This is a genomic window from Pseudomonas sp. Z1-14 (assembly GCF_051132005.1).
Classification (GTDB): domain Bacteria; phylum Pseudomonadota; class Gammaproteobacteria; order Pseudomonadales; family Pseudomonadaceae; genus Aquipseudomonas.
In genome coordinates this window covers 3248519-4171264 of the sequence record NZ_CP071646.1, presented here as the reverse complement: position 1 = coordinate 4171264, position 922746 = coordinate 3248519, and the positions used below count along the sequence as shown (strand labels likewise).

857 protein-coding genes, 3 tRNA genes, 53 pseudogenes and 1 riboswitch (1 of these 914 running past the window's edge) are annotated in these 922746 nt (G+C 58.9%); of the genes and pseudogenes, 493 read left to right on the top strand and 420 right to left on the bottom strand.

The genetic code is table 11. From position 1 onward, the window contains the following. Window positions 1-205 precede the first annotated feature (205 nt). From J3P89_RS19065 to J3P89_RS19045, 5 genes are all read left to right on the top strand, one after another. Window positions 206-418 carry a hypothetical protein gene (locus J3P89_RS19065; protein ID WP_434695282.1) on the top strand — a complete coding sequence of 71 codons (213 nt, stop codon included), beginning with the start codon at window positions 206-208 and terminating at the stop codon, window positions 416-418. A gap of 218 nt (window positions 419-636) precedes the next feature. Then, entirely contained in the window at window positions 637-1185 is a 549-nt protein-coding gene (locus J3P89_RS19060; protein WP_434695281.1) for a DUF2867 domain-containing protein, read from the top strand. A gap of 135 nt (window positions 1186-1320) precedes the next feature. Further along, window positions 1321-2067, top strand: a complete 747-nt coding sequence (locus tag J3P89_RS19055; RefSeq protein ID WP_434652975.1) for a hypothetical protein — start codon at window positions 1321-1323, stop codon at window positions 2065-2067. Between the two features lie 431 nt (window positions 2068-2498). Further along, window positions 2499-2729, top strand: coding sequence for a hypothetical protein (locus J3P89_RS19050; protein WP_434695280.1), 231 nt, complete (start codon window positions 2499-2501; stop codon window positions 2727-2729). 60 nt (window positions 2730-2789) lie between these two features. After that, window positions 2790-2993 (top strand): hypothetical protein, encoded by a 204-nt coding sequence (locus J3P89_RS19045; RefSeq protein WP_434569141.1) that lies wholly within the window; start codon window positions 2790-2792, stop codon window positions 2991-2993. A 45-nt stretch (window positions 2994-3038) separates the two neighbouring features. Here J3P89_RS19045 and pip read toward each other — a convergent pair whose 3' ends face one another. Then, window positions 3039-4019 carry a prolyl aminopeptidase gene (pip, locus tag J3P89_RS19040; protein WP_434695279.1) on the bottom strand — a complete coding sequence of 327 codons (981 nt, stop codon included), beginning with the start codon at window positions 4017-4019 and terminating at the stop codon, window positions 3039-3041. Between the two features lie 218 nt (window positions 4020-4237). On the opposite strand from pip, the gene J3P89_RS19035 reads away from it, so the two are divergent. Together J3P89_RS19035 and J3P89_RS19030 are read left to right on the top strand one after the other, a co-directional pair. Next, window positions 4238-5242: an NAD(P)/FAD-dependent oxidoreductase gene (locus tag J3P89_RS19035; protein WP_434695278.1), complete on the top strand. Its 1005-nt coding sequence runs from the start codon at window positions 4238-4240 to the stop codon at window positions 5240-5242. A gap of 1007 nt (window positions 5243-6249) precedes the next feature. Further along, window positions 6250-7086: a hypothetical protein gene (locus J3P89_RS19030; protein WP_434569140.1), complete on the top strand. Its 837-nt coding sequence runs from the start codon at window positions 6250-6252 to the stop codon at window positions 7084-7086. Between the two features lie 173 nt (window positions 7087-7259). On the opposite strand, the gene J3P89_RS19025 is transcribed toward J3P89_RS19030, so the two are convergent. The 3 genes from J3P89_RS19025 to J3P89_RS19015 form a co-directional block, all read right to left on the bottom strand. Beyond that, a complete protein-coding gene (locus J3P89_RS19025) occupies window positions 7260-7436 on the bottom strand; it encodes a DUF3606 domain-containing protein (protein WP_434569139.1) in 177 nt (58 codons plus the stop codon). Between the two features lie 105 nt (window positions 7437-7541). Continuing rightward, the gene (locus J3P89_RS19020) at window positions 7542-7970 is read right to left on the bottom strand and encodes a DUF2628 domain-containing protein (protein WP_434603510.1); all 429 of its coding nucleotides are present in this window, start codon (window positions 7968-7970) and stop codon (window positions 7542-7544) included. A gap of 290 nt (window positions 7971-8260) precedes the next feature. Next, window positions 8261-8458: a hypothetical protein gene (locus tag J3P89_RS19015; protein WP_434603512.1), complete on the bottom strand. Its 198-nt coding sequence runs from the start codon at window positions 8456-8458 to the stop codon at window positions 8261-8263. Between the two features lie 354 nt (window positions 8459-8812). On the opposite strand from J3P89_RS19015, the gene J3P89_RS19010 reads away from it, so the two are divergent. Next, a complete protein-coding gene (locus J3P89_RS19010; RefSeq protein ID WP_434695277.1) occupies window positions 8813-9346 on the top strand; it encodes an anti-virulence regulator CigR family protein in 534 nt (177 codons plus the stop codon). A 158-nt stretch (window positions 9347-9504) separates the two neighbouring features. On the opposite strand, the gene J3P89_RS19005 is transcribed toward J3P89_RS19010, so the two are convergent. After that, the gene (locus tag J3P89_RS19005; protein WP_434695275.1) at window positions 9505-11355 is read right to left on the bottom strand and encodes a sigma-54-dependent Fis family transcriptional regulator; all 1851 of its coding nucleotides are present in this window, start codon (window positions 11353-11355) and stop codon (window positions 9505-9507) included. 424 nt (window positions 11356-11779) lie between these two features. On the opposite strand from J3P89_RS19005, the gene J3P89_RS19000 reads away from it, so the two are divergent. From J3P89_RS19000 to J3P89_RS18975, 6 genes are read left to right on the top strand one after another with little or no spacing between them, the layout of a single operon-like run. Further along, window positions 11780-12874 (top strand): ABC transporter ATP-binding protein, encoded by a 1095-nt coding sequence (locus J3P89_RS19000; RefSeq protein ID WP_305495775.1) that lies wholly within the window; start codon window positions 11780-11782, stop codon window positions 12872-12874. Next, window positions 12874-13983: an ABC transporter ATP-binding protein gene (locus tag J3P89_RS18995; protein WP_434695274.1), complete on the top strand. Its 1110-nt coding sequence runs from the start codon at window positions 12874-12876 to the stop codon at window positions 13981-13983. Before J3P89_RS19000 ends, J3P89_RS18995 begins: the two co-directional genes overlap by 1 nt. After that, window positions 13980-14846, top strand: coding sequence for a carbohydrate ABC transporter permease (locus J3P89_RS18990; protein WP_305495771.1), 867 nt, complete (start codon window positions 13980-13982; stop codon window positions 14844-14846). The genes J3P89_RS18995 and J3P89_RS18990 overlap by 4 nt, the downstream gene beginning before the upstream one ends. A 10-nt stretch (window positions 14847-14856) precedes the next feature. Further along, window positions 14857-15657, top strand: coding sequence for a carbohydrate ABC transporter permease (locus J3P89_RS18985; RefSeq protein WP_305495769.1), 801 nt, complete (start codon window positions 14857-14859; stop codon window positions 15655-15657). A 10-nt stretch (window positions 15658-15667) separates the two neighbouring features. Further along, complete coding sequence (locus J3P89_RS18980; protein WP_305495766.1) at window positions 15668-15940, top strand: DUF2160 domain-containing protein; 273 nt, start codon at window positions 15668-15670, stop codon at window positions 15938-15940. A 51-nt stretch (window positions 15941-15991) separates the two neighbouring features. Next, window positions 15992-17734: an ABC transporter substrate-binding protein gene (locus J3P89_RS18975; RefSeq protein WP_305495764.1), complete on the top strand. Its 1743-nt coding sequence runs from the start codon at window positions 15992-15994 to the stop codon at window positions 17732-17734. 195 nt (window positions 17735-17929) lie between these two features. On the opposite strand, the gene J3P89_RS18970 is transcribed toward J3P89_RS18975, so the two are convergent. Next, entirely contained in the window at window positions 17930-18871 is a 942-nt protein-coding gene (locus J3P89_RS18970; protein WP_434695273.1) for an alpha/beta hydrolase, read from the bottom strand. Between the two features lie 171 nt (window positions 18872-19042). Here J3P89_RS18970 and J3P89_RS18965 point away from each other — a divergent pair, with 171 nt between their 5' ends. Together J3P89_RS18965 and J3P89_RS18960 are read left to right on the top strand one after the other, a co-directional pair. Beyond that, window positions 19043-19222 carry a hypothetical protein gene (locus J3P89_RS18965; RefSeq protein WP_434695272.1) on the top strand — a complete coding sequence of 60 codons (180 nt, stop codon included), beginning with the start codon at window positions 19043-19045 and terminating at the stop codon, window positions 19220-19222. Window positions 19223-19367: 145 nt separating this feature from the next. Next, on the top strand, window positions 19368-19910 hold the full coding sequence (locus J3P89_RS18960) for a hypothetical protein (RefSeq protein WP_434695271.1): 543 nt from the start codon (window positions 19368-19370) through the stop codon (window positions 19908-19910). A 127-nt stretch (window positions 19911-20037) separates the two neighbouring features. Here the strand turns inward: J3P89_RS18960 and J3P89_RS18955 are convergent, their stop codons facing one another. The 16 genes from J3P89_RS18955 to J3P89_RS18880 form a co-directional block, all read right to left on the bottom strand. After that, a complete protein-coding gene (locus J3P89_RS18955) occupies window positions 20038-20832 on the bottom strand; it encodes a ChbG/HpnK family deacetylase (RefSeq protein ID WP_434695270.1) in 795 nt (264 codons plus the stop codon). Next, window positions 20804-21976 carry a GNAT family N-acetyltransferase gene (locus J3P89_RS18950; protein ID WP_434695269.1) on the bottom strand — a complete coding sequence of 391 codons (1173 nt, stop codon included), beginning with the start codon at window positions 21974-21976 and terminating at the stop codon, window positions 20804-20806. The genes J3P89_RS18955 and J3P89_RS18950 overlap by 29 nt, the downstream gene beginning before the upstream one ends. 5 nt (window positions 21977-21981) lie before the next feature. Further along, a complete protein-coding gene (locus tag J3P89_RS18945; protein WP_434624865.1) occupies window positions 21982-22671 on the bottom strand; it encodes an N-acetyltransferase in 690 nt (229 codons plus the stop codon). Further along, window positions 22668-24626, bottom strand: a complete 1959-nt coding sequence (locus J3P89_RS18940; RefSeq protein WP_434695267.1) for a hypothetical protein — start codon at window positions 24624-24626, stop codon at window positions 22668-22670. The genes J3P89_RS18945 and J3P89_RS18940 overlap by 4 nt, the downstream gene beginning before the upstream one ends. Before the next feature lie 401 nt (window positions 24627-25027). Beyond that, entirely contained in the window at window positions 25028-26332 is a 1305-nt protein-coding gene (locus J3P89_RS18935; RefSeq protein WP_434695266.1) for a lipopolysaccharide biosynthesis protein, read from the bottom strand. Next, the gene (locus J3P89_RS18930) at window positions 26329-27333 is read right to left on the bottom strand and encodes a polysaccharide deacetylase family protein (protein ID WP_434695265.1); all 1005 of its coding nucleotides are present in this window, start codon (window positions 27331-27333) and stop codon (window positions 26329-26331) included. The genes J3P89_RS18935 and J3P89_RS18930 overlap by 4 nt, the downstream gene beginning before the upstream one ends. A gap of 12 nt (window positions 27334-27345) precedes the next feature. Then, window positions 27346-28482 (bottom strand): glycosyltransferase, encoded by a 1137-nt coding sequence (locus J3P89_RS18925; RefSeq protein WP_434695264.1) that lies wholly within the window; start codon window positions 28480-28482, stop codon window positions 27346-27348. After that, window positions 28475-29434 (bottom strand): glycosyltransferase, encoded by a 960-nt coding sequence (locus tag J3P89_RS18920; protein WP_434695263.1) that lies wholly within the window; start codon window positions 29432-29434, stop codon window positions 28475-28477. The genes J3P89_RS18925 and J3P89_RS18920 overlap by 8 nt, the downstream gene beginning before the upstream one ends. Continuing rightward, a complete protein-coding gene (locus J3P89_RS18915; protein WP_434695262.1) occupies window positions 29434-30801 on the bottom strand; it encodes an O-antigen ligase family protein in 1368 nt (455 codons plus the stop codon). Before J3P89_RS18915 ends, J3P89_RS18920 begins: the two co-directional genes overlap by 1 nt. Next, entirely contained in the window at window positions 30798-31901 is a 1104-nt protein-coding gene (locus J3P89_RS18910; protein ID WP_434624854.1) for a glycosyltransferase family 4 protein, read from the bottom strand. The genes J3P89_RS18915 and J3P89_RS18910 overlap by 4 nt, the downstream gene beginning before the upstream one ends. Further along, window positions 31898-33490 carry a GumC family protein gene (locus J3P89_RS18905; protein WP_434695260.1) on the bottom strand — a complete coding sequence of 531 codons (1593 nt, stop codon included), beginning with the start codon at window positions 33488-33490 and terminating at the stop codon, window positions 31898-31900. Before J3P89_RS18905 ends, J3P89_RS18910 begins: the two co-directional genes overlap by 4 nt. A gap of 17 nt (window positions 33491-33507) precedes the next feature. Then, on the bottom strand, window positions 33508-34530 hold the full coding sequence (locus J3P89_RS18900) for a polysaccharide biosynthesis/export family protein (protein ID WP_434603537.1): 1023 nt from the start codon (window positions 34528-34530) through the stop codon (window positions 33508-33510). A gap of 20 nt (window positions 34531-34550) precedes the next feature. Further along, complete coding sequence (locus tag J3P89_RS18895; RefSeq protein ID WP_434569118.1) at window positions 34551-35195, bottom strand: CpsD/CapB family tyrosine-protein kinase; 645 nt, start codon at window positions 35193-35195, stop codon at window positions 34551-34553. Continuing rightward, on the bottom strand, window positions 35196-35942 hold the full coding sequence (locus tag J3P89_RS18890) for a sugar transferase (RefSeq protein WP_434624851.1): 747 nt from the start codon (window positions 35940-35942) through the stop codon (window positions 35196-35198). After that, complete coding sequence (locus J3P89_RS18885; protein WP_434673966.1) at window positions 35929-37011, bottom strand: NAD-dependent epimerase; 1083 nt, start codon at window positions 37009-37011, stop codon at window positions 35929-35931. Before J3P89_RS18885 ends, J3P89_RS18890 begins: the two co-directional genes overlap by 14 nt. Then, window positions 37008-38363 carry a UDP-glucose dehydrogenase family protein gene (locus J3P89_RS18880; RefSeq protein WP_434695259.1) on the bottom strand — a complete coding sequence of 452 codons (1356 nt, stop codon included), beginning with the start codon at window positions 38361-38363 and terminating at the stop codon, window positions 37008-37010. The genes J3P89_RS18885 and J3P89_RS18880 overlap by 4 nt, the downstream gene beginning before the upstream one ends. A 377-nt stretch (window positions 38364-38740) precedes the next feature. Between J3P89_RS18880 and J3P89_RS18875 the strand changes: the two genes are divergently transcribed. The 6 genes from J3P89_RS18875 (at window position 38741) to J3P89_RS18850 (ending at window position 45525) form a co-directional block, all read left to right on the top strand. Further along, window positions 38741-40438, top strand: a complete 1698-nt coding sequence (locus J3P89_RS18875) for a sulfatase-like hydrolase/transferase (protein WP_434695258.1) — start codon at window positions 38741-38743, stop codon at window positions 40436-40438. 223 nt (window positions 40439-40661) lie between these two features. Continuing rightward, window positions 40662-41330 carry an ABC transporter ATP-binding protein gene (locus J3P89_RS18870; protein ID WP_305495727.1) on the top strand — a complete coding sequence of 223 codons (669 nt, stop codon included), beginning with the start codon at window positions 40662-40664 and terminating at the stop codon, window positions 41328-41330. Further along, on the top strand, window positions 41327-43798 hold the full coding sequence (locus tag J3P89_RS18865; protein ID WP_434695257.1) for an FtsX-like permease family protein: 2472 nt from the start codon (window positions 41327-41329) through the stop codon (window positions 43796-43798). The genes J3P89_RS18870 and J3P89_RS18865 overlap by 4 nt, the downstream gene beginning before the upstream one ends. Then, window positions 43788-44858 carry a lipocalin-like domain-containing protein gene (locus tag J3P89_RS18860; protein ID WP_434695256.1) on the top strand — a complete coding sequence of 357 codons (1071 nt, stop codon included), beginning with the start codon at window positions 43788-43790 and terminating at the stop codon, window positions 44856-44858. Before J3P89_RS18865 ends, J3P89_RS18860 begins: the two co-directional genes overlap by 11 nt. A 65-nt stretch (window positions 44859-44923) precedes the next feature. Beyond that, window positions 44924-45166, top strand: a complete 243-nt coding sequence (locus tag J3P89_RS18855; protein WP_434695255.1) for a hypothetical protein — start codon at window positions 44924-44926, stop codon at window positions 45164-45166. Between the two features lie 188 nt (window positions 45167-45354). Beyond that, a complete protein-coding gene (locus tag J3P89_RS18850) occupies window positions 45355-45525 on the top strand; it encodes a hypothetical protein (protein ID WP_434624838.1) in 171 nt (56 codons plus the stop codon). A gap of 175 nt (window positions 45526-45700) precedes the next feature. Here J3P89_RS18850 and J3P89_RS18845 read toward each other — a convergent pair whose 3' ends face one another. The 6 genes from J3P89_RS18845 to J3P89_RS18820 form a co-directional block, all read right to left on the bottom strand. Beyond that, window positions 45701-46219: an Hcp family type VI secretion system effector gene (locus J3P89_RS18845; protein ID WP_434695254.1), complete on the bottom strand. Its 519-nt coding sequence runs from the start codon at window positions 46217-46219 to the stop codon at window positions 45701-45703. Between the two features lie 300 nt (window positions 46220-46519). Next, a complete protein-coding gene (gene hglS, locus J3P89_RS18840; RefSeq protein ID WP_434695253.1) occupies window positions 46520-47896 on the bottom strand; it encodes a 2-oxoadipate dioxygenase/decarboxylase HglS in 1377 nt (458 codons plus the stop codon). Between the two features lie 88 nt (window positions 47897-47984). Continuing rightward, a complete protein-coding gene (glcF, locus tag J3P89_RS18835; RefSeq protein ID WP_434695252.1) occupies window positions 47985-49205 on the bottom strand; it encodes a glycolate oxidase subunit GlcF in 1221 nt (406 codons plus the stop codon). Continuing rightward, entirely contained in the window at window positions 49206-50264 is a 1059-nt protein-coding gene (gene glcE, locus J3P89_RS18830; RefSeq protein ID WP_434695251.1) for a glycolate oxidase subunit GlcE, read from the bottom strand. Further along, window positions 50264-51763: a glycolate oxidase subunit GlcD gene (gene glcD, locus J3P89_RS18825; protein ID WP_434695250.1), complete on the bottom strand. Its 1500-nt coding sequence runs from the start codon at window positions 51761-51763 to the stop codon at window positions 50264-50266. The genes glcE and glcD overlap by 1 nt, the downstream gene beginning before the upstream one ends. Window positions 51764-51914: 151 nt before the next feature. After that, entirely contained in the window at window positions 51915-52844 is a 930-nt protein-coding gene (locus tag J3P89_RS18820; protein WP_434695249.1) for an alpha/beta fold hydrolase, read from the bottom strand. Between the two features lie 203 nt (window positions 52845-53047). Here J3P89_RS18820 and J3P89_RS18815 point away from each other — a divergent pair, with 203 nt between their 5' ends. After that, window positions 53048-54127, top strand: a complete 1080-nt coding sequence (locus J3P89_RS18815; protein WP_434695248.1) for a diguanylate cyclase — start codon at window positions 53048-53050, stop codon at window positions 54125-54127. 76 nt (window positions 54128-54203) lie between these two features. Beyond that, window positions 54204-55442, top strand: coding sequence for a M20/M25/M40 family metallo-hydrolase (locus J3P89_RS18810; RefSeq protein WP_434695247.1), 1239 nt, complete (start codon window positions 54204-54206; stop codon window positions 55440-55442). A 153-nt stretch (window positions 55443-55595) separates the two neighbouring features. On the opposite strand, the gene J3P89_RS18805 is transcribed toward J3P89_RS18810, so the two are convergent. The 6 genes from J3P89_RS18805 to xthA form a co-directional block, all read right to left on the bottom strand. Then, a complete protein-coding gene (locus J3P89_RS18805; RefSeq protein WP_434695246.1) occupies window positions 55596-55874 on the bottom strand; it encodes a DUF6124 family protein in 279 nt (92 codons plus the stop codon). A gap of 463 nt (window positions 55875-56337) precedes the next feature. Beyond that, a complete protein-coding gene (locus J3P89_RS18800) occupies window positions 56338-56616 on the bottom strand; it encodes a DUF6124 family protein (protein ID WP_434695245.1) in 279 nt (92 codons plus the stop codon). A gap of 493 nt (window positions 56617-57109) precedes the next feature. Next, window positions 57110-57388 (bottom strand): DUF6124 family protein, encoded by a 279-nt coding sequence (locus J3P89_RS18795; RefSeq protein WP_434624820.1) that lies wholly within the window; start codon window positions 57386-57388, stop codon window positions 57110-57112. A gap of 428 nt (window positions 57389-57816) precedes the next feature. Further along, complete coding sequence (locus J3P89_RS18790) at window positions 57817-58692, bottom strand: RHS repeat-associated core domain-containing protein (RefSeq protein ID WP_434695244.1); 876 nt, start codon at window positions 58690-58692, stop codon at window positions 57817-57819. Window positions 58693-58946: 254 nt separating this feature from the next. Further along, entirely contained in the window at window positions 58947-60281 is a 1335-nt protein-coding gene (locus J3P89_RS18785) for a substrate-binding domain-containing protein (protein WP_434695243.1), read from the bottom strand. 215 nt (window positions 60282-60496) lie between these two features. Further along, entirely contained in the window at window positions 60497-61309 is an 813-nt protein-coding gene (gene xthA, locus J3P89_RS18780; protein WP_434603567.1) for an exodeoxyribonuclease III, read from the bottom strand. A 177-nt stretch (window positions 61310-61486) separates the two neighbouring features. Between xthA and J3P89_RS18775 the strand changes: the two genes are divergently transcribed. From J3P89_RS18775 to J3P89_RS18745, 7 genes are all read left to right on the top strand, one after another. Then, entirely contained in the window at window positions 61487-62131 is a 645-nt protein-coding gene (locus J3P89_RS18775; protein ID WP_434695241.1) for a GNAT family N-acetyltransferase, read from the top strand. Between the two features lie 65 nt (window positions 62132-62196). Next, complete coding sequence (locus J3P89_RS18770; RefSeq protein ID WP_434695240.1) at window positions 62197-63924, top strand: autotransporter assembly complex protein TamA; 1728 nt, start codon at window positions 62197-62199, stop codon at window positions 63922-63924. After that, window positions 63921-67595, top strand: a complete 3675-nt coding sequence (locus J3P89_RS18765; protein ID WP_434695239.1) for a translocation/assembly module TamB domain-containing protein — start codon at window positions 63921-63923, stop codon at window positions 67593-67595. Before J3P89_RS18770 ends, J3P89_RS18765 begins: the two co-directional genes overlap by 4 nt. A 212-nt stretch (window positions 67596-67807) precedes the next feature. Then, the gene (locus J3P89_RS18760; protein ID WP_305495695.1) at window positions 67808-68281 is read left to right on the top strand and encodes a MarR family winged helix-turn-helix transcriptional regulator; all 474 of its coding nucleotides are present in this window, start codon (window positions 67808-67810) and stop codon (window positions 68279-68281) included. Beyond that, on the top strand, window positions 68278-69747 hold the full coding sequence (locus J3P89_RS18755) for an efflux transporter outer membrane subunit (protein WP_434695238.1): 1470 nt from the start codon (window positions 68278-68280) through the stop codon (window positions 69745-69747). Before J3P89_RS18760 ends, J3P89_RS18755 begins: the two co-directional genes overlap by 4 nt. Before the next feature lie 15 nt (window positions 69748-69762). Beyond that, entirely contained in the window at window positions 69763-70959 is a 1197-nt protein-coding gene (locus J3P89_RS18750; RefSeq protein ID WP_434569094.1) for an HlyD family efflux transporter periplasmic adaptor subunit, read from the top strand. Between the two features lie 236 nt (window positions 70960-71195). After that, a complete protein-coding gene (locus J3P89_RS18745; RefSeq protein ID WP_434695237.1) occupies window positions 71196-72725 on the top strand; it encodes a DHA2 family efflux MFS transporter permease subunit in 1530 nt (509 codons plus the stop codon). 110 nt (window positions 72726-72835) lie between these two features. On the opposite strand, the gene J3P89_RS18740 is transcribed toward J3P89_RS18745, so the two are convergent. Both J3P89_RS18740 and J3P89_RS18735 read right to left on the bottom strand, forming a co-directional pair. Next, entirely contained in the window at window positions 72836-73603 is a 768-nt protein-coding gene (locus J3P89_RS18740; RefSeq protein ID WP_434695236.1) for a UDP-2,3-diacylglucosamine diphosphatase, read from the bottom strand. Continuing rightward, window positions 73600-74106 (bottom strand): peptidylprolyl isomerase, encoded by a 507-nt coding sequence (locus J3P89_RS18735; protein ID WP_434695235.1) that lies wholly within the window; start codon window positions 74104-74106, stop codon window positions 73600-73602. Before J3P89_RS18735 ends, J3P89_RS18740 begins: the two co-directional genes overlap by 4 nt. 250 nt (window positions 74107-74356) lie before the next feature. Between J3P89_RS18735 and J3P89_RS18730 the strand changes: the two genes are divergently transcribed. Together J3P89_RS18730 and cysS are read left to right on the top strand one after the other, a co-directional pair. After that, window positions 74357-76054, top strand: coding sequence for a glutamine--tRNA ligase/YqeY domain fusion protein (locus J3P89_RS18730; protein ID WP_434695234.1), 1698 nt, complete (start codon window positions 74357-74359; stop codon window positions 76052-76054). 21 nt (window positions 76055-76075) lie between these two features. Beyond that, window positions 76076-77458: a cysteine--tRNA ligase gene (gene cysS / locus J3P89_RS18725; RefSeq protein WP_434624798.1), complete on the top strand. Its 1383-nt coding sequence runs from the start codon at window positions 76076-76078 to the stop codon at window positions 77456-77458. A gap of 373 nt (window positions 77459-77831) precedes the next feature. Here the strand turns inward: cysS and csrA are convergent, their stop codons facing one another. Next, entirely contained in the window at window positions 77832-78026 is a 195-nt protein-coding gene (gene csrA / locus J3P89_RS18720) for a carbon storage regulator CsrA (protein WP_003179932.1), read from the bottom strand. A 247-nt stretch (window positions 78027-78273) separates the two neighbouring features. On the opposite strand from csrA, the gene J3P89_RS18715 reads away from it, so the two are divergent. Further along, entirely contained in the window at window positions 78274-78639 is a 366-nt protein-coding gene (locus J3P89_RS18715) for an SPOR domain-containing protein (RefSeq protein WP_434695233.1), read from the top strand. Window positions 78640-78774: 135 nt separating this feature from the next. On the opposite strand, the gene J3P89_RS18710 is transcribed toward J3P89_RS18715, so the two are convergent. The 3 genes from J3P89_RS18710 to J3P89_RS18700 all read right to left on the bottom strand — a co-directional run bounded on the left by J3P89_RS18710 (window position 78775) and on the right by J3P89_RS18700 (window position 81020). After that, the gene (locus J3P89_RS18710) at window positions 78775-79464 is read right to left on the bottom strand and encodes an endonuclease (RefSeq protein WP_434569087.1); all 690 of its coding nucleotides are present in this window, start codon (window positions 79462-79464) and stop codon (window positions 78775-78777) included. Between the two features lie 5 nt (window positions 79465-79469). Continuing rightward, window positions 79470-79769: a DUF1654 domain-containing protein gene (locus tag J3P89_RS18705; protein ID WP_434569086.1), complete on the bottom strand. Its 300-nt coding sequence runs from the start codon at window positions 79767-79769 to the stop codon at window positions 79470-79472. 162 nt (window positions 79770-79931) lie between these two features. Continuing rightward, the gene (locus J3P89_RS18700) at window positions 79932-81020 is read right to left on the bottom strand and encodes an asparaginase (RefSeq protein WP_434695232.1); all 1089 of its coding nucleotides are present in this window, start codon (window positions 81018-81020) and stop codon (window positions 79932-79934) included. Between the two features lie 326 nt (window positions 81021-81346). Here J3P89_RS18700 and J3P89_RS18695 point away from each other — a divergent pair, with 326 nt between their 5' ends. The 8 genes from J3P89_RS18695 (at window position 81347) to J3P89_RS18660 (ending at window position 88889) form a co-directional block, all read left to right on the top strand. Beyond that, on the top strand, window positions 81347-81793 hold the full coding sequence (locus J3P89_RS18695; protein ID WP_434695231.1) for a hypothetical protein: 447 nt from the start codon (window positions 81347-81349) through the stop codon (window positions 81791-81793). A 134-nt stretch (window positions 81794-81927) separates the two neighbouring features. Continuing rightward, the gene (locus tag J3P89_RS18690; RefSeq protein WP_434569083.1) at window positions 81928-82887 is read left to right on the top strand and encodes a sugar ABC transporter substrate-binding protein; all 960 of its coding nucleotides are present in this window, start codon (window positions 81928-81930) and stop codon (window positions 82885-82887) included. Between the two features lie 55 nt (window positions 82888-82942). Continuing rightward, on the top strand, window positions 82943-84496 hold the full coding sequence (locus tag J3P89_RS18685; RefSeq protein ID WP_434695230.1) for a sugar ABC transporter ATP-binding protein: 1554 nt from the start codon (window positions 82943-82945) through the stop codon (window positions 84494-84496). After that, the gene (locus J3P89_RS18680; protein WP_305495674.1) at window positions 84493-85470 is read left to right on the top strand and encodes an ABC transporter permease; all 978 of its coding nucleotides are present in this window, start codon (window positions 84493-84495) and stop codon (window positions 85468-85470) included. The genes J3P89_RS18685 and J3P89_RS18680 overlap by 4 nt, the downstream gene beginning before the upstream one ends. A gap of 3 nt (window positions 85471-85473) precedes the next feature. After that, window positions 85474-86493 (top strand): LacI family DNA-binding transcriptional regulator, encoded by a 1020-nt coding sequence (locus J3P89_RS18675; RefSeq protein ID WP_305495672.1) that lies wholly within the window; start codon window positions 85474-85476, stop codon window positions 86491-86493. A 23-nt stretch (window positions 86494-86516) separates the two neighbouring features. After that, window positions 86517-87431, top strand: a complete 915-nt coding sequence (gene rbsK, locus J3P89_RS18670; RefSeq protein WP_434695229.1) for a ribokinase — start codon at window positions 86517-86519, stop codon at window positions 87429-87431. Beyond that, window positions 87428-87832 carry a D-ribose pyranase gene (gene rbsD, locus J3P89_RS18665; protein WP_434603600.1) on the top strand — a complete coding sequence of 135 codons (405 nt, stop codon included), beginning with the start codon at window positions 87428-87430 and terminating at the stop codon, window positions 87830-87832. Before rbsK ends, rbsD begins: the two co-directional genes overlap by 4 nt. Window positions 87833-87860: 28 nt before the next feature. Continuing rightward, a complete protein-coding gene (locus J3P89_RS18660; protein WP_434603602.1) occupies window positions 87861-88889 on the top strand; it encodes a nucleoside hydrolase in 1029 nt (342 codons plus the stop codon). Between the two features lie 41 nt (window positions 88890-88930). Here J3P89_RS18660 and J3P89_RS18655 read toward each other — a convergent pair whose 3' ends face one another. After that, window positions 88931-89128 (bottom strand): hypothetical protein, encoded by a 198-nt coding sequence (locus J3P89_RS18655; RefSeq protein ID WP_305495666.1) that lies wholly within the window; start codon window positions 89126-89128, stop codon window positions 88931-88933. Between the two features lie 130 nt (window positions 89129-89258). Here J3P89_RS18655 and J3P89_RS18650 point away from each other — a divergent pair, with 130 nt between their 5' ends. Together J3P89_RS18650 and J3P89_RS18645 are read left to right on the top strand one after the other, a co-directional pair. Further along, window positions 89259-89564, top strand: a complete 306-nt coding sequence (locus tag J3P89_RS18650) for a hypothetical protein (RefSeq protein ID WP_434695227.1) — start codon at window positions 89259-89261, stop codon at window positions 89562-89564. A gap of 162 nt (window positions 89565-89726) precedes the next feature. Further along, window positions 89727-90041 carry an I78 family peptidase inhibitor gene (locus J3P89_RS18645; RefSeq protein WP_305495663.1) on the top strand — a complete coding sequence of 105 codons (315 nt, stop codon included), beginning with the start codon at window positions 89727-89729 and terminating at the stop codon, window positions 90039-90041. Between the two features lie 67 nt (window positions 90042-90108). On the opposite strand, the gene J3P89_RS18640 is transcribed toward J3P89_RS18645, so the two are convergent. Further along, the gene (locus tag J3P89_RS18640) at window positions 90109-90321 is read right to left on the bottom strand and encodes a cold-shock protein (RefSeq protein ID WP_003179963.1); all 213 of its coding nucleotides are present in this window, start codon (window positions 90319-90321) and stop codon (window positions 90109-90111) included. Between the two features lie 289 nt (window positions 90322-90610). Beyond that, a complete protein-coding gene (locus tag J3P89_RS18635; RefSeq protein ID WP_305495662.1) occupies window positions 90611-90913 on the bottom strand; it encodes a hypothetical protein in 303 nt (100 codons plus the stop codon). A gap of 373 nt (window positions 90914-91286) precedes the next feature. On the opposite strand from J3P89_RS18635, the gene thrS reads away from it, so the two are divergent. From thrS to J3P89_RS18590, 9 genes are all read left to right on the top strand, one after another. Further along, on the top strand, window positions 91287-93209 hold the full coding sequence (thrS, locus tag J3P89_RS18630) for a threonine--tRNA ligase (protein WP_434695226.1): 1923 nt from the start codon (window positions 91287-91289) through the stop codon (window positions 93207-93209). After that, window positions 93209-93760 carry a translation initiation factor IF-3 gene (infC, locus tag J3P89_RS18625; protein WP_169432615.1) on the top strand — a complete coding sequence of 184 codons (552 nt, stop codon included), beginning with the start codon at window positions 93209-93211 and terminating at the stop codon, window positions 93758-93760. Before thrS ends, infC begins: the two co-directional genes overlap by 1 nt. 60 nt (window positions 93761-93820) lie before the next feature. Beyond that, window positions 93821-94015: a 50S ribosomal protein L35 gene (rpmI, locus tag J3P89_RS18620; RefSeq protein ID WP_002553160.1), complete on the top strand. Its 195-nt coding sequence runs from the start codon at window positions 93821-93823 to the stop codon at window positions 94013-94015. A 30-nt stretch (window positions 94016-94045) separates the two neighbouring features. Then, entirely contained in the window at window positions 94046-94402 is a 357-nt protein-coding gene (gene rplT / locus J3P89_RS18615) for a 50S ribosomal protein L20 (protein ID WP_002553161.1), read from the top strand. Between the two features lie 109 nt (window positions 94403-94511). After that, a complete protein-coding gene (pheS, locus tag J3P89_RS18610; protein ID WP_003203624.1) occupies window positions 94512-95528 on the top strand; it encodes a phenylalanine--tRNA ligase subunit alpha in 1017 nt (338 codons plus the stop codon). 36 nt (window positions 95529-95564) lie between these two features. Further along, window positions 95565-97943 carry a phenylalanine--tRNA ligase subunit beta gene (gene pheT / locus J3P89_RS18605; protein WP_434695224.1) on the top strand — a complete coding sequence of 793 codons (2379 nt, stop codon included), beginning with the start codon at window positions 95565-95567 and terminating at the stop codon, window positions 97941-97943. Between the two features lie 3 nt (window positions 97944-97946). After that, the gene (gene ihfA / locus J3P89_RS18600) at window positions 97947-98249 is read left to right on the top strand and encodes an integration host factor subunit alpha (RefSeq protein WP_002553164.1); all 303 of its coding nucleotides are present in this window, start codon (window positions 97947-97949) and stop codon (window positions 98247-98249) included. Next, on the top strand, window positions 98230-98586 hold the full coding sequence (locus J3P89_RS18595) for a MerR family transcriptional regulator (protein WP_003179985.1): 357 nt from the start codon (window positions 98230-98232) through the stop codon (window positions 98584-98586). The genes ihfA and J3P89_RS18595 overlap by 20 nt, the downstream gene beginning before the upstream one ends. A gap of 90 nt (window positions 98587-98676) precedes the next feature. Next, a tRNA-Pro gene (locus J3P89_RS18590) sits at window positions 98677-98753 on the top strand. A gap of 81 nt (window positions 98754-98834) precedes the next feature. Here the strand turns inward: J3P89_RS18590 and J3P89_RS18585 are convergent. The 28 genes from J3P89_RS18585 to J3P89_RS18450 form a co-directional block, all read right to left on the bottom strand. Then, window positions 98835-99986, bottom strand: a complete 1152-nt coding sequence (locus tag J3P89_RS18585) for a tyrosine-type recombinase/integrase (protein WP_434698030.1) — start codon at window positions 99984-99986, stop codon at window positions 98835-98837. Then, window positions 99887-100303, bottom strand: a complete 417-nt coding sequence (locus J3P89_RS18580) for a hypothetical protein (RefSeq protein ID WP_434695223.1) — start codon at window positions 100301-100303, stop codon at window positions 99887-99889. Before J3P89_RS18580 ends, J3P89_RS18585 begins: the two co-directional genes overlap by 100 nt. Before the next feature lie 3 nt (window positions 100304-100306). Continuing rightward, window positions 100307-100480 carry a hypothetical protein gene (locus J3P89_RS18575; protein ID WP_434695222.1) on the bottom strand — a complete coding sequence of 58 codons (174 nt, stop codon included), beginning with the start codon at window positions 100478-100480 and terminating at the stop codon, window positions 100307-100309. A gap of 37 nt (window positions 100481-100517) precedes the next feature. Further along, window positions 100518-100697 carry a hypothetical protein gene (locus tag J3P89_RS18570; protein ID WP_434695221.1) on the bottom strand — a complete coding sequence of 60 codons (180 nt, stop codon included), beginning with the start codon at window positions 100695-100697 and terminating at the stop codon, window positions 100518-100520. A 48-nt stretch (window positions 100698-100745) separates the two neighbouring features. After that, window positions 100746-101168, bottom strand: a complete 423-nt coding sequence (locus J3P89_RS18565; protein WP_434695220.1) for a hypothetical protein — start codon at window positions 101166-101168, stop codon at window positions 100746-100748. A 49-nt stretch (window positions 101169-101217) separates the two neighbouring features. Continuing rightward, complete coding sequence (locus J3P89_RS18560) at window positions 101218-101820, bottom strand: hypothetical protein (RefSeq protein ID WP_434695219.1); 603 nt, start codon at window positions 101818-101820, stop codon at window positions 101218-101220. 45 nt (window positions 101821-101865) lie between these two features. Next, window positions 101866-102045, bottom strand: a complete 180-nt coding sequence (locus J3P89_RS18555; protein ID WP_434695218.1) for a hypothetical protein — start codon at window positions 102043-102045, stop codon at window positions 101866-101868. Beyond that, window positions 102042-102710 (bottom strand): hypothetical protein, encoded by a 669-nt coding sequence (locus J3P89_RS18550; protein WP_434695217.1) that lies wholly within the window; start codon window positions 102708-102710, stop codon window positions 102042-102044. Before J3P89_RS18550 ends, J3P89_RS18555 begins: the two co-directional genes overlap by 4 nt. Further along, window positions 102707-103021, bottom strand: coding sequence for a DUF4406 domain-containing protein (locus tag J3P89_RS18545; RefSeq protein ID WP_434695216.1), 315 nt, complete (start codon window positions 103019-103021; stop codon window positions 102707-102709). Before J3P89_RS18545 ends, J3P89_RS18550 begins: the two co-directional genes overlap by 4 nt. Continuing rightward, window positions 103018-103614 carry a hypothetical protein gene (locus tag J3P89_RS18540; protein WP_434695215.1) on the bottom strand — a complete coding sequence of 199 codons (597 nt, stop codon included), beginning with the start codon at window positions 103612-103614 and terminating at the stop codon, window positions 103018-103020. The genes J3P89_RS18545 and J3P89_RS18540 overlap by 4 nt, the downstream gene beginning before the upstream one ends. 51 nt (window positions 103615-103665) lie before the next feature. Then, a complete protein-coding gene (locus J3P89_RS18535) occupies window positions 103666-104901 on the bottom strand; it encodes a DNA-methyltransferase (protein ID WP_434695214.1) in 1236 nt (411 codons plus the stop codon). 253 nt (window positions 104902-105154) lie between these two features. After that, a complete protein-coding gene (locus J3P89_RS18530; RefSeq protein WP_434695213.1) occupies window positions 105155-105559 on the bottom strand; it encodes a hypothetical protein in 405 nt (134 codons plus the stop codon). A gap of 69 nt (window positions 105560-105628) precedes the next feature. Next, window positions 105629-106222: a hypothetical protein gene (locus tag J3P89_RS18525; RefSeq protein ID WP_434695212.1), complete on the bottom strand. Its 594-nt coding sequence runs from the start codon at window positions 106220-106222 to the stop codon at window positions 105629-105631. Then, window positions 106219-106986 carry a lambda exonuclease family protein gene (locus J3P89_RS18520; RefSeq protein WP_434695211.1) on the bottom strand — a complete coding sequence of 256 codons (768 nt, stop codon included), beginning with the start codon at window positions 106984-106986 and terminating at the stop codon, window positions 106219-106221. Before J3P89_RS18520 ends, J3P89_RS18525 begins: the two co-directional genes overlap by 4 nt. Continuing rightward, window positions 106983-107906: a recombinase RecT gene (locus tag J3P89_RS18515; RefSeq protein WP_434695210.1), complete on the bottom strand. Its 924-nt coding sequence runs from the start codon at window positions 107904-107906 to the stop codon at window positions 106983-106985. The genes J3P89_RS18520 and J3P89_RS18515 overlap by 4 nt, the downstream gene beginning before the upstream one ends. A 41-nt stretch (window positions 107907-107947) precedes the next feature. Beyond that, window positions 107948-108295, bottom strand: a complete 348-nt coding sequence (locus tag J3P89_RS18510; RefSeq protein WP_434695209.1) for a hypothetical protein — start codon at window positions 108293-108295, stop codon at window positions 107948-107950. Between the two features lie 272 nt (window positions 108296-108567). Then, entirely contained in the window at window positions 108568-108825 is a 258-nt protein-coding gene (locus J3P89_RS18505; protein ID WP_434695208.1) for a hypothetical protein, read from the bottom strand. Window positions 108826-108835: 10 nt separating this feature from the next. Then, window positions 108836-109216, bottom strand: coding sequence for a hypothetical protein (locus J3P89_RS18500; protein WP_434695207.1), 381 nt, complete (start codon window positions 109214-109216; stop codon window positions 108836-108838). After that, window positions 109213-109407, bottom strand: a complete 195-nt coding sequence (locus tag J3P89_RS18495) for a hypothetical protein (RefSeq protein WP_434695206.1) — start codon at window positions 109405-109407, stop codon at window positions 109213-109215. Before J3P89_RS18495 ends, J3P89_RS18500 begins: the two co-directional genes overlap by 4 nt. Further along, window positions 109388-109642 (bottom strand): hypothetical protein, encoded by a 255-nt coding sequence (locus J3P89_RS18490; RefSeq protein ID WP_434695205.1) that lies wholly within the window; start codon window positions 109640-109642, stop codon window positions 109388-109390. Before J3P89_RS18490 ends, J3P89_RS18495 begins: the two co-directional genes overlap by 20 nt. After that, entirely contained in the window at window positions 109639-109926 is a 288-nt protein-coding gene (locus J3P89_RS18485) for a hypothetical protein (protein WP_434695204.1), read from the bottom strand. Before J3P89_RS18485 ends, J3P89_RS18490 begins: the two co-directional genes overlap by 4 nt. A gap of 21 nt (window positions 109927-109947) precedes the next feature. Continuing rightward, the gene (locus J3P89_RS18480; RefSeq protein WP_434695203.1) at window positions 109948-110169 is read right to left on the bottom strand and encodes a DUF551 domain-containing protein; all 222 of its coding nucleotides are present in this window, start codon (window positions 110167-110169) and stop codon (window positions 109948-109950) included. Between the two features lie 21 nt (window positions 110170-110190). Continuing rightward, window positions 110191-110487, bottom strand: a complete 297-nt coding sequence (locus J3P89_RS18475) for a hypothetical protein (protein WP_434695202.1) — start codon at window positions 110485-110487, stop codon at window positions 110191-110193. A 1116-nt stretch (window positions 110488-111603) separates the two neighbouring features. Then, window positions 111604-111768: a hypothetical protein gene (locus J3P89_RS18470; protein ID WP_434695200.1), complete on the bottom strand. Its 165-nt coding sequence runs from the start codon at window positions 111766-111768 to the stop codon at window positions 111604-111606. A gap of 119 nt (window positions 111769-111887) precedes the next feature. Then, the gene (locus tag J3P89_RS18465) at window positions 111888-112130 is read right to left on the bottom strand and encodes a hypothetical protein (RefSeq protein ID WP_434695199.1); all 243 of its coding nucleotides are present in this window, start codon (window positions 112128-112130) and stop codon (window positions 111888-111890) included. 61 nt (window positions 112131-112191) lie between these two features. Further along, window positions 112192-112374: a hypothetical protein gene (locus J3P89_RS18460; protein WP_434695197.1), complete on the bottom strand. Its 183-nt coding sequence runs from the start codon at window positions 112372-112374 to the stop codon at window positions 112192-112194. 422 nt (window positions 112375-112796) lie between these two features. After that, on the bottom strand, window positions 112797-113033 hold the full coding sequence (locus J3P89_RS18455) for a hypothetical protein (protein ID WP_434695196.1): 237 nt from the start codon (window positions 113031-113033) through the stop codon (window positions 112797-112799). Next, a complete protein-coding gene (locus tag J3P89_RS18450) occupies window positions 113030-113758 on the bottom strand; it encodes an XRE family transcriptional regulator (RefSeq protein ID WP_434695195.1) in 729 nt (242 codons plus the stop codon). Before J3P89_RS18450 ends, J3P89_RS18455 begins: the two co-directional genes overlap by 4 nt. 92 nt (window positions 113759-113850) lie before the next feature. Here J3P89_RS18450 and J3P89_RS18445 point away from each other — a divergent pair, with 92 nt between their 5' ends. The 46 genes from J3P89_RS18445 to J3P89_RS18220 all read left to right on the top strand — a co-directional run bounded on the left by J3P89_RS18445 (window position 113851) and on the right by J3P89_RS18220 (window position 145807). Beyond that, window positions 113851-114060, top strand: a complete 210-nt coding sequence (locus J3P89_RS18445) for a transcriptional regulator (RefSeq protein ID WP_434695194.1) — start codon at window positions 113851-113853, stop codon at window positions 114058-114060. Window positions 114061-114089: 29 nt separating this feature from the next. Beyond that, the gene (locus tag J3P89_RS18440; protein WP_434695193.1) at window positions 114090-114284 is read left to right on the top strand and encodes a hypothetical protein; all 195 of its coding nucleotides are present in this window, start codon (window positions 114090-114092) and stop codon (window positions 114282-114284) included. A 49-nt stretch (window positions 114285-114333) separates the two neighbouring features. Then, entirely contained in the window at window positions 114334-114528 is a 195-nt protein-coding gene (locus J3P89_RS18435) for a hypothetical protein (RefSeq protein WP_223528340.1), read from the top strand. Between the two features lie 69 nt (window positions 114529-114597). Continuing rightward, window positions 114598-114816 (top strand): hypothetical protein, encoded by a 219-nt coding sequence (locus J3P89_RS18430; protein WP_434695192.1) that lies wholly within the window; start codon window positions 114598-114600, stop codon window positions 114814-114816. Then, window positions 114813-115637 carry a replication protein gene (locus J3P89_RS18425; RefSeq protein WP_434695191.1) on the top strand — a complete coding sequence of 275 codons (825 nt, stop codon included), beginning with the start codon at window positions 114813-114815 and terminating at the stop codon, window positions 115635-115637. Before J3P89_RS18430 ends, J3P89_RS18425 begins: the two co-directional genes overlap by 4 nt. Beyond that, window positions 115634-117034 (top strand): DnaB-like helicase C-terminal domain-containing protein, encoded by a 1401-nt coding sequence (locus tag J3P89_RS18420; protein ID WP_434695190.1) that lies wholly within the window; start codon window positions 115634-115636, stop codon window positions 117032-117034. Before J3P89_RS18425 ends, J3P89_RS18420 begins: the two co-directional genes overlap by 4 nt. Next, window positions 117034-117222 (top strand): DUF1382 family protein, encoded by a 189-nt coding sequence (locus J3P89_RS18415; RefSeq protein WP_434695189.1) that lies wholly within the window; start codon window positions 117034-117036, stop codon window positions 117220-117222. Before J3P89_RS18420 ends, J3P89_RS18415 begins: the two co-directional genes overlap by 1 nt. Beyond that, window positions 117219-117911, top strand: coding sequence for a hypothetical protein (locus J3P89_RS18410; protein ID WP_434695188.1), 693 nt, complete (start codon window positions 117219-117221; stop codon window positions 117909-117911). The genes J3P89_RS18415 and J3P89_RS18410 overlap by 4 nt, the downstream gene beginning before the upstream one ends. Next, complete coding sequence (locus J3P89_RS18405) at window positions 117908-118132, top strand: hypothetical protein (RefSeq protein ID WP_434695187.1); 225 nt, start codon at window positions 117908-117910, stop codon at window positions 118130-118132. Before J3P89_RS18410 ends, J3P89_RS18405 begins: the two co-directional genes overlap by 4 nt. Continuing rightward, window positions 118125-118595 (top strand): hypothetical protein, encoded by a 471-nt coding sequence (locus J3P89_RS18400; protein ID WP_434695186.1) that lies wholly within the window; start codon window positions 118125-118127, stop codon window positions 118593-118595. Before J3P89_RS18405 ends, J3P89_RS18400 begins: the two co-directional genes overlap by 8 nt. Before the next feature lie 199 nt (window positions 118596-118794). Then, on the top strand, window positions 118795-119388 hold the full coding sequence (locus tag J3P89_RS18395; RefSeq protein ID WP_434695185.1) for a recombination protein NinG: 594 nt from the start codon (window positions 118795-118797) through the stop codon (window positions 119386-119388). Next, window positions 119385-120062 (top strand): hypothetical protein, encoded by a 678-nt coding sequence (locus tag J3P89_RS18390; protein WP_434695184.1) that lies wholly within the window; start codon window positions 119385-119387, stop codon window positions 120060-120062. The genes J3P89_RS18395 and J3P89_RS18390 overlap by 4 nt, the downstream gene beginning before the upstream one ends. A 135-nt stretch (window positions 120063-120197) precedes the next feature. Beyond that, on the top strand, window positions 120198-120500 hold the full coding sequence (locus tag J3P89_RS18385) for a hypothetical protein (RefSeq protein WP_434695182.1): 303 nt from the start codon (window positions 120198-120200) through the stop codon (window positions 120498-120500). A 556-nt stretch (window positions 120501-121056) separates the two neighbouring features. Continuing rightward, window positions 121057-121380, top strand: a complete 324-nt coding sequence (locus J3P89_RS18380) for a phage holin, lambda family (RefSeq protein WP_434577570.1) — start codon at window positions 121057-121059, stop codon at window positions 121378-121380. Then, the gene (locus J3P89_RS18375) at window positions 121377-121763 is read left to right on the top strand and encodes a hypothetical protein (protein ID WP_434695181.1); all 387 of its coding nucleotides are present in this window, start codon (window positions 121377-121379) and stop codon (window positions 121761-121763) included. The genes J3P89_RS18380 and J3P89_RS18375 overlap by 4 nt, the downstream gene beginning before the upstream one ends. Beyond that, window positions 121672-121905, top strand: coding sequence for an Rz1-like lysis system protein LysC (gene lysC, locus J3P89_RS18370; protein WP_434695180.1), 234 nt, complete (start codon window positions 121672-121674; stop codon window positions 121903-121905). Before J3P89_RS18375 ends, lysC begins: the two co-directional genes overlap by 92 nt. A 52-nt stretch (window positions 121906-121957) precedes the next feature. After that, the gene (locus tag J3P89_RS18365; protein WP_434695179.1) at window positions 121958-122389 is read left to right on the top strand and encodes a proteasome subunit beta; all 432 of its coding nucleotides are present in this window, start codon (window positions 121958-121960) and stop codon (window positions 122387-122389) included. A gap of 8 nt (window positions 122390-122397) precedes the next feature. Then, entirely contained in the window at window positions 122398-122919 is a 522-nt protein-coding gene (locus tag J3P89_RS18360; protein WP_434695178.1) for a hypothetical protein, read from the top strand. A gap of 1 nt (window position 122920) precedes the next feature. Continuing rightward, on the top strand, window positions 122921-124408 hold the full coding sequence (locus J3P89_RS18355; protein ID WP_434695177.1) for a terminase: 1488 nt from the start codon (window positions 122921-122923) through the stop codon (window positions 124406-124408). 7 nt (window positions 124409-124415) lie between these two features. Beyond that, window positions 124416-125876 (top strand): DUF4055 domain-containing protein, encoded by a 1461-nt coding sequence (locus J3P89_RS18350; RefSeq protein ID WP_434695176.1) that lies wholly within the window; start codon window positions 124416-124418, stop codon window positions 125874-125876. Continuing rightward, complete coding sequence (locus J3P89_RS18345; protein WP_434695175.1) at window positions 125869-126912, top strand: minor capsid protein; 1044 nt, start codon at window positions 125869-125871, stop codon at window positions 126910-126912. Before J3P89_RS18350 ends, J3P89_RS18345 begins: the two co-directional genes overlap by 8 nt. Window positions 126913-126995: 83 nt before the next feature. Continuing rightward, complete coding sequence (locus tag J3P89_RS18340) at window positions 126996-127691, top strand: hypothetical protein (RefSeq protein WP_434695174.1); 696 nt, start codon at window positions 126996-126998, stop codon at window positions 127689-127691. Window positions 127692-127705: 14 nt separating this feature from the next. Then, window positions 127706-128722, top strand: coding sequence for a hypothetical protein (locus tag J3P89_RS18335; RefSeq protein ID WP_434695173.1), 1017 nt, complete (start codon window positions 127706-127708; stop codon window positions 128720-128722). Between the two features lie 48 nt (window positions 128723-128770). Beyond that, the gene (locus J3P89_RS18330; RefSeq protein ID WP_434695172.1) at window positions 128771-128980 is read left to right on the top strand and encodes a hypothetical protein; all 210 of its coding nucleotides are present in this window, start codon (window positions 128771-128773) and stop codon (window positions 128978-128980) included. A gap of 39 nt (window positions 128981-129019) precedes the next feature. Beyond that, window positions 129020-129412, top strand: coding sequence for a protein singed (locus tag J3P89_RS18325; protein WP_434695171.1), 393 nt, complete (start codon window positions 129020-129022; stop codon window positions 129410-129412). A gap of 3 nt (window positions 129413-129415) precedes the next feature. After that, complete coding sequence (locus J3P89_RS18320; protein ID WP_434695170.1) at window positions 129416-129775, top strand: hypothetical protein; 360 nt, start codon at window positions 129416-129418, stop codon at window positions 129773-129775. Then, the gene (locus tag J3P89_RS18315; RefSeq protein ID WP_434695169.1) at window positions 129775-130350 is read left to right on the top strand and encodes an HK97 gp10 family phage protein; all 576 of its coding nucleotides are present in this window, start codon (window positions 129775-129777) and stop codon (window positions 130348-130350) included. The genes J3P89_RS18320 and J3P89_RS18315 overlap by 1 nt, the downstream gene beginning before the upstream one ends. Next, on the top strand, window positions 130347-130742 hold the full coding sequence (locus J3P89_RS18310) for a hypothetical protein (protein ID WP_434695168.1): 396 nt from the start codon (window positions 130347-130349) through the stop codon (window positions 130740-130742). The genes J3P89_RS18315 and J3P89_RS18310 overlap by 4 nt, the downstream gene beginning before the upstream one ends. A 63-nt stretch (window positions 130743-130805) precedes the next feature. Beyond that, the gene (locus J3P89_RS18305) at window positions 130806-131966 is read left to right on the top strand and encodes a phage tail tube protein (RefSeq protein ID WP_434695167.1); all 1161 of its coding nucleotides are present in this window, start codon (window positions 130806-130808) and stop codon (window positions 131964-131966) included. Window positions 131967-132043: 77 nt separating this feature from the next. Beyond that, window positions 132044-132529 carry a hypothetical protein gene (locus tag J3P89_RS18300; RefSeq protein ID WP_434695166.1) on the top strand — a complete coding sequence of 162 codons (486 nt, stop codon included), beginning with the start codon at window positions 132044-132046 and terminating at the stop codon, window positions 132527-132529. A 2-nt stretch (window positions 132530-132531) separates the two neighbouring features. Next, window positions 132532-132771, top strand: coding sequence for a hypothetical protein (locus J3P89_RS18295; RefSeq protein WP_434695165.1), 240 nt, complete (start codon window positions 132532-132534; stop codon window positions 132769-132771). A gap of 36 nt (window positions 132772-132807) precedes the next feature. After that, window positions 132808-133074: a hypothetical protein gene (locus J3P89_RS18290; protein ID WP_434695164.1), complete on the top strand. Its 267-nt coding sequence runs from the start codon at window positions 132808-132810 to the stop codon at window positions 133072-133074. Window positions 133075-133105: 31 nt separating this feature from the next. Beyond that, entirely contained in the window at window positions 133106-133462 is a 357-nt protein-coding gene (locus J3P89_RS18285) for a DUF2513 domain-containing protein (protein WP_434695163.1), read from the top strand. A gap of 205 nt (window positions 133463-133667) precedes the next feature. Continuing rightward, window positions 133668-133961, top strand: coding sequence for a hypothetical protein (locus J3P89_RS18280; protein ID WP_434695162.1), 294 nt, complete (start codon window positions 133668-133670; stop codon window positions 133959-133961). 1 nt (window position 133962) lies between these two features. Further along, window positions 133963-134262 carry a hypothetical protein gene (locus J3P89_RS18275; protein ID WP_434695161.1) on the top strand — a complete coding sequence of 100 codons (300 nt, stop codon included), beginning with the start codon at window positions 133963-133965 and terminating at the stop codon, window positions 134260-134262. Window positions 134263-134315: 53 nt separating this feature from the next. After that, window positions 134316-137231, top strand: coding sequence for a phage tail tape measure protein (locus J3P89_RS18270; protein ID WP_434695160.1), 2916 nt, complete (start codon window positions 134316-134318; stop codon window positions 137229-137231). A gap of 18 nt (window positions 137232-137249) precedes the next feature. After that, window positions 137250-137834 (top strand): hypothetical protein, encoded by a 585-nt coding sequence (locus J3P89_RS18265; RefSeq protein ID WP_434695159.1) that lies wholly within the window; start codon window positions 137250-137252, stop codon window positions 137832-137834. Next, the gene (locus J3P89_RS18260; RefSeq protein ID WP_434695158.1) at window positions 137834-138436 is read left to right on the top strand and encodes a hypothetical protein; all 603 of its coding nucleotides are present in this window, start codon (window positions 137834-137836) and stop codon (window positions 138434-138436) included. The genes J3P89_RS18265 and J3P89_RS18260 overlap by 1 nt, the downstream gene beginning before the upstream one ends. A 2-nt stretch (window positions 138437-138438) precedes the next feature. Beyond that, window positions 138439-138837 carry a DUF6950 family protein gene (locus tag J3P89_RS18255; RefSeq protein ID WP_434695157.1) on the top strand — a complete coding sequence of 133 codons (399 nt, stop codon included), beginning with the start codon at window positions 138439-138441 and terminating at the stop codon, window positions 138835-138837. Beyond that, window positions 138834-141878 (top strand): phage tail tip fiber protein, encoded by a 3045-nt coding sequence (locus tag J3P89_RS18250; protein WP_434695156.1) that lies wholly within the window; start codon window positions 138834-138836, stop codon window positions 141876-141878. The genes J3P89_RS18255 and J3P89_RS18250 overlap by 4 nt, the downstream gene beginning before the upstream one ends. A 346-nt stretch (window positions 141879-142224) precedes the next feature. Next, complete coding sequence (locus J3P89_RS18245) at window positions 142225-142887, top strand: hypothetical protein (protein WP_434695155.1); 663 nt, start codon at window positions 142225-142227, stop codon at window positions 142885-142887. Window positions 142888-142910: 23 nt separating this feature from the next. Then, window positions 142911-144128, top strand: coding sequence for a hypothetical protein (locus tag J3P89_RS18240; RefSeq protein ID WP_434695154.1), 1218 nt, complete (start codon window positions 142911-142913; stop codon window positions 144126-144128). Beyond that, window positions 144128-144451 (top strand): hypothetical protein, encoded by a 324-nt coding sequence (locus tag J3P89_RS18235; protein ID WP_434695153.1) that lies wholly within the window; start codon window positions 144128-144130, stop codon window positions 144449-144451. Before J3P89_RS18240 ends, J3P89_RS18235 begins: the two co-directional genes overlap by 1 nt. Continuing rightward, window positions 144448-144816 (top strand): phage tail protein, encoded by a 369-nt coding sequence (locus J3P89_RS18230; RefSeq protein ID WP_434695152.1) that lies wholly within the window; start codon window positions 144448-144450, stop codon window positions 144814-144816. The genes J3P89_RS18235 and J3P89_RS18230 overlap by 4 nt, the downstream gene beginning before the upstream one ends. 59 nt (window positions 144817-144875) lie before the next feature. After that, entirely contained in the window at window positions 144876-145301 is a 426-nt protein-coding gene (locus J3P89_RS18225) for a cell wall hydrolase (protein WP_434695151.1), read from the top strand. Next, the gene (locus J3P89_RS18220; RefSeq protein ID WP_434695150.1) at window positions 145298-145807 is read left to right on the top strand and encodes a lysis protein; all 510 of its coding nucleotides are present in this window, start codon (window positions 145298-145300) and stop codon (window positions 145805-145807) included. Before J3P89_RS18225 ends, J3P89_RS18220 begins: the two co-directional genes overlap by 4 nt. On the opposite strand, the gene J3P89_RS18215 is transcribed toward J3P89_RS18220, so the two are convergent. The 3 genes from J3P89_RS18215 to J3P89_RS18205 form a co-directional block, all read right to left on the bottom strand. Beyond that, window positions 145794-146480: an SOS response-associated peptidase family protein gene (locus J3P89_RS18215; RefSeq protein WP_434695149.1), complete on the bottom strand. Its 687-nt coding sequence runs from the start codon at window positions 146478-146480 to the stop codon at window positions 145794-145796. The genes J3P89_RS18220 and J3P89_RS18215 overlap by 14 nt on opposite strands. A gap of 26 nt (window positions 146481-146506) precedes the next feature. Beyond that, entirely contained in the window at window positions 146507-146875 is a 369-nt protein-coding gene (locus tag J3P89_RS18210; RefSeq protein ID WP_434695148.1) for a hypothetical protein, read from the bottom strand. 84 nt (window positions 146876-146959) lie between these two features. Continuing rightward, window positions 146960-147169 (bottom strand): hypothetical protein, encoded by a 210-nt coding sequence (locus tag J3P89_RS18205; RefSeq protein WP_434695147.1) that lies wholly within the window; start codon window positions 147167-147169, stop codon window positions 146960-146962. Window positions 147170-147346: 177 nt separating this feature from the next. Here J3P89_RS18205 and J3P89_RS18200 point away from each other — a divergent pair. Further along, window positions 147347-147415: transfer RNA gene (locus J3P89_RS18200), tRNA-Ser, on the top strand. An 89-nt stretch (window positions 147416-147504) separates the two neighbouring features. Here J3P89_RS18200 and J3P89_RS18195 read toward each other — a convergent pair. From J3P89_RS18195 to J3P89_RS18165, 7 genes are all read right to left on the bottom strand, one after another. Then, a complete protein-coding gene (locus J3P89_RS18195; RefSeq protein WP_434698029.1) occupies window positions 147505-148617 on the bottom strand; it encodes a tyrosine-type recombinase/integrase in 1113 nt (370 codons plus the stop codon). Continuing rightward, window positions 148617-148829 carry a hypothetical protein gene (locus J3P89_RS18190; protein WP_434695146.1) on the bottom strand — a complete coding sequence of 71 codons (213 nt, stop codon included), beginning with the start codon at window positions 148827-148829 and terminating at the stop codon, window positions 148617-148619. The genes J3P89_RS18195 and J3P89_RS18190 overlap by 1 nt, the downstream gene beginning before the upstream one ends. 73 nt (window positions 148830-148902) lie before the next feature. Next, window positions 148903-149046 (bottom strand): hypothetical protein, encoded by a 144-nt coding sequence (locus tag J3P89_RS18185; protein WP_434695144.1) that lies wholly within the window; start codon window positions 149044-149046, stop codon window positions 148903-148905. A gap of 48 nt (window positions 149047-149094) precedes the next feature. Next, window positions 149095-149517, bottom strand: coding sequence for a hypothetical protein (locus tag J3P89_RS18180; protein ID WP_434695143.1), 423 nt, complete (start codon window positions 149515-149517; stop codon window positions 149095-149097). Between the two features lie 49 nt (window positions 149518-149566). Then, a complete protein-coding gene (locus tag J3P89_RS18175; protein ID WP_434695142.1) occupies window positions 149567-149872 on the bottom strand; it encodes a hypothetical protein in 306 nt (101 codons plus the stop codon). Then, window positions 149817-150101, bottom strand: a complete 285-nt coding sequence (locus J3P89_RS18170) for a hypothetical protein (protein ID WP_434695141.1) — start codon at window positions 150099-150101, stop codon at window positions 149817-149819. The genes J3P89_RS18175 and J3P89_RS18170 overlap by 56 nt, the downstream gene beginning before the upstream one ends. Further along, complete coding sequence (locus tag J3P89_RS18165; RefSeq protein ID WP_434695140.1) at window positions 150101-150532, bottom strand: hypothetical protein; 432 nt, start codon at window positions 150530-150532, stop codon at window positions 150101-150103. Before J3P89_RS18165 ends, J3P89_RS18170 begins: the two co-directional genes overlap by 1 nt. A 111-nt stretch (window positions 150533-150643) precedes the next feature. Here J3P89_RS18165 and J3P89_RS18160 point away from each other — a divergent pair, with 111 nt between their 5' ends. After that, a complete protein-coding gene (locus tag J3P89_RS18160) occupies window positions 150644-151093 on the top strand; it encodes a hypothetical protein (RefSeq protein WP_434695139.1) in 450 nt (149 codons plus the stop codon). Window positions 151094-151552: 459 nt separating this feature from the next. Next, window positions 151553-151882: a hypothetical protein gene (locus tag J3P89_RS18155; protein ID WP_434695138.1), complete on the top strand. Its 330-nt coding sequence runs from the start codon at window positions 151553-151555 to the stop codon at window positions 151880-151882. Window positions 151883-152146: 264 nt separating this feature from the next. Here J3P89_RS18155 and J3P89_RS18150 read toward each other — a convergent pair whose 3' ends face one another. Both J3P89_RS18150 and J3P89_RS18145 read right to left on the bottom strand, forming a co-directional pair. Further along, window positions 152147-153406: an IS256 family transposase gene (locus J3P89_RS18150; protein WP_434577927.1), complete on the bottom strand. Its 1260-nt coding sequence runs from the start codon at window positions 153404-153406 to the stop codon at window positions 152147-152149. Further along, a pseudogene (locus J3P89_RS18145) lies at window positions 153336-155424 on the bottom strand (DNA cytosine methyltransferase). Before J3P89_RS18145 ends, J3P89_RS18150 begins: the two are co-directional and overlap by 71 nt. 84 nt (window positions 155425-155508) lie before the next feature. Here J3P89_RS18145 and J3P89_RS18140 point away from each other — a divergent pair. Beyond that, the gene (locus J3P89_RS18140; RefSeq protein ID WP_434695137.1) at window positions 155509-156753 is read left to right on the top strand and encodes a hypothetical protein; all 1245 of its coding nucleotides are present in this window, start codon (window positions 155509-155511) and stop codon (window positions 156751-156753) included. A gap of 190 nt (window positions 156754-156943) precedes the next feature. Continuing rightward, window positions 156944-157147: a hypothetical protein gene (locus J3P89_RS18135; protein WP_434695136.1), complete on the top strand. Its 204-nt coding sequence runs from the start codon at window positions 156944-156946 to the stop codon at window positions 157145-157147. Window positions 157148-157154: 7 nt separating this feature from the next. Here J3P89_RS18135 and J3P89_RS18130 read toward each other — a convergent pair. Further along, a pseudogene (locus tag J3P89_RS18130) lies at window positions 157155-158398 on the bottom strand (DNA-methyltransferase). Window positions 158399-158869: 471 nt separating this feature from the next. On the opposite strand from J3P89_RS18130, the gene J3P89_RS18125 reads away from it, so the two are divergent. Beyond that, the gene (locus J3P89_RS18125; protein WP_434695135.1) at window positions 158870-159301 is read left to right on the top strand and encodes a hypothetical protein; all 432 of its coding nucleotides are present in this window, start codon (window positions 158870-158872) and stop codon (window positions 159299-159301) included. Here the strand turns inward: J3P89_RS18125 and J3P89_RS18120 are convergent. The 4 genes and pseudogenes from J3P89_RS18120 to J3P89_RS18105 form a co-directional block, all read right to left on the bottom strand. Continuing rightward, window positions 159285-159548, bottom strand: a pseudogene (locus tag J3P89_RS18120) (hypothetical protein); the annotation flags it as partial. The gene J3P89_RS18125 and the pseudogene J3P89_RS18120 sit on opposite strands and share 17 nt — an antisense overlap. A gap of 103 nt (window positions 159549-159651) precedes the next feature. After that, a pseudogene (locus tag J3P89_RS18115) lies at window positions 159652-160117 on the bottom strand (hypothetical protein). Next, the gene (locus J3P89_RS18110; protein ID WP_434695133.1) at window positions 160114-160356 is read right to left on the bottom strand and encodes a hypothetical protein; all 243 of its coding nucleotides are present in this window, start codon (window positions 160354-160356) and stop codon (window positions 160114-160116) included. Before J3P89_RS18110 ends, J3P89_RS18115 begins: the two are co-directional and overlap by 4 nt. Beyond that, a complete protein-coding gene (locus J3P89_RS18105; protein ID WP_434695132.1) occupies window positions 160353-160727 on the bottom strand; it encodes a hypothetical protein in 375 nt (124 codons plus the stop codon). Before J3P89_RS18105 ends, J3P89_RS18110 begins: the two co-directional genes overlap by 4 nt. A 13-nt stretch (window positions 160728-160740) precedes the next feature. Here J3P89_RS18105 and J3P89_RS18100 point away from each other — a divergent pair. After that, a pseudogene (locus J3P89_RS18100) lies at window positions 160741-161208 on the top strand (NlpC/P60 family protein); the annotation flags it as partial. Between the two features lie 25 nt (window positions 161209-161233). Continuing rightward, entirely contained in the window at window positions 161234-161428 is a 195-nt protein-coding gene (locus tag J3P89_RS18095) for a hypothetical protein (RefSeq protein ID WP_434695130.1), read from the top strand. On the opposite strand, the gene J3P89_RS18090 is transcribed toward J3P89_RS18095, so the two are convergent. Beyond that, window positions 161423-162082 (bottom strand): hypothetical protein, encoded by a 660-nt coding sequence (locus J3P89_RS18090; protein ID WP_434695129.1) that lies wholly within the window; start codon window positions 162080-162082, stop codon window positions 161423-161425. The two genes, J3P89_RS18095 and J3P89_RS18090, sit on opposite strands and share 6 nt — an antisense overlap. Before the next feature lie 560 nt (window positions 162083-162642). On the opposite strand from J3P89_RS18090, the gene J3P89_RS18085 reads away from it, so the two are divergent. The 7 genes and pseudogenes from J3P89_RS18085 to J3P89_RS18055 all read left to right on the top strand — a co-directional run bounded on the left by J3P89_RS18085 (window position 162643) and on the right by J3P89_RS18055 (window position 166341). Continuing rightward, complete coding sequence (locus J3P89_RS18085) at window positions 162643-163140, top strand: hypothetical protein (protein ID WP_434695127.1); 498 nt, start codon at window positions 162643-162645, stop codon at window positions 163138-163140. An 87-nt stretch (window positions 163141-163227) separates the two neighbouring features. Next, window positions 163228-163626, top strand: coding sequence for a hypothetical protein (locus J3P89_RS18080; RefSeq protein ID WP_434695126.1), 399 nt, complete (start codon window positions 163228-163230; stop codon window positions 163624-163626). Between the two features lie 74 nt (window positions 163627-163700). Beyond that, window positions 163701-164259 (top strand): annotated as a pseudogene (locus J3P89_RS18075) (tail assembly protein). 24 nt (window positions 164260-164283) lie between these two features. Then, on the top strand, window positions 164284-164895 hold the full coding sequence (locus tag J3P89_RS18070; RefSeq protein WP_434695125.1) for a hypothetical protein: 612 nt from the start codon (window positions 164284-164286) through the stop codon (window positions 164893-164895). 58 nt (window positions 164896-164953) lie between these two features. Beyond that, window positions 164954-165470, top strand: a pseudogene (gene gpJ, locus J3P89_RS18065) (TipJ family phage tail tip protein); the annotation flags it as partial. Window positions 165471-165764: 294 nt separating this feature from the next. Continuing rightward, window positions 165765-165991 (top strand): annotated as a pseudogene (locus J3P89_RS18060) (hypothetical protein); the annotation flags it as partial. A 65-nt stretch (window positions 165992-166056) separates the two neighbouring features. Further along, window positions 166057-166341, top strand: coding sequence for a hypothetical protein (locus J3P89_RS18055; protein WP_434695124.1), 285 nt, complete (start codon window positions 166057-166059; stop codon window positions 166339-166341). Window positions 166342-166487: 146 nt separating this feature from the next. Here the strand turns inward: J3P89_RS18055 and J3P89_RS18050 are convergent, their stop codons facing one another. The 6 genes and pseudogenes from J3P89_RS18050 to J3P89_RS18025 form a co-directional block, all read right to left on the bottom strand. Next, window positions 166488-167249 (bottom strand): SDR family oxidoreductase, encoded by a 762-nt coding sequence (locus J3P89_RS18050; protein ID WP_434695123.1) that lies wholly within the window; start codon window positions 167247-167249, stop codon window positions 166488-166490. Between the two features lie 31 nt (window positions 167250-167280). Further along, on the bottom strand, window positions 167281-168108 hold the full coding sequence (locus J3P89_RS18045) for an EamA family transporter (protein WP_434695122.1): 828 nt from the start codon (window positions 168106-168108) through the stop codon (window positions 167281-167283). Window positions 168109-168176: 68 nt separating this feature from the next. Next, window positions 168177-169088: a transcriptional regulator GcvA gene (gene gcvA, locus J3P89_RS18040; protein ID WP_434698028.1), complete on the bottom strand. Its 912-nt coding sequence runs from the start codon at window positions 169086-169088 to the stop codon at window positions 168177-168179. A 69-nt stretch (window positions 169089-169157) separates the two neighbouring features. After that, on the bottom strand, window positions 169158-171176 hold the full coding sequence (locus tag J3P89_RS18035; protein ID WP_434695121.1) for a DKNYY domain-containing protein: 2019 nt from the start codon (window positions 171174-171176) through the stop codon (window positions 169158-169160). Between the two features lie 67 nt (window positions 171177-171243). After that, window positions 171244-171426 (bottom strand): annotated as a pseudogene (locus tag J3P89_RS18030) (LysE family translocator); the annotation flags it as partial. Window positions 171427-171532: 106 nt separating this feature from the next. After that, complete coding sequence (locus J3P89_RS18025) at window positions 171533-172315, bottom strand: SDR family NAD(P)-dependent oxidoreductase (protein WP_434695120.1); 783 nt, start codon at window positions 172313-172315, stop codon at window positions 171533-171535. A 192-nt stretch (window positions 172316-172507) separates the two neighbouring features. On the opposite strand from J3P89_RS18025, the gene J3P89_RS18020 reads away from it, so the two are divergent. Then, on the top strand, window positions 172508-173074 hold the full coding sequence (locus tag J3P89_RS18020; protein ID WP_434695119.1) for a TetR/AcrR family transcriptional regulator: 567 nt from the start codon (window positions 172508-172510) through the stop codon (window positions 173072-173074). A gap of 217 nt (window positions 173075-173291) precedes the next feature. On the opposite strand, the gene J3P89_RS18015 is transcribed toward J3P89_RS18020, so the two are convergent. The 6 genes from J3P89_RS18015 to choW all read right to left on the bottom strand — a co-directional run bounded on the left by J3P89_RS18015 (window position 173292) and on the right by choW (window position 179201). Further along, complete coding sequence (locus J3P89_RS18015) at window positions 173292-173555, bottom strand: hypothetical protein (protein WP_305495615.1); 264 nt, start codon at window positions 173553-173555, stop codon at window positions 173292-173294. Window positions 173556-173672: 117 nt separating this feature from the next. Next, complete coding sequence (locus J3P89_RS18010; protein WP_434695118.1) at window positions 173673-174587, bottom strand: LysR substrate-binding domain-containing protein; 915 nt, start codon at window positions 174585-174587, stop codon at window positions 173673-173675. An 88-nt stretch (window positions 174588-174675) separates the two neighbouring features. After that, the gene (locus tag J3P89_RS18005) at window positions 174676-175794 is read right to left on the bottom strand and encodes an FAD-binding oxidoreductase (RefSeq protein ID WP_434569063.1); all 1119 of its coding nucleotides are present in this window, start codon (window positions 175792-175794) and stop codon (window positions 174676-174678) included. Window positions 175795-175803: 9 nt separating this feature from the next. Further along, a complete protein-coding gene (locus J3P89_RS18000; protein WP_434695117.1) occupies window positions 175804-177057 on the bottom strand; it encodes an aromatic ring-hydroxylating oxygenase subunit alpha in 1254 nt (417 codons plus the stop codon). 75 nt (window positions 177058-177132) lie between these two features. After that, window positions 177133-178356 (bottom strand): choline ABC transporter ATP-binding protein, encoded by a 1224-nt coding sequence (gene choV, locus J3P89_RS17995; RefSeq protein WP_434695116.1) that lies wholly within the window; start codon window positions 178354-178356, stop codon window positions 177133-177135. Further along, window positions 178353-179201 (bottom strand): choline ABC transporter permease subunit, encoded by an 849-nt coding sequence (gene choW, locus J3P89_RS17990; protein WP_434695115.1) that lies wholly within the window; start codon window positions 179199-179201, stop codon window positions 178353-178355. Before choW ends, choV begins: the two co-directional genes overlap by 4 nt. Window positions 179202-179422: 221 nt before the next feature. Here choW and J3P89_RS17985 point away from each other — a divergent pair, with 221 nt between their 5' ends. Both J3P89_RS17985 and J3P89_RS17980 read left to right on the top strand, forming a co-directional pair. Beyond that, complete coding sequence (locus tag J3P89_RS17985) at window positions 179423-180124, top strand: TetR/AcrR family transcriptional regulator (protein ID WP_305495603.1); 702 nt, start codon at window positions 179423-179425, stop codon at window positions 180122-180124. Continuing rightward, on the top strand, window positions 180121-180906 hold the full coding sequence (locus J3P89_RS17980; protein ID WP_434695114.1) for a pyrroline-5-carboxylate reductase family protein: 786 nt from the start codon (window positions 180121-180123) through the stop codon (window positions 180904-180906). The genes J3P89_RS17985 and J3P89_RS17980 overlap by 4 nt, the downstream gene beginning before the upstream one ends. Before the next feature lie 433 nt (window positions 180907-181339). Here J3P89_RS17980 and J3P89_RS17975 read toward each other — a convergent pair whose 3' ends face one another. After that, window positions 181340-183376, bottom strand: a complete 2037-nt coding sequence (locus tag J3P89_RS17975; RefSeq protein ID WP_434695113.1) for an FAD-dependent oxidoreductase — start codon at window positions 183374-183376, stop codon at window positions 181340-181342. A gap of 209 nt (window positions 183377-183585) precedes the next feature. On the opposite strand from J3P89_RS17975, the pseudogene J3P89_RS17970 reads away from it, so the two are divergent. The 4 genes and pseudogenes from J3P89_RS17970 to J3P89_RS17955 form a co-directional block, all read left to right on the top strand. Continuing rightward, window positions 183586-183729 (top strand): annotated as a pseudogene (locus tag J3P89_RS17970) (electron transfer flavoprotein subunit beta/FixA family protein); the annotation flags it as partial. A gap of 23 nt (window positions 183730-183752) precedes the next feature. Beyond that, window positions 183753-184193: pseudogene (locus tag J3P89_RS17965) on the top strand (electron transfer flavoprotein subunit alpha/FixB family protein); the annotation flags it as partial. A 292-nt stretch (window positions 184194-184485) separates the two neighbouring features. Further along, window positions 184486-185385 carry a glycine betaine ABC transporter substrate-binding protein gene (locus tag J3P89_RS17960; protein WP_434569055.1) on the top strand — a complete coding sequence of 300 codons (900 nt, stop codon included), beginning with the start codon at window positions 184486-184488 and terminating at the stop codon, window positions 185383-185385. Window positions 185386-185716: 331 nt separating this feature from the next. Beyond that, window positions 185717-186703: an isopenicillin N synthase family dioxygenase gene (locus J3P89_RS17955; RefSeq protein WP_434695112.1), complete on the top strand. Its 987-nt coding sequence runs from the start codon at window positions 185717-185719 to the stop codon at window positions 186701-186703. Between the two features lie 32 nt (window positions 186704-186735). Here J3P89_RS17955 and J3P89_RS17950 read toward each other — a convergent pair whose 3' ends face one another. The 8 genes from J3P89_RS17950 to J3P89_RS17915 all read right to left on the bottom strand — a co-directional run bounded on the left by J3P89_RS17950 (window position 186736) and on the right by J3P89_RS17915 (window position 196561). Continuing rightward, the gene (locus tag J3P89_RS17950; RefSeq protein WP_434695111.1) at window positions 186736-187689 is read right to left on the bottom strand and encodes a GlxA family transcriptional regulator; all 954 of its coding nucleotides are present in this window, start codon (window positions 187687-187689) and stop codon (window positions 186736-186738) included. Then, window positions 187686-189047, bottom strand: coding sequence for a dimethylsulfonioproprionate lyase DddP (dddP, locus tag J3P89_RS17945; RefSeq protein WP_434695110.1), 1362 nt, complete (start codon window positions 189045-189047; stop codon window positions 187686-187688). Before dddP ends, J3P89_RS17950 begins: the two co-directional genes overlap by 4 nt. Before the next feature lie 162 nt (window positions 189048-189209). After that, the gene (locus tag J3P89_RS17940) at window positions 189210-190700 is read right to left on the bottom strand and encodes an aldehyde dehydrogenase (RefSeq protein WP_434695109.1); all 1491 of its coding nucleotides are present in this window, start codon (window positions 190698-190700) and stop codon (window positions 189210-189212) included. 1 nt (window position 190701) lies between these two features. After that, the gene (locus J3P89_RS17935; RefSeq protein ID WP_413795124.1) at window positions 190702-191604 is read right to left on the bottom strand and encodes a dihydrodipicolinate synthase family protein; all 903 of its coding nucleotides are present in this window, start codon (window positions 191602-191604) and stop codon (window positions 190702-190704) included. A 98-nt stretch (window positions 191605-191702) separates the two neighbouring features. Next, window positions 191703-193022, bottom strand: a complete 1320-nt coding sequence (locus J3P89_RS17930) for an NAD(P)/FAD-dependent oxidoreductase (RefSeq protein ID WP_434695108.1) — start codon at window positions 193020-193022, stop codon at window positions 191703-191705. 314 nt (window positions 193023-193336) lie between these two features. Beyond that, window positions 193337-194365, bottom strand: coding sequence for a glycine betaine/L-proline ABC transporter substrate-binding protein ProX (gene proX / locus J3P89_RS17925; protein ID WP_434698027.1), 1029 nt, complete (start codon window positions 194363-194365; stop codon window positions 193337-193339). A gap of 56 nt (window positions 194366-194421) precedes the next feature. Beyond that, window positions 194422-195375, bottom strand: coding sequence for a glycine betaine/L-proline ABC transporter permease ProW (gene proW / locus J3P89_RS17920; protein WP_434569048.1), 954 nt, complete (start codon window positions 195373-195375; stop codon window positions 194422-194424). Between the two features lie 25 nt (window positions 195376-195400). After that, window positions 195401-196561, bottom strand: coding sequence for a quaternary amine ABC transporter ATP-binding protein (locus J3P89_RS17915; protein ID WP_434695107.1), 1161 nt, complete (start codon window positions 196559-196561; stop codon window positions 195401-195403). Between the two features lie 332 nt (window positions 196562-196893). On the opposite strand from J3P89_RS17915, the gene J3P89_RS17910 reads away from it, so the two are divergent. From J3P89_RS17910 to J3P89_RS17895, 4 genes are all read left to right on the top strand, one after another. Further along, window positions 196894-197862 carry a LysR family transcriptional regulator gene (locus J3P89_RS17910; protein WP_434605048.1) on the top strand — a complete coding sequence of 323 codons (969 nt, stop codon included), beginning with the start codon at window positions 196894-196896 and terminating at the stop codon, window positions 197860-197862. A 273-nt stretch (window positions 197863-198135) separates the two neighbouring features. Continuing rightward, complete coding sequence (locus J3P89_RS17905; protein WP_434695106.1) at window positions 198136-199371, top strand: aromatic ring-hydroxylating oxygenase subunit alpha; 1236 nt, start codon at window positions 198136-198138, stop codon at window positions 199369-199371. A 53-nt stretch (window positions 199372-199424) separates the two neighbouring features. Then, entirely contained in the window at window positions 199425-200318 is an 894-nt protein-coding gene (locus tag J3P89_RS17900) for a dihydrodipicolinate synthase family protein (RefSeq protein ID WP_434695105.1), read from the top strand. Between the two features lie 66 nt (window positions 200319-200384). Next, window positions 200385-201272 (top strand): DMT family transporter, encoded by an 888-nt coding sequence (locus tag J3P89_RS17895; protein ID WP_434695104.1) that lies wholly within the window; start codon window positions 200385-200387, stop codon window positions 201270-201272. A 357-nt stretch (window positions 201273-201629) separates the two neighbouring features. Here J3P89_RS17895 and J3P89_RS17890 read toward each other — a convergent pair whose 3' ends face one another. After that, window positions 201630-202397: a methyl-accepting chemotaxis protein gene (locus J3P89_RS17890; protein WP_434698026.1), complete on the bottom strand. Its 768-nt coding sequence runs from the start codon at window positions 202395-202397 to the stop codon at window positions 201630-201632. Between the two features lie 93 nt (window positions 202398-202490). Beyond that, window positions 202491-203573, bottom strand: a pseudogene (locus J3P89_RS17885) (HAMP domain-containing protein); the annotation flags it as partial. A gap of 270 nt (window positions 203574-203843) precedes the next feature. Here J3P89_RS17885 and J3P89_RS17880 point away from each other — a divergent pair. Then, entirely contained in the window at window positions 203844-204875 is a 1032-nt protein-coding gene (locus J3P89_RS17880; protein WP_434695103.1) for a GlxA family transcriptional regulator, read from the top strand. 3 nt (window positions 204876-204878) lie between these two features. On the opposite strand, the gene J3P89_RS17875 is transcribed toward J3P89_RS17880, so the two are convergent. Beyond that, entirely contained in the window at window positions 204879-206090 is a 1212-nt protein-coding gene (locus tag J3P89_RS17875) for a YbfB/YjiJ family MFS transporter (protein WP_434695102.1), read from the bottom strand. Between the two features lie 111 nt (window positions 206091-206201). On the opposite strand from J3P89_RS17875, the gene J3P89_RS17870 reads away from it, so the two are divergent. Further along, window positions 206202-207077, top strand: coding sequence for a LysR family transcriptional regulator (locus J3P89_RS17870; protein ID WP_434695101.1), 876 nt, complete (start codon window positions 206202-206204; stop codon window positions 207075-207077). A 153-nt stretch (window positions 207078-207230) separates the two neighbouring features. Here J3P89_RS17870 and J3P89_RS17865 read toward each other — a convergent pair whose 3' ends face one another. Further along, window positions 207231-207953: a pirin family protein gene (locus J3P89_RS17865; protein ID WP_434695100.1), complete on the bottom strand. Its 723-nt coding sequence runs from the start codon at window positions 207951-207953 to the stop codon at window positions 207231-207233. Between the two features lie 344 nt (window positions 207954-208297). On the opposite strand from J3P89_RS17865, the gene J3P89_RS17860 reads away from it, so the two are divergent. Together J3P89_RS17860 and J3P89_RS17855 are read left to right on the top strand one after the other, a co-directional pair. After that, a complete protein-coding gene (locus tag J3P89_RS17860) occupies window positions 208298-209248 on the top strand; it encodes a GlxA family transcriptional regulator (RefSeq protein WP_434695099.1) in 951 nt (316 codons plus the stop codon). A 183-nt stretch (window positions 209249-209431) separates the two neighbouring features. Beyond that, window positions 209432-210940: an ATP-binding protein gene (locus tag J3P89_RS17855; RefSeq protein ID WP_434695098.1), complete on the top strand. Its 1509-nt coding sequence runs from the start codon at window positions 209432-209434 to the stop codon at window positions 210938-210940. Here J3P89_RS17855 and J3P89_RS17850 read toward each other — a convergent pair. After that, window positions 210887-213697 (bottom strand): ATP-binding protein, encoded by a 2811-nt coding sequence (locus J3P89_RS17850; protein WP_434695097.1) that lies wholly within the window; start codon window positions 213695-213697, stop codon window positions 210887-210889. The genes J3P89_RS17855 and J3P89_RS17850 overlap by 54 nt on opposite strands. Window positions 213698-214024: 327 nt before the next feature. On the opposite strand from J3P89_RS17850, the gene J3P89_RS17845 reads away from it, so the two are divergent. The 7 genes from J3P89_RS17845 (at window position 214025) to J3P89_RS17815 (ending at window position 220747) form a co-directional block, all read left to right on the top strand. Next, on the top strand, window positions 214025-214846 hold the full coding sequence (locus J3P89_RS17845) for an alpha/beta fold hydrolase (RefSeq protein WP_434695096.1): 822 nt from the start codon (window positions 214025-214027) through the stop codon (window positions 214844-214846). Between the two features lie 60 nt (window positions 214847-214906). Continuing rightward, complete coding sequence (locus tag J3P89_RS17840) at window positions 214907-215854, top strand: LysR family transcriptional regulator (RefSeq protein ID WP_305495573.1); 948 nt, start codon at window positions 214907-214909, stop codon at window positions 215852-215854. Then, window positions 215851-216264 (top strand): DoxX family protein, encoded by a 414-nt coding sequence (locus J3P89_RS17835; RefSeq protein WP_434695095.1) that lies wholly within the window; start codon window positions 215851-215853, stop codon window positions 216262-216264. Before J3P89_RS17840 ends, J3P89_RS17835 begins: the two co-directional genes overlap by 4 nt. Continuing rightward, window positions 216257-216895, top strand: a complete 639-nt coding sequence (locus J3P89_RS17830) for an antibiotic biosynthesis monooxygenase (RefSeq protein WP_434603694.1) — start codon at window positions 216257-216259, stop codon at window positions 216893-216895. The genes J3P89_RS17835 and J3P89_RS17830 overlap by 8 nt, the downstream gene beginning before the upstream one ends. A gap of 118 nt (window positions 216896-217013) precedes the next feature. Then, complete coding sequence (locus tag J3P89_RS17825) at window positions 217014-218852, top strand: amidohydrolase (RefSeq protein ID WP_434605052.1); 1839 nt, start codon at window positions 217014-217016, stop codon at window positions 218850-218852. 143 nt (window positions 218853-218995) lie between these two features. Beyond that, window positions 218996-219625 (top strand): isochorismate family cysteine hydrolase YcaC, encoded by a 630-nt coding sequence (ycaC, locus tag J3P89_RS17820; RefSeq protein WP_030141308.1) that lies wholly within the window; start codon window positions 218996-218998, stop codon window positions 219623-219625. Between the two features lie 243 nt (window positions 219626-219868). Beyond that, window positions 219869-220747, top strand: coding sequence for a LysR family transcriptional regulator (locus tag J3P89_RS17815; RefSeq protein ID WP_434695094.1), 879 nt, complete (start codon window positions 219869-219871; stop codon window positions 220745-220747). 56 nt (window positions 220748-220803) lie between these two features. Here the strand turns inward: J3P89_RS17815 and J3P89_RS17810 are convergent, their stop codons facing one another. The 24 genes from J3P89_RS17810 to J3P89_RS17695 form a co-directional block, all read right to left on the bottom strand. Beyond that, the gene (locus J3P89_RS17810; protein ID WP_305495568.1) at window positions 220804-221277 is read right to left on the bottom strand and encodes a hemerythrin domain-containing protein; all 474 of its coding nucleotides are present in this window, start codon (window positions 221275-221277) and stop codon (window positions 220804-220806) included. 225 nt (window positions 221278-221502) lie between these two features. Continuing rightward, entirely contained in the window at window positions 221503-221778 is a 276-nt protein-coding gene (locus tag J3P89_RS17805; RefSeq protein ID WP_434674022.1) for a type II toxin-antitoxin system RelE/ParE family toxin, read from the bottom strand. Then, entirely contained in the window at window positions 221778-222050 is a 273-nt protein-coding gene (locus tag J3P89_RS17800) for a CopG family ribbon-helix-helix protein (RefSeq protein ID WP_434695093.1), read from the bottom strand. The genes J3P89_RS17805 and J3P89_RS17800 overlap by 1 nt, the downstream gene beginning before the upstream one ends. 235 nt (window positions 222051-222285) lie before the next feature. Continuing rightward, complete coding sequence (nuoN, locus tag J3P89_RS17795; protein WP_003203388.1) at window positions 222286-223749, bottom strand: NADH-quinone oxidoreductase subunit NuoN; 1464 nt, start codon at window positions 223747-223749, stop codon at window positions 222286-222288. Between the two features lie 7 nt (window positions 223750-223756). After that, window positions 223757-225289: an NADH-quinone oxidoreductase subunit M gene (gene nuoM / locus J3P89_RS17790; RefSeq protein ID WP_434569028.1), complete on the bottom strand. Its 1533-nt coding sequence runs from the start codon at window positions 225287-225289 to the stop codon at window positions 223757-223759. Between the two features lie 39 nt (window positions 225290-225328). Continuing rightward, window positions 225329-227182: an NADH-quinone oxidoreductase subunit L gene (gene nuoL / locus J3P89_RS17785; protein ID WP_434603702.1), complete on the bottom strand. Its 1854-nt coding sequence runs from the start codon at window positions 227180-227182 to the stop codon at window positions 225329-225331. Continuing rightward, window positions 227179-227487, bottom strand: coding sequence for an NADH-quinone oxidoreductase subunit NuoK (nuoK, locus tag J3P89_RS17780; RefSeq protein ID WP_003180046.1), 309 nt, complete (start codon window positions 227485-227487; stop codon window positions 227179-227181). The genes nuoL and nuoK overlap by 4 nt, the downstream gene beginning before the upstream one ends. A 4-nt stretch (window positions 227488-227491) precedes the next feature. Beyond that, window positions 227492-227992, bottom strand: a complete 501-nt coding sequence (gene nuoJ / locus J3P89_RS17775) for an NADH-quinone oxidoreductase subunit J (protein ID WP_434695092.1) — start codon at window positions 227990-227992, stop codon at window positions 227492-227494. A 9-nt stretch (window positions 227993-228001) separates the two neighbouring features. Then, on the bottom strand, window positions 228002-228550 hold the full coding sequence (gene nuoI, locus J3P89_RS17770; RefSeq protein ID WP_072392816.1) for an NADH-quinone oxidoreductase subunit NuoI: 549 nt from the start codon (window positions 228548-228550) through the stop codon (window positions 228002-228004). Between the two features lie 11 nt (window positions 228551-228561). Further along, a complete protein-coding gene (gene nuoH / locus J3P89_RS17765) occupies window positions 228562-229569 on the bottom strand; it encodes an NADH-quinone oxidoreductase subunit NuoH (protein ID WP_186609329.1) in 1008 nt (335 codons plus the stop codon). Continuing rightward, window positions 229566-232280, bottom strand: a complete 2715-nt coding sequence (nuoG, locus tag J3P89_RS17760) for an NADH-quinone oxidoreductase subunit NuoG (protein ID WP_434624708.1) — start codon at window positions 232278-232280, stop codon at window positions 229566-229568. Before nuoG ends, nuoH begins: the two co-directional genes overlap by 4 nt. A gap of 142 nt (window positions 232281-232422) precedes the next feature. Beyond that, on the bottom strand, window positions 232423-233781 hold the full coding sequence (nuoF, locus tag J3P89_RS17755) for an NADH-quinone oxidoreductase subunit NuoF (RefSeq protein ID WP_434695091.1): 1359 nt from the start codon (window positions 233779-233781) through the stop codon (window positions 232423-232425). Beyond that, a complete protein-coding gene (gene nuoE / locus J3P89_RS17750; protein ID WP_003180060.1) occupies window positions 233778-234275 on the bottom strand; it encodes an NADH-quinone oxidoreductase subunit NuoE in 498 nt (165 codons plus the stop codon). The genes nuoF and nuoE overlap by 4 nt, the downstream gene beginning before the upstream one ends. Before the next feature lie 2 nt (window positions 234276-234277). Next, on the bottom strand, window positions 234278-236059 hold the full coding sequence (gene nuoC / locus J3P89_RS17745) for an NADH-quinone oxidoreductase subunit C/D (protein ID WP_434603708.1): 1782 nt from the start codon (window positions 236057-236059) through the stop codon (window positions 234278-234280). Between the two features lie 72 nt (window positions 236060-236131). Continuing rightward, the gene (locus J3P89_RS17740; protein ID WP_186609323.1) at window positions 236132-236806 is read right to left on the bottom strand and encodes a NuoB/complex I 20 kDa subunit family protein; all 675 of its coding nucleotides are present in this window, start codon (window positions 236804-236806) and stop codon (window positions 236132-236134) included. A 10-nt stretch (window positions 236807-236816) separates the two neighbouring features. After that, window positions 236817-237230 carry an NADH-quinone oxidoreductase subunit A gene (locus J3P89_RS17735; protein ID WP_030141323.1) on the bottom strand — a complete coding sequence of 138 codons (414 nt, stop codon included), beginning with the start codon at window positions 237228-237230 and terminating at the stop codon, window positions 236817-236819. Between the two features lie 661 nt (window positions 237231-237891). Beyond that, window positions 237892-239217 carry an isocitrate lyase gene (aceA, locus tag J3P89_RS17730; RefSeq protein ID WP_053123202.1) on the bottom strand — a complete coding sequence of 442 codons (1326 nt, stop codon included), beginning with the start codon at window positions 239215-239217 and terminating at the stop codon, window positions 237892-237894. A 505-nt stretch (window positions 239218-239722) separates the two neighbouring features. Continuing rightward, on the bottom strand, window positions 239723-240484 hold the full coding sequence (locus J3P89_RS17725) for a secretin N-terminal domain-containing protein (RefSeq protein ID WP_434695090.1): 762 nt from the start codon (window positions 240482-240484) through the stop codon (window positions 239723-239725). Window positions 240485-240731: 247 nt separating this feature from the next. Then, window positions 240732-241157, bottom strand: a complete 426-nt coding sequence (locus tag J3P89_RS17720) for a GNAT family N-acetyltransferase (protein ID WP_434603710.1) — start codon at window positions 241155-241157, stop codon at window positions 240732-240734. Beyond that, on the bottom strand, window positions 241150-242316 hold the full coding sequence (locus J3P89_RS17715) for a cupin domain-containing protein (RefSeq protein WP_305495555.1): 1167 nt from the start codon (window positions 242314-242316) through the stop codon (window positions 241150-241152). Before J3P89_RS17715 ends, J3P89_RS17720 begins: the two co-directional genes overlap by 8 nt. Window positions 242317-242400: 84 nt before the next feature. Further along, window positions 242401-243771, bottom strand: a complete 1371-nt coding sequence (gene purB, locus J3P89_RS17710; protein ID WP_434603714.1) for an adenylosuccinate lyase — start codon at window positions 243769-243771, stop codon at window positions 242401-242403. A gap of 189 nt (window positions 243772-243960) precedes the next feature. Beyond that, entirely contained in the window at window positions 243961-244584 is a 624-nt protein-coding gene (hflD, locus tag J3P89_RS17705) for a high frequency lysogenization protein HflD (RefSeq protein ID WP_305495552.1), read from the bottom strand. Then, a complete protein-coding gene (gene mnmA, locus J3P89_RS17700) occupies window positions 244581-245705 on the bottom strand; it encodes a tRNA 2-thiouridine(34) synthase MnmA (RefSeq protein WP_434695089.1) in 1125 nt (374 codons plus the stop codon). The genes hflD and mnmA overlap by 4 nt, the downstream gene beginning before the upstream one ends. Before the next feature lie 59 nt (window positions 245706-245764). Further along, window positions 245765-246211, bottom strand: coding sequence for an NUDIX hydrolase (locus J3P89_RS17695; RefSeq protein ID WP_434624694.1), 447 nt, complete (start codon window positions 246209-246211; stop codon window positions 245765-245767). Window positions 246212-246430: 219 nt separating this feature from the next. Here J3P89_RS17695 and J3P89_RS17690 point away from each other — a divergent pair, with 219 nt between their 5' ends. Further along, window positions 246431-247606, top strand: a complete 1176-nt coding sequence (locus J3P89_RS17690; RefSeq protein WP_434623684.1) for an integrase core domain-containing protein — start codon at window positions 246431-246433, stop codon at window positions 247604-247606. 943 nt (window positions 247607-248549) lie between these two features. Here J3P89_RS17690 and J3P89_RS17685 read toward each other — a convergent pair. Then, on the bottom strand, window positions 248550-250775 hold the full coding sequence (locus J3P89_RS17685; protein ID WP_434695088.1) for an NADP-dependent isocitrate dehydrogenase: 2226 nt from the start codon (window positions 250773-250775) through the stop codon (window positions 248550-248552). 481 nt (window positions 250776-251256) lie between these two features. On the opposite strand from J3P89_RS17685, the gene icd reads away from it, so the two are divergent. Then, window positions 251257-252513 (top strand): NADP-dependent isocitrate dehydrogenase, encoded by a 1257-nt coding sequence (icd, locus tag J3P89_RS17680; protein ID WP_305495545.1) that lies wholly within the window; start codon window positions 251257-251259, stop codon window positions 252511-252513. Between the two features lie 76 nt (window positions 252514-252589). On the opposite strand, the gene J3P89_RS17675 is transcribed toward icd, so the two are convergent. Beyond that, window positions 252590-252889 carry a cold shock domain-containing protein gene (locus J3P89_RS17675; RefSeq protein WP_434624690.1) on the bottom strand — a complete coding sequence of 100 codons (300 nt, stop codon included), beginning with the start codon at window positions 252887-252889 and terminating at the stop codon, window positions 252590-252592. 224 nt (window positions 252890-253113) lie between these two features. Between J3P89_RS17675 and clpS the strand changes: the two genes are divergently transcribed. Together clpS and clpA are read left to right on the top strand one after the other, a co-directional pair. Continuing rightward, window positions 253114-253476, top strand: a complete 363-nt coding sequence (gene clpS / locus J3P89_RS17670) for an ATP-dependent Clp protease adapter ClpS (RefSeq protein ID WP_305495541.1) — start codon at window positions 253114-253116, stop codon at window positions 253474-253476. Between the two features lie 29 nt (window positions 253477-253505). Then, entirely contained in the window at window positions 253506-255776 is a 2271-nt protein-coding gene (gene clpA / locus J3P89_RS17665; protein ID WP_305495539.1) for an ATP-dependent Clp protease ATP-binding subunit ClpA, read from the top strand. A gap of 231 nt (window positions 255777-256007) precedes the next feature. On the opposite strand, the gene infA is transcribed toward clpA, so the two are convergent. From infA to trxB, 4 genes are all read right to left on the bottom strand, one after another. Continuing rightward, window positions 256008-256226, bottom strand: a complete 219-nt coding sequence (gene infA / locus J3P89_RS17660; RefSeq protein ID WP_002553999.1) for a translation initiation factor IF-1 — start codon at window positions 256224-256226, stop codon at window positions 256008-256010. 157 nt (window positions 256227-256383) lie between these two features. Beyond that, on the bottom strand, window positions 256384-257091 hold the full coding sequence (locus J3P89_RS17655; RefSeq protein WP_434695087.1) for an arginyltransferase: 708 nt from the start codon (window positions 257089-257091) through the stop codon (window positions 256384-256386). 57 nt (window positions 257092-257148) lie between these two features. Then, window positions 257149-257829: a leucyl/phenylalanyl-tRNA--protein transferase gene (gene aat / locus J3P89_RS17650; protein ID WP_434569012.1), complete on the bottom strand. Its 681-nt coding sequence runs from the start codon at window positions 257827-257829 to the stop codon at window positions 257149-257151. A gap of 67 nt (window positions 257830-257896) precedes the next feature. After that, window positions 257897-258856: a thioredoxin-disulfide reductase gene (trxB, locus tag J3P89_RS17645; protein WP_434695086.1), complete on the bottom strand. Its 960-nt coding sequence runs from the start codon at window positions 258854-258856 to the stop codon at window positions 257897-257899. A gap of 335 nt (window positions 258857-259191) precedes the next feature. Here trxB and J3P89_RS17640 point away from each other — a divergent pair, with 335 nt between their 5' ends. From J3P89_RS17640 to cysG, 6 genes are all read left to right on the top strand, one after another. Then, complete coding sequence (locus J3P89_RS17640) at window positions 259192-261597, top strand: DNA translocase FtsK (RefSeq protein WP_434569010.1); 2406 nt, start codon at window positions 259192-259194, stop codon at window positions 261595-261597. A 57-nt stretch (window positions 261598-261654) separates the two neighbouring features. Beyond that, entirely contained in the window at window positions 261655-262278 is a 624-nt protein-coding gene (gene lolA, locus J3P89_RS17635) for an outer membrane lipoprotein chaperone LolA (protein ID WP_186710180.1), read from the top strand. A gap of 155 nt (window positions 262279-262433) precedes the next feature. Further along, entirely contained in the window at window positions 262434-263759 is a 1326-nt protein-coding gene (locus J3P89_RS17630) for a replication-associated recombination protein A (RefSeq protein ID WP_434603736.1), read from the top strand. Continuing rightward, complete coding sequence (crcB, locus tag J3P89_RS17625) at window positions 263756-264130, top strand: fluoride efflux transporter CrcB (protein ID WP_207961507.1); 375 nt, start codon at window positions 263756-263758, stop codon at window positions 264128-264130. The genes J3P89_RS17630 and crcB overlap by 4 nt, the downstream gene beginning before the upstream one ends. 15 nt (window positions 264131-264145) lie before the next feature. After that, a complete protein-coding gene (serS, locus tag J3P89_RS17620; RefSeq protein WP_305495528.1) occupies window positions 264146-265426 on the top strand; it encodes a serine--tRNA ligase in 1281 nt (426 codons plus the stop codon). After that, window positions 265427-266821, top strand: coding sequence for a siroheme synthase CysG (gene cysG, locus J3P89_RS17615; protein WP_434569007.1), 1395 nt, complete (start codon window positions 265427-265429; stop codon window positions 266819-266821). A 134-nt stretch (window positions 266822-266955) separates the two neighbouring features. On the opposite strand, the gene J3P89_RS17610 is transcribed toward cysG, so the two are convergent. The 7 genes from J3P89_RS17610 to J3P89_RS17580 all read right to left on the bottom strand — a co-directional run bounded on the left by J3P89_RS17610 (window position 266956) and on the right by J3P89_RS17580 (window position 270977). Continuing rightward, the gene (locus J3P89_RS17610) at window positions 266956-267960 is read right to left on the bottom strand and encodes a glutathione S-transferase family protein (RefSeq protein ID WP_434695084.1); all 1005 of its coding nucleotides are present in this window, start codon (window positions 267958-267960) and stop codon (window positions 266956-266958) included. An 89-nt stretch (window positions 267961-268049) separates the two neighbouring features. Continuing rightward, window positions 268050-269051 (bottom strand): glycosyl transferase family protein, encoded by a 1002-nt coding sequence (locus J3P89_RS17605; RefSeq protein WP_434695083.1) that lies wholly within the window; start codon window positions 269049-269051, stop codon window positions 268050-268052. Then, a complete protein-coding gene (locus tag J3P89_RS17600) occupies window positions 269048-269383 on the bottom strand; it encodes a TusE/DsrC/DsvC family sulfur relay protein (RefSeq protein WP_305495521.1) in 336 nt (111 codons plus the stop codon). The genes J3P89_RS17605 and J3P89_RS17600 overlap by 4 nt, the downstream gene beginning before the upstream one ends. Continuing rightward, window positions 269380-269673, bottom strand: coding sequence for a sulfurtransferase complex subunit TusB (gene tusB, locus J3P89_RS17595; protein ID WP_434695082.1), 294 nt, complete (start codon window positions 269671-269673; stop codon window positions 269380-269382). Before tusB ends, J3P89_RS17600 begins: the two co-directional genes overlap by 4 nt. Then, window positions 269673-270035, bottom strand: coding sequence for a sulfurtransferase complex subunit TusC (gene tusC / locus J3P89_RS17590; protein WP_434695080.1), 363 nt, complete (start codon window positions 270033-270035; stop codon window positions 269673-269675). The genes tusB and tusC overlap by 1 nt, the downstream gene beginning before the upstream one ends. Then, window positions 270035-270427: a sulfurtransferase complex subunit TusD gene (gene tusD, locus J3P89_RS17585; RefSeq protein WP_434603751.1), complete on the bottom strand. Its 393-nt coding sequence runs from the start codon at window positions 270425-270427 to the stop codon at window positions 270035-270037. Before tusD ends, tusC begins: the two co-directional genes overlap by 1 nt. 220 nt (window positions 270428-270647) lie before the next feature. Then, entirely contained in the window at window positions 270648-270977 is a 330-nt protein-coding gene (locus J3P89_RS17580; protein WP_434695079.1) for a DUF6388 family protein, read from the bottom strand. 133 nt (window positions 270978-271110) lie between these two features. On the opposite strand from J3P89_RS17580, the gene J3P89_RS17575 reads away from it, so the two are divergent. Further along, window positions 271111-271461 (top strand): hypothetical protein, encoded by a 351-nt coding sequence (locus J3P89_RS17575; RefSeq protein ID WP_434624668.1) that lies wholly within the window; start codon window positions 271111-271113, stop codon window positions 271459-271461. A 130-nt stretch (window positions 271462-271591) separates the two neighbouring features. On the opposite strand, the gene J3P89_RS17570 is transcribed toward J3P89_RS17575, so the two are convergent. Then, window positions 271592-272023, bottom strand: coding sequence for a GNAT family N-acetyltransferase (locus tag J3P89_RS17570; protein WP_434624666.1), 432 nt, complete (start codon window positions 272021-272023; stop codon window positions 271592-271594). A 129-nt stretch (window positions 272024-272152) separates the two neighbouring features. Between J3P89_RS17570 and ggt the strand changes: the two genes are divergently transcribed. The 4 genes from ggt to J3P89_RS17550 all read left to right on the top strand — a co-directional run bounded on the left by ggt (window position 272153) and on the right by J3P89_RS17550 (window position 276447). Next, window positions 272153-273880: a gamma-glutamyltransferase gene (gene ggt, locus J3P89_RS17565; RefSeq protein ID WP_434695078.1), complete on the top strand. Its 1728-nt coding sequence runs from the start codon at window positions 272153-272155 to the stop codon at window positions 273878-273880. An 18-nt stretch (window positions 273881-273898) separates the two neighbouring features. Beyond that, window positions 273899-274432 carry a cysteine hydrolase family protein gene (locus J3P89_RS17560; protein ID WP_434652776.1) on the top strand — a complete coding sequence of 178 codons (534 nt, stop codon included), beginning with the start codon at window positions 273899-273901 and terminating at the stop codon, window positions 274430-274432. A gap of 127 nt (window positions 274433-274559) precedes the next feature. Further along, entirely contained in the window at window positions 274560-275780 is a 1221-nt protein-coding gene (locus J3P89_RS17555; protein ID WP_434695077.1) for a helix-turn-helix domain-containing protein, read from the top strand. A 34-nt stretch (window positions 275781-275814) separates the two neighbouring features. Then, window positions 275815-276447: a Vgb family protein gene (locus J3P89_RS17550; protein WP_434695076.1), complete on the top strand. Its 633-nt coding sequence runs from the start codon at window positions 275815-275817 to the stop codon at window positions 276445-276447. 72 nt (window positions 276448-276519) lie between these two features. On the opposite strand, the gene J3P89_RS17545 is transcribed toward J3P89_RS17550, so the two are convergent. Together J3P89_RS17545 and J3P89_RS17540 are read right to left on the bottom strand one after the other, a co-directional pair. After that, complete coding sequence (locus J3P89_RS17545; RefSeq protein WP_434695075.1) at window positions 276520-277389, bottom strand: CAP domain-containing protein; 870 nt, start codon at window positions 277387-277389, stop codon at window positions 276520-276522. Between the two features lie 263 nt (window positions 277390-277652). Beyond that, window positions 277653-278615, bottom strand: coding sequence for an EamA family transporter (locus tag J3P89_RS17540; protein WP_434568993.1), 963 nt, complete (start codon window positions 278613-278615; stop codon window positions 277653-277655). Window positions 278616-278946: 331 nt separating this feature from the next. On the opposite strand from J3P89_RS17540, the gene J3P89_RS17535 reads away from it, so the two are divergent. Together J3P89_RS17535 and J3P89_RS17530 are read left to right on the top strand one after the other, a co-directional pair. Next, window positions 278947-280077, top strand: coding sequence for a sensor histidine kinase (locus J3P89_RS17535; protein WP_434695074.1), 1131 nt, complete (start codon window positions 278947-278949; stop codon window positions 280075-280077). A gap of 89 nt (window positions 280078-280166) precedes the next feature. Further along, window positions 280167-281255, top strand: a complete 1089-nt coding sequence (locus tag J3P89_RS17530; RefSeq protein ID WP_434568991.1) for an SMP-30/gluconolactonase/LRE family protein — start codon at window positions 280167-280169, stop codon at window positions 281253-281255. Window positions 281256-281382: 127 nt separating this feature from the next. Here the strand turns inward: J3P89_RS17530 and J3P89_RS17525 are convergent, their stop codons facing one another. After that, on the bottom strand, window positions 281383-281823 hold the full coding sequence (locus tag J3P89_RS17525) for a hotdog fold domain-containing protein (protein WP_434568990.1): 441 nt from the start codon (window positions 281821-281823) through the stop codon (window positions 281383-281385). Window positions 281824-281984: 161 nt separating this feature from the next. On the opposite strand from J3P89_RS17525, the gene J3P89_RS17520 reads away from it, so the two are divergent. Further along, on the top strand, window positions 281985-282602 hold the full coding sequence (locus J3P89_RS17520) for a TetR/AcrR family transcriptional regulator (protein WP_434695073.1): 618 nt from the start codon (window positions 281985-281987) through the stop codon (window positions 282600-282602). Here J3P89_RS17520 and J3P89_RS17515 read toward each other — a convergent pair. The 4 genes from J3P89_RS17515 to J3P89_RS17500 form a co-directional block, all read right to left on the bottom strand. Beyond that, window positions 282589-282990, bottom strand: coding sequence for a DUF1850 domain-containing protein (locus J3P89_RS17515; protein WP_434695072.1), 402 nt, complete (start codon window positions 282988-282990; stop codon window positions 282589-282591). The two genes, J3P89_RS17520 and J3P89_RS17515, sit on opposite strands and share 14 nt — an antisense overlap. Beyond that, complete coding sequence (locus tag J3P89_RS17510) at window positions 282987-285014, bottom strand: TRAP transporter permease (protein ID WP_434695071.1); 2028 nt, start codon at window positions 285012-285014, stop codon at window positions 282987-282989. The genes J3P89_RS17515 and J3P89_RS17510 overlap by 4 nt, the downstream gene beginning before the upstream one ends. A 79-nt stretch (window positions 285015-285093) precedes the next feature. Further along, a complete protein-coding gene (locus J3P89_RS17505; protein ID WP_434695070.1) occupies window positions 285094-286044 on the bottom strand; it encodes a TAXI family TRAP transporter solute-binding subunit in 951 nt (316 codons plus the stop codon). 92 nt (window positions 286045-286136) lie between these two features. Continuing rightward, entirely contained in the window at window positions 286137-287147 is a 1011-nt protein-coding gene (locus tag J3P89_RS17500) for a LacI family DNA-binding transcriptional regulator (RefSeq protein WP_434695069.1), read from the bottom strand. A 176-nt stretch (window positions 287148-287323) separates the two neighbouring features. Here J3P89_RS17500 and J3P89_RS17495 point away from each other — a divergent pair, with 176 nt between their 5' ends. From J3P89_RS17495 to J3P89_RS17485, 3 genes are all read left to right on the top strand, one after another. After that, window positions 287324-288499 (top strand): Gfo/Idh/MocA family protein, encoded by a 1176-nt coding sequence (locus J3P89_RS17495; protein WP_434695068.1) that lies wholly within the window; start codon window positions 287324-287326, stop codon window positions 288497-288499. A 59-nt stretch (window positions 288500-288558) separates the two neighbouring features. Beyond that, window positions 288559-289581 carry a sugar phosphate isomerase/epimerase family protein gene (locus J3P89_RS17490; protein WP_434698025.1) on the top strand — a complete coding sequence of 341 codons (1023 nt, stop codon included), beginning with the start codon at window positions 288559-288561 and terminating at the stop codon, window positions 289579-289581. Window positions 289582-289772: 191 nt separating this feature from the next. After that, window positions 289773-291005, top strand: a complete 1233-nt coding sequence (locus tag J3P89_RS17485) for a nucleoside permease (protein WP_434695067.1) — start codon at window positions 289773-289775, stop codon at window positions 291003-291005. 18 nt (window positions 291006-291023) lie between these two features. Here the strand turns inward: J3P89_RS17485 and J3P89_RS17480 are convergent, their stop codons facing one another. Further along, the gene (locus J3P89_RS17480; RefSeq protein WP_434695066.1) at window positions 291024-291680 is read right to left on the bottom strand and encodes a polysaccharide lyase family 7 protein; all 657 of its coding nucleotides are present in this window, start codon (window positions 291678-291680) and stop codon (window positions 291024-291026) included. Between the two features lie 248 nt (window positions 291681-291928). On the opposite strand from J3P89_RS17480, the gene J3P89_RS17475 reads away from it, so the two are divergent. Beyond that, entirely contained in the window at window positions 291929-292264 is a 336-nt protein-coding gene (locus tag J3P89_RS17475; RefSeq protein WP_434568981.1) for a hypothetical protein, read from the top strand. 71 nt (window positions 292265-292335) lie between these two features. Here J3P89_RS17475 and J3P89_RS17470 read toward each other — a convergent pair whose 3' ends face one another. From J3P89_RS17470 to J3P89_RS17440, 7 genes and pseudogenes are all read right to left on the bottom strand, one after another. Beyond that, complete coding sequence (locus J3P89_RS17470) at window positions 292336-294099, bottom strand: L-lactate permease (RefSeq protein ID WP_434568980.1); 1764 nt, start codon at window positions 294097-294099, stop codon at window positions 292336-292338. A 233-nt stretch (window positions 294100-294332) separates the two neighbouring features. Continuing rightward, window positions 294333-294407 (bottom strand): annotated as a pseudogene (locus tag J3P89_RS17465) (DUF6124 family protein); the annotation flags it as partial. 144 nt (window positions 294408-294551) lie between these two features. Continuing rightward, window positions 294552-294626 (bottom strand): annotated as a pseudogene (locus tag J3P89_RS17460) (DUF6124 family protein); the annotation flags it as partial. 363 nt (window positions 294627-294989) lie between these two features. Then, window positions 294990-295064, bottom strand: a pseudogene (locus J3P89_RS17455) (DUF6124 family protein); the annotation flags it as partial. A gap of 145 nt (window positions 295065-295209) precedes the next feature. Then, window positions 295210-295284, bottom strand: a pseudogene (locus J3P89_RS17450) (DUF6124 family protein); the annotation flags it as partial. 150 nt (window positions 295285-295434) lie between these two features. Beyond that, window positions 295435-295815 carry a RidA family protein gene (locus tag J3P89_RS17445; RefSeq protein ID WP_434603794.1) on the bottom strand — a complete coding sequence of 127 codons (381 nt, stop codon included), beginning with the start codon at window positions 295813-295815 and terminating at the stop codon, window positions 295435-295437. Between the two features lie 110 nt (window positions 295816-295925). After that, entirely contained in the window at window positions 295926-296609 is a 684-nt protein-coding gene (locus J3P89_RS17440) for an SOS response-associated peptidase family protein (protein ID WP_434695065.1), read from the bottom strand. A 294-nt stretch (window positions 296610-296903) separates the two neighbouring features. Here J3P89_RS17440 and J3P89_RS17435 point away from each other — a divergent pair, with 294 nt between their 5' ends. From J3P89_RS17435 to J3P89_RS17425, 3 genes are all read left to right on the top strand, one after another. Then, complete coding sequence (locus J3P89_RS17435; RefSeq protein ID WP_434603800.1) at window positions 296904-298079, top strand: hypothetical protein; 1176 nt, start codon at window positions 296904-296906, stop codon at window positions 298077-298079. Further along, window positions 298076-298801 carry a ferritin-like domain-containing protein gene (locus J3P89_RS17430; RefSeq protein WP_434624627.1) on the top strand — a complete coding sequence of 242 codons (726 nt, stop codon included), beginning with the start codon at window positions 298076-298078 and terminating at the stop codon, window positions 298799-298801. The genes J3P89_RS17435 and J3P89_RS17430 overlap by 4 nt, the downstream gene beginning before the upstream one ends. 78 nt (window positions 298802-298879) lie before the next feature. After that, window positions 298880-299146: a hypothetical protein gene (locus J3P89_RS17425; RefSeq protein WP_434624625.1), complete on the top strand. Its 267-nt coding sequence runs from the start codon at window positions 298880-298882 to the stop codon at window positions 299144-299146. Window positions 299147-299337: 191 nt separating this feature from the next. Here the strand turns inward: J3P89_RS17425 and galE are convergent, their stop codons facing one another. Next, the gene (gene galE, locus J3P89_RS17420) at window positions 299338-300384 is read right to left on the bottom strand and encodes a UDP-glucose 4-epimerase GalE (RefSeq protein ID WP_434698024.1); all 1047 of its coding nucleotides are present in this window, start codon (window positions 300382-300384) and stop codon (window positions 299338-299340) included. Between the two features lie 358 nt (window positions 300385-300742). Here galE and J3P89_RS17415 point away from each other — a divergent pair, with 358 nt between their 5' ends. The 4 genes from J3P89_RS17415 to J3P89_RS17400 all read left to right on the top strand — a co-directional run bounded on the left by J3P89_RS17415 (window position 300743) and on the right by J3P89_RS17400 (window position 306000). Beyond that, window positions 300743-301897: a glycosyltransferase family 1 protein gene (locus J3P89_RS17415; RefSeq protein ID WP_434652746.1), complete on the top strand. Its 1155-nt coding sequence runs from the start codon at window positions 300743-300745 to the stop codon at window positions 301895-301897. Continuing rightward, the gene (gene glf, locus J3P89_RS17410) at window positions 301885-303066 is read left to right on the top strand and encodes a UDP-galactopyranose mutase (RefSeq protein ID WP_434695064.1); all 1182 of its coding nucleotides are present in this window, start codon (window positions 301885-301887) and stop codon (window positions 303064-303066) included. Before J3P89_RS17415 ends, glf begins: the two co-directional genes overlap by 13 nt. Window positions 303067-303130: 64 nt before the next feature. After that, complete coding sequence (locus tag J3P89_RS17405; RefSeq protein WP_434698022.1) at window positions 303131-304237, top strand: beta-glucosidase; 1107 nt, start codon at window positions 303131-303133, stop codon at window positions 304235-304237. After that, window positions 304234-306000 carry an ABC transporter ATP-binding protein gene (locus tag J3P89_RS17400; protein ID WP_434695063.1) on the top strand — a complete coding sequence of 589 codons (1767 nt, stop codon included), beginning with the start codon at window positions 304234-304236 and terminating at the stop codon, window positions 305998-306000. The genes J3P89_RS17405 and J3P89_RS17400 overlap by 4 nt, the downstream gene beginning before the upstream one ends. Before the next feature lie 162 nt (window positions 306001-306162). On the opposite strand, the gene J3P89_RS17395 is transcribed toward J3P89_RS17400, so the two are convergent. Next, window positions 306163-307077, bottom strand: a complete 915-nt coding sequence (locus J3P89_RS17395; protein ID WP_434695062.1) for a LysR family transcriptional regulator — start codon at window positions 307075-307077, stop codon at window positions 306163-306165. Between the two features lie 100 nt (window positions 307078-307177). Between J3P89_RS17395 and J3P89_RS17390 the strand changes: the two genes are divergently transcribed. Together J3P89_RS17390 and J3P89_RS17385 are read left to right on the top strand one after the other, a co-directional pair. Beyond that, window positions 307178-308041: an aldo/keto reductase family oxidoreductase gene (locus tag J3P89_RS17390; RefSeq protein ID WP_434695061.1), complete on the top strand. Its 864-nt coding sequence runs from the start codon at window positions 307178-307180 to the stop codon at window positions 308039-308041. A 98-nt stretch (window positions 308042-308139) separates the two neighbouring features. Next, the gene (locus J3P89_RS17385; RefSeq protein ID WP_434695060.1) at window positions 308140-309381 is read left to right on the top strand and encodes a cytochrome P450; all 1242 of its coding nucleotides are present in this window, start codon (window positions 308140-308142) and stop codon (window positions 309379-309381) included. On the opposite strand, the gene kefC is transcribed toward J3P89_RS17385, so the two are convergent. The 4 genes from kefC to J3P89_RS17365 all read right to left on the bottom strand — a co-directional run bounded on the left by kefC (window position 309378) and on the right by J3P89_RS17365 (window position 313887). Beyond that, on the bottom strand, window positions 309378-311204 hold the full coding sequence (kefC, locus tag J3P89_RS17380; RefSeq protein WP_434652738.1) for a glutathione-regulated potassium-efflux system protein KefC: 1827 nt from the start codon (window positions 311202-311204) through the stop codon (window positions 309378-309380). The genes J3P89_RS17385 and kefC overlap by 4 nt on opposite strands. A gap of 1 nt (window position 311205) precedes the next feature. Then, complete coding sequence (kefF, locus tag J3P89_RS17375) at window positions 311206-311727, bottom strand: glutathione-regulated potassium-efflux system oxidoreductase KefF (protein WP_434695059.1); 522 nt, start codon at window positions 311725-311727, stop codon at window positions 311206-311208. A 103-nt stretch (window positions 311728-311830) separates the two neighbouring features. Further along, complete coding sequence (locus tag J3P89_RS17370; RefSeq protein ID WP_434624606.1) at window positions 311831-313180, bottom strand: sensor histidine kinase; 1350 nt, start codon at window positions 313178-313180, stop codon at window positions 311831-311833. Beyond that, window positions 313177-313887, bottom strand: coding sequence for a response regulator (locus J3P89_RS17365; RefSeq protein WP_434695057.1), 711 nt, complete (start codon window positions 313885-313887; stop codon window positions 313177-313179). Before J3P89_RS17365 ends, J3P89_RS17370 begins: the two co-directional genes overlap by 4 nt. Before the next feature lie 330 nt (window positions 313888-314217). Here J3P89_RS17365 and J3P89_RS17360 point away from each other — a divergent pair, with 330 nt between their 5' ends. The 4 genes from J3P89_RS17360 to J3P89_RS17345 all read left to right on the top strand — a co-directional run bounded on the left by J3P89_RS17360 (window position 314218) and on the right by J3P89_RS17345 (window position 317225). Beyond that, window positions 314218-315000: an MlaA family lipoprotein gene (locus J3P89_RS17360; RefSeq protein ID WP_434603830.1), complete on the top strand. Its 783-nt coding sequence runs from the start codon at window positions 314218-314220 to the stop codon at window positions 314998-315000. After that, on the top strand, window positions 314993-315232 hold the full coding sequence (locus tag J3P89_RS17355) for a hypothetical protein (protein ID WP_434603833.1): 240 nt from the start codon (window positions 314993-314995) through the stop codon (window positions 315230-315232). The genes J3P89_RS17360 and J3P89_RS17355 overlap by 8 nt, the downstream gene beginning before the upstream one ends. A 145-nt stretch (window positions 315233-315377) precedes the next feature. Next, entirely contained in the window at window positions 315378-316679 is a 1302-nt protein-coding gene (locus J3P89_RS17350; protein WP_434603836.1) for an Nramp family divalent metal transporter, read from the top strand. Window positions 316680-316745: 66 nt separating this feature from the next. Then, window positions 316746-317225, top strand: a complete 480-nt coding sequence (locus tag J3P89_RS17345) for a VOC family protein (protein ID WP_434695056.1) — start codon at window positions 316746-316748, stop codon at window positions 317223-317225. A gap of 157 nt (window positions 317226-317382) precedes the next feature. On the opposite strand, the gene J3P89_RS17340 is transcribed toward J3P89_RS17345, so the two are convergent. Then, window positions 317383-317787 carry a RidA family protein gene (locus J3P89_RS17340; protein ID WP_434695055.1) on the bottom strand — a complete coding sequence of 135 codons (405 nt, stop codon included), beginning with the start codon at window positions 317785-317787 and terminating at the stop codon, window positions 317383-317385. A gap of 132 nt (window positions 317788-317919) precedes the next feature. Between J3P89_RS17340 and J3P89_RS17335 the strand changes: the two genes are divergently transcribed. From J3P89_RS17335 to J3P89_RS17325, 3 genes are all read left to right on the top strand, one after another. Next, a complete protein-coding gene (locus J3P89_RS17335; RefSeq protein ID WP_434695054.1) occupies window positions 317920-318846 on the top strand; it encodes a LysR substrate-binding domain-containing protein in 927 nt (308 codons plus the stop codon). A gap of 30 nt (window positions 318847-318876) precedes the next feature. Beyond that, window positions 318877-319269: a GFA family protein gene (locus tag J3P89_RS17330; protein WP_434568958.1), complete on the top strand. Its 393-nt coding sequence runs from the start codon at window positions 318877-318879 to the stop codon at window positions 319267-319269. A 69-nt stretch (window positions 319270-319338) separates the two neighbouring features. Beyond that, a complete protein-coding gene (locus J3P89_RS17325) occupies window positions 319339-319746 on the top strand; it encodes an ester cyclase (protein WP_434698020.1) in 408 nt (135 codons plus the stop codon). A 144-nt stretch (window positions 319747-319890) separates the two neighbouring features. Here J3P89_RS17325 and J3P89_RS17320 read toward each other — a convergent pair whose 3' ends face one another. The 4 genes from J3P89_RS17320 to J3P89_RS17305 all read right to left on the bottom strand — a co-directional run bounded on the left by J3P89_RS17320 (window position 319891) and on the right by J3P89_RS17305 (window position 323397). Then, entirely contained in the window at window positions 319891-320844 is a 954-nt protein-coding gene (locus J3P89_RS17320) for an alpha/beta fold hydrolase (protein ID WP_434695053.1), read from the bottom strand. 592 nt (window positions 320845-321436) lie between these two features. Further along, complete coding sequence (locus J3P89_RS17315) at window positions 321437-322246, bottom strand: DUF6630 family protein (protein ID WP_434695052.1); 810 nt, start codon at window positions 322244-322246, stop codon at window positions 321437-321439. Beyond that, on the bottom strand, window positions 322246-322407 hold the full coding sequence (locus tag J3P89_RS17310; protein ID WP_434695051.1) for a DUF2986 domain-containing protein: 162 nt from the start codon (window positions 322405-322407) through the stop codon (window positions 322246-322248). The genes J3P89_RS17315 and J3P89_RS17310 overlap by 1 nt, the downstream gene beginning before the upstream one ends. A gap of 114 nt (window positions 322408-322521) precedes the next feature. Further along, window positions 322522-323397, bottom strand: a complete 876-nt coding sequence (locus J3P89_RS17305; protein ID WP_434695050.1) for a LysR family transcriptional regulator — start codon at window positions 323395-323397, stop codon at window positions 322522-322524. 122 nt (window positions 323398-323519) lie between these two features. On the opposite strand from J3P89_RS17305, the gene J3P89_RS17300 reads away from it, so the two are divergent. The 3 genes from J3P89_RS17300 to J3P89_RS17290 all read left to right on the top strand — a co-directional run bounded on the left by J3P89_RS17300 (window position 323520) and on the right by J3P89_RS17290 (window position 326419). Continuing rightward, a complete protein-coding gene (locus J3P89_RS17300) occupies window positions 323520-324386 on the top strand; it encodes an SDR family oxidoreductase (RefSeq protein WP_434695049.1) in 867 nt (288 codons plus the stop codon). 135 nt (window positions 324387-324521) lie between these two features. After that, entirely contained in the window at window positions 324522-325496 is a 975-nt protein-coding gene (locus J3P89_RS17295; RefSeq protein WP_434695048.1) for a quinone oxidoreductase family protein, read from the top strand. Beyond that, window positions 325493-326419: a LysR family transcriptional regulator gene (locus J3P89_RS17290; protein ID WP_434695047.1), complete on the top strand. Its 927-nt coding sequence runs from the start codon at window positions 325493-325495 to the stop codon at window positions 326417-326419. The genes J3P89_RS17295 and J3P89_RS17290 overlap by 4 nt, the downstream gene beginning before the upstream one ends. A 9-nt stretch (window positions 326420-326428) precedes the next feature. On the opposite strand, the gene J3P89_RS17285 is transcribed toward J3P89_RS17290, so the two are convergent. Continuing rightward, window positions 326429-328195, bottom strand: a complete 1767-nt coding sequence (locus tag J3P89_RS17285) for a S8/S53 family peptidase (RefSeq protein ID WP_434695046.1) — start codon at window positions 328193-328195, stop codon at window positions 326429-326431. Window positions 328196-328358: 163 nt separating this feature from the next. On the opposite strand from J3P89_RS17285, the gene J3P89_RS17280 reads away from it, so the two are divergent. Continuing rightward, window positions 328359-329108 (top strand): gamma-glutamyl-gamma-aminobutyrate hydrolase family protein, encoded by a 750-nt coding sequence (locus J3P89_RS17280; protein WP_434695045.1) that lies wholly within the window; start codon window positions 328359-328361, stop codon window positions 329106-329108. A 215-nt stretch (window positions 329109-329323) separates the two neighbouring features. Further along, window positions 329324-329707 carry a MarR family winged helix-turn-helix transcriptional regulator gene (locus J3P89_RS17275; protein WP_434624571.1) on the top strand — a complete coding sequence of 128 codons (384 nt, stop codon included), beginning with the start codon at window positions 329324-329326 and terminating at the stop codon, window positions 329705-329707. A gap of 9 nt (window positions 329708-329716) precedes the next feature. Here the strand turns inward: J3P89_RS17275 and J3P89_RS17270 are convergent, their stop codons facing one another. Then, window positions 329717-330346 carry a DJ-1/PfpI family protein gene (locus J3P89_RS17270; RefSeq protein ID WP_434695044.1) on the bottom strand — a complete coding sequence of 210 codons (630 nt, stop codon included), beginning with the start codon at window positions 330344-330346 and terminating at the stop codon, window positions 329717-329719. Between the two features lie 125 nt (window positions 330347-330471). Here J3P89_RS17270 and J3P89_RS17265 point away from each other — a divergent pair, with 125 nt between their 5' ends. From J3P89_RS17265 to J3P89_RS17255, 3 genes are all read left to right on the top strand, one after another. Then, window positions 330472-331026 carry a TetR/AcrR family transcriptional regulator gene (locus J3P89_RS17265; protein ID WP_434695043.1) on the top strand — a complete coding sequence of 185 codons (555 nt, stop codon included), beginning with the start codon at window positions 330472-330474 and terminating at the stop codon, window positions 331024-331026. 106 nt (window positions 331027-331132) lie between these two features. Beyond that, a complete protein-coding gene (locus tag J3P89_RS17260) occupies window positions 331133-332188 on the top strand; it encodes an alpha/beta hydrolase family protein (protein WP_434695042.1) in 1056 nt (351 codons plus the stop codon). A 42-nt stretch (window positions 332189-332230) separates the two neighbouring features. Further along, window positions 332231-332731: an HIT family protein gene (locus tag J3P89_RS17255; protein WP_434698019.1), complete on the top strand. Its 501-nt coding sequence runs from the start codon at window positions 332231-332233 to the stop codon at window positions 332729-332731. A gap of 207 nt (window positions 332732-332938) precedes the next feature. Here the strand turns inward: J3P89_RS17255 and J3P89_RS17250 are convergent, their stop codons facing one another. Then, entirely contained in the window at window positions 332939-333871 is a 933-nt protein-coding gene (locus J3P89_RS17250; RefSeq protein WP_434695041.1) for a hypothetical protein, read from the bottom strand. Window positions 333872-333976: 105 nt separating this feature from the next. Then, a complete protein-coding gene (locus J3P89_RS17245; RefSeq protein WP_434695040.1) occupies window positions 333977-334363 on the bottom strand; it encodes a hypothetical protein in 387 nt (128 codons plus the stop codon). Between the two features lie 220 nt (window positions 334364-334583). Here J3P89_RS17245 and J3P89_RS17240 point away from each other — a divergent pair, with 220 nt between their 5' ends. The 3 genes from J3P89_RS17240 to J3P89_RS17230 all read left to right on the top strand — a co-directional run bounded on the left by J3P89_RS17240 (window position 334584) and on the right by J3P89_RS17230 (window position 336450). Further along, window positions 334584-335804: an S-type pyocin domain-containing protein gene (locus tag J3P89_RS17240; protein WP_434695039.1), complete on the top strand. Its 1221-nt coding sequence runs from the start codon at window positions 334584-334586 to the stop codon at window positions 335802-335804. 9 nt (window positions 335805-335813) lie between these two features. Further along, on the top strand, window positions 335814-336065 hold the full coding sequence (locus J3P89_RS17235) for a colicin E3-like toxin immunity protein (RefSeq protein WP_434695037.1): 252 nt from the start codon (window positions 335814-335816) through the stop codon (window positions 336063-336065). 133 nt (window positions 336066-336198) lie between these two features. Further along, window positions 336199-336450, top strand: coding sequence for a pyocin S6 family toxin immunity protein (locus J3P89_RS17230; RefSeq protein ID WP_434695036.1), 252 nt, complete (start codon window positions 336199-336201; stop codon window positions 336448-336450). 174 nt (window positions 336451-336624) lie between these two features. On the opposite strand, the gene J3P89_RS17225 is transcribed toward J3P89_RS17230, so the two are convergent. Both J3P89_RS17225 and J3P89_RS17220 read right to left on the bottom strand, forming a co-directional pair. Continuing rightward, window positions 336625-337716, bottom strand: a complete 1092-nt coding sequence (locus J3P89_RS17225; protein WP_434698018.1) for a methyl-accepting chemotaxis protein — start codon at window positions 337714-337716, stop codon at window positions 336625-336627. Window positions 337717-337911: 195 nt separating this feature from the next. Beyond that, window positions 337912-338190 (bottom strand): annotated as a pseudogene (locus J3P89_RS17220) (PAS domain-containing protein); the annotation flags it as partial. A gap of 246 nt (window positions 338191-338436) precedes the next feature. On the opposite strand from J3P89_RS17220, the gene J3P89_RS17215 reads away from it, so the two are divergent. After that, entirely contained in the window at window positions 338437-339165 is a 729-nt protein-coding gene (locus J3P89_RS17215; protein WP_434695034.1) for a hypothetical protein, read from the top strand. 64 nt (window positions 339166-339229) lie between these two features. Here the strand turns inward: J3P89_RS17215 and J3P89_RS17210 are convergent, their stop codons facing one another. After that, complete coding sequence (locus J3P89_RS17210; protein WP_434695032.1) at window positions 339230-340120, bottom strand: MBL fold metallo-hydrolase; 891 nt, start codon at window positions 340118-340120, stop codon at window positions 339230-339232. Window positions 340121-340271: 151 nt separating this feature from the next. On the opposite strand from J3P89_RS17210, the gene J3P89_RS17205 reads away from it, so the two are divergent. The 3 genes from J3P89_RS17205 to J3P89_RS17195 all read left to right on the top strand — a co-directional run bounded on the left by J3P89_RS17205 (window position 340272) and on the right by J3P89_RS17195 (window position 342710). Beyond that, window positions 340272-341243: a GlxA family transcriptional regulator gene (locus tag J3P89_RS17205; protein ID WP_434695030.1), complete on the top strand. Its 972-nt coding sequence runs from the start codon at window positions 340272-340274 to the stop codon at window positions 341241-341243. Between the two features lie 288 nt (window positions 341244-341531). Continuing rightward, window positions 341532-341861, top strand: a complete 330-nt coding sequence (locus J3P89_RS17200; protein ID WP_122811180.1) for a hypothetical protein — start codon at window positions 341532-341534, stop codon at window positions 341859-341861. A gap of 357 nt (window positions 341862-342218) precedes the next feature. Next, entirely contained in the window at window positions 342219-342710 is a 492-nt protein-coding gene (locus tag J3P89_RS17195; protein WP_434695027.1) for a DUF6630 family protein, read from the top strand. Between the two features lie 179 nt (window positions 342711-342889). Here the strand turns inward: J3P89_RS17195 and J3P89_RS17190 are convergent, their stop codons facing one another. Continuing rightward, a complete protein-coding gene (locus J3P89_RS17190) occupies window positions 342890-343264 on the bottom strand; it encodes a MerR family transcriptional regulator (RefSeq protein WP_434695026.1) in 375 nt (124 codons plus the stop codon). Between the two features lie 74 nt (window positions 343265-343338). On the opposite strand from J3P89_RS17190, the gene J3P89_RS17185 reads away from it, so the two are divergent. Then, window positions 343339-343785, top strand: a complete 447-nt coding sequence (locus tag J3P89_RS17185) for a hypothetical protein (RefSeq protein WP_434695025.1) — start codon at window positions 343339-343341, stop codon at window positions 343783-343785. Between the two features lie 89 nt (window positions 343786-343874). Here J3P89_RS17185 and J3P89_RS17180 read toward each other — a convergent pair whose 3' ends face one another. From J3P89_RS17180 to J3P89_RS17170, 3 genes are all read right to left on the bottom strand, one after another. After that, a complete protein-coding gene (locus J3P89_RS17180; protein ID WP_434695024.1) occupies window positions 343875-344174 on the bottom strand; it encodes a MafI family immunity protein in 300 nt (99 codons plus the stop codon). Window positions 344175-344292: 118 nt separating this feature from the next. Further along, a complete protein-coding gene (locus J3P89_RS17175; protein WP_434695023.1) occupies window positions 344293-344754 on the bottom strand; it encodes a hypothetical protein in 462 nt (153 codons plus the stop codon). Between the two features lie 65 nt (window positions 344755-344819). Further along, window positions 344820-345266 carry a GNAT family N-acetyltransferase gene (locus J3P89_RS17170; protein ID WP_434695020.1) on the bottom strand — a complete coding sequence of 149 codons (447 nt, stop codon included), beginning with the start codon at window positions 345264-345266 and terminating at the stop codon, window positions 344820-344822. A gap of 148 nt (window positions 345267-345414) precedes the next feature. Between J3P89_RS17170 and J3P89_RS17165 the strand changes: the two genes are divergently transcribed. The 3 genes from J3P89_RS17165 to J3P89_RS17155 all read left to right on the top strand — a co-directional run bounded on the left by J3P89_RS17165 (window position 345415) and on the right by J3P89_RS17155 (window position 347586). Then, window positions 345415-346527, top strand: a complete 1113-nt coding sequence (locus J3P89_RS17165; protein ID WP_434698016.1) for an NAD(P)/FAD-dependent oxidoreductase — start codon at window positions 345415-345417, stop codon at window positions 346525-346527. Window positions 346528-346693: 166 nt separating this feature from the next. After that, complete coding sequence (locus J3P89_RS17160) at window positions 346694-347005, top strand: hypothetical protein (RefSeq protein WP_434695019.1); 312 nt, start codon at window positions 346694-346696, stop codon at window positions 347003-347005. Window positions 347006-347214: 209 nt separating this feature from the next. After that, window positions 347215-347586: a VOC family protein gene (locus tag J3P89_RS17155; protein WP_186643292.1), complete on the top strand. Its 372-nt coding sequence runs from the start codon at window positions 347215-347217 to the stop codon at window positions 347584-347586. Between the two features lie 256 nt (window positions 347587-347842). Here J3P89_RS17155 and J3P89_RS17150 read toward each other — a convergent pair whose 3' ends face one another. The 5 genes from J3P89_RS17150 to J3P89_RS17130 all read right to left on the bottom strand — a co-directional run bounded on the left by J3P89_RS17150 (window position 347843) and on the right by J3P89_RS17130 (window position 351380). Further along, complete coding sequence (locus tag J3P89_RS17150; protein ID WP_434695018.1) at window positions 347843-348115, bottom strand: hypothetical protein; 273 nt, start codon at window positions 348113-348115, stop codon at window positions 347843-347845. A gap of 309 nt (window positions 348116-348424) precedes the next feature. Continuing rightward, entirely contained in the window at window positions 348425-349165 is a 741-nt protein-coding gene (locus J3P89_RS17145) for an HvfC family RiPP maturation protein (protein ID WP_434695017.1), read from the bottom strand. After that, the gene (locus J3P89_RS17140) at window positions 349158-350009 is read right to left on the bottom strand and encodes an HvfB family MNIO-type RiPP peptide maturase (protein WP_434695015.1); all 852 of its coding nucleotides are present in this window, start codon (window positions 350007-350009) and stop codon (window positions 349158-349160) included. The genes J3P89_RS17145 and J3P89_RS17140 overlap by 8 nt, the downstream gene beginning before the upstream one ends. Before the next feature lie 66 nt (window positions 350010-350075). Further along, window positions 350076-350540, bottom strand: a complete 465-nt coding sequence (locus J3P89_RS17135; RefSeq protein WP_434695014.1) for an HvfA family oxazolone/thioamide-modified RiPP metallophore — start codon at window positions 350538-350540, stop codon at window positions 350076-350078. A gap of 231 nt (window positions 350541-350771) precedes the next feature. Continuing rightward, complete coding sequence (locus tag J3P89_RS17130; RefSeq protein ID WP_434695013.1) at window positions 350772-351380, bottom strand: DUF1349 domain-containing protein; 609 nt, start codon at window positions 351378-351380, stop codon at window positions 350772-350774. A gap of 257 nt (window positions 351381-351637) precedes the next feature. On the opposite strand from J3P89_RS17130, the gene J3P89_RS17125 reads away from it, so the two are divergent. Continuing rightward, on the top strand, window positions 351638-351889 hold the full coding sequence (locus tag J3P89_RS17125) for an antitoxin Xre/MbcA/ParS toxin-binding domain-containing protein (protein ID WP_434695012.1): 252 nt from the start codon (window positions 351638-351640) through the stop codon (window positions 351887-351889). Window positions 351890-351901: 12 nt separating this feature from the next. Here the strand turns inward: J3P89_RS17125 and J3P89_RS17120 are convergent, their stop codons facing one another. The 10 genes from J3P89_RS17120 to J3P89_RS17075 all read right to left on the bottom strand — a co-directional run bounded on the left by J3P89_RS17120 (window position 351902) and on the right by J3P89_RS17075 (window position 361300). After that, a complete protein-coding gene (locus J3P89_RS17120; RefSeq protein WP_434652667.1) occupies window positions 351902-352441 on the bottom strand; it encodes a hypothetical protein in 540 nt (179 codons plus the stop codon). A gap of 447 nt (window positions 352442-352888) precedes the next feature. Then, window positions 352889-353968: a protein-glutamate methylesterase/protein-glutamine glutaminase gene (locus J3P89_RS17115; RefSeq protein WP_434695011.1), complete on the bottom strand. Its 1080-nt coding sequence runs from the start codon at window positions 353966-353968 to the stop codon at window positions 352889-352891. Window positions 353969-353970: 2 nt separating this feature from the next. Next, window positions 353971-354468 carry a chemoreceptor glutamine deamidase CheD gene (gene cheD / locus J3P89_RS17110; protein WP_434568922.1) on the bottom strand — a complete coding sequence of 166 codons (498 nt, stop codon included), beginning with the start codon at window positions 354466-354468 and terminating at the stop codon, window positions 353971-353973. After that, complete coding sequence (locus J3P89_RS17105) at window positions 354465-355301, bottom strand: CheR family methyltransferase (protein WP_434695009.1); 837 nt, start codon at window positions 355299-355301, stop codon at window positions 354465-354467. The genes cheD and J3P89_RS17105 overlap by 4 nt, the downstream gene beginning before the upstream one ends. Next, window positions 355298-355834, bottom strand: coding sequence for a chemotaxis protein CheW (locus tag J3P89_RS17100; protein ID WP_305495396.1), 537 nt, complete (start codon window positions 355832-355834; stop codon window positions 355298-355300). Before J3P89_RS17100 ends, J3P89_RS17105 begins: the two co-directional genes overlap by 4 nt. 39 nt (window positions 355835-355873) lie before the next feature. Then, window positions 355874-357532, bottom strand: a complete 1659-nt coding sequence (locus tag J3P89_RS17095; RefSeq protein ID WP_434695008.1) for a methyl-accepting chemotaxis protein — start codon at window positions 357530-357532, stop codon at window positions 355874-355876. Between the two features lie 32 nt (window positions 357533-357564). Further along, window positions 357565-359670 carry a chemotaxis protein CheA gene (locus J3P89_RS17090; RefSeq protein WP_434695006.1) on the bottom strand — a complete coding sequence of 702 codons (2106 nt, stop codon included), beginning with the start codon at window positions 359668-359670 and terminating at the stop codon, window positions 357565-357567. A gap of 38 nt (window positions 359671-359708) precedes the next feature. Beyond that, window positions 359709-359993, bottom strand: a complete 285-nt coding sequence (locus J3P89_RS17085) for an STAS domain-containing protein (protein ID WP_305495393.1) — start codon at window positions 359991-359993, stop codon at window positions 359709-359711. 15 nt (window positions 359994-360008) lie between these two features. Next, a complete protein-coding gene (locus tag J3P89_RS17080; RefSeq protein ID WP_042730627.1) occupies window positions 360009-360377 on the bottom strand; it encodes a response regulator in 369 nt (122 codons plus the stop codon). 11 nt (window positions 360378-360388) lie between these two features. Beyond that, window positions 360389-361300, bottom strand: coding sequence for a methyl-accepting chemotaxis protein (locus J3P89_RS17075; RefSeq protein ID WP_434658238.1), 912 nt, complete (start codon window positions 361298-361300; stop codon window positions 360389-360391). Window positions 361301-361989: 689 nt separating this feature from the next. Between J3P89_RS17075 and J3P89_RS17070 the strand changes: the two genes are divergently transcribed. Together J3P89_RS17070 and J3P89_RS17065 are read left to right on the top strand one after the other, a co-directional pair. Beyond that, complete coding sequence (locus J3P89_RS17070) at window positions 361990-363336, top strand: MATE family efflux transporter (protein ID WP_434568917.1); 1347 nt, start codon at window positions 361990-361992, stop codon at window positions 363334-363336. A 182-nt stretch (window positions 363337-363518) separates the two neighbouring features. Further along, window positions 363519-364181, top strand: coding sequence for an HAD family hydrolase (locus J3P89_RS17065; RefSeq protein ID WP_434695005.1), 663 nt, complete (start codon window positions 363519-363521; stop codon window positions 364179-364181). Between the two features lie 115 nt (window positions 364182-364296). Here J3P89_RS17065 and ppnN read toward each other — a convergent pair whose 3' ends face one another. Next, window positions 364297-365670, bottom strand: a complete 1374-nt coding sequence (gene ppnN / locus J3P89_RS17060; protein WP_305495382.1) for a nucleotide 5'-monophosphate nucleosidase PpnN — start codon at window positions 365668-365670, stop codon at window positions 364297-364299. A 215-nt stretch (window positions 365671-365885) separates the two neighbouring features. On the opposite strand from ppnN, the gene J3P89_RS17055 reads away from it, so the two are divergent. Further along, window positions 365886-366422: a DUF3087 family protein gene (locus tag J3P89_RS17055; RefSeq protein ID WP_434695004.1), complete on the top strand. Its 537-nt coding sequence runs from the start codon at window positions 365886-365888 to the stop codon at window positions 366420-366422. Window positions 366423-366509: 87 nt separating this feature from the next. After that, window positions 366510-367262, top strand: coding sequence for an OBAP family protein (locus tag J3P89_RS17050; RefSeq protein ID WP_434695003.1), 753 nt, complete (start codon window positions 366510-366512; stop codon window positions 367260-367262). Window positions 367263-367433: 171 nt separating this feature from the next. Here the strand turns inward: J3P89_RS17050 and J3P89_RS17045 are convergent, their stop codons facing one another. The 8 genes from J3P89_RS17045 to J3P89_RS17010 all read right to left on the bottom strand — a co-directional run bounded on the left by J3P89_RS17045 (window position 367434) and on the right by J3P89_RS17010 (window position 373869). Beyond that, entirely contained in the window at window positions 367434-367745 is a 312-nt protein-coding gene (locus J3P89_RS17045) for a hypothetical protein (RefSeq protein WP_434695002.1), read from the bottom strand. Then, the gene (locus tag J3P89_RS17040) at window positions 367723-367902 is read right to left on the bottom strand and encodes a general stress protein (RefSeq protein WP_186614672.1); all 180 of its coding nucleotides are present in this window, start codon (window positions 367900-367902) and stop codon (window positions 367723-367725) included. Before J3P89_RS17040 ends, J3P89_RS17045 begins: the two co-directional genes overlap by 23 nt. Before the next feature lie 229 nt (window positions 367903-368131). Continuing rightward, window positions 368132-368695 (bottom strand): ATP-dependent Clp protease proteolytic subunit, encoded by a 564-nt coding sequence (locus J3P89_RS17035; RefSeq protein ID WP_039592957.1) that lies wholly within the window; start codon window positions 368693-368695, stop codon window positions 368132-368134. 135 nt (window positions 368696-368830) lie between these two features. Next, window positions 368831-369868: a DNA topoisomerase IB gene (locus J3P89_RS17030; protein WP_434695001.1), complete on the bottom strand. Its 1038-nt coding sequence runs from the start codon at window positions 369866-369868 to the stop codon at window positions 368831-368833. Between the two features lie 206 nt (window positions 369869-370074). Beyond that, on the bottom strand, window positions 370075-371154 hold the full coding sequence (gene modC, locus J3P89_RS17025) for a molybdenum ABC transporter ATP-binding protein (RefSeq protein WP_434695000.1): 1080 nt from the start codon (window positions 371152-371154) through the stop codon (window positions 370075-370077). A gap of 3 nt (window positions 371155-371157) precedes the next feature. After that, window positions 371158-371838, bottom strand: coding sequence for a molybdate ABC transporter permease subunit (gene modB, locus J3P89_RS17020; protein WP_434624487.1), 681 nt, complete (start codon window positions 371836-371838; stop codon window positions 371158-371160). Beyond that, window positions 371838-372590 (bottom strand): molybdate ABC transporter substrate-binding protein, encoded by a 753-nt coding sequence (gene modA, locus J3P89_RS17015; RefSeq protein WP_434694999.1) that lies wholly within the window; start codon window positions 372588-372590, stop codon window positions 371838-371840. The genes modB and modA overlap by 1 nt, the downstream gene beginning before the upstream one ends. Before the next feature lie 217 nt (window positions 372591-372807). Further along, complete coding sequence (locus J3P89_RS17010; RefSeq protein WP_434694998.1) at window positions 372808-373869, bottom strand: NAD(P)H-dependent flavin oxidoreductase; 1062 nt, start codon at window positions 373867-373869, stop codon at window positions 372808-372810. A gap of 148 nt (window positions 373870-374017) precedes the next feature. Between J3P89_RS17010 and J3P89_RS17005 the strand changes: the two genes are divergently transcribed. Next, entirely contained in the window at window positions 374018-374506 is a 489-nt protein-coding gene (locus tag J3P89_RS17005) for a GyrI-like domain-containing protein (RefSeq protein WP_434694997.1), read from the top strand. On the opposite strand, the gene ada is transcribed toward J3P89_RS17005, so the two are convergent. The 5 genes from ada to J3P89_RS16980 form a co-directional block, all read right to left on the bottom strand. Then, complete coding sequence (gene ada / locus J3P89_RS17000) at window positions 374470-375543, bottom strand: bifunctional DNA-binding transcriptional regulator/O6-methylguanine-DNA methyltransferase Ada (RefSeq protein ID WP_434603935.1); 1074 nt, start codon at window positions 375541-375543, stop codon at window positions 374470-374472. The genes J3P89_RS17005 and ada overlap by 37 nt on opposite strands. Before the next feature lie 87 nt (window positions 375544-375630). Continuing rightward, on the bottom strand, window positions 375631-376308 hold the full coding sequence (alkB, locus tag J3P89_RS16995; RefSeq protein WP_434605065.1) for a DNA oxidative demethylase AlkB: 678 nt from the start codon (window positions 376306-376308) through the stop codon (window positions 375631-375633). Beyond that, window positions 376298-377017 carry a 2OG-Fe(II) oxygenase gene (locus J3P89_RS16990; RefSeq protein ID WP_434694996.1) on the bottom strand — a complete coding sequence of 240 codons (720 nt, stop codon included), beginning with the start codon at window positions 377015-377017 and terminating at the stop codon, window positions 376298-376300. Before J3P89_RS16990 ends, alkB begins: the two co-directional genes overlap by 11 nt. A 238-nt stretch (window positions 377018-377255) precedes the next feature. After that, on the bottom strand, window positions 377256-377426 hold the full coding sequence (locus tag J3P89_RS16985) for a hypothetical protein (protein ID WP_305495364.1): 171 nt from the start codon (window positions 377424-377426) through the stop codon (window positions 377256-377258). Window positions 377427-377456: 30 nt separating this feature from the next. Beyond that, window positions 377457-377759 (bottom strand): DUF1883 domain-containing protein, encoded by a 303-nt coding sequence (locus J3P89_RS16980; protein WP_003182962.1) that lies wholly within the window; start codon window positions 377757-377759, stop codon window positions 377457-377459. 204 nt (window positions 377760-377963) lie between these two features. Between J3P89_RS16980 and J3P89_RS16975 the strand changes: the two genes are divergently transcribed. Both J3P89_RS16975 and J3P89_RS16970 read left to right on the top strand, forming a co-directional pair. Then, window positions 377964-378314: a hypothetical protein gene (locus tag J3P89_RS16975; RefSeq protein WP_434568904.1), complete on the top strand. Its 351-nt coding sequence runs from the start codon at window positions 377964-377966 to the stop codon at window positions 378312-378314. A gap of 110 nt (window positions 378315-378424) precedes the next feature. Further along, window positions 378425-378655 carry a hypothetical protein gene (locus J3P89_RS16970; protein WP_305495360.1) on the top strand — a complete coding sequence of 77 codons (231 nt, stop codon included), beginning with the start codon at window positions 378425-378427 and terminating at the stop codon, window positions 378653-378655. Between the two features lie 15 nt (window positions 378656-378670). On the opposite strand, the gene J3P89_RS16965 is transcribed toward J3P89_RS16970, so the two are convergent. Together J3P89_RS16965 and J3P89_RS16960 are read right to left on the bottom strand one after the other, a co-directional pair. Continuing rightward, window positions 378671-378952, bottom strand: a complete 282-nt coding sequence (locus J3P89_RS16965; RefSeq protein ID WP_305495358.1) for a hypothetical protein — start codon at window positions 378950-378952, stop codon at window positions 378671-378673. Window positions 378953-379058: 106 nt separating this feature from the next. Next, a complete protein-coding gene (locus J3P89_RS16960; protein ID WP_305495356.1) occupies window positions 379059-379274 on the bottom strand; it encodes a hypothetical protein in 216 nt (71 codons plus the stop codon). 232 nt (window positions 379275-379506) lie between these two features. Between J3P89_RS16960 and galU the strand changes: the two genes are divergently transcribed. The 4 genes from galU (at window position 379507) to ahpF (ending at window position 384443) form a co-directional block, all read left to right on the top strand. After that, complete coding sequence (gene galU / locus J3P89_RS16955; protein ID WP_039592970.1) at window positions 379507-380346, top strand: UTP--glucose-1-phosphate uridylyltransferase GalU; 840 nt, start codon at window positions 379507-379509, stop codon at window positions 380344-380346. Between the two features lie 259 nt (window positions 380347-380605). Beyond that, complete coding sequence (gene gorA / locus J3P89_RS16950; protein WP_434624470.1) at window positions 380606-381961, top strand: glutathione-disulfide reductase; 1356 nt, start codon at window positions 380606-380608, stop codon at window positions 381959-381961. A 232-nt stretch (window positions 381962-382193) separates the two neighbouring features. Beyond that, window positions 382194-382757: an alkyl hydroperoxide reductase subunit C gene (gene ahpC, locus J3P89_RS16945; protein ID WP_011061677.1), complete on the top strand. Its 564-nt coding sequence runs from the start codon at window positions 382194-382196 to the stop codon at window positions 382755-382757. Window positions 382758-382880: 123 nt separating this feature from the next. Beyond that, entirely contained in the window at window positions 382881-384443 is a 1563-nt protein-coding gene (gene ahpF / locus J3P89_RS16940; protein WP_305495341.1) for an alkyl hydroperoxide reductase subunit F, read from the top strand. A gap of 193 nt (window positions 384444-384636) precedes the next feature. Here ahpF and gloA read toward each other — a convergent pair whose 3' ends face one another. Continuing rightward, window positions 384637-385158 (bottom strand): lactoylglutathione lyase, encoded by a 522-nt coding sequence (gene gloA / locus J3P89_RS16935; RefSeq protein WP_434694995.1) that lies wholly within the window; start codon window positions 385156-385158, stop codon window positions 384637-384639. 193 nt (window positions 385159-385351) lie between these two features. Here gloA and J3P89_RS16930 point away from each other — a divergent pair, with 193 nt between their 5' ends. Then, on the top strand, window positions 385352-385888 hold the full coding sequence (locus tag J3P89_RS16930; RefSeq protein WP_434631382.1) for a DUF4946 domain-containing protein: 537 nt from the start codon (window positions 385352-385354) through the stop codon (window positions 385886-385888). Window positions 385889-385974: 86 nt separating this feature from the next. On the opposite strand, the gene J3P89_RS16925 is transcribed toward J3P89_RS16930, so the two are convergent. The 3 genes from J3P89_RS16925 to J3P89_RS16915 form a co-directional block, all read right to left on the bottom strand. Next, on the bottom strand, window positions 385975-386340 hold the full coding sequence (locus J3P89_RS16925; protein ID WP_434631379.1) for a histone-like nucleoid-structuring protein, MvaT/MvaU family: 366 nt from the start codon (window positions 386338-386340) through the stop codon (window positions 385975-385977). A 204-nt stretch (window positions 386341-386544) separates the two neighbouring features. Further along, a complete protein-coding gene (locus J3P89_RS16920) occupies window positions 386545-388107 on the bottom strand; it encodes an EAL domain-containing protein (RefSeq protein ID WP_434694994.1) in 1563 nt (520 codons plus the stop codon). A gap of 85 nt (window positions 388108-388192) precedes the next feature. Continuing rightward, window positions 388193-389056: a LysR family transcriptional regulator gene (locus J3P89_RS16915; protein WP_434694993.1), complete on the bottom strand. Its 864-nt coding sequence runs from the start codon at window positions 389054-389056 to the stop codon at window positions 388193-388195. A gap of 96 nt (window positions 389057-389152) precedes the next feature. Here J3P89_RS16915 and J3P89_RS16910 point away from each other — a divergent pair, with 96 nt between their 5' ends. Continuing rightward, window positions 389153-390097, top strand: coding sequence for a DMT family transporter (locus J3P89_RS16910; RefSeq protein WP_434694992.1), 945 nt, complete (start codon window positions 389153-389155; stop codon window positions 390095-390097). A gap of 252 nt (window positions 390098-390349) precedes the next feature. Beyond that, window positions 390350-391426, top strand: coding sequence for a 4-hydroxyphenylpyruvate dioxygenase (gene hppD, locus J3P89_RS16905; RefSeq protein ID WP_434568898.1), 1077 nt, complete (start codon window positions 390350-390352; stop codon window positions 391424-391426). Between the two features lie 156 nt (window positions 391427-391582). Here hppD and rarD read toward each other — a convergent pair whose 3' ends face one another. The 3 genes from rarD to J3P89_RS16890 form a co-directional block, all read right to left on the bottom strand. Then, window positions 391583-392467 (bottom strand): EamA family transporter RarD, encoded by an 885-nt coding sequence (gene rarD / locus J3P89_RS16900; RefSeq protein WP_434694991.1) that lies wholly within the window; start codon window positions 392465-392467, stop codon window positions 391583-391585. Between the two features lie 92 nt (window positions 392468-392559). Further along, on the bottom strand, window positions 392560-393573 hold the full coding sequence (locus tag J3P89_RS16895) for an aldo/keto reductase (protein WP_305495332.1): 1014 nt from the start codon (window positions 393571-393573) through the stop codon (window positions 392560-392562). Window positions 393574-393771: 198 nt separating this feature from the next. Continuing rightward, window positions 393772-395082, bottom strand: coding sequence for an MFS transporter (locus J3P89_RS16890; protein ID WP_434624456.1), 1311 nt, complete (start codon window positions 395080-395082; stop codon window positions 393772-393774). Between the two features lie 190 nt (window positions 395083-395272). Here J3P89_RS16890 and J3P89_RS16885 point away from each other — a divergent pair, with 190 nt between their 5' ends. From J3P89_RS16885 to J3P89_RS16805, 17 genes are all read left to right on the top strand, one after another. Then, window positions 395273-396382, top strand: coding sequence for a sugar diacid recognition domain-containing protein (locus J3P89_RS16885; RefSeq protein WP_434694990.1), 1110 nt, complete (start codon window positions 395273-395275; stop codon window positions 396380-396382). A 237-nt stretch (window positions 396383-396619) separates the two neighbouring features. Beyond that, window positions 396620-397756 (top strand): glycerate kinase, encoded by a 1137-nt coding sequence (locus tag J3P89_RS16880; RefSeq protein ID WP_434694989.1) that lies wholly within the window; start codon window positions 396620-396622, stop codon window positions 397754-397756. Between the two features lie 79 nt (window positions 397757-397835). Beyond that, window positions 397836-398067, top strand: a riboswitch (cobalamin riboswitch). A 99-nt stretch (window positions 398068-398166) separates the two neighbouring features. Then, window positions 398167-399231, top strand: a complete 1065-nt coding sequence (gene cobW / locus J3P89_RS16875) for a cobalamin biosynthesis protein CobW (RefSeq protein ID WP_434694988.1) — start codon at window positions 398167-398169, stop codon at window positions 399229-399231. 3 nt (window positions 399232-399234) lie between these two features. After that, entirely contained in the window at window positions 399235-403008 is a 3774-nt protein-coding gene (cobN, locus tag J3P89_RS16870) for a cobaltochelatase subunit CobN (RefSeq protein WP_434694987.1), read from the top strand. Window positions 403009-403187: 179 nt separating this feature from the next. Further along, window positions 403188-404195 (top strand): ATP-binding protein, encoded by a 1008-nt coding sequence (locus J3P89_RS16865; protein WP_434694986.1) that lies wholly within the window; start codon window positions 403188-403190, stop codon window positions 404193-404195. A 101-nt stretch (window positions 404196-404296) separates the two neighbouring features. After that, window positions 404297-404854 carry a vWA domain-containing protein gene (locus tag J3P89_RS16860; RefSeq protein WP_434694985.1) on the top strand — a complete coding sequence of 186 codons (558 nt, stop codon included), beginning with the start codon at window positions 404297-404299 and terminating at the stop codon, window positions 404852-404854. Between the two features lie 200 nt (window positions 404855-405054). Further along, window positions 405055-406701, top strand: a complete 1647-nt coding sequence (locus J3P89_RS16855; RefSeq protein ID WP_434694984.1) for a phospholipase D-like domain-containing protein — start codon at window positions 405055-405057, stop codon at window positions 406699-406701. A gap of 64 nt (window positions 406702-406765) precedes the next feature. Then, window positions 406766-407014: a type II toxin-antitoxin system Phd/YefM family antitoxin gene (locus tag J3P89_RS16850; RefSeq protein WP_434603963.1), complete on the top strand. Its 249-nt coding sequence runs from the start codon at window positions 406766-406768 to the stop codon at window positions 407012-407014. A 101-nt stretch (window positions 407015-407115) separates the two neighbouring features. Beyond that, window positions 407116-407457, top strand: coding sequence for a hypothetical protein (locus J3P89_RS16845; RefSeq protein ID WP_434603965.1), 342 nt, complete (start codon window positions 407116-407118; stop codon window positions 407455-407457). Window positions 407458-407825: 368 nt separating this feature from the next. Next, window positions 407826-408674: a transporter substrate-binding domain-containing protein gene (locus J3P89_RS16840; RefSeq protein ID WP_434568888.1), complete on the top strand. Its 849-nt coding sequence runs from the start codon at window positions 407826-407828 to the stop codon at window positions 408672-408674. Between the two features lie 54 nt (window positions 408675-408728). Beyond that, window positions 408729-409391, top strand: coding sequence for an amino acid ABC transporter permease (locus tag J3P89_RS16835; RefSeq protein ID WP_434694983.1), 663 nt, complete (start codon window positions 408729-408731; stop codon window positions 409389-409391). Window positions 409392-409400: 9 nt separating this feature from the next. Then, window positions 409401-410063 carry an amino acid ABC transporter permease gene (locus tag J3P89_RS16830; protein ID WP_434568886.1) on the top strand — a complete coding sequence of 221 codons (663 nt, stop codon included), beginning with the start codon at window positions 409401-409403 and terminating at the stop codon, window positions 410061-410063. Continuing rightward, window positions 410060-410848 carry an amino acid ABC transporter ATP-binding protein gene (locus J3P89_RS16825; RefSeq protein ID WP_305495315.1) on the top strand — a complete coding sequence of 263 codons (789 nt, stop codon included), beginning with the start codon at window positions 410060-410062 and terminating at the stop codon, window positions 410846-410848. Before J3P89_RS16830 ends, J3P89_RS16825 begins: the two co-directional genes overlap by 4 nt. 23 nt (window positions 410849-410871) lie before the next feature. Beyond that, window positions 410872-411261 carry a RidA family protein gene (locus J3P89_RS16820; protein ID WP_434694982.1) on the top strand — a complete coding sequence of 130 codons (390 nt, stop codon included), beginning with the start codon at window positions 410872-410874 and terminating at the stop codon, window positions 411259-411261. 164 nt (window positions 411262-411425) lie between these two features. Continuing rightward, window positions 411426-412190: an IclR family transcriptional regulator gene (locus J3P89_RS16815; RefSeq protein ID WP_434624435.1), complete on the top strand. Its 765-nt coding sequence runs from the start codon at window positions 411426-411428 to the stop codon at window positions 412188-412190. 29 nt (window positions 412191-412219) lie between these two features. Next, window positions 412220-413437 carry an amino acid deaminase gene (locus J3P89_RS16810; protein WP_434694981.1) on the top strand — a complete coding sequence of 406 codons (1218 nt, stop codon included), beginning with the start codon at window positions 412220-412222 and terminating at the stop codon, window positions 413435-413437. Between the two features lie 138 nt (window positions 413438-413575). Next, window positions 413576-414493: a sugar kinase gene (locus tag J3P89_RS16805; protein ID WP_434694979.1), complete on the top strand. Its 918-nt coding sequence runs from the start codon at window positions 413576-413578 to the stop codon at window positions 414491-414493. A gap of 131 nt (window positions 414494-414624) precedes the next feature. Here J3P89_RS16805 and J3P89_RS16800 read toward each other — a convergent pair whose 3' ends face one another. Next, the gene (locus tag J3P89_RS16800; protein ID WP_019690952.1) at window positions 414625-414900 is read right to left on the bottom strand and encodes a peptidylprolyl isomerase; all 276 of its coding nucleotides are present in this window, start codon (window positions 414898-414900) and stop codon (window positions 414625-414627) included. Window positions 414901-414948: 48 nt separating this feature from the next. Further along, on the bottom strand, window positions 414949-417486 hold the full coding sequence (locus J3P89_RS16795; RefSeq protein WP_434694978.1) for a PAS domain-containing protein: 2538 nt from the start codon (window positions 417484-417486) through the stop codon (window positions 414949-414951). A 135-nt stretch (window positions 417487-417621) separates the two neighbouring features. On the opposite strand from J3P89_RS16795, the gene J3P89_RS16790 reads away from it, so the two are divergent. After that, window positions 417622-418737, top strand: a complete 1116-nt coding sequence (locus J3P89_RS16790; RefSeq protein WP_434694977.1) for a PilT/PilU family type 4a pilus ATPase — start codon at window positions 417622-417624, stop codon at window positions 418735-418737. Window positions 418738-418873: 136 nt separating this feature from the next. Here the strand turns inward: J3P89_RS16790 and J3P89_RS16785 are convergent, their stop codons facing one another. The 4 genes from J3P89_RS16785 to J3P89_RS16770 all read right to left on the bottom strand — a co-directional run bounded on the left by J3P89_RS16785 (window position 418874) and on the right by J3P89_RS16770 (window position 424904). Next, window positions 418874-420829, bottom strand: a complete 1956-nt coding sequence (locus tag J3P89_RS16785) for an acetoacetate--CoA ligase (RefSeq protein WP_434694976.1) — start codon at window positions 420827-420829, stop codon at window positions 418874-418876. Between the two features lie 178 nt (window positions 420830-421007). Next, window positions 421008-421784 carry a 3-hydroxybutyrate dehydrogenase gene (locus tag J3P89_RS16780; RefSeq protein WP_434694975.1) on the bottom strand — a complete coding sequence of 259 codons (777 nt, stop codon included), beginning with the start codon at window positions 421782-421784 and terminating at the stop codon, window positions 421008-421010. 7 nt (window positions 421785-421791) lie between these two features. Beyond that, complete coding sequence (locus tag J3P89_RS16775; RefSeq protein ID WP_305495295.1) at window positions 421792-423183, bottom strand: GntP family permease; 1392 nt, start codon at window positions 423181-423183, stop codon at window positions 421792-421794. Between the two features lie 302 nt (window positions 423184-423485). Further along, window positions 423486-424904, bottom strand: a complete 1419-nt coding sequence (locus tag J3P89_RS16770; protein ID WP_434652592.1) for a sigma-54 interaction domain-containing protein — start codon at window positions 424902-424904, stop codon at window positions 423486-423488. A gap of 201 nt (window positions 424905-425105) precedes the next feature. On the opposite strand from J3P89_RS16770, the gene J3P89_RS16765 reads away from it, so the two are divergent. The 3 genes and pseudogenes from J3P89_RS16765 to J3P89_RS16755 all read left to right on the top strand — a co-directional run. Then, window positions 425106-425321 (top strand): TIGR02450 family Trp-rich protein, encoded by a 216-nt coding sequence (locus tag J3P89_RS16765; RefSeq protein WP_434652591.1) that lies wholly within the window; start codon window positions 425106-425108, stop codon window positions 425319-425321. Window positions 425322-425459: 138 nt separating this feature from the next. After that, window positions 425460-426260, top strand: a pseudogene (locus tag J3P89_RS16760) (PAS domain-containing protein); the annotation flags it as partial. A gap of 183 nt (window positions 426261-426443) precedes the next feature. Then, a pseudogene (locus tag J3P89_RS16755) lies at window positions 426444-426815 on the top strand (methyl-accepting chemotaxis protein); the annotation flags it as partial. An 11-nt stretch (window positions 426816-426826) separates the two neighbouring features. On the opposite strand, the gene J3P89_RS16750 reads toward J3P89_RS16755, so the two are convergent. From J3P89_RS16750 to J3P89_RS16725, 6 genes are all read right to left on the bottom strand, one after another. Next, entirely contained in the window at window positions 426827-428401 is a 1575-nt protein-coding gene (locus J3P89_RS16750; protein WP_434694974.1) for an ABC transporter ATP-binding protein, read from the bottom strand. A 14-nt stretch (window positions 428402-428415) separates the two neighbouring features. Further along, entirely contained in the window at window positions 428416-429438 is a 1023-nt protein-coding gene (locus J3P89_RS16745) for an ABC transporter permease (RefSeq protein WP_434674116.1), read from the bottom strand. Beyond that, window positions 429438-430496: a microcin C ABC transporter permease YejB gene (locus J3P89_RS16740; RefSeq protein WP_434694973.1), complete on the bottom strand. Its 1059-nt coding sequence runs from the start codon at window positions 430494-430496 to the stop codon at window positions 429438-429440. The genes J3P89_RS16745 and J3P89_RS16740 overlap by 1 nt, the downstream gene beginning before the upstream one ends. After that, a complete protein-coding gene (locus tag J3P89_RS16735) occupies window positions 430496-432364 on the bottom strand; it encodes an extracellular solute-binding protein (protein WP_434698015.1) in 1869 nt (622 codons plus the stop codon). Before J3P89_RS16735 ends, J3P89_RS16740 begins: the two co-directional genes overlap by 1 nt. Before the next feature lie 129 nt (window positions 432365-432493). Next, a complete protein-coding gene (locus tag J3P89_RS16730) occupies window positions 432494-432775 on the bottom strand; it encodes a peptidylprolyl isomerase (RefSeq protein ID WP_305495285.1) in 282 nt (93 codons plus the stop codon). Between the two features lie 81 nt (window positions 432776-432856). Continuing rightward, window positions 432857-433738, bottom strand: a complete 882-nt coding sequence (locus tag J3P89_RS16725; RefSeq protein WP_434694972.1) for an esterase/lipase family protein — start codon at window positions 433736-433738, stop codon at window positions 432857-432859. Between the two features lie 413 nt (window positions 433739-434151). Here J3P89_RS16725 and J3P89_RS16720 point away from each other — a divergent pair, with 413 nt between their 5' ends. Next, window positions 434152-435123: a hypothetical protein gene (locus tag J3P89_RS16720; RefSeq protein ID WP_434694971.1), complete on the top strand. Its 972-nt coding sequence runs from the start codon at window positions 434152-434154 to the stop codon at window positions 435121-435123. Window positions 435124-435160: 37 nt separating this feature from the next. Here the strand turns inward: J3P89_RS16720 and J3P89_RS16715 are convergent, their stop codons facing one another. Continuing rightward, entirely contained in the window at window positions 435161-436231 is a 1071-nt protein-coding gene (locus J3P89_RS16715) for a 3-deoxy-7-phosphoheptulonate synthase (RefSeq protein ID WP_434694970.1), read from the bottom strand. A gap of 331 nt (window positions 436232-436562) precedes the next feature. Continuing rightward, the gene (locus J3P89_RS16710; protein ID WP_434694969.1) at window positions 436563-436691 is read right to left on the bottom strand and encodes a hypothetical protein; all 129 of its coding nucleotides are present in this window, start codon (window positions 436689-436691) and stop codon (window positions 436563-436565) included. A gap of 155 nt (window positions 436692-436846) precedes the next feature. Between J3P89_RS16710 and J3P89_RS16705 the strand changes: the two genes are divergently transcribed. From J3P89_RS16705 to J3P89_RS16675, 7 genes and pseudogenes are all read left to right on the top strand, one after another. Continuing rightward, the gene (locus J3P89_RS16705) at window positions 436847-437593 is read left to right on the top strand and encodes a carbon-nitrogen hydrolase family protein (protein WP_434694967.1); all 747 of its coding nucleotides are present in this window, start codon (window positions 436847-436849) and stop codon (window positions 437591-437593) included. Between the two features lie 11 nt (window positions 437594-437604). Then, on the top strand, window positions 437605-438039 hold the full coding sequence (locus J3P89_RS16700) for a GNAT family N-acetyltransferase (RefSeq protein ID WP_434694966.1): 435 nt from the start codon (window positions 437605-437607) through the stop codon (window positions 438037-438039). Between the two features lie 127 nt (window positions 438040-438166). Further along, window positions 438167-438808 carry a response regulator transcription factor GacA gene (gene gacA, locus J3P89_RS16695; RefSeq protein WP_003200277.1) on the top strand — a complete coding sequence of 214 codons (642 nt, stop codon included), beginning with the start codon at window positions 438167-438169 and terminating at the stop codon, window positions 438806-438808. Between the two features lie 2 nt (window positions 438809-438810). After that, complete coding sequence (uvrC, locus tag J3P89_RS16690; RefSeq protein ID WP_434568865.1) at window positions 438811-440634, top strand: excinuclease ABC subunit UvrC; 1824 nt, start codon at window positions 438811-438813, stop codon at window positions 440632-440634. Between the two features lie 32 nt (window positions 440635-440666). Continuing rightward, window positions 440667-441227 (top strand): CDP-diacylglycerol--glycerol-3-phosphate 3-phosphatidyltransferase, encoded by a 561-nt coding sequence (gene pgsA / locus J3P89_RS16685; RefSeq protein WP_030141409.1) that lies wholly within the window; start codon window positions 440667-440669, stop codon window positions 441225-441227. A 63-nt stretch (window positions 441228-441290) separates the two neighbouring features. Continuing rightward, window positions 441291-441366 (top strand) — tRNA-Gly (locus tag J3P89_RS16680). Window positions 441367-441587: 221 nt separating this feature from the next. Further along, a pseudogene (locus J3P89_RS16675) lies at window positions 441588-443428 on the top strand (tyrosine-type recombinase/integrase). Between the two features lie 109 nt (window positions 443429-443537). Here the strand turns inward: J3P89_RS16675 and J3P89_RS16670 are convergent. From J3P89_RS16670 to J3P89_RS16660, 3 genes are all read right to left on the bottom strand, one after another. Beyond that, window positions 443538-444650 carry an ImmA/IrrE family metallo-endopeptidase gene (locus J3P89_RS16670; RefSeq protein WP_434694965.1) on the bottom strand — a complete coding sequence of 371 codons (1113 nt, stop codon included), beginning with the start codon at window positions 444648-444650 and terminating at the stop codon, window positions 443538-443540. A gap of 249 nt (window positions 444651-444899) precedes the next feature. After that, window positions 444900-446059, bottom strand: a protein-coding gene (locus J3P89_RS16665) for an IS3 family transposase (protein WP_434694964.1) whose coding sequence is annotated in 2 segments (ribosomal slippage) — window positions 444900-445804 and window positions 445804-446059 — 1161 coding nt in all. Because the reading frame shifts where the segments join, the coding sequence is not laid out codon by codon here. Continuing rightward, entirely contained in the window at window positions 446028-446498 is a 471-nt protein-coding gene (locus tag J3P89_RS16660) for a hypothetical protein (protein ID WP_434694963.1), read from the bottom strand. Before J3P89_RS16660 ends, J3P89_RS16665 begins: the two co-directional genes overlap by 32 nt. A gap of 265 nt (window positions 446499-446763) precedes the next feature. On the opposite strand from J3P89_RS16660, the gene J3P89_RS16655 reads away from it, so the two are divergent. Both J3P89_RS16655 and J3P89_RS16650 read left to right on the top strand, forming a co-directional pair. Next, window positions 446764-447930: a restriction endonuclease gene (locus J3P89_RS16655; protein ID WP_434694961.1), complete on the top strand. Its 1167-nt coding sequence runs from the start codon at window positions 446764-446766 to the stop codon at window positions 447928-447930. Between the two features lie 478 nt (window positions 447931-448408). Next, window positions 448409-449275, top strand: coding sequence for a hypothetical protein (locus J3P89_RS16650; RefSeq protein ID WP_434694960.1), 867 nt, complete (start codon window positions 448409-448411; stop codon window positions 449273-449275). Between the two features lie 118 nt (window positions 449276-449393). On the opposite strand, the gene J3P89_RS16645 is transcribed toward J3P89_RS16650, so the two are convergent. Further along, window positions 449394-452003, bottom strand: a complete 2610-nt coding sequence (locus J3P89_RS16645; RefSeq protein WP_434694959.1) for an AAA family ATPase — start codon at window positions 452001-452003, stop codon at window positions 449394-449396. Between the two features lie 251 nt (window positions 452004-452254). On the opposite strand from J3P89_RS16645, the pseudogene tnpC (J3P89_RS16640) reads away from it, so the two are divergent. After that, window positions 452255-452901, top strand: a pseudogene (gene tnpC / locus J3P89_RS16640) (IS66 family transposase); the annotation flags it as partial. Between the two features lie 127 nt (window positions 452902-453028). On the opposite strand, the gene mobH reads toward tnpC (J3P89_RS16640), so the two are convergent. Further along, complete coding sequence (gene mobH / locus J3P89_RS16635; RefSeq protein ID WP_434698013.1) at window positions 453029-454759, bottom strand: MobH family relaxase; 1731 nt, start codon at window positions 454757-454759, stop codon at window positions 453029-453031. A 231-nt stretch (window positions 454760-454990) separates the two neighbouring features. On the opposite strand from mobH, the gene J3P89_RS16630 reads away from it, so the two are divergent. After that, a complete protein-coding gene (locus J3P89_RS16630; RefSeq protein WP_026067412.1) occupies window positions 454991-455185 on the top strand; it encodes a DUF7740 domain-containing protein in 195 nt (64 codons plus the stop codon). Between the two features lie 134 nt (window positions 455186-455319). Here the strand turns inward: J3P89_RS16630 and J3P89_RS16625 are convergent, their stop codons facing one another. Next, window positions 455320-456282 (bottom strand): ArdC family protein, encoded by a 963-nt coding sequence (locus J3P89_RS16625; protein WP_434694958.1) that lies wholly within the window; start codon window positions 456280-456282, stop codon window positions 455320-455322. Between the two features lie 130 nt (window positions 456283-456412). Beyond that, complete coding sequence (locus J3P89_RS16620; RefSeq protein WP_434694957.1) at window positions 456413-456742, bottom strand: hypothetical protein; 330 nt, start codon at window positions 456740-456742, stop codon at window positions 456413-456415. A gap of 448 nt (window positions 456743-457190) precedes the next feature. Here J3P89_RS16620 and J3P89_RS16615 point away from each other — a divergent pair, with 448 nt between their 5' ends. Beyond that, complete coding sequence (locus J3P89_RS16615) at window positions 457191-457556, top strand: DUF3742 family protein (RefSeq protein ID WP_434694956.1); 366 nt, start codon at window positions 457191-457193, stop codon at window positions 457554-457556. 9 nt (window positions 457557-457565) lie between these two features. Here the strand turns inward: J3P89_RS16615 and J3P89_RS16610 are convergent, their stop codons facing one another. The 5 genes from J3P89_RS16610 to J3P89_RS16590 all read right to left on the bottom strand — a co-directional run bounded on the left by J3P89_RS16610 (window position 457566) and on the right by J3P89_RS16590 (window position 462150). Beyond that, window positions 457566-459122: a conjugal transfer protein TraG N-terminal domain-containing protein gene (locus J3P89_RS16610; RefSeq protein WP_434694955.1), complete on the bottom strand. Its 1557-nt coding sequence runs from the start codon at window positions 459120-459122 to the stop codon at window positions 457566-457568. Between the two features lie 10 nt (window positions 459123-459132). Further along, window positions 459133-459441, bottom strand: coding sequence for a hypothetical protein (locus J3P89_RS16605; RefSeq protein ID WP_434694953.1), 309 nt, complete (start codon window positions 459439-459441; stop codon window positions 459133-459135). Between the two features lie 3 nt (window positions 459442-459444). Continuing rightward, the gene (locus tag J3P89_RS16600; protein WP_434694952.1) at window positions 459445-460827 is read right to left on the bottom strand and encodes an integrating conjugative element protein; all 1383 of its coding nucleotides are present in this window, start codon (window positions 460825-460827) and stop codon (window positions 459445-459447) included. Beyond that, entirely contained in the window at window positions 460824-461780 is a 957-nt protein-coding gene (locus tag J3P89_RS16595; protein WP_434694951.1) for a TIGR03756 family integrating conjugative element protein, read from the bottom strand. The genes J3P89_RS16600 and J3P89_RS16595 overlap by 4 nt, the downstream gene beginning before the upstream one ends. Window positions 461781-461895: 115 nt before the next feature. Beyond that, entirely contained in the window at window positions 461896-462150 is a 255-nt protein-coding gene (locus J3P89_RS16590) for a helix-turn-helix domain-containing protein (protein WP_434694950.1), read from the bottom strand. Window positions 462151-462308: 158 nt separating this feature from the next. Between J3P89_RS16590 and J3P89_RS16585 the strand changes: the two genes are divergently transcribed. The 3 genes from J3P89_RS16585 (at window position 462309) to J3P89_RS16575 (ending at window position 463743) form a co-directional block, all read left to right on the top strand. Further along, window positions 462309-462566: a LasR-specific antiactivator QslA gene (locus tag J3P89_RS16585; protein ID WP_434694949.1), complete on the top strand. Its 258-nt coding sequence runs from the start codon at window positions 462309-462311 to the stop codon at window positions 462564-462566. Window positions 462567-462751: 185 nt separating this feature from the next. Then, on the top strand, window positions 462752-463000 hold the full coding sequence (locus J3P89_RS16580) for a hypothetical protein (RefSeq protein ID WP_017529804.1): 249 nt from the start codon (window positions 462752-462754) through the stop codon (window positions 462998-463000). Beyond that, the gene (locus tag J3P89_RS16575) at window positions 462997-463743 is read left to right on the top strand and encodes a zeta toxin family protein (protein ID WP_434694948.1); all 747 of its coding nucleotides are present in this window, start codon (window positions 462997-462999) and stop codon (window positions 463741-463743) included. The genes J3P89_RS16580 and J3P89_RS16575 overlap by 4 nt, the downstream gene beginning before the upstream one ends. 24 nt (window positions 463744-463767) lie before the next feature. Here the strand turns inward: J3P89_RS16575 and J3P89_RS16570 are convergent, their stop codons facing one another. The 9 genes from J3P89_RS16570 to J3P89_RS16530 are packed head-to-tail and all read right to left on the bottom strand — an operon-like array spanning window position 463768 to window position 471445. Next, on the bottom strand, window positions 463768-466515 hold the full coding sequence (locus J3P89_RS16570) for a conjugative transfer ATPase (protein WP_434694947.1): 2748 nt from the start codon (window positions 466513-466515) through the stop codon (window positions 463768-463770). Then, a complete protein-coding gene (locus tag J3P89_RS16565; RefSeq protein WP_213624593.1) occupies window positions 466515-466931 on the bottom strand; it encodes a TIGR03751 family conjugal transfer lipoprotein in 417 nt (138 codons plus the stop codon). Before J3P89_RS16565 ends, J3P89_RS16570 begins: the two co-directional genes overlap by 1 nt. Then, window positions 466894-468411, bottom strand: a complete 1518-nt coding sequence (locus J3P89_RS16560; protein WP_434698012.1) for a TIGR03752 family integrating conjugative element protein — start codon at window positions 468409-468411, stop codon at window positions 466894-466896. The genes J3P89_RS16565 and J3P89_RS16560 overlap by 38 nt, the downstream gene beginning before the upstream one ends. Continuing rightward, window positions 468401-469213, bottom strand: a complete 813-nt coding sequence (locus tag J3P89_RS16555) for a TIGR03749 family integrating conjugative element protein (RefSeq protein WP_434694946.1) — start codon at window positions 469211-469213, stop codon at window positions 468401-468403. Before J3P89_RS16555 ends, J3P89_RS16560 begins: the two co-directional genes overlap by 11 nt. After that, window positions 469210-469851, bottom strand: a complete 642-nt coding sequence (locus J3P89_RS16550) for a PFL_4703 family integrating conjugative element protein (protein WP_434694945.1) — start codon at window positions 469849-469851, stop codon at window positions 469210-469212. Before J3P89_RS16550 ends, J3P89_RS16555 begins: the two co-directional genes overlap by 4 nt. After that, window positions 469848-470261, bottom strand: a complete 414-nt coding sequence (locus J3P89_RS16545) for a TIGR03750 family conjugal transfer protein (protein ID WP_434694944.1) — start codon at window positions 470259-470261, stop codon at window positions 469848-469850. The genes J3P89_RS16550 and J3P89_RS16545 overlap by 4 nt, the downstream gene beginning before the upstream one ends. A 7-nt stretch (window positions 470262-470268) precedes the next feature. Further along, window positions 470269-470640 (bottom strand): TIGR03745 family integrating conjugative element membrane protein, encoded by a 372-nt coding sequence (locus J3P89_RS16540; RefSeq protein WP_060738069.1) that lies wholly within the window; start codon window positions 470638-470640, stop codon window positions 470269-470271. A gap of 17 nt (window positions 470641-470657) precedes the next feature. Further along, a complete protein-coding gene (locus J3P89_RS16535; RefSeq protein ID WP_434694943.1) occupies window positions 470658-470897 on the bottom strand; it encodes a TIGR03758 family integrating conjugative element protein in 240 nt (79 codons plus the stop codon). Next, window positions 470894-471445 carry an RAQPRD family integrative conjugative element protein gene (locus J3P89_RS16530; protein WP_434694942.1) on the bottom strand — a complete coding sequence of 184 codons (552 nt, stop codon included), beginning with the start codon at window positions 471443-471445 and terminating at the stop codon, window positions 470894-470896. The genes J3P89_RS16535 and J3P89_RS16530 overlap by 4 nt, the downstream gene beginning before the upstream one ends. Between J3P89_RS16530 and J3P89_RS16525 the strand changes: the two genes are divergently transcribed. Beyond that, the gene (locus tag J3P89_RS16525; RefSeq protein WP_434694941.1) at window positions 471440-472606 is read left to right on the top strand and encodes a hypothetical protein; all 1167 of its coding nucleotides are present in this window, start codon (window positions 471440-471442) and stop codon (window positions 472604-472606) included. The two genes, J3P89_RS16530 and J3P89_RS16525, sit on opposite strands and share 6 nt — an antisense overlap. 78 nt (window positions 472607-472684) lie before the next feature. On the opposite strand, the gene J3P89_RS16520 is transcribed toward J3P89_RS16525, so the two are convergent. The 12 genes from J3P89_RS16520 to J3P89_RS16465 form a co-directional block, all read right to left on the bottom strand. Beyond that, window positions 472685-473416, bottom strand: a complete 732-nt coding sequence (locus tag J3P89_RS16520; protein WP_434694940.1) for a TIGR03747 family integrating conjugative element membrane protein — start codon at window positions 473414-473416, stop codon at window positions 472685-472687. A 90-nt stretch (window positions 473417-473506) separates the two neighbouring features. Next, window positions 473507-475612: a type IV conjugative transfer system coupling protein TraD gene (traD, locus tag J3P89_RS16515; RefSeq protein WP_434694939.1), complete on the bottom strand. Its 2106-nt coding sequence runs from the start codon at window positions 475610-475612 to the stop codon at window positions 473507-473509. 9 nt (window positions 475613-475621) lie between these two features. Then, window positions 475622-476137: an integrating conjugative element protein gene (locus J3P89_RS16510; RefSeq protein WP_434694938.1), complete on the bottom strand. Its 516-nt coding sequence runs from the start codon at window positions 476135-476137 to the stop codon at window positions 475622-475624. After that, the gene (locus J3P89_RS16505) at window positions 476134-476682 is read right to left on the bottom strand and encodes a lytic transglycosylase (protein WP_434694937.1); all 549 of its coding nucleotides are present in this window, start codon (window positions 476680-476682) and stop codon (window positions 476134-476136) included. Before J3P89_RS16505 ends, J3P89_RS16510 begins: the two co-directional genes overlap by 4 nt. Continuing rightward, window positions 476664-477383 (bottom strand): TIGR03759 family integrating conjugative element protein, encoded by a 720-nt coding sequence (locus J3P89_RS16500; protein WP_054070103.1) that lies wholly within the window; start codon window positions 477381-477383, stop codon window positions 476664-476666. Before J3P89_RS16500 ends, J3P89_RS16505 begins: the two co-directional genes overlap by 19 nt. Window positions 477384-477392: 9 nt before the next feature. Then, window positions 477393-478064 (bottom strand): chemotaxis protein, encoded by a 672-nt coding sequence (locus J3P89_RS16495; protein ID WP_434694936.1) that lies wholly within the window; start codon window positions 478062-478064, stop codon window positions 477393-477395. Continuing rightward, complete coding sequence (locus J3P89_RS16490) at window positions 478061-478603, bottom strand: PilL N-terminal domain-containing protein (protein WP_434694935.1); 543 nt, start codon at window positions 478601-478603, stop codon at window positions 478061-478063. Before J3P89_RS16490 ends, J3P89_RS16495 begins: the two co-directional genes overlap by 4 nt. A gap of 106 nt (window positions 478604-478709) precedes the next feature. Continuing rightward, a complete protein-coding gene (locus J3P89_RS16485; protein ID WP_434694934.1) occupies window positions 478710-479456 on the bottom strand; it encodes an ABC transporter substrate-binding protein in 747 nt (248 codons plus the stop codon). A 54-nt stretch (window positions 479457-479510) separates the two neighbouring features. After that, window positions 479511-480005 (bottom strand): RadC family protein, encoded by a 495-nt coding sequence (gene radC, locus J3P89_RS16480; RefSeq protein ID WP_054070099.1) that lies wholly within the window; start codon window positions 480003-480005, stop codon window positions 479511-479513. A 100-nt stretch (window positions 480006-480105) separates the two neighbouring features. Then, window positions 480106-480363, bottom strand: a complete 258-nt coding sequence (locus tag J3P89_RS16475) for a hypothetical protein (RefSeq protein WP_434694933.1) — start codon at window positions 480361-480363, stop codon at window positions 480106-480108. Between the two features lie 70 nt (window positions 480364-480433). Beyond that, window positions 480434-481015 carry an STY4534 family ICE replication protein gene (locus J3P89_RS16470; RefSeq protein ID WP_434694932.1) on the bottom strand — a complete coding sequence of 194 codons (582 nt, stop codon included), beginning with the start codon at window positions 481013-481015 and terminating at the stop codon, window positions 480434-480436. An 869-nt stretch (window positions 481016-481884) separates the two neighbouring features. Further along, window positions 481885-482226, bottom strand: coding sequence for a helix-turn-helix domain-containing protein (locus tag J3P89_RS16465; protein ID WP_434694931.1), 342 nt, complete (start codon window positions 482224-482226; stop codon window positions 481885-481887). Between the two features lie 209 nt (window positions 482227-482435). Between J3P89_RS16465 and J3P89_RS16460 the strand changes: the two genes are divergently transcribed. Next, entirely contained in the window at window positions 482436-482693 is a 258-nt protein-coding gene (locus J3P89_RS16460; protein ID WP_054070096.1) for a hypothetical protein, read from the top strand. A 46-nt stretch (window positions 482694-482739) separates the two neighbouring features. On the opposite strand, the gene J3P89_RS16455 is transcribed toward J3P89_RS16460, so the two are convergent. From J3P89_RS16455 to J3P89_RS16395, 13 genes and pseudogenes are all read right to left on the bottom strand, one after another. After that, window positions 482740-484707 carry a DNA topoisomerase III gene (locus J3P89_RS16455; protein WP_434694930.1) on the bottom strand — a complete coding sequence of 656 codons (1968 nt, stop codon included), beginning with the start codon at window positions 484705-484707 and terminating at the stop codon, window positions 482740-482742. 236 nt (window positions 484708-484943) lie between these two features. Then, window positions 484944-485399 (bottom strand): single-stranded DNA-binding protein, encoded by a 456-nt coding sequence (locus J3P89_RS16450; RefSeq protein ID WP_434694929.1) that lies wholly within the window; start codon window positions 485397-485399, stop codon window positions 484944-484946. Further along, entirely contained in the window at window positions 485396-485914 is a 519-nt protein-coding gene (locus tag J3P89_RS16445) for a DUF3158 family protein (protein ID WP_434694928.1), read from the bottom strand. Before J3P89_RS16445 ends, J3P89_RS16450 begins: the two co-directional genes overlap by 4 nt. Then, window positions 485911-486666, bottom strand: a complete 756-nt coding sequence (locus J3P89_RS16440; RefSeq protein WP_434694927.1) for a PFL_4669 family integrating conjugative element protein — start codon at window positions 486664-486666, stop codon at window positions 485911-485913. The genes J3P89_RS16445 and J3P89_RS16440 overlap by 4 nt, the downstream gene beginning before the upstream one ends. Before the next feature lie 144 nt (window positions 486667-486810). After that, complete coding sequence (locus J3P89_RS16435; protein ID WP_434694925.1) at window positions 486811-487998, bottom strand: STY4528 family pathogenicity island replication protein; 1188 nt, start codon at window positions 487996-487998, stop codon at window positions 486811-486813. Next, the gene (locus tag J3P89_RS16430) at window positions 487995-488543 is read right to left on the bottom strand and encodes a DUF2857 domain-containing protein (protein ID WP_434694924.1); all 549 of its coding nucleotides are present in this window, start codon (window positions 488541-488543) and stop codon (window positions 487995-487997) included. The genes J3P89_RS16435 and J3P89_RS16430 overlap by 4 nt, the downstream gene beginning before the upstream one ends. After that, on the bottom strand, window positions 488540-490123 hold the full coding sequence (locus J3P89_RS16425) for a ParB family protein (RefSeq protein ID WP_434694923.1): 1584 nt from the start codon (window positions 490121-490123) through the stop codon (window positions 488540-488542). The genes J3P89_RS16430 and J3P89_RS16425 overlap by 4 nt, the downstream gene beginning before the upstream one ends. 14 nt (window positions 490124-490137) lie before the next feature. Next, window positions 490138-490347, bottom strand: coding sequence for a hypothetical protein (locus tag J3P89_RS16420; RefSeq protein ID WP_434694922.1), 210 nt, complete (start codon window positions 490345-490347; stop codon window positions 490138-490140). Window positions 490348-490426: 79 nt separating this feature from the next. Next, on the bottom strand, window positions 490427-491269 hold the full coding sequence (locus tag J3P89_RS16415) for a ParA family protein (protein ID WP_434694921.1): 843 nt from the start codon (window positions 491267-491269) through the stop codon (window positions 490427-490429). A gap of 4 nt (window positions 491270-491273) precedes the next feature. Next, window positions 491274-491504, bottom strand: coding sequence for an AlpA family transcriptional regulator (locus J3P89_RS16410; RefSeq protein WP_434694920.1), 231 nt, complete (start codon window positions 491502-491504; stop codon window positions 491274-491276). Window positions 491505-491616: 112 nt separating this feature from the next. Continuing rightward, window positions 491617-492360 (bottom strand): hypothetical protein, encoded by a 744-nt coding sequence (locus J3P89_RS16405; protein ID WP_434694919.1) that lies wholly within the window; start codon window positions 492358-492360, stop codon window positions 491617-491619. Window positions 492361-493156: 796 nt separating this feature from the next. After that, a pseudogene (locus tag J3P89_RS16400) lies at window positions 493157-493664 on the bottom strand (methyl-accepting chemotaxis protein); the annotation flags it as partial. A 59-nt stretch (window positions 493665-493723) separates the two neighbouring features. Beyond that, window positions 493724-493954, bottom strand: coding sequence for a hypothetical protein (locus J3P89_RS16395; protein ID WP_434694918.1), 231 nt, complete (start codon window positions 493952-493954; stop codon window positions 493724-493726). A 727-nt stretch (window positions 493955-494681) separates the two neighbouring features. Between J3P89_RS16395 and J3P89_RS16390 the strand changes: the two genes are divergently transcribed. The 19 genes and pseudogenes from J3P89_RS16390 to J3P89_RS16300 all read left to right on the top strand — a co-directional run bounded on the left by J3P89_RS16390 (window position 494682) and on the right by J3P89_RS16300 (window position 515989). After that, the gene (locus J3P89_RS16390) at window positions 494682-496022 is read left to right on the top strand and encodes a hypothetical protein (protein ID WP_434694916.1); all 1341 of its coding nucleotides are present in this window, start codon (window positions 494682-494684) and stop codon (window positions 496020-496022) included. A gap of 756 nt (window positions 496023-496778) precedes the next feature. Beyond that, window positions 496779-498002, top strand: a complete 1224-nt coding sequence (locus J3P89_RS16385) for a hypothetical protein (protein WP_434694915.1) — start codon at window positions 496779-496781, stop codon at window positions 498000-498002. Continuing rightward, window positions 497999-499210 carry an aromatic ring-hydroxylating oxygenase subunit alpha gene (locus tag J3P89_RS16380; protein ID WP_434694914.1) on the top strand — a complete coding sequence of 404 codons (1212 nt, stop codon included), beginning with the start codon at window positions 497999-498001 and terminating at the stop codon, window positions 499208-499210. The genes J3P89_RS16385 and J3P89_RS16380 overlap by 4 nt, the downstream gene beginning before the upstream one ends. 82 nt (window positions 499211-499292) lie before the next feature. Continuing rightward, a complete protein-coding gene (locus J3P89_RS16375) occupies window positions 499293-499901 on the top strand; it encodes a hypothetical protein (RefSeq protein ID WP_434694913.1) in 609 nt (202 codons plus the stop codon). A 27-nt stretch (window positions 499902-499928) separates the two neighbouring features. After that, complete coding sequence (locus J3P89_RS16370) at window positions 499929-500318, top strand: nuclear transport factor 2 family protein (protein ID WP_434694912.1); 390 nt, start codon at window positions 499929-499931, stop codon at window positions 500316-500318. 26 nt (window positions 500319-500344) lie between these two features. Next, complete coding sequence (locus tag J3P89_RS16365) at window positions 500345-501607, top strand: NAD(P)/FAD-dependent oxidoreductase (RefSeq protein WP_434694911.1); 1263 nt, start codon at window positions 500345-500347, stop codon at window positions 501605-501607. Between the two features lie 29 nt (window positions 501608-501636). After that, window positions 501637-501957: a 2Fe-2S iron-sulfur cluster-binding protein gene (locus J3P89_RS16360; protein ID WP_434694910.1), complete on the top strand. Its 321-nt coding sequence runs from the start codon at window positions 501637-501639 to the stop codon at window positions 501955-501957. An 18-nt stretch (window positions 501958-501975) separates the two neighbouring features. Then, window positions 501976-503388, top strand: coding sequence for an aldehyde dehydrogenase family protein (locus tag J3P89_RS16355; RefSeq protein ID WP_434694909.1), 1413 nt, complete (start codon window positions 501976-501978; stop codon window positions 503386-503388). A gap of 137 nt (window positions 503389-503525) precedes the next feature. Next, on the top strand, window positions 503526-504818 hold the full coding sequence (locus tag J3P89_RS16350; protein ID WP_434694908.1) for an aromatic ring-hydroxylating oxygenase subunit alpha: 1293 nt from the start codon (window positions 503526-503528) through the stop codon (window positions 504816-504818). A 31-nt stretch (window positions 504819-504849) separates the two neighbouring features. Next, a complete protein-coding gene (locus J3P89_RS16345) occupies window positions 504850-505329 on the top strand; it encodes an aromatic-ring-hydroxylating dioxygenase subunit beta (protein ID WP_434694906.1) in 480 nt (159 codons plus the stop codon). A 237-nt stretch (window positions 505330-505566) separates the two neighbouring features. Then, window positions 505567-506622 carry a maleylacetate reductase gene (locus J3P89_RS16340; protein ID WP_434694905.1) on the top strand — a complete coding sequence of 352 codons (1056 nt, stop codon included), beginning with the start codon at window positions 505567-505569 and terminating at the stop codon, window positions 506620-506622. A 43-nt stretch (window positions 506623-506665) separates the two neighbouring features. After that, on the top strand, window positions 506666-507556 hold the full coding sequence (locus tag J3P89_RS16335) for an intradiol ring-cleavage dioxygenase (RefSeq protein WP_434694904.1): 891 nt from the start codon (window positions 506666-506668) through the stop codon (window positions 507554-507556). A 721-nt stretch (window positions 507557-508277) separates the two neighbouring features. Beyond that, the gene (locus J3P89_RS16330) at window positions 508278-508751 is read left to right on the top strand and encodes a MarR family winged helix-turn-helix transcriptional regulator (RefSeq protein ID WP_434694903.1); all 474 of its coding nucleotides are present in this window, start codon (window positions 508278-508280) and stop codon (window positions 508749-508751) included. A gap of 1165 nt (window positions 508752-509916) precedes the next feature. Then, window positions 509917-510116 (top strand): annotated as a pseudogene (locus tag J3P89_RS16325) (transposase); the annotation flags it as partial. Between the two features lie 757 nt (window positions 510117-510873). Further along, on the top strand, window positions 510874-511989 hold the full coding sequence (locus tag J3P89_RS16320; RefSeq protein ID WP_434694902.1) for an amidase: 1116 nt from the start codon (window positions 510874-510876) through the stop codon (window positions 511987-511989). Window positions 511990-512242: 253 nt separating this feature from the next. Beyond that, window positions 512243-513208, top strand: a complete 966-nt coding sequence (locus J3P89_RS16315) for a PDR/VanB family oxidoreductase (RefSeq protein WP_434694901.1) — start codon at window positions 512243-512245, stop codon at window positions 513206-513208. 10 nt (window positions 513209-513218) lie between these two features. Further along, on the top strand, window positions 513219-513719 hold the full coding sequence (locus J3P89_RS16310; protein WP_434694900.1) for a flavin reductase: 501 nt from the start codon (window positions 513219-513221) through the stop codon (window positions 513717-513719). Window positions 513720-514145: 426 nt separating this feature from the next. Continuing rightward, a complete protein-coding gene (locus J3P89_RS16305; RefSeq protein ID WP_434694899.1) occupies window positions 514146-515357 on the top strand; it encodes an acyl-CoA dehydrogenase family protein in 1212 nt (403 codons plus the stop codon). A 62-nt stretch (window positions 515358-515419) separates the two neighbouring features. Next, window positions 515420-515989 (top strand): nuclear transport factor 2 family protein, encoded by a 570-nt coding sequence (locus J3P89_RS16300; RefSeq protein ID WP_434694898.1) that lies wholly within the window; start codon window positions 515420-515422, stop codon window positions 515987-515989. A gap of 254 nt (window positions 515990-516243) precedes the next feature. Here J3P89_RS16300 and J3P89_RS16295 read toward each other — a convergent pair whose 3' ends face one another. After that, entirely contained in the window at window positions 516244-516705 is a 462-nt protein-coding gene (locus J3P89_RS16295) for a hypothetical protein (protein WP_434694897.1), read from the bottom strand. Window positions 516706-517687: 982 nt separating this feature from the next. Here J3P89_RS16295 and J3P89_RS16290 point away from each other — a divergent pair. After that, window positions 517688-518146, top strand: a complete 459-nt coding sequence (locus tag J3P89_RS16290) for a MarR family winged helix-turn-helix transcriptional regulator (RefSeq protein ID WP_434694896.1) — start codon at window positions 517688-517690, stop codon at window positions 518144-518146. A gap of 421 nt (window positions 518147-518567) precedes the next feature. Here the strand turns inward: J3P89_RS16290 and J3P89_RS16285 are convergent. The 4 genes and pseudogenes from J3P89_RS16285 to J3P89_RS16270 all read right to left on the bottom strand — a co-directional run bounded on the left by J3P89_RS16285 (window position 518568) and on the right by J3P89_RS16270 (window position 522261). Then, window positions 518568-519157, bottom strand: a pseudogene (locus J3P89_RS16285) (NIPSNAP family protein). A 193-nt stretch (window positions 519158-519350) separates the two neighbouring features. Beyond that, entirely contained in the window at window positions 519351-520421 is a 1071-nt protein-coding gene (locus tag J3P89_RS16280; protein ID WP_434694895.1) for a maleylacetate reductase, read from the bottom strand. Between the two features lie 10 nt (window positions 520422-520431). Continuing rightward, the gene (locus tag J3P89_RS16275) at window positions 520432-521442 is read right to left on the bottom strand and encodes a cyclase family protein (protein ID WP_434694894.1); all 1011 of its coding nucleotides are present in this window, start codon (window positions 521440-521442) and stop codon (window positions 520432-520434) included. 27 nt (window positions 521443-521469) lie between these two features. After that, on the bottom strand, window positions 521470-522261 hold the full coding sequence (locus J3P89_RS16270) for an IclR family transcriptional regulator domain-containing protein (RefSeq protein ID WP_434694893.1): 792 nt from the start codon (window positions 522259-522261) through the stop codon (window positions 521470-521472). A gap of 193 nt (window positions 522262-522454) precedes the next feature. On the opposite strand from J3P89_RS16270, the gene J3P89_RS16265 reads away from it, so the two are divergent. Beyond that, window positions 522455-523240, top strand: coding sequence for a dioxygenase (locus J3P89_RS16265; RefSeq protein WP_434694892.1), 786 nt, complete (start codon window positions 522455-522457; stop codon window positions 523238-523240). A 75-nt stretch (window positions 523241-523315) separates the two neighbouring features. Further along, window positions 523316-524443: a muconate/chloromuconate family cycloisomerase gene (locus J3P89_RS16260; RefSeq protein ID WP_434694891.1), complete on the top strand. Its 1128-nt coding sequence runs from the start codon at window positions 523316-523318 to the stop codon at window positions 524441-524443. Window positions 524444-524857: 414 nt separating this feature from the next. On the opposite strand, the pseudogene istB reads toward J3P89_RS16260, so the two are convergent. From istB to J3P89_RS16235, 5 genes and pseudogenes are all read right to left on the bottom strand, one after another. Further along, window positions 524858-525663 (bottom strand): annotated as a pseudogene (gene istB / locus J3P89_RS16255) (IS21-like element helper ATPase IstB). Then, window positions 525656-527154: pseudogene (gene istA, locus J3P89_RS16250) on the bottom strand (IS21 family transposase). Before istA ends, istB begins: the two co-directional pseudogenes overlap by 8 nt. A gap of 449 nt (window positions 527155-527603) precedes the next feature. Further along, complete coding sequence (locus J3P89_RS16245; RefSeq protein WP_434694890.1) at window positions 527604-528167, bottom strand: cytochrome b; 564 nt, start codon at window positions 528165-528167, stop codon at window positions 527604-527606. 98 nt (window positions 528168-528265) lie between these two features. Beyond that, entirely contained in the window at window positions 528266-529720 is a 1455-nt protein-coding gene (locus J3P89_RS16240; RefSeq protein ID WP_434694889.1) for an aldehyde dehydrogenase family protein, read from the bottom strand. Window positions 529721-529758: 38 nt separating this feature from the next. Further along, window positions 529759-531135, bottom strand: coding sequence for an aspartate aminotransferase family protein (locus J3P89_RS16235; RefSeq protein WP_434694888.1), 1377 nt, complete (start codon window positions 531133-531135; stop codon window positions 529759-529761). 214 nt (window positions 531136-531349) lie between these two features. Here J3P89_RS16235 and J3P89_RS16230 point away from each other — a divergent pair, with 214 nt between their 5' ends. Next, window positions 531350-532312: a helix-turn-helix domain-containing protein gene (locus J3P89_RS16230; protein ID WP_434694887.1), complete on the top strand. Its 963-nt coding sequence runs from the start codon at window positions 531350-531352 to the stop codon at window positions 532310-532312. 66 nt (window positions 532313-532378) lie between these two features. Here the strand turns inward: J3P89_RS16230 and J3P89_RS16225 are convergent, their stop codons facing one another. From J3P89_RS16225 to J3P89_RS16215, 3 genes and pseudogenes are all read right to left on the bottom strand, one after another. Next, complete coding sequence (locus J3P89_RS16225; protein WP_434698011.1) at window positions 532379-533134, bottom strand: methyl-accepting chemotaxis protein; 756 nt, start codon at window positions 533132-533134, stop codon at window positions 532379-532381. 102 nt (window positions 533135-533236) lie between these two features. Beyond that, a pseudogene (locus tag J3P89_RS16220) lies at window positions 533237-534244 on the bottom strand (HAMP domain-containing protein); the annotation flags it as partial. A gap of 375 nt (window positions 534245-534619) precedes the next feature. Continuing rightward, window positions 534620-536110, bottom strand: a complete 1491-nt coding sequence (locus J3P89_RS16215; protein ID WP_434694886.1) for an MFS transporter — start codon at window positions 536108-536110, stop codon at window positions 534620-534622. Between the two features lie 264 nt (window positions 536111-536374). On the opposite strand from J3P89_RS16215, the pseudogene J3P89_RS16210 reads away from it, so the two are divergent. The 3 genes and pseudogenes from J3P89_RS16210 (at window position 536375) to J3P89_RS16200 (ending at window position 540738) form a co-directional block, all read left to right on the top strand. Continuing rightward, a pseudogene (locus J3P89_RS16210) lies at window positions 536375-537821 on the top strand (APC family permease). A gap of 83 nt (window positions 537822-537904) precedes the next feature. Continuing rightward, the gene (locus J3P89_RS16205) at window positions 537905-539326 is read left to right on the top strand and encodes an aldehyde dehydrogenase family protein (protein ID WP_434694885.1); all 1422 of its coding nucleotides are present in this window, start codon (window positions 537905-537907) and stop codon (window positions 539324-539326) included. Window positions 539327-539415: 89 nt separating this feature from the next. Continuing rightward, window positions 539416-540738: a hypothetical protein gene (locus tag J3P89_RS16200; RefSeq protein WP_434694884.1), complete on the top strand. Its 1323-nt coding sequence runs from the start codon at window positions 539416-539418 to the stop codon at window positions 540736-540738. Window positions 540739-540764: 26 nt separating this feature from the next. Here J3P89_RS16200 and J3P89_RS16195 read toward each other — a convergent pair whose 3' ends face one another. Continuing rightward, entirely contained in the window at window positions 540765-541523 is a 759-nt protein-coding gene (locus tag J3P89_RS16195) for an IclR family transcriptional regulator (protein WP_434694883.1), read from the bottom strand. Window positions 541524-541824: 301 nt separating this feature from the next. Between J3P89_RS16195 and J3P89_RS16190 the strand changes: the two genes are divergently transcribed. The 9 genes from J3P89_RS16190 to J3P89_RS16150 all read left to right on the top strand — a co-directional run bounded on the left by J3P89_RS16190 (window position 541825) and on the right by J3P89_RS16150 (window position 551293). Further along, complete coding sequence (locus J3P89_RS16190; protein ID WP_434694882.1) at window positions 541825-543366, top strand: acetolactate synthase large subunit; 1542 nt, start codon at window positions 541825-541827, stop codon at window positions 543364-543366. An 11-nt stretch (window positions 543367-543377) separates the two neighbouring features. Further along, entirely contained in the window at window positions 543378-544868 is a 1491-nt protein-coding gene (locus J3P89_RS16185; RefSeq protein WP_434694881.1) for an aldehyde dehydrogenase family protein, read from the top strand. A 27-nt stretch (window positions 544869-544895) separates the two neighbouring features. After that, a complete protein-coding gene (locus J3P89_RS16180) occupies window positions 544896-545690 on the top strand; it encodes an SDR family NAD(P)-dependent oxidoreductase (protein ID WP_065885621.1) in 795 nt (264 codons plus the stop codon). A gap of 12 nt (window positions 545691-545702) precedes the next feature. Then, window positions 545703-546743, top strand: coding sequence for a YCF48-related protein (locus J3P89_RS16175; protein ID WP_434694880.1), 1041 nt, complete (start codon window positions 545703-545705; stop codon window positions 546741-546743). A gap of 11 nt (window positions 546744-546754) precedes the next feature. After that, the gene (locus J3P89_RS16170; RefSeq protein ID WP_076954034.1) at window positions 546755-547213 is read left to right on the top strand and encodes a VOC family protein; all 459 of its coding nucleotides are present in this window, start codon (window positions 546755-546757) and stop codon (window positions 547211-547213) included. A gap of 15 nt (window positions 547214-547228) precedes the next feature. Then, window positions 547229-547831 (top strand): amino acid synthesis family protein, encoded by a 603-nt coding sequence (locus J3P89_RS16165; protein WP_434694879.1) that lies wholly within the window; start codon window positions 547229-547231, stop codon window positions 547829-547831. 61 nt (window positions 547832-547892) lie between these two features. Further along, window positions 547893-549500 carry a bifunctional 3-(3-hydroxy-phenyl)propionate/3-hydroxycinnamic acid hydroxylase gene (locus J3P89_RS16160; protein WP_434694878.1) on the top strand — a complete coding sequence of 536 codons (1608 nt, stop codon included), beginning with the start codon at window positions 547893-547895 and terminating at the stop codon, window positions 549498-549500. Then, window positions 549497-550276, top strand: a complete 780-nt coding sequence (locus J3P89_RS16155) for a 2-keto-4-pentenoate hydratase (protein WP_434694877.1) — start codon at window positions 549497-549499, stop codon at window positions 550274-550276. Before J3P89_RS16160 ends, J3P89_RS16155 begins: the two co-directional genes overlap by 4 nt. Before the next feature lie 75 nt (window positions 550277-550351). Further along, on the top strand, window positions 550352-551293 hold the full coding sequence (locus tag J3P89_RS16150) for a helix-turn-helix domain-containing protein (protein WP_434694876.1): 942 nt from the start codon (window positions 550352-550354) through the stop codon (window positions 551291-551293). Here the strand turns inward: J3P89_RS16150 and J3P89_RS16145 are convergent. The 6 genes from J3P89_RS16145 to J3P89_RS16120 all read right to left on the bottom strand — a co-directional run bounded on the left by J3P89_RS16145 (window position 551282) and on the right by J3P89_RS16120 (window position 555663). Continuing rightward, window positions 551282-552202, bottom strand: a complete 921-nt coding sequence (locus J3P89_RS16145; protein ID WP_434694875.1) for an ABC transporter six-transmembrane domain-containing protein — start codon at window positions 552200-552202, stop codon at window positions 551282-551284. The genes J3P89_RS16150 and J3P89_RS16145 overlap by 12 nt on opposite strands. After that, the gene (locus J3P89_RS16140) at window positions 552190-552552 is read right to left on the bottom strand and encodes a hypothetical protein (RefSeq protein WP_434694874.1); all 363 of its coding nucleotides are present in this window, start codon (window positions 552550-552552) and stop codon (window positions 552190-552192) included. The genes J3P89_RS16145 and J3P89_RS16140 overlap by 13 nt, the downstream gene beginning before the upstream one ends. A gap of 42 nt (window positions 552553-552594) precedes the next feature. After that, window positions 552595-552717 carry a hypothetical protein gene (locus tag J3P89_RS16135; protein WP_434694873.1) on the bottom strand — a complete coding sequence of 41 codons (123 nt, stop codon included), beginning with the start codon at window positions 552715-552717 and terminating at the stop codon, window positions 552595-552597. Between the two features lie 147 nt (window positions 552718-552864). Further along, complete coding sequence (locus tag J3P89_RS16130) at window positions 552865-553941, bottom strand: ATP-binding protein (RefSeq protein ID WP_434694872.1); 1077 nt, start codon at window positions 553939-553941, stop codon at window positions 552865-552867. Further along, window positions 553938-554666 carry a response regulator gene (locus J3P89_RS16125; RefSeq protein WP_434694871.1) on the bottom strand — a complete coding sequence of 243 codons (729 nt, stop codon included), beginning with the start codon at window positions 554664-554666 and terminating at the stop codon, window positions 553938-553940. Before J3P89_RS16125 ends, J3P89_RS16130 begins: the two co-directional genes overlap by 4 nt. A 169-nt stretch (window positions 554667-554835) precedes the next feature. Further along, window positions 554836-555663, bottom strand: coding sequence for a helix-turn-helix domain-containing protein (locus J3P89_RS16120; RefSeq protein ID WP_434694869.1), 828 nt, complete (start codon window positions 555661-555663; stop codon window positions 554836-554838). Window positions 555664-555847: 184 nt separating this feature from the next. Here J3P89_RS16120 and J3P89_RS16115 point away from each other — a divergent pair, with 184 nt between their 5' ends. Genes J3P89_RS16115 through J3P89_RS16095 form a run of 5 tightly spaced genes read left to right on the top strand, consistent with a single transcriptional unit; the run spans window position 555848 to window position 560895 of the window. After that, on the top strand, window positions 555848-556987 hold the full coding sequence (locus J3P89_RS16115) for a tyramine oxidase subunit B (RefSeq protein WP_434694868.1): 1140 nt from the start codon (window positions 555848-555850) through the stop codon (window positions 556985-556987). 34 nt (window positions 556988-557021) lie between these two features. Beyond that, on the top strand, window positions 557022-557444 hold the full coding sequence (locus tag J3P89_RS16110; RefSeq protein ID WP_434694867.1) for a RidA family protein: 423 nt from the start codon (window positions 557022-557024) through the stop codon (window positions 557442-557444). Between the two features lie 58 nt (window positions 557445-557502). Beyond that, a complete protein-coding gene (locus tag J3P89_RS16105) occupies window positions 557503-558795 on the top strand; it encodes an NAD(P)/FAD-dependent oxidoreductase (RefSeq protein WP_434694865.1) in 1293 nt (430 codons plus the stop codon). A 34-nt stretch (window positions 558796-558829) separates the two neighbouring features. Further along, a complete protein-coding gene (locus J3P89_RS16100) occupies window positions 558830-559678 on the top strand; it encodes an alpha/beta fold hydrolase (protein ID WP_434694864.1) in 849 nt (282 codons plus the stop codon). Further along, entirely contained in the window at window positions 559675-560895 is a 1221-nt protein-coding gene (locus J3P89_RS16095; protein WP_434694863.1) for a multidrug effflux MFS transporter, read from the top strand. The genes J3P89_RS16100 and J3P89_RS16095 overlap by 4 nt, the downstream gene beginning before the upstream one ends. Before the next feature lie 367 nt (window positions 560896-561262). Here the strand turns inward: J3P89_RS16095 and J3P89_RS16090 are convergent, their stop codons facing one another. After that, window positions 561263-561628, bottom strand: a complete 366-nt coding sequence (locus J3P89_RS16090) for an IclR family transcriptional regulator domain-containing protein (protein ID WP_434694862.1) — start codon at window positions 561626-561628, stop codon at window positions 561263-561265. 56 nt (window positions 561629-561684) lie between these two features. Between J3P89_RS16090 and J3P89_RS16085 the strand changes: the two genes are divergently transcribed. Both J3P89_RS16085 and J3P89_RS16080 read left to right on the top strand, forming a co-directional pair. Beyond that, window positions 561685-561894, top strand: a complete 210-nt coding sequence (locus J3P89_RS16085; protein WP_434694861.1) for an aconitase family protein — start codon at window positions 561685-561687, stop codon at window positions 561892-561894. 56 nt (window positions 561895-561950) lie between these two features. Further along, window positions 561951-562064 carry a hypothetical protein gene (locus tag J3P89_RS16080; protein WP_434694860.1) on the top strand — a complete coding sequence of 38 codons (114 nt, stop codon included), beginning with the start codon at window positions 561951-561953 and terminating at the stop codon, window positions 562062-562064. A gap of 176 nt (window positions 562065-562240) precedes the next feature. Here the strand turns inward: J3P89_RS16080 and J3P89_RS16075 are convergent, their stop codons facing one another. Next, window positions 562241-562804, bottom strand: a complete 564-nt coding sequence (locus J3P89_RS16075) for a transcriptional regulator (protein WP_434698010.1) — start codon at window positions 562802-562804, stop codon at window positions 562241-562243. A 172-nt stretch (window positions 562805-562976) separates the two neighbouring features. Here J3P89_RS16075 and J3P89_RS16070 point away from each other — a divergent pair, with 172 nt between their 5' ends. The 6 genes from J3P89_RS16070 to J3P89_RS16045 all read left to right on the top strand — a co-directional run bounded on the left by J3P89_RS16070 (window position 562977) and on the right by J3P89_RS16045 (window position 570843). Further along, the gene (locus J3P89_RS16070) at window positions 562977-564146 is read left to right on the top strand and encodes an efflux RND transporter periplasmic adaptor subunit (protein WP_434694858.1); all 1170 of its coding nucleotides are present in this window, start codon (window positions 562977-562979) and stop codon (window positions 564144-564146) included. Between the two features lie 15 nt (window positions 564147-564161). Continuing rightward, window positions 564162-567299, top strand: coding sequence for a multidrug efflux RND transporter permease subunit (locus J3P89_RS16065; protein ID WP_434694856.1), 3138 nt, complete (start codon window positions 564162-564164; stop codon window positions 567297-567299). A gap of 2 nt (window positions 567300-567301) precedes the next feature. Continuing rightward, a complete protein-coding gene (locus J3P89_RS16060) occupies window positions 567302-568720 on the top strand; it encodes an efflux transporter outer membrane subunit (RefSeq protein WP_434694855.1) in 1419 nt (472 codons plus the stop codon). Between the two features lie 628 nt (window positions 568721-569348). Beyond that, window positions 569349-569579 carry a hypothetical protein gene (locus J3P89_RS16055; RefSeq protein ID WP_434694854.1) on the top strand — a complete coding sequence of 77 codons (231 nt, stop codon included), beginning with the start codon at window positions 569349-569351 and terminating at the stop codon, window positions 569577-569579. Between the two features lie 199 nt (window positions 569580-569778). After that, on the top strand, window positions 569779-570555 hold the full coding sequence (locus J3P89_RS16050; protein WP_434694852.1) for an MFS transporter: 777 nt from the start codon (window positions 569779-569781) through the stop codon (window positions 570553-570555). 114 nt (window positions 570556-570669) lie between these two features. Further along, complete coding sequence (locus tag J3P89_RS16045; RefSeq protein ID WP_434694850.1) at window positions 570670-570843, top strand: hypothetical protein; 174 nt, start codon at window positions 570670-570672, stop codon at window positions 570841-570843. 592 nt (window positions 570844-571435) lie between these two features. On the opposite strand, the gene J3P89_RS16040 is transcribed toward J3P89_RS16045, so the two are convergent. The 4 genes from J3P89_RS16040 to J3P89_RS16025 form a co-directional block, all read right to left on the bottom strand. Beyond that, entirely contained in the window at window positions 571436-571720 is a 285-nt protein-coding gene (locus J3P89_RS16040) for a LysR family transcriptional regulator (RefSeq protein WP_434694849.1), read from the bottom strand. A 47-nt stretch (window positions 571721-571767) separates the two neighbouring features. Beyond that, window positions 571768-572211 carry a transcriptional regulator gene (locus J3P89_RS16035; RefSeq protein ID WP_434694848.1) on the bottom strand — a complete coding sequence of 148 codons (444 nt, stop codon included), beginning with the start codon at window positions 572209-572211 and terminating at the stop codon, window positions 571768-571770. A gap of 872 nt (window positions 572212-573083) precedes the next feature. Next, window positions 573084-573344, bottom strand: coding sequence for a hypothetical protein (locus J3P89_RS16030; protein ID WP_434694847.1), 261 nt, complete (start codon window positions 573342-573344; stop codon window positions 573084-573086). A 1382-nt stretch (window positions 573345-574726) separates the two neighbouring features. Then, on the bottom strand, window positions 574727-574975 hold the full coding sequence (locus J3P89_RS16025; protein ID WP_434694846.1) for an aldehyde dehydrogenase family protein: 249 nt from the start codon (window positions 574973-574975) through the stop codon (window positions 574727-574729). Between the two features lie 144 nt (window positions 574976-575119). Between J3P89_RS16025 and J3P89_RS16020 the strand changes: the two genes are divergently transcribed. The 4 genes from J3P89_RS16020 to J3P89_RS16005 all read left to right on the top strand — a co-directional run bounded on the left by J3P89_RS16020 (window position 575120) and on the right by J3P89_RS16005 (window position 579199). Beyond that, window positions 575120-575329, top strand: a complete 210-nt coding sequence (locus tag J3P89_RS16020; protein ID WP_434694845.1) for a hypothetical protein — start codon at window positions 575120-575122, stop codon at window positions 575327-575329. A 987-nt stretch (window positions 575330-576316) separates the two neighbouring features. Further along, window positions 576317-576730, top strand: coding sequence for a RidA family protein (locus tag J3P89_RS16015; protein ID WP_434694844.1), 414 nt, complete (start codon window positions 576317-576319; stop codon window positions 576728-576730). 228 nt (window positions 576731-576958) lie between these two features. After that, a complete protein-coding gene (locus J3P89_RS16010) occupies window positions 576959-578056 on the top strand; it encodes an LLM class flavin-dependent oxidoreductase (RefSeq protein WP_434694843.1) in 1098 nt (365 codons plus the stop codon). 411 nt (window positions 578057-578467) lie between these two features. Next, a complete protein-coding gene (locus tag J3P89_RS16005; RefSeq protein WP_434694842.1) occupies window positions 578468-579199 on the top strand; it encodes a TorF family putative porin in 732 nt (243 codons plus the stop codon). A gap of 140 nt (window positions 579200-579339) precedes the next feature. Here J3P89_RS16005 and J3P89_RS16000 read toward each other — a convergent pair whose 3' ends face one another. The 11 genes and pseudogenes from J3P89_RS16000 to J3P89_RS15950 all read right to left on the bottom strand — a co-directional run bounded on the left by J3P89_RS16000 (window position 579340) and on the right by J3P89_RS15950 (window position 587768). Then, complete coding sequence (locus J3P89_RS16000; protein ID WP_434694841.1) at window positions 579340-579552, bottom strand: hypothetical protein; 213 nt, start codon at window positions 579550-579552, stop codon at window positions 579340-579342. Further along, window positions 579545-579832, bottom strand: a complete 288-nt coding sequence (locus J3P89_RS15995) for an IS66 family transposase (RefSeq protein ID WP_434698009.1) — start codon at window positions 579830-579832, stop codon at window positions 579545-579547. The genes J3P89_RS16000 and J3P89_RS15995 overlap by 8 nt, the downstream gene beginning before the upstream one ends. Then, window positions 579757-579930 (bottom strand): annotated as a pseudogene (locus tag J3P89_RS15990) (IS66 family transposase); the annotation flags it as partial. The gene J3P89_RS15995 and the pseudogene J3P89_RS15990, both read right to left, overlap by 76 nt. Window positions 579931-580048: 118 nt before the next feature. Continuing rightward, window positions 580049-580855, bottom strand: coding sequence for an IS66 family transposase (gene tnpC / locus J3P89_RS15985; protein WP_434694840.1), 807 nt, complete (start codon window positions 580853-580855; stop codon window positions 580049-580051). 81 nt (window positions 580856-580936) lie between these two features. Continuing rightward, window positions 580937-581202 (bottom strand): annotated as a pseudogene (gene tnpB, locus J3P89_RS15980) (IS66 family insertion sequence element accessory protein TnpB). Window positions 581203-581493: 291 nt separating this feature from the next. Beyond that, window positions 581494-583020, bottom strand: a pseudogene (gene tnpC, locus J3P89_RS15975) (IS66 family transposase). Window positions 583021-583103: 83 nt separating this feature from the next. Continuing rightward, window positions 583104-583439 carry an IS66 family insertion sequence element accessory protein TnpB gene (gene tnpB, locus J3P89_RS15970; protein ID WP_434694839.1) on the bottom strand — a complete coding sequence of 112 codons (336 nt, stop codon included), beginning with the start codon at window positions 583437-583439 and terminating at the stop codon, window positions 583104-583106. 64 nt (window positions 583440-583503) lie between these two features. Continuing rightward, complete coding sequence (locus J3P89_RS15965) at window positions 583504-583767, bottom strand: transposase (protein WP_434694838.1); 264 nt, start codon at window positions 583765-583767, stop codon at window positions 583504-583506. A 237-nt stretch (window positions 583768-584004) separates the two neighbouring features. Beyond that, window positions 584005-584754, bottom strand: coding sequence for a methyl-accepting chemotaxis protein (locus J3P89_RS15960; RefSeq protein WP_434698007.1), 750 nt, complete (start codon window positions 584752-584754; stop codon window positions 584005-584007). 108 nt (window positions 584755-584862) lie between these two features. Next, a pseudogene (locus tag J3P89_RS15955) lies at window positions 584863-586002 on the bottom strand (PDC sensor domain-containing protein); the annotation flags it as partial. A 374-nt stretch (window positions 586003-586376) separates the two neighbouring features. Beyond that, window positions 586377-587768 carry an aldehyde dehydrogenase family protein gene (locus J3P89_RS15950; protein WP_434694837.1) on the bottom strand — a complete coding sequence of 464 codons (1392 nt, stop codon included), beginning with the start codon at window positions 587766-587768 and terminating at the stop codon, window positions 586377-586379. A 99-nt stretch (window positions 587769-587867) separates the two neighbouring features. On the opposite strand from J3P89_RS15950, the gene ptrR reads away from it, so the two are divergent. Then, the gene (gene ptrR, locus J3P89_RS15945) at window positions 587868-588740 is read left to right on the top strand and encodes a putrescine utilization regulator PtrR (RefSeq protein ID WP_434694836.1); all 873 of its coding nucleotides are present in this window, start codon (window positions 587868-587870) and stop codon (window positions 588738-588740) included. 1024 nt (window positions 588741-589764) lie between these two features. Here the strand turns inward: ptrR and J3P89_RS15940 are convergent. Beyond that, window positions 589765-590634: a LysR family transcriptional regulator gene (locus tag J3P89_RS15940; protein WP_434694835.1), complete on the bottom strand. Its 870-nt coding sequence runs from the start codon at window positions 590632-590634 to the stop codon at window positions 589765-589767. Between the two features lie 131 nt (window positions 590635-590765). Here J3P89_RS15940 and J3P89_RS15935 point away from each other — a divergent pair, with 131 nt between their 5' ends. The 4 genes from J3P89_RS15935 to J3P89_RS15920 all read left to right on the top strand — a co-directional run bounded on the left by J3P89_RS15935 (window position 590766) and on the right by J3P89_RS15920 (window position 593918). Next, entirely contained in the window at window positions 590766-591887 is a 1122-nt protein-coding gene (locus J3P89_RS15935) for a muconate cycloisomerase family protein (RefSeq protein ID WP_434694834.1), read from the top strand. Between the two features lie 25 nt (window positions 591888-591912). Next, window positions 591913-592203: a muconolactone Delta-isomerase gene (gene catC / locus J3P89_RS15930; RefSeq protein WP_434694833.1), complete on the top strand. Its 291-nt coding sequence runs from the start codon at window positions 591913-591915 to the stop codon at window positions 592201-592203. A gap of 41 nt (window positions 592204-592244) precedes the next feature. Beyond that, window positions 592245-593168 carry a catechol 1,2-dioxygenase gene (gene catA / locus J3P89_RS15925; RefSeq protein ID WP_434698005.1) on the top strand — a complete coding sequence of 308 codons (924 nt, stop codon included), beginning with the start codon at window positions 592245-592247 and terminating at the stop codon, window positions 593166-593168. A gap of 222 nt (window positions 593169-593390) precedes the next feature. After that, window positions 593391-593918: a 6,7-dimethyl-8-ribityllumazine synthase gene (locus J3P89_RS15920; RefSeq protein ID WP_434698004.1), complete on the top strand. Its 528-nt coding sequence runs from the start codon at window positions 593391-593393 to the stop codon at window positions 593916-593918. 1645 nt (window positions 593919-595563) lie between these two features. Here J3P89_RS15920 and J3P89_RS15915 read toward each other — a convergent pair. After that, window positions 595564-596745 carry an MFS transporter gene (locus J3P89_RS15915; protein ID WP_434694832.1) on the bottom strand — a complete coding sequence of 394 codons (1182 nt, stop codon included), beginning with the start codon at window positions 596743-596745 and terminating at the stop codon, window positions 595564-595566. A gap of 1699 nt (window positions 596746-598444) precedes the next feature. Here J3P89_RS15915 and J3P89_RS15910 point away from each other — a divergent pair. Then, entirely contained in the window at window positions 598445-598612 is a 168-nt protein-coding gene (locus J3P89_RS15910) for a hypothetical protein (RefSeq protein WP_434694831.1), read from the top strand. 583 nt (window positions 598613-599195) lie between these two features. On the opposite strand, the gene J3P89_RS15905 is transcribed toward J3P89_RS15910, so the two are convergent. The 10 genes from J3P89_RS15905 to J3P89_RS15860 all read right to left on the bottom strand — a co-directional run bounded on the left by J3P89_RS15905 (window position 599196) and on the right by J3P89_RS15860 (window position 609147). Next, window positions 599196-600110 (bottom strand): outer membrane protein OmpK, encoded by a 915-nt coding sequence (locus tag J3P89_RS15905; RefSeq protein WP_434694830.1) that lies wholly within the window; start codon window positions 600108-600110, stop codon window positions 599196-599198. A gap of 238 nt (window positions 600111-600348) precedes the next feature. Continuing rightward, a complete protein-coding gene (locus J3P89_RS15900) occupies window positions 600349-601446 on the bottom strand; it encodes an LLM class flavin-dependent oxidoreductase (protein ID WP_434694829.1) in 1098 nt (365 codons plus the stop codon). 200 nt (window positions 601447-601646) lie between these two features. Beyond that, window positions 601647-602873 (bottom strand): carboxylesterase family protein, encoded by a 1227-nt coding sequence (locus tag J3P89_RS15895; protein ID WP_434694828.1) that lies wholly within the window; start codon window positions 602871-602873, stop codon window positions 601647-601649. 30 nt (window positions 602874-602903) lie between these two features. After that, a complete protein-coding gene (locus J3P89_RS15890) occupies window positions 602904-603440 on the bottom strand; it encodes a flavin reductase family protein (RefSeq protein WP_434694826.1) in 537 nt (178 codons plus the stop codon). A gap of 39 nt (window positions 603441-603479) precedes the next feature. After that, window positions 603480-604013 (bottom strand): NAD(P)H-dependent oxidoreductase, encoded by a 534-nt coding sequence (locus tag J3P89_RS15885; protein ID WP_434694825.1) that lies wholly within the window; start codon window positions 604011-604013, stop codon window positions 603480-603482. Window positions 604014-604324: 311 nt separating this feature from the next. Continuing rightward, window positions 604325-605356 carry an anthranilate 1,2-dioxygenase electron transfer component AntC gene (gene antC, locus J3P89_RS15880; RefSeq protein WP_434694824.1) on the bottom strand — a complete coding sequence of 344 codons (1032 nt, stop codon included), beginning with the start codon at window positions 605354-605356 and terminating at the stop codon, window positions 604325-604327. Between the two features lie 16 nt (window positions 605357-605372). Beyond that, entirely contained in the window at window positions 605373-605864 is a 492-nt protein-coding gene (antB, locus tag J3P89_RS15875; RefSeq protein ID WP_434694823.1) for an anthranilate 1,2-dioxygenase small subunit, read from the bottom strand. Between the two features lies 1 nt (window position 605865). Then, complete coding sequence (gene antA, locus J3P89_RS15870; RefSeq protein WP_434694822.1) at window positions 605866-607269, bottom strand: anthranilate 1,2-dioxygenase large subunit; 1404 nt, start codon at window positions 607267-607269, stop codon at window positions 605866-605868. Between the two features lie 393 nt (window positions 607270-607662). Beyond that, on the bottom strand, window positions 607663-608178 hold the full coding sequence (locus J3P89_RS15865) for a TetR/AcrR family transcriptional regulator (protein WP_434694821.1): 516 nt from the start codon (window positions 608176-608178) through the stop codon (window positions 607663-607665). A 228-nt stretch (window positions 608179-608406) separates the two neighbouring features. After that, a complete protein-coding gene (locus J3P89_RS15860; RefSeq protein WP_434694820.1) occupies window positions 608407-609147 on the bottom strand; it encodes an SDR family NAD(P)-dependent oxidoreductase in 741 nt (246 codons plus the stop codon). A gap of 218 nt (window positions 609148-609365) precedes the next feature. Here J3P89_RS15860 and J3P89_RS15855 point away from each other — a divergent pair, with 218 nt between their 5' ends. After that, window positions 609366-609545: a hypothetical protein gene (locus J3P89_RS15855; protein ID WP_434694819.1), complete on the top strand. Its 180-nt coding sequence runs from the start codon at window positions 609366-609368 to the stop codon at window positions 609543-609545. Window positions 609546-610010: 465 nt separating this feature from the next. On the opposite strand, the gene ribA is transcribed toward J3P89_RS15855, so the two are convergent. Further along, on the bottom strand, window positions 610011-610622 hold the full coding sequence (ribA, locus tag J3P89_RS15850) for a GTP cyclohydrolase II (RefSeq protein WP_434694818.1): 612 nt from the start codon (window positions 610620-610622) through the stop codon (window positions 610011-610013). A gap of 168 nt (window positions 610623-610790) precedes the next feature. Beyond that, window positions 610791-612107, bottom strand: coding sequence for an aminotransferase class III-fold pyridoxal phosphate-dependent enzyme (locus J3P89_RS15845; RefSeq protein WP_434694817.1), 1317 nt, complete (start codon window positions 612105-612107; stop codon window positions 610791-610793). A 492-nt stretch (window positions 612108-612599) separates the two neighbouring features. On the opposite strand from J3P89_RS15845, the gene J3P89_RS15840 reads away from it, so the two are divergent. From J3P89_RS15840 to J3P89_RS15815, 6 genes are all read left to right on the top strand, one after another. Continuing rightward, window positions 612600-612935 carry a transporter substrate-binding domain-containing protein gene (locus tag J3P89_RS15840; protein ID WP_434694816.1) on the top strand — a complete coding sequence of 112 codons (336 nt, stop codon included), beginning with the start codon at window positions 612600-612602 and terminating at the stop codon, window positions 612933-612935. Window positions 612936-613523: 588 nt separating this feature from the next. Next, window positions 613524-613907, top strand: a complete 384-nt coding sequence (locus tag J3P89_RS15835; RefSeq protein ID WP_434694815.1) for an ABC transporter permease subunit — start codon at window positions 613524-613526, stop codon at window positions 613905-613907. A 272-nt stretch (window positions 613908-614179) separates the two neighbouring features. Next, window positions 614180-614494 carry an ATP-binding cassette domain-containing protein gene (locus J3P89_RS15830; protein ID WP_434698003.1) on the top strand — a complete coding sequence of 105 codons (315 nt, stop codon included), beginning with the start codon at window positions 614180-614182 and terminating at the stop codon, window positions 614492-614494. Between the two features lie 169 nt (window positions 614495-614663). Continuing rightward, window positions 614664-614876 (top strand): hypothetical protein, encoded by a 213-nt coding sequence (locus J3P89_RS15825; RefSeq protein WP_434694814.1) that lies wholly within the window; start codon window positions 614664-614666, stop codon window positions 614874-614876. Between the two features lie 134 nt (window positions 614877-615010). Beyond that, window positions 615011-616483 carry a PLP-dependent aminotransferase family protein gene (locus J3P89_RS15820; RefSeq protein ID WP_434694813.1) on the top strand — a complete coding sequence of 491 codons (1473 nt, stop codon included), beginning with the start codon at window positions 615011-615013 and terminating at the stop codon, window positions 616481-616483. A gap of 437 nt (window positions 616484-616920) precedes the next feature. Next, the gene (locus J3P89_RS15815; protein WP_434694811.1) at window positions 616921-617052 is read left to right on the top strand and encodes a cupin domain-containing protein; all 132 of its coding nucleotides are present in this window, start codon (window positions 616921-616923) and stop codon (window positions 617050-617052) included. A 105-nt stretch (window positions 617053-617157) separates the two neighbouring features. Here the strand turns inward: J3P89_RS15815 and J3P89_RS15810 are convergent, their stop codons facing one another. From J3P89_RS15810 to J3P89_RS15795, 4 genes are all read right to left on the bottom strand, one after another. Continuing rightward, a complete protein-coding gene (locus J3P89_RS15810) occupies window positions 617158-618780 on the bottom strand; it encodes a methyl-accepting chemotaxis protein (RefSeq protein ID WP_434694810.1) in 1623 nt (540 codons plus the stop codon). 159 nt (window positions 618781-618939) lie between these two features. Then, window positions 618940-620274: a CitMHS family transporter gene (locus J3P89_RS15805; protein ID WP_030141424.1), complete on the bottom strand. Its 1335-nt coding sequence runs from the start codon at window positions 620272-620274 to the stop codon at window positions 618940-618942. Between the two features lie 118 nt (window positions 620275-620392). Further along, window positions 620393-621136, bottom strand: a complete 744-nt coding sequence (phbB, locus tag J3P89_RS15800) for an acetoacetyl-CoA reductase (protein ID WP_434694809.1) — start codon at window positions 621134-621136, stop codon at window positions 620393-620395. Between the two features lie 179 nt (window positions 621137-621315). Beyond that, complete coding sequence (locus J3P89_RS15795) at window positions 621316-621993, bottom strand: aspartate/glutamate racemase family protein (protein ID WP_434694808.1); 678 nt, start codon at window positions 621991-621993, stop codon at window positions 621316-621318. Between the two features lie 220 nt (window positions 621994-622213). Between J3P89_RS15795 and J3P89_RS15790 the strand changes: the two genes are divergently transcribed. Then, the gene (locus J3P89_RS15790; protein ID WP_434694807.1) at window positions 622214-623152 is read left to right on the top strand and encodes a GntR family transcriptional regulator; all 939 of its coding nucleotides are present in this window, start codon (window positions 622214-622216) and stop codon (window positions 623150-623152) included. On the opposite strand, the gene J3P89_RS15785 is transcribed toward J3P89_RS15790, so the two are convergent. Further along, on the bottom strand, window positions 623145-623369 hold the full coding sequence (locus tag J3P89_RS15785) for a hypothetical protein (RefSeq protein ID WP_434694806.1): 225 nt from the start codon (window positions 623367-623369) through the stop codon (window positions 623145-623147). The two genes, J3P89_RS15790 and J3P89_RS15785, sit on opposite strands and share 8 nt — an antisense overlap. Window positions 623370-623524: 155 nt before the next feature. On the opposite strand from J3P89_RS15785, the gene J3P89_RS15780 reads away from it, so the two are divergent. The 3 genes from J3P89_RS15780 to J3P89_RS15770 all read left to right on the top strand — a co-directional run bounded on the left by J3P89_RS15780 (window position 623525) and on the right by J3P89_RS15770 (window position 627097). Next, window positions 623525-624595, top strand: coding sequence for an isocitrate/isopropylmalate dehydrogenase family protein (locus tag J3P89_RS15780; protein ID WP_434694804.1), 1071 nt, complete (start codon window positions 623525-623527; stop codon window positions 624593-624595). A gap of 105 nt (window positions 624596-624700) precedes the next feature. After that, window positions 624701-625969, top strand: a complete 1269-nt coding sequence (gene otnK / locus J3P89_RS15775) for a 3-oxo-tetronate kinase (protein WP_434694803.1) — start codon at window positions 624701-624703, stop codon at window positions 625967-625969. A 78-nt stretch (window positions 625970-626047) separates the two neighbouring features. Further along, window positions 626048-627097 (top strand): AbrB family transcriptional regulator, encoded by a 1050-nt coding sequence (locus J3P89_RS15770; protein ID WP_434694802.1) that lies wholly within the window; start codon window positions 626048-626050, stop codon window positions 627095-627097. 61 nt (window positions 627098-627158) lie between these two features. Here the strand turns inward: J3P89_RS15770 and J3P89_RS15765 are convergent, their stop codons facing one another. The 3 genes from J3P89_RS15765 to J3P89_RS15755 are packed head-to-tail and all read right to left on the bottom strand — an operon-like array spanning window position 627159 to window position 628752. Next, complete coding sequence (locus tag J3P89_RS15765) at window positions 627159-627797, bottom strand: aldolase (protein WP_434694800.1); 639 nt, start codon at window positions 627795-627797, stop codon at window positions 627159-627161. After that, window positions 627794-628177 carry an FCD domain-containing protein gene (locus tag J3P89_RS15760; protein WP_434698002.1) on the bottom strand — a complete coding sequence of 128 codons (384 nt, stop codon included), beginning with the start codon at window positions 628175-628177 and terminating at the stop codon, window positions 627794-627796. Before J3P89_RS15760 ends, J3P89_RS15765 begins: the two co-directional genes overlap by 4 nt. Next, complete coding sequence (locus J3P89_RS15755; protein WP_434694798.1) at window positions 628069-628752, bottom strand: GntR family transcriptional regulator; 684 nt, start codon at window positions 628750-628752, stop codon at window positions 628069-628071. Before J3P89_RS15755 ends, J3P89_RS15760 begins: the two co-directional genes overlap by 109 nt. Before the next feature lie 383 nt (window positions 628753-629135). Here J3P89_RS15755 and J3P89_RS15750 point away from each other — a divergent pair, with 383 nt between their 5' ends. The 11 genes and pseudogenes from J3P89_RS15750 to J3P89_RS15700 form a co-directional block, all read left to right on the top strand. Then, window positions 629136-630107 carry a Bug family tripartite tricarboxylate transporter substrate binding protein gene (locus tag J3P89_RS15750; RefSeq protein ID WP_030141433.1) on the top strand — a complete coding sequence of 324 codons (972 nt, stop codon included), beginning with the start codon at window positions 629136-629138 and terminating at the stop codon, window positions 630105-630107. Beyond that, complete coding sequence (locus tag J3P89_RS15745) at window positions 630108-630602, top strand: tripartite tricarboxylate transporter TctB family protein (RefSeq protein WP_434694796.1); 495 nt, start codon at window positions 630108-630110, stop codon at window positions 630600-630602. A gap of 22 nt (window positions 630603-630624) precedes the next feature. Next, complete coding sequence (locus J3P89_RS15740; protein ID WP_434694795.1) at window positions 630625-632133, top strand: tripartite tricarboxylate transporter permease; 1509 nt, start codon at window positions 630625-630627, stop codon at window positions 632131-632133. A 49-nt stretch (window positions 632134-632182) separates the two neighbouring features. Further along, window positions 632183-633076 carry a LysR substrate-binding domain-containing protein gene (locus J3P89_RS15735; RefSeq protein WP_434694794.1) on the top strand — a complete coding sequence of 298 codons (894 nt, stop codon included), beginning with the start codon at window positions 632183-632185 and terminating at the stop codon, window positions 633074-633076. Window positions 633077-633217: 141 nt separating this feature from the next. Further along, a complete protein-coding gene (acnA, locus tag J3P89_RS15730) occupies window positions 633218-635896 on the top strand; it encodes an aconitate hydratase AcnA (RefSeq protein ID WP_434694793.1) in 2679 nt (892 codons plus the stop codon). A 254-nt stretch (window positions 635897-636150) separates the two neighbouring features. Next, window positions 636151-637203, top strand: coding sequence for a lactonase family protein (locus tag J3P89_RS15725; protein ID WP_434694791.1), 1053 nt, complete (start codon window positions 636151-636153; stop codon window positions 637201-637203). 67 nt (window positions 637204-637270) lie between these two features. Next, window positions 637271-638593, top strand: coding sequence for an MFS transporter (locus J3P89_RS15720; RefSeq protein ID WP_434694789.1), 1323 nt, complete (start codon window positions 637271-637273; stop codon window positions 638591-638593). Window positions 638594-638788: 195 nt separating this feature from the next. Next, on the top strand, window positions 638789-640042 hold the full coding sequence (locus J3P89_RS15715) for an OprD family porin (protein WP_434694787.1): 1254 nt from the start codon (window positions 638789-638791) through the stop codon (window positions 640040-640042). Window positions 640043-640074: 32 nt separating this feature from the next. Beyond that, entirely contained in the window at window positions 640075-640806 is a 732-nt protein-coding gene (locus J3P89_RS15710) for a transporter substrate-binding domain-containing protein (protein ID WP_434694785.1), read from the top strand. Window positions 640807-640957: 151 nt separating this feature from the next. After that, a pseudogene (locus J3P89_RS15705) lies at window positions 640958-641104 on the top strand (transporter substrate-binding domain-containing protein); the annotation flags it as partial. A 9-nt stretch (window positions 641105-641113) separates the two neighbouring features. After that, window positions 641114-641272, top strand: a pseudogene (locus J3P89_RS15700) (PLP-dependent transferase); the annotation flags it as partial. A 1160-nt stretch (window positions 641273-642432) separates the two neighbouring features. Here the strand turns inward: J3P89_RS15700 and J3P89_RS15695 are convergent. Further along, window positions 642433-643617, bottom strand: coding sequence for an aldo/keto reductase (locus tag J3P89_RS15695; RefSeq protein WP_434694784.1), 1185 nt, complete (start codon window positions 643615-643617; stop codon window positions 642433-642435). A gap of 188 nt (window positions 643618-643805) precedes the next feature. Here J3P89_RS15695 and J3P89_RS15690 point away from each other — a divergent pair. Further along, window positions 643806-644787, top strand: a pseudogene (locus tag J3P89_RS15690) (AraC family transcriptional regulator N-terminal domain-containing protein). A gap of 54 nt (window positions 644788-644841) precedes the next feature. Next, the gene (locus J3P89_RS15685; protein ID WP_434694783.1) at window positions 644842-645534 is read left to right on the top strand and encodes a DUF3223 domain-containing protein; all 693 of its coding nucleotides are present in this window, start codon (window positions 644842-644844) and stop codon (window positions 645532-645534) included. 304 nt (window positions 645535-645838) lie between these two features. Here the strand turns inward: J3P89_RS15685 and J3P89_RS15680 are convergent. After that, a pseudogene (locus J3P89_RS15680) lies at window positions 645839-647227 on the bottom strand (IS4 family transposase). An 81-nt stretch (window positions 647228-647308) separates the two neighbouring features. Between J3P89_RS15680 and J3P89_RS15675 the strand changes: the two are divergent. The 5 genes and pseudogenes from J3P89_RS15675 to J3P89_RS15655 all read left to right on the top strand — a co-directional run. Further along, window positions 647309-647639: pseudogene (locus tag J3P89_RS15675) on the top strand (IS66 family transposase); the annotation flags it as partial. A gap of 71 nt (window positions 647640-647710) precedes the next feature. After that, window positions 647711-648181 carry a plasmid pRiA4b ORF-3 family protein gene (locus J3P89_RS15670; protein WP_434694782.1) on the top strand — a complete coding sequence of 157 codons (471 nt, stop codon included), beginning with the start codon at window positions 647711-647713 and terminating at the stop codon, window positions 648179-648181. 531 nt (window positions 648182-648712) lie between these two features. Further along, window positions 648713-649468: an SDR family NAD(P)-dependent oxidoreductase gene (locus J3P89_RS15665; RefSeq protein WP_434694781.1), complete on the top strand. Its 756-nt coding sequence runs from the start codon at window positions 648713-648715 to the stop codon at window positions 649466-649468. A 722-nt stretch (window positions 649469-650190) separates the two neighbouring features. After that, window positions 650191-651564 carry an aspartate aminotransferase family protein gene (locus J3P89_RS15660; protein WP_434694780.1) on the top strand — a complete coding sequence of 458 codons (1374 nt, stop codon included), beginning with the start codon at window positions 650191-650193 and terminating at the stop codon, window positions 651562-651564. Between the two features lie 403 nt (window positions 651565-651967). Further along, complete coding sequence (locus tag J3P89_RS15655; RefSeq protein ID WP_434694779.1) at window positions 651968-652801, top strand: substrate-binding periplasmic protein; 834 nt, start codon at window positions 651968-651970, stop codon at window positions 652799-652801. A 341-nt stretch (window positions 652802-653142) separates the two neighbouring features. Here J3P89_RS15655 and J3P89_RS15650 read toward each other — a convergent pair whose 3' ends face one another. The 10 genes from J3P89_RS15650 to J3P89_RS15605 form a co-directional block, all read right to left on the bottom strand. Continuing rightward, window positions 653143-653850, bottom strand: coding sequence for a GntR family transcriptional regulator (locus J3P89_RS15650; protein WP_434694778.1), 708 nt, complete (start codon window positions 653848-653850; stop codon window positions 653143-653145). A 313-nt stretch (window positions 653851-654163) separates the two neighbouring features. Beyond that, complete coding sequence (locus J3P89_RS15645) at window positions 654164-655192, bottom strand: proline racemase family protein (RefSeq protein WP_434694777.1); 1029 nt, start codon at window positions 655190-655192, stop codon at window positions 654164-654166. Window positions 655193-655201: 9 nt separating this feature from the next. Further along, window positions 655202-656683: an aldehyde dehydrogenase family protein gene (locus tag J3P89_RS15640; RefSeq protein WP_434694776.1), complete on the bottom strand. Its 1482-nt coding sequence runs from the start codon at window positions 656681-656683 to the stop codon at window positions 655202-655204. Next, entirely contained in the window at window positions 656680-657960 is a 1281-nt protein-coding gene (locus tag J3P89_RS15635; RefSeq protein ID WP_434694775.1) for an NAD(P)/FAD-dependent oxidoreductase, read from the bottom strand. Before J3P89_RS15635 ends, J3P89_RS15640 begins: the two co-directional genes overlap by 4 nt. A gap of 106 nt (window positions 657961-658066) precedes the next feature. Beyond that, window positions 658067-658942 carry a 4-hydroxy-tetrahydrodipicolinate synthase gene (gene dapA / locus J3P89_RS15630; protein ID WP_434694774.1) on the bottom strand — a complete coding sequence of 292 codons (876 nt, stop codon included), beginning with the start codon at window positions 658940-658942 and terminating at the stop codon, window positions 658067-658069. Between the two features lie 34 nt (window positions 658943-658976). After that, the gene (locus J3P89_RS15625) at window positions 658977-659642 is read right to left on the bottom strand and encodes an amino acid ABC transporter permease (protein ID WP_434694773.1); all 666 of its coding nucleotides are present in this window, start codon (window positions 659640-659642) and stop codon (window positions 658977-658979) included. A 10-nt stretch (window positions 659643-659652) separates the two neighbouring features. Then, on the bottom strand, window positions 659653-660324 hold the full coding sequence (locus tag J3P89_RS15620) for an amino acid ABC transporter permease (RefSeq protein ID WP_434694772.1): 672 nt from the start codon (window positions 660322-660324) through the stop codon (window positions 659653-659655). A 10-nt stretch (window positions 660325-660334) separates the two neighbouring features. Further along, entirely contained in the window at window positions 660335-661156 is an 822-nt protein-coding gene (locus J3P89_RS15615; RefSeq protein WP_434694771.1) for an amino acid ABC transporter ATP-binding protein, read from the bottom strand. 55 nt (window positions 661157-661211) lie between these two features. Further along, window positions 661212-662048: a transporter substrate-binding domain-containing protein gene (locus J3P89_RS15610; RefSeq protein WP_434694770.1), complete on the bottom strand. Its 837-nt coding sequence runs from the start codon at window positions 662046-662048 to the stop codon at window positions 661212-661214. A 255-nt stretch (window positions 662049-662303) separates the two neighbouring features. Further along, the gene (locus tag J3P89_RS15605; RefSeq protein ID WP_434698001.1) at window positions 662304-663224 is read right to left on the bottom strand and encodes a LysR family transcriptional regulator; all 921 of its coding nucleotides are present in this window, start codon (window positions 663222-663224) and stop codon (window positions 662304-662306) included. A gap of 100 nt (window positions 663225-663324) precedes the next feature. On the opposite strand from J3P89_RS15605, the gene J3P89_RS15600 reads away from it, so the two are divergent. The 7 genes and pseudogenes from J3P89_RS15600 to J3P89_RS15570 all read left to right on the top strand — a co-directional run bounded on the left by J3P89_RS15600 (window position 663325) and on the right by J3P89_RS15570 (window position 672216). Beyond that, window positions 663325-664671, top strand: a complete 1347-nt coding sequence (locus tag J3P89_RS15600; RefSeq protein ID WP_434694769.1) for an aspartate aminotransferase family protein — start codon at window positions 663325-663327, stop codon at window positions 664669-664671. Window positions 664672-664749: 78 nt separating this feature from the next. Next, on the top strand, window positions 664750-666246 hold the full coding sequence (locus J3P89_RS15595) for a CoA-acylating methylmalonate-semialdehyde dehydrogenase (protein ID WP_434694768.1): 1497 nt from the start codon (window positions 664750-664752) through the stop codon (window positions 666244-666246). A gap of 286 nt (window positions 666247-666532) precedes the next feature. Continuing rightward, window positions 666533-667837: an aspartate aminotransferase family protein gene (locus J3P89_RS15590; RefSeq protein WP_434694767.1), complete on the top strand. Its 1305-nt coding sequence runs from the start codon at window positions 666533-666535 to the stop codon at window positions 667835-667837. Window positions 667838-668200: 363 nt separating this feature from the next. Next, window positions 668201-669289 (top strand): annotated as a pseudogene (locus J3P89_RS15585) (cache domain-containing protein); the annotation flags it as partial. Between the two features lie 33 nt (window positions 669290-669322). Next, the gene (locus tag J3P89_RS15580) at window positions 669323-670147 is read left to right on the top strand and encodes a methyl-accepting chemotaxis protein (RefSeq protein WP_434698000.1); all 825 of its coding nucleotides are present in this window, start codon (window positions 669323-669325) and stop codon (window positions 670145-670147) included. Between the two features lie 385 nt (window positions 670148-670532). Continuing rightward, window positions 670533-671369: a transporter substrate-binding domain-containing protein gene (locus J3P89_RS15575; protein ID WP_434694765.1), complete on the top strand. Its 837-nt coding sequence runs from the start codon at window positions 670533-670535 to the stop codon at window positions 671367-671369. Between the two features lie 76 nt (window positions 671370-671445). Further along, window positions 671446-672216, top strand: coding sequence for an SDR family NAD(P)-dependent oxidoreductase (locus tag J3P89_RS15570; protein WP_434694764.1), 771 nt, complete (start codon window positions 671446-671448; stop codon window positions 672214-672216). Between the two features lie 153 nt (window positions 672217-672369). Here the strand turns inward: J3P89_RS15570 and J3P89_RS15565 are convergent. The 4 genes and pseudogenes from J3P89_RS15565 to J3P89_RS15550 form a co-directional block, all read right to left on the bottom strand. After that, a pseudogene (locus J3P89_RS15565) lies at window positions 672370-672872 on the bottom strand (aldo/keto reductase); the annotation flags it as partial. A gap of 159 nt (window positions 672873-673031) precedes the next feature. After that, window positions 673032-673287 (bottom strand): annotated as a pseudogene (locus tag J3P89_RS15560) (TonB-dependent receptor domain-containing protein); the annotation flags it as partial. A 61-nt stretch (window positions 673288-673348) separates the two neighbouring features. Beyond that, window positions 673349-673498 (bottom strand): annotated as a pseudogene (locus J3P89_RS15555) (c-type cytochrome); the annotation flags it as partial. 186 nt (window positions 673499-673684) lie between these two features. Beyond that, window positions 673685-673834, bottom strand: coding sequence for a hypothetical protein (locus J3P89_RS15550; RefSeq protein WP_434694763.1), 150 nt, complete (start codon window positions 673832-673834; stop codon window positions 673685-673687). Between the two features lie 50 nt (window positions 673835-673884). Between J3P89_RS15550 and J3P89_RS15545 the strand changes: the two are divergent. Further along, a pseudogene (locus tag J3P89_RS15545) lies at window positions 673885-673998 on the top strand (sugar phosphate isomerase/epimerase); the annotation flags it as partial. A 51-nt stretch (window positions 673999-674049) separates the two neighbouring features. Here J3P89_RS15545 and J3P89_RS15540 read toward each other — a convergent pair. Then, window positions 674050-674490, bottom strand: coding sequence for a TetR/AcrR family transcriptional regulator (locus J3P89_RS15540; protein ID WP_434694762.1), 441 nt, complete (start codon window positions 674488-674490; stop codon window positions 674050-674052). Between the two features lie 77 nt (window positions 674491-674567). Here J3P89_RS15540 and J3P89_RS15535 point away from each other — a divergent pair. The 31 genes and pseudogenes from J3P89_RS15535 to J3P89_RS15385 all read left to right on the top strand — a co-directional run bounded on the left by J3P89_RS15535 (window position 674568) and on the right by J3P89_RS15385 (window position 708303). After that, window positions 674568-676804: pseudogene (locus J3P89_RS15535) on the top strand (efflux RND transporter permease subunit). Beyond that, window positions 676805-677197 (top strand): NADPH-dependent FMN reductase, encoded by a 393-nt coding sequence (locus J3P89_RS15530; protein WP_434694761.1) that lies wholly within the window; start codon window positions 676805-676807, stop codon window positions 677195-677197. 521 nt (window positions 677198-677718) lie between these two features. Continuing rightward, window positions 677719-678006: pseudogene (locus J3P89_RS15525) on the top strand (Arm DNA-binding domain-containing protein); the annotation flags it as partial. Window positions 678007-678320: 314 nt separating this feature from the next. Next, the gene (locus J3P89_RS15520) at window positions 678321-678992 is read left to right on the top strand and encodes a hypothetical protein (RefSeq protein WP_434694760.1); all 672 of its coding nucleotides are present in this window, start codon (window positions 678321-678323) and stop codon (window positions 678990-678992) included. Further along, window positions 678985-679692: an RES family NAD+ phosphorylase gene (locus J3P89_RS15515; protein ID WP_434694759.1), complete on the top strand. Its 708-nt coding sequence runs from the start codon at window positions 678985-678987 to the stop codon at window positions 679690-679692. The genes J3P89_RS15520 and J3P89_RS15515 overlap by 8 nt, the downstream gene beginning before the upstream one ends. Window positions 679693-679944: 252 nt before the next feature. Next, window positions 679945-680193, top strand: a complete 249-nt coding sequence (locus tag J3P89_RS15510; RefSeq protein WP_434694758.1) for a hypothetical protein — start codon at window positions 679945-679947, stop codon at window positions 680191-680193. Window positions 680194-681087: 894 nt separating this feature from the next. Beyond that, window positions 681088-682590: an alkaline phosphatase family protein gene (locus tag J3P89_RS15505; protein WP_434694757.1), complete on the top strand. Its 1503-nt coding sequence runs from the start codon at window positions 681088-681090 to the stop codon at window positions 682588-682590. Then, window positions 682590-684404, top strand: coding sequence for a B12-binding domain-containing radical SAM protein (locus J3P89_RS15500; protein WP_434694756.1), 1815 nt, complete (start codon window positions 682590-682592; stop codon window positions 684402-684404). The genes J3P89_RS15505 and J3P89_RS15500 overlap by 1 nt, the downstream gene beginning before the upstream one ends. A gap of 2 nt (window positions 684405-684406) precedes the next feature. Further along, a complete protein-coding gene (locus J3P89_RS15495; RefSeq protein WP_434694755.1) occupies window positions 684407-685534 on the top strand; it encodes a radical SAM protein in 1128 nt (375 codons plus the stop codon). Beyond that, window positions 685524-687767, top strand: a complete 2244-nt coding sequence (locus tag J3P89_RS15490) for an ANL family adenylate-forming protein (protein WP_434694752.1) — start codon at window positions 685524-685526, stop codon at window positions 687765-687767. Before J3P89_RS15495 ends, J3P89_RS15490 begins: the two co-directional genes overlap by 11 nt. Next, a complete protein-coding gene (locus J3P89_RS15485) occupies window positions 687764-688018 on the top strand; it encodes an acyl carrier protein (RefSeq protein WP_106274333.1) in 255 nt (84 codons plus the stop codon). The genes J3P89_RS15490 and J3P89_RS15485 overlap by 4 nt, the downstream gene beginning before the upstream one ends. Window positions 688019-688116: 98 nt before the next feature. After that, window positions 688117-689442, top strand: a complete 1326-nt coding sequence (locus J3P89_RS15480) for a trans-sulfuration enzyme family protein (RefSeq protein ID WP_434694750.1) — start codon at window positions 688117-688119, stop codon at window positions 689440-689442. Continuing rightward, window positions 689439-690476 (top strand): OsmC family protein, encoded by a 1038-nt coding sequence (locus J3P89_RS15475; protein WP_434694749.1) that lies wholly within the window; start codon window positions 689439-689441, stop codon window positions 690474-690476. Before J3P89_RS15480 ends, J3P89_RS15475 begins: the two co-directional genes overlap by 4 nt. 22 nt (window positions 690477-690498) lie before the next feature. Beyond that, window positions 690499-690861, top strand: a complete 363-nt coding sequence (locus tag J3P89_RS15470) for a VOC family protein (protein ID WP_434694748.1) — start codon at window positions 690499-690501, stop codon at window positions 690859-690861. Window positions 690862-690912: 51 nt separating this feature from the next. Then, a complete protein-coding gene (locus J3P89_RS15465; protein WP_434694747.1) occupies window positions 690913-691557 on the top strand; it encodes a sulfotransferase in 645 nt (214 codons plus the stop codon). Next, entirely contained in the window at window positions 691550-692221 is a 672-nt protein-coding gene (locus J3P89_RS15460; RefSeq protein ID WP_434694746.1) for an HAD-IA family hydrolase, read from the top strand. The genes J3P89_RS15465 and J3P89_RS15460 overlap by 8 nt, the downstream gene beginning before the upstream one ends. Further along, window positions 692199-692633, top strand: coding sequence for a type II 3-dehydroquinate dehydratase (locus J3P89_RS15455; protein ID WP_434694745.1), 435 nt, complete (start codon window positions 692199-692201; stop codon window positions 692631-692633). Before J3P89_RS15460 ends, J3P89_RS15455 begins: the two co-directional genes overlap by 23 nt. Then, window positions 692626-692940 (top strand): phosphopantetheine-binding protein, encoded by a 315-nt coding sequence (locus J3P89_RS15450; RefSeq protein WP_434694744.1) that lies wholly within the window; start codon window positions 692626-692628, stop codon window positions 692938-692940. The genes J3P89_RS15455 and J3P89_RS15450 overlap by 8 nt, the downstream gene beginning before the upstream one ends. Then, a complete protein-coding gene (locus J3P89_RS15445; protein WP_434694743.1) occupies window positions 692937-696986 on the top strand; it encodes an amino acid adenylation domain-containing protein in 4050 nt (1349 codons plus the stop codon). Before J3P89_RS15450 ends, J3P89_RS15445 begins: the two co-directional genes overlap by 4 nt. 122 nt (window positions 696987-697108) lie before the next feature. Further along, entirely contained in the window at window positions 697109-697792 is a 684-nt protein-coding gene (locus J3P89_RS15440) for a 4'-phosphopantetheinyl transferase family protein (protein ID WP_434694742.1), read from the top strand. Window positions 697793-697803: 11 nt separating this feature from the next. After that, window positions 697804-698196 (top strand): VOC family protein, encoded by a 393-nt coding sequence (locus J3P89_RS15435; RefSeq protein ID WP_106274323.1) that lies wholly within the window; start codon window positions 697804-697806, stop codon window positions 698194-698196. A 36-nt stretch (window positions 698197-698232) separates the two neighbouring features. After that, on the top strand, window positions 698233-698586 hold the full coding sequence (locus tag J3P89_RS15430; RefSeq protein ID WP_434694741.1) for a DUF1801 domain-containing protein: 354 nt from the start codon (window positions 698233-698235) through the stop codon (window positions 698584-698586). A gap of 94 nt (window positions 698587-698680) precedes the next feature. Then, the gene (locus J3P89_RS15425) at window positions 698681-699421 is read left to right on the top strand and encodes a class I SAM-dependent DNA methyltransferase (protein WP_434694740.1); all 741 of its coding nucleotides are present in this window, start codon (window positions 698681-698683) and stop codon (window positions 699419-699421) included. A 25-nt stretch (window positions 699422-699446) separates the two neighbouring features. Then, window positions 699447-700067 (top strand): sugar O-acetyltransferase, encoded by a 621-nt coding sequence (locus tag J3P89_RS15420; RefSeq protein WP_434694739.1) that lies wholly within the window; start codon window positions 699447-699449, stop codon window positions 700065-700067. A gap of 17 nt (window positions 700068-700084) precedes the next feature. Next, window positions 700085-700750 carry an adenylyl-sulfate kinase gene (gene cysC, locus J3P89_RS15415; RefSeq protein WP_434694738.1) on the top strand — a complete coding sequence of 222 codons (666 nt, stop codon included), beginning with the start codon at window positions 700085-700087 and terminating at the stop codon, window positions 700748-700750. Continuing rightward, on the top strand, window positions 700750-703074 hold the full coding sequence (locus J3P89_RS15410; protein ID WP_434694737.1) for an efflux RND transporter permease subunit: 2325 nt from the start codon (window positions 700750-700752) through the stop codon (window positions 703072-703074). Before cysC ends, J3P89_RS15410 begins: the two co-directional genes overlap by 1 nt. Before the next feature lie 36 nt (window positions 703075-703110). After that, a complete protein-coding gene (locus J3P89_RS15405; RefSeq protein WP_434694735.1) occupies window positions 703111-703914 on the top strand; it encodes an outer membrane lipoprotein-sorting protein in 804 nt (267 codons plus the stop codon). A gap of 74 nt (window positions 703915-703988) precedes the next feature. Continuing rightward, window positions 703989-705128 carry a hypothetical protein gene (locus tag J3P89_RS15400; protein ID WP_434694734.1) on the top strand — a complete coding sequence of 380 codons (1140 nt, stop codon included), beginning with the start codon at window positions 703989-703991 and terminating at the stop codon, window positions 705126-705128. 59 nt (window positions 705129-705187) lie between these two features. Further along, entirely contained in the window at window positions 705188-706366 is a 1179-nt protein-coding gene (locus tag J3P89_RS15395; protein ID WP_434694733.1) for a hypothetical protein, read from the top strand. A gap of 33 nt (window positions 706367-706399) precedes the next feature. Then, a complete protein-coding gene (locus tag J3P89_RS15390) occupies window positions 706400-707560 on the top strand; it encodes a bis-aminopropyl spermidine synthase family protein (protein WP_434694732.1) in 1161 nt (386 codons plus the stop codon). Next, on the top strand, window positions 707557-708303 hold the full coding sequence (locus J3P89_RS15385) for a PIG-L deacetylase family protein (protein WP_434694730.1): 747 nt from the start codon (window positions 707557-707559) through the stop codon (window positions 708301-708303). The genes J3P89_RS15390 and J3P89_RS15385 overlap by 4 nt, the downstream gene beginning before the upstream one ends. On the opposite strand, the gene J3P89_RS15380 is transcribed toward J3P89_RS15385, so the two are convergent. From J3P89_RS15380 to J3P89_RS15365, 4 genes are read right to left on the bottom strand one after another with little or no spacing between them, the layout of a single operon-like run. After that, a complete protein-coding gene (locus J3P89_RS15380; protein ID WP_434694729.1) occupies window positions 708255-709115 on the bottom strand; it encodes a glycosyltransferase family 2 protein in 861 nt (286 codons plus the stop codon). The two genes, J3P89_RS15385 and J3P89_RS15380, sit on opposite strands and share 49 nt — an antisense overlap. A 23-nt stretch (window positions 709116-709138) precedes the next feature. Then, window positions 709139-710494: an MATE family efflux transporter gene (locus J3P89_RS15375; protein ID WP_434694728.1), complete on the bottom strand. Its 1356-nt coding sequence runs from the start codon at window positions 710492-710494 to the stop codon at window positions 709139-709141. 31 nt (window positions 710495-710525) lie between these two features. After that, window positions 710526-711617 carry a Gfo/Idh/MocA family protein gene (locus J3P89_RS15370; RefSeq protein WP_434694726.1) on the bottom strand — a complete coding sequence of 364 codons (1092 nt, stop codon included), beginning with the start codon at window positions 711615-711617 and terminating at the stop codon, window positions 710526-710528. Continuing rightward, window positions 711614-712822, bottom strand: coding sequence for a DegT/DnrJ/EryC1/StrS family aminotransferase (locus tag J3P89_RS15365; RefSeq protein WP_434694724.1), 1209 nt, complete (start codon window positions 712820-712822; stop codon window positions 711614-711616). Before J3P89_RS15365 ends, J3P89_RS15370 begins: the two co-directional genes overlap by 4 nt. Before the next feature lie 551 nt (window positions 712823-713373). Between J3P89_RS15365 and J3P89_RS15360 the strand changes: the two genes are divergently transcribed. The 11 genes and pseudogenes from J3P89_RS15360 (at window position 713374) to J3P89_RS15310 (ending at window position 722608) form a co-directional block, all read left to right on the top strand. Further along, a complete protein-coding gene (locus J3P89_RS15360; protein ID WP_434694722.1) occupies window positions 713374-714660 on the top strand; it encodes an alkaline phosphatase family protein in 1287 nt (428 codons plus the stop codon). An 8-nt stretch (window positions 714661-714668) separates the two neighbouring features. Beyond that, on the top strand, window positions 714669-715613 hold the full coding sequence (locus J3P89_RS15355; protein WP_434694720.1) for a transglutaminase domain-containing protein: 945 nt from the start codon (window positions 714669-714671) through the stop codon (window positions 715611-715613). Between the two features lie 22 nt (window positions 715614-715635). Then, the gene (locus tag J3P89_RS15350) at window positions 715636-716379 is read left to right on the top strand and encodes an SDR family NAD(P)-dependent oxidoreductase (RefSeq protein WP_434694718.1); all 744 of its coding nucleotides are present in this window, start codon (window positions 715636-715638) and stop codon (window positions 716377-716379) included. Continuing rightward, window positions 716379-717311 (top strand): ROK family protein, encoded by a 933-nt coding sequence (locus tag J3P89_RS15345; RefSeq protein ID WP_434694717.1) that lies wholly within the window; start codon window positions 716379-716381, stop codon window positions 717309-717311. The genes J3P89_RS15350 and J3P89_RS15345 overlap by 1 nt, the downstream gene beginning before the upstream one ends. A gap of 57 nt (window positions 717312-717368) precedes the next feature. Further along, window positions 717369-718073 (top strand): YczE/YyaS/YitT family protein, encoded by a 705-nt coding sequence (locus J3P89_RS15340; RefSeq protein ID WP_434694716.1) that lies wholly within the window; start codon window positions 717369-717371, stop codon window positions 718071-718073. Window positions 718074-718212: 139 nt separating this feature from the next. Then, entirely contained in the window at window positions 718213-718575 is a 363-nt protein-coding gene (gene speD / locus J3P89_RS15335) for an adenosylmethionine decarboxylase (RefSeq protein ID WP_434694715.1), read from the top strand. 178 nt (window positions 718576-718753) lie between these two features. Further along, window positions 718754-719536 (top strand): EAL domain-containing protein, encoded by a 783-nt coding sequence (locus tag J3P89_RS15330; RefSeq protein WP_434697999.1) that lies wholly within the window; start codon window positions 718754-718756, stop codon window positions 719534-719536. 555 nt (window positions 719537-720091) lie between these two features. Beyond that, window positions 720092-720358 (top strand): annotated as a pseudogene (locus J3P89_RS15325) (Arm DNA-binding domain-containing protein); the annotation flags it as partial. Between the two features lie 476 nt (window positions 720359-720834). Continuing rightward, on the top strand, window positions 720835-721407 hold the full coding sequence (locus J3P89_RS15320; protein WP_434694714.1) for a hypothetical protein: 573 nt from the start codon (window positions 720835-720837) through the stop codon (window positions 721405-721407). Beyond that, on the top strand, window positions 721400-722107 hold the full coding sequence (locus J3P89_RS15315) for an RES family NAD+ phosphorylase (RefSeq protein ID WP_434694713.1): 708 nt from the start codon (window positions 721400-721402) through the stop codon (window positions 722105-722107). The genes J3P89_RS15320 and J3P89_RS15315 overlap by 8 nt, the downstream gene beginning before the upstream one ends. 252 nt (window positions 722108-722359) lie before the next feature. After that, window positions 722360-722608, top strand: a complete 249-nt coding sequence (locus tag J3P89_RS15310; RefSeq protein ID WP_434694711.1) for a hypothetical protein — start codon at window positions 722360-722362, stop codon at window positions 722606-722608. A 133-nt stretch (window positions 722609-722741) separates the two neighbouring features. Here J3P89_RS15310 and J3P89_RS15305 read toward each other — a convergent pair whose 3' ends face one another. Next, window positions 722742-722954, bottom strand: coding sequence for a hypothetical protein (locus J3P89_RS15305; RefSeq protein ID WP_431480684.1), 213 nt, complete (start codon window positions 722952-722954; stop codon window positions 722742-722744). Between the two features lie 397 nt (window positions 722955-723351). On the opposite strand from J3P89_RS15305, the pseudogene J3P89_RS15300 reads away from it, so the two are divergent. The 5 genes and pseudogenes from J3P89_RS15300 to J3P89_RS15280 all read left to right on the top strand — a co-directional run. Then, window positions 723352-723666 (top strand): annotated as a pseudogene (locus tag J3P89_RS15300) (DNA adenine methylase); the annotation flags it as partial. 82 nt (window positions 723667-723748) lie between these two features. Continuing rightward, window positions 723749-724354: a hypothetical protein gene (locus J3P89_RS15295; RefSeq protein WP_434694710.1), complete on the top strand. Its 606-nt coding sequence runs from the start codon at window positions 723749-723751 to the stop codon at window positions 724352-724354. Between the two features lie 480 nt (window positions 724355-724834). Further along, window positions 724835-725260, top strand: a complete 426-nt coding sequence (locus J3P89_RS15290) for a LexA family protein (protein ID WP_434694709.1) — start codon at window positions 724835-724837, stop codon at window positions 725258-725260. Beyond that, entirely contained in the window at window positions 725253-726530 is a 1278-nt protein-coding gene (gene umuC, locus J3P89_RS15285) for a translesion error-prone DNA polymerase V subunit UmuC (protein WP_434694708.1), read from the top strand. The genes J3P89_RS15290 and umuC overlap by 8 nt, the downstream gene beginning before the upstream one ends. 202 nt (window positions 726531-726732) lie before the next feature. After that, a complete protein-coding gene (locus tag J3P89_RS15280) occupies window positions 726733-727134 on the top strand; it encodes a response regulator (RefSeq protein ID WP_434694707.1) in 402 nt (133 codons plus the stop codon). A 189-nt stretch (window positions 727135-727323) separates the two neighbouring features. Here the strand turns inward: J3P89_RS15280 and J3P89_RS15275 are convergent, their stop codons facing one another. Then, on the bottom strand, window positions 727324-727638 hold the full coding sequence (locus tag J3P89_RS15275; RefSeq protein WP_434694706.1) for a hypothetical protein: 315 nt from the start codon (window positions 727636-727638) through the stop codon (window positions 727324-727326). Between the two features lie 547 nt (window positions 727639-728185). On the opposite strand from J3P89_RS15275, the gene J3P89_RS15270 reads away from it, so the two are divergent. Then, window positions 728186-728407, top strand: coding sequence for a hypothetical protein (locus tag J3P89_RS15270; protein WP_434573132.1), 222 nt, complete (start codon window positions 728186-728188; stop codon window positions 728405-728407). An 88-nt stretch (window positions 728408-728495) separates the two neighbouring features. Here the strand turns inward: J3P89_RS15270 and J3P89_RS15265 are convergent, their stop codons facing one another. Further along, complete coding sequence (locus J3P89_RS15265) at window positions 728496-728711, bottom strand: hypothetical protein (protein ID WP_434573133.1); 216 nt, start codon at window positions 728709-728711, stop codon at window positions 728496-728498. A 378-nt stretch (window positions 728712-729089) separates the two neighbouring features. Between J3P89_RS15265 and J3P89_RS15260 the strand changes: the two genes are divergently transcribed. Both J3P89_RS15260 and J3P89_RS15255 read left to right on the top strand, forming a co-directional pair. Continuing rightward, complete coding sequence (locus tag J3P89_RS15260; RefSeq protein WP_434694705.1) at window positions 729090-730106, top strand: chemotaxis protein CheB; 1017 nt, start codon at window positions 729090-729092, stop codon at window positions 730104-730106. A gap of 842 nt (window positions 730107-730948) precedes the next feature. Beyond that, on the top strand, window positions 730949-731770 hold the full coding sequence (locus J3P89_RS15255; RefSeq protein WP_434694704.1) for a GIY-YIG nuclease family protein: 822 nt from the start codon (window positions 730949-730951) through the stop codon (window positions 731768-731770). Between the two features lie 1162 nt (window positions 731771-732932). Here the strand turns inward: J3P89_RS15255 and J3P89_RS15250 are convergent. The 5 genes from J3P89_RS15250 to J3P89_RS15230 are packed head-to-tail and all read right to left on the bottom strand — an operon-like array spanning window position 732933 to window position 748379. Continuing rightward, window positions 732933-735107 (bottom strand): HlyD family efflux transporter periplasmic adaptor subunit, encoded by a 2175-nt coding sequence (locus tag J3P89_RS15250; RefSeq protein ID WP_434694703.1) that lies wholly within the window; start codon window positions 735105-735107, stop codon window positions 732933-732935. Beyond that, window positions 735104-736483, bottom strand: coding sequence for an efflux RND transporter periplasmic adaptor subunit (locus J3P89_RS15245; RefSeq protein ID WP_434694702.1), 1380 nt, complete (start codon window positions 736481-736483; stop codon window positions 735104-735106). Before J3P89_RS15245 ends, J3P89_RS15250 begins: the two co-directional genes overlap by 4 nt. Continuing rightward, window positions 736480-737241 (bottom strand): efflux RND transporter periplasmic adaptor subunit, encoded by a 762-nt coding sequence (locus tag J3P89_RS15240; RefSeq protein WP_434607044.1) that lies wholly within the window; start codon window positions 737239-737241, stop codon window positions 736480-736482. Before J3P89_RS15240 ends, J3P89_RS15245 begins: the two co-directional genes overlap by 4 nt. Further along, entirely contained in the window at window positions 737238-739136 is a 1899-nt protein-coding gene (locus J3P89_RS15235; protein ID WP_434694701.1) for a TolC family protein, read from the bottom strand. Before J3P89_RS15235 ends, J3P89_RS15240 begins: the two co-directional genes overlap by 4 nt. Before the next feature lie 39 nt (window positions 739137-739175). Continuing rightward, entirely contained in the window at window positions 739176-748379 is a 9204-nt protein-coding gene (locus tag J3P89_RS15230; protein ID WP_434694700.1) for an Ig-like domain-containing protein, read from the bottom strand. Window positions 748380-748785: 406 nt separating this feature from the next. Here J3P89_RS15230 and J3P89_RS15225 point away from each other — a divergent pair, with 406 nt between their 5' ends. From J3P89_RS15225 to J3P89_RS15215, 3 genes are all read left to right on the top strand, one after another. Then, the gene (locus tag J3P89_RS15225) at window positions 748786-749247 is read left to right on the top strand and encodes a hypothetical protein (RefSeq protein WP_434694699.1); all 462 of its coding nucleotides are present in this window, start codon (window positions 748786-748788) and stop codon (window positions 749245-749247) included. Then, complete coding sequence (locus tag J3P89_RS15220) at window positions 749240-749947, top strand: RES family NAD+ phosphorylase (RefSeq protein ID WP_434694698.1); 708 nt, start codon at window positions 749240-749242, stop codon at window positions 749945-749947. Before J3P89_RS15225 ends, J3P89_RS15220 begins: the two co-directional genes overlap by 8 nt. Before the next feature lie 387 nt (window positions 749948-750334). Beyond that, window positions 750335-752587 (top strand): hypothetical protein, encoded by a 2253-nt coding sequence (locus J3P89_RS15215; protein ID WP_434694697.1) that lies wholly within the window; start codon window positions 750335-750337, stop codon window positions 752585-752587. Between the two features lie 63 nt (window positions 752588-752650). Here J3P89_RS15215 and J3P89_RS15210 read toward each other — a convergent pair whose 3' ends face one another. Next, window positions 752651-753178: a hypothetical protein gene (locus J3P89_RS15210; protein ID WP_434694696.1), complete on the bottom strand. Its 528-nt coding sequence runs from the start codon at window positions 753176-753178 to the stop codon at window positions 752651-752653. A gap of 338 nt (window positions 753179-753516) precedes the next feature. Between J3P89_RS15210 and J3P89_RS15205 the strand changes: the two genes are divergently transcribed. Beyond that, entirely contained in the window at window positions 753517-754659 is a 1143-nt protein-coding gene (locus J3P89_RS15205) for a hypothetical protein (protein WP_434694695.1), read from the top strand. Window positions 754660-754839: 180 nt separating this feature from the next. After that, window positions 754840-755412, top strand: a complete 573-nt coding sequence (locus tag J3P89_RS15200) for a hypothetical protein (protein ID WP_434694694.1) — start codon at window positions 754840-754842, stop codon at window positions 755410-755412. 94 nt (window positions 755413-755506) lie between these two features. On the opposite strand, the gene J3P89_RS15195 is transcribed toward J3P89_RS15200, so the two are convergent. Next, a complete protein-coding gene (locus tag J3P89_RS15195) occupies window positions 755507-759262 on the bottom strand; it encodes a hypothetical protein (protein WP_434694692.1) in 3756 nt (1251 codons plus the stop codon). 725 nt (window positions 759263-759987) lie between these two features. Here J3P89_RS15195 and J3P89_RS15190 point away from each other — a divergent pair. The 5 genes and pseudogenes from J3P89_RS15190 to J3P89_RS15170 form a co-directional block, all read left to right on the top strand. Continuing rightward, a complete protein-coding gene (locus J3P89_RS15190) occupies window positions 759988-762030 on the top strand; it encodes a hypothetical protein (RefSeq protein WP_434694690.1) in 2043 nt (680 codons plus the stop codon). A gap of 400 nt (window positions 762031-762430) precedes the next feature. Continuing rightward, window positions 762431-763108, top strand: coding sequence for a vWA domain-containing protein (locus tag J3P89_RS15185; protein WP_434694689.1), 678 nt, complete (start codon window positions 762431-762433; stop codon window positions 763106-763108). Beyond that, window positions 763065-763856 carry a PP2C family serine/threonine-protein phosphatase gene (locus tag J3P89_RS15180; protein WP_434694688.1) on the top strand — a complete coding sequence of 264 codons (792 nt, stop codon included), beginning with the start codon at window positions 763065-763067 and terminating at the stop codon, window positions 763854-763856. The genes J3P89_RS15185 and J3P89_RS15180 overlap by 44 nt, the downstream gene beginning before the upstream one ends. Next, a complete protein-coding gene (locus J3P89_RS15175) occupies window positions 763853-766033 on the top strand; it encodes a protein kinase domain-containing protein (RefSeq protein WP_434694687.1) in 2181 nt (726 codons plus the stop codon). Before J3P89_RS15180 ends, J3P89_RS15175 begins: the two co-directional genes overlap by 4 nt. A gap of 490 nt (window positions 766034-766523) precedes the next feature. Next, window positions 766524-766790, top strand: a pseudogene (locus J3P89_RS15170) (Arm DNA-binding domain-containing protein); the annotation flags it as partial. Window positions 766791-766935: 145 nt separating this feature from the next. On the opposite strand, the gene J3P89_RS15165 reads toward J3P89_RS15170, so the two are convergent. After that, on the bottom strand, window positions 766936-770166 hold the full coding sequence (locus J3P89_RS15165; protein WP_434563065.1) for a DEAD/DEAH box helicase: 3231 nt from the start codon (window positions 770164-770166) through the stop codon (window positions 766936-766938). 50 nt (window positions 770167-770216) lie between these two features. On the opposite strand from J3P89_RS15165, the gene J3P89_RS15160 reads away from it, so the two are divergent. From J3P89_RS15160 to J3P89_RS15125, 8 genes and pseudogenes are all read left to right on the top strand, one after another. Beyond that, on the top strand, window positions 770217-770477 hold the full coding sequence (locus tag J3P89_RS15160) for a hypothetical protein (protein ID WP_258637267.1): 261 nt from the start codon (window positions 770217-770219) through the stop codon (window positions 770475-770477). 662 nt (window positions 770478-771139) lie between these two features. Next, window positions 771140-772558, top strand: coding sequence for a TolC family outer membrane protein (locus J3P89_RS15155; RefSeq protein ID WP_258637268.1), 1419 nt, complete (start codon window positions 771140-771142; stop codon window positions 772556-772558). A 55-nt stretch (window positions 772559-772613) separates the two neighbouring features. After that, on the top strand, window positions 772614-774758 hold the full coding sequence (locus J3P89_RS15150) for a type I secretion system permease/ATPase (protein WP_434563067.1): 2145 nt from the start codon (window positions 772614-772616) through the stop codon (window positions 774756-774758). Window positions 774759-774763: 5 nt separating this feature from the next. Continuing rightward, the gene (locus tag J3P89_RS15145; RefSeq protein WP_258637271.1) at window positions 774764-776188 is read left to right on the top strand and encodes an HlyD family type I secretion periplasmic adaptor subunit; all 1425 of its coding nucleotides are present in this window, start codon (window positions 774764-774766) and stop codon (window positions 776186-776188) included. Between the two features lie 26 nt (window positions 776189-776214). Then, a complete protein-coding gene (locus J3P89_RS15140; RefSeq protein WP_258637273.1) occupies window positions 776215-776601 on the top strand; it encodes a hypothetical protein in 387 nt (128 codons plus the stop codon). A gap of 46 nt (window positions 776602-776647) precedes the next feature. Then, window positions 776648-777328 carry a hypothetical protein gene (locus J3P89_RS15135; protein WP_258637275.1) on the top strand — a complete coding sequence of 227 codons (681 nt, stop codon included), beginning with the start codon at window positions 776648-776650 and terminating at the stop codon, window positions 777326-777328. 13 nt (window positions 777329-777341) lie between these two features. Further along, window positions 777342-784718 (top strand): S8 family serine peptidase, encoded by a 7377-nt coding sequence (locus J3P89_RS15130; protein WP_434694686.1) that lies wholly within the window; start codon window positions 777342-777344, stop codon window positions 784716-784718. A 526-nt stretch (window positions 784719-785244) separates the two neighbouring features. Further along, window positions 785245-785485, top strand: a pseudogene (locus J3P89_RS15125) (Arm DNA-binding domain-containing protein); the annotation flags it as partial. Between the two features lie 44 nt (window positions 785486-785529). Here the strand turns inward: J3P89_RS15125 and J3P89_RS15120 are convergent. From J3P89_RS15120 to J3P89_RS15110, 3 genes are read right to left on the bottom strand one after another with little or no spacing between them, the layout of a single operon-like run. Continuing rightward, entirely contained in the window at window positions 785530-785892 is a 363-nt protein-coding gene (locus J3P89_RS15120) for a hypothetical protein (RefSeq protein ID WP_434694685.1), read from the bottom strand. Continuing rightward, the gene (locus J3P89_RS15115; RefSeq protein WP_434694684.1) at window positions 785892-786434 is read right to left on the bottom strand and encodes a tetratricopeptide repeat protein; all 543 of its coding nucleotides are present in this window, start codon (window positions 786432-786434) and stop codon (window positions 785892-785894) included. The genes J3P89_RS15120 and J3P89_RS15115 overlap by 1 nt, the downstream gene beginning before the upstream one ends. Window positions 786435-786456: 22 nt before the next feature. After that, on the bottom strand, window positions 786457-787641 hold the full coding sequence (locus tag J3P89_RS15110; RefSeq protein WP_434694683.1) for a tetratricopeptide repeat protein: 1185 nt from the start codon (window positions 787639-787641) through the stop codon (window positions 786457-786459). A gap of 248 nt (window positions 787642-787889) precedes the next feature. On the opposite strand from J3P89_RS15110, the gene J3P89_RS15105 reads away from it, so the two are divergent. From J3P89_RS15105 to J3P89_RS14935, 35 genes and pseudogenes are all read left to right on the top strand, one after another. Beyond that, on the top strand, window positions 787890-801479 hold the full coding sequence (locus tag J3P89_RS15105; RefSeq protein ID WP_434694682.1) for a hypothetical protein: 13590 nt from the start codon (window positions 787890-787892) through the stop codon (window positions 801477-801479). Further along, the gene (locus J3P89_RS15100; protein ID WP_434694681.1) at window positions 801476-801859 is read left to right on the top strand and encodes an SMI1/KNR4 family protein; all 384 of its coding nucleotides are present in this window, start codon (window positions 801476-801478) and stop codon (window positions 801857-801859) included. The genes J3P89_RS15105 and J3P89_RS15100 overlap by 4 nt, the downstream gene beginning before the upstream one ends. Window positions 801860-802511: 652 nt before the next feature. Beyond that, entirely contained in the window at window positions 802512-802775 is a 264-nt protein-coding gene (locus J3P89_RS15095; protein WP_013693081.1) for a flagellar biosynthetic protein FliQ, read from the top strand. 22 nt (window positions 802776-802797) lie between these two features. After that, complete coding sequence (locus J3P89_RS15090) at window positions 802798-803541, top strand: flagellar biosynthetic protein FliR (protein WP_434694680.1); 744 nt, start codon at window positions 802798-802800, stop codon at window positions 803539-803541. After that, a complete protein-coding gene (locus tag J3P89_RS15085) occupies window positions 803538-804611 on the top strand; it encodes an EscU/YscU/HrcU family type III secretion system export apparatus switch protein (protein WP_434694679.1) in 1074 nt (357 codons plus the stop codon). Before J3P89_RS15090 ends, J3P89_RS15085 begins: the two co-directional genes overlap by 4 nt. After that, window positions 804608-806692 carry a flagellar biosynthesis protein FlhA gene (locus tag J3P89_RS15080; protein WP_434694678.1) on the top strand — a complete coding sequence of 695 codons (2085 nt, stop codon included), beginning with the start codon at window positions 804608-804610 and terminating at the stop codon, window positions 806690-806692. The genes J3P89_RS15085 and J3P89_RS15080 overlap by 4 nt, the downstream gene beginning before the upstream one ends. Further along, window positions 806689-807399, top strand: a complete 711-nt coding sequence (locus J3P89_RS15075; protein ID WP_434694677.1) for a flagellar hook-basal body protein — start codon at window positions 806689-806691, stop codon at window positions 807397-807399. Before J3P89_RS15080 ends, J3P89_RS15075 begins: the two co-directional genes overlap by 4 nt. A 15-nt stretch (window positions 807400-807414) precedes the next feature. Then, window positions 807415-808188, top strand: a complete 774-nt coding sequence (locus tag J3P89_RS15070) for a flagellar hook-basal body protein (RefSeq protein WP_013693086.1) — start codon at window positions 807415-807417, stop codon at window positions 808186-808188. Between the two features lie 116 nt (window positions 808189-808304). Further along, complete coding sequence (gene flgA, locus J3P89_RS15065) at window positions 808305-808895, top strand: flagellar basal body P-ring formation chaperone FlgA (protein WP_434694676.1); 591 nt, start codon at window positions 808305-808307, stop codon at window positions 808893-808895. Continuing rightward, a complete protein-coding gene (locus J3P89_RS15060) occupies window positions 808882-809460 on the top strand; it encodes a flagellar basal body L-ring protein FlgH (protein WP_434694675.1) in 579 nt (192 codons plus the stop codon). Before flgA ends, J3P89_RS15060 begins: the two co-directional genes overlap by 14 nt. Then, a complete protein-coding gene (locus J3P89_RS15055) occupies window positions 809442-810566 on the top strand; it encodes a flagellar basal body P-ring protein FlgI (protein ID WP_434694673.1) in 1125 nt (374 codons plus the stop codon). The genes J3P89_RS15060 and J3P89_RS15055 overlap by 19 nt, the downstream gene beginning before the upstream one ends. Window positions 810567-810575: 9 nt before the next feature. Next, on the top strand, window positions 810576-810953 hold the full coding sequence (locus J3P89_RS15050) for a hypothetical protein (RefSeq protein ID WP_434694672.1): 378 nt from the start codon (window positions 810576-810578) through the stop codon (window positions 810951-810953). Between the two features lie 2 nt (window positions 810954-810955). Further along, window positions 810956-811351 carry a flagellar basal body rod protein FlgC gene (locus J3P89_RS15045; protein ID WP_434694671.1) on the top strand — a complete coding sequence of 132 codons (396 nt, stop codon included), beginning with the start codon at window positions 810956-810958 and terminating at the stop codon, window positions 811349-811351. Between the two features lies 1 nt (window position 811352). Further along, on the top strand, window positions 811353-811658 hold the full coding sequence (gene fliE / locus J3P89_RS15040; RefSeq protein WP_434694670.1) for a flagellar hook-basal body complex protein FliE: 306 nt from the start codon (window positions 811353-811355) through the stop codon (window positions 811656-811658). A gap of 3 nt (window positions 811659-811661) precedes the next feature. Beyond that, window positions 811662-813038 carry a flagellar basal-body MS-ring/collar protein FliF gene (fliF, locus tag J3P89_RS15035; RefSeq protein ID WP_434694669.1) on the top strand — a complete coding sequence of 459 codons (1377 nt, stop codon included), beginning with the start codon at window positions 811662-811664 and terminating at the stop codon, window positions 813036-813038. A gap of 4 nt (window positions 813039-813042) precedes the next feature. After that, window positions 813043-813495, top strand: coding sequence for a hypothetical protein (locus J3P89_RS15030; RefSeq protein WP_434698078.1), 453 nt, complete (start codon window positions 813043-813045; stop codon window positions 813493-813495). Next, window positions 813482-814207, top strand: a complete 726-nt coding sequence (locus tag J3P89_RS15025) for a FliH/SctL family protein (RefSeq protein WP_434694668.1) — start codon at window positions 813482-813484, stop codon at window positions 814205-814207. Before J3P89_RS15030 ends, J3P89_RS15025 begins: the two co-directional genes overlap by 14 nt. A gap of 10 nt (window positions 814208-814217) precedes the next feature. Beyond that, window positions 814218-815537 carry a FliI/YscN family ATPase gene (locus J3P89_RS15020; protein WP_434694667.1) on the top strand — a complete coding sequence of 440 codons (1320 nt, stop codon included), beginning with the start codon at window positions 814218-814220 and terminating at the stop codon, window positions 815535-815537. Then, window positions 815527-815988 carry a hypothetical protein gene (locus tag J3P89_RS15015; protein WP_434694666.1) on the top strand — a complete coding sequence of 154 codons (462 nt, stop codon included), beginning with the start codon at window positions 815527-815529 and terminating at the stop codon, window positions 815986-815988. The genes J3P89_RS15020 and J3P89_RS15015 overlap by 11 nt, the downstream gene beginning before the upstream one ends. Continuing rightward, the gene (locus J3P89_RS15010) at window positions 815978-816751 is read left to right on the top strand and encodes a hypothetical protein (protein ID WP_434694665.1); all 774 of its coding nucleotides are present in this window, start codon (window positions 815978-815980) and stop codon (window positions 816749-816751) included. Before J3P89_RS15015 ends, J3P89_RS15010 begins: the two co-directional genes overlap by 11 nt. After that, the gene (locus J3P89_RS15005) at window positions 816741-817163 is read left to right on the top strand and encodes a flagellar hook assembly protein FlgD (RefSeq protein WP_013693099.1); all 423 of its coding nucleotides are present in this window, start codon (window positions 816741-816743) and stop codon (window positions 817161-817163) included. The genes J3P89_RS15010 and J3P89_RS15005 overlap by 11 nt, the downstream gene beginning before the upstream one ends. Then, a complete protein-coding gene (flgF, locus tag J3P89_RS15000) occupies window positions 817163-818341 on the top strand; it encodes a flagellar basal-body rod protein FlgF (RefSeq protein WP_434694664.1) in 1179 nt (392 codons plus the stop codon). Before J3P89_RS15005 ends, flgF begins: the two co-directional genes overlap by 1 nt. A gap of 96 nt (window positions 818342-818437) precedes the next feature. Next, on the top strand, window positions 818438-819082 hold the full coding sequence (locus tag J3P89_RS14995; protein ID WP_434694663.1) for a FliM/FliN family flagellar motor switch protein: 645 nt from the start codon (window positions 818438-818440) through the stop codon (window positions 819080-819082). Between the two features lie 15 nt (window positions 819083-819097). Continuing rightward, window positions 819098-819403: a FliM/FliN family flagellar motor switch protein gene (locus tag J3P89_RS14990; protein ID WP_013693102.1), complete on the top strand. Its 306-nt coding sequence runs from the start codon at window positions 819098-819100 to the stop codon at window positions 819401-819403. Then, entirely contained in the window at window positions 819400-819750 is a 351-nt protein-coding gene (locus tag J3P89_RS14985) for a hypothetical protein (protein ID WP_434694661.1), read from the top strand. The genes J3P89_RS14990 and J3P89_RS14985 overlap by 4 nt, the downstream gene beginning before the upstream one ends. Window positions 819751-819760: 10 nt before the next feature. Next, window positions 819761-820483, top strand: a complete 723-nt coding sequence (fliP, locus tag J3P89_RS14980) for a flagellar type III secretion system pore protein FliP (RefSeq protein ID WP_434694660.1) — start codon at window positions 819761-819763, stop codon at window positions 820481-820483. A gap of 19 nt (window positions 820484-820502) precedes the next feature. Beyond that, window positions 820503-821216, top strand: a complete 714-nt coding sequence (locus J3P89_RS14975; protein ID WP_434694659.1) for a sigma-70 family RNA polymerase sigma factor — start codon at window positions 820503-820505, stop codon at window positions 821214-821216. Window positions 821217-821566: 350 nt separating this feature from the next. Beyond that, on the top strand, window positions 821567-821899 hold the full coding sequence (gene tnpA, locus J3P89_RS14970) for an IS66-like element accessory protein TnpA (RefSeq protein WP_434694657.1): 333 nt from the start codon (window positions 821567-821569) through the stop codon (window positions 821897-821899). Next, entirely contained in the window at window positions 821896-822231 is a 336-nt protein-coding gene (gene tnpB, locus J3P89_RS14965; protein WP_017279403.1) for an IS66 family insertion sequence element accessory protein TnpB, read from the top strand. The genes tnpA (J3P89_RS14970) and tnpB (J3P89_RS14965) overlap by 4 nt, the downstream gene beginning before the upstream one ends. 83 nt (window positions 822232-822314) lie before the next feature. After that, entirely contained in the window at window positions 822315-823841 is a 1527-nt protein-coding gene (tnpC, locus tag J3P89_RS14960) for an IS66 family transposase (RefSeq protein ID WP_434694656.1), read from the top strand. 9 nt (window positions 823842-823850) lie between these two features. Then, window positions 823851-824087, top strand: coding sequence for a hypothetical protein (locus J3P89_RS14955; protein WP_434694658.1), 237 nt, complete (start codon window positions 823851-823853; stop codon window positions 824085-824087). A 104-nt stretch (window positions 824088-824191) separates the two neighbouring features. Then, window positions 824192-824524: an IS66-like element accessory protein TnpA gene (gene tnpA, locus J3P89_RS14950; RefSeq protein ID WP_434694657.1), complete on the top strand. Its 333-nt coding sequence runs from the start codon at window positions 824192-824194 to the stop codon at window positions 824522-824524. After that, on the top strand, window positions 824521-824856 hold the full coding sequence (gene tnpB, locus J3P89_RS14945; RefSeq protein WP_017279403.1) for an IS66 family insertion sequence element accessory protein TnpB: 336 nt from the start codon (window positions 824521-824523) through the stop codon (window positions 824854-824856). Before tnpA (J3P89_RS14950) ends, tnpB (J3P89_RS14945) begins: the two co-directional genes overlap by 4 nt. 83 nt (window positions 824857-824939) lie before the next feature. After that, entirely contained in the window at window positions 824940-826466 is a 1527-nt protein-coding gene (tnpC, locus tag J3P89_RS14940; RefSeq protein WP_434694656.1) for an IS66 family transposase, read from the top strand. Between the two features lie 503 nt (window positions 826467-826969). After that, window positions 826970-827236, top strand: a pseudogene (locus tag J3P89_RS14935) (Arm DNA-binding domain-containing protein); the annotation flags it as partial. Window positions 827237-827466: 230 nt separating this feature from the next. On the opposite strand, the gene J3P89_RS14930 reads toward J3P89_RS14935, so the two are convergent. From J3P89_RS14930 to J3P89_RS14915, 4 genes are read right to left on the bottom strand one after another with little or no spacing between them, the layout of a single operon-like run. Beyond that, window positions 827467-828825 carry a hypothetical protein gene (locus tag J3P89_RS14930; RefSeq protein ID WP_434694655.1) on the bottom strand — a complete coding sequence of 453 codons (1359 nt, stop codon included), beginning with the start codon at window positions 828823-828825 and terminating at the stop codon, window positions 827467-827469. Further along, on the bottom strand, window positions 828822-835130 hold the full coding sequence (locus J3P89_RS14925; protein WP_434694654.1) for an AAA domain-containing protein: 6309 nt from the start codon (window positions 835128-835130) through the stop codon (window positions 828822-828824). Before J3P89_RS14925 ends, J3P89_RS14930 begins: the two co-directional genes overlap by 4 nt. Before the next feature lie 14 nt (window positions 835131-835144). Continuing rightward, the gene (locus J3P89_RS14920; RefSeq protein WP_434694653.1) at window positions 835145-835789 is read right to left on the bottom strand and encodes a 4Fe-4S single cluster domain-containing protein; all 645 of its coding nucleotides are present in this window, start codon (window positions 835787-835789) and stop codon (window positions 835145-835147) included. A gap of 2 nt (window positions 835790-835791) precedes the next feature. Then, window positions 835792-837624, bottom strand: coding sequence for an AAA family ATPase (locus J3P89_RS14915; protein WP_434694651.1), 1833 nt, complete (start codon window positions 837622-837624; stop codon window positions 835792-835794). A 174-nt stretch (window positions 837625-837798) separates the two neighbouring features. On the opposite strand from J3P89_RS14915, the gene J3P89_RS14910 reads away from it, so the two are divergent. The 4 genes from J3P89_RS14910 to J3P89_RS14895 all read left to right on the top strand — a co-directional run bounded on the left by J3P89_RS14910 (window position 837799) and on the right by J3P89_RS14895 (window position 841039). Beyond that, window positions 837799-838470, top strand: a complete 672-nt coding sequence (locus J3P89_RS14910) for a hypothetical protein (RefSeq protein ID WP_434694650.1) — start codon at window positions 837799-837801, stop codon at window positions 838468-838470. After that, a complete protein-coding gene (locus J3P89_RS14905) occupies window positions 838463-839170 on the top strand; it encodes an RES family NAD+ phosphorylase (protein ID WP_434694649.1) in 708 nt (235 codons plus the stop codon). Before J3P89_RS14910 ends, J3P89_RS14905 begins: the two co-directional genes overlap by 8 nt. A 249-nt stretch (window positions 839171-839419) precedes the next feature. Continuing rightward, window positions 839420-839668, top strand: a complete 249-nt coding sequence (locus J3P89_RS14900) for a hypothetical protein (RefSeq protein WP_434694647.1) — start codon at window positions 839420-839422, stop codon at window positions 839666-839668. A 543-nt stretch (window positions 839669-840211) separates the two neighbouring features. Beyond that, complete coding sequence (locus J3P89_RS14895) at window positions 840212-841039, top strand: hypothetical protein (protein ID WP_434694646.1); 828 nt, start codon at window positions 840212-840214, stop codon at window positions 841037-841039. Between the two features lie 66 nt (window positions 841040-841105). Here the strand turns inward: J3P89_RS14895 and J3P89_RS14890 are convergent, their stop codons facing one another. The 4 genes from J3P89_RS14890 to J3P89_RS14875 form a co-directional block, all read right to left on the bottom strand. Next, window positions 841106-842128: a Wadjet anti-phage system protein JetD domain-containing protein gene (locus J3P89_RS14890; protein ID WP_434694645.1), complete on the bottom strand. Its 1023-nt coding sequence runs from the start codon at window positions 842126-842128 to the stop codon at window positions 841106-841108. Window positions 842129-842258: 130 nt separating this feature from the next. Continuing rightward, entirely contained in the window at window positions 842259-845711 is a 3453-nt protein-coding gene (locus tag J3P89_RS14885; protein WP_434694644.1) for an SbcC/MukB-like Walker B domain-containing protein, read from the bottom strand. Further along, on the bottom strand, window positions 845668-846270 hold the full coding sequence (locus tag J3P89_RS14880) for a DUF4194 domain-containing protein (RefSeq protein WP_046482107.1): 603 nt from the start codon (window positions 846268-846270) through the stop codon (window positions 845668-845670). Before J3P89_RS14880 ends, J3P89_RS14885 begins: the two co-directional genes overlap by 44 nt. Continuing rightward, a complete protein-coding gene (locus tag J3P89_RS14875) occupies window positions 846270-847682 on the bottom strand; it encodes a Wadjet anti-phage system protein JetA family protein (protein WP_177091793.1) in 1413 nt (470 codons plus the stop codon). Before J3P89_RS14875 ends, J3P89_RS14880 begins: the two co-directional genes overlap by 1 nt. Before the next feature lie 96 nt (window positions 847683-847778). On the opposite strand from J3P89_RS14875, the gene J3P89_RS14870 reads away from it, so the two are divergent. Together J3P89_RS14870 and J3P89_RS14865 are read left to right on the top strand one after the other, a co-directional pair. Beyond that, window positions 847779-848624: a WYL domain-containing protein gene (locus tag J3P89_RS14870; RefSeq protein WP_434694643.1), complete on the top strand. Its 846-nt coding sequence runs from the start codon at window positions 847779-847781 to the stop codon at window positions 848622-848624. Between the two features lie 485 nt (window positions 848625-849109). After that, window positions 849110-850144, top strand: a complete 1035-nt coding sequence (locus J3P89_RS14865) for an aldo/keto reductase (RefSeq protein WP_434624397.1) — start codon at window positions 849110-849112, stop codon at window positions 850142-850144. Here the strand turns inward: J3P89_RS14865 and J3P89_RS14860 are convergent. Beyond that, window positions 850113-850418: a winged helix-turn-helix transcriptional regulator gene (locus J3P89_RS14860; protein WP_434694642.1), complete on the bottom strand. Its 306-nt coding sequence runs from the start codon at window positions 850416-850418 to the stop codon at window positions 850113-850115. The genes J3P89_RS14865 and J3P89_RS14860 overlap by 32 nt on opposite strands. Before the next feature lie 127 nt (window positions 850419-850545). Between J3P89_RS14860 and J3P89_RS14855 the strand changes: the two genes are divergently transcribed. The 6 genes from J3P89_RS14855 to J3P89_RS14830 all read left to right on the top strand — a co-directional run bounded on the left by J3P89_RS14855 (window position 850546) and on the right by J3P89_RS14830 (window position 857186). Further along, window positions 850546-851115 carry a carboxymuconolactone decarboxylase family protein gene (locus J3P89_RS14855; protein ID WP_434694641.1) on the top strand — a complete coding sequence of 190 codons (570 nt, stop codon included), beginning with the start codon at window positions 850546-850548 and terminating at the stop codon, window positions 851113-851115. Between the two features lie 161 nt (window positions 851116-851276). Continuing rightward, window positions 851277-851756 (top strand): MerR family transcriptional regulator, encoded by a 480-nt coding sequence (locus J3P89_RS14850; protein ID WP_434694640.1) that lies wholly within the window; start codon window positions 851277-851279, stop codon window positions 851754-851756. Between the two features lie 105 nt (window positions 851757-851861). After that, entirely contained in the window at window positions 851862-853094 is a 1233-nt protein-coding gene (locus J3P89_RS14845) for an NADH:flavin oxidoreductase/NADH oxidase family protein (RefSeq protein WP_434694639.1), read from the top strand. A gap of 99 nt (window positions 853095-853193) precedes the next feature. Next, the gene (locus J3P89_RS14840; RefSeq protein ID WP_434697998.1) at window positions 853194-853709 is read left to right on the top strand and encodes a sigma-70 family RNA polymerase sigma factor; all 516 of its coding nucleotides are present in this window, start codon (window positions 853194-853196) and stop codon (window positions 853707-853709) included. Next, window positions 853696-854676, top strand: coding sequence for a DUF4880 domain-containing protein (locus tag J3P89_RS14835; protein ID WP_434694638.1), 981 nt, complete (start codon window positions 853696-853698; stop codon window positions 854674-854676). The genes J3P89_RS14840 and J3P89_RS14835 overlap by 14 nt, the downstream gene beginning before the upstream one ends. Before the next feature lie 119 nt (window positions 854677-854795). Next, on the top strand, window positions 854796-857186 hold the full coding sequence (locus J3P89_RS14830; protein WP_434694637.1) for a TonB-dependent siderophore receptor: 2391 nt from the start codon (window positions 854796-854798) through the stop codon (window positions 857184-857186). Window positions 857187-857203: 17 nt separating this feature from the next. Here J3P89_RS14830 and J3P89_RS14825 read toward each other — a convergent pair whose 3' ends face one another. Continuing rightward, window positions 857204-858199 carry an MBL fold metallo-hydrolase gene (locus tag J3P89_RS14825; protein ID WP_434652261.1) on the bottom strand — a complete coding sequence of 332 codons (996 nt, stop codon included), beginning with the start codon at window positions 858197-858199 and terminating at the stop codon, window positions 857204-857206. A gap of 218 nt (window positions 858200-858417) precedes the next feature. Between J3P89_RS14825 and J3P89_RS14820 the strand changes: the two genes are divergently transcribed. Beyond that, the gene (locus tag J3P89_RS14820) at window positions 858418-858939 is read left to right on the top strand and encodes a YkgB family protein (RefSeq protein ID WP_434694636.1); all 522 of its coding nucleotides are present in this window, start codon (window positions 858418-858420) and stop codon (window positions 858937-858939) included. Between the two features lie 94 nt (window positions 858940-859033). On the opposite strand, the gene J3P89_RS14815 is transcribed toward J3P89_RS14820, so the two are convergent. Beyond that, window positions 859034-859552: a MarR family winged helix-turn-helix transcriptional regulator gene (locus J3P89_RS14815; protein ID WP_434694635.1), complete on the bottom strand. Its 519-nt coding sequence runs from the start codon at window positions 859550-859552 to the stop codon at window positions 859034-859036. A gap of 353 nt (window positions 859553-859905) precedes the next feature. On the opposite strand from J3P89_RS14815, the gene J3P89_RS14810 reads away from it, so the two are divergent. The 3 genes from J3P89_RS14810 to J3P89_RS14800 all read left to right on the top strand — a co-directional run bounded on the left by J3P89_RS14810 (window position 859906) and on the right by J3P89_RS14800 (window position 863582). After that, a complete protein-coding gene (locus J3P89_RS14810; RefSeq protein WP_434694634.1) occupies window positions 859906-861558 on the top strand; it encodes a RopAA-2 in 1653 nt (550 codons plus the stop codon). Window positions 861559-861750: 192 nt separating this feature from the next. Further along, a complete protein-coding gene (locus J3P89_RS14805; RefSeq protein ID WP_434605097.1) occupies window positions 861751-863193 on the top strand; it encodes an ATPase domain-containing protein in 1443 nt (480 codons plus the stop codon). A 26-nt stretch (window positions 863194-863219) separates the two neighbouring features. After that, window positions 863220-863582 carry a response regulator gene (locus J3P89_RS14800; protein ID WP_434624371.1) on the top strand — a complete coding sequence of 121 codons (363 nt, stop codon included), beginning with the start codon at window positions 863220-863222 and terminating at the stop codon, window positions 863580-863582. A gap of 85 nt (window positions 863583-863667) precedes the next feature. Here J3P89_RS14800 and J3P89_RS14795 read toward each other — a convergent pair whose 3' ends face one another. The 3 genes from J3P89_RS14795 to J3P89_RS14785 form a co-directional block, all read right to left on the bottom strand. Further along, on the bottom strand, window positions 863668-864390 hold the full coding sequence (locus J3P89_RS14795; RefSeq protein ID WP_434694633.1) for an anti-sigma factor: 723 nt from the start codon (window positions 864388-864390) through the stop codon (window positions 863668-863670). After that, window positions 864387-864941 carry a sigma-70 family RNA polymerase sigma factor gene (locus J3P89_RS14790; RefSeq protein ID WP_434604327.1) on the bottom strand — a complete coding sequence of 185 codons (555 nt, stop codon included), beginning with the start codon at window positions 864939-864941 and terminating at the stop codon, window positions 864387-864389. Before J3P89_RS14790 ends, J3P89_RS14795 begins: the two co-directional genes overlap by 4 nt. Window positions 864942-865052: 111 nt before the next feature. Continuing rightward, window positions 865053-865595: a DUF3455 domain-containing protein gene (locus J3P89_RS14785; RefSeq protein ID WP_434694632.1), complete on the bottom strand. Its 543-nt coding sequence runs from the start codon at window positions 865593-865595 to the stop codon at window positions 865053-865055. 282 nt (window positions 865596-865877) lie between these two features. On the opposite strand from J3P89_RS14785, the gene J3P89_RS14780 reads away from it, so the two are divergent. The 5 genes from J3P89_RS14780 (at window position 865878) to J3P89_RS14760 (ending at window position 870604) form a co-directional block, all read left to right on the top strand. Continuing rightward, on the top strand, window positions 865878-866561 hold the full coding sequence (locus J3P89_RS14780) for a methylamine utilization protein (protein ID WP_434624363.1): 684 nt from the start codon (window positions 865878-865880) through the stop codon (window positions 866559-866561). Next, a complete protein-coding gene (locus J3P89_RS14775; RefSeq protein ID WP_434694631.1) occupies window positions 866545-868902 on the top strand; it encodes an EAL domain-containing protein in 2358 nt (785 codons plus the stop codon). The genes J3P89_RS14780 and J3P89_RS14775 overlap by 17 nt, the downstream gene beginning before the upstream one ends. A 5-nt stretch (window positions 868903-868907) precedes the next feature. Then, window positions 868908-869771 (top strand): DUF3034 family protein, encoded by an 864-nt coding sequence (locus J3P89_RS14770; RefSeq protein WP_434694630.1) that lies wholly within the window; start codon window positions 868908-868910, stop codon window positions 869769-869771. Continuing rightward, window positions 869771-870190, top strand: coding sequence for a group I truncated hemoglobin (locus J3P89_RS14765; protein WP_434694629.1), 420 nt, complete (start codon window positions 869771-869773; stop codon window positions 870188-870190). The genes J3P89_RS14770 and J3P89_RS14765 overlap by 1 nt, the downstream gene beginning before the upstream one ends. A gap of 114 nt (window positions 870191-870304) precedes the next feature. Further along, window positions 870305-870604 carry a hypothetical protein gene (locus J3P89_RS14760; protein ID WP_305495230.1) on the top strand — a complete coding sequence of 100 codons (300 nt, stop codon included), beginning with the start codon at window positions 870305-870307 and terminating at the stop codon, window positions 870602-870604. Between the two features lie 111 nt (window positions 870605-870715). On the opposite strand, the gene J3P89_RS14755 is transcribed toward J3P89_RS14760, so the two are convergent. Beyond that, window positions 870716-871261 carry a cytochrome b/b6 domain-containing protein gene (locus J3P89_RS14755; protein ID WP_434694628.1) on the bottom strand — a complete coding sequence of 182 codons (546 nt, stop codon included), beginning with the start codon at window positions 871259-871261 and terminating at the stop codon, window positions 870716-870718. Continuing rightward, window positions 871261-871527, bottom strand: coding sequence for a PepSY domain-containing protein (locus J3P89_RS14750; RefSeq protein ID WP_048722823.1), 267 nt, complete (start codon window positions 871525-871527; stop codon window positions 871261-871263). Before J3P89_RS14750 ends, J3P89_RS14755 begins: the two co-directional genes overlap by 1 nt. A gap of 146 nt (window positions 871528-871673) precedes the next feature. Here J3P89_RS14750 and J3P89_RS14745 point away from each other — a divergent pair, with 146 nt between their 5' ends. Together J3P89_RS14745 and J3P89_RS14740 are read left to right on the top strand one after the other, a co-directional pair. Next, window positions 871674-872336, top strand: a complete 663-nt coding sequence (locus J3P89_RS14745) for a response regulator (RefSeq protein ID WP_305495225.1) — start codon at window positions 871674-871676, stop codon at window positions 872334-872336. Beyond that, window positions 872333-873724 (top strand): ATP-binding protein, encoded by a 1392-nt coding sequence (locus J3P89_RS14740; RefSeq protein ID WP_434694627.1) that lies wholly within the window; start codon window positions 872333-872335, stop codon window positions 873722-873724. Before J3P89_RS14745 ends, J3P89_RS14740 begins: the two co-directional genes overlap by 4 nt. Before the next feature lie 108 nt (window positions 873725-873832). On the opposite strand, the gene J3P89_RS14735 is transcribed toward J3P89_RS14740, so the two are convergent. The 4 genes from J3P89_RS14735 to J3P89_RS14720 all read right to left on the bottom strand — a co-directional run bounded on the left by J3P89_RS14735 (window position 873833) and on the right by J3P89_RS14720 (window position 878156). After that, a complete protein-coding gene (locus J3P89_RS14735) occupies window positions 873833-874945 on the bottom strand; it encodes a class II histone deacetylase (RefSeq protein ID WP_434652236.1) in 1113 nt (370 codons plus the stop codon). A 35-nt stretch (window positions 874946-874980) separates the two neighbouring features. Beyond that, a complete protein-coding gene (locus J3P89_RS14730) occupies window positions 874981-876144 on the bottom strand; it encodes an MFS transporter (RefSeq protein WP_434694626.1) in 1164 nt (387 codons plus the stop codon). 22 nt (window positions 876145-876166) lie between these two features. Further along, window positions 876167-877048, bottom strand: coding sequence for a transporter (locus J3P89_RS14725; RefSeq protein ID WP_434694625.1), 882 nt, complete (start codon window positions 877046-877048; stop codon window positions 876167-876169). 130 nt (window positions 877049-877178) lie between these two features. Beyond that, entirely contained in the window at window positions 877179-878156 is a 978-nt protein-coding gene (locus J3P89_RS14720; protein ID WP_434694624.1) for a helix-turn-helix transcriptional regulator, read from the bottom strand. Between the two features lie 277 nt (window positions 878157-878433). Here J3P89_RS14720 and J3P89_RS14715 point away from each other — a divergent pair, with 277 nt between their 5' ends. Next, on the top strand, window positions 878434-879756 hold the full coding sequence (locus tag J3P89_RS14715; protein WP_434697997.1) for an APC family permease: 1323 nt from the start codon (window positions 878434-878436) through the stop codon (window positions 879754-879756). Window positions 879757-879804: 48 nt separating this feature from the next. Here J3P89_RS14715 and J3P89_RS14710 read toward each other — a convergent pair whose 3' ends face one another. The 4 genes from J3P89_RS14710 to J3P89_RS14695 form a co-directional block, all read right to left on the bottom strand. Next, window positions 879805-880851 carry a DUF2955 domain-containing protein gene (locus J3P89_RS14710; RefSeq protein ID WP_434694623.1) on the bottom strand — a complete coding sequence of 349 codons (1047 nt, stop codon included), beginning with the start codon at window positions 880849-880851 and terminating at the stop codon, window positions 879805-879807. Then, complete coding sequence (locus J3P89_RS14705) at window positions 880841-881962, bottom strand: HlyD family secretion protein (RefSeq protein ID WP_434624335.1); 1122 nt, start codon at window positions 881960-881962, stop codon at window positions 880841-880843. Before J3P89_RS14705 ends, J3P89_RS14710 begins: the two co-directional genes overlap by 11 nt. A 73-nt stretch (window positions 881963-882035) precedes the next feature. After that, window positions 882036-882563: a transporter suffix domain-containing protein gene (locus J3P89_RS14700; RefSeq protein ID WP_434694622.1), complete on the bottom strand. Its 528-nt coding sequence runs from the start codon at window positions 882561-882563 to the stop codon at window positions 882036-882038. 143 nt (window positions 882564-882706) lie between these two features. After that, the gene (locus J3P89_RS14695) at window positions 882707-883600 is read right to left on the bottom strand and encodes a LysR family transcriptional regulator (RefSeq protein WP_434694620.1); all 894 of its coding nucleotides are present in this window, start codon (window positions 883598-883600) and stop codon (window positions 882707-882709) included. Between the two features lie 94 nt (window positions 883601-883694). Between J3P89_RS14695 and J3P89_RS14690 the strand changes: the two genes are divergently transcribed. From J3P89_RS14690 to J3P89_RS14670, 5 genes and pseudogenes are all read left to right on the top strand, one after another. Beyond that, window positions 883695-884861, top strand: coding sequence for an MFS transporter (locus tag J3P89_RS14690; protein WP_434694619.1), 1167 nt, complete (start codon window positions 883695-883697; stop codon window positions 884859-884861). Window positions 884862-885087: 226 nt separating this feature from the next. Continuing rightward, window positions 885088-886128, top strand: coding sequence for an ABC transporter substrate-binding protein (locus J3P89_RS14685; protein WP_434697996.1), 1041 nt, complete (start codon window positions 885088-885090; stop codon window positions 886126-886128). A 28-nt stretch (window positions 886129-886156) separates the two neighbouring features. Beyond that, a pseudogene (locus J3P89_RS14680) lies at window positions 886157-888469 on the top strand (ATP-binding protein); the annotation flags it as partial. Window positions 888470-888520: 51 nt separating this feature from the next. Further along, window positions 888521-889018: pseudogene (locus tag J3P89_RS14675) on the top strand (response regulator transcription factor); the annotation flags it as partial. Continuing rightward, complete coding sequence (locus J3P89_RS14670) at window positions 889019-889879, top strand: sensor histidine kinase (protein ID WP_434697995.1); 861 nt, start codon at window positions 889019-889021, stop codon at window positions 889877-889879. Window positions 889880-889937: 58 nt separating this feature from the next. Here the strand turns inward: J3P89_RS14670 and J3P89_RS14665 are convergent, their stop codons facing one another. After that, complete coding sequence (locus J3P89_RS14665; protein ID WP_434694618.1) at window positions 889938-890843, bottom strand: LysR family transcriptional regulator; 906 nt, start codon at window positions 890841-890843, stop codon at window positions 889938-889940. An 87-nt stretch (window positions 890844-890930) separates the two neighbouring features. Between J3P89_RS14665 and J3P89_RS14660 the strand changes: the two genes are divergently transcribed. The 5 genes from J3P89_RS14660 (at window position 890931) to J3P89_RS14640 (ending at window position 896101) form a co-directional block, all read left to right on the top strand. Next, window positions 890931-892061 (top strand): alanine racemase, encoded by a 1131-nt coding sequence (locus J3P89_RS14660; RefSeq protein ID WP_434694617.1) that lies wholly within the window; start codon window positions 890931-890933, stop codon window positions 892059-892061. 43 nt (window positions 892062-892104) lie between these two features. Continuing rightward, complete coding sequence (locus J3P89_RS14655) at window positions 892105-892476, top strand: RidA family protein (protein ID WP_434694616.1); 372 nt, start codon at window positions 892105-892107, stop codon at window positions 892474-892476. A gap of 24 nt (window positions 892477-892500) precedes the next feature. Further along, window positions 892501-893163: an HAD family hydrolase gene (locus tag J3P89_RS14650; RefSeq protein ID WP_434694615.1), complete on the top strand. Its 663-nt coding sequence runs from the start codon at window positions 892501-892503 to the stop codon at window positions 893161-893163. Window positions 893164-893390: 227 nt separating this feature from the next. After that, on the top strand, window positions 893391-894704 hold the full coding sequence (locus J3P89_RS14645) for a dicarboxylate/amino acid:cation symporter (RefSeq protein WP_434694614.1): 1314 nt from the start codon (window positions 893391-893393) through the stop codon (window positions 894702-894704). A gap of 152 nt (window positions 894705-894856) precedes the next feature. Then, a complete protein-coding gene (locus J3P89_RS14640; RefSeq protein ID WP_434694613.1) occupies window positions 894857-896101 on the top strand; it encodes a serine hydrolase domain-containing protein in 1245 nt (414 codons plus the stop codon). A 140-nt stretch (window positions 896102-896241) separates the two neighbouring features. Here the strand turns inward: J3P89_RS14640 and J3P89_RS14635 are convergent, their stop codons facing one another. Both J3P89_RS14635 and J3P89_RS14630 read right to left on the bottom strand, forming a co-directional pair. After that, the gene (locus tag J3P89_RS14635) at window positions 896242-898227 is read right to left on the bottom strand and encodes a M10 family metallopeptidase C-terminal domain-containing protein (protein WP_434694612.1); all 1986 of its coding nucleotides are present in this window, start codon (window positions 898225-898227) and stop codon (window positions 896242-896244) included. A gap of 133 nt (window positions 898228-898360) precedes the next feature. Next, complete coding sequence (locus tag J3P89_RS14630) at window positions 898361-899287, bottom strand: DMT family transporter (protein WP_434697994.1); 927 nt, start codon at window positions 899285-899287, stop codon at window positions 898361-898363. A 115-nt stretch (window positions 899288-899402) separates the two neighbouring features. On the opposite strand from J3P89_RS14630, the gene J3P89_RS14625 reads away from it, so the two are divergent. Then, a complete protein-coding gene (locus J3P89_RS14625; RefSeq protein ID WP_434694611.1) occupies window positions 899403-900419 on the top strand; it encodes a LysR substrate-binding domain-containing protein in 1017 nt (338 codons plus the stop codon). Window positions 900420-900449: 30 nt separating this feature from the next. On the opposite strand, the gene J3P89_RS14620 is transcribed toward J3P89_RS14625, so the two are convergent. Then, window positions 900450-901352: a bestrophin family protein gene (locus J3P89_RS14620; protein WP_434568826.1), complete on the bottom strand. Its 903-nt coding sequence runs from the start codon at window positions 901350-901352 to the stop codon at window positions 900450-900452. A gap of 255 nt (window positions 901353-901607) precedes the next feature. On the opposite strand from J3P89_RS14620, the gene J3P89_RS14615 reads away from it, so the two are divergent. Continuing rightward, window positions 901608-902054 carry a hypothetical protein gene (locus tag J3P89_RS14615; RefSeq protein ID WP_434694610.1) on the top strand — a complete coding sequence of 149 codons (447 nt, stop codon included), beginning with the start codon at window positions 901608-901610 and terminating at the stop codon, window positions 902052-902054. 216 nt (window positions 902055-902270) lie between these two features. On the opposite strand, the gene J3P89_RS14610 is transcribed toward J3P89_RS14615, so the two are convergent. The 4 genes and pseudogenes from J3P89_RS14610 to J3P89_RS14595 form a co-directional block, all read right to left on the bottom strand. Next, window positions 902271-902792, bottom strand: coding sequence for a hypothetical protein (locus tag J3P89_RS14610; protein ID WP_434674148.1), 522 nt, complete (start codon window positions 902790-902792; stop codon window positions 902271-902273). Between the two features lie 218 nt (window positions 902793-903010). Further along, the gene (locus J3P89_RS14605; protein ID WP_434694609.1) at window positions 903011-903397 is read right to left on the bottom strand and encodes a hypothetical protein; all 387 of its coding nucleotides are present in this window, start codon (window positions 903395-903397) and stop codon (window positions 903011-903013) included. Between the two features lie 34 nt (window positions 903398-903431). Beyond that, a pseudogene (locus J3P89_RS14600) lies at window positions 903432-903748 on the bottom strand (FAD-dependent oxidoreductase); the annotation flags it as partial. A 54-nt stretch (window positions 903749-903802) separates the two neighbouring features. Beyond that, window positions 903803-904774: an AraC family transcriptional regulator gene (locus J3P89_RS14595; RefSeq protein ID WP_434694608.1), complete on the bottom strand. Its 972-nt coding sequence runs from the start codon at window positions 904772-904774 to the stop codon at window positions 903803-903805. Between the two features lie 101 nt (window positions 904775-904875). On the opposite strand from J3P89_RS14595, the gene J3P89_RS14590 reads away from it, so the two are divergent. The 12 genes and pseudogenes from J3P89_RS14590 to J3P89_RS14535 form a co-directional block, all read left to right on the top strand. Continuing rightward, window positions 904876-906147, top strand: a complete 1272-nt coding sequence (locus J3P89_RS14590; RefSeq protein WP_434694607.1) for an MFS transporter — start codon at window positions 904876-904878, stop codon at window positions 906145-906147. A gap of 339 nt (window positions 906148-906486) precedes the next feature. Then, the gene (locus tag J3P89_RS14585; protein ID WP_434624287.1) at window positions 906487-907434 is read left to right on the top strand and encodes an ABC transporter substrate-binding protein; all 948 of its coding nucleotides are present in this window, start codon (window positions 906487-906489) and stop codon (window positions 907432-907434) included. A 253-nt stretch (window positions 907435-907687) separates the two neighbouring features. Next, window positions 907688-909103, top strand: coding sequence for an LLM class flavin-dependent oxidoreductase (locus tag J3P89_RS14580; RefSeq protein WP_434694606.1), 1416 nt, complete (start codon window positions 907688-907690; stop codon window positions 909101-909103). A gap of 4 nt (window positions 909104-909107) precedes the next feature. After that, window positions 909108-910079, top strand: coding sequence for an AMP-binding protein (locus tag J3P89_RS14575; RefSeq protein ID WP_434694605.1), 972 nt, complete (start codon window positions 909108-909110; stop codon window positions 910077-910079). Further along, window positions 910076-910846, top strand: a complete 771-nt coding sequence (locus J3P89_RS14570; protein ID WP_434652175.1) for an ABC transporter ATP-binding protein — start codon at window positions 910076-910078, stop codon at window positions 910844-910846. Before J3P89_RS14575 ends, J3P89_RS14570 begins: the two co-directional genes overlap by 4 nt. After that, window positions 910843-911724, top strand: a complete 882-nt coding sequence (locus J3P89_RS14565; protein ID WP_434624279.1) for a branched-chain amino acid ABC transporter permease — start codon at window positions 910843-910845, stop codon at window positions 911722-911724. Before J3P89_RS14570 ends, J3P89_RS14565 begins: the two co-directional genes overlap by 4 nt. Before the next feature lie 4 nt (window positions 911725-911728). Further along, entirely contained in the window at window positions 911729-912793 is a 1065-nt protein-coding gene (locus J3P89_RS14560; RefSeq protein ID WP_434694604.1) for a branched-chain amino acid ABC transporter permease, read from the top strand. 87 nt (window positions 912794-912880) lie between these two features. Continuing rightward, entirely contained in the window at window positions 912881-914215 is a 1335-nt protein-coding gene (locus J3P89_RS14555) for an ABC transporter substrate-binding protein (protein WP_434694603.1), read from the top strand. Window positions 914216-914240: 25 nt separating this feature from the next. Beyond that, window positions 914241-915017 (top strand): ABC transporter ATP-binding protein, encoded by a 777-nt coding sequence (locus tag J3P89_RS14550; protein ID WP_434694602.1) that lies wholly within the window; start codon window positions 914241-914243, stop codon window positions 915015-915017. A gap of 168 nt (window positions 915018-915185) precedes the next feature. Continuing rightward, complete coding sequence (locus tag J3P89_RS14545) at window positions 915186-916418, top strand: SfnB family sulfur acquisition oxidoreductase (protein ID WP_434694601.1); 1233 nt, start codon at window positions 915186-915188, stop codon at window positions 916416-916418. A 10-nt stretch (window positions 916419-916428) separates the two neighbouring features. Beyond that, window positions 916429-916815, top strand: coding sequence for a hypothetical protein (locus tag J3P89_RS14540; RefSeq protein ID WP_434694600.1), 387 nt, complete (start codon window positions 916429-916431; stop codon window positions 916813-916815). 138 nt (window positions 916816-916953) lie between these two features. Then, window positions 916954-917148 (top strand): annotated as a pseudogene (locus tag J3P89_RS14535) (PLP-dependent transferase); the annotation flags it as partial. Window position 917149: 1 nt separating this feature from the next. Here J3P89_RS14535 and J3P89_RS14530 read toward each other — a convergent pair. The 6 genes in view from J3P89_RS14530 to J3P89_RS14505 are tightly spaced (each overlapping or abutting the next) and all read right to left on the bottom strand, a layout consistent with a single transcriptional unit that may run on beyond the window. Next, window positions 917150-918274 (bottom strand): glycosyl transferase, encoded by a 1125-nt coding sequence (locus J3P89_RS14530; protein WP_434694599.1) that lies wholly within the window; start codon window positions 918272-918274, stop codon window positions 917150-917152. Beyond that, window positions 918271-919374: a non-hydrolyzing UDP-N-acetylglucosamine 2-epimerase gene (wecB, locus tag J3P89_RS14525; RefSeq protein ID WP_434694598.1), complete on the bottom strand. Its 1104-nt coding sequence runs from the start codon at window positions 919372-919374 to the stop codon at window positions 918271-918273. Before wecB ends, J3P89_RS14530 begins: the two co-directional genes overlap by 4 nt. Continuing rightward, complete coding sequence (locus J3P89_RS14520; RefSeq protein ID WP_434694597.1) at window positions 919371-920957, bottom strand: GMC oxidoreductase; 1587 nt, start codon at window positions 920955-920957, stop codon at window positions 919371-919373. The genes wecB and J3P89_RS14520 overlap by 4 nt, the downstream gene beginning before the upstream one ends. Beyond that, window positions 920947-922230 carry an NAD-dependent epimerase/dehydratase family protein gene (locus J3P89_RS14515; RefSeq protein WP_434694596.1) on the bottom strand — a complete coding sequence of 428 codons (1284 nt, stop codon included), beginning with the start codon at window positions 922228-922230 and terminating at the stop codon, window positions 920947-920949. Before J3P89_RS14515 ends, J3P89_RS14520 begins: the two co-directional genes overlap by 11 nt. After that, window positions 922227-922640 carry a GtrA family protein gene (locus J3P89_RS14510; protein ID WP_434694595.1) on the bottom strand — a complete coding sequence of 138 codons (414 nt, stop codon included), beginning with the start codon at window positions 922638-922640 and terminating at the stop codon, window positions 922227-922229. The genes J3P89_RS14515 and J3P89_RS14510 overlap by 4 nt, the downstream gene beginning before the upstream one ends. Then, on the bottom strand, window positions 922637-922746 hold the end of the coding sequence (locus J3P89_RS14505) for a hypothetical protein (protein ID WP_434698077.1). Its footprint extends 193 nt past the window's final position; 110 of the gene's 303 nt are visible here — the last part of the coding sequence; the start codon falls outside the window, past its right edge — the gene reads right to left on this strand; it ends in the stop codon at window positions 922637-922639. The genes J3P89_RS14510 and J3P89_RS14505 overlap by 4 nt, the downstream gene beginning before the upstream one ends.

Sequence of the window (922746 nt, the reverse complement as noted above, 5' to 3'; positions counted from 1 at the left end):
AGTGCACCGTAAGGTGTTCTTAGCGAGGTAGTAACCATCGTTTTTCCTGGTCTTCTTCGCAAGCCAAGTCCGCGGGTTGTGAACATTGCCTCGAAATGAATTTACCGGCGGTCCGGTCGTTCGGAATTACTGCGGCTCGCGGGACTCCATTTATCGAGGAATATGTATTTCTCAATTGCGGTGAACACCGCCCGAGGCATACGCAATGACGTCGTTCGAAGAATTCAGGGCCACATCCCATGAGCTTCTCAAAGAGCTGGATGCTGCGACGATAAAGATGATGATGCTGGTCTCTGCGAAAGAGGTATCCGGTCCTTTTTGGGAGGACGCTGCCCAGCGGCATCACGACGCTGTAAATGCTTGGCATTCCTTTCTCAATATTCCGACGGGTTTTGTGTCGGATCCGCCTCTACCCTAAGAGTCAGGTTCCTCACCGGTTATTTCGCTCGACATTTCGCGCCATACAGACTGCGTATGGTGCGCAGTTGACTGATATGCTGCGAACACCAGCGAACGTTAACAAGCTCAGTGCGACGTTGCTCTATGGTCTGCCAGTGGGCAGCTAGAGCTCTATCTCGCCTTTATCGACACGGCAGGTCGTCCAATTCGTGGCTGGAAACTAAGGAAGGATCCCCGATGCGAGAATTTGAGCTCATTAAGTCCGTGCCAGTCCCCTCAAGGTCCGGCATTACCCATCTTTACAACCCGATGAACCTGGTGGACGCTTTTGCGATTCGGCTCCCTGCGGGCACATCCAGCGATCCGGATTTGCTAGCTCGATTCATTCTTTCACACCAGCCCTCCTGGATCGGATGGCTCCTGACAGTCCGGGACACTATCGTTGCCTGTTTTGGCCTGAAGACAGCCAGACATCTGGCATCGCTTGCCAATCGGGTTGGCGTCTTCAAGGTCTACAGTACAAACCAGACTGAAATCGTGTTGGGAGAGGACGACAAGCACCTCGACTTTCGGATATCGATCCTGTGTTCTGAAGAGGCGGAGCCAGAAGGCAATCGCCAACTGGTGTTTTCAACCGTGGTTCAGTGCCACAACCGTCTTGGCCGGGCCTATATCTTCGTTATCGCCCCGTTTCATCGCTTGGTTGTCAGGGCCAGCTTGCTCCGTGCAGCGCGCGTCGGTTGGCCTCTGGCTACCTGCGCCTCAGAGCGCAGTGTCCCCGTGTAGATCAGTTTCCAACGGGCACTTCGCCAGTTAGGCACGCAGCCGTTAGAAGATAGTGGGCATCGGTGCTCCTGACCTGATAGCGTTGCGGGAAAGGAGCATGGGTGTGTGCAGAGAATGGGCAAACTGGAACCGTTAATGCCGTACAACTACATGAACGGCCGCTACCTGGTCTTCAAAGGCAACGGCAACGATGGGGCGCCTTTGGGCAGGATTCACCAGGACGGAACCGTTCGAAACCTGCAGGGTGAGCCGCTCTACTACATAAACATGGACGAACATGCGTTCTGTTCGATGGACTTTACCTTTCAGGGCAATATACAAAAAATTCGCGGCACGTTTTACGTGCTCGGTGACAGAACGCTGTTCACATTTTCCGAGATGAAGGTTAAGCCACTTGGAAACGAGACCGAGGAGCAGGCGCTTCACCGGGAGTTCAAAAACACCGCGATAAACCTGGCAAGGCAAATCGCCCAGGCGAAGAACGAGATGGCGCAGGAACGGATAGAGATGGCCATGTCCGATTCAAACCCTTTCCGACGTTTCCGTGCCTTCTTCACGAGCCGAGCCCGCAGGGAGCGAGCATCACCAGGTTGGCGTCGCAGTGAGTTAGAAAACGATCATGAGTTCAAATCGAGGTCTGTCGCTGTCTCCTCATCATCACTTGCGCCAATGAGCTTATGGGCAACAGATGCAAGGACCAGGCAAACGCGGCCATACAACAATTACGCGACGGTCCGGTTACAGGTGAATTCCTATTACGGTCTGTCCCTGGCTTTCCGCTTTCCGCCGATCAAGGTGGGTTGTACTGCGTCACTCGCACAAGCTCCTCGTCGTAGCTCACGTTGGGAAAACATCCCCTCCGTCTATACCCCGCGTTTCTAGCCGCGGTAAATCTCAAGAGCGCGGTGTGCAACACACGCCTTCCAATTGACTGGGATTCATATGAAAACGCTAGTCTTGGCATTCTTGCTGGTAGTACTGGCAGCCTGCATGCCTTATAGGACAGTCACCTCGCCAGATCCAAACTGGATGCGTCTGGGTGGAAATGAGCCTGAGGGTTATCCAAGGACGTTTGTCGAGACTTGGGAGGGCAAATGCTATGCGGTTACCGAGGCATGGTTCAAGAGTGCAATCAACGGTCGTACCTTGTGGACCAAGCGGCAGTCTAACGAGGCTGTTACCTGTCCATAGGCGCCCCCGGAAGCAGATTGGAGGGTCCGGGATCCTGCAGTCATGGTTGCAGGCGATCAAGCCATTGAAACTTCACCCTTTACCAGACGATCTTCTAAGCATTGGCTAACAGGAGATCAGGTATGAAATGTTATCTATGCGGGCTGGAAGCACAACAGTCCGAAGAGGATCAAGGTGGTGAACTCGTCAACTGCGCTGACTGCGGCACCTACAAAATTTCAGGCCTTGTTCTGAAAGAGCTGGGGGGCAGGAAATTCAATTACCCGAAAATGCGCGATGATCTGCACCGCCAGCGGCAGTTCAACGCTACGTCTGTCGCGGAGATCAATACCGAGACGGCCATCTGGGCTTGAGCGTGGCGCTGCCTGGCGATTCATCGCAAAGACCCGATCAACTTAAAAAGCGCCAAGGCAATGCCAAAGAAACAGCCGGATGACAAAACGACAGCGAGTGCTGCCGAAATCGAGCGATCAATTCTGGCGCTCAACAAAATGGCTGAGCGCCTGTGGGGTGATGGCCGGGAAGCGGAAGCCGAGGCGCTGTTAAAGGCGCTGGATGCGTTAAACCGTGCGCTTGATCGCATAAGGATCGGGGAGAGTCGCAGAGTGCTTCACTGAAGCCCGGCGTTGGTGCTGGGCCTTCTGGTTTGTTGTGCATTGCTCCTAACCGAATTTCCCACCCACCTTGAACTGCTCCGTCGCCTCGATCAAAGCACTGACAATCCCGGTTTCCGAAGGTGAATGCCCGGCATCATTGATCACGGTCAGCACCGAGCCTGGCCACGCTTTATGCAGGCGAAAGGCCGAATTTGGCGTAGCAATCATGTCGTGCCCGCCCTGGATGATGCTGCACGGCAGATGGGTAATCGCCGCGATGCCTCGGATGAGCTGATCTTCCTCCAAGAATAGTTGGTTCTTGAAATACCAGGCATCCAGGCATCCCATGCCAGTGCTGGTTTGACCGTCTGACGCTTGTTCTTCGACGCCGTCAGGGTCGTGCCGCAACAGCGAACAACTGGCGGAGTAGCGCACCCAGCAGCGGATGGCTTCCACGCGTAGGTGCTCGTCGGCGCCGGTCATGCGGTCCAGATAGGCTTTCAAGAGGTCGTGGCGTTCGGCTTCGGGAATGAAATTCACGAAGTCTTCATGAGCGCGGGGAAAGAAGCGCCGCATGCCGTGGATGAACCAGTCGATCTCGTCGGCTGTGCCCAGGAATACCCCTCGCAGGATGAAGCCAAGGCAGCGTTGCGGATGCGTCTCGCCGTAGGCCAAGGCCAAGGTGGTGCCCCACGAGCCACCGGTGATCAGCCAACGATCGATTTCCAAATGCTCCCTTAACGCCTCGATGTCGTTGACCAGCGCTTGGGTAGTGTTGTCGCGCAGTTCCGCCAAGGGTGTCGAGCGAAGGGCGCCGCGCTGATCGAACAGTACGATGCGGTAATGATCGGGATCCCAGAACTGTCGTTTGGTCGGCGGAGCGCCTTCGCCGGGTCCGCCGTGGAGGTAAATCACCGGTACACCGTCGGGGTTGCCGCTTTCTTCCCAATAAAGCGTATGCAGATCGTCGACGGGCAGCATGCCGCTGCGCCGAGGCTGCTCGATAGGGGGAAATTGACTGTAGGTGATCTGACGGGGGGCATCCATGGGGCGGCTCCTGATGTATGTGTTGTTTCAGCAGGGTCTCTTTCAGTTCGGAAAGAGCCGTCTGCCGCAAGTTCACACGCGGCATCGGCGCACAGGACAAACGGAAGGCGCATAAGTTATTGATAAAGCGGAATAAACGGCCGTTTGTCGGGCCAGGCAATCTTTATCGCTCAGTTCGTAGTCATTGCTAAGAACACCGCAAGCACGAGGAACCGGCGATGCCCCTGGATTGCGATGAATATGAAGAGCTGTTCGCTCGGCCGGAATCAGCTTCCACTGAAGGTGGGGACGTTGATCTTGATTGCTTGGTCATCGGCGCCGGCCCCGCTGGATTGACCGCAGCCGTTTACCTGAGTCGATTCCACCGGCAGGTCCTGGTCGCCGACGGTGGGCGCAGCCGTGCGAGTCTCATTCCACGTTCCCATAACTATCCGGGTTTTCCACCGGGCATTTCCGGCACGGACTTGCTCGCCCGGCTGCGAGAGCAGGCGTTGCGTTACGGCGCGATCATCGAATCAGGGAGGGTCAAGCGCCTGCTCAAGCACCGTGCAGGTTTTGTTGCGCAACTCAACGGCCGTGAACTGGTTGCGCGTCGCGTGGTGCTGGCGACCGGAATCGTCGACACGCTGCCACACATGGAGCGGCCTTACGATGCGGTTGCGCAATCGGTGATCCGACTTTGCGCGATCTGTGATGGTTACGAAGTCAACGGCGACAACGTCGCGGTTTATGGCGAGGCGAGCTGTGCGATCAATCATGGATTGTTTTTGCGAAACTTCACTGACCGGGTAACGGTATTGATTCATGGAGATAGCCAGGCTTGCGAAGAAGCCGTTGCGGTAGCGAGGCATGCCGGTATTCGCGTGGTCGCCGATCGTGTCGAGCATATAGAGGCTGGCAGCGATCAAGTCCAGGTTGAAACGTGCAAGGGCGAAAGCCTCTGCTTCGACATTGTGTATCCGTCTCTGGGCTCGCAAATGTGCTCCGAACTCGCGGTGCAACTCGGTGCCGAGACCGATGAGCAAGGTGCGCTGGCCGTCGACGCGCACCAGCGCACCTGCGTAGAAGGTCTGTATGCGGTTGGAGACGTGGTCAATTCGCTCAAGCAGATCAGCGTCGCTACCGGCCAGGCGGCAATATGTGCGACGGCGGTGCATAACAGCCTGGAGGTGCGTTTATGGGATCGAGCGCGTGACAAGAAGATGCCTTTCGATTCGGCTTGAGCTTGCACCAGGCGGCGCTACTTGGTCGCTGGGAATCTCGTCGGTTCCACTCGACAGCCAACCGGAACACCGACGCACCTTGGCGTATCTACCGACAACACAATCGGAGCGCCTGGCAGTGGATGTGTACAGGATAGAGTTCGAAAACGACCGTTGGACACTTTATAAATCCCATGGCTACAAACCGATCCTGCAGGCTGACAGTCAAGGTGAGTTGATCGACCATGTGCTTGCCTTGACGCGGGGGGAGGGTGTCGTGATTCGATTCATGGGGAACAGCGGCCTGCGAGAATTGAGGCTGGGGAACGTGCGGGACGACGTACCATAGTGGACCTGTGAACCGCGTATTGATTGAACTGCCAGCGCCCTGGTGTGCCCAACCTGTTATCAACGAGAGGGCAAACCCATGACCGACGAGAAGAAAAACGAACAACCCAAGGACGACACGCCCGCCCACTCCACCGAGCAGGAGCGTGAGCGTTTGAAGGACTTCAACAAAGATGGTATTCCACCGGGGTCCTCATGATCGGCCTCGGGAATTGCGCACTGCCTAAGTGCGGATTTATATACCGTTAGACGGAGACTGGCGGCGCAAACGTTCTCAGCGCCGCCAGCACAACTTACCGATTATTCCACCATGCAAATCCAATGATGATCCTCCCTGTAAGGCGCTCGGATAAACGCCACGTCGGATACCAGCACCATCCCACGCTTCTGAAGTGCTTCGGTCAGTTGTACGAGTGTCTCTGCTTCGATAGTCATCGCTGTTACCTCGTCAGATTACTGCGTTCATAATTGTTGACCGAGCGCCTTGACGGGTAATTCATTTTTTCTAACGAGCTGATCGTAGAGCCTGAGCGTTTTTCCAGGTCTTGCTGCGAACTAAAGATGTCGCTGGCTCTACCGACATAGTGGAAACCTGACATCGAATGGCCTCGCTGTGCAGGCAAACAGTTCGCGCAAATGAGCGTGTGTTTCGATTTTGGCGCCACCATGGAAGATTTTCAGTGAAAAAGCTTTACCCCTTGTTTTTCGCAGCCCTATCTTTGGGCGCTCATGCAGTGCAAGTAGCAGATTCTGCGGTGGGTGCATCGGCAAAGGCCGATCATACGGCTCTTTTAGGAACTTGGGCGATGAGCCCTCTACGCAACGGTATTGCCAACGTGGCAAATTACTTGCCGGATGGAACAGTGGCATTGCATTCGTTTAACTGCAATGAGCCCAACGCCAGAGGGGAGGTCGAGGTATCCAAGTACACCTTGGCCGATGACGGTAAGTCGATCCATATCGAGTCGCCAAACGATACCTTCGACCTTGAGGTTATTTCGTTGACGCCGAATACCATGCGCCTGGGTATGGTGTTGTCCGGCAATCCTCTGATCTTTAGCTATCGAAAGGTGCAAAAGATCGCGCCATTGTGCGATTCGTATGTCATTGACCGGGAAGCAGAAGCCAAAAAGTCGCCGTACCAAGAGGCTGATTTTGCTCCAGCGCCTACTTTGCCCTCGCACGCCGACCTGAACCGATACATCGGTCGGTGGGCAAGCGAGCGAGGAGATATTCAATTTGAGATCCGCAGGGACAAAGGCGGCGAAGCTTATCTCTATAACTCAGACAGCGAAAATTGGGTCTACCTGTTCAACGGCGTCAGTTGGGAAGCTGACGGCCTCCACTTCACCGCGTTCGCCTACAGCAATAAGCCAGACCTTTATGATCACCCGTATCATAAATCCAGGATACCGCATGTGATTGCTATCAATGAGGACGGTACGCTAAAGCAAATATACTTCATCAGAGGAACCCATCGCTTCGAGACCACACTTTTCCGCAAGGCCGACAAATAAGCTCACGTCTAAGGCTCCCGGAGACGAAGCGCAATCATTGGCCCAGGTAGCCGCCAGGACGAATTGCTTTCTAAGACGCTCAGACTGGGCAGGATTGATCCGGTCAGCGTCTAAGCCGTCGGATGGAGGTCCACCTGAATGAATAAGCCCCGCAGCAATGCAGGGCTTATTCGTTACTTCTTCAATTGCCTGCGAACATCATCGGCCACCGGCCCAACAGCCTTGACCGCTGCCTTGAGCTGCTCTTCGGTCACGCCGAATTCTTTCGCCCAGTATCTCAATTCCCAGTCTTCGGAAGTGTTGATGCGGTTCCGGTCCTGGGGCCCGCGATTGCTCAAGTCGTCAGCCATTGTCGAGCTCCTATGAAAGGCCTGGTAACGCCAGGCGACACTCAATGGACCATCAGGCGGGGCTGTTTGCGCCATTTTTATAGGGCGCTGCGGCTGAGCCGGTAATCAGAGACGCATGCCTTTGAGCGGATTCCAGCCTTGCTCGCCCTTGATTTCCTTCAGGTAGTACGCATAGTTGGTCATGAGCGCATACATCATCGACATGGCGATGTTCAGACCCATGCTCAACGGCCGCGGAAATTCCATGCCGATGATGGCGAAAATCACGCTCAATACGATGTTGATTGCCAGGAAGATTCCGAGCAGCGCCAGGTTCTTCTTCCACAGGCCCAAGACAAACAGGTAGATAGGACCGAAGAAAAACGCGATCACGTTGGCGTTGATCAGGATTTTCTTTTTGAAGTCCGGCAGGCTCTTGACGGCTTCCTTGTAGCGCGGGTCGTTTGGCGCGCCATAGGTATCAAAGAAGTCGAAACGTTCCTGCCATTTGGCGCTGTATTTTCCGCTGCTTTGTATTTGTTCAGTCGTGCTCATTTTTCGCTGCTCCTGGTGTTCCATCAAAGAGATCGTTCTTCCGAGAATCCTGCGCTGTTTTTCCTGGTCTTTTGGCTAATGCGCTTTTGCTGCCCGCTTTATAAGCGTTCGCGCGCAAAAATACCGCAACAGTTGCTTAAATGGCTTTCTGATCTGTGATGGGCATCACGCTGGTCTTGCGAGGGCAGGCGGGAAGTTCATGACGGTGCTGGAAACTGCAAAGGCAGGTCATCCCGAATCGCCCGCTCAATCAAACGGGCGGCGGGTTTCATCCAACATTCAGGACGCACTCAGAGCATGGCATCTGCAAAAGCGTGGTCTGGGACGATTGTCAGAAAATGCAGCGGCATCTGCTGTTCCGTGTGCGTCACTGGCAACTCAAGACTGCCAACTATCTGGCTTTGAAGCGCGCTCAACCGCATCGACTCTTCTTCCTTTAATTTTGCCATTCTCGCGTGGTTCGCTGCGATTTCATTGAGAGTTGACACGGTACATCTCCGGTGGCTGACCAAGCGTTTAGAATTTGCTGCCGCGACAGAAAGACGTCGTCCTGCGCTGCGTACAAGGTCCGCTGCAAACCTTGAGCCAGACGGGCCCGTGTCATGTGCTCGACTTGTCACAGGCGACCAGTGGCAAGTTTCGGCGCCTGTCGGGGCGGCAGCGCTCCAACCATGCCTCAGGAATAAGTCAGTGATACGACAAAACCGGGTCAATTGCCGCCTGATTGCTTGGTTCAGGGCGGCACGGGGTGCAGGTAACCGACACGCAGCGTGATATGGAACTAATATCACCGTTAGTCTCTATATCTTTACAGGGACTCTTCCCTTTCTGAGAGTACTGCCATGTTCAAATCGCGCTCGTTGATTGCTGCAGTAACCTGTTTTGCCTTGGCGGCGGGCCCTGGCCTTGCTGTCGCGGACCCGGGCAATGGCAAGGGAAACGCTCAATTCGATCAAGGTCAGGGACAAGGAGGCAAGGGCGGGCAGGGCAACAAGGGCGGCCAGGGTAATGCTGGCAATAAGGGTAACCAGGGCAATGCTGGCAATAAAGGCAACCAGGGAGGCAAAGGCAACCAGGGCGGTGACGGCAGCGATTGGCATAATGGGCCGAGCATCGACCGTGGCGGTGTTCTGGGTGTGATTGGCGGTTATCGCGATTACTGGAGCCCAGGCCCGGCATTGCCGCCGGGTATCCAGAAGAACCTCGCCCGGGGCAAGCCGCTGCCACCCGGCATCGCCAAGAAGCTCGACGGACGTTTGCTGGGACACCTGCCGCGCTATGACGGTTACGAATGGCAGCAGGTTGGTACCGACCTGATTCTGGTGGCGATCGCCAGCGGCATCATTTACGAAGTGCTCAACGGTGCCTTCGACTGACCTGTTGCTTGAGTGGAATGGCAACCGCTTCGGAGTACCAGGCAGATAAGCGAAACTTCTGTGGGAGCGAGCCTGCTCGCGAAAGCGGAGTGTCAGTCACCGTTGATGTTGGCTGATCCGACGCCTTCGCGAGCAAGCCCGCTCCCACAGGTTTTGTATCAGCTTTCCAACTGCCGCAGGCGTTTGTACAAGGTATTGCGGCTGACGCCGAGGCGTCGTGCCAGGTGGGAAATGTTGCCGCCGACGGCCTGCAACTGGCGGTTCAGGTCTTCGGCGTCGTTCAGGTCTACTGCCAGCGGTTCCGGTGTTTCCACCGGCTCCATTTCCAAGTCGACAAAAAAGTCATCGGGCAGATGTTCCGGGCGGATCGGTTGTTCTTCGGCCATTGCCAGGGCCACTTGCAGCACGCTGCTGACTTGCCGCAGGTTGCCCGGCCAGGGGTGGCGTTCGAACAGCTCCAGGACTTCGCGGCTCAGGCCGGCCCATTGGGTCGGCTCGCGGTGGTGTTCCCAGAGGCGGTTGAACAGCGCCTGCTTGTCGCTGCGTTCGCGCAGGGGCGGCAATTCGAGGGTCAGACCGCCGATGCGGTAGTAGAGGTCTTCACGAAATCGCCCCAGTTGCACCTGTTCGCGCAGCGAGCGGTTGGTGGCTGAGATGATGCGGATGTCCACCGGGAACAGCTCGGCGCTGCCCACCGGTTGCACGCAGCGTTCCTGCAAGACCCGCAGCAAGCGGGCCTGGGTCGGTAGCGGCATGTCGCCGATCTCATCAAGGAACAACGTGCCGCGATCGGCCTTGCGGATCAGGCCGATGCTGCCCTTCTGGTTGGCGCCGGTGAAGGCACCTTTTTCATAACCGAACAATTCCGACTCGACCAACTCGGCGGGAATCGCCGCGCAGTTGACTGCGATAAACGCCTGCTTGCAACGCGAACTGGCCTGGTGCAAAGCCTTGACGAAGACTTCTTTGCCGACGCCGGTCTCGCCGTGGATCAGCAGCGGAATGTCTTTCTCCAACAGGCGCTCGGCCTGGCGCACAGCTTTTTCCACCCTGCTGTCACCGAAGTGCAGGGTGTTGAGGCTGATGGTGGTATTGGCAGGGGCGGGTGCTGGCGAGGGGGTCGTTTCGGCAAAGATGCGCGGCTTGACCGACACCTGCTTCGGCCGCTTGAGCAGGCACTGGAACCGATTGCGCCCGGACGTCTGCAAGGCGAACGGCAGGCCGTCGGGCTGGTTGAGCAATTCCATCAGCGAGACCTTGAACAGGCTTTCGATGCTTACCCGCGACAGGCTGAGGCCCAACAGGTTGTCGGCGCGGCGGTTGGCCGAGAGCACCTGGCCGCTCTCATCGAAAATCAACAGCCCGGCCCATTGGCTGTCGAGGTTGTTCAGTCCGGTGTTGAAGGTGAGCTGGAAGTGTTCACCGCGAAACAGGTTGAGGATCAGCCGGTTCTCCACTGTCTGGCTCATCATCTTGACCATGCCCAGCGTGTGGGACGGCGGCAGGTAGCTGTCGCTGGAGACGTCCAGCACCGCGATGACCTTGCGCTCGGCATCGAAGATCGGCGCGGCGGAGCCGGTCATGAAACGGTTGGCCTTGAGGAAATGTTCATCGTGTTCGATGTGCACCGCCTGTTCACAGGCCAGCGCGGTGCCGATGGCGTTGGTGCCGGTGCAGCGCTCCATCCAGGTCGCTCCGGCGCTGAAACCGTGGGCCAGCTTCGGTTCGATGAAGCGTTGGGTGCCCCAGGAGGTCAGCACCTGGCCCTGGTTGTCGGCCAGCATGATCAGGCAATTGGAATTGCTCAGGATGTTCTCGTAGTAAGGTAGGACTTCCTGGTGGGTGGTCTGCACCAGTGAATGCTGGCTTTCCAGTAACTGGGCGATGCCCTCGGCCGGCAATGGGTCGAACGCCGGTACGCTCTGGTGATTGAGGCCAAAGGCGCGGCAACGGGACCAGGAAGCCTGAATGATGGCTTCGTGGGACAAGGCAGGAGCTGGTGCGGCCATGGGGCACTCTCGCAGGTGCTGTTTTTATTGTTGTGGCAAGTCTCGCACAGAGTCCTTGTGCTGGGGCAGGCCTGAATATCACTTCATGCAAATGGAACCTGGTGGGAGCGGGCTTGCTCGCGAAGGCGGCGTATCAGCGAGTACAAATGTTGACTACCACACCGCCTTCGCGAGCAAGCCCGCTCCCACAGGATCCCAGTCAGGCCAGCTGCTAGCGTTCATTCAGTGTTGTTCAAAATTGTTCATTGTCAACCGGCTCGTTGTTCAATTGTTCATTCCTGATTGTTCACTTCTGTTCAGCAATGAACGCCAGTTTTACCGTCGACAAAAGAAAAACAAAGAGAATCAATAGCTTGTGATTTCTGGCACGGCTTTCGCTTTTGCACTCAGGTCGCTTGACTCCAAATAATAAAAAGGCCGAGCCATGTCATTACAGCTTGAGCACATCTGTCGCACCGTCGAAGGCCAGACCTGGATCGACGATGCCAACCTGAGTTTCGAACCCGGATCCTTCAACGTTCTGCTGGGCCGCACGCTGTCCGGCAAGACCAGCCTGATGCGCCTGATGGCCGGTCTGGACAAGCCCGACAGCGGCCGCATCCTGATGAACGGCGTCGATGTCACCAAACGGCCGGTGCGGCTGCGCAATGTGTCGATGGTGTACCAGCAGTTCATCAACTACCCGACCATGACCGTATTCGAAAATATCGCCTCGCCGCTGCGCCAGGCCGGTATTTCCGAGGAAATCATCCAGGGCAAGGTCCTGGAAACCGCGAAGATGCTGCGGATCGAAAAATTCCTCAAGCGTCATCCGCTGGAGCTGTCCGGTGGTCAGCAGCAACGGACCGCCATGGCCCGTGCGCTGGTCAAGGACGCCGAACTGATCCTGTTCGACGAGCCGCTGGTGAACCTCGACTACAAGCTGCGTGAAGAACTGCGCCAGGAAATGCGCGAGCTGTTCCAGGCTCGTCACACCATCGCCGTCTACGCCACCACCGAGCCGAACGAAGCGTTGGCCCTGGGTGGCACCACGACCATCCTGCATGAGGGCCGGGTGATCCAGAGCGGCAAGTCGTCGTCCGTTTATCACCAACCGCAAACCGTGCTGGCCGCCGAGCTGTTTTCCGAACCACCGATCAATCTCATGCCGGGACGCATTGCCGGCAATGAAGTCAGCTTCGCCAACTTCGTGCACTTCCCGCTGAACGTCGACCTGCGTCCGGTGGGCGAGGGCGAGTTCCGTTTCGGCGTGCGTCCCAGCCATATCTCCCTGGTGCCGAGCAACGATGACGACCTGGAACTGGCGGTGACCGTTGAGGTGGCCGAGATCAGCGGTTCCGAGACCTTCCTGCACGTGCGCAACGAACACTTCCTGCTGGTCCTGCATTTGCCCGGCGTGCACGAATACGACGTCGACGCGCCGATCCGCATCTACATCCCGACCCATAAACTGTTTGTCTTCGATGCCCAGGGCAAGCTGGTCCAAGCCCCAGGGCAACGTATCGCGAGGGTTGCCTGATGGCCGAAATTCGTTTGCAGAACCTCGCCCACAGCTACACCAGCACCCCGGCGGGCCCCGAGGACTACGCGATCCGCGAGATGAACCACATCTGGGAGCAGGGCGGCGCCTATGCGCTGCTCGGGCCTTCGGGTTGCGGCAAGTCGACCTTGCTCAACATCATTTCCGGTTTGCTCAGCCCTTCCGAAGGGCAGGTGATGTTCGACAGCAAAGTCGTCAACGAACTGTCCCCGGAGCGGCGCAACATCGCCCAGGTGTTCCAGTTTCCGGTGGTCTACGACACCATGACGGTGTTCGACAACCTGGCGTTCCCGCTGCGCAACCAGGGCATGGCCGAGGCGCGGATCCACACCAAGGTGCAGGAAATCGCCGAGGTTCTCGACCTGCAGAGCCTTCTGGACAAGAAGGCCCGCAACCTCACCGCCGATGAAAAACAGAAAGTCTCCATGGGCCGTGGGCTGGTGCGCGACGATGTCTCGGCGATCCTGTTCGACGAGCCGCTGACGGTGATCGATCCGCACCTGAAATGGAAACTGCGGCGCAAGCTCAAGCAGATCCACGAGCAGTTCAACATCACCATGGTCTACGTCACCCACGACCAGTTGGAGGCCTCCACCTTCGCCGACAAGATCGCGGTGATGTACGGCGGCCAGATCGTGCAGTTCGGCACACCACGTGAACTGTTCGAGCGCCCGAGCCACACCTTCGTCGGCTACTTCATCGGCAGCCCCGGCATGAACCTGATCGAGGTCCAGGCGCAGCCCGGTGGCGTCGGTTTCGCATCGACCCACTTGCCGCTGTCCGAAACCCTGCAGCGGCGTGTCGCCGACGCGCAAGGCAAGCGCCTGAAGGTCGGCATCCGCCCGGAATTCGTGCATGTCTGGGACGGCCCTTACGACGACGCGATGCGGGCTGACGTGGTGCACGTCGAAGACCTCGGCACCTACAAGATCCTGACCCTCAACCTTGATGGCGCACCGCTGAAGGTCCGCCTCGCCGAAGACAAGCCTGTGCCGGAAGGCACCGCGTATATCAGTTTTCCGGGTCAATGGCTGATGGTCTATGCCGATGAATATCTGCTTGAATCCGCAGGCGAGGTGCAGCCATGAACAAGGTGCAGAACAACAAGGCCTGGTGGCTGGTGTTGCCGGTGTTCCTGCTGGTGGCCTTCAGTGCCGTGATCCCGATGATGACCGTGGTCAACTATTCGGTGCAGGACATCTTCGACCAGTCCAGCCGCTACTTCGTCGGCGCCGACTGGTACAGGCAGGTGCTGCTCGACCCGCGGCTGCACGATTCGCTGTTGCGCCAGTTCATCTACTCGGCGTGTGTCCTGCTGATTGAAATTCCGCTGGGCATCGCCATCGCCCTGACCATGCCGACCAAGGGCAAGTGGTCGTCCCTGGTGCTGATCATCCTGGCGATTCCGTTGCTGATTCCGTGGAACGTGGTGGGTACCATCTGGCAGATTTTCGGGCGCGCCGACATTGGCCTGCTGGGCTCGACGCTCAACGCCATGGGCATCAACTACAACTACGCGGCCAACACCATGGACGCTTGGGTCACGGTGCTGGTGATGGACGTCTGGCACTGGACTTCGCTGGTGGCACTGCTGTGCTATTCGGGGCTGCGGGCCATTCCGGACGTCTATTATCAAGCGGCGCGAATCGACCGGGCGTCGAACTGGGCGGTGTTCCGGCACATCCAGTTGCCGAAGATGAAGAGCGTGCTGCTGATCGCGGTGATGCTGCGCTTCATGGACAGCTTCATGATCTACACCGAGCCGTTCGTCCTCACCGGCGGCGGGCCGGGGAACGCCACGACATTCCTCAGCCAGACCCTGACGCAGATGGCTATCGGTCAATTCGACCTGGGCCCCGCGGCGGCGTTTTCCCTGGTGTACTTCCTGATCATTCTGTTGGTGTCCTGGCTGTTCTATACCGCCATGACGCACTCCGACGCCAACCGTTGAGGCCCGCACAATGAGCAAGAGAAAGCTGATACCGCTTTTGATCTACATCCTGTTCCTGCTGGTGCCCATCTACTGGCTGCTGAACATGTCGTTCAAGAGCAACACTGAAATCCTCGGCGGCCTGACGCTGTGGCCACAGGATTTCACCTTCCAGAACTACAAAGTGATCTTCACCGATCCGAGCTGGTATACCGGTTACCTCAACTCGCTGTACTACGTGAGCCTGAACACGGTGATTTCCCTGGCGGTCGCGCTGCCGGCGGCCTATGCGTTCTCGCGCTACCGCTTTCTTGGCGACAAGCACCTGTTCTTCTGGTTGCTGACCAACCGCATGGCGCCACCGGCGGTGTTCCTGTTGCCGTTCTTCCAGTTGTACTCGTCCATCGGCCTGTTCGACACCCACATCGCCGTGGCTTTGGCCCACTGTCTGTTCAACGTGCCGCTGGCGGTGTGGATCCTCGAAGGCTTCATGTCCGGCGTGCCGAAAGAAATTGACGAGACCGCCTACATTGACGGCTACAGTTTCCCCAAGTTCTTCGCCAAGATCTTTATCCCATTGATCGGGTCCGGCATCGGCGTCACGGCGTTTTTCTGCTTCATGTTCTCCTGGGTCGAGCTGTTGCTGGCCCGGACACTGACCTCGGTGAATGCCAAGCCGATCGCGGCGGTCATGACCCGCACGGTGTCGGCGTCCGGTATTGACTGGGGCGTGCTGGCGGCGGCAGGGGTGTTGACCATCCTGCCGGGCATGCTGGTGATCTGGTTCGTTCGCAACCACGTGGCCAAGGGCTTTGCCCTGGGCCGGGTCTGAGGAGTCGATGATGGAATGGATGAACTGGACCGCCCCGACGGCGACGTTTTTTGGGGTCATTGCCTTGCTGTTGGCAGGCATGACGACATGGGAATTGCGTTCGCCGAGTATCCCTCGGCGTGGTTTCCTGCCGATTGCCACCACCCGTGGCGATCGGTTGTTTATCGGTCTTCTCGGTAGCGCCTACCTGCACCTGCTGGTGATCGGCGTTACCGACTGGAGCATCTGGATAGCGTTCGCGTTGTCTCTGGTGTGGCTGTTGGCAGTGATGCGGTGGGGCTAGTCGCGAAAGTTCGACGACGATCAGGCTCTTAAACCCAAACAGGAGGTCTCTATGTTCGATAAAAACAATAAGCTGCGACATAGCGTTTCATTGGCAGCCATGCTGGCACTCAGCGGGCTGAGCGCTACGGCCTGGGCCGACGCCTATGAAGACGCCGCGAAAAAATGGATCGGCAGCGAATTCAAGCCGTCGACCCTGACAGCCGAGCAGCAGCTCGAAGAACTGAAGTGGTTCATCAAGGCCGCCGAGCCATTTCGCGGGATGAAAATCAACGTGGTCTCGGAGACCATCGCTACCCACGAATATGAATCCAAGGTACTGGCCAAGGCTTTTAACGAAATCACCGGGATCCAGCTGACCCACGACCTGCTCCAGGAAGGCGACGTGGTGGAGAAGCTGCAGACCCAGATGCAGTCCGACAAGAACATCTACGACGGCTGGGTCAATGACTCGGACCTGATCGGCACGCATTTTCGCTACGGCAAGACCGAGTCGATCACCGACTTGATGGCCAACGAAGGCAAGAATTTCACCTCGCCGACCCTCGACCTCAAGGACTTCATCGGCATCTCCTTCACCACCGCGCCGGACGGCAAGGTCTATCAACTGCCCGACCAGCAGTTCGCCAACCTTTACTGGTTCCGCGCCGACTGGTTCGAGCGTGCGGACCTGAAGGCCAAGTTCAAGGAAAAATACGGCTACGAGCTGGGCGTACCGGTGAACTGGTCGGCCTATGAAGACATCGCCAAGTTCTTCTCCGAAGACGTCAAGGAGATCGACGGCAAGCGTGTCTACGGTCACATGGACTACGGCAAGAAAGACCCGTCCCTGGGCTGGCGCTTCACCGATGCCTGGTTCTCCATGGCCGGCGGCGGTGACAAGGGCCTGCCTAACGGCTTGCCGGTGGACGAGTGGGGCATTCGCGTCGAAGACTGCCATCCGGTCGGCTCCAGCGTCACCCGTGGCGGCGACACCAACGGCCCGGCCGCCGTGTTCGCCACCACCAAGTACGTCGACTGGATGAAAAAATACGCGCCACCGGAAGCGGCGGGCATGACCTTCTCCGAGTCCGGTCCGGTGCCGTCCCAAGGCAACATCGCCCAGCAGATTTTCTGGTACACCGCTTTCACCGCCGACATGACCAAGCCGGGCCTGCCAGTGATGAACGCCGACGGCACGCCGAAATGGCGCATGGCGCCGTCGCCACGCGGTCCGTATTGGGAAGAGGGCATGAAGCTGGGCTATCAGGACGTGGGTTCCTGGACCTTCATGAAGTCGACGCCTGAGAAACAGCGCCTCGCGGCCTGGCTCTACGCGCAGTTCGTGACATCCAAGACCGTGTCGCTGAAGAAGACCATCGTTGGCCTGACGCCGATTCGCGAATCGGACATCAACTCCCAGGCGATGACCGACCTGGCGCCGAAACTCGGTGGCCTGGTGGAGTTCTATCGCAGCCCGGCCCGTGTGCAATGGTCGCCAACCGGGACCAACGTGCCGGACTATCCACGCCTGGCGCAACTGTGGTGGAGCCACATCGCCGAAGCGGCCAGTGGCGAGAAAACCCCGCAACAGGCTCTCGACGGGCTGGCCAAGGATCAGGACGCGATCATGACGCGTCTGGAACGCTCCAAGGCCCAGGCCACCTGCGCACCTAAGATGAACCCTGAGCGCGACGCGCAATACTGGTTCGATCAACCGGGCGCACCGAAGCCGAAACTGGCGAACGAGAAGCCTAAAGGCGAGACGGTCAACTATGCCGAACTGCTGAAATCTTGGGAGGCGGCGCGTAAGTAAATCTGCCCCCGCAATGAAGAAACGGCACCGAAGGGTGCCGTTTTTTTTGCGGAGAATTCGAACTGGACACCATCCCCTGTGGGAGCGAGCTTGCTCGCGATGACGGTGGCCCATTCAATGTGAATGCAAACTGAGCCACCGCTATCGCGAGCAAGCTCGCTCCCACAGGGGTCGCTTCCAGAGAGGGATGATGGTTTAACCGGCCTTGGCCGGGCTTGCCTGGGCGTTTCCGGCCACCGGGGTCGGGCGGGCGCTCATCAACGCATCCAACGCCTGCCGATACGTGCGGCCCGCCAGGCTCATGCTGTTGTTATGCGTAGCGCCCGGCACCAACAACAAACGCTTGGGTTCCCGGGCGGCGTTGAACAGCTGCTCGCTGAAGCGTGGTGGTACGTAGCGGTCGGCGGCGCCGTGGACGATCAGCAGCGGCATGTTGATCTCGCCGATCTTGTCGATGGAATCGAACTTCTGCGACAGCAGCCAGCGTACCGGCAGGGAAGTGTTGGCCATGGCGGTGGCGACATCGCCCAGGGACGTGAAGGTCGATTCGATGACCAGGCCTCGGGCGGGCACGGTGGTGCCATTTTTTGCCGCCTCCTGACCCAGTTCCGCCGCAAGATCCACCGCGACGGCACCGCCCAGGGAATGGCCGTAGATCAGGCGCAGGGCCGGGTCAGGTTGCAGCACCGCAAGACGTTCCCAGGCGATTCTTGCATCCTCGTACACGCTGGCTTCAGAGGGCAGCCCCCCTTGGCTTTTGCCAAAGCCACGGTAATCGATCGCCATGACCGAATAGCCCAGCGCCCGCAATTGCTGGATGCGAAACAGCTGGCCGGTCAGGTTCCAGCGCACGCCGTGCAGGTACAGGATGGCGGGCGCGTTCTTGCGTTCGGCCGGCCACCACCAGCCGTGGATATTTTCCCCGGCCTTGAAGCTCTTGGGCTTGAGGTCGAACTCCTGCACACCGCTGGGAAGGCCACTGAACCAGCTCGCCGTCCCCGGCTCGATGCGAAACACCAGCTCGCGTTCCTTGTGCTGCAACACCGCGCAGCCCACCGGCAGGCCGACCACCATCGCGGCCATGAACAACCAGGCCAGCCAGCGTTGCCTGAGGCGAGAAAGTAAGGATGAAGGCATCGACGCGATTCGCTACTCGGGGACAGAAGCTGCGTTTTAGCAGATTCCTCGGAGGGCGCGCAGGGATTTCGGACGGTTTGCCTGTGGCGCGGGGCTTCATGCAACCCGATCGAACTCTCGCCGTTTCGCCCCACTCGAAATTCAATACTCAACCCTGTCGAGGACGATGTCATGACGAGCGAACATTCGAAAACAGCCAGCCAAGTCGGCAACAATGCGCCAGCCAAGGATGCTGCCGGCGACCCGGTGGACGTCGTGGAACGCGATGTGCGCCACCCGGATCCAGCCACTGACAAAGTCGACAAGACGATCACGCCCAAGTCGATCAAGAGCCATGAAGCAGGACGCTGAAAAATTGCGCGACAAGGTCGGGCAGGTGGAGAAAAAGCTCGGCCGCTGAGTGGCGACTGTCATTCGTCAGAAGCCCGCTTTGCAGCGCTGGAAATTGTCCCATCCGTGTGCCTTACTCCCTGTTCCTTAGGGGGAGGGCAACGGGATGCGACGTAGAAGCGCAGCGTATTGGCTGTGGGTGAACCGTCGGCTGGCGGGGCGCAACCACGAAGAGATCCTGGAGGACGGCACGCAGGTCGAGGTCCAGGCGCGGATCAACCAGCAGAGCGTGACGCAACTTTTCATCTGTGTTTATCGGCCGAACGGATCCGTCTGGGTCGAGGAATTCCATGATCGCGCGTTGCGCGAACCGTTGTGCCAAGCGCTCGAATGGGGCTTGGCCCGGGCCGGGGACATCGTCGCCGGTAGCGGATGTTTCAAGGCGCCCCACAAGATCCAGATGACCCTTGGGCCATTGATCCGCGACGAATGCACCCTGGCCCTGAGGCGCATGGACATGAGCGATGAAGAGCGCCGCAACCTCAAGATCCGGGATGCCTGGGCAGAGTACGTCCACGCCAAGGAAGCGATGCTGGCGCTGATGCGTTCGGCCCGGGTCGAGACCGACGTCTGGGAGACGCAGAAGCGTCGGCTGTGCGAAGCCATCGATCGGCGGGCCTCCCTGGCCCGAGCGTGCCTCGGTAACTGAAACATGGCAGCCTCCGTGGCGAGGGAGCTTGCTCCCGCTGGGGCGCGTAGCGGCCCCCTCCGGTTCCAGCATTTGCCTCGTCGGGGCCGCTGCGCAGCCCAGCGGGAGCAAGCTCCCTCGCCACGGGTCAGTACAGATCCCCAAACTCAACTCGCTCAAACTCCCGCCCACTCTCGCCATACCCCACCTTCGGCACCCCCGCCAGGCGCCTGTGCAGCACTTGGGTCAGCGAGTTGTCGAGGGCCAGGCTGGCGTCGCCAAAATCCCCGTCCAGTTGCAGCGGATGAACGATCACTTCCAGCGAACCATGCTTCGGTGGCGCCGCGTGATGAAGGTCCGCTGGCGTGCAGACATAATCCGCCGTTGCGCCGCAGAGCCTGCGCAGGCGGCGGTTGAGCAGGGTTTTGAAGATGCGTTTGGCCACGCTCAGGTTCGGTCCCAGGTTACGTGCCAGGCGCATGGGCACGCCTTGCCGAGCGGCGAAGCGAGCCACCAGTTCGCCGACGGGCCAGATATTGTGCACATGCTGATGAGAGTCCAGATGGCTCGGACGCAGGCCACGGTCCAGGCAGTATTGCCACTGCGCCTGGAGTTCTTCTTCCACGGCCGCCAGATCATCCGTCCCCAGCCGCAGGCTGTAGCGCGACAGATTAAGGTCGAATTCGCCGGTTGCATTGCAGAATGTCTGCCGTGTCCTGATTGCCTGACTCAGCGGCGGTCCGTAACTGAGATTGAAATGCAGGCCGATGCGCCCTTCAAGCAGTGGGTGTTGGGCCAGCTCACACGCCTGGTCGAACCCCGGCATGTTGGCCATGGCCGTGGCGGAGCTGATCACGCCTGCCTCGAAGGCTCGCAGAATCAAGTCGTTTTCATCGAGGCTGAGCCCGAAGTCATCAGCGTTGACGATCACTTGGCGAGGCATGCGTGTCCTCCGGCTTTTTGGCAGTGGGCGACGTCGTTGCGGGCGGTTTGGCGCGGCGCTTGCCGAGCCAGGGCTTCAGGCTTTTCCATAGCCGCAGGGCGAACCCCAGGAGCAGGCCATCGGGCCGCCAGGAATAGAAACTCCAGCGCCAGTGCTCAAGTTGGCCGGTCATGCGTTCGTGCAGTTGATGGCTGGAATTCTCCAGGCTGACGCGCGATGCATCGATCCACCGCCAGTTCTCGTCCAGCCCCCAGCGGATCCACTCTTCGAGCAAGACCCGACCGCTGCCCAGGTCGGCGTGCCGCGGCAGGAACGCCAGGTTGTAGTCATACAGCCGTCCCTGGTCGAGCAGGCCGAGGCGATAGCTGATGCACTCGCCGTTCAGCTCCAGCATCACCACCCGCACCAGGCCTTGGGCGGCGAGGGCGGTGAAGGCAAGGTTCATCCATTGCCGGCGCCCGGGGTCGGCGAAGATGCCGACACCTTCCTCGCCTTTCCAACTGGCCGCCTCGACTTCAGCGAGAGCCCGCAGCAGCTGCCCCATGCCGATGGCATCCGGCGTCACCCGACGTATTTCGGCACCGCAAGCGGCGATCCGCTTGCGCGCGCGGCGCAACTTGTAACGCGGATCGCCGGTGATTTCCTGATGGTCACTGTCGCTGATCAGGTGCACCGGGACCCGGCAACTGAGCCGCCGTTCGCCGGTGGAACTCTGCGCCATCCAGGCACTGAGCACGCTTTGTTCGCCGACCGGCTCGATCACTTCATTCAATTGCAGCAACGCGTGGGGCACCTGCTGGCGGATCTGCATCAGCGCCTGGCCCATGGCGTCGGCGTCCAGGCGCACCAGCAGGGCGATACGGTCAGCCAGTGGAAACCCCAAGTGATGCAACACCCGAAAGCGCAGCCCGCCGATGCGCTCGCGCCCCGCGACCAGAGGCAGGCACAGGCACAGTGTCTGGTCCTGCCAGCCCAGCAGCACATGGAGTTGCTGGTCGGGCGCGAGGGCGAATTCCGCCGCTTGCAACCAGGCCAGCGTATTGAACGGCGTAGCGTCGACCACCTGGGTCCGCAGCTCTTCATAAGCCGTTGCAGGAAACTCCGCCGCGCTCATGGAGCGACACCACTGGAACCGGATCGCCATGGACGTCAGGCCGCCGCAGCCGATGCAACCGGCCGGGCCGGTTTACGGAAGGCGTCGAGTACCGAGCCGCTGTAGAACGTGTCGCGGAAGAACCGGAAGCGACCGAACAGGCAATACACATGGGTGATCTGGCCGCACTCCTGGAAGTCCATGCGGATGTGCATCTTGATCGCTGGGGTGTTCTGCAAGTCGCAAACATCGACCATTTTTTCGCAGCCCTTGTCCGCCATGACTTTCCACATGTCGGTCTGTACGTCCGCCGACAGCTGGGAGCCCCAGTACGCACGGATCATTTCTCCGCCGAACTGGAAGTATTCGCCAGGCTTGACCGGGAACCAGCAGCCATAGAAATGGCGGTCAAAATAGTCTCGTGTACTGGCCCAGACGAAGCCCACGGTGTCGCCCTTGTCGTCCAGGTACATCAGGCCGGTATAACCTTCGGCGGCCAGCTCGCGCATGGTTTCGACGCGGTCGCCGAAATGCCTGGCAAAAGCGTCGGCGTTTTCGACGGTGATGAACTCGCGACGTACCGGTGGGTAGGGCCTGAGGGTGTGCGGCCGCAGCGGGATTCTCACATCGTGTTCCAGCCATACCAGTTGCGAATGGAAAAACACGAAGCGACGTACCAGCAGTTTGAAAACGGAACGCAGGCCTTTTTTCTGAATGCGATCACGCAATTTTTGCAGAGCGTTCATGGAGCCTCCTGACGGATAGCGGGTTGGGGGGGAAGGGTGGCAGTCCAGCGCAGGGCGAATACGGTTTCTCCTGGCAAGAGAAATCCGACCTGGCCGGCCTTGCAGTTGAACGGGGCATTGCGGCTGATGTTGTCCGGGCCGAAATACATCAGGCTGGCGCCGGGCTGCGGGCAGCCCGCGCCCTGCAGGCTGACTTGATGGGCGCGAGTGCTTTTGTTCACGCCCAGCAGGCTGCGCTGCTGCCCGGTGGCCATGGCCAGCGCGTCGACTTCAAACGCGTCGTTGTCCAGGCGCAGCACCTGGTCGAGCCAGTGCTGCTGGATGAATTGTTGGGCCAGGCCCACCGGCTTGAGTTCGAAGCGCTGGTTCTCCAGCACTCGCACCATGCCTTTGGGGTATTGCGGCTCGTCGGCGGACTGGAACCAGTTGAGCATCTCCAGCCAGCCGTCGGCGGAGGCATTGATCGCCACCGACGTCCACCACAGCGCGGCGTAGTGCGTTTCCTGATCGTAGGGGCTGAGGCTCGAGCCGCTGGAAATGTTGGTCTGATCCAGCAGCAAGGCCTTGCGCGGCCGGCCCTGGCTGTCCAGGCCCACCAGGTCGGCGGCCTGGCGGACGCTGTTGCGATAGACCCGGGTCGCCAGCAAGTCGCGGACCATCCATTCATGCCAGGCCAGGGCGTCGATCCGGTCGCCGGAGGTTTCCAGCAGGCGCCGTGCCCAATCGATGCCGCGCCGATCCGCCGCGTTTTCGGCCAGCGGGCCATTGGTGAATCGGGAGCTGGCCGGCATGGCGATGCGCACTCCGGCGCGGGCATTGGCGTCGTTGGCGCGGACCTGGGCGGCCAGGCTTTCGAACATCTGCTGGAAGCTGGCGAAGTCCGGATAGTTGAGGTTCGGCTCGTCGGCGAAACTCAGGTAATGGAGGCCCTTGCCGCCCAGGGCGCGGGTCGTGTCGAGCCAGGCTTGCAAGCCGCTGCTGCTGGTCCGGTCGGCGCGCAGATCGGCCTTGCGTTGGCTGCCGGCCAAGAGGGTAATGTCCCGGGTGATGCCGAAGCGATCCTGGTACAGGCGCCGGAACGCATCTTCGTGGTCGGCCTTGGCCGCCGTGACATCGACGAAACTGTAGTAGGTGGCCGCTCGGGGCTTGAGGGTATCGATCACCGCGTAGGCGGACGGTGGCGGCAACACATAGGGCAGGGACATGCCCAGGCTGGGGGTGGGGCCGAGCACATCGTCATGAAGGGTCAGGTGGGTTTGGCCCGGATCCTGGCGCAGCGGCTGCAACTGCGCCGGGTCCTGGGCGAACAGGTTGGCGCTACCGTCGAGCCAGAACGCTACCTTGCCGTTGCCTTGCAAGTGCAGACGCCAGGTTTGCTCGACATCCGCCACCGGCAGGGCGATCTGGTCGAACTGCCAATAGGCGCGATACGGTTTGAGATTCAGCTGGAGCTGTTTGCCGTCGCCGACGCGCCGGGCTTGCAGCGCGTGCACACCGCCATGGAATTTACCCGCCAGCACTGCGCGTTCGCCGGCCGCCACCTTGAAGTACAACTCGTCGCCATCGTGGGCTTCGGCGCTGAAATGCACTTTCGCCGGAGCGAACAGGGCACGGGTGCGCGCGTCGTGCTCTATCGTATAGCGGCGGAAACTGTAGCCGGGAATTTCCAGGCGATAACTGGCGGCACCAGGCCGCAGCGGCCACTGCTGCTCGCCACGGGTCTGTGCCGCCTCGACCAGGCGCTCACCGGCCAGCCGCCCCTGGCCGTCGAGCAGGTAAAGGTGTTCGGTATTGGCATCGGCCTGCCAGGCAGGCACCCAGCGCACGGTCACAGTGCTTGGCTGGTCGGTCTGCAGGTACAGGCTGCCGTCGCGAATGCCGGTCCATTGCATGGACGCGCCATGGGCCGAGGCTGCGAGGGCCAGAAGGCATAGACCGGCGCCGATTTTTCCCATGCACCCCACTGGCCCCATCGCGAGCAAGCTCGCTCCCACAGGTGGTCTGTGGTGAACACAAATACCGAGTCCGACACCAGCCCCTTGTGGGAGCGGGCTTGCTCGCGAAGAGGCCGTCACCTTCAACATCACCGCCAGCTGACCGACCGCTTTCGCGAGCAAGCCCGCTCCCACAGTGGGAATGTGGTGAAGACAAATACCATACCCAACCCCGCCCCCCTGTGGGAGCGGGCTTGCTCGCGAAGGGGCCGTCACCTTCAACCTCCCAGCCAGCTGACCCAGCGCTTTCGCGAGCAGGCTCGCTCCCACAGGTGATCTGCGGTGAATACAAATACCGTTGCCAACCCTGGACCCTGTGGGAGCGAGCTTGCTCGCGATGGCGGTCTGGCGGGCGGCGGTGTTCACGCGGATTTCCCCAGCAGCATCTGGCGCATCGGCAGCAAATCGCTGGGCAGGATGATCAGTGTCTGCCACAGCGCCACGCCGCTGAGGCGGCAGTACATGCCCAGCAGCGCCAGCGTTACCCCCAGATAGGCGATCGACGACGCGGCGGCCGCGCCGACGATGCCGTAGCGCGGTATCAGGACCAGGTTGAGCGCCAGGTTCAGCAGCGCGCCGACGCCCATCAGCAGCGACACCGTGCCGGGTCGGTCCTTGCCCAGCAGATCCAGGCGCAGGATGCTCGCGTAGCAGAGCCCGAACAGCCCCGGCAGCAGCGCCAGCAGGGCCGGGTAGGCTGGTTGATAGGCGGCGCCAAACAGCGTGACGATCAACCATTCGCCAATCAGCGCCATGCCCAGGCAGGCACCGAGCATCACCGTGGCGGTCAGGCGCAAGGCCAGCGGGGTCAGGCGCTGCATGTCGCGGTCTTGCTGCAGCAGGCGTTTCATCAGCGGCGTGGTGACCGCTTCCGGCACGATCAGCAGCAGTTCGGCCGCAGCGCTGGCCATGGCGTAATGCCCCAGCGCCGTGCTGCCCAGCAGGGCGCCGATGAACAGGAAATCCGAGCGCAGCACCACTTGCTGGAACAGCAGGTCCGGATGGCTGCGGGCGCCGTAGCGCAACAGCTCGTTCTGGCCGGCGCGGTCCCACTGCAGCTCGACCGCATGATCGCGGCGCAACCACATCCAGCCGGCCAGCACCACCAGGCTCAAGCCCGCCAGCCAACTGATCAGCGCCGCCTTCAGCGCTTTGTCTTGCCACATCCAGAACAGCGCCACGAACAACAACAGCGGTGCCAGCGATTCCATCAGCCGCAACGCGTTGAACGCGCCCACGCCGCCCGAGGCATTGTGCAGCGTCAGCAGGCCACTCTTGAGCACGGTCAGCGGTACGGCCAGCAACAGCAGCCAGGCCAGCAATCCCAATTGCGTGGTGATGTCCAGCTCACCGCCGAATTCACGCACCAGCGCCACCACCAACAAGGTCAGCAACCCGGCCAACAAACAACCGAACACCAGCACCTGGCTGAGCAACAAGCCCATCGAGCGCTGCTGCGCCGCCTGGTAACCGACGGCGGAATTCAGGCCACCGCTGGTGGCGGCGCTGATCAGGTCGGGCAGGGTACTGAGCAATGCAAACAGCCCACGCTCGCTGGGCCCGAGGATCCTTGCCAACAACACGTTGCGCAGCAGCCGCAGAGCGATCATCGCCAGGCGCGTGCCCATGCTCAGTGCCAGATGCTTGAGGTAATGGGCTCGGCTCATGAGCGGGCTCCTCGACGGATGCGCCAGGTCAGCAACTCGGGGTGGCAGGCATTGCGCTGGCTGACGCCGAAGCGTGGCAGGTTCAAGGGGTCGCCATCGTGGCGATACAGCCCGGCCTCGGTGCCCAGGGCAAACGGAAAACCGTGGGCCGCCACCTGCTCGCGTACCCGTGCATCATGATCACCGTTGGGGTAGCAATACACCGGCAGGGGTTGCGCGCAGCCATTTTCCAAAGCTATCCAGCTGCGGGTCAGTTCCTCGTGCAAACGCTGGTCGTCCAGCCCGGTCAGGATCGCATGGCTGGCACCGTGGGGGCCGAAGCGGATCAGGCCGGAATCTTCGAGCATGCGCACCTGGGTCCAGTCCAATGCCTGGGGTTGCGAGCCCTGCGGACAGGCCTCGGTGAGATCGCTCAGGGTTCGCGCATCGAGGGTTTTCAGGCTTTGCAGGAAATGCAACAGCGCCAGGCTGCGGCGCTCGTCGTCGATGTCATCGAGCAGCACCGGCAATGGCCGGCCGACCTGCTGCAAATGCTCGATGAGCGAATGCCGCGCCAGCTGCCCATGGCTGCCCCAGAGGGTTTCGCCGATGCTTTCCCACCAGAAATGCTGGCGGCTGCCAACAAAATCGGTGGACAGGAAAATGCTCGCCGGCACCTGGTACTGGCGCAGCAAGGGAAAGGCATTCATGGCGTTGTCGCGCCAGCCATCATCGAACGTCAGGGCCACCCGCGGACGGTTCGGAACGCTTTCCGGGTCGGCCAGCAGCAAGCTCATCAGCGGCACGCATTCAAAATGCCGTTGCAGCCAGATCAACAGGTGTTCGAACGCGTCAGGCCCCACGCACAGCTCGTTGCGATGCGGCAGTTCGGCGGCGCGGTCGTTGTTCAACACCCGGTGCAACATCAGGATCACGCCGGCGCCACGCAAGGGATGGCGCCCCATCGACGTGTTCAGGTACAGCCAGCCGCCGGTGCGCTTGAAGACGTGTTTGATCGACATCGGCGTTGCTCCTTAGCGGTTCTGCTCGGGATTCCATTGGCTATAGCGGTGGCCGCGCAGAAACTGCCACAACCCGATGCTCATGCCCGCCAGCGTCACCAGCACGAACGCGGCCAGGCGGAAAGGCCGGGGCAGACGGTGGCCGACGTCCAGCAACCCGATCAAGGCGATGGCGTAACCGAGCAACTGCGCCACCAGGCTCAGGCGATAGAATCCATGCTCGCTCCACAGCCAGGCGTTGCTCAGCAACAGCGGCACCAGCAACACCGGCGCCAGGCGGCGGATCAGCTTGTGGCTGATCAAGCCAATGGCGTAGAGCCCATGGCGCAAGGGATTGAGCAGTTCCCGGCGCTGGGCCAGGCTCTGCAACCCACCGACGGTGACCCGCTGGCGCCGGCGGAACTGTTTGTCGGCTTCGTCCACGCCCTGGTCGGTCACTCGGGCGAGCGGTGCGTAGACGATCGCCTTGCCGGCCACCGGCGCACAGGTGCTGAGAAAAAAGTCATCGTTGACTTGCGCCGGTATCGCCTGGAAAAGCTCCCGGCGCAGGGCCAACAGAGCACCGTCAGCGGAGACCATGCAGCCGGTGCGGCTCTCGACCCGACGCAGCCAGCCTTCGTAGTGCCGATACAGGCTGTCGCCCAGGCTCAGGCCCTTGCCGGGCACGGGGATTACCATGTGCCCGGCGCAGGCGCCGACTTCCGGGTCGGCCAGCGGCGCCAACAGATGGCCGAGGGTATCGTGGGCCCATTGATTGTCGGCGTCGGTGAACACCAGGATATCGCCGCTGCTATGGGCCACGCCCGTGTTGAGGGCGGCAGCCTTGCCTTGGCGCGGCAGGTCGAGCACGCTGATCCGCGGATCGCTGACCTTGCGTGCGCAGGCCACCGTGTCATCGGTGGAACCGTCGCTGGCGAGGATGATTTGCAGCGAGCGCGCGCGATAATCCTGAGCCAGCAGCGTGCGCAATTTTTCTTCGATGTGCCGCGCCTCGTTGTGGGCGGCAATCACAATGCTCACGTCCATCGGCACTGCCGTGGCGTAGCGTCGTAGCGGAAACAGCGGCGCCAGCAAGGTCAGCAGCAGCGGGTAGCCGAGGTACGCGTACACCGGCAGCAACAGGCAAGACCAATAGAAAAACTCAGCCACGGGCAGGTCTCCTGACGTTCCATTGAAAAAGATTGAGCAGCAGCGCCGCGCCGGTCAGGTGCAGGCGCACCCCATGCAGGGCCCACAATTGCAAGGTCAGGCGCGGGTCGCGCTGGCTCTGGCGCAGGCTCAGAACCAGGGCCGGCAATGTGCTGATCAACAGCAGCATCAGCCCCAGGCGCGCCTGGCCCTGGAACAGCGCGACCAGCGCCAGGAAATCCAGGCCCCAGGCACCGATGGACAAGGCGGGGAAGCGCAACAGCCGCAGGCTCGGCCCGTGGCTGCGCAGCAGTTGCCAGTGACTGCCCTGGCGCCACAGTTCCTTGCTCATCCACTCGCGCCAGCTGCCTTCGTAACCCCAGTGCAGGGCAAGGCTTTCGCTCACCAGCAACAACTGCGCTCCGGCCTGGCGCAGGCGCAGGGAAAAATCCTTGTCCTCACCGGTGCGCAGGGTTTCATCGAAGCCACCGACGCGATCGAACCAGGCGCGGCGCATCAGCAGGTTGGCACTGGGCAGCCACTGCACCCGGTGCAGCGGACGCGACCCCGGGCGTTGGCCGCGCCGTTGCCAGGCCCGGGCGAACCACGGCGCCTGCTCGGGCGTATCCAGGTCGAGACCGAGCACATTGCCCTGGCGACCTTCGATTTCGATCAACAACCTGAGCCAGTCGGCGGGCATTTCGATGTCGGCATCGATGAATGCCAGCCAGTCGCCGCTGGCGGCCGCCGCGCCACGATTGCGCAGGGCACCGATGTGCACGCCGGGCACGATCAGCACCCGGGCGCCCAATTCGTTGGCGATGCGCGGGCCATGGTCGTCCGAGCCGTTGTCTACCACGATCAGCTCGCACTCCAGCTGCGCCTGGCGCGCAGCTTCCTGCGCCGCCAGCAACGTGCGGCCGATGTGCCGGGCCTCGTTGTACATCGGGATCACAATGCTTACGCGTTTCATCAACGGGTCTCCTGCGGCGCGGACCGTTCGGCGTCGTAGCGCAATACGCTGGTCAAGCCCAGCATGATCCACAGCAACTTGTGGTTCGGTGCACTGAGGAACATCAGGAACAACGCCAGCGACATGAAGCTCATGCCCAGGTGCGTCAGCAGGTCCGCCTGCACCCAGTCCCGACGCTGGAGCCAGAGCTGGCGTGCGCGCAGCAGGTTGTAGAGACCCAGGCCGATCATGCCGACAAACATCAACCCGCCGGGAATGCCGATCTCGCTGAAGATTTCCAGGTAGGTGTTATGCGCCCGGCGATACAGGTCCCCGAGTTTGCGGTTGGCCGAGAAAGCCTTGGCGTAACCGGTGGGGGCGTAGTGCAGGGGAAACGTTCCGGGACCTGAGCCGAGCAGCGGATTTTCGCGAAGCATCTGGCTGCCGACGACGATGTACGAGGCGCGACGGCCCAGGGATTCGTCCTTGTGAGCGCTGGCGCCAGCGCTGAGGATGCTCAGTGACTGGATGCGCGCCACGTAGCCGGCCGGCATCACCGCGATTGCCAGGGGAATCAGCAGCGCCAGCCCGAGCATCGCGAAGCCCAGGTGCCGTGGGCGGATGCGCGGCAGCTGCGCGCGGTAGTGATACAAGCCGATCATCAGGCTGAGCAGCAGCACTACCAGTCCCGAACGCGATTCGGTCTTGGTCATGCCGCCCAGCAGCAGGATGAAGCAGCCACCCCAGAACAACCGGTGCAGCAGGTTCGGACTGCGCACCACCAGCAACAACGCCAGCGGCACGGTGAAGGCGATCAGCAGGGCGAAGGTGTTCGGATCTTCCAACAGGCCGGAAGCGCGGCCCTGATCCTGGTACCGGGCGGAGAACATCGCCAGCACGCAGGTCGTCGTGACGCTCAGGGTGACCAACCGGCAGAACAGGTCCAGGTTCAGCTCGCGGCCGATCAGCAGGGTGATCGCGAACAGCACCAGGCCCACCGCCAGTTCCCGGAAGTGGGTGGTGGAGAGGCCCGGGTTTTCCGATAGCAGCAGGCTCAGGCCATAGAACAGCATGAAGCCGATCAGCGGCTTCCAGATATTGCTGCGCAGGCGAGTGGCGGGAATCTGATGCAGGGCCAGTTGCAACGCCAGGATCAGGATCAGCGCCAGCCCGAGGAACTTGCTGCCGGAAAAGGCGTTTTCCTTGAACAGGCCTTCGAACGGCACCAGCGCGGCAATCCCCAGCAAGCCCCAGCCGGGCTTGCGATAGAGCACGGCAACACCGACCAGGCCGAGCACCGCGCCGGGAGCCAGGTACGGATAAGGGCTGGCCAGCAACATCAGGCAAACCAGGCCCAGGAGGCTGACGATCGAGAGCGGGACAATCATGGCCGGGCCTCCCGTGCGGTGCGGATATACAGTTGCGACCAGCGTTCGGCCAGCGTGCGCAGGTCGTAGCGGTCGCGTTGGGTGCGCCGTGCGTTGTCGGCGAGGATCTGCGCCAGCGGTGGTTCGCTGAACAGTGTCTCGATCTGCCGGGCCAACTCGTCGCTGTCGGCGGGCGTGGCGAGCAGGCCGTTATGGCGGTCCTGCACGACGTCGGGAATGCCGCCGACGCCGAACGCCACCACCGGCACTCCGGCTTGCATGGCTTCGAGCAGAATCATCGGCGTGCCCTCGGTGCGTGAGCTGATCACCAGTACATCGAGGCGGCTCCACCAGGCATTCATGTCGGTCTGGTAGCCAGGCAATTCGATGCGCGTGGGCAGCCCGGCATCGGTGATGCGCTTGAGCAGGAGCTGGCGTTCCGGGCCGTCGCCGAGCATCACCGCGTGCAGCGAAGCATGGCGCTGGCACAGCGGGATCATGGCGTCGAGAAACAGGTCCGGGCCTTTTTCGCTGCTCAAGCGGCCGACGTAGCCGACCCGCCAGCGCTGCCGGTCATCGCGATGCGGCAGGGGTGTGGCGACCGCCGGCAGACCGTTGGGAATCACGTCGAGTTTGTCCGCCTGCACGCTGGCCTGGCGGTGCAACGCCGCGATGCTTTCGGCCACGCATACCACTCGCTTGACCGAGGCGGTGCGGCACAGTTGCAGGCTCAGCCAGGTATAGAAACGCTGCTTGGTGCTGCGCGGCGTAAAGCCGTGCTGGGTAATCACCAGGGGCAGGCGCAGCAGCGTGGCCGCGGCCCAGCCGAACAACAGGCCTTTGAAGTTGTGCGTGTTGATCAGCGGTCGTTCGGCGCGCCGTTGCCGCAAATGCTGCAGCAGCTCGGCCCAGTTGGCGCAGTGACGGCAATCGACCCCGGCCTGGCGAAAGCGCGTGATCAAGGTCGGCGGCGCCGCCAAAAACACCACCTGGTGCTGGCCGGGCGTGGCCAGGCAATGATCGAGCAGCATCCGCTCGGCCCCGTAGAAGCCGCCGCTGTCGAGCAGATGAATGATCGACAGGGGGCTGCTGCGGTGGGACGGGCCGAACGGCGCGTTCAATTTCTCACCCAATGGACAAGGCTGGGCAAGCTCCAGTTGCGATGCGGATTGACCTGCTCGGGTGACTGCTCGTTGATCACCAGCAGCACCGGCAGATCCAGTTGCTGGGTGATCTGCGCCGGATGCTTGAAGCGATGGTCGAAGAACTCACGCACATAGACCAGGGCGATGGCCAGCAGCAGGCCGCTGAACAGGCCGAACACAATGATCAGCATCGGCTTGGGAAATGCCGCGGCGGTCGGTTCGAAAGGCGGGCTCAGGACCCGGGCGTTGGACAGGTCGTTGTCCAGCGAGCGGGCGGTGCTGGCTTCGGCGAATCGCTGGGCGTAGGTGGAGAACGCCGCGTGCAGAGCGTTGATTTCGGTGTCCATCTGCCGCAGCTTGCTCTGGGTTTCCTGCAACTGATGGATGCGCTCCTTGAACGCCCCGATGCGCGCTTTTTTCTGCTCGATCACCGAGCTGACCACCGCAAGATCGGTGGTGCGTTCCTGGATGCGGTTGTTCACCACTTTCAGGAACTGCTGACGGGTGCGCACGATCTGCTCCCGGGCCAGCAGCATCGGTTCGCTGCCGGGCTGGAAAATCGCCAGGTCATTCATATAGCGGCTGACCTGGCCGGTCAGTTGCTCACCCAACTGGCGAATTTCCCGGTCTTCGAAGGCGATATTGTCCACCGTGGTGGTGAAGGTGAACGGGAAGGTGTGGTCGTTGAACCGCGAGCTGGTCGTCGCCGCCAGGCTGCTCTTGAGGTAGTCGAGCCAGCGTTGGCTTTGCAGCAGGCGATCCTGATAGAGGTTCAGCGCCTGCTCTTCGGTATTGATGGCGTTCAGGCGGAAAGTGACTTCTTCCTTCGGATCGGACGAACCGATGCCCTCGAGCAGCCCGAGTCGTTTGTCTTCGAGGCCGTCGAGACGCGTCTGGTATTGGGCTTTTTTCTGCTCGTAGAAGGTCTGCGGCAGTTCGATCGATTGCAGTTCCTGGCGGCCGGTGAGGTAGTTCTTCAGCAGTTGCGCGACGAACCGCGTGCCCTGGGCCGGGTCACCGAAGCTGTAGACGATGGAGATGACATTGGAGCCGGGGAGGGTTTCTATCTTCAGGTTTTCGATGGCCTGGTCGGTCAGCGTATCGAGCATCGTGTCGCGCACCGGATCGACCTCAAGCCCCAGGCCGTCGCGCAACGGGTTGACCACATACTCACGCAGCGGCTGGGTGATGTAGCGCTTGAGCGGCTCGCTGACCCATTTGTTGAGGATGCCCGGGCTTGGCGTGTACTCGCCCTGGTCGCGCAGGGTCTGGATGGTCTGGCGAATCAACGCCGGCGAGCGGAGGATATTGCTCTCGGTTTCCATGTCCGCCAGGGACGGCGGGATGAACGTGGCGTTTTCCTGGTTCAGCGACGTGGTGGCGTCGCCCTGGGAGAGTTTTTTCGACTGGACGATCACTTGGGCGGTGATATCGAAGCTCTGCTTGAGCATCAATGGCAGCACCAGGGCGATCACGGCGAAAATCAGGAAGATGCGCTTCACCCACTGCTTGTTGGCAAAGAAGATCCTGAAAAACTCGTGCAGATAATTTTCCTTGGGGTTCATGATCGGTCACCTGAATCTCAGTTGTCGCTGCCTTTGTTGTCGACGCGGTAGCCGAAGCCGAACCCCACGCCCTGGAACAGCACCACGTCGGCCAATTGGCGGGCCGTTTCGCCGGCTTTGGCCAGCCCGGTCTTGGGCACGAAGAGCATGTCTTCGGGCTGCAGGTAGGCGATTTGCGAGGCGTCGCCGCTCAAGGCTTTTTCGACGTCGTAGTGGCGGGCTTCGACCTGATTGCCGTTGCGGCGCATGATCACCACCGAGTCGAGCCGGGCCTTGACGTTTGCGCCACGGGCCAGGGTCAGGGCTTCCAGTACCGAGATGGGCCGGCGGATCGGATAGGAACCGGGCTGGGCCACTTCACCGAGGACGTAGATTTCATTGCCAGCGGTGGACTTGAGCAGCACATCGACGGTCATGCGTCCGGGCAGATTGGCGTAACGCTCGTTGAGGAAGGTTTCCAGCTGGGTGACGGTCATGCCCTGCAGCGGTACGGCGCCGATTTCCGGAAAGCTGGCGTAACCGTCCCGGCCCACGGTGATTTCCCGGCTCATGCCGGTGCCGGGGTGGGTCAGGGTATTGCGCAGGGTCGTCTCGCCGGCCAGCGGACTGGTCACCAGCACCGTCAACTGGTTGCGATTGGGCTGGAACAGCATCTTCTGGTCATAGGCTCGCTGTACCGCCAGGCGGGCCTCGTCGGTGGTCAGGCCGGCGAGCTTCACCGAGGTGTTCGCGCCCGGCAGTTCGATGCTGCCGTCGGGCATCACCTGTTGCGTGCCGTTGAGCTGGCTGGCGGCGGTAAAGTTCAGCGCTACCTGGTCGCCCGGCTGTACACGATAAGCCTGGGAAGCGGTGGTGCTGATATGAAAAATCACATCCAGCACGTCCTGGGGGCGCAGGGTCTGTTCGACCTTGGGCATGTCGGTGGCCTGGGCGTTGGCCGGCGCGGCCGTGAGGATCTGCACCGGCATCGAGCGGGTATCGGTGGTGCTGGAGCAACCGGCAAGCGGCAGCAACAGCAGGACAAGCATTCTGGCGTTCATCTCGTCATCCTTTTGCAGGCTTACAGGTTGTTGTAGAGCCACTTGGGCATGTAGTACTTGCGGCGATTGAAGACGCTGCCGACCACCTTCGCGCCGGCCTGGGCCAAGCGTTGCCGGGCGGCCTGGGCGACTTCCCAGCGGGTGTCCTCGCCGCGCACCACCAGCACCACGCCGTCCACCTGAGTGCCCATGACCAGGGTGTCGGTGGCCGAATACACCGCGTCGGCGTCGATCACCACGAAGCGGTACTGCGCGGCCAGTTGCCTGAACAGCGGGCGCAGTCGCTCGGGGCTCAGGCGCTCGGCGTTATGGCCCAGGCGACCGTTGGGCAGCACGTCGAAGGGCAGGCTGGAAACCTGCACCACGCAGTCCTGCAACAGCGGCGGGGAAAGGCTGTTGAACAGCAGGTCGCTGAAGCCGCGCTCTTTTTGCAGCGACAGCTGCTGGCTGAGGTTGCGCGGCGACCGGCTGGCGTCCACCAGCAGCACACGGCCGCTGCTCATCTGCGCCAACTGGGCGGCCAGCGCCATGGCGCTGGTGCTCGTGCCGGTGCCGATATTCGCCGCCGTCAGGAGCAGGATCCGCAGGGAAGGGTCGAGCACGGTCGAGGTCAGGTTGGTCTCGCTCGGGCTTGCTATGGTCAGGATATTCGTTGAACCGTCCATTTAACTCGCTCCGTGGCCGCTGAAGACTTTGAAGGGGGTGATGATCAGGATCTTCAAATCCAGCAAAAGGCTCTGCTCGGCGATATAGCTGAGGTCCAGTTCCACGCGCTGGTCGAAGTCGATATTGCTGCGTCCGGAGATCTGCCAGAGGCCGGTGAGGCCGGGGTAGATGCTCAGGCGCACCAAATGGTTGTCCTTGTAGCGGTAGGCGTTGAACGAGGTCGGCCGCGGGCCCACCAGGCGCATGTCGCCGGTCACGACGTTGATCAGGTTCGGCAGTTCATCGAGGCTGCTGCGGCGCAGGAACCGGCCGATGGGGGTGATGCGCGGATCGTTGTCGATCTTGAAGTCGATGGCGTCGGCGCCGTGCTTGTTGAGGTGGCGCAGCGATTCTTTCAAGGCCTCGGCGTCGGCGACCATGGTGCGGAACTTGTACATGCCGAAAACGCGGCCGCGATAGCCGGTGCGTTTCTGCACGAACAGCACCGGGCCAGGGCTGGAGAACCTCACCAGCAGTGCCAGGCCCAGCAGCAGCGGACTGAGCATCAGCAACAGGGCCAAGGCGCCGAGGCAGGCCACCACCCGGTTGGTGCGCGAGACGGTCCAGGGCCGGCCGCCGTCGCGGCCAGTCATCCAGCCACGACCCTGGCGGTGAATAGCCGCGTCCAGGCGCCTGCGGTGCTCGGGGTCGACTCGTTTGTCACGGCCGAGGGTCCGGGTCGGGATGTCTTGCTCATGTCGGGTCATAGACTCCTCCGTTGAGGTTGGGCCGCAAGCGTTCTGTCGCAAGCGGTGCGTGGGCGATGGGCGGTGCGTAGTAATCGAGGAACCAGTCGATGAAACGGCCGAGGCCTTCATCCAGTTCGATGCACGGCTGGAAACCGGTGGCCCGGGCCAGGTCGCTGGCATCGGCGCAGGTGTTCAGCACATCGCCCGGTTGCAGGGGCAGCAGCTCGACTCGCGCGCTCCGGCCCAGGTGTTTTTCCAGCAGCGCAACGTAGGCCCGCAGCGTCACCGGATGCTGTCCGCCAATGTTGAAGACGCGCCACGGTGCCAGGCTGGTGGCCGGGTCCGGCTGGTGGCGATTCCAGTCCGGGTTTGCATGAGGTGGGCGCTCGATCAGCCGGGCGATGCTCTCGATGATGTCGTCGATGCAGGTGAAGTCGCGCTCGTGCTCGCCATGGTTGAACAGCTTCAGCACCTGGCCTTCGGCAATGGCCCGGGCGAACTGGATCGGCGACATGTCCGGCCGGCCCCAGGGGCCATAGACGGTAAAGAAACGCAGGCCGGTGCAGGGGATGCCGAACAGATGGCTGTAGCTGTGGGCCATCAGTTCATTGGCCTTTTTGGTGGCCGCGTACAACGACAACGGATGGTCGACGCCGTCCTGTACCGAATACGGCGTGCGCTGGTTGGCGCCGTACACCGAACTGGAAGAGGCGTAGATCAGGTGCCTGACCGGATGGCGGCGGCAGCTCTCCAGAATGTTCAGGAACCCGCTGAGATTACTGTCGACATAAGCCCGCGGATTTTCCAGCGAATAACGCACGCCGGCCTGGGCTGCCAGATGGATCACCACGTCGGGGCGATGGGACTGGAACAGTTGGTCGAGGGCCGATGCGTCGGTCAGGTCGATTCGCGCCAGGTGAAAATCGCCGGCCTGGCCTTTGACCCACGCCACGCGGTCGTGCTTGAGTTGCGGGTCGTAGTAGTCGTTGAAGTTGTCCAGTCCGCACACGTCATGGCCGTCGCGCAGCAGTCGCAGCACGCAATGGGCGCCGATGAAACCGGCCGCGCCGGTCACCAGGATGTTCATGCTCGTGGCCCCTGAACGGGCACGGTGTGGCGCAGCCCGATGCCGCGATACAGCAGTCCGGCGGCGGCCAGGTGTTCCGGGTTGTACAGGTTGCGACCATCGATGATGACCCGCGCGCGCAGCTTGCTGGCAAGCAGGTCGAAATCGACCACGCGAAAATTCTTCCACTCGGTGCAGATCACCAGGGCGTCGGCATCTTCCAGCGTGTCGTCGCGGGTAGCGCAAAGGTTCAGGTCCTTGCGATAGCCATAGAGGCGCCGGCATTCGGACATGGCTTCCGGGTCGTAGGCCTGGACCCGGGCGCCTTCGCGCCAGAGTGCTTCCATCAGGTAGCGGCTGGGCGCTTCGCGCATGTCGTCGGTGTTCGGTTTGAATGCCAGGCCCCAGATGGCAATCGACTTGCCGGCCAGGCCGTCGGGGAATTGCAGCGTGAGTTTTTCGAAAAGAATGTGCCGCTGGCTGTCGTTCACATCGGTGACGCTGCGCAGCAGGCGCAGTGGCATGCCGCTTTGTTCGGCGGTGTGCAGCAGGGCGCGCAGGTCCTTGGGAAAGCACGAGCCGCCAAAGCCGCAGCCGGGATAGATGAAGTGGTAGCCGATGCGCGGGTCCGAGCCGATGCCCTTGCGCACGGCCTCGATGTCGGCGCCCAAGTGTTCGGTGAGGTTGGCCAGTTCGTTCATGAAACTGATGCGCGTGGCGAGCATGGCGTTGGCGGCGTACTTGGTCAGTTCCGCGCTGCGGTTGTCCATGAACATCAGCTTTTCGTGGTTACGGCAGAAGGGCGCGTAGAGCTCGCTCATCTGGTCGCGGGCCAGGGCGTCGACGGTGCCGACGATGATCCGGTCCGGGCGCATGCAATCGGCCAGTGCGCTGCCTTCCTTGAGGAACTCCGGGTTGGACACCACGCGCACATTCAGTTGTTGCAGGCCGCGACGGGCCAACGCCTGGCGGGCGCATTCGGCGACCTTGTCAGCCGTGCCGACCGGCACGGTCGACTTGATGATCAGGGTGCGGTCGCTGTCCATGAAGTCGGCGATCTGCCGGGTCACGGCCAGGACATGGCTGAGGTCCGCCGAGCCATCTTCATCGGCGGGCGTGCCCACGGCGATGAAGATCAGCTCGCCATGGTTGACCGCATCACTGGCCTGGCAACTGAACGACAGGCGCCCGGCCTTGATGTTGTCTTCGAGCAACCCGGACAGTCCCGGCTCGCTGATGGGCGGTACCGCCTGTTGCAGTTGCCGGATCTTGTTCGGATCGATATCGACACACAGGACGCGATGTCCGACGTCTGCCAGCGCTGCCGCTTGAATCAGCCCAACGTACCCCGTTCCAAATACGCTCACGTCCATTCTTGGCGCGCCTCGCAGACCCGTTGATGTAACTCGGATGAAACTGTTTAGAGGGGTATAGCGCAGCCTCAGAAAAGCGTGTCAGCAAAATGACAGTTGTCACTGTTGGCAAACTCGAAAGCGTAGGGCTTTTTGATATCAAGTCCTTGACGGAATTGGAAAAGTGCCGTTTTTAAAGGGCTTTAAAGGAGTTTGAGTAGCCGATGAACGGTATTCATCCATAGTTTTTTATGTTTTTTGTTGGCTTTAGGTGTCATTTTTGAGCTAACTTTTTTTTGACGCATTGGCCGTTGATCGGCTTTCTTGCGCTTTGCAAACCTGCTGCTAGTGTGCAGAAACCAAGCCGTTTTCAACCTCCTCGTAACGCTGGGAAAAACATGGCGCGATACCTCAAGGAACTGCTACTGCTGCTGTACCTGCTCAGGGCGCATGACTATTACCTCGACCGTCTTGCGGCGTTGGGTTTTGGTTTGGCAACGCTGCTGTTCGGCGCGATGTTCGTTGCGCTGGTGCTGGCTCTGTGGATGACCGCGTACATTCGCCAGGCATTGGTGCGGCATCTGTTTGCCCTGGCGATGTTTGCCTCGGCGGTGTTCTTCGAGGTCTACACGCGCGTAACCGACAGCTACCTGACCTACAGCCAGTTCGTGTCGATGGTCTATTCCGGCGGGTTCATCCAGGAAGCCGCTTATCAGTACCGCGAGGTGATCATCAGTGCGGTAGCCGGGGGCTTGTTGCTGCTGCTGGGGATCGGCCTGAAGCCCCGGCGTCATCTGCCGTTGCCCGGTTACGTCGCGATTGCCGCGCCCCTGCTCGGCGTGCTGCTGCTCAGTGGTGTGCTGTTCGTACGGGCAGGCGAGGGCGCGCGCGGTTTGCCGATCATGTACACCCCGCTGGCCTATCTGAACCTGTTCATCTATGAAGCCGTGCACAACACCGTGGGCCCACGGGCGCCAGTCAGCCTGGTGCGGCAAACAGCGGCAATCGGGCACGATATCGTGCTGATCATCGACGAAAGCATTGGCGGGAATTATCTTGATATCAACACGCCGTCCGGCGTCGCCACTGGCCTCAAGGCGCCCCCTCCCGGCGTGGAAATCCTCAATTACGGCTACGCCGCCTCGATCGCCAATTGCAGCGTGGATACCAACGTTACCCTGCGCTATGGCGGCACCCGTGGCGACTACATGCGCATCAACAGCACCCAGCCGTCGATCTGGCAGTACGCCCGCAACGCCGGGTTGCGCACCGTCTATATCGACGGCCAGAACACCGGCGGCAAGCGGCAGAACCTGATGACCGAGCTGGAAAAACAGGACATCGACGAATTTGTCCAGTTCGACCAGGTCCGTGTGCGCGACCGTGACATGGCGGCTGCGGCGAAACTGATCGAGCTGATGGAAAACGACCGGGCCGAATTGGTGGTGGTCAATAAAGTCGGCGCGCATTTCCCAGTCCACGATAAATACCCCGATGCTTTCATGACTTACCGTCCGGCCTTGCCGCGAGGACAGTTCGAGGAGGTGGCCGAAACCGGCCGGCGCGACGGTTTCAGTGGCGAGGCGGATGATTGGGCGCTGTATCGCAATGCTTACCAGAACACCTTGCTGTGGAGCGTCGGCGAATTTTTCCAACGTCTTTTCCGTCAGGGCAATCTCGATAATGCGGTGCTGATCTACACCTCCGATCATGGCCAGGATCTGCACGAGCGCGGCAACCCCGGCCTCAACACCCATTGCGGCGGAGATCCGGTGGAAGAAGAAGGGCTGGTGCCGTTGCTGGTGATCCAGGGAAGCCGGTTGCAGACCCTCGATTGGCGCAGCGCCTGGGCGCAGAACAAGGACCGCTCCAGCCACTACAACATCTTCCCGACGTTGCTGCGGTTGATGGGCTACGAGTCGGCCGGCGTCACGGCGCTGTATGGAAAATCCCTCGACCAGCCGACCGAAGACGACTTCACCTTCAACTACCGGTTTAATGCGCGGCTGGGGGCCAAGCCGGCGTGGAAGCACATTGACCTGGACAACATCGTTACGCCGAAACCGGTTCAGGGTGAAATGGCGGTGGGGCATTGATCAGCGGTTGAATGGACAGGCCTCTTCGCGAGCAGGCTCGCTCCCACATTGAATCAGGTTCACTGAAGAACCCTTGTGGGAGCGAGCCTGCTCGCGAAAGCGCAGTATCAATCGCCGAAGATTCCGGAAGCGAATAAACAAACCCGCATCACATGTTTTTGGAACTCTGCGCACAGCGCAACCTCCGCTATCCTGATGCCCTTGTTGATCAGCCGAGTTGCCCATGCTTGAGGTCCGAAACGTCTTCAAAAGCTACACCACGCCCCAAGGCCCCCTGGCGGTGCTGCAAGGTATCGACTTGACGCTGCCTCCCGGCAGCAGCCTGGCGCTGATGGGGGAATCCGGCAGCGGCAAGAGTACCTTGCTGCATCTGGTCGCTGGCCTCGACAAGGTCGATCGGGGCAGCATCCACAGCGCGGGGCACCGGCTCGAAGACATGAGCGAAAGCCAGTTGGCGAACTGGCGGCGCACCGAGATCGGCCTGGTGTTCCAGCAGTTCAATCTCATCAGCAGCCTTGCGGTGGAAGACAATCTCGCGTTCCAGGCGCGCCTTTGCGGTCGGTTCGACGCTACGTGGCAAGCGCATCTGGTGCAGCGGCTCGGGTTGTCGGAGCTGTTGCGGCGTTATCCCGAGCAGCTTTCCGGCGGCCAGCAACAGCGGGTGGCCTTGGGCCGGGCGCTGGCGTCACGTCCGCCGTTGTTGCTGGCGGATGAGCCCACCGGCAGCCTCGACGAAGCCACCAGCGACGAGGTGCTGCAATTGCTCCTGGAATTGCTCGATGGCAGCCCCACCAGCCTGTTGATGGTTACCCACAGCCAGCGGGTGGCGGCGCGTCTGGCACATCGCGTGGTATTGCAAGGCGGGCGCCTGGCGCAAGCGGGCCCGGCGTGATGATCTTTCGCCAGACCCTCAAGGCCCTGCTCAGTCACTGGCGTCGGCACCCAGTGCAGTTTTTCAGTGTGTTGACCGGGCTTTGGCTGGCCACCAGCCTGCTCACTGGCGTGCAGGCCTTGAACAGCCAGGCCCGGGACAGCTACGCCCGGGCCAGCCAGCTGATTGGCGGCGAACCCCAGGCCAGCCTGAGTGCTCCCGGCGGGGGCTCGTTCCCACAGCAATGGTTTGTCGACCTGCGTCGTCAGGGTTGGCCCGTATCCCCGGTGTTGCAGGGTCGGCTGACGCTTGCGGGGCATGAAGACCAGCGCCTGCAATTGATGGGCATCGACCCGGTGTCGCTGCCGCCGGGTTCGGCCGTGGCGGGGCAAGCGCGGGAGATTGCCGAGGTGGTGGACTTCTTCACCGGCCCCGGTCGTACCTGGATCGCCCCGCAGACGTTGCAGGCCCTCGGGCTGAAGGTGGGCGACCGGCCCCGCAGCGCCGACGGCCAGGCCTTGCCGCCGCTGCACGTACAGCCGGACATGGCGCCAGGCATGCTGTTGATGGACATCGGTTTCGCCCAGCAGCTCCTGGGGTTGCCGGAGCAGGTTTCGCGAATGTTGTTGCCGGCCACGTTCACCGCGCCCTTGCCCGAGGCATTCAACGGCCTGTTGCAATTCAAGCGCGCGGACGAGGAGAACAACTTGACGCGCCTGACCGAGAGTTTTCATTTGAACCTCGACGCACTCGGGTTCCTGTCATTCGTGGTGGGACTGTTTATCGTCCATGCCGCCATCGGCCTGGCCCTGGAACAACGGCGCAGCCTGCTGCGAACCTTGCGCGCCTGTGGCGTCAGTGCGCGGGTACTGGTCGCCAGCCTGGCGCTGGAGTTGGGCGCGTTGGCCTTGCTCGGCGGGGTTGCCGGGGTGCTCAGCGGTTACTGGCTGGCGAGCCTGCTATTGCCTGATGTCGCGGCGAGCCTGCGCGGTCTGTACGGCGCCGAAGTGCCCGGGCAATTGCACCTCAGCCTTTGGTGGTGGCTCGGCGGCGTGGGCCTGGGCCTGCTCGGTGCGTTGCTGGCCGGGGGCCAAAGCCTGTTGCGGGCGGCGCGCCTGCCCTTGCTGGCGCTGGCTAATCCCCAGGCCTGGCACCAGGCCCACGCGCGGTGGTTGCGGCGCCAGGGCGGGGTAGCACTGTTGGCCGCGCTGATCGCGGTGGCGGCGCTGGTCTGGGGCGACAGCCTGGCGAGCGGTTTTGTCCTGATGACTGCGTTGTTGCTGGGCGCGTCGCTGGCGCTACCGGTGCTGCTCAACGCTGTGTTGAACCGGTTGTTGCGCGGCAACCGTTCCGTGCTCGGCCAATGGTTCCTCGCCGATTGCCGCCAGCAGTTGCCGACGTTGAGCCTGGCGCTGATGGCGTTGTTGCTGGCGCTGGCGGCGAATATCGGCGCCGGCAGCATGACCGCCGGTTTCCGCCAGACCTTCAGCGACTGGCTCGAACAGCGGCTCACCGCCGAGCTGTACATCAACCCACAGACCCCGGCCCAGGCAGGTAAATTGTACGAATGGCTCAAGCAACAACCGAGTATCAGCGCCGTGCTGCCGAACTGGCAGGTATCGGTCCCTCTGCAAGGCTGGCCGACGGATATCTACGGCATCGTCGATCACCCTTCCTATCGCCTGCACTGGCCCTTGCTGGAGTCGGCCGGTGATCAGGCCTGGGACCAACTGGCCGGCGCCGACACGCTGATGCTCAGCGAACAACTGGCCCGGCGCCTGAAAGTGGATGTCGGCGACCGGTTGACCCTGCCGACCCCACAAGGGCCATGGACGCCGCGGGTTGTCGGGATTTATGCCGATTACGGCAATCCCAAGGGGCATGTGCTGATCAACGCCGATCACCTGCTGGCGCACTGGCCGCAATTGACGCCGAATCGCTTCAACCTGCGCATCGAGCCGGCCGCCATCGGGCCATTGCTGGCGGCGTTGCAAAACCGGTTCAGCCTGGATGACAGTCACATCGTCGACCAGGCTCGCCTCAAGGGCTGGTCGACCCAGGTATTCGAGCGCACCTTTGCCGCCACCGCCGCGCTGAACAGCCTGACCCTGGCGGTCGCCGGAGTGGCGTTGTTCATCAGCCTGCTGACCCAGAGCCAGAGCCGTCTCGGTCAGTTGGCGCCGTTGTGGGCAGTGGGTGTAACGCGTCGGCAACTGATGCTGCTCAACCTCGGCCAGACCTGGTTGCTGGCGCTGCTGACCTTACTGCTGGCCGTGCCGCTGGGCATCGCCCTGGCCTGGTGCCTGGATGCGGTGATCAACGTCCAGGCCTTTGGCTGGCGCTTGCCGTTGCGGGTGTTCCCGCTGCAACTGGCGCAGCTGCTGGGCTTGGCAATGTTCGCCACGCTGCTGGCGTCGGCGTGGCCGCTGTACGCGCTGTACCGCACGCAACCGGCGGATCTGCTCAGGACCTTCGCCCATGAAAATTAGAATCGGCCTGATGCTGCTGGCCTTGCTCGGCGGCTGCGACGACTCGTCGGCGCCGGAAAAGGGTTTCGCCGGCCTCGGCAATCAGGCCGTTGCATTTACGCCTGTGGTGCCCGGGCGCGTATTCAGTTTTCCGGCCGATCATGGTGCCCATGACGGGTTTCGGATCGAGTGGTGGTACATCACCGCCAATCTCAAGGACGCCGAAGGCCGGGATTTCGGTGTGCAGTGGACGCTGTTCCGCAGCAGCCAGGATGCCGCGCCCCAGGCCAGCGGCTGGCGTAACCAGACTATCTGGCTCGGCCACGCCGCGGTCACTTCCGCGACCGTCCATCACGCCGCCGAACGTTATGCCCGCGGGGGAGTGGGGCAGGCCGGAGTGCGCACGACCCCGTTCGATGCCTGGATCGACGATTGGCAATTGACCACCCGAAGCGCGGGTACTGATCCCCTGGCGGCGATGCAGCTCAAGGCGCGGGATGCACGTTTCGGCTATGAACTGCAGCTCACCTCGACACGCCCCTTGGTCCTGCAAGGCGACCAGGGTTTCAGCCAGAAATCCGCGCAGGGCCAGGCGTCGTATTACTACAGCCAACCCTTCTTCCAGGCCAACGGCCAGCTGGAAATCGATGGCCAGCGCTATCAGGTCAGCGGTCCGGCCTGGCTCGACCGTGAATGGAGCAGCCAGCCGCTGACCGAAAACCAGACCGGATGGGACTGGTTTTCCCTGCATCTGGATAATGGCGAACACGTCATGCTCTATCGCATGCGGCACAAGAAAGGCGCGCCGTACCTCACCGGCACCTGGATCGACGCCCAGGGCCAGGCAGCGACTCTGAGCGCCAGCGAAATCAGCCTCGAACCGCTGGACACCGCCGAGGTCGCGGGACGCTCGATGCCGGTGCGCTGGTCGATCAGGATTCCCGCCAGGCAGCTCGAAATCACCACTCGGGCGCTGAACCCCGATGCCTGGATGAACCTGCGTATTCCCTATTGGGAAGGGCCGGTGCAACTGAGCGGCAATCGTGGCGGCATCGGTTACCTGGAAATGACTGGCTACTGACAATCACCGGAACTCCCGACATTCGTCGCCTCTCATACTTTATGAACGCCTCGCGGGAGCCCCTCATGAGCGATGACCTCAAACCTCCGTCGCTGGCCGACTGGCAGCGGCTGTTCGACGACAAGGCCTACTTCCAGCAGTCGCCCGACGCTCATTTCACCGAGCTGATGCGGCTGGCCGACGACCTGTTCGGCCAGGGAGCCATTGACCTGGACCGCTGGCAGGAGCTGAAGACCAAAGCCGAGGAACTGCACCAGCGCTCGCCGGATGCGAATGTGGCGGAGGAAGTGGCCGATCCTGACGCCTGATTCTTCGAGGGCCGCCTTCGCGAGCAGGCTCGCTCCCACAGAAGCGTGAGCGGGCTCTGCCACAGAGAGTGCATCCCAATGTGGGAGCGAGCCTGCTCGCGAAGAAGACAACCCGGTCCTGGATGACAGCCTTCGCCGCCGATCCAACCAAACGCCAGCCACTGGCACCACCACCCAAGGAGTCCACCATGAAGCCCGGTCCCGATCAGACCCAACACAACCCCGACGAGCCGGCGTTGCCCGGCGAAGTGGAGCGAGACAACGACGCGCTACGACCGAACGACCCGGCCAAGCGAGAGCAGCAAGGCAATGCCGAGGCGCAGGAAACCGATGCGCAAAAAACCGCACGGGGCGATTGAATCCTGGGTGGCGAGAAACAAACTCCCTCGCCACGCTACGTGAATAATTATTTAAGCGGGCCTCACGGACAGACCTGGCAAGCTCCACTATCATTGTTTTCGTTCGCCCAGTGCCAGGCTCTTTACCAGTGCATGGAATGCCGAGGCCGTCACACTGGGCGAACACCTGTATGACTCAGATGATTACCGGGTTGCGCCAGTCATCCGAGCCCGAGGTGCCACAGGCCACGTGAGTCCAAGTGATCTTGCGGTAGCTGAAATGAACGTCCTCCAGATGGGTGAAGTGGCTGTTGCCCGGGTCCTGGCAGTTGAGCATGTAGTCTTTCATGTCGACGATGATCGCCTCCTCCAAGGTGGTGGTGTAGTAGTGCTCCTGGGTGCCTGCGGCCGATGTGCGGTACCACTGGATCTCCACCTTCGTCAGGCGCTCGCCGCTGGTCAGGGCTGCCAGCAACAGGGGCGAAGCCTTGTCGAAGACTTTGGTGATGACCAGGGGCTTGTGCACGCGCTGGCCGGTTGGCTGGCCCGATTGAGGGTCGCAGGGGATGTTCACCTGATGCTCGAAGCCCTGCACCATGACCTGGTCTTCATGACCTTCCTGATAGATGTTGCCTACCGAGTCGGCGGTGAACGCGCCGGCGGTGATCAGGCCTTGTCTGGTGCCTTCGATGGACATGTAAGCGGGGGTAGCCAATGGATGCTCTCCTTCCTGGATAAACTGAGAAGCCCCGGGACGCGAATCGTCCGAAGGCGGTCTGAGCGTAATCAAGAGCCGTGCCATCGACAATAAAATACAGCTATATCAAAGTGTTAGCTTGTTCTCGGGGCGGACGTCGGGTCACGCGCCCGGCAAATCACGCAAACGGCTGCACGCTGCGTCGCATTGATCTGCCGGCGCACGAGGCGCCGTGTTGCCGGGAGCAAGGCGCGTAAGTCGAGCGGATGCTGCTGTCGGACTTGCGCAACTTGCTGCTCCTCCTTCCTGCACTGGTTTTCAGAGCCCCAGCGTATGCAGACATTCATCGACGGAGCGCTGCTGCGTCTCGGCATACAGCCCCAGTTCATCGATGGTCGGCCGCTCCAGCGCCGTTTCGAAGGCATGCCGATTGGACTGTCCGGCGTAGTGATTCTGCGCGGCATCGCCCAGGTTCGACTGGAAGATGCCGGCGGCGCTGACCGGAAGGAAATCTTCGTACACCAAGGGTTCGGCGCGCAGGTATTGCTGCTCGAGCAGGTGCTCCAACGAGCTCGACCGTTCAATCATGCCCTTGGCGGCCAGCCCCGCTGGCGTCACGAAATAGCGAAAGTACGCAAGTGCTTGTCGGCGCAGCTCTTCGAGGGTGTCAGGGAAGTTGGCAAAGTGTTCAGCCATCAGCGCGTTGTAGCGTTCGGCATTGGCTTCGTTGGGAAACGCGCCCAGGGCGTCCCGCGCCGCGTTCAGCAGTTGATCGTAGAGCGCCCGGCCCTTGGGCGTGAGCGCCGCGCCGCGTTGCTCGATTTCACCAAACCGGGCGCTGTGGCTGCCTTGGGATTGTGGCTGGTCGGTGAACGCGACGGGCTCATCGAGCGCCTTGAAACTGGTCTGGCGCAGCAGGATAGGGCACTGGCGACGGGGTGGGCCTTCGATCACGGCCTTGGGCGTGATGCCATGCACCGGCATCTGGGCCTGGACAATGTCGATGTCCAGGGTGCGCGGCGTCAGGTGATTGATATGCGGGCCCTTGAACGCCACCACGTCGGCAATCAGCCGATGCTGGGCGCTCAGTTGACGGTATTGTTCGGCGGTGACGGTGGCGCTGTGGTGCCAGCGAAAGGTTTCCAACGCTTGCAGCACAAATTCCTCGGCCTGGGGCTCGGTCAGGCCGCCCTGACGTTCGGCCAACTCGATGAGTTCAAGGGCGCCGGAAGTGAAGATCTGCCGTTTGCCCAGCACCGATTCGGCGAAGGCCCGAAGCTCGGCGTTTTCAATCAGCTCCAGGCGCAACAGCGAAGTGAACACGCGAAAGGGGCTGACTTGCAGTGCGGCCTCATGCACGGCGCGAAACGCTGTGGAGTGCACCGGCACCCCGGCTGGCGTGAGATCGTAATAGCCCACCGGCTGCATGCCCATGACCGCGAACAGCCGACCCAGCATCGCCAGCTCGGCGGCGGTGCCGACGCGGATCGCGCCATGCCGTTCCAGGTCCAGGCGCTGCAGTTCGCCGGTGTTGCGCAGGTGTTCGGCCAGTTGCGGATCGTTTCCCAACACGCGGGCGTTGGTTTGCTCCACCAGGTTCATCAACGCGCCGTACAGCGGTACTTCGTCGCGGTACATGTCGGACATCGCCTTGGAGAAGCGTTGGCGGATCAGGTCGGGGCTGACGAAGCTCATCGTGGGAATTCCTGGCGAGGGCTGTGGGAAAGATGGACAAAAGATCGCAGCCTTCGCCAGTGCCGGCAAACGAAGAATCTTCACGACTTCATTCTGCCAGGGACTGATCCACCAGCTCGATCCAGTGCCGCACGGGCGTGCGACCAGCACCGTCAAGGTGGCTCTGGCAGCCGACATTGGCGGTGACGATCAGCTCCGGCCGGCCGCTTTCCAGCGCGTTGAGACGGTTATCCCGCAATTGTCGCGCCAGCGCCGGCTGGGTCAGCGAATAGGTCCCGGCCGAGCCGCAGCACAGGTGGCTGTCGGGCACCTCGGTGAGGTTGAAGCCCAGCCTTGTGAGCAGGGCTTCGACGGCGCCACCGAGTTTCTGCGCGTGCTGCAAGGTGCAGGGGCAATGGACGGCGATGCGTTGATCCCTGGCGGCGCAGATTGCTTCCAGCGGTTCGTTGCCGAGTACCTGCACCAGGTCCAGCGCGCGTTCGCTGACGTGTTTCGCCTTGGCGGCATAGGCGGGATCGTGTTCCAACAGATGCCCGTAATCCTTGATAAACGCGCCGCAGCCGCTGGCGGTCTGGACGATCGCCTCGGCGCCGTCCTGCAGGTGCGGCCACCAGGCATCGATGTTGCGTCGGGCGCGGTCCAACCCGGTGGGTTGAGCGTCGAGATGATAATCCAACGCGCCGCAACAGCCGGCTTCAGGGCTGGCAACGACGCTGATGCCGAGCCGGTCCAGCACCCGGGCGGCGGCCGCGTTGGTGTTCGGCGACAGGCCCGGCTGCACGCAGCCTTCGAGCATCAGTACGCGGCGCGAGTGCCGCACGGCCGGGCGCGTGCCGGCGGACGCCGCCGACCGTGGCAGCTTGGCCTCCAGGTTCGCCGGCAGTAGCGGGCGGAACACCGCTCCCAGGCGCAGCAGACTCTTGAATCGTTCGGGACTCGTGGCCAGGCCGCGCAAGCCGAGACGCAGGGCCCGTTGGCCGGCGGGGCGGGGTACGGCCGCGTCGACCACGGCCCGGCCGATGTCCAGCAGGTTGTGATAATCGACGCCGGACGGGCAAGTGGTTTCGCAGTTGCGGCACGACAGGCAACGATCCAGGTGCAGTTGGGTGCTGGCGGTTGGCGGCTGGCCTTCGAGCACCTGCTTGATCAGGTAGATGCGTCCGCGTGGGCCGTCCAGTTCATCGCCGAGCAACTGGTAAGTGGGGCAGGTGGCGTTGCAGAAGCCGCAATGCACGCAACTGCGCAGGATCCGTTCGGCCTCTTCGGCGCGAGGCAGGCGTTGGCTTGTTTCACTGAACCGGGTCTGCATCTAGTACTCCGCGTACATTCGGCCAGGATTGAACAGTCCCTGGGGATCAAGCTTCGCCTTGAGTTGACGGTGATAGCGCAGCAGCGCCGGGGCCAACGGTTGGAACGGCGTTGCGGTTGCGCCAGGACGATAGCAGACGGCATGGCCGCCCCATTCCCGCGCCAGGGCCTGAACCGTATCGGCGTCGGTTTTCAGCCAGCGCTGCGCGCCCGCCCAATCGATCAGTTGCGCACCGGGCAAGTCGAGCGGGCCGGTAGCATTGGGCAGCGACAGGCGCCACAGGGGCAGGTCTTCAGCGAAGAATGGCAGGCGATGTTCATTCAGCTCGGTCCAGTATTGATCGTCGATGGCTTCGCCGCCCAGGCGCTGATGGGCCGCGCTGACCGAACCCTCGCCGCCTTCCAGGCGCAGGCGCAGACAATCGCCGTCGTGGCTGGCGGCGCTGATGGGCAAGGGTTGTCGGCCCCATTCGGCGAGTTTTTCCAGGGCTTCGCGGCTGTCCATTTCCAGGCGGATGCTCAAGCCGTGGCGGGGCTTGGGCAGCACTTTCAAGGACACTTCGGTGATCACCCCCAGGCAACCGAAACTACCGGCCAGCAGGCGCGACAGGTCGTAGCCGGCGACGTTTTTCATCACCTCGCCGCCAAAGCGCAACAGGTGGCCGTGGCCGCTGATCATGCGGGTTCCGAGCACATAATCGCGCACCGAGCCGGCCCACGGGCGGCGCGGCCCTGACAATCCGGCAGCGATCATGCCGCCCACGGTGGCGTCTGCGCCGAACGCCGGCGGCTCGCACGGCAGCCGCTGCCCGGCGGCGTCCAGCGTGGCCAACAGTTCCCGCAGCGGGGTGCCGGCGCGAGCGGTGATGACCAGCTCCGTGGGGTCGTACTGAACGATGCCGCGATGCGCACGGGTGTCCAGCACCTCGCCGGCCACCTGGCGTCCCAGGAAAGCCTTGCTGTTGGAGCCCTGGATGCGCAGCGGCGTATCGCTCGCGCGAGCGCGGTTGACCTGCTCCAGCAGCAGCTCGCTGGCGTCGCGGTCGACTTGCGCGGTCATCAGAATCGCTCCAGTTCAGGAAACGGCAATTGCCCGCCATGGATATGCATCGCGCCGAATTCAGCGCAGCGGTTCAGGGTCGGTATGTTCTTGCCGGGGTTGAGCAGGCCAAGCGGATCGAACGCGGCTTTCACCGCGTGGAACAGCAACAGCTCGTCGCTGTTGAACTGCGTGCACATCTGGTTGATTTTTTCGCGGCCGACGCCGTGTTCGCCGGTGATGCTGCCGCCCACCTGGACGCACAGTTCGAGGATCTTCCCACCCAGGGTTTCGGCGCGCTCCAGCTCGCCCGGCTGGTTGGCGTCGAACAGGATCAGCGGGTGCATGTTGCCGTCGCCGGCATGGAACACGTTGGCGACCCGCAGGCCGTGTTCGCTGCCCAGGCTGGCGATGCGCTGCAAGACCTCGGGCAATGCCCGCCGGGGGATGGTCCCGTCCATGCAGTAATAGTCCGGCGCCAGGCGGCCTACCGCCGGAAACGCATTCTTGCGTCCGGCCCAGAACCGCAGGCGTTCGGCCTCGTCCCGGGCCAGGCGCACCTCGGTGGCGCCGGCCCGTTGCAGCACCTGGCGGACCCGCTCGCAGTCATCGTGGACATCGGCCTCGACGCCATCGAGCTCGCACAGCAGGATCGCTTCGGCGTCGACCGGGTAGCCGGCGTGGATGAAATCCTCGGCGGCGCGGATCGCCAGATTGTCCATCATTTCCAGGCCGCCGGGGATGATCCCGGCTGCGATGATCTCGGCCACCGCCCGTCCGGCCTTGTCCACCGAGTCAAAGCTGGCCAGCAAGACCTTGGCGACCTGGGGGCGAGGCAACAGCTTGACGGTGACTTCGGTGATGATCCCCAGCAGGCCTTCGGAGCCGGTGAACAACGCCAGCAGGTCCAGGCCTGGCGAGTCCAGGGCCTCGCTGCCCAGCACCAGGCGTTCGCCTTCGATGGTGAGGATTTCCAGCTTCAGCAGGTTGTGCACCGTCAGGCCGTATTTCAGGCAATGCACGCCGCCGGCGTTCTCCGCGACGTTGCCGCCGATGGAGCAGGCGATCTGCGAGGAAGGGTCCGGCGCGTAGTACAACCCGAACGGCGCCGCCGCCTGGGAAATCGCCAGGTTGCGCACCCCTGGCTGCAGGCGCGCGGTGCGGGCGTCGGGGTCGATGTGCAGGATCTGGTTGAAGCGCGCCATCACCAGCAACACGCCGCTTTGCAGGGGCAGGGCGCCACCGGACAGGCCGGTCCCGGCGCCCCTGGCCACCACCGGCACATTCTGTTCATGGCACAGCTTGAGCAAGGCCTGCACCTGCTCGACCCGCCGCGGCAGCACGACCAGCAGGGGCGTGGTCCGGTAGGCAGACAGCCCATCGCATTCGTAGGGCCTGAGGTCTTCGTCGCGGTGCAGGATATCCAAGTCCGGAATACGTGCCTGCATGGCGTCGAGCAGGGCCTGCTTGTTCACGTTCGGCAGCGGGCCGTCGAGCTGCTCGTCGTAGAGGATGTTCATCGGATGGTTGCCTCAACCTGTGGCGAGGGAGCTTGCTCCCGCTGGGCCGCGAAGCGGCCCCAAAATTTTGTGTAGAAACAAAAAACCTGGGCCTGCTGCGCAGTCCAGCGGGAGCGAGCTCCCTCGCCACGGTACTTCAACCCGGCTGACGTCACTGCCCCAACCCCTTCAGAAAATCCCGGTACAACGCCGCAGTCTTGCCCGGTTTTTCAACCATCGGCATATGCCCGACTCCGTCCCAGATTTCCACCCTGAGGTCGGTGATGCCCTTGCTCCATACCGGTACGCTGCTGACGTCGATCAACCGGTCCTTGCGTCCCCAGAGTAGCAACGAAGGGGCGCGGATGTCGGCCAGGCGCGGTTCCATGGGTGGGCTGGCGCGTAAATCGACGAAAATCTCCGCCAATTCCTCCCGGCGCTGTTCATAACGCTCGGCCAGCGCTGCCAGCACTACGCTGGGCAGCCAGGGCGGCGAGGCCATGGTCATGGCGTAGAACGGCGCGAAATCGTCTCGAGAATCAACCAGGAACGGGTTGTGGCCGGCGGCCAGGTGGCGTTCCATGTCGCTGGGTTCGGGGGCGGTGACACCGGCCGGATCGATCAGCGCCAGGGTCAACACCCGCTCAGGCGACGTCGCCGCCAGCCAGGCTGCGAGGTAACCACCCATCGAGTTGCCGATCACATGGACCTTGTCCAGGCCACAGGCATCGAGCAATTCGATCACTCGCCGCGCCTGGGTCGGGATGTCATAACCGCCGCCGGCCTTGAAGCCGGTTTCGCCATGGCCGGCCAGGTCGGGAATCACCACCCGGTAATCGCCGACGAAATACCGGGCGAAGCGCAACCAGAGGTTCTTGTCGGCGCTGTAGCCATGCAGCATCAGCACGCTGCCGGACGCTTCATAGGGCCCGCCCTGCCAGGTCGACACCGTCATTTCGCTGATGGGCACGGTAATCTTGTGCAGCCGGTAGAGACGCGCCTCCAGCGCCATGCCCAGGTCATACAGCACATGGCCGATGCCCGGATACGTCAACCAGCTCCAGGCGATGAACACCGCAAGGACCACCCACAACACCAGCATGTCGTTGCCTCCGTACCAGGACAAGGCGATCGAGACCCTGTACCAACGAATTTCCCTTTTTCATGTATAGCCAAAATCCGCGGGGAACCACGCTGATCGGTCGGAATAAATACCCCTGCATCGATAGTGGCTATTTGACTCCGCCCTGATAGACTGCCCAAAACCTATCCCGGCCCCGGGAGACCGGTGGTGCAGAGGCCCCTATGCATAAAACGGGAAAAAAGGGATTGTCGCTGGCCAGGAGGCTCTACACATCCCGAATCCTCGGTCTGGCGCTGGGGTTGCTGGTGGTGAGCGCCGCGCTCTATCCCCTCGACCCGGCGCCCTGGGTCTGGGGCTTCATGCTGTTCAACGGGTTGCTCTGGCCGCACGTGTCCTATCAGTGGGCCCGTCGTTCGACGGTGCCGTACCATGCCGAGCACCGCAACCTGGTGATCGACGCCTTCCTCGGTGGCTTCTGGGTCGCCGCGATGCAATTCAACCCGCTGCCCACGGCCGTGACGCTGGCGATGATGGCAATGAACAACGTGGCCATCGGCGGCCTGCGTTTCCTGTTGGTCGGGGCTGTGGCCCAGGTAGCCGGTATCACCGTCGGGATATTCATGTTCCCCTTTGCCAGCGTGCCCATGACCAGCCCGGCGCAGCTATATGCCTGCTTGCCGTTGCTGTGCCTGTACCCGCTGGCGCTGGGCTGGATCTGCTTTCGCCAGGCGCACACCCTGGGCCGACAGAAACGTGAATTGCTGGCCCTGAGCCGTACCGACAGCCTGACCGGCCTGCTCAACCATGGCGCCTGGAAGGACCGGCTCAACGAGGCATTCCAGCATTGCCGACGCCAGTCACCGGGCGGGGCAGGGCATGGCGTGATCGCGCTGATCGATATCGACCACTTCAAAGCCATCAATGACACCTACGGCCATGGCGCCGGTGATGTCGTGCTGCGTCAGCTCGGCAAGCTGCTGGGGCAGAACCTGCGGGCCACGGACATCGTCGGGCGCTATGGCGGCGACGAGTTCGGGGTGATCCTGCCGGACCTGACGCTGCTCAGCGCGGTGCAGGCGATGGAGGGGCTACGCGAACGCTTCACCGCGCAGGACTACGAACGTGACCCGGCGCTGAAAGTGAGCCTGAGTATCGGCCTGGCGGCCTTCACGGTGGATTATGCCGATGCGACCGCCTGGCTCGACGACGCCGACCAGGTGCTCTATGAAGCCAAGACCAGCGGACGCAACCGGGTTGTCTGTCAGCGACATCGGCCGATGCTGGAGGCGTCTGCGGTCTAGAGCCTTGGCGCATTGTCGGGTAGGGTGCTGGCTGACCTTCCCGATGATGCTTTCCAGATGAAACAAGGATGAACTCATGACCGTTATCGTTCGTCGCTCCCGTCTCGCCGTCAGCCTCGGCCTGAGCCTGGCCCTTGGCGCCTTTGCCCCTGCCGCCCTGGCGCAACCTCATCAACAGGTGCTGGCCGATGCCGAGCAGTACAAGGGCGAGGCGCTGAAACTGCTTGAACGCCTGGTGAACATCGACTCCGGTTCCGGTTATGTGCCGGGGCTGACCCAGGTCGGCGACATCGCCATCGACGAGTTGCAGAAGCTCGGCGCCACCATCGAAAAGGTGCCCAATTCGGACGGCACCCACCATGTCCTGGCGACCTTCAAGGGCACCGGCAAGGCGAAAATCCTGCTGATGGCCCATATGGACACGGTGTTCAAGGAAGGCTCGGCGGCCGAACGTCCCTTCCATATCAAGGATGGCCGCGCCTACGGGCCGGGGGTGATGGATGACAAGGGCGGCATCGTCGCGGGCATCTATGCGCTGAAGGTGCTGAAGAACCTGGATTTCAAGAATTACGCGCAGATCACGTTCCTGCTCGATGCCAGCGAAGAGACCGGTTCGGACGTCGCCACCGACCTGATCAAGAAAACCGCCAAGGCCCATGACGTGACCCTCAACCTTGAACCGGGGCGCCCGGCCGACGGCCTGGTGGTGTGGCGCAAGGGCAGCGCAACCGCGCTGGTGGAGGTCAGGGGCAAGGCGGCCCACGCCGGCGTCGCACCGGAACTGGGGCGTAACGCGGCAATGGAAGCGGCGCATCAGATACTGCAACTGGGCAAGCTGGGCGACGCGGAAAAGAAGACCACCATCAACTTCACCGTGCTCAAGGCCGGTGACCGGACCAACGTGATTCCCGACCAGGCCAGCGCCAAGGCCGATGTGCGCGCAGCGGTGCCGGAAGAATTCGACCGCATCGAAAAAGACCTGGCCCGGGTCTCGAAGGACAAGCTGATCGCCGACACCGAAGTCACCACCAGCCTGCAGCGCGGCTTGCCGCCCATGCCACAGACCGCCGAGTCGGACCGGTTGATGGCCATGGCCCAGGGCATCTATGGCGAGCTGGGCCGCAAACTGACCGAGGAAGGCAGCGGCGGCGCGGCGGACGCCAGCCTGTCCGCCGGCGTTGGTACACCGACGCTGGACGGCTTTGGCATCGTCGGCGGCAATATCCATACGCCCGAGGAATATGCCGAGGTCGAAAGCGTGGTGCCGAGGATTTATCTGCTGACGCGAATGATCATGGAGTTGGCGGCACGGTAGTACCCCGCGGAAGAAATGCTTTTCGTGGCGAGGGAGCTTGCTCCCGCTGGGCCGCGAAGCGGCCCCAAGGATTTTGTGTTGAAACAAAAAACCTGGGCCTGCTTCGCAGTCCAGCGGGAGCAAGCTCCCTCGCCACAACAGGGTTGTGCTTGGCTAGCGTGGGTCGACGTTGTCCAGCGCGCGGTTTGCCAGGAGTGCGCCCAGTTCGATCAGTTGCTGAATGCCCAAGGCGATGTGGCGTCGTGAATCTTCCAGGTCGAAGGCCAGGTAACCGACCATGGCGTTGGCCGAGGCGAGGGTTTCGCTGAGGTTGGCGAGCAGGGATTCGGTGTCGATGCCGTTGATGACGGTGAAGAGTTGGCCGGGATCGGTTTCTCTTGGAGCGGCGGTGGCTGGATCGGTGTCCGGTGGGTTGGGTGTTGCTTTGAACATGATGAAACTCCTTGGTAATTGGAGCCGCAACCCTTCTGCTACCAAACATCAGGTGGCGGCTATACGCAGGTTGGTAGACCGGGTACCAAGGCAAACCCGGCGCGCCACGAGGGCGCCCCACGCACAGCCGCCATTACAAATATGCCGGAGCTGTGCGCCTTAGTTTTACCCGGGCTACCAAACCCGATCGCTGATTTTTCAACGACCGGGCCACAGTAAAGCCCAACCCCAAGGCGCACAAGCCGGCGGATTCTGGCGTAGTTGTAGGCAAAGGCGCAAGACGCGGCGGTTCGGTCCTACACGCAGGCCAACCCAATAAACCCCGAGGCTTTTCGTGGCGAGGGAGCTTGCTCCCGCTGGGCCGCGAAGCGGCCCCAAGGATTTTGTGTTGAAACAAAAAACCTGGGCCTGCTTCGCAGTCCAGCGGGAGCAAGCTCCCTCGCCACAACAGGGTTGTGCTTGGCTAGCGTGGGTCGACGTTGTCCAGCGCGCGGTTTGCCAGGAGTGCGCCCAGTTCGATCAGTTGCTGGATGCCCAAGGCAATATGGCGTCGTGAATCTTCCAGGTCGAAGGCCAGGTAACCGACCATGGCGTTGGCCGAGGCGAGGGTTTCGCTGAGGTTGGCGAGCAGGGATTCGGTGTCGATGCCGTTGATGACGGTGAAGATTTGACCGGGATCGGTTTCTCTTGGATCGGCGGTGGCTGGATCGGTGTGCGGTGGGTTGGGTGTTGGTTTGAACATGGTGAATCTCCGTGAACGGGTTGAGCCGCCACGACCTATCGCTAAACAAGTAAGGTGGCGGCTGTACGCAGGTTAGCGATCCGGGTCACAGAAACCCCGGGTAGACCAGAAGGTCTCCCGCGCACAGCCACCATGACGCAAATTGCAGACTTGAAAAAAACTGCAATCGAGACTGGGCTTGTAGCTTCTGTGTCTGGAGCCGGATCGCTAAACCCGATCGCTGATCTTTCAACGACCGGGCCACAGTAAAGCCCAACCCCAAGGCGCACAAGCCGGCGGATTCTGGCGTAGTTGTAGGCAAAGGCGCAAGACGCGGGCGTTCGGTCCTACACGCAGGCCAACCCAATAAACCCCGAGGCTTTTCGTGGCGAGGGAGCTTGCTCCCGCTGGGCCGCGAAGCGGCCCCAAGGATTTTGTGTTGAAACAAAAAACCTGGGCCTGCTTCGCAGTCCAGCGGGAGCAAGCTCCCTCGCCACAACAGGGTTGTGCTTGGCTAGCGTGGGTCGACGTTGTCCAGCGCGCGGTTTGCCAGGAGTGCGCCCAGTTCGATCAGTTGCTGGATGCCCAAGGCAATATGGCGTCGTGAATCTTCCAGGTCGAAGGCCAGGTAACCGACCATGGCGTTGGCCGAGGCGAGGGTTTCGCTGAGGTTGGCGAGCAGGGATTCGGTGTCGATGCCGTTGATGACGGTGAAGAGTTGGCCGGGATCGGTTTCTCTTGGATCGGCAGTGGCTGGATCGGTGTCCGGTGGGTTGGGTGTTGGTTTGAACATGGTGAATCTCCGATGCGTCTGAAGGAGCCGTAACCCTCTCGCTACCAAACGAAGGGTGGTGGCCATACGAAGGTTGGTAGACCGGGCATCGGAAGCCGGCGTCTCCGGAGAGACCCTGCGCAGGGCCACCATAAAGCGAAGCGCATGATTGCACTCACAAGAGGTGACGCTATGCACCGAAAGCCCGGGCTACCAAACCCGATCGCTGATCTTTCAACGACCGGGCCACAGTAAAGCCCAACCCCAAGGCGCACAAGCCGGCGGATTCTGGCGTAGTTGTAGGCAAAGGCGCAAGACGCGGGAGTTCGGTCCTACACGCAGGCCAACCCAATAAACCCCGAGGCTTTTCGTGGCGAGGGAGCTTGCTCCCGCTCGGCTGCGCAGCAGCCGTCAAAATGATTGGAGAGGTTCGCCTGACTTGCAGGAATTCAATCGCTGTCGACACTGGTGTCGCTGGCTGCATCCTCGCCATATATCTCCTTTCTTCTTGTTCTGCTGGCTTCCTTCCTGATCCGTTCGCGATGGATGCGAAAGTCTCTTAGTTCCCCGTCGGGTAGTTCCTGGCCCTTGGCGATGGCTGCATAGTGTCTGTCTCCAATGACCTGGGCGGGGAGATAGCCTTGCTTCTTGCCAAAAGAAATGTCTGATAGTCGTTGTGCCTGGTCGACTGTCCCTGGCTCGGTATTTCCCAATATTTTTTTCATGGGAAGGCGACTGTTCTTTACGTTGCTGTACATTTTTGAGGACGTCATGGCCAAGGATTTGACGTCGCTACCATTGAGGTAACCCAGTACGTTTTTTAACGGTACGTCAGGCATTCGCTCCAACTTGAACAGCGCTCGGCTTTTCCATTTCCTCAAGGCGCTTGTAAGTTTCACACTCATATAAAAGGAAAAATGGCCGCCGGGGTCATTTTTATTCACCGGATCTCCGTCGAACGCCGCATAGGCATTTATGCCGCCCCTGCCGAAAGGGCTCCAACTGTCGGGGCTGTTAAATCGCATCAAGACAGGGTTGTAGGCTCTATAGCCATTGCCTAGCAGATAGTGCCCGGTCACGAAATCAGGCCGTTCACCCTTGAAACCGAGCAGGTTCGCCCGGGATCTTTCCGGAGGAAGATAGCCATAGGGTGCAAAGGCGGGCGGTTGAGGCGATCCGGCGCCGAGACTGTTCAATAATGAGCGTTGCTCATCTGTGACCAATAGTCGGGCGTTGATTTTTTGGTCTTCGTGTAGAAGCAACGCCAGTAGACGATCACCGTCCTGTACGACACTGATGTGCCCCGTCCCCTGAGATTCAGTCACCAGTCGGTCTTTTTTATAAAACCGCAGAGCGCCCGGATTCTCATAAGGCGTGACTTGCCCCAAGCGATCCAACGGGTCGTAGTGGTACAGGCACAAAACGGTTGCAGCAGACGGGTCAGGCACTGGCCGTTACTCGAAGTGAAGTTGGCTTCAGGCTCAGCGATTCTTCGACATTTGGCTACTATCAGAACTGTCAGTAGTTCCGGCGTAATCAGGCACGCCGCCAGGCTTTATTGCATTGTGCTGGCCGAGTTTCAGTAAACCCAAACCTCCACCCGCCGATTGCGCACCCGGCCTTCGTCTTCATTGTTGGCCGCCACCGGCATCAGTGCGCCGAACCCGCGGACCTCGCGCAACGTCACGCCGTATTTGACCAATTCCCGCCGCACCGCCATGGCGCGCAGTTTGGACAGCAGGTCGGCTCGCGCCGGGTCGTCCTTGAGGTCGCCAAAACCCACCAGGGTCACGCGCCGATCGAGTTTTCCGTGTTGCCTTATATAGTCGAGTACCCGGCCGAGGTCTTGGTGGGCCTTGTTGTCCAGGCTGGCGCTGCCTTCCTCGAAGCGGAAATTCACGGTCAGGCGCTGGGCATGGCGGCTCAAGGCCTGGTAACCCTCCGGCATCAGCGCGTTGGGCGTGACGGACATGGCCTGGATGGTCTGGGCGATGAATCCGTTGGCCGCGACGATGGCCTGGCCTTGTTCACTTTGGCTGAAGTCGACCAGGGCTTCGGCCCAAGGGTTGGTTTGCGCTGGCGGCAAGTAGAAGAACAAGCGCCGGGACAGGGGATAATCCTCGGTGGCGATCAGGTTGTTCAGCGGCAACATGGGCTGCGAGGCGCCGTCGACGATCGCCAGGGGTTTGGCCTGACGTACGTAGGGCAAGCCGATGAAGCCGATGCCTTGCGGATCCTGGCTGACCGCATCGGACAATTGCTCACTGGATTCGAAGCGCTGGGCCGCAGGATCGAGCTTTTTTCCTTGTCGGTTGAGTACCAGTTCCTTGAAGGTATCGTAGGTGCCGGACTGTTCGTCCCGCGCGTATAAATGAATGGCCCCGCCGACGCTGCCCACCGCTTCCCAGGTCTTTGCCTCACCGCTGAAAATGCGCGCCAGTTGCACGGTGTCGAGCTGACGCAACGGGTTTTGCGGATGCAGAATAATCGCCAGGCCGTCGATGGCGATGACCTGCTCGGCCATCGGGCTTTTCAAGTCGCCGAGGGCCGACAGGTCCTTCAGTTCACCGTCCTTGATCGGTCGGGAAGAGGCTGCCAGATCAGCGCTGGCTTGCTTGAGAGCGGCGAATCCGGTGCTGGAACCGTGGGCCGCGATGTCGATCTGGACGCGTTTGCCTTCGGCGGTCCAGCCAACGATCCGTTGCTCATTGTCCCGGCCGGTTATTTCGCTGCTGACCCTGAGCAGCCCCTGGCCTTGCATCAGGCCCTTGACCAGGGCCGGCCCCAGTGCCGCGCCGATGGTGTTGGAGCCCTGGATGCGCAGGGCCGGGCCGTGTTCGGGAACGGGCAAGGCGCCGGCCCATGCCATGAGCGGCAGCCAGAAGCTCATGAAAAACACAACGCACAGCCGCATGCCGGCACCTTTTTGAACCAGGGAGGTGCCGGAAGATTAAGTCAGTCAGGTTGCTGAAAGATGACAGGGTTGCGACGCGGAGCGTATGACCGACCCGGTCGAATGTGGGAGCGAGCCTGCTCGCGAAAGCGCTGGGTCAGGCGCCATTATTGCGACAGGAATACCGCTTCGCGAGCAGGCTCGCTCCCACAGGGGACGAAATGGAAGGCTGGTATTCAGCTCAGTTCCAGCCAGATCGGCGCGTGGTCCGAGGGTTTTTCCATGCCGCGCAATTCATAGTCCACGCCGGCGTCCTTGACCCGTGGCAGCAGTCCTTGGGACGCGAGGATCAAATCGATGCGCAGGCCGCGCTTGGGCTCGTCCTCGAAACCGCGGCTGCGGTAGTCGAACCAGCTGAAGCGGTCGCTGACGTCCGGGTTCAGGTGACGGAAGCTGTCCACCAGACCCCAATTCTTCAGGCGCGCCATCCATTCGCGTTCTTCCGGCAGGAAGCTGCATTTGCCGGTCTTGAGCCAGCGCTTCATGTTGTCCGGGCCGATGCCGATGTCGCAGTCTTCCGGGGAAATGTTCACATCGCCCATCACCACCACCGGCTGGTCGTTGCTGAAGCGGGTTTCCAGCAGTTGCTGCAAATCACTGTAGAAGCGCTGCTTGGCCGGGAACTTGGTCGGATGGTCGCGACTTTCACCTTGAGGGAAATAGCCGTTCATGATGGTCACCGGCACGCCATTGGCATCGGCGAAGGTGCCCCAGATGAAACGCCGCTGGGCGTCTTCGTCGTCAGTCTCGAAACCTTTGTGCAGGGTCAGCGGCGCCTGGCGCGAGAGCAGGGCGACGCCGTAATGGCCTTTCTGCCCGTGGTAATGCACGTGATAACCCAGGGCTTGCACCTCGGCCAGGGGGAATTGTTCGTCGTGAACCTTGGTTTCCTGCAACCCGATGACGTCAGGCTGGTGCTTGTCGATCAGTGCCGCCAACTGATGGGGACGGGCGCGCAGCCCGTTGATGTTGAAGGAGACGATCTTCATGGTCGGCTGTCCTGGCAAAACTGCGATGCTAGCTGACATGTCGGAAGGGAGCCAGCGTGGCGGTAGGACAAATGCACTGCTAATGTCCTCTGGCATGTAGGAACGATCACAGCCCTGACGGGTTCGTAGTCAATAAGAGCAGGGCCTCACCGAGCCTCGCCCAGGAGATCCACCACCATGCCTGACGCCATTACCGCTGATATCCACATGCTCGACAGCGGCTATTCCTGCGAAGCGCGTTCATTGCTGTACCAGGCCTATCGCCATGAGCCGACCTTCAGCTACCTGTTCGAATCCGAGCGTCCCGGTTACGAACAGCGGGTGCGGGCGACGGTGCGTGAACTGGTCAAGCAGCATTTCTTCCAGGACCTGCCAGCGATCGGCCTGTTGGTCAACGACCGCCTGATCGGCATCGCCCTGATTGCCCCGCCGCAGCGGCGCCTGGGCATTACCGAAAGCTGGGCCTGGCGCCTGCGCATGGTCTTGAGCACGGGGTTTCGCTGCACCCGGCGTTATCTGGAATATCACGCCGCGGTGCTGGCCTGCCTGCCATCGGACGCGGTCCATGTGCTGCCACTGCTGGGGGTTCATCCACAGTTCCAGGGCCAGCATTATGGCGAGCAGTTGCTTGAGGCAGTCCATAACTGGTGTGCGGTGGACGAGCATTCCCAAGGCGTCGTGCTCGATACCGGCAACCCGCGCTACCTGGAATTTTATAAACGCCAGGGCTATGAAGAAATCGGCGAAATCGCGGTAGGACCGGTCCGCGAGCATGTGTTCTTTCACGCCAACCCGCAGGTTTTACACAGCGCGACGGCATAATCGGACGAACTTTTGCGAAGCGTCCGGCTCTATCAGGCTCCCAAGCTCGTGATAGCATCCGCGCCATGAATTTCCCAGGACGAATGACCAGTGGCGCGCTCTTGCTGTCCCTCAGCTGCGCCGCGCTGGCACAAAGTGTATTGGATGTACGGGTCAAACCGTCCAATGACGAGCTCAAGGCCAATGTAGAGGGCTATATCGGTGGCCTCGGTGAGCGTGACGAAGAGGCACTGCTGCGTTTCAGTCGCGGCTCCGAGGAGCAGGCGCGCAAGGCGGCCCAGGCGCTCGGCTATTACCAGCCGCAGATCGACAGCGAGGTCAAGGCTGGCAAGGACCCGCGCCTGATCCTGACCATCGACCCCGGCGAGCCGGTGCACCTGCGCAATGTCACGATCCGCATCGACGGCCCGGCGGCTTCGCTGAAGAGTTTCCGGGTGCCGGCCAACGCCGGTCTCAAACCGGGTGCGGTGCTCAATCACGGACGCTATGAAGATGCCAAGCGGACGATCCAGAACCAGGCCTCGCGTTATGGTTTTTTCAGCGGAAAGTTTGTCAGCCAGACGTTGCGCGTGGATCCCAAGGCTGGCGTTGCCGATGTCGAGCTGATCTACGACAGCGGCCCGCGTTACGCCCTGGGCCCGGTCAGTTTCGAGGGCGATACGCCGTTCGACGAGGACCTGCTGCAGCGCATGGTGCCGTTCAAGGCGGGCGCGCCCTACGATTCCGAATTGATTGCCGAACTCAACCAGGCCTTGCAGTCGAGCGGTTATTTCGAAGGCGTGCGCGTTGATGCGGCGCCCACCGCGGCCACCGAGAATGTGATCCCGGTGGCGGTCAGGCTCGACACCCGCAAGCCGCGCACCATGGGCCTGGGCCTGGGATTTTCCACTGACGTCGGCCCGCGCGCCAAGGCCAACTGGACGCGTCACTGGGTCAATCCCCAAGGCCACAGCTATGGCTGGGAAGCGGAAATATCGGCGCCCCGGCAAAACGTCGGCCTGTGGTACGACGTGCCGCTCGACCCGCCACTGACCGACAAGCTGCGCTACGCCGGCGGCTATCAATATGAAGAACTGTCCGGCACCGACACCCTCAGCAAGCTGCTGACCGTGGGCCCCGAGTGGCACAGCAAGCTGCCCAGCGGCTGGCAGCGGGTGGTGTCGCTCAAATGGCAGCGCGAAGAATACCGCCTCGGCGACGATTCGGGCCTGAGCACCTTGCTGATGCCCGGCGTCAGCTATTCGTACCTGCGCAGCGACAACCGCATCGACCCGCACAACGGCTATCGCCTGCAATTCGACACCAAGGTCGCCAAGGAAGGGTTGGGTTCGGACAACAACCTCTTGTATGGCACGGCCATGGTCAAGGGCCTGACCACGGTGTTCGACAAGCATCGCCTGTTGGCCCGGGCCCAGGTGGGCGGCAGCGCCACCAACGGCTACAAGTCGATCCCGCCGTCCCTGCGCTTTTTCGCCGGTGGCGACCAGAGCGTGCGTGGCTACGACTACCAGAGCCTGTCGCCGGAGAACTCCGAGGGCGATCGCATCGGTGGCCGCTACATGGTGGCCGCCAGCGTCGAGTATCAATATTCGGTCGCGGAGAAATGGCGCGTGGCGACCTTCGTCGACCAGGGCAACTCCTTCAACAGCCTTGAGCTGCCAAGCCTCAAGACCGGCGTCGGCGTCGGCGTGCGCTGGGTCTCGCCGGTCGGCCCGATCCGTCTCGACCTGGCCCATGCGATGGACGACGACGGCGGCATTCGACTGCACTTTTCCATGGGGCCCGAGTTGTGAATCGTGGTTTGAAAATAACGCTCCTGGCGCTCGCCGGTTTCTTGGTGACGGTCATCCTGGCCTTGAGCATGGTGTTGGGCACGGCCTTTGGCAGCCGTTGGGCTCTCGGCCTGGTGCCGGGCCTGAGCGTGGAGAATTTCCAGGGGCGGCTGGGCGGGCGGTGGAGCGCCGATCGGGTGCTGTGGCAGCAAGATACCCGCCGGGTGGCGCTGGAGCGACCGAACTTCGCCTGGTCGCCGGCGTGCCTGCTGCGCATGACCCTGTGCATCGAACAGCTCAAGGCCGAGACCATCGCCGTGCAGTTGCCAGCCACCGCCGATGAACCGAGCAGCGGCCCGATCAGCCTGCCGGACCTGGACTTGCCGTTGGCGATCGAACTGGGCGATGTGCAGGTAGGCAGCCTGTCGTTCAACGGCAGCGAGCAGCTCAAGGGGCTGCAACTGGTGGCGCACTGGAGGGCCGAGGGTTTGCAGATCGACTCGGTGCAGTTGCAGCGCGACGAACTGAGCCTGAAGTTATCCGGCCTGCTGCAACCGCACGGCGACTGGCCGCTGAACGCGACGGGCCAGCTGACCCTGCCAGCGCCGGGCGCGACGCCTTGGGCGCTGGACCTGAAAGTCGCTGGCGACCTGCTCAAGACCCTCAATCTCACGGCCGACAGCAGTGGTTATCTGCAAGGCCGCCTGACGGGCGAACTGCAACCGCTGGCGGATAACCTGCCGGCCAGGGTGCGCATCACCGCCGACGGCTTCAAGGCCAGCGCCGATCTGCCGGACACGCTGCTGCTCAACCAACTGGAACTGACCGGCGAAGGCGACCTGAAGAACGGTTATCAACTGCTCGGCAAGGCGACTCTGCCGGCCGAAAAGGGGCCGGTGGCGTTGCTGCTGCAAGGCAAGGTGGACGCCAATGGCGCGCAAGTCGCCGGGCTGGATCTCGACGCCGGTAACCAGCAGACCCTCAAGCTCACCGGGCAGTTGGATTGGCGTGAAGGGCTGAACGCCGAAGCAAAAGTCGCCTGGCTGGATTTCCCCTGGCATCGCCTTTATCCGCTGATCGACGAGCCGCAAGTCACGCTGCGCAGTTTGAATGGCGAAGTCTCGTACACCGACGGCCAGTACCTGGGCAATTTCCAGGCGGCGCTGGACGGTCCCGCCGGGGCGTTCAGCCTGGGCAGCCCGTTCAGCGGCAACCTGAGGCAAATCCACTTGCCTGAACTCAAGCTTGCCGCCGGACAGGGCAAGGCCGAAGGGCACCTGGACCTGCAATTTGCCGACGGCATCGCCTGGGACACCGCGCTGCAACTGTCATCGGTCAATCCGGCGTACTGGCTCGCCGAACTGCCCGGCACGCTGGCCGGGCCGTTGCGCAGTAAAGGCTCGATGAAAAACCAGCGCATGGAACTCGACGCGGACGTGGACCTCAAGGGCAAGCTGCGCGGCCAGCCGGCGCTGTTCCAGGCCAAGGCCAGCGGCGCCGGCGAACAATGGAACCTCGGCGCACTGGATATCCGCCTCGGCGATAACCGCATCAACGGTACGGGCAGCCTGCAACAGCAGCTGACCGGCCAGATCGACATCAAGCTCGCGCGCCTGGCCCAGCTCTGGCCGCAGTTGCGCGGTCAGGTCAGCGGGCGTGTCGACGTGGCCGGCACGCTCAAGGCCCCCCAAGGCAAGCTCGACTTGCAAGGCACGCAACTGGCGTTTCAGGGCACTCATCTGCAAAGCCTGAACCTGGACGCGACGCTCGACGGCGCGCAACGGGGCAAAGTCGATCTCAAGGCCAGCGGTATCCGCAGCGGCGAAACCGCCCTTGGCGTCCTGACGCTGAGCGGGCAGGGCGATATCAAGCAACAGCAACTGAAGGTCGACCTGCAAGGGCCCCAGTTGAAAACCAGCCTGGCCCTTGATGGCACGCTGGATCAGGGCAGCTGGCGTGGACGCCTGGCCAGTGGCGACCTGCGGGTCGGCGGTCAGGACTGGCGCCTGCAAGCGCCGGCGAAGCTGGAACGGCTGGCCAACGGTACGCTGAACTTCGGTGCCCACTGCTGGCGCTCCGGCCAGGCCAGCCTGTGCGGGGAAGACCAACGGCTGATGCCGGAGCCGAAGCTGCGCTATCACCTCAAGCAATTCCCCATCGAAAGCCTGGCCCAGTGGATGCCCAAGGATTTTGCCTGGCAAGGCCGGCTCAACGCCGACCTGCAACTGGACCTGCCGGCCAGCGGCCCGAATGGCCGGGTGCTGGTGGATGCCAGCGGCGGCACGTTGCGGATTCGGGATAAAGAACAGTGGCTGGACTTCCCCTACCAGACCCTGACGCTCGACAGCCGCCTGACACCCACGCGCATCGATACCGATCTGAATTTCGTCGGCGCCAGGCTAGGCGAACTGATGGTCCAGGCGCGGATCAATCCGTTGCCAGTGAGCAAGCCGCTGAGTGGTTCGTTCCGCCTGAGTGGCCTGGTCCTGTCCGTCGCCCGTCCATTCGTGCCGATGGTGGAAACCCTCACGGGGCACTTGAACGGCAGTGGCACGCTGTCCGGCGGGCTGCTCGCGCCCCAGGTCAACGGCAACCTGGTGCTCAGCGACGGCGAAGTGTCCGGCCCGGAACTGCCGGTCAGCCTCGAAGCTTTGCAACTGCGGGCGATGATCGCCGGCGAAACGGTGCGTCTGGATGGCGATTGGAAGAGTGGCAAGAGCGGGCAGGGCCGCCTGACCGGGAATATCGGTTGGGGCGAGGCGCTGACCATGGACCTGGCTCTCAAGGGCTCGCAACTGCCAGTGACCGTCGAACCCTATGCGGTGCTGGACGTGGCGCCGGACTTGAAAATCATGCTGCAGGGCGAGCGGCTGGCGATTGCCGGCAAGGTCCTGGTGCCGAAGGGCGATGTCACCATTCGCGAACTGCCACCGTCAACCGTCAAGGTTTCGGACGACACGGTGATCGTCGGCCACCAGACCGAAGAGGGCAAGGCACCGATGGCCATGGCAATGGACATCGACGTGCTCGTCGGCCAGGAGAAGCTCGCCTTTTCGGGATTCGGGCTCACCGCCAACGTCCAGGGGCAGGTGCACATCGGCGACAACATGGACACTCGCGGCGAACTCTGGCTCAACGACGGCCGCTATCGGGCCTATGGGCAGCGGTTGACGGTGCGCCGGGCGCGCTTGTTGTTCGCCGGGCCTATCGATCAGCCGTACCTGGACATCGAGGCGATCCGCCAGACCGACGATGTGATCGCAGGCATCCGCTTGAGCGGCAGCGCCGAGCAACCCACCACGCAAATCTTCTCGGAACCGGCCATGAGCCAGGAGCAGGCGTTGTCGTACCTGGTGCTGGGCCGGCCGCTGAGTACCACTGGCGAAGACAACAACATGCTCGCCCAGGCTGCACTGGGCCTGGGCTTGATGGGCAGTTCCGGCGTGACCACCAGCCTGGCCAACAACCTGGGAATCGAGGATTTCCAACTCGACACCCAGGGCAGCGGCAACGAAACCAGCGTGGTCGCCAGCGGCAACCTGTCGGAAAAACTCAGCCTGCGCTACGGCGTCGGAGTATTCGAACCGGCCAATACCATTGCCCTGCGCTACAAGCTGAGCAAGAAGGTCTACCTCGAAGCCGCCAGCGGCGTCGCCAGCTCGCTGGATATTTTCTACAAGCGCGATTTCTGACCTTTCCCAACCCTGACTTCCCTGTGGGAGCGAGCCTGCTCGCGAATGCGGTCTGACAGTCAAGATTTCTGCTGACTGACGTACCGCCTTCGCGAGCAGGCTCGCTCCCACAGAGGTTTATGCATAGCTAACTAACTATTTGTTTGACATTTGCTGCCTAAGCAGTAACATCTCGACATACATTCACTGCCTAGGCAGCTAACGGTATCCAGATGAAGCATTTCACCCCGGACGAATTCCACAATTGCCATCTCGGCATGCTCCTTGGCCGCGCCGCGGCGCTCAAGGACCGGATCATCGACACCCACATGGAGCCTGTCGGCATCACCGCCGCGCAGTTCAAGGTGTTGATCATCATGGCCCAGCACGGCATCGATACGCCGGTCGAGCTGTGCCGGTACCTGTCGCTGGACAGCGGCTCGATGACCCGCATGCTCGACCGCCTGGAGCAGAAGGGCTTTCTGGTTCGCCAGCGTTCGGCACAGGATCGTCGCCAGGTCCGTCTGGTGCTGACCGACGCCGGCCAGGCCCTCGCCGATCGCCTGCCGTTCATCGGCGCCGACGCCATGAATCAACTGGCCGGCGCCATCAGCCGCGAGGAGCTGCAAACCCTCGAAGACATCCTCAAGAAAATACTGCTCGCCGCCGGTGACCCCATCACCGTCCTGCGATTGGGGGCCAAATGAAACATCAAACCTTGCGTACCCGCCTGAGCCTTGTGCTGTTGGCCATGAGCCTCGCCGGTTGTGCCAGCTACAGTGGCCTGAGGACCGAGGGCGTCAGCCTGGAGGCCAAGAGCTTGCAGGCTGGGCAATCGCTGACCGGGGTCAAACTGTCGCCCGCCGCGTGGCCGAAAAGCGACTGGTGGAAAAGCCTTGGCGACCCGCAGCTCGACGGCTTGATCCGTGAAGCGCTGCGCGACAGCCCGGACATGCAGATCGCCAGCGCCCGGGTGCACCAGGCCAGCGCCGCTGCCTATGCCGCGAATGCCGCGCGCCTGCCGACCCTCGACGCCAGCGGCAGTGTCAGCCGTTCGCGCCTGGCCCGTGACCAGGACCCGCAAGGGCAGGGCGGCGCCTATAGCACCCTGCGTTCGCTGAGCATGGATTTCAACTACAACTTCGACCTCTGGGGCGGCCAACGTGCCGCCTGGGAAGCGGCCCTGGGCCAGGCCCGCGCCGCCGAGATCGATCGCCAGGCCGCGCAACTGACCCTCGCCGCCGACGTGGCCCGGGCCTACAGCGACCTGGGCCAGGCCCACATCATTTATGATCTGGCCAATGAAGACCTCAAGCGCACGCGGCAGATGCTCGACCTGGGCAAACGCCGTCTCGGTGCCGGGATCGACAGCGAATACCAGTTCCAACAGACCGAAAGCCTCGAAGCCAGCGCCGATGCGACGCTGATCGACGCGGAAAAACGCCTGCAAAGCGCAAAGATCGCCTTGGCGGTGCTGCTGGGCAAAGGTCCCGACCGGGGCAACGACATCGCCCGGCCCAACGTGCTGCAGGCCAGCGCGGTGGCCCTGCCGTCGAATCTGCCGGCCGAGTTGCTCGGTCGCCGTCCCGACCTGGTCGCGGCGCGGTGGCGGGTCGAGGCGGCGAGCAAGAACATCGAGGCCGGCAAGACCAGCTTCTACCCCAACCTCAACCTGAGCGCGGCGGCGGGGGTGCAATCGCTGCTGGGTGACGCGATGTTCGGCGCGCCCAGTCGTTTCTTCAACGTGGCGCCGACCGTGTCGTTGCCGATCTTCGATGGCGGCCGCCTGCGGGCGGACCTGGATGCCCGGGACGCCGATTACGACCTGGCGGTGGCGCAATACAACAAGAGCCTGGTCGCGGCCCTTGGCGACGTCAGCGATACCATCAACCAGTTGCGCGACATCGGTCGGCAGCTCGGCGCCCAGCAACACGCGGTGGATATCGCCCGGAACTCCTACGACACCGTGGTCCAGCGCTACGGTTCCGGCATCGGCAATTACCTGGACGTGTTGAGCATCGAGCAACAACTGCTCCAGGCCCAGCGCCAACTGGCGACCCTCAATGCCGAGCAGATCGATCTGTCGATCCAACTGATGCAGGCCCTGGGCGGTGGTTTCGATACCCAGACCATCGCTTCGGCCACTCCGGCCGCCACCGCGCCGACTCACTGATTCGAGGTACTTGTCATGGCAACTGCCGAAACTACCCAGGAAACCCAACAGGACAGCGGCAACCCGCGCAAGCGCAAGGTGTTGCTGCTGGCCCTGGCCCTGATCGTCATTCTCGCCGGCGTCGGTGTCTGGGCCTGGCATGAACTGTATGGACGCTGGAGCGAAAGCACCGACGATGCCTACGTGAACGGCAACGTGGTGGAAATCACCCCGCAAGTCACCGGCACCGTGGTGAGCATTGGTGCCGATGACGGTGACCTGGTGCGCGAAGGCCAGGTGCTGGTGCAGTTCGACCCGAACGACGCCGAAGTTGCCTTGCAAAGTGCCCAGGCCAACCTGGCCCATACCGTGCGCCAGGTGCGTGGTTTGTACAGCAATGTCGACGGCATGAAAGCGCAGGTGCATGCGCAGGAAGCGGAAGTGCAGAAGGCTCGGGAAAACTACAACCGACGCAAGAACCTGGCGGCCGGCGGGGCGATTTCCCAGGAAGAACTGTCCCACGCCCGGGACGATCTGACCTCGGCGCAGAACGCCCTGGCCAACGCCCGGCAACAACTCATGACGACCAGCGCGCTGGTGGATGACACCGTGGTGTCGAACCATCCCGACGTACAGGCGGCGGCCGCGCAATTGCGCCAGGCTTACCTGAGCAATGCCCGCAGCACCTTGATTGCGCCGGTGACCGGTTACGTCGCCAAGCGCACCGTTCAGCTCGGGCAGCGCGTGCAGCCGGGCACGGCGCTGATGGCGGTGATCCCGCTGGACCAGTTGTGGATCGACGCCAACTTCAAGGAAACCCAGCTACGTGACATGCGCATCGGCCAGCCGGTGGACATCGAGACCGACCTTTATGGCAGCGACGTGAAGTACAGCGGCACGGTGGACAGCCTGGGCGCCGGTACCGGCAGTGCGTTTGCCTTGCTGCCAGCGCAGAACGCCACCGGTAACTGGATCAAGATCGTCCAGCGGGTGCCGGTGCGCATTCATATCAATGCCGAGGAGCTGGCCAGGCATCCACTACGGGTCGGCCTGTCGACCCAGGTCAACGTCAATCTCCACGACCAGAGCGGCCCGGTACTGGCGCAGCAGCCACCGCAAAAAGCCTCGTTCAGCACTCAGGTCTACGCCCGCCAGCTGGCCGATGCCGACGCGATGATCACTCGGCTGATTCATGAGAACAGCGCGGCGGCGAGCAAGACCGCGCAGCGTTGAAGCAGCCCCGTCGAACTCTGTGGCGAGGGAGCTTGCTCCCGCTCGGCTGCGAAGCAGTCGTAAACCGGCGGGTGCGGTGTGTCTGGTGCTTCCCGTTCAGCAGGTTTTGGGGCCGCTTCGCGACCCAGCGGGAGCAAGCTCCCTCGCCACGTGTCTGGCGCAGACTCAAGTGACAGCATTCAGGTCCTGGCGGTCTTGCTCCAATTTTGTCACCTCCGCTTCATAGGATTCTCGCAATGAGCAATAACGCGTCCTTCACGCCGCCCAGCCTGTTGCTCAGCACCATCGGGTTGTCGCTGGCGACGTTCATGCAGGTGCTCGACACGACCATCGCCAACGTCGCCTTGCCGACCATTTCCGGCAACCTGGGCGTCAGTTCGGAGCAGGGCACCTGGGTCATTACCTCGTTTGCGGTGAGCAATGCGATCGCGCTGCCGCTGACCGGTTGGCTGAGCCGCCGGTTTGGCGAGGTGAAACTGTTTTTGTGGGCAACGATGCTGTTCGTCCTGGCCTCGTTCCTCTGCGGGGTTTCCACGTCGATGCCCGAGCTGATCGGTTTTCGTGTGGTTCAGGGCCTGGTGGCCGGGCCTCTGTATCCGATGACCCAGACCTTGCTGATTGCCGTGTACCCGCCGGCCAGGCGCGGCATGGCCTTGGCCTTGCTGGCGATGGTCACGGTGGTGGCGCCGATCGCCGGGCCGATCCTGGGCGGCTGGATCACCGACAGCTACAGTTGGCCGTGGATTTTCTTCATCAACGTGCCGATCGGGATTTTCGCGGTGCTGGTGGTGCGTCAGCAGCTCAGGGCGCGGCCGGTGGTCACCAGTCGCCAGCCGATGGATTACGTCGGGTTGATCACCCTGATCATCGGTGTCGGGGCGTTGCAGGTGATCCTCGACAAGGGCAACGACCTGGATTGGTTCGAGTCGAACTTCATCATCGTCGGCGCGCTGATTTCGGTCGTTGCGCTGGCGGTGTTCGTGATCTGGGAAATGACCGACCGCCATCCGGTGGTCAACCTGCGGCTGTTTGCCTATCGCAACTTTCGCATCGGGACGATTGTGCTGGTGGGCGGTTATGCCGGATTCTTCGGCATCAACCTGATCCTGCCGCAGTGGTTGCAGACCCAGATGGGTTATACCGCCACCTGGGCCGGCCTGGCGGTTGCGCCCATCGGGATCCTGCCGGTGTTGATGTCACCTTTCGTTGGCAAATACGCCCACAAGTTCGACCTGCGCCTGCTGGCCGGGCTTGCGTTCCTGGCGATCGGCCTGAGTTGCTTCATGCGCGCCGGGTTTACCAACGAGGTGGATTTCCAGCACATCGCTCTAGTGCAGCTGTTCATGGGCATCGGTGTGGCGCTGTTCTTCATGCCGACCCTGAGCATCCTGATGTCGGACCTGCCGCCCCAGCAGATCGCCGACGGCGCGGGGCTGGCGACGTTCCTGCGGACCCTGGGCGGCAGTTTTGCCGCGTCTCTGACCACCTGGATCTGGATCCGCCGCGCCGACCAGCACCATGCCTACCTGAGCGAAAGCATCAGCACCTTCGAGCCCGCCACGCGCGAGACGATCAACCAGCTCGGCGGGGCGAGTACGCCGGTGTACGCCCAGCTCGACCAGATCCTCACCAGCCAGGCGTACATGCTCTCCACCGTGGATTATTTCACGCTGCTGGGCTGGGCGTTCATGGGGTTGATCCTGCTGGTGTGGCTGGCGAAACCGCCGTTTGCGGCGAAGGCGGGGCCTGCCGCCAGCGGTCATTAAACCAAACACAACCCCTGTGGGAGCGAGCCTGCTCGCGAATGCGGATTATCAGTCAGTGATGTTTTGACTGACACAGCGCTTTCGCGAGCAGGCTCGCTCCCACAAGGGATCTATATGTAGTCGGGGATTGTGTCGGGTGCCGGCAGTTGTGGCGGCGGGGCCAACTCGAACGGCGCCAGCGAAAAGCCCTGCTCATCCACCTGCAACGCCCAGCCCTGCTTGTCCCAATCTCCCAGCACGATGCGCCGGGCGGCGTGTTCGCCCAGTTGCAGCTTGTGGATGGCGGGGCGGTGGGTGTGGCCGTGGACCAAGGTTTTCACGCCATAGTGCTGCATGACGCGTGGGACCTCTTCTGGCGTGACGTCAACGATGTCGTTGGCTTTCATCCTCACCTGCGTGCGGCTTTCACTGCGCAGCTTGCGCGCCAGTTTCTGGCGGCTGCTCAAGGGCAGGTGGCGCAGGATGAACAGCGTGACCGGGTTGCGCAGCCAGCGCCGCAGTTTCATGTAGCCGACATCCCTCGTGCACAGGCTGTCGCCGTGCATCAGCAGCACCGGCTCGTCGCTGAATTGCACGACGGTCGGGTCCTTGAGCAGGGTGCAGCCGGCCGCTTTGCAAAAGGCCTGCCCGAGCATGAAGTCGCGGTTGCCGTGCATCAGGAAAATTGCCGTGCCGCTGTCGCTCAATTCGCGCAGGGCCTGGCAGATGGAGCGCTGGAACGGCGTCATGGCATCGTCGCCGATCCAGGCTTCGAAGAAGTCGCCCAGAATGTATAACGCTTGCGCCGAGCGGGCGCGTGTGGCGAGTAAATCCAGAAACGCCCGGGTGATGTCCGGGCGCTCCTCTTCCAGATGCAGATCTGAAATCAGCAATATCACGCCTCGATGATCTCGGCTTTCTCGATGATCACGTCTTCTGCCGGGACGTCCTGGTGGCCAGCCTTGGAAGTGGTGGAGACGCCTTTGATCTTGTCGACCACATCGGTACCGGCAGTGACCTTGCCGAATACGGCGTAGCCCCAGCCCTGGACGTTCTTGCCGCTGTGGTTCAGGAAGCTGTTGTCGGCGACGTTGATGAAGAACTGCGCGGAGGCCGAATGCGGCTCCATGGTGCGGGCCATGGCAACGGTGTATTTGTCGTTGGAAAGGCCGTTGTCGGCTTCGTTCTGGATGCTCGGGCGCTTGTCTTTCTTTTCTTTCATGCCCGGTTCGAAACCGCCGCCCTGGATCATGAAGTTGCCGATGACACGGTGGAAAACGGTGTTTTCGTAGTGGCCGGCCTTGACGTATTCAACGAAGTTGGCAACGGTAATCGGTGCCTTCTCGGCGTTCAGCTCCAGGACGATCTCGCCATGGTTGGTGGTCAGTTTGACTTGGGTCATGATCACTACTCTTTCAAGGAATTCGTGGGTTTCGGGGGCGCGGACGCCCGCAACCGGTCTGGCTGTAATCGGCCAGGCTGGGCAGTTTAGCGCGCCATGCGCGAATTTCGAGGCTGTTTTTCATCTGGCTGTCGAATAAATTCAATCGTTTGCCGGCCTGGCCTGTCAGGTGCTTGACAGCATCGGCTATGATACGAGCTTTGATTTATCAGGCCGCACCCGGCCGCGCACTTGTATGTTCAAGGATCCTATGAGCAAGCCCACTGTCGACCCTACCTCGAATTCCAAGACCGGCCCGGCCGTGCCGGTCAATTTCCTGCGCCCGATCATCCAGGCGGACCTGGATTCGGGTAAGCACACGCAGATCGTCACCCGTTTTCCGCCGGAGCCCAACGGCTATCTGCACATCGGTCACGCCAAATCCATCTGCGTGAACTTCGGCCTGGCCGAGGAGTTCGGTGGCGTCACGCACCTGCGTTTCGATGACACCAACCCGGCCAAGGAAGACCAGGAATACATCGACGCGATCAAGATCGACGTCAAGTGGCTGGGCTTCGAATGGGCCGGCGAAGTGCGCTACGCCTCGCAGTATTTCGACCAGTTGCACGACTGGGCGGTGGAACTGATCAAGTCCGGCAACGCCTACGTGTGTGACCTGACGCCGGAGCAGGCCAAGGAATATCGCGGCAGCCTGACCGAGCCGGGCAGGAACAGCCCGTTCCGTGACCGCAGCGTGGAAGAGAACCTCGGCCTGTTTGCCCGCATGCGCGCCGGTGAGTTCCCGGATGGTGCCCGCGTGCTGCGCGCGAAGATCGACATGGCCTCGCCGAACATGAACCTGCGCGACCCGATCATGTACCGCATCCGTCACGCTCATCACCACCAGACCGGCGACAAATGGTGCATCTACCCGAACTATGACTTCACCCATGGCCAGTCGGACGCCATCGAAGGCATCACGCATTCGATCTGCACCCTGGAATTCGAAAGCCATCGTCCGCTGTACGAGTGGTTCCTCGAGCATCTGCCGGTGCCGGCCAACCCGCGCCAGTATGAATTCAGCCGGCTGAACCTGAACTACACGATCACCAGCAAGCGCAAGCTCAAGCAACTGGTGGACGAGAAGCATGTCAGCGGCTGGGATGACCCGCGCATGTCGACGCTGTCGGGTTTCCGCCGTCGTGGCTACACGCCGAAGTCGATCCGCAATTTCTGCGAGATGGTCGGCACCAACCGTTCCGACGGCGTGGTCGATTTCGGCATGCTGGAATTCAGCATTCGCGAGGACTTGGACCACAGCGCGCCGCGCGCCATGTGCGTGTTGCGGCCGCTCAAAGTCGTCATCACCAATTACCCGGAAGGCCAGGTCGAGAACCTCGAACTGCCGTGCCACCCGAAAGAAGACATGGGCGTGCGCGTCCTGCCGTTCGCCCGGGAAATCTACATCGACCGTGACGACTTCATGGAAGAGCCACCAAAAGGCTACAAGCGCCTGGAGCCGGCCGGCGAAGTGCGCTTGCGCGGCAGCTACGTGATCCGCGCCGACGAGGCGATCAAGGACGCCGACGGCAACATCGTCGAGCTGCGTTGCTCGTACGATCCCGACACCCTGGGCAAGAACCCGGAAGGCCGCAAGGTCAAGGGCGTGATCCACTGGGTGCCGGCCGCCGCCAGCGTCGAGTGCGAAGTGCGCCTGTACGATCGCCTGTTCCGTTCGCCGAACCCGGAGAAGGCCGAGGACAGCGCCAGTTTCCTGGACAACATCAACCCTGACTCCCTGCAAGTACTCACCGGTTGTCGTGCCGAGCCTTCGCTGGGCAACGCACAGCCGGAAGACCGTTTCCAGTTCGAGCGCGAAGGCTACTTCTGCGCGGATATCAAGGACTCGAAACCCGGTGCTCCGGTGTTCAACCGTACCGTGACCTTGCGCGACTCCTGGGGTCAGTGATCAAGTCTTAAGGGAAACCCTGTGCTTACGATCTACAACACGCTCACCAAGAGCAAAGAAGTCTTCAAGCCGCTGGATGGCAACAAGGTCCGCATGTACGTCTGCGGCATGACCGTGTACGACTATTGCCACCTCGGCCATGGCCGCAGCATGGTCGCCTTCGACCTGGTGACCCGTTGGTTGCGCTTCAGCGGTTATGACCTGACCTATGTGCGCAACATCACCGACATCGACGACAAGATCATCAATCGGGCCAACGAGAACGGTGAAGCGTTCGATGCGCTGACCGAGCGCATGATCAAGGCCATGCACGAGGACGAGGCGCGTCTCAACATCCAGAAGCCGGACCTGGAGCCGCGGGCCACCGACCACATCCCGGGCATGCTGGCGATGATCCAGACCTTGATCGACAAGGGCTATGCCTACGCACCGGGCAACGGCGATGTGTACTACCGCGTCGCCAAGTTCATGGGCTACGGCAAGCTGTCGCGCAAGAAGATCGAAGATTTGCGCATCGGCGCACGCATCGAGGTCGACGAGTCGAAAGAAGATCCGCTGGACTTCGTGCTGTGGAAAGGCGCCAAGCCGGGCGAGCCGAGCTGGGATTCACCGTGGGGCGCCGGGCGTCCGGGCTGGCACATCGAATGCTCGGTGATGTCGACCTGCTGCCTGGGCGAGACCTTCGACATTCATGGCGGCGGCAGCGACCTGGAATTCCCGCACCACGAAAACGAAATCGCCCAGAGTGAAGCGGCTACCGGCAAGACCTACGCCAATGCCTGGATGCATTGCGGCATGATCCGCATCAATGGCGAGAAGATGTCCAAGTCCCTGAACAACTTCTTCACCATCCGCGACGTGCTCGACAAGTATCACCCGGAAGTTGTGCGTTACCTGCTGGTGTCCAGCCACTACCGCAGCGCCATCAACTATTCGGAAGACAACCTCAAGGATGCCAAGGGCGCCCTGGAGCGTTTCTACCACGCACTCAAGGGCCTGCCGAACGTGGCGCCCGCCGGTGGCGAAGCGTTCGTGGCGCGGTTCACCGAAGTGATGAACGACGACTTCGGCACGCCGGAAGCCTGCGCGGTGCTGTTCGAGATGGTGCGTGAGATCAACCGCCTGCGCGAGAGCGATCTCGATGCGGCGGCGGGCCTGGCAGCGCGGCTGAAGGAGCTGGCCAGCGTGTTGGGCGTGTTGCAGCTTGAAGCCGACGACTTCCTGCAAGCCGGCGCCGAGGGCCGCGTGGACGCCGCCGAGGTCGAGGCCTTGATCCAGGCGCGCCTGACCGCGCGGGCCAACAAGGACTGGGCCGAATCCGACCGCATCCGCGACCAGCTCACCGCCATGGGCGTGGTGCTCGAAGACGGCAAGGGCGGGACGACCTGGCGGTTGGCAGACTGAGTCCTTCCAACCCTCGCAATACCCCTGTGGGAGCGAGCCTGCTCGCGATAGCGCAATATCAGCCAACAATGGTTTGACTGATATACCGCATTCGCGAGCAGGCTCGCTCCCACAGTTTTTTGTATGTCCACGCTGGAACAGGTCGCTTCGACCTTCGCGCTGACAGCGGTCCCCATGCCGGAACCGGTCACGAACGCCTGCTTCGTCGCCATTAAAACGAAACGTCTGACAGCCATGCTGTGAGACATGCCAGTAGTATCGGTTTTAACGGAACGTCAGAGGCGGGATAGAGCAGGGTGAGGCTCGGTCGGCCTGATCTTTAGCCAGCCACTGCGCTGCTGCAAACGGGCTGGCTGCGGATTGCGGCAGGGGCTCAGGGCGTTTGTGGCTTGTCAGGAGCAGTCAGGCCGGCCTGGATACGCTGATAGATTTCTTCTCGATGCACCGCAACGTTTTTCGGGGCGTTGATGCCGATCCGGACTTGTTGGCCGCTTACGCCCAGAATGGTGATCGTGATGTCGTCACCAATGTTTATGCTTTCACCGACTTTGCGGGTGAGTATCAGCATGGTGTTCTCCTTGATTGCTTTATAGGGCACCTGATTCAGACAGTGCAGATGTCGGTACTGCTTATAGATTAGTGCTAAGTGTCACAATGTGGGTGCCTCTTTCTGACGTGCAGATGCTGCATTAATTCCCAGGGTGCGACTATACAGAGACGCCGGAGAGGTTTCTCGTGTTTTGAGCTCCGTTTGCGGCGTTTTTGGCGACAGTGAGTGCTAAAATTTCCGCCTCATGTCTTTCGGGGGAATTGTTGTGCGTAAATTGGCTTGGGTATTGGTGGTATTGGCGCTGGCGGGATGCGGTGAAGGGCGTGACGTCGCGGCACCCAAGCCCAAGCCCGTGGCGAGCGCCACGCCGGCCGCCGCTGCCGCACCGCAGTGGGCCGTCGAGGTTCGAGGCCAGACGCCCCAGGCCGTCAGCGATCTGACCGGATGGCTGATCGAGCACAGCTTCATGTCCACTGTCGTCAGGGAAAACGGCAAGGACCGCGTCCTGGTAGGGCCGTTAAGCTCCAAGGCTGAAGCCGAAGCGAAGCAGGAGCAGATCACCGCTGCCCTGGTCCGAGCGAAGAAACGCAACATCGAAGCCTTGGTGGTGGACTTCCCGCCGGCTCAATAACCAGTCAATACAGAACCTGTGGGAGCGAGCTTGCTCGCGATAGCGGTATATCAGTCGACAAACCTGTTGTCTGTCACTCCGCTATCGCGAGCAAGCTCGCTCCCACATTGTTTTGCGCTGTTAACGAATGCCAGGTCAGCCGCAGGCCTTCAGGTCCACCGGGCCGACGAATTCGTTCCCGCGACCCATGACACACGCCACGCTCTGGTTGCGCTGGCGTTCCCAGGCCTGCACCGGATAGGTCTTGTCCCAGGCCTCATACAGGCGCCGGTCCTGTTTGGAGAGGCGCAAACCGTATTGTTTGCTCATGTAGAAATACGTCCTGGCGATCATCCCCCGAATGGACGGGCGCGGCATGACTTTCTTGGCCTTGAAATCCACCTGGGTCAGGCATGAGCCGTACTGGCCTTTCTGCACCGGCAACCAGCCGAAGCTGAAGTTGCTGCGATCACCGTTCACCTCGCCAATGCTCGGCACCAGGTTATGCAGATCCGCCTCGGCCCGTTGATAGACCGGGTCGTAGCGGGTGCACTGCTTGCGCCCGCCCTGTTGCCAGCATTGGCGCTGATGGCCGATCTGCCAAGCCGGGACAATATGCTCCCACTCGATGCGGGCGGCGCGATTGGCGTTCTTGCGCGGTACATAACCGCAGGCCGCGAGGTTCACCCGGTTGCCGGTGTATTTGCACCCGCAATAGAACTCGGTGGATTGCGGCGCATAGAGTTTCCAGGCGACTTTCTTGGCTTCGTTGAAGGTGCGCGGCGCACCTGCCTGTGCACCCGTGGCAACGAAGACGAGCAATAAAGCTAAACAGCGAACAATCATCGGGCTCAATCTTCCTTCGGCACAACCCAGAAAACCTGCACACCGCCATCGTCGCGATAAGCGAGGGTGACGTTGTCGTTCTCGTCGATTTCTTCGAGCAGGCGTTCCCACTCGTCGATCGGCTCGTCGGGCAGGCGGAAGATCAGCGCGGCCTTGGCCTTTTGCGCGGTGGGCGAATTGATGATTTTCGAGACGCGCAGGCCGAGTCGTGTGTAGGAATCTAAGGGGGTAGTTGCAGCGAGAGGCGTTGCCACAGGATTATCCTTATTAAGCTGTACGGGCATACAGTATTTAACCGTAGGCAATTACGCAACTGCTTAAAATTCAAGAAAATCGTCTGACAACACTTTTCCGACTTTGGTGTAGGAGAAATACGCTTTTTTAGCGGGGTGTGTAGGCGAAGCGCCACCTGGTTGTAGGAAGCAGGTGGCGAAAGTCGCCCGACCGAAAGTGGCCGGGCGCAGCCATCAGTATTCCCAGAACATCCGCTGCAATTCCTTGCTGTCCTGAGTCTTGGTCAGGGCGACCATGGCCAAGATGCGCGCCTTCTGCGGATTCAGGTCGTGGGCCACGACCCAGTCGTATTTGTCGTCAGGCTGTTCGGCGTTGCGCAGCACGAAACCGCCGGCGTTGGCGTGGGACGAACGAATGATCTGCACACCTTCCTTGCGCAAGGCCTGCAACGAAGGCACAACCCGCGACGACACCGAACCGTTGCCGGTTCCGGCATGAATGATCGCCTTGGCGCCGGACTGGGCGAGGGCCTTGTAAGCCGTGTCGCTGACGTTGCCGTAGGAGTAGGCGATTTCCACGTCCGGCAGGCTCTTGATGGTCTTGATGTCGAATTCCGAGTCCAGGGTGTGACGCTTGGCCGGCAGGCGGAACCAGTAGGATTTGCCTTCCACTACCATGCCCAGCGGGCCCCATGGGCTCTTGAAGGCTTCAGTCTTGATGTTGATCATCTTGCTGACATCGCGACCGGACTGGATTTCATCGTTCATGGTCACCAGCACGCCCTTGCCCCGTGCTTCCTTGCTGCTGGCCACGGCCACGGCATTGTAGAGATTGAGCATGCCATCGGCCGACATCGCAGTGCCGGGACGCATCGAGCCGACGACGATGATCGGTTTTTCGGTCTTTTCCACCAGGTTGAGGAAGTACGCGGTTTCTTCCAGCGTGTCGGTGCCATGGGTGATGACAATGCCATCGACGTCTTTGCTGTCGGCGAGCTCGGCGACGCGCCGGCCCAGCTGCAGCAGATTGTCGTTGGTGATGCTTTCCGAGGCGATTTGCATGACCTGTTCGCCACGCACATTGGCCAGTCGGCTGAGCTCGGGCACGCCGGCGATCAGTTGTTCGATGCCCACCTTCGCCGCCTGGTAAGTGGCGCTGTTGGCCGAGCTGGCTCCCGCGCCGGCGATGGTGCCGCCGGTGGCGAGGATGACGACGTTGGCGAGCTTTTGCTCAGTTTGGGTTTCTTTTGCCTGGAGCGCGCCGGGCAGCAGGAGCAGAAGGGCCAAGGCGCCCGGGACAAGAGTCTTGAAAGCAGATGTCATTATTTTTCTCTCTAGTCATGAGGAATCTAGTCATGAGGATTCATCTAGATGTTCCGGCAGACCTGAATGCCGGGAACACAGCTGGAGGAGCATGATCCGTACCAGCCCGGTCGGCGCCGCTGATCAGGGCCTAAGATGTTGATATCCATAACGATGTGTATTAAGTGAGGGACCCGGGCAAGCAGTCCGGGGACGGGTTTCCGAATGCCGCGAGTGTTTACTGTTCGGTTACCCGAAAGGGAAAGGGCTGAAAGAAAGATCTGAAGCGCTAAAGAAAAAGCTCTGACGGACGATGCCTTTGTAGGAATTCATTCACGGAGCGAGACATGTCCTTTTCCATCGGCTTTCCCAATGCCGCGACCATCACCCTCGGTGGTAGATCTATCTCCACGCTGAATGCCCTGAAGGAGGCGAGCGCTGACGCGGCTGACGAGGCGCTGGGCGAAACGCAGGAAACCGGCACGGTCCGTGCGAACCTTGCAACCGAAGCCGAGGGCAAGACCGAGAAAAGCAGCAGTACGCAAAGTATCGCTATGCAAGTGCTGCTCAAGCGAATGCAGGAACTCCAGCAGCAATTGCGGGAGCAGCAGCAACAACTTGCCGCTGCACAGACGCGTGCCTATTCAACGCCCGAAGCCAAGACGACCGCTATCATGGCTATCCAAGGGCAAATCGCCGATACCACCGGCGCGCTGCAACAGGTCACCGGCAACCTGATCAAGGAACTGGCCAAGGATTCGGGTTCGGGGGCGCTGGTGAATACCACCGCTTGACGTTTCAACGTTGCGGATGAAACCGCAACGTTGACAAAACCCTGATGCTTTACCATAGTTCATTCCACGCAAACGTTTGCGCGGCTGTCGTGCGACGATTTTGCTCACAATAATCATAAAATCGGAGTGAACCCATGAAGCTGCCATTCGCTGGACGCCTTCTCGCCGTCGCCATGCTCGCGGCCGCATCCGCAGCGCTGCCATTCTCCTCGGCGCTCGCCCAGACCACCGAAAAACCCAAGGTCGCCCTGGTCATGAAATCCCTGGCCAACGAATTCTTCCTGACCATGGAAGATGGCGCCAAGGCTTATCAGAAGGAACACTCCGCCGAGTTCGACCTGATCTCCAACGGGATCAAGGATGAAACCGACACCGCCAACCAGATTCGCATCGTCGAGCAGATGATCGTGTCCAAGGTCGATGCGCTGATCATTGCGCCGGCCGACTCCAAGGCCATGGTGCCGGTGATCAAGAAAGCCGTGGATGCCGGCATCACTGTGATCAACATCGATAACCAGCTCGATCCGGCCGTGGTCAAGAGCAAGAACATCAACGTGCCGTTCGTAGGTCCGGACAACCGCAAGGGCGCCCGCCTGGTGGGTGAATACCTGGCCAAGCAGCTCAAGGCCGGTGACGAGGTCGGCATCATCGAAGGTGTGTCGACCACCACCAACGCCCAGGCGCGCACCGCAGGCTTCAAGGATGCGATGGAAGCGGCGCAGATCAAGGTCGTCTCCCTGCAATCCGGTGACTGGGAAATCAACAAGGGCAACCAGGTTGCCGCGTCGATGCTCAGCGAATACCCGAACATCAAGGCACTCCTGGCCGGCAACGACAGCATGGCGGTCGGTGCGGTCTCGGCCGTTCGTGCCGCGGGCAAGGCGGGCAAGGTGCAAGTGGTCGGCTACGACAACATCAACGCCATCAAGCCGATGCTCAAGGACGGTCGCGTCCTGGCGACAGCCGACCAGTTCGCTGCCAGGCAGGCAGTGTTCGGCATCGAAACCGCGCTGAAGATGCTCAAGGGCGAAAAAGTCGACAGCGGCACCAACGGCGTCATCGAAACTCCGGTCGAGCTGGTGACCAAGCCGTAACCCTGGCGACACAACGGCGCTCGCCCGTCCGGGCGGGCGCATTGGAGAGTTTGTTATGTCCGTTCGTGATCCGAACGCTGTCCTTTGCGTCAGCGGTATCGGCAAGACCTATGCGCAGCCGGTACTGAGCGATATCACCCTGACGTTGATGCGCGGTGAAGTGCTGGCGCTGACCGGCGAAAATGGCGCCGGCAAAAGTACCTTGTCCAAGATCATCGGCGGGCTGGTCACGCCGACAACCGGGCAGATGCAATTCCAGGGGCAGGATTACCGTCCCGGCAGCCGGACCCAGGCTGAATCGTTGGGCGTGCGCATGGTGATGCAGGAGCTCAACCTGCTGCCGACCCTTTCCGTGGCTGAAAACCTGTTCCTCGACAACCTGCCCAGCCACGCTGGCTGGATCAGCCGCAAGCAATTGCGCAAGGCGGCAGTCGAGGCCATGGCCCAGGTGGGGCTGGATGCCATCGATCCTGACACGCTGGTCGGTGAGCTGGGGATCGGTCACCAACAGATGGTCGAGATCGCCCGCAACCTGATCGGCGATTGCCATGTGCTGATCCTCGACGAACCGACCGCCATGCTGACGGCCCGTGAAGTCGAGATGCTTTTCGAACAGATTACCCGTCTGCAAGCCCGCGGCGTGTCGATCATCTACATTTCCCATCGCCTCGAAGAACTGGCGCGGGTGGCCCAGCGCATTGCGGTCCTGCGCGACGGCAACCTGGTCTGTGTCGAGCCGATGGCCAACTACAACAGCGAGCAACTGGTGACGCTGATGGTCGGTCGCGAGCTGGGCGAGCACATCGACCTGGGCCCGCGCCAGATCGGCGCACCGGCACTGACGGTCGAGGGCCTGAGCCGTTCCGACAAGGTTCGCGATGTGTCCTTTGAAGTTCGCAGTGGCGAAATCTTCGGTATTTCCGGCCTGATCGGGGCAGGGCGCACCGAGCTGCTTCGGCTGATATTCGGCGCCGATGCGGCCGACAGCGGCACGGTGGCGCTGGGTTCACCGGCGCAGGTGGTGAGCATTCGCTCGCCGTCCGACGCGGTGGCCCATGGCATCGCCTTGATTACCGAGGATCGCAAGGGCGAAGGCTTGCTGCTGACCCAATCCATCGCGGCCAATATTGCCTTGGGCAACATGCCGGAGATTTCCAGTGGCGGTTTCGTCAACGGCAGCGAGGAACTCTCGCTGGCGCAGCGGCAGATCGATGCCATGCGCATCCGCAGCTCCAGCCCGACGCAGCTGGTGTCGGAACTGTCCGGCGGCAACCAGCAGAAGGTCGTGATCGGCCGCTGGCTCGAACGCGATTGCTCGGTATTGCTGTTCGACGAGCCGACCCGGGGCATCGACGTCGGCGCCAAATTCGACATTTATGCGCTGCTTGGTGAGTTGACTCGCCAGGGCAAGGCGCTGGTCGTGGTGTCCAGTGACCTGCGGGAACTGATGCTGATCTGCGACCGGATCGGCGTGCTGTCCGCCGGGCGCCTGATCGACACCTTCGAGCGCGACAGCTGGACCCAGGATGACTTGCTTGCCGCCGCGTTCGCCGGCTACCAGAAACGTGATGCGTTGCTCAACGAAGCAGCGCCTAGGGAACTCTCATGAAAACCGCTCCTGCCGTCGGCAAATCGAATGGCAACTTTTATGGCCTTGGCACCTACCTGGGCCTGGCCGGCGCCTTGCTGGCCATGGTCGCGCTGTTCTCGGTCCTGAGCAGCCATTTCCTTTCCTATGACACCTTCAGCACCCTTGCCAACCAGATTCCGGATTTGATGGTACTGGCGGTCGGCATGACGTTCATCCTGATCATCGGCGGCATCGACCTGTCGGTGGGCTCGGTGCTGGCGCTGGCTGCCTCGACCGTCAGCGTGGCGGTGCTCGGCTGGGGCTGGAGCGTCTGGCCGTCGGCCTTGCTCGGCATGGCCGTGGCGGCGCTGGCCGGGACGGTGACCGGTTCGATTACCGTAGCGTGGCGCATCCCGTCGTTCATCGTCTCGCTGGGCGTGCTAGAAATGGCCCGTGGCCTGGCGTACCAGATGACCGGCTCGCGGACCGCCTATATCGGCGACTCCTTCGCCTGGCTGTCCAACCCGATCGCCTTCGGTATTTCCCCTTCGTTCATCATTGCCTTGCTGGTGATTTTCATTGCCCAGGCCGTGCTGACCCGTACCGTGTTCGGTCGCTACCTGATCGGCATCGGCACCAACGAAGAGGCTGTGCGCCTGGCCGGCATCAATCCCAAACCCTACAAGATCCTGGTGTTCAGCCTGATGGGGCTGCTCGCCGGTGTCGCCGCGCTGTTCCAGATTTCGCGCCTGGAGGCGGCCGATCCCAACGCCGGTTCAGGGCTTGAGCTGCAAGTCATCGCCGCGGTGGTCATCGGCGGTACGAGCCTGATGGGCGGGCGCGGTTCGGTCATCAGTACCTTCTTCGGCGTGTTGATCATTTCGGTGCTGGCGGCGGGCCTGGCCCAGATCGGCGCGACCGAGCCGACCAAAAGGATCATTACCGGTGCGGTGATCGTGGTGGCGGTGGTGCTCGATACGTACCGCAGCCAGCGCGCCAGTCGGCGGGCTTGAAGCATGGCAACGATCAAGGATGTGGCGGCGCTCGCGGGGATCTCCTACACGACGGTGTCCCACGTGGTGAACAAGACGCGGCCGGTCAGTGACGAGGTGCGACGCAAAGTCGAGGCGGCCATCGAGCGATTGGACTACGTGCCCAGCGCGGTGGCGCGTTCACTCAAGGCCAAGACCACAGCGACTATCGGCCTGCTGGTGCCCAACAGCCTCAACCCGTACTTCGCCGAACTGGCTCGCGGGATCGAGGATTACTGCGAGCGCAATGGCTATTGCGTGATCCTGTGCAATTCCGACGACAACCCGGACAAGCAGCGCAGTTACCTGCGGGTGCTGCTGGAAAAACGCATCGACGGCTTGATCGTGGCGTCGGCCGGCGGCGATGTCGGCCTGGCCGAGGGCTTGGCCAACGTGCGCACGCCCATGGTGATCGTCGACCGCGGGCTCGATGGGGTGGACGCCGACCTGGTGCGTATCGACCACGAATATGGCGCGTACCTGGCGACCCGGCACTTGCTGGAGCTGGGGCACCGCGACATTGCCTTTATCGGTGGGCCGGCGGACACCAGTGTGGCGCAGATGCGCCTGGCGGGTTACTGCCGTGCGCTGAAAGAGGCGGGGATCGAATTGCCCGTAGAGCGCATGCTCGAAAGCGATTTCACCAGTACCGGTGGCTATCGCGCGGCGGCGCAACTGCTTGAGCAGCAGCCGCCCAGCGCGATCTTCGCCGCCAACGATATGATCGGCATCGGGGCGCTGCGCGCCGCCGCCGAACGCAACGTGCGGGTGCCCGGCGAGCTGTCGATCATCGGCTTCGACGACATCCAGATGAGCCGTTACGTCTACCCGGCGCTGACCACGGTGGGGCAGTCGATCCTGCAGCTCGGCGAGATGGCGGCCGAAGTGCTGCTACGCCGGATCGCCACGCCGACGCTTGCCACCGACCAGCGGATCGTGACGCCCAGCATTGTCTTGCGAGAATCGACTGCACCGCTGTCCGGTACATTCGCCCAATACCGCTGAACCGAATTGACGAGTAATGATGTATGCCAGCAAAAGTAGTGGTAATAGGCAGCCTGAACATGGACCTGGTGACGCGTGCGCCACGTCTGCCCCGTGGCGGTGAAACGCTGATCGGGGAATCGTTTTCGACCATCCCCGGCGGCAAGGGCGCCAACCAGGCGGTGGCTGCCGCGCGCCTCGGGGCGCAAGTGTCCATGGTCGGTTGCGTCGGCGGTGACGCCTACGGTCAGCAATTGCGCGGTGCGCTGGTGGCCGAAGGCATTGATTGCCAGGCCGTCAGCGTTGTCGAGGGTTCCAGCGGCGTGGCGCTGATCGTGGTCGATGACAACAGCCAGAATGCGATCGTGATCGTCGCCGGCGCCAACGGTGAGCTGACGCCGGCTGTGCTCGACAGTTTCGACGCGGTGCTGCAAAGCGCCGAGGTCATCATCTGCCAGCTTGAAGTGCCGGATGCCACCGTCGGCCATGCACTCAAGCGTGGTCGTGAACTCGGCAAGACCGTCATCCTCAATCCGGCGCCCGCTTCTCGGGCATTGCCCGCCGACTGGTACGCCTGCGTCGATTACCTGATTCCCAACGAAAGTGAAGCGGCGATCCTCAGCGGCCTGGCGGTGGAGTCCCTGGAAAACGCCGAAGCCGCCGCGACCCAGTTGATCGCCGCCGGTGCCGGCAAGGTGATCGTGACCCTGGGGGCCCAAGGGCTGATGTTCGCCAACGGTTCGAGCTTCGAACATTTCCCGGCGCCGCGGGTCAAGGCAGTGGACACCACGGCAGCGGGCGACACGTTTGTCGGCGGGTTTGCCGCGGCCCTGGCCAGCGGCAAGAATGAGGTCGAGGCTATTCGTTTCGGCCAGGTCGCCGCTGCACTGTCGGTCACCCGCGCGGGCGCTCAGCCTTCCATTCCAACCCTGCAGGAAGTACAGGCGTTCGAAGCATGAAAAAAACTCCTCTGTTGAACATCGCCCTGTCGCGATTGATCGCCTCCCTCGGTCATGGCGACAAAGTGGTCATCGGTGACGCCGGCCTGCCGGTGCCGCCCCACGTCGAGTTGATCGACCTGGCGCTGACCCATGGGGTTCCGGATTTCGTCAGTACCTTGAAAGTGGTGCTCAGCGAAATGCAGGTCGAGCGCCATGTGCTGGCTCAGGAAATCCTCGATAGACAACCGTCGGCCCTGGCCACGTTGCAGGCGCTGCATGCCGAAGGCGCGCTGGGCACGCGGGAGCTGGTCAGCCACGAGCAATTCAAGACGCTCAGCCGAGAGGCGAGGGCGATCATTCGCACAGGAGAATGTTCTCCATACTGCAACGTGGTGCTGATCGCCGGCGTCACTTTCTAGATTTTCCCACCAGCACAAGGAGTGCGCCATGCACCGCTATGCTCAGAAAATGCATCAACTGTTGCGGAGTCTGCTGCTTTTGTCATTGCTCACGGCTACAAGCGCCCAGGCGGCGGAAAAAATCGACCTGATCATCGACACCGATCCAGGCGCCGATGACGTTGTTGCGTTGTTGTTCGCCCTGGCATCCCCCGAAGAGCTGCATATTCGGGCGTTGACCACCGTTGCCGGCAACGTGCGCCTGGACAAGACATCCCGCAACGCGCGCCTGGCCCGCGAGTGGGCCGGGCGTGAAGAGGTTCCGGTGTACGCCGGTGCCCCGAAGCCGTTGATGCGCACGCCGATCTACGCCGAAAACATCCATGGCAAGGAAGGTTTGTCCGGTGTGGAGGTGCATGAGCCGAAGAAAGGATTGGCCGAGGGCAATGCCGTCAACTACCTGATCGACACGCTCAAGGCCGCCAAGCCACACAGCATCACCATTGCAATGCTGGGCCCGCAGACGAACCTGGCCCTGGCGCTCGTCCAGGAGCCCGACATCGTCCAGGGCATCAAGGAAGTGGTGATCATGGGCGGCGCGCATTTCAACGGCGGCAATATCACGCCGGTGGCGGAGTTCAACCTTTACGCCGATCCCCAGGCGGCAGAGATAGTCGCCAAAAGCGGGCTGAAGCTGACCTATCTGCCACTGGACGTGACCCACAAGATTCTCACCAGCGAGGCACGCCTCAAGCAGATCGCCGCGCTGAACAACAACGCCAGCAAGCTGGTCGGCAATATTCTCAATGAGTACGTCAAGGGCGATATGGAGCACTACGGCATGACCGGCGGGCCGGTGCATGATGCGACCGTGATCGCCTATCTGCTCAAGCCGCAGTTGTTTACCGGGCGTTCGGTCAATCTGGTGGTGGACAGTCGTGAAGGCCCGACGTTCGGGCAGACGGTCGTCGATTGGTACGACGGCCTCAAGGCGCCCAAGAACGCCTTCTGGGTGAAGGACGGCGATGCCCAGGGGTTCTTCGACCTGTTGACCGAGCGGCTGGCCCGCCTCAAGTAGTCTCTCTCGCAGCGACCCCGCAAGCGCCTGCTTGCGGTGGTCTAGTCAACCGTCTCGATAATGCTCGGGTAGCGTTCGAACGCCTGCTGGATGAAGTTCTGAGCGCCTTGCGTCCCGAGCTCTTTCACCAACAACTCGATGCCGATGATTGCCAATTCCTCAGGGCTGCCCGGGCTGTATGAACTGTGGCCCTGGGCCCATTTGGCATTGATGGTGGCTTCGATGCTGACGGTGCTCATGGTCGGGCTCGCAGGTTGGGAGATCAGTAGGTTGAGTTAAGCATTTTTGCATCGGGTTTGGCAGTGCGACTTAGGCATCAGAAGTGCGGTATGCGACACTTGGCCTTTGATTTTTTCGAGGAGCCCTGGCATGCAGATCAACCTGAACAAACCAGATGGACTTACCCTCGAGTCAGTTCGTCAATTGCTGGCTTCTGCCAGTGATGACGAGCATACCCAACTGCGAGTGACCAAGGACGGCATCGCCTATCTGTCCTCGGGCATTGTGGGTGGTGCTGAAATCGATGGCCTGCGGTTCCGGCTCGAGACCTGGGCCAAAGGGTCAGGCTACGTTGGCCGCGTCGCGGCCAGTGACGAGGTCTGGGTCATGCAGATCTATAACGCGCTGAAGGACAACTGGCCGAACCCATCCTTCGATTACATCGATATTTATTGAGCACCGTTCATATTCAGTCACGATTCAGGTCTGGACTGGCGGTCGTGCTCGGGCAAACTGCCGGTTTTTCCAGTGAGGGCGCAACGATGGCGCCGGTGTTGAAACCAAGCGTCATCCCGGCTGTCGCAAGCTCACTACTATCCATCGAAAAAAGGAGGCTTCATGCCTTGGAAGCTCGTGTCATTGAATATTCTGCTGGCCGCCACGTTCTTGAGCGGATGCAGCAGCACATCGGAGTCGACGCCTGATCCAGTGGCAGCCGAGGCCGGCCATACCCGCTGCGATGCCAAGGCCGCCGAGTTTGCCGTCGGCAAGCAGGCTTCGCCGCAATTGCTGGAGCAAGCGCGCACTCGATCCGGCGCGCAGAATGCCCGGATTCTCAAACCCAACGACATGATCACGCTCGAGTACCGCTCCGATCGCCTCAACCTCAACACCGATGCCAAGCTCGTGGTCAATCGGGTGAACTGCGGCTGACGGGCGGTTTCCAGCAGGCCATAAAAAACCCCGTCACATGGACGGGGTTTTTTAGCGCGCCGGGAAATTACTCTGGGCGAACTTGTGCAGCTTGCATACCCTTTTGGCCTTTCTCAGCCACGAAGGAAACGGTCTGGCCTTCTTTCAGGCTTTTGAAACCGTCGCTTTCGATAGCTTTGAAGTGTACGAACAGGTCGTCACCGCCACCTTGAGGAGTGATGAAGCCGAAGCCTTTTTCATCGTTGAACCATTTAACGGTGCCGGTTTGGCGATTAGACATGGTGTATCTCCAAGAAACATATATTTTCAGTGTACTGTGCTGCTCAGGCCAACTGGGCACACCCGGGTATCATAGTCGAAATGTTCGATTTGGGAGCCCCCCGGACGAGCTGTTTGCCAATCAGTCGTGTTTCCTTTACCCCCTGAACCGGCTGAAAGGCCCGGTTTCAAAGGCTTTCAGCCGAACGTAAAGACGATAAAAAAAGCTGTAAAACCTGAATAAATCCTGAAAAAAGCCGCTTATCCAAGCCTTTTCAGCTGTTCCGAGCCGTCTCTGGGGGCTCGATCACTCATTTTTTTGCGGGTGGATTGGCCTTGCATTTGGCGATCTGACCGAGTGCTTTCTGCTGCAGTTCAGGGGTGGCCTTATTGTCCATCAGCGCCTGGATATCGCTCGCCGGGTAGGATTTGATCGCGTCCGCACCACAAGCGCAGTGGGCCTTGGCCGCCGCTGCGCCAATCTGCGGGGTCGCCGCTTGAGTGCACTGCGCCATGTATTTCTCACGCTCGCCCTTGGGCCATTCGGCGTGGGCACTCAGCGGAAGCAGTAGGGCGAGGGGGGCGACTACTGCCAATAGGGTGTTCAGACGCATGCGGGGATGCTCCTTTGTGGGTCGATGTCTTGTTATCTGAGGCGTTGCGGACGTTTCGGTTCAGCACTCTGGCATAAAAATCGTCAGTTTACGCCGGCTTCGATCCAGGCGCGGCGATGACCGTTCATCTGTGCTAGGATGCCGGGCTCGGGTATTTCTCAGGCTCCGGAGGCAACAGGCCCCGGCGGCGGTAAATGTTCGATCAACCCTGATTTGAATCCCAGTCACTCTGGTTCGGTTTCCCGGTTGGCCGCAAGGCTCCTGCCGCTGTAAGGCAGGCGTTCTTCATTGAACGGCCTGGACTGGATCTTGTACTGGCTCATCCCAACCCACGTGACCTTTGGTAGGGGTCACCACTAGGAGAGGAGGCGCCATGCCAACTATTACTCTTCCCGACGGCAGTCAACGTTCATTCGGCCACCCGGTTTCCGTAGCCGAGGTCGCCGCATCCATCGGCGCGGGCCTGGCCAAGGCCACCCTGGCCGGCAAGGTCGACGGCAAGCTGGTCGACGCCAGCGATGTCATCGACAGCGATGCCACGCTGCAAATCATCACGCCCAAGGACGAAGAGGGGCTGGAGATCATTCGCCACTCTTGCGCGCACCTGGTTGGCCATGCGGTCAAGCAGCTGTATCCGAGCGCGAAAATGGTCATCGGTCCGGTCATCGACGAAGGCTTTTATTACGACATCGCCTTCGAGCGTCCTTTTACCCCGGACGACATGGCCGCCATCGAACAGCGCATGCAGCAGCTGATCGAGAAAGACTACGACGTCATCAAGAAGGTCACCCCGCGCGCCGAAGTCATCGAAGTCTTCAAGGCCCGTGGCGAGGACTACAAGCTGCGTCTGGTGGAAGACATGCCGGACGAGCAGGCCATGGGCCTGTACTACCACGAAGAATACGTCGACATGTGCCGCGGCCCGCACGTGCCGAACACCCGTTTCCTGAAGTCCTTCAAGCTGACCAAGCTGTCCGGCGCCTACTGGCGTGGCGATGCGAAGAACGAACAGTTGCAGCGCGTCTACGGCACCGCCTGGGCCGACAAGAAGCAGCTGGCGGCCTACATCCAGCGCATCGAGGAAGCGGAAAAACGCGACCACCGCAAGATCGGCAAGCGCCTCGGCCTGTTCCACACCCAGGAAGAATCCCCGGGCATGGTGTTCTGGCACCCGAATGGCTGGACGCTGTATCAGGTGCTTGAGCAATACATGCGCCAGGTCCAGCGCGAAAACGGCTACCTGGAGATCAAGACGCCGCAAGTGGTTGACCGCAGCCTGTGGGAGAAATCCGGGCACTGGGCCAACTACGCCGACAACATGTTCACCACCCAGTCGGAAAACCGCGACTACGCCATCAAGCCGATGAACTGCCCGTGCCACGTGCAGGTGTTCAACCAGGGTCTGAAAAGCTACCGTGAGTTGCCGATGCGCCTGGCCGAGTTCGGTGCCTGCCACCGCAACGAGCCATCGGGTGCGCTGCACGGCATCATGCGCGTGCGGGCCTTTACCCAGGACGACGCCCACATCTTCTGCACCGAAGAGCAGATGCAGGCCGAATCCGCCGCGTTCATCAAGCTGACCATGGACGTCTACCGGGACTTCGGCTTCACCGAAGTCGAGATGAAGCTGTCCACTCGTCCGGAAAAACGCGTCGGCTCCGACGAACTGTGGGATCGCGCCGAAGCAGCCCTGGCCGCTGCGCTCGACAGCGCGGGCCTTGCGTACGATCTGCAGCCGGGCGAGGGCGCTTTCTACGGTCCGAAGATCGAATTCTCGCTGAAAGATTGCCTTGGTCGCGTCTGGCAGTGTGGTACCCTGCAGCTCGATTTTAACCTGCCGATCCGTCTGGGCGCTGAATATGTGTCCGAAGACAACAGCCGCAAGCACCCGGTCATGCTTCACCGCGCGATCCTCGGTTCCTTCGAGCGTTTCGTCGGTATCCTGATCGAACACTACGAGGGTGCGTTCCCCGCGTGGCTGGCGCCGACCCAGGCAGTGATCATGAATATCACTGATAAACAGGCAGATTTTGCCGCTGAAGTCGAAAAAACTCTCAACCAAAGCGGATTTCGTGCCAAGTCCGACTTGAGAAATGAAAAGATCGGCTTTAAAATCCGCGAGCATACTTTGCTCAAGGTTCCCTTTCTCTTGGTTATTGGAGATCGGGAGGTCGAGATGCAGACTGTCGCTGTGCGTACTCGTGAAGGTGCTGACCTGGGCTCGATGCCCGTCGCCGAATTCGCCGAGTTTCTCGCGCAAGCGGTTTCCCGGCGTGGTCGCCCAGATTCGGAGTAATTATTATTAAGCGTGAAATGAGACAAGATAAACGAGCTGCACCGAAAGCCCCGATCAACGAGAATATCTCGGCACGCGAGGTTCGGTTAATTGGCGCTGATGGCGAGCAGATTGGCATCGTCTCGATTGATGAAGCGCTTCGTATTGCTGAAGAAGCCAAGCTTGATCTGGTGGAAATTTCCGCGGACGCAGTCCCACCCGTTTGCCGGGTGATGGACTACGGCAAGTCGATCTTCGAAAAGAAGAAGCAGATTGCCGCGGCGAAGAAAAACCAGAAGCAGATTCAGGTAAAAGAAATCAAGTTTCGTCCAGGGACGGAGGAAGGGGATTACCAGGTAAAACTGCGCAACCTGGTACGTTTCCTGAGTGACGGGGACAGGGCCAAGGTATCCTTGCGATTCCGCGGCCGTGAGATGGCCCACCAGGAGCTGGGGATGGAACTCCTCAAGCGGGTTGAACAAGACCTGCTCGAGTACGGTTCGGTCGAACAGCATCCTAAGATGGAAGGACGCCAGCTGATCATGGTCATCGCCCCGAAAAAGAAGAAGTAATCAACAGGGCACGGCAGGCCTTGCGATTATGTTTATCAACTGAATGCGGAGTATCCGAACATGCCAAAGATGAAGACTAAAAGTGGTGCTGCTAAGCGGTTTCTGAAAACTGCTAACGGTATCAAGCACAAGCACGCTTTCAAGAGCCACATCCTGACCAAAATGTCGACCAAGCGTAAGCGTCAACTGCGCGGTAGCAGCTTGCTGCATCCGTCTGACGTGGCAAAAGTCGAGCGCATGCTGCGCCTTCGTTAATTTTTGGATCAAGAATAGAGGAAGTAACTCATGGCTCGTGTAAAGCGTGGCGTCATTGCCCGTAAGCGTCACAAAAAAATTCTGAAACTTGCTAAAGGCTACTACGGCGCGCGTTCCCGCGTATTCCGTGTTGCCAAGCAAGCGGTAATCAAGGCAGGCCAATACGCCTACCGTGACCGTCGTCAGAAAAAACGTCAGTTCCGCGCTCTGTGGATCGCTCGTATCAATGCTGGTGCTCGTGTTAACGGTCTGTCCTACAGCCGTTTCATCGCTGGCCTGAAAAAAGCGTCCATCGAGATCGACCGTAAGGTTCTGGCTGATCTGGCAGTGAACGAAAAAGCGGCGTTTGCTGCGATTGTCGAGAAAGCTAAAGCCACCTTGGCTTAAGTACCCCCGGCAGTCACCAGGGCTCACCTCTGTGGGCCCAGGTGTCAAACGTCTTAAATAGGGGAAGAGCCTTAAAGCTCTTCCCCTATTTTGTATCTGGAGTCTGTACATGGAAAACCTGGACGCGCTGGTCGCTCAAGCACTAGAGGCTGTGCAAAGCGCTGAAGATATCAATGCCCTGGAGCAAATCCGGGTTCACTACCTTGGCAAGAAAGGCGAGTTGACTCAGGTGATGAAGACCCTGGGGAACCTGCCGGCTGAAGAGCGTCCGCAGGTCGGTGCGCTGATCAACGTCGCCAAGGAGCGTGTCACAGAGGTCCTCAATGCGCGCAAGGCGTTGTTCGAGGAGGCGGATCTGGCTGCCAAACTCGCCGCCGAGTCCATCGACGTGACCCTGCCTGGCCGTGGCCAGACTTCCGGTGGCCTGCATCCGGTGACCCGTACCCTGGAGCGCATCGAGCAGTTCTTCACCCATATCGGCTATGGCATCGCCGAAGGCCCCGAGGTCGAAGACGACTACCACAACTTCGAAGCGCTCAACATCCCAGGCCATCACCCGGCCCGGTCGATGCATGACACCTTCTATTTCAATGCGAACATGCTGTTGCGCACCCATACCTCGCCGGTACAGGTCCGCACCATGGAATCGCAACAACCGCCGATCCGCATCGTCTGCCCGGGCCGTGTGTACCGTAGCGACTCCGATATCACCCACTCGCCGATGTTCCATCAGGTTGAAGGCCTGCTGGTGGATCGCGACATCAATTTCGCCGACCTGAAAGGCACTATCGAAGAGTTCCTGCGGGTGTTCTTCGAAAAAGAACTGGCCGTGCGTTTCCGCCCTTCGTACTTCCCGTTCACCGAGCCATCGGCGGAAGTCGACATGGAATGCGTGATGTGTAGCGGCAAAGGCTGCCGTGTCTGCAAACAGACCGGCTGGCTGGAAGTCATGGGCTGCGGCATGGTTCATCCGAACGTGCTGCGCATGTCCGGGATCGATCCGGAAGAGTTCTCCGGCTTTGCCTTCGGCATGGGCGTCGAGCGCCTGGCCATGCTGCGTTACGGTGTGAATGACTTGCGCCTGTTCTTCGACAACGACTTGCGATTCCTTGCGCAATTTCGCTAGGTCGCAGTCGGTAACGAATTTATTAAGGGGAGCAGGATGAAATTCAGTGAACAATGGCTGCGCGGCTGGGTAAGCCCGCAGGTAAGCCAGGACGAGCTGGTTGCTCGCCTGTCGATGGCCGGCCTTGAGGTCGATAGCGTGACGCCGGCCGCCGGTGAGTTCAGCGGTGTGGTCGTGGGCGAGGTGCTGAGCACCGAGCAGCACCCGGACGCTGACAAGCTGCGGGTTTGCCAGGTCAGCAATGGCACGGAGACCTTCCAGGTCGTCTGCGGCGCGCCCAATGTGCGCCCGGGCCTGAAGATCCCGTTCGCCATGATCGGCGCCGAACTGCCGGGCGACTTCAAGATCAAGAAAGCCAAGCTGCGCGGCGTCGAATCCAACGGCATGTTGTGCTCCCAGGCCGAACTGCAGATCGGCGAAGGCAATGACGGCCTGATGGAACTGCCAGCCGACGCACCGGTTGGCCAGGACATTCGTGTGTACCTGGGCCTGGACGATGCCAGCATCGAAGTCGACCTGACGCCGAACCGTGGCGACTGCCTGTCCCTCGCCGGTCTGGCGCGCGAAGTGGGCGCCTTGTATGACGCTCCGGTCACCCGCCCTGCGGTCGCGGTCGTTCCGGCGGTGCATGATGAAGTGCGGCCGATTGAAGTTCTCGCGCCGGCCGCATGCCCGCGTTACCTGGGTCGTGTGATCCGCAACGTCGACCTGTCGAAGCCGACCCCGCTGTGGATGGTCGAGCGCCTGCGGCGCGCCGACGTGCGCAGCATCGACGCGGCCGTCGACATCACCAACTATGTGATGCTCGAACTGGGCCAGCCGCTGCACGCGTTCGACCTGGCTGAAATCAACGGCGGCATCCGCGTACGCATGGCCGACGAAGGCGAGAAGCTGGTACTGCTCGACGGCCAGGAAGTGACCCTGCGCAGCGACACACTGGTGATTGCCGACCACACCCGCGCCCTGGCGATTGCCGGCGTGATGGGCGGCGAGCACAGTGGCGTCTCCAAGACGACCCGTGATGTGTTCCTCGAGAGCGCGTTCTTCGACCAGATCGCCGTCGCTGGCAAGGCGCGTTCCTACGGCCTGCACACCGACGCCTCGCACCGCTACGAGCGTGGCGTGGACTGGCAGCTGGCCCGTGAAGCCATGGAGCGCGCCACTGGCCTGCTGCTGGAAATCACCGGTGGCGAAGCCGGCCCGATCATCGAGACGGTCAGCGAGCAGCATTTGCCGAAGATCGCACCGGTGACCCTGCGTGCCCAACGCATCACCCAGATGCTGGGCATGGAAATGGACTCGGCCGAAGTCGAGCGCCTGCTCAGCGCCTTGGGCCTGAACATCCGCGCCGACGGGGAAGGGCAGTGGCAGGTTGAAGTGCCAAGCCATCGCTTCGATATCAGTCTGGAAGTCGACCTGATCGAAGAACTGGCCCGCCTGTACGGCTACAACCGTCTGCCGGTTCGCTACCCGCAAGCCCGTCTGGCTCCACAGGCCAAGGCTGAGGCGCGTAGCGAGCTGCCGGAACTGCGCCGCCTGCTGGTGGCCCGTGGTTACCAGGAAGCGATCACCTACAGCTTCATCGATCCGCGCCAGTTCGAACTGTTCAGCCCGGGTGTCGAGCCGCTGCTGCTGGCCAACCCGATCTCCAACGACATGGCGGCCATGCGTTCGTCCTTGTGGCCGGGCCTGGTCAAGTCGTTGCAGCATAACCTGAACCGCCAGCAGGACCGTGTGCGTCTGTTCGAAAGTGGTCTGCGCTTCGTTGGGCAACTGGACGGCTTGAAACAAGAACCGATGCTGGCCGGTGTCGTCTGTGGCAGTCGTCTGCCGGAAGGCTGGGCGCAAGGTCGCGATGTCGTCGACTTCTTCGACGTCAAGGCTGACGTGGAAGCGGTGCTGGGCTTCGCCGGCGCGCTTGACGCGTTCACCTTCGTGCCGGGCAAGCATCCGGCGCTGCACCCGGGCCAAACCGCGCGCATCGAGCGAGACGGGCGCGAAGTCGGTTATGTCGGGGCGATTCACCCTGAATTGTCGAAGACCCTGGGCCTCGACCGTCCGGTCTTCGTTTTCGAGCTGGTGCTGGCCGAAGTCGCTCAAGGAAAAATGCCGAAATTCCAGGAGTTGTCGCGCTTTCCTGAAGTGCGTCGTGACCTTGCCCTGGTGGCCGATGTCAGCGTCGCATCCAGCGACGTGCTGGCAGTAATCCGTGAAAATGCAGGCGAATGGCTGACGGACCTCAGGCTATTTGACGTGTATCAGGGTAAAGGCATTGATCCGCATAGAAAAAGCCTTGCAGTCGGCTTGACCTGGCAGCATCCATCGCGCACTCTTAACGACGATGAGGTGAATACCGCAACGCAGAATATCCTCACCTCGCTCGAACACAGGTTGAACGCCACGTTAAGGAAGTGACGTATGGGGGCTCTGACGAAAGCTGAGATGGCGGAACGTCTGTATGAGGAGTTGGGCCTGAATAAACGGGAGGCCAAAGAATTGGTCGAACTGTTTTTTGAAGAAATCAGGCACGCTCTCGAAGACAACGAACAGGTCAAATTGTCCGGTTTCGGCAATTTCGACCTTCGGGACAAACGCCAGCGGCCTGGCCGCAATCCGAAAACGGGAGAAGAAATCCCGATCACGGCTCGCCGTGTGGTCACCTTTCGTCCAGGGCAAAAGTTGAAGGCCCGAGTTGAGGCTTATGCTGGAACCAAGTCATAACGACGAGCTACCCGTCATCCCAGGCAAACGCTACTTCACCATCGGTGAAGTCAGCGAGCTGTGTGCGGTAAAACCGCACGTGCTTCGCTATTGGGAGCAGGAGTTTCCTCAACTCAACCCGGTCAAGCGCCGCGGAAACCGCCGGTATTATCAGCGCCAGGACGTGCTGATGATCCGTCAGATCCGCGCGCTGCTGTACGACCAGGGGTTCACCATCGGCGGCGCGCGCTTGCGCCTCTCCGGTGATGAGGCCAAAGACGACACAACCCAGTACAAACAGATGATCCGCCAGATGATCGCCGAGCTTGAAGATGTGCTGGTGGTGCTCAAGAAATAAATTTCTGCTTTTAAATACTTCCAGTTTTCAAAAGCTTGCGATATATTCCTGAGCGTTCCGTTGAGAAGCGGAACAAGATTCACGCCTAGTCGGGGCGTAGCGCAGTCCGGTAGCGCACTAGCATGGGGTGCTAGGGGTCGAGTGTTCGAATCACTCCGTCCCGACCATATTTTTCAATGACTTAGCCGCTTCCGAGCGGCTTTGTTGTTTCTGCCATAGTGACTTTCCGAGTGACCCTGGCATTTTCTTCACGCTTCCCTCCTTTTCAAAATCGTCAGCGCTGGTGCGCGCGAGTCGGTTGCTGATACCTTGTTTGCCGCCGCAATCAGCTGATCCAGTTCCGCCGCCGAGTAGTGACTGGTGATGCTTCCGTTCTTGTGGCCGAGCAGCGCTTTCCGATCTTCCTCAGTCACGCCAGCAGCACGGAGCCTTCTCCCAAAGGTATGCTTCAAGTCGTGAATTCGGATTCTGGCAAAGCCGTCATGTGCCGGCCGCAAGAATTTCTCTTGCCACTTCTTCGCCGCTCGGATGCGCGCCTTCTTCCAGGCCGAGTCATTCATGCGGTGGACCGTCGTTTCGTTCCCATCACCATCTGGCTTGCCAAACGGGAAGACGTAGAGCGGATGCTTACCGCGCTGCTTCTCGATCACTGACTTGGCAACGTCATTCATCACGACCAGACGTTCGTCTCGGTTTTTCACGCCAGACCTGGCGCTCCTTCCCCCAAATCCCGCCGGTATCAGGAACACGCTCGTTCCCAACTCCGGTACCGCAATCTCCCAAGTCCACTGTAGTTTACAAACTTCCTGCTCCCGGCAACCCGTATTGACCTTGAACATAGCCATGGTCTGAAGATGTGCCGGGAGTTCGGCGAACAGGATCGACTGCTCTTCCCATGAAAGCGGGTAGGGCTTTCGGCTGTTCGTCTTCTCGTCCAGCAGGGAAATCATCGGCACCACGTCCAGCAGCGGCCGTCGTTCCTCATCACGCCACTTTCGCGCGCAGAGGTTCAGCACGCGGATAACCCGCTGAAGCGCGATATTCACTGTCCGGTTGGTGACTGGCTTCCCTGCCGCTGGATTCAGCTTCGACTGGATGTAAGGCGCGAGGGCGTCGTCGTCGATGTGGGTCAGCGGCATATCGCCAATGAACGGGTCGAGCTGCTCCATATAAGTAGCCGAGATGTGGATGGAAGCCTGATCCTTCACTTCCAGCAGGAAGCGAGTCGCCGCCTCCCGCCACGTCCTGACCCGCCGGACGCCGTACACCTTCTGCTGGCGCAACTTCTCCAGCTTGTGGATCAGGTACTGCTCTGCTTCGGCGCGGTTACAAGTGCCAGTACTCTCTTGAATTCGTTCTCCTCTGTACTTTTTGTCGATCTTCCAGATGCCGTTCGGCATTTGCTGGAGGCCGGTGATTGCTTTTTGGGCCACGGCGTTGCTCCTTTCTTCTTGCCCTGGCGCTCGCTGCGAGGGCGATTGTTGTCCTGATTGGCGGCCTTTTCAATTGCCATCGACTCGATGTAACGGTCGGCCCACTCGTCCAGCTCGAGACGGTCGAAGCCGATTCCCTGTTTCCCGATCGGGAATTCGCGGACGTTCGGGCGCACCGTTTTGTTGAATTCGTCCCGGCACATGCCGAGGTAGCCGTATGCCTCGCCGACGCGAATGAAGCGCGGGAGGATGGGCGCGACCTGTGCCGCGCTTCGATTTGCCATGAGTTATTGCCCCTTGTCGCGCTGCGCCTTGTTCCAGCCTTCCGTCCATTTCTGCTTGGAGACAGGCGACGTATCGTTTTCCGTTTCGAACGGGTTTTGCTTGATTCCCTTGAGGAAGGCCGCATACCCCTGTTCGAACGGGTTGATCTTCTGGCCGTGCAGTTCTGCAGTTGCCATGTGTGTGCTCCATGCCGCGCGTGGCGGCAGAAGGTGGTTATTGGGTGGCTTTGGCAATCGCGGCGTCGATCCTTTGCACGGTGACGTGCAGCGAAACCTTTTCATCGGTATCGAACCAGTCGGGCGCCCCAACCTTGAGCGCCACGGCAATCACTTGCCGAGACTCACGGAGCGTCGCGACCATTTCTTCATGCAGGCTTTCTTTCTGATCAGGCATAGGAATTCCTTGCCCGCCATTCACCGGCAGGCGGTAGGTGGATTGGGGTTAGGAGGTGGATGCTTCAGGTTCGTTTCTGGATGGGCGCCAGGCTTCGATGTCGGCACCAAAGTCGGTGCGGGTGAAGTCGATGCCGCCGAATCGCCACGCGAAGGCGTACGACTCGCCCGTTCGTTCCAGGCCGCAGAGGATGCTGCCGCAAGAGAGCCGGACATCGATCACGTCGTAGCCCGGATCTTCGTCGGGTTCCGGGTCTTGCCATCGGCCAGCGACTGCATCAACTGCCGCAACCACATCCGCGATTTCGAACTCCCGGCCTTTCGGCCCGACAATGCAGCGGATCTGGTGGATTCCTGTTTCCCAGCGATCTTTTCGGACCACCGCGCCGTCTCCCCTGAATTCGTAGTCCTCGGGCTTCGCATCCATGAATTCAGGCTTTCGAAAGTCGCGCTCGGTTACTGGTCTTGTCATGGCCTCGTCCCCCTGTATATCAGGTGGGCCATGTAGAGCAGGGGGAGGATCATGGCGTCACCTCGCATGCTGCCGCTCTGGCGGCAACGACTTCATCGATGAGCGACTGCGGGAGCTGCGCGGCGAATTCGCCTTCCGACCACGAAAGGGGTTCGGACTGGCGGATCATTTCGTTCAGTAGCTCGAATGCCGCAAGTAACTGGTCGTCGCGGATCTCGCCGTCCTCCGGCAGGTCATCGCAGAAGTGATCTGCCGGGTCGATTTGACTGGGGTAGTTCGGTTCGCAGATGCAGAGTTTCAGGTCGGCCAGGTCGATATCGTTTTCGATTAGGTAGTCGCGCAGGCTGTCCTCATCGAAGAAGTACTGGTCGCCATCGAAAATCACCAGCGGCTCTCCGGCCCATTCCTTGACCGGCATCGCCGCGAATTTTGCTTGGCGGCGCACTTGGCGACACTCATTACAGAAACTGTTCACCTCATAGATTTGGTGATCAGGGTTCACGTCGCAGCGGCGATGGGTAGCGCCGCAGTAGCGGGCAAGGTTTTCGTCGGCGCCGAAAAAGCGACCGTCAGCGGAAACCCAACCGGTTACCGTTTTGAGACGGGCAGCCTCTGGAGCGTCGAACATGATGATTGGCTTTTGTGCAGGCATGACTTCGTCCTTGCCGCTATAGCGGCTGACTTTGAAGGGGGAGGGTTACGGGTAGTTCTTGCTGATGCGCTTGGCGATGGCTTCGAGCTTTTCGGCCATGTACCACATGTCGTTGTTGTCGCGGCGGGACGTCACGGGAGCGCGATGGACATTTCGGCCAATCAGGATCCCGGCGGCCAGCAGGATCAGCCAGGCCTCAAGCTTTCGTCGTAGGGCGTGCTTCATGGTTGCGCCGCCGGGTGTATGGCGTTCCAGCGCTCGAAGGCTTCCTGCGTGGTGGCGGCTTCGATCTTCTCGTCGCAGGTGTAGCAGTGCGCAACGCCGCCGGCCGCGCCGACGTCTCGGTGACCTTGCTTGCACGGATGCATGCGCCAGTCTTCATCCTTGGCCGCTTCTGCCTCTGGATATTCCGGACGAGCAGGCGGATACGCCGGAGCGGTCATCGCCTGGTCAATGGCGGCGCGAAGGTTCTCGCTGTAGTTCTCGCCGATGACGCGCTCGAACGGCTTATCCATCCAGTGACCGACGATCTCGATGCTGACGCTGCTGTCGCCAGCGTCACCGTTGGGGCTGCTGTCGAAGCGAATGTCCCAGCAATTCGATTCCAGCGCATCCAGCCGGTGCTTGTCCCGCTCGAGCTCATCAATCCGCTGATCCGCTGCGTTCAGGCGCAGCTGCAGGGCGTCACGCTCGGCGCGGAATTGATTGATCTCCTCCTGAGCCTGGTCAACGACCTTTTGCGCTTCGTGCACATCGATCCAGTTGCCCATGGCCTGGTCTTCGAACTTCTGCACCGACTTGCCCGATTGTGAAAGCAGGAAGGCGTAGCGGGGCAGCGCGTTCAGCTTGTCCCAGAACTCAAAGCCTTCGCGAGTTTTGATGTTTCTCATCCTGCAATCTCCATCGATACCAGATCATGGGCATTCACAACCCGCATGCCGAGCTCCTTACCGATGTGAACTTCAAGGCTGGCGCCGCGGGAGTCCTGCCAGCCGGGCAGGGTGGCCACGGTGTCGCATTCCATCAGGGCCTTGATGTCGCGGCGCATGCATTCGCTCCAGGTCCCTGGATCCGGGTTGAGCTCGGCGGGGTTGATGACGCTGTGCCCTGCGGCGCGCAGGCTGGCGGCCATGGAATGGAACAGCGGGAAGTTCAGGTCCAGCATGTTGGTCATGGGACCGCTGAGGTAGATGCGCTTCACGCCGCCACCTTCGGCGTGTATGTCAGCGTTCCGTCGAGGATCGCTTCTTTGATGGCTTCGAACTCCCAGGCGTAATACTGCGATTCGACGTAGACGCGCATCCTTCCGTAGTCGTGTTTTTTACGCCGGATGAACGCCTCGGCGGCGTCCTTGGTGAAGTGGCTGTTGATGATCTCCCAGCGTTCCTGCCACCCCGTCACGGTGTAGTCGTCCAGCTCAGCAAGAATTTCCCACTGATCGCTCACGCACAATTCAGTGAAGTCGCATTCCCCTTGCTCTTGGGCGGACGCGTTCAGAGATGCCTGCTGACATTCATAAGCATTTTCGTAGAACTCGCCCGGGCTGAAGCAAATGTCTCCGCCATCGTGGTCGACGATGCAGGCCTGATCGGGATTGAAGTGCAAGTCGTAGCCCGTATCGATGCGCCTGGCCTGAACCGTGAAAATAGCTGCGGCGGTGCAATGATTTCGAACGCCCGCTCCTATGCAGTCATGCTTGAGCCTCTGAACGAAGTCAGCCCAGGTTGCGGCGTTGAAGGGGTGACCGGTGGCCAGGCTCGGAAGCGGCTCGGCCGTTTTGTTTTCTGTGGGCATGGGGCGTCCTATGCCGGGGCATGCCCGGGCGGTGGAGTGGGGGAGTTTGTGTCAGGCTGCTGGTGCAGAATCGTGGAACACATCCATCTGAGCAGCTCCGTCGAGCCAGGCCGCTGCGATCCGGCGTTCAGCCATGGCGGCATACTCTGGGTTGAGCTCGCAAAGGATCGACTTGCGACCCTCCTGCATGGCAACCACCGCCGTGGTACCGGCGCCGCCGAACGGGTCAAGCACCACGCCACCTCGCGGGGCCCCGGCCAGAATGCAAGGCCGGATCAGATCAGGCGGGAAGGTGGCGAAGTGGGCCTCCTTGAACGCATGTGTCGCTACAGTCCACACGCTGCGCTTGTTCCGAGTCTCGACGTCCCATGAGCTTTCCTCGCGGTCCGGTCGGTGGGTACCTTTGGCCTGGCCCGGAATCGTCTGCTCTCGCTTCGAGTCATCGCGCTTGAAGCTGTCACGCCTGGAACGCTCGGCGCCGTCCTTGTGGAAAGCGCCGTGGCCACCGTCGCCGGTTGACGTATCCCAGCCGGCCGGCACAGTGACGCGTGATCGGTTTCGCGCCCTTGCATCGGTACCATGACCCCAGCCCACGCCGTTGTTCGGCACCGTGTTTCCCGTCGAGGTACGCTTGCCTCCTTCCGTGTTGTCGAAGGTGGCGCCGTTGACATAGGCACCGCCGCGAAAGCCGTTGGCGCTGCCTTTGCCTGTCAGATTGGCGGGCTCCCGAATCGCATCGCTGTCGTAGTGGTACCGCCGCGACTTGCTGAGCAGGAACAGATACTCATGGGCCTTCGTGCATCGATCCCGCGTCGATTCCGGCATTGGGTTTGGCTTGTGCCAGATGATGTCCTGACGCAGGTACCAGCCATCATCCTGGAGAGCGAAGGCCAAGCGCCAGGGCATGCCCATCAGATCCTTATGCTTGAAGCCGGACGGGATCTGACTGGATCGGCGCGCATTGGCGGTCCGGACCGCAACATGAGGGGCATCGTTGGTATGCCCGCCAAGCCCTATCGGTCCATTTGGCTTGCTGGCATAGCTGTCACCCATGTTCACCCAGGCGGTACCGTCGTCACGGAGTACTCGGCGCACTTCGCGGAACACTTCGACCAGGCGGGCAATGAACTCGGCCGGGGTTTCCTCCAGGCCAATCTGCCCATCAACGCCGTAGTCCCGCAACCCGTAGTAGGGCGGGCTGGTCACGCAGCACTGCACTGACTGATCCGGCAAGGTCCGCATCATGTCGATGCAGTCGCCGACCAGTATCTGGTGGGAGGGAATCATAGTTGGTTTCCGATCAGGCGCCGCCCTCCGTGACCGGTGGTGGCAATTTGGTTTGGGTTGGGGTATTACGGGTGACCGGCATGGAGCCGGATCAAGGAGAGCTATATGAGCGACATTAAAATGAATGACGAATGGAAGCCGAAGTGTCCTCGATGCCGAGGTATGAACTTCGTCACCGTTCTGGACAAGCACATGAAGAATGCGGACAAGGATATTGCTCTGGTCATCTGTTCGGCTGAGGAGTGCCAGACCGTTATAAGTGCGCTGCCGTACGATTCAGTGTGGGATCACTAAACGCGCCTTGGTCGACGATTTCGTCATCAAGCTCGCCGGGGTGCTTAGCCAAGTGAAGCAGCCCGGCGTCCCTTAGCTGTCTCAACACCTTCTCGCTTGGCTCGTACGGTGTCGTGACACACCGCAACATCCAGGCCTGAGTTTCAAAGTCGGTGTCGATCAGGTTCTTCAGCAGCCGCTGGTGAACGTCCTGCTGGTTGTCGATGCCATGGTCCTTCATCACCCGCTTGAGGTCGGTCTTGAACACACCGGCCACTTCAACCGTGAACTTCTCGATACCCAGGGCGGCTGTCTTCGCCGCTGCCTTCTCGCGCTTTCGGCGCTGCTTTAGCGCTTCCGCTGTCGGCTGCTGTTCCTCGGCCATGGCCGTCTCCTTCGATTCCGCTGGTCGGCAAGTCCAGCCAGGTCTGTCGTTTGCGTTGTTGGGTGCGGGCTATGCGAGGCATGAAGTGCAGCCACGTTGCGCTTTGGGATAGTCGATGCCGTGGGTGGCAAGGATTCGCTCAAGGGTCTTGTTGGCGATTCCGAGCTTTCCGCAAACCTGGCGGCGGGTGATGCCGATCTCCAGGAAGGCCCTGATGCGCTCGGCGAACTTGGCGTCCCTGGCTTCCATGTGCTCTTTGCGGTGAGCATCATTTGCCCCGCCGCGAGTCGGCCGCTTGAATGTGAGGTCGTGTTCTTGAGCGATGTTGTAGAGCTTTCGCCGGCTGATACCCAGAATCTCAACGATTTGAGACTGGGTATGCGTGGGAGCCATTTCGCGGATCGTTTCGATCTGCTTCATGCGCTCCTGCTGGCGAATGTCCGTTGCGGTCAATGGCGGCGGGACTGGTTCGACCCTCCGTCGAACGAAGGGTTTCGGCGCTGGCGGCATCTGGTTGCTGTAGGTAATGGGCTTTGGCTTGTAGCCGATAGGCTCGGCCTCTTCGATCTTTCCGCCGGCGGCCAGGTATTGCTCGGCCTGGGCCGCCAGTTTCTCGCGTTCCGGCCGAAGGGCTTCGACCATGCTCAAGTGATTGCTGATCATGCTGCTTTGCTCCTCAGCTTCTGCTCGTAGTCGTCCACCAGCAGCTTGAACTGCCACAGGTCTTCCTCGAGCTTTTCGATGTAGTCGTCGTCGCGCTGGAACTCTTTCCACCAGAGCTGCCGGCCGACGATCTCCAGGGCGGGGCAGTACATGCCCACATGCCAGAACTTGCGGCCAGTGATCCACATACAGCCCTGGACCTGATCCATGATCCCGCTGGCGTCGTTGTCGATGTGAAAGGCGCGCAGCTTGTCCGGGGCCAGGAAGCACTTGTATTCGCTGCCGCCCTCTTCGCCGATCAGGCCGTCGGCACTGGCGCCGAATGCGCCGTCGTCGGTGGTGACGAAGCCTGCGCGCTGGACCATGAGGCCGGTCTGGATTTCATGCTCCATGCGGGCCATGGGCTCAAGTTCGTGGCCGCGCTTCATTTGCCATGTCTCAAACCCACCATCCAACGGTTCGCCGCTTATGCGCTCGACGGCCAGGCCGAAGGCGTAATTCATCGCTGCCTCGGTTGGCTGCCCAACTGGCTTACCCAGCAGCGCCAGGCGTACCGATTCTGCCTTGGGCGCAGCCTTGTACCCGGCCTCGGCCATGGCTTCCTTCTCGTTCATGCCCGCCTGTACAGCGGCTACGTACATCGCCTGCTTATCATCCAGACCGCCGACGCGGGAGCGGGCCACCGTGAACATGCTGGCGGTGATGCAGCCGGCCCGGGCCCTGTGCCACTGCTCACTACCCTGTTCGCATTCGATGAGGTTCATGCTGCCTCTCCTGCGGTTGGAGCTGGCGCCTCGAGCTCGGACTTTCTGGCGTTGACCGCCGACTTGAACAGTTCGTACCCGGCGACGTCTTTCGCGCTCTTAAAAGCGCTGACACCTTCGGTCCAAGTAGATTGAAGCGTGTCCAGCGCCTTGCAGGCCTTGGCCCGCGCAATCCAGCTAGCCGCCATTTCCGGATCGGTCTGCGGAACATCCTTGATCTGGCTCAGGCCCTCGTCCGTCTCAGTGTTGAGATAGTGGATGGCTTTCTCCAGGCGGTCGGTCTTCGGCCAGTACTTGTAGGCCTGCTTGACGCACGTCTTCTTGGTCATTTCGCCAGGGTCGGTTACCCATGGGCAGACCTTCGAGCTGTCCTTGGCGTAGGCCTTCCAGGCCTCGGAGCGATCACGAATGGCAATTACCTCGTTCATGCTCATCGGATGAGTCAGGTAGTCACCATCAGCGGTCTTCACGACCACGTAGACGCCAACGACGGGGCCGCGATCCGTGGAAAACGGCTTGGTCTTGTGCGTCGGCGCCTGGTCAACGCCGTTCAGCTCGAACACATCGTTCTCGTAGACCAGCTTCGCCTGACCCCAGCGCACGGAGCCGGTAGCCATCGCCAGGTCCATCAATCCCATGTAGGAGATATCGAGGCAGATCTTCCCTTTGCGAGGGACGAAGTAAGCCTGCTTCTTCGCCGGGTTCAGGCTCAGGCCGATGGATGCAATGTTGGTTACCGCATCGATCACGGCCTGACGGTTCTGCAAGGCCACCCTGAGCGTGTAGCTGTTGCCTTCCAGGATCTGGATGGCGAAACTCGCCTCACGGTCGAAGTTCAGGCTCGGCTCGGCCTGTACGGCCAGGAAGGCGTCACGGCAGGCGTATATGTCGCCCGTGACGAGCGCCAGATCATTGGACATGACTGTTCTCCGCGCCACCGGAGAGGGGCGCTGTGGAAGGGTTATTGGGTGGCTTTGGCGATGGTCTGCTCGAAACGGGAGGCAAGGCCTGCGTTGACCTCGGCCTTCTCTAGGCTCTCGGCGGTTCCCTTGGCCCGGTGCAGCGCTTCGTAATGGCGAAGCGTGCCGGCGGCGACGATCAAATCAGCCAGCAGATCCGGCGCGGTGGCGATCAGCTTGGCATTGGACAGGCACTCATCCCTGCGGTTATTGCATTCGGCGACGGTCCAGTAGTTTGTCTCAACCATCGTATCTGGCTTGGGCTCAATGGTTCCTACGCGACCCCGCCCCCACTCATCACCACCAGGAATGACGATCCACGGCCCCGGCGTGTGCTTTTGTTCAGTCATGACAAATCCTTGCCGCGACGTGCGCAGCGCTTGAAGGTGTGAGTTAGGAGGTGATGCGATCAGCGAGAGCGCTGAGCAGCATCATGAAAGTCCAGAAGGTGATGGCCGAGAACGACCCGCGCCAGATCAGGAAGCGCCTGGCGCGCTGACGGGCGGTCACCTCAGCACCTGGGACAGCTGAGGCGGCTGGCATACCCCGCGCCCCTCTTGCTGGGTCATGTGGTCGAGCATCATCAGGAGAACGGCGGTGCCGAGGATCCAGTACATGACTTTCATGGCGCCACCTTCAGGCCTGCGGCTTCGATGGCTTCGCGACAATCCTTGAGAACTGGAATTACCTCGCCCGGGCTGTCGTATTGGTAGTGCTCGGGCAGCTCAATCACCAGAGCCTTACGCGATTGCTGCCATGCCCACCAGCAATGCTCAATCGTGGTGCTTTGGTACTCGCCAGTGGCGAACTTGCCCATGTTTTGATTTGGATATTCGCTCATCACCGAGGCTTCAAACTCTTCACGGATTTTATCGTTCATGATCAAGGCCTCAGTAAGGAATGCATTGCATGCAGTTGGCGGAAAACCCTTTCTCGCCACAGCCAGGACAAGCGCGCTCTGGCGCAACGGGCTTGGGCGGTCTATTCACCTTGAAGCCAGAAGACTCAATGCGGCGGGCCATGATCTCTATGCCTTCGCGCATTGCTGCGCATTCGTCGCTGGTGACAGCCCACTCGCGCTCATCGACAACTGGCAGTTCAAACACCAGCGCCGCACGTGAGGCCTGCCATCCCCACCAAGCGTGCTGAATGCGGTCGTCCCGATAAAAACCATCGGAGGGTGCGCCGACCTGATTGATCCTGAGCAAAGGCGCAGACGGCCAATCTCGCTTCACTGCACTCTCAAACTCTTCACGCATCTTGTCGCTCATGGCCGAACCCTCACAGCAATCCGTCCACCCTTCATGATCACCGACAGCGGCGCGTTCAGATCCTTCACCAGATCCTCGCGCTTGCGGCCAATCACCTCATTGAACGGCAGGCCGAAGCCGAGGATGGCGATGCGGCGCTCCAGGTCGTCCATCTGTTCGTCGATCAGGGATTTATGAATGGGCGTGGTCATGTCTGCTCCTTGCGCTCAACCGCATCCGGTCTAGCGCGTATTGGCTTTGAAGGTCGTAGATGCGGTCCAGGCGAGCCCTGTAGGCCCCGTATTCCTTGATGTCGATGACGCCCAGCGAGTGGGCCAGCTCAATCGCCATGGACGTTTCAGCGTGGACGGCGGCGGAAGTGTCGCCGGCGTTCAGGAGGGCGAACCGGGAGTCGATCATCCCGGTAGCGATATCGTGCTTGTTCATGCCACCCACCGTTGCCGGCGGCTCAGCGCGTCGATCTCGACCCACAGCGCCGTTTCAATAGGCTTGCAAAACTGTTGGGCCAGCACAGGTAGCTGCCACTGGGCGACGTCCATACGAACACCGTCATCGTCGTAGCAGATCGCGGATTCGATCTTGAACTCCAGTTCGCGGCTTCCGTAGAAGTCCCAGTCGCTGTTCCAGGAGTTGAAGCAGGGCGGGATATTCTCGCAGTGGGTCACCTCCACCTGGAGGACAAACCCCTCAACAACTATTTCGTAGGTCATGATTGCCTCCAGGGTGGTGGGTCAGTCGGTGGGCGGGGTGATGAATGGCTGCCAATGGGTTACGCGATGCTCGAAACGAGAGCCGTCCGGGTAGCGCCAGTCGATGCCGTTCCAGTAGAGGAAGCGCGACCCACCGGCAAGCCACTGAGCTGTCCGGGCTGGCGTGTAGGCGATGACGTGGTGCTTTCCGCCACGCTTTGGCAGCTCCGGCAGCCGCTCCGAGCACTTGATCCAATCGCTCATGGCGACCTCCAGTGTTTGGGGTTAGGCGGTGGCTTTGGCGATAGCGGCGCGAGCTGTCTGCACCACTTCGTCGTAGGTGCTACCGGTGTTGTCCGGATCCTCGTATGCGGTCAGCAAGCCTTGCAGCGCTTCTAGCAGATCCGGGGCGGTGGCGATCAGGCTTGCATTGGCGCCAGCCTCAGCGCAGCTATAGACGCTTCCTTTGCTCCGGCGCCGATGAATCTCCGCGATGGTGTCGTCATTGCCTTCTGTCTCGATGTAGCGCCTGCCATGGTCGTCCTGGACATACCAGGGCCCCGGCGTGTGCTTCGTTTCCATGACTCTCTCCATCTGGTTGATCCAACAAATTCCGGCTGCACACGATCCTTCCGCTGGTTGCCGTTGGGCGCGGTGTCATGTGCATGCGGGATTGGTCGGCTGTGGGAGCGGGAAGGGTGTTTACTGCGTGCATTCGTTCGCCAGGTCCCGGAATAGAGCAGCTCGCCTGTGGGAGCGAAAGTGAAAAGGCCCAACTGGACAGAAAGGCCTTTTCGAATGATGCAGCGTCAGCTTGAGTATTTGGATCGGGGCAGCGCGCGCCAGAACGAACGCTGACCCTCAGTACATCGCCACCGCTCACGAGTGAAGCGCAATGGACCGGTTGGCAGGCCGTCATCAGGTGGCGGTTCTGGCCGCGCATGGCTGAGCGCTGCGCCGATCAGGAACAGTAGGAGCATGGTGGTCTCCGGTTGAGTTGTGATGCAGGCAAAGCTGGATTCCCGGGCGTCTCTTTTCGATAGCGCCACCAGCTCGAGAGCGGCTATCCATGCCCGCATCGGGGTGTGATCTGCGCGGAAGGCAAGCCCCGCTTTGCGCCTCCGAGTGCGCCCCCTCAAGCCACGCTCCGGTGATTTCTCACTGCCTGGTCGTGGTCTCGCGTTCTTCCCGAGGTTGCGAACCCTCGCTTTTCGGCTAGTTGCCAGCGCCTTAATATCTGCTGGCGGTTCAGATCACACCCCGATGCGCTCTCATAGAGAGGATCGGGAATACGAAGGCCCGGTTAACGAGCTTGAGGCAGGGTCGGATCGGCTAACCAATCCATGACAATGAATCGGATTCTTCATCGTAAAACCAGTTTCTCTTTCGCAAATGCTCGACTGCCTCGGAAAGCGACAGCGTTATTCCGCAATCACGTAAGGCTTGTTTAAGCCCCTCGTTCCAGTAGCACATATGCGCGCAGAGGCATTTAGCTTCGCAGTCCAGCATCTTCTCGACTCCCTATATCCAGCATGCCTAGATCGCGCAGCTCCTTCGCTGCGGGTATGAGGCCGCAGCTGCCTGCGCAATCTTTTAGAGTTCTTTCTATCTCCTCATCAGTTGTACTTCTGGCGCCTTGATTTCGCATGCATCCGATAATTTGGAGTCTGTATTTCTCTGCGTAGGGGGTGAGTGCTTTCATTTCAGCATCCCTTCAAGAGTTGCTTTGTGCTCGATATAGAAGCTCAGCAGCTGAGTGGCTTCTGACGGGCGAAGCGAAGGGTTGCGAACATCTTCTTTGCTGATGAAGCGGTCGCATTCTGCAATAGCGTCCTTGATGCGACGGATATGGTCTTGGCTCATTTCGTCTTGCTCCCGCGTTGGCTTTCAAATACCTCCCGGGGTGTGAGAGGCATTTGTAAAGCCAGATGGCCGACCTGAAACAGCAGGGGGCCATCTGTGTGTTGCTCGGTTCGGAACGATCAGGCCGCGTCGTAAGTCGCGGCGAAGATGTCCGGCTTGCACGGGTAGAACTCACCCTTCACACCCTTGATGATCCAGTCGCCCGGCTGCGCAGTCATCACGCCCTCCAGGGTTTCAATCTCCAGCGTGTTGCTACTGAGGTCTTGCGAGCAGCTTGGAATCAGCATCGCCTCAACAGAGGCGAAGGTTCCGTCGAACTGAACTGCTTCGATTACGACTGGCTTCTTGCGGAACATTGGCATTTGCGTATCTCCGGTTGTTTTCCCAATGCACCCGTCACCAGGTGCATCAGTGAAAAGACCGTCATAGCCCGCTGAGCTCCAGCAGTTCGCTTTTGATTTTGCAAAGCACCTCAAGCGAGGCCTCATCGCCAGCCGCCGCAGCAGCACCTTGCATCATGGTGATAGCGTCAAGCTCGGTGCATTCGTGAGCCACTTGCACTTTTGCGATCGCCATAACTGCGGTTTGAAAATTCAGACTTGTCATTTCGGTGCCCTCCGTTGATTTCCAATGCCGCCTCATCGAAGCGGCATCAGTAAATCTGTGGGTATTTCATCTCCACCACGCGAATCGCCGGAGTCCTCTCTCTGCCCGCTGTCGCATCTGGCGTCACATCGGGTGGCTTGCGTGGTTTCGCGTACTCACATGTGGGAGCACGGCCAGTTCCAGAGCTGGCATGGCATCGACTATTTGTTGCTCGCGCTTACCGGATGAAACCCGGGGTAGTCGATGGCGAGGATCCTGAACTGTTAAAGAGCGGACGGGCTGTTGAGGCCCTGGCGCCTTCTTGCGTTGGCGTTGAGGTGAATATAGGCAAGCCTTTATTTTGTGTCAACAGGTATTCCTTTATTTTTTAAAGGCAGAAAAAAACCGCCGATAGGCGGTGCATGAGAATGAGAGATTTCCCTTTATAAGCTGCGGATGGCAACCAGGGTCAGGAGGGCGGCGGCAGCCAGCAGGATGAGCACATCTTCGGTTTTGGCCCGTTCGCCCAGGACGGCGGACACAGCGCAACCGGCCAGACCAATGCAGAATGCGAGCCCGGCGTGCGGCCAATCGAAGAGGAACAGAATGGTATCAATTGCGATGAGGGCGAGCCCGGCGCCAAAGATCAGCGCCGGAAGCGTTTTGCCTGTTGCTGTCATCTGCGCGGTGCCCTGCGCACGGTGGACCACCAGAACACACGGCCCAGCATGATGACGTCTCGGCGGTATTCCTCCATGGACAATATCTCGTCCGGAAACTCTTCCGTGTTTTCGCTCCGTACCCGAATGCTACCGCCCGGCATCCGGTACAGATACTTCACCCTAAGCATTCCATCCTGATTGAAGGCATAAATCTCCCCATCAATGATCGAAGTGCTGCCCTTGTCGAAGCCGATGGTCGCACCATCCAGGATAAGCCGCTCCATGCTTCGCCCATTTACTCGAGCGCATGCAGCGTTATCACTATCCACCCCGGCCGCCTTGAGCGTTTCCTTGCTAAATCTGAGCTTGCGTCCTGCAACCTCCACTACCTCGGTCATCCCTCCACCGCCAGCAAACTCCACTTCTGCGTAGTACGGGATCTCAACCTCGTCGGAGTCGAGTGGGTCATCCACACCCCAAGCCGACATAGCCCCGATCAGCTCCGCGTTTGACTCAATAGCCGGACGAGCCCTAAACGAAGAGCTTTCGCCGACCCCCTGGGATAGCCACAGCGGGTCGACATCGAGCGCCTTGGCTATCTGAATAAGATAGCCGCTTGTGCGGGTTAAGCCTCGTTCAATCTCGGAAATAGACGATTGCTTGATGCCAACCTTCTCGGCGAGTTCGACTTGTGACAGGCGCGCATTTTTGCGGGCCTGCTTTAAACGATCTTTTAGTTCCATGGCGGCAATTTATAGGTGTCCCTTTCGGCTTGCAAAAAGGTATGCCTGTACCCTAATATAAAGGCATCCCTTTTTATGGGGCGGAGAAACCAATGAACGATTCCTTGAAAAAACTTGTTGAGCACTTCGAATCCCAGGTCGCAGCCGCAAAAGCCCTGAACGTAAAGCAAGGGACTGTAAGCGGCTGGGTGCGCGGGGTTCACGGCTGCTCAGCCGAGACCGCATTCCTTGCCGAGCGGGTGACGAACGGCCTTTTCAAGGCTGCCGAGCTCCGCCCATCCCTTTCCCAACAAGCTGCGTAACAGTTACGAACCACAAAGGAGCCTCACCAATGGCAGACGAACCACGAAAAAACCAAAAGCACACGAACCAGATCAAGGTCCTCTTGGATGAAGAGTTCGAGGACTTGCTGATCTGCGCCGCGCAAATCCATGGAACCAAAAAGGCCGTCCTGGCGCGCGAGGTCCTGAAGTCCTGGCTGCTTGATCTTGTTGGTCATTCTATCCGCGACGACCGAGCAGCCTGAAGCGAAACCGTAGGGACCCGATAGGGACCATGCAGGGACTGGAGGCGATATGCCAGAAGAAAAAGGCATGGACCTTGGTGAGTTGCTTGATCCGGAAGAGATTCGATTGCTGGAGGCAGAGGCGGCAAAGCGGGGAATGACCCCGATAGAGCTGGCGAAGCTGGGAATTCAGCAGGAGCTGACCAGAAGGACGAGGCCCAAGGCCATGACTGGAACGATTCAAGCGTTCCGAAAGAAGCACTGAATTTCAGACATAAAAAAACCACCGGACGAGGGTGGCTTTTTCAACAGCGGTGAACAACTGGAGCGAATCATGCACCAATCCAATCAAGCGATCAACCCCCCCAACAGTGTCGCGACACAATTTTCTGATTCTCATTTTGTGTCGTATCAAAAAAGCTTTCATCAATCGGCAGCGATGGCAGCCGCCCAGATGATTCGCTTTCAGTACACACGCAACGCCAAGAACGAGTTTCGTCGCGAATGCCTGGAACACCTCAGAGCTTCACTGTCTGGGAGTGAGAAGGCATGACGAACATCGTCCAAATTCAATCACGCAATCCCGGGGGATTCACCCGGATGGACAACGACCTGTATGAAGCCCTCATAGGGGCTGATCTGTCTGGCCGCGAGCTTCGTGTTGCTCTGGCTATCCACCGTCAAACCGCTGGCTACAACCTGGAGAGCGCTCGCATTGCTGCCTCATACATCGCTCAGATGTCCGGCATCCACCGTGAGGACGTTTCCCGGGCAATCTGTGAACTGATCCGTCAGCGCGTCATCTACCGCGTTGGGGGCAGTCGTAGCCCGATCGGTTTCGCACCTGTCAATGAGTGGTCAATCGACAAGAAAAACACCCATGCCAACAAGCAAAAAGAAGTGCCACAGTGTGGCGTTTCCACCACGTCCAATGTGGCGTTTCTACCACACAATAAAGACATAAATACAAATCTTACTGCTGACGCAGTTGTCGCCGCTGTCGCTTCGACCGGTGATGATTTGGAATCTGAACCGGAACAGCAGTGTGCCCACAAACCTGGTCAACCAGCGCCAACCAAGACCGATCGTATCCCATACAGCCGCATCGCAGAGATTTACAACACGGTATGCGGCGAGCTGCTGCCCAAGTGCTTGAAGCTCTCGGCGAAGCGCAAGAAGCTGATCCAGGGCTGCTGGAACCTGGAAATCAACGGCGTCCTGCCGTTCCGTAAGGGCGAGTTCTGGACCGCTTACTTCACCGACTGCCTGACCAACAAGCACTGGATCGGTGAGAACGACCGAGGATGGACCGCCGATATCGAGTTTCTGACCCGCCAGGACAAAGTCCTCAAGGTGCTGGAGGCTCTGCAATGATCGCCGACCGCCCACTTGTATCGCCTGAGGCCGAATTCGGCGTCGTCGGCGCCCTGATGCACAAGCCTGAACTCATCGAAACCATTGGCGCCATGGTATCCCCCGAGGATTTCTACCATTCGGACGCAGCCGACCTGTACGCCATCATCCTGGCCGCACGGTCCGCCGGACGCCCGGTTGATTCGGTTTCCCTGGCAGACATCCGCAACGAACTGTCGAGCGGTGAGCTGACCATCGTGCGGGCCTCCGAGATCATGCGCGACGTTCCCAGCGCCTCCAACGGCAATGAGTACGCCCGCATCGTGGCTGAGCGCTCCAAGGCCAGGAAGATCGCCGACATCGGCCAATCAATCATCGACATGGCGAGCCACGCCCGACCACTTGCCGGGATCATTGCCGACGCCCAAGAGGCAGTCCTTGGCCTGAACAGCGAGGACGACGAGCCGGACGTGATCAGTCTGCGCGAAGCGCTTGGCCCAGTCATCGACGAAATGGATGCAAGGTTCAACGGTGAGGGCATCAACGGCCACGCGACAGGCCTAACTGACCTGGATGAGCTTGTGCAGGGCCTGCGCGGATCCCACGTGATCATCATTGCCGGACGGCCAGGCACAGGGAAAACCACGCTCGGCCTGGGCATCGCTGAGAACCTGACGATCCGCAACGGGAAATCAGCGCTGGTGTTCTCGCTCGAAATGTCGGCCAAGGAGCTGTCCAAGCGCAGCCTGGCGTCATCGTCCGCCGTGACCTTGGGCAACATCGACACCGGGAAGGCGATGGGCGACGACGGCCAGATCACCATGATCAAGGGCGCCGTATCGCGCATGCACGCTGCTGACCTGCGCATATGCCAGAAAGGCGGGCTCCCGCTCAGCAGGATCCGCAATATCGCTCGATTCCAGCACAAGGCGCGGCCGCTGGACCTGATTGTCATCGACTACATCGGCCTGATTGCACCGGAAGCAGGGTCGAGGCAGCAGAACCGGAACCTTGAGCTGGGCGCTATCAGCCGTGGCATCAAGGGCATGGCAAAGGAGTTGAACGTTCCGGTCATCGTCCTGGCGCAACTGAATCGAAGCATCGAAACCCGCTCCTCCAAGAAACCGCAGATGTCCGACCTTCGCGACTCCGGCGAGATCGAGCAGGACGCCGACATCATCATGATTGCCCACCGTGACGCCGACTCGGACCTCGGGCGCAGCGGCGTGACCGAGATCGATGTGGTGAAGCACCGTCACGCATCTGTTGGTCATTGCCTTCTCCAGCATCAGGGCGAGTTCGCACGCTTCGTAAACTATGCCGGCCGCCGCGAGCAACAGCAGGAAGCCGCCGCACCACCGCCGCGCCGCAATTCGAAGTCCCTCCTCAATTCATTCAATCCTGCAGGTGGCTTCTGATGAAGAGAGCATCCCCAGTACAGCTACGCCAAGCCCTTGAGGTAGCCCATGCCCTGATCAAGCACGGCATCAACTTCGTGTGCATCCCAGTGATCGACGAGGCGGACGCCATGAACCTTGCCGGCCAGGCCGCCCAGCGGTTGGAGCGGCTGGCGTATATCGCGGAAGCGCAGGAGAAGCGGGTATGAACCAGTACGACGAACTGAAGCGACTGGCCGAGAAAGCAACGCCTGGGCCGTGGGAGTGCCGCGAGGCGGAAGGGTCTGCCGCGATTTGCCACGCACACGGCTGGGTCGCCGATGGCTTCGACGAGCAGACGCTAGTGGATACCCGTTTCATGGCCGCCGCCAACCCCTCAGCAGTCCTGGCCCTGATCGCCGAGAACGAGGAACTTGGCCGTTACCTCTGCACCTGCCGAGACTGCGGCGGGGAAGGGGCGCTGCACACTGGCGATTGGCATTCCTACGGCCACATGGAGCCGCCAGAGCCTGTTATGGAGAAGTGCGGGGAGTGCGACGGCACAGGCTTGCTCGGGGAAATTCAGGACTTGTACCAGGTGATAACGGATCGCGGCCAGCTCCGCGCCGAAGTCGCCGGCCTCAAGACCGGCTACCAAGCCTACGAGCGGGTGAATGCTGAGCTGAAGGCAGAGGCTGATTCGCTTACCCGAGAAGCCGACAGGCAATACACGACCATTGAGGCGTATCGCAAGGACGCCGAGCGGTATCAGTGGTTGCTCAAAAACGCCAGCGTCATCTTGGACAAAAAAGCCGCATATCAGGCGGTAACCGGCTTCATCAAGTTCGACACCATGCCCGCTCGCACGGAAACCGAGTCAGCCATCGACGCCGCCATGGGCAAGGGAGAGCGGTCATGAGCGAACAGTCCAATCGCAACTACTCCGTTGACGAATCGGTCCTCGCCTATTTCCAGAGGGGCGGTGGATGCACGGCGTATCGGTGTGCCAATTACATCAGCGCAACCCGCGATGAAGTAAGCAAGTCGCTACAGCGCCTCAAGCGCAAAGGCGTGATGAAGAACAAAGGCAGCTACTGGGAGTGGAAAGCTCCGTCACGGCAGGAGGTCGGCTATGACTGACAAGATCAGCGTCAACTGCCAGGCCAAGCTCTCCGAAGCCATCACCCGGCTCAGCGCCATGTTCCGCGACAAGAAGTTCGTGGTGGTCTCCCTTCGACCGGGCAAGGACCGCACGCTCGACCAGAACGCCCTGTGGTTCGCGATGTACAAGCGGATCTCCGAAATGACCCAGATCGGTGATGCGGCCGACGCCCGCCGGTACTGCAAGCTGCACTTCGGCGTGCAGATCCTTCTGAATGAGGACTCAGGGTTCCAAGCGGCGTGGTATCGGGTGATGCGCCACCTGCCGTACGAGGAGAAGCTGGCCTTGATGGGGGAGCACAAGTTGTTCGGCCCGGATGGCTTTCCGGTGACCAGTCTTTTCAATCGCGCTCAGGGAATCCAGTACACCGATCGCATGGCCGCGTACTTCACCAGCCAGGGCGTGGTGTTCTCCGATCTGCTGAGCGAGGTGGCAGCATGAATCTCCTTCACTGCGAATGCCATCGCTGTATCGAGGAGCACAAGCTCGGGATGAAAGGTCCCTTCGGCTGGGTGCCGCTGTCCTCGACGAAAATGATTCTGTGCTCAGTCTGTGGGTGTAAGCGCTGCCCGAAGGCAAGCGATCACGATCTGGCTTGCACTGGCAGCAATGAGCCCGGCCAGCCTGGGAGCGTGTACCAATGAGCCTGCCAGCCAAACAACCCCGAGCCAAGAAGTGCCGTGTTGCTGAGTGTGGCGCCCCATTCGTCCCGCAACGACTAGGGCAGCGCGTATGCAGCCCGGCCTGCGCCATCCTCGACGCACCCACCAACCAGGCCAACCAGGAGAAGGCCCGCAAGTCCCTGGCTCAGGTCGAGCGCCGGGAGATCAAGGTGCGTAAGGAGAAGATCAAGTCGCGCGCCCAGCACCTGAAGGATGCCCAGACCGCGTTCAACGCCTGGATCCGCGAGAGGGATATCGGCTTGCCCTGTGTGAGCTGCGGAAGGCATCACAACGGCCAATGGCACGCGGGGCACTACCGGACCGTTGGCGGCAACCCTGAACTCAGGTTCGAACCGCTCAACGTATGGCGCCAATGTGCCCCGTGCAACAACCACAAGTCCGGCGACATCGTGAACTACCGCATTGAGCTGGTGAAGCGCATTGGCGCCGAGGCGGTCGAGTGGCTGGAAGGCCCTCATGAGCCCAAGAAGTACACCATCGAACAGCTGAAGGCGATGACCGCCGAATACCGGGCCAAGACCAAAGAATTGAGAAAAGGGGAAGCTGCATGAAGCTGATCAACGCAAGGCAAGTATGGACCGAGGCTCAGCACGAATCGAACGCGTCGATCAGCGCTGCAGCAATCGACAAGGCGGCATCCGCACCGGTGAAGAAGGGAACCCGCATGCGGCGCCATGAGGCTGTGTTCGCCGCCCTGGGCGAGGACAAGGAGGAACGCATCCAGGTTGTGCGCCAGAAGATCAGCATTAGCGAGACGCGCCGGACACCGGTTGGCCGGTCCACCGCCCGCGCCGCGCACCTGACGACCATCGGCAAGGTGCTCCGCGCAATCGACACGCTGCCATTCCAGGTCCAGCAGTTCGGGCACTACCTGTACCACCCGGCGATGAACATGCGGCACGTTATGAATGCCGTGCTGCTGATCACCGCCAAGGCAGCCCTGCCGGATCTGACATCCGCCAAACGGGTGAAGGCCCAGTATCTGGTCACCATGGCCCTGCAATCGTACAAGGGTGAGGTCCACGGGTCGCTTGAGTGGGGCCCGGCCCGGGTAGCTGCTGAAATGCAAACCTTCTTCGGCGTGACAATCGATCCGAAGAACTGGACCCGCGACTGGCTGGACCTGTGGGAATCCCTGAAGGAAGTGATCAAAGAAGTGGATATCCAGGCACAACAGCCAGTATGGCAGGTGATTCACTCGGAAAAAGATCAAGAAGCGGCATAATCACATTGACATGACGGGGAATTCCCGTTACTTTTCCCATAGTGCACAAGTAACGCGAAACGCACACGAAACCATGAGCCCGGCCAAGCGCCGGGTTTTTTATTGCCCGAAGAAACCCACCAGAAGGAATGCCGAATGGTTAAGCGACTGTCTGCTTATCTGGGCCTGGCGCTGGCCGCCTGCCTGTCCTGTTTCTCCATGTCGGCGCTCGCCGAGCCACTGACCCGAGCCTATCGCGTCGCGTACGTGATGGCCGAGCCCCAAGGTGTTGCCCTGCAGCGCATGGAGCTGACCCTGGCCATGTGGCGAACGGGCAGCGACACTACTGACGAATCCCTGGCATCCAATCTGCGCGCATCCAGCAATCACTTCGTGCTGGCCTCGGCCGAGCCGGCACCTGAAGGCGTTGGCGTTGGTGCCGGCCTTTCGCGCGGCTAAATACGCCTCGAAGCAACTGAAAGGCCCGGACATATGCGCCGGGCTTTTTGTGTCTCCGAGGAAAGCCGCTACCCAAGTGGCGGCTTTCCCGGACACAGCAGTTTTACCTGTAGCCAGGACAGCCCTCGGGACGACCTGGACGCCGATTAGCCGGATAGTACGGCGTACGGAAATAACACCGGCAGCCCGCGCACCCTGACCTCACATGCTTTCCGGGTGGCGCGAGACTTGAGCGGCGAGATCGATGCAATAGGGCGTCGACGCCGTGATAGCCTTTGGCGGACAGGAGGGGAAAGACCCTCACATTATGCGGATGAATGCGCAGGCTGATGCGTAAAGGTAACGGGCCTTGGCCCTGTGGGAATCGGAACCACACTGTACGGTCGTGCAACTCGACCAGCCCGAAAGCAGGAGATCAGCGCCTGCCATCCGCACCTATTCAGGGCCTCTGCACTCGCAGGGGCTTTTTCGTTTTCGGCTCCCCACACCCATTGCCCCGAGCTGGGAGTGCAGCGGAGCCGGATTTATCAATCTCCCCAAGGGGGAGGCAACCCGGATGCCAAACATGCCTGACAAGCCAGACACATGGGCCAAGATCTGGCTGGCGTTGAGCAATCCGCTAATGGCGGGCGTCATCATGGCCATCACCGTATCTCTGCTCCGCGTCCTGTACGACGGGAAAGAAACCAGCAAGCGTCGGATCGTGTTCGAGTCGCTTATCTGCGGATCTCTCAGCCTGGTCGCATCGAGCGTGATTGAGTGGATGGAGTGGCCGCCGAGCCTATCGATTGCCGCCGGAGGGACTATTGGGTTCCTTGGCGTGACAGCCATACGCGAGCTGGTGACCCGATTCCTCGGTCGCAAGGCGGATGCCGCATGAAGGCCTTCGCTGCTGCAATCATCATCGCCCTGGTAGGGCTGCTCCTGCTGGGCATTCAGCAATCGCGCGTCGTCGCTCTCCGTGGCGAGGTGGCATTCGAAGCCGGCGAGAAGAAGAAGGCGGTCGACGCCAACCTCGAAAGCCAGGCCACGATCACCACGCTACGGGCAGAAGCCCAGCGAAACGCCGAGTACCTGAAAGACCTGAACCGGCGGATCAAGGCCAGCGAAGACAAAGCCAAAAAGGCGAGGAAAGACTTTGAAGACCTCAAACGCAACAGCAAGCCTGTTCGTGATTGGGCTGCTCAGCCTCTGCCTGACGGCCTGCGCGGGAAAGCCAGCGGTGGTAACAAAGACAACGGCAGTAAGAGTCGAGCCCCCTGAGCTGGTGCCGTGTGAGCGGGTATCTGATGAAGACCTCGCTGACAACGGTCAGCTGTGGGAGCTGAAGACGCAAGCCATCAAGCTGCTCGACACCTGTGCAGATCAGGTGGACGCGCAGATCAAGCGCAGCCAGAGCAAGTAGCGCGCGACACGTTTCGCGAATCGGAAAATTGTGTCGCGACATTGGAGTCAGCATGACCACCATTGCCTACAAAGACGGCGTGATTGCCTATGACTCGCGGCAGACTAGATCCGGCGCGATCGTCTCGGACGACTGCTTGAAGTGCGCAACCGTTGATGGTGTCAGTTTCTTCTTGGCCGGAGCGGTATGCGACGAGAAGGCTTTGATTTCCGCCTACTTCGGGACTCCCTCGCTCGTTCCCGTGGAGTGCTCAGGCTATGTCGTCGATGGCGGCAAGCTGATGATGGTCGGCCACGACGACAAGACAGGCGTTTGGAAACAGGAGCTCGACCCATCTAACCCTGACGCTATTGGCAGTGGCTCCGCTTATGCCTTAGCAGCGATGGATATGGGTGCAAGCGCAGTGGATGCGGTTCGCGCCGCCATGAAGCGAGACATCTACACCGGCGGCACCATCCGCACGATGACCATCAGGCAAGAATAAGGATGCCCATGACAACCAAGCAACCCGACTGGGAGGCGATCGAACGAGCCTACCGGGCTGGATTGCTTTCCCTGCGCGCCATTGCCTCAGAGCATGGAGTAGCGCACAACACGATCATGAAGCGCGCCGAGAAGGAAGGCTGGCAACGTGACCTGACGAGCAAGGTCAGATCCGCCGTCAAGGACAAGGTGACCAGATCGGTGACCACGGATGGTGACCAGAAGAAACTGGTCACTGATGCCGAGATTATCGAGGAGGCATCCGATAAGGCTGCGGCTGTAGTGCTTGCCCACCGTTCCGGGCTGGCCCAGTGGCGAGGCATTGCGAGCAAGCTCAGCACGTTCCTGTCAGGCGTGACAGTCACTGCAGAAAACCACGGCGACTTCGCGCGGTCACTCAACGCTGGCGTCGACGCTCAGCTCAAGGTGATCAAGGGCGAGCGCCAAGCATTCAACCTCGACACGGAGGAGGGCGACAAGACAGTCGACACCCTGGCCGCGATGATGGACGAACTATCGAAGGACGCCTGACATGAAGCCCGAGCACATGAAGCTGCTCCGGGATAAGCGTTGGCGGTTGAACAATCTCTACTTCATCACCGATAAGCAGGGCAAGAAAGTCCGCTTCCGGATGACGGATGAGCAGATTGAGTACTTCGATGGGATGCACACCCGCAACATCATCCTGAAGGCTCGGCAGCTCGGCTTCACTACTGAGTGCTGCATCATCCAGCTGGACGCAGCGCTGTTCGAGTCGGCCAAGTGCGCACTGATCGCCCACACCCTGAACGACGCCAAGCGTCTGTTCCGGGAGAAGGTGAAGTACGCCTATGACAACCTGCCGAAAGAGATCCGCGCGGCGAATCCGGCGAGCAACGACGCCGCCGGCGAGCTGGTGTTCAGCAAGGGCGGTTCGCTATACGTCAGTACCTCGTTCCGGGGCGGCACGCTGCGTTACCTGCACGTCTCTGAGTTCGGGAAGATCTGCGCCAAGTTTCCGCACAAGGCTCGCGAGATCGTCACCGGCGCCTTCGAGGCTGTCGCCACCGATTGCTTCGTCACGATTGAATCGACGGCGGAGGGGCGGGCGGGCTACTTCTTCGACTACTCGCAGAGCGCAGAGAAGCAACTGCTGTCCGGCACGCCGCTCGGCAAGCTGGACTGGAAGTTCTTTTTCTTCAGCTGGTGGAAGAACAAGGCCTACTGGCTCGATCCAACCGAGGCGATCATCCCGCAGCGCCTGACCGACTACTTCAACGAACTGTTCGCTAAGCACGGCATCGACACCAACCCGGGCCAGCGCGCCTGGTACGCCGCCAAGGAGAAGACCCTCGGCGACGACATGAAGCGGGAATACCCGTCGATCCCAGCCGAAGCCTTCCAGCAGTCGATCGAGGGCGCTTACTACGCCCAGCAGTTCACCAAGCTGTATGCCGCTCAGCGCATCGGCACGCTGCCAGACAACAGCCACCTGCCGGTGATGACCTTCTGGGACATCGGCGTCGGCGACTCCACGGCCATCTGGTTCGTGCGTCAGGTCGGCACCGAGTACCACGTAATCGACTTCTACCAGAACAGCGGGGAAGGCCTGCGGCACTACATGAAGGTGCTCAAGGACAAGGGTTACACCTACTCCGAGCACTGGGGCCCGCACGACATCGACAACCGCGAGTTCGGCAGCGATGCCAAGACCCGCCGGGAAATGGCGCGCGAAGGCTACGAGATCGACGGTCAGCGCTACAGCATGACGTTCCAGGTCGTGCCGAAGATCGGGGTGGATGACGGTATCGACCAGGCCCGCGAAATCCTCGCTCACTGCGCCTTTGACGAAGCGAAGTGCGAAGAGGGCATTACCGCCCTGGAGAACTACCGCAAAGAGTGGGACGACAAGAAGGGCTGCTGGAAAGACAAGCCGCTTCACGACTGGGCGTCTCACCCGTCCGATGCATTCCGGTACTTCGCTGTCGCCAAGACCAAGCGCGTCACCATGACCCACATTCCTGTCACCTTCACTTTCTGAGGCCGATATGCCCAACTACAGCGCCATCAGGCAGGAGTACAGCGATGCCTTGCCCGGTTGGCAGCTGGTCAAGCGTTGCGTAGCTGGCCCGCGGGAGGTTCGCAAGTACAACGAATACCTGCCCATGCCGGATCCGCTGAATCAGTCGCCCGAGAATATCGCCCGATACGAGCAGCTGAAGAAGCGCGCCATGTTCCTGAACGTGGTGGGTCGTACGCGCATCGGTCTGCTGGGCGCGGTGTTTCGCAAGACGGCGGAGATCGAACTGCCCGCCGCTATCGACTACCTGCTCGAGAATGCCAGTGGTGACGGGTCAAGCCTGGAGCAGCTGAGCAAGGAATCCACCGGCGAATGCCTCGACACTGGGCGCGGCGGCCTGCTGGTGGACTTTCCAAAGGTCCAGTTGCCTGAGGGTCAGACAGCGCTCACCGTCGCCCAGGCAGCCAACGCGCGAGCTTACGTCCACTTCTATTGCGCCGAGAGCATCATCAACTGGCGTGAGGACGTGATTGATGGTGTGCGCCGGCTGGTGCTGGTGGTGCTGCACGAAAAGATCAACGAGCCAACGGCTGATGGGTTCGAGTTCACCGCCAAGGATCAATACCGGGCCCTAATGCTGCGCGATGGTCGCTACGTGCAGAGCGTGCATAGCTCGGAAAATCCTGAAGGCGAAGAGACAGAGCCAAAGGACAAGACTGGCAAGCCATTCGACCATATCCCGTTCCACTTCTTCGGGGCCGAGAGCAACGACGCCAGCATCGATAAATCACCGCTGGAAGACCTGGCAGAGGTGAACATCCTGCACTACGGCAACAGCGCCACGGTGGAGGAGTCTGGGTTCATCAGCTCCCAGCCGAGCCTCTTCATCACCACTGATATCGATCCAAGCGAGTTCGTAAAGCTGAACCCGAACGGTATGCACATTGGTTCGCGCCGTGGGCACAACCTTGGGAAAAACGGCACGGCTATCATGCTGCAGGCCAATGAGACGCAGCTAGCCCGCGAGCTGATGAAGGACAAGGAAGAGCAGATGCTCATGATCGGCGCCCGCATCGTCCAGCAGGGCAGCGGCGCCGAGACGGCAGAGGCTGTTCGCATCCGATACAGCTCTGACAACTCGGTCTTGGGCACTATTGCTGGCAACGTAAGCGAGGCCGTGCGTCTGGCCCTGTTCGATGCCCAGCGCTTCATGGTGGGCGCCGTGGACGAGAAAGGCACGGTGTTCTGGTTGAATCAGGAGTTCTTCGATCAAGCAATGGACGCCCAGGCGATCACGGCTCAAGTCCAGTTGTGGCAGCAAGGCATTATCGCCAAACGTGATCTGCGCGTGAACCTGCGCAAGGGCGCGGTGCTTGAGGCTGATCGCACCGACGAAGATATCGATGCGGACCGAGAGGATGACGCGCCTGTCTTGGGTAGCGAGGACGATCCGACCACCAATCAGCCGCCCGGGGTGAAGGATGAGTAGCGAAGGCTATCTGACGGACGCCACTACAAGGCACCAGGTCTACGTCCAGCGGTACGCCGGCGGCAACCTGAAGCGCGTGGCATCGTTCATCAGTAAGGCCATCAAAACAGCCAAGGATCGGGTAGCGGCTGGATTGAGCGATTACGGAACCCGTCGCTACCTCTCGCAGATAGAAACGCTCCAGGGCGATTTGCGGGGCATCTACGACGACATGAAGGGCAGGGCGCAGCTAGACCTCGGCGAGTTCGCGGTCTACGAGGCCGAGTTCAACGGCAAGATGCTGGGCAAGGTCATCAAGGCCGTTGTGCAGTTCAACGTGCCGTCGGCAGAGATGGTGAGCGCGGCTGCACTGGCTGACCCGATGCTGCTGGAGTCTCGCAAGGGCGTGCAGCGGATCAGCATCAGCGGTGCGCTCGACCAGTTCGGCACGAAGAAGGCAGCCGAGATCATCGGCGAGATTCAGATCGGCTCAAGCTTGGGCGAGACCAGCCAGCAGATCGGCCGGCGCCTTACCAGTATTCACCAGCTGCATCAGGATCAGGCGTCGTCGCTCGTTCGAACCATGACTAACCACGTCGCCAGCACGGCGCGAATGGAAACGCTCAAGGCCAACGACGACATCCTGCAGGGCTGGCGCTGGATATCCACGCTCGACAGCAAGACCAGCGCCATGTGTCAGGCGAGGGATCAACACATCTACGGATGGGACGACCCCAAGCCGCCCGGCCACTGGAATTGCCGATCGAGCGCGCTGCCCGTGCTGAAAGATCAGTTTGCCCGCGAAATTCCCGGATCTACCCGGCCCTCAATCGGCCCTGACGGCGTCACGCTGGTATCCAGCAAGACGAGCTATCAGGAATGGCTCTCGCGCCAGCCTGCGGCCTTCCAGCGAGACATCCTCGGCCCGAACCGCTACGCGCTCTTCACCAAGGGCGAGCTCACTCTCGACAAGTTCGTCGATGACAACGGAAAGACGCTGACCCTTCAACAACTGAAAGACCTTGAGCCGCTGGCATTCGAGCGAGCAGGGCTCTGACAACGAACCACACAAACGACCGGCCTTGAGCCGGTTTTTTTATGCCTGAGGCTGAGCCAACGGCAAATCATCCGGGGGATGACATGAAGTATCTGATCGACAAGGCAGCATTCGACGCGCTCGAACCTTCCCTGCAAGCCTTCTACAAGGCTCAGGGCGAGAACTACGTCCTGCTCGTGGAGGGGCTACCCGCCGGTGGCGAGGATCTGGAAGGCCTGAAGCGCCAGAACCAGACGCTGCTGGACGAGGCCAAGGAAGCCAAGCGCTTGAAGCGTGAGGCGGACGAGAAGCTCGAGCGCGAAAAGCTCGATGCCGCCAAAGCGAAAGGCGACTTCGAGCAGTTGTATGCCAGCAGCGAGCAGGCCCTGGCGGCTGAGCGTGCGCGACTCGCCGAGCTGACCTCGAGCATCGAGCGCCGCGACCTGACGTCGGCAGCCTCGAAGGTCTCCAGCAGCATCGCCGATGGCGAGAACGCCGAGATCCTCGCTGAGTTCATTCAGCGCCGTCTGAAGATCGTCGAAGGGCAAGTCAAGGTCACGGATGCCGCCGGCAACCTGACCATCGCCACTCTCGAAGACCTGGCAAAAGAATTCCAGCAAGCGCCGCGCTACGCAGCATTGGTGCGCGGCACGCAAGCGAACGGTGGCGGGGCTGCCGGGGGTAAGGGTGGCGGGGCCACCAAAACGTGGGACCAAATGACCGGTATGGAGCGTGTTGAGCTTCGCCGAACCAACCCCGCCGAGCACGCGCGCATGAAAGCCGCTGCTGAGGCCAAGTAAAAGGAAATGCCGCAATGCCAACCATTCTCTCGGACGTCGTTTTCCGCGACGAACTGCGCGACTACATCACCGTCAACAGCGTTGAGCGCACCGCGTTCTTCGAGTCGGGCATCCTGACCAGCAACAGCGACATGTCGACGCTGCTGTCCAGCCCGTCCAATACCTTCACCATTCCGTGGTGGGTTGACCTGGACGCGTCCATCGAGTCCAACTACTCGAACGACGTCTACACCGACATCGCGGTACCGCTGTCGGTCACCAGCTCCAGCATGCAGGCGCGCGCTGCGTACCTCAACGAAGGCTGGAACTGCATGAACCTGGTGAAGAACATCACCAACCAGGATCCCCTGGAGTTCGTTGCGGGCCGGCTGCTCAGCTACTGGCGCCGTGTGGCGCAGCGCCGCGCCATCGCTACCGTCGTGGGCATCTACAACGACAACGTTGCCTCCAATGGCGGCGACATGGTGGTGGACGCCGGCGGCCAGATTACTGCTGCAGCGATCATCCGCGCCAAAGCGACCATGGGCGACTACTCCGGCCAGCTGGGCGGCCTGAGCGTGATCGCAATGCACTCGGCCGTACAGACCGAGCTGCAGATCCTCAACCTGATCGACTTCACCCCGATTGCCGACCAGACCCCAGAGTTCGGTCGCTTCCAGGGTATGCGCGTTGTGGTGGATGACGGCATGCCGGTCATCACCGGTACGCCGAACAAGTATCTGTCGGTGATCTTCGGCCCGGGCGCCCTTGGCTTCGCCGAGGAAACCCCGCCTGGCGAAGACGGCCTGGAATACGAGCGCGCCCCAGATCGCGGCAATGGTGGTGGTGCGGAAACCCTGTGGAACCGTCGCAACTTCGTTGTGCACCCACTGGGCTACTCGTTCCTGAGCGCGACCATCACCGGCACCCCGACCACCACCCGGCCTATCTCGGCGAACTGGGCTGACCTGGCGCTGGCGACCAACTGGGAGCGCAAGTTCGCTCGCAAGCAGGTGCCACTGGCGTTCATCACTTCCACCGTTGGCGCCTAAGCGCTTTCCGGCCTCTTCGGGGGCCGGAATCCTTGAAGGAGAAGAATCATGACAGTCGCAAAAGACAAGCACATTGATCCGAACGTGAAAGCCCGCTGGGGGTTCGGTGGTACGGAGGGGGCCATCACTGTTGGGCCCGAGACCGTTGGCGAGACTGGCGGCGTTGATTCCGCCAGGACCGAGCCGGACGAAAAGGCAGCACGCAACAATGGCGGCGGCGAAAACACCGAAGCCGCGAAAGCGGGCAAGACCAAGTAACACCGGGGCCTCGGCCCCACTCATTCGAACGGAGGCCAGATGGCAACCTACATCACTGTGGCGGACGTAGACGCCATCCTCGGATCCAGCTGGACCACCGACGACAAGAAGGCGCGCGCAGTCTTGCAGGCCAACGCCTATCTGACCTCGCTCAACCTCGTCGGCATTGATATGTCAGCCATCCCTGATGAAGTGAAGCAGGCCGGCGCCGAGCTGGCAGCTGTCGCTGCTGAGGGGAAGTTGTACCAGCAACACACCGAGGGCTCGCTTGAGGCCAAGACGGTCAAGGCGGGATCGGTGAGCACCAGCAAGACGTTCGCCTCGATCGATTCCAGCAAAACCACCTCGCTTCCCGATGGCGTCCAGTTCGCCCTGGCCCTGTTGCAGCCCTGGATGAGCAGCATGTTCTCTTTCCGCGTTGACCGGGGGTGATGCATGGGACTGCGCGACGACATCCAGATCGACTTGGCCGAGGCGTTCGATACAGACCTTGCGGACGCGGTGCAGTCATTTAGCGGCGGCGTGACGCTGCCAGGTACGTGGGACCCGGTCAGTGAGGCGGCTGGTCCGTCAGTCGTAATTGCCTACACCGGCCGCGGCGTGTTCGACGCCTTCAAAATCGCCCAGGTCGACGGCGTGAACATCCGCGCCACCGACCAACTGCTGATCGCGCTGACCAACGAAACGATTGGCGGGGTTCCGGACATCGGCCACAAGATCAACGATTTCGACGTGGTCAACGTCCAGGTTGACCCGGCCGGCGCGCACTACGAGATCCAGCTGAGGAAAGTCTGATGACCACCAAAGCGGGCTGGAGCCATAGCCTCACGGAATTTGCAGACCAGGCTGGGGAGGACATCACCCAGATGGCGCGCGTCATCGCGACCGCCATGCTTACGGAGGTGGTGAATCGTTCCCCGGTCGGCAACCCTGACCTGTGGCAGGCCAACGTTGCGCTGCGCACGAAGAACGTGGCGCTTGCGGATGCGTATGACGCGAATGTCGACGCACGTAACGCTGCGCGAACCGGTGGCCGGGCCTTCAAGAAGCTGACCAAGCGCGAGCGCGAAGAGAACTACTTCGTCAAAGCGCAGGCAGCGGGGAAGGGTTACATCGGCGGCGCGTTCCGCGGGAGTCACCTGGTATCGATCGGTGCGCCGGATATGACCGTGACCGACAACATCGACCCATCTGGCCGGGAAACGATCAGCAAGGGCAGCATGCTCATCAAGGCATCAGGCCAGTTCCCTGTCATCTACATCCAAACGAACAGCCCCTACGGCGAGATGCTGGAACTGGGGCATTCCACGCAGGCGCCCGGCGGGGTTTATGACCTCGCTTTCATTGGCGTATCCGAGGCCTACAAATGACCTTCGAGCAGATCAGGGCGCTCATCATCGGTCGCATGGTGTCCTTCACTGGCATTGACCAGGCGCGGATCGATTATCCGAACCAGCCGACGGTGTTCACTCCGCCGGCAGACGGGCTGTGGTGCCGGCTGAATATTCAGTACGCCTCAGCCTTCATGGCTGGCATGGCCGACCGTCCACACACCCGCAAGCCCGGTCAGATCAGCATCCAATGCTTCGCCCGCGAGCGCACCGGCACCAAAGCCTTGAATGAACTGGCCGACGCGCTTGAAGCGCACTTCGCCTACTGGATGTCCGGCGACCTTGAGTGCATGGAGGCCAGCCAAGTGGTCGCCGGCGAGTTCGAGGGCTTCTACCAAATCAACGTCAACATCCGGTTTCGCGCCGGCTGATAGCAAAGCAACCGCCAAGCCCGCTTCGGCGGGTTTTTTTATGCCCGCGAATAGGAGGCTCCAATGAGCTCTGGCGCAAAAGTTGTAAGCCACATCATCGCCGAGGTAACGCCAGGCGTAACCCCGGCCGGAACCTGGGACACGCTGCGCCTCACCGGCAACGCGCTGACCCCGACCGTCAACACCCAAGTCAGTGACGAGATCACCGACAACCGCCTGAGCCAGGGTTCTGTGGCCACCAGCATCGATATCGGCGGCGACCTGACGGCGGAGTTCTCGTTCGGCTCGTTCGACCAGCTGCTGGAGGCCGCGTTTTACGGCAACTGGTCAGGCAACGTGCTGAGTGTCGGCGATACTCGGCACACCTTCAGCATCGCCAAGGGTTACGACGACGTCGGCGTCTATGGCGTGTTCAAGGGGGCTCACGTCTCCACCTTCGCGCTGGACATCCCGTCCGACGGCAAGATCACCGCCACTTTCAACATGGCGTGCCTGGACTACGAGGACAGCGAGACCCCGATCGTTGTCTCGCCGAACGCGCCAACCACTTCACCATTCCTGTCGAACAACAACGTCGGCACGATCCTGGTGAACGGGCAATCGCTGGAAGGCGTGGCCTGCGTCTCTGCCATGACGGTGAATCTGGACAACAGCCTGCAGACCCAGCGCTGCCTCGGATCCGATAGCCTTGGCCCTGGCGCGCATATCGCCACCGAAGCCGCCATCACAGGAAGCATCACGCTGGCCTGGTCCAAGCGTGCATGGGAAATCTGGAAGAACACCTTCACCCGTGCGCCGATCGCGGTGGTGTTTCCGATCACCGACTCCCTGGGCAACCGGTACACCTTCAGTTATCCCGCGGTTGAAGTGGATGGCGAGCTGCCAAACGGCGGCAAGCGCGACCTGATCGAGGTAACTCTGAACTACACAGTCGCGAAGGTCAGCCCGACCATTACCCGAGTTCCATTCGTGCCGGTGGCTAGCGTTGCCGTTGCGCCGACAACCGCATCGATCGAGGTGGCAACAACTCAGCAGCTCACCGCATCAGCACTGCCGGCCGAAGCCGCGCAGAACGTCACCTGGTCGAGTTCGGCGCCGAGTGTGGCAACCGTCAGCTCGTCTGGCCTGGTCACCGGTGTGTCTGTTGGCTCGGCGACTATCACGGCTACCAGCGTCTCGGACGTCACCAAGACCAGTACCTCCGCAATCACCGTCACCGCGTAAGCGCATCACCTTTGGCTGCCCCGGCATACACGCCGGCCGGGGCGGCCCTTTTATTGGCGAGGCGTTGAGGAATTACCATGGCTCTGCAACTGGGCAAAAAGAAGCCTGCGGTCACCGGCGAGCGCTGGGCGAAGTTCGACGAAGACACAAAGGTGCTGCTGGCCGGCATCGACAACCCTGAATACCAGGTCGCCCTTGAGCGCATGCGGCGCCGCATCCAGCGCAACGACGCGCGCTTCGAGGAGGGCCAGGTCGGTGTGGTCGCCGGCGAGAAGACCGAGCACCAGAACCACGCAATGCTGCTCAGCCACTTCATTGTGAAGGATTGGGAAGGCGTCCTGGATGCCGATGGAAACCCGGTCAAATACAGCCCAGCGGTTGCCGCTGAGTTGCTGGAGAACAACATCGAGTTCTTCATCTTCGTCCTGCGCGAAGGCGCGGCAGCCGCAAATGATGCCGCTGAAGAGCGAGCTGAGTCGGTGGGAAAGCCGTCGCCCGCTTCGAATGGGAGCAAGAGTGGGGCGGGGAAAGTGAAAAGCGCCGCGCGGTCTACGCGCGCCTGAGGTTGAGCGTTCCGGACGAACCGGAGAACGATCCGCTCACCGCGTACTTGCTCAACCTTTATCGAAACGTCTGCCGCGGCCGCCGGTACATCGCCGGCATGGCCGGGGCGTTCCCATTACCTCTATCAGGGCGGGATATCTCCGACTGGCTGGAGGCGCATCCGTCGCCATTGCCGCGCGATGAGGTTGACGAGGTGATGTTTGCGCTGGATGCGCTGTGCTTGGTGGGGGATTACGATTGAAGCCACATAACGCGGCATAGTTGCAGGAGAAAACGCATGAGCGATTTAACGGATTGGTTGAACGCGCAAAGCCTTGCCGGCCTTGCGCGCTTTGCAAGTCGTTCGCCTGAGGAGCTAGGGCAAGTGATCGTTACTAGTGCTATGACTGAGGCGGCCATGGAGTATGTCTACAGCCTCTACGATCCGTTAATGTCCACCCACCTCTTGGAGGAGGTTTTCAGAATCATGGCAGTTCTTCAGCCGAAGGCGCTGGCAACGACAAAAGAGCTTCCTGCGCTGTGTTCGGCTGTGAATGAGGAATAGAATGAATCCTCATATCCATGGAGCGCGGAGCATGCAAAGAAACTGGGATCTGATCAGGATGATCTTGCTGGAGCTGGAACAGGCAGATGGACAGCATATAAAAGCAAAGGAAATGCCTCCGTTTCCAGCTGATTGGGTGGCCCTTCACATGAAGATGATGGAGGAAGGCGGCCTGATTGAAGGGAATGACCCTGGGTTTTTGAGTGGCCCTCCGCAATTCTTCGCGCTTGGATTGACGTGGAAGGGGCGCGAGCTCCTCGACAGCATCAGAACCGATTCGGTATGGGGAAAGACGAAAGGGCTGCTCAAGGAAAAAGGGGTTGGCCTGACTCTTGATACTATAAAAGCGGCAGTTACTGCCGTGGTGACCCAGCTGATGAAATCCTGATTTTGTGGCTGCAATATGGATGGTGGTAGATTGATGCCACTTTCAGGGAGGGTGGGATTTGAGACGATTATTGCTGATAGGGTTTGTCTGCATTGCCATAGCAGGATGCGAGACGACCAGGGTTTCGCCAGAACAGGCCCGTCCAGTGTCTTCGGATGACGTGTATGCATTCAGTCGACCATCTAGCCCCAGCGACGCCAGGATCGTGTTCACCCAGGATGCTGGTGCCTTGAGTTGCTTTGGCGCGGGTATGCAGGTTTTCCTTGATGAAAAATTAGCTGCCGAGACTATCAGCGGAGAATCGGTGAAGCTCTATCACAAGCCGGGCCCAACGCAGCTGAGCATCAAAAACAAGGCCGGATGTGCTGGTGGAGATTTGCGCGGCCTGTTGCTGGATCTGAAGCCAGGCTACTCATATTCCGTTCGCGGGTACCGCGGCGCATGGGATAAAGCAGAGCCATTGCTGACATCACCCGAGCCATTCCAATACAGGAAGTGAAATGAAGCCGACTTTCGCCATTCTTCTCGCCGTCCTTTCCTTTTGCTCAGCGGAGGCATTTGCCGCCGGGGATTCCTGCAAGAAAATCTCGGCGCTGGCCGGGCAGGCCATGACGGCGCGCCAGAACGGTCAGCTGCTTGAGGATTCGCTTGAAAAGATCGGCGATGGCAGCAAATTTGCCAGGAGCATGATTCTTCGAGCTTACGAACGGCCCGTGGCCATGATGGAGGGCTTAAAACCGGAAATGGTGAGAGAATTCCAAAACGAGGCGTTTCGCGAGTGTTTGAGCGCCAACGAGTAGAAGACTGAAAACAAGCCCGCTTCGGCGGGTTTTTTATTGCCTGGAGAAAAGTAATGGCTCAGACATCCCGCTTGGTTCTGGAGATCGACAGCCGGGACGCCGAGCAGAAGGCAGCCGATACGCGCAAGGCGCTTGAGGCGCTCGAGGGTGCCGGCCTTCGGGCCAAGCCAGTCATGGACAAGCTTGCCGACGGCATCGACAGCGTTGGGCAGTCCTCTGAAACCACGGGCAAAAAGGTCAAAACGCAAAAAGAACAGCTGGAAGAACTGCTTGGCAGCATTGACCCCGTCACCCGAAAACTGGGCGAACTGGATAAGCAAGAAAAGGAACTGGCGAAAAACCGCAAACTTGGCCTTATCGATGCAGATACGTTTGCCGAGTACCAGTCGAAAATCAACACCACTCGCACCGATCTCGGCCGCTTCAATTCTGACCTTAGCAAAACTGGGATGACGGCGAAGGCTACTTCTGCCGCTCTACGTGGTGTTCCTGCTCAATTCACTGACATTGCTGTATCCCTGCAAGGAGGCCAGGCGCCATTGACGGTGTTCCTGCAACAGGGCGGACAACTCAAGGATATGTTCGGCGGGGTTGGGCCGGCGGCGAAGGCTCTGGGTGGCTACGTTCTAGGCCTGGTAAACCCTTTTACAGTCGCCGCTGCGGCAGTGGGCGCGCTAACGCTGGCTTATTACCAGGGATCCAAGGAGCAAGACGCGTATCGACTGGCGATCGTTACCACAGGGAACGCCGCGGGGACGTCGACCATTGCGCTGGCGGAGATGGCGAAGCGAATTAGTTCAACGGTAGGCACCACGGCCGAGGCAGCAACCGCTCTGGCCCAGCTGGCCGCTACCGGGAAAATCACCAGCACCAGCTTCGAGCAAATCGCTACATCAGCCATCGCCTTCGAGAAGTCGACTGGGAAAGCGGTTTCGGAAACTATTGCTGAGTTTGTCAGGTTGGCTGATGACCCCGTCAAGGCCGTTGCGGAGCTCAACGAGAGATACAACTTCCTCACTGCGTCAGTTTACGAACAGGTGCGAGCCGCACAGGAAATGGGCGAGAAGGAGGCGGCGGCAGCTATTGCGCAGGAAGCCTATGCAAAAGCGCTCGGCGAGCGGGCCGCCACCATGAAGGCCAATCTAGGGACGCTTGAGCGGGCATGGAATGATCTTGCAGGAGCGGCGAAAGAAGGCTGGGACGCAATTCTAAACGTTGGCCGCGAGTCCAGAGATGGACCTGACGTCAATGCCATCCAGCAGAAGATCAATTATCTGAAATCGACACTGGATACTGGATACGAAGATGGCAATGCGAGGGAGCGAATCGCTTCACTCCAGGCCGAGCTGGACGCTTACAATAAAAGGTCGAAGGCTGAGCAGGAAGCAGCTGAAGCCGCCGCAAGAAACGCCCAGATCCAGCGAGAGGGCCAAGCCGCATACGAGTCCTTCGAAAAAAACAAAGAGCAATATTTCAGCAAGGAGCAGAAGCGGAACAAGGCTCTTGAGGACGAATTGAGGCGCATAAACGCGGCCAGGCTCGCGGGCTATACGATCACCGCGGAACAGGAAGCTGCAGCCCTAAAAGCGATCCGGGAAAGCGATAGCTTCAAAGAGTCGGCAGAGAAGAAGCCCAAGGCATACCGCGAAGATGCTGGAATGAAGGCTCTGGATCAGGCCCGCCAGCAATATGCCGTGCTGCAACAGCAGAACTCGCTGATCGCAGTCCAAAAGGGCGAAGTCGACAAGCTGGGCGCCGCCGGTCAAGCGCTGGTGAAGTGGGAGCAGGAGCTCGCCGACATCAAGGGCAAGCAGACCCTGACGGCCGACCAGAAGGCACTGGTCGCCAACCAGGAACTGATCACCGCCCAACTGAAAAAGAATGCTGCGCTCGAGAAGGAAAACCAGCTCAAAAAAATCTCCAGCGGTGAAACACAGAAGCTCGCAGCTTTCCAGACCAATCTCGCCAGCCAATTGGCGAAGGCGCAGACTGGCCTGGATAACAATCTCGCCGGGATGGGCATGGGAGACCAGCAGAGGCAGCGCCTCCAGGAGCAGCTCAGCATCCAGCAGCAGTATCAGTCACAACTGGACGCTCTGGAGCAGCAACACAACGAAGGGCGCATCAGCGACAACCTGTACAACAAGGAGACGGAGTCGCTAAGAGCTGCTCTGCAAAGCCGCCTGACGATGCAACAGCAGTACTACACGGACGTGGACAAGGCCCAATCGGACTGGGCTCTTGGTGCCTCCTCGGCATTTCAGACCTACTCGGAACAGGCCGCCAACGTGGCGGGACAGACTAGGGAGCTGTTCGCCAGGGCTTTCTCCGGCATGGAAGACGCTGTCGTTAAGTTCGTCCGCACGGGCAAGCTGTCCTTCAAGGACTTCGCCAATGGCGTGATCGAGGACCTGATCCGCATCCAGTTTCGGCAAGCTGCTGCTGGATTCCTCAGCTCTGCATTCGGGATGCTCACCGGCGGCGGTGCGGCAGCAGGAAATGGCCTGGCCGCCGGCTCCGCTGGTGCGACATCGTCGAGTCTCGGCGCATCTGCGGCCGGGTACGGCTCGAAGTTCGGCTTCTCCGACGGTGGCTACACCGGCGACGGAGGCAAGTACGAGCCAAAGGGCGTGGTGCACGGGGGGGAGTTCGTGGTTCGCAAGGAGGCGGTGAGCCAGCCCGGCGCACGCGAGTTCCTCGAGCGTATGAACGCCAACGCGAAAGGGTATGCAGACGGCGGCTATGTCGGCTCTACGGCTGCGGCCACTTCGAACGTAGTGCCGATCTCGTCCGCACCAAGTGCTGCGCCGGTGATCCAGCAGACCTTCAGCTTCCAAGGCACTCCGGACGACGCAACCATCAACATGGTCAGGGAGGCAGCCATGCAGGGGGCGAAGGGCGGCTACGAGCTGGTCGTTCGCGACCTGAAAATGAACGGAACAATCCGCCAGCTGATCGCGCGGCGCTAAGCCTTTAAGGAGTACTGCATGGCTCTCACGTGGCCGGCTTCGCTGCGCCCGTCAGAAATGACGTGGGGCATCGTCAACAATAGTCGGGCGTTCACTTCGGCGCTATCGAATGCCCAGCAGATCGTCGGTTATCCGGGGGCTTACTGGCAGTGCACGCTGACCTTTGGGTTGCTCACCAGGGCCCAAGAGCGCGAGCTTTCCTCCTTTCTCGGGAAACTGGACGGAATGTTCGGGACATTCAACCTACCAGCCTTCACCCGACGCCGAACCAACAGCGTCGGCGCGCTCACCGTGGTTACCGGCAACGCCCAGGCGAGAACGATGGTGCTGGCTGGGGCAGCTCCCAGCACCGCGATCTTCGCCGCCGGCGACTACATCACCATCGCGGGTGAGATGTTTGAGGTCACCGATGCTGTCTCATCGAATGCCCAGGGCGGCCTGACCGTTGCGCTCAATAAGCGGATCCGGAAGGCGCTCACGCCCGGCGCGTCTGTTGAGTACCTGAACCCTTATTCGGAGATGCGCATGACGTCTGACACCTGGTCCATGTCGGTTCGTCCAGTCGTCGCCAATGGCAGCTATCAATTCAGGGAGGCTTTCTGATGCCCTCAGCATTCCCTTTCAGCCAGGGCGTGGTGGATATCATCGCCACTGGCAGGTTCATGCCTGTCTACGCGGTTCAATTGGACTTCCCCGATGGGATGGTCTTCGCGCACACGGGCACCGGTGAGTTGGTGATCGACGGGATCACCTACCTGGGCGTCGGTAATTTCGGCCAAGTCAGCCAGTCGCAGGAGAGCGACAACTCGGGATCGCCCATGTCGGTCGAGCTGACGCTAAGCGGCCTGGACGCTTACATCCTGTCCGAGACCAACGTGCGCGGGTGCCGCGGTCGGTCGGCCAAGGTCATGTTTGCGGTGTTCGACGAGGCTGGGAATTACGCGGCAGACATACTGTTCTCCGGCCGGATGGACGCGGCCAAGTTCTCGTTTGCCGGCAATGGCGAGGAGGGCAACAACATCACCGTTCCGGTCATCGATCGCATGGCCGAGTGGAGCCGAACCGGCACCGAGCGCTTCACCGACGAAAACCACCGTGCTCGCCACCAGGGCGATCGCTTCTTCTACGCAATCGCCCAGATGTCCGAATGGCCCATTTACTGGGGCTCGAAGAAGGACGCGCCGACATTCACCTATGGAAGCTAGCCATGCGCTACCGAGACTGGACAACCCGTCTGAACGAAACCATCAAGGCCGCCCAAGAGCGGCCTTTTTCATGGGGTGAATTTGACTGCTGCCTGTTTGCTGCTGATTGCACGGCAGCTGTTTGTGGCGTGGACCCGGCCGAGAACTACCGCGGCAAGTACACGACCGAGGCAGGCGCCAAGCGGCAGCTCAAGAAACAGCACGGCAGCCTGGAGGCGGCCTGGGATGCGCATTTTGTTCGGGTGCCGCTGGCCTTCATCCAGCGCGGGGACGTCGTGATGTACGACGCACCAGGCGGCCGGAGCATGGCTGTGTTTTGGGCTGGTGAGTATTGGGCGGCGACCGAAGATGGCGCGGCCAGGGTCGTGTGCGAGCCTCTGGCCGCGTGGAGAATTGAATGAGCAGCGGCATCAAGAAACTCGCTCAGGTCGTAGTGGGTGCCGTCATCGGCTTTGCGCAAGGTGGCCCGTGGGGGGCGGTAGCGGGCGCCGCGCTGGCGTTCTACGCCGCCGAGCAGCAGGAGAAGCTCAACACCAAGTCGCCTCTGCGCGATAACGAGCCTTCGGCACAGACCGTCCGGTCGTCCAAAGCGCCGGTGCGGTTCATCCTGGGCCGTGTCTCGACCGGCGGTGTCCTGGTGTGGGCCCAGGAGCAAACCGGCGCCCTTGGTGATGGCGAATGGCTGCACCTGGTCTACGTTCTGTCGGAAGGGCCGATCACCGCTCTGGAGAACATCTACCTGGGCGAAGAGGAAATCGGCTCATTCGGAGCTTTCGCCAGCTATGAGCTGGTCGTCAATCCGACCCAGGTGAACGCGTTCCTCAAAGCGAACTGCCCTGACTGGAAGGACAGCCAGATCGGCAGAGGGCTTTCCTACGTGCGTGTGTCCCTGAAATACAGCGCGGAGAAATTCCCGGCAGGCATCCCGGATACCCGGTTCGTGGTTCGCGGCCGTAACGACATCTTTGACCCCCGCACCAATACCGCCGGTTACAGCGCCAACACCGCGCTTCATCTGCTTTGGTTCCTCCGCAACCGCTGCAACGTGCCTGACGACGAGATCGTCTTCGAGACCTTCGCCAGTGCTGCGAACGTTTGTGACGAAGCCGTCACCAACGCTGATGGATCGACCAGTCAGCGCTACAGGACCGGCTGCGTGGTCGGCGCCGATGAACAGCGGACCGGGGTCCTGCAGAAGCTCGAAGCTGCGTCTGGTGGGCACTTGATCCGTGTAGGTGGGCGCTGGATGTTCCAGGCGGGCGCGTATTACGGTCCGTATGACTTCGAAATCACCGAAGACATGGTCATCGGCACCGTAACCGGCAGCACCGAGCCTACCAACGATTCGGCAATCAATACCGTTCGTGGCACGTTCATTGACCCGGATCAGTCATGGACGGAGACGGACTATCCTGAGGTTAGCGTTGCCGAGTGGATAGTTGAAGACGGCGGCGAGGCGGCGGAGACGCTCACCTACTCCTATGTCACCGACCCATACCAGGCGCAGCGCCTGGCGAACATGGAGCTCCGCCGTCGCCGTGCCGGTGGCGCCATCAGCATCCCGATGAATTTCGCCGGCTACAACTGCCGGCCGGGCCGCGTGGTACGCGTCAACCTGCCTTCGCTCAATATCCTGGGTGAGTTCATCGTTTCGGATTGGTCCATGGGCGACCGCGAGGGCTGCACCGTCCAGGTCAAACAGTACGAGGCTGCGATCTTCGACGACGCCGTGGGCCAGCCCTACAACCCGATCGGCTTTATCAATCTTCCATCCGGCGGACTGGGCAGCCCAAGTTCGCTCACTTGGACGCAGGATTCCACGGCCGAGGTAATTCAGGGTGTCCTTTCCTGGATGCCGCCGGCCGGGATCGTTAAGGAATACATCGTCGTGGTTCGTCAAGGCACGATGGCGATTCAATCGCACAACGTGCCGTCAACTTCCACAGAGTGCGCCATCAACGGCTTGCCGTCCGGCAACTACACCATGAGCGTGTCGGCGGTTGGACCTATGGCGCGGTCGGGCGAAGTAACGATCACGGTCAGCATCAACGGCCCGCCCATTCCGGAAAGCTGCGTGGTGCAGTCCTCGATCGACAACATCGTGCTGATTCCTGCCAATGCTCAAAATGGGCTGAACGGCGGCACTTACGAGTACTTCTTCAGCACCTCTCCGACCGCGACGTCGGCGGACGCGGAGTACTTGGGCCAGGGGCTCTCGTTTACTCACACCGGCCTGGGGTTCTGGACGAATTACTACTACTTCATCCGGTCATCCAACGCCTACGGGAAAAGCTCCTTCCTCTACGTGCCGGCGCAGACCTCGAATAATGTTTCTGCTTATCTGGCTGCGTTGGCCGGGCAGATCGGCCGCACCGAACTGGGCCAGGAGATTATCGACGAGATCGACAAGATCCCGGGCCTTCAGGACCAGATCGACGCGCTCGACGGGCTTTCCGCCTACAAGCCGGACGAGGTGTATCAGCAGGGAACAATGGTGGTCGGGGATGGCCGCATCTATCAGGCAAAAATCCCTGTCCCGATCAACACGCCGCCGCCGAACACCACGTACTGGATCGATGTCGGCCAGTCCGTAGAGACGGCCAACGGCCTGGCGCAGCAGGTGGCGACCAACTCCGCCGAGATTATCCAGCTTGACGGCGAGGTAACTGCCCAGGCAACGGCGTTCCAAGCGTTGCGAGCTTCTTCTCGCGACGATAACGGAGAGGGTGAGCTGGCGGACGCCCTCAAGGGATGGACCAGCACCGCAGCCATCGCAACGGAGGAGAAGGTCAGGGCATCGGAAAACGAAGCTTCGGCCCGTCGCCTGACGACTCTGGACGCAGAGGTGGCGGAAAACTCGGCGAACGTCACCTTGCTTGAAGAAGTGGTGGTGACCAGCCAGCAGGCGACGGCGCAGCAGCTCAGCCAGCTGAGCACCACGGTCGGACAGCAGCAAACCGCGATCGAGCAGAACACATCGATCATCAATGATGTGAGCGGCAAGGTCTCGGCGAGCTGGTCGGTGAGGATGGAATATAACTCCGGCACCGGGCAATACATCACCGCCGGCGTTGGCCTGGGCATCGAGAACGGTCCGGGCGGCCTGCAAAGCCAGTTCCTGGTGAGCGCAGACCGTTTCGCGATCGTGAACACGCTTGCGGGCGGAGCCGTCTCGGTTCCGTTCGCGGTGCAGGGCGGCCAGGTATTCATGAACTCGGCCTTCATCCAGAACGGCAGCATCACGATGTTGAAAATCGGCCAGGTCCTCCAGTCCGACAACTACGTTGCTGGATCGCAGGGCTGGATGCTGGATAAGGCAGGCAACCTGGAATTCAACGGACCAGCGCCAGGTGGCGGACGACTGACCATGACGAACCGGGCCATCAAGGTCTTCGACCAGAACGGCGTTAAGCGGGTGCAGCTTGGAGATCTCGACGCATGAGTTACGGCGCAAGGGTATGGGATGAAAACGGAAACCTCGCCATGGACACAACCACCTTCACCTACCAAGTGATCTGGCAAGGGACTATTGATTTCAGCGGTAGCACTCCAAGTTACACCCTTACTATCCCAGGGTTTAACCCTACTAACTGCGTTTTCATGATCATCCCTACCAGGCTCCAAGATGTACAGGACACCGAATTGGCTTCGGGCGGAAACGCGAAGTCTTATCCTTACGTCACCGTCTCTGCAGGCCAGGTGGTTATCCTTCCAAAGAACCCATCGGCGGGTCCGGCAATTGGTCAGACCCGCGTAATTTGTAAAGGGTACGCAATAAGGTACGCGGCATGACATACGGCTTTCAGAGCATAAATGACAGTTCCATAGTCCAAATAGATTCCGAAGCCCCAAGACTTTGTTTGCTGACAACGGGAACATATTCTGGAAATGGAACTTCATCAGGTGTATTTGCTAGACCTATAACAAGCCAAGACCCACCGATGGTGTTTATTCGTCCAGATCAAACCGAACAGATACAAGTTCCTATATCGATCTGGTTCTCTGGGGCGCCTGGAAGCTGGACGGGCTTTACTATGAGGGCTTCGTCTGTTTACGGTGTTTTGAGTGGGCTTTATTTTGTTGCGGCCTGGGCTTCTATGGGCACCTCGCAATACGGTATGCGATTGTGGGATACCGCCGCCACTTTGGTTTACGACAGCGGTGCTCCAGCCGTAGTTGTTACCTTTGCTTCGGGTAGTTGGACGTATCTAGGCTCAGAGCAAATCAGCAATGCCCAGCGCTATAAATGGGGAATAAACAAAGTCCTTGGGGCCGGCGAATATGTCTCGTTGAACCCATTCGCGATGAACTGCCATAACTCCGGCTCCGGCGGAGGATGCGCACTCGGTGTTGATTACGCTGCCGGCAGGATAATGATGTACAGCGTTGCTTTCACGGCTTGGACTGATCAAGGCCATCGCCCGTTCCTCTGTGCCAAATTGCTGGCCTGACTGATTATTTTTGGAGTTACTTCATGCCCTGGTATAAATCGGGAACGGTCTCTGTCACCCTAAATTCCAACGCCGTGATTGGCACGGGAACCGCTTTCATCGCAAACAGCCGGGTTGGCGATGCCTTCCGCGGGCCTGATGGCGCCTGGTATGAAGTCGTCAATATCGCCAGTGATACGGCTATGGCGATCTCCCCGAATTACCAGGGAGCCACCAACGCGGCCGGTGTTTATGCGCTCGCCCCGATGCAGGGCTACGTCAAGGATTCGGCGGACGCTCTCAGGGCTTTGGTCAATACCTACGGGGCAAAACTGGCGGCGCTCGGCACCACCGGCAACTACGACATCCTGCCAGTTAGCAAAGGCGGGACCGGCGGCACAGACCAGCCCACCGCGCGAAACAATCTTGGTCTTGGCACCGTGGCCACGGTGAACATCCAAACCAGCGTAACTGATGCAACAGCAGGGCGGGCGCAGATAAACGGCGCGTGGGGTTGGGGCGCTGTGTCTTCAGTGAACGCAGCGGATTTGAACGCCATAACCGAGAGTCAGAAGTTTGGTATTAACACCGGAGCGCTTAATATTCCTTGGGCCCTCGGAAGTACCACGGTTCCTTTTGCTTCAGGATCCAGCGGCATTGCAATGACTTGGACGTCTAACCATCAAAGTCAGATCATCGTCAACCGAACGTCATCGATGGTTGCCCTTCGAAGAAAGAATGCTGGTACTTGGGCCCCGGACGATTACTTCTGCATGTACCCGACTGGACAGACATTTTTAAGCATTTCCCAAGGCGGTACAGGAGGCGGCACACAAGCTGCAGCTCGCACTGGTCTTGGCCTCAAATCGGCAGCTGTTGCGGATATTGTTGGGGTAGTTTCGCAGTCTGGTGGCATTCCCACCGGGGCTCTCATGGAATATGTATCCAGTGCAAATGGCGAGGCATGGAAGTTTGCTTGCGGAATGATGATTTGTACAAGATCAAGATCTTATGGGCTTGTGGTGGGTGATTTCACTAGTTACGGTAGCATCTGGTATTACTACGGGAACTGGACATTCCCGGTGCCATTTGCTGCGCCTCCTACAGTGACAGGTGGCGCCCGCGGAACAAGCCGAGTTAATAGTTTAAGCGCAGACCCGAACAATACCGCTTCGGCATGTAATTTCTTTGTTATCGACTACACCAGCCCCGTAGCTACTACGATTTCAGAAAAGTTAGTGGCAGTTGGGAGGTGGTTCTAATGGTTATATATCTTTCCCCTGTGCTACGCCCAGACACCTTCGAGGTCATCAGGGCCGGCGCGGCGCTGATAATTAACGGCGAGACGTTCGATTTCTCCGCGATGGGTGACGGCGACACGTTGCCGCGTTCGGCAATAAAATCGGAGTGGTTCGCCGGCGACGTCAATAAAATAGATGGCGAGCTCGCCCTCACGTTGTTGTTCCCAATGCCTCGAAATTATAGCCAGGAGCAAGCGTTCCCTGTGCCGCTGGAAAACGTCCCGGATGGCCCGGTGGTGTTCCCTGGCCCCTTGCCTGAGCCAGAAAACACGGAGGTGGCTTGATGAATATCGACTGGTCACAACTCATCACCAAGGCCATGAAGGACGCAGCCGCTGCTGCCGCACAGCTGGCCGCTGCGAAACTGGATCTGTCAGCCAGGAACAACAAGGCGAACGCGCAGATAGTGCGCATCCAGGACCGGATCGAGACGATCGGCTTCGGCATCGAGATCGGCGAGGCCACGCCAGAAGAAGAGGCGGAACAGGCCGCGCTGCTGCTCACCCTCAAGGCCTGGAAAACGTACAAATACGCCTTAGGCAAGGTCACGGTTCAGCCGACCTGGTACCAGGCGCCGGTGTGGCCGGTGGAGCCACCCATACCTGAAATAATCGCGGCGCCGATGCTGGCGGCCGCCGAAAGCATCTGACTCGAATCTGCTACTGCAACCCGCCATCGAGCGGGATTTTTTTTGCCTGGAGAAAAGTTATGACCGCAACCGAGAAGGACCGGGACATCCTGGCCCGTACGCTGTGGGGCGAAGCCCGTGGCGAGAGTTTCGCCGGCCAGGTGGCCGTGGCCTGCGTGATCCGCAACCGCGTGAACGACGGCAAGGACCGTTCGTGGTGGGGCGAGGGCTATGCCGGCGTCTGCCTGAAACCCTGGCAGTTCAGCTGCTGGAACCAGAACGACCGGAACTATCCGTACCTGAGCGGCGCGATTGATATCCCGCCGAAGCAGTTCGCCCAGGCCCAGCGGGCGGCGGACCTGGTGATCTCCGGCGCCGAGCCTGACATCACCAAGGGCGCGACGCACTACTACGCGACCACGATGCCGAAGCCGCCGGCATGGGCCAAGGATGCCACGCAGACGTTCCGCCTGGGCAACCACATCTTCTTCAAGGACGTGCCATGAGCCCTGGAACTCTGAAGCTGCTCATCGCCGGCGCGGCTGTGGCGTTGATCCTGGCGATCAGCGCGACATGGAAGGTGCAGGACTGGCGATATAGCGGGCAGCTTGCGAAGCAGGCTGGCCTGCATAAGGACGACTTGGCAAAGATCAGTAGCGCTGCCGCGGACCAGGTCCAGGCAGAGCAGGGCAAGCGCCTGGCCCTGGAACAGCAGCTGACCACCAGTGACCAAACCCACCACCGAGCCCTTACCGATGCCCAACGTGATCAAGATCGCCTGCGCGATCGCCTCGCTACTGCTGATGTCCGGCTGTCAGTCCTCCTCGAGGATTCAGCCAGTTGCAGCACAGTGCCTTCCACCGCCGGCGCCGGCGGCGTGGTTCATGGAAGAACAAGAGCCCAACTTGACCCCGCGCATGCTCAGAGAATTATCGCCATCACCGACGCCGGCGACAGGGGGCTGATCGCGCTCCGGGCGTGCCAGGCGTACGTCCGGACTATTGCGCGCTGACGGGACTGATAAGGCCAGCCTGTTGGTTGCGCACATTTCCGACGGCGCGGTCCACCTTGAACCACTCGAAGGCCTCGGACGGCTCGCCCTGGTGCAGAGCGATCTGTTCGGCGCGCTCCTTGGGCGTTGCCGGATCCAGCCATTCGCGGGCAAGCTCAGGCCTCAGCACCACGGGCCGGCGGTCGTGGATGTCGATCATGCCGCCCGCACTGTCGGCGGTGATGATGACGAAGCCGTCTTGATCGCCCGGTTCACGGCCACCGGTGGGGAACTGACCGATCGAGGCGCAGAGGACTGGTGCCTGGTCCCGCCGGCGGATGAGGTAGGGCTGCTTCTTCGGCCCACCTTCGTCGACCCACTCGAACCAGTTGTTGATCGGCGTGATAGCGCGATTCGGCCAGATCGGTCGGTAGAATGGCCCGTGGGCGACTTTCTCTACCCGGGCATTGATCGGGGCAGCCCGGTCCTTTGCCCAGTGCGGCCGCCATCCCCAGCGCACCATGTCAGCATGCAGCGTGTCATCTTCCTGGTGGAGCAGGGCGAGCTGCTGCGACGGTGCGCCGTTGTACCGCCCCAGCGGCTGGTCACCAACGGTGCTGACCAGTGCATTGGGCATGCTCAGCGCCGCAACAAAGTCGTGGATGCCGGTGTACTGTGAGAGTCGTCCGCACATATAAACCCCTCAGGTGACAGTTTCACTCATTGCCCGAGTATCACATCAGGAAGGCTGTCGCCCTCATATACCTTGAGCCGATGGTATAGCTCGGCAATCAAGGCGCTCTGGCCTGATATCTTCGACCGCGCCGCGTTCGTTACGGTCGTGTGCTCCAGATAATGGTCGCTGAGAGTCTTCTTAACCGCCTTCAGTTCAGCTCGAAGCTTTGCGCACTCTTTGGCCTCGGTGCCGTGCATTTCGATCAAACCGAAGATGTCCTGGCGCGCTTTGCGCAGCTGGGTGGTCAGTTCCTGAACCTCGTTCTCGAGCATGAGGCAGGAATGCTTGTACATTTCCAGGGGGGTGGGGGTGCCCAGCCAGTCGCTGGTGTCTTCGATTTCATACGGGTCCATGACCATGCCTTGCCGATACTGTTCGAATATACAGTAATCGAGGCGGTCGGCTCAGGCGAGGGTGAGCCGACGAGCAGCGCTATTTCACTCGGGAGCCATCAGCACAGCGAGCGTCAGCTTGATGAACTCTTCGTTCTGGTCAATGGTATCCAGGGCGCCGCGCACGTTGTCGGCGACTTCGGGCGAGCCATGCCGCTCAACCCAATTGGACAGTTCCAGGATGGCCGCTTCGAGCGCCAGCTGGTTTTCGTTGATTTTGTACAGCAGGGAAGGGAGCAGGTCTGAGTTGGGCAATTAATGTCCTCCAGTGATGAGGACAGGGTAGCAGTTGGGAGATTTTCGTTCGGTCGGCAGGACGCCGGAGGGAGTGCCAAAAAAGGCTTAGTGACTTTCCGAGTGACTTTGTAAAGCGCGGTTGCGCACCGTTGGGCATCGTTGCAGCGAGCGCCCGGCGCGAAGCCTCTGGTTTGGCGGGCTGTAGGTCAGTCCGCTTGCATGGGGTGCTAGGGGTCGAGTGTTCGAATCACTCCGTCCCGACCATATTTCCTGAGTAAAATCAGTCACTTAAGCCGATAAAATAGATCGGCTTTTTTGTGCCCGCGCAAAACCCGCGCAAAACTTGCGCAAGACTATCCAGTGATTTCGCTGATATTCAGGTCCGGGATTGCCTCCGACCACACGATATCCGCGTGATCCTTCTGGTAGTTTCTGGTCATGCTCTCGCTGGCGTGACCGGCGATTGTCTGGCCATCCTTGCCGGCTTTTTGGTACAGGTGCAGCGACAACGCTCGCACTTCATGGAAGCCCGGCATTTCTTCTTCCTTCCACCCTTTGTAACACCCTGCCAATTCCCGAGCCTCTTTGAAGGCTCGCGTCAAATACCGCTCTTCGACCTGTGTCCAATGATCGTTCGTCTGCGCTTGCTTCTGTTTCAAGCGATCCGGGCGCCGGTGGACCAGGTACGGGGAAGCGATATCATCCCGGCACCGGCTGATAACGGCTTGAAGTTCTTCGGTCACCTTGAACCGAATCCAGGCAGCATCGCTGGCCTTGGCCGTCTTCTGCTGTACCACGTACAGATAACCCTCCCGAACCCCATCAAATCGCATGTTCAGAATGTCGGTACGCCGCTGCGCGGTGATCAGCACTAGATCGATAGCGTTCTGCAGCCAGGCCGGCGACTTTTCTCGAATGGCCTTCAGACCCTCGACGGTGTGCCGCTTGCGCTGCTTCTTCTCGATCCGGTTGATGGTACTGGCCGCCGGGTTGTCCGGGCATAGGCCTTTGGCCGCTGCGTGGTTGAAGATGTCGATCAGCAGCGCGCGGCACTGATTTGCCGTGCGCGGCGTGAGCGCATCTAGCATTTCGGCAATCATCCGGATCGTGATTTGGTCGACTGCTTTGCCTTCGAACTGTTTCCGGAAGCGGCGAAAGTGCACGGCATACAGGCCCAGAGTCCCTTTTGCCAGTTCCCGTGGCGGCAGCACGTCGCGTTCGTAGGCGTCCAGAAAGCCGGCGAAGGATTCCGACGTGCTACCCATCACGGCGCCGATAAGGTCTGCTCCGCGCATGAACTCCAGATTCAACTGCTTGGCCGCATCGATTGCTTTGATCCGGTCGCCGCCAAATTGGAACCACTTACCGTCGGTAGGCCGGCGGTAGCGATAGGTCGAGCGCCGCGAATCGAAGTACAGGTTCTGCGGGAGGCTCTTGTTCGCCTTGTTGCGCGGCCGTGGGACCATCATGCAGCTCCTTTCAATACCATTGCGACCAGGTCATTACCGTCCGACCGGCTGAATGCTGTCCAATCAACGTACCAGAGTTTCCCGATCTGCTCGCCGGGGACGTGGCCGTTGCGGATGTAGTTGCGAATCGCCTGGGGGCAGGGTGGTGTGCCGTTTTCACCCCAGCGTCGGCGCTGGAATTCACTGATCTTGATCAGCTCTTTCTTCATTGGTGTGCTCCATGCCGCGCGTGGCGGCAGAAGGTGGTTATTGGGTGGCTTTGGCGATGGCGGCGTCGATCCTTTACACAGTGACGTGCAGCGCAACCTTTTCATCGGTATCGAACCAGTCGGGCGCCCCAGCCTTGAGCGCCATGGCGATCACTTGCCGAGACTCACGCAGCGTCGCGACCATTTCTTCGTGCAGGTGTTCTTTCTGATCAGGCATAGGAATTCCTCGCCCGCCGTTCACCGGCAGGCTGTAGGTGGGTGGGGGTTAGGAGGTGGATGCTTCAGGTTTGTTTCTGGATGGGCGCCAGGCTTCGATGTCGGCACCAAAGTCGGTGCGGGTGAAGTCGATGCCGCCGAATCGCCACGCGAAGGCGAACGCCTCGCCCGTTCTTTCCAGGCCGCAGAGGATGCTGCCGCACGAGAGCCGGACATCGATCACGTCATAGCCCGGATTTTCGTCGGGTTCCGGGTCTTGCCATCGGCCAGCGACTGCATCAACTGCCGCAACCACATCCGCGATTTCGAACTCCCGGCCTTTCGGCCCGACAATGCAGCGGATCTGGTGGATTCCTGTTTCCCAGCGATCTTTTCGGACCACCGCGCCGTCTCCCCTGAATTCGTAATCCTCGGGCTGAGCATCCAAGAGTTCAGGCTTTCTGAAGTCGCGCTCTGTTACTGGTCTTGTCATGGCCTCGTCCTCCTGTATATCAGGTGGGCCATGTAGAGCAGGGGGAAGATCATGGCTGTGGCTCCTTGCTCATGGCGGCGTCGATGGCCGACTCGGCTTCCGTGCGGCCGGGCATGGTGTCGAACTTTATGAACCCCGTTTCCGCCTGATATGCCTCTTTTTTGTCCAAGATGACGCTGGAGTTCTTGAGCAGCCACCGATACCGCTCGGCATCCTTGCGATACGCTTCTATGGTCGTGTATTGCCTGTCAGCTTGTCGGGTAAGCGAATCCACCTCGGCCTTGAGCTGGTCGGCCAGGTCAGGGCGTCCAGTACCCGTCATCCATCGGGACGGCCAGCGGCTGCTGTGGGCCATTCCAGCGCACTCCGTAGCGGGGCAAGCCCTCACCATGCGGCGGGCGAGGCGGCCATTCGGGAATCAACCCCTTGAGCTGGTCGATCTCCGAGAGCAGGGCCAGGACCGCATCGGGAGTAGCCAGAAGCTCGAAGTCGTGCATGGCTTCTTCCGCATGCAGGCCTTGGAGGCCGGAGCCGTCGCGGACCAGCCACGCGGCTTCTTTCAGCTTCGTCTTGTCGATGATCATCAACACTCGCTCCAATTCATGGCCTGGATGTATTCGCACGGGACAATCAGGTTGTCGGGTGGCACCGCGCTGTCGGTCCTGGTTTTGCCGAAGTACGCGATGGCGGCCTGGGCGCGCTCAAGTGATAGCTGGGCATGGCGCACCTGCCAAGACTTACGCTGCTTGTAAGAGCGCAGCGCCAGGGCCTTATCGGTGTAAGCGAATCGCCGGCCGTGCTCACCGCCACCCTTCAGAACGCGCTTGCGGTACTGCTTCAGCAGGGATTCACGCTGCGGGCCGCCGAAGAGATTGTTGTGAAATTCGTCCACGATGTACCAGCACTGCTCGGTTTCACCGATAACCACATACTTTTTGCATGTTACCGCCAGGCCTTGCGGGTCCATCTCGTCGACGTAGCGATAATGGTCCGGGCCGAGTTTTTTCGTTTCCATGGCCGAGCTCGTCCTTGCCGCTATAGCGGCTGACTTTGAAGAGGGAGGATAAAGTTTGCTCTAGCCGACCTTCTGCTTGAAAATCCACCGTCTACTGTGAGAGCGATCAGGATGAAGGTTAGAACCAGCTGGTTAGAGCGAATAATCGTTGGGGTATGTGTCGCGACAGCGATTGGTGGTGCGGTAGCTGGGTATGCCTACGATCCTCCATGGCTGAACCGTGCCGGCTCGGTGATAATTGTTGTAGGGGTGCTCGCCGCATCTGTCCGACTGCAGCAAGTGCTGACTTCTCCGATAAGCCGTTTTCGAGAAATGGGCGATGAGAAACAGTTGCAAGAGCTCTATGAAGTGCATGAACGGTTTTTTGGCCGTCCGCTAGACACGGCTTACAAGAAAGGGCTTGAGTCGCTGGTTAATAAAGGGCTTGAGACTATGTTCGCCAACTACATCGAAAAGCGGGTCAAGCGACTTAAATCAGTCGAACTGAGCATTCTCATCGCCGGTACTCTGATAAACGGTTTCGGTGATCTCCTAGTGCTTGGCATTCAGAAGCTGTCGTAGCCTTAAGGTGCCGTCACTGAGGGGGACTGCCACGGTCTCAAATCTCCATCGATACCAGATCATAGACCTTCACAGCTGGCGGCGCGTTGTCGTGGCCTGGGCAGTCATCGCCGGAGAAATCGAACCTCTCACAAGGCAGCCCACAAGGCAGTACCTCTTTGTCCCGGGCCTGAGCCTCAAGCCAATGGTCCTTCGACTCGCCGGCAGCGCAATCGCGCCCACAAGCAAGGCGAAACATGCCTTTGAGTTGGGCTCGCTGAAGTCTCGCAGCGCACCGAGAGCTCAGTTGAATCTTCAAGGTGCGACCGTTATGGCCGAAAGGACCTGCAGGACGGTCTTCTGTGAGCATGGATAAACCTCCCTATAGCGATTGGTCGTGAATTTCGGTAGCGTTATGCAGCTGGGAAGTCGCCACCCAGGTTCAGCTTGATGGCGTGTCAGATAAAAGGTCTAAATTGAATGGTTGATGCGGTAGATGTAAAAGCCCAGCTTCCGAACCACCCTGGGCAGACGCTCCTTAAGTTCTGGAACAGCATCATTAATCTTCAGCATGTGGCTGAGATTGACAGTGTTACCGAAGAAAAATACGCCATCGTATTTCGATTTGTTGATGGCCGGGAGCGCGAGTTCACCTATAGCTCACGATCAGATCAGTCTCTGGGCATACAGGTGTTGCACTATTGTCTAGAGAACAATCTTATGTCGGTGGAACTGACTGAGGCCTGCTATATGAAGTGGGCCGGATATCGGAGAGAGGAGGCGGAAAGAAACCGTCGATATGAAAGTTGAATTAACCAGCCCCGATCCAGTAACTCCAATTAAGCAGCTTTCGCCTGCCGCTCGGCCGCCCTCCAAGGATCGTTGGCCCTCGCCAGGGCGGCCATCGGCGGCGGGCTCACGCTGTTGCCGCACATGTGGACCTGCTGGGTCTTGGTGAATGGCTTGCCGTCGGCGCCGTGAGTGATGACGTAGTCGGCGGGGAAGCCCTGCGCCGGGAGTGTCAGATTTTTTGTGTGCGGGCCGGTAACGGCCTGCCGTTAGGCAGACCTTCATTTACCACGTCGGCCTGATGAACCGATCCCCGTACAGGATCGCGAACTGATTCATGGCGCTTTTCCAGTCATGGGCTGCACTGCCCCAGTTTGCGGTTATATTGCGCAAGCCCAGCCAGATTAACTTGGTGGCAGCTTCATCGGTTGGGAAGTGCCCCCTCGTTTTAATGATCTTGCGCAGTTGAGCGTTGATGCTCTCGATTGCATTGGTCGTGTAAATCACTTTCCGGATGGCGGGCGGAAAGACAAAAAACGGGATGACTCGATCCCAGGCGCGTCGCCAGGCAGCTACGATGGTTGGGTACTGTTTGCCCCAGGGGCCATTTTCGAACGAGTCCAAAGCCGCTTCGGCGGCCTCGGCGTTGATCGCTTGATAGATCGGCTTAAGCGCTTTGGCCAGTTCCCGACGTTTGTCCCAGGCTGCATAGTCGAGGCTGTTGCGGATCAGATGTACGATGCAGGTTTGCAAAGTCGTCTCAGGAAACACCGCGCTCAGGGCTTCTGGCATGCCTTTGAGACCATCGGTCACGGCAATCAGCACATCTTCGACTCCGCGTGTCTTGAGGTCATTGAAGACCTTCATCCAGAACTTGGCGCCTTCCGTTGTCTCGATCCAGATGCCCAAGATATCGCGGGTTCCGTCCGGTAATACGCCCAAGGCCAAGTAGATGGCCTTATTGCGGACCAGTCCTTCTTCCCTGATTTTGACCCGCAACGCGTCGAAGAAGATGACCGGATACATCTGCTCAAGCGGTCGTTGCTGCCAGGCGCCGATCTCCTCCATCACCGCGTCGGTGACCGAACTGATGAAGTCGTGCGAGACATCTGTCCCGTACTGTTCCAAGAGAAACGCGCGAATCTCGCGAACCGTCATGCCCCGAGCGTACATGGCGATGATCTTGTCATCGAACCCGGTAAAGCGCCGCTCATGCTTGGGAATCAGGATCGGCGCAAAGCTGCCATCGCGATCACGGGGAATCTCCAGACGAAGCGGACCGTCGTCTGTCAGAACGGTCTTGCCGCTTTTACCGTTGCGCTGGTTACTCGACTCCTCGGGACGCTCCGCGCCCTGAGGATAGCCAAGATGGTGGCCCAGCTCTGCGCCCAGGGCTCGCTCGATAAGCGCCTTCTTGAAGGCCATCGACGCATCCTGAATCGCCTCGGCAGTCATTGGGCCTTTGACGAACTGATCAATCAGCTCCTTCGGGATCGAAGGGAGCTCGGCTTTGGCCTCCAAGGCCGTCTTCTTTTTGGTTGGCATACATGCACCTCTTCAGCATGTTATGCCCGAACACAAAATTTCTGACAGTCCCCTGCGCCTTGTACAGCTCCGACGGCTTCAGCATCCGCAGGCATATATCGACCATCACATACGGGGTACCCTTGACCATCACCATCACCATCACCATCACCATCACCATCACCATCACCATCACCATCACCATCGCCAAGCGATCCTTGGTGATGATCGTTGGCGCCGGCGCATCACAGGCACTGATATTCTCGGTGCCGTAGTAGCTGACCAGGAACGCGGCAACCCGCAGCGCGCCGGCTTTATGCTCCGGTGACAGCTTCAGCGACACCAGCGAGCTTTTACCGCCGCCGCCGGCGGTGATAGTTGGCGCGGGCTCCTCCAGACCCTGGCCGACGCTGGCGCCGAAGGCTCGCTCCATAAATGCGCTAACCAGGCCGTGATGCTCGCCCCCGGCGCTGATGGTGCGCAGCGGTTCATCCGCCGCCCGGGCATCACAGTTGCCGCGCAAGTGCACCAGGTTGGCCGTGACCAGGTCCTGCTGGCTTCCGGTGTTGGTCACCGTGGTCAGCGGCTCATCCATGCCCTTTGCAAGCGTGGGGTTGAAGCCGCCATTCATCTGGGCCATGAAGGCCGTGGCAACCCCGTACTTTCCGCCCGAAGCCATAATTGTTCCCAGTGGCTGGGCAAGATCGGCGCTGCGCGGTGCGGATCCAGGCTTATCACCGGTGCCAAGCTGGACAAGCGACGCAGCGGCAATTGAGTGCCCGCCGCTCGCCGTCACAGTGCCCAACGGGTCGCCGGCGAACCTGCTGCCGTCGCCCCATCGTTGCACACCGCCTGGCTTCCCTTCTCCGTGCGCGGCAGTAACCATCACAGGGCTGATCAGCGTCAGCTCCCCACGGTTGGCGCATGTCACGGTCGGCAATGGGTCCATCGGGTCGTTAACCCTGACGCTGCCTTGATGCGTGGCGGGTGCAATGACGGGGCTTGCCATGGCGAACGAGCCGCCGCGGGGCCAGCTGGTAATGGTGCGCAGCGGCTCGGCCGACTACTGCGCCAATTCGCCCGACCAATTCGCAATCGGCACGATGAACGGCGCCGGGTTATCGATAACGAATTTCTTCATGCCCTTGGCAACACGGCGCAGAGTGGCCGGGGCTAGGTCCTTCTTGCGGCCGAAGATGCTTTTTCCCAGGTCGCTGAAGTCGATGCATTCGGCGGCGGTCTTCCACTTCTGCTGGCCTTTGACTGGGTTCTTCGCGTGGGTTGGCTCCGGCCACACGATCGGCTGGCCGTCGCACCGGGCGATCATGAGCAGGCGTTCCCGGCTGGTCGGGGCGCCGAAGTCGCAAGTTTTGATCACACGCCACTTGACGGCATATCGCAGGCGGTGCAGCTCGGCGACGAACACAGCCCAGGTCTGCCCGCGGTGTTTTGGGTCGGGGACCAGGAATTGATTGTGTACCGGCACGACCTTACCAGGCTCCGCGATCCGATTGACCATGCTCTTGGGCTTTGTCGAGTGCGGCATCAGGTCAAGGGTGACCACGCGGCCGGTGGACTTGCAGCGCTTGGCGATCAGCGGCCCCATTGAAGGATCTGCTTCACGTTCTCCAGGCTGATCACGCGGGGCATCTCTTGCCTTCCCATTTCAGGCCGATCCATGACAGGTTCCGGATCTCGCGCTTGCGCGGCTGGCCGCCGGCGGCTTGGCTGTGGTGTGTGCAGTCCGGCGACATTTGGAACCAGCCAACGCCCTTGCCGCCGCACTCGGTATCCGGGTCACCATCGAAAACATCCGTGGTGAAGTGCACCGCGCCAGGGTGGTTCACGGTGTGCATGCTGATCGCCTGCGGGCTGTGGTTTTTCGCGACGTTCATCGTGCGGCCCAGGCCCATTTCCAGCCCGGTATCGGCACCGCCGCCACTGCAGAAGAAGTCGACTACGATCTCATCATCCTGAGGATTCAAGCCGAGTCCGTATTGGGTTTTGAAATCGAAGGGGTGTTTCTGTTGTGAGGACATAGGGAGATCCTCGCCGGCTGGCGTGATTCGTAGAAGTGGGGTATTTGTGTTCGGCTGGCATGCAGCCGCATTGGGAAATTTCATATGAAAGTGACGTGGAAGAAAAACGAGAAGCTGAAGCCGCAAGTTTTGATTGAAAAATTAAAAGAGATAACTACTGTCAACTCAGACGGTACGGTGAGTTACTCTGCGTTTGAGAAGCAGGAAATAGACAGTGTCATCCTCACTATGCTGCAGTTCAGCGGGGATTTTAGTTACGCCACGACCAAGCGATTATATTTGGAAGCCCAAGCTGTTTGCGCCAAAGCAAAGATATTCACTAAGGAGTCATTTCTTTCTGAATTGAATGAAGCCGTAGTGCGTCACGGTAAAAAAAGAGAAGACATATATGCGATGGTAACTTCGATCTCCCTTGCTGGGGGGTTTCCCGTGAAGTCAATAGCTGTCGGAAAGGCGGTGGTTCGTTCTTACCCTAAAGGACTGCCGCAAAAATATAGAACCCGCAATCATCACCTGTGGAAAAGTGAGTTAGAGGCCATGCCCGCGTCGTATTGTCCAGTTACTGTGAGGTTGAAGTCAAAAGACAAGATGGACGCTTTTCATTCGGCAATCTATGAACTTGATTATGTAAGAGCGGTCCATGCGTTATACGTTAACCCGGAGGCGCAGTACAATTTCGGCTTTCAAAAAAGCGGGCCGCTGAACAAGATTATGTTCGGTGGGCTTCACTCACTGCACCGGGATAATGGTGCGCTAGTAGATAAGAACCTTCATTGGTACGAACGAAACTACCAGGTTAAAAAGGTCGCAACCCTAAAAGATCCTCAAGCTCTTGCAAAGATAGCGAAAACAATTATTGAAAAGGTTTCATTGCATAAGAATGGCTCTGTGATAAAAGCTGCTTTTGTGCGTTATGTCCGAGCATTCGATGAGGATGACAAAAATGTTGTTATCCAAAAGCTGTGGGCGGCGCTTGAGTCAATAGTTAGTCCCAATGAAAATAACGCAGAGTCGATCGTTCGAAGATGCTCGTTCATGTTCGATGAGCGCCCTTATTATGCTCAAATCTTGGAGCATCTGAGGGAGTATCGGAATCGCAACGTGCATGCGGGACACGAGGTTGACGACCTGGATTATCACTGCTTTCAACTTCAGATGTTTTTCAAGCAGGCCGTTAGTTTCTATGTTGGTAACTACAAAGTGTTACCTACTCTAGCAGCTGCAAATAAGTTTTTAGATTTGCCCAGTGGTTTCGATGAACTGAAGCACTTGCAAATGTGTGTGGAGAAGGCGTTAAGGTATCAGCGCCACTATGAGCGGGATGATTAATGAATTTTGCAAGATCTCGTCATCAGCCTCTCGCGGATCATCGGCAAGCGACTCCATGCCGGCCGGTTCGATGCCCGAGCAGACCGATATGTAGGTAATTTCCGTGCGAGATCCTCGCCGGTTGGCGTGATTCGAGTTTGTGGGCTATTGGTTGATGGCCCGGCATGAGGCCGGATCAGGGAGTGACGCTATGGCTTGGATTGTTAAAATGACCGACAGCGAAGGCGCGGTGTTTTATGGCTCGGCCCCAGATCGCGAGGGGCTTCGGTACGCTTCCTTCGGTTCTGATGGGGCTGAACGATTCGAAACCAAAGAAAAAGCTGAAGCGGTTTTTTATTGGTTCCATCAGATACGGGACCTTCAAAAATACCGTCTTGAAGCGGTCGAGGCATAGCAGCACATCAAGCGGCCGGCGCTGCATCATGGAACACATCCATCTGCGCCGCGCCGTCTAGCCAGGCCGCGGCGATCCGGCGTTCAGCAACGGCCGAGTAATCCGGATTGAGTTCGCAAAGGATCGACTTGCGACCCTCCTGCATCGCGACCACGGCTGTGGTACCGGCTCCGCCGAACGGGTCAAGCACGACTCCACCGCGCGGGGCCCCGGCCAGAATGCAGGGCCGGATCAGCTCAGGCGGGAAGGTGGCGAAGTGGACCTCCTTGAACGCATGTGTCGCTACTGTCCACACACTGCGCTTGTTCCGCGTCTCGACGTCCCATGAGCTTTCCTCGCGGTCCGGCCGGTGAGTGCCTTTGACCTGACCCGGAATCGTCTGCTCTCGCTTCGAGTCATCGCGCTTGAAGCTGTCACGCCTGGAGCGCTCGGCGCCGTCCTTGTCAAAAAGCGCCGCGACCACCGTCGCCGGTTGACGTATCCCAGCCGGCCGGCACCGTGACGCGTGATCGATTTCTTGCCTTTGCATCGGTACCATGGCCCCAGCCCACGCCGTTGTTCGGCGGGACCGTGTTGCCGGTTGATGTGCGCTTGCCTCCTTCCGTGTTGTCGAAGGTGGCGCCGTTGACATAGGCCCCGCCTCGAAAGCCATTGGCACTGCCTTTGCCGGTGAGGTTGGTGGGCTCCCGAATCGCATCGCTGTCGTAGTGGTGCCGCCGCGACTTGCTGAGCAGGAACAGATACTCATGGGCCTTCGCGCATCGATCCCGCGTCGATTCCGGCATCGGGTTTGGCTTGTGCCAGATGATGTCCTGCCGCAGGTACCAGCCATCATCCTGGAGAGCGAAGGCCAAGCGCCACGGCATACCCATCAGATCCTTCGGCTTGTATCGGCATGAGTGGTGGCTTTCGACTTCCGATGTGAGGCCATCACCTAGCGCTGGCTGATCGTTGAGACACCGACGCCCATGTCATCGCGCCCGTGCGCACCCCAGCTTCCGGCGTAACTGTCACCCATGTTCACCCAGGCGGTACCGTCGTCACGAAGTACTCGGCGCACTTCCCGGAACACTTCGACCAGGCGGGCGATAAACTCGGCCGGCGTTTCTTCCAGGCCAATCTGGCCGTCGACCCGTAGTCCCGCAACCCGTAGTAGGGCGGGCTGGTGACGCAGCACTGCACTGACTGATCCGGCAAGGTCCGCATCATGTCGATGCAGTCGCCGACCGGTATCTGGTGGGAGGGAGTCATAGTTGATTTCCAGTCAGTCGCCGCCCTTCGTGGCCGGCGGTGGCAATTTGATTTTAATTAGGGTTGAATGCTGCGAATATTCCACATGGATCTTGATGCAGATATGTCGAAAGCGCGCTACGAGCCTTAGCAATTGCCCTGGTAATTACTTCCACCAGTGGCTGTATCTCTACACCGAAAAAGCAGCTGAAGGATTACCGGATTCTGACGTTGCGCGTATCGGCCTAACCGACAAGTCACTGTTCATTGCCACCGTTGACGGCAGGAAAACCAATTTCGCACTCGCTACCCAAACAGAATATCGACTCACTGCGGGTAGGCATCGACTGGAACTCAGATATTGGGTAGGCACTGCCAGTTCTTTGGATCGAAAGCTCCGAGACGTTGATCTTGTCGCTGGTCGCTCATATAAGCTTACAACCGCCCCCAGTGACACTTGGTGGGACATGGTCATTGTCGACACGAGCACCGGTGAGCGAGTGGATCAGCACGTTCAGCGCCGCTAACCGCCGTGGCGCTGCGCCCAGTGGCAATTTAGTTTGCATTGGGGTATTACAGGTGACCGGCATGGTGCCAGATCAAGGAGCGAAAATGTTGGAACGTCACGAAGTCTTTTTTGAATTCTTTGCGCGTTATCCCGATGCGGAGCGTCGTGAGCACACTCATGAAAACGGCAAGCATTCGACGGTCAGCGTCGGCCTGTTCCAAGGGCATGTCGACGCAGCATTCATCGGATTTTATAAGCCCGACGGAAAAATGCAGAGTGAGGAGCAGTTGCCTCTCGACGTGATCGAGTCGAATTTTGGCCAGGCTTCGGTTGGAAATGCCGAGATGCTTTCCCGACTGACAGATCTGGCTGTTCAGAAAGCCGCTTCGCCCATCAAAACTACGAATCGCCCGTAACCCGTAAAGCCTCGCGGGCGTAGGCCAGCTTCAACTTCCGCGACACGTTTTCGGGTATCACGTATTCGTGTCGCGGAGGTGTCAGCAAGGGAAGGGCGCCGCCCGGGCCGAGGCCGTGCAGGTGATGAATCATCAGTGTGATCGCTTCGCCCTGTTCCTCGATGCCGCTCCATGCCATCAGCTCAGTAAGGGCTTGGCGCGTACCGGGCAGGCAGTGAAGCCTGATTTCCTCTTCCCCGCGGCTTTCGCTGAGCGATCTGCATTGCTCTTGACATGGCCTACCTCTTCAATTCCACTGGCGGGCAGTGCCAGCCGGGTCTGTCGTTTGCGTCGTTGGGTGCGGAAACGTCTCACGCTGCTACCTTCACCTGGTGCCAGGCGCTGGCGGCATAGAACAGCTTCGCGGCCTGGGCCTCATCCATCGAAACCATCGTCTGGGATGGCGATCCAGCCTGACGCCACCAGGTGGTTGGGATTCGCGCTGTTGCGCAGTTCTAGGTAGTAATGCTCGATGGCATCGGTCAGGCGCTCGACCTTGTGCATACCATCAGGCGAGATCTGGACCGACTTGATGTACTCGGCGCCGCGCTCGTCCCGACACATGGCGGCGATGTAGATCGTCCAGCGGTAGGAGAAGCCAAATATCGCGTTCGCGATCGCCAGGCTGCGTATCTGCCGGCAGCTCTTCCGGTTCGCCATGATCTGGCTGCCACTGGGGTCGATGTTCACGACCGCGACGTGGTTGGTGCGCAGCAGCGCCCGGCAACTGCGTTCAGCCCGGGCGAAACCGTTGTTGGGTTTTCGTTTCGACTTCATAGCGAGTCCGCCATTTTGCGTAGGGCGCGGCGCTCGGCCAGCGACAGGCGCTTGGGCTTGCGCTTGAGGACCGTTTCAGGGTCTTTCCGAGTCGAGCGGGGCGGCGGGATGGGATTGCGCGGCGGGCTTTGCAGTTCGTCGATATGGCCGCCGGCCGCAAGAAACTGGACGATCCGCTCGGAAATGGAATCCGCCAGTGGCCGATGATGTTCGACCAGGCTCAAGTGGTTGCTGATCATGCTGCCACCTTGACCAGCCTCACGCCGGCCATGCTGAAACTAGAGCCCTGGTCAGCGACGAGTGCATCGAGCGCTTCCCAGTCTACGGTGAGCACCGAAATAGGGGCCTGCCCGTATGCCACGGCCTTAATCAGAGCCTCCAAGTCGAAGACCTCGGCCTGAAGATTGGCCGCTGGCGTCTGCACGCTGACAGACTTCGCTGCAGGCGGTGCAGACTGGGCGGCCCGGACCGGTGCAGGTGAAGCGGCGGGCGGCGGCTCAATTACAGCGCTTGCCTTTGCTTCATCATCGATCCGCTTCAGTTCCTGCTGGCGAATCTCCTCGCGCAGGGCTTCGGCCTTCTGCTGCTCGGCCTTTTTGTACTTGAGCATCGAGCCAATCAGTGAGGATGACTTGCGGACGGTGGTGCCCACCGGCGAGACGCCGCTGCTGAAGCGCCCGTTCGTCCAAGGCGCCTGGGACTGCTGGCAGGTCTGCGCGGACTCGTACAGGCGCGAGTGGGGGCTTGAATTCGAGGCCTTCAAGCGCACCGACGGCTGGTGGGAGAGCAAGGACAACGCCAGCCTGTACGAGGTGAATTACGAGGCCGCCGGCTTCTACCGGGTAGACCAGCCGCAGCCCGGCGACATGATCGTGATGGAAGTGGGGCGGACGGTTTACCCGAACCATGCCGGAATTTTTCTCGACACGGATCCTGCGCTACCAGGTGAGAACGCGGCAACGTTCGGCCCCGGGCCGTTCCTGCTGCACCACCTATATGGCCGCACAAGCGAGATCATCGTCTTCGGAGGCCCATGGTTTGACCGTACACGCCTGATCCTCCGGCACAAAGATGTTCCACCAGTCAAATGATGCGGCGGAGCCGTCGGAGAAAGGCATGAGTGATCTATCGGATTGGTTGAGCGCGCAAAGCCTTGCCGACCTTGCGCGCTATGCGAAAAAATCTCCAAAAGATCTGGAACAGGTGATCGTAACTGAGGCCATGACTGAGGCGGCAATGGAATACGTCTACAGCCTTCACGACCAAGGGTTATCTCTACCTATCTCCTCGAAGAGCTATTTCGAATCATGACAGTTCTTCAGCCAAAGGTTCTGGAAGACCGAGAACAGCATCCTGAACGCGTTTCAAGACTTCATCAAAATCAACAAAAATCTTTATAAGATGCTCGCCGTCAACGGTGCTTTGCAGTGTTGCAGAAATCAGGTTAAAGGCTGCATAGACGTTGATCAGCCCGAGCGAAACATTCTTCAGATCTTCAAGAGTAAATTTCTTGATCACCTGAGAATTGTCTGGGTTTCTCCGCCAGTCATTCGAAGCATGGGCAGCGTCGACACCCTCTAGAGAAAGGTGCCATTGCCAATGTGCAATTTCGTTTCGTAAGCGTGACAGCTTGTCGTGCTGTAAGAGGGCTGTAGAAAGGCGTTCCTGTATAGCAGGGTTCATCGCTGGCTCTCTGATTTGCGAAAGCGCCTTGATGGCTACAATCATCGCGCCAGCCTTGATATTCAGTGTGCGGACCAATGCAAAGGTGACTGTGATCGACGTTCCGGACAGAATTTGAAAAATATCTAAAAGAGGGGAGTCACACAGGGCGTGGTTGATGACGACTTGTCCAATCTCCTTCTTCATTGCATCACTGGGACCGGCCTCGTAACCCCGCTTGGATTCGTCTGTATCCGTCACTTTTGAATCTCCTAAGTTCTTATCCGCGCCGACTTGGCGCAATCCCAGTCCTTGGGCTTGCAGGCGAAGGACTGGGAAATCCGTTGCTCAATTGCCGAGGTCCATGGATAACAGCTCCCCCATGAGTGAGCCCGGAGGCTCGCACACTGGATTCGCATGTCGAGCTTGAAGATAGTCCGCGAAATCGATAGCCAATCTGGCTGCGTTAGCAGGGCGCTCATTCTCGATGGGTGCAATCATGTCGAGCATGTCAACGCATCGACTGAACCGGTTAGCACGCCTATCAGGACCGGGCAACGCTTCCACCTCTGGCGCTGAGAGCGTTCGGCGAAAGTTCTCGCGATCCATAAACGATTCAATCTCCAGCATCATCGCGTAGCGAAGAGCTCGGACCCATCGCTCATCCGCGCTAGGGGTGGCCGCAACCTTTCTGATTTTGTCGCCTATCGTTTTCTGCCCCATCGCTCACTCACACTGCGTTCGTCTATGCACTGTGGCTGAACGCTACTACCGATTCGAGACGGGGCGTTACTGGGGATTCATCCAGTTAGCTAACGCATTTCAACTCGGTTAGGCTGGGGTTTTCCAAGTGAGGGAGCACCATGGTCAACGCCGTATCATTCAGCTTGTCGGAATCAGAGTTCGCAGCTATCCCGGTCAATAGAAGTCTCGAAAGAAGAGCTATGGCAAATGAACATGGCTCGTGGATCGGAGTCGACTATTTGATCCTGTGCGCCGAGCACTGCCCAGTGTGGGTCGCGAAGATTGAGGATATTGTCCTTTCCAGAGAGGACCGCGGCCCACTGATTTTTAAGTTTTCTGAGATCAGGTCCGTAACAGGGAAGAGTGGGACTCCTGAGTACGGACCAGCCTTCAAGCCATACCGTGTTGATAGATATAATCCCCAGCTAACTGCATTTGACGATGATTCGTTCTTTACACTTGGGGATTCTGTATCTTTTGTTGCTCAGCCCAGTACGTACGGCCCGTTGAGCTTGGAAAAGGCAATTGTAGGTTTGGCGAAAACGTATGGAGTCGATCCAGAGCAGATAGAAATCACCATTCGTTCCAAGCCCGCCATCGCTTCCAAAAAAACGTAATAGTGATTAGACAGCCCGGCTCCGCGTCGGGCTTTTTCGTTCCTGGCTGCCCGGTGCTACATTGCGCGCTTCCCTAGGAGTGACCCCATGAGATTGTTCGTAGGCGCGGTAGCTGTTGCTTTGCTGGCGGGGTGTGCGACCTCTCCCGTCCCGTCCAGTGAGGCCGACCCGGTCCCGTCATCCAGATTGTTTGTGTTCCAGGCATCGGCGCCAGGTGATTCGAAGCTCGTCGTCACTCGAGACAAGGGTTTCGTTGGCGGAGGCTGCAATACGACGGTGAGCATCAATGGTCGCCGGGCGGCAGAAATAGGTACCGGCGAGACCGCGAAATTCCACGTTACCCCAGGTGAACACATTGTGTCGGCGTCATCCTGTGGGAGCGGTCTGAAAGAACGGGAAACCAATATCAAGGCCGGCAGCACCAATAAATTCAGGATATCCATAGACTCATCGATGAGCATGGACTTATCACCCACCATGCAGTGACAAGCAGCCGCCTCCGGGCGGTTTTTTTACGCTGGAGAAAAGCCTTGGCAGCCACACTCAGCATCAATCCAACCATGACCACCATTCTTCTTTCTGGTCCGCTCATCAAGCTGTTCGGCCGGGTTCACTATCATGAGCTTGGTAGCAGCTCCGTGGGCGAGGCCTTCAAGGCGCTCAAGTGCACCTTGGAGGGCTTTGAGGCGGCGATCAGGGACGTTGAACGAAAGGACATGCGCTTCGCGATCTTCCGGAATCGGCAGAATGTGGCCGAGAAGGATTTTGCTCTCGGCGGTGCACAAGAGATTCGCATCGTCCCGGTCGTCTCCGGGAGCAAGCGGGCTGGTCTTCTCCAGACGATTATCGGCGCCGTGCTAATCGTCGCCGGCTCCTATTTGGGCAGACTTGGGCTGTACAACTTGGCGTCGGCCTCGTAGCCGGCGGCGTCATCCAGATGCTCAGTCCCCAGGCCTCAGGCCTCAAGCAGAGCGCCGGACCTGAGAACGCCCCATCCTACGCCTTCGGCAGCGCCAAGAACACCACGGCCAGTGGCAACCCCGTCCCAATCTGCATCGGCGAGCGCCGGTGGGGGAGATAATCATCTCGGCCTCGATCCTGGCTGAAGACAAGGTATGATTTTGCTTTTTTGAGCAAATAGTTATGGAAGCGATTAAGTTCTTCAGAGGGGCAGCAAACCATCTTGCTCGGGGCGAAAGGCTCTTCGCCCGCGGCAAGGATGACTCGGAGTACTATTTTTATAGCGCGCTTGAGTTGCGGTTCGGAATTGAGTCCAGGTATCGGGAGTACCTAGAAAATCAGAAACATGTGAAGGAAAAGAAAAAGCAGGGATGGCAGATTGCGGTGCTTGGTAGAGAGGTGGAGCAAGCCTTTTCAGGTTGTAAACAGGAGGTAAATCTCAGACTCGTTGCGGGCGGCTTTCCAGTGATGCTGTGCAAGTACACGCCTGTTACACCTGAGTTAAAAGAGGTTGGCGAACGACTCGGGAACTATCTTCATGCTCCGAGAGATAGTGATCTGCGAGGGCTTGAGCAGTGGTCTGACTTTGAGCAGTTGCTGGAGAGGGGGCTTGCATTACTTAGATACGCCTGCAGTGGAAATTTACTCGGCGTCCCTTTGCGTCAACGCGGAGCGAAACAGATGAACGTTTATATGAGTGTTCACGACGACCAGAGAGCAGTCATTAACGAAATTTTAGAAAGGAGGATAGAGTTGGTCATGGAGGTGAGCTACGCAGAACCACCGCAGCTCTGAGACCATCAAGTTACGTCAAGCCGCCCACGAGGCGGTTTTTTTATGCCTGGAGGAAAGCATGGGCGCAGCACGCAAGATCGATATCCACGGCGAGAAGAGCGGTAGTAGCAAGCCGAAAGCGCCGAGGGAAGCCAGCGACAGCCTGCGCTCGACAAACCTGGCGAAGCTGCTGATCGCGGTGGGAGAGGGTGAGTTCGAAGGTGTGCCGAGGGGAGGCCGACATCTTCCTGGACAAAACTCCGATCAACGACGCCAGCGGTAACGTCAACTTCCCGAACGTGAAGTGGGGCTGGCGCTCGGGCTCCGTCGATCAGACGTACATCCCCGAGATTCCGTCGGTCGAGAACGAAACCTCGCTAAACATCGAGCTGCGCAGCGATGCTGCATGGGTCCGCTCGGTCACCAATACCCAGCTTTCAGCCGTGCGCCTGCGGTTCGCTTGGCCCGCGCTCCAGCGCCGGGACAATGAAGGCAACATCGGCGGCTACCGGATCGAGTACGCCGTCGACGTGGCAACCGACGGCGGCGCTTATCAGCAGGTGTTGATCGATGCCGTTGATGGCAAGACCACCACCTGCGCTTCCGGTTGCCAACGGTGGCACTGGCGGCTCCACTCCAGCCGCAGCGCTTATCATCATTTTTTTCAATGTTAAATTCCTCTCGGTCTTCGTCTGACTTTTGAAGGCGAGGGAGTTACTGGATCGCGGCGGCTTCTAGCGCTTCGTCGATCTCTGGATATTCCGGGCGTGCAGGCGGATAGGCCGGAGCTGTCATCGCTTGGTCGATGGCTGCCGGAGGTTCTCGCTGTAGTTCTCACTGACGCCCCGCTCGTTTGGCTTGTCCATCCATGGCGCCTGGGACTGCTGGCAGTGGAGGTGGGCCGGACGGTCCATTCGAACCACGCCGGGATTTTCCTCGGTGCCGCCCCGGCGTTGCTGATGAGGACGCCGACACTTTCGGCCCAGGGCCGTTTCTGCTGCATCATCTGTACGGCAGACCATCAGAGATCATCGTGTTCGGAGGGCCTTGGCTTGATCGAACTCGCCTCATCCTCAGGCACACCATAGGTGTGCAAGCGGCGATTGACGTAGTGTGACGCACTCAAGCTTGAGCGGATTGTGCAGATACAACAGAAGTAGAAATTTTCTCTAGGGAATTGGCGTGGCACGTTATTTTAAGAATCCAGAAAGTAATGAAACAGAGGAAGTTGGTGCATTCCAGGTTTTAGCGATCCTTTTTCTTGGCCCTATCTATCTGTTTTTTGCGCAACTCTGGTCCCATTTATTGATCTGGGTAATTGCGATTGGCTTGGGGGTCATAGCGGGCCCACCTTGGATGGGTATACCCGTTATGTGCCTCCCCATTGGATATTGCTTGTTTATCCGGAAAATTGTCGCTGATGTCTATTTGAAGAAGGGCTGGAAAGAAGTACCGGACGCGCCCTGATCTGCCGAGCGCGGAGCATCAGACCCACCGCACCCGCTGGTTTTACGACTGCTTCGCAGTCGAGCGGGAGCAAGCTCCCTCGCCACGGGTCTGTCGTTTCTCTTGGGTGAACAGCGTTAGGCTCCTCAGCCTTTCCCAGGCAAAACTCACTTCCCCCCAGTCACATCAAGAAACGTCCCCGTCACAAACGACGCCTCTCCACCCGCCAGCCACAGAATTGCCCGTGCCACTTCCTCCGGTTGGCCTCCTCGACCCATGGGAATCGAATCCTTCACCCGATCAACCCGCCCCGGCTCGCCGCCGCTGGCGTGCATTTCGGTGTAGATGTGTCCGGGGCGAATGCAATTGACGCGTATGCCTTCCCGGGCCACTTCTTTGGCGAGGCCGATGGTGAAGGTCTCCAAGGCGCCTTTTGACGCCGCGTAATCGACATATTCGTTGGGACTGCCCAGGCGTGCCGATGCCGAAGAGACGTTGATGATCGCGCCGCCCGGGCCGTTATGCCGGTATGACATGCGCTTCACTGCCTGCTGGGCGCAGAGAATCGGGCCGATGGAGTTGACCGCGAAGATGCGCTGCATGCGCTCGAAGCCAAGGTCTTCCAGGCGTGACTGAGCCGACAGTATCCCCGCGTTATTGACCAGGACGTCGATGCGCCCGAACGAGCGGTCGATGGCCGCGAACAGATCGGCGACCTGTTCGGGGTCGGCACTGTCGGCGCGCATGGCCAGCGCGCGACGTCCGAATGCTTCCACATCCGCCGCCACTGCCAGCGCTGCGGGCTCGTTGGCAACGTAGCTGATCGCGACGTCGTAGCCTTGTGCGGCGGCTAGCCGCGCGGTGGCGGCGCCCACTCCGCGACTCCCGCCGGTTATCAGAATCAGCGGTGCCTGCGAGTCGTTGACCATGGTGAATAGCCCTCCTGAGCAGTTGGCTGTGTCAGCCGATGATGATGGTGCCGCTGACGATCACTACGCACGCCAGGATCCGGCGGGCGGTGAGTGTCTCGCCGAGGAAGATGGCGCCGATCAGCGCCGCAAACAGCACGCTGGTTTCGCGCAATGCCGATACCGCCCCCAGGGGCGCCTCGTTCATGGCGTAGATGACTATTCCATAGGCCAGCAAGGAGACCAGCCCGCCGGCTGCGGCGCTGAATGTTCCGGGGCGGACAGAGAACAGGCTGCGTGCGTCGCGCAAGCCGATGTACACCATCGGCATCATCACGCCCCACAGGGCGCACATCCAGACGGTATAGGCGAGCGGCGCGCCGGAGAGCCTGGCACCGATGCCGTCGACGACGCTATAGGCGGCGATGAAACAGCCGGTGCCCAGCGCGTAGGGCAGGCTGGGCACCGACAGTTTGCGGCCCCTGAAGGCCAGGGAAATGATCCCGCCGGACACCAGCGCAATCCCCAGCAGGACGCCGGGGGCGATGCTTTCTCCTGCGAAGACGGCGGCGCCCAGGGCGATCAGCGCCGGTGACGAACCACGGGAAATCGGATAGACCTGCCCGAGGTCGCCGACCCGGTAGCTGCGTACCAGGAACAGGTTGTAGCCGACGTGCAGTACGGCTGAAAGCACCGCATAACCCCAACTGGCGGCAGCCGGTGGGACCATGAATGCTGCGGCGACGACGCAGGTCACGGCGATGGCGATGCACATGATCGTCATTGACCACAGCCGATCGGCACCGCCGCGCAGCAAGGCGTTCCAGCTGGCATGCAGGAGCGCGGCGAAAAGAACCAGTGAGATGATATGGATAGGCATGCGCCATTCTAGGCGGCGCAGATGCCTGTACTACAGCGAAGTCTCCTCATCGTTTCATGAGTAAAACCTCATGCATCTTCATAAGCGCGTTGGACGGTCGACGCCTCGCCGATCAACCATTGGCGGAAGCTGACGATATGCGGCTGCGATTCGATGCCCTTGGGACAGACAAAATAGTAGGCCAGCGGTGACGGGAATGGCACGTCGAACAGCCGCACCAGGCGGCCATCGCTGATTTCGCTTTCGACATGCCCGCTGCGCACCAAGGCAACGCCCTGGCCGAGCAGGGCTGCCTCGACTGTCATGTTGGTGTCGCCGAACCTGACGCTTTCCTTGAGTGGCAAGAATTCCAGGCCGACCTTCTCAAACCACATCTCCCATTTCGGCACCAGCTCGGCGCCATCCCGGGTCAGCAACGGGTAGTGCAACAGTTCGGCAGGGCTGCGTGGCGTCCCGAAGCGCTGCAGCAGATCGGGACTCGCCACCGGAAAAACCTGCTCGCCGAAGAGGAATTCCGAATACAGGCCGGGGTAGTTGCCCTTGCCGAGCCGGATTGCCACGTCGGCCTGGGCACTGGAGAAGTGGATGATCTTGTCGGTGGTGTCCAGCGAGACCAATAATTCCGGATGCAGGCGGGAGAGATTCGGCAAGCGGGGCAGCAGCCATTTCAGCGCGAAGGAATACGTGGTGCTGACTTCGAGTCGAACCCTGCCTTTCTGCTCGCGTAGATCGCCCAGGGTCGCCTCCAGGCTCATGAAAAATTCGCGCACGATGGGCGCCAGCGTGGCCCCCGCGGCGGTGAGGCGCAGTGACTTGCCACGTTCGAACAGTTGCAATCCCCAAAGGGACTCCAGGTGCTTGAGCTGGTGACTGACCGCGCTTTGGGTGACGTGCAGCTCTTGCGCGGCAGCGGTAAAGGTCGCATGGCGGGTGGCGACTTCAAAGGCTCGTAATGTAGCGGTCGGCGGCAGGTCTCTCATGTGAAGGGTATCCGGCGATTTGAGGATGCGCGTCATGAGCGCTGGCTCATGATAGAACATCGCCGGCGGCTATGAATGGGACGGCTCACGAAGGGATTGCTGATAATGCGCTTCATCGACCTCGGTCAGGCTCGCATAGCCGTCGTAGTGGTAGATTCGGTGCTTGTCTCGGGCATAACGCTCCGTCAGGAATTCCAAGGTGCCGAGGTCGATACGCTTGGCACTCAGCGGCCGCCGATGGCAGAACAGTTTGCGTGTACCCAATTGCAGGAAATCGGGATGCGGCACGCGGACTTCGTCAGGCTCGAAAGCCACATCCAGCCACTTGCCTTCCGAGAAGATCAGCGTGGGGCTAACGGCATAGGTACCGAGAATGCGAGTGTCGCAAGGATGTAGCTTTTTTTTCGCCTCGCCGTAGTAATAAACCGCGTCCCGATCCTTGGCCCAACCATGCCCGCAAGACTCGAAACTGCCTACCTGAGCCTTACGAATCGGTTCAGGGGGATGGTAGAAGACCCGGTGGCAGAACACGGTTTTGCCGTCGGTGAGATAGGGCTCGCCGAGTGAGCGGAAGTGCTCAACCGGCTCCTGGGAAAACCGTTCGGGCACTTGTGTCTCGGCGTTATGAAACGGGATCAGATAAAGCCCCCGGGCATCGCCGCACAGGTGCGTGTCGAGCAATTTGAAACTTGCTGCGTCCAGCCCGTTGATAGCGCGGCCATGGAAGTACACCTGGCGGCTGACTTCGAAACCGAGGCCGATGGCTTGTAACGGCGGCGTTTCTGTTTGCGTTTCTGCAGCGTCAGGCGGCGCTTGCAAACGGTGCCACCAGTAACCCTGCAGTTGCGGATTAGCCTCGAAGTAGGGCGCCCATGCCTGTTGCATGGCCGCATCGATGATTCCGCCAGAACCCAGCGGACCATTCCTGTCACCCGCGAGCACAGGCGAGTAGTCCAGGTCATCGCCATAGAGCTGGGTCACGACGAAGCTTTCCACGTCGACATCCAGGCGTTTCTGACGTTTGTAGACGTGATGTTGATCACGGTAATAATCGAACCCCAAGTGGCGGAAACTCGGGCCGTGGGCGTCACGCAGGCGCGTCCCGGCGGCGTAGACGTACAGGTCGTCCACGGCGAAATACTCATCCTCCCTTTCGCTGCTGCCAACCACGCGGCCGCACTCGTCGAACGCCGGGTGGCAGTTCTTCAGCAGCCGAAAATCACCAACGTAGCGCAGGGTCTTGCCGGTCAGGTAATAGGCGCGTTGCTGGTCCTTGGCGTAACGTTCGTTAAGCACGGTGAAGGTCGCCAGGTCGGTATTGTCGATGCGATAGAAATACTCATAGGCAATGCTCGAACCTTGCTGCGCCTGCACGATGATCGACTGCTCATCGGTTCCCCAGCGTTCGGCGAGCATCCGGAAGTCGTCCGGATTGCTGATCGGCAACGGGGTGCCGTCCTTCTGGTGCAGGAGTTTGAAACCCTTGTAGACCTGACCGTCGATCACCCGATAGGAAGGGTGGTTGCAATAACGCACCCGCGCCGTCGCGCTGGCGATCAATTTGCCTTGGAGAAAGATACTCACTCCGTCGCTGAACAGGGCAGAGGCTGCAGTCATGGAGGCTGGCGACGATGGCACCGGGGCCAGGCTGTCGGGCTTTGCCTGAAGGATTTCAGTGATTGCGTATTCGCCGAACCAATAGGCGCCGGACGCATCGCGCCAATATTGGTGGCCAAGGTTTTCCAGGGCCTTGTCGAACCGAAACGCCAAGGCCTGGAGCGCGTGATAGCCGTAGCGCTGTTGGTAGGCGGGAAGCAGGTAATAGTCGCGCAAGGCGTCACGCAAAACCCAGGGGTTGCGTCGATGCCGCCAGACCGGCTGGCCGGCAACCAGAGGCGAGGGCGGATAACGCCCGTCACTGGCAGCTTTCGCTATCGCGTCGGGGTGTGCGCCTTCAGGGTTGAGCAGGATGTACACGTCCGGCACTTGCCCGTCGCCCAGCAGCACGCCTTCCAGGAAGGCAAAACCCTGATGCCATTCGAGATCAAGCGGCTCCCACTCAGCAATAGCCGTCTCTACGTCTGTCATGTTGTTGCGACCTGAGCGTTCGATGGTTGGCCAATGATCACGGTTTTACATGCCAGAAGCACACCGTTCAGTTATGAATCGGCAGGCTCACCCCGAAAAGTACGAAAAAACCGCCACAGACTTTATTGAATCGGCGCCCGGTTCGGGCCAGCCAAGGCCTGACCCGGTGCGCTGCGCTGGCTACACCGAACTCGACGATAAACTCGACGACCGCGTAAGTCAGCGCGATGGCCAACGTCTGCGCGATGATGCAGAAACCCGGGCGGCTTTTCATGGTGAAGAATTGACCGGACGGATCCGTCTGGGTGTCGCCGAGGACGAACCGTCCAGCACCGGAGCACTTTCGCGGTGAAACGTCAGGCCTTGTAGCGCTCGGCAACCGTCGATTGCTTGATCTGCGACAGCAGTCCCTGCCGCGCCGCCTGCAACGCATCCCAGCGCGCGCCGTCCTGCAAGGGCGGGATGGTCACGCCTTCGCGGCGATCGAAGCCGACCAGCGCGGCGTCAACCAGGTCGCTCACTTCCATGATTTCGCTCAGCGAATTCATGTCGATGCCGGCGCGCTCCCAGATTTCGGTACGGGTGGCTGCCGGCAGCACGGCTTGGACATAGACGCCTTTGGGCGAAAGCTCGAGGCTCAGCCCTTGGGAGAGGAACAGCACAAATGCCTTGGTTGCGCCGTAGACCGACATGCCAAATTCCGGTGCCAGGCCGACCACCGAGCCGATGTTGATGATTGCGCCTTCGCCAGCGTTTGCCAGGCGCGGGGCGATGGCGCTGGCGAGTCGAACCAGCGCGGTGGTGTTGAGCGCAACGAGGTGCGCGACGCTGTCGGTGGTCTGTTCGATGAAACTGCCGGACTGGGCGGCGCCGGCGTTGTTGATCAGGATGCCGATGCTGTCGTCATCGCGCAGGCGGGCCTCGATCTTGTGCAGATCGCCGGTTTGGGTGAGGTCGGCCTGGAGCACATCGACGCTGACGTTGTGTTCATTGCGCAGTTCGCTTGCCAGCGCTTCCAGCCGCGCGTTGTCGCGGGCTACCAGCACCAGATCGTGGCCGCGTTGAGCGAAGCGCTTGGCATAGACCGCGCCGATGCCGGTGGAGGCGCCAGTGATGAGGACGGTTTTGCGAGTGGTCATGGTGTCGGTCTCTTGAAGGGTTGGGAGTGCAATCACTTCATTTGCGGTGCTGCTCAGCGAACGTCGGGTAGTCAGTTTCGTACCGCTTGGTTATAGGATGATGACCGAAATCTAAACTGTCAACGAATTTGATTATGCTCGGCATCTATGTATGATGAGGGCTTGATTCGAGCGGCCACGAGGCATACGCAAATGAGAGTGACCAAGGCCCAGGCACAGGCAAACCGCGAGCACATCGTCGAGACGGCGTCCGTGTTGTTCCGCGAGCGCGGTTTTGACGGAATAGGCGTGGCGGACCTGATGGCCGCTGCGGGTTTTACCCATGGCGGCTTCTACAAACATTTCGGTTCGAAGGCCGACCTGATGGCTGAGGCTTCCGCGAACAGCCTGTCGCAGTCGCTGGCCAGCACCGGCGAGCTTGATGTAGCCGGATTTTTTGCGATGTATCTATCCAGGGAACACCGCGATGCGCGGGGTCACGGTTGCACGATGGCGGCGTTGTGCGGGGATGCGGCGCGTCAGTCAGACGAGTTGAAGGCGACTTTCGCCAGCGGCGTCGAAAGCACCCTGGCTTCGCTTGAAAAAAAGCTTGAGACAAAAGAGGAGGGGGGCCGGGCGAAGATGCTTGGCCTGCTCGCCCAGGCTATCGGCGCGATCATGCTTTCGCGCGCGTGCCCGGACGATGCCCCGCTGGCTGGCGAAATACTCGAGGTCTGCCGAGCACAGATCCTCGCGTCCCTGCCAGCATCGGAGCCATGAAAAACCAGCGGTAGCGCAGCACGTGCTACCGCTGTCCGGGTCAGAAAATGAATTTGAACAGGGCAATGACCACGATTAGGCCGATGAGGAAAATGATCCCGACGGTACCACCAAGAAATTTCAACATGAGGACGCTCTCTTCAGATGGGCTTAGTGTTCTAGACCCCTGGCGAGAGCGCGCGGTTCGTTAAATTTTCGAATGATCGGCCGCAGGCTTTCAGTGAACCGCCAGGGACCTCGGGACGGAAACGTATTCGAACTTCGAAACGGTCTTGATCCAGTACCGCCGATACTCGGTCTTGTCCGGCGCCAGCGGTTTATGGCTTGACCAACGGTTTTCCGCCTTCAGGCTGGCGCGATACGCCTCCCATTCTTTCTGCTCGGCCACTTCCCTGGCTTTGTTCCTGTCATCGAACCAACCCAGGACGTACGCATCGCTCTGGTCCGTGCCGCTCGCTATCAGCAGATATATGTCTGTCATCACCGGTTCCCGCCGCAATCCAGCCACCCAGTCACTGGGCTCTTGTGAGGGTTATCGGCCGCCGTTGCGGTTTTTGAAGCCGTTTGATAAACGGCCCTGGGTTCGACGCACCACTGCTCAGGCAGCCTCCGTCTGCGCAAGATAAGTCATCAGCCATTCGCGGAAGCGATTGACACTTTGCCGGTTCGGCGCGCGCCCCAAGGGTTCCAGCAGACAAAACTGCGCATCGGTGCGCAAGAGGCTGGAGGTCGGGCGAACAAGGTTGCCGGTCTGCAAGTGGTCGCCGAGCAACCTCGACCAGGCCAGGGCCACACCTTGCCCGGCCAGCGCCGACTGGATCAGCATCGAGTAGCTGTTGATGTTGATCCGCCGACGAGGCTCTGGCGCCTGGTGGCCCAGGCGTCGGAACCATTCCTTCCAGCCGATCCAGTCCCGATGCTGATCCTCCAGCCATAACCAGGTGCAGGCGCCGAGCTGTTCGAGCCTGCCGGCCTCGGGATGCTGCGCCAGGTACGCGGGGCTGCACACCGGGAAAATCTCTTCGCTGAACAGCGCGGTGACTTTCATGTTGCTGGGCGGCTTGCTGCAGTAATACAGCGCCAGATCGCAATCGAGCCGGGAAAAGTTCTCGACCTGGTCGGTGGCGATGATGCGCAGGTCGATCTCTTCGTGCTGGCGCTGAAACTCCGAAACAAGCGGAAGCAGCCACAGGGATGCCATCGCCGTACTGGTGACCACGGTGACTTGCTGCGCGCCTTGCCAATGCCGAACGCCAGCCGTGGCGCGGGCGATCTGCTGCAACGTATCGCGAATGCTTTCGTGGTACTGGCTGCCTGTAGAAGTGAGGTTGATTTCACGGGTCGTGCGGATGAACAGTGCCGTGCCCAGATAATCTTCGAGCAGGCGTATCTGGCGGCTGATGGCGCCCTGGGTGACGTTCAGTTCACGAGCCGCCACGGTGAAACTCAGGTGGCGAGCAGCGGCCTCGAACGCCACCAGGCTGTTGAGCGGCGGCAACGGTTGCAGTTTCATCGGGCTGGGTCACTGTCTTGTTTGGGGTCAGGCGCAGGGTGATTGTGCAGAAGCCTGCGCGCAGTGACTAGCGGATCAGGCGTGACGGCTAGAGATCGATGATCAGATTGGAGGTCGGCTTGCTGCAGCAGAGCAAGCGCAGGCCCTTATCGATCTCCCGTTGCCGGATGCCGCCGTTGTGGTTCATGTCCACCGTGCCTTCCAGCAGGGCGGTCTTGCAGGTACCACAGATGCCCTGGCTGCACGAGGAGGGCACGATCGCCCCGGCTTTTTTTGCCGCGCTCAGCACGGTCTGGTTGCCGGGCATGCTGAAGGTCTTGCCCGAGCGCGACAGGGTGACGGTGAACATCTCTTGCTGGTCGAGTGAAGGGGCCTGCTCAATCAGCGGTTCCTCATTCAGCACCGCGATATCGAAGCTTTCCTGATGATAGTGGCGAAAATCGAACGCCGCTTCCCTGAGCAGCGACTTGACCGCTTCCATGTAGCCCTGGGGACCACAGGTGAAGATTTCCCGCTCGTTGTAGTCAGGCACTTGCTGGCTCAACAAAGGCAAATCGAGCCGGCCGATCGGCTGCTGCCACTGGCTGGCAGCGCCAAGCCCTTCGCAAATACCGATGACCCGCAGGCCGGGCATATCGGCCTGCATTCGCGTCAGTTCGTCATGGAAAATGATATCCGCCGGCGTGCGGGCGCTGTGCAGGAATACGATGTCGAGATTGGCCGCCATGTCGCAGGCGGCGCGGGTCATCGACATCAAGGGCGTCACGCCGGAACCGGCCGACAGGTACAGCAGTTTTGTCGCCGGATGACCCACCGGTGTGAAACTGCCCGCCGGGCCGGACGCCCTGAGGTTGTCTCCCGGTTCGAGATGGTCATGCAGCCAGTTCGAGACCACGCCACCCGGCACGCGCTTGACCGTAATCGAAAAGGCGAACGGGCGCGTGGGGGAGGACGACAGCGTGTAGCAGCGCGCGATGGTTTGCCCACCGATGACCGGCGACAGCGTGATGAATTGCCCCGGTTCGAAGCTCAACGCACTGAAGTCCGCGCATTGGAACACGAACGTCTTTACATCATGGGTTTCCTGGTGCACGGCGCAACATGACAAGGTTTTCTGCTCGCCGCTGTGCCATTGCGAGCCATAAGCGGTCCAGGTCGTCGGGTCGGTAAAACGTTGGGGCCGCGTCAGCTTTTCGTAGGTCGTCATGTCCATCCCTCACACGCCATGGGCGGCCAGACGCGCCGCGTACCAGCGAGAAAACTGGTCGACATAGGTTTCGGTAAACGCCGAGAACGGTCCGGGTGAATAGGCCGGGTCCTGGGTGCCGCTGTGGGTGATGCCGACCAGGTTGGCGTCTTGAAGATTGGTCGCCGCCCAGACTTCGATCAGTCTATCCACCTGGTAGTCCACGCCCTCGATGGCATCGGCGTGCACCAGCCATTTGGTCCGCACCAGGGTTTTGTCGGGCGCCAGCGGGATGATGTAGGAGACCACCGCATGGTCGCTCATGATGTGGGTCCATGAGTTGTGGGTCCACAGGTGCATGTCGCCCAGATCGCGCCGGGTGAGGTCGCCAAACAAGCGCGTGGAGGCGACGCGGGTATCGAGGGTCTGGGATTCGCCGTTGCCGGCGATGGCCAGGCGCTGGGTGCGGAACTGAGTCACCGCGTCCTCGCCCAAGTGTTCGACGGCCTCACAGAGGTAGCCTTGGTTTTCCCAGTCTTGCCTGGTATCGGCGTTGCGCTGGTGATATTCCTTGAGTGCCAGGAGCGAGTCCTCGCCCAATCCGTCGGTGCAGAAGCCGAAGTCCTCGGGCAGGAACGACGCGGTCAATTCGGGGTGAGTGGCGGCGCAGTGATAACACTCGCGATTGTTCTCGATCACCAGTTTCCAATTGCCGTTTTCGATGATTTCCGACTCGTAGGCGATTTTCGAATGGCTGAGATCGTACTGAGCGAAACGCGGGGTCATGACCTGGTCGAGGTACAGGATGTCTTCCGGCGGCTCGTCACTCAGGCAGACGAATACATGGGCACCCACCACGCGGGTGTGGACCGGGATCAGGCTCTTGCACCCCGGGTCGAAGTCCTTGCCCATGTGCGCGGCATGTTTCAGGCTGCCGTCCAGGTCGTACGTCCATTGGTGATAGGGGCAGACCAGCATGCCCACCGTCGATTTACCGGCCTGTTTCAAACGCGCCCCACGGTGCCGGCAGACATTGCGGAACGCCTGCACATGCTCGTCATCATCGCGGACCAGGATGATCGAGGATTTGCCGATATCGATCGTCGAAACATCGCCGGGTTCGGCAACGTCGCTGGTGACCCCCACCAGAATCCAGTGTCTGGTAAAAAACACATCGACGTCGGTTTCAAAAACATCCTCGCGGCCGAACAGACCGCCGGGCATGCCATGGCCCGGGGTGCGGTCGGCCAGCAGTTCACGATGGGTTTTAAGGGTTGGGTTCATCGTCGATCTCACTCAAGGCAAATGATCGGTGGTTGGCGGACAAGCAGTGCTGCAGGGAAAACGGGTTTCGTCTGTTCAGGCCACCGCAGGCTCTGACAATGGCTCGGATAAAACCGGGCGCGACAGGTCATGCCCGAGCAGTGCGCGGTACAGTTCCGTATCGCCCAGTACACCAACGACGGTCTGGTCTTTATCGAGCACGATCAATGGATGTCCTGTTTCGTAACGGATACGCAGCGCCTCGCGCATGCCGGTATTCGCCGGCACCGAGGTGACCAGGCGGCGCAAGGGCGCGGAGGCCTCGTTGCGGTTCCAGCGTTGCAGCGGTTGGGCCGCAGCGCCGCGGCGCACGCTGGCCAATTCTTTCGATGCGTTCAGCGCAACCCAGAGGTTCTGCACCGTATCCAGGCAATATTCGCCTTGTGCGGATATGCACTGGTCCAACGGGGTCATCAGGCTTCCCGCACAGAGCACATTCAGTGGGTTGGTGTGGGCGACGAAGTTGCGCACGTAGTCATCGGCCGGCTTCAGCACGATCTCCTCGGGTTTGCTGTACTGGATGATCTTGCCGTCTTTCATGATGGCGATCCGTGTTCCCAGCTTGAGGGCTTCGTCCAGGTCATGGCTGACGAAGACGATGGTCTTGTGCAACTTGCGCTGCAGGTCGAGCAGTTCGTCCTGCAGGCCTTGGCGAATCAGCGGATCGAGGGCCGAGAAGGGTTCGTCCATCAGCAGGATATCGGCGTCCATCGCCAGGGCGCGGGCCAGGCCGACGCGCTGCTGCATGCCGCCGGACAACTCGTCGGGCTTCTTGTTGCGCCATTGGGTCAAGCCCACCAATTCAAGCTTTTCGTCGACCAGCTTGAGCCGCTCCTTCTCGGGGCGGCCTTGCATTTCGAGGCCGAAACCGATGTTCTCGCGCACGGTCAGCCAGGGCATCAGGGCGAATTTCTGAAAGACCATCGCGATGCGTCGGGTGCGCATCATTTTCAGCTCGGCCGGGGTGCAGGCGGCGATGTCGATCTGTCGGCCCTCGTGCTCGACGAACAATTTGCCGCGACTCACCGTGTTCAAGCCATTGATGCAGCGCAGCAGGCTCGATTTGCCGGAGCCGGAGAGGCCCATCAGCACGCAGATTTCACCTTTGTTGATGTCGAGATTGGCCTTCTCCACGCCGACGATCAGGCCGGTTTGCTGCAGAATTTCCGGGCGCGAAAAACCCTGGTCGAGCAGCGCCAGCGCCGGCTTCGGGCGGTTGGCGAAGATGACGTCGACGTCTTCAAAACGAATGATGCTCATGCGTCACCTCTCTTTACGGTTTCGCGCTGCTTGCAGATGCGGTCGAGGATGATCGCCAACAACACGATCGCCAGGCCTGCTTCGAAACCCATGGCGATATCGGCGGTATTCAAGGCGTTGACGACAGGCTTGCCCAGGCCATCCGCGCCGACCAGCGCGGCGATGACCACCATCGACAGCGACAACATGATGCATTGGGTAATCCCGGCGGCGATGCTCGGCATGGCATGGGGCAGCTCGATGCGTGCCAGCAGCTGGCGACGCGAGCAGCCGAAGGCTTTGCCGGCGTCCATCAGTTCTTGAGGAACATCGCGCACGCCCAGGTAGGTCAGGCGGATTGGCGCGGCAATGGCGAAGACCACCGTGGAAATCAATCCCGGAACCACACCGAGGCCGAACAGCGTCAAGGTCGGGATCAGGTAGACGAAAGTGGGGACGGTCTGCATCAGGTCGAGCACCGGTCGCAGGGTTGCGTAGAACCAGGGACGATGCGCCGCGACGATGCCCAGCGGCACTCCGATGATGACGCACACCAGCGTGGCGAATGTCACCTGGGCCAGGGTTTCCATGGTTTCCTGCCAGTAGCCCAGGTTCAAGATCAACAGGAACGACAGGGCGACGAAAAGCGTCAGGCTTACCTTGCGTTGAATGTAATAAGCGAAGAGGGCCAGCAGCCCGATCAAGGCCAGCGGGTTGAACCAGAGGAGGGCGCTGGTAAAGACCGAAATGACCTCGGAGAGCGACAGCGAAATGGCGTCGAAAGCATCAGCGCCATGTTGGGTCAGCCATTCGACGTATCGGGCGATGTACTCACCCAGCGGGAGTTTTTCTTGTGCAGTCCACATAAGGCGGCTCGTTTTTGTTCTGGTTTGCCTGGAACAGATACTCATCCGGGCGTGCGGTGCTGACAAACCATTTAAAGTCAGCGGCTCATGAGTTTTTGTCATCAATCCTGCTGGGATTCGGAAGCACAAGTCGCGTCGCGTTGAGCAACTGTACTCAGGTGTACATTCGGCGGGCATCCGAGTACATTCGCGTTACGTATGTTCAACAAGGTGGATGCAAGATGCCCCAGGTAGGGAAGGCGCGCGGCAAGGCCCAGGACGCCGGCTGGCGAGGGTCGCCCGAAGGCTGGCTGGAAGCGGCCTACGAGGCCTTGAAAGAGTCCGGCATCGATGCGGTCAGGGTCATGCCGCTGGCCAAGCGTTTGGGATTGTCACGCACCAGCTTCTATTGGTTCTTCGAGGATCGTGAGCAGTTGCTCGCCGCCTTGCTGTCGCGCTGGCGGGAGACCAACACCGGTGGCTTGATCCGGCAAAGCGAGAGCTACGCCGAGAGCATTTCCGAGGCGATCCTGAATGTCTTCGAATGCTGGCTCAACCCTCAATTGTTCGATTCGCAATTCGAGTTCGCCGTGCGCAGCTGGGCGCTCCAGTCCGCTGAAGTGGCGCAGGAAGTCGCCATCGTCGACGAGCAGCGAATGGGCGCCCTGGCGAGCATGTTCAAGCGCTTTGGTTATGACAGCCAGGGCGCCGACGCACGGGCCCGGACGATCTATCTGACCCAGATCGGCTACATCACCATGAACACCAGCGAGCTGATCACCGTGCGTTTCCAGCGCATCCCGCACTACGTGAGTATTTTCACCGGCAAAGTACCCAAGCAGCGCGAGCTGGATCGTTTCTACGGTAAATTCGGTTATGCCGAAAAAGAACCGGGGATCTTTGTGCCGTTGACGGAAACCTTTGAAGAGACGGCCGGGAAATGAACGCGCCGACGCTGGGCATCATTGGCGGAACGGGCTGGCTGGGCGGGGCGATTGCCAAGGCTGTGTTGGCGCAGGCGCTGTTGCCGGCGGGTCACCTGGTTATTTCCAATCGCTCGGGTGTCCATCCTTTGGCGCAACAAGGCGTTTGTCTGGTCACGGACAACCAGGCGCTGGTGGACCGCAGCGACGTGATCATCATTGCGGTGCGCCCCGAGCAGTTCGCCGGCCTGAGCCTCAACGCTTCTGGCAAGACAGTCATTTCATTGATGGCCGGGATCACCGCGCAGGCCATTGCCGCCCGGACCTCGGCTTCGAGGGTGCTGCGGGCGATGCCTAATGCGGCGGTGGAGATCGGGCAGTCGTTTACACCTTGGTATTGCGCTGGCGCGGTAGAGGCCACGATAAAAAGCTTCGTCCAGCGCTTGTTCGAATGCGTGGGCACGGCTGCCGAGGTTCAGCAGGAAGACTTCATTGATTACCTCTCCGCGCTTTCCGGCACCGGCCCGGCCTTTCCCGCCTTGCTCATGACAGCGCTGGCAAATCAGGCGATGGAGGCCGGCATACCCGCCGAGATTGCGCAGCTTGCCGCGAAGAATGTCGTGGTCCACAGCAGCCAGTTACTGGCCAGCCATGACGCCCGGCAGATGATCGACGCCCTGGTCGCCTACCGCGGCGTGACCGCCGCCGCCCTCCAGGCGATGACCGAGGGACATTTCGAGGAGCAGGTGGGGAAGGCATTGCAAGCCGGTGCCGCGGTCGCCCGCCAGGGCCTGCAAGCCTGATTCACTGATCAGACCTGTGGGAGACCTGTGGGAGCGAGCCTGCTCGCGAAAGCGTCAGCCAGTCCAACATCCCTTTCACTGAACCACCGCCTTCGCGAGCAGGCTCGCTCCCACATTTGGATCTTTATCAATCACACAATTGCTGTGCAACACAGAACCCTGTGGGAGCGAGCCTGCTCGCGAAAGCGTCCGCCATCCAGCATCCTTGTCACTGAACCACCGCTATCGCGAGCAAGCTCGCTCCCACATTTGGATCTTTATCAATCACAAGATTGCCGTACAACACAGAACCCTGTGGGAGCGAGCTTGCTCGCGATGGCGTCCGCCAGTCCAGCATCCTTGTCACTGAACCACCGCTATCGCGAGCAGGCTCGCTCCCACATTTGGATCTTCATTTATCGACACAATTGCTGTGTCCTTCTCCGGTCGCGCTTCAGATGTCCTTGACCAACCGCAGCGCATCGTAGATGGCCGCATGGGTATTGCGCGCCGACACCGCGTCGCCGATCCGGAACAGCTGGAAGCGGCCTCCGGGGTTGGTCACGATATTCTGGGTTTTCCCGGCGATCAGGTTGTGCTGCTCGACCGCGCCGCTGTTGCTCGAATGCCGCCGCAACTCAAAGTACAAATCGTCCAGGGGCAGGGTGCCGTGGTTGACCACCACCTGATCGACCGCGCGCTGCTTGTGAACCTGGCCGTAGTCGCTGCCAAAGTGCGCAACCAGTTGACCGTCGCGTTTTTCCACGGAATCGACCCGATAGGTGACGGTGAAGGTGACGTTCAGGTCTTGCAGGCTGCGCATGTAAGGCACCAGGTTCATCGCCATCACTTCCGGTGCGAACGACCGGTCGGGCGTGACGATTTCCAGTTTCGCGCCGCTGCCGGCGATGATCTCGGCCGCCTGTAGCGCCGCGTGGTCGCCGGCGTCGTCGAAGATCAGCACGTTCTGGCCGGGCTTGATATCGCCGGAAATGATGTCCCAGGTCGACACCACCAGCTCATTGCCTTGCTTGAGCACCTCGGTGTGGGGCAGACCGCCCGTGGCGACAATCACCACGTCCGGTTCTTCGGCCATCACCGTCTCGGCTTCGGCCCAGGTGTTGAACTGGAACTTCACGCCGAGGCGTTCACATTGCGCCATGCGCCAGTCGATGATGCTGATCATCTCGCGGCGGCGCTCGCTCTGCGCGGTCAAGCGGATCTGCCCACCTGGCTGGTCGGCCACTTCGAACACGGTGACTGCATGGCCGCGCTCGCCGGCCACCCGTGCGGCCTCCAGGCCCGCCGGGCCGGTGCCGATCACCACCACCTTGCGCTTGAGCGGCGCCTTGGGGATTTCGTGGGGCATGGTGGTTTCGCGCCCGGTGGCGGCGTTGTGGATGCAATACGCGGCGCCGCCCTGATAGATGCGGTCCAGGCAATAGTTGGCGCCAACGCAGGGGCGGATCTCTTCTTCACGTTTTTCGATGATCTTGCGCACGATATGCGGGTCGGTCATGTGCGCGCGGGTCATGCCGATCATGTCCACCTTGCCCGAGGCGATGGCGTGTCGCGCCGTGGCGACATCCGGAATCTTCGCCGCATGAAAGGTCGGGAAACCGGTGGCGGAGCGGATCTCGCCAGCAAAATCCAGGTGCGGCGAGTTGCGCATGCCTTGGATCGGGATCACGTCGGTGAGGCCGGCATCGGTATCGATGTGCCCGCGCACGACGTTGAGGAAATCCACCAGCCCGCTGTCCTTGAGCATGTGGGAAATCTGCAGGCCATCGCTGGCGCCAAAGCCGCCGGGCAGGTCTTCGTCGCCGGTGTAGCGCACCCCCAACAGGAAGTCCTCACCGCAGCGCTGGCGGATGCCGCGCAACACATCGAAGGTGAAGCGCATGCGGTTTTCCAGCGAACCACCGTAGGGGCCGTCGAGATCGTTGGTCAGTGGCGACCAGAATTGATCCATGAGGTGCCCGTAGGCCTGCAGTTCCAAACCGTCGAGACCGGCGGCTTTCATGCGTTCGGCGGCGTCCACGTAATCCTTGACGATCCGGTCGATGTCCCAGTCTTCCATCTTTTTCGGGAAGGCCCGGTGGGACGCTTCGCGGCGATGGGACGGCGAGACGACCGGTAGCCAGTCAGCCTTGTCCCAACGCGTGCGCCGCCCCAGGTGGGTCAGTTGAATCATCACCGCGGCGCCATGTTCGTGGCATTCGTCGGTCAGGTCCTTCATCCATTTGACCACCTCGTCCTTGTACGCCAGCACGTTGTTGAACACCGGCGGGCTGTCCCGTGAAACCGCAGCGGAGCCCGCGGTCATGGTCAACGCAACGCCGGCCTTCGCCCGTTCGACGTGATAGGCGCGGTACAAATCTTTCGGCATGCCATCCACGGGATACGCGGGTTCGTGGGAGGTGGTCATGATCCGATTCTTGAGGGTCAGATGCTTGATCTTGTAGGGCTGCAGCAGAGGATCGCTGGACATGGTGTTGCTCCGGGAACAGAACATCAGGCTTGGTTTTGACATAACGGTATGTGCAATGTTCATGTGTGTCAACGAGTGAGACACAGGTGTACATTTTTCTTGCGCGGGGGAATAACCAGGATTACCATCCAGTCGAAACAGGGGTGATCCGGCGCGTGCGCGCCAGTCATCCGGCATCGATCCAAGTGCAAGGGGGCTGTGCAAAGACCATGAAAGTGCTCGTTGCGGTAAAGCGCGCCATCGACCCGAATGTGAAAGTCCGGGTGAAGGCTGACGGTTCAGACGTTGAGCTCAACGGCGTGAAAATGGCCTTGAATCCGTTCTGCGAGATCGCGGTGGAAGAGGCGATTCGTTATCCCATGACAAACCCTGCGAAGTGGTTGCAGTGGGCGGCGGACAAAGCGCCAGCAACGTGCGTCTGGTGAGCGAACAACTGACGGCCAGCGAACGGCCCGACCTGTCGAGCGCCCGCGTCGTCGTTTCCGGTGGCCGCGGGATGCAGAGCAAAGAGAACTTCGCCCTGATCGAGCGAGTGGCGGACAAGCTCGGCGGTGCCGTGGGTGCCTCCCGCGCTGCTGTTGATTCGGGGTTCGCGCCCAACGATCTGCAGGTCGGGCAGACGGGCAAGATCGTCGCGCCGGAGCTTTATATTGCCGCAGGCATCAGTGGCGCCATTCAACATCTGGCGGGCATGAGCGGTTCAAAGGTCATCGTCGCGATCAACCAGGACGCCGAGGCACCGATTGCCCAAGTGGCGGATTATCTGTTGGTGGCGGATTTGTTCGAGGCGTTGCCTGCACTCGAAAGGGCATTGTGAATTCAAGACGTAAAACGACGATCCCGTGGCGAGGGAGCTTGCTCCCGCTCGGCTGCGCAGCAGCCGCAAAACCTGGGGCCGCTGCGCGACCCAGCGGGAGCAAGCTCCCTCGCCACGGGTTTATCGACAACCTTGAAAGAATCAGCCCGCCAACGGGCGGAGGAGGGTAAGCCACACCCAATAGCCGTGATTTCATAATTAGAACTTGCCCATGGCCGTGCGCGGTCGCGATGGGAAATGAATGCTTCTGCTGCCCTGCCAATAACTATTAATACAGTCTGCGGAGATGCACATGATGACGTTACCCCGTAAAACTTTTATCGGCTGGTTTGCCGGCCTTGCATTGGCCTGCGGCAGCCTGATCGCTCAAGCCGAGGAACCCGCGCCCATTCGTATCGGCTGGGTGAACTGGTCGGATACGGAAATCGCCGTGAAGCTGGCGAATACCGCGTTGCAGGATCATCTCAAGCAACCGGTCAAGCTGGTACTGGCCGACATCGGCATCCAGTTCCAGGCACTGGCCAACGGCAATATCGATTTGATTCCGATGGTCTGGCTGCCGAGCACCCACAAGTCCTTCTATGACAAGTACAAGGACAAGCTCGAAGACCTCGGCGTACTGTATGAAGGCCGGATCGGCATGGCGGTGCCCACCTCGATTCCTACCAGTGAAATTGCCAGTGTCGAAGACCTCAACAAACCCGAAGTGCGGGAGAAGCTCGGCGGCAAGATTCTCACCTCGGAAGTGGGCAATGGTCAGTACAAGCTGACGGAAAAAGCCATCAAGGAATACAAGCTCGACGGCTACAAGATGGTTGCGTCTTCAGAGTCCGGCATGCTGAGTGAACTGGATCGCAACATCAAACGAGACAAGTGGTCGTTGGTCAACGCCTGGAGCCCCCACTGGATGTTCGCCAAATGGCCGCTGCGTTACCTGGATGATCCAAAGCAGATATTCGGTGGCGCCGAGCAGATCCACGCGATTGCCCGCAAAGGTTTCAGCGCCGAACATCCGGACGTGGCGCGCTTCTTCGCCAACTTCAAGATCCCGAAAGCGGACCTTGAGAAGTTGATGGCGGATGCCCGCGAAAGCACTGCGGACAAGGTGGTTGCCGAGTACTACGCGGCGAACAAACCGCGCTTCGAAGCGATGTTCGGCAGCCAGACTGCTTCTGCTACGCCAGCCCCGTAATCACCGCTGTCCCTCGATGGTTTTGTTGCCGTCCGGTGCCCTTCGTCAGGGCACCGGATTTATTGTTTTCAAGGATAAATAGTCTGTAAGCGCTGCTACTGCCTGACAACTTTAAAGACACTCCGTTTCCGTTGTTGCGCTCTTAGGGTTCAATGAGTGGCATTGTTTGGTTTGACCAATGATTATTTGTCATGAGTGCAAAAAGAAATATGGTTTGTCTGTAACTGTCCGGTTCTCGACAATGACTTAAGCGCAAGTACCAAGAGGAGTTGCGCTCCACGGGTACTTGGCTTCCCGCCATTATTCAAAGTGTTCTGTTGAGGACCGATCGATGAATCAGATGACCGACGCCAGGCTGAATAGCAAACAAACAACTTTCGAAGAAATTCCGCTCATAGATATTGCCGCTCTGGTCGATGGTAGTGATCCCCGGAAAGTCGCACGCGAAATAGGTGTGGTTTGCGAAGAGGTCGGGTTTTTCTACGTTGGCAACCACGGTGTGCCCAGAGCCCTGACCGATGCCATGCATGTTCAAGCGAAAGGCTTTTTCGCCAGGCCTTTTGACGAAAAGAATAAACTCAATGTGGTTAATTCGGGCCCTACGCTCCGCGGCTATATCCCCATGTACGCGGAGAACGTCGATCCGGAAAATACCCGTGATTTCAAAGAGTGCTTTGACTACGGCGCGCACTGTGACGAAGTGTCGCCTTTCTTCGGAGCCAACCTGATGCCGGCTGAGCCTGCCGCGTTTTCCGATGTTTGCGAGGCCTACCACAATGCAATGCTGGCGCTCGCACGCAAGCTTATCAGCGCCATTGCGTTGAGCCTCGATCTGCCAGCGGATTACTTTGAAAAGTTGCAACGCAAACCGATCACCATCCAGCGCTTGCTGCGCTACCCCTCGCAAAGTGGCGAAGTGTCTCAGAAGGAAATAGGGATCGGAGCGCACACGGACTATGGTGTCCTGACGATCCTGTTCCAGGACCGGGTCGGCGGCTTGCAAGTGCGCAATCGTGCGGGTGAATGGGTAAGCGCTCCTCCGCTGGAGGATACGTTCATCGTCAACATCGGGGACCTGGTCCAAACCCTGACGAATGATCGCTACACCTCGACCATGCACCGGGTCATCAATACCAGTGGTGTCGAACGGTACTCCTTCCCATTCTTCATTGACCTGGACTTCGACGCGACAGTAGAGACCGTTGCGACCTGTGTCAGCGCTGGCAACCCGGCCAAATATGCGCCTTACACCTGTGGTCAACATAAGTACCGTCGTTTTGTTGCCAGCTATACCCACCTGAAGCCCATCGAGGCCTGACATCGGGAGACCTGCCTTCTCGTCAGCAGGCGCTATATCTCGTAGCGACTTTCCTTCGAAGGAGGACAGCCAAAGAGCGTGCTATAGCACTTGCTGAAGTGAGGGGTAGAGACAAACCCGCAGGCAATGGCGACATCCGTGACGCTCAGCCTGGAGTTCTGTAGCAGGCGCCGTGCCTCGGTCAGCCGTAGTTCCAGATAGTAGCGTTGCGGAGACATATTGATCTGCCTGCGAAACAGGCGCTGGATCTGGCGCTTGGACAGCTGAACGCATTCAGCGAGCAAGTCCAGGCTCAAAGGTTCTTCAAGGTTGCATTCCATCAATGCAATGACTTCCCGCAGGCACGCACTGACCTTGCGGTCCAGGACCTTGGCCGAGGTACGAAACCGAGACTCATGGTCCAACAGGTCAAACACCGCGTCCGCGAGTTTCGGGTCGAGGGCCGCGTACAGCCATTTCATCATGATCTGAAAGGCGCCGGCAGGGTTGGACGCGGTGAATCGGTCCCTGTCGAACACCACTGTATCCAGCGTCACCGTGGTCTTCGGTGAACACTCCGACAAGGCCATTCGTTGTTCGGCATGAATAGCGCATCGGTAACCGTCCAGCAGCCCAGCCTTGCCCAGGTACCAGGCGCCGTTCCATAAGCCGCCGAGCGCAATGGGCAGGTTCGCCAGTTTGGTCAGCAGCGTTACCAACCCGTGGGGGAGTACCCTCGGCGTGCGCAGGCCGCCGCAGACAATCATCAAGTCCAGCGCCGCGATCCTGATATCGGTCAACGGTGTGTCTGGCCTGATGGGGATTGCCAGGTCGCTGATCACTTCAGAGTCGTTGCGACTGAAAGTATGGATTCTTATCGACCCTGGCTGAATCAGATTGGCGGTGACGAGCACGTCCAGGCATTGGGTGAAACAGGTCAGGGAGAAGTTATCGAGCAACAGGAAGCCCACGCTCGATGTTTTCTGGGGCTCGATCATCGCGTTCATGAGTTGTGCTTCGTATCCCGCAGGAAACTGTCATCGAAAGGGTAGTGGGTGAGTAACTCATAACCGGCCTCGGTCACCAGCAATTGGTTCTCCAGCTTGATGCCATCCTGTCCGCCCACCTCACCGACATACGCCTCGACGCAGAGGGCCATGCCCGGCTGCAGTTCGCCCTCGTATCCGTAGGACTCCAGGTCCTCCGGATAACGAATGCTCGGGTACTCGTCACACAGCCCGACGCCGTGATAAAGCACGCCATACCGTTGAGCCCGGCACGGTTCGGGCAACCGGTGCGCCTTGGCGGTCAGCTCGGTGAAGCGTACGCCTGGCTTGATCAACTCGGTGTTATGGACGATATGGTCATGGGCGATCCGGTACAGGCGCTTCTGTTCGGGCGTGGGCTCTAGGCCCCCGCAGATCCAGCTGCGGGACATGTCCACGCACACGCCGTAGGTGCCGATCAGATCCGTGTCGAATGACAGCAGATCGCCGTCGCTCAACACGCGTGGGCCGGACTCCTGGAACCAGGGGTTGGTGCGAGGTCCGGAACTGAGGATGCGCGTCTCGATCCATTCGCCACCGCGGCGGATATTGCCGGAATGCAGCGCGGCCCAGACATCGTTTTCGGTCACGCCGGCGCGCATTGCCTGGTGCATTTCGGCCACCGACGCTTCGCATGAAGCCACCGCACAGCGCATCGCCTTGATTTCATCCGGGCCCTTGATCATGCGCGCGAATTCGGTCACTTCCTGGCCGCTGCAAATCTCGATTGCCAGGGCATCCAGGGCACGTACGCCGGCGACTTCTATTCGATCGACCGCAAGCCGTCGGTTGACTCCGGCGTGTTGGCGCAGCAAATCGTCGATTTGCGCGGCGAAATGCCTGGCGTGTCGATCAGTGTGTTCACCGGTCTCGAAAAAGAAAAAAGATGCCCCGCTGCGTAGCTCCGTCACCAGCGGCAAGTGGGCGGATAAGTGATCACAGCCATGGAAGTCCCACAAAACCACATGCCCACTGGCGGCGACGAAGCATGCCCGTGCGGGGTTATGAGTCGTCCACAGTTGCATGTTGGTGGTATCGGTCGCGTAGCGGATATTCAGCGGATCGAATAACAGGATGCCACCCAGGTCAAGGGCGACCAGTTGATCGACAATCCGTTGTAATCGGTACTTGCGCAGGGTGGGCAAATGGGGCGGCTCCAGGTCCAGCCGCTCCCACTCCGCAAACGCCAGCGGCGTAGGGCCTATCTCGACGCGGTTGTTGTCATCGACGGAGCCGTCTTTTTTCAGTGCAACTGCACGCTGCCTCGCCGGGTCGATGCGCCGGGCATTGGCTGGAATCGAAAAAGGTGAAGGAGGCATGAGGGGGTCCAGTGTTCAGTCTGCTAGAGGTATTCAGCTGTGCCGGCCTCTTCGCGAGCAAGCTCGCTCCCACATTCCTCGGGCGTACACACGAACCTGTGGGAGCGAGCTTGCTCGCGATGAGGCCAGTACAGTCGCCACAAAATCGCGATCTCGATCAGCTTACGAAGCATCGATCCAGATGGTTTTCAACTCGGTGTACTGATCGTGTGCCCAGACGGATTTGTCGCGGCCACCAAAACCGGACTCCTTGTAGCCGCCGAACGGCGTGGAGGCGTCGCCTTCACCGAAACAGTTGACCGTGACCACGCCCGCCCGAATTTCCCGCGACAGCCGCAAAGCGTTACGCAGGCTACCGGTATAGGCAGATGCCGCCAGGCCGTAGACCGTGTCGTTGGCCAGCGCAATGGCTTCGTCGATCGTGCTGAAGCTGGTGACGCTCAGGACCGGGCCGAAGATCTCCTCGATGAACAGGCGACTTTCCCGTTCAACACCGTTGATGATCGTCGGCTGCACGTACACACCGGACTCGGTCTCGCCACCTTGCAGCACATCGAGTTTCTGCTCGGCCGCATATTCCAGATACGAACGCACCTTCTCGAAATGCGTTTTGCTGATCATGGCCCCGAGGCGATTTTGCGGATCCAGGGGGTCGCCCATTTTCCAATCGCGCAGGTGCTTGCCGATCAGTTGCAGCAACTCTTCCTTGACCTCTTCATGGACGATCAGCCGCGAAGACGCCGAGCAGTTCTCGCCCATGTTCCAGAAAGCGCCGGCGGTCACATACTGGGCAACCTGATCGAGGTCTTCGCAGTCATTCATCACCACGGCGGGGTTCTTGCCCCCCAGTTCCAGCACCACGCGCTTGAGGTTCGACTCGGACGCGTACTTTAGGAACAACCGGCCTGTGTCGGTAGAACCGGTGAAGCTGACCATCGCCACATCCATGTGCCGGCCGATTGCCTCGCCAGCCTCGCGACCACCGCCAGGGGTAATGTTGAATACACCGGCCGGAATACCAGCCTCATGGGCCAGCTCGGCGACACGCAGCGCGGTCAGGGTGGTTTCCTTGGCGGGCTTGACCACGATGGAACAGCCGGCGGCCAGGGACGGACCAATCTTCCAGGCCAGCATCAACAGCGGGAAGTTCCAAGGCAGGACCAGGCCGACCACGCCGATTGCTTCGCGCACCACCATGGTTACGGCACCGTGGCCGGTCGGCGCGGTACTGTCGTACACCTTGTCGATCAACTCGGCATGCCAGCGCAAGGTATGGATGGTGTCGGGCACATCGACGTTCTGGCATTCGCTGACCGGCTTGCCACTGTCCAGGCTTTCCAGCACCGCGAGCTCATGGGCATTGTCTTCCAGCAACTGGGCGAAACGCAGGAGCACCTGCTTGCGTGCGCCGGGAGACAGTTTGTGCCAGCGGCCATCCTCGAACGCCTGCTTGGCGGCAGCCACGGCAACGTCGACGTCACGGGTATCGCAAGCCGCTACCTCTGCAAGCTGTTCACCCGTGGCAGGGTTCGTCGTGATGAAGGTGTTTCCGGAGAGCGCATCGCGGAACTCGCCGTTGATGAAGGCCTGGGTAGGAAACTGCAACTTGGCGGCGATGGCCGCGTACTGTTCCTTGGTCAGTAAATCAGCCATCTCATGCACCTCCAGTGATTTGCGCGATGTTGCGCTTGAGCTCGGTGACGACACTTTGCAGCGCCTGTTTCTCATCAAGGTCCAGGCCATGCAGGGGGGCACGCAGGCCACCGGTGCTCAAGCCGTTCAGTTCACAGCCGTACTTGATGGACTGGACAAATTTTCCACCTTCCAGGAAATCCATCAGCGGCATCATCGCCGCCATGATTCGGCGACCTTTGTCGAAGTTCTTCTCGACCACGCAGGCCTCGTACAGCGCGACGTGTTCACGGGGAATGAAGTTGGAACCGGCACACACCCAACTGCGGGCGCCCCAGGCGAAAAACTCCAGGGCCTGGTCGTCCCAGCCGCAAGACAGAGCGATGTGCGGATACTTGCAGGCCAGACGGTGCATCTGCGCCATGTCGCCGGAGCTTTCCTTGATGGCGACGATGTTCTTCACATCACGGACCTCATCAAAGAACTCCGTGCCCATGCTCACGCTCATGCGGCCTGGATAGTTGTAAAGCATGATGGGGAGATTGGCGGCGCGGTCCACTGCCTTGACGTGCAGCGCGATTTCCTTTTGCGTTGGCAGTGCATAGGGCGGTGAACCCACCAGCAGCGCATCGGCCTTGATCGCCTTCGCCGCTTCGGCGTAGGCGACCGAGTCTTCGGTGCGGATGGCGCCGGTCCCCACGATCAGCGGCAGGCGACCGCGCAGCACGTCCTTGGCCTGGGCAGCCAGGTCGAAACGCTCCTGGGCGGTGTGGGCATAATATTCGCCGGTCGAGCCGCCGATAATGATGCCGTGTACCTTGGCGTCGACCAGATACTCCAGGACTTCGGCGAAGGCTGTCTTATCGATACTGCCGTCTGAGGTCAGGGGCGTAACGGCCGGTGTGTAAATGCCTTCAAACTTCATTGATATCGCTCCAGTTAATGTCACTGTTCAACCAAGGGAGGCCGCTTGCCGAGAATCGAGCGAACGGACCTGAACTTCTTCAAGTGTGTCGGGGCGGGTCAACTTTCTTTACCGGCGCGGTATTGCCCCCAGCGCAAACTTATATTGACGCCCGCTGAAATCAGCGGGCCGGGTGGATTAGGGCTGGGGCCGGGTGATTTCAAGACAAAATCAATAAGTTCGGAGTGTTCGCCGGCCAGCCAATCCGCCAGGAGTTTTCCGGTCGCCGTCCCGCGGGTAACACCCAGGCCATTGCAGCAAAGAGCCCCATAGACATGGGGTGAAAGTTCGCCGAAATAACCCATATGGTTACGCGAAAGAGCCAGTGCACCGCCCCAGGTATATTCGAAGTTCATCGCGGGCAACATGGGAAAGCGTTGCTCGAAAGAGGCTTGATGCCTGGCGACAAAGCGTTTCAGATATTTTGTATCGCTGCGGCCGTCGGGGTTGAAGCTGAAACTGTTACGGATCAACAGGCGGTTGTCCGGAGTGCGACGTACCGTGGTGCCGAATGGGTCCGCGGGAATCACCCCCCAATAAGGCCGGCCGCCCAGGCGAGCTTGCTCTTGCTCGGTCATGGGACGGGTCAGGCTGGCATAGGTGAACACCGGTAGCATTCGCCCCTTCAGGAAACCGAAACTCATGCCAAAGGCATTATTGGTCAGGATCAGTTTGTCGGCGGTGATTGAGCCCCCGGCGTGCTTGAGCACCGTCCTGGTGCCGTACTCGACATGCGTGATCGCGGTGTTTTCGTAGAGTGTCACGTTGCCGGGAAGGCTGTCGGCCAGACCTTTGACCAGCGCCGACGGCTGAAGCAAGGAAGTCCCTGGCGTAAATAAGGCCTTGCGGTAGAAATGCGTGCCGATATGTTCGGGTAGTTCGCCAGCCTCGATCATCTGGTAGGGTTGATCGAGCTTATCGAGTCCGCGACGGTAGGCCTCCAGAACGGCGATGCCCCGCGGTTCAACGGCCGCCTGATATTTGCCGCAATGCTTCATCTGGCAATTGATGTTGTGGCGTTCAACCAATTCTTTTAGATAGCTCAGGCCGCTCAAATTCAGTTTCAAGGTTGTTTTGGCAGTGGCGATATCACCGATGTAATCTTCTGCGGCGATGTCATGCGGCAAGTCGATAGCGAATCCGGCATTGCGACCGGAAGTGCCAAAGCCGATCTCCTGAGCGTCGATCAACACAATGTGATCGTCGGGGAAATGAGTCGCGAGCTGCCGGGCGGCGGCGAGCCCTGTAAAACCGGCACCGACAATCACCCAACGTGCGCTGTCGTGACCTTGATGGGCGGGCTTGACCTGGCGCCCCCTGCTCAAGTGATACCACCCGCAAGACTGATCATCGGCAGGTAACGAAGAGACTTTCAACATTTCAAGATCCTGTTCATTCAACCAATCCGACGCCTGTCTTGCAAAAGCTTGCTTGGCAATTTCACGGCGACTGAGTATTTAACGGGCGTAACGGTCAAGACGTTGCAGTTTCAATGAGCGATAGGGTAAGGCATTAAATTTATTCTGATGATGCTTGATATCCAGCAACATGAAATCAAGAAAAAAGATAACCCTCCGTTATCAGTAATCGAAACGGAAGCTTTCAATTGGATTTCATAAACTAAATGTTGCTTAGAACCGAGCGCCATTAAAAGGCGGGGGCAGTCATCAATTCGCCCCGCCTCTTGTTCGTATCAATTGCTGGCTTGTGTCGCTGCGGCGCGAGCAGTTTGTAACCAGGTATCAAACTGCTGCCGATGGGCGGCTACCCACTCCTTGGCGTGACGGCGAATATCCGCAGGCTTTTTCTCGCCCTGTTGCATCTTCAGGTTCTGGGCACTTTCGTCAGCCGTAGTAATCTGCATCACCGAAAGGAACTTCAAGGCTGCCGGATTTTTGTCGGCGAAATCTTTATTCAACACGGCCTCGACCTTATCCACTGCAAAGCCGAGATTCTTGCCCTTGTACATCGTGTCAACGTTATTGTTGCCATCAGGCAGGTCGGTTTTCGGTACTTCCAGCCAGACCACATCCCTGTCTTCGACCAGAACGGTGGCGATCCACTGTGGGACCCAGGTGAAGTAGAGAATCGGCTGTCCTTCCTTATAACGGGTAATGGTGTCAGCCATCAGCGCGAAATAGGAGCCCTGGTTGACCGTGACCGTTTTTTCCAGGTCATAGGCCTTCATGTGATGGGCAATGATCAGCTCGCAGCCCCAGCCAGGATTACAACCCGTCATGTCTGCCTTGCCGTCGCCGTTGGTGTCGAACAGCTTGGCGATTTCCGGTTTCTTCAAGTCAATGATGTACTTGATGTTGTGCGCTTCAGCGGTCTTTTTGTCGATCAGATAACCTTGAAGTACACCGGGCATGATGTCGCCCGCCTTGACCATGGCTTTATCACCCCCGGCCTGCTGGAAGAATTTATTGTGCAACTTGTCCCACAAGTGCACGGTAAAGTCCGCATCACCGTTACCCAAGGCCATCATCATGACGCCGTATTCGGTCTCCTTGGGCTCCTGCACCTTGTAACCCAGCTCTCGCAACCCTTCCATGGCCACTTCGCCACGGAAGCGCTCTTCAGCGATGGACGGGAAGATGGGGGTGACCTTCACACCGTCGCCCGGTTGGTTCGCCGAGGCGTTTGCGCACAGGGACATGGCCGCAATGGCGAGGGCTGTAGCGCAATTGAGAATGCTGCGGGAGAGCTTGAATTCAGACATTGTCGCGTACCTTTTTTGGGGTTTTTTCTTCAAGTGCGGCAGATCGAAAGTGGGACTCAGGCGGTCTTGCTCCGCCCCGCAGGCTGTCTTGCGCCGAACAGGCGTAGCAGCAGACCTACGGGACCGGTGTGATACCAGCGCAGGCTCGGGTCGGCGCCGGTGCGCGCGCCCATGGCTTGGGTCAGGCGGTCAAGGAAGATGGCGAGCAGTACCAGGCCCGTCCCGCCGACCGTGGCCAGGCCCATGTCCAGGCGACCGATGCCGCGCAGGACCATCTGTCCCAGGCCGCCCACCGAGATCATCGAGGCGATGACCACCATCGACAGCGAGAGCATCAGGGTCTGGTTGAGTCCCGCCATGATGGTTGGCGTCGCCAGTGGCAGCTGGACACGGGTGAGCATCTGCCGCGGTGTGCAACCAAACGCGCGGGCCGCTTCTATCTTGTCCTCCGGCACCTGGCGGATGCCCAGGTTCGTCAGGCGCACCAGAGGGGGGAGGGCGAAGACAATCGTCACAAGGATGCCCGGCACGTTGCCGATGCCGAACAGCATGACGACCGGCACCAGGTAAACGAACGCCGGCAGTGTCTGCATGGCATCGAGGATGGGCCGCAGGACCTTTTCCAGGTTGTCGCTGCGGGCACAGAGAATACCCAGTGGAATACCCAGCAGCGCGCAAAAGAACACCGAGGTCAGTACCAGCGCCAGGGTCGTCATCGACTCGGACCAGACACCGATCAAACCCAGCAGTGTGAGTGTCACAAAGCACAGCAACGCCATGCGTTTGCCAGCGAGTTGCCATCCGAGCAATGAAGACAGGATGATGCCGATGCTCGGTGGAATGCTCTGCAGAATGAACTCAACGCCGTTAAGTACCTGATCAATCGGCCAGCGGATGGCGCGAAATACATCGCGAAAGTTGTGCACCAGAAAATTCAGGGTGCTTTCCACCCAATCGCCGAGTGGGATGGTGGCGACTTGGAACGGGTCGAGAAAACTGAACTCGGACATCAGGGCTTACCTCTTCACGGTTGTATCAATGGCGACTCAGCGTTTGCAGCAACTCGCTCTTTGACAGGGTCCCGGTGAGCGCGCCCGAGCGGTCCAGTACAGGGACCGGATACGGCAGGTTGGCCGCAATTTCCAATACTTCGTGCAGGGGCGTATCGGTAAATACCGGCTGGTGTTGATGCTGGGTGTGATGCGTGCTGCAACCCGCGCCACTGGTATCGATGTCGACGACGCCGAGCAGTTGCCCTCGTTCATCGACCAGGTAACCGAACGGAAGGCCGGCCTTGAACTGCGGTGCTTGACCATTCACTTTACGAACCCATTCCGGATCAAGCCTGGCCACGTCGCCTGCCTTGAGTATCCGTGAACTGTCGAACCCTTTGAAAAAGGTGCGTACATAGTCATTGGCGGGTTGGCTGATCAGCTCTTGAGGCGTGCCGATCTGCACCACCTGGCCGCCCTCCATGATCGCGATGCGGTGGCCGATGCGAACGGCTTCTTCGATGTCGTGGGATATGAAAATAATGGTCCGCTTCTGTTCGGCTTGCAGGCGAATGAGCTCTCCCTGCATCTCGCTGCGGATAAGCGGGTCCAGCGCGGAAAAGGCTTCGTCCATCAGCAGGATGGTCGGGTCGTTGGCCAGCGCACGGGCCAGGCCTACGCGTTGCTGCATGCCGCCGGAAAGTTGATGCGGATAACTGTGCTCCTGTCCGGCAAGACCGACCTGGCTGAGGGCTTCCCGGGCGCGGCTATGCCGTTCCTTTTCGGCGATGCCGGAAATTTCCAGGCCGAAGGCGGTGTTCTCCAGGACACTCATGTGAGGCATCAGGGCAAAGGATTGGAACACCATGCCCATCTCTTTACGGCGAACATCAAGCAGGGCTTTATCAGCCAGGCCGGTAATTTCCCGACCGTTCAGATAAATGCTGCCGGAAGTGGGCTCGATAAGGCGGTTGAACAAACGCACCATCGTCGACTTGCCAGAACCCGAGAGCCCCATGATCACAAAGATTTCGCCACGCTTGACGGCGAAGCTGGCGTCGAAAACACCAATAACCTGGCCTGTTTTCTCAAACACATCTTTTTTGCAGGCGCCAGCGGCAAGCATGTTCATCGCCGCGTCGGGTTGTGCGCCGAATATCTTGAAAACGTTCTTAACAGAAATGATTTCGTCTGAACTAGTCATCGCGTCCCTCCTTTGCGTGTAACGCTACAAGCGCACGAAATCGAATTGAGTTCGAGCGTTGGTAATTTAGGCGGGCAGGAATAAATGATTGAATTGCGCATGACATTGACCTTGTTTTTATTGTTTGCCCTTGGGCTCGGGCTTTTTTTCAATCTATGGGTATCCTTGTGTTAAATCCAACAACATTTACAGGGCTTTATGGATAACCTAACGTTATCGAGGCCTGTCGAAACGACCGCCTTGGCGTAATCACGACGCTTTGTATGGCCCGGGCCAGGCTATTGAGTTACGCTCCGCTGCTTTCGCGGATGCTAGGAGTGCGAGGGCTTGCCATGCTCAGCAGACACGTTGACCCCGATACATTACTGCTTAGAATGCCTTCCCTCAGGGCTGTCAGAGCGTTTGTCGCCGCCGCCAAATATGAAAGCTTCACTCGGGCGGCAGAGGCACTTTGTGTATCGCAAGCGGCGATCAGTCGGCAGATCCGGGAGCTTGAGGACTCCTTGGGCGCTCAATTGTTCATGCGTGCCGGGCGGACTGTAGAGTTGACCGCCGAGGGGAAGATTTTTTTTGAAGCGGCGCAACTGTCCTTCGTTAATATCGCACAGGCGGCTGAAAGGATTCGTACCACGCCGACGCAGAAGCACATTCTGACTGTTTGTTGCTCACCAGCATTCTCCGCATTATGGCTGTCGGAACATCTTCCAGAGTTTCGTGCAACGAACCCGGATATCGAGTTCAATCTGATCACTACCCAGAACTTTGTGAATATGGAGCCTGGCGTAGAGCCGGACATCATCATCTCGAAGATCCGCAAAGTCGGGGACGGGTACAAGAGTTATCAGTTGTGCCACGATATTATTTATCCTGTTTGCTCGCCCGTGTTTCTGGAGGCGCACCCCGAACTGACTTCGCTTGAAGGCGTGCGCGATTCTTCGCTGCTCAATCTGAGTCCCTATGGCCGGTCGGGGGTGGCTGAGCATGTTGACTGGGGGGTATGGCTGGCGTTTCTGAACGTTGATATTGATGAGCGTCCTGGTGACTGCCCGCCTATTTTTCATGCCAATGACTACAACCTGATCATGAATATGGTCTTGACCCATCAAGGCGTCGCACTGGGCTGGAACCAGCTTGTCGGGGCCATGGTCGAGAGGGGGCAGCTCGTTCGTCCCGTCGAGCAGCAGGTGACGCTTCGAAACAGTCTTCATTATGTGGCCTGTAATGAAAGGACTGAATATGAAGATGCCTGTCGGAGAGTGCGAGACTGGATCCTCTCGAAGTTTTCCAGATTGGCTGTATAAGTTTCTCCCGACGTAGGCTCCTCTCGACGCTAGCGAAATCCAAACAAGGTAGTGTCTGGATTCGCCCGGTCATAACGCCAAGTTATCAGTTGAACAACGAAAATGTAGTTTTGCCTAGCGGATTGGCTACCGTACCCTTCGGGCTAAACATGGCTGATACATGTGTATCCAGCGGCTGCGCTGAGCAATCGTTCGCGCAGGATCCGTTGGCCATGGCACTGCTTTCTGGGCGTACTTGCCATTAACCGTCAGGTTGATGTGTAGAGGATAATAATGAATATCAGAACATCCGTGATCGACCTGATTCAAAAGCGCAAGGCGCGCCACGCGCTTCCTCGCGAACTGTACATTGAACCTGAGGTGTTTCGGCAGGATCTTGAGCAGATCTGGCACAAGGACTGGATCTTTGCCGGGCATACCTTTGAGCTTGAAAAACCCGGGCAATACCTGACGTTGCAGATTGGCGACTATCCTGTCCTGATCGTCAGGGATAAAAGTGGTCAGGTCCGGGCTTTTCACAACGCCTGTCGTCACCGTGGCTCCAAAGTTTGCGAGCACGCCCAGGGCAAAGTCGCAAAACTGGTCTGTCCTTATCATAAGTGGACTTTCGAACTGGACGGCAGTCTTTTGTTTGCCGGTAACATGGGCGCCGACTTCGACAGGTCGCAATACAATTTGAAGCCTGTCCATTGTGAAATTGTTCACACCTACATTTATGTCTGTGTCGCTGACAAGGCGCCGGAATTCGACAGTTTCAGAAATGCTGTAAGTCCATTTGTAGCCCCGCATTTCCTGGATAACTGCAAGGTTGCTTTCGAGTCCAACCTCATTGAAAAGGGTAACTGGAAACTTGTCTTTGAAAATAATCGCGAGTGCTTCCACTGCGACGGTACCCATCCGGAATTGATGAACTCCTTCGTCGAGAACCTTTCGGTGGCCGGGGTGGGCGGCGAAGAGGATCCCGAACTGAGCGCACACTGGAATCGCTGCGAGACCGCGGGTATGCCGAGCAAGCTGGTCATGGATCCCAATGGCCGGTTTCGTATGACGCGTATTCCACTCTCCGCGGGTGCCGTGAGTTACACAATGGACGGTAAACCTGCTGTGGCGGGACGCCTGGACAAAAGCGGCGAGCCGGATATTGGCGCCTTGCTGTATTTCAACTACCCATCTACCTGGAACCACTTCCTTGGTGATCATGCGTTGAGCTTCCGCGTCCTCCCGATCGGACCGGACGAAACGCTTGTCACGACCAAATGGCTGGTGCCCAGTACCGCCGTTGAAGGTGTTGACTACGAGATTGATCGGCTGACCAAGGTCTGGCTTGCCACCAACGATCAGGACCGTCGTTTGGTGGAAGGTACGCAGGCCGGTATTACCTCACCGAGTTACGAGCCGGGACCCTTTTCGGACATCGCGGAAAACGGTGTATGCCAGTTTGACGATTGGTACTGCGAAATCATGCTTAAGCGGCTCCAGGCCCATATTCCGCTCAAGTCGGTGGGCTGATCCCCCGTCATGAGTGCGTTCGATCAGAGAAGAACAAGAAGAGGCTCGAGTTAATGTCCGCATTCGCTTTTTCCGGCCTCAACCTGGCCGTGACCACGCCTTTCGATGCCCAAGGCAAGATCGACTATCCGCGCTTCGAAACGTTGCTTGAGCACTATCTCGTGGCCGGCGTGGAGGGCTTTGTCCTGAGTTCGGGGACCGGCATGCATGTCTACCTTAGCCAGGAAGAGTCCAGGCAATTGGTTGCCTTCGGCACCAGCGTCATCAAGGGTCGCGCTCGCGTCATTGTGCAAACCTCTGCCTTGCTGGTGGACGAAGTAGTGCAGCGCACCCGCCACGCCGCCGGGTGTGGCGCCGATGGCGTCATGGTGCTGCCGCCGTTTTTCGAAGGCCCAACCGACGAACAGTGCATCGTTGACTTCTACTCCGCAGTGTCCGAAGGCGGGTTGCCGATCATTGGCTACAACGTGCCTCAGGCGGTGGGTGTGGAAGTCACTCCGTCGCTGTTTCGCCAGTTGAGTGAGATTCCGAACTTCGTGTCGGTCAAGGACAGCAGTGGTGACCTTGCCGCCCAAGCCGCGCTGACCCGCACGGGCCTGCCGACGATGAATGGCGCCGATGCATTGGTGCCCTACGCGCTCTTCGCCGGGGCCGCAGGCCTGATCTGGGGCGGCGCGAACATGGCCCCGCGCGCTTGCGTTGCCGTGGTAGAGGCCGCCATGAGGCACGACTGGATCAGTGCCCGGGAGATCTGGCGGTCGATAGAGCCGGTGATGTCGTTGATCTGGCAGGGTGACTATGTGCAGTCGGTCTACGCCGCTGCCGAGATCACCGGCTACGGAGCGGGAAACCCGCGTCGGCCGTTGGCGCGTTTGGCTGCTGGTAAACTCGACGCGCTCAAGGTTGCCCTTGAACCGTTGATCGCGCTTGAATCTGATCTCGCCTGAGGATCGGGCGCGGGCTTACGAGCGTGCCGGGCGAATGATGTCGTCTCCCTCGAAATGGAATGATTCATGAGCAACCAGTCGGACAGCGCGGCACCTGCTTACGATGTGCCCAGGCCTCAGCTCGGTATCATCCTGTGCCTTCTCTCGATGCTGGTGTTCGCCGGCCAGGACGGGATTACCAAGGTACTGGTCAAGGATCTTCCGATTGCACAGCTGGTGATGGTGCGCTACTGGGCCTTCCTGGTTTTCGCTGTCGGCTATGGCGTTTTCCAGGGAAACCTGCGCACCGCCTGTCGAAGCCGCCACCCCTGCCTGCAGATCATTCGCGCCCTGATCGGCGTGGGTGAAATCGCCTTGTTCGGACTGGGGCTGCGCTACCTTGGGCTGGCGGAAATGCACGCGCTGTATGCAGTCTTCCCGCTGATGACGCTGGCCTTGGCTGGAGCGTTCCTGGGCGAGTTCATCGGGGTTCGTCGATGGATAGCCGCCGCCATCGGTTTTACGGGGACACTGGTTATCCTTCGCCCCGGCACCGGTGTCTTCGAGCTGGCGGCGCTGGTCCCGCTGTTGTCTGCCCTGGGCTTCGCGATTTTCAGCGTGTTGACCCGGCGGATCAGCCAGCATGATTCATTCGCTACGAACCTGCTTTACATGGGATTCTTCGGCGCAATAGCCATCACCTTGTGGGGGCTTCCAGGTTGGGTTTCGCCAAGCCCGATGCAATGGGCCCTGATCGCGGTGCTTTCCACTACCGGGGTTGTGGCCCAGCTGTTGTTGCTTCAGGCGCTGAAGTACGCAACGGCAGCCACACTCCAACCGTTCAACTACACCTTGCTGGTGTTCGCCACGCTGATTGGCCTGCTGGTATTCGGTGAGCTGCCCGACACCTGGACCGTGGTGGGAGCATGTCTGGTGATTGCGGGTGGGATGTATGCGATCAAGGCGAAAGGGTAGCGACCGGGCAGATACCCAGCGGCTGTGACACCGCCTTCGCGAGCAAGCCCGCTCCCACATTTGGTCTTCAGCGAACACAAAACCCAGGTAACCGCAGAACCCCTGTGGGAGCGAGCCTGCTCGCGAAGAGGCCAGCACAATCAACACATCTATCGACTGTCAGACCGCCATCGCGAGCAAGCTCGCTCCCACATTTTTGATCTTCAGCGGACACAAAACCCAGGTAACCGCAGACCCCCTGTGGGAGCGAGCCTGCTCGCGAAGAGGCCGGCACAGTCAACATTTTCATTGGCTGTGATACCGCCATCGCGAGCAAGCTCGCTCCCACATTGGATCTTCGGCGGGACATAAAGCCGATTAGAACCTGAAGCGTCCCACCAATCCCTTGAGCTGCCCGGAAATATCGGTCAGCCGTCCCGAACCGGTCTGCGCCGTATGGGCGAATTCCTCGACCAGTTGCGCATCGGAATGGATCTGCGCGATGTGCCGGTTGATGTCTTCCGCTACTTGGTGCTGTTGCTCCGCCGCAGTGGCGATCTGGGTGTTCTGGTCGCGGATCGAGTCCACCGAGGTGCGGATTTTGTCGAAGCTGTCGCGAGCCTGCTGGATGCGCTCGACGCTGGTGTGCGACACCTGCAGGCTGTTCTGCATCTGTTGCGTCACTTCCTGGGTGCGCCGCGCGAGGTTGCCGAGCAGACTGTCGATCTCGCCGGTGGAATCGGCGGTGCGCCGCGCCAGGGCGCGGACCTCGTCGGCCACCACGGCAAAGCCGCGGCCCTGATCGCCCGCGCGCGCCGCTTCGATGGCCGCATTGAGCGCCAGCAGGTTGGTCTGTTCAGCGATCGAACGGATGGTGTCGAGGATGGTGTTGATGTTCTTGCTGTCCTGCTCCAGCGCCTGCATGGTCTGGGTCGACTGCTGCAATTCCTCACTCAGCTTCAGCACACTGCCCGTGGCTTCGCCGATGTGGTGCTGGCCGTCATGTACATCGCGATAGCCGGTGTCCGCGCTGACGGCGGCCTGGCTGCAGGAGCGGGCCACCTCGTTGGCGGTGGCGACCATTTCGTTGAACGCGGTGCTCACCAGCTCCACGGCCTGGCGCTGGCGCCCGGCGGCATCGTTCATGTTCTGGGCCACGTTGCTGGTATCGGCCGCGGCAGTTTGCAGGTCGGAAGAAGCGCTGCCGATGCGCTGCATCAGTTGCGCGATCATGGCCAGGAACTGGTTGAACCAACCCGCCAGGGTGGCCGTTTCGTCCTTGCCCTGCACCGAGAGTTTGCGGGTGAGGTCGCCTTCGCCTTCGGCGATTTCCTGCAGGCCATTGGCAACGCCACGAATCGGCCGCACGATCACGCTGGCGAAGCTGGCGCCGACGATGGCGAAGACCACGGCCAGCGCGGCGGCGATGGCGGCGATCAACCAGGTCAGGCTCGAAGCCTCGGCCATCACTTCGTCGCGCTTGATCAGGCCGATGAAGCGCCAGCCCAGGCTTTTGGAGGTGACGATGTTGGCCATGTAGGGCACGCCATCGATCTCGATCTGGGTGGCGCCATCGCTGCTCTTGGCCAGCGCGGCGTAATTGGGGCCGAGGTCGGCCAGCGGCTTGAAGTTGTGCTTGGCCTCGGCGGGGTCGACCAGCACGTTGCCGCTGGCCTCCACCAGCATCAGGTAGCCGCTGTCGCCCAGCTTGATGTTCTTGACCAGTTCGGTCAGCTGTTTGAGCGACACATCGAGGCCGACCACGCCGACCAGCTTGCCGCTGGCATCGGCGACCGTATGCACGATGCCGATCAACGACACGTCGTCCGGTGCCCAGTAATAGGCATCGGTTTTCACGGTGGTGCCAGGCGCTGCAATAGCCGCCTTGTACCAGGGGCGTACGCGCGGGTCGTAGTTGGAAATCTTCGGATCATCCGGCCAGCTGGCATAGCCACCGTCCGCCAGGCCCAGGGACAGGTAGGCGGTGGTTGGATGGCTCTTGGCGAACTGGTCGAAAATCGCCAGCAGCTGTTTGTTGTTCTCGGTCAGCGGGATCTGCGCGGCGTCAGCACCCGAGTAGTTCTTCAGGTCCTTGGCCGCGACGATCCGCGGGTCCTTGGCGAAAAACTCGACGTTCTGCATGATGCCGTCGAAGAACTGCTTCATGCCGTTGTCGATCTGGCGGATCTCGCGGCCGCTGCTGTCCAGGAAGTTGGCTTGTGCCGCATCGCGCAGGTTCAATACAACGAGCACCGCCACCAGGATAACCGGGAGGCAGGCAATGGTCGCGAACGCCCATGTCAGCTTCTGTTTGATATTCATGACTTCTCCCGCGGGTATTTATCGGTGTTGGAAACGGCGGAAACAGTAGCGGTGAGCGTTGCGAACTCTTGGGGGAAAAGCGCCCATGCCTACTCTCAGGCTATCGACCAATGTCGTATTCCCTTGAGGTCACCACCGGTCGGACGTCGCTAACGCTGACAGTGATGTCGCGCAGGCGATGGTTGCCTTTGCGGTTAATCGGGAAGATGGCTTGGCTCGGGCAATCCGCCCGGGTCCGGTCCAGATCGCCTTCCTGTCTCACGAGGCCCCATGCCCAGCGCATTCGAAAGCGTACTCAAGAACAAGAACATGGCCTATCGCCCCCAAGGGGCTGCGCCTGTGGGACAAGCGCCGGTGCGCGTCGCGTTTGTGCTGATGGACAACTTTTCCATGATGTCCTTTACCGGCGCGGTGGACGCGCTGGTCACCGCCAACCTGATGAGCGACATGCCGCTTTATGAAGTGCTGACGGTGGGCGCTTCGGGCGGGCAGGTGACGAGTGACCTGGGCATCGTGATTTCCACCGATATCGAGCTGGCGCAATTGCCCGATAACTTCGACGTGCTGATTGTCGCCGGAGGCTTTCGCGTGAAGTTGCAAGGCACGCCGCTACTGCGGCGCAAGCTGCGCGCCAACGCAACGTCCGGGGCGATAGTGGGTGGGTTGTGGAACGGCGTTTTTTTTGTGGCAGAGGCGAACCTGCTCGATGGTTTCGAATGCGCGGTCCATCCGGAAAGCCGGGCGACGATGGCCGAAATGTTCCCCCATGTGAAAGTCACCAGCCGCGCCTATGTCGTGGACCGCGAGCGAGTCAGCTGCGCGGGCGCCAACAGCTCGCTGCGCATGATGCTCCAGCTGATCCGCCGCACCGGCGGCGAGGCGCTGGTGGGGGCAATCGAAGAGATCCTTCGCTGCGATGAATCAGGGGATGACGCCACGGACCTGCCGCCGATCTTCGTCGAGACCGATCCGACGCTGCCGGAAAGTCTCAAGCTGGCGTTGGAACTGATGTGGCAGAACGTCGAGGAGCCCTTGACGATCGATGAGCTGGCGGCCTGCGTCAAGGTCTCCAAGCGCCAGCTGGAACGGCGGTTCTGCCGGTTCCTCGGTGCGACCCCGACGCGTTATTACCTGGAACTGCGCCTGACACGCGCACGCCAGCTCATCCAGCAGACCAACCGCTCGGTGACCGAAATCGCCGTGGCCACCGGCTTCGTCAGCTCCCCGCATTTCCAGCGACGTTTCCGCGATTTTTTTGGTGTGCCGCCGGGTAGCTATCGTTCGACGTTTGGGCGCAAGTAAGGTTTAGTTGCCCGCGTTTGCAGACCTTGCGAACAGCTTGGGCGTGAAATCGAGCAGCAGCGCCACCACGATCGCCCCCGCAGAAACCAGGAACAGCACCGCATGCTGTCCGCCACGGGCATTGAACAGCGCCGAATAGCCGAACCCGGCGAGCGCCTGAAAGGTTGCGAATGAAACGGTGGCGCGGCTCCAGGCGACTTGCTGGCGATGATGGTCCGGCACCAGTTCGTGCACCCGGGCCAGGGCCAACGGCACGATGCCCGGCGGGAACGAGCCGATCAGCACGGCCAGTACCGCCAGCGCCAGGAAGCTCTGGGTAATCGCCAGCAGGCCAAGGGCAACGGCCTGGACGGCCAGCACCAGTCGTATGCTTTTGCGCGCGCCCAGATGGTCGGCGAGAAGGCCGTAGGTCACCGGGCCGATAATCGCGCCGAGGCCGTACATCACCCAGACCAGCGCACCGACATGGGCGCCGGCCTTGAGGCCCCGCGCTACGTAGTCCACCAGGAACACCATTGCCGGGACCAACCCTGCCGCCATGAAGGCGTATTGGGCAAACAGCTGATACACGGCGCGGGGCGTGGGTTCGGCTGGTGTAGCGTGTTTCGCGACGCTTGTCGCCTGGGCAGAATCTTGCGGCCAACCGAACCAGCTCAGCCCGGTCAGCACCAATGACAACACGCCGAGCCCCAGCCAGGTCGCCTGCAGACCGTGGCTCAACAGCGGCGGCACAATCGTTCCGGAGCCGGCGATACCCAGCCCGATGCCAAGGAAAATCGCACCACTGGCCAAGCCTCTGCGCGCGGCGGGCACATGCGGCAGTACGGTCGCCGCCACCAGCACCATGATCGCGCCGCCAGCGATGCCCGACAGCAGCCGCCAAGCGAAATACCAGATCACCGACACCGGGAAGGCGCAGGCAAAAAATGCCGCCGTCACGGCCAGCATCATCAGGCGCAGCGCCTGCTTGTTGCCCAGGTGCCGAGCCATGGGCCGGCCGAGCAGGGCGCCGATCAGGTAGCCCACCAGGTTCGCCGCTCCCAGGTAAACCACGTCGTTGGCGCTGAACCAATGCGCTTCGATCAGCGACGGAATCAACGGCGTGTAGGCGAAGCGTGCGAGGCCGATGCTGACGAGGCTGGCGCAGAGGCCGGCGAATATCGGCAACCAGATGCCCGTCGGGGATGAGTCCAGCGCCGTGGATTGGGTGTGCATGGGAACGATCCTCTGGAAAGGTTTATGGCGTCCAGCATATCGGCTATCGTTGGAGCGTTTATGCAGCGATTTCGCGACATGGTGATGCAGTTTTGCAGCGGGAGAGGGCGAATGAATTGGGATGACGCGCGGGTGTTTCTCGCGGTATGTCGGGAGTCGACACTGCGTGGAGCGGCCCGGGTATTGGGCGTGGATCAGGCGACCGTGGGGCGACGGATCGTCGCGTTGGAAAAATCCTTGAGCGCCGCGTTGTTCCTGCGCACCTCCGACGGTTATGCGCTGACGGCGGTGGGCGAAGCGGCGCTCAAGGCCGTGGAAAAAATGGAGCAGTCGGCCCTGGAGCTTGAGCGTCGCATCCAGGGCCTGGACGATCGGTTGATCGGCAACGTACGCGTCGCCACCACCGATTCGTTGGCGATCGATTTCCTCATCCCGGCCATCGCTCGCCTGCATGCGCGGCATCCCGACGTCCGCGTGCAACTGGATGCCTCCACGCAGATCATCAGCCTGGTCAAGCGTGAAGCGGACATTGCCGTGCGCAATACCCGGCCCGACAATCCTGATCTCATCGCCCGGCGGATTGCGCGCTGGCCGGTGGGGCTGTTCGCCTCGCAGGATTACGTCGACGCTCATGGGGAGCCTGCGCCGGGCAGTGCTTTCGAAGGGCATGACCTGGTGGTCTATCAACCGTACTGGCAGGGCCAAAAGGATTTTACCCTGGTGGCCGAACCGGTCGGCCGAGGACGGATTGTCGCCAGCCTGAGCTCAAGCCTGCTGGTACGCAGGTCGATCGGGGCGGGGATCGGGGTGGGAGAAATTCCGGTGTACATGGGGGAGCGCGACGGGCTGGTGCGGCTCTGGCCGCAGCGCACGCGACCGCTGCCATATGAGGTGTGGCTGGTGACTCACGCGGATCTGCGCCACACGGCGCGGGTGCGGGCGGTGATCGATGAGATTGTCGCGGCGTTTTCCAAGGAGAACGAGTAGATCTTCAGCGGCCCCACATCTGAGTACGACATAAAACAACTGTGGGAGCGAGCTTGCTCGCGATGGCGGTGGTCAATCCAATATTAATGTTGCTCGACCCACCGCGATCGCGAGCAAGCTCGCTCCCACAAATTAATCTCACAGCTGCCGATGTTATGGCATTTGCGGCAGTTCCTGCGGCCGCAGGTCAAACACCAGCACCTCGGCATCCTGGCCGTTGCCCAGCGTCAATGCCTGTTCGTTGCGTACCCGCACACCGTCGCCTTCCTGCAACGCCACTCCGTTGAGCTCGACGCTGCCCCGGGCCACATGCACATAGGCATAACGATCAGCGGCCAAGGTCAGCGTGGCGCTTTCCTGACCATCGAACAGCCCGGCATACACCCGTGCGTCCTGGCGTACGTGCAACGACCCCTCGGCGCCGTCCGGGGAGATGATCAGTTGCAGGCGACCGCGTTTCTGTTCGGTGCTGAAGTGCTCCTGCTGGTAGCGCGGCGTAGCGCCCACGACATTGGGCACGATCCAGATCTGCAGGAAGTGCACCGGCTCGTCCGCGCTGTGATTGAACTCGCTGTGGGCCACGCCGCTGCCGGCGCTCATCAACTGCACATCACCCGGACGAATCACCGAGCCCGTGCCCAGGGTGTCCTTGTGCTCCAGCGCGCCTTCGAGCACGTAGGAGAAAATTTCCATGTCCCGGTGTGGGTGCTGGCCGAAACCTTTGGCGGCGGCAACCCGATCGTCGTTGATCACCAGCAGGTCGGAAAAACCCTGTTGGTTGAGGTCGCGGTAGTTGGCGAAGGAAAAGGTATGGAACGACGTCAGCCAGCCGTGACGAGCGATGCCGCGATCAGAAGCTTTGCGAAGGGTCAGCATGATGATTCTCCTGGTTCAGTGGGCGGTGGCCTTGGCCGTTCGCCGGGTACAGAAGAAGGTTAATGGTTATCGGCGCATTCAATAAGCGGCTGAATGTGGAAATACTGTCCGTTCTGAGTGGACAATCTCGCCGGGAGCGCTGCGCTTCGTCATAATGCCAGCCGATCAAACCATGAACCCTTGTGGGAGCGAGCCTGCTCGCGAATACGTCGGTACAGGTTTTATCGATGGCGGCTGACAAACTGCCTTCGCGAGCAGGCTCGCTCCCACACCAGATTGTCTAAACATGTTTGCCGTCCGTGCATGAGCCTTCCAATGCGTTCCTTAGTTTTGGCGTCCTCCCCATGAAAACCGTTGCAATGGTGCTGTTCCCCGATTTCCTGCTGCTCGACATGGCCGGGCCGCTCGAAGTGTTTTCCATCGCCAATCGTTTTCTCGCGCCGGACCAGCGCTATCAGTTGCTGACCCTGGGCACCGAGCGCGGGGCGTTGCGAGCCTCCAACGGGGTGACTGTCCAGGCCGACATCCATATCGACCAGGCTTGGGCGGCCTACGACGTACTGCTGGTACCGGGCGGGCCTGGTGCCTATAACGATCGGCATCCGGGCTTGCACACCTGGTTGCGGGCGTCCGCGCAGCGGGCCACGCGCTACGGGTCGATCTGCACGGGAGCCTTCATCCTGGGAGAGGCGGGCTTGCTCGACGGCTATCGGGTCACCACCCATTGGCATTACACCGAACGCCTGATCCAGCGGTTTCCCAAGGCTCTGGTCGAGACCGACAAGATCATCTTGCATGACCGACGGTTGATCACCTCCGGCGGTGTCACGGCCGGTATCGACATGGCCCTGTCCATCGTCGCCCAGGACCATGGCCGCAAAGTCGCGCTGGATGTGGCCAAGGTCTTGCTGGTGGTCATGCAGCGCCAAGGTGGGCAAGCGCAGTTCAGCCCGCTGGTAGCGACGGTGGCGGCACAGGAATCGGCGGTTACCCGGGTGCAGCATTACGTGATGGAACACCTGGAAGAGCCGTTTTCCATCGAGCGCATGGCCGATCTGGCCGCCATGAGCTCAAGGCATTTCGCCCGGGTTTTCCAGCGCGAAGTCAAAATGACGCCGATGGAATTCCTGCAAGGTGCGCGCATCGATCGGGCGCGGCAGTTGCTGGAGTCCACCGACTTGCCCCTCAAGACCGTGGCGTTTCGCAGTGGTTTTGGCAGCGTCCGGCACATGCGCCAATTGTTCAGCGAAAAACTCGGCCTGACACCGGTCCAGTACCGCCAGCAGTTCAGTTGAGCCTTCGGTGTCCGTCCAGGGCACCGGGATGTCCGTGATGCGTCCTGTGCCAGCATTGTTCTCTGCCCTGTGGCTGCCAAGATAACGGCGAACCCTCTGCAAAGGATGCGCAGGAGCCAGGGCAGGTGTGTGCGGCGATCCGCAGCGCCACGCCCGGACCGGTTTTCTGTCGCTGGATCGCTCATGAACAGCTTCACCAAACCTTGCGCCGCAACAGCGGCGAGCACCGAAACCACGGTGCGCTTCGGTCCGTTTGTCTTTCACCGCCAGCAGCGGCTGGTTACCCGCGATGGCGAGCCCCTGGCCCTGGGCGGTCGCGCCCTGGACATCCTGCACTTGTTGGTGGCCCATGCGGGCGCCTTCGTCAGCAAGCAAACCCTGATCGCCCAGGTCTGGCCCGACAGTGTGGTGGAAGACATCAACCTGCGGGTGCACATCGCCGCCTTACGGCGGGCGTTCGGTGCTGGACAGGATGGCAACCGCTACATTCTCAATCATCCGCGCCAGGGCTACTGCTTCGCCGTGCCCCTGACCCCACAGCCGAGTGCTGAATCATCCGGCGCCAGGCGCTCCGAGCGGCACAATCTGCCCGCGCGCCTGAGCCCGGTGATCGGTCGCGACAAGCTGCTGGGACGGCTGTTGGTCGAGGTTCCTCGCCAGCGCCTGACCACCGTCGTCGGCCCGGGCGGTATCGGCAAGACCACGGTGGTGTCGCGGGCGGCGGAACTGTTGCTTGAGCATTTCGCCGACGGCGCCTGGTTTATTGACCTGGCGGCGATCAGCGACCCGGCCGAGGTCTGCCCGCGGATCATGCAAACCCTTGGCCTGACGGGCGGCTCGCTGGAACAGTGCCTGCAATCGTGCCGGATGTTGCTGGTGCTCGATGGCGCCGAACACCTGCTCGATGCCTGCCGGGAGTTGGCCTTGACGCTGCGCTCCGCGGCCCCTGGCGTATCGCTGTTGTCGAGCAGTCGCGAAGCCTTGGAGCTTGCAGATGAACATGTCGTGCAATTGGCCGGTCTGGCCGTGGCGACGGCCAGCGACCCCGGCCACCTGATATTGGCGAGTCCGGCGGTGCGCTTGCTGGTCGATCGGGTCGGTGCCCGACAGCAGGGCTTCAAGCCGGGTGAACGCGACCTCGCGCCTCTCGCACAAATCTGCCAGCGCCTGGACGGGTTGCCGTTGGCGCTGGAACTGGCGGCGGCCCAGGTTGATGTGCTGGGCGTGGCGGGGGTCCTGGAACAGTTGGACTACGGTCTGTCACTGTTGAGCCACGGCCGCCGTACAGCCGTGGCGCGCCACCGCAGCCTTGACGCGGCGCTGGATTGGAGTTTCGAGCGCTTGGGCAGCGACGAACGGACGGTGTTCCGGAGGCTGGCGGTGTTCGAGGAACCGTTCACGTTGAAGGCTGCGCTGGCTGTGGTCAGTTGCACTGACGTCGGGGTGGGGCGATTGCCCTGGCTGCTGTCACGGCTGGTCAAGCAGTCGCTGGTGATGGTTGAACAAGGTGCCGAAGGCAATCGCTACCACCTGCTCAATACCACGCGTGTCTATGCCTTGGAAAAGTTGCGCCGCGCTGGCCAGTGGCAGTCGCTCCATCGGCGCTACGTGTTGCAGGAGGCCTGGCTGGCGCGACGTTCAAGACCCGAGCTGGCGGGTCAGCGTCTGGAGCAGCGCGCCGGCTTCCTTTAGGTCGGGTGTGTCGAACCCTTCGCTGAAGCGCCGATAGACCGAAGCGAGCACATCCTGCGCGGCCGCATCCTGGCCGCGCCGTTGCCACAGCCGGGCGAGCGACATGGCACTGCGTAATTGCCAGGCCAGCGCGCCTTGGCTCCGGGCTAGCGCCAGCGCGGCGTGCAAGTACTCTTCGGCACGGCTTTCTGCGCCCGCTTTTCCCTCGGCCAGCAACGCTTCGGCAGCGACGCGCAGGATTTCCGCCGAGCACCAGCCTGCCGCGCCGCTATGGGCGCGCTCGATCTGCTCCGGGCTGACGGCATCGCCGCGCAGAGTGACGACGGTATCCTGGATCAGGCCGCAAGCGCTCCAGTGCGACTGCGGACTGGCGCCGTCGAAGGCGCGCTCGTAGTGGCCAGCCCAATCATGGAACAGCATGACCGAATGGCGTTTGGCCTGCTGCTTCAACATCTCCAGCCGTTCCCGGGCGGTCGGCTGATCGCCGGCGTAATGGGCGATCACGCAACCGGCGATCACCAGGGTGTAGCAGATCGAAAGGCCGTGGTTGATCTGCAGGGCAATCTGTAGCGCGAGGTTGGCCGTGCGCCGGGCTTTTTCGGCGAACCCTTGCAGCCAGAGGATGCGCGACAGGATTGTCAGCGCGGCCACGCTCTGCTCGTATTGCACGCCGAAACCGTGGCTGAAGCGGCTCAGGTGACCATTCTGGGCCAGGCGCTGGATGACCTGCTCGGCGTCACGTCGCGCGCCGTCCTGGTCGCCGGTGAAATGCAGCGCCAGCACCCGCAGGCGCTGGGTACTCAAGGACAGGACCGGGTCGCCCGGCAGGCCCAGGCGATCAAAATCCAGGCTTTGCTCCAGCGCCTGCTGATAGCGGCCGGCGCTGAGATTGACCGTCATGAGGCCCGACAATGCGCGCAGTTCGCCCGCCCGGTCCTGGCACTGCCGGGCCAGGTGGCGGGCCGTGACAAAGGCCTCGACAGTGGCCGGCGTACCGCCCTCGGTGTGGTAGTTGAAACTGCCGTGGGCCAGTTCCAGGGCGAGGGTCAATCTCGGGCACGGCGAGGGGCTGGCCCGTAGCAGCGCCCGCGCCTTGCTGACATACAGCCCGTGCTCCTTGAGCAGCGACAGCTCTTGCCAGAGCGGCAGGGTGCGCGCGGCCAGGCGGATCGCCACGGCGTGCGAACCCTGCGGGCCCAGCCCGCGGTCGAGCGCCGCGCGGATGTCGTCCCGATAGGCCGCGTAGCGTGCGATCCACACGCGCGTAGAAGTGTTTTCCCAATCCTTTTCAGCCTGCTCCATGAGCGTCAGGCAGCGCTCGGCGTGGCGCTCCCGGGTGGCGGCCAGTTCCCCGGCATCCAGCAGTTTTTCCAGGGCGTAGCTGCGCGTGGTGTCCAGCAACCGATAACGGACCTCATCGTCGCCGATCTCGACATTGAGCAACGACTTCGCCACCAACTGGCTGATCGAGACCAGCACCTGTTCCGGCGCGACATGCTGGCCGACGATGACTGCCGCGGCCGACGCCAGGTTGAAACTGCCCATGAACACCGCCAGGCGCCGCAGGCAGGTTTGTTCGCACGGGGTGAGCAGCGCGAAGCTCCAGTCCACCGTGGCGCGCAGGGTTTGCTGGCGCGGTGCGCTGGCGTGCCTGTCATGGTCGAGCAGGGCGACGCTGTCCTGCAGTTGCCGGCATAGCGCCTCCAGCCCAAAGCGCCCGACCTGGGCGGCGGCCAGTTCGATCGCCAGGGGGATTCCGTCGAGCCGCTGGCAGATATCGACGATCAGCGGAACCTCGTGGTCCGTCAGCTCAAAATCGTCCTGGCTGGCCATCGCCCGTTCGGCGAACAGTTGCAGCGCCGGGAATTCCAGGGCTGGATAACCTTCGATGACCATGCCCCTTGGCGGAAACGCCAGCGAATCGAGGCGCTGCACGTGTTCGCCTTCGGCGCGCAGGCCTTCGCGGCTGGTGGCCAGGATGTGCAGGTGAGGCGCGCCGCGCAGCAAGGTTTCGCAGAGCAGCGCGACGGCATCGATCAGGTGTTCACAGGTGTCGATGACCAGCAGCAGATGGCGGTCCTTGAGTTGCCGGACGATCGCGTCGAGCGGTTCGCCGTCATGCAGCGTCAGCTCCAGCAACGCGCAGAGGTTGGGGGCGATCATGGTCGCGTCGTTGAGCGAGGCCAGGTCCAGCAGGCAGGTGCCGTCGCGGTACTGGCCAAGCAGCCGTTCGGCAACCCGCAAGGCGACGGTGGTCTTGCCGATGCCGCCGCTGCCGACCAGGCTGATGAAGCGTTTGCGCGGAAGTTGCGCCACCAGGCTCTCCACCAGGCCCTGGCGGCCGATCATGCGGGTACGGCGCGGCGGCAGGTTGCGCGCCAGGGAGGGGTGGGGGATGCGCGCCAGTTCCTCGGGCGCTTCGAATGTCACCGGTGCGACAAAACTGTAGCCGCGCTGCGCCACCGTGACGATATAACGCTGACCGGCCTGGCCGTCGCCCAGGGCCTTGCGCAACGCCGCCACGTGAACCCGCAGGTTGGTGTCCTCCACCACGCTTTTCGGCCAGACCCGGGCGATCAGTTGCTGCTTGCTCACCACTTGGCCGGCGTGTTCGAGCAGCACCAGCAGGATCTCCACCGCTCGCCGCCCCAGGCGCAACGGTTGCCCGCCCTCCAGCACCAGGCGCTGGCGCGGATGGACCCGGTAGGGGCCGAAATGCACCGTCTGTTCGACGGGCAGGCTGAGGTATTGGCTCATGGTCTGCTCAAGGTTCTGTTCCCGCTGTACCCGAGCATATTCCTCAGGTTTTGCGTCAAGCGCAACGGTGGGACGTGTTGTTTCAACCAAGCCCCCGTGGCGAGGGAGCTTGCTCCCGCTGGGCCGCGAAGCGGCCCCAAAAGCACCACCCCAACCAATCTGGCACACCGAAGTGACAATTCCTGGGGCTGCTGCGCAGCCCAGCGGGAGCAAGCTCCCTCGCCACAAAAGCACCTCAGTCCCAAAAAAATTAACAACGTTTAACTCACGCACATGCCTCTCCTGGCCGGACCATTGAATGATCCACCGACCTCAAGGAATCACGTCATGAGCACTTTCATCACCCGCGACGGCACCGAGATCTACTACAAGGATTGGGGCAGTGGCCAACCGGTGGTCTTCAGCCACGGCTGGCCGTTGAATTCGGACAGTTGGGAGGCGCAGATGATGTTCCTGGCGTCCAACGGCTATCGGGTGATTGCCCACGACCGTCGTGGTCACGGGCGTTCCAGCCAGCCCTGGGACGGCAATGACATGGACACCTACGCCGATGACCTGGCCGAGCTGATCGAGCGCCTGGACCTCAAGGACGCGGTGTTGCTCGGTTTCTCCACCGGCGGTGGCGAAGTGGCGCGCTACATCGGTCGGCACGGCGCCGCCCGCGTCGCCAAGCTCGGCCTGATCTCGGCGGTCACGCCGCTGATGCTCAGGACCGCGGCCAACCCCGGCGGCCTGCCCGTTGAGGTATTCGACGGCTTCCGCCAGGCCTCCCTGGCCGATCGTTCTCAGCTATACAAGGATGTGGCCAGCGCGTTTTTCGGCGCCAACCGTCCGGGTGCCAAGGTGTCCCAGGGCATGATCGACTGGTTCTGGATGCAGGGCATGCTCGCCGGCCACAAGAACGCCTACGACTGCATCAAGGCCTTCTCGGAAACCGATCTTTCCGAAGACCTGCGCAACATCGACGTGCCGACCCTGGTGGTGCATGGCGATGACGACCAGGTAGTGCCGATCGAAACCGCCGGCATCGCGGCCGCCAAGCTGCTCAAGAACTCGCAGCTGCTGGTCTATCCGGGCGCGCCCCATGGTCTGACCGACACCCACAAGGACCGGCTGAACGCCGACCTGCTGGCGTTCATCCAGGGTTGATCAAGCCATGAACCTGTGGGAGCAAGCCAGCTCCCACAGTTTAAACAGGACCTCACACCCATGAACCGCAACGATCTACGCCGCCTCGACATGAACCTGCTGGTGATCTTCGAGGCGCTGATGTTCGAGAAGAACCTGACCCGTGTCGCCGAAAAGCTCTTCATGGGCCAGCCGGCGGTGAGCGCGGCGCTCGGGCGGCTGCGGGATCTGTTCGATGATCCGCTGCTGATCCGTCACGGGAGGGGCATGGAACCGACGCCTCGGGCCCTGGCGATCCTGCAAGAGTTGCAGCCGGCCATGGACACCATTTCCGGCGCGGTCAGCCGGGCCAAGGCGTTCGACCCGTCCACCAGTTGCGACGTGTTCCGCATCGGTCTGTCCGATGATGCCGAATTCGGCCTGTTTCCACCGCTGCTCAGTCAATTGCGCGAAGAAGCGCCGGGCATCATCGTGGTGGTGCGCCGGGCCAATTTTCTGCTGATGTCGTCGTTGCTCGCCAGCGGCGAAATCAGCGTCGGCGTCAGCTACACCACCGATCTGCCGGCCAATGCCAAGCGCAAGAAACTGCGGGACATTCCCTGCAAGGTCCTGCGTGGCGACAAGCGCCCGGGGCCGCTGACCCTGGACGACTACTGCTCGCGACCCCACGCCATGGTGTCGTTCTCGGGCGACCTGAGCGGCAATATCGACCTGGACCTGGCGCGCATCGGCCGGGCCCGCAAAGTGGTCTTGGCGGTGCCGCAATTCAGCGGCCTGCGCGCCTTGCTGGCGGGCACCGAGCTGATCGCCACGGTACCGGACTACGCCGCCTGCGCGCTGGTGGAGGGCTGCGCCTTGCGCGCCGAAGACCCGCCGTTCGAGATCAATGCCGCCGAGTTGTCGATGGTCTGGAGCGGCGTGCACGACAACGACCCCGCCGAGCGCTGGCTGCGCTCGCGCATCGCCACCCACATGTCCCAACCGTTGCCGGCAGCCGCCTCGACGGACCCGGCCGGAGCTCACCGATGAACACCACTGACGAACGCCGCATGCAGGACCTCGGCCTGCTGTTACTGCGCCTGAGCGGCGCGCTGTTTTTGCTGTGGGTCCATGGCTTGCCGAAGCTGCTGAACTACAGCGCCGAGCTGACCCGCATCGAAGACCCGTTCCACCTCGGCGCGGCGCCCACGCTGATCCTGGCGATTTTCGCCGAGGTGCTTTGCCCGCTGCTGATCATGGCTGGCGTGCTGGTGCGCCTGGCGTGCTTGCCCATCCTCTTCCTGCTGGCCGTTGCGCTGCTCGTGGTGCACCCGCAATGGAGCCTGGAAGAAGGCCAGTTCGGCTGGTTGCTGCTGATCATATTTACCAGCGTGTTCATTGCTGGCCCGGGAGGCCTGGCGATCAACGCGCGTTTTGCTGGAGTGCTGCGTCATGCCTGAATCCCAAACCCTTGAATCAACCGCGATCCCGGCGATCCCCGGCTTCGATGAAATCGTCACCCTGGTAGTCAAGCACCGGGTCAAGGCCGGGCAGGACGGCGCCTATGAAGCCTGGTTGCGGCGCATCGTCAGCGTGGCCGGCCAATGGCCGGGGCATCTGGGCGTGGACGTAGTCCGGGGCAAGCAGGGCGGGTTGTCGCTGTTCACCTGCGTGCTGCGGTTCTGCTCCACCGAGGCCATGCAGCGCTGGCTGGACTCGCCCGAGCGCCGCGAACTGGTGGAAGAGGCCGCGCCGCTGCTGGCGGACGGCGACCAGACAGAAGTCGCCCCGCACAAGGAATTCTGGTTCGCCCCGCTGGCCGATGCCGCCACGCCGCCACCGCGCTGGAAGCAATCGGTGGTGACCTTGCTGGTCATCCTGCCGCACACCTTGCTGGTGCCGTTGCTCTGGGGCCCGCTGTTGCAACTCAACGCGTTTCTGTCCAACTACGTGGTCGCCACGTTCCTGATCACCGTGACCATCGTGCTCTCGGTGGTGTACGTGTGCATGCCGCTGGCGACGCGTCTGTTCGCGCCGTGGCTGGAAGCGTCCAAGGCCCACCAACACCTGGAGCCCGGCGATGGCCAATAAAGACGACCCGACCGATCCGCTGCGCCGCCAGTTGCTGGCCGCCGGATCCCTGCTCAGCGCGGCGGCGGCTTTCTGGCCACGCCTGTCTCTTTCCTCTTCCCATCCAGAAGGACATCCAATGAACGCCGATCTGATTCTGTTCAATGGCCAGTTCCATACCGTCGACCGTGAAAAACCTCGCGCCAGCGCGGTTGCCATCAGCCAGGGGCGTTTCGTCGCCGTGGGCACCGATGCCGAGGCCATGGCCTTGCGTGGCAGCGGCACCCAGGTCATCGACCTCAAGGGCCGCACCGTCATTCCCGGCCTCAACGACTCGCACCTGCACCTGATCCGCGGTGGCCTGAACTACAACCTGGAGCTGCGTTGGGAAGGCGTGCCGTCTTTGGCCGACGCCTTGCGCATGCTCAAGGACCAGGCCGATCGCACCCCGACCCCGCAATGGGTACGGGTGGTGGGGGGCTGGAACGAATTCCAGTTCGCCGAAAAGCGCCTGCCGACCCTGGAAGAACTGAACCAGGCCGCGCCCGACACCCCGGTGTTCGTGTTGCACCTGTATGACCGCGCCTTGCTCAACCGCGCCGCGCTGCGGGTGGCCGGCTACACCCGCGACACGCCGAACCCGCCGGGCGGCGAGATCGTTCGCGATGCCAACGGGAATCCGACCGGCATGCTGGTGGCGCGGCCCAACGCGATGATCCTTTACTCGACGCTGGCGAAAGGGCCGAAGCTGCCGCTGGAATACCAGGTCAACTCCACCCGCCAGTTCATGCGCGAGCTCAATCGCCTGGGCCTGACCAGCGCGATCGACGCCGGCGGCGGCTATCAGAACTACCCGGACGACTACGAAGTCATCGAGCAGTTGGCTCGCGAGCAGCAGTTGACGGTGCGCATCGCCTACAACCTGTTCACCCAGAAGCCCAAGGAAGAACTCACCGACTTCAAGAACTGGACCGGCAGCGTCAAGCTGCACCAGGGCGACGATTTCCTGCGGCACAACGGTGCCGGGGAAATGCTGGTGTTCTCGGCGGCGGACTTCGAAGACTTCCTCGAACCGCGTCCGGACCTGCCGCCGGGCATGGAGCAGGACCTGGAGCCGGTGGTGCGTCATCTGGTCGAGCAGCGCTGGCCGTTCCGCCTGCACGCCACCTATGACGAATCCATCAGCCGCATGCTCGACGTGTTCGAGAAGGTCAACCGCGACATTCCGTTCAACGGCCTGCCGTGGTTCTTCGACCACGCCGAGACCATCACGCCGAAAAACATCGAGCGGGTCCGGGCGCTGGGCGGTGGCATCGCGATCCAGGACCGCATGGCCTTCCAGGGTGAATATTTCGTCGACCGCTACGGCGCCAAGGCCGCCGAAGCCACGCCGCCGATCAAGCGCATGCTGGCCGAAGGCGTACCGGTGGGCGCCGGCACCGACGCCACCCGGGTCTCCAGCTACAACCCGTGGACATCGCTGTACTGGATGGTCAGCGGCCGCACCGTCGGCGGCCTCTCGCTGCACGAAGAAGGCCTGCCGCGGCTGACCGCGTTGGAGCTGTTCACCCATGGCAGCGCCTGGTTCTCCTCGGAGCAGGGCAAGAAGGGCCAGATCAAGGTTGGCCAACTGGCGGACCTGGCAGCCCTGAGCGCGGATTTCTTCAGCGTCGAGGAAGAAGCCATCAAGTGGATCGAATCGGTGCTGACCGTGGTGGACGGCAAGGTCGTCTATGCCGCCGGCGACTTCGAAAAACTCGGCCCGGCCAGCGTCCCGGTACTGCCGGACTGGTCGCCGGTGGTCAAGGTTCCCGGCCACTGGCGCCCGGCTTCGCCATTGCAGGCGCAAGTCCACCAGTGCAGTGGGCCGTGCAAGGTGCATTCCCACAGCCATGAACGGGCGCGTCTGTCGAACGTGCCGGTCAGCGACTTCCAGGGTTTCTGGGGCGCGTTTGGCTGTTCGTGTTTTGCCTTTTAACTGACAAGCATATTTCCCTGTGGGAGCGGGCTTGCTCGCGAAAGCGGTGTGTCAGCTTGCAAGGTTGTCGGATGTGACGACGCCTTCGCGAGCAAGCCCGCTCCCACAGGGGGCTGTAACATCCATCCCAAAGGAGTCATCCCATGAGCAACGTTCCCGCCTACAACCGCCTGAACAAAGACGACGCGGTGGTCCTGCTGGTCGATCACCAGACTGGCCTGATCTCCCTGGTCCAGGATTTCTCGCCCAACGAGTTCAAGAACAATGTGCTGGCCCTGGCTGACCTGGCCAAGTTCTTTGGCCTGCCGACCATCCTGACCACCAGTTTCGAACAGGGCCCCAATGGCCCGATCGTGCCGGAGCTCAAGGAAATGTTCCCGGACGCGCCGTATATTCCGCGCCCTGGCCAGATCAATGCCTGGGACAACGAAGACTTCGTCAAGGCGATCAAGGCCACCGGCCGCAAGCAATTGATCATCGCCGGCGTAGTGACCGATGTCTGCGTGGCGTTCCCGACCCTGTCGGCCCTGGCTGAAGGTTTCGACGTGTTTGTCGTGACCGACGCCTCGGGTACGTTCAACGAAACCGTGCAACAGGCCGCCTGGGTGCGCATGACCGCCGCCGGCGCGCAGATGATGAACTGGTTCTCGGTGGCCTGTGAGCTGCACCGCGACTGGCGCAACGACATCGAAGGCCTGGGTAACCTGCTGTCCCAGCGCATCCCCAACTACCGCAACCTGATGAACAGCTACTCGGCGCTGACTGCCAAATAAGCGCGCCTTGCTGGACGACGCCCGCCTTGTGCGGGCGTTTTTGTGTCGGGCCTTTGATGGTGGGCAGCTGTACTGGCCTCATCGCGAGCAAGCTCGCTCCCACAGGTGATTTGTGAACGCCTCGAATCCCTGTGGGAGCGAGCTTGCTCGCGATGAGGCCGGCACATTCAACAGCTGGTCAATCTGACCTGCCAAGACCACAATGCCCGCTGGAACCCGATGACTGTCCACCACGGAATGACAATGAACCCCTTCGAAGAAATGCGCATCTTTGCCCAGGTCATGGAGTCGGGCAGTTTCACCGCCGCGGCGGACAAACTCGGGCTGTCCAAGCAGTTCGTCAGTCGCAAGTTGATGGAGCTGGAGCAACGACTGGGGGTTCGGTTGCTCAATCGCTCGACGCGCCGCCTGGACGTCACTCCGCTGGGCCAGCGTTATCACGAGGCGGCGTTGCGCCTGCTCAGCGAAGTCGAGCAGGTGGAGCAGGGCATCAGTGGCCAGACCAGCGAGCCGCGCGGAACCATCCGCCTCAGCGCTCCGTTGTCCTTCGCCGTGGCGCACCTGGGCAGCCTGCTGCCGCTGTTCTTGCAGCGCTACCCGGATGTCACCGTTGAGGTCGACCTGAGTGACCGTTCGGTGGATCTGCTGGGGGAGGGGTACGACCTCGCACTGAGGATCGGCGTGCTGGAAGATTCGACCCTGATCGCCCGGCGCATTGCGAGTATCGAGCGAGTGTATTGCGCGAGCGCCGCCTACCTGGCGCAGCGAGGCACGCCGACGCGACCGGAAGACCTGCGCACCCACGACTGTTTGCCGTACGGGCACAGCCGTCAGGTGCAGTGGCGATTCGCCGGAAAGGGCAAGCCGTTGGCGCTGGAAGTGGTGGGACGCATGCGTGCCAATAACGGCGACTTGCTCAGGGATGCGGCGATTGCCGGCATGGGGATTACTTATCTGCCGACCTTCATCCTCGGTGAGGCGTTGAGGGATGGGCGGCTGATCCAGGTGTTGGAGGGATTCGAGACCGAGCCGTTGACGCTGTCGGCGGTCTATCCGCAACACCGACAAAGCTCGCGACCGGTGCAGGCGTTGGTGGAATTCTTGCGTGAACACATGCGGTAGGTGGCGCAAAACGCATTCAGCCGTCCCTGGGACGGCTGAATTTCGAGACGCCTAGATCAGGCAGCCAGGTTGGCGGTGAACTCTTTTTTGTACTGGGCCTTCACGGCTTCCATCTGGTTGCCCAGTTCTTCGAGCTTGGCCTTGCCGAGGATTTCTTCGGCTTTAGGGAACATTTCTTCCTCTTCTTCTTCGATGTGATGCTCGAGCAGCTCCTTGACCACTTTCACGCGACCGGCGAACTCAGGCTGGGAAGGGTCGGTGTTTTTCAGGTCGGGCAGCACCAGGGAATCGACGGTGCGGTGCTCTTCCTTGGCTTCGTAGTACATCTCGGCTTCGTCCTTGCCGCCTTCCTGCTTGAAGGCCGGATAAAGGATTTCTTCTTCCAGGCGGGTATGGATAGACACTTCCATTTCCAGCTTGGCCAACAGTTCGGTGCGTTTCTTGATGGCGCGGTCGGTTGATTCGCTCAACTGGGACAGGATGCCCTTCACGCGTTCATGGTCCGCTTTCAACAGGTCGATGGCGTTCATGTGTTGCTCCTCGGTCATTCACGGATGCGGGCCGGCTTCAAGCGCCGACGCCACGTAACAAGGACAGGTGCATCCACCGTGCCAGCCGAGCCGCTTGATAAAATTCTTGGTAATCAATGACTTATATTATCGAGGATTTTCGCCATCGTGCAGGCTGCATGAGGCCCGCTGAAAACGCCTTGCACTTTGCGCTGCCGCGGGTGTTGGTGGCTGATCGAGCCCAGGTCATCGATCTTCGCGTGTGTGCCACAGGCGTAGCAGGTAAAGGGTGGAGCCGATTATTTCATAGCGCATTTCGTAGGGGCCGACCTGGATTCTGCGCACGTTCCGAGGGTCGAACTCTTCCAGGCGTTCACCCATGCGTGGGTTGGTCAGCAGAGCGGTCGGCGCCGCCGTGAGCTGTTGTACCGTTCGCGCGGCGGCGGGTTGGTTCACCAGCGCCAGAAATTCATAAAGTCGGGCGATGTCGGAAAGCGCCTTGCTGGTCCACTTCAACTCCATCAGCGCGGTACCGGTAACGGGGTGTCGGTGCTGAGACTGTCGGCCCAAGCCTGGACAGCCTGGTGATCAACCACGCGGCCAGCGTCAACATCGGCCAATGCCTCATGAGTCAGACGGCTGCGTTCCTCCTCCTGTTCGATCCAGGCAGATAGCGCTTGTTTGACGATCCAGTTCCTGGAGCGCTCCAGGCGCTCGGCCATCAGGTCGACTTTTTCAGCCAGGTCCACCGGGACATGAGCGGTGACCGACCGGGTTTTCGTGGTGGTTGTCATGACGGAATTCTCCTTGGCGGTTGGCTGTGCAAGCCAGTCTTCTAGGGCGATGATTATAGATGAGTGGTTGCGATTTAATCTGCCAAAAAATTAATCAAACCTAATAACAATTTCGGAAAACCACCAAACCGTGGCGAGGGAGCAAGCTCCCTCGCCACGGTTTCAAATCCAGCGCAAAAAAAATGCCCGCATCTCACGATACGGGCATTTTTTGTCAGCGATGACGCTCAGGCATTCAGCCGGTCAGGCCCGCCTGCTGGACCAGCGTCAGCAACGGCTGCGGGTACACACCGAGGAAGAACGCCAGGACGGCGATGGCCAGCAGCATCACGCCGCCTGCCTTCTGTTCCCAGTGCAGCTCGGCATCGTGACGACGCAGGTTGGGTTCCATCAGGTACAGGGTGACCATCACGCGCAGGTAGTAGAACACGCCGATGGCACTGCCCAGCACCAGGGAGCCGACCAGCCACCACTGGTGGGCCTCGACGCCGGTGGCGATGATGTAGAACTTGCCGATGAAGCCGGCGGTCAGCGGGATGCCGGCCAGGGACAGCATCATCACGGTCAGCACGGCGGTCAGGTACGGACGGCGCCAGAACAGGCCGCGGTACTCGTACAGGGCGTCGGCGTCGCGGCCGTTGTACGGCGAGGACATCAGGGTGATCACGCCGAAGGCGCCGAGGCTGGTGATCACGTAGGTCACCAGATACACGCCGATGGCTTCCACGGCCAGGCCTTTGCTGGCGATCAGGGCGATCAGCAGGTAGCCGAAGTGGGCGATGGACGAGTAACCGAGCAGACGCTTGAGGTTGCTCTGGGTCAGCGCCAGCAGGTTGCCAAACAGGATCGACGCGATGGCGATGATCGTCAGCACATTGCTCAGGACACCGCTGCTGGCCACTGGCGAGATCTGGAACAGTCGCACCATCACCGCGAACACCGCCACTTTCGAAGCGGTAGCCAGGAACGCCGCCACCGGCGCCGGGGCGCCTTCGTAGACGTCCGGGGTCCAGAGGTGGAAGGGCACCAGCGACAACTTGAACGCCAGGCCGATCAGCATCATGCCCAGGCCCAGTTGCGCGATCGGGCTAGGCAGGCCGGTGGCCGCCAGGGCCTGGCCGATGCCGACGAAGCTCAGGGTGCCGGCTTCGGCGTAGAGCAGGGCCATGCCGAACAACAGGAACGCGGAACCGGCCGCCGACAGCACCATGTACTTGATGCCAGCTTCCAGGGAGCGCTTGTTGAAGAAGGCATAGGCCACCAGGCCGTAGACCGGTACCGACAGCAGCTCCAGGCCAATGAACAGGCTGGCCAGGTGCTGTGCGCTGACCAGGACCAGGCCACCGGCGGCGGCCATCAGGATCAGCAGGTACAGTTCTTCGCGGTTGCCCGGGTAACCCGAACCGCCATCACCCAGGTAGGCGTGGGCGAGGGTGACGCAGGCGAGGGTGGCGACCAGGATTAGCGCCATGTACAGGCAGGCGAAGCTGTCGATCTGGATCAGTGGCGTGACCGCCAGAGGCGCGACTTTCAGGGCCGGCAGGATCGACAGCAAGGCCAGGTTCAGCCCCGCCACCGACAGCAGGAAGGTCTGCGAATGATTGCGCCGCCAGGCGATCGCCAGCATCACCACGATGATCGTGGCGCTGGTGATCAACAGCGGCGCAAGCGCGATAAAGTGTTGAATCGTGAATTCCATAGCGCTCTTACCGGGCCGAAGCGAGTTGAGAGAAGGCGGTGCCGAGCCACTGCTGCACGCCATGCATCGTGGCGGCAGAGGTGTCGAGGAACGGTTGCGGGTAGACGCCGAGGTAAACCAGCAGCACCGCAAGGCCGAGCACCATGATCAGTTCGCGACCGTCCATGCCCCGCAACACTTCGTCCGACTTGGCGGGACCGAAGTAGGCGCGGTGGATCATGATCAGCGAGTAGACCGAACCGAACACCAGGCCGGACGTCGCGATCGCGGTGATCCACGGTGCGCTGACGAACGAGCCGATCAGGATCAGGAACTCGCCGACGAAGTTGCCGGTGCCTGGCAGGCCCAGGGACGCGGCTGCGAAGAACAGGCTGATGGCCGGCAGGTAGGCGATGCGCGACCAGATGCCGCCCATTTCACGCATGTCCCGGGTGTGCAGGCGCTCGTACAACTGACCGCTGAGGATAAACAGCGCCGCGGCCGACAGGCCGTGGGCGAGCATCTGGATCACCGCGCCTTGCAGGGCCAGCTGGCTGCCGGAGTAGATCCCGATCAGCACGAAGCCCATGTGCGAGACGCTGGAGAAGGCGATCAGGCGCTTGATATCGCTCTGGGCAAATGCCAGGAACGCACCGTAGAAAATCCCGATCAGGCCCAGGGTCATGGCAATCGGCGCGAACTCCGCCGAGGCATTCGGGAACAGCGGCAGGGCGAAACGCAGGAGGCCGTAGGCCGCCGTTTTCAACAGGATACCGGCCAGGTCCACGGAACCGGCGGTCGGTGCCTGGGCGTGGGCGTCCGGCAGCCAGGAGTGGAACGGCACCACCGGCAGCTTCACCGCGAAGGCGATGAAGAAGCCCAGCATCAGCACGTATTCGGTGGTGCGCGACATCTGCACTTTCAACAGGTCGGCGTAATTGAAGGTAATCACGCCAGTATTGTTGAAGTTCACCAGCACCAGGCCAAGGATCGCCACCAGCATGATCAGGCCGGAAGCCTGGGTGAAGATGAAGAACTTGGTCGCCGCGTAGATCCTGGTTTTCTTGCCGTCCGAAGAACTGTGACCCCAGAGCGCGATGAGGAAGTACATCGGCACCAGCATCATTTCCCAGAAGAAGAAGAACATGAACAGGTCCAGCGCCAGGAACACGCCGACGACACCGCCCAGGATCCACATCAGGTTCAGGTGGAAGAAACCGACGTGACGCTGGATCTCTTTCCAGGAGCAGAGTACCGAGAGAATACCCAGCAGGCCGGTCAGCAGGATCATCAGCAGCGACAGGCCGTCGAGGGCCAGGTGCACGCTGATGCCGAAGCGCTCGATCCAGGTGTGCTTGAACTCAAGCGCCCAGGTCGGGTCGGCGCCAGGGGCCGGTGCAAATGAATAGTCGCCGGTCGCCCACAGCCAGAGGCCGAGCGCGAGTTCCAGGGACATGGTCAGCAGCGCAATCCAGCGCGGGAGGGTAGAGCTGGAACGCTCCGCCATCCAGCACAGCAGGCCGCCGATGAAGGGGATCAGGATTAGCCAGGGCAGAATCATGACGGGCTCGTTTCCTTTCGCAAGTTCGCAAGGTTCATATCAGACCGCTACCAGCACGATGGCGCCGATAACCAGCACGGCGCCAGCCGCCATGGAAGCCGCATACCAACGCAGTTGACCGGTCTCGGTACGGCTCAGGGCGGTGTGGCCGCCCTTGGCCATGCGCGGGATCAGGCCAATGGTCTGGTCGAGCGGGTCTTTGCGCAGAATGTGGCTGATCGCAAGGTATGGCTTGACGAACAGTTTGTCGTAGATCCAGTCGAAGCCCCAGGCGGCGAACCACCAGGCCGAGAGGAAACGCCCGATGCCGCTGTTGGCGATGGCCGTGACGAAGCGGCGCTTGCCAAGGAACAGCAGGGCGGCCAGCAGGATCCCCGCCAGGGCGATGGCACCCGAGGCGATTTCCAGGCTGTGCTTGGCTTCGCCGCCGGCATGGCCGACGCTTTGCGGCAGCACATCGGCCAGCGGTGGGGTGATCATTGCGCCGACAAAGGTCGACAGCACGATCAGCACCGACAGCGGCAGCCAATGGGCGATGCCGTGGCCGGCGTGGGCTTCGGTCTTGGCTTCACCGTGGAACGCGATGAAGATCAGGCGGAAGGTGTACAGCGAAGTCATGAACGCACCCACCAGGCCGGCATAGAGCAGACCCTGGTTACCGCTGGCGAACGCTTCCCAGAGGATTTCGTCCTTGGAGTAGAAACCGGCAGTGACCAGTGGCAGGGCCGCCAGGGCCGCGCCGCCAACGATGAAGCTGGCGTAGGCCAACGGCAGTTTTTTCCACAGGCCGCCCATCTTGAAGATGTTCTGCTCGTGGTGGCAGGCAACGATCACCGCACCGGAGGCAAGGAACAGCAGGGCCTTGAAGAAGGCGTGGGTCATCAGGTGGAAGATCGCGCCTTCCCAGGCGCCGACACCCAGGGCCAGGAACATGTAGCCGATCTGGCTCATGGTCGAGTAGGCGAGGATACGCTTGATGTCGGTCTGCACCAGCGCGGCGAAACCGGCCAGCACCAGGGTCACGCCGCCAACGAGGCCGACCAGGTGCAGGATGTCCGGCGCCAGGGCGAACAGGCCATGGGTACGGGCGATCAGGTAGACGCCCGCGGTGACCATGGTCGCGGCGTGGATCAGTGCCGAAACCGGGGTCGGGCCGGCCATCGCGTCCGCCAGCCAGGTCTGCAGCGGCAGTTGCGCGGATTTACCGACAGCACCGCCCAGCAGCATCAGGGTCGCCAGGACGATCCAGAAATCACCGGCCTTGAAGTGCTCCGGAGCACGAACCAGCAGCTCCTGGATGTTCAGCGTGCCCAGTTGCTGGAACAGGATGAACAGGCCGATGGCCATGAACACGTCGCCGATGCGGGTCACGATGAATGCCTTGAGCGCGGCGTTACCGTTGTTGCGGTTGCTGTAGTAGAAACCGATCAACAGGTACGAGCACAGGCCCACGCCTTCCCAGCCGAAGTACAGGAACAACAGGTTATCGCCGAGTACCAGGAACAGCATGCTGGCGATGAACAGGTTGGTGTAGGCGAAGAAACGCGAGTAACCAGCTTCACCGCGCATGTACCAGGAGGCGAACAGGTGGATCAGGAAACCCACGCCGACCACCACGCCAAGCATGGTCACCGACAGGCCGTCCAGGTAGAGGGCGAAGTTCGGCGTGAAGCCTTCCACCGCCATCCATTGCCACAGCACCTGCACGTACCGGCCACCTTCCGGTGGGGCGACGTTGAATTGCCAGATCACATAGGCCGTGACGAGGGCGGACAGGCCGATCGAGCCCACGCCGACCAGCGCCGAAAGGTTTTCCGACCAGCGTCCACGGGAGAACGACAGCAGCAGGAAACCGATGAGGGGAAATACGAAAGTCAGGAAGAGAAGGTTCATCCGCGCATCTCGCTGGCAGCGTCAATATCGAGAGTGTGGAAGCGGCGGTACAGCTGCAACAGGATCGCCAGGCCGATACTGGCCTCGGCGGCTGCCAGGCTGATCACCAGGATGAACATGATCTGTCCATCCGGTTGCGCCCAGCGCGCGCCCGCGACGATGAAGGCCAGGGCGGAGGCATTCATCATGACCTCCAGGCTCATCAGCACGAACAGAATGTTGCGGCGGACCATCAGGCCGACCAGACCGAGACAGAACAGGATGCCGGCAACCGCCAGACCATGCTCGAGAGGGATAGCAGGCATGTGATTACTCCTTCGCCTCGTTACGGCCCAAATGGAACGCCGTGACGACTGCGGCAAGCAGCAGCATCGAGGCGAGTTCGACCACCAGCAGGTACGGACCGAACAGGCTGATGCCCACGGCCTTGGCGCCTACGGTGGTGTGGCCGATGGCCTGGCCGCTCTGGTGGGCGAACAGCACATACAGCAGTTCACCCAGCAGCAGCGCGGAGAGAATCACCGGCCCGGCCCAAATGCCCGGCTTGAGCCAGGAGCGTTCCTGCTGGACGGCCGCCGGACCCAGGTTGAGCATCATCACCACGAATACGAACAGCACCATGATGGCGCCGGCGTAGGCGATCACTTCCAGGGCACCGGCGAACGGTGCTCCGAGAGCGAAAAAGGTCATGGCCACGGCGATCAGCGAAATGATCAGGTAGAGCAGGGCGTGCACGGGGTTGGTGTTGGTGATCACACGAAGCGTGGACACCACCGCGATACCCGATGCGAAATAGAAAGCGAATTCCATCTTTCTTCCTTAAGGCAGCAAGCTCTTCACGTTGATCGGTTCGGCTTCGTTCTGCGCGGCGCCTTTCGGCTTACCGGCAATGGCCATACCTGCAACACGATAGAAGTTGTAATCAGGGTTTTTACCGGGACCGGAAATCAGCAAGTCTTCTTTCTCGTACACCAGGTCCTGACGCTTGAAGTCGGCCATTTCGAAATCCGGCGTGAGCTGGATCGCGGTGGTCGGGCACGCTTCCTCGCACAACCCGCAGAAAATGCAGCGCGAGAAGTTGATACGGAAGAAGTCCGGGTACCAGCGACCGTCTTCGGTCTCGGCTTTCTGCAGCGAGATGCAACCTACCGGGCACGCCACGGCGCACAGGTTGCAGGCCACGCAGCGTTCCTCACCGTCGGGGTCGCGGGTCAGGACGATACGGCCGCGATAACGCGGCGCCAGGTAGACCGCTTCTTCCGGGTATTGCAGGGTGTCGCGCTTGCGAAAGCCATGGCCGAAGATCATGACCAGGCTTCGCAGTTGGGTACCGGTACCCTTAACGATGTCGCCAATATATTTGAACATGGGTCAAATCCTCACTGAACCGCGGCCGCAGGCGCGTTCATCAAAACGATCGCAGCGGTCACCAGCATGTTGATCAGGGTCAGCGGCAGGCAGAATTTCCAGCTGAAGTCCATCACCTGGTCGTAGCGTGGGCGCGGGATCGAGGCGCGCAGCAGAACGAACAGCATGATGAAGAACGCGGTCTTCAGGGCGAACCAGACGAAGGACAGTTGCGGCAGGATGCCGAACGGACCGTGCCAGCCACCGAAGAACAGCGTTACCAGCAGCGCCGAGATCAGGATGATGCCGATGTACTCGCCAACGAAGAACATGCCCCATTTCATGCCGGCATATTCAATGTGGTAACCGTCGGCCAGTTCCTGTTCCGCTTCCGGCTGGTCGAACGGGTGACGGTGAGTCACGGCCACGCCAGCGATGAAGAAAGTACAGAAACCGAAGAACTGCGGAATGATGAACCACAGGTTCTGGGCCTGGTACTCGACGATGTCGCGCATGTTGAACGAGCCGGCCTGGATCACGATGCCCATCAGCGACAGGCCCATGAACACTTCATAGGACACGGTCTGGGCCGAGGCCCGCAGGCTGCCGAGCAGGGCGAACTTGTTGTTGCTCGACCAACCGGCGAACAGCACCGCGTACACCGAAAGACCGGCCATGGCGAAGAAGAACAGCAGGCCGATGTTCAGGTCCGCCACGCCCCAGGTCGGGGTGATCGGGATGACCGCGAAGGCGATCAGCAAGGCGCTCATGGCCACGACCGGTGCCAGGGTGAAGATCACCTTGTCGGCAAACGGTGGCGTCCAGTCTTCCTTGAAGAACATCTTGATCATGTCGGCGGCGATCTGGAACATGCCGAACGGGCCGACGCGGTTCGGACCGTAGCGGTCCTGCCACCAGCCGAGCAGGCGACGTTCGACGAAGCTCAGCAACGCGCCGCAGACCACCACGGCCAGCAGGATCACGATGGCCTTGAGGACCGTCAGGATCACCGCGATCACTTCAGGGGTGAACCAGCTCATTGCGCCGCCTCCTGCAGACCGTCGACAGTCTTGCCGAAAATCGCCGGTGGAATGCCCGCCAGGCCAGCCGGCAGGGCCACCAGGCCGGCGCCCAGTTCTTCATTGATGCGCAGCGGCAGACGCAAGGTCCGGCCCGCAACGTTCAGGCTCAGCAAGGCGCCATCGTTGACGCCCAGGCGATCGGCTTCGGACTTGGCCAGCGACACGTAGGCCGCCGGGATGCGCTCCTGCACCGGCTCGGCCTTGGAAGAGTTCTCTTCACTGCCGAACAGGTGATGGAACGGCACGACCTGCCAGGTGCCTGGTGCCGGATTGAAGGCGCGTGGCACGCTGGCGAACCAGCCGAGGCCATCGCCCTGGCTTTCGATCAGGCGGGTGCCCGGATCACCGGCGCGCAGGTGACCGCCGACTTCGTCCTGGAACTTGTTCCAGGCTTGCGGCGAGTTCCAGCCCGGCGACCAGGCGAACGGCACCTGGGAGCGCGGTTCGGCGGAGCCCGAGTAACCTTCCATGGAGAAGGCGAACGCGGTGTCCTGGTCCTGCGGCATACGCGGTTCGTGCACGCTGATGTTCGCGCGCATCGCGGTGCGACCGGAGTAGCGCAGCGGTTCGCGCGCCAGCTTCAGGCCCTTGATGCGGAACGCGGCGGACGGCGCGGCGTCGACGATGCGGTTCAACTGCGGGCTGCTCGAAGCGACGGCGGCGGTGACGTGGTCCAGCTGGGTCCAGTCGATCGGCTGGTTCAGCAGGGTCGCGCGCAAGGCATGCAGCCAGCGCCAGCCTTCGTGGACCAGGATGCTGGCGTCCAGGTATTGCGGGTCAAAGACCTGGAAGAAGCGCTGGGCGCGACCTTCCTGGCTGACCAGCGTACCGTCGCCTTCGGCGAAGCTCGCCGCCGGCAGCACCAGGTCGGCGCGGTCGGTGGTGGCGGTTTTCTGATGGTCGGCGACGATCACTACCTTGGCAGCGTTCAGCGCAGCATCGACCTTGGCATTGTCGGTGCGGGTGAACAGGTCGTTCTCCAGCACCACGATGGCATCGGCGCTGCCGTCGATCACTGCTTGCAGGGCGGCATCGACCGATTCGCCACCGAGCATGGCCAGGCCGAGGCTGTTGGCTTCCGGCACGACCAGGCTGATGGAACCGTTCTTCTCGCGCAGCTTCAGGGCCTTGGCGATGTTGGCGGCGGCTTCGATCAGCGCCTTGGAACCCAGCGAGGTGCCGGCGATGATCAATGGACGCTTGGCCGCCAGCAGGGCGTCGGCGATGCGCTGGGCCAGGCCGGCGGCTTCGCTGTCCAGGCCGTCGACGGCCGGGGCGCTGGCGTCCAGGGCGTGGGCGACGGCAAAACCGATGCGCGCGAGGTCGTCCGGAGCGGCGTGGACGCATTCTTCGGCGACGTCGTCGAGCTTGGTTTCAGCGAGGCTGGCGATGAACAGCGGGTTCAGCGCGTCCTGGCCGATGTTCTTCACCGCAGCGTCGAGCCATGGCTGGACGCGCATGGCGTCGGCCATGTCCTCGGCCTTGCCTTTTACCGACTGGCGCAGGGCCAGGGCCATGCGGGCGGCGGTCTGGGTCAGGTCTTCGCCGAGGACGAACACCGCATCGTGATCTTCGATGTCGCGCATCGTCGGCACGGGCAGCGGGCTGTCCTTGAGCACTTGCAGCACCAGGCGAATACGTTCCAGCTCGCCGGCTTCGATGCCGCTGTAGAAGTGCTCGGCACCGACCAGCTCACGCAGGGCGTAGTTGCTTTCCAGGCTGGCCCGTGGCGAACCGATGCCGACAATGTTGCGACCGCGCAGCAGTTCGGCGGCCTTGTCCAGGGCTTCGTCCAGGCTCAGCTTTGCGCCATTGGCGAGCAGCGGCTGGCGCGGGCGGTCCTTGCGATTGACGTAGCCATAGCCGAAACGGCCACGGTCGCAGAGGAAATACTGGTTCACCGAACCGTTGTAGCGGTTTTCGATGCGCCGCAGTTCGCCGTAGCGTTCGCCCGGGCTGATGTTGCAGCCGCTGGAGCAGCCGTGGCAGATGCTTGGCGAGAACTGCATGTCCCACTTGCGGTTGTAGCGCTCGGAGTGAGTCTTGTCGGTGAACACACCGGTCGGGCAGACCTCGGTGAGGTTGCCGGAGAACTCGCTTTCCAGGGTGCCGTCTTCAACGCGACCGAAGTACACGTTGTCGTGGGCGCCGAACACACCGAGGTCGGTGCCGCCGGCGTAGTCCTTGTAGAAACGCACGCAACGGTAGCAGGCGATGCAGCGGTTCATCTCGTGGGAAATGAACGGGCCGAGGTCCTGGTTCTGGTGGGTGCGCTTGGTGAAGCGATAACGGCGCTCGTTGTGGCCGGTCATCACGGTCATGTCTTGCAGGTGGCAGTGACCGCCTTCCTCACAGACCGGGCAGTCGTGAGGGTGGTTGGTCATCAGCCATTCGACGACGCTGGCGCGAAACACTTTCGCTTCTTCGTCGTCGATGGAGATCCAGCTGCCGTCGGTGGCGGGAGTCATGCAGGACATGACGATCCGACCACGCTTGTCGTTCTCGTCGGTGTACTGCTTGACCGCGCACTGGCGACAGGCGCCAACGCTGCCAAGGGCGGGGTGCCAGCAGAAATAAGGAATGTCGAGGCCCAGCGACAGACACGCCTGTAACAGGTTGTCTGCGCCATCGACTTCGAGCTCTTTGCCGTCTACGTGGATAGTGGCCATGGTTCAAAGTTCTTCGTTGGCCCGGTGTCAGCGGGCGTGGCTAATGGAATCTTGTTGTTCGTCCGAATCCAAACAGCCTCGGTGAAAAGGCGTCATCGAACGAAAGGCGAAGGGCACGGACCCTTCGCCTTGTTAAGCGTCGTTACGCGCCGACCATGGTCGGCGTGACCACCTGATTGAGATCGCCCGCGCGGGTTGGCGCGATGCCGGCCTCGAACTCAGGGCGGAAGTATTTGATTGCGCTGCCCAACGGCTCCACGGCACCCGGTGCGTGAGCACAGAAGGTCTTGCCTGGGCCGAGGAAACCGACCAGCCCCAGCAGGGTCTCGATGTCGCCGGCCTGGCCCTGGCCGTTCTCGAGGGCCATCAGCAGCTTGACGCTCCATGGCAGGCCGTCGCGGCAAGGGGTGCAGAAACCGCAGGACTCGCGGGCGAAAAACTGCTCCATGTTGCGCAGCAGGGAGACCATGTTGACGCTGTCGTCCACCGCCATCGCCAGGCCGGTACCCATCCGGGTGCCGACCTTGGCGATGCCGCCGGCGTACATTTGTGCGTCCAGGTGTTCCGGCAACAGGAAACCGGTACCGGCGCCGCCGGGCTGCCAGCACTTGAGCTTGTAGCCGTCGCGCATGCCGCCGGCGTAGTCCTCGAACAGCTCGCGCGCGGTGACGCCGAACGGCAGTTCCCACAGGCCAGGGTTCTTGACCTTGCCGGAGAAGCCCATGAGCTTGGTGCCCATGTCTTCGCTGCCGTCACGGGCCAGGGATTTGTACCAGTCCACGCCGTCGGCGATGATCGCCGGCACGTTGCACAAGGTCTCGACGTTGTTCACGCAGGTCGGCTTGCCCCACACGCCAACAGCGGCGGGGAAGGGCGGCTTGGAGCGTGGGTTGGCGCGACGGCCTTCCAGGGAGTTGATCAGCGCGGTTTCTTCACCGCAGATGTAGCGCCCGGCGCCGGTGTGGACGAACAGCTCGAAATCAAAACCCGAGCCCAGGATGTTATTGCCCAGCAGGCCTGCGGCCTTGGCTTCTTCGACGGCACGGTTCAGGTGCCTGGCGGCGGTGGTGTATTCGCCGCGCAGGAAGATGTAGCCACGGTAGGTTTTCAGCGCGCGGGCACTGATCAGCATGCCTTCGATCAGCAGATGGGGCAGTTGCTCCATCAGCATGCGGTCTTTCCAGGTGTTGGGTTCCATCTCGTCCGCGTTGCACAGCAGGTAGCGGATGTTGATGGACTCGTCCTTGGGCATCAGGCCCCACTTCACGCCCGTGGGGAAGCCCGCACCGCCACGGCCCTTGAGGCCGGCGTCTTTCACGGTCTGGACGATGTCGTCGGCAGCCATGTCGGCGAACGCCTTGCGCGCGGCGGCATAGCCGTTCTTCGCCTGGTATTCGTCCAGCCACACCGCCTCGCCATCGTCACGCAGGCGCCAGGTCAGGGGATGGGTTTCGGCCGAACGCTGGATGCGGTTGGCGGGCCCGAAGGAAGTCAGGGTCATACGTAGCCCTCCAGCAGTTTGGCGACGCCATCCGGCTTGACGTCACCGAAGGTGTCGTCGTCGATCATCAGCGCCGGTGCCTTGTCGCAGTTGCCCAGGCAGCACACCGGCAGCAGCGTGAAGCGGCCGTCGGCGGTGGTCTGGCCCAGGCCGATGCCCAGCTTGCCCTGGATTTCGCTGACCACCGACTCGTGGCCGCCGATGTAGCAGACCATGCTGTCGCAGACGCGAATGATGTGGCGGCCCACCGGCTGGCGGAAAATCTGGCTGTAGAACGTGGCGACACCTTCGACGTCGCTCGCCGGAATGCCGAGGATTTCGCCGATGGCGTAGAGCGCGCCATCGGGCACCCAGCCACGTTCTTTCTGGACGATCTTCAGGGCTTCGATCGACGCCGCGCGCGGGTCTTCGTAGTGATGCAGCTCGTGCTCGATGGCCGAGCGCTCGGTTTCGCTCAGGGCGAAACGGTCTGTCTGGATAAGCGTGCTGTTCATGCTTAGCGGTCCACGTCGGCCATAACGAAATCGATACTACCCAGGTACGCGATCAAGTCCGCGACCATGCTGCCTTTGATCACCGAAGGGATCTGCTGCAGGTGCGGGTAGCTTGGGGTGCGAATCCGGGTGCGGTAGCTCATGGTGCCGCCATCGCTCGTCAGGTAATAACTGTTGATGCCCTTGGTCGCTTCGATCATCTGGAAGGATTCGTTGGCCGGCATGACCGGGCCCCACGAAACCTGCAGGAAGTGCGTGATCAGGGTCTCGATGTGTTGCAGCGTGCGCTCTTTTGGCGGCGGCGTGGTCAGCGGGTGGTCCGCCTTGTACGGGCCTTCCGGCATGTTGCGCATGCATTGCTCGATGATCTTGACGCTCTGGCGCATTTCCTCGACGCGAACCAGGCAGCGGTCATAGGCATCGCCGCTGGACGCCAGCGGGACTTCGAACTCGAAGTTCTCGTAGCCGGAGTACGGGCGCGCCTTGCGCAGGTCGAAATCGAGGCCGGTGGCGCGCAGGTTCGGGCCGGTGACGCCCCATTCCAGCGCTTCCTTGGTGTTGTACGCGGCGACGCCGACGGTACGACCCTTGAGGATGCTGTTCTGCAACGCTGCCTTGGTGTATTCGTCCAGGCGCTTGGGCATCCACTCGACGAAATCCTTGACCAGCTTTTCCCAGCCGCGCGGCAGGTCGTGGGCAACGCCACCGATGCGGTACCAGGCCGGGTGCAGGCGGAAACCGGTGATGGCTTCGATCACGGTGTAGGCTTTCTGGCGGTCGGTGAAGGTGAAGAACACCGGCGTCATGGCGCCCACGTCCTGGATATAGGTACCCAGGAACAACAGGTGGCTGGTGATGCGGAAGAACTCGGCCATCATGATGCGGATCACGTTGACCCGGTCCGGCACCGTGATGCCCGCCAGTTTTTCCACCGACAGGACGTACGGCAGGTTGTTCATCACGCCGCCGAGGTAATCGATGCGGTCGGTGTACGGAATATAGCTGTGCCAGGACTGACGCTCACCCATCTTCTCGGCGCCACGGTGGTGGTAGCCGATGTCCGGGACGCAATCGACGATCTCTTCACCGTCCAGTTGCAGGATGATACGGAACGCACCGTGGGCCGAAGGGTGGTTCGGGCCCAGGTTGAGGAACATGTAGTCCTCGTTGGCGCCGGAACGCTTCATGCCCCAGTCTTCCGGCTTGAAGCGCGCGGATTCTTCTTCGAGCTGCTGTTTGGCCAGGGTCAGGCTGTACGGGTCGAACTCGGTGGCGCGGGCCGGGAAGTCCTTGCGCAACGGGTGACCTTCCCAGGTCGGCGGCATCATGATGCGGGTCAGGTGCGGGTGGCCGGGGAAGTCGATGCCGAACATGTCCCAGACTTCACGCTCGTACCAGTTGGCGTTCGGCCAGATGCCGGTCACGGTCGGCACGCTGAGGTCGCTCTCGGACAAGGCGACCTTGATCATTACGTCACTATTACGCTCGATCGACAGCAGGTGGTAGAACACGGTGAAGTCGGCGCCCGGCAGCCCCTGGCGCTTGGTGCGCAGGCGCTCGTCCACGCCGTGCAGGTCATAGAGCATGACGTACGGCTTGGGCAGGTTGCGCAGGAAAGTCAGGACTTCGATGAGCCTGGCGCGGGCAACCCAAAGCACCGGCATGCCGGTGCGGGTGGCCTGGGCGGTGAACGCCTCGGCGCCAAAGCGGTTGTTCAGTTCGACGACCACATCCTGGTCGTCTGCCTTGTAAGGCGGGATGTACAGAGCACTGCCTGTAGTCATGGTTATTTATCGCTTTCGGTCAACGTAAAGAATGAAGCCAGGTTCTCGTTTCTTCTACAGAACAGAGCTGGATCAGACTTCGTCGGGGCTGCGCAGGTTGGTGACTGCGATTCGCTGTTCGCGGCGCTGTTCCTTTTGCGACGGCATGTCGGCGCGATAGACGCCTTGATCACCGACGACCCAGGACAGTGGGCGACGCTCCTGGCCGATGGATTCCTGCAGCAGCATCAGGCCTTGCAGGAACGCTTCGGGGCGGGGCGGGCAGCCGGGCACGTAGACATCCACCGGCAGGAACTTGTCGACTCCCTGGACCACGGAATAAATGTCGTACATGCCGCCGGAGTTGGCACACGCGCCCATGGAAATGACCCACTTGGGTTCCAGCATCTGTTCGTACAGGCGCTGGATGATGGGAGCCATTTTCAGGAACGGCGTACCGGCGATAACCATGAAATCCGCCTGGCGCGGCGATGCCCGGATCACCTCGGCGCCAAAGCGCGCGATGTCGTGGGGCGCCGTGAAGGCGGTGGTCATTTCCACGTAGCAGCACGAAAGGCCGAAGTTGTACGGCCACAGGGAGTTCTTGCGACCCCAGTTGACCGTGCTGTTCAGCACGTCTTCGAGCTTGCCCATGAAGATGTTCTTGTGAACTTGATCCTCTAACGGATCGGAAACGGTTTCCCGCTTGCCGATCGGATATTGCTCGTTAGGAGCATCGGGGTCGATCCTGGTGAGATTGTATTGCATTGCCAAAGCCTCATTGTTTCAGCTTCGCCTGCCGCTTGCGCCGAGCTTCCGGAGCCCAATCAAGAGCCCCCACTCGGTAAAGGTAGACAAGACCTGCCAACAGAATTGCTATGAAAACGAGAGCTTCGACGAATCCGGTCCAGCCGCTTTCGCGGACGGACACAGACCATGCAAAGAGAAAAAGGGCTTCGATATCGAAGATCACGAAGAGCATCGCGACCAGATAGAATTTGGCTGAGAGCCGCAAGCGGGCGCCACCGGTAGGCAGCATGCCGGACTCGAACGGTTCATTCTTGCTGCGGCCCCAGGCTTTTGACCCGAGCAGGCTCGACACGCCGAGCATGAAGGCACACAGGCCGACAACACCCAGAAGGAAAATGGCAAAGCCCCAGTTGTGGGCCATGAGTCCTGTCGCTTCGGGCATGCTGGAAATCCTTAACAGAGAGCAAAGGTCTCTGAGCTTGAAAAGAAATAACGCAGTGACGATATGTCGCAGCAATCAATCGCGGTGATTTTATGGCTAAACACCGGGCAAGTAAAATTCCTATAGCGAAATTATTTATTGGAATAAGGACATAGCGCGCCTCCACGACCTCGCGAGCCCGGCCCCGTGGGGATTGGCTGTCGAATCCACAATGGAATTTCGTTTTGGATGTAACAATGAAAACGCCCTTCAAATGATAATTATTATTGTTTGGCTCGCGATCGCCGTATGGGCTCGATGCAACAACTGAGAACATGTCTTATATAGCGGTGATCGCAGTTGTCAGCGCCGGCCGTTTTACTCTTTTTCAGACTGCCCGTTACTGCGTTCGATCAATCTTTTTGTTTTTTCTGCGGTAGCTTCCTTGAGGGCTGTCTGGATCCTTGTGGCGAGGGAGCTTGCTCCCGCTTGAGTGCGAAGCGCTCACAAAAAGGCTGCTGCGCAGCCAGCGGGAGCAAGCTCCCTCGCCACAATATCCTTTCATGTGACGACGTTGCTGCTAAAGCATAGGCAAAAAAAAGCCCCGAACCAGTCGGGGCTTCAAATCGTCGGCTTTGCGGTTAGCTTTTATTCGGTCCGCAAGGGCCGTTTACGCGTGCAATCAGTGGAACTGTTCTTCTTCGGTCGAGCCGGTCAGTGCGGTCACCGACGAGGTACCGCCCTGGATCACCGTGGTCATGTCATCGAAGTAGCCGGTGCCGACTTCCTGCTGGTGGGCCACGAAGGTGTAGCCTTTGGCGGCGTCAGCGAACTCCTGCTCTTGCAGCTTCACGTAGGCGGTCATGTCGTTGCGGGCGTAGTCGTGCGCCAGGTTGAACATGCTGTGCCACATGTTGTGGATGCCGGCCAGGGTGATGAACTGGTGCTTGTAGCCCATGGCGGACAGTTCGCGCTGGAACTTGGCGATGGTCGCGTCGTCCAGGTTCTTCTTCCAGTTGAAGGAAGGCGAGCAGTTGTACGACAGCAGTTGGTCCGGGTATTCCTTCTTGATCGCTTCGGCGAAGCGACGGGCCTCGTCCAGGTCCGGCTTGGCGGTTTCGCACCAGATCAGGTCGGCGTACGGGGCGTAGGCCAGGCCACGGGCGATGGCCTGGTCGAGACCGGCGCGCACCTTGTAGAAGCCTTCCTGGGTACGGGTGCCGGTGACGAACGGCTGGTCGTACGGATCGCAGTCGGAAGTCAGCAGGTCAGCGGCGTTGGCGTCGGTACGGGCCAGAATGATGGTCGGTACGCCGGCAACGTCGGCGGCCAGGCGCGCGGCGGTCAGCTTCTGTACGGCTTCCTGGGTGGGAACCAGTACCTTGCCGCCCATGTGGCCGCATTTTTTAACCGAGGCCAGCTGATCTTCGAAGTGCACGCCGGCGGCGCCTGCCTCGATCATGCTCTTCATCAGTTCGTAGGCGTTCAGTACGCCGCCGAAACCGGCTTCGGCGTCAGCCACGATTGGCGCGAAGTAGTCGATGTAGCCTTCGTCGCCCGGGTTCTTGCCGGCTTTCCACTGGATCTGGTCGGCACGACGGAACGAGTTGTTGATGCGCTTGACCACGGTTGGAACCGAATCCACCGGGTACAGCGACTGGTCGGGGTACATGGACTCGGCGGAGTTGTTGTCCGCGGCCACTTGCCAGCCCGACAGGTAGATGGCCTGGATACCGGCCTTGACCTGCTGCACAGCCTGGCCGCCGGTCAGGGCGCCCATGCAGTTGACGAAGTCTTTCTCGGGACGGAAGGCTGGCTTGGCGCCCTGGGTGACCAGGTTCCACAGCTTCTCGGCGCCCAATTTCGCGAAGGTGTGCTCAGGTTGCACCGAGCCACGCAGACGGACGACGTCAGCAGCCGAATAATTGCGCTTCACGCCTTTCCAGCGCGGGTTTTCAGCCCAGTCTTTTTCAAGGGCTGCAATTTGCTGTTCGCGTGTCAGTGCCATGGAAATAAACCTCGTCGCGTCTTGTATGGATGGTCGTTCCGGGCTGGAAGGTTCCAGCTCGTCAATCGCACCAGTCATTGGTGTGAAGGGCTGCTCGCTGACCAGGAGGCTGGCATACAAGTCGGTTCAGGCGGGGAGGCGACGGGATGAACGATGGGCTCGAGGGGAAAGTGAGCAGGTAGGGGCGAGCTGCGGGCGCATTCGGGCGTCGTGGGCCTTCATACGAACTCAGAGTGATGCCGGGTTACCTAGTTACGCTTCCGTCCCTCGGGACAACTTCGTTCCAGTCGCAACCTCGTCAAACACACCTTGTGGGCGGTACAGACACGAATCGGCTCGCAGGGTAGTTGCAAGCTTCGACCCGAAGGCCCTTGCCAGGGCCCCTGATTAGCGGGAGCGAGGCCATCATGCCTTCGGTTTTTTGGCTCGTCAAACGTTTTGTAGTGCTTTTTTTCAGGCACTACATCTTTGGTCTAATACGACTTATCAGTCAGTTTCTGGTGCTTCAGTTCAGCGTATCGACCTTGACCCGCAAAATCATGTCATCCCGGCCTTGGGTCGAGTAGCTGCGGGTCAGGCCTTGTTTATCGGCCTGATTCTGCCGATTCACCCCGGCCAGGGTGATCCACTCGCCCAGGCGCCCGCTGACGGTTGTGTCGGTGCTTTGCACGTTCACTACATCGGGACGTTCCTGGCTCATGCGGTCACGGTTGGTGCTGATGCTCAGATGAACGGTCTCGCCGGTGACGCTGGCCGTCACGTAAAAACCCTGGGTGACATTGCGGTATTCGGTCTGGCTTTGCATGCGCCCATAGCCATCGGTCTGGTTGCTGGTGAAGGGCACGCTCTGGCCCACCTGGATCAGCGCCGGCTGGCCCTCGCTGGCCTGGATCTGCTGCACGCCGCCGTCACGGCTGGCGGTGCTGCGGTTGATGATGCGGGTCTGGCTGGGTGCGGCTCCGTTGATCGAGTAACCCTGGTCGCCTTGCAGGTTGTTTTCATTGGTGTCGACCGTGATCAGCAAGCGCTTGGGAGCCACGTCGAGCTGCGTCAGGAATTGTCGAAGTTCTTCGATCTTGCCGGGTTCGGCGTTGACGATCAGTTGGTTGCCGTAAGCGCTGACCTGGCCATCCTTGCCGATGAAGTTCTGCGCCACAGGCAGCAAGTCCGCGCTGGTGCGGTAGTTCAGCGGCACGATTTCGGTAGCCGCCATGACTGACAGGCTGCAACCGAGCAGCAGGGTGGTCAGCAGGGTACGTAGGGACATGTCCATTTCTCCGCGAGACAAAAGCTGGATATTGCCAGTTTGTCGGCCCCGGGTGGGGCAAGTTGAATGGTAGACGGCAAAACGCCCCGGCATCGGTGGATGGCGGGGCGTTTTTGGGCGTTGCAGGATGTTGTTGCAGGCTGCCTTTGTGGCGAGGGAGCTTGCTCCCGCTGGGTCGCGAAGCGACCCCAAAAAGCGGGGGCCGCTGCGCAGCCCAGCGGGAGCAAGCTCCCTCGCCACATGGGTCTCAGGTCGAATGACGGACCATGTCCACGTGAGGAATCCCGGCTTCGAGGAACTCCTCGCTGACCACCGCAAACCCCAGTCGCTCGTAGAACGGCGTGGCGTGCACCTGAGCGCTGAGCATCTGCTGCTTGAGCCCGCGCTTCTCGGCCTCGGCGATTGCTGCGTGCATCAGCGCATCGCCGACTTTCAGGCCGCGCCAATCCTTCAGGACCGAGACGCGGCCGATATGGCCATCGGTCAGCAGGCGCGCGGTGCCGATGGGAAAGTCGCCTTCGAAGGCCAGGAAATGCACGGCATCCTGATCGTCCGAATCCCACTCCAACTCCGGCGGCACGGATTGCTCGGCAATGAATACCGCTTCACGAATGCGCCGGATCTCGGCGTTATCCTTTTGCCAGTCTGCGACACGAACGTGAATTTTATTCATCGGCGAACCCCAGGCTACCTTGCTTGACCAATTCATGAATGAGGCCGCGACCGTCCTCGTCGGCCAGCCATGGGCCGAGGTTCTCGATGTGCAGCGCGTCGGCGGCACAGATCATCTTCAACAGGTCGCGCAATTTGCCCGGCAAATAACGGCTCTGGCCGCTGGCGAACAGCAGCAGGTCGTCATCGACTTCCGACCAGGCCAGGCGAGCGCTCGGGTTGCGAATGATCACCGCGCCCTGTTCCAGGCCGGCCAGCAAATCGTCTTCTTCCAGCTCCGGGCCGACGACCAGTTCCGGATAGCGCGGCTCGGTCATGAACTGGCCGAACCAGGTCAGCAGCAGGCGCTCGTCGCTCATGTGCTCGGCCAGCAGGCCCTTGAGTCGGTCCAGGGCGTCATGCTGGATCTGATGCGGGTCGGCGACAGGCCGCGCATCGGCGTCGGTGTAGCGCTCTTCGTCCGGCAGGAACTGGCTGAGGAAGTCGGTGAAATGGGTCAGCACCTCGGCGGCGCTCGGTGCGCGGAAACCCACCGAATAGGTCATGCAGTCATCCACGGCGACGCCGCAGTGGGCCAGGCGCGGCGGCAGGTAGAGCATGTCGCCAGGTTCCAGGACCCATTCCTCGGTCGCCTCGAAATCGGCGAGGATGCGCAGGTCCGCATGGGGCAGCAGCGGGCTTTCGGAGTTGCACATCTGGCCGATTTTCCAGTTGCGCTTGCCGTGGCCCTGCAGCAGGAACACATCGTAGTTGTCGAAATGCGGGCCAACGCCGCCACCTGGGGCAGCGAAGCTGATCATCACATCGTCGATGCGCCAGCTCGGCAAAAAGCGGAAATGCTCCAGCAGCTCGCTGACTTCCGGTACGAACTGGTCGACCGCCTGCACCAGCAGGGTCCACTCGCGCTCCGGCAGTTTGCTGAATTCGTCTTCGGCGAACGGGCCGCGACGCAATTCCCAGGGGCGCTCGCCGTGTTCGATCACCAGGCGTGACTCGATCTCTTCCTCAAGCGCAAGGCCGGCCAGTTCGTCGGCGTCGATCGGGCTTTCGAAGTCAGGAATGGCCTGGCGGATCAGCAGGGGTTTCTTCTGCCAGTAGTCGCGCAGGAACTCCCGTGCCGTGATACCGCCCAGGAGTTGCAGTGGAATGTCAGAATTCATGTGTAACCTATTGAAAAAATATACTTTTCAGACGCGAATAAAAACGCCCGGCGCGGCCGGGCGTCTCAAAGGTGAAGCGATGTGTCAGATGCGCTTGGCTTGTGCCGCCGCGTTGCCGATGTAGCTGGCCGGGGTCAGTTTCTTCAGCTCTGCCTTGGCCTCGGCAGGCATGTCCAGGCCATCGATGAAAGTCTGCAACGCGTCCGGGCTGATGCCCTTGCCACGGGTCAGTTCTTTCAGCTTTTCATAGGGGTTTTCGATGTTGTAGCGACGCATCACTGTCTGGATCGGCTCGGCCAGGACTTCCCAGCAGGCATCCAGGTCGGCGGCGATTTTCTGCTCGTTCAGTTCCAGCTTGCTGATGCCCTTGAGGCTGGCCTCATAGGCGATGACGCTGTGGGCAAAACCTACGCCCAGGTTGCGCAGCACGGTGGAGTCGGTCAGGTCGCGCTGCCAGCGGGAAATCGGCAGCTTGCTCGCCAGGTGCTGGAACAGCGCGTTGGCGATGCCCAGGTTGCCTTCGGAGTTTTCGAAGTCGATCGGATTGACCTTGTGCGGCATGGTCGAGGAACCGATTTCGCCGGCGATGGTGCGCTGCTTGAAGTAACCCAGGGAGATGTAGCCCCAAATGTCACGGTCGAAGTCGATCAGGATGGTGTTGAAGCGCGCGATCGCGTCGAACAGCTCGGCGATGTAGTCATGCGGCTCGATCTGGGTGGTGTACGGGTTGAAACTCAGGCCCAGCTCGTCTTCGATGAAGGCGCGGGCGTTGGCTTCCCAGTCGATGTCCGGGTAGGCCGACAGGTGGGCGTTGTAGTTGCCCACGGCGCCGTTGATCTTGCCCAGCAGTGGCACGGCGGCTACCTGGGCGATCTGGCGCTCCAGGCGATACACCACGTTCGCCAGTTCCTTGCCCAGGGTGGTCGGCGAAGCCGGTTGACCGTGGGTGCGCGACAGCATCGGCACGTCGGCGAAGCGGATCGCCAGTTCGCGGATGGCCTGGGCGGTCTGGCGCATCAGGGGCAGCATCACCTCGTCACGGCCTTCGCGCAGCATCAGGGCGTGGGACAGGTTGTTGATGTCCTCGCTGGTGCAGGCAAAGTGAATGAACTCGCTGACGTTGGCCAGTTCCGGCAGCTTGGCCGCCTGCTCCTTGAGCAGGTATTCGATGGCCTTGACGTCGTGGTTGGTGGTGCGCTCGATCTCTTTGACGCGCTCGGCGTGCTCCAGCGCGAAATCGTCGGCCAGGGCGTTCAGTACCGCGTTGGCTTCGGCGGAAAAGGCCGGTACTTCGCCAATGCCAGGGTGAGCGGCCAGGCGCTGGAGCCAGCGCACTTCAACCAGAACGCGGGCACGGATCAGGCCGTACTCGCTGAAAATAGGGCGCAGGGCCTGGGTTTTGCCGGCGTAGCGGCCGTCTACAGGGGAAACCGCAGTGAGCGAAGAGAGCTGCATGGGGTGTTCTCGGACAGTCGGGCAACGAAATGGGGCGCGTATCATACATGAAATCCAGCGCCGGTCCGTTGCCAACTGACCGGCGTGTTACGCGTATCGAGATAAAACTGTTCATTACCTGTGGCGAGGGAGCTTGCTCCCGCTGGGCTGTAAGCAGCCCCTCAATGTCCACAAGCAGGTCGAGGCGACTTATTCGTTGCGCATCAACGGGTAAAGCTCTTTCAGCAATTTGCGCCGGCTGATCACCAGTTGCCAGCGATGCCCACCCAGTTGTCGCCACAGCCGCGCCGAGCGAATCCCGGCCAGCAACAGGGCGCGGATCTTCGAAGCGTTACTAGGCTGCTGCAGGTTGCGCATGTCGCCGTGCACCTGGATGCGCTGGCGCAGGGTACTCAAGGTGTCCTGGTACAGCGCGCCGCAAGCGGCGATCACGTTCTCGTGGGACGGGCCGAAGTGTTCGACCTGGGACTGGATCTGCGGCAAGCGTTTGCCGATGGTCTCCAGCAGGTCGTCGCGCTTGGCCAGCTGGCGCTCCAGGCCCAGCATCGACAGGGCGTAGCGCAGCGGCTCGCGTTGCAGGGCACTGGGGTCGCGCTCCAGGGCGCCGATCAGCGCACGGTAGCCTTCGCGCAGGTTCAGGTCATCGCCACCATAGACTTCCAGGGTGTCCTTGGGATCGCGCACCAGCAGGCTGCCGAGCATGCAGCCCAGGCCGGCTTCGGTGGCCTGGCCGGTCTTGGCGATCCGGTCCACCAGCACCGCGGCGAGAAACACCCCGCCGAGTGCCGTCAGTTGTTCCTGGATCGGCGTCATGCCTGGCTGCTCCATGGCTCGGCGACTTCTATCACGCCGCCGCCGAGGCAGATTTCACCGTCGTAGAACACCACGGACTGGCCGGGCGTGACCGCGCGCTGCGGATCATCGAACGTGGCGCGATAGCCGCTGGCGGTTTTTTCCAGGGTGCAGGGTTGGTCGCTCTGGCGATAGCGAACCTTGGCCGTCAGGCGGCGCGGTTCGCTGAGGTCGATCGGGTTGACCCAATAGATATCGGAGGCCAGCAGGGCACGGGAAAACAGCCATGGATGGTCATTGCCCTGGCCAACGATCAGCTCGTTGTGCTCCAGGTCCTTGACCAGCACGTACCAAGGCTCTTCACCGGCGTCTTTCAAGCCGCCGATGCCCAGGCCCTGGCGCTGGCCGATGGTGTGGTACATCAGACCATGGTGGCGGCCGATGACTTCGCCTTCGGTGGTCTTGATCTCGCCCGGCTGGGCCGGCAGGTATTGCTTGAGGAAATCGCTGAAGCGCCGTTCGCCGATGAAGCAGATCCCGGTGGAATCCTTCTTCTTGGCGGTGGCCAGGTCATGTTTCTCGGCAATCGCGCGCACTTCGGGTTTTTCCAGTTCGCCCACCGGGAACAGGGTCTTGGCGATCTGTTCACCGCCGACGGCGTGCAGGAAATAACTCTGGTCCTTGTTCGGGTCCAGCCCCTTGAGCAGCTCGGTACGACCGTCGATGTCGCGGCGGCGCACGTAGTGACCGGTGGCGATCAGGTCGGCGCCGAGCATCATGGCGTAGTCGAGGAACGCCTTGAACTTGATTTCGCGGTTGCAGAGGATGTCCGGGTTCGGCGTGCGACCGGCCTTGTATTCGGCGAGGAAGTGCTCGAACACGTTGTCCCAGTATTCCGCGGCGAAGTTGGCGGTGTGCAGCTTGATGCCGATCCGGTCGCAGACGGCCTGGGCGTCCGCCAGGTCGTCCATGGCGGTGCAGTATTCGGTTCCGTCGTCTTCTTCCCAGTTCTTCATGAACAGGCCTTCCACCTCATAACCCTGCTCGATCAGCAGAAGGGCGGAAACGGAAGAGTCCACGCCGCCGGACATGCCGACTATGACGCGTTGCTTGGGGGTGCTCGAAGAGGCTGGATCACGCATAGGAATTCAATGAGTGTCTTGAAAAAGGACGCGATTCTATCAGGCCCGGGCGTGCAAGGCTAAAGAGAAGGGCGGATAAGCTCCAGGCTGTGGCGATGGCCGGCCAGGTAATCGTCGATGCAGCGGATGACCAGCTCGCTGCGCCAGCGGTCGCGCTGTGTCAGCAATTCGTCGCGGGTCAGCCACTTGGCGCCGAGGATGCCGTCGTCCAGTTGATAATCCGGGTGGTGTTTCAGGGCTTTGGCGGCGAAGCAGACCCGCTGGTAGGTCACGCCGTTGCTCGGGGCGGTGTAGAGGTAGAGGCCGGTGACGCTGGTGGGTTCGACGTCCCAGCCGGTTTCTTCGAGGGTTTCGCGTATGGCGGCTTGGATCAGTGTTTCGTTCGGGTCCAGGTGGCCGGCGGGCTGGTTGAGCACTGCTCGTCCGCCCTTGGATTCTTCGACCATCAGGAAGCGGCCGTGGTCTTCGACGATGGTGGCGACGGTGATGTGGGGTTGCCAGTTCATGAGACTCCTCTATTTCTCGGATTTTGTTGGCTGAGTACATATCCATTGCTGCGGTCACGGCTGCTTAGGGTTCCGCCCTTACGGCGGGTCACTTTTTTCAGACGCCAAAAAAGTAACCAAAAAGGCTTAGGGTATGACTCACCCACATAGGTTACAAATCAGTTCACTCACATAGGTAACAGTTTTTAACTGGCAGGGTCGGTTTTCGAGGATCTGACCATGCCATGGCGAGAGCTGAAACCTATGGACCTGAAACTGCTATTCATCGCGGACTACATCAAAGGCCCGCCAAGCTTCAGTGCGCTTTGCCAGGCTTACGAGATCAGTCGCAAGACTGGCTATAAATGGGTCGAGCGGTATGAGAAGGAAGGGCCGGCGGGACTGGAAGAACATAGTCGTCGTCGGCTTACCCAGGAATGGGTAGTGCCCCTGGCTGTCCGTGAGGCGATCATTGAATTACGCGGTCGGGGTGAGACAGAGCCTGGCCCCAAGAAAATTCAGGCGGCTTTGCTCGAGCGTTTCCCTGACCAGACGCCGCCATCAAAGACGTCGATCTACAACATTCTAAAGAAAGCTGAGCTGGTCAAACCACGCCGATTGCGTCAACGGGTGGCGGTTTATCCCAAACCACTGCAGAAAGCAGAGGCTCCCAACCAGCTATTCAGCGCCGATTACAAAGGCCAATTCCTGACAGGTGCGGGTGTCTGGTGCTATCCATTGACGATCATGGACCATGCCAGTCGTTTCTTGCTCGCTTGCCACAGCATGGCTAACACCAACTTCCAGGAAACCCAGGCGGTGTTTACTCAGGTGTTTCGTGAGCATGGTCTGCCGGAGCGCATTCGTACCGACAATGGTGTTCCGTTTGCGAGCAAAGGGCGTGCGGGCCTTTCCCAATTATCCATCTGGTGGTTGCGTCTAGGGATCATTCCTGAGCGGATCGCACCCGGCAGGCCGGAGCAAAATGGCCGGCATGAACGTATGCATCGAACGTTGAAAAGTACTCTTCCGTCACCACCAGCGGTAGCGTGGGAGGCCCAACAACGGCACTTTGATCGTTTCAGGCAACATTACAACTATGAGCGTTTCCACGAGGCTCTAAAGCAGAAGACACCCGCGTCCTGCTATGAGCCTTCGTCCCGCCAATACCCTGAGAAGCTTCCTGAGATGACCTACCCGAGCCATATCGATAGCCTCCAAGCGGACTGCTCGGGCATCGTCAATCGTCGTGGTCTAAGGATCTACGTCGGCTATGTGCTCAAGCACCAGACCATTGGACTGGAGCAAATAGAGGACGGGATCTGGGATGTTATCTTCGGCCCAATCATCCTTGGACGGATTGACGTAAGAGATGCCATTGATGGCTACGTGACACTCCGGGTGTTACCTATGTGAGTGCACTTTTTTGTAACCCATGTGGGTGATCCGTATATTAGCCCCACCACTCGGTGCCTCGCCTAGGCTCGGCATGCCCTCACTCCGGCATTGCTCCGTGGGCCGCCGCGAAGGGCCATCCATGGCCCAGCGCGGCTAACCCGGCGTCCATGCCGGGTTGCCCACTGCGCAATGCCTGCGTTCGGCCATCGTGGTTAACGGGGCGCCCCGGATCAAGATCAGGATCAAAAGCGAGGCGGCTTGGCGGCTGGCCTGTCTCTTTGGTTATACCCGATCTAACTGTGGGAGCGAGCTTGCTCGCGAAGGCGGCCTGATAGCTGGCCGGGATTTTGTTGGCTGAGTACATATCCATTGCTGCGGTCACGGCTGCTTAGGGTTCCGCCCTTACGGCGGGTCACTTTTTTCAGACGCCAAAAAAGTAACCAAAAAGGCTTTGCCCCACCACTCGGTGCCTCGCCTGGGCTCGGCATGCCCTCACTCCGGCATTGCTCCGTGGGCCGCCGCGAAGGGCCATCCATGGCCCAGCGCGGCTAACCCGGCGTCCATGCCGGGTTGCCCACTGCGCAATGCCTGCGTTCGGCCATCGTGGTTAACGGGGCGCCCCAAATCAGGATCAGGATCAGGATCAGGATCAAGATCAAGATCAAGATCGAAAGCGAGGCGGCCTGTCTCTTTGGCTATACCCCGATCTAATTGTGGGAGCGAGCCTGCTCGCGAAGGCGGCCTGACAGCCGACCTGTCTCTGCCGGCTCTGCTTCAATCCCCCTGTGGGAGCGAGCTTGCTCGCGATAGCGGTGGGTCAGTCAGCGCCTGAATTGAATGATGAATCGCAATCGCGAGCAAGCTCGCTCCCACAGGGTCGGGTGCTGTCTGACGGATAGTGTAAATGCCAGAAACACAAACCCCGGCACAGGGCCGGGGTTTGTGGTGTTTCCTTGCGACCTTATACCAGCGCAGCAATCGCCGCGTTGAAGGTGTCGCTTGGGCGCATGGCCTTGCTGGTCAGCTCGGGGTTGGCGAAGTAGTAGCCGCCGATCTCCACTGGCTTGCCTTGGACGGCGTTGAGCTCGGCAACGATTTTTTCTTCGTTGTCGGTCAGGGTCTTGGCCAGGGTGGTGAACTGCGCCTTGAGGGCTGCGTCGTCATCCTGGGCGGCCAGTGCCTGGGCCCAGAACAGGGTCAGGTAGAAGTGGCTGCCGCGGTTGTCGATGCCGCCGACCTTGCGCGAAGGCGACTTGTTGCGGTCCAGGAATTCGCCAGTCGCCTGGTCGAGAGTCTTGGCCAGCACCAGTGCTTTCGGGTTGTTGTAGGTCACGCCCAGGTGTTCCAGGGATGCGGCCAGGGCCAGGAACTCGCCCAGGGAATCCCAACGCAGGAAGTTCTCTTCCAGCAATTGCTGCACGTGCTTGGGTGCCGAGCCGCCGGCGCCGGTTTCGAACAGGCCGCCACCGTTCATCAGCGGCACGATCGAGAGCATCTTGGCGCTGGTGCCCAGTTCCATGATCGGGAACAGGTCGGTCAGGTAGTCACGCAGTACGTTGCCGGTCACCGAGATGGTGTCCTTGCCTTCGCGGGTACGCGCCAGGGTGAACTTCATCGCGTCGACAGGCGACATGATGCGGATCTCCAGGCCGCTGGTATCGTGATCCTTCAGGTAAGCCTGGACCTTCTCGATCATCACGCCATCGTGGGCGCGCATCGGGTCGAGCCAGAAGATTGCCGGGGTGCTGCTGGCGCGGGCGCGGTTGACGGCGAGCTTGACCCAGTCCTGGATCGGCGCGTCCTTGGTCTGGCACATGCGGAAGATATCGCCAGCCTCGACGTTCTGCTCCAGCAGGGTGCGACCGTTGCTGTCCGAGACGCGGACCACACCGTCAGTCTTGATCTGGAAGGTCTTGTCGTGGGAGCCGTACTCTTCGGCTTTCTTGGCCATCAGGCCGACGTTCGGCACGCTGCCCATGGTGGTCGGGTCGAAGGCGCCGTGTTGCTTGCAGTCTTCGATCACGGCCTGGTAGATGGTCGCGTAGCAGCGATCCGGGATCACGGCCTTGGTGTCGTGCAGCTGGCCGTCGGTGCCCCACATCTTGCCGGAGTCACGGATCATGGCTGGCATCGAGGCGTCGACGATGACGTCACTCGGCACGTGCAGGTTGGTGATGCCTTTGTCGGAGTTGACCATCGCCAGTGCCGGACGAACGGCATAGACCGCCTGGATGTCGGCTTCGATCTGCGCCTGCTGCTCGGCCGGCAGGGCCTTGATGCGGGCGTACAGGTCGCCGATGCCGTTGTTCAGGTTGAAGCCGATCTGCTCCAGTACCTGGGCGTGCTTGGCCAGCGCGTCCTTATAGTACTCAGCCACGATCTGGCCGAACATGATCGGGTCGGAGACCTTCATCATGGTCGCCTTGAGGTGAACCGACAGCAACACGCCTTTCTGCTTGGCGTCTTCGATTTCGGCGGCGATGAAATTGCGCAGGGCATTTTTGCTCATGACCGCGCAATCGAGGATCTCACCGGCTTGGACGGTGGTTTTTTCCTTCAGGACAGTGGCAGTACCGTCCTTGGCGATCAGCTCGATCTTCACGCTGCCCGCGGCGTCGATCAAGGCAGCTTTTTCGCTGCCGTAGAAATCGCCGGTGCTCATGTGGGCCACGTGGGATTTGGAATCGGCAGCCCAGGCGCCCATCTTGTGCGGGTGCTTGCGAGCGTAGTTCTTCACCGACAGCGGCGCGCGGCGGTCGGAGTTGCCTTCGCGCAGGACCGGGTTCACGGCGCTGCCCTTGACCTTGTCGTAACGGGCGCGGACTTCTTTCTCGGCGTCGGTGGTCACGGTTTCCGGGTAGTCTGGCAGTGCGTAGCCCTGGGCCTGCAATTCCTTGATCGCGGCCTGCAGTTGCGGCACCGAGGCGCTGATGTTCGGCAGCTTGATGATGTTGGCTTCAGGCGTGACGGCCAGGTCGCCCAGTTCGGCGAGGTGGTCGGCTACGGCTTTGTCACCCAGTTGCTCGGGGAAGCTGGCCAGGATGCGCCCTGCGAGGGAGATATCGCGGGTCTCCACGGCGATATCGGCCGAAGCGGTGAAGGCTTCGACGATCGGCAGCAGCGAATAGGTGGCGAGGGCAGGCGCTTCGTCGGTGAAGGTATAGATGATCTTCGAGCGGGTGGGCATATTCGGATTAACTCTCTTCTTTGCTAAAGCATGCGCAGAAACTCGAGGGGCGCCGGGTAAGCGCGTTCGTTCAAAGTCATCCGTGAGCCGAATGTCGAGGTTTCTTCGCGGTGATGTTGGGTGCATCAGTCGAGCGTCAAGCGGTCGGGCCGCGGTAACGGTCCGGCTTTCAAATTGGCGGAAAGTCTCGTGATAGAGCCGTCAGCCGTCGTGACCCTGTGGTCAGCGGCGGCATTATACATAGGTAGCTGGCGATCTGCCGACGGTTCATAGACTTCCGTACACGTCCATTGGTCTAAACGTCGCAGGCCGCGGGGCTGGACTATGCTCAAGTTTGGCGCTTTTCCCTTGGTTTTCAGGCTTGTACGCGGCGAACTCGGTTTATTTGCCGAGGACGGGCCGAACGTAGGGTTTGCGTGCCGATACAACTGGGGTACGCTCGAACGCAGCCAGATGTTCAATCCAAGCAATGGAGTTCAGCATGGGGTATCAAAAGATTCAGGTTCCAGCCGTCGGTGACAAAATCACCGTCAATGCAGACCATTCTCTTAATGTTCCCGACAATCCGATCATCCCTTTCATTGAAGGTGACGGCATTGGCGTTGATATCAGTCCGGTCATGATCAAGGTCGTCGACGCCGCGGTCGAGAAGGCTTATGGCGGCAAGCGCAAGATTTCCTGGATGGAAGTCTATGCCGGTGAAAAAGCCACCCAGGTCTACGACCAGGACACCTGGCTTCCCCAGGAAACCCTGGACGCGGTCAAGGACTACGTGGTTTCCATCAAGGGCCCTCTGACCACGCCGGTCGGTGGTGGTATCCGCTCGTTGAACGTCGCGCTGCGCCAGCAGCTGGACCTGTATGTCTGCCTGCGCCCGGTGCGCTGGTTCGAGGGTGTGCCAAGCCCGGTGAAGAAGCCTGGCGATGTCGACATGACAATCTTCCGCGAGAACTCCGAAGACATCTATGCAGGCATCGAGTGGAAGGCTGGTTCGGCCGAGGCCACCAAGGTCATCAAGTTCCTCAAGGAGGAAATGGGTGTCACCAAGATCCGCTTCGACGAAGATTGCGGTATCGGCGTCAAGCCGGTTTCCAAGCAGGGCACCAAACGTCTGGCGCGCAAAGCCTTGCAATATGTTGTCGACAATGACCGCGATTCGCTGACCATCGTGCACAAAGGCAACATCATGAAGTTCACCGAAGGTGCCTTCAAGGAATGGGCCTACGAAGTGGCGGCCGAAGAGTTCGGCGCGACCCTGCTCGACGGCGGGCCCTGGATGCAGTTCAAGAATCCGCGGACCGGCAAGAATGTCGTGGTCAAGGATGCCATCGCCGACGCCATGCTCCAGCAGATCCTGCTGCGCCCGGCCGAGTACGACGTGATCGCGACCCTGAACCTCAACGGCGACTATCTTTCCGACGCCCTGGCGGCCGAAGTGGGTGGTATCGGTATCGCGCCGGGCGCCAACCTGTCGGACACCGTGGCGATGTTCGAGGCCACCCATGGCACCGCGCCCAAATACGCCGGCAAGGACCAGGTCAACCCGGGTTCGCTGATCCTGTCGGCGGAAATGATGCTGCGTCACATGGGTTGGACCGAAGCGGCCGACCTGATCATCAAGGGCACCAACGGCGCGATCTCGGCCAAAACCGTGACCTATGACTTCGAACGCCTGATGGACGGAGCCAAGCTGGTATCGTCTTCCGGCTTTGGTGATGCACTGATCTCGCACATGTAGGCGGATCGTTACGCAACTGAAAACGCCCGGCTCGAGTGATCGATCCGGGCGTTTTGCCTGAGGAGGGGCGGGTGTGTCAGCCTTTTTCGGAGGCGCTGACGTGCTCCAGGGCGTTGACGGATTCGGGCGTGGCGTCGGCGTTGTCCTGCGCGACGGGCGTGATGGCGACTGCGTGTACGCCCTTGGGACCCTGGATCATGCTGAACGACACGGTTTGCCCGGCCTTCAAGGTCTTGTAGCCGTCCATCAGGATCGCCGAGTAGTGAGCGAACAGGTCTTCCTTATTCGGATCGCCATCGCGATTGATAAACCCGAAGCCCTTGGAGTTGTTGAACCATTTGACCTTGCCCTTGAATGTCATCCCGGTACCCGGCATACCAATATCCCTCTGCAACACACCCCGCCATGGGAGTATCATCCTGACCATCCGCCGTCGATCATTGAAATCGGATTGACTTCACGGACCTTTTTAACCCACGGTGGGCTCTATTGGTTGTAACACCGATTTGCCGATAGTCAAGGTGATCGGGCAGTAGCGGTTGAAATCGCCTGCAAGCGGCCCCATCACTGTATTCGCCAACTAAACGAACCTTTCTTTCCATGCATGCAATCAGCCAGATTCGACTAACATTCAATCAGGATCGCCCGGATCTACATGACGACGATTCAGCGGGTATTGCTGTTCAGGAATCAAAGCCCGCTTTACAGGCTCCACCGATGTACAAGGTGGTTTTGTTCAACGATGACTACACACCGATGGATTTCGTCGTCGAAGTGCTCGAGGTGTTTTTTAACCTGAATCGCGAGCTGGCGACCAAGGTCATGCTGGCCGTCCATACAGAGGGACGGGCAGTATGTGGAGTGTTTACCCGCGACATCGCCGAGACAAAGGCCATGCAGGTCAACCAGTACGCCCGGGAAAGCCAGCATCCGCTACTCTGTGAAATCGAGAAGGACGGTTAACGCCGACCACTTGGGTATGAGGTGAAGCTATGTTAAACCGCGAGCTCGAAGTCACCCTCAATCTTGCCTTCAAGGAGGCTCGTTCGAAGCGTCATGAATTCATGACCGTCGAACACCTGCTGCTGGCCCTATTGGATAATGAGGCTGCCGCCACCGTTTTGCGTGCCTGCGGCGCAAACCTCGATAAACTCAAGCATGATCTGCAGGAGTTCATCGACTCCACCACGCCATTGATCCCCGTTCATGACGAGGATCGCGAAACCCAGCCAACCCTGGGCTTCCAGCGTGTATTGCAGCGTGCTGTCTTTCACGTACAGAGCTCGGGCAAGCGCGAAGTCACCGGCGCCAATGTCCTGGTCGCGATCTTCAGCGAGCAGGAAAGCCAGGCGGTCTTCCTGCTCAAGCAGCAGAGCGTGGCGCGTATCGATGTCGTCAACTACATCGCCCATGGCATCTCCAAGGTGCCCGGGCATGGCGATCATTCCGAGGGTGAGCAGGACATGCAGGACGACGAGGGCGGTGAGTCTTCTTCTTCAGGCAATCCCCTGGATGCCTATGCGAGCAACCTGAACGAACTGGCCCGTCAGGGTCGTATCGACCCGCTGGTCGGGCGCGAGGCGGAAGTCGAGCGCGTGGCGCAGATCCTGGCCCGGCGTCGCAAGAACAATCCGCTGCTGGTAGGCGAGGCGGGCGTGGGCAAGACCGCGATCGCCGAAGGCCTGGCCAAGCGCATCGTCGATAACCAGGTGCCGGACCTGCTGGCCAACAGTGTCGTCTATTCCCTCGACCTGGGTGCCTTGCTGGCCGGTACCAAATACCGCGGCGACTTCGAGAAACGCTTCAAGGCGCTGCTCGGCGAGCTGAAGAAACGTCCGCAGGCGATCCTGTTCATCGACGAGATCCACACCATCATCGGTGCCGGTGCTGCGTCGGGTGGCGTCATGGATGCCTCTAACCTGCTCAAGCCGTTGCTCTCTTCGGGTGATATCCGTTGCATCGGCTCGACCACGTTCCAGGAATTCCGTGGCATTTTCGAGAAAGACCGTGCTTTGGCCCGGCGTTTCCAGAAAGTCGACGTCTCGGAGCCGTCGGTGGAAGACACCATCGGCATCCTGCGCGGCCTGAAAGGGCGTTTCGAGCTGCACCACAGCATCGAATACAGCGATGAAGCGTTGCGCGCCGCCGCCGAGCTGGCCTCGCGCTACATCAATGATCGGCACATGCCGGACAAAGCCATTGATGTCATCGACGAGGCGGGTGCCTACCAGCGCCTGCAACCGGTGGAGAACCGCGTCAAGCGCATCGACGTGCCACAGGTCGAGGACATCGTCGCTAAGATCGCGCGGATTCCCCCCAAACACGTCACCAGTTCCGACAAGGAGCTGCTGCGTAACCTGGAGCGCGACCTGAAGCTCACGGTGTTCGGCCAGGATGCGGCCATCGACTCGCTGTCGACCGCCATCAAGCTGTCGCGCGCGGGTCTCAAGTCGCCGGACAAACCGGTCGGTTCGTTCCTGTTCGCCGGGCCTACCGGTGTCGGCAAGACCGAGGCGGCACGGCAGTTGGCCAAGGCGCTGGGGATCGAGCTGGTGCGCTTCGACATGTCCGAGTACATGGAGCGTCACACCGTATCGCGGCTGATCGGTGCGCCTCCAGGTTATGTCGGCTTCGACCAGGGCGGCCTGTTGACCGAGGCGATCACCAAGCAGCCGCACTGCGTGCTGTTGCTCGATGAGATCGAGAAGGCGCATCCGGAAGTCTTCAACCTGCTGCTGCAGGTCATGGACCACGGTACGCTGACCGACAACAACGGACGCAAGGCGGATTTCCGCAACGTGATCATCATCATGACCACCAACGCCGGCGCTGAAACCGCTGCGCGCGCTTCGATCGGTTTCACCCATCAGGATCACTCGTCCGATGCGATGGAAGTGATCAAGAAGAGCTTCACGCCTGAGTTCCGTAACCGCCTGGACACTATCATCCAGTTTGGTCGCCTCAGCCATGAAGTCATCAAGAGCGTGGTGGACAAGTTCCTTACCGAACTTCAGGCGCAGCTCGAAGACAAGCGGGTGTTGCTGGAGGTTACCGATGCGGCCCGCAGCTGGCTCGCCGAAGGTGGCTACGATGTGACGATGGGAGCGCGGCCAATGGCTCGCCTGATCCAGGACAAGATCAAGCGCCCACTGGCGGAGGAAATCCTCTTTGGCGAACTGGCCGAGCATGGCGGTGTGGTCCACATCGACATCAAGGATGGCGAGCTGACGTTCGACTTCGAAACCACGGCGGAAATGGCCTGATCGTACACCGCAATAAGCAAAAGGCGCCGAAAGGCGCCTTTTTGCTATATGCGACACCGCAATCCCATGTGGGAGCGAGCTTGCTCGCGATGGCTGCGGCACATTCGACACCGATGCAAACTGACCCACCGCTATCGCGAGCAAGCTCGCTCCCACATTGTTTCGGGGCAGCCATCAAATCCCAGGCAAACAAAAACGCCCGACATCAGCCGGGCGTTTTGTATTGACTTGTTAGCGAGCGCGGTAAGTGATGCGCCCTTTGCTCAAGTCATAGGGCGTCAGCTCGACGCGCACTTTGTCACCGGTAAGAATACGAATGTAGTTCTTGCGCATCTTGCCGGAGATATGCGCGGTTACGACGTGCCCATTTTCCAACTCCACACGAAACATGGTGTTGGGCAGGGTGTCGACGACAGTGCCTTCCATTTCGAAGCTGTCTTCTTTCGACATGCAGTAAAGCCCTCGGTATCCAGTGAATGGCCCGGTGCAACTGCGCCAGGCAAAAGCGGCGTGCATTGTGCCCGAAAAAGGGGGGGCAAGCCAAGGGGTTCTTGGGATACTCGACGAGTCGGGTACTTGCATCGGGGCACTCATTGCGAGCGAGCCCTTAGTTCAGGACAACCCACCGCTGGTTGATCAGCAATTCAATGGGCCGATATTGGGTCTTGTAGTTCATTTTTTTGCAGCTCTTGATCCAGTAGCCCAAGTACACCGCATCCAGGCCCAGGCGCCGGCACTCGTTGATCTGCCAGAGAATCGCAAAACGCCCCAGGCTGCGTTTTTCTTCGTCGGGCTCATAGAACGTGTACACCGCCGAAAGCCCATTGGGCAGCAGGTCGGTGACGGCGATGGCGACCAGTCGGCCATCGAGGCGGAACTCGTAGAAGCGCGAGAACGGCAGGTCGCGCACCAGGAACGTCGAGAATTGATCCCGGCTGGGCGGGTACATGTCGCCATCGGCGTGGCGTTGCTCGATATAGCGCTGGTACAGGTCAAAATATTCTTCGGTAAATTGCGGCTTGGCCGGGCGCACCTGCAAGTCAGCGTTGCGCTTGAAAATACGCTTTTGCTGGCGATTGGGTGTGAATCGCGCCACGGGAATGCGCGCCGGAACGCACGCATTGCAGTGTTGGCAATGGGGCCGGTAAAGATGATCGCCACTGCGCCGAAAGCCCATTTCCGACAGGTCTGCGTAGACATGCACATCCATGGGCTGGCTCGGGTCGAGGAACAGGGTCGTGGCCTGCTCCTCCGGCAGATAACTGCAAGAGTGAGGTTGAGTGGCATAGAACTTCAAGCGCGCCAACTCGGTCATGATCAACCCTCGGGATAAAACTTCAATTCAAGTGTAAGCCAGTCGCGCGAATATCGCTCAGCAAAGCCAAGTGGCCTGGTTGGGCTGGTCCAGGTGCGCCTTCAAGTAATCGGCAAACGCTGCGCGGGGAATCGACCGGGCGCCCAGGCTGTGCAGATGCTCGGTGGGCATCTGGCAGTCAATGAGCACGAAACCCGCTTCCTTGAGATGTTGGACCAGGGTTGCGAAGCCGAATTTCGACGCATTGTCGGCCCGGCTGAACATCGACTCACCGAAAAACAGCTGCCCCATCGCCAGGCCATACAAGCCGCCCACCAACTGGTCCTGGTCCCAGACCTCCACCGAATGGGCGAAGCCACGCCGGTGCAGTTCCAGATAAGCGGTCTGCATGGCGTCGGTGATCCAGGTGCCGTCGGCATAATCGCGGGGTGCGGCGCAGGCCTTGATGACCGCCGCGAAGTCCCGGTCGAACGTCACTTGATAGCGCTGCTTGCGCAACAGCTTGTTCAGGCTACGGGAAACATGCAGTTCGTCGGGAAACAGCACGGTGCGCGGGTCCGGTGACCACCACAGGATCGGCTGTCCTTCCGAGAACCATGGAAAGCAGCCGTGGCGATAGGCCTGGATCAACCGATCGGCGCAAAGATCCCCGCCGGCGGCCAGCAAGCCATTGGGGTCGCGCATGGCTTTTTCCAGCGGTGGGAAATCGAACGTGTTGCGTTGTAACCAGGTCAGCATCGTTATCCGGACTTGCAGAAGGGGAGGGGAGCGGGCCCTGTCATAGGCCCGCCCTAGAGGTTAACCGTCAAACGGCCGGGATGTCATCGAGATACTTCTCTGCATCCAGCGCGGCCATGCAACCGGCGCCAGCGGACGTAATGGCCTGGCGATAGACGTGGTCAGCCACGTCGCCGGCGGCAAAAACACCTTCGATGTCAGTGGCGGTGGCATTGCCTTCGCTGCCGCCACGCACAATCAGGTAGCCGTCGCGCATCTGCAACTGGCCCTGGAACAGATCGGTGTTGGGTTTATGTCCGATGGCGATGAACACTCCGGCCAGGGATAACGTGCTGGTATCGCCCGTCTCGCTGTGCCGCAGGCGCGCGCCGGTCACGCCGCTGGCGTCACCCAGCACTTCATCCAGGTTCTGGTTCCAGTGCAGGCGGATATTGCCGTTGGCTGCCTTTTCGAAGAGCTTGTCCTGCAATATCTTTTCCGCGCGCAGCTTGTCGCGGCGGTGAATCAGGTGAACTTCCCTGGCGATGTTCGACAGGTACAAGGCTTCTTCAACCGCCGTGTTACCGCCACCGATAACGGCCACCACCTGGTTTCGATAAAAGAAGCCATCACAGGTCGCGCAGGCGGACACGCCTTTGCCGGCGAAGGTTTCCTCCGAAGGCAGGCCCAGGTATTGAGCCGAGGCGCCAGTGGCGATGATCAATGCATCGCAGGTATAGGTGCCGCTGTCGCCGACCAGTTCGAGCGGTCGCTGTTGCAACTTGGCGGTATGGATATGGTCGTAGACGATCTGCGTGTCGAAGCGCTCGGCGTGCCGCTGCATGCGTTCCATGAGTACGGGACCGGTCAGGCCTTCGACATCGCCGGGCCAGTTATCGACTTCGACCGTGGTGGTGAGCTGGCCACCGGCCTGTATGCCGGTAATGACAACGGGTTTGAGGTTGGCGCGGGCCGCATAGACTGCCGCGCTGTACCCTGCAGGGCCCGAACCGAGAATGATCAGGCGTGAATGCTTCGCTTCGCTCATAAAAAACACCTCATAAGCCTTTGTCACAAAAGAGAATGCATGCTCAAATTGGCGCCCGATGACCCGTTTCTGGCCAGGTTGTCGCCGGGCGCGCGGGCAATGCCTCTGGCAAGACAAACCCGTACAATGCTTGAGTTTTGAACGCAGGACGGGCAAAAGGTCAAATCTTCGGCAACACCTGCGGTTTTCCGGACGCATGCCACAGTGGTAAAACATGCCTCAGTGGTAAAAGTAGTACCGGTTGAGCACATTCACTTTTTTTACCTGCTCCCCGTGGGCAGTTTTTATAGTCATTCAACAGATGGACGCGCCATTGGCGCAGGAAAAGAAGCGTTTTGAAGAAATCCACCGCAGCACCCAAGACAGTCGTTCCGCTCTGGCGCCAACAATTGCACTACCGGCTCAAGGAAGGTGCGTTGATCGCCATTGGGGCCTTGTGCCTGTTCCTGATGATGGCCTTGCTGACCTACGGCAAGGACGATCCGGGCTGGAGCCACAACAGCAAGATCGAAGACGTGCAGAATTTCGGCGGGCCGGCCGGTTCCTACAGCGCTGACATCCTGTTCATGGTGCTGGGCTATTTCGCCTATATTTTCCCGCTGCTGCTGGCGATCAAGACCTATCAGATTTTCCGCCAGCGCCATGAGCCCTGGCAGTGGAGCGGCTGGCTGTTCTCCTGGCGCCTGATTGGCCTGGTGTTCCTGGTGTTGTCGGGCGCCGCGCTGGCACATATCCATTTCCACGCACCCACCGGCCTGCCGGCCGGGGCGGGTGGTGCGCTGGGCGAGAGCCTTGGTGATCTGGCGCGCAATGCCCTGAATATCCAGGGCAGCACGCTGCTGTTCATCGCACTGTTCCTCTTCGGCCTGACAGTGTTCACCGACCTGTCCTGGTTCAAGGTCATGGACGTGACCGGCAAGATCACGCTCGACCTCATCGAATTGATCCAGGGTGCGCTGAACCGCTGGTGGGCGGCGCGCAACGAACGCAAGCAACTGGTGGCGCAACTGCGTGAAGTGGACGATCGGGTCCATGACGTCGTGGCGCCCACCGTTCCGGACAAACGCGAGCAGGCGAAGGTCAAGGAACGCCTGATCGAGCGTGAGCAGGCCCTGAGCAAGCACATGTCCGAGCGCGAAAAGCAGGTGCCGCCGGTCATCACCATGGCCCCGGCCAAGCCGCCGGAGCAGAGCAAGCGCGTGCAGAAGGAAAAACAGGCGCCGCTGTTCGTCGACAGCGCGGTGGAAGGGACCTTGCCACCGATTTCGATCCTCGATCCTGCCGAAAAGAAACAACTCAATTATTCCCCCGAATCCCTGGCGGCCGTCGGTCACCTGCTGGAGATCAAGCTCAAGGAGTTCGGTGTCGAGGTGTCGGTGGATTCGATCCATCCGGGTCCGGTCATTACCCGTTACGAAATCCAGCCGGCCGCCGGCGTCAAGGTCAGCCGTATCGCCAACCTCGCGAAGGACCTGGCGCGCTCCCTGGCCGTCACCAGCGTGCGGGTGGTGGAAGTGATCCCGGGCAAGACCACCGTGGGCATCGAGATCCCCAACGAGGATCGCCAGATCGTGCGCTTCTCCGAGGTGCTCTCGACCCCCGAGTACGACAATCACAAGTCACCGGTCACCCTGGCCCTGGGCCACGACATCGGCGGCAAGCCGGTCATCACCGACCTGGCGAAGATGCCTCACCTGCTGGTGGCCGGTACCACCGGTTCGGGTAAGTCGGTGGGGGTGAACGCGATGATCCTGTCGATCCTGTTCAAGTCCGGCCCGGAAGACGCCAAGCTGATCATGATCGACCCGAAGATGCTCGAATTGTCGATCTACGAAGGCATCCCGCACCTGCTGTGCCCGGTGGTCACCGACATGAAGGACGCGGCCAACGCCCTGCGCTGGAGCGTTGCCGAGATGGAGCGCCGCTACAAGCTGATGGCGAAGATGGGCGTGCGCAACCTGTCGGGCTTCAACGCCAAGGTCAAGGAGGCCGAGGAAGCCGGCACGCCGTTGAGCGACCCGCTCTACCACCGCGAAAGCATCCACGACGAAGCGCCGCTGTTGCACAAGCTGCCGACCATCGTGGTGGTGGTGGACGAATTCGCCGACATGATGATGATCGTCGGCAAGAAGGTCGAAGAACTGATCGCCCGTATCGCCCAGAAAGCCCGTGCGGCCGGTATTCACCTGATCCTCGCCACCCAACGGCCGTCGGTGGACGTGATCACCGGTCTGATCAAGGCCAACATCCCGACCCGCATGGCGTTCCAGGTGTCGAGCAAGATCGACTCGCGGACCATCATCGACCAGGGCGGCGCCGAGCAATTGCTCGGCCACGGTGACATGCTCTACATGCCGCCCGGCACCAGCCTGCCGATCCGTGTCCACGGTGCGTTCGTCTCCGATGACGAAGTGCACCGCGTGGTCGAAGCCTGGAAGTTGCGTGGCGCGCCTGAATACAACGACGACATCCTCAACGGTGTCGAAGAGGCCGGCAGCGGTTTCGAGGGCAGCAGTGGCGGCGGTGACGACGATGCCGAGACCGATGCGCTCTATGACGAAGCAGTGCAGTTCGTCCTGGAGAGTCGCCGTGCCTCGATTTCCGCCGTACAGCGCAAGCTGAAGATCGGCTACAACCGCGCCGCACGCATGATCGAGGCCATGGAAATGGCCGGGGTCGTGACGGCCATGAACACCAACGGCTCGCGCGAAGTGCTGGCGCCGGGCCCGATGCGCGACTGACAACCCGGGCGGCGTGATGACGCGCCGCTCGCCCCCCACGAATTCATGAGGACTCCCATGCGCCTGATTCGCATGCTGTTGTTGCCCGTATTGGCTTTGTCTACCTTGTCGGCCCATGCCGGCGAGAAAGATGTGGCCCGCCTGACCCAGTTGCTGGGCGGCTCCCAGACCCTGACTGCGCGTTTCTCCCAGCTGACCCTCGACGGCAGCGGCACCCAGTTGCAGGAAACCGCTGGCGACATGGCCCTGCAGCGCCCTGGCCTGTTCTACTGGCACACCGATGCACCCGCCGAACAGCTGATGGTGTCCGATGGCAAGAAAGTTTCCCTGTGGGACCCGGACCTTGAACAGGTGACCATCAAGACCCTCGACCAGCGCCTGACCCAGACCCCGGCGCTGCTGCTCTCCGGCGATATCTCGGAGATCAGCCAGAGCTTCGACATCACCTCCAAGGAGGCCGGTGGCGTGATTGACTTCACTCTCAAGCCGAAGACCAAGGACAGCCTGTTCGACAGCCTGCGCCTGTCGTTCCGCAACGGCCTGGTCAACGACATGCAACTGATCGACAGTGTCGGCCAGCGCACCAATATCCTGTTCACCGGGGTCAAGGCCAACGAGCCGATCGCCGCGTCCAAGTTCAAGTTCGACATCCCCAAGGGTGCGGATGTGATCCAGGAATAAATCCCGGATCCCTGTGTGTGGGAGCGGGCTTGCTCGCGAATGCGGTGTATCAATCGACATTATTGTTAACTGACACACCGCATTCGCGAGCAAGCCCGCTCCCACAAAGGCATCTTGGTACAAACCAGGACCCAGCGGAGGTTGTGTAAGTAATCATGGACCTGTTTCGAAGCGCCCCGATTGCCCAGCCATTGGCCGCCCGCCTGCGGGCCACCAACCTGGATGAGTACGTCGGCCAGGAACATGTGCTCGCCCGCGGCAAGCCCCTGCGCGAAGCCTTGGAGCAGGGCGCCCTGCATTCGATGATCTTCTGGGGCCCGCCGGGGGTCGGCAAGACCACCCTGGCGCGGTTGCTGGCGGAAGTCTCGGACGCGCATTTCGAAACGGTGTCGGCCGTGCTGGCCGGGGTCAAGGAGATTCGCCAGGCGGTGGAAATCGCCAAGCAGCAGGCCGGCCAGTACGGCAAGCGCACCATCCTGTTCGTCGATGAAGTGCATCGCTTCAACAAGTCGCAGCAGGACGCCTTTTTGCCCTATGTCGAAGATGGCACGCTGATTTTCATCGGTGCTACCACCGAGAACCCTTCGTTCGAGCTCAACAACGCCTTGCTGTCCCGCGCGCGGGTCTACGTGCTCAAGAGCCTCGACGAGGCGGCGATGCGCAAGCTGGTGCATCGCGCGCTCACCGAAGAGCGCGGCCTGGGCAAGCGCCACCTGAGCCTCAGCGACGAAGGTTTCCAGATACTGTTCAGCGCTGCCGACGGGGATGGTCGGCGCCTGCTCAACCTGCTGGAAAACGCCTCGGACCTGGCCGAAGACGACAGCGAGATCGGTGTCGAACTGCTGCAAAGCCTGCTGGGCGATACCCGGCGCCGCTTCGACAAGGGCGGCGAGGCGTTCTACGACCAGATTTCGGCGCTGCACAAGTCGGTGCGCGGCTCCAACCCGGACGGCGCGCTGTACTGGTTTGCGCGGATGATCGATGGCGGTTGTGATCCGCTGTACCTCGCGCGCCGCGTGGTGCGCATGGCCAGCGAAGACATCGGCAACGCCGATCCGCGCGCGCTGAGCCTGTGCCTGGCGGCCTGGGACGTGCAGGAACGCCTCGGCAGCCCGGAAGGCGAGCTCGCCGTGGCACAGGCCATTACCTACCTGGCCTGCGCGCCGAAAAGCAACGCCGTCTACATGGGCTTCAAGGCGGCGATGCGCAGCGCCGCCGAGCACGGCTCTCTGGAAGTGCCGTTGCACCTGCGCAACGCGCCGACCAAGCTCATGAAACAGTTGGGCTACGGCGAGGAATACCGTTACGCCCATGACGAGCCTGACGCTTACGCCGCCGGCGAAGACTATTTTCCCGAGGAACTCGACCCCCAACGGTTCTATCAGCCGGTGCCCCGTGGCCTGGAGCTGAAGATCGGCGAGAAGCTCAACCACTTGGCGCAATTGGACCGATTAAGTCCACGGCAGCGGAGAAAACCGTGATCCCCTTGATTCTCGCAGTCTCCGCCGGCGGCGTTGCCGGTACATTGTTGCGTTTCGCCACGGGCAACTGGATCAGCGCAAATTGGCCGCGGCACTTCTATACCGCGACGCTGGCCGTTAATATCGTGGGCTGTCTGCTGATCGGCGTCCTATACGGCCTGTTTCTGATTCGCCCCGAAGTGCCCATCGAGGTGCGCGCGGGGTTGATGGTCGGCTTTCTTGGCGGCCTGACGACTTTTTCATCCTTTTCACTGGATACGGTGCGCCTGCTGGAAAGCGGGCAGGTGCCGCTGGCCCTGGGCTATGCGGCCATCAGCGTGTTCGGCGGGCTGCTCGCCACCTGGGCCGGCCTGTCCCTGACCAAACTTTGATAACGAGAGACCGACATGCTCGATTCCAAACTGTTACGTAGCAACCTTCAGGACGTAGCGGACCGCCTGGCATCCCGTGGCTTTGCCCTGGATGTCGCGCGCATCGAAGCGCTGGAAGAACAGCGCAAGACCGTCCAGACCCGCACCGAAGCCCTGCAGGCTGAACGTAACGCGCGCTCCAAGTCCATCGGTCAGGCCAAGCAGCGCGGCGAAGACATCGCGCCGCTGATGGCCGATGTCGAGCGCATGGCGGGCGAGTTGAGTGCCGGCAAGACCGAACTGGACGCGATCCAGAGCGAGCTTGATTCGATCCTGCTGGGCATCCCGAACCTGCCTCACGAATCGGTGCCGGTGGGTGAAGACGAAGACGGTAACGTCGAAGTACGTCGCTGGGGCACGCCGAAAGCCTTCGATTTCCCGGTACAGGACCACGTCGCCCTGGGCGAGAAATTCGGTTGGCTGGACTTCGAAACCGCCGCCAAGCTGTCGGGCGCGCGTTTCGCCCTGCTGCGCGGGCCGATCGCCCGTCTGCATCGCGCACTGGCGCAGTTCATGATCAACCTGCACGTCACCGAGCACGGCTACGAAGAGGCCTACACGCCTTACCTGGTCCAGGCACCGGCGCTGCAAGGCACCGGTCAGTTGCCGAAGTTCGAGGAAGACCTGTTCAAGATCGCTCGCGACGGCGAAGCCGATCTGTACCTGATCCCGACCGCCGAAGTCTCGCTGACCAACATCGTTGCCGGCGAAATCGTCGACGCCAAGCAACTGCCGATCAAGTTTGTCGCCCACACGCCGTGCTTCCGCAGTGAAGCCGGCGCATCTGGCCGTGACACCCGCGGCATGATCCGCCAGCACCAATTCGACAAGGTCGAGATGGTGCAGATCGTCGAGCCGTCGAAATCCATGGAAGCCCTGGAAAGCCTGACCGCCAACGCCGAGAAGGTCCTGCAACTGCTCGAGCTGCCGTATCGCACCCTGGCGCTGTGCACCGGCGACATGGGCTTCAGCGCGGTCAAGACTTACGATCTGGAAGTCTGGATCCCGAGCCAGGACAAGTACCGCGAGATTTCGTCGTGCTCCAACTGCGGTGACTTCCAGGCCCGCCGCATGCAGGCGCGTTTCCGCAACCCGGAAACCGGCAAGCCGGAACTGGTCCATACCCTCAACGGCTCCGGCCTGGCGGTGGGTCGTACGCTGGTCGCCGTGTTGGAAAACTACCAGCAGGCCGACGGCTCGATCCGGGTGCCTGAAGTGCTGAAGCCGTACATGGGCGGCATCGAGGTCATCGGCTAAATGGACTATCTGCCACTGTTCCACAACCTGCGCGGCAGCCGCGTGCTGGTGGTCGGCGGCGGCGAGATTGCCCTGCGCAAGTCTCGCCTGCTGGCGGATGCCGGTGCGCTGCTGCGGGTGGTCGCACCCGACATCGAACCGCAGTTGCGGGAACTGGTCAGTGGCAGCGGCGGCGAATGCGTGCTGCGTGGCTACGTCGAAGCGGATATGGACGGCTGCGGCCTGGTCATCGCCGCCACCGATGACGAGCCGCTCAATGCCCAGGTTTCGGCCGACGCCCACAAGCGCTGCGTACCGGTCAACGTGGTGGACGCGCCTGCGCTGTGCAGCGTGATCTTCCCGGCGATCGTCGACCGCTCGCCGCTGGTTATTGCGGTGTCCAGCGGCGGCGACGCGCCGGTGCTGGCACGGCTGATCCGCGCCAAGCTGGAAACCTGGATTCCATCGACCTACGGGCAACTGGCCGGCCTGGCGGCGCGCTTTCGCAATCAGGTCAAGCAACTGTTTCCCGATGTGCAGCAACGGCGGGCATTCTGGGAAGAGGTTTTCCAGGGCCCGATCGCCGACCGTCAACTGGCCGGGCAGGGCGCCGAGGCCGAGCGGCTGCTGCGCGAGAAGATCGACGGCCAGGCGCCAAACGCGCCGGGCGAAGTCTATCTGGTAGGCGCGGGGCCGGGTGACCCGGACCTGCTGACCTTCCGCGCGCTGCGCCTGATGCAGCAGGCGGACGTGGTGCTTTACGACCGTCTGGTGGCCCCGGCGATCCTCGAGCTGTGCCGGCGCGACGCCGAGCGGGTTTACGTTGGCAAGCGCCGGTCCGAGCACGCGGTCCCCCAGGACCAGATCAACCAGCAATTGGTCGACCTGGCCCGGCAGGGCAAGCGTGTGGTGCGGTTGAAGGGCGGCGATCCGTTCATCTTCGGTCGTGGCGGCGAAGAAATCGAAGAACTGGCGGCCCATGGCATCCCGTTCCAGGTGGTCCCGGGCATTACGGCGGCCAGTGGTTGCGCGGCTTACGCCGGGATCCCGCTGACCCATCGCGACTACGCCCAGTCGGTGCGTTTCATCACCGGCCATCTCAAGGACGGCAGCAGCGATCTGCCCTGGGCGGACCTGGTATCGCCAGCGCAGACCCTGGTGTTCTACATGGGCCTGGTGGGGCTGCCGGTGATTTGCAACGAATTGATCAAGCACGGTCGAGCGGCGGACACGCCGGCGGCGCTCATCCAGCAAGGCACGACTTCAAACCAGCGGGTGTTTACCGGTACCTTGGCGGACCTACCGCGGCTGGTGGCCGAGCACGAGGTGCATGCGCCGACACTGGTGATCGTCGGGGAAGTGGTGCAGTTGCGCGAGAAGCTGGCTTGGTTTGAAGGGGCACAGGGGCAGGTCTGAAGACCGCGCCGCGCCCTTCGCGAGCAGGCTCGCTCCCACAGGGGACTGTGTGTAACCATTGTATTTCAACACTGATCAACTGTGGGAGCGAGCCTGCTCGCGATGAGGCCCTCAATCAAAGCGAAAATCCAGGATCAATCCCGGGCCCCGCGCCAGATCCCTTTCCCACTCAACCTCCCTCGATCATGCGCCACCCTGAAGTCCTGCTTCGGCCCCTTGGGCACGATCCCATTGGGGTTGATGGTCTTGTGGCTGCCGTAGTAGTGCCCCTGGATATGCGTGAAATCCACTGTCTCGGCAATGCCTGGCCACTGATAGATCTCCCGCAGCCAGTTCGACAGGTTCGGATAATCGGCGATGCGTCGCAGGTTGCATTTGAAGTGGCCGAAGTACACCGCGTCGAAACGGATCATCGTCGTGAACAAGCGGATGTCGGCCTCGGTCAGGTACTCGCCAGCCAGGTAGCGGCGGGTGTCCAGCAGGGCTTCCAGATGGTCCAGCTCGGCAAACAGCTGATCAAAGGCTTCTTCGTAAGCCGCCTGGGTGGTGGCGAAGCCGGCGCGGTAGACGCCGTTGTTCACCGCCGGATAGATGCGCTCGTTCAACCCATCGATTTCGCCGCGCAGGTGCTCTGGATAGAGATCCAGGTCGTTGCCAGTCAAACCATCGAAGGCGCTGTTGAACATGCGGATGATTTCCGCTGACTCGTTGTTGACGATGCGCTGCTGCTGTTTATCCCACAGCGCCGGCACAGTGACACGGCCGTTGTAGTCCGGTGTATCGGCGGTGTAGCGCTGGTGCAGAAAGTCGAAGTGGTCGAGCTTATCGCCCGTCGAGCCGTGAGCCTGGTCGAAGGTCCAGCCGTTTTCCAGCATCAGGTAGCTGACCACTGAAACATCGATCAGCTCTTCCAGGCCCTTGAGCTTGCGCAAGATCAGCGTGCGATGGGCCCAGGGGCAGGCGAGGGACACATAGAGATGATAACGACCGGCTTCGGCGGCGAAACCGCTCTCGCCGGAAGGGCCGGCGCTGCCGTCGGCGGTTATCCAGTGGCGGCGTTGCGCCTGTTCACGCTGGAAACTGCCGTCCTTGCTTTCATACCACTGGTCCTGCCAGCGGCCCTCGACCAACAAACCCATCTCGATCTCCTCAGCCTGGTAAACGTTGGAGGAGAGTCTATGCCGATAGGTTCGAACAAAAAGCGCAAAGGTTGGGCGCTGATGATCGACTAAATCGATCTGTTCCGCGCGTCCCAATATTGCCGGGCTTTGTCGAACGCGTCTTCGCGAGACAAACCCAGGCCGCGCAAGGCCAAAGCCATCGTGGCGATCAACGCCAGTTGCGGGTAGCTGTCCTCGACGTCGCCGCGCCAGACGGCTTTCAAATGCTCAGGGTCGAGGCGCTCCGGCTTGACGTGGCGCTGCTCCGACAGGCGTGGCCATTCTTCGTCCCAACTGGCGCCACCGGTGGTGCCGTACAGATGGCTGTCGGCGTCCGGATTGATTTCGATCTCGCCGCCGTCGCCCTTGATCACGATGGCGGTGTCGCCCAGCAACCCGCTGGCCTCGCGATGCACGGCCTGGTAGCCAGGATGGAAGATGCTTTGCAGACCGCAACGTGCGCCCAGTGGATTGAGGATCCGCGCCAGGGAATGGATCGGCGAGCGCAGCCCGAGGGTGTTGCGCAGGTCGATCATCCGTTGCATCTGCGGTGCCCAGTCCACCAGCGGCATGAAGGCCAGACCGCTGTTGTCCAGCGCCGTGCCGACCTGTTGCCAGTCGCGGCACAAGGGAATATCCAGCAAACCAAGCAACTGTTCGGTGTAGAGCCGACCCGCCGTGTGGGCGCCGCCGCCGTGCATGAAGATCCGCACGCCGTTCTGCCCCAGGCATTTGGCCACCAGCAGATACCACGGCAGGTGGCGCTTCTTCCCGGCGTAGGTCGGCCAGTCGAGGTCTACCGCCAGTTGTGGAACCACCAGGCGTTGACGCAGGGCGTCGGCGAAGCCGGCCATTTCCTCGGCGCTTTCTTCCTTGTGCCGCAACAGCATCAGGAAGGCGCCGAGCTGGGTCTCTTCGACCTGCTCATCGAGCACCATGCCCATGGCCTCGCGGGCTTCTTCACGGGTGAGGTTGCGGGCGCCGCGCTTGCCTTTGCCAAGGATGCGCACGAATTGGGCGAACGGATGTTCGGCCGGGGTCTCGAGGGTCAGCGAAGGAAAGTCGGTCATAAGCAATTCGTCGGTTTGGGCAGGCCCGCCAGCTTGGCGGCGAGTTTGGCGGGAGTGCCTTTGAACAATCGGTTCAGGTGCAGGCTGTTGCCCTTGTCCGCGCCGAGTTTCAGCGCGGTGTACTTGATCAGCGGCCGAGTGGCGGGGGACAGCTGGAATTCATCGTGGAAGGCCCGGAGCAGTTCGAGGATTTCCCAGTGCTCGGGGCTCAGCTCGATGTCTTCGGCGGCGGCCAGGGCTGTGGCCACTTCCGTTGACCAGTCATTGAGATCGGCCAGGTAGCCGTCCTTGTCCAGCGCAATGCTGCGCGCGCCCACGGTCAGCACGTTCATAGCCAGGAGTTGACCTTGTCATGCTCGATTGAAAGCTCGACGAAGGCTGAGTAATCGATGGCTTCGGCCCAGTCCGGAATGTGCAGGGCACGGCCCTGGGCGTCTTCGGCAAGGACGAACACCTTGCGCCCGAAGGCCTGGAGTGCAGCGAACGGTTCGGTGCCAGGTTGCAGCGCGTAAGTCGCGTCGCCGCACAGCAGCAGCGCATCCTGGCTCCCCAGTATCCGCAGGCAACTGGCGAGGCGGTTATCACCGAACGGCGAATGGGACAACACATGCAAAGTCGACATCAGAGGGTGATCACCTGGTCGTAACGGTCAATGAGCGCGGCGATGTCCGCTGCGCCCAGCACTTTCAAAGCGTCCACTGCCAGGGCGTCGGTGGCGATACCACGCTCGGCGGCGCTGTCGGCGCAGACAAACAGGTCTTCGACGCCGAACATCGGCAATGCCTGCAAATTGGCGCTCAGGTCTTTTTGCTGGAGGGCCTTGGCGTTTTGCCCGGCGCTGAGCTGGAACACGCCGTCATCGAGAAACAGCAGGCCAATGGGCAGGTCGAACGCACCGCCGGCCAGCACGATGTCCAACGCTTCCCGGGCTCCGGGGCCAGACCACGGAGACTGACGGCTGATGAGCAATAACGACTTGGCCATCATGCGCCTCCAAAACAGATCAAGCGGTCGGCGTCCTGGATCGCATCGTGCAGCTGACCCAGTCCGGAAAGGGCCCAAGGCGCTTCGACGCTGATTGCCGAACGCTGATAGCGCTGGGCCTCTTCAGCGTTGAGCACACCACGGCGCAACGCCGCCGCGATGCAGACGACGCCGTCGAGCTGATGGTCGCTGACGAAGGTTCGCCATTGCCGGGGCAGATCCTGCTCATCCTGAGGCGTGACGATGCTGTTATCGGCGTTGTAGACGCCGTCCTGGTAGAAAAACAGCCGCACGATCTCATGCCCACCAGCCAGCGCGGCTTGCGCAAACAGCAAGGCGCGGCGCGAGGAGGGCGCATGGGCGGCGGAAAACAGCGCGATGGCGAACTTCATGACAGACCCGATCCGTAAAACTGCGGCCATGATAAAGCTTTATGGGCGGTGGGGCGATTCTCGGAAACGGCGTGAGCTTTCGTGGCGAGGGAGCTTGCTCCCGCTGGGCTGCGAAGCGGCCCCAGGATCGTGCAACTCGGTGCGTCAGGTGAGTTGAGTCGCCTTTTTGGGCCTGCTGCGCAGGCCAGCGGGAGCAAGCTCCCTCGCCACGGGGTTCACTTCAGTCCATGAGGCCATGTAACTGGCAGTACTCAGCCCATTCCATTCCCGCCATCTCCGCGACTTCCCTGTGCACTTCCATGCGCTGGGCCTGGTAGTCCTCGGCGGAGGCCGCCGTCAGCGACAGCGTCAGCTCCCAGGCAAACAGACCCAGGCGCTCGGCCTCGGCTTCGAACGCCTCATGCAAGCGCTCGGCGCGATACTGCGCAGCGGTTTCGCCCTTGGCCTGGGCCAGCAGGGGGTTGAGGTTGTCCAGCTCGACGCGCAACTGCGGGCGTTCGTTGAGAAAGATCTCCAGGGCTCGTTCGTGCTGCTGTCCGGTTGCCGCCATGGTTGCTCCTTGAGTCAATGTCCCGACAGGTTGCGTGAATCGATAGCCGTTGTCGCGGGCAAATTTCAGTAAAGCCGCACGTAGGCGCGGATCGCAGTGCTAAAGTCGTTTTTTTTCTCGATGAGTGAACGCGATGCGAATGCTGATGGTGGCCGTGGCCGCAACCCTGCTGGCCGGCTGCGCGGGTTCGGCGATGGAACAGGCCCGGACCCAAGCCCCCTACAAGACCCTGGCCTCGGACAAGCCGGAGCAGAATGTCGCCCAATGCGTGAAGTTCGCCTGGGAAGACGAAGCGGTGTTCGGCGTCGATGCCGGTGCCTACCTGCAACCCGGCAAGCAGGGTGGCTCGACGGTGTACACCCGCTCGGCCGAATCGTTTGTCGATATACAAGCCAGTGCCACCGGCACGGCGTTGAAGTACTACGCCAAACAGGATGATTTTGTCGCCAAGCGCCGGTTGGCGGCGTTGGCGACTTGCCTCTGAACCCCTGATCACAATGTGGGAGCGAGCCTGCTCGCGAAAGCCGTTTATCTTCTTGCATAGCATTTGACTGACCCACCGCTTTCGCGAGCAGGCTCGCTCCCACAGGGGATGTCCCACAGGGGATGGGTGGTCAGTCAGCGTTCGGCAGGCGTTTCTGGAAAAAGAAACGCTGATGCCCCGGCGGGTAGTCGTCGATCTGCCCGCACTCGGTAAAGCCATGCCGGCGATAGAAGTCCGGGGCCTGGAAGTCGAAGGTGTCGAGCCAGATACCTACGCAGTCTTTCTCCCTGGCCAGCTGTTCGGCCATCTGCATCAGTTGCGAACCCGTGCCTTGGCCCCGGGCCTGTTCAGGCACTACCAGCAGTTCGATATAGAGCCAACGAAAAAATATTCGGCCGTAGAGTCCGCCGACGATTTCGCCGTGCTCGTCGCGCACCAGCCAGGCGACCAGTTCCGGCGCGCTTCCACCGGTCTGAGCCGTGTTATAGGCGCGTAGCGGCGCGAGGATGGCCTGGCGTTGTTCATCGGTGGGAGCGTCCGTGCGCTCGATTCTTAACGTCATCGGCGATGTCCTTGTGCGAGGATGATCAAGCACACGAGCCTACAGTAAACAGGCATATTGTTTAAACCGAGCCATACTCGTGTGTGCTTTTGAAGCGATCCCGACCCTAAAACAAGAAGAGACCGACTCATGAAGTTCGAATCCCTGGCCCGGACCCTCATCGCCACTTCGCTCTCCCTTTGCTGCCTGACTGCCCACGCTGCGTCCCAGGCCCCGGTTGCCGCCGAGAACGGCATGGTCGTCACTGCCCAGCACCTGGCGACCCAGGTCGGCGTCGATGTGCTCAAGAACGGTGGCAACGCGGTGGATGCGGCAGTCGCGGTGGGCTACGCCCTGGCGGTGGTCTACCCGGCGGCGGGCAACCTTGGCGGTGGCGGTTTCATGACTCTGCAGATGGCGGATGGCCGCAAGACATTCCTGGATTTCCGCGAAAAAGCGCCATTGGCCGCCACCGCCGACATGTACCTGGACAAGGACGGCAACGTCATTCCCGAGCTCAGCACCCGCGGCCACCTGGCGGTAGGCGTGCCCGGCACGGTGTCCGGCATGGAACTGGCGCTGAAGAAATACGGCAGCAAGCCCCGGGAGGAACTGATCGCCCCGGCGATCAGGTTCGCCGAGGAGGGTTTTGTTCTCGAGCAAGGTGATGTCGACCTGCTGGAGACCGCCACGGACGTGTTCAAAAAGGACATGCGCGATTCCGGCGCGATCTTCCTGCACAACGGCGAGCCGATGCAGGCCGGCCAGAAACTGGTGCAGAAAGACCTCGCCAGGACCCTGCGGGAAATTTCCGCCAAAGGCGCCGACGGCTTCTACAAAGGCTGGGTGGCCGACGCCCTGGTGACTTCCAGCCAGGCCAACAAGGGCATCATCACCCAGGCCGACCTGGACAAATACAAGACCCGCGAGCTGGCCCCGGTGGAATGCGACTATCGCGGTTATCACATCATTTCCGCACCACCGCCGAGTTCCGGTGGTGTGGTGCTGTGCCAGGTCATGAATATCCTCGACGGGTATCCGATGAAAGACCTGGGCTTCCATTCGGCCCAAGGCATGCACTACCAGATCGAAGCCATGCGTCACGCCTATGTCGATCGCAACAGCTACCTGGGCGACCCGGACTTTGTGCAGAACCCCATCGACCATCTGCTGGACAAGAACTATGCGGCAAAACTGCGCGCCGCGATCGAGCCGCAAAAGGCCGGCGACTCGCACAAGATCAAACCCGGCGTGGCGCCTCACGAGGGCAGCAACACCACCCACTATTCGATCGTCGACCAATGGGGCAACGCCGTCTCTGTCACCTACACCCTCAACGACTGGTTCGGCGCCGGCGTGATGGCGAGCAAGACCGGGGTGATCCTCAACGATGAAATGGACGATTTCACCGCCAAGGTCGGCGTGCCCAACATGTACGGCCTGGTACAGGGCGAGGCCAACGCCATCGCACCGGGCAAGGCGCCGCTGTCGTCCATGAGCCCGACCATCGTCACCAAGGACGGCAAGACCGTGATGGTCGTCGGCACGCCGGGCGGCAGCCGCATCATTACCGCGACCCTGCTGACCATTCTCAATGTGATCGACTACGGCATGAACCTGCAGGAAGCGGTGGACGCACCGCGCTTTCACCAGCAGTGGATGCCGGAGGAGACCAACCTGGAAACCTTCGCCGCCAGCCCCGACACGCTCAAGCTGCTGGAAAGCTGGGGCCACAAGTTCGCCGGCCCGCAGGACCCCAACCACATCGCCGCGATCCTGGTGGGCGCGCCGTCACTGGGTGGCAAGCCCGTGGGCAAGAATCGCTTCTACGGTGCCAACGATCCGCGTCGCAACACCGGGTTATCGTTGGGCTACTGAGCGCTCGGAGAGGCAAGCATGAGCAGCGCATTGCTGATTATCGACGTCCAGGCCGGGCTGTGCACGGGCGAAGAGGAATGCTTCGACAGCCCACGCCTGCTCGGCACCATCAACGACCTCAGTGCCAGGGCTCGGGCTGTCGGCTTGCCGGTGATCCTGGTCCAGCACGAAGAACTTGAGGGCTCGTTGGCTTATGGCAGTGCCGCCTGGCAATTGGCCGACGGCCTGCTCACCGCCGCGGATGACTTGCGCGTGCGCAAGACCACGGCGGACGCGTTCTACCAGACCGACCTGCTGGCGCTGTTGCAGGCCAGAAGCATCGATCGCGTGGTGATCTGCGGGCTGCAGACCGATTACTGCATCAATGCCACCGTGCGCCAGGCCCATGCCCTGGGGTACGAAGTGGTGTTGGCCGCCGATGCGCATTCGACGGTGGACAATGGCAGCCTGTCGGCCGAGCAGATCATTGCCGATCACAACCAGCGACTGGGGCGGCTGAGCAGCGCGGTGTCGCGCATCGATGTGGTACGGGCCGCCGAGATTCGCCTGTAGCGATACTCACTGCCTGGCCTGAGGAGCAGGCCGGGCTGGCGCTCCAGTGCGCAGCGACTGCAAGATTTTCAGGCCCGCTTCGCAGGCCAGCGGGAGCAAGCTCCCTCGCCACAAAGGCCGTCGTTTTATGGATTACGCGATCAGCATAGCAGCGCGAGCATTGGCGGCAGGCGATCCAGTGGCGGCGCTCAATCGCATCGCCTTGCGCACCGATGCCCCGGCCCTCGCGCTGCGCGGCATCGCCATGGCGCAGCTGGGGGACCTGGACAAAGCCAGGAGCCTGATGCGCCGGGCAAGTACGGCGTTCGGGTCCAAGGCGGCCGTGGCGCGGGCACGGTGTATCGTGGCGGAGGGCGAAATCGCCTTGGCTTCCCGTGACCTGGCGTGGCCCATGAAGCGCCTCGACGCCGCGCGGACGGTACTCGAAGCCTGCGGTGACCAGGCGAACGTCGGTCATGCTCATGCGATCGAAATCCGCCGCCTGCTGTTGCTCGGTCGCCTTGGCGAGGCCGAGGGCAAGCTTGCTGATCTGAATCTTTGCAGCTTGCCTGTGGCGTCTCGAGCCGCTTGTGAACTGGTGGCGGCGGGGATCGCCATGCGGCGCCTGCAAGCGCAAACCGCCCACGCCGCTCTGGAAAGGGCTGGGCAGGCCGCACGGCAAACGGGCATCAGCGCGCTGAACGCCGAAATCGAAAGCGCCTGGCGCATGCTGAGCTCACCGGCGGCGCGTCTGATCGGCCGGAACGAAGAGCGCTTGCTGATTCTTGAAGAGGTACAGGTGCTGCTGGCCGGTGCGGCGCTGGTAGTAGATGCATGCCGGTATGGCGTCAGTAGCGCTGGCAGCCAGGTTTCCCTCGCCCGGCGCCCGGTGTTGTTCGCCCTGGCCCGCGGGCTGGCCCAAGCCTGGCCAGGCGATGCATCGAGGGAAGCGCTCATGGCCGAGGCCTTCGGCTTGAAACTGACGGATGAGTCCCACCGCGCCCGGCTGCGGGTCGAGATGGGGCGGTTACGGGCGGCGCTGCGGTCATTGGCCGAGGTGAAGGCAACCCGGCGCGGTTTTATCCTGATTCCCAGTCAGGCCGACGAGGTCGTGGTGCTGGCGCGCGTCATCGAAGAACCTCACGGCGCGGTGCTGGCGCTGCTTGCCGATGGCGAAACCTGGTCCAGTTCGGCCCTGGCGCTTGCCTTGGGCAACAGCCAGCGCAGCGTGCAGCGGGCCTTGGAAACCCTCGCCGCCTGTGGCAAGGCGCAAGCGTTCGGTCGTGCCAGGGCCCGGCGCTGGATGGCGCCAACGATGCCTGGATTCGCGACGGCATTGTTACTCACTGCGTTGCCAGTGGCTGGTTAGGATGCAATCACATCCCACTGATGAGGCGAGTGAAATGAAACGTTCAGAAGCACAGATCCTGCGTGAGTACGGCCCTTTTCCGGGCGTCGAGTGTGTCCACGGCGTAAGCCACGACGGCGAGCGCGTCTGGTTCGCCTCAGGCGAAAAGCTCCACGCACTTGATCCCGCCAGTGGCCAGACCGTGCACTCGCTCGACGTGCCGGCGAACGCTGGCACGGCGTTCGATGGTGAGCACCTGTTCCAGATTGCTGGCGACAGCATCCGCAAGATCGATCCACGCACCGGCGAGGTACTGGCGACGATTCCGGCGCCCAACAGCGGTGATGATTCAGGGTTGGCGTGGGCCGAAGGATCGCTCTGGGTCGGCCAGTACAAGGCGCGCAAAATCCTCCAGATCGACCCTGCCGACGGAAAAGTCCTGCGCACCATTAAATCCAATCGCTTCGTCACGGGCGTGACCTGGGTCGACGGAGAGCTTTGGCACGGGACGTGGGAAAACGATGAGAGTGACCTGCGGCGTATTGATCCGCAGACAGCACAAGTGCTGGAAAGCGTGACGATGCCGCCCGGGACCGGTGTGTCGGGGCTGGAATCCGATGGGGGCGAACGGTTTTTCTGTGGCGGAGGTGGCAGCGGGAAGGTGAGGGCGGTGCGTCGGCCGGTGTGAGGATGCCAGGCTCGCATAAACCTCCGTGGCGAGGGAGCAAGCTCCCTCGCCACGGGATACCCGTCCGTTACATCACGGGGCGCCAAGCACCATTGTCCAATACACTCCGGCATCGCTGCGCGAGTCACTGGCCGCCGCCGCACCGACCTGGGTGAACATCGGGTTCATCAGGTTGGCGCAATGCCCGGGGCTGGCGAGCCAGTCGTGCATGGCCTGGCTTGGCGATCGTTGTCCGGCGGCAATGTTCTCGCCGAGTTTGCGTCCGCGAAAACCGGCGCTCCTGGCCCGCTCGGATGTGGAGCGACCGTCCGGGTCGCGATGGGCAAAATAGTTGCCGCGGGCCATCGACCGACTGTGGCCCTGGGCAGCGCTTCCCAGCGCGGCGTTCCAGCTCAGCGGCCGAGCCGCCGCAAAGCGCTGGCGCCCGCACATGCGGGGCTTGGCCCTGGCGGCATTGACCTGGGCCAGCAGCGTTTTGTCCGGCGCGTCGATGTCGCGCGTGTCGCTGATCCGCGTTCCGCCCATGGGTTGTGCGAGCACCACGCGCCATTCATCCCCGACCCGATTGACGCCAATGTCGGCGTACTGGCCGTCCAGCAGCGCTGCGCAATGCTCGTCCGCCAGTCTCTCGAACGCTTCTTCGGCGTCCCGCGCATCGGTCAGGCGAATGCTGCGCACTGACCGGGCCTGATAGCCGGATCTGCTCAGGGTTTCGCGCAAGCCACCGCTGAAGCCGATGGGCAAGGCCAGGCTGGAGCGCAACACCAAGGGTTGGGCAGCACGCACTGTTTGCCATTCACAGCGGTGGGGCTGGCTGCGGTAGTCGTTGATGGCACTCACCAGTTGTCCTTCGCCTCGGGCGTGAGCCGGGCTGGGGAACAACGGAAACAGGATCGTGAGGCACAGCGCAGCGAAACGGCGAGAGCGAACGAGGTGGCGCATGGATGGACAGCTCTGGAAGGGAATTGCCTGAGCGCCGGGAGACGGCGCCAATCAGCCTGAAACGCTTCGTTCAGGGCTGGGGTAGGACTGTGGCTTTTGAAACTAGTTTCCGGCGCACCCAGACATAAACGCCTGACCGCACAATGCTTTTGTGGCGAGGGAGCTTGCTCCCGCTGGCCTGCGAAGCAGGCCCAAGAAATTCGCGACTGCTTCGCAGCCGAGCGGGAGCAAGCTCCCTCGCCGCAAAAGAGCGTTCAGTCAGTTCAATTGCGTGCAGCCACCGGCGCCTTGACCCGCTCAGCCTTGCGCCAGGTCAGCAACACAATGCCCGTCACCACGATCGCGCCGCCGAGCACCTGGCCCGGGTTGAGCATCTGGTCCAGCACCAGCCAGCCGATCAGCAGGGTCGCCAGCGGTTCGATGTTCATCACCGGGGCGTTGCGTGGCATGTCCAGGCGTGGCACGCACATGAACAACACGATGAACCCGGTGCCGTAAAGCACCACCAGGGTGGCGAGCGCGAGCCAGCCGGTGTTGCTGGCTGGCAGGTCGAGGCCGCCGGGCAGGGCGCCGGTCAGGCCTGCGAGGTTGACGCTGCTGAACACAATGAAAATCGTCAGCAGGCTGCGCACCGAGCCGCGTACCTGGGACAGCTTGTGATCGGTGATCCACAACGCGCAAGCGAACACGCACGCGGCGCAGAATGCCAGGCCAACCCCCAATAGCCATTGCGGGCCGACATCCGCCTGCGACGATAACCGCGCCGGCACTTCAAGCACGAACACCAGGCCGACCAGGATCATCCCCATCAACATCGCCGTACGCGCAGTGGGGCGCGGCCCGCCGAGCGCCCAGGTCAGCAGCGCCAACAGGATCGGGAACACGTTACCCACCAACAGTGCCAGCGCCACCGGCACCCGCGCCACGGCCGAATACAGGCACAGGCTCTGGGCGCCGATCAACAGGCCCAACACCAACTGCCAGCGCCAGGCCCCGGCGGGCAGGCGCAGGCTCTGGCGTTGCCACAAGACCATCGCCGCCAGCACCAGCAACGTCCCGCCCGAGCGCAGCAGGATCGCCAGCAGCACGCCGGCACCGTCATCGAACGCCGCCCGCGCGGCGACGTGGTTACCGGCAAAAGCGCAGCCCATGCAGAGCAGGATGAGCACAGCGACAGGGCGGGAAAAAGGAATAGGAACATCGGCGGCAACGGTGGGGCGGGTCATGGCAGCAATCTCAAAGGTGTACCACCGCAGCAGCGAGGCTTCGGTGGTTTATTTTTTAGTTATAGGTTGTCGTACAACAAAGGAAGATTTGTACCGGATCCAGCAGAGAGAGACAAGCGCCGGCTCCCGCCCGTCAACCCGTTCTCCCCAGATGTTCACAGCTCACCCGTGGCGAGGGAGCCTGCTCCCGCTCGGCTGCAAAGCAGCCGCCAGCTCCACCAGCTCAACCAATCCAGAGACTGGCGTACATCCCCCAGCGATTTGCTGTACAACAGCTGACCGCTGTGTTGTTTCCGGCACCGATCCCCCTGAGTTTCCCGCGGAGCAACCCATGCGCCTGGCTGATTTCATTGTCGACAACATCGAACCGATCCTCCAGGCGTGGGAAGACTTCGCCAGGACCATCACCCCGGCTTCCATCGGCATGGATGCGGTAGCGCTGCGCGACCATGCCGAGCAGATGCTGCGCACCATCGCCATTGATCTGCGCACCTCTCAGACCCCGGAGGAGCAGATCGCCAAATCCCAGGGCGAAGCCCCGGCGGCGGAGGCCGAGACCGCGGCGGAAACCCACGCTGTCATTCGCCAGTCATCCGGTTTTACCGTGGAACAGATGGTCTCGGAGTACCGTGCGTTGCGCACCAGCGTGCTGGTGTTGTGGATGCCCCATGCCCAGCTGGACCAGGCGCAGGCGATGTCGGATGTGATCCGCTTCAATGAAGCCGTCGACCAGGCCCTGGCGGAATCGGTGGTCAGTTATTCCGGCGCGGTCGATGCGGCGCGCAATATCTTCCTCGGGATTCTGGGACATGATCTGCGCAGCCCGCTGGGGGCAATCCTGCTGAGTTCCGAAGTGCTCCTGCGCGCCGGCGATCTGCCTGCCAAGGCCACCAAGATTTCCTCGCGCATCTACACCAGCGTAAAACGGGCGAACAAGATTGTCGGCGACCTGCTGGACTTCACCCGTACCCAGCTGGGCGCAGGCATACCGGTACAGCGTTTCAACGGCGACCTGGTCGCGGCGTGCGAAGGCATGGTGGAAGAGGCGCGGGCCTATCATCCGGAAAGCAGCATCCTCTTCGAGCCCCACGGTCCGCTTGAAGGACTGTTCGATCCGGCGCGGATGGAACAGGTGTTTTCCAACCTGATCGGCAATGCCGTGCAACATGGCGCGGAGGGCGCGCCGATCACGGTATCGTTGAGCCGCGAAGGGGATGAAGCCGTCATCGCGATCAACAACCAGGGCAAGCCTATCGAGAAGGACGCCATCGCCAGCATCTTCAATCCCTTGATCCGGCAACTGCGCAGCGGCGACCTGCAATATGGCCCCACGGCCGGCCTGGGACTGGGCCTCTACATTGCCTCGGCGATCGTCGCGGCTCACCAGGGGACCATCGAAGTCCACTCGAAGGCGCGCGGAGGCACCACGTTCACCGTTCGGATCCCACTCCATCCCGAGTGACAGGGCCGGGCGAGGATAATAACTTGTACGATGTCCTATCAGAGGGTAAAACAAACGTCCCGTCCAATAATAATTAACGGAGACGTACTATGGATGCTTCGCAACCTGCAACCGCCGATCAGGCGCGCCGGACCTTCCTCAAGAAATCCCTGGTGGTCTCGGCCGCCGCCGCGACCCTTGGCAACCTGCCCGGCCTGACCCAGGCCGAACCGCTGAGCCAGCGTTATCCGGACCCTCTGGTCAACATCCTCGACCCCAGCTTCATGGACCTGCGTATCTTCAACGCCAGCGTGGAAAAACTCGCCAGCGGCCTGCGCTGGGCCGAAGGGCCGGTGTGGATCGGCGACGGTCGGTATCTGCTGGTCAGTGACATCCCCAACAACCGCATCGTGCGCTGGGACGAAGTCACCGGTGGGCTGTCGGTGTATCGGGAGAATTCGAACTTCTCCAACGGCATGTGCCGTGATCGCCAGGGACGGTTGCTGGTCTGTGAAGGCTCGACCACGTCGACCGAAGGGCGGCGTATCACCCGCACCGAACACAACGGCACGATCACCGTGCTGGCCGATCGTTTCGACGGCAAACCGTTGAACTCGCCCAACGACATCGTTTGCAAACGGGATGGCTCGATCTGGTTCACCGACCCGCCGTTCCAGACCGGCAACAACTACGAGGGGCACAAAGTCACCCCCGAGCAGCCGCACGCGGTGTACCGCATCGACGGTGAAACCGGGAAGCTCAGCCGGGTCATCGACGACCTGGCGGGGCCGAACGGCCTGTGCTTTTCCCCGGATGAAAAAACTCTCTACGTGGTCGAAGGCCGGGCCAAGCCCAACCGCCTGGTCTGGGCAATCACGGTCAAGGATGACGGCACCTTGGGCGAGCGCCGCAAGCATATCGAAGGCCTGGATTACGCCGCCATCGACGGCATCAAGTGCGATGAGAGCGGCAACCTCTGGTGCGGCTGGGGCGGCAACGGCGACCCCAAGGCCGACCTGGAAAAACTCGACGGTGTGCGGGTGTTCAACCCCGAGGGCAAGGCCATCGGGCATATCTCCCTGCCGGAACGCTGCCCCAACATCTGTTTCGGCGGCAGGGAGGGCAACCGGTTGTTCATGGCCGGCAGCCACTCGTTGTACTCATTGTTCGTGAACACCCGCGGGGCGACGTTTGCCTGACCATTAAAATAGCCCAGCAACGTCTCTCAGTTAGCCGAGCACCTCTCTTTGTGGCGCGGGGATAAATCCCCTCGCCACGATTTTTCCAATTATTGGATAGAAGGGCGTTCCAGACGCCCCCGATTTTTCAAGCCAACTTCACATTCATGGTGATCCGCGCCGTGAACACCTTCTTGCCATCCACGTCATGAATATCCACCGGCACGATCTTGTCGCCCTCGGTCTGCCAGTCCACCTCATCGCCGTTCGCCACCGCCGTCACGTCGCTCTTGGCCTTGGCCAGGTATTCCACGGTCATGCCTTTGGGGATCCACCGGGCGCCGTCGGGAATCGAGACGTTGGTCATCATCCCGGCGGCCAGCTCGGCGGCGTTGCACATGGCAATGGCATGCACGGTGCCGAGATGATTGGTGATTTCCTTGCGAAACGGTACCTGCACAGTCGCCGCGCCCTGGCGCAGCTCCGTGACCAGCGGATTGATAGTGGAGAAGTAAGGTGCCATCTGACAGGCCATTTTGCTGAACGCATCGGGACCTGCGCTGTTGAACATACCGAGAACCTGATTCATGTGAAGCCTCACTGACAAGGGATTTGCGGAACAATCTTCCGTTACAGAATATTATTCTGTAACGGAACGGTATTCTGTTGTTGGCGAATCTGTCAAGCTGCGCTCACTTCGTCATGGGCAGCCGTCTGCCTGATCCTTCAACGAACCGGTTTAAGCCCAGCATGCAAACAACGGAATTACTCGAACGTGCCTTCCCCGGCAGAAGGGCCGAGCTCAAGCGCGATATCTTCAGAAAGGCCCTGGCGCTGTTCAACGAACAGGGCATCGAGGCGACCACAATCGAAATGATCCGCACCGAATGCCAGACCAGTGTCGGCGCGATCTACCACCACTTCGGCAACAAGGAAGGCCTGGTGGCGGCGCTGTTCTTCACCGCGCTGGACGACCAGGCGCACTTGCGCGAGCAATACCTGGCCGAGGCGACGACGGCCGAACAGGGCGTGCAAGCGTTGATCTACAGCTATGTCGATTGGGTCGACAGCCAGCCGGAATGGGCGCGTTTCCAGTATCACGCGCGTTTTGCCGTGACCAAGGGGCCGTTCAAGGACGAACTCGCCAACCGCAATACCACGCGCAACGGCCAGCTCTGGCAGTGGCTGAGCGCGGCGGAGCAGGGCGAGGCGCTCAAGCGTTATCCAGCCGAGTTGATGTTCTCGCTGATCATCGGCGCGTCGGAAAGTTATTGCCGTGCCTGGCTGGCGGGGCGCGTGCCGACCAGCCCGAAGGCCCATCGGGAATTACTGGCGCAGGCGGCGTGGCGGTCGATCAGCGCTGAATGATCGAGCGCCGTTCGCAGCTCCACAGTTCTACCGAGGGGTGTTCCACGGTGGGCGGGCCGAGCCAATGCGCCATCGGCTGGCAATGGCCGGCATGACACAGTTGGTAATCGCCGGCCTGGGGCGTGCGGCCCAGCTTCAAGGGTTGCAGCGGCGGCAGTTGGCGATAGTAGTGCCAACTGCCGTGTTCCAGCCGGGCGTTTTCCGGAATGTCCATGCCGGCACCGTTGCCCTTGATCCTGGCTTCGCCCAGGACCAGGCCCGTTTCGGTGACACGGTAGTCTTCCTCCCAACGGATCTTCTCGATGGTGTGATCCCACGCCAAGGTGAACTCGCTGAGTTCAAGCTGCGCCCAGATCACTCCGGACAGGCCCAGGCACAAGCCGATCACGCCAAGGCCTGTCCGCCGCGACGTGCGCGCCACAGATGCTGCCCGATCAACAGCGCCCCCAGGACAAAGCCGATTTCATCGGTCAACGGCAGCGCCACCACCAACAATGCCCCGGCGGCAAAACACATCAGCCGTTCCCAGACCGGCATCTTCTGTTGCAGGAAACCGGTGGACGCCATGCCCCACAGGCCGACCGCGAGCAAGGTCTTGATCAGCATGTACGCCGTCATCCAGAGATTGTCGCCCTGGAGCATCAGCGCCGGGTTGTAGACCGTCATGAACGGAATGACGAAGCCGGCGAGGGCGATGCGCACGGCCCAGAAGCTGATCTTCAGGCCACTCTCCCTGGCGATGGGCGCGGCGGCGAAACAGGCCAGGGCCACCGGCGGGGTCAGGTCGGCGAGGATGCCGAAATAGAACACGAACATGTGCGACACGATCAGCGGCACGCCCAGTTCCAACAGGGCTGGCGCGGCGATCGAGCTGGTGATGATGTAGTTGGGGATGGTCGGGATGCCCATGCCCAATACCAGGCAGGTAAGCATGGTCAGGATCAGCGACAGCAGCAGGTTGTCCTTGCCGATGGCCAGGATGTAACCGGCGAAAGTGGACGCCACGCCCGTCAGCGAAACCACGGCGATGATGGTGCCAACCAAGGCGCAGGCGATCCCCACCGGAACGGCGTGCCGGGCACCATCCACCAATGCATGCAGGCAGATGACCAGGGTTTCCCGTGTGCCTTGCATGAACCAGCAAGCCACCACCAGCACGCCGATCACCGCGAACACGATTCCGATACCCAACCGGAAGAAGCCGACGCAGAGAATCCCCAGTGCTATCCAGAATGCGCAGCGCAAGGCGTAGTTGGATACTTTGAGGATGATCGCCGACCCGAGAATCACGATAGCGGTCAATGCCAGACCGACCATGCCGGAGAACAGCGGAGTGCGCCCGGAAAACAGCAGATAGACCAGCACTGCCAGTGGAATCAGCAGATACCAGTTTTCCTTGACCGCGCCCCAGGCACTCGGGCACTGATCCTTGGGTAGACCTCTGAGGTTCGAACGCTTGGCCTCCAGGTGCACCATCCAGAACACCGAGCCGAAATACAGGCAGGCGGGTATCAAGGCCGCCTTGGCGATTTCCACGAACGGCACGTTGATGGTCTCGGCCATGATGAACGCCACCGCACCCATGACCGGCGGCATGATCTGGCTGCCCATGCTCGATGTCGCTTCCACGCCGCCGGCGAACGCGGCCTTGTAGCCAAAACGCTTCATCAGCGGAATAGTGAACTGGCCGGTCGTCACCACATTGGCGATGCCCGAGCCGGTGATGGTGCCCATCAGCGCCGATGACACCACCGACACCTTCGCCGGACCGCCGAGTTTGTGACCGAACAGGCCCATGGAGAAATCGGTGAACAGCTTGATCATGCCGGCCTTTTCCAGGAAAGCGCCGAACAGGATGAAGAGGAAGATATAAGTGGCCGATACGTAGGTCGGCGTGCCGTACAACCCTTCGGTGCCAAACGCCAATTGGTTGATGATCTGGTCCACGCCGTAGCCGCGATGCGCCAGGTCGCCCGGCAGGTGTTCGCCGAACAGGCCATAGGCTAGGAACAGGCCGCAGATGATCGGCAAGGCGATGCCCATCACCCGCCGCGCCGCCTCGAATACCAGCACGATCAGGACGATGCCGATGACCATGTCGGCGCTCGTCAGGTCGCCGGAGCGCTGGATCAGGTCGGCCTCGAACACCCACTGATAGAGCGCGGTCGCCATCCCCGCCAGCCCCAACGCCCAGGCCAGGGGTTGCCAGGGCCGTTGCTTGCCATGGGCCGGGTAACTCAAGAACACCACCCACAGCAAAAAGCCCACATGCACCGCCCGCAGCACGATGCTCGATACCGGGGAGAAGGCTGCGGTGACGATCTGGAATATGGAAAACAGCAACGCTACATAGAACAGCGTCTTCGGCCAGTCCCGTGGGTCCGTGGCGATGCCGTGCTGGTCTTCACTCATAAGGTGCCTGCCTGTTGTCTGTAGCCGGTGCGAAACACGACACGGCAACGGCGGTTTACGCCGTTGCCGCCCCAGGGGTCTACAGCGCGCCCACTTCCTTGTAGTAGCGTTCGGCGCCAGGGTGCAGGGCTATCGGCAGGTTCTTCGCGGCGTTTTTCAGGGAAATGTCTTTCGCCGCCGAATGGGACGTGCCCAGGCGATTGAGGTTGTCGAAGAGCAGCTTGGTCATCTGATAAGCCACTTCGTCCGGCACATCCTCGCGGGTCACCAGGATATTGGTGATGGCGACGGTGGGCACGGCGTCAGTTTGTCCGTCGTACGTGTTGGCCGGGATTTGCGCGCTCAAATAGGCCGGGTTACCGATTTTTGCCACGACATCGGTGGGAATCGATACGTAGTTCAATGGCATCGTCGACGCCAGGTCACGAATCGCGGCCATGCCCAGGCCGGAAGATTGCAGCGTGGCATCCAACTGGCGGTTCTTGATCAGATCCACCGACTCGGCGAATGGCAGGTATTGCACCTTCATATCGCTGTAGGTCAGGCCCGCGGCCTTGAAGATTGCCCGGGCGTTGAGCTCGGTGCCGGATTTCGCTGCGCCGACCGAAACGGTCTTGCCCTTGAGATCGGCCAGGGTCTTGATGCCCGATTCCTGGCTGGCGACGATTTGTATGTAGTTGGGGTAGGCGCCGGCGATGGCCCGCAGCTTGGTCAAGGGCGCCTTGAAGCCGGCGTCTTCCACCCCATTCCTGGCGTCCGCCACCGAGTCGCCCAAGGCAAACGCCAGCTCCCCGCGTCCGGCTTGCAGCAGGTTCAGGTTTTCCACCGAAGCCTTGGTGGCCTGGACCGACGTCTTGGAATCCTTGATGCCACTGCTGTAGATCTGCGAGAGCCCGACGCCAATCGGGTAATACACCCCGCTGGTGCCTCCGGTCAGAATGTTGATGTACGCTGGCGCAGCATAGGCCGTGGTCGTGACCATCACGGCTGCGGCGGCGGCCAGGGAAATGAAGCGTTTGCTGATTGGCATGGCGACTCTCCGTCTTGTTATGGCTTTTGCAGAGTCTTTCCACTGTAGTCGAAACGGGCCTGATGGCGAGTCGACAACTCCGATGGGCCTCATCAGGCCATGCTGGAGCCTGGCGCTGCGCTGCTACCGCGTACGGTCAGCTCGAACGGCAACAGCACGTGCCGCTGGGCGATGGGTCTTTCCTCGATCAGGGCGATGAGCATTTCTACGGCTTTGTGACCAAAGGTTTCAGCCGGCTGGGAAATGGTGGTCAGCGGCGGATCGCAATAGGCGGCGAACGGGATGTCGTCAAAACCCACCAGGGAGATGTCCTCGGGCACCCGCAGGCCCGTCTGCTTGATGCGCTTGAGCGCGCCGATGGCCATCTCATCGTTCTCGCAGAACAGCGCGCTGGGACGCTCGGCCAGGGCGAGCATGGCGCTGGCGCCGTCGAAGCCGGCCTTGAGGGTGAAGTCGCCGTGGCAGATCAGCGCGGGGACGATGGCGATGCCGGCGTCTTGCAAGGCGTCCTGGTAACCGGCGACGCGATCGAGGGTCAACGGGCTGCTGCGAGGGCCCTTGATGATGCCGATGCGTCGGTGGCCGAGGCCGATAAGGTGCTCGGTCATGGCGCGGGCGGCGCTGCGGTTGTCCAGGCTGATGGTCGGGTAGGGCGCGTCCTTGACCACTTCGCAGGCATTGACCAGCGGCAACGCGTCGGCGCCGGGCGGCAGTGCGACAAAGGGGTCGCTGGCGCGCAGTTGAATCACCCCGTCGGCCTGGTGGGCGTAGACCAGCGCGGCGAATTCCTGCTCGATGGCTTCGCGGCCCTGGGTATCGCACAGCAGCAATCGATAGCCGGCCGCTTGCGCCGCCTGTTGGGCACCGCTGATGACCCGGGCGAAAAAAGTATTGGCGATCGCCGGCACCAGGATCACCAGGTTGCCGGTACGGCGGGAACGGAACTGCACCGCCATCAGGTTCGGTCGATAACCGGCCTGTGCCACCGCGGCGTTGACCTTGTCGCGGGTTTCCGGCAGCACGCGTTCAGGCGACTTCAGCGTCCTCGACACCGTGGCCACGGAAACACCGGCCAGCCGGGCCACTTCACGGATATTCGACAAGATCACCTCGATTCGGCGCCTGGAGACGCAGGCATGGCCGCGAGCTTACCGCAGGTTCGAAGCCTGACAAATGCTCATCGGCATCTTCCAGGGTTTGACACGAAGCTAAACCAGGCCTAGATTTCCGCTCATGATGTAACCGGTTACATCATCAGTCCGGACAAAAGAGAATCGCGATGAAACCTGCAGCACGAAAAATAAGAATGGGCTTCGTCGGCGGTGGGGAGGGCGCGTTCATCGGCCAGGCCCATCGTCAGGCCGCGGGCCTGGACGGTGGTTTCGAGCTGGTGTGCGGCGCGTTCAGCCGTGACCCGCAGAATAACCGGCAGACCGGAGAAGCCCTGGGGCTGGCCGCGTCCCGCTGTTATCACGACTGGCAGCAAATGCTCGACGCCGAGGCGCTGCTGCCTCTGGACCAGCGCATGGAACTGCTGGTGATCGTCACCCCCAACCATCTCCACGCGCCCATTGCCCGCCAGGCGCTGGCGGCGGGTTTCCATGTGTTCAGCGAAAAGCCCGCGGCACTGAACCTCAAGGAGTTGCTCGCGCTCAGGGACGTGCTGCAGGGCAGCCGTTGTCTCTACGGCCTGGCTCACACCTACCTGGGCTACCCGATGGTCTGGCAGGCCCGGGAGATGGTGCGTTCGGGCGTGATCGGCCAGGTGCGCAAAGTGCTCGTCGAATACCCTCAGGGCTGGCTCAGCCAGGACGTCGCCGCGCAAGGCAACAAACAGGCCGAATGGCGCGACGATCCGGCACAGTCCGGGCTGGGCGGCTGCATTGGTGACATTGGCACCCATGCTTTTTCCTTGGCCGAGTTCGTCGCCGACCAACCGATCCAACAGCTTTGCGCCACGCTGGGCACGCATGTCGCCGGTCGGCAACTGGACGACGACGTGGCGATGTTATTCCAGATGCAACGCGGCGCCAGCGGCGTGTTGCTGGCCAGCCAGGTCTGCACCGGCGAAGAGAACCCGCTGAAGATCCGCGTCTACGGCGACAAAGGCGCCCTGGAGTGGCGCCAGGAACAGCCGTCGAGCCTGATCCATCGCGCCCTCGATCAACCCCTGAGCATCCTGCGTAGCGGGGTTGGCCAGCCGTGGTTGTGCGAGGCCGCAACGCGCCGCATGCGTCTGCCCGCCGGGCATCCCGAGGGTTATCTGGAAGCGATGGCCAACCTCTACGGCGATTTCGCCCGGGCCATTCGCGAACGCGTCGAAGGCCCCGATGTGCCTGGCGTACCCGGCATCGAAATCGGCTTGCGCGGTATGGCGTTCATTGAGGCCGCCATCCTCAATCACCGTGGCGAGGCGAAATGGACCACGCTGAAAACCGGAGAATCGCAGTTGTGAGCACCCCCGACGAAACACCGAGCGGCCTGCGCGGGCCAGCGATTTTCCTGGCGCAGTTCATGTCCGATGAATCGCCGTTCGACACCCTGGCCGACATTGCTCGATGGGCCGCGTCGCAGGGCTACAAGGCGATTCAACTGCCGACCCTCGGCACGCGCTACATCGACCTGGCCCGGGCCGCCGAGAGCCAGGATTATTGCGATGAGCTCAAGGCCGTCTGCGCATCGGCCGGCGTCGAGATCAGCGAGTTGTCGACGCACCTGCAAGGGCAGTTGGTGGCGGTGCACCCGGCATTCGACGCGCTGTTCGACGACTTCGCCCCGGCCCACCTGCGCGGCCAGCCCGAGGCGCGCACCGAGTGGGCCATCGAGCAACTGAAACTCGCCGCCCGTGCCAGCCAACGCCTGGGCCTCAAGGCCCACGCGACGTTTTCCGGTGCGTTGCTGTGGCCTTATATGTACCCGTGGCCGCAACGTCCGTCCGGCCTGGTCGAGCAAGGGTTCGCCGAACTGGCCCGGCGCTGGTTGCCGATCCTCGACTGTTTCAACGCGGCCGGCGTCGACCTGTGCTACGAGATCCACCCCGGCGAAGACCTGCACGACGGCGCCTCGTTCGAGCGTTTCCTCGAAGCCGTCGATCACCATCCACGGGCGGCGATCCTCTACGACCCCAGCCACCTGTTGCTGCAACAGATGGACTACCTGGGCTTCATCGATCGCTACCACGACCGCATCCGCATGTTCCACGTCAAGGACGCCGAATTCCGCCCCGATGCCCGTTCCGGTGTCTACGGCGGCTACCAGGGTTGGGTTGATCGCCCCGGCCGGTTCCGTTCCCTGGGCGATGGGCAGATCGATTTCAAGGCGATCTTCAGCAAGCTGACCCAATACGGCTTCGACGGCTGGGCGGTGCTGGAATGGGAATGCTGCCTGAAGGATTCGCAGCAGGGCGCGGCCGAAGGCGCGGCGTTCATCCAGCGCCACATGATCAGCAAGACCGCCAAGGCGTTCGATGATTTCGCCGGTGTCACGGCGGATGAAGCGTCCAATCGGCGGTTGTTGGGGTTGCCCCCGGAGCAATGACCCCGTGGCGAGGGAGCTTGCTCCCGCTGGGTGGCGAAGCCGCCCCTAACATTGTTCCAGCCGGACCGCGTCGCCTGGATTTACGACTGCTGCGCAGCCGAGCGGGAGCAAGCTCCCTCGCCACAAGGGCAGGGCCACAAAAGCAGGGCACGGCTTTGTTTCACAAGAACAACAATAAAACGGTGACTACCATGACCACGATGAATGCACGCCTGAGCGTGATGATGTTCCTGCAATTCTTTATCTGGGGCGGCTGGTTCGTCACCCTTGGCACGTTCCTGTCCACTACGCTGAGTGCCAGCAGCGGGCAGATCGGCATGGCCTTCGCCACCCAATCCTGGGGCGCGATCATCGCGCCGTTCGTCATCGGCCTGATTGCCGACCGCTACTTCAACGCCGAGCGCATCCTGGCGGTGCTGCACCTGGTGGGCGCGGTGTTGTTGTATCAGCTGTACTCGGCGGCGGATTTCAACGCGTTCTATCCGTACGTGCTGGCCTACATGGTGATCTACATGCCGACCCTGGCCTTGGTCAATTCCGTGGCATTCCGGCAGATGCGCGATCCGGCGCTGGAGTTCTCGCGTATCCGCGTCTGGGGTACGGTCGGCTGGATCGTCGCCGGCGTGGTGATCAGTTTTGTCTTTGCCTGGGATTCACGCGAGGCGATCTCGGCGGGCGGCCTGCGCAATACGTTCCTCATGGCGGCCATCGCCTCGCTGCTCCTTGGGCTCTACAGCTTCACGCTGCCGGGCACCGCGCCGCTCAAGGCGCAGGCGAGCGCTGGCGCCGTCAAGCAGTCGCTGGGGCTCGACGCGTTAGGCCTGCTCAAGGACCGCAGCTACCTGGCGTTTTTCATCGCCTCGATCCTGATCTGCATCCCGTTGGCGTTCTACTACCAGAACGCCAACCCGTTCCTGGCGGAAACCGGCATGACCAACCCGACGGCGAAAATGGCGATCGGGCAGGTATCCGAAGTGCTGTTCATGCTGTTGTTGCCGCTGTTCATCCAGCGCTTCGGTATCAAGCTGGCGCTGTTGGTGGGCATGCTGGCGTGGGCGTTGCGCTACGTGCTGTTCGCCTACGGCGACAACGGCGGGCTGGCGTTCATGCTGTTCACCGGCATTGCGCTGCACGGCATCTGCTACGACTTCTTTTTTGTCTCGGGGCAGATCTACACGGACGCCAAGGCGCCCGCGCACCTGCGCAGCTCGGCCCAGGGGCTGATCACCTTGGCGACGTACGGAGTAGGCATGTTGATCGGTTTCTGGGTGGCGGGGCAGGTGACCGATCACTTTGTGGTGGAAGGCGGCCACGACTGGAAAAGCATCTGGCTGTTCCCGGCCGGTTTTGCCCTGGTGGTATTTGTCTGCTTCCTGCTGACCTTCAGCGGCCGGCAAGCGGTCGTGGCGCCGTCCAAGGCTTGAGTGGGGAAAGAACGCCAGTCACTTGTGGCTGGCGCTCAGTTTGGTGTAGGTCACTTTTCCGCCTTCACTGGTGCTGCCCTTGTTATCCAAGGTGTAGACGCCGGCCTTGAAGTAGAAATCGTAGCCTTGCCAGGACTTGTCCAGTTTCACCTGTTTGCCACTGCTGCCGATCAGCACCGACAGTTGGCCTTGCTTGTCCATTTGCAGCGTGTAGGAGAACGATTTGTTCAACGGCACCTTGGGCACGGTCATGATCACCGGGCTTTTTTTGTCCTTGGGCTTGAAGCGGTATTCCACGTCGATATTGCCGACGCCCTTTTCATAGCGATAAACCAGTTTCAACAACGGCGTCGGCGCCTCCTTGGCGTGAATCTGCGCCACCACCACACGGCCTTCCGAAGGCACCTGGTTCACCGACAATTCTCCCTTGAGAGTGTTGGTGCCGCTGCTGTAGCGCCAGTTGCGATGTTTCCCGTCTTTGCTGGTTTCCCGCAGTTCGGAACGCGGGTAATCGCTGTTACCGGTATGGGAGCCGGTGACAGGCGCCCAGAAGATGATCCTCTGGCCGTTATTGTCGAAATACTTGTTGTTCAGACTCGGCATGGCTTTGGTCGCCACGACCTGCGCGGGCGTTTGTACCGGCAGGGTAACGCTCCAGACAGTCACGTCAATCATGATGAAATCCTCCAGCGGGACCGGCCGTATCTGGCGGTCTTCAAGACAATGAATTGCCTTCCGTGGCGTAGTTTTCATGCTATCGACGGGAGTCTGTTTCGCTGGAGGCCCAACTGACGGATGGCTCTGCGATGAGCCTCTCGGGCCCGTAATTGGGGAGAGATGACGTTGTGTCTTTTTGTTGCTGATCGGTTAGAGTACGCGCCGCCCGGGAGACGGATCCCGGGCGTTTTCCCATGGAGCATCAAATGAAACAATTCAGCAAAGTTGTCGCCTGCGCACTGTTCGGCCTGGTCCTGGCGGGTTGCACCGGCACCCCGATGAAAACCCAGCAATACGACAGCAGCCAATACACCGTGGTTGGCCACAGTGAAGCCAAGGCCACCGGCCTGCTGCTGTTCGGCGTGATCCCGATCCGCCAGAACAACCGTTTCGTGCGCGCCCAGACCGCCGCGATCAAGGCCAAGGGCGGCGACGCCATGATCAACACCCAAGTCCAGGAAAACTGGTTCTGGGCCTGGGTCCTGACCGGCTACACCACTTCGGTGTCCGGTGATGTGGTCAAGCTGAAGAACGTTCAGTAAGTCCGACCAGGTAAGTCCGCCCGTGGCGAGGGAGCAAGCTCCCTCGCCACAAAAGCTGGTTCATTTCCAGGTTACTTTCCTCCCACCACCATGTGACTGAAAGGCTCGACATACGCCTGCAACGTCACCAGCCCGCCCACCAGAATCGCCAGCACCACCGAGTGGAAAAACACGTAGCGCAGGATTTCCCCTTCGTGGCCGTACCAGCGGGTCGCGGTGGAGGCGACCACGATCGATTGGGCGTCCACCATCTTGCCCATCACCCCGCCGGAGCTGTTGGCGGCGGCCATCAACACCGGGCTGATTCCCAACTGCTCTGCCGTGACCCGTTGCAAACCGCCGAACAGCACGTTGGACGCCGTGTCCGAACCGGTCAGCGCCACGCCGAGCCAGCCCAGCAGCGTGCCGAACATCGGGTAGAAGATGCCCGTCGCGGCAAACGCCAGGCCCATGGTCGCGTCCAGGCCCGAATAACGGGTGAGAAAGCCCAACGCCAACATGGCGACAATGGTGATCAGCGAATAGCGCACCACCCACAGCGTTCGCAGGTATTGGCGCGCCAGTTGCGGGATCGAATAGCCCATCAGCAAGCCGCCGAGAATAGCCGCCAGGAAGATGCCGCTGCCGGTGGCGGTAAACCAGTTGAACTTGTAGACCGCTTCCTCGGTTTTCGGCTGGGGCACCACCGGCGGGACCTTTTCGATCTGCTGGTGGATGGTGCCGAAGGTCAACAGCGGCGAGAAGATCGGATTCGCCTCGCGCATTGGCTTGCCCTGGGGATCGAGCCTGGCCGATTGGGTCTGCGGGTCGATGGCCGGGCGGGTGTCGAACAGATTCTTGAAGCCCTGGGTGCCCCAGGCAAACACGAAGACCGTGAGGATGATCCACGGCATCCACGCCCGCAGCACGGCGGGGCGGTTGTCGCTGGCGAAGGCGCCGCTGGCCACCGGCGTCTGTTGCTCGCTGGGGTCGATCTTCGAATCATCGTGCCGGCCTGACAACGCCGCCGAGGTATGCACCGTGGCCGGTTTCCAGACCTTGAGGAAACCGGTCAGGCAGGCCATGGAAATCAGCGCGGCAATCACGTCCACCAGCATCGGGCCGTGGTAGTTCGATACCAGGAACTGCGGGATGGCGAAGCTGACGCCGGCCACCAGGATCGCCGGCCAGACTTCGAGCATCTTGCGCCAACCGGCAAATGCCCAGATCAGCCAGAACGGCACGATCACCGAGAAAAACGGCAACTGCCGGCCGACCATCATCGACAGCTCCATTTCATCCAGCCCGGTGACCTTGGCGAGCGTGATGATCGGCGTACCCAGCGCGCCGAACGCCACTGGCGCAGTGTTGGCGATCAGCGCCAGGCCCGAGGCGGCGAGGGGCGAAAAGCCCAGCCCGATCAGGATCGCCCCGGTCACCGCCACTGGCGTGCCGAAGCCCGCCGCGCCCTCGAAGAAGGCACCGAAACAGAAGGCGATCAGCAGCAATTGCAGACGCCGATCGTCGGTGATGCGCGCCAGGGAATCCTGCAGGACCTTGAACGAACCGTTCTCGGTGGTCAGCCGGTGCAGGAAGATGATGTTGAGCACGATCCAGCCGATGGGCAGCAGGCCGTTGGCCGCACCATAAAGGGCCGCCGAACCGGCCATGTCGGCGGGCATGCCGAAGGCGAAAATTGCGATGAGCAGCGCCGAGGCCAGGGCGTACAACGCCGCCAGGTGCGCCTTGACATGAAAGAACGCCAGGGCCGCCAGCATCACCACCACCGGAACCGCCGCCAGGAGCGTCGACAGCACCGCATTACCGAAGGGATCGTAGACTTGTTGCCAGACCATGTTCCACCTCTGCTTTTTATTGTTGGAAGTGCAGGCCCCGGGGGGGATTGGCAGAGAAGTATAGGCGGGGATTTGGTAAGCGATTGCCTGCCAACCCCCCGTGGCGAGGGAGCTTGCTCCCGCTGGGTGGCGAAGCCGCCCCAAAAATTTCTGCCTTGGCGAAAAGCTTGGGCCTGCTGCGCAGGCCAGCGGGAGCAAGCTCCCTCGCCACAGGGGGAACTGTGCAACGGCGGCTAGCGGGCCTCGACGTTATCCAGCGCGCGGTTCGCCAGCAGCCCGCTCAGCTCGATCAGCTGCTGGATGCCCAGCTTTAACAACCCCGTGGCGAGGGAGCTTGCTCCCGCTGGGTGGCGAAGCCGCCCCAAAAATTTCTGTCTTGGCAAAAAGCTTGGGCCTGCTGCGCAGGCCAGCGGGAGCAAGCTCCCTCGCCACAGGGAGCTGTGCAACGGCGGCTAGCGGGCCTCGACGTTATCCAGAGCGCGGTTCGCCAGCAGCCCGCTCAGCTCGATCAGTTGCTGGATGCCCAGCTTTAACAACCCCGTGGCGAGGGAGCTTGCTCCCGCTGGGTGGCGAAGCCGCCCCAAAAATTTCTGCCTTGGCAAAAAGCTTGGGCCTGCTGCGCAGGCCAGCGGGAGCAAGCTCCCTCGCCACAGGGAGCTGTGCAACGGCGGCTAGCGGGCCTCGACGTTATCCAGCGCGCGGTTCGCCAGCAGCCCGCTCAGCTCGATCAGCTGCTCGATGCCCAGCTTTAACAACCCCGTGGCGAGGGAGCTTGCTCCCGCTGGTTGGCGAAGCCGCCCCAAAAATTTCTGCCTTGGCAAAAAGCTTGGGCCTGCTGCGCAGGCCAGCGGGAGCAAGCTCCCTCGCCACAGGGAGCTGTGCAACGGCGGCTAGCGGGCCTCGACGTTATCCAGCGCGCGGTTCGCCAGCAGCCCGCTCAGCTCGATCAGTTGCTGGATGCCCAGCTTTAACAACCCCGTGGCGAGGGAGCTTGCTCCCGCTGGTTGGCGAAGCCGCCCCAAAAATTTCTGCCCTGGCAAAAAAGCTTGGGCCTGCTGCGCAGGCCAGCGGGAGCAAGCTCCCTCGCCACAGGGAGCTGTGCAACGGCGGCTAGCGGGCCTCGACGTTATCCAGCGCGCGGTTCGCCAGCAGCCCGCTCAGCTCGATCAGTTGCTGGATGCCCAGCTTTAACAACCCCGTGGCGAGGGAGCTTGCTCCCGCTGGGTGGCGAAGCCGCCCCAAAAATTTCTGCCTTGGCAAAAAAGCTTGGGCCTGCTGCGCAGGCCAGCGGGAGCAAGCTCCCTCGCCACGAGGCTGATTCGTAAGACCGTGCGCTCAGCCCTTCGCCGCCATCGCCGTCACTTCCACTTTCATGCCTTCCACCGCCAGCGCCGCCACGCCCACCGCGGCGCGCACCGGCCAGGGCTTGGCGAAGAAGCGTTTGTAGACTTCATTGAAAGCCGCGCGATCGGCCATGTCGGTCAGGTAGATGGTCAAGTGCAACACGCGGTCCATGGAGCTGCCGGCGCGTTCGAGGGCGCTCTTGAGCGCCTGCAACGTGCATTCGCTCTGCGCCGTGATGTCGCCCAGCTCCAGGCTGCCGTCGGCGCGGGTCGGGATCTGGGTGGAAACCAGCAGGCCGCCGAAACCGGCGACGTCGGAGGAGATGGAGTCTGCGTCCGGGTCGGGGGTGAACGTGATGTCTTGGTTCGCCATGGAAGTCTCGTGCTCGAAAAGAAAGGAGGCCAGTCGCGTCAAAACGACTGACCTGCCAGTTTAACGCCGATCTTCGGGCTGTCAGCCACTTCCTCCGGTTCGAGCCGCCGTCACCGTCGGCCCTGGACCATTCGCTTGGCGGTCAGCACGTGCTCCAGTTGCGGTTCGGCGACCGCTACGTGGGCGGCCATGTCGCGGGCCTGTTCCCAATCCAGCTCCGGGCGCAACCATTCGAGGGCGTTCTCGCCGGTGAAGGCCAGCAGTCGCTGCTGTTGATTGACCATGTCGCCGTAGGTCACCAGGGCCAGCCCGTCACAGCCGTTGGGCGTTTCACTGGCCTGGGCCAGGGCGGCGAGGAAGATCGGTGAGGATTGCCGCGACGTCGTATAGCTCAGGCGCTTGGACTGGGCGTGCGCGCCAGTCTCCACGGCGGCTTCGTACCAGCCATCCACCGCCACCAGGACGCGACCGTCGCGCTTGATCCGGTCGAACACCTTGGAGCGCATCACCAGGTGCAAGGGCAGGTGGGTCAGCGGCGGCATCGTGCCCATCGACCACACGGGCGACCACCCCCAGCGCACCTTGATGCACTCCAGGCGCCCGCCACGGTTGCGTATGGCGCTGACCTGCATGTTCGGCTTGATCACGCTTTGTCGCTCATGCAGCGCGGGCTCCGCCGCAGCGTGAAGGCTGTCGGCGGACAAGCTTGATGGGTTGGCACCGAAGGGGTCGCGCTGGGCAAAAAACGCCAGGGAATCCTTGGAAGAAACGGGCTGAACGAAACATTCACACATCGCGAAAACTCCAGGCAGATATTGACTACAACCCGCCGTTGAAGCCGCAAAAAACGAGTCGTCTTCAGTCGGTTGCGGCGGTGTTATGTAGCTCCGAGCCGACGCGCCAAAGCTTGGTTCGAAAATCCTTATCGTCACCGGATGAGCGGAAAATCAAGCGGCATTTCATCCACTTATACGACCGCTCATCGTCTGCACGGAGAGCCGCGCAATTTCCCAAGGTCGTTCGTTTTGTCCCCGCTGCTGTTGTATCGACGGCGTATCGCGAGGCCTCTGATGAAGGAGAAATGACCCATGACCAAAATCGACAACCTGCTGGATAACAAAGGGACGCCGCTGGACAAGCAGACGTTTACCTGGCGTGACCTGGCCGGCAAACCCATCAGCAAACTGGATGACGATGCGTTCACGCGAGTGCGGGTGATCCTGATGAACGGCGTCGAATCCGACGCGCTGCGCCTCAAGCATTTCGGCGCGCGTTTCCACAAGGAATTGCAACTGCCCCTGGCCCAGGTAAGGCGCGCCGAGCAGCATCAGATGACCGCGATAAACTGGCTGCTGTCGGCTGATCATTCGCCGCTTGAAACCACCGTGGCCTACGAACAGGTCGCCATCGAAGTGACTGCCGCCGTCGCCCAGAACGAGCCCGACCCTTATCAGGCGCAGACCTATCGTTTCGGCCTGCTGGAAGATTTCGACCACCTCTATCGTTACTCGGCCATGCTTGATCGGTTGGAAGGCAAAGACGCCAACAACATCCTGCAAGGCTATACGGACATCGTGCCCGGCCGGCCCACCAGCGAGCACCACCGTGCCCCCGGCGATGACCTGCGCGACAACTACAAGAAGGAGAACGCCGCGCTGATCACCAAGATCCATGCGGCGCTGATCACCGGTGCGGAATACCAGACCCACGATTACTACATGAACATCGGCCCGCTGTTTGCCGACCCGGTGGCGCGCGCGTTGTATGCCGAAATCGCCTCGGTGGAAGAGCAGCATGTCACCCAATATGGCTCGTTGCAGGACCCCAGCGAAACCTTCATGGAGAAGTGGCTGGTGCATGAAGCGATGGAGGTCTACACCTACGCCAGTTGCGCCGAGCAGGAAGAAAATCCACGGATCAAGGCTATGTGGGAACGCTTCGTCGACTACGAGCTGGGGCACTTGAACCTGGCTTGCGAATTGTTCAAGAAGTACGAGCGACGCGACCCCGCCGAGGTGCTCAGCGGCCAGTTGCCGCGCATGATCGAGTTCAAGAGCCAGCGCGATTTTGTCCGTGAGACGCTGTCCCGGGAAGTGGATTTGCGAGCCCACGGCATCGACTACGTGCCCAAGGAACGCGAAGGCCACGCTTCCCTCGACTACCGCGCCCAGCTCAACAGCGAAGGCGTGCCTGCCAACATCGTCTCCGCCGGCTACACCTTCAAGCCCGGCACCGAACTCAACCCAGTGGGAGAACAGCAATGAGCGAACGCCAAGTCACCATCGGCATGAATCGTACCGGCGTCCAGATGTCTCCCGAAGACACCGCTCGCCAACTGGAAGCCACCCGTCTGTTTCCGGCGGATGTGCCGGGCGACGTGAGCGCCTACACGGCAGAACGCGAGCGCGCCATTCGCGAGGCCGACCTGATCGGCTCGGTACCGGCACCGGGTTCGGTCAAAGGCGTGGTCAAGACCGCACTGGACAAAACCATCGGCAAGGCGCCCGAAGTGCTGCTGGACAAGCTCGGCGAACGCCTGGCCTTCGAGCGCACCGGCGTGCGCCTGTATGAGGCGATGGTCGCCAAGGCCACAGCCGCGCCCGGGGCTGATCCGGCGTTGGTAGAGACCTTGCGGCAGATCCAGGCCGAGGAGCTCGAACACATGAACATCGTGCGCGAAGCCATCGAAACCCTTGGCGGCGACCCGACCGCGATGACGCCATGCGCGGACGTGGCAGGAGTCAAGGCGATGGGCGTGCTGCAAGTATTGACCGACCCACGCACGACCGTTTCCCAGTCGATGAGCGCGATCCTGACCATCGAGTTGGAAGACAACGCTGCCTGGGAGTTGCTGATCGAGCTGGCGAAGAAGGGCGGTCATCCATTGATCGCCAAGCGCTTCGGCCATGCCCTGGAACAGGAGGAAACGCACCTGGCCACGGTGCGCGACTTCATCAGGCAAGACCTGCTCGCGCAAGTGAGTTGAGGCTTGTTTCACTGCGGGCTCCACCCTGTTTTTTCCGGGGTGGAGCCCTTGGCTCGAACTTTTGAAGGACACCCGCCCGTGAGTGAAACCGACCTTGAGATGGAATTGAAAGCCTGGCGGCTGTTGCTGGAAGACGATGCATATCGCCTGGACTTTCCCGAAGATTATTACGACACGTTGATCCGGCGCGCGGATGAATTGGTGTTGCATGAATTGATCAGTCTGGAGGATTGGCAATTGCTCAAGGACGCGGCGGACCAGGCTTACCAACTGACGGTTGAAATGCTGGCGCGTAATCAGCGCGATTGTCTGAGTGTGCAGGGGATGCGCTTGCCTCGAGCTTGATTTTCGTTGCGCCGAGGTTTGGTGGGTATATCCATTTATTTGTAGCTGCTGCTTATGGTTTCGCCCTTACGGCGAGTCACTTTCACGCTTTTTGAAAGTGACTCGCCGTAAGGGCGAAACCATAAGCAGCCACCAAAAAAACGGATATGCCCCCAATCCAAACCCACCCGTGCGTCCTAAACCAAATCAACTCACCCTTGCTCAATACTCCGCAACACCACCTCCCGCGGCTCGACCCGAGGAAAATTCAGGCGCTGCCAGCGCCAGGCATCCTCCAACATGCGCTCAAGCCCATGATGTGCAGTCCAGCCCAACTGCTCGGCTGCCTTGCCCGGATCCGCCCAGCACCGCGCAATGTCTCCCGGACGACGCGCTTCAAAAGCCAGCGGCACCTTCGCTCCGGTCGCCCGCTCGAAAGCACTGACCACCTCCAGCACCGAATAACCACGCCCGGTGCCCAGGTTCCAGACGTGCACACCCGTCTGTTCGCGCAGGAATGCCAGAGCCTGCAAGTGCCCCTCGGCCAGATCCACCACATGCACATAATCCCTGATCCCGGTGCCATCCGGCGTCGGGTAGTCGGAGCCGAAAATCCGCAGCGCCTCGCGCTCGCCGTTGGCCACCTGCAACAGGTACGGCAAAAGGTTGTTGGGGGTCTGCGTCGGCGTCTCTCCCAGCAGCCCTGAACAATGCGCGCCGATCGGATTGAAGTAGCGCAGCAAGCCGATCGACCAGCGGGCGTCGGAGGCGGCGGTGCTGCGCATGACGTGTTCGGCCATCAGTTTCGACTGGCCGTACGGGTTGGTCGGCTGCCCGGTCGGGCAGGTTTCGGCGATGGGCATCTGGGCGCAATCGCCATAGACCGTCGCCGATGAACTGAACACCAGGTTGAACACGCCGGCTTGCGCCATCGCCTGGCACAGCGTCACGCTGCCGCTGACGTTCGTATCGAAATACCTCAGCGGCTCACGCACGCTTTCACCCACAGCCTTGAGCCCGGCGCAGTGGACGACGGCCTCGATGGGGTACTCCCTGAAGACCTTGTCCAGTGCGCGACGGCTTCTCACGTCGGCATGGACAAAAACCGGCTCCCGCCCCGTCACGTCCGATATGCGCTGCACGGTTGCCCGGGAGCTGTTGCACAGGTTGTCGAGGATCACCACCTCGTCGCCCTGGTTCATCAACTCGACCGCCACATGGGCGCCGATATAACCCGCACCACCTGTCACCAGAATCATCATTCAGTCCCCCTCGATTATCCCTGTCCTGGTGTCTCTTGGACGAGACACTCGGCGTTGTCCGGCGGTCTCTTTCGGCAGTGGTGCGCGTTGGAGACATCAGCCTGTTCTGTTGAGTGTGGTGGCGGGCTCCAGGAGTTCAGAGCAGTTGACTGACCGGTGTGTGCACTTGGTCGGCTGGCTGGAAGAAGATTTGGAACGGCATCGGAACCGGCTTTCTCAAACGTCCACAAGGCCAGGCGTGAGAGGAGTTACCAGGTCTTGTTTGCCAGGCGCGGCAGCGCCGGATCGCGGTAGGCCCAGCATCGATCTACAAACATCAATCTTCAGACATCGATCTTGAGAAAAGGAACGTCACATGAATCAACAAGAACATCTTCATCCCGATCACAGCGCCGCGCCCGCCGCGAGCTTGCGACCTACGCTGTTGTGCCTGTCGCACCTGCGCTGGGGCTTTGTCTATCAGCGGCCGCAACACGTGATGTCGCGATTGGCCAGGGACTACGACGTACTGTTTTTCGAAGAACCGATATTCGAAGGGCGGCAGTCCGCGCACCTGGAAAGCTATGCGGTGGCGGAGGGCGTGACGGTGCTGGTGCCAAGGCTCCCCGAGGGGCTGGATGAAGCCCAGGTGATCGCCACCCAGCGCGAATTGCTCGATGCCTGGCTGGCAGAGCACTGGCCGAGTGAGTTGATGCTCTGGTACCTCACGCCCATGAGCCAGGCCTTCACCGATCACCTGGAGGCCAATGTGGTGATTTTCGATTGCATGGACGAGCTCTCGGCCTTCAAGTTTGCGCCGCCCGCGTTGGTGGAGATGGAGCGGCGGCTGATGGCCAAGGCCGATGTGGTGTTCACCGGCGGATACAGCCTCTGGGAGGCCAAGCGCGAGCATCACGACAACGTCCACGCAATGCCCAGCAGCGTTGATATCACGCACTTTGCCGCGGCCAGGCAGCCGATTCCCGACCCGGCGGACCAGGCTGATATCGGTCATCCGCGCCTGGGTTTCTTCGGCGTCATCGATGAGCGTTTTGATATCGAGCTGGTACGTGAATTGGCGACGCAGCGGCCGGACTGGCACATCGTGCTGATCGGGCCGGTGGTGAAGATCGATCCGCAGACGTTGCCGCGCCTGGCGAATATTCACTACCTGGGCGCAAAGCAGTATGAAGAGCTGCCGGCGTACCTGGCGGGTTGGGACGTGGCGTTGATGCCATTCGCGTTGAACGAATCCACTCGCTTCATCAGCCCCACCAAAACGCCCGAATACCTGGCGGGCGGATGCCCGGTGGTGTCCACGCCGATCCGCGATGTGGTAAATGGCTACGGTGAGAGTGGTGTGGTCGCGATTGCCGATTCGCCCCAGGGATTCATCGACGCTATCCAGGCCGCGCTCGACCTGCGGACCCAGCCAGGAGTGGTTGCGCAGTACGCCGACAAAGCGCTGGACGGCATGTCCTGGGACAAGACCTGCGCGCAGATGAAGGAGCAGATCGAATGCCAACGATAACCCTCGATTCCCTTGATAACTCCCAGGGCGGCGCGCCGTATGACTACCTGATCGTCGGCGCCGGTTTCGCCGGCAGCGTGCTGGCCGAGCGGCTGGCCGAAGGGTTGGGCAAGCGCGTGCTGCTGGTCGATCGTCGAGATCACATCGGCGGCAATGCATACGACCACTTGGACGAGGCGGGCGTGCTGGTCCATCGCTACGGGCCGCACATCTTCCACACCAATGCCCAGCGCATTGTCGATTACCTGTCGCGGTTCACCGAATGGCGCCCGTACGAGCATCGAGTGCTGGCCCAGGTCGATGAGCACCGGGTGCCGATTCCCATCAACCTGACGACGCTCAATACGCTGTTCGGCTTGTCCATGGATGAAGCGCAGGCCGAGGCCTTCCTGGCGCAGCGGGCGGAGCCGGTCGAGTCGATCCGGACTTCGGAGGACGTGGTCATCAACCAGATCGGCCGCGAGCTGTATGAGAAATTCTTTCGTGGCTACACCCGCAAGCAGTGGGGGCTGGACCCTTCCCAGCTGGACAAGTCGGTGACCTCGCGGGTGCCGACACGGACCAATACCGATGATCGGTATTTCACCGACGAGTTCCAGATGATGCCGCTGCACGGCTATACACGGATGTTCGAGCGCATGCTCGCCCATCCGAACATCGATATCTTGCTGGCCACCGATTTCAAAGAGGTTCGCCAGCGCATCCCCTATCGGGAACTGGTCTATTGCGGGCCGATCGATGAGTACTTCGATTACTGCTTCGGCCATCTGCCGTATCGCTCGTTGCGCTTTCAGCATGAAACGCTGGATGCGCCGCAGTTCCAGCCGGTGGCAGTGGTCAACTATCCGGACGAGCGCGTGCCCTATACGCGAATCACCGAGTACAAGCACCTCACCGGGCAGGAGCATCCGCGCACCAGCATCAGCTACGAGTTTCCCTGCGCCGATGGCGACCCTTACTACCCGGTTCCGCGCCCGGAAAACGCCGAGCTGTACAAACGCTACAAGGCCCTGGCCGACGAAACACCCGGGGTGACTTTTCTCGGTCGGCTCGGCACCTACAAGTACTACAACATGGATCAGGTGGTCGGTCAGGCGCTGGCGCTGTATCAGCGCATCGCCGAGGGCGAAGGGGTCGTGCCGAGGGCTCACGAGGTCGAGCCGGGTTGATCCCGGCTTCATCCAGACACTGGGAGACAGCAGCGTGCAGGAGAGGATCTTCAACAGTTTCGTGATGGCCGGCTACGAGTGTTCCACCCATCGCCGTGCCGATGGACGTCGGCTGGATATGCTCGCCGCGACTCGCCATGACCGCTGGGCCGAGCAGGATTACAGCCGGCTCGCCGACCTGGGCATTCGCTGCGCCAGGGATGGCTTGCGTTGGCATCTGATCGAACAGCAGCCGGGTCGTTATGACTGGAGCAGTTTCCTGCCGATGCTGCGCGCCGCCCAGCGCTGCGATGTGCAAGTGGTGTGGGACCTGTGCCATTACGGCTACCCCGACGATCTGGACATCTGGCGGCCGGCCTTCGTCGAACGGTTTGCTCGCTTCGCCGGCGCCGTCGCGCGGTTGATGCGCGAGGAGGGGATCGAGACGGCGTTCTACTCGCCGATCAACGAGATATCTTTCTGGAGCTGGGCCGGCGGCGACGTCGGGTACTTCAACCCCACCGCCCGACAACGGGGCATGGAGCTCAAGCACCAGTTGGTGCGCGCGAGTATCGCGGCGATCGAGGCGATTCGCGAGGTGACTCCCGCCGCGCGATTCGTCCAGTGCGACCCGCTGATCAACGTGCGGTCCTTATCGCGGCGGGCCGAAGATATCGAGGCCGCCGAGGCGTATCGGTTATCCCAGTTCGAGGCGTGGGACCTGCTCACCGGCAGAAGCTGGCCGGGGTTGGGCGGGCGCGAGGAGTACCTGAATCTTGTCGGCGTCAATTTCTATCCGCATAACCAGTGGTTCCTGCACGGCAATCGGATCGAGCCGGGCAGCGCGGATTATCGCCCGTTGGTGGGCATGCTCAGCGAAGTCCACCAGCGTTATCGAAGGCCGCTTCTGCTCTCTGAAACGGGCGCCGAAGACACCGCTCGGGTGCCCTGGCTGCACTACATCGGCGAGCAGTTGGCACTGGCGATGGAGCGCGGCATTCCGATAGCAGGCATGTGCTGGTACCCGTTTCTTGACTACCCGGGTTGGGACGATGATCGCTATTGTCCCACTGGCGTGTTTGGCTATGCCGACTGCGAAGGCAGCCGCGCGTCGTTCCATCCACTGACGCTGGCAATGAAGGCCCTGCAGGCGCGGTTTGCCTCGTCCGTGGCCACGGTGCAGATGCCATGAACAGCCATCAGTCCCATGGCGCGCCGTTGCCGAATACCGCCATCGCGTTTTTGTGGCGATACGTCACCCTCAGGCCGTGGCATTTCGCGACGTTGTTTGTGCTGATTGTCGGTGCCGCCAGTTGCGCCGTGGCGGTGCAGTTCGGCATGAAGCTGCTGGTCGACGCGATGGCCCAGGGCAGGGAGGCGGCCGGGCATGTGTGGCTGCCGTTCACCGTATTCATCGCGCTGATTGTGGTGGAAAACCTGTTCTGGCGTTCGGGCGGCTACCTGGGCTGCCGGACGGTGGTCGCCAGTTGCGCGGACTTGCGGATTGACCTGTTCAATCACCTGACCGGACACCCGATGCGCTATTTCTCCGAGCATTTCGCCGGAGCCCTGGCCAACCGGATCTCCTCGGCGGGCGCGGCAGCGGGTTCCATCTACGGTGGCCTGGCCTGGAAGATTATTCCCCCTTGCGTGGATTTCATCGGTGCGGTGGTGGTGCTGTTTACCGTGCGGCTTTCCATGGGGTTAGCCTTGATCGGCGCGGTGATTGTGGTGGCTTCGCTGATCACCATGATGGGGCTGCGCGGCCGCAGCCGGCATATCGATTTCGCTTCCCAGGCCGCACGCGTCGGTGGCGAGTTGGTGGACCAGGTCTCCAACGTCTGGACGATCAAGGCATTCTCCGCCCGACACCGCGAGCGGCGCCGGCTCGAACAGGCGATCGGCGTCGAGGCCAAGGCCCAGCGTCGCAGCTGGATCTACCTGGAAAAAGCCCGGGTCTTGCACGACATCTGCCTGTCGATCATGGCCGGCGGCATGCTCGGCTGGTCGATCCTGCTGTGGCAGGGCGGGCAGATCACCCCGGGCGATGTGGTGATGGTCAGCGCGTTGTCGTTTCGCATCCTGCATGGCTCGCGCGACCTGGCGCTGGCTTTGGTGGATACCTCGCAGCAGATGGGCGTGATTGCCGAGACGTTGCGCATCATCGTCCAGCCACACGCACTCAGCGACACCCCGGCGGAACTGGAACCTGGGCGCGGCAATATCCGTTTCATCGACGTCAGCTACAGCTATTCCGACGGGCGCGGCGCGATCAGGCATCTGTCCCTGGACATTCCGGCCGGCCAGAAAGTCGGCATCGTCGGGCCGTCGGGCGCGGGCAAGTCGACATTGGTCAGTCTGGTCCAGCGCCTGGACGATGTGCGCAGCGGGGTGATCCTGATCGATGGCCGCGACGTGCGCTCGGTCAGTCAGGACAGCCTGCGCAGCCAGATCGCCGTGGTGCCTCAGGAGCCGGCGCTGTTCAATCGGACCATCTACGAAAACATCGCCTATGGCCAGCCCGATGCCACCGAGGCACAAGTCATCGACGCGGCCCGCCATGCCTATTGCGAAGAATTTATCCGCGACCTGCCGGAAGGCTTCAACACCTTGGTGGGCGAGCGCGGCGTGATGCTCTCGGGCGGCCAACGCCAGCGCCTCGGGCTGGCGCGGGCGTTCCTCAAGAACGCACCGATCCTGATCCTCGACGAAGCAACCTCGGCACTGGATTCGGAATCCGAAGCCAAGGTGCAAATGGCCCTGGACGACCTGATGCGCGGTCGCACCGTGCTGGCAGTGGCGCACCGGCTGTCGACGGTCGCGCGGTTCGACCGGATTTTGGTCTTGCAGGGCGGAAGAATCATCGAAGACGGCTCACCCGATGAACTGCGCCAGCGTGAAGGGCCGTTCCAGACCCTGTGGCAGGCGCAGGGATTGGAATTGGGCAAGCGTTAGCTGCCGATATTGGACGTGCCGCCGCCTTCGCGAGCAGGCTCGCTCCCACAGAGGAAATGGGTTGGGCGTTGGATGTGCATGCGCCGCAGGACCCCTGTGGGAGCGAGCCTGCTCGCGAAAGCGGTGGTTCAGTTTATGGAGATGCTGGATCTGCCGCCGGGATCAGGCGTCTTGGTTGCTGCGGTTCTGATTGATGAAGTCCACAAACGCCCGCAGCGGCGAGGGCAGGTAGCGGCGGCCGGGGTAGTAGAGGAATGGTCCGGTAAAGCGCTGCCACCAGGGTTCGAGTACCGGTTCGAGGACACCGCTGTCCAGGTAGGGGCGCAGCCAGTCCTCGAACAGGTGGACGATCCCCAGTCCATCCACCGCGGCCTGGACGGCCAGGTCCATGGCGCCGCCAATGCGCACCAGCAACGGGCCGTTCGGCTCGACGCTGATGGTTTCGCCGTCACGCTCATACTCCCACAGCGGCAAGGCGCCGCTGGGGAACTTGCCGGCCAGGCAAGCGTGTTGCAGCAGGTCGCGTGGATGCTCGGGGCGGCCCCGGGCGTCGAGGTACGCCGGTGCGGCGGCGGTCGCGAAGCGTTGAAAGCGCGGGCCGATGGGGATCGCGATCATGTCCTGTTCGAGGCGTTCGTCGTAGCGAATACCCGCATCACACCCGGCCGCCAGCATGTCGACAAAGCTTTCTTCGGTAACCACTTCGAGGCGGATGTCGGGGTGGCTTTTCAGGAACGGCGCGATGATCGACGGTAGCACCAGCCGGGCGGCGCTGACCGGCACGTTCAACCTGAGGGTACCGGAAGGGCGGTCGCGAAAATCGTTGACCACGTCCAGCGCGGATTCGACTTCGCCCAGGGCCGGCACGATGCGTTCCATCAACCGTGCGCCGGCCTCGGTCGGCACCACGCTGCGGGTGGTGCGGTTGAGCAGGCGCACGCCGAGTCGGCTTTCGATCCGGCGTACCGCGTCACTGAGGCTGGAGGCGGATTTGCCGCTGAGCCGGGCGCCTTCTCGAAATCCCCGCGCATGGACCACCGCCACAAAGGCCAGCAAGTCTTGAATGTCCGTCGCCATTGTTCTCTCCGTCGTACAACCCGTTCGGATTGCACCTGATTATCAGTGGAGTGGTCAACGCCTATAGTCGGCTCACACAGACTAATTCAAGGGGTACGCGATGAGCAGGGCAGACAAGGCAGGGACTTTTTTACTGGGTGATCGTACGGTCATCCGCATGGGCTACGGCGCGATGCAACTGGCGGGGCCGCAGGTCTTCGGGCCGCCCAAGGATCCGGCGGCGGCCATCGCCGTGCTGCGCGAAGCGCTGGTCGCTGGGGTCAACCACATCGATACCGCCGATTTTTACGGGCCTCATGTCACCAACCAACTGATCCGCGAGGCGTTGCACCCTTACGCCGACGACCTGGTCATCGTGACCAAGGTCGGCGCGGTTCGTGGCGCCGATGCGTCATGGAACGCAGCCCAGAGCCCCGCCGAGCTGACCCGTGCGGTGCACGATAACCTGCGCAACCTCGACGTCGAGGTGTTGGACGTGGTCAATCTGCGGGTCATGGGCGATGTGCATGCGCCCGCGGAAGGATCGATTGAAGAGTCCTTCACAGCATTGGCCGAGCTGCAGCGCCAGGGCCTGATTCGTCAACTGGGCCTGAGCAACGTCACGGCGGCGCAGGTCAAGGAGGCCCAGGGTATCGCCAAGGTGGTCTGCGTGCAGAATCACTACAACCTGACCCATCGCGACGACGAACAACTCATCGCTGACCTGAGCCGCCAAGGCATCGCCTACGTGCCGTTTTTCCCGCTGGGTGGGTTTACGCCGCTGCAATCGGAAACGTTGTCGAACGTTGCCGCGCGCCTGAAGGCATCGCCGCTGTGTGTCGCGTTGGCGTGGCTGCTGCAACGTGCGCCCAACGTCCTGCTGATACCCGGCACCTCGTCGGTGGCGCACCTGCGGGAAAATATCTCGGCCAGTGAGCTGCAGATTCCGGCGCCTATGTTGGCTGAGCTTGACGCCATGGTTTAGCCGCAGCCCCTCTGGGCAGTCTCCATTCGCCTGAAAAATCGAACAGGGTCCAGCCGGGCGATGTCCCAGACGTATCGTTGTCAGGCAAGGATTTCGTCATGGCAGACCCTTCTATTCCCGGCCACCGCTGGGCTGATTCAACCTTGGCTTTCTTGCGCGAGGGCTACCCGTTCATACGCAAGCGTTGCGTCGCCTATGGCAGTCCGGTTTTCCAGACCCGACTGCTGGGACGGCGCACGCTGTGCCTCAGTGGGCTGGAAGCGGTGGAGCTGTTCTACGATGCGCGGCGCTTCGTCCGGACCCCCACGTCGACACCGGCGCCGCTGCGCAACATCCTGTTGGGCGCGGGCGGCGTCCAGGGTCTGGATGGCGCACCTCATGCGCGACGCAAGCAGCTGTTTCTCGACGTGCTGGACAAGGAAAGCGTAAACCGCCTAGTCGGCCTCTACGAGGCTCACTTGAGCGAAGCGGCGGCGAAGCTTGCGGCGAACCAGCCGATCGAATTCCTGCCGTGGATCGAGGCGCTGCTGTGTCGATCGGTCTGCGAGTGGGCCGGCGTGCCAATGATGAGTGATCGGCAGATGCAGCGGTTGACCCGTCGGCTCGCCTCGCTGATCGATGGCAACGGCCGCGTCGACTGGCGGATGCCGGCCGCCTGGATGCGGCGCAAGGCTTGCGAGGCCCAGGCGGCGCGCTGGATAAAAAACTGTCGGCAAGACCCAGCGCCAGCATCGCTGCAGACCCCGCTGCAACAAATCGCATGGCATCGCGATGAGCAGGGCCAGTTGCTCCCAGCGCGGATAGCGGCAGTGGAGCTGCTGAATATCTTGCGTCCAGTGGTGGCGGTGGGGCGCTTTCTGTTGTTCGGGCTGATCGAGTTGGAACGCCGGCCGCAATGGCGCGCCAGCATTGCTCGCGATGACGCTGCGGCTTGGGCTTTTGCCGAGGAAACGCGGCGCTTTTACGCGTTCTTTCCGATGGTGGCGGCGTTTGTGCGCGAGAGTTTCGAGTGGCGAGGCTACCGCTTCGAAAAAGGCACTCGGGTGCTGCTCGATCTGTTTGGCTCCAACCGTGATCCGGCGCACTGGAAAACCCCGGAAAGCTTTGCGCCCGAACGTTTCGGCCAGTGCCCCATGAGAACCTCTGTCATCAGCCAGGGCGGCGGAGAATACACCTATCACCGCTGCCCGGGCGAGCCGCTGACGCTGGCCCTGATGCAGAAAACCTTCGAACATCTGTGCCGCCATGTGCAATGGCGGCTGGTGGTGAAAGACGTCGATTTTCAACGCCTGCCCATGTTGCCCAGGGAGCCGGTGCTGATGTCAGTGGTGACCGGCTAGCCACGCGCCTCATCCGTCTCGTTTCGATGGTGTTCCGGCCAGCTGTCGACGGGGCGCGCGCGGTCTTCGTTGAACATCTCGGTGAGCAACGCGTTGGCGCGTCGGTAGGCGTCGTGCCGGAACGTGAGGTCATCTTCCGGTTGGGCGACGATTTCTTCGAGCATCTGCAGATTCAAGCGGCGGAACTGATCGGCGCGTTCGCGCGCCTCGTAAGCGCCGACACCCATCTGCACCAGTGCCCGGCGACCCAACGCCAGCGCGCTTTCGAAGGTTTCCCGCTCGGCAACCTCGACGCCCATCTGCCGCAGGTTGATCAGGTGGCCCATGTCCCGCGCGCGGACGACCAGTTTCAACGTGGGGAAGTGCTCCTGGGCCAACCGGGTCAGCGTCAGGTTGTCTTGCTGATCGTCGATCGCATTGATCAGCACCGCCGCCTGTGCCGCGCCGGCCGCGTGCAACAGGTCGAGGCGCGTGGCGTCGCCGTAGAACACTTTCACGCCGAATTTGCGCAGCGTCTCGATGTTGTCGGGGTCGTGGTCCAGAACCACTACCTCGACGCCGCAGGACATCAGCAAACGTCCGGCGATCTGTCCGAAACGGCCGAAGCCGGCAATGATCACCCGCGGGTTCTGCTGGTCGACGAGGTCGGATTCCTGGCGATCTTTCTTGCTGGCCGACTCGATTCGCTCCAGCAGCAGAATGAGCAGCGGCGTCACGCACATCGACAGGGCCACCGCCAGGGTCAGGCTCTTGCCCCACTGGTCGGTCAGGATGCCCGCCAACGTCGCGGCGCCGAACACCACGAAGGCGAACTCGCTGCCCTGGCCGAGCAATACCGCCTGCCAGGAACGCTGGCCGGCGGGGACATTCAGGAAGCGGCTGACGGCCTTGATCACCAGCAGTTTGATCAGGATGAACCCGACGGTCAGGGTGATGACTTTCAGCGGTGCGTCGATCAGCGTGCCGAAGTCGATCGACATGCCGACGCCGATGAAAAACAGCCCCAGCAGCAAGCCCTTGAACGGTTCGATGTCGCTTTCCAGGGCGTGGCGGTATTCGGAACTCGCCAGCAGCACGCCGGCTAGGAATGCGCCCATGGCCATCGACAGGCCGGCTTCTTCCAGCAGAAAGCCGAAGCCGAATACCAGGAACAGCGCCACGGCACTGAAGATCTCACGCAGGCCCGAGCGCGCGGCGAAGCGCAACAGCGGCCGTGTCACGTAGCGCCCGAGCAGCACGACGACGCTGATGGCGGCGACGATCTTGACGATCGATAACGCCAGAGCCATGCCCGACGGGGTGTCGCCATGGGCCGAGAGCAACGGGATCATGGCCACCAGTGGAATGGCCGCGATGTCCTGGAACAGCAGGACGGCAAAACTGCTGCGGCCCACGGCGGTAGCGTTCAGGTTGCGTTCGCTCATGGCCTGCATGGCGATGGCCGTGGACGAAAGGCTCAGGGTCAGGCCCACCAGCAACGCCGCCGTCCAGCCCAGGCCCAGCGCCGCGCAAAACGCTGCGATGGCGGCACCGCAAGCGAGCATCTGCAGCGCGCCGCCACCGAATACCATCCGGCGCAGCGCCCAGAGGCGCTTGGGGTCGAGCTCAAGGCCGATGATGAACAGCATCAGCACGACGCCGATTTCGGCGAATTCCAGGATGGCCTTGACGTCGGTTATAAGCTTCAGCCCCCACGGGCCGATCACGCACCCGGCCAGCAGATAACCGAGCACCGGGCCCAGGCCCAACCGGACGGCAATCGGTACGATCAGTGTCGCCGAGGCCAGGTAGATGAGCATTTCGATCAGGCTGTGAGTTTCCATATCAATCTTCCTTCCAGGCGGCCAGGCGTTCGCCATAGTGTTCGATTTGCTCGCGTTGGGCCTCGGCGTCGCCGGCAAACGCACCATGCACGACCAGCGGTTCCAGCCAGCGCATATGACAGTAGAGCGCCGTGGCCTGGAGCGGCTGCGCCAGCACGGCAAAGCCGGGGTAGGCGCCCATCTGGAAATGATCGTGTTCGCCACCCGTGGTGACGGCCCACAGCAGGCTTTTGCCGTTCAGGGCCGTGGCGCCTTTGCCGTACGCCCAGCCATGGGTGAAGACTTTGTCGATCCACAATTTGAGCAGGGGCGGCATGCTGTACCAGTACATCGGGTGCTGCAGGACGACCAGCTGTGCCTGTTCGACGGCGCGCTGTTCCGCATCGACGTCGATGTCGAAATCCGGGTAGAGATCGTAGAGCGAGCGTATGACCACGTCCGGATTGGCGCCGGCGCGCTTGAGCATCTGCTGGTTGACCCGCGACTGGTCGGGGTAGGGATGGGCGTAAACGATCAGGATCATCGGGGCAGTTCCAGGCGGCTGGGTCCGGGTCGAAAGGCCGGACATCCTACCGGGGAAGGCGCGTGATGTTTAGGAGATTGTTCCCGGGCGAGCCTTGCCAGGGTCAATTGAGCGGGAGCGAGACCCTGACCTCCAAGCCGCCGCCCCGGCGGTTCCTCAGCGTCAGTGTGCCGCCGTGCTCCAGCACCGTCGCCCGAGCCGCCGACAGGCCCAGGCCGACGCCGCCGGTATTTTTGTTGCGTGAACCCTCGATGCGAAAGAACGGTGCGAAGACCTGCTCATGGTATTCGGGCGCAATGCCCGGACCGCGATCCTGGATGCGGATTTCGATGCGATCAATGAAGGTCTTGAGTTGAACACCCGGTTCGCTGGCGTATTTGACCGCGTTGTCGATCAGGTTGGTCAGCGCACGCTTGATCCCGATGGGGCGGCCCACGTAGACCAGCCGCTGGGCGCCCTCGAAAGACACTTCGATGCCGCCGTCCCTGAAATCATCGACGATGGTGTGCAGCAGCTCCGCCAGGTCGAACGCGGTGGCGTGTTCGAGGCGCGCTTCGTCGCGGAAGAATTCCAGCGCGGCGTTGACCATCGCCTGCATCTCGTCGACGTCCCGGAACAACCGCGATTGCTGTTCGGCATCCTCGATGAATTCGCCGCGCAGGCGCATGCGGGTCAACGGCGCCCGCAGGTCATGAGAGATGGCCGCGAGCATTTGCGTGCGGTCCTGGACGAAATGCTTGAGCTGGGCCTGCATGGCATTGAACGCCAGGATCGCCTGGCGGATCTCGAAGGGGCCGACGACCGGGATCGGCGGCGCCCGGAAGTCCACGCCGAAGCGCCGGGCACCCTCGGCGAAACGCTCCAGCGGGGTTGCCAGGTGCCGCGTGGCAATCAGGGCGACGATGAAGGTCGACAGCAGGATCAACGCGATGATGATCAGGTTGCGCTGCCATTCCCCCAGCCCCCAGCTGCGCGAGCCCACGGAGAAGATGACCCAGGTGTGGTCAGACAGCTCGATGATCACCGCGTAGCGTCTGTTCGGGTCATCAGCGGCCGGCCAGTCGTTGGGCTCGTAGGCCTCGATCCGGGCGTCGGGCCTGTTCAATTGCTGGTGCAGGAACGCCGAGCCTTCGCTGAACTCCGGATCCCCGATCACCGGCAGATGCGCCTCCTCGTAGCGCTGCAGCCACTGCACATTGATCCCGGGATCACTGGCGATACGGGCAATGGCGTGCCGTTGGCCGGGATCGGCCGCGTCGATGATGCGCGTGATCGCCGCAGCCTTGTCCATCAGGCCGGTTTCCATCAGGGGAGGGCGCGCCCACGCACCGGCCACCAGGCTGAAGAGTTCGTTGAGGGCCAGCAGCGTCAGCATCGAGACCATGGTGGTCAGGGCGATCCAGCGCGCCACGGTGTCCCTGGGGCGAGGCATCTTCGAGGGGTTGGCGGTCATCGCTTCACCACGTGAGGGCTGAACAGGTAGCCGCTGTTGCGGATGGTACGGATCATCGACGGGCCCGTGATGTCGGTCTCCAATTTGCGCCGCAGACGGCTGACCTGCACGTCGATGCTGCGGTCGAACGCGTCGAAGGTTTCGCCCCGGGCCAGGTCCAGCAGTTGCTGGCGGGTGAGGACGCGGCGCGGATGTTCGGCGAAGACCAGCAGCAGTTCGAACTCGCCGGTGGACAGCGGAATCATGACCTTGTCGGGGGAGCGCAACTCGCGACGGGTGACGTCCAGCTGCCAGCCCTCGAATTCCAGCACCGGCCGGGAGATATCGCCCAGGCTGCCCCTGGCTTCGCCGGTACGCCGCAGGACGGCGCGCACCCGGGCCAGCAACTCGCGGGCGTCGAAGGGTTTGGTCAGGTAATCGTCGGCGCCCATTTCCAGGCCGACGACGCGGTCGCTCAGTTCGCCCATGGCGGTGAGCATGATGATCCCGACCCGTTGTTCGGCCCGCAGTCGCTGGCAGAGCACCAGGCCGTTGTCGCCCGGCAGCATGACGTCGAGGATGATCAGGTCGGGCATCCGCCGCTCGACCGCCTGCCACAGCGCCGCGCCGTCGGCGGCCACTTCGACGCTGTAGCCATGTTGTTCGAGGAATTTGCGCAGGAGGGCGAGGACTTCGAGGTCGTCGTCCACCAGGAGTAGGTGGCTCACAGGGGTCACGTCGGGCAATGGATACAGGAGGCGATACTAGGGTCAATCCGCCGCTTGCGTCATATATTTCAATCCGGAAACAAAGCGACCGGCGCGCAACATTGCGGAAATCTTCGGGCAAGAAAACCGCGGCAGGATTGCCTCGATGTCAGCCAGTGAAGCTGTGCACTGAACCCTGTGGCGAGGGAGCTTGCTCCCGCTTGAGTGCGAAGCGCTCATGGATTTTTAGGGCCGCTTCGCGACCCAGCGGGAGCAAGCTCCCTCGCCACGGGTTGGGTGTTCGGCTTTCAACTGGCAGGCAGCCCTTATTCCTCGCCGAGATAATTCTGTATGCCGATCGCCAGACCCGCGCTGCTTGTTCGATCCACCGTCGTCGTTGCGCTGGCGGCGTTTGCCAGCGGTTGCAGCAGCACGCCGCCCGCGACACCGGGCAGCTGCGAGAATATGCCCTATGCCGTGCATGATCCGGCGGAACCGGTGAACCGCGGCATCTTCGCCTTCAACCGTACCGTGGACGACTATGCCCTGGCCCCCATCGCCCGTGGTTATCGCAAACTGCCAGAGATGTTCCAGAGCGGCGTGCACAACTTCGTCGCCAACTTCGGCGAGCCCAAGGTCTTCATCAACGATTTGCTGCAAGGCAACGGCGAGCGTTCGGTCACCACCCTGGGCCGTTTCGTCATCAACACCACGGTGGGCATCGTCGGGCTGATCGACGTGTCGGGCAAGATGGGCATCGCCCGTCACGAATCCGATTTCGGCCAGACCTTCGGCGTCTGGAATATCGCTCCGGGGCCGATCGTCGAGCTGCCACTGTTCGGCACTGGCAACCTGAGGGACGCGACCGGCAAGGTGGTGAGCTTCGCGGTGGACCCGTTCGGCAGCAACAGCGATACCGTCGAGACCCTGGGCACGATCAAGACCGTGGGCGGTGTCGTCGATGGCCGCGCCGAGGCGCTGCCGCTCACCGACAAATTGCAGACCCAGGCCGATTACTACGTGGCGCTGCGAGACGCGGTCGCCCAGCGGCGCGCCGATTTTGTCGCCGACGGGAAACTGGGAGCCGTCCAGGACAACCCGCAATGCCAGGAACAGGGTGCCGGGGATGAATAGCCAGGCGCTGGTCCTGCATCGTCGAGTGAAGACACTCGACCAGGGTGCGTTGCATTGCCGCGAAGTCGAGTTGCGGCTCGCCGAGGATGGCCGGCATGTGCTGCTCAGCCGCTACGTCGAATGGTACGACCCCGAGCAAGCCGGCTTGTGCGCCACCCAGCACTATCGCGTGCCGCTGGCGAGCATGATTCGGTGGATGATCAATAACGGCGAACGAGGGGAGGGCCACTGACAGCGGGTTGAATAATGGCTGTTTGCCGCCCGAGCAGTGATGAAACATTTTTACATACTCTCGATAAATTAGAGTTGTACGATGTCGTACGAAATATGGTCGACTGTGTCCGTTTCTCACAAAAAAAACAACGGAGACTCCATCCATGTCGAGCATACCTTCCGTCGAAGGGCAGGCTGCAGCCCCCGCGCAAAGCCGCTTCGTACGCCTGTTGAAGCTTCTAGGCCCGGGCATCATCGCAGTACTTTCCTGGCTGGGCGCAGGCGACCTCATCACTTCTTCCGTGGCCGGCGCCAACTACGGCTACGCCATGATGTGGGTGCTGGCGGTGTCTCTGCTGCTGCGCTACCTGATCGTCAACATCATCGCGCGCTTCCAGCTTTGCAATAACCAGGGCATGACCATCCTGCAGGGCTACGCGCAACTCAATCCGTTTTTTGCCTGGTTCATGCTGGTGTATGCGCTGCTCATGGGGCACCTGATGAATGCCTACATGATCAAGGGTGCCGGTGAGGCCTTGGCGATGCTGCTCAAGACCGATTATCCGCTGCTCTGTTCGGTGGCGGTGGTGCTGGCGGTGTGGATGCTCGTCGGGCGCAATATCTATTCGATGATCGAAGGCGTGATGAAGGCGCTGCTGGCGATCATGACGCTGGCATTCCTGGCCCTGGCGGTGATGTCCGGCCCGGATGTCGCCGGTATCGTCAAAGGCACCATTGGCTTCAGCATTCCGCCGGATGAAGGTGTGCACGGTGCGCTGCTGGTGGCGGTCTCGGTGATCGGCGCGGTGGCCGGTTCCATCGCTAACTTCGTTCACCCCTACGTCATGCGCCAGAAAGGCTGGGTGGGTCCTGAGCACAAGCGCATCCAGCGCAACGACCTGCTGTTCGCGGTGTTCGTCGGGATCATCATCAACCTGGCGATCTGGATCGTCGGCGCGGAAATCCTGCGGCCCAACGGCATCGAAGTCAAAACCCTGGGCGACCTGGGCAAGGCCCTGGAAATCTTCTTCGGCCCGATTGGCTGGTATGTGTTCTTCATCGGTGTCTTTGCCACGCTGTTCGCCAGTATTTCCGGCAAGACCACGGCGTTCCCGATGCTCATCACCGACGCCTTCCAGCACGTGCGGCCCGAGCGTCGCGAGCGCTACGGCAAAGAGTTCCACCGTGACCCGATGCACAAGTGGTTCATGCTGTTCATCCTGGTGACGCCGCTGATCTGGTCCTTGCCCGGCATGCCGGACTTCGTGACCCTGACCATTGGTGTCAACGCCCTGAACATCATCGGCCTGCCGGTGATCTCCCTGGGCCTGTTGATCATGTCCAACCAGAAGTCGCTGCTGAGCAAGGAATACCGCAACAACCTGTTCGAGAATATCGCGCTGGTATTCGCCACTGGCCTGGCGTTGTGGGTCGCGTTCCAGCTGGGCGTCGATCTGTTTACCTGAGGTCTGCTCATTCATCTCTGGAGGGGCTGCTAGACTTCACGGTCCAGCCCCTTGCGGAGAATCCGGATGAACAACAAGAACAGGATCTGTCTCTGGTATGACGGCACCGCTCAGGAAGCTGCGCAGTTCTATGCGGCTACCTTTCCCGACAGTGCGGTGAACGCCATCCACCACGCGCCCGGCGACTACCCGGCGGGCCAGCAAGGTGACGTGCTCACCGTGGATTTCACCGTGATCGGCATCCCCTGTATCGGCCTGAATGGCGGGGCGATGTTCAAGCACAACGAAGCGTTTTCTTTCCAGGTGGCCACCGATGACCAGGCCGAAACCGACCGCTTGTGGAACGCAATCATCGACAACGGCGGCCAGGCGAGCGCCTGTGGATGGTGCAAGGACAAGTGGGGCGTGTCGTGGCAGATCAGCCCGCGGGTGCTGATCGAAGCAGTCACCAGTTCCGACAAAGCCGCCGCCAGGCGCGCCTTCGAAGCCATGATGAGCATGACCAGGATCGATATTGCAGCGATTGAGGCGGCGGTGAGGGGCTGATCGGCGGCACGGCTTGCAGAGGTGTTGAATGTGTCGCCGCCTTCGCGAGCAGGCTCGCTCCCACATTGGGTTTGGGTGTGACTTCGATTTTCCGACAGCCCCATTCCTTGTGGGAGCGAGCTTGCTCGCGATGGCGCCGGTACTGTCGATACAGCTATCAGCTCCCGGTGGTTTCCGGCAACCGGGCAATCACCTTGATTTCGAACTGGAAACCATACAACCACGTCACGCCCACCGCCGTCAGCGTCGGGTGCGGCGCGTTGCCCCAGAATTCCGGCACGACGCTCCAGACTCGCTCGAATATCGACTGCGGATCGACCATGAAGACCGTCACGTCAACCACATCGTCAAAGCTGCAATCGGCAGCCGCCAGGATCGCCTTCAGATTGTTGAACGCACGCCGGACCTGATCCTCCAGGTGCGGCTCCGGTGAACCGTCCTCGGTACTGCCGACCTGCCCGGAGACGAACAGGAAACCATTGGAACGAATCGCCGGCGAGTAACGGTTGCGCTCGTAGAGCGCCTGGCGGCCGGGTGGGAGAACAACGTCGCGCTGTGTCATGGGTGTCTCCATCAAATGAGCCGCAAGCGGCGGGAAATCAACGATGAAGTCACTCTAGGGGCTTGTGTCCGGGCGATAAACGAGCAACCTTGGCGATCACTGTTTGTAGAACCCAAACAATCCGAGGCACCCATGGATCGTTTCGATGCGATGCAGGCGTTCGTACGTGTCGTGGAGGCGGGCAGTTTCACCAAGGCCGCCGAGACCCTGCACATGAGCAAGACCACCGTGACCCAACTGGTGCAGCAGCTGGAGGCGCGGCTGCGCGTCAGGCTGCTCAACCGCACCACCCGCAAGGTCAATGTCACCGCGGACGGCGCGGTTTTCTACGAGCGGGCGATTCGCCTGCTGGCCGACCTGGACGACGCCGAAACCAGCTTGTCCACTGCCCAGTCGCTGCCCCGTGGACGGCTGCGGGTGGACGTGCCGAGTCCGCTGGCCGCGATGATCCTGGTGCCGGCATTGCCGGGTTTCTATCAGCGCTATCCGGACATCCAGATCGACTTGGGCGTCAGCGATCGCATCGTCGACATGCTCGACGAAAATGTCGATTGCGTGGTGCGCGGCGGTGAACTGAAAGACCAGTCGCTGATCGCCCGGCGCGTCGGCGACCTGGCCTTGGGCGTCTTTGCGGCGCCGAGTTACCTGGCGCGCGAGGGCATCCCCCTGCATCCCCGGGAGCTGGAAGATTCCGCGCACCGCATCGTCGGTTTCCTCTGGGCGCGCACCGGCAAGGCGCTGCCTTATGCCATGCACAAGGATGACGAACACCTTCATATCAAGGGCCGCCATGCGCTCGCCGTCGACGATGGCAACGCTTATCTCGCAGCCGGCCTGGCGGGGCTGGGCGTGTTATGGCTGCCCCAGTACATGTCCCGCCCACACGAAGCGCAAGGCGCGCTGGTGCCGCTGTTCGAAGGCTGGCGCCTGGAGTCGATGCCGCTTTACGTGGCTTACCCGCCGAACCGGCACATCAGCGCCAAGCTGCGGGTATTCATCGACTGGGTGGTGGAGCTGATGGCGCAACATGCGCCTATTATTGATCGGCCTGTGTCATGAAAATTTTCTCGAATGCAGAGGAGATCGACGATGGACCGATTCACTGGCGGTTGCCTGTGCGGCAACGTGCGCATTGAAGCTTCAGGGCGCCCATACCGGGTTGGCCTGTGCCACTGCCTGGATTGCCGCAAGCACCATGGCGCGCTGTTTTTCGCCGCCGCCGTGTTCCCCCGGGACGCGGTGACCGTCAGCGGTGAAACCCGGGATTACGCCGGACGTTTTTTCTGCCCACACTGTGGCTCGTCCGTCTTCGCCCGCAGCGGCGACGAGGTCGAAGTCAACCTGGGCACACTGGATGCGCCCGACCAACTGATGCCCACCTACGAAAGCTGGACCGTGCGCCGCGAATCCTGGTTGCCGGCGTTTCCACTCTCACGGCGCTATGAACATGATCGCGAGGGCACGGGGCGGTTCGAGGGATAGCGTGTGAACCAGAACCTTGGTCTCCCGATGCGGTCCTCCAGATACGCTCTGGGAATCGAGGACATGGACATGGACCTGGCCGAGCAATACCGCAATTACATCGACTGCCTGAATGCCCGTCGCTGGCAGGAACTGGGCGATTTTGTCGACGATAGCGTGCAATACAACGGCGAACCGGTGGGTTTGGCGGGCTATCGGGCGATGCTGGAAAACGACGTGAGGACCATTGCGGACTTGCGTTTTATTATCGACGTGCTGGTGGTCGAACCGCCGAATGTCGCGGCCCGGCTGCTGTTCGATTGCTCGCCGCGCGGCCGGTTTCTCGGGCTTGAGACCGATGGCCGGCGGATTCGCTTTTCCGAGAATGTGTTCTACGCCTTCGATGGCGGAAAAATCGTTCGCGTGTGGTCGGTCATCGACAAGGCGGCGGTGGAAGCGGCGCTCCAACGCGAAAGCCCTTCCGGAGAAGGGCTTTGAGCACAAATGAATGATTGAGTGGATGAATGTGGGAGCGAGCCTGCTCGCGAAAGCGGTGGCACAGCTTGCAGAGGTGTTGAGTCTGCTGCTGCCTTCGCGAGCAGGCTCGCTCCCACAGGGTATTTCACACAACTATCCGGGGGGTTATTCCTTGAGGAAAGTCAGCAGGTCCTGGTTCAGGCGATCCTTGTGCGTCTCGGTCAAGCCGTGCGGCGCGCCTGGGTAGACGATCAGCCGAGCGCCCTTGATCAGCGCCGCCGAAGCCCGGCCTGAGGCATCGATGGGCACGATCTGGTCGTCGTCACCGTGGATCACCAGCGTCGGCACGTCGAATTTTTTCAAGTCGCCGCGAAAGTCGGTCGCCGAGAACGCCGCGATCGAGTCATAGGTGTTCTTGCTCCCGCCTTGCATGCCCTGCGCCCAGAACGACTGGATCAGCCCTTGGGATGGCTTGGCACCCTTGCGGTTGTAGCCATAGAACGGGCCGGAAGCGATGTCCAGGTACAGCTGCGAACGGTTCTCCAGGGACGCTTTGCGCAGGCCGTCGAAGACTTCGAGTGGCAAGCCGCCGGGGTTGGTGTCGGTCTTGAGCATCAGCGGCGGCACCGAGGACACCAGTACGGCTTTCTTGACTCGACCGGTGCCGTGGCGACCGATGTAACGCGCCACTTCGCCGCCCCCCGTCGAGAAGCCGACCAAGGTCACGTCCTTCAGGTCCAGCGCTTCGATGACCGCCGCCAGGTCGTCGGCGTAGTGGTCCATGTCGTTGCCTTCCCACGGCTGGCTGGAGCGACCGTGACCGCGACGGTCGTGGGCAATCACGCGGTAGCCCTTGGAGGCGAGGAACATCATCTGGCCTTCCCAGCTGTCGGAGTCCAGCGGCCAGCCGTGGCTGAAGGTGACGACCTGGCCATTGCGCGGGCCCCAATCCTTGTAATAGAGCTGGACGCCATCCTTGGTGGTGATGTAGCTGGCGGACTGCACCACGCTGCCGATTGCCGAAGCACTGGCACCGGCCTGCACAGGCGTCGCCGCCTCGGCGCCGAGGGTGGCCAGGGCCAGGGTTGCGACAGCCAGGGTGCGGTTGAAGGTGTTCATCGTTTCTCTCTCCATAAGGGGTGTTTGATCTGCCGGGATCGTCATCGATCGCGTTGGTGGCAGATTAGAGAGAGCGCAGCGCAACGAGAACGGCGCTGGCGTTGATAACAACTATGGGGATTTCAGATACCTGGATATCACCGTGGCGAGGGAGCTTGCTCCCGCTGGACTGCGTAGCAGTCCCAATGGGCTGGATGCGGTTTTGCAGGTATACCGCGTGTTTGGTATTACGACGGCTGCGCCGTTGAGCGGGAGCAAGCTCCCTCGCCACAGAAGCAGTAAAAATTGCAGGTGGGATCACCCAAACGAAGGCATCGGCCCCAACGATTTGATCACCCAGGCGATCACCGCTGCGGCAATCAGCACCGCTGCCAGCAACCCGATAAACAGCCACTTGACGACTTTCACCCACCTCGGCGTCCCGGAACTCGGCGGGAGCATTTCGGCGGCTGTCTGCCTCATCGCCTCGGAGCAGCGTTTGCACTCACCGTTATCAGCGAGAATAAGGGCTCCGCAGTAAACACAATTTTTCATGGTATATCCGAGGCTCGAGGACGTTTGTACGACGACGAAATATCGCCGCACCAGAGGCTTAGTATTTATAGACGATGCCCAGCCTGCCAAGGATTTCCAACGCATTGACCAGGCCCAGGCCGTTCATGGGCAGGCAGGCAAATGCCTGGTATTCATCGAAATGCGTGCCGATGGCCAGCAGTTTCAAATCGTGGGTTTCCAGCTGCGCGTTGAAGTACTGCAGCAGTGCGCGCTCCCATTCGTCGGCGCGGTTGACGGCGTCAACGGTCTTGCTGTCCGGGGCTCGGATTTCGATGCTCAGTTGTTTTAACGGGGCGAGGGCATTGATGGCGTAGACGCCTGAGGACGACCATTCCTTCCATTCGAATTCAGCCAGCTGCCCGGCCTCGGAAAGCGCCGATTGCACTTGCGTCCAGGCCCAATCCCACTTGCCGGTAGGGGCCGGCATGTTGTCGATCAGCGCTTGCGCCTGCGCCTCTTCGAAAAGTCCATCGAACAGGTCGGCCAGCGTATCGGCCAGATCCACGGGCGGCCCGTTGCCTTGGGTGTCGAGGTCGAGGCTCAAACGCTGCCAGAGACTGCCAAGTTCGGCCCAGTCGTCATCGTCCATGTCGTCATCGATCACTTGGGCCTTGTGGCCCCGGTGGTAATTGTCCAGCCGCGTCTTGCGCACCCGGACCGCGCCTTCGGCGATGTCCACTGCATAACTGCTGTGGTCCAGGTAGTTGGTCTGGATAACGATGCGATCAGGAAACAGGTCATGGACCAGGCTTTCTTCCGCGTCGAAGTACGACGCACCCTCAAGGGTGCCGTGGGCGGCGGTGATGCGCTGAAGCGCCAGTGGATCGATGGGGTTCTTGGTCATCATCAGCTTTGCGCGGAAACGGTCGTCTCTGGATCGGCTTCAGCCGCCAGCTTCAGTCGGTCGGCTTTGCTGATGTATCGGTCCTTGCTCTTCGGCGCCAGCTTGGCGCTGGCCTTCTTCGCGTTGGCCTTGAGTAGCTGGTTGATCTTTTTACGGCGATTCATGTTTTCTACTCGGCTTGTCCGATTGGGAAGCGGCTGCGGTGACGTATCGTAAGTGCGAAAGGGGGCGGTGGCTAGGGTTCGGGTTCCCGCGTCGTCTTTTGTGAACGGCTGCGCCTATCCCTTGAGCACCAACGACATGTCCGGGTACCTGGCGCACAGGAAATCGACGAAGGCGCGGACCTTCGGCGCCGCCAGGCGCCTGGATGTGTGCAAGACCCAGAGTTGCGGTTCGACGCCGGTGACAGTGCCCCACTGGACCAACTCACCGCGGGCCAGTTGGTCCCACGCGATCGATTGGGGAATGAGCGCAGCACCACCGCCGGCGATGGCGGCGTCGCGGATCATCAGGAATGAGGAAAACTGCAGGTTGGGGATGGGCTCCAGCAACAGTTCCCCTCCATCGAGCGTCCAGTGGGTGGGCTGGAAGCTCGGCATCACGATGGCGGGAACCGGGCGGATCGCGCCGGGTTCTGGCCTGGGTATGCCTGGGGCGGCTACGACCACCAGCCGGTCCTTGGCGAAGCAGCGCCCGACCAGGCTGCTGTCCGGGCTCGGATTGATCCGGATGGCGACGTCGAATTGATCCTCGACGAGGTCCACCAGCCGATCTTCCGCCACCACTTCGAGGGTGACTTGCGGGTAGGCCGCACAAAACTCGGCACCGATCCGACCCATCGCTAACTGCGAGAACAGCACCGGGGAGGCGACACGCAGGCGTCCTCGTGGCGTCGACCCTCCGTCACGCGCGGCCGTCAACGCCTCCGCCACCTCGGCCAGCGGCCCCTCGGCCCGGGCCAGCAGTGTTTCGCCGGCTTCAGTCAGCTTCAGGCCTCGCGCGCTGCGCTCGATCAGCCTCACACCCAATTGCTCTTCGAGCTCGGAGATGCGCCGCGACAAGGTCGCCTTGGATCGGCCGCTTGCTCTGCTTGCCTTTCCCAATCCCTCGCTGCTGGCGACGAGTGTGAAATCGATCAGTGCATTGAGGTTCATCGCTGTTCCAGATTTGAGACATGGCGTCTACATATTGTGGTCTTCGTTTTGCGGATGCAACGGTTTATCTTTTTTCCAACGCGGTTCGATTCATCCACTTGCATCCACTTCTGGAGATTCACATGAGCATTCTCGTCATCGGCGCCACTGGCACCATCGGTTCACTCGTCACGCAAGGCCTCGCCGACGCGGGCGCCGAGGTAAAAGCCCTGGTGCGCCAAACGGGTAAACGCACCTTTCCGACCGGTGTCACGGAAGTTGTCGCGGACCTCACCGATGTCCCGTCGCTGCGCGCTGCGCTGTCGTCGGTACGTACGCTGTTCCTGCTCAACGCCGTGACGCCCGATGAGGTCACCCAAGCCCTGATCACCCTGAACCTCGCCCAAGAGGCAGGCATCGAGCGCGTCGTCTACCTCTCGGTGATCCACGCCGATCGGTTCACCAACGTCCCGCATTTCACCGGCAAGCACACGGTTGAACGCATGATCGAAAGCCACGGCATCGCCGCGACGACCCTGCGCCCGGCCTACTTCATGCAAAACGAACGCATGGTCCAGCAAACGATCCAGGACTACTCGGTGTACCCGATGCCGATCGGCTCGGCGGGCGTCTCGATGGTCGATGCGCGCGATATCGCCGATGTCGCCGTGGCCGAGTTGCTGCGCCGTGACAGGGCTTCTGCACCGCTGGAGCGGATCACCCTGGACCTGGTCGGCCCGCAAGCGCTGACCGGGGCGTCGGTGGCGAAGATCTGGAGCGCCGCGCTGGGGCGCGAGATTGCCTACGGCGGTGACGATGTGGCGGCCTTCGAAGCACAGATGGCTTCGTTCGGTCCCGCCTGGTTGGCTTATGACATGCGCCTGATGATGGCCGGCATCCAGCAGTTCGGCATGACCAGCGAAGGCGCCGTCGACCGGTTGCAGGCCATCCTCGGCCGTCCGCTGCGCAGCTATGAGGCATTTGTTCGCGAGGCGGTTGCCGAGGCGTAAGTAGCCGGGGCAAAGGATCATTGCTGCATGCGATGCAGCAATGATCTGCAACCCGCCTGTCTTGTTCATTTCGGGATCGCTTCTCACACTGGCTCCGTCTGGTGAAGCCGATTTCCAACCGAGGGAGAAATGAACATGGCAACTGCGATCCGGTTCAACCAATTCGGCAGCCCCGATGTATTGACGCTGCAAGCAGTGCCCGAACAGTCGCCAGGGCCGGGCGAGGTCTGGCTCGAGCAGGAAGCGATCGGGGTGAATTTTCTCGACGTTACCCAGCGCAAGGGCGCCGTGCCGATTCCCTTGCCTTCCGGCCTCGGGCTTGAAGGAGCAGGACGTGTGGCGGCCGTGGGTGCCGATGTCAGTCAGGTAAAAGTGGGCGATCGCGTCGCCTACGCCACGGGCCCGATAGGCGCGTATGCGTCGGCCCGGCTTTATCCGGCGCAGCGGCTGGTCAGGATTCCCGATGCGCTGTCGTTCGATGATGCGGCGGCGCTGATGTTCAAGGGCATCACGGCGCAGTACCTGCTGAAAAGCACCTATCCCGTCGGGCCTGGCAGCACCCTTCTGCTTTACGGAGTGGCAGGCGGGCTGGGGGCGATCATGGTGCCGTGGGCGAAGCACTTGGGCGCGTTTGTGATCGGCGTGGTCTCCAGGCAAGCCAGCGTTGAAAAAGCCAAGGCATTGGGCTGCGATGAGGTCCTGGTGTTCGACGCCGACAGCCTGGCTTCGGATGTCGCGCGTATTACCGGTGGGCAGAAAGTCGACGTCGTCTACGACCCGATCGGGCGGGTCTCTTTCCAGGCCTCCCTGGACAGCCTGCGACCCCGAGGCCTGCTGGTGTCGTTCGGCGCTTCATCGGGGGCGCCGGCGGCCGTCGAGCTGGCGACACTCAATGCCAAGGGTTCGCTGTTCCTGACCCGTCCCTCGCTGGCCGCGCATACCGCGACTGTCGATGAATACCAGGCGCGGGCTCAGGATGTCCTGGCCGCGATCGATTCGGCTGTCATCCAGCCGCGAATCTGGGCAAGCTATGCGCTGGCTGACGCAGCATCGGCCCATGCCGATCTGGAGTCGGGGCTTTCATCGGGGGCGATCATCCTGAAACCATGAATCTTGATGTCTTGAATAACCAGCACAGCGACGAAATCGCCGCGTTCCTGGCCGTGGCCGCGCAGGGCTCATTCGTGGCGGCCGGCCGGCTTTTGCAACGGCACCCGACCATCATCTCGAAACGGCTCGCGGCGATGGAAAAGCGCCTGGGTGTGAGGCTGGTGGAGCGTTCCACCCGGCAGCTACGGATTACCGAAGTCGGAGCCAAGCTGGAGCAGCGCCTGCGCTCGGCCATCGAGTTGATGAATGAAGCTCAGGCGCAAGCGGCCGAGGGCGCCAGCGAGGTTCGCGGCACGTTGCGACTGGCATTGCCCGCGGCCATGGGCAGGCGTTGGCTCGGCCCGATATTGCCGGGGTTTCTTGAGGCATATCCGCACGTTTCGATCATCGCGGACTACAGCGAACGCCTGGTCGACATCATCGATGAAGGTTTTGACGCGGCGATCCGGATTGGCGAACTGGATGACAACCGATTGATCGCCAAGAAACTGAGCGATCACCGGCGCATCCTCTGCGCCTCACCGGCCTATCTGGAAAAACATGGCATGCCCCGGACGCCGCAGGACCTGGCCAGCCATAACTGCCTGCGCTTCAGCGGCCTGGCGTCTTTTCCTCAATGGCGGCTCCATCGTGGCAACGAAATGCAGACAGTCACGCCGAAAGGCAACCTCACCGCCAACGACAGTGAATCACTGCTGGCGGCGGCCTGCGCCGACGCCGGGATACTCGGCGCTGGAGACTGGTTGATGAGCCGTGAGATCGCCGCTGGCAAGCTCTTGCATGTGCTCCCCGATTGGCACTTGGACGCCGCTGGCGGGGTTTATCTGGTCAGGCCATCGGCCAAGTTCCCCAGTGCCGTGGTGGTCGCTTTCAAGCAATGGATCGAGGCGAGGTTCAGCCCGGCGCCGCCTTGGGGTCTGTGACCTTTCCAATCAACGCACCCGATCGCGACTTTGTACCGACAGATCCAGGGCCTTTTGCATGTCCAGCCGCGCCGAGCGACCGACGTCCTTGTCGTTGAGCTGGTAGTTGCGCTCCGATGGCAGGATAGGCGCGGTGAGGTCTTCGCCATCCATTTGTTCGAAGTCGTGATTATCGCCGATGGTCATGGCGCTGCGGCGCAGAAGCATGCGCAGTTGCTCGGGATGAAGCTGCGGATTGATCGACAGCATCGCCGCCAGCAGGCCGGTAACCATTGGCGTGGCGTAGGACGTGCCGCAATGCACCGCGCCGTCCTCGCCGGCATTGACCGTCGAGGCGTGGGTGCACGCGGCGGCGGTGATGTCGACGCGCATGTCGACGTTCGAGGAGTCGCGCTTGACTGCGTAGGCCGGATCATCGACCGCAACCCCGGCGCGTTCGCTGCGCTGATGCCCGCCGACCACCAGTAATTGTTCGGTGATGAACGAGGAGGGCAGGCGGTATTCATCGGTGCCCGAGTATGACGAGCCGTTGCCGGCGGAATTCACCACCACCACGTCGGGATGTTCCTTGCGCAGCCACAGGAAAAACTCCTCCAGCAACTCCTCGTAGCCGCTCATGGCGATGCCCGAGCGCAGCAACGAATCGACCTCGTCACCCTTGACGTTTTTCGCGCCAACGCGATGAATGCCCCAGCTCCAGTTGAGCACCCGCACGCCGTCCTCGACGAGGTTCACCGAGGCGGCGATGTTGGCGGTGATCCCGGCGTCGGAATTGCGCTCGACAATCACCTCGAAGCCGCCGCTGGCCTTGTCCAGGCCCCGTAGGAACCCGCTGTTGCCGCCATCGTTCCAGCGCGCGGCGAGGATGCCGGCGACCGTCGTGCCGTGGTTGTCCGGCTTGTCCGCATCGCGGGCATAGACGCAGGTCCGCGGCATTGAGCAGGGGCCGAGGTAATCGGCGAAATCCGCCGTGTCGAAATCCACGTCGCGCTCGATCAGGCCGATGCGCACCGGCTGCGGTCGGATCGGCGCCTGCTGCCCGGGGATGCGCCGCTGGTAATAGTGCACCGCATCCAGGAAGCGATTCGCCGCCCATTCATCGGAGTCCTTGGCCGGCTTCTTCGGCTCTTCTGGCTGGGCGGGCGCTTGCTCGGTCTCTTCGGCGGCGGACTCCTCTATCACCACCGCATCGACACTGGTCTCGCCGCCCAGACGCAGCACTAGCGCATCGCGCTCGACCAGGTCCTTGGCCGGCAGGCGCAGCTGATAAACGTTCAGCGGGGCGATGCTGCCGACCACCTTCGCGCCGTATTTGGCGGCGAGACGTTCGGCCTCCTGGCGACCGTCGTGACTTTCCTCGATGAGCACGCTCACCAGGTCCACATACGTGGTCAGGCCGTCCATGTTCTTCGCCACTTCGTTCGGCCCGGCGGCCACCACGTGGCTGGTGCGTAACGTCAGCCAGGCGGCGTTGCTGGCCCGCGGGCCGTCCTCCAGCCAGAGCGGGCCGCTCTGGTAGTCGGCGCGGTCCAGGCGCAGGCGGAGGTTGTTCCCGTCACGCTGAACGCTGCCGGCCGGAATCAGTTTCTCGCCCAGTTTCAGTTGCGGTGTTGCGTCACCCAGCCCCCGCGCGGTCAGGCACCATTCCTGGCGCTGGTTTTCCAGCAAGTCGCCGCAGCGTTTCAGGCCTTCCAGGCGTAGCGGTTCCTGCGCCACTGCAAGGGTGCTGGCAGACAGGGCGAACAGCGTTACGAGGGCGGCGGATCGTATGGGCATGGGGTGAGTTTTCTTGGTCGGGGATTGCTGTTCCGACCGTTGTGTCGCGAGCTTCGTTCAGCCCTGGGGTTCGATCCGTGGCGGTGGTCATCGAAATGGAACAACCGGACCCGCGCGGCAATCGGATTCTTAAACGTCTGAGACTCGAAAAAAGAGGGATCCCATGTCTCGTCCACCCATGATCGGAATCATCGCCTGCTCAGGCAAAATCGGCCCACACACCGTCCAGCTCAGCAACGACAAATATGCCCAGGCCGTGGCCACCGCCGCCGACGCGTTGCCGGTCATCCTGCCGGTGTTTCCGGCGCTGCTCGATCCGGCCCGCATCATCGCCGGCCTGGACGGCCTGCTCTTCACCGGATCGCCGTCCAATATCGAACCCCACCACTACGACGGCCCGCCGAGCCCGCCGGGCACCGAGCACGACCCGGCCCGCGACAACCTGGCGCTGCCGCTCTGGCGCGCGGCCGTCGAAGCCGGCCTCCCGGTGCTCGGCATCTGCCGCGGTTTCCAGGAAATGAACGTCGCCTTTGGCGGCTCGCTCCATCAACAACTCAATGGCCCAGGCGCCGAGCATGAACCGCCGAGCAATGAACCGGTCCAGGAACAGTACGCCCGCAACCACGCCTTGACGGTGCGGCCCGGTGGCGTGTTGGCGCGGCTGGGCCTCAAGGACGTGATCGAGGTCAACTCAGTCCACGGCCAGGGCATCGCGCGGGTGGGGCAGGGCTTACGCGTCGAGGCCGTGGCCGAGGATGGGTTGGTGGAGGGCCTTTCGGTGGAGGGCAGCCGGGCGTTTGCGTTGGGGGTGCAATGGCATCCGGAGTGGGAGGTTATGGATAACGCGGATTATCGGACGATTTTTCGGGCGTTCGGGGAGGCATGTCGGGAGCGTGCGGAAAAAGACGCTTGACGCTTGGATCTGGTTTCCAGATGCTGTAGCGGTCAAGTATCTGGAAGGTAGGGCTGCCCTGAATTGGTACGGGTTGCCGTTCGGCCCTCTGGGTGCAGGCAAATCAACGTTCACCCGTAACTGAAAGCCGGGTCGATCCGATGTCTTTCCCCTTAGCGCTGGAGCATTTTGCAATGTCTGTAAATTCACCTACTGAGCCGACCGCGAACGGATCGATGCTTGATCGCTGTATCCGCTTGTCACGCGCCTACACCTCAGCCGCGCGGCGGGTCGATGCCAAGCTTTCCGCCGTGCATGGCCTGAGCTTCAGCGACTTCATGATTCTTTACCACCTCAAGCATGCCCACAACTCCCGGCTTCGACGCGCTGACCTGGCCGATTGCATGGGCCTGACTGCGTCGGCGGTGACCAAGTCCCTGCTGTCGCTTGAAAAAATAGGCTTGGTTTCCCGACAAAGCGATCCGCGAGATGCGCGCGTGGGTTACGCCTGTCTGACCACGACTGGCGAACAGGTGTTTGCCGACGCGCAGGTTTCTGCGGAGTTCGCTTGCCAGGAGGTTTATGAGGCGATGGTGGGTGAGTGGAACAAAGCCGGTTGAGATTGCTATTTAAGCGCCTGGCCTGGACCCAATTCTCTGGATCTGACCTTGTCGGATGCTGAGCCCGATCAGGATATCGTAGAGCGCTTGCTGCCCGGCCGGCAGGACGGGGAGCAGGGTTGCGCGGCGCTTCTCGACATCGAACCAGGATTCAACCAGCCATCCCACCAGGTAAAGCGCGGCAAGACATCCGCCTGCCGTGGCGACATTCCCGTGGCAGACCAGCGGCTGATCCACGGGCTCGATTCCCAGGGCCAGCAGGCCTGAGCGAGCCTCCGGGTGGGTGGTTGCCCGGCTGTCGGGCAGCAGCCCAAGCCGCTGGAGAATAAACACCCCGGCGCAGATCGAGCCGATTCGCTGGCGTCGGGCATCGAGTTCAAACGACGGTAGGAAGTCCGCAGCTGCAAGCGCGGCAGGTATGCCTTGTTTGCCACTGACGAACAATACCGCGTCCGCGCCATTGGCCTCGCACAGCGGGCCGTGCACCGAAACCGCCAAGCCGTGCGCCGATGTCACGACAGGGCTGGAGGCCAGAATTCGTACGTGCCAGTCTTGCGTATTGCGGCCTAAGATGTCCCACATCAGGAACAGGTCGATGTCGGTGAACTGGTCGAAAGCGATCAGGGCGATTTGCTTCAAGGCGAACTCCATGAAAATGCTGGCGTGCAAAACGCAACGGCCTTCTATGCAGGTGTTCGCAACGTATCAATCGGTTTGGCACCCTACACAGTCTGTACGGTGCATTGAGAGGGAGCGAAGTAACCATGGAAAGACTGACTCGTCACCGTTGGATCGCGGCAGGCTTCGAGGCCCTCGACCAGGCAGGCCACGCAGGCGTCTCGGCCGAAAGCCTGGCGCGTCGATTGAATGTGACCCGTGGCTCGTTCTATCACCATTTTCGCAATCGCGAAGACTTTGTCCGCGCTTTGCTGGCTGCCTGGGAAGAGGACTACACGGGGCGCATGCTTGCTTATGCGGGCCAGGGTCGGAGCGCGCGAGAGACGTTGCAGCGCTACCTGGAAATCGCCGCGCAGAAACAACCTGGGCGGGAAGTGTCCATCCGCGCCTGGTCGCTGCATGATCCGTTGGTTGCCGAATTCCAGCAGCGTGTCGACGCAAGACGATTGGCCTTTGCGATACAGGCGTGCCGCCGCTTGGCCCCGGCGCCCGGTCAGGCGGAGGTCATCGGGCAGATGGCCCATTTGTGCCTGATTGGCGGGCAGCAGGCCGGAATACGACGTGATGCGGCGCGCTTCAATGGTTTCGTGAGCCGGGCTTTTGCCTTGGTCGAGGGTGTTATTGCGCCGTGGAGAGGCTGAGTGGTGGGCTGAGTTTGTTTGAAAGTGAAAGTCAGGCACGGCGGTACGGAATTAGGCTTTAATGCCCCGCGCAACTCAACTGTTTGTCCGATCAAGGAAGACGACATTGAACAATGCTTTTGCGGCTCTGTTTCTGGCTTGCCTGGCCACCTCCGTATTCGCTGACGAAAACCCTGTCGGCTTTCGCTCTTCGACAGTGTCGAATCCGCAGGATGACCGGCTGTTGGAAATGGTCGTCTGGTACCCCGGCGCGACTGCCGCAACCCCGCAACTGATCGCCGATAACGCGGTATTTGTCGGCGCATCTGCCGTTCGTGACGCGCCGCCGTCCGCCGGTGATCATCCCCTGGTGGTGCTTTCTCATGGATACAGGGGCAACTGGAGCAATCAGGTCTGGCTTGCCAGTGCCTTGGCCCGTAAGGGGTACATCGTCGCGGCCGTCAATCATCCTGGCACCACCACCCATGACCGCAGTCCGCAAGCAGCGGCGCAGTTATGGCAGCGGTCCGTTGATCTGCGCCGAACCATCGAAGAGGTCACGACCCAACCGGAAAAATTCGGCCAGGTTGCCAATCATCGCGTCGCAGTCGTGGGCCATTCACTCGGTGGCTGGACCGCCCTGGAAATGGCCGGCGCCCGTTTTGATCCGGACCGTTTTGCCGAGGATTGCAAAACCCATCCGCAGCTAGCCAGCTGCACCGTCTACGGGCAGATGAATCCGGCGAGTAGTCCGGACTCGAAAGCCGCGCTGGCCGCCGACTGGCGCGACAAACGCGTCACGGCCGTGATCACTCTGGATCTGGGCCTGTCGCGAGGCCTGACCGATGAAAGCCTCTCCGCGCTGCCGGTGCCCGCCCTGGTGATTGCTGCCGGCGTGCCCTCGCGCGAACTTCCCGCCGAGTTGGAGTCCGCCGACCTCGCCAGGCGCCTGCCGCCGGTGTCTAGCCGTTATGTGGAAATCAGCGACGCCAGCCATTTCAGTTTCATGTCGATTTGCAAACCTGGCGCGCAGGCAATGCTCGAAGAAGAAGTGCCAGGCGATGGCATCATTTGCCGGGACGGCGAAAACGGGCGTGATCGTGGGGTGATTCAACAGGAGGTCGTATCGTTGATAGCGGATTTCCTGGCGGGAGCGCCTGCGTCCAGTGGAGGCAGGTTGTAAGTTGCCTTGATCCGTCGTCCCCAACTTCATCAAGGTCATCCGATGGAAATATCGCCTCGCTTTGTCGTTCATGAATCAGAGCATTGGCTCATCAATCACCGCGTGGACAGTGCACTGCCCGGCTACCTGATGCTCAGCGCAAAACAGATGACGAATGCCTTGGCATCGCTGTCGGCTGAAGCGCTGGTGGAGTTGGGTGTATTGCAAGCGCGAATCCAGCACGCCATCGAAACCTGCCTGCAACCAAGACGACTGTACATTGGCCGTTTTGGTCATGACGCTGGTTACTCCATCCACTTCCATTTCATTCCGGTTTATCACTGGGTCGAAGCGCTGTTCTGGGACGACGACAGGTACCGGCTGCTGCAGACTTTCGGCTCGATCGACAGCAGTTTGCCTCAGACCGATGGTGCGGAATTGACGCTCTTTGTCTGGCGGGAATTTTGCGAGCGTCCTGATCCTCCGCCGATACAGGGGCCATCTGTTGAGCAGGTCGTGGCGGTGTTACGGCGGGAATTCGGTTTTCGGCTTGTTGATGAATAGCGCGGACCGTTAGCCCTGCTCGCGATGGCGGTGGTCAGCAGTGTAGGACCGCTTTCGCGAGCAGGCTCGCTCCCACAGGTTTTTCTGGCGCTCAGAAATAATCAATCCAACCCAGCCCCCCGTGGCGAGGGAGCTTGCTCCCGCTGGATCGCGTAGCGGTCCCAAGATTTTTGCGGCCACTGTGCAGCCGAGCGGGAGCAACCGCCCTCAAGGATTGGACTTCATCCGCCCCTCGATCGCCACGCGCAAACAACCCCAGGCGATGACCCCGATGACCAGCAGCTCGGCGACGCCGATAAGCATGTGAAAGGAAAAGGTCATCGGCTCCTCGGCCCAGTAGAAGGTCGTCGGGCGACTGATGCCAATGCGCAGCCGTCCGGTAAACAGCGAAGGCACCAACGTGATGATGCGGGTCAGCTCATACACAGCCAGGAAGGCGCCAAACAGGGCGAGCAGGGCGCGGACGGGGGTGCCCAGTTGCTCAGTCGTCTCAGCCGAAGGCGTCGGCGCCTTTGCTTTGCGCAGCCTGGCGATCTTCGCCGGGGTTGGAGCAGGCCGGTAGGCTGCCTTCGCAACGGCCGTCGAACCGATCATGACCTCGCTGGGCACTGGTACTTGCAGGTAGTCGGCCAGCTCACGCAGCCAAAGGTCAGTGCGTTTGCTTCCCGGCACTACCGGAACGTTGTCGCTCGTCAGGCGGTGTTCGGTACCATCGCGCAGCACCAGCCATAGCTGGGTGCGGGCTGGCTCGGCCTCCGGGTGGCGGCGAAGTTCGAGGTATTTGACGGCGTCGATGCTGAACACCGATCGCACCCGCTCACGGCGTCCAAAAAAGTTTCGGGTGCGACGCTTGCCTTCACCGTCAACGCGCGACAGCAGCAGGGTCTCGCGGGTGCCGGTGTAGACCAGCAGCGCCAGGCCCAGGGCAGGAATCAACAGCAGCCCGAGCATCATCAGAAGCAAGGTCAGTGGGTCCAGGCCCACCAGCGACGAGTCCGCAGTGGCAATCGCCAGCACGGCTCCCACGGGAAAGATCAAGGCCAGCGCACTGGTAAACAACACGAATACGCTCTGCACCCGGTTGAGCGAGTGGATGTGCAAGTCACCCCGCGCGGTGCGCTCGAACCGATATCCAATCAAATGCAGATCTCCTGAAAGCCGCCAGCCCAAAAGCAGCGGTGGATTTGAACGAGGTGGAACAACCGCCGAGTCGGCTGAATGATTGGTCGACAGCAACCTGACCGATTATTGGGCATCAGCCTCTGGCGCGTCATCGGTGTCCGGTTGAGCTCCGTAAGGTTCGCCAATCTGTACCCGGTCTGCCTTCACCCAACCGGTGTAGTCCTCGCCATCCTTGGCGATGTAATTCACTTCCAGCCAGGACTCGTCTTCAAGACTGGCGTAAACGGTGAGGGAGTCGCCGGGTATCACGAAAATCTTCTTGTTGGCGCAAGCCCCATCCGGCGCTTCGTGGAAATGCAGGCGCCCGGTGCCAATGACCTTGCCTTGCACTGACGGATGAAATTCAGGGACCGTTCCCGAGAGCTTTTCCGCCAGGGCAGAACAGTCGACAGCGGCCTGGCCAAGGCTGCTGAAAAGGCACAGGCACAACAAGCTTGAACGCAGATGCATCTAGGCAAAGTCCGTTTGGGTTGGATGCGTAGGATAGTGAACTCGCAAACTGTTGGGAAAGACTCATAAGCAGCTTTGTGCGGTTCCGCTAATTATTTCGACCCCGGCCCTCTGGCGTTTGAGGAAAACGGAGTAGCCAATTCAAGACGCGTCCTACATCGCCGCGCTTACCCCTTGCGTTAGCGTCCGTCCTGGATTTTCAGGATGAGATTCGCGACTCGTGACCACACGCCCCAAAGACCTGCCCAAAATTCGCAATCCACCTTCTGGAGAAGGGCACCGCGTTTCCTATCGAGACATGACCTCCAGCGAGGTGGCCGAGTACGAAGCACTCCAGCGTGGCCACAAAGCCATGCTTGCCCGACAGGCTGCTTATGAAAAACAACGTTGGGCCAAGGTTGAGAGGACGCCTCTCGTCATCACCGGGTCGGTGTTCGCCAAAAGCTGCGCGCTGCCCAACGGAATCATTGACTACAACAACCCCAACGGCTTTGTTCCGCCGGACCTGATCAAGCAGTACGGCGACCTGATGTGGCTTGGCGGCAGGAGCCCCGACGCGTCGGGAACCCTTCCCCTGAAGCAGATCGGCTCAAGCGCGATACCCGCCGCAATCGGCAGACTCGCGCTGGGCGGGTCCGCAGTATCCAGCGCCGGAGCCGTCGGCGGCACGGTCGGCGCGGCGCTGTTGACCGGCGTCGTCGCCTTGCTCTGGCCCTCCAGCCTCGGCGACAGCGCACTCTACAGCGAAGACCAGCTGCGCAATCTCAAACAGGCCCGCAGCCGCATGCGCCTGAGCATCGAGCAACAGGCCGATGGCAGCCTCAAGGGCTATGGCTTCTACACCGGCCAGAACCGTGACTGGGAAATGGTCGACGTCATCCAGCTGACGCCGCGTGCCGACCAATACGTCGCGGACCTTGGCGACGGCATCGAACTGATCTGGACCCCAGCCACCAACCCATCCGACACCCTCGGCATCCCGGCCTTGGAAGCCGCACCTCAGACGCCACACATCTGGATTTATCCGCCGACGCCCGTGGCGGACAGCATCATCGTCAACCCGATCTATCCGCCGGAGTACAAGGATTTCATCCTGGTGTTTCCGGTGGATTCGGGGGTTCGGCCGGTTTATGTGGTTGCCTCTGTCAGACGAAGCTCTAATTCAGACCATGACTATTATCCAGCCCCGGACACTGAAGAAATCACAGGCTTCTTAAATCTTGAAGCGGCAAAAAAGAAAACACCGAAACAAGGAGGAGCAGGACTTAGGGAGCGCTGGGTTGATCCTAAAGGGCGGACTATTTATGAATGGGATTCCAGGCATGGAGAACTTGAGGCGTATCGTGCAAGCGATGGAAGTCACCTAGGTGCATTCAGCCACGAGACGGGTCTTCAGATAGGTCCGGTTAAAAAAAATCGTAATATCAAAAAATATTTGTGAGGATTTAAAATGGGTATGAAAGTGAGGTTGGACTGGTATGACAAGGAAACTGAATTGGGTGCAGGAAAAGAATATTCGAGAGATATGGGGGACGATACATCTCTAATCGTCGCGCTGGGCTTAGAGGGAGAGCCCCGTATGTACGATGGAGGCTTTGATGTGCGCGGAGAATGGATTTCGGTTCTACAACTTTTCGAACATTTGATCGACCCAGGACAATTTGATTATCAGATCTCTTTTCGTTATCGAACCGTTTGGTAATCGGCTTGCACGAAGCACGCAGTCTTGGACCAAACATCAAGAAAATCGATTAGGCGGATACGACATTAACTGTTAGCCAAGCGAAACCTGTCAAGCCAGGTAGAGCAACCCACGATAATAGGAGTGGAATGCCGTGCCCTATTTTTTGATAACTGGCTTTTATCCAGATGACAAAAAAGATGATTCATTGCAGTTCGAAATGTCCGTCAGAAATTCTGAGCAGAATGAAATGCTAGCCCAAATAACCGAAGGGACATCTTTCGGAAAATTTAGCCCTGGAGAGCTGGAAATAACAAGTGAGCAGCTAACAATCATCGAACAGGTCTTGGGTATGAGTTTCCCAGCGGGGCTCGAGTATTACATCGGAACTTGCGTCGATTGCTAAGGAAACACTGGAAAGGAATCGTATGGGTCTCAAATTGCGACTCGAGCGTTACATCAAGGGGCGGGGATGACGAGGTGGTGTAGCGAAGCCGCTCGCGCGCCGAAGCGGACCAGGTCACCCCGGTCCGCCTCGCAACACCAGCTTCGGCAAAGCGAATTCAATTCGGTTGATTGACTAGCGATTAAATCGCTCCACCAACGAGTACTGAGTCATGGCTGTTCGCGTCAGTTCCTTGCTCAACTCCGCGGAGTGCCTGGCCTGTTCGGAGGTCTGGTCTGCCAGGTTCGCGATGGTGGTGATATTGCGGCTGATTTCGTCGGCCACCGCGGTTTGCTCTTCTGTCGCAGCGGCAATCTGGGTGGTCATGTCGGTGATGTGTGCCACGGCTTCGCTGATGCCGATCAGTGCTTTGTCTGCCTCAAGCACCCAGGCGACGCCTTCCTCAGCTTGTCGGTGGCCGCTTTCCATGGTTTTCACGGCGTTGCTGGAGGAGACCTGCAGCTTGGAAATCAGGCTATGAATCTGCGTGGTGGACTCAGTCGTGCGCTGTGCCAGTTGTCGCACTTCATCGGCAACCACCGCGAACCCCCTGCCCATGTCTCCGGCGCGCGCGGCTTCGATGGCGGCGTTCAACGCCAGCAGGTTGGTCTGGTCGGCAATGCCTTTGATGACATCGACCACCGTCCCGATTTCGTTGCTGTCCTTGGCCAGCTGCGCAACCGTCAGCCCGGTTTCGCCCACGACCTCGGAGAGACGCTGAATCGCCTGGCGGGTGTCACGGGCCACGTCGCGTCCGCGCCCGGTCAGCACGTTGGCTTCCTGGGTAGCGTCAGCCGTGCGCTGGACATGACTGGCGACCTCTTGGGTGGTCGCCGACATCTGATTCACCGCCGCCGACACTTGCTCAGTCTCGACGCGTTGCCGTTCAAGCCCGCGTGAACTGTCGGCGGCCAGGCCGTCGGACCTGCCGGCCAAACCGGTCAGTTGCTCGGCGGTGTCCTGCAGGCGAGTGAGGCACGTTTTGAGCCGGGATGCCTGGCTCTCGAAAGCTGTTTCAAGGCGAGCCTGCAGGCCGCGCTCGTCGCTGTACATTTTCGCCAGCAACGCATCCGAGGTTGATGCCTCGGCCATTTCCAACAGACGCAGCGCGCCTTTGTTCTGCTGGCGCGAGATGATCAACCCGACCGGAATCGATATTCCGACAGCAAGCAGCATCGCCATGGCGGTATTGAGGAAGGCGCCGCCCACTGTGCCCAATAAACCCATCAACAGAACCGGTACCCAACTGAGCAGGAAGGGGTACCAGCGATCAACACCCGGGACAGCTGCCTTGCCGAGCCTGATGCGTTTGTAGAGCGCTTCGGCGCGGCGGATCTGGCTGGCCGTCGGCTTGACTCGTACCGATTCGTAACCGACGACCTGGCTCCCTTCGTAAACAGGCGTGACGTAGGCATTGACCCAATAATGGTCGCCGTTTTTCGAGCGGTTCTTGACGATCCCCATCCACGGCTTGCCTTGCTTGAGCGCGGCCCACATGTGCGCAAACACGGCGGGCGGCACATCCGGATGACGAACGATATTCTGTGGTGCGCCGATCAGGTCCACCTTGTCGAATCCGCTGATCTCGACGAAGGCGTCATTGCAATACGTGATGACGCCTCGCGTATCCGTGGTGGAAATCAGCTTCTGCTGAGGTGCGAGTGAAATCTCACGTTGCGTGACCGGTTGATTGTTTCTCATTCTGAACTGCTCCCTGGGATCTGCAAGTCCATCGACTGCCGTTCAGAAAAGTTGATGAAATGCCGATGAAATACTCTGGTAACAATCAACGGTGGTGATTCTTTCCACGGATTCAATCATCAGCCCAGGCTGCGGAACGCACCCCCTCCAGAAGCTACGAAGCTGGCGACATGGAGCGATCTTCTAAAGTTGGATCCAGCACCGCCGATAACCTGAACGAACCCGCCCATCATGGACAGATGAAAAATGGTACTCACCGTCAGTTCCGCTTACATCCCGCCGGCCAATACCAACCTCACGCGCTCCGAACAGGCGCTCGTGACCAAGGCGCCGACAGACGCTGCGAAAGAACTCCTGGCAAACGCCAGCCCAGCGGCCATCTTCCATCCCAGCGAAGAAGCCCAGGCAACAATGCCGATGCCTGTGGCGATCGAGACCTGGATCGGTCGCTCTCAATCAGCGGACTTTCCTCGATACGCCGAGGTCCTCAAAGGGGCAACCAGTACGCTGAAGTCCTCGTTCGAGGATTTCCAATCCACGCTCTCGACGACCCACCCGGACTTGGCCGGCAAGAAATACGGCTTCACCGTCGACGCCGATGGGAGCCTGAAAGTCCTCAACAGCGCCGGCCAGCTCAACAGCTCCGATATCCAGCGGCTGACCGACTTGCTCAACGACTCCAAGGACCTGAAAGCCGCCGCCATCGCAGTCCGCGACGCCTCGATCGACCTGGTCGACGCCGACTCGCCATGGTCCGGCAGCTACCTGGGCCTCTACAGCCTGACCAAGGAAAACTTTGCCAACACGATCGATCTGGCCCCGTTGCTGAAAGACCGTGGGTCGGTGTCCATACAGGAATATTCTGACGGGTTGTTTTTCAATCAGTTGGCGTACAAGGGCGAGCGGGCGACGCGGGAGACGGAACAGGCGATGTTCGAGAGGCGGGCGGCGGAGCGGTTTTCGGTGCGGGTTTGAGTGTTAATGGCATTGAAAAAAGGGGATAGATTTATTTGCTGAATAAATCTGCCCCCTTCCGCTTTTAGAATTCCAGCGAAGCGCCGTCTTCCGGAATGTCCACACGCCCCTCAATCCCTTGCTTCTTGACGTAAGCGCGCAGCTCTTCACGAGTCAGGGACATATGGTTGATCGCGTCCATGTGCACCGCGACAATTTGTGCGCTTTTCGCGGCTTTCGAGGCGCGAAGCACATCTTCTTCGCCCATGATGATCGAGCCGTCGAATCCCGCCATTTTTGCCTTCCCGGCGTTGAGCACGATAACTTCCGGGCGGTACTGGTTGATGGCCTGGTCGACCTCGCTACGCCAGATCGTGTCACCTGCAAGGTAGAGCGTCTTATAGCCCGGCGATTGGAAAACCACGCCCATGGCTTCGCCTAGCGGTTTTGCGAGCGCTGGCACGGCATACATTTCGTCAGTGCCATGCTGGCCGCCGGTCTTGGTGATCTTCACGCCGCCGAATTCGGCTTCATCCGTCAGCACGCGTACGTTCTTGAAACCCTGGGAACGAATCAGCCGTGCATCTTCTTCATGTTGGGCGAACAACGGAATGTCTTTAGGCAGCGCTTTCTGCGCGGCATCGTCCCAGTGATCCAGGTGCGTATGGGTGACGATGACGGCGTCGACTCCAGCGATAACTTTCTCAGGCGATTCCGTCAGATCAACCAAGGGGTTGCGCAGGTTGCTTCGATAGGTATTTTCAAAACCCGGATAAGCGCCTTTTTTTGCCAGCATCGGATCGATCAGGAAAGTGGTGTCACCGTAGGTGATTTTCACCGTCGCGTTACGAACCTGCTGCAGATCCAACTTGTGAGAGGCGTCCGGCGCCTTGGGAGCATTCGAACTGGCGAACGCGGGGGCAGTGGCTACGGCACACGCCATGCTGACGGCAAGCGGTAAAGTTCTGAGTTTCATAAGAATCAATCCTGTTGTTTACATCGAGGAGTCCATTCTTGCTGAATGTCTCGCGAGCCAACAGTGGCCCGAACGACATATTTCGCTATAATCGGGCCAACTGCTCGACGTGGTTCGGCTTGAGCCCCACAGGGCGAATCGAGGCCTCCTCATGCTTCCCATAGGCGTTGCTGTTCTAGCTTTCGAAGGCGTCAGCCTTTTTCATCTTTCCGTGCCGGGAATGGTATTGGGAACCGCGCAACCCGCACCCGATGGGCCTCGGTACGAAATCAATTACTGCGCAGAAGTGCCCGGAGTGATCAGCACTGACCAGGACATTGGCCTGTTGGTAAGCCTCGGCCTGGAGCTGATGGAAACCTGCGACGTCATCATCATCCCGGCGTGGGGCGATCAATCCCTTGTTGCATCGCCCCAACTTGTAGAAGCGCTGCAGCTCGCCAATACGCAAGGCAAGCTCATCGTGGGATTGTGTTTGGGTGCGTTCGTCCTCGGCGATGCCGGGCTGCTCGATGGAAAGGAAGCAACCACCCACTGGGCCGCCGGTGACCAGTTTGCGCAACGTTTTCCCAAGGTTCGATTCAAGCCCGAAGTGCTCTATGTCAGCGCCGATAACATCGTGACGTCCGCCGGAACGGTAGCGGCAATTGATTGTTGCTTGCACCTGATACGCGAGCGACTCGGCGCAGACGTGGCGAATCGCACCGCAAGAATGCTCGTGACGCCACCCCACAGGCCAGGAGGCCAGGCGCAGTATGTTGAACGCCCGGTGCCGCAATTATCTGGCGAGACTCACCTGTCCGACGTCCTGACGTGGGCCCGAATGAACCTGTCCGGCGACCTGTCCCTCGACGTGCTGGCAGACATGGCAAAAATGAGCAGACGGACTTTTACCCGTCGGTTCAAGGAGGCGACTGGCACAACTGTGTCGAAATGGTTGACCGCTGAACGAGTGGCTAGGGCGCAGGCGTTGCTGGAAACGACTGAGTTGCCTATTGAATGCATCGCGGGGGAGGTGGGGTTTGGGACGTCGCTGTCGTTGAGGCAGCATTTTGGCGCGCATCTGGGGACGTCGCCTTCTGATTATCGGAAGATGTTTTGTCTTGGGGTGGGGCGGAAGGGGTGATGGTATTGGAGGCGCGTCCGGGGGCTGCGTCGGGCTCGGATTAATTTCCGCCGCTACAAACAATTCGAGAGGTTTTTGAAGTGGGTCCGGGCGGCGCGGGAGACAGAGGTGGTCATTGGAGGCCGCCACCCATTCTGATGGGCTGCAATCGGCCAGGAGCGGTCACTCGAAGGCGCTTTGAGGTGATGTGTCGATTGAACCACTGAAGCTTCATCGTTCTTCCTTGAGGATCTCAGAGAGCTGCCTTCTAGAATACGGAGCATCGCCATTAGCAATCAGGGGGAAAAGATGAACGAAGAATTCAGCTATGTCTGGTTGCTGCCGCTGCTTGAAAAACCTTTCGAAACGGCTGCACTCGATTTGCCAGATGCGGTAGGAGCCCTTAGCGAAAAATATACACTGCCTGCCGGTATAGCGTTGCAGCCGCTGGTGATCACAGCCTTGACGTCGCATTCCGAATATTGGTCGGGGCTGGCGCTTAAATGGCTGGAGGATGGCTTTCCGCTAGACGTTGAGCTGACCGCACTCTTGGCTCGTTGCACCGAGGACAAAACGTTATCCCAGTCTCGCCGTCATAGGGCACGTAGGCTCGTTGGTCGGAAAAAATCAGAAAGCTGAATCCTGTGTCTGGTTGTTATCGGCCAATACCAGACGGTCACGAGACCATCCCGCAGGGTATAAGCGATACTTCGCGAACATGGCCTGTTCAGTCATGACCTGCTTAAGCCAGTTTCAGAACGGATCGGTGGATTGCTAGGCGTCCATACTCGTGGTTACTGGAACCAGATACGATGCGGGTGTTGGAAGGGTGAGGCCCGGTGTACGGTCCACATACTCGCGTAATCACCTGAGGGTGAAGGATAATCCTCGTGCTCTTGATTCTGCTCCCGCAAGAGCGCGCCGCAGTGATCGCTGTCAGCACAATGCTGCTGCACGCTGAAATACCATTCGAGTTCATTCAGGAGGAGATAGAGGTTGGGGATTCTGAATCGTCTTTTTGGTGGCCGCTTTCATCAACCGCCGCCCTCTGAACCGCCGTTGAGCGATGCCGCGATCATGCGCGAGCTGCATCCCTTTCGCGCCGAACTCAAGGCATTCACCCAGCGCCTTCTGGTACGTATGCCTGAAAAGGAACGGGCACGTCTTGTCAGGCGTGTGATGCGCTGTTATGGACAGGGCGAAGAGCCATCCGTTGCGTTGACCGACGGCGTGCTCGATATGGAAAAGGGGCGGTCCCTTGAGCATCTGGCCCTGCTGGCCGTCGACTGGAAGGGACACGATGGGTTTGAATACCTCGCACCGCATTTGGTCACGGCCAGCGGGATTCGAGAGCCTTTTGCCTACCGGACAGACCCTACACTGACCCTCGAACAGGTACTTGGAAATTTCGATCTCTGGCTTACGGGCCATGGCAAACGCTTTGCACATAAACACAGGAGGCGACGAACACGTGGGCTGTATCGTTGACGGCGATGAGGTCGACGACATGATCGGAATGGCACGAAAGGCCGGGATCGAAGCAGCGCTTAAGGCTTTTTGATGTCCACACAGAGAGCAGCAGGTGCTTGTGTTGGATAGCTTGATTCGCGCTGCTTCGCTTCTTGGCAAGCAAATGCGAGCGTCGGCTTTCGTCCAGAGGCGGCCATTCAGAACGAGACAATTTGACCGGTCCCCACTAAAGGGCACACCTGCACCGCTCGCTCGGCCAAGAGATTGCGCAGCGTGCGCATTTGTCCGATGCGCTCATCAAGTAAAGCGATTTTCTCTTCGAATAACTGTGCCAGCAGGCCGCTGGAGGCGCCGTCACTGTTCCACAGCAAAGGCACATTCTCGCCGATCTCTCTTAGCGAAAATCCAAGCTGCTGCGCCAACTTGATATACCCGACCAGTTGCAGCGTCTGCTCAGGATAAAACCGATAGCCGTTGGCAGTACGAAGCGGCTTGATCAAGCCTTTCTCTTCATAAAATCTTAGGGCGTCGACTGACACCCCCGTGTGTGCTGCCACTTCTCCGATCTTCATAAATTTCAATCTCGCGTTGACTCTGGACCTAACACCAGGCTTTAGCCTGCGGGTTCGAACTGTGAGAGGCCATTATGATCAGCGTAAATAGAAATCTACAAATTGTCCGGGTCAGCGCTTTGTACGACCTGGTCGTTACTGCGGGCTTTATGACGCCCTTGAGCGCCGGATTGGTTTTTAAAGGCTTCGCCACGCTATCCAGCGTGCTTGTATTGGACCGACCAGTACCGACACTGGACGTTACCGCCATGCTTTTTGCCAACCTGCTGGGCAGCGTGGTGGTGGTCTGGTCGCTCTGGCGGTTACTACAGCCAAGCCGTAGCGTTGGATTATATGACGCTGTGGCGAGGATGCTGTTCGCTGTCTGGCAACTATTCGCGGTAGCCCACGGAGCCAGTTTTCTGATCCTTGGCTTCACCTGTTTCGAAGTGGGGTTTGCCATCGCGCAAATCCTGCCACTGAACCATCCACGAAAGGTTCGAACGAATTCAAGCCCAAGCCGTTCTGGTCTCGGCGCGTAGCAGACGCAATGGCAGCTTCGGGTCGAAAGCAGTCACTCGCGACCGGCAGATTTCGACCCAAAGCTGACCTTCAGGTGGGTTAATTTTTGTCATCTCGTGAGTGGCATCTTCAAGGACTTTGCGATCCGAGCTAAAATTTTTATGCATTTCTCAGAAACAACGAGCGGTGGTTCGTTAATCATGTAAAGCAGGTGTTCGAACGCTACTCCAGCCTCGTTGTGATCGACATAATCCAGAACGATTTCACCACCATTCTCTAAACCTGCCTGAGCTAATGCATGGCCTTCCGTTACAGGGCCGAGCTGTTCGTATGCAATGGACATCAGCGTCGAGACTTCCTCAAGTGCCTCAACGAAATCGGCCCTCAAGTCGTTGTCAAGGTGGGTCATAACAAACATTCCTTCGATTATGGTGACCTGCGTTCCGTTCCCGTCTGGTCGATTGTTGCCCAAGACTTGTTCTTTGCGCACGCGCTTGGACAGCTAAGGTCGACTGTCCGCTCTTGGGTCACGCTTTACCCATTTCCTCGTACGAAGCATCGACGAACGTGATGTGCTCCTCCCAAGCAGCTTCAGCTAGATCCCGGATAATTTCAGCGAGCGTCTCAACATCCACCCCCTGAGCTTCGATGCAGGCCAAGCGTCCGGGCGACCAGTCGATGACGGAACACTGTGGATACTTCCCTAGCAGTGCGGACAGCGCTTCCTGAGGCGGCTCTTTGTGGGTATACATGAAGTCAAAGTACGGGGCACTGGCATTCTGAAGCGGGTGCACCAGAGCCCAAGCATTTGATGGGCCGGGAAAGCAAATGTGGACGTTACGATGCGCCCATTCCGGCCCACTGTGTTTGATGTGGCGAAGAACTTCGATGATCGAATGACAATCGGCTATTCGGATCATGCGATCAGGGTCAAACGTCCAGCCAGGTCCAGGCTGGGTTGTTGCGTTACTGGTCAGTGCTGCAGTCATTCTTGTTTTTCTCTTCATCGCATACCTTAGGTTCGAACGTCTGCTCTCGGCCGAAAGCCGGCGGGTCAGGGGTTGAGCAGCTCCATGATGTGGGTGGCATGGACATCTTCTGTTCGCATGAAGCCGCAGCGCAGGTAAAACGCATCGCCTCGAGAAGTATCGGTGGAAAGACGCACCTTCTGAAAGTGAAGAGCGGCGTGTGCAACCAATGCCTTCACCAGCGCGTGACCGACATGTTGATTTCTTGCCGCAGGCGCCACGTACACTCGCCGTAGCCTTGCGGTATTGGGCTGATTATAGGGATCAACTGATAGCCCTCCGATACCTATCACTTGCTGGTTCGAATACGCTGCCATGAGACATTCACCGGGCGCGTTGAAGCTATTCTTTCCTGAATGCCATTCCGAAATCAGGCGCGTCAGAAATCTGAACCCTTCTGCAATTGCCTCTTTCTCCAAACTAAGAACTTCCGCCGGCAGATACGTAATGTGTTGAATTTCGATTGGTTTCATTCATCGTCTCTGGTTCGTGTAAATCCTTTTTGGCTGATCGAGGGTGCATTTGGGCGCTTGCTATGAGCGATGAGAGTGGCAGACACCGGCCAGGAGCAAACACTCAAAAAGCTGAACGATCAGGCTGTCATGTCATGAAATCATCCAGCTGTCGTACCATCCGCACGTCGACAGAGCGGAGGTTGATATGGGAAATGGTCAGGGCAAACGAGTCGTTATCATTGGTGCAGGCATCGTTGGCGCATCATTGGCGTATCACTTGGCAGACAAAGGCGCGAATGTCACCTTGGTAGAGGCTGAAGATATAGCTTCGGGAGTAACTGGTGCCTCATTCGCTTGGCTCAATACCTCACACACCGAACCTGACCCAATTGCGCAACTTCGCGGTTCTGCCATCAAGGAGTATCGCCGACTCGAAACGCAGCTGCCTGGTCTAGAGATACGATGGACAGGTGCCTTGTCTTACAGCGTGAAGACGATTGGAGCGCTGCCGACCTCAGGTCATCAAGCTTTGGCAAAGCTGGTGTCTCGATCGCAGATTCTAGACCTGGAACCAAATCTCAAAAACCCTCCGCTGTCTGCTATATATGCGGCTGAAGAAGGAGCGCTGGACGCAGTGGCGGCTACGTATACGTTGATCGCAGGTGCCCAGGCGTATGGGGCGCAGATTCTCACTCAGACGCGAGTGCTCGGTTTTGCAACCCAGAGTGCAACGGTGACCGGAGTCAAAACAACAATGGACATCATCGATGCCGATATTGTCGTACTGGCAGCCGGAACAGGCATCGCGAAGCTGACAGACATGCTTGGAGTGTCCCTGCCAATAGAGGCCTCGCCTGCTATTTCCATCCGTTACAAGTCACCACCCAACCTCGTGCACACCCTCATCTCCAGCCCTGAAATGGAAGTCAGGCAAGATTCGGATGGTGCGTTGCTTGCGGCAGAAGATTACCTGGGCGACGCCATGGAAAATCAGCCGGCAGCGATAGCGCTTCGAACTGCCAAGACAATCCAGGATGAACTCCATGGTGTTGTTTCCATACACCCGGAACAGGCTAGTGTCGGACTCAGGCCCATGCCTGCCGATGGCATTCCCATCATTGGCTATCTACCAAAAGTGGATGGCGTCTACGTTTGTGCAATGCACCCTGGAGTTACTTTGGCGGCGATAGTAGGACGCCTGGCCAGCGAAGAGATTATCGATGACAAGGCGTCCAGTGCCCTTTGCTCATGCCGGCCCGACCGTTTTTTTCAAGCGTAGGGATTCTCTTGTGGGGCAGCAATTTGGCCGATTCTGCCGCTAGTGACGGGCAGCAATCGGCCAAAAGCGGACGCTCAAGGCCAACCCTTTTTCGACCCAAAGCGGTCATCATCATATTCCAGTATTATTACGCCGATGCTCAGACTGTTCATAGGTAGGTTGATGTATGGCCAGAAGCGTTAGGCTTCAAAAGAAACTTCATTCAAAGTATCTCTTTGAGATAGCGGGAGAGGTGGTGCTTGATGACTGCTTTGTTGAAAAGCTATGGGCCCTCAACAGAGGTGACAGGTTTGAGTTGAACGCACGCTCCTTCAGTTTTGGACCTGTTCAAAAATACCGCTTGGAATACGTGATAACGAGAGGCCCGATTCCTGGGCACTGGCTCTACAAAGAATTTGCCCCAGAGGAACTGACATTATTTTTTACGGCAAAAGACTTTGTCGGCATTTGCCATGGCTGGACCTTGTTTGACGAGTGACCGCTTAGCATTAGCCTTCTGGGAGGCAGCTTCTTGCCGATTCTGTTGAAAAAGTCGGTCCTTCCAGACTGACGGGCAGCAATTGGCCGATTTCTGCCTGTCGCCAAGGGCAGGAACGGCCAAAAGCGGTCTCTCGACAACCGCACTCACAGTGTTGAAAATGAGCCGGGCTCTCAGCGCCGTCTATCAACAATTTTCAGGGAAGAACCATGCAACCATCACTCAACCGGATAATGCTGTACGTCAGAAATGTTCAGGAGACTTGCGATTTTTATCAGCACCATTTCGGCTTTGTCAGCACGCGTGATGCTGATGACCGGGTCGTTGAATTGAGGTCTGCGAACGGCGGTGCGATTCTAATGGCCCACCTAGCGGCAAAAAGCGTCAAGACAGGCCAAGTCACCGTCAAACTTGTCTTTGACATCGAGGATGTCGATGGCTTTAAGGAAAAATGCCTGATGCAGGGACTGAAGTTTGGAGCCACACACAAGGCCGACGGCTATACCTTCGCCAATGCCAAAGATCCCGACGGAAATTCAATTTCCATATCTAGTCGAGCGTTTGCCGCACGCTACAACTAGTCACTGCCATCCGGAGTTGAGTCTGCTGGGAACGTTTTCTGCCTCTCGCGACGGGCGGAAACGGCCAAGAACTGTCAGTTGCGAAGGGGCGCTTTGGGTCGATTGCAGCCCTTAACACAGGCCGCTATTGGCCGATTGCTGCCGTTCAGTACTCTCCAAAATGCCCACGGCGCTAAGCGCAGAGAACGTCCAGGCAAGTGCATACAAGCGCCCTTCGGAGGCAAAAAAACGGGCGTCACCAACGCCCGTTCTCCCATCAACCCTCAACCGCCTCCTGAAGCCGCCGCCCAATTACCTCCAACAAATCACACCCATCCCTTAACGGAATCGCCAGCAGCTGCGCAAAATCCGTTAGCACCACCGTATCGCTACCAATCTCGGCACGAAACGCAATATTTTCCAGAACCTGTGTCACGACCCGAATACGGTAATCAGCTGTCGCGTGCAAAACATCAAGCGGGGCCTGTGTATCAATGAGAAGAGAAGCAGGGGTGCAGTCTATGCCGGTGATGGGAACGTACCTTTCCATGTTTGAAACTCCGATCAGATGGGGGTTAGCCACTCAATCGTCGCCAAACAATTGGGTGGCAGTTGTACGCAGGTTGGCGAACCGGGATCGGATTACCGGCAGACCCCTAGGGTCTCCCACGCACAACTGCCATAACGGGCAGCCGTGCAAGTGTGCCAAAGCCTTCGTCAAAAACGCAGTACTTTTGCAATCCGATTATCCAGGTCGCCAAACCTGATCGCCATTTGGGGCGACGCGATTGACTATAGGTTGAAGCACCTTTGCCGGATAGGTGACCATTTCCGAGACTCGCGTAGGAATTATCACAACTCACCCCCAACGCGTCCCCAACACAATCCCCCGCGCCTTGAATCCCTCAAGCGCCGCCACCCCCATCGGCATCAACTCCCGCACCGACACTCCAGCCACCTCAGCCAACGCCACCAGATGCTCGTGCCCACTGCGCCGGTGCTCCACCAGCGAAACCAACAACGCATAAGCCATCGGCGCCAGTCGCAAAAACGTCACTTGCGCATCGCGCCGCTGGAGCAGCACCAAGGTCGGGGCCGCAGGCTTTTCGGTGGGCTGATGATCCGGCCCGATGTCGCACACCGGCCATTCATAGGCATGTGCCTGCGCGAGTCGGGAGACCACGGGGGTGCCTTCGATCAGATCACCGTGGGGATTGTGCGACGGCTCCACCGCATCGCTCAGCAGCAGGGCGCTTTCGCTCCATTCGTGTTGGGCGAGTTCGGGCAACCATGGGGCGAAATCGTGCGCATCCTCGTGTTGTTCCAGGTAGGCGACAAACTCACCGGCAAGCTGTGTGAACAGTGGCGTCTGGCAGCGGTAGTTGGCGTAGAAGTCGTGGACCAGTCGTTGCCAGTCGGCGCGCGGCAGGGTTTGGTGGATGACCGGGAAGCTGGCGGCGAGCAGTGATTCGATGTTGCCGATGAACAGTTGGCGGTAGATGGCCAGGCGGCGGGCTTCCAGCCCGGATGGGGGCGGGTGGTGGGGGTTGCGGACGAAGTTTGCCATGCAGTTGAGTTGGTCGAGCAGTTGTTCAGGCATGGCGGGCCTCCGGGGTTGCTGGGCAGGCGAGTTCTTGCAGCTGTTTGATCTGCCCTACCTCGGCGAGCAGTTCGGTCAACGGCGGGAAGTTGAAGTCGCGTTCCAGCAATGTCGGCACCGGTCCGAATCGTTGGTAGGTCTGGTACAGAAGCGTCCAGACATCTTGCTTGACGGCCGCGCCGTGGGTGTCGATTTTCAGGTCGTCGGCTTCGTCGTAATGGCCGGCCACGTGTAGGTAGCTGACGCGTTGCGCGGGCAGGGCGGCGAGGAATTTCTGGGCGTCGTAGCGGTGGTTGATGGCGTTGACGTAGAGGTTGTTGACGTCCAGCAGCAGGTCGCAGTCGGCTTCTTCGAGGACTGCGGTGACGAAGTCGATCTCGCTCATGGCCTGGAAGGGCGCGGCGTAGTAGGAGATGTTTTCCACGGCGATGCGCTGGCCCAGTAGGTCCTGGGTCTGGCGTATGCGCGCGGCAACGTGGTGCACGGCTTCTTCGGTAAAGGGGATCGGCAATAGGTCGTAGAGGTGGCCGCTGGCGGAGCAATAGCTCAGGTGCTCGCTGTAGATCGCCACGCCGTAGCGATCGAGAAAGCGGCGTGTGCCCCGCAGCAGGTCGAGGTCGAGAGGTTGTGGGCCGCCGAGGGACAGGGACAGGCCGTGGCAGGTGATGGGGTGTCTTGCGGCCAGTTGATCGAGTTGTTCGGCGTAGACACCGCCGACGCCGATCCAGTTGTCCGGGGCGCATTCGAGGAAATCCACCGCGTTCGGGGCCATTTTCAGCAAGTCGCCAAGCATGGCGCGACGCAGGCCGAGCCCGGCGCCGTTGGGTGAAGTGAAGGTGCTCATCGCAATTCTCCAGGGATGGCCAGACCCTCCCGGTGTGAACCGCCGGGAGGGCGCGGGCAAAGGGCTTTATTCCTTGGCTTGGCTCATGCGGGTGAACAGCTCGGTGGGCACTTTCTTGCCGTTGGCGGTGTATTGGCCGGTGCGGTATTTGTAGGTTTCCGCTTCGGACAGGTAGCCGTCGTGGTTGCTGTCCATCTTTTCGAACTCGGCTTTTTCGGTCGGCGCCACGCTGAGAAATTCCTTCAGCGACACGCGATCATCTTTGTCGGTGTCAGTGCGGGCGAAGGACGCGTCGCCACATTTGCCTTCACCGCATTTGCCTTCGGCCTGAGTGACTTTTTTGCCCGATTCGGCGGCGCCGCATTTGCCTTCGCCGCACTTGCCTTCGGAGGTTTTTTCCGCCGAGGCCAGTTGATAACCCTGGGGCAGGGCGTCGACCGCGAAAGCCGACTGGGCGAGGCTCAAGCCGCCGGACAGGGCAAGTGCGGCAAAGGCGAGGCGAGCAGTGTTCGAGTTTTTTGTACGGGTCATGAGATTTCTCCAGATAAGAGCTGTGTGGCCCCTGGCAACGTTGCGCGGGGCGTGTGCCGTGGCGGCGTCACGTTGCTTGCCCGGTGCTGGGCACGTCGGGTCGAAGCAAGGCGCGACTGCCTGTTCGGACGGGGCCATTTGGCGCTTGTCGTGTATCTGGGATGTGTCGTGCGGCGGTGTGTTTGTATTGCTGTGTGTCGCGGATACAGAGCGCTGCAACAGGGGCCGCGCTCAGGTCAGATCATGCAAGTCCTTGCCCAGCGCAGGCCCGAGCGTCCAGTCGGAAAAAGCGACTTTCAAGCCGCCGCGCTTGGGGCTGCACGCCATCGGGCCGACGCGGTAGGTCGGTGCGATGGGAAACGGGCATAAGCGCACCAGCGGCCAACGAAGTCCATCGGCGGAAACCTGCAAGCGCAGTACGCCGTTGGCGACCGTGGCGCGCATCCAGAAATCGCCGGGATCGGCGGTGTACGGGCTGGTCGCCCAGTCGGATTGTCCGTCGGTGAGTACGCTGCCGAGCATCGCCTGGCCGTCGCTCAGTTCGATCCCGGCCTTGACCCATTGGCGTTCGTTGATGCGGACCATCAGGCCGGCCTGGTCGTACAGGGCTTCGAACGTGCCTTGGATGCGTAGTTGGCAGGTGAAGCTGGATGGGGCTTCGACGCCGAGGAAATGGCCGCTGTCGTGGGTGAAGCCGTAGTGGGTTTCTCGCCAGAAGTCGGTAGCGTTGTCGGTTTCCAGGTGCAGGGAGTTTGTTGTGAGCGCGGAGTGGATTTTCGGTTCGTTCAGCCATGAGCCGTTTAGCAGGCTTTGGGGGGGTGTATTGGGTTTGTCGGGCATCGTCGTGCTCCTGGTTCGAGAGTTTGGAGTCGACAGACGCGCCGGGGGTTGGTTCAGAAAGGGGGGGCCGCTGCGCAGCCCAGCGGGAGCAAGCTCCCTCGCCACGGGCTTGGTGTGTTTCCTACAGAAGATGGACGCTCATGGAGTGAATGAACGAAATCTCTGACGACTTTTTAGGGTTGGCCTTCGGAAGTGCCGCGCCTAGCATGGGCTAGCACAACGCTGTGTGAAGAACTTCATATCGTGAGGATAAATCGATGCTGGGAAGTCAGGATGTCAAGCTTCAGTATGCCCGCACTTTGGATCATGCGACTGAGGTGTTCGGCAGCCAGTCGTTGGCTCAAGACTGGTTGAAGAAACCCTGCAGGTACCTGGACGGTCATGTGCCCTTGGAGTTGATCGACAAGCCGCTGGGCTTTCAAACGGTAAAGGATACCTGCGCCGTATCGAGCAAGGGGTTTATCAATGAATCCCTTGCCTGGATACGCGATGATTGTTGGGTTGCTTGATCGCGGATGTCTCTACTTCTTGACCGAATAATCCGCCCCCCAGACCCGTACGGCACTGATCGCCTCGTTCATGCCTTCGAAAACGAATTTCTGTCGTACGGCGATCTTCGGTGGGACGGTGACTTCGTCGGGGTTGTCCAGACCGGTGAGGCGGTTGGCGTAGCCGGCCTGGTCGATGGCCAGCAGGGTGCCGGTTTGTCCGAGGTTGATCAGGCGCAGTTGGGTGTCGGTGCTGTTCTTGAAGCCGAGGGTGATGGTGACGTTTTCTTCGCTTGGCTCAAGCTTCAGCACTTCGATAGTGATGCGGTCTTTCATTTGCTCGCCGGAGGAGATGATCGCGGCGCCATCGGTGCCCTGGACCGACTCGCGCCCGTCGAGCACGCCTTCACTCACACCACCCAACAGGTTCTTGCCTGCGGTGATGAACGACGAGACCGCGGATTTGGTCGAGTCCTTGATGACGCTTTCCGCCGGCTCGCCCTCGGCCAGGCACAGAGAGCTGATCAGAAGACCTGAGACTAAGAGGGTGGCGCGTGACGGCAGAAGGGGCATACCTGAATCCTTTAGGGTGGCTAGCAGCACGCCGGGCAAATGAGCGTGCGGCATGATAGCCGGGATCATGGGTACTTTCTGCAGTTCTGGCTTGGCGGGTTTCTGGCTTTATGCGCTGATCCGCATTTTTTGGTCGCAGGTGCGTCTGTAACGGTATCAGTTACCGCTCCACAATTCGGCCGTGCCGCAATGACTCTATTGGGAGAATGCTCATGGCGAAGATGGCGATTTTTCTGGGTGGTTTTCTGGCGTTGACGTTGCTGATTGGTGTGCTGGCGACGATCTCGCCTGTTTAAACAGCTTTTCTTGTGGCGAGGGAGCTTGCTCCCGCTGGGGCGCGCAGCGGCCCTGAACCTGGCAACTCGATCTGCAACGGCGCCTCCGAGTATTTGGGGCCGCTGCGCAGCCCAGCGGGAGCAAGCTCCCTCGCCACGGGGCAGGCGTTGTTCAGCGATGCAATATCACCTGCGCAATCTCCTGCAACGGCATCACCCGCTGCGCGGCGTTGAGTTTGATGGCTTCCTTGGGCATGCCGAACACCACGCAGCTGGCCTCGTCCTGGGCCACGGTGGCGCTGCCGGCGTCGAGCATTTCCTTGAGGCCGCGGGCGCCGTCGTCGCCCATGCCGGTCATGATGATGCCGGTAGCGTTGCGGCCGGCGAACTTCGCCACCGAGCGGAACAGCACATCCACCGACGGGCGGTGGCGATTGACCAGCGGGCCGTCCACTACCTGCACGTGATAGAACGCGCCGCTGCGGGTCACCATCATGTGTTTGCCGCCGGGGGCGATGAGGGCCAGGCCCGGGTGGATGCGGTCGTTGTTTTTCGCTTCGCGCACTTCGATCTGGCAGAGGCTGTTGAGCCGCGCGGCGAAGGATGCGGTGAATTTTTCCGGCATGTGCTGGACGATGACGATGCCCGGACACACCCGTGGCAGGGCGGTAAGCACCGCTTCCAGCGCCTGGGTGCCGCCGGTCGAGGTGCCCATGGCAACGATGCGTTCGGTGGTCTGGGCCATGGCGTGGCCATTGGCGGCGGGCAGCATGGCGTCGGCGGTGAGTTTGGTTGCTGGGGCCAGCGGCGCCGCGGGAGCCGGGCGCTTGCCCAGGTTGCGGACGTTGACCTGGGCGGCGGCGCGGATGGCGGACACCAGTTCCGGTGCCGATTCCAAAAGGAAGTTCTTCAAGCCGCTGGTGGGCTTGGTGATGATTTCCACCGCACCGGCGGCCATGGCTTGCAAGGTGGTTTCCGCGCCTTTGGGCGTCAGCGACGAGCAGATCACCACCGGGGTAGGCCGTTCGCTCATGATTTTTTTCAGGAAAGTGATGCCGTCCATGCGCGGCATTTCCACGTCCATCACGATCACGTCGGGCCATTCCTTCGCCAGTTTGTCCATGGCAAAGATCGGGTCGGAAGCCGCACCGATGACGTTGATGTCCGGCGTGTCACTCAGGATCGCCAACAATACCTGGCGGACCACGGCGGAATCATCCACCAGCAATACGTTTATTTTTTTGCCTGACATGGTTAGTGCAGGGTCCTTATCGGTTGGTGCCTGACCCAGACGTCACCCGTGCAAAGGTCAAAAATGATGCTCCGGTGGCCGGTGCTGCCCATGTCCTGGGCGATCAGGTCCAGGCGATAGAGCGCGGCCATCTCCAGCGCCGCGTTGACGTTGGACCGCGCCACGTCGCCGAATGCCACATGGCGTTGCAGTTCGGGAAACATCTCGCCGCCGCCGAACAGCTTGAGCTGGTATTCCTCGGGCTCGGTGTGATGGGCCCGGGCCTGACGGACGAACAGCTCGATGGCTTCATCGGCGTACATCCCGTTCAACGCGGTGGAGCAACGTACCCGGCTGGGCAACATGAAATGGCACATGCCGCCGATCTTGCGCTGCGGATGCCAGAGCGTGATCGCCACGCACGAGCCGAGGATCGTCCGCAGCCGGGTCGGGCAGGTCGCAAAGCGAAACTCTCCCGGCCCGAGGTAGACCTCCGCTACCTGCTTTATCGCGGCGCTCATGGCTTGCGATAAATCGAAGGGGCGACCAACTTCAGCGCATCGGACACACCATTGAGGCTCTCCGAATGGCTGACGATGAAATAACCGCCGGATTTGAGCCGGGGGATCAGCCGGGCGACCACTTTGCTTTTGGTGGGTTGGTCGAAATAGATCATCACGTTGCGCAGGAAAATCACATCGAACTCCCCCAGCTCCGGCAGGGTGTCGTTGAGGTTGACCTGGATGAAGTTGACGCGGTTGCGCAGCGCCCGATCGATGAGCATCGTGCCTTGCTGGCTGCCGGTGCCCTTAAGGCAATATTTCACCAGCAACGGGTGGGGCAGGTTGCGCGCGCGCTCCATTGGGTAGTGGCCGGAACGGGCCTTGGCCAGCACCTGGGTGCTGATGTCCGAACCGATGACTTCCCAAGGCGTGGTGCCCAGGCTTTCGGCCAGGGTCATGGCGAGGCTGTAGGGCTCCTCGCCGGAGGAACTGGCCGCGCTCCACAGGCGGAAGGTCTTGCCCGGCGTCGCGTGGGGCAGCACATGGTCGCGAAGAAAGTCGAAGTGCTTGGGCTCGCGAAAAAAATAGGTTTCGTTGGTCGTGAGCAGGTCCAGCGCCACCTGCAATTCGTCGCTGCGCTGGCCGCTCATGATCAGCTTGAAATATTCGCCATAACTGTCCAGCTCATAGTGCTTGAGGCGCTTGAACAGCCGCCCGGCCACCAGGGCTTTCTTGGCTGGCGACAGGTTGATGCCGGCGGCCTGGTACAGCCAGGTTTGAAACTGGCTGAACTCCCGATCGGTGAGGGCCATTGAATTCACTGTGCGTTCCTTGCAAGTGTCTGTGCTCATGAGGCTGGCGCTTCCAACGCAGCGGGGCTGGCCTGGGCGAGTTCGGACATCTCGTCGATGGACAGCACCCGGTCGACCTCCAACACGATGACAAACTTGCCATCAACCTTGGCCATGCCGCTGATGAAGTCGGCGCGGATCTTCGCGCCGAAACTCGGCGGCGGCTCGATCTGCGAGGCCGGGATCTCCAGCACCGCCGACACCGTGTCCACCAGCAGGCCGATGTCCTGGGCTTGCCCGTCGGCGCTGGCGGCCTCGATGATGACCACGCAACTGCGCCGGCTGATGGCGGAATTCGGTCGGCCGAAACGAGCCGACAAGTCCACCACCGGCACGACCGCGCCGCGCAGGTTGATCACCCCGCGCACGAAGGCCGGCATCATTGGCACGACGGTGAGGTTGCCGTACTCGATGATTTCCTTGATGCACAGGATGCCGATGGCGAACATCTCCGTGCCGAGCATGAACGTCAGGTACTGCGCTTCTTCCTCGACCGCGCTGACGGTCTGACGTGTGGTCGCGATGGCGCCCATAGCTTTTTCTCCTTTAGGCAAGCCTGTGGAACCGGGCCATCAGAACCGGGTGAATTCCGATTCGTCCGGCGCGCTGGCCATGTTGTAGGCAAATGCCTTGGGCATCACCGGTGCCGGTGCCCGTGCCGGTTTGCGGCTGGACGGACCTGGGGTGTTATCGACCCTGGCGCTCTGCATGGCGGACTTGGCTGGCGTGTCCAGAGTGAAGAAGCTCATGGCCTGTTGCAGCTGTTCGGCCTGGCTGCTCATCTCTTCGGCGGTGGCGGCCAGTTCTTCGCTGCTGGAGGCGTTCTGCTGGGTCACCTGGTTGAGCTGGGTCATGGCGGTGTTGATCTGCGCCACGCCGGCGGCCTGTTCTTCGGACGCGGCGCTGATTTCCTGCACCAGGTCCGAAGTCTTGTTGATGGACGGGACCATTTCGTTGAGCAGGTTCCCGGCCTTCTCCGCCATGTCGACGCTGCTGGACGACAGCTCGCCGATTTCTTGGGCGGCAACCTGGCTGCGCTCAGCCAGTTTGCGCACTTCGGCGGCGACCACCGCGAAGCCTTTGCCGTGTTCGCCGGCGCGGGCCGCTTCGATGGCGGCGTTGAGCGCCAGCAGGTTGGTCTGGTAGGCGATGTCGTCGATGATGCTGATGCGCTGGGCGATTTTTTTCATCGCCACCACGGTCTGCTGCACCGATTCGCCGCCGTCGGTGGCTTCCTTGGCGGCCTTGCTGGCCATGCCGTCGGTAACCTTGGCGTTCTCGGTGTTCTGGTTGATGCTGGCGCTCATCTGCTCGATGGAGGCGCTGGTTTCCTCGACGCTGGCCGCCTGTTCGCTGGTGGCCTGGCTCATCGATTGCGCGGTGGCGCTGACTTCTTCGGAGGCGCTGGCGAGGTTGTCCGCCGCGTTGCGCACTTCACCGATGATGTGCGAGAGCTTGCCAACCATATTCTGCATGGCATTGAGCACCATGCCGGTTTCGTCCTTGGAGCCGGTTTCGATTTTCGCGTTCAGGTTACCTTCGGCCAGTTGTTCGGCGACGGCGGCGGCCTGCTTCAGCGGACGGGAAATGATCCGCGAAATGAACAGCGCCAGGCCCAGGCCCACCAGCAAGGCGGCAGCCAGCACGGCGATGATCGACAGGCGTGCATTCTCATACAGCTGGGTGCCGTGTTCGCTGGCGGCGCCGGCACCGACGTCGTTCAGTTCCACGAGTTTTTGCAGGTCGCTTGTCACCAGGTCGAACTGGCGTTTGGACTCGCCTTTGAGCAGCGCCATGGCTTGCTCGGTCTGGTTCTGCCGGGACAGCGCGAACAGATCCTTGCTGACCACCAGGTAAGCGGCCCAGTCGTTGCGGGTGGTTTCGAACAGTTGACGGTCTTCGGCGGTGGAGAGCAGTTTTTCATAGGTGCCGAGACGGGTTTCGAAGGCCTTTTTCGCTTCGTCGGCTTCCTGCTCCAGCGTTACGCGTTCTTGCTCGGAGTCGGCGGAAATATGACGGTTTTCCTTGAGGCGAAAGCTCGCTGCGTAGAAGCGCATGCCCGAGGCGGCGCGCATGGACGGCATCCAGTTCTCGCGAATCTCGGTGGTGGTGCCGTTCACCTGGCCCAGCTGGTGGATCGAAAACACGCCCATGACGGCGGTCAGCGCCAACACCACGAGGAACGAGGTGATCAGTTTGGTGGCGATTCTAAGGTCGTAGAACCATTTCATTGGGGAATACCTCTCCATGGAGTGTTGAAGCGTCAGCGAGCGTTGGCTTGTTGTAATGGGGTCGGGTTGTAGCGGTTTTCTGTTTGTGCGATCTGGGTGAGCAGGGCAGGTACGTCGAGAATCAACGCCACCGCACCGCTGCCCAGAATGGTCGAGCCGCTGATGCCGCGCAGTGCGCCGAACAGCTTGCCCAAGGGTTTGATCACGGTCTGGAATTCACCCAGCAGGTCATCCACCACCAGCCCGGCCTTGAGTTCGGCGTAGCGCACCACCACCACGTTCTGCCGGCGCGAGGCCGGGCCTTCGTGATGGAAATGATCGCGCAGGTACACCAGCGGCAGCACTTCGCCGCGCAGGTCGAGGTAGCCTTGTTCGCGACTGGCGACGCCATCGTCTTCGCTCAGTTCGATGCATTCCTGGACCATGTCCAGCGGAATCACATAGGTGGACTGGCCGATGCCGACGAGGAAGCCATTGATGATCGCCAGCGTCAGCGGTAGGCGGATGCGCACCACGGTGCCCTTGCCCGGTTGGCTGTCGAGGTCGACGGTGCCGCGCAGCAGGGTGATGTTGCGCTTGACCACGTCCATGCCCACACCGCGCCCGGACAGGTTGGTGACGGCCTGGGCGGTGGAGAAGCCGGGTTCGAAAATCAGGTTGTTGATTTCCTGGTCGCTCAGGTTCGCGCCGGCGGCGATCAGGCCGCGCTCGTGGGCTTTTTCCAGGATGCGGTCGCGGTTGAGGCCGGCGCCATCGTCGGCGATTTCCAGCACGATGCTGCCCGAGTCGTGGTAGGCGTTGAGGTGCAGGTGACCCTTGGCCGGTTTGCTGGCGGCCATCCGCGCCTCGGCGGTTTCGATGCCATGGTCCATGGCGTTGCGCAGCAGGTGCATGAGCGGGTCGCCGATCTTTTCCACGACGGTCTTGTCCAGCTCGGTTTCCGCGCCGCTGATGATCAGGTCGATGTCCTTGCCCAGTTCCTGGCTGACGTCGCGCACCACCCGGCGAAAACGGTTGAAGGTTTCGCCGATCGGGATCATCCGCAGGCGCAGGGCGCCGTCGAGAATCTCTTCCACCAGCCCGGACACCGATGAGGTGGCCTCCTGCAACGGGTCGTTCTGGCACGTGCGGGCCAGCAGGCTGGCGCCGGCACTGGCGATCACCAGTTCGCCGACCAGGTTGATCAGTTCGTCGAGTTTGTCGGCATTGACCCGGACGTACGTGCCGTCCCTGCTCTTGCTGTCGCTGGTCACGGCCTGTTTGTCGGGCGCGACCTGGGCCGGCATGCGCGGGGTCTTGCGCTGGTCTGGCAGCAGCTCGCCGGTGGTGACCATGGCGGTGCTTTCTTCGCTGGCTGTCTGGGCGGTGGTGACCAGATCGGTGCTCGCCTGGGGCTCTGCCTCCGCCTCTGGCACGGCAACGATGTCGATGACGCAATCTTCGCGAACAAAATCGAAGACTTCGTTGATCGCGGCATGACCGGCGGCGGAGCGAAACCCGATATCAAAACCCAGGTAGCAGGATTCGGCATCCCAGGCTTCGATAGCCGGCATCGCCTCGGTCAGCGTGGTGATCTCGACGACCTCACCGAGGGTCTGCAGATAGCGCAGGAACGACAGCGGGTCCATGCCATTGCGGAACACTTCCTGGCCAAAGCGCAGGCTGATGTGCCAGAGGCGCGCGTCGCTTGATTCGCTCGTTTCAGTTGCCTCTGCAGTAGTGGTTTCGGGCGCGGTCGGGGGCGCCTGGTATTCCTGGAGGATCTGGCACAATTCCATTTCCCGAGCCAGGGCAGGGGGCTGCAACGTCGAGCCCTGGTTGGCGACCACGTCGATCAGTTCAAGCATGTGATCGCCGGACTTGAGCAGCACCGCGATCAGGCCCGGGTCCACCGCCACGCTGCCTTCACGCAAGCGGTCGAGCACGTCTTCGACGATGTGGGTGAAGCTGACGATCGGCTCCAGGCCGAACAGCCCGGCCGAGCCCTTGATGGTGTGCGCCGCGCGGAAAATTGCGCCGATGGCGTCATCGTCGGCGGGGTCGTTTTCCAGTTGCAGCAGCGATTCTTCCATCGCCTGCAACTGCTCTCGTGCCTCGACGATAAACGTTTGTTGTGCCTGATCGAGATTGATGCTCACGCTCATATCCTTGTCGTGTCCGACGTGTCGCGGGGCCTCTAGGCAACGAGGTTGCACAGGGCGAGTGTCTCCGTAACGGCTTTGCTCTGGCCGGTCACCGTCAGTTGGGTGCCGGCCTTGGGTGCCTCGCGCTGAATCATCAGCAGCAGTTGCAGGCCGGCGCCGTCCATCTCGGTGATCTGCGACAGGTCCAGTGCCATGTTCGGCGTGGCCCCCAGCCGTGGCAGCAATTGTGCGGCCAGGTCGGCGGCGGTGTAGATCGTCAGCTCGCCGTCGATCTGCACCTGCGCGGTGTCATCTTCTGTTTCGTACAGCAGCGGCATCGAAGCCTCCGGCCATCAAGGAAGAATCAGCTTGGATACCGCCGCCAGCATCTGCGCCGGTTGGAACGGCTTGACCACCCAGGCCTTGGCGCCTGCGGCCTGGCCTTCCTGCTTCTTCGATTCCTGGGATTCGGTGGTGAGCATGATGATCGGCGTGAACTTGTAGCTGGCGAGCTTCTTGACCTCCTTGACGAAGGTGATGCCGTCCATGTTCGGCATGTTCACGTCGCTGATGATCAGGTGCACTTTCTGCCCGGTGAGCTTGCCCAGTGCGTCCTTGCCATCGCTGGCTTCGATCACGTCGTAGCCGGCACTTTTCAACGCGATGCCGACTACCTGCCGAACGCTCGCGGAGTCGTCGACAACCAATACACTTTTAGCCATGAACGGCTCTCCTAAAAGAAGGTTATTTCCTGTGAAGTCTGTTGCGCGGCCGAGTCGCCATGATGATTGCGGCGTTGCTCGTCGGTGGCGTAGGTGGTTTCCATGCGCGCCAGCCATTGGCGGGCGTCGATGGAGATAGCCTGATCGGGCGACTGGTTGGCCTGCTGTATGTGCACATGGAGGTCCTCCATGTTGTCGCGCACGTGGCTGAGGATCTGGCTGACCCGATCCTGGAATTGGAGATTGACCAACACTTCGGTGAGCTCGTCGCGAATGCCGAAGCTTTCCCGTTGCAGCATGTCGGCCGAATCGGCGAGACGCTCGGTGACGCTTTTGAAGCGTTCCAGCACGCGCTGAATGCTGCCTTCGGACACGGCCACGGACTGGCTGTCCTGGTCGGCGCCGCTGGAGGCGGCCTGGACCAGTTGGGTGATGGCGGTATTGATGACGTCGACCTTGGCCGACATCTGCTGGCCGGTCTCGCTGGATTTGCTCGACAGTGCACGCACCGCATCGGCCACTACCGCAAAACCGCGCCCGGCTTCGCCCGCCCGGGCGGCCTCGATGGCGGCGTTCAGGGCCAGCAGGTTGGTCTGGGCGGCAATCGCCGCGACATCGGCGGCCATGGTCCGCAGTTCGCCGGTGTAGGCGGTCAGGCTGCGGACCTGGGTCAGGGTTTCATCACGGCTGGCCTGGGTGGTTTTCAGCGAGTCGATGACCTTGACCAGTTCGCCTTCGCTCTGCGCCAGTACCTGGACGGCACCGCCACCGCCGCTGCCCGCCAACTCGCCGGCGGCCTGTTGCGAGGCTTGCACGGTCTCTTCGAGGCGCGAAGAGATGCCGGTGAAGCGGGTGGTCAGCGAGACGATTGCGGTTTCAGTCTGCTGGCGTGAGCTTTCGACTTGCTTGGCCCAGATCGGCATCGCGCCGAGGATCACTTCGTTGAGCTGCGCGGTGGCTTTATGGGAAACATGACCGGCGGCTTGCAACTCGTGGCGGGTGATGGCCGCGGCCGTCGCCTCGTCGAGTTGAAGACGTTGTGAACGCGCGCCCAAGATGCCGACGGCCACGCCAAGAACCACCAGCACGATGCTCAAACCGATGTTCTGTGTGCTTGCACCGTTAAGTGCCAGCACGCCAACGCTTGCGGCGATGGCCACGATCAAGGCGTGCCAGAGAATGCGTGGTTGGGTTTTGGCGGGGGAGTGGTCGTGGGAATACGACGTCATGGTTCGGTCCTTGAACAGTGTTGCTGACAGGATATTTGCTAATAACTGGTTATCTGCAAAGCCGACGCGGTCTTGAGGACCAGTCGTCCGGTTTCGATAAAAATAATGGCACATTGCTATCTAAGAATAGGCGAAATCCATGAATTGTCGAGGAGGCCTGACCTGCGGATAACCCGTGGCGAGGGAGCTTGCTCCCGCTGGGCCGAGCAACGGCCCCGTTTTTATCGGGTTTCGCCAGAAGTAATCAGCCTTATGGATTTTGGGCCTGCTGCGCAGTCCAGCGGGAGCAAGCTCCCTCGCCACAAAGGCGACATCTCTGCAACAGAACGAGAGGATTGAGCTAAATTACCCGGCATTGATTTCGAACCTGCCATCGAGCCCCCATGCCTGCCCAGCCACTCTGGAAAACCTACCTGCTGTTCCTGGCCCCCATGGTCCTGTCCAATTTCCTCCAGTCGATGTCCGGTACGCTCAACAGCATCTACATCGGCCAGATGCTCGGTACCCAGGCTTTGGCGGCGGTGTCGGGGATGTTTCCCATCGTGTTTTTCTTCATCGCCCTGGTGATTGGTCTGGGCGCGGGGGCGGGCGTGTTGATCGGGCAGGCCTATGGCGCCGGCGAGACCGGAACGGTGAAGGCGATCGCCGGCTCGACGTTGCTGTTGGGGGCGATCATCGGGCTGGTGGCCGCGGTGTTGGGCAGCGTCTTTGCTCGCGAGGCCCTGCAAGGGCTCGGCACGCCCGACGATGTGCTCGAAGATGCCATTTCTTACGCGCGGGTGATGATGTGGATCCTGCCGATGCTACTGGTGTTCGTGCTCTTCACCCAGCTGCTGCGCGGTGTGAGTGATACCGTCTCGCCGCTGCTGGCGTTGCTGGTATCCACCAGCGTCGGGATGCTGCTGACGCCGGTGCTGATCCGTGGCTGGCTGGGATTGCCACAGATGGGTATCCAGAGCGCGGCGTGGGCGGGATTGGTGGGCACCGCATCGGCCATGGCCATGCTGGCGTGGCGCCTCAACCGGCGGGCGCATGCCTTGGCGCCGGACCGCGCGCTGTTCGCCGCGATGCGCCTGGACCGGGATATCCTCGCCAAGGTGCTGCGCATCGGCTTGCCGACGGGGTTGCAGATGGTGGTGATTTCGTTATCGGAGCTGGTCGTCCTGGCGTTGGTCAATCACCACGGCTCCCAGGCTACGGCTGCCTACGGGGCGGTGACGCAGATAGTCAATTACGTGCAATTTCCGGCGCTGTCGATCGCCATCACCGCCTCGATCCTCGGCGCCCAGGCCATTGGCGCCGGACACCTGGAACGCCTCGGGCCGATCCTGCGTACCGGGCTGTTGATCAACGTCTGGCTGACCGGTGGCCTGGTGCTGCTGGGGTATCTGTTGTCCCACTGGCTGCTGGGGCTGTTCATCACCGACCCGGCGGCGCGGGTCCAGGCCGAACACCTGTTGCACATCATGCTCTGGAGCCTGCTGGTGTTCGGCTTCCAGGCCATCATCGGCGGCATCATGCGCGCCAGCGGCACGGTGCTGGTGCCGGTGGCCATCTCGATCTTCTGCATCATCGGCGTGCAAGTGCCGGCGGCCTACCTGCTGGACGCGCACTTCGGCCTGCAAGGGGTGTGGATGGCGTTTCCGGTGGCTTACCTGAGCATGCTGATTTTGCAGGCGGTGTATTACAAACGGGTCTGGCAGCATCAGCGGATCGAGCGGTTGGTATAGCCGGCCCACCACCGAACCCCTGTGGGAGCGAGCCTGCTCGCGAAAGCGGTGGTTCAGCCAGCACTGATGTGACTGGCCCGACGTATTCGCGAGCAGGCTCGCTCCCACATGAAACCGGCGGTTGGTAGATAGGCGAGTGTTACAGTGCCCATTGCCCCGTCTTGTCACCCACGAGGATCTCAATGCCTGTAAAACTCCCCTCCATCGCCTACCGCGCCTTCCTCTTCGACATGGACGGCACGCTGCTCAATTCTGTCGCTGCCACCGAGCGGATCTGGACGCGCTGGGCCATGCGCCATGGCCTGGACGTGGCGACATTCCTGCCGACCATCCATGGAGTGCGGGCTGTCGACACCGTCGACCGCCAGAACCTGCCGGGCGTGGACGCCCAGGTGGAGGCCGCGCAGCTCACCGTCGAAGAAATCGAGGACGTGGAGGGAGTGGTCGAGGTGCCCGGTGCGCTGGCGTTTCTCAAAAGCCTGCCGCCGACGCAATGGGCGATCGTCACCTCGGCGCCAATGGCCTTGGCTTTGCGCCGCATGGAAGCAGCCGGGATTGTGCGCCCGGCGGTGATGGTGACTGCCGAAGACGTAAACGCCGGCAAGCCAAACCCCGATTGCTATCTACTCGCGGCGCAGCGCTTGCAAGTGAAACCGCAGGAATGCCTGGTGTTCGAGGATGCCGAAGCCGGTATCAAGGCCGGCGAGGCGGCGGGGGCGGACGTGATGGTGGTGACGGCCACGCACACGCATCCGGTAGTGACGTTGCACTCGCAGATCGAGGATTACCGTGGGCTGAGTGTCGCGGTGAATGGCGGGTTGATGCGCCTCTCAAGCCACCGCTGAACCCTGTGGGAGCGAGCCTGCTCGCGAAAGCGGTGGTTCAGCCAGCAGTGATCTGGCTGACCCGACGCCTTCGCGAGCAGGCTCGCTCCCACATTTCTTATGGGGTTCCTGCGAATCAGGTCACCACGCGATAGCACGGCACATACGCCGCGCCGCCCGGCAGTTTCATCCGGTGCTGGGCGACGAAGGCCTGCAGCAGGCGATCAAGCGGTTCCATGATGGCGGAGTCGCCGTGGATCTCGTACGGGCCGTGTTCCTCGATCAGGCGGATGCCCTTGTCCTTGACGTTACCGGCGACGATTCCGGAGAACGCCCGGCGCAGGTTGGCGGCCAGTTCGTGGGGCGGCAGGTCGCGGCTCAGGCCGAGGCTGGCCATGTTGGCGTGGGTCGGGTCGAACGGGCGCTGGAAACCTTCGTCGATCTTCAGCAGCCAGTTGAAGTGGAACGCGTCGTTGCGCTCGCGGCGGAACTGCTTCACTTCTTTCAGGCCTTGGGTCATCTGCCGCGCCACTTCAGCCGGATCGTCGATGATGATCTGGTAGTGCTTCTGCGCGGCTTCGCCCAAGGTCGCGCCGACAAACGCGTGCAACTGGTCCAGGTACGGCGCGGCGCTTTTCGGTCCGGTGAGCACGACCGGGAAGGGCAGGTCCTGGTTGGCCGGGTGCATGAGGATGCCCAGCAGGTAGAGGAACTCTTCCGCCGTACCGGCGCCGCCCGGGAAGATGATGATGCCGTGGCCGACGCGCACGAAGGCTTCCAGGCGCTTCTCGATGTCCGGCAGGATTACCAGCTCGTTGACGATCGGGTTCGGCGCCTCGGCGGCGATGATGCCCGGCTCCGTCAGGCCCAGGTAACGCCCGCCATGGATACGCTGCTTGGCGTGGGCAATGGTCGCGCCTTTCATCGGGCCTTTCATCACGCCGGGGCCGCAGCCGGTGCAGATGTCCAGGCTGCGCAAGCCGAGTTCATGGCCGACTTTCTTGGTGTATTTGTATTCTTCGGTGTTGATCGAATGACCACCCCAGCACACGACGATTTTCGGTTCCACGCCGGGACGCAGGGTGCGGGCGTTGCGCAGCAGGTGGAACACGTAGTCACTGATGCCCTGGGATGAGCTCAGGTCGATGCGCTGGCTGTCCAGTTCGTTCTCGGTGTAGACGATGTCGCGCAGGGCGCTGAAGAGCATTTCCCGGGTGCTGGCGATCATCTCGCCGTCGACGAATGCATCGGCCGGCGCGTTCAGCAGCTCCAGGCGCACGCCCCGGTCCTGCTGGTGAATGCGTATCTCGAAATCCTTGTAGGCTTCGAGGATGGTCTTGGCATTGTCGACATGGGCGCCGGTGTTGAGAATAGCCAGGGCGCACTGGCGGAAAAGATCGTAGATGCTGCCGGAACCGGCTTCGCTCAGTTGCTGGACTTCGCGCTGGGACAAGGTCTCCAGGCTGCCCTTGGGGCTTACCGAGGCGTTGATTACATGTCTTTGAGTCATTCAGCTTTCCTTGAAAACGATGCCGCGCGCACGACGGCGGCATCTTTGAAAAAACGTCCACGCAGGAAGATCGCACGATCCTTGCGGTATCGCCATGGACTTTGATCCGGGTCCTTCGGGTCGGTGCAACACAAATGAGCCCCAGCATAGCCAAATCGACCGGGGAGGCGATAATGCGCGAGTCTTTTCACGCCACACAAGGAAAATGCGACGCGATGTTAGAGATCAAACCGTGGGACGCCGTGACCTACCGGCAGCAGACCCGCCGCAGCACGCTCATCCTCGCCTTGGTATTCCTGGCCTTGGCGATGCTGCTATCGAGCCTGGCGGTAATGCTGTTCGGCACACCCGGGGGCGATAATTTTCGCTTCAACGTGGGCGGGGTTTTCGCCGCCGTGCTGCTGATGGCCGCGCTCATGCGCGGGTATTTCTGGCAACAGCCGTGGATGGCCGCGGCGGTGTACGGCTGGCAGCTCAAGCGCAGCCTGATGAGCGTTACCAACGTGATGCACCAGGTGAAGGCTGGGGTGCAGGCCCAGGACCCGACGGCGATGAAGCTGCTGCGCTTCTATCATTTGGGCCTGGCCCAGATGCACCTGCTGGATGCCAACTCCAGCGACCAGGCCTCGTTGAGTCGCGAGGCCGATGAACATCTGCAGAACATGCAGGCGCGCGGTCTGGACCCCGAGCAGTCGCGCCTTGACCCGGCCTGGATCGATACCGTGAAACAGGCCTATAAGGCCCGCGATTAGCGGCCGCTCGTCGGTTGCTCAGGTGAAAAATCAAACCCTGGCGATCGGGCGCCTTTCTCATGAACAGTCATGAAAGGGAGAGTCGAGATGCCTGGAAAAATCACTCAAGGAACCTGGGCCATGCTTTGCGTGGCAACGGTGGGGTTGGCAGGCTGCGCGGGCGATAACAGCCATTCGCCGGTGGACGCGCCAGGAGCCGCGAAGAGCCCGACCACCGCGACGCTGGAAGCCGGGGCGGGGCTCATGCAGAACAAACCCCCGTTGCAAGCGCTGGATACCTACCTGGATGGCTTCCATTTCTATAACGGGCGGATGTCCGGGCAAATGGAAGCGCATCACTACTGCACGGCACTGAACGAAGAAGTGTTCCAGTGCGCCATCTTTGATGCCAACACCACCAACGCCAAGCTCATGGGCGTGGAGTACATCATCAGCAAGCGCTTGTTCGAAGGCTTGCCGGCCAGCGAAAAACAGTTGTGGCACAGCCATGTGCATGAGGTGAAGTCCGGGCAACTGGTCGCGCCAGGGATTCCCGAGGTGGCGGAAACCCGCTTGATGAAAAACCTCGTCAGTACCTACGGCAAGACCTGGCACACCTGGCACACCGAACAGGGCAACGCGCTGCCTTACGGTGTTCCGCAACTGATGATGGGCTTTACCGCCGACGGCCAGATCGACCCGCAGTTGGTGCGTGAGCGCGACAGCCGGATGGGCATCTCCAGCGAAGAGAAAAAACGCGCCCGCGCGGCAATCGAAGCGCCGACAATCGATCCCGGTGCGGATGCCTGGCAGAAGGGGCAGGTGTGGCAGATCAAGGACCCGACGGGGCATGCTCATTAAACGCGAATTTACCGAATATGCTTTTGTGGCGAGGGAGCTTGCTCCCGCTGGGTTGCGCAGCAGCCCCAAGGCAATCAACTTGGATACTGTGTTTAATTGGATAATTATCAGGGCTGCTGTGCAGCCCAGCGGGAGCAAGCTCCCTCGCCACGGGGGGCAGGGATAAATTGATTACGGCTGTTTGAAGTGCCCCGGAACATCATGTTCCGTTTCGTTTGGCTTGGTTCTTTTCTGAACTTGAACGTCACTGATCCTGACGCTATTCAATTCGGTGAAGGTCACTCTCAAGAGTGCCTCGGCTTCTTCGGTGCTCAGGGTCTCGGTGTCAGCCGCCAGCACCCGATTATCGGGCTGGCCGTCGGCAATGAAACTGACAATGAATCGGTCCTGGCTCATGCATGACCTCGACAGGTTTAAGCGCCAGGGCGCAGCAACGCTACGCCCCAACGGTTTTTCCGGGTTACGATTTTCTGCCGCCGCCATGGCTGCGTTCGCCACCTTTCTTACCGGCTTCAGAGGCTTTTTCCCGGTCGTTGGCAAAGTTTCCGCCGGAAGCATGTCCGCCTTTCTTGCCGGCTTCGGATGCTTTCTCTCGGTCGTTTGCGAAGTTACCTGGGTTTTTGTTTCCGCTATTAGCCATTTCGAGAATCCTCATTTTGGTTAAGCGAGTAAAACGTGCCTCGCAGTACTGTGAAAGAAATCTGCGGATGGAAGTTTAAAAAAAACGTTTCGCTGGCGACGAACGGTATCAACTAAAGAATTGACGCCTGGGTAACTTATACAGCCGTCTCGCTTGAACTTGTACAGCATCGATTTGATTAATAAGGCAAGCGGCGGCAAATTGTATTTATTCATCATCAAAGAAGTATTCAGTCCTCGCCGCCGCTGACTTTCCAGTGTTTCGCCTCGGGCGCAAACACCACTTGTTCCACCCGGTGTGCGATGCCGAAAGCCAGCGAATTTTCCGCCGGTATCACTCGCTCCTCGGCGCACAGGCATTTGAAGATATCCAGTTGCGTGGCGGCGCCGGCGGTTTCCTTGACGTAGATTTCCACGTACCGCGCCACGTCGTTGTCCAGGCTCGAGAGGTATTCACGCAAGCGCGAGTGATCCACCGATTTCTGGCCGAAATACCAATTCATCGGGTGTATCAGGAAGCGTGAATGTGGGGTGGTGGTGCGGTCGCTGGCGGCCAGGTACATGACGATGCCCATCGACTCGATGTTGCCGGCATTCACCGCGCGCACGGGCACCGGAAGGGATTTGATAAAGGTATAGAGGGTGAAACCGAAATTGGTGCTGCCGCCGACAGTAGAGAGGTTGAGCATCAGCGAGTCGGCGCCTTTTTCAATGGCTTCCAGGCAATTGTCCCGGAAGCGCTCGGTGGTTCCCTGGTCGATCTGGCAATGGAAATGGACGATGTGTTCGGACATCTGAAACTCCTCTCGACTTCACGCGTTGACGAGTCTGCGGATCAGCGGCTCTGTACAGTTGGGAGTCCGCCGGCTGTCGGATGTTCCACTTCCGTCACGCGCTTGTTCAGGTCCTGCTAACAGCGGTCGCTTCGCTTAGCAGGCTTCGACGGCTTGGGCCATGCGCTGCAGGAACATCGTCAGCGCGGCTTCTTGCGCACTGAGTCCTTTGCGTACGCGAGGCTTGGGCAGTTCGCTCAGGATGCCGCCCATGAAGCCTTCCAGCACGGCGGGGTGGATGTAGCATTTGCGACAGACGGCGGGCGTATTGCCCAACTGCCGGGCAACCTGCCTGACCATTTCGGCAACGTGTCGCTTGGCTTCGGTCTCGGTTTCCCACTGCAATGTGCGCAGTCCGTCCAGCGCCGCCGCGCTGCCTGCCCAGGTGCGGTAGTCCTTGGCCGTGAAGTCGGCGCCGGTGAGTGTCTTGAGGTAGGCGTTGATGTCCGAAGACGTGACGGCGTGGCGCTCGCCGTGTTCGTCCAGGTACTGGAACAGGTTCTGCCCGGGAATTTCCTGGCAACGCTTGATGATCCGCGCCAGGCGTCGGTCCTTCACGGTGATCTGGTGTTCAACGCCGCTCTTGCCACGGAACTGGAAAGCGATGGCGCTGCCGTTGACCGCGACATGCTTGTTGCGCAGCGTGGTCAGGCCGTAGGAACGGTTGTCCCGGGCGTATTGGCTATTGCCGACGCGGATCAGCGTGACGTCGAGCAAAGTGATGACCGTTGCCAGGACTTTATCGCGGCTGAAACCGGGCGTGGCGAGGATTTCCTCGAGGCGTTTGCGCAGTCGCGGCAGGGTGCGGCCGAATTCGAGCATGCGTGAGTACTTGTCCGCATCGCGCACTTCGCGCCAGCGCGCATGGTAGCGGTATTGCTTGCGCCCTCGGGCGTCGCGTCCGGTGGCCTGGAGGTGGCCGCGCGGGTCGGTGCAGATCCACACATCGGTGTAGGCCGGCGGAACGGCCAGGGCGTTGATCCGCTGGATTTCGGCGGGATCGGTAATGCGCTGGCCCGACGGGTCGAAGTAACAGAACTTGCCCCGCAGTTTGCGGCGGGTGATGCCCGGGGCGGTGTCGTCGACGTAGTGCAGATCAGCCGGGAGTGCATCGGGCGGCAGGGTGTCGGGCATGTTTGTTCCTTGGCGATGAATTCGAATGGCCTGTGAATTGATTGACCGCCGCCCGTTGCGGTCGTGCCGAGTTTCTTACGTCGGCACAGTCCAGTCCCCTGTGGGAGCGAGCTTGCTCGCGATAGCGGTTTGTCTGACACGGGAATGTTGGATGTACCGGCCCCATCGCGAGCAAGCTCGCTCCCACAGGGGTTGTGTTGATAGTGCTACGCCAACACCGCCACCGCCTTGATCTGCGCCCACAACATCTGCCCCGGATGCAGCTTCAACTGATCCCGGGAATACCGGGTAATCCGCGCCAGCAACGGCGTGCCAGCGGCCTCCAGCCGGATCAGTACATGAGCCGCGTTGTCGCCCGCCAGTTCGCTGACGACCGTCACCGGCAGGCGATTGAGAATGCTGGTCTGTGCATCGTTCGCCAGGCTCAGGCTGACATCCCGCGCCTGTACCTTGAAGCGCAACGGCCGGCCGACAGCCATCGGCTGATGGGCGACACGCACCTGGAGCTGGCTGTCGGGCAGGGTCAGGGTGAGTAGCTGGTATTGCGGGTCATGGGCGCTGACTTTGCCCTGGATCACCACGCCCGCGTCATCGCCCTGGGCCAATGGCAGGTCGAGCCGCGCCAGGGTTTCGGCGATCGGCCCGCTGGCCAGGGCGCGCCCGGCATCGAGCAGCACGATGTGATCAGCCAGGCGCGCGACTTCGTCCTGGGAATGGCTGACGTACAGCACCGGGATGTCCAGTTCATCGTGGAGTCGTTGCAGGTAAGGCAGGATTTCGTTTTTGCGCCGCGTATCGAGGGCCGCCAGTGGCTCGTCCATCAGCAGCAGTCGCGGGCTGGTCAGCAAGGCGCGGGCAATGCCGACGCGCTGGCGTTCGCCGCCGGAGAGGTTATGGGGTTGCCTGTCGAGGAGGTGACCGATGCCGAGCAGTTCCGTCGCGTGGTTCATGTCCACGCGCCGTTGCGCCGGTGCTACGCGCTTGAGGCCGAACGCCAGGTTGTCGCGTACCGACAGGTGGTCAAACAGGCTCGCCTCCTGGAAAACATAGCCCAGCGCGCGCTGGTGAGGTGGCATGAATACGCCGCGCTCACTGTCTTGCCAGACCTCGCCATTGACCTCGATGAAGCCCTGTGAGGGTCGCTCCAGGCCGGCGATGCAGCGCAGGCAAGTGGTCTTGCCGGAGCCGGATTCGCCGTACAGCGCCGTCACCCCACGGCCAGGCAATTGCACGTCCAGGTCGAGGAAAAAGTCGCCGTGGTCGAGTTGAAATCTTGCCTGGATCATTGCTCAGCTCCAGCCGGCACGGGTTCGGCGGCTGGAGTACAGCGCCAGCAGCACCAGGAAGGAAAATCCCAGCATCGCCGCCGCCAGCCAATGGGCCTGGGCATATTCGAGGGCTTCGACATGGTCGTAGATCTGCACCGACACCACCCGGGTCTTCTCTGGAATGTTGCCGCCGATCATCAGCACCACGCCGAATTCACCGACCGTGTGGGCGAAACCGAGAATCGCCGCGGTGATGAAACCGGGTCGGGCCAAGGGCAAGATAACGTGGAAAAAAGTGTCCCATGGACCCGCTCGCAGCGTGGCGGCGACTTCCAGTGGACGATTGCCGATGGCGGAAAACGCGTTCTGCAAGGGCTGGACAACAAACGGCATGGAATAGATTACCGAGCCGATTACCAACCCGGTAAAGCTGAAGGTGAGGGTGCCCAGGCCGAGAGCCTGGGTGAACTGGCCGATCCAGCCGTTCGGACCTAATGCCAGCAACAGATAAAAGCCGATCACGGTGGGCGGCAACACCAGCGGCAGGGCCACCACCGCGCCCACCGGCCCGCGCAGCCAGGATCGGGTGCGCGACAGCCACAGGGCGATGGGTGTGCCGATGAGCAGCAGGATCACCGTGGTCAGCGACGCCAGTTTCAGCGTCAACCAGATGGCCGCGTAATCGGCGCCGGTCAGCGGCATCAGCGTTGATAACCGAAGGACTGGATGATGACGGCGGCTTGCGGGCCCTTGAGGTATTCCATCAAGGCCAGGGCGGCAGGGTTGTCCCGGCCTTTAGCGAGAATCACCGCGTCCTGTTTGATCGGATCATGCAGCTCGGCCGGGACGATCCATGCCGAACCGCTTGCCAGCTTGCCGTCCTTGTACACCTGGGACAGGGCGACGAAGCCCAGTTCGGCGTTGCCGGTGGAGACGAACTGATAGGCCTGGGTGATGTTCTGGCCTTCGACGAGCTTGTTCTTGACCGGCGCGGACAGCCCGAGTTTTTCCAGGACCTGGGTCGCGGCCAGGCCATACGGCGCGGTTTTGGGGTTGGCGATGGACAGGTGCGTGAATGCATTGTCGCGCAGGACCTGGCCCTGGTTGTCGACGTAGTTGTCCTTGGCCGACCACAGCGCCAACGTGCCGATGGCGTAGGTGAAGCGCGAGCCTTTGACGGTAGCGCCTTCGCTTTCGAGCCTGGCCGGGGTGGTGTCGTCGGCGGCGAGGAAGACTTCGAAGGGCGCACCATTCTGGATCTGCGTGTAAAACTGCCCGGTCGCGCCATAGGCGGCTATCAGCTTGTGGCCGGTGTCTTTTTCGAAATCGGCGGCGATGGCCTGTATCGGCGCAGTGAAGTTGGCAGCGACGGCTACCTGCACCTCGTCGGCTTGGGCGGCACTGACACAAAAGCAGGTAGCCAGCAGCAGCCGGGCGAAAGGGTTCGAGCGCATGGGCAGGGTTCCGTGGGGATGGGTTCGCTATATAGCGGAATATATAGCGAATGCCTGGGAAACGGAACGCGGTATTTTGCTGGAAATTTGCGGTGACAGGGCCACCGCCTTCGCGAGCAGGCTCGCTCCCACACTGGATCTACGGTGGATGCGGAATCAGATCCGACACAAAACCCTGTGGGAGCGAGCCTGCTCGCGAAGGCGTCAGTCGACCAAGTCAGCCCTTGAACCGCGCCAGCGCTTCTTCGGCCAGGCGCCGGGTCAGTTCGCCGCTCGGCAGCTCACGCCCCAGGGGAAACGCCTGGCCGGCCCAGAGGTTGGCGAAGTCCGCTTCGTCTTTCGCCCGCAGCGGCATCAAGGCGCCGCCCGCCAGAGGGAAAGCCGGCGCGAGCGGGCTCATCGGGCCGACCTCGCGCATCACCCGGTTGACGATGCCCCGGGCTGGGCGGCCGGTGAACAGGTTGGTAACGGCGGTCTGGCTTTCCCTGGCCGTGCGCAGCGCCCGGTGATGGGAAGGTGTGATCCTGGCTTCCGGCGTGAACAGATAAGCGCTGCCCAACTGCACCGCCGACGCGCCCAGGGCAAACGCCGCGACAATCCCGCGCGCGTCGCCGATCCCGCCGGTGGCGATCACCGGCACCTTCACCGCATCCACCACTTGCGGCAGCAGGGCGAACAGACCCGCCTGGGTGTTGAGGTCCTCGCTCAGGAACATCCCGCGATGACCGCCGGCCTCATAGCCCATGGCGATGATCGCGTCGCAGCCGTGCTGTTCGAGCCAGATGGCTTCTTCGACGGTGGTGGCCGAGGAGAGGATTTTCGCGCCGGTGGCCTTGACCCGATCCAGCAAGGATTTTTCCGGCAGGCCGAAGTGGAAGCTGACCACCTTGGGCCGCAGTTCCTCCAGCACGCGACAGGCCGCATCATCGAACGGGGTGCGATTGGACACCGGCGTCGGCGCTTCGAAGTCGGCGCCCAGTTCTTCGTAATAAGGCTTGAGCCGCTGTTTCCAGGCCTCGGCCCGTTGTTCATCGAACGCCGGTGGCTGGTGCGAGAAAAAATTCACGTTGAACGGTTTGTCGGTCTGTTCGCTGATGGTCGTCAGCGCCTGGCGCAGTTGCTCCACGTCGAGCATCGCCGCCGGCATCGAGCCCAGCCCGCCGGCATTGCAGGTGGCGACTACCATGGCCGGACCGGTTACGCCGGCCAGAGGCCCCTGGATGATGGGCAGCTCGATGCCGAGCAGGTCGAGAATGCGGGTGTCTGGCCACTGACTCATGTTCGGGTGTCTCCGACGGCAGAAGGAAAGCGTGTTTTTAGCAGGTGTCGCCCGGCCAGGACCAGTCGAGTTTTTCAATCGATGTTCGGGTTTGATCCGGGCAAAGGGATGGGTACCATGCGGCTTCCCCCATCAAGGAGCTCGATCCATGGACGTGAAACTCAAGACTGTCGAACCCTTCACCGTCGCCGGTTTGCAGGTGCGCACCCGCAATGCCGACGAGCAGCAAGGCGACACGGCAAAAATCGGCCCGATGTGGCAGCAGTTCTTCACCGAAGGGCTGTTCGAAAACGTTCCGGCCCGACAGTCCGAGTCGTTCGTCTATGGGGTGTATTCCGATTACGAGTCCGATGCCACCGGCTACTTCAACGTGACGGCCGGTGTGCAGGTCGATGCCACGAGCGCAGGTTACCCCGCCGTGGACGTCGAGGGCGGGGATTACCTGGTGTTTTCGGCCAAGGGGCCGATGCCCGATTGCGTGATCCAGGCCTGGGGCCTGATCTGGGCGTACTTCGCCGATAACCCGCAGACCGTGCGCCGGTTCACCACCGATTTCGAGGTCTACAACGCGCCCGACTCGGTGGCGATCTATATCGGCGTTCAGTCTGCCGATGAGCGTTCCAGCGCCAGCAGCTGACGCTTGCGCTCGACGCCCCAGCGATAGCCCGAGAGGTTGCCGTCGCTGCGCACCACCCGGTGGCAGGGGATCGCCACGGCGAGGCTGTTGGCGCCGCAGGCTTGGGCCACGGCGCGGACGGCCTTGGGCAGGCCGATGCGCTGGGCGATCTCGGCGTAGCTGGCGGTGCTGCCCGGCGGAATCTCCCGCAGGGCCTGCCAGACCCGTTCCTGAAAGGCCGTGCCGCGCAGGTCCAGCGGCAGGTCGAGGCCCAGGGCCGGCGCTTCGATGAACCCCACGACCTGGGCAATCAACTGCTCGAATTCCCGGTCGGCGCCGATGAGGTTGGCGCGGCGGAATTTGTCCTGCAGGTCGCGTACCAGTGCGTCCGGATCGTCCCCCAGCAGAATCGCGCACACGCCACGGTCGCTTTGCGCCACCAGGATCGCCCCCAGGGAGCACTGGCCGACGGCGAAGCGAATGTCGGTGTTCTGCCCGGCGGCGCGGTAGTCGGCCGGTTTCATGCCGAGGACTTTGTCGGCGGCTTCATAGAAGCGGCTGTTGGAATTGAAACCGGCGTCATACAGCGCCTCGGTCACCGTCCCGGCTTCGGCCAGGCGTTCGCGCACTTTGCGCGAGCGGTGGGCGGCGGCGTAGGCCCTGGGCGTCAGGCCGGTGACAGACTTGAAAACGCGATGGAAATGAAAAGGGCTCAAACCCGCGCTCAGCGCCAGTTCGTTCAGGCCTGGCAGTTCCTCGGCGGCCTCGATCTGTCGGCAGGCGGCCGCGACCCGGGCGGCCTGTTGCGCGGCGATCTGGGTCTGGTCCCTGGCCACGCGTTTGCTGGGACGATAACCGGCCGCCTGGGCCTGTTCCGGTGTGTCGAAGAATTCGACGTTACGCGGGTTGGGCAGGCGCGACAGGCTGCTGGGGTGGCAATAGATGCCGGTGGTTTTCACGCCATAGACAAATTGCCCGTCGGCACGCGGGTCCCGGGCAAGCACGGCGGCCCAGCGGGGATCCTGGTCAGAGGCGAGAGTGTTTGAAGTGCTGTTCATGGTCGTTATTCCATTGGCCCGTTTTGCCTACAGTAGCGAGCCATCCAGGTGGCGACACTCCGGGTCTTGCGGTTGAATTCTGCGCTGTTATCCGGCCATGCGGAACGTCAGATTGATCCGCTGGGCACCCAGCGTCGGATGCTCTCCCGGCTTGAGTGGCAGCACGCCGTGGAAACGCAAGCGATCCACACCGCCCCAGACGACGATGTCGCCGTGGAACAGCGCAATGCGCTGGCTTTTGTCGCTGCGCTCGAACCCGCCGAACTGGAACATCGCCGGCAGGCCAAGGGAGAGCGAGACGACGGGGGCCGTCAGGGAGCGTTCGTTCTTGTCCTGGTGCAGCGACATTCGGGCACCGGGCACGTAGCGGTTGATCAGGCAGGCATCGGGCTCGAAGTGTTCGAACCCCGCCTGCCGGGCGGCGTTACGGGCCAGGTCGCGAAACAGCTGTGGCATGTCGGGCCAGGGCTGGCCGGTCTGCGGGTCGTGGGCCGTGTAGCGATAGCCGCTGCGGTCGGTGGTCCAGCCGAGCGCGCCGCAACTGGTCAAGGCCACCGACATGGTAAAACCGCCGGGCGTGACCATCTGCCGGAATGGCGCCGCCTGCAAGACGCTTTCCAGCGCCGGCAGCACGCGGTCGATCCAGGGCAGGGCAAACCCGCGTAATACGAAGGATTGCTGGCCGATCTGTTCGACCTCGCCGGGCGTGGTGGGCGGTTGATCGGCGAACAGATCCAGAGTGATGGGCGTGTGGTCATTGCGCATCATGAAAAATGATCCCAAGTGTATGCCGGCGGCCGCTGTGCAAGCGGCTGACGCCATGGCGCAGGTTCACTCGATAATAACCGCGAACGCCTTTGACGGGTCGCTGGTGTACGGCGAACATCACGGCGTCGCCCTGTTTCAGATCGATGACCTGTGGTCGTGACTGCATGCGCGGGCGCTGTTCGGTGAGGACAAATTCGCCGCCGGCAAAGTCCTCGCCCGGCTCCGCCAGCAGGATCGCCACCTGCAACGGGAATACGTGCTCGCCGTACAGGTCCTGATGCAGGCAATTGTAGTCCTGCGGGCCATATTGCAGCAGCAGCGGCGTAGGGCGTTGTTGGCCTGCGGTGTGGCAGCGCCGGATGAAGTCTCCGTGCTGCTCGGGATAGCGTACTGGCAGGCCCATGCAATCGTTCCAGCGGTTGGCCAGCGGCACCAGCCGCGAATACAGCGATTGACGTAATTGCTGGACAACCTCGGGTAGCGGATAAGCAAAGTACTGGTACTCGCCGCGTCCGAATCCATGACGGGCCATCACCACGCGGGAACGAAACAGCCCCGGGTCGCTGTACAAGCCTCGCAGCTGCAGGCACAGCGCTGCCGGCAGCAGGTTGCGAATGATCGCGCAGCCGTCCTGGTCGAGGCTTTGTTCCAGGGCGGGCCAGTCGAGGTCGGCGATGGGGCGGGGCAGGGAGGACTCAGAGGGCATGATTGCAATCCTGAATGGGAGGACTGCCCAGTCTGAGCACTACTGCGTCGCCCGCACCCCGATTCTTGCGGTGTGATGAGTTTTCTGTGGCGGGGGAGCTTGCTCCCGCTGGGTGGCGCAGCCGCCCCAATCAGGCAGATGAAGCCATTATGATGTACCGCGTCAATGCGTTTTACGACTGCTGCGCAGCCGAGCGGGAGCAAGCTCCCTCGCCACGAAAGGCATTTTGTCCCGCCGTTCAGAGGGCCTTGCTGACCTTGAGGTCGCTGATCACATCATCGCTCTCGCCATGCAGCTTCTTCAGCTCTGCCAGGGCTTCTTCCTCGGTGCCATTTTGCAACTGCGCGAACTCGAAGCGGCGTTCGCCGTTGAGCTTGTACTTGATGACGTATTTGGTCGTCTGGGCCACGGTTATTCCTGTCTTCGTCTGGGACGATGCTCAGCTCAGTTTCGAGCTGGAGCGCCGGATGATCTTGATCTTGTGGGTCAGGGTCGGTTTGCGGGTAACGCTGATGGCGCGACGGTTGACGGTATCGATGGTGATGTTCCAGAAGCCTGTGCTCGGTGCGGTGATCCGTGCCGGGAACGTGTCGAACGCGCCGCCATGGTACGTGTGCCGGCCACCGTTCTTGAAGCTGCGGAAATTGGCGTCGTTCATCAAACGGATGTTGCACATTTGGGAGCATTCGATAACGACGATATCGTCCTCGTTGAGGTGCTCGCGCTGGTGGATGAATTTCAAGGGTGCCTCCAGAAGGGCATTTCTTGCCGGGTCAGGACAGAAGATGAAGCAAATAATGGCGCGCAGTTTATCAGCACCACGGGTTAATATCCGACCCCTGTCCCAGGCTGGGCTGATTTATTACCGGCCACTGGGTAAAAAAGCGCAGCGCAGGGGAGAAAAGCAGTGTTTATGCTGTCGGAGGGTCTTTATCGGAGGAATCGTATGAAGCGCAGCGTGTGGGTATTGGCTTTGGCCCTGAGTGGATGTGCGTCGGTATCGGACATCAACCAGACACCGCCCACCATGAGCGTCATCTCCGGAAAGAAGCCCCATGAATACGCCCGGTGTGTTGCCGACAAGCTGCTCGAGAGCCGTGGCCCGCTGCAAATGGAGCCGCATAAAAACGGCGTTCGGGTGATCGTTCCCGGCAAGCTGTCGGCGCTGCCGGCGGCGGTGTTCGACATTGACGAGCGCTCCAGCGGCAGCAGCATCAAGCTGCATGAAAGCATGTCCAACGTGCCCGTGCGCCCCGGGGATGTACAGGACGCGGCCAACGCCTGCATTTCCGGTTGAGCGTGGGCTCGGCCTGACGGATCGCCAGGCATCGGTTAAACTTCCACCCTCGATACAAGAATGCCGCCACGGTCGCCGTTGGCGGCATTGTCATTTATGGAGCCCGGTCAATGAAACGCGAACAGGTGCGCGAGCGCCATGCAGAAGGCCTGATCTGCGCCACCCACGTGATCCAGAACCCTGGGAGCCCGGGCGAGTGGATTGTGTTCTTCAAGAAAAGCGCCGGACGCAGTTTTTTCCTGGTGGACGACCAGGACGAAGTTGAATCCTTCTCCCGGCTCGACGACCTGATCGAGACCTTGCGGGGCCTGGGGATCAAGTTCGCCGAGATTCACATCTAGTTTATTTGCCCACTTTTATTTGCACACCACGACGACACTGCGGCTACTGAAGTTGCCCACGTCGACCCCCAGAGTCTTTTCGCTTTCCTTGGCTTGTGGTGTGCCGTCGGTGCCGACGATGCGATAACCCGTGCCGGCGCAGGACGCATCGGCTTTTTCGTAGCAGGTCGCCCAGGAATTGGCTTCGCCCGAGCAGTCGATGGCCAGGCCTTGTTCACCGTTGGCCAGGTAGGTTTTTTCCGCCGAGGCACAGCCCGCCAGGGCCAGGACTGTAAACAGCGCCAGAAGTGTTTTCATGGGATCGTCATCGAGAGGGGGGAGGAATGGCGCGAGATTATAGCGAATGGCCATTCCGGTACAGCTAAACCACAGTTCCCATCAAGGCAATGATGGGATGGCCCGACTATTTCTTGCGGCGAGTATTGCGTGCCGGAGCCTTTTCGCGCTCCCGGGGCGCCGGGGCAGAGCGTTCATCCTGGAATACCGCAGCCACTTCCACCGCCATGGCCTTGCTGGGCAAGGGGCCGGCGACCTGTTCACCGTGGTAATTGGTAATCCACCACTGGCCGTCCTTGTCCTGGCTGACCGAGTAACCGTTTGCGTTTGGAGTTGCCGACATCTAATTGCCCCGTTGGCGTGATCAAGGCGGCCATGATACGTCAAAAGCTCGCAAACAGCGCCCATGGGCGTACAGTGAGACCGCTGGAACCATCGAAGCGAAAGGCGATTGAACTATCCGCCGGTTTATTTCTCTATGATGGCATCGGTTGGCCAGCGTGGGCATTGTAAGGTGCCTGCGGCCTGATTAGACTGCGCCGAAACTCGTACATACCGCCTTTTCAAGGACTTATATGATCAAGAAATGCTTGTTCCCAGCAGCCGGTTACGGTACTCGCTTCCTGCCAGCGACTAAAGCCATGCCCAAAGAAATGCTGCCGGTGGTGAACAAGCCACTGATCCAGTACGGTGTCGAAGAAGCCCTTGACGCAGGCCTGACGGAAATTTCCATCGTCACCGGCCGTGGCAAGCGCGCCCTGGAAGACCATTTCGACATCAGCTACGAGCTGGAAAACCAGATCAAGGGCACCGACAAGGAAAAATACCTGGTCGGCATCCGCAAGCTGCTGGACGAGTGCTCGTTCTCCTATACCCGCCAGACCGAAATGAAAGGCCTGGGCCACGCGATCCTGACCGGTCGCCCGCTGATCGGTGACGAACCGTTCGCCGTGGTGCTGGCGGACGACTTGTGCGTCAACCTCGAAGGCGACGGCGTACTGACCCAGATGGTCAAGCTGTATAAGCAGTTCCGCTGCTCCATCGTGGCGATCCAGGAAGTGGATCCGCAGGAAACCAACAAGTACGGTGTGATCGCCGGCGAGATGATCCGCGAAGACATCTACCGGGTTCACAGCATGGTCGAGAAGCCAAAGCCTGAAGACGCACCGTCGAACCTGGCGATCATCGGCCGCTACATCCTGACTCCGGACATCTTCGACCTGATCGAACAGACCGAGCCAGGCAAGGGCGGTGAAATCCAGATCACCGACGCGCTGATGAAACAAGCCCAGAACGGCTGCGTGATGGCCTACAAGTTCAAGGGCAAGCGTTTCGACTGCGGTGGCGCCGAAGGTTACATCGACGCGACCAACTTCTGCTTCGAGAACTTCTACAAGACCGGCAAGGCTTACTGATAGCCTGCACCGTGCCTTGAAAAAACGCCCCGACTGGTTCGGGGCGTTTTTTTGCCTGCCGCTCCAGACGCTGAATCCTCGTTGAATTGCGACTGCTTCGCAGCCGAGCGGGAGCAAGCTCCCTCGCCACAAAGGCAACCTGCGAAATGCCGGTTGGCTTTTGCGCTTGCGCCCCCATAATCATTTCCATCGCTGCCCGATCGGGCTGCTCCATGCAGGAACAGCAGGTATGCTGACGGCCTGCCGAAGGAGATGAATGATGGCCTACGATTTTGACCTGTATGTGATTGGCGCCGGTTCCGGCGGTGTTCGAGCCGCACGGTTTGCCGCCGGTTTTGGAGCCAAGGTGGCCGTGGCGGAAAGCCGCTACCTGGGCGGCACCTGCGTGAATGTCGGCTGCGTGCCGAAAAAACTGCTGGTCTACGGCGCGCATTACGCCGAGGACTTCGAGCAAGCGTCGGCCTATGGCTGGACAGCGGGCGAGGCGAGTTTCGACTGGGCCACGCTGATCGCCAACAAGGATCGCGAGATCAATCGCCTCAACGGCATCTATCGCAACCTGCTGGTCAACAGCGGTGTCACTCTGCATGAAGGTCACGCGAAGATTACCGGCCCTCACGAAGTGGAAATCAACGGCCAGCGCCACACCGCACAGCACATCATGATCGCCACGGGCGGCTGGCCGGTGATCCCGGACATTCCGGGGCGCGAGCACGCCATCAGTTCCAACGAGGCGTTTTTTCTCAAATCGCTGCCCAAGCGCATGCTGGTGGTTGGTGGTGGCTATATCGCAGTGGAGTTCGCCGGGATTTTCCATGGCATGGGCGCGCAGACTTCCTTGCTGTATCGCGGCGACCTGTTCCTGCGCGGCTTCGACGGCGCGGTGCGCAAACACCTGGCCGAAGAGCTGCAACGCCGTGGCCTCGACCTGCAATTCAAGGCCGACATCCAGCGCATCGACAAGGAAGCCGACGGCAGCCTGAAGGTGACGCTCAAGGACGGTCGCACCCTGGTCACCGATTGCGTGTTCTACGCCACTGGCCGCCGCCCGATGCTGGACAACCTCGGCCTGGAGAACACCGGCGTCACGCTGGACGACAAGGGTTTTGTGCAGGTCAACGAAAAGTACGAGACCGCCGAGCCGTCGATCCTGGCGATTGGCGACGTGATCGGTCGCGTGCAGTTGACCCCCGTCGCACTGGCCGAAGGCATGGCAGTGGCGCGGCGCCTGTTCAAGCCCGAGCAATACCGTCTGGTGGATTACCGGATGATTCCCACGGCCGTGTTCAGCCTGCCAAACATCGGCACCGTTGGCCTGACTGAAGAGCAGGCCCGGGAGGAGGGCCATGAGGTGCAGATTTTCGAAAGCCGTTTCCGGCCGATGAAGCTGACTCTCACCGAGTGCCAGGAGCGCACGCTGATGAAGCTGGTGGTCGACGCCAGCTCCGACAAGGTGCTGGGTTGCCACATGGTCGGGCCGGACGCCGGGGAAATTGTCCAGGGCCTGGCGATCGCCCTCAAGGCCGGGGCCACCAAGCGCGACTTCGACGAGACCATTGGCGTGCACCCAACCGCCGCCGAAGAATTCGTCACCATGCGCACGCCAACCGCCTGATTGGCGCCTGCGAACCAAGGCTGTGATCCATCGGTCCAGCCTTGTGAACTGTTTGGCAACTGCCACGATCAACAAAGGGTCGCCTGTGGCAGGTCCACAGATTTCTTCTATCTATATAGCTTCCTGATAGCCAAAACCAATCATTCGCATGAGCTTTGCCAATGAGCCAGCGGCGGCATGAGTGGCTAAGATTCACTTCATCAACTTCTCAACCCCTGACGGAGAGTCAACGATGCCTATCATCAACAGCCAAGTTAAACCGTTCAAAGCTACCGCTTTCAAAAACGGCGCATTCGTCGAAGTCTCGGACGCCGACCTGAAAGGCAAGTGGTCTGTCGTGTTCTTCTACCCGGCTGACTTCACCTTCGTTTGCCCAACCGAACTGGAAGACCTGGCCGACAACTACGCCGAGTTCCAGAAGCTGGGCGTCGAGATCTACAGCGTGTCGACCGACACTCACTTCGCCCACGCTGCCTGGCACAACACCTCGCCAGCCATCGGCAAGATCCAGTACACCATGATCGGCGACCCGACCCTGGCCATCTCCCGCAACTTCGACGTGCTGATCGAAGAAGCCGGTCTGGCGGATCGCGGTACTTTCGTGATCAACCCGGAAGGCCAGATCAAGATCGTTGAAATCAACGACGGCGGTGTAGGCCGTGACGCTTCCGAGCTGCTGCGCAAGATCAAGGCTGCTCAGTACGTTGCTGCCCACCCAGGCGAAGTCTGCCCAGCCAAGTGGAAAGAAGGCGAGGCCACTCTGGCTCCGTCCCTGGACCTGGTCGGCAAGATCTAAACCAGTGCGTTATCCGAGGGCGATTCGCTCTTAGCCAAGTAAGCCGCTTCGCCCCAAAAAACGCCCGGGCGAGATTCGCTCGGGCGTTGTTTTTTCTGAAATTCAAACATGGAAATCGCCCGTATGTTGGACGCCAATCTTAAAGCTCAGTTGAAGTCATACCTGGAACGGGTCACCCAGCCGATCGAGATCGTTGCATCCCTCGACGACGGTGCGAAATCCCAGGAAATGCTTGCATTACTCAAAGACGTTGCCAGTCTTTCCAACCAGATTACCTTGCTCGACAACGGTACTGATGCGCGCAAGCCATCGTTCTCGTTGAATCGCCCGGGAGCCGATATCAGCCTGCGCTTCGCCGGCATTCCCATGGGGCACGAATTCACTTCGCTGGTGCTGGCCCTGCTGCAAGTCGGCGGCCACCCTTCGAAGGCCAGTGTCGAAGTGATCGAACAGATCCGCTCGCTCAAGGGCGAGTTCAACTTCGAGACGTATTTCTCGCTGTCATGCCAGAACTGCCCGGACGTGGTCCAGGCGTTGAACCTGATGGCGGTGCTGAACCCGAACATCCGTCACGTCGCCATCGACGGCGCGCTGTTCCAGGCCGAAGTCGACGAACGCCAGATCATGGCGGTGCCGAGCATCTACCTGAACGGCGTCAACTTCGGCCAGGGTCGCATGGGCCTGGAAGAAATCCTCGCCAAGATCGACACCAGCGGCATCGAGCGTCAGGCCGAGAAGATCAGCGCCAAGGATGCTTTTGATGTACTGGTGGTCGGCGGTGGCCCGGCCGGTGCTTCGGCAGCGATCTACGCCGCCCGTAAAGGCATCCGCACCGGTGTCGCGGCCGAGCGTTTCGGCGGCCAGGTGCTCGACACCATGGCGATCGAGAACTTCATCTCGGTCCAGGAAACCGAAGGCCCGAAACTGGCCGTCGCCCTGGAAGAGCACGTCAAGCAGTACGACGTCGACATCATGAACCTGCAACGTGCCGACGCTTTGGTCGCTGGCAAAGACGGCGGGCTGCATGAGATCAAGTTCGCCAGCGGTGCGAGCCTCAAGGCCAGGACCGTGATCCTGGCGACCGGTGCCCGCTGGCGTGAAATGAACGTGCCGGGCGAGCAGCAATACCGCAACAAGGGCGTGGCGTACTGCCCGCACTGTGACGGTCCGCTGTTCAAAGGCAAGCGCGTAGCGGTGATCGGCGGCGGCAACTCCGGCGTCGAAGCGGCTATCGACCTCGCGGGTATCGTGGCTCATGTCACCTTGCTGGAGTTCGACGTGCAATTGCGTGCCGACGCGGTGTTGCAGCGCAAACTGCACAGTCTGCCGAACGTGACGGTGATCACCAACGCCCAGACCACCGAAGTGACGGGCGACGGCCAGAAGGTCAACGGTTTGCGCTACAAGGACCGTCCAAGCGGTGAAGTACGCGACGTGACGCTGGAAGGCATCTTCGTGCAGATCGGCCTGTTGCCAAACACCGATTGGCTCAAGGGCACCGTCGAGCTGTCGCCGCGTGGCGAGATCATCGTCGATGCGCGCGGTGAAACCTCGATTCCGGGTGTGTTCGCCGCCGGTGACGTGACCACCGTGCCGTACAAGCAGATCGTGATCGCCGTGGGCGAGGGTGCCAAGGCTTCGTTGAGCGCCTTCGATCACCTGATCCGTACCTCCGCCCCGGCCTGACGCCAGCCGCTGGAAAAACAAAACCCCATGGGCCACGGCTCATGGGGTTTTTTTTGCATTACGCATAACCCTGTGGGAGCGAGCCTGCTCGCGAAAACGATGGTCCAGCCCACATCGATGTTTAATGTGCCGCAGTCATCGCGAGCAGGCTCGCTCCCACAAGGGCTCCACCATAAGGGGAAGGCCGTGAGGTCTACAGCGGCGCAGGCTGAATGATCTCGACCCAGTAGCCATCCGGGTCCTTGAGGAACGCCAGGCTCTTCATGCGGCCATCGCTCAGGCGCTTCTGGAAGTCGCAGCCCAGCGCTTCGAAGCGCTCGCAGGCGGCAACGACGTCCGGCACCGAGATGCAGATGTGGCCGAAGCCGCGCGGGTCGCTGTTGCCGTTGTGGTAGGCAAACGCCGGATCGTTTTCGGTGCCATGGTTATGCGTCAGTTCGAGAATGCCGGGGATCGACTTCATCCACTCGGTACGCGCCGCGGCGTCTGCCGGGATCTGGCTCTTGTCGACCAGTGCGAGGAAATAAAGGCTGAATTCGGCTTCGGGAAAATCGCGTTTTTCCACCAGCGAGAAACCCAGTACACGGGTGTAGAAATCGAGGGACTTGGTGATGTCCTTGACCCGCAGCATGGTGTGGTTGAAGACGAATCTGGCCGTGGCGGCGTCGGGCTGGGCAGTAACGCCTGGGAAAGTGTCGAGTTCGTGCAGGCTCATGGGCCCTCCGGAAAATAAGTGGGGCAAACGGCGTCGCAACCGGGCTGCGACGGTTCCTGGGCTTGCGTCAGATGGCTTCCTTGCAGGTGCGTCCATGATACGCAAGGCGCGCGCCATCGCCAAACCGCGTGTGGCTATTGCCTGGTGCTGCGGCGGGCTTCAGACTTTACGATTCGTCCTTGAGTGCAACGCAATGATTCGACCTTGTCTTACGCTGTTCATTCTCTTGTCAGCCGGCATTGCGAGTAGCGGTGCCCTTGCGCTCGAACCGCAGGTTGCGTGGCCATCGGGCTGGGTAGTCGAGTCGCTCCCAGCGCCAGCGTCCACACCGGCGAGTGCGCAGTCGATCAGTCGTGAACGCGCGACCAAGAACGATTCCGCGGGTAATGCGGTGATGGTGATGGAACTGACAACCACGCCGGTCGAACCCGATCATCAGGTCAACTTGCAAGGTGTGTTGCTGGAGATGCGAAAATCCGTTCAGAAGGATTTTTTCCAAGGCGGTTATCAAAGCGTCTGCAATAAGATTCATTCTTCCCTGTTGGGCGGGACTGCAGCGCTGGAAACCACTTGCACGATCACGCAGAACGGCAGACACGTGTTGTCTCAAACACTTGTTGCTGCGCTAAAAGAGGGCAGGGCGTATGTGCTGTCCTACGCCGGCCAGGCCCAGGTATTTGTTGAAAGCCAGGAGGAAGTTCAGTCTGTAAGAAATAGCCTGAAATTCTAATGCGTCTAATACTCAAGGCTTGATACTGAAGTTGTCCGGCACAAAAAAGCCCTGAACCAGTCAGGGCTTCTCGATAATGCCGATGGTCAACCGCGCAACCAGGAATCAACGGTTTGAGCCCCGTATTGTTCCTTCCACGCTTTCAGGCCGCGGTGGTTGCCGCCCTTGGTTTCGATCAGCTCGCCGGAGTGCGGGTTCTGGTACACCTTGACCACGCGGGCGCGGCGGGTCTTGGTTGGCTTGACCGCCTGCGGGCCGGCCTTGGACGGCTTCGGATCAAGAATGGCGACGATGTCGCGCAAGCTCTTGCCGTAGGTTTTCATCAGCCCCAGGAGCTTTTCTTCAAATTCGATCTCTTTTTTCAGCCCGGCGTCATTCTTCAGAGATTCCAGCTGTTTGAGCTGCTCCTGAAGGGCCCTTTCGGCTGCACGGAATTCAGCGAGTCTGGACAATATCGTTACTCCAATCAAAATGTCTGGCTGATACAAACCGCCAACAAAGCATTAAGCCAAGCGCTTTGTAGCGACTCGATGATAATGACTTCCTGCTCTCTGGCACAGGCAAAAAAATTGTAGTAGTTAATTCAGAAAGTGTAAATCGTAACTTTTTCGTTATGTAACAGGAACAATTGTTCCAACGCGCTTGGTGTGTATCGGTCAATCGAACGGTGTCGTGGGCGGGCTTTTAGCGGCGATCAGCGCAGCACTGAACTCTTGGCCACTAATAGGCCGGCCAAACAGATAGCCTTGTAGAAAGTTGACGTTGTGAGCCGTCAGGTAATCGCTTTGCTCAACGGTTTCGACGCCCTCTGCGACGATCTCCAACTGCAGTTTTCCCGACAACTCGATGATGCTGTCCAGGATATGGCGTGACAGCGCATCGGCGCCGATCATCGCGACAAAGCTTTGATCGATTTTCAGAAAATCGACGTTGAACTGCTGCAAGTACCCCAGGCTGGAGTGGCCGGTGCCGAAATCGTCGATGGCGATCTTGACGCCCAGATCGTGCAGCAGCTCGAACAATTGGTGGGTCACCGGGCTCGGTTCGATCAGCTCGCGCTCGGTCAGCTCCAGCACCAGCGTGATGACACCCGGTGGGAACGCGGCCAGGAACTCGCGGCAATCCTCCAGCAGCGCCAGGTCCTTGCAGTGGCGGGCGGTGATATTGATACCGACATGAAACGGTGCTTCCAGCAAGGGCGCGAGCGGCGCCAGCAATTGCCTGGTCTGCTGCATCAGTGCCTGGGTCATCGGCACGATCAGCCCGCTGTGTTCGGCGAGCGGGATAAACAGGTCCGGACGCACCAGGCCTTCCTTGGGGTGGTTCCAGCGCATCAGCACCTCAACCCCGGCCCAACGCTTGTCGCCGCCGCGCACCACCGGTTGCAGATACGGCACAAACTCCCCGGCCTCGAGAGCGCGTAGCAGTTCATGGCTGGGGGAGGAGGCGCGTTTCTGTGTCCAATGGGCGAGCAGCGCCGCGATGGCGCCGAAGACAATCAGCAGGCTGAACAGCGGCGGATATTCCCGCGTCATGTAGCGCCAGGTTTCCCCTTCATCGAAGCCGGCTTCGACGTTGAAGGCGTAGCGTGACGAGGCCAACTCGTTGCGAGCTACCGGCTGGGCAGGCGGCGGGGTTTGCCGAACCTTGCCGTCCGCCGCCAGCCAGCTCGGTCCTACTTGCAGCAACAAACGCGTCTCGCCGCCAATCAGGCGCAGGACATTGGCCAGGTGGTAACCGTCCAGGGTCGCCAGTGCCCCTTGCCGGCCCTCGTTGAGCCGGTAGATCAGCAATGCCGTGTCGGGCGTGACCGGGTTGCCGTCCATCAGCCAGAGAGAGCCCTGGTGGTAATTGTGCGGGTTGACCGGCTCCTCGAATTCGCCGAACAGCGAGCTGCAGTACAGCGTGTCGTCCCATATCAGGTTGGTCGAACGGACGAAGGGCCGGCGGGTCACCTGGTCACGCAGGGCCAGTTTTACCGCTTCGCAAGGTTGACCGGCCAGGGGCAGCAGTGCGCGCGCCGCCAGCGCGGTATTGTCGAGCATCAGCTCGACTTGCCGGACCAGCTCTCCCGCGGTCTGGCGGGCCTGCTGTTGCAATGTCCGTTCGGCCTGGATATGGAGAATGCCCACCCCCGAGAGCACCGGCAGCACCCCGCAGAGCAGGGTGATCAGATTGCGGCGGGACCGCTTGCGTATCTGGGTGGCGGACAATGGCATCGGTACGACCTTGTTGAGCCTGGGCGGGAAACTGCGTCGATGATAGACGGCCAGGCGGTTGCGCGCCCGCCGGCCTCCAGGTGGCTTATGGTTGCCGGGCGACTTCGATAAACGCCAGCGTCGCGGGCGAGGCCTGGCGGCTGTCCAGCACCGCGAGGCCGATCTGGCGCGGAACGCGCGGCGACAAGGGACGTACGACAAACCCGGGATTTTCCACGGCCGGCAGCGAACCCTCGGAAACCACGGTCACGGCTTCACCCCGGCTGACCACATCCAGCGTGCTGAGCAGTTGCGAACAGCGATAGCGGATATTCGGCGTGAGCCGGGCGGCGCTGAACAGCCGCCGGACCACTTCCGAGGAGCCGGCCTCGGTGAGTATGAAGGGGTCGTTGCACAGCGCCTTGAGCTCCACGCCGGCGCGCTCGGCGAGGGGATGATCGGTGGGCAGCAGGGCGACCATCTGGTCTTCCATCAAGGCGAACGTATCGAAGCGTTCCTCGGGCAGGACCACGAAACCGACGTCGATCCGTCGTTCATCCAGCCATTGCAGCACTTGCCGGTCCGGCCCTTCATCGATGTGCACTTCGATTCCCGGATGCAGGGTGCGGTAGCGCTGCAGGATGGCGGGCAGCAGTTTCATCGACGACGTCGGCCCGAACGAGCCGATGCGCAGGGTTCCACGGCGCATGCCGCGGGCATCCGCGGCCTCCTGTTGCAGGGTATTGGCCAGGCCGAGCATCGCCCGCGCACGCAGCAACAATTGCTGGCCGATGTCGCTGAGCTCGACGAGGGATTGATGACGCCTGAACAGTTCGACGCCCAACTCCTGTTCCAGGGATTTTATCGCGTGGGACACCGCTGACTGGCCGATGCCCAGGCGTGTCGCGGCCGCGGTGAAACCTTGCAGCTCGGCGACCAGCGAAAAGATTTCGAGTTGGGTGAGAGTCATGAGTAAACGCTCATTTTACGATGATGTTCCATGAGCAGAACAATACGCTATCCCAGCGACACGCGGGACATTGATCAATCGCCTATGTGGTGAACCATGAAAGCCCTGGAACAAACTGCCTCGACACCCTCGGACCTGCCGGTCTACCTCAAGCTTGCGATGGTCACGATGATCTGGGGCGGCACCTTTGTTGCCGGCAGGATCCTTGCCGATGCGCTGACGCCGATGTTCGCCGCCAGCTTGCGTTTTCTCCTGGCGAGCATCGCGCTGTTGCTGTTTCTCGGCGTCGCCGGTATCCCCCTGGCCAGGCCCAGCTTGAAGCAGGGCCTGCAACTGGCCGCGCTGGGGTTCTTCGGGATCTTTTTCTACAACCTGTGTTTCTTCCATGGCTTGCAATACATCAACGCGTCGCGCGCCTCGTTGATCGTCGCGTTGAACCCGGCAGTGATCGGCTTGGCCTCCTGGTGCTTGTTCAAGGAACGGTTGGGCCGCTTTAAAGTCGCCGGTATCGTGCTGTGCATCGGTGGGGCAGGGCTGGTCATCATCAGTCGCGAACCGTCGCTGTTGCAGGCGACGGAACACGCTTGGCGCGGGGATCTGCTGATTTTCGGCTGTGTGCTGGGGTGGGGCATCTATTCGCTGTTTTCCAAAGACCTGAATGAGAGCATGGGTCCTTTGCAGACCGTGACCTGGTCGATCCTGCTGGGCACGCTGATGTTGTGGCTGGCGTGCGCAGCCGGCGGTGAGATCCGCTTCGAGGCATTGCGTGGGCTGGACCTCAGGCAATGGTTGAGCCTGCTGTACCTCGGCGTGCTGGGTTCGGCCCTGGCCTATATCGCCTGGTATCAGGGCATCCGCCGGATCGGTGCGACGCGTTCCGGCGTCTTCATTGCGCTCAACCCGCTGACGGCGGTACTGCTGGGCGCGATGCTGCTCGACGAACGGCTCACTTTATTTATGTACGTAGGCGGCGGGTTGATCCTGGCGGGGATCTTCCTGTGCAACAAACCGCTTGCACGCTCGGCAAAAAAGACGATTTGATACCTGAGGCGGACAAATCCGGTTACGCTGTGTAGAATCGGGTTACGCATATAAGAAATAAGGTCTTCTGGCAGCAGAAGCCTCGCCCGCAATAGCCTTGGGTCGACAATGAAGATACTTGGGTTTCAACTGATCTATGGCGACTTCCTCGCCCGCAGTGTCCGCGGCATTTCCTGCGCGCCGCCCCGCGTCCTCAGCATCACTGGCAACTAACTTTTTTTTGTTAATTGATAAGTTTGATGAGGCGCCGACATGGCAGATCTATACGAAAACCCGATGGGCCTGATGGGCTTCGAATTCATTGAATTCGCATCCCCGACCCCGAATACCCTGGAGCCGATCTTCGAGATCATGGGCTTCACCAAGGTGGCCACCCACCGTTCCAAAGACGTGCACCTGTACCGCCAGGGCGCGATCAACCTGATCCTCAACAACGAACCGCACAGCGTGGCGTCCTACTTCGCGGCCGAGCACGGCCCGTCGGTATGCGGCATGGCCTTCCGCGTCAAGGATTCGCAAAAAGCCTACAAGCAGGCCCTGGAACTCGGTGCCCAGCCGATCCACATCGAAACCGGCCCGATGGAGCTGAACCTCCCGGCGATCAAAGGCATTGGCGGCGCGCCGCTGTACCTGATCGACCGTTTTGGCGAAGGCAGCTCGATCTACGACATCGACTTCGTCTTCCTCGAGGGTGTCGATCGCAATCCGGTGGGCGCCGGTCTGAAGATCATCGACCACCTGACCCACAACGTTTATCGCGGGCGCATGGCCTACTGGGCCAACTTCTACGAGAAACTGTTCAATTTCCGCGAGATTCGTTACTTCGACATCAAGGGCGAATACACCGGCCTGACTTCCAAGGCCATGACAGCCCCGGACGGCATGATCCGCATCCCGCTGAACGAAGAGTCATCCAAGGGCGCCGGGCAGATCGAAGAGTTCCTGATGCAGTTCAACGGCGAAGGCATCCAGCACGTGGCCTTCCTGACCGACGACTTGATCAAGACCTGGGACGCGCTCAAGAAGATCGGCATGCGCTTCATGACCGCACCGCCGGACACCTACTACGAAATGCTCGAAGGCCGCCTGCCGAACCATGGCGAACCGGTGGCGGAGCTGCAATCGCGGGGCATCCTGCTGGACGGGGCCTCGGAGCAGGGCGACAAGCGCCTGTTGCTGCAGATCTTCTCGGAAACCCTGATGGGGCCGGTGTTCTTTGAGTTCATCCAGCGCAAGGGCGACGATGGCTTCGGCGAGGGCAACTTCAAGGCACTGTTCGAATCGATCGAGCGTGACCAGGTGCGGCGTGGTGTACTCACTACCGAGTAAACCCGACAGGTAAAAAAGCCCGCCCGGCAGTGATGCCGGGCTGGCTTTTTGTTGTCGATGCAAGACCCCTGTGGGAGCGAGCCTGCTCGCGAAAGCGCTGTGTCAGTCACCTAAGCCTTCGCGAGCAGGCTCGCTCCCACAGGGGCGGGGGTGGCCTTAAGCCCGGCGCCGCTGCCGCACCAGGTGCCTGAAGCCTTCCAGCACCAGCACGGCCACCGCCAGCCAGATGGGGATATAGGTGAGCCATTCCTCAGCCTCGATGCTTTCCCCCAGCAGCAGCGCCACGCCCAGCAGCAGCACCGGCTCGACATAACTCAACAGCCCGAACAGGCCGAGCGGCAGCAAGCGGCTGGCAACGATGTACGCCACCAACGCCGAGGCGCTGATGACGCCAAGTACCGGAATGAGCAGCGATAGCCACGGGTACTGGTTGAAGACACCAAAGCCTTGCGCACCGCTTTGCACGAACCAGAGGGCCAACGGCAGCATCAGGGCCATGTCCAGCCAGAGACCGCCCAGGTTGTCGGTCCGGATGCGTTTGCGCAGGATGAAATACAGCGGATAGCCCAGCACGACCAACAGGGTCGCCCAGGACAGACCACCGACTTGCCATAGCTCGTTGAACACGCCGAGCGTAGCGAGCAACACGGCGACTTTCTGAAAGCGCGAGAGTCGCTCGCCATAGACGATGCGCCCGGTCAGGACCATCGACAGCGGCAGCAGAAAATAACCCAGCGACACGTCCAGGCTGTAGCCGTTGAGCGGCGCCCACATGAACAGCCACAACTGCGCGCCCATCAACGCCGAAGACGCCATCGCCCCGAGCAGCAGAAGCGGTGTGGCGACCAGCCGCTCGACAAGATCGGCGACGAGCTTCCACTCCCGTGCAACCAGCATGAACGCCGTCATGCAAGGCATCGTCAGCAGCATGCGCCAGCCAAAAATCTCCAGGCCGGTCAGCGGTGCGAGCAGCGAGGTGTAGTAGTACATGACCGCGAACAGGGCGGAGGCCGATACCGATAGAGCGATGCCTTTGGACACTGATGCCTCTTGTTATTGGAATTGCAGCACGGAGTTGTTTACCCGTGCCAAGCGGGAGCAAGCTCCCTCGCCACGGGGTCATGCGTTGAATATTACGACGTATGCGGCACGCGGCCCGGCACGAAATGACTGATGTCGTTGAAGCCCGGCGTCGAAGCATGCCCCGGTGTCACCAGCGAATCGATGAACGCTTCGTCATCCGCGGTGATCCGCACCGCTTGCGCCCTGGTGTACGCGTCCCATTGTTCTTCGGTGCGCGGTCCGACGATCGCCGACGTGACGGCACGGTTGTTCAACACCCAGGCAATGGCGAACTCGACAATGCCGACGCCGCGATCCCGGGTGTATTGCTGGATCTGCTGGGCAATGCGCAAGGATTCGACCCGCCATTCGGTTTCCAGGATGCGCTTGTCCTGGCGTCCGGCGCGGCTGTTGGCATCCGGTGCCACATCGGGTGCGTACTTGCCGCTGAGCACACCTCGGGCGAGGGGGCTGTAGGGCACCACGCCGAGGCCGTAGTTCTGCGCGGCGGTGATCTGTTCGGTTTCCGCCTGGCGGTTGACGATGTTGTACAGCGGCTGGCTGATCACCGGCCGATCGACGCCCAGGCTGTCGGCGATGCGGATCACTTCGGCGATGCGCCAGGCGCGGTAATTCGACAGGCCCCAGTAGCGGATCTTGCCCTGGCGAATCAAGTCGCCGATGGCCGACACCGTGACCTGCAATGGCGTGTTGTGGTCTTCGCGGTGCAGGTAGTAGATGTCCAGGTAATCGGTGCCCAGGCGCGTCAGGCTGGCCTCGATGCCGTTGAAGATATGCTTGCGGCTCAAGCCGCTGCGGTTGGGCACACCGTCCGGCGGGCCGAAGCCGACCTTGGTGGCGAGCACCCACTCGTGGCGCCGGCTGGCAATCGCCTCGCCGACGATTTCTTCGGAACGGCCGTTGGTGTAGACATCGGCCGTGTCGATGAAATTGATGCCCTGGTCCCAGGCCTTGTCGATGATCCGCAGCGAATCCTCGGTGCTGGTCTGTTCACCGAACATCATCGTGCCCAGGGTCAGCGTCGAGACTTGCAACCCCGAATGGCCCAGCGTGCGGTAGCTCATGGACAAGATCCTTTTATCAATGGGAAAGGTCCCATCAAATACCAGAACCGCCGTGTGGATCCAACCGTTTTATCCAAACGGCACAAATCAACTGTGGGAGCGAGCTTGCTCGCGATGGCGGCGTATCAATCGACAAAAATGTTGCCTGACACTTCGCTATCGCGAGCAAGCTCGCTCCCACAAGGGGCCAGAGGGGCATCAGCCCCGCAGGGTGCGCGTCATGCGCAACGCCAGCAGGCTGCCGCAGACAATCACTGCCGCCAGCACATAGAGCGCCGCATCGGTCGAGCCGGTGGCGTCCTTGACCCAGCCCACCAGGTACGGGCTGAGGAAGCCGGCCATCTGGCCCATGGAATTGATCAGCGCCAGACCGCCGGCCGCCGCTCCCGCGCTGAGCAGGGCGGTGGGCACCGGCCAGAACATTGGCAGGCCGGTGAGGGCGCCCATGGTGGCGATGGTCAGGCCGAGGATGGCGATGGCCGGCGTAGTGGCGAAATTGACGGCGATCAGTAGCCCGACCGCACCCATCAGCATCGGCACGACCAGATGCCAGCGACGCTCCTTATGCAGGTCCGCCGAGCGGCCCACCAGCAGCATGAACACCGCCGCCAGCAGATAGGGGATCGCACTCAGCCAGCCGATCACCAGGTTATCGCTGAAACCCAGGTTCTTGATGATTGACGGCAGCCAGAAGTTGATCGCGTACACGCCGCTCTGGATGCAGAAGTACACCAGGCCGAAGGCCCAGATCGCCGGGTTCTTGAATACCGCTGCCAGGGAATCGGTGGTGGTCTTCGGCTTGTTGGCCAGGTCTTCGGCATGGTCGGCGGTGAGCACGGCGCGCTCATGGTCGGTCAGCCATTTGGCATTGGCGAAGGTGTCGCTGAGCAGGAAGAACGCCAGGGCCCCGAGGATCACCGTCGGCACGCCTTGCAGCAGGAACATCCACTGCCAGCCCGCCAGGCCACCCTGGCCAGCGGCGAAATGGTTGAGGATCCAGCCGGAAAACGGGCTGCCGAGCAGGCCGGACACGGGGATGGCCGACATGAACAGCGCCATGATCCGGCCGCGACGGAACGTCGGGAACCACTGCGAGAGGTACAGCACCACGCCAGGGAAGAAGCCGGCCTCGGCCGCCCCGGTGAACAGCCGCAAGGTATAGAACCCGGTCGGGGTGGTGACGAACAGCAGGCAGGTCGACAGCGTGCCCCAGGTGATCATCATCAGCGCGATCCAGCGCCGCGGGCCGAATTTTGTCAGTGCCAGGTTGCTCGGCACGCCACACAGCACGTAGCCGATGAAGAAGATCCCGGCACCGAGGCCGTACACGGTTTCGCTGAATTTCAGCGCATCGAGCATCTGCAACTTGGCGAAGCCAACGTTGACCCGGTCCAGGTAGTTGAACAGGTAGCAGATGAAGATGAAGGGAATCAAGCGCAGGGTAATGCGCTTGTAGACGGTATTTTTTTCGTCGGGGGTAGCCAGGAGGGCTGCTGCGCTCTGGGACATGGCGGGTCTCTCTTTATTATGATTTTGGCGTGCCAAGGGGTAACGTTGACCGCCCCTTGAGTCTCGGCCAGCCTGAGGGCCCGTGTCTTTGTGCCGGGGCACAGGGTTTGGGCGCGGACCCTGTGCGGCTGACCAATCGCGCTGAAGCATTACGCCCAATAACAAGAACCCTGCTCACAAGGAGTCGCCCATGTTCGAACTCGATCACGACCTGGCCCAGGACATCGTCGACCGGGCGATGGCGATTCTGCCCTATAACGTCAACGTCATGGACAACCAGGGCCTGATCCTCGCCAGCGGCGAGCGCGAGCGCATCAATACCCGTCACGAGGGTGCGCAGCTGGTCCTGGCGAATGGGCGGGTGGTGGAAATCGACGAGCACACCGCCGTGCACCTCAAGGGCGTGCAGCCAGGAATCAACCTGCCGTTGATGCTCGACCAGCGGCTGATCGGCGTGCTTGGTATCACCGGCGAACCCGCGCAACTGCGCACCTACGCCGAACTGGTGCGCATGACCGCCGAAATGCTGCTCGCCCAGCGCAACCAGCAGGCCGAGCAACAATGGCGGCGCCAGCGTTGCGATGATTTGCTGGCGTTGTTGCTGGGCGATACCGGGGATTCGCCACGGTTGGTCGACGAAGCCCTGCAGATGGGCCTCAAGCCGCAGCTGTCGCGGGTGCCGTACCTGTTTGAATTGGGCCAGGAGCATGGGCCCGGGCAAACGGTCGAGGCGCTGAGCGCGTGGCTGATGTCGCGCTACCCGGACAGCTGGTGCCTGACCTCATCCAAATCTTCTTTGCTCTGGTGCCGGCCGGTCACGGCTTCGGTGGAGAACGAGCGCTTGCTCGGCAAGCTCGACGGGCTGGGCTGGAACATCCTCAGGGTGGCGGTGGGCGGTCAGGCCGAGGGTCTGACCGGCCTGCGCCGTTGCTACCGGCGTGTGGCGGACCTGCTCGCTTACGGTCGTGATGTCCTGCCGCAGTCGCGTCTGTTGATCCTCAATCGTTATCGCCTGCCGGTGCTGCTCTGGCGTCATCGCAGCGACGATGCGCTGGACGAGTTGCTGACGCCGTTGCGCAAGGTGATGGCCAAGGACAACAACGGACAACTCCTGGCCACCCTGCGCAGCTGGTGCGAACACGACGGCCAGAGCCAGGCTTGCGCCGACGCCCTGGGCATCCACCGCAACAGCCTGCGCTATCGCATGGAACGCATCGCCGAGCTCAGCGGCGTGGACCCGCTGCGGCTGGATGGGATGCTGGCGTTGTATCTAGGCGTCCAACTGTTGCCCCATGATTAAAATTATCCGGCGTGATCCCTTCGCGAGCAGGCTCGCTCCCACATTGGATCTGCTGTGATCCCATATCCAGTAGAAATACTTGTGGGAGCGAGCCTGCTCGCGAAGAGGCCTGCATAGCCAACGACCACCGTCCTTTGTGAAATTGACCAATAATGCCCAAGGAGTTTTGTGCGGCGGACCGGCGTCAGGGCTGCGGTCAGCTGGCAGCATGCTGTGCATCGGAACCGGAGAACAAAAATGAAAATAATCATCGCCCCCGACTCGTTCAAGGACAGTCTCAGCGCCCAGGGCGTGGCGGACGCGATTGCCCAAGGGTTGGCCGAGGTCTGGCCGGATGCGCAACTGATCAAATGCCCGATGGCCGACGGCGGGGAAGGGACGGTGGAGTCGGTGCTGGCGGCGTGCAACGGCCAATGGCGTCGCGCCCTGGTTCGCGGGCCCTTGAGCGCCGCTGTCGAGGCCCGCTGGGGCTGGCTGCCCGACAGCGGCACCGCGATCATCGAGATGGCTGAGGCCAGCGGCCTGCAACTGGTGCCGCCGGGACAGCGCGACGCGTGCTCCAGCAGCACCTTCGGCACCGGCGAACTGATTCGCGCCGCCCTCGATGAGGGTGCCCGTCGCGTGATCCTGGCGATCGGCGGCAGTGCCACCAACGACGGCGGTGCCGGGGCGATGCAGGCTCTGGGCGTGGCGCTGCTGGACGCACAGGGCCAATCGCTGCCGCCCGGCGGCCTGGCCCTGGGGAAACTGGCGCGCATTGACCTGAGCGAGTTGGACCCGCGCCTGGCCGGGGTGCGTTTCGAGATCGCCGCCGACGTCGATAACCCCTTGTGCGGGCCCCATGGCGCTTCAGCGGTGTTCGGCCCGCAGAAGGGCGCTTCTGCCGAGCAGGTGCAGCAACTGGATCGCGCGCTGGGGCATTTCGCCGAGCGCTGCGCCCAGGCGTTGCACCGGAACGTGCGCGACGAACCGGGCAGTGGCGCCGCCGGAGGCCTGGGATTCGCGGCCAAGGCCTTTCTCCAGGCCCGGTTTCGCACCGGCGTGGAAGTCGTTGCGCAATTGACCGGCCTGGCCGAGGCGATCAACGGGGCCGATCTGGTCATCACCGGCGAAGGCCGTTTCGATGCCCAGACCCTGCGCGGCAAGACGCCTTTTGGCGTGGCCCGCATTGCCCGGCGCCAAGGTGTACCGGTGGTGGTCATTGCCGGCACGTTGGGGGAGGGTTACCAGGCGCTGTATGAGCATGGCATCGATGCCGCCTTTGCCCTGGCGAACGGGCCGATGACACTTCAAGAGGCCTGCACCGATGCGCCACGCCTGTTGGCCGAGCGCGCGCGGGACATCGCCCGGCTCTGGCGCGTGGCGGCCCGCTAGATCGGCCGTGCCGGTGCCGACGATGAGGCACCGGCCCCGGAGTTTGCCTCACGGACATTGACCCGCCCGCGCACCCTGCGTAGCCTTGCGCCTTCGAGGTTCTTTGGCGTACGCCGAAGCTAAGAAGGGAACGCGGTCCAAGCCGCGGCTGCCCCCGCAACTGTGAACGGTGCTGTTTCTGCAAGGCCACTGTGCATGCCCTTTTTCAACGGGCGCACGGGAAGGCGCAGCAAATTGTCGGTCCAGGCTTTGTATGAAGCGTGGACCGGCCCGCCGTCAGCCAGGAGACCTGCCTCGACAACAGATTCTCACTACAACCGTGCGGGGTGATCCGGTGGCGAAATCTTCCGCGCGCGTCTGTGCCAGCGGTTGTCGTCCCGTTTGCCCGCCACCTTGCCAAAGGGCATCCGATGAAAACACTGGCCAAACTCCCCGTCACCATCGTCACCGGTTTCCTCGGCTCGGGTAAGACCACCTTGCTGCGGCACATGCTCGACAACGCCCAGGGCCGGCGCATCGCGGTGATCGTCAACGAATTCGGCGAACTCGGTATCGACGGTGAGATTCTCAAGCAGTGCTCCATCGGTTGCACCGAAGAAGAAGCCAACGGCCGGGTCTACGAGTTGGCCAACGGTTGCCTGTGCTGCACCGTGCAGGAAGAGTTTTTTCCGGTGATGCGCGAACTGGTGGCCCGTCGCGGCGACCTCGACCACATCCTCATCGAAACCTCTGGCCTGGCCCTGCCCAAGCCCTTGGTCCAGGCCTTCCAGTGGCCGGAAATCCGCAGCGCCTGCACGGTCGATGCGGTGATTACCGTGGTCGACAGCCCGGCCGTGGCCGCCGGTACTTTTGCCGCGTTCCCCGACCAGGTCGATGCCCAGCGCAAACTGGACCCGAACCTGGATCACGAATCGCCGCTGCACGAGCTGTTCGCCGATCAACTGGCGAGCGCCGACCTGGTGATCCTCAACAAGGCCGACCTGATCAGCCCTGAAGACCTGGCAAAAGTCCGCCTGGAAGTCGCCGAAGAATTGCCGCCAGCGGTCAAGGTCATCGAAGCCAGCAGCGGTCGCCTGCCGCTGGACGTGCTGATCGGCCTGGGCGCAGGCTCCGAGGAGCACATCGACAGCCGCCACAGCCACCACGATCACCACCATGACGGTGATGATGACGACCACGATCATGACGCCTTCGACTCGATCTCCCTCGAACTGCCCCAGGCCGATGAAAGCCTGCTGCTGGACGCGCTGACGCAACTGGTGATCCAGCATGACGTGCTGCGGATCAAGGGTTTCGCGGCGATCCCGAACAAGCCGATGCGCTTGTTGATCCAGGGCGTCGGCACGCGCTTCGACAAGCATTTCGACCGCCAGTGGGGCGCCGACGAAGCGCGGGTGACGCGGCTGGTGCTGATCGGCCAGGCGCTGGATGCCGGGCTGCTTGAAGCGCAGCTGCGCGCCGCCCTCAGCGTCTAAGCCATGCACCTGCTCAGGACCCAGCCCGGCGGTTTTGTCTCGGATGACAACATCGCCGACCTCGGACAAACCCCCGCCGAGCTGGTGATCCTGTGCAGCGGCGATTCCAGCCTGGCGCTGCTGGCCGAAGCGGCGCGGCAATTACCGGACGACTACCCGCAGTTTCGCCTCGCCAACCCGATGCAGGTGCAGAACCACGCGTCGGTGGACCTGTATGTCGACGACGTACTGCGCCACGCCAAGGTCATCATGTTGTCGCTGCACGGTGGCATCGGCTATTGGCGCTACGGCATCGAGCGCCTGATGGAACTGGCCGCGCGCGGCGTGAAGCTGATCCTGGTGCCGGGGGATGATCGCCCCGACCCGGAGCTCAGCGACCTGAGCAACGTAGCGTTCGAGGATCGCGACCGGCTCTGGCAGTTCTTGCGCCAGGGCGGATTGGCCAATGCCCTGAACCTGTTCCATCATCTCGGCAGCCAATGGTTTGCGCGCGATTATCCGTGGGCCGAACCGCAGCCCTTGCCGCGCACAGCGATCTACCACCCCGAACAAACCCACGCGACCCTCGATCATTGGCAAACCGACTGGCGCGCCGACGAACCGGTGGCGGCGGTGTTGTTCTATCGCTCACACCTGCAAGCGGCGAACACTGCTTTCATCGACATATTCTGCCAGCGCCTGCAAGCGGCGGGGCTCAATCCGCTGCCGATTGCCGTGGCGAGTCTCAAGGAACCCGGTTGTCTGGCACAGGTGGAAGATTGGTTGGACGAGGCAGCGGCGGGGGTGATTCTAAACACCACCGGCTTCGCCCAATCCAGCCCTGAAGCACCGCATCTGCGGCCGTTTCGCCGCGACATCCCGGTGATCCAGGCGATCTGCGCGCAGGACAATGAGCCCGGCTGGCGCGCCAGCGAACAAGGCCTGGGGCCACGCGACCTGGCGATGCACATCGCCCTGCCGGAACTGGATGGACGGATTATCAGCCGGCCCATCAGTTTCAAGGACCTGGCCTGGCGCAGCGAGCGCAGCCAGAGCGACGTGGTCTGCTACCGGGCGGTGCCCGAGCGCATGGATTTCGTTGCCGAGCTGGCCCGGCGCTGGACGGCGCTGGCGCGTCTGCCCAACCGCGAAAAGCGCGTGGCGCTGATCCTCGCCAACTACCCGACTCGTGATGGGCGCATCGGCAACGGTGTCGGCCTGGACACGCCGGCGGCGGCGCTGAATATCCTCCGCGCCCTGCAGGCCGAGGGCTATCCGCTGTCGGCCGAGCTGCCGGCCAGCGGCACCGCGTTGATCCATCAATTGCTCGGCGGCGTCAGCAACGATCTCGACAGCCTGGATTTGCGCCCGTGTCATCAAAGCCTGGCCCTGGACGCCTATCAAGCCATGTTCGACGCGCTACCCGAGGCCAATCGCGACGCGGTATTGGCCCGTTGGGGCGCGCCCGAGCAGGACCCGATGTTCCGCCAAGGTCGGCTGATGGTCGCCGGGTTGCGCCTGGGCCTGACGTTTGTCGGCATCCAGCCGGCGCGCGGGTATCAGCTTGACCCGAGCGCGGTCTACCACGACCCGGACCTGGTGCCGCCCCACGGTTACCTGGCGTTCTACTTCTGGTTACGCCACACCTACGGCGCCCATGCAATGATTCACGTCGGCAAGCACGGCAACCTCGAATGGCTGCCGGGCAAGGGCGTCGGGCTCTCGGAAAATTGCTGGCCGGATGCGCTGCTCGGACCGCTGCCGAACATCTACCCGTTCATCGTCAATGACCCGGGCGAGGGCGCCCAGGCCAAGCGACGCACACAGGCGGTAATCATCGATCACTTGATGCCGCCGCTGACCCGGGCCGAAACCTACGGGCCGCTGCGCAACCTCGAACTGCTCGCGGACGAATACTACGAGGCGCAACTGCTCGACCCGCGCCGCGCCCGGGAGCTGCAACGGGATATCCTCAACCTGGTGCGCGAGACCCACATCGACCGCGAACTGCAACTCGACGCCGCCCTCGACAGCGACGCCGACGCGGCGATCTGGCTGCCACGCCTGGACACCTACCTGTGCGACCTGAAGGAGTCGCAGATTCGCGACGGCCTGCATATCTTCGGCGAGTCGCCTGGCGGACGGTTGCGTATCGATACCTTGCTGGCGTTGCTGCGTATTCCCCGTGGCGACGGCAAGGGTGCGCAGTCGAGCCTGTTGCGGGCCCTGGCGAAGGCGTTCGGGTTGGGGTTCGATCCGCTCGATTGTGCCTTGGCCGAGCCATGGACCGGAACGCGGCCCGAGGCCCTGGGAGAGGTCAGCGCCGAGCCTTGGCGCAGCGTCGGTGACACTCGCGAGCGCCTGGAGTTGTTTGCTGCACGGTTGATCGAACAGGCCCTGGAAGGTCCGGTCGAGCAGCTCGACGCGCCGGGCTGGGACGCGGTGGGCTGCATCATCGAACACCTGCGCTGCGTCGTCGCGCCGCGCCTGGACGCCTGTGGTCCGGCGGAAATGCGCGGCTTGCTTGATGCCCTGGGTGGGCGCTTCGTGCCGGCCGGCCCCAGCGGTGCGCCGAGTCGTGGACGCCTGGATGTGCTGCCGACCGGACGCAATTTTTTCTCCGTCGATGTGCGCAACCTGCCCACCACCACGGCGTGGCGTATCGGCTTCCAATCGGCCAACCTGATCCTCGAACGGCACTTGCAGGACCACGGCGATCACCTGCGCCAGCTCGGTCTGTCGGTGTGGGGCACCGCGACCATGCGCACCGGTGGTGATGACATTGCCCAGGCCATGGCGCTGATGGGCGTGCGCCCGGTGTGGGCCACGGGCAGCCAGCGCGTCGACGATTTCGAAATCCTGCCGTTGAGCCTGCTGGACCGGCCCCGGGTCGATGTGACGCTGCGGGTCTCGGGGTTCTTCCGGGACGCCTTCGCCAACCTGATCCGCCTGTTCGATGCGGCGGTGCAGGCCGTTGCGGCCCTCGATGAGCCGGACGACATGAACCCGCTGGCGGCGAAAGTCCGCAGCGAATGCGAAGCCTTGCGGCAAACCGGACTGCCGTTGGAAGACGCGACGCGCCAGGCCGGCTGGCGGATCTTCGGCGCCAAGCCCGGCGCCTATGGTGCGGGCGTGCAGGGCGCTGTTGACGGACGTCTCTGGCAGAGCCGCGAAGACCTGGCCGAGGTGTACCTCAACTGGGGCGGCTACGCCTACGGCGCCAGTGATGAAGGCACCGCCGCGCGGGCTCAGTTCAGCCGGCGCCTGAGTCAGGTGCAAGCGGTGTTGCAGAACCAGGACAACCGCGAGCACGACCTGCTCGATTCCAACGATTACTACCAGTTCCAGGGCGGCATGCTCGCCGCCGTCGAAACCTTGAGTGGCGAAGCCGCGGCCAGTTACCACGGCGATCACAGCCAGCCGGAGTTGCCGAAAATCCGCACCCTGAAGGAAGAGCTCAACCGGGTCATCCGCTCCCGCGCGGCCAATCCGAAGTGGATCGACGGCGTCAAGCGCCATGGTTACAAGGGCGCGTTCGAACTGGCGGCGACGGTGGACAACCTGTTTGCCTTCGACGCTACCACGCAGCTGATCGATGATCACCAGTACGCCTTGCTGGCCGATGCCTACCTGCTCGATCCGAATACCCGGGACTTCGTCCGCCAGCACAACCCCGACGCCCTGCGGGACATGACCGAGCGAATGCTCGAAGCCCAGCAGCGGGGGATGTGGCAGGAACCGGGCGACTATCGCGAGGCGCTGGAGAATCTGTTGCTGGATATCGAAGAAGATGGCTGATTTGCCGATGACTGCCGGGCTTTTGTGGCGAGGGAGCTTGCTCCCGCTCGGCTGCGCAGCAGCCGTCATCCGTCATCCAGAAAAACGCCGAGACCTCAGGTTGTCGGGGCTGCTGCGCAGCCCAGCGGGAGCAAGCTCCCTCGCCCCGGGGACGTTTTTACATCCATGAGACATTCAACATGACCGACACCGCCCATTTTCCCCTTTCCGCCGTGGTCGGCGCCGATGCGCTGAAACTGGCCCTGTGCCTGGCGGCGATCGATCCGAAGATCGGCGGTGTGCTGATCGAAGGTCCACGGGGGATGGCCAAGTCCACGCTGGCCCGGGGCCTGGCGGATCTGTTGGCAAGCGGTCAGTTCGTGACCTTGCCACTGGGCGCCACCGAAGAACGGCTGGTGGGCACTCTGGACCTGAATGCCGCACTTGGGGAAGGGCGCGCGCAATTTTCCCCCGGCGTGCTGGCCAAGGCCGACGGTGGCGTGCTGTATGTCGATGAGGTGAACCTGTTGCCGGATCACCTGGTGGACCTGTTGCTGGACGTCGCGGCCAGCGGCACCAACCTGATCGAGCGCGACGGCATTTCCCACCGGCATCCGGCGCGTTTTGTGCTGATCGGCACCATGAACCCGGAGGAGGGCGAACTGCGTCCGCAATTGCTCGACCGTTTCGGCCTGAACGTGGCGCTTGACGGACACACGGCACCTGCCGAGCGCGGGCAGATCATTCGGCGGCGGCTGGATTTCGACAGCGATCCGGCGGCGTTCTGCGCCGAGTGGGAAACCGCCCAACGACAGTTGCGTGAGCGCTGCCAACAGGCGCGCGCGCGGTTGGCCGGGATCCCATTGGATGACACGGCGCTGGAGCAGGTTACCGAGCGCTGCTTCGCCGCTGGGGTCGATGGCTTGCGCGCCGACCTCGTCTGGTTGCGGGCCGCCCGTGCTCATGCCGCCTGGCGTGGCGCGGACGCCATCGCCGCCGAAGACATCGACGCCGTCGCCGAGTTTGCTTTGCGCCATCGGCGCCGCGACCCTGCGTCCCCGGCCCCCGCGCCGTCCCAGGCACCGTCGCCGCGCCCGAATGAAGCGAGCGAGTCCGGCGAAGGCCAGGGACTATGGGGTGATCTGCCGGCCCGGGCGCTGCCGACCGGTGCCCGGCGTGACGTGCCGAGCTGGCCAAAAAAGCCCTAGGCATTCGCCCCCGGTCGTCCGCGGGGGCGAATGCCAGACCCCGTCCGGGACTGCTCGACCAGGGCCGCCAGGGCCACGGCAAAGCGGCCGCCAGCGGTGCGGTGGATTGGCCAGGCACGTTGCTCAAGGGGCGTCCACGCCTGCTGGCGGATTTGCGTTTCAAATGGCGGCAGCGTTCAGCCCATGAGCTGTGGCTGGTGATCGTCGATGCGTCGGCCTCGACCCGTCGCCATCGCGCCTTGAGTGACGGCAAGGGCCTGCTGGCCCAACTGTTCGATGACGCCTACCGACAACGTGCACGGTTGGCGCTGTTGACGGCCAGCGGCGCCGCGCCGAGGTGGCAAGTGCAGGGGCTCAAGGCCTCTACTGGCCTTGGCGCTTGGCTCGACGCGCTGGGCGCCGGCGGCGGCACGCCGTTGCTGGCGGCGCTGGACGAGGCGCAGCGCTGGCTCATGATTCGGCGCAAGCGCTATCCGGCGGAGCAGCAGCGGGTGTTGCTGATGACCGATGGACGAGTCAAGGACGGGCTGGGCGTGCCGCCTCTCGAACGCCCGTGCCTGCTGATCGACATCGAGCGCGGCCCGATTCGCCTGGGCCGGGCGCGGCAACTGGCGGAGCAGTTGGGGGCTGAGTATCGGCATATCGATGAAGCGCACTGACTGAACTTTGCGGTGTAACGACAGGCCCCTTCGCGAGCAGGCTCGCTCCCACAGGGTGACGGGGCTTGCACTGGTTATGTGCCCACAGCGAAACCAATGTGGGAGCGAGCCTGCTCGCGAAGGCATCACCTCGGTCCAGGACCTCTATGTTCAATCTGCATCACTGCTCTATGCTCAGGCAGTCTCCACAGGAGTGAACCATGCGCGTACTCGTTACCAACGCGAAGGACGATTTCCGGGTCAAGGCCTATGCCGGCACCAACGGCGTGTTGCTCGCCATGGACCTGGCCGAGCCCCGGCGCAAGGGGCTGCTGGGTTTTGCCATCGAGAAACAGCAGGGCGCCAAGCCCTGGCTGTTCCTGTTCAACAGCCTGACGTTCCCCGACAAGGCGCACACCTTTCCCCAGTTCCATGCCACGCCCAGCGACAAGGCGCCCTTGCAGAAATTTCGCTGGGCCGATTACGCCGTCAACCCTGGCGTGACGATTCATTACCGCGTGCACCTGGCCTACGGCAACGCCGATGCGCCGCAACTGGGCGAATCCCTCGAAGTGAGCGTCACCAGTGATGACGGCCAGCCGGCCAACCAGCGGGTCATCTTCAATCGCGCGGTGGCCGCCAGTCAGGCGTTCCAGCGCAAGTTTCCCGAACTGGACGCACTCATTGACGCCAACAAGAACCTGTCCATCGACGACTGGCCCGACGCGCCGCGGCGCTGGCTGGAAAATGGCTTGCTGGGACGCCTGACCGGCTTCATCGATCGGGCGCTCGATGCCAACTGGGCGCTGGACGTCGCCATTTATGAGTACGAATTACCGGTGATCGTCGATGCGGTGAACGCTGCCCATGCCCGTGGTGCACGGGTCAGGGTGCTGTACCACGCCGAACCGGGGGATGACGGTACGCTGCGCAACGAAGCCAGCCTGGAAAAACTGCCAGCGGCGAACAAGCGTGGGCGGGTCACCCACAATATCTTCCACGACAAGTTCATCGTGCTGAGCAAAGTCGAAGGCAACGCGTCGCTGAAACCCGAGGCGGTGCTGTGCGGCAGCACCAATTTCACCGCCAATGGCATCTACCGCCAGGCCAATGTCATTCATGTGCTGGACGACCCGCGCATCAGCGCCAGTTACCTTCAGGTGTTCGAGCAGATCTGGGCCACGCCGGAGGATGTCGATGCCACGCGCCAATGGCTGACCCGTAACAACCCCATGGATGCAGACGAGAAACTGTTCGCCGGTTTCTCGCCGCGTACCGGGCAGGGCGATCTGGATCGCTTCGTCGACATCATCGACGGTGCGCGCAAGGACCTGCTGTTCGTCACGGCGTTTGCCTTGCCCGACCGGATCCTCGATGCCTTGCTCGGCCAGCCCAATGACGACGTGCTGCGCTACGGCCTGCAAAATACCACCAGCCGCATCAGCGGTTTTCACGCCGACCGCACCGCCGAATTCGCCGCCACCGCGCTGCTCAATACTGGCCTGGAAGGTTGGCTCAGGGAAAACATGAAAGGCCAGAAAGGCAACCTGCTGGTGCATACCAAAGCGGTGGTCACCGATTTCACCAGCGATGCGCCGACCATCATCAGCGGCAGCCATAATCTCAGCATCGCGGCGAGCAACGGCAACGACGAGAACTACCTCGTCATCCAGGGCGACACCGACCTGGCCGACCGCTACGGGCTCGAACTGCTGCGTTTCTACGAGCATTACCGCTTTCGCTACTTCGTGAAAAAACTCGCCCTCAAGCAGGTCAAGCCGCTGGCGGTGGATGACAGCTGGAGCGACGACTATTACCGCGAGGGGGATTTGCGGATGCTGTCCAGGGTGAGGTTTTGCGGGCGTTGAGCAGTAGCGAGAGCCGGTTTGGAGTGCTATTTTTAGCACCATTAAAAGTGCTCGAGGATATCTCATGACCCATATCGTGCTTTCTCAAGTGGTAGCCAGCATCTCCGAACTCAAGAAAAACCCCATGGGCACCGTTGCTGCAGGCGGAGGACTATCTGTAGCGATCCTCAACCGTAACGAGCCGGCTTTTTACTGTGTCCCTGCCAAAGAGTATGAAGCCATGATGGAGCGGCTTGAGGACATCGAGCTGGTTGCCCTTTGCCGCGAGCGGGAGAATGATCCGACGATCAAGGTTTCTCTCGATGACTTATGAGTTGGAGTTTTTTGATAACGCATGAAACAGGCAATTTGCGGCGGTAGGCGGGGAACGACTCCAGTGCTAGCATAGGGCCATCTATCAGCCTGGAAGCTGTCATGAAGCTCTGTCACGGAAAGTTCTTTCTGCTTCGCACCGGTGTCGCGGTCCTGTTGTTGGCCCTGGGCACTTCGGCCATCGCTGCCAACCAGCCGTGTTCCGGACGCAAGGGCGGCATTGCCGGATGTGACGGCGATACGTTCCTGTGCAACGACGGCTCCATCAGTGCTTCGAAAAGGTCCTGTTCCGCTGTGCTGGGGCTTCGCAATGAGGCTCGCCCGCAATCGCTGCTCAAGTCATCCGACGGCTGCCAATGCGGCAGCGGCAATTATTGCGTCGGTCCCCGGGGCGGGGTCTATTGCCTCACACCCGGCGGCAGCAAGAGTTACAAGCGTAAATAGACCGACTCCTTCCCAAGGCGCCGCGAATCCAAGTGGGAGCGAGCCTGCTCGCGAAAGCGTCAGGTCAGTCGGCATTGTTGTCGGCTGAAACACCGCCATCGCGAGCAGGCTCGCTCCCACAGGGCTAGCCACCCGCAGCGGCACCGATTTGGGGCCTCGCTACCCGCATCCGTGGCCAACGGTAGCAACCACGCAGCGACCCGCCGGGGTGCCCTCTGGCGTTGTATTCTTCCATCTCGCTGATTTTCCTCAAATTCCATTTTTCCCACCCATGCACATCAAGCCTGTGGCACACTTTCTGCTGTCTATTCCGTTGTTACATACCATGTTCCGGTATAGCGGAATAAACTCATCCTGGAGTGCTTGCCATGCAATGCCGACCTTCCTTGTTCAAAGCGTGTGTTTTTCTCTTCGCGGCCACGACGGCTGCCATGGGGGTCGCTCAGGCGGCCGACAGCAAGCTGGACAGCGTGCTGCAACGCGGGAAATTGATCGTAGGCACGGGCAGCACCAATGCGCCGTGGCACTTCCAGGGAGCGGATGGCAAGTTGCAGGGGTTCGATATCGATATCGCGCGGATCGTCGCCAAGGGTTTGTTCAATGACCCGGAAAAAGTCGAGTTCGTGGTGCAGTCTTCCGATGCAAGGATTCCCAACCTGCTGACCGACAAGGTCGACATGAGCTGCCAGTTCATTACGGTCACCGCCAGCCGAGCCCAACAGGTGGCATTTACCTTGCCGTACTACCGCGAAGGTGTAGGCCTGCTACTGCCGGCCAACAGCAAGTTCAAGGAAATCGAAGACCTCAAGGCCGCCGGCGACGACGTCACCGTGGCGGTGCTGCAGAACGTCTACGCCGAAGAACTGGTGCACCAGGCGCTGCCCCAGGCCAAGGTCGACCAGTACGACAGCGTCGACCTGATGTATCAGGCGGTGAACTCCGGCCGTGCCGATGCCGCTGCCACCGACCAGTCCTCGGTCAAATACCTGATGGTGCAGAACCCCGGTCGCTACCGCAGCCCGGCCTACGCCTGGAGTCCGCAAACCTACGCTTGCGCGGTCAAGCGCGGCGACCAGGACTGGTTGAACTTCGTCAACACTGCGCTGCATGAAGCCATGACCGGTGTGGAATTCCCGACCTATGCCGCATCGTTCAAACAGTGGTTCGGCGTCGAGCTGCCATCGCCGGCCATCGGTTTCCCCGTTGAATACAAATGACCCAGTGAGCCCGGGGCGCCACCGTTGGGCGCCCCGTCGAAGGTACTGCCGACCATGAATTATCAGTTGAACTTTGCCGCCGTCTGGCGCGATTTCGACACGCTGCTGGCGGGGCTTGGCCTGGGGCTTTCCCTCGCGCTGGTGTCGATCGCGATCGGTTGTGTGATCGGCCTGCTGCTGGCGTTCGCGCTGTTGAGCAAGCACCGCGTACTGCGGTTGTTGGCCTCGGTGTATGTCACGGTGATCCGCAATACACCGATCCTGGTGCTGATCCTGCTGATCTACTTCGCCTTGCCGAGCCTGGGTATTCGCCTGGACAAGCTGCCGTCGTTCGTCATCACGCTTTCGCTGTACGCCGGGGCCTACCTCACCGAAGTGTTCCGTGGCGGCCTGGTGAGTATTCACAAAGGGCAGCGGGAAGCAGGTCTGGCGATCGGCCTGGGCGAATGGCAGGTAAAGGCCTACGTCACCGTGCCGGTGATGCTGCGCAACGTGCTGCCGGCGTTGTCCAACAACTTCATTTCGCTGTTCAAGGACACCTCGCTGGCGGCGGCGATTGCCGTGCCGGAGCTGACCTACTATGCCCGCAAGATCAACGTGGAAAGCTACCGGGTGATTGAAACCTGGCTGATCACCACGGCCCTGTATGTCGCGGCCTGTTACCTCATTGCCATGTTGCTGCGTTACTTCGAGCAGCGCCTGGCGATCCGCCGTTAGGAGCGTTCCATGTACCAATCCCCTAGTTGGTTGCAGGAGTTGTGGGTCGCCCGGGAGACTTTGTGGGCCGGTTTCCTGACCAGCGTGCAATGTTCGGCGCTGGCGATTGTGTTGGGCACCTTGATCGGTGTCGTCGCCGGGTTGGCGCTGACTTATGGCCGGGTCTGGATGCGCGCGCCGTTTCGTTTCTACGTCGACCTGATTCGCGGTACGCCGGTATTTGTGCTGGTACTGGCCTGCTTCTACATGGCCCCGGCCCTGGGTTGGCAGATCGGTGCGTTCGAGGCTGGCGTCCTCGGATTGACGCTGTTCTGCGGCTCCCACGTGGCCGAGATCGTGCGCGGTGCCTTGCAGGCCTTGCCGCGTGGGCAAATGGAGGCGAGCCAGGCCATCGGCCTGACGTTTTTCCAGTCGCTCGGTTATGTGCTTTTGCCCCAGGCCTTGCGGCAGATCCTGCCGACCTGGGTGAACTCCTCCACCGAGATCGTCAAGGCCTCGACGCTGCTGTCGGTGATCGGTGTCGCCGAACTGCTGCTCAGCACCCAGCAGATCATCGCCCGGACCTTCATGACCCTGGAGTTCTACCTGTTCGCCGGTTTTCTCTTTTTCATCATCAACTACGCCATCGAATTGCTCGGGCGGCACATTGAAAAGCGGGTGGCCTTGCCATGACTGACGTTTCCCTTTCAAACGCGCAACCGCTGCTGGACATCCGTGGCCTGCGCAAACAATACGGCCCGCTGGAAGTGCTCAAGGGCGTGGACCTGAGCATGCAGCGCGGCAACGTGGTGACGTTGATCGGCTCCAGTGGCTCGGGCAAGACCACGCTGCTGCGTTGCGTCAACATGCTCGAAGAATTCCAGGGCGGGCGGATCGTGCTCGACGGCGAGTCCATCGGTTATGACGAGGTGGACGGCAAGCGCGTGCGTCACGCCGAAAAAGTCATCGCCAGGCACCGGGCCATGACCGGGATGGCCTTCCAGCAATTCAACCTGTTCCCGCATCTGAGCGCTTTGCAGAACGTCACCCTGGGCCTGCTCAAGGTGAAAAAACTGCCGAAGGACGAAGCGGTGGCCCTGGCCGAGAAATGGCTGCAGCGGGTCGGCCTGCTGGAACGGCGCGATCACTTTCCCGGTCAGTTGTCCGGCGGCCAGCAGCAGCGTGTGGCGATTGCCCGGGCGATCGCGATGAACCCCAGCCTGATGTTGTTCGACGAAGTGACCTCGGCCCTGGATCCGGAGCTGGTCGGCGAGGTGCTGAACGTGATCAAGGGCCTGGCCGAAGACGGCATGACCATGCTGCTGGTGACCCACGAGATGCGCTTTGCCTTCGAGGTCTCCGACAAGATCGTTTTCATGAACCAGGGCCGCATCGAAGAGCAGGGGCCGCCGAAGGAATTGTTCGAGCGCCCTCAATCGCCGCGCCTGGCGGAATTTCTCAAGAACACCCGTTTTTAAGTCCATCCAATAAGGAGTAACTCATGAGCATTACGCGCTATGGCACCGGCAGCACCGCGGGCGGCGGACAGCCGCGGCCCTTCGCTCGCGCCGTGCAGGCCGATGGCTGGTTGCACGTGTCCGGCCAGGTGCCCGCGGTGAATGGCGAGATCGTCGCTGGCGGCATCGTCGAGCAGACGCACCAGACCATGAAGAACCTGATCGCCATTCTCGAAGAGGCCGGCTATGGCCTGGAAGATGTTGTGCGTTGCGGCGTCTGGCTGGATGACCCACGGGATTTCTGGAGTTTCAACAAGGTCTTCGGCGAATACTTCAGCCCCGAACACGCCCCGGCCCGGGCCTGTGTGCAGGCGAGCATGATGGTTGACTGCAAGGTCGAGATCGATTGCATCGCCTACAAGAAAAAGGCCTGAACACGATATTCTGGCGAGGCCACTTTCCGTGGCGAGGGAGCTTGCTCCCGCTGGCCTGCGCAGCAGGCCCATTTTTACGACTGCTGCGCAGCCGAGCGGGAGCAAGCTCCCTCGCCACAAGGGTTTTTTGCCCGATGAAAATTGAGATCTCAGGAACCGCAGACATGACCGAAGACACCATCAAACGCCGGGCCCGGGGATTGGATCGGGCGTTCGATATCCTCGATTTCCTCAAGGAAATCGGCCAGCCGCTGCGCCCGAACGATATTGCCAGCGGCATCGGCAGCCCCAAGTCCACGGTCTACGAACTGGTGGCGTCGCTGCTCGAGCGGCGCATTCTCGAGCCGGTCGGCAAGGACGGCCACGTCTACCTGGGGCGGCAGTTGTATTTTCTCGGGCAGGCGCACCTGCGGCATTTCGACCTCAGCCGCGAGGCCGACCAGGCCTTGCAGGAGATCGTTCGCCAGACCCGCGAAACCGCGCAGATGTGCCTGCTCAACGGGCGCAAATACACCGTCGCGCTGATGAAGGAAGGCGAGCGGCACTTTCGCATTTCCTCGGACATCGGTGAGAACGCGCCGATCCCCTGGACCGCGTCCGGGCGCCTGCTGCTGGCGCATCTGAGCGATCAGCAGATCGTCGACCTGATCGACCCCGACGACTTCATCCTGCCGGGCGGCGAGCGTTTGCCCCTGGAGCAGTTTCTCAAGGAAATCCGTCAGGCCGGTGTCGATGGATTTTTCTCCTTCGACAGTGTGGCCGACACCTTCACGCATTGCTTCGCCGCGCCGGTCAAAGACCCCAGTGGCGTGGCCATCGCGACGCTGTGCATCGTCGCCCCGAGGGCCGACGCCAAGAACAATTATGCCGACTACCGCCGGGTGCTGATCGAGAGCGCCAACAACCTGGCCCGTCGCATCAACGAATAGACAGCCGCGGCTGTATGAGGAGTTCGAACATGTCTTCTGCCATTGATAACGCCGGTGTCGAAAAGGGCGCCGCTTCCCTGGGCGCCCATCTGTTGCGCGATGTCAGCCTGCCGGCCCTGGTACTGCATCGCGAGGCACTGGAGCACAATATCCGCTGGATGCAGAAGTTTGTCAGCGACAGCGGCGCCGAGCTGGCGCCCCACGGCAAGACCAGCATGACCCCGGCGCTGTTTCGCCGCCAGCTCGAGGCCGGCGCCTGGGGCCTGACCCTGGCCACCGCAGTGCAGACCCGCGCCGCCTACGCCCATGGCGTGCGCCGGGTGCTGATGGCCAATCAATTGGTGGGCCGGCCGAACATGGCGCTGATCGCCGATCTGCTGGCCGCCCCGGCGTTCGAGTTCCATTGCCTGGTGGATCATCCGGACAACGTCGCCGAACTGGGGGCTTATTTCGCCTCGCGCGGCGCACGGTTGAACGTGATGATCGAGTACGGCGTGGTCGGCGGTCGTTGTGGTTGCCGGACCGAAGCCGAGGTACTTGCGCTGGCCGAGGCCATCGGTGCGCAACCGGCGTTGGCCTTGACCGGTATCGAAGGTTACGAAGGGGTGATCCACGGCGATCACGCCATCAGCGGCATCCGGGCGTTCGCCGGGTCCCTCGTTGGGCTGGCGATGCAGTTGCAGGACAGCGGCGCGTTTGCCAACGACAAACCCATCATCACCGCCTCGGGTTCGGCCTGGTACGACCTGATCGCAGAATCCTTCGAGGCGCGCAATGCCCATGGGCGCTTTCTCAGCGTGTTGCGACCTGGCAGTTATGTGGCCCACGACCATGGCATCTACAAGGAGGCGCAATGCTGTGTGCTGGAGCGCCGCAGTGACCTGCACGAAGGCTTGCGTCCAGCGCTGGAAGTCTGGGCCCACGTGCAATCGCTGCCGGAGCCGGGCTTTGCGGTGATTGCCCTGGGCAAGCGCGACGTGGCCTACGACGCCGGGTTGCCGGTGCCGCTCAAGCGCTACACGCCGGGTTCGGAATCGGCGACGGGGGACGACGTCAGCGGCTGCAAGGTGACCGCAGTGATGGACCAACATGCGTTCATGAGCGTGGCGCCGGGCGTTGAACTGCGGGTGGGCGACATCATTGCGTTCGGCACGTCCCATCCGTGCCTGACGTTCGACAAGTGGCGGGTGGGGTGTCTGGTGGATGAGGGGTTGCGGGTGGTCGAGAGCATGGAGACTTGTTTTTAAGAGTTGAGACCAAGTCGCGGCCTTCGCGAGCAGGCTCGCTCCCACAATTGGATCGCGGGTGACCAAGCGATCACCTGTGGGAGCGAGCCTGCTCGCGAAAGCGGCCCGCAACACACCGCTGAAATATCAGGATAACTCATGAGCAACACCAGACCCCGCATCGCCCTCATCGGCGAATGCATGATCGAACTGCAACACCGCGCCGACGGCAGCCTGCAGCAAAGCTTCGGCGGCGATACGCTGAACGCCGCGGTCTACCTGGCCCGGGCGTTGGGCGACAACGGCGCTGTGGATTACGTCACCGCGCTGGGCGACGACAGTTTCAGCGATGCCATGTGCCAGGGCTGGGCCGCCGAAAACATTGGTTTGGGCATGGTCCAGCGCTTGCCCGGGCGCCTGCCGGGCCTGTATTGCATCCAGACCGACGCGACGGGCGAGCGCCGCTTCCTGTACTGGCGCAACGAGGCGGCGGTGCGTGATTGCTTCACCTCGCCAGCCGCCGCGCCGATTCTCGCAGCGTTGGCCGACTACGATGTGCTGTATTTCAGCGGCGTGACCCTGGCGGTGATTGGCGAGCAGGGCCGGCGCAAACTCATCGACACGCTGGTCGAGGCGCGTCGGCGCGGGGCCCAGGTGGTGTTCGACAACAACTACCGGCCGAGGCTCTGGGCCTCGGTCGAGGCGGCCCGTGCGGCTTATCGCAGCGTGCTGCCCTACGTCGAGCTGGCGTTGTTGACCGTGGACGACGAACAGGCGCTGTTCGGCCATGCCGACAGCGAGGCGGTGTTCGCTGCCTATGCACAATTGGGAACGCCTGAAGTGGTGCTCAAGCGCGGCGCCGAGGCTTGTCTGATTCGTTGCGACGGCCGGTCATATGAGGTGCCTACCCTGCGGGTCGAGCGGGTGGTGGACACGACGGCGGCGGGAGACTCGTTCAGCGCCGCCTACCTGGCGAGCCGCTTGCTCGGCGGCAGCCCGGCGGAAGCCGCCGAGGCCGGGCATTTGCTGGCGAGCCGGGTGATCCAGGTGCCGGGGGCGTTGATTCCCCGGCAGTGACATCACGTCCCTGTGGCGAGGGAGCTTGCTCCCGCTGGCCTGCGCAGCAGGCCCATCCTTTGCGACTGCTGCGCAGCCGAGCGGGAGCAAGCTCCCTCGCCACAAAGGGCCGGTCCGCGCCCGGCATCGCTTCAGTCGCGGTAAAACACCTGCACCAAGTGATAGCCGAACTTGCTCTTGATCGGTCCGTGCACCACCCGCAGCGGTTTCTTGAAAATCACCGCATCGATCGCGCCGACCATCTGCCCAGGGCGTACCTCACCCAAGTCCCCGCCGCGCTTGCCAGAGGGGCAGGTGGAGTACTTTTTTGCCAGCACGTCAAACGCTTCGCCCTTGGCGATGCGTTGCTTGAGCTGTTCGGCTTCTTCGGCGGTTTTCACCAGGATATGGCGGGCTTGGGCTTTCATTGCAGCGGTGACCTGAGCGGTGCAAAAGGGCGGCGATTATGCCTCAAGTCAGCTGCCATGGTTGATCATCGTCCGAATCTTGTTGGCCAGGAGATCGAGGGTGAAAGGCTTGGCAACCATGTCCATGCCTTGCTCGAGGAACCCCTGGCGCTCGGTGGCTTTTTGCGCATAACCGGTCATGAACAGGACCTTCAACTCGGGCCTGTGCTGACGGGCGATTTCAGCCAACTGCCGGCCGTTCATGCCTGGCAGGCCGACATCGGTCACCAGCAGGTCGATGCGCTGCCCGGATTCCAGCAACAGCAGAGCCTGCCGGCCGTCCTCGGCTTCGAGGGCGGTGTAGCCCAAGGTGGCCAGCAGGTCGAGCACGAGCATGCGCACCGCCGGTTCGTCTTCGACCAGCAACACGGTTTCCCCGGCAATGGCCGGCGGCGCGTCCGTGGCCGCCGGCGCAGCGGGTTGTTCGGTCGCGGCAACGCGCAGCCGCGGCAAGTACAGCTGCACCCGCGTGCCCTGGCCTGGGACGCTGTCCAGGCTCAGGTGTCCGCCGGACTGCTGGGCAAAGCCGTAGATCATCGAAAGGCCGAGGCCGGTGCCCTGGCCGATGGGCTTGGTAGTGAAGAACGGATCGAAGGCCTTGGCCAGCACGGCGGGGGTCATGCCGCTGCCGTTGTCGCGCACGGCGATCATCACGTAGTCCCCAGCCTTGACCGGTTCCAGCGTGCTGATGTCGCTGCCGTCGAGGTAGACGTTAGCGGTTTCGATGGTCAACTCGCCGCCGTCGGGCATCGCGTCCCTGGCGTTGATCACCAGGTTGAGCAGGGCGTTTTCCAGTTGGCTGGCATCGGTACTGACGGGCCACAGCTCATCGGCCAGTTCAAGCCGCAGCACGATGTGATCGCCGGTGGTACGGCTCAACAGGTCTTCGAGAGAGCGCACCAGGCCATTGGCGTCCAAGGGTTTGCGGTCCAGCGACTGGCGCCGGGAAAAGGCCAGCAGGCGATGGGTCAGGGCCGCGGCACGGTTGGCCGAGGAGATGGCCGCTTCGGTAAACCGGCCTATCTCGGCGGCGCGGCCCGAGGCGATGTAGCGCTGCATCAGGTCCAGGCTGCCGAGAATACCGGTGAGCATATTGTTGAAGTCATGAGCAATGCCGCCGGTGAGCTGGCCCACCGCTTCCATTTTCTGCGCATGGCGCAGCGCTTCTTCGGCGCGTTCGCGCTCGAACATCTCGCTTTGCAGGCGATGGTTGGCCTCGGCCAGTTGCTGGGTGCGGGCGATTACCCGTTCCTCCAGCGTTTCGTTGAGATTACGCAGCGCTTCTTCGGTTTTCTTGCGCTCGGTTTCGTCGATCACGAAGATGTAGAAGCCGTTCACCGCGCCGTCACTGCCATGGCGCGGCAGGTAGTTGATCAATGCATGCCGTGGCCGGCCATCGCGATGGGCCGACTGCACGGTGAAACTGCACGGCTTGCCCGCCAGGGCGCCGGCGATCTGTTCGGCGCGCGCCGCGTACGCTTCGTCGCCGATGACCTCGCGAATGGTCTTGCCGTACAGCTCCTGCGGGGTCAGCCCGTACCAGTTCAGGTAGGCGCTGTTGTTCAGGCGGAAACGCTCTTCGCGATCGACATAGCTGATCAGCACCGGCATGGCGTTGATGATCAGTTGCAGCTCGGTCTGGCTCTGGCGCAGGGCGTGCTCGGTGCGCTTGCGCTCGGTCAGGTCCAGCGCCGCGCCAAGGAAGCGCTTGGGCCGGCCGTGGCGATCCTTGTAGCAGCGCCCGCGCACGAATACCCAGCGCAGTTCACCGTCGGGCTGCAGCAGCCGGTACTCCTCGGCATATTCGGTGCCGTGGGTGATGCAATGCCTGATGCTGCGCGCGACCATCGCCCGGTCTTCGGGGTGCACGCCTTCCAGGTACGCGCTGATCGGCAGTTGCCGCGACAGGCTCGGATCGACGCCATGCAGCAGGGCGAAATGCGCATCGGCGATGAAGCGGTCTTCGCTGATGTCCCAGTCCCAGGTCCCCAGCGCATCGGTGGCCGCCAGCGCCAGTTGCAAGCGCTCCTCGCTTTCCTGCTGGGCCTTGAGGCTGGCCTCGGAACGCCGCTCGAATTCCTGGGCCAGCCGGCGTCTTTCGCTGGTCTCGATGGCCGTCACCAGGATGCCGGCGACACTGGCGCTTTCGTCGTGTATCGGGCTGTAGGTCAGGTCGAGCCACACGTCACAGAGGCGGCCACTGAAGGGCATGCGCCACCGTTTGTCGCGGCAGGCGTACATGCGCCCTTGCAACACGCTGTGATAAATCCCCTCGGTCTCGCCCCGAAGTTCAGGCCAGGCCGTGTGGGTGGGCTGGCCGAAGGCCCTGGGGTGCTTGTCGCCGACCAGCCGAGCATAGGCGTCGTTGTACAGATGGGTCAGCTGCGGCCCCCACAGCACGGCCATCGGCATGGGCGAGTGGAGCATGATGTCCACGGCGGTGCGCAGGCTCTGTGGCCAGGTATCGATGGCGCCCAAGGGGCTGGCGGTCCAGTCCTGACGGGCGATCAATTGCTGTGTGTCGCTGCCGGCGGGTATTGCATTCATCACGGGAATTCCTGGATGTTCATATCGATGCGGCGGCTTCTACTATCCTCTGGAGAAGGTAAGCGCGGGTTGATCTGAAGTTTTTTCTGGCTCGGGTCAACGTGTCCATTGAAGTTTGCGGAAGTTTTTCAGGCCATGGAAATTGATCCCTTGTTACGCATCCTGGCAAGCCAGGACGGTTCCGACCTCTACATTTCCACCGGTGCACCGCCCTGCGCGCGTTTTGAAGGTGTGCTCAAGCCGCTGAGCAACCAGGCGTTCAAGGTCGGCGACATTGCCGGGCTCGCCGAGTCATTGATGGACGCCGAACAGCGCCTTGAGTTCGATCGGGAACTGGAAATGAACCTGGCGATTTCCCTGGCCGGTGTCGGGCGGTTCCGGGTCAACATCTTCAAACAGCGCAACGACGTGTCCATGGTGATACGCAACGTCAAGCTGGACATCCCGCGCTTCGAAGACCTGAAGCTGCCCAAGGTGCTGCTGGAAACCATCATGCAGAAGCAGGGGCTGATGTTGTTCGTTGGTGCGACGGGCTCGGGCAAGTCGACCTCCCTGGCGGCGCTGATCGATTACCGCAACCGCAACAGCAGCGGCCACATCATCACCATCGAGGACCCGGTGGAGTATATCCATCGGCATAAGAAATCGATCGTCAACCAGCGCGAAGTCGGGGTGGATACGCGCAGTTTTCATGCCGCGCTCAAGAATACCTTGCGCCAGGCGCCGGACGTGGTGCTGATCGGCGAAATCCGCGACCGGGAAACCATGGAGCATGCCCTGGCCTTTGCCGACACCGGCCATCTGGTGATTTCCACCCTGCATGCCCACAACGCCAACCAGGCCCTGGACCGGGTGATCAATTTTTTCCCGGAAGAACGCCGGGCGCAACTGCTGCACGACTTGGGCAACAACCTCAAGGCGTTTGTTTCCCAGCGCCTGGTGCGCACCCGCGGTGGCCAGCGGCGGGCGGCGGTGGAGGTGATGCTGGGCTCGCCGACGGTGGCCGACCTGATCCGGCGCAACGAACTGGGCGAGCTCAAGGGCATCATGGAAAAGTCCGAGGAACTGGGCATGCAAACGTTCGACCAGGCATTGTTCAACCTGGTGGTCGAAGGCGCCATCGATGAGGAAGAAGCGCTGAAAAATGCCGATTCGGCAAACAACCTGCGTTTGCGCTTGAAGCTGCATGCGGAGACGGGGGCCGCGCCGCCGGCCGATCCGCCGGCGGGGGAGTGGGGACTGATGGACTGATTGAGCCCTGGCGAAAACCGCGTAATCGTTCATCGCGAGCAAGCTCGCTCCCACAATTGATCTCCGGTGATCAGCAGATCCATGTGGGAGCGAGCTTGCTCGCGATGGGGCCCTCATAGCCAACAAACCAGTCAAATCAGACGCAAAGCTCCGGCCGCCCGCGAAACTGCTCCAACGCCTCGGGATTGGCCAGCGCATCGGTGTTCTTCACCGCCTCGCCATGCACCACGTTACGCACGGCCAGTTCCACCACTTTTCCGCTGATCGTGCGCGGAATGTCGCTGACCGCGAGGATTTTCGCCGGTACATGGCGCGGCGTCGTGTTAGCGCGGATGACCTGGCGAATCTTCTGCTCCAGGGTATCGTCCAGCACGACGCCATCACGCAGGCGCACGAACAGCACCACTCGTACGTCACCCTGCCATTGCTGGCCAATGGCGACGCTGTCGAGGACCTCTTCGACTTTTTCCACCTGCCGATAGATTTCCGCCGTGCCAATGCGCACGCCACCGGGGTTGAGCACCGCGTCGGAGCGTCCGTGGATCAGCAAGCCGCCGTGGGCCAGTTCTTCGGCGTAGTCCCCCTGGGCCCACACTCCGGGAAACTGGCTGAAATAGGAGGCGCGAAGTTTATCCTGGCGCGGGTCGTTCCAGAGCCCGATGGGCATCGCCGGAAAATGCCGGGTGCAGACCAGCTCGCCTTTCTCGCCGACCACCGCCTCGCCGGCCTCGTTCCAGACCTGCACCGCCATGCCCAGGCTCTTGCCCTGCATCTCGCCCCGGCGCACGGCGGACAGCGGGTTGCCGTTGATGAAACACGAGACGATATCGGTACCGCCGGACATCGAGGCCAGGCAAACGTCGGCCTTGAAATCGCGGTAAACGTAATCGTAGCTGTGGGGGGCGAGAGCCGAGCCGGTGGACAGGAGGGTCTTGAGGCTGCCCAGGTCATGGCTCTGGCGTGGCTGGATGCCTTGGCTTTCCAGGGCGGCGAGGTATTTCGGGCTGGTGCCGAACACGCTGATGCGCTGTTGGTCGATCAGGTCGAGCAGGCGTTCGGGACCAGGATGAAACGGCGAGCCGTCATACAGCACCACCGAGCTGCCCACCGCCAGGGCCGAGACCAGCCAGTTCCACATCATCCAGCCGCAGGTGGTGTAGTAGAACAGCCGATCCCCGGGGCCGAGATCAACGTGCAGGCCATGTTCCTTCATATGCTGCAGCAGCACGCCGCCGGTACTGTGGACGATGCACTTCGGCACGCCGGTGGTGCCGCTGGAGTAGAGGATATACAACGGATGATCGAACGGCACGCTGGCGAACTCCGGCTCGCCACCGCTTTGATAAAAGTCCTCCCACAGCGTAACGCCAGCCTGGGTGTTGAAATCCTCGACGCGAGCATCGGGTCGGGCGTAAGGCAGCACGATCAACTGTTGCAGGGACGGCAGCCGCGAAAGGATCTCGTTCACCTTCGGGCGCTGGTCGATGACCTTGCCGGCATAACGATAACCGGCACAGGTAATCAAAACCTTGGGCTCGATCTGGCCGAACCGGTCGATGACGCCCTGGGTGCCGAAATCCGGCGATGAGCACGACCAGATCGCCCCCAGGCTCGTCGTGGCGAGCATACCCACCAGCGTCTGCCAGGTGTTGGGCATGCAGGCAGCGACCCGGTCGCCCTGGGTCACGCCGGCGGCTTGCAGGCTTTTCTGCAGGCCGGCGACATGGGCGGCGAGTTCGGCCCAGGTCAGCGTTTGCTCGGTGCCGTCTTCATCGACGGCAACCACCGCCACGGTGTTATCGCGACGGCGCAGCAGATGTTCGGCGAAACTCAGCGTGGCCCCCGGGAACCAACGTGCGCTGGGCATATGCGGGCCTTCCACCAGCACTGCGGTGGGGCGCTGGTGAAAACGGATGTCGAAGAAGTCCACGATGGCCTGCCAGAAAGCTTCGCGCTGGTCGATGCTCCACGCGTGCAGGGCCGGGTAATCGTTCAGCTGCAGCGAGTGCCGTTCGTTGACGAACCGGCGCAAGGCGTCCATGCGCGACCGGGCGATGCGTTCGGGGCTGGGTTGCCAGAGGATGTCGGACATGGGGTGCCTCTTGTTTTTCCGGGGCTTGCGAACATTGCAGCACACGGCGTTATTTATGGCGAGAAGCGCTTCTGTGGTGAGGGAGCTTGCTCCCGCTGGACTGCGAAGCAGGCCCCAATAGGCGGCCGCTACGCAGCCGAGCGGGAGCAAGCTCCCTCGCCACGGGGATCGCGGAGGGTTATTGCGCCAACCACCCTCCATCAACATTCCACGCCGCGCCCCGCACCTGGCTGCCGGCTTCGCTGCAGAGGAACAGCACCAGTTCACCCAGCTGCGGCGGGGTGACGAATTCCAGGGACGGTTGCTTCTCGGCCAACAGGTCGTGCTGGGCCTGTTGCGGGTCGACGCCGCTGGCGATGCGGTCGTCGATCTGTTTCTGCACCAGTGGCGTCAGCACCCAGCCTGGGCAGATTGCATTGCACGTCACGTTGCTGGTAGCGGTTTCCAGGCCAACCACCTTGGTCAGCCCGATCACCCCGTGCTTCGCGGCGACGTAGGCGGCCTTGCCCACCGAACCGACCTGACCGTGCACCGAGGCGACGTTGACGATCCGTCCCCAGCCCTTGGCGCGCATGCCCGGCAGGCTCAGGCGAGTGGCGTGGAACACCGAAGACAGGTTGATGGCAATGATCGAATCCCAGCGCTCCACCGGGAAGTCCTCGACCACGGCCACGTGCTGGATCCCGGCATTGTTCACCAGGATGTCCACGCCGCCGAAATCGCGCTCGGCGTAGGCGAGCATGTCGGCAATCTGCGCCGGGTCGCTGACATCGGCCGGATGATGGCCGACCTTGCCACCGAACTGCTTGACTTCGGTGACCGCCGCCGAGGCATCGCCGAAGCCATTGAGGATCAGGTTGGCGCCGGCCTTGGCCAGGCTCAAGGCGATGCCCAGGCCGATGCCGCTGGTGGAACCGGTGACCAGGGCAGTCTTGCCCGAAAGAAATGTCGTCATGGAAACCTCACACAATGCCAGTGGCGTAGAACACACCGATCACGAAGAACACCGCGAGGGTCTTGATCAGCGTAATGCAGAAAATGTCTTTGTAGGCTTCACGGTGGGTCAGGCCGGTGACGGCCAGCAAGGTGATCACCGCGCCGTTGTGGGGCAGGGTGTCCATGCCGCCGCTGGCCATGGCGGCCACCCGATGCAGCACTTCCAGGGGAATGTTGGCGGCGTGGGCGGCGCTGATGAAGGTTTCGGACATCGCCGCCAGGGCGATGCTCATGCCCCCCGACGCGGAACCGGTGATGCCGGCCAGCAGCGTTACGGTGACTGCTTCGTTGACCAGCGGATCGGGAATGTTCTTGAGCCAGTCGGCCAGCACGAGAAAGCCCGGCAATGAGGCGATCACCGCACCAAAACCGTATTCCGAAGCGGTGTTCATCGCCGCGAGCAAGGCACCGCCCACCGCGCTCTTGCTGCCTTCGGCCAGTTTGCTGCGAATCGCGCGGAAGCCGAACAGCAGCACCATGACAATACCCACCAGCAAGGCGGCCTGTACCGCCCAGATTGCGGTGAGCTTGGCGATGTCGCTGGTCACCGGTGTCGCCATGCCCGGCAGCGCCAGGCTATGCGTCTTGCCGTACCACTGCGGGATCCACTGCGTAAACAGCAGGTTCATGATCCCCACCGCCAGCAGCGGCGAAACGGCGATCCACGGGTTGGGCAGCTTGATGTCCTCAGCGGTCTCCGGCTCGTTGCGCAGTTCGGTGCCATAACCTTCACCGGCGCGTTGGGCCTTGTTGCGCTGGCGCTGCAAAAACAGCATGCCGAAGCAGAAGACGAAGATCGTACCGATCACGCCCAGCCACGGCGCGGCCCAAGCGGTGGTGTTGAAAAAGGTGCTGGGGATGATGTTCTGGATCTGCGGCGTGCCGGGCAGGGCGTCCATGGTGAACGAGAATGCGCCGAGGGCGATGGTGGCTGGAATCAGCCGTTTGGGGATATTGCTCTGGCGGAACATCTCCGCGGCGAACGGGTACACCGCGAACACCACGACGAACAGCGACACGCCGCCATAAGTCAGCAACGCGCAGACCAGCACGATCACCAGCATGGCCTGGCGTGTGCCCAGCAGGCGAATCGCCGCGGCGACGATGGAGCGGGAGAAACCCGACAACTCGATCAGCTTGCCAAACACCGCGCCAAGCAGGAACACCGGGAAATAGAGTTTGATGAAACCGACCATCTTGTCCATGAACACCCCGGTGAATGCAGGGGCGACGGCGGATGGATCGGTAAGCAGGACCGCGCCGAGGGCAGCGATCGGGGCAAAGAGAATGACGCTGTAGCCACGGTAGGCGGCAACCATCAGCAGCGTGAGGGCTGCCAAGGCAATGATCACACTCATGGTGTGTCTCCTGGGATTGTTATTGTTGTGGGTAAGGCTTTGAGGAGGGCTATAGCGATATCTGTGCCAGATGGCTAAGTGGCTGATAGATAAGGATAAATTTTGTTATTGCAGAGCGAGGGAAAGGATAATTCTCTGTTTTGAGATTTTTGTTGGAGGGGCCGGCCTCTTCGCGAGCAGGCTCGCTCCCACATGAGACAGTGATGGACTGACAGAACGCTGTACCGGTGGGAGCGAGCCTGCTCGCGAAGAGCCCGCAGCGCTCCAAGATCGCCAGTCTAAAAAAAGAGATTTAAGTCTCTTTATTGAGACTCCGCAATCCCCAGCGCCACCATCTTCTTGTACAACGTCGATCTTCCCAGCCCCAACCGCTCGGCCGCCTCGACTACCTTGCCATCGCATTGCGCGAGGGTGGTTTCGATCAAGTGTCGGTCAAATCGAGCCCGGGCCTGGCTGAAGGTTTCCTGCGCCAATAACGGCTCCAGGGTCGGGCCTGTCGTGCGCTCAACCGGGATGAAAGTGCCGATGGCCGCGCGGATGTCAGCAGCGCTGAGCATCAGGTCGTCGCTGAGCAACGCGGCTCGTTCCAGCACGTTGCGCAACTCCCGAATGTTGCCCGGCCAGGCATGTTGGCCCAGCAGACCGAGGGCGTCGCGGTGCAATTCGTGCTGGCTGCGCAGTTCTTCGAGGATCGCCTCACTCAGTGCCGGCAGATCATCCAGGCGCTCACGCAGCGGCGGGACCTGGATCGGCAGCACGTTGAGACGGTAATAGAGGTCGGCGCGGAACTCGCCGCGCTTGATTGCCGCTTCAAGATCGGTGGAGGTCGCGGCAATGATCCGCACATCGCTCTGCAACACCTCGTTGGAGCCGACCGGTTCGTATTCTTTCTCCTGAAGCACCCGCAGCAGTTTGCTTTGCAGCGGTAGCGGCATGTCGCCGATCTCGTCGAGGAACAGCGTGCCGCCTTGGGCGATCTGCAGTTTGCCGGCGCGGCCCTTGCGGTCGGCGCCGGTGAAAGCGCCTGGCGCGGTGCCGAAGAACTCGGCCTCGAGCAGCGATTCGGGGATGGCAGCGCTGTTGATGCTGACAAAGGCCTTGTGCGCCCGCGGTGAAGCACTATGGATCGCTTGGGCCAGCAACTCCTTGCCGGTACCGGTTTCGCCGAGCAGCAGCACCGGTGAATCGGTGCTGGCGCTGCGTCGGGCGCGGCGCTTGACCTCCAGGCCGGCGCTGCTGGTGCCGATGAAGTGGGCAAAGTTGTACTTGGTCTGCCGCGCCCGCAGCAACGAGCGGGTGGAGGCCAGTTCTTCCTGCATGCTCAGATAGCGCTTGAGCATCGGCGACAGGCTGCGCAACTCATCGAACAGGGCAAAACCGATGGCGCCGATCACCGCGCCGGCGTTGTCGTGGATCGGCAGGCGCATCACCACCAGCGGTTCCTTGGGCGTGTCCTGCATGTCCAGCAGGATCGGCCGTCCGGTGCGCACCACCTCACGCAGCAAGCTGCCGGGGATGACGCTTTCGCAGGCGCGGCCGATGGCTTCCTGCGCCGAATTCAGGCCGAAACGACGGGCGTAGCGCTCGTTCATCCAGACGATATTCGCATCGCGATCGACAATGACCGTGCCTTCGCTGGACTGCTCGATGATCTCGAACAGCGAGCGGATCGCCAGCGTGCGTACGCGCTTGTAGTCCTTGAGACTTTCGGTGGGATTCATCAGGCATTCCAATAAGAGGTGGGCTTGCCGGCACCCTCGGATGAGTCGCGGCATTATGCCTGATCAAACTCGGCGTTCTGTAGTGGGGCCAAGCCGGTGGAGAGGGCTGTTTTTACCGCCAGATTTGCCACAGAAAAAGCTGTACGTATGAAATACTCTGTACATGTTTTTAGGCCCGTTCGCGGCTGTACTGGAGCATCCATGAATAAATTCAACCCTCGCAAACTCAAGCTTTCCAAGTGGACCGCCTGCCAGCCCGTCAACCGGGAAAAGCATTTTCTCGTCACCCAATTGCTCTGCGACGAACAGGATTGCCCCGTTCAGGTCGAATTGCAGGCGGTGTATAGCGGACGGGTGGCCGTGCTGGACTGGCGTGATCTGACCGACAGCGAACGGTGGAAAATCGGTTGGCACTGAGTCTTGGACAGGTGAGCGAATTTTCCTTCGGAAATTGTACATATAAAAAATTATGTACAACTTCTGCGGCGATGATGGCTTAATGGTGCCTCTTCATAAAAGGCATTCCGCCTTTCAGACGGCTACGGCCAAGCACTTATGTCACCGGGAGCGGCACCCATGTTCATTCGCACTCGCAAACATCAGGACGTCTTGCACGAGACCCAGGGCGCACTGGCCTCTCTCGAAGCCGAGCGGGCGGCTTTTCACCAATCGATGGCGATCGTCGAGTTCGCGCCTTCAGGCGAAATACTTGGCGCCAACGCGCTGTTTCTGAACATGACCGGCTACGTGCTGGAGGACATCCTCGGCAAGCATCACCGGATGTTCTGCGCGCCTGAGTACGCCGGCAGCCGCGAATATGCGGTGTTATGGCAGCAACTGGCCCAGGGTGAGGGTAGCGAACAGCAGTACCTTCATCTGGCACGCGATGGCCTTGGGTCATGGGTGCAAGCCAGCTACATTCCTGTGCGCGATCAGCGCGCCAGGGTCGAACGCATCATCCAGGTCAGCCGCGACATCAACGACCGCGTGCTACGGGCTCAGGCCGAGTCGAGTTTCATGCAGGCGATCGATCGCTCCATGGCGGTGATCGAGTTCGATCTGGGCGGTCATGTCATCAATGCCAACGTCAACTTCCAGAAGGTCATGGGTTATGGCCTGGAGGAGGTTCGCGGCCAGCACCATCGGATTTTTTGCGAGCCCGGCGAAGTTCAAGGCGAAGCCTATCGCGATTTCTGGGCTGGACTGAACCGTGGCGAATACAAGAGCGGGCTTTTCCAGCGCGTCGACAGGCACGGCAACACAGTCTGGCTGCAGGCCACCTATAACCCGCTCTACGATGCCCAGGGCCATTTGTACGGGGTGGTCAAGTTTGCCACCGACAGCACGCGTGAAGTCGAGCAACGCCAGAACGAATCAAAGGCGGCGCAGTTGGCCTTCGAGACGTCCCGGCAGACGGATGAGCACACCCAGTTGGGCACCGCCGTCGTGCAGCAGACCGTGACCGTAGTGCAAAGCATCGCCGATGAACTGCAACAGGTCGCCACCGGGATCAGCGCTCTCAGCGCGCAGTCCGAAGAGATCGGCAACATTGTCGATGCCATCCGGGGAATCGCGGAGCAGACCAACCTGCTTGCGCTCAATGCCGCCATCGAGGCCGCTCGTGCCGGTGAGCAGGGGCGCGGCTTCGCGGTGGTTGCCGATGAAGTGCGCAATCTGGCCCGGCGTACCAGCCAGGCGACCGTTGCCATTACCGAAGTCGTCGGCAAGAACCGCGACCTGGCCAGGCAGGCGGTGGGCAGCATGCAATCGAGTACCGCCAAGGCCGAGCAAGGCGTGAAGCTGGCGAACCAGGCCGGCACCGTCATCCTCGACATCCACCGGGGCGCGAAGCAGGTGGTGGAGGTCATGGGCGAATTCGCCCAGACCCTGGACCAGCGCCGCGAAGCCTGAGCGGGTCAGGCTTATCCCGGATGGGCCGCCGCCAGCAGCTCCCGGGTGTAAGGGTGTCGGGGCGAGTCGAATACGTCGTGGCTGGCGCCTTGCTCGACGACCTTGCCGTCCTTGATCACGATCATGTCATGGGCCAGGGCTCGCACGACCGCCAGGTCGTGGCTGATGAACAGGTAGGTCAGGCCGTGTTTTTCCTGGAGCTGGCGGAGCAGGGCGACCACTTGTTTCTGCACCGTGCGATCCAGCGCCGAAGTCGGTTCGTCCAGCAGGATCAGCGCGGGCTTGAGCACCAGCGCCCGGGCGATGGCGATGCGCTGGCGCTGGCCGCCGGAAAACTCATGGGGGTAACGATGCCGGCTCTGCGGGTCGAGGCCGACTTCCTTGAGCGCCTGGATCACCTGGGATTCGCATTGCTCGGCGCTGGACCTGCTGTGCACCTCCAGACCTTCGCTGATGATCTGCTGCACCGACATTCGCGGGCTGAGGCTGCCAAACGGGTCCTGGAAGACGATCTGCATCTGCTTGCGCCAGGGCCGCAGCTCTTTCTGCGACAGCTGATCAAGGGCTGCGCCGCTATAACGGATGCTGCCTTCGGATTCGATCAACCGCAGGATCGCCTGGCCGAGCGTGGACTTGCCGGAACCGGATTCGCCAACAATGCCCAGGGTCTTGCCGCGCTGGATGCTCAGGCTGATGCCATCCACGGCGCGCAGGTATTGCTTGCGCCGCAACAGCCCGCCACCGATGGGGAAGCTGACCCGCAAATCCTCAACCTGCAACACGTCTTCGCGCTCGTCCCGGGGCAGGGCTTCGCCTTCCGGCTCGGCGTGCAGCAGTTCGCAGCTGTAGGGATGTTGCGGTGCGCTGAACAACGTTTCGCAAGGCGCCTGCTCGACGATTTCTCCGGCCTTCATCACGCACACCCGCTGGGCGATGCTGCGTACCAGGTTGAGGTCATGGCTGATCAGCAGCAGGGACATGCCGAGCCGCTGCTGCAATGACTTGAGCAGCAGGAGGATCTTGCGTTGCACCGTCACGTCCAACGCAGTGGTCGGCTCGTCGGCAATCAGCAACTCCGGTTCGCAGGCCAGGGCCATGGCGATCATGACCCGCTGGCGCTGACCGCCCGATAGTTGGTGGGGATAGGCCTTGAGCCGTTCGGCCGGGTTCTGGATACCCACCAGGTCGAGCAGTTCCAGGATCCGCTGGCGCGCCGCTTTGCCGCCCAGTCCCCTGTGCAGCATCAATGTCTCGCCAATCTGTTTTTCGACGCTGTGCAATGGATTCAGCGACGTCATCGGCTCCTGGAAAATCATTGCGATCCGATTGCCGCGCAACTCGCGCAAGGTCTTGGCCTCGGCGCCCACCAGTTCCTGGTCTCGATAGCGAATGCTGCCGGTGGTGCGTGCGCCGCTGTCGGTCAGCAATTGCAGAATCGAGTGAGCCGTCACCGACTTGCCTGAGCCGGATTCGCCCACCAGGGCCAGGCATTCGCCAGGGCGGATATCCAGGCACAGGTCGCGCACTACCGGCTGGTCGTTGAAGGCCACGTTCAGGTTGCGGATTTCGATCAGGTTGTCGCTCATCTAAAAGCTCCGCTTCAAGACCGGGGATCAAAGGCGTCGCGCAACGCCTCGCCAATGAACACCAGCAGCGACAGAATCAGTGCCAGGGTGAAGAACGCCGTCAATCCCAGCCACGGCGCTTGCAGGTTCTGTTTGCCCTGGGCGATCAACTCACCCAGGGACGCGCTGCCGGCCGGCATGCCGAAGCCGAGAAAGTCCAGGGCCGTCAGGGTGGATATCGCGCCGGTGAGGATGAACGGCAGGTAGCTCAAGGTCGCGTTCATGGCGTTGGGCAGAATGTGTCGCACGATCACCTTGCGGTCGGTCAGGCCCAAGGCCCGCGCCGCTTTCACGTACTCCAGGTTGCGCCCGCGCAAGAACTCGGCGCGTACCACGTCCACCAGCGCCAGCCAGGAGAACAGCGCCATGATCCCCAGCAGCCACCAGAAATTCGGTTCCACGAAACCGGACAGGATGATCAACAGATAGAGCACCGGCAACCCGGACCAGACTTCCAGCAACCGTTGCCCGAGCAGATCCACCCAGCCGCCGTAATAGCCCTGCAAGGCGCCGGCGGTAATTCCGATCAGCGCACTGATGGCGGTCAGGGCCAGGGCGAACAGGATCGACACCCGCGCGCCGAAGATCACCCGCGCCAGCACATCACGGGCCTGATCATCGGTGCCCAGCCAATTGACCGTCGATGGCGGGCTTGGCGCCGGCTGGTTGAGGTCGTAGTTGGGCGTGTCGTCGCTGAAAGGAATGGGCGGGAAGAGCAGCCAGCCGCCATCCTTGTGAATCAGGTTCTGTACATAGTTGCTGCGATAGTCGGCCTGGAACGGCAACTGACCGCCAAATTCCTGCTCGGTGTAGCGCTTGAAAACCGGGAAGTACAGCGAGCCCTGATAGCTCACCACCCATGGCTTGTCGTTGGCGATCAGTTCACCGCCCAGGGTCAGGGCGAACAGGCCGATGAACAGCCACAGCGACCACCAGCCACGACGGTTTTTCTTGAAGCGCTCGAAACGCCGCCGGCCCAAGGGCGAGAACTTGAACATCAGGCGTTCCTCGCGGCGAAGTCGATACGCGGGTCCACCAGGGTGTAGCAGAGGTCACCGATGAGCTTTATCAGCAGGCCGAACAGGGTGAAGATGAACAGCGAGCCGAACACCACCGGATAATCTCGGGACACGGCGGCTTCATAACTCATGCGCCCCAGGCCATCGAGGGAGAAAATGACCTCGATCAGCAACGAGCCGGCGAAGAACACGCTGATGAATGCCTGGGGAATGCCCGAGACCACCAGCAGCATCGCGTTGCGAAACACGTGGCCGTACAACACGCGCCGTTCGCTCATGCCTTTGGCCCGTGCCGTCACCACGTATTGACGGGTGATTTCGTTGAGAAACGAATTTTTGGTCAGGATCGTCAGGGTGGCAAAGCCGCCGATGACCAGCGACGTGACGGGCAGCACCAAATGCCAGAAGTAATCGGCGATCTTGCCCAGCGTCGATAGTGATTCGAAGTTGTCCGACACCAGTCCGCGCACGGGGAACCAATTGAGCGAGGTGCCGCCGGCGAACATGACGATCAGGAACATGGCGAACAGGAACGCCGGCATCGCATAGCCGATGATGATCGCGGTGCTGCTCCACACGTCGAATGCCGAACCGTGGTGCACGGCCTTGCGAATGCCCAGCGGAATCGACACCAGGTAAGTGATCAGCGTCGCCCAGAGCCCGAGGGAAATGGTCACCGGCATCTTTTCCAGGATCAGGTCGGTGACCGTGGCGCCGCGGAAAAAGCTCTTGCCGAAATCCAGGCGGGCATAGCTGGTGAGCATCAGCCACAGGCGTTCGTGGGCGGGCTTGTCGAAACCGTACTGTTTCTCGATGTCCTGGATCAGTTGCGGGTCCAGGCCACGGCTGGCGCGCGAGCTGCCGGCCATGGCATTACCCGAGCTGCCGACACTGGCGCCGCCGATACCTTGCAGGTGGGCGATGGCCTGTTCGACCGGCCCGCCCGGTGCGGCCTGCACGATCACGAAGTTCACCAGCAGAATGATCACCAGCGTCGGGATGATCAGCAGCAGGCGCCGTGCAATATAAGCCCACATCAGTGATGTCCTCCGGGTGCGCTGCGCTTGATGCGTTCGGCGGTCATCTGTTCGTTGGTCAACGGCGTGGTGCTGACTTCCCACCAGCTTTCGATGGCTTCGTCATTGCTGGCCTGGACCTTCGGCATGCCGAAGCGATTCCACCATACGGTCGAGCTGCCGGGTGGGTAATAGTTGGGGATCCAGTAGTAATTCCATTGCAGTACCCGGTCCAGGGCGTGGGCATGGCGGAGCATGTCGCTCTGGGTGGTGGCCTTGACCAGGCCGTCGATGAGGGCATCCACGGCTGGGTTCTGCAGAGCCATGTAGTTGTTTGCGCCCGGATCATTGGCGGCCGCCGAGCCGAAATAATTGTAGAGTTCCATGCCGGGCGAGGTGCTCACGGGGTAACCGGTGATGATCATGTCGTAGTCGCGACTCATCAGGCGGTTGACGTACTGGGACGAGTCGATGCGCCGGATGCTCATGTCGATGCCGATTTGGGCCAGGGTCCGCTTGTAGGGCAGCAACAGACGGTCGATACCGTTCTGGGTATTCAGGAACGTGAAGCTCAGGGGCTCGCCTTCGGCATTCACCAACCGGTCGCCGTGGGGCTTCCAGCCGGCCTGTTCGAGCAGCGCCAGGGCTTGCAGCTGTTTGTCACGGATCACGCCGCTGCCGTCGGTTTTCGGCGCCTCGAATACCTGCGTGAACACCTCATCCGGGACTTTGCCGCGCAACGGTTCGAGGATCGCCAGTTCCGCCGCATCGGGGAGTTGCCGGGCGGCGAGGTCGGTGTTGGAAAAGAAACTCTGCTGACGCACATAGGCATTGCGCATCATCTGGCGATTGCTCCATTCGAAATCCCAGAGCATGGCCAGCGCCTGGCGTACGCGGCGGTCCTGGAACTGCGGGCGTTGCAGGTTGAACACGAAGCCCTGTGCCGGCTGCGGCGCTTCGGTGGCGAGGTGGGCCTTTTGCAGGCGACCGTCGCGCAGGGCCGGGCTGTCGTAGCCGATGGCAAAACCGGTGGCGGAAAACTCGCGGTTGTAGTCGTAGGCGCCGCCACGCAGGACCTGTCGGGCCACATCGGTATCGCCGAAATATTCAATGCTGAAATGGTCGAAATTATACAAGCCGCGACTGACCGGCAGATCCTTGCCCCACCAGTCTGCATTGCGTTCGAAAGTGATGCTGCGACCCGAGTCGACTTTGCTCACCCGGTACGGACCACTGCCCAGCGGGGCTTCGTAGCCGCCGCCATTGGCGAAGTCGCGGGTTTTCCACCAATGCTCGGGAAACACCGGCAGGGTGGCAACATCCAATGGTAGCGTGCGGTTTTCGTTGTTCTTGAAATCAAAACGAACGCTGCGAGGCGATTCCACCACGACGCCTTTGACCGCGGCGAACTGTGTGCGGTAGCGCAGGCTGCCCTGGGTCATCAGCAGCTCGAAGCTGTAGCGCACGTCCTCGGCGGTGATGGGCTTGCCGTCGGCGAAGCGGGCTTTGGGGTTCAGGTAGAAGCGCAGCGACAGGCCATCCTCGGCCCGTTCCATCTTCTCGGCCACCAGGCCGTAGACGGTGTAGGGCTCGTCCAGCGAACGCTGGGCCAGCGGCGCATAGAGCATGCCGTCGACCTGGCTGACACCGATGCCTTTGTCTATATAGGGCAGGATATGGTCGAAATGACCGATCTCGATGGCCGAGCGGCGCATCGTGCCGCCCTTGGGGGCCTGGGGATTGGCATAGGCAAAGTGGCCGAAGCCTTCGGCGTATCTGGCCGGCTCGCCATAAACAGTCAGGGCATGTTGGGGGGCGGCGCTCACACCTGCGGCGCCTGTCAGCAGGACCACGGCAGTGAGTAGCCAGGAGGGAAACGCCAGTCGCATTGTCAGCCTTAGAGCCGGGTGATCGATGACCATGATTTGTACGCGAGCGGCGCGCTCATCGCCAGCCCCTCGCATCATGCAAACATGACGGCCCACCAAAGGGCGGGCCATCATGTCGATAAACCGGGATCAGTCCTGGCGGCTGGTCACTTCCAGCAGGTGATAGCCAAACTGGGTCTTGACCGGGCCCTGGACCACATTGATCGGGGCGCTGAACACCACGGTGTCGAATTCCTTGACCATCTGGCCTGGACCGAACGAGCCCAGGTCACCGCCCTGACGGCTGGACGGGCAGCTGGAGTTCGCCTTGGCGACCTCGGCGAAGTCAGCGCCGGCTTCGATCTGGGTCTTGAGTTCGTTGCACTTTTCTTCGCTGGATACCAGGATGTGGCGGGCAGTGGCTTTGGCCATGGGAAATCTCCTTCAGTGTTTTCAAAACGTCCAGCCTACCGGAATCAGTAGGGCTTTGTTGTCAAAAATGCGACGTGTCGATCAGAGTCCGACGATTCGCAAACGCTCGGCGTGCCTTATATAGAGCGCTAGCGGGTCCGTTCCCTTGCTGTGTCCGCTGGCGTTCGCGTGATTAATGGCGTGCAAATGGTCCAGTGGGTAATCGGAGCGAATGACCTTGCCCAGGTGGGAACTGAAGCGCCCGACGATGCCATCGTTCTGTCCGGCTTCGGTAGTGAAGTATTCGGAAAAGGCCCGGCAGAAATCATGCAGCGGACCTGCTGCACCGCAGGCTTCGCCAGGGATGTCTTGCAGCGTGCCGCTCCAGGAGTAGTAGCGAACGCCGTTGACCAGCTGCGGCCCGTTGCCGCCCCAGTTTCGGGGCAGGCCCTGGGGGTATCGGTCGTTGAACGCGCCCACGCTTTCCGTCGTCAATGCCGCCAGCGCCGCGATGGCGTTCTGTGGAAGCCGGGTATGGCCGCTGAGTGCCGAGATGAAGTCGGCGAAGAGTGTTGCGACCCGGTTCGCCACATGCTCCGGCAATCGCCCGGGAGTCAGGGCCTTGCGCAGGAAGTCGGCCAGTTCCGAGCCCTGGTTGGGGCCGCTGACAGAGGTGACCGAGGCGACTCGTTCGGGGGCGGTTGCCCCGGCATAACGTGCCGCCAGCGCACCTTGGCCATGCCCGATCAGGTTGACCCGGGTGGAGCCGGTTCCTTCCAGGACCCGGTCGATCTGCGTCAGCAGTTGTTCACCACGGGCTTCATTGCAATGGGTAGCCGACAGATACGGGATGAAGACCCGCGCGCCGGCGGTGCGCAAAGCCTGTTTGACGTTCTCAAAGAGCCCGAAGGCGCCGATCCTGTCGAACCCGAACAACCCATGGACCAGCAGGATAGGAAAGTGAGTGTTTGCATTCCGTTGCATGTTCGTACCTTTTTCGAAGATGTTCACCTGGATTTGCCGGCACCACTCTAATGCAGGCGACAAGCGAGCGGTGTAGGACCAAGCCGCGGTAAGCCAGGGAAACTGGAATAGAAAAAGCAGGAAAATTCACTTGGTAGGCGGACGATGCCGACGGTCCGGGATACTTCCGATAGTCGTCGCGGCTGGCAGCTACAACACTCGGCGCAACAGCCCACCGATCATGGTCGACTTGTCTGACTGCGCATTTGCCGCGGGCGGGTTCAAATGACTTCAGCGGCGCCGTGATGTGCATGGCGCTTTCTCCAAAGGACTGGAACGTGAAAATGAAGACTTACCCATCGCCGCAGAACAGTAGCGACCCATGCTGTGCGAGACTGCCAGCGCCTTCCCTGGCGAAGGCCAAGGGAGGCGTGGTGGATCCGGCCTGGAACAAGGCCGTGATCACGATCAAGCCGTATCCGACGATGACGAGTGGTGATGAAGTGCGGCTGCGTTGGCATGGGCTCAATAACGAAGGCGACCCCTACCGGCATGAAACCAGCAGGTTTATCACCGAGCGGCAGGTCGGACGTGACGTGGTTTTTGTTGTTCGTGAACCGCATATCGCCGAGCTCGACGGAGGTTCGCTGGAGATCTCCTACCAGGTAGCCGGAAAGTGGATCTCCGGCGTGCTGGGGTCGCAAGCCCTGCAACTTGAGGTCGGCGACAGGCCCGAGCTGCTGTTGCCGCCGATTGCCGATGATGCGGTGGGTGGCAGCCTCGATCCCGCCCGGGTGCCCGAAGGAACGCGGGTGACCATTCGGCCTTATTCAAGGATGGCGGTCGGTGATCGGCTGGCCTTGAGTGTCAGCCAGGATTCCAAGGCGCTTTGGCATGACGTGCTGCACATCGAGGAACATGTATTGGGGCGTGAAGTGTCATTCTGGGTCGATTATTCGCACCTGGCCCCGTATGTCGGCCACCGGTTGAGCCTGGGCTATGTTGTCAGGCATGGCCGCTCGGCACGCCAGGCCGAGTCTTTGTCGATGCATATCGGCCCCTTGGTGCGCCCTGCGCTGAAGGCGCCCGAGGTCGCGGCGCTGAACGAAGGAGGGCTCGATATCGAAACGCTGCAAGGCCCGGTGACGGTGGTCATCGATGGCACCGGACTGGCGGCGGGCGAATGGGTCGGCCTGCAATGCAACGGGACCTATACCCATGTGCAGGAGCGGGAAATCACCGAGGCGATGGTCGGCCAGCCGCTTGTCTTCGAGGTGCCGGCCGCCTATTGGCAGGAGCAGCGAAACAGGTCGGTGCAACTGTTTTATCAGGTGGAGCGACTGGACGATGTCAGCCAGCGGTCTGCGGAGATCACTATCGAGGTGCGTACCCGGGCGCCTGGTTGAGCGAGGCCCTCCCTTCACGGAGGGCCTGTCGGGTGCGTCAGGCCTGCAATCGCAACGAGTGATCGGCCTGGCGCAGCAGTCGCTCGGTGGCCTCCCAGCCAAGGCATCCATCGGTCACCGACACGCCGTAGCGCATCGTCGGCCCCAATGGTTGGCAACCCTCAAACAGATGGCTTTCCAGCATCATGCCAATGAGGGCACGGTTTCCTTGCAGACGCTGTTCCAATACGTCATTGAACACCTGCGGCTGGCGCAACGGGTCCTTGCCGCTGTTGGCATGGCTGCAATCGACCATGATCCGGGCCGGGATTTTGAGGCGGGTGAGGTCGTCGTGTATCTGCGCCACGCTCTGGCGATCATAGTTAGGCCCGCGATGGCCGCCGCGCAGCACCAGGTGAGTGTCGGGGTTGCCCTGGGTCTGGACGATCGCCGGGTGCCCCTGGCTGTCGACGCCGAAATGCCGGTGAGGGTGGGCGGCGGAGCGCATGGCGTCGCAGGCGATGCCGACCCCGCCGTCCGTGCCGTTCTTGAAACCGACCGGCATGCCGAGGCCACTGGCCATTTCCCGGTGAATCTGCGATTCCGTGGTCCGGGCACCGATGGCGACCCAGCTGAGCAGGTCGTCGAAGTAGCCAGCGGCCATGGGCTGCAGCAATTCAGTGGCGATCGGCAGGCCGAGTCGCAGCATCTCTCTCATCAGTTCCCGTGACAGGTTCAAGCCGGCAGCCATGTCGTCACTGCCGTCCAGATCGGGGTCGTAGGCCAGGCCTTTCCAACCGATGGTGGTGCGGGGCTTCTCGACATAGGCGCGCATGACCAGCAGCATGCTGTCGCTCACTTCGCGGGCGAGGCGCGCCAGGTTGGCAGCGTATTCAAGCGCAGACTCGGGATCGTGGATCGAGCAGGGGCCAACGATGACCAGCAGGCGGGAGTCCTCGCCGTCGAGGATCGCACGCACCGCTTGGCGATGGGTGTCGACCTGTTGGCTCAGCGCAGTGGCGAGCGGCAATTGCTGTTTGAGCTGCAGAGCGCTTGGCAGACGCAGGGTCAGCGCTTCATTGGCAGGCGTGAGGGTGGACAGTGGCAAAGCAGAAACGGACGAATTCATGATCTGGCTTCCTGGGCGAGCAGCGGGTTCGTTCCCGCGCGCCGGCCCTATTGGGGTGTTCGACAATTGGCCGTGATGGCCGGCAATGGAGGCATGCCACCGGTAGGTGACCGATCGGAGGCGGCAGGCTGTCCCGAGCGGTGGCTGGTAAATCGCCAGGCGGCAAAACTGTCGTAACGGTAATAAGTGGCGTAGTTCATGGTTCGATCCTCAAGTTGTCTGGTGCTGCAATTGTCTGGGGCCTGAAAAACAAAACCCCCGGTCGGGAGGCCGACCGGGGGTTTGGAAAACTCTGGTAGGCGACCCGTTTGAAATGGGCGCCGGTTGGGTATCAGGCGCGCCAGTGGCTAAACCAATACCCAAAATAAAAGCTGACCGGAGTCTGGACACTGCTCACCCGGGCAGCCGCAACCGAGCGCAGGGCGCTGGCGGTGTGAAGCTGTGCAAGGGCGTTGAACATGGTCTGTCTCCGATGAATGACCCGCAGCTTACTAGAGCGAGGCGCGCCGGTTCAATAAGAAAATCCTATCGGATTGATGACGCCGTCCACCCCGCTTGAGTCCGGCGGGCTTTGTGACAAACTCAGCCCTTTGTCTGCTCCGTCAAGGACGCACCATGAGCCGAGCCTTTGCTGCCGCCCAATCGATTTCCATTCCAGGGGACATTGCCGGCAACCTTATCCATCATCAGCGCTTCATGGAGTCCGCCGCCGATCGGAATGTGGGGTTGCTGGTGTTTCCAGAACTTTCGCTCACCGGGTACGAGCGAGGGCTGGCCGCGGAACTGGCTATCTTGCCGGAGGATGTTGTGTTGCAGCCGCTGCGCGACCTGGCGCGGGAGCTCGGCCTGACTGCGGTGGTCGGCATGCCGATTCGCCTCGCGGCCGACGCCCCGGTGCTGATTGGCGCATTGGTGCTCGGTGCGGATGGCTCCCTTGGGGTCTACAGCAAACAGCATCTGCACGCTGGAGAAGAAATCGCTTTCGCGCCCGGTCACGGCGGTTCGATCCTGGCGATGGGCGCGGATCGCGTGGCGTTGGCGGTGTGCGCCGATTTTTCCCAGGCCAGCCATGCGGCGGCAGCCGCGGAGCAGGGCGCGACGCTATATGCAGCCGGCGTGTTGATAACCGAGGGAGGCTATGTAGCGGACACGACGTTGCTGCAAGGTTACGCCCGACAACACGCCATGATGGTCCTGATGGCCAATCACGGTGGCGCTACCGGAGGGTGGGAGTCGGCTGGTCGCAGCGCGATCTGGGCGGCCGATGGTTCGCTGATAGCCGCGGCGCCAGGCGTCGGCGAGCTTCTGGTCATGGCTCGTCCCCAGGGCAGCGGCTGGGAAGGGCAGGTGGTGCCGCTTTGACGAGGTCTAAAATGATGTTCGAATGGCGCCCGGCTGAAGTCGATGATATCGAATTCGCCCGACAACTGACGTGCAGCAATATGCTTCCCTATTATCTGCGTCATGATTTGCTGTGGCAGGACGAAGCGTTTGACCTGGCCTGGGTGATTCGCCAGAACTGGATCATCCATCGGGGTGACCAGGCGCTGGGTTTCGTCAGCCTCAGCCGCGACGCCCGTGCGCTGTATATCCGGGAGTTGCAGATTGACAAGGCGTTTCATGGGCAGGGGGCCGGAACCTGGGCGATCGGACAGGTCTGGGGGATGGTGGCGGTGGAGCGTCGCCCCGCGTTGCGCCTGACCGTGTTCAAGGATAATCCGGCCAGGCAGCTCTACGAACGCATGGGGCTGCGGGTCGTCGGCGAGGATGAATGTTTCCTGAGAATGCAGCGGGACGTTGCCGCTTGAGGCTGCGGATGTCGGATTTCATGAAGATGTGTTGTAACTTTTATCTGCCCCTTTGCGCTAGGTCTGCCGAATGCTTTTTGCTAAGGTGTGAGGCAACCCATACAAGACCAAATCGTGAGGTGTCTGCTTGATTAGGGTGTTAGTGGTCGACGACCATGATCTCGTCCGTACGGGCATTACACGGATGCTGGCTGACATCGATGGCCTGCAAGTGGTTGGCCAGGCCGAGTCCGGGGAAGAATCCCTGATCAAGGCGCGGGAGTTGAAACCCGATGTGGTGTTGATGGACGTCAAGATGCCGGGCATCGGCGGCCTCGAAGCTACGCGTAAACTGCTGCGCAGCCATCCGGACATCAAGGTTGTCGCGGTGACCGTCTGTGAAGAAGACCCGTTTCCGACCCGGCTGCTGCAAGCGGGCGCGGCGGGTTACCTGACCAAGGGCGCTGGCTTGAACGAGATGGTCCAGGCCATCCGCCTGGTGTTTGCCGGCCAGCGCTACATCAGCCCGCAGATCGCCCAGCAACTGGCGATCAAGTCTTTCCAGCCGACCAACGACTCGCCCTTCGATGCGTTGTCCGAGCGGGAAATCCAGATCGCGCTGATGATCGTCGGCTGCCAGAAGGTCCAGATCATCTCCGACAAGCTTTGCCTGTCACCCAAGACCGTCAATACCTACCGTTACCGTATCTTCGAAAAGCTTTCGATCAGCAGTGATGTCGAGTTGACGCTGCTGGCGGTGCGCCACGGCATGGTCGATGCCAGCGCCTGAAAATGACCGAACAGTTTGATCCCAGCGCTTTTCTGTCCACCTGCAGCGGTCGCCCTGGCGTGTACCGCATGTTCGACAGCGACGCGCGCCTGCTTTATGTCGGCAAGGCCAAGAATCTCAAGAAGCGCCTGGCCAGTTATTTCCGCAAGACCGGCCTCGCGCCGAAGACTGCGGCCCTGGTGGGGCGCATCGCGCAGATCGAAACGACCATCACGTCCAACGAAACGGAAGCACTGCTGCTTGAGCAGACGCTGATCAAGGAATGGCGCCCGCCCTATAACATCCTGCTGCGCGACGACAAGTCCTACCCGTACGTGTTCCTGTCGGACGGAGCGTTTCCGCGCCTGAGCATTCATCGCGGGGCCAAGAAGGCCAAGGGGCGGTATTTCGGTCCTTACCCCAGCGCTGGGGCCATTCGTGAAAGCCTGAGCCTGCTACAGAAAACCTTCTTCGTTCGCCAGTGCGAGGACAGCTACTACAAGAACCGCACCCGGCCGTGCCTGCAATACCAGATCAAGCGCTGCAAGGCCCCGTGTGTCGGGCTTGTCGAGCCCGAGATTTACGCTGAAGACGTACGTCACTCGGTGATGTTCCTGGAGGGACGCAGCAATGCGCTGACCGACGAGTTGTCAGCAGCGATGGAAGAGGCATCGATCAACCTCGAATTCGAACGCGCCGCGGAGCTGCGCGACCAGATCGGGCTGCTGCGCCGTGTGCAGGACCAGCAGAGCATGGAAGGCGGCAGCGGCGATGTCGATGTCGTTGCGGCGTTCATCAACCCCGGCGGCGCCTGCGTCCACCTGATCAGCGTGCGCGGCGGCCGTGTTTTGGGCAGCAAGAACTTCTTCCCCCAGGTCGGTATCGAGGAAGACGTGGCCGAAGTCATGGCGGCTTTTCTCGGCCAGTACTACGTCAGCAGCCCGGAGCGCGATTTGCCCAGCGAGTTGATTGTCAACGTGGTGCATGAAGACTTCCCGACCCTGATCGAGGCCATCGACAAGCTCCGCGGTCGCGAACTGACCATCAGTCACCGTGTGCGCGGCACTCGGGCGCGCTGGCAGCAACTGGCCGTGACCAACGCGGAACAGGCGCTAGGCGCGCGCTTGGCCAACCGCCAGCATGTGGCGGCGCGATTCGAAGCCCTTGCCGATGTCCTCAACCTGGATGAACCACCGCAGCGACTGGAGTGCTACGACATCAGTCACTCCAGCGGCGAGGCGACGGTAGCCTCTTGCGTGGTGTTCGGTCCGGAGGGGCCAATCAAGTCCGATTACCGACGCTACAACATCGAGGGCGTTACGCCGGGCGATGATTATGCGGCGATGCACCAGGCGCTGATGCGGCGCTTCGGCAAGCTGAAGGACGGCGAGGGCAAGTTGCCGGACATCCTGCTGGTGGACGGTGGCAAGGGCCAGTTGTCCATGGCCCGCGACGTGCTCAATGAATTGTCGGTCCCGGATCTGATTCTGCTGGGGGTTGCCAAGGGCGCCACGCGCAAGGCCGGTTTCGAGACCCTTTACCTGAACGACGCGGCCCACGAATTCACCCTGAAGGGAGACTCGCCGGCGCTGCACCTGATCCAGCAGATCCGCGACGAAGCCCACCGTTTCGCGATCACCGGCCACCGCGCCCGGCGTGGCAAGACTCGCCGTACGTCTACGCTGGAAGGCGTGGCGGGGGTTGGACCGACGCGCCGGCGCGACCTGTTGAAACATTTTGGTGGCTTGCAGGAGCTGTCTCGTGCCAGCATCGAAGAGATAGCCAAAGCACCCGGTATCAGTAAAAAGCTCGCAGAGTCGATTTATGCGAACCTGCATAGCGAGTAGAATGCCCGTCAACCTCGTAGCCAGTTGTGCCGATGAATATCCCAAACCTGATTACCGTTCTACGCGTCCTGCTCATCCCGATCTTTATATTGCTGTTCTATTTGCCGTACCATTGGAGCTACGTGGCTTCCGCCTCGGTCTTCGCCTTCGCCGCCGCAACAGACTGGCTCGACGGCTATCTGGCCCGCCGCCTGGAGCAGAGCACGCCATTCGGCGCGTTCCTCGACCCGGTGGCCGACAAGCTGATGGTCGCGGTGGCGCTGGTGCTGCTGGTGCAGGAACACGGCAACCTCTGGCTGACCTTGCCGGCAGCGGTGATCATCGGACGCGAAATAGTCGTATCGGCCCTCCGCGAATGGATGGCCGAACTGGGCGCCCGTGCCCAGGTCGCGGTATCGAACCTGGGCAAATGGAAAACCGCCGCACAAATGCTGGCCTTGGTTATCCTGTTGGCGAACCCTTCGGACTTCAGCTTCTGGGTGCTGTTGGGTTACGCATTGCTGCTGGTGTCCGCAGGCCTGACATTGTGGTCAATGGTCCAATACCTGCGCGCCGCCTGGCCGCACCTGCGGACTGACGTTGATCCGAAATAAAACTTTTTTGAATCAAAGGGTTGACGGCGTGTTTTGAATCTATAGAATGCGCCACACCAAGACGCGGGAATAGCTCAGTTGGTAGAGCACGACCTTGCCAAGGTCGGGGTCGCGAGTTCGAGTCTCGTTTCCCGCTCCAAATATTGCGCTACAGAGTTCCACTGAATTCTGTAAGTGATTGAAATCAGGGCCTTTAGGCCCTTTTTCGTTCCAGCGGGAACCACTGAAATCCAGCACTATCCGGTGCGTTTAAGTCCAGGATTGAGTCCAGAATCCTGACGCGTACCGAATCGGTTTGATGCTGGAGCAGTTTGCGCAACGAGATGAGCATCTGGCCCTGACTCTGTTCAGGAGCTCGCGATGGCACTCTCAGAAATGACAGTTCGGCACGCCCGAATCACCGGTAATGACTACACCCTCGGCGATAGTGATGGTCTCACACTCAATGTGACGGCCAGAGGCGGCAAAGTCTGGCTCTTCCGCTACTACTGGGCGGGCAAGCAGAAGCGCATGTCCCTCGGTAGTTATCCCCAAATTGGGCTTAAAGAAGCCCGTACCCGTCGTGATGAAGCCCGTACCTTGGTTGCCCAGGGCATCAATCCCTATGAGCATCGCAAACAACAGCGGCTTGCTGTTCATGCTGCGAAGGAGCACACCTTCGAGGCTGTGTTCAATCAGTGGGTGGAGTTCCGCAGGCTGAGCCTGAAGGAAGGGCGTCAAAGCACGCTCTCGCAGATCTTGAGAATCTTCAGTAAAGACGTCCTGCCCCTACTGGGTGGGCGGTCCATCTACGATATCAATCGTCACGATCTGCTGGATTTACTGAGCAGGATCGAACAGCGCAAGGCCTTAACGACCGCTGAAAAATGCCGGACCTGGTTCAACCAATTGTTCCGCTATGCGCTGGTGAAGATCGAGGGGCTCGAACACAACCCGGCTTCAGACCTCGATGTGGTCGCACTTCCCAAACCTCCCGTAACGCACAACCCGTTTCTCCGTATGGACGAGCTCCCGGCATTGATGGCTGCTCTTCGAAATTATGGTGGCGCAAACCAAACCCGCCTTGGCCTTCGATTGTTGTTGCTGACCGGTGTCCGCACGGGCGAGCTGCGGTTGGCGACGCCCGACCAGTTCGATCTGGAGAAGCGTTTGTGGGTCATACCGGCGGAGGTGGTGAAGCAGCTCCAGCTAGCGATGCGAAAGCCAGGTAAGCAGATCCAAAACGTACCGCCCTACATTGTCCCGCTGTCGGTTCAGGCGCTGGAGATCGTGCGTCACTTGCTGGACCAGGTTGTCCCGCGCAGCGCTACTTGTTTGCGCATCGAAGTGATCTGAACAAGCGTATCAGTGAGAACACACTGAATGGCGCGTTGCGTCGGATGGGGTATGCCGATCAACTCACTGGTCATGGGATGAGGGCGACGATCTCGACGGCGCTGAACGAGATCGGGTATCCAAAGGTTTGGGTGGATGCTCAGCTTTCTCATGCGGATCCGGACAAGGTGAGCGCGGCCTACAATCATGCGGAGTATGTCGAGCAGCGTCGGACCATGATGCAGGATTGGGCGAACCGTCTGGATCTTTGGGGACAGGGCCAGCTGAAAGCGGCAAGCTCTCCGCTGACCATTCGTTTAGAAGGTGCAGCTTCGTTACCTTCGTTGGAAAGCGCGAACGCAAACGCCGTTCTGTACAGCAGTGGCTTCCCAGCGACGTCGGTCCCAGCCTCCAAAATGTCCGTCAGCAACGAACCGGTCCTTAACGCGGCTCAGTATTCACCGGTCCTACCAGCTCCAACGCAGACTGAACAGCTGCGCGAACCCCAAGTATCAGACATACAACGTCAGCGCGCCGAGATGCTCGCCACCTATGAAGCTTCGAATAATTTGCCGTTGCTTGTCTTCGCCAAACTGGCAGGCAAATCCCGAGATCAGATCAACCGCGATATCAAGGCTCGGCGCCTGCTGTCTTTGAGCCTAGGGAATCGCGGTCAGCGCATTCCCGATTGGCAGCTTGATCCACTGCGGCACAAGTTGGTACTTGCCGCACTAGCGCAATTTCCGGATGTCGATGCGTGGAGGCTTTATGGCGCCCTTTGTAAGCCTCATGAGCGATTAAAAGGTCGCGCGCCAATCGATGTGCTCAATATGGCAAATTTCGACGGGACCGCACGAATCGTTTGCAGTGCGCTGAGTTCAAGCTGAGATGCTGTCTTCGTGCTGCGATAACGGATGTCGCTGCTTGCTTGGGACTATCTAGCTCGGGCACACCCCGAATGCGTGGACTTCACGATGCCTGAGGTGCGGCGGAGGCCTAGCGTTGGGCATTGTTCACTAACCGTAAAGGGGCGATAGGTACGTTTAACATGAACTGATTCTTCACCATCTCCGTGCTCAAGCCGGCAGCAGCAAGCACACGATTCCAAGTCGTATAGTCCAGTAAGTCGATTGCGCGCTGAACGAGGAGGGGGGACTCCATCGGAATCAACTCGTCAAACTCTTCGCTTTTCGTAAACCCTTTACGCGCGAGGTAGGTAAAGCCGCTCTTCGCTTGATCGGCAGTTAGCAGATCCAACGCACGAGCCCGATACATTAATGCCTTGAAGCTAACTTTCCATCGAAGTTTTAGCTCTTTGAGCGCTGTCCAGTTTAGGTACTTCCCTCTCATAGTTGGGAATTCGGCTGCGAAGCTTGCTCGTGGCATCAAGAGTGCACTGGCGAACTGGTTGGCTTGTTCCTCAGTTTCACGACACCCTGTCTCGATCCCTTGGTGCATGACTAGATGGCCGAGCTCATGAGCCAGGTCAAACCGTTGCCTTCCAGGGTTGGCCTTGGATGTATTGCGAACAATTAAAGGACGCTTGTTAAAGAGAGAAAAAGCATCAACTCGGTCATCAGCGTCTGCAAGGTTGACCACCAGAACGCCAATCTTCTCTGCTAACTTTGTCACATTCGAGAGTGGGCCTAAGCCTAATCCTTGTTCCCTGCGAAATCGCTCTGCTACTAATTCAATCTTGCCTGCACCGGTGACAGGTTCATCAAGGGCAGCGAAGTCCACGATAGGAAATGCGACCTCTTTGTCCAGCTCATCAACCAGCAACTCGAACATTTCCACTTGGGCGGCGATGGTTTTTTTGAGAGTTAGAGTCGAAGCTCGAACGCTCCGAAAATGGCATTGCTCTAGCTCGACGCCACTTTTTCGGGGGGCAAAGAAAAAGTTTTCTTCAACACGCAGGACTTCGCAAAGCCGCTCCAGTTGATTGGGGGAGGGTATCGCGTTGACCTCAAGTTTGTGCGCGTACTGCCTGGTAACACCAAGTAGCTCACCAATCTCAGCAAGGGATCGCCCCGCCGCACACCTGGCGAGGCGGAGCTTGTCGGGTGAAAACTCGTCACCCCAAGGCAGAAGGCCTGTCGTGTTATTCATCTTTCGAGTCAGTATTTTTCATTTCTGTCTGTGCGGCGTCTTTGTCGCGACGGATTGGTAGCGAGTCAACAATCTCAACGACTGGCGACAGTGCGGTCGTGCGAACCGAGACCAGAGGCTCGTAGTTGTGAACCCATTTGCAGATTACATTCCGGTTCGTGTCGAAACCCAGGATTGAGACTGTCAGGGTCGGCCCATCAGGGTTGCGGTCACTATCTACGTATACCCGCCAAGTGAGGTTTGTAGTGGTCAACTAATCCCGGACACGACGTTAAGTTTTTCCTCGGCCCGCGCTGGTGCCAACCCATCATTGAATTGATGAGGCCGAATCCAGTTGTAGCGATGCATCAAAAAATGGCTGATATCACGCTGTGCTTCCTGCGCAGTCCTATAGCCCACGGTCGGTATCCATTCTGTTTTCAAGCTGCGAAATACGCGCTCCATCGGTGCGTTATCCCAGCAGTTTCCTCGTCGACTCATGCTCTGGCGCATGCGGTATCGCCACAACCGCTGGCGAAAGAGTCGGCTTGCATATTGCGATCCTTGGTCCGAGTGGAATAGCAGATCCGAAGGCCTGCCACGCTGCTCATAGGCCATACCCAGCGCCTTGATCACCAATTCAGCGTCTGGCTTTTCCGACAGCGCCCAACGCACGATCCGACGCGTACAAAGATCCAGGACTACAGCCAGGTAATGCCACTTTCCTTGCGCCCAAATGTAGGTGATATCGCCGCACCAGACTTGATTGGGCGATGGCACGTCGAATTCGCGATTCAATGTGTTCGGGATATCCAGTCTTTCTACTGTGGCGCGTTTGTAAGCGTGGGAGCCAGGTTGTTTGCTGAAATCAAGCTCGCGCATCAAGCTGCGCACTTTGAATCGACCGATCTGCTCACCATCTTCCCGCATCAGCGACAAAATGCTGCGACTGCCCCCAGCACTGCGACTTTGCGAGAACAGCTCACTGACGCGGCTACGCAATCGAAGCCGTTCAACATCGGGCGTGCGGCGCCGCAGGCGCTGGGCGTAGTAACACGAGCGGGTCACGTCAAACACCTTGCACAGCCAATCGACCGGCTCATGGGCGCTCAACTGGTCAATCAGCGCGAACGCTGGTGATCTTCCGACATCAAGAGCGCGGTAGCCTTTTTTAATATGGATTTCTCTCGCTCAAGCCGAGCGATCCGGGCCTCCAGTTCCTGGATTTTCTGCTGCTCTGGGGTCAGCGCCTTGCTCTGCGGAGTGACGCCTTGGCGCTCTTTCTGAACCTGCTCAACCCAGCGGCGCAACGCTGACTCGCCAATACCGAGTGAACGGCTGGCTTCGATGTAGCTGTAGTTTTGCTTGAGCACGAGGTCGGCAGCCTCGCGTTTGAATTCAGGAGTAAAGGAGCGGCGTTGTTTGGTCATCTGACACCTCGATCTGGCGAGCATTCTCGCCTAAATGGGTGTCCGGTTTCATTAGACCACTACAGTTGCCATCGTTGGCTGGCCCGAGAAGGCTGTCGTGATATCGCTCAACTTGGTTCTTCTGTAAACGATGTCCTTTCTTGCGTAGGTCAGGGTCATCAGTCATGAACTGCATCAAAACTCCATTGACGCTGACCGTGTAATCCAGTGTTTTGTTGACGAGCCGAAACCAAGAGAGGTTACCCTCACGTTGAAGACGTATGAAGCGACCATGGATGCGCCCATAAGGAAAAACGCCTCGTGTCCAATTGGTGTCATCGTCTGTCGAAGTGGCTTCCAGTGCCTTATACGCAGCGTCCAAGAGATTATTGAAAACGACACCGAGGTGGGCTCGGCTGAGCTTAGGCTCAAGCTCGCTTGGATGCTGGAATTCTGGCATTCGGCTCTCCGAAAAGCGTGCAAATATTAAGTAGTGTCAACCGACATTTTTGTGCATTTTCTATTGGTTGTCAACCACTCGGGGCGTTGGCGTACTGAGACTACTCCGGCCGTGACAGCTGGCTTTCATCAGCAGTTAAGAGATTTGAATGAGGACGAATTGCTTGCCCAGGGTAGTCTCAATGGACGCGCAGATGGCACTGAGCTATGTTCGCTGCAAGATTACGTGCGAGCCCGCGCGATGACTTAGGACAGGGGTTGGTACAATGATTTACCAATGCAATGGATGCAGCAGGACTACCTTCGAGACGGCATGCCCATGGTGCATGGGCTCCCAGGTTTCGCCGTCATCAGAGCTTACTTTGCGGCACCTCACTCCGCTGGATCCTTCGTTCTACCCCGATTTTCAATACCGATCCAAAGGCTTGATTCAAGACTTCTTCGGTAAGAAGAAAGAGCAAGCCCAGCTCAACGATCTTCTGAACAACGTCTTGAGAAAATATGCGGAGTTGAAGCATCCATACTTCACAAATTTCATTCACACGACCCGCGAGAGTGCGAGTAGTAGTGATGACGCGGGCGTGCCTGGCCCACGCTTGGATGGTGTGTACAGCGAGAGGGAGCTTTTCAGGGAGGTTTTGATTCGCAAAGGCTTTGACGAGCTTGAAGGGCTTCCATCTCTCATGGACAAGCTGCTGCAAACAACCACCTTCAACTCGGTCTATCTGGGTTTCTCGAGAGAGCTGACCCGCCACATTCGAGCTGATTTAACCGACACCTTGCGCTCCTGGATTGAAGAGGCCGGGACAACGTTTAGGTCTGACTTGGCCCTGTTCTACTACTACCTTTGGGAAAATGATGTTGCTTTTCCCAATGTCCAATTTAACCCCCAGGCTGCCTCCACATCTGGCATACCACTTCTTTCACTACAGGTTTTTCGAAACGGTCTGAGCCTCTGCGAGGAGATTTATTTCGACATTCTCGTCGAGCGACTGGGGTCTCAGCTGGAGCATTTCAATCCGAACCAATTCATCACCATGTACCTGGTGGATGCCATGGACGGATTTCAGTTCGAAGCCTTTCTGGTTGAGATCTTTCAGACCATCGGCTATGACGTCAAAGAGACCAAGAAGACTGCTGATCAGGGCGCCGACCTTTTTGTTACCCGCTTCGGTAAAAACATGGTCATCCAGGCTAAGAACTACTCTGGCTCTGTAGGCAATGCTGCTGTGCAGCAGGCCATCTCTGCTAAAGCCTTCTACGGGTGTGACGAGGCCATGGTCGTCACGAACTCCTACTACACGAAATCAGCGAAAGAGTTGGCCAGCACGGCGGGCGTGCGGCTAATCGACCGGGATGGGCTTCAAAGCTACCTTGATGACTACAATCAGAAGCTCATCGAGGTCTTCCAGGCAGAGGAACAAAGTGCCTAGAGATGGATCCTTTGGAGTTCATCAACATAAGCAGCAGGGCGGCGTCACGGTGCTAGGTTAGTTCGCCGGAAGCTGACCGCGTGCGAGCCCAGGAATCATCTTTACCCCTCAAGTTAATTTTTTACGTCAGTGTCAGAAGCTGGCTTGACCCCTAAGAGCAAGGAATCACCACGCATAGGCGGAAACCGCCCATAACTTAACTCAGAGGCCACAGAGCGTGACGATAAGGTTGAATCGCCTTTGGTGGCAGCATTTGGCTCCCAAATCGATGCATCGTCGATTAGTTGAAGTGGAGCAGCTACTGTCGGGCTGGTGTAACACTGATTATGGGCGCCACTGGCTGAAGGTTGCTCGAATCCCAGGACAAGTACTTAGGCTTCTTCCCGGCCAACTTATTCCCGTAGTGCACCTAGTCGCTCTCGGTAGCCGACTAATTTTCATTGTCCCCCAGCAACCAGTGAGGGTTGGGCATAGGTTCGTGGGCGAGCGCGACTTTGCTTCTGGGCGCCCTCTTGCTGAAGGCGAAATAGCTATAGGACCTTTGATCCAGCTGGATATAGTGAGCGACGAGGCGCTCATCAGTGCAGTCAAAGAACTTCGACTCGAAGCACACGTTCCGGGAGTCAAGGCTCCAAGCATTATTTTTACCATTCCAGCACACTACCTGCTCTCACCCGAACGATGGCCTGACAAAGCGTACGCGCTTTATCAGCACATTTTTGGAATGGGTAATTCCTATCCCGACGATGGTTTCTTCTATGTGGGGATAACCAAGCGACGATGGCAAACCCGGTGGGCTGAACATCTTCGAGCAGTGGAGAAGGGAAGCAATCTACATTTTCATCAAAAATTTAGAGAGGAGAGGGAAGCGGGAAGGATTACTTACATCCATCATAAGGTGATGGCGATCACGGACGACCTGGATAAACTCTACAACACTGAGAAATTTTTGATCGAGGGACACTGGGATGATGAGCGAAGGCTCAACATGATCCCAGGTGGCAAGGCTGGTCTCCGATACCTTAGGGAACATTCAATACTCAATGACGGAGTAATTGCTACACCGGATGAGCGAGACGGTGTCGTGGATGCGTGGCTCACTGGCCATCAAGGGAAAAGCCTTCCTCCCATAACTATCGCCGACAGGTGGCAGGACGAGGCTTGGGCCGCCGCCCAGATATGCAGCCGTTCAGACCGCCTTTCAATACTCCAAATCACGGCTATTCGTGACTTAGCCACCAGCCATTGCCCGCAAGAGATTGCTAAGAGAACAGGGGCGAGAGTCGACCAAATCCAAAGCATCATCAGCGGGAATACTTATTCGAGAGTGAAGGGGGTTCCATAACCTAGACGTAGTCGTCGTCGCTGCAGATGAGCAGTGGATCCCCAGGTTGAAAGTCCTAAAATTTGCCCAGGATGGTCAGCCACGAAATTATTCTCATGACTGACTTAGGTGAGCTGGGTCACGCAACTCGTTTTGAGTATCCCTCCATCCAGTCCGCAAGGGATCTCATGTCAGCTTCAAGTTGCGCCAACTCAGGTGGAACGGCTGGAAGATCATCCGCTTGGGAGTGCTCATATACCGAATACCTAGTCATTAGATCATCGATCAGATCGCAATCTTCTTGGGTGACATTGCTGACCTGCCTGAGAAGCCCTTTGGTCATCACTTCTCTACGGAATCGCAGCACGACGCTGTTTAGCATGACCACCTCCACGGTGCGCTCCACGATTATTCGGAAATCGCTGCAGACACTTTTGGCCATAAGATCATAGTTTTCCGCTTCGCCCTCTGCTTGATGCCTCTTGAGCTTTTGTAACGATTCATTCAGCAACTTGTTGATAGCTTTTTGGGGCTTTGAGTCGCGAGCACTTTGCCCGGTCAGAATTCCGGAGATTTTGTCCATGCGCCGAAGGGTCTGAACCTCATGTACTATGTCAGGAAGATCCGGGTGCTCTTTGATTTTTTTCACGGCATTGTCCAGCAGCGTGACCAGAGACAACCTGTGAGTGAAAATGATTACTTGGCGGGTCTGCGCAAGGTCGACGAGGCGTGCGACAACCCGTTCCTCAAAGTCTTGGTCAAGTGAAGAGATAGGATCGTCAAAGATGAATGGGGCTACCTGGTTTGAGCCGGTTATGTCCGCTAGGAAAGCCGAAAGCGCGACAATCCGAGTTTCACCTTCACTAAGAATCTGCTCCGGGGGACGCGCTCCTTTTGCACCAACGAGCGCTAGCCCAAAAGTCGTTCTTCCCTTACCGACCGTCTTGCTCTGAGGGGCTACGGGGAGCCTTGAGCCGCCTAGTAGTTTGAGTTCTTGAGCAAAGCGTGTCTGATAGCCAGCTTCCACTTCAGATTTCGCCAGCTCATTGTTCTTCGTCGTCAAAGTATTTGTCGCTGCCAGCCGAATTGCTTTTCCGTACTGATCAACTGCCAGCAGCCGGTCTCGTTCAATCAAGATGATTGGCTTGTTTTGCGAAAGCCACTGCATGGCTTTCAGCCTAAGGAGTCGCTCTTCCATCTGCTGCCGCTTGCCGTCTTGCAACAGATCGTTCAGCGATTTCTCTTCGTTGGTCAATAACTCGTTTTGCTCGGCTAGTGCTTGATTTACCAGTGACCAGTCGAATGCGGCAACACTTCCGATTTGGTCTGCGGTATCGAGATCACTGCGCCTTTTAACCAAGGCTATGTGCAGGTCAATGGCCTTCTGTTGCTCCAGCTTGAGCAGAGCCATGTGAGCCAACCAATCTTGCTCTTTTGGCGACTGAGGTAGGGCACGGATAAGCCCTTTATGCTTGTCTTCTGCTTGCTTGGCGGCGAGCTCTAGTCCCTCTGTCACGAACTGCTCAAAGTGCCGTAGTCTTTCGCTGGCATCCTCGTTGAGATCCTGCTGACAAAGTACACACCTGGCTCCTTCTCCGATAACAGGGAATGGTTGTCCGGGATAGGCGTGAGTTTGAGAGAACAGCCGTGCTTGAGTCCACAGCTGCTGCCATGTGGCCTCACCAACCCCTTCAAGTGGGCTTTCAGCAAAAAGTTGTTGAGAGAATTTCTGAGCAGCCTGTCGCTTCAATTTTGCATCAGAGTGAGCCCCCACGATGGCGTGCGCCGCCTCGACGGAGAGCTTTTCCTTGAATTGATTCGTGGCCTGCTCTACGGTTACCAGTCCCAGTTTTTCTTTGTTAATTAAGGCCAGTCTTCCTGCAACGTCTTTCTGTGCCAGCGCACCTTCGATAGCAATTCGCTCAGCATCTTGCTCTTGGGTGTACTGACAAGCTTTATCGATGGTTGCCGTGGTGGTTGTCGGCTTCAGACCTGCTAGCCACCTACTTTCTTCAGTGGCTACTAGGTCTACAGGGAATTGGGGTAATGTGCTGACCAAGGCGTTTTTCGAAGCTGTCAGGTGCTGGTTAACACGGTCTGATATGGCAATTAATGATGATACGAACCTCATTTGACTAGGCTCGTAGCTGGCCTCATTTTTACCCATGTAGTGGGCAGCCGTTTTGGAGTCAAAAATCTGGGCGTGGCGAAGCCTTGCGTCCGCACCATCTGCAAGTGTCCACGGGATTTTTCCTACCTGTCCTCCTACGGAGATTTGGAAAGTCGCTCGGCAAGCCTCCGGCTCTTCGACAAACACATTGGGGTGAATCTCGTCTTTTGATCTTGAGCCACAAGCTTGTTTGAGTAGTCGTGCGTACCCACTTTTTCCTGAGCCGTTCTGGCCATAGAAAACGGTTATGTTACCAGCACAAAAGGGTAGTGCTGCTCCTGATTTCACCGCATTCAGCCCATAGACATCTGTTATGCCGTCTATACGAATGGCTGGGCGGTTGGCGGCAAGAGCCAGAGAGCCGGGTGTCACTGTACCGAAGCCAGGATCTTCGCCTTTTTTTGATTCGGTGATACAGAGCCGAGCCAGCTCCGCGACCTGGTCATCCGTTGGAGGCTTTTTGGTTTCAATGAGATTCTTGGCTGCTGTTTGCAACCAGCGGTTTCTCTCGCCAAGCCAGCCTTCAAATGCATCAACAACAGGTACATCTTCCTCGCCCAACTCTTGAACGCCAGTCATTGAGATCTCTCCATGAAATACCGTGAGAAAGCAAGGATAGACCAATGCTGGCGAATTGCCTTGAGCATGGGTAGGGCTGGTACCACGCTCCAATGGGAAGCCCCAGATGGCGGAAATGTAATATGGCGTGCCGGCACGGAGAACGCATTGGCCAGAGTGGTCGCGGTATTCGGTGCGGCGAAGCGGCACTGCGCCGATCTCTTTCCAACCGCCGGGCCAACCGTGTGAAAGTGCTGGTGCATGATGGCGTCGGTATCCCGCGCTCGACACTGGCGCAGTGGGTGGGTCAAACCGGCGTGCAGCTTCAGTCGCTGGTCGATGCGCTGCGCGAAGCAGTGCTGGCCCAGCGCGTAGTCCACGCCGATGAAACACCGGTACGAATGCTGGCTCCAGGAGAGAAGAAAACCTACCGCGCTTAGGTCTGTGCCTACAGCAGCACGCCATTCTCGGCACTCAAGGCTGTGGTCTACGATTTCAGCCCCAGTTGTGTCGGCGAACATGCGCGTAACTTCCTGGCCACATGGAACGACAAGCTAATTTGTGATGACTCGCCGGCTACAAGGCCAGCTTCGAGTTGGGCATCACCGAAATCGGCTGTATGGTGCATACTCGGCGCAAGTTTTACGACCAGCACGTGGAGAACAAAAGCCAGTGGGCGGAGCAGGCGCTTCGCTCGATTGGCGGGCTGTACGAATTCGAGCGACACGCTAAGGAAATGAGCGGCGAAGACAGGTGGCGATTACGCCAGGAAACAGCAGCGCCCATCGCTGAAAAACTTCATGAGTGGATGCCGGCCCAACGCGAACGTGTACCCGAGGGCTCGGCTACGTCCAAGACCCCGGATTACAGTATTAAACGCTGGGTAGCGCTGACGCACTACCTGGAAAATGGTGCTGTGCGGTGCTTACTGCATCAAGTTCATCATTGAACATTGGGGCCACTGAGAGGCGGCAAGAGTACCGTTCAGTGGCGGGTGTGCCAGCGTTGACTCTGCGTGTTGAGCTCTTTTGGGAGGCTTCGGACGTTTATGCTTTTTCCACTTTAAGGAAAGGATTATCGGCAGGTACCGGCCCAGCTTCGAATAAGAGTGCTGGATTTTCTAACAAATAGCCTTTGAGGGTTCCTTTTTTTCTTGGACCTTTCACCTGACAGATCCAGATGTTCAAACCATCATCACGCTTTAGGTGGGTTTTCAGTTTTTCGAATTGCTTCTGCACCCATCGCCATTCCTCACCTGCGGAATCGGTCCTCAGTGAGATGCCCGGAAACTCCTGAACGTAGCGCTGAAAAAGGCCAGGCGTGACCAGGAACACAGTGCCGCTCACCGTATGGATTTTGGCCTTGCTGTCATTGATGATCAGCTTGTGGCTTAGGATGCCTTCCTTGACCCAACTGAGGAATGCCTGGCCTGGGCTATCCGATTGAAGCGTTGAAGTTTCGACAGCACTTTCTGACAGTGCGTTTCTGGCCTCAGGCTCTTTCAATTCGAACATGTCCAGCAGCGTGCCGAGGTAATCGGCATCCTCTAGTGCCAAGGTATCCGGCTGCGGTTGACTTTGATCTGATCTTGTACTGGCTGTCTCGGTCGTTGGTGTTGGTACCGGGGTGTCAGTTGAGTGGTCATGGGTCGCAATGCTCACTGTTCCGCTGAAAGCCTCAGGCCGGTCTTCGTTCCCCCAAATCAGTGCTGGTTGGAGGCGCAAAAAGGTAAAACTCTGCTGCCAGTTCCCCTGCGCGACAAGCGCAGTCCAGATGGCTTTGCCTTCCGGCGTGGACTCAACCAATCCATGCGATTGTAGCTCGTCGAACACCGCGAGATTGGACGAGGGAATGCCTTCAATCGATTGCAACAGCAGATAGGCTCGCAGCTTGTCCGTGACCGTCTTGCTGACGAGCCAGAGCGCGTCTTGGGTCAGCCATCCCGCGGCACCTGGCTGGTTGAGTTTCAGTTCGTGCTGAACCAGATGACGCAGTCCGCTGATCAAGTGATGTTGCAGCGAATGAATCGGTGCTTGCAGCGCCTTGCTCGGGTTACCACCGATGTTCTGTGCGGTGGAAACACGGTCTGCCTGCATCACCAGCTCACCAAGCACGCCGGCACGTTCATACTGACCTGCTAGGACATACAGCAGGTTGGCCCAGAGCGATGGAAATCCACTGAGCCAATCGAGGATTGTGCGGTCGAGAATTCGGGTGTAGAGCAATCCTGCAGCCGCGCCGTGCAGGTGGTAGTCGCGCCCCTTGAGGTAGCGAAAACGGTAGGGCTGATCCAGGGATCCCTGCCAAGGATGCCAGACACGGCCGTCCTGGCGTTCGACCAGCAGGTCCACAGCGATCTTGCCGATGTCATGGAGCAACGCGCCATAGGCGATGCCAGCCGACCAAACGTCAGTCTGGGCGGCTTGGTCTTCAGGTGCGGCGCCGGTGGGAAGCAGATACGACTGACGCAATTTCAAACTACAAGCGACCAGTTCCAACCCATGGTCGAGCATGCCGCCAAGATAAGCATGGTGGTGCGTCTCGCTGGCTGGAAGCTGCTGGACCAGCTCGGCGTAGCGATGGATCGGATTTAAATAGAGCTGGCTGAATTGCGGATGGGAGAGGGCGGTGTACTGCCAAATGCGATCAAGCAACTGGCGGCGATGCTCGGCTGCTAACAAGCTCTGGGACGATTCGATGGGTAGGTACCCATCGGCGACATTTACGGTTGGTGGCGGAGGAGGCTTTTGCCTTTTGTGCCGAAACAGACTGAGCATCATGGTCCTCCCGGGAACTGGCAGAGTCAGTGGCCTTTTAGCCTTTTCGGATAGGGCTCTTACCCTTGACTCCCCATTCCCTTCCAACCCTTACCGGTCCTTTTGCCGCGTACCCCTTTGTGCGGCAATCGGAATATCGATTTGTCCTGGTGCCGTTTTGTTGGATGCGCATGCTGGTACGAAAAAGGAAAGTGTCGGTACACTGCGGTGCGAATTTTATCGGGTCTTGCCATGAACCTCACTGACGCCACGCTCATACTGCTGCTCGCGGCACGTATCCATGGAACAGACGAAGCCGTCAGGGCCTCGGCGAAGAGCGTGGTCAAGAAGCTACCGCGCAGCAAACGTGATCTGATCTACAAGGTGATCGATAGCCGGAGTCCGCTCGATCTGGTGGATTACCTGGCGGAGAATCTGGATACGTAACGGAGTACTGCGGTTACGGGATTACCTCATGTTCTTTGCGTCAGAGCTCCGCAGTGTGGGGATTTTTCTGGGCATAGAAAAAGGGTCCAACTCGTGTTGGACCCTATGAAGCGTTTGCAGCGGTGAGGTGACGATCAAGCTCCATCTTTCATGCATCGCGAGTCATCCATTACCGTCTGCTTCCGTTGCTGCTCCAGGTTGAGCACATACTCCGAAGCGCATCGGGCCTGGCCACTGGCGCGGAAAATCGCGCGGTTGTCAGCCTTGAGCAGGCCGAGCCAGGAATCGATATAGCCCTCGTGCCGAAGCTCTCCCTGTATACCGGCGTAGGCACATAAAAAAGCGGCACCCATTTCGGCGATCAATTCTTCGAATGCATAGTCTGACGAGCCGAATGGACAAGGAGAGGTTACGCCCTCGCGTTGCAATCGAGAGGGGTGTCCGGTCCAGTGCGTCAGCTCGTGAAGTGCGGTGGCGTAGTATCCACCTTGGTTGTGAAACTGCGCTTTTGTCGGCAGTTGGATGAGATCCCTGATCGGGTGGTAAAAGGCTTCGTCAGCAAATCGATGAATGATATTTGCGCCTGAACTTCGCAACAAATTTTCTGCAGCTGCGTTGGGGAAGAAGGGATCGCTCGGTTCCGTCTCGAGCAAGGTTTCGTTGAGCGTATCGAGCCCCTCCGTTTGCTCGATGTTGAACAGAAAATGCGTCCTGAGAATGCCAAAGTGAGTGACCTTGGGCTGACCGTTTTCATCGAGTACGGGTTGGCCTGACTCGGTCTGTTCCTCGCGCTCCATCGGCTTGTAAAGCACTGTCAGAGTGCTGTGCTCACCCTTACGGATGTGCCCGCCGGCTTTTTTGGCTTGGTTGAAGGTCAGCCAGCGGTCTTGAGTGAACCCCTGCAACCTGGCCTCGGCCCAGAGCAACGGTAAATTGATGCCCGAATAGGGACGCTGCGTGATGGCGTTGATGGGATAGGGCTGGTGATGAGCTACGTCAGTTGAGCCATTTGAGGACCAGGGTTTGATCCAGGGCGCTACGCCTTGGTCTAACGCGGTAACGATCTTGTCTGTGACGTCTTGGTAGATATTGCGCATGGCATTTCCCTCGAAAAACCGGAGGAACGCCTTGCCCGTCGGGGAAGGTTCCCCGGTGGGTGTTGATTGGATTGGTGCAGGACTGAGTACAGCCTGAGTTGGAACAGTGGCCGGGTATGGCCGTTTGCGTTTAGCGTTGCTGCTCTTCGGCAAGTGCTATCAGTAAGGCGTTAGGTTGGTTTGATGCCTGAAGTAGGCTGAGGCTCAGTCGCAGCAATGGTTTATGTTCTGCATCACTCACTGAGCCGAACTTGGCTACCTCAAACACCACGTAGGGTGCGTTTGGATCGGCCAGATGAGCTTTGAAGGCGGCGTGTACGATGTTGCTCAGCCTATCGAGCTGCAGTTTTTCAGGATGATTTGAACCGTCGAGCAGTACTGCGCGTTGCCACGCGTCTGGAGTGAACACAACGGGCAAGTGCAGATTGTTCAGTGCTTCGGGTGTGAGTGAGTCGGACATGGTATGCCTCCGTTGATAGCGCGAAGAAACCTGTCCCATAGGGGAAAGAATTCCCCGCGGTGGGTTGAAGAAAAACAAGAGGGGTTAGGACGAGCCGAGCTCGAAAGACGCTCGGGAGAGCAGTAGGCGTTCATCACCGTGAAACGTGACCGTGCGAGCCACCGAACGCTAATCGCACTTGGGGGAACCATCACTGGAGTGACGTAGCCTCAAAGACTCTGGCTACCTGGGAAGGTGCTGTCGATAACAGCGATCCGTATCCTCTATGTAGCTGGATGATTTGGATGGGTCAACGGCCTTAGAGGCGCTGTTGTACGAGGTGCGTCTTCTGTCTTCCAGTGAAGAGTTTTCGACCGAATAAGCTGATAAACGGTTAAGCATGGGCGGTTTTCAGTAGTAGGCTGTAATCTCGATTTCCACAGGAATACGCTCAGAAGAGGGCGCAATCATGCCGGCTCAGCAGCCACTTCAAATCTCCCGCACACACCGCTGGGCATATGCATGCGGTATGTTCGCCAAACGTGGTTATCGCAGCTTGAAAGGGTTTGAGTCTCGTGTGGCCAAGCGTGCAGTGACGGCAGGTTTGCCTGCGGGTAATTTACTCGTTCGCGGGATCTTTCTGCTTGCCCAGGTGGCCCTGTTCGGTGCACTTCTTTTTGTTAGCTTTTGGTTGTTTCTGCTGGTGTGCACATTCGTCGCATTAGCGGCTATCTCAGTTCAAGATTCAGACACTTCAGATATTGATGATATCGATGATCCAATTCACAGAGCGTCTTGGCCTGAGCGGTACGATAAATGGGGTTCACTGAAGTAACCTCCCTGGTTATTTTGAGCCCGATTTACCTGAAACTATTCTTGCTCCGCTCATCAACTGAGAGGTCCCGTTAGAACTCGCTGTCTGCGCAGCCTGGGTTCCCCGGCTGAGCATTCCTTCTACACCTGAACCTACGCTATACCCAGCCCAGCTCATTGCGGCTAGAAAGACCATCGGCAGTACGATGAACATCGCCCCCATCACATACTCAATCACCTGTGCCGTGACGGTTCCATCCATAAAACCGGATGTCGGCAGCGACAACAGCACCTGATTGGACGCCGAGACTTGGTTGTACAAGGTATCGAGCATGCTGGAGTCGACCCAGCGGGCCAACTCCCACCAGAAGGTCAGCATGTGCAGCGTGAACAGCGCGAACGTCGCCGTCATGACGGTCTTCAATTGGTAGGTACTGACCAGAAGGATCAGCGGCAAGCTGATGATGACACCCATGATCAGGAAAGCCTGCACCATCGGCAGGGCAGCGCGTAGTGCATTTATTGCCGGGAAGTTGCTGAACGAGCCAAGGGCCAGCCCAGTGTTGGTGGCCAGGTTATTGAGCCCCTGATTGATCGACCCACCGCGAGCACTGGAGCCATAGTCCTGGTACACCTGTCCGGGCGACATGGACATCGATTGTTGGCGCGGGCTGACCAGTTCGCGCAGTGTGGCATCCTCGATCTCGTTGCTTGAGCGACCAGTCAACCAGCCTTTCAGCTGAGTCAGCAGCGAAGGGTCAACTTGCTCGACCAATCGTGCTCGCAACCCGATACCGCTGTCACTCCACCATTGTTTGCAAGTGGGGTAGCCCGCGCCATTCTCCAACCGTGGCAAGGAAATATCGCGGGTTTCATCATAGGGCCAGCTGACTCGTGGTGTCCGTGAGTGATCTGTGTCGTAGTAGTCCGGAGCGTCGAGAAAATAGCTTGAGCCGATCCAAGACGCATCATGACTTTGAGCCTTGTCCAGCTGTGGACGATTGGTGAAGAGCCGAGAGCGGGAATAGCCGTAGCAGTCGCGAGTGAAGTCGGCGACTTCCTGTAGCAGTACCTGGTTATCGATGCGAGAACTGTCGATCTCCATGCGCATCTGCCGGATATCCGGTGCGCAGGGGATGGAGGCGGTGGCCGCCGCAGTCACGCCTTTGCTCACGGCGTGCACCAGAAACCACCAGATCGGCACATTGGCAGAGCGCTCGCCTATGGTATTGAAGGTCGTGCCCCAGGCGGTTTCTGCTGGTTTGGCCACACTCACGCCGCAGCGCTGACTCGCCGCATCATCGAACGCCATTGAAGCGAGGTTTAGCGGAAAGACCGGCGCGCAGCCGAACAAGACGACGATGTAGGCCAGCCACAGCCGGTTCTCTATCCGCGGTACAGAGAGCAAACCCTTGTTGCCTTCATCCGCGCCTTGCTGACGGGCCGACAACCACTCTTGCAAGATGATCGCGCCGAAGGGTGCGGCGAACAGTCCAGTGTCGGACAGGACGTTCCAGATACCGTTGTTGATGATCCAGGCCAGCAGGGAGAGGTAAAACTCCAGGTAGCTGTTGGTGCTCATGAGCATGGTGGTGACCTCACAATCGAGAGAGCTCGACGCAGGTAAAGAGCAAAAGCCCTAATGTCCCGGCGCGTTTCACGCGCAGTCGGTCCTGCGGTCGATGTCGGTAGCGCCTCAGCAGGTCCCACCAGAGCGCAAAGAGGACGCCATAGAGCAGGGCGCGCCACCACCGCAGATAAGGCCGTATCGATTCCAAGGTTTGCTGCCAGACCTCGAAACTGCCCAGCGCAGTGCGGCCGATCCAGGCGACCAGTGCGGCGGTCAAGATCATCACTGCTGCAACCCGCAGACTTGAAAGCAAAGTGAATAGCAGTGAGCGTTTCATGGCTCACTTGCGCCTGGCGTCGGCGTCGTTGAGTCGGCCAGGTTCAGGGTCGCCTTGCTCGACGGTACGCGATGCGTCGGCACCACCGGCATGCCGGTCGAGCACCAGGCTGGCGGTGTTGGTGGCCAGCATCTGCCGTACCTGCAGTTCGGTCTGCAGCAGGCGTATTTCGCGCTCCAGGGTGTCGATGTTTTTCGTCAAGGCGCTCTGGGCCGGCTCGGCGGAAGCGATGTTCGGCTCGTGACTGCCTGCCAGCAGCGTGCGCAGTAGCAGCAGTGCCTTGTCGAGCACGCTGGACAAGGCCGTCTCACTAGCTAGGCGCCGTGCCAACAGATCCTGGTCGGGATCGTCGCGCAGCGCTTCAATCACGCCACGGGTCACCGGCAGCATCGGGCTGGAGGCTTTCGCCAGGTTGTCAGGGGTAGGCGGCAGCGAGCCCGACAGCAGCCCTTGCAAGGCCTTGAGACGTTCGCTGTAGGCCTCCTGGATCAGCGGCGATAACCCACTGCCAGCGGTAGCACGCAGGGTTTCGCAGGTGTCGCAGGTCGCGACTTCGCTTTCCCCCAACACGCGTACGGCCCATTCGGATTCCTCTTGGGGCGAGGTCCATGTCTGGCAAATAGCCCCGCCTAAGCAGTCGCTACTACTGATCGAAGTGCTGTCATCCACCGTGCGGTTATGCAGCAGGTTATAGCCCGCTCTCACCACGTCGGAAGTCACACGAATGGGCGTCTGCCCATTCCCACCAGCCTTCGAACCGCCCACCCAGGACACCCCATTGTTGCCGTTATGGGCCTCGGTGCTTTTCACCGCGGCCACCGCATCACCGGCTGTTTGCTCCAGATTGCCCTGCATCTCCTGGTTTTTGGCCAGTTCGCCCCAGCCGGCTTGACCGACCTTATCCGCCATCTTTTCGGCCATGGCCTGGCAGGTCAGCTTGGAGCGGTCGAAGTCGATGCGCCCCTGCATCACACCATTACTGAGCAACTCATAGAGACCGGGGTTGGCGCGCTGGATGATCAACGCCGGCAGCGACATCACGGCTTGGGTCGCGTTCTGCACGATGCTGCTCATGATCTGCTGGAAACCTTCGGTCACGCCATTCAGTTGGTTTTGCAGGGTGTTGGTGAGGCTCATGTTTCCGCACATCATGTTCGCTCGCCATGACCCGCCGACACCGAGACCACTGGGCCGGTAGAGCGAACTCGGTGAGCCGACCGCCGAGCCGCCACCAATGGTGTACATCACTCGGTCGTCGAGTACTTCGCCTTGAGTGCCCAGGCGGTAGTCACCTCCGGCGGCGTCGGCATGCGTGGCCATGGTGAGTAGTCCGCAGAGCAACAGACTCGACACGCCCAGCCATCGTCGTCCGAGAAGCCGACTCATGAAGCACCGCCTTCGAAGTCGATGCTGAACAGGAAAGTTTGTCCCTCACGTTTGCAGCAGCTATAGGGACGCCACAGCGACCAGGCGTAGCCGCCATCTGCGCTCTGTACCGGATCGCTGGGGAAGATGGCACATGTGGGTTGAACCAGGGGGGAGAGCAATTGCCATTTGTGGGTCGAAGCATCGTTTTCAACGATTGGGCCAGGCGGCCAATAACCATCGCGTGGTACGGGTATGAGCGGTAAATACACATGCGGCTGCCAGTTGCGAGTAATGACGTCACCCGCTCGCTGCGCCATCACCGCAGCGGCTTTGAAGTCGTCGGGTTGTACCAGAAATCCTTGCCGGGGATAGACGTTGCCCCACATGTTGCCCGCGAGCTGACGACCGATCTCACGGACTCCCGGTAAAAGCGACTCGGGATAAAGGCTTTCAGGGATGCCATGACGCCAGGCCAGTGAGTCCAAAGTGCTCAAGTAGTAGGGCATGAACGCAGTGGCGCCGCTGGCGCAGGCGTAGCCGGATTGCGAGGCCAGTTGCGTGGCGGCCCAGCCTCCGGGGTGGCCGATGCCATCAACATTTTTGAAACGAGGCAGGTTATCGCGCTGGGTGTTCGGCGTGATCAGGTTACCGCCACCTTCCGCACCGCTGGTGGGAGAGCAGAGAGCGGCCATCTCGGTCCACGGATTGCTGCCGGTGGTGGTATAGCTCGAGACCACCAGTTCAGGAATGAAGTGACGAACCTTGGTTGAGGCTTTAACCGTGCAGCCGAAGGGGGTGCAGAGCAACCAAAAGCAGATGCCGACGACTCTGTACTCGAGGCAGTCTGGAGAAAGTACGGAGGTGGTAATGTTGCCGGTATCCAGCGCTACGCTTGATCCGGATGCCAGCAGAATGCTCATCACCAAAGGATGTAGCTTCTGGGGCGAAATGTGCGGGCAGGCAGCAGACATGATCCTGGCTCTGGTTGTATGGCCTGGACAGGTTCAATAATCGAGAGAGGGGTGTCAGTGAGAAAGTCGAACGCAGGATTGTCGGTTTATAACGATCTTCTAGATCAGCAGAGGGTCATTCAGCGCTCAGCGTACGAGCAAGCGCGTCAGACTCGATGAGCAACTGATCCGTTTTGATCTGGAAAATGTTGGCGAGTTTGCAGAGGACCAATAAGGACGGGTTGCCTACCCCTCGTTCGATTTGACTCACGTAGGTACGATCCACCTCGGCCATGAGCGCCAATTGCTCCTGGGTAAGGTTCTTCACGCGTCGCATCGAGCGGATATTTTCCGCGAGTTGCAGACGGAGCTGTTCGAAGTCTTGAGTCATGCGCGCAAACTGCGCCTTGAGGGACTCTCAATCCACGGGATATAGTCTACATTGGCTCTGATTCGGGCTTTTTTGATGCTTAAGCCGAGTGTCAATTTTGTTTCTATGTTGCTTAGAACAGACCGAGCATTAATAAATAATCGAAAGCTAAGGTGTCTATGGACGAAAATTACGTTTCAATTCCGGCGGCGGACGGCTGCCCGAGCCTTTTGACACCGTGGGGCAGCGAATTTGCGCCTATGATCGAACGTGGCGTGCAATGCGCCCAGGTCTGGCTTAATACAGCCGGTGACGTACCGCTGTGGTGGGAACTGGCGCAGGCACGGAAGACTTGTCCGGCAGGAGAATCTCAGGATGCTTTCGAAGCAGGATTTTTATTGAGAATTCAGCAACGGCTTCAAGGCGTTTCACCGTAGCCGTGCGGCTCCAACCCTGACGATATGGCCTACACGGGAAAATTTACTGGAAGGTATGGTTCCAGGCTCCATTCCTCTAGAATGGAGATCTGACAGAAGTGGCGTTGGTCTGTGATAAACAGATTTACGTAGCTAGGATTCTGATAAGTGCAGATTCTGCACGCTCTGAGAACGTGGAGCGCGATATGAAAGCCGACCAAGTGTTGAGTGACGATCTGGTGAGCCGACTGGAGGGTAAAATCCCAGCCATGGCTGAAGGTGCGATCAATACGGCCTATATCAACGCGCTGGCGGCCGGACGCAGCGTGATGGAAGTCATGGACGGCAAGCTCGTTGAGACGACTGCCGACGGTAAGCACAAGGTTATTCGAGTGGCCAAGCCCAAGCATAAAGTGACCTTGGGCGGGATTATCAAGGTGCACCGCTGCTCATGACCGTCCCTCGGCTGAGGGTGTTTGCCGGCCCTAATGGTTCCGGTAAAAGCACAATGAAAAGTGCCGTCCCTTCTCACCTGATCGGGATTTACATCAACCCGGATGAAATCGAAAAGGCTGCCAAAGAGGGCGGACGCCTGGAGTTCAGCGATTTTCAACTGGAAGTCGAAGGTGACGAGGTTCTCGGCTTTATCAAGGCGCACCGACTGATTCGGTCGACCCAGCTCGTTGAAGAGGCATCCAAAATAGGCTTCAGCAATAACGGCCTGAATTTCCAGTCCGTCGCGATGAATTCCTATTTTGCTTCCGTGCTCTCTGATTTCATGCGGCACAAGCTCCTTGAAGCCCAGTTGTCTTTCACCTTCGAAACGGTGATGTCTAGCGAGGACAAAGTCGCTTTTATGCTTAAGGCAAAAGCGTCGGGATATCGAACCTACCTCTACTTTGTCGCCACTGAAGATCCTGACATCAATATCAACAGGGTCAAGAACCGTGTCGCGGCAGGTGGGCACCCAGTCCCCACGGAAAAAATTGTGCAGCGCTACGGTCGTTGCCTGAACCTATTGCCAGCAGCCATCGCAGCCTCGAACCGGGCTTATATCTTTGATAACTCCGGCGCTGATCTGGTGCTGCTCGCTGAAGTAACAGACGGGACTGACCTTGAATTCAGGGCTGATGAGATCCCCGACTGGTTCATGCAAGCCTACGTGGAGAAGGTTTTCAAGGATTTGCTGCCGGATTGATCGAAACCTAGGATCAGCTCCGTTTCACTTAATTCCTCGCATCCTATCGATCCGTTCAGCTACCCGGTAAGCCGCCTCCAGTTCCGAGCAGCCGGTGCTCTGCATCAGTGTCCAGCGTTCTGCTTTTTCCTCGGGCTCCGTCATGGCCAGGGCGAGATAAAGACTTGGCGGCACGGCCCGAAACAGCGTCTCGAGCTTCTTCGATAGCACGACCCCCTCAGTGTATTTCCCCGGCTCCTTACTGGCGGAGAGCAGCAAGGCTTTCTGTGCCGGCGTGAGTTTCTTGAACCGTGCGATTTCTTCGATTTCCGCGGGCGGCATGTTCAAGCAAATCCACCATTCGATCATGTTGAGCATGGTCTGCGCGGCGGTGGGGAAGTCGGCAAGGTTTTGCGTCGCCAGCCAGAACCACGCGCCGAGCTTGCGCCACATCTTCGTGCCCTTGACCACGAAGGGTGCCAGCAGCGGGTTCTTGGTGATGATATGGCCCTCGTCGGTGACCATGATGATCGGTCGGCCCAGGTACTGGTCTCGTTCGGCAAGGTTATTCACGGTGTTCATCAGGCTGATGTAGCTGATGGACATCTGTGCCTCGTAGCCTTCGCGAGCGTAGGTGGCCAGATCGACAATGGTCACATCGCTCTCGGGCCAAGGCGTGCCTTCACGATCGAACAGTTCACCCTCGAAACCCTGGCAAAACAGGTCCATGGACTCGCCCATTTCCTGGGCACGCTCGCGACGTTTCTCTGGCAAGTGCGGGTCGGCGGCGACGCGCAGCAACGCGTCGCGCACATCGCGGGTCAGTACCCGGCGCTCCGCTGCGACACAGGTCTGTGCTGCATCTAGGATGCACTCGCGGATCAAGCTGCGATCGGCTCGACTCAGGCGCGCTTCTTCCTTGGCTTCGCCGCCGGTGATCATCAGGCGGGCGGTGATTTCCAGTTCGCCGAGAACATCGCGCTGGTCTTCGCGACTGGTTACCACCTCATCGTCCCACTCATCGATCGATAGACTCGCCACCTGATCCGGCTGCTCGACCAGGCGCCAGGCATCGGCGAACGGGGCGAGGCTGACCGCGGTACCAGGTTTCAATTGGACCTTGTTGATCGACAGGCCTTGCGTTGCGAAGTAGTCGCCCTGTAAACCGAATGAGTTACCGGCCTCAACGATGAACAGGCGAGGGCGGTACACCGCCATGACCTGCATCAGCAGGGTGACCAGGGTGGCCGACTTACCGGCGCCGGTCGGGCCGAATAACAGCAGATGGCCGTTCATGGCCCGGTCCAGGCGTGACAATGGGTCGAAGCTCAATGGCGAGCCGCCGCGGTTGAACAGGGTGATGCCCGGGTGGCCGGTGCCGGTGCTTCGGCCCCACACCGGAACGAGGTTCGCCAGGTGCTGGACGAACATTAGGCGGGTGTACCAGTTGCGTGTGTCGCGGGCCGGGTTATAGGCCATCGGTAACCAACGCAGGTAGCTGTTGCAGGCGGCAACTTCATCGCCTTCACGTACCGGTTGCAGCCCCGCGCCCAACAGCGCGTTGGCCAGGCTGACCGAGCGCTGGTGCAGTTGCTGTTCATCGTGACCGCGCACGTAGAACGCCAGGGTGCCGCGGTACAGCTTGTGCTGGCGACCGATGATCGCACGAGCCTCTTCGACATCCTGACGGGTCTGGGTCGAGGCCAGGTTTTCACCGATGGCTTTGCGCGCCAATCGGTTTAACTGGTCTTCGAGCACATCCTGCGGCTTGACCACCAAGGTCATACTCATCACCGTGCCTTCGGGTAACTGGTCGAACAGGGCATTGACTGCATCACCCTTACGGGTTTCTCCGGTGAGTTGACCAATCGACGGTGCCCGTCGCAGTTTGTCCACCACCATGACCCGATGGGGTTGCCCATCGAAGTACCAGAGTCCCCGTTGCACATCCGAGCACGGTTCGTTGAAGAACAACCGTTCGGCGAAGTCGTGATCGAAGGGCAATTCCAGCGACTCGCCATCAGCAGGCTCCGGATAGCCAATACGTTGGTAAAAGTCCTCGGGCGCTTCATCGGTGAGCCTGGGCGCCGGGTTGAACCAGGGCAATAACCATGCATACAAACCGCGGCCATCAACGCGTGCCGATTGCACGCCGCACGCCTGCAACGAAGCCGCAATACGTTCGCAAGCCTGCTGCAGGGATTGCACCGGGGTGAGTCCCGTCTCCTCGGCGCCAGACTCAAGCCAGCGATAGATCACCAGGCGCACCCGGCGGTTATTGCCACGCCAGGGTAGGCGTGTCATCACCTTATCCTCGAACAGCCCGCCGGGCTTGGCGATGGTCTTCAAATGGCAACGACTGAGTTCCAAAAATGTCTCGGTGAAGACCGTGCCTCGCGCGCTGTCTTGAATATAATCGGTGAGCCGGGTCAGGTAGGGGGTGAAGTCGTTGTCGTCCTGGCAGAAAAACTGCGCCACCCACGGCGCTTGATCCAGCTCGTCAAAGCTATCCTGCATGGCATCTTCAAGAGCATCGCGCGCTGCCATCAGCCAGTCGGGTTCACGCCCTTCGGTGCCGATGGGCAGTAACTCGAACACCGCACCCACCGAGCAATTGTCATCCAACAGAAAGCACTGCTCGGTCTCGAGGTATTCGACCCAAGGCAGATGATCGGTGAAGCTGGGGCTGTGTGCATACAGTGCAGCGTCATCGGCCAAGGTCGCACGAGGGCGCGCTGGGTGGCGCCAGGCTTTCCACGCCGAAGTGCGGTTGCCCGAATCGTCGGTACGCACTACAAGTCTTCCTGACGTTCACCCGGCAATGCGTACTGCACCCGTTGGTAAAACGGAAAGACGGTCGAGTAACCGGGAATCGGTGCCTGCTCGGTACCACTCAGGTGCGGATACACGTACAGCACCAGATCGGGATTGGGCAGGCGAGGGAACAGGTTGCGGATCTCGTTCGCTGCGGTGCGCGTATACGGTTCCTGGAGAGGCGCGGAGAAATCCGCCTGAGCCAGCGGGCGGCGTAGCTGCTGCCGAGCCTCCAGCAGTTGCTGCTGAGTGCCTTGCGAACCGGCGCCATTCCAGATGTCCAGCATGGTTTGCTCGCCATGGGGCAACAGCGTGTCCTTGTCGGTGGAGCACCCCGCCAGCACCCAGCAGAGCACGCTAATCCAGGTCAGGCAGTGAAGCTTGGTCTTTTTCATGGCGAACGCTCCGGCCCTTGGGCTCGTAGTCGATGGTGATCTCATGATCGAGGTGCAGGGCGACCTGTGCTGCCGGTGGCACGTACACGGCGGCAAAGGCTTCGCCATAGAGCTTGTTGATCCACTCTCGGATGTCGCTGACCCCGCCACTGAGAATTGAATTCAGCGCGCTATTGCCACTGCTGCTGGTGACTCCGAGCGTACTGCCGCCCGAACTGATCACGCTGCTGTTGTTCTGCTCATCCCCGAGCAAGGCGGCGACACCGGCGCCGGCGGCAGTGATCAAGCTCTGGCTGCCGAAGTACTGTTGAGCGTTTGAGCGGCGCTCACCGGCAATGCAAGGAATGCCATACGGATCGGACAGGTAACCGAGTCCGCCACGAATCTTGTCTGTGTTCGAGCTCTGGGTGGTGGAGGCATTGCGGCTGGCTACCGTCTTCGGCTGAGGCACCGTGCGGATGGTGCCGTCTGTGAACACGAAAGTGATCGACTCGACTTGCCCACGAACGCAGGACAGCGTCCAGTCACCGGACGCTGTGCCGCTCATCACTGCACCCGCGACATCCGGCAGATCGACGCCGTTGGCCGTCAGGTTCTCCGGACCAACCAGTACCTTGAAGGGATAGGGATCATTCACGGTGCCGTCCACCGGGACCCGACCGATCAGCGCGGTCATGGCAACTGAACCTATCAATGTTGCGTTTTCGGGGATGGTGTAGATCGGCTTCGCGCCTTCGGTACGATCAGCGGATTGTGTCTGGTCACGTTCACCCTTGGTGGCCTCGCGTAACTGCTTCTGGCTGCGGTCGATGGCATTGTCCTTCGAACCCTCCAGTGAGTTGAACGCAGTAGGCAGACTCAGGGCGGACGCGGTCTTGGCTTTGCCCTGGGCGTCTGTGGCAATAGCATCCGAGGGCTCAATCCACTGCAGCGCATCATCGGCTGAGTGCTGCCCTTCGAACTGCGCCCCGTCGCCCGGTTCAAGCCCCAATCCAATCGGCATATCCTTGCCTTTGCCGGTCAGCCCCGACAGTTGTTCCTGCAATTGCGTCAGCAGACCACGAGCCTGGCGACTGTCTTGTTCCGCTTTGAGTCGGGCCTCGTTGGCTTGTCGGCGGCCTTCGTCGACCTGTTGGGTTACGCTGCCAAGCGCGGTCTGGATGCGCGAATCGATACTATTTTCCCGCTCACGAAGGCGGTTGTTCTCCGTCTGCAGCGAATCGTTGTGTTTTTTCAGGCCGAGCATGTCGCTGCGCATGGCCTTTACCTGGCCGACCAAGGTGGCAACCGTGTCGCGTGGGGTATCACCCGCAATACCGAGCGACTTGGCCTGCTCGGCGGATAACTGGAGGTTGCCCTGAGCAGCCGGACTTTCTGACGAAGGCGAGGTACCACCCGCGACCCAAGTTTTCAGGATGATGAACACCACGCCTAACAGCACAGCCGGTACCAGCCATTTGAGCAAGGCGTTAGCTTTCATCGTCAGCACCTCGCGCAAGGGGCGGAAGCAGCACGGCGCGTTCGAGGCCGGCACCGTGGGTGACGAGGTAGACAATTGTGGTGTCTTCAGGGCTGCCGACAGGCCCGAGGAAAGCATGCTGGAAGGACGCGGCGAACAACTTGGCCTGAAGCCGGCGTGGATCGAGTTGCACCGTCTTTGAACCACGATTGCGCAACTTCACCGCCGTCACCCAGTAATCACCGAGTCGCCATACGGCGATGGGTGTGCTGGACACGTTTTCGGTCGGCAGCAGGGTTGGCAGTTCGGTGCGCAGCTTGAGCGGGACGCGGCTTACGCCGGGTAGGGATTCTACGGTGCGCAGCGGCGCGTACAGGCTTTGCGCGGCGTAGCGCGTCAAAGCGACCGGGATCGGCGTACGTTCTGGAACAGAGGCGGTGCTGGGTTCAGCCGCGGTAGCTTGCACCTGAGCATTCTTGAGAATACGTACGGGCTCCAGCGGTTGATCGCCGGGAGTGGCCGCGATATCCAGGAGGATAATCTCGCCCGTCGTGACCGATTGCAGTTGCAGTCGGGTCGGTGCAATGGCTTCCGATGCGCGCAGGTATAGCGTGCCGCCGGTTGATTGAATGCGCAGCTTGCCCGTCAGGGTTGAGGGCACGCCGACTCGAACAGCCTCATCGACAAAGACCACTCGCTCGTGATTGATAACCAGCGGGACCGCAAGGGGAAGACGTTCCCAGTGCATCAGCTCGACGGCCTGCGCTGCAACTCCCCATAGCATCAGTGCGATGATGATCCCCAGGGTAGAAATCCGCGTCATGGCTCACCTCCAGGCAGGGAAATTTTTTGCGGTGTGCCCTGATAACAATCCAGCGCCAGTCCCCACTTGTTGCGTTCGGGATCCAGGTCAAAACGCACCACGCGCAATGGATAACGTACCACCACCCGTTTCACCGGTTCGGCGGCGTAATACTCATCGGCGTTGAGGTCGAGGGTGACCAGCCAGCTGTCGCGATCGAGTTGCTTGACCCGGAGTTCCGGATCTTCGCTATAGCCTCGGCCCAGAATTTCGTAGACACCACGCACCCGCTGGCGCAGTTCGCCGCCGGCCTTGCGGTACTCGTAGTCGCCGTCGAGGAAGGCTTTGCAGGCGGGTGTCAGGTAGGACTGCAAGCTGTAGATAGCGCGGCGGTAATCCTGTTCGCCGTCCGAGGGCCAGCGGTTGAGTTGGCCAAAGATGTACAGCGCAAAGGCATAGACATTCTCTGAGGGGACATCCCACCATTTGCGGGTGCTGCCCGAGCGCAGATCTGGGGGGACATGCACGGTCAGCTCGGTCGGTGCCGAGCGCCAGCCATACCAAAGCCCGGCACAGACCAGGGCAAGGATCATTACCGCCAGACGTAGGCTGAAAATGTGGGCCTGTTGGGCATCCACCTTGTTTCGAAAGCGGCTCATGGCTGCCACCGGGACAGGGCAGGGTGCAGTCGATGCGAACGGCGAACCGTCCAGGCGCCGGAGTGGAGTATCAAACCCCCGCAGCCCAGGCGCCAACGGCTGGCCAGTATCCATTCGAGCTTGCGGTACAACCAGGTCTCGGGACGGGCGCGTTTAGCCCGACGCAGTAGCGTCCCACCGGCCAATAACACCACCGCCATGCCTCCGATCATGCTGGTCGGCGCCACGGCAATGGAGGAAGTGGCAATCGCCAGAGGAACACCCAGCACCAGGCCAATGACTGCGCCGACACCGAGCGCTACCCACATCTCATCATTGGTCAAGCCGCGCAGCACGGCGGGATCACGATTGAGTCGCTCAGGCAGAAAGACCAAGGTGCCGTCGGCAAGGCGTTCGATAGTGTCGTTCATGTCGACCTCACAGAATCGCGGCTGCCTTGGTCAGGAACCAGATGATGATAACCACCAGCAGCGCTCCAATGCCGACCACCGCACCCAAGTCCTTCCAGGTCTTGCGCTGGTTCTGTACGTCGGCATAGACGGTCAGCGAGTGCCAAGCTACGCCGAGGAAAGCGAGCAGAGCGATCAGCAGGCCGAGGAGAATGCCGCCGTCGTAGGCGTAGTTTTTGATCGTCTCGATCAACCCAGAACCTTCACCACGTGAAGGGGCTTCCATGGTGGGAAGCTCGGCAAAAGCGAGACTTGGACCGAGCACCAGCAGCAGTCCAATCAAGCGCTGACTGGCACGATCACGCAGGTTGTTTTTCAGGGGGGCAAGGCACTTGAGCATGGCGGCGATCTCCTGGATTAGGACAGGGTGAAGAACATCAGTACGAGTAGGGCGAGCAAGACGCGCGCGGCGCTGCCGCCGAAGGCACCGAATCGCACACTGCCTGCCGCCCAACCCCGGTAAGCCGTCCACATCACCCAGGCACACCACAGGAAAGCCAGAATGAGAACCATGGACAGCCACAGCGTCGAACTGCTCTGCGGTGAGAAACCGGATGCGTTTTGGAACGCTGAGTTCTGATCGTCAGTCATGCTCATGGCGACGGCTCCGTTAGCGTGGTGTCGAGGCGGTAATCGCCGACGAGTTCGGCGGGATCGCGGGGTTGAGCGCGAGAAGGGGAAAGATAATCCTGCACACCGAGGCGGATGCGCTGGATGTCTTGAATTAGGCGGGGATAGTCGAAGCGATATCGTGTGGACGTGCCTAGAGTATTGTTTGTATTTGCGCGATTCGCGAGGTGCTCGGTAACCTCAAGCTGTTTTTGGATGAGCTCCATCTCAACCGGTTCTTGACTGGGTGTCGCGTTGGCGCAGCTGCACGCCACCAACAATATGGAAATCAGAGGGCGGGGGATGAAGGGAGTAAGCATGGCGATTGGCTCTGGATTCTCACGTGCAGGATTGTGAAAATGACTAGCTAAATCCCTAGGAAAACTGAAGCAGAGACAATCGATTTTGAGGGCGATTGACCTCTTGGATGTTCGTGATTTGCGCGGTTCACATACGCCGACGATAGGGTTGTGCCAAGGTGTTACCTCCTCGCTTTTGAACATGAAGTTGGTTTTTAGGGAGAAGTTTTTATGCAATGGGTTTATCTGTTTATAAAACCATATTATTGGATATCTTTCATTGCCTCTTATGGGGTGGCGCAGAACCTAGAAGGGATTGGGTGGTTTGGTTATTTTAATGGCATATACGAGCCAGGTATACCGTACCCGTTATTGAATCTTAGTCCCGTTGCGGGCGTTAAAATAATTTCTACGTTTTTTTTCATGCTCTTGGTTTTGATGGGCTTTATATTTGTCAGAGGTGCTTATGTTCTAGGGCATAAGCCGGGCCTGTTGGGTTTGTTGGTCGTGTTTTTTCCTGGGGTTTTATCATTGGCTGGGTTCTCGCCGAGTTGGTGGTTGCTTATTCCTGAAAGCTTTAATCTGGGGGCGGGCTATATAGGGGGTTTTTGGAGTAGCGGGATAAATTTCTTAATTGCGTTCGTCTTGGGGTGGTCGATTGTTTTAATTGTCGCAAATTTATTCAAAAGCCCGAAGTTTAAGCATGGCTATGACCATCTGTGGTGTATGTTAAGCCTGGTGGGATGTATGTATTTGGTGGTTGACTCTCAAGCAAGATTTGATCGCGATCAAATGGTTGATACTAATAAATTGCTAGGGGATTATTTGCTCTTTTATAAAGATCGGTATCAAAGCTTGAAGGGAAGTTGTCTAACCGACACCTCTTTTTCAGCGGCCGAAAATGCAGTCTGCAAGTCCGCTATCAATGTGTATTCGACATTATCGTTAAATAGCGTCGGGGATGAGCCAGAATTGAGGCGATACGGAGATTCGTGGCTGCAATCATTACCAGGTCCCAATGATATCGCTAGGATAAATGCTTATTTTTGTACTCACAACGGCAGTGACGCGTGCCGTGAAACGCCTTCCCATCTAATGATAAGTAGTCAGGAGTTTGGTAGCAAAGATTACATTCCATTGACTGCCCATGGGGAGCGTGTAGCTAAACTTTATGACAAGCTTGGAAAGTTAGTCGATAAAGTTAAACTGAGTCGCGAGCACGAAAATCTAAAATATTTCCTCTTTTGTATTGTTTCTTTTCTTGCTGGCGGCAAGGCCGCAACAGCGTCATTGTCAATAATAGGAGAGGGTAACATGAAGTCGCGCTCGTGGTTGTTGCGAGCATTGATAGTAATATTTTTTAACTGGTGGTTCCTTATAAAGCTGAGGGCTCGCTAAGTGACAAGTCATTCTGGCTTTCCGGCTCACTTGGGTAGGAGTGCTGTGAGTTCCTTGGTTGTACTTTAGGTGGGTTGTTTAAATGTATTTTTTGAATGTGGTTGTCGTCAAGGCAGTGGCTACACCGAGCATCACGGCGCAGGGAATAAAAACGGCCATTGGATTGAATGTAATGGGCAATAATAGGTAAATGATCCAGGGCATAATCAATAGCGGTATCAAAGTCCGTTTTGCACGGTGGTATACAAAGCTACTTTCCCGACCTGCGCCAAATTTACGCAGGTCTCGGCGTATCAAGCCATCGATAAAACCAGTGAACATGGCTAGCAAAAATAAGGGGGTGGCCAGGATCAGAATGGCTAGGCGCACCGTGAAGGTAAATGTCACATACACTGCGGCCAGCACGAAATCTTCAATGCTCACGTACAGCTGATTGGTCCAACTCCAGAAACCGATACCCTGGCTCGACACCCGCGCCTGCCGGGCAAAATCCGCAAAGCCAGTCTTGACCAACAGCCACTGATTGACAAAATCCAGCCACTGGACAATCGTCTGTCCAGGCTGTTGGATGATGAGTGAAGCTTGGAAGTGCTCGCTGAGCCATCCCACTTCGCTATTCAACATGGCCTGGCTGTGTCGCCAGCCCTGATCGCCCCAGAAGAGCAGCAGGCCGGCGAACTCTATGAAGATCGAGAACAGCAACGAGGCGATCAGCAATCCGATGATGCGCAGGATTAAGGCGATCGCCGAGATGATTAACCCCGAGCGCTGGACCGGTTGTGGCGGCGTGTGCCGGACGGAACTCGCCATCGTTCACTCCATAGCGCGCTGCAGTATTGATGTCGTCACGACGCCTTCTGGACAGTTTTCTGCTGAATCGAAACCTGAGGCAGGGGCGGGCTATCCCACCTGATCCAGATCGAAGTTGGTTGTTGGGCCGCCACCGCTTGCGCTCCACCATTGCCCTGCCTGCTCGTTGTAGGTGGCCCGCATTCGCTGGGTAAGCTCCTGTAGGTCCTTGGGCATGGCATCGTCGTTAGAGGGTTTTGGCAGTGGCATGCGCACTTTCCAGAGCTGCCCACCGGCCTGGAAAGAAAACATTTGCCCTTTGGGCAAACCGACGATGTGTGCGGGCTCGATCAGCGGCACGCTGGTGCTGCCGACATGGTCCTGTGAGGACGAGGTGAAGTCCGTGTTGGCTTCAGGATCGGAGGTATCGGTGGCACCCGACACCAGGGTCTTGGTCAGCACGTTAACCTTGGGCAACTGCTGTGTGAGCAGCTCCGCGGTGGCGGTCTCGCGTACGCGGAGCATCTGCAACGTATTGAAGTTACCAATAACCTGGCCGGCCTTGGCGCGATTACCAGTGCGCGCTTCGATATCACTGAGGGTCTGGGTGTAAGCCGTCACCTGGATGCCAGCGCCACCGCCCTTGTTGATCAGCGGGATGAATTCATCGCCCATCAGCTCGTTAAACTCATCAGCGTGCAGGTTGATCGGCAGCTTGTCACCGGTGCTGCCCGATTGGGGCAGGCCATGGTCAATCCCATGTTTGTAGATGTGGCCCGCGACCGAGACCAAGTCGGCGAACATGGAGTTGCCGACGGCGGCAGCCACCTCGGCATCGGTCAGTGCATCCAGGCCGATGTAAACGATGCCGCGTTTACGGATGATCTGCATCCAGTCGAAGATCGGCCGCGGGTCATCTAAATCGGTGTAGTTGGGCGCCAGTAACTGAGCGGTCTTGCCGGTGGTGAGTTTCTCCAGCAGCGGCAGTAGCGAAGCCACGATTTTGTCGAAGTAAGTACGGTCGTAGCGTACCGCCGAACGCAATCCGTCCAGTACCGGATCAAATACCCGTTTAACCGCCAGGTACTGCTCGACGGCCACCACGCGCTTTTCGCGCCCGACCATATGCCGGGGAATATTCTTTTCAGTCAGCTTGCCTTCAAGCTGGACAATCACTTCCCACGCTTTCGGATCGGTCTTGGCGAAAAACTGTTGCGCGTATTCGATGAACAACGCGTCGATATTGACCACATGTCGCTGGATTTGGAGGTAGTCCGGACGTCGGCCCAACTCGATTAAAGCCCGAGCAATGATATTGACGAAGCGCCAGGCGAACTCACGGAAAGCCGCGGAGTTTCCCTCGCCGCTGAGCTGCCCGGCAATGCGCGACGCCACTTCCGAGATACGACCGAAACGTCCCACCGCGTTGTAGCGGGCGGAGATCTCCGGCCAGCCCAGATGGAAGACATAAAACTCCTTCTCCCGACCGGCGCGTTTGGCTTCTACGTACATGCGTTTGAGCAAATCGGCATCGCCCTTCGGATCGAAGACGATCACCACCTCGTGTTCAACGCGATGGATGTCTTGGGTGATGTACACCTCGGCGAGCCGCGTCTTGCCAACACGGGTCGTGCCCAGCACGAGGGTATGCCCGACTCGTTCACCCAGCGGCAGACTGACTTCCGTTTCGTCGGGCTCAACCCCATGCAACAGCGGTGAGCCACCGACTGGGGGTAAAGGGCGCAACGGATTAAAGGCGCTGTCCCAGGCCGTGACACGGGCCAGTGTCGAGAGCGGAAATGGTGCATGTTCTAGGCGACGTTCGAGTCCACGTGCCAGGCGGTAACGGGTCGGTTGGTCGACGTAGTGAGCGACGGCCGGATCCTGGGCCTCGACCAAGCGCTGGGTGTGCAAGCGGGTCCAGCGAAAGCCGCGGCCCATGAACAGACGTTTGCGGCTCACCGGAATCTGCCGGCTGGTCAGCTCGTAGCGAGGCAGCCGGCGGATATTGCGCCGATAGCGCAGAACCTCCCAGGCTTGTCGCAGCCGGATCAGGCCGAACAGGGCGTAGGCCAGCGCCGCAACCAACCCGATCTCGGGTGATAGGGCCACCGCCCAGGGCGAGTACACGCACAACACCCCGGCGGCGATGCAGATTGCTACGGTGTACAGCTCCACCGCTGGCCGGAGCTTGGACTCCATCGCATGCACGGCCATGACCTGGACTCACTGTTCCAGCGAGGTGGCGGTGATCAAGGCGGGGTAGTGCTCAATCTGTAGGCGGGTGGCGATGTCGTTGCCGTTGACCGGCAGGATGGTGACGCCCGGGGCGGCTGCTCGAATCCGGGCCAAAGCTCCGGTATCGGTTACTTCAACCGCTAGACCGGCCGCGCCCATTTCCTGCAGTTCAGTCGCGCGTTGATGCAACCAAGCCAGTGACTGGGGATCCTCACCTACTAGGAAAAATGGCCGTAAGCCGGGCATGTTCAGGGCGCGAGACGTGATTTGGCCGGGGCTCAAGTGAGAGCTGCGGACGGGTAGTATCCAGGCTTCATCGGCAAAAGTGGACAGGTCCGCATGCATGGCCCGATTAGACTGGATCTCGTTGTTTATTGGCGGCCTGGCGACCTGAAAATGGAGGCGGGTGAAGTCGCTAGGCTGATCCCCGGCTACGGTCAGTTCCGGCTGGGCGAAAGGAGCCAAGAGCGGGATGAAATAGCAGATAGGGGGTATTCGCTTCATTGTGGTGTGCCCTGTGTGAAGGAAACCTGCAATCGTGCGAGTTGTCGGGAAAAGCCGGCGCGGTAACGCGCGGCCGGCGTTCCTCCTGCCGGGCGGTGATATCGGCCGGCAGCTGACACCCAATCACCGGTAGCGGCGTGATGCTCCTGCAACAGCGCGGCAGTCACGGCGAGATTTCGGTAGGGATCGAGGGCTTCGCAAGGGCTGGAGTAACGTTGTCCGTGGTAATCCAGGTTGGTTTGTCCAAGACCGACATCAACTCGCTTGGCGTCATGCCGGGCGAGTGCTTGAAGCAAGGCGTGACAGGCGGCCGCTCGGGTGGTGAATCGGTAAGGTATTCCTGCGATGTTCAGGGTCCACGGCCAGGGCAGCAGTCGACCCCGGACGCGGATACCACTCTCCTGCAGGACAATCGCGAACAGCACCGTAGAAGGGATGTCGGCGTCATGCGCCGCCAGTTGGTAGGCCGGAGGCGGAAGTTCGTCAGCCTGGACGGCGAGCACCGTCAGCATGAGTGCAATACCGCTCAGTCGAGGCGTTGCCATTGTCCATTCACCTGCTGGAGATTGACGGGTAATGGTTCTGGGGCACCCAGGCTGAACCAGCGACCACGGTCATGGTTCAGGGTGATCTGCCGGCGTTGAACCTTGGCCGGATCGATGTCTGCTTGACGAGCCCAGCTACGGACACGTTCATCCTTGCCCTGGCTGCCCACCAGATAGATATCGAAAGCCATGTCGCTGCTTTGCAGACGCTGCGCTTCGGCGGTGCACGCTAGGCAATGGTCCTCGACAAACAAAGCTCGGCGCGGCTCTACCGGTGAGCTAGCGGTGGGCGGGGATGCCATACCCTGAATCGGCAACAGCCCAGGAAACAGCTTGGCCCAAGCCGCGGTGTAAGCGTTTTGGTAAGCCAACTCGCGCTCGGCGCGTTTGGCTTCCAACGCCACCTGCAATTCGGCATAGCGCTGGCGCTCTTGGTCGGTCTCTGCCTCGACGCCGAGCGCAGTCAGTGGATCGAGGTTCGGGCTCCAGAAACCACGCGGGCCGGCTTGGATCTGTTCGAAGCGTGTCCACTCCTGCTCCGTGAGCCCCCAGCTTGCCGCCTGTTCAGAGTGCGAGCGCCCCAGCGGAGTGGACTGTGTGTCCTGGGCCCGCGAGGGTGTCGTGACAGGGTTGCCCATCGCTGCGCCCGTGCTAAGCAATGAAACGAGACAGACGACGGGAGACAGTAGCGCTCGGCTCATGATCGCCTCTCAAGGGAGTTGCACGGTCTGGTCTGGCTGAGTGGGCACCGTGAAGATGGCCGCGTTCGGCTCTAGCACCTTCAGCTGCCAGGCGCCGAGCTGCTCGCCGTTGTGCAGCAACCGGATATCCTTGAGCGAGCGACTATCAGGAGGTGAGACGGCCAGAAAGCGCTCGCCACCGCGAGATTCGACACCCAACACTGAGAATGGCGGCGAGAGCGGGGCAGGTTTTGGGCGAGAGGCTTTTTTCGGCTCGTCCGAGGAGGGCGTCGGTGCTGGGAGTGATAGCTGGGTCTTGGGGGCCAAGAGTTGCTGCTCAACGTGCTCAAGTCGTGCGCGTAGCGCGATCATGTCGGCTTCGGTGGCACGGTCTGCCAGGCCGTCGCGTAGCTCCTGTATCTCTTGCGCCCATTGATCCAACATCGGATCGAGGGTATTGGCCTGTTGTTCACCGGTATCGACCATCTGCTTCAGGTCTTTCAGTGCGTACTGCAGCTTTTCCTGTGCATCCATGAGAGTGGTTGAATCACGTTGCAGGGTGCCCAGGGCCTGTAGGCGTTGGGTGTTCGCATTTTCCAGCTCGGTCACGCGTTGATACTGGTTATACAAACCACCACTCAGCCCGGAGACCGCCAGGCAAAGTGAGCCGACAATGAGGGTTTGAAACGTCGGGGCTTTCATGGGCGTGCCTCCGACTGATGGGACGAGATTGGTGTGATCTGCACGGTGCCAGCGTCATTTTTCTCCCGTTCGAAGCAGACCGAACGGCTGACCTCATCGGTCGTGAGTTGCCAGGCGGGGCCAGCCAGTACCTGCAGTGCGCTACGTAATGGGATCGGGCCGAGCCGGTAATGGGCTGCGGGCAGAGGCCGGGTGAAAAGTATCTTTACTGGTTCGGCAGAAGTGCAGAGCGAATAACCCGAGCGCTGCAGCACGTAGTGCATCGCCTCCTGTACCGAGGGATTCAGGTGGGACGGAATGCTCACGTCAATGATTTGAGCGAGAAGATCACGTTGTTCTGTGGTGGTCTCGGTGCTGACCCGCGTATAGCGGCCATAGCGGAGCTCTGACGGATGGCTTTCGTCGGCCGGGTTCCTCGATAACTGGGGCCGATTGGAGCCACCGTCAATCTCTGGATTAGTCGGCAATGGGGTTGGGATTTGCGCAGTGCAAGCACTCAGCAAGCCCACCAGGCAGACAGGCGTGAAAAAACGCTCCATGGAAAAAACCTCATGTCAGATTCAGTGCAGAACCTGACATGAGGTGAAGGAGCCAATCAGTGAGAAAGTTGACTCAAGGCGAGTCGTATTAACGCTGAAGGCATTGCTACTCATCAAAAATGGCTAGCCCATCCAAGACGGCAGCGTCGGGGTCGAAGATCAACAACCTCACATCCGCCAATGCCGCCAGATACAGTACGTTGACCAAGGCCTCCGGCGTACCGGCGTCGAGCTGCTCTTGCCTCAGCGACGAGTAAGGATTGCCCTCGATCTTCACCAAGTTATCGTCGGTCCAGGGCGTTCCGATCAGCTTACATCCGACGCCATTGCAGTCTGGCAGGGCAAAGGGTTCAAACAGCAGTCCGGTTGGCTTGGAGTCGAAATTGCCAACCCGGATTTCCAAGTGGCGCAGTGCTTCGTCAGTGAGGTGTGCGGTACTGATTTCCCAGGCTCGACTGTAGTGTCCTGTGTCGAAGTTCAAGCGATGGATCATGGCTTGGGCTTCTTCCAGGGAGTACAGGTCTCCGACATGATGTCGCTCGTTGAGCATTTCGCCAGTCACGGCATAGGTCACTTGCCGCACCAGCCCGGTGGACTGGAAGCGTTCATCCAATTCATCCGGAATGGACTGACCCTCGCTGATCAGAGCCACGTCGTCATTGAACAGGCAGGGAAACAGTTCTAACGCATCATCGGGCAGATGGGCTTGTGCGTCGTGTACGGGGCGAAAGCAGGGAGGGCAGTCATTTGCGTAAGTGATCTGTAGCAGTCGTTCGATATGCAGTTTGTTGTAGCCGCGAGCAAATGGATTCGAGGTTTCCGGCAGAGCTAAGGGTTGGGGTGTTGGGTTCATGAGGATTCTCCAGAAGGGAAATGAATAAGGCGTCCGAAGACGCCTTTGGGGGGGTTAAAGCCAGCCATGCTCGGCAAGAGAGAGAGGACGACCTTCACCGACGATGAAGTGATCCAATAAGTGCACTTCGATCAAGTCCAAGGCCTCTTTCAACCGTGCGGTCAAGGCGCGATCCGCCAGGCTGGGTTCCGTGCAACCGGAGGGGTGGTTGTGAACGACAATAGCAGCTGCCGCGTTATGTGCTAGGGAGCGCTTGACGACTTGGCGCGGGTGGACACTGGCGCCATCGATGCTTCCGTGAAAGAGGATTTCGAATGCCAGAGCGCGATGGCGGGCATCGAGAAAAATCACACCGAAAACCTCATGTTCTTGGGGGGCAACATGCAGTTTTAGATATGAAGCCACGGCGTCAGGTGACGTCAGGCTGGGGCCGCGGGTGAACAGCCGACGATCCAAAATGTGCAGCGCTTCGTCGATCAGCTGGTTTTCCTGGGCGATACGATCTGCCTCGACATCCGAGGCTTCAATTAGGATGAGCTGGGTGTTCATGAGGTACCTCCGAAGGGAACAATCCGGGGGTACACACCCGAGGGGAGTGGTTTCCCCGAGGTGGATATAGAGTCACGGGCATTGCCCTATGACGCGCTGTTTACAGCCGAGTGAATCGGTGGCGTTGTCCGTGCAGGTGTGAATCACAACCATCGCAGGGCAATGGGGAGAAGGGTCTTATTCCGCGGCAAGTTTCGGGATCGAAGTCGGCACTGATGGGCATTAGCCGAACCAGCCCAAGATGGAGGTCGACAATGCGTTTCGCGATCTCATCTGTCGTGTAGTAGAGCGATAACGTGCTGTAGTCCTCGTAAGCCGCAGCGAACAGGCAATCGTCGCAAAGCCAGAAGGATTCCATATCGGTTCTCCTGTGCTGACTGAAGAAAAGGCGCTCGATTGAGCGCCTTGATGTAAACGTCATGAATCGTTCAGGCGGACTGAACAGTGCGTGTGGCAACACGGCGTGACGTGCGGGGAGTGGGTGGAGATTCAGGCTCAATCCTGGATTCTGTTGGGGTGTCGGTATCCTCAGCTTCGGCATCAGTCGACGTTGGGGATGGCTCACTGTTTGGCGCTTGCTCAGCAGGTGCTGTTGCCTCCTGCCTGGCAGGCGCTTTGTATTCGAACATGCCGTTGACCTTGATCCAGTCGATGTACAGCAGACGACCTTTCAGGCTGGCGCCCGGCTGGCCTTGTTTATCGCCTTTCTCATAGAGAAATGGGTCAAACCACAGGTCGCCGATACGGAACGACAGCAAGACCTTTTTCTCGGCTTTGACGGCGTCCATATAGAGACGAATCAAGCGTTCAGCTTCGCCTCCAGCGACTTTGCAGTCGAAGCGGGTGTACTCGACTGCATCGGTGGCACCGTGCAGGGCTGCGATATCGCAGGCCATGAACGGCTGGCCGCGGCGGACTTGTACTTCACGAACACGGTTGAGGTAGCCGATACCGACGGTGTGCAGATTGAAGTAAGTGGTCGCTTCTTGGGATTGGTTGGTGTGGGCCATGGTGGTTCTCCTGTTTCAAGGGAAAACGGCGACGCACAGCCCCCTGAGGGGGAAGTGAGCCCCGTCAGGGTGGGTAAGGTGAAGGCGAGCGATGAACGACTCGTCACCGGCAAGCCGATGACGAACAGAACGGTGCGCCTGGGGAATAGCGATGCAGCAGAAGAGGATCCGCAGTAGTGGTCTGCGGATCTGGGGTAGTGGGCATTCATCACCGCTGACGCGGTGATCGTGCGAGCCTCCGAATGCTGATCGCACTTGGGTAAACCACCACGAGCGTGGCGTAGCCTTGAAGGTTCAAGCTACCTGGGCTGGGCTGTCAACGACAGCGAACCACACCTTTTGTATAAGCCTGTCATAGGGGAGCGTCAAGACGCCCCAAGCCGTTTTTTTATGGCCGGAATACAGTGGAAATTACTGGACTGAAGAAAGTGAAGAATGGGCCTGGCTAGGGGCCAGGCGAGGAATAGAAAAGCCACCTTAGGCGGTCTGACGCAGTCGACAAGCTCCTCGCAAAACTTGATTTAACCGGGTCATGATTCGCCAACCGACCCTTATCGTGGCCTGGGTCGGAATACGCTGGCACGCATCCGCGCACAAAGGGTGCCCAGTATTTCCCCGGCGGACTCCGGGATTGAATGCGATCGCGGTAGCGGATGACCGCTGCTGCCTGGCAGAAGCAACAGTGGACATCCGCCACATTGATCCGGTCGAGCACAAAGCGGGAATGAAATTCCGCAGAAGAGAAGGCTCCGAACTCAGGGAGTCCGACCGAGCTACCCGGAGCGAATCGGTCTTGGGTCGCCTTAGCGATGATCCTGAGGCACTACAGCAGAGCGGATGTGACGACGTCAAGCCAGTGTGCTGAGAGGTTATTTGCTACTGAGATGAGCGGCCAGCTGTTCGACGGTCGTCAGGATAAAGACACGGTCGCGTTCTTGAAGGCCGCTCAGCAGGCCCGCGATCATCTGGCCCTGGTCGTTGGGGCGAGTGCTCGACTCCGTCAGCAGTTCATCCATCCGGCAGTCGAAGATGTCTGCCAGTTGCATCAGCTTGACCACGGAAAGCTCCACCACACCCCGCTCAAGGCGCGAAATGGCTTCGCTGCCGATTCCCAGTCGTTCAGCCACCTCTTCCTGGGTCAGATTACGCTGGGTGCGGTGCTTCGCGATCATGCGTCCGATTTGGGCTTGGGTTGGATGTTTATGTGCCAAGTGATGAGTTCTCCAATTCAACCCGAATGGTTGAGCAAAGACCCGTTGACATGAACATCCTTAACGGTTGAGTATCGACTTATAGGGTTGTTATATTGACTGAAATACCTGTTTGTCGCGACGTGACATGTGTTCCTTCAGGAATCAGAGCCCGTAGTGACCAGTGAGACTGAGCGGTCTGATAGGACCAAACGGAGGAAAGGTTGAGCATGGATGAGCAGCGCGAGAACGACATGGACTTGATCTGGGATCGAACACTGGAGCTGTTCATTAAGATCCATGATTGCCCTGGTAACCCCGCACACTTCGACAGCCTTGTTCATTGGCTCAACGAAGATCCTGCTCACCTGAAAGCGTTCAACGAACTGGGGCAGATATGGATCGCGACAGGCATCGCGTTGGCCCGTGAAATCGGACAACCGCTAAGCGACTTGGAGAAGGATCAACTGCCGTTGATGATGCACTGACCCGTACATCAGCCCCCCAAAGATTCATGTGATCACCAACGGTGCGTCATGGCCGACGCGGCCCTTTGCTGATCGGTACAGTGCCTTTGCAGTTCGGGTAGTGGGAGCATGACCAAAACGGTCCTGATTTTCCCTTCCGCCTAAGCATTGAGGCGTTGCAAATGGGGCAGTGCGGTCCGGCTTCGACCGGTACCGACAAGGTGAGCGCTCCGGAGTGCTCGACCAACTGCGTAATCCAGTTCGCCTGCTTGGCGACGAATGCATCCAAGGACAGCCGTCCCGCTTCGATTTCATCCAGAGCCTGCTCCCAGATCGCTGTCATACCCGGATCCGCGACTGCAGCGGGTACCGCCTCGATCAGGGTATGGGCCGCTGCGGAGGCCATCAAAGCTCGTTTTTTCTTCAACAAATAACCGCGATCAATCAACCCCTTAATGATACCGGCACGTGTGGCTTCCGTGCCGATACCGGTGGTATCCCGAAGTTTCTGTTTAAGGCGCGGGTCGTTGACCAGCTTGGCGACGTTTTTCATCGCCTTGATCAGATCGCCCTCGGTGAGCGGTTTGGGCGCAGTGGTGCGCATGGACTTGAGTTCGACGTCGTCCACTGCGCACTGTGTACCCTGTTGTAGGTCAGGCAATACCTGGGTCTTTTGACCGGGTTCATCGTCTTCGGCGTTGTCGGAGAGCAAGCCTTTCCAGCCTTGGAAGAGGATCTGTTTGCCAACAGCGGTTAACCGTTCTTCGCCACACTCCAGTTCAACCTGAGTTCGATCAAATTCGTGAGGCGGCAGAAACTGCGCGAGGTAGTAGCTACGAATCAGTTCGTAGACTTGGCGTTCTTGTTCAGACATTCGCCCAAGGCTCGCCGGCTCGGTGGTGGGGATAATGGCGTGGTGCGCGGTGATCTTGGCATCGTTCCATGCTCGTGAGCGCAATGATCGATCGACGCTTCCGAGCGTGGGGCGTAACGCGGGATCCATTTTGAGCAGGGCAGCGAATACCGCGGCGACCTCGTTGAACATGCTCTCTTGCAAATAGCGGCAATCACTGCGCGGATAGCTGGTGGCTTTGTGAGTTTCATATAAGGCTTGGGCGATGTTCAGGGTTTCCTGAGCGCCGAGTCCCAACTTGCATGAACAAACTTCTTGCAGTGTGCTCAGGTCGAAGGGCAGGGGTGGCGCTTCACGCAAATGCTCAGTCTGCAGCGAGACTACGGTGGCGGTCTTGCTGCTAAAAATCGCTTGGACGGTCTGGCTGGCAAGCGCCTGCTGCAGGCAGCGACCGGCTTCGTCACGTCCTGAGCTGGGCGGTATCCACGACGCGATAAAGGGTTGCCCCATTGAAGACAGGTGCACATCCACCACCCAATACGGCACAGAAACGAAGCTGGCAATCGCGCGGTCTCGTTCAACCACTAAGCGCAAAGTGGGCGTTTGGACGCGTCCAACCGACAGTACGCCATCATAGCCCGCCCGCCGTCCTAGGAGGGTAAACAAACGACTGAGGTTCATACCAATCAGCCAATCGGCGCGGCTGCGGGCGAGGGCTGAGTGATAGAGCGGGAAGGTCTCCTGACTAGACTTCAGCGAGGACAGTGCTTTGCGAATCGACGCCTCGTTGAGTGCGGATAACCACAGGCGCTCAACAGAGCCACGATAGTTGCAGAGCTCTAGTAACTCGCGGGCAATCATCTCACCTTCGCGATCGGCGTCGGTGGCGATGACGACGGTGGTAGATTGGCTGAGCAGCTGTTTGATGACTTTGAACTGCGCGACAGTCTTGGGTTTGACCTCAACCCTCCACCGCGCGGGAATGATCGGTAGATGATCCAACGACCAGGTTTTGTACTGATCGCCATAGGCTTCAGGTGGGGCCGTTTCCAGCAGGTGACCGATACACCAGGTGACGGTTGTCTCACGTCCTATCAAGCAACCATCGCCACGTCGGCTGGCTCCGAGGACCTTGGCGATGTCACGACCTTGGGAGGGTTTCTCGCAGAGAAAGAGACGCATAGAACTGCTCCGGGTTGAGTTCCGAGCAGCGTTGTGGGAAACAGCAGTGGCGAGCTATTAGAAACCCGAATGGCGGGTTCCTCATATTAGTTGGAGAGGGCAGTCTTGATTGGGATGAGGCCACTACCTTGTAGTCACGTGGACGACAGTGCTTCACGAGCAGCGAGTAATAACAGGCCAGGAACTTCGCGCAAAGGCGCAATTTTTATGCCTCAAGTCAGTCATGCCGATGGTGGCTACCCTTTGCGCTTTTTGGAATTCGACGCAGGCGAGTTGGCCTGGTCTGTAGCCTGCCCGACGGGAGCCGCAGCCGAGGCTGATTCACTTGAGCGCTCCCGCATGGCCACGTTCTGCACGCGATGAGGCAGGATCCCGACTCGACGCGCCTCGATCTTGAAGGTCACCCGCGCATTGTCTTCACTGTCCTCCCACTCATCGCGCACGGTGCGGCCCTCTACCAACACGCGCATGCCTTTCTGGTACAGCGTGCTCCAGTGTTCAGCCTCGCGGTGCCACAGCTCGACCGGCGCCCAATAGCCGCCTCGATCTTCGTAGCTGCCATCGCGTGGCACGGGGTTGTCGAAGTACACATTCAGGCGCAGCAGACGCCGTGGCTCGTCATTGCCTGACGGGAATTCCTGGAACTCTGGCGCACTGCCGATGTTGCCTTCGCCGACGAAAAAAGTACTCATCGTGAGATCTCCGCTGCTGGTGCGGACTGGCGCAGCAGCCGTTCGGCGCTGGCCATTTTGATCGCGCAGGTTGAAGCCTGACGGGAGAGCGAATGCACCACGCTCATCTGCAAGTTCAGTGCAATGCGTTCGCATTCGAAACGGTGCAATCCCTCGCGTACGGCTTGAGGCAAAGCCTTGTTGGAGACTTGGCGTTCCCAGACCGCAACGCCCATACGGGCGAAGTCGCGGGTGCGCCATCGCAAAAAGGTGCTGGTCGCACTGGTGTTCTGAAGCACCAATCGAATATCCAGCAACGAGTAAGGCGTTTGTCCGGCCTGCTGCGCCACAGCCTCCATCAGGCGGCATAACTGCGCCTCGGTTTCCCTCGCCACCTGCGCCAGGTAGTCCAGTTCCCCCTTACCCTTAAAAGTTTTTAAAAGGCCTTTTAGGGAGGCAGCGTGTTCGAGCTGTCGATAGGCATCCGGTGTGAGTGTTTCGAGGGGCATTGGTTGAGTCGGGATTAGGGGCCTCATACTTCGTCCTCCGGCTCATCGACTGTCGCAGACGGTTCTACTGCTTCCTCTGCCAACGCGTCAGCGCCATCCACTGCCACAGCACCACGACGAATGATGGGTGGTGAGAACTGGGAGCGGCGATGCCCTTCAAGGATGTCCGTAGGGGGCAAACCCATTCTCTCGATTGCCGCCAGAGCACGAGCGTTGTTCGCTGCCATGTCATCACGGGTGACGCCAGCATGCCGATAGCGCTGGGCCTGGCCGAACAGGCTACGCAGCAAATGGGCACCGTCGTCGATCCAGGCTTCCATGTCTCGGCGACCGATCAAGGCGGTGTGATGGGCCAACAGGGTATGCCGCACCAAGGTGTCGTAGTCAGTCAGCAGGTAGACGGCGAGGAAGCCCAGCTGGCTGCCGATGTACAATGGCAAAGTAACGGGATGGATGTTGAGATTGTCGCTCATGTCTATCTGCGTCGGCAGGTCCTGCCTGATCCGGTCCAGCTGCTGAGTCAGTTCCAGCATCCCAGCTTTGGCCTGTATTAGTTTTTCTTCGAGCTGCACGATCGCCCAGTCGGCATAAGGATCGTCCTGCGCTGCGGCTTGTTTGATCAGATTAGTGACGCTGATGTAGCCCGCCATGCCCATGATCGAGTGGACTCCTTCGCGTGCGGTTCGACCTTGCCAGATTCGGGCGGCGTGGTGGGTATGCAGTGTCAGGGTGATGCTGCTGCGTAATGAGCCCAGGTTGAGCTGATAGTGATCGGCCACGGTGTCGTCCTCGCATAGGCTTGGACGGGAACGTTGCGACAGATGAAGGTCAAGGACAGCCGAAAAGTTGAATGCGGTGTGTTCGGTTTGGTTCGAGACGGTTGATTTTCGACACGCTCGACAGTGATGCCAGTGGCATCAAATCTACTGACGTCCAGGGCGTTTGCTACGCAGCTGGCGCAGTTCATCCAGGCACGCCTGGGCGAGGGCAGAGGCGGGTTCGCCCTTTTTCCTAGGTGGGCGTGAAGGGGTGGGTAGCGATTCTGCCATGGGTAACGATTCAGCCTGACCTGCCCAAGGGTGGAAATTGCCTTTGAGCGCCCGCTGGATCAGGCCCATCAGATACGCCGCGGGTTTGCGGACGCGTCCTGCCGCACAGCGTGCGCCCGCTTCGTTGAGCACCGCCTGCCGATCTGCTGGTTTAAGCTTGTTCAGCGCTACGGTGACGGCTTGCCGCTCGCTCGGACTCAGGTGCAGCGGATCAGGCCAGTGCAGGTTATCCACCGCCTGGGTCGCGCGCGGTACCGTACATATACTTTCTTTTAATACAGTACAGGCAGCGTTCGGATTCCGAACGGTGCCGGAAACATGGGCGTTCAGACCCGGTTCGGATTCCGAACTAGGCCCCGCACGATTCCGAACGCGGTGGGCGCCACCCAGTTCGGAATCGTGTAACGCTTCATCGGTTGCGAGATCCAATCCTTGCTGCGTCCAATGGTCGCCCCAACTGTCGAGCCGGGTGGGGAGTCGACCCAAATCGATATCGGTGTCCTGACGAACGTCTTCCAAAACATGCCGAGCGACAATTCGCACCGCCTTGGTCGCGTGAGAGAGGGCATGTCCGACCAGCTCCAGATAATCCTGATCCAGCTCCATGGCTTCGGCGGGCGTTAACGGTTCATCGTGCAGGACGTACAGAGAACCTTGCAGGCGCCCGCTGAGATGATCGCGGCCACGACTCACCAAACTGAGCCAGCGCGTCAGCCTGAGCATCGTCAAGACGCGAGCGATGGTTTCACGGGAGGCTGACGCACCGTAGGGTACGCTCGACAGGTAAGGTTGCAGATCTTCATAGCGCGGTGTGACCACACCCTGGCCTTGCAGCATGAGTCGAAATACTTGCCATGCATTACGCTCCAATGGCGTAAGCCGACAATCCAGCAGCAAGCGACGCGGCACGACTTCGTGTGATTGGCCACTGAACAAAAAGCCAGCCTGAAGAGCCTGGTTGGAGGGCGGTTCCGTGGTAGGGCGCGCGGGCCAGCGTTCACTCAGCTGCTGGGTGCATTGCTGCAGGACACGTTGCCAGCGACCGGACGGGGCAGTGTTCATGCTCTCTTGCTGTAATGGTCGATTTGCTGCCAAACGATGGTCAAGCTGATCTGTTGCTCCTCTGCCAACATCATCATGGCGTCGAGCTGATCCTCAGCACCGTCCTCAGCGCGTAGCTGGCACCAACGCTGCCAAAGCGCATGTTCCTGCGCTTCGCTCAAGTTCTGAGGGCGGCCTTTACGGGTTTCTATCTTGAGCAGTCGTCGGCGCAGGGCGGTTTCCGAATGCGCCAAGCCGAAGTACTGATACATGATGGTACTGCTAGCGCCGAGCTTGAGGGCTCGGTTGATCAAGCGCTCGTTCTGTTCGTCGCGTTCGGCCTGGTCGATCAACCGATGCAGCACCGGCGAATCAATCTTGACCTCAACCCAGGGTACGGTGGCATGGGCCAGACGTGACAGTGTGGTGGGCGGTAAGGATTGCAACAGGTAGATGTCGTCTTCACCCAGTCCGAGTGCTTTGCAGCGTTGCAAGTTACCCAGGCGCAACTCATGAAGGACCTGGGTCAGCATGGCCTGGTTGAGCACATTGAAGGACAGGTTCATGGCAGCTCCCTTGGTGAATCGTCTTCATGGGTAAGCGTTAAGTCGATCAGGCGCCGGGCTAAGCGAATGAGGCGATACAGTTTGATTAGCAGATAGTTGGGCAGTCGTTCCAGTCCTACGTCCACGACGGGACGGTCTGTCAGCGGGAGTTGATAGACCCCCAATAGCAGTTGCCCGAACAGGGCTGAGGGCAATTGCTTGCGATCCTCCCAGTTCACTTCGTCTTGGGCACGCAGCAGGGCCAATAGCAATAGGTGAACGCCGGCCGCACGAGGCGCAGCAAGATTAAGTTGCTCGATGTTCAGGGCAAAGCCCAGACCATTTTTCTGGTCGATGATGCTCTCGGGATGTCCGGCATATGCCGCCATTTCCCGAGCCAGGCCGGCAATGGCTGAACGCAGTTGTTCGGGGGTATCCAGTGCTGGTGCGATGATCCAAATGTCGTCGATCGGGCAGGTTGCGACGATCTGTGTTGGTTCGGCGGCAGTGGCGCGACCAATCTGTTCGCGGATCTGCTGGACACGTGACGGAGGGCTGACTGCTGATGCGACATTCGTTTCGGGCAGCGTGAGCTGCTCCTCTCGCTCTGTTTCGGCCGGGGTCTTGGTTTCAGCTGATTTGGAATGCGGCTCGGAGGGGGGAGGCTCGGCCGCGGGCTCATTGACGCTCGGCAGAGGGTTGCTCTCCGGGGGCGTGACGACAATGTCGGGCGCCCGGATAATCCGGTGGGTATCGCCCAGCTCAAGGGCCAACATGCGGTAGGACTGGCCGAGTAAGCGGCTCATGCGTTCGAGCAGTTCATCCTGGATTTGCTCAAGGTTGAAGGACTCTGGGTCGGCATCAAATTGCCCTAAGGTGTCGAGCCAAAACTCGGTGAACGCAATGGCGTCGTTCGGATAACGATTCCAGGTTCGTTCAGCCTGGCTACGTAGACCAATCAGGCGTTCAATTTTTGGTTTCCCCAACCCTGCATATAGGGTTTGTGGAATGGCGGGTAGTAAATGTTCGAGGGTGTCCAGCATCCGACTGATGTGCGACTGCGAAACGGGGTAGCCCCCAGCGGTAAGACGTCGTGCCAGCTCTCGTTGCGAGAGTGTTGCTCCATCAGGGGCGAGCATGGTCTTGAGTTTGGCTACAGCCAGAGCACGTTCGATGAAGGTGAGTTGGCCGTGCAGATCGCTCTCAGCGAGATGGCCGAGCAGGGCGCTGATTTCATCGGTCCAGGGTCGGAACAGGCAATGAATGCGAAAGAAGCGCTCATCGTGCGTTTCCTGCCATAGCTCGCCGAGAATCGCCAATCGCGTATTACCGCCGTTGCGGATGATGAAATAGGTTTCACCCGGGCGACGGGTAATCGGCGGCGGTTGATCCAGCCCGCGTTCACGGATCGAGGCTTTTATATCCTCATAAAGTGGATTGCGGATGAAGCGTGGGTTGTGTTCGTAGGGCCGCAGTTGCTCCAGCGTGACCAGCATGGGGGTGTCGATGACCGGATCGGACAGTCCCTCCAATTCTGGACCCCGAGAAAAATGGTCCTGGTGCAATTTGTCGGTGATCTCCTCTTGACTGAGCTTCTTCATTGTAAAAGCCTCAGTTAACGCCGGTTACGCGAATGGTCACCGAGTTCGAATTTAACGATCTCGGCAGCGCCCGAACCTTCGAAATGTCGGGCCAGTTCTGCGAGAAACCAACCCATAGCCGAGTGTCCACCCTGCAAGCGAAAGACCACGGTGCAGTACTCCTCGCTAGGTGGACGGCGGGGGTGAATGGATGGTTGAACGATGATCGGAAGCTGGTCCAACATCAAAAAACTCCTTGCCAAACGCTGTTGGCATCAAGGTCGATAAAATACCGTGGCGAGAAATGCCAGCCGGTGTTTCGCCTCACTGCACCTCCACGCACCTGCTCACCATACAAATCGCGTCGCCCCATTCCGGAAACAACTCGGTAGCGATTGCTTGCATGGTTTTCAGCGCAGATGGCGAGCGTCCACCACCTGAGCAGCGCGTATCGATTCGGTGAACCGGTACACCAAGGGACGCGGCATTGAGGTACGCCACTCGGTCTGGAACTATGGTGTCTAGAACGGAGATACTGGTATTCCCAGCGAAGCTCTCACGCAGGCCTCGGCTGATCATTTGTGTGTCTACACGTACGCTATTGACCTGGTTCAGCAACAGTCGTAACGGCGGCGGCGCAATGCCCAAGTGACGGAATGGTTCGAGGTCGTTGAGCAGCTTCAAGGTGCCGCGATGCAGTTCGCGGGCGGCGAGCATTTCCGGCGTAATGGGAGAAAGGGCGAGATCGGAGGCCAGGATGGCCATTTCCAGCAGCACGCTACGTGCACCTTGGGTGTCGATCAACAGGAGGTCATAACTGGGGCGGAAATGGTCGAGCACATTGCGCAGTCGTAATCGCCCGTCAGGGGCGTGCAGCAACAAAGTGGTCAGTCGACCTTGATCGTCGTTGGAGAGGATCAGGTCGAGACCGATGACCATCGTTGTGGAAATTATCTGCGCATGATCTGTCTGGTTGAGCGCGATGAGTTCGTACGCACCGGCGATAGCCTCGTGGTTCAAGGCGTAATAGCTGGAGAGGGTGGGTTGGCTATCCAGATCGAGCAGCAGGACGCGTAGGCCAGCATCAGCCAACAGACCGCCGAGATTGGCAGCTAGTGTGGTTTTGCCTACCCCACCTTTGGTGGACACCACCGATACCACGCGCATGGCATCAGACCTGCTGCGCCAAACGCTCAGTGATCCACTGTTCGATCTCCAGCGAGTCCCAGCCGACGGCACGCAATCCAATGCGTTTAGCTTGGGGGAATTTACCTTCCTTCATCAAGTTGTAGATGTGCGCACGCTTGAAGCCGGTTTTCCGCTCCACTTCGTCACGCCGCATGATGTGGCGTTCGAGATGTGGTTGAGGTTGTTCAGCGGCGGGTGAGGATTGGCTATACATGCTGGTCACTCCTGGCGTTGATCGGCGCGTAGTGGGAAGTGACCTGAATTGAATAGCAGAAATGGCAGAGAGTCATTGCACTGCAATCAGAGGGGTTGCAGTGCAATGACTCTCACTGTGTATTTAAGCTACGCTTTGCCGCAGCAAATTTTTCGTCCAAGGTGCGTTTGGTTATGCCGGGGACGTTTTCATAGTGGGCGAGCAACGCTGCGACGATCGAGGCTTGGCTGTTAAAAACTGAGAAAGGTTTTCCTGAGGGGGATCGCTCGAGCATCAAACCTATCAAAGCACCTATGATACGCAGGAATGTGAATTCGCTGCGCCGGCTTACCGTTCCCCTAGATTGGAGAAGTTGTTTCAACTCGTCTCGTTCAAGTCCAATGGATTGGAGGTTTGACAAGAGCTCTTGGTAGTCGGCCTCTACCTTATTTAGTCGTAGTTGAAGGGCTTCTCTGTCTGCTTGCAAAGCCAGAAACGAATCGATCCTGACAAGTCGCTTAGATTCACTGTGCTCAAACAAAAATCGAGGTCTTTGATTAGGATAATAACGTTTCATCCAATATCTGAGATCGGTATGTCTGATCGTCATTAGGGAGCATTCGACCGGCGTTCCCATCGGAACGGGAATCCCTAGTTGCCCATACGGTAATTCTCTGCATTGAATGGCGTCCACGATTCTTTCAAGGTTGGAATGTAGGCATGGCCATTGTGGAAATAGCTTGGCTAGTTTGAAAGGTGAATCTTCGTTAGCTGCGAGAATCTGTGCTTCAAACTGAGTAAGCTCGCACCAAAGCAGGGCTGCCTCAATGGGCTTGTAAAAAATTTTAGCGCGCGGATCAGAATGACGTCCGTTCATCTTAAGTTTCTTCCCTTAAGCCTATTGTTAGCGGATTCGCTGATTTAAACCTTATCTTTCTTAAAGCCTTATTAGAGCGTTCTACAAGTCGGAGCTCAACGATCCCGAAACCGCTCGGTTGGCGCCCTTGGACTAGGGGCGCATGGATATCATCGACAAAGGATTGTGTGCAAGAGGAAATCAGTAAAATTTATATAGGCATTAATTATTAGCAAGCATTCAGTTATGCATTTCCTGTTACCCTTGCTAGGAGATTCTGACGAGAAGCAGAATGGAGCGTTGGCAAAGCCTGCAAACGCTTCCCGCGGCTGGTAGATGTTGATAGTTGCAAGGCCGACGCCGTAGGTCCCTGTACATTTCACGTTTAGGATTCAATCCGGTCGTAATGTTACATAGCTACTTTCCATCATTGAGTAATTATGCAATGTGTCATTGCGCGCTTTGACGTCTCCCTCCCCGCAGCGCCAAAACAGGCGGCGGAGAATGTCATTTTCCAGAGTCTTGGTCAGAGAACCTGGGCTTGAGAGCGCCGATGGCATGCAGGAAGATCAGACCGAGTAGGAGCTAGGCAAGCATTTTGTGTAACCACTGTATTATCGGAAGCTGCACCTGGGACGCACGGGCGTCACGCCGATCTTAGATGACAAACAGCGGATCCTTGGCAGGATGGGCCTAGTTGGGCGCAGCGATCGGTTCCGCGCGTTCCAGCAGAGCTACCTGTGTAACTTGATTGCCGGCTCGGCGGCCGAGTTGTTGGCGCGTCTGGCCTCGCAGAGAAGCTGATAACCGCGGCATTCTACACACGGAATTGATCCATCAGTTTCATCTGATTGTTAGCCCTTGCATTGAGCTGGTTGCTGATCTGGGCCGATTAGGCGGCCCGTTTAGTCTTCCTTTCGCTCCGACCGCGAATGGTCGAGACGTTGCGATTGATCTCCTCGGCTACCGCGCTTTGTTCCTCTGCCGCACCGGCGATCTGCAGGTTCATATCACTGAATACGGTCACTGCATCGCTGATCCGGCCGAGCGCCGCCACCGCCTGATGGATCTGCCTGGCGTTGCCCTGGGCCTGTGTCTCGCTTGAGCGCATGGTCGCCAGCACGCCACGAATATGGGTGTGGGTGTCCTCGATCACCTGACGGATCTCCTCGGCCGAACCATGGGTTCTCTTGGCAAGATTGCTTACGTCAAACGCAACCCCCTCAAAACCCCGACCGCGTTCCTCCGGCCCCCGCCGCTTCGATCGCGGCATTGAGTGCCAACAGATTGGTTCGCTAGGCGATGCTTCGGATCACCTCCAGCACCGAACCGATCTACTCGCTATTGGCCGCTAAGGCTTCGACCTCTTTACGGCGTTGCTGACCTAATTGGCCAAGGCATTAATGTTTCGGGTGCTGCGCTCGATGATGGTGATGCCGTTCCTGGATGCCTGATCGGCCTCCCAAGCCGCCTGGGCTGCGCTTGGTGCGCTGTTTGGGACTTTGTGGGCAGTGGACCGCAGCGCCCAGTACACCATCCAGACTTTGTAGAGCATCGCCTGCAACTGCCGGTGGTTATCCTGTTCGCGGCCACCCACAGTTACGCGATTCTGCACGACGAATGGCGCCGCTTCGGCATGACGAACCGACCCGCAGGCGCTCTTCCTGACCGTGCTGGAATCGCCTGGCGCGTCGATGATATTACTGCGATCAGATGTACGTGCTGATGCCGTTCCGCTTGGAGACCCTTCAGCAGGTGTTTGCTTAGACGCTTTTGGAGCTAACAAGTCGGCTCAAGCAAATTGAGTACTTATTCTACGCAGTACTTCACGGTGTCCACGGTTGCCACTGGGTTGATCAGCCCCTGAGAGCATGGACCGACTGATGCGCTATCAGCTGCGAGCAAAAAGAGTGTTATAAGTCGGATGGTAACATTATCAGGTGATACATATTGTAACGTACAGACACACCAATAATGCGCGCAGATGAGGCAGATAACGTATTGTTTATACTAGGAAAAAAATTCTACGGATATTTTTTTATGAAATTACTTGACATGATTCTACGTTAGAAATAGTTTTAAATGATCTTATTAATCCTGGTTGCCTAGTACCAAGCTTCGGAGTCGGGGGGATCGGGAGCAACCAGCTGGTGGTAGCCGGGTGCGGTCACAATTGTCTGCAAGGACTTAATGCTTATACCAATGAGTGTGGAGGTGATGGCCTATCTCGGGATTTGGGTCGAAAGCGTAGTGTCTGTTCTTATGCAATAACTGGCAACTTAGCCAGAGCATCCTTGCGCATCAAGTAAACCTTTATTATAAAAATAATAGTGAGGAATGTCATGTCATACAATAAATACGCTAATATTAATCGCACACGATTTTTTGGAGGTGTATGTGCGATCTTTATGACCTCGTCGAGTTTTGCTTTAAATCTATTTGATGATGGGAACACCCGGGTGGATGCTAAGCTTGAAATCTGGATGGGTGCTATGCATAGTCAGCAAAGTTACATGCAGTCGGGCACTCTTACCGAGGGAAGTCGTGAATGGATGGAAGGTTATACCGAGTACGGCCTCAGTGGTATTCAAAAGCTTGCTGAAGAAGGTTCATCCTTATATGGGGCAATGTCTGGATTGACTAGCGGAACTTTTGGGGATGGGGATCCTGCTGGATTTACGAATGGCACGGAGCGTAAGTCGGACTGGGAGGAGCTTTATCTTGGATGGCGTTCGGGAGATTTTTTTCCGGGGTTGGGGGTCGACGGATTGGATATCTCTTTTGGCAGCCAGAAAATAATAGTGGGCGATGGTTTCGTTATAGCCGGTGATCAGCTGAACTTTGGACATGAAATCCTAGATGGGCAACTGAATCGCGGAGGCGGGTATTATATGGGGGTGCGTAGGTCGTTTGATCGGACGGGAATCATCCGCATAGGGGGGAGCGAAGGATGGCGCGGCGATCTCATGTGGCTGGCGTCTGACAACCCCGCTCAGGCCAAGCCTGAGATGGCGGTTGCAACACTTGAGCATGTCTCACCTAAAGGGACGGTTGGATTAACTTACATTGATATAGTGGACATCGATGATAAACTTTCTTTTTTGTACCCAGATAGAAAGGGAACTAAGGTTTACAGTGTTCGTGGGCAAGGCAATGCCGGGATTGACAGCTTATCGTTGGCGGGGCATTACGTTTTGCAGAATAAAGAGCATGGGGCCTCTGAGAGTGCTTGGTATTTAGAAGCGGGATGGACACTAGCTTCTTTTCCTTGGGCTCCCACTCTTAGCTACCGCTACAGCTATTTCTCTGATAAGTATGACCATTTGTTTTATGGCTACGTTCATGGGCCAGGGACGTGGTTTCTCGGTGAGGTTTCGGGAAATTTTGCCGGGCCCTTTAATACTAATAGCCGAGTCAATCAACTGTCTATTACTGCCAATCCAGGTGAGAGGCTAAGTGTTGGTGCGGTTTTTTACAAGCATGCGCCTGTAGATACATCACTTGGTGATTTGGGGGGGAAGGAAATGGATATCTACGCGTTATGGAGGGTAACCGACTACGCGACCATAATTCCGTTAGTGGGTATCTACGATCCGGACGCGTCGTACAGCGAAGGCGGAAGCCAGATTGGAAATGATAAATATAATCTGTACACGGCTCTCGTTCTCGGATTTAGCTTTTAATTCGTGAGCGCTTGGTCAGTATGGAGTAAGAGCACGCAGTGGGACTAGACCTCGCCTCCGTGAGGTCTGTTTAATTATTCTGGAGCGAGGTGCTACGAGGCTAATAAGAGATGTGTTTTATCATGTCTTCGAGCCTGCTCTTCTTCTAGTTTGATATTTTGTGTTGCATTGGGGGGGCTTCTCTTAACATAGCTGTTGTTTGAGGGGGCAGAACAATTACAAGGTTTTGTTTGGAATCGTAGTTTTCACCAAGTTAGATTTGATTGGATGAGTGCTGAGAAAGAGTAGTACATCTATCTATTGTTCGCATTTAAAAGCGGGTCCCAACTAAGTTACGAATCGGTACATGAATCTCGATCAAGCGTGCAGCGTCATGTCTCGCGATAGGACGCGCTCGCGCTGTTACTCCATTTTGCCTGAATTGGCTTCTCGGCTTGAGTGACTTGATAAGCCCTCGCCCTTAATGAGGTTTCCCGATATGTACTCTTTGAGATCTGAGGAACCTCAGGCATTTCCAAGAGATCGAGTTGGAGCTTGCGATGGTAGGGCAGGCTCCAAAGCAGCCCATCAAGCGAATCAAGGCAAGATATTCACATGAATGCTCACATAAAAACTCATTTGTAAATAGAATTTCTGCTGATTTGTTGGGCAATTTGACCTTGAATTTTCCACAAATCCAGGCGAAATTGGGCTTGAAGGCGGAGAGGTTTTTCAGGTAGATTGCGTCAATGATCACGTGAATGAGAGAATAATAATATGGATTCTGTGACTACTGCACTGGTCAAGCCTGACCTCGGCGCGCGGACTGCCTTGAGTTACACGTACGTCGCGGTGTTATTCGCGATGGGCGCATCAATGGCTTTTTTCGCCCCCTTAATGTTGGGTGTTATCGCGGCCCAATATTCATTGAGCTTGTCTGCCGCAGGCGGCATCGTCACGTTGGAGATGGTGCTCACTTCCGTTACGGTTTTCGCGTTGGCGAAGCCTTTGAGCCGCTTGAGCTTAAGTAGGGTATCCACTGGGGCAGCGGCGATCGCCTTGAGCGTTCAGTTGGTGTCGTGTCTGGACTTATCGTTAGGGGCATTCGTTGCGATCCGTGCGATCTCAGGTATTGCCTGCGGCTTCTTATATGCGGGCGCCGTCTACTGGGCCTCGCTTCATCGGCATGGCGTGCGCATGATGGCATCTGCTTTTTTCTTGGCAAATCTCCTTACTGGCGTATGTATGGGTATATTGCCCATGGCGATCGAAGAAAACGGTGCAAAAGTGTTTTTCTATTCGCAAGTTATTTTATTTGTTCTGCCGCTCTTGATTTCCTTCTTTAGCGGAAATCTGGTTCGTCCTGGGGGGGCGCAATTCGTGCAGAGGTCCATGAGAGGATCAAGTGCGAATTGGTTCGCGATCAAACTTTTGCTTGTGTGCAGCGTATTATGTAACTTGGCGATGGCAATGCTTTGGACTTATTCGGAGTTTCTCGCCCAAGTGCGTGACTTCGACGCCAAAACCATCGGCATTATTCTAGGTTTAACTACCCTATTCAGTATTGGTGGATCAATTTTGGCGGGGATCTTTGACCGACGATTAGGCGTAGTTATGCCTCTCTCTATCGGGTTGCTTGTGGGGGCGCTTGCCGGCGTTATGATGTCTGCTGGCCAATCATTATTCCTGTATGCAACGGCGATGTTTCTTTACGGCGCCGCAGCATTTTTCGTGATGCCCTTCGTTATCGGAAGTGCTTCTGCTCTTGATTCGGGAGGGTGCGCTGCCAACCTCGTGGGTGGGGCGGCATTTTTAGCTGGTGCTGTCGCGCCAGCACTTGGAGGACTCCTCAGTGATGTCGTATCAGGCGATGCGGTAGGCTGGACCGCTTGTGCCTCATGCGTCTTAGCCGCGATATGCGTATTCATCGTACGTAGGAGCCTTGATGCTCCGCAATTAACCCCTTCAAACAAAAACAATATCCTCGGAGGTGAATCATGAGTTCCTGCCCTAGCAAAGTCTCGTCATCGTCGCTAATCTTCGGTGCGGGCGTTCCTAAACCCGTATTGACTGATGAAGAAATTAAACTCGTTCGCGATGGCTCCAACGGTGTTCGCGGTATATTGCCTGCCCGCTTTTACACGGATCCAGATATCTGGAAGTGGGAAGTTGAAAATGTCCTGAAGAAAAATTGGTTATTTGTCGGTCCTTGGGATTGGGCGGAGAAGCCTGGCGACTACTTCACCATTGAGATGTTCGGTGAGCCGCTGGTTATCACGCGGGACAAGGAGGGTGAGTTGCACTGCCTTGTCAACTCTTGCCGCCACCGTTGGGCTAAAGTGGCTCAAGAAGAAAAGGGTAACGCTAGCGTCCTCGTATGTCCTTACCATCGCTGGTCTTATAATCTAGATGGTTCGCTTCGAGCAATGTCGCTTGAGTCCATACAAGGTTTGGACAAGAAAGACTGCGGTTTGCCACAATTGCGTCTCGAGTTATGGAATGGACTCATATTCATTAACTTTGACAAAGATGCAAAGCCACTCGCACCTCAGCTCGCGGAGGCGGACAAGTACATTAAAAATTACGGCCTTTCGAAATTTAAGTTCGCAGACAAAATGCCGTATGAGTCTGATTGGAACTACAAGTTTTCATTTGAGACCGGTTTCGAAGCTTACCATCACATTGGCGTACACAACGAGCGCATTAGTGAAGCCATGCCTCCTGCAGCTCATCGTGTCATTGCTTCCGGTGAGCTTTTTACATTATATGGGCAGACCGGCACGCAGGAAATGCATGAGGCTGGTGTGTACCACCCTTTTGGCACTCCGCCATGGATGGATGAGCAGCGCGCTGCGGATCGTTCGTATGACGCCATGTACCTTGGAGTCTATCCAAGCTTGATCTGTTTTATCCAGCCTCATCAGATTTCTTTCATTACTACTCAGCACAAGAGCGTCGATAGGAACCAATCGGCATCCTGCATTTCCATTGCGGACTGGGCGCACGAAGTCCCAAATGCCCAAACTTTAATTGCTAATGAAGTGCAATTTATGAAAGACGTGCAGGACGAAGATACATTGGCCTGCACTTCACTTCAGGCCGGAGTTCGCTCTTCGTTCAACAAGCAGGGCTATTTGCATCCTAAGTTTGAAGGCTGGTTGCACCACTATTATGAATGGTGGGTGAACCAGATTCAGAAAGAGGAGTAGGTCGTAACTAACAAACGCAGGGCGCCGCATTCGCGATGCGCCTTGGTGTCAAACTATTGTCGTCACAACTGGAGTTAGAAAAATGGCTATTTTGAGAATGTTCAACGGTGATGTTTACGCAGACATCGATTCGATCAATCGCATCATCGGCCCGATGGAGATCGGCCAGTTCAATGTCGACTCAGCATTTTTGCGCGAAGTACGGTCTTGGTCGTCGCCGATCAGGCAGGACCAGGCGGAGCGTGTCTTGAAGTCGCTGGACGCAGATACAGAGGCAGCGCTGGTTGGCGGCGGCTTCGATCATCGCCGAGTAGGGAATCTCGTCGCCAATGATAACGGAGGCTTCTCCATGTGTGTGCGTTTCCTTGGTGGGGATGCAGACGCTCCTGTGGCTGAGCTCTCCAAAGAAACGATTCAAAACTATCTGACGCCACACCACCTGCTCGTCAATAACATTCACTTCTTGTTCGCAGGCTTAATTGCCAAGGGCTTGCAGCTAAAAAACGGTCAACAGTGCGTAGTTTACCTCTCGCCGGGCGAATACATGCGTCTAAATCACGAGGTTTTCAACTGGCCAATTTTTTCGCAAGGCGCCGGTACAGTAGCCGTCAGCTGCTATGACCTGCCCGTCGAAGAACATAAGTTTGATTTGCACCCAGAATTGACAGTTCCGACAGAAATGCGTTTCTGACTCAACCCACTAGATAAGGAGTGAAGTATGTCCTCACATCTCTCTCAGGACGAAGCGGAAGTTACTGCGGTCGTTCAGAAATATATAGATGCCATCGCCCTGACCCGTCCTAGCGACATGATAGAAGTCTTCCATCCACAGGCGCTCATGGCTGCGCAATTTGGAGGTCGGCTTGCTATCACGGCAGGCAAGGTGGGTGAAATGATAGTTGATTACATGTCTAAGCTCCCGCCAACGTTCGAGCACAGCCCAAACTTTAAAGGTCGTGTCTTATCCGTCAAGATTCACAGCGATATCGCTGCGGTGGAGCTTGCAGAAGATCAGCTTGAGGGCGGCGATATGAAAACCTTCTTCCTGCTCAACAAAACCGATGGCGACTGGATTGTGACCGCTAAAGCTACAACGAACGCGGCTTGAGGCTTAATCCTAAAAAGGTTACGACAATGAGCGCGAAACTTGAACAAACTTCGCTTACTAACAAACGGATTGTCATCGTGGGTGCGGGCCACGCTGGCGGAACGGTAGCGGCTATGCTGCGTGAGTATTGCCCTGACTGGTCTATCACGATGGTGGGCGAAGAACCGGAGGCACCTTATCAACGCCCCCCGCTGTCCAAAGCATGGCTAAAGGGGGGGACGGATGCCGACGCACTCACCTTGAAAACCCCTTCGTTCTACATAGAGCACAACATTGCACTGCTTTCCAGCGTCCGCGCTGACCGCGTCAATGCTCTACAAAAAAAGGTTTGGCTTTCTGACGGATCCATACTTCCCTACGATTACCTCGTTCTCGCCACCGGTTCAAGGGCTGTTCCCATACGGGTCCCGGGGGCGGATCTCGGCGGTGTGTTGTCACTGCGCAGCATCGCTGACGCTAAAGCGCTGAAAGCCGCCATCCGACCCGGGGAAACGGTGGCGGTGCTAGGTGCGGGTTACGTTGGTTTGGAAGTCGCAGCAACCTGCCGGACATTAGGTATGCAGGTCGTCGTATTGGAGCGTGAGGTGCGGGTTTTGTCCCGCGTCGCTTGCGGAACATTGTCTAGCTTTATGACCTCGCTACATGAGGCAGAAGGTGTGCGGTTCGAATTGGGCGTCAGCGTTGTGTCGTTTGAAGGGAGCAACGGCCGTATATCAGGCGTAAAGCTAGCGGACGGACGCACGATTTCCTGCAGCGTAGCGGTCGTTGGTATTGGTGCCGTTCCCAACCAGGAAATCGCAGAGCAGGCTGGCTTGGAGTGCGACCGTGGAATCTTAGTTAATCTCGAGGCCCGAACTTCCGAGCCGACAATTTTCGCGATAGGTGACGTGTCGAAGCGCCCAATGCCTCTGTACAACTGTATGTTCCGTATGGAGAGCGTGCCCAACGCGCTAGAACAAGCCAAGCAAGCGGCATGCGCGATTGCAGGCAGACCGGCGTTCGCCTGCGAGGTGCCCTGGCAGTGGTCCGACCAGTTCGATACGAAGCTGCAATTCGCTGGTTACCCTTTCGATGCCGATTCAGAGCTCGTGCGCGGTGATCCTGACAAAGGTAAGTTTTCCGTTTTCCATTTAAAAGGCGACGCGGTGCGTGCGATCGAGGCCATAAACTCCCCTGCGGAGTTTATGGCGGGGAGAGCGCTCATTGGAAGCGGCAGACTGGTTGACCGGCAGAGGCTTGTAAACCCTTTGGTTTCCATGAAGGAAGTCATCATGGAGCATATCCATTAGCAGAGCGTTTGAGAAGGATTGACATTGATATGGCAAAGATCATCTTCATTGATTTCCAGGGCACGAAGCGTTGCGTCGAAGGTAGCCCCGGGCAATCTGTAATGGATGCGGCCCGAAAAAATAGCGTGCCAGGGATTGTTGCTATGTGCGGCGGCAGTTGTGCTTGCGGTACGTGCCACGTGTATGTGGACGAGGAATGGGTCCCACTAGTAGGTGTGGCGCCCGAGCAAGAGCGCGAGATGTTGGACTACGCCTTCGAAGTGCAAAGCAACAGTCGCCTCTCATGCCAGATCAAAGTAACGGCGGCGCTTGATGGCTTGGTCGTCCGCACACCTTCGCGGCAAGAATGAGTAGAAACGGAGAAGTAAATGCGCATTTACACGATGACGGTCGATGGTCATAGCGTTACAAGCTCAGACACGTTCCCAGTCTTGAACCCTGCCGACGAATCGGTAGTTGCCGAAGCGCCGAAGGGTACCGTTGAGCTGCTTGACACTGCGGTCGCCGCAGCCCGCAGGGCATTTCCCGGTTGGGCCGCGCAAACACCTGAATATCGGTCGGCCAAACTGAATGAAATTGCTGATCTTATCGAGGCCAATGCTCAAGAGTTATCTACGCTTCTGACGCTTGAGCAAGGTAAGACTCAAGGAGAGTTCGGTGCGGACTATGAAGTGGGCGGCGCCGCTGCATGGACACGTGTCACTGCTGGCTTGCGACTGGATGATGAGGTGATCCAGAACGACGCGCAGGGCAGGATCGTCGCGGTGCGAAAGCCGCTTGGCGTGGTCGCGTCCATCACTCCGTGGAATTGGCCACTAGCCATCGCCATATGGCATGTCATGCCAGCCATTCATATCGGTTGTACAGTAGTCATAAAACCCTCTCCCTATACACCTCTGACCACGCTTCGCTTGGTCGAATTGATGAATACTCTATTGCCGCCGGGAGTCATTAACGTCGTCACGGGCGGCGCGGAGATTGGCGACCGCATTTCCACGCATCCGGACATTAATAAGATCGTTTTTACGGGTTCGACAGCCATCGGTCGCCACATAATGTCTAATTCGGCTGGGACATTGAAGCGCTTGACCCTCGAACTCGGTGGCAACGATGCAGGAATCATTCTCCCAGGCACGAACATAGACCCGTTCATTGATCGCTTGTTCCTCGCCAGCTTCTTGAATTGCGGACAGAATTGCTCTGCTCTCAAGCGCCTATTTGTCCATTCATCCCAATATGAAGAAATCGTCGAAAAGATTGCTGCTTATGTTTCAACTAAGCGCGTCGGCACCGGTCTGGATGCGAGTAATCATATCGGCCCATTGAGTAACAGAATGCAACTTGAAAAAGTTGCTTCGCTTGTAGAGGATGCACGTAAACGTGGGGCTAGAATTGTCACCGGCGGCATGCCTCTTAAAGGTCCCGGTTACTTCTACAAGCCCACTGTTGTCGCGGACGTATCCGACGACATGTTATTAGTCAAAGAAGAACAGTTCGGTCCGGCCTTGCCTATTCTCAAATATGAAACGGTTGAAGAAGCCGTGGCGCGCGCGAACTCGTTAGACGTAGGCTTGGGAGGCTCTGTATGGAGCAACGATGTCGAGGCAGGGGCTAAAATAGCTGCTCTCCTTGAGTGCGGTACCGCTTGGGTCAATTCTCACTCGTTACTGAGCCCCATGGCACCATTCGGTGGAGTGAAGAGCTCAGGTATCGGGACGGAGTTTAGCATTGATGGGTTGAAAGAATACACTTACATACAAGTGATAAATATTGCTAAGTAACTATGTGATAGTCTGGAAAAAAATATAGAATAATCTACGAAGCCTGGCTTCGGCCGAGTGATTAATGCAACAGCATTATGTCGCCCGAGGCACAGTTAGCGATCCTCTGGCTTATAGTAAATATTAAGGAGTTATCCATGTGCCCAGAACTCTCAGATACACCGACAGCGCAGCCTATCGTTCTTCGTCGCAATGTTACTGATCTGGTAAAACCAGACCGCATCCACACATCTCTATATACCGACCCGGCGTTGTTCGAGGTTGAAATGGAGAAAATATTTAAAACTACCTGGGTATGGGTGGCGCATGAAAGCGAAATACCTGAATCGGGCAGTTTCAAGAATCATTGGGTTGGAAAGGAGCCAGTCATAGTGGTTCGTGACCGTAAGGGCGAGATCAATGTGCTGCTGAACCGCTGTCGTCATCGTGGCGCAACAGTTTGTGAAGGAAAGTCGGGTAAGACTAACAGTTTTGTATGCCCCTATCACGGTTGGAGCTATGCACTCGACGGATCGCTGCGCGGAGTCCCTTCGCCTGAAAGCTACGGTGAATCACTGAACAAAGCCGACCTCCCTTTGGTCGGCCTACGAGTCGCAACTTATGCAGGGATGGTATTCGCTACATTCAAACAGGACATTATGCCGTTGTCCGACTGGCTGGGCCCAGTGAAGAAATGGATAAATTTGTTTATGAAGCAAGGTGGCGGCCATCCAATCAAAGTGGCGGGAACGCACCGCTTCCGCTTCCCTGGCAATTGGAAAATTCAGCTGGAGAACACCACAGACGCGTACCATTTCCCTATCGTTCATAAATCCTTTCTCAGCTCGGTTGACGAGGAAATGTTGCAGACAATGGACTTCTGGAATAATCCAGGCTTCGTTGAGGACTTAGGAAATGGCCATAGCGTCAATGTGATGATTCCTGAACTGGTAGATTTGGAAGCGGACCTTGAGCGTGACATCCCTGAGCGTTTCGAAGAGCTCGCCGTGGAGTTACGCGCAGAGGGTCGCGATGAACTCAGTGTTCGTCGCATCGTTCGCGCAGTAGGCGGTGCGGGTTTCAACCTCAATCTGTTTCCCAATGTAGCTTGCTCGATGGCTTTCTTCCGTGTGCTTCAGCCTATCGCGGTGAACGAAACCGAGATCCACCACGTCGCTCTCGTTATGGATGGCGGTCCCGCTGGTGCCAATCAAGCCAGAATGCGTGTGCATGAGCATTTCCAGGGACCGATGGGATTCGGCACACCAGATGACGGTGAAGCATGGGAGCGTGTGCAAAAAGGGGCCGCCGCCGGCACAGACTTGTGGGTTCTGGTAAATCGCGGCCTGCCCAACGAAATTCTTGGAGAAGATGGCCCGAAGAGCGATGTAAGTGCTGAGACCGGTATGCGAGCCGCTTACCAGCAGTGGCTCAAAAGTATGTCTGCTTGAAAGTCGTCCAGAACTTGAAAAGAGAACTCAAATGAACACCGAATTGTTGCAACAGGTAACGGCCTTCATCTGGACTGAGGCCGACATGCTCGACCAACTCGAATACAACGCTTGGCTTGAGCTGTGGGAAGAAGACGGGCTTTATGTCGTGCCTATTGATCGCTCTCCTAATACGGAGTACAGCAACGTGCTGAATTACGCATACGATGACAAGAACATGCGAACGCTGCGTGTGGAACGGTTGACCGGGGGGGAATCCATTTCAACATCGCCCGTGCCCCGCACCGTGCGTCAAGTTTCACGCATTCGTATCATCTCTGATGCCAACGGGATTATCACCGTTCGCGCAGCTCAACTAATGACTGAGTATCGAAAAAGCAACATACGCTACAACACCGCTGACGTCGAGTTTCAGCTCGCCAGAACTCTTGATAGCTTCAAAATTAAGCGCAAGAAGGTGCTGCTTATCAATTCCGACGACGCATTGGTTACCGTAGGATACATTTTTTAACTTTTAGAATTCACAAGGGCTGTGAATCTTAGATGGACAGGCTCCGCGTGGACCCAGCTTTTTACAATGGACGTTCAACGGCCTTATGTGCGCCTTGTCGGCACACGTATATACGCTATTAACTGGTTACAAGTTTGCCATTTTTGCCGCCGACAATCTTCACCAACGCGATAATCCCCGCGGTGCCGTGCTATGCGCGTCTCGCATTATGTGATTAAGCCTTATGAGACAGCACACATGTTGAGCTTCAATTTTCGTATCAACCCAGCGCGGATTGTGTTTGGTCGCGGCGCGTCACAAAATATATCCGCTGAAGTGGAAAAACTTGGTGGTAAGCGTGCATTAATATTGTGCACCCAGAACCAGAAAGTGAATGCCGAGAGAGTGGCAGCGCAGCTTGGCTTGTTAAGCGGTGGTGTTTTTGCAGGGGCAGTGATGCACACGCCAGTAGATGTAACTGAAAAAGCGATGCAGGCATTTGTTGAAACTAAAGCCGATTGCATTGTTGCTTACGGAGGAGGGTCTACAATTGGGTTGGGCAAAGCTATCGCGTTGCGTAACGATGCCGCGCAAGTAGTGATTGCAACCACCTATGCCGGCTCAGAGGTGACCCCAGTGCTCGGTGAAACTGAGAACGGTATAAAACGAACCCGCAGTGATGCGCGAATCTTGCCGGAAACCGTTATCTACGACCCTGAACTCACATTAGAACTGCCGGTAAAGGTAAGCGTGGCCAGCGGGCTGAACGCAATAGCACATGCGGTCGAAGGATTGTATGCCCAAGATCGAAATCCTATTTCGAGCCTACTAGCGGTCGAAGGACTCCGTTCCATGAGTGAAGCGCTTAGGTTAATTGTTAAACAACCGGGGGATATTGAAGCGCGTTCACTAGCTTTGTATGGGGCATGGTTGTGCGGAACGGTGCTCGGGGTTGTCGGAATGTCGCTGCACCACAAGCTTTGCCATGTGCTCGGAGGCAGTTTCAACCTGCCGCACGCTGAGACCCATGCGGCCATCCTCCCGCATTCAATTGCTTATAACGCTAGGGCCGCAGCAAGCGAACTTGCGCCTGCCGCTGCCTTGTTCGAGGACGATCTCCCTGGCGGCTTATATGATCTCGCAGAGACGCTTTGCGCGCCGCGCTCGCTGTGCGAGTTGGGTTTGGCTGAGTCAGATCTGGACAGGGCATCCGACATTGCGGTCAGCAATCCATATTGGAACCCTGAAGAAGTCACTCGGGACGGCATTCGTGCTTTGCTGCAACGTGCATGGGCGGGCCATCGCCCAAACTAAGCGGCTCTCAATTTGCAAAAAATACCATTAGGAGGGATCGAGTATGTCAACGCAAACTGAAGATGGAGAGATGAACCAGTTAACGCATAATGGAACTGGTTTTCCTTTTTTTAGTGAGGATACATCCGTTGAGGTAGTGAACCTCCGCATGGGTGGAAGCGTTAACCCTCGCCTAAAGCAGGTGATGACGTGTTTGATTCAGCATCTGCATGCGTTCATAAAGGAAATCGAACTAACGCAGGAAGAATGGGAGCTAGGTATCGACTTTGTCACTCGCACGGGACAGTTATGTAGTGAAGAGCGTCAGGAGTTTATCTTATTATCGGACGTACTCGGGATCTCCATGTTAGTGGATGCGGTGAACAATCGACATCCGTTTGGTGCGACCGAAAGCACTGTGTTCGGACCGTTTCACGTGGAGGGCGCGCCGCACCTGGAAATGGGCGCGAACATCAGTCTTGACGCTAAAGGCGAAAAGTGCCTGTTCGAGGGGCGCGTCATTGACATAGAAGGCAATCCAATCGAAGGCGCGGTCATCGACGTATGGTGCGACAACGCTGCTGGGTATTACGATGTGCAACAGCCAGAATTGCAGCCAAAATGGAATAACCGTGGTGTTTTTATTACAGGCGCTGACGGCCTGTATAGCTTTTATGGAATAAAGCCCGTTTCATATCCGATCCCTAATGACGGGCCCGTCGGTCAGCTGCTCGAAAAGCTTGATCGTCACCCGTATCGCCCGGCACACATCCATTTCCGTGTTGCGGCCAAGGGCTACCGGAAACTGATCACACACATTTTTACGGCGGACAGCCTTTACATTGATTCGGACGCTGTATTTGGGGTTAAAAAGAGTCTCATTACACCATTTAAAAAATGCGATAGGAGTGACGCTGTATGGAGCGCCAAATATAATTTTGTGTTGGCTTCCTAACACAAAAGCATCTCCAGTTTTGAGTATCAACTAGTAAGATAAATTCTTAATTCCAATGCGAGAGAGTCAGAACGGACTAGGCGTTGGTTTGGACAGTTTCGATGAAATTCTCAGCATTGGGTGTCGCGATTTTTCTGTTTGGTCTTTGTAACAAAGTCATTACCTTGAGGTTACGGCACTTTTGCTCAAATCCAATACTTAGATGGCCATGACGCATTTCGGCCTGATGAGCCGGTTTGGAGTGGGTGCTTGTAAACTATCGCATGCTCTATTTAATCGGTTACGTTTCGCCGAAGCGATTGTCATAAGCAGCTAACGTTAAGCTCAGTTCTGTTGTTTTTCCGTTCGTTCCCCGACATTTTTTGTGCCGAGCTCTGCCCGCGCCACCTTGCGTTGCTGGCAGAGACCGTTACGTGGATTCCTATGGGCGGAGCGCGCCATGGCTTCAATCCACGACCTGTCTCTTGGCCTGGATGCAAGAGTGGCGGTGTCCAGACGAGGAGCTACGCGGGATATAGATTACAGCCATTTGACCAGCTCGCCAGTATTGCTCACCGCCAAATTCACTCCTCGCCATTGAGCGGGTACGCAGCGCAACTCCACATTCGATCGGCTGTGGTGACTGCTCGGGAACGATCCATGTCGCATACAGATCTGCTTATTGCTAAAATCTCGCAGGCCTGCGGCTCAGCAGGTACAGTTCGTCAAGAAAAGGCTTTTTATGACCCCTAAGATTAATCAAGATGTAACACAGCTTACCCCCACTGAGTTGCGCGAGTCTTGGCCATATTTCTGGATTCATCGAGTGAACTCATTTTATTCACGTGCGATCGAGAAGCGATTGAAATCGCTTGGTGTAGATGATCCGAGGTGGCGCGTAATGATGACGCTATATGAAACAGAGTACATGTCGGTTTCTGAGATTGCCGAGTTCACTACGCTTAGACTTAACACAGTGACCAAAATAATTCAGAGGATGATTTCCGATCAGTTGGTTATGACCCGGGTCAGACCTTCTGATCGTCGAGTGACGGATGTGTGCCTTACTAAAAGAGGAGAGGAATTACGCGCTAAAGCGATGATCGAAGTGATGCGTATACGAGATGAAAGTTTCTTCACTTCTTCCCCCGAGGAGCTGCGATTAATTAATAAAACGCTTGAGAAGATAGCTAACCAGCTCAGTCGAATTGTTTGAGGCGCGGTTTCCAAAGAAACGAATACTGCTTGTCGAGTCTTCGTAGGATTTATGTTGCCAGCGTGCACCTAAGCTTACGAAGGGCTGTTGTGCTCGAAGTTTACGGATGCTGGTCATTTCGGTCTCTGAGCTGGTTTGGTAGGTTAAGCAAAAGCAGCGGTTATTTCGTCGCTTCACGACGAATTTGGATGATTTCGGGAGTCCGTTCGGTGTGGCTTGCGCGGTGCCGCTCACTTGCGGGGAGCTAGTCGTAGGTGGGCGTGGATAAATGGGGGCGGTTCAGTTCAGCTGCCAGTTCTTCGTTTCGAACCCCTGTACATTGTACGAGCTATCTGCTCACGCTGGCGGTAACCAAGCAAATTCTGTTCTTCCCGTCGTACTTCTTAATGCTCCATACCAGTCAAGCCGGTTGTTAGCTTTTCGGAACGATATTCGTCATAGCTTTTCATTACCTACGTTGTTTTTGCGAAAAACTAGGATGCTTCAATCTAAATTCCCCTGACAAAAACCTTGACTGATCCGTTTATGCAGAGCGCTGTTGCGTGCGAAGCACAAATAGCTTGGTCACAGCCGCTCCAAAGAGAACGGCAGATTTAAAGCTACCATTTGATTCTGGACGTTGTGCCCCAGTTTCTTTCACGCGCACGCCTGTCATGATGCAATTCAATGCCAAAGTGAAAAAATGTATCTGGCCCACCTGTCCAGATCGGCGCCTGGCGACAATTCCTGCTATAGCAGGTGTAAACCCGGTCATCTTCTCCGACGCGCTGCGGGTCAAAATCAGGGAGCGAGGACTGGTCAGCAGTACGGCGATCTAATTAGTCATGGGCGTATTACCAGACGGAACCCGCGGCATCTTGGCCTTCTGGATAGAAAACGGAAGGCGTCAAGCTTTGGATAAAGGTCCTCAGTAATTTCAAGACACGCGGCTTCGAAGACGTGCCTATTGTCGTAACTGACGACGTCAAAAAGTTCCAGAGGCTCTGAGCGTGGTCTTTCCTGAGAGGAGGTTGCAGAAACCTGCATCACGCACCTCCGCGTAGCCTCGACCATGGGACAACGCCGGGGAAACTAGCCAAGGCTCTCAAGCTAATCTATCAATCGATCAACGCCGATGCCGCCCCAATGGTTTTGTACTTGTTCAAAACCGGCCCACCGGGGTTAACAGCATCCGACCCTCGCGGCTGCCTCGCGAAGTGTCTGGGATCAAGTTGTCCTCCCACTTGACGTCCGGAAAGTGATCATACGACCAACTCAATCGAGAGCATCAACGCTAAACGGCGATAGATCATCAAAACGAGAGGCCACGTCCCGACCAATGACGCGGCCACCAGGCTAATCTGGCTGGGTATGCGCAACGTTACGGTGAACTAGGGCATTGCGGCCCTTACTGAAAAAGTGCCATGAATGAGTTCAGGCAACCGGCAGAATAATAGACACGATCGAAAAACGGCACATTCTTCGATCAACGACAGATGACTTGGAGAGTTTTTCTCACAGGTGGGACGCGATTCGAGGATGGACCAAACTACCGTTATTAGGTACGAAATGTCAGCTATCGATTGCCGAGCTCCTTGCGTTCGCACCTGCTCAAATGACTGAAGAGCAACTACCGATTCTCCCTACGTCAAGCGGTGTAGTGGCTGGGTCTTGTCCAAGCAGAAAATCCGAGATTCTTCACGCATTTGTATGCAGCACCTACAGCGAAGGGGTAATCAAGAACCGTATGACAGAAAGACTGTTAAGTACGGTTCTGTGAGCGAGGACTAACCCCTTCTCGAATCGAGAACCTCATGCGTGGCAGTGCCAAGCACTGATCGCCCGCCGCAGCCTTCTTGGTAAAAGCTTACGAAGCCATGTCGCGTTGCAGCTGCGACCGCCCAGTTTAACGCACCGCCGATATTAGTGACTTGGAGGGGGCGCGTAGGACTTACGTTTGTTCCGTTCATTTTATACGGCAGGACGGGAGAGGCTCCGAAATCCCTTCGAGATTAGTCATGTGGGCTACACTGGTTTAGATGAAATAGACCTTAAAACCCTCCTGTTCAGCACGAAGAGAGATGACGCGCCCGGTTGACATACATTAACAATAACATGATAATTACCGTAAATGGAGGCGGATATGCAGCTAAACGATGTGGCATTGGTCCACCCTCTCGCCTTAGGCGGGGAAGGGCCTTCGGTGGTCGTCAAGGACTGTTTTGACATCGCGGGTACGGTTACAGGTATTGGCTCTGAGGCCTACTCAGACGCGTTACCGGCTGAGTCAAATGCGCGGGTCATTGAAAATGTCCTGAATGCGGGCTGCCGGATTATAGGCAAAGCCAATATGCACGAATTGGCTTTCGGAATGACCGGCGTCAATAATTTTTACGGCACTCCTGTCAATCCTAGGTGGCCCGAGTTAATACCTGGGGGATCATCCTCTGGATCTGCTGTAGCTGTCGCTGCGGGGTGGTGTGACTTTGCTATAGGCACTGATACCGGAGGATCTATACGTCAGCCCGCGACTTGTTGTGGTGTGTTCGGTTTTAAGCCTACTTTTGGTCGTTTGAGTCATGCCGGGATCAAAGGCTCCAACAGTTCCCTCGATTGTGCGGGCCCCATTGCCCGCGACATTGACATGATCGAGACGGCAATGAAGGCTATGGATCCTAGTTTCTTTGCTGATAATCTCCAACGCAAACCACGTATTGGTAGGATTAATATCTCCTCAAAACTTGGCCCTGAAATACTCCATCTGTTGCGATCGTTTGCCTCACTGCCGGTAGTAGAACTTAAGAGCTTGGACGCAGCTTTCGATGCAGCAATGATCATAATTGGTTATGAAACAGCGTTAGAGTACGGACACCTCCTTGATACTCGTAGTCCCCTAGGGGAGGATGTGGCACTCAGATTGGGTGAGGCTCGTAAAATAACGGAGCAAAGTGTGAGTCGCGCTGAGGTAGTGCGCAAGCAGTTCTGCAAGCAGGTCGATGAGCTATTGTTAAATTTTGACGCGTTGTTACTTCCAGCAATGCCCGATATCCCGCCTACCGTCAACTCCGTAAGAAATAAGCGATCCGTTTTATGGACTACTCAGTTTCTGAGACCATTCAATCTCAGTGGTCACCCTGCAATTACAATTCCTTTCCTCTCCAAAAATGGTTGGCCAGTTGGAATGCAGTTGGTTGGAAAAAAGAATGAAGATGCAAAGCTTTGTGCAATTGCTCGCCAGCTTAAACACACTAGTATTTAATTATGATCGCGGCTTTGTACAATATGATCATGTTTTTATTGTATCTTTACGGTTTGCACGCGCGACATGCAAGTATTCAGGTAGGATTCTGGATAAGTGATTAGTTATAACTGGCTGGCTATTTATATAGACCGGTAGTTGGCAGGAGCGGCGCGTTTTTCTCTCTTTCTTTGCTGCGATTGAGTAAAGGTATGTCGATCGAAAAAAGCTAAGAATCTCGACTGCTTTAAAATTATAAAAAAAGGTAGGAATAATGAAGAAGCGTGAACGGCAGCGGCTAAAAGTTATACGTCGTTTTGATAGTGGAGGGGGAATAATTCGGATTAGATTTGTATCTGAAGATAGTGCTGGGCTGGTACCTTTCGAGGCTGGCGCCCATTTAAGTATCTATTTGCCTGATATAGAAGCGTGGCGACAATACTCAATTTGTTCCGATCCTTGTGAATTGGATTTTTATGAAATTGCTGTGCTTAAAGACCCCAAATCGAGAGGCGGTTCGGTTTTAGTTCACGCAACGGCCGTCGAAGGGGCAGTGTTTGACGTGGAAGGGCCTAATAATAATTTTCCTTTGGATGAGAGTGCTGAATGTAGCATGCTTTTTGGTGGAGGTATCGGAATTACACCAATGATTGCGATGGCGGCCCGTCTCAAGGAGTTAGGAAAAAAATTCAAGCTGCATTATTTTTCGCGTTCAGAAGAGAATGCTGCTTTTGTTGACGATCTTAGGGGAGCGTATGAACCTGAGAATATTTTTTTTCATTTTGGAGGAAGGGAAGCGGCTCAAAAACTTGATTTGTTCCGAGATCTTCCGGCACCGACGACCACTACCCATTGTTATATATGTGGACCTCAAGGATTTATTGACTGGATAATTACTGCTGTTAAACAGGCAGGTTATCCGAATGGAAATATCCACCGAGAGTATTTCTCAGCGGATGTCACTTATTCCGGTAATAGCTTTGACGTTGAGTGTGCCAATAGCGGAGTGACCGTAACAATTGGTCCTGACGATACGATAGCTCGAGTTTTGGCAAAGGTCGGAATCAAAGTCGATGTGATGTGCGAGGAGGGAGTATGTGGTACATGTATGACAAACGTGATTGAGGGTGAGATTGACCACCGTGATCAATTTTTAACCGATGAAGAGCGACGAGAGGGGGCGTTAATCTGCGTATGCTGTTCTCGCGCTAATAGCCCAAAATTAGTTCTAGATATTTGAGGATGCTAATATGGAACTCAGTGAAACGCAGCTCAATTTTAGAGAGGGCATGAGCCGGTTAGGCGCCGCTGTGAACTTAATCACTACGGACGGTCCTGCGGGAAGACATGGCCTTACTGCTTCAGCGGTATGTTCGATCACGGATGACCCACCAACGCTACTTGTCTGCGTGAATCAAAAGTCATTCTCGCATAACAAATTTATCGAAAATAGTGTGCTATGTGTGAATGTGCTCGCCTACGAAGATAAAGAACTTTCAGGGCATTTTGCTCGTCATGTGGGCGGTGTGGATCGGTTTTCTTTCGGGGAGTGGGCAACCGGCGAGACGGGTTCTCCTCGGTTGAAAGGAGCGAACGCATCCTTTGATTGTAAAATTACCGGTCAGCAAAAAGAAGGCACGCACACTGTCCTGTTTTGCCGTGTGGTGAGCGTTACGTTAGCGGAGCGGCGGCGGGGTGGGCTGGTATATTTTTGTAGAGATTTCAAGCGCATAGAGGCTCAAGCTGATTAGCTTGGGGCAGTTAGCCGAGTTAGCCAGGCATCTTGGCGTTTCTGAGTTCTGTGTCCAGTCGAGCAGTGCCTTTATTTCTGTATCAGTCACACGACCTTTAAGGACTGTTGAGAAATAAAAATCTTATCATATTGTCCTTCTAAGTAGGATGCAATTGTGTAGCTGTAGCGTGACGTCCCTTTTTGTGCGGATTCTCAAGCGCTAGAGTCAAGATTCTGAGGGACTGTCCAGGTCCTTAAGCCAGTGGATTTACAAGTCATCCCTGCACTGATACGTTTTGCGGATTTAATATGGCGCCGTTCGAATGATCCAAGAGATGCCCCAGATGTTCAAATTATGCGCTAGATTCATACCGTGTTGTAATTCTATGCATTTGTTATTTCGGTTCTTCTCTAGCGTTTTAGCCAAGAAAATGAGGTTCGAGCAATGTCCGATATTTTGCTAGGTATGTCTCGACCATTATCAGCCCCTGCTGAATTGGTTGATTTTTCAAAGCTCACTGAACAACCTGCTTTCATCGAATTAATGGATGAGGTGCTTAAGCGTCGCGATGAAATTCATGCAAGACGACATGTCCCTAAAGAAATTGTGTCTATGATGAAAGCTGCTAGAATTTTTCGATCTGCTACCCCAGTTAAATTTGGCGGCGATGCGTTGCCCCCCCATCATTTCCTTAAAATGATTGACAAACTTGGTGAGGTTGATGGTTCTACGGCTTGGGTTGCGGCCTTCGGATCTGCTAACACCTACTACGCGGCACTACCTGAAGAAGCTCAAGCTGTTATATATGCCAATGGCCCAGATCAGGTTTTTGCGGGAGGACTTTACCCTGTTCAGCAAGCCAAGCGAGTAGAAAATGGTTGGATAGCTTCAGGGCGCTGGAAGTTTGCGTCGGGTTGTATGGGCGCCGACTGGATCAGTATGGGTATCCAGGGCCGAAAAGGTAGCTCTGACATGGGAGGAGGCGGCGCGTCAGAAGTACTTATGGCTGTGGCACCGGCCGAAGATGTACAAATAATTGAGACTTGGGACGCCATGGGTATGCGTGGTACAGGAAGCCACGATATACAAGTAGAGGATCGGCTATTCACCGATTTTTGGACGTGTCCCCGTGGCGCGCGAAGTATTTATGACGACTCACTCTACCGCTACCCTCTGCTAGCTTATCAAGCTCAAGTCCACGCAGCTTGTAATCTAGGGCTTGCACGCGCAGCCCTAAATCTTGCGATCAACATGTCTGGTGGGGCGAAAATTATGCCTGGCGCGCCGCGTCTTGTGGAGCGGGCCTACTTTAGGACGGCGCTAGCTCAGGGGGAGGCCCGGTTACGATCAGCCAGAGCCTTTTTCTATGAGACAGCCGAAAAAGCATGGGAAGAATTGCAGCATCAGGAACAACTTTCCGTAGAGGCCATAAATTTACTACGGCTTTCTGCTAGCCATGCGGCGCACGCAAGTGCTGAGACCGTACAGGATTGCTATCGAGTGGTGGGGATGGCGGCTATTCAAGAAAACCATCCCATGCAACGTATTCTACGTGATTGCCTGGTTGTGACCCAGCATGCCGCTTTGAATGACTCAACGTTCGAAAATGCAGGCGCTCTATTGTCTGGCGCCCCAGAGACTTATGGTTATCCGTAAATGTTGGGAATCACCGCCCTCCTTCATATACAACGAGTTTACTAACTCCGGAGACAGTTGTTATGGTAGATCTACAGCGAACACTCGCTCAGCTCACTAATCGCATAGTTATTTTAGAGGCAGAAAATGAGGTTCGTCGAGTGCAGATGCGCTATATGGCCCTCTGCGACACCCCTGTGCCTGAGTATGGTGTCAGGAATCCTGAGCACCGGATCGACTTAATCATGGAGCTTTTTTCTGACGAGGCAGTTTGGGAGGGTGTTGGTGAATACTACAATGGCCAGTTTGGCCGTGCTGAAGGAAAGAAGGCAGTCAGACAGTTCTTTGAAGGCTTTCACCAGAACAATAAAGATCGTAAAATCGTTCTTAACTGTCACTACGTAACGTCGGAGCAGATTCATGTAGCTGCTGATGGAATAACCGCAACAGGACAGTGGGTTCATATTCAGCCATGGCTGTTTTCCAACGGTGAAGCGGTGCTACGGTCGTCTCGATTATTCAACGCTTATAAATTATGCGAAGACGGAAAATGGCGATTCACTCGTAATCGTACTGAAAACGTTTTCATCGCTCCGTTACACTCCACATGGGCATCCGATTACCCTTCAGAGTCAATTTTGTTGAAGCCATAGATAAATAAGATCGGTGACCTTCTAATCGATCACCGATCTTATTGTTATTCTAATCTACAAGATTGCTTGTGCTAAGAGTCGATCTGTCAAACATAGGCTATATACTTCCAGCGTTAATTAATAGCTTTCTAGAATCAGATCTTTTATTTGCTCCATGCTTAGTTATATAGTGACTCTACGATGATTGAAACTCAATCCGTCGGAAATATCCACAGGATGTATCTTTAATTTCATGGCGGGTTAGGATTAAGAGCTTAAATAGTATTACAATAAATTGATGAGTTAATGCTGTCACGCTGATAAATCCAAAACAAACCACCATCCGTCATGCTCAAACGCATAAACGTTTGCCTTCGAGCAAACCACTCAAGCGCATACATAAGAAAGCCCGCATCGTCGGCTCCCCAAGGTATTGCTCTCTCGCCAACAAAAGCTACGTTTACATCTAACTTCTTAGCTCCTTTATTGTTAATAGAAGTGAAGTGAATATCTAACTCAAAGGTGAGTCCGGTACCCAAAGCCGCAGCAGTACCGAACAGTGAAACAAAACTATGCAGCGTAAGGTCGTGAAACCGAGCCCCTGCGTTGATTTTCGCTGCCACTTTAAATACGAATGGGTTGTCGGATAATTTCCATTCGTCCATTGGAATATACTTTTCGAATGCACCCGGCTCATTGAGATAGCGAGTATCTATAGTTGGAGTAATAGCATCCATCAAAATATCCTTGCGGCATTGCCGGATTTTTATTGAAAGGCTTTTTAGCGATGCTTCAGCCCATGCTGAAGTCGGTTTTTATCCTGTTATTATATCATCTATTCTAAGGTAGTAAATATGGCGGGAGATTTTGGGGTGCCTAAAAGTGAATGATTCAAGATAATTTGGATTGAAGATAATACAAATATAATGCCTATCTATGTCTGACCTTAGTCGAGGATTTTATGCTCCTGGTTGGTTCTCGGCTGTAGGTGAAAGTTGCGCTGGGATATTTTTTGAGTGTTGCTTTTTTTACTCTTGCAAAATAGGCTTTCATTGCTGTTGGGTTTTCAAGAAGAGTCCTTGCTGTTTTAATAATGTGGTCTGGGTTCTGCTGGCGGGTTAGTTCATAGTTTCCGTTTGTATATGTTGCCCGCCAGCCCGCGGCTTCCCCATAATCCAACTGGCGCTAGAGCAGCAACTAAGCATGGAGCGGACAGGTGCCATACTGCCGAAAACTGACGTTTATTAAATTTTACATTTACACGCTCCGCTCTCTTCTCTAGCTTATTTTATGCTGTGGGCCTTTACGTTGAAGTCTCAGCTCGCAACCCCTTCGGGTTGAGCCATTCGTGAATCCGTCCCGTTGGCCTCTGGGGGGTTGTTCGCAATTGTCGACCTCTGCGCTAGTGTGGGATTGACGCCTTCTTACCAAGTAGCGTTAACCGAACATGCAAAAATAACCCCCGGTATAGACCAGAACCCCGCCAGCAAGCCCATGTGTTTTCAGAAGTAACTGAATTGAGCAAAGGTGCGCGAGATGTGGTCAATAGCTTGCCTTAAATACAGCGAGCGCGCGTAGACCGACGCCTGACCCCCCGAGTGCCTAACGTTAGAAAATGATAGGCTTCCGGGGTGGTTGGCATTTTCATCGTTGCAGGTTAGGATGCACAATGTCATCTACTACTTCCTGAGAAAGCGTTATTAGACTGGATAGCGAAAAATGAACGTAGCTCGGACTGATCAGAGGTTATGTTTTGAGGGTTTCTTACCTTGCCGTATTAAAGCCATTAGCGAGCGCGTTTTACGTCTTTTATCCGGTATAAACGAGGAGTTTGGTATATCGAGCCCGGAATTTAGCGTTATGGTTGTTGCGATGGAGGTATCGAATCTTTCTGCCAAGCATATATCTCAGGTTACGGGGTTAGATAAAGCTGCAATTACGCGAGCATTAGACCGGCTATCGACGAAAAGCTTAATACAACGCGAGCGGTGCGGTGCAGACAATCGACGACTTAAAATATCCCTTACACGGTTAGGCTTGGAGAAGTTCCGTAGAATAGAGGCCGCTGCTTTGGAATGGGAGAAGGGGTTGCTCAAAGGTATATCTGTTGCAGAATTAAATAAGATGTATCTCATTTTCGACAAAATTGACTGTAACTTGGCTTACCTGGAGAGGTAGTGGTTGATTGGCTGTATATAGAGATTTAAGCTGCCTGAGAAACTGATAACATTCTGCTGGGTTTATATTTTGCATTATAGTAAACAATTTCTTGGCTTAGGGGTGATTGGTGTAGATGTAGGCTTTGTTAAGTACATGATTGTTACAGTATTCATATTTGTTGACGCTAAGGGTTGCGGGACTTGAGTTCTACCTCGTTAGCCACTTTCAAAGCTTCTAGTTACATCGGCTCTGCATATTTTGAGGTTTCGTCTGCAGTAGGTCGAGGGGTCGGCAATATGGGCAAACGTCCATTGGGGTCGCGTTTACCCGATAAAAGTAATTTTACGAGCCCAAACGGTCGCAAATAGTAATCTGATCATTGTTGTCGGAATGCTATCAATTCTCGTAGCATATTAATCCTCGCGAGCTGAGGCAAACGTTACGTTAGAGCTGAAAATGGGGCGGATACATAGATTGTGGATTTCATCGTCTGCAACTGCTGGGCAGATTTATTCGGAGGCCAGACGCCATCTGCTACGGATCGAGTTCGCACTTCCATGCGCTGCTCTAAACTAGCGTAAGGCCAGATATGCAGATAGCGCGGTATACGTCCGCTGATAGCATAGAATGCTGCATAAACAGGAGAGTAGAGTTCGCCGGTGCGTTGCGCTATTGCGTTTTTCCATCCCTCCAGGGTACGTTCCAAACCGGAATTCACAAGGTCGTATTCACGAAATTTGTAATAGGGGCCGTAGCTTCCTGGAGCGAGAGGCTCGATAAAGGGGAAGATCCGGTAATCCTCGAAGTCCTGATGAAAAATAAACTCCCCAATTTGAAAGGGATCCTTAGAAATCAACACTCGCGTTCTCTCTGCTGCCAATACGTGAGGGCTGGAATAGCGGCGCAAAATTGCGATCGTATTCAGTGAGCCAATTTCTGACACCCAGCAACCAATAAGTTCGATGCCGTCGCCCGCCTCAGAGCGATTCGCAAGCGCGAAATCGCCGCAGCAATGGTGCGCACTCGCATGGTAAACCGTATTTGTTATAAGTGTCCGTAAGGGGATATTTCGACTCAGCGACAGTTAACTGTTGTGCTTGCATGAGGTACCTCAAGAAAAGCCAGGGCGTTTGTGACAGAACAAACCAAGCGTTTAGACACGCCGCCTCGGCTATCGTTTAGGCTTACAGGGACGGTGCTAGTGCTCGTCAGCAGTGTCCCATTATGCAGGAGGCTTGCCCTCCCACGCATTGCGGATCAGTTCTCTAACCCCTGCATGATCCAGTGGTCTTGGATTGGGATAGACTTTCTTAAACGAGAGCTCGGTGGCTCGATCGATTCCATCTTCAGGCATGCCTAGACCTTTTAATGACATTTGGGCGCCGAGGTGTTTGGCCAAATCGAACAATGCGCGTGCCGGATTATTGTTATCGAAAACGCGGCTCAATATCTGGGCCGCATTGGGTGCGCTGGCGAGATTAAAGCTCACGGCATGTGGCAGCAGGGCTGTATGCGTTTCTGCATGCGGCAGTTCAAATGTACCGCCTAAGGTATGGCACAGTTTGTGGTGAATGGCCATTGACGTGGAGCCTAAACAAATGCCGCATAGCCATGCGCCGTAGAGAGCTTTTTCACGAGCCTCTACGTCGTAAGGACTCTCGACGATCATAGGTAATGCGTGTATTAAGGATTGAATGCCTTGCTCAGCAAGTGAAGCGATCACAGGATTAGTGTCATGGGCGTAAAGCGCTTCAACAGCATGCGCGATGGCGTTCATGCCACTGGTGACCGATATATGCGCCGGCAAGCTTAAGGTTTGATTAACATCGTAAATCACAACGTTGGGCCTGATGTAGGGGTCGGTCCTGGTTAACTTGTGGCCTCCCTCCGTCTCAGTCAGGATTGCGGTTACTTCTGAACCGGAATATGTAGTCGGGATAATGATCTGCGGCAGGCCGGTACGATAAGCAATGGCTTTGCTGAGACCGACGCTGGAGCCCCCGCCTACTGCAATAATACCATCGATTTTCTGCGACTCGACGATGGCCATTGCTTTTTCGGTAATGTGTACCGGTGTATGCATCTCTGCTTCGTTAAAACAGATTGAATATTGGTCTTCTAGAGACCGGGCAATGGATAGGTTTCGATCTCGCTGACTTGACGTACCGACAAACAATACTCTCTGGATTGAGAGTTGACCGATTTCGCGACAGAGATCATTTGTGGAGCCCGCACCAAATATCACGCGTGAGGGGGCGCTCATATAAACGAAGGGCGTGGCGACTTGGTTCACATTGCACTCCCTATCGAATTGCGATGGCGTTGGCGGGCGACCCAACGCCGCCGACGATCGGCAATGGGGAAGCGGTAAGCAGAAACGTGTAGCGGTTATCTTCGGCGCAAGCTTCTGCCAACTTATCAATAGCCCAAAGTTCACCAATAGGCATTCCAAGTAGTGGAATGATCGCCCGATGCATAATTCCCGCATGGACGCTGCATTCTTTTTGACTCATTTCTCCGGGTGTGAAGAAAGGACTATCTGATTTTGCCGGCCAGCACTCTAAGGCGAAGTTATCTGCTGCGATTAAGCTAATCCGATTATCCCACAACCAAGAAAGAGCCTTGTTTGATTGTTCTAGTCCAGGATGGAATTGCTCTGTCACCAATTTATCCCGGGTGGCGATGTTTGTTTGGTTTAGATAGTAATTCAACCAGCCAAAGCGAAGAACTACCGCGTCGCCAGGCAAAATTTCGACATTCTGGCTCAGTCGTGCGGCTTCAATTGTATCGATCGATATAGCCTGACCGGTACTCTGGTCCAACGGCATCCCCTGTTTTGCCATGTAGCGTTGGACATCGATCAAGACCCCACGGGTAGCGATAGGTAGCGCTGCGAAATGATGGATACTTAGCGTCTCAGTACCTGGCTTGAACTGAGAGTGATCGTAGCCGTTGTAGAATCCGTATTGAGGATGGCCAATGTGGCGTAATCCATCAATCTGGCTGCCATATTGAGTGTAAAAATTATCCAGCCATTCATCATGGTGGAAATCGTTGCGCTGGAAAATGTGGTGGGCAATAGGCTTGCGCGTGGGCGCCAATGAGGGGTAAATGGCAGTGGAAGGCAAGTCGAGGCTAAACGCTTTACCTTGTATAGCTGCGGCGACACCGCGCAATCGCGAATCAGCATCGATCAGGTTTAGTGTTCCAATTTGATCATTTTCACCAAACAAGCCCCAGCTTGAGCCTGGAGGTGCATCCTGGCGAAGCATCAATTGATCATAGGTTGGCAGCGTTTTATGATAAGAACTCATTCCATTTAACCTCTTTTGATTTTTGCTCTATTGTTTTTGGCGATAGCCCATAGAGTTGCTGATCTGCGCGGCGGCACCAAGAAGATGTGGAAGACAAAGATCGCACATCTCCTCAAAAGAACGAGCGTTGGTGCCGCAGGAGAGAGAGAGCGCAGCGGTGATCTCTCCATGCATATCTCGAATTGGAACGGCGATAGATCTGCGTCCCATCTCGAGCTCTTGATCTACTGCATCCCAGCCACGATGGCGCACTACCTCAATGCGCTGCTCTAGAGCTTGACGAGTGGTAAGTGTCCTATCGGTTAATGCCTTAAATGCGACGGTTGAGAGATAGCGCTCTAGAGCTGCTACTGATTGACCGGCTAATAGCACATGACCCGATGCCGTCGCATACGCTGGCAGCCGTGTGCCGACAGCCAGTGTGATGCTGGTGATGCGGTGTCTGTGGACGCGGCTGAGGTAGATAACGTCATTGCCATCAAGGGCGACTAACGCCGTACTTTCGTTCAATAGATCGGTCAGTTGTTCGAGCCTACTTTGAGCAATCTGGGTAAGGCTCTGGGATGATAGGTAAGCGTATCCGAGCTCTAGCATTTTCGGCGTCAAACTGAAACCAGATTCACCTTCACGTGCATAACCGAGTTTTTTGAGAGTGAGCAGTATCCGACGGACGGTGGGCTTGCTCAATCCAGTTCTTCGAGCCACTTCCGTCAAGGTGCTCGTAGCCGACTGGTGGGAGAACGAGCAAATCACAGCCAGACCCCTTTCTATCGACTGGATATAGTCGGCGTTGCGCTCGCTAGTCATTTCTTCGTTCATATCACTGTTCTCAGAGACGGGTTTGGCGCGCTGTTGACAGGCGGGATGATTATAAGCACGATGTACTTAATGCGTACAAGCGGTACGCATAGCGTACAGCTGGGTGCTGCCCGTGGCAAGGTTCGTAAGCCGCGGGGGGCCTCGTCAAAAACTACAAAAAAAGTTGCGCGTACACGTGCAATAGGAGGCGGCGATGAGCAACGGCCGATTAGTCGAGCTGGTTACTGCGTTGGAAGAAGATCTGCTAGATTTCATGAGGCGCCATCGAGTTACGCATAGCGAGTACCGCGCAGCGACCGACTTGATCATATCGTCGATCAAACAGGGTGAAGAGTCTCTGCTGCTAGACGTTTTTCTTGAGGCGCAAGCTACTGATATTAGCAACATTGATAGAGTTGGAAGTCCGGAGGCCATCGAAGGACCGTTCTATGTCCACGGTGCGCCATTTCTACCGGCTCCCAGCGTCATGCCGCAGCGGTCTGACGAGCCTGGCACGGTGCTATTTTTTACCGGTCGCGTTACTAATTCCTTAGGGCACCCCGTGCCGGAAGTAGAGATTGATCTTTGGCATGCCGATGCCCAAGGTCTTTATTCGAACATCCACCCCGACATCCCGGACTTCAATCTTCGTGGTCGATTTAGGGCCGATTCTCAGGGGATTTTCGAAGTAAGAACTATCCTACCGCCACCGTACGAGATTCCAAAGGCAGGACCGACCGGTTATCTATTGAGTCAGATGGGGCGGCATTACTTCAGACCTGCCCATTTGCATATGAAGCTGCGTCATCCAGATTATGACGAAATGACATCACAGTTGTATTTTGCAGGCGGAGAATATTTGGACTCCGACGTAGCCAATGCCGTGCGAGATGGGTTGATTGAGGAGTTAATTTATGTAACAGACATCCAGCAGATTGAATCACGAGAGTTGAAAGCGCCTTTTTATATCTACGAATACAACTTTGTGATGCCCACATGATCATGAGGTTGAGCATTATCAGGAGCCTCGCGCTTTGGTTGCCAGGCTTTTTCGCAACGAGACGGAGCAGACAGAATGCCTTCCGGTTTTTCGATTGAAAACATAAGTACGCAGCGATTGGACATTCCATTCTCTCAGCCAATTAGAATGTCATTCGGTGAATTGGATAGACTCAATCTGGTGCTCGTTCGTTTGACCGACGTGCAGGGGGTGGTTGGCTATGGCGAGGCGACCATCATGGGCGGGCCATATTGGGGACCGGAAAGTATCGAAGCTGTGCAAGTAGCTATCGATAGGTATCTCGCGCCGCATATCACGAACGTCAGATTCGCCGGCATTGAGGAGTTCAGTCATCGGCTAGCGCGTTTGGTGAGGGGAAACGCCGCGGCGCGCTCTGCCTTAGAGATGGCGGCGTTCGATTTGCTAGGACATCAACAGCAGATGTCGGTTAAAAATTTGCTAGGTGGCTGTTGCCGCGACCGAGTCGAAGTTGCATGGACTTTGTCTACAGGTAGTGAAGCGGGCGATATTTTGGAAGGGGAGCACGCGATGCTGTCTCGCGGTCATCGCCGATTCAAGCTCAAGTTTGGTCAAGGCAAAGCGGACGAGGAATTAGCTCGCATAGTCGGAATCGCCGAGGCTTTCCGTGGGAGGGCTACGATCATCCTCGATATCAATCAGGGATGGGACCTGACTACCGCACTCCGATATTTTCCAGTACTGGAGGAGGCGGGGATTGATTGTATCGAACAACCTCTGCCAATGACGGATCATCAAGGGGCCGCACGGTTGCGATCGTCGTCTACGATGGACATCATTGCAGATGAATCGCTAGTGGATTTACGGTCCACATTCGAAGTTGCCCGAACCGGCGCGGCGTCTGCTGTTTCTCTCAAACCAAATCGAGATGGAGGGCTGCTGGCCTCCCGGCGAATCGCGTGTGTAGCTGCGGCAGCCGGGCTGAAGTTATATGGCGGCACTTCCTTGGAGAGTTCGCTCGGAACCGCGGCAAGTTTACATCTCTATTCTAGCCTTCCAGAATTGCAGCTTGGTAGCGAGTTGTTTGGACCGTTGAGATTGCAAACCGATATTGTCAAGGAGCGGCTTTTACCCCGGAATGGCGGGCTAAAAGCCCCTTGTGGTCCCGGTTTGGGAGTGGTGATTGATGAGGATATGGTAAGAACACTGCGATTTCAATCTTAAACCAAGCTGATCCGGAAAGTGGAATCAATAAGTACTTTGGTGGCGCGAGCGGAGCCTTTAGCAAAGAGTATTAGTCACTAGCTAACCTAGTTACGTAAAGAGAAAAATTTAAATAAAAATACGGCTAGGGTTTAGGAATGTCCTCGTTACGACAGAAAATGATGTCGGGAGTTGGCGTCGTTATTGCGTCGTCTGCGATTGTCATTGGGATGGTCAATTACTTTTTTACCGAAAAAGAGCTAATTCTGTTGGCGCTGATTGAAAACTGACCCACCCTGCCGATTGAAAATTGACCCAGGGCGGATTGCTGATTTTTGCCCCAGCAATTGTGGATAAGCTTAGCAGTCGTGTTCCGGTTGAAGGCTCATCAAGCCCACCGCATGTAGGCATGCAGCAGGGTATTTATGGTGCCGGTCAAAACGGTGCATCGTCCTCGATATTCTCTGCATCCTTGCGCTTTCGTTCACGCGATTTGATCTTTGTCTGGTCTGCCAAGGTGGGCTGTGTTGCAGGCGGTAGGACTCTTTGCCCGTTTCGACGATGTGGCAGTGGTGCGTAAGCCGATCCAGCAACGCTGTGGTCATCTTGGCGTCGCCAAACACACTCGACCATTCCGAGAAGCTGAGGTTGGTGGTGATGACCACGCTGGTGTGCTCGTACAGTGTTGAAAGCAGGTGAAATAACAACGCGCCACCACTATGACTGAAGGGCAAATACCCCAGCTCATCGAGTATCACCAGATCTGTCCGAAGCAGTCCCTGGGCGATTCGGCCTGCCTTACCATCGTACTTTTCACGCTCCAGCAGGTTGACGAGATCGACCGTGGAGAAGAACCGTACTCGTTTGTTATGTGTGGTGATTCCGGACACGGCCAAGGCAATGGCCAGGTGCGTTTTTCCGGATCCAGGCCCACCGATGAACACGACATTTTGCGCAGTCTCCGTAAGCTCAAGACTGGAGTATTCCTTGACCAGACGGGCATCAGCGCTGGAAGCGCTGAAGTCAAAGCCAGCTAACTCACGGTGCATGGAAAGCTTTGCCATGTTCATCTGATGGTTCACAGAGCGCACGGCGCGATCTGCCTGCTCCTGTTGGAGCAGATGCTCAAGCAGCCACTTCGACGATGCCGTCGAAGCTTCTCCCTGGGCCGCCAGTTCTTCCCAAGCCTGCGCCATGCCATGCAGACGCAGTTCTTTAAGTTCTGCCATCAAGTCACGCATTGCGGCTCTCCTCATCTGTTGTACGGAGTTGGTCATATCGGGCCATGTTGGCAACGGGAGCACCTTGAGTTGCAGGCTGGTTTCTACGGAAGGCGGTGGTGCAGTAGCGGTGAGTCGGGCGAGAACATTTAAGATGTGATCGGCGCTCAGACTTCCCGACTCAAGCACCAGTTCTACCGCTACCAGCACCGGGTCGAGACCGGCGATGGGCACGGCAGAGAGCACCTGCGTCATGATCCGATCACCGTTGCTGTGACGTCTCAGGCCCCGTTTGAGAAGCCGCAACGGAGTGGGCAGATTGGCAGACGGTGCGCCATTGCGCAGTGCACCCGGCTTGCGTTCGATGAGTGGGATGTAATGCTGCCAGTCAAAACTGGCCTGATCTCGATCAAAGAGGCGCTCGTGGCTGGCGATCATCGTTTCATCGGCGATGACCACGATCTGGGATGGGTAAAGACAGCTGCTGACCCACTGCCCGACTCGCTCACAAGGCACCGAATAGCGATTTCGCGCCACGCTAATCCGGCAAGTGCTGGAGACCCGTACGGTGCGCTCGACGTAGCCATCAAAGGCCGTCGGCATCGGCATCATTTCGACCCGTTCCAGCTCCAAAACTTCCGCCACCGTCAGTCCGTTGTACTGCGGATGCTGCAGCTCGCTCCAGAGCGCACGACATCGTTGGCCGAGCCAGGCATTCAGTTCCTCGAAGGTGTGGAACATGCAGTTTTGAGCGTCAAGCCAAATGTGCCGTCGACTGTCTTGAACGTTCTTCTCGACAATGCCCTTTTCCCAGCCAGAGGCTACGTTGCAGAAATCCGGATCGAAAAGGTAGTGCGCGCACATCACGGCAAACCGTGCATTGACCGTGCGGCCCTTGCCTTTATTGACCTTGTCGACAGCCGTTTTCATGTTGTCCTAGATGCCGCGACGCGGCACGCCACCTAACGCTCCGAACGAGCGTGTATGGGCATCGAATAGCATCTCGTGACCTTGGCTAGGGTACGCAACCAACCAGAATGCGCGACTGGCGCACAGCTTCATGTGGGAGACCTGGATGCGTCGAAACAGGCCTCCGATCAGCAGCCCTTCTTCGCTCCAGTCAAATTGAAAGGCTTCACCGAACGCAAACGTCAGCGGCACAAAAGCGCGTAAAGACTTGCCTTGCTCACCTCGCCACGAGCGTACGAACGCCGTGAGCTGGCTGTAACCGCCGTCATAACCCTCGGCCTTGATCTGCTCGAAAAGTGCTTTGGCGCTTCTGCGGTTGTGCTTTGCCCGGAACGAATCGGCTTTCAGCGCCTGTTCCAGCGTGTCGTGGAATGGGCTGAGTTTGTTGAAGGTCGTGCACCGCTGGTACGCCGGTTGAGTGGCTTCGGGCGCTCTGACCCATTTTCGGATGGTGTTTCTCGACAGCCCGGTACGCTTGGCTATCTGGTGCAGCGAGAGCTTGTCGCGGAAGTACATCCGCCGGATTTTTCCCAACATTTCCATGCTGATCACACTGTGTTCTCCTGCTCAAAAAGTGAGCAGAAGCAGTTGAACACCTGGGTCAGTTTTCAGTCGGCAGAACAGCCTCTACTGGGTCAGTTTTCGGTCAGCGGCAACAGCTAGTAGACATCTACGGGTAGACCTCCATTTCTGAATGGATGGGCCTCCCGTAGTACCTCCCTATATGATGGCGAAGCTGCCAATAGCTGATTTGCAGCGAAGGATTCACTCAAACTTACTCGATGAGGTCATTCCATTTACCTATTTGTATTTTCGTCGCAGTTTTATATCGATTTAAAAATATAAGTTAGCGTAAACAGTTTGCAGTGGGAGTATCCTCCTGCAGGGACTACGCCTCGGCCGAAGTCCAGCGGCAACCGAAGGCAGCAACAGTTACTACATGCTCTACCTGGGGTGGTGCATCCTGCGCACGCGCCGAGGAAATTATTAGCTCACAGCATGCGGCGCAATACATCGTTGCGAGGGTCGCTGTCGAACAACCGATGCTTGAGCGCCCCCGCGATATGCAGCACGATCAAGACCAACAAGGTATAAGCCAGTACTTTATGCAGCCATTGGAACGCGACAAACCAATCGTCATTCTTCGTCAGCAACTCCGGCAGGTTCACACCGAAAAAGAACACACCGTCGCTCATGGTGTAGGTGCTTGACATCGAGTACCCCATCAACGGGACGGCCACGATCAGCACGTACATGGAGCGTTGTACAAAACGTGAGAGAAAACGCTCATGCGCCGCCAGTGTTTGCGGTGGCTGCGGAAGCGCGGGGGTGCGAACGCGCAGGGCGATCTGCACCAGCACCAGCAGAAACGCCAGCACGCCGAACGATTTGTGCCACGGATAATAGAGTGTGTATTTACTCACCACTTCATCATCAAGCCCGGTCATGTGCCAGCCGGCCCAGAGCAGGCCGGCGATGACCACGGCGCGCACCCAATGCAGGATGCGCAGGGACACGGGATACCGATCAATTGTCGCTTGTTTTTGGGTGTTCATCGCAGTCTCTTCATTGATCATCAAGGCATCGAAAACGCACGATTGAATGCCACCCTAGGCGGCCATGGCCGCGAGGATGACCGGTGCAGTCACTGTTCTCAGGCGGGTAGCAGCACGGTGATCACTTTCTCCTCGGTGTAGGCCAGCGCGCCGCCAAGCCCGCCTTCGCGGCCTATGCCGCTGGCCTTGACGCCCCCCCACGGAAGGTTGGCGTCCAGCGGGCTCCAGCAGTTGACGCCGATGGCGCCGGCCTTTACGGCTGCGGCCACGCGGTGCGCGCGCGCCAGGTCGGTGGTCCACACCGTGGCTGCCAGGCCGTAGGCAGAGTCGTTGGCCAGTGCCACGGCCTCTTCTTCGCTATCAAATGTGATCACCGTACCGACAGGGCCGAAGATCTCATCCTGGGCGATCGCCATGTCATTGCGGGCGTCGGCGAAAATCGTCGGGCGTACGAACCAGCCCTGGTCAGGGGTGGATACGCCGCCGGCCAGCAGCGAGGCGCCTTGGTCGATGCCCAGCTGGATGTAACGGTTGACGCGATCGAATTGCGCTTTCTTGGCCACCGGCCCCATCTGCACGTCAGGCTGGCGAGGGTCGCCGACCTTGACCGCGCGCGCGGCGTCGGCCAGTGCACCAGCGAATCTCTCGGCGAGGCTGCGCTGGACCAGGATGCGCGAGCCGGCGGCACAGATCTGCCCCTGGTTGGCGAACAGGCCCAGGGTGCAGCCGAACAGCGCCTCATCGAAGGGCGCATCGTCGAACACGATCTGCGGGCTCTTGCCGCCCAGTTCCAGTGCCACGCGCTTGAACAGCACACCCGCGGTGCGCTGGATCTCACGCCCGGCCTCGGGACTGCCGGTGAAACTGATCTTGGCCACATGCGGGTGTTCGCATAAGGCGCGGCCCACCTGCGCACCGTAACCGGTGACCACGTTGATCACGCCGTCTGGAAATCCAGCTTCCTGTGCCAGCGCCGCCAGATGCAGGGCCGATTGCGGGGTTTCTTCCGAAGGTTTGATCACCACGGTGCAGCCCGCCGACAGCAATGCGGCGAGCTTCCACACAGTGATCATCAGCGGTGAGTTCCACGGCACGATGGCGCCCACGACGCCCACTGGCTCGCGCAAGGTGTACGAGAGGGTCTTGCGACCGAAGTAGCCGCCGGTGGGAATGGTGCGTCCTTCAAGCTGGTTGGCCCAGCCGGCGGCGGCGCGCAGGTTGGCGATAGCGTTGGGCAGGTCCATCCGGCGCGGTTCGAGCGGTGCGCGGCCGATTGCGTCGGCGTCCATGTCGGCCAGTGATTCGCTGTCGCGCTCCACCAGGTCAGCGAGTTTCGATAACAGCCGGCCGCGCTGGGCGCCGTCAAGCCGGCTCCAGGCGCCACCTTCCAGCTGGGCGCGCGCCGCTGTCACGGCCCGGTCCACATCCTCGGCGGTGCCGCTTGCGCAACTGCCGTACACCTGTTCGGTCACGGGGTTGATAAGGGGAATGCGCGCGCCATCGCTGGCTTCGAAGGGCGCGCCCTGGATAAAGTGGTTCAGGTGCTGAGTCATGTGGATGTCCATGCGTGATGGGTCGGAGGCGACAGGCCTCATGCCTTGAGGGAAGCCAGGGCATCGCCGAAGATGTCCAGCGCTTTGAAGAACAGCGAGCGCGTGATCGTCAGTGAGGGCATCACACGCATCACGTTGCTGTAGCGCCCGCAGGGGATCATCAATACGCCATGGTTCATCAGGTAGGCCATGAGCTGCCCGATCTTGGCGCCCTCGAGCGGTGTCTTGGTGGCGGCGTCTTCCACCAGTTCGATACCGATCATCAAACCGCGGCCGCGGACTTCGCCGACAAACGGGCTGTTGAACCCTCGGATGCGTTCCTGCGCTTCCAGGCCCAGGGTGTGGGCGCGATCAAGCAGGCCGAGTTCCGGGTCCTGCAAGATACTGATATTGGTCAACGCCACGGCCGCAGACAACGAGTTGGCGGCGAAGGTATTGGGCATCGAGCCGTCGGGAATCTGGGCGGCGAGGTCCGAACGCATGATCAGCCCGGCCATCGGCAGGTCGCTGCCAATGCCCTTGCCGAAGGTGAGCATGTCGGGTTTGACCTCGGAGTGTTCGACCGCCCACATCTTGCCGGTGCGGCCCGCACCGGACTGTACTTCGTCAACGATCAGCAGCGCGCCGGCGCGGTCGCAGGCCTTGCGCAACAGTTGAAGGAACTCGGGGGAGGGCGGCACGTAGCCGCCTTCGCCCTGCACCGGTTCCACAATCACGGCAGCCACGTCATCGGCGGCGGTGTAAGGACTGTTCAGCAGATAGTCCACATAATCGCCGGCAATTTGCTCGGCACTTTTTTGCGTGGTATCGAAAGGAAAGCGGTAGGCGTATGGGTAGGGGGCGTGAATCACGCCGCCCATCATCGGCCCGTAGCCCTTGCGGTAGGCTGTGCCGGTAGTCAGGGCGCCAGAGGCGTTCCACACGCCGTGGTAGCCGCCGTGGAAAGCGAGGATCTGGTGGCGTCCGGTAATGCGTTTGGCGAACTTGATCGCAGCTTCCAGCGCATCGCTGCCGCTTTGCGTGAAGAACGTGATGCAGTCGCCGCGCAGGCCGTCGGGCGCGATCTCGGACATCTTGGCGGCCAGTTCGGTGCGGCGGGTGCTGTTGATTTCCAGGGCGTGCATCAGCACTTCGGACTGTTCACGGATGGCTTGCACCACCTGTGGGTGGCAGCGGCCGACGCTGCTCACGCCCACGCCCGCGGACAGGTCGATGTAGGTGTTGCCGTCGGGATCCTTGAAGGTCGCGCCGAACGCGCGGTCCATGGCGATAGGCATGCGGCCGCCGCCACGCGCCATCGATTCGGTACTCGCCGACAACGCCAGGGCCTCGCGGGTCAGGGGGCCGGGCAGGGTGCTGGAAATAATGCGCGGGGCATCTGCGAAGTGCAGGGATTCTAGTGTGGACTCAATCATGACGCACTCTCTGGGGTAGCGGTTTCAGTGTGTGGATCATTCTCATGGAGTGTCCTTGACCGTTAGCCCGAATCGGCAAATAGATGAACCGGCCCGTGCGCAGTTGTCGACAAAGAAGATTTTGAGAAGAAATTTCGCGGGGTTTGATCTTTGTGCGAATATCGCAAAGGAATGCGAGCTAAAAACAAAAATTGGCAGAGGCTTTTCACACATCATGAGAAACCACCACATAAGCCATTTTCGCGATATCCATGTCCATGCGGCCACCGTCCAGGAGTGGAACCAGGATTACAGCCAGTTAAGCGCGGGCCTGGCCGAGAGTACGCTGATGCAGCTGACCACTGCGCGTTGCCACGTTTTCCGCGAGCAGATCAATCAGCGGGTGGTGCAGCGCGGTGTGGCGCCGCGCGGCAAGATGTGCTTCGCCGTGCCGATCAGCGTGCCGGGTTCGACGCGCATGCAGGGGCGCGAAGTGGATGACAGCAGCCTGTTCTTTCTGCAAGGGGGCGAGGAGTTCATGTTCCATATGCCGATGGGCATGGAGCTGCTGTCCATCACCTTCGAGCGCGAATGGTTCGAACAGGCGCTGGCGCAAACGGCGTCGGCCAGTGAGATCAGTCGGTTGCTGCGCCAGCCAGTGATCCGCGTGTCCGCCCAGCGCTTCACCCAGGCTCGGCTTCGGTTGCTCGCGATGCTTTCCCTGGCTGAGGTCGATGACGAACTCGACAGCGCGCGCGAGCAGGGGCTGGAACGGGCCTTGCTCGGTGAGTTGTTGCAATTGCTCACCGACCCGGCTTGCGACAAGCAGCAACGCAGCCCGAGTTCCACGCGCAGCTTCATTGTCGAGAAATGCCACCGACTGACGACTGCCGAAATGATCAACGTGCCCAGCGTTAACGAGTTGTGCCAACGCCTGCAGGTGAGTCGGCGCACCGTGCAAAACAGTTTCCGTTCGGTGGCCGAGACCACGCCGCTGAACTACTTGCGCTCGGTCCGGCTCAACGGTGTGCGCCGCACCCTGATGTGTACCCTCGCGTCCCACCTCTCGATCGGTGATGCCGCCGCCCAATGGGGCTTCTACCACCTCAGCCATTTTGCCGAGGAGTACCAGGCGCTGTTTGCAGAGTTACCGTCCCATACCCCCCGCGCCGCCATCCCCATTTGCGCGCGCGCCTGAGCACCAGTGCGGCGGCGCAGCCGAGCGTATGCCTGACCCCGCAGTGCGGTCGATGCCCGCCACGGTCTATGCGCGGAACTGGTCCATCAGCTTCATTTGCTGGTTGGCCCGTTCGTTGAGCTGACTGCTGATCTGCGCCGACTCGGCGGCCTGTTCAGTCAGTGTCTCTGTCACGCCGCGGATGGTCGAGACGTTGCGATTGACCTCCTCGGCCACTGCGCTCTGCTCTTCCGCCGCACTTGCAATCTGCAGGTTCATGTCATTGATCACCGTGACTGCGTCGCTGATCTTACCGAGCGCCTCCACGGCCTGATGGATCTGGCTGGCATTGCTCTGGGCCTGGGTCTGGCTTGAGTGCATGGTTGCCACTACGCCACGCGTGCTGGTCTGGATACGCTCGATCACCAGGCGGATTTCCTCTACAGAGTCCTGGGTTCGCTTGGCAAGGTTGCGGACTTCGTCGGCAACCACCGCGAACCCTCGGCCGCTTTCCCCGGCCCGCGCGGCCTCGATCGCTGCATTGAGGGCGAGCAGGTTGGTCTGTTCGGCGATGCTGCGGATCACTTCCAGCACCGAGCCGATCTGTTCGCTGTTGACCGCCAGCGCTTCGACTTCCGTCACGGCCTTGCTGACTTCACTGGCCAGCGCGTTGATGTCACGGGTGCTTCGCTCGATGATGGTGATGCCTTCCCTGGATGCCTGGTCTGCGCCCCGGGCCGCCAAGGCTGCGTTTGAGGCGCTGTTGGCGACTTCGTGGGCTGTGGCGCTCATTTCGTTGGAAGCGGTTGCCAATTGATCGATCTCGCGAAATTGCACCTGCATCCCTTCGCTGGTCTGGCGCGCGATTTCCGAAGACTGGTCGGCGGTGCCGCGCGCAGCGGTGATGCTCTGCTTGAGTTGCGCGATGGTGGGTTGCAGTTTGTCGAGAAACCGGTTGAACCCGTTCACCAGTTCGCCCAGCTCATCTTTCTTGCCGTAATCCAATCGTTGGGTCAGGTCGCCGTCGCCGCTGGCAATCGCCTTGAGCATCCGAGCGACACTATTGATGGGGCGTGTCACACCGGAGGCGGTGAACCAGATGAGCAGCAAGCCCAACAGCCCTGCGCCGCCGGCGACCAGCAGTGACTCCAGTGTGTCGCGGGTTTGCGTCTGGTCAAGCAAGGCCTGAAGCTTCATTGAGTCCCCCAGCAGGACGTTTTTTGGCAAGTCGATGGCTACTCCCCAGGCTGCCGCTTCGGGCATGGGCGCAACGGGGTAGACCGCGCGAATCAGTTCATCACGTGCCAGCACTACCGGCTTTTGTTGCTTCAATGCCGTGAGCACCGCCTTGCCTTCCTCTGCCAAAGGAACGCTGATGTCTTTGCCGATCTGGCTCGCGTCCGCGCTGTAGGCGGCGAGTACACCACTGTCGGAAACAATCAGCATGCGCCCTGAACCATTGAGCAGCGTACGTTGAGCATCGCTCGCGGCAGCTTGCAGAGCGCCGAGCGCGAGGTCGACCCCGAGGGTGCCGATGACCTTGCCATCGGCGATCAGGGGCATCGACAGCGTGGTCATCAGTTGAACCTGTCCGGCCTGGGTGTCGGCATAGGGGGCCATGAGGCAGGTGCGTCGCGTGTCTCGCGGGCAGGTGTACCAACTGTTGTAAGGCGTGCCGCTGATGCTCAGTTCGGTTTTCTGCAAGTCGCCTTCAGGGATCAGAATATTCATCGCTTCGCCTGCGCCGCGATTCCAGGCGCTGGCAAACCGCCCGGTTTCGTTGGAGGCGCGTGCGGCGTCGTTGGCGAACTCACGGTCTTTTCCATCCAGCGCATCAGGTTCGTACACCAGCCAAAGCCCCAGAACCTGCGGGTTGCGTTCGAACGTCGTCTTGAGTGCGAGGTTCAGCTCTTCACGCAATGTAGCGGCCGCCAACCCCCGCTGGGCGGCCATGGTGCGTAGGTTGGCTGCCTGGTCGGAAAAAGCGCTGATGATCTGCAGGCTGTTGCCGAAGACGCTTTGCAGGTTCGTCGCCTGCTCCGCGGCCCTGGCCAGCAGCAGGGTTTCGCCGCTGTCAGTCAGCATCTTGCTGCTCGAGGTGCTGATCAACTGATTGTTCTGGTTACCCTGGTAGATATTCATGCCGACGATCAGGCCGATCACGCCGAGCAGGCACAAAAAGGACAAAAGGACGAATTTCAAACGGATGGAAAGGGCGTCGAGCATTGGGCTATCTCACAGGTGAACAGCGTGTTGATCGATCATCGGTTGGTGTGGAACCACCGACTTTTTATTGGATGTGTCACTGCATCGGCTGATGTCACTGATTCATGACACCCGTTTGCGTGGCCTGACCAGCAGCGCTGCCATCAACAGCAATGCCGCACATGTCGCCAGCACGGCGACGAAACCTGCGTCGAACGCCGTACGGGCTAAGTCGGTCAGCATCGTGGCGTGTTCGGGCAAAGACGTCGCGGCAACCACCAGCGCATCGTCGAGGCTCTCGAAGATCATGGGGTTCAGGGCCAGCCATGGAGGAATCATCTGGCTCGCCGAGTAGGCGTAGATGGTCGATAACAGGCTGCCCGCCAGTGTCACGCCTGCGGCGCCGCCCAATTCAAAGGAGACTTCCTCAAGGGAGGCGGCCATGCCGGCCTTGTCGGCGGGCACGCTGAGCATGATCGTGCTGGACGCTGCGGTCAGTGCGGCGCCCATCGTAAGGCCCAGCAGCGCGAGGCTGACGATTTGCACTGGCGCTGCGGCGTTGTGCGCCAGCAAGTAGGTGAGCATCGCGGCAGCCGAGAGCAGCAGCGTCCAGAACAGCATGCGCTGCTCTCCCAGGCGCGGCAGATAATGCCCGGCAAGCGGCCCGGCGACGAACGAACCCAGCGGCAGCGGCAGGATGAACAGCGCCGCCTCCAGCGGCGACAGGCCCAGCACCAGTTGCAGGCGTTGGCTGAATACCAGTTCCATGCCGATCAAGGCGGCGGCTGATACCACTGCCGAAATCACCGCATTTCTGAAGCCAGACGTGGAGAACAGTGACAGATCCAGCATCGGCTGATCGGCACGCCGCTGACGTCGAATGAAAAGCGCCAGAAATAGCGTGCCCAGGATTAGTGCTATCAGCATGGCTTCGAAGGAGGATTGCCGTTTACCCAGCTCCTTGACCGCATAAGCTATGCTGATCAAACCGATCATGACCTGCAGCGAACCCAGCCAGTCCCAGCGTGTCTGGCTATTTCCCGGATGATTGGGAATGGTTATCGCTCCTAGCAGCAAGGCCAACAGCACAATTGGCACATTGATCAGGAATACCGAACCCCACCAGAAATGCTCCAGCAACAATCCACCTACGACCGGTCCGAATGCGGCGCCCCCTGAGGCCACTGATGCCCATATGCCGAACGCCATCGCCTGTTCGCGTCGGTCGGTAAACGTCAACCTTACCAGGGCCAATGTGGCGGGCATCATCATAGCTGCGCCGACCGCCAGGAAACCACGGGCGACGATCAAGACGCCGGCCGATGGCGAGAACGCAGCGATCAGCGAGAACAGGCCGAAAACGCTCAGGCCGCCGATAAACAGCCGTTTGTGCCCGAGACGGTCGCCGAGGGTGCCCATGCCCAACAGCAGTCCGGCGGCGATCAACGCGTAGATATTGATGATCCAGAGCTTTTGCGATGCCGTGGCGCTGAGCTCCCGCGTGAGTGTGGGCAGCGCGGTATACAGCACCGTCATGTCAATGACGATAAGCAGCAGCGCGCTGGAAATGATGGCAAGTATCAGCCAGCGACGGTTGGAGTCGGTAAAGGGCATGGCTGGCGTCCGTAAAAGAGGGCTGGACCTAGCATGCCTGAATGCAGAGGGGCGCCGTTATCCCAAATCGGTCCTGACGGTCGGGGCATTGCCGGTCGGGGGTGACGCCGGCGATGTTACCGATTTGGGATAGCGGGGTGTTCGTGGGCGGGCATAGCATCGAATACAGCGTGCAATCCCAAAAACAAAAGCGCTATCTGGTACCGATAGCGCCTCGCTCGGTCCCACACCACAGCGACTGCCTCATACAATAAGGTTAATAACATGAGTCTATCTATCCCGGTCAACAGCTCCACGGAGCTCAAGCGTGGCGCCTTGGGTGTCGGCTTTATCATCTTCTTCGTGATTTCGGCAGCGAGCCCGCTCAGTGTCATCGCCGGAGGCTTCCCGATTGGCATCATGCTGGGCAACGGTGCCGGCACCCCGGCGTTGTTATTGCTGGCCCTGGCGGTGCTGATGGCGTTTTCGGTCGGTTACACCACCATGGCCAGGCATGTCACCAACGCAGGTGGTTTTTACGCCTTTACCTCGCGCGGCTTGGGCGGCCTGGCCGGAGGGGCGGCGGGCGTGCTGGCGATGTTTGCCTACAACATCCTGCAGGTCGGCCTCTATGGCATGTTCGGCGGCGTGGTCAGCGGCACCATGGAAAGCGTATACGGCGTGGTGTTGCCCTGGTGGTCCTACTCGCTGATGGCGATGGTCAGCATCGCGATCCTGGGCTATCGCAAGATCGATCTGTCCGCCCGTTTGTTGTCGGTGGTCGTGATTGCCGAATACCTGGCGATCCTGACCCTGGATATCGCGATTCTCAAGACAGGCGGCGACAGCGGTGTCAACCTCGACTCGTTCACCAGCCAGCATGTGTTCAGCGGTACCCCGTCGATCGGCCTGCTGTTCTGCTTCGCGGCCTTTATCGGCTTCGAGGCCACGACGATTTACGGCGAAGAAGCGAAAAATCCGCACCGCACCATTCCGATTGCCACCTACAGCTCGGTGCTGCTGATCGGCGGCTTCTACGCTGTCGGTCTGGTCGATGGTGGTGGGCGTAGGTACGGATAAAATCGTGCCGATGCTGCAAGCCCTGCAGGACCCAACCACCTTTATCTACGGCATGTCGGACCACTTTGTCGGCCCGTACCTGACGCAGATTATCCGGGTGCTGTTCATGGTCAGCATCTACGCCGGGCTGCTGGCGTTCCATAACGCCGCGGCGCGCTATTTCTACGCTATCGGGCGCGACGGTCTGCTGCACAGTTTGTTGGGCACCACCCACCGTGTGCACCAAAGCCCGCATATGGGCTCGGCGCTGCAAAGTCTGATCGCCGCCGTGGTGGTACTGATCTTCGCCGCGATGGATGCCGATCCGATCCTGCAACTGTTCGCCTGGTTCTCCAACCTCGCCACCTTGTGCGTGATTTTGCTCATGGCGATGACTTCGATCTCGGTGTGTGTGTATTTCCACCGGCACCCGGAACTCAATGTCGGCCTCTGGCGCGGGCGTATCCTGCCGATTTTCTCCAGCCTGGCCTTGCTGATGGTGCTGATACTGGCGGTGGTGCATTTCGATGTGCTCACCGGCGCCAGCCAGCTTTTATCCTACGCCCTGTGCACGGTCATTCCAGCGGCGCTGCTGGGCGGCATTTTTCTCGCCGCGCGACTGCGCAAGGTCTCGCCGCAGCGCTTCCTGGCGCTGGGCAGCCACAAACTCTAAGGCATCGTGCGATACCGCCCCACTGCACACTGTTCGCTTGCCGTTGTCCGGCAAGCCTCGCCAGCGTTAAAGGAAGATGACACATGCACCACTACAAGATGCTTATCAATGGGATTCAGGTTGCCGGTGCAAACGGGCAGTTTGATGTAATCAATCCGGCCACCGGTGCCGCATTCGCCCAATGCTCGGCCGGCTCGCTGGCTCAATTGGACGACGCGGTGGCCGCCGCTCAAGTGGCCTTCAAGGCATGGCGTCACGTTTCCCATGCTCAGCGCTGCGAGCGGCTGTTGGCGATTGCCGAGAGTATCGAGCAGGGCGCCGATGAGTTGGCCCGGTTGATCGTGCAGGAACAAGGGAAACCGTTGGAACTGGCGTTTTCCGAAGTCATGGGCGCCGCCGCCTGGACACGCTATGCCGCCGGGCAGCAGATTGAAGTGGGGCTGGTGGAAGAAACCCCGACCCAGCGCATTGAGCTGCACCGCAAACCCCTGGGTGTGGTGGCGTCCATCACGCCATGGAACTGGCCGTTCATGATTGCCGTGTGGCACATCATGCCGGCGCTGCGGGCCGGCAACTGCGTGGTCAGCAAGCCGTCGAGCCTGACGCCGCTGAGTACCTTGCGTCTGGTGGAAATCATTGCGCGGCATGTGCCCAACGGTGTGATCAACTGCGTGACCGGCGAGCAGGGTTTCGGCAGTGCGATCACTTCGCACCCCGGCATCCAGAAGATTGTCTTCACCGGTTCCACCGCCACCGGCCAGAGCGTGATGCGCGGCGCTGCCACCAATCTCAAGCGCCTGACCCTTGAACTGGGCGGCAACGATGCTGCGATTGTATTGCCCGGCACATCGTTGGAAGAGGTTGCCGAGGAAATTTTCCAGGCAGCCTTCCTCAACATGGGCCAGACGTGCGCAGCCCTCAAGCGTTTGTACATTCACGAATCCCAATACGAGGCCTTCGCCGACGCGCTCACGCTGATCGCTCAGCGCCAGGTGGTGGGTGATGGCCTGGAGCCCGGCGTCAACTTCGGGCCGGTGCAGAATCTGGAGCAACTGCAGTTGGTTGAAGCCCTGGTCGCCGATGCACGGGATCAGGGTGCGCGGGTCCTGTGTGGCGGCGCGCGTCTGGATCGTCCGGGGTTCTTTTACCCACCGACATTGATCGCGGATGTGACCGATGGTCAGCGCCTGGTGGACGAGGAACAGTTCGGTCCGGTGTTGCCACTGATCGCTTACAGCGACGTCGAGGACGTGCTGCGCCGTGCCAACGCCGGTGACATGGGTCTGGGCGGCTCGGTATGGGGGCCGGATGTCCAACAGGCGCAAGCGTTGGCCAGCCGCCTGGAAAGTGGCGTGGCCTGGGTCAACTGTCACGCCCGGATCCAGCCGAATACGCCATTCGGCGGCAGCAAGATGTCTGGCTTCGGTGTCGAGTTCGGCCTCGAAGGACTGTTGGAATTTACCGGCCAGCAATTGCAGTTCGTCAATAAGCGTGCGGGCGAGTAGTGCTCGGCCAACAGGGGCGCAGCGTCGCTGCGCCCCTGTTGCCATTATCTGAGACAGTCTTTAAAGACGCGCTTCAAGGAGCTTTGATCATGCGCTACCCATCCACTTTATTTCTCGGCGGCATGTTGGCATGTAGCTTGACGCTCTGCGCCATCAGCCAGGCCCTGGCCTATGAGCTGTACAGCGATGACAGCCGCCATCTCAACGCAGACATGATCGCCGTATTCGGTATGTTCAACAGCCGCAAGAACTATGACGGTACCTCGGGTGGCTCAACCTGGCGCGAAGGCCTTATCAAATACGGCTTGAGCGGCGACCAGTCCCTGGCGGGCAACGGCACCGCCTATGGTGCATTCGCCCTGCTCAGCTCCGCCACTTGGGGCGACGGCGACCCGGCCGGCAACACCCTGGGCACCGAGCGCACCACCAAAATCGAAGACGCTTACCTGGGGTGGCGCTCCGGCGATCTGTTCCCGGCATTGGGCGAGGACGGTGTGGATATTTCCGGTGGACGCCAGGTGGTCAAAGTTGGCCGTGGATTCCTGATCAACGACGACGGCCCCAACCTGGGCAAGGGCCCGGCCAGCGGTACATTGAACCGCGGAGGCGGCTTCTACCTCGGGGCGCGGCATGCCTTTGATCGTACGGCCGTCCTACGGCTGGGCGGGCAGGACGGCCTGCACGGTTCGGTGCTGTGGCTCAAGTCGGATAACCGCGCCCAGGCCGAAACCGAACTGGCGGCAGGCACCCTCGACTACACGGCCGCCGCCGGTACGCTGGGTTTGACCTGGGTGCACGGCATGGGCGTCACCGATCAATGGGCCAATGACTTGCAGAAACAGCGCGACGGCATGAACACCTACAGCCTGCACGGCGAAGGCAACGCGGGCGTCAAAAATGCCAGTTTCGCCTTCGAATACGCCTGGCAGGATAAGGACGCGGGGCCTGAAAAAGCCTGGTACGGCGAAGCCAGCTACACCTTTGCCGACGTCATCTGGGCGCCGAAGCTGACCTATCGCTACACCCGATACTCGCAAAAATGGGACCCGCTGTTTACCGGGCTCAGCACCGGTTACGGCACCTGGTTTCAGGGTGAAGTGGCGTCCAACTACGCCGGCCCGTTCAACAGCAACACGCGTGTCCAGCATGTGGGCCTCAAGGCCACGCCGCTGGAAAACCTGACCCTGGGCGCGTTGTACTTCGACTTCGAGACTGTGCGCAAAAGCAATGCACTGAACCTCGATGCGCGGGAGCTTGACGTGTACGCCGAGTGGGCGGTCAACCCGCACCTGATCATCACGCCGCTGATTGGTCTCTACAAACCGAAACAGGATTCCACCACGGGCGGCAACCAGGCGGTCGGCAACGGCACCAACCTGTACAGCCAAGTGACCGTCGCCGTACCGTTCTGATCCACCCTGGCTGTCGCGTCTTGACTTCAGGACGCGGCGGCGCCGGGTTGATTGCGCATGTTCTCGGCAATCCGTCGCGTGGTGTCCATCACCATCTCGATCACGGTTTCCTGGCGCAGCAGCTTGAAGCTCTGGGTGCTGCCGACAGCGGACAGGCTGCCTACCACCTCGTCGATATCCGGCTGGATGATCGGCGCCGCGATGCCGGTCAGGCCCAGGTTCAGTTCATCGTGGGTCATGCAATAGCCGTCCTTGCGAATATTCTTTGTGGCCTTGGAAAAGCTTGCCCAGTCGTAGGCACTGTCCGGATCGCCGGCCATGTGTTCTTCGAACAGGCGTTGCAGGCGACGACCTTTCTGAAAGGAGATCAATACCTTGGATTGCGCGCCACGAAAAAACGGCAGCGGGTGCCCGCGCCCGAAGGAGAAGTGGTAAGTGTCGGTGGGTTCGGCGATGTAGGTGTTGATGATGCGTCCGTCATAGAAAACGCTGGCGAACACCGCCAGGCCGGTCTGCGCCGACAACTCATGCATCAGTTCGCGCCCGGCGAGGAGGATGGGGTCGTACTGGCGCATCATCCAGTCCAGCTCGATCACGCGGGGCCCCAGGCCATAGTTGCCGGCGTCCATGCGCGTCAGCAGCCCGGCTTCGCATAACTCCTTGACGTAGCGGTACGCGGTGGCACGTGACAGGCCCATGCGCTCGGCAATGGTGTCCGGGTCGATCTTCAACGTGGCTGGACCGAACAGGTCCAGGACATTCAGCAATTTACTCAGGCTGCTCATTTCGTTCCTAGAGAAGGGATGGCACGCGGGTAAGCACTATAGGCGAAAACGCCCCGGATCCACTGTAGGAGCGAGCTTGCTCGCGAAAACGTCAACGATAGCACGTGCCTCCTGAAGGAACGCGGTGCCTGTGAGTTCTTCGCGAGCAAGCTCGCTCCTACAGGTCATCACATTAACTTATCTCGGTTTAAATTTCGCATAAATCTCAAAATAAGAGATTAGTAGTGAATAATACTTGTATGGTTAGTTTTTGTGTGTGATAAATCTCATAAGAGAAAACGCTCAAGTGAGAGGGCTGACAATGAATGGTGCGCAACTGATAGTGAATGCGGCAGCGGCAAGCGGTATCGAGTACTGCTTCGCCAACCCGGGAACCACCGAGATTCCACTGGTGGCCGCGATGGCCAGTGCGCCCGCCCTCAAGCCGGTGTTGGCGTTGTTCGAAGGGGTATGTACCGGTGCGGCGGACGGTTACGGCCGCATCGCCGGCAAACCGGCAATGACCCTGACGCACCTGGGTCCGGGCTTTGCCAACGGCATCGCCAACCTGCACAACGCACGGCGCGCCAACACGTCCATCGTCAATGTGATTGGCGACCACGCGTCCTGGCACGTCAATTACGACCCGCCTTTGGCCAGCGACATCCAGGCCCTGGCCGCCACTGTTTCCAGTTGGGTACGGACCTCGCGCACCGCGTCGGGTGTGGGCGAGGACTTGCAGGAAGCCATGCGCGCCGCCTGGCAAGCCAAGGGCCAGATCGCCAGCTTGATCCTGCCCATGGACCTGCAATCCAATACCGTGACCCACAACGGCCAGTTCAGCCCGCTGCGTGCGCCGATGCGGCGCTTTGCCGGTGACCGCATCGAAGCCGTGGCCCAGGCGCTGCGCGACGGCCAGCGCCTGGTGTTCATCGTCGGTGACCAGGGCTTGTCGGTGGCCGGCCTGGAAGCGGCGGGGCGCCTGGCGCAACTGCCCGGCGTGCGTATGTTTGCCGAAACCTTCCCGCGCCTGAGCTACCGTGGTGGTGGCTTGCCCGACCTGGATCGCCTGCCGTACTTCCCGGAAGTGGCCATCGAGATTCTCGAGCAGTACGACAAGGTGGTGTGCGCCGGTGTCGTGGAGCCCATCAGTTATTTCGGCTACGAAGGCATTCCGTCGCGGCTGGCTGAGCGTGAACGTCTGCTGTCGCTGGCCGAAGTGGGCGACGATGTGGCCGGGGCGCTGACCGCGCTGGCCGATGCGCTGGATGCGCCGGCCTATGTACCGACGCCGCAGGACATCCAGCTGCCGCCGGGCGAGGCCGCTTTGAGCCCGCAGTCGGTGGGGCAAGTGTTGGCCGCCGCGCTGCCGCACGACTGCATTGTCTCGGTGGAGGGCGGCACCTGCGGCTATCCGTTTTTCACCGCCTCTGCCCGTGCCGCGCGGCACCGTGTATTGACCAACACCGGTGGCGCGATCGGCCAGGGGATTCCGGTGGGGTTTGGCGCGGCCTTGGCTGAGCGTGGCAACCGGGTGTTCTGCCTGCAATCGGACGGCAGCGCCCAGTACACCATCCAGACCCTGTGGAGCATCGCCCGCGAGCAGTTGCCGGTGGTGATCCTGATTGCCGCCAACCACCGCTACGCAATCCTGCAGAACGAACTGCGCCGTTTCGGCATGACCGAGCTCGACCCGCAGTCGCTCAAGCTGACCGTGCTCGACAGTCCGCGCATCGACTGGAAGGCCCTGGCCAAAGGCTATGGCGTGCCGTCCTGCACCGTACACACCAATGCCGAACTGCAACGGGCGCTGGCCAATGCCGCCGCCGATGCCGGGCCTTGCCTGATCGAAATGGCGCTTTGAAGGAGTCGACCATGAACCAGCTCCCATTATTACCTGCCGTCCAGGCGTTCCTGGACCAACCCGGTCGCCTGTTCATCGGCGGTACCTGGCAGGACGCCGCCAGCGGTCGCCGCTTTGCCGTGGAAAACCCGGCCACTGAACAGACCCTGACCGAAGTCGCCCAGGGCGATGAGCGCGATGTGAATGCGGCCGTTGCGGCCGCCCGTGCAGCGTTTACCGGCGCCTGGGCCTTGCAGTCGCCGGCGCAGCGCGGCTTGTTGCTGTTTCGGCTCGCCGACCTGTTGGACCAGCACCGCGAGGAGCTGGCGCAACTGATCACCCTGGAGAACGGCAAGCCGATCGCCAATGCCCGCGGTGAAGCGGCCAGCGCGGCCAACATCATTCGCTACTTCGCCGGCTGGCCCAGCAAGATCGAAGGCAGCACGTTGCCCGTCTCGCCGGCCAGCGGTGCGCCGATGCTCAACTACACATTGCGTGAACCGGTCGGTGTCTGCGCGCTGATCGTGCCGTGGAACTTCCCGTTGACCATGTGCGTGTGGAAGCTCGGCCCGGCGCTGGCCACCGGTTGCGTGGCGGTACTCAAGCCCGCCGAGCAGACGCCGTTGGTGGCGATTCGCCTGGTGCAACTGATCGAGGCTGCCGGTTTCCCCGCCGGCGTAGTCAACCTGATCACGGGCCTGGGGGCCGACACCGGCGCACCGCTGGCACAGCACCCGGACGTGGACAAGATCGCCTTTACCGGCTCGACCCAGGTCGGGCGGCTGATCGCCCAGGCCGCCACCGGCAACATGAAAAAGGTCTCGCTGGAACTGGGCGGCAAGTCACCGAACATCATCCTGCCCGACGCCGACATCGTGCGCGCCGCCAAGGGCGCCGCCGACGGGATTTTCTACAACCAGGGCCAGGTGTGTACGGCCGGCTCGCGCCTGTATGTGCACGACAGTGTGCTTGACCAGATGCTTGAAGAACTGCAGTGCCATGCCGCCGCCTATGTGCTCGGCAATGGCCTGGACCCGGCCAACAGCATGGGCCCGCTGGTGTCCGGCCGGCAGTTGAACACGGTCAAGGGCTACCTGCAGCGGGGCCAGGAAGAGGGCGCCGAACTGATTTGCGGCGGCGGCCGTCCAGAGCACCTGGAGCGCGGTCACTTCATTGAACCCAGCGTGTTCCTGGACCGTGCCGAGCGGGCCTGCGTGGCCCGCGAAGAAATCTTCGGCCCGGTGCTGACCGTGATGAGCTGGAGCGAAATCGACGACCTGGTGCTGCGTGCCAATGACTCGCCCTACGGCCTTGCCGCCGGCCTGTGGACCCGCGACCTGCGTTCGGCGCACCGCGTGGCCGCGCAGCTCAAGGCCGGCTCGGTGTGGATCAACTGTTGGAACGTGGTCGATCCGGCCTCGCCGTTCGGCGGTTACAAGCAATCCGGCTGGGGCCGGGAAATGGGCAAGAACGTGATCGACGCCTACACCGAAACCAAAAGCGTCTTCGTCGATCTCGCCTGAATCGAACAATCACAAGAGGAAATGGCAATGGATCTGGAATTGAAAGGCCGCGTGGCAATCGTCACCGGTGGCGGCATGGGCATCGGCAAGGAAGTCGCACGGTTTCTGTCCGAGGAAGGCTGCAAGGTGGTGATCTGCGCGCGGCGCATGGCGTTCCTGCAACTGGCTGCCGAAGAGATCACGGCACAGACCGGTAATGAAGTGCTGCCGCTGTTCTGTGACACCAACGACATGAAGGCCGTGTCCGAGATGGTCGATGCTGCGTACAAGCATTTCGGCCGTATCGACATCCTCGTCAACGGTGCAGCCGCGCCGTCTGGTGTGGTGCGCAATGACATTGAACACGCCGGCGACGATGAATTGCTGTCGGACCTCAATACCAAGGTGATCGGCTACTTCCGTTGCGCCAAGGCCGTGACCCCGCACATGAAGGCTGCCGGCTTCGGTCGCATCATCAACATCGGCGGGCTCACCGGGCGCAGCAGCAAAGTGCTCTCGGGCATGCGAAACCTGGCGATTGCCCACATGACCAAAACCCTGTCCGACCAGCTCGGCCCGTCGGGCATCACGGTCAACCTGATTCACCCCGGCGTGGTGGATACCCCGCATATCCAGGAGCTGTACGACCGCGAAGCGGTCAAGCAGGGCAAGACCGCGGAACAGGTTGAACAGGCGTACATCGACGCGACGCCGATCCGCCGCACCCTGGCGCCGATTGAAATGGGCTGGCTGATCGGCTTCCTGGCGTCGCCGAAGGCCGGCGCGGTAACCGGTGAGTCAATCGGTATCGACGGTGGTTTGACCCGTGGCATCTATATCTGAGGAGTATCAGAGATGAGTAACGGAACCCTTTTAGTCGCCACCGTCGGGCAGGCGGTGATTCGCAGTGCCGACGATGGCAAGACATGGCATCGCCTGGGCCTGGGGCAAGACCTTGAATTCGATGCAATCACTCGGTCCTTGAGCGTGCATCCCGACACGCCCGAGCGAATCTATGCCGGCACCGACGTGGGCTTGTGTGTCAGCCACGACACCGGTGGGCACTGGCAGCGCGTCGATTCGCCGTTCAACGGCGAGACGGTGTGGAAGGTCGCTGTGGACCCGCAGGATGCCCAGCGAATCTTTGTCGGTACCGGTGCGCCTTCGCGCGCTGTGCTGTGGCGCACCCTGGACGGCGGCCTCAACTGGGATCGCGCGCCGGTGGAGATTCCTGAATTCTGTGACGGCGTCAGTCGCCCACGTTTGCTGGCCTTCGCCTACGACCCCACTGACCGCAATCAGGTGTGGTTCGGCCTGGAGGAGGGTGGGCTGTTCCATTCCCGCGACGGTGGCGACAGCTGGACTCGGGTTGATGACCTCCTGCTGTGGGACTTCAATTCGGACATCCACAACATCCTGGTGCTGCCCAACCATGGCGAAAAAATCATCGTGGTGGTGTGCGTCAACGCGGTCTACCGCAGCCTGGATGAAGGCTTGACCTGGACCGGCATCGTTGGCCGGGAGGCGTTCGGCTTGTACTACATACGCGCCATGAACGCGCCGCTGGGCACCGAGGACACGTTGTACCTGAGCATTTCCGACGGCACTCCCGGCACCACCAGCAAAATCCTGGTTTCCCGTAATGCCGCCCTCAGTTGGGAGGTATTGCCGCTGCCGCAGCAGCCCAACTCCTGCGTGTGGGCCATTGCCTTCAACCCGGCCAACCCGCACCAGATCGTGGCGGGCACCAAGTATGGGCACTTGTTCACCTCCGACAATGGCGGGAACGGCTGGCAGAAGCACTGGCGCGAATTCAGCGAGATCGCGGATGTGCTCTGGACGCCTGCCGTGGCGCAGATCAAGGCCGGGCATCAATCCATCGTCAAGAAGAACTGAGGTAATCGGTGATGAAAGTCAAAATCCTTCGGACTCACTTATCGCTATTTGTGAGTGATCCTGATGTGTCGGCGCGCTGGTATGCCGACATCCTGGGCATGCACGAAAGTGCCCGGGGAGAAAGTTGGGTCATGATGGCATTTGGCACCAAGCATCACGACATCGCCTTGATTCGTGCAGAACCGGGCGCCCACCAGGGCGGCCTGGGCCTGCAGCACTACGGATTGGAAATCGAAGGTGACATGACCACCTTGCGCCAGCTCTACGGCATGTTGCTGAAGAAGGGGGTGGAGGTGGTGAAAATTACCGATCATGAAATCGGCAACGGCCTGTATTTCAACGACCCCGATTGCAATCGCATGGAATTCTTTCTCGAGACCGAGCATGACGATGCGTGCGGCAAGGCCCGCTTCAAGGCCGCCCGTGCACCGAGTCGCAACATCACGCTTGATCCCCTTGACCCGATTTGAACCGAGGTTCACCTGATGAAAACCGCGAATTTTGCCAGCTATCACATCCGCAAATGGTACAGCTTCGTCGAAGAAACCCTGGCCAACGAAAGTGGCCAGCTGGCCGATGGCGAGCCGCTGTTCAAATACGCCGTGGCTGCCGTCATCGCTAACCCTTATGCCGGGCGCTACCGTGAGGACCTTTCGCAATTGATCGACCCGTCGCCGTTGCTGGGCGAAGAGTTCGGCCGGCGCATCAATGCGTTGGCCGGCGCACATGAAATTGTCAGCTATGGCAAGGCCATCCTGGTGGGCAGCGCGGGTGAATACGAGCACGGCAACGCGTTCCTCACCAACCCGGCCGCCGATCCGATCCGCGTCGCCCTGGGCGGTGGCAAGTCGTGGGTGCCCTCGACCGGCAAGCGCGGCGGGCCGGGTTCGACCATCGACGTACCGCTGGCCCACAAAGACGCGCTGTACGTGCGTTCGCATTACGACAGCTTCTCCCTGACGTTCGGTGACGGCCCTTCGGCTGATGAGGTGGTGGTGATTTGGGCGTTCGCCACCCGCGGCCGTTTGCATGCGCGGTTGGGCGGCCTGAAGGCCGAGGATGTAAAAGGTATTGACGGGCTGCACTGATAAAAGGCGCAGCATCAAGCAGTGTTGGATCAAAACCACAACAAGAAAGCGGTGAATAGCGATGAAGCAGGAGAAGACCCAGGTTGTCATCGTGGGCGGTGGCCCAAACGGCATTACGGCCGCGCACTATATGGGAATGTACGGTATCGACTGCATCGTCCTTGAACTGGCCGACGGCATCCTGCCTTATCCCCGTGCCGTGGGCATGGACGATGAGGCATTGCGGGTGTTGCAGGGCATCGGTATCGCCGAACGGGCGGTACGCGACATGATTTGCGATGTGCCGCTGCGCTACTACAACGCGCGCGGCGTGTGTTTCGCCGAGGTCAAGCCAAGTGCGGCGCACTACGGCTGGCCGATGCGCAATATTTTCATGCAGCAACTGCTCGAAGGCACCTTGCGCGAGCATCTCGGGCAGCACGCCAGCGTCGAGTTGCGCCAGGGCCACGAACTGCTCGAGCTTGCGCAGGACGATCAGGGCGTGACCCTGCAGGTGCGCGGTGCCGACGGCGAGGTCTACCAACTCCAGGCCGACTATGTGATCGGTGCCGACGGCGGTCGCTCCACGGTGCGTAAAAAACTCGGTATCGAACTGCTGGGACTGACCCATCCACGCAAATGGGTGGTGGTCGATACGGCCAACGACACGCTGGACGCACCCTATACCGCCTTGCATGCCGACCCGCAGCGGCCCTTCGTGTGCATATATTTGCCGTACCAGCAACGGCGCTGGGAATTCATGCTGATGGAGGGCGAGGACGAAGCGAAAATGTGCGAAGAGGCAACGATTCGCAAGCTGATCCACGGGCATATCGGCGACGCCGTCAACGACCTCAATGTCATTCGCATTCGTGCCTATACCCACCACTCGCGCGTCGCGGCGCGCTTTGTCGAAGGGCGCGTGGCGCTGGTGGGCGATGCGGCGCATATTTCTCCGCCCTGGGCCGGGCAAGGCCTTAATTCCGGCCTGCGCGATGTGGCCAACGTGGCCTGGAAGCTCGCGGCGATCATCCAGGGGCGTGCGGCGCCATCGATCCTGGCCAGTTATGACCAGGAACGCCGTGGCCACGCCACTGAACTGGTGGCCCTGGCCGACAATATGGGCGCCGTCCTTGGCTTGACCAACCCGTTGATGGCGGGCGTGCGCGACTGGCTGTTCCAGGCAGTCAACAGCGTCGACAACCTGCGTTCGCACTTGCTGGAGTTCAAGTTCAAACCCAAGGCGACCATCACCAAAGGGCTGGTCTATCACGAGCGGGCAGAATTGCGTGAGGATGATCTGGTCGGGCAACTATTCATCCAGCCGAATATCGAAGATGCGCAAGGTCAGCGCCGGCGCCTGGACGAAGTGCTCGGCAACGGCTATGCCGTGCTGGGTTATCGCGTGAACCCGCGCGAACACCTCAGCGAACCGATGGTGGATTATTGGGCACGTTGGGGTACCTGTTTCATCCAGGTCAACCGGTCGCGCAGCGGCGTGGGGCGTAACCAGCCGTTGACGGCCAGCGACGCCCTGAGTGTGGAGGACGTGGATAACCGCCTGGGCGAATGGTTCTCCAAGGTGCGTGACTGCATCGTGGTGGTGCGTCCGGACCGATTTGTCGCGGCGATTACCACCCCTGAGCGGCTTGATGGCGTACTCCGCAAGCTGGCGGAGCAACTTTCATGAGTGGCGCCAACACACTGCTCGACCAACTGTACGAGGCCTGGCGCACCGCCCAGCCCATTGCACCCTTGCCGCCCGAGGCGCTGGACCGGCTGGAAGGCTATGGTCTGCTGCTTCAGGGGCTGGCACGGCGCCAGGCAGGTGGCGAACGGCTGAGCGGTTGGAAGGTCGCCTTTGCAGGCCGGGCGGCGCAAGCGCGCTTTGGCCTCGACGAACCGGTGTATGGCGGCCTCACGGCGGTCATGGAGGTCGAGCCGGGCAGCACGGTGTCATTTGAACGGTTGATTCAGCCCAAGCTTGAGGTCGAGCTGGCGTTTGTGTTCGGGCGCACGCTGGTAGCGGGTGACTACGGGGATGAGGAGATCCTGGCGGCCATCGCCGAGGTGGCGCCAGCGTTCGAAATCGCCGACTGCCGCTGGCAGGGCTGGCGTTTCGGGCTTGGCGCGTTCCTGGCCGATAACGCCGCCGCGGCACTGTACTGTGTAGGGCAGCCTGTGCCGTTCGATCCTGTTCGGCATGCGTGCGTTGCGTATCACGTGGAGCATGAGGGCGTGTATCTGGGCAGCGGCGATACCCAGGACCGTGAGGACAGCCCCTTGTTTAACCTGTGCTGGCTGGTGCGGCGCTTGCTGGCCGATGGTCATCGCGTGGAGGCCGGGCAGGTGGTGCTTTCCGGTTCGCTACTGGCGCCGATGGATATTCAGTCGGGCACTTATCATCTGCACATGCTTGGCACGGAACTGGCTTTGGTTTTCCAGGCGGGCGTTGCGCCTGTGTAACGCCAACCGATGTCACGGATGACTGAGCCCCCTTCAGACCAAAAGCAAGAACCCGGCCGCCGAGGAATGACGAATATGCTCGCTGAAGTCCGAACCTTCAATGACTCTCAACAGCACGCCGGCTCGATCCAGGGTTGGCAGCAGGTCTATGACCAGCTGGGTTGCGGCTGCCTGACCAGTGAGCTGCGGCAACTGTCCGGTGATCGCTTCCAGATCTTCCAGGAGGTGCTGGACAAGCGGGTGGTGCAGCATGGCCGTTCGCCCCAGGGCCGCTTGTGCGCAGCCATGTCACTGGGCAGCCCTCCGGTGGTCCAGGGGCAACGGATAAGCGCTCAAAGCGTGGTGCTGCTGCGTGATGCCGAAGAGTTCGTGCTGCATGCGCCGCAAGGCACACATTTTTTTGCGTTCAACGTCGATGCCGTGCGTTTCGCCAAACTGGCGGCCTTCGAGTTATCCAATGATCAGCTCAAGCGTTTGACCAGCGTGCCCGCGCTTAACGTGGATGAAACGTCACTGCTGCGCATTCGTCAGCGCATTCACCTATTGTTTCGTCACTTTCTGGAACACGCGGACGCCATCAGCCCGGCGTCGGAAAAAATCTTGGAAGACGAGTTGCTCAGTGCATTTCTCGATCTGTTCACCCACGCTGGCGATGAAGTGCGTGGCCGGCGTGGCAATTTCGCGGTCAGCGCGTATCTGGTCAGGCGCAGCCAGGAATTGATCATTGCCAGTGGCGATACCCCGCTGAGCATCCTGGACCTTTGCGAGCAGTTGCGCGTCAGCCGCAGGACCCTGCAGAACAGTTTTCAGGCAGTGACCGGCATGCGGCCCGTAGAGTACTTGCGCAATTTGCGTCTCAACGCGGTCAGGCGACGCCTGATCGCAACCTGCCCGAGCAAGAAAAACGTCGGTGAAATCGCCGTGGCCATGGGCTTTTTTCACTTGAGCCATTTCGCCACGCATTACCGCGAGCTGTTCGGCGAATCGCCGTCGGAAACGCGCAGGTCACCGCGCTGAGTCCGCCAAGCCTGGGTCCACGCGCTTGCCGATATCCTTGAGCCGCGCCAGTTGGTCTATCATCGAAGGCGCTTCATCCAGGCAACTGACGAAGGTCCACAGGTAGGTCATCACCGCATAGATATGCCCGGCTTTCACCGCTGGCGCCAAGGCCAATTGCGTGATCGCGACCACGAACAGCAGCGCCGCCAGAATGCCAATGGACAGGAACGCCACTGCTTCACGGTCCGATAGCCAGATGCGTAGCCGCGACAGCACCTGATAGTGGCGGTGCAAGGTATGCGCCCCGACCGTTTCCACCAGACCGATTTCCTTTTCCAGCCGATTGTTCAGGCGCTCATGCAAGCGTTGGTTGCGCCTCGCGAAGCCCGGCATGAGCGTGATGCATAGCAGCAATGCCAGCAGACAGGCCAGGCCGACCCAGGGCTCGATCACCAACAGCATGCCCGCCGCCCCGACGATCGACACCAGCGCGGTGGCGATTGTCGGCACGTGCTTCTCAAAAAAATCGACGAAGTCGCGCGCCAGCACCACCCGCGCCGCCGCCTTGGAGGTGCTGTGGCGTTGCAGGCGCTGGTTGAGAATTACAGGCACCGCAAGGTCGGCGTAGATGCGCGTAAAGGTGCGCGTATCCAGCGCCCGCCGCGCCGCGCCAACCACCCAGAAGCCGAATACCACGGCGGCATACCACAGTGCACTGGCGGCATCGCCGCGGATGATCGAGTCCACGGCAAACCCGGCGAACAGCGGGTAGGCCAGCAGCAGCGCATTTTCCAGTGCGACCAACGATAAAGTGCCGAACAATTTACCGGGATAGGCCCTGGCGATGGCCTTGAGGGTCTGGCTGGCGGATTGCTGCCCCAGTTTTTTACTCTCTTCGAGCAGAATCGGCGGTGTCACGGACGCCATGGAGCACCTGTGTCGCACGTTGCGCGTTGATAAAAGTCGCGGGTGACGCCGAGCCGATGGCGCGCTTCGTCGGTCAGCAACAACAGATCGATCTGGACTTCTTCGATGATGATTTCCAGAGTGATCAAGATGCAAATGGCCGGCGCCGTCAGCAGCCAGTGATAATAGGATTGGGTTATCAGCGATGCACATACGCCCAACAGCCACAGGGCCAAGACACAAGAAGGTGCGTACTTCTGCAGGGGAATACAGAAGCGCTGCAACTTTTTGAGTTTGAACGTGTAGAGCGTCAGTGACGCTTCCAGTTGTTTAAGGGCGATAGGCGTCCGCGCTGAATGCAGTGTGGGCATAACAGTTATCCACGTTGGAACGTTAAACAAGGGTGCCAGGCATTACACGGTGTGGCTGATCGCTGCCCGGCGTTCAAGGCCTGGCAACAGTTGATTGAGCCAGGCGAGATTCACTGCTTCGACTTCCACCCATTCACCTCTGCTGGGGATTTCTTCGCAACTCATGAAAGCGATACAACGTCCTTGTAGGTCCAGTAAGGCAAAGTGGCGATATTTAATTGCTCTCTTGAATAAGGAGATAGAGGCGCATGCCATCACCTTGGTGGGTGTTAATAAAGCAAACCTCGCTTCAGGGTGGTCAGGGTTCGATATTCAAAAGGTCGCCGTTGGCCAAATGAGTTCGAATAGGGTGCCGCCATTTTTCATTGTTCGACAGGCCACGGCGCCGCCATGGGCCAGCGCGATCGAACGCACCACAGCAAGGCCCAGGCCACTGCCGCCCTGGGCGCGGGAACGCGAGCTGTCGCCCCGCTGAAACGCATCGAAGATAAGGGTGGCGAACGGCTCGTCGACACCTGGGCCCTCATCCGCGACCCTCAGGAAGTTGCCGCGCTCGTCACTGCCGAGTTGAACGCTGACGTTGCCCGGCGTGGCATGTCTGCGAATGTTGTCCAGCAGTGCCAGCAAGGCCTGGCGGATGCGGGCGGGGTCGCAGTGCACGGGTCCCTTGCGCAGGTCCAGCTGCAGGACGAAACCGGCGCTGTTCAGGCTGGACTCGAACAACCGCGCTTCGGCCTCCAGCGCGTCGGCCAGCTCGACATGCTTGATGTCCAGCTTCAGGTAGCCGTTGTCCCCCATGCCCACCACGCGCAGATCTTCGACCATGCGCGTCAGCCCTTCGACCTGGCTGAGCAGGCTATAGAACTGCGAAGTATCCGGCTTGAATACACCCTCGGCCAGGCCTTGCAGACGGCCGCGCAGGATGGTCAGCGGGGTGCGCAGTTCATGAGCAATCGCGGCGTTCCAGAAGGCTTGTTCTTCGGCCATACGTTTCAATCGGTTCGCCATGCTATTGAAGTCATTCACCAGCCGAGCAGCTTCGCCCGGAGAAACGTCTGGCGCCACTGCACGTGCATCCAGGTCGCCCTCGGCCAGGCTGCGCAGGCTGGCCGCCACTGAGTTCAGCGGCATGAGAATGCGCCGAGACAATGTAACGGCCATCGCCACGCCGACGCCCAGGCTGACGCAGGTGATCAAGCTCATCCAGGCCCATTCCACGCCGCTGGGCAGCCATTCATCCGCCTCCAGCTCCAGCTGCGTCGGTGGCGACAGGGTCCAAAGCAATGCATAGAACACATAGGTGCCGACGACCGCGAGTGCGATTACGCACAGCACCACCGCGGTCATCGACAAGATGATCTGACGGCTCATGCTGTTCCTGACGTTCATGCCTGGCTCCCGAACCGGTAGCCGACCCCACGGATGCTGGCCGGCACGCCGCGCAGGCCGAGGTCTTCGATCTTGCGGCGCAATTTGCTAATATGGCTGTCGACCGTACGCTCCAGCCTGTCGCTCTCAGGTGAGCAGAGCACCAGCAGTTCGGCGCGGCTGAACACTCGACGCGGCGACTTTGCCAACTGCGCGAGCAACCTGAATTCGGTCACCGTCAGCTGCAACGGCTGGTTTCGCGTGCCGATGCGCACGCTCACCTCATGGTTGTCGATGTCGATCTCGAATGGGTCGACGCGTAGCACACTGTGGCCGCCGCCATCTCCCTGATCGGCGCATCGGCGCAGTACTGCCTGGACCCTGGCGATGACCTCCGCCGGGTTGAAGGGTTTGACGATGTAGTCATCGGCGCCTATGCGCAGCCCCATGAGCTTGTCCATGTCCTGGTCCTGGGCCGTCAGCATGATCACCGGCGTGTTGCCGCGATGACGAACTTCCGCCAGCACCATCCAGCCGTCGAGCTTGGGCATCAGCACATCGAGCAGCACCAGATCGGGCTTGAGCGCCTGATGCAGCTCAAGCGCGCGTCGCCCGTCCTGCGCATGCACGATTTTAAAGCCGGCGCGCTTGAGATAGGCCGCGAGGATATCGGCAATCTCCGGCTCGTCTTCGGCGATCAGGATCAGCGCCTGGTTGGCGCTCGATGCAACGGATGATTCAGTCATGGTCTGCTCGGTCGATGTGCTATGCCGTGGCTCAATGCTGCAACGGTGCGCAGTTTTTCAGCAACGGATTGGATGATGCCTCGCCAGCATGCACGTTCAGCGTAGGGTTTATGGAGAAATGATGGAGGCCGAAAATTAATTTTCCCGGCGAGGGCAGGGCGGGCGGTGTTCAGGCGAAGCTGATGCGCTCGTTATAGGCGTTTCGCAGCATTGTGCGTTGGTATTCGCAGGGCGTTGTACTGACCAGTTTCTTGAAGTCGCGCAGGAAGTGCGACTGATCGGAAAAGCCCAGGTCCAGGGCGAGTTCCGAAAACGATACATCGTGCTGGGTATTCAGGGTTTCCAGCGCCGCCTGGCAGCGGATGATCCGGCAGAAGGTCTTGGGCGACAGGCCAGTGTCCTGGCTGAACTGGCGATGAATGCTACGGCTGGTGTAGCCACTGAGGTGTTCAAGCTGTTGGATGCGCAGGTCGCCGCGGTGGGCGAGCGCCTGTTGAATGACCATGGCCGTCAGCTTTGAGGTCCTGCCCATCAAGCGCGGGATCAGGTAGTCGTTGAACAGCTTCATTTGCTCCTGCAACTGCGGGGCCTGGACGATGCTCTCGAAAATGCGCTGGGCAAATGCAGACACCTCCAGCAGGTCCCATTCCTGTTCGGTCAGGTCCTCGGCCATGACGTTGATGAAACCTGGAATCACTCCCGGCGAAAAGCGCACGCCGAAGTAATGATGACCCTGCAGCAACTGGACCCGCTGCGCCTCCAACGGCGTGCCACAAATCCTCACGCTGGGGCGCGTGGCATCACAGTCGAACACGATGTCCACACAGCCATCCGGGACCGCCAGCAGGTCGGCCGAGTCGGCGACATCGAACGCATAGAAATGCGAAATCGCCGGGTGATCGGAAGGCACTACCGAATACCGCGATGAGTTGAGCACGAACCAGGGTTGTTCGTACGCGGTGTGGTGCCGCAGCGTCGGCGCAGACAAGTTGATCATGACCGGACCTTCAAGCGGAAACATGCGGGAATATTACGCACTTATCGCGCCAATACCTGCGCGCGGAATAGACGTTGATGTCCGAAATTTACAATACCGTACAAATTCGTCCGCTGATACTCAAGGTCGATAGCGTGGAAGCAGCGCCTACCGAAGCGATATCACCTTCAGCCCGAGAACAATTATGTCCATTACTACAAAAATAGACTTCATCTACCTGTCCGAGCAGGACATGATCCGCGCTGGCGTGACCGACATGCTCGCCTGTGTGAACACCATGGAAGAGATGTTCGGCCTGCTGTGCAGCGGCGACTACCGCATGGCCGGGCCGAACAATGATTCCCATGGCGCCATGGTGATATTCCCGAAAGACTCACCGTTCCCGAACATGCCCAAGCCCACCGCTGACCGGCGCATGATGGCGATGCCGGCCTACCTGGGCGGCAGCTTTTGCACCGCGGGCGTCAAATGGTACGGCTCCAATATCGCCAACCGCGACAAAGGCCTGCCCCGCTCGATTTTGATGTTCACCCTCAACGACCCCGATACCGGCGCGCCGTTGGCGCATATGTCCGCCAACCTGCTGTCGGCCTATCGCACCGGCGCAATCCCCGGCGTGGGCGCGCGCCACCTGGCCCGCAAGGACTCGAAAGTGGTCGGCCTGCTCGGACCGGGTGTGATGGGCAAGACCACGCTCGCCGCCTTCATCGCTGTTTGCCCGCAAATAGATACGTTGAAGATCAAGGGCCGTGGCGAGAAAAGCCTGAATGATTTTATTGCCTGGGTGAAGGAAACCTACCCTCAGGTGACCACGATTAAAGTGGTCGATAGCCTCGAAGACGTGGTCCGTGATTCCGACCTTGTTACTTATTGTAGCTCCGGTAAGACGGGCGACCCCTCAATCTACCCAATCGTTAAACGCGAGTGGGTCAAACCGGGGGCGTTCATGGCAATGCCGGCGTCCTGCTCGCTGGATGAGGGGATGGAGCGCGCCGACGTGCGCAAGGTGCTGGATAACACCGGCCTCTACGAAGCCTGGTACGAAGAATTGCCCAAGCCTGCGCACCACTGCGTGCCGGTGATCGGCGTGCGTTTCATGGACATGATCGCCGAAGGCACGATGCAGCCCGAACAGCTTGAAGACATCGGCAAGATCATTGCCGGCGATGCCCCCGGGCGCAGGAACGATGAAGAAATCATCATCATGTCGGTCGGCGGCATGCCCGTGGAAGACGTGGCCTGGGGCACCGTGGTGTACCGCAATGCCATCGAAAGAGGCATCGGGGTGAAATTGAATCTGTGGGAAACCCCGGAGCTGCGCTGAGCCATTCCTTTTTACAACTGACGAGACCTTCGACATGACAAAAATCATCAAGCTCAAGACCGGTTCCCCGTTTGAAGACCAGGCCAGCTATTCGCGCTTGGTGGTGGTGGACAACTGGATCTATGTGTCCAACACCGCCGGCCGCAACCCGCAAACCAAGCTGATCCCCGAAGACATTCTCGAGCAGACGCATCAGGTGTTTGCCAACATCGAATCGGCCTTGAAGGCAGTCGATGCCAGTCTGGCGGATGTGGTGTGCTCGCGCGTGTTCATCCAGGACCCCAAGGATGTGCCGGCGGTAATGGCCTTGATCGGCGAGAAGTTTAGCGGCGTCGACCCGGCCAGCACCGTAACGTGCCCGCCGCTGGGCTCGACGGTCTACAAGGTGGAACTGGAAGTGACGGCTTATCGCAACGCTTCCAAGGCGCAAGTCGAAGTCATTCGCCTGTCGCAGTAACCCGTTACTTGGCCGCGCGCGTGCGCGGCTGACCTCTATTGCTTATCGAGTCTTGATCATGGCCCCGACGATTGCGCCCGTGGATACGTCCACCGGGATTCCCACTGCGACCTGCGTCGTCATTATCGGCGGCGGCATCATCGGCTTGACGGCTGCACTGACGCTGGCCGAACGCAATATTCCGGTGGTGGTGCTGGAAAAAGGCCGTATTGCCGGCGAGCAGTCCTCGCGCAACCTGGGCTGGGTGCGCAAGACCAGCCGGCACGCGCACGATATACCGCTGGCCCTGGCCGCAGACCGCTTGTGGGCGCGAATGCCCGAGCGGGTGGGCGCGGATGTGGGCTACCGGCAAGAGGGCATCATGTTTGTTGCCCGCAACGACACGCAGATGGCCATGCATGAAGGCTGGCTCAAATCGGTCGAGCATCTCTCCCTTGATTCTCGATTGCTGAGCAAGCGCGAGATCGAGCAGTTGGTGCCGGGCGGCGAGGGCAATTGGGCCGGTGGGATCTACACGCCGTCCGACGCGCGTGCGGAGCCGACGCTGGCCAGCAGTGCGATTGCCAAGGCGGCGATGGCCCTGGGCGTGGTGATCATCGAGCAATGTGCGGTGCGTACGCTGCAGATGTCTGCCGGCAGGGTCAGTGGCGTGGTCACTGAGAAAGGCGAGATCCGCTGCGACCAGGTATTGCTCGCCGGCGGCATGTGGTCGCGGCGCTTTTTGGGCAACCTCGGGGTGTCCTTGCCGACGCTGGCCTTGACCTGTTCGGTGTTGCGTACCCATCCGATGCTAGGCCCCACTGAAGTTGCCGTGGGCGCGCCGGACTTTTCGTTTCGCAAGCACAAGGACGGCGGCTTCATCATTACCCAGCGTGGCAAGCTGGACGCCTTCCTGACCCTCGATCACCTGTTGCTTGCCAAGCAATACATGCCGCAATTTCGTGCGCAGCGCAGCGTATTGAACGTGTCGCTGGGCAAGTATTTTTTCAACGACCTGGCGCTGTCCCGGCGTTGGTCGGCCGACAGCATCAGCCCGTTCGAGCGTGTACGCATGCAAGACCCCGCCGCCAACCCGCGGCTTAACAATGATGCTATGAATAACCTCAAGGCGGCCTGGCCAGTATTCGAGCAAGCCCGGATCGCCCAAGCCTGGGCAGGCACTATCGATGTGACCCCGGATTCCAACCCGGTAATAGGCCCGGTCGCGCAAATTCCCGGTCTGACCGTGGCCACCGGTTTTTCCGGGCACGGCTTTGGTACTTCACCGGCGGCGGGTCACCTGGCGGCGGATATTGTCAGCGGGCACGCGCCCATCATCGATCCAAGCCCTTATCGCTTCGATCGTTTCTAAGTCGACCCAGGCCCTGCATTCACGGAGCAAAATCATGTCCCCAGACAGCCGCTTTTTCACCAATCGCGCCGGCTTGCGTTTGCATTTTCTACGCTGGGGCGACCCGAGCGGCGTGCCCCTTGTGCTGCTGCATGGTTTGCGTGCTTATGCGCAGACCTGGGAGTCGCTGGTCGAGGCGTTGGGGGGGGGGTATTGCATCTACGCCCTCGACCAGCGCGGTCGCGGGCTGAGTGACTGGGCCCCGGCCGCGAGCTATCACACGCAATCGTACGTGGAGGACCTGCAGGATTTCGTCGACCATGCCGGCTTACAGCGCTTCGTGTTGCTGGGGCATTCACTGGGCGGCGCCAATGCCCTCGAATACGCACGGCAAACACCGGGACGCTTGATTGGCCTGATCATCGAAGACATCGGGCCCGGGTCTTCGAGCCAGGGCGACGGTGCGGCGCGCATCCGCCGCGAGATGAACCAGACCCCAATGCGGTTCGACGACTGGCAAGCCGCCCGCGCTTTCTGGCAGGCGGCACGCCCGGGCCTGTCGGAGCAGGGCCTGGCCTCACGCCTGGCGCATTCGATGAAAGAGAGCGAGGGCACGATCCGTTGGCGCCACGATCAGCAAGGCATCGCCGAGGCGCGCCTGAGCATCGAACCGACTGACTTGTGGCCGGCGGTGCGGGCCCTGGATTGTCCGACCCTGTTTATCCGCGGCGCTCGCTCGGATTTTCTGCCGGCGCCGACGCTGCAAGCGATGCGCGAGTGCAATGCGCAGGTGCGCACCGCCGAAGTGGCGGATGCCAGCCATTATGTACATGACGACCAGGGCGAGGTCTTCAACCGGCTGGTCACCGAGTTTCTTGAGAGCCTCGCGACGCCGGGCCGATGAATGCCCAGGCGCGGCTGATTGTATTGCTGTCATCGCTGACGGCGTTCGTGCCGTTCTCAATCGACACCTACTTGCCCAGTCTCCCGCAAATCGCCGAAGACCTGTCGACCAGCGCCGCGCAGGTACAACTCACCATCAGCGCCTTTCTCTGCGGGCTGTGCCTGGGCATGTTGGTCTATGGCCCGCTGTCCGACCGTTATGGTCGGCGTCCGCTGTTGCTGGGCGCTGTCACCCTGTACGTAGTGGCGACCCTGGGTTGTCTGTTTGCCGGCAGCGTCGAGCAACTGATCGCCTGGCGCTTTGTTCAGGCGTTAGGCGGAGCGGGTGCCGTGGTGCTGGCCCGGACCGTCGCCAGGGATCTGGTGGGCTTGGCGCAGGCAGCCAAGGTACTGTCGTGGATGCATGTGCTGACCATGATGGCGACGTTGCTCGCGCCGATGGTCGGCACCTGGCTGGTGCTGATCCAGGGCTGGCGTACGATCTTCGCCACGTTGTTTATCCTCTCCAGCCTGTGCCTGTTGATGGTGGCGCTGGGCTTGAAGGAAAGCCTGCCGGTGCATCAGCGGGGTACGTCGGTGAGGGCGTCTTTCGCGGCCTATCTGGCCATTGTCCGAGAGCCCAGGGCGGTGGCACTGATCTTGTGCATGTCGATGGCGTTCGGCGGCGTATTTGCTTTTATCACCGCTTCGCCTTTTGTGTACGTTGTGTACTTTGACGTGTCGCCGCGGCTCTACAGTGGATTATTCGCCCTGAACATCCTCGGCATCATTCTGGTGACGTTCATCAATGCGCGCTGGGTGGGCCGCTACGGGCCGCAACGCATGTTGGGCGTAGGCGCGCTGCTGGCGGCAGGGGCAGGCGCGGCGCTGATCGGCGTGGGGGTGACCGAGTGGGGCGGACTGACGAGCATCGTGTGTTGCCTGGTGATTTACATGGGCGTTACCGGCTTGCTCGGGGCCAATTGCACCGCCAGCCTGATGGCGCTGTTTCCACGTCAGGCCGGGGCGAGCGTTGCGCTGGGCATCTCGGTGCAATTTGCTACCGCCGCGCTGGCCACCCTGTGGGTCAGCCACCTGGCCGACGGCACGGCGTGGCCCATGTGCCTGGTCGTGGGGTGTTGCGGCCTGGGTTGCCTGGTGGCTTATGGGTTCTCTCGGCACCGGCGGGGCGGGGCCGCCGTTGCGTCGGATAAGACCTGCACGCCGTTTCAGTCTTGAAGGCTTATTGCATCCTGAGGTCTTTCGATTCATTGAAACCTGGTTAATCACGTTGCCCAGGCAGGCCGATCCGGCTGAGCCTCAGAGTACGTCGACATCGGCGCGGATCCTGTCCGCCAGCGCCAGCAGCGGCTTGGCGTATTGCGCTACGACTGCCTCGCTCGACAGAGGGGGGATGCGCTGATATTCAATATGTGGTCCTGGTAATTGCGCATGCCGAGCGGGGTCGAAATGGCTACCACTTCTGCCTGCCAGGACGCAGCGCAGTAGCCTCTCAGTCGCATGCTCTCGCAGGCGTGCGCAATCTCCGTTTCCAAATCTTCCACCGCGCATCGCAGCTTCGGGACTTGAAGTGCTCCATCAGCGGCTATCGTTCTTGCGTGCCTATTGTCGCCAGGTAGGCGCGACCCAGGCAGGCGAATTCCATGGGGATTCGCTGCCCGGTTTGTACGGTGCGCGGTGTGTTCTTACGACTCAAGCGTATCGACTCAAGGTAGGCCATTTCATCACGGTCGGCCGCTGCCAGGCCGACATTCACCTTCAGTGCATGCGCCGCTTCGCGCATCAGCGGCGCAGCACGCTGCACCAGCGGACTGCTGTTGTACATGGCATTGGCGAAGCAAAGCGTGGCGGGCGCGAGGTGATAGGCACCGCGCTGGCCGTCGTACACCAGCATGCCGCTATGGATCAGCGTCTGGGTCAACCGACTGGTGGTGGTCTTGGATAAACCCATTCGTTCTCTGATATCGCCATTGCCCATGATTAGTCGCCACCGACAGCCATACGCCGATGATCAATGCGATTGGCGTGCTCGGTTGGGGCGTGGCGGCCTGGAGGGTCAGGCAGCGATGCTCGGTGAGCCGGTGCCGATTTAGTTTCCCCGACGTTATCGGTACCCGTTTAAGCAATGAGTTGCGGCCAGGAGTGACCGCCACCGACTTGGCATTGCGCATCACTCACATGCTGCGGACCAAAGGAGTGGTGAGGAAGTTCGTCTAATTCCGCGGACCAGGATTGTCGAAACTCTGTTGGCGGCTCGTGGGACATTGTCGAACATGGCTCCGGAATATTGCGCGACTGTGGTGTTTTTCCCGTTCGATGACATCACGATGCAATACATGCACCTGACCGGGCGTAGCGAAGAGACCCTTGCACGTATCCATGCGTGAAAATGTAACTGGTGTTTGTCGGCGTGTTTGCCTTACCACCGTTTCGCTCTCCCGGTAAGTCGTGTAATTCAAGGCATCGCTATGGCTGCACGGTGAGTTTTGCCATGATCATCCTTTGCGCTATCCTGTTGGCCATAATCAATACCTTCCAGGGTGCATTGAGCTATCTGTGCTGCTTACGAGACTGGCTGATTTGACGCTCCCTCCAAAAAAAAATGCTCGATAAGCGTAGCCATGCCTGACCGAGCTACTCGGCCACGGCGCTCCGCCTCTACCAGACCAAAGACCAGCGAAGCAAAAATTTCAGTGAAAGCTGCCGCTGCTATATCGATGCGGAATACCCCCAACTTTTGTCCACGCAAAAAAAACGCATCCAAAGTCTCTGCATAATATGACCAGCGATTTGCGCCGGCATTCATATCGAGTGTATCCGGCTTAAACTGGAATGTGAGAAATACGAGCAACTCTCGATGCGTTAAGTGGCCCTCGATTAAGCGATGCCAAGCCTCCAGCGGTGGGGTGTTGGCAAGTTCGGCATCAGAAATGATTCGTTTTACAACGACCGAACCGTAGTTCAAAAGCATTTCGATAAGATTTTCGCGTGTGCCGCAGAATCTGTTGAGCGTTGCTTTGCTGATCCCGGCCGCCTGCGCAATCTCTTTAAAATTAGCGCGAGGGTGGTCGACCAACGCTATCGCTAACGCTTTCAATAGCTTTTCGTCCACAGCTGTGAAATCCATCATTCACCCATTTTTCAATATACGTACGCGCATTTTGCAATAAAACCCGCGACCTTATCAAAGGATGCTTTGGGTCGGCGCATACTAGGGTCGTATGAGTCAATATTGACTCATATGAATAACTATTGCATCATGCGCGCCCCTTGATAAAGGCCATGTGCCCCGGTGAGTTATGACCAAGCTTAGAGAGCGGATTGCTTCATCCGCAGTCGCCCTCCTGATATCCATTGCATTGGCTGGTTGTGGCCCGCAGGACGAACCAGTCGCGGAGGCGCCTCTACGCGAAGTGGATGTCCTTACTGTGAAGGCCGAACCTTTCACAGTGATCGCAGAGCTGCCGGGGCGCATTGAGCCGGTACGGGTGGCAGAGGTACGCGCGCGAGTAGCGGGTATCGTGCTTAGCCGTAAGTTCGAGGAAGGCGCGGACGTTAGGGTCGGAGACGTTTTGTTTCAGATTGATCCGGCGCCGTTTAAGGCTGCGTTATCTCGTGCTGAGGGTCAATTGGCGCAGGCTCAAGCTCAGGTTTTTCAAGCAGAAGCCACATTGCGACGTTATGAGCCGCTGGTGAAGATCGATGCGGTCAGTCAGCAGGACTTTGATGCTGCCAAAGCCTCCTCACAGAGTGCTAAAGCCCTCAAGCGGTCTGCTCAGGCTGATGTCGAAACCGCTCGTTTGAACCTTGGTTATTCCACGGTCAAAGCTCCGATCGATGGACGTATCGGTCGGGCACAGGTTACGGAAGGAGCCTTGGTAGGGCAGAACGAAACCACCTTGCTTGCACGTATTCAACAGCTTGATCCGATTTATGTGGACTTTACGCAGGCGGCAGCAGATGCCCTGCGTCTGCGCGCTGCTTTGACTGACGGGCGAGTCTCGGGCAAGGATGGAAAATCGCTGACGTTGAATGTTGATGGCACCACCATCCAAAGCCATGGGACTTTGCTCTTTACTGATGTCGCGGTCGATCGAAGCACCGGTCAGATAGCTCTGCGAGGGAAGTTTGAAAATCCCCAAGGGGTGTTGTTGCCTGGGATGTATGCCCGCGTTTTGGCTCCACAGGGGGCTAGCGATTCCATTTTAGTTCCCCAGCGCGCTGTACAACGTTCTTCAGATGGCCGGGCGAGCGTGATGTTGCTGAATAACGATAATGCCGTGGAGGCACGTTCCGTCTCCACTGGCGCCATGCAGAATGGACGCTGGCAAATTACCGAAGGGCTAACACCAGGGGACGTGGTAATCGTCAGCTCGCTCGCAGCCATTAAACCCGGCGATACAGTTACGCCACGTCAAAAGGGTGCGCAAGCACCAGATAGCCCAGCCACCCAGCCCCTGGCGCATTAAGCCGGAGAAACACTAATGTCCTTGTTTTTTATCAGACGTCCTAACTTTGCCTGGGTGGTCGCACTATTCATTACGATGGCTGGTTTGTTGGCTATCCCGTTCCTGCCAGTCGCCCAATATCCAAGCGTGGCACCTCCACAAATTACTGTAACGGCGACGTATCCAGGTGCTTCCGCACAGGTTCTGACTGACTCTGTAACCTCCGTCATCGAAGAAGAGCTTAATGGCGCGAAAAACCTGCTGTACTTTGAGTCTAGCAGCAATTCAAACGGCATCGCCGAGATCACTGTCACCTTTAAACCAGGTACTGATCCAGAATTGGCGCAAGTAGACGTACAGAACCGCCTGAAAAAGGCCGAGGCCCGCATGCCTCAAGCCGTGCTTACCCTTGGTATTCAGACAGAGCAAGCTTCGGCCGGTTTCCTGTTGATCTACACGCTGCGTTATAAAGAGGGTATAAACGACACGAACACTACGGCTATGGCCGATTTCATGGTGCGCAATATCAACCCCGAAATCCGGCGACTGCCGGGTGTTGGTAAGTTGCAGTTCTTCGACTCTGAAGCAGCCATGCGAGTATGGGTTGATCCGCAGAAGTTGGTGGGCTACGACCTGTCGATTGACGACGTGAACAATGCAATACGAGGGCAGAATGTTCAGGTTCCTGCCGGTGCCTTCGGCAGCGCTCCAGGTACAAGCGATCAGGAATTGACTGCAACGCTGGCAGTCAAAGGCACTCTTGATTCACCGGAAGAATTCGCGCGTATCGTTCTTCGCGCTAATCAGAACGGTTCCAGCGTCTTGCTCGGTGATGTTGCGCGTCTGGAGGTTGGCAGTCAGAGTTATAACTTTGGCGCGCGTCAGAATGGCAAACCAGCCGTGGCCGCAGCTGTTCAGCTTTCGCCGGGTGCTAATGCGATCCAGACTGCCGAAGCGGTAAAGAAACGGCTGCAAGAGCTCTCGGCTAACTTTCCTGACAACATCGAAGTTTCCGTACCCTACGATACCTCGCGGTTCGTTGGCGTAGCCATTGGCAAAGTTCTCGCCACTTTGGGCGAGGCCATGGTACTAGTATTTTTGGTGATGTTCCTGTTCCTGCAGAACGTTCGCTACACCCTGATTCCGGCTATCGTCGTACCGGTGTGCCTCCTCGGTACGCTCACGTTTATGTATCTGCTAGGTTTCTCAGTGAACATGATGACCATGTTCGGCATGGTTTTGGCCATCGGCATCCTAGTGGACGATGCCATTGTGGTAGTAGAAAACGTCGAACGGATCATGGCGGATGAGAAACTGCCGCCTGTGCAGGCGACTATTAAAGCGATGGGCCAGGTTTCCGGAGCGATCATCGGCATCACTTTGGTATTGTCTGCGGTGTTCTTACCGCTTGCTTTCATGGCCGGCTCGGTAGGGGTGATTTACCAGCAGTTCTCTCTGTCGCTCGCAGTCTCGATTTTGTTCTCTGGTTTTTTAGCGCTGACTTTTACTCCAGCTCTGTGCGCGACTTTGCTCAAACCGATCCCTGATGGCCATCATGAGAAGCGGGGTTTTTTCGGTGGTTTCAATCGTCTGTTTGGCCGCCTCACCGATCGCTATACCATGCTCAACAGCAAGTTGGTACCACAAGCTGGGCGCTACATGCTGATCTACCTAGGCATCGTGGTACTGATGGGTTTTTTCTATCTGCGCCTCCCTGAATCGTTCGTGCCCGTCGAAGATCAGGGTTATATGATCGTCGACATCCAGCTTCCGGCAGGTGCGACTCGCGAGAGAACGTCTGAAACCGGCGAGTTGCTCGAACAATTCCTCAAGTCTCGCGAAGCGATGGGAGATTATCTCTTCGTGTTGGGCTTCAGCTTTTCCGGCATGGGTGAAAATGCTGCCCTGGCTTTCCCCGTACTTAAGGATTGGTCAGAAAGAACCGCGGGACAGTCGGCAGGGGCCGAAACAGCTGCGATCAATGAGCACTTCGTTAACCTTGACGACGGCACCATCATGGCTGTGCCTCCGCCTCCAATCGAAGGTCTGGGAAATTCTGGCGGCTTTGCCTTGCGCCTGCAAGACCGCGCCGGCTTGGGGCGGGATGCATTGCTGGCGGCCCGAGACGAGTTATTAGGGAAGGTCAATGGTAACCCGAGGTTCCTGTACGCCATGATGGAAGGACTGGCGGAAGCTCCCCAACTTCGTCTAGTGGTCGACCGCGAGCAGGCGCGTGCTCAAGGTGTTCGTTTCGAGTCGATTAGCAGTACGCTTTCAGCTGCTTTTGGCTCGTCAGTGATCAACGACTTCTCTAACGCTGGCAGACAGCAGCGCGTGGTGGTTCAGGCTGAGCAAGACACGCGGATGACGCCGGAAAGCGTCCTCAAGCTGTATGTGCCTAATGAAAGAGGAGCCCTAGTCCCCATGAGCGCTTTTGTTACTACTAAATGGGAGGAGGGCCCGGTGCAAATTGCACGCTACAACGGCTACCCATCGATACGCATTACGGGTGATGCAGCACCAGGTATAAGTACTGGTGAAGCCATGGCAGAACTGGAGCGCCTTGCTAGTGAACTGCCCCAAGGGATTGGCTACGAGTGGACAGGTTTGTCCTTCCAAGAAAAAGTAGCCAGTGGCCAAGCGCTAATGCTATTCGCTTTCGCGATTGTAGTAGTGTTCCTGCTGTTGGTGGCCCTATATGAGAGCTGGGCTATTCCATTTACTGTGATGTTAATCGTGCCCGTCGGAGCGCTTGGCGCAGTCCTTGCCATGACCAGCGTGGACTTGGCCAACGACGTCTACTTTAAGGTCGGCTTGATTACGGTAATTGGCCTGGCGGCCAAGAACGCCATCCTCATCGTCGAGTTCGCGAAGGATCTGTGGGAACAGGGCTATTCACTGCGTGATGCGGCGATTGAGGCGGCACGCTTGCGATTTCGTCCAATCATCATGACCTCCATGGCTTTCATGCTGGGGGTAGTTCCGCTGGTTATTGCTACTGGGGCTGGAGCGGCAAGCCAAAGGGCTCTTGGGACAGGTGTGCTTGGCGGAATGATCAGCGCAACCGTGCTAGGGGTAATATTCGTGCCCATATTCTTCACTTGGACATTGACACTGTTGCGTAGCACCCCGAGCGATAAGAACGCTGACCAACAACTCAACAGTGAGCAATGAGCATGAACAGTACCCAAATGCTTCGCCCAACGTTTCTGGCTCTGGCGATGACCATGGGCGGCTGCTCCCTGGTTCCTGATTACAAGCGACCACAACTCCCTGTAACTGCGCAATGGAAGCAATCAGGAACTATTGGCACTCGTGCAGACTTACTGGATTGGCAAAGCTTTATAGTCGATGCCGATTTGCGTCAGGCCGTGAACACTGCGCTGCACAACAACCGCAGCTTGCGCCAAGCGCTAACCGATATAGAAGCGGCGCGTGCTCAATACCGTATACAGCGCTCAGATCGTCTGCCTTCTATCGATGGCAATGTTAGCGGCAACCGTCAACGCTTGCCTGGGGACTTGTCACAAACCGGGCGCTCAGGGGTCACCAGTAGTTATCAGGTCGGAATTGGCCTGGCTGAATATGAAGTCGATCTGTTTGGCCGTGTGCGCAGTCTGTCTGAGGCAGCTTTAGAAAGCTACTTGGCTACCGAAGAGGCATCCCGAGCTGCTCAGATAAGCCTTGTTGCTGAAGTGATCCAGGCCTATCTAACGCGAGATGGTGCCCTACGCCGCCTGGCATTGATTAATCAGACCTTGGAAAGCCGCCTGGCCTCCCTCGATTTGGTCAGTAAACGTCGCCAGTCAGGTACTGCGACTGCTCTGGATTATCAAGAGGCGATAGGCCTCGCAGAGCAGGCCAAAGCCGAACGGGAGAGCACGGATCGTCAAAGGGCCCAGGCGGAGAACGCTTTGGTGTTGCTGCTCGGCACCCCTTATGCCGCTCAGCTTCTTCCTGATCAACCGCGTGACAATATGTTGGTGATACAGGACATCGCACCTGGTACTACATCGACGCTAATTGAGCGGCGCCCTGATATTCTCGCCAGCGAACACCGACTCAAAGCGCGCAATGCAGACATCGGTGCAGCTCGCGCGGCGTTCTTCCCACGCATTTCATTGACTGGTTCGGTGGGCAGTTCCAGCGCCGAGCTTTCCGATCTTTTTGGTGGCGGTTCTAGAGCCTGGAGTTTTGCTCCCGCGCTTTCTTTGCCTATCTTTAACCACGGGCGTAACAGTGCGAATTTGGATCTCGCTAAAGCGCGTCAGGACGCTGCCGTCGCCGATTACGAGGGCACGATTCAAATCGCCTTCCGCGAAGTCGCCGATGCTTTAGCCGCCGCTGACACTTTACGTCGCGAAGAAGCTGCTCGGGATGCATTGGCGAGGTCTAGCGACGCCGCCATGGCTTTGGCTAAAGCGCGCTACGAAGGTGGCCTGGATGATTACTTGCGCTTTCTCGATGTGCAGCGCAATACCTTCAATAACCAATCAACGCTAATTCAGATCAGTACAGAGCGACAGATCGCATTGGTCAATCTTTTCCGATCCCTGGGGGGAGGCTGGCAGCGAAATACACCTACGGCGGGATGAAAGGCACCTTGATATGACTGAAATTTGCTAGGGTTTGAGGATTGCCAATCCAATGCTCGCAGTCGCTATTATAATAGAGAGCTATCTTTCAAAGCATTTCAACAGGTATGAGAGGGCATAACCCGATCATATCTGATGAACCGCTTACCAGCGTCCGAACGCGTTAGTTCCTAGACCCCATAAATAATTGCGTCATGCTGCTACCTTGCGACGTCGAGACCGTCCCGCAGTCTGAGGGCTTGCTACGAATTCGGCATAAGTGGGCTGGATGACATCGGTTTCGGTTGGCGCATCCAATCGAACTTTAGCTCCGTAGACGTTATGTCACGGAGCTTTTTTTTACGTATCCAGCCAGAATTCTGGGATCTGTCGTCTAGTTCACCAAATAAATTGGAACAGCTCTAGCCTTTAAAGTGATATGACCTGCGAGCAATGTTTCCTTCCTGTTCAACATTTTTACAAGGGGCATAATTATTGCGCTCATCTGCTCGATCTAAAGGCTTAGTCCAGATTGGGAATCTCGATTCACCTACTTCAGAGGTTGGTTTAATCTTAAACAAAAGCAAAGCAATTTTCTATAAACCATACACCTACCGTTCGACAGGCAGGATCGACAGGAGATAAATAAATGAACAACTTTAAGTCGGAGAGGGTTCCGATTAAATTAGCTATTAGCTTGGGTGTAATTGGAGCCCTTGGTCCCTCTGCGGTCGACATGTACCTTTCAAGCCTTCCCGAAATTGCTCGGAACTTTGACAGCAGCTTCGCCAGCGTCCAGCTCACCCCTACGTTTTTCCTGCTGGCGATGGGCATCGGACAGTTGATGTTCCGGCCCTTCGTCGATGCCTACGGCCGCTGACGCGCCCTTCTGATCGGCCTGATGCTCTTTATCCTTTGCTCACTTGCTTCGGCCTGGGCCCTCCCACTGCAGACACTTATCGGCTTTCGCTTCATACAAAGGCTCGGCTCTGCGCTGACACTGGTCGTGATCATGAGCATGGTCCGAGATGTCAGCCGTGGCGCCATGGCGACTAAGTTGTTCGCATTGCTGATGACCATTGAAGCGTCGCGCCGATCCTTGCCCAGCGTTGGGCGGCTTCATCGAAACGCATTTCGGCTGGCGCGCAGTGATGCTCACACTCGCCGTCTTCGGCATTGCAGTGCTTTGCAACAGCTGGTTGAACCTAACGGAAACACTTGCTCTGCAGAAGCGTGAACCGTTGCACCTCTTCGACGCATGCAGGACTTACGTGGCAATTGGCAAGGATCGTCGTTTTCTGCTGCCCGCGCTGTGCGTGGCTGCTGTATTCTTTTTTCTGTTCGCCTACATCGGCGGCGCGACACTGGTGTACCAAAAAATCTATCACCTGAGCGCGCCATCTTTCGGCATCTTGTTTGGTGTGACGGGCTTCGCCATTTTGTTCGGCGCCATAGCCGCGGGCAGACTCGTTTCTACCCTGGGGCTCAACCGACTGACCTGGATGCATGGCAACGGGCGCTATTGCAACCGTGGCGGCCACCACGACGTCATTAGGGTTGTCTGGGATTGCGACAGGGATGGCATTGGCACTCTTCGGCTTGGGCATCGCCGAGTCCACGTTAATATCACTCGTCATGTCTTCCCGGGAGCGTTGGCTGGGTTCGACCGCTGCCCTTCTGGGAGCTATTCAACTGTCCATTTCTTCAAGCGCCACGCCGATTTCCGCATTGGTTTTGGGCGTGGAGTTATCGCCTGGACAGGCCTGCTGGCGCCTAGCGCATTGCTGGTTTGCCTATTGACGTGGATCAGCCTGCCAATGAAACGTGATGCTACATTCAGCCTTGCCGACAACTGAAGAAACGATTTACGATTCCTCATTGCATACCCCGTAGCTGAACGAATCGTTCAACCGGCATCGCAGCACTTCGCCGATCGCGGTTACGACGCCGCTTCTTTGAACGACACTGCTATGAGTGCAAGCATCAAGAAGACCTCGCTATACGCGCACTTCACTGGCAAGAGCGAGCTTTACTGCGCGGTGCTGAATTTTGCCCTGGGATCAGAGCAAGACTACGTGGAAGCGCAGTTCTCGGTCGCAACAAACGATTACATGCCGGGAGAGCGTTATGTCGATAATTTGTAGAGTCACTTCAGCCACAGCAGTGCCGCTAAGAGCGGCTTTCTACCCGTGCGCGTCGAGCGCGCAAAAAGTGAAACTCCGTTTGAACACTATCTGACTGTATCCCCGAGCGATTTTAAGCGTTACTCAGACGTGCCAATCCCGCATCGGGTTTACAGGGTCTCAGTTCCATTGCGGAGACTTATCTAGCATCGATTGACGGCCTGAACGAACACATTAACGGGAGCGCGAAGGCATATCTTCGTCGTTCAGATGCGTTACGCCAATCGGTCAACGAAATCGAAGTACCCACAACCGCGGGCGTTGCCCAGTGTAAAAAAGCCACTGAACTGTTCACATCGGCAAGATGCTGACGTTTGTTAGGCTAGGCTGACGTTGGACGCTTGCGTCGCTCTTTCCATGCGCTGGATACACACGATGACATCTATTACTGATCTAAAGGAATTGCTTATTATACCGTCTTGATTCACCTGTCACTAAGCTTGAGGCATTGTGTACGTGAAGTCAGCGGCTCGCGCTTGAAGTACGTCGACTGGTGCTTCGTTAAATAGGTGCTGCTTAGCGAAATAGACTTTACTTCTTGAGCTATCTAGAGTCACGAATGGGCTTTTTTGATAAAATCGAGTTTTGCGTTAAAATGCTCTACCTTTTCAAGTACATTAAGGGTATCACTTAGCAGCGCAATGCCGTTACCTGTAAGTGTAATCTTATCTCTGGTTCGGTTGAAGAGTTCGACTCCAAGTGCTGTTTCTAATTGTGAGATCGATTTCCTTACCGCAGGCTGAGAGATGCCCAGATCCAAAGCAGCAGCACCGAACGAGTCGCTCTTGGCGGCCGTGGCAAAAACACGAAGCTGATCAATAGAGAATTTCATAGTCATGAGCCCACCGATTAAATTATACGAATTTCGCCGTGATCAACTTACCCTTAATTAGAAGAGCAGATCCCCTCAACTAATACAGTTTGGAGCAAAGCAGGCAAACCGCCTCTAGCGATGCGCCCGCGGCGTTCTGCGTATATCAAGCCGGTTAATGACGAGAACCAGATTTCCGTCAGCGCCGATGCGCTAACGTCAATTCGGAAAACGCCTTCGCGCTGGCCTCGCAGGAAGAAAGAATCTATGGCGGCCACGTAGCAGGAATCAATTGCGCTCGATGCTTCACTTTCTCGCCAATAAAAGAGCAAGAAGGCATTTAGCTCCTTGTGTTCAAGGCTGTAAACGTTAAGCCACTTCAGGGCTTCGAAAGGGGGAAGTGAGCCCAGCTGAGCGCTGCTGGCCATCTCGCCAAGCACTTGGGCGGTGTGCTCCATGAGCCTATCAATCAGTTCCTCACGGGTACGACAAAAACGGTGCAATGTGGTCTTACCCACGCCAACCGCCCTCGCCAAGTCCAGTAATGAAGCACGGGGTCGGTCTACCAAAGCAAATGCCAAAGCGCTCAGAAGTGCTCTGTTGTCACCGTTTCGATCTAAGACTGTCATCTCGCATGCTGGCTCCATCAAAATTTAAACCTAATTCTACCCAAATCGTAAAATTTTGTCACTATTCTGGCTTTAGCGCCAAAAAAAAATATTTTTTAAGAATTGAATCATTTTTTACCCAAAAAAACCTATATGGTACTTTCTGAGTCTGTTTGGCTGATTGAGGCCTGCTGAACGAGGTAGGGCACGCGCCAATCGGTTGCAGATTTTCGTGCTAGGGATTATAAAAAATCGCTGATGCGGTTGTTTCGACGTAAAATGTTAAATTTGGATATTTCTTATTTACGCCGTTGATTGCCGCCTCTCACTTAGAGTCAATAAGGCTTAATGTGTCTTTGCTCCACATGATTTTTTTGGGGCTGATGATGGAGCACGATTACTGAACAACGAATAATGCTGCGATGGTTTGACGCATAAGAGCGTGTTCGATCAGCGTCAAGCAACTAGTTCTGATAAGTCGTAACAGCATGAATTTAGCTTAGCTACCAATATAGTGGCAATTTTTCTTGCATCCTGAGTGAACGCTCCTTTGGTGGGATGTGCGTTCTTTTGCGCCCATCAGGGCGCTTTTTTTTTGACGAAATTTGATTGCGTCGCGCTTCACCAGCAAGCGTAATTGGGCGAGGCGATACGCGATCGCCAATTGTTGCGGAACAAGAAGTGACATAAGCCCGATGTGGATGTTCTCTAAAATTGCGTCTTGTTTATTCCAGCGATCCCGATTCGTTGACGTCCGCTTCGCATGGGATCGTGCTGCAGTTTCAGACAGTATCCCAGTTATACGTAAACAATGATTCCGCCCTGTTGGTACAGCGTGTCTGGATCAAATGGTCGGAGATGTCATCCAAAAGCCGTGTAATACCGATCTCGTCGCGGCGTAGCAAATGGACCGAGGCCGGCACCAATGCGGCTGCACCGACCGGGCCAATAGCCCTTTGTAATTCTTTGCCCAATTGCGCCATTTTGATGTGCATCCCATAGAGTTGTGGTAAGGGGATGATCAATCGGTCCTCAGCCAGCATGGTCTTAATACTTTCGCATCATCGATGGAAATGGGTCCGAGGCTGACGTCAATGCGCCCAGCATTGAGTATCGGGATCTGTTGCAGCTTAGTCATTTCAGATTAAAAATTCCCAGTTAAGGCTACGTCAGTGACAAGTTTTCTTGCTGCTGATCTGAATTAGTGATGCGCGCTTCAGGCGCAGTTTGAGTAAGTTCAGCGGTTGCGTTTCCGTGCCTTTTTTTAATCACGCATGCGCGCCATGCGAGTGTAGGTGGCTTAGCGCTGATACACTGGCTTCGGTAGGCATCGTTTTGACTTCAGTGGTTTTTAGCCGAAAAGCATTATCCATAACCCCAATTCCATGGCCAACGCACACAAGGTGGCTGAAGGCGACTCCGCGAAAGATGGGGGCGATTGAAAAGCGTGGGGAGGACATCCTTAGGGTTCGCGTTTCTCGCACGTTAGCGACGTAACCCCGCTAAAGCAAAAAAGTTGCAAGTGGCTTGGGTTGCTCGCACTCGTGAAGCGTTATTCCAGACGCAGGGGATTCAGAAATTCAGAGCAGTTGTAGATTAATGATTGTCTGTAGGTATGCACGACTTACAACACTGTGATCTCTTACGACAGATACAGATAGGGGAACTGGCGATTGGCCGCCGCTAGAAGAGGTTCCAGCTACCAGCGCTGCTGCGGTATTGCGACTTCGACGGCACCACTGCCACGTCATCTTCAAGTATCGGTTGAGCCTGTGCTGTGTAAAGCGGTGATGGCGTTCGCTGAAGATCAGTACTAACGTTTAGTTTGGAAAATGATAGCCTACAAGGTGGCGCGTAGAGGCGTGAGCGGCGAAGCGAAATTTTTCAAGAAATGCCTCGATATCAATGATACATGCCGGAGAGACGGAGAAAGCCGGAGGTTTGCTGGGCCAATGTCTAAGCCGAAGTCTCTAACTTCATGGCGCTTCTCTGATTCTGATAGCCATTTACCCATGCCTATAGCGAATAAACTGTAAGCGGTACGGCGCTGTCAACGCGACCAAGATATAGGTAGGGTAAAGGCACGTACATGTGCTCTAAGCGATGGACGTGCGCGCGGTCACAAGGCGCTCAAGGGTACTGCCAGGATACGACACCCCGCAGCCTTGGGGCTGGTACATCAAATGAGGTAGCACCATGCGTTGGAAACAGACTCTTCAGCTGGCGGAAGTGCACTGCGAAGGCGAGCTTGGCAAGGTCATCATTGGCGGCGTCCTGGGTATCCCAGGCGCCACTATGTTGGACAAAATGAATACATCAACGACGTCGATGACAGCTTGCGTCGCTTGGTGACGCTGGAGCCGCGTGGCTGCCTGCAAATGTCGGTCAATCTGCTGGTCCCGCCAACTATAATCGCCAGCCCAACTTAGTGGGCACGAATGCCATCAGCGATCTTGCGCAAGTAAGCGCCACGCTCGGCACCGCTCAGGCGCGGCCAAGGGCCTTCGTCGAAGGCTGCGCGGGCGGCCTTGACGACGATGTCGACGTCTTCGGCGCTGCCGGAGGCGACGGCGGTGATCAGGCTTTCGTCGCTCGGATCGAAGGAGTCAAAACTGCCGCCTTTGATTGGGGTGACCCCTTGGCCATTAATATAAAACTGGTCGTACCGGTTCATGCGTTTCCTCCGAGGACGGCAAAGCGTCGGGCACTGAATGCAGAGAGATTCTGTGTAGGCGTGCGTTGTGCAGCGAGATTACCAACCAGTTGGCTGGTGGTGGCACCGAGAGTGAGACCGAGCTGGCCATGACCGAAGGCCCAAATGACGTTCTTCCCAATCGCTAAGCTCGGTATCGCAGGCAGGAGCATTGCGAGCAGACTAGAGATAATGGCTGAAGTCCATGAGAAAACGGATGAAGCTACGAAAGAAGTCGAGCTCAATAAGATCCAGCGTAAGCTGATCGCAGGCGTGAACCAGGGGGCCACCGGCGGTACTGGTCCAGTCATAATTGAGCAGACCGCTGTCGAATGAGCTCGGCACTGATTAACTTCAGCCGCGATATACGGGGCGCCTATGGCATTCGTAGACTGCTTGGTATCAAGGGGTGGATGGTGCAGGACGAGCCGAGCGAAGATATTGGCCTTGAGCAACTCTGGCAGGGAGCGTTGAACTTGTGAAAAAGTCGCATCGATGGCCTGATGAATAATGTCGGCATCCGTACTGAAATTTCGGCTGCTTCATTTGCTGAGTGGCGCTGCTTGGCATCCTGAGTTTCAAGTGAGCCTCTTCGCTGCCGCTGAGTTTCGTCGATAGGCCGTGACGCATTCAGCGCACATGGTGGCCGCATCATCAACAAGCCGGCCACGCCGTGCAACGCTGCTATGATGCTGACGCGTTGCCTGCGGCACAAGCGAAGCTGCGTTAATCAATCTGACTAAATCGTCTGCACCTAGTGTCGCTGGTAAGGGTGCCGTTGCTGTCGCCATTGATTCAGGGTTGGGTGTGCACAGATATGACAGAGCAGATCACCACCCAACATGGTGAAGCGGTCGCTTGGCCATCCAAGTTGAGGTTGCTGATTTAGTAGCGTTTCACGCTTCGATTTAAGCCACTATAGTTACTAAGATCGAACTTTTTCTAAGACCCTATCTGCGTGCCTGGCCGGCGAGAAGCCATCGGCATGAGCGGCTCCATCAACACTTTCGACCATGCGAACCTCCCGACCAGCGTCATAGCACGTTGTGCCCTATGACCTCGAATGTCAGAATGGCAGCGCAAATGATCGCCAGCACAAATAAAATCAGAAGAAGTGGTCTTAACGACTAAAGAAAAATGGACATATTCAATAAGTACCATATCCGTATAGTGAGGTTTAATAAAAAAATTAGTCATCATTTTTGCATGGCAAGGCTGTAAGGAAGGCCAAGCCGTAACGGGGTTGCGTCGGATAGTTGTCTAACGGCGTGCAGGATGGAGCAGCCCCCTAGTTATCAAAATAATAAATGATATGAGGCCTCTATGAGCAAACCTGAATTCATTAGAGCTAACTGGGATTGGGACAAGGATTACCCCATGTGCCAGGTAGTTAAATGTGGTGATTTTTTATTCCTGACGGGACAGGTTGCGTTTGATTTGAATGGCGAGATCGTAGGTCGAAATGATATGAAAGCCCAGGCGCGCCAGATATTCTCGAACATGCAGCACGTGTTAAGCCGGGTGGGTTGCGACCTTAGTTCGGTCGTTCGTCTAACTAACTATTTCGCCACCCCAATGACCGACATTAACGTAACTAAACAGTATTGGGAGGTCAGAAGAGAGTTTTTTGGCGATCACAAGCCTGCAAGCACTGGAATGCAGGTTGCAGCCTTGATGATACCAGAGATGTTGTTAGAGGTAGATGCCATTGCCTATGCTCCCACCTCAAAGAGTTAACAACCCGTGACGCAATCCACGCGGCGAAGATACGGTTCTCTAACTGGTTGGCCACCGGCGCGCTCGTCTATGACTTTAATTTGCTTGCTCCGGGGAAGCTGGCCTGAGGACGATCGGCGCTTTGAGACCTGCGCGGAGATTGCTTGCCCTGTTTAATCATCTTACCCAGCATCGGAAGTGCCCCGCCGATCCGGCTGCCTTAGTATTTGTTTGGAGGATTCTTTCGAAATGACCAAGACCGTAGCTACCGGGATATTTCTCCCGACTGGAAAGCATGGCTGGATTACTTCGGTAAACTCGCCAGCGATTGAAACCGGAGAGTACACACGGGTTCGGGAAATCGTTCAAAAAGCCGAGGCCCTTGGGCTGGATTTCGCCCTCAGCGCCGCCATCTGGCGCGGACGTAAAGGGCCATCTCGGCACTGGATGCATGTGTTGGAATCCTTGACTTGCTCGGCAGCATTGCTAGAAGCCACGAGCCGCATCAAGGTTTTTAGTACCATTAATATGACTTTCAATCATCCTGCCGTGATCGCCAAGATGGTCGCAACTCTCGATCAGATCGGACCAGGCCGGGTTGGATTGAATGTGGTCACCGGGGACAGCCGCCTAGATCTTTCCCATCTCGGGCTGTGGAACGACACCCTAGACCATGATCGCAGGTACGATTTTGGCGATGAGTGGCTCCAGTTGGCAAAGAAGCTATGGACCGAAGAGCTCACCGATCATCGGGGGGAGTTCTTTCAGACCGAGAAAGCACATATGGAACCCAAGCCGACGCGTATCCCGGAACTTGTGAACGCTGGAGCGTCGCAGCGGGGCTTTAGGTTTGCTGCGGAAAACTGCGACATCGCTTTCATAGTTGCCAGCGACGACCCAGACTCGATTGAGACTGCCCTGCGTGGCAAGCGGACCGCACGTGAATACGGCAAGCCGAACCTAAAGACTTACGGGTGCGTAACCGTCATTGCCGGTAACACCGACGAAGAAGCACAGGCACGTATGGACTATTTCAACGCAGGCGTTGACCTGGTCGCGCTAGAAGACGTTGCGGAGGGTAATCGGCAGAATCAGAGCTTTGAAAAGCTCAGCGTGTCCTCACAGGCGCTGACTGGTGGGGAAAAACGGAGCTGTACGATGCCAGGAGAGCTGGTGGGCTCTTATGAGACCTTGGCTCGGCGCCTAGCTACGACGGTCTTGGAAGGCGACCTCGATGGCATCATGCTTGTGGTGCCCGACTATGTCGAAGATCTTGCAGCAGTTGTTCAACGGGTTTTTCCGCTGATGGAGCAATACGGTGTCAAGTGCAATATTAAACCGGCGTAAGGGTCAGTCCATAGTTACTTACTAACTTCGCATTAAAGCAGCGTCGGTAGGAGTTAAATGGAGGGATCAGGCAGGGCGCCGCGCATTCAAGGCGAAGCGCCCCGTCTTAAACAGGTCATTGGTGACATCGGAATTAAATTCTTAGCGCTTCAACGTTCATGAGCGTGGCTTTTTTCCTTTGTCTACTGGCTGGCGCTGGAATTAGAGATGATAAAAATGCATTTGAATAATAATTATAAATTTTATAGGAGGTATATGCATGTAAGGGATATTTTTCGAAGTTTCAATGTTGGGGTGCGTGGTGGGCTCTTGTAGGGAGCCTAAGCTGACTTGCTGCGTAGTAATATCTTTAAAGATATTATAGTGTGAATTGTGATTCATTCTGCCATAAAAATAATTATGAGGCTAGGTATGAAAAAAGCGACTGTGTTTGCTGTTGCTGGAGTTATCACGTGTGTTGCACATTCCGTGTCGGCAATTCCTTTAACGGACGAGTTTGAACTAATCACCAATGTTGGCGTGTTTTCCGAATATTCTATGAGGGGCATTTCATATACTCAGCGAAAGCCCTCTATACAGGCTTCTGGCATTCTTGCCCATTCGAGTGGATTGTATATTGGGGTTTGGGCTTCCAATGTTGATATCAATGGTCTAGGTTCTCGGACGGAAAATGATCTTATTGCTGGGTACAACTGGAAAATAAGCGATGAAGTCAATATTGACCTTGGTTATATTCAGTACACCTACCCCAAGAGTTCTATTCTCAACGCAAGGGAAATATACGGCGTTCTGACGGCCTATGGATTCAAGGTTGGTACATATTATTCAGATGACTATTATGGTGACCAAGCATTCATATATAACTACGTAGGCTATGGCACCAAATCGTTACCTTATGATATCGGCTTAGATCTTCGCTTCGGTGTCGCTGATTACAAGGACCCAACATTCTTCTCTTCTGATGGTAAATTTAGGAATTCGTACCATGAGTGGGAGGTTAAATTGACCAAAAACTGGGTAGGTTTGGATTGGTCTGCAAGCTATATCGACACAAATCTCTCCGAAACGGAGTGTTTTTCAAATATCGGTGATAAGGAGTCATGCTCCGCACGGCTTATGGTTGGTGTGAGCAAGGCTTTCTAAAATCTTGCCCGAAAAAACCATCGTTGCCAGGCCCCCAGTGTCTGGCTTTTTAGGTGCACCGGGCATGGCGCGTTGCGCGAAGCGCAACCAGTTTGGCTGTAGTGACAACGCGACCTCCCCGGTCACTCAGGCCGTAGCAGTCAGTGATGGGTTGCCGAGAGTGGATTGCCATATTTTTTTAATGGAAAACTTACAACGGTTTTGTCCCCACGCTCCATCTGCAACAGTTTCATGTTTGATTCGGCGAGTGCAGAGGAAGTATTTGTCGACTTCAGTCCAGCAGTAAATGCCAGGCAGATGACGACACCCAGAGCCTCCCGACGGGACAGCGCCAGGCCACTATGGCTAGTCAATTTTACTCTCCGTCCATCGTTTCAAGCCGTAATCCATGGTTTTGCCAATGGCCGAACCGTTATGCACGATATCGCGATAGGCAGCCATCCAGGCATTCAACGCATCCATCACCGGTACCGCCTTTTCTTGCCGTATTCGGCGGCGTATGTCCGGTTCCAGATCCTTGATTTCCCCTCGATCTCGTACAGCGCCTGCATGCAACGCAAGGCTTGCCCAGCCAGCGTGCTCTTGTGAGTCGCATGCAGTTCGAAGAACTTGCGCTGCGCATGGGCCATGCAGCCGATCTCAGTCACGCCGAGTTCGAAGCTGGCCTTGCTAGCCGCCGTAGTCGTCGCAGACCAGCTTGCCTTTCCAGTCGCCCAGGAAGTTACGCGCATGCTCGCCGGCCCGGCTGAGGCTGAAGTCCTAACCTACAGCCGAGGCTGCGCAAAACGGGCTGGTGGCGTAATCCCAGATGTAGGAACGATGGGTCTTCTTGGTCCTCTGCATGAGCATTTATAGCGGCGTTTCATCAACGTGTACGACCGGCTGTTCAAGCACCACTGCGCGCAGCGCATCGACCAGTGGCTGCAACTGCACACCACAGGCGCCAACCCATTGGGCGAGGGTCGAACGCGGGATAGCCAGGCCGGAGCGGCCGAACATGGCTTCCTGACGATACAGCGGTAGATGGTCAGCAAACTTCGCAATCATGACGTGGGCCAACAAGCCCGCAGTCGGGATGCCCTTGTCGATCACCTGCGCTGGCACCGGAGCCTGGATCAGTGTTTCGCAACTGTCGCAGACCCACTTGCCACGGATATGGCGCTCCACGGTGAACACGCCAGGTGTGTAATCGAGCTTCTCGCTGACATCTTCACCGATGCGTTTGAGCGCGTAGCCACAGGCGCACTCCGTGTTGTCCGGCTCGTGATGGATCAGCGTGCGGGGAAACTCAGGCGGCAAGGCGCGACGCTTGGGTTTCTGCTTTTCCTGGGTCGGTGCCGGAGTAACTTGCAGCGACTCCAGTTCCGCTTCAATGGCAGCGATATCGGTATCGATCAGATCATCGAGCAAACTGGCCTGTTCCGGGCTCATTTGTTCGCTGCGTTTGGGGAACTTGAAACGCTTGAGCTGGGCGGTCTCGTGGCTCAGTTTTTCGATCAACGTTTTGTCGTGATGGATCTTCTTGTCCATGACCTGGACGGTCTTGCCCATCGTTTCAACTTGCTCGTCGAGCGCCGAGACGCGTTGCAGCAACTGCGCCGCGAGTGCACGCAGTTGTTCGGGGTTCAGTTGGTCGAGGTCGTGGATCGAAGTCATGCCGCCGATCTTGCCAGATCAGCGTAAACAGGACGACAGGCTGATCGGACAATTGCGCTGCCGGATGGGGCATGGTTCGGTTCAGAGGATGGAAATGGCGTTTGCGGGTCCAACTCCCTGCCATGGCAAGCCCAGTATCAAGGCGTGTGGCTGTTCGGTGCTCAGCTCCATTGGTGAACCGTGGCGCGTGCCAGGCCAAGCGAATTTGCGCTGGTGGAGCCGACGTGACGCCAACCGGATGCCCAACCCATCGTGCACCAGGACTTCATGCGGGTGGCGCGGCGGTTGGCGAACAGATAAGCGCAGTGCGGCTGCGCCGCACCGGACACTGAAATCACACGGGCCATGGCGGTGTCGGTACCGGCGCGCATGTCCATCGGCTCGGTGGCGAGCCAGATTGTATCGAGGCGGATCATCGCAGCAGCTCTCGCAAAAAGGTGGCATAGGCTGCGGCGTTTTCGGTCGGCCAACTCACTTTGACGGTGCCGCGTGGGTGCGGGATTTCGAGACAGATAGCCGGCGACGTGGCTTGCGAATTTACCCCGGCTAGCTGCAAGGGCAGCGGAATGAAAGCAGGCTGCAAAGCCATGGTTCTCTGCGCTTGGACTGTAAGCGTCTGCCCAACACACCTTATGTAATTAAACGGGCGCCCACCTGTACGGCAACAGCTCGGTTATCTCACTCGCACGCTGCGTCGGCAGGCGTGTAAGAACATCCTTCAATTAAGCATACGGATCATGTCCGTTGAGCCGCGCCGACTGAATCAAACTCATGATCGCCGCCGCACGTTTACCGCTGCGTAACGAGCCCGCGAACAGCCAGTTCGAGCGCCCAAGAGCCCACGGCCGGATTTGATTCTCGCACCAGTTATTATCGATGGGCACAGCACCGTCATCGAGATAGCGCGTCAGCGCTATCCAGCGTTTGAGGCTGTAATCCAGGGCCTTGGCGATGGCCGAACCCTCAGGCACAAGCTGTCTTTGGGCGGTCATCCAGGTATGAAGTGCGTCGGCGATTGGCGCTGCTTTTTCCTGCCGTATTCGCTGTCGATCACCCGGTTCCAGCTCGCGGACTTCTCGTTCAATTTCGTACAAGGCCGCGATGTAATGCAGCGCTTTTTCGGCGATCTGGCTCTTGTTGGTCGCGTGCAAGTCGAAGAACTTGCGGCGAGCATGGGCCATGCAGCCGATCTCCGTGACGCCCAGTTCAAAGCCTGCCTTGTAGCCAGCGAAGTCGTCGCAGACCAGCTTGCCGTTCCAGTGGCCAAGGAAGGCTCCGGCATGTTCGCCAGCACGGCTCGGGCTGAATTCGTAAACGACCGCCGCCAGATCGGAGAACTGACTGGTGGCATAGGCCCAGACGTAAGCGCGATGAGTTTTCTTCGCGCCAGGCGTCAGCATCTGTACCGGGGTCTCGTCAGCGTGGACGACGTCGTGCGTCAGCACGGCTTCGCGCAGCGCATCAACCAGCGGTTGAAGTTGCACGCCGCAGTTGCCCACCCACTGCGCCAAGGTCGAACGGGCGATGGACAGCCCGGCGCGGCCAAAGATTTTCTCTTGGCGATACAGCGGCAGATGGTCGGCGAACTTGGCCACCATGATGTGGGCCAGCAGGCCCGCTGTCGGGATGCCTTTGTCGATGACGTGCGCCGGTACCGGCGCCTGGATGAGCGTTTCGCACTGTTCGCAGGCCCACTTTCCACGGATTTGGCGCTCGACGGTGAACACGCCGGGCGTGTAGTCGAGCTTTTCGCTGGCACCTTCGCCGATGCGCTTGAGGGCACAACCGCACTGGCAGTGGCTGTTGTCCGGTTCGTGATGGATCAGCGTGCGAGGAAACTGCGGTGGCAGCGGTGCGCGCTTGGGTTGCTGGCGCAATTTAGCTTCGACAGATGCCGGTTGCAGCGCCTCAAGTTCGGCTTCGATAGCGGCGATATCCGTATCGATCAAGTCGTCGAGCAGGCTGACTTGATCCGGGCTCAACTGCTCGCTGCGCTTGGTAAATTTGAAGCGTTTGAGCAGTGCGATCTCGTGGGCCAGTTTCTCGTTGACCGACTTGTGATGAGTGATTTGCTTGTCCATGGTCTCGACGCGCTGGATCAACTGCGCCGCCAAGGCGCGCAGTTCTTCAGGGTTTAATTGATCGAGATTCGGATGCGAAGTCATGCCGCCGATTTTGCCAGAGAGGGCTAGTGGCGGCGATAGACGGATGGGCCAATTGCGCTGGCAAGCGCGCCATGGCAGACGAGTTAGAGCACCGTGATGGCTCCTCCGGAACCGACGCGTTGCCAAGGTAAACCGAGCACCAAGGCTTGAAGTTGCTCTGCATCCAACTGGACTTCAGAGCCGTGCCGCACGCCTGGCCAAAAGAAGCGCCCTTGATTCAAGCGCCGGGCTGCAAGCCAAATCCCCACGCCGTCATGCACCAACACTTTCATACGATTGGCGCGACGGTTGGCGAACAGATAAGCACAGTGCGGCTTCGCCGCACCGAACACCGCGACAACTCGCGCCAGCGCGGTTTCAGTGCCGGCGCGCATGTCCATGGGCTCGATGGCGAGCCAGATGGTGTCGATGCGAATCATCGCAGCAGGTCTCGCAGAAAAGTGGAACATGCCGCTGCATTTTCTGCCGGCCAACTCACCACGACTACGCCTTTTGAATGCGGCACTTCGATTCGGATCGTGGCAGGAAGGGCCTGATGCATCGCACCGGCGGCGATGTCTTGACCGGGATGAAGGCGGTTTGAAGTGTCAGGTTTTTCTGCGCATGCACCCGAATCCATTTATGGACAAGGTTTGCATTGAGGTTGTGGGTCAAGGCGACATTGGCAATCGAGGTGTCAGCCTGCGCACACTCGGCGATGACCTGGGCTTTAAAGGACTTGGAATAGGAACGGCGTTCTTGGGGCATGGGCGTCCGCTTAAAAAGGCTAGAAATGGTGTCCACTTATTTGGGTGGACACCATCGCCTTTGGCGTCGGGGTCAGGAAGGTGTGTTGGCCGGACGCATACTCTCTAGTTAAATTTTTTAGATGTACTACAGCGAGACCGGTCACCCCGTTGAGCCGCTTCGAAAACCTGGGGACGTTTCCAACCTTCACTACAGGTGTGTTGAAATCATTTTCCTGATGAGGTGAGGAAGAGGGGGCTACACTTTAAAATGATCCATCAGAACCTGCTGCTGGCTGGCCAGTTCGTTGAGGGCGTGACTTATATGAGACGATTCGTCGGCCTGTATCTTGAGTGATTCGGTAACCTCACGAACCCCTGCTACATTCCGATTGATCTCCTCTGCTACCGAGCTCTGCTCTTCAGCTGCAGTCGCGATTTGCAGATTCATGTCGTTGATGACTCTGACTGCAGCGCCGATGCGTTGAAGAGCTTCTACAGCAGAGCCGACCTGTTCGACGCTGTCTTGAGCCTTTCTGTGATTGGCGCCTATAGCGTCTACGACGCTACGTGTCCCTTGCTGAAGCAACTCTATGACTAGTTGGATCTCCTCGACAGACTCTTGAGTCCTCCTGGCAAGATTTCTGACTTCATCTGCAACCACAGCGAAGCCACGCCCGGCGTCACCCGCGCGCGCTGCTTCGATAGCGGCGTTCAACGCGAGGAGGTTTGTCTGTACAGCAATAGATTTGATGACATCCAGAACGGAGCCAATCTGCTCGCTGCTCACCGCGAGGGCCTCCACCTGGCCCATCATGGCGTCCATTTCCTCAGCTAGCGCGCCAATTTTCGCGGTTGTAATATTGATTACTGCAAGTCCTTGGTCCGTTGCTTCATCTGCGTTTTGTGCTGCGCTTGCTGCTTGAGCAGCGCTTTTGGCCACGTCTTGCGCTGTTGCGCTCATTTCATGTGAGGCGGTAGCGACTTGGTCTATTTCTCGATACTGCATCTGCATTCCGGAACTGGTGTTCATAGCAATTTTTGAGGAGCGATCTGCTGTATCCCTAGCTTGATGGACCGATTGCTTGACCTCCGCAATTATTGGTTGAAGCTTATCGAGGAACATATTGAACCAAGAAGCAAGCTCACCCAGCTCATCTGCAGCACGATGATTCAAGCGTTGCGTTAGATTCCCTTCACCGCTGGCAATGTCTTTGAGCATTATGGAGACAGCCCTAATTGGCTTTGTGATGCTTCTCGCCGCGAGCCATAAGACAAGAAGTCCTAATAGCGCGACGCAGGTTCCTATAAGGATATTGTGCAGCATTGTGTGGTCGGCTTGGGTGTCAAGTTCTAATTCAAGGTTTTTTGCCGGTTCAAAAAGTACTGACTCCGGAGTATCCATTAGAATAGTCCAGAATGGAGTGTCGGGTATAGGCGGAAAAGATTTTGTGACTCTCAGCTTATTGTCGGTCCGGATTGCACTTATGTCTTTGGAATCCATTTTTTTGCGTATTTCTGCTGCGTCTTCACCGTATACGCCTTCAATTGTCTTGCCCATTTTTTTTGCGTCAACACTATGGGCAGCTAACAAACCAGCAGGGCTGATAATGCTCACGGCGCTGTTACCGTCGTAAAGACTTTCGCTGCCAGCTTTCGCAAGGTTCTGAAGCTGCTGTAGGCTTATATCCATGCCGAAGACAGCAATTACTTTGTCATTGTCGACGATCGGGAAGGAGATCGAGATAACCAAATTTGACGTGGAGCCCAATTCTTCTAGGTAAGGATTAAAGATGCAAGGTTTAAAATTGGTGCTAGGGCATGTAAACCAAGAGTTAGAAGGAGTGCCGTCAAGCATTGGGGAGGTGTCGCTTATCATCTTTTCTGTTACAGCTAGCGAGTTAATGACGCCATCGTGTTTGGTCCAGTAGCTAGAGAATCTTCCGCTGTCAGTGCTGGCGAGATCAGTCCTGCCTATAAATTTATTATCCTGGCCGTCAAGCTCGTTGGAGTTGAAGACAACGTACATGCTAAGAATATTGGGGTTGGTAGCCAGCGATGACTTTATCTGCTGATTCAACGAGTCTCTAGATTGCGCGAAATCGATCGCGTATTTGGCGCCTAGGTTGCGCTGTTTTTTTATCTGCTCAGCGACACCAGCGCCATATAAGTACGATCTAATGAAGTATGCTTGGATTTTTAGAGCTTGTATTTCGCTGTTCGATTGCAATCTGTCGATTGCGGCGTCATTGATCATGCTCAAAGTCTTGGTTTTTATATGGATAATGCTTGAGCGTGACTGAGAAATGTTGCTGGATAGCAATACCGCTACGACGCTGAGTAAGCACAGACCCGCCAGTATCGTTATTTTGTTTTTTATAGTTATTTGCACGTTGCTATCCTTTTTATACGAGCTAGGTCTGAACCTGGCTGGGGGGCTGAGAGGATTTCCAGATCTTCAGGTATGCGCAAATGCCTGTAAAGGCGCTGAGAGCCTGAGAGGGCCTTATGTTTTTAAAATTTGGAAAAACAAATGCCTCGAAAATCGAGACATTTGTTTTGATTTTGGCAAACCCCGTTTCAAACGGTCCGCACAGCTCGGTGTTTTTATGTCAACTAATGCTGATTCAATCAGTGGCGATCCAGCCACACCGTCTGCGCATTGCAGAACTCGCGCACGCCGAAATGCGACAGTTCGCGACCGAATCCGCTTTTCTTCACGCCACCGAAGGCCACGCGCGGGTCGCTTGCGCAGTAGCCATTGATGAAGACGCCGCCGGTTTCGAGCTCGCTGGCCAACTGTTCAGCCTGTTCGACATTGGCACTGTATACAGTGGCAGCCAGACCAAATTCACTGTTGTTCGCTAGTTCCAAGGCATGCGTTGCGTCTCGGGCGGTGATGATCGACGCAACGGGGCCAAACAATTCCTGCTTGAACGAGGTCATCTGATCGGTGACGTCGGCCAACACCGTCGGCTCATAAAAGTTACCAGGGCCCTCGGCCTTCTGGCCGCCCAGCAACAGGGTCGCACCTTCCTCCAGAGTGTTGCGCACCTGTAGATCCAGTTCCTCACGCAGATCGAAGCGGGCCATCGGGCCGATGTACGTTTCGGCAGACAATGGATCGCCCACCACTAACTGGCGGGTAGCGTCAACAAATCGCCTGGTGAACTCTTCGACTATACCTTGCTCTACAATCAGTCGCTTGGCCGCCGCGCAGACTTGTCCGGTGTTCTGGTAACGCCCGACCACAGCTGCTTTAACGGCTTCGTCGAGGTTGGCATCGTTGAGAACGATGAACGGATCGGAACCGCCCAGTTCCAGGACGCACTTCTTGAGCGCTGCGCCGGCCTGGGCGCCGATGGCCACGCCGGCGCGGACACTGCCGGTCAGGGTGATAGCAGCGATACGTGTGTCTTTAATTGCCGTGGAGACACCCTCCGGCGTGACGTTGATCACCTCGTAGATGCCCTCAGGAAAGCCCGCCTGTTTAAACACCTCCCCCAGCAGATAGGCGCTGCCCATCACATTGGGTGCGTGCTTGAGCACGTATGTATTACCTGCCAGCAGCGCCGGGACAGCACCGCGTAGTACTTGCCAGATCGGGAAGTTCCAGGGCATTACCGCCAGAATCGATCCCAATGGACGATATTCTATGCGTGCCTTGTTGTCTTCGACCAGGGTCGGCTCGGCGTTAAGCATGGCTGGGCCGTGTTCGGCGTACCATACGCAGAGTTGTGCACATTTTTCGATTTCACCCCGGGCTTGGGTGATCGGCTTACCCATCTCTAGAGTGATCATCCGTGCCATGGCCTGTGCGTTGTCACGCAATGCCTGGCCAAGCGCAAGCAGGCGCAAGGTGCGCTGTGCGATCGGCTGGCGGCTCCAGGCGCGGAACCCGGCAGCAGAGCGCGCAAGGGTTGTCTGCAATACTGCTCCGGAGTCGAAAGGGTACTGGCCGATCTGTTCACCGGTCGCCGGATTGACCGAGATGGCGTGGGTAAGGCTGGAAATACTGCTCATAGCACCGTCCTGCGGATAGGAATGAACTCAGATTAAGGTGCTGTATATTTAGTTTAAACTGAATAATAATGAGGGACACATTCACGATTGGAGAATGCCATGGATCTGGTTCAGCTCGAGATTTTCAAGGCTGTCGCTGAACACGGCAGTATCAGCGTCGCTGCGCAGCACATCCACCGGGTGCCTTCGAACCTGACCACACGGATCAAGCAATTGGAGCAGGATTTGGGCGTCGACTTATTCATCCGCGAAAAAAGCCGCCTGCGGTTGTCACCAGCCGGCTGGAGCTTCCTCGACTATGCGCGTCGGATTCTCGGCATGGTCCAGGAAGCCCGTGCCACGGTTGGGGGGGAAGAACCCCAGGGCACCTTTCCCCTGGGGTCGATGGAGAGCACAGCGGCGGTGCGGATTCCTACGCTCTTGGCGGCCTATAACCAGCAGTACGCTAAGGTCGAACTGGACCTGTCCACTGGACCTTCGGGGACCATGATTGATGGCGTGCTGGCAGGCCGGCTAACCGCCGCTTTTGTTGATGGCCCGGTGCTGCACCCTGCACTGGAAGGCGTACCGGCATTCGAAGAAGAAATGGTCCTGATTGCACCGCTCAACCATAGCCCTATTCAACGAGCGCAGGATGTGAACGGCGAAAACATCTACGCCTTCCGCTCCAACTGTTCCTATCGCCATCACTTCGAACGCTGGTTCGCCAAGGACTCGGCGGTGCCGGGCAAGATCTTTGAGATGGAGTCCTATCACGGAATGCTCGCCTGTGTCAGTGCCGGCGCGGGCCTAGCCCTGATGCCCCGCAGCATGCTGCAAAGCATGCCCGGGTGCAGCACGGTCAGCGTCTGGCCACTGTCGGAATCCTTCCGTTATCTGCCGACGTGGCTGGTATGGCGCAGGGGTACCGTTTCGCAAAGCTTGACCATGTTCGTGCGGTTGCTCAAGGAGCGGTGTGAGGGGACGGATTAAACAGGTGCATCCCTAAAATTTACAATGTTAGCCAGACGTAGCCTTGATGTTGACTGTTTCGGTCGGCGTCTTCGAGCTTTGGCAAATTCATAATGCACAAGGTCTACGCGCGGTTCTGGATTCGCGAATCATGGCTATCAGGGGCTTTCCGGTCGTCAGGATGAGCTCACGCTTTATGAATTGCGCCTGCTGCTAGGCATCGCTGAAGCGGGCCTGTTCCGTCACGTAAGGTGTACCTGACGCACGGATTCAGGCGGAAACAATGGGTCCGACAGACTGGCTACTTTTGGTGGGCGCTTGTTTTGCCCATATTACGGCGGGCCACTGGGTGCCTTTTGCCGCTGCTCGCAAGTGTCTGGGCTTGTGCGGGTGGCAGCGGGTGTTCATATTTTGGCGCTTGCATGCTGCGTTCTTCCTCATGATTTAACGGAACGCTGCCGTCCCGCCCGAGCAAAGAGCCGTTGTTGAGCGCGGCCCGCCAGATGCAGCTGTTAACTGGAGAATCGGAGGAGGGGGCAGGTCACTTGTTTAAATAATAACTGGCTCATCCGATCCAATTGGCGATCATGGTTCATTCCTGTCACTAGATTACAATCTACACGGTGATCTTCTCCTCCAGGCATCTCAGCAAATACTGCGACCTGAGCACCTAACTGATCCGCTTGTTGACTACATGTGTTGGCTGGCCGTAGCGGCTGGCACCATGGTACTGCCCCGATTCGCCACCATACCTGCGTGCTCCTTGAAAAATTGGTTCGGGGTGCGCTGACCTTGGCCACCGAACTGGTGATCGCCTCCCTGCGAAACCGGCGATCAGTCTGCTGGGCTTTCGCATCTAGGCGGTAATGTTCTTCGTCGGGCCTGGTCCAGCAAAGTAGCGGTAAGGCGATCAACGAGGACTTACTCGAAGCTCGGCAATACCTGTCCTCAATCCGATTTGCACAGTTGAATGGTGGTTTGGGCCTCCGGTCACTCTAGGCTGTACTTGGAAATGCCCATCAAGAGCGAACCTTAACCAATCTTTTTAGGTATTAGCTTCAAGCAGTGCTAAACAGCGCTGTAAAACTGGACTTACATCACCTTTGCGGCGGCTGAGGATGATCGGGCTGACGGCACCACTGTCTAGCAGTCCGACGTACTTGATATCCGCTCGGTGCTGTTGTTGCACAGAGGCCGGGACCAGAGTCACGCCTAAGCCGACGGCAACCAAACCTATGGCGGTCTGCAGTTCGTTGGCCCACTGGCTAACGTGGATACTCATGCCGTGTTGGGCAAACAATGCCAGCACATGATCGGCATAGCTAGGCCTGGGGTTAGCGGGGTAGAGAATGAATGCTTCGTCGGCCAACTGGGCAAGGGTGAGCGAGGTGCCTGCGAGCGGGTGCCCCTGGGGCAGCACAGCCACCAGCGGGTCTTCGCGAAGTATTTGCTGGTCAATGGCTGAGTCTTCGATGCGAATGCGGCCGAAAGCAATGTCAATTCGCCCAGTTTTCAGCGCCTCGACTTGTTGAACTGTGGTCATCTCGCTGAGCCCCAACTCCAATTCGCTGTCCTGGCGTAGCTCGCGGATCAACTCTGGTAATACGGTGTAGAGGGTGGACGGCGCAAAGCCGATACCCAGCCACTGGCGTTGGCGATGGCCGATGCGACGGGTATTGACGGTGATGTTGTGCATTTGCTGCAGAAGCGTGCAGGCTTGCTCGTAAAAAAAACGCCCAGCCTCGGTCAACCGCAACGGCCGCTCCCGCACCACTAGCAGCGTGCCAAGCTCATCCTCCAGCTGGCTTATCTGCCGACTCAGCGGCGGCTGGGCCATGTGCAGAAGTTCGGCGGCGCGGGTGAAATTCAGGGTTTCTGCCAGCACTTTGAAGTATCGCAGATGGCGCAGTTCCATCAAACCTCCAGGGTATGGTGGGGTATTCATTTGATATTGGACAGGGTGCACAGTCTCGCGCAATCCTTGAGCTATCAAGTGAATGCATTTCTGGGCCTGTCAGGGGCTCTACTTTACGGGGTCTGGTAACAATGACAACCGCTGTAATCGAGCGTATAGATGCAATTATCATCGATCTGCCAACCATTCGTCCGCACAAGCTGGCGATGCACACCATGCAGCAGCAAACCCTGGTGGTATTGCGCGTGCGTTGCAGCGATGGTGTGGACGGAATAGGTGAGGCTACCACCATCGGCGGTCTGGCTTACGGTTATGAAAGTCCCGAAGGCATCAAAGCCAACATTGATGCGCACCTAGCGCCAGTCCTGATCGGCCTGCCAGCGGACAACATAAATGCCTCCATGCTCAAGTTGGATATGCTGGCCAAAGGCAACACCTTCGCCAAGTCAGGTATTGAAAGTGCGTTACTCGACGCCCAGGGCAAGCGCTGGGGCTTGCCTGTAAGCGAGCTGCTGGGCGGGAGGGTGCGTGACAGTCTCGAAGTAGCCTGGACTCTGGCCAGCGGTGACACCCACCGCGACATCATCGAAGCCGAGCAAATGCTGGAAATTCGCCGGCACCGAGTGTTCAAATTGAAGATCGGCGCCAACCCGGTGGAGCAAGACCTCAAGCATGTCGTGGCTATTAAGCGCGAATTGGGAGACCGCGCCAGCGTGAGAGTCGACGTTAACCAGTACTGGGACGAGTCCCAAGCCATCCGTGCCTGCCAAATCCTCGGCGACAACGGCATCGATCTTATTGAACAACCGATCTCACGCATCAACCGCAGCGGCCAGGTTCGCCTGAGCCAGCGCAGTCCCGCCCCGATCATGGCGGATGAGTCGATCGAAAGCGTAGAGGACGCATTCAGTCTTGCCGCCGCCGGCGCCGCCAGCGTCTTCGCTCTGAAAATTGGCAAGAACGGCGGCCCGCGCGCGGTGCTGCGTACCGCTCAAATAGCGGAGGCCGCTGGCATCGCCCTATATGGCGGCACCATGCTTGAAGGCTCGATTGGCACCATGGCCTCAGCCCATGCCTTCCTTACTCTGCGCCAGCTGACTTGGGGAACCGAGTTGTTTGGTCCGCTGTTGTTGACTGAGGAAATCATCAACGAGCCGCCACAGTACCGTGACTTCCATCTGCACATTCCGCGTGCCCCCGGCCTAGGTCTGACGCTGGATGAACAGCGCTTGGCACGCTTTGCCCGTCGTTGATTGCATAGAAAGCAAGGAGATAATCATGCTGTTCCACGTGAAGATGACTGTAAAATTACCGGTCGACATGGACCCGGCCAAGGCTGCTGAGCTGAAGGCCGCCGAAAAAGAACTAGCCCAGAGCCTGCAGCGCAACGGTACTTGGCGCCACCTCTGGCGAATTGCTGGGCAATATGCCAATTACAGTGTGTTCGATGTGCCCAGCGTCGAGGCGTTGCATGACACTTTGATACAGCTTCCGCTGTTCCCATACATGGACATTGAGGTCGACGGACTCTGCCGTCATCCTTCGTCGATCCAAAACGGCGACCGTTGATTCGCACCTACTTTTTAGAAGAACAATATAAGGTAAGCATGATGACATTAAAAATTTCTCACACTTCCGATATTCAAATTTTCTTCAACAAAGTCGCTGGTTTTGACCGCGCCGAAGGCAACCCACGCTTCAAGGAGATCATCTTGCGCGTGCTACAGGACACCGCTCGTCTGGTCGAAGATCTGGAAATCACAGAGGACGAGTTCTGGCACGCCGTTGACTACCTTAACCGTCTCGGTGGTCGTAATGAAGCAGGCCTGCTGGCGGCAGGCCTAGGCATCGAGCACTTCCTTGACTTGTTGCAGGACGCCAAGGATGCCGAGGCCGGCTTAAGCGGCGGTACTCCGCGCACCATCGAAGGCCCGCTGTATGTTGCTGGCTCGCCGCTGGCGCAAGGCGAAGCACGTATGGACGACGGCACCGACGCGGGTGTGGTGATGTTCCTCCAAGGCCGGGTGTCCGATTCCGAAGGCAATCCGCTTGTCGGCGCTACCGTCGACATCTGGCATGCTAATACCCAGGGCACCTACTCGTACTTCGACTCAACACAGTCTGAGTACAACCTGCGCCGGCGCATTATCACCGATACCAATGGCCGTTATCGCGCTCGCTCGATCGTGCCGTCGGGATATGGCTGCGACCCGCAGGGCCCGACTCAGGAATGTCTCGACTTGCTCGGCCGTCACGGGCAGCGTCCTGCGCACGTACATTTCTTCATTTCAGCACCGGGGCATCGCCACCTGACCACGCAGATAAACTTTGCAGGGGATCAGTATCTGTGGGACGACTTTGCCTTTGCCACCCGTGATGGTCTGATCGGCGATCTGCGTTTCGTCGAGGATGCAGCTGCAGCACGCGACCGTGGCGTGCAAGCTGACCGTTTTGCCGAACTGGCGTTCGACTTTTATCTGCAGAAAGCCGCGGCACCGGAAGCAGAGGCCCCTAGCCACCGCCCACGAGCCTAGCAGGAAGCCTAACCTGATCTATTTTCAGCGATACGGTATCTAAACTTCCAAGGGCTATGCACGCAGGGTGATCGACGGGGGCTGCTTCTTCAAGTTCTCCAACATGAGCAGTTTTATCTATATCCAGACCTTTCTTTGCGTGAAGGTTTGGGTTCTGTTCCTAGTTCTATTCAGCTCGGAACCCTTCCATTCGGAGATGTCTTTTATCTGGAGGGCGTTCTTATCTTTCAACTCTTAGCAGTTGGAAAGCAAAACAAGAATCCAAGAGTATCTAATATGGCAACTAATCGTTACGCATTTATCAAGTCAAATTGGCACAACGAAATTGTTGATCGTGCCTTAGCAGGTTTCTGTGAAATAATTCCCGCAGATCAGATAGATGTGTTTGACGTCCCTGGGGCATTCGAAATGCCGCTGATGGCGTTAGAACTTGCCTTTACTGGTCGATATGCTGCCGTTGCTGCGGCGGCCCTAGTGGTTGATGGTGGAATTTATCGGCATGACTTCGTGGCGCAAACGGTTGTTGATGGACTAATGCGCGCGGGATTGGAGACCCGCGTTCCGGTGATCTCACTGTCACTTACGCCTCATCATTTTCAAGAAACTGATCACCACTGCGCAATTTTCGCTGAGCATTTCGTTTGTAAAGGTCGTGAGGCCGCTAATGCTGTTCTAAATATTTTGGCCATCAGAAAGAAAGCTCTGTCAGCACTTAACGGAACCTGTATTCAGCGATTCAATATGGGTTAGGTAGTCGCGCAGAGAGACGATCACAACGAAACTATAAAAGGGAGGCCTGGCACAACTCACTTTGTTGCCAGGGTGCCTAGGCGACTAACCGAAAAAAAGCAGTTCGGTTAGTCGATTTTTCGATAGAACGCTAGAGCCACCCCAGCCCCGTTCAGTAGATCTCAGTTTTTGACCTGCCACATGCCCAGGTCCATTATCGCGCAGTGCGCTAGAGTGGTTAGCTATTCCCTACAAAACACTGACCACTAGCGACTTCTTCTGATCATCGCTAATGAAGTGATCATCCTGGTAATGATCCTTGGCACTGAGTCATAGCCAGACAATCAGATGGGAGTTGATCGGTGCCGAGGCGCCGACCGTGGGAGCTAATCGATGCTACCGCAAAGGTCCTAGCAGTGATTGTCTGCAGTCAAACTGGTATCTCCCCTTGCTCAGAAGCCCAAGGCATCCATCAGCAAGGCGGTAACTCGATTCGGCAAGCAACACTGCATCAGGGCATTGCAAGCGTTCAGGCTGGGCGGAGCTGGAATTTCTTAGCAGTCACAATGACCTGGGCTGTACGGAGCATGGGATATTGGTCCTGTTGCAACCGTGAACCAGCCCCAGTGACAGTTGAGAGCACTGAAGTCGCTCATGAAAGTGAGCGCTCACTACTATTGTGAAATAACGCCCTTCTTGGATCATCTTGTAAGAAAGCCAATCATTACGGCCAATCCCCGATTCCTTCGAGAGTCTTGAGGCGTCTAGGACATACTTGACAGCTACCGTCAGTTTGGTGTGTCCAGGCGATTACAGTTGTGCCCGGATCAATAAACTTCAGCATGCAGTAAAGGTGTGGGTGGTAAGCAGAAATATACAGTTCTTCCAAGCGGTCAAGCACATTTCGTCGATGTTATGTTGCAGAAAACAAGCTTTGCCGCGGCAAGGGCATTTGGGGAATGTAGGTTAGTTAGCATGTGAATGTTTTTTGGGGCCGTTCATGGCACTCATCTGTTGAAACTGCTGCGCCCCCCTTTAGAATCCAAAATTTTATGGTGTTAAGGTCGTTGAAAGACAGATGTTCAATGTATCTGAGCGTCACGTCCTAGTTAATCGGCGATTATAGCATGTCGAGTACTTGATGGAATTCAAGTCGCTTCGATTCGGCTAGATAAGATAGGAGCTAATAACGTCAGTTGGTCACTAAATAGCCGCTGACTAATCAATTCTAGATGCCATTCTTAAATCATTGCAAATATTCAAGTGTTAACGTAATTACCGACCGAGTATAAAAGGTGAGGGCGATTTTCGTCAGTGCCTTATTCTGTGGTGGGCGTAGTTATAGTGAGACAATATTCTGGAGAGGTTGTGAAAATGACTATTAGCAGAAATCTAGCTTGACATGGCAGGCGCATGCGAGCGGTAATTATCAGTTAAATAATAGATAATTGGTGTGCTGCTCAGTCCGTACTGCGTTCAGTTACGTTTTTTTGGATTGGGTGAGGCGCGGGGATTAGAGGTGTGACTTAATCGGTTGCAAGTAATGCTTTAACTATAATTGCTTTTCCAGATCTATTCACCTGCTTCGGGGCGGTATACCGCCACCCCGAACTGGATCAGTAATCTCGGGTCCATAGCGATGTGGCGAGTTTAAATGAGCTCAAGGTCAGAGTGTGGCGAGCTTGGGCGGTTGAGTGGGCTTGAGTTTTTTCACACCATGATAAGCAAATGCTAGACTGAAGAAAATTAGAATTATCGAAGCGAGGGCGACACTATCGAACCCCCCTAGGCTAAACGAAGCCCCGCCAATCGCAGGCCCGATTGCGGTGCCAACATTGAGGCATGCGCCACCTGCTGCAGCCCCCTCACCCGAATCGTCGAGCTCTGCAAGCAAAGCTTGTTGGTAAGGTATCGCAAAACAGCCGAAAGCTCCGAGAAGTGCGGTGGAGATCATGAATATCTGGATGCTATCGCTGCTATACATTCCTATCGAAACAAGAACAAGGCAGAAGCACGAAACGAGGATCGGCGACCTGTAACCAAATCGATTGCCAAGATACAATGCCAACAGAGTTGCGGGAACTTGCATGAAGCCACAAGCGGAAAATGCTAATGAAGTTTGTTGAGTAGTGGCGTTTAGTGCTTCAGCGACAGTTCCTGCAAAGGCCCAACCCACGCCCTGTGATGCGACGAGTGCTCCAATTGATAAAACCGCGCTCGGCACGCCAGGTTTCAACCAGGCGCGTCGCCCGGCGCTCAATGAAACATTATGGCCTGAAGTTGCTCTACCTCGTGCTGCAGGCAACCAAGCAACGGACACACCAAGTACCAGGGTAATGGCAAGTTCAGTGTAGTCAAGTCCGACGCTTCCTACAGACTCCATCACGGCGGGCAAAACGTACATAAGAATCGCCGCTAGAGCTGCGACCATACAGATTATCCGGGCATAAATTTTTTCGGGCTGTAGGAACATAGCAGGGACCGCAGTTACGGCGGCAGTGACAATGCCTAGACCTATCCCGAAGAAAGTGCGCCCGATAAGCACCGGTGTGAGGGATGTAGAGACGGCCGACAAAAACATGCCTATTGCGGCTATTACGAGACCTATCATACACATCTTCCGCTTATCGGCAGAAGCCACAAAAGGCACACACGCCATCGCGGCAAATGCGAGTGCCATTAGCTCCCACGATGTAATCCAGCCTGCTGCTGCTTCCGTGACTGAGAGCCGTTCACGCAAGCTGATCACGTCATAGGGCAGTCCTAAGAAACACAGCCAGGAAAGAGATGCTATTGCTTGTACAGCGAATGCTTCCGCACTACTCAAATTGCGCTTTAACGTTGTCATATGCCCACCAATAGACATTTTGTTATTGTAGGTCCGGCTTTAGTCAAGCTGGATTATTTAATTGGCAGTTCAAACAGCAATTTTTTTATAATCAAGGCGTTAAGTCAATATTGACTGGGTTGGCCTGATTTAAAACCTATTCATGAAGGTTCTATGCCCTTACATTTTTCCTTGATTGCGATGCTAAAATCTCGTTGTCCGTAACGAAAGCACATCTATTGAGACGGTCGCCTAATTTTTCTATAAAATGAAACCTCCTTAGCAGATAAAATAACCCTTTTATCTGCATAGTAGCAATTAGTTGATTAGTTAAAAAGCATGGAAGAGCTTGCTTATAGTATCTAACTTTAACAATATGTCTGGAATCATCAAGGCTGCACCTCAGTGCTCGCGGGTGTTTGATAGCCAAAAATTCTCCTATGACCTCCGAGTACTGCTTAGTGACATTAATTTGTGTCATTGGGGTAGCGAAATAGTTAGTCAATCGAAGTAAGATCGCAGCCCACCCGGCTTAACACGTGCTGCATGTTCGAAAATATCTGGCGTGCCTGGGCTTTCATACCATTTCGGCCTACGATATCGCCATTCAAGTCAAACGCGACTTGTCGCGTCAGGAATGGAAACTCATCGCATTTGACATTCTGGAAAATGAGGCATTTCTCATTCACGGTCGGACCTGACGAATTCAGCATTGTTCATAAAATAATTATTTTACCGTCTATTGTATTGAGCGGGTTTTGATGTCATGCGACGTAGTATAGCTAGCCCAATCTAAAATTTTTAGCATCGAGCTGCATGACCGTCAAGCTGCTATGTATGGCTGCTACCACCACACTTCAACGTAGGACGCAATATACGGATGTGCCACTCGTTGCATATATCCATTTTTAGTTTGTGGCTAAGACCACTGCGTATGATTCATTCGCACATCATTTACTTATCAATGAGTTAGAGAAATCTATTGGTGCGAGAGCTTGAGTTTAGCCCATGCCCCTCTACTGCCTAAGCCAATAGCGAGAGATAAACGTTGAATTATAATATTCTATGATTAGTTAAAAAGTTAACAAAGCTAAGGACGTCGCTTCCACCCGCGTGGACGGAAGAGGGCTTCGCTCTTTACAAGAGGCCGCAAATCTGAGGTAACCGCCGCAAACGTCTGGGATTCTGGAGGCGCCAACCATCTCTGCACAGCGCCGGAGGCATGTCTCCTGACGCAATAGCTCTACACCATGCTTTGACCTTGCTCGGGTCGAGGCCAAAGGGTGAAGCCTGCGTTTTTAACGGGTGAAAGGGGGGGATTTATTAACCTCTGTTGGACCAGGTGCCAGCTACGCAGGGCGCCCACAAGCTGCTAACGTCCAAGCCTATGGACTAATACCCTCCGGCCTGTTCAGGACCAGTCAGCGATTAGCACAAGTGGCTTGGGCTGTAGGCGACATATGGCAAATACTGGCCTCGATCAGGTTGTGGCCGGGCAACGAACTTCGGATTTTTGAGTCCCATCGCGCGAAAGCAGGGCTGCCAGCTAGCCCCTCAGGCCGCATACGCTTAGCGCTCGGGAGTCCCAAAACAAAACGCTAGGCGCATCGGCACTGTCAAGGCCGTCGCCTCTTCTGCTTGGCATGATCGCCTGCCGGGCCAAAACCAGTTCAAAAGGTTCTCCGAAAAACTCCTCGACGAAGTGGAAACAGGCGACCGCGTGAATATCGAAAAGCATGTGCCTTTTCACAATATCAAGGGTGCCCGAGCCAGTTTCGACACTATGAGCGCCACCCTCGAACGTACCGCCAGTTTCAAGGTCAGCCAAGGAGCCAACATCGAAAGCCCGGCGAAGACGAATCCCGCAATCGGACATGCTCACTCTTAAACAAATGTAGCCAGTCGGAAAAAAAAGTTGCACCTAAAGCCTCGCTTTCATGAATGGCGGGCCCATTATGGTTGCTAGATTCGCAACGTCGTCTCTGTCTGGTCACCGGCCGTACTCTCTGACCGTAAACCCTGTGCCATCGGCCTGAATGCTTCGGCACTGTGCTTTGTTGCTGGCACTGCGTGGGGCGGAGCTGACGCACAGCTTGGTCGTCTGGCCACGCACGCTCCGTTGACAATCGTTAGCGATAGGCGTTGGAGAATGCGTGCTTTTGAGGTTGCTTTTTAAAACACGTCGCGTTCCGTTAAGCGGCCACGGAGGTTAGTATAATCGATTGGAAATATCCTTGGCGCAGAAGGTGCTGTATCCATCTCTGATGAATCAGGAATTCTTGAGAGCATGCCACAAACATAATTAATCACTTCTGCCGCATATACGAGAGCCGGATCAGAGGTAAGTGTGATCATGGCTAAGACTTGCAGTATGCCGCAGTGCTAATTAGGCCCAGGGGTGTAAGGTTTACTTCAATATTCAATGTGTTTAGGCATGTTTTGTGATCTGCGTCCCCGTCTTTGAATTAGCCCTAAAAATTTAGTTTTACCAAGAGACTTATCGCGCTTTGCTTCGTGCGTCCGACAATATAATGACTGACGACCCCACCATCTTCAATCCCATATTTGTTAGACCAGTAATCGTACTCCAGTCCGATATAGACCCGCTTTTTTTGCTGGCCGAGTGCTTCGCCTAAGTCAAATTTCAACTGTGGGTTGAAATGGAGATTTTTCTCTATTCTATCGCCTCGGTTTACGCTGCCTTTGGAATTTAGAATCCAGTCAATGTAACCGTCGAATGTTACATGAGTATTGAAAATAGGTGCTGTAAAACTCCATATAGGTGTGACTTGCCACAGCCCAGATGCCTTATTGCTAATTCCATCAGCCTGTCTATAATAAAAATTAAGCTGAAAAAAATCCGCTCCTGAAATGTCCAGGTCAAATCCAGGACCTATTAGATAATTTTGGAAACGGTTCTCGCCGCGTTCGTAGGTCGCGGCAAGCAATAAGTCGGTAATCAGACCAAGCCTGTAGTTACTATTGGTCAGTTTGTTCACTGATAGGCGTGGGCTGAATTCCCCGTAATAAGTGGACGAGCCAAGCGAGCTGTCTGACTCCTTGTCAAAATTTACCGAATCAATGACAGTGAATAAATCTCCCCAGCTCCAGCTACTTGAATGCTCGAGTGTATAAGTGTGTTGATTGGATGGATTGACTCTAAAATTTTGTCCGCTTATATAAGTGAAAGTATTCGACTGCCATATAAGGTTTGAGGAGTGAGCGGGTAGAGTCAGGCTACATAAACCGACGAGGGTTATTACATGGCGATTAAGAAAATATTGTTTTAAAAAACCCCTGCACGTGCGTTGCATGAAAAATAACAGGGGATCTTGATGGATGGAGGCAGAGTGAGCTGTCATGCGTTGATTATTATGGCTTTTCATGCGGCCCTCGCGCGAGAAGCGCTCTGCTACAATAAAAGAACTATGGCAGCATTCGCTATTATTGTTGTAAAAAACATGAACAAAAATTGAAACTTAATTTGATATATGATCAATCGTTTGGCTGGTATTATCAAGTATAACTATAGAAATATGCGGGTTGGTAAGTTGCTTGCGTGGTACTTGCTGATGTTATATGCCAGCTCATCCCTGGAAGATGCGCTGGCATATTGCGGCTGAGTTACAGGGGGCGAACGTTTGTAATAACGCCAAACTGCTCCATTAGCGGTAGCATACGTTCGGACAACGCTTTCAGATCCTTTACGTAATCAGGAACGATAAGCATCAGGCCATCAAGCTGCCCTTCAGTGACCGTTCTTGCGAGTCTGCGCGCTACAGTTTCATAAGACCCTACAATTTCACCCGGCATTACGCAGCTCTTTTTAGCTCCGCCCGTCAATGCAAGGCTTGCATCACTTGCTGACTTAGAGCTGCTATTCTGGCTATAGCCAGCGGCAATATCGTCGAGACATTCAATATCTGCACCCTCATTAAAGAAAGCCATTAAGTCTTCGGCTTCTTTATCTGTTTCCCCAGGAATAACTGTAACGAGTCCGTAGGTCTTAAGGTTGGGCTTGTTGAGTTCTTTAGACATCTTTTTGGCATTGAGTGCTGATGAGATGGATTTTGGGTCGTCGCTTGCAACAATAAATGCAATATCGCAATTATCAGCAGCGAACTTGTAACCCCGTCCTGAAGCTCCGGCATTTACCAATGGGGGTATACGCGACGGTTTGGGTCCCATAGTAGCTTCATTTAGTTCGAAAAAATCACCTTTGTGACTAACCACCTGTTCAGTCCACAAACGTTTAGACACGGTCACCCATTCATCGCCTAGGTCGTATCGGGTATCGTGGTCCAATTTATCATTCCACAATCCGACGTGTGCCAGATCCAGGTAACTTGACCCCGTGACCAGATTTAGTCCGACCCGGCCGGGTGCGATCTGGTCCAGCGTCCCCATCATCTTGGCTATAATTGCTGGCGGGTATACGGTCATGTGAATGGTGCTGAAGATCTGAATTCGTTTCGTTGCTTGGAGAAGTGCTGCTGTTACCGTAAGGGATTCAAGCGAATCCATCCAATGCCGAGAAGGGCCTTTTCGACCGCGCCAGATGGCGGGACTTAGAGCAAAATCAAAATTGTACGCCTCGGCCAATTTTATAATTTCGAGCTGTCGAGCAAAACTTCCATCTTCAACCGCAGGTGAGTTAACGGAATGGATCCAACCATGGTTACCAACGGGAAGAAAAACGCCGATATCAATCAACTGTGCCATACTATTTACCTCAACGGTTTTATTATTGGAGCGTGTGGTTTTAGGATGAAATTTTAAGGAGCGAGTCGCCAATTGCATTAGCTTAAGTAGCTACCAGCTCAATTTTATAAAGTCAACGCCACTCATGCGCAGTCTCCTCAATTAAAAATAAATACTAAACAATCAAGCTTTGCAGGCCATAGCATGGTGGCGAAGCATATTCATATCGGATTAACTGCACATTCAGTTATGGTGGAGGGTATCCACGTTGGAGCTGGTGGCAGATCTAATACAAAGTTTGCCCACATCGCACGAAGTTGACGGCCTTTTATCTCGAAATCATCCTCGTTCAGGCCCGACAGCATTGGTGCCATTTTCCATGACTCATGAGAACCAAGTAAAAATGGCAGCTCAATACAGTGAGAAGCTTTCCATCCTGATTGTGGCGCCTGCCAGGTTAATTCGTAAGCCCAGCCACGCTGGCCATTGATGGCCACTTCGCGAAGTAGAGTCTTTGTGCTGTCAATTAAATATTGTTTATTATCAGATAGCACTCTATCTTTTACTGCGATAAACGTCTCGTTAGTTGGTTGTATAACATTTTCGCTCATATAAATGAAAGGCAGCGTGTCGTCGCTGGTCCAACCTGAAAGCACGGGAATCGTTATTGGCTTTTCAATGTGTGGCCGCACAGGGGCCCAGAGCTCAGACCTACCTAGAAGTTTTGAAAATTTTAACTGCGCATCCAGGAGCTCAGCGGTGGACAATATTTTTGGGTCGCAGCCGATGAAATTGTTGAAGTGATGTGATTGCTTTAATGCTTTTTTTTGATCATAAATAATATCCTTTTGGCCAAGGAAACCGCTTTGGATTATTGCTCTCTTAACATAACTCCCCAATCCCCATCGCAGCATGACCTCGATTGAGAATGCGCCCGCCGATTGACCAAATAATGTGATATTGTTTGGGTTGCCCCCAAACATAGCAATATTCTGATTAACCCATTTTATTGCTACTAATTGATCTGTCATAGCGGGGCTTGGAGAGTTTGATGAGAACAAAGCATTGTTGTAAAAATAACCAAAGACTCCTAGCCTTGCTGTTACAGTTACCACAACTAACTCGTGTTCGGTGGCTAGTTTATTACCATCATACCAAGGAAGTTCTCCGCCTCCGGTTATATTGGCACCGCCATGAAACCATATCATTACGGGGCGGCTACCTATATTCGATGTCGTAAAAATGGACAGTGTTTGGCAATCTTCGCTTTGTGTGAGCGGTGCTGGAGGACCTAACAGCGCATCGAAGCGCGATGCATGTTGAGGAGCAAGAGATCCACGTTCTCTTCCATTATAGATGTCAGAGGGAACCACATTGAGCTGTTCTGCAGGGGCAAAGCGCTTCGCCGCTGCATACCGTAGATTGCGATATACAAGACAGTTATTCATCAAATACCCCTGCAGTGAGACGAGATTATTTTACAGTGATAATTGTTCTGACAGGTGTCGGTATTTGCCCTTGTAGTACAGGAGCGGTTCGTTTTCACTCCAGTCAGGTGGACTAATCTGAGTGACTCTACCCACCACGATATAATGGTCGCCTGCCTCATGCTCAGCATAGAGCTCACAATCGAGCCACATCAATGTGCCGGCAATGACGGGGTTATCATTTTGAGTCAAACTCCAGTCGATACCAGCCCACCGGTCGGGGCATTTGCTTGCAAACTGATTGGATATGGATGTCTGAGAGTCTGCTAAAACATTGATTGAAAATTTACCAAGGTCTCGGATACGAGGATATGTGGATGAATTGCGCATTACGCTAAACGAAACCAAAGGTGGATCGATGGAGACACTATAAAAAGACTGGCAAGTGAACCCCATGGCATCATTTATGCCGTCGAACGCGGAGATTACAACGATGCCGGAAGCGTAAAGACCGAGTGTATTACGAAAAACCCGAGGGTCAAATACATTATCCTCAGCGTTTTTGCGAATTTCGAGCCCATTAGACATTGTTTTTATCCTCTAGTACAGGCGGAAGTGAAGGTCAACTCAAGCGCGTTTGGTGAGGTCATTACCGATACGAGCAAGCTTGTTGAAGTTACTGGCGTATTCATCAGCTAGTGACTGCATGATTTCGTCAGCACGGTCCATTTGACTCATTACAAAGTAGATCCCGCGACCAGGAACAACCGCGCCCAGCTCCGCTAATAATGGTGACAGGGTCGTAGTAGGTGCCATCGCGTGAGTTAAGTCGCCGCCTGTAAAAAGTGGGATCGCAGTTAACCCAGATAATCCGTTAGCGGGGTATCGGTCCAGAAAAGCTTTAAGCAAGCCTGTGAATGACGCTTTATAAGTAGGTGTTGCAAAAATGGCCAAGTCGCTTGCAGCAACTAAGGAATTATACCTGTCCATTCTTTCGCTAGGCCAAGTGAGAATATCGCTGATGCAGTCTGCAAGGTCGATAACCTCTAGTTCGTAGCTTGTATGGCCCATGAGCTTTTCAACAAAAACCTCCGAGAGTTTAAGCGTTCTGGATTGTGGCTTAGGATTGCCCACAACTATTGCAATTTTAAGCGTCTTCATAAATCTCGACTCCATTGCAGAGATGAGATAAGTCAGATAGGCATGGCGAGAACTTTTTACACGGCTGAGGTGTATTTTATCTTGCTTATGCTCAACCTGACTTCCTCTTAGTCAAAATATTCTGAGCCTTTAAATAAGGTTCAAAAGTTTCAACCGAGATTTTTTGGCCCGGAAAACATATTAACAAGATTTTTTGGCTCGTTAAAATGTGCTTCTACAACTTCGATCCTAACATTAAGTTCAATTGCGCGCAATATGAATACATAGTTTTAATATCGGTTAGGTACGCTGCACGAGTTATAAAAACTGATTCAATTAGCACTCTTTGTAAATTTCTCGTAATAAATATTTTTTGCGCTTAATTGGTTCAGTGAGAACCATTCTTTCACAGACTCGACCATGCTGGGAGCGCCGCAAACGTAAACGTCTGCTTCTTCGTCTGTTGAGTGGTTATCTGCGAAGTGCTCCGTGACATACCCACGTCTACCATCCCAATCCTCACTAGACCGGCTAACAACTGGAAAAAAACGAAAACCAGGTAATTGGTTTACATAGTTTTCTATACGGTCAAGTTCACATAAATCTTCGGGTATTCGTACTCCGTGGTACAGGTGAACTGCAGGGACGCTAGAATAATTCTTCTCATGTACTAGGTGGTCCAGCATCCCCATGAACGCAGATAGTCCGGTACCCCCCGCAACCATAACAATGGGGCGTTTTACCTGCCTCAGGTAGAAGGCACCAAACGGTGCTTCAAAGCGGATCTCATCACCGACAGAGCATTGGTCTCTCACATAGTCACTCATCACTCCGCTAGAAAGCAGTCGCACAATGAATCTTAATTCGTTGCGTTCGTTCGGTAGCGAAGCAAATGAATACGCTCGCCAGGCATCCGTTCCTGGTACATTGATCCGTGCATATTGACCTGGCAGAAAATCGATTCTTTTTACTGTATCAGATGTTTTTATCACTATCACTGCAGTAGATGGGGAAACTCTTTCAACGCTTTTTACAACCCCTTGGAGTGGTTCGGTTGTCGCCTGAGTGCATAAGGTCGAGTCATAATCGAAATAAAACGTAGCATCTGATTGTACCCTCGTTTGGCAAGTCAGAATCTTTCCATCCTCTATATCTTGGCTTGAGAGGGCGTCCTCATCAACATAGTCCATGGTGTAAATACCTGATTCGCACTGGCCAACGCAGGTTGCACAAACGCCTTCACGACAGTCGATCGGGATATTGATGCCATTTCGAATAGCCGCATCAAGGACAATTTCAGTCCCTGGCACTAAAAAGAATTTTGTCTTTCCGTCACTGAATGTAAAGGCGACTTTATGATTCATGATTCTGGCCTATCAGTCACAGGTGGTAAAAGTCCAGCACCGAATTGATCGTGTCATTTAGAAGTAGCACGTGCTTTCGTGTGATTTTCCAGCTTTCTCCGCTTCGAATCAGATCATAGGTGGCGGTACCGAAAAAGCAGTCTGCTTGCTGAAGTCGATAATAGAGAGTCTGCCAGTTGACCTTGACAGACAGTTTGCCGTCAGGCGCCTCTGATATACGGACGTTCGATATAGAATGTAAAGTCCTAGGCATGGGCACCGTAGATGCCGCCTTTCCGGTACGTATTCTGAACACCCGATCTTCAAGCCCGCCGCGATTTGCGTAATAAATAAGGGACATGCTTCGCTTAGGATCTTTGGTGTATTCGTGCTCAGATTCCCACTGGGGTAAATGAAATTCGCTGTCCTCACTGAACATATCAAGATACAGATCCCAGTTTCTTGCATCACAGGCTTCAGCATGCCGATATAAGAATTGCTCTACTTCATATTGTAATTGTGGGTTCATCTTATTCTCCAACCAGTTTTGTAGGCGAAATTTTCGCGTCCTCGTTATTAAGCCCTTCGAGTAAGAAACGCTGCCAAGCACTATGCTGATTCACGTAGAGCCCCTCATGCGTGAATTCAGTGCCTGTAAGAGCCGGGTGGATGCCAATATTTTCACTGTTTGGTGTTGTGCCTTTAACCCAATGCTCGTGTCCTCGAGATATATCGCTCCAGCGTTCGAGTCGGGCTTGAAAGCCGCGCTGGGCTTCACGGAATTCCACAAGGTCATCGGGGGTTCCCATGCCTGAAACGTTGAAGAAATCTTCGAATTGACGGATACGATTTTCGCGGTCTTTATCGGACTCTCCAACGACTCCTAGGCAAAAACTATGAATCTCAGTTTTATTCCAACTGACTGGCCGTATGATTCTAAGCTGAGAACTAATTTGATCTAGCAAGAACATGCTCGGATAAATGTTTAAGTTTCTTAGCCGGTGCATCATCCACTCAGCTTTACCTTGGCCGTGCTCCTCCAATAGACGAGGCATGATCGTGGCGTAACCTGGCCTTACGGTGGGGTTAGGCATGTCGCTGAACAGAAGGCTATGGCCGTTGTTAAAGGCGAACCAACCGTCATCTGTTTCTTTGTCGCCGGCACCCAGCTTACTGTAATCAAGGGAGTCCGAGCTCGTCATTCCTTTTTCTTTGTTCACTTGTTGGCGATGTTGTACAGTAGCGACGTAGTTATAGTGAACTGTACTTACATGGTAACCATCCAAGCCATTCTCATTCTGTAGCTTCCAGTTGCCATCGTAGGTGTACGCAGATTTTCCAGGCAGTACTTCAAGCTCTCGGACAGGTGACTGGGCAACCATCATATCGAAGAATACCTTCGCGTCTCCCAGGAACGTTTCGAGTGAGTCAGTGCCGTCGACGTTAAGGCTGATGAATACGAATCCTTTGTAACTTTCGATTCGTGCCTTTTTAAGGCCGCGAGTAGCCTTGTCAAAGCCTTCCGGGTACTCACCAGGAGCTTTGACCTTGACCAAGCGGCCATCACTTTTGTAACACCAGGCGTGAAAAGGGCAGGTGAATGTAGACTGATTTCCCTTATTGACGCGTGTCAATGTGGTGCCACGATGTTGGCATGCATTTATCAGTGCATTGAGTTTCCCGGAAGAGTCTCGGGTAATGATCATGGGTTGGCGCCCGGCGCGCATCGTTACGAAATCATTGTTATTAGCAATCTCGCTTTCATGGCATGCATAGATCCATTGCTTTTCGAATATGTATTCCATTTCCAGGTCAAAGAGTTCAGGTTCGGTGAACATGTCACGTGCAACCCGAAACACGCCAGCTTCAGGTTGGAAGTCTAGACAGCCAGTAATGTAAGCTCGCCATTCATCAATATTTTTTTGTGTTTTCATTATTTTATATCGCTATGATTAGGTTTATTGATTCCACGGTTATGCGCCAGCTAAGCGATGGTACCTCCACTGCGATTCCGTTCGTCATACTAGTAATTATCACTCGCCACTTGGCGGTGCGGTTGTTACCGGTAACATAGTGCTTGTGAGCCCTGAATCAAAAAGTATAAAAACGTTTCCAATCTTTGATTCGGCAAGTTGGTTTCAGGGGGGCATCATCGAAAGCTATTGATGATGGTCCACGTTCTCTACCATCGTATGGCTACGGCCCTTGCAATATGTATATCCACTTTGCGAAAGGCACTAAGACCATTTGAGTGACAGTGTTTATCAGGGGTAACTCACGATTGTGCCTAAAACAGACGCTTCCCTTATAGGATAGACACGATAGTCCTATTGAGCGGGGCGGATGCCCTCGAACAGCACGCTCTCAAGTATCGAGGCTAAACCCATCCTCGCTATCCGGCCTCGCCGCTCTGCATAGATCAAGCCGGTCAATGATGAGAACCAAATTTCTGTGAGCGCTGGAGCGCTGACGTCAATACGGAATACCCCCTCCCGCTGGCCGCGCTGGAAAAAAGCGTCAATAGCTGCCTCATACGATTCATCAATTGACGCAGTGTTTTCAGATTCGCGCCAGTGAAAAAGCAAGAAAGCATTGAGTTCTTTGTGCTCAAGGGTATAGCTATTCAGCCTGCTCAACGCCTCAAGCGGCGGTAGTGTGTCGAGCTGTGCGTTGCTAACCACTTCCCCGAGTACTTGAGCTGCGTGCTCCATGAGTTTGTCTATGAGCTCTCCACGCGTACGGCAGAAACGATGCAAGGTGGTTTTACCCACTCCGACCGCTTTCGCTAAGTCCTGCAGCGACGAGCGGGGTCGGTCGACCAAGCTGAGTGCCAAAGCGGCCATTAAGCTTCTGTTGTCACCTCTTCGAACTAGCACTGTCAAAACGCTCACTCCACATTGACTCCCACCCAGGTTTGATGATACCCCAATAAGAGTGGCGCTTCGCCCACCTGAAGTACTAATCCGCACTACCGCCTATGCAGTCAGTCCCTGGTGTATCACGTCCACACGTTTGCTTTTGAGTCAGTGACAGCGCCCGGGGGGGCACCTTCGACGGTCTGCCTTTGTTGTTTATATGGTAGAAGTCAACCCACCGTCGACTACCAATGTCTCGCCGCTTATGTAGGTGTTTCGCTCCGAAAGTAAGAACACAATCGGTCCGGCTATTTCTTCGGGCTCGGCTGTCCTCCCGATAGGCAGCCGTCCGCTTTCTACAAACAGTGCCCTGAATGAATCGACATCGGCTTCGTTGATGCCTGTTACTGGGTCAGTTGACATGCGGGTTCGAACAAATCCAGGCGCGACAATGTTGATGAGCACGTTGTGTGCTGCAAACTCGAGAGCTAAGGATCGTGTGGCTGCGTCCAGTCCTCCTTTCGCAGTATTGTAAGCAAAGGAATTTGGCATTGCGGAAAAAGAGGCAGTCGAGCTTACGTTCACGATGCGGCCGCCGCCACGCTTGACCATTCGCAAACCCACAGAGCGGGATAAGAATACAGCGCCGTCAAGAAATACACTTAGCTGCTTATAAAACTCAGCATGTGTGATGTCTGCTACTGTCGTATAGGTATATGCGCCCGCGGCATTCACAAAGGCGCTGATAGGACCGTGTAGGCTTTCGATTTCGTCCAAAATCAAGTTGTGCCGATCAATTTTGGTGATGTCGACCTGGTAAAATGTGACCTGGTTAATTTTCCCCGGTTCTCTATCTAGGCCGATTACTTCATAACCGTCCTTGACCAGCATCTGAGCGGTGGCTGCACCAATCCCGTTGGCGGCTCCGGTAACTACCGCAAGCTTTTTATTCTTCATTTCTCTTCTCCATTTTTACATTCGAAAAAGGGCTCACTTGCCGCGCTTACCGAGGACTTGCGACGTTGCGAACGCGCCCTCGGGAGGAAGTCTAATGAATGACTGCAGGAACGCCTCCCCCATATCTTGTCCCCTATTCGTGGAGCGCTTTCACACCTATTTAACATCAAGAAATCCGTTTGGCAAATAAAATCCCATTTGGGGTGGAAGCATTCTAAATGGAGCTGCTGAGTTCCATTTTTCTTATATTTGTTTCGTTCCTGCTGCGTCTGCGCCTGAGAAAATCTGTAAATAACTGTTTTTGTTCAGAAATATCTTTGGCCGAAAGAGGGTTAACTCACGTCAACGGCAGCTGCCGCATGGGCAAAGATCAAGATGGTGAAAATCACTTGCCATGACCTTGTTCCGTCGGCGCTAATTGCTACCTGACTGGGGGATAGCACAGCCCGCGGGAGGGCAACCGCCTACCTTTTAGGCTCAGCCCCGAACTGCGGTACGTTAAAGCACCGCCGCGGTCGACGATGCCAGGGGGATCTGCGTCGCTGCCTCTAATTCCACCCGCCAAAGTGGCTATTCAGGATGAAGAGACCGGTAACCAACATTGCCCTGCGTCCATTTGCTTCAGTGTGCTCTGCTGGGAGCCCGTTTTCCTTTTTGGGGTATGCCATTGCCGATCAGTATCTGCTTGAGCGCTCTGGAGTTCGGTGCGCTGAGGGATTAGTCGCGGCACCAGCGGCGAGCAGCGGCGTGGCCAATACTGTGTCAACGACTGCCCCACCAAATGCCCAGGCCACGGCAAGGGCGCCGGCCCATCGCCGGGTACAACAAGAAGTCAGCGAAAGGCGGCGCTTGAACTCGTCGTATCACGCCAGTTCGCCTTGATGCATATTGCCTATCATGTGACCTAGTTTGTTTGCCTTGGTCGCTAGATACATATGATTGTGAGCGTTATGACCAGTGTGCAGTGGGACTCGCTCCGAGACCTTGATGTCCATATCGACTAGAGCTATGACCTTGCGCGGATTATTGGTCATCAGGCGTAGTGCTTTGATCCCCAGGTGCTCTAGCATAGGTAGACATATTGCGTACTCGCGCTGATCGGCGTCAAATCCCAGGCGCTCGTTTGCCTCGACAGTATCGGCGCCGCCATCTTGCAGTTTATAGGCGCGAATTTTGTTAAGCAGGCCGATGCCGCGGCCTTCCTGGCGTAGATAAAGCAGCGCGCCGCGTCCTTCGCTAGCAATGGCCTGCAGCGCCGCTTCCAGTTGGGAGCCACAATCACAGCGCACGCTGAACAGGGCATCGCCTGTCAGGCATTCGGAATGCAAGCGCCCCAACACCGGCTCCCCGTTGGCAATCTCACCCAAACTGAGCGCTACATGTTCGCGGCCCGTGTCTTCGTCGAGAAAGCCGTGCATGTTGAAGATTGCGAAAGGGGTGGGGAGTTTGGAGGCGGCAACAAAGACGATGGGCACGATCTGCTCCTAGATGCGGGACTTCTCAAGTGTGGGCAGGGCAGAGCGCAGCTTGCTGTTCAGCAGAGCGAGCCTGGCAATTTAGCGCAAGCGCATTAGTCAAGCTCTTTAGCCGATTTTTCCGTTGGAGTAGCAACGGAGCAGGAAGAGGCGCTCTGTTTCTATGCGCTACGCGTTCGCGCGTATACAGGTGCGCAGCGCTTCGACAAGTGCTTCCAGTTCGTCGGCTGTGGCATCGAAAGGCGGTGCAAACACTGCTTGGTCGCCTGACCAGCGCAGGTAGTAACCTGCATCATATAGCGCCTCAGTGATTCGATGACCTCTAATGCCGGGTTGGCCAGGCAAAGGAGCAAACTCTACGCTGCCTGCAAAACCTACGTTTCGAATGTCCACGACATTAGGCTCGCCTTTGAGCGAGTGAATCAGCTCTTGGAAAAGGTTTTCTTTCTCGTGCACTTTGTCTGCGACGCCTTCATTATGGAACACATCAACTGCAGCTAGGCCCGCAGCCACAGCAATGGGGTGAGCGGAATAAGTGTAACCATGGAAGATGCTATTGGTGTATTCCGGCTGAGCCATGAAGGTCTTGTAGATTTCGCTTGTCATGATAACGCCGCCCAAGGGCTGTGTGCCGTTAGTCACGGTTTTGGCAAATGTGATCATGTCTGGTACGACATCAAATCGCTGGGCTGCGAAAGCGGTGCCCATGCGCCCAAAACCACAGATTACTTCATCAAAGATCAGCAGAATGCCGTACTTAGTACAGATTTCACGCAGTCGCTTGAGATAGCCTTGTGGCGGTACCAACACGCCAGTGGAGCCCGCCATGGGCTCGACTATAACAGCAGCGATGTTTGAAGAGTCATGCAGCGCGACAAGGCGTTCTAGGTCGTCCGCCAAATGGGCGCCCCAGGTGGGCTGGCCTTTCGAGAATGCCATATGTTCAGGTGAATACGTATGTGGCAGATGATCCACTCCATGAAGAGTCAGAGTCGAGAACATCTTGCGATTTGCAACCATTCCCCCTACAGAGATGCCGCCAAAACCCACCCCGTGATAACCACGCTCGCGGCCGATCATCCGCGTACGGCCAGCATCGCCTGTCAGGCGGTGGAAACCCAATGCGATCTTGAGAGCCGTATCAACAGCGTCGGAGCCGCCGGTCGTGTAGAACACGTGGTTCAGCGGCTCGGGCGCCATTTCTGCGATTTTTTCAGTCAGGACGAACGCGTCTGGGTGGCTCATGTAAAACGCCGAGACATAATCCAGCTTGGCCACCTGCTTCTGTACAGCTTCGACAATCTTAGGGTGCGAGTGCCCCATGCCTGAGCACCACAGCCCGGAGAAGCCGTCGAAGACTTTGGCCCCCTCGCGCGTGTAAAGGTAGCTACCCTGCGCATGGGTGATCATCCTGGGCTTTTGTTTAAACAGTGCGTTAGGTGTAAATCCGATGAAGTAGGAGTCGAGCTGCTTATCATTATCCATTTGGAGGCTCCATGTAATGGATCGACTGTATAAAGATTGGACACTAAAACACAAAGCGGAAGGTGGATAGGGCCACTTATTGTGAGTAACTAAGTCCATCTGGCTCGGTGTTTTCGGTATCGTGATGGGCGGGGGCAAGGCGAAAGCAAATGGTCATAAATAAGTATAAAAAGTGGTGCTAGTGCGTGGGGCCGATGCCTCCTGTCGTAGTATTAAACCCGGTGTTGTTGCCGAAGGGTGACGACCGTATTTTGGAATCGAATCGAATCGAATCGAATCGAATCGAATCGCATGCATGCAATGTGTAGTGTCAGATGGCTCGGAGAATATAAAGGAAATTAAGCTTCCCATCGCAGGGCGTTTGCTCGGCGCTACATTTGCTCTGATAGTAAGCAATAGCTCGTTTGACGCCGCTTCCGATCTGGTTCAGATCAGATCTCGAGGCTACATGACGGTGGCGACCGAGGATGATACGCTCCCTATAGTTTCGTCATGGATGGCAAGCCGGAGGGCTTCCATAATGACTTGCTGAATGACCTCAGGTTATTCAGCAAGCAGAAAGGTTTCGTGGTGCGTCAGAAAATCCTACCTTGGACTGGTTTGTTAGCCGCCGGCTCTTCTGAGCAATATGATGTTTCCTTTACGTGGGCGATCATTACGGATGATTGGCTGCGTGTGTTCGACTTCGCTCCATCGTTCGCTACCGCCCAACATTTCTTCGTGAAGCTCAAGTCCGACGCCCAGATACTCAGGGTATGCAGAGCCTGTGCGGCAGGGCCGTGGGAGTGCAGGGCGGCGGTTCGTTTGAGGCTCGCCTGCCGGACTTGATGAAGATGCTAAACGCGTCAGGTTGCGAGTTGGGAGAAGTCATAAAGTATCAGGCATATCCAGAAGTGTATGCTGACCATTAGTAATGGCCGCGTCGAATATGTGATCAACTCATTGATAGGCGTGAATGACCTCATCCGGCTACGTGGACAGCTTTTCGAAAATGGGTTTGCAGTCACGGGAGGTGGGTTCAACGCCCGGCCAATACCTTAGAAAACCCAGAAATTTTTCACGGAATTCATGGAGACGGTGCGAAACAACCGCCGCCTGGCCGAGTTGCAGGTCAAGTGGCTTGGTGAAGCCTTCAAGGGTTTGCCCCTACAGTCCATCACTGACGTAGTGACAATCCACCAATTGGTTGGCCTAAAGTGGGGTTCAGGAATCAGCTTCCACGAAGAGAGATGAACGTTCGGGCTTGGTGGCTGTTGTTGAAGGCGATTTATTAACCGAATCAGTTCTGTGACCTATGAACCGCTACCCCCAATTTTATCAGCGGCTCTGTTCTATATGTTGTTAATCGGCCGCTTGCTGAAACTGCAGTCAACTGCTGAGCGTAAAGCCAATCGATTGGCAATGTGAGGTGCCGTCATGAGCGAATGGGAGATCCTTTGGCAGTCCCGTGATATTTTTCTAAAAGGGCTACTGAATACCATAGTGCTGTTCCTATTCTCGTTTTCGTCTGCTTTCGTGATCGGGTGCATAGCGAATTACTGGCTCGAACGAGGTTCCCTGCCTCGTTTGTTGGTGAAAAGCTACATGAACACGATGCGCACAGTTCCGTTTCTGGTGTTGGTCTGTCTCATCTATTACGGTTTGCCGCAACTAGGCTTACGTGTAGTTGCTTGGTTATCTGGGGTGGTCGGGTTGGCTATATACCATGGGGCGTATTTCGCAGAGATTCTGCGCGGCCCCAGGTTGATTGTGCCACAGGGGCAACTAGACGCAGCACTTGCCTATGGCTTTCCGCCCTGAAAAATGTACGGATACATAATATAGCCAGAGTTGTTGCTAGCCTCGCGACCTTTGATCGGTAATCAGATGATTTACGCGCTCAAGGACACAGCATTTTCGTCCATCATTACAGTTCAGGGAACTTACTGCTCCAGCCAAAACAGTCCAGGCGGGATATTTTGTCCCCACCAAGGCATTCGTCGTCACAATCACTTTCTATATCGCGCTAAGTATGTCCATGAAACGCTGTATGGGAGGGATAAGAAAATGTGGAATTCAGCGAGGTTTCGAGCATGCGTGGGTATCCTGAAGTGAGTATCAACGGGCTCTCGAAAGCTTTCGATGGTATTGAGGTCCTGAAGAATGAGACCTGGTGCGCGAAAACGCGGGTGGTGAGCGTTCTAGGAACCTCTGGGTCAGGAAAATCGACGATGTTGCGGTGTATCAACTGGCTTGAGGTGCCCGACAGCGGAACCATCGGAATTGGAGGACAGCGCATCGGGGTTACTGATTCGGATAAGCCTATGAGCTTGCGCGAGTTGGCTACCATTAGAGCTCGCACTGCGATGGTTTTCCAAAATTTGGGTTATGGTCTCACCTCACAGTAATCCAGAATGTAATGGAAGTACCAATCCGAGTTAAAACACCCTGCGAGCAGAAGCCTGGCTCACGCTGAATATTTGTTGGCCAAGGTCGGTATGGCCGATAAAGCATACGCTTTTCCATTACCCTGTCGGATGTCAAAAGCAGGGGGCGCAATCGCGCGAGCGCTTTGCGATGAGGCCGCAAGTCATTTTATTTGATGAGCCGACCTCGGCCCTGGATCCAGAGCAAGTAGGAGAGGTTCTTCAGGCCATGAAGAATCTCTCTACCGAAGGCTTTACCATGGTGGTAATTCATGAAATGGAGTTCGCTAGAGCGGTATCAGATCAGGTGGCTTTTCTTGAAAACGGCGAGATCATTGAAGAGGCTCTCCCCAAAAATTTTTAGTAACCCCGGTACTGACCTGGTCAAAAAGTCTCGCGCTCGCGAGGTGATATTCTGCTACGTGAGACTTCCACTCGTACACTCGTCGGAAAGCGTTGTAATCTATAATAATTTGGCTGCCTAAGGTTGGAGGTTAAATGACAGCTTCGTTAATTGGTGAGCGGATTCAGGATCTTCTGGACCGGAGGTCTGCCGTTTCACTACAGCAGCAACTCTACCGCCACTTCAGGGAAATGATTGAGGATGGAACGCTGCGTCCGTCATCGCGCTTACCATCCACTCGAAGCCTGGCCACCCAGCTAGGGGTTTCGAGAATCACCATCGTTGCGGCATTTGACATGTTGACCGCTGATGGCTATCTGGTCGGCAGTATAGGAAGCGGTACTTTCGTTGTCGATCGGCCTCCCATTCGCTCTCATACCGTCGCTACGCGAGCAGTTCCTCCTGACGCAATCTCGCTGAGGGGACAATTGATACTCTCGGGTGCGTCTGGCTTGCAGCAGCGTGAGGGTGCGTTTTTGCCTGGCGTGCCCGATGTCGCTGCGTTCCCTTACGCTGTATGGCAGAAACTTCAGAACCGATACCTTGGACAACATCTGGCCCAACTGAGTGGATACGCCAATGGAGGAGGGTATTTGCCGCTGCGCAGATCATTGGCTGATTACTTGCGTGTAGCGAGGGGGGTTCGATGCAACCCGGAGCAGGTGCTTGTCACTATGGGAACTCAGCAGTCACTGGATCTGATTGTCAGGCTTTTGACCGACGCTAATGATCAGGTCTGCATCGAAAACCCGTCACATTGGGCCGGTGCGCTGATGCTCAAATCATTAGGGGTACGTTCAGTCCCTGTGAATGTTGATCGCGAGGGTATTGATATGCGTGACCAACACTACGCGATGAATCCCAAGCTTGTATTTGTCACGCCTTCTCATCAGTTTCCGCTTGGCAGTATATTGTCCAGCAGCCGCCGTGAACGCTTGCTTCGCGAGGCTGCGCAACGCAATTTCTGGATAGTGGAGGATGACTACGACAGTGAGCTAAGGTACGACCAAGCACCTTCTCCGTCGCTCCAGGGGGAGGATAGTTCCGGCAGAGTTATTTATTTGGGGACCTTTAGTAAGGTGATGTACCCCGGAATTCGAATGAGCTATATGGTCGTCCCATCCTCCCTGGTTAGCTCCATGGTGAGGGGCTTGCTGAGCCTTTACCGGCCTGGCCACTTACCCCTGCAGGCGGCACTAGCAGACTTCATAAGTGACGGCCATTTGACGCGCCATCTGATCAATGTTCGACCGTTGTATGCGGCGCGTCAGGCAGAGCTGCGAAAATGCCTGGCTGAAACCTTTGGTGACGCGATCAGCCTCAGTAGCGGCTTTGCTGGCTTGCACTTGACCTTGCGATTTCGTCAGGCTGTTGACCTCGATGCCCTACAAGCTCAAGCCGCCAAGCGTGATGTATTGCTGAGGCGGTTGAGCGCATTCAATCATGATGTAGGTCCCTTTGAGGATGGGTTCGTACTTGGCTACGGCGCGCTGAGCCAAGATGACATCGGAACGGCGGTGAAGCGGCTTTATGAGGTCTATCAAACCACACATAATGGCCCATGCTAATCGGAGAAATCCTTCACCAAAGGCAACAAGGGCGCTGCAGGCGTGACGCTCGGGTTGGCTGAATTCGTGGAAAGTCAGAAGTCGGTCTGAATTCGCTGATTGTTGTCGGAACCAATTCATTTGGGATACGTCGGGTTGTTGCACAGGAGCGATGGCTCTGCGCTCAATTCCGCCCAGCGCATTGCTCGGCTTAGGCCGCAGGTGGGCGTGCGCGGCGCATCGGCTTGCGGCTCTTGCGATAGCAGCCAAAGCTGCAAAGTTCTGAATGAAACCCGACTTCTTGGCATGTCCGCAGTCGTCGCGCGACCGCTACGAAGGCTTCGATCAACGAGCCACCGTACAAACCGTCGCGTTTTTAGTTCTCAACCTTCGAAGATCGACTGGCGCTTGAAAACGATGAAGCCTTCGTACTGCTTGAAGGTCGTATCGCAATCACCATGGACACTGGCGAGCGATTCGAGATGACGGCAGGCGATGCTGTGTCGATCCCGGCAGGGCACACCGGTGTGTGCGAAGTCTTGGAGTTCAGCCGCAAGTTCACTGTGGTTACGAGTGGAAGCGTCGAGTGACCAAGATTGCTCAACAGGCAAAGAGGCAGCGAGGGGCGGTTGAACCGCGCCGCTCGCTGCATTTAATGAAGGGAAGGGGATGGCTTGGCTGCTGAGGCTGCGATCTCAGACCCTGAAATGCTTAACGACAGCACTCAATTCGACCGCCAGATGCGCCAAAGCTTGTGAAGCTGCGGTTGTTTGCTGCGCACCTTCGGATGACTGAATAGAGAGCTCGCGAATATTGAGCAGATTTCTATCCACCAAACGAGCCACATGGGCTTGTTCTTCAGTCGCACTGGTGATGACCAGATTGCGTCCGTTGATATCGTCATTCGCAGCCACTATTTCAGCCAATGCATGGTTTGCTGCGTCAGCCAGGGCTAGCGTCCTTTGCGTCATCGCGTTGCTGTTTTGCATTGTGGTGACGGCCAGTGCCGTACCGGCTTGAATGCGGTCGATCATCTGCTCGATCTCGCTGGTAGATTGCGCCGTGCGGTGAGCAAGTGCCCTGACTTCGTCCGCGACAACCGCAAAACCTCTTCCGGCCTCACCCGCCCGTGCAGCCTCAATGGCCGCGTTAAGGGCTAGCAAATTGGTCTGTTCAGCGATCGCACGGATCACGTCGAGCACTTGGCCGATGCCTTGCGTTTGATCGGCCAATGCTCCTATTTGCTGCGAACTTGTTTTTACGTCACCGGTGAGGGTCTGTATGGCGTCTACGGTTTCGATCATGCGTTTTTGACCGTTCAGAGCAATGATTCGTGATGCATCTGAGCGCTCTGAGTTCGAGGCGGCATTTCTCGCAATCTCTTCTATCGCCGTGGTCATTTCGGTGACTGCAGTGACGGCTTGTTCGATTTCACTGTGCTGCTGTTGGATATCGCGGTCCCCTTCGGCGGTGATGGCATTCAATTCTTCCGCGGATGAGGCCAGTTGGTTTGATGAGCTGGTGATCTGTTTCAGGGTCATTAAAAGGCTTTGCTGCATGACGGACAGGGCTTGAAGCAGACGAGTTGCTTCGTCATTGCCTTGAGGTTTGATCGGTTGCGTCAGATCGCCTCCAGCAATGGTCTCGGCCAGCTTGACCGCCTCGAAAATCGGGACCGTGATACTACGAGTTAGCATGAAGGCAATTAGCAGAGTGCCGATCGCGACAAGCGCAATGGCTGCATTTATGCCGTTGGTGGCACTGTTATAGGCCTCGGCGGACCGCGTTGCGGCGAGCTCCGCACCCTGATTGGACTGGTCGATCAAATCGTCGAAATTTTTCGTCAACTGGTCGTAGGAGTCACGGATGGTCAGTAAATAAGATCGAGCATCCGATTTTTTACCTTCCCTGGAAATTCGAAGAAGCTCCAAATGATGAGCAGCATAGACATTCAGGCTTTTGTTGAATGTTTCGAGGCGGGCCTTATCTTGCTCGTTCGTCAGAAGCGCTCCATACAGCTTCATCTGCTCGTTTACCTGCTTCAATCTTCCCGCTGTTTTTTCTTCGTAGGACTGCATATCCGTGTCAGTCGTCGACAGGATATGTTGCATCGAACCCATTCGGTAGCGGTTCAGGGAGGCGTTGGCAGCTCCCAGTGCCTTCACGCGTTGCATCCAGTTGTCTTTGATATCAATCGCTTCAGACTGGACGTCGCTGATTTGTTGTAAAGCAAAAAAACCCAGGAATACCCCGAGAAAGGCAATGACGGCAAAACCCAAAAATGCCCGGGGGGCGATCCGAATCTTTCTTAAGAACATTTTTCAGTCCTGCGAACGGGGCAAAATTGCCGCAGGGTGATCCAGGGCAATTGCAATGGGAGAGGAGGTAGGCTGCACCCACCTCAGAAAAAGTCCCGGACACACTGCTGCAGCCGGGTTATTCAGTACTACTCAGTCCTTACGTAGGGTTTGCGAGGATCATCCTCCAGCATGCAAAGGGAACAAGCCCAGCAACAAGCACACCGCTAGCAGCAAGAAACTCAGCGCAAATGCCCATTTAAGGGTGTATTTCTGATGGTCACTGAACTCCACACCCGCCAAGCCACAGAGCAGGTACGTAGAGGCTACGAGAGGGCTAAGAAGGTGGACAGGCTGACCGACCAGCGAGGCCCGCCCGATTTCCGCCGCGGAGATACCATAAGCCGCCGCAGCCTTGGCAAGCACCGGAAGCACGCCGTAGTAGAAGGCATCATTGGACATGAAGAATGTGCCAGGGATACTCGCCAGCGCCGTGATCGGAGCCATGTAAGGCCCCCATGTTTCAGGCAGCATGGCCAGGAAGCTGGCTGACATTGCATTGACCATGCCGGTACCGGAAAGGATGCCCGCCAGGATGCCAGCAGCGAGAAAGATCGCGATCTGGTTCAAGGCTGTTGGGGCGTGAGCGGAAATCCGGCGACGCTGGTCATTCATGTGCGGGTAGTTGATCACCAGCGCGATGGAGAAGGCGACCATGAACAGAATGGAAAGTGGCAGCACTTCCATTACCAGGCCAGTCATCAAAGCTATCGTCAAGCCGGCGTTGAGCCAGAATAGCTTTGGACGACGCAACTCGGCGTTCTCGTCGGACATCGAGGGTAAGCCTTCATCATTTTCGTCGTCGAAGACTGTTGCTGCCGCACCTACCGACAGGCGGAGGGTGCCCAGACGCTGACGTTCCCGAATGCCGATGAAGTAGGCCAGTCCCATGACCCCCAGGAAGGCAACTACCATCACTGGAATCAGTGGCAGGAAGAGATCAGCGGTATCGACCTGCAAAGAAGCCGCAGCGCGAGCCAAAGGACCGCCCCATGGCAGCAGATTGGTCACGCTCGCCGCCAGGATCACTACACAGGTCAGGCACAACGGGTCGATGCGCAGCCGCTTGAACAAAGGCAGCATCGCCGTGATGGTAATCATGTAAGTCGTCGAGCCATCACCATCCAGCGACACCATCCCCGCGAGTAAAGTGGCGAAGATGACGGCCTTCATCGGGTCGCCGTTGATCAACTTGATGAATTTTTGAATGATCGGATCGAATAGACCGGTATCGAACATCACGCCGAAGTAGAGGATCGCGAACATCACCATGATCGCGGTTGGCGCTACCTTGCGCAGCCCGTCGATCATCATGTTGCCCATATCCGGACCGAAGCCCGCGAGAAGCGCGAATATGATCGGGACTGTCGTCATGGCAACCAAGGGTGACAACCGCTTGGTCATGATCAGCGCCATAAAGGTCACGATCATGCCGTAGCCGAGAAATGAGAGCATTTGTATCACCTTGACGTAAAGTACAATTGTTTTTATGGATGCTGCGCATTAAAGCGCATCAAGGTTTCGCAGAAATTCGGCGGGAGAGAGCCAGTGAGTCATGCCAAGTGTTCTGGCATCAACTCATGTGCAGGCCGCCATTCAGCGAAAAGTCGGCGCCATTGGCGTATCCGGACTCATCGGAAGCGAGCCAGGCACACATGGAAGCAATTTCTTCGGGAGTACCCAGGCGGCGAGAAGGGATGTCCTGGATGATGCGATCCATGACATCGGCCGTGGTGATGGATTTGAGTTTGGCCGTGGCAACGTAGCCAGGCGATACGGTATTGACAGTGACCCCACGTGGGCCGACTTCGCGCGCCAAGGCTCGGGTAAAGCCGCGGATTGCGGACTTGGCGGTCGAATAGTTGACCTGACCCACCTGGCCCAACTGGGCATTGACCGAAGAGATGTTGATCACGCGGCCCCAGCCTCGTTCAGTCATGCCATCGATGACCTGCTTGGTCACGTTGAACAGTGAGTTGAGATTGGTATCGATGACGGCGGTCCAGTCGTTAGGTTGCATATCGTGGAAAACCACGTTCCTGGCGGTGCCGGCGTTATTGATCAATACGTCGATAGGCCCGACGTTCCTTCGGATCTCCGCGAAGGCCTGGCAGCAAGACTCCCAATCAGCAACATTGCCCTCGGAGGCGATGAAGGTGAAACCGAGCTCTTTTTGCTGCGCTAACCAAGCGTTCTTTACGGGAGAGTTCGGACCACAGCCCGCGACTACGGTAAAGCCATCCTTTGCCAGTCGCTGGCAGACAGCGGTCCCTAGCGTTCCCATGCCTGCCGTGACAAAGGCGATTTTTTTGGTCATGCGTTAACTCCTGTTGTGTTTTCTTGTGGGGAGCATTGCGGGCGGCTTGCGGGAGCCACTGACGGCTAATAGACCTCACCGTAAATTGTTTTGCAAGCGAACGCGATACAATTTATGCAGAGTTCGCCGCATCCTTACGAACGGTCACCTTGCCGGAGCACGTGAGTACGTCGCCTTATTCAGCGTTTTGGCAGGCCTTGAGCTTGCAAGAGACGGCGAAGCTTCAGTACCGCACTGTCAGGTGTCGTCAATACCTTATGGCCGCTGGTCCTGCTTGCCTCTTCAGCTGCGTGGGTCATGGAGAATTGCGCGAAGCACAGCAGATCGCTATCCGTTATGAGGCTAGCCCGCTCGACGATCAGATGATCGTGGCGCTCCTGATCGCCGTTTCGCAGGGCCTCGAAAGCGCTGTCGCAGATATGGGTCGTCAGTTTGAGCGGCCGACCCTGTTCAAATGCATGTTGTTCGAACTCCTCGACCATCGATGCAACGGCGGGTTGGAACGTTGCTAGCAGGGCGAGCTTGCCATCGTTTTGCAACGCTTCCTCAATCATCGCTTCGTTAGGCTTGAGCACCGGAATATTCAGGGCGCGTTTGCACCGATCAATGGCGCCTCCAAAGGCCGAGCAGGTGAACAAAATCGCGTCGGCCCCTGACTCTGATGCGTAGGTGGCAAGTTTCAGGAAGCGTTCGGTCAGTGCCGGAGTGAGTTCACCGGCGTCTGCCAGATCGCGGGACAGCGAATCCTCCATCAGATTCGCTAGCCTGGCCTCAGGCCAAAGCCGCTCGAATGCCTCGTTGATCGGCGCTATGGAAACCGGTGTGGCATGAATCAGATAAACAAGCGGTACGGACATGGAATTCCCCTGGGCGAGTATTGCGTTTGTAATGGGCGGTGGTTGCACTGCATCACCTGACGTGTTGATGTGCATCAGGTGTGTTATTTTTCTGCAAGGCTGCGCAATGTGGCGTCTTTGTTCATTCTCACGCCATTGACTCCATCCTTTATCAATACTGGTTTCCATGAATTCAGCTGAACCGATCCTTGAACCACCATTGACGGGCGATCTGTCCAAAATGAAGCCCAAGATCAAGAAAGATCTGGCGGAGCAGTTGGCGCCCCAGATCATTGATATGGCCCGAGCCAGATCCATGCGCGCCGGCGATCCGCTGCGTGAAGAGGCCTTCGCCAAGGAACTGGGCGTCTCCCGCTCGCCGATACGGCGTGGGTTTGCCTTGCTCGCCGAGCTTGGCCTGGCCATCAAGGAACCCAATCGCGGGTATTTCCTGACCGCTGACGCACGCGGCATCGACAGCGGAAAGCTGCCGTTGGAAGTTGATCCCTTTGAGGATTTTTACCTGCGTGTGGTCGATGACGTACTTCGCGGGGACATTCCGACGACGTTTTTCGAAGCAGAGTTGATCCGCAAGTACGAAGTGCCTCGCGGACAACTTCTCAAGGTCTTGAGTCGCTTGGCCAACGAAGCAATGGTTGAGCGCAAGCCTGGGCAGGGTTGGGAGATCAACAGCTTTCTGCATGACTCCAAGGCCCACATTCAGAGTTATCGGTTTCGAATGGCGATTGAGCCCGCCGCAGTGCTTGAACCCGGTTATGAGGTGGATAAGGCCGCGTTTGCCAAGGCGCGCAAGGCACAGCAAAAATTGCTTGATGGTGACATCTTCAAGTTGTCGCGATCGCAGCTGTTCCAAATCGGCGCGCAATTGCATGAGCTGATTGTCCGTTGCTCGGGCAATGCTTTTTTTCTCGAAGCCATCCGTAGACAAAACCAGTTGCGTCGATTCATGGCTTACAAGGCCAACGTGGATCGGCCGCGATTGATCAATCAGTGTAAAGAACACATCCGTCTCCTGGATCTCATCGAAAGTGGACAGCGCGAAGAGGCCGCGGATTTTCTACGCACCCACCTCGATGTGGTCGGGCGACAAAAAACTGAAAAAGAAGCCAGGGACGAGCTGGAATACCAGCGCAGCCTTGAGGTTTCGATCGTCAGCTAAGCAGCATCTCCTTCAGCGCTACCGCCCCGTCCGCATCGACCGCTTGTCCGCCTTTCATCAAACCCGCGGCCACGCCCGTTGAAGAGCGCCTAGCGGTCAGTGCCGCCATCCAGCGCCCCAATTCGTCCATGATCGGGGCGAGGTACTGGTCCTCCCTGAGGCTGAGTGCAAGGTTGCACAAATTGTATATTCGTGCAATAAAATGCAATTTCGACATCGAAACGACATAACGCTGGTTTTCTCAGCACTGTCAGAAGGCAAATGGTCAGGACAACCTCTCGCCGAAATTGTACGTTGTAGTAACGATGTACATAAAGACGGTTTCTGGATACCGGCTCAGCAAATTCGCCCAATAAAAATAAGGGGTTAGCGATGCGTATTCTGGTGCTTCCTGGTGACGGTATTGGTCCGGAAATCATTGAGTCTTCCATGGCTGTCCTGCAGGCCGCCAACAAAAAACTGGGTCTTGGCCTGGCGTTCGATTACGACGATGTGGGTTTCGCCAGCCTGGAGAAGTACGGCACCACGCTGCGTGAAGAGGTATTGGAAAAGGCCAAAGGCTACGACGGCATCATCCTGGGTACTCAGTCCCATGCGGACTATCCGACTCCCGAAAAGGGCGGTCGCAACGTTTCGGCTGGCTTTCGTATCGGTTTGGATTTGTATGCCAATGTGCGTCCAGCGCGTACTCGTCCGTTCCTGACTTCGAACATGAAGGAAGGCAAGACAATGGACCTGGTCATCATGCGCGAAGCGACTGAAGGTTTTTATCCGGATCGCAACATGAGCCGCGGCTGGGGCGAAGTGATGCCAACGCCGGACATGGCGTTGTCCACGCGCAAGATTACCCGCCATTGCAGCGAGCGGATCGCACGCCGGGGATTTGAGCTGGCCATGAAACGAGGGAAAAAAGTCACTGCTATCCACAAAGCCAACAGCTTTCACATGACCGATGGGCTGTTCCTGGAGTGTGTGCGTAACGTGGCCAGGGATTTTCCGGAAGTTGTTCTCGACGATCTGTTGGTCGATGCATCAACGGCCCACTTGGTGCGCAATCCTGAGCGTTTTGACGTATTGGTCGCGACGAACTTCTACGGCGACATCATCAGTGATCTGGCGAGTGAATTATCCGGCAGCCTGGGGCTCGCGGGCTCGATGATGGCCAGCGACAGCCACTGTTGTGCCCAAGCGCAACATGGCTCTGCGCCGGACATTGCCGGGCAGGACAAGGCCAATCCGGTCTCGATGATTCTCTCCGTTGGCATGTTGTTGCAGTGGATGGGTGAACACCATGGGCGCCCGGTTCTGATTGATGCAGGGGTGATGATAGACAAGGCCGTCGATGTCGTTCTGAAAAACCCTCAACAGCGTACCCCGGACCTTGGTGGCAGTTTCGGTACCCAGGCGTTTGGTGACGCGGTTGCCAAGGTTCTTCTCGGCTGATCGATCAGGGTGCCATGCCGGCCGCTCATTGTTTGCCGGATCAATAACAAGAAAAGCCTGTTCTTCCTTTCGCATCATCGGAGGAGCAGGCGCGAGGAGCGCACAATGAGTCAATTACTACTGGGTTGTATCGCCGACGATTTCACCGGTGGCACCGATTTGGCCAATACGTTGGTGCGCGGCGGAATGCGAACACTGCAAGTGATCGGTGTACCGGATGGACCCGTGCCGGACGATATCGATGCGGTGGTGATCGCTTTGAAAAGCCGTACGATCAGCCCTGAAGCGGCCGTCAACGATTCATTGCAAGCCTTGCAATGGTTACGTGCTGCGGGGTCCCAGCAATTTTTCTTCAAATACTGCTCGACGTTCGACTCCACGCCACTCGGCAATATCGGTCCGGTCGCTGACGCTCTGGCGGACGCGTTGGGGGCCTCGTTCGCTGTCGCTTGCCCGGCATTCCCGGAAAACAAACGCACGATTTTTCAAGGTCATCTATTCGTCGGTGATTTGCTGCTGAGTGAGTCCGGAATGCGCCATCATCCATTGACGCCCATGACCGATGCCAATCTGGTCCAGGTGCTTCAACAGCAAACACCCAAACCGGTCGGTCTGGTCTCACACGAGGTTGTCAACCGAGGATCAGAAGCCATTTCAGCAGCGTTTCGCGACCTCGAGGCGCAGGGCTACCGTTACGCGGTTGTCGATGCCCTCAATGATGAGCATCTGTACGCGATCGGCCAGGCTGTCGCTGGTCATTCATTAGTGACCGGCGGTTCCGGTGTTGCCCTGGGTCTGCCTGACAATTTTCGTCGTCTGGAGTTGCTTGGTGACGCTCGGAACGCAGCCGCGTTGCCGTTCGTTGATGGCCTCGGTGCCGTAGTGTCGGGCAGCTGTTCGGTGGCAACCAACGGTCAGGTCGAGCACTGGCGAAAGAAACGACCGAGCTTTGCCCTTGACCCAATACTCCTTGCCAACGGGCGGAACCAGGTACGTGAAGCTATTGCATGGGCGCAAGACCTGATCCATGCCGGTCCGGTCCTGATCCACGCCAGCGCCGAACCGGATTCGGTTAAACAAGCACAACAGAAGCTTGGCATTGAAGCCGCCGCTCAAATCGTTGAGGCCGCATTGTCCGCCGTTGCTGTAGGGCTGTACCACATGGGCGTACGTAAATTGGTGGTGGCCGGGGGGGAAACTTCTGGGGCGGTGGTCAAGGCCCTTGGGATCAAGGCGTTGAGAATCGGCGCGATGATCGACGCTGGTGTGCCTTGGACTCTCGCCTTACGCGACGATCCGGTGGCCTTGGCACTGAAATCCGGAAATTTCGGTTCCGTTGATTTCTTCGAAAAAGCGTTGGCCAATGCACCATGACCTGCCTGTCGGCCTGTGTCGGGTCAGCGCCATGAGTTCTGATGGGCCAGTCAACAAGCTGTGTGTTGGACTGACAGCATGAAAGCGTTTTTCCTATCCATGAGGCTATGGTGGGCGACGCCTGTGATCGGCATCGTTGGCGCATTGCTCGCCAGTTACTTCAATTGGCCGCTGCCCTGGATCATTGGCTCGTTGTTGGCGGTTACTGTCGTGCGCTGTCTGGGTTGGCGAGTTGCAGAGATACCTTATGGGCGTCTGTCGGGCCAGTGGATGATCGCGACGTCGATCGGCCTGCATTTCACCCCCGTTGTGTTAGAGCAAATCCTCGGGCATTTCGTGTTGATGTTCTGCGCAGCAATCCTGACGTTGCTACTGGCTCTACTGGGCATAGAGTTCATGCGGCGCAAGGGAATGGATCTCACCACCGCGTTCTTTGCATTCATGCCGGCAAACTTCTCTGAAATGATTCAGGCAGGTATCAGGCACAAGGCCAATGTTAGTCAGATCGCCGCTGCACACAGCATGCGGTTGGTACTCATCGTCTTATGTGTGCCCCCTGCGATGTTTTTTACAGCTCAGGTCTCGCCTTCAGTGGTGCATGACCGCTTCCCGAGTGACTGGCACTGGCTGTTGTCGATGTTGGCAGGTGGGGCGCTGACGGCCGTCATCTGGAAGCGCTGCCGGTTGCCTAATCCTTGGATGTTTGGGCCGATGGCCTTGTGTGCGATGGTCACGGCCGCGTTCAACCTGCAAACCGCATTACCCGTGGAGTTGAGCCACTACGGGCAACTGATGATTGGTTGTGCGCTCGGTGGCTATTTCGACCGGCATTTTTTTCGCTCGTCCCCAACATACCTTCTCAAGGTTTCGCTGTTCACCTTGGCCATGATTGTTTGCACGGTGATATTGGCAGCTGGAATGGGGCTATGGCTGCAGGTCCCGTCTTGGACGCTGGCCCTGGGGATGATGCCGGGCAGCAGTACTGAGATGTATCTCACCGCAGAAGCATTGAATCTGGCCGTCGGGATCGTGACTGCGATGCAGATCATGCGATTGGTCGTGGTGATGGTCTGTGCCGAGCCTGTCCATGGTTTGTGGTTGAAGCGCTTGCGTCGTTCCCAAAAGTAAATTGCTGCTCGGCGTGGCCTCAGGTCGCGCCGAATTGACCTTGATTCCTGCGGCTCCGGCGTTACCACTTGGCAGAAAACGCGCTCCGAAGCTCTTCAATTGCGTGCTCATGAAGGGGGGCAGGTTTGGGGTTGCTCATCATCCAGAGCTTCGCTGTTTCCTCGAGCTCTTCCAGCGCGAAGCTAGCTTTTGATACCGAGCTTTCCCAAACCACTGGACCAAGACGCTCAAGCATCACTCCACGAACCCGGAGGGCCCATTGCGCAACTTGAGCAGCGACATCAGGTGAGCCTGGACGTTGATAGGCGATCAAAGGGATATGCCCAACCTTCATCACTTGATAAGGCGTCAACGGTGGCAGGATATCGTCATTGCTCCAGACCCCGTTCAATGTCAACGCCACCAATGCAGTGGAGTGTGTGTGCACCACTCCGTTCACCGATGGATTGCGGTCATAGACCTGGCGATGCAGCTCCAGGGTTTTTGAGGGTTTATTTCCTGAAACCCAAGTGCCGTCCTTGCTGACCTTGGCAATCTCCTCGGGTTTCAGCCTTCCAAGGCAAGCATCTGTGGGGGTAATAAGCCAGCCATCTTCCAGGCGCGCACTGATATTGCCGGCGCTGCCAACGGTATAACCCCGGGCGAACAAGCTTGCTCCAACCGTGCAGATTTCTTCACGCAACAACTGTTCGATATTCAACGATCGCTTTCCTCAGTAAGCACTGGAGCGCCACGCTCAGGCGCGGAAGGGCTGATGTCGGAAGCCAACGAACGCAAATGCAGGATTGGCGATTTATCGGCGAACGAGCCACTCAGATGCTGTTTCATCAATTGCGCCGCTTCAGCGTTGTTGCCCTGTTCGACCAGCTCAATCATGCGGATGTGTTCGGCGCACTGTCTATAAAAGCGGTTTCGGTCGATCATCGAGCGGTATTCGATCAGGCGCCGCATGTTGTTCATTTGCATCAGAATCATGTGATAGAGCGGGTTACCTGAGAGCTGGATGAACTCCTCATGGAAGCGGATGCCGCTTTTGAGCAGAACGTCCGCTGGCAAGGTTTCAATTCCTCCCTCGAGCAGGTTTGCTGTTCTTTCTTCAACCGTTGCAGCTTGGCAGCGTCGTGCCGATAAGTCGGCTCCAGCAAAGCCGCAGGTTCTATCAGCGAGCGCACCCTATAAATCTGTGCGAGGCTTTCCGGAGTTTTTGCGACATCCAGAAACCGCCAGCCATAACCCGGCTTCGGTGTTACCCAGCCGACCTTGCTTGCACGATTGAGGACATCGATGAGCTGGGCTTTTGTCAGGTCATAACGCGTGCGTAAGAACTGCTCGGTGACTTCGGCAGGAATGGCATTGTTCAACCAGTCTTCGGAGAGCCGGTAATACGCGTCCGGTTCCTCAAGCGGGACGGAATCGTCGGGTAAATCCCGGGTTTCCTGGAGCGGTTCGAGCACAAAAAAGCCGCGATTGGGCAGTTGTTCGAGGATCGACTGTTCCGCGAGCAGTACCAATGCCTCACGCGCCGGAGAACGCGATACGTTGAAGTCGTCCGCCACTTTCTGCGCGCTAAGGTGATCGCTAGGGGACCACACACCGGTTTGAATTTTTTGGCGGATCTGCATTGCAATTGTTTGCACCAGGGCGCTTGAAGCCATACTTGATTCACACATGAGGTTTTAGGGGGCGCCGGAAATCAGGATCGGAAGGGAGGGCGCGCCGGGCCTGTATTGCATTTTTACGCGTAAATAAGGGATCTGCCTTTCGGACACGTTCCCTACCATCCGCCTGCTCGCACAAAATACGCTATTTTTCGTTTATTGTATTTTATCGTCTTGCAAATCAATTTCCGGTAGCGTCTATTAGGGGCTCGGCGTTCGAAATTGGCGTGCGTTTGGGCTTTCAAATCCATTCCGATCCGGGCTTGAGGGACGGCTTGCCAACGACCCCATGATCAACGCTTGTACGTAGGCATCACAGATTCAGCTCCGCTCGACGCTCAACCGGTACCAACAAAAACAATAGTCTCGGGAGAATACGCATGCTCATTTCAAACCGTCGATTCAGCCGTTGCATGTTCATTGCAACCGCCCTGTCAGCGATCACGCTCTCGACCGCCGTCCAGGCATTGGATGCGGTTAAATTCATGGCCCCCGGTTCGGTAGGTGGGGGATATGACCAGACTGCCAGAATTCTCGGCAAGGCCTTGATCGAAGCTGATGCGGTCAAATCCATCACGTTCGAAAACAAGGGCGGTGCAGGTGGAACGCTGGGGTTGGCACAATTTGCCAACAGCACGAAAGGCGATCCGAATGCGCTGATTGTGGTCGGTGCCAACATGGTCACATCCGAGGAGCAGAACAAACCGCAAATCACCATGAAGGATGTCACTCCCATCGCCAGGCTTTTCACGGAATACAACGTGCTTGCGGTGCGTGAGGAGTCATCCTACAAAACGCTGGAAGACTTGCTGACGGCCTTCAAGGCTGATCCCTCCAGTATCAAGTGGGGTGGCGGTTCCAAAGGGTCGATCGATCACATTGGAATCGCAGAGCTGGCCGGCAAGATGGATGTTCCGATCAACAAGGTGAATTACATCGCCTATGCCGGCGGTGGCGAGGTCGTTGCCGCGACGTTGGGTGGCCATATCACCGTTATTACCGGCGGCTACGCTGAACTGGCCAAGTATGTTCAGTCCAAGCAGTTCCGGTTGCTGGCTATCGGTGCACCGGAGCGGGTCGCTGGCATTGAAGCACCGACGCTCAAGGAGAAGGGGTACGACGTCATAATCAACAACTGGCGCGGCGTTTACGGTGCGGCAAATCTGTCTCCGGAGCAGCGCAAACAAGTGGTGGATGCCGTTCTTTCAGGGACCAACAGCAAGGTATGGCAAGAAAACGTCAAGGTGAACGCGTGGTCTCCGAGCATCCTGACCGGCGACGAGTTCGGCAAGTTTGTTGAAGAGGATCATGTGCGATTGCGCGCCATGCTGGTCAAGGTCGGGCTGCTTTAAATGCCCCGGCCTTCCGAGGTGGTGCTGACGCAGCTTGCCGTCGGCACGAGCCTGATTCTGATCAGTGGCGTGTTGGCTTACGGGGCCTTTCGATTTCCACCGGAGATGGGCTTTGTGATTCTCAGTGCCTACGTCTATCCCTATGCGGTAGCTGCATTTGTGGGCTGCGTAGGCCTGTTGCTGAGTTATCAAGCGATCACCGGTGGTTTGCGAAACCTACCTGACCATGACGACGAGGCTGCCACGACCATTCCCGGCGGGAAAGCCGGCGCGGCCTGGGTGACTGTTGGACTCTTGGGCGTGGCCTTGCTGATTGAAGTCATCGGGTTCGTGCTGGCGGCCGGGTTGTTGTTCGCTTTTTCGGCGCGAGGTTTCGGCAGCCGTCGTCCAGTGCGCGACCTCGCCACCGGTATCGCGCTGACCTTGCCCATCTACTGGTTGTTCAACGCCGGTCTAGGGGTTTCCCTTCCACACCTGATCAACGTGTGGATCTGACCCGTTTGAAGGAGTTAACAAGGTGGAAATTCTCTCAAGCCTGGCGGTAGGTTTTGCTGCTGCGCTGCAACCGATCAATCTCCTGTGGGGGTTTATCGGCTGTCTGCTCGGCACTGCAATTGGCGTTTTGCCGGGCATCGGGCCAGCGCTGACGGTGGCTCTGTTGCTGCCCATCACCGCCAAGGTCGATCCTACGGGCGCCTTGATCATGTTCGCTGGTATCTACTACGGCGCTCAGTTTGGTGGTTCCACGACCTCCATCCTGCTCAATACTCCCGGAGAGTCGTCCTCGATGGTCACGGCCCTGGAGGGCAATCTCATGGCTCGCAACGGGCGGGCAGGACCGGCCCTGGCTACGGCTGCGATAGGGTCATGTGTGGCCGGAACCATTGCGACGCTGCTTCTGACGCTGTTCGCTCCTGTCGTTGCCACCCTGGCGTTGAAATTCGGGCCTGCGGAATATTTTGCGATTCTGGTGCTGTCGTTCACCACCGTTTCCGCGGTGTTGGGAGCGTCGATGCTGCGGGGTTTTGCATCGCTGGGCGTTGGGCTGGTCATCGGCTTGATCGGTCTGGATTCCACTTCGGGGATCGCCCGCTATACCTGGGAAGTTCCCGAGTTAGTCGACGGTATCGAAGTCGTGTTGGTGGCGGTGGGATTGTTCGCGGTGGGGGAGGCGTTGTACAGCCTGCTCTATCAAAAGGAAGAAGCGGTACGTCGGCATCGTTTGACCTCGTTGTGGATGACACGTGATGACTGGAAGCGATCGGTTCCGGCCTGGCTCAGGGGAACGATGATCGGATTTCCATTTGGCTCAATCCCCGCCGGTGGTGCGGAGATCCCGACCTTCCTTTCATACTCCACCGAGCGCAAATTGAGTAAGCACCCGCAAGACTTTGCTGCCAGCAAGGGCGAGGGGGCCATTGAAGGGGTTGCCGGACCCGAGGCCGCTAACAATGCCAGTGCAACAGGCTCGCTGGTGCCGCTGCTGACGCTCGGCATTCCGACCTCCGCCACCGCGGCCATCTTGTTGGCGGCGTTCCAGAACTACAACCTGCAGCCAGGCCCGTTGCTATTCCAGACCTCGGGTGACCTGGTCTGGACCCTCGTGGCATCGCTCTACATTGGGAACGTCATACTGCTGGTCTTGAATCTTCCGTTGGTGGGGCTTTGGGTGAAGCTGCTGCAGATTCCTCGTCCGTACCTCAACGCCGGCATTCTGGTATTCGCGACTATCGGGGTGTACGGGATGCGCCACTCGTCATTTGATTTGCTGCTCATGCTCGCCATCGGCTGGGTAGGGGTGGTCATGCGACGATTCGATTTTCCTGTCGCCCCCGTGATCGTCGGCATGCTGCTAGGGCCGATGGCGGAAAAACAACTGCGCAACGCGTTATCCATCAGTCAGGGCGACTGGATGGTGTTCGTGACGCAACCCATTGCCGCCTCGATTCTTGCGCTGACGCTGGTGGTCCTGGTGATTCCGCCGCTGCTTCACGCACGAGGCATCAAGTTGCATGAAGACGATTAACGTTTTTCGGTGAAAAGCGTTGGGCCAGCTATCAATCAGGAGTGAGTGGGTGCGATACGATATTACCAGCCTGGACCTATTCATTTCCGTGGCAGAGGAGCGCAATCTGACCCGAGCGGCTCGAATCAAACATCTCGCCGTGTCAGCCGTCAGTAAGCGTATTACCGAGCTTGAAGCGCAGGTGGGTTCAGCCTTGCTGATCCGCAATGCCAGAGGGGTTGATCTCACACCCGCAGGGCAGTCGTTATTGTTTTATGCGCGTCAGGTGAAGCAGACGATCGAACAACTGGACCATGAACTGGGGGACTATGCCGCCGGGGTCAAGGGACATGTGCGCATCCATGCCATCACTTCCGCCTTGTCTCAGTTCTTGCCGGACGATGTCTCACGGTTTGTGTCGCTCTACCCGCAGATCAAGTTTGATATCGAGGAGCGTGTGGGGTCAGCAGTGATTCGCGCCGTCGCGGATGGGCGCGCTGACTTGGGCATCATAGCCGCACAGACCTCTGCCCAGGGTCTGGAGACATTACCTTATCGCAGTGATGAATTGACGTTGGTTGTTCCTGGCGGGCACCCGTTGGCACGTCACACATCGGTTAGATTCAAAGAAGTGCTGGAGCACGAGTTTGTCGGACCGCATCTGGAAAGCTCGATGCACACATTGCTGACAAGCGAGGCCGAAAAACTGAGCATGAATCTCAAGCTGCGGATTCGCATCAGCAGCTTCGATTGTATGTGCCGCATGGTGTCGACAGGCCTTGGGCTGGCGGTGCTACCACGTAGCGTGATTAACCAGTATCTGCGTAGCCACAAACTGAAGGCCGTGACATTGGACGAGCCATGGGCCCGTCGTTCATTGCTGCTTGTCTGCAAAAAATATGACACCGCCTCACCTACTTTGAAAACGCTGATCGATCATCTGAATCATCGTAAAGATGATTGAGTGTTCTCTATCGGAGAACGCTGGTGTGGCGATTGATCAATTTTCAATAGCGGGGGCTGCTTCTAATATCGACCTATCAGCGGCATCGATGGGTTAAGCCCGGTCTCGCGACCATTATAAAAAAGCCTGAGCGATATGAGCATGACCAAGACTGCCTGCGACCTCATCAACCATCTTGTGATTGATGACGAGCCGTTTGCTTACATCGATTTGAACAAGATGCTGTCGCCTGTACAGGTGTCCAAGCTTCCTTATTCGATTCGCATCCTGTTGGAAAATGTTGCGCGTTGCTCGCCCGAATCACTGCCATCGGTGCTGGCTCGCGCCATCGGAAATGGCCCGGACTGCGAAGTGCCTTTCCAGCCTAATCGATTGATGTTCCATGACACGACCTGCTTGCCGGCATTGGCCGATTTCGCCGGGATGCGTGATGTGGTGGCTGAGCTGGGTGGTGATCCGAAAGCGATGAATCCACTGATTCCGGCGGTATTGACCATCGACCACTCAGTGATCGTTGAGCATTATGCCGAGGCCGATGCCGTAGAGCAGAACCTGGACATCGATTTTCGTCGCAACAGCGAGCGCTACCGCTTTATCAAGTGGGCGCAAGAGAGCCTGGACAACTTCAGGGTGATCCCGCCTGGCACCGGCATTATTCACCAGATGAACATGGAAGCGTTGGCGCAGGTCGTTTGGGAAAGCCGAACCGAAGAGGGTCAACGCTTGTTACATCCGGACGACATGGTTGCCACCGACAGCCATACGCCAATGATCAATGCCATCGGGGTCTTGGGTTGGGGTGTGGGTGGGCTTGAGGGGCAGGCCGCCATGGTCGGTGAAGCGGTACCGATCAGCTTCCCGAAAGTGGTGGGCATTCGTGTAACGAATGCCCTGCGTCCCGGTGTCACCGCGACCGACCTGTCGTTGCATGTGGCCGAAATCTTGCGCAAGCGTTCGGTCGTCGGCAAGTTTGTCGAGTTCACCGGTCCCGGTCTATCTGCCCTGAGCTGGGCGGCCCGAGGCACAGTGTCCAATATGGCGCCTGAATACGGCGCTACTGTAGTGTTCTTCCCCTTTGACGACGAGACCCTGTCCTATTTAAAGCTCAGTGGTCGTTCAGAGTCACTGTGCAACAAGGTCGTCAGCTACATGAGCGCCCAACCACTGTGGCGACGCGATGAGCTGGCTGAACCACAGTTCGATGAATTGATTGAGTTGGACCTGAACAGCATCGAAGTCAGCGTCGCAGGCCCACACCAGCCGCATCAGCGTCAGAAGTTGTCTAACGCCGCAGCCTCGTTCCGAAATGAGGTGATGGGGGGGAGCAATTTGATTGCCGGACCTGCGCAAACAAGGTTTTTCGAGCCGTCCTTCAATGAGCCGATCACCCACGGTGCGGTCGTCATGTCGGCGATCACCAGCTGCACCAACACAGCCAATCCATCGCAGATGATTCAGGCCGGACTGCTGGCACGCAAAGCTCGTGAGCTCGGGGTCACTCGCAAGCCGTGGGTCAAAACGTCGCTGTCTCCAGGGTCCCGCGTGGTAGCCGATTACCTGGCAGAAGCTGATCTGCTGGAGGATTTTTCTGCGTTGGGTTTCGACCTTGCCGGTTTTGGTTGCATGACCTGCATCGGTAACTCGGGCTCGCTTGAAGAGCATGTGGAGCTGTTTGCGGATCAAGGTCTGAAGGGTGTAGTGGTACTGTCCGGTAACCGAAATTTCGAAGGGCGAGTCAATCCCAAGGTGCCCGCTGGCTACCTGGCATCCCCAGCCCTGTGTGTGGCTTATGCCATCGCCGGGACTATCGATATTGATCTCGAGTCGCACGCCTTGGCCAATGATCATGAGGGTAACCCTGTTTACCTTTGCGATCTGATGCCATCCGACGCTGAAATCGCTGCCCAGGTAGCCAAGGTCGTCAAGCCAGAGTTTTTCCGGCAGCGCCTCGCCAAGGTCTGGGAGGGTACACACCACTGGCAATCGCTGTCGGCTGAAGGCAGTGTGCGGTTCCCATGGAGCCCTGATTCAACTTATCTGCGCCGCCCACAATACTTGGCCGATATCGCGGCTGAGCCAAAATCCACCTTGGCCATAAATGGTGCGCGCACGCTGATGGTCTTGGGTGACAACGTGACAACGGACCATATTTCGCCAGCTTATTCCATTCCTGCCGATAGCTTGGCCGGACAATGGTTGCTGGAGCGCGGTGAAAATCCCCAAGACCTCAATCAATATTCCACCCGTCGAAGCAACCACGAAGTGATGTTGCGTGGCGCCTTCACAAACAAAGCAGTGAAAAATCGGCTTCTTGGCGACATGCAACCCGGGCTCGGTGCTTGGGCGTGGAACGCTGATCACAGCCAATGCCTGCCTCTGTACGAGGCGGCCAAAAGCTATGCCGCCCAGCACACACCGATGGTGGTGTTTGCAGGTATCAATTATGGCGCCGGTTCCAGCCGTGACTGGGCGGCAAAGGCCCAGGCCTTATTGGGTGTCAAAGCAGTCGTGGCGCAAAGCATCGAGCGTATCCATCGCAGCAATCTGATCGGCATGGGCGTGATTCCGTTGCAGTTCAAGTCAGGTCAGTCTGTCGACGATCTGACACTCCAGGGTGATGAGCGTTTCGACTTCCTGGGGCTTGATGATCTTAGCGTCGGTGAGAACCACGTGACGCTCGTCATGCATCGCGCGAATGGCGATCAGCAACAGGTCGATCTCGGGGTACGTATCGATTCCCTCCAGGAAATTCGCTACCTGGTCAACGGAGGGGTGCTGCCCTTCGTGATTCGCAAAGTGGTCAAGCGCACACGTCAGTGATTTGAGTATATGGCCTGCGCGCAGGCCAGTATTGCGATTACAACAATAAGGAACAGCAGTTATGCACGGCGATAAAAGCAGCGCAGGTATACCCGATCTTCGGTTCTTTCAAGCGGCGATAAAACCCGCCGCACGGGACTTAAACACATGGCCATGGGCGCAGGGATCTCTGTGCTTGGCTCGCTGTTGCCCGCTGGTTTCGCCCAGGCTGCCGACCTTCTGAAAAACAAACCTGTTACTTGGAGATCATTCCTATGTACGCCTATGTCGGGTCACGGACTACTCGCGAACGCAATGCCCGCGGCGAGGGTATCAGTGTCTACCAAGTCGACCAGGAGGACGGGACTCTGGCCTTGATCCAAGTGGTCAGGGACCTGGTTAACCCGTCGTTTCTTGCGTTGAACAAGGCGGGCGATCGCTTGTACACCGTGCACGGCGACAAGAGCGAGATCAGTGCCTTCAGCATCGACGAATCCAGCGGAAGGTTGGAGTTTATCAACCAGCAAAGCTGTGAAGGCAAGAACCCGGTGCATCTGGCACTGGATCCGACCGAGCGCTTCTTGGTGGTCTCCAACCACATCAGCGGGTCATTGGCGGTCATGCATGTGGCCGAGGACGGTTCGCTGGGGACGCTGAATCAGTTGGTGAAGCTGGAAGGTCCGATGGGACCGCACCGGATCGAGCAACCTTTTTCCAAGCCGCACTTCAACCCGTTCGATCACAGCGGCAAGTTCGTGCTGGTCCCGGACAAAGGTCTGGATCGGGTGTTCAGTTTTCGCTTTGACAGAGGTCAATTGATTCCTGCCGAGCAGCCGTTCGTGGTTTCACGTGAAGGCGCGGGCCCCCGGCATCTGGCCTTGCACCCGACAGCGCCTTACGCCTACGTGATCAACGAGTTGGATTCGACGGTGACGACCTACCATTTAGATGCTCAGGATGGTTCGTTGAAGCCTTTGCAAGTGCTGACTTCTTTGCCATCCACGTTCACTGGCAACAGTCGCGCCTCCGAGATCGAAGTCGATCGCAGTGGTCGTTTTGTTTATGCCTCCAATCGTGGCTATGACAGTGTGGCTGTCTTTAACATTGACCACAACACGGGTTTGTTGACTCCGGTGGAGTTCATGCTCACTGACGGCAAAACTCCACGCTTCTTCATGCTAACGCCGAATGAACGGTTCCTGTTCGCACTCAACGAAGACAGCGACAGCATCGTTTCGATGGCAATAGATCCAGAAACCGGCGGATTGAGCAAAACGGGATTTTCGGTTTCCACCGGCAGTCCTGTATGCATGGTCTTTTCCGCTTGACAATGTGCTGACTTACAATAATGCAATGACAGAAGCAGGCTCCGGTCTGATTCGAGTGAGGATCGCTATGAATAACAATAAGCCTGATGAAGCCGCGATTGTTCGCAAGGTCACCTTGCGTATTATCCCTTTTGTGTTCCTGCTCTACATCGTTTCCTATCTTGATCGTGCCAACATTGGTTATGCCGCCTTGCAAATGAACAAGGAGCTCGCGTTGTCCAGCGAGGCCTTTGGCTTTATCTCAGGGATCTTTTTCATCGGTTACTTCCTGTTTGAAGTACCCAGCAACGTAATGCTCAATAAGTTTGGCGCCCGGGTGTGGATCGCCCGCATCCTGGTCACGTGGGGGGCCATTGCAGCCCTGACAGCGTTTGCCCAGACGGCCAATCAACTTTACATCCTGCGATTTTTCCTGGGGGTTGCCGAAGCAGGTTTCTTTCCGGGAATTATCGTCTATCTGACGTTCTGGTTCCGCTCCAAGGAGTTGGCGACCACCGTTGCACTGTTCACCGCCGCAATCCCGGTGAGCTACATCATCGGTGCACCGATGAGCACCTGGATTATGGATAACATCAGCTGGTTCAACTGGAGCGGCTGGCGTTGGATGCTGTTTCTGGAGGGCATCCCGGCCGTTTTCCTTGGTGTTGCCTGCTACTTCTTCCTGACGGATAAACCGGAACAGGCGAAATGGCTCAAGCCTGAAGAGAAAGAATGGCTGATTGGCGAGCTCGAGCGTGATCGTCAGAGTCGCAAAAACGTGAAGAGTCTGAGCGTCTACCAGACAATGACCAACCCAAAGGTCTTGTACTTGTCGTTCATCTACTTCGTGTACCAGTGCGGCAGTCTCGGTGTTGGCTACTGGATGCCGCAGATCATCAAAAGCTTTTCCGAGTCACTGACCCATACGCAGATCGGTTTGATTGCCATGTTGCCTTACATCGTGGCCACGGCAGCGATGATCATCTGGTCGCGCAGTTCCGACAAACGCAACGAGCGCAAGCTGCATTCTGCAATCCCGTTGCTGATCGCCGCACTAGGCCTGGTTGGCGCTGGTTTGGTTGGTAATGCATTTGTAGCGATGGCGATGATTTGCGTCGCACTGTCCGGGCTCTACAGCTTCAAATCACCGTTTTGGGCCCTGCCAACGTTGTTCCTTGATCGGGCAACAGCTGCCGTATCCATTGCAGTGATCAACTCCATCGGCAACCTCGGCGGCTTTGCCGGACCTTCGCTGATTGGCATCGTCAAGGGCGAGAGCCAAAGTGCCGCCAATGGTCTGCTGTTCCTCAGTGCATTGTTGCTCCTGGGTTTTCTGATGACCGTGTTCATGCGGGTTTCTAACAAGGACGCCGCGCAAGCTACCACCGCTGTCAGCCATGAAGCGCGGTGACAGTCGATCGGGCTGGCGGCCCTGCAAACGGTGCCCCCGGTCAATGCAGAGCGATAATGGCAGGGTCGATGTGAGCTGATGTTTCACGCGATACACTCGTTTTTTAGTCGCTCTGCTTTCCGGATCTTCAATCATTTCGCTTATGCCGTTTTCAAGCCGGCAGGGCATTTTCAGGGCGCTGTTTTGGAGCGTGGCATGTATAAAAATAAAAAAGTAATCGGCACCTGGCTGGCTGTTTCCCCGTGCATCTTCACAGGCATGGCGCAGGCGGAAGGTTTTGTTCAGGACAGTAAAGCCAACCTGCAAATGAGCAACTATTACTTCAATCGCGATTTTCGTGATGGAGCAGGGCAATCAAAACGCGAGGAGTGGGCCCAGGGCTTTATCATCGATGTGCGTTCCGGCTATACGTCAGGCGTCGTCGGTTTTGGCTTGGATGCATTGGGCATGCTGGGCTTGAAACTCGACTCCAGTCCCGACCGCAGTGGTTCCGGTCTGTTGCCCACTCATTCCGATGGACGCGCCGCCGACGAATTCAGCCGGCTCGGACTGACCGCGAAAATGAAATTCTCCAAGTCCGAACTCAAATACGGCACCTTTATACCCAAGCTGCCGACCTTGCAGGCCAATACCGGGCGTATCCTGCCTCAGACATTCGAGGGCGGCCTTATCACGGTGAAGGAGTTCGATGCACTCAGCTTCAGCGGTGCGCGCTTCAACCGCATGACGGATCGTGATTCAACCGATGCCAATACACTGACGTTGAACAACAAGAATCTGCGTTTTTCCGGAACGGTCGAAAGTGATCACTACCTGATGGGGGGCGCTGAATATGCGTTCAGTAAAGACCTGACGGTCACCTATCAGTACGCTGAGCTCCAAGATGTTTATCACCAGCATTTCTTTGGCCTGAACCACACGTTGAACCTGGGCCCGGGTAAGCTCAAAAGCGATCTGCGCTACATGCTCAGCGATGATGCGGATGCCGCGCGCGGCGGCGAAATCGACAGTGGTGCGCTTAGCGGCATGCTCATCTATAGCCTGTCTGGTCATTCCCTGGGCCTGGGGCTGCAAAAGATGAATGGTTCGACATCGATGCCCTACATCAACGGTACGGACCCTTACCTGGCCAACTACATCCAGATCAACGACTTTGCCGAACCTGGCGAGCGTTCCTGGCAGTTGCGCTACGACTACGACTTTACTGCGCTGGGCATGCCGGGTCTGACGTTCATGAGTCGCTATGTCCGTGGTGATCAGGCCGATGCGAAAAACAGCATTGGCGCCGGGAATGAGTGGGAGCGCAACACCGATGTTCAGTACATCTTCAAGAGCGGAGCTTTGAAAAACGTTGCAGTAAAGTGGCGCAATGCAAGTTATCGATCCAGCTTCGCACGTGGTGCCGATGAAAATCGCTTAATAGTTTCCTATACCTTACCGATTTGGTAGGACGTTCAGTGGCCTCACTCTTGGAGCAAAAAATGAATGCTATCGACCGTGCGGTAATCGATGAACTGGCGCCAAACGGTGTCCTGAGAGCCGCCATTAACTTCGGCAATCCTGTCCTGGCCCAAAAGGGCGCGGATGGCCAACCGCAAGGCGTGTCTGTTGCGCTGGCCAAAGCCTTGGCTGAAGAGTTGGGCGTACACCTAGAGATGGTGACCTTCGATGCGGCGGGCAAGGTCTTCGCGGCGCTGGAGGAGGGTGCATGGCGCATTGCTTTTCTGGCGATTGAGCCAGTGCGAGAGCAGCAGATCGCGTTCAGCGAACCTTACGTGATCATCGAAGGGACTTACCTGGTCGCCGCCGACTCACCCTTCCAGACGGTCGAGGACCTTGATCAGCCTGGGCTGAGGCTGGCGGTTGGCAAAGGTGCAGCCTACGACCTCTACCTGACACGCACATTGAAACATGCGCAACTGGAGCGGGCAGAGACGTCGGCAGGCGCCGTGGATCTGTACGTTGAACAGGCTTTGGATGCGGCGGCAGGTGTACGCCAGCCTCTGGACGCCGTCGTTGCGGACAACGGGAAGTATCGAGTGATCGAAGGTGCATTTACTTCCATTCGACAAGCCATGGCGGTTCCACGCGGTCATGACTCGGGGGCGGCCTATGTCAGGGATTTTGTCGAGCGCAAAAAGGCAGAAGGCTTCGTTCGTGCGGCGTTGGACCAGAGCGGTCAGGCTGACGCGACCGTCGCACCATCGGTGTGAAACGGCTCTTGTTGCGGATCAAACGATGGAATCGCCCGTAAGCGATCGCAGATATTGAGGTAGAGAAATGGCCGAGGCCGCTGATGTCGTTGTGCAATGCCTGGAAAATGAGGTTGTGGAGTACGTATTCGCCACCCCCGACAAGATCTAACAACGCCGCGTCATCAGCGTCGGCGTAATCCTCAGTGGCCTGCCGTTTGGCACCATTGATTCCAAGACCGGCGAACACCTGGGCTACAAGGTCGAACTGGCCAAGGGCATCGGCCAGGCGCTAGGCGTTGAGACCAAGACCGTCTCGGGCGCATAATGGGGCGGCTATGAAAGCCTGGTTACCGTGGCCGATACCCAGGACCGCAACAGTGCGGCGAACCGTGCTTTGAACCCGATGGTGCGTTTGCATGTCGGCTTGGAGGACGTGGCGACGTTGATCGAGGACCTGCAACGCGGCTTTTCCGTAGCAGGTTGATGCCGTTCTCGCGCAAGGCGGGCAGTGGTCGAGGGGGGTAGCGCCTCACCAGTTTCGCCGGCAAGGCGATGATCAGGAAGCTGTTGAAATCAGGCAGCCGGCGACAAACCACAGGTCACCGGCACTGCTGCCGATGACGTCAATTGCAACGAGTACTCGAACAGCTCGGCGTTCAACTCAAGCGACGGCTTGGTCACCGAATTGTCCACGTTGAAGATCGCCGCGTTGAGTGTGCTGAGCTGATTGACTGGGCGATGGCGGCGAGCACGTCGGCTTCAATACCCAAGTCGGCCACAATTGCATTCGCTTTGCCGTTCACTTGGCTGGCGATTCTGGCGGTGATAATTGTGCGTCTCACAGTGTTCTCGTTGAGCCGCCAGCCTGTGCTGCGCAACGTTCTTATCGTTAAACCAGAGGGCTAAGCGAAGGCGACGTTCTTACTCCCGCTGCAGAGTTCAACCAGAGCAGAATTGCTGCGAGGGAGGCGGCGATTATCAACGTAAGCCACAGGATGACCAGCAGGGTGAACGGGACGCTATTGTTTAACTCACGAAAAATGCTGAAGGCAAAAGCCGTGTACCAAGACACGCCCGAAACTGCACCTGATGCGAGAAATAAGGTAGCTCTTCTACGGGATATTCCAAAGAGCAGGGGGCGACTCAAGTCCCGGAGTGCTTCTGGCAACAAAAACGCGTGGATGATCAGGCCATTGAGGGTCAGGACGATCACCACAATGACCTTCGCCCAAAGTTTAGGGTTTTCAAATTTTCCGGCGACTCCATTGCGTAAAGGGCAAGGAAACCAAGGTCCGAGAGCCACAGGAGGCATAGCCCAAGAGTGACCGCGTCGCTGACGAAGTGAAAGTTCGTCCGATTTCAACGGGGAGGCTACCCCTGCGCATCCAACGCAAAATCCACAGGTCTAGCATCGTTGCCCCGCCGAGACCGAAGCACATGCCGAGCAGGTGTATACCTACGAGGAGTGTAAGAACCTTTAGCTGTGGGAGGGGATCAGGCAACGGAACGCTAAGCGCAAGTGTGTCTGCAAGTAAGTGACCACTGCCGGAGAGCGCAAGTAGGCCGCCGAAAGTCCTGAGAGACGTTCGTGTTTTCATTTATTGCGGCCTTAACATCAGCAGGTGGCGGGGGCGTGGACGCTACTCATGAAGGCACCGGTGCTTGAGCATCGATCAAGCCCAGGCTCTTCAGCTCATCCCAAAAGGCTGCCGGAATACCGACCTTCATCGCCTGGACATTGGAAACGATCTGTCCCGGTGAACGCGCCCCCGGAATAATCGCGGACACTTGCGGATGTGCCGCTGCGAACTGCAAGGCGGCCGTATGAATGTCGATGCCATGCCGGCTGGCAACTGCCATGATTCGCGCGCGCTTTTCTACCGCTCCGGCCGGTAGATCCAGGCTGAAGTTATAACGGCTGCGCCCTCCCAGGAATCCATCATTCAGGGGTGTGCCAACCACGACACTGGTGCCCTTGCTTTTCAGCGCCGGGAAGGTGTTGCGCAACGCATTGCCGTGGTCGAGTAGGGAGTACTGGCAGGCAAGCAATACGATGTCAGGCGTCGGGTCATTACGGGTCATTGCCTGAATCACGGCGTTCGGTGTATTGACGCCGAAGCCCCATGCCTTGATGAGCCCTTCATCACGCATCTTTTCAAGCTCAACCATCGCCCCTGTGCGCGCGATTTGATACGCCGCTTCCCATCCGCCTTCCAGCTCAGTGTTATCGGGCGAGAGGTCATGGATAAAGACGATATCGATACGTGGCAGCCCGAGGCGCTGCAGGCTGTCTTCCACGGAGCGTCGCGCGCCTGCCGCGGTGTAGTCATATCGATAGGTGAAGGGCGCCGGCGACTTCCAGATCGCATGGTCCGCACGCGGGCCACCAGCGGCCGTCAATACACGGCCGACCTTGGTGGAGACCACGTAGTCGTCTGGATTTTTGTCATGAAGGAAGCGGCCTAGACGGTATTCGCTCAAGCCAAACCCGTAGAACGGCGAGGTGTCGTAGAGTCTTACACCCGCATCCCAAGCGGCCTGCAGGACCAAGCCTGCCTGCTCGTCGCTGATCGGTGCAAAGATATTGCCGATCTGGGTCCCGCCCATGCCAAAGCGTTGAGGCGTGATGTATCGCATTGCCTGCGAGGGTGAATTGAGGGGCAGGTCTGCGCGCACGAGCCGCCCTTGCGTCGGCATTACGCTTCCGCGCTCTCTCAGCGAAGCAGGCGCTGGGGCTGCTGCGATCGAACTTGCGATACTCGATGCTGGCAGCAAAGCGGCTGCAACGGCACCGGCCGCCGAAAAGGTAAGGAAATCTCTTCTGTCCATCCAACGTTCCTTTCGCGAGTTGAGGCTTCACGGCCTCATCGAAGCCGGTATTCGTACGAGACGTTAGAACAACGCCAGTTAGCCGGGTGACCCTAATACGCCCTATCTTTTGCACAATCCTGCCGATACGCTTGTACTGGGCGCGCGCGCTCAGCAGACTCGAACATTCCGTTAACAAGGTGCATGTGATGACGAGCGGTTCCTTCTCGCAGTTCCGTTTCAGCCCTGCGCATTCCCCGAGCGTGCGCGAACCCGCCCAGCCCAACGAGCGCGTCCAGGCACTCAAGCGGCTTATCGAAAAAGTCACCCCGCAGATTGGTTTGAACGAGGTCTGCAAAACGGCGATTCCAGACCTGACCTTTTATCGAATGGCCGGGCTGGGTACGCCCACCTACTGCGTTTATGAGCCCTGCGTGGCTATCATCCTGCAGGGCGCGAAGGAGATCACGTTCGGCGAGGAGGCTTGTGAGTTCGGGCCGGGGGCGTTCTTCGTCACATCGGTCGATATTCCGACACTGGCTCGTGTTACCGCGGCGAGCGAGCAGACCCCCTATCTGTCCGTCGTGTTGAAGCTCGATCTGTCCATGCTCAACGAGGTGATCCAGACCCAGCCTCCGCTTAGGCAAGAGAGTGACCCCTGAGGCGCGAGGTTTCGCCTCTGGCGCGGCGTCAAGCGAGTTGCTCGACGCGTTCGCTCGACTCTCCACGCTGATCGAACGGCCGCTTGAAGCCGGCCTGATGTCGGATCTTATCAAGCGGGAGATCTGCGTTCGGCTGTTGCTCAGTGGAGCCGGCCAGTGGCTGCGCAGCGTCACTCGCGATGGTTACCGAGACAAGGGCATCGTGAGAGCCATTGAGTGGTTGAAGCATCACTATGACAAGCCGCTGCACGTGGCCGAGCTCGCCGAACGATCAGGCATGGCCAGCTCGACGCTGCATCACAAGTTTCGCAAGCTCACCGGCACCAGCCCCGTTCAATATCAAAAATCGTTAGGGCTGCTAGCCGCGCGCAGCCTGATGTTGACCGATAGGGTCGACGTGAACACCGCCGCGTTGCGGGTCGGCTATGAAAGCGTCGCCCAGTTCAGCCGTGAATATGCCCGACGTTTCGGAGCGCCACCCTCGAGAGATATCAAGCACGCACGAGAAAATGGTAGTCGGCTCGACTAACCAAGCCACCGATGATGTGGCTTGAGTTTACTGATGAGTTAAGGAGGCTTCTGAATGTTCTGGTTGGGGCCATTCGAGTACAAATCAAAAAAAGAGCTTTTGGATAGGCTCAAAGTTTATCTACAAAAAGCGCCAGCAGGCATGACCAACAATAAGTTTGCAGTCAAAAAACTACACCTGTTGCTTGCGATGCATCCGGACGCGGACAGAAAAATTGGCGTCGGAATTGACCACTTCAGGATCGAGAGAAATGCATTGGGGGCGGGAAGGGGATCTGGCTCGTCCGCGTGGATGGCAGTGAAGATACCTTTCCTACAAACGGTGCATCACTGGCGTCGTTCAATCAGTCCATGGCAAGGCATGCGAGGCATTGAGGTTTGCAGTCGTCCGCAATTGATCGCATTTCGCGATTCACTTGGTCTGCCTGTAACGTGTGCGGCGAGCGGAGTGATCATCACGCAGCGAAAAGATTTGCACCTCGATCACAGGGAGCCGTTTTGGATGCTGCTAGAGCGATTATGCCAAGACCGTAACGTCGATTTAACTAAGCTTGAAACGTTTGGAAACGGAGAAAAATTGGCGTTGGTTGATCAAACTATCTCGTCTGCCTTTGCGCAGTACCATCGTCTTCATGCGGAACTTCAGCCTTTGCTGAAAGCTGCTAACGTTGCGAAAGGGGGCGTCATGTCGGTAGGACTTAAGGTGAGGAAGAAGAAATCGATCCACGGTGAAGGTCGGAGGGTGTAGGGGCCGCCTTTTTTCGTCGGTATGTATCTCCGAGCCAATCCAGCGAATATAATCCGTTGGTTGAATGACTGCCCCCTCAGTGGCCATCAATATATCTCGACTGCTGGCTTGGAATTGCGACTGCTCCTGCTCTTGATACAGCTTCAAAACAAGTCCATCCCTACTTCAGGAATAAAAGGAAACCCTTAATTTCCAATGAGTCAGACACCAGCTACGAGTCTCGTTTGCCGCTCCAATTATTTTTCTATAGACTTCCAGTGAAGTATGTAGAAACCAAAAAAAGAGGCTTAGCCCTGAATGGCACTTACTTAACCTTCTTCGGGTGACCATTCTTTCTGACCTCGGCCCTGGCTGATCGACGTGTTTTCATCAGCATGGGATAAGGCTTGGATCTTCGTTTTATGGCGCGCGGCTCAATCCTGCCAGGACGTTGACCGACCCGTTTCTGGGCAATCAGCTCAAGCAGATTCAGCAGCGATCCTCTTGCTCCTGAGCCCCGTACTGCCCCAACGCTAGGCACAGCTGAAGGCTATGCTTGAAGCTCAGTTCGCGAGGCAGACAGTCGGCGAGCAGCGCTGATTGCGCGATGAGCATCCGTATCGGGTTGTGGGCCAGCAAGTAGATCCACAACTCTTTGACGGCCATGCCCGGTGTCTTGCAGCTCAGTACCTCAAGCCCCAGGGTAGTCTAGAGGTTGCGCAGATCCAGCTCCACATGCCATCGGTCTCTGAACATTGATTTGAGGGCGGCTTTGGGCACCTGCTGTGGACAATTCAAAGTAGTGACCAGGATTTTCCCTCCGGTCTTCAACTCGCGTACTGACAGCGTTTCAGGTGCCTCGTCGTAATAGGCCTGGCCCATCCAGGACGGCTCTGCCTTGGGCTTTTTCAACTCAACCAAATGATCTTCCGACCCCAAGGCTTTCCCAGCTGAAAATCCGTGCTACGCCGTCGAGCGCCGTATTGTTCAGACACCCCGTCCACGCCTCGATGTTGCAATTCAAATAACAAAAAGTAGGTTGCGTAGTAGGCATCGCCCAGCACGATGTCACCTCGTTCCAAGGTGTCGAGCATGGTTCTGAGCAGCGTCTGCTCATCACCGCCTTTACCGCGGAAACGTCCCAACGAAGCATCCAAAACAGCACCGCTGGCGAGGCAAACGATCCCCACCAAGCGGCAGATGGGAAAGCCCAGTCCGGCTTCAGCCCATGAGATTGCGGATAGGCCTCTTGGTTCGCCGGCGTATCCGGCAGGGTGACCGTAGTGCCATCCACGAGACGTACTGGTCGCCCCCTCCAACGCCACGATGATGGAGCCCGGTTGCTCATTGATGCCCCCGTGGAGCGCAACAAAGTTGAAACCATCTCCACCGGCAACCGCGCTCTGGCTTTGCAGTAAGCACCGGTATGAATGCTCTTGGGCTTCAACCCCTCGCAGGAGCGTCTGATAGAAAAATCATTCACGGCATTCTGGCAGGAGCGATCGGCGCTCATCGCCTGGGACAGAAACATGGACAGTGTTTCGGTCGGCGGGAATAGCCGTTGACGATGCTTGGGTATAGACGATTCGACATCTTGCAGTAGCTCTGGGTCGGTGAGCAGCTTGAAGAAAGCACGAGCATTGCTATTCGTGGCGTGCTGGCGGATACGGTTCTCACATCCTGAGTGGCCATAAAGTCCACGCCGACGACACACCCATTCGCGCACTCTCACCCGGCACCGGCAGAACCAAACGGCGAGCCTATAGACGTATGTCCGCGGCGATCGTCCCGCCGTGCGGTTTTCTATGCCCTGAATCGGTGGCAGGCACTGGTGCGCTACTGCGATGACGGGCGGATTGAGATCGACAACAACGCTGCCGAACGAGCGTTGCGCGCCTGTCGCGCTAGGCAGAAAAAATTAGCTGTTCGTCGGCTCCGATGCCGGTGGAGAGCGAGCTGCTGCGATTTATAGCCTAGTGGGCTCTGCCAAACTCAACGACCTTAACCCGCAAGCCTATTTGACCCACGTGCTGGAGCGGATCGCTGACCACCCGATCAACGGGGTAAAGGAGCTGTTGCCCTGGAACGTTTCCCTTAACCCCCTCGAACACAGCGAGGCTGCTTGACTCATGCCCAAAACGACTCCTCCGTCTATGGTTAAAACCGACCAGGTCCTGGTGCTACACATCGAATTTAAATGAATAAACCTTCGATCTGGCGTCGAGTTGCGGTGCCTGAAAACATTACCTTGAGCAAGTTGCATCAGGTGATCCAGGCTGTGTTTGGCTGGAGCGACACGCATCTGCATGAGTTTGAAATAGATGGTGAAAGTTACGGCATGCCTGACCCGGACTGGGACCCTCCGGTGATTTCTGAGCAGCGTAAAAAGCTGATCAACGTGCTGTACGGGAAGAAGACGTTTCGTTATGTCTACGACTTTGGCGACAACTGGGAACTGCGCATCAAAGTCGAGAAAACCTTGCCCGCGATTATTTTCCCGCAGGTGCCGTGTTGCATTGATGGGGCCAATAGACGCCCGCCGGAAGATATTGGCGGTGTGCCTGGTTATGAAGAGTTTTTAGCGGCGCTGGCAGATCCGAATCATCCCGAACATGAAGAAATGTCGGAATGGTATGGGGATGATGGATTTGATCAGACAGCAGTTTGACTGCGATTGGGTCAATCAATGGCTAAAGAGCAGGTGAAGGCCTGATCAGCAAGAGGGTGTCGGGCCGACGCTTACGATTCTGCACATCCAAACCGCTCCATTACTTACCATTTTGCATCTCAAAAAGGCCCCCAGCCTGTGCGCTGCTGTCGTGTTTGGTGCGGGTCTGTTGACACGCAGGACTGCGGTGGATAGATTGTATGCATTGCTGCACACATAACATATTTGTCATGGAGGGCCGATCGTTTGACGCAGTGAAATGAGCATGGGTAATGAGATGGTTCAGGTTCCCATCAGCCTTCAGCCGCCCTGTCACGGTAGCCACTATTGGCCGCCGGAGACGCGCAATTCGCTGATCGCAGAGCATCCAGCGCGGCCGGCTTGGAGCCTTTCCCGACACGCCCTCGCGAACGACCGTCGTGTGCAGATTCCCGAGCTGGTGAACCACAACTGGCTTCCTCTCAGGGTTTTGCTTAAGCGATCGACCCAAAATTCGAGCGACTACACCAATACAATAAGCAGGAGTCGATGATGAACAGATTTGAAAACAGAGTTGCAATCGTGACTGGCGCCGCAGGCGGCATCGGCTCCGCGATCGCGGCGCGCTTGGCAAGCGAGGGCGCAAAGGTAGTAGTCAGCGACGTCAATCTGGAAGCGGCGAAAGTAGTGGTCGAGGGGATCAACGCTAGTGGGGGTAAGGCAGTTGCGATAGCTGCCGACATTAGCTCAGGTGAGGCATGCCGTGGCCTGGTAGATACGGTAGTAAAGCAGTTGGGGCGTATCGATGTTTTGGTCAACAACGCAGGGATCAACCGCCGCGGGAATCTTTTGGCATTGAGCGAGGACGATTGGCATACCAGCTTCGCCATCAACCTAGATTCTATGTTCCATCTGTGCCGAGCAGTTCTCCCGATCATGATCGAGAATGGGGCCGGCGCCATTGTTAACACTGCATCGCAATGGGGACTTTACCCAGCACCAGGCCACATTGCCTACAACGTCACAAAGGCAGCAGTAGCATCGTTTACCCAGAACTTAGCACGGGATTACGCGCCGCAGAATATTCGGGTCAACGCTGTGTGCCCTGGTGAAATCCATACTCCAATGCTTGAAGCTGGCGTGCTCCGCTCCGGCCGGACCATTGCCGATTTGGATAAGATGGTGCCGTTCGGGCGTATCGGTAAGCCAGAGGAAGTGGCAGCGGTGGTGGCCTTCCTTGCCTCGGACGAGGCAGCGTTCATGTGCGGTTCGCTTGTCGAAATCACTGGGGCGCAGGCAGTAGCGTAAGAAGGAGGTCTACCGTGGAGCTGCATGAGCGCCGCGATAGGCCTATGCGCTCGTTCATCGTCCAATTATTGTATCCCTTCAATACAATAATGAGGCTGCATCTGGGCGTTGACTAGATTAGGCATCGGAAGACTCCAGTCCCAGCCATCGTCTGATCCGCAGAACGGTTCGGCGCAGGTGAATCATTGATTTCCCCTGAGCGCAGAGCTTTTGGGCCGTATGTACCTATTCACCGTTACCGATGCCTCATCGGCGGTTTATCCCAGCGTTATTGACCAAAACATCGATGCACCCAGGCCTGCCCAGTACTGTGTTAGCCGGTCAAAGATAGGCCGCGTCGCACCTCGCGTCGGCCCCAATCGTGCAGGCTCTGCCGTAATCCTTCGAGGTGGTTCAACCACTGTCCAGGCTGCCCCCCAGAGATGCGAGCGTGATTATCTCCGTCGTACCTCACTTTTTTTGCCGGCGGCTCCAAATGCTGGGCAGACACTCTCGCCACCCACTCCTGTGTGCTTTTTCAAGGTTTTCGCAATCTACGATCGATAGTGAATAATCATCAAAATCGAGATTGCATAATGTGTTCAGTGCTGCGTACAATTCTTCCGTCGCCCATAGCCGGGTGACTTCTCATGCTCTGTTGGCCTCAAGCCAACAACCGTTTGACGAACCGCCGGTGAACGTACTCGTCCGTTGCCGCCCGTAGGTCGGCAGGAAATGAGCATATGAGTAGCTCCTCTATCGCCGATAAAGATCGGGCGTATATCCATCCCTATACCAATCTCTCCCAGCACCGTGAAACTGGCCCCTTGATAATCACTAAGGGGGACGGTATTCGCGTCATAGACGACAAAGGCAACTCTTATATCGAAGCAATGTCTGGACTATGGAGTGTAGCATTAGGCTTCAGCGAAAAGCGTCTGATAGACGCAGCTGCCAAGCAGTTTGAATTGCTACCGTACTACCATAGTTTTAGTCATAAAACGCACGCCCCGGCGGCGGAGCTTGCTTCTCGGCTGGCTGAGCTGGCACCTGGCGAACTGAATCATGTATTCTTTACTAATTCAGGATCCGAAGCCAACGATACTGCAATAAAAATTCTGTGGTATGTCAACAATGCACTTGGAAAACCTCGGAAAAAGAAACTTGTTTCTCGACACCAGGCTTATCATGGAGCTACTGTTGCGACTGGAAGCCTTACTGGCATTCCATCAATTCATCGAGATTTCGACCTTCCGGCAATCCCCGTTCATCATTTAACCTGTCCGAATTATTATCGATTCGGCAAACTGGGTGAGACGGAAATCGAATTTTCCGCACGTATGGCCGACGAGTTCGAAGCGTATATTCTTTCGGAGGGTGCGGACACTATCGCCGCATTTTTTGCGGAGCCAGTAATTGCCGCTGGGGGCGTAATACCGCCGCCAGAAGGTTATTGGGCAGCTATTCAGAAAATTTGCCGTCAATACGACATTTTTCTTGTGCTTGACGAGATTATCACCGGCTTTGGGCGATTGGGTACTATGTTTGGTGCGGATTATTATGGTATTAGTCCTGATATCATGGTGCTTTCCAAGCAGTTAACTTCCTCGTATCAACCATTGGCCGCTGTTGTTGTTTCTAGCGAAATAAATGATGTCTTGGTGTCTCAAAGCTCTAAGCTAGGCTCATTCGTACATGGGTTGACAACTTCGGGGCATCCGGTTGCTACCGCTGTCGCATTAGAAAACATAAGAATTATTGAAGAGCGAAACCTCGTTTCCCACGTAAAGGACTTGTCGAACCATTTCCATCAACGGCTGCGCTCATACGTTAACCATCCGCTGGTCGGTGACGTACGCGGTGTAGGACTTATGGGTGGTATCGAACTTGTATCCAATAAGGCTACCAAGAAACCATTTGATAATACTGGAACGTTGGGCGCTTTTATCTTCAAACAAGCGCATCAGCACGGTTTAATAATCCGAGCGATCTACGATACGATTGCATTTTGCCCTCCTTTGATAAGCAGCGAGCAGGACGTCGATCTAATCTTTGACGCATTCTCGGAAACTCTAAATGACGCCGCAAATTGGGCTAATGCCCAAGGGCTGACGTAACCCTGAAATTCGATATTGAGAATAAGGGCTGAGTAAACCAAGGCGCTAACTGATCAGCGTAGCGGTACAAGTGCCGCTGCGCTTGATCTAGCGCGACCATCTGCTTTGCTTTGCCCTGTCTTATAACCAGCCATTGTCTGATGGGTGGCTTTCTGTGGCGCGGGTGTAATGATCCAGCGCAGAAGTGAGGTTTCGTTACATAGGGGTATCTTCGTGCTTTCGTGCCAATGCCCTTCGAAGGAGTGGTGTTTAGCTTGATAAGTAGTTTGCTGTTGTAATGCTATTACGCTGTAGTGGTGCTGCTGTGCATTGGACTATGTAGCCTCCTGAGAGAGGTGTTATACATGGATAGAAAATATTGCTCTGCCTATTACAATAAACTCTTTTAAAAAGGTACAAAAAAATGGCTCGGTATTTTGCTCGCTCTATTCGCAATGCGGTTGTGCTTTCAGTAACGTGCAGTGCGGTTATGGTTCATTCCTTCAGCAACGCTGCTGAAGAACAGCTATGGAAAAATGTGCAAAGCGCTGGTGTCCTGAGATGTGGTGCTGCGGTCGCTGCACCCTATGTGATGCGGGATCCTATGACCTCGGAATACAGTGGTTTTTTCTCAGACTTGTGCAGGAATTTCGGTGAGAAAATCTTAAAAGTAAAAGTTGAGTTTGTGGACACAAACTGGGACAACTTGATTGCCGGCCTGCAAAGCAAAAAGTGGGATTTGGCAATGGGCCTCAACGAAACGCCAGAAAGAGCTATGGCCATTGCATTTTCCGCTCCCGCTGCAGATGACCAAACGACATTACTTATCAATAAAGACAATCCGAAGTTTGCTGCAGCGGGCAATAGGATTCAGGATTACGATAAAGAGGGTGTTAATATCGTCGTGATGGCGGGGACGTCCCAAGAAAAGGCCATTAGCGCGGTAGTCAAGAAGGCCACGATCTTGCGATTGCCAGGGCTTGACGAAACAAGGCTCGCGGTCATAACCCGACGGGGGGATATTATCGCGGACTCAAGTGACACTAATCGCATGTTTGCAGCCGCTAACAAAGATTGGGCAAGAGAAATTAAGCTTGATCCACCTTTAGCCAAACAAGGCGTTTCATTCGGGTTGCGGCGAGATGTTTCACCTGCGGATCTTCAAGTTCTGAACATTTTTATTACTCAACTCCGTGAAGCTGGTGAAATTGACAAGGCTATTAATGCAGCCACCGTTGCAGAAGTCTCCTCCAAGTAAAAAATCTCAAATGGCCCTCCTAAATGGCGGGCCATTTTGAGAGTTCAAGCGCGCTGCAACTGAGCGCCGAGAGATCAGCCCAAGAATCTGAGTCAACAATGGAATTTTGATCGCCTTGATTAAAGCAACAGAAGAATGTTCAGTACCTATCACTTACTAAGGCAGTTTGCGCGTAATTACAAAAGTCGGCTTTCGCCGGGGCTAGTGTATTTCTAAGGCTTGTTAGGAAGGGTAGGGAAAGGAGTGTCGATGAAGCTGGGGTCATACTCAGCTATCTGCGTGGCTACGTCGATGCCAGAGAGGCTACGATGTTGAGCCACGCTGTGATGATCACCGCTGAATTAGGTTACGGATATGTGAGCGGTGAGGTTCTGCTGCATGTAGTCCAAAAAGCGGCGTTGGAATAGCATGGTATGTTGATGCGCTGCTGCCTCGGCTGCATCGCCATCGCGGGCCGCGATGGCTTGAATAATATCGTCGTGATCGCGACCTAAGCGATTAGCACTCGCTGAACTTACGATATAGTCAAAATGCAGATGTAGCAAACGCTGCCCTTCGCCCAGCAGACGCTCATAATAGTTGATGAAGTACGGATTACGTCCTGCCCGCGCGATGGCCATGTGGAAAGCTTTGTTGAGCTCGGACATGACTTGAAAGTCTCCGCTAGTGACAGCGTTTAAATAAGCCGCATCCGCCTGGCGGATAGCTTCGAGATCTTCTGGGCGATGCTGAGTGGCTGCCAAACGAGTGACGACTCGCTGCATCAGGTCCAAGGCAGCGACATAGTTGGGGAACTCCTCGATCTCAAAAGGCGTAACCAGCGTCGTGCGATTGGGCAGGATGACTACCAGGCCTTCAGTGATGAGCCGTGCCAGTGCGTCGCGAACAGGGGAGCGAGAAAGGCCGAACTGCGCCGCAAGGGATACTTCATCCAATTGCACGCCTGGCTTGAGCTTGAGAGTTAGAATCTGCTTGCGCAACTCTTCGTAGATGTAGCGGCCGCCATGGCGACGAGGGCCGCCTTCAATTTCATTATCAGTTGCCATCATCAGGTCTCGGTTGGTCTGGCCCCTATCATACAGGACAATACTTTTTTATATCGTAATCGTTACCGACCACGTGTCCATTAGACCGAGACACTAGAGGCGCTTCCTTGGATGCCGTTTCCTGGTGTTTAACCCCCATTCAAAGGAGGTGTAACCCCCAGGTTCCGATGTCAACGAAAGCGCATGTCTTAAATTCCTTTCGATGTAACAGGTCACGGTAATTGGCGTTTTTTTCTTTTGCATAGAAGAACCTAAATTCAAACCTGCCCGGAGAAGGGCCGTGCTCAGATTACTTCTGAGCGCGGCCCATTTAAGGTCACTGCTTTAGACCTTCTCCCCAGGTATCGCTCAGCATGAAGCCCGCGGCTAGTGGGTCATCCGGATCCACTCCCAACTGCTGAAGCCCATACAGCCATGCTCGACCGGTGACCCGTGGCAGCACCGCCGCTCGCCCAGCCACCTCAGTAGTCCCGAGTAACTCGACTTGGAATTGTCCGCCAATGGTCGAGCGCGACACCAAGCTATCACCGGCCTGAACAAGGCCACGTGCAGCCAAAGTAGCGAGATTGGCCGAACTACCCGTACCGCAAGGTGAACGGTCCACTCGGCCTGGGGGCAGGGTGGTACACGTCTGATAGGTGCGCTCATCTATTCGGTTACGAAACATCACGTATGCCACTTCGTTGACAGAAGGCAGCAGCGGATGCTGGATATTCAACTGGCGATTGATTACATCCTTGAGTGCTACACCTGTATCAGCCAACGCCCGAGCGTTTTCTGGGGCGATGCTTATCCCGGTCTGATCCACGTCGATCAGCGCGTAGTAAACACCACCAAAAGCCACATCGACCTTAATTTTACCGAAAGCTTCAGTCTCAATAACCAGATCCAGGTGTTCGACAAATGACGGCAACATGTCGAGTGATACGCTCAGGCAACGACCGTCCACGCACTTGGCCCGGGCGGTGACTAGACCTGCCGGGGTGTCCAGCACCACGGTGGTCTCTGGTTCCTGCATCTGCACCATGCCCAGCTCAAGCAGAGCGGTCACGACGCAGATGCAGTTACTGCCTGACATGGGGTGCGCTTTATCCGCTTGAAGCACGATGAAACCAGCATGAGCTTCGGGGCGGGTGGGCGGTAGTAGCAAATTGACCGACATCTGCAGACAGCCGCGGGGCTCCAAAGTCACCAAGCGACGAAGACTGTCGTCGACCTCGTTGATGTAGTTCATCTTGTCTAGCATGGTGGTGCCTGGAATGCCAAGGACGCCACCGGTTATGACCTTGCCGATCTCGCCTTCGCAGTGCACTTCCGCCAGTTGCAGGGTCTGTTTCCAACGCATGGCGCTACCTCACTTAATGTACCAGCCCCAAGGCTGATCGCTGTTATAGGTGGTGATCTGCTTGGTTTCGAGGTAGTTGTTCAGACCCCATTCACCCAGCTCACGACCGATACCGCTTTGCTTGTAACCGCCCCACGGGGCCTCGGTGAAGGTCGGTTGGGAGCAGTTGATCCAGACAATTCCCGCTCGGAACTGACGCGCCACGCGCTCGCATCGCTTCAGGTCCTTGGACATGACTGCGGCACCTAAGCCAAAGCGCGAGTTATTAGCCGATTTTACAGCTTCTTCTTCGGTATCGAAGGGACGGATACAGACCACAGGGCCGAAGATTTCTTCATTCCAGATCCAGCTGTCTTCCGGTACGTCGGCGAACACAGTCGGCTGCAGATAGAAACCTTTGTCCAGATGTGCCGGGCGCTCACCACCCGATACCAGGCGCGCGCCTTCTTCCAGGCCGCGGGAAATGGCTCGCAGAGTTCCGTCGTATTGATTACGGTTGACCAGTGGGCCGAGCAGAACGCCTTCTTCCATACCGTTGCCAATCTTGATCTTGCTTGCTTCTTCCGCCAGGCGAGCCAGTAAAGGTTCATACGCCGAGCGCTCTACCAACACTCGCGATGTTGCAGAGCAGACTTCGCCTTTGTTCCAGAAAATCCCGAACATGATCCACTCGACGGCTGCTTCGAGATCGCTGTCGGCGAAGATGACGAAAGGCGACTTCCCGCCCAATTCCAGGGTGACGTTCTTGATGTCTTGAGCGGCCGCTTGCATGATGCGGCTGCCTACCGGGACGCTGCCGGTGAAGGCCAGTTTGTCCACACCGGGATGCGCGGTTAGAGCTGCGCCAACCGTAGTGCCTGGGCCAGTGACGATGTTCAACACACCGGCTGGCAAGCCGGCCTCATCGGCAATGCGTGCCAACTCTAGCGCGGTCAGCGATGTCTGCTCGGCAGGCTTGAGGATAATGCAGCAGCCTGCCGCCAAGGCTGGCGCGATTTTCCACGAGGCCATCAGCATCGGGTAGTTCCAAGGCACGATGGCCCCAGCTACTCCGATTGGCTCCTTGCGTGCTAGCGAGCTGAAGCGATCGTCGGACAGCGTTACTGGTTTCTCGCGCTTTGCATCCAGCTCCTCGGCCATATTGGCGTAGAAATCGAAGCAACCAGCAGTGTCGCCGATGTCCCACATTGCCTCCGGGAATGGCTTGCCGTTATCGCGTACTTCAATGGTCGCCAACTCTTCTTGACGTGCCCGAATGCCGTCTGCGATCTTGCGCAGGTAGGCGCCACGCTCGGCACCGCTGAGACGCGACCAAGGACCTTCATCGAAGGCTGCGCGTGCTGCTTTGACAGCCAGATCGACATCTTCGGCGCAACCGGATGCAACGTTGGCGATCAGGCTTTCGTCACTGGGGTCGAAGGATTGAAACGAACCACCATTGACTGGGGTGACCCATTGGCCGTTGATATAAAACTGGTCGTAGCGGTTCATGCGTTTCCTCCAAGGACGGCAAAGCGTCGGGCACTGAATGCAGAGAGATTCTGAGTAGGGGTGCGTTGAGCAGCGAGGTCACTTACCAAGCGGCCGGTTGTGGCGCCAAGGGTGAGACCAAGTTGGCCATGACCGAATGCCAGGATGGCGTTCTTCAGTCGTGGTGAGCGGTCGATTACAGGTTTGGTGTCTGGCAGAAACGGGCGATAACCGACCCCAAATTCCATGCCCTGGGTATTCAGTTGCGGCAACACGCGGCGGGCCTTTTCCATGATGATTTCGGCCCGTTTGAAATTCGGTTCGGAATTGGGCGCGGCGAACTCGATGGTGCCGCCAATCTGTAGACCACGGGTCATCGGTGCGAAGCAAAAGCCACCGTCTGCATAGATCACTGAGTGGCGGATCTCTACGCCAGGCTGCGGGAGTACCGCTTGGTAACCGGCAATGCCGGCGAGCGGGATGTTCACGCCGAGCGTGTCGAAGAAGGATCTGGCGCCGGTGCCAGCTGCGACTACCAGCACACTGGCGGGTATCCGGCTGCCATCGTCCAGCGTCACGCCAGTAGCTTGATCGTGGTTCTCATTGATCTTCACCACCAGCTGGCGCAGACGTACACCACCTTGGGCAATAAAGCTTTCAGTTAGAGCGGCGATGAAACCTTCGGTGTCATTCACCGCACGCCAGTCAGGGAACATCAGGCCATGCTGGAATTTTCCGGCTAAGGCCGGCTCCAGATCGCCAATTGCTGCACCGTCCAACTCTTCGGAGCGGAAACCGAGTTGCTTGCGTAACTCCAGATGCGGCCGCTCGTGGGCCAGTCCTGCAGAGGAGTCGAACACCTCCAGGACTGGCCGATCGCCGAGCAAGGTTTTGTCCGGGCAGGCGTCGAGGAGTGGAGCATAGTCTTCATACACATGCTGGGTCAGGCGGGCCATATCCTTCGCGATCTCATTGATCTTCGAAGGGCGTGCACAGGCGAGGAAGCGCATGAACCAAGGCAGGATCCCCGGCAGCGCGCTAGGGCGCAGGGCCAAGGGGCCTTTCTGATCGAGCAACCAGCCTGGGATCTTCATTAAGATGCCGGGCTTGGAGAGAGGGATTACTTCGCTTACTGCCATCTGGCCGCAGCTCCACTTGGCGGTACTGTCACCGGGGGCGGCTGGGTCGATGAGGGTGACCCGGTGGCCGTCGCGCTGCAGGTACAGCGCGCAGCAAACGCCGACGATACCGCCGCCGATGACTACAGCCTGTTGCGATGACGCTTGCGGGTTGTTCATGGATGCAATGCTCAATAAATAGGTCGGCGGGATTAGGAGCAGGTGTGGGAGGGCAGAGTCATAGCGTCGTGCCTCCCACTACAAGGTACTCCGAAGAGCTACCGAGTTAGGCCTGCGAAGATTCAAATACCTTACGGAATTCGGTCTTCTCTTCAACGGTCAGAGGCAGCAGTGGTGCACGAGCGTTGCCGACCTTGAAGCCGGCCAGCTCAGCGCCGTACTTGACCTTTTGCACGAACTTGCCGCTTTCCAGGTTAGCCATGGCCGGGAACAAGCTGCGCATAATCTGCTGGGCGCCGCGGATGTCGCCGCTGGTGAAGGCTTTGTGGAAGGCTACGACCTTCTCCGGGAAGATGTTGGCTGGACCGCAGATCCAGCTATCGGCGCCCCACAGGTAGAAGTCCAGAGCTTGGTCGTCGGAGCCGCAGGAAAGCTGGATGCCTTTGTATTTCTCGGCGATTTCGATGGCTCGCAACAGGTTGCCGCTGCTTTCCTTGATGCCGATGACGCGTGGGTGCTCATGGAGCGCGGCGATCACATCCATGCCCACTTCGACGTTAGTGCGAATTGGGTAGTTGTAGAGCACCACGTTGATCTCGGGGAATGCTTCGAGAATAGTGTTGTAGTGGGCCAGCAGCTCTTCCTGAGACGGCAGGGCGTAATAAGGTGGGGCGATCAACAGGTTGGTGTAGCCTGCGTCGACGGTTTGCTTGATCTGTTCCAACACTTCACGGGTGCAAGAGCCGTTGGCGCCTGCAATCAGGGTGCCGCGATCGCCGACTACTTCTTTGACGGTAGCCAGGACCTGACGGCGCTCATCGTTAGCCAATGCGTAGTATTCACCGGTCGAACCCAGTGGTACGAAACCGCTGACGCCAGCGGCCAGTTGATGTTCCAGGATCGAGGCAAGGGTGTCGTGATCGACTTTGCCAGCGGCGTCAAATGGGGTGACGAGGGCAGGCAGAATACCGTTCAGTTTCATGATGAGTCTCCGGGGTGGTTTGAGATCAGTTAAGTCAGTAGGCGTAGCGGCGCAGTAGGCGCCCTTCGACCACACCGACCAATCGTGTCAGCGGGAAGGCTACGAGGAAGTAGATGACCGCTACCGCCGAGAGGAACTCGACAGGGCGGGCGGTGCTGTTGGAAATGTTTTGGCCCACGAACATTAGGTCCGCGACTCCGACCGAGGAGATCAGTGCGCTCTCTTTGAACAAACTGACTACGTTAGAAAGCAGCGGTGGCACTGCGCGCAGCAGGGCTTGGGGGAAGATCACATAGAGCACCTTGACCTTAGAGGTCAGACCCAAAGCGGTGCAGGCGTCATGTTGCTCGCTGGCGATGGATTTGAGCGCGCCGCGGAAGGTCTCGCTAGTGATCGCACCCATGTAAAGGGTCAGTGCGATCAGCACCGAGGCATACGGCGGGATGTCCAGTCCAAACACCACTGGGAAGCAAAAGAACACCCAGAACAGTTGGATCAGCAGTGGCGTGCCGCGAAAGAACTCCACGTACAAGGTCAGCGGCAGGCGCACCAATGGGGTTTTGACTTGACGCAACATGCTGATTACAAAACCGAGCAGGCTGCCCAGCAGGGCGCAGACACACGTGAACGCGAGAGTCAGGGCCAAGCCTTTAAGCAATACCGGCCAGTAGTTCAGAACAACTGAGAAATCGAGTGGCATGACTATCTCCTCACCGCTGGCCGGCCATTTCCTGGCGCCGTTCGAACCACTGCACCAACTGCCCGATCGGCAGGGACATGGCGAAGTAGATCAGGGCGATCAGGGTGTAAGTTTCCAAGGGGCGGTAAGCCTCAGTGGCCAAGCTCTTGCCCACGTACATCAGGTCGGCGACGGCGACAATTGCCACCAGTGCGCTCTGCTGCAGAGTGCCAATACCGTTGGTAATCAATACTGGAAGGGCAGTTCGTACGGCCTGCGGCAAGATCACGTACAAAGTCCGTTGCCATGACCTCAGACCTAGAGCCTCACAAGCGTCCAAGTGTTCGCGGGGCACTGCTTGAACACCTGCGCGATAAGCTTCAGCGTTGAACGCGGTGAGGTTTAGACCCAGTGCCAAGAAGCCCATGGCAATTGGGTCGATGAACACGTCGAACAGCATCGGCACGCAGTAGAAGAACCAGACGATCTGCAACAGCGCCGGGGTGCAGCGGAAGAACTCGATGAACAGCTGCGCTGGCCAGCGAATGAAGAACCAACGGTTCAAGGTCATAAGGCACAACAGGAAGCCGAGCACCAGACCGATAAGGTTGGACACTAGGGCCAATTGAAGTGTGACCTTGAGCCCGTCTAACAAGGCCGGAAAGCTGCCGCTTAGAAAGTGAAAATCAAATTGGTAGTTCATTGTCTAGCCCTCAATCCAGGTGCAGGACCTTTTCCAGGAACTCGCGGGTACGCGGTTCGCGTGGGCTGGTGAAGAGCTGATCGGGGTGGCCTTGTTCGACCACTTTGCCGTTGGCACAGAACACCACTCGGGTGGCGATGTGGCGGGCGAAGTGCATGTCATGGGTGACGATGATCATCGCCATCTTTTGCTCTGCCAGCTTCAACATCACGTTCTGCACTTCGATGACCATCTCAGGGTCGAGGGCCGAGGTGACTTCATCAAACAACATCAGTCGCGGTTCCAGCATCAAGGCGCGGGCAATTGCAACGCGTTGCTTCTGTCCCCCTGATAGTTGGCTTGGATAGGCGTGCAGTTTGCTTTCCAGACCAAGTCGTGCCAGATAGGCGCGGGCCTTTTCGGTTGCCTCAGCTTTACTCAGCCCATGCACTTTGACCGGGGCGAGGATCAGGTTGCCCAGCACTGAAAGGTGCGGGAACAAGGTGTAATGCTGGAACACCATGCCGATTTGTTTGTGCAGGGTTTCGTCCAGCGGTTTACCCTGTTTGCGGCTTCCGTCGATGTAGGGTTTGCCCTGAAAGTGGATCGTTCCACCCTGAATGCTCTCCAGTCCCATCAGGACCCGCAGCAGCGAGCTTTTTCCGCTGCCGGACGGGCCGATGATCACTAGGCGGTCGTCGGCGCGCATGTCCAGGTTCATCTGGTCCATTACCACCAGTTGCTCACCATAGGACTTACGCACGTCGCGCAGCTGGATGAAATCCCCGCTGTCAGCGGAATTCGGGGTAAGCGAAGCCTGTGACTGGGCTGCTACCAAATAAGGAGTATTCATGACAATCGTCTCCGCAAGGGCTCTCTGAGTAGGAGCCCCTGCATGTCAGCGGGAGTTACCGGGCTTTGTTGCCCGCAATGATCTGGGCGGAAGCTTTATCCACCAACTTGTCGATCTCACCCGCCTCACGGCGCTGAGTCAGGTACGCATCCAGTTGTGCGAGATCTTCAAAGGGTATTTCGCGCGCAAGGGCAAAGGACACACCTTGTTTGGCAAGCGCTGGGACCGGTAATACTTCCTTGGTCCATTCGTTGGCGAGTGCGAACAAGTGGTTGGTGTCGTTGGCGTCAGCGAGCACATCAGCTCGACGCGACATCAAGGCCATACGGGTTTCATCGGAGCCGGGCAAGCGCATGAGGGTTGCGTTCTTGATGGCGCCCGAAACAGCTTTGTCGGCAGCCGTGCCGGAGATCACGGCGATGGTCACGCCAGGCTTGTCATAGTCGGCGAGGTTGCTGCCGGCCCCATTGAATTTCGGGTTCTTCTGATTAGTCAGCAAAGAAATCTGATAGTCGGTAGCCGGCACCGAAAATGCTACGGCCTTGGCTCTCTCCGGCGTCTGGTTCAACGCCATGGCCATATCCCATTTCCCGCTCTGCAGGCCCGCTACCTGGTTATCCCAGCTGGTGTCGATGAACTGTGCCTTAACCTTGAGTACGTTTTCAGCGAAGTCGCGGCACAGATCAACGAAGAAACCACTGTAGTGCCCAGTTGATGGGTCGCGCATCACGTAGGGTGCGGCAACTGCCGCGCCGCAGCGTAATACGCCGGCTTGCTGAACGTTTTGCCAGGTTTGAGTTTCCGCTTGAGCGCAGGGCTGCATGAAAAGGGCTATAGCTGCCGCGAGGCCGGCGACACCACTACAGGCGTTGCGGGAAAGTAAACGAGCCATTTTGAATCTCTCCGTAATTTGTTGTTGTAGGCAGAAGAGCAAGCAAAGAAGAGCAATGATGTTTTTAGGAGTGCCGCCTTGTGTGCAGCAATGTATTCAGGCTATTGCCAGCCTGGCAGTTCTGTCAACACTGCATACAGTTTTTTTTACGAACGGATGTCCGCCCACCCTCCTGTGTGATCAACAGCACATTCAGAGGGCGGAGCAGGGTGGAGGTCAGGAGAGTAGGCGCGCGAAGCAGAGGGGAGGAGGGATCTAGGCTGCGGTGTTGTTGATGTGTAGTTCGTTGAGAAAGCGTTCAAGGATCAGGTTCTGTCGGCGCCCTTTGCGGGTAGCGATAGCCAGCTTTGAGTCAAAATACAATCTGGCAGGATCAAGCGCTGCCATAAGCCCTTTCTCCACCCAAGTTGCGGCGTAGTGATCGGGAAGGAATCCTATGTAGCTTCCCGTCAGGATCAAGAATGCGATGCCCTCTCTGTCGGTCGCGGACGCTGCTACGTTCAGCAGTTGGTGTAGGCCGATGGCTTCCGCAGTCATCCTGTAGGTGGGCACGACGGCGTCAGCAAGCATAAGGTCTTTATCACTCACCTGTTCTGCACTGGAGAACAGGGGGTGTTCATGACTGCAATACAGATTTGATCGTTCCTCGTAGAGCAGACTGTAGTCCAGGCCTGATAGCGGCGTGATCAGTGGTACTGCCCCTACGTGCAGCCGACCGTCCAGTAGTCCGCGCTCGATTTCGCCAGGAGTGCTCATGCTGAGGTTGATGCGGACCCCGGTGCCTTCGGCTCGTACTGCTTTGAGAGCGTGGGTGATGCGCATTTTCGGTTGCGTCACCAAATTGTTGACGATGGCGACGTTGAGGTCTCCGCGTAGGTTCTGGTGCATCTGGTTGACCTCGCTGCGAAACCCCTCAATGGCCGCTAGAACGGTCTCACTTGCTCGCAAGACCTCTCGGCCTTCATCCGTCAGCGCGAATCCGGCGCGCCCGCGCTGGCACAAACGCATGCCAAGGCGTTTCTCCAGATCCCCCATGTGCAGGCTGATGGCGGATCGAGTGATCCCTAGAGCACTTTCTGCCGCAGAGAAGCTCCCGCATTCGGTGACGGTCTTGAACACGCGTAACAACCTCAGATCGAAATCACTGACTTGATGGAGGGGGACTTTTTTCGTCATTGGTGAGTTTTCCGATAACTGAATACGAGAAAATATAGATTTATCGTATATGACCTTCCAGCACAAGCTACGCGACATCCACCCTCCCAGGATCAGCGTCATGAACCAGGCCTTGCAAACAAAAGCCTCTTTGGCCAGTGGCCTCAAATTGGACTCCCACTGGATGCCGTTTTCATCGAACCGCAATTTCCAGAAAGATCCACGGTTCATTGTCGCAGCCCAAGGCAATCGCTTGATGGATGAGCACGGCCGCGAAGTTTTCGACGGCCTTTCCGGTCTGTGGACCTGCGGCGCCGGCCATTCGCGCAAGGAAATCGCCGATGCCGTGGCCAAGCAATTGGTCACCCTGGACTATGCACCAGCCTTCCAATATGGCCACCCGCTGTCCTTCAAGTTGTCGGAAAAGATTGCCAGCCTGACCCCCGGCAATCTCAATCATGTGTTCTTCACAGGCTCCGGTTCTGAAAGCGCAGACACCTCCATCAAGATGGCGCGTGCCTACTGGCGCCTGAAAGGACAACCGCAGAAAACCAAGCTGATCGGTCGGGCCCGCGGCTACCACGGCGTGAACGTCGCGGGCACCGCATTGGGAGGGATCGGCGGCAATCGCAAGATGTTCGGGCAACTGATGGACGTCGACCACCTGCCGCACACCTTGCAGCCAGAACTTGCCTTTACCAAAGGCGCTGCCGAGACCGGCGGGGTGGCACTGGCCGACGAGCTATTGAAACTCATCGAACTGCACGACGCCTCGAATATCGCCGCGGTCATTATTGAGCCGATGTCCGGCTCGGCTGGTGTCATCGTTCCACCGCAAGGCTATTTGCAACGCCTGCGTGAAATCTGCGACCAGCACCACATTCTGCTGATCTTCGATGAAGTCATTACCGCTTTTGGGCGCATGGGCACCATGACCGGTGCCGAATACTTCGGTGTTACACCGGACCTGATGAACGTAGCCAAACAGATTACAAACGGTGCCATTCCGATGGGGGCCGTGATTGCCACGAGCGAGATCTATAACACCTTCATGTACCAGGCGTCTCCTGAGCATGCTGTCGAGTTCACTCATGGTTATACCTATTCCGCCCATCCGGTGGCTTGCGCCGCCGCTCTAGCGACATTGGAACTGCTGGATAAGGAGAACCTGATCCAGCAGTCTGCGGACCTGGCACCACATCTTGAGAAGGCCATTCACGGCCTCAAGGGCGCGAAGCATATCGTCGATATCCGCAATTGCGGGCTCGCTGGTGCGTTGCAGATCGCTCCGCGTGACGGGGATCCGATTATCCGCCCTTTCGAAGCGGGTATGGCGCTCTGGAAAGCAGGTTTCTACGTCCGTTTCGGCGGTGACACCCTCCAGTTCGGGCCCACGTTTAATACCAAACCCCAGGAACTGGATCGGATGTTCGATGCAGTCGGCGAAGCCTTGCAAGGAATCAACTGATCAGCATTCCCCCGTGCGACGGGGGCAGCTCCTTCATTCAATAGATAGACAGCTTGTAACCAAGCTAGAGGAAAGAAAATGGTAACTATTAAGCATTGGATCAATGGTGAGCACTTCGCTGACGATGGCCGCACCGCTGACGTATTTAACCCAGCTACTGGCCAAGTGACCAATAAGTTGGGCTTGGCGAACCGCGCCACTGTTCAAAAAGCCATCGACGCAGCTAAAGCCGCGTTCCCAGCATGGCGCAACACTCCGCCAGCAAAGCGCGCGCAGGTGATGTTCCGCTTCAAGCAGTTGCTCGAAGCGAATGAGCAGCGCATCGCCCAGTTGATCAGCGAAGAGCATGGCAAGACCATCGAGGACGCCGTGGGTGAACTCAAGCGTGGTATCGAAAACGTTGAGTTTGCCTCTGCTGCTCCAGAGATTCTCAAGGGTGAATACAGCCGCAACGTCGGCCCGAATATCGATGCCTGGAGTGATCTTCAGCCGATTGGCGTCGTGGCCGGCATCACCCCTTTCAACTTCCCCGCGATGGTGCCGCTGTGGATGTATCCACTGGCCATTGCCTGCGGTAACTGCTTCATCCTCAAACCGTCCGAGCGCGACCCTAGCTCCACGTTGCTGATTGCTGAATTGCTGTACGAAGCTGGCCTGCCCAAAGGCGTGCTGAATGTCGTGCACGGCGACAAGGAGGCAGTGGATGCATTGATCGAGGCGCCTGAGGTCAAGGCACTGAGCTTCGTCGGTTCTACGCCGATCGCCGAGTACATCTATGCCGAAGGCACTAAGCGTGGGAAGCGCGTTCAGGCTCTCGGCGGCGCGAAAAACCACGCCGTGCTGATGCCAGATGCTGATCTGGACAATGCTGTTAGCGCACTGATGGGGGCCGCCTACGGCTCGTGCGGCGAGCGTTGCATGGCGATTTCCGTCGCCGTCTGTGTAGGTGATCAGGTTGCCGATGCGCTGATCTCGAAACTGGAACCGCAAATCAGGGCGCTGAAGATCGGTGCCGGTACCACCTGCGGCCTAGACATGGGTCCGTTAGTGACCGCCGCGGCACGCGACAAGGTGTTGGGTTACATCGATGACGGCGTGGCTGCTGGTGCCACGGTGGTGGTTGATGGCCGTGGCTTCAAAGTCGCGGGTAACGAAGATGGCTACTTTGTCGGCGGTACCTTGTTCGACCGCGTCACCCCAGAGATGCGCATCTACAAGGAAGAGATTTTTGGCCCGGTCCTGTGCGTTGTCCGCGTCAACAGCCTGGAAGAAGCGATCCAACTGATCAACGACCATGAGTATGGCAACGGCACCTGCATCTTCACCCGTGATGGCGAGTCGGCGCGTCTGTTCTGTGACGAGATCGAGGTGGGCATGGTCGGTGTCAACGTGCCGCTACCGGTACCAGTGAGCTACCACAGCTTCGGCGGCTGGAAGCGTTCTCTGTTCGGTGATCTGCACGCCTACGGTCCTGACGGTGTGCGTTTCTACACTCGTAAGAAAGCCATCACTCAGCGCTGGCCGCAACGCAAAAGCCACGAAGCTGCGCAGTTTGCTTTCCCTAGCAATAGCTAAGGCGGGCACCTTGTTCGAATGTCTGCGTCATCAACTGTTCTGACGGAAAGCTGAGATGGCGCAGACGTTCGTACTCAAGAGCTTTTGGCCCTTAGTGTGGCGGGAGAGGGGGCACGTGGTGGCGATTGCCCTGGCTGGGTGCGTACCGCCATGACTGAGCAGTTCACCGCTCAGTACGGCGAGGCGTTGTGGCCATCCCAGTGCCTCGAATGCTCCCGCAATAAATCGGGAGCCTGCAACAGTACTTTTCTTTTTAGTTTATTTTTTGAAGAGGTCGTTGATTAATATGCCGATTACCAATCAATCTGTGAAGGCTCTTGATCGCGAGTTCGTGTTCCACTCGTGGTCGATTCAGGGAGCACTCAACCCTTTAGTTATCGCAGGTGGCGAGGGCTCAACGGTATGGGACTATGAAGGCAATCGTTACCTGGATTTCTCCAGTCAGCTCGTCAATACCAACCTCGGTCACCAGCACCCGGCAGTCATCGCGGCGATTCAGGAGCAAGCGGCCACTCTGACCACCGTTGCACCATCGACTGCAAACCTTATGCGAGGCGAGGCCGCCAAGCGCATCATCGAGCAGGCACCTGAAGGCTTTAAGAAAGTTTTTTTCACGAACGGTGGTGCCGATGCCAATGAAAACGCGATCCGTATGGCCCGACTCTTCACCGGGCGCGATAAGGTGTTGTCATCCTACCGCTCCTATCACGGCAATACCGGTTCCGCGATTGTTGCTACGGGTGACCCACGTCGCGTGCCGAATGAGTACGCACGTGGCCACGTTCACTTCTTCACGCCTTATCTCTATCGCAGCGAGTTCAACGCGCAGACTGAGGTCGAAGAGACAGAACGTGCGCTTCGGCATCTGCGCCGAGTGATCGAGAGCGAAGGTTCGAGTTCAATCGCAGCAATCCTTCTCGAAAGTCTGCCTGGCACGGCCGGTATTCTGATGCCATCCGCTTCCTATATGCAGGGTGTTCGCGAACTAGCGAATGAATTCGGCATATTGCTCATCCTGGATGAAGTAATGTCCGGTTTTGGTAGGACGGGCAAGTGGTTCGCCCTGGAGCATTATAGTGTTGTGCCTGATCTCATCACGTTCGCCAAGGGTGTGAACTCTGGGTATGTCCCAGTCGGCGGCGTAGTTATCTCCGAGCCGCTGTGTGCTTATTTCGAAACGCGCTACTTCCCTGGGGGCCTGACCTACTCTGGGCACCCGCTTGCCATGGCCTCGATTGTCGCCGCGATTGATGCGATGCGTAAGGAAGGGGTTGTAGAAAACGCTTCGGACATCGGCACCAATTGCCTAGGGCCGCGTCTGCGTGACCTACAGCAACGTCATGCATCGATCGGTGAGGTACGTGGTGCTGGTGTGTTCTGGGCTCTGGAGTTTGTTAGCGATAAAGAAAGTCGCGCACCGCTGCCTGCACAAACGATGCAGGTGCTCAAAGTAAAGTTGATGGAGCGTGGTCTGTTGCCGTTTGTAGTCGAGAACCGCATTCATGTGGTCCCTCCATGCATCATCAGTGCTGAAGAAGTTGAAGCGGGTATTGCCATTCTGGATGAAGTGATCGGTTCGGTGCTTGGCTAATCCGGTTACCCCGCTCTGGCCGAAACGCACCGGCCATGAAGCTGCGCATTTCGCCTTCCCGAGCAATAGCAAGGCTGGCACCTAGTTCGAGTGACAACGTCATCACTGGTCAGACGGGATTTGAGATGGCGCTGTTGCTCGCACCCGTAGAGTTCTACGGTTTACCCGCTAGCCTTTTTTGTTAGCGGGCTCCTCACCAGGAACCCTTCGTCTAAAGCTTTGGCTTAAGACCTGGCCGCTACCACACTGGCGGCCTTTTTTTGCGCCGGTTTTAGCGAATCAAGCCTGCCTCTTCGAGAGCTAGGGCTTGCATTCCTTAGGTAATCGCATCGTTCTGCAAGAATAAAAACCCAGAGAGCATCAATGAATATCAAGCAAAAGTTGACTTGGGCCTTCGCTATGATTGCTAGCTTGCCCATTATCCTGGTGGCTATTCTGGTCATCTTCAATTTACGTGACAAAGCCAGGGAAAATTTCCTGGACAGCAGCAGTCGGGAAATCCATCAGGTCAGTAATGCGATGAGCATTTTTTTCCAGGGGATCGCTCAGAACGTCGACTTTCTGGCGACGCAATCCGAGGTGACCGGTACCGGCAGCAACCTGAACAAGTATCAGGAAACCCATACCCAAATCGTGAAGTTAGGTGATCAGGACCAGCGTGTGACCGAGTTGTTCGACCGTCTGGGTAAGACCCACCCCCATTACGCATACATCTCATATGGCGTCAACGATGGGGGCCATGTCTCCTGGCCTGCAGGGCAAATACTGTCCAATTACGACCCGCGCCAACGGCCCTGGTATCAGGAGGCAATGGCCAATCCTGGAAAGACCCAGCGCACCGCTCCATACTACTGGGCCGGCGACGACGCGGTGCTTGTCAGCACCGTGCGCACGGTGGCCAACCAGCTCGGCAACTTGGGGGGAGTGGTCAATATTGATGTTTCATTAAAAGGCCTCACCGAGATCGTCAAGCAAATCAAACTCGGCGAAAGTGGTTACTTGATTCTGATGGAAAACAACGGCAACGTGATGGTCGATCCGCGCGATGCCAGCCACAACTTCAAACAACTAGAGAGCTTTGGTGCGGGCTTTGCGGAACTGGCCAGAGCCGGTAAGGGATTGGTCGAGGTCTCGATCAATGGCGAACGCTACATGGCCAATGTCTATCCCGACGCGCGACTGGGTTGGACGTTCATCGGCCTGATCCAGCAGGGTGAGGTGATGCAGACCACCACCCGCCTGACCTGGCTGATTGGTACGCTAGCGCTCGTTCTTGCCCTCGTGTTTGCCGCGGTCGGCGTCAGCTTTGCCAAACTCATCGTGCGCCCGATCAACAGTGTCACCAGCGGCCTGGAGGATATCGCCCAGGGTGAAGGAGACCTGACTCGCGACCTGGAAGTACGCGGGCGTGACGAAACCGCGCATTTGGCCAGTTGGTTTAACCAGTTCCTCGGCACGATCCGCAGCCTGATCCAGCAGATTGGCATGGCCGCAGGCAAAATTCTTAGCACCTCGACCAACTCGACTCGTGTGTCAGGCGATATGGCGCAAGCAGCTAGCCGGCAGCGCCAAGCCGTGGATACGGTTTCCACCGCATTCCATGAAATGGTCACCACCGCTAACGAGGTGGCCCGTTCGTGCGGGCTAGCTGCCCAATCGGCCGATAACGGTCAGCAGCAGGCTCGTGAGGGCCAGCAGCAAATCGATGCCGCTGTGCAGAGTGTCGGTCTGCTCAGTCAGGAGATCGAGCAATCGGCGTTGTCGATTCAGCAATTGGAGCGTGACAGCAATTCCATCCAATCGATTCTTGGAACCATACGCTCAATTGCCGAGCAGACTAACTTGCTTGCTCTGAACGCTGCCATCGAAGCCGCACGGGCTGGTGACCAAGGTCGAGGGTTTGCCGTGGTTGCCGACGAAGTCCGTGCCCTAGCCAAACGTACTGCTGACTCCACCTCAGAAATTGATGGCTTGCTAGGAAACCTGGCCGGTCGCACGGCTCAAGTGGCCGAGCAAATGCACGCTAGCCTGGAAGTCTCAGTGCAATCGGTCAGCCGAATCGGTAGGGCGCGGGACAGCTTTGGGCTTATTCGCGAGTCGGTAGACATCATTCGCGACATGAATACCCAGATCGCCACGGCTGCCGAACAGCAGCATCAGGTAGCAGAGGAAATCCAGCAGCACATGAGCCAGATTCATGGGGATGCGCAATTGGTTGCTGAACTTGCTCAGTCCGCACGTCTGGATTCTGAAAGCCTAGCGAGCCTGTCCGGTGAGCTGGATTCGTTGGTCCGGCGTTTCCGCACTTAAGGCTCAATGGCAGTTCCGGCTCAACGTTTTGATGAGCCGGGACTGCTGCGGATCAGCGTTAACCAGCACCAGAGGCGAGGGCGAGAGCCCAACCTTTCGCTGACCCACAGGGTTCCATGAGCTGAAATATAGCGTGAGTTAAATTTGATTCTTCTGGCCTTAAGGTTCTATTTTATTCACGCAATATCCGTTGCCAGCCAAGGATCAAAGCCTCTATGCGATAAATTAAGTAACGAACATCTTGTCGATTACAAAAGATCATTGGGAGGGTTGTTGACAGGCCTCCGCTTAATTTTTATTCTGAATACAGACATGCACACAAAGTCGCATGCAGCTAAGCGTCCCACCTTTACTGCCAAAAACAACGATTATCAGTGAGGTCAAAATGGTTCGGTTAATCCCTAGTTCCGTCAAAGCTCTGTTTGTTGGCGCCGGTCTGTGCGGCGCCTTGATGGCTCAGTCCGCTGCACAGGCGGCCGAAGGCTCCATCTGGCAAGATGTGCAAAAGGCAGGAGTGCTTCGCTGTGGTGCTGCCGTGGCCGCCCCCTATGTCATGCGCAACGCCAGTTCTGGAGAGTACAGCGGCTATTTCGTCGATCTGTGTCGCGACTTTGGCGAGAAGGTCCTGAAGGTCAAGGTGACCTTTGTTGATACCAACTGGGACAATCTGGTCGCTGGGTTGCAGAGCAACAAATGGGATCTGGCCATGGCGCTCAATCAGACTCCGGAGCGGGCATTGGCAGTCGCTTTCACAGTACCCGCTACCGACTATCAAGTGTCGCTGCTGGTGAACAAGGACAACCCCAAGTTTGCTGACGCCAAGGACGATGTCAGTGCCCTCGACAAGCCTGAAGTGACGTTTGCCGTGATGTCTGGTACTGCGCAAGACAAGGCTATTTCTTCAATTGTGCGTAACGGCAAAATCATGCGTCTACCGGGCATGGATGAAGCCCGTTTGGCTGTGATGTCCAAGCGTGCTGACGTATTGGTAGACGCCAGCGATACCAATCACCTTTTCGCCCTGGCCAACCCGGATTGGACACGGGAAATTTTGCCTAAACCAGCATTGGCCAAGCAGGGTGTTTCATTCGGCGTGCGTAGAGATATCTCACCGGCAGATCTGCAAGTGCTGAATATTTACCTGACGCAGCGGCGTGAAACTGGCGACATCCAGAAGCTGGTGGACAAAGCTTCGATCGAAGCCAACGCTGAGAAGAAATAAAGCCCATCCAGGCATGCCTTCTGTCTCTGCGGTCAGAGGGCATGTCCCGATTTAATTCGAGCGAAGGTAAGCACAGATGAGTGACGCTACACGTCCCCTCGCCGGACAAACCATCCTGGTTACAGGTGGCTCTGGCGGTATTGGCGCAGCAATCGTAGAGCGACTTGCCTCGGAAGGTGCTCGTCCGCTAATCCATTACAGCCGCGATGAGCAGGGAGCGCGGCGCCTGTTGGGCCTTATCGGCGGTAAAGGCTGGATCGTTCAGGGAGATCTGAGTAAGGAAACCGGGCCAGAGGATCTGTGGAAAGCTGCCTTGGAATTGGCCGGAGGCCGAATTCATGGCCTTATCAATAACGCTGGCATTCGCACTGAGACTCCACTTGAAGCGCCCTCCTCGGAGTGGCGAGTCGCATGGCGCCGAGAGTTTCAGGTGAACTTTTTTGCTGCCGCCGACCTGGCTCGTGAGGCGGTCATACATTTTCGTACCAACGGTGGCGGGCGGATTATAAATATGGCGAGCCGGGCAGCTCAGCGCGGCTATGCCGCTGATGCACTGCCATACGGTACGAGTAAAGCGGCGCTGATCAACCTCACCAAGTCGCTGGCGCGTAGCGTGGCGGGCGAGGGCATTGTCGCTGTGGCGATTGCGCCGGGCTGGGTACGCACAGACATGGCGGAGCAATTTGTAGCTCAACATGGTGAAGCGGCGGCGGTATCTGATATACCGGTCGGGCGCATGGCCAACCCATCTGAGATTGCCGAGTTGGTGGCGTTCACATTGCGGCCTTCTCAAGCTTCACTCAATGGTGCGACGTTGGACGTGAATGGCGGTAGCTACATCAGATAAAGCATCTAAGGCGCGTCCCAGGTTCGGTTTGATTCAGGCTGTAGAACTGACCGTTGTCCAGCCTGTTCCATACGCCGCTCCAGTTTTGGAGGGGCGCGCTTGTTACCGGGATCAGTTTTTTACGGGGCCAGACAGACGGCCCTGGCTGCTGACTCAAGCGTCCAGCCTGGGGACTCGGATTATGCCACGATCAGGGCCCAGGGGGATGACCGTCCGCGCTGGCGCTGAGGGCGTCAGGAGGTTAGCTGCATCGAGGCGGCTGGTGTGCTCTGCGGAAAGATCGAGCGACAGCGCGCCGAGGTTGTCGGTGAGCTGGGTCATTGAGCGTGGCCCGATGATCGGCACCGCCCCGTGGGTGGCTGCCCAGGCGATGGCGACCTGACCCGCACTGGTGCCGATCTCGTCCGCGATGGCAATAACGGTGTCGAGGATTTGCGTACGCTGGGCCGAATTCTCCGGCTGGAACACCCGGCCGCCCGAATCTTCGGCACGACCTTTCTTCCCTTGGCGGTACTTGCCCGTCAGCATGCCGCCGCCAGGGGCGACCAGGTGACAATACCAAGGCCCAGAGCGTGCGATGCCGGGAACAGGTCGGCTTCGCGGTCGCGATGAACCTCAAAATTCTCAACCGTCTTGAAAAAGAACGAGGCTATCGGTTGTGATGGCTGGTCGGAAGACTGATTGATTCCACAAGTAGTCCCGTATAAATATAGCGGCGATATGTAAGCGCTGCTAGCGGGCCGTTCGCGTGTAGAACGGCCAGCTAATTGGGTCATATTCGACCATAGTGCTGCAGCGCTATGGCACTTGGCTCGTCAATAATTCCACTGCATAGCGACCTCCAGGCTGCGCGGCTCCCCCAGGTAATATTGGGTGTTGTTCTGGTGGATGAAACGGGCGTAGACCTCGTCGGTCAGGTTACGTAGACGCGCGCTGAGCTGCACATGCTTGTCCCAGGTCGTGGGTCATGGACAGGGCGTAGACGGTGTACGAAGGCACCCACATGGTATTGGCGGTGTTGGCGTAGACCGACGATACGTAGCGGACGTCGGCCCCGACTTGCCAGTCCGGTCACTGCATAGACTTGTTCGTTGGACAATGACTGTGGCGCCTGGAAGGGCATGGCTCTGCGGATGTAGTCGAAAAGTGTCGTTGCATAGGGCCAATAGCTGCCGACTGTCTTGAGCGGTTTGTCAGTCGTCAGGGTTCCTTCGCCTCCCGCCAACGCAGGACCGACGCCGCCTTCGAGCTTCACGCCATGGCAACTGACGCAGCTGTTCATGTAGACCTTTCCCCGTCCGCCACCGTCCCGCGCCCTGGAGGCAAAGCATTGCCGTCGGGCGCCACATCGATGTTCCAACTGGCGATCTGCGCTTCGGTAGCCTGAGTGCCCAAACCGTATTGGGATTGTGCTGAGGCATGGGTCAGCGCACAGGCGCAAAGCAAACCTATGAATAACGAACCACCTTTAAGCCCGTCCATTGGTCACCTCCCCACTGCTGGACACGCGCCACGGTTGCACCGAGTTGTTGTGGTAGAAGGAGACCTTGCCGCGTTCATCGATCAGCTGTTCCAGCATCGGCTGAACATATCCGGTCTCGTCGATGGCGCGGCTCATGATCATCAATTCTTGGCCGTTCCATTCGAAAGGAGCCCTGAAGGCGGTCACCCTATGCGATCACGGGGCATGATGGGTACGATATAACGGATCGCTGGGGCGAGGCGCTGATGCTGAAGGAACTGATGCGTGGTGTTTGGGATGAGTGCCAGGCGGGGCGCTGATCTGAGGCTGTGCCGAGCACTCTTGCACAGCCCCTTTGATCAGCCGCTCGATCAGGTGGGTATTAACCTCATCAGCCAACGGGTGTCCCTCGAGCCAACCCGGCAGGCAGTTGAGAAAACGCGTGATGACATGCCCGACGCTGAAGCTGTTTCTTGTGCACTTAAGGTATCGCTGAATACCGCGCGCAGAAACGCGTGTTCATAGCTGACGCGTTTGAGGGTGATGCGTTGCTTCTGAGCGGTGTCGAGGTAGGCAAAACCCTGTAATGCCAGTCGAAAATGCAGGGGCCGCTCACGGTGCAGGTGTAAGTGGGCGGCAATCAGGTCCGACAGTGGGCAGGTGCCAGCCGTTCGTTGCCGCACGGGCTGAACCAGCATGAGGAGTTCTTCGTAGAACTCTTCGATCAGGTCGAACAACAGGGCTTGTTTGCTGGGGAAATGGTTGTACAGCGAGCCAGGGGCGATACCCACGTGGCGAGCCAGTTCACGCATGCTGACCTGTCCGAATCCCTTGCTGACGAAAAGCTCCAGGGCCCGTTCTCGGATCATACCCACCGCGGGTTTCAGCTATAGACAGTCTTAAGCTCAATGCGGCCTTCGAAAAATGATCCCCACCGATCACCCCTATGTACAGAACTATCTGCAAAACCGTAGTCAGTTGGGGGAGGGCGGCAACACCTTGCGGATTGCGATCGAGGCCAGGCAGGGCAGTATTTTCAATGCCGAATACCTGGAAACGGTCAAGAAGATCAACGACGAAGTGTTTTTGCTTCCCGGTGTCGACCGCTCCTACATGAAGTCCCTGTGGACGCCGGCCACGCGTTGGATCGGCGTGACCGAGGAAGGTTTCGATGGCGAGCCTGTCATATTACGATGGTTCAGCCAACAGCCTGGAACAGGTGCAGCAGAACATCGAACGGTCGGGCGAGGTGGGGCGGCTCGTGGCCTCCAACTTCAAGTCCAGCATCGTGCTCCTGCCGCTGCAGGAAAGCGCCTCGGATGACGGTACCCCGCTGGATTACAACGCACTGTCAAACCGACTTGAACAGATTCGAGCCAAGTACGAAAACCAGAACATACAGATTCACATCACCGGTTTCGCCAAGGTGGTGGGGGACTTGATGGACGGCATGCGACAGATGCAGCTGTTCTTCGCCGCGACCCTGGTGATCTGCGGGCTCGTGTTGTTCTGGTACACTCGTTGCGTACGCAGCACGGTGCTGGTGCTGCTGCGCTCGATCATCGCGGTGGTCTGGTTGCTGGGCTTGCTGCCGACCCTGGGGTTCGACCTGGACCCTTACTCCATCCTGGTGCCGTTCCTGGTGTTTGCCATCGGCTTGAGCCATGGCGCCCAGAAAATGAACGGCATCATGCAAGACATCGGGCGTGGTGCCGACAAGCTGGTGGCGGCGCGCTTCACCTTTCGCCGGCTGTTCTTGATCGGACTGATGGCGCTGGTGGCGGACGCCGTGGGCTTCGCGGTGTTGATGATCATCAAGATTCCAGTGATCCAGGACCTGGCCGTTACTGCGACGGTCGGCGTGCTGACGCTGATTTTTACCAACCTGATCCTGCTGCCGATCCTGTTGTCATACACCGGCGTGAGCAAAGTGGCGGCGCAAAGGGAAGCGGCCAACGACCGGTTTTCCAAACTGGACGCTCATCACGCCCGGCATCCGCTCTGGGCTTTCCTGGACCGCTTCACCGAACGCAAATGGGCCACCGGCGCGATCCTCATCGGTGTAGCGCTGGGTGCCGTGGGCTTTGCCATCAGCCTCCAGGTCAAGATCGGCGACCTCAATCCCGGAGCGCCGGAGTTGCGTCCCGAGTCGCGCTACAACACCGACAACCGCTTCATGGTCAGCAATTTCTCCGCCAGCAGCGACAAGTACGTGGTGATGGTCAAGACCCCGCAGTACTTCTGCGCCAATTACCAGGCGTTGGTAACGGTCGACGCCCTGGAAGCGCAGTTGCAGCAGTTGCCTGGCGTAGTGTCAACCACCTCCCTGGCGGCACTGAGCAAACAGGCCGCAGCCGGGATGAACGAGGGCAGCATGACCTGGTACGAGATACCGCGTAACCAGGGGCTATTGAACGCGATTATCACTCGTGCACCGCGGGAATTGTTCAACCAGAACTGCGACCTGCTGACTGTGTATGTCTACCTGATGGACCACAAGGCCGATACGCTCACCCGCGTGGTGCAGACGGTTGAACAGTTCGCTGCAAGCCATGACAGCGATCAGATTCAGTTCCTGAACGCGGCGGGTAACGCCGGTATCGAAGCGGCCACCAACATCGTCGTGAAGCGTTCGAACGTGCAGATGTTGTTCATGGTGTATGCAGCGGTCATGCCCTGTGTTTCATCACGTTCAGGTCCTGGCGAGCCGTGGTCTGTACGGTGTTGCCGTTGATGCTCACGTCCGTGCTGTGCGAGGCCTTGATGGTGGGGCTCAACATCGGTGTAAAAGTGGCGACGCTGCCAGTGATCTCCTTGGGGGTGGGAATCGGTGTGGATTATGCGCTCTACATCCTCAGTGTGACGCTTGCCAACCTACGCAACGGTTCAAGCCTGTCGGATGCCTATTACCTGGCGTTGTTGTCCACCGGCAAGGTGGTGGTGATGACCGGGATTACCTTGGGCGTGGCCGTGACCACCTGGGTGCTGTCGCCGATCAAGTTCCAGGCCGACATGGGCATTTTGCTGCGCTTCATGTTCGTCTGGAACATGGTGGGAGCGTTGTTCCTGGTGCCCGCGCTCGCGCATTTTCTCCTCAAGCCCAAGCCACAACCCGTGAGTATTTAAATGACTGTAACGATAAATATCCTGGGCTTGTCCGGCAGCCTGCGTCGGCAGTCGGCACATACAGCGATCCTGCGTACGGTGGCCGAACGATTGCCTGAGCATGTCCGGTTGACGCTTCACGGATTGGACAATATCCCGCCGTATAACGAGGATGACGATGGCGCTCATGCCCCCCAGGCCGCGATCGCCTGGCGCACCGCCGTGGCGGCGGCCGATGGGGTATTGATCGGCTCGCCGGAATACAACCACGGTATGTCCGGCGTGTTGAAAAATGCGTTGGACTGGTTGTCCCGCCCTCATGGGAAATCGGTGCTGCTGGGGCTGTCCGGTGTTGAGTTTCACTGCCTCGCCGACGTTCACGGGTGGGGTGCGCGCGCATCAACAGCTCAATGAAACCCTCTGGGCGATCCAGGCGGTGCAGGTTGTCTACCCGCAGATCGTGATTGGTAATGTGACCAGCAAAATAGATCAGGGGCAGCTACGGGATGAAACAGCTCGGGCTTTTTTATTGGGTGGAGTTGGCGTGTTGATCACGCAGATTACTAACGCACCTATGAGGGGAAGTTCACGTTGCTCTTGATGCCCGCTGGAAACCAGTCCAGAATTAAGTCCATTCCTGCTTCAGGAATAACGGAAACCCCTTATATTTCAATGAGTCGGACACCCGATACTAGTCTCGTTTCCCGCTCCAATTATTTTTCTATAGACTTCCATTGAAGTATTTAGAAGTCAAAAAAAGAGGCTTTGGTCTCTTTTTAGTTCCAGTAAAGTCTACTCTGTTACATTAACATCCGCGATTTTTTAGTACATTTTTTAGTACATCAATTCGACGCTTGGTAAATCAGTTTTTAGAGCTGCTTGGCACTCCGAAAACGGTACAACCCTCCTTCATTCATATGAGTGGAGTTAGTACGATGGTCCTTACCATTACGGCGGTCCGACACGCCAAGCCTCGCGCAAAAAACTACACCCTTCCTGACTTTGATGGCCTTGCGCTTTTCGTGAATACGAAAGGCACCAAGAGCTGGCACTTCCGTTTTTCTTGGGCGGGCAAACAGCCTCGTATTTCGCTCGGTACTTATCCTGAAATAGGTCTACGCGATGCTCGCGCTCTGCGCGATATCGCCAGGGCGCTGGTCGCGAAGGGTCTCGATCCCCGCGATCAGCGACGCCTTGAGCGCAATGCCAAACTGTTGGCCGAGAGAACACCTTCTTAGGTCGATGCGGTACAAATTTTCGGCCCTTAGGGGAGCGGGACCGCCCGGGAATTCAAGCGGTGCTGAACTGGGTTGCCAACTCTTTCGGTCTGTTGCTGGTCTTTAGCTCGCCCGCACACCTGAAAGCTAAGATCGTAATCCTTAGACTTTCAGTCCCAGAGTCACCGTGCTGATCGACGGCATGGCGTGCTCCACTCAAATCTACCTATGCATCCAGATGAATGGAGCTTAGGCTGGAGCTAGGGTTATCAAGACCATGATACGATTAGATAATGTAAATAACTTGTGAGGAGATTTCCATGAGCGTTACAGAGCAGTCGGGTGTCTCCACCTTGGTCGGTACGCCTAAGGAAGCTCGGGCCAGCTTGAGCCGCTCGCATGCGGATCGAGTGCTGGTCGTGTCTTTCGATCAGGTCAACCTCAGTGTATTTGAAGCGTTGGCGGAAAACTTCGCCAATGTGGCCTCCTCGATGTATGAGGTGCTGCAGGAGCGTCAGGACCCGAAGTCGCTCGAGCGCCTGGCCGAGGTGTTTGTGACGCGTAAGCCGCCTTCGCCTCGCCTGCTCAAGGAGGCGGCAATGCTGGTCCAAGCCCGCAAAGCAGTGTTGGAGAGCGGTGACTGGCTGACCGCAGCAGACATCACGCAGGTGGCCCAGTTGAGCACTAGAAACCCCAGTGCTCAGCCCAACAAATGGAAAAAGCAGGGGCAGATCTTTGCCATCGGCCACGGTGGGGTCGACTATTTCCCTGGCTACGGCTTGGACCCGAACGCGGGCTATCGGCCGTTCAAGGCACTGGCCAAAATCATTGACGCTTTCGCTGGCCACAAGGACGGCTGGGGGATGGCTAACTGGTTTCGCTCCGATAATAGTTTTCTGGGCGGCAAAAGACCTCAGGACCTGTTGGCATCGGCGCCTGATCGGGTGATTGCTGCAGCACTGGATGAAATCCAAGGCATCGTCCATGGCTAAGCAGCGTACCGAGTCCAGTGAGGGTAGGGCGACGCCTCCCACGGATTTGGCGGCGTCCGTTACCCCAGTGCCTGCGGCTACGTTGCACGTCACTTTCACCGTGATCGCCAAAGGCGATGTGCTTCACCGTGTGCACCAAGATAAGTATCAGCCTGATCAATTCAATCCTGGTGTGCACGGCAACGCACGCTTCAGCCCGATCCAGGATGATCAGGGGCGGGCGATTCCCACCTTGTATGGCGGCACGACAGTCGATTGCGCCTTGATGGAGACCGTCTTCCACGACGTTCCCCATACGGCTGGGTTTAAGAGCTTCGACAAAGGCAAGCTGACTGGACAGGTGCATTCTGCCGTCCAGGTTAGCCAACCGCTGCACTTGGTTGATCTGTCCAGCGTGCCCCTGCGGAAACTGGGCATCACGCGCAAACAACTGATCGACACTGAGAAAGATCAATACCCTGCGACGCGCAAATGGGCCGAGGCAATCCACCGTCAGTGTCCAGATGCCCAAGGGCTGTCTTGGGTGTCGCGACAAGATGATTCGGCACGTGCGGTGGTGCTCTTTGGTGACCGGATTCCTGACGGCGCACTCCATCCGCAGGGGGCATCACGCAGCTTGACCGGCGACTCGACTGTGTTCGACACGGTGCTCAATCTGGCAGAGCGGGTTGGGGTCGTTATCATCGCGGGGAAAAGCTGAGAAAATGACCGAACAGTGGTCCTTGGAATCCGCTCTATGAGACTGAAATCGTCACTCGCCAGTCATTAGATATCGCTGAAGTCGGCGGGCTTTGATGGGGGCATTGATGGATTCTTCCGTACAGGCCTGTGTAGCATCGACGGTCAACAAATAGGTCTTCTGTGCGTTCTAGGAGCGGACGGTGCTTGTCCCGGAACACGCAGCAATAACATGATGGTTGGCTACGTGCTGGCCTAAGATGCGGAGCTCGTTATGGACGTCAACCGGATGTTAAATGATGAACTGGTGAGCCGGCTGGAAGAGAAAATTCCAGCCATGGCGAAAGGCGCGATTAAGGCGGCCCATATCAATACGTTGGCGGCCGGACTCAGTGTGATGGAAATCAGGAATGGCATGCTCGTTGAAACAATGGCCGATGGTCAGCACAAGGTTATTCGAGTGGCCAAGCCCAAGCATAAGGTAGCTTCGGACAGGACTATCAAGGTGCGCCGCTTTTCATAACGAGCGGCGAGAGCGCCCGTATCTTTACAATTTCGCCGTGTAACGCGCGGGAGCACATTCGTCATGTCAGTCTTTGTGCTTTGAGCGAAAGGCAATCTGCTGGATGCCAAGGCGAGCCTGAGCGATGGCAATATTCCCGCAGCCAATGAGAGCCTCGGCGAGGTGAACACGGCGCTGCCGGAGATTGTCAACGAGATGGGTACTGAGTTCGGCGCAGACCTCAAGGCGCAAGTGAGGAGGCGGTGCAGGTCCAGGAAGAAGCGTCCGAGATCTCCAAGGAGGCCAGCGAAAACTCCGAAGACACCGGCAACGGCGAAGAGGAGCCGTTCGAGGACACGACGATACCGGAGATCTGATCTACCGCATCTGACACGATGGTCGCGTGACTGCGGCCATCGTGTGTTCATTCTGCGCAAGCGGTTGGCCTGCATCCTCACCGCCCTGCCTGTCCTCCGCGTTCATCGGGGCTCACTTTGCCGTTCATGGCCAGCGACAGCAAATCTGTCAAAGCCCAGTTCATCCGGGAGCGCTCCGAGCCCGGCGCCTCCATCATAAAACATCGCCGGGTCTATAGCCTCAATGCCAACCTCGTCCGCAGTTGGTGCTTTGGAATGCCTTGGAGAATCCCTTGCATTTTGGGTGCGGTAAAACATTTTGTAATATGTGTTCATACTTTGAGCTTTTTTGTTACATGCCAGCAATCTTTTTGACGTGTTTTTTTTAAACGCTGTGTTAGGTTGTTTTTGCCGTGACCGAGCGTCTTGTATATAGCTCTCTCGGGATTGTTCTTTTTTTATGGTTTGTGCTGACTGGCTTTAGTTCCGGTTGGCGTCGTTCGTTGCGCGAAGTCGATCAGGTTGCCCCCCCCCTCAGTGTCTCAGGCGCGGAGTTGTAATGACTATGGAAGGTCAAAAGTTGAAGTTGTTGGTGTTTGGCGTGGACGGTGCTTCTTATGAAGTGCTCGGGCGTCTAATGGCTCGCGGCCTGTTGCCCAACTTCAGTGCGCTGCGTGAGCGTTCGTCTCATGGGGTTCTGCAATCGACTTTCCCACCGCATACCGCACCCGGTTGGGCCTCCATGTTTACAGGGGTTTCGCCGGGTTCGCATGGCATCTATCAGTTCTGGGCAACACAGTCCGAGGATTACCAGTTTCGTGCGATGAATGCCTCCGATTATGGCGGCGAGCCCAGTTGGCTGACCCTTGAACGACAGGGGCTGAAAGTGGGTGCCTACAATATACCGATGACGCACCCACCGGCCGATCTGGACGGCGGTTATATGATCAGTTGGCCATTGGCGAAGACATTGCGTTATACCTCGCCAGCTAATTTGGTGCATGAGTTGATGCAGGCGGGCCTGCATTATCATTCCGATATAGTGACTATGTATCGAGGGCAGTCGGATTATTGCGAACAGGCATCTAAATTTATTAAAGGGCGTGCGGATACCTGTTGTTTTCTGCAGCAAACCCGTCCTGTCGATGCATTGTTTGTGGTGTTTACCGAAGTTGATCGGGTCAGTCATTACTACTGGGGCGATCAAGCCTTGCCCAGTGCGGAAGTCGAGGCGTGCTACGTCAGTATCGATCAGGCCTTGGGCACGTTATTGGCCCTGGCCGACGAGAATACGTTGATTGTCGTGGCATCCGACCATGGCTTCGGTGTCTGTGACGTCGACTTCAGCGTGCACGAGTTTCTACAGCAGGAAGGCTTGCTCGCCACTCGGTATGAGCCGCTGGAGGAAGGTGCTGAGGCGGGCCATGATGACCCGGGTGTGCGCTCCTGGTTCGAAGCCCAGGGACGTTATCGACGCACCGTGGACTGGCCACACACGCAGTTCTATATGCCGACCCCGGGATGCTTTGGAGTCAATGCCAACCTCAAGGGGCGTGAGGCACATGGATGCCTTGATACCGAGTCGCTGCCAGCGGCCGAAGCGCAGCTGCGCCAAGCGTTGGCCAAGGTGCTCGATGAGCAGGGCCAGCCCTGGTTCTCCCTGGTCAAAAGTTCGGAGGTCTATGCCGGGCCGCGCCTGAGCGAGGCCCCTGACTACTTGTTGATTCCGAAAGATTTCAGTGTCATGCCCACGCCGTCCCTGAGTGGCAAGGTCTGGAACCCACCGGCGCAACATGGTGTGCACCGGCCCGATGGAATCGTGTTCATCAGCGGCTCCAACTTCCCCCGCAATGCGGGCCTGCAAGCGCGTATCGAAGATATCCACCCGACGATTCTGGCCCACCTGGGGTTAGTAGTTCCCGAGGGGCTGGAGGGTCACTGGCTGGTCGATCCGCCCCAGGCGCCCCGGCGCGAACCTGCCCGCCAGGGCAGCGGCCAACGGATGAGCCAGGAAGAGCAGCATTTCATGGACAAACAATTACAACAGATCGGGTACTTCTGATGGAAACCGTGCAGTTCTCCAATGCCGCCGGCGCGCTTATTCCGCTGGCTAACCTGGGTGATCCGATCGACGTCCCGGTCGCAAACCCGTTGCACTCCAGCGTCGACTTCCGCAGCCCCCAGCCGATGCGCGTGTGTTTCCCGGTGCTGCTCGATGGCGACCTGGTGATGAGTTCCGAGCATCTCGGGGTGAGCTACCTGGTATCGATCCTGCGTGACCTAGGAGCCGAATGTCGGGTGGTGGAGGTCAAGGCCATCCAGCACGGCGACGAACTGGCGATTGCCGAAGTCGTCGCGTTCAAGCCCGACCTTATTGGTTTCTCGCTGACCACGGTGACCGTCAGCCACGCCACGGCTTTCGGTTCTGCTTTACGCGCGGCATTGCCGGACAAAGTCGCATTCCTGGCCGGCGGTCCACTGGCGACGTTTCTCGGTTCCAAGCTGCTGAGCAATCCCAACTGGGGGTTCCTCGATGCCCTGGTGCGGGGTGAAGGTGATGTGCCGCTGGTGCGTTATGTGGAAGCTTTCTGGGCACATAAGGATTACTCCAGCGTGCCTAGCCTGAGTTGGCGCGAGGAGGGCGGGTTTGTGATCGACAATCCGATCGGCAAGCCCGTTCCCGAACTGGACATGTTGCCCGAGCCGGCCCGCGATCAGTTCGAACTCAATAGCGGAAAGCTGCCGTACCTGCGGCTGGCAACTACCCGTGGTTGCACGGCGCGGTGCACGTTCTGCAACGCGCCGCATGCGGGCAACAAGATCAACCCCGGCAAGCTCTGGCGTGCGCGCACACCGGACAACATTGTCGACGAAATCGAACGGCTTTATCACAAGTACAACTTCAACACTTTCGACTTCGTCGACTCGACGTTCGAAGACCCGGGTGGTGCACCGTTCGCCAAGCAGCGAATCGCCGACATCGCCCAAGGCGTGCTCGATCGCGACCTGAAGATTTATTACAACTGCTGCATGCAGGCCAAAAATTGGCATGTCGAAGATAAGCCCTTGCTGGACCTGCTCTACCGCTCCGGCCTGGAAAAAGTCCTGATTGGTATCGAGTCGGGCTCGCAGATCGGCCTGGATCGCTGGAAGAAGAAGTCGACCGTCGAAGACAACAAGCGGGCGATCGAACTGGTACGCGCTGCCGGCATCTACGTTGCGTTTGGCTTTATCGCCTATCACCCGTGGTCGACGTTCCAGGAAATCCGCGACAACAACACCTTCCTGCGTGAGTACATGGGCTACAACCTGCGCCGTTACACCGTGCGCCTGGAGTTGTATCCCGGCGCCGAGGCGGTTGAGACCTTGCGTGCCGAAGGCAAGCTGCATGACGACTTCGATGTCTCGCTCAACGCGTTGAGCTATGACTTCGAAGACCCGCGGGTACGCCAACTCTCGGCCATGACCGCCTTGCTCTATGGCGAAAAATACGCCTCGGAAATGGTCATCGAAAAAGAGCCGGCTGTATTCGAGTTCGAGACCTACGACATCGTCATGCACACCTTTATGTCGCGATTGCGCAGAGCAGTGCTGGACGACGCCAAAGGCCTGGCCATTCTTCAAGCAGGTGAGGCCAAGGCGGCCGAACTGCGCAAGGCCATGAGCGATTTCAATTACGCGTTGATCTCCGAAATGACCGACCTGGCTGAACTGGAAACGCTTACCGAGGCTTATGCCCACGACAAGCGCCCGCAGTTGGAGGTGTTTTACCGGACAAAACTCGCTGAGCTGCGCCAGGTGCAACTGGGTATCAGCATGCAGCTTCATCGCGCGGGTCTGAGCTTGCGTGATATCCAGTTCAGCAAAGGGGCCTGAACATGACAATCGGTGAACCGGTGAACTTCCTGGGCCATGGCCAGCTGCTTGGCAACGACCTGGTCATTAATGAAGACTCCTGCAACTTGGGGTGTACCTACTGCCTCACCGGGCAGAGCAATATGAAGTCGTCCCATGAAGGCAAGCTGATCTTCCAGCCGCCGACCCATGACGCCTACACCGAAGAGAGCGACCTGGGCAAGCGCCTGCACACCATCGTCGAGCGCGTCAATCGGACCTTCAGGCCGCCCATCCTGAAAATGACGGGCGGTGAAATCTTCATTATCAAGGGCATCATGACGTTCATCGAACGCATGTCGCCGCTGCATGAAGTGTTGATCGTACAGACCAACGGTTTGCCGCTCACCGCCGAGAAAATCAAGCGGCTGGCGGAGCTGGGCAATGTCGTCGTGCAGATTTCGCTCGATAGCAGCAATTACACGGGCAACAGCTACCGGGTTTTGTCGCCGCGTATCCACGAGATGATCATGGAGCGCATCGAGATGGTGCTGGAAGCAGGGTTGCCGCTGGAAATCTACGGCGTGTTGAACGACCGCAGTGCGCCCTACCTGCGTGAGTTCGTCCAATGGTGTGCACGTTTCAAGGAAAACCCTCCACAGTTATTTCCGTTTCCGGTGCGAGGGCCTGACAGCGAAACCTTCAAGCTACGACCGGACCAGTACCTGCACATTGATGAATTGTTCGAGCTGCGCGACCTCTACCCGGACGTGTTGCCACCCAAGGCGTACCTGGAGCGCCTGAGTTCGTTCTATCGCGATGGGGGGCGTAGCTGGCGTTGCCACCTGCCGCGCCTGGTGCTTTCCACGTTCAGTGACGGGGTGGTGACGCCGTGCCCGAATATCTGGTTCCACGACATGGGCAACCTGGTCGAGGGCGATTGGAACAAGGCCCTGGCGCCGGTGAATCGTTCGCCGTTCTATCAACTGCTGCTATCGGAACGCCCGCGCCTGGATGCGTGCAAAGGCTGCTTCACGCCTTGGGACACCCTGAGCCTGTATTTCGAAAGTGTCATCAGCCTGGATGAACTGTGTCGCGCACCGTCCTATGCGCCCCAGGCAGTCAGAACCCTGCTTGAGCAAGCCAAGGAGGCGTACCTGAATGGCGCATGAGTACCCAGTCGATGCTCAGTGCTTCGAGGCATTGTCCAGCGCATCACTGCTAGAACAATTACCGGTCGGCCAACGCAGCTCCTGGGGGCAACAGCTACGTGAGCTGGCACCCTGCGCCAATGGGCGGGTAATGCTGGTGTTCGACAGCAGCGTCGAACACGTCGCGCTGTTGTTGATGCTGCTGGAGCACGGGCTTTCGCCCCTGCTGGTGGCCAGTGATGCCACGGTGCACGAGATCAATCGCTACGGCGCACGCGGGGCGATTGCCCACAGCCTGTCGCTGGAGCATGGAGCGCTACGCGTGCTGAAGCTGGACGCCACGTCGGCGGGATCGGATGTGCAGGCCAGTGCGACGATGCGCCGAGGCATCTACCTGCTGACATCCGGAACCACGGGTGAGCCGTCCATCGTCTTCCGCGACCTGCAGAGCTGGCGCGACGAAGGTTTACGCTACTGCCACCTGCTGCAGTTGGGCCCGGAGCATCGGGTGCTGTTTGTCGCCCCCATCTGTCACGCGTATGCACTGGGTTGGCTGTGGGGTGCATTGCTGGCCGGTGCGCAGGTCGAGATCGTCAAGCCGACGGAACTGGCGGGCGCCCTTGCGGCCTTGCGTCAGCGTGCAACCCATTGCGTCGTCACGCCGTTGCTGGCCTCGTTACTGGCACAACGGGCCGGGCAGGGCGGACGCGGCGGGCAGCTTGAGGTGGTGATGTCTGGTGCCGGTCCGGTGAGCGAATCGATTGAGCAGCAGTTCCAGCAGGCGTTCGGCATAGGTCTGTCGCGTAATTACGGCAGTACGGAAAGCGGGGCACTGTTCGGTGGCGTCGCGCCTTTGCCGCCGCTGTCCATTGGCTTTCCGTTGCCAGGTATACGTGTGCTGGACGAGCCCGTAGAAGGGCAGCCGTTCGCGCTCAAGGTCATGCTGGAGGACGGCCGCGTCTACGACACCGGTGATATCGCCGAGCGTACCCCTGAGGGGTACACCATCGTCGGCCGTGAGAGCAGCGCCATTCGCCGGGGCGAGCGTTGGGTTTCGGCGTTCGAGATCGAGTCAATCCTGGCCGGCCACGAAGACGTGATGGACTGCACGGTCCGAGCGGTCAAGTCCAAACAGGCCGGCAACGATTACATCTTTGCCTTCGTGGTCTGGCGGGCTGATCGGGCATGGGATGAGGCGCAATTGCGCGCGCACTGTCAGGCCTACCTGGCAAGTCATAAGGTGCCTGATCGCTTTGAGCGCACGGCACTGATCCCGAGGGGCGCCAGCGGCAAGGCGCTGCTGAGTCGACGCTATTACCCGGCTGACAATGCTGTGCTGCTTGAGGCCGCCCATGCCTATAAGCGTTCACAACTGCTGTTCGCGCTGTGGACCAGCGGCGCGCTGCAACTCAGTGCCCAGGGGTTGAATGTCGATCAGATCGCCCAGCGCAGCGGTTTGCACGCCACGACCTTGGCGGCGGCGTTCGATACGGCCCTGGCCAACGGCCTGGTTCACGAAGGCGCGGAGCAGCATGGCGATCCACGTCGGCTGGAAACGCTGGCACCGGTGCTCAACCTTGAAACCTTCAACAGCCAGGGCTGGAACCAACTGGATCAATTGTTGGCGGTATTGCAGCGCGGGCTGGACGCCCGCCCGTTTGAACAGACCGCCGACCAGTGGCAACTGCGCCAGTTGTACCAGCGAGCGGTGGCCGGCCCGGAAAAACACCTGGCGGCGCAACTGGCGTGGCGCAAGGTCTTGAATTACATGCCGGGTGCCTTGCGGTTACTGGATGTCAGCGCCACCGGTGCGGTTTATACCCAGGCCCTGCTCAGCAAACGGCGCCTCGACTGCCCCGCCAGCCAAGTGGTCCTGCTCGGTGGGCTGAACCCTCTCGACCTCGATATACCGGTGGACACCCATGACGCCCTGGATGCACTCGACGCGCGCCAGTTCGATGTCATCGTCCTTGACAACATCCTGCACCAGGCATGCGTGGCACAGGGGTTGTCCGGGCTGCTGGAGCGATTGGCGCACAACGGGCGACTGGTGATTGACGACATTTTTTTTAACGACCAAGCCTCCGCCACCGTCGGTGTCGACTGGTTGACCCATGGCGGCCATTTTTACCCGCGTCATGACGAGCTGGTCGGCGTGATGGCCGGCCTTGGGTTCAGCGCAAGCGAAGTGTCGCGCCCCGAATCGATGATTTTCCAACGCACGACGATATTTACCAGGAGCTGTGAGAAATGACTGATACCGATCGTTTGATCAACGTGTTCTCGGCCACCGTAGGCCGTCATTTGAGCCGCGAAGACCTGTCGGGAGGAAACCTCATCGCCAGTTTGGGGCTGAACTCCATCGACGCCTTGCAATTGCTGATCCAGGTGGAAACCGAGTTCGGCTTCTCCATCGAAGACAACGAGCTATCCATTGAGCTGGTGAACTCGCTGGAGCGCCTCGAAACCTTCGTCGCGCAAAAGCAGCAAGCCCAGGCAGTCTGATTGTCGTGACGCCTTAGCAAGCACTGCCGGCATCCGGCAGCGGGTGTGCAGCCGCCTGCCACGCCGACCGCAGCAATTGAATGATCGAGGAAATGTGTGTGAGCGACTCAAAACTGACTGAAGCGGTGTTTACCAACCGCCCTGGTACCCGCCACCAGTTGCCGTGGCTCAACCAGTTGAGCCGCCAGCGCCTGGCGGGCCCCGGGATGGAGAACAATCGTTGCCTGACCCAGGGCGAAGCCCCAGCGACGCTTTGCGTCCACGCCGGGACCTATGAGGACCCGATAACAGGCGCCGTGGGCACACCGGTGTTTCCCAGCACCACCTTTCGGTTCAGCCAAACTACCTACGAGTCGTTTCTAGAAGGTTACATCCGCGACATTCCGACCTACAGTCGCTACGGCAACCCCGGGCAATGGTCGGTGCAACTCAAAGTCGCGGCACTGGAAGGGGCGCAGAGTGCGCTAGTGCTGTCTTCGGGCATGGCTGCGATTGCATCCACGCTGTTCGCGCTGACCAATCGCAATGGCCATATCATTTCCTCCTATGACCTATATGGCGGCAGTTACAGCCTGCTGCATGCGGATATCAATCAGGCCGGGCGCTCGGTCAGCTACGTCGACCCACTGAACCTGGCGGATATTCGCCGAGCGATTCGCCCGGAAACGCAGATCATGTTCTTCGAGCTGCTTTCCAATCCACTGATGAAGGCCATCGATCTGGTGGCGATTGCAGCCCTGTGCAAGCAGGAGAACATCCTGTTGGTGGTTGACAATACCTTCCTCTCGCCAATCAGTTGCCGGCCGCTGGAGTGGGGCGCGGACATCGTGATTCATTCGGCCACCAAGTACCTCAACGGTCACAGCGATGCGACCTGTGGTGCGGTGGCGGGCAGCCGCAAGCTGGTTGATCGGGTATGGGCACAACTGCTGCGCTTTGGCGGTAGCCTCGATCCCTTCGTGTGTTTTTTGCTTGAACGCGGCATGAAGACCCTGGCCGTGCGCATGCAGGCGCACGCCAATGGCGCCCGGCAAGTGACGCGCTTTCTGGAGCAGCACCCGCGGGTCACTGCCCTGCACTCGGTGTATGCGCAGGATTACACCCATCGACAGTTGTTCGAGTATGCGGCGAAGACCACCTGCGGAATGCTCAGCTTTGAGGTCGAGGGCGGGGATGCGGCGGCGCTCGAACTGCTGGAGCGGCTCAAGCTGATTACCTCGGCGACCAGCCTGGGTGGTGTGGAGTCGTTGGTCAGTCTGCCTTTCAATACCTCCCACAGCGGGCTGACCAGCGAGCAGCAGAAGAAAATCGGGCTTAACCCCGGGCTGGTCCGGCTTTCTGTGGGCATCGAAGATCCGGATGATCTGTGCGCCGATCTGGAGCAGGCGCTGCATCAGGTTTATCAGGGAAGGAATGCGTCATGAGAAACGGAATGAACATCTCGGGCTTCAGCGAGATTGTCCACGAGATCCAGGAAGAGCCCGAACAGGCCATCTTCCGCTATGCGGCCTACGCACGCGCCGCCCCTGACGCCGGAGTGCTGGCCGGGGTGCATCCGGCGCTCATCGGTTTGCTCAAGGCCCCTCGCCATTTCGAGGTGCCGATAAGCCCTGAACCGGCCCTCAAGTCCTACGGCTTGCTGGACGTGGCAAGCCCACAGGAGCTCGCGCTGACGGCGTTGTCGGGATGTTTTCTGGTATCCGCCGTGTCCGGGTTTTCCGCACGGCGAACCACGGTCGATCACCTGTCGATGACCACCAGTGCCGCTCTGTTCCAGGCACAGGTTGGTGCACCTCAAGTGCGGTACCAGATTCGTTCGGGCACCGATAAGAAAATCGGCGAGGCGCTGGACGTGATTGAGGCCGTCAAGACCCATAGCCCCAACCACCAGACATTCGTTCAGTCCTTGGGGCTGTCGGCACGCCTGGCCGGACCTTCCGGCGCGCGACCGTGGGTGCGTTTCCCTGGGATCACGGCTTCTGCCGGCGACACACCTGTGCCAAGCCAGGCCTTATCGCTCGATTGCCAGTGGTTGTATGGGACCCAGTTGAGCAGCAATTTCCTACGTCAGGACCCAGAGGATCCACGTACCTTTCCAATCGACCAGCCCAAGCAATTGGCAGGCATCGATTGGGGGCCCAACCCCCAGGAATACCTGCTGATGGCGATCGCCGCCGATGTGTTGCTGCAACTGAGGGCTCATCACCCGCTGGCGAGCGCGGTACAGCTCAATGTGCGAGCGATGGTGGACATCCGCGGGATGTGCGAGGTCGCGCCGTCGCCTGTTCACCTGCAAGACATCGAGCTGCAGTTGCAGGTGGGCGAGTGCACCGCACAGCAGCTGGAGCAACTGGAGCAAGAACTGGCGCAGAGCATCGAATGTTCCACGGTGTGTGCACTGATTCGCCGACGTGTGGACTTTGAGTTTGAGATCGGCGCGCAACCGGTAGCGCCGTGAGCGAGCCGCGCAGAGGGTACCTATGAACGATTCGACGCTGTGTTTCTGCACCTTGGCGGTGACTGACCTGGTTGAGGCCGAGCGGTTTTACGTGGAGGTCCTGGGCACCATGGTCAGCCGACGGTTTGCGCCGACCCTGTGGATCAGCTTGGATGTGGATGAGCACAAGGGCGCCGGGTTCGGCTTGATCGAGGACGCTTCGATGCCCTGGCCGTCCAGCGCAACGATGCTGGATTTTCAGGTGGCTGACCTGGCGTCAACGTTTGCGCGGCTGCGCGAACAGGTGACGGTGATCGAGGCGCCGGTGCATACCCCGTGGGGAAGTTACAAGGCAACCATCCAGGACCCGTTCGGCAACCGCATCGGCCTGGTTCAGCGCAATTGAAATCTGGGTTCCAGGGGGCTGCCACCAGGGGTGAGAAAATGAGGAGCTGGGATGCTTAAGCAATATCGCTGCATGAATGTACCGGACTGTGTCGCGGGCGAGGCTGGTTTTGTGTCGGTCGTTTCCGGGTTACCGCGTTCCGGCACATCGATGATGATGCGTGCCTTGGGTTGCGCCGGAATGCCGTTGCTGACCGACAACGTACGTCAGGGGGATGGGCGCAATCCCCATGGTTACTTCGAGTGGGAGGCCGTCAAGTCCAAGGACAGTTACCTGACCTGGATGGATCAGGCTCGTGGCCACGCGGTCAAGCTGGTGTCGAGGTTCCTGATGCACCTGCCGGCCACCCATGGTTACCGAGTGGTGTTCATGCACCGCGACATCGAGGCGGTAATCCGTTCCCAGCGCGATATGGCGGCGCATCATTCAGGAAATATCTGGGGCGAAGTGGAGGGCGAGGCATTAGCCCGGCTTTACCACGACCACGTGGCAAAGGTTGTCGCCTGGGTTCGCTCGCGCCCCAACATGCAGCTGTTGGAGTTGGACTATCAGCAGGTGCTTGAGGCGCCTCAGGCCGAGTTTGCCAAGGTCGCACAGTTTCTTTCCCTGGTGCCACTGGCCGTGGATGCCATGGTGCAGACCGTGGACAAACGTCTGGATCACCACATTGCCACGCAGGTACCTGCCCATGTCTAAATCCTCGATCAGCGCCGTTATCTTCGACCTTGACGGTACGGTCATCGACAGTAAACAGGTGATTGCCGAGGCTTACCATGCAGCTCACGCTGAACTCATGGGCGCTGAGGCTGTCGCACCGCCGTTCAGCGAGTATTGCAAGCACTTGGGGCGTAGCTTTCCGCAAATCATGAAGCGCATGGGACTGCCGCTGGCCATGCACGGGGTGTTCATGCGCGAGAGCAATGCGCGCATGCACCGCATTGAGGTGTTTGACGGTATTCGCCCGTTGCTTGATAGCTTGCGTGCGCAGGGTATCCCCATGGCCGTGGCCACCGGCAAGGACCATACGCGTACCGAGGCGATTCTCGACAGCCTGGGGTTGATCGACTATTTCGCCTGCATCGTGGGCAGTGACGATGTCGAAAACCCGAAACCGGCACCCGATATGGCCCTGATGATCGTCCAGCGCCTTGGCCTGGAGCCGGCGAGCACCTTGTTTCTGGGCGATGCGGTGGCTGACCTGTTGTGTGGCCAGGGCGCAGGCATGCAGACCGCGCTGGCCCTCTGGGATAACCCGGGCGAAGAAGTCCGGGGCCATGCTTGCGACTACCAACTGACCGATCCGCGTCACGTCCTGGCCTTGCTGGAGGAGCCGCGTCATGCCGACGTTACTCCTGCTTAACGGCCCAAACTTGGGACGACTGGGGCTGCGCAAGCCCGAGGTCTACGGCACCAAAACCCTGGCCGACGTCACGCAAGAGGTCACCGTGGTGGCGGCGGCGCAAGGCTGGTCGGTGCGCTCATTGCAAAGCAATCACGAAGGCGAGCTCATCGACTTTGTCGAAGCCAATCGCGATGCCGCGGCGCTGATCATCAACCCTGGCGCGCTGATGATGTCCGGCTGGGCTTTGCGTGACGCACTGGAAGATTATCCGGGACGTTGGATCGAAGTGCATATCTCCAATCTGTTCGGCCGCGAAGCCTTCCGCCATACCTCGGTGATCGCTCCGCTGTGCCATGGTTTTATCGCCGGCATGGGCACTGATGCCTATGCTGTTGCAGCGTCTGTGCTGGTGGGGAGTGACCATGGGTAATGTTTCGATAATGGTACCGGGGCATGCCGTACTTCTGGCCGACGTGCTGCAGCTGTGCAGTGAGCTGCTGGGCGTGCCGGCGGGCAGTCTGGAGGCCTCGCAGAACTTCTTCGAGCACGGTGGAAATTCACTCAAGGCGCTGCAGTTATGTGTGCAACTGGAGCATAGGCACCCGCATTTGTGCGGTGAAGCGGGAATTGATCTGACGCTGATCGTCGCCACCGCCAGTTTCGCCGATTTCGTCAATGAGTTGCTGGCATCGGCGCGGCAGGCGTCGGCGCCCTGTGTGTCGGAGGGCGAGCTGTGAGCCAGTCTGTTGCGACATTGATCGAAAGCTGGGAACAGCGTGGCGTGCACCTGTACGAGGAAGCCGGCAAGCTCAAGTACTATTGTGAGAAGCCCACGCTGCCTGAAGACATTCGCCACTCGGTGAGCCGGGAGAAAACCCGGTTGCTGAGCTACCTGGCGCAACCCGATCCCCTGGCGGCGAACTTGAGCGGCCTGCGTCAGGCCTATTGGCTGGGTGAACACTCCGCATTCACGCAAGGCAGCGCGGCCTACCTGCACCTGGTGTATGCCGGGGATGTGCCTTCACAGGCCCAGCTTGAATCGGTCCTGGAGCAAATGCTGGCGCTCCATCCGATTCTCAATTACACCTTGGACGCCCATGCCCCGCGTCTCAAACCCATGGCCAGGCAGGCAGTTGTGGTCGAGCAGGTGACCGCAGCAGCGGGGCAGGCCCCGCGGCGCTGCGCGGCCTTGCCAGGGAGCGACACACCGATTCCGGCATTGACTCTGGAGCGGCCGCTGTTTCGCTTGGTGATCGTGGAGAGCGCGGATGAGCGCTGCCTGCATGTGGTCTACCGGCTGGCGCTGTTCGATGCTCCCAGTGTGCAGATTTTCATCGCCGACTTGATGGTGTTGGTAGCCTGTGGAACCGGCGCGCAATCGACAGCGGGCATGTATGCATCCGCCAGGATTGCGGCACAGGTGCGGGCCGGCCGGCTGGCGCGCTTCAAGGCGCGTAACTACTGGGCGCAGAAGATCACCAAGCTGGCGGGTGGCCCCGATCTGCCGAGGTTACGCCGCTCTACCGTCGAGCCAAAAGGTCCGGCCGGCATTGGGCGCTTCACGGAACATCGTGGCCTGCTGGCGGCCGAGGCGTACAACGCCCTTGCCGAACGCGCGCGCAGGCATCGGGTGTCGCTCAATGCGGTGCTGCTGACGGTGTACCTGCAGACGTTGGCGCGCTGGTCCGGCAAGGCCACGGTGACCTGTAGCGTCATGTACAGCACCCGCCCTGGGCTGGCAAAGGAATTTGCTCGCCATATCGGTAATTTCGCCGATACCGTACTGATCGACCTGCCGACCGGGCCAAGGGCCTTTTCGGCAATCGTGCAACACCTGCAGCAAGACTTGTATGCGGCTATGCAGCACGGCGCCTACGATGGTGTCTCTGCGGTGCGTGAATGGATCAAGCTTCACGACCAGCGTGCCAGCAGTGCCGAACCGCCCATGCCCTATGTGTTTTCGTCATTGCTGGAAATGGATCTGCCCGCCGTACCGCTGGAGCAGACGGACCACGCCATGATGACCCCGCAGATCTGGATCGACGCCCAAACGTTTTCACACAAGGGTGAGTTGTGGTTGTCTTGGGATGAGCGCGAAGGAGTGTTCTCGCCGGGGGTGATCGCCCAGGCGTTCGAGCATTTTCACGCGACCCTGCAGCGCCTCGCCACTGAGCCGGGGGAGTGGGATGACGCTCAGGTGTCCTTGAGCCCGGCCCTGCTGGCGACAGTCGATGCGTTCAACCATACACAGCAAGCCTTCGACAGCGGCACACTCTACCAGGGCCTGCTGCATCAGGCCGTGCAGCGACCGGATGCACCGGCCATCCTGGATGCGCAGGGCGGCCTGAGCTTCGCGCAATTGCTGTGCCAGGCCAGCCGACTGGCCAGTCATCTGAATGAAAATGGCGTCGGTCCCAGTGATCATGTGGTCATCCGGGGCAGCCATGATGCCGCGAACGTGATCGCGATCTATGCCACGCTGATGGCCGGCGCGACCTACGTACCGGTCAGCAAGCACTCCCCGCGGGGGCGGGTGCATTCGATGATCAATCAAGCCGCGGCAACGACGGTGCTGGGCGATGACGACGCGGACATCGACGGCATCCTGACCTCGCCCGTGAACTGGTACTTGAATTACCGCCAGTGGCTGGAGGCCGGTCATGGGCAGGGCGCCTGCATAATGCCGGCCTATCCGGCGGTCGACAGCAGCTTGGCGTACATCATGTTCACGTCTGGCACCACGGGTGTGCCCAAAGGCGTCAGCGTGACTCACCGGGCAGCACTCAATACCCTGCAGGACTGTCGCAAGCGCTTCGCGATCGATGACAGCGACCGTTTGCTGGGGGTCAGCGAATTCAGCTTCGACTTGTCGGTGTTCGACCTCTTCATGCCGGCCCTGAGCGGGTGTGCGCTGGTGCTTGGGCACGGCGCCGAAAGCGCTGACCCGAATGCCTGGCTCGTCGCTGCGCGCGAACATCGTGTGAGCATCTGGAATTCAGTGCCTGCGATCATGGAAATGGCGTTGAGCTACGCCCTGGCCACGCAGTTGCCCGCACCGGCGCCTGCGGTTCGGTTGTGGATGGCCAGTGGCGACTGGATCAACCTGAGCTTGCCCGACCGCTTGCGCGCCAGCGCTCCAGGCTCGCGTTTTGTTGCCTTGGGCGGGGCCACGGAGGCGGCCATCTGGTCCAACTGTTTCGAGGTCGAACAGGTCGATCCGCAATGGCCGAGCATTCCCTATGGACGACCACTGGCCAACCAGCGCTTCTACATCCTCGACGCCCTGGGGCGACGTTGCCCACCCGAAGTCAAAGGCATGCTGCACATTGCCGGCGAAGGCTTGGCGGTCGGTTATATTCATGACCGGCAACGGACCGAGCAAGCGTTTTTCGAGGACCCTGGTCTGTGCCAGCGGGTGTATCGGACCGGGGATCTGGGGCGCTTGCGAATGGATGGCGAAATGGAGTTTCTCGGCCGTGAGGACTTGCAGGTCAAGCTCAATGGTTTTCGGGTCGAGCTGGGCGAGATCGACGCAGTGTTCCGCAGGGCGCCTGGCGTGCTGCACGCCGCTGCCTGTCTGGGGGAAACCGAAGGCCTGCTGGTTGCGGTCGTCCTGGATCCAGGCTTCGAGCCTGCGCCCAGCGCCCAGCAATTGCTGGCGTTCGGTGCACACTACCTGAACCCCTACATGGTGCCTGCGCGGATCGTCGAGTTGGGACAACTGCCGCTGACCGCCAATGGCAAGGTCGACCGCCAGCAACTGACGAAACAGGTGGTGCAGCGCTGTGGCGAGTCCTCCAGCGAACCACAAGACCTGGGTTTCTGCGCGAAGCAGCAGTTGATGGCCAATTGTGTACAGCGCGTGCTGCCGGCGGCGGTTGACCCGCAGCGTTCCTGGTTCGACCTGGGCGCGTCATCCCTGCATGCGGTGCATATTCTCCAGGCACTGAATACGCAAATGGGGCTTGAGTTGAACCTGGCGGATATCTACTCCTATCCCTCGGTCAGCCGGCTGCAGGCGTACTTGCAAGACCGCTCCAAGGGGGCGCGCAACTTGGTGCATTTCAGACGTGACAAGGTGCGGGACGTGCCGCTTCTGGTGTTGGTGCATCCGGTGGGCGGGGCCCTTTCCTGTTACTTGCCGCTTGTTGAGGCCCTGGGTGGTCGTTTCGATATCGTCGGCATTTGCGCGGACAGTGAGCAACATTTCGCGAGCATCAACGCCCAAGCCTTGGCGTATTTCGAGCAATTGCGTGAACCGCTGGCCGAGTATCGCCAGGTGGTGCTCGCGGGGTGGTCATACGGGGGTGTGGTCGCCGTGGAGATCGCGCGCTTGCTCAGCGCCGGCGGCCAACACCTGCCTGCGTTGGTGACGATCGACGCCGGTGCTGCCCAGGGTGAGGTCTTGGAACTGCCACCGACCCTGCTGCAACAGATGTTCCAGCACGACCTGATGCACACCGAACAGATACAGGCCGAAGGGGAGGTGCAAGAGGCCCAGTTGAACCAGGCCTTGGAACAGCGTTTCGCGCTGTTTTGCCGGCACTATGCGGCGTTGCTCAACTACTGCTACCAACCCGTGGCCTGTCCGACGTGGCATTTGCACGCCAGTGAACAGCGGCATGCCAGTGGACTGCATCGCCTGAGCGAGTTGTCGACGCAGGAAGCCTGCGTGCGGATCGTTGCGAATCACTACAGTATTTTGTCGGATGCCGCGCTGGAGCAAGTCATCCTTTACCTGGAGCGGGCCGCGCAGCATGCGGCAAGGCCTGGTGAACCATGAGCCGGCAATCGGCGGCGGTGCAACTCGCTGCGAGTGGGCCTGTACTCCCGGGCGTCGACCTGTGGCGGTTGCCGTGGAGCGGCTCAAGGTCCCATCCTCGGCGCGAGCAGTATCTGGCCTGGTTGGCCGATGATGAGCGCGCTCGTTACCAAGGTTTGGGGACAGCCGTCGCGCGTGCGCAATACCTGGTTGGGCATGGCTGGCTACGCGAGGTTCTGGCCCGTTATCTGGCGTGTGAACCGGCACGCATTGCCCTGAGTTACGGGGCCGCGGGCAAGCCTGTGCTCGCGGCGCCCGCCCGCGCGGCGGTGCATTTCAACCTTGCCCATACCGACGGCCTGTTAGTGCTGGGGGTCGGCGCGGGACCGGTTGGGGTCGATGTCGAGGCTCACCAGGCGCGGGATACGCAAAGCCTGAGCCGGCGGTTTTTCAGCCACGAGGAGCAAGCAGTGCTGGCCAAGCTCGCCGGACCTGCGCGCGAAGAAGCTTTTTATCGGCTCTGGACCCTGAAAGAGGCAGGCGCCAAGGCCTGTGGGCAAGGGATCGGCCGAGCATGGTCCAGGCTAGGGTTTGCCTGCCAGCCACCGGCTCAAGAGGCCTCGGGCCCGTCGCCATGGCGATTCGCACACACGGCTTCGCTGGCCGGCTATTCGATTGCTGTCGCGGCGCGCAGGAGAACAAGCCTGACAATTCGTACATTTATCGATTCTGCGCTGGCGCAATCGGGCCCGTGCCCTGAAAATTTGCATTGGCTCGAGCACTATCGCCGTTCCTACGGCACGAGCCTCATAAACAGCAACATCTAAGGAGAAGCACCGTGAAATTTGGATACACGATTGTTTATGTACCTCAGGTCGAAGCCACCCTTGCGTTCTTCGAGCAAGCCTTTGGTTTCAAGCGGCGCTTTCTGGATGAGTCGGGCGACTACGGCGAGCTTGAAACCGGTGGCACTACACTCGCGTTCGCCAGTCGCGGCCTTGCCGAATCGAACTGCGATGGCGGATATGAGTTCTGCAGTCCGCACCAAAAGCCCTTGGGCATTGAAATAGCCCTGGTTACCGATGATGTAACCACCGCGCATGCCAAGGCGTTGGCGGCCGGGGCGAGCGAGCATGCTGCGGTGCAGAAAAAACCCTGGGGCCAGGTGGTGTCCTACGTGCGCTGCCCGGCGGGCACTCTCGTGGAACTGTGTACACCGGTCGGTCAATGACCTTCACGTTGCAGGCAACGATCCAAGGAGGACAGCGTGGCAGGTAAAACGGACGATGCCGTTGCGGCATTACTTGAAGATATTGGCAGCACGCATGGTGCCTTGCTGGAAGTGGTCCAGAAGGTGCGCAAGGTGGCCGCCACCGGTGGCGGCGTGACCGAAACGGTCAAGTACGGTGGCATCCTGTTTTCGCGGATAACGCCGTTTTGCGGGGTCTACGCCTACACCAGCCACGTGTCGGTGGAGTTCGGTCAGGGCTACAGGTTTGACGATCCTTATCATGTACTGGAAGGCACCGGAAAGTTTCGTCGCCATATCAAGTTATTCAGTGTGTCGGATGTACAGGATAAGCACCTTGCGGAGTATGTAAGGCAAGCTCTGGATAATTGATCCAACGGAGTATTTAACCTTGATTTTCCTGCGGGGGGGTTACCCCTCGCATGGGGAAGTATTGCCCTGAATTAACTAACTAACGGAAGTGGATATGAGCGATCCCAGTACTTACGGTGAAACCCTGGCCGACATCTATGATGACTTGTACGGAGAGGCGCCAGCGATCGCGATTGATGCCTTGGTGGCATTGGCCGGTCGCGGTGGCCCGGTGCTGGAGTTAGGTGTAGGGACGGGGCGATTCGCACTGCCCATGCGCGAACGCGGCGTTGATGTGCATGGCGTCGACGCCTCGCAATCGATGCTCGATAAGCTCAAGGCCAAGCCTGGAGGTGCTGACGTCCCGGTGACACTGGCGGATTTCGCGACGCTGGAAGGGGTCCGGGGCGGCCCCTTCCAGATGGCGTTCTGCACCTTCAGCTCACTGTTTCTGTTGCTGTCCCAGGACGCTCAAGTCAATTGTTTCCAGGCCACCAGCGCGCAGCTTGGCGAGCAGGGGCTGCTGGTGATCGAAACGTTTTTCCCGGACCTTTCGCGCTATGGCAAGGACCAGCCGGTGTACGTCGGCGGGCTGGAGCGCAACGAGGTACTGCTGGAAGCATCGCGGCATGAGGCGGTCAAGCAGCGGGTCAGTTGCCGGTTCATCCGCATGCAGAGCGAAGGGGTCAAGGTGATTCCCGTGGAGCTGCGCTACGCCTGGCCGGCCGAACTCGACCTGATGGCGCAATTGGCGGGGATGCGCCTGGTCCAGCGCTGGGCCAATTGGGAACAAGCGCCGTTTGTCGACGGCGCGTTCAAACATATTTCGGTCTACGAAAAGCGTACCCTTCGCTGATTGCGCTTGAACGTCGGAGTTCACCATGGATGTTTTAAACGTCCCGTCCACCCAGGCGGGAGACACCCGTTCTTCGCGCGAAAGAATGCTCGCGGGGGAGTGGTTTCATTCCCCCAGCTTGGAACTTACACGCCTGCATATTCGCGCCAAGGCATTGCAATACGCGTTTAACAATACATCGCCGCTGGCCTTGAAAGAGCAACAAGCGTTGCTCAAGAAATTACTCCGAAAGTTAGGTGAGAACAGTTGGATAGAACCCAGTTTTCATTGCGACTACGGCATTCATATCGATATTGGCGATGACGTGTTCATCAATATGAACTGCACGTTTCTGGACGGCCATCGGATTGTTATCGGTGACCGTGTCTACCTGTCGCCCAACGTGCAACTGATGACCACGACCCACCCGGTGCACCCCCGGCAGCGTTCGGTACGGGTGGACGGCCAACTCAAATGCGTACTGCGCGCCGCTCCGATCACCGTTGGCAATGATGTATGGATCGGCGCGGGGACAACGCTGCTTGGTGGCGTTGAAATCGGTGACGACAGCGTGATTGGCGCGGGCAGTGTGGTCAGCCGTTCGATACCCGCCGGGGTGGTGGCAGCCGGTAACCCTTGCCGAATCATTCGCTCCGTTTATGAGTGAATTTACAGGAACATTTTATGAGCATCGATGACATGAGCCCGATCAATCGTTGTGAGGTTCCCCGGCGCGCCGAAATGCCGGAGCCACCGGCCTATCGCGCGTTATGCGTGTGGTTTACCGGTTTGTCCGGGGCCGGCAAGACAACCCTGGCTACTCTCCTGGCGCAATCCCTGGGCGATGCCGGCATACGCGCACGGGTATTGGACGGCGATGACCTGCGTACCGGCCTCAACAGCGATCTACGTTTCAGCGCCGAAGATCGCAAGGAAAATGTCCGGCGCCTCGCCGAAGTCGCCAAGCTGTTTTGTGACAGTGGCTACGTTGTGCTGGTGAGTGCTATCTCGCCGTTCGCCGAGGACCGCCTGCGGGCCAGGATGTTGTTCAGCGCGGCAGAGTTTGTCGAGGTGCACGTCGCCACCTCCTTGGCGGTGTGCGAGTCGCGTGATCCCAAAGGGCTGTATCGACGGGCCCGGTGCGGAGAGCTGCCACAGTTCACCGGCATCGGTAGCGCCTATGAGCCGCCGCTGTCCTGTGAGTGTGTGGTTCAGACCGCTGATCGCAGCATCGATGAGAGCGTGCAGCAGGTGCTGGCGATGGTGCTCAAGCGTTGCGCGGTACCCACCTCGCACCCGGCGATGCAACCGCAAATGGCTCAATTACCTTGCAACGGAGAACGAGGCTGATGCCGACGTCGACATTCGAGCGCTTGTTGAAGCGCTATCGCTACCTACTGTTTGCCCTCGTGCTCGTGCTGGTGGCAGGGTTGTCCTGGGGCATGACCTCGATTCGTTTCGCCGCCGATTACCGCTCGTTTTTTCCCGAAGGGGAAAAAACTGTCGAGCAATTGGACGCGATGCATCGTCAGTTCGGTAAGTCCGATACGTTGCTTTTCGTGATCAAGAACCCCCAGGGCAGTCTGTTCACCCGCCGTTACCTGGAACAGATACACCAGCTGACCGAGCAGGCCTGGCGTATCCCGCATGCGTATCGCGTCGATTCGGTGACTAACTTCCAGCATGTGTTTGCCGAAGGCGACACAGTGCACGTCGAGGCCCTTGTTCGCGAGCCCGCGGACCTGACACCGCAGCACATCAGCCTGATGGAACGCCTGGGTCGCAACGATATTGAACTGGTCAAGCGCCTGGTATCGACAGACGGCCAGACCGTGGGCGTGTTGGTGACCTTGCAATTCCCGCCAGAGACCCTGGATGCAGCGATTGCCGCCACGGCGCAAGGGCAGCGGATGCTGGAGGCCTTCAAGCTGCAAAATCCTGAGCTGCAGGTGCATCTGACGGGGCTGGCGGCGGTCGAGGCGGCCTATCCCGAAGCCGCTCAGCAAGACATGGCGGTGCTCACGCCGCTGATGTATGTGATCATTTTGCTGGTCTCGGTATTGATGTTGCGCAGCCTCGGCGCGTTGCTGGTGGTATTGACTGCAATCAGCATGGCCACCGCCGCCACCTTGGGCGCCAGCGGCTGGCTCGGCTTCGAGGCGACGGCGCTGACCGGCCTGTTGCCGACGATCGTGCTGGCGACATCGGTTGCCGAGATCATGCATGTACTATCGGCGGCTCGACAGATGAGTGGTGACTATGGAAACCGGCGGGTGGACCTGGCCTGCGCGGCGATAAAAGACACCATCAAGCCGATAGCGATAGGCACGGCCACCAATGCCGTGGGCTTCTACAGCCTGGTGTTCGCGGCGTCACCGCCTTACAAGGAGTTTGGTGTGCTGGCCGCGATCGGTGCGGTCATTGCGCTGGTCGTAACCATTTCGGTGGCGGCGGTGTTGATTCCGCTGCTGCGGCTCAAACCGCTCGAAGGCGCGGCCAGTCGCCGTTACTTTTTGTACATGGAACCCCTGTTGCGCTACCCCAAACTCTGGTTGCTGGGGTTTGTCGTGTTGTTCGTGATCGCGATCGAACCGGCGCGCAATAACCTCATCAATGACCGGATCGTCGAAAATTTCGACACCAGCATTCCTGTGCGCACGGCCACCGAGTTTGCGATGGATAACTTGTCCGGTATCTATCGCCTGGAGTATGTCGCCACCTCCAGCACGGGTGACATTTCTGATCCGCGCTTTCTGGCTGACCTGGACCGCTTTACCCAGTGGCTAAGGACCCAGCCGGAAGTCGACTCGGTGACCACGCTCAGTGATGCCCTGAAGAAACTTAACCAGACCATGAATGGCGGGCGCCCCGAGGAATACCGACTGCCGGATGATCCGGCGATGGCGGCGCAGATGTTGTTGGTCTATGAGATGTCCTTGCCGTTCGGCCTGGACCTGGGCAGCCAGATCAACATCGACAAGTCGGCCACCCGCATGGTGGTGACCCTGACTCGCCTGGATACCCAACAGATTCGCGACATCAAAGAGCGCGCCGACAACTGGTGGCGCGATAACGCCGACCGTGCTGCGCTGGTCCCGGGGCTGGGAACAGGGGAGGCGGTGGTGTTCGCCAACCTGACGCATATCAGCATCGAATACATGGTCAACGGCCTGGTGTTCGAACTGGTGGTCATTACCTTGATGGTCGCGCTGTTCTTGCGCAACGCGGGCCTTGGGTTGATCAGCGTTCTGCCCAACATGTTTCCGTTTTTCATCATGTTCGGCACCTGGGGCCTGCTGCGCGGTGAGGTCAACACCGCAGCGATCAACGTGTGTGTGGTGGTCTATGGGCTGATCGTGGAGGCCACCATCCACATCATGAGCCATTACAAGACCCAGCGCCTGGAGCATGGGCATCCGCCACGCGAAGCACTGCGTCGCACCTACCAGCATGTACTGCCGTCGGTGTTCGCCAACTCGGTGATTCTGGCGTCAGGGTTCATGGTCATGACCTTGTCCCCTTTTTCCATGAACGCTGATTTCGGCATGTTGGCCGTCCTGGCGATCTTCCTCGGCTTGATCTTCGACGCACTGTGCCTGCCGCTGGTGCTGCTGACCTTCGATCGCTTCCTGTGGGGGCGGTCGGTAATAAAACTTGCGCCCCGCGAAGCCTGACCCGTCCTCGAGCAGCAATAACACAAGGAAAACACCATGAATTACAAAGCACTGCTTGCCGTTTGCCTGATGGTCGGGGGCACATTCGAACACCGTCTATTGCATGCCGACACGGAGCAGGAACGCGGGCAGCACTATGCCCATCTCTGGCGGGACAGTGACCTTGGGTATCAGGACACCTCGGCGAAAATTCGTCTCACACTGGTGGAAAAAGGCGGCGCCAGCACGGATCGATTCATGCGCATGAACAGCTTCGAGACTGAAAGCAAGGCCGCCGGGGACAAGGTGCTGCTGACGTTCGAGGCACCCGACAACATCAAGAATTCAAGGGTGCTGATCCACTCCAAGATCAAGGAAGGCGACCAGGTCTGGCTGTATCTGCCGGCCTTGAAACGGGTCAAGCGCGTCGCCGCCGCTGATCGTTCCGGCGCGTTTTCCGGCAGCGAGTTTTCCTACGAAGACATTGGTTCCATGGAAGTCGGGAACTACGATTACCAATGGTTGCGCGATGAACCTTGCGGCGATTTCCAGTGCGCAGTGGTCAAGCAGGTTCCGCTCTATCCCTACTCGGGGTATTCGGCGATCTGGGTCTGGTACAACAAGGCCGATTACCGGCAGATGAAAACGGAGTACTACGACCGCAAGGGCACAAAGTTCAAGACGCTGTCCCTGGATAACTACCAGCTTTTCCTGGGCCGTTACTGGCGTGCCTTGAACATGACCATGGTCAACCACGTCACGGGGCGCCAGACCATTCTGGTCAGCTCCGATGTGCAGTTTAAAACCGGGATCAGGGAGGACGCATTCGAACCGGCCAGGCTCGGAAACCTCACGCAATGATCAAGGGCTCACGCCGTTGGCGGGTTAGTTCGCAGTTGGCGACATTGACCCTGCTGTGTAGCAGCACCCAGGTTGTGGCCGAGTCGCTCCATTCGTTGTCAGCCAAGGTCGGGTTCAAAAGCTATTACTTCCCCTCGACGCCGGCCGATGGTGTGGATGACCGGCAGCTGCCGAGCACCGTGCAGTTCGGCCTTGATTATCAGTACCTGCAAAACTGGGATGAATGGCGCATGCGGGTGGTGGCCAACCCGCGCTACAGGGCCAGCGATCACAACGACCCGCGCCCGAACTTCTACTGGGACGAGCTGTTTGTGCTGCTCGAACAGGATGGGCGCGAGATGAAGCTGGGGCGCATCAAGGAGCATTGGGGCGTGATGGAAACCCGGCAACTGGTGGACGTGATCAATACCTACGACAACCTGGATGGTCTGCAGCCTGAAGAGAAGCTGTCGCAGAAGGCGCTCAAACTCGGCAGCACCCTGGGGCCTGGGCATCTGAGCCTGTACCTGCTGGACGGGTTCGAGCCCGTCCAGTTTTACGCCGAGCCTGCCCGATTCGCGGCGTATCGGGTGCAACCCGGGGCTGAATACATCCACGGCGCCAACCCCGACGGGATTGATTTGGCGGCGCGTTACTTCGTGTCATTGGCGGATGTGGACATTGGCTTGAGTTACTTCAAGGGGACTAATCGCACGCCGGCATTGCGCCAGGTTGGTGACAGCCTGGTGGCGCAGTACACCGCGTTGTCGCAATGGGGGCTGGACGCGATCTGGGTTAACGAGCAATGGCTGTACAAAGTCGAGGCACTGACTCAGCGGGTTTCGGACAGCGCCTACAACTCGCAAAAGCTGTCGGTAGGGCTTGAGTACGCCATGAACCGCGCATGGCGCGACGCGGACTTGAGCCTGATCGCTGAATATCATCGCGACCGTGATCAACGCCTGGCGCCGGTGAGCATCTTCAATCGCAAGTTTCTGCTGGGGGCTCGCCTGGAAGTCAACGACGCGCACCTGTCTTCGTTGTTCCTGGGCTACACCGCCCAAGCGTCTGACCAGGGCAACAACATGATTAACGCATCGCTGGATCTGGGGCTCAGCGACGCGTTGCGCACGACCCTCAGTGCGGTGCTCATCAATAGTTCGCGCAGCGACCCAACCTGGGATGCGTTATCCGGCGACTCCCATGTCGCGCTGGAGGTTTCCTTTTCATTCTGATCGACCCACAGGCCGTGGCCTGAGGTTCGGTCCAGCGTTCAATTACCGAGGTTTCTGATATGGAAACGTTGTTACAGATCATAGGGTTCGGCCCAGCGGCCCTCGGGCTCTTTATCACCGCGGACCGCACCGGCCAGTTGCACAGCTTGCTGGAGCGCGGTGTTCAGGTGCATGAGCGCAGCGCATCCCTCGCGCAGTGGAATTGCCTGGCGTATGACATCGAGGCCAATTCGCCGATTGAGGATTTTCTCAAGGGCATTCGCGTGGACGGAGTGTTTGCCGAATGCTTGAACCAGCCCATGGTTCAGCGCTGGCTGCAGGCGCCGGGGAATGTCGTGCAATTGACCGACGTCTCGATATTCCTGCGTCAATTGGCCGAAATCGTCGTGGCGCTTTGCGCAGGACATCCCCGTGCGGCAATACATTTTGGGCACAACGTCGACGCCGTAACAGTCGTCAGCAGCGGCTTTTGTGTGACGGGAGACTGGGGTATCCGTTCCAGCCGCTACCTGGTGCTGGCGTGTGGCGCGCGGATCCGCGATCTTCAGATGAGTGCCGGCACGGCTCAGCAACCGGGATCGCCACCGATCTGTTCCGATCGCCTGCTGCGGGGGCAGGCCGATGCGCAGTTGCGTGAGAGTCTGGCGCAAGGGCAGCGAGTGCTGGTGGTGGGTGGTAGCCACAGTGCGTTCTCCGCGGTCGGCTACTTGCTTGAGCGTTTCCATGACTGCCTGGCACCTCAGGCCATTGCGGTGCTGTGCCGCAGGCGCCCGGCCTTGTGGTCGGCGTCAAGCCCTGGGGCGCGGCTCTTGAAGGCAACGGATGTGGTGGATGAGGAGAGCGGTGAAGTCAATCGATTCTGCGGCTTGCGTGGCGCAGCGCAACAGACGCTGCTGAGTGTCGAGGCCGGGCAGCAGCCGAGTGTGGCACTGCACATCGGCGATGCGGATATCGAGCCCTGGCTGGAAGACGGTTTTTTGTTGATCAATGCCACGGGCTACCTCCCGCGGCTGCCCGCCTTGTTCGACCAGCAGGGCACGGCCATGACGCTCGATCAGCTTGAGGGCAACCTGTGCAAACACCGGAACACGGGTGAACTCATGGTCCAGGGAGTTGCGGTGGGCGGGCTGTTTGGTACGGGGTTGGGGTTTTCCGATCGCCGTGGCGAGACCCTTGAAGTGGGGGTCAATTTTTTTCATGGCCGTTGCGCCAGCCATATTCTTCAAGCCGTGCTCTGACGGCACCCGCATTTTTTACGAGCAGGAGGCTGCATGGAAGACTTCGTTGAAATCAAATTACGCTTACGGATGGGCTTGTCAGCGCTGCCATCACGCGTCGCGGTGGATGAGGCGGCGCTGGATGACTTGCTTTCCAAGCTGGCTGCGCCGCGGCGGATCTACCAGCTCTTATCCTCCCGGCTGACGGTACGCCAGGTCTTGTGGTGCCTGGTTGATCTGCTGGCGCATGGGCAGCTTCGCCAAGTCATAGACGCCGGCCAATATCGCTGGGTGAGGGCAGAGGAAAGCGAACAGCGTCTGCCCGGTCAAGGCCTGCACCTGGTGGGTGATGACTGCTTGCAGTTGAACCCCAGTTTCAGAGACATCCTTGCCGATTTGCTCAATGACAAAAAAAGCCAGTACAGCCAGTCCGTAGAGACTTACGAAACGTTGATCCGCCGCTACAAGATCATGCAAAGCCTGGGTGACCTGAACCACGGCAGCCTATTGCTGTTGGGCGATGATGCACTGTTCTCGTTGTTTCTGGCCGTGCACGGATACCGCCAGCCGATCGTGGTGGCCGATATCGACCCGCAGTTGCTCGCAACCATCGACCGAGTTGCCAAGGCGCAGGGGTTCACCAACATCGAGGTGGTCGAATACGACGTTTTCCAACCGCTGCCGCCTGCGTTAGTCGGGCGTTTCGATTGCTTCGCGGTCAATGGATTCAAGGACCAGGGCGGGTTGCTGATGTTTATCTGCCGTGCGCTTCAGTCACTCAAGGCCCCTGCGGCGATGCGTAGCGGCTACCTCAACTTTGGCAGCCATGAAGTGCAGTGCGCACACCAGCTCAACCTGGAGGCGCAAATGCACCAAACCCTGGCGCGGTTCGGGGTGTACATGGATTACACCGTGCCGTGTCCTGAAACCCATGTGTGCGCGGCATTCGAAGACGCCTTTGGCGCAAGCATCCCGGCACTGGCCCGGCAATCGGCAGAACACCGTCGGCAGGCGTGTGACGACACCTTAGGCGTGCTGCGCCAACGTTTTGCACATCTGTCGTGGGTGGCGATGGACAATTTTCCCGACATCCAGCTTTCGCCCTTGAAAATGGGGCGTTGCCGTGTGGTACAGCGTAATGATCGAGAGGTCTCACGCTTTTTGCGCTTGGGGCAGTTGTATGCTCATAACACCCAGGCGGTGGCGGTTCCGTGAGCGCTCGCGTGGTGCTGCTGTCCCCTCATCCGGATGACGCGGTGTGGTCCCTTGGCAGTGGCATTGGTCGCTGGGCTGCCGGGCGCACCATCGTGTTATTGACCCTGTTCGATGGCGAGCAGGCGCCAGACTGTGTTGCAAACCTGCCGGCGCACGAGCGCTGGCGGCGGTTTGCAGCGCCTGAGTGGCGACGCCAGGAGGACTGTAATGGCGCCGCACGCCTGTCTTTTGAGCGCCTGAGCATGGGATTCGAAGATGCCGCCCTGCGACGGGACTACGCAGGGGACTTTGCCTACGATGCGCCCCAAGCCTTGTTCCTTGCACCAGAGCCTGAACGCTGGCCGGCGTTGGACCCGCAGCAGGTGGCCCGCGTTCAGGCATTGCTAACGCCAGAAGACATTGTCTTTGCGCCCTTGGCCATTGGCCGCCACGTCGATCATTGCCTGACCCATTGCCTGGCCCGTCAGCTCGTTAACAGGGTGTATTACTACGCCGACTTCCCGTATGCCCATGGCCTGGGCGAGCAGACGTTACGCGAGCATCTGGACAGCCTGGGTCTGAGTGCCTGCGAAGAAACACTCAGGTGCTCATGGTCGGCCTGGCGGGAGGCTGCGCTGTGCTACCGCAGCCAGGTATTGATGTTGTTCGGGAGCCAGGGGCGTTTTCTCGAGCAATTGGCCGAACACTGCCAGGTTCAAGGCGATGAGGCGATTTGCCGGATCTGGTCGACCCGTTCGATGTAACGCACCAGCGAACCGGTGGGCGAGAGCAAATCGTCGAGGGCCATGGCCTCAGGGGTCTTTGCTCGTTGCTGGAACAATGTCAGGTTGTGTCGGTGATCATCCCAGCGCATAGGGTTGTGATGGGACATGTGGTAGCCACAGGCCCGGATTTCCAAGGCGATCGGTACCCTGGCTTGCCACAGCCGATAGCCGAAATCCAGGTCTTCCATGCCCCAGCGCTTGCCGTAGGAGGCGTCGAAGCCGCCGACCAGGTTCCAGGCCTGGCGGCTCACCGAAATGTTCGCCCCTGCGCTCGCCAACCATGGCCACTGCACTGCGCGCGGGTGTTCTGCCGCTTGTTCCAGCGGGTTGGCCATGACTCGCGCCGACTGGGGGCACCAGCGCCCCTGGAGCAGGTCCTCTTCCAGGATTGGCGGGCAACCCGGGGTGCCTTGGGCCGGGTCTGTCAGAGGTGTCAGGGCGATCAGTTCGCGCAGCCGGCCATGCACGAGCCCCGGCTGACGTCGTTGGGCCTGGATATGCGCTTCAATAAAACCATCTTGGACCAGCACGTCATCATCGATGAACAGCAGGATGTCGCCACTTGCCACACTGGCCCCCAGGTTTCTGGCAGCGGCCCGCCCCAGCCCGGGTGTGGTGAGCACACGGGCGAACGACAGGGCTTTGACCTGGGCCAGGACCGCAGGTTGTGCGGCGTCGGCGACGATAATCGTTTCAAAATGGCAGCGCTGGTGCTGGCGCCGCAAACTGGCCAGGCACAAGCGCAAACGTTCGGCCTTGGCATGCACCGGCATGATCACTGAAAGTCGCATAAGACTCTTCCCCACGGACGCGCTCATGCAAGGTCCGGTAGCCGGGCTCGTTGGTTGAGCCGGTAGTGGCGCAGGGTCATCAGCCCGGCGGCGAGCAGGTTGCCGATCAGAATAGCCTCGACGATGCCGTTAAGGCCCCGTTGCCAATGCAGCGTCAGCAGCCACCCCAGCGGGGTCATGACGAGCAGGTAAGCGATTGCATGAATTGCCGTCGGCGCCATGGCGTCCTCCCGCCCGCGCAGGGCATTGGACATGACGCCTTGCCAGGCATCGAAGGGCAGGGCCAGAGCAAGCACCAACAGGGCCGGTACGGCCACCTGCAACAGTTGGTCATCGTTGCTGTATTGAGCGAGCAAAGGGCCTGGCACGACGGCCAGGAGCAGCGCACAGGCAGCCGTCAGCGACACCCCGAGAAACAGGCCGCTCCAGGTGGAAAGGTTGATGTCTCGCGCGTCGTCGTTGCCATAGGCCATGCCAACCTGGATCGAAGTGGCGAAGCCGATTCCCATGGGAATCATGAACAGAATCGAGCGAATATTGACCACCACTGCGCAGGCCGCCGCGATGACCGGCGAGGCCGCCCCGGCCATGATCGCGATCAACATGAAGGCGCCGGCTTCGATGCCAAAGCTCAGGCCCCCGCCATAACCGATCTGACGCTGCATCTTCCAGTCGGCCCATGCCCATTTGAAGCGTTCATTGATCCCGAAATCGGCACGATCTGCCATCACACGGTGTACATACACAATAATCGCCAGCGCCATCAGGACCCTGACGAACGTGGTGCACCAGGCAGAACCCAAGGCGCCCATTTCAGTAAAGCCGAACTCGCCGTACACCATGGCGTAGCACAAGCCGGCATTGATCAGGTTACCGCCCAGAATCACCACGGTCGCCGGCAGGGGGCGGGAAATACCTTCAAGGAAAAAGGAATAGGCGATGTAGATCAGGATCGCCGGCAACCCCAGGGCGACCACCACCATGAGTTCGGAAATCGCGGCAGCCAGCGGCGCCTGTACTCCGAACAGCACCAGCAAAGGCAAGCTTGCGACACTTGCCAGCGCGCAAGCCAGGCCAAGGGCCAGGGCACAGACAACTCCGCGTTGAGCGGCGAGCCCGGCCTCTCCTGGCGCCTGCTTGCCCATGGCGATCGACCCCATGACCAGAATGCCGAAGAGCAGGCCGGCGGCGATCAGCATGTAGGTGTCGGCGATGGCATGGGTGATGGAGATGGCCGCCAGTGACTCGGTGGCATAGCGGCCGACCATCAGGGTGTCGACCAGTGACAACAACAAAAAGCCGATGCGCGACACGACAATCGGCCCTGACAGCTTGGACAATTGCACAAGCTTGTCTTTGAGCAGTGTGAACTCTGCCATGGTGTTTTCTCCTTGGGCGTTGCAAGCAGCATCAGGGCTGGCGATGAAGGGCGCCGCCGGGGGGTGACTGGTGGGGGTACATGGCCGACATGGCGCTGGCCAGCGACTGCAACTTGCGGTATTCCAGCTCTCGGCTGGCTGCGCATTCGCCAATCAGCGCAATCCTGCGCGCGAGGAACTGTCGGTAAGGCGCCACGTTTTCCTCGTCGGCAAATCCCAGCGGGGTATCGATTCCCGCAACGCTCAACACCAGGCTGGGGTGTTTGACGCGGTTCTGGCTGAAGCCGAAGGTGGTGCGCAAGCACAATTGCCCGGCGCTGCCGTACAGCGTGATCACTGTTTCGTCCTGCCGTTGATGGGAGGCCCAGGCGGTGCTCAAGCGGATCAGCGCACCCCCGCGGGTTTGCAGGCAGCTGTAGGATTGCGATTCAACGTCGATCGCGCTGGTGCTGTTGCCATCCTCGTCCTCCCGCCAGGTGGCCTCGCGGCTGGCCTCGTCGGGGGCGGCGGGGACGTGATTGCACAGTGCCGCGTCGACAAGGGGATAGCCCAGTACCTGTAAGGCCACCTCCAGCAAGTGCCAACCCAAGTCCGCTCCGGACCCCGCCAGTGCCTGGTCCGCGCGGGTGAACCAGGAACCGGGGCGGGGCACTCCGTTACGCCGGCGCCAGCTCACGTCGATGCAGTGCAGGTTGCCTACATCGCCCCGGGCGACGGCTTCCAGCATGGCGCCTACGTCGCTGCGGTGTGAAGCGGCCGCGGTGACCAATACCTCGACTCCGGCCTGGCGGCTGTGCTCGATCAAGGCATGGGCATCGTTGGCGCTCAGGCACGCGGGCTTCTCCAGGATAACGTGCAAGCCTTTGTTCATCGCCCTGATTGCCTGGCTGACATGCCTGGCGTTCGGAGAGCAGATGAACGCCAGGTTGCAGCCCTCCAGGGCCTTGTCGCTGACGCACCCGTGTTGGCGAGGCGCGACAGGCAAGTCACTGAACGCCTCTCGGGAGGGCAGATGGGGGTCGATGATCGAGACAATCCGAGCCGCCTGTTGCGCCAGCAACGGTGCCCAGATAGTGCGTACCACCCAACCCGCGCCGATGAAGGCGACGCACGGGTCTTTCATGGCTCGTTGGCCAGGAGTGTGAGGACCTTGGTAATGGCGGTGGCAATGTCCAGCGTGTCCTGTTCATTGCCCAGCAGGGCGCGGTGGTGTATCCAGATGCCGTGCTGGGCAACCTGTTCGCTCACAGGGCAGGCGGCAATGTAATGGGCCAGGTTGTGCTCGGAAGGCGCAGGCGGTTGCCAGAAACTCGGGATGCGGTAGAGCGCCTGATACGTCCGGAACGCGGGTATGCCTTCAGCAATCAGCGCTTCGACGACGTGGTTGCGGTCCCACTTTGCTTGTCCCGAACGCGTATTGAGGGTGAAGACAAACATGTAGTACGGGTGGGTGTGAGCATCTTGAGTGCGAGCCTGTGGGGTGACCAGGTCGGAACGCTCGAGCACCTCGAACAAGAGCGCCGCGTTGCGCTGGCGCACCTGCGTCTGGAAGTCCAGGCGGGTTAACTGGGCACTGAGCACCGCCGCGCTGAATTCACTCAGGCGGGCATTGGTGCCAACCACCGTGTGCTGATAGCTGCGATCGCCTTGCGGCCGCCCGCAATTGCCGTAGAGGAAGACCTTTTCGCGCAGTTCTTCATTCGGGCAAAGCACCAAGCCTCCTTCGCCGGCGGTCATCAGTTTGAAGTTCTGGAAGCTGAAGCACGCCAGGGTGCCGTATTCGCCAATGCCGGTATCGGCACGACCGCGGGCGCCATGAGCATGGGCAGCGTCTTGAATGATCACCAGTTGGTGACGGTCGGCGATACTCAGCAAGCGGACCATGTCACACATGTGCCCAGACATATGCACCGGAATGATGGCCCGGGTGCGCGGGCCGATGTTGGCTTCCACAGCGGCCGGGTCAATGCAGAACGTATCGGACAGGACGTCGACGGGAATGGCAGTCGCACCGATACGCTGGCAGGCCATTGAGGTCGAGATAAACGTGAACGCCGGAACGATGACCTCGTCGCCTGCGACGATGCCGGCGGCTTGCAGGGCTATTTCAATGGCCACGGTGCCATTGGCGACGGCAAATGCTGAGTGGGCACCGTGCAATTGGGCAAAGGCTTTCTCGAAATTCAGGTTCTCATTGCCTTGCATCCGCCACCAATGGCCTTGGTGCAGACTGCGCAGTAAAGCACTTTCCTCCGCGGCTCCAAACTGTGGCCAGCTTGGATACGGCGCTTGACGCACTGGGGTACCACCATGAAGAGCTAAGGTCATTTATCCAGTCCCTTGGAGAGGTAAATAAGAGCAGCCGATGTACTGCTCCGCGAAATATTTCAACTATCTTCAAGCTCGGTTGTTCGTGCGTCGATAGTTATAGCTGGCAAGTTTTAATTTTGCGCCGCTCGCGTTTTCAGTTGTAAGCGAAGCGTCGGGAAAAAGATAGCATGGCTTGAAAAATTTATTGCAAGGTTATTTTTGGAAATCTTTTGTAATATTGTGAAATAACCTGGTTTTCGCATTTATCGTACGTGACGATTTTCTGTGTTAAAAAATCGCCAATTGCACCGGGTTCCCGGCGGTGGCGTCAGACCGCCGTGGTTTGGCGCCTTTCGCCCGGATTTTCTAGCAGCGAGGGTCAAACAATGAGGCTGATAGATAAGCGTCTATTGAATAATTAGACGTAGGCAATGTCGTGCTTGTTAAATGGCTTGAGCAACTAAGATGCAGCCCGGCTGCCCGAGCGGTGTCGCGGTAAAGTTCTGCTTGCCCCTATTGAAAAGGGATTGGCAGACTTCAATCATGGATGATAAGAGGTTGCAGGTAATATGAAGACACTCGTCGTCATTGCCGAAGGGATGGATCCGTTAGTGTTGGAATCCGAAGTTGCCAAAGGTCGACTTCCGTGGTTTTCACAGCGCATGCACGGTCACTCTTATCGGCATTTGGATTGTGGTCCGGTGCCTTACGAACCGAGCAATCTTGCGACGGCTTTTTCGGGTGTCAACCCTGGGCAGCATGGTTGCTTTTCCTATTGGAGCGCCCATAGCTCCGGAGAGATCCCGCGTATCCTTGAGTCCACCGATGTCATGTCGGCGCGCCTTTGGGAGTGGCCGGAAATGGCCGATCAGCGTTTTGCAGTGATCAATGTCCAGCTGACCCAACCGCCACAGCCTGTCAACGGCACGCTGATCACCTACCCGATGCAAAACTCCATGAACACCAGCCATCCACGGAGCCTGCTGCGGGACTTGAATGGTCGTGGGGTGCGTTATGCCCACGACGTCTCGCTGTTCTATACGGGGCAACCCTTCGAGGACTTTGCCACGCAGGCCTATCGGATTGCTGAGCATCAACTCGATACCGCCATGGCACTCGGCGCAGAAGCGGACGTGATGATCGTCAACCTGACGTTGGCGGATCGTTTGTCGCATTTCCTGTGGTATGAGATGCAGGCAGACGATGCAGGGGAGCGCCCGCATGTGCTGCGCGCCTATGATTTTATTGATCAAGCGTGTCAGCGCCTGCAATCACTCGACCCCGAGTCGATGTTGGTGTTTTCGGAGATGGGCTTTGGCGAGTTGAATGGTTTTTTCTCCATCGACGAGCATCTGCGGGCGGCGGGTTTGCAGGTGCTCGACGCGCAGGGTCGGGTGGACCTCAAGCGCAGTGTGGCGCTGGAAACCGTGCAGGGCTCCCATGGCGTGATGCTGTGCGCCGACTTATGCAATCAAGGACGTTCCAGCCTGCACCAGCGGCAGTTGGTCGAACAATGCCTGCGTAACATCCGCTTCGGCGATGGCAGCCCTGCGCTGGCCCAGGTTCGCCATCGGGAACAGGTTTACCAGGGCCCGTTCACGCATCTCGCGCCGACCTTGATCGTCACCCCGGCGGATGCACGACGGCCACCGTTGGGCGACCCGCGTTGGGCCAATCATGTCCGGCGCACTTCACAATCGGGCTGGCATCGGGACCAAGGTTTCGTGCTGCTCGACGGCGCGTCGATTGAGGCGCCTGAAGGGGCTTTGCAGTTGCAGCAGATTGCTCCCTCGATCGCCGCGTTGAGTGGCTGCGCGGCGCCGGCGCAGTGCGAAATGCCGAGTTTCATATGCTGAACCCAGGCATGAATGACAAAGCATCGGCTCAAGAGATTCTGGGCAACCTGGCGAAGGTCGATGATCGCCATCGGCGCTTCAGTGTCACGGCGGCCGATACGACCTTGTATGGGTTGTCGGCCGCAGAGCTTGAATCGCTCAAGTTCATGGGGTTGGCCTCAACAGGGCCAGGGCGTGATGAGTCCTTTGATCCGGACGACCTGTACAACCTGTCGCTGCATTTGCGCAGGCCTTCGTTGCACAAACTGGCCATGCGCAGTTGGGCAGCGGCATTTCGTGAATCCGAGCGGGAACGTCACCTCGACCTGGTCTATTCGCTCAGCGAAAAACCCCTGCCCACGGGGCCGGTGCAGGTGTTGACACGTGCTGGAAATCTGCTGTCCGTGCCGGTGCCTGAAACCGGCGACTTATACCGAGAGGCTTTGGTCATATCCGGCCGACATTTTTTGCTGCCGAGTCCATTCCGGGAACTGGTCGAAGAGATCAGTGCCGACATGCAATTTTATATGTTGCACGACGCCGTGCGTTGGGATGTCGAGTTCATGGGCATGCACAAACTGGCGGAATGCGGCGGCTTTTCCAAGTTGTTGGTGGCTCAGGCGCATCGGCGCGGTTTGCCGGCCAGGCAAGTGTTCGGCCTGTTGCTCAGTGCTCCCTATGCCACGGGCCATTACTGGGCTGAATTTAGGGTTCGAGATGAGTGGATTGCCGTGGACCCGCTCATGATTCGCCTCTTGTCGCAGCACGCGGGATTGTCGCAAAACGCGTGGCCATTGTACCGATCACCGATGGGCGCCTTGCTTAGGCTCTCGCCTGTCGAGGCTTATGATCGGGACGGGGCACCCTGCCTGAGTTGTTTCAAACACCAGTATTTCCGCCAGCTCCCTGTGGCGACGGCATGCACCGCACAATATCAGGTGTCATACAGGGTAGCGGTTCAGCTGCCGGTTTAATTGATCGCAGATAGGGAAGATTATGCTGGAACTGAATGGACGGGTATGCCTGGTCACAGGAGCCTCCGGTGTACTGGGTGATGCAATATGTGAAGAACTGGTTCGCCAAGGCGCGTTTGTCGTCGGGCTGTACCATTGCAATGTTGAACCGATGCATGCCTTGGTTGCAAAGACCGAAGCATTGCCCGGCACCCTCACGCCGTTGGCGTGTGATCTGACGTCCCCGGAGGCGACCACGCACATGCTGGCGACCTTGACCGAGGGGGGGCGCGGCATCGATGTATTGATCTGTTGCGCCGCGAAGATGCTGCGTAAGTCTGCCTTGCTGACGAACCAGGCGGATTGCGATCAGTTGTTCGACCTCAACTTCGACGCTACGGCACGGCTGGTCCGGCAGGTCTTGCGCCCGATGTTGCGCCAACGCGTGGGACGCATCGTGTTGATCGGCTCCCGTGCGGGCGAACAGGGCATGCCGGGGCAAAGTGTATATGCCGCGTCCAAGGCTGCGCTGCACGGTTTTGCCAGGTCATTGGCGTTTGAGGTCGGTGAGTACGGCATTACCGTGAATGTCGTGGCACCCGGTGCCGTGGCTGGCCCACAAACGCATTACAGCGAGGCTGATGCACAGGAGGTCTGCCGCAACATCGGGTTACGTCGTCTGGGGCGCCCCGAGGAGATCGCCCCTATTGTGAGCTTTCTGGCCTCGGCACGGGCCTCCTATATCAATGGCGCGATCATCGCGGTCGATGGCGGGGGGCGTTTCTGATGCATTGCGCGAGTGTTGATCTGGGTGGCAGCAAAATGGCTATTCACTTCAGTGTTATGGGGCGAGTGGTTCAGCGTGAACGTATTGAAATTCCTGCAGGGTGCGCGCCGCAAAGCATTCTCAACCAGGCCGTGGCCCTGCTCAAGCAGCAGATTGGCCTATACGGCCCGATCAACACGCTGGTGATCGCCAGCGCTCCGACGCTGAACTCCGACGGCACTATCGTTCGTTGGCCTAACCGGCCCGACTGGGAGGGCTTGGCCATCGGTTCTGCGTTGCGCATCGCCAAGGTTGACCGGGTGATTTGGTGCGATGACGGTACCGCCGCCACCTTCGGTGACGCCACGGTGATGCGGGCCTCGAACCTGGTGCACTTTTCCCTGGGCACCGGCGTCGGCGGCGGCGTGGTTTATCAAGGCCGGATGTTGCCTGATCGGGAGCTGGGGCATTTGCTGGTTTGGCCGGGGGGCGCGCCTTGCAGTTGCGGGCGTGCGGGATGCCTGCAGGCTTACGCGTCGTTCCGCTCACTGGACAAATTCGTCGCGTCGATGGGGTTTTCGGACGAGGCCACGCTCGTTCATTGGCGACTGCGTGCCGTGCAGGCACTGTCGTTGGCGATTGCCAACCTGGTGGAGCTTTTCCGGGTGGAAGTGGTGTGCCTGGGCGGCGGCATGTTGGGGCGTTTTCCAGAAATGCCGCAACTGGTGGGAGCTCTGCTGCGTGAGCCTGGCTATTTGAAAGCAACCCTCACCGCTCCGTTGGTGATGCAGTCTCCACAAGGTACCGAAGCTTCTGTGTTGGGCGGGCTGTATCTGGCCGAGGCATCGCATGACGTCCAGAACGAAATCTGCGAAGGCGGCATCGACACCTCCAAAACCACTATTCGTCATGTGGGCAATGGCCTGAGCTTCATTTCCATGAGCACTCGCTAAGTGGCGCCTCTGCGCACCGCAAACACACAAACCCTGACACACATGGAGCGTCACTCAATGAGCAAAGAGAAAATGGAAGCGCCAAGCGGGGTCAGAGGCCTTCTGATCAGGACGCTGCGTGCCTGGCTATCGCTGGATCGATTGAGCATGTATCTGATCGGCGTGATGCTGTTTTCGATGGGCGCGCTGTTCTTTATTGTCAGTCGTCTGGGCACTGACCCGCTGGATGTGTTTGTGATTGGCCTTAATGGCAAGTTAGGCGTCGGCATCGGCGCCTGCTCGGCGATCTTTTCCATTGCCTTGTTGATCTGGTGGGCCATCTGGAACAAGCAATGGCCACCGTTAAGCCCTTTTGTCACCACTACGTTGACCGGATTGTTTATCGACCTGTGGTTGTATATGTCGCTGGATCACTTATTGGCGTCGAGTGTCGGCCCTTACTGGTTACTCGCCATCGGGTTGGGTGTGTGCGCGTATGCGTCGGCCCTGATCATCATGAGCGGCATCGGTATTCGAGTCATCGATTTACTGGTGATTACTATCATGCAAAAGACGGGGTGTTCCTTCACACTGGCAAAAATGCTCTTGGAAATATCCATTTTCCTGGTGGGCTGGAGCCTGGGCGGCCCTTTCGGTATTGGCACCCTTGCATTTTTGCTCGTCATTGCCCCGCTGATAAAACCCATTATGAGCATGAACGAACGTTATCTGCGCCTGGATAATTACGGTTTGAAAAATAAAAAGATACTACTCATAGAATAAGCGAATGGCTTTGTCCTGAGAGACCCTTGATCAGTTGCTCTTGTGCAGGCGTGAAGGCCTTGACGTGTCGTTTTGTCTGCATGAGAGGGTTGTTCGAGGGGGCTTTCGTCGATTGTAAGAATTTGGAGGCGGGGCTTGCATGGAGAATTTTTCTGGAACGTTCTTTGGAAAGCATACGTTGGGTGAACTGTACAGTGTCGCCCCTGAACAGCTGAATGATACGGGCTTTTTAACTGCGCTCTTATGTGCGGCCGTGAATAAGGCAGGCGCAACTGTCTGTGGAACTATCGTTAAGCAATTTGAGCCTCAAGGCGTTACGGTTTTAGTTCTGTTAGAGGAATCTCACGCCTCCTTTCACACCTATCCGGAACTCGGGGCTCTATTTCTCGATATATTCACGTGTGGTAGCAAGTGCAATCCAGATGATGCTTTTGAATTCATTTGCTCTACACTCAATTGTGTCGAATATGAAGTGAAAACTGTAAAGAGAGGTTGTGAGTGATGAACCGGAGTAGTGCGTTTTCGCCCTGGATCTCCCAGGCGAGTTGCCCGCCGTCACGGTGACTTCGGTGACGGACTGTGCCGATTTGGTGCGCCACACACTTCGGCCCGCGCCGACTCCGGTGGTGTCGGCTACAGCTCCTTGTAAACGCAGGAATGTATCATGACCGCCACGGAATATTGCTCATGACGAAACGCCCTCATTCCAATCGCTCGGCTGCGCCGAATGCCGCAACCATGAGGCGCTGGGGTTCGATTTCACCATGACCTTCCAGCCTGTTTTCAACGTCCGGACACACGCTGCGTTTGCTTATGAGGCGTTGGTCAGAGGCGTCAATGGCGAATCGGCTGGTTACATCCTGGGGCTCGTGGACGACAGCAATCGCTACCGATTCGACCAGGCTTGCCGGGTGAAAGCCATCGAGGAAGCCGCAAGGCTGGGCCTGCTGGACATTCCAGATTGCTTGCTGAGCATTAACTTCCTCCCAAACGCCGTATACCGGCCGGAGACGTGCATCCGGGCTACCCTGGAAGCGGCGCGCCCGGCCAATTTCCCGCCAGAAAGGCTCATGTTCGAAGTGACCGAAGGCGAGAAGGTGGTCGATCCTGAGCACCTCAAATCGATTTTCGTGGAGTACGAGCGCCAGGGTTTCACTACCGCCATCGACGATTTCGGCGCGGGGTATTCGGGCCTTAACCTGCTGGCCATGTTCCAGCCGCAGGTGCTGAAGATTGACATGGCACTGACCCGAAGCATTGATCGAGACTTGGCCAATCAAGCGATCGTCGAAGGCATCGTCCTGGTCGCCAGGCGCTTGGATATCCTGGTCATCGCTGAAGGTGTCGAGACCCGTGAAGAAAGCTCGACGCTTCTAGGCATGTGGATTGAGCTGATGCAGGGATATTTGTATGCAAGACCCGAGGTCGGTCATCTCCCGGCTGGATGCTTTGACTTGGGTTGATGTGGCCCAGCCCTTCAATCATGTTTCCTGGTGGGTGGATTGATCAGATTGGGCGCCCCAGTGAATAAAAATGTAACGACGATGGTGTTGCCGGGGATTTTCAAGTCGAGTTGCAGGAATCGGCCGATTCTGTTGAAAAAGTCGCCTAGACGTTTCGCGGCCGACTGACCATGGGTAGAAGAAAATGGCACCGCCCGGAATCATGCTTTCTTGGCCCTTGACACACCCCAAAAACAAGTCCAAATTAAGTCTTTTCATGCTCCGGCAAGAAAGTAAATCCCTTAGATTTCAATGAGTCGGACGCTAGATACGAGTCTCGTTTCTCGCTCCAATTATTTTTCTATAGATTTCCATTGAAGTATGTAGAAACCAAAAAAAGAGGCTTCGGCCTCTTTCTTTGTTCCAGTAAAGTCTACTCTTGCACATCAATGTTCACGAATTTTTAGTACATTTTTTAGTACATCAATCCGACGCTTGGTAAATCAGTTTTTAAAGCTGCTGGACACTTTGAAAACTGTACAAAACTCCCTCATTCATATGAGTGGAATTAGTACGATGGTTCTCACCAATACGGCGATCCGGCACGCCAAACCTCGCGCCAAAAACTACACCCTTCCTGATTTTGACGGCCTCGCGCTTTTCGTGAATACGAAGGGCAGCAAAAGCTGGCACTTCCGCTTCTCTTGGGCGGGAAAGCAGGCTCGTATTTCGCTCGGTACTTATCCTGAAATAGGTCTACGCGATACTCGCGCTCTGCGTGATATCGCCAGGGGGCTGGTCGTGAAGGGTATCGATCCCCGCGATCAGCGACGCCTTGAGCGCAATGCCAGACTGGTAGTTCTGAAAAGCACCTCCTGAACGTTGTTTTAGCATCGGCGTTGCAGATCCTCAGTCCAAGGAGGAGGGACCGCCCGAGGAGTTGGCTTTCGTGGTGCGCTGGGAGTCCAAGCAGTGCTGAACTCGGTTATGCCAACTTTTCGCTCCATCGTCGCGGGGCTTGAGCAAGATTGCTTGCTATACATCTGATTGCCAATATCGTGTCCTTGGGCTTCTTGCCTCAACGCCGTGCGCTGAGCGACGGCAAGGCGCGCTTCCTCAAACCTATCTATGCATCCGGATGAATGGAGCTTAGGCTAGAGCTAGGGTTATCAAGACTATGCTACGATTAGATAATGTAAATAACTTGTGAGGAGATTTCCATGAGCGTTACAGAGCAGTCGGGTGTCTCCACCTTGGTCGGTACGCCTAAGGAAGCTCGGGCCAGCTTGAGCCGCTCGCATGCGGATCGAGTGCTGGTCGTGTCTTTCGATCAGGTCAACCTCAGTGTATTTGAAGCGTTGGCGGAAAACTTCGCCAATGTGGCCTCCTCGATGTATGAGGTGCTGCAGGAGCGTCAGGACCCGAAGTCGCTCGAGCGCCTGGCCGAGGTGTTTGTGACGCGTAAGCCGCCTTCGCCTCGCCTGCTCAAGGAGGCGGCAATGTTGGTACAGGCCCGCAAAGCGGTGTTGGAAAGCGGTGACTGGTTGACCTCCGCAGATATTGCGCAGGTGGCCCAGTTGAGTACCCGCAACCCCAGTGCCCAGCCTAACAAATGGAAAAAGCAGGGGCAGATCTTTGCCATCAGTCACGGTGGGGTCGACTATTTCCCTGGCTACGGCTTGGACCCGAACGCGGGCTATCGGCCGTTCAAGGCACTGGCCAAAATCATTGACGCTTTCGCTGGCCACAAGGACGGCTGGGGGATGGCTAACTGGTTTCGCTCCGATAATAGTTTTCTGGGCGGCAAAAGACCTCAGGACCTGTTGGCATCGGCGCCTGATCGGGTGATTGCTGCAGCACTGGATGAAATCCAAGGCATCGTCCATGGCTAAGCAGCGTACCGAGTCCAGTGAGGGTAGGGCGACGCCTCCCACGGATTTGGCGGCGTCCGTTACCCCAGTGCCTGCGGCTACGTTGCACGTCACTTTCACCGTGATCGCCAAAGGCGATGTGCTTCACCGTGTGCACCAAGATAAGTATCAGCCTGATCAATTCAATCCTGGTGTGCACGGCAACGCACGCTTCAGCCCGATCCAGGATGATCAGGGGCGGGCGATTCCCACCTTGTATGGCGGCACGACAGTCGATTGCGCCTTGATGGAGACCGTCTTCCACGACGTTCCCCATACGGCTGGGTTTAAGAGCTTCGACAAAGGCAAGCTGACTGGACAGGTGCATTCTGCCGTCCAGGTTAGCCAACCGCTGCACTTGGTTGATCTGTCCAGCGTGCCCCTGCGGAAACTGGGCATCACGCGCAAACAACTGATCGACACTGAGAAAGATCAATACCCTGCGACGCGCAAATGGGCCGAGGCAATCCACCGTCAGTGTCCAGATGCCCAAGGGCTGTCTTGGGTGTCGCGACAAGATGATTTGGCACGTGCGGTGGTGCTCTTCGGTGACCGGATTCCTGACGGCGCACTCCATCCGCAGGGGTCGTCACGCAGCTTGACCGGTGACTCGACTGTGTTCGACACGGTGCTCAATCTGGCAGAGCGGGTTGGGGTCGTTATCATCGCGGGGAAAAGCTGAGAAAATGACCGAACAGTGGTCCTTGGAATCCGCTCTATGAGACTGAAATCGTCACTCGCCAGTCATTAGATATCGCTGAAGTCGGCGGGCTTTGATGGGGGCATTGATGGATTCTTCCGTACAGGCCTGTGTAGCATCGACGGTCAACAAATAGGTCTTCTGTGCGTTCTAGGAGCGGACGGTGCTTGTCCCGGAACACGCAGCAATAACATGATGGTTGGCTACGTGCTGGCCTAAGATGCGGAGCTCGTTATGGACGTCAACCAGATGTTAAGTGATGAGCTGGTGAGCCGGCTGGAAGAGAAAATTCCAGCCATGGTGAAAGGCGCGATCAAAGCTGCTTATATCAATACGCTGGCGGCCGGACTCAGTGTGGTGGAAATCAGAGATGGCATGCTCGTTGAAACAACGGCCGATGGTCCGCACACGGTTATTCGGATGGCCAAGCCCAAGCATAAGGTAGCTTCGGGCAGGATTATCAAGGTGCGCCACCTTTCATAACGGGAGGTTGAGAGCGCCCATATCTTCACGATTTCGCCGCGCAGCGCGCGGGAAATCTGCATATTCGTCATGTCAGTCTTGGTGCTTTGCGCGAAAGACAGCCGCCAAGCTCGCCATCGCATGGGCCGTCAAATCAGTGACCCTGGGCTCTCAGCTTAGCCAAGCCCTGCTTGATGTGTCCGGCGTTCTCTCCGATGGTTTGAAGTGCACCTCGGACGTTAGCACCAATCTCCGTTGCACCTTGGTCTTCTACCTTCAAGGTCAGTTCCATCACTGCGGCCTCCAAGGCGAGCTGATTTTGGTACAGCCGCTCGAGAACATCAGAAAGGGAATATTCGGTGGGCATCATCTCGACTCCAATCATGGAGTCGAAAGCGTAGCAGCGTAAGGGACAGAAACCAAAGGTCGGTGCGAGCTAGCGCGTAATGAAGGGGCTAGAGACAGCGATCGGCCAAATGCGACATTCAAGCGGAGCTGTTTCCAGACCGAAGCGGTCATCATCGGCGTCGCGATGGTCATCGCTCGGTGAAGACGCCTTCAGTGCACGAGCCAACTCGACTGGAGCTTCTTCAGCAACGTAGTGACCGCAGTCGATTCCTTCGCCGGTGACTTTTAGTTCTGCCCATGGCTCCCAAACTGCAACCACATCGCCGTACAGGTCCTCTAGGTCATCCCTTAACGACCAAATAACATGGAGCGGACATTGAAGTTTTCGACCAGCCTCGCGGTCTTCCCGACCATGCACCTATGTCGAAAACCTCCCCTGGCTTGATTGTGCTGAGCGCTACGACCGCGCTCACATGTTCCACTATATGGATCCGCCGTACTGGCAAACCTCTGGTTATGGCGTCGACTTTCCGTTCGAGAACTACGAGCGGATGGCTGACTTCATGCGCCGCAGCAAGGGCAAGGTCATGGTCCGCGTGTTTGAAGGCTTTCACTTCGAGACGTTAGACATTCGGTACAGCAACACGAACCAGCGGCAAGGGAAGGCCGAGGTCAGCGGTGAACTGATGATTACGAATCGGGAGCCAGCGGCTTTGGGCGGGCTGTTCTAAACCAGTCATTTTTGTTCTGCTACAGTGAAGGCGCGGAAAGGAAAAAGCTTGGAAACTTAAATCGCACAAGGGAAAAATGGACATGACTTCTGCAAATGTCGCTTCAAATGATTTTCTGGCTGTCCTGAATGAACAGCGCGTACAGGCGAACAAAAACATAGCAAATCCGTCTACCGGCGCCCTCGTGCCTATGGCGGAGATACAGGCTTTAGAGGAGCAGTTGGGGTCGCTTCCGGTATCCAACAGCGATGCTCTTGATGATGATCTTCAGAAAATAAAAGCTGTGGCCCATTCAGGCGCTACCGTGCTCGCTGAGCAAGCGCAAGAGGAGATTACGGATATTACAAATCATTACATGAATAGTGCAAGAGATAACGATGCCTACTCGCTTTTTAGAAATAAGATGGAGCAATGCAGGGAGCACGCCAGAGAGAATGCGGACATTGCGATTGATAAAGTTTTTGATACAGCACAAAATGTCGGCCAAAACTCAAATCCGTCTGTGCAAAGTGCGATAGTAAACTTTATGACAAGTGTTGTTGAACCGGGGATTTCAGCCGTTCTTAATGAAATCCTTAATTTTATAGCTAATGCCGTAGAAAATTTGCCGAATTGGATCGCGCACGCGTTTGATGCTATTAAGCAAAGCTTTGCAAAAATCACGGCATTTATCAAAAGCGCATTTTAATTAGGTGCGGACCACTCTGTCTCCAGACAGGGTGGTCCGACTAAACAGATAAGCTCCCTAGTAAGTGACGTTATTTACTTCCTTTCCCACCGGCATAGCTTGCTGAGTACCAGCCCACGCCTCGCCGGCAAAAGCTGTTTGGAGAGACTACCCCGTCGTAACGGTCTAGATCCTGGTATTGATCGGATCCAGACGTATCCCTTTTCTCCAAAGAGCGCGCTCAACCTCTCCTTACACCGGCGTGATGTGACTAGGATCTACACGCGGGTCATCCGAGCCATGTTGTACCGGCTGACAGGCGCCGCGTCGCATAGCCGAACAATGGCCGCTGAGGTAGCTCTACGACACCACCATCCCTCGTATTCCGAATCTCCCACGCAAAGGCCGCCCCGCCTGTCAGAATTTTTCTATACAAATTGACCGGAAAACTTGTACAAAGTTAACTGTATGTCCGTACAGGTTTTTTGGAAGTCGTGCGTCATGAACTTTACAATCCTAGGCCCTATTGCCGAGGGTGGCTTGAAGCTGCCTTTGTGTTCGTTTCGTGTGCCCGCCGGGTTTCCGTCTCCGGCGGCGGACCACATCGAAGCGCACATCTCATTGGATGAGGTTCTGAACATCCGGGCCCCGCATGTCTACCTGGTGTCCATCGCCGGGGAAAGCATGCAAGGGGCTGGGATCTTTGAAGGGGACCTAGCCGTCGTGGACCGTGCGATTGAACCTGCGCATGGCCACATCGTCGTGGCGCTGCTGAACAACGAACCCGTATGCAAACGCCTTTGCATACGTGGGAAGGAGGTGATTCTCCTGTCGGAGAACCCAAAGTACCCACCGAGGTACGTGCTCGAGGGCGACGAGCTGGTCATCTGGGGCGTCATCACCTGCAGCGTGCGCAGCCATGTCTAAAGCCCAGCCCGTTTTCGCCCTGATCGACTGCAACAGCTTCTACGCCAGTTGCGAACGAGTGTTCCGCCCGGACCTGGCCCGCGTGCCCATCGTTGTGCTGAGCAACAATGACGGTTGCGTGATCGCCCGTAGCTACGACGCTAAGCCCTACGTGAAAATGGGCGAGCCGTATTTTCAGATCAAGCACAAGCTGCAGAAGCACGGCATCGTCCCGTTCTCGTCGAATTACGCACTCTATGGCGACATGAGCGAACGCGTGATGACCCTCATTGAATCAATGGTGCCTGCCGTCGAGGTCTACAGCATCGACGAAGCCTTCGCGGATCTCACCGGCATCGACGGCCGAGATGCCCTCGGTCGCAAGATCCGTAGCCATGTGCTGCGCTGCACCGGTATTCCAGTCGGGGTAGGGATCGCTCACACCAAAACCCTGGCGAAGCTGGCGAATCACACTGCCAAGCGGCTCCAAGTGCAAACGGGCGGCGTGGTCGACATCTGCGACCCATTCAAGCGCGACTGGGTACTACGCAATACCGACGTGGCCGAGGTCTGGGGTGTCGGTCGCAAGATGAAGCTTCATCTGGACGCGATGGGCATTAAAACCGCAATGGACCTGGCGAAGGCCGACCCGCGGACGCTAAGCAAGAAATTCAGTGTGGTGATCGAGAAGACCGCCCGTGAGCTGGCCGGCACGCCATGCCTGGAGCTGGACGAGCCAGACCCGCCGAAGCAGGAGATATGTTGTAGCCGGATGTTTGGTAAGCGGCTCACGGAGCTGGCACCGATCAAAGAAGCGGTGGCCACGTACATGATGCGAGCCTCGGAAAAGCTCAGGGCGCAGAAGTCGCTGTGTAAGAAGGTCCGTGTCAGCATCCGCACCGGCATGTTCAACCCGGAGGAGGCGAAGTATGCCAACGGTGTGCTGATCGACATGCCGTACCCCACGGACGATGGGCGGCTGCTGACCAAGGCTGCGGTAGATGCACTTGACCGGGTTTTCCGACCAGGCTTCAAGTACAGCAAGGCCGAGGTGCTGTTGATGAATCTCTGTCAGCGAGGAGAGTACACCGACGACCTGTTTGCCACCTCGCAGCCTGTCGACGCTACGAAGTTGATGGCGGTGTTGGACCAGATCAACGGACGCTGGGGCAGGGGGACGCTGCGTTCAGCCTGCGTGCCTGCAAATCCTGAATGGGCCATGCGCCGGGAGATGATGAGCCAGAGCTACACGACTAAGCTGGATCAGCTGTGGCAGGTGTCCTGTCGATGATTAATAGCCGTACCCACCGCTCTGCTTTCTTCGTTCTGGCTGTACGACCGTCTTTCTGCACGAGAGGCGTAGGAAGCGACGGAGCAAAAGTTGAGTGCGCTACGCTTAGCTAAGCGTTACGTGATCATAGTGGAATCGCGATATAAGGGAATATTCGGTTGTGGTGGCTGCTTCTGAAAGCCGGTTCAGGCAGGGACAGACTATGATCACAAATTGGATAGAGATCGGCTTTGAAGGCGAAGTGTTGATCGTCGAGGATGATGAAACGCTGCGTTTGATCATGGTCGAAATCTTGGAAGACGTCGGAGCAAGAACTGTCGCTTTCGGATCAGCCGATGACGCACTGATTTACCTTCTTCAATCTCAAGTCCAATGTTGCCTTGTGATTGTTGACTACGGTGTTCCTGGGCAAATCAATGGTATGGATTTCATCCGGATGGTAAGGGGGAAATGGCCTGCCATAGGTTCGATACTCACATCAGGGTATCCATTTCTACCGGACACAGTGCCTCGCCCAACCCGATATTTGCAGAAACCTTGGGCCGTCAGCGATTTGGTAGCTTTGATGAGGGATTTACTTCAGCCCACATCTCTTGCTCGGTAGATACCCATTGTTCATGCAAATGAAGCAGCCGCTCCGCAGGCTGGATAGCAGGATGTGTTGAGAGTGAGCCGGCCCCATGAGAATCACTCCATTTGCCAGGTCCTGCTGAGGTGTTCAGTAAGCTACCACCGTGCTATGGCTGGCAGTGGTATGGGACTTGGCAACAGGTTGCTCAGGCATGAAGCATGCTCAATGGAGAGCTTCGTTAAGCTTTGGCGCTGCCTTGGTTCGGAAGGACGAAGGCGATACCACCTGCATTTTTTGAGTATTTAAGCCTTGGCGAGCCAGATCGATGTCTTCAAAGATGAATCGAGCCAGTTTTATTAAGCCGGCGTCGCCTCGAAATTGGTGTCTGGTCAGACCCACAACTGCAAAAGATTCTCCGTCGTGACCTTCGACTAAAAGCGAGGCTGTTCCGTTGAAGCCTAAGGTGCATTCGACAGAGCATCCAGGAAGGAGATCCCTCAGTGCTGCCTCGATTTCCTGTTTCGACAACCTGTCCATAACAGCACCTAGGAATTATTAGCGTGCTAGCATATTCCAGCTGCGCCTTAAGTAAATACTGGCCTAATGCCTTTGGAAATTTACGCCCCTTTTTGTGAGGCAGATGTTGGAAGCAGACGCTAAGAGCGGTCCGTTAGCGTCGCAAATTAGCGCGTATTCACACTCCGCTGTGAGCAGCCCGAGCCGCAGCATCTCTCGAATTCCGAACAAAACGATTTCCCGCTCTCCTTGCAATTGGTCCGCGTCGAATCGCATGTCGGCGGACATCTGATCCAGTAAGAAACTTATCAGCGAGGCTGTATTTTCGATGTTCATAACAGAGTTTTGAATGTGATTTTAACTTCGATTTTTCTGCCAAAGCTCAGGTTCCCTGGACCTACCCGAACGGTCATGGTGTGATCCTCAGACTGGAGAGCTGCGGGAGAGCTGGAGCAGATCGTCCGTCTGGGGCTGGGACCGGTTTATTCAAGGCCCGTATCACGAGCAAATTTGGAACAGACCATCAAGCGTCAAAGTCAACACGTTACGTCACAAGGAGGCTGCAACGATGAGCGAGGACCGGAGGAGACAAGCTTTAGCCGCTTGGCACAAGGCGCTTAAGGAACCTGACATTCGAATGGATGCGGAGGAGCAGTATGAGAAGCTGATTGCCATGGCTGATGATTTCAAGCAGCAGGGGATTATTGGCAAGGACGACTGGAGATGGTTGATGGGGGAGGCGGTCGGCTACTACGCGCACGCTATCGAAAAGATAGAGCCGAGGTCGTGACAGACATCGCCAAGCAGTGAGTACGTCGAAGACTAGAGCGACAGGCCTTTCGCCATGGGCTGGTCTTCGGGAGGAGGTGTTAGAAGGATTACTCGATCTCTTGAGCCCTAAGTCGAGCCAAACCTTGTTTGATAAACCCTGCGTTTTCTCCGAGCGTCTCCAGAGCTCCTCTGATATTACTTCCGGTCTCAGCTGCCCCGCTCGTTTCTAGATGAATAGCCAGTTCCATCAGCCCAGCCTCCAGCGCCAACTGATTGAGGTACATCCTTTCTAGTAAGTTCGAGAGAGAATAGTCGTCAGCCATATGATCGTCTTCCGCCTGAGTGGAGCATATGAGGATAGCTCCCCTCAGATAAAAGAGCTTGGGTTCGTTGCAACCGTCGAAAAGGGACCTTGCACCATTCCGTGCGGCAGTATCACCGGCAGCGTGTTAGCGTACCCCGGAGCCTAGCAGGTAATCCCGCAGTTCGACGTGGACGCGACCGAGTCCGGCATCGAGGAGCCGCACTGGACATTCCAAGGCGGTCAACTCCACCGGCTGCTACCCGACATAGCGGGCCAGTACGGTGACGGTAGCCAGGCCTTCATAAACGTACATAGTTGCCCTTTGAAGATCTATCGTTTTCCACCAGGGCGGGCCGGTCATCTGACGTTTTGCTTTGATAAAGGGAGGTGAGTTCGTATGGAGCTCGATAGTCTGGGTCGGAATATTATTGTTATCGGCGCTTCCGCCGGCGGAGTCGAAGCGTTGAGAAGCCTATTTCGCTCCTTGCCCGCTGACTTGCCAGCGGCGTTTTTGGTCGTGCTACATATTCCACCACACTCGCCGAGTGAGTTAAGCAGGATACTCGCTCGTGAAACCAGAATGGACGTCATTTCGGTCCAAGCCAGTCAATCTCTCAGAACCTCAACCGTGTACGTAGCCAGCGCTGATCACCATCTGCTTTTGACGAAGGAAGGTGTTCGTCTTACCCGCGGCCCCAAGGAGTGCAGAGTTCGTCCGGCTATCGATGTGCTCTTTCGCTCAGCGTCGGTGGCTTATGATTCTAGGGTGATCGGCGTGATATTGACCGGCGCTCTGGACGACGGAACTGCTGGCCTTTGGGCAATAAAGGACAGAAACGGTACGGCACTCGTGCAGGACCCTTCTGAAGCTACTTATGATTCCATGCCACGCAGTGCAATAGAACACGTCGAAACAGACTTTATAGGCACGCTCGCTGAGCTGGCGAATCAGATAGCGACGCGAGTTAGATTGCCTATCGAGCAACTGGTTATAAGCCCATTGAACGAGCGCCATCTGATCGAGACGAGCATCAGTGAGCACGGTAACGGCCTAGAAGCTGGCGTCATGAATATAGGGAATATCTCAAATTACACATGTCCCGATTGTCACGGAGTTTTGGTACAAGTAAAGGAGGGATCGATTGTCAGGTTTCGCTGCCACACGGGCCATGCTTTTTCGATCAAGACGCTAATTGCTGAAGTTAACGCCGCGATTGATACCGGGCTGTGGGACGCGCTTAGGGCGATTGAAGAAAGAATCATGCTGCTTCGTCAAATGGGCGATCTGGCAGAAGCGCAAGGCTCTAAGGAAGATGCGGAGCTTTCCCGATCTCAAGCCAAAGACGCAGAAGAGCGTTTGAAGCCGCTTCGCGAACTTGTACTGGACCCAAATTTTTTCGCACCAGTTGAGTGATGCAATCGATCCCACGCTGCATGGTAGCGACGTTGAAAAAGTTTTGTTACCACGCTTGGCAACGCGCCACTCGGCAAAAAAAACCGATCGCTCCAACGCTTTATTTAGGTTTAGTATTAAAAAAGGAATTGTTTGGATAGGAGGATGTGTCTTATGGCTGAGTCATATGAATCGTAAAGTGTACAGAATGTGGGGTTTCGTACAATGCCGTTCTGAAAGAAGGCTTGGACGTACCGCCAACCACCGAGCCTTTTTGCGAAGCGTGTATCGCTCAAGCGCAGCAGCGATTACTGGATGAGGCGCTGAGAGCGTCTGCGTCGAAGCTGATGGCAATTTGTAAGCGATCGCGCGACCTAAAGGGAGAGGAGAAGTAGCAGTTGAACTGCTTGATCGTGGAACTTCGCGGTCAGTGCCAGGCTGCCACGAAATTTCAGTGTGACGGAGGATTGACTCGTACCAATTCTCGTACCAACGAGTGTGTTTTAGAAGGGGAAATCGGGTAAGCAGGGGCGCTAACCCGTTGATTTTACTATCTTAGGATACTAAGCAGACCCCACACCGCATCGCGGTGTAATTCTTGGCCAGCGCCGCACGGCTGAAAAAAAGCCAAGCTGCGGTTGCTAAATATTTGCTACAGGGAAGACGAGAAAAGCAGCGCTACGCAAGCGGAGCGGAGGGTTCGGTGGTTAATCCATCCAATCCATCATAGGGCAGCATGTCCGCTTTGACCCGAAGCGGACATAGCCAGCACTTGCTGAGACGCCAGGACCAGCCGGTGCCGGCGATGCACTCCCATTACGTAAGGAATACACTTGCGATTCTCACTGTTGGGGAGCGCTGCGTTGAACCTGTTCGACTTATTGAAAATTTGGGAGCCGACGTTTACGCCGGAAAAGGCCAAGGTGCACTTAGCCAGGCACAATGGCGAACAGCATCCGCTCGATGTGTTCATTCAAGGTGGCTTCGATAAGTGGCAGAGTCGGCAAAGCAACCGCAATTTTGGACGGCCGTACGTTGTTTCGCTTATTCAGGCCGGCAGCCCAACTCGTTGGTTGTTTGCCGGTCTGTTTCGGAAGATTGATTGCGTAGAAAGAGATGGCCCCAAACCTGATTATATCTACGATCTGGAGCGTGTGCCGGCGGCTGAAGAATGGGTGGGGCGATTGTACCTGAGCAGCAGCTACACCAAGCGCAACTCCTATCCCTACGGTGAGACCTTGGTCGCAGACCTAGCGGTGTCTGAACTGAGGGTCGAACGCCTGAGTATTGGCGATTTTCCTGGATTCAAAAAGATTAACCTGACAAAAAAACAGCTCGATGTGGTTGTACAGCAGAATGTTGATTCTTGGCGCTCGGCCCTATCGAGCGTCAAGGGCATTTACCTCATCACGGATAACCAGACTGGGAAGCTCTATGTAGGCAAAGCCGATGGCGAGACAGGCATTTGGGGCCGGTGGAGTACTTACTCGACCACTAGCCACGGCCACAACGTGGCGCTCAAGCAGGAGTTCGGCATTGATGCCCCACCGAAGCGTCAGTACGATTTGCGCTTCTCATTACTTGAGATCGCAGACCTGCACACGATGAAGGCAGACATCGACGCCCGTGAGAATCACTGGAAGGAAATTCTGATGACTAGGCCTTACGGTTACAACCGAAATTAGTCAGTCTGGAATTGGCCGATTGTGGCCAGTCGCTTACAGCCGCGGATGGCCGAAAATTTTCCTGGATTGGCACGGTTTGATCGTCTCAGCAAAAAAAGAAAATCTCGTCCGTAACAACGTGTGCGGGGTAGGGATGGAGTGGATCCCGTGGTGCAAAAATGGCGCAATCGTACGCCAGCACAATCGGGGTATGGTCGGTAGATCAACGCAATCGCCCGTTCAGTATCCGTCTGCCTACCGAAACGGCCGTCCCTCAACGATTAAGAAATCCATAGGGTTTACTTGGAGAATTGGCTAAAGGTGTGCCCAGCTTTTGTGGATCGATATATTTCTGAAGCGTCCACTAACTCACCCAGCGCTCCGAATGTTTTGGTGCCAAAGCGCGTGGCAAGTGGCCGGATGATGTTAGCCATGTAGCGGTCAGCCCTAAGAATCGATACGTAGGGCACGTACATGGCATGAAGAGCGTCAATGAAGTCGCTATGGGACATGGGGCGCGCGTTCTCTCCGAACAAATTTGCCGACCAGAGGCCATGCCCGAGGCAAGCCAATCTTGGCGAAGGTTATGCGACGAGCTGCATGGACTGACGGCTTAGGACCAGAACGTTCGCTTTGGATCGTTTATCAAGATCCAAAGCGGACAATCTTACTCGTCTATGACCTCTCAGCAAAACTCACGTGTGCGCCATTTCTTGCGTTTTCAACGAATGCCTTGAATGAATTAGCTAGCAGCAGCGAAAATGCCAAGACCGCGTCCTTGGGCTTCGTGCCTAAGGCGAACATCTCCTTGGCTCATAGCCTACGGTTGACCTGGTGGCCGAAGGTTTCTAAGAAACCTCCAACAAGCTTTGATGCAATACTATGGCTGCCAGAGTGCGCAGGGTTGGTTGTACGACAAGTCGATGCCGGAGCATTCGAATACTTGCCGAGTGCCCAAGTCGACAGCCAACGATCGATTTGCGAACTAGAAAAGACCCATCACCACGTTCCTGGCCCTGCGAATGCGCAACCGACTCGATATGTCTGGTACGCGAACAGGCGCGATTTACATAACTGAACATGATGAAGGTGGCGCTTGTGAAAACCGCCACCTTCATTCTTAGCGCGGGCCGTGAGCCAGTCCAACCGTCAATTGCGGCAGCCGTTGCTCTGCGGTTACCCATCAAAACCCGCTTTCTCTCACCAGGATCGACAATGCATCCGTGAATAATTCTGCAACCGCACTGGTGCGGGCACCCTCAATGGATACATTGCCTAATCGCATAATTATTTGAGCGGGGGAAGCGTCCAAACGTATTTTGACCCGGTAAAGCGCGTCACGAACTTGCAAACTCTTGTCTGGTTTGGCGGAGACGGCAATGGGGCCACCGTAGGCGGTGCTCAACATGAGGTGAGGAACGTTTTGAGTGCGCGAATCGTCAATGCTGATCACTTTGCCTTCAAGCGCTCTACCGCCGTCCCCTTGCGCATAAAAGCGCGCGCGAGCGCCAACTGCCAGGCGCGAGAGGTCTTGCTGACGGACGAAGGCTTCTACCGTCCAGCTATCGGGATTGACCAATACGCCTAACGGCTGATTGGGTTTGACCCAAACTCCAGGTTGCACGGCGGGGTCGATGTCGATGAGCACTCCAGCCATCGGGGCGCGCAACGTCAGGCGTTGCAACTCGGCCGCCTGGGCGGCGGACTCGGCTTGCTGACGGTTGAGCCGGTTGGCAATCGAGGCATATTTTTCGGCTCCATCGGCAGTTCCGGGGAGTCCGGCAAGTTGCGCGCGCAACGCGAGGGTCGCTTTGTGGGACCGTTCGGCCTTGTCGCGTATGACCGGGGAATCCAGAACGACCAGGGTTGAACCGGCTTCGATCGGTTGCCCGGCGTGAGGCATCTCCACCAGCCGGGACGGCAAGGGACTGTAGAGCGTGTATTGAACCTCTGCATGCAGCCAGGCGGGCGCCTGCACCTGGGTGCTCCACGGCAAGGCGGCCAATAGCATCAGCGCCCCTAGCCCGAGCAAAAGCAGACGGCCTCGCCGCGTGGGGATCTCCTTGCGACGACCCCACCAGACCTTGAGTTCACGCTGGATAGGCATGACGACGAACCAAGAAATTTCAACCAGGAACAACACGATACCCAGCGCCTTGAAAAACAGGTAATACACGGCGACGGCGATCGCGAGGAACACCACGAGGCGATAGATACGGGTGACGATGGCAAAAAGAATAAGAAAACCACGCAGGCGCGGCGCTACCACTTCCGGATCGGGTTCGTCCCACGACAGCAGGCGACGCCGCATCCAGGCTTGCGCCAGGGCCCCAGAACGCTCGTGGAGGTTGGGCAGGTCGAGCCAGTCCGACAACAGGAAGTAGCCGTCAAAGCGCATGAATGGGCTGGCATTGAGGGCCAGCGAAATCATCCAACTGGTGGTCGCCAGGAAGAACAGCCCGCTCTTGAGCATCGGATTTTCGCATAAGGCCCACCCTAGCGTCGAGACTCCGGCAACCAGCAGCTCCACGAGAATACCGGCACCGGCAATGTGAAAGCGTTGACGGCGGTCGGCGAGCTTCCAGGATTCGCTGGTATCGGTGTAGAGCACCGGCCATAGCACCAGGAACGCCACGCCCATGTGCGCGACGCGCACGCCGTAGCGGGTAGCCGTATAGGCATGGCCGAGCTCGTGAAGGCATTTCGTAATCGCCAGGGCTACCAGATAACCGACCAGGCCTTGCGGTGACAGGCTTTGCTGGAAGCTCGCAACGAACACATCCCACTGCTGTTCGACGAAGAACAGACCCAACACGATGGCGAGGGCGATGCACACCAGAAAGGTCCGGCTGAACAGTGGCGCGACCCAGGGCAGGGTTTTTTCTAACAGGCGCTGCGGACGCCAGAGCGGCACCCGCATGAACAGGTAGTTGTGTAACAACCATTGCCAACCGGTGTGCTTGCCTTGCCGGGCCATTTCTTCCAGGCGTCGGGTACCGGTGACGTCGCTGACCTGCAATAACTGATGGCGGCTCAGGAATGCCAACAAGGCCGCCAGTTCCGCTCGGCTGACGTTCAGGGGCGTTTCGGCCGCGAGCGCCTCGAGCATGCGGGTAGGGCAGCCCAGGGACCAACGTGACAGGATCTCGAACTCCATCCAGCCGATATTGAAGAACCGGTTGCCGACCGGGTCTTGGATCATCCAGGCTGGCGAGCCATCACGTTGCGTGGCCGCGGGAATCAGGCGCAAGTCTTCGCGCACTGCGGGCAGGTGTTCGGGAAGATGTACGTCTGGGTCTTGCGATGTCGATCCGGCCGATGAGCCCGACAGCAGAGTCGACAGGTCCAGTTCGCTCACAGCCCGCTCCATTCACGCAGGGCGGCCAACGGACGACGCATGACGTAATAGATCAGCGGTACCGATTCGCCATACAACTTGGCGGTGCCCTTGAGGCCGATCCGCGCCAACTGGCTGGTACCACCCTGGAACTCCCCCCGAATGCGATAGGAGGGGATATTGTCCGGCGAAAGCGTGGCCTGGTAGCTGGTCTGGATCAGGCTGGCCGTCAAGGGTGACAGCGGCGCAACGTGCAGGAACAGACGAATTTCAGAACCGGTATCGAGGTTGATGGCATTGGCCACCGGGAGCCAGACCAGCACCCCCGCATCTTGTGGGTCGGCCAGCTGGATGATGCGCTCGCCAGTGACCACGGGCTTGCCGATCCAATCGTTGGTGTCGCCAAAAATCGCAATGCCGTCGCGTGGCGCTCGGACCACATTGCGTTCAAGCATTTCGTCGAGCCAAGTTACTTCGGCCTGTTTTTCTTGCACTTGCCCATTGAGCGCGGCCAACTCGCCCTTGCTCTGTGCGCTTTCGAAGGCTTTTTGCGCAGCGAGCAGCGCTTCGGACCGGGCGACTTCCAGCGCTTGCCGGGCAACCGCGCGGCGATTGCGCAGGGTCGTGTCGTCGAGGCTGAACAGCGGTTGATCCTTTTGCACCATCTGGTTGGGCTGTACTAGGAACTCGTGCACCACGCCATCTTGCGGGGAGGCGATGGCCATCGCATTATGGGCTTCGATCTCCGCCGGCGCCAGGGCGCTGAGTCGGACCGGCACCAGGCAGGCCAGGGCCATGGCCGTCCCCAATGCCAATAAACGCCATGGGCGCTGTCGCCAGACTTGCCAGCGTGCAGCGAACGTGGGGCGTTTGTTGGTCAGCGCCGCGAGGCAGTAGGCATAGGTTTGCCCCAGTCTGGAGAGCAGGGCCTGGGTGTGTTCGTCCGGTGCGGTATCGCAGGCAAGCAGCAACATGCCACGGCGTGAATGATCGCGCGGCGGTAGCGGTACGCAGAGCAGATGCATCGGCATCCATTCGGTCCAGCCCTCGGCGAAGCTTTCGGGAAGGTCCCGGGCTCGCAACAGATGCAAGACGGTGGCTGGTGTCGATTCGGCCGATACCGCAGGCTGCGTCCAGAGATGCTGGGCCAGCCTCTTGAGCCAGACGGTAAACGGTGTCTCTTCAGGCAGCACCGCCAAGCTCGAAACGTTGCTCAGCGAGGGCTTGCCCAGCACATCGCTGACAAATACATAGCCTTGGCGATAACGCAAAAGTTGCCACGTTTCGTTGACCATCACAAAACCCAGCTCGGCGGTACTGCGCGCTTCTTGTGCGCGCTGCTCAAGATGCAGCAGCACCGCGACCGGGTTGGGCGCTGTATTGGCTTGGGCGTTCATTGCGGCGCTTCGAACAGCGCAGTGCCACTCATGCCGGCGAGCAGATCGACGGGCCGGCCTTCGATCACCCCTTCAAGCTCGATGGTCTGGCTGACGGCGTCGACCTGGCCGTTGATGGCGCTGACTTTGGCGGGATAACGTTTGCCGGTCTCACCCAAATCAACCTGGAAGGGCAGGTCGGGCTTGAGCCAGACCAACCATTTGGAAGGTACATTCACACGTACCTTCAATGGCCCTTTGCTGATGATGTCGAGCAGTGGTTGGCCCAGGTTGACGCCCTGAAAGGCTTTGACCTGGACCTTGACCACGCGCCCGTCGAACGGTGCGAGCACATTGCATTGTTGTTGCTGGGCCCGGTACTGGGCCACCTGGGCAGCGGCTTTCTCTGCGGCACTGGCGGCCAGCGAAACTTCCACCTCGCCGGCGGACTGCAACCCTTGCAAGCGCAGCTTGGCGTCATGGGTTTCACGGGCGGAGCTCAGGTCGGCCTGGGCCATCTTCAGGCGAGCGACCTGTTCGTCGCAGTCGAAACTGACGAGCACGTCACCCTTGCTGAACGTCGATCCCAGCGACGCGTTGACCGCGCGTACCCGCCCCACCAGCTGGCTCGCCAGGGTGGTTTCCTGGTCGGCCACCAGCAGCACGCGTACGCCGGCATCGGTTTCGCTTTGTGCCCATGCCGGTTGCGCTGACACGACCAGACCGAGCAACGAACCGCCGATCACAGAAAGAGAAACACAACGTGATCGGATCTTCATTTCGAGGCCACCTGTGTTGGGCCCGATTTCAACCACGCGCGCAAATTCGGCACTTCAGCGACCGTGGCGGCTTCGCAGAATGCGTTCAAGGAATCTCTGTCCGGCTGGGCGCGCAACGTGCTCTGGTAGTGACTGGTGCCTGCCACGCTTCCGTCGGCACGGCGCAGGCTTACGCTCCATTCACCGCGACGGATACCGTCCTGAACGTTGGCGATACGCAGTTGCATGATCAGCGTAGGCCCGGGCTGGTTGTTTTCGGCAAGCACGAACTGGTTGCGTTTCAATGCTTGGCGAGCCACTTCGAGCATGTCATTGGCTGCCCGGGCATCGCCTGAGTATTCCAGGCGTACCGCCAACGGTTGCTGCGAAGGCAACTCTCCGATCGCCGTCGTGAACGCCTGGCGTTCTGAACGGCTCAGGCTTTCCTGCAGTTGTTGCGAGAGTTGCTGCAAGTCGCTGGCGTCGCGCACGTCTTCGGGTAGCACGTCCAGGCCCAGGGAGTTGTAGATGCGCCCGAAAGCGGTCTGTGCCGTGGCGTAGGCCGAGTATCGCTGGAACTGTGCGAGCAGGGCGCGGGTTTCGGTGCGAATGACTTCAAGCTCGGAATCGGTGCGGGACGACACCGAAGCGCGGGCGAACTTGGCCATGCGTTGATCGACCTGGCTCGACTGGTCGGCCAGGTCGTAATCGACCAAGGCGAGCTTGTAGCGCTCCACCGAGATGCGCACTTGTGTCAGCACGGCCATCGAGAGCGCAAGGCGGCGCGCGTTGTCGGTTTTTTCCTGGGAGGCGCTGGCTTTTTGCGTGGCCGGGATGGCCGCCAGCTTGAACAGGTTGGCGCTGACCTGTACGCCGCTGTCGACCCAGTTGCTGTTATAGAGATATTTGTTGGAGTCGTACTGATCGTTGATGTTGATTCCAAGGCTGGGCAGCAGTGCCAGCAATTGGCGTCGCGCTTCGTCCGCCGAAATGCGCTTGCGATAGTCTTCCTCACGCAGCTCAGGACGCGCCTGTAAGGCGATTTCCTCAAGTTTGGCCATGTCGACCGGGACGCCAGGCAGCGAGGGCTCGCTTTCTTCAGCCAGCGTGAATTGGGTGCCCGGTGGAATGCTCATCAGCGCGGCCAATTCGCGTTTGGCGAATTCCAGATCCTGGCGGCGAGCGTTGAGCAAAGTGGTCGCGTCCAGCAGGGCGCTTTGGTAAGCCAACGCCTGTGCCGGCGGTAGCAGACCTTGTACCTCGGCTTCCCGTGACTTGCCCAACGCCAGGCGTACACGGTTCAGCAGCTCGTCGGCCTGGCTTTCAAGACGCTGGGCGCCCAGGGCGCGCCAGTAGGAGGTGCGCAAGTCCTGCAGGACCGTTTGCATCACGCGTCGGCGTCGCTCCTCGGCGATCAGGTATTGGTCGGCACTCTGCTTGGCGCGGTAGTAGCTGACGCCAAAGTCCAGCAGGTTCCAGGAAAACTCAGCGTTGGCCAGTGTCCGGTTACGCTCGACGGAGGAGGAGGGGATCAACGAAACCGTGTTGGTTTCAATGCCGACGCTCGTACCACCCGACTCGTTGTTGCGCGACGTGTAGCCAGCTGAGACCAGCATCTTGGGAAGCATGTCGTAACGTGAAACGTCACGCAGGCCCGCCGCCAGAGCCGATTCCATCAACTTCAGGCGATAGTCGAGGTTGTATTTGAGCGAGCGTGCCAGCGCGTCGGCGAAGGTCAATGGCCCCTTGATCGGCTCCTGGTCGGCGTAAAGCTGGAGCTGGTCCCCGGCCACTCGTTGGTGAATTTCATCTTGTTGCAACGGTTTCGGCGCAACGGAGCAGCCTGCCAGGCCGATAACCATGGCCGCAACCCAGCCTGCGCCCAGTACTGAACGATTTTTTTCCATCAAAGACATGTGATTACCGTTTTTATAAGGAAAGTAGAGGACGTTGGGTCAACCTTTGCGCTGGGGCGCCGGTAGCCGTTCGACTTGAGTGGACGAAGGAGGCTGGCGCTGTTTGGCGGCCTGGCTGATTTGGTCACTGAAGGAAACGGCCGCCTTGGGCTGATCAGACGGCGGGCTGGGCTTGACTTCTCTTGCTGAAGGCTCTTGAGCCACAGGCTGCAAGGCATCGAAATCGCCGAACAAGCTATGGCCACCGGTGAAATACAGGCTGTCCTTGAATTTGAGCGAACCTTCCTGGTAATCGACCGTTTTTTGCGAATCCTGTACCGCCAGCGTGACGTGCAGATTAGGAACGAAACCGAGGCCGATCCCGATCGACTCCGAACGTATTTCGCCGCTGTAGGCTTCGGCATAGCCGGAGCGCAGCGGGTCGAGTCGTTCATCGGCCTGGATTTGCGAATCCATCACCGGAAGCGTGACGAACAAGCCCGGCACCATGTCGCGCCGTACGCTCAACGAATCAAGCTGCCAATCCGGGTATTCATGACGCAGAACGTCGCCGGTGGGCGCGTTCCGATCCGTCGAGACATCGGACGTGGGCGGCAGCGGCAATGTCGAGGAGTCCATGCGCAGCCTCAATTGCGCCGTTGCGAAGCCGCCATGGTCGTCGGTGATCCGGTAATCGATGGTCGGCACCGCGCCGAGATAATTGGCGTTCGGTGTAAATACGAAGCGGCCATCGAGGTCGAGCGTCATCGTGCCGACGCCTGGGATTGCCACGCTGTCGCCGGCCGCGAAGGTGCCGGTCACGCCATCCACGGTGAAGTCGACCACATGAATCGCATCGTTCTCGGGGTCGCTGTCGTTGCCGAGCACGCTGCCCCTGATCGGGTCTCCTTGGGGCGCGCTATGAACGCCGTCGTTGACGGCCACGGGCGGCTCATTGATATGGATGCGCACTTGGGCGGTGTCGCTGCCACCCACGCCATCGCTGATCACGTAGGTGATCGTGACATCGCCCGTGACGCCGGGTGCCGGGGTGAAATCCAGGGTTCCGTCTGGGTTGATCGTAACGCTGCCGTCAGCGCTCTGGGCGTGGGTGACGGTGAGCGGATGGCCGCTCGGATCGGTGTCGTTGGCCAACACCTGTATGGATTGGATGGGCGTGTCGCGGTCTGTGAGCAACACCCCGTCATCGTTGGCGACAGGCGTGGAATTGACCCGGATGGTCAGGTCGGCATTGTCGGTACCGCCCGCGCCGTCGGTGATGCTGTAGGTCACCACCGGCACATCGCCGTGGAAGGTCGCAACCGGCGTGAAGAGGTAACTGCCGTCGGCGTTGAGTGTCAGGGTGCCGACACCGGTAATGGTTGCGGTATCGCCAGGATTGAAAGTGCCCGCAACCCCCGCGACGGTAAACCCGGCGACGCTCAGCGGATGACCTTCCGGATCACTGTCGTTGGGCAGGACGTTGCCGCTGGCCGGCGTGCCCTGCTGGACGGTTTGCAGCCCATCGTCTACCGCCACTGGCGGCGCGTTGACCCGAATCGTCAGGTCGGCGCTGTCGGTACCGCCCACGCCGTCGGTGATGCTGTAGGTCACCACCGGCACATCGCCGTGGTAGGTGGGGATCGGCGTGAAGAGGTAGCTGCCGTCGGCGTTGAGCGTCAGGGTGCCGACACCGGCAATGGTTGCGGTATCGCCAGGATTGAAACTGCCGACTACCCCCGCCACGGTGAACCCGCCGACACTCAGGGAGTTGCCGTCCGGGTCGCTGTCATTGGGCAGGACATTGCCGCTGGCCGGATCGCCTTGCTGGACGGTTTGCAGACCATCGTCCACCGCAACCGGTGGCGCGTTGACCCGGATGGTGAGGTCGGCGGTGTCGGCGCCGCCCGTGCCATCGGTGATGCTGTAGGTCACCACCGGCACATCGCCGTGGAAGGATGGCGCTGGTGTAAACACGTAGCTGCCGTTGGCATTGAGGGTCAGGGTGCCGACGCCGGCAATGGTGGCGGTATCGCCAGGATTGAATGTGCCGACGACCCCCACGACGGCGAACCCATCGACGCTGAGCGCGTTACCGGCCGGGTCGCTGTCGTTGGGCAGGACATTGCCGCTGGCCGGCGTGCCTTGCTGAACCGTTTGTAGGCCATCGTCCACGGCCACCGGTGGCGCGTTGACCCGAATGGTCAGGTCAGCGTTGTCGGTGCCGCCCGCGCCATCGGTGATGCTGTAGGTCACCACCGGTACATCGCCGTGGTAGGTGGGGATTGGCGTGAAGAGGTAACTGCCGTCGGCGTTGAGGGTCAGGGTACCGACGCCGGCAATGGTGGCGGTATCGCCAGGATTGAAACTGCCGACGACCCCCGCGACGGTGAACCCGCCGACACTCAGGGAGTTGCCGTCCGGGTCGCTGTCGTTGGGCAGGACGTTGCCGCTGGCCGGTGTGCCTTGCTGAACCGTTTGCAGGCCATCGTCCACGGCCACCGGTGGCGCGTTGACCCGAATCGTCAAGTCGGCGCTATCGGTACCGCCTACACCATCGGTGATGCTGTAGGTCACCACCGGTACATCGCCGTGGTAGGTGGGGATTGGCGTGAAGAGGTAACTGCCGTCGGCATTGAGGGTCAGGGTACCGACGCCGGCAATGGTGGCGGTATCGCCAGGATTGAATGTGCCAACGCCCCCCGCGACGGTGAACCCATCCACGCTGAGCGCGTTCCCGGTCGGGTCGCTGTCGTTGGGCAGGACATTGCCGCTGGCCGGCGTGCCTTGCTGAACCGTTTGCAGGCCATCGTCCACGGCCACCGGTGGCGCGTTGACCCGAATGGTCAGGTCAGCGTTGTCGGTACCGCCCGCGCCATCGGTGATGCTGTAGGTCACCACCGGTACATCGCCGTGGAAGGATGGCACCGGAGTAAACACGTAGCTGCCGTCGGCATTGAGGGTCAGGGTGCCCACACCGGCAATGGTGGCGGTATCGCCAGGATTGAATGTGCCGACGACCCCCACGACGGCGAACCCGGCGACGCTCAGAGGGTTGCCGTCCGGGTCGCTGTCATTGGGCAGGACATTGCCGCTGGCCGGTGTGCCTTGCTGAACCGTTTGCAGGCCATCGTCCACGGCCACCGGTGGCGCGTTGACCCGAATCGTCAGGTCAGCGCTGTCGGTACCGCCCACGCCATCGGTGATGCTGTAGGTCACCACCGGCACATCGCCGTGGTAGGTGGGGATCGGCGTGAAGAGGTAACTGCCGTCGGCGTTGAGCGTCAGGGTGCCGACACCGGCAATGGTGGCGGTATCGCCAGGATTGAATGTGCCAACGCCCCCCGCGACGGTGAACCCGCCGACGCTGAGGGGGTTACCGTCCGGGTCGCTGTCATTGGGCAGGACATTGCCGCTGGCCGGATCGCCTTGCTGGACGGTTTGCAGACCATCGTCCACGGCCACCGGTGGCGCGTTGACCCGAATGGTCAAGTCAGCGCTGTCGGTACCGCCTACACCATCGGTGATGCGGTAGGTCACCACCGGCACATCGCCGTGGAAGGATGGCGCCGGTGTAAACAAGTAGCTGCCGTTGGCATTGAGGGTCAGGGTGCCGACGCCGGCAATGGTAGCGGTATCGCCAGGATTGAATGGGCCGACGGCCCCCGCGACGATGAACCCGGTGACACTCAAAGGGTTGCCGTCCGGGTCGCTGTCATTGGGCAGGACATTGCCGCTGGCCGGATCGCCTTGCTGGACGGTTTGCAGGCCATCGTCCACGGCCACTGGCGCGGTGTTGAGGTGGATGGTGATGGTTTGCGTCGCGATTTTCCGCCCTTCGGCGCCTTGGTCCTGGCCGCTGCCGGCAGTGCCGCTGTCGGTGGCGTTCGGGTTCTGGTCGTTGAGCACGAAGTCGACGGCTACGTCGGCGCTGGCCGATGTCGAGGCGTTGGTGTTGCTGTAGGTGACGGCGCCCATCACTTTGCCGACCACTGAACCGTCGGCATCGGCGTTGAAGGTGACTTGCAGCGTGCCCGAGGCATTGCTGATGCTGCCCACGACCACCCCGTCGACGAGCAGGTCGCTGCCGTTGACCTGAACACCGACCGCATCGTCCCCCGCATCGCTGTCGAAAAGGCCAAAGACATCATCGGCATTGCCGCCGCCCTGACGGTTGATGGTCAGCGTCGCGCCCTGCCATTTGTCAGCACTCACATCCAGTTCGAGGTCGCTGACGGCCACATTGCCGTCGCCATCCAGACGAACGGGGTTGCCGCCCTTGGTCACGGTTTGCGAGCTGTCGAGGCCCGAGGCTAAAGGCGCATCGTTGACCGGCAGCACGGTTACATTGATCGTGCGGGTGGTGATCAGCGCGGCGGTGGTGCCGTCGGCGTAGTCGAAATCGCCCGGGTTCTGGTTGGCATCGTCGGTGTCGCCGGTCAACGCTCCAGGACGCTGCCCGGTGCTGCCGCCATCGTTGACGGAAACCGTCACCGTGAAGTTGCCCGTGTAGTCGCTGCCTGCCGGCGCGCCCGTGGCCGTCGGGTAAGTAATCGTCAGGGCCTGCAGACGAGCGTTGACTTCGGCTTGGGTGGCCCCGCTGATCGTCACCGTATCGCTGCCCACACCGCTGATCGAACCACCACTGCCGCCCACGCCGGAAATCACCCCCTGGCTGACGTGTACGGTGGCCGAGAACGTATTGGCACCGTTGGCGTCCGGGTCACTGATGGTGAACCCACCCACGCTGCCGGTCAGGTTGAGGGTCGCCGAGCCTTCCCTGACGGTGACATCGCTGGCGGTAACCTGGGTCGGGTCGTTGAGGCTGGAAACAAATAGCGTCCGCGTGTTGCTGCCCATATTGAGCGTGAGCGAGCCAGGCAACGCCGCGTAGGGATCGATAACGGTGGCGGGGACCACGGCGGTCGAAGCACCGGACGGATTCAAGCCGCCGTTGGCCAGACCACTGGCATCCAGCACGCCGGTGGCAACGTCGCGAATGCGGTCGTCGGCAATCACCTGCACCCTGTAGCTGGTGTCGGTGTTGGCAAGGGTACCGCTGAGGGTAACCTGCAAACCCGCGAGGTAAGCATTGACGTTGGCCAGGCTGCCGCGGATGACCAGTGCACTGTCGGTGCCGGAGTAGGTGTCATCGATTTCGAAGCTGGTGTGATCTTCCGTGGGCGAGCTGGTGGAGCCGAGAATGATGTCGGTGTAGCTCGCTTGGCTCAGCGGCACGCCATTGGCATCGGTCAGGCGCACGGTCACCTGAGTGAAGTTCTGTTCCGGCGAAGCGCTCTCGCCTGGCGGTGCGCTGATGCCCCCACCGTCGTTGTAGTCTCGATCCGAGACCGAGAACCCCGGCACGGCCACCGCTGCGCCGCTTTGGCCTATCGCGAGGCTACCGCTGCCTGCCGTTACGGTAGGGGCGTCGTTGGTCGCTTGCAGGATGATTGCCAGTTCGCTGGTCTGGGCGGGCGACGCAACGCTGCCACTGCCCACGTCACCACCGATGGCGGCGGTGCCTTCGTTCAATTGCACGCTGAGCGTAACGTCGCCAGCAGCAGCACCGTTGTAGTCGTGGTTGGCGTGGGCTGCGCTGGTGTAGGTCAAGCCAGTGCCGGCGGCGTTGAGCAGCGACTGGATATCGTCGGCACGCCCGATCAGGGTCACGCTGTTGCTGTTATCGCCACTGATGCTCACGGTTCGCCCTGATGGCAGGGTGATGGTGGTCTGCGTACCCGCGCCGCCAATCCCCAGTATGCCCTGGCCCGATGGCACGCTGACCGTCACGGAGACCGGAACGTCGAGGGCCGTGGACTCGGTATCGACCACCGAGATGCCGGTGACGGCGGTCGAGCGATCTTCGTTGATCAGTTGGGACGCCGGGATGCCCACGCTGGGCAGGCTGTTGATTGTCGACACGCGGACCAACACGCTGGCCTGTGCCAGGTTGAGGTCGGTGCCGGTGACGCTGTCGGTGTATCCATCGAATTCAACGGCGGAGATCGGCTGCCCGTTTCCGCCGGGGGTGGCCGCCTGGTTTTCGCTGCCGCCATTGGCCCCCGTCGTCAGGTTGCCGCCGGCGTCACGCAGCCGATCATCGACCACGACCTGGATGCGGTATTGATGGTCCTCGTTGCTGGGGTCGTTGACGCTGGCGGTCAGGGTGGCCAGCGCCGCGTTGACTTCGGCCCGGGTGCCGCGAAGGACCAGGTAATCGCCATTGCCGTCTTTATCGGCGTCTCGGGTAGCGCCGCCGCCCAGGCCGACGGAGAGGGTGACGCCCGCATACTCGTCCGCCGTGAAAGCGGTGCCGTCGGTCTGGGTCAGCCGCACGATGACTTGCACCGAATCCTGCGTGCCGAAGCCGCTCAAGTCATCGAAATCGCCCACCGTGAAGCCGCCCACCGGATTGTTGCCAGCGACGGTGCTGTCGATATTGACCGGGTTGTTGGGGGCAGACACCGTTGGCTTGTCGTTGGTCGGCAGAATTTCGATGTTGTAGGTCGATGCCGTGGCGGTGACGCCCTGGGCGAATGAGCCACTGTCGTTGGCGCTGAAATCACCGTCACTGACGATGTAGGAAAATGAGTCGTTGCTGGTTTCACTGCCGTCATGTTGATAAGTGACGCGATTGGCGTCCAGGTCGGCTTGGGTGAAGACCGAGCCGAGCCCGAGGACGCCGCCGTTGAGCATCAACCTGCCATGCTCCGGAATAGCGGTGAGCCGGTATTGGCGCTGTAGGCTGGAGTTATCGTCATCGCCGTACACAAGGTGCGCGCCGCCCACCGAGCCATTTATCGTCCCGGATCCATCGGCATTGGCATAACCCGATGCACCGCCGATCACTGCCGATTCCCCTTCGTGGATGGCGCCCGCTTCACCGGCGACCAGTTGGGATTTGGAATTGAACGCGGGCGCATCGTTGACCGGTGATATGGTGATCGGCACCACCAAAGCCGAGCCGGTGCTGGATTGGTTGGTACCCGCTCCGACGGCCACGCCCTGGTCGTCAACGGGCACCACGGAAAAACTGTCAGTAAAGTTTTCGCTGCCGTCATGGACGTACTTCAGGTCGCCCGCGGCCAATTGCGCCGAGGTCACGGTCTGGTTCAACGTCACGGTCACGCCGCCAAGCGTCAGGTGACCGAATTGTGGCAGCGCACTGATCTGCAGGATGACGTCGTTGCTCGTGGCGTATTGGGTGCCGCCGCTGGCATCGGCTTGCCTGTCGGTATCGGCGACCACGATGTTGCCGTTGGTAATGGTGACGGTGCCGCCTTCGGCCGTGAACACCCGATCGTCATTGGTGGCGGTCGGTGTGTCGTTTTTCGGCACGATACTGAGGCTGAAATTTTCGGTCGCGGTGGTCAGCGTCCCGTCGGAAACCGAGAATTGGAAGTTGTCGACAAAGTGTTCGTCGCCGCTGTGCTTGAACGTAACGCGTCCAGCGTCCACGTCGGCCTGGGTGAAGGTGCCGAACGCACCGATCGCCACACCGTCGAGCAGCAATGTGCCGCTGCCCGGCGTGACCAGCACCCGGTACGTCAAACCGTCGGCGGGGGTGAAGTCATCCGTGGCGTTGAGGTCGGCGGTCGTCAGCGTGTAGCTGGCGGCTTCGTCGATCGTCGCGGTTTTGTCGCCGCCGCTGACGGGCGCCTGGTTAGGCGCGGGGTCGGCCGGCAGTGCCCCCGGCAACGTCGATGGCTCGGCCGGCACGTGGATGTTGAACGTCTTGACCGTCAACGAGCTGTTGGCCGCGTCGGTGTCGTAGATACCGCCATCGCGAGCGCTTGGATACAGGCGTACGCCGCCGTCCTTGACGGTAAAACTCATGCTGTCGGTTCGCGCCGTGCCGGTATAGGCCCGAACGTGATAGACCACGTTGCCTGCGTTGATGTCGGCCTGGGTAAAGCTCGATCCCACCACCAGCAACCCACCGTTGAGCGTGAAATAACCGACGTTTCTGTCGGGCACGGCGGTGAGCGTATACCTGAGGCTGGAATCGAAGGAGTCGTTGTCGGTGACCTGCAGCATGGCGTTGGTGACGACGCGAATCGTTTCCCCAGGATTCAGGTTCTGGTCGATGCTGTGATCCAGGACCGGATCGTCGTTGTTGGGCAGGATGGTGAGATCGACGGTCAACGTCGACGTCTTGGGCACACCCGTGCCGCCGCCGTCATCGGTGACATTGAGCAAAAAACTATCGGTGGCGCCGGCCCCGCTGGCTTCGCTGCCGTCGTGGCTGTAGGTGAGCTTGGAGAGGTCCAGGATGACGAAGCTGCTGTCGGTGATCACCACGCCGTCATAGCGCAACGTACCGTGGGTCGGCAGGGAGTTGAGCGTATAGGTGAAGTCGACACCCGGGGATTGATCGGGATCGCCGATCTGGATCGTGCCACGGGGCGTGCCGATCGGGCTGACCAGATTGCCGTTGTCGGTCAGGTTGACGCTTTGCTCGCCCTCGATGATCGTGATGGTGCCGCTCGATGTCGGCGCCTGGTTCACCGGATTGACGTGAACCTGCACATTGTGGTCGTGAACGACGCCGCCGGCGCCGTCATCGATGGTAATGGTGAAACTGTCGGTGAGGCCCGCGGGATTGATGACCTGGTCGCCATTGTGGCGATAGCTGAGGTTGGCGATCTGGTCGATGGAAAAACTCGACCCTACCCCTAGCTCCTTACCGTTGAGCAACAAGGTGCCATTGCTCGCCAGGGAGGTGAGCTTGATGATGACCTGTTGCTGCACGTTATCGACGTCGGTCATGCCCAGGTTGCTTTGGGTGAAGCCCTTGCCGTCGGGGGAGCTGGTGGCCGGCGAGAAATTCGCCGTCCCGCCTTCGTCCACCTGCAACGCCGGGCCACTGCCGGAAACCGTCGGCGTATCGTTGACCGGGGTCAGGTTGATGTCGATGGTTTTGCTGGTGGTATTGCTGCCGTCGTTGCTGGTCAAGGTAAACGAGGCGGCACCATTGAAGTCGCTGTCGCCCCTGAATGACATTCCGTTCAGGGCGGCGTTGATGTCCGCCAGTGAGCCGCTGAAGCTGATGTTGGCGCCGCCATTGCCGGTCAAGCCGGTGAGGCCACTGGTGCTGGCCAGGTTCAATGTGCCATGGCTTGCGTTCAAGGTGACTTGCTGTGTTGCGTTATCTGTGTCGCTGACACTGATGCCGCTTATCGCGACAGAGGCATCCTCGGCGCCACTACGTGCCACGACAGCGGTATCGGCGATGACCGCCGCCGCACCGTCGAAAAGCATCCGTTGTTCAAGGGCGAAAAACCTGTTGCGTGACACTGGAGGTCTATCACTTCGTGGCTTGATGTCTTTCACCGTTTCGCCCCTGGATGTTTTATTTGTTGGGATGCTTATCTATTGCTGCGAGCCTGCTCGTGAGACATGCCTGCGCAACCGCAGAATGCCTGGGCGCATCTGCCGTCATCTCCATTCCTTGGGCTGGCACTGCAAAAGAGCCAGGGCGTCTCCATATCGGCCGCCCATGGGAGAAACTTTAGGGAGAGTTTTTTAGGCACTAGACTTTCGTTCCCGCACGAGACGAGCAAGGCATCATCTATCGAATGGCGTATTTGAGGCGTTGGCGGAGAACTTTGCCAATGTGGCCTCCTCGATGTATGAGGTGCTGCAGGAGCGTCAGGACCCGAAGTCGTTGGAGCAACTGGCCGAGGTGTTTGTGACACGTAAGCCGCCTTCGCCTCGCTTGCTCAAGGAAGCGGCAATGCTGGTCCAAGCCCGCAAAGCGGTGTTGGAAAGCGGTGATTGGCTGACCGCCGCGGACATCGCCCGGGTGGCCCAGTTGAGTACCCGCAACCCCAGTGCCCAGCCCAACAAATGGAAAAAACAGGGGCAAATCTTTGCCATCAGTCACGGTGGGGTCGACTATTTCCCGGGTTATGGCTTGGATCCGGATGCGGGCTATCGGTCGTTCAAGGCACTGGCCAAAATCATTGAGGCTTTCGCTGGCCACAAGGACAGGTGGGGGATGGCTTACTGGTTTCGCTCAGATAACAGTTTTCTGGGCGGCAAAAGACCTCAGGACCTGTTGGCATCGGCGCCTGATCGGGTGATTGCTGCCGCACAGGATGAAATCCAAGGCATTGTCCATGGCTAAGCAGCGTACCGAGTTTAGTGAGGGTAGGGCGACGCCTACCACGGATTTGGCGGCGTCCGTTACCCCAGTGCTTACGGCTACGTTGCACGTCACTTTCACCGTGATCGCCAAAGGCGATGTGCTTCACCGTGTGCACCAGGATAAGTATCAGCCTGATCAATTCAATCCTGGTGTGCACGGCAACGCACGCTTCAGCCCGATCCAGGATGATCAGGGGCGGGCGATTCCCACCTTGTATGGCGGCACGACAGTCGATTGCGCCTTGATGGAGACCGTCTTCCACGACGTTCCCCATACGGCTGGGTTTAAGAGCTTCGATAAAGGCAAGCTGACTGGACAGGTGCATTCTGCCGTCCAGGTTAGCCAACCGCTGCACCTGGTTGATCTGTCCAGCGTGCCACTGCGGAAACTGGGCATCACGCGCAAACAACTGATCGACACTGAGAAAGATCAATATCCTGCGACGCGCAAATGGGCCGAGGCAATCCACCGTCAGTGTCCAGATGCCCAAGGGCTGTCTTGGGTGTCGCGACAGGATGATTCGGCACGTGCGGTGGTGCTCTTTGGTGACCGGATTCCTGACGGCGCACTCCATCCGCAGGGGGCGTCACGCAGCTTGACCGGCGACTCGACTGTGTTCGACACGGTGCTCAATCTGGCAGAGCGGATTGGGGTCGTTATCATCGCGGGAAAAAGCTGAGTCAAATAACTGAACAGTGCCTCTGGATTGAGACTTTTCTAAGACGTCAGCGATCAGACGATCGCTATTTCTCTTCGAGCGGGGCATGACGACCTGCTCCAAACAGCAGGCCGAGTGAGGCCAAAAATGCCGTATTTCTCAGTGAAAGGCTTTGAAATTATTTCTATAGGATGCGTCCCGGTTCACCCGCGTTGTCATCTTGCAGATCAGCGACGTCGTAAGGCGCCTGTCCGCTATTGCCCCTGGTTAAAGCTGACTCCAGCGTTGGCACACGCGACCGTCACGCCTCTTGGCATGCCTCTCCCTGCGGGGCGCGGTTCGGGCGGCTCGGTGTGCGACACTGTGAAGTGATCTGCTCGGCTAAGTCGCCATCGGTGATACGGAAAAATGGAAGAGAACCTCATGAATGGTGCGTCGGCGTTGCCCACTGGACGATGGACGATTCACCCCTACAGTTCGATGGATCGTGATGAGCTACGAGCGCAACTGGTGGCAAACGGGATCGAGAGCCAACGGCAATTGCCTGTACTGTGCAGTGACATTTGCGCGTTGCTGCAGCGCTGCTATCCCCCGCACCTGCTGGCGGTCCTCGCCCATTACGGGCTGCAGGCACCGGTCAGTGCCGAGGGCGTAGCTCAACGCAGTCTAATGTCGGGCATCGGGCAGCCGCATGTCGAATTGCTGCAAGCCTTGATCCTGACGTTACGTCAGGATCAGTGGGGGCAGCGCCCGGCTGAACCCGATGAGATTCAGCAGTTAATCGAGCGCCTGAAAGCCCTAGCGGACGCGTTTTACCATGCCCGGTACACCTCACTGTCCAGGGCGAAGGAGGTGGATGAGCGCGCCGTATTGGTGCTCCAGGAACGCTTGCGGGGGCATACCCAGTTCGTCAGGAATTGGGGCTACCATGGCGCCGTGTTACGCATTGCCCGCGAGCTATACGGCGCGCTGGACGACGACCTTACCGCCGCCTACGGATTCGGCGCGACCGACGTGATCGAGGTGGCTAAGGCCTTGCTCGTGGATGTCGAGCAGCGCGCATCAGAACGTCTGCGACGATTGGGCGCGATTATCCGTTGCCAAACCCATGCTGAAATGGTCCACGCTTTTTTTCGCGAGCCTGACTTTGTCGAAGGCGATCCTGAGGCGTTTCTGCGCCAAATTCCGGAAACCGTAAGCCGCGAGCAGTTGGCCGGTTGGATAATGTCTCACGCCGATTTTCAACTGCTCAAGCTGGCCATCGTGGACTCCGAAGCCATCGCACACGCCACCGGCCGTGATCGAAGCGTCGTGGTACGGGTGTTGGAACGCTTGTCGCGGGAACCTGGGAGCTTAAGCGCCGACGACATCCCCCATTTCTTCATGGGTAATCCGATCTGGTCTGCACCCTGTATCAGTACCGGACTTGAGTACTTTTTCCCCATGCCCCAGTTAGTGTTCAGTCATATTCATAGCGTAATGCGTTCGCTGTTGGGAGACCTCACCCCGGCCGTCAGGAACAAAATGGCCCGGACACGGGCCGAGTACCTGGAAGCGCAAGTAACCGATCTGCTGCGAGGGGCATTTCCTACCGCCCGGCTGCAGGCGGGAGTCAAGTGGGCGGTGGGGGTAGATCGCTACGAGACGGATGTACTGCTGATCCTCGATCGTACGGTGCTGATTGTTGAAGCGAAGTCTGGAGCTTTGAGCGTACAGGGTCTGCGCGGGGCGCCAGACCGAGTTAAACGCCATGTGCAGGAATTGCTGGTCGAGCCGGCCGTTCAATCAGATCGGCTGGCGCAGGTGATTGACGCTGCCAAGCGTGGTGATGAGCTCAGTCAACAGGTTGTTGCATCCCTAGGGATTGACGCTAGGGTAATCGATCAGGTGATTCGGCTGTCGGTGACACTGGAGGACTTTTCCATTCTCGCCAGTTGCGAAGCGGAGCTGAAAGAGGCAGGTTGGGTGCCGGCGGATCTCGAGCTTGCTCCGACGGTGAATCTCGCCGACCTTGGCTGCATTTTAGAAGTCTTGGAGGAGCCGGCATACATCCTCCACTATTTGGCTAATCGCGGATCTGTCCAGCGCTTGACGGGGCTGCTAGGCGATGAACTGGACTACCTCGGATTCTATCTCCAAACCGCCTTTGGCATGGGGGAAGTCACGCGGACTGACGCACTGTTTGCCATCTCCGGCCTGTCCGAGCCCATTGACCGCTATTACACCAGCCGCGATGCCAGAGTAAGCCTGCCGAAGCCAATGCTGCTGTTACCCGACACGCTGCGCTATATGATCCTAGAGGCGCAGCGTCGCGGTTGTCACGGCTGGACGACAGTCAGTCTGGCGCTGCTGGACATTGCTTTCCACGCTGGCGATAGCCTGGATGCCGAGCTATTGGCGCTTAAACAGGATGTTGCGGCGAACCCGCATGATCCCAAGCAGCCGCGAGGGCTCGCTGTCTTGCCCGCGCCCTACAGCGATAGCGTGGTGGCGTTCTACGTCTTTCCGCGCATGTTCTCCAGTACGCGTAATGAAGTGGCTGGTCAGTTCGCTCAGGACATACTGGCGCAGACTGGCAAAGCCCGCTGCGTTGTAGTGGGGCGTATGATCGAAACGTGGCAGCAGCCCTACAGCTTCACTGCCATCGTGTTCCCGGGTTAAGACTGTGTATCCCATGGGCCGGTATTCCGGGGTGGCGTGAATCAGCACGATGTAGTCGAGCGTTCAGCCGGCGCGCCAATGACTGACGTATTGCCAGCTGTCAACGACCACTACATCGACGGCCTTAGCTAGCGCATAGGCAATATCGGGCAGAGCGCACAATGCTGTGCCCACGAGCGTCAACAGCGTTGCAACAATAATCGCGCCGGCCTGACCCGCCAGCGCGTGGGGGAGGGTGATTTGCTCGTGGTAGCGGATATTGTCGAAGCACAGGCGCATGTGCGTTTTCAGTGCGGCAATCTCAAACACGGCATTACCGTGCAGATCCTGCAGCGTGCGTAAGTCCTGGCGTAGCGATGCCAGTTCACGGAGCTCCTCGCTAGGGTAGTGGTGCATCGCTGTGGTGTTGCTGAAAGAGTGCGACTTATTCTGAGCGACCGAGGGGGTGGGCTCAAAGGTCGCGCGCAACGCTTGGATTTTCGCTGTGGCGGCCAGGGCGATGGTTACGAGGCCTGAGATCACCGCCAGGAGCAGGCCGAAGACCAGCATGTGATTGTTTTCAGAGAGGCCGAGCGCCGTAAAGGTTGTCATGACCAGCACTAGCACCAGTCCTATCCCTAGAGCTGTTTTCAAGATCGCGCCTACGCATTATTGGGCCTTCATTATGGCCGGCGCCAGGCTGCGAATCTAGGCTTCTGCCCCCGTAGCGGGGCGAGGCGGAGGGGGAACCTGACGAGTGACAGCGCATACCTCGAGCGGGCGGTCACCCAGACTCCCTGTATCCACACAGCCATGCGAGATAGCGCGGAAAGGGTTTAGGATGGACATCCTTATGGACACAGTGTCGAGTTGATCGTTGCTCATTTCGCGCTGCACAAGGCTAGGAATGCAGTTATTCAAAAAAATCTTGGGAAATGGAGGGAAGCATCGTGACGGCATTCCAGTGGCTGGTGAAAGATTCCCCAATTGATTCGCCTTGGCTACGCGGCACGAAGATTTTTGGTGTCAATAAGCCCGTCATGTTGATCGATCAGTTCGGCGGTAAACAACCTTACCTAATTAACCAACAGTACCGGGAAGAGGGCGAGTTGAGTTATCCGGCCTGTGCCAGGGTCGTGGTCGATTCCAATTTGTTGGACGGCATCGCAGCGCTGATGTCTGGTGCTGAGATAGATGATGGCATGCGAGGCTTTATTGAGTTTGTCTCGCGCGAAGGCTGGGATATCAACGTGGCCTTCTTTTTGGTCGAGCAGTATGCAAAATCAACGCGCGCAAATTTCATACTTCATGCCACACGGCGCTTACGGTTACTTTATCGGTTCCTAGCCATGGACACCGGTTATTTTCTGGCAACAGGTAACGTCCGCCTGCTCCCGGCCGCCGTCGCGCATTATCTTGCGAAGGAGGGCGTAGATTCCCTTGATGAGATTGCCGAGCGGCATGTGCATTCATTTATCGCAACCCACACCCAGCGTAAGGCTCTGGAGACAGTTGAAGTCACCGAGATAGCATTGCTGAAGATGGTTCTGTTACGGGAATTTGAAATGCGAGGCGCCTCGGCAGCAGACCAGTATATTGCTTATCAGCGGTTTATCAGCTCCACGGTAAATTTCTCGCTTGCGCGAGAAAGCCAGTTGGCTTTGCATTACTTCAGCGGGCAAGCAGGCTCTCTGCTCGGAATCAAGGAGAACACCTCACGTAAAAAGGCGCTCAGAAATATTTCCGCTACCGCGTGGGACCTGTTGCTGCTGAGAATGCCAGAACTGCTATTGAAGCCGCCAGTGAATGGTGGCCATGTCGAAATCGCCTTTGTCGCGACACATGAACTGAAGCTGGCCGAGCTGGCGCAACTCATGGCAATACACACATTGTTTCCTGGCACCACGCCCATCGTTCAATACGATATGACAAAGGTACCAGATGAGATCATCGACACCATTCTCAATGAGTTTGACGGGCAGATGGTGAGCCCGATTTTTCGACAGGGACCACCGAGCATCCCGACAGGACTGCGTGATGCGCTAAGTAATTCGCTTTTGCAGCGGTTGCCGCAGATGGGAACGTTTGAGTAGGAAATTTGCAGGATGACCATCCTGTAGCGAAACGAAATGTCCATCCCGCGTACCGTGTCGCGGATGTTGCGATGCCTGGCCAATGTTCAGTGTTTGCACGCTACTGATTCTGACCAAGAGGGAGCATTAATGAACGGCAACTATCGATTCTAAAGCTGCTTTGACTACAGGACCGGGGAGTTGGCGGAGAACGAAGCAGTTCTCGCGCTGATGCGCATCCATGGGTATCAGAATGTTCGAGGCGGTTTCTTTACTAATTTGAACCATGAGCTCACCGTCAAGACCCTGATCAGTCATGGCCACCATGACGTGGTAGGTGCAATACCTGGCATGGAAGCCTTCAACAGCGTCGCGTCCGCGATGGCCGCAGGACAACCACCCTGCGATGTTGTCGGCCCCGCAGAGTTGGGCAATGGCGGGGAGTACTCGCTGTTCGTGTTACTGCTGGAGGGGGACCGGTACTTTGTAGGCTACAGCAGCAACCCGGTCGCACGCATTCGTCGTCACTTTGCGGGCAAAGGTTCGGAATGGACCACGATGTATAGACCTGTTGAGGTTTTAAACGTCCGGTCTTTGGGAATAGTCGCCGAGTCGGAGGCGGCGAGTTTCGCCGCCAAGGCTACGGTAAGTCTGATGCGTAGGGTGGGGTGGCAGCATGTGCGGGGTGGCCCATGGTGGAGCGTTGACCCCGAGGCAACGCTCAAGTTGCTGGTGGGGCATGGCGTCGGCGAAATCCCACCCTCTGTTCCATAATCTCTGCGGACGGGGGGGGCTTTTTCAACAGAATCGGTCAGAAGCGACCACTGACAAAAAATCAGGGTAGCATTTATTACGGTAACTTTTGAGGCTAGTAATGCCGGACAGAGCCATCCTCGTTGATTAAGCGCTCGCCTCTCGTCGCCTCTACCAAGCGAACAAACCAAAACCAGCAATCCTCACGGACATGAGGTACTGAATCAATAATTTGGAGGACCTCCTCACGCGAGTATGCCCTTAGCATGTCCGCGACATAATGCAGGTCATGCCATTTAGGCGAACATGTGAGGACGCGTTCGAGAAGGTCCTCATGCACGGCACGATGCAGTGGATTCGCCGTCGCGGCTAGTCGGTACAGCAAACTTTCTTGGTTGATATCGCTTGATCCAATGCACCGTCGGAGAGCATCAATAGGAAACAGCTCGAAACCCTCGGCGAATACTTCTGGAATGAGCGCGGCGAGGGCAGGTACGGCAAGCATGCGGTCCAGCAGCGGAGCATTGTAGGCAGCTACCCCTTTTAACACCTCCAGTACCGCTGCAGCTCGCTTGTCGTCGAGATGATGCACGACATATTCGATGGCTAATTCTGGCATAAGGGCTAACAACTCTGGTGTGAAATGATCTTCCCACTGGCTAATCACACAATTAAGCGCGATCCAATCGGGAAAAGGATGCTCGATACCATCAGTTGTCTTTACTCCGAGCATGACACCAGATCTCTTTTGCCAATCCCTATACAGCAAAAGGGCCTGGCGGAGGTGATACGTTGGAAATGCGTTGGGTTGCTCCGCGATAAAACTGACAATGCGGGGAATCCCCGCTGGATAGACTCGCGCAATAGCGTTAAGTACATCTAGCGTCGCTTTCGGCTGCATTGGACTGCCTAGTCGATGCCAGATCTCGTCGATGAGCGTAAGCGGAGCGCTTGGAAGCCAACGCATGTGGGCAAGTGCGGGGATGTGGTGGATACCCGCGAAGGACGGTGGCAGTTGTTTAATCAACTCAGGTAGTACTCCTTCGCCATGACGCGCGATTAGTACTCGCCAGCCAGCCTCGTCATGACCCGCAGTAATCCAGACCCTCGCGGTTTCGTCATCAATTTCAGGCGAAAATTTCTTGGCGAGTTTGTGATGATGAGGGGCGCCTGTTGCTAACGCAACCCGCTGAAAGCGACCTACCCATGGCGTTCCAAATTCCACGATAGCAAAGCCGAGAAGTTCCTGCGCACGTGGCTTCATGGAAGGGAAGTTTGAGAGTAGAAGGCAGAACACGTCGTCATCACTGCATCCGACGAGCACTCTGTTGATTTCGATCCACCCGCTAGAATTTAGCTCTACAACAGATTCGATCAATCGCTCGTATTCGACAGCAATGAACCGAGCGAGGGCTCTGTTGCCACGTCTTGCTGCGGCTGGCCGAAGTAACCAGGCACGCGAAGCGATGGTAGTGTCGAGATGCGGGCGAATCCAATGCGGTACATCACCACAGCAACCAAGCGCGGTTGCGGCCGCCTCTGTCCAACTTATCTTATCGTTAGCCGCAACTTGCTCTAGCCAAAGACTCCATTCAGGCCCACCACTTTCAGCAATTGCATCGAGGACGAGACTGCTATTCGGAGCCCCTAGCCAATCGGCGAGCGTAGACCGCTGCGCATACAGGGCTTTTGGGCGGAGGGCTTGCTTCCACTCCGATGGATACATGCGGGATCGTCCTAGATCAGAAAGTACCTCCAGAGCGGGGCGAAAAAGTTCCGGGCGCTCTGCCTCTAGCGCAGCAATAGCGGCGCGATTGCGCACAGCCAAGCGAGGATCTGCCAGAGCGCGGGAAAGCGCTTCTGATAGGGTCGGCATAGGCCGATCTGCACCGCGGCTTATGTCGAGTGCGGCGGCCAGCAAAAAATCTTCCCTAACTGTTGCATTTACGTCGCTATCTGCTGCGCGTCCACCCGACTGGATAGCCAGGGCATAGCTCTGGCGCGTCCAGAGTGAGTTTGTTGCTCGCTCGGCGACAGCATCGGCTAGTAGGCCGCGTCCGGTTAGCCAATTCCAATAAAGGTCGTGGCATGGGACGGCCTGACCGCCGCGCTCTAGAATGGTGCCGAGATTCCGTAGTAGCCTCGCCGGGTCAGTAATTCCCAACTTAGCTGATCGAGTTTGGAGCTCATCCGTGAGACGACCAAATGATCGCGTTCCCGCCAGAGCAAGGTGAGACACAGCCCCGGCGAGCGCTTCTGTGAAGCGCTCGGGTAGCCCTTGCATTAGGTGCTCATGGAATTGACGCAGGAGGTCGCCAGTCGTCGCAGAGCGTGCGTCCGAAAGAACTTGGATAGCCAAAAGAAGGGGGAGTCGCAGAAGGTCAATCACCGGAATAGGTGGAAGCGCCTCGTCTGGGGTTGCGGCTGCGACTGCTCGCTTTACCCGGTCGGGTGGGAGCAGATCGAGGGTCCACTGCTTAAGAGGGCCGTCGTCCATGTCAGCGAATTTGGCCGTCGCAACTAGGCGTGCGTTCCTTAGAGCGCGCAGTGCGCGTCGCTTCTCTTCTACCTTCGCAGCGCCCGCGAATTCGGACCAGCCGTCGACGAAAATACAGACTCGCGGATCTTGGAACAATGTAGATAATTTGACTCCCGGAGCCGCCTCCGTGACCATCTCCTCCAGATCGTGCCAGCCTACCGCTTGTCCTGCTGGGAGATAGAGCGGGATGATCGTGCCGGCTGCGAGCAACTTATTTGCTGCGTGCCAGAGAGCATGCGTCTTGCCTGAGCCTGGCTGACCGACGATGAGGTGTTTTTTGTCTGGGAGCCCAATGAGATCTGATAAAGATGCGCTCGCGGGGACCCCATTTATCTTGACTTCGGTGAGGCGCGGCTCCACTGAGAACGCGTCCACAAGGGCGTCCCGGGCTGAGGGCTTGGCTCCAGGGAATAGCAGGTCGATCGATGGCGGTGCGCCAGTCTCAATTAACCACTTCGCCAAGTCGCGTAGGTCTTCAATGGATAGAGCAATGCTTGGCCGCTCAGATCGCGCACCCAATATGTCTACGGCGACGCTTGACGGAACTGCGATTGAGGTCGCGCGTTCTAGACAAGCCAGGAGTTGTGTTCCGTTTAAGCGACGCGGATCCGAACCGAGCGCACAAGCAACGGCATCGCGGAACACGGCATCGTATGCGCGATGTGCCATGTCTGCGGTCGACAGGAACTGTTGTCGGCGATTCACGATAGCACGTCGATTGTTCTCCTCAAGCGAGCGCCAATCCGGTTCGCCGCAGGCAAAGACCATTGGACTGAAAAGCTCAGCTCTAAGCTGCTCGGGAAGGCTATTTACTACAAAGGTTCGAAGCTCCTTAGAAAGCGTCCGCTGAAGAAGAGCTGTGCGAAGCTCCTCAACGTCCCCTCCGGAAGCAGCCGCCTCCCAGGCGGTCAGGCCAGCCACGCCGGAAGGCAACGCATCCTTACGCTCTTGTCCGATGCGCGATGTGGTCAGAAATACGAACCTTACTTCTCGGCCAGGATTGCAGGCCCGCAGCCTGTGCAGAGACTCAATTGCGGCCAGCACATCTGCCGAGTTCAGCGTCACAGCCCCGGATTCGCGCGTGTCCTTCACCTGTGTGGCCCTCAGAACGTCATCTATCCTGCCCGGCTCACGGAGAAGCTCGGTGAAGTCCTCGGCGACCTCTAGGTAGAGGTCATCGTCAACCCTTAGATCCAGCCATGCGGCAGCCGAGGCGTGGAGCTGGTAGACATATCCACGAAGCGAGGCAGTTGCTTGCCGGATCAAGTCTTCTGGTGGGACGCTCCAAACCTGAGAGGGATTTCCAAAGACAGAGACGGGTGTGGTCGACATGGGTTTGACTCTAGGCAAAGCAGCGGGGTAGCGGCACGCTGCGCAATATCGAAGTGGCTAGATACTAAACCAGATACGCGATTGGCTCTCGACTTGAAACACTCCCTGTAGGGAGCCTGAGCACAGTAAAACTATGCCGGAGCCGGATACTGACGGTCTAATGGTGTGCTCACTCTGGAGCGTTTCGACGTTACTGAGTGGATCGTTTGCGGTGTCCTGAACTCGCAACTTGCTGCAACGATTTTCAGCATTGCCCTTATCCTAGACATCCTGAGCTAAGATGTTTTCACACGTCAGTGCGGTCTAGGAAATTAAGCGCAGCATGAACCTTAATCGCTTGGCAACAAATTGCATCGCTACCGGAGCCAGTTGGAGGCCACGGGAGAGGAAATGTCCAAGGACACGACTATTCTCGTGGATCGCCTAATGCAAATCGAACAGAGCGCTGTTGAGCAGAGGGGCGACGAATTCTCATTCTCGCCGACTTTATCGGTGTGACTTCAAGTTGTTCATTCTAACGAGCAGGTCGCCCCGTTTGAGCAAACGGACACCCTGTACAAAGCGCAGGGCAAGGAGTTCTCGAAAGCAGATGGCGCGGTCATTCAGGTTTTGTACCTATGTGGCACGGAACAGTTTCTGATCCAAGAACGAGCGCCACGATGCTACGCTCAGAAATCGAAATAGCGAAACGATCTTAACTCGAACAGAATCGTCATAGGTAGGACATGGCAGGAAAACGACAACATTACATTCCGAGATTTCTTCAGCGAGGGTTTCTTGCTGAGCGTAGCGGCGATGCTGAGCGGACGTGGCTGCATCGACGAGGTACCGCAGCACGACTGGTAGGTATTAAAGACGTCGGAGTCGGAGAGTTTTTCTACTCCAAGCTTGGGGTAGCAGACGAAGAAGCACTCGACGATCTGATCACAGCTCTTGAATCTGATATCCATACCAGTCTCCGAGAGCTCCAACATGCCTCCCGAGGTGCCATCGTTGACCCACGAGTTTCAGCTCGCATCACGACGCATCTTACGTTAAGGACGGCGTATGTACGCTCCACTTTTCTGCAAGGTGCTGAAGAGCTCTTGGAGCAGATGTCCGCACTAGTCGCTGACTCGGATGCACTGCGCCAAATGATGGGGGTGGACAATATGAACATGAGCTTGTCCCTCGCAGCAATCGATGAAGAACTGAACACGTCTCTCTTCGGAGAGTTATTGCCGCGTCCTTTCGCTAGGAGGGCGATGGCTTTTTTACTCCGTGAGTCGTTCAACGAGTTCTACTTGGCCCATATGCCCATGGTCTCCGAAGTTTTCACCAAGCTCGTCAAAGCGCTTCCTACCATGATTCGGGACAGTCATAACAATGCATTGAAAGTGTCCCAAGCAAACCAGTGGGAAGCCGAACTTGCGCAGTTATCTTGGCGAACCTGCAGCGTTGTGAATGCGATACTTCCAGACTGCATCGCGTTGGCACAGAGCGGCTCTGACTCACTAACTGCTCTCACTTTGAGAGAGCGCAAGAGACCTGACGTAATAATTCTACCCATTGCTCACGATTTGTTGCTCGTGGGGACGAGAGGCGAAATAAAAGATATTGAAATAGGGGAAATTAACGCCGCAAGCGCAGCCTGCAGCGACAGTTTCTTTATTGCCCGCAATTCCTGCGACTCGACCGACCTTGCAAGCTTGATCGGTCAGCGCTGCTCCCTTTCAATCAAGAAAGTTATTGCAGAGGCTATAACAGAGATCAGGCCGCGCGATTCCTCACAGCTAAGCACAAGATCTGATATTACCCCCCTTGCTTTATCCGATAACCTCAATATTTTCAGCTTCTCTCTAGCGTGCCAAGGGTTTGCCGATGGCGAAACTGCGTCCAAGCTTGGTGATGTTATGCGGGCTGTTGCACAAGAAATGAACCGTGACTTGCCACTTTCACAGTTAGATGGCGTTACGTTCGCGGCAAACTACGAGGCTGCTCTGGAGACTTTGGATAGGGGGGATGCAAGGCTTCCCCCGGACAAAACCCGCCCTCGATCTTATGGCCAAGCCATAGCCAAATGCGTTCATGTCATCCGCGACGGAAAGCGCAAAGAGCATCTTGTGCTCAACGCTAATATTGCCGTTGCACTGCTCAGTGCAGACGATGAAAACACAGCATGGGCTTTACACGTCATTGTTGGAATGCTCGCCGACGTTGCGCACAGTGCGATGTATGAGCAGCGTCTTCCTGCGATGTCAGAGATCCCTTTTGACTGCATGTCAAGGCGGCTGCACGTAGCCTCATCTGCCTGCCCCAGCAGATATTTCACGGCGCGAACTAGCGCTTTTGCCGATATCAACGCCGGCGAACGATTTGCCACTTTATGTTCGGATAGTCTGTTCTCAGCACAACAAGAGGTCCAATGCGCGAAGCAGGCGTACATCATTGACCAAGCAATGGATAAACTGCTAGATACATCCCTTCTGCATATCTCTTCCGTACTCGATCATGCAGCTGAATGGTTGGGGCATAGGGACGGGCTTCCTGCGCAGGAGTCGTTCCCCGGGTCCTCCTTTCCGGAGAGTTTGAAAGATCAGGGCCTTCGCGATTGGCTTGAGCTTTTCGGGCTCGACTTACGACGACTTTATGACGCAGACGACCAGTTCACAATCGAGAACATCCTTGCGCTTTCAAGACATGTCGAGCGCCTTCTATGGACGATGGGCTTGTTCCCCTGGCCGACTGAGGATGGAGGCCTGTATGTGTCTTTGGGGCCCATCACATGAACAGGGTGCCGCGCGAGTGCTGGATTTCAACACGAATAGTCAACGATGCGCATGTGTGTTGTTTACCCGCAAATCCCCTTTGGCAGGCACGGCTGGGGAAAAAACGTTGAATAATCCAGCTACCCAATGTAGAGACTAGGGATTGAGTGTTCGAATCACTCCGTCCCGACCAAATTTTTTCAATGACTTAGCCTAACTTCTTATCAGTTCGGCTTTTTCGTGCGTGGAAAGCTAACTCCCACATTTACTTCATCTCTAGCACAAGCATACTCATCAGCGCGTCTGGGAGGAGGGAGAGACGTGGCTACTGAAGGCTGTGCCATCATTTGGCGTTCTATGAATAGCAATGTTATCGTGCTATCACGCATGACAGCTTCGTCAGGGACTGAAAGGGGACAAGATGACCGATTTCGAGCAGCAACCTTTTGCGGACGCCGAGTTTGCAGAGAATCCGGAGCAACGATGCCCCTGCATACTGCTGTTGGATACGTCATCGTCCATGAATGGCGCGCCGATTCGCCAATTGAATGATGCGCTGCAGTTTTTCAAAGAAGAACTCTATGCAGATGCAATGGCGGCGAAGCGGGTAGAGTTGGCAGTGGTTACCTTTGGACCGGTCAACGTCCAAACCGAGTTCACGACCGTCGACGGTTATTTCCCTGAAGTGTTGGAAGCCAGTGGTGTCACACCAATGGGCGAGGCCGTCGAGCGTGCATTGGATCTGCTACGCGAACGCAAAGAGCGATACCGAGCCAATGGTGTCAAGTACTACCGTCCTTGGGTTTTCCTAATTACTGACGGTGCCCCAACGGATGATTGGAAGGAAGCTCGCCGACGTGTTTATGAGGGCGAGGAACGAAAGGAGTTCATGTTCTATTCCGTCGGTGTTGAGGGCGCGGAAATGTCGATTCTCACTCAGTTAGGAGTGCGTCAACCTCTCAAACTGAAAGGTCTGGCGTTTCGAGAGCTCTTTGCTTGGCTATCTAGCTCTCTGAGCGCCGTATCGCAGTCGAGTCCGGGGGACGCGGTGCCTCTTGCCAATCCAACGGGGCCAACGGGGTGGGCAGTTGCAGAGTAGCCTGCATTGGCGCTGGGCCGCAGCGTCGTGTATTGGCACGTCGCATCTACGAATGGGCACACGGAAGCAGGATGCATTTAGCGTCATGCGCGTCCATTCAGATGCAATGTGTGCGATTGTTTCTGATGGCGCGGGCAGTGCTAGTCACGGTGGGCAGGGCGCTGTATTAGTCTGCCGCACCCTTCGGGTCAATTTTCGCAACTGGTTTAAGCAGCATGAATTTTTGCCCAGCGATGAAACAATCATGTGCTGGATTGATCAACTCCGCGATCATCTTTCTTTGGTCGCGGAGAAGCGGGGCGTAACTCGGCGACAGTTTGCCTCCACGCTGGTCATGCTGGTGGTATTCAAAGATCAAGTCTTGGCTTTACAGATCGGCGATAGTGCACTCGTGGCGCGTAAGGAGGGTGTGTGGGAGGCTATTTGCTGGCCGGAGAACGGAGAGTTCGCTTCGACGACCTATTTCGTTACCGATGATCCTGAAGTTCGTCTGCACATCTATCGCTTTGATCGGAAGCACGACGCGTTCGCTCTTTTTTCCGATGGGCTTGAGTCAGTTGCGCTGGAGCAGGCCACGCAGCAACCTTTTGCTCGTTTCTTCGATCCGATGATTAAACCGGTGGATCTGGCACGGGAGAATGGACGCCTTGCCGAGTTATCAGAAGCGCTCGCGCGTTATTTGCACAGCCCTGCGCTGTGTGACCGCACGGATGACGACAAGACGCTCATTCTGGTGTCGTGTAAATGACCTCTATGCAGGTCAAGGTAGGCGGTAAAACCGAGCGCCTTGACAAACAGCTGGGCAGAGGGGGCGAAGGCGATGTGTACGCCCTGGTGGGTCGGGGTGATTGTGCGGTCAAGATCTATAAATCGGAACTGCGAGTCTCGCGCGAGAACAAAGTCCGAGCAATGGTTGATGGGCGATTGGCTGGTGCGACCACCCTCGTCGCTTTTCCGGCTGAAGTAGTGACTGATGCCTCCGGCAACTTTCTTGGATTTACCATGCGATTGGTGGCGGGATACCGTGCGCTGCATGAGCTATACAGCCCAAAATCCCGCAAGATGAATTTTCCAAAGGCTGATTACCGCTTCTTGGTCCGTGTAGCTCAGAATGTCGCACGTGCTGTCGCCACAGTGCATCAAGCCGGGTGCGTCATCGGTGACCTCAATCACTCCGGGGTACTGGTAGGTCCAGACGCAACGGTCGCTTTAATTGATGCCGACAGTTTCCAGTTCAGTTTGAAGGGGCACGCTTACCCTTGTGTTGTCGGCACCGAAGACTTCACTCCGCCCGAGCTTCACGGGAGTAGCCTTTCAAAAATCATCCGCACTCAGGCACACGACAATTTCGGGCTTGCGGTTGCTATCTTCCAGTTACTTGCGATGGGCAAGCACCCCTATGCAGGTCGTTACAATGGTCCGGATCTGTCTTTGGGGCAATCGATAGCACAGAATCGTTTTGCCTTTTCGATGGCTCGACTTAACGAGACACGTACCACACCGCCCCCTGGCTCCGTGCTGCTGGCGGATTATCCTGAAACTATAGCGGTGGCATTGGAGTCCGCGTTTGGCCTTGCGCCCTCGTCACGCCCAGACCCGGCCACTTGGGTCGGCTTGCTCCAGGAACTCGAGATGGGGTTGCGCCGCTGCGCAGACGTACCGACCCACTATTTTCCCGGCTCTGCAACTTCTTGTTTGTGGTGTCGATTAGCGAGTCAGTCTGGGGTTGAGATGTTTCCCCAAGGTCTGGCTGCTGGCACTGTTCCGTTGGCAGGGCCGTTCGATTTGGAGCGCGTGTGGGAGGCTATTCGAGCACTGCGTATCCCGATGCCAGAGGAAGTGTTGCCGGTTTGGAGTGGCACTATCGCTGCCCCAAGCCTTTCTGTGACACAAGCAAAGGGTAAGCGCCATGATCCAGCGATCTTGGGTGGCGTTGCTTTGCTAATCGCCATTATTGGCTGTGTTCTCGCTCCGAAAGCAGCACTGCTGTGGGGTGGGCTCGGGCTTATCGGTTTAGTGCGGGTCTTTTCTACCAATAGGGTGGACTCAACGCCTTTTCGCAAGGCCTACCAAGACGCGGACAGTAAGGTGCGCTTGGCCTCTCAAGCCTATCTTCAACGAATTGGCCTGCGGGAAATGCATACCTTGCGTGCCGATTTGGAAGATGCAGTCATTCGATATCGGCAGGTCCAAGAGGGTCTTTCTCAGGCGCTCAATCAACTGAAGTTGACACGCGAGGAGCGCCAACGCGCAGTTTTCTTGGATCGCTTTTTGATTAGGCGAGCGTCGATACCTGGTATCGGAGCCGGGAAGACTGCCACGCTTGCGTCTTTTGGTATTGAGACGGCTGCGGATATCACGGCTTCAACAGTTCGAGCGGTGCCAGGTTTCGGAGAGGCACTGACGGCGAAAATGTTAGCTTGGCGTCAGGGACATGAGGGTAAATTTCGCTACAACGCCACACCCGATCCGTCCGATCTACAAGCAGAACAGTCCACTCGAGTGGCGTTCGCAACTAAACAGATCGAACTCCAAAGAAAAATTCAGTCGGGCTTGGCTGCGTTGCAAGCGGCTGTACCACGCTGCCGTTCTACCAAAAACATACTAGATCAGGCGCTCATGCAAGCACTCCAAGAGCGTGCTATCGCAGAGCACGATTGTGCTGCATTGGGTATCCGCGTACCTACGCCAACCGCAATCACTATTGATATTCCCAAAAGAACGCAAACACTGCCAAGCAGAGCTAATCCAGCGCCGGTGGCCTCTGGTTCGTCGGTGCCGACTTCCGCGCGTTTACCTGCAACGAACTCTTGTCCGAGCTGCGGCGCTTCCATGGTGCGTCGTACCGCACGGAAGGGGAAGCACGCGGGGCGTCAGTTCTGGGGGTGCTCCAAATTTCCTGTCTGCAAAGGCACAAGGAGTTAAGGCTTAGCTCAGTAGTCAGCTCGCAGAAAAAGAGCTGGCCGGCACGGCAGGCGTACGGCTGATTGACTGTGATGGGCTTCGGGCCGCTTACGTCCAATTACCTGTGGGGGCGAACCAAATCGCATAGTCCAAAGCCACCTGTTCTTGGCCCTTGATACACCCCAAGAACAAGTCCAGAATTAAGTCTTTTCCTGCCTCGGCAAGAAAAGAAACCCCTTAGATTTCAACGAGTCGGACACCAGATAAGAGTCTCGTTTCCCGCTCCAATTATTTTGCTATAGACTTCCATTGAAGTATGTAGAGATCAAAAAAAGAGGCTTAGGTCTCTTTTTTGGTTCCAGTAAAGTCTATTCTGTTACATTGGCATCCGCGATTTTTTAGTACACTTTTTAGTACATCAATTCGACGCTTGGTAAATCAGTTTTTAGAGCTGCTTGGCCCTCTGAAAACCGTACAACACTCCTTCATTCTTATGAGTGGAGTTAGTACGATGGTCCTTACCATTACGGCGGTCCGACACGCCAAGCCTCGCACCAAAAACTACACCCTTCCTGATTTTGATGGTCTTGCGCTTTTCGTGAATACGAGGGGCACCAAGAGCTGGCACTTCCGTTTTTCTTGGGCGGGCAAACAGCCTCGTATTTCGCTCGGTACTTATCCTGAAATAGGTCTACGCGATGCTCGCGTTCTGCGTGATATCGCCAGGGCGCTGGTCGCGAAGGGTATCGATCCCCGCGATCAGCGACGCCTTGAGCGCAATGCCAAGCTGTTGGCCCGGGAAAAGCACCTTATTAGGTCGATGTGATGCAGATCTTCAGTCCTAGGGAGCAGTGTTGTTTGGACGTAGAACCAGTGGCTTCTTGAATCGTCAGGCCGCCTCGAATACTGAAGGCGGCCTTTTGTCATGCGGATGTATCGGCAGTCATCTGGGGATGGGCGGGCAGCAGGTCCATGACGTTGCAGAAGAGATTACGCTGCCTCCAGTCATTGCGATCACCGATCACATACAGCCGACGCTTGGCTCGGGTGGCGGCGACGTTGAGGAGGTTGGGTTGAGAAACTACCCAATTGCGAGCACCGGCGTTTTCGCTGTTACCGCCCAAGACGAGGATGATGACTGCGGCTTCCTTGCCCTGCATGGTGTGGATGGTGCCTCGTACGATCTTCTCGGGGAGGCGGTCCTTGAGCTGGTTGCGCACGTCCTGAAAAGGTGTGATGACGGCGATACTTTCGGGTGGTACGCCGTCGGCATCTAGCAACGCGAGCAGATGTTCGAGGGCGTGCCCTTCGTTGTCGATCCAATTGCCGGAGGAGCGACCGCTCGCGTGCACCCAGCCGGTGGGTAGGCGGGCTGGCGTCTCCTTAGCTGGGGACGGGGCAATGGTGCCGTAGACCATTGCGCCATCGTAGGCGATGCGGTTGGCCAGGTCGAACATTGGCTTGTCGCAGCGCCGGTGCACCACCAGCGGCAGGCCGACCCAGCATTTTTGGCCTTGTGGGCCGGCCATGCGACCCCAAGGGGTGGCATGGTCGGCAAGGGTTTGGGCGGACTGACGGTTGGGCAGCCAGTGGGCGTCTACCTGATAGCGGGTGCGCATGTGCTCAAGCACGGCGTCGGAGACGGTGACGATGGGCTCCAATTGCAGCGGATCACCGACCAGTACGGCACGGCGCGCGCGCCATAGCGCGCCCACCGCAGCCTGCGGGGTGGCCTGGCCAGCTTCGTCCACCAGCAACCAGCCGATCTCGCCGCAACCGAGGCTACCGAAGGAGCGGGCGAACGAGGCAAAGGTGCTACTGAGCACCGGCACCACCATGAACAGCGATGCCCAGGCCGAGCGCATCACGGCTTGGGACACGCCACGATAACGGCTTCCAGTCAGCAGGCTGGTGATGAAGGCCAAGTTATTGCCCAGGCGCGAGGCTTCGATCTGGAAGAAGGCACGGTGTAGCTTGAGCGCTTCGATGAACACTTTTGACCGAGCCTGGCGCCAGCCTTCGAGGATCCAGGGTTCGAGCAGTTCGATGTCGCTGCCTCTGCCGAGCCGGCCTTGCGTGAGCCAAATCAGCAGGTGTTCGGCCTGGCCGGCCTGGGCAACGCTGCGAGCCTTGTCGATTTGCAGGGTGGCGTGGCGTATGGCTTCGTTAATCTCCTGTTCGTCCGTGGCCAATTGTCGATTGAGTTGGCTGAGCTGGGCGCTGAGTCGCTGCAGTTGGCGTTGGACGCTGTCGAAGGCCTCACGGGCCAGGGCATGGGCGCCGTCGAGCAGGCGTTGCCGGGCGGACCAAGTGCGATGAGCACCCCATAGGCTGAACAGGTTGACGAGCAGGGCGGGCTTTTGAACAAGGTGCGCTTCGAGGGCTTGGAGTTCACGCTGCAGTTGCTCACGGGCGGGCGTGAGCTGCCGGGTTTCAAGCGTGGTTTGTTCCTCGTCGAGGCTGTGGCGCTGCGTCAGACGGATCTGACGCTCCTGTTCCTTCTGCCTGATCCGCGCCTTGGCACTGATCACGGCCTGGATCCGTTCCAGGATGTCGCTGACCTGAGCACGCAGCGCCTGTTCGGCGTCCTTGGCGGCTTGGTACTGTTTGACGGCGGCGCGCCAGAGGGTAGCTTTTTCGGCGGGCGCGAGCAGCTTCATCTGCTGCGCCTGCTCGTTCAGCCACTCACGCATGCCTTTGGGCGCCGGCTCGTTGTCTGCTTCCGGGTTGTCGAGCATGGGCTCACCGGTGTAGAGGTCTTCGTCCGGGGTTTGGCTGTCGAGAGGTTCCAGGTCTAGAGGCGCAGGCTCGTTTTCTGACTTCGTCGCTTTAGAAGGACGTTTGCCATAGAAGAAGCGTTCGACAAACTGGGTGCGCTTGGATTTGCTGCCCAACGCTGCAGAGATCAGGCCCCAGGCAGGCTTGCCGCTGGTAAGCCCGGCGAGCTCGCTGAAATATTCGGCATTGGGCAACCAGGACGGGTCGATTTTGTCGCGCTGGGGTAACTCGAGAGTTACGTTCTCGACGGCACCGTTGTTGGAGGAGGCTACCACCATCTCGAAGCCGAACAGGCGCGGGTCAAGTTGATAAGCATAGCGCTCGCGTCCGCCATCGTTGGCAGATTCGCGGCCATTCTGGACGAAGGCCTCCGAGGCCCTGCTCAGCGAAGCCAACACATCGGCTCGCTGCGTCACCACGGCGGCGATCAGGTCGCGCAGCAGGGTTGTCTTCCCGGTGCCTGGCGGGCCGTTGACGCCCATCACGCCGGTGTCGTTGCCCAAAGTCTGCAGCAGACTGTTGACCGCCAGTTGCTGGGAGTGCACCAGGCCCAGGTGCCGTTCGGCAGGCCAGCAACCGACGGCGTAGCGCGAGGGGGCGAGGCGATCGATTAGCGCAAGGTCCGCGCGGGGCTGGTCGAGATGCAGCCGCTGGCTGGAGTCGTGCAGGCTCAGATAGCGGGCTAGCGGTTCACTGGTCTTGCCGTGGGCCAGGGCATCGGCCACGTCGGCCAAGTCGCTGAGCAGGAAACTGTTGAGCGGATCGTCTTCCTGTTCGGGCTTGTCCGGATTGATCGGCGCCGAGCGGAAGCGATGCATGCGCGGCTTGTCGCCGAACAACGCATCGAGCCCAAGGGTCTGGCGGATAAGCTCGGTCATGCTTGCCAGGTCGGCAGCCATGACCACGCCCCCAAGCAGGCTGTTGGCCTGTTCGCGAAGGAACTCCTGGGTTTCGTCGAAGCCTCGAGTCCAATCCTTATGGTTGATGGCGCAGCCGACAAACCACGCCTCGCTAGACAGCACCAGGCTGTCGATCACCATCATGCCCTGGCCGTTGAATTTCAATGCGAACAGGGCTGACTGTCGACGCTGCGGCTCCTTGTAGCCTTGGTCTGCGCCATAGAGCGCCTCCAACTGGCGGGATACATCCAGATTGTCGTAGATGTGTGCGTAGAGCGTGTGGCTCCATGCTCGTTTGTCGGGCAGGGGCCGCCTGCTCAGGGGGTTGGCTGGCATCCATGGCAGAATCTGGGCTGAGGCGGGGATGTCTTGGAAATAGGGCTGATAGTTGCTGTCGCGCTTCTTCAGCTTGGGAACCGCCTGAGGTTGCAGTAGCTCGACGGCGTGCCAATAGCGCACGATGTTTTGCGGATTCATTGACGTCCTTGAAGTGCTGGTTTGGATTCCTGATGGGAAGGATATCAGGCATGGAGCATCGCTTCCTCGTGCGGCGCGCGGAAGCGCTGCTGACCGTGGGCCAGACCGTCAATCTCATGTCTGATTCGGACAGTTACGATGGCTCGATCCAGACAAACGTTACTGCCCAATCTGCTTACCGCAACATCCGTCAGGCAAGTCGAATTTGTTTGGAGCACTCGCCGCTGGGACTCCGGTCACCACAGAAAGCGAGTTCGATTCAGAACTCGGTAGCGGGCAGATCACCCAGCGTATGGTCGCCCAAGGCGTGAGGCTCAGTTTGGCGATCATCACTGTCGAGCCTACACCTGAAGGCAGCGCTGAAATAAAGCTTTACACCCTTAAAGGTTGGAGTTCGATTGGGGTTAAGGCGCCTACGTTGGACAGGCTTCGTTCGTGGATCAAAGGCGATCAATCCTCGCTAAGCACCTTTACTTTTCACCGCCAATTTTGGGTTATGACTTGCAGATCGAAATCGGCCGGCAACGTTATCTGGAGGAGCGCTGTCACCTTCTCATCATGCTGACCAAGTCCCGGGAGGAGGCAAGGGATTTGGAGCGACCTAAAGAGAAGAGCGGGGACTATCGATTTGGAGGAAGGGTTAAGGCTGAGCCTTAGTGCCATCAGCTACCTCAGCTTTCGGCATCTCTTTGTGTCCATCGTGCTCGGTATACCCCCATCAAAACCCCAGAGCCGCTTCAATTGCCAGAGTCTCCCTGTAAGCTCGATTTATGAAGCTTGGCTGTTCCTTTTTCGGTCAGGTCGTTGCACTGCTCTCGCCCAGGCGGGCGGAGATGTGGGCAGGCAGGTCAAGTCAACAAAGAAACCTTTGATATTGTTGCACTAAACGTAAGCTCCATATATTTTGTGCGCCCTGGATTGGGACGGTGATCTTTTGTAGGACTACTGTCGGTGTCGTCAAAAGGATTTGTTTATGTACCGTACCCGAGGCGTGTTTCTTCTCGCCTGCTTGCTACCTTTCTTTTTGCAGGCTGCGCCCATGGAAGGGCGAGCTGACTTGATGGGCGTTTATCGCCAGGCTGTCTTGCATGATTCAGACCTTGCCGCCGCCCGCGCTGACTTTGCCGCCCGGCAGGAGTCGGTGCCGCAAGCCCGAGCCAATCTGTTACCCGTCATTACTGCTGGCACTACGGTGGAGTCCACTCGCTTAAATCGTGCCCAGCCTGAGCTGCTGCGTGAGCGCAGTGGAACTACTGTGCAGGCCAACCTTAAACAGCCAGTATTCAATGCAGCTTTTTGGTTTGAGCTCAAAGCAGCGGAGGCGAGTACCGCACAGGCGGCGCTGGAGCTGTCCGCCAAAGAGCAAGAGCTTATTCTCAAAACGGCTGAAGCCTATTTTGAAACACTGCGCGCGACCGACGAACAGGCGGCTTCTGTCGCGGAAGAGGTCGCGCTCAAGCAGCAGCTTGATCAAGCGCAAGCGCGACTAAAGGGTGGGCTGGCGAGTATTACGGATGTCCTGGATGCCGAGTCGGCTTACGACAACGCTTTTGCCAATCGCAAATTGGCCCGGCGAAAAGTAGACGATGCTTTTGAGCAGTTGATCCGCCTGACCAATATGAACTACGCGAGCATCGAGGGGATGCGGCATCAACTGCCAGTGTCTGCACCGGTGCCCAATGACACCCAATCTTGGGTCGACGCAGCGGTTGGACAAAACTTGACGCTATTGGCGAGCAACTATGCCGTGCGGGCAGCGGAGCAAAGCCTGAACCAGCGCAAAGCAGGACATGCGCCCACCGTGGACGCTGTCGCCTCGTATCGCCGCGGAGACAACGATAGCTTTGGCTACAGCAATCCCAGTGATTTTGGTCTGGATGGTTATCGCAGCCAAGTCGCTCAAAGCAGTGTAGCGCTGGAAATGACGCTTCCCATTTTCAGTGGTGGTCGCACCCATTCGCAGTCACGTGAGGCGTATGACCGGCTGACACAAAGCGAGGAACTGAGGGAAAGTCAGCGTCGAGAGGTCGTGCTCGATGCACGTAACTTTTTCCGTGCGGTCAACTCCGACATTGAGCAGATCAAAGCTCGCAAACAAACCATCATCTCCAGCCAGCGTTCGCTCAAAGCGTCTAAAGTCGGTGCCGATGTCGGAACGCGCAATACGGTCGATGTCCTCAATGCTCAGCGTCAGTTGTTCAAGGCGGTACGCGATTACAACAACGCGCGGTATGACTACATTCTCAATAATCTGCGATTGAAAGGGGTCGCAGGCACCTTGCGTGCTGAGGACCTCCTGGAACTGGCCGGTTACCTGAAAGCGGACTATGAGCCGCAACGTGATTTTCTTCCTCCCGAACTGATACAAGCCTCAGCGTCAGGTGGATCTTAGACGTCCATAACGTCATTCAACTCAGCTCATTAATGCCAATTGCACGGAAGCGCTTATGCAACAACAAGGGACAGAGCCGGCTAACCAGACAGCCGTGCTTGATACGGGGCTGGCGTGTCTCGCCATGCTGGCGCGCTTTCATAACGTTGCGGTTTCTCCGGAACAGCTTTCCCACGAGTATGTCGAAGACGAACAGCTGTTCGCAAAGGCTGAGATACTTATGGCTGCCCGCCAATTGGACCTGAAGGCCAAGGCGGTTCGCACTACTTTCGAGCGGCTGGATAGAACACCATTGCCCGCCATCGCGTGTGCAAACGATGGCAGCTTTTTTATCATTGCCCGTCTTGATCAAAACAACATCCTGATTCACGATCCAAAATCCCAACGGCCGGAATTGATCAACTCGCAGCAACTTCGATCACGTTGGGGGGGCGAATTGGTGTTGTTACGCTCCCAATCCTCAGTGGCCGCTGAGCTATCCAAGTTCGACTTCACATGGTTTATCCCGGCCATCGTCAAGTATCGAAAACTGCTCGGCGAAGTGTTGCTAGTGTCTTTTGTCCTGCAGATATTTTCGTTGCTGACGCCCTTGTTCTTTCAGGTGGTGATGGACAAGGTGCTGGTTCATCACGGCCTTACGACGCTGGATGTGATCGCCATCGGCCTGTTGGGCATTATGCTGTTCGAGACGGTTTTGAGTGGATTGCGCAGCTACGTATTTGCCCACACCGCCAGTCGCATTGATGTCGAGCTGGGCTCGAAATTGTTTCGGCACTTGGTGACGCTGCCGCTTTCGTATTTCCAGGCGCGCAGGGTGGGGGATTCGGTCGCGCGGGTCCGTGAGCTTGAAAATATCCGCAGCTTCCTGACCGGCAACACTATTACGCTGGTGCTGGATGTCTTGTTTTCTGTGGTGTTTATCGCGGTGATGTTTTTCTACAGCGGCTGGCTGACCCTGGTGGTGCTGCTGTCCTTGCCTCTGTATATCGTGGTTTCGCTGCTGATCACCCCAATGTTACGCGCCCGGCTGAATGAAAGTTTTGTACGTGGCGCTGAAAACCAGGCGTTCCTGGTCGAGACGGTCAACGGTATCGACACGCTCAAATCCATGGCCGTTGAACCGCAGATAACGCGCAGATGGGATAACCAGTTGGCGGCCTATGTCAGCGCGAGTTTCAAGACGCAAACCCTGTCGACCATTGCCAACGAAAGTGTTTCTCTGATTGGCAAACTCGTCACCGTCGCAACGCTATGGCTGGGCGCGCGATTGGTGATCGACGGTCAACTTTCGGTGGGTCAGTTGATCGCATTCAATATGCTGGCGGGGCGTGTGGCGCAACCGATCATGCGCCTGGCTCAGTTGTGGACCAATTTCCAGCAGACCGGTGTTTCTGTCCAACGCCTTGGCGACATTCTCAACACGCGTACTGAATTGTCCCAGGCGACTAGGAGCGCGTTGCCGGCCCTCAAGGGCCGCGTCGAGTTTGACCAAGTGCACTTCCGCTATCGTCCGGACGGTTCAGAAGTCCTGCGCAGCGTCAGTCTAGTCATCGGGGCTGGAGAGGTTATCGGCGTCGTGGGGCGCTCCGGCTCGGGCAAAAGCACCCTTACGCGCCTGTTACAGCGTCTATATGTTCCGGAGCGAGGGCGTGTAATGGTGGACGGCATGGATTTGGCCCTCGCCGATGTCTCTTCGTTACGTCGACAGATCGGTGTGGTCCTTCAGGACAACATGCTGTTCAACCGTAGTGTCCGAGAAAATATCGCGTTGACTGATCCCGGTGCGCCGCTTGAGGCCGTTATGCAGGCCGCAAAAATGGCGGGTGCACACGATTTTATCCTGGAGCTGCCCGAAGGGTATGACACGGTCGTTGGGGAACATGGCGCTTCGTTGTCGGGCGGACAGCGTCAGCGCGTGGCGATCGCAAGGGCGCTGATCGGGAACCCCAGAATTCTGATATTCGACGAGGCCACCAGCGCATTGGACTATGAGTCGGAGCGCGTCATCCAACACAACATGCAGGCCATCTGCAAGGGACGAACCGTGATCATCATTGCACATCGGTTGTCCGCTGTTCGCGATGCCCATCGTATCGTGGTGATGGATCGCGGGCAGGTCGTCGAACAGGGCACTCACAGCGAACTCCTGACTCACCAAGCGGGGCACTACTCTCGCCTTCACCGTTTGCAGCAGGGATAGTGCCCATGAGCGAACCTTCAGCAACACATGAGCTGGTGCAGCGGTATCGGCTCGCCTGGCGCCGGGCCTGGCGCCAGCGTAAACAGCTTGATGCACCTTCGCGCCTGGCTCATGAGGTGCAGTTTTTGCCGGCCGCATTGGCCTTGCAGGACCAGCCCAGCCATCCGGCGCCGCGTTACATTCAATGGGTCATCATGTTCTTCGCGGTGCTGGCGTTGGCATGGGCCTGCCTTGGGGAAATCGAAGTCGTGGCGACGGCACGGGGAAAAGTTGTCGCCAGCGGCAAGAGCAAGACCATACAGCCGAGCGAAGTGGCGGTAGTCAAGGCAATACATGTTTATGACGGTCAGTCGGTCAAGGCCGGTGATGTTCTGGTGGAGTTGGATACTAGTGCGTCCGGTGCTGACGTAAAACGTTTTAGAAGCGACGTGCTGGCCGCGCAGGTTGATAGCGCGCGTGCCAGCGCCATGCTTGAGTCCATTCGTAGCGGCAAGGAGCCAGGATCCCTGGCGGGCTACATGCTGGAGGCCGAGCCGCAACAGGTCCTGGCAGCGCAACGCTGGCTGAATGGGCAATACCTGGAGATGCGCAGCTCCCTGGATCAAGTCGATGCCGAAGTCGAACAGCGTACTGCCGAGATTCAATCAGCCAATGCCATTGTCAGTTCTTTACAACAGTCAATTCCGATCACGCGGCGCCTGGCTGAAGACTACAAAATGTTGCTCGATCAGCAATACGTCCCACGCCACGCCTACCTGGAGAAGCAACAGGCGCTGCTGGACCAAAATCGCGATATGGCCGTGCAGCAGGCACGTGTGATCGAACTCAATGCCAGCCGCAAGGAAGCCGAACGGCGCCGTCAGAGCATCCTGGCTCAAACCCGTCGTGCGATGCTCGATCTGCAACAGCAATCCGAACAGAAAGCCGCATCGCTTACCCAAGAGCTGCGCAAAGCTGAACAGCGCGATCATTTGATGAGCCTCACCGCCCCCGTCGACGGTACGGTTCAGCAGTTGGCTATTCATACTGTCGGCGGGGTGGTCACGGCCGCACAGCCCCTAATGGTCGTGGTGCCGAGTGATCAGCCTGTCGAAGTCGAGGCCATGCTGGAAAACAAGGACGTTGGCTTCGTGCGCGCCGGACAAAGTGTGACAGTCAAGGTGGAAACCTTCACCTTCACTAAATATGGAACGGTCGAGGGTGAAGTCATCAGCGTGTCCAACGACGCGATTGAAGACGAAAAGTTGGGGCCGATCTACAGCAGCCGGGTCCGCCTGCTGACTGATTCTATTCAAGTCAGAGGCCAACGAGTGCCGTTGTCTCCTGGGATGGCTGTCACAGTAGAAATCAAGACCGATCGACGCAAAGTCATCGATTACTTCCTAAGTCCGCTGCAGCAGTACGCCGATGAAAGTCTACGAGAGCGGTAAAAACAAACGTCCACAAGGGAAACTCAATGAGCGAAATTAAAGCGTTCTTATACGGACTGTACGACGTCGTGATTTTTCCGTGTTGGATAGCATTGTTCATATGTTTGATAAAGATGAACAAGCGCTTCGCCGGCCCTCTGTTTGTCTGGGGTTGCAGCGTCCCTGTCACGCTTTATTGCTACATCGTTTACATCATGGATGGCGACCGGCCTTGGGTTCATTGGTCGGTGGTGGCGCTCGACTTTCTTGCGTTTTCCCAGTTGGGTTGGTTAGGGGCACTCCTGATGGTCGGCGGATATCTGGCCAAAAACGACGGCTTTAAAAAAGTGGCAGTCTGGACCTCGGCGATTTCCGTCGCAGCGCATGGCTTTTTTCTTATCGTTGGGCTGGTATGGAACGCGCTATCGGCATAGACGATAGGCATTCAGTGGTTGAACGTTCTATTTGCTGGAGTGTGATGTGCACGGGACGAAAAAAATATACTGGCTCACGGCGTTTTGCACGCTAGTGGCCGTACTGATGGGTTGCCGCTTCTGGCTGATTTCCGAGTCGCAAAAAGTGCATTGGGTTGTCGAACTCGTCGGCGGTGCAGAAAACCTGCGTGCGTCAGAGGCTTCCTTGTCGGAAAGCGATGCGCTTTACATAAAGTCGCTGTACCTGTCGCCAGATGAACAGATGTACAACCGCATCCGAGCGTTGAACCTTTGCCAGGACATGAACGACGCGTGCGTGACCACCAGTTTGACCGTCGCCAATTTTCTGATGATCAATACCGCTGATGTGCAGGCCGCGAGAAATACCGTTGAGCAGTATGCACGTTACAACGTTCTGCAAGCGCAGCCTTGCCCAGCCAAATATGAAACATCCGTGGTTATCAAGAATAACGAGTATCTCTCTACGTTGCCGATGGCGGATGCAAAGCGTTTTGCCGAACAGCAATTGGAAAAAATTGAAGCATCAGGCGGACTGGTTTTCTCGTTAAGAACCCCTGAGTGTCATCGTTATTTTGCAGCGCACCCATCGATGGCTAGAGGTTATCTGGCGCACATGGCGCTGCTGGTCAGGGCGGCTCAAGGAAAAAGGTCGGCGGCGTGGTTGTATTTGTTATCCCGTCCGGGCGTTTACGCAATCATCAAGTAAGAAGGAGCTTTAAATGGCACAAGGTGCACAGCAGGCAGCAAGTGGAGCGGCGCAAACGCTTCCAGAAGCACTGGATGAGTTGAGCAAGACTAAGGACCAGTTGAACAAAGCGCTGGAAGCGACGGGAGTTGCGGATAAGGTTTCACGCTACAACACCTTGGTCGACTTGACCACATCCATGGGGTTGATCGCCTACATATTCGATGACAAATACAACGGTTCCAGCACCGAAACGGATGTTCATATTCTGGAAGCCTTCAAGTTGCTGAAAATTCCAGGCATCACGGGGGTCCAGGACAAGACAGTGGATAAAGGCATCAGCGGCCTTCAATACGTTCTGGAATTTACCGGAGAGGGTAAAGACAATGACGTGGCGTTGGGCGGGCTTCTATATGCACTGGCCTTATTCAGTAAAAGCACCAAGGAGTCACGTGATCGCGAATATGGCCAGTCGCCCTCGCTGAACGCATGGTATGACGCGCTGGGTAACGTCACGAAGTTTATCGATGACACTGTTGCATCATTTGATTTCGACTCGTCCACGATTCCCGGATCGAATTTTTCCAGCCCAGCCGCGCGTTCAGCTGTAGAAAGCGCGATGGCCAGTCGTATGGACGAATTTTTCTTTGGCATTCCCGCCAGCGCGAGTGCCTTTGATCTGCATGTCAATAGTTCTGGTGAAATTATACGCAAGAGCGCGACAGATCATGACGTTGCCGCCGCGCAAGTCACCAACGGCCTAGTCACCAGTGGAGGCGGCTGGAACCTGAACTACGACCCCAACAAGCTCAACCTGAATCAATATCAGGGTAACTGGGTCAACAATACCTTTACCGCCGCCGCTACCCAGATACTGGCGGACGGTTACCGCCCAGGCAACGTCAATACCGCTAAGGATGTATTCGATTTCAGCTTGCGCAACGCCAGCCAAAGCCTGACCTACGGCAGCACCTTGGCGGCACTGTTGAACTCCGGTGACGCGCGTGCGCGTTTGACACTTCCGACCGATCCATTGCTGCTGGACTTGAACGGCGACGGTGTGCGCTTGACGGATTACCTGAGCGCGCCGGTGTTTTTCGACGCCGATAATGACGGGGGCAGCCTCGAAGAAACCGGCTGGGTTAACCCAGAGGACGGCATTGTAGTCCTTGATGCCAATGCCAACGGTAAGATCGATAACATCAGCGAGACCCTGTCCGAATACTTCGGCGGCAAGGCGGGCACCAACGGTGAAGCCGGACAGAAGCGCTTCGCCAACGGTTTTGCCGCATTGGCCAGCCTCGATAGCAATGCCGATGGTGTATTCGATGTACGGGACTCGTCCTGGTCAAGCGTGAAGGTCTGGGTCGATGGCAATCACGACGGTAAGAGCTGGAATGACATAAATGGCAACGGCTCACTCGACGCCGGCGAAGCAAGCGAACTCAAGTCCTTCAGCGACCTGGGGATCACCCGGATCAACCTGGATAACCAAGCTCAAAGTGGCGAAGTCAGGGATGGCAACGAAGTGCTGGCCCACGGCACTTTCGTGCAGAATGGCCTGACGAGGGAAGCCATTGCAGCCAACTTCCTGGCCAACCCCAACGGACATACGTTTACCTCTACCGCGGCCGGCACGGTCGTATCGACTCAGGGTTCGGGCCAAGTCGCGGCCGTCAAAGGGTATGTGTCGTCTTCGACCACGGGTGAAACCATCGACGTGGCGCAAAAAGGTGTCGCCAACGCGACAGGCGGGTTGGGCAACGATGTGCTCCAAGGCGATGCCCAGACCAACTGGCTGGCCGGCGGTCAGGGCAGCGATACCTTCTATGGCGGTGCAGGCGACGATGTGCTGCTGGTCGACGGCGATGATCTGTCGACTAACGTCCATGGTGGCGACGGCACTGATATTGTCCAAGTCATTGGCGAAAAGGGTGTCAGCCTCAACTTGGCTGACGCCAGCATAGAAATCGCTCAGGGCGGTCGTGGCGATGATGCATTCATTGGCGGCGGCAACAGCACCGTCTACATGCGTGGTGGTGATGGTGACGACGTGCTGGTTGGCGGTTCTGCCAACGATGCGCTCTCCGGCGAGAACGGCGATGACACTTTGTTTGGTGGTGCAGGCAACGATGTGTTGCGTGGTCATCGCGGCGCTGATCGGATTGACGGCGGGTCTGGGAATGACTTGATCGATGGCGGCCAGGACGATGACAATCTGAGCGGCGGAGTCGGTGACGACATTCTGTTAGGCGGTGCCGGTGATGATCGAATCGACGGTGGCGAGGGTACCGATGTCCTCGAGCTGTCCGGCGACTTCGCCGACTATCGGATTACCCGTGCTGCAGACGGCGTTTGGATCAGCGATACCGTTACAGGACGCGACGGGACCGACTTCCTGAAGAGCGTCGAGAAGGCCAGTTTCAAAAATCTCAAGCTGGTGGAGATTCCGACAGACACCAGCGCGGGCATGGAAAATCCTTTGTTGGTCAAGGATGTGCTGAGCCAGAATAAGGCCGGTGCCAGTTTTGATCGCACGCGGGCGCACCTGATCGGTCAAGAGCAATTGCTGCGCAACGACCTGGACTGGCAACACGACACCTTGCACATCACCGGCCTGTTCGATGTGGTGGGCGGGACTGCGAGCCTCACCCAGGCCGGCGATGTGCTTTTTACTCCTGATGCTACGTTTACCGGGATCATGGGCTTCAAGTACACCGTGGCCGATGCCAAAGGTAATGAGGCTAGCGACATTGTCGACATGGCCACGGGCGAAAGCGCGACTATGCGCGCCGCTGTCTACCTCAGGACGGCGGACCTGCCCAGTGATCCGTTGGTTACCGATCAATGGTATCTCTCCCAGGCGAACATCCTGCCGGTCTGGAAGGACTACACGGGCAGAGGCGTCAAGATCGCCCAGATCGAGACCAACAGTCCGTTTGGAACCACCAAGGAAGTGCTCGACTATCGTCATGCCGACTTGAAAGACAATATCGACGAAGACTGGTTGGCCAATGCAACGCCGGGACAACTGGCGGGAGAAGGCAGCGAGGGCAAGTTCAGCGAGCATGCCACATTGGTCGCGGGTGTGATGGTCGCCGCGCGCAACGGCGAGGGCAGTGTAGGGGTAGCATACGATGCCACCGTTGCCGGTTATTGGATCAATAAAGACGACTTCAGCAACATGTCACGCATGCGTGAATATGATGTGGTGAACCACAGCTGGGGCAGTGAGTCACACTTTGATTTGAGGTTCTCGCCGGCCACATTAGGGGAGATGCCCGCAGCGTACCGTGAGGCCATTGGGCTGGGGCGCGATGGCTTGGGCACCGTCATTGTGACCGCGGGTGGTAATGATCGTGACAAGGGTGGCAACACCAATTATTCCAATCCCAGCAACACCCGCAGCAGCATCGTGGTGGGCGCTATCAACGCCACCTCCGATCTGGGTGCGTTGCAGGCGGGGGGCAAGCCCTTCTCCAACCCTGGCGCCAGTATCCTGGTTAGCGCACCAGGCTCCAACGTAACGTCTACCTCGCGCTTGGTGCAGAACGATAACGGCTCCACGTTTGGTAGTGATAACGGAGTGTCCCAAGGCACCAGCTTTGCCGCACCTATCGTGTCGGGCATTGTCGCACTGATGCTCGAAGCCAACCCGGAGCTGGGCTACCGCGACGTACAGCAGATCCTTGCGCTGTCAGCACGCAAGGTGGCGGATGCGGGAACCGTCTGGCAGGACAATGGTAGCCAGAAATGGAACGGCGGTGGTATGCACGTCAGCCATGACTACGGTTACGGCGAGGTCGATGCCCGCGCTGCCGTGCGCCTGGCGGAAACCTGGCATACCCAGCAGGTACTGACCAATGAGTTCAGCCTGTACAAGCCTTTGGAGTCTGGCGTACTCAATCTGGCAATTACCGATGGCCAGCAAGCCGGGATAAGCCATTCGTTGACGCTGGGGAACGTGGCCATCTCGGCGGAACATGTTGAAATCAAAGTCAACCTCACCCACGACAATCCGGGTGACCTGATCCTCAAGCTCATCTCGCCATCGGGTACTGAATCGATCCTGATGAATCGTCCGGGCAAGGCGCCGGGTAGCGCTGCGAATGATCGTGGGGACGCTGATTTTTCCGGTGAAAAAACGTTGGACTATGTTTTCTCTACCGCGTTGTTGCGTGGTGAGGCCGTACAGGGTGAATGGACGCTGAAAGTCATAGACAGCGTGACCGGGGCGACCGGTACCCTAAACAGCTGGAGCATGAATGTGTGGGGGGCTATCGACACGCACGATGATCAATATGTCTATACGGACGAGTATGCGCAGTTGGGGGTATCCGGCACCCGTGGAACGCTCAACGACACCAATGGCGGTAAAGATACGATCAACGCAGCAGCGATAGGTCAGAAAAGCTATATCAACCTGTCGAAAGGCGAAGCGACTCTCGCCGGCACGCACCTGACCATTCAGAACCCCGAGCAGATCGAGAACGCCATCGGTGGTGAGTTTGCCGATGAACTTCATGGCAATAACGCCAGCAACATGTTGGTCGGCGGCAGTGGCGATGATGTGCTGTATGGCGGCGCCGGCCGCGATTTACTTTTGGGTGGGAAGGGGAACAATACCCTGGCAGGCGGGGCCGATCTCGATTATTTCGTGATCGAGCGCGCCAACGGTTCCATCCAGACCATCACTGATTTCATGGTTGGCACCGATAAACTGGTGCTGTCTGGCTTCTCTGACTTCGGTCACGGGCTGATCAATACCACTCAACAAGGCGCGGATGCGGTGATCAGCTTGTCTGGTGTGCAGTCTATTCGGCTGAAGAATGTCGACGCAGCGCAAGTGAACGCCGAAGATTTCTTGATCCTGGATACCGCAATGAGCTTGGCCGAACTCACCAAGTACGGCGCTTATGGCTTCGGCGTCAATAGTCGTGAAATACGTCTGGCTGACTCTGTCCAGGGTGAAGACTATTCCGCCCTCTCAGGTGGGCAGCGGGTGTTTGGCGGCACTGGCGCCGATATCATTCGTGGCGGCAGTGGTGCCGACGTGTTGGTTGGCGACAATACAACCGGCGGTACGCGAGGCTCCAACGATTTCATCGAAGGCGGTGCCGGTAATGATGTAGTTCGCGGCGGTGCGGGCAACGATGTACTGCGCGGAGGCTTGGGCCAGGACTATGTCAGCGGTGACGCGGGGGATGACGTCATCTATCTGGAAGGCGATCAGGGCAGTTTCGAGCTGGGCGGCTGGACCTCGCCTATCATCACTTGGGACGGAGCCCGACTGACCGGGGCTGCCGTCGCGGGCGGCGCTGGGAATGATCGTTTTGTCGTCGAAAAGACCTCAGGGCTTCCCATCGATCTGTTAGGTAATCTGATTGAGGATTTTGAGTTTTCCAATCCCAACGAAAAAATCGACCTTTCGCAGATTAATTCCGTGGGCTCGATGGCAGATCTTGCATTCAGCGAATTGACCGTAAACGGCCAACATTATTTGCGCGTGATGCTGGGGGGAACAGGTGCTTCGTTTATTACCCTCAAGGGCGTGACTTCGTCTCAACTGTCGCCTGGTAACTTTATTTTTGGCAGCGGTTCCGGTGGCACTTCCTCGGTTCCCGCTACAGGCGGCATCATTGCAGGCAAGGAGCTGCACATGACTGTCACGAACCCGACCCCATTGAAGCCGCTGATTGACCGCGAACTCACTGGCGAACTGGTCGCCGTACCACAACCGGTGCTGGGTGGCAGTGATACGGTACTTCCAGAGTTTGACCTCGGAATTATCTATTGGGCAAACGCCACCGGCGAACGCGTGGCGGGCACTTTGGGCACCGATACACTTTACGGAGGAGAGGGAAATGACGTCCTCAGGGGCGAGAACGACTTGAGTGACACGGCAGTTGGCAGTGCAGACAGGCTGTTTGGGGGAGCAGGCCACGATGTTGTTTACGGCGGCGCTGGTGATGACGTCTTGTGGGGCAACAATGGGATGGATTATCTCAACGGTGGTGCAGGAAACGACACGCTGTATATCGAAGGTGATCGGGGAGACAACTACACCGGTGAACTGGACTTCGAACTGCCACTAATCACCGTGGAGGGGGTTGTACTGACTGGGGCGGCTGTAGCTGGTGGCGCGGGTAGCGATCGATTCATCGTCGACGATTCCTCCACGGACGGGCTGGTGAGCGGCCTGATCGAAGACTTCGAAGTTACGAACCCCAGCGAAAAAATCGATTTGTCAGAGTTTAGTTCTTTACGCTCGTTTGCGGAGCTGAATTTCAGCGACCTGATGGTAAACGGACAGCAATACCTCCGGGTCTGGCTGGGCCCCGTGGGAGAAGATAATTCATACATCACTCTTAAAGGGGTCACAGCGGATCAGCTGAGCGCGGACAGTTTTATCTTCGCCGAACGCGCCTATAGCGACCCCTACATCTTTCGCGATGGCGACGGGACGCTGGTGGGCAACGCTGGCGGCAATACGCTTGCAGGATGGGATGGGAAAGGGATTCTGGAAGGACGCAGCGGAGACGATACCTATATCGTCGATGATGCAGGTGACATTGTCCGAGAGGTCAGTGGCGGAGGTTACGACCGCGTAGAGTCTTACATCAGCTACGTCTTGCCTGACGAAGTCGAGGAGCTGGTACTGGAATCCGGCACGAACGGCACGGGCAATGCATTGGCAAATCGACTGGTGGGCAACGCACTTGCCAATATCCTGGACGGTGGCGCTGGGTCCGATGTCATGGTCGGTGGAAAGGGTAACGACACCTACATCGTCGATGAGGGAGCGGACCGCATCGTGGAGCTGTCAGGTGAGGGTATCGACACGGTCAAGGCTTCTGTCTCCTTTACCTTGTCTCCCGATCTGGAAAATCTGATTCTCACGGGCACTGCCAACATCAACGCCACCGGTAACGCCGCGAATAATCAGCTAACGGGCAACGGGGGCAATAACCGCCTGGATGGCGGGATGGGCAATGACTGGCTGAGCGGCGGCGCGGGCAACGACCTTTACCAATTTGATCGCAACGGAGGCCAGGACGTCATTGATGACTTTGACTCTGCGGCGAATACCGATGTGCTGCAATTCGGTAGCGGAATTTCCGCTGATCAGCTGTGGTTTCGTAAAAACGGCATGGACCTAGAGGTTAGTATCATCGGCACGGCAGACAAGGTGACGATTTCCAAATGGTCATCCTCGGATCAGGCTGGTACGCAAAAGGCTCAGCATGTCGAACAGTTCCGAACCGCCGATGGCAAAGTCCTGCTGGACAATCAGGTCGACCAACTGGTCGGAGCAATGGCCGCGTTTGCACCACCGGCAGCGGGGCAAACGTCACTGCCGAACAATTACAAAGAGGCGTTGGATACTGTGATTGCCAGCAACTGGCAGTAACGGGAGGGGGGCCATATTCGGAGGTATGGCTCTCTTAAGCAATTTCGATGGCATCAATTAGCTGAGTACTCTCAGACTTGATCTGACAGTCACCGGATTTTCGGTCGTGGGCTGTCAGGTCAAATTTGTGGGACCTGAAACCGTCGGATACTGACTATTCGAATAGCTCTGCTATTTCGTGGCTATTGATACACCCCCGAAGATAAGTCCAGAATCAAGTCTTTTCCTGCTTCGGCAAGAAAAGAAACCCCTTAGATTTCAATGGGTCGGACGCCAGATGCGAATCTCGTTTCCCGCTCCAATTATTTTTCTATAGGCTTCCATTGAAGTGTGTAGAAAACAAAAAAAGAGGCTTCGGCCTCTTTTTTATTCCAGTAAGTTCCACTAAAGAATATTGTCATCCACGTTTTCTTAGTACATTTTTTGGTACATTAATTCGGCGCTTGATAGATCACTTTTTCGTGGGACTGACCTCTCAGGAAACCGTACAAATCTCCTCTAACTTAAACGAGAAGGAGATTTTACGATGGCTCTCACCGATTCGGCTGTCCGGCACGCCAAACCCCGCACCAAGGACTACACCCTCCCTGATTACGACGGCCTTTCTCTTTGTGAATACGAAAGGCACCAGGAGCTGGCACTTCCGCTTTTCTCGGATGGGCAAGCAACCCCGTATTTCGCTCGGCACTTATCCCGAAATTGGTCTACGCGATGCTTGCGTTCTGCATGATATCGCCAGGGCTCTGGTCGCGAAGGGTATTGATCCCGTGATCAGCGACGCCTTGAGCGCTATTTCCATTCAGGATTCAGGCTACACCATCCGATCGACGATTCCGTAGATAGCTTTTTCCAGCGCTTGATTTTCCAACATGGCTTCAGCAACTTTTTTTGAAATGTTGCCGAATTCGGGATGCTCCAGAATGCTTTCGCCAAACTCCCAGCGCAGGATTTCCTGCACCGTGATGACGGGGGCCGCCTCGTGGAAATCTTCAGTATTTTTCTTAAGATCTCGCAGGCGACTTTGCAGGTGTACACGCAGCACTTCGAGGTCTTTTTCGCCCTTTTTGACCTTGGCGGCGCTGGCGTCGCCTGTTGTACTCGATGTTACTCGTTCCTTGGGCTTGGCCAGCGCAGCCAGGACCTGGGAGAGGCGAGTCGAATCGATCTTGCTCATCAGGACGTCTCGAAGGTGTTGCGGTAGGCGCCAAGAAATACCGCCGGTTCGGCAGGCTCGGGACTTTCGAGGTCGGCGGTGTCTGAAAGACTTGCCAGCACTCGTTCCATATCAGCCTTCAATGCCGGATTTTGGCAGTCCGTCAGGCCCTGAGTCAGGCGTGTAATGGCGCTGGGTATGCGTTCGTCGAGCAGTTCCATATAGGCACCGGAAAACTCCCTCAAGCTCATATCCTGCGATGTGTTCTGCAATGAATTGAAGGCGTTGCGGGCGTCGTCCAATTTTGATAACTGAAGACTGAGCAACCCTAATTGAAAGCGCGCGATGTCCATCCCGGGATCCAGCTCAAGTGCCTCGATCATTTCCGCGTGGGCACGTTCCAGCAGGCCAAGTTCGGCGTGTTCGGCGGCGCGGAAATAACGGACCGCTGCGTTTTTCGGCTCTAATTCAAGTGCTGCGTTCAGATAGTTCAGGGCGGCGTGGTGGTCGCCGTTCTGACTGGCGTTGATTGCCAGGTGCAAGTATTCCGATGCGTCCAGCATGTTGGGCTCCGTGTGCGATCGCTTAATGTTGGTCCGGATGACGGTCGGGGAATTTGTTCTGGTGCGTTTGCAGCCAGTTTTCCATCAGGACCCGGCCGGTGTCGCTGCCATCGGGCCTCGTCCGGTCAAGTACCTGATCGATCAGTTGGGCTGCCTTTTCCGGGTGTCCGGCTTGCCGAAGCAGGAGGGCTTCGGCGTAGTGGGCCGACAGGCCGTCCGGCTTGAGCTTGAGTGCGCGACGGATACCTTTTTGGGCGCGTTCCGTCATCCCGTCCATGATATCGACGATCGCCAATCCACCATGGGTCTCGCCAAAGTTGCGGTCCAGGGCATAAGAGCGGTCGAGCGCTTGGCGGGCTTGAATGCTGTCCCCGCGCAAGATGTAGATCCAGGCCAGAAGGTGCCAGGTGCCGATGTGGTCCGGCATGAATTGGAACGCCGTCTTGAGGTGTTCTTCAGCCGCGTCGAATTCAAGCTCATTGAATTCCAGTCGAGCCAGCCCGGACCATGCCCGGCCGCATTCTGGATGCGCGGCGACGGTATGAAGCCAGGCGTTGCGCGATGCGCTGATGTTGTGTTGATGAAAGTGGACCGAGGCGCAGGCGATCAACGCGTCCAGCTGGTCGGGGTTCTCCGCGAGTGTTTCGTGGGCAGTGATCAACGCTGGGGAGTAGTTGTCGTTCTCGTACTGGAGCAGGGCGAGCAGGCCACGAATGTCGGTGTTTTCCGGTTCCAGCAGCAATGCGCGCGCAACCAGTACCTCGGCCTGTTCGGTTTCTTCCAGTTGATGCAGCGCGCGTGCATGAATCATCAGTAACGGCGCAGGGCTTTGCGATTCATGGCTCAAGCGCGAGAGCAATGCATCGGTGGCCGCATAATCACCGCTGTAGAAATGGCCCAGTGCGGTGTTGAGGATAACGGCCGGGTGCTCGACTCCGCCGGCGATGGCCTTATCACCATAAACGCCCGCCGCGGCATACTGGCCGGCCTGCAAGCACACATGGGCCGCCAGTGCACAGACGTTGGGCTCTTCGATCACGTGGGCCTTCATGTGGTCGATCAATTGTTGGCCATGAACGACGTCGCCAAGATCGATGGCCAATCTCAACGCGTCGGCCAACAGCGTCAGGTTGGTTGGATCATGCCCCAGGAAAGTGACCAGGCGTGCCAAGCGATTCTGTTCAGCGGACGTTTTATCGGTGGTCATGGAAGGATTCTTTTCGGCGGTCGGAAGAAGAGGGAGGCGGCTCTTTCGGGCGATTATTGCCTTGATAAGTCTGGTCTGTCATGCGTTAAACCGCTGATTTCGCGCCTCATAAAATATTTTTCCTTTTCCCTAAACTTTTTTCAAAAACCAAGCATAAGCACTGACAGTAGCGCTGCTTGGTGGTCGGACGAGCAGCCGTTTTTTTGAGCCGCAGGTCGGTTGAGCTTCGTCGGGGGAGTTAGAAAAACATGGTCGCCATCGTCGCCGGTAATGGATTAGGGCTGTTCAACGCTTCCGTGAATTCGCTCGGAGGCAGCGGTGTCGGCGGCCAAGGCAACCTGGGGCAGGCCGGCGGGCAGGCACTGGTCAACGTCAGCAACGGCAACCTGGTGCTGCGCTTTACCGACGAGCAACTGTCCGGCCTGGGCCAGGATCTGCTGCACACCCGCACCTACAACGCCCAGGGCGGCTTGAACGATGGCGATGCCGATGGCTGGCGCTGGGACGGCGAACGCAGCCTATTGTTGACCGGCACCGTCAACAGTGCCGGCAGCCAGGTCACCCGTACCACGGGCGACGGCCACCAAACGGTCTATCAATGGAACGGCAGTGGCTATCAATCGACCGAGGGCGATGGTGCCCATGACACCATTACCTGGGATGCCGGTGCCGGCCAGATGGTCTGGACGGACGGCTCTCGACGGACCGTCGAGCGTTACGACGGCAATGGCCGGCTGCTGTCGGTCACCGACGCCAATGACACGCAAATCGGCTACGGCTACGACGCCAACGGGCGTCTGAATTCGGTCAAGGACAGCTCCGGCCAGGAACTGGTGCTGAGCTACGACGCGGCTGGCAAGTTGGAGCGCGTCGACACCCGCAGTGCAGCGGGCGGTGCGCTGACTCAGCAGGTGTATTACGGCTACGACGCTCAGGGCCGACTGATCAATGTCAGCACCGATCTGACGCCGGAAGACAACAGCATTGCCGATGGCAAGGTCTACCGTACCGATTACACCTACGACGGGGCCAGCTTCCGTATCGCCAGTGTCGTGCAAAGTGACGGCACCTCGGTCAGCTTCAATTATCAGTTGCTGGACGGCGAATACCGGGTCAAGACGGTTTCCGACGGTTCTGGGACTACCACCTTCAACTACGACATAGCCAGTAACCGTACGGATGTGCTCAATGGCTCAGGCCAGCAGTGGAGCTATTTCTACGATGCCAATGACCGCTTGACCGAAGTGCAGACCCCGGCGGTGAATGGGCAGCGCCTGTCCACGCGGTATGCCTATGATGTGGATGGCAATGTCACCACGGTCACGGATGGGCGCGGCAACGCCGTCACCTACCAGTACGATGCGAACGGTAACGTGCTGGTGGAGCGCGATGCGACGGGGGCCACGGTTGCGCGTACTTACAGCGCTGACAACCAGTTGTTGAATGAGATCCGCTACACCGCGACAGCGACCCTGAACACCGCCACCGGGCTGTGGACAGAGCCGCCGGCCAGCACCGCCCAGGTCACCCGATTGGCCTACGACAGTAATAATCGGGTGCGCTTCATGGTCGATGGGCGTGGCCAGGTCACGGAGTATCGCTACAACGCCCAAGGGCTGAAAATTCAGGAGATCAGCTACGGCGGTGCGTTGTTCCCGCTGACCGGTCTCACACCACAGGCCGCCCTGACGGAGTCGCAACTGACCATCTGGGCCAGCGCGCAAAACCAGACCCGTTCAACCCTGACCGAACTGACTTACGATTATCGGGGTAACCTAAGCCGTCGGGTCACTTACGGTGCGGTCGATGCTACGGGTTTGGGTACGCAGGAGGCCAGCACCAGCGTCACCGAATATATCTACAGCCAGCACGGACAACTGTTGCAGACGCTGGTTGTGCGAGGGGCCGATCGCAGCCAGAAAACCACCCTCAGTTCGATCATCTACGACGGCTTGGGGCGCGTCATCAGTCAGACCGACGCGGCTGGCACCCGAACGAACGCCTACAACGGTACCACCCGTACCGTGGCGGTCACGAACACTGTCGGTTTGACCGTTACGCAGACTTACAACAGTAAAGGCCAACTGGTCAGCCTGACACAGACCGCTGCCGGCCTGGCATCGCGTTCCACTTCGTATGTCTATGATGATGCCGGCAGGCAGGTCATGGTCCAGGACGCAACAGGCGTTCGCAGCTATACGTTCTACGACGAGGCCGGGCGGGTCAGTGCCCTGGTGGATGGTCTAGGCGCGGTGACCGAGTACAGCTACAACGCCGCCGGACAGCGCCTGCAGGAAAAACGCTATGCGACCCTGGTTGATACTTCGGCCTGGTATGACGGTAGCGGGGTGCTCAAAACGCTCGTCGCTGAAGTTCGTCCGCTGAGCATCGCCGCTGATCGCGTGACTGTTTTGAGTTACGACAATGCCGGTCGACTGAGCGCCAGCACCGATGCCGGCGGTACGCTGACCACTTTCACTTATGACGGCAAAGGCCGGCTGATCCAGCAGCAGACCGGTGATCGCACAACGCGGTTTTTCTATGACGCCAGCGGGCATCAGATCGGCCAATTGGATGCTGAAGGCTATCTGCGTGAAGACCGTCATGACGCCGCAGGTCGGCTGACCCAGAGCATTCGTTATGCGAACGCGACAGTGTTCGCCAATCGGGCCAGCGGCACCCTCGTCAGTTTGCGTCCACCTTCCGCGGGGGATCTGACGAGTTGGTATTTCTACGACACGGCCGGTCGGCAGATCGGCATTGTCGATGAAAAGCAGTTCGTCACTGAAACGGTCTACGACGAAGCGGGCAATACCCAGAAAACCATTCGTTATGCCACGGCCTATACTGCCGCGATTTCCGCTGCGACGACCTTTGCAACGATCAAGAGCGGCGTGGTGGCGGGGGCGGCACAAACCGCGACCACGACGTTTGACGATAAAGGGCGTGTGGCCCTGCGTGTCGCCACCAATGGCACGACCACTGCGTATGAATACGATTCGGCCGGTCGCCTGGTGCGAGAAACCCAAGCCCAGGGCACCACCGACGAACGCAGCACCCGCACCCGTTATGACGCCTTTGGACAAACCATTGGCAAGCTGCTCGGTGAAGCGTCAGCCCGCATAACGGCCGGCATGAGCGCCACCGAAGTGGCTGCGATCTATGCGCAGTACGGCTTGATCTATCGTTATGACGCAGCAGGGCGGGTGGCCAGTGCAACGGATGCCGTGGGCAATCGAACGCTGTCTTACTACGACGCGGCAGGGCGCCTGACTCACGTCGTCAACGCAATGGGCGAGGTCAGCGAAACGGTTTATAGCGCCTTTGGCGATGTGCGCGAGCGGACTGATTTCTCGGGCCGGTTGGCGGCGGCGGATACGGCCGCCCTGTCGGGCGGTGTGTTGAATGCGCAACTGAAGACCCTGGTACAAGCGATCCGCAACGCGGCCAATGACAATCGGCGAGTGTATGGCTATGACAACCGTGGCCTGCTGACGTCGTCGACTGATGCCATGGGGTACGTGACCGGTTACGGTTATAACGCCTTCGGCAATCAAACATCCGTCACCCGCACAATCGCTACGGGGAACACGGTCGTCAGCAACATTACCTACAACAAACGCGGGGAAGAACTCAGTCGTGTCGACGATGCCGGTGGAATAGCACGCAGCACTGCCACCGTTTACGACGCGTTCGGGCGGGTGATCAGTCAGGTTGATGGCCGGGGGCTGACCAGCACCACGACGTATGCCAGCAATGGCCGGGTCATTACTTCCAGGAACGCACTCAACCAGGGGCAAACCAGCGAATACGACGCCTTCGGTCGAGTACTCAAGCAAACGGATGCACTGGGCAAGGTCACCACCTACGCCTACAACGACAGCGCACGCAGCCTGACCGTGACCACGCCTGACGGCGTGAGCGTAGTGACCCTCAAGAACCGTCATGGCCAGACCCTGACGATCACTAATGGCACCGGGGCGGTGACCCGCTATAGCTACAATAAGGAAGGTCAGCTCGTCACCACCCAGGACGCCCTGAATCGCTCCACCACCAATGGGTATGACGAGGCCGGGCGGCTGCTCACCGTGACCGACGCCCTAGGCCGGATCAGCCGCTACGGCTACGACGCCGCCAACCGCGTGCTGACGCGTACCGATGCCAACAACACTGTGACCCGCTATAGCTTTGATGGCCAGGGTCGCCAGGTGCGGGTCGTCGACGCGGAAGGGAAAACCGAGCAACGTATCACCGATTACGCTTACGACCGCAAAGGTCAGTTGCTAAGGGTGACTCAGGATCCCAACGGCCTGAAGCTCACCACCAGCTACAGCTATGACGGTGTAGGCCAACAAGTGCAGGTCATGCGCGGCACGGTGGCCAGCCCCAGCCAGCAGGTCACCCTGTACACCTTCGACAAATTGGGCCGGCGCATCAGTGAGCGCCAGGATCCGACCGGGCTGAACCTAACCACCCGCTATAGCTACAACGACAACGATCAGGTCACGCGCAAGATCGATGCGGCGGGGAACAGCACTTGGTACACCTATGACAATGCCGGCCGGGTAAGTGCAACCATCGATGCCCTCGGGTATGTCAGCGAGAACAAATACGACGCCAATGGGCGGGTGGTCGAGACGGTGCGTCATGCCAAACCGATCCAGGTGTCGACGGTGGGCAGCAGCGACGGTCGAACGCTGTCCCTGACCGGAAATTCTCGCGGGTTGACCGCGCTGGGCAAAATCGCCATTGATCCGGCCAAGACCTACACTGTGCGTGTCAGGCTGCGCCAGGTGACCGGGGAGGGCAGCATCTACGCCGGCGTAGTGAGTTATGACAGTGCCGGGAACGCGCTTGCCAATTCCTACGGTGGTACCTATGCCTATAGCGCAGTGAGTGGGGTGAAGCTGACGCCGGAGATGGGTTGGCGGACCTTTGAAGGCACCATCAGTGGCACGAACCCGATCAATGCGAGCGCCAGTCCGAACAAGTTCTTCGAGGGCAGTGTCAGCGCGGTGCCCCTGTTGCTGTACAACTACGACGCTGACAGCAGCGGCGATCCCAGTCGCCTGGTTGAAGTCGATTCGCTGGAGTTGATTGATACCGCGACCGGTCAAGTCCTTAACGTCAATGCCAACGCGGGCGGCGGTTTGGCCAACTGGTCCTCGGTCGGTCTCACTGGTGCGAATTCCGCCGGTGAGATTCTCAGCGTTGAACGTCTGCAAACGCTGCTACGTCCTGACAGCGCTGACCGCCGCACTCAGTTTGTCTATGACGCGGTGGGTCGTCAGCGCTACGTGATCGACGCCCAGGGTGCTGTTACCGAAAGCGTATACGACGCCAACGGCCGGCTTACCAAGACAGTTCAGTATGCCACGCGGGTTCAGCTTCCAACGGACGGCAGCAATGACGGCCGGACGCTTTCCCTGGCCGGCAACTCTCGCGGGCTGACCGCGTTGGAAAAAATCGCCATCAATCCGGCCAAGACCTACACCGTGCGTGTCAGGCTGCGCCAGGTGACCGGGGAGGGCAGCATCTACGCCGGCGTAGTGAGTTATGACAGTGCCGGGAACGCGCTTGCCAATTCCTACGGTGGTACCTATGCCTATAGCGCAGTGAGTGGGGTGAAGCTGACGCCGGAGATGGGTTGGCGGACCTTCGAAGGCACCATCAGTGGCACGAACCCGATCAATGCGAGCGCCAGTCCGAACAAGTTTTTCGAGGGCAGTGTCAGCGCGGTGCCTCTGCTGCTGTACAACTACGACGCTGACAGCAGCGGCGATCCTAGCCGCTTGGTTGAAGTCGATTCGCTGGAGTTGATTGATACCGCGACCGGTCAAGTCCTTAACGTCAATGCCAACGCGGGCGGCGGTTTGGCCAACTGGTCCTCGGTCGGTCTCACTGGTGCGAATTCCGCCGGTGAGATTCTCAGCGTTGAACGTCTGCAAACGCTGCTACGTCCTGACAGCGCTGACCGCCGCACTCAGTTTGTCTATGACGCGGTGGGTCGTCAGCGCTACGTGATCGACGCCCAGGGTGCTGTTACCGAAAGCGTATACGACGCCAACGGCCGGCTTACCAAGACAGTTCAGTATGCCACGCGGGTTCAGCTTCCAACGGACGGCAGCAATGACGGCCGGACGCTTTCCCTGGCCGGCAACTCTCGCGGGCTGACCGCGTTGGAAAAAATCGCCATCAATCCGGCCAAGACCTACACCGTGCGTGTCAGGCTGCGCCAGGTGACCGGGGAGGGCAGCATCTACGCCGGCGTAGTGAGTTATGACAGTGCCGGGAAAGCGCTTGCCAATTCCTACGGTGGTACCTATGCCTATAGCGCAGTGAGTGGGGTGAAGCTGACGCCGGAGATGGGTTGGCGGACCTTCGAAGGCACCATCAGTGGCACGAACCCGATCAATGCGAGCGCCAGTCCGAACAAGTTTTTCGAGGGCAGTGTCAGCGCGGTGCCTCTGCTGCTGTACAACTACGACGCTGACAGCAGCGGCGATCCTAGCCGCTTGGTTGAAGTCGATTCGCTGGAGTTGATTGATACCGCGACCGGTCAAGTCCTTAACGTCAATGCCAACGCGGGCGGCGGTTTGGCCAACTGGTCCTCGGTCGGTCTCACTGGTGCGAATTCCGCCGGTGAGATTCTCAGCGTTGAACGTCTGCAAACGCTGCTACGTCCTGACAGCGCTGACCGCCGCACTCAGTTTGTCTATGACGCGGTGGGTCGTCAGCGCTACGTGATCGACGCCCAGGGTGCTGTTACCGAAAGCGTATACGACGCCAACGGCCGGCTTACCAAGACAGTTCAGTATGCCACGCGGGTTCAGCTTCCAACGGACGGCAGCAATGACGGCCGGACGCTTTCCCTGGCCGGCAACTCTCGCGGGCTGACCGCGTTGGAAAAAATCGCCATCAATCCGGCCAAGACCTACACCGTGCGTGTCAGGCTGCGCCAGGTGACCGGGGAGGGCAGCATCTACGCCGGCGTAGTGAGTTATGACAGTGCCGGGAACGCGCTTGCCAATTCCTACGGTGGTACCTATGCCTATAGCGCAGTGAGTGGGGTGAAGCTGACGCCGGAGATGGGTTGGCGGACCTTTGAAGGCACCATCAGTGGCACGAACCCGATCAATGCGAGCGCCAGTCCGAACAAGTTCTTCGAGGGCAGTGTCAGCGCGGTGCCCCTGTTGCTGTACAACTACGACGCTGACAGCAGCGGCGATCCCAGTCGCCTGGTTGAAGTCGATTCGCTGGAGTTGATTGATACCGCGACCGGTCAAGTCCTTAACGTCAATGCCAACGCGGGCGCCGGTCTGGCCAATTGGTCCTCGGTCGGTCTTACTGGTGCGAATTCCGCCAGTGATACCCTCGGCGTTGAACGTCTGCAAACGCTGCTGCGTCCTGAAAGCGCCAGCGACCGCACCACCACCTACACCTACGACGCCGCCGGTCAACAAAACACCGTGACCGACGCCGCCGGCAAGGTCGAATCCTACACCTACGATGCGGTAGGCAATCGCAAGACCCTGACCAACAAAAACGGCCACGTCTGGACCTATAACTACGACGCGCTCAACCGCTTGGTGGAAGAGATCACGCCAGCGGTCGCGGTGGCGAGCATCACCGAGGCCGGCGTGGTATCGGCGGTGAGTCGTTACCTGGTCACCAGCAATACCTACGATGCCCTGGGCAATGTCACCAGCCGTACCGAGGGCCGTCTGCGGGCCAGCGTCACCGCCGATCCGGCACTGGACGAACTGACTGAGGCGCGCACCACCACCTACGCCTACGACGCCATTGGCCGGCAGATCCGCATCACCAGCCCGGGCTGGTACAACAAGCTCAGCGGCCGCTACCAACAGACCTCGGACGGCACCGCCAACACTTTCCAGATCAGCACCGAAGTCACCTACGACAGCCTCGGCAACGCGGTGCGCAACCGCGTGCGGGTCAACAACAGCGGGGTGGCCGCCACTGATTTCGTCGACAGCTACAAGGTCTACGATGTGCTGGGGCGGGTCAGTTATGACATCGATGGGCTCAAGGGTGTAACCGCCTATGCCTACGACGGCCTGGGCCAGACCACTCGCACCGTCCGCTACGCCAATGCGTTGACCCAAGTTGTGCCGGCCAGAGGTTATTACCTCGCGACCGATGTCACCGCCACCACCCTGGTCCCCGACGCCACCCAGGACCGTACGCTGATCACCCGCTACGACGCCCTCGGGCGCAAGACCGCAGTGCAGAAGAATATCGTCAGCCTGTTCACCTTCACCGGTAACGTTGCGACCTCAACCCTGACCAACCTGGCGCCTACCACGCTCTACAGCTATGACGCCTTCGGGCAACTGATACGCGAGACCCAGGTAGCACGCAACGCCAGCGGCGCCACGGTGCAGACCGGCGCCAGCTCCGTGTACTACTACGACATGGGCGGCCAGCGCATCGGCAGTGTGGATGCCCTTGGCTACTACACCCGCATGGAGTACGACGCCCTCGGTCAATTGACCCGACAGACCGACTACGCGACCAAGCTCGCCAGTTGGAATGAGAATGCGTTGTCGGCGGCCCCGACGGTCAGCGTTAACGACCGCCGCGTTCGCTTCAGCTACGACGCCATGGGGCGTCTCAGCCAGACCACCGTGGAAGGCGCGCGTTTCTGGCAGCAGAGCATCAACGCCACCACGGGAGCGGTCAGCGCCACGTTGGTGACCGCCGATCTGTCGCTCAGCCGTAGCACCTACGATAACGTGGGCAACGTCAAGACGGTTACTGACGCCCAAGGCAACGTCGTCAGCACGGACTACAACGCCCTCGGCCAGGTGATCAAGGTCACCGAGCCCGCACGGGCCACCACCAAGAACGGTGTGGTCGACCCTTTTGCCGATGCCGACGTCATCGCGTCGCCGACCACCACGCTCCTGCTCAACGCCTTCGGGCAGCAGATCCGCGAGGTCCGCGCGGCCGGCACCGACAGTGCTGGCAACGTACAGGCCGGCCTGGGCCAAATCACCCGGACCCGTTACGACGCCGCCGGGCATGAGATCCTGGAGATCGATGCGGCGGGTTCTGTGCAGAACTACAAGGTTGATGTGGCGGGCCGACGCATTGAAGAAGCCCGGCAAATCAATGTCACGATGAGCGCCTGGATTACGGTGTTTGGCGTGCCGATGGCAATGAATCACACCATCCGCCGTACCTTCGAGTACGATGCCCTCGGCCAGCAGACCGCTATAACGGACTGGTACACCGTGGGCTTGGACACCAAGGTGTCCGCGCGCGAAAGCGCACTCTATAACCGCTTCGGTGAAGTCGCCCGCAAGCAGATCAATGGCGGCACTGTAGAAGTTTTCAATTATGACCAGGTCGGTCGGCTTGAATCCTACGGCAACGCGACCAATGTCACCGCATTCAAGTATGACCTGTCCGAAAAAGTCAGCAAAAGCACGGTGCTGGGGGACTGGAGCATCACCACCGACGACCGCATCAACTACATGCGCAACGACTTGCTTGGCCGCACGTTCGAGCAACACCTGCCGGCGTTCGAGGCCAACCTCAATGCCGATACCCTGAACAACGCCACCTTGACCCTGAGCACGCCGATCATCCGGCAGGCCGTCGATCGCTGGGGCAACGTGCTCAGTCGTACCGATGCCCGGGGCTACGTCACCAGCTACACCTATAACCACGCGAATCAGGTGCTCACTGAAACCCTGCCGGTCACTGACATCCTGCGCGAGAACGGCACCGGCTACCGCGCCAGCCTGATCCACGAAAAACGCTATGACATCCTCGGCCAACTGATCCAGGAAGCCGATCTGGTCGGGCCTTACACCGGCGTGGCCACCGACACCCTGCTGCGTACCCGCCAGCATGTCTACAACCAGGCTGGTCAACTGACCCGCGATGTGGATGCTCTCGGCAACTCCCGGCGATACAGCTACGACATTCATGGCAACCGCGTCGCCACTCAGGATGCCTTGGGCACTGTGTTGGTTGATGGTTACGATGCCATGGATCGGCAAATCAACCATGGCATCATTCGAAACGGCGCCAAGGTCACTTTGCTGACCAATAAATACGACCAGGCTGGGCGTTTGTATGCGGAAATCAGCGGTACAACGGAGATAGCGGAAACCCTGAACAACGTGGAGGACGCGCGCCAAGGCGCGTCCTATTTGTCCGGTGTGGCGGGGAATACCCGATACACGGTTTATAACGAGCGCAGTAATATCACCCATAGCAATAACGAGTCAGGGGTGATGTTCAGCTATGAGTACGATGCCCTCAACCGTAAGACCCTTGAACAAGACGAGATGGGAAGCACCAAGACCTGGACATACTCGTCTGGGGATGTTTCTCGTCTGGTCGGGCATAAGGATTGGGGCGGACATACCTATACCTATACCTACAATGCTTTTGGTGAGGTGGTAAAAGAGCAGATCGCCGGAGGCCCTGACAAAATCTACCAGTACTTTGCTAACGGCCTGACCAAGTTGGTGACCGAGGGCCCCACAGATAACTGGGCGGCTACTGGATCGGAATATGATCTGGCGGGGAATAAAGTACGTGAATTCAACTCCTCCAGCTTCACGGTGATATCGAGTAGCTTAAATACCCACTATGAAACGCTCTACAAATATAATGCATTGGGAAGGCTGGCAGGGGTAAGAGCGCCTGCCGGTAATGACCTTGCGAGCCCTGTAATCGCCCGTATTGATTATAGCTATGACGAGTTGGGCAATCGGCGCCGTGTCGTGTTGGATACCACCAATCAAACCGGCGTACGCACGGTGATTGACAATTGGTTTAAATATGATCTGGAAGGGCGGGTGCTGGTCGAGGACGGCTTCCGAAACAGCGGCGGGCAAGTAGCCGCCGGTGTCGTTGGCGGTAAAGCCAAGGGTAAGGTCTACACCTACGATGCAACGGGTAAACGGACATCTGCCGAAGAGTATGTAAAGACCATCGATTTCTTGGGTTATCCCAGTCATGAATATGTGCTGAATAACTACACCTATAATGACCTTGGTTCGCTGCTCACCACCACCAAGCGCGCTTCGATTCGTAATCTGTCGACTAACCCCGATACCTCCTATGGGGCGCTGCTCGGCGAGGCCAGTCAGATCTTCAGTGCCCAATATGACGGGCGCAATAACCGCATCTTCCAAGAGGATGTCAACGGCAGTGAGCGCACCCGTACCACCTACACCTATCGTGGCGATGGGCAGCTCAATAATCAGTTGGTAACTCGCTGGAACGGTAGCAGCTGGATGGCCTCTCAATACACGTTCTTCAACGAGACACGAAAGATCGGTGCTGATGGCGTGGAGCGTGATTCCCTTGTGGGATATAACACTGCGGGACGTTCTGTTCACTATCGCTATAGCGTATACGACAAGAACGGTAGTCGGACCATGTGGGGGGAGAATTTCACGACTCTTACAGGGTTTGAGACATGGAAGGAAAGTAAGGTTCAGGCAACTGTTAATAGAGGAACCAATGGCCTGACGACCATGACCTACAGCGTTCGCGGCGAACTGCTTACGGCGTATGCGAGTGGGAAAGCGACTTTTCTTCGACATTTTACTGCGGACCGAAATGGTCAATTGTCCACGCGCACGGACGGTTACGATTACACGTCCCAACGTTATGTTCTTCATGATGGTAATGTGCTGGCGAGTGTCGGCAATAACAGTGCACCGGAGATTTACGACACCATCGCATCTGTCTCGCCCGATGAAATACCGCGCACGCCTGGTAGTTACGTCATCGTTGAGGGCGACACTCTGCAGGGCATCGCCCAGAAAACTTGGGGCGACTCGAGCATGTGGTACCTCATCGCCGACGCCAATGGATTAAGCGTCGGTGATGCTTTGGATCGCGGCACAAGCTTGATAATCCCCAACGTTGCCGGCAGTAATACCAACAACGCCGACACCTTCAAGGCCTATGATCAAAGCGAAGTGACTGGCGATCTTACGCCGGTGCCGATCTACCAACCGCCAAAGCCGAAGAAAAAGAAGAGTAAAGGGCTAGCCAGCGTCGTCATGGTGGTGGTGGCTGTGGTAGCAACGGTGTTCACCGCGGGCGCCGCCACAGCGGTGATCAGCGGAGCAGCCACAACCTTTGGCGGTGCGGCCGCCGCGGGTACTGCGGCACTGTCCGCCGCCGCGGCAGGAACGGCCGCCACTATTAGTCTTGGCGGTGCAATCGTCGGGGCCGCCGTGGGTAGCGCGGCTTCCCAATTGGTTGGCATGGGCATGGGCGCAGTGGATAAATTCTCCTGGGGGCAAGTAGCCGCCAGCGGGATTACCGGGGGCCTCACTTACGGAATCACCTCCGGCATCGGTACATTGGCACAAGGCGCTCAGCCAGGCTCCTGGGCCCAAATCGCGGCCAGTGCCGCCAAAACCTATTCGGCTCAAGGCGTTTTTAACTATGCCGCCAGCCAAGTGGCCAATCGCATCGCTGGCCTTGATACCTCCTTCAGTTGGAATCGCCTGGCATCCTCAGTGGTGGCTGCCAACGTCAGCGGCGGTTTGAATGGGCGCTTTGGCAACCAACTGTCCGGTCAGATCGTGAGCGGCCAAGTCGGCGCATACGCCTCGGCGGCGATAAGCGATAAGTGGTTAGGCGGCTCACGACCTGATCACGGTCAGATCGCGGCGGATGCTTTTGGTAATACGCTAGGTAATTTCCTCGTAGATCAAATTCGTCAACAGTCGGCAGAGACCCTGCGACGCGCTCAAAAACTGGCTGGAGTGTCGCCAGATGACGAGGTGCTGGGTGCAGCTATTCGCCAGTCGTTGGACAACGGGGCGTCTGTGGATGATGTCGGGAAAATGTACAACCATTCCGGGCTAAGGGAGACGCTGCTTCACCCAACCAAACCTGGCGAGAATGGGTCGTACCTGAGATATGACGGCGATGGCGTATGGGTGGGAGTACCGCGGACGGAGGAGTCGTTTACGTATTCTGTTGATAACGTCGAAGGTGTTGTTTCCCTAAGCGGTAATAGCACCTTCGTAGAGCGGGTAAACGACATCACGCCCATGATCCATGAGGGCCTGTCCGGTGTTGCCAGCTTCGCCAATGCGCACCCGGATGCAACGCTACTGGTTGGCTATGCAGCTCAAGCGGTCAGCTACGCGTGGATGGGGGCGATGAAGGCCATGAGCAGCATCGCGACCGAGGCGATCCTTGGGACGGCGATCGAGCAGGCTCGTGATTACGCGATAGAGAAAATTGGCGACTACTATCAATCCAAAGGTATTAGCACCGATAATGCTGGCATTCTTGCCAATGGCACTGTGTTTGGTGTAGAGGTTGTTGCCGGTGAGGTTAGGTCTGCGGTGACTGGAGCCAAACATTATGCGATGCAGATGGGTGGTAAGAGTGTCACGAACGTTGGTCCTTCTAGGCCTGGTGGCTATGTAACTAGTGATGTGGATAACCACGGCCTGCTGAGCCCGCAAGTTAATAGAGCTCCAGGCTATATGCATAATAGAGAGGATGGATATGTGCAGTCGCACCATCCTGTTCAGGATCGATGGGCTCAAGAAAATGTTCCCGGATATGATAGAAATGCAGCGCCGGCAGTTTTATTAGAATCAGCATCTGGGAGCCCGCATGCCAAGATTTCTGCGGCGCAGAGGGCGCTTCGGCTCGAAATGAAAAACAGTGGTGTGGGCCCTTGGAGTAATGGGATAAACCAAGAGTTTCAGATTGGATACAAACAAATGATTGAAGCCGGCGTGCCGGAAGGAGTTGCTAGGAAGTCAGTCATTGATAGTTATAAATATTTTGATAACTTAGGGGCGTTTAAATGAATATCCAAAGCATTGAGGGGCTTGTTGTGGCTAATAATGCCATTTCTAACGCTCAGCTAGCAGAGCTGCAAAGAGAGCTTGGTATGCAGCTGCCAGATGTTTATGTGCAAATGCTTAATTTGGCAAACGGCTTTTCCCTAGAAAGCGGTGTGGTCATGTATTCCTCGGATGAGCTTGTTGAAAGAAACGAGACTTTTGAAGTGAAAAAGTATGCTCCCGGCTATCTTGCGGTGGGTGATGATAGTGGTGGTCGTTCTATACTGTTGTCACTCGTGAATAAGGGTGTTTATTTAGTTGATCAAGGTAGTATGGATCCGGATGACTTTGAGCTGATAAATATTCTGTTAAATGATTGGATAAATAATGGGTGTGTTCTCTAGCGGAAAAACGGGGCAGAATCTGAGGGGGCTTTTGAGGCATCCCGTCCTCCGGGGGAAAACGGGGGGGCGGGGACAGACTCTGAGGGATCCCTCCCGAGTGCTGCGTCGAGCGCAAGTAGTTTCCCAGCGCTCATTCAAAGCTCAATTGGAGAAAACGCCTGACAGGCCCTGAGGGCCCCGCCGTTTTCCCCGAGTCTTGCCTCATCCGAACATTAGGTCCCCACGTAGGAAACTTCTGACAATCCCACCAAAAGAACTATTCTGGCCCCAAGCCTCTCGCCGGAGGGTTTCTGTCGCGTTACGCTCTGGATGTCGCTACACATTTAGCGACCGGGCTTGGTAACCCGGTGGAATAAGGCGTAACAGTGCACAGACGGGATTGCAGGCTTTCAGGTCTGCGATTTTGTTTTATGGCAGCTGTGCGTGGGACATCTTCTGACGTGCCGGTTTCCTTGATTCCCCGGTTTACCAACCTGCGCACAGCCGCCACCCATTCGCTTGGTCGCTCCCACCACCATTCGTCCCCACCACGCAACATCCTGTTGCATTCACTGATACTATATCGCTACTATGGCAAAATAATGGCGAACTGCCATTCAGGCTATGGCATGCCCCAGCGCACGCCTTGGATCTAGTTCAGTTGGGGTTATGGATGACGCAGGACTTCATGCTCTACGCGCTCAAAGAAGCGCTTCTGACCTCCGCGATGGTGGCTGCTCCGCTACTTCTGGCCATCCTGATCGTCGGCCTTCTGGTCAGCATCCTGCAAGTCGCGACCCAGATACAGGAAATGACCCTGACCTTCATCCCCAAGCTGATCGTGACCGTCGTCATGTTGCTGGTTTTTGGTGGCTGGATGTTGACGGTCCTCAAACAATTCGCACTCAGTGCATTAACTCAGGCCGCTAGCTTCTAGCCGCGTTTTTTGGTGTGAGTGTGTGCTGACGTCCTTCTTCCTCAATGCGCTTCTCGTGTCGGTCAGGTTGATTCCGCTCGTGGTGGTTTCGCCGATCCTGTTTTTTTCGCGCATTCCATTGACCGTCCGGTTGATCCTGGCACTGGCGTTGTCCGCCGTGTTGGTCGGCAGCATGACGCTCACTCATGCGCCGGTTTTCACGCTGCCGGTGGTGTTGGGCGAGTTGCTGTTGGGTGTGCTGATGGCGTTCGGTTTTCATGCCGCTCATGCCGGTGTCGATATGGCCGGCAAGTTGATCGACACGCAAATCGGCTTGAATGCGGCCGGGGTATTTGATCCGGGTACTTCGAACATGACGGGCCTGACGGCCGACCTGTTGGGCTGGTCGTTGGGTGCGCTGTTTGTGGTGCTCAATTTGCATCACGATTTGCTCAGGGTGTTCGCTCTGTTGCTGGTGGCGGTTCCGCCCGGCAGTGTGTCGCTGACCACGTTTTCCGTGCCTTTGGCAACGGTCATGACGCAACAGTTTTTGCTCGCGTTCATGATTGTCGTGCCGGTGATCCTTGGGTTGTGGCTGATCGATGTGGCGTTTGCGTTTTTGTCCCGTTCAATGCCCCAGGCCAATGTCTATTTCCTGTCCTTGCCCCTCAAGTTGGGCGTGGGCATGTTCATTTTTATCCTGACCTTGCCGATGATCGTCCAGCGTTTGCCGCTGCTGATTGAAAACGCCTTGCGGTTCGCCCTGTCGCCTGCGGGTGTTCAATGAGCGATCAGCAGGACAAGAGCGAAGAGGCCACGCCCTACAAACTCGAAGAAGCTCGCAAGAAAGGGCAAGTGCCCCGCAGCCCTGACCTGTTGTCCTTCGTCATGCTGTTGACGTTCCTGATGGTTTTTTCGGCCATTGCCTATCCCTTGGCGAGTGTCATTGCCGCCCACACCCACTGGTGGCTGGGTAACGCCGGGCAATTGGGGCAAGGCTTTGGTTACCTGGGCGAGCAGGGCGGCTATAGCTTGCGGCAGGTGGTGTACGGGTTGTTGCCGTTGATTGGTGCGTTGGTGCTGATGGCGATCCTGACGAACCTGTTGTTCAGCGGCCCGGTGTTTTCAATGACGGCGTTGAAGCCCGACCTCAAGCGGCTCCATCCGATCCAGGGCCTCAAGAAACTCTTTTCGCGACGCATGTTCGTCGAGTTGATCAAGGTGCTGGTCAAGGGCGCGTTGTTCTCGTTGGTCTTGTATTACCTGTTCCAAAGCGTGCTGCCGCAATTGTTGGGCATGGCGACGATCTCGCCCCTGGAATTGCCCCAGGCCGGCAAGCAATTGTTGATGCAGCTGGGCTTTACTGTGTTGGCGGTGATGGCCGCGGCGGCGCTGTTTGATATCTGGTATTCGCGACGCGAGTTCGGGCGGCAGATGCGTATGAGTCGTCGGGAAACCAAGGATGAACATCGCCGCCGCGAGGGCGATCCTGAAGTGCGCGCCAAGCGCAAAGGCATCCAGCAGGCGCTGCTGAAAAAAGCGGCTGCGCTGGGCCAGGTCAAGGATGCCGACGTCATCATCACTAACCCGACCCATTACGCGGTGGCCTTGCAATACCGGCCTTCCAGCATGCTCGCGCCCAAGGTGCTGGCCATGGGGCGCGGCCTGCACGCCCGGCGCATCTGTCATGTCGCCAGGAAGCACCAGGTGCCGATTTTGCGCCGTCCGCCCTTGGCGCGGGCGCTGCATGCCCTGGCGCGGGTCGATTCGGCGATTCCGGATTCGACCCAGACTGAGGTGGCGCGTATTTATCGCTGGGTCATCGCACTGCCGGGCAATAAGGTGCTTGCGCCATGAAGCCACTGTTGTCGCGCATGCTGTCCGAGGGCAGTGACCTGTTGCTGGCCGTGGCAGTCATCGGCATTTTGCTGGTGTTGTTCACGCCGATCCCCACCTGGCTGTTGGACTTGCTGTTGCTGACCAACTTCGCCGTCGCGTTGATGGTATTGCTGGTGACCTTCGACATCGATAAGCCGTTGAGCTTTTCGACTTTTCCGTCGCTGTTGTTGATGACCACGTTGTTTCGCCTGGCCCTGAATATCTCCGCGACTCGGCTGATCCTTACCGACGGCGATGCGGGGCTGGTCATCGCGGCCGTGGGTACCCACGTGGTGGGTGGTAATTATGTGATCGGTTTTGTGATTTTCCTGATCCTGGTGGTGGTGCAATACGTGGTGGTCACCAGCGGTGCCCAGCGCGTGGCCGAGGTCGCAGCGCGTTTTACCCTGGACTCTTTGCCGGGTAAGCAGATGAGCATCGACGCGGACCTGAACATGGGCATCATCGACCAGGACGAAGCCAAGCGTCGCCGCAGCCAGTTGGAGCGTGAATCGAATTTCTACGGGGCGATGGATGGCGCGTCGAAGTTCGTCAAGGGCGACGCGATTGCCGGCATTGTGATCATCGCGATCAACATCATCGGCGGCCTCTCGGTCGGCATTCTGCAAAAGGGCCAGAGCTGGGGCGACGCGCTGCATCACTACACGTTGCTGACGGTGGGCGATGGCATCGTGACGCAGATTCCGTCGCTGATCATCGCCGTGGCGGCGGGCATCATCATCACCCGCGCCGCGACCGATGCGCGCTTGGGGCCGGAGCTGGGGCGACAGGTGTCGGCGTATCCTAAGACCCTGGTGGTGGTGGCGCTGGTCACGCTGTTCCTGGCGATGATGCCAGGGCTGCCCTTGATTCCACTGATGATGCTGTTTTGCGCGTTTGCCGCGGCGGCGTGGTTTTCCTACCGCAAGTTGCGGGGCAAGACTAATGCAGACGAGGACTCGCAACAGGACTTGCTGAGCGGGCAAGACAGTGAATCCGGCGATGTCTACGCGTTGATGAATACCGATGCGTTTGAACTGCGTCTGAGCGCCGACCTCGCGGCTCACGTGCTGGCAGCCACCAGCACCTTGAGCCTGCGCATCGAAAACCTGCGCAAGCAGTTTGCCAAGGATTATGGCTTTGCCTTGCCGTCGCTCAATGTGCACGCCGACAAGAAACTGGCCAACGGCACCTACCAGGTCTGTGTACAGGGCGCGGTGATTGCCGCAGGCGAGTTGGAGTTCGACAAGTTACTGGCGATCAACCCCGGTGGCGCCACGCTGCTGCTCGAAGGACGTGCCACCAAGGAACCTACCTACGGGCTCAAGGCGCTCTGGATCGAAGTGGCGCAACGGGCCCAGGCGCGCACGGCGGGGTACACCCTGGTCGAGCCTGACACCGTGCTGCTGACCCATTTGTCCGAACTGGCCCGCCGCTATGCGCCGGAGTTCCTGACCCGTGCCGAGACCGAACGGTTGATCGAGAAAAAACGCGCGGGCCTGGGCAGCCTGGTGGATGAACTGGTGCCTCAAGTCCTCAGCTACTCGGACATCCAGCGAGTGCTGCAACTGCTGCTGCGCGAGCAGGTGTCCATCCGCAACCTTGAGACCATTCTCGAAGTATTGGTGGATGCGGGGCGTAGCAACAAGAGCGCCGAGGACCTCGTCGAGCGGGTGCGCGAGCGACTGGGCGCGGCCCTGTATGAGCGTCTGGTCGATAAGAACGGCGAGCTCAATGTGTTGACGATCGCACCGCAACTGGAGGGCTACATGCTGGCGGCCTCGCGTCCTCGCGAAGGCCTGCAATCGGCGTTGTTGCCGGCCCAGGAACTGGAGCGATTTGTCACCACCGTCGCCCGGGAAGCCGAACGGCAACTCAGCGGCAACAAACAACCGGTGCTGCTGTGCGCGGCACCGTTGCGCCGGGTCTTGCGGGCCTTCATGTCGCGCGCCGTGCCGCACATGGCGGTGCTCTCGGTCAATGAAGTGGGGCAGCACGCCCGCGTCACCTCGGCGGGCATGATTGACCTGCCCGGTTTCCCCAGCCTGGAGTCCCCATGAGCGACTTGATCATGCAATTGGCTGGGGTCATCCAGCGTGATATCGACAATCTGAAAGCGGTGTCGCAGAACGTCGCCAATGCCAACACCTATGGCTACAAGGCCGAGCGCACTTTCAATGTCATGGCGTCCAACGTGGCCGGTCCTGGCGTCGCCGGCGGGCTGGATGACATCCAGGCGCAGACCTGGATCAGCACCGACGGCGGCGCGTTGCAACACACCGGGCGGGCCACGGACCTGGCGCTGGCGGGAGATGCCTGGTTTGCGATCAAGACACCGGGCGGTGTGTTGCTCAGTCGCGATGGGCGTTTCCAGGTCGACAAGGCCGGTTATCTGGTCAGCAGGGCGGGTTACCCGGTATTGGCTGACGACGGTCCGCTGCAAGTGGCGGATGGGGTGCTCAAGATTGATGCGAGTGGCGAAGTCAGTGTCGACGATCGACCGGTAGGGCGACTGAGCATCGTGCGCGTCGACAATCCGCAACAGCTACTCGCCGTCGGCGATGGACTGTATGCGGCCAGTAGCGGGATCACCCCGGCCAAAAGCTTCGTGGTGCATCAGGGGCTGCTGGAACGCTCGAATGCCGCCATGGGCACCGACATGGTGAAGATGATGGAAGTGTCGCGGCATGTCGAAACCATGCAGCGAGCGCTGTCGGCCTACGACGGCATGCTCAACAGCGGTATCAACCAAATTGGCAAGAACTGATCAAGGGATGTGCTTGTGATTGACTCATTAAGTATTGCCAGCTCCGGGCTGACCGCGAACCAAGCATGGATCGACAGCATTTCGAACAACGTCGCGAACATGCAGACCATCGGCTACAAGCGCAGCCAGGTGGACTTTCACGACATGGTTCGCGAAGTCGGCACACGCGACGATGGCGGTGGCATGACCGAGAGCTTGCTGACTGGCGCAGGCATCCAGGCTTCGCAGCCGAGCCAGGTGTTCAGCCCAGGCACGGTCCGGGAAAGCGGCAACGCGCTGGACCTGGCCATCCAGGGCGATGGATTCTTCGAAGTGGCATTGCCGACAGGCGAGCTGGCGTACACCCGCGCGGGCCGTTTTCACCTCGACAGCGAAGGTCAACTGGCGATGCCGGATGGGCAAACGCTGACGGCCGATCTGCGCGTACCGCCGGACGCACGCAACCTGGTGATCAAGCAGAACGGGGAGGTCCAGGCGACCATCACCGAGACCGGAGAAATCATCAACGTCGGCCAGGTACAACTGGCCAAGTTCGCCAGTGCCGAGGCATTGACCAAACTCAGCGACGGTCTCTATCGACCGACGCAGGCCAGTGGCGAAGCGATCTATGCCGAGCCAGGTCGAGACGGTCAGGGTGTGCTGCTGCAAGGTTATGTCGAGATGTCCAACGTCAACCTGATCGACGAGATGAGCGGGTTGGTGCTGGCCCAACGTGCCTACCAGATGAATGCGCGATTGCTGCAAGCCAGCGATCAGATTCTGGAAACCATCAATAACCTGCGTCGTTGACCCTCGTGAGTAACCATTGGTTGGCCGGACTCGGGCTTTGGCTCGCCAGCGCGGGTTTTGCCCAGGCGACGCCCGCTGTCGGTTGCGATGCTGCGGCGGCAAGTCATGCCTTAAGCATGGCCACCCAACGTATCCAGGCGCAGTTGGCCACGCCTGAGGTTGAGCTGCAGCTCACGCCCATGGGCGAGCTGCCGGCCATGGCGCATCCGCAAATCCGGCTGTTGAACCAGGGCATTCGGAGCCGGGTATCCGTGGCTTTGAGTGGCACGGTGTGCGGTCACGGACGACCCAGCGTGGTGACGGTGTGGTTCAAGGTCCAGGCCTGGAAGCAGGCGTGGGTCTACGGTCGCAACGGGCGAGCCGACCAGGCCGTGGCCGATGCTCAACCGCGCCTGGAGCGAGTGGACCTGGCTGCGACGCAACTGGCGCCCGGCGATTTGCCCAGCGACCTTGCAGGGCAATGGCTGACCCAATCGGTCAATGCCGGCATGCCGGTGCTCAAGCGTCACCTCAAGGCCGAGCCGTTGGTGTACCGCGATGCCCCGGTGACTGTGGTGGTCTATGGCCCGGGCCTGATGCTGCGCACCGAAGGCAAGGCGCTGCGTCCGGGTGTGTTGGGCGAACGCGTACCGGTGATGTTGGACGGCGCCGAATCGAGCCTGTTGGCGGTGGTCGCTGGTAAAGGAGAGGTTCATGTGGACCAGTAACGTTCGCAGGGCAGGGCTGGTGATGTTGTTGCTGCCGGGTATGGCTTGCGCGCAGAGCCTGATCAACCCCGATGGCTATCGCTCCCTGACGGGGGACCGCCGTGGCTACCATCTTGGCGACACCCTGACGGTGCTGGTGGTGGAATCGACCACGGCGCAAAGTGCGGCCGGCACCGGGGCCGAGAGCAATACCGATATTTCCGCCCGCACGGGCTTGGACAGCAACACCCATCAAGCGAGCCTGGGCTTGCGAGGCGATACCAACGGCACGGGACAGACCAACCGCAGCGGACAGATTCGAACCAACGTTTCGGTACGGATCATTGAACAACTGCCTGAGGGTTTGTTGCGCGTCAGCGGCGAGCAACGGGTGACGGTCAATGATGAAAAACAGCAGGTGCGGATCACCGGTCTCGTTCGGCCCGATGACATCGCCTACAACAACACGGTGCTTTCCTATCGCCTGGCAGACGCACAAATCGACATCGTCGGTGACGGTGTGGTGACCGATGCGCAGAAGCAGAACATTGTTTTCCGGGTGCTCAAGTGGCTGCGAATCCTATGAAGATGGTTGCACGAGTGCTCTCGGGCCTGCTGCTCGCCCTTTGGCTGCAGCCGACGCTGGCTGATGTCCGGATCAAGGAGCTGACGCGCATTCAAGGTGTGCGGGACTACTCCATCATCGGCTACGGCCTGGTGGTGGGTTTGGCCGGCACTGGCGATACCGACCGCAATCGGGCCACGCGCCAATCGTTGGTCAACACCCTGAAGAACTTCAACGTGAACGTCGCCGACGGCGACCTCAATACCCGCAACACGGCGGCGGTGATGGTCACCGGTAACCTGCGCTCGTTCAGCGAGTCGGGGGACAAGCTGGACGTCGAGGTTTCTTCCCTGGGCGATGCCCGCAGCCTGCTGGGGGGCACTTTGTTGATGACGCCCCTGTATGGCCCGGACGAAAAACTCTATGCCCTGGCCCAAGGGCCGATGTCGGTGGGTGGCTACGTCTTCGAGGCCAACCAAAATTCGGTACAGAAGAACCATCCCACCGTCGGGCGCATCCCACGGGGCGCCAGTGTCGAGCGTTCGGCCTTTTCGGAAAACGATGAGGTTTCGAAAAAACTGGTGCTGATTCTCAATGAGCCGGACTACACCACCGCGCAACGTATCGCCGATGCCTTGAGTCGCGAGTTGGCCGTGCCCGGTGTGCGTGTCGTGCATGCCGCCAAAGTGGAAGTGCCCGTGACCGCCGGCATGACCGTGCCGCGGTTGATTTCGCGGGTACAGAACGTTTCCGTGGCGCCGGATTACGCCGCCCGCGTGGTGGTCAACGAACGCACCGGCACGGTGGTGGCGGGGGCCAATGTGCGATTGGGCGAGGTGAGCATTTCCCAGGGTTCGCTGAGTGTCGTGATCAGCACCAAGTTCCAGGTATCGCAGCCCTCGTGGGTGGCCCGCACTGGGCCGAGCGTCGGCACGGTGGTGGTGCCTGACACCGAGCTGACGGTGAATGAAGAAGAACACGGCCCGGTGAAATTGGCCGAGGGCGCGACGGTGGGCGATCTGGTGAAAGCCCTCAATCAGGTTCGATTGAGCACCCGAGAAGTCATCACCGTGTTGCAAGCCATCAAACAGGCGGGCGCTCTGCACGCCGAACTCATCGTTCAATAAGGAAGATTGATGTCAACCGATATGAATCTTGCAATAGAGACCGTGCGCTTCGCCATGAGCCTGGAGCAATTGCGGGCGAAGGTCGCGGCGCACAACATCGCCATGGCCAACGTTCCAGGGGGCAAGGCCATGCGTCTGAACGGCTACGAGCCGATGGCGGCCTTGCGCGGTTTGCACAACGACCCTGAATTGTTCGGCCAGGCGTTGCGTTCGCTGCAGGACAGCGAGCTGACGCCGTATTTACAAAGCTATACCCCAAGCGCGCCATTGGCGCTCGACGGTGAAGTGGCGCAGATGTCCGCGGCCAGCGGTCGCTACCAGGCCTTGGCCGACGGCGTATCCCGCCAGTTCGCATTGATGCAGTTGGCTGTCCGGGGAGGTCGCTGAGGATGCCCTTGGACAACATCAGCGAGATCGTTCGCGGGAGCATGGCTTATGAGCGTTCGCGGGCGGAAGTCGCCAGCTACAACCTGGCGATTGCCAACGTGGCAATCGGGCCAGGCGAGCGTTCGCCGTTGCTCAGCGTATCGCCGCCTACCAGCTTTGCCGGCCGATTGGGGTTGCAGCAGCCCCGCGTTCACGCCCAGGCGCGTAGCGACAGCCGCTTGGTCCATGAGCCGAGCCATCCCATGGCTGACCAGGATGGGATGGTGCATTATCCCAACATCGAAGCTGCCAGGGAGATGGCGACCTTGGTATCGGCTACCCGTGCCTATGAAGCCAATATCCGCTCCTACAACAGCTTGCGTGAAATGACGCTCAAAGCCTTTGAAATTGGAAAGTGACATGACCGCCGCCATTGCGCCTATTGCATTGACCTCCGACCTTACACCGGCCGCTGCCATGGCGGACGGACCGATGGGGCCTCAGGGCAGCGACTTTGTCGATTTGCTCAAATCGGGTGCCACCCAACTGAATGCACAAACCGGCCTGGCCAGCGAGATGCTCTCGGCGTATGCGCTGGGCGACAACATTGCGCCTCACGATCTGGTCATGGCCATGGAGCAGGCGAAGCTGTCGCTGCAGTTGGCCGTGGAAGTGCGCAACCGTCTGGTAGATGCCTACCAGGAACTCACGCGGTTGCAGATCTAACCCATGGAGAATCAACCGGTGTCCTCGTTCCTGGCGGGTCGTACCCGCGTCTTTTTGATCGGTGCCTTGCTGATTGTCGGCCTGCTGGCCGCGTCGGCGTGGTGGGTGCTCCGCCCGCAATATGTGGCGTTGTACAAAAACGCCGACGAGGCGTCCCAGGCCCAGATCCTGGCCACATTGAGCCAGCGTCACGTGCCCTATCGGATCAATACGCAGCAGGGTGCGATTGAAGTCCTGGCCGATCATGCGGCCTCTGCCCGTATGTACCTGGCTGAGGCGGGGATCCCGACCCGGGGCGGTACGGGATTCGAGTTGTTCGACAAGGCCGACTACGGCATGTCGGAGTTCAGTCAGAAGATCAATTACCAGCGAGCCATGGAAGGGGAGCTGGCGCGCACGATCATGAGCATGTCCGAAGTGGAATATGCCCGTGTGCACCTGACGTTCAAGAAAACCAGCCTCTACCAGCAGGCGGAAGAGCCGCCCAAGGCATCGGTGATCGTGCGTCTACGTGCCGCGGGGGCGTTGATGCCGCAGCGGGTCAGGGGTATCCAGCAATTGGTGTCGTCGGCGGTGGAGGGCATGACGCTTGAGCGCGTATCGGTGCTCAACGAAGACGGCCAGGTGCTCAGTGCCGCCGATGGCGCAGCGGCGGCGCCGGAGCACCTGCAATTGACGGCCCAGGTCGAGCAGGCGCTCAAGCTGAAGGCCGAAGAGTTGCTGGCGCGCCCGCTTGGCCATCGTGGCGTCGATGTGTCGGTGCGGGTATTGATGAATTTTGACCGTGTCAAATCCATCAGCGAGCAACCGCTGACGAACAAAATGCGTCGTGAAAAACGTACGGAATCCACCGAGAACTCCAGTGGCGAGTCCACCAGCAAGCGCTCCCAGAACAACCGGGAAATCGATTATGAAGTGGGTAAGGCGCGTGCTGAAACCGAGCATGCGGCGGGCAAGATCGAACGCATTACCGTTGGCGTCGTGCTCAGCACGCCGGTATCGGATGCTCAGATGAAAGATATCCAGGCATTGCTTGAAGCGGCTTTGGGGCTGGATCTCAAGCGCGGCGATCGCTTGGTGATGGTGTATATCCCCGATATGCCCGTGCCACAGACGCCCCCCGTCGCAGAGCCCTCGGTGCAGCCAATGCCGACGAGTAGCGCGCAGGTGGCTGCGCCCGTCGATGCAGGTCTGTCGTTGCCATGGACGCGCTGGTTGGGTGTCGGCTCGATGGCTGCCTTGGCGGTCGGTCTATTACTGCTGTGGGCAAAGGGGCGACGCAGGTCCGTTTCTGTCCCTGCCACGGTGCCGCGACTGACATCGGTCGAGCGTGAGCAATTGCTGGTGGACTTGCGCCGCTGGCTGTTGGAGGGGCGTTAACGTCATGGAATTCTCAGCGCTTCGTAAAGCGGCTATTCGCCTTGCCTGTTCTCATGCCGAAGACCGTGAGTGGATTCTGACGCGGCTGGAGCCTGAGGAGCGTCACCAGGTTGAGGGGCTGTTGGAAGAGATCAATCTGCTGGGATTATCCAGCGATCCTGCCGTTGTCGCCGCGCTGATGAGCGAGTTGACGGTAGCGCCATCGGCCGCTCGCCCGACGCCCGACAATGCACCACTCAAGGCCCTGCTTTCGAAAGCGACGCATCCGTTTTGGGGCGCGTTGGTCCTTCAATTGGAAACGCCCGCTGCACGCCGTGAAGTCTTGGGTGGCTTGTCCAACAGTGCCGAGATTCGTCGATGGGATGGCAAATTTGCCAAGCAGATCCTGCCCCCGGCACTGATGAACAGTTTGAAGTCCCGGATGGATGCCCAGGAGGCAGGCGATGAGCACGCCTAAGCCACCCCTGTCGTCGACGGTGTTGCGTCAACCTTCCCAGAACCTGGGAACTCGACGTCTGCCAACGCTTGGCGCCAATGTCCAAACGAACACCTCGCCCAATGAAGAACGTCAACCCGACGTGAAGCAGACGTTGCGCGAGACCTTTGCGCTGGAGCTTGCGGAAATTGAGCGGGAGGCCCGCGAGAAGGGGCTATTGGAAGGCAGCAGGCAGTCCCGTACGCAACTGAGCGAGGCCCTGGCCCAACAGGAGCAGCAGTGGTTGAAGAAAGAAGCCTCCCTGCGTACCGCCCTCGAAACGGAACGCCTTCAACTTGCACGTTTGGTTGAAGCCCTGGGGGCGCAACAAAAGCAGTTGATGATAGCCATGGAGCCCACGGTGGGACGGCTCGCGCTGGCGGTGGTAACACGCTTTTTAGGCGAGCATGCCCAAACGCGCCCGTTAATTGCCGACTTGGCGAGACAAGCCATCGAAGAGTATCAACTGGTTGGTCCAATGCGGATTCGTGTTGCCCGTGGCGATTATGAAACGTTGCTTCGGCTGGCGCCGGATGACGCGCTATTGACGTCGTTTCAGATCGATCCGCAGGCCTCCCCCGGTAGCTGCCGGATCGACTTCGGCGACGGTCAATTGGATGTCGGCGTGCCAACGCAACTGGCCAATGTCGCAGCCGTGTTGACCGAGGGAGATGGCCGTGTGGCGGGGGCGTGAGAGTCGACTGTTGACGCAGCTTGCCCAGGCTCGCCTGTGTCGGCGCCTGGGCCGTTTGAGTTCGATTCAGGGCATGGTGCTGCACGCCACTGGCCTGGATGTCCGGCTGGGTGAGTTGGTGGACATCCACCCGGCTCGCGGTGGCGAGCCCATCGCGGCTGAAGTGGTTGGCTTGCGCAGTGAATCCACTTTGTTGATGCCTTATGGCCCAGTGGATGGTTTGTGCCTGGCCAGCGAAGTCCATGCCCGTGGAGCGCCCTACACGGTTCCCGTGGGGGCGAGTCTGTTGGGGCGTGTCCTGGATGCGACCTGCAACCCCCTGGATGATTTGCCGGCCCCTGAAGGCCTGACGCGGATGCCGCGATTCGTGGCGCCAATCAATCCTTTGCACCGTTCGCCGATCGACACCACATTGCTCACGGGGGTCAAAGCCGTCGATGTGTTCACGCCGCTTGGGCGCGGTCAGCGGATCGGCATCTTTGCCGGCAGTGGCGTGGGCAAAAGCACCTTGCTGGGCATGATGAGCCAATATGCCCAAGCCGATGTGATCGTGATCGCCCTGATCGGCGAGCGTGGCCGCGAGGTCGGGGATTTCATTCGCGACAGCCTGGGGCCGGAGGGTTTGAAAAAGGCCGTGGTGATCGCCGCGGCGGCCGAGCAACCGGCCGTCCTGCGGCGCCAGGCGGCCTACACGGCGACGACGATCGCCGAATGGTTCCGGGCCCAGGGCAAGCATGTGCTGCTGATCATGGATTCGATCACCCGTTTTGCCCTGGCCCAGCGTGAAATCGGGCTCTCCACAGGCGAACCCATGGGCAGTCGAGGCTATACGCCTTCGGTATTTGCCCTGTTGCCGCCGCTGATGGAGCGCGCCGGTGCGTTGGACGGGCAAGGGTCCATTACGGGGGTCTATACCGTACTGGTCGAGGGCGACGATATGAATGAGCCCGTGGCTGACCATATGCGTGCCATTCTCGACGGGCATATTGTCTTGAGCCGCAGCGTGGCCGCCCGTGGGCACTGGCCGGCCATTGATGTGTTGCATAGCATCAGCCGGCTGGCGGGCGTCCTGTATACCCAGGAGCGCAAGACCCAGGTCGAGCGCCTGCGTTCGGCGCTGGGCAATTATCAGAACAGCGTTGATCTGATTGAGCTGGGCGCTTATGAAAAGGGCTCGCAGCCGCTGCTGGACACTATGATCGACTTGAAACCCGAGTTCGATGCGCTATTGCAGCAAACGCCCCAGGAACATTTCTCTGCGTCAAGCACCTGGCAAACGGTTCACCAGTTGTTCCAGCGGCTGGGCAAGGGGGTGAGCGATGCAAGATGAGTGGCGCAAGTCGCGGCAATTGAACGCGGCGTCTCGTTTGCGTGCCATGCAGCGGGAAAGGGCGGAACTCGCTTACAACCGCAGTCGTCGTGAGCTGGCCCAAGCTGAGCATCGACTGAGTGGGGAGCAGGGTCGCTACGACAGTGTCCAGGCGAACCATGAGGCGTTGGGGCGTATTGGCGCGATGCTTGACCCTGCCCAGCACGAACAACGCTTATTGGCGCAGACAGCCGCCTTTCAGCGGCTTGAAGCGGCGCATCAACCCGTCGTTGAGGCACGAAGCCTGTCGCATTCGGCCATGTCACAACTGCTCAAGTGCAAGGTGAACGAAGACCTGATCGACAAGGCCAAGGATCGACTGCAGGTACTGTTGGATAAAGCGGTGCGCGAATACGAAGCCATCGATATTTTTGATGCACAACAAGCTCAGGGGATGGGACATGGCCGTTAAGGTAGGGGCATCGTTGTGGGCCATGGCGGCGGATCAGCAACGTCCTCCCGCTCGTGACACACAGGCCAAGGATTTCGAGCGAAAAATAGGCCTGCGTGACCAATCACCGACATCAAACGAAAGCACAGGTCAGCAGCGCAACCCACAGGTGATGTCGGAACAGCGACTCGCGCACTCCGCCATTGCTGAGGCTGATCTGGCGCGGGTCGTGCAGTTGCGCTCAGTCGGTGTGTCAGAGTCCCTGACTGCCGGGGCGCTTGAACTGTATGCGCTGGGAGCACACGCCGGGCATCACCTTTCTTATCTGCCCGATGTATTCCTGACGGAGTCGGGGGTACACGGCGTTGTTTCAATCGGTGCTGCGCAAGCCTATTTGGCCCCTTCCAGCGCCTTTTCGGTGACTTCGGCGATTTCCTCCATGGCCGGTGCTGTCCCGACAAAAGGCCCCGATAGCCCCTGGAGCGAGCCCGTTACCATTGAGTGGCAGGAGGCTGAAGACTCCACCGGTCGCTCGCTGTTGAGCTATTTGAATGGGAAATGGCCGGATCGACACTTTCAGTTCCTGCCTCGGGGTAAAGGTCTCGAGTTGTTGATTCGAGACTACCGGCTCACTGCGCAAGAACGCGATGAGCTGATAGACGAGTTCTCTCGTCGTGCTTCATCGATGCCTGAACGGCCGCAGCAGATCTCGCTCAACGGTCAGCAGGTCTGGAGCGCATCGCCTCTTTCGAACGATTACAAAGGTGAACACGATGGCCGTTGAAGCGATCGGCAATGAGCTGAGTTCCACCACCTCGGAGTTGGCCCAGAGCCGTCTGGGGCAGGAAGACTTCATCAAGTTATTCTTGACCGAACTGACATTCCAGGACCCGCTGGAACCGATCAACAATCGCGAGTTCCTGGCGCAGATGGCGCAGTTTGCCAACCTTGAACAGACCCGGATCACCAACGAAAACACCGACAACCTGGTGTCCATGAATGCCACTTCGCAGTCCCTGGGTCTGTTGGGGCGCCAAGTTGAAGTCAGCATCACCACCGGTGGAACGGCGATTGGCTCGGTCACGGCGATTGCGTTTTCGTCGACCGGGCCGGTGCTGTCCGTCAAACGAACCGACGGTACGGTCCTCACTGACGTGCGACTGTCACAAATTAAACTGGTCAGGCAGGGGGCGTGATGCTGCAAGCTTTCTTTAATGGAATGAGTGGCCTGTTTTCCTTCGCCAAGGGCTTGGATAACGTTTCCAATAACGTGTCGAACATGAACACGCCCGGCTACAGGGGCAGCGATACTTTTTATCGCGCCGTCAACGGGCAGGATGGCCAGAGCTTCGGTTCAGGCATTGCCGGTACCCAAGTACGTATCAAGCCGGGTGAGAACCGCCAGACCGGCAATAACACCAACGTGGCGATCAACGGCGCCGGTTATTTTGTTCTGCGCGATGAGCAGGGTGCGCTGTCATACACCCGCGCCGGGCAGTTCGAGGTGGATAAGGACGGCTATCTGGTCGATACCATCAGCCAGCAACGCATCGCCGGTATCGACTCGTCCGGGAATCTGCGCGACATCAATATCCAGGGGCAACGCACCTTGCCGCCGCAGGCGACCAGCCGAGTCGAGATGGTAGGGGCCCTGGCTCGCACCGGTACGACGGAGGCGACCCATCAGGTCAACGCTATCCAAGTGTTCGACTCGACTGGTGCGAGCCATACCCTGAGCGTGAAATTCGAACCGAAAACGACGCCCGCCAATAGTTGGAGTGTCACGGTTTCCGACGCGAGCGGCGCTCAGTTGCAGACCGGCACCATCGCTTTCGGCTTGGATGGCAGCCCCACTGCCGGTCTCAACACGTTATCGGTTCCGTTGACGGTCAATGGCAAGGTCCAGAGCATTGTGCTGGATTTCGGAACACCGGGTAGTTTCAACCTGGCCTCCCAGGTCGCCAGCGGACCGAGCCATACGCTGGGCGCGCGAGTGGTCGACGGTAGCGCGGTCGCCGGCCTGAATACCTTCGCATTCGATGAGCAGGGCATCCTTAAATTCACCTACGCCAACGGCGAGAAACGCGATGGAAGCCAGCTGGCGCTGGCGGACTTCGCGGATGAGAGCGCATTGATCGCAGGTGCCAACTCGCTCTATCACGCACCTTCCTCTATGAAGGCCGAGTTTGGCCGAGCGGGGGAGAAGCAGTTTGGGCGTATCCAAGGCGGTTACCTGGAGTTGTCCAACGTCGATCTGGCCCAGGAGTTCGGAGACATTCTGATCATCCAGCGTGGGTATCAGGCCAGCTCAAGGGTGATGACGGTCTCCAATGAAATGCTGGAGCAGCTGTACAACGGAACGAGAGGGGGCTGAACAATGAGGATGTTGGGGTTTGTCGGCACGACTCGCCTGCGCATGGCCTGTGAGCGATTACCGTCTGTGACCAGGCACTGGTATGAGCAGTGGTGCATGCCGGATGCACGCCACACCTGCGAAGTGAGTTGTTCGGCCCTGGACGATTCAAGTGAGTGGGCATCGACATTGGCCTGGCAGAGTGCCAAATCAACCAATGGCTCGATCACCCTGGCAGGCGATTGGCCCTCGATGATCTTCGGTCTCTTTGCGCATGAGGTGCCTGAAGACGAGACCAGCAGGCATCTGCTGCGCGAAGCACAACTGGTGCTGATCAACGACGTACTCGAGGCCCTAGGACAAAGCGGCGTCTCCCATTTAACCGCCGGATCGTCCCGACCGTCCTCGGGTTTATTCAGCGCGCAGGTACTGCTGCAGCTGCGCGTCGGTCAAGCGACGCTGCATCTGTCGCTGGATGCGGCACTGTTCAATGCGGCGCTTGAGATGCCTGTTGCGCGCACGCCTTTGATCGAACGCAAGCACGCACTGGGGAACGCCCGGGTGAAGTTGTCGGTGCGTCTCCCCTTGGCAAGCCTCTCCATCGGTGAGATGCGAGATCTGCGTCCTGGGGACACCTTGCGAGCCAGTGCGTTGCTGGCCGATCCGGTCTCGCTACAGTTGGCCGAAGGCCCGGTGATCGCGGGTGGCTACTTGGCCAAACAGCACGGACAAGTAGCCGTGCAGTTGATTTCCCATGAATGAATCAGGAGTGTTGGTGTGACGGCAACGGTAGATGCAATCGAGCTGGAAGAGGCCCGGGTGGCGGTCAATGACGGGCAGTCCCCGCTGATCAAGCGGGACATGAATTTGATCAAGCATGTGGTCGTGGAATTGGTGGTGCAGCTCGGTCACGCCTCCATGAGCGTGGATGAGTTGTTCGCGCTGAAGGCTGGCGACGTGGTCAAGCTGTTGGAGCAGGTCCATGAGCCGGCGTCGCTGTGCCTGGACGGTAAACCGGTTGCCCGGGGAAATCTGGTGGCGGTCGATGACAATTTTGGCATTCAGTTGACGGAAATATTGTGACGTCTGAAACCGTAGCCCAACCGCTCGGATTATCCTTGCGGCAGGACGATCCGCTGTCGTTCATGTTGATGATCAAAGTGTTGCTGATCACGGCTGTCCTACTGGCGGTGGTCTACCTCGCGATGCGTTGGTATGCGCGACGTCAAGCGGGCACCGGCACCGGCGGCGCGTTAGTTGGCCCGGCCGAGTTGCACTGTGTACGCGCCTTGCGATTGTCAACCAAGACCAAGGTGTATCTGCTCAAGACCGAAACGTCGCAGGTCCTGGTCACTGAATCTTCGAACGGAGCAACCGTGACCCTCTTGCCTGAACAATCCTCATCCTCTGCGCTGGATGCTCGCTCTTGAAGAGTTCGATATGACTCGCCGCTTGCTGTTCATGATGCTCAGCGGTGTTGCTCCCTTCGCGGCAGCCGCCGATGACTTCTCTGAATGGGGAAGTTTGCACATCAATCAGATTCAGTCGCCGGTCAGCGTTGTGGCCCTGCTGACGGCGCTGTCGTTCCTGCCGTTTCTGGTCATTGCCCTGACCACGTTTACACGCAACATCGTGGTGTTTTCACTGACCAGGCAAGCACTGGGGCTGCAACAGACGCCGCCAAATATCGTGTTGATCGTACTGTCGATGTTCTTGACGTTATTCGCCATGGCGCCAACCTTGGAAAAGGCCTATGACGCCGGCATCAAGCCATTCCTGGCGAACAAGGTAGGGCTTGACGGCGCTGCGCTGCAAGGATGGGTGCCGATCCGCGATTTCATGATCAGGCAGACCCACGAAGAGGACTTGCGACTGATTTATGAATTGGCCAAGGATCCGCTGCCGCAGGCGCCGGAAGGGCTTTCCCCGGTAAAACTGGTGCCGGCATTCATGTTGAGTGAGCTGAAACTGGCTTTTCAGATCGGCTTTATGATCTTTCTGCCATTTCTGATCATCGACCTGGTGGTGGCGTCGATTCTGATGTCGTTGGGGATGATCATGGTGCCCCCCATCACGATTTCTTTGCCATTGAAGATCATGCTGTTTCTGTTGATCGACGGCTGGGGCCTGATTGCCCAGACGTTGATGCGCAATCTCGGCTAGGGCAAAGGTGCAGCCTTCCATGGTGACGGATGAGCCCAGCAACGAAGGGGATGACGCACAAGCATTGTGGCGCAATTGGCTGGACAGCAAAACAGAGGCGGCCAGGAGTCGGTTGTTCTTTTTTTATGGCCAATGGCTTCGGATGATTGTCGGGCTTTTGTATTCCCGCTACCCGCACCCGCTGGCTGAGTGGGGGGACTACGTGAACCTGGCCTCGATTGGCCTTTTGCAGGCCATTGACCGGTTTAATCCGGGATTGGGTACGCGTTTCCAGTCCTATGCCGAACCTTACGTAAAAGGTAATGTTCTCAAGGGCTTGTCCTGTTATGTCAGCGACCGACGTCGCTACTACCGGGAGCGGCTGGAGAGTATTTCCGGCCTGCAGGAGGAGGGGCGAGCGGAGTCCGATCTGGAGCAGGTGGCGAACGTCGCAATTGGCTTGGCATTCGGGTTGTTCTTGGAGTCTGGGATCGTTGACCCGGAGCCTAAGGACAACAACCCACTAAGCCTCTACGAAGTGGAGCGTGAGAGCGACACGCTGGAGGCGTGCGTGAAGCTTCTTTCGGCGAATGAACAGCGAGTCATTCAAGGTCACTATCACCAGCATTTAAGCTTTACCGAGATCAGCGAACTCATGGGCGTCTCGAAGTCACGCGTTTCACAATTGCACGCCCAGGCGTTGAAAAACATTCGGATAAGCCATGCGAGATTAATGGCTGGGGGGAGCTGGTAGCATCGGTGAGGTGAGGCAGGGTTCTCAAGTGTAGGGGCAAGGCGACAGCTGCCGTTGGATCGGCGAGTTGTAAAAACACATTATAAAAACAGTAAAACAATTGACCCACCCCCAGTATGCAAATCAGGCGCACTTGGACGCCAAGACCACTTGCAAACCGAAGTATGGTTGCCACGGGCCTGACTCAGGTCGGTTCAGCAACTGGCGAAACCCTGTTCGGCTGGTCTGGCAATGACATCATTCACGGGTAACCGTCCGGGCAACACACCTTCCTAACACCGTCGCTTGAGGCGATGGTGTCCACCTAAATTTAAGTGGACACCATTTTTAGCCTTTTTAAGCGGACGCCTATGCCACAAGAACGCCGTTCCTATTCAAAGTCCTTCAAGGCCCAGGTCATCGCCGAATGCGCTCAGCCTGACACCTCGATCGCCAATGTCGCGTTGACCCACAATCTCAACGCCAACCTCGTCCATAAATGGATACGCGTGCATGCGCAGAAAAACCTGACACTTCAAACCGCCTTCATCCCGGTCAAGACACCGCCGCCGGTGCCGATGCATCAGGCCCTTCCTGCCACGATCCGAATCGAAGTGCCGCATTCAAAAGGCGTAGTCGTGGTGAGTTGGCCGGCAGAAAATGCAGCGGCGTGTTCTGCTTTCCTGCGAGACCTGCTGCGATGATCCGCATCGACTCCATCTGGCTCGCCACCGAGCCCATGGACATGCGCGCCGGCACTGAAACTGCGCTGGCGCGGGTCGTGGCGGTGTTCGGTGCGGCGAAGCCGCACTGTGCTTATCTGTTTGCCAACCGTCGTGCCAATCGCATGAAAGTGCTGGTGCATGATGGCTTGGGGATTTGGCTTGCAGCCCGGCGCTTGAATCAAGGACGTTTCTTTTGGCCGGGCGTGCGGCACGGCTCTGAAGTCGAGTTGGATGCAGAGCAACTTCAAGCCTTGGTGCTCGGCTTACCTTGGCAACGCGTCGGTTCCGGAGGAGCTATCACGGTGCTCTAACTTGTCTGCCATAGTGCGCTTGCCAGCGCAATTGGCCCATCAGTCTATCGCCGCCACTAGCCCTCTCTGGCAAAATCGGCTGCATGACTTCGCATCCGAATCTCGATCAATTAAACCCTGAAGAATTGCGTGCCTTGGCGGCGCAGTTGATCCAGCGCGTCGAGACGATGGACAAGCAAATCACTCATCACAAGTCGGTCAACGAGAAATTGGCCCACGAGATCGCGCTGCTCAAACGCTTCAAATTTGCCAAGCGCAGCGAGCAGTTGAGCCCGGATCAAGCCAGCCTGCTCGACGACTTGATCGATACGGATATCGCCGCTATCGAAGCCGAACTTGAGGCGCTGCAACCGGCACCTGTCGAAGCCAAAGTGCGCCAGCAACCCAAGCGCGCACCGCTGCCACCGCAGTTTCCTCGCACACTGATCCATCACGAACCGGACAACAGCCACTGCCAGTGCGGCTGCGCCCTCAAGCGCATCGGCGAAGACGCCAGCGAAAAGCTCGACTACACGCCCGGCGTGTTCACCGTCGAGCGCCACATCCGTGGAAAGTGGGCCTGCGAACAGTGCGAAACGCTGATCCAGGCGCCGGTACCGGCGCACGTCATCGACAAAGGCGTCCCGACCGCAGGCCTGCTGGCCCACATCATGGTGGCCAAGTTCGCCGACCATCTGCCGCTGTATCGCCAAGAGAAAATCTTTGGCCGCGCCGGGCTGCCCATCGCCCGTTCGACCTTGGCGCAGTGGGTGGGCAACTGCGGCGTGCAACTTCAACCGCTGGTTGATGCGCTGCGCGAAGCCGTGCTGACGCACGGCGTCGTTCACGCCGACGAGACGCCGGTACAAATGCTGACGCCTGGCGCGAAAAAAACTCACCGCGCTTACGTCTGGGCCTATGCCACCAGTCAGTTCTCCGACCTAGCGGCGGTCGTTTACGACTTCAGCCCGAGCCGCGCTGGCGAACATGCCCGAGCCTTCTTGGGCAGTTGGAACGGCAAGCTGGTCTGCGATGACTTTGCCGGCTACAAGGCAGGCTTTGAACTGGGCGTTACAGAAATCGGCTGCATGGCCCATGCACGCCGAAAGTTCTTCGATTTGCACGCGACCAACAAGAGCCAGGTCGCCGAAAAAGCGCTGCACTACATCGCGGCATTGTACGAAGTTGAACGAGAAGTCCGAGAGCTGGAGCTGAGTGATCGGCAGCGAATACGGCAGGAAAAAGCGGCGCCAATCGCCGACGCACTTCATACCTGGATGATCGCCCAAAGACAGCTTGTGCCTGAGGGTTCGGCCATCGCCAAGGCGCTGGATTACAGCCTCAAACGCTGGGTAGCGCTGACGCGCTATCTCGATGACGGTGCTGTGCCCATCGATAATAACTGGTGCGAGAATCAAATCCGGCCGTGGGCTCTTGGGCGCTCGAACTGGCTGTTCGCGGGCTCGTTACGCAGCGGTAAACGTGCGGCGGCGATCATGAGTTTGATCCAGTCGGTGCGGCTCAACGGGCATGATCCGTATGCTTACTTGAAGGATGTTCTTACACGCCTGCCGACGCAGCGGGCGAGTGAGATTACCGCGCTGTTGCCACACAGGTGGACGCCCGTTTAATCACACAAGGTGTGTTGGGCGGACGCTTACATTCACGGTGGAGGCGGTAACGACACTCTGTCAGGAGGTGCGGGGGCTAACCAGCTTTACGGCGATGCTGGGATGACACGCTCATGGTCGCGACCGGCTCGAAGGGTACGGCATCGTGTTTTCGCATCCAGCATTACCGGCAAGAAGAGTGGGCATCTCCCGGATGGGCGTACGGCCTTTGTGTGGGCATTTCCCTTGGCGGGCCTGCCAACATGATGTAACCGTCCGGGCAACACACCTTCCTAACACCGTCGCTTGAGGCGATGGTGTCCACCTAAATTTAAGTGGACACCATTTTTAGCCTTTTTAAGCGGACGCCTATGCCACAAGAACGCCGTTCCTATTCAAAGTCCTTCAAGGCCCAGGTCATCGCCGAATGCGCTCAGCCTGACACCTCGATCGCCAATGTCGCGTTGACCCACAATCTCAACGCCAACCTCGTCCATAAATGGATACGCGTGCATGCGCAGAAAAACCTGACACTTCAAACCGCCTTCATCCCGGTCAAGACACCGCCGCCGGTGCCGATGCATCAGGCCCTTCCTGCCACGATCCGAATCGAAGTGCCGCATTCAAAAGGCGTAGTCGTGGTGAGTTGGCCGGCAGAAAATGCAGCGGCGTGTTCTGCTTTCCTGCGAGACCTGCTGCGATGATCCGCATCGACTCCATCTGGCTCGCCACCGAGCCCATGGACATGCGCGCCGGCACTGAAACTGCGCTGGCGCGGGTCGTGGCGGTGTTCGGTGCGGCGAAGCCGCACTGTGCTTATCTGTTTGCCAACCGTCGTGCCAATCGCATGAAAGTGCTGGTGCATGATGGCTTGGGGATTTGGCTTGCAGCCCGGCGCTTGAATCAAGGACGTTTCTTTTGGCCGGGCGTGCGGCACGGCTCTGAAGTCGAGTTGGATGCAGAGCAACTTCAAGCCTTGGTGCTCGGCTTACCTTGGCAACGCGTCGGTTCCGGAGGAGCTATCACGGTGCTCTAACTTGTCTGCCATAGTGCGCTTGCCAGCGCAATTGGCCCATCAGTCTATCGCCGCCACTAGCCCTCTCTGGCAAAATCGGCTGCATGACTTCGCATCCGAATCTCGATCAATTAAACCCTGAAGAATTGCGTGCCTTGGCGGCGCAGTTGATCCAGCGCGTCGAGACGATGGACAAGCAAATCACTCATCACAAGTCGGTCAACGAGAAATTGGCCCACGAGATCGCGCTGCTCAAACGCTTCAAATTTGCCAAGCGCAGCGAGCAGTTGAGCCCGGATCAAGCCAGCCTGCTCGACGACTTGATCGATACGGATATCGCCGCTATCGAAGCCGAACTTGAGGCGCTGCAACCGGCACCTGTCGAAGCCAAAGTGCGCCAGCAACCCAAGCGCGCACCGCTGCCACCGCAGTTTCCTCGCACACTGATCCATCACGAACCGGACAACAGCCACTGCCAGTGCGGCTGCGCCCTCAAGCGCATCGGCGAAGACGCCAGCGAAAAGCTCGACTACACGCCCGGCGTGTTCACCGTCGAGCGCCACATCCGTGGAAAGTGGGCCTGCGAACAGTGCGAAACGCTGATCCAGGCGCCGGTACCGGCGCACGTCATCGACAAAGGCGTCCCGACCGCAGGCCTGCTGGCCCACATCATGGTGGCCAAGTTCGCCGACCATCTGCCGCTGTATCGCCAAGAGAAAATCTTTGGCCGCGCCGGGCTGCCCATCGCCCGTTCGACCTTGGCGCAGTGGGTGGGCAACTGCGGCGTGCAACTTCAACCGCTGGTTGATGCGCTGCGCGAAGCCGTGCTGACGCACGGCGTCGTTCACGCCGACGAGACGCCGGTACAAATGCTGACGCCTGGCGCGAAAAAAACTCACCGCGCTTACGTCTGGGCCTATGCCACCAGTCAGTTCTCCGACCTAGCGGCGGTCGTTTACGACTTCAGCCCGAGCCGCGCTGGCGAACATGCCCGAGCCTTCTTGGGCAGTTGGAACGGCAAGCTGGTCTGCGATGACTTTGCCGGCTACAAGGCAGGCTTTGAACTGGGCGTTACAGAAATCGGCTGCATGGCCCATGCACGCCGAAAGTTCTTCGATTTGCACGCGACCAACAAGAGCCAGGTCGCCGAAAAAGCGCTGCACTACATCGCGGCATTGTACGAAGTTGAACGAGAAGTCCGAGAGCTGGAGCTGAGTGATCGGCAGCGAATACGGCAGGAAAAAGCGGCGCCAATCGCCGACGCACTTCATACCTGGATGATCGCCCAAAGACAGCTTGTGCCTGAGGGTTCGGCCATCGCCAAGGCGCTGGATTACAGCCTCAAACGCTGGGTAGCGCTGACGCGCTATCTCGATGACGGTGCTGTGCCCATCGATAATAACTGGTGCGAGAATCAAATCCGGCCGTGGGCTCTTGGGCGCTCGAACTGGCTGTTCGCGGGCTCGTTACGCAGCGGTAAACGTGCGGCGGCGATCATGAGTTTGATCCAGTCGGTGCGGCTCAACGGGCATGATCCGTATGCTTACTTGAAGGATGTTCTTACACGCCTGCCGACGCAGCGGGCGAGTGAGATTACCGCGCTGTTGCCACACAGGTGGACGCCCGTTTAATCACACAAGGTGTGTTGGGCGGACGCTTACAACATGATGTGGTTGGGGCCAGGAAAGCAGTTGGCATACGGTGGGCGCCGAGGAGCGACGGAGCTCTTGGGTAGCGGCGCTTAAGCGATCCCAGGATAGGGTAAGGAAGTCGGTAGCTCGCCTTGGAATTGCTCTTGATGCACCCGAAAAACAAGTCCAGAATTAAGTCTTTTCCTGCTCCGGCAAGAAAAGAAACCCCTTAGATTTCAATGAGTCGGACGCCAGATAAGAGTCTCGTTTCCCGCTCCAATTATTTTTCTATAGGCTTCCATTGAAGTGTGTAGAAACCAAAAAAAGAGGCTTCGGCCTCTTTTTTTATTCCAGTAAAGTCCATTCTGATACACCAATAGCCACGATTTTTTAGTACATTATTTAGTACATCAATTCGATGCTTGGTAAATCATTTTTTAGAGCTGCTTGACCCTCTGAAAGCCGTACAACACTTCTTCATTCATATGAATGGAGTTAGTACGATGGTCCTTACCATTACGGCGGTCCGACACGCCAAGCCTCGCGCAAAAAACTACACCCTTCCTGACTTTGATGGCCTTGCGCTTTTCGTCAATACGAAAGGCACCAAGAGCTGGCACTTCCGTTTTTCTTGGGCGGGCAAACAGCCTCGTATTTCGCTCGGTACTTATCCTGAAATAGGTCTACGCGATGCTCGCGTTCTGCGTGATGTTGCCAGGGCGCTGATCGCGAAGGGAATCGATCCACGCGACCAGCGACGTCTTGAGCGCAATGCCAAACCGTTGCCCCCGCTAAGTACCCCTGAGCGTTGTTTTAGCGTCGATGCGATGCAAGTCCCCAGTCCATCGATCACTTGCGGTTGGTGTGGCCGGAATTGAGCGCGCCGTTCATTCCAGGCTGGCTCGCTTTCCCACTGTTTGTGCCGCCATAGCGGTGCATTTCTGAGTCCCAGGCGGCAGCACATGCAGGCAACAGCTTGCAGTGGGATTGAGTTAGCGATTCATTTATGAAGTGTCTTTTGCTGACCAGCGATTGTTTCTACGCTCGGCTCGGAAATATTCGCTTCTTTAAGTGGAACCTCACCTACCGAAAGCGCACGCTCGATGAGTAACTCGCTGCCCTTGTCTTTCAATAAGGCTTGCAGCCGTTGGAATTCGCCGCACCAGATGGTTTCAACGTCGCGATCCCGCGCCTTGTCGCGATCGCTGCTGAGGGCTATGGCGCGAACCTGCAGACGGCCATTATCGGCTTTGCCACCCACTTCCACTCCGTAGCCGGGGGTAGCGGCCTTGCGCAGCACGACCTTGCCGGTTTCTGCCCAGGCAGTCGCCATGCCTTCGCGCACTTCGTAGCCGAGGCTGGCCAACCCGCCGAGCACGGCTTCGCGGCGGGCGAGGGCGGCCTGGTCCTGTAAGTGGGAAGCGATAAGCGTTTTACACTGCTCGATCAGTCCGGTCATTACCGAGAGCTCGGTGTCGGTTGTACAAGCGCCAATATGACCGAGCAAGGTCGCGTGTTCGATGCCTGTGTAGGTTTTGACTTCGCTGGCCAGATCCTGCATTTGTTCGAGACACTCGCGCTGTCTCTGGAAGTTTCGGGTGGCAGCGGCGAGGTCGAGTACTAGGCTGTCGAGCAGCAGGTTGCGCCGCTTGGCATCGGCTTCCGTTTCAGCGCGTTCCAGTGCCAGGAGGAACGGCGCGGCACACTCAGCGCCTTGCAGCAGTTGCAGCTCCACGATGTGGCGGTCAATGCGTAGCAACCGTACGTCGCGCGTTGCATCCGGCTCCCGGGCCGCAATCCATTCGCGCAGGGAAAGCTCGGGTTCGTCGAGCTTGAGTTGCTGCGCGAGGGCGCGTTGGGTATCGCTTAGGGTTGGCTCCTCGTTTGCCTTGCTCAAGTGGCCGAAACCCTCGGCCAGCAGACGTTCGGCATCTTCACGACTGGCACCGCTGGCCAATCGGGAGAGGGATTCCAGCAAGGCCTGATCGACGCTTTCGGGGTTGGCTTGCAAAGCGTCAAGCAGGGTTTCTGCGTTTTCCTGGACGCGTCGGTCGCGTTGGCGTCGTTCGGCAGCGCGAATGATCGCGCGCTCTTCACGGTCCTCCAAGTCACGGTGTAGGTGCTCGATCTCCACTGGAACGGCCTTCTGCAGTTCTGCCAATCGGTCTTCTGCCAGCAGAGCGCGAAGGCGAGTGTGTCGCTCCAAGAAGGCGGAGCGCTCCTGTTCACTGAGTTCGCCAAGCCTTGTGGCCTGTGTCTGCCAGCGGTCCACGGCGCGTTCCAGGCGTTGCAGGTGGCCTTCACAAATGGCGATGATTTCTTCGCGGGTAACAATGCGAACGACCTTGGGACCACTCATTGGCAGATTTCCGTATCAACTGAAGTAGGGCTGGGCTGCAGCGGCTGCTCGGCTTGCATGGCGTGTTCGATTGCTTCACGCAGCCGTGAGCGTTCGCTGTCGCCGCTGTGATACCAAGCTTGCGACGACACACGATGGATGTGCGGGATGGCGCGGTGCAGCACGGATGGGCGCCAAATTTCCCGGGCGCGGGCACGTTCCAGCAGATTATGGCAAGGCGCATCGCACTCGATGCCGATTGCGTACAGGCCCGTGCCTGGATGCTCGATGGCGAAGTCGAGACCGAAAGCGTCGCCTTCACTGGCGGGAGCGGCCTGCCATCCCAGGGAATGAATGAATTCACCGACCAGCCTGACAAAGCCGTCGCGTTGCTGACCTTGCTCACGATGCTGACTGCTGCGGTCGGTCTGCAGGCGCTCCAGCAACTTGGTACTGCTGCTGAACTCGCCCGAGGAGAGCGCGCGAGCATATTCCAGATAGCCTTGCAGATAGTCTCGCGGGCTGTTGGGGGCACGGTGCGTGTTGAGCATGTCGGAGATGTCGGCGATCGGCATCGACGTGATCATCACCACCTTGCGCCGCGCGCGGGTCACCGCCACGTTCAGGCGTCGTTCGCCACCCGTCTGCCCCAGAACGCCAAAGCTACGACGGAATGTGCCTTGGCTGTTGCGACCGAAGGTGGAGGAGAAGATGATGATGTCGCGTTCATCCCCCTGCACGTTCTCCACGTTCTTGACGAACACCGACATGTCCTCGCCGTCTTCGCTGCGCTCGCGCTCCTGGGTGTAGGCGGCGCGGAACAGTTCATCCTGCTCTGCCCGCTGCTCCAAGTGCTCCTCGATGAGGTCGGCCTGCTTGCGGTTGAAGGTGACGACACCCACCGAGGGTCGCTGGTCGTAAGGCTCTTGCCATAATTCGTTCAGGTACTCGACGACCCGTTCGGCTTCTTGGGCGTTACTCTGGTTTTGATACAGCCCACCGACCTGGATCAGCTCCAGCGGCTTGATGCGCTGGATGCTCGCCTGCGGGTGACGGACCGGAACGTTCAGGCGATTGCCATAGAACGAGGCGTTGGAAAAGCCGATCAGTTCACGGTAGGCCGAACGGTAGTGGATTTGCAATGTGGTGCTGGGCAGGGCGTTGCGCGCCAGTTGCAGCAGGTCGGGGCAATCCTTGATCTCGCGACGATTCCAAGTGTCTTCGAACGCTTCGCGCTGTTCCTCATCCGCGTCTTCATCAGGTTCGTCGCCTTCAAACACTTCGGCTTCGTCGCTTTCGATGCGACTGGAAAAGAATGCCGTCGGCGGCATTTGCTTCTCATCGCCGCTGACCACAGTGACCTGGCCGCGGAACAGGGTCGGCAGGGCGAACTCAACCGGCATCTGCGAGGCTTCGTCGTAGATGACAGTATCGAACAGGCCTGCCTTGAGCGGCAGCACACGGCTGGCGACGTCCGGGTTCATCAACCACACCGGGCGCAGGCTCATCAGGCCTAGGTGACTGCCCAGTTCAATGAATTCGCGCAGGCGTCGTGAGCGTTTGCCGGTCAGGCGAGTGACATCCTCCCATTGTTTGCGATTACCCAGGTGATCAAGGTTGATGGCTTTCGCCAGTAGCTCGCGGTTGAGCAGCCGCATCTGCGCATCGGCTTGCGCGAGGCTGGTGACTTTGGCGCGGGCTTCGTCCTGGCTGAACAGCAGTTCGGGATTGGTTTGCTCGACGCGGTGTTTCCAACCCAGTCGAGCTTCGCGGTTGAGCAGGCGCCGCACCGCGGCTTCAAGCTGCTCGGGCGCGATGTTGTCCAACTGTTCCTGGCGTTGGCGCAGCAATGCGAGCAACTCCAGGTCGGCTGCTGTCAACTGAGCAGCGCGCCCGCGGAATGCCTGGTAGGCGGCCAGGAAGGGCAGCGCTTCATGCAGCCGATCAAGAGACAGTTGATTGCTCAGATTGTGCTCGATGGCATGCTGCAGCTGCTGCACCAGTTCTTCGCCCAGCCAGTCGCCGAGTATCTTGAGTTGCTCGAGGCTGGATTGGCGGACGCCATGGCGCATCAGCGAAGCATCGAGATCGCTGAGCAGAGCCTCGAGATGCTGCTTGTCGCCGGCGAGGGCGGCCTCATCGGCCTGCCGGGCGCGGGGCGATTGCGCCAACGCCACGGCCAGCGACTGGATTTCCAGGAGGTGGCGGATGTCGCTCTTCACGAAGCTGATCAATTCCAGGCAGGCTTGCCTACTCACAGGTTCCAGTTCCAACGCCTGGTGCAAGGTACTCAGCTCGGCGCGCAATGGTCGCCATTGGCTTTCAAGGCGGATGGCTGCCTGCAGGGTGGGTAGTGCTTCAATAACACGGCTTTCCCCCTGGTCCTGAAGGAAGTTGCGCAGTCGCTTGCGCCGCAGCAGATGCAGCGGATTGATATTCGCCAGCCAGGACCGGGTAGCCATAACCTTGGTACAGTCTTGATCCAGATGCCTGAGGGCCTTGTTTTCGAGCAGGCAGAGGGCCGGTGACAAGGCGGGGGCGTAGTGGTCCTGATCCAGTTGGCCGAGTTGCGGATCCAGTTGCTGTAGTTCACCGAGAATCGACTCTCCCCGTGGAGGTTGGCCCGCTTCGCGGCTGCGGAAAAGCGGTAGCCACCGCGCAAGGCGCAGACGTTGCTCTTGCTTCAGGTCGAGCAGGGCTGCGACATGGGCCGCTATCCAGTTACGGTACGGCACCGGGTCGTCGATTTCGAAGCTGGCAGGGTGTGCTTGCAGCGTGGCCTGACGGTTGTGTTCGGCTTGGGTGAAACTGTGCAGATTGTCGGTGAAAGCCTGCAAAGTCGCCCGGTCGGCGGCGAACGACTGCAACTGGGCCAATGGACTGCCTTCGTAGCGCGCGGGCAACCACAGGCGAATCAGAGGGGCGCAGCTTTCCTCCAAACGGGTCAGGCTAGCGAGGTCCAGGGAGGCCAGGCGTTGGCGCAGGGCCGGAAACTCGAGCGGGGCCGGGCCGGATTCCAATTCAATCAACTCGCCGAGCAGCCTGCGATAACTGAGGCCGGTATTTTCATCCAGGCGATGTAGACTCTGGTGGAAGCGGTCGAGCTCGCCCTCCAGGGCCTCGATGCGGGCCGCGACCTGTTCGCGCTGGCGCTGCCAGCCCTGCGGCTGGCTGCCGTTCGTGAACAGGCTTTCCAGTTGTTCGCGAATATTGCGGATGACGGGCTCGCGGTCGCGGTTGACGTCATTGAGCATGACGATGCGTTGACCAAGACCTTCGGCGACCAGGCGTTTGTACACCACCTCAAGCGCCGCGTGTTTCTGGCAGACGATAAGCAAGCTGCGTTGGCGGCCGATGGCGTCGGCGACCATGTTGACGATGGTCTGGCTCTTGCCGGTTCCGGGCGGCCCCTCGACCAGCAGCCCCGGGCTTTGTCGGGCCTGGATCACGGCCGCTTCCTGGGAGGGATCGCTGGCCACGGTGAAGTAACGTTGCAGCTCGCCTGGCGGTGCCTCGTGCGCGGCTTCGTCGGCAGTCTTGAGGCGCAACGCCGTTTCCAGGCCGGTACCGGTGGGCGACAGGGTTTTCAGTTGGCGTAGGTCTTCACCGATGGCTTGCCCCATGAAGGTCACGTGAAACAGCACCGCCGCGCAGTCCAGCTCGTCTTGGTAGGGCGCAATCTCCACCGTGCTGGCGGGCAGGTTGCCAAGGGCGCGTGAGCGAATGGTGGCGAGCATGCCGAAGGCGTCCATCACATCCGCCGCGCGAATTGACGAGCGGCCCAGCAGTTCATCGGCGGTCTTGCGCCAGCGTTTGCAGGTTTCGGCGCCGAGCACGCTTTCCAGCGCGGGGTTGAGCCGCACTTCCTCACGCTCACTGTCAAACGCCAAGGCGGCGTGACCACGAGCACCCAGCTCCAGCAGTAGTTTCACTGGCCACAGTAGGAGCGGGATGATCCGCGTACGCGTGGTGCCGCGAGGGTCGCGATTGAGCAGGAAAGGGAAGCCCAGGTACAGGCCGTCGATGCCGGTGTCGCGTTTGTACAGCGCGCTTTGCCGGTACAGGGCATGCAGGCGCGATTCCAACTGGCCGTTGAGCTGAAAACTCTCTGGGTCGAGGCTCACTGCCTGGGCATTACGTTGCAGCAGGTGATCGAGCAAAGCCGCGGCCGGACTGCGCTCGCTGTTCAGTTCACTGATGTCGACCCGTGCGGTGGTCTTGCCGATGCTCATACGCACCAGTGGCCCGCGCATCACTGCGGTCACCACCTTCTTCTCGTAGAAGTCGAGGATCTGTGAGACGTACTGCTGTTTCTGTGGTTCCAGCCAATGACTGGGCGGGATAGCCAGCAACACCAGTGCCTGGGCCAACGGCATACGTCGCTCCAGGCGGAACTGCTCGGCCCACTCGTCCACCGCCGGCTCGCCACAACGGGCAAAACCTTGGATGCGTTGATCGACACTGCGGTACAGCTCAAGTCGTGAATGCAACAGCAGTTGGGTCGCCGCGTCCGAGTCGAACCAGCCGACATCGGCAGCCCTGGCCAGCTCGGCGGCGGTCTCTACAATCGAGGCCCCCGAACGAAACTGACTGAGCGCCGCGCTGAGCAGCACGATCAGATCTTCTTCGGCGATCACCCGGCGCTCCGACAGTGAGGTCAGTCCCGGATGGTCGGTGTCTGGAAACAGGCGTTGGCGCTCTTGCCATTGCGTGGACAGCTTCGCTCGCGAGGTCGATAGCAGGAATATCCGCAGTTGCTCTTCGACCAACTCGATGTGTTGGTGCAGGGCACGCTGACGTACGTTTTCGGCGCGGGATTTGAGACGCGACAACCAGTTGTCGGTCTGCAATTGCTCAAGCAGGTCCGGGACCGACCCACTGATCAGGCGATAGCCTTCCAGTGGGTGCTCCAGTAGCCATCCTGGTGTGACGATGTCGCCACGATGAATCAACGGGATTTCCGGATTGAGGATTCTCAGCGCCAACATCAGACGGAAGTCGTCCTCAATCCCCTCGTGCTGAACGACCTGACGCAAGCCGGCGACTAGCGAGGGGGCGAGACTGACCTGCTCGGCCCAGGTCACGATCACACCGCGCAGCAAATGGTCCAGGGCCTGTTGCCAGTTATCCGCCTGGGCTGCCGCCAGGGCGAATACGCCGGGCTTGTGAAAGCGGCGCTCGCCCAGCCGTAGGGTCGCGCCTTCACCTTCGTCGGTTTGCTGGACGGAAGAGGCCGGAGCCTCGACCGCAACGCCGTTGAGCCAGCCTTCGACCTGCGGCCATTGCCAGCGCTGATGACGGTCGCGTGCCAGCAGACCTCGCAGCAGCAGGTTCAGACGTGGGTCGAGATCGTCGGGGATCGGCACGCCGTTGGCGAGCACGTGAATAAGAAATGCATTGGCATTGATGCCGTCGAAGCAGGCGCCCTGGGTCAGTTGCTCGAGCAGGATCATGCCCAGGCTCCACCAGTCCGAGGCAGCCGCAACGCCACCTGCGATGGCTTCGGGCGCCATGTAGCGGCTGGTTTCCAGTGGCGACACGATGTCCAGGTCGAATTCGGACAGGCGTGCCGAGCCGAAGCCGCTGATGACCAGGTCCAGCGGTTCGCGGGAACGTACCAGCAGGCTGGCCGGGCGCAGGTCACGATGGCGCAGGCCGGCCTCGTTGAAAGCATGCAGCGCCAGGCCCAGTTCGTTGACCACATGGTGCACGCTGTCGCTGTCGCGGATCACACTGCCAAGTTCTGCCAGGGTCCCGCCGGTGAGTTGTTCAATGACCTCATAGGCACGGTCATCCCAACGGCCGGTGGCAATGATTTCGGGTACGTGCTCGCGTGGCAGTCGGCGGATCACATCATAGATCGCCGGGTCCGGTTCGGCTCCGGGTCGATACAGGGTCAGGACCGCCTGTTGTGCGGTTTTTTCGTGCTTGGCGAGGTATCGTTCTCGCACGCCGTCGGTGCTGCTGATCTGACGGATCAACCGCCAACCATCGATCAGGGTCTGGTGGATTCCCTCTGGTTCGCTGCTGTCTGGCTGGGCGTCGTCGGCCGTTGCTTGTGCAGGTGAGCTGCCACATTCAAGGCACATCAGGTCGCCATCAACCATTGGGTGACCATTTTCGCAGAGCAGGTCGGGGGCATTTCGCTGAGTCGAACTGACCGGAGGGAAGGTTTCCTCAGTGACGACGGCTTGCGGCCGCCAACCGGCGGCACGAATGGGTTCGCCAGCGAGGTCCCAGCCGCAGGGTTGTTCCTGAATGAGCCCTTCGCAGAACATTTCCTGGAGGGCGCGCTCGGTTTTGCAGTTAGGGCAGAAACGTATCATGAGGTGTGCTCCACTCAGCGGCGTCGCGACGCGTGTGCGCTGATCTGTAAATGATGGCCTTGTTCATGCAGCAGATCGCGTAAGCGCAATAGGTCGTCACGTCGTGGGATGCCGGCCATCCAGACGCTGCCACTTTCGTCAAACATCAGGTCGAGCGCCTTGTCGGTGGGTTCGAGCGGACGTTCGTAATGACCCAGGCGTGCCCGGCCCAGTGGCGTGAGCAGGCTTAGGCGTTGATTGTCACTGCCGCGCAAGGCCATGGTCTGACTGAGTGCTTCGATATAGGGGTCGCTGATCACGGCATCTATCAAACCCTTGGTCTGGAGCAACGGCTCGTCGAGTTGCTCCAGGGAGTAGCCACTGTAGACCAGGATGTCGAGTTCGCTGAGCCGACGTAGGCCTTCGAGCAGTGATCGCAGGGCGTCGAACTGGTCGAACGGTTCCCCTCCGGAAATGGTGATTCCTTCGGCCTCATGCAGCCAGGGGGGTATCTGTTCAAGCAGTTGCTCTAGCGACAAGCGTCGGTGCCCGGGGCCCCAGGTGTCGGCAGATATGCAGCCTGGACAGCGGATGCTGCAGCCCTGGAACCAGATGCCAATACGTCGCCCCGGGCCGAGGGTAGTGACCGGAAAATGCATGCGCGACAGGCTAAGGTCCATGTTCAGCGACGTTCCATCTTCAGTCCGGTGATGTCCAACTCGGTGATCGTGAAGTGCTCGCCCGGTTGCGCGTCCTGATCGAACAGTGCCCGCGACAGGGGATTGAGCAGGCGTGCCTCTAACTGGTTGCGGATGCCCCGGCCACCGTTGGACAGGTCCTGCAGACAGAGGCTGTGCAGTGTCTGGCGTGCCTGGGGGGCCAATTCGATAAACAGGTTCTGTCCCTGCAGGTCGTCGAAGGTGGCGTTGACCATTTGTTCGAATATCTGCACTGCAACGCCTTCGCGAATGAAGTCGAAGACGATGATGTTTTCGCCGATTCGATTGAGGATTTCCGGACGATTGAGCACGAGCTTGAAATACCGGTCGATCTCGCTGTGCACCTTGTCCTGGACTTGCTCGAAGGCTTCGCCCGGCAGGACGTTGGCAACGCGTTCGCCATTGTCACCCTGGCGATAGATCCCCAGGTTGGAAGTGAACACGATCAGGGCCTCCGAAAAGTACACCCGATCACCGCGGCCTGACGTCAGCACTCCGTCGTCGAGGATTTGCAGGAACTTGTCGAGAATCCGTGGGTGAGCTTTTTCGATTTCATCGAATAACACCACGCTGAACGGTTTCTCGCGGATAGCATTGGTCAGCTCACCGCCGACGTCATAACCGACGTAGCCGGGCGGTGCGCCGATAAGGCGTTGATCGGCATGTTCGGCGCTGAATTCCGACATGTCGAAGCGGATATATGCACTTTCGTCGCCGAACAGCAGGCTGGTAATCGTTTTGGCAAGTTCGGTCTTGCCCACGCCGGTCGGCCCCGCAAGAAAGGCTACGCCCCGAGGCCGGTTGCCCTTGCGACTGGCACCGACGCCTGTCATCGCACGCTTGACGATGTCGAGCATGTGCGTCACCGCATGCTCCTGGCCTTTGACCCGCTGGTGGACGAGCGCGTCCGCATGCCGGATACGCTGACGGTCGATCTTCAGCCACGGGTCCTCGGTGACACCGATCTTGTAGCGGCGCACCGCATCGGCAATCTGCTCCATGCCTACACCCTCGACCCGCGCCAGTTGCGCAATGGCGCTGAGATCGAGCAGCAGCAATCCCTCGGTGTTCTGGACGAAGGCTTCCACAGCCTGATGCATGACCACCTCACTGGCGCCCTGGCTGCCACTGAGCCCTTTGAGCAACGCCGGTGCCAATGCACGGCGTGACAATTGATCGGGTTTGGACACGGGAATGTGGCGCAGGCGCGGGTTGTCGACCAGCAACCAGTCGGGCAAATCGCCTTCTTTTTCCACCAGCCAGAGCAGGGTATTGAAGTACGGTTTGCGCAGCTCCGTGGCCGGACGGCTGCGAGCCTGATGGGATTGCACCAGGGCCTGGGTGAAGAGCTGGTGTTCAGCCGCGCTGAGGGAATCGTTGCGAACCACCAGGCGTGAGGCGAAATCGATGATCAGCGCGATAGGTTCGCCAGCACGACCCACCAGCCGTGGCAGGGTGGCGCCCAGCAGATCGATACCTGCGGGTGCTGCGCCATTTACCGGAGTCAGGCCAAGTTCCTGAAGCAACGTCTGGCCGGCTTCTGGGGCGGAGCCGGGTTTGTCGATTGCCCGGAAACCGGACACGGGATCCCAGACGATGACCTGGGTGTAGCCGGCATCGAGCAAGGCATTACAGAGGGTTTGGTTGAAGCTCTGCGCCGTCACCGTGCCGGGCGCCACTTCACTGGCCTGCAGGTCGCGGATGTTGCCGGACAGGACGAATTGGCTCTTCAGCGGCAAGAAGCGCAGAAGATCTCGTAGCCAACGTGGGCTTTCAAATATGGCAATCCCTGACATGTTTCAGCTCGTAACGTTGGGGCGGTACGGGCAGGGTATTGCTCAATGCGCCCATTTGCCAGTGCGCTGCTACGAAAAGTTGTGTTGAGAGAGCGCTTCTTGTTAGGTTAGAGCTAGGGTTATCCAAGCTATGCTAAGATTAGATAACGTAGATAACTGGTGAGGAAATTTTCAATGAGCGTTACAGAGCAGTCGGGCGTCTCCACCTTAGTGGGTACGCCCAAGGAGGCGCGGGCTAGCTTGAGCCGCTCACATGCGGATCGAGTGCTGGTCGTGTCTTTCGATCATATCAAGCTCGGTGTATTTGAAGCGTTGGCGGAAAACTTTGCCCATGTGGCTTCTTCGATGTACGAGATGCTGCAGGAGCGTCAGGACCCGAAGGCACTGGAGCGCCTGGCCGAGGCGTTTGTGACGCGTAAGCCGCCTTCGCCTCGTCTGCTCAAGGAAGCGGCGATGCTGGTACAAGCCCGCAAAGCAGTGCTGGAGAGCGGTGACTGGTTGACCTCCGCAGATATCGCGCAGGTGGCCCAGTTGAGTACCCGAAACACGAGTGCCCAGCCCAACAAGTGGAAAAAGCAAGGTCAGATCTTCGCTATCAATCATGGTGGGGTCGACTATTTCCCGGGTTACGGCTTGGATCCGGACGCGGGCTATCGGCCGTTCAAGGCGTTAGCCAAAGTCATTGAGGCTTTCGGTGGCCACAAGGACGGCTGGGGTCTGGCTTACTGGTTCCGGTCAGATAACAGCTTTCTGGGTGGTAAAAGGCCCCAGGACCTGCTGGCATCGGCGCCTGATCGGGTGATTGCTGCCGCACTGGATGAGATCCAGGGCATTGTCCATGGCTAAGCAGCGTACCGAGTCCAGCGATAACATGGCGACACCGGCCACCGATTTGGCGGCGTCCATCACCCCGGTTCCCGCGGCTACGCTGCACGTGACTCTCAGGGTTCTTGCTAAAGGCGACGTGCTCCATCGTGTGCATCAAGATAAGTATCAGCCAGATCAATTCAATCCCGGTGTGCACGGCAATGCACGCTTCAGCCCAATCCAGGATGATCAGGATCGAGCGATTCCTACCTTGTATGGCGGCACGACAGTCGAGTGCGCCTTGATGGAAACCATTTTTCACGACGTTCCCCACACGGCTGGTTTCAAGAGCTTTGACAAAGGTAAGCTAGCTGGGCAGGTGCACTCTGTCGTCCAGGTTAGCCAGCCGCTGCAGCTGGTTGATCTGTCCAGTGTCCCACTGCGTAAATTGGGCGTCACTCGCAAGCAATTGATCGATACTGAGAAGGATCAATACCCCGCAACGCGCAAATGGGCAGAGGCGATCCACCGTCAATACCCGGATGTGCAAGGGCTGTCATGGGTGTCGCGACAAGATGATTCGGCACGTGCGGTGGTGCTCTTCGGTGACCGGATTCCTGACGGTGCTCTCCATTCGCAGGGGGCGTCACGCAGCTTGACCGAGGATTCGAATGCATTCGACACGGTGCTAGATCTGGCAGACCGGATTGGGGTCGTCATCATCGCGGGGAAAAGCTGATTCAGAATGACCGAACAGTGACCCCTGGAGTTCGCTTCTCTGAGGCCGGAATTGCCACCCCTTGGTCATTGATCTTGCTGAAGACGCCGGACTTTATGGGGGCGTGGGTGGTGATTTCCGTACAAGTTTGATGTCGCATCGACGGTCAAGCACGTCTCGTATGCGTTCCAAGGAAGGGGCGGTGCTTGTCCCAGAGCGCAGCAATAACACGATGGCTGGCCAGTGCTGGCCTAGGATGCGGAGCTCGTTATGAGAGTCAATCAAACGTTTGTTGATGAACTGGTGAGCCGGCAGGAAGAAAAAATTCCAGCCATGGTGAAAGGCGCGATCAGTACGGCCTATATCAATGCGCTGGCTGCCGGACTCACTGTGATGGAAGTCATGGACGGCATGCTCGTTGAAACAACGGCGGATGGTCAGCACAAGGCTATTCGATTGGCCAAGCCCAAGCATAAGGTAGCCTTCGGCGGCGTTATCAAGGTGAACCGCCGTTCATGACGGGAGGCTGAGAACGTCTGAATGCTCACAAGGGACGCCGGGCTCTGCGCGGGAAATCTATTCTGCGGCACGCTTAGCGTGAGTCTCTCGCCGGGGTAATGCTTTCGGCTCAACCCTCAATGTACTCCAGATCCCGTTCATTCTGTTGAGTAAAGCGACCGTGCTCAGGTCCATGACGCCGATTCAGGTCGCCTGACGCAGAGTTTCAAGAATGGTGGCCCGGATGCTCACTCTGAACGCACTTCCCCCGAACCTTGGACCATAACAATCCAAGCCTCAATCGTCAGTGACCCACCCAGAAAAGGAGGCACAGAATTGATTGTGCGGTCCCCTCCATGCTGTAGCGATTCTGGCGCGTAGTCAGACGAAATGCGAAATGATTCTGGTAGTTATCTATTTCTTTGACTAATTCAGGGCGAGTGGGTACTAAGCGCGAGCTGACGCTTCGGCGGGGTGGTGCGGGTTGTACTGTTGGGGGGCATCTTAGTTGTGTCGTTGTCTAAAATGCTGGTGCGCTAGAGGTATGCACGGCAAGTGCAGTCAGTGCGCTTGCCCTCGGACGAGGAACTTGGCACGCTCAGCCAGCGAACTGAAATTGCCATGATCACGAGTATAGGAAGCGAGACGTTGAGTTGGGAAAAAGTCGGAAAATCTCTGGTGACCTTGATCGGATGTCTGGCATCAATCACGGCAATCTATGTGGCATTCAAGGACGATACTAAACTTGAAGCTTACCTTACCTACGATTACCAGACCTATCCGAGCCAATTTTCTGAGCGCGTAGACAAAGCGAACGACGAGCTCAAATACGGCTATCTCTATGACGGTATCAAGAGTATCGCCAATGACACCCTTAGCCATGAACAGATCGACAAGGTGGTGACTCTGAGCCAAGCGCCTTATCTATACATGTTCGATGGCCCTTTCAAGAAAGGGCCCGACAATTATCCGGTGGGACTCTACATTCATCTGCAGAACACCGGCGATAAGGTTGTAAAGGATGTACACATCAAACTGCCTGCCAAGGGGCTGGTCCAGATCAGAGATGATTCGCGCAGTGATACGGTGATGGACGAGCCGACCAGCAGCGTGGTTATTCCGTCGATTGTGCAGAATGGCGTCTACAGGCTCTGGATCTATTTTGAGGGTGACCTCAAAGCGCTCAAGAAGGAGGGGGTCCACATCGGGTACAGCGATGGGGTGGCACATGTTCAGGTGTATGAGGGGTTCGTAGGGTTCGACGCGTGGGTAGCGAAACATAGTCGTGAGCTGATGGTTGTTTTGGCTATGCTTGCGATGTTTCTACTATTGACCGTCTATCTCCTGGTTCTCTTTAATGAAAATACTGATTCGATTTCAGGGGCTAGTTGATCACTACACTCCAGGCTGTTTTCCGCTTCGTGCCTTCACCCAGCATCTAAGGACGGCTCGCAATTCTCAAGGGGGTAAAAGAAGCGTTTGGCCTTCCTGCTCAAACAGCACTGGGCTTATCCGCGAGGCTAGCTCGATCCATCCCGCTCGTTCTGCGCTCTTGATCATAGAGCGATGCTGGTCAGACTTGGCTGGTTCGCCGCTTTTTCCCCATTGTGATGCGTCCATGGACCACGGTTTGAGGTGGCGCTCGACCACGGCTGCAAACTGTGCCACCCGTGCTGCAATCCGGAATCCGCCCTCGTCGTGATCGCCCCAGTGGTAAACGTAAGCATCAGTTGGGAGTGACGAAAGTATATGGGAATAGGCTCTGCCCCAACTGGGCGAAGGCATGCCTGCGGTATAGATGACAATTCCTTGCCGTGTATTGCCAAGTGCGCGCGCGGCCTGGTGAAAGGTAGTCAAGTTTTCGATCGATAGCAGCCATGCTGGAGTACCTGAGTAACCATGTACCGCTGTGTTTGCCACTCCTACGAACGGACGGACAATCGGGCAATCAATACCGCCGGCGAGTCTGAGCGCTCCGATGCCTGAGACCAAAAACGGCTGCGGTTCTTTGGAAAGTCCGATAGCGCCAAAGACTTCACTCCAGTGCCTTGCCGGCGCATTCAGCGCTTCGGACGTGAGTAGATCCAGATGCTTGCATAGCGCTTCAATACGCTTGGAGTCGCGGAACAACTGAACGCTGAGCTGGCGTACGATGCGGTCCTCACTCGCGACGGCCATGCTGTCGAGAACGCGCAAGGCGTCAGCAAAGTCTGCAGCGGAGTTTGGCCCTAGTGATCGCACCTGTTTAAGACGCCTCCAACAATCGAGCAACTCTTCCACCCGACCATTCATGCTCCATGGTGCAAGGATGTTCCCCGCTTGAGCAACGGACGCATTTACGGTGGAGCGGCCCAGGTACGCCGCCAGCCTGTCGAGGTCCTGGAGTACGACTGCATCAAGAGGGCGGTCATCTCCACCCTGTCGGGCCCATTCAAGCCTGATAGCGCCCGCCGACGAGGCTGCTTGCATGTGAACGTGCATCCGGTCACGCTCGTCCAGGCTCTGCTGCCAGTAAGGGGAGAGAGAGGACTTGAACGACTCGCGAAGGACTCGGGTATTTCCGCTTAGCCGGGAGCGCTCGCCCCGCAAGAGGAGTCGATCAAGTACGGAGTCAGCCAGTGACATTGTCGGCCTCGGTAAGACGATCAATCTCCTGCTGTAGTAAGTTTGGATTGACGAAGAAATTGTCGCTCTGTAATAGGTCACGGGCGCCGTCGAGCACTATATTCTTCTTGAACTGCACATTCCGCGACCCGAAGCGGGACATATCGTAATAGATGCTCAGAAACGACGACAACTTGGCCTGGTCGGATTCGGGGCCGGCCATGATTAATTGCAGGCCCAGTGCGTTGAGATATTGGACCGTGGCTCGGACGTTTTGCGGATCCATCTTCTCGAATGCTTCATCCAACAACATGATCCCGCCGCCCGCCGTACTTCCCTTGGACTTGCCGTAGGCGGCTGCGAGCGCCGCCCCGAAAATAAGGTAGACCGGAGTCCGATGCTCGCCGCCAGATGCCGGCCCGAAGCGCTTACTGAGCCATCCGACCGAGGTGCCATCTTGGAAGACCTCAATGTCGTAGCTGAAGAATCGGCGGTGGTCATTGAGTGGGCTGGTTTCGTGCAAGAGTGGTGAACTGCTGTCTCCTTCTACCAGCATGCGGAACTCCTCCGGGATATCTCCAGGTCCGCCGAAGAGGTCGTCTTCTGAGCTACCCTGTGTTCGCACTCGGCGAAGGAAGTCGTAAAGGCTCCGGTGTTCGTCAACCACCTTGTGCTTGAACTCATATCGTTCGTTGTTCGAGAAAGCGGGTGCCGACTTCAGTACTGATGTGAGACCGTCAATCTGTTCTTGAATGCGGTCGAACCCTGTGAGCAGTGTCTGTGCTACGTCCGTGCGGAACACCTTCACTGCCGCCTGGTAAGCCTCTTCGGCTTTTTCCTCCTGCTCGGCCAACTCCAAGTCTTGCAGTCGCTGCCGTTCGGCCAAGATGAATTCGAATGCGCGCAACCAGTCGCCATTGCTGACGTCGATGTTTTGAAGGTTGTAATCCCGAGTGTAGTTAGCAAACAAATACCATGCTTCACGGTCCGCGTTATCGGCTGCCGAGCGCGCCTGCTGGAGTGCACGGTCCAGACTGGACAGCTTCTGGGCCCAATTCTCCCTGTGGCGTTCGTCCAGTCTGGCACGGTGGCGCTCCACTTCGTTCGCGTTGTAGAGCGTGTTCTGACGACATTCTCGCTCCCGTAGCGATTCGACTTCCAGTTGCTGTTGCAGACCCGCCACGTGGGTGTTTGTATGCGTCAACTTCTCTCCGAGACGGGTAACCTCCCTAGTCCACTGCAATTCCTTTTCTCGGGCGTTGACCGCGTTGCTATCAGCCGCTACTTTCCTCGCCTGCAATCCGGCCAGGGAATCAGTCTGTGTGCTTTCGAGCGCAGACCTCAGATTCGCGGTGGCACCAGCCGTTTGGGCTACGACCAAAAACTGGCTCTCGAGGGTGCCCTGCAGCACCGCTGCGTCCGCGAACGGCGCCAGCTTTTGCTGACCAGCCAACAGCCGGTCTACGGCAGCAGTCGTTATTCTTAGTCGCTCTTCTACCACCTGGAGATCCTGTTCGGCCCGTTGGCGCATCGCGCCACTATCAGTGCGGCCGAGCCGTAGCTCGCCTGCACCCGGGAGGCGCCGGCGTTCTATGCCGCCGCCCGAACTGGCCATGCCTTCCTTGGAAATCGCCTTGGCGCCAGCACGAAGCTGCTCATTCGATTCGGCCAACACCGTACGGCCAAGCTCGCCCTGCAGGTATTGCACTGCCTCTGTGCTCTTGCCCTGGATTAGCTCTGCCGCATATTGCTCATTGCCCATAGCACGCCATTCACGGGTACGGGACGGTAGGGCCAACTTTACGCCGTAAATGCCGGTGGCTGCCTTGCTGCGATAGATGGCAATCGCATCAAGCTCTTTCTCAGCAGGAACTAGCAAGGCCTCAATGTGCCGGCCTAGCCAGGACTCGATGGCGGGCTGCCAGCTGGGGTCCGAAACAGTTACCAAGTCGCAAACGGGAGTAACGTCGATACCCGCATCGGAGAGCACACCCATCAGTTGCATCGTGGACTGATGTAGAGACGTAAGTCCGCGACTGGCACGTTCACGGGCGATCATCGCCTCGCGGCGTTTTTCAGTCGCAAGCTTATGCTCTGCTTCGGCCTCCGCTACCGCGCGGCGTACCACATCGTAGGCCTGAGCCATGGAACGAAGGGTAGCCTGAATCGCAACTGCTGGAGGGACCTTGCCGTCATCGTGTATACGCTCCAGGTCTCGCACCTGCGAAGCCGCTCCTTCGAATGCACTACGGTGGGCTTCCATGTCTGGCAAGTCGGCGGCTGTACTCAGCGCGGCTAACATAGCGAGGAACTGCAATCGAAGTTGAGCTTGCCTCTGTCCAAGCGTTGACTCCAGTTGCTTCAGATTCTCAGCATGGCCAGCTTGTTTGCGAAAATCGGGATCGCGGTTGAGCTCGGCAATCACCCGGTCTCGTGCCTCAATAGCCAGCGTTGATTCGGCCTCGGAGCGAACTAACTCCAGCTTTGCCCGCTCAATCTCTTCAGTCAGTTTCTCTATTTCCGCCTCGGCAGAGTCCAACGTTTCGCCTAGCCGTTCGGTGGAGTAAGTGTGCTTGAGTACTGCCAGATTTGCGTCGGCGGTGCGCTCGCGCCTGACTACCCCGTACTTGTCGGCAACCTCGGTTGCACGATCGATTCGCTCCTTAAGTCGCGTGATGAGATCGCGTAGGTCACGGACCTCGTCCAGGCGGGCCCGAAACTCTTTTACCCCCGTAGGCATAGGCTCAATCAGGTGTTGCCGCAGTGTCTCGCTCAGATCGGTGATGTCCTCATTGAGCTTGAGTGAGCGCGCAAAGGCGGCACGAAGAGACTGCGAATTCGGTTTGTCGCCGGGCCCCGCCAAGTGATCGATTATAAGGCGTCGGACGAAGTCGTCGCGGTTCTGGGTGAACACCGGCACGGTCTTCGCTTCGAGCCGACAAAGATCGGTCGCCATGTGTTGAAAAGCACGCCACGGCATTACCGTCTCACGCGGACCTTCAGTTTGCAGGTGGTGCTTCGCAGTCATTGCGACGCCGGGCAGGATGTAGAGGCCGTTAACCTCTGCCTTCGGATCGTCAATGTGAGCACTGAGGGAAACCCCCGCAGTGAAGGGAACTCCGGTCTTGGCATCGCGAAACACTAGGTCCACGTACGTGTTTGCGGACGTTCGGGCGTAGGAACTACCGCCTGGAATGTAAGACCCGAGACAGTAGTCCCGCAGCGTACGGGAGCGCTTCTTGCCTTCGCTGGCCGCATTGAAGTGCGTGCGGTTGCCGTCGGCCGCAAGCATGACCACTTGGATCGCATCCAGTAGGGCGGACTTGCCGGTACCGTTGGGGCCCAGAAAGGCGGTGTTTATGCCGGTCTCCAGGTCCTTTGCCTCGTAAAGGAAAAACTGGACCAGGGCGATGTTCTCAAGCAACTTCAATGTCGTTCTCCCCATCCAGTTCTGGCGCATGCGCGGCCAACTGATGCAATGCGCTTTCCCCCAACACGTCAGCGATTCCAGGACGAATCGCAATCTTGAAGGGCTGTCCGTCTTCGGAGTCCAGCACTCGCACCAGTCCATAGCGTCTTAGGGCAACGGCCAGTTCGCGTAGATCACCCCGCTCGGGAAGCTCCCGACCGAGCCACTCCTTGTAGGCGCGTTCCAGTTCTTCGAGGGAGATATAGGCCTCGCCGTCAGTGATCTCCGCCGACTGCATCCGGTCGTCGTAGAGGCGGCGTAGCACCAGCGCCAGACGGGTTTCGCTAAGGCGCATTTTCTCGGCAACCTGGTGGGTTGGAATAGCGGCTACATAGGAATGGTGATGATTGTGTATCAGGCTCATGCCCAACTTGGACAAGACGTCTCGGTATGCCGTGAAATGCTTGACTATCAAGTGATACGACACACGGCTAAAACGGTCGCTGGCATATAGCACCTGCTCCACGATTAGCCGATAGGCCGCTTTCTCGAAGTCGGCGACCACGTACTCACCTTGCGTCTGTTCTGACAATCGCTCCCAGCTGACCATCACTTCCTCCCCACTCGAATCACGAACTGTTGATGCTCCATGTATTCATTCCTCGTATTGGTTTCGGGCACGAATGTGACGTGCATACCCGGAACCATCTGCAGGTGGGGATCCGACTTGCGTTTGCCCTGAGGACAACCGTCGCGTGAGGCAATCAGCAGCAGTCGCTGATAGCAGCAGAGATCAAGGATCGAATCGATATTCAACTCATCCGAGCGGATTGCACTCTGGTCGCCTAAATGCCGCGCCACGTATTGGGCCAGCTTCAAGGGCGTGACGTTGCGATCAGCGTTCATCCGCTGCCGGAGCGCTTCCTTGGCGAGCTCCTCGATGGTCGGGACGATCTCTGCGACCGTGGTCGATACATGCTCTCGCAGCGGTGTGCGGGGCTTGGCTAAACCAAACTCGGACGCGTGATAGATCCCTGCGATGCCAGGTAATGCAATATGGCCTTCCTCCAATACCTTCGCGGCACTGATGGCCTGGTCGATCAGCTTGTCGAAGTTGCCCGGTGATCGCAGCTTGTACTCGAAGAATGCCATGGCGCGCTGATGCGCCACGCGAATCTCTTCATCCAGCCGACGCAGATGCTCCTCGACATCGCGTAAGCGCAGAAGCAAACGGGTGTCCCGTTCGTACAAGGCCTCTGCTCGCAGGAGGTCACCATCTGCCTGCTTCTCGGCATACCACGTGATCAAGGATTGGCGCAGATTGGTATCGTGCTGGAACTGGAGTGTCAGGCTGACGATGTCAGATCGGTACTGCAGTGGATGGTTATTGGTGCGGAAGTCGCTGTAATCCGCAATGAAAACTTTCTCGATGTATTCCTCAAAGAAGCCTCGAACGAACTCACTAGCCGTGGTCTTGGTCACGAGTACGTCCATCAAGTCCTGAACGCGGCAGCTGGTGTTGATGATGTGCGCCATGCACTGCTTGGCCTGCCGGGCGGCCTCGGGATAGAGTTCGGGAGCCTTCCCGGCAGAGACCTCGCGTAAGTTGAGGAAGATTGATCGAACCTTGCCGCCAAGGAACTCGGGCTTGTGGTGAGCAAATTCGATCAGAACTGTGAAAAATTGGGCGACGACTGGCCGCACCGTGACGTGATCGATGACACCACGGCGACGTTGGCTGAGCCATCCGCTCTCGCAAAAAAAGTTGAAGATGCCGTGGGCGCGGATAGTGATAGGACTTTCCACGTCCTCCCATGGATCGTCCGCCACGAGGAAAGACTCAATGGCGCGAATTACTGTTGTTTTGGGAGCTTCTTCACCGGGAGAGCGTCCGCCATCCCCCCACATTTCTATCATTAGTCGGCATAGAAGATCCCAATAACGTAGATTGTTGGTCGCTGCTAAGGGCCGGAATAGGTCCTTGGGTAGACGCTCAAAAAGCGGTGGCGTGCTGGCTTCCATTTCCAATGCCCCGGTTTGATTTACTCGGATAACCGCAGCATAGGTCTATTGCTACATCTATGCTATGGCTCTAAATGTTCTCATTGGTTTCCGGATATGACCCGTCGCAACTCTGCTCCAAAGGAGCGCTTTGAAGCTATCGAGATTCTGCTCCTCTGGGAAGGGCGCGTTTCGCGCTCCCGACTGCTTGATCTGTTCAACATCCACGAGACGTTGGCCAGCCGGGACATTGCGGGGTTTCGGGCAGAGTATCCGGATGCTTGCGAGCCCGATAGTGGCAGCAAGAGCTATGTGGGTTCTTGGAGCCTACGTCCTACACTCACTCGTGGCACTTTCGATGAGTACCAGAGACTCATCGGAGCGATTGGAAGCTTAGATGCGGTATCCGCAGGTGTGGGGGTTGAAAGCATTCAGGTCGATGCCACATCGATCCGGCACCCGCTGTTTGCTCAGATTCACCGTGCAATGCGGCTAGGACGCTGCATCAGAGTGCTCTATCGCTCAATGAGTAATCCTGAAGCACATGAACGAGTAATTCGCCCGCACTCGCTGATTCAAGCGGGACCGCGGTGGCACATCCGGGCGTACTGTTCGAAAGCCGAGGCATTCTGCGACCTAAATCTTGGCCGAATTTCGGCGGTAAGTGCATCTGAAGACGCCGGCCTCCCAGGGCTGGATCGAGACGTAGATTGGCACAGGATAGTTGCAGTGCGTCTGGTGCCACACAGGGATCTGTCGGCCGAACAGGCCCGTATGGTCCGTGAGGAATACATGGGGGGTACTGCAGCAACGGTTTTTAACGTCCGCGCCCCTATCGCCAAGTATTTAATCCAATCCTTCCGAGCGGCCATTGATCCTGAGCGGGAGAGGGCTCCAGAACATCTGCTCATGGTCTACCAGCCCGAAGAGTTGCCTGCGGTAGCCGATATTCGTCGGTTGTGAGTTGACTGGTGAGCGGGGGAGGTTGGGACGTCTTTTCGGGGGGCTCATACCCTGTTGATCCTGTGAAAATGACACTGCCAGCTTGATGGTCGTTCGTCCATTGGCTATGGGTAGAATCCAATAGCCTTGCTTAGAATTACCCCTTTTTTCGCTCTTGAAACACCCCAAAAACAAGTCCAGAATTAAGTCTTTTCCTGCTTCGGCAAGAAAAGAAACCCTATAAATTTCAATGAGTCGGACACCTGTTACGAGTCTCGTTTCCCGCTCCAAGATTCAGAAAAAGCCACTCAGATTAGCTTTTTTTTTGTGCCTGAGAAATACCGGCATTCATGTCGACTGGCTGCTTTTGGCCGATTGTAGCCATTCACTACCAATAGCCAGCCCATCGCAGCAAGTCCTCAATAAGCCGTCTAGACTCCATGCGCACTCATTCACTCTCAACCCAGCGCAGGTCGCCGAAGCCTCCTGCCTTGAAGGAGTCCGCCATGCGATATCGCATTTTCGGCAATACCGGCCTGCGGGTCTCTTCGCTCGCGCTGGGTACTGGCAATTTCGGTAAAGGATGGGGTTACGGGGCCGAGGTGGACGAGGCCCGTAAAATCTACGACGGTTACCGTGAGGCTGGGGGCAATTTCATCGATACGGCCGATCAATACCAATTTGGCCAATCGGAATCCATGCTCGGCGATTTCACGGCGACCGAGCGCGATGAAGTGGTGCTGGCGACCAAATTCTCGCTGGGTGATTCACCCGGTGCCGGCGTCCTGCGCGCCGGTAACAGCCGCAAAGCCATGCGCAGCTCGGTGGAAGCGAGCCTCAAGCGCCTCAAGACGGATCACATTGATCTTTTGTGGGTGCATATGCCTGATGGCGTAACGCCTATCGACGAAATTGTGCGGGGGCTGGACGACCTGATCCGCTCTGGCAAAGTGCTCTACAGCGGACTGTCGAACTTCCCGGCTTGGCGTGTGGCAACGGCCGCCACCCTGGCCGATCTTCGAGGCTGGTCGGCGATATCGGCGTTGCAATTGGAGCACAGCCTGGTGGAGCGCTCGGCCGAACGTGAACTCCTGCCAATGGCCGCGGCATTCAATCTCGGAACCGTCGGATGGTCGCCGCTAGGCGGTGGTTTGCTGACCGGTAAATACCGCAAAGGAGAAACAGGTCGCGCCCAGGGTTTGGGGGCGGTGATCCACGATGAGGACAGCGAGCGCAAGACCTCGACGGTGGATGCCGTGTTAGCGATCGCCGAAGAGACCGGCCACACGCCGGGCCAGATCGCAATCGCCTGGGTGCTGGCCAAGGGAACACTGCCGATCATTGGCCCACGCACGCCGGAGCAGATGGCCGATAACCTGGCGTCAGTCGAGGTTCAGCTGACGGCGGATCAACTGGCACAGCTGGACGCTGCCAGCGCCATGCCCCTTGGATTCCCACACGATAAGGTGGCTGCTTCGGCGCCTTCGCTTGCTGGCGGTAAGGCAGAGCTCATTGATGCAACGAACCGGGTTGTTCGATGAGTCGAGTTTCCAGGCAGTCCGCCCATTTGTCCGCAAACCGGTAGAGGGGCATGAATGCTTCCGATAGCTCCAAGCCAAGTGGCGTGAGGCTGTAGCCGCCGTCGACTCGCTCGACAATGCCCGCGTCGCGCAGCTCGTGGATTCTGCTTTGCAGCACGGTGGGAGAGATGTCTCCCGCCGCACTTCTCAGAGCCCTGGAACTCATCGCGCCATGGCGCAGTTCCCACAGGACCCTCAGCGCCCATTTTTGTCCGAGCAAGTCCAGGAGCGCCATGATTGGCCGGCGTCCCCTGAGTATTGATGAAGCGCACCCCGGATTATCACTCATCGTTATTGCCCTTGTTTGCTACACATTCAGTAGCGACTATCCTTGCTACACATTTGATAGCGGAGGATACGCGATGCCACGAATCAAAGCACTCAATGAACCCTACCCAGCCGATGTCAGGGCGGATTTCGACAAGATAATGGGCGTAGGAGTACCGCCACTCGCTCTATTCTCGACCATCGCAAGCAGCGATCGCGCATGGCGGAAATTCAAGGCAGGTTCGTTGCTGGATGGCGCGTTGTTGACACTTCGCCAGAGAGAACTGGTCATCGATAGGGTATGTGCTCGCACAGGGTGTGAGTACGAGTGGGGGGTGCATGTGATGGCCTTCGCGAAGGCCGCCGGGCTCTCCAGGGAAGAGATTTCCGGCACGTTGGAATATCCGCTTCGCCCCGGGCAGTGGAAGGAGGAAGAGACCGCGCTACTGACCGCGGTCGATGCGCTTCATGATCGAGCGACTTTAAGCGATGAAGCATTCTTTAACCTCAGAAAACACTTCGACGACGATCAGATCCTGGAGGTTCTGATGCTCGCGGGCTTTTACCGTACGGTTTCCTACATTGCGAATGGCCTCGCATTGCCGCTGGAGCAAAATGCAGCGAGCTTCAGTGAATATCGCAAAGGCGGGACAGCTGGGCATTGATTGCTTCTGGTCGAAGTTTTTCGGTCACTGACGCACCCCTGTGGAAGCGCTCGCGATAGCGGTGGGGCAGCTTGCATACCTAGCATCGCAGCGGCTTGACCTTGAAGTTGGCTTTAGGCTTAAAGTCGACTTCAAGGGCAACGGATTTTTCAGGGGGTGTTATGAGAATAGGCGAACTGGCGAAAATCAGCGGGTTGGCGCCGTCACGCATCCGGTTCTACGAAGCCAGCGGTCTGATCAAGTCCGTTGGACGCAAAGCCAATGGCTATCGGGATTACGCACCAGATACCGAGTGGGTTCTGGAGCTCATTACCGGCGCACAGGCGGCCGGTTTCTCATTGGAGGAAATCCGCCAACTGATGCCGATGAATGCCGGCGGTTGGCAACACGATGAGTTGCTTAGTGGACTCAAGCAGAAGGTTGAGGAGATCGGCGTATTGCAGCAACGGCTGGCCCAGAACAAGGCGCAACTTTTGCTCGTCATCAAGGGCATCGAGGGTAAGCCCGAAGGCATGGCGTGTGCGGACAACGCGCAGTTACTGATCAATCGACTGCGTGAAGAAGGCGTTGTCCATTCTGCAGGCAAGCGTGCGACAGCGTCCTCCAAGAGAAAAAATGCCCGTCAGGCTTCCGGGGCCTGACGGGCGTAAAAATTTCGATCCCGTCAAAAGCACGCAAAAAAAAGCGACTGACCTTAAAGTCGACTTCAATCTTAAGGTGCCTCATACCCTGCTGAGGACCGCTCCATGAATGTGTTCGACACCCTGATGCTCCCCAACGGTTCGACCATCAAGAACCGAATCGCCAAAGCCGCCATGGAAGAAAACATGGCGGACGCCGACCAGGCGCCCTCCGAAGAACTGATGCGTCTTTACCAGGCGTGGGCCGACGGCGGTGCCGGCCTGCTCATCACCGGCAACGTGATGGTCGACGGCCGCGCCATGACCGGACCGGGTGGCGTGGTGTTGCAGGATGATCAGCCGTTGGACAAGTTCAAGCGCTGGGCGCGTATAGGCCGATCCGGCGGTGCGCAGTTCTGGTTGCAGATCAACCACCCAGGTCGGCAGATGCAGGCCAACCTTGGGCAAAAAACCTGGGCGCCGTCAGCCGTGCCGTTGGCACTGGGCAACATGTCCAAGCGTTTCGCCACGCCTTACGCCATGCCCCCTGGTTTGATTGAAGAGGTCATCCAGCGTTTTGCGAACACTGCACGCCTTGGCGAACAAGCCGGATTTACCGGCGTGGAAATCCATGCCGCCCATGGTTATTTGTTGAGTCAGTTCCTTTCGCCGCTGACCAATCAAAGGACGGACGAATGGGGCGGCTCTCTGGAAAACCGGGCGCGGTTGTTGCTCGAAGTCGTCAAGGCGGTCAGGGCTGTGGTTTCGGCGGAATTCGCAGTAGCAGTCAAACTCAATTCCACCGATTTCCAGCGCGGAGGGTTCACGGCCGATGACGCCAAAAGGGTGGTCGGGCTGCTCAACGACCTGGGGGTGGACCTGGTGGAATTATCTGGCGGCAGTTACGAAGTCCCCGCCATGCAGGGTGAGGCGCGTGATGGGCATACCTTGGCCCGCGAAGCTTATTTCCTCGAGTTTGCCCGTGAAATCCAGACCGTCGCCAAAATGCCGGTGATGGTCACCGGTGGCATACGTCGACGTCCGGTTGCCGAAAGCGTCGTGCAAAGCGGTGTGGACATGGTGGGCATCGGTACGGCGTTGGCCATTGATCCTTACCTGCCGCGTGACTGGCTGCACGGCAAAGACAACGCCCCGCAATTGCCGCCGATCACTTGGAAAAACAAGACCCTTGCGGCCTTGGCGAACATGGCGGTGGTGAAGTTTCAATTGCACAAACTGAGTCGTGCCAAACAGCCCGATCCGAGCGTGTCGCCGTTGCGTGCGCTGATCCTGCAGCAGCTCGCCCTGGCATTTCGCACGCGTCAGTATCGGCGTTGGGTGGAGAAGCGTTCGATGTGAGTTGATGTTTGTTGAAGGCTTGATGAGCCAAGTTTGCCTAAGGCCTATCGCGTGAGTAGAATGCGATTAATTATCAATCATGTACTTGCCGGGATTCCGATGCGCAGCGATGAAACGCTAGGTAATGCAGATCTAGGGCTGCTCTATCGAACCCACCACTCGTGGTTACACGGCTGGCTTATCCGACGCATCGGATGTCGGGATAACGCAGCAGATTTGGCGCAGGACACCTTCGTACGTCTGCTCAAATCCCGTCAGTCCAGCCCCTTGCGCGAACCACGCGCCTATTTGAGCAGTATCGCCCGCGGACTGATGATCGATCAGTATCGGCGTCGTGAACTCGAACGTGCCTACCTGGAAAGCGTCACGTTGCTGCCTCGGCACGAGGTCCCCTCGGAAGAAAGCCGGCTGTTGATTCTTGATGCGCTCGAGCGCATAGACCGCATGCTCGGTATGCTGAAACCCAGAGTTCGCCAGGCATTTTTATTTGCCCGACTCGACGGTATGACCTGCGCGCAAATAGCCGAAAAGCTGGGTGTTTCCCGTGCGACGGTGGAACGCGACCTGGCCACGGCCCTGCAGCACTGCTATCGCTTGCGTTATGTCGAGGCATGAGCCGCAGGCGCTCGATCCGGCCATTGTCGAGCAGGCGATCGAATGGCTGGTGCGCCTTCGCTTCAATCAAGCCGATGAACAAACACAGCGCACTTTCGAGCACTGGCTGCAGCAGTGCCCGGAGCATGTGTTGGCGTGGCAGCGTGTGGAAACGCTTGGGGATGAATTCGCGGGCGTGCCGGCTCAATTGGCCCGACAAACCCTTGAGGGTACCCATCATGGAATGCGGCGGCGGGAAAGCCTGAAGCTACTGGGCCTATTGGCTACTGTTAGCACCGCAGCCTGGCTCGGCCGGGACTATACGCCCGTACCTGCCATGCTTGCGCAGCAGCGCAGCAGTACCGGCGAGCAACGACGCTTCCAACTCGATGATGGCAGCCTTATCCAGCTTAATAGCGATAGCGCCGTCGACAGCGATTTCGACGCCCTGCGCCGCCTGATAATCCTGCGGCGTGGTGAAATCATCGTGAATGTCGGCGCGGATCAACACTCGCCTCGAGCGCGACCGCTCTGGGTGCAATCACGTGACGGGATCATGCGTGCTCAGAGTTCCCGCTTCCTGGCACGCGAGCTGGATGATGGCACTCTGGTCGCGGCTCAGGAAGGGTCAGTCACGGTTTTCCCCGGCTCCAGTCAAACTCCTGCGAGCCGCAGCGTCCAGGCAGGAAGCCAGCTGCTGTTCTCATCAAGTGGCACCCGAATGTTCAGGGACAACGGCCTGGATCTATGGAGCTGGGGGGACGGGGTGATCAGTGCGCGCAATATGCGCCTCAATGATTTCATCGTGGAGTTGTCGCGTTATCGCCCTGGGGTACTGCGGTGCGCCGAAGAGGTCGCTGATCGTCGCGTTTCCGGCACCTTCCAGCTCGCCGACAACGATCAGGTCCTGGCATTGGTCGCGCAGTCACTGCACTTGAACATTGATTATCGAACCCGTTATTGGGTGACCGTGACCGCTGCAACCTGAGCCCATCAAAAAATTTGTGCTAGCTGAAAAATAATGAGGTAGCTTCTCATTCTCGTTCGACCTCTAAGGAAGGCCGGAATACAGGCCAGTCTGCCGATGTCCTTTCTTGGAGCGAGAAAATGAGTTCGTCCCCTGTTTCACAGCGCCATCCATTAAATCGTGCCTTGCACGCTGCGATTTTGGGTTTGATCGTAAGCAGCTATGCATTGCCATCGCTGGCGCAAACATCGAGCGCTGACCACAGCAACCCAGTCAAGCAGTGGAACATCGCTGCCGGCCCACTGGCGCCAGCGCTTGACCGCTTTGCGCGCGAGGCTGGCATCAGTCTTTCCTTCGACGCGTCGAGTGTCGCGAACCGCACCACTGCTGGCGTGAATGGCACGCTCGATACGTCGGCAGCGCTGTCATCGTTGCTGCAGGGGAGCGAATTGCAAATCGAACAGCAGGGCCCGAATGCCTATCTACTGCTCCCTCAACCAAAGCCCGCCGGCCCGCTGGAGCTCGACGCAACGGACGTCGAGGAATACCGCCTTGCACCCCTTATCATCAATGCCAAGGTCAGGGTCAGTGCCGACGACGACGCCAACTCGGTAGTTGCCAAGGAGCTCTGGGTTGGCGGCAAGGTGGCAACCAGCATTCTCAATACACCGGCATCGGTGTCGGTTGTTACCAACAAGGAAATGGAGCAACGCAGCGTCAGCACCACGGAAGAGGCGCTGCAATACACGCCGGGCGTGATCAGTGATTTCTATGGTACGGATGACCGCAACGACTATTTCCAGATCCGGGGCTTCCAGGCCACCACTTACCGTGACGGCTTGACCCTGAGTTCGATGCGCGGCGTACGCGAAGATCCGTTCGCTTATGAACGCATAGAGATTCTGCGTGGCGCCAACTCCACGCTGTTTGGCCCAGCGGACCCGGGCGGTTCGGTGAATTTCGTGACCAAACAGCCGCGCTTCGAGCAGTTTGGCCAAGGCTACGTGACCTATGGTTCGTTTGACCATGTGGAGACAGGCATCGATGTGGGGGATGCGCTGAACGACGAGAAAACCGTGGCTGGCCGCTTTACTGCCAAAGGCCAGAACAGCGACCGCGAGTACGACCACTCACAGGACGATAACCGGTTGGTGATGGGTGGCCTCACCTGGGCACCCACGGATTACACGTCAGCCACCGTGATTCTGGACTATCTGAAAACTGAAAGTTCGCCCAACAGTGGCGGCTATCCGCTGGACAAAGAGTACGACCGCAGCAAGTTTTATGGTGAGCCCAGCTACAACTTTCATGATGTCGAGCGCACCAGCCTCAGCGGTAACGTCACGCATGACTTCGACAACGGCTTCGTACTGCGCAGCAATCTGCGTTACAGCAAATTGACCGATGATTTCGGCTACGTTTACCTCAGCGACAGCGCCGGACGTGTCGGTACCACCGTTGACCGGTATCTGTTTGGAACGGACACTGAGGCCGACCAGTTCAACGGCAATCTGATGCTGCAATACGATGCCCGCTTCGAGAACATCGACAGCAGCAGCCTGGTGGGCGTGGAGTACCTCGATTCGACCACCAAGGAAAGCTCGGTCTACGCCCTGACGACCCCGATTGACATTAAAAATCCCATGTTTACGGGCGTCCCAGGCTCAATCACGCCGTATGCCGTCAACAAACGAGACGCGACCACCAAGGCTGTTTTCCTTCAGCAGAACCTGTCGTTCTACGAGCGTTTCATCGTCACCGCGGGTATGCGCAACGACTCGATGGACCTTACCAGCAAAGGCTTGCAATCCACTGAGAAGGACAACTTCTCCGAAACCTCCTACCGAGGTGCGTTGACTTATATCGTCAACGACGAGGTGTCCACCTATGTGAGCATGGTGGAATCCGTCTCGCCGCCTCAGGTTGGCGTAACACCGCAGACGGGCAGGCAGTACGAAGTGGGCGTGAAGTATGCGCCGATGGGGATGGACGCACTGTTCTCCGCAGCCGTTTATGACTTGACCCAGGAAAACGTCACCATCGCCGTGGTGCTGCCGAGCGGCATCATCGAGCAACAGACGGTGGGCGAATCGCGGGCGCGTGGTCTCGACCTGGAGGCCAAGGCGCAGGTGACGCAGAACATCAGCCTGATAGGCGGTTATTCCTATATGGAGTCCGAGGTACTGCGCGGTTCGTTGTACGACGGCAGCTCCCTGAAGGGTAATGAGTTCTCCACGGCGCCCAAGCATTCCGCTTCGCTCTGGAGTTATTACGACGTGCCCGGTACTGATGTCAGCGTCGGCTTGGGTGCGCGCTACGTCGGCTCTTATTACTTCGATGCAGCCAACTCCGGCAAAAGCGATGGCACCACGCTGTTCGACGCCGCCTTCAACTACGAGATCGCCAAGGGCACCGACCTTGCGGTGAACGTCAGCAACCTGCTGGATGAGCAGCACGTGGTCGGTTCCGGCACAGCGAACTTCTACAACCCGGGTCGCGAGATTACCGCCAAAGTGAGTTACAACTGGTAAGCAGGCGTCTAAGGCCTTCAGTCGCGATTGCGGTATTGGACGGGTACCCACTCATACCTGCCGGCTTCGCGCCTGATGTGGCCTATGCCCGGAAATGGCAGGTGAGCGACTGCTGACAACCGTTGCTCACTCGCGGCAGCCTCAAATTGTCGTAATCGCTGGGCGCGAGCGGCGTTCTGATTGACGTCGAAGGTTATTGTCACCTCCGGCCGCGAGAACTGGATGAGGCCGACATGCATGATGTCGCCCCAGAAATCGATGCTCTCGCCTTCGCTTGTGACCCGAAAAAAGCTGTGGCCCGGCGTATGTCCCGGCGTGGGAATGGCGGTGATACCCGGGAGGATTTCGGATTCGGCTGCGAATGGCTTCAGCTTGCCTTCGCGCTGGTACGGGCCAACCGTCTTCAGCGCTTGCTCCAGATAAGCCGGCGTTAACCCCTTGTCCAGGTTGGCGCGGTCCAGGAAGAAGTCGACGTCGGCCTGGCCGACGTGGATGGTCGCATTGGGAAACATCATCTGGCCGCCGCGTGTCAGGCCGCCGGAATGATCGGTATGGATGTGGGTAATCAGCACATCGGTGATCTGCGCCGGCTGGTAGCCCGCAGCCGCCAGGCTTTCGGGTAGCTTGCCGCCAACGTTACCGAACAATTCACCGGCACCGGTATCGATCAGTACTACATGTGAGCCAGTATCGACGAGGTAGGCATTGATAGACGTCTCCAGCGGGTTGCGAGCAAATCCGCGTTGCAGCATTGCGTCGATCTGCTTTGGGCTGATGCCTCTAAGCAGCGGATGTAGATCGAGGGGCAGCGTCCCGTCGCTTAGTGCGGTGATGCGGAACTTGCCCAGAGTGAAGGCGTAGATGCCTGCGAGTGCAGGTTTATGGGGCGGTGCCGTCGTTGCGGTCGACGTCTGTGACGCTAGCGCTGCGGTGGGCGACGGTGAGTAGGTTGCACCCGTGACTAGGGCTGCTGTCAGTAGGGCCGCAAGATGGAACCGCGCGTGGTTATGCATGATGAGTACCTTTGTGAGTGTAACCATCGGTGATCGCTGGGATAAAGGTAGATAAAGCGCGTTCAGTGTGAGGCACCGCGTACGCCTTAGCCGCTAGCCAGTACCGGCTGTATCTACGACATGCTTAGGCTTCATAGCGAAATATTATATGCGTGACGCATGCATTTTGCCAATCGCTGATATATGCTTCGAGCACATATCGGCAATCGGAGAATCCCATGCAGCACATCACGAGCGTCACCAGCAGCCAAGCTGCTCTCACTTCCAGTATTTCGAGACTCGAGAACGTAAATCGGGCAATGGTCCTGTCCGGCGTGGTTCTTCCCCTGCTAATGATTGGTCTACTCAAGTTCACGCAGATCGAGGTGCAGGTACTCATACCCCTGATCAGTGGCACCCCATGGCTGGCCTGGCTTTATCCAGTTCTTGGCGAAGCCGGTACCTCGTACTTATTGGGTGTAGTCGAGATACTGACTGCACTGCTGCTCATCGCTTCACCCTGGTCTGCTCGAGCAGCTATCGCAGGTGGGTTGTTAGCATCGCTGATCTTCTTTACGACCATTTCCATGATGTTGGTATTGCCGATATGGGAGGCCGGATCGGGAGGTTTTCCATGGCTGAACTTCCTGGGCACATTCCTGATAAAAGACGTTGCGTTGTTAGGGGTGAGCCTGGTGATCCTCACCGAGGGGCTGCAGCGACTGCGCCCAATCCGGACTCAAGAGGGCGGGGGTGAATAAAAGTCTGAGAGTGGAGTAGCGCTTCCATTTGTAGCCATGCTGCCGGGATCCATTTACTGGCAGCGAGACTATTGCTAAGCAATATTGCTTACTTTCAGAGATGGCCAGTGCAGGGATTTTCATTCAACGCATCTGCGACTGGACAATTCGTGCAAGACGCAGGGTCGCACAATCTACACACTGAATAGCCTTGATCGAGATCATTCACCAGGCCGTTGAGTAGCTTTTCGGTTATCCGTCCGAGGATTTCGCGCTCATCCGGATCAAGCACTTCCAAAACACGAGCTATACGTTCATGGCGGACCGCTAGCACGGCAGCACAGTTCGCATTTCCTGCGGTAGTAAGGTGGAGCGCAACGGCACGCCGATCAGCGTCTGCTTGTCTACGTTCCACTACACCCTGGGTGACAAGCCTATCAACCAGGCGCACAGCTCCAGGATGAGACAACCCCAAGGCTCGCCTCAAGCGCTCTATGGACATGCCTGGCTCGTGACCGAGCAACGCAATAGCCGCAGCTGCCGGACCAACTTCCGGAGCTTGGTCTTGAGTGCCTTGGTGGATAGAGTCAGAAATCGCCAGCGACAGCGCCCCAACTATGTTTTCGAGTTTCATATCGTTCATGAGCTAAATATGTGTGCATCGCGCATGGAATGCAAGATTTTCAAATGAGAAGGGCCCGTCTTGGGGGAAAGCCACGGGTTCTTTCTTATCAGTAGCTCCATTGCTCAGCGACTTTTAGCTATCGCATCGACATTCTTGTTTCCAAGGACCGGCCTGGCCTTCGCGTCGCCTTCTACGATGAAAAAAATAGAACGGTCAGCCTTTCAGTTGTGGCCGTCGGTTTTTCAAATTTATTACATCCTTGGAACGCTTCTTCCGGCACGGCCACTCAGGTGTGAGGATGCCGCCGCTCATACCGGGGTCATTCGCATTCATCTATCTGCCGATGACAAGAGGACAAAGCCATGGATACGATTAATGTAGGTGCAAGCCGCGAGCTGACCCGTCCACCTGATGAGATACAGCAGGAAACAACACTGCGGGCCTCTCACTCTCCGGTCCTCGGCGATATCGGGGTAGCAATGCGCACGCGGCTTCATAACCATTTCGAGGCTCACCTTGAAACACAAGCTGACTCCGATCAACCCGCTGCCCCTGCTTCAAGCGCCCGCAACGCGGAGCTGAACGCCATTCGCGATGACCGTGCCCAACGGCTGGAGGCCGGGGGTTATACCGTCCATGACATGGAGAAGGCGGAAAAAAACGCAGCCAGGGCCGACAGATTGTTTGCGTCGATAAAGTCAGGGATGGGGGGGACACCCTTTGCGGCGCTGACCGAGGCCGGTAATTTCAAACCGTCGATCCTCCAGGTAGCGGGCCAGCATGCCAATACGGTACGCCAAGCGGCTATAGAGAACGCTATGTCATGCTTGTATGCCGGTATGGCGGATGCTGCCGGTAACAAGACGATCGCGGGCTTCAAGCCTGGTTATTACCTTAAGCCCGAGAGCAATACACTGCATCCGGCGCTTCAAGCATCGGTGGCGGAGAAGCTGCTGGCGTTGGACAAAGGTCCATTGCGCAATGCTTTCGACGAAGCTAATAAATGGCTTACCGGGTTTGCTGTACGTAACACTGCAATGTACGCATCAACGCTTGCCATGACGGCTGCTGGCAGAGAGGAACTGGATGCAATCCTGCAACCCGCCCTACGACCGGTCACGGCTATCATCGTGGGTATTGCAATCGAGCATTACAATGTGAGCCGTGATCGCAGTAACCATTTGGCTGACCCTGCGATGCTCTATGGTCGTCGAGATGCTGTACCGGAAGGGCAGGCTCATAAGCCTATTGATCAAGATACCGAATGGCTGGATGACTTCGAGACCTTAAAGGATCTCGATGCCACTGCCCTGGTCAAGATGGTCTCCACGCGGCTGGGTGAAGGCGCGGCCACGGCGCTGAATGCGGTCATCAGTGGCGATGCCTTGAAAGAGATAGTAGACCCGGTCAGTGTTGTAGGAAATGGTCTGCTGATTGGCGGTTTTTCTGCAATGGGCGCGGCTACAACCGCCACAGCCAACCTGGCGAAGTCCACGGAGCTGGGAAAAATGGCGGCTACCGCAGCCTCGGAGGGCGTAAAAAACGTATTGGGTACCCTGGCTTTCGGGCTGTGGGCAGCTGGCGCCTCGCTAGGTGGATCAGTGCCGAAAAAAGCCACCGCTGCTGTCGATGCCCATGTACCAAAAGCGGTAGAAGGGGGCGCAGATGCAGCGGGCAGGGTGGCGGTCAAGGGCGGTGAGCTTGCGCTCAAGACATCGCTCACCGGCGCCAGATTTGCCAAAGAGACAGCTGTGTCAGCGACCAACCACACAAAAAATGCAGCTCAAGCGGTAGGGGATGGAGTCACTAGCGTTGCCAGCGCCATTGGCACCACCTCCCAGTCAGCCTGGAATAAAAGCGTTGGGGCCCTGAGGCAACGCTCCGCGGTCACCCCTCAAAGCCAGGCCGCTCAGGGTCAGAGCATACCGATGCAGCCCCTCGCGGGTACGCAGGTCCAGGCATCTTCCTCAGCACCTGCGCGTCCGACTGCCCAGGATGACGGAGATATCGTTTAGCAGCCTTTCCTTGTCGCTCACTTCAGTTTTCCTTGATGTCCAGGGATCGGACATTGCAAATGATTACTTACGACCCAAAGCGAACGATCTTCCACGTCTACTTTCTATTGAACCTGAATGGCCTCGAATTCGAATTGGCGTTAGCATTTCATTCATCCGGCTTAAAAGCCTGTTTTTTTAGATCAGGGTCACATTGTGGAAAAGCTAAAACGCCTTCAAAGCGGAATCGAAGGGCTCGACGCTCTGCTTAACGGAGGGCTGGTCGCGGGTGCTTCATACATAATTCAAGGTCGTCCAGGTTCGGGCAAGACGATCCTCGCCAATCAGCTTGGATTCCATCACGTGCGTAATGGAGGCCGTGTTTTAGTCGCCACACTGCTGGCCGAGTCGCATGACCGTCTCTTTCAGTTTCTCTCTACCCTGAGCTTTTTCGACTCATCCAAAGTGGGCGCTGAAATCCAGTTCGTCAGCGCATTCGATACGTTGGAAAACGAAGGTCTCGATGAAGTAGTAAAACTGCTTCGGCGTGAGATCAGTCGGCAGAAGGCTACGGTCATGGTCGTCGACGGTTTGCTCAATGCGCGCTCCAAAGCCGATTCGCCTATCGACACCAAGAAATTCATCCTGGAGTTGCAAGGCCACGCAGCGTTCGCCGGATGTACCGTACTGTTCCTCACCAGTTCACGGCTTGACGACGGTAGCCCAGAGCACACGATGGTTGATGGTGTGATCGAAATGGGAGAGGAGCTGTTCGGCACTCGTTCCGTACGACGTATACAACTACGCAAGACGCGAGGCAGCAGCGCACTGACCGGTCTTCACGAATGTGAAATCACTGATGACGGCCTGGTTGTCTATCCGCGTCTCGAGAGCCTGTACAGCCGTCCTTCCTCGTCCGACAGTGCGGACATGACGCGTATCGCCAGTGGGATTGATTCACTCGACGATATATTGGGCGGAGGACTGCACAGCTCCAGTGTGTCTCTGGTCATGGGGCCCTCCGGGATCGGCAAGACCACGCTGGGCCTCAAATTCCTGGCCAAGTCCACACCAGATGCCCCAGGCTTGCATTTTGGGTTCTATGAAAGTCCACAGCGGCTGCGCCTGAAAGGATCCTCACTGGGCATCGACATCGAAGCCATGGAGGAGAGCGGGGCGTTGAGCATTGTGTGGCAGCCAACCACCGAAGGGCTGCTGGATGGACTCGGCTCAAGACTGCTGAGCATCGTCAAGGAAAAGGGTATCAAACGCCTGTTCATCGACAGTCTGAGCGGGATGACACGCGTTTCGACAAATCCGGGACGGATTACCGATTTCTACAGTGCGCTCATGAATGAGCTGCGCTCCAGAGGCGTTACGGTATTTGCATCCTGGGAAATGCGCGACCTGTTCGGTTCCGAGGTCAGCTCACCGAACTCCGACCTGTCGAGCATCGTGGACAACCTGATGCTGATGCGTTTCTTTGAGAATCGCGCTGAACTAAGCAGGACGCTTTCCATTCTTAAGGTACGAGATAGCTCCTATGACCCCTCGCGATTCGAGGTGGTGATTCGTGATCAAGATGTTTTCCTGAAAAAGGCTTTGAGGAATGAACCTTCAGTTGCCACTGAGTCCTTGCCTGGTTCGATTTCATAAGTCTTTGAGCAGGTTGAAAAATTAACATGACCACCATCCTGGTCGTCGACGACGAGTATCTGATCGCTGACATCCTCAGCTTCGCGCTGGAGGATGAAGGCTTCATGGTCGTAAAAGCCAGCAATGGTCGAAAGGGACTCGAAGTTCTTGAAAGGGAGCGTCCAGCGTTGATTGTTACCGACTTCATGATGCCCGTCATGGACGGCTTGGAGTTCGCCACGGCTGTGCGAGCACTTCCGTCCGTCAATCGTTTGCCAATCATCCTCATGAGCGGTGCTCAGGCGCACATAGGTATGCAGAGATCGGATTTGTTTGATGCAGTCCTGCCAAAGCCATTCGAGATAGGCGCCATCATCGCAGAAGTGAAAAAGCTCTTGTCTGCGCAGTAGTTCGTTCCGGTAGGCGTCACGAGAGCGAGTCTATCGAGTGCCCACCGATGCCCAGCGTGGGCTGCATGATTTTTTGAGGAGGGTGCTAGAGGACTTTCACGGCCCGGCCGATGAACTGCACCGGCCCTGTGGGTTTTCCGGTCGGCGAGCCATTGACACTTTCAAGAGTCAGTTCAAAAAGTTGATGGGGCTCCAACGGCGGTAATTTATCGAGCGGGACCGACAGCGTTTGTCCAGGCCGGACCAAACCCAGCGATACCGGCGCTTTCCAGTCGTCCGCCTTGGTCCAGAATTGCAACGCTTTATCGCTGGGGACCTGAGCCACCGCCAGCGGTATAAGTTGAATTTGCTTGGAGTCGGTCGCTTGAATGACCCATCCAGGTGCCTGGTTTTGCGGCGCTACCAGCACCACCAGGTAAGTGGTTGGGCTGACCGCGGTCGTGCGCGTCAGTAGCAGCGTTCCCAGCAGCAATGTTGCAACGATGCCTGCCCCGGCGAGCCCGCGCCATAACGGAAGAAAATCCCACAATGATCTCGACCGTGGGGCATTCGGCGCTCGCTGGCCATGACTGTCCAGGCTGTTCTGGATACGCCTCCAGACAAGGGGCCCAGGTGTTTGCGGTTCTGCCTGTTCAGTCAAGGCCGCCAGGCGCTGCTCCCAGGCATCGACCGCGTCGCGCAAGGCGGGTTCGTGCGCCAGACGCTGTCGAACCTGCTTGCGCTGATCGGCCGGCAATGTCCCCAACACATATTCGCTCGCCAGTTCTTCGATGTTTTCGGGAAGATCATCCTCTGCGCTCGTCGTCATCCCATGCACTCCCGCAACGCCACCAGACTACGTTTGATCCACGCCTTTACGGTTCCCAGCGGTGCGCCCACTTTTTTCGATATTTCGGAATGTGAATAACCGTCCACGTACGCATGAAGTATGCAGTTGCGCCGGGCCGGCTCCAATCGTTCAAGGCAGGTATAGATACGACCTGAACGAGTCAGGTACTCAAACGTGTCGCTGTTCGGCGCGTCAACGGACGCCAAAGCGTCCGAGGCCATTTCACTGTGCTCGTCGAGCTGAATTTGCCTGGCGTTGTCGCGCACGACATTGAGGGCCAGATGTCGGGTTATGCTGAATATCCAGCCACGGGCAGAGCCTCTGGTCGGATCGAAACTGGCGGCGCGAGTCCATATCTTGATAAAGACGTCATGGAGGATGTCTTCCGCCAACGCCTTATGGCGCACGATTCGCTGAGCAACGCCCATCACGCGTGCGCTTTCCTGATCGTATAAGGCGCGCAACGCCTGTTGGTCGCCTTGGGCGCATGCCGCAAGGTGGGCTTCATAGTCGAAGTAAGGTTCGGGCAAGGACAGGTTTCCAGCCATTGGCAGCAACATGACCCCAAGCCCGGAGGCAAGGGGGTATTCATGGGAGAAGAGTAGCCGACTTTGCCCTGACCACTGGCCGTCGAGCGTGATCTATTGGGCAGCCCAGAATATATAGTCGGCTTGATACTTCACTACCTCACGCTTGCCTTTGTTGGCGCTGGAGCATTCGGCCATCGGCGCTACGCCACCCTTGACGGCCAGCCGCTGGATGTAACTGACCCCGTTCATTGCGCCTTTCCCTTCGGCGGGGTTGGCCTTGACCAGCTGCAAGGGGAGGTCTTTGGGGCTGACCGATGCGACCGCCAATTGGGTTCCGGTGATTTTGGAACCGTCGTTGGCTTGCCATGTTGCAGGTGGTCCGAAATAAGTGCCGATAGCCTTGCCGCTTCGGTCGTTCAGCAGCGCTTTCGGGCCGATGAAAAACCATTCTGTCTGCCCTGCGGCATTGGCCTTGTCACGGCATTCATAAGTGATTTCTCCGACTCCTGCAGTTTCGAGCGCGACCTTATGCCCGGCCGGGACCTTGATGCTTTCAGGCAAGCCTGCTTGCGCGTAAGCAGCAGGCATCGCGACGAACAGGCAACTGGCAGTCAATGCAGTACCGATAATGCAGAACAATCGTTTAGCGTTCATACAAGCTTCTCCTGAGGATTTGATCAGCGCAGCGGTTCATGGCCGCTACATGTACTACCCTCTGGAACGCGGACTGGATGCACTGGGCTGAATAAAAATATTATCAACGGCCGTTTCAGCGGGGCTCGCAAGGCCGGCAGTCGGTCATGTCGGGCCTGCCTGTTCAGATTTTTGCTACGCGGTCGATACCTAGGTAAATGGGCGATCAGTGCGTGACTGCCGATGCCGCCATCAGGAGTCTCGTCACCAGGACGATTCACCCTCGTTTTCAATGGAATGGGCATGTCCAGGAATAACCCGCTTTTTGCACTGCTGTTACTGTTCGCATGCCCTGTCGGGTGGGCGGGGGTGGCCAAGCTTGATGTGGCGATGCACGAAGGCACGGGCCAGCGGCTGCCCGACGCGGTGGTCACGCTGCAAGGCCCGATCGGTGCGCCGTTGGCGCCTCCCGCCGCCAATATGGATCAGCGCAACCAGCAATTTGCGCCCCATGTGCTGGCGGTGCACACCGGCACCCCGATCAAATTCCCCAACAGCGACAACATCCGCCACCAGGTCTACTCGTTTTCGCCGGCGAAGCGCTTTGAGTTGCGCTTGTACGAGGGCACCCCCTCCGAGCCGGTGCTGTTCGATAAGCCCGGCGTGGTGGTATTGGGCTGCAATATCCATGACCGGATGCTCGGCTACGTCTTTGTCACCGACGATCCGCGTTTTGCCGTCAGCGATGCCCAAGGCAATGTGGTGCTGAACGATTTGCCAGTCGGCGAGTACCGCGTGACGCTTTGGCATCCCCGGCTCAAGGGGATGCAACCGATCGATGCCGGTTCTGTGAAACTTCCTGCGACCGGCCTCAAGCAGAATTACACCCTGACGCTGGAGCCTTTACCTGAGCAGCCCGCAACCGCTCCGGCTTCGAGTGCCTTCGGCGATACGTTCAAGCGAGCGGCTCGTGAAACTGCGCAATAGTTTCCAGGCGCAAGTCGCAGCGGTGATGATCCTGTTGTCGCTGGGGGTGATCGGCGTGTTGTATTTCAGCGTCAATGCGGCGACCCGTTCTGCGGTGCGTAGCCAGTCCGAGGCGCAGTTGGACGTCGGTACGCGCGTCTTCGAACGGCTGCTGGAGGTGCAGGGCCGACGCTTGGCCGATGGCGTGCAGTTATTGGCGGCCGACTTCGGCTTTCGCGAAGCGGTGGCCAGCCGGGATGCTGCAACCATCCGTTCAGTGCTGGTCAACCATGGCAAGCGCATCAATGCGAGCGACATGATTCTGCTGAGCATGGACGGCGAGGTGCTCGCCAGTACCCTCGACAACATGCCGGAAGGTTCATTGTTCCAGTACGATGGCGCGCTGCGCCTGGCACAACGTGCGCGCCAGGCCATGGTAATCGTACCGTTGCAGGGTAAACCGCATCTGTTGGTGGAAACGCCCGTGCTCGCACCGCTGCCTGTTGCCAGGGTGGTGATGGGTTTCAGCATGGACAAGGCCTTTGCCAGTGAGTTGCGCTCACTCACCAACCTTGAGGTTTCGTTTCTTGCTGTTGATCAACAACGGCCTGGTGAGCTTGTCAGCACGCAACCAGACGTTCTGCGCGGGCCTGTCTCCAGCTTGATGCTCAACTCGTCCAACCGCAACAGCGCGGTACTGACGGAGCACCTGGATCGCAATTTCCTCAGTCAGTTTCTGCTGCTGGCTGACGGTTCGAACGAATACGATGGGCAAGTAATAGCACTCTTGCAGAGTCCGCTGGACGTGGCCATGCAAGCGTTTGCTCCGCTGGACGAAAAAATCCTGGCGATTACCCTGGTCGCACTGATCGCCTCGTTGGTCGGCGCTTTGCTATTGGCACGAGGTGTGTCGCGTCCGGTCAAGTCACTGGCCCTGGCGGCGGAGCGCATCGGTCAAGGCGATTACCAGACCCCCGTGGTATTGGAGCGGGAGGATGAACTCGGGGTGTTGGCCAAAGCCGTCAATTCGATGCAAAGCGGCATCGCCGAGCGGGAGCAGCAACTGGCCCACAACGCCCTCCATGACCCCGTCACTGGCTTGCCCAACCGCGCATTGGCCATGGAGCGCCTGGGCAGTGCAATTGCCGCCAACCGGCCAATTGCCCTGATCTGTATGGGCATCCATAACCTGCGGGCCATCAACGAAACGGTCGACCCCGAAACGGTCGACCGGCTGCTCCGTCAGACCGGCCAGCAAACCCAAGCCCTGTTGCACCCTGGCGACACCGTGGCGCATCTGATCGCCGAGGAGTTCCTGGTTCTGCTCGATGGGATGGACAGCGATGCGGCGGTCGCCTTGGCGGACAGGTTGCAGCAAGTATTGCTCAAGCCCCAGCACATCAACGGCCACGACCTGGCCCTGGACTGCAGGCTTGGAATAGCGGCCTACCCGGCGGATGGGCAAAGCGCGCAGACCCTGCTGGAACGCGCCTCCATCGCCATGAAAGACGCGGCGCAGATGCCAGGTCATCTACAGATTTATCAGCACGGGCGTGATTTGGCCCACCGCCGCCAGATCGCCCTGATTCGAGACTTGCGCCACGCGGCGAACAACGGTGAGCTGCTCCTGCATTACCAGCCCAAGATGGACATTCTGAAGAGTCATGTCCGCCAGGCTGAAGGCCTGTTGCGCTGGCAGCATCCGCAACTGGGCCCGATCTCTCCAGCCGAATTCATTCCCTTGGCAGAACGGACCGGAAGCATTCAGGCGCTGACCCATTGGGTGATCAACGAGGGCATGCGCCAGCTCTCGGAGTGGAATGGGCGAGGGTTACGCTTGCAACTGTCATTGAATATATCCGCCGAAGACCTGATCAGCGACGATCTGCCTGTTCGGGTCGTGGCATTGCTGCGCACGCATCGGCTACCAGCCGAGCAGCTGGTGTTTGAAGTCACCGAAAGCGCTGTCATGCGCGAGCCCGAGCGGGCCCTGAAGAACCTCCATCTGTTGCGCGATTGCGGCATCAGTCTGTCGGTGGATGACTTCGGTACCGGCTATTCGTCCTTGGCGCACCTCAAGCGACTGCCGGTGCAAGAGTTGAAAATCGACCAGTCGTTCGTCCGAGACCTGCATGACACCAGCGAAGATGCGGTAATTGTCCGCTCGACCATCGAAATGAGTCATAACCTGGGGCTCAAGGTGGTTGCCGAAGGCGTTGAATATGAACACAGCCTGAGATTACTCGAACGTTGGCATTGCGATACCGCGCAGGGCTACCTGATCAGCCGACCGCTGACCGCCGCGGCGTTCGAGGCCTGGGTGGCGTTGCCTTTGAATCTTCATTCTTCGCTGGTTCATTGAACATCATGACTTCACGTTTGTGGCTATCGATCGCCTGTTGCTCAGGACTCGCCCTTCAGGTCGTTTCTGCCGACGGCGGGCGTTTGATCGCGACCGGTGGCGCCAGCAGCCTGGAGGGTGCCGCCGGCGGCGGAATCACGCCGTGGGCGGTGTTGGCCGGTTACGGCGAAAAGAACGAGTGGGGGGCGACTGCGTTCGCGACCTCGGTCAATCTGCCGGATTATCGGCTGGATGTCGCCGGGCTGGCCGTGGCCTACGACAACCGGGTCGAGCTGTCTTTTGCCCGGCAGCGTTTCGACCTGGGTTCGCTGGTGAACAAGCTGAACCTGCCCGACGATAACCTCGGCCAGGACATCTTTGCCATGAAGGTGCGTTTGTTCGGTGACGTGATCTACGACGATTTGCCGCAGGTTTCCCTTGGTCTGGAGTACAAACACCAGAACAACTTCCTGATCCCGAGCCTGGTCGGCGCCAGGCGGGACAGCGACACCGAAGCCTATCTGGCTGCCAGTCGGTTATTCATGGGCGGGGCGTTTGGCTACAACCTGCTGCTCAATGGCAGCCTGCGCTACAGCCGTGCCAATGAGCTGGGGTTGCTCGGGTTCGGCGGTGACCGTCGCGATACTCGTAGCGTGCTGAAGGAGGGCTCCCTGGCGGTGCTGCTCAATCCGCGCTGGGCACTGGGCGTCGAGTATCGGCAGAAACCGGACAACCTGTCCTTTGCCGGGGAAAGTGACTGGGCTGATCTGTTCGTCGGTTACTTTCCCAATAAACATCTGTCGGTGGTGCTGGCCTACGCGCGGCTGGGCGAAATCGCGACGCTCGACCGCCAGAACGGCACATATCTTTCGGTGCAGGGGAGTTTTTGATGCGCATTGCCATGCTGGTGCTGATCGGGCTGTTGGGCGCCTGCACACAACCCTTGTCCAGGGACGACTCGCTCTATCAAGACCTCGGCGCACAGGCCGGGATCACCCGGATCGTCGAGGGCATGCTGCTGAACATCGCGCGTGATGAACGTATCGTAGAGCGCTTTCGCAAGATTGATATCGAGCGGCTGCGCGACAAATTGATCGAGCAATTTTGCCTGGAAACCGGCGGCCCCTGCATCTACACCGGTGACAGCATGGCCGAGAGTCACAAGGGGCAGAACATCAGCCGCAGTGATTTTAATGCCTTGGTTGAAGACCTGATTGCTGCAATGGATGAGCAGCGTGTTCCGGTGCCGGTGCAAAATCGGCTGATCGCACGGCTGGCACCGATGCGCGGCGAGATCATCGAAAAGTAAGGGATTCAATCCACGTTTTAAGCCAGACCTGTCTTGGGCTTTCGTCAGACGCCGGGAACGACCCGCTGCGCCTGTAAGTCTACCTGTATCTACTCATTGGCAAGGTACAGCGCAATGGATAAGACAATCACCGTGGATCAGCTGGCTACCACCGACCTTGGACCATTCAACGAGATATGGCTCGGTGGGACTCATACCCAGCTATGCCTATGGCGTGGTGCCCAGGTTTTCACCCACGAAATGCTCAGCGAGGGCACCCATGATCAGAATGTCCAGCGCCTGTGCTTGCAGTGGGTCGACCCTGACGATCAGGCCGCAGTGGCCAGCGTTGAGCTGATCGCCCGCGAACGTCTGAACAAAATGGGGAAGGAGGGCGAGTTTTATCCGGCTGAGGAAGCGGACACCCATCAATAGTCACCCTGCAAGCTCGGCCAGTCATGAGGGCCTCAGTAGGTCAGATGAGGTTCCGTTGATTACGGCGCGCTAACCCTTTTCAAGGTGGCTGGCACCGCAGCGTTATTAAATTTACTGCGCACGTTCGTCCGGCAGGCCCTTCCTGCGACCGGTGAGCATGGATAACGGCAAGTTGTCGCGGACCTGGATACTTTCAATAACGGCTGCCAGCACATGCACACACACCAGACCGAGCAGCGTGTTGGCGGCGGTTTCGTGCAGTTGCAACGGCCAATCGGCGCCCCAGAGGGCATCGACTTCCTGCATCAGGAAGCCGCTGATTCCGATAGTCAGCAATGCCAGCAACATCGACAACATCACCAGCGCGCCAATTGGCGAATGGCCCAGGCGGTGTTGTGGCCGACCGTTGAGCAGCGAGCGCACGTGAGTACCCAGACGTTCTGGCGTGGGCCAGAAGTCCGCCCACCGTGCGCTGCGTGGTCCGACGAATCCCCAAACCGTTCGTACCAGCAGCCAGGCCATGGCGTAATAGCCCAGCCAGACGTGCCAGTCGTCGCCTGCTTCGTTGAAGAAGTAGTTGGCGACAAAGACCCCGGCGATAGACAGATGAAACAGTCTCACCAACGGGTCCCACAGGCGTAAGGATTCGTCTGGCATCAGCCTTTGATCTCGGTCTTCACGGCTTTGCCGGTGACCGGGTCATGGTAGATTTCGACCTTGCGCTTGTCCTTGTCGAAGCCGTAGATCTCGTAGCAGTTGCCATCGGTCACCTTGAACTTGCTGATCTCGTAGCCTTCGGCCTTGAGCTTGTCCTGGAAGGCTTTTTCGTCTTGCCATTGCGAACGCTCCGCGGTGGTGCATTGCGGACCGGCGACAGCCAGGGGGCTGGCGATAATCAGGGACAACAGGAGAATTTTGCGCATGGAAAAGCTCTCAGCGGATGTGGGAGATTGCACAGTGCAAAACCAACCTTAGGGCAACCTTAGTTGGCAACGAGTCGTAACATTTTGCTGAAATGCCCCCGGCCAGAACTCGGCATGATGCCGCCGATTCCTACAGAGATTTTGCCATGCGCCTGCTCCTTGTCGAAGATGACCGTGCCCTCGGCCAGGGAATTCGCGTAGCCCTGGGTGCCGAAGGCTACACGCTGGACTGGCTGCAGGATGGCGTCGCGGCCCTGCACGCCGTGCGCAGCGAAAGCTTTGACCTGTTGCTGCTCGACCTCGGCCTGCCACGCCTCGACGGCCTCGACCTGTTGCAGCAACTGCGCGCCGAGCAGCACGATTTACCGGTGCTGGTACTCACCGCCCGCGACGGCACCGCCGAACGCATCGCCGGGCTCGACGCTGGCGCCGACGACTATCTGGTGAAACCCTTCGACGTCGAAGAACTCAAGGCCCGCGTGCGCGCCTTGCTGCGCCGCAGCCAGGGCCGTGCGCAACCGATGCTTGAACACGCCGGCGTCAGCCTTGACCCGGCCACTCAGCAGGTGCGCTACCAGGATGCGGACGTCATCGTCACCCCCATGGAATACCAACTGCTCCACCAACTGATGGTGCGCCCCGGCAAAGTGGTGACCCGCGAGCGTCTGTCCCGCGCGCTGTACGGCTGGCAGGACCGCGTCGAGAGCAATACATTGGAAGTATTGATCCACAACCTGCGAAAAAAGTTATCCAGCGAGCTGATCCGCACCGTGCGCGGCGTCGGCTACGTACTGGCGCTCAAACCATGACCTCCGTGCGGGCGCGCATTCTAATTCCTGAATTGGCCCTGATCCTGTTGGGTGACGCCCTGATCAGCTGGCTGGTGCTGCGCGATAGCCACCAGGAAATAGAAGAAGTCTACGACGCCCAACTGGCCCAAAGCGCGCGGCTGCTGCAAGGCGTGCTGCGCCAACGCGACCCCGGGGAAGCTGACTGGGACCGCCTGTACCAGGCCTTCGACCAGGCCATGAGTCGTGTCGGTGAAAACGGCGTTGCCCATCCTTATGAAACGCGCTTGACCTTCCAGGTGTGGCGCAGGGATGGTCAGCTACTGGTGCGCTCCGCCGGCGCACCGGTTCTCGATGCGTCGCTGGCCACCCTGGGTTCCCATGACATCGTCGATAACGGCAACGACTGGTGCGCCTTTCTCCTTGCCGACCCTGAACAGGACCTGCTGATCTGGGTGGGCGAGCGCGACGACATTCGCCAGGACCTGATCCAGCGCATCGTGCGTCATACCCTCTGGCCCAGCCTGATCGGAGTGCCGCTGCTGGCGCTGTTGATCTGGCTGGTCATCGGTTGGGGCCTCAGCCCCTTGCGGGCCATGGCCCTTTCTATCCGTGGGCGCACCACCGAGACTCTGCAGCCGTTGCATCTCAAGCCTCTGCCCAGCGATCTTGAACCCATGCAAACCGCGCTGAATCGCCTGTTGGACCAGGTGGATGGTCTATTGGCGCGCGAGCGCCGCTTCATCGCCGACGCCGCTCACGAGCTGCGTACACCCTTGGCGATCCTGCGCATCCATGCCCAGAACGCGCAAACCGCGGTGACTGAAGAACAGCGGCGCGAGGCGCTGCATTTCCTTGTCAACGGGGTCGATCGCGCCACCCGCATCGCCAGCCAGCTTTTGACCATGGCCCGCATCGAACCGCAACTGAACAACCCCGTGTATCAGCGCGTGCAACTCGCCGAACTGGTCCGTGAAGAATTGGCCGAACTCACGCCACTGGCCATGGAAAAGAACGTGGAATTGGTATTGGAGTGTGATGAAGAGTGTTGGGTGCAAACCGAACCGGTAGCACTGGCCATTGTCCTGCAGAACCTGGTGACCAATGCCCTCAACTTTTCTCCCCAAGGGAGCGAGGTGGCTGTGGTGGTGCGCAAGGACGAGGCGGGCAGGGTCTGCTTGAGGGTTGAAGACGCCGGCCCGGGGATCGATGAAGGGGAAATCGCAAGGCTGTTCGAGCGGTTTTACAGTCGCGGCAATGCCAATGGCGCGGGCCTGGGATTGGCCATCGTGCAGATGGTGACAAACAAGATCGGCTGCACGTTACGCCTTTACAACCTGGCGGGCGGTGGCGTTTGTGCGGAACTTTGTCTGAACAGTGACCTTGCAAGCCCGACCTCCAACGCTTGACTCAAGGGTTGGCTTCGCAGCATGCGGGCGTAGAAGTGTCAGGCGCGTATCAAGAGCCGATGCCAGTCATGGCATCGGTTCTTGTCTCTCGCTCAGGCGTGCCAGCGCCTAGGCCAAGCGTGTGTGGGCCAACTCATCGATCAAGTGCCGCTGAAACGCCGCAAGCGCCTCCTTCGGTTGCTGCAGTTGGACAAACTCCAGCATGGGATCGGTGACGGCAGTCCTCACGCCCGCCAGTTCCTCAAGGGTCGCCAGCCCGCAAAACGGTACATACGCTTCTGAGTATCCACCTTCGTGCACCAGCACGAGACGGCCCTGGCACAAGCGCTCGGCGGCTTTACGCACGAGGCAGGTCATCTGCCGGAACGAGTCGCTGTGCAACAGCATGCGGGCCAGCGGGTCGACGGCGTTGGCGTCGTAGCCGCAGGCGACAATGATCAATTCGGGCTCGAAGCGCTCCAGTGCCGGGATCACGATGCGTTCCATCGCGTACAGGTAAGCCTCATGGCCGCTGCCGGGCGGCAGTGGAATATTGATGTTCGCACCCAACCCCGCGCCACGGCCGCGATCAGCCTCACCGCCGTAACCTGCCGGGAAACAACCGTCCTGGTGCAGTGAGATAGTCAGCACGTCACCACGCTCTTCGAAGATCGATTGTGTGCCGTTGCCATGGTGTACGTCCCAGTCGATCACCGCGACGTTGCCCAGGCCACGGCGGGCTTTTGCGGCTTCAATGGCGATGGCAATGTTGGCCAGGAAGCAAAAGCCCATGGCGCTGTCGGCGAGGCAGTGATGGCCTGGCGGGCGCGACAGGGCGTATGCGTTGTCGGCTTCCCCGACGAGCACGGCATCGACCGCGGCGATGGCCAACCCGGCAGAGAGCTTGGCTATTTCATAACTACCAGGCCCTATGGGCGCGTGCGGCCCCAACTCACCGCCCCCGGCATCGCTCATCGTCTTGAAGCGTTGCAGGTAACCGGGTGTATGAACCCGCAGCAGATCTTCATCGGTCGCCGCGTTGGCGCTGCGTACCTGCAAATGACGGGTCAGGCCGGAAACGTCCAGCAGGCTCTTCAGACGGCGTTTGGTTTCCGGCGATTCAGCGTGGCCCGCAGCGGCAGGTGGTTGTACCCATCCTCCCACCGGCAAGGTCAAGGCATGCAACCCGGCGCTGTGCCAGAGGCTGAGTTCGTCGAAGAAAAATGCACTTTTTCGGCTCATCGTCTTTCCATTTTCTTTAGGGGTAATAAGGCCACTCATGCGTTTGGGCGGCTGCCGAGCATCAACGCCAGGGAGAGCAGGGTGATGCACGTCCCGCCGATCAGCAGCGATTGGAAGCCGCCGCTGGCTTCGATCAGCCGGCCCGCCACTGTCGGGCCGATAGCCAGGCCACCGCCAATCACCAGGTTGGAGGCGTTCATCAGTTTTCCGGAGCGGTCGAGGTCGGCCAGGCAGGCCAGAATCAGCGGCAGGATGAAGGTCCAGGTGAACTTGAACAGCAGCGCCGCCACGGCAAATTGCATGATTTCGGGTTGACCTCGCAGCAACAGCACCGAACCGGCCATCAGTGCGTAGCCCAGCAGCAACAGCAGCAAGCGTGGCAGTCGGTCGCCGATCAGTGAGGCACAGCCCGCTCCGACAATGCCCATCACCGTGGCGAGCGCCAGAACCTTGCCACTAGACTCGGCGGAGATACCTGCCTGGGTGGCGATGGAGCCGATAAAGGTCCACACACCGCCCAGGCAAATGTAGAAACTCAAGACCCCCAGAATGCCCAGCGCGGCTTTCCACAGCGAGGCGACGGCGACATGCTCGGCGGTTGTTTCAGCCGATGGGCTGCCTTGCGGAAAAGAGCGGGCGAGTGGCAAAAAGACCGTCATCAACCCTGCGAGGATCACGTAGCACGCCGATAGCCCGAAGTGTTCGAAGAGCCGAGGCAGGATGCTCAAACCGATCGCCCCGACAACCAGTTGCCCCAGCACCCATAACCCATAGACGCGACCGGGATTGGCTGTTGACGCGGCGCTGGACAGGCAGATGATCATCAACGAACCGCCCGCCAGGGCACTGCAAAAGCGTAATGCCAGGAGTATCGAGTAGTCGGCAGCAAGCACTGATAAAAGGTTTGCTGCAATGAACACGACACCCGCCAGCAATGCGGCGCGGCGCCAGTCGATACGTTTCAGCCACCACAGGGCGGGCAGGGTGGCCAGGCTCATGGCGCCAAGTTCGGTGGAGAAAAGGTCGCCGATCTGTGACGGGCTCAACTGCCATTGAGTCGCCAGTTGCGCCGCGATGGCCGGTGCGGTCATGAGAATGGTCGGGGTGATGGCGGCGAACAGCACGATGGCTGCCAGCAGCGCCCGTTCAGATGATGCGCGCAAACGCTCATCCACCAGCGGTTGGGTCTGGGTGTTCATGGGGAAACTCCGATGAATGAATTCAGAACACGTGGACCAGACGCAGCAGTGCGTCAGTGCCGTGGTAGCCGTTATCGGTGGCAACGTTCTGCGAAAGGCCGAACATCACCTGGTTCTGTTTATCCAGCCAGTGGCCGACTTCGAAGCCCGCTTGGGTGTAGCGCTTGTGGGTGTCATCGATGCGCTGGTCGTTGATCCGCAGCTCGCCGCCATCGGCGTGGATCAGTCGCAATGCGCCGTAGGTGCTTTGCGTAAAGTCGTAGGACGCGAAGGCCTGCAGACGATACAACGGGTCCTGTTTCAGCTCGCTGCCAAAGTAGTCGTCGTTCTTGCCGTAGAGCTGGGCTTCGAGGTTCGCCTCCAATACCCATTTTTCGCCGATGCCCTGGGTGTAGTTGTAAACGAAGGTCGCGCCCCAGCGATTGGCACCGGGCGATACGTCTGGATTTTTGCCGTGGTATTCGCCAATCGGCAGGGTGATCAGGGTCAGCAAGCCGCTGTAGGTACGCGAGGCGGGTTCATTGATGATGAACAGCGTGCCGCCGACCTGAGGGTCGCCAAAACCGCTTTCCCCGGTGTGTTGGCTGGCACCTGGCAGGCGCGCGCTGATGTCGGCAAAGGGCACGATGAACTGCGGAGTGCACAGGGTGCCGCAGACGTCGGTGAAAAATACCTGACGGTAAGCCATGGCGTTGACCTTGAGGTCGGCCTTGCCGGTGCTGTCGGCCGGGCCGTGAAAGTCGTCAGCGCGGCTCGCCGGCAAATACACCACGCCCAGGTTGGTGCCTGAAGGCGCGCCGAAAAAATCCCGGGCATTGAGGTCGGCGGCACTGGCGTGCAGGCTCGACAAGCCACCGATCAGGGCCAGTGCGGCATTGCGCGTGAAAGTCTTGGTCATTGGCATTGCATCTCTTCTTTGAGTTGTCGTGCGGCGAATGGCTCGCCTGTCGATGGCAGAGGGGCAAAAAAGGACAAAGGCGTCCCGTGGCCGTCAAAACGACAGCGAAAAATTCAGCGCAAGTCAGCGGTGCGGATCAGTCGGGAGGGGCATGCAGTAGATGGGCGATACGGGCCTTGTCCTTGACTCCGAGCTTGCTGTAGATCGCCCGGATGTGGTGGCGCACGGTGTTGGGGGACATGCCCAGGTCGCGGGCGACTTCCTTGTAGGTCTTGCCTTCGCCGAAACCCTGGGCCACGGCGTTTTCCCGTGGGCTCAGTTGCATCAGCACCGTGCGGCTGCGAGCGGCCAGCAGGAGCAGGTCGCCGACCGTCGATGCCTCGATCTGCAAGTGCTTGCCTTCATAGCCGTCAGCGTTCATCGCCACCGGCAGGCAAGGGCCGGTCCAGTCCTGCCACTCGCTCAACAACAAGTCGACGAAGCCACGTTCCGCGCAGTGCAGGGTGCCGCGTTGGTCGCACACGGCGAGCGCGAGGTTGCGCGGATGCGTGAGGGCTTCGCGCATCGCCACCAGGGTGCGAATCTGATTGGCGGATACCGCCGCCACCAGGTGCAACATGAGATTGTTCAGCAACAGGCAGTCTTGCTCGGTGAAGCGTGCCGCGTCTGGGGCGCGATAGAGTGCGAGGTGGTCGCTGAGGTGGGTTTGCGGGTCGATGTACACCACGCACAGCAACTCGCCGATGGCGTACGTCTGGCCGAGCCAGTTAAGCCCGGAGCCGCTGGCAGGGTTGCGCATGTCGACGATGACCGCTCGCCCCGGAACATCGTGGGCCCTGGCGACAGTCACATCGATATGGCGAATCGACTGCCAGTCGGACAGGTAGCTGCGGGGCAGTTCATGTAGATAGGAGCTGTGTTCTTCAGGCAGTCCGTCAACCAACGCGCCGCGGCCCCACCAGGCGCTCTCGAAGGGCAACAGCTGGCTGATGCAGCTCAGCGCCGCTTCGTGGAAATGCTCGATGTCCTTGTCCTGCGCCAGGCGCTGGAGCTCCAGTGTCATTGCGCTGAAGGCCTCAAGGAGGCAGGCGTGACCATGATCATGACGGCTCATTCGTATGTACCTCTATGCGACGTTCTTATTGTTTTCGTCACGAAGTCATTGAGGGCCGGAACGTCGTTTGGACGCGGGCAGGGCCTGTGAGCGATTATTGGCCCACTAAAGCAAGACTGCCATCCTACAGATGCATGATAGTGCCTGGCGGGAGCTCTTCCTCGGCTGGCAATTTAGTGAACTTTTACCCTGCGAATTTTTCCACTGCTCAGAGGTTATGCGAGGGCATGACGCTCGGATGAATCTTGCGAAAAAAATCCCCCTGGCAGAGCCTCAAATGACAGTGAACCGGTCACAACCCAAGCCCTCTTTGCGCCGTGCCATCACGGGGCCGATGCTGTTTCTGTTCATCCTGGGCGATGTACTGGGCGCTGGCGTTTATGCGCTTGCGGGTACCATCGCCGGAGAGGTAGGCGGGGCGATCTGGGTGCCGTTGTTGATCGCGTTGTTCTTCGCCATGTTGACGGCAGGTTCGTACGCCGAACTTGTCTCGAAATATCCTCACGCGGGCGCGGCGTCGGTGTTTGCCGAAAAGGCTTTCAAGTCACCGCTGATATCGTTCCTGGTTGGTTTTTGCATGCTCGCCGCGGCGGTGACCAGCGCGGCCGGTCTCTCGCTGGCCTTCGCGGGGGACTATCTTGGCGCATTCATCCACGTATCACCCCACGTTGCTGCGCTGATTTTCCTGCTGGTCGTTGCCCTCTTGAATGCGCGAGGGATCAAGGAATCTCTGGGGGCGAATCTGCTGATGACCGTGATCGAGCTGTCAGGGCTGATGTTGGTCATCGTTGCTGCGGGTTACTTTTTCAGTTCTGGCGAAGCTGAACTGGCAAGGGCGCTGGAGTTCAAGCCTGGGGTCAGTCCGATGCTGGCGGTGTTGGGCGCGGCGTTGCTCGCGTTCTATTCGTTTGTCGGTTTTGAGACGTCCGCCAATCTCGCGGAAGAAATCAAGAATGTTCGCAAGGTATACCCACGGGCCTTGTTCGCGGCGCTGGTTACCGCAGGGGTGGTTTACATGGCTGTTGGGGTCGCCGCGTCTTCAGTTTTGCCAACGGAGAAACTGCTTGCCACATCGGCCCCATTACTCGAAGTGGTTCGGGCTTCCGGGCTCGACATTTCGCCTCGCCTGTTCGCTTTTATCGCGCTCATCGCGGTGGCCAACGGAGCGCTGCTGACCATGATCATGGCCAGTCGACTCACTTATGGAATGGCCAATCTGGGGCTGTTGCCAGATGTCCTGGGACGGGTCCTGCCGCATAGGCGCACACCGTGGGCGGCGATTATTGCAACGACGCTCGTAGCCATCGCACTGACGCTGACAGGAACGTTGGCGACCTTGGCGCAAACCGTTGTGCTGCTTTTACTGTTCGTGTTCCTCAGCACCAACATGGCCGTGCTGGTGTTACGCAAGGACAAGGTTGCAGAAGAACATTTTCAGGTTCCCACCTGGGTACCCTGGCTGGCGATCCTGTCTTGCCTCTTATTGCTGAGTCAGCAAGAGTGGGGTACGTGGCTGCGAGGCGGGGCACTTATCCTGGTGGGGATGCTGCTGTATGTCTTTGCCCGAATGGCTGTGCCGGCTGTTGTAAAACCAGACTAGACAACGGCCGCACCGCAAGCAGACGCGCCTCGTGCAGGAGTGGATCACCTACACCGATTGCGGACGAGGCTCCGATACGCGCGCTCTTGGCCACAGCAGCGCGGCCAGGCCAATGGCATAGACCACTGCAAACAGCACGTAGGCGATTCGGCTGGAAAACAGCTGTGGCGTCTCTGTTGGCAGTGGCGATACACCGAGCCCGAACAGAATAACGAAGGTGATAAGCCCGCCGCCGAATATCTTGCCAGTGGCGTTGCCGACGGCGGCTTTGCCGGCAAACAGCAGGCTTACCAGCAACAGGATCAGCGCCACCAGCCACAGGGTCGGGCGCAGTTCAAACAGCGTGAAGGCCACGGACGCCGCCATTCCGCCTAGCAGGTTGACCAGCACCAGGCCAAGGGCGGTGCGGCTGCTCATGCCCAGGGAAAACTGGCTAAGCAACGAGGCCACCGTGATCGGTACGACGATCGCCGTGGCCAGCCGTGGGTCGCTCAGGCACAGCGCAACCATGGCCAGCAGAATCGTCGCGCTGGCCATGGCCTGGCGAATCAACAGCGTCTGCTCGTGAGGCTGGGCGGAGGCCTGCCTGGTATGTTCACCAGCAGGGTCGGGCAGCAGCGCATGGGCGCCCCAGGCCAGCAGCAAACCCAGGCCGACCGCCTTGACCAGTACCAGCACAATGGACTCGCCCAGATCGCTCTGCGCGATATCGAGCATCGGCACCACAATGGCGATCACCAGCATCAGCGCTGGTCCCGCGCCGCCAGGTTGCCGGCCTTGCGCGGTAAAACAGGCGAGATAAAACAGCCAAAGCAGCGGCAGCAATATCCATGGCCGCTCACCGAACATACCAGTCACACCCACCAGCAGCGCGCCGGTGAGCATACTCACCAGCAACGTTATCAACCCTTGAGACAGCGCTGGCGCGCGGCGGCTGGCCAAGAGGAACTGGACGGCGAACAAGGGCGCGAGAAACGGCAGGACCTCGCCCAGGACCAGACCCGCGCACAAGCCCACGGTCACTGCCAGGGCGACACGCAATCCCTGGCGTTTGATCCGCAGCAGCTCGAGTTCGGCCTGCCCATCAATTGACATAGTTCAGCCAGGCGCCCAGGCGTGTCATGAATGCCCCCAGTGCGTTAGTCATGGGGTTGTCATCGGTATAGATCACCACGCTCACCTGCGAGCCGTAACGCGGGCCGATCGGGTGCGGTTCCTCCACTATCAGGCGTACCGGAAAGCGCTGCGGGTCGCGCACCCAACCACTCTGGTTGCGCACCGAGGGCAGGGCCGAGTTGCTGCTGCCCTGTTGCGCGACACCCCAGCCGACGCTTTCAACACGGCCTTTGAACACACGGCCCGGCAATACATCGAACACCAGTTCCGCCGGATCGTCGGCCTGCACATGTTCCAGGCTGTTTTCCTTGAACGCGGCAGACACCCATACCGTGCCCCTGTCGATGAAGGTCAGTGCCGGTTGGCCGGCGCTGACGACCTGACCGACCGCGAGCTGGAGATGGGTGATCACGCCGTCGGCGGGTGCGATGACTTCGGTGCGCACCAGATCGAGCCGGGCTTTTTCCAGCGCGGCCAGGGCTTGCTTGAACTGCGGATTGTCGTTGCCTTTGGGCCCCAGTTGCTGGCGCGCCCGTTCCAGGTCGGCCTGGGCCTTGCTCACGGCCGCCTCGGCGGAGCCCAGCGAGGCTTTCGCTTCATCCTGGCGGGCGGCGGCAAACACGCCACGCTCAACCAGTTGATTCACCCGTCGGGCTTGCTCGCGAATGTTGTCGCGCTGCGCTCGCGCCGACACCAGCTGCGCCTGGGCGGCATCCACCGAGGCGGTGCTGGCGCCCACTGCCTGGCCGGCTTCCTCCAGCCGTGCCTCTGCCTCGCTGACGACAAGTCTGTAAGGCTGCGGGTCGATACGAAACAGCACCTGGCCGGTCTTCACCCGGGCATTGTCGAGCACCGTAATTTCTGTCACACGGCCACCCACCTCGGCAGCCATTTCCACCACATAGGCTTGCACCACGGCTTGTGACGTCGAGGGCGTGCGGCGCTCCATGAAAATCGAGAGGGTGAACAGCACGGCGATCAACACTGCAACGCCCAGGGCAATGCGCCTTAGCGGATTGGCTGGCGCAGGCTTTTCAGGAAGCGGTTCGGTTTGTAACTCAGGCTCGACGGAACTGGGCGAATCGGGCATATCGGCACCTGCAAGTCATGGCCATCCAAAAAACAGCTGACAGAGCGCCGGGGGCGGCGACCCTGGCGTCGGATCAGACCGCGTCGGCAGTGGTATTGACCCGTGCGGTGCGGATAAACAACGCGCGCAATTTCTCCCAGAAGTTGCCACCCAGGACGAAGAAGCTGCCGATCAACAGGACATCGCCAAGCAGTTGCAATGCCCAGCTGTTGGGGCGAAAGCCGGGCGCGAAGGCATCGATATAAGGTTCAAGAAAAGAGCACAACAACGGCAGGCAGAACATCACCAGGCCAATACGGTGGCGGGTGACGCTGACCTCCTGCTCGGCACTGGGTACAAGGCCCGACACATAACCGAACACCTTCTGCTTGAGCTCTTGAAAACCCGCCTTGCCCATCACCGCGATGACCAGCAGCAACAGCACCTTGTTGATGATGAACAGCGCGCCGGTGATCGCCGCGATGGTGGAGCGGGGTACATCCGCAGCCGCCGCCAGCGGCACCAGCAACCATAACGTGAGCATCAGGCAAAGAATCACGATGCCTGCCTTGAAGCGCCATTTCGCGGACTTTGACGTGGTCGGAGGCTGTACCGTGCTCATGCTGCCTTACCTTTCTTTGAGTTGTTATGGCTTATGGTCTGGAGCGAAACTGAGCTTAGCAGCTGGATTGTCAACGCATTCAGTGCTGTCGGTATTTTCTGCGCAGGGGCCGAATCTGTTCATGCGTGAGATACAGCTCAACCTCACATCCGATGATGCTCCAGCAGAAAGTCCACAAACACCCGTACCCGCGCCGGCATCGCCGCCCCCCCCACGAAGACGGCATGGATCGGCTCCCGGTCTCCGGGGTTCCAGGCATCCAGCAGCGATACCAGATCGCCGCGTTGCAGATCCTCGGCCACGCTGAACTCGCCGATACGGGCGATGCCAGCGCCTAACCGTGCGAACTGTGCCAGCGCCTCGCCGCTGCTGCATTCGATGTTGCCGCTGACCTTCAGGGAAAACTCTTTGCCGTCGCGGGTGAACGGCCAGTTGGGTTCGGCGCGACGGAAGTTGAAGCGCAGACAGTTGTGCCGCAGCAGGTCTTCCGGTTCCTGAGGGGTGCCGTGTCGTTGCAGATACTCGGGAGAAGCCACCACCACCTGGCCGGTGTCGCCGATCCTGCGGGCGGTCAGCGGGCTGTCGGGCAGGTGGCCAAACCGCACCGCCACATCGGCCTGGCCGCCGAGAATATCGACTACTTCGTCGCCAAGGGTGAGGTCGACGACGATGTTCGGGTAGCGGGCGCTGAATGCGGCCACCAGAGGAACGATGGTCTGCCGCCCATGGCCGAGGGCGGCACTGACCCGCAAACGGCCCTTGGGCACGCCCTGGTCAGCGATGGCCTCTTCGACCTCAGCCATGTCGGCGAGGATACGCCGGGCTGCGCGCAGGTAAGCCTCGCCTTCGGCGGTGAAGGTAATCGAGCGGGTGGTGCGCAACAGCAGGCGGGTGCCAAGCCGTTGTTCGGTTCGCGCGATGATCCGACTGACCGCCGAAGGGGTCAGCCCCAATACACGCGCTGCGGCCGACAGGCTGCCTTCCTGCGCCACCGTGGCGAACATGGCCATTTCACCTGATCTGCCGTTGAAGTCCATTTGTGCTCCCCGCGCAAAGGTGCTTGCCAGAAATGCTATCTACCGCTTGCAAAGGCCGAATCGTAGCATTTGCGGCATAGATAAGGAGGCTCCCATGCGTATCAATCCACCGCTTGTCGCACTCGCCATTGGTGCCTTTGGCATCGGCGTTACCGAGTTTGCCCCCATGGGCATGTTGCCGGGCATCGCCGCGGATCTCGGCGTTTCCATTCCCGCCGCGGGTCTGTTGGTCAGTGCCTACGCCCTGGGCGTGCTGCTCGGCGCGCCGCTGATGACCTTGACCACCGGCAGAATTCCCCGACGCTATCTGCTGATCGGACTCATGGCGATTTTCACCCTGGGTAACCTGATGTCAGCGCTGGCGACCGATTACTACAGCCTGATGGTTGCCAGGGTGGTGACCTCACTGAACCACGGTGCGTTTTTTGGCGTTGGCTCCATCGTCGCCGCCAGCGTGGTCGCCCCGGAAAAACGTGCCGGGGCGGTCGCGGCCATGTTCATGGGCCTGACCCTGGCGACCATCGGCGGTGTGCCGTTGGCGGCCTGGTTTGGCGATTTGTTTGGCTGGCGCACCGCGTTCTGGGGAATTACCGGATTGGGCGTAGTGGCTATGGCCGCGTTGTGGTTCGCGCTGCCCAACCTGCCGGCGCCGCAGAGCAGCGGGGTGCTGGCGGAAATCCGCGTACTGGGCCGCGGCCCGGTGCTGGCGGCGTTGGCCCTGACCGTAGTCGGCTCAGGCGCAATGTTCACGGTCTTCACTTACATCGCTCCGATCCTGACCAGCGAGACCCATGCATCCAGTGCCTTTATCACGGCCATGTTGGTGCTGTTCGGCGTGGGGCTGACGCTGGGCAATATGTGGGGCGGCAAGGCCGCGGATCGCTCGATAGACCGCACCCTGATCGTTTCGCTGAGCGTGCTGATTCTCGTCCTGCTGGCGTTCACGGTACTGATGCGCTGGCCGCTGCCGGCCGCGGTTGCCATCCTCATCTGGGGTGTCGCCAGTTTTGCCTTGGTACCGCCATTGCAGATGCGCGTGATGGAGGCCGCCAAGGACGCGCCCAATCTGGCTTCGGCGGTGAATATCGGTGCCTTCAATTTCGGCAACGCGATTGGTGCGGCGCTGGGCGGCGCGGTGATCAACGCGGGGTTGGGTTACCCGGCAATTTCCCTGGCCGGCGCGGCAATGGCGGGTCTGGGGCTGCTGATGGTGCTGGCTTTTGCCTGGCGTGCCCGAGGGGTTGCGGCTACGGCGGTGTGAAGGTGGCGCGATCAGGGGGCTCGGCTGGCTGAAATCCTCCGTGGCCGCGCGAAGCGGGCACGTTGGGACTATGCTCATTGCCACTACCGTCGTTGCACGGGTTTCAGTCGCCGCCAAGGAAAGGAGTCTGTACGTGTCTGATACTTCATGCCCGGTTCCATTATTGAAATGGCCCTTGATCCACAGCGTCCTTTGGCGCTTCGCCGGTTGCGTGACCGGGCTGGCGATGCTTGCCGCCCATCCAGCCCAAGCGGCCGACGGCGGTGTCGCCGGCGGCTCTACCGCAAGCTATAGCATTGCCCTCAGCAATTCATACGCAGGCAGCGATTTTCGCAAGGTGATGGTGCGCAACTGGCAGGAGATCGCGCTCCAGGCGCAAAAGGATGGGTTGATCCGCGAGGCTCCGGTGGTCAGCGCCAACAATTCGGCGTCGGAACAAGCGGCCCATATCCAGGACATGATCGTCAAAGGCGTCAATGCCATCGTCGTCCTGGCCGCGTCCGACACGGCGCTGAACGGGGTGATCCGCGATGCCTGCAATGCCGGCATCGTGGTGGTGGTCATGGCCAGCCTGGTCAGCGAAAGTTGCGTCTATACCGTGGATTACAACTGGTCCGCCATGGGCCGCGTGGAGATGGATTACATCGCCGAGCGCCTCAAGGGCAACGGAACGCTGCTGGAGATCCGCGGCATTGCCGGCGATGCCACCGATAAAAACATCAGCGACGGCATTCGCAAGGCCGCCAGCGACTATCCGGGCCTGAAGTTCGCCAAGACCGTGTACGGGAACTGGACGGCTTCCGTCGCTCGCAAGGAAGTGGCGCTGGCACTGCCGTCGCTGCCGAGCATTGATGCCGTTGCGACTCAAGGGGGCGACGGTTATGGCGCGGCCATGGCGTTCAAGGCGGCGGGACGGCCTTTGCCGATCATCGTGATGGGCAATCGTCAGGACGAACTCGCCCTGTGGAAACAGGAGCGCGATGCCAATGGCTACGAGACCGTCTCTGTTTCTGCCTCCCCCAGCGTTTCGCAGGCAGGTTTCTGGGTGGCCCAGCAGATTCTGGCGGGCAAGCAGGTGCCGAAGTTCGTCGAAGTGCCGCTGGTGCGTATCGATGCAAAAGACCTGGACGCCTGGCTCGCGACGATGCCGGTGGGCGGCGCCGCCAATCCTTTTTACAGCCAGGCTTCCGTGGCCGCGATGATCGACGCGGCCAACAACAATACGGCGCCGCCGGCGACGCCTTTGCCGGAGGTTACGAAGCAGTAGTGGCGGGGGAGTGGGGAGGCGCAGCGCCATGGTGACATTCAAGCCCGTCACCGACAGGCCCATTGCCGTCAGGATCGGGCTGGCGGTCGCCGCGCTGGTGTTCCTGATGCTGGCGGTGTCGCTGGTGAACCTCTACGGTTTGCGAGGCATGGTCCGCGCGGTGGATTCCGCCAGCCATTCGGCGGAGATCCTGGCCTCGGTCAACGGCGCCACCGGGCGTGTGGAAAACTTCATCGCCACCCGCGATTCTGAGAGTCTGTCCCAGGCCGAAGGCATGGTGGCGACGGCGATCGCCGGCCTCAGCGCCATTCCGGCGGCCGAGGCGCAATCGCTCAAGGGCAGCCTGGAGCGGCTCGCCGCAGCGATCACTGCCTTGCGCGCGGCGACCCTGACCATGGATGGCGAAACGGAGAACATGACCGCCCACTACGGGCGGATGCGAGAGGCGACGATCCTCGTCGAACAGGGCATCGCCGATGGCCTGAAGGGGCTCGATGCCCGCACCGCCGGGCACGAGGCGCGGATGAGCAACATCGAAAGCGCCCACCGCATCCTGGATGTCCTGCGCAACGGCGAACGGATCATCACCGCCCATGTGGCCAAGATGTTGGTGACCGAGGATGCGGCGGCTGCCATCGCGGCGCGCAACGCCTGCGCGGCGCTCCTGCCGGTGATCGAGCAACTGCGCGAGGTGATGGGGGCGCCTCAGGAAACGGAGATTCTGGACCAACTGGCGGCGGCGGTCGCTGCTGCCAGCGTCGCGGTAGAGCACCTTGGCGAGGCCCCCAGACGCCAGGGAGACGAAGCGTTGCGGCAGCTCGCCGCCGTCGGGGATGCGGCCGCGCGCCTCGAGGCGATGCTGGCTGACGCGGATGGGCTCGTCGGCCACGACGCAAGCGACATTCAGGCAGCGACGGGGTTGCTGCACAACGCCGCCGCGTTATCCAAGCGTTTCGCCGAGCGTGTCGCCACGCTGGAAGCGCAGACCTTGTCGTTTCGCCTGTCACCGTCGGCCGAAACCGCCCGCTCTGTCGGGCAGATTCTCGACGAGCTCTCCCGTCTCGCCCGGGTTCTGCCTTCGTCCGTGGCACTGCAAGCCAAGGCGACGCCCCTGACGGTCAGTGATCAGATTGCCGGCTACCGGGCGGCCTTCGCCAGGTTCCATCAGGCGAGCAATGCCTTGAGCGCGGCGCGCGACGAGGTTCGCAACGAGGCACGGAGCGCCGGCCTGTTGGTTGCGCGCTTTGCCGGTGAAGCGCGCTCCGACGCCTTGGTCCATAACGATCGCGGCATGCTTGCGACGATAATTGCGGGCACCGTCGCCGTCCTGCTGGCCGGTGCCATCGCCTGGAGCACGTCACGATTTGTCGCGCAGCCCATCGTGGCCCTGGCCTCGGTCATGCGCCGGCTTGCGGCCGGCGACCTGAACGCCGAGATTGCCAGCGCCGCGCGCGGTGACGAGATTGGAATCATGACCCGCGCCGTACGGGTGTTCCAGGAGAATGCCCTGCGCATCCGGGTGCTGGAGGCCGAGGCCGAGGCCGAGCGACAGCAGGTCCAGGCCTCTTTGGAGCGAATGGTCGCCGAACGGACCGACACGTTGCACCAACAGACCGACATGCTGGAGGCCCAGGCCGTCGAACTCATTCAGGCGCGCAACCAGGCCGAGACGGCCAACCAGGCAAAGAGCGATTTTGTCGCCACGGTCAGCCACGAACTGCGCACTCCCCTGACCCTCATCCTCGCTCCCCTGGAACAGCTCTCGGCGGCGGACACCCCGCCAGCGGACTGGCGTGTGCAGGTCGAACGTGCCCAACGCAACGCATTGCGCTTGATGAACCGGGTGAACGACATCCTCGACTTTTCCAAGGCCGAAGCTGGCAAGTTCGAGCTGTGTCCCTCGCCGGTTGATTTGAACAAGGCGGTGGGGGTGCTGGCCGAGGACGCCGCCATGGTTGCCGAGGGCAAAGGCTGCACCTTGACTTGCCGCATCGATCCCGCGCTCGGCACGGTGTTTCTGGACCCCCGGCACTTCGAGAAAATCCTCCTTAACCTGGTGAGCAATGCCATCAAGTTCACGCCCGGCGGTGGCACCGTACACCTGGCAGTGACGCCGATCGAAGGCGAGCGATTTGAGTTAGCGGTGCAAGACTCGGGAATCGGCATAGAGCCGGACAAACTGCCGCTGTTGTTCCAGCGTTTTTCCCAGATCGACAACTCCGCCACGCGCCATTACAGCGGCACCGGCATCGGTCTCGCCCTGGTCAAGGACCTGGCCGAACTGATGGGCGGCGAAGTTGGCGTCAACAGCGAGCCTGGACGGGGTTCGCGCTTCTTTGTCCGGCTTCCGCTGGGGGCTGAGCAGAACACCCTGCCGACCGAAGCCAGCCATATGCTTGAGCGATCATCGGCGGGCACAACCAGTACGATGGAGCAGCGCCACCTGCGTTTTGACGATGGCCGCCAGGGCAGTCGCAACGACCGCGCTTCGACGCAAGGCGCAGACGACGAGCCGCATCCGGAACATGCCCTGCGATCCAGAGTGCTGGTGGTGGACGACAGCCCGGAAATGCTCAGTTATCTCAGCGAGCTTCTGCAAAACGACTACATCGTCGCCACCGCAACGGATGGAGAGCAGGCCTGGGCACTGCTGCAGCTTCGACCCATCGACGTGATCGTCTCGGATGTGATGATGCCCAAGCTCGACGGTTTCGGCCTGACCGCCAGGATCAAGGCCAGCGCCGGTTTTGCCCATTTACCGGTAATCCTGGTGACCGCCCGCGGCGGTAGCGAGGCCTGCATCTCCGGGCTGGAAAGTGGCGCCGACGACTATATCGCCAAACCCTTCTCGCCGCTGGAACTCAAGGCTCGCGTACGCGCGGCGCTGCGCATGAGCCAGGTGCAAAGCGAACTGCAGGCAAAATCCCGCCAGGCGGGCATGGCCGAAATCGCCACGACTGTGCTGCACAACGTCGGTAACGTCCTCAACAGCGTGAACGTCTCGGCAGAACTGGTCAGCAGCCAGATGCGCACCTCCAAGGCCCAGGGGCTGGGGAAAGTGGCGCGGCTGATGAACGAACACGTCCATGACCTGAGCGATTTTCTGACTACGGACAACAAGGGAAGGATGCTGCCCGATTACCTGCTCAAGCTGGCGCAAGTGGTGACGGAAGAGCAGCAGGGCATCATCGAAGAGCTCGGGCAACTCATCAAGGGCATCGACCACATCAAAACCATCGTCGCTGCCCAGCAGTCCTATGCCGTTGCTGTCAGCGTCGTCGAGACAGTACCGGTCCCGGAATTGATCAATGATGCCTTGCGCATGAGTGCCGGATCACTGGCACGCAAGGAGGTGACGGTGGTCAAGAACATTGCCGACTTGCCCTTGCTGTCGCTGGACCGGCACCGGGTGCTGCTGATTCTGGTGAACCTGATCCGCAACGCCAGGCAGGCGCTGGATGGCGTGAGCGATCGCAGCCCCTGCATCACGTTCTGCGCGTCCCTTGTCGACGGATCAGTATTGCGTATCACGGTGGCCGACAACGGCAACGGGGTCGCGCCAGAGCACTTGGCGCGGATCTTTACCCATGGCTTCACTACTCGCAAGGATGGTCACGGTTTCGGCCTGCACAGCTGCGCGCTCGCCGCGCAGGAAATGGGCGGCAGCTTGACCGTGCACAGCGACGGGGCCGGGCAGGGCGCGACCTTTATCCTTGATATTCCCGTTGATGCTGCGCTGAGCAAACGCTAGGCATCTCTCTTGGCCTCCAGCCCACGGTAATAATCAATCTTGGCTTGCGGTGCAAAATCTATTGTCGCCAGAGTGGTTGCGGCCGGAAGTGATCCTGGAGGAAGCGCAGAAATTTGAGCGTTCTCGCAGGCAACCCTTCGCGTTGATGCGTCAGCGCAACAATATTGGCCTCTGGCAGTTTCCAACCCGGCAATAGTCGTATCAACGTTCCCTCCGCCAGAGCATCGGCAGCGTCCCATTCAGAACGCATGATGATGCCGTTCCCTTCGCAAGCCCATTGCCGAATAACACTTCCATCGTTGCAGCTCAACGCTGGGCGGATTCGCACGTTGTGTGTTTTACCCGCGCGCGTGAAATGCCAGAGCGTGACGTCTTCGTTGTTTTCCCGCAATGCAATGCAAGGCAGGGTAGCCAGCTGGTCGGGGTGCTCCGGCAGACCGTGCTGTTCAATAAAGTCGGGTGAGGCGCATACGTAGCGACGGTTGGGGGCAATGGGATGGCCCACCAGGTTGGAGGTGCGCAGTTCCCCAATATGGATAACCACATCAAATCGGTCAGTCGCTTCGACCATAGGCTGTTCCGACAGACTCAATGCTATCTCTACATCTGGATGGAGGCGCTGGAAAGCTGCCACGACGGGTGCCACGTGCAGTCGCCCAAATCCGAACGGTGCGTTGATTTTCAACTTGCCGACGAAGCCACTACGCCGCTCTTGCAAATCCGCCAATAGGGAATCGAACTGCTCGACCAGCTCGGCCCCACGCTGGCACAAGAACTCGCCCTCATCGGTAAAGCGCAGCTGCCGGGCTGATCGATCCAGCAATCGAATCGACAGTTTTTTCTCCATTTGCTGAAGTCGCTGGGTCACCGCCGAAGGCGTCAGACCCAGCTTACGTGACGCGGCCAACAAGCTCTCGCTTTCCCGGATGACCAAGAGAAAGCGGAGATCAATTGTCTCGTTCATTAAGAACCACTGAATATTAGAATTAGAAGGTTTAAATTTTAATCTGAAACTGGAGGCTTAGAATAGCGCTATTCCAGGAGACCAGACATGACAGCATTCACTCATATCGAAACCCCCGCCTTATTGCTGGATCGCGATCAACTCGATGCGAACATCCAACGGATGCGCAATAAGCTGGCAGCATTCAACGTGGTATTGCGGCCACACGTGAAGACCAATAAGTCGTTAGAAGTTACCGAGCGATTGTTTGCAGGCGGGCGCGGCCCGATCACCGTTTCAACCCTGCGGGAGGCCGATTTCTTTTTCGAGGCCGGGTTCACCGACATCTTGTATGGCGTCGGCATTGCGCCCAACAAATTCGCTCATGCCGCTGCATTGATCGGTAAAGGCGCACAGCTAAAGTTGGTACTCGACAATCTGGATACCGCCAGGTTACTGGCCGAATTCGCCGAAACGTCGGGTCATGTTTTTGATGTTCTGCTGGAAATCGATTGCGACGGTCACCGTTCCGGTCTTGGCCCGCAGTCACCGCTGCTGGTAGAAATCGCGCAGTTGCTGAGCGCCAATGGCGTCATGGTCAGCGGCCTGATGACACACGCCGGCAAGTCTTACGACAGTCAGTCAATCGCTGAAATCGAAGCCAGCGCCCGGGATGAACGCGCGGCGATTATCGATGCCAGCCAAATGCTGACGAGTGCAGGCTTCGACCTGTCGATCATCAGTGTCGGCTCGACACCCACGGCACTTTTTACCGAGGATTTATCGGGGGTAACAGAAGTACGCGCGGGTGTATTCGCCTTCTTTGACCTGGTCATGGCGGGCTTGGGCGTTTGTCAGCTGCAAGATATCGCCGTCTCGGTTCTGACGACTGTCATTGGTCATCAGATTGAAAAAGGCTGGATCATAACGGATGCGGGATGGATGGCACTTTCTCGTGACCGTGGTACCGCCAGACAGGCGGTCGATCAGGGCTACGGCATCGTCTGTGACGCCGCCGGCCAGCCCATTGGCGACCTGATCGTCAGCGCCACCAATCAGGAGCACGGGATCATTTCATCGCGGGCCGGGAAGCTTGAAGCCTCAAGCTTGCTGCCCTTGGGCACGCTGCTGCGGATCCTGCCGAACCACGCCTGTGCCACCTCGGCGCAGCACGCGGGTTATCACGTTATCAGCGAGGGGCACGGTGTGGGCTACTGGCCACGCATCGCGGGTTGGTAATTCATTCAGTTGAACTCGCAATTTGATCGATCAAGGGGGGCCAATGAAGTTGATTACAGCAGAGAAGCTGCCTGTACCCGGTGGGCATTACTCACACGGGGTCATGGCAGGAAAACTTCTTTTCATTTCTGGCCAGTTGCCGTTTCCGCCTGATGCACAAGAGTTCCCCGATGGGGTAGAAGCCCAGGCTATTCAGGCAATGGCAAATGTAGAAGCGGTGCTTCAGGCAGCGGGTGCTTCGCTTAGTCACTTGGTCAACGTGCAAATATACATCGTTGATGTTGCTGACTGGCCGACCGTGAATCTCGTGTATTCAACGCTAATGGGGCAACACCGTCCCGCAAGAGTGATCATTCCGTGTGGTCCACTCCATCACGGGGCCTTGGTGGAAATTTCAGCAGTGGCTGAACTTTAAATACTTTCAAGAAGGGCAGTTGATATGAATTCGATTGAAAACAAGCTTCAGCAAACACCTGTGAAGCTCGTCCTGTTTGATTTGCTCACCGCTCTGCTGGACTCATGGACGCTATGGAATAGCGTGGCAGGTTCCGATGAAATGGGCCGCACCTGGCGTATGGCTTATTTGAAGGCGACTTACGGCTGTGGTGCCTACCGGCCTTATGAAACGTTAGTCGAAGAGGCTGCGATCAGTGTCGGACTAGGCAAGGAGGCCGCGCAGAATCTGGAGGCACGCTGGATGAAGTTGCAACCTTGGCCTGAGGCCAAACGCGTGCTCACCGAGTTGGCGCCGCACTACAAGCTCGGTGTGGTGACCAACTGTTCGGAGCGGTTGGGGCGTATCGCAGCGGATCTTCTGGGAGTGCCATTTGACGTCATTGTCACTTCTGAACAGGCCGGCTTCTACAAACCCGATGCGGAACCTTACAGGCTCGCCCTGCAAATAGCGGGGGTGGAGTCCGCTCACGCCCTATTCGTGGCGGGCTCTGCTTACGATCTGTTTGGCACGCAGAAAGTTGGCTTGCCAACCTTTTGGCACAACAGAATAGGGCTCGATGCACCCGCAGGTGCGCCTGATCCATTAATCATGCGCCCGACACTGGATAGCCTGGTTGAGGATATTAAAAATCTGAGCGGCAAATAAACGGGGTGCTGCTCATCTCCGTCATTCTCTGAATCAGTCCCGATAGAGGGGGCGCTTACAGTGGCGTCTCCACAGGACAGCACCTTCAACCTGCCGCGAACACACGCGGCCCGTAACTTCAGTTATTCCTGTTTTTCATTCAAAACAAATTCTTCCATCAAAGGAAGGTGTATGTAACGGGTGCTGTGGTCCGAGGACCTCGCACGTGTCCCAAACGAGGTTCCGTCATGTCCGCTGAAACTCAAAACCGCAAACCGTTCTACAAGATTCTTTATCTCCAGGTCTTGTTCGCGATCGCCATCGGCATCCTGATTGGCCACTTTTATCCGGAAGCCGGTACCACGTTAAAACCGCTCGGCGATGGTTTTATCAAGCTGATCAAAATGGTCATCGCCCCCATCATCTTCTGTACTGTGGTCACCGGCATCGCAGGCATGCAAAACATGAAAGCGGTCGGAAAGACCGGTGGCTATGCGCTTCTGTATTTCGAGATTGTTTCGACAATTGCCCTGTTGATCGGGCTGGCTGTGGTCAACTTCGTGCAGCCGGGCGCTGGAATGCATATCGATCCGTCCACGCTCGATGCGTCGGGTATTGCTGCGTACGCTGCCGCAGGCAAAGAGCAGAGCACCATTCAGTTCCTCCTGCATATTATCCCCAACACGATTGTTGGCGCGTTTGCTGAGGGTGAGATCCTGCAGGTGCTGTTCTTCTCTGTACTGTTTGGCTACGCGCTGCATCGCATCGGTGATTATGGGCGTCGGGTGTTCGAGTTCATCGAGAGCATCTCCCAGGTGTTGTTCAGCATCATGGGTGTGGTCATGAAAGTCGCGCCCATCGGTGCGCTGGGTGCGATGGCCTTCACTATCGGTAAGTACGGTGTCGGTTCTTTAGTCCAGTTGGGCTATCTGATGCTGTGTTTTTACTTCACCTGCGTGGTCTTCGTACTGGGGATATTGGGATCGATAGCGCGCCTGCATGGGTTCAGCATTTTCAGGTTCATCAAGTACATCCGCGAAGAGCTCCTGATCGTCCTGGGCACTTCGTCGTCCGAGACCGCTTTACCACTCATGATCGTCAAGATGCAGAAGCTCGGCGCGCATAAGTCCGTCGTGGGCCTGGTCGTCCCGACCGGTTATTCCTTCAACCTTGATGGCACTTCCATCTACCTCACCATGGCGGCGATTTTCCTCGCCCAAGCCACCGATACGCCCATGGACATTACGCACCAGATTACGTTGTTGCTGGTCTTGCTAGTCACATCAAAGGGGGCGGCGGGTGTAACGGGCAGTGGCTTCATCGTCTTGGCGGCGACGCTGTCGTCAGTAGGGCATGTGCCCGTTGCTGCGCTGGCCTTGATTCTGGGGATAGACCGTTTCATGTCTGAAGCGCGGGCATTGACCAATCTGATCGGTAATGGGGTGGCGACAATCGTGGTTGCCAAGTGGTGTGGGCAGTTGGACGAAAAGGTGCTTCAAAAGAGGCTGGAAGAGGGCCCTGGAGTGGCGGCTGTCGGTTCGTCGGCAACGCCAGTCGCCTAAGAATCGCAGGGCTGAGGTTGTAAAAAAAGGGACCGCTTTAAAGGGGGACAGCATCGTCCTGCAGTTCGGGCGTGATTTCAATGAGTAGGCTATCGTTCAAGCGGGCGCGTGTCTTGACGTGCGTGAATAGCAAATCAAAATAAGGATAGGTTATGCACTCATCCGCTATTTTTGGTGTGGCTGCGGCTGGTCGTTCGCTGCTTCTCTCGCTCGGTCTGCTCGCCGCGGGGGGCACCGCAGGCGCATGGGCTGAGGATTATCCCCACGCCCAGGAACCGATTGGCACCGTGGAGCAGATCTATGACGGCGCCATGCTCCCCGATCTGGCGGTCAGTACCTACCGCAACATCGACCGGCTGTTCCCTACCCACAGGATCAAAGCCGGCGATCACCCGTATGCGCTGCCGAAATCAGACAAACAGTTGCCCAACGTTCGCTTCACTGTCGGGGACAAAAAGTACGACCTGTATGACTTCGTCGCGCTGGACAGCATTACGGCGATGCTTGTGCTCAAGGACGGCAAGATCGTGTTCGAGACCTACCAGCGAGGCAACACCGAGAAAACCCGATGGATGTCGATGTCGATAGCCAAGTCCATCACCTCCACGCTGGCGGCTGCAGCGATCAAAGACGGCCTTATCAAGAGCCTTGATGCGCAAGTGGTGGATTACGTTCCCGAGCTCAAGGGCAGCGCCTACGAAGGCGTGACCGTGCGCAACGTGCTGATGATGTCTTCGGGCGTGAAGTGGAACGAGACCTACACCGATCCAACGTCCGATCGTCGCGCGCTACTCAAAGCGCAGGTATCGCAGAAACCGCATTCGGCCATGGCCTTGATGGCAAGTTTGCCGCGAGCGGCCGAGCCTGGCACGGCCAACACTTACAGCACTGGCGAAACGCAGGTACTCGGTGAGATCGTCCGTGGCGCTGTGAAGATGCCGCTGGCCGATTATCTATCGCAGAAAATCTGGCAGCCGTTCGGTATGGAGAGTGAGGCCCGGTGGTGGCTCGATTCGCCTGACGGCGTGGAAATCGGTGGCAGTGGTATCAGTGCCACGCTGCGCGATTATGGACGCTTCGGGCTGTTTTTCATGAACGGCGGCAAGATCAATGGCACCTCGATTCTGCCCGAAGGCTGGGTCAAGGAGGCGACGCTGCCGACCACCCTCAAAGGCGGCAAGTCCCTGGACTACGGTTATATGTGGTGGACGGCGTGGACCGAGCCGTCGGTGAAAGACGGCGCCTATTCGGCGGTCGGTATCCAGGGCCAGAACATCTACGTCAACCCTGCCAATAACGTCGTGATTGTCACCTTCGGTGCCCAGCCCAAGCCGGTGGACAAAGAGCCGATCGACCCGATGGTATTCTTCGATGCCGTGGTGGCTGCGTTGAAATAAATTCGCGCATCGAATGACGTTAAGCTTCGCGGCGCGGAAGAACAACTGCGGGGAGTAACGAAGAGCGGCCTGTTCCGTTGGATGACATCCCCGCGTCAGGAGTGCTAACTGCCTAAGACAAAACTATCCAGGCCTGCGTTTCACACTAGGGCGTCAGCCACTCCGATCAACTGAAAGAGGTCCTCCTCCAAAGGCTCGGCGAAGATGATGTTCAAGTCACGGTAACCGGAGTGATCCCCTGCCAGGCTCAACTCGAATCGAGCCCCGGATGCATCGGTTTCGTAGCTCTTCAAGTAAGTCAGGTTCTTGGCCTCATTGAAAACCACGTCCAACGTGCTGTTGTAACCATTTCCCAGTCGGGTAAAGCCCAAGGCGGACAAGTCGATCGTGTCTTCACCCGCGGTATAGTCAACGAGGCGATCAGTGTGGTTTTCGGTGGCGGTACGGTAGCTGTCGCTCAATGCGTCGAAGCGGAACACATCGTTGTTGCCGCCACCCGCCAATAGGTCCCGACCATTTCCGCCAACCAGTACATCATTCCCCAGTGCGCCATTAAGGCGATCGTCGCCTGCGAATCCTTCGATGATTTCGCCTCGAGCGTTGCCTTGTAAACGATCAGCCCCTTCGGTGCCCACCAGTCTGGCTTGCTGAAACAGGACGTTGGTTTCATTCAGCGTCTGGCCCAGGTTACCGTCGAAGACCACTTCGAAGCGTTCCCCATCCGCGTTGGCCTCGAAACTCTTGAGGTAGGTCCGGGTCCCGCTTTCATTGACGCGTATCGCCAGCGTTCCGTCATGTCCATTGCCCAGCCCGAGGAAGCCGAGGGAGGAGAGGTCGATCGTATCGGTGCTGGGGTCGAAGTCGGTGATTCGGTCGCTATGGGCCGTGGTTGCGGTTCGGTAGCTGTCTGCGGCTGACTCGTAACGGAACGTATCGGCCCCGGTGCCACCCGTCAGCAGGTCACGACCTTGCCGGCCATCGAGCAGATCGTCACCGGCCCCGCCAGAGATCGCATCGTCGAACGAGGCGGTACCGAGCAGGAAGTCACCCTCGCTGCCTCCGTCAAGGTGGTGATAGCCATCGTCCGGATTGCCAAAGCCGAGGTCCAGGCTACCGTCGGGGTTCAACTGGACCAAGGCAGCCAGATAGCCGTCCGCGCTCGTTCCTTGGCTTCCACCAATCAATAGCTTGCCGTTGGCCAGCACGATCATGTCGGCGACTGCGAAAGGAGCGCTTTGCGAGCCCCAACTCACCTTACCCTGATCACCGAAACCGGTGTCGAGCGAGCCGTCGGCATTGAGGCGGATGACGCTCGCCACGCCGCCCGAGGTGCCCGCCAGCAGGATTTTGCCGTCATCCTGGATGACGAGGGCGTCTGGGTGAACATCCAGGGCGAGGCTGCCCCCGTTCGCAAAGCTGCTGTCCAGAGTACCGTCCGGGTTGAGGCGGGTCAGGGTATCTCGCCCGGTGACCAATACCTTCCCGTCTCCCTGCAGCGAAACGTCGATCGCGCTGCCGGGTTGAATGCCCACGGAGGCTGGCAGGTGCAGGACCCCAGCTTCGCCGAAAGACGAGACCAGGGTCCCCGTCGCGTCGAAGCGGGCGATATGGATCTCCCCAGAGGGATACCCGGCGCTTGCGAAAAAGCTGCCGTCGCGTTGTACGGAGAACGACGCTTGCTGGCCTAGATCTTCATTCCAATAGAAAGGCACCGTCGCGGTGCCGCCATTCCCGAAACTGGTATCGAGGCTGCCGTCAGCCAAAGTACGGCTTACACCTGAAACCCAGGCGTCGCCTACTTTCACGTAGAGCGCCGCCAGATAGCCCCCTCCCGGCTGCACCGCAGCGTTACCACCGTCCTCGATATCGAGCGACACGGGGAGGAGGGACTTACCGTCTCCACTGAAGTTGCGATCCAGGCTACCGTCGGCATTGAACCGAACCAGGCTTGCGGTGAAGCCTGAATCTTCTTCGCCTCCTAATCCCAGGCGACTATAAGCGCCAAGCCAGATGGCACCGTCCGGATCGACCGTAATACCTGCGACGGTGTCCGAGCCCCATAAAGTCGTGGTTACCATGCCGGTGTTCCGCGCAGCTGAAGCGGCGGGCGAAATGCTCTGACTCATGTCCATGCCTCCGGTAGCTATCTGGCGCCGAAAACTATAGACAGGGCTCAATCAGGTTGCCAGGTGAGCTGTGCAATTGGACGTACCCCGAAGCGATCACCGGATGACGGCCAGCCTGTCCGTCAACCCGTCTTCATGACTGCATCTCCCCCTTGCGATTTTCAGGGGGCGGGCAACTTCTATCATCCCCAGTCTGCCTAACCGCTTTGCTGAGATTCACTACGAGCAGGCCGACAATAGTCAGGCTTGCGCCCAGTAGAAATCCGAAGCTCGTTTGCTCTCCGAGCCACAGATAACCCATCAGTACGCCAAACAGCGGACTCATGAAGGCCAGCACTCCAAGACGAGCTGCGAAGTAGCGACGAAGCATCCAGAACCAGATCAAGTAGCTTGCCACTGACACGATTAATGTCTGGAAAACCAGGCTGGCCACTGCGCCGGTAGAGAAAGTCATCGAGCTTTGGCCTGCTACCAGGCTTAAAGGCAACAGAAAGAGAAAGGCCCCTGCCAGTTGGTAAAACAGGGTCTGGGTTGCCGGAGCTTCACTAAGGCGACTGGTACGCACCGCTACCGTCGTAAATCCCCAAGTAGCGCCCGCGCACAAGCCCAACAGGTCACCCAGAAGACTGTTTGAGTTGGTGATTTGAAGGGCTGTCCCGTCCCGTGGCATGAGGAAGGTGACGGCAATCCCTGCGAACGCCAGAGACATACCAGACCATTGAATCGCGCTAAGGCGCTCCTCCGGCAAGCGTAGATGCAGACCAATGGCGGCGAATAAGGGCGCTGTATAAAGGAAAACCGCCATATGTGAAGCACTTGTCCAGCGTAACCCTTGCGCGATAAACAGAAATTCGCTGGCGAACAGAACGGCCACGACCAACCCGGAGCGGCACCAGACATGTGGCAACCACATCTCCCGCATGATGCATTTTCCGATCAGCCAGACCAAGGCTGCAGCGACTCCCGAGCGAACGGCGACCTGCATGATGGGTGCCATGTCACCGGCAACCGCCTTCATTGCCACTTGCTGGGCACCCCAAATTAGGCACAGCACCACCATCACCGCCGTGGCAGCCCCGTCTACAGACTTTCTCACTTATTGGCACCTTTTATCGCTGATGATTTGCACAACCATTTATTCCTCACTCGGTTGGGAACAGCCGGCCACCTGCCGGATGATCGGCATTGGTTTTTCCTACGGAAATCGGTATTCGTTCTGCGCTGTGGCGAAATTCGATTGTGGGAAAGTACGCAAGCCGCTACAAATCATGTGTTTTCGATCTATAGAAGAGAAAAACTACGTCATGAGAGCTGACACGCCCCTCAGGGCTATCGCTTGCTTCGACGCGGTCATGCGCACTGGCAGCGTCAGCGTCGCTGCAAGCCAGTTGTTCGTGACGCCGGGAGCAGTCGGGCAACAGATCCGCAAACTGGAAGGTTGGCTAGGAACGCCACTGTTCGTACGCAGTGTGCGCAGGCTGCAACCAACGGCGGAAGCTCTGAGCTACTGGGAGCAGGTGAAGCCGGCTCTTCGCCAGCTGGAGACAGCCAACCTGGCTGTCCGGGGTCTTAGAGACAGGCAGGTACGGTTGAGTCTGCCGCCGGCGTTCGCCAAGTCCTGGTTCGCAAAACGGATGCCGTTGTTCACCGAGCGTTATCCAGAAGTGCAACTGCACCTGAGTGCATCTACCGATACCGTGGATTTTAATGACGCCGCCTGCGACCTGGCAGTGCGCCATTTCGATGGATATGCCAATGACGTGCACGCAGAACTGCTCTTACCAGACGAGGTAAGGGTCTACTGCAGCCCGGCCTACCGCGAACGGCTCCAGTTGCATGACCTTGATTGTTTGCCGGGAGCCACCTTGCTTTATACGACTTCTCATGCCCACTGGTCTCAATGGCTATCATTGGTCGGCATGTCCCCTGATAACTTCTCCAGCAGCCTCAAATTCGATCAGTCCGAGTTGGCAATCGACGCGGCGCGGCGCGATCAAGGTTTGGTGCTCACCAGCCCTTGGCTGGTTGAGGACGACATGGAGCAAGGCCTTCTTGTACCTGTCGTTGACGCTGTACTGAAGACTGGCAAGGGCTATTATCTGGTGCAGGCCAAAGATGTGGTGCTGGGTGAGGCAGCCCAACTGTTGCGCCAGTGGCTATGTGAAGTAGCGCGGCGAGTTCAACAACATTGATAACTTGAGGGGCCATTACAGGGTTCTTCTTCAAGCGTTCTCTTCAATCCTGCGCACATCACCCAAGGAATCGCGCTGCATCGACTGCAGGTTCTTTTCGATGGTTTCGCACAGCGCTTCCATCTGGATCTGATGTTCGCTGTGGCGAAACGGGCTTTGCAGATCGGTGCCGATGCGCTCGATGGCCAGCAGCATGAACCCAACCACGGTCGAAGCCAGCGGCGTGAACCAGCCCAGGGATTCCACCAGTCCAACCGGCACAATCAGGCAGAACAGCGAAATAAACAGCCGTGGAAAATACACATAAGGGTAGGGCAGCGGCGTATTCGCGATCCGCTCCATGCCGCCCTGACTGTTGGACAGGTCCACCAGCGTCGACTCAAGACGCGCCAGGCGAATGCTGTCCAAGTGTCCGGCCTTGTATTCGCGCGCCAGCAACGTCGCCGAGCCGGTGAGGATATCGTTGGCAAAGTTATTGGTCGTGCCACTGCGGGCAAACTCTTCGTCCGGAATAAACGCCCGCACTTCCTCGGGACAAGGCTGGCCTTGCAGATGCGCGGCGAGGCAATTCACATAAGCGACGTGGCGACGCAACAGGGTCGACTTGACCGGATTCACCTCGCTGCCGGGGTCGTCCAGCAGCGTCAGCACCTGACGGGCGAAGCTGCGTGAATTGTTGATCATCGTTCCCCACAGCGTCCGTGCTTCCCACCAGCGGTTGTAAGCACTGCTGTTGCGGAAACTGATCAACACCACCAACGCCGAGCCGAGCAAGGTCAGCGGCATCAGCGGCAGGTTCAACTTGGCGTTGAGAAACAGCATGAAGTCCACCGTGACGGCGATGTCCCAGAGCAACAACCAGAACAAAGCCCAGCCCACGTAGCCCATGGTCTTGACGATCAGACGGTAATTTTTGACGATGGCAGCTTTCAAACGGAAACCTCGTGGCGAGCAGTTAGCTTAAACGCTTAAGCTCGGACGATGCTTGGGGGCAAAGGTTCGGTTGGCGCGGGAAGCATGACATTTTGGTCGATGAGATCTGCAAGGGTGCCACCCGAAAAGATGCATGAGCCTTGGGCCACCATGGTGCCCTGATATCTCACCGGATGGAGCAAGCGAAGAGACACGGCAGTTTTGTGATCGCCGCGTCTGCGCTGGGAGTTGGTAAGGGTCAATGGCATATCTGACATGGCAAGTAATCACTGGTCAGTCCTTGCAAGGGATCAGGCCAACATTTTACATTCCAACGGTGCAACGCGGAGCGGACCGCTTTTTGCCAATGCTGTCGAAAAAATTCGGCGTTCGGATTCGCCATTAGCATCTATGAGTCGATCCATGACGGCCGTTACTATCAGGCGGTTGGGCACCATAACGACGTTTAAAAACAGAACCTCAAATATGAATCATGAACTTTGGCAGGAACCTGATGGCTGTCAAACCTTTTGTCTGGCTGGTGCTCAGGGTGATGGTGCACGTGCGCTTATGCATTCGGAAGCGAAGCTTGTTTGGGAGGTCGAGGCTGAAAGTCATTTCGAAGCAATGACTAAATATTATGCGCATATGCAGTGGGGCGAATACCTGACGGACTTTCCCGAACAAGACAAAACTTGCTACAAAAAACTGGGCTGGGAATGACCAGTTAAGCGTCGGACAAAACTGCGGAACCCTCTCTAGCTGATCAGTCTTACAAAAGGGGGCAGATTTATTTCCAGCCAACAAATCTGTCCCCCTTTTCAGCGCTTTTCACCGCTTTCGCTGCAGAACAGTGGTCGGTAATCGGTGTCGTTGCCCGGGGAGGGCGCTATCCGCCCGTAATGGTATCCAACTCGCAACGGATGCCGTGCGGTGTCCCTATTCTTTAACGAATTTCAGGCATGCGAACCCAGTCTTGATTTGCAGTTGTTGAATGGGTTCGACGCTTTCCTGGTCGCCGACTTTCTTGACGACGCCTACGCCGCAAAAATATTCGTCGCGATTGAAGATAGGAAGAATGCCTGTCCTGGGCTTGCTCCAAGAGCCTTGGACCAAGGTATACGTGGCGCCGTTCTGTGGAGTGAAAGAGAACGGTATCTGGCAAACGCTGCCTCCTGCCACCCGCCCATATGTCAGGATCAGTTCCTTATTCACGGCGACCCGAGATTCGATATGGTCGCCGTTAGAGGGCAGGATGGTGTAACCCGCATAGCATCCATTGTCGCTGAACGTCATGGCATCCAGTCTCGCACCATTTCCAGCCTTGAGGCGAACCGTTGCGGAGGGTTCACCGGGGGCGGGAACGACATACTGCTTGCCCTGCAAAAACGAAGTGCAACCGCTAATGACAAACACGCCGGCCAGCAAAATACATTGGCTGGACTTTTGAATGAGGTGCATCCATCTCTCCTTGATTCTATTGGGTGCCCTAGTCATCCTGGGGCTTGGGACTGCCGAATAGCGGGCTGATATTTCGGTCCTTAAGCTTTGCTTAAACAGCAGCAATACGTCTGCTTCTGGCCGAAAGTAACCGGTTGCGAAGGGCACCAACCGGCCAAAAGCGGCGTTCGATTCACTACCTTCAGCCGAAGAGCTGAAAACCTCTCGATCAGTGAAAGCTAGTCTCTAAGGGTACGCATTATTTCCTCGACCACCGGCTTCGTGTATTTCTCACCGGGGTCAGTTTCCGGTGGGTCGTTACTGCGGAACCATTCACCTTGATCGAATGCTTGGTAAAGCGAGAAAGCGGGCTGAGGCATGTCGTTAGTCATGCCTACTTCAACCACAGCAGTTATGATCCCGTTCATAACGCCGTTGCAAAAATCATAGAGCAGAGATCCTTGTAGATAGCCTTCCGCAACCGCGACGGACAGCTCGTTCAGCACATCATGCGGTGTAACGGCGAACCTTTCGCAAATGGGGACAAGATCACTCAGCGTTAAACCGTCTGCTTCCGCTTTTACCGACAGTTCCTTGAGTTCGATCTTCGGTAACACGATGATCATGAGCTTCTTCCGGTTAGGTGATCGCGACACCAGGCGTCGCCGATGCTGGGTTATCTGAAGGTGGTTGCGCTTCACTTGTCCCCGCACTGTAAGCCAGGGCTCCTGTCCATTGTATCCAGGCAGCTGCGTTTGGAGTCGGCGGTAGTCCGTAATTGCCGCACCGCGCAATTGCGCAATGGGGTGTGCTTCGCGGCACGAGGTATTGATCCAGGCGAATGAGCTTGCGGCCACTCCCGATGCTATATCTCCAGCCTCGATCACCACCACATCCGCGCCTTTCCTCGCCAACTGATACGCCACTGACGTACCCGCGATGCCCGCGCCAATGACAACTACGCGTTTGCCCTGCATATCAACTTCCTTAATGCCGACGCGAAGAATCAACTACGTCGCCCCATCTGCCTATCAAGGCTGGAGAGCCGACTGCCTCGACTGACGACTCAACCCAGGCGTCTTGCCCGTAACGCGCTTGAATGCGCGGCTGAAAGCGGCCTGGGAGGTGTAGCCCAGGCGCTGCGCCACTTCTTCGATTGGCAGCCTTTCGAGCGTCAGCCACTGGCTCGCGAGCCGCATCCGCAGTTCGGTGACGTAGCGCAACGGGGCCATGCCGACAGTCGCCTGGAAACGGTCGGCGAAGACCGAGCGCGAGGTATTGCATTGCTTCGCCAACTGCGCAACGGTCCAGTCGCGGCCCGGTTGTTGATGGAGCGCGAGAAGTGCATTGGCCAGGCGCTGATCGCGCAATGCGGCGACCAGGCCAGAGGCATTGCCGCAGGCGCACTCCACCCAACCGCGAACGACCATGGCGGCCACCACGTCGGCCAGTCGCGCGAGAATGCCGGCGAAGCCGACACGTGCGGCGCTGGCTTCGCGTTCCATGGTGGTCAGGATCGGCATCAGTCCAGGGTAACGCTGGCCGCCGGCGTCAATCAGCATCAGGCCCGGCATCAGCCTGCCCAGGCCATGGATGCTGCCCAGTTCAAACTCCATGCAGCCGCTGAACAGAATGGTCGTCGGCGTGGGGCTGGCATCGTTTCCGGTATCCACCGCGCTGACGGCATCGCCGAGGGGAGCGCCGTCCAGGCGATCGATGTCTTGAACCGGCGCGTCCACATCGGACAGCAGTTGGTGGGCCGCCCCATGGGACATGAACACGGCATTGCCGGCCGACAGCGCATAGGTGGTTCCGTCTTCCATCCGCAGCAGTGCATTGCCGACCGCCAGGAAGTGGAACCAGGCGTGTCCGGGTTTGTCAGCGAAGCCGAGGCCGAAGGCTGGACCGGCCTGGATACGCCGGTACTCGACGCCGCGCAGGCGCATGCCGCGCAACAACTCGTTGATGAGATCCGAGGAGAGGGCAAACTGATCGGTGGGCATGGCTCAGGTGTTTCGGTCAAAAAGTCGAGGTTTCCGATCATAGATCATCCGGTTTCGCGCGCCTAGACTGCGGGTCGCAATGAAATTCGGAGATCCGTGTAATGACTGACTGTGTGTGTAATGCCGGACCCGGCAGCCGTTCCGGCGTCGGGCCGGATGTGGAGCCGACAACCCCCGCGTGGATGGCCGTTTTCTCGCTGGCAATGGGCGTGTTCGGATTGCTGACCGCCGAGTACCTTCCGGCCAGCCTGTTGACGCCGATGGCGACCGACCTGGGAGTGTCCGAAGCGTTGGCTGGCCAGGCGGTAACGGTGACCGCAGTGGTTGCGTTGTTCGCTGGGCTGTTGGTGCCAGGCCTGACCCGCGGCATCGACCGCCGCTGGGTGCTGCTGGGTTTCTCCACGTTGATGATCGCATCCAATCTACTGGTCGCCGTTTCTTCCAGCCTCGCGGTGCTGTTGCTGATGCGTATCTTGCTGGGCATTGCCCTTGGCGGGTTCTGGAGCATGGCGGCAGCGGTGGCGATGCGCCTGGTACCGGCGGCTTTGTTGCCCCGAGCGCTCTCGATTATTTTCAGCGGCATCGCCATCGGGACGGTGGTTGCGGTCCCGTTGGGTAGCTACCTGGGCGGGCTGTATGGCTGGCGCAGCGCGTTCTTTGCAGCGGCGGCGGTAGGTGTGGTGACCCTGGCTTTCCAGTCGTTCACGCTGCCGCGCCTTGCGCCACGCAGGCCGGCACGCCTGCGCACCGTACTTGAAGTGTTGCGGCGCCCGGGCATCGCCATGGGCATGTTCGCTTGCGTGCTGGTGCACAGCGGCCATTTCGCGATGTTCACTTATGTCCGGCCATTTCTCGAAGGGACTACCGGCATCGACGCGCAAGGGCTGTCGCTGATGCTGCTGGGTTTCGGTGTGGCGAACTTCGCCGGCACGCTCCTGGCCGGGTGGGTGCTTGAGCGTCATCCGCTGGCCACCCTGGTATTGATGCCGGCGCTGGTAGGCGTTGCCGCACTGGCGTTGGTGCTGTTGCCGGCCTCGGTGCCGGGCCAGGCGGTGCTGCTGGCAATCTGGGGCCTGGCCTTTGGCGGTGTGCCGGTGGCGTGGTCGAACTGGGTCGCCAGCGCGGTGCCTGATCAGGCGGAAAGCGCCGGGGGCATGGTGGTGGCGTCCGTGCAGTCGGCCATCGCAACGGGCGCTGCCGCTGGCGGTGCAATGTTCAGCCTCGGTGGCAGCGCCGGCGTATTCGTCGCGGCGGCTGTGCTGATGCTGCTGGCTGCGTTGCTGATTGCGTTGCGGGTGCGGGTTCGTTCTGTCCATGGCAGTGCCCAGGCCACGACGGCGCCGCTCATTGCCAATCCGTCGCAACGGCAGTGAGCATTTCATGAATCAGTTGCCCGAACCGTTGTGTCAGCAAGCCTTGCGGCCTGTCTGCCGGTAGCAGCAGATAGGTATTCCAGGGAGCGGTGCAAGCAGGAAGAAGTCCCGCTGGAATGGAATATTGCAGGCTCCGTGCCACACCCGCAGCAGGGCGGCTGGCGGGGACGCGAGGGGGTGGAAGTCTGGAGGGCGATGTTGCCCTGTCAACAGTCTGCTGCGGCGCTGTTGCAGCGCAGTCAGCGGTCGCAAGTGACTTATGAGCTTATGCCTTAAAAGAATTTCTGAGTTGAACTACAAGAACGTTAAGTTCTAAGAAATTCATTCAGGAGTCTTTTCATGAAGCCCGGCCAATTCTTGCAACGTCTACTGCTCGGCACATTGTTTGCCGCACCGTTGGCCCAGTCCGCCGAGCCATTGGTACTGCATGTCGGCGACCAGAACTATTACAACGTCCGGGCTTCGGTGGAGGCTTCGGGTGTGCTTGAGGGCGCCCCCTATCGCGTCGACTGGAAGCACTTCCAAGCGGCCGCGCCACTGGCCGAGGCGCTGAGTACCGGTGACCTGGACCTGGGTTTCCTCGGCGATTCGGGCTTTTTGTTCCTGGCAGCCAAACAGGCACCAGTGAAGTTGATCGGCGTCTCGCGGCAGAACCCTGACACCATCGCGCTGCTCGTGCCCAAGGACTCGCCGGTCAAGACCATCGCCGACCTCAAGGGCAAGAAGGTCGCCTATTGGCCCGGGGCGTGGAGTCAGCAACTTACACTGCGCGCCCTGGAACGGGCCGGCTTGCCGGAAGACCACGTCGACTTCATCAAGCTGATGCCCATTGATGCAGCCGCTGCCTTGCCCCAGGGCAGCATCGATGCCTTTCCGGTGTGGGAGCCCTACATCTCGCAACAGATCCTCTTCTCCGGCGCCCGGCCGATCCTGACGGCGAAGGACCTCATGCCCGGCCTCAGCGCCATTGCCGCCTCGACGCCGGCCATCGACAGCAAGCGTGAAGCCATCGCCGACTTCCTCGGCCGCGTGAAACAAGCCCGCGCCTGGGTCGACAACCACACCGACCAATACGCGGACCTCTGGGCAAAGAAGGCCAATCTTGACCAGGACGTCTCGCGCCATTGGTTGCGCCAGGCCCACATGAGCGTTGGTCCGGTGGACCAGCAGTCCGCCGCCGACCTGCAGAGCACGGCGGACTTCCTGTTCAAGGTCAAGGCGCTGCCGGCTCCGCTGGCCACTGCTGGCGTTATCGACACGTCCTTCAACCAAGCCTTCAGCCATTGAACATTGATGAGCGTTGGCCGGTTGCGGACCAGGCCGTCGAGTGGGTGTTGGCAAACGGTCCCGAGCGAATGTCCGAACTGTTTGTTATCGAACAATTGATCAACACCGGTGTTGGGAGGCAGTCACCCTGATTGCGCGGTTCCGTGAGTAAGCCACTGTAAATAAAGGAATTTACGAACTGGCATGAATCATGTTGAGACAGCAACGAGAAAGCGCCCGGATAGGGTGCTGAACCCATCGAGCAGGAGTTCCCATGCCACGTGAAATTCGTTTCAATGCCTTCGAGATGAACTGCGTCGGCCACCAGTCTCCAGGGCTCTGGCGACATCCCCTGGATCGTGCCTGGCAGTATAAAGACCTGGATTACTGGACCGACCTGGCCAAACTGCTGGAGCGCGGCAAGTTCGACGGCATCTTCATTGCCGATGTGATCGGTATCTACGATGTGCTCGGCGGCAATGGTGACGCCGCGATCCGCCAGGCGACCCAAGTCCCGGTCAATGATCCACTGGCGCTGATCACGCCGATGGCACTGGTGACCGAGCACCTGGGTTTCGGCCTGACCGCCTCGTTGACCTTCGAGCATCCCTATCCCTTTGCCCGCCGCCTGTCGACATTGGATCACCTGACCAAGGGGCGCATCGGTTGGAACATCGTCACGTCTTACCTCGACAGCGGCGCGCGTAACCTCGGCCAGAAGGCGCTGAGTGATCACGATGCACGCTACGACTACGCCGACGAATACCTCGAGGTGCTCTACAAACTGTTCGAAGGCAGTTGGGAGGAGGGCGCGGTGGTGCGCGACCGGGAGCGCGGCATCTTCAGCGACCCCGGCAAAGTCCATGAGATCCGTCACCAGGGCAAGCACTTCCAGGTGCCGGGTATCCACCTTTGCGAGCCGTCGCCGCAGCGCACGCCGGTACTCTACCAGGCGGGGGCATCGAGCCGTGGCAAGGATTTCGCCGCCGGCCATGCGGAATGTGTATTCGTCGCGGCGCCGTCGAAGGTCATCCTGAAAAAGACCGTGGCCGATATCCGTCGACGTGCCGCCGAGGCCGGGCGTGATCCGCGCAAGGTGCTGATCTTCAACCTGCAAACGGTGATCGTCGACGAGACCGATGCCAAGGCACAGGCCAAGTGGCGGGAGCTGAAATCCTACAGCAGCTATGAGGGCGCGCTGGCGTTGGTTTCCGGCTGGACTGGCATCGATTTCAGCCAGTACCGACCCGACCAGGTGCTCAAGCACATCCATACCAACGCCATTCAATCGGCCGTGGAAACCTTCTCCACCGCCGACCCCGACAAACAATGGACAGTCCAGGAACTGGCCGATTGGGTCGGCATCGGCGGCTTTGGTCCGTTGATCGTCGGCGGCGCGCAAACCGTCGCCGACGAGTTGCAGGCCTGGGTCGAGGAAACCGATGTGGACGGCTTCAACCTGGCCTACGCCCTCGCCCATGAGACCTTTCGTGACGTGGTCGAGCTGCTGGTGCCCGAACTCCAACAACGCGGCGTGTACAAGACCGACTATCGCCCTGGCACCCTGCGCGAGAAGCTGTTCGGCGACGGCCCGCGCCTTCCCGCCAGCCACCCGGGCGCTGGTTATCGGGACTTGAATCGCCTGGCCCCGCGCGCTCGTGTCGCTGAGCCGGCCCTGGTTGAGGAGTAAGCGCATGAGTGTTTTCGAACTCAATGCTCCATTGCCCGAAAGCGTGACGGACAGCGCCCTCGTGGCGTTGCAGCGCTGGGCCAGGGAGCGTCCGACGCAGATCGCCATGCGTCATCGACGCCTCGGCGCCTGGAAGGCCTGGCGGTGGATCGATGTGCAACGCGAGGTCGAGCGGGTTTGCGATGGCCTGCGCCAGCAAGGCTTCGTCCCTGGCGCGCGGTTGGCACTGAGCGGTGCCTTCGAGCCGAGCCTGCTGATTCTGACATTGGCGGCGCGCCAGCTGGGTGGACACAGCGTGGTCGTCGACCGCGACAGTCAGGGCGAGGATCTGCAACGCCAGTTACGTCTGATCCGCCCTGCGTTCGCCTTTGTCCAGCGCCGCGAAAGTGTCTCGCACTGGCTGCAATGCGGCCTGGATGAAGAGTGGCCGCTGCGGCTGTATTCGGCCCAGGCCAGTGCGGCGCGTCGTGGCCTGTGGCAGGTGCAGTCACTGTCGGTGCTGTTCGTCACCGAGGCGCCGGCAGCGCAGCGCCAGGGCTGGGCCCAGGTCGCCAAGGACGCGGTGGTTTGGATCGATGAGGGCACTGAATGGCCTGATGGGCTGACTCATCTGTTCCGTCGCTGGCTGGAGGGCGGCGAAGGCCTGGCCTTTCCGGAAGCGCGCGAGTCAGCCAGCCGCGATCGCCGCGAGATTGCCCCGACGGCCTTGCTGTTGTCCGCTGCGCGAGTCGAATCGCTGGCGGCGGAAATCGAAGCCCGGCTGCCGATTGCAGGCAGTTGGCGGCGACGCCTCTGCGAATGGACCCTGGATGATCCGCGACGTGGTCTGCGCCGCTGGCTCAAGGCGCGGGTGCGGCGTCTGCTCGGGTTCCAGCGGCTGCGCCGGATCGAGGTGCCAAGCGCGCCCGCAGATGCCTTGTTGCAAGGCTCGGCGCGCCAGGCCTGGTTGCAGGAATATCTGGAGCGAGCCGCATGAATGCGCTGTTGGAGGTGCGTAATGTGTCGCTGTCGTTCAGGGGCGTGAAAGCGATTTCCGACCTCTCGTTCAGCGTCAGGCTTGGTGAGATCTGCGCGTTGATCGGGCCGAACGGTGCGGGCAAGAGTTCGTTGCTGAACATCCTCAACGGGGTCTACCGGGCCGATGCCGGCCAGGTGTTCTTCGCTGCCGAACCGTTGCGCCGTCCGCATCCACTGAAAGCGGCGCGGCTTGGTATCGGCCGGACGTTCCAGAACAACGCGCTGTTCAAGAAAATGAGCGTGGTGGACAACCTGCTTACTGGCCTGTCGCGCTTGCAGCGTACGTTTTTTCTCGAGCAGGCCTTGGGCTTGCCGCGCGCCCGGCGCGAGGCGCGGGCGTTCGCCGAGCGGGCCGAGCAGGTGTTGGAATTCCTCGAACTGCAGGCCTGGCGTGACGTCGCGGTAGGCAGCCTCGCCTACGGTTTGCAGAAACGCGTGGAGCTGGGCCGGGCACTGATCGCGCAGCCGACCCTGCTGTTGCTCGACGAACCGATGGCCGGCATGAACGCTGAAGAAAAACAGGAGATGAGCCGCTTCATCGTCGATATCAATCGCGACCTTGGCACCACGGTGATTCTCATCGAGCACGACATTCCAGTGGTCATGGGGCTGTCCAGCCATGTGGTGGTGCTGGACTACGGACGCAAGGTCGGTGACGGCACGCCCGCGCAGGTGCAGGCCAACCCCGATGTGATCGCCGCTTACCTGGGGGCCTCGCACTCATGAATTTCTTTCTGGAAACCCTGGTTGGCGGGCTGCTGGCCGGCACTCTGTATTCACTGGTGGCCATCGGTTTCGTGCTGATCTACAAGGCCAGCGGCGTGTTCAATTTTGCTCAGGGCGCGATGCTGCTGTTCGCCGCGCTGACCTTCGTCAGCTTGCGTGAGCAGGGCCTGTCTTTTGCCCTCGCGTTGGTCCTGACGGTGCTGGTGATGATCGTCGGCGCATTGTTGATCGAGCGCCTGGTGCTGCGGCCGCTGGTCAACCGATCGCAGATCACCCTGTTCATGGCCACCCTCGGCCTGTCGTTCATCATCGAGGGCCTGGCCCAAGGACTGATGGGCGCCCAGGTGCGTGCGCTGGACCTGGGCATCGAGGACGTCCCGCTGTTCGTGGGGGAGATCATGGTCAGCCAGTTCGACTTGATCGCTGCTGGAGTGTCAGGGCTGACGGTGGCGGTGCTGGCCTTGCTGTTCAACCAGACCCGCATCGGGATCGCCCTGCGCGCCGTGGCCGATGATACCCGTGCGGCGTTGTCGCTGGGCATCAACCTCAATCGCATCTGGCAGATTGTCTGGGCCGTGGCCGGAGTGGTCGGCCTGGTCGCCGGGTTGCTCTGGGGCGCGCGGCAGGGCGTGCAGTTCTCGCTTTCGCTGGTGGTGCTCAAGGCACTGCCGGTGCTGATCATCGGCGGCTTCACCTCGATCGGCGGGGCCATCGTCGGCGGGCTGATCGTCGGTGCGGCGGAGAATCTTGCCGAGGCTTACATCGGTCCGCTGATCGGCGGAGGCATCACGCCCTGGTTCGCCTATTTCCTCGCCTTGATCTTTCTCTACATCCGTCCGTCCGGCCTGTTCGGCGACCGGATCATTGAACGGGTATGACGCCATGACCGCTACTGTTGCGCGCCTCACTGCCAGCTTCGACGACTCACCCCTGACCCTGGTGCGCCGGCGTTGGCGGCCGGGCCTCTTGTTGCTGCTACTGGTGGCTTTTATCGGGTTGCCGTGGCTCGGTAATGACTATTGGCTCAACGCGATCCTGATTCCCTTCCTGGTGCTGTCGCTGGCAGGCGTGGGGCTGAACCTGTTGACCGGCTACACCGGCCAGACCTCGGTCGGTGCCGCCGGCTTCATGGCCGTGGGCGCGTTCGCCACATACGGCTTGCTGCTGCGCGTGCCCGGGCTGCCGTTGCCACTGGCGCTGCTTGGCGGTGGAGTGATTGCCGGGTTGGTCGGGCTGCTGTTCGGCATTCCAAGTTCTCGGATCAAGGGTTTTTACCTGATGGTCACCACGCTGGCCTCGCAGTTTTTCCTGGAATGGGTATTTGCCAAATTCCCCTGGTTCTACAACTACGCCTCGTCCGGCACCATCAGCGCGCCACGCCTGGAGCTGTTCGGCCATAACCTCGGCACCCCGGTCGGTCGCTACCTGTTGACCCTCAGTTGCGTGGTGCTGTTGACCTCGGTGGCGGTCAACCTGGTGCGCAGCCAGATTGGCCGCAACTGGATGGCCATCCGGGACATGGACACCGCTGCCGCTGTCATCGGGATCGCCGTGGAGCGCGACAAGCGCATGGCCTTCGCCGTCAGTTCGTTCTACCTCGGAATCGCCGGGGCGCTCTGGGCGTTCGCGTACCTGGGGACGGCCAGTGCAGGCAGCTTCGACATCAATCGTTCGTTCCAGATTCTGTTCATCATCATTATCGGTGGCATGGGCAGCATTGCCGGCAGCTTCATCGGCGCGGCCTTCATCAGCCTCGTGCCGATCCTGCTCAGCCATGCCGGCCTATGGCTGTTCAACGGCAACGTCGATGCCGGGCAACTGCAAAACCTGCAGAAGGTGCTCTTCGGTGGCCTGATCATCTGGTTCCTGATCAAGGAACCGGAAGGGCTGGCACGCCTGCTCGGTGACCTGCGTGAACGCATCAGGGTCTGGCCGCTGCGGTTCTGAGCGCCTTCCCACAACCCAACGAACCTTGACCCTACCGAGGGAAAGGAGGTTTCCAACACTGCACAAGACCCAATCGAGAAGACCAACATGCATGCAACTTTAAAACGCAGCCTCGCTGCCATCGGCCTGGCACTGGGTGCCTGCGCAACGCTGGTACCGGTTGCCCAGGCGGCCAACGAACAGTTCTTCCCCCTGGCCACCTACCGGGTCGGGGCCTATGCCTCCAGCGGCATTCCGGTGTGGGCCGGAATGATCGACTATCTGCGCTACATCAACGAGGTGGAAGGTGGGATCAACGGTGTCAAGCTGGTCTGGCAGGAGTGCGAGACCGAATGGACGGCGGAAAAAGGCATCGAGTGCTACGAGCGCTTCAAGAACGGCCTCAACGGCGCGCCGGTGGCGGTCTACCAGCCCAACGGTGCACCGGCGGCCTATGCCCTCGCGGACAAGGCCGAAGCCGACCGGATTCCGCTGATCACCCTCGGCTACGGCCGTACCGAGGCCACCGATGGCAGGGTGTTTCCCTACAATTTCCCGGCCATGCTGACGTTCTACAGCGAGGCCTCGGCATTCATCAATTATGTGGCTGAGCGTGAGGGCGGGCTGGACAAGCTCAAGGGCAAGAAGATCGCCACCGTCTACCATGACTCGGCCTATGGTCGGGAAACCCAGGGGCCGCTGGCGCTGCTGGCGCAGAAGTATGGCTTCGAGAACATCCAGATCGCGGTGGCGGATCCGGGCAACGAACAGGCCGGGCAGTGGCGCCAGGTGCGGCAGCTCAAGCCGGACTGGGTGTTCCTGCGTACCTGGGGTGTATCCACGCCGGTAGCGATCAAGACCGCGGCGCGTTTCGGCTACCCGGTGGAGCGCATCGTCGGCGACATCTGGGCCAGTTCCAACGAGGACGTGTTGCCGGCCGGCGAGGCCGGCAAGGGCTACCTGGCGTTGACACCCTATCCAGGCGGTGCCGATTTCGACATCCACCAACGCATTCGCCAGTACATCCTTGATACCGGCAAGAGCGATCTCAAGGATCCGAAGAGTTTCGGCAGCGTCTATTACAACTCCGGCCTGGTGAATGCCGCCATTGCCGTCGAGGCGATCCGCACCGGGCAGAAAAAGTTCGGCAATCGCCCGCTCAACGGTGAGGAAGGTCGCTGGGGCCTGGAGCATCTCGACCTCGATGACGCGCGTCTCAAGGAGATCGGTTTCCTTGGACTGATGCAGCCGCTGAAGCTGTCTTGCAGCGACCATGAAGGTGGCGGGGCAGCCAAGGTACAACAATGGGACGGCCAGCAATGGAAACTGATCACCGACTGGGTCCAGGCCGACCGCGCGACGTTGCGCCCATTGATCGACGCCAAGGCCGCCGAGTATGCGAAAGAAAAGGGCGTAACGGCCCGCGATTGCGCGGCGCAGTAGCCGTGCGCACGAGGAGGAAGAACCCATGACCATTGCGGCCCTTGCGGGCACCGCAAGCAGCGAGTTGCTGGCGGTACACGACATCGAAGTCATCTACGACGGCGCGATCCTCGCCGTGGCCGGGGTTTCCCTGCGGGTCGGGCAGGGCGACATCGTTGCGCTGCTGGGCGCCAACGGGGCTGGCAAGAGCACCACGCTCAAGGCCATTTCCGGGTTGGTCCAGGCTGACCGTGCGCAAGTCAGCCGCGGCCGGATCACTTTCCAGGGTCAGGATACCGCCGGCGTCGCCGCCAACCTGCTGGCCCGCCAGGGCATTGTCCATGTGCTGGAGGGGCGCCACGTGTTCGCCCACCTGACTGTCGAGGACAACCTGCGCACCGGCGGTTTCCTGCGTAACCCGACGCGCCGGGAACTGGAACAGGATCTGGAGCGCATCTACGCCTGGTTCCCACGTCTCAAGACCAAGCGCAAGACCCAGGCCGGGCTGACCTCCGGTGGCGAGCAGCAGATGCTTGCCATCGGTCGGGCGCTGATGACCCGACCTCGGCTGGTATTGCTGGATGAACCTTCGATGGGGCTGGCGCCGATCCTCGTCGAGGAGATTTTTGCCATCGTCGCCCAGCTCAATGCCCAGGAAGGCATGAGCTTCCTGGTGGCCGAACAGAACATCAACGTTGCGCTGCGCCATGCCACCTACGCCTACGTCCTGGAAAACGGTCGGGTCGTGGGTGAGGGCAGCGGTGCGGAGTTGGCGGCGCGGGAAGATATCCAGCAGTTCTATCTGGGCGGCAAGACCGGTTGAGTGCCGGTTTTCCGCTGTCTTGTGGGCAACAGTGAATCCGCAGTTTGCTGTTGCAGGGGCTTTGTCCAGCCCGCTGCTGGTTCACAACTCTTTGAAAATAAAGGGTTTAACGGGTTGGTGCGGACTGTGCTCTGGCTGTTGATGAACCCGTTACGAAAGGAGCAGCACATGAGCCATTCAGCGACTATTGATCCGTCCGAGCAGGTTCGTCCGGTGCCTCGGCGCCCGGCCCACCTCATTCGCAGCGACGCCGAGGCGATCGCGGTGGCGCACCGTGTGGCCGGGGATTTTGCTCGCGAGGCGGCAACCCGCGACCAAGAACGACGACTGCCCTGGGAAGAACTCGAACGCTTTTCCGAAAGCGGGTTGTGGGCGATCAGCGTGCCGAAGGCCTACGGTGGCGCCGGGGTGTCCTATGTCACGCTGAGCGAAGTGATCGCCATCATCTCCGCAGCCGATTCCTCCCTCGGCCAGTTGCCGCAAAACCATTTTGGAGTACTCAGCAATCTTGGTTTGACCGGCAGCGAAGAGCAGAAGCGGCGCTACTACGCCAGGGTGCTCGAGGGGTATCGCTTTGGTAACGCTTTTTCCGAAGCGCGAAGCCAATACGTCACGACCTTCCAGACGCAGATCCGCTTCGAGGGTGACACGGCGGTACTCGACGGCGAAAAGGCCTACTGCACCGGTGCATTGTTCGCTCATATCGTGCCGGTAGCCGCGGTGGACGAGGCGGGGCATGTGCATATCGCGCTGGTTCCGCGCGATGCCGCCGGACTGACGGTGATCGACAGTTGGGACGGTTTCGGCCAACGCATCACCGCCAGCGGCCAGGTGCGCATCGAAGGCGTACGCGTGCCTGCCCGCGACGTGGTACCTGCCTGGAAAGCCTATGACCAGCCCACTTCCGATGGTCCGATTTCGCAGATCATCCAGGCCGCGGTGGACACCGGCATTGCCCGGGGTGCCTTCGCCGAGACCCTGCGTGTCGCCCGCCAGGCGCGTCCTTGGGTCGACAGCGGCCTGCAATACGGTTGGCAGGATCCGCTAGGCCAAGCGCTGATCGGCGAGCTGGCCTGGCGGCTGCAAGCGGCCGAGGCGATTTTGCAGCGCGCGGCCCAAGCGGTCGATCTTGCGGTCGCCGAGCCCAGTGAGGAACGGGTCGCCGAAGCCTCTGTGGTCGTAGGCCAGGCCAAGGTGCTGTCCACCGAGATTGCCCTGGAGGCTTCCAGCCGCCTGCTGGAGCTGGGCGGCACGCGCAGCGTCTCGGCCAGCCAGGGCCTGGACCGATTCTGGCGCAATGCGCGGACCCATACCCTGCATGACCCGGTGCGCTGGAAATATCACCTGGTCGGCAACCAGCTTCTCAACGACATCAAGCCGCAACGTCACTCCTGGAACTGAGGTATCGAGCATGTCCCATTCACACTCCCAGGGTCGCAGCGACCTCGCCCATGCCCGCCACGTCGAGGCGGCTCTGCTTGACTACCTGCGCGGGCAGAGCGCGCGACATGAAGCCCTGGTGGTCGCCGCGGTCGGTGACCTGCGTATCCGTATCGACGCTGCCGATGCGTTGCTCGAACGCGCCAACGCCTCCCAATCGGCTGCCATTGCCTTTCGTCTGGCTGCTGCCGAGGCGGCGCGTGTCGGCGCCCATCTATTCTTCGAGCTGGCCGGGCGCAGCTTGCCGCGGCCGTTGCCGGATGCAGCCGAGCCGGCGTTGCTGACCCAGCGTCGGCTGCTGGGCGACCATTACCTCAACGGCGCGGCGCTGGCTGATGGACAGGGAGGGCAAGCATGACTGCTGCTCAAAAGTCCTTTCAACGCCCGGACGATATCAAGGGTCAATTGATCCGCGATGTGCCCTGGCACTTGGTCGAACATATGCCCCTGATTGTTCCTGATCAGCTCATAAGCCCGGCGCACCAGTGCGTTGATTATCGATGCGTTGCAGGTGTTCGGGTTGGGGGCGTCCTGGGGTGGGTTCGAGAGTCTGGTGACCGTTGCCGATACCCAGGATCGGCAGAGCGCCGAGGATCGGGCGTTGAACCCGGTGGTGCGATTGCATGTGGGATTGGAGGATGTCGAGGTGTTGATCGAGGACCTGCAGCGGGGCTTTGTGGCTGCCGGATGATTTACCAGACTTCTGGTTTCTCCAATGAGGCAGGCATGACTACCGCCGAAAAACGCTTGGCCCAGAGATGCGCCTGACGAAATTGCTGAACGGTGGCATGGTCGCTTTGACTGGCGAGCGCTGCAACGACGGTGTTGCGCAGGTCAGTCCCTTGATCCACGATCCAGACGCCCGGCTCCCGGTCGCGCAGGGCCATTTCACCGAAGCGGGTCGAGATGACAGGCAGGCCGAGGGCGCGGTACTCGTAGTATTTGATCGGGTCGACCGAGGCGGTCAGGCGGTTGAGCTTGAACGGAATCAGGCCTACCGAAAACGTTGTCATGGCCGTCATTGCATCGGCATGGGAACACTCGGGTAGCAGCTCGATGTTGGCGGGCAATACGCAGGGCGCCGGTGTGAAGACGGGGCCAATCAGCCGGATCCGGTTTCCAGGGTTGGCCTGGGCCAGCGCGGTGACCAGGTCCCAGTCGAACCAACGACCCAGGGTGCCGACATAACCAAGCACCTGTTGTCTGGCGACAAGGTCCGGGCTTTCAACTGGCGCAAGTCCGTGCACATCACAGGCATTGAGAGCCAGTTCCACCTGGTCGGTCATGCCCAGGAGTTTATTGCGCAGGTGGCTGGAGGAGGCCAGAACTTTGCCTACCCGTCGAATAAGCTGCGCCTGGCGACGCTCCATGGACCGGCGTGACAGGCCTTGATAAAAGGCCGGGAAATCATCCATCGCGTCGTAGACGGCGGGGCTTGCAGGCATGCGTGCCAGCAGTTGCAAGGCCAGTTCGGAGGGTTTTCCGACACCTATCAGGCAAGGGCCGGCGGCGGCAAACGCCGCAGTCTCCTTGAACAGGTTGCGCCACAGTTGCTTGAGTAGCATTGCCGAGCCTGGAAGCGGCTCAATGGGAAGGCTCCGGGGTTTGCAAATGTGCAACCAGGGGGGAACGGTGACGCTGTGCTGATCGGCAACAGGCGGCTTGGACCTGATGTCGTTCAACGTGGGCAAGCGCGTCGGATAGGGGTCGATCCAGAGCACCTGTGCGCCAGTCTGGTGGTGATACCAGCTGACGAAATGATGCGGGCGCTGGCTGAAACTGGCCCATGGCACCGGGGACAGGTAGATCATTCTCATGACTGAAAGTGCTGGCGCAGGACGTCGGCAATACGCGTTGCGGCCCTGCCGTCGCCATAGGGGGAAACGCCCCGCGCCATGCCCTGATAGGCCTCAGGGTCATCCAGGAGATGCTGTGCCTGTTCAACGATGGTGTCCCGATTGGCGCCCACCAACTTGACCACGCCGAGGTCGACCGCTTCGGGGCGTTCGGTTTCTGTCCTGAGTACCAGCACCGGCTTACCCAGGGCAGGGGCTTCTTCCTGCACGCCCCCGGAATCGCTGATGATCAGGTATGAGCGCTTGATTGCCGCGACAAACGGAGCGTAGTCCAGCGGTGCGCAGAGGATGATGTTCGGGGTTCGGCCGAGCAGTTGATGGGCGACGTCCTTGACGTTCGGGTTGGGGTGGACGGGATAGAGGATCTGGATGTCCGGGTTCCGTTCGGCCAGGCGCTTGAGTGCCTGGCAGATATCCTGGAACGGTTCGCCGAAGTTTTCCCGACGATGGCAGGTCACCAGCACCATGCGTCTGTGCGCATCGAGTGGGACGGTCAAGGCCGAGTCCTGTGCCGCGGTCATCAGCAAGGCATCGATCACGGTATTGCCGGTCAGGGTGATATCGCTGGCGGCAACACCTTCGCCCAGCAGGTTGGCCACGGCGCCCTGGGTCGGCGCGAAATGCCAGCGGGCCAGCTTGCCGGCGATCACCCGGTTGGCCTCCTCGGGGAACGGATTGTACAAGTCCCCGGTACGCAGGCCCGCTTCGACATGGCCGAAGGGAATTCGCAGGTAGAAACACGCCAGTGCGGCGCTCATGACGGTGGTCGTGTCACCTTGAGCCAGTACGACATCCGGTTTCTCGGCTTGCAGAACGCCGTCGAGTTCACGCAGCAGGCGTGAGGTCAGCGCTGCCAGAGACTGGTTGGGACGCATGATGTCCAGGTCGAGGTCGGCATTGATCGCAAAGCCTTTCAGTATCTGGTCGAGCAGGCCGCGGTGCTGGGCGGTGGCGAGCACCCGGCACTCGATGTTTTTCTCGGCCTTGAGGGCGTTGATCACCGGGGCCATCTTGATGGCTTCCGGGCGTGTACCGACGATGCAGAGTACCTTGCGGGTCATGACTGCTGATTTCCTATCATTGTTGTCAGAGAGCGTGCTATCCGGTCCGCATTGGCCATCAGGGTCAACGTGTGCGATTTCTCGGTAAGGCTGGGCAGACAGGCGCCGTCGACGACATGCACGCCGTCGAGGCCTGCGACTTGGCCAAGGCGATCGGTCTGGCCAATCTTCGGCGTCGAGTGCATGGGCAGGGTTCCCGCATAGTGGATATCTGCTCCCGGTCTGCCGACGGTGAAGCTCATGGGCATCAACAGCGCGCCCATCTTCCAATAGATCCGCCGCAGCCTGGTCTCGGCGGCTTTCATGATCCCGGGGAGCTCGGGATGCACTTGGCCGGTGATGCTCAACGAACCGTTGGGGCGCAGCAGCGCCGTGTTGCTGGACAGCTGCCCGGGAAGGAAGATGTTGCCGACGACGCACGCGTTGAGCAGGTTCCTCAGCAATTCGATGCTGTAGCGTTTGCTCATGGGAATCCGGCTGACGAACTCGGTCATGGGCAAGCCCGTGGTGCTGAACGTCGAACCGAAAGCCGTGGCGCCGGACTTCAACTCCAGAGTGAACGAGAGCTGGCCCAGGCCAAATGCCGGCACTCTCGGGGTGCCGAGCATTCTTGGCAGCCATAGCAGGAAGGCCGCCGTCGGTGATGACAGCAGCGGCACCGGTGTCGAATGGTTCAGGCACTTGAGGACGAGCCGGGTCGAGGCCAGTGTGCCCGCCGCCAGCAACAGGCGCGCACCGCGCAAGCGCCGGGCGGAGCGATGGTCGGTGATGGTCCATGAGTCGTCCTGTTTCAGCAGATCCTCCACCAGGAAATTCTGGACGTGCTGGAACCCAGGGTATTGCTTGAGTTTTCGCAGCTCTTGCGAGGCGCTGTACAAGGCTTGGTGGTGACAGCCCCACAAGCAGTTTCCAGAAAGATCGCAGGCCTTGCGCTCGTCGAGGGGCTGGCTCAAGGCGGCGACCCTTGAACGGCCAAGGCGAAACCCCAGGTCGGGAAACACCGCTCGGCGCCGGGTGTAGCGGTCGAGCAAGCGCTGATGCAGGTTGTCCAGCGGCAGGGGTGGTTGCGACCACTCATCCAGACCGAAGTAGCTGGAGAGATCGTCGTTGAGCCGGCCACTGATACCGATCCGGCGCGCGACTGTTTCGTAGGACGCCTGCATCTCGGAATAATCGATGGGCAGCCCGGCAAAGTCACCGGCGCCCAGCGTTGCCACGCCGCAACCCCAGGCATTGGACAGGCCTCCGGTGGCCAGTGATCCGATGCCGATGAAGTTTTCGGTCTCGATGCGATTGCCGGCGCTGAACCCTTCGAAGACATGGGCGTGGGTCGGCGTCTTCAGCTTGGGCGATACGGCGTCCAGTTGGTCCAGGGCGTGGAAGTTTTCGCCGATCATCCATTTCCACTGATGCGCGTCGTCGGCCCTGGCACTGAGGAATGGGCGGGTTGGCGGCACCGGTGAGTCGCTGTTGGCCTGGGCATCGACCATGAGCACTCGCAGGCCCGCCTTGACCAGCGGATAGGCCGCTGAAGTCCCGGCTGGGCCGCTGCCGACAATGATCACATCGAACTCAGGCTTCACGGTGGGCTTCACTTCCAAGCAGCAGCGGGCGGGCAAAAGCACGGCACGACAACGCCGCTATCTTCCACACCAACGCCTTGACCGAGGTGAGTCCCAACGCAGCCAGCGTGGCGACAAGGCTGCGCGGCCATCGGGTGCCGAGGAACACCTGCGCGCCTTGGGGGCTGGCTTCGGCGATACCGAGTGCAACCTGCAGGCGCCAGGCCAGTTCCTGGCCCTCGGGTGTGCGCAGGACGCCGGGGTTGTCCAGCAGCGTCAAGAGTATCGGCCAGCCCATCAGCAGGCGTGAGTGAATGACAGGACGGGTTTTGCCCGCACGCTCCAGTGCCCTTGCATAGCGCCTTACCAGGCTTTTTTGCGGCGGGCGTTTGAGCAGGTAGCCCAAGAGCACCGCCGCTTCCTGAAGCAGGCCTCGACGTTGCCCATGGCCGGAGCGATGCATGCCGTGGGCAAGGGGGCGCAACGCGATGCCGAGTTTTTCCATGGAACGCTCGCTGTCCATGGGCGGCAGATGAATAAGGGAAAAGATCCGCTCCAGGCCCAGCTTTCTGCTCAAGGATCGTCCGAATATCAGCCGCAACAGCCTGAGCAATGCCACCGGCAGAGGAATTGGCATGCGCACGGCGCGGACCCGGTGCGTCGCAATGGCGCTCAGGAAGCGCCCAAAGGCAATCGGTTTTACGGCACCCAGCTTGAGGACCTCACCATGAATGTCGTCCCGCTCGGCGACGGCCAGTATCGCGGCCGCGAGGTCGTCGACATGAATGGGCTGCACGCAAGGCGCCGGCAAGAGGATCGGAGTGAACGGGCTCCGGCGAACCAGCCCGGTCAACAGGCCAAAGAGCCCGCACTCGGGGCCGCCATACACCTGCCCGGGGCGGACCACGGTACCCCCGGCAGCCAGCACGTGCTGTTCGATGCGCCACTTGGTCTGGCCATAAACGCTCGGGGCCATGGCCTCGGCGGTTTGGCTGGAAATGAAGATGAACCTGGCCGAGCCTTGTCGGGCGCAATCGATCAGCGCCAGGGCCGCGTTTATTTCAGCGTTCGCGTTAGTGTCAGTATCGGGTGATGTGTCGGCCGCCAGATGGATCACCGCCTGAGTGCCGGCCGGGCACTCGGGCGCCGGGCCCCGCAGATCATAAGGAAGCCAGGCATAGGGGGCAGGGCACGGCTTGCGGGTGGCGCAAATGACTTCGTGACCGCTTGCCGCCGCGAGGGCACTCAAGCGTCGTCCAATGTAGCCGGTCGCGCCGGTAATCAGTAGCGTCATGGTCGTGCGCCTTCGGCTCGGTCAGCGGGAGCCGGCGGGTGCGTATCGGTACGAAACACGAACCGCTTGCTGATCCAGTAGGTCAGCGCTACGCAGATCACGTCGCTGACAAATTTCACCGGGACAGGGTTGTCGATGAGGTACAGCCCCGCGCTGAGCAGCACCGAAGCGAGCGGAACATTAATGGCGAGCAGTGAAAAATAGCGCAGCGCTTGAGCCTTGCTGCCAACGCGTGTCGACTGGAATGTGAAATGCCGATGCGAAAAGAACGCGAACGTCCCGGCCACGACTTTGCCAGCGACGTTGGCCAGCACGGGTTGACTATCGAATAGCGCGAGCAGCAGCAAAAACGTCCCCATGTCCAACCCATAGGCCACGAGTTGGATGGCGCCGTATCGGATAAAGGTCAAGACGTCCTCCGGATCACCACGATGTGGTGCAACGCCAGTATCCGGCGCAACGGATACAGCAGTTTTTCGATGACCTTGAGCACAGGGATGAATACGTCAGGCAATA

Coding starts and splice junctions, on each gene's coding strand:
- J3P89_RS18710 (WP_434569087.1), bottom strand. CDS start 79,464: ATGATTGTTCGCTGTTTAGCTTTATTGCTCGTCTTCGTTGCCACGGGT.
- J3P89_RS18050 (WP_434695123.1), bottom strand. CDS start 167,249: ATGGTCAACGACTCGCAGGCACCGCTGATTCTGATAACCGGCGGGAGT.
- J3P89_RS17285 (WP_434695046.1), bottom strand. CDS start 328,195: ATGCCCATACGATCCGCCGCCCTCGTAACGCTGTTCGCCCTGTCTGCC.
- J3P89_RS17135 (WP_434695014.1), bottom strand. CDS start 350,540: ATGACCCGTACAAAAAACTCGAACACTGCTCGCCTCGCCTTTGCCGCA.
- J3P89_RS16260 (WP_434694891.1), top strand. CDS start 523,316: ATGCCTTCCGGTTTTTCGATTGAAAACATAAGTACGCAGCGATTGGAC.
- nuoK (WP_003180046.1), bottom strand. CDS start 227,487: ATGCCTGCTATCCCTCTCGAGCATGGTCTGGCGGTTGCCGGCATCCTG.
- J3P89_RS17290 (WP_434695047.1), top strand. CDS start 325,493: ATGAATCTTGATGTCTTGAATAACCAGCACAGCGACGAAATCGCCGCG.
- J3P89_RS15825 (WP_434694814.1), top strand. CDS start 614,664: ATGAGGCCGCAAGTCATTTTATTTGATGAGCCGACCTCGGCCCTGGAT.
- J3P89_RS16375 (WP_434694913.1), top strand. CDS start 499,293: ATGGCTATTTTGAGAATGTTCAACGGTGATGTTTACGCAGACATCGAT.
- J3P89_RS15265 (WP_434573133.1), bottom strand. CDS start 728,711: ATGGCTGACGACTATTCTCTCTCGAACTTACTAGAAAGGATGTACCTC.
- J3P89_RS17140 (WP_434695015.1), bottom strand. CDS start 350,009: ATGAGCACCTTCACTTCACCCAACGGCGCCGGGCTCGGCCTGCGTCGC.
- J3P89_RS15345 (WP_434694717.1), top strand. CDS start 716,379: ATGCATTGCGCGAGTGTTGATCTGGGTGGCAGCAAAATGGCTATTCAC.
- J3P89_RS16010 (WP_434694843.1), top strand. CDS start 576,959: ATGACCAAGACCGTAGCTACCGGGATATTTCTCCCGACTGGAAAGCAT.
- J3P89_RS15105 (WP_434694682.1), top strand. CDS start 787,890: ATGGTCGCCATCGTCGCCGGTAATGGATTAGGGCTGTTCAACGCTTCC.
- J3P89_RS15725 (WP_434694791.1), top strand. CDS start 636,151: ATGTACGCCTATGTCGGGTCACGGACTACTCGCGAACGCAATGCCCGC.
- J3P89_RS14850 (WP_434694640.1), top strand. CDS start 851,277: ATGAGAATAGGCGAACTGGCGAAAATCAGCGGGTTGGCGCCGTCACGC.
- J3P89_RS17535 (WP_434695074.1), top strand. CDS start 278,947: ATGCGCCTGGCTGATTTCATTGTCGACAACATCGAACCGATCCTCCAG.
- J3P89_RS18010 (WP_434695118.1), bottom strand. CDS start 174,587: ATGAAACTGCAACCGTTGCCGCCGCTCAACAGCCTGGTGGCGTTCGAG.
- J3P89_RS18175 (WP_434695142.1), bottom strand. CDS start 149,872: ATGGCCCACAGCAGCCGCTGGCCGTCCCGATGGATGACGGGTACTGGA.
- J3P89_RS16460 (WP_054070096.1), top strand. CDS start 482,436: ATGGATGAGCAGCGCGAGAACGACATGGACTTGATCTGGGATCGAACA.
- J3P89_RS18265 (WP_434695159.1), top strand. CDS start 137,250: ATGGCTCTCACGTGGCCGGCTTCGCTGCGCCCGTCAGAAATGACGTGG.
- nuoI (WP_072392816.1), bottom strand. CDS start 228,550: ATGTTCAAATATATTGGCGACATCGTTAAGGGTACCGGTACCCAACTG.
- J3P89_RS18150 (WP_434577927.1), bottom strand. CDS start 153,406: ATGCCAACCAAAAAGAAGACGGCCTTGGAGGCCAAAGCCGAGCTCCCT.
- J3P89_RS16185 (WP_434694881.1), top strand. CDS start 543,378: ATGAACCAGCTCCCATTATTACCTGCCGTCCAGGCGTTCCTGGACCAA.
- J3P89_RS17405 (WP_434698022.1), top strand. CDS start 303,131: ATGGCCGGCTACGAGTGTTCCACCCATCGCCGTGCCGATGGACGTCGG.
- J3P89_RS15095 (WP_013693081.1), top strand. CDS start 802,512: ATGACGCAGGACTTCATGCTCTACGCGCTCAAAGAAGCGCTTCTGACC.
- J3P89_RS17210 (WP_434695032.1), bottom strand. CDS start 340,120: ATGAAACTCAGAACTTTACCGCTTGCCGTCAGCATGGCGTGTGCCGTA.
- J3P89_RS16115 (WP_434694868.1), top strand. CDS start 555,848: ATGTCCATTACTACAAAAATAGACTTCATCTACCTGTCCGAGCAGGAC.
- J3P89_RS17085 (WP_305495393.1), bottom strand. CDS start 359,993: ATGCCGCTGCTGTACGAAACAGAAGATGACACCGCGCAGGTGCAGATC.
- J3P89_RS16895 (WP_305495332.1), bottom strand. CDS start 393,573: ATGAGCTACCGCACGCTGGGCCATTCGGGGTTGCAAGTCTCGACGCTG.
- J3P89_RS15965 (WP_434694838.1), bottom strand. CDS start 583,767: ATGCCCCAAGAACGCCGTTCCTATTCCAAGTCCTTTAAAGCCCAGGTC.
- J3P89_RS14690 (WP_434694619.1), top strand. CDS start 883,695: ATGCGTATCAATCCACCGCTTGTCGCACTCGCCATTGGTGCCTTTGGC.
- nuoJ (WP_434695092.1), bottom strand. CDS start 227,992: ATGGAATTCGCTTTCTATTTCGCATCGGGTATCGCGGTGGTGTCCACG.
- J3P89_RS15375 (WP_434694728.1), bottom strand. CDS start 710,494: ATGGCAGAGTTCACACTGCTCAAAGACAAGCTTGTGCAATTGTCCAAG.
- J3P89_RS18970 (WP_434695273.1), bottom strand. CDS start 18,871: ATGCCTTCATCCTTACTTTCTCGCCTCAGGCAACGCTGGCTGGCCTGG.
- J3P89_RS16410 (WP_434694920.1), bottom strand. CDS start 491,504: ATGTATAGCCAATCCTCACCCGCCGCTGAACAACCTCAACCACATCTC.
- J3P89_RS14615 (WP_434694610.1), top strand. CDS start 901,608: ATGGCAAGTAATCACTGGTCAGTCCTTGCAAGGGATCAGGCCAACATT.
- J3P89_RS16775 (WP_305495295.1), bottom strand. CDS start 423,183: ATGAGTGTGATCATTGCCTTGGCAGCCCTCACGCTGCTGATGGTTGCC.
- hflD (WP_305495552.1), bottom strand. CDS start 244,584: ATGACGCCGATCCAGGAACAACTGACGGCACTCGGCGGGGTGTTTCTC.
- J3P89_RS16025 (WP_434694846.1), bottom strand. CDS start 574,975: ATGAACCGGTACGACCAGTTTTATATTAATGGCCAAGGGGTCACCCCA.
- gcvA (WP_434698028.1), bottom strand. CDS start 169,088: ATGAGAGACCTGCCGCCGACCGCTACATTACGAGCCTTTGAAGTCGCC.
- J3P89_RS17280 (WP_434695045.1), top strand. CDS start 328,359: ATGTCTCGTCCACCCATGATCGGAATCATCGCCTGCTCAGGCAAAATC.
- J3P89_RS14650 (WP_434694615.1), top strand. CDS start 892,501: ATGAATTCGATTGAAAACAAGCTTCAGCAAACACCTGTGAAGCTCGTC.
- J3P89_RS16970 (WP_305495360.1), top strand. CDS start 378,425: ATGAAACGCGAACAGGTGCGCGAGCGCCATGCAGAAGGCCTGATCTGC.
- J3P89_RS18385 (WP_434695182.1), top strand. CDS start 120,198: ATGGTTAAGCGACTGTCTGCTTATCTGGGCCTGGCGCTGGCCGCCTGC.
- J3P89_RS18945 (WP_434624865.1), bottom strand. CDS start 22,671: ATGAACGCTCTGCAAAAATTGCGTGATCGCATTCAGAAAAAAGGCCTG.
- J3P89_RS17130 (WP_434695013.1), bottom strand. CDS start 351,380: ATGCCCGACAAACCCAATACACCCCCCCAAAGCCTGCTAAACGGCTCA.
- J3P89_RS18415 (WP_434695189.1), top strand. CDS start 117,034: ATGAAGAGAGCATCCCCAGTACAGCTACGCCAAGCCCTTGAGGTAGCC.
- J3P89_RS17445 (WP_434603794.1), bottom strand. CDS start 295,815: ATGGCGAACCAAGACATCACGTTCACCCCCGACCCGGACGCAGACTCC.
- nuoH (WP_186609329.1), bottom strand. CDS start 229,569: ATGAGCTGGTTCACCCCTGAAGTGATCGCGGTGATCCTGACGGTCCTC.
- J3P89_RS14685 (WP_434697996.1), top strand. CDS start 885,088: ATGCTTGCCGCCCATCCAGCCCAAGCGGCCGACGGCGGTGTCGCCGGC.
- J3P89_RS15405 (WP_434694735.1), top strand. CDS start 703,111: ATGAATTACAAAGCACTGCTTGCCGTTTGCCTGATGGTCGGGGGCACA.
- J3P89_RS16805 (WP_434694979.1), top strand. CDS start 413,576: ATGAGCAACACCAGACCCCGCATCGCCCTCATCGGCGAATGCATGATC.
- J3P89_RS15280 (WP_434694707.1), top strand. CDS start 726,733: ATGATCACAAATTGGATAGAGATCGGCTTTGAAGGCGAAGTGTTGATC.
- J3P89_RS14715 (WP_434697997.1), top strand. CDS start 878,434: ATGACAGTGAACCGGTCACAACCCAAGCCCTCTTTGCGCCGTGCCATC.
- J3P89_RS17045 (WP_434695002.1), bottom strand. CDS start 367,745: ATGGCGGCGGCAGAAAATCGTAACCCGGAAAAACCGTTGGGGCGTAGC.
- J3P89_RS15025 (WP_434694668.1), top strand. CDS start 813,482: ATGAGCACGCCTAAGCCACCCCTGTCGTCGACGGTGTTGCGTCAACCT.
- J3P89_RS15420 (WP_434694739.1), top strand. CDS start 699,447: ATGGATGTTTTAAACGTCCCGTCCACCCAGGCGGGAGACACCCGTTCT.
- J3P89_RS16450 (WP_434694929.1), bottom strand. CDS start 485,399: ATGAGTACTTTTTTCGTCGGCGAAGGCAACATCGGCAGTGCGCCAGAG.
- tusD (WP_434603751.1), bottom strand. CDS start 270,427: ATGAAGTTCGCCATCGCGCTGTTTTCCGCCGCCCATGCGCCCTCCTCG.
- rbsD (WP_434603600.1), top strand. CDS start 87,428: ATGAAAAAAACTCCTCTGTTGAACATCGCCCTGTCGCGATTGATCGCC.
- J3P89_RS17300 (WP_434695049.1), top strand. CDS start 323,520: ATGAGCATTCTCGTCATCGGCGCCACTGGCACCATCGGTTCACTCGTC.
- J3P89_RS18085 (WP_434695127.1), top strand. CDS start 162,643: ATGGTCAACGCCGTATCATTCAGCTTGTCGGAATCAGAGTTCGCAGCT.
- J3P89_RS17400 (WP_434695063.1), top strand. CDS start 304,234: ATGAACAGCCATCAGTCCCATGGCGCGCCGTTGCCGAATACCGCCATC.
- J3P89_RS17905 (WP_434695106.1), top strand. CDS start 198,136: ATGAATATCAGAACATCCGTGATCGACCTGATTCAAAAGCGCAAGGCG.
- J3P89_RS16790 (WP_434694977.1), top strand. CDS start 417,622: ATGGAAATTGATCCCTTGTTACGCATCCTGGCAAGCCAGGACGGTTCC.
- J3P89_RS16560 (WP_434698012.1), bottom strand. CDS start 468,411: ATGAAAGCTAACGCCTTGCTCAAATGGCTGGTACCGGCTGTGCTGTTA.
- J3P89_RS18525 (WP_434695212.1), bottom strand. CDS start 106,222: ATGATCAGCAATCACTTGAGCATGGTCGAAGCCCTTCGGCCGGAACGC.
- csrA (WP_003179932.1), bottom strand. CDS start 78,026: ATGCTGATACTCACCCGCAAAGTCGGTGAAAGCATAAACATTGGTGAC.
- gorA (WP_434624470.1), top strand. CDS start 380,606: ATGGCCTACGATTTTGACCTGTATGTGATTGGCGCCGGTTCCGGCGGT.
- J3P89_RS17340 (WP_434695055.1), bottom strand. CDS start 317,787: ATGACACAGCGCGACGTTGTTCTCCCACCCGGCCGCCAGGCGCTCTAC.
- tusB (WP_434695082.1), bottom strand. CDS start 269,673: ATGTCGACTTTGCATGTGTTGTCCCATTCGCCGTTCGGTGATAACCGC.
- J3P89_RS16575 (WP_434694948.1), top strand. CDS start 462,997: ATGACCGTCCCTCGGCTGAGGGTGTTTGCCGGCCCTAATGGTTCCGGT.
- J3P89_RS17385 (WP_434695060.1), top strand. CDS start 308,140: ATGGCAGACCCTTCTATTCCCGGCCACCGCTGGGCTGATTCAACCTTG.
- J3P89_RS15935 (WP_434694834.1), top strand. CDS start 590,766: ATGACAACCGCTGTAATCGAGCGTATAGATGCAATTATCATCGATCTG.
- J3P89_RS17305 (WP_434695050.1), bottom strand. CDS start 323,397: ATGAACCTCAATGCACTGATCGATTTCACACTCGTCGCCAGCAGCGAG.
- J3P89_RS16335 (WP_434694904.1), top strand. CDS start 506,666: ATGTCAACGCAAACTGAAGATGGAGAGATGAACCAGTTAACGCATAAT.
- catC (WP_434694833.1), top strand. CDS start 591,913: ATGCTGTTCCACGTGAAGATGACTGTAAAATTACCGGTCGACATGGAC.
- galE (WP_434698024.1), bottom strand. CDS start 300,384: ATGATTCTGGTGACAGGTGGTGCGGGTTATATCGGCGCCCATGTGGCG.
- J3P89_RS15660 (WP_434694780.1), top strand. CDS start 650,191: ATGAGTAGCTCCTCTATCGCCGATAAAGATCGGGCGTATATCCATCCC.
- J3P89_RS17915 (WP_434695107.1), bottom strand. CDS start 196,561: ATGACTAGTTCAGACGAAATCATTTCTGTTAAGAACGTTTTCAAGATA.
- J3P89_RS16580 (WP_017529804.1), top strand. CDS start 462,752: ATGAAAGCCGACCAAGTGTTGAGTGACGATCTGGTGAGCCGACTGGAG.
- J3P89_RS14900 (WP_434694647.1), top strand. CDS start 839,420: ATGAGAGTCAATCAAACGTTTGTTGATGAACTGGTGAGCCGGCAGGAA.
- J3P89_RS17105 (WP_434695009.1), bottom strand. CDS start 355,301: ATGAGCACAGACACTTGCAAGGAACGCACAGTGAATTCAATGGCCCTC.
- J3P89_RS16230 (WP_434694887.1), top strand. CDS start 531,350: ATGAGAAACCACCACATAAGCCATTTTCGCGATATCCATGTCCATGCG.
- J3P89_RS18455 (WP_434695196.1), bottom strand. CDS start 113,033: ATGACAGCAACAGGCAAAACGCTTCCGGCGCTGATCTTTGGCGCCGGG.
- J3P89_RS16425 (WP_434694923.1), bottom strand. CDS start 490,123: ATGAAGAAGCTCAGTCAAGAGGAGATCACCGACAAATTGCACCAGGAC.
- J3P89_RS17875 (WP_434695102.1), bottom strand. CDS start 206,090: ATGCACACCCAATCCACGGCGCTGGACTCATCCCCGACGGGCATCTGG.
- tnpC (WP_434694840.1), bottom strand. CDS start 580,855: ATGACTTCGATCCACGACCTCGACCAACTGAACCCCGAACAACTGCGT.
- J3P89_RS15795 (WP_434694808.1), bottom strand. CDS start 621,993: ATGTCCGTACCGCTTGTTTATCTGATTCATGCCACACCGGTTTCCATA.
- J3P89_RS15165 (WP_434563065.1), bottom strand. CDS start 770,166: ATGAATCCGCAAAACATCGTGCGCTATTGGCACGCCGTCGAGCTACTG.
- J3P89_RS14870 (WP_434694643.1), top strand. CDS start 847,779: ATGACCCGTCGCAACTCTGCTCCAAAGGAGCGCTTTGAAGCTATCGAG.
- J3P89_RS18070 (WP_434695125.1), top strand. CDS start 164,284: ATGGAAGCGATTAAGTTCTTCAGAGGGGCAGCAAACCATCTTGCTCGG.
- pheS (WP_003203624.1), top strand. CDS start 94,512: ATGGAAAACCTGGACGCGCTGGTCGCTCAAGCACTAGAGGCTGTGCAA.
- J3P89_RS16510 (WP_434694938.1), bottom strand. CDS start 476,137: ATGAAGCGAATACCCCCTATCTGCTATTTCATCCCGCTCTTGGCTCCT.
- cobW (WP_434694988.1), top strand. CDS start 398,167: ATGAAAACACTGGCCAAACTCCCCGTCACCATCGTCACCGGTTTCCTC.
- J3P89_RS18315 (WP_434695169.1), top strand. CDS start 129,775: ATGACCACCAAAGCGGGCTGGAGCCATAGCCTCACGGAATTTGCAGAC.
- J3P89_RS15540 (WP_434694762.1), bottom strand. CDS start 674,490: ATGCGTGAACTGGCTCGCCACGTGGGTATCGCCCCTGGCTCGCTGTAC.
- J3P89_RS14550 (WP_434694602.1), top strand. CDS start 914,241: ATGACCATTGCGGCCCTTGCGGGCACCGCAAGCAGCGAGTTGCTGGCG.
- J3P89_RS17010 (WP_434694998.1), bottom strand. CDS start 373,869: ATGAGTCAGTGGCCAGACACCCGCATTCTCGACCTGCTCGGCATCGAG.
- J3P89_RS19050 (WP_434695280.1), top strand. CDS start 2,499: ATGAAATGTTATCTATGCGGGCTGGAAGCACAACAGTCCGAAGAGGAT.
- dapA (WP_434694774.1), bottom strand. CDS start 658,942: ATGAAACTGAACGGTATTCTGCCTGCCCTCGTCACCCCATTTGACGCC.
- wecB (WP_434694598.1), bottom strand. CDS start 919,374: ATGACCCGCAAGGTACTCTGCATCGTCGGTACACGCCCGGAAGCCATC.
- J3P89_RS16235 (WP_434694888.1), bottom strand. CDS start 531,135: ATGATTGAGTCCACACTAGAATCCCTGCACTTCGCAGATGCCCCGCGC.
- J3P89_RS16215 (WP_434694886.1), bottom strand. CDS start 536,110: ATGCCCTTTACCGACTCCAACCGTCGCTGGCTGATACTTGCCATCATT.
- J3P89_RS14780 (WP_434624363.1), top strand. CDS start 865,878: ATGTCCAGGAATAACCCGCTTTTTGCACTGCTGTTACTGTTCGCATGC.
- J3P89_RS17350 (WP_434603836.1), top strand. CDS start 315,378: ATGTCGAGCATACCTTCCGTCGAAGGGCAGGCTGCAGCCCCCGCGCAA.
- J3P89_RS18025 (WP_434695120.1), bottom strand. CDS start 172,315: ATGACCACTCGCAAAACCGTCCTCATCACTGGCGCCTCCACCGGCATC.
- J3P89_RS18535 (WP_434695214.1), bottom strand. CDS start 104,901: ATGATTCCCTCCCACCAGATACTGGTCGGCGACTGCATCGACATGATG.
- J3P89_RS18400 (WP_434695186.1), top strand. CDS start 118,125: ATGACTGACAAGATCAGCGTCAACTGCCAGGCCAAGCTCTCCGAAGCC.
- J3P89_RS14555 (WP_434694603.1), top strand. CDS start 912,881: ATGCATGCAACTTTAAAACGCAGCCTCGCTGCCATCGGCCTGGCACTG.
- J3P89_RS17860 (WP_434695099.1), top strand. CDS start 208,298: ATGAAAACCGTTGCAATGGTGCTGTTCCCCGATTTCCTGCTGCTCGAC.
- J3P89_RS18245 (WP_434695155.1), top strand. CDS start 142,225: ATGACATACGGCTTTCAGAGCATAAATGACAGTTCCATAGTCCAAATA.
- J3P89_RS18700 (WP_434695232.1), bottom strand. CDS start 81,020: ATGACATCTGCTTTCAAGACTCTTGTCCCGGGCGCCTTGGCCCTTCTG.
- J3P89_RS15050 (WP_434694672.1), top strand. CDS start 810,576: ATGTCAACCGATATGAATCTTGCAATAGAGACCGTGCGCTTCGCCATG.
- J3P89_RS17255 (WP_434698019.1), top strand. CDS start 332,231: ATGGAAATATCGCCTCGCTTTGTCGTTCATGAATCAGAGCATTGGCTC.
- J3P89_RS15640 (WP_434694776.1), bottom strand. CDS start 656,683: ATGAACCGCTACGACCAGTTTTATATCAACGGCCAATGGGTCACCCCA.
- J3P89_RS17855 (WP_434695098.1), top strand. CDS start 209,432: ATGAACAGCTTCACCAAACCTTGCGCCGCAACAGCGGCGAGCACCGAA.
- J3P89_RS15030 (WP_434698078.1), top strand. CDS start 813,043: ATGGAATTCTCAGCGCTTCGTAAAGCGGCTATTCGCCTTGCCTGTTCT.
- cheD (WP_434568922.1), bottom strand. CDS start 354,468: ATGAGCGCCGCGATAAAGCAGGTAGCGGAGGTCTACCTCGGGCCGGGA.
- umuC (WP_434694708.1), top strand. CDS start 725,253: ATGTCTAAAGCCCAGCCCGTTTTCGCCCTGATCGACTGCAACAGCTTC.
- J3P89_RS16670 (WP_434694965.1), bottom strand. CDS start 444,650: ATGAATAACACGACAGGCCTTCTGCCTTGGGGTGACGAGTTTTCACCC.
- J3P89_RS15210 (WP_434694696.1), bottom strand. CDS start 753,178: ATGACAACCTTTACGGCGCTCGGCCTCTCTGAAAACAATCACATGCTG.
- J3P89_RS16355 (WP_434694909.1), top strand. CDS start 501,976: ATGCGCATTTACACGATGACGGTCGATGGTCATAGCGTTACAAGCTCA.
- J3P89_RS14635 (WP_434694612.1), bottom strand. CDS start 898,227: ATGAGTCAGAGCATTTCGCCCGCCGCTTCAGCTGCGCGGAACACCGGC.
- J3P89_RS17890 (WP_434698026.1), bottom strand. CDS start 202,397: ATGAACGATGCCGCCGGGCGCCAGCGCCAGGCCGTGGAGCTGGTGAGC.
- cobN (WP_434694987.1), top strand. CDS start 399,235: ATGCACCTGCTCAGGACCCAGCCCGGCGGTTTTGTCTCGGATGACAAC.
- J3P89_RS15370 (WP_434694726.1), bottom strand. CDS start 711,617: ATGAAAGACCCGTGCGTCGCCTTCATCGGCGCGGGTTGGGTGGTACGC.
- J3P89_RS15820 (WP_434694813.1), top strand. CDS start 615,011: ATGACAGCTTCGTTAATTGGTGAGCGGATTCAGGATCTTCTGGACCGG.
- J3P89_RS16865 (WP_434694986.1), top strand. CDS start 403,188: ATGACCGACACCGCCCATTTTCCCCTTTCCGCCGTGGTCGGCGCCGAT.
- J3P89_RS18940 (WP_434695267.1), bottom strand. CDS start 24,626: ATGGGAAAAATCGGCGCCGGTCTATGCCTTCTGGCCCTCGCAGCCTCG.
- J3P89_RS14660 (WP_434694617.1), top strand. CDS start 890,931: ATGACAGCATTCACTCATATCGAAACCCCCGCCTTATTGCTGGATCGC.
- J3P89_RS16360 (WP_434694910.1), top strand. CDS start 501,637: ATGGCAAAGATCATCTTCATTGATTTCCAGGGCACGAAGCGTTGCGTC.
- J3P89_RS16535 (WP_434694943.1), bottom strand. CDS start 470,897: ATGAGCATGACTGACGATCAGAACTCAGCGTTCCAAAACGCATCCGGT.
- J3P89_RS18660 (WP_434603602.1), top strand. CDS start 87,861: ATGCACCGCTATGCTCAGAAAATGCATCAACTGTTGCGGAGTCTGCTG.
- J3P89_RS16155 (WP_434694877.1), top strand. CDS start 549,497: ATGAGTGGCGCCAACACACTGCTCGACCAACTGTACGAGGCCTGGCGC.
- J3P89_RS16615 (WP_434694956.1), top strand. CDS start 457,191: ATGCCGGCTCAGCAGCCACTTCAAATCTCCCGCACACACCGCTGGGCA.
- J3P89_RS17940 (WP_434695109.1), bottom strand. CDS start 190,700: ATGGCTGATTTACTGACCAAGGAACAGTACGCGGCCATCGCCGCCAAG.
- J3P89_RS15905 (WP_434694830.1), bottom strand. CDS start 600,110: ATGAAAAGCCATAATAATCAACGCATGACAGCTCACTCTGCCTCCATC.
- J3P89_RS17215 (WP_434695034.1), top strand. CDS start 338,437: ATGGTACTCACCGTCAGTTCCGCTTACATCCCGCCGGCCAATACCAAC.
- tnpC (WP_434694656.1), top strand. CDS start 822,315: ATGACTTCGCATCCGAATCTCGATCAATTAAACCCTGAAGAATTGCGT.
- aceA (WP_053123202.1), bottom strand. CDS start 239,217: ATGGCACTGACACGCGAACAGCAAATTGCAGCCCTTGAAAAAGACTGG.
- J3P89_RS14855 (WP_434694641.1), top strand. CDS start 850,546: ATGCCACGAATCAAAGCACTCAATGAACCCTACCCAGCCGATGTCAGG.
- J3P89_RS18325 (WP_434695171.1), top strand. CDS start 129,020: ATGGCAACCTACATCACTGTGGCGGACGTAGACGCCATCCTCGGATCC.
- nuoM (WP_434569028.1), bottom strand. CDS start 225,289: ATGATTCTGCCCTGGCTAATCCTGATCCCCTTCATCGGCGGCCTGCTG.
- J3P89_RS17955 (WP_434695112.1), top strand. CDS start 185,717: ATGAATCAGATGACCGACGCCAGGCTGAATAGCAAACAAACAACTTTC.
- J3P89_RS16810 (WP_434694981.1), top strand. CDS start 412,220: ATGTCTTCTGCCATTGATAACGCCGGTGTCGAAAAGGGCGCCGCTTCC.
- ycaC (WP_030141308.1), top strand. CDS start 218,996: ATGAGCAACGTTCCCGCCTACAACCGCCTGAACAAAGACGACGCGGTG.
- J3P89_RS18575 (WP_434695222.1), bottom strand. CDS start 100,480: ATGGCAACTGCAGAACTGCACGGCCAGAAGATCAACCCGTTCGAACAG.
- J3P89_RS16585 (WP_434694949.1), top strand. CDS start 462,309: ATGGACGAAAATTACGTTTCAATTCCGGCGGCGGACGGCTGCCCGAGC.
- J3P89_RS16600 (WP_434694952.1), bottom strand. CDS start 460,827: ATGAGTCGGCTTCTCGGACGACGATGGCTGGGCGTGTCGAGTCTGTTG.
- J3P89_RS18445 (WP_434695194.1), top strand. CDS start 113,851: ATGAACGATTCCTTGAAAAAACTTGTTGAGCACTTCGAATCCCAGGTC.
- J3P89_RS16350 (WP_434694908.1), top strand. CDS start 503,526: ATGTGCCCAGAACTCTCAGATACACCGACAGCGCAGCCTATCGTTCTT.
- J3P89_RS14815 (WP_434694635.1), bottom strand. CDS start 859,552: ATGAAACTCGAAAACATAGTTGGGGCGCTGTCGCTGGCGATTTCTGAC.
- J3P89_RS16300 (WP_434694898.1), top strand. CDS start 515,420: ATGGTAGATCTACAGCGAACACTCGCTCAGCTCACTAATCGCATAGTT.
- J3P89_RS16880 (WP_434694989.1), top strand. CDS start 396,620: ATGAAAATAATCATCGCCCCCGACTCGTTCAAGGACAGTCTCAGCGCC.
- J3P89_RS18320 (WP_434695170.1), top strand. CDS start 129,416: ATGGGACTGCGCGACGACATCCAGATCGACTTGGCCGAGGCGTTCGAT.
- J3P89_RS17475 (WP_434568981.1), top strand. CDS start 291,929: ATGAAACAATTCAGCAAAGTTGTCGCCTGCGCACTGTTCGGCCTGGTC.
- J3P89_RS18795 (WP_434624820.1), bottom strand. CDS start 57,388: ATGTTCAAACCAACACCCAACCCACCGGACACCGATCCAGCCACTGCC.
- J3P89_RS14705 (WP_434624335.1), bottom strand. CDS start 881,962: ATGCCCGATTCGCCCAGTTCCGTCGAGCCTGAGTTACAAACCGAACCG.
- J3P89_RS18470 (WP_434695200.1), bottom strand. CDS start 111,768: ATGAGCCAAGACCATATCCGTCGCATCAAGGACGCTATTGCAGAATGC.
- J3P89_RS16700 (WP_434694966.1), top strand. CDS start 437,605: ATGATGTTCGAATGGCGCCCGGCTGAAGTCGATGATATCGAATTCGCC.
- J3P89_RS14545 (WP_434694601.1), top strand. CDS start 915,186: ATGAGCCATTCAGCGACTATTGATCCGTCCGAGCAGGTTCGTCCGGTG.
- J3P89_RS14730 (WP_434694626.1), bottom strand. CDS start 876,144: ATGAACACCCAGACCCAACCGCTGGTGGATGAGCGTTTGCGCGCATCA.
- J3P89_RS18405 (WP_434695187.1), top strand. CDS start 117,908: ATGAGCGAACAGTCCAATCGCAACTACTCCGTTGACGAATCGGTCCTC.
- J3P89_RS18260 (WP_434695158.1), top strand. CDS start 137,834: ATGCCCTCAGCATTCCCTTTCAGCCAGGGCGTGGTGGATATCATCGCC.
- J3P89_RS15755 (WP_434694798.1), bottom strand. CDS start 628,752: ATGGCTTCAAGCGCCCTGGTGCAAACAATTGCAATGCAGATCCGCCAA.
- J3P89_RS15355 (WP_434694720.1), top strand. CDS start 714,669: ATGAATGACAAAGCATCGGCTCAAGAGATTCTGGGCAACCTGGCGAAG.
- J3P89_RS16800 (WP_019690952.1), bottom strand. CDS start 414,900: ATGAAAGCCCAAGCCCGCCATATCCTGGTGAAAACCGCCGAAGAAGCC.
- J3P89_RS15340 (WP_434694716.1), top strand. CDS start 717,369: ATGAGCAAAGAGAAAATGGAAGCGCCAAGCGGGGTCAGAGGCCTTCTG.
- J3P89_RS17935 (WP_413795124.1), bottom strand. CDS start 191,604: ATGAAGTTTGAAGGCATTTACACACCGGCCGTTACGCCCCTGACCTCA.
- J3P89_RS17930 (WP_434695108.1), bottom strand. CDS start 193,022: ATGTTGAAAGTCTCTTCGTTACCTGCCGATGATCAGTCTTGCGGGTGG.
- J3P89_RS16110 (WP_434694867.1), top strand. CDS start 557,022: ATGACAAAAATCATCAAGCTCAAGACCGGTTCCCCGTTTGAAGACCAG.
- pip (WP_434695279.1), bottom strand. CDS start 4,019: ATGGATGCCCCCCGTCAGATCACCTACAGTCAATTTCCCCCTATCGAG.
- antB (WP_434694823.1), bottom strand. CDS start 605,864: ATGAACCCACAATTACAATATGAAGTAGAGCAATTCTTATATCGGCAT.
- J3P89_RS18305 (WP_434695167.1), top strand. CDS start 130,806: ATGAGCTCTGGCGCAAAAGTTGTAAGCCACATCATCGCCGAGGTAACG.
- J3P89_RS15595 (WP_434694768.1), top strand. CDS start 664,750: ATGGTAACTATTAAGCATTGGATCAATGGTGAGCACTTCGCTGACGAT.
- J3P89_RS15140 (WP_258637273.1), top strand. CDS start 776,215: ATGAGCGAAATTAAAGCGTTCTTATACGGACTGTACGACGTCGTGATT.
- J3P89_RS16075 (WP_434698010.1), bottom strand. CDS start 562,804: ATGGATTTCACAGCTGTGGACGAAAAGCTATTGAAAGCGTTAGCGATA.
- J3P89_RS18465 (WP_434695199.1), bottom strand. CDS start 112,130: ATGCCAATGTTCCGCAAGAAGCCAGTCGTAATCGAAGCAGTTCAGTTC.
- J3P89_RS14820 (WP_434694636.1), top strand. CDS start 858,418: ATGCAGCACATCACGAGCGTCACCAGCAGCCAAGCTGCTCTCACTTCC.
- J3P89_RS17315 (WP_434695052.1), bottom strand. CDS start 322,246: ATGATGACCAAGAACCCCATCGATCCACTGGCGCTTCAGCGCATCACC.
- J3P89_RS17125 (WP_434695012.1), top strand. CDS start 351,638: ATGCTGGGAAGTCAGGATGTCAAGCTTCAGTATGCCCGCACTTTGGAT.
- J3P89_RS17825 (WP_434605052.1), top strand. CDS start 217,014: ATGAACGCCGATCTGATTCTGTTCAATGGCCAGTTCCATACCGTCGAC.
- J3P89_RS17075 (WP_434658238.1), bottom strand. CDS start 361,300: ATGCCGATCTGGGCCAAGCAAGTCGAAAGCTCACGCCAGCAGACTGAA.
- modA (WP_434694999.1), bottom strand. CDS start 372,590: ATGCGCTCGAACCCTTTCGCCCGGCTGCTGCTGGCTACCTGCTTTTGT.
- J3P89_RS16270 (WP_434694893.1), bottom strand. CDS start 522,261: ATGAACGAAGAAATGACTAGCGAGCGCAACGCCGACTATATCCAGTCG.
- J3P89_RS15515 (WP_434694759.1), top strand. CDS start 678,985: ATGGCTAAGCAGCGTACCGAGTCCAGTGAGGGTAGGGCGACGCCTCCC.
- J3P89_RS14585 (WP_434624287.1), top strand. CDS start 906,487: ATGAAGCCCGGCCAATTCTTGCAACGTCTACTGCTCGGCACATTGTTT.
- J3P89_RS17330 (WP_434568958.1), top strand. CDS start 318,877: ATGGACCGATTCACTGGCGGTTGCCTGTGCGGCAACGTGCGCATTGAA.
- uvrC (WP_434568865.1), top strand. CDS start 438,811: ATGACCGAACAGTTTGATCCCAGCGCTTTTCTGTCCACCTGCAGCGGT.
- J3P89_RS18560 (WP_434695219.1), bottom strand. CDS start 101,820: ATGCCTGCACAAAAGCCAATCATCATGTTCGACGCTCCAGAGGCTGCC.
- J3P89_RS16795 (WP_434694978.1), bottom strand. CDS start 417,486: ATGAATGCAATACCCGCCGGCAGCGACACACAGCAATTGATCGCCCGT.
- J3P89_RS16705 (WP_434694967.1), top strand. CDS start 436,847: ATGAGCCGAGCCTTTGCTGCCGCCCAATCGATTTCCATTCCAGGGGAC.
- J3P89_RS15845 (WP_434694817.1), bottom strand. CDS start 612,107: ATGGATAATGATAAGCAGCTCGACTCCTACTTCATCGGATTTACACCT.
- J3P89_RS17845 (WP_434695096.1), top strand. CDS start 214,025: ATGAGCACTTTCATCACCCGCGACGGCACCGAGATCTACTACAAGGAT.
- J3P89_RS15860 (WP_434694820.1), bottom strand. CDS start 609,147: ATGAAGAATAAAAAGCTTGCGGTAGTTACCGGAGCCGCCAACGGGATT.
- J3P89_RS14835 (WP_434694638.1), top strand. CDS start 853,696: ATGTCGAGGCATGAGCCGCAGGCGCTCGATCCGGCCATTGTCGAGCAG.
- J3P89_RS18890 (WP_434624851.1), bottom strand. CDS start 35,942: ATGACCCGACATGAGCAAGACATCCCGACCCGGACCCTCGGCCGTGAC.
- kefC (WP_434652738.1), bottom strand. CDS start 311,204: ATGGAAACTCACAGCCTGATCGAAATGCTCATCTACCTGGCCTCGGCG.
- J3P89_RS17735 (WP_030141323.1), bottom strand. CDS start 237,230: ATGCCCGAAGCGACAGGACTCATGGCCCACAACTGGGGCTTTGCCATT.
- J3P89_RS16710 (WP_434694969.1), bottom strand. CDS start 436,691: ATGTTCAACGCCCTTGCACAGCTTCACACCGCCAGCGCCCTGCGCTCG.
- J3P89_RS15315 (WP_434694713.1), top strand. CDS start 721,400: ATGGCTAAGCAGCGTACCGAGTCCAGTGAGGGTAGGGCGACGCCTCCC.
- J3P89_RS17600 (WP_305495521.1), bottom strand. CDS start 269,383: ATGAACGTGCTGACCGTGGGCGCGCGCAGCATTGCGCTGGACAAGGAC.
- J3P89_RS18915 (WP_434695262.1), bottom strand. CDS start 30,801: ATGATTGTCCCGCTCTCGATCGTCAGCCTCCTGGGCCTGGTTTGCCTG.
- J3P89_RS18015 (WP_305495615.1), bottom strand. CDS start 173,555: ATGACAGACATATATCTGCTGATAGCGAGCGGCACGGACCAGAGCGAT.
- J3P89_RS17810 (WP_305495568.1), bottom strand. CDS start 221,277: ATGAACGCCATCGACCTGTTGAAAGCGGACCATGAACGCGTGAAGGGC.
- J3P89_RS17115 (WP_434695011.1), bottom strand. CDS start 353,968: ATGTCAGGCAAAAAAATAAACGTATTGCTGGTGGATGATTCCGCCGTG.
- J3P89_RS14765 (WP_434694629.1), top strand. CDS start 869,771: ATGCGCATTGCCATGCTGGTGCTGATCGGGCTGTTGGGCGCCTGCACA.
- J3P89_RS15470 (WP_434694748.1), top strand. CDS start 690,499: ATGAACGATTCGACGCTGTGTTTCTGCACCTTGGCGGTGACTGACCTG.
- J3P89_RS18980 (WP_305495766.1), top strand. CDS start 15,668: ATGGAATGGATGAACTGGACCGCCCCGACGGCGACGTTTTTTGGGGTC.
- J3P89_RS16040 (WP_434694849.1), bottom strand. CDS start 571,720: ATGACTATGAAATTCTCTATTGATCAGCTTCGTGTTTTTGCCACGGCC.
- traD (WP_434694939.1), bottom strand. CDS start 475,612: ATGGCCGTGCATGCGATGGAGTCCAAGCTCCGGCCAGCGGTGGAGCTG.
- J3P89_RS15395 (WP_434694733.1), top strand. CDS start 705,188: ATGGAAACGTTGTTACAGATCATAGGGTTCGGCCCAGCGGCCCTCGGG.
- J3P89_RS16610 (WP_434694955.1), bottom strand. CDS start 459,122: ATGCTCATGAGCACCAACAGCTACCTGGAGTTTTACCTCTCCCTGCTG.
- J3P89_RS15615 (WP_434694771.1), bottom strand. CDS start 661,156: ATGAATACTCCTTATTTGGTAGCAGCCCAGTCACAGGCTTCGCTTACC.
- J3P89_RS15710 (WP_434694785.1), top strand. CDS start 640,075: ATGAATGCTATCGACCGTGCGGTAATCGATGAACTGGCGCCAAACGGT.
- J3P89_RS18920 (WP_434695263.1), bottom strand. CDS start 29,434: ATGAAACGCGTAAGCATTGTGATCCCGATGTACAACGAGGCCCGGCAC.
- serS (WP_305495528.1), top strand. CDS start 264,146: ATGCTCGATTCCAAACTGTTACGTAGCAACCTTCAGGACGTAGCGGAC.
- J3P89_RS14905 (WP_434694649.1), top strand. CDS start 838,463: ATGGCTAAGCAGCGTACCGAGTCCAGCGATAACATGGCGACACCGGCC.
- J3P89_RS15495 (WP_434694755.1), top strand. CDS start 684,407: ATGACAATCGGTGAACCGGTGAACTTCCTGGGCCATGGCCAGCTGCTT.
- J3P89_RS16055 (WP_434694854.1), top strand. CDS start 569,349: ATGAACAACTTTAAGTCGGAGAGGGTTCCGATTAAATTAGCTATTAGC.
- rpmI (WP_002553160.1), top strand. CDS start 93,821: ATGCCAAAGATGAAGACTAAAAGTGGTGCTGCTAAGCGGTTTCTGAAA.
- glcD (WP_434695250.1), bottom strand. CDS start 51,763: ATGAACATCCTCTACGACGAGCAGCTCGACGGCCCGCTGCCGAACGTG.
- J3P89_RS14875 (WP_177091793.1), bottom strand. CDS start 847,682: ATGGAAGCCAGCACGCCACCGCTTTTTGAGCGTCTACCCAAGGACCTA.
- J3P89_RS17150 (WP_434695018.1), bottom strand. CDS start 348,115: ATGGAAAGGTACGTTCCCATCACCGGCATAGACTGCACCCCTGCTTCT.
- J3P89_RS17510 (WP_434695071.1), bottom strand. CDS start 285,014: ATGAGTGAAGACCAGCACGGCATCGCCACGGACCCACGGGACTGGCCG.
- J3P89_RS16595 (WP_434694951.1), bottom strand. CDS start 461,780: ATGTCTGCTGCCTGCCCGCACATTTCGCCCCAGAAGCTACATCCTTTG.
- J3P89_RS14735 (WP_434652236.1), bottom strand. CDS start 874,945: ATGAGCCGAAAAAGTGCATTTTTCTTCGACGAACTCAGCCTCTGGCAC.
- J3P89_RS15130 (WP_434694686.1), top strand. CDS start 777,342: ATGGCACAAGGTGCACAGCAGGCAGCAAGTGGAGCGGCGCAAACGCTT.
- J3P89_RS18745 (WP_434695237.1), top strand. CDS start 71,196: ATGAGCAATAACGCGTCCTTCACGCCGCCCAGCCTGTTGCTCAGCACC.
- J3P89_RS18775 (WP_434695241.1), top strand. CDS start 61,487: ATGCCTGACGCCATTACCGCTGATATCCACATGCTCGACAGCGGCTAT.
- J3P89_RS18965 (WP_434695272.1), top strand. CDS start 19,043: ATGACGAGCGAACATTCGAAAACAGCCAGCCAAGTCGGCAACAATGCG.
- J3P89_RS15240 (WP_434607044.1), bottom strand. CDS start 737,241: ATGAAGATCCGATCACGTTGTGTTTCTCTTTCTGTGATCGGCGGTTCG.
- J3P89_RS17980 (WP_434695114.1), top strand. CDS start 180,121: ATGAACGCGCCGACGCTGGGCATCATTGGCGGAACGGGCTGGCTGGGC.
- J3P89_RS18530 (WP_434695213.1), bottom strand. CDS start 105,559: ATGGCCGAGGAACAGCAGCCGACAGCGGAAGCGCTAAAGCAGCGCCGA.
- J3P89_RS15185 (WP_434694689.1), top strand. CDS start 762,431: ATGACCGATTTCGAGCAGCAACCTTTTGCGGACGCCGAGTTTGCAGAG.
- J3P89_RS16085 (WP_434694861.1), top strand. CDS start 561,685: ATGATCAATGCGATTGGCGTGCTCGGTTGGGGCGTGGCGGCCTGGAGG.
- J3P89_RS16060 (WP_434694855.1), top strand. CDS start 567,302: ATGAACAGTACCCAAATGCTTCGCCCAACGTTTCTGGCTCTGGCGATG.
- J3P89_RS14575 (WP_434694605.1), top strand. CDS start 909,108: ATGAGTGTTTTCGAACTCAATGCTCCATTGCCCGAAAGCGTGACGGAC.
- J3P89_RS17830 (WP_434603694.1), top strand. CDS start 216,257: ATGCCTGAATCCCAAACCCTTGAATCAACCGCGATCCCGGCGATCCCC.
- J3P89_RS15115 (WP_434694684.1), bottom strand. CDS start 786,434: ATGCTGGACGCATCGGAATACTTGCACCTGGCAATCAACGCCAGTCAG.
- J3P89_RS18730 (WP_434695234.1), top strand. CDS start 74,357: ATGAGCAAGCCCACTGTCGACCCTACCTCGAATTCCAAGACCGGCCCG.
- J3P89_RS14795 (WP_434694633.1), bottom strand. CDS start 864,390: ATGACGACGAGCGCAGAGGATGATCTTCCCGAAAACATCGAAGAACTG.
- J3P89_RS15745 (WP_434694796.1), top strand. CDS start 630,108: ATGCCCCGGCCTTCCGAGGTGGTGCTGACGCAGCTTGCCGTCGGCACG.
- J3P89_RS17440 (WP_434695065.1), bottom strand. CDS start 296,609: ATGTGTGAATGTTTCGTTCAGCCCGTTTCTTCCAAGGATTCCCTGGCG.
- J3P89_RS15695 (WP_434694784.1), bottom strand. CDS start 643,617: ATGGACAGAAGAGATTTCCTTACCTTTTCGGCGGCCGGTGCCGTTGCA.
- J3P89_RS19060 (WP_434695281.1), top strand. CDS start 637: ATGCGAGAATTTGAGCTCATTAAGTCCGTGCCAGTCCCCTCAAGGTCC.
- J3P89_RS18520 (WP_434695211.1), bottom strand. CDS start 106,986: ATGAACCTCATCGAATGCGAACAGGGTAGTGAGCAGTGGCACAGGGCC.
- nuoL (WP_434603702.1), bottom strand. CDS start 227,182: ATGAACCTTCTCTTCCTGACTTTCGTATTTCCCCTCATCGGTTTCCTG.
- trxB (WP_434695086.1), bottom strand. CDS start 258,856: ATGAGCGAAGCGAAGCATTCACGCCTGATCATTCTCGGTTCGGGCCCT.
- J3P89_RS18475 (WP_434695202.1), bottom strand. CDS start 110,487: ATGGAAACGAAGCACACGCCGGGGCCCTGGTATGTCCAGGACGACCAT.
- J3P89_RS15390 (WP_434694732.1), top strand. CDS start 706,400: ATGGAAGACTTCGTTGAAATCAAATTACGCTTACGGATGGGCTTGTCA.
- J3P89_RS14880 (WP_046482107.1), bottom strand. CDS start 846,270: ATGGTCAGCTGGGAGCGATTGTCAGAACAGACGCAAGGTGAGTACGTG.
- J3P89_RS15425 (WP_434694740.1), top strand. CDS start 698,681: ATGAGCGATCCCAGTACTTACGGTGAAACCCTGGCCGACATCTATGAT.
- J3P89_RS16120 (WP_434694869.1), bottom strand. CDS start 555,663: ATGATCAACTTGTCTGCGCCGACGCTGCGGCACCACACCGCGTACGAA.
- J3P89_RS17430 (WP_434624627.1), top strand. CDS start 298,076: ATGAGCGAACGCCAAGTCACCATCGGCATGAATCGTACCGGCGTCCAG.
- proW (WP_434569048.1), bottom strand. CDS start 195,375: ATGTCCGAGTTCAGTTTTCTCGACCCGTTCCAAGTCGCCACCATCCCA.
- galU (WP_039592970.1), top strand. CDS start 379,507: ATGATCAAGAAATGCTTGTTCCCAGCAGCCGGTTACGGTACTCGCTTC.
- J3P89_RS17960 (WP_434569055.1), top strand. CDS start 184,486: ATGATGACGTTACCCCGTAAAACTTTTATCGGCTGGTTTGCCGGCCTT.
- J3P89_RS18760 (WP_305495695.1), top strand. CDS start 67,808: ATGAAGCATTTCACCCCGGACGAATTCCACAATTGCCATCTCGGCATG.
- J3P89_RS15780 (WP_434694804.1), top strand. CDS start 623,525: ATGCGTATTCTGGTGCTTCCTGGTGACGGTATTGGTCCGGAAATCATT.
- J3P89_RS17655 (WP_434695087.1), bottom strand. CDS start 257,091: ATGACCGAGTTGGCGCGCTTGAAGTTCTATGCCACTCAACCTCACTCT.
- J3P89_RS16135 (WP_434694873.1), bottom strand. CDS start 552,717: ATGAGTTGCGAAGAAATCCCCAGCAGAGGTGAATGGGTGGAAGTCGAA.
- J3P89_RS16885 (WP_434694990.1), top strand. CDS start 395,273: ATGTTCGAACTCGATCACGACCTGGCCCAGGACATCGTCGACCGGGCG.
- J3P89_RS16045 (WP_434694850.1), top strand. CDS start 570,670: ATGAGTGCAAGCATCAAGAAGACCTCGCTATACGCGCACTTCACTGGC.
- tusC (WP_434695080.1), bottom strand. CDS start 270,035: ATGGCCAAGTCGTTATTGCTCATCAGCCGTCAGTCTCCGTGGTCTGGC.
- J3P89_RS16495 (WP_434694936.1), bottom strand. CDS start 478,064: ATGAAAGCCCCGACGTTTCAAACCCTCATTGTCGGCTCACTTTGCCTG.
- J3P89_RS18800 (WP_434695245.1), bottom strand. CDS start 56,616: ATGTTCAAACCAACACCCAACCCACCGCACACCGATCCAGCCACCGCC.
- J3P89_RS14740 (WP_434694627.1), top strand. CDS start 872,333: ATGACCTCCGTGCGGGCGCGCATTCTAATTCCTGAATTGGCCCTGATC.
- J3P89_RS14750 (WP_048722823.1), bottom strand. CDS start 871,527: ATGCGCAAAATTCTCCTGTTGTCCCTGATTATCGCCAGCCCCCTGGCT.
- J3P89_RS18690 (WP_434569083.1), top strand. CDS start 81,928: ATGAAGCTGCCATTCGCTGGACGCCTTCTCGCCGTCGCCATGCTCGCG.
- J3P89_RS17950 (WP_434695111.1), bottom strand. CDS start 187,689: ATGAACGCGATGATCGAGCCCCAGAAAACATCGAGCGTGGGCTTCCTG.
- J3P89_RS16150 (WP_434694876.1), top strand. CDS start 550,352: ATGCTCGCTGAAGTCCGAACCTTCAATGACTCTCAACAGCACGCCGGC.
- tnpA (WP_434694657.1), top strand. CDS start 821,567: ATGCCACAAGAACGCCGTTCCTATTCAAAGTCCTTCAAGGCCCAGGTC.
- hppD (WP_434568898.1), top strand. CDS start 390,350: ATGGCAGATCTATACGAAAACCCGATGGGCCTGATGGGCTTCGAATTC.
- J3P89_RS19010 (WP_434695277.1), top strand. CDS start 8,813: ATGTTCAAATCGCGCTCGTTGATTGCTGCAGTAACCTGTTTTGCCTTG.
- nuoE (WP_003180060.1), bottom strand. CDS start 234,275: ATGAACAGCACGCTTATCCAGACAGACCGTTTCGCCCTGAGCGAAACC.
- pheT (WP_434695224.1), top strand. CDS start 95,565: ATGAAATTCAGTGAACAATGGCTGCGCGGCTGGGTAAGCCCGCAGGTA.
- J3P89_RS18955 (WP_434695270.1), bottom strand. CDS start 20,832: ATGCCTCGCCAAGTGATCGTCAACGCTGATGACTTCGGGCTCAGCCTC.
- J3P89_RS16180 (WP_065885621.1), top strand. CDS start 544,896: ATGGATCTGGAATTGAAAGGCCGCGTGGCAATCGTCACCGGTGGCGGC.
- J3P89_RS19055 (WP_434652975.1), top strand. CDS start 1,321: ATGCCGTACAACTACATGAACGGCCGCTACCTGGTCTTCAAAGGCAAC.
- J3P89_RS17865 (WP_434695100.1), bottom strand. CDS start 207,953: ATGCTGACCCTTCGCAAAGCTTCTGATCGCGGCATCGCTCGTCACGGC.
- J3P89_RS16630 (WP_026067412.1), top strand. CDS start 454,991: ATGAACCTCACTGACGCCACGCTCATACTGCTGCTCGCGGCACGTATC.
- J3P89_RS18425 (WP_434695191.1), top strand. CDS start 114,813: ATGACGAACATCGTCCAAATTCAATCACGCAATCCCGGGGGATTCACC.
- J3P89_RS16605 (WP_434694953.1), bottom strand. CDS start 459,441: ATGAAACGCTCACTGCTATTCACTTTGCTTTCAAGTCTGCGGGTTGCA.
- J3P89_RS18355 (WP_434695177.1), top strand. CDS start 122,921: ATGAAGCCCGAGCACATGAAGCTGCTCCGGGATAAGCGTTGGCGGTTG.
- J3P89_RS15500 (WP_434694756.1), top strand. CDS start 682,590: ATGGAAACCGTGCAGTTCTCCAATGCCGCCGGCGCGCTTATTCCGCTG.
- J3P89_RS17205 (WP_434695030.1), top strand. CDS start 340,272: ATGCTTCCCATAGGCGTTGCTGTTCTAGCTTTCGAAGGCGTCAGCCTT.
- nuoN (WP_003203388.1), bottom strand. CDS start 223,749: ATGGAATTCACGATTCAACACTTTATCGCGCTTGCGCCGCTGTTGATC.
- J3P89_RS15175 (WP_434694687.1), top strand. CDS start 763,853: ATGACCTCTATGCAGGTCAAGGTAGGCGGTAAAACCGAGCGCCTTGAC.
- J3P89_RS17335 (WP_434695054.1), top strand. CDS start 317,920: ATGGATCGTTTCGATGCGATGCAGGCGTTCGTACGTGTCGTGGAGGCG.
- J3P89_RS17190 (WP_434695026.1), bottom strand. CDS start 343,264: ATGAAGATCGGAGAAGTGGCAGCACACACGGGGGTGTCAGTCGACGCC.
- ggt (WP_434695078.1), top strand. CDS start 272,153: ATGAAGTTCGAATCCCTGGCCCGGACCCTCATCGCCACTTCGCTCTCC.
- J3P89_RS16715 (WP_434694970.1), bottom strand. CDS start 436,231: ATGAATTCGTCCGTTTCTGCTTTGCCACTGTCCACCCTCACGCCTGCC.
- J3P89_RS14760 (WP_305495230.1), top strand. CDS start 870,305: ATGGATAAGACAATCACCGTGGATCAGCTGGCTACCACCGACCTTGGA.
- J3P89_RS16520 (WP_434694940.1), bottom strand. CDS start 473,416: ATGGCGAGTTCCGTCCGGCACACGCCGCCACAACCGGTCCAGCGCTCG.
- J3P89_RS16975 (WP_434568904.1), top strand. CDS start 377,964: ATGAAGCGCAGCGTGTGGGTATTGGCTTTGGCCCTGAGTGGATGTGCG.
- J3P89_RS18650 (WP_434695227.1), top strand. CDS start 89,259: ATGCAGATCAACCTGAACAAACCAGATGGACTTACCCTCGAGTCAGTT.
- J3P89_RS16915 (WP_434694993.1), bottom strand. CDS start 389,056: ATGACTCTCACCCAACTCGAAATCTTTTCGCTGGTCGCCGAGCTGCAA.
- J3P89_RS16780 (WP_434694975.1), bottom strand. CDS start 421,784: ATGACGACATTTCTTTCGGGCAAGACTGCCCTGGTCACCGGTTCCACC.
- J3P89_RS16660 (WP_434694963.1), bottom strand. CDS start 446,498: ATGCCAGAATTCCAGCATCCAAGCGAGCTTGAGCCTAAGCTCAGCCGA.
- J3P89_RS18365 (WP_434695179.1), top strand. CDS start 121,958: ATGACCACCATTGCCTACAAAGACGGCGTGATTGCCTATGACTCGCGG.
- J3P89_RS14975 (WP_434694659.1), top strand. CDS start 820,503: ATGGTGACGGATGAGCCCAGCAACGAAGGGGATGACGCACAAGCATTG.
- J3P89_RS16550 (WP_434694945.1), bottom strand. CDS start 469,851: ATGAGCCGCTTTCGAAACAAGGTGGATGCCCAACAGGCCCACATTTTC.
- J3P89_RS15750 (WP_030141433.1), top strand. CDS start 629,136: ATGCTCATTTCAAACCGTCGATTCAGCCGTTGCATGTTCATTGCAACC.
- J3P89_RS15450 (WP_434694744.1), top strand. CDS start 692,626: ATGGGTAATGTTTCGATAATGGTACCGGGGCATGCCGTACTTCTGGCC.
- J3P89_RS17610 (WP_434695084.1), bottom strand. CDS start 267,960: ATGGGTTTGTTGGTCGAGGGCCGCTGGCAGGACCAGTGGTATGAAAGC.
- J3P89_RS15890 (WP_434694826.1), bottom strand. CDS start 603,440: ATGTCTAATGGGCTCGAAATTCGCAAAAACGCTGAGGATAATGTATTT.
- J3P89_RS18430 (WP_434695192.1), top strand. CDS start 114,598: ATGCACCAATCCAATCAAGCGATCAACCCCCCCAACAGTGTCGCGACA.
- phbB (WP_434694809.1), bottom strand. CDS start 621,136: ATGACCAAAAAAATCGCCTTTGTCACGGCAGGCATGGGAACGCTAGGG.
- J3P89_RS17715 (WP_305495555.1), bottom strand. CDS start 242,316: ATGAATTCTGACATTCCACTGCAACTCCTGGGCGGTATCACGGCACGG.
- J3P89_RS18585 (WP_434698030.1), bottom strand. CDS start 99,986: ATGCCGAACGGCATCTGGAAGATCGACAAAAAGTACAGAGGAGAACGA.
- J3P89_RS18460 (WP_434695197.1), bottom strand. CDS start 112,374: ATGACAAGTCTGAATTTTCAAACCGCAGTTATGGCGATCGCAAAAGTG.
- J3P89_RS15045 (WP_434694671.1), top strand. CDS start 810,956: ATGCCCTTGGACAACATCAGCGAGATCGTTCGCGGGAGCATGGCTTAT.
- J3P89_RS15865 (WP_434694821.1), bottom strand. CDS start 608,178: ATGGCCGCTTTGGCACTCAGCTTGGTCGACCGACCCCGCTCGTCGCTG.
- J3P89_RS14720 (WP_434694624.1), bottom strand. CDS start 878,156: ATGAGCCGTCATGATCATGGTCACGCCTGCCTCCTTGAGGCCTTCAGC.
- J3P89_RS18655 (WP_305495666.1), bottom strand. CDS start 89,128: ATGAGCACCGTCAGCATCGAAGCCACCATCAATGCCAAATGGGCCCAG.
- J3P89_RS16855 (WP_434694984.1), top strand. CDS start 405,055: ATGCGCGTACTCGTTACCAACGCGAAGGACGATTTCCGGGTCAAGGCC.
- J3P89_RS16445 (WP_434694928.1), bottom strand. CDS start 485,914: ATGAGGCCCCTAATCCCGACTCAACCAATGCCCCTCGAAACACTCACA.
- J3P89_RS18375 (WP_434695181.1), top strand. CDS start 121,377: ATGAAGGCCTTCGCTGCTGCAATCATCATCGCCCTGGTAGGGCTGCTC.
- J3P89_RS18440 (WP_434695193.1), top strand. CDS start 114,090: ATGGCAGACGAACCACGAAAAAACCAAAAGCACACGAACCAGATCAAG.
- J3P89_RS17910 (WP_434605048.1), top strand. CDS start 196,894: ATGCTCAGCAGACACGTTGACCCCGATACATTACTGCTTAGAATGCCT.
- J3P89_RS17160 (WP_434695019.1), top strand. CDS start 346,694: ATGGCCAGAAGCGTTAGGCTTCAAAAGAAACTTCATTCAAAGTATCTC.
- J3P89_RS17100 (WP_305495396.1), bottom strand. CDS start 355,834: ATGGGCGCCATCGCGACCACACGTCAGACCGTCAGCGCGGTCGAGGAA.
- J3P89_RS16730 (WP_305495285.1), bottom strand. CDS start 432,775: ATGGCCAAAGCCACTGCCCGCCACATCCTGGTATCCAGCGAAGAAAAG.
- J3P89_RS17570 (WP_434624666.1), bottom strand. CDS start 272,023: ATGACGTTAAGAATCGAGCGCACGGACGCTCCCACCGATGAACAACGC.
- J3P89_RS18360 (WP_434695178.1), top strand. CDS start 122,398: ATGACAACCAAGCAACCCGACTGGGAGGCGATCGAACGAGCCTACCGG.
- J3P89_RS18275 (WP_434695161.1), top strand. CDS start 133,963: ATGAAGCCGACTTTCGCCATTCTTCTCGCCGTCCTTTCCTTTTGCTCA.
- J3P89_RS16225 (WP_434698011.1), bottom strand. CDS start 533,134: ATGCAGGTGCAATTTCGCGAGATCGATCAATTGGCAACCGCTTCCAAC.
- J3P89_RS19035 (WP_434695278.1), top strand. CDS start 4,238: ATGCCCCTGGATTGCGATGAATATGAAGAGCTGTTCGCTCGGCCGGAA.
- J3P89_RS18170 (WP_434695141.1), bottom strand. CDS start 150,101: ATGATCATCGACAAGACGAAGCTGAAAGAAGCCGCGTGGCTGGTCCGC.
- J3P89_RS18005 (WP_434569063.1), bottom strand. CDS start 175,794: ATGACGACCTACGAAAAGCTGACGCGGCCCCAACGTTTTACCGACCCG.
- J3P89_RS15900 (WP_434694829.1), bottom strand. CDS start 601,446: ATGGCACAGTTGATTGATATCGGCGTTTTTCTTCCCGTTGGTAACCAT.
- J3P89_RS17520 (WP_434695073.1), top strand. CDS start 281,985: ATGCAAACAACGGAATTACTCGAACGTGCCTTCCCCGGCAGAAGGGCC.
- J3P89_RS15100 (WP_434694681.1), top strand. CDS start 801,476: ATGAATATCCAAAGCATTGAGGGGCTTGTTGTGGCTAATAATGCCATT.
- J3P89_RS18420 (WP_434695190.1), top strand. CDS start 115,634: ATGATCGCCGACCGCCCACTTGTATCGCCTGAGGCCGAATTCGGCGTC.
- J3P89_RS17720 (WP_434603710.1), bottom strand. CDS start 241,157: ATGAATAAAATTCACGTTCGTGTCGCAGACTGGCAAAAGGATAACGCC.
- J3P89_RS15770 (WP_434694802.1), top strand. CDS start 626,048: ATGAAAGCGTTTTTCCTATCCATGAGGCTATGGTGGGCGACGCCTGTG.
- J3P89_RS16475 (WP_434694933.1), bottom strand. CDS start 480,363: ATGGAATCCTTCTGGCTTTGCGACGATTGCCTGTTCGCTGCGGCTTAC.
- J3P89_RS18975 (WP_305495764.1), top strand. CDS start 15,992: ATGTTCGATAAAAACAATAAGCTGCGACATAGCGTTTCATTGGCAGCC.
- J3P89_RS18110 (WP_434695133.1), bottom strand. CDS start 160,356: ATGATCAGCAACCACTTGAGCCTGGTCGAACATCATCGGCCACTGGCG.
- J3P89_RS17685 (WP_434695088.1), bottom strand. CDS start 250,775: ATGCCCACCCGCTCGAAGATCATCTATACCTTCACCGACGAAGCGCCT.
- J3P89_RS16485 (WP_434694934.1), bottom strand. CDS start 479,456: ATGAACCCAACACCCCAACCCTTAGCTCTGCCGGAAACCTCGAATCCA.
- J3P89_RS17295 (WP_434695048.1), top strand. CDS start 324,522: ATGGCAACTGCGATCCGGTTCAACCAATTCGGCAGCCCCGATGTATTG.
- J3P89_RS19045 (WP_434569141.1), top strand. CDS start 2,790: ATGCCAAAGAAACAGCCGGATGACAAAACGACAGCGAGTGCTGCCGAA.
- J3P89_RS16745 (WP_434674116.1), bottom strand. CDS start 429,438: ATGTTCAAGTTCTCGCCCTTGGGCCGGCGGCGTTTCGAGCGCTTCAAG.
- J3P89_RS18515 (WP_434695210.1), bottom strand. CDS start 107,906: ATGTCCAATGATCTGGCGCTCGTCACGGGCGACATATACGCCTGCCGT.
- J3P89_RS16095 (WP_434694863.1), top strand. CDS start 559,675: ATGAATGCCCAGGCGCGGCTGATTGTATTGCTGTCATCGCTGACGGCG.
- J3P89_RS16390 (WP_434694916.1), top strand. CDS start 494,682: ATGTCATACAATAAATACGCTAATATTAATCGCACACGATTTTTTGGA.
- J3P89_RS15855 (WP_434694819.1), top strand. CDS start 609,366: ATGGAGCTGCTGAGTTCCATTTTTCTTATATTTGTTTCGTTCCTGCTG.
- J3P89_RS15950 (WP_434694837.1), bottom strand. CDS start 587,768: ATGAGCAGTATTTCCAGCCTTACCCACGCCATCTCGGTCAATCCGGCG.
- J3P89_RS14910 (WP_434694650.1), top strand. CDS start 837,799: ATGAGCGTTACAGAGCAGTCGGGCGTCTCCACCTTAGTGGGTACGCCC.
- J3P89_RS17690 (WP_434623684.1), top strand. CDS start 246,431: ATGCCATGGCGAGAGCTGAAACCTATGGACCTGAAACTGCTATTCATC.
- J3P89_RS16130 (WP_434694872.1), bottom strand. CDS start 553,941: ATGAACGTCAGGAACAGCATGAGCCGTCAGATCATCTTGTCGATGACC.
- J3P89_RS17870 (WP_434695101.1), top strand. CDS start 206,202: ATGAATTGGGATGACGCGCGGGTGTTTCTCGCGGTATGTCGGGAGTCG.
- J3P89_RS16840 (WP_434568888.1), top strand. CDS start 407,826: ATGCAATGCCGACCTTCCTTGTTCAAAGCGTGTGTTTTTCTCTTCGCG.
- J3P89_RS18990 (WP_305495771.1), top strand. CDS start 13,980: ATGAACAAGGTGCAGAACAACAAGGCCTGGTGGCTGGTGTTGCCGGTG.
- J3P89_RS15270 (WP_434573132.1), top strand. CDS start 728,186: ATGAGCGAGGACCGGAGGAGACAAGCTTTAGCCGCTTGGCACAAGGCG.
- mobH (WP_434698013.1), bottom strand. CDS start 454,759: ATGCTCAGTCTGTTTCGGCACAAAAGGCAAAAGCCTCCTCCGCCACCA.
- J3P89_RS15815 (WP_434694811.1), top strand. CDS start 616,921: ATGGACACTGGCGAGCGATTCGAGATGACGGCAGGCGATGCTGTGTCG.
- J3P89_RS14725 (WP_434694625.1), bottom strand. CDS start 877,048: ATGCCAATGACCAAGACTTTCACGCGCAATGCCGCACTGGCCCTGATC.
- fliF (WP_434694669.1), top strand. CDS start 811,662: ATGGAGAATCAACCGGTGTCCTCGTTCCTGGCGGGTCGTACCCGCGTC.
- J3P89_RS17030 (WP_434695001.1), bottom strand. CDS start 369,868: ATGCCCGACACCCTGCCGCCCGATGCACTCCCGGCTGATCTGCACTAC.
- J3P89_RS18595 (WP_003179985.1), top strand. CDS start 98,230: ATGCTGGAACCAAGTCATAACGACGAGCTACCCGTCATCCCAGGCAAA.
- J3P89_RS18540 (WP_434695215.1), bottom strand. CDS start 103,614: ATGCCCACAGAAAACAAAACGGCCGAGCCGCTTCCGAGCCTGGCCACC.
- J3P89_RS17185 (WP_434695025.1), top strand. CDS start 343,339: ATGATCAGCGTAAATAGAAATCTACAAATTGTCCGGGTCAGCGCTTTG.
- J3P89_RS17095 (WP_434695008.1), bottom strand. CDS start 357,532: ATGAAATGGTTCTACGACCTTAGAATCGCCACCAAACTGATCACCTCG.
- J3P89_RS18450 (WP_434695195.1), bottom strand. CDS start 113,758: ATGGAACTAAAAGATCGTTTAAAGCAGGCCCGCAAAAATGCGCGCCTG.
- J3P89_RS17900 (WP_434695105.1), top strand. CDS start 199,425: ATGTCCGCATTCGCTTTTTCCGGCCTCAACCTGGCCGTGACCACGCCT.
- acnA (WP_434694793.1), top strand. CDS start 633,218: ATGACCAAGACTGCCTGCGACCTCATCAACCATCTTGTGATTGATGAC.
- J3P89_RS14570 (WP_434652175.1), top strand. CDS start 910,076: ATGAATGCGCTGTTGGAGGTGCGTAATGTGTCGCTGTCGTTCAGGGGC.
- J3P89_RS16005 (WP_434694842.1), top strand. CDS start 578,468: ATGAAAAAAGCGACTGTGTTTGCTGTTGCTGGAGTTATCACGTGTGTT.
- J3P89_RS15295 (WP_434694710.1), top strand. CDS start 723,749: ATGACTTCTGCAAATGTCGCTTCAAATGATTTTCTGGCTGTCCTGAAT.
- J3P89_RS14695 (WP_434694620.1), bottom strand. CDS start 883,600: ATGGACTTCAACGGCAGATCAGGTGAAATGGCCATGTTCGCCACGGTG.
- J3P89_RS17235 (WP_434695037.1), top strand. CDS start 335,814: ATGGGTATGAAAGTGAGGTTGGACTGGTATGACAAGGAAACTGAATTG.
- J3P89_RS17805 (WP_434674022.1), bottom strand. CDS start 221,778: ATGGAGTTGAAGTGGACCAGCAAGGCGCTTTCCGACATCGCCCGACTT.
- J3P89_RS16490 (WP_434694935.1), bottom strand. CDS start 478,603: ATGGAGCGTTTTTTCACGCCTGTCTGCCTGGTGGGCTTGCTGAGTGCT.
- J3P89_RS16365 (WP_434694911.1), top strand. CDS start 500,345: ATGAGCGCGAAACTTGAACAAACTTCGCTTACTAACAAACGGATTGTC.
- J3P89_RS18215 (WP_434695149.1), bottom strand. CDS start 146,480: ATGTGCGGACGACTCTCACAGTACACCGGCATCCACGACTTTGTTGCG.
- tnpB (WP_017279403.1), top strand. CDS start 821,896: ATGATCCGCATCGACTCCATCTGGCTCGCCACCGAGCCCATGGACATG.
- J3P89_RS14645 (WP_434694614.1), top strand. CDS start 893,391: ATGTCCGCTGAAACTCAAAACCGCAAACCGTTCTACAAGATTCTTTAT.
- J3P89_RS17120 (WP_434652667.1), bottom strand. CDS start 352,441: ATGCCCCTTCTGCCGTCACGCGCCACCCTCTTAGTCTCAGGTCTTCTG.
- J3P89_RS18220 (WP_434695150.1), top strand. CDS start 145,298: ATGAGCCCTGGAACTCTGAAGCTGCTCATCGCCGGCGCGGCTGTGGCG.
- J3P89_RS17320 (WP_434695053.1), bottom strand. CDS start 320,844: ATGAACACCTTCAACCGCACCCTGGCTGTCGCAACCCTGGCCCTGGCC.
- J3P89_RS15195 (WP_434694692.1), bottom strand. CDS start 759,262: ATGTCGACCACACCCGTCTCTGTCTTTGGAAATCCCTCTCAGGTTTGG.
- J3P89_RS16505 (WP_434694937.1), bottom strand. CDS start 476,682: ATGGCAACGCCTCGACTGAGCGGTATTGCACTCATGCTGACGGTGCTC.
- J3P89_RS16960 (WP_305495356.1), bottom strand. CDS start 379,274: ATGTCGGCAACTCCAAACGCAAACGGTTACTCGGTCAGCCAGGACAAG.
- J3P89_RS17040 (WP_186614672.1), bottom strand. CDS start 367,902: ATGGCTAATAGCGGAAACAAAAACCCAGGTAACTTCGCAAACGACCGA.
- J3P89_RS17840 (WP_305495573.1), top strand. CDS start 214,907: ATGAACCGCAACGATCTACGCCGCCTCGACATGAACCTGCTGGTGATC.
- J3P89_RS18855 (WP_434695255.1), top strand. CDS start 44,924: ATGAGCGATGACCTCAAACCTCCGTCGCTGGCCGACTGGCAGCGGCTG.
- J3P89_RS14785 (WP_434694632.1), bottom strand. CDS start 865,595: ATGAACGCTAAACGATTGTTCTGCATTATCGGTACTGCATTGACTGCC.
- choV (WP_434695116.1), bottom strand. CDS start 178,356: ATGAGCATCATTCGTTTTGAAGACGTCGACGTCATCTTCGCCAACCGC.
- J3P89_RS16540 (WP_060738069.1), bottom strand. CDS start 470,640: ATGCTCAAGTGCCTTGCCCCCCTGAAAAACAACCTGCGTGATCGTGCC.
- J3P89_RS16105 (WP_434694865.1), top strand. CDS start 557,503: ATGGCCCCGACGATTGCGCCCGTGGATACGTCCACCGGGATTCCCACT.
- J3P89_RS18340 (WP_434695174.1), top strand. CDS start 126,996: ATGAAGTATCTGATCGACAAGGCAGCATTCGACGCGCTCGAACCTTCC.
- clpA (WP_305495539.1), top strand. CDS start 253,506: ATGTTAAACCGCGAGCTCGAAGTCACCCTCAATCTTGCCTTCAAGGAG.
- J3P89_RS17050 (WP_434695003.1), top strand. CDS start 366,510: ATGCCTGGAAAAATCACTCAAGGAACCTGGGCCATGCTTTGCGTGGCA.
- choW (WP_434695115.1), bottom strand. CDS start 179,201: ATGTGGACTGCACAAGAAAAACTCCCGCTGGGTGAGTACATCGCCCGA.
- J3P89_RS15110 (WP_434694683.1), bottom strand. CDS start 787,641: ATGACCACCGATAAAACGTCCGCTGAACAGAATCGCTTGGCACGCCTG.
- J3P89_RS14825 (WP_434652261.1), bottom strand. CDS start 858,199: ATGCATAACCACGCGCGGTTCCATCTTGCGGCCCTACTGACAGCAGCC.
- J3P89_RS14800 (WP_434624371.1), top strand. CDS start 863,220: ATGACCACCATCCTGGTCGTCGACGACGAGTATCTGATCGCTGACATC.
- J3P89_RS18235 (WP_434695153.1), top strand. CDS start 144,128: ATGGTTATATATCTTTCCCCTGTGCTACGCCCAGACACCTTCGAGGTC.
- J3P89_RS18195 (WP_434698029.1), bottom strand. CDS start 148,617: ATGGTCCCACGGCCGCGCAACAAGGCGAACAAGAGCCTCCCGCAGAAC.
- J3P89_RS15605 (WP_434698001.1), bottom strand. CDS start 663,224: ATGACGAAAAAAGTCCCCCTCCATCAAGTCAGTGATTTCGATCTGAGG.
- J3P89_RS17580 (WP_434695079.1), bottom strand. CDS start 270,977: ATGGCGGCAACCGGACAGCAGCACGAACGAGCCCTGGAGATCTTTCTC.
- J3P89_RS14770 (WP_434694630.1), top strand. CDS start 868,908: ATGACTTCACGTTTGTGGCTATCGATCGCCTGTTGCTCAGGACTCGCC.
- mnmA (WP_434695089.1), bottom strand. CDS start 245,705: ATGCGTGATCCAGCCTCTTCGAGCACCCCCAAGCAACGCGTCATAGTC.
- J3P89_RS14610 (WP_434674148.1), bottom strand. CDS start 902,792: ATGCACCTCATTCAAAAGTCCAGCCAATGTATTTTGCTGGCCGGCGTG.
- J3P89_RS15490 (WP_434694752.1), top strand. CDS start 685,524: ATGGCGCATGAGTACCCAGTCGATGCTCAGTGCTTCGAGGCATTGTCC.
- J3P89_RS16765 (WP_434652591.1), top strand. CDS start 425,106: ATGAATAAATTCAACCCTCGCAAACTCAAGCTTTCCAAGTGGACCGCC.
- J3P89_RS16145 (WP_434694875.1), bottom strand. CDS start 552,202: ATGGCGTCCGTGACACCGCCGATTCTGCTCGAAGAGAGTAAAAAACTG.
- J3P89_RS18960 (WP_434695271.1), top strand. CDS start 19,368: ATGCGACGTAGAAGCGCAGCGTATTGGCTGTGGGTGAACCGTCGGCTG.
- J3P89_RS18270 (WP_434695160.1), top strand. CDS start 134,316: ATGGCTCAGACATCCCGCTTGGTTCTGGAGATCGACAGCCGGGACGCC.
- J3P89_RS15075 (WP_434694677.1), top strand. CDS start 806,689: ATGAGCGACTTGATCATGCAATTGGCTGGGGTCATCCAGCGTGATATC.
- J3P89_RS16545 (WP_434694944.1), bottom strand. CDS start 470,261: ATGAACGACACTATCGAACGCCTTGCCGACGGCACCTTGGTCTTTCTG.
- J3P89_RS16015 (WP_434694844.1), top strand. CDS start 576,317: ATGAGCAAACCTGAATTCATTAGAGCTAACTGGGATTGGGACAAGGAT.
- J3P89_RS17080 (WP_042730627.1), bottom strand. CDS start 360,377: ATGGCTAAAAGTGTATTGGTTGTCGACGACTCCGCGAGCGTTCGGCAG.
- J3P89_RS15635 (WP_434694775.1), bottom strand. CDS start 657,960: ATGAACAACCCGCAAGCGTCATCGCAACAGGCTGTAGTCATCGGCGGC.
- J3P89_RS14580 (WP_434694606.1), top strand. CDS start 907,688: ATGCCACGTGAAATTCGTTTCAATGCCTTCGAGATGAACTGCGTCGGC.
- J3P89_RS15365 (WP_434694724.1), bottom strand. CDS start 712,822: ATGACCTTAGCTCTTCATGGTGGTACCCCAGTGCGTCAAGCGCCGTAT.
- modB (WP_434624487.1), bottom strand. CDS start 371,838: ATGCCGCTGACCGGCGCCGATTACGCGGCCATCTGGTTGACGCTGAAA.
- J3P89_RS16160 (WP_434694878.1), top strand. CDS start 547,893: ATGAAGCAGGAGAAGACCCAGGTTGTCATCGTGGGCGGTGGCCCAAAC.
- J3P89_RS14930 (WP_434694655.1), bottom strand. CDS start 828,825: ATGAGTGGTCCCAAGGTCGTTCGCATTGTTACCCGCGAAGAAATCATC.
- J3P89_RS15460 (WP_434694746.1), top strand. CDS start 691,550: ATGTCTAAATCCTCGATCAGCGCCGTTATCTTCGACCTTGACGGTACG.
- J3P89_RS17265 (WP_434695043.1), top strand. CDS start 330,472: ATGGAAAGACTGACTCGTCACCGTTGGATCGCGGCAGGCTTCGAGGCC.
- radC (WP_054070099.1), bottom strand. CDS start 480,005: ATGAACACCCAGCTCATCCTAATTGAAGCCTCGGATGTCGAGGCAGAT.
- J3P89_RS16405 (WP_434694919.1), bottom strand. CDS start 492,360: ATGAACGGACGTCATTCTGATCCGCGCGCTAAAATTTTTTACAAGCCC.
- J3P89_RS16290 (WP_434694896.1), top strand. CDS start 517,688: ATGAACGTAGCTCGGACTGATCAGAGGTTATGTTTTGAGGGTTTCTTA.
- J3P89_RS18000 (WP_434695117.1), bottom strand. CDS start 177,057: ATGAACCCAACCCTTAAAACCCATCGTGAACTGCTGGCCGACCGCACC.
- J3P89_RS17035 (WP_039592957.1), bottom strand. CDS start 368,695: ATGTCCGAACACATCGTCCATTTCCATTGCCAGATCGACCAGGGAACC.
- J3P89_RS18885 (WP_434673966.1), bottom strand. CDS start 37,011: ATGAACATCCTGGTGACCGGCGCGGCCGGTTTCATCGGCGCCCATTGC.
- J3P89_RS18435 (WP_223528340.1), top strand. CDS start 114,334: ATGCCAGAAGAAAAAGGCATGGACCTTGGTGAGTTGCTTGATCCGGAA.
- J3P89_RS16030 (WP_434694847.1), bottom strand. CDS start 573,344: ATGCTGGCTGAGGACCGATTGATCATCCCCTTACCACAACTCTATGGG.
- J3P89_RS15160 (WP_258637267.1), top strand. CDS start 770,217: ATGGAGCATCGCTTCCTCGTGCGGCGCGCGGAAGCGCTGCTGACCGTG.
- J3P89_RS15940 (WP_434694835.1), bottom strand. CDS start 590,634: ATGGAACTGCGCCATCTGCGATACTTCAAAGTGCTGGCAGAAACCCTG.
- ahpF (WP_305495341.1), top strand. CDS start 382,881: ATGTTGGACGCCAATCTTAAAGCTCAGTTGAAGTCATACCTGGAACGG.
- J3P89_RS15550 (WP_434694763.1), bottom strand. CDS start 673,834: ATGAGCCGCGCCATCGACGAGACCGGATATGTTCAGCCGATGCTGGAA.
- J3P89_RS18345 (WP_434695175.1), top strand. CDS start 125,869: ATGAGTAGCGAAGGCTATCTGACGGACGCCACTACAAGGCACCAGGTC.
- J3P89_RS15005 (WP_013693099.1), top strand. CDS start 816,741: ATGGCCGTTGAAGCGATCGGCAATGAGCTGAGTTCCACCACCTCGGAG.
- J3P89_RS18285 (WP_434695163.1), top strand. CDS start 133,106: ATGCAAAGAAACTGGGATCTGATCAGGATGATCTTGCTGGAGCTGGAA.
- J3P89_RS16295 (WP_434694897.1), bottom strand. CDS start 516,705: ATGGATGCTATTACTCCAACTATAGATACTCGCTATCTCAATGAGCCG.
- J3P89_RS18045 (WP_434695122.1), bottom strand. CDS start 168,108: ATGCCTATCCATATCATCTCACTGGTTCTTTTCGCCGCGCTCCTGCAT.
- J3P89_RS15230 (WP_434694700.1), bottom strand. CDS start 748,379: ATGCTTTTCGACGGTGCGGCGGCGGTCATCGCCGATACCGCTGTCGTG.
- J3P89_RS17145 (WP_434695017.1), bottom strand. CDS start 349,165: ATGCCTGAACAACTGCTCGACCAACTCAACTGCATGGCAAACTTCGTC.
- rbsK (WP_434695229.1), top strand. CDS start 86,517: ATGCCAGCAAAAGTAGTGGTAATAGGCAGCCTGAACATGGACCTGGTG.
- J3P89_RS17480 (WP_434695066.1), bottom strand. CDS start 291,680: ATGATTGACGTGACTGTCTGGAGCGTTACCCTGCCGGTACAAACGCCC.
- J3P89_RS16455 (WP_434694930.1), bottom strand. CDS start 484,707: ATGCGTCTCTTTCTCTGCGAGAAACCCTCCCAAGGTCGTGACATCGCC.
- J3P89_RS15915 (WP_434694832.1), bottom strand. CDS start 596,745: ATGACAACGTTAAAGCGCAATTTGAGTAGTGCGGAAGCATTCGCTGTA.
- J3P89_RS17550 (WP_434695076.1), top strand. CDS start 275,815: ATGAAACGTTCAGAAGCACAGATCCTGCGTGAGTACGGCCCTTTTCCG.
- J3P89_RS14655 (WP_434694616.1), top strand. CDS start 892,105: ATGAAGTTGATTACAGCAGAGAAGCTGCCTGTACCCGGTGGGCATTAC.
- J3P89_RS16910 (WP_434694992.1), top strand. CDS start 389,153: ATGAAAGCCCTGGAACAAACTGCCTCGACACCCTCGGACCTGCCGGTC.
- J3P89_RS17275 (WP_434624571.1), top strand. CDS start 329,324: ATGCTTGATCGCTGTATCCGCTTGTCACGCGCCTACACCTCAGCCGCG.
- J3P89_RS16645 (WP_434694959.1), bottom strand. CDS start 452,003: ATGACTGGCGTTCAAGAGTTGGGCGAGGAAGATGTACCTGTTGTTGAT.
- J3P89_RS19020 (WP_434603510.1), bottom strand. CDS start 7,970: ATGAGCACGACTGAACAAATACAAAGCAGCGGAAAATACAGCGCCAAA.
- J3P89_RS18995 (WP_434695274.1), top strand. CDS start 12,874: ATGGCCGAAATTCGTTTGCAGAACCTCGCCCACAGCTACACCAGCACC.
- J3P89_RS16080 (WP_434694860.1), top strand. CDS start 561,951: ATGGCTCCGGAATATTGCGCGACTGTGGTGTTTTTCCCGTTCGATGAC.
- J3P89_RS16750 (WP_434694974.1), bottom strand. CDS start 428,401: ATGAGCGACAACCTGATCGAAATCCGCAACCTGAACGTGGCCTTCAAC.
- J3P89_RS15715 (WP_434694787.1), top strand. CDS start 638,789: ATGTATAAAAATAAAAAAGTAATCGGCACCTGGCTGGCTGTTTCCCCG.
- J3P89_RS15360 (WP_434694722.1), top strand. CDS start 713,374: ATGAAGACACTCGTCGTCATTGCCGAAGGGATGGATCCGTTAGTGTTG.
- J3P89_RS16820 (WP_434694982.1), top strand. CDS start 410,872: ATGAGCATTACGCGCTATGGCACCGGCAGCACCGCGGGCGGCGGACAG.
- J3P89_RS18635 (WP_305495662.1), bottom strand. CDS start 90,913: ATGCGTCTGAACACCCTATTGGCAGTAGTCGCCCCCCTCGCCCTACTG.
- J3P89_RS18685 (WP_434695230.1), top strand. CDS start 82,943: ATGTCCGTTCGTGATCCGAACGCTGTCCTTTGCGTCAGCGGTATCGGC.
- J3P89_RS18675 (WP_305495672.1), top strand. CDS start 85,474: ATGGCAACGATCAAGGATGTGGCGGCGCTCGCGGGGATCTCCTACACG.
- J3P89_RS16245 (WP_434694890.1), bottom strand. CDS start 528,167: ATGAACACCCAAAAACAAGCGACAATTGATCGGTATCCCGTGTCCCTG.
- J3P89_RS15510 (WP_434694758.1), top strand. CDS start 679,945: ATGGACGTCAACCGGATGTTAAATGATGAACTGGTGAGCCGGCTGGAA.
- J3P89_RS18390 (WP_434695184.1), top strand. CDS start 119,385: ATGAAGCTGATCAACGCAAGGCAAGTATGGACCGAGGCTCAGCACGAA.
- J3P89_RS14860 (WP_434694642.1), bottom strand. CDS start 850,418: ATGGCGCTCCTGGACTTGCTCGGACAAAAATGGGCGCTGAGGGTCCTG.
- J3P89_RS18645 (WP_305495663.1), top strand. CDS start 89,727: ATGCCTTGGAAGCTCGTGTCATTGAATATTCTGCTGGCCGCCACGTTC.
- J3P89_RS15475 (WP_434694749.1), top strand. CDS start 689,439: ATGAGAAACGGAATGAACATCTCGGGCTTCAGCGAGATTGTCCACGAG.
- J3P89_RS15600 (WP_434694769.1), top strand. CDS start 663,325: ATGAACCAGGCCTTGCAAACAAAAGCCTCTTTGGCCAGTGGCCTCAAA.
- J3P89_RS14845 (WP_434694639.1), top strand. CDS start 851,862: ATGAATGTGTTCGACACCCTGATGCTCCCCAACGGTTCGACCATCAAG.
- J3P89_RS15895 (WP_434694828.1), bottom strand. CDS start 602,873: ATGAATAACTGTCTTGTATATCGCAATCTACGGTATGCAGCGGCGAAG.
- J3P89_RS18080 (WP_434695126.1), top strand. CDS start 163,228: ATGAGATTGTTCGTAGGCGCGGTAGCTGTTGCTTTGCTGGCGGGGTGT.
- J3P89_RS17880 (WP_434695103.1), top strand. CDS start 203,844: ATGCCCAGCGCATTCGAAAGCGTACTCAAGAACAAGAACATGGCCTAT.
- J3P89_RS16555 (WP_434694946.1), bottom strand. CDS start 469,213: ATGACGCGGATTTCTACCCTGGGGATCATCATCGCACTGATGCTATGG.
- J3P89_RS17370 (WP_434624606.1), bottom strand. CDS start 313,180: ATGACCGCCAACCCCTCGAAGATGCCTCGCCCCAGGGACACCGTGGCG.
- J3P89_RS17525 (WP_434568990.1), bottom strand. CDS start 281,823: ATGAATCAGGTTCTCGGTATGTTCAACAGCGCAGGTCCCGATGCGTTC.
- J3P89_RS18810 (WP_434695247.1), top strand. CDS start 54,204: ATGACCGTTATCGTTCGTCGCTCCCGTCTCGCCGTCAGCCTCGGCCTG.
- J3P89_RS18755 (WP_434695238.1), top strand. CDS start 68,278: ATGAAACATCAAACCTTGCGTACCCGCCTGAGCCTTGTGCTGTTGGCC.
- J3P89_RS16725 (WP_434694972.1), bottom strand. CDS start 433,738: ATGCAACGGAATGCAAACACTCACTTTCCTATCCTGCTGGTCCATGGG.
- tnpB (WP_434694839.1), bottom strand. CDS start 583,439: ATGATTCGCATCGACACCATCTGGCTCGCCATCGAGCCCATGGACATG.
- J3P89_RS14530 (WP_434694599.1), bottom strand. CDS start 918,274: ATGAGAATGATCTACCTGTCCCCGGTGCCATGGGCCAGTTTCAGCCAG.
- J3P89_RS16920 (WP_434694994.1), bottom strand. CDS start 388,107: ATGCCATTGTCCGCCACCCAGATACGCAAGCGGTCCCGCCGCAATCTG.
- J3P89_RS18310 (WP_434695168.1), top strand. CDS start 130,347: ATGACCTTCGAGCAGATCAGGGCGCTCATCATCGGTCGCATGGTGTCC.
- J3P89_RS14590 (WP_434694607.1), top strand. CDS start 904,876: ATGACTGACTGTGTGTGTAATGCCGGACCCGGCAGCCGTTCCGGCGTC.
- J3P89_RS15235 (WP_434694701.1), bottom strand. CDS start 739,136: ATGTCTTTGATGGAAAAAAATCGTTCAGTACTGGGCGCAGGCTGGGTT.
- J3P89_RS16815 (WP_434624435.1), top strand. CDS start 411,426: ATGACCGAAGACACCATCAAACGCCGGGCCCGGGGATTGGATCGGGCG.
- J3P89_RS15655 (WP_434694779.1), top strand. CDS start 651,968: ATGGCTCGGTATTTTGCTCGCTCTATTCGCAATGCGGTTGTGCTTTCA.
- J3P89_RS15010 (WP_434694665.1), top strand. CDS start 815,978: ATGGCCGTTAAGGTAGGGGCATCGTTGTGGGCCATGGCGGCGGATCAG.
- J3P89_RS18140 (WP_434695137.1), top strand. CDS start 155,509: ATGAAAGTGACGTGGAAGAAAAACGAGAAGCTGAAGCCGCAAGTTTTG.
- kefF (WP_434695059.1), bottom strand. CDS start 311,727: ATGATCCTGATCGTTTACGCCCATCCCTACCCCGACCAGTCGCGGGTC.
- J3P89_RS16825 (WP_305495315.1), top strand. CDS start 410,060: ATGACTGACGTTTCCCTTTCAAACGCGCAACCGCTGCTGGACATCCGT.
- J3P89_RS18860 (WP_434695256.1), top strand. CDS start 43,788: ATGAAAATTAGAATCGGCCTGATGCTGCTGGCCTTGCTCGGCGGCTGC.
- J3P89_RS15305 (WP_431480684.1), bottom strand. CDS start 722,954: ATGCCCACCGAATATTCCCTTTCTGATGTTCTCGAGCGGCTGTACCAA.
- J3P89_RS16200 (WP_434694884.1), top strand. CDS start 539,416: ATGCGCTACCCATCCACTTTATTTCTCGGCGGCATGTTGGCATGTAGC.
- J3P89_RS16830 (WP_434568886.1), top strand. CDS start 409,401: ATGTACCAATCCCCTAGTTGGTTGCAGGAGTTGTGGGTCGCCCGGGAG.
- J3P89_RS14515 (WP_434694596.1), bottom strand. CDS start 922,230: ATGACGCTACTGATTACCGGCGCGACCGGCTACATTGGACGACGCTTG.
- J3P89_RS15245 (WP_434694702.1), bottom strand. CDS start 736,483: ATGAACGCCCAAGCCAATACAGCGCCCAACCCGGTCGCGGTGCTGCTG.
- dddP (WP_434695110.1), bottom strand. CDS start 189,047: ATGCCTCCTTCACCTTTTTCGATTCCAGCCAATGCCCGGCGCATCGAC.
- J3P89_RS18680 (WP_305495674.1), top strand. CDS start 84,493: ATGAAAACCGCTCCTGCCGTCGGCAAATCGAATGGCAACTTTTATGGC.
- J3P89_RS16165 (WP_434694879.1), top strand. CDS start 547,229: ATGAAAACCGCGAATTTTGCCAGCTATCACATCCGCAAATGGTACAGC.
- J3P89_RS15505 (WP_434694757.1), top strand. CDS start 681,088: ATGACTATGGAAGGTCAAAAGTTGAAGTTGTTGGTGTTTGGCGTGGAC.
- J3P89_RS18895 (WP_434569118.1), bottom strand. CDS start 35,195: ATGGACGGTTCAACGAATATCCTGACCATAGCAAGCCCGAGCGAGACC.
- proX (WP_434698027.1), bottom strand. CDS start 194,365: ATGTCTGAATTCAAGCTCTCCCGCAGCATTCTCAATTGCGCTACAGCC.
- J3P89_RS14890 (WP_434694645.1), bottom strand. CDS start 842,128: ATGCACGTTCACATGCAAGCAGCCTCGTCGGCGGGCGCTATCAGGCTT.
- J3P89_RS14995 (WP_434694663.1), top strand. CDS start 818,438: ATGCCGGATGCACGCCACACCTGCGAAGTGAGTTGTTCGGCCCTGGAC.
- J3P89_RS17835 (WP_434695095.1), top strand. CDS start 215,851: ATGAACACCACTGACGAACGCCGCATGCAGGACCTCGGCCTGCTGTTA.
- J3P89_RS17575 (WP_434624668.1), top strand. CDS start 271,111: ATGCGAATGCTGATGGTGGCCGTGGCCGCAACCCTGCTGGCCGGCTGC.
- J3P89_RS16065 (WP_434694856.1), top strand. CDS start 564,162: ATGTCCTTGTTTTTTATCAGACGTCCTAACTTTGCCTGGGTGGTCGCA.
- J3P89_RS17055 (WP_434695004.1), top strand. CDS start 365,886: ATGTTAGAGATCAAACCGTGGGACGCCGTGACCTACCGGCAGCAGACC.
- J3P89_RS17245 (WP_434695040.1), bottom strand. CDS start 334,363: ATGCATCTGCGTTCAAGCTTGTTGTGCCTGTGCCTTTTCAGCAGCCTT.
- J3P89_RS16620 (WP_434694957.1), bottom strand. CDS start 456,742: ATGTCCGACTCACTCACACCCGAAGCACTGAACAATCTGCACTTGCCC.
- J3P89_RS18500 (WP_434695207.1), bottom strand. CDS start 109,216: ATGAGCGACAAGATGCGTGAAGAGTTTGAGAGTGCAGTGAAGCGAGAT.
- J3P89_RS18190 (WP_434695146.1), bottom strand. CDS start 148,829: ATGAAGAAAGAGCTGATCAAGATCAGTGAATTCCAGCGCCGACGCTGG.
- J3P89_RS16625 (WP_434694958.1), bottom strand. CDS start 456,282: ATGCGCAATATCTACCAAGACGTCACAGACAAGATCGTTACCGCGTTA.
- J3P89_RS16190 (WP_434694882.1), top strand. CDS start 541,825: ATGAATGGTGCGCAACTGATAGTGAATGCGGCAGCGGCAAGCGGTATC.
- J3P89_RS15310 (WP_434694711.1), top strand. CDS start 722,360: ATGGACGTCAACCAGATGTTAAGTGATGAGCTGGTGAGCCGGCTGGAA.
- J3P89_RS15665 (WP_434694781.1), top strand. CDS start 648,713: ATGAACAGATTTGAAAACAGAGTTGCAATCGTGACTGGCGCCGCAGGC.
- J3P89_RS17170 (WP_434695020.1), bottom strand. CDS start 345,266: ATGAAACCAATCGAAATTCAACACATTACGTATCTGCCGGCGGAAGTT.
- J3P89_RS17175 (WP_434695023.1), bottom strand. CDS start 344,754: ATGACTGCAGCACTGACCAGTAACGCAACAACCCAGCCTGGACCTGGC.
- J3P89_RS16415 (WP_434694921.1), bottom strand. CDS start 491,269: ATGCGCGTGGTATCGGTGGTGTCCACCAAAGGTGGGGTAGGCAAAACC.
- J3P89_RS15785 (WP_434694806.1), bottom strand. CDS start 623,369: ATGTCGAAATTGCATTTTATTGCACGAATATACAATTTGTGCAACCTT.
- J3P89_RS16525 (WP_434694941.1), top strand. CDS start 471,440: ATGCAATGGGTTTATCTGTTTATAAAACCATATTATTGGATATCTTTC.
- J3P89_RS16735 (WP_434698015.1), bottom strand. CDS start 432,364: ATGCGACTGGCGTTTCCCTCCTGGCTACTCACTGCCGTGGTCCTGCTG.
- J3P89_RS18380 (WP_434577570.1), top strand. CDS start 121,057: ATGCCAAACATGCCTGACAAGCCAGACACATGGGCCAAGATCTGGCTG.
- J3P89_RS18950 (WP_434695269.1), bottom strand. CDS start 21,976: ATGGCGATCCGGTTCCAGTGGTGTCGCTCCATGAGCGCGGCGGAGTTT.
- J3P89_RS18750 (WP_434569094.1), top strand. CDS start 69,763: ATGGCAACTGCCGAAACTACCCAGGAAACCCAACAGGACAGCGGCAAC.
- J3P89_RS18165 (WP_434695140.1), bottom strand. CDS start 150,532: ATGGAAACGAAAAAACTCGGCCCGGACCATTATCGCTACGTCGACGAG.
- J3P89_RS17355 (WP_434603833.1), top strand. CDS start 314,993: ATGAATAGCCAGGCGCTGGTCCTGCATCGTCGAGTGAAGACACTCGAC.
- J3P89_RS18505 (WP_434695208.1), bottom strand. CDS start 108,825: ATGAACGATAAAATCCGTGAAGAGTTTGAAGCCTCGGTGATGAGCGAA.
- J3P89_RS18160 (WP_434695139.1), top strand. CDS start 150,644: ATGAAGGTTAGAACCAGCTGGTTAGAGCGAATAATCGTTGGGGTATGT.
- J3P89_RS16240 (WP_434694889.1), bottom strand. CDS start 529,720: ATGACTCAGCACCTGAACCACTTTATCCAGGGCGCGCCCTTCGAAGCC.
- J3P89_RS15805 (WP_030141424.1), bottom strand. CDS start 620,274: ATGCTCTCATTTCTCGGCTACGGCATGATCGTGACCTTTATGGCGCTG.
- J3P89_RS14640 (WP_434694613.1), top strand. CDS start 894,857: ATGCACTCATCCGCTATTTTTGGTGTGGCTGCGGCTGGTCGTTCGCTG.
- xthA (WP_434603567.1), bottom strand. CDS start 61,309: ATGAAGATCGTCTCCTTCAACATCAACGGGCTGCGCGCCCGTCCCCAT.
- pgsA (WP_030141409.1), top strand. CDS start 440,667: ATGAATATCCCAAACCTGATTACCGTTCTACGCGTCCTGCTCATCCCG.
- J3P89_RS16090 (WP_434694862.1), bottom strand. CDS start 561,628: ATGGGTTTATCCAAGACCACCACCAGTCGGTTGACCCAGACGCTGATC.
- J3P89_RS17605 (WP_434695083.1), bottom strand. CDS start 269,051: ATGACCGACTTTCCTTCGCTGACCCTCGAGACCCCGGCCGAACATCCG.
- J3P89_RS16175 (WP_434694880.1), top strand. CDS start 545,703: ATGAGTAACGGAACCCTTTTAGTCGCCACCGTCGGGCAGGCGGTGATT.
- J3P89_RS19065 (WP_434695282.1), top strand. CDS start 206: ATGACGTCGTTCGAAGAATTCAGGGCCACATCCCATGAGCTTCTCAAA.
- J3P89_RS15570 (WP_434694764.1), top strand. CDS start 671,446: ATGAGTGACGCTACACGTCCCCTCGCCGGACAAACCATCCTGGTTACA.
- otnK (WP_434694803.1), top strand. CDS start 624,701: ATGAGTCAATTACTACTGGGTTGTATCGCCGACGATTTCACCGGTGGC.
- J3P89_RS17505 (WP_434695070.1), bottom strand. CDS start 286,044: ATGCCAATCAGCAAACGCTTCATTTCCCTGGCCGCCGCCGCAGCCGTG.
- J3P89_RS18330 (WP_434695172.1), top strand. CDS start 128,771: ATGACAGTCGCAAAAGACAAGCACATTGATCCGAACGTGAAAGCCCGC.
- J3P89_RS15580 (WP_434698000.1), top strand. CDS start 669,323: ATGGCCGCAGGCAAAATTCTTAGCACCTCGACCAACTCGACTCGTGTG.
- J3P89_RS16740 (WP_434694973.1), bottom strand. CDS start 430,496: ATGTGGGCTTATATTGCACGGCGCCTGCTGCTGATCATCCCGACGCTG.
- fliE (WP_434694670.1), top strand. CDS start 811,353: ATGACCGCCGCCATTGCGCCTATTGCATTGACCTCCGACCTTACACCG.
- J3P89_RS18020 (WP_434695119.1), top strand. CDS start 172,508: ATGAGAGTGACCAAGGCCCAGGCACAGGCAAACCGCGAGCACATCGTC.
- J3P89_RS16565 (WP_213624593.1), bottom strand. CDS start 466,931: ATGAAAAAGACCAAGCTTCACTGCCTGACCTGGATTAGCGTGCTCTGC.
- J3P89_RS14915 (WP_434694651.1), bottom strand. CDS start 837,624: ATGTCAGGGATTGCCATATTTGAAAGCCCACGTTGGCTACGAGATCTT.
- J3P89_RS16850 (WP_434603963.1), top strand. CDS start 406,766: ATGACCCATATCGTGCTTTCTCAAGTGGTAGCCAGCATCTCCGAACTC.
- ahpC (WP_011061677.1), top strand. CDS start 382,194: ATGCCTATCATCAACAGCCAAGTTAAACCGTTCAAAGCTACCGCTTTC.
- J3P89_RS16930 (WP_434631382.1), top strand. CDS start 385,352: ATGATTCGACCTTGTCTTACGCTGTTCATTCTCTTGTCAGCCGGCATT.
- J3P89_RS18300 (WP_434695166.1), top strand. CDS start 132,044: ATGGCTCTGCAACTGGGCAAAAAGAAGCCTGCGGTCACCGGCGAGCGC.
- J3P89_RS18335 (WP_434695173.1), top strand. CDS start 127,706: ATGCCAACCATTCTCTCGGACGTCGTTTTCCGCGACGAACTGCGCGAC.
- J3P89_RS18250 (WP_434695156.1), top strand. CDS start 138,834: ATGAGCAGCGGCATCAAGAAACTCGCTCAGGTCGTAGTGGGTGCCGTC.
- J3P89_RS14625 (WP_434694611.1), top strand. CDS start 899,403: ATGATCGGCATTGGTTTTTCCTACGGAAATCGGTATTCGTTCTGCGCT.
- J3P89_RS17395 (WP_434695062.1), bottom strand. CDS start 307,077: ATGGCGACGGACATTCAAGACTTGCTGGCCTTTGTGGCGGTGGTCCAT.
- infA (WP_002553999.1), bottom strand. CDS start 256,226: ATGTCGAAAGAAGACAGCTTCGAAATGGAAGGCACTGTCGTCGACACC.
- J3P89_RS14840 (WP_434697998.1), top strand. CDS start 853,194: ATGCGCAGCGATGAAACGCTAGGTAATGCAGATCTAGGGCTGCTCTAT.
- clpS (WP_305495541.1), top strand. CDS start 253,114: ATGCATGCAATCAGCCAGATTCGACTAACATTCAATCAGGATCGCCCG.
- J3P89_RS15810 (WP_434694810.1), bottom strand. CDS start 618,780: ATGTTCTTAAGAAAGATTCGGATCGCCCCCCGGGCATTTTTGGGTTTT.
- J3P89_RS17180 (WP_434695024.1), bottom strand. CDS start 344,174: ATGACCCACCTTGACAACGACTTGAGGGCCGATTTCGTTGAGGCACTT.
- J3P89_RS18105 (WP_434695132.1), bottom strand. CDS start 160,727: ATGCTCAAGTACAAAAAGGCCGAGCAGCAGAAGGCCGAAGCCCTGCGC.
- J3P89_RS17530 (WP_434568991.1), top strand. CDS start 280,167: ATGGATGCTTCGCAACCTGCAACCGCCGATCAGGCGCGCCGGACCTTC.
- J3P89_RS16265 (WP_434694892.1), top strand. CDS start 522,455: ATGAGCAACGGCCGATTAGTCGAGCTGGTTACTGCGTTGGAAGAAGAT.
- J3P89_RS15625 (WP_434694773.1), bottom strand. CDS start 659,642: ATGCCACTCGATTTCTCAGTTGTTCTGAACTACTGGCCGGTATTGCTT.
- J3P89_RS18935 (WP_434695266.1), bottom strand. CDS start 26,332: ATGAGCCGAGCCCATTACCTCAAGCATCTGGCACTGAGCATGGGCACG.
- J3P89_RS19005 (WP_434695275.1), bottom strand. CDS start 11,355: ATGGCCGCACCAGCTCCTGCCTTGTCCCACGAAGCCATCATTCAGGCT.
- J3P89_RS15190 (WP_434694690.1), top strand. CDS start 759,988: ATGGCAGGAAAACGACAACATTACATTCCGAGATTTCTTCAGCGAGGG.
- J3P89_RS16370 (WP_434694912.1), top strand. CDS start 499,929: ATGTCCTCACATCTCTCTCAGGACGAAGCGGAAGTTACTGCGGTCGTT.
- J3P89_RS18035 (WP_434695121.1), bottom strand. CDS start 171,176: ATGACAGACGTAGAGACGGCTATTGCTGAGTGGGAGCCGCTTGATCTC.
- J3P89_RS18785 (WP_434695243.1), bottom strand. CDS start 60,281: ATGCGGCTGTGCGTTGTGTTTTTCATGAGCTTCTGGCTGCCGCTCATG.
- J3P89_RS17485 (WP_434695067.1), top strand. CDS start 289,773: ATGACCACGATGAATGCACGCCTGAGCGTGATGATGTTCCTGCAATTC.
- J3P89_RS17310 (WP_434695051.1), bottom strand. CDS start 322,407: ATGAATCGCCGTAAAAAGATCAACCAGCTACTCAAGGCCAACGCGAAG.
- J3P89_RS17415 (WP_434652746.1), top strand. CDS start 300,743: ATGAATCAACAAGAACATCTTCATCCCGATCACAGCGCCGCGCCCGCC.
- J3P89_RS16100 (WP_434694864.1), top strand. CDS start 558,830: ATGTCCCCAGACAGCCGCTTTTTCACCAATCGCGCCGGCTTGCGTTTG.
- J3P89_RS18225 (WP_434695151.1), top strand. CDS start 144,876: ATGACCGCAACCGAGAAGGACCGGGACATCCTGGCCCGTACGCTGTGG.
- J3P89_RS18900 (WP_434603537.1), bottom strand. CDS start 34,530: ATGAACGCCAGAATGCTTGTCCTGCTGTTGCTGCCGCTTGCCGGTTGC.
- J3P89_RS17740 (WP_186609323.1), bottom strand. CDS start 236,806: ATGCAATACAATCTCACCAGGATCGACCCCGATGCTCCTAACGAGCAA.
- J3P89_RS15885 (WP_434694825.1), bottom strand. CDS start 604,013: ATGAAGACGCTTAAAATTGCAATAGTTGTGGGCAATCCTAAGCCACAA.
- J3P89_RS16020 (WP_434694845.1), top strand. CDS start 575,120: ATGACGTTCTTCCCAATCGCTAAGCTCGGTATCGCAGGCAGGAGCATT.
- J3P89_RS16170 (WP_076954034.1), top strand. CDS start 546,755: ATGAAAGTCAAAATCCTTCGGACTCACTTATCGCTATTTGTGAGTGAT.
- J3P89_RS16070 (WP_434694858.1), top strand. CDS start 562,977: ATGACCAAGCTTAGAGAGCGGATTGCTTCATCCGCAGTCGCCCTCCTG.
- J3P89_RS15645 (WP_434694777.1), bottom strand. CDS start 655,192: ATGCGTTGGAAACAGACCCTGCAACTGGCGGAAGTGCACTGCGAAGGC.
- J3P89_RS15150 (WP_434563067.1), top strand. CDS start 772,614: ATGCAACAACAAGGGACAGAGCCGGCTAACCAGACAGCCGTGCTTGAT.
- hglS (WP_434695253.1), bottom strand. CDS start 47,896: ATGAGCTTCGTCAGCCCCGACCTGATCCGCCAACGCTTCTCCAAGGCG.
- J3P89_RS14670 (WP_434697995.1), top strand. CDS start 889,019: ATGAGCCAGGTGCAAAGCGAACTGCAGGCAAAATCCCGCCAGGCGGGC.
- J3P89_RS15215 (WP_434694697.1), top strand. CDS start 750,335: ATGGAAGAGAACCTCATGAATGGTGCGTCGGCGTTGCCCACTGGACGA.
- J3P89_RS14565 (WP_434624279.1), top strand. CDS start 910,843: ATGAATTTCTTTCTGGAAACCCTGGTTGGCGGGCTGCTGGCCGGCACT.
- J3P89_RS15120 (WP_434694685.1), bottom strand. CDS start 785,892: ATGAGCAAGATCGATTCGACTCGCCTCTCCCAGGTCCTGGCTGCGCTG.
- J3P89_RS15080 (WP_434694678.1), top strand. CDS start 804,608: ATGAAGCCACTGTTGTCGCGCATGCTGTCCGAGGGCAGTGACCTGTTG.
- J3P89_RS17325 (WP_434698020.1), top strand. CDS start 319,339: ATGGACCTGGCCGAGCAATACCGCAATTACATCGACTGCCTGAATGCC.
- J3P89_RS17225 (WP_434698018.1), bottom strand. CDS start 337,716: ATGGGTTTATTGGGCACAGTGGGCGGCGCCTTCCTCAATACCGCCATG.
- J3P89_RS17560 (WP_434652776.1), top strand. CDS start 273,899: ATGAGCAGCGCATTGCTGATTATCGACGTCCAGGCCGGGCTGTGCACG.
- J3P89_RS15155 (WP_258637268.1), top strand. CDS start 771,140: ATGTACCGTACCCGAGGCGTGTTTCTTCTCGCCTGCTTGCTACCTTTC.
- J3P89_RS17390 (WP_434695061.1), top strand. CDS start 307,178: ATGAGCAGGGCAGACAAGGCAGGGACTTTTTTACTGGGTGATCGTACG.
- gloA (WP_434694995.1), bottom strand. CDS start 385,158: ATGAGCCTGCACGAACTCGACACTTTCCCAGGCGTTACTGCCCAGCCC.
- J3P89_RS18555 (WP_434695218.1), bottom strand. CDS start 102,045: ATGAAGCACGCCCTACGACGAAAGCTTGAGGCCTGGCTGATCCTGCTG.
- ihfA (WP_002553164.1), top strand. CDS start 97,947: ATGGGGGCTCTGACGAAAGCTGAGATGGCGGAACGTCTGTATGAGGAG.
- modC (WP_434695000.1), bottom strand. CDS start 371,154: ATGATCCAGGCAAGATTTCAACTCGACCACGGCGACTTTTTCCTCGAC.
- J3P89_RS17070 (WP_434568917.1), top strand. CDS start 361,990: ATGCCTGCCCAGCCACTCTGGAAAACCTACCTGCTGTTCCTGGCCCCC.
- J3P89_RS15575 (WP_434694765.1), top strand. CDS start 670,533: ATGGTTCGGTTAATCCCTAGTTCCGTCAAAGCTCTGTTTGTTGGCGCC.
- J3P89_RS16330 (WP_434694903.1), top strand. CDS start 508,278: ATGACCCCTAAGATTAATCAAGATGTAACACAGCTTACCCCCACTGAG.
- J3P89_RS16140 (WP_434694874.1), bottom strand. CDS start 552,552: ATGCCCACACTGCATTCAGCGCGGACGCCTATCGCCCTTAAACAACTG.
- J3P89_RS18770 (WP_434695240.1), top strand. CDS start 62,197: ATGAATTTCCCAGGACGAATGACCAGTGGCGCGCTCTTGCTGTCCCTC.
- catA (WP_434698005.1), top strand. CDS start 592,245: ATGACATTAAAAATTTCTCACACTTCCGATATTCAAATTTTCTTCAAC.
- J3P89_RS18490 (WP_434695205.1), bottom strand. CDS start 109,642: ATGAACAAGCACGATATCGCTACCGGGATGATCGACTCCCGGTTCGCC.
- J3P89_RS18495 (WP_434695206.1), bottom strand. CDS start 109,407: ATGACCACGCCCATTCATAAATCCCTGATCGACGAACAGATGGACGAC.
- J3P89_RS18550 (WP_434695217.1), bottom strand. CDS start 102,710: ATGAGAAACATCAAAACTCGCGAAGGCTTTGAGTTCTGGGACAAGCTG.
- J3P89_RS14605 (WP_434694609.1), bottom strand. CDS start 903,397: ATGATCATCGTGTTACCGAAGATCGAACTCAAGGAACTGTCGGTAAAA.
- J3P89_RS17200 (WP_122811180.1), top strand. CDS start 341,532: ATGAACGAAGAATTCAGCTATGTCTGGTTGCTGCCGCTGCTTGAAAAA.
- J3P89_RS15530 (WP_434694761.1), top strand. CDS start 676,805: ATGACTGTAACGATAAATATCCTGGGCTTGTCCGGCAGCCTGCGTCGG.
- purB (WP_434603714.1), bottom strand. CDS start 243,771: ATGCAGCTCTCTTCGCTCACTGCGGTTTCCCCTGTAGACGGCCGCTAC.
- J3P89_RS18240 (WP_434695154.1), top strand. CDS start 142,911: ATGCCCTGGTATAAATCGGGAACGGTCTCTGTCACCCTAAATTCCAAC.
- J3P89_RS18350 (WP_434695176.1), top strand. CDS start 124,416: ATGCCCAACTACAGCGCCATCAGGCAGGAGTACAGCGATGCCTTGCCC.
- J3P89_RS17675 (WP_434624690.1), bottom strand. CDS start 252,889: ATGCCGGGTACCGGGATGACATTCAAGGGCAAGGTCAAATGGTTCAAC.
- J3P89_RS18395 (WP_434695185.1), top strand. CDS start 118,795: ATGAGCCTGCCAGCCAAACAACCCCGAGCCAAGAAGTGCCGTGTTGCT.
- J3P89_RS18565 (WP_434695220.1), bottom strand. CDS start 101,168: ATGACAAGACCAGTAACCGAGCGCGACTTTCGAAAGCCTGAATTCATG.
- J3P89_RS17490 (WP_434698025.1), top strand. CDS start 288,559: ATGTCCGATGAATCGCCGTTCGACACCCTGGCCGACATTGCTCGATGG.
- J3P89_RS17345 (WP_434695056.1), top strand. CDS start 316,746: ATGAACAACAAGAACAGGATCTGTCTCTGGTATGACGGCACCGCTCAG.
- ptrR (WP_434694836.1), top strand. CDS start 587,868: ATGGATCTGGTTCAGCTCGAGATTTTCAAGGCTGTCGCTGAACACGGC.
- J3P89_RS15840 (WP_434694816.1), top strand. CDS start 612,600: ATGGATGGCAAGCCGGAGGGCTTCCATAATGACTTGCTGAATGACCTC.
- J3P89_RS16315 (WP_434694901.1), top strand. CDS start 512,243: ATGAAGAAGCGTGAACGGCAGCGGCTAAAAGTTATACGTCGTTTTGAT.
- J3P89_RS17985 (WP_305495603.1), top strand. CDS start 179,423: ATGCCCCAGGTAGGGAAGGCGCGCGGCAAGGCCCAGGACGCCGGCTGG.
- J3P89_RS17895 (WP_434695104.1), top strand. CDS start 200,385: ATGAGCAACCAGTCGGACAGCGCGGCACCTGCTTACGATGTGCCCAGG.
- J3P89_RS14560 (WP_434694604.1), top strand. CDS start 911,729: ATGACCGCTACTGTTGCGCGCCTCACTGCCAGCTTCGACGACTCACCC.
- icd (WP_305495545.1), top strand. CDS start 251,257: ATGGGGTATCAAAAGATTCAGGTTCCAGCCGTCGGTGACAAAATCACC.
- glcE (WP_434695251.1), bottom strand. CDS start 50,264: ATGACCGCGCAAGTCGACCGCGACGCCAGCGAGCTGCTGCTGGAGCAG.
- J3P89_RS17630 (WP_434603736.1), top strand. CDS start 262,434: ATGGACCTGTTTCGAAGCGCCCCGATTGCCCAGCCATTGGCCGCCCGC.
- J3P89_RS16990 (WP_434694996.1), bottom strand. CDS start 377,017: ATGCCCTCTGAGTCCTCCCTGCCCCGCCCCATCGCCGACCTCGACTGG.
- J3P89_RS18985 (WP_305495769.1), top strand. CDS start 14,857: ATGAGCAAGAGAAAGCTGATACCGCTTTTGATCTACATCCTGTTCCTG.
- J3P89_RS15290 (WP_434694709.1), top strand. CDS start 724,835: ATGAACTTTACAATCCTAGGCCCTATTGCCGAGGGTGGCTTGAAGCTG.
- J3P89_RS17800 (WP_434695093.1), bottom strand. CDS start 222,050: ATGACAACCACCACGAAAACCCGGTCGGTCACCGCTCATGTCCCGGTG.
- lolA (WP_186710180.1), top strand. CDS start 261,655: ATGCGCCTGATTCGCATGCTGTTGTTGCCCGTATTGGCTTTGTCTACC.
- J3P89_RS18805 (WP_434695246.1), bottom strand. CDS start 55,874: ATGTTCAAAGCAACACCCAACCCACCGGACACCGATCCAGCCACCGCC.
- nuoG (WP_434624708.1), bottom strand. CDS start 232,280: ATGGCCACTATCCACGTAGACGGCAAAGAGCTCGAAGTCGATGGCGCA.
- thrS (WP_434695226.1), top strand. CDS start 91,287: ATGCCAACTATTACTCTTCCCGACGGCAGTCAACGTTCATTCGGCCAC.
- J3P89_RS17695 (WP_434624694.1), bottom strand. CDS start 246,211: ATGAACTGGCAACCCCACATCACCGTCGCCACCATCGTCGAAGACCAC.
- nuoC (WP_434603708.1), bottom strand. CDS start 236,059: ATGACTACAGGCAGTGCTCTGTACATCCCGCCTTACAAGGCAGACGAC.
- J3P89_RS14810 (WP_434694634.1), top strand. CDS start 859,906: ATGGATACGATTAATGTAGGTGCAAGCCGCGAGCTGACCCGTCCACCT.
- glf (WP_434695064.1), top strand. CDS start 301,885: ATGCCAACGATAACCCTCGATTCCCTTGATAACTCCCAGGGCGGCGCG.
- nuoF (WP_434695091.1), bottom strand. CDS start 233,781: ATGACCCTGACTTCCTTCGGGCCCGCCAACCGCATCCAGCGTTCGGCC.
- ada (WP_434603935.1), bottom strand. CDS start 375,543: ATGAACAGCACTTCAAACACTCTCGCCTCTGACCAGGATCCCCGCTGG.
- J3P89_RS17470 (WP_434568980.1), bottom strand. CDS start 294,099: ATGGTCTGGCAACAAGTCTACGATCCCTTCGGTAATGCGGTGCTGTCG.
- antA (WP_434694822.1), bottom strand. CDS start 607,269: ATGAAAACACAAAAAAATATTGATGAATGGCGAGCTTACATTACTGGC.
- J3P89_RS15455 (WP_434694745.1), top strand. CDS start 692,199: ATGCCGACGTTACTCCTGCTTAACGGCCCAAACTTGGGACGACTGGGG.
- J3P89_RS15720 (WP_434694789.1), top strand. CDS start 637,271: ATGAATAACAATAAGCCTGATGAAGCCGCGATTGTTCGCAAGGTCACC.
- J3P89_RS18695 (WP_434695231.1), top strand. CDS start 81,347: ATGTCCTTTTCCATCGGCTTTCCCAATGCCGCGACCATCACCCTCGGT.
- J3P89_RS18255 (WP_434695157.1), top strand. CDS start 138,439: ATGCGCTACCGAGACTGGACAACCCGTCTGAACGAAACCATCAAGGCC.
- J3P89_RS14665 (WP_434694618.1), bottom strand. CDS start 890,843: ATGAACGAGACAATTGATCTCCGCTTTCTCTTGGTCATCCGGGAAAGC.
- J3P89_RS14595 (WP_434694608.1), bottom strand. CDS start 904,774: ATGCCCACCGATCAGTTTGCCCTCTCCTCGGATCTCATCAACGAGTTG.
- glcF (WP_434695252.1), bottom strand. CDS start 49,205: ATGCAGACCCGGTTCAGTGAAACAAGCCAACGCCTGCCTCGCGCCGAA.
- J3P89_RS15060 (WP_434694675.1), top strand. CDS start 808,882: ATGTGGACCAGTAACGTTCGCAGGGCAGGGCTGGTGATGTTGTTGCTG.
- J3P89_RS14745 (WP_305495225.1), top strand. CDS start 871,674: ATGCGCCTGCTCCTTGTCGAAGATGACCGTGCCCTCGGCCAGGGAATT.
- J3P89_RS17850 (WP_434695097.1), bottom strand. CDS start 213,697: ATGAGCCAATACCTCAGCCTGCCCGTCGAACAGACGGTGCATTTCGGC.
- J3P89_RS16345 (WP_434694906.1), top strand. CDS start 504,850: ATGAACACCGAATTGTTGCAACAGGTAACGGCCTTCATCTGGACTGAG.
- alkB (WP_434605065.1), bottom strand. CDS start 376,308: ATGCGCAATGACCACACGCCCATCACTCTGGATCTGTTCGCCGATCAA.
- J3P89_RS16195 (WP_434694883.1), bottom strand. CDS start 541,523: ATGAGCAGCCTGAGTAAATTGCTGAATGTCCTGGACCTGTTCGGTCCA.
- J3P89_RS18095 (WP_434695130.1), top strand. CDS start 161,234: ATGAGTGATCTATCGGATTGGTTGAGCGCGCAAAGCCTTGCCGACCTT.
- J3P89_RS14710 (WP_434694623.1), bottom strand. CDS start 880,851: ATGTCAATTGATGGGCAGGCCGAACTCGAGCTGCTGCGGATCAAACGC.
- J3P89_RS17725 (WP_434695090.1), bottom strand. CDS start 240,484: ATGTCCCTACGTACCCTGCTGACCACCCTGCTGCTCGGTTGCAGCCTG.
- J3P89_RS18510 (WP_434695209.1), bottom strand. CDS start 108,295: ATGACTGAACAAAAGCACACGCCGGGGCCGTGGATCGTCATTCCTGGT.
- J3P89_RS17005 (WP_434694997.1), top strand. CDS start 374,018: ATGGACGTGAAACTCAAGACTGTCGAACCCTTCACCGTCGCCGGTTTG.
- J3P89_RS15960 (WP_434698007.1), bottom strand. CDS start 584,754: ATGCAGTATCGAGAAATAGACCAAGTCGCTACCGCCTCACATGAAATG.
- J3P89_RS18210 (WP_434695148.1), bottom strand. CDS start 146,875: ATGGACCCGTATGAAATCGAAGACACCAGCGACTGGCTGGGCACCCCC.
- J3P89_RS18570 (WP_434695221.1), bottom strand. CDS start 100,697: ATGCCTGATCAGAAAGAAAGCCTGCATGAAGAAATGGTCGCGACGCTC.
- J3P89_RS18930 (WP_434695265.1), bottom strand. CDS start 27,333: ATGTCGATCAAACACGTCTTCAAGCGCACCGGCGGCTGGCTGTACCTG.
- J3P89_RS19025 (WP_434569139.1), bottom strand. CDS start 7,436: ATGGCTGACGACTTGAGCAATCGCGGGCCCCAGGACCGGAACCGCATC.
- J3P89_RS15620 (WP_434694772.1), bottom strand. CDS start 660,324: ATGAACTACCAATTTGATTTTCACTTTCTAAGCGGCAGCTTTCCGGCC.
- J3P89_RS14540 (WP_434694600.1), top strand. CDS start 916,429: ATGTCCCATTCACACTCCCAGGGTCGCAGCGACCTCGCCCATGCCCGC.
- J3P89_RS14830 (WP_434694637.1), top strand. CDS start 854,796: ATGAGTTCGTCCCCTGTTTCACAGCGCCATCCATTAAATCGTGCCTTG.
- aat (WP_434569012.1), bottom strand. CDS start 257,829: ATGCTGACCTGGTTACAACGCAACACGTTCGATTTCCCACCGCTGGAA.
- J3P89_RS16310 (WP_434694900.1), top strand. CDS start 513,219: ATGGAACTCAGTGAAACGCAGCTCAATTTTAGAGAGGGCATGAGCCGG.
- J3P89_RS15350 (WP_434694718.1), top strand. CDS start 715,636: ATGCTGGAACTGAATGGACGGGTATGCCTGGTCACAGGAGCCTCCGGT.
- J3P89_RS16770 (WP_434652592.1), bottom strand. CDS start 424,904: ATGAATCCCACCGAAAGTCTCAAGGACTACAAGCGCGTACGCACGCTG.
- J3P89_RS14755 (WP_434694628.1), bottom strand. CDS start 871,261: ATGCCAGACGAATCCTTACGCCTGTGGGACCCGTTGGTGAGACTGTTT.
- J3P89_RS18185 (WP_434695144.1), bottom strand. CDS start 149,046: ATGCCTGATCAGAAAGAACACCTGCACGAAGAAATGGTCGCGACGCTG.
- J3P89_RS18410 (WP_434695188.1), top strand. CDS start 117,219: ATGAACCAGTACGACGAACTGAAGCGACTGGCCGAGAAAGCAACGCCT.
- J3P89_RS15590 (WP_434694767.1), top strand. CDS start 666,533: ATGCCGATTACCAATCAATCTGTGAAGGCTCTTGATCGCGAGTTCGTG.
- J3P89_RS18580 (WP_434695223.1), bottom strand. CDS start 100,303: ATGGCAAATCGAAGCGCGGCACAGGTCGCGCCCATCCTCCCGCGCTTC.
- J3P89_RS18815 (WP_434695248.1), top strand. CDS start 53,048: ATGCATAAAACGGGAAAAAAGGGATTGTCGCTGGCCAGGAGGCTCTAC.
- J3P89_RS16205 (WP_434694885.1), top strand. CDS start 537,905: ATGCACCACTACAAGATGCTTATCAATGGGATTCAGGTTGCCGGTGCA.
- J3P89_RS18640 (WP_003179963.1), bottom strand. CDS start 90,321: ATGTCTAATCGCCAAACCGGCACCGTTAAATGGTTCAACGATGAAAAA.
- cysG (WP_434569007.1), top strand. CDS start 265,427: ATGGACTATCTGCCACTGTTCCACAACCTGCGCGGCAGCCGCGTGCTG.
- J3P89_RS17815 (WP_434695094.1), top strand. CDS start 219,869: ATGAACCCCTTCGAAGAAATGCGCATCTTTGCCCAGGTCATGGAGTCG.
- J3P89_RS15015 (WP_434694666.1), top strand. CDS start 815,527: ATGCAAGATGAGTGGCGCAAGTCGCGGCAATTGAACGCGGCGTCTCGT.
- J3P89_RS18735 (WP_434695235.1), bottom strand. CDS start 74,106: ATGACCCAAGTCAAACTGACCACCAACCATGGCGAGATCGTCCTGGAG.
- J3P89_RS15260 (WP_434694705.1), top strand. CDS start 729,090: ATGGAGCTCGATAGTCTGGGTCGGAATATTATTGTTATCGGCGCTTCC.
- ppnN (WP_305495382.1), bottom strand. CDS start 365,670: ATGACTCAAAGACATGTAATCAACGCCTCGGTAAGCCCCAAGGGCAGC.
- J3P89_RS14700 (WP_434694622.1), bottom strand. CDS start 882,563: ATGAGCACGGTACAGCCTCCGACCACGTCAAAGTCCGCGAAATGGCGC.
- J3P89_RS14925 (WP_434694654.1), bottom strand. CDS start 835,130: ATGATACGTTTCTGCCCTAACTGCAAAACCGAGCGCGCCCTCCAGGAA.
- J3P89_RS16965 (WP_305495358.1), bottom strand. CDS start 378,952: ATGAAAACACTTCTGGCGCTGTTTACAGTCCTGGCCCTGGCGGGCTGT.
- J3P89_RS17975 (WP_434695113.1), bottom strand. CDS start 183,376: ATGTCCAGCGATCCTCTGCTGCAGCCCTACAAGATCAAGCATCTGACC.
- J3P89_RS18905 (WP_434695260.1), bottom strand. CDS start 33,490: ATGAACCCCAAGGAAAATTATCTGCACGAGTTTTTCAGGATCTTCTTT.
- J3P89_RS17495 (WP_434695068.1), top strand. CDS start 287,324: ATGAAACCTGCAGCACGAAAAATAAGAATGGGCTTCGTCGGCGGTGGG.
- J3P89_RS17435 (WP_434603800.1), top strand. CDS start 296,904: ATGACCAAAATCGACAACCTGCTGGATAACAAAGGGACGCCGCTGGAC.
- J3P89_RS16835 (WP_434694983.1), top strand. CDS start 408,729: ATGAATTATCAGTTGAACTTTGCCGCCGTCTGGCGCGATTTCGACACG.
- J3P89_RS17545 (WP_434695075.1), bottom strand. CDS start 277,389: ATGCGCCACCTCGTTCGCTCTCGCCGTTTCGCTGCGCTGTGCCTCACG.
- J3P89_RS18180 (WP_434695143.1), bottom strand. CDS start 149,517: ATGACAAGACCAGTAACAGAGCGCGACTTCAGAAAGCCTGAACTCTTG.
- J3P89_RS18290 (WP_434695164.1), top strand. CDS start 132,808: ATGAGCGATTTAACGGATTGGTTGAACGCGCAAAGCCTTGCCGGCCTT.
- cysC (WP_434694738.1), top strand. CDS start 700,085: ATGAGCATCGATGACATGAGCCCGATCAATCGTTGTGAGGTTCCCCGG.
- J3P89_RS18870 (WP_305495727.1), top strand. CDS start 40,662: ATGCTTGAGGTCCGAAACGTCTTCAAAAGCTACACCACGCCCCAAGGC.
- J3P89_RS17540 (WP_434568993.1), bottom strand. CDS start 278,615: ATGACCCGCCCCACCGTTGCCGCCGATGTTCCTATTCCTTTTTCCCGC.
- J3P89_RS16125 (WP_434694871.1), bottom strand. CDS start 554,666: ATGACTGAATCATCCGTTGCATCGAGCGCCAACCAGGCGCTGATCCTG.
- J3P89_RS16420 (WP_434694922.1), bottom strand. CDS start 490,347: ATGTTGGACCAGCTTCCGATCATCGTTCAACCATCCATTCACCCCCGC.
- flgA (WP_434694676.1), top strand. CDS start 808,305: ATGGCCACCCAACGTATCCAGGCGCAGTTGGCCACGCCTGAGGTTGAG.
- J3P89_RS18875 (WP_434695258.1), top strand. CDS start 38,741: ATGGCGCGATACCTCAAGGAACTGCTACTGCTGCTGTACCTGCTCAGG.
- J3P89_RS16655 (WP_434694961.1), top strand. CDS start 446,764: ATGATTTACCAATGCAATGGATGCAGCAGGACTACCTTCGAGACGGCA.
- J3P89_RS15380 (WP_434694729.1), bottom strand. CDS start 709,115: ATGCGACTTTCAGTGATCATGCCGGTGCATGCCAAGGCCGAACGTTTG.
- J3P89_RS15465 (WP_434694747.1), top strand. CDS start 690,913: ATGCTTAAGCAATATCGCTGCATGAATGTACCGGACTGTGTCGCGGGC.
- antC (WP_434694824.1), bottom strand. CDS start 605,356: ATGAATCATAAAGTCGCCTTTACATTCAGTGACGGAAAGACAAAATTC.
- J3P89_RS18820 (WP_434695249.1), bottom strand. CDS start 52,844: ATGCTGGTGTTGTGGGTGGTCCTTGCGGTGTTCATCGCCTGGAGCTGG.
- J3P89_RS17065 (WP_434695005.1), top strand. CDS start 363,519: ATGCCTGTAAAACTCCCCTCCATCGCCTACCGCGCCTTCCTCTTCGAC.
- J3P89_RS17155 (WP_186643292.1), top strand. CDS start 347,215: ATGCAACCATCACTCAACCGGATAATGCTGTACGTCAGAAATGTTCAG.
- J3P89_RS15145 (WP_258637271.1), top strand. CDS start 774,764: ATGAGCGAACCTTCAGCAACACATGAGCTGGTGCAGCGGTATCGGCTC.
- J3P89_RS16340 (WP_434694905.1), top strand. CDS start 505,567: ATGTTGAGCTTCAATTTTCGTATCAACCCAGCGCGGATTGTGTTTGGT.
- J3P89_RS16470 (WP_434694932.1), bottom strand. CDS start 481,015: ATGGCCCACACCAACCAATCCCAAGAAGCGACCACTTACTTCAATCTG.
- J3P89_RS15275 (WP_434694706.1), bottom strand. CDS start 727,638: ATGGACAGGTTGTCGAAACAGGAAATCGAGGCAGCACTGAGGGATCTC.
- J3P89_RS16275 (WP_434694894.1), bottom strand. CDS start 521,442: ATGAGTTCTTATCATAAAACGCTGCCAACCTATGATCAATTGATGCTT.
- J3P89_RS16385 (WP_434694915.1), top strand. CDS start 496,779: ATGGATTCTGTGACTACTGCACTGGTCAAGCCTGACCTCGGCGCGCGG.
- J3P89_RS18880 (WP_434695259.1), bottom strand. CDS start 38,363: ATGGACGTGAGCGTATTTGGAACGGGGTACGTTGGGCTGATTCAAGCG.
- speD (WP_434694715.1), top strand. CDS start 718,213: ATGGAGAATTTTTCTGGAACGTTCTTTGGAAAGCATACGTTGGGTGAA.
- rplT (WP_002553161.1), top strand. CDS start 94,046: ATGGCTCGTGTAAAGCGTGGCGTCATTGCCCGTAAGCGTCACAAAAAA.
- J3P89_RS15830 (WP_434698003.1), top strand. CDS start 614,180: ATGCGTGGGTATCCTGAAGTGAGTATCAACGGGCTCTCGAAAGCTTTC.
- tnpC (WP_434694656.1), top strand. CDS start 824,940: ATGACTTCGCATCCGAATCTCGATCAATTAAACCCTGAAGAATTGCGT.
- flgF (WP_434694664.1), top strand. CDS start 817,163: ATGCTGCAAGCTTTCTTTAATGGAATGAGTGGCCTGTTTTCCTTCGCC.
- J3P89_RS14885 (WP_434694644.1), bottom strand. CDS start 845,711: ATGCGCCAGAACTGGATGGGGAGAACGACATTGAAGTTGCTTGAGAAC.
- J3P89_RS17360 (WP_434603830.1), top strand. CDS start 314,218: ATGCCGATCGCCAGACCCGCGCTGCTTGTTCGATCCACCGTCGTCGTT.
- J3P89_RS18155 (WP_434695138.1), top strand. CDS start 151,553: ATGGTTGATGCGGTAGATGTAAAAGCCCAGCTTCCGAACCACCCTGGG.
- J3P89_RS15085 (WP_434694679.1), top strand. CDS start 803,538: ATGAGCGATCAGCAGGACAAGAGCGAAGAGGCCACGCCCTACAAACTC.
- J3P89_RS15520 (WP_434694760.1), top strand. CDS start 678,321: ATGAGCGTTACAGAGCAGTCGGGTGTCTCCACCTTGGTCGGTACGCCT.
- J3P89_RS19000 (WP_305495775.1), top strand. CDS start 11,780: ATGTCATTACAGCTTGAGCACATCTGTCGCACCGTCGAAGGCCAGACC.
- J3P89_RS18480 (WP_434695203.1), bottom strand. CDS start 110,169: ATGAGCGATTGGATCAAGTGCTCGGAGCGGCTGCCGGAGCTGCCAAAG.
- J3P89_RS16845 (WP_434603965.1), top strand. CDS start 407,116: ATGAAGCTCTGTCACGGAAAGTTCTTTCTGCTTCGCACCGGTGTCGCG.
- J3P89_RS15485 (WP_106274333.1), top strand. CDS start 687,764: ATGACTGATACCGATCGTTTGATCAACGTGTTCTCGGCCACCGTAGGC.
- J3P89_RS15610 (WP_434694770.1), bottom strand. CDS start 662,048: ATGGCTCGTTTACTTTCCCGCAACGCCTGTAGTGGTGTCGCCGGCCTC.
- J3P89_RS16500 (WP_054070103.1), bottom strand. CDS start 477,383: ATGAGCCGAGCGCTACTGTCTCCCGTCGTCTGTCTCGTTTCATTGCTT.
- J3P89_RS18135 (WP_434695136.1), top strand. CDS start 156,944: ATGGCTTGGATTGTTAAAATGACCGACAGCGAAGGCGCGGTGTTTTAT.
- J3P89_RS17555 (WP_434695077.1), top strand. CDS start 274,560: ATGGATTACGCGATCAGCATAGCAGCGCGAGCATTGGCGGCAGGCGAT.
- J3P89_RS16785 (WP_434694976.1), bottom strand. CDS start 420,829: ATGTCCGACATCCTCTGGCAACCCAGCCCCGAACGCATCGCCCGGTCG.
- J3P89_RS14865 (WP_434624397.1), top strand. CDS start 849,110: ATGCGATATCGCATTTTCGGCAATACCGGCCTGCGGGTCTCTTCGCTC.
- J3P89_RS14630 (WP_434697994.1), bottom strand. CDS start 899,287: ATGGTGGTGCTGTGCCTAATTTGGGGTGCCCAGCAAGTGGCAATGAAG.
- J3P89_RS18485 (WP_434695204.1), bottom strand. CDS start 109,926: ATGACCTACGAAATAGTTGTTGAGGGGTTTGTCCTCCAGGTGGAGGTG.
- tnpB (WP_017279403.1), top strand. CDS start 824,521: ATGATCCGCATCGACTCCATCTGGCTCGCCACCGAGCCCATGGACATG.
- J3P89_RS16590 (WP_434694950.1), bottom strand. CDS start 462,150: ATGACTCAAGACTTCGAACAGCTCCGTCTGCAACTCGCGGAAAATATC.
- J3P89_RS16430 (WP_434694924.1), bottom strand. CDS start 488,543: ATGAACCTGTCCTTCAATGTGCTCAACCAGGCCATGCTGACCCAGGTC.
- J3P89_RS15410 (WP_434694737.1), top strand. CDS start 700,750: ATGCCGACGTCGACATTCGAGCGCTTGTTGAAGCGCTATCGCTACCTA.
- J3P89_RS16435 (WP_434694925.1), bottom strand. CDS start 487,998: ATGAACACTGCCCCGTCCGGTCGCTGGCAACGTGTCCTGCAGCAATGC.
- J3P89_RS15670 (WP_434694782.1), top strand. CDS start 647,711: ATGAATAAACCTTCGATCTGGCGTCGAGTTGCGGTGCCTGAAAACATT.
- J3P89_RS15650 (WP_434694778.1), bottom strand. CDS start 653,850: ATGATGGCAACTGATAATGAAATTGAAGGCGGCCCTCGTCGCCATGGC.
- J3P89_RS15790 (WP_434694807.1), top strand. CDS start 622,214: ATGAAGCCCAAGATCAAGAAAGATCTGGCGGAGCAGTTGGCGCCCCAG.
- J3P89_RS15835 (WP_434694815.1), top strand. CDS start 613,524: ATGAGCGAATGGGAGATCCTTTGGCAGTCCCGTGATATTTTTCTAAAA.
- J3P89_RS15220 (WP_434694698.1), top strand. CDS start 749,240: ATGGCTAAGCAGCGTACCGAGTTTAGTGAGGGTAGGGCGACGCCTACC.
- J3P89_RS16305 (WP_434694899.1), top strand. CDS start 514,146: ATGTCCGATATTTTGCTAGGTATGTCTCGACCATTATCAGCCCCTGCT.
- J3P89_RS15685 (WP_434694783.1), top strand. CDS start 644,842: ATGTTCTGGTTGGGGCCATTCGAGTACAAATCAAAAAAAGAGCTTTTG.
- J3P89_RS14920 (WP_434694653.1), bottom strand. CDS start 835,789: ATGGACCTTAGCCTGTCGCGCATGCATTTTCCGGTCACTACCCTCGGC.
- tnpA (WP_434694657.1), top strand. CDS start 824,192: ATGCCACAAGAACGCCGTTCCTATTCAAAGTCCTTCAAGGCCCAGGTC.
- fliP (WP_434694660.1), top strand. CDS start 819,761: ATGACTCGCCGCTTGCTGTTCATGATGCTCAGCGGTGTTGCTCCCTTC.
- J3P89_RS18850 (WP_434624838.1), top strand. CDS start 45,355: ATGAAGCCCGGTCCCGATCAGACCCAACACAACCCCGACGAGCCGGCG.
- J3P89_RS16380 (WP_434694914.1), top strand. CDS start 497,999: ATGAGTTCCTGCCCTAGCAAAGTCTCGTCATCGTCGCTAATCTTCGGT.
- J3P89_RS16320 (WP_434694902.1), top strand. CDS start 510,874: ATGCAGCTAAACGATGTGGCATTGGTCCACCCTCTCGCCTTAGGCGGG.
- J3P89_RS16890 (WP_434624456.1), bottom strand. CDS start 395,082: ATGTCCCAGAGCGCAGCAGCCCTCCTGGCTACCCCCGACGAAAAAAAT.